Origin of the sequence: Leptotrichia sp. HSP-342, from assembly GCF_041199995.1 — a bacterium.
Lineage (GTDB): Bacteria > Fusobacteriota > Fusobacteriia > Fusobacteriales > Leptotrichiaceae > Leptotrichia > Leptotrichia mesophila.
The window spans coordinates 749,730-1,672,475 of record NZ_CP165646.1; the positions used below are offsets into that span (position 1 = coordinate 749,730).

At 29.5% G+C, this 922,746-nt stretch carries 936 protein-coding genes, 3 tRNA genes, 25 pseudogenes and 4 riboswitches (2 of these 968 running past the window's edge); of the genes and pseudogenes, 471 read left to right on the forward strand and 493 right to left on the reverse strand.

Annotated features, from left to right (window positions below):
- From AB8B23_RS03745 to AB8B23_RS03755, 3 genes are all read right to left on the reverse strand, one after another.
- Positions 1-914, reverse strand: partial view of an META domain-containing protein gene (locus tag AB8B23_RS03745; RefSeq protein ID WP_369713495.1) — the 5' portion only. 283 nt of this gene lie to the left of the window's left edge; the window shows 914 of its 1,197 coding nt (coding positions 1-914); the start codon lies at positions 912-914; its stop codon lies off the left edge, out of view.
- Between the two features lie 450 nt (positions 915-1,364).
- Entirely contained in the window at positions 1,365-2,546 is a 1,182-nt protein-coding gene (locus tag AB8B23_RS03750; RefSeq protein WP_369713496.1) for a dicarboxylate/amino acid:cation symporter, read from the reverse strand.
- Positions 2,547-2,797: 251 nt separating this feature from the next.
- Positions 2,798-3,256: a DIP1984 family protein gene (locus AB8B23_RS03755; protein ID WP_369713497.1), complete on the reverse strand. Its 459-nt coding sequence runs from the start codon at positions 3,254-3,256 to the stop codon at positions 2,798-2,800.
- A 253-nt stretch (positions 3,257-3,509) separates the two neighbouring features.
- Between AB8B23_RS03755 and AB8B23_RS03760 the strand changes: the two genes are divergently transcribed.
- The 5 genes from AB8B23_RS03760 (at position 3,510) to AB8B23_RS03780 (ending at position 9,410) form a co-directional block, all read left to right on the forward strand.
- Positions 3,510-4,475 carry a thiamine pyrophosphate-dependent dehydrogenase E1 component subunit alpha gene (locus AB8B23_RS03760; RefSeq protein WP_369713498.1) on the forward strand — a complete coding sequence of 322 codons (966 nt, stop codon included), beginning with the start codon at positions 3,510-3,512 and terminating at the stop codon, positions 4,473-4,475.
- A 15-nt stretch (positions 4,476-4,490) separates the two neighbouring features.
- Positions 4,491-5,483 (forward strand): alpha-ketoacid dehydrogenase subunit beta, encoded by a 993-nt coding sequence (locus tag AB8B23_RS03765; RefSeq protein WP_369713499.1) that lies wholly within the window; start codon positions 4,491-4,493, stop codon positions 5,481-5,483.
- Between the two features lie 39 nt (positions 5,484-5,522).
- The gene (locus tag AB8B23_RS03770) at positions 5,523-6,557 is read left to right on the forward strand and encodes a dihydrolipoamide acetyltransferase (RefSeq protein WP_026746698.1); all 1,035 of its coding nucleotides are present in this window, start codon (positions 5,523-5,525) and stop codon (positions 6,555-6,557) included.
- 81 nt (positions 6,558-6,638) lie between these two features.
- Complete coding sequence (gene lpdA / locus AB8B23_RS03775; RefSeq protein ID WP_369713500.1) at positions 6,639-8,372, forward strand: dihydrolipoyl dehydrogenase; 1,734 nt, start codon at positions 6,639-6,641, stop codon at positions 8,370-8,372.
- A 45-nt stretch (positions 8,373-8,417) separates the two neighbouring features.
- Positions 8,418-9,410, forward strand: a complete 993-nt coding sequence (locus tag AB8B23_RS03780; protein ID WP_021743112.1) for a lipoate--protein ligase — start codon at positions 8,418-8,420, stop codon at positions 9,408-9,410.
- A gap of 159 nt (positions 9,411-9,569) precedes the next feature.
- Here the strand turns inward: AB8B23_RS03780 and AB8B23_RS03785 are convergent, their stop codons facing one another.
- Together AB8B23_RS03785 and AB8B23_RS03790 are read right to left on the reverse strand one after the other, a co-directional pair.
- The gene (locus AB8B23_RS03785; RefSeq protein ID WP_369713501.1) at positions 9,570-10,547 is read right to left on the reverse strand and encodes an acyltransferase family protein; all 978 of its coding nucleotides are present in this window, start codon (positions 10,545-10,547) and stop codon (positions 9,570-9,572) included.
- A 223-nt stretch (positions 10,548-10,770) separates the two neighbouring features.
- A pseudogene (locus tag AB8B23_RS03790) lies at positions 10,771-11,788 on the reverse strand (UPF0236 family transposase-like protein); the annotation flags it as partial.
- Between AB8B23_RS03790 and AB8B23_RS03795 the strand changes: the two are divergent.
- Entirely contained in the window at positions 11,738-12,217 is a 480-nt protein-coding gene (locus AB8B23_RS03795; RefSeq protein WP_369713502.1) for a transposase, read from the forward strand. The pseudogene AB8B23_RS03790 and the gene AB8B23_RS03795 overlap by 51 nt on opposite strands.
- 24 nt (positions 12,218-12,241) lie before the next feature.
- Here AB8B23_RS03795 and AB8B23_RS11980 read toward each other — a convergent pair.
- A pseudogene (locus tag AB8B23_RS11980) lies at positions 12,242-12,399 on the reverse strand (ISLre2 family transposase); the annotation flags it as partial.
- 247 nt (positions 12,400-12,646) lie between these two features.
- On the opposite strand from AB8B23_RS11980, the pseudogene tnpA (AB8B23_RS03800) reads away from it, so the two are divergent.
- Positions 12,647-13,068 (forward strand): annotated as a pseudogene (gene tnpA / locus AB8B23_RS03800) (IS200/IS605 family transposase).
- A 174-nt stretch (positions 13,069-13,242) separates the two neighbouring features.
- Here the strand turns inward: tnpA (AB8B23_RS03800) and AB8B23_RS03805 are convergent.
- Positions 13,243-13,419: a hypothetical protein gene (locus AB8B23_RS03805; RefSeq protein ID WP_021743935.1), complete on the reverse strand. Its 177-nt coding sequence runs from the start codon at positions 13,417-13,419 to the stop codon at positions 13,243-13,245.
- Positions 13,420-13,541: 122 nt separating this feature from the next.
- Positions 13,542-13,717, forward strand: a riboswitch (Lysine riboswitch).
- A gap of 168 nt (positions 13,718-13,885) precedes the next feature.
- Here AB8B23_RS03805 and lysA point away from each other — a divergent pair.
- The 10 genes from lysA (at position 13,886) to AB8B23_RS03855 (ending at position 24,030) form a co-directional block, all read left to right on the forward strand.
- Positions 13,886-15,196, forward strand: coding sequence for a diaminopimelate decarboxylase (gene lysA / locus AB8B23_RS03810; protein ID WP_021743936.1), 1,311 nt, complete (start codon positions 13,886-13,888; stop codon positions 15,194-15,196).
- A 25-nt stretch (positions 15,197-15,221) separates the two neighbouring features.
- Complete coding sequence (locus AB8B23_RS03815; RefSeq protein WP_369713504.1) at positions 15,222-16,439, forward strand: aspartate kinase; 1,218 nt, start codon at positions 15,222-15,224, stop codon at positions 16,437-16,439.
- Between the two features lie 13 nt (positions 16,440-16,452).
- The gene (locus AB8B23_RS03820; RefSeq protein WP_369713505.1) at positions 16,453-17,085 is read left to right on the forward strand and encodes a hypothetical protein; all 633 of its coding nucleotides are present in this window, start codon (positions 16,453-16,455) and stop codon (positions 17,083-17,085) included.
- Between the two features lie 34 nt (positions 17,086-17,119).
- The gene (gene dapF / locus AB8B23_RS03825; protein ID WP_369713506.1) at positions 17,120-17,971 is read left to right on the forward strand and encodes a diaminopimelate epimerase; all 852 of its coding nucleotides are present in this window, start codon (positions 17,120-17,122) and stop codon (positions 17,969-17,971) included.
- A gap of 46 nt (positions 17,972-18,017) precedes the next feature.
- Positions 18,018-18,902, forward strand: a complete 885-nt coding sequence (gene dapA, locus AB8B23_RS03830) for a 4-hydroxy-tetrahydrodipicolinate synthase (protein ID WP_147005401.1) — start codon at positions 18,018-18,020, stop codon at positions 18,900-18,902.
- Between the two features lie 660 nt (positions 18,903-19,562).
- Positions 19,563-20,063, forward strand: coding sequence for an ISAs1 family transposase (locus tag AB8B23_RS03835; RefSeq protein WP_369713896.1), 501 nt, complete (start codon positions 19,563-19,565; stop codon positions 20,061-20,063).
- Positions 20,027-20,431, forward strand: coding sequence for an ISAs1 family transposase (locus tag AB8B23_RS03840; protein WP_369713507.1), 405 nt, complete (start codon positions 20,027-20,029; stop codon positions 20,429-20,431). The genes AB8B23_RS03835 and AB8B23_RS03840 overlap by 37 nt, the downstream gene beginning before the upstream one ends.
- 103 nt (positions 20,432-20,534) lie before the next feature.
- Positions 20,535-22,028: a threonine synthase gene (gene thrC, locus AB8B23_RS03845; RefSeq protein WP_369713508.1), complete on the forward strand. Its 1,494-nt coding sequence runs from the start codon at positions 20,535-20,537 to the stop codon at positions 22,026-22,028.
- Positions 22,029-22,646: 618 nt separating this feature from the next.
- A complete protein-coding gene (locus AB8B23_RS03850; protein WP_369713509.1) occupies positions 22,647-23,255 on the forward strand; it encodes a DUF2278 family protein in 609 nt (202 codons plus the stop codon).
- Positions 23,256-23,376: 121 nt separating this feature from the next.
- Complete coding sequence (locus AB8B23_RS03855) at positions 23,377-24,030, forward strand: DUF4240 domain-containing protein (protein ID WP_369713510.1); 654 nt, start codon at positions 23,377-23,379, stop codon at positions 24,028-24,030.
- A gap of 312 nt (positions 24,031-24,342) precedes the next feature.
- On the opposite strand, the gene AB8B23_RS03860 is transcribed toward AB8B23_RS03855, so the two are convergent.
- The 4 genes from AB8B23_RS03860 to AB8B23_RS03875 form a co-directional block, all read right to left on the reverse strand.
- Positions 24,343-25,419, reverse strand: coding sequence for a M24 family metallopeptidase (locus AB8B23_RS03860; protein ID WP_369713511.1), 1,077 nt, complete (start codon positions 25,417-25,419; stop codon positions 24,343-24,345).
- 88 nt (positions 25,420-25,507) lie between these two features.
- The gene (locus AB8B23_RS03865; protein ID WP_369713512.1) at positions 25,508-26,491 is read right to left on the reverse strand and encodes an energy transducer TonB; all 984 of its coding nucleotides are present in this window, start codon (positions 26,489-26,491) and stop codon (positions 25,508-25,510) included.
- Between the two features lie 46 nt (positions 26,492-26,537).
- Positions 26,538-26,954: an ExbD/TolR family protein gene (locus AB8B23_RS03870; protein WP_006804489.1), complete on the reverse strand. Its 417-nt coding sequence runs from the start codon at positions 26,952-26,954 to the stop codon at positions 26,538-26,540.
- Between the two features lie 123 nt (positions 26,955-27,077).
- On the reverse strand, positions 27,078-27,704 hold the full coding sequence (locus tag AB8B23_RS03875) for a MotA/TolQ/ExbB proton channel family protein (RefSeq protein ID WP_369713513.1): 627 nt from the start codon (positions 27,702-27,704) through the stop codon (positions 27,078-27,080).
- Positions 27,705-28,398: 694 nt separating this feature from the next.
- On the opposite strand from AB8B23_RS03875, the gene trhA reads away from it, so the two are divergent.
- Entirely contained in the window at positions 28,399-29,076 is a 678-nt protein-coding gene (gene trhA, locus AB8B23_RS03880; RefSeq protein ID WP_369713514.1) for a PAQR family membrane homeostasis protein TrhA, read from the forward strand.
- 85 nt (positions 29,077-29,161) lie between these two features.
- A complete protein-coding gene (locus AB8B23_RS03885; protein WP_021745168.1) occupies positions 29,162-29,737 on the forward strand; it encodes a helix-turn-helix domain-containing protein in 576 nt (191 codons plus the stop codon).
- A 51-nt stretch (positions 29,738-29,788) separates the two neighbouring features.
- Here AB8B23_RS03885 and lgt read toward each other — a convergent pair whose 3' ends face one another.
- The 3 genes from lgt to kdsA all read right to left on the reverse strand — a co-directional run bounded on the left by lgt (position 29,789) and on the right by kdsA (position 32,762).
- Positions 29,789-30,688: a prolipoprotein diacylglyceryl transferase gene (lgt, locus tag AB8B23_RS03890; RefSeq protein ID WP_369713515.1), complete on the reverse strand. Its 900-nt coding sequence runs from the start codon at positions 30,686-30,688 to the stop codon at positions 29,789-29,791.
- Positions 30,689-30,799: 111 nt separating this feature from the next.
- Positions 30,800-31,885: a pyridoxal-phosphate-dependent aminotransferase family protein gene (locus AB8B23_RS03895; RefSeq protein WP_369713516.1), complete on the reverse strand. Its 1,086-nt coding sequence runs from the start codon at positions 31,883-31,885 to the stop codon at positions 30,800-30,802.
- A gap of 37 nt (positions 31,886-31,922) precedes the next feature.
- Positions 31,923-32,762, reverse strand: a complete 840-nt coding sequence (kdsA, locus tag AB8B23_RS03900) for a 3-deoxy-8-phosphooctulonate synthase (protein WP_369713518.1) — start codon at positions 32,760-32,762, stop codon at positions 31,923-31,925.
- Between the two features lie 189 nt (positions 32,763-32,951).
- On the opposite strand from kdsA, the gene AB8B23_RS03905 reads away from it, so the two are divergent.
- From AB8B23_RS03905 to AB8B23_RS03930, 6 genes are all read left to right on the forward strand, one after another.
- Positions 32,952-34,073: a mannose-1-phosphate guanylyltransferase gene (locus tag AB8B23_RS03905; protein WP_369713519.1), complete on the forward strand. Its 1,122-nt coding sequence runs from the start codon at positions 32,952-32,954 to the stop codon at positions 34,071-34,073.
- 134 nt (positions 34,074-34,207) lie between these two features.
- Positions 34,208-35,188: a KpsF/GutQ family sugar-phosphate isomerase gene (locus AB8B23_RS03910; protein WP_369713520.1), complete on the forward strand. Its 981-nt coding sequence runs from the start codon at positions 34,208-34,210 to the stop codon at positions 35,186-35,188.
- Between the two features lie 492 nt (positions 35,189-35,680).
- Positions 35,681-37,141 (forward strand): lipopolysaccharide biosynthesis protein, encoded by a 1,461-nt coding sequence (locus tag AB8B23_RS03915; RefSeq protein WP_369713522.1) that lies wholly within the window; start codon positions 35,681-35,683, stop codon positions 37,139-37,141.
- Between the two features lie 35 nt (positions 37,142-37,176).
- Positions 37,177-38,055, forward strand: coding sequence for a glycosyltransferase family 2 protein (locus AB8B23_RS03920; protein ID WP_369713524.1), 879 nt, complete (start codon positions 37,177-37,179; stop codon positions 38,053-38,055).
- A gap of 57 nt (positions 38,056-38,112) precedes the next feature.
- Entirely contained in the window at positions 38,113-39,210 is a 1,098-nt protein-coding gene (gene mnmA, locus AB8B23_RS03925) for a tRNA 2-thiouridine(34) synthase MnmA (protein WP_369713525.1), read from the forward strand.
- Positions 39,211-39,239: 29 nt separating this feature from the next.
- Positions 39,240-39,314, forward strand: a tRNA-Cys gene (locus tag AB8B23_RS03930).
- A 339-nt stretch (positions 39,315-39,653) separates the two neighbouring features.
- Here the strand turns inward: AB8B23_RS03930 and AB8B23_RS03935 are convergent.
- The 3 genes from AB8B23_RS03935 to AB8B23_RS03945 form a co-directional block, all read right to left on the reverse strand.
- Positions 39,654-40,463 (reverse strand): hypothetical protein, encoded by an 810-nt coding sequence (locus tag AB8B23_RS03935; RefSeq protein WP_369713527.1) that lies wholly within the window; start codon positions 40,461-40,463, stop codon positions 39,654-39,656.
- 113 nt (positions 40,464-40,576) lie between these two features.
- The gene (locus AB8B23_RS03940; RefSeq protein ID WP_369713529.1) at positions 40,577-41,413 is read right to left on the reverse strand and encodes a hypothetical protein; all 837 of its coding nucleotides are present in this window, start codon (positions 41,411-41,413) and stop codon (positions 40,577-40,579) included.
- A gap of 25 nt (positions 41,414-41,438) precedes the next feature.
- Entirely contained in the window at positions 41,439-42,251 is an 813-nt protein-coding gene (locus AB8B23_RS03945; RefSeq protein WP_369713530.1) for a hypothetical protein, read from the reverse strand.
- Positions 42,252-42,576: 325 nt separating this feature from the next.
- On the opposite strand from AB8B23_RS03945, the gene AB8B23_RS03950 reads away from it, so the two are divergent.
- The 5 genes from AB8B23_RS03950 (at position 42,577) to AB8B23_RS03970 (ending at position 46,337) form a co-directional block, all read left to right on the forward strand.
- On the forward strand, positions 42,577-43,044 hold the full coding sequence (locus AB8B23_RS03950) for a hypothetical protein (protein WP_369713531.1): 468 nt from the start codon (positions 42,577-42,579) through the stop codon (positions 43,042-43,044).
- Between the two features lie 212 nt (positions 43,045-43,256).
- On the forward strand, positions 43,257-43,763 hold the full coding sequence (locus tag AB8B23_RS03955; RefSeq protein WP_369713533.1) for a hypothetical protein: 507 nt from the start codon (positions 43,257-43,259) through the stop codon (positions 43,761-43,763).
- Between the two features lie 348 nt (positions 43,764-44,111).
- Positions 44,112-44,333 carry a DUF896 domain-containing protein gene (locus AB8B23_RS03960; protein ID WP_015769634.1) on the forward strand — a complete coding sequence of 74 codons (222 nt, stop codon included), beginning with the start codon at positions 44,112-44,114 and terminating at the stop codon, positions 44,331-44,333.
- Positions 44,334-44,446: 113 nt separating this feature from the next.
- A complete protein-coding gene (locus AB8B23_RS03965) occupies positions 44,447-45,109 on the forward strand; it encodes an HAD family hydrolase (protein ID WP_369713534.1) in 663 nt (220 codons plus the stop codon).
- Positions 45,110-45,263: 154 nt separating this feature from the next.
- Positions 45,264-46,337 (forward strand): asparaginase, encoded by a 1,074-nt coding sequence (locus AB8B23_RS03970; RefSeq protein WP_369713897.1) that lies wholly within the window; start codon positions 45,264-45,266, stop codon positions 46,335-46,337.
- A gap of 40 nt (positions 46,338-46,377) precedes the next feature.
- Here AB8B23_RS03970 and AB8B23_RS03975 read toward each other — a convergent pair whose 3' ends face one another.
- Positions 46,378-46,569 (reverse strand): hypothetical protein, encoded by a 192-nt coding sequence (locus tag AB8B23_RS03975; RefSeq protein WP_369713949.1) that lies wholly within the window; start codon positions 46,567-46,569, stop codon positions 46,378-46,380.
- A gap of 223 nt (positions 46,570-46,792) precedes the next feature.
- On the opposite strand from AB8B23_RS03975, the gene AB8B23_RS03980 reads away from it, so the two are divergent.
- From AB8B23_RS03980 to AB8B23_RS04065, 18 genes are all read left to right on the forward strand, one after another.
- Positions 46,793-47,815 carry a pseudouridylate synthase gene (locus AB8B23_RS03980; protein ID WP_369713535.1) on the forward strand — a complete coding sequence of 341 codons (1,023 nt, stop codon included), beginning with the start codon at positions 46,793-46,795 and terminating at the stop codon, positions 47,813-47,815.
- 171 nt (positions 47,816-47,986) lie between these two features.
- Entirely contained in the window at positions 47,987-48,403 is a 417-nt protein-coding gene (locus AB8B23_RS03985) for an HD domain-containing protein (RefSeq protein ID WP_369713537.1), read from the forward strand.
- A 36-nt stretch (positions 48,404-48,439) separates the two neighbouring features.
- A complete protein-coding gene (locus AB8B23_RS03990) occupies positions 48,440-49,108 on the forward strand; it encodes a Fic family protein (protein ID WP_369713538.1) in 669 nt (222 codons plus the stop codon).
- A 46-nt stretch (positions 49,109-49,154) separates the two neighbouring features.
- Positions 49,155-50,135: an RluA family pseudouridine synthase gene (locus tag AB8B23_RS03995; RefSeq protein ID WP_369713539.1), complete on the forward strand. Its 981-nt coding sequence runs from the start codon at positions 49,155-49,157 to the stop codon at positions 50,133-50,135.
- A gap of 574 nt (positions 50,136-50,709) precedes the next feature.
- Entirely contained in the window at positions 50,710-51,336 is a 627-nt protein-coding gene (locus tag AB8B23_RS04000) for a ribonuclease HII (RefSeq protein WP_369713540.1), read from the forward strand.
- 35 nt (positions 51,337-51,371) lie between these two features.
- Positions 51,372-51,974 (forward strand): hypothetical protein, encoded by a 603-nt coding sequence (locus tag AB8B23_RS04005; protein WP_369713541.1) that lies wholly within the window; start codon positions 51,372-51,374, stop codon positions 51,972-51,974.
- Positions 51,975-52,046: 72 nt separating this feature from the next.
- Positions 52,047-52,433: a hypothetical protein gene (locus AB8B23_RS04010; RefSeq protein ID WP_369713542.1), complete on the forward strand. Its 387-nt coding sequence runs from the start codon at positions 52,047-52,049 to the stop codon at positions 52,431-52,433.
- 38 nt (positions 52,434-52,471) lie between these two features.
- Positions 52,472-53,029: a hypothetical protein gene (locus AB8B23_RS04015; protein WP_369713543.1), complete on the forward strand. Its 558-nt coding sequence runs from the start codon at positions 52,472-52,474 to the stop codon at positions 53,027-53,029.
- A 62-nt stretch (positions 53,030-53,091) separates the two neighbouring features.
- Positions 53,092-54,306, forward strand: a complete 1,215-nt coding sequence (locus tag AB8B23_RS04020; RefSeq protein ID WP_369713544.1) for a tetratricopeptide repeat protein — start codon at positions 53,092-53,094, stop codon at positions 54,304-54,306.
- Positions 54,307-54,448: 142 nt separating this feature from the next.
- Complete coding sequence (locus tag AB8B23_RS04025) at positions 54,449-54,796, forward strand: YraN family protein (RefSeq protein WP_369713545.1); 348 nt, start codon at positions 54,449-54,451, stop codon at positions 54,794-54,796.
- 9 nt (positions 54,797-54,805) lie between these two features.
- Positions 54,806-55,006 (forward strand): zinc ribbon domain-containing protein, encoded by a 201-nt coding sequence (locus AB8B23_RS04030; RefSeq protein WP_006804457.1) that lies wholly within the window; start codon positions 54,806-54,808, stop codon positions 55,004-55,006.
- Positions 55,007-55,073: 67 nt separating this feature from the next.
- Complete coding sequence (locus AB8B23_RS04035) at positions 55,074-55,688, forward strand: ComF family protein (protein ID WP_315288314.1); 615 nt, start codon at positions 55,074-55,076, stop codon at positions 55,686-55,688.
- Positions 55,685-58,264, forward strand: a complete 2,580-nt coding sequence (locus tag AB8B23_RS04040; RefSeq protein ID WP_369713546.1) for an alpha-amylase family glycosyl hydrolase — start codon at positions 55,685-55,687, stop codon at positions 58,262-58,264. The genes AB8B23_RS04035 and AB8B23_RS04040 overlap by 4 nt, the downstream gene beginning before the upstream one ends.
- Before the next feature lie 119 nt (positions 58,265-58,383).
- On the forward strand, positions 58,384-59,463 hold the full coding sequence (locus AB8B23_RS04045) for a thymidine kinase (protein WP_369713547.1): 1,080 nt from the start codon (positions 58,384-58,386) through the stop codon (positions 59,461-59,463).
- Positions 59,464-59,488: 25 nt separating this feature from the next.
- On the forward strand, positions 59,489-61,696 hold the full coding sequence (locus AB8B23_RS04050; protein ID WP_369713548.1) for an ATP-dependent helicase: 2,208 nt from the start codon (positions 59,489-59,491) through the stop codon (positions 61,694-61,696).
- Positions 61,697-61,864: 168 nt separating this feature from the next.
- Positions 61,865-63,295 (forward strand): nicotinate phosphoribosyltransferase, encoded by a 1,431-nt coding sequence (locus tag AB8B23_RS04055; protein ID WP_369713550.1) that lies wholly within the window; start codon positions 61,865-61,867, stop codon positions 63,293-63,295.
- Positions 63,296-63,395: 100 nt separating this feature from the next.
- Complete coding sequence (gene tpx / locus AB8B23_RS04060; RefSeq protein WP_369713551.1) at positions 63,396-64,046, forward strand: thiol peroxidase; 651 nt, start codon at positions 63,396-63,398, stop codon at positions 64,044-64,046.
- Between the two features lie 193 nt (positions 64,047-64,239).
- A riboswitch (glycine riboswitch) is annotated at positions 64,240-64,337 on the forward strand.
- A 184-nt stretch (positions 64,338-64,521) separates the two neighbouring features.
- Positions 64,522-65,865 (forward strand): alanine/glycine:cation symporter family protein, encoded by a 1,344-nt coding sequence (locus AB8B23_RS04065; RefSeq protein ID WP_369713552.1) that lies wholly within the window; start codon positions 64,522-64,524, stop codon positions 65,863-65,865.
- Positions 65,866-65,927: 62 nt separating this feature from the next.
- Here AB8B23_RS04065 and AB8B23_RS04070 read toward each other — a convergent pair whose 3' ends face one another.
- From AB8B23_RS04070 to AB8B23_RS04080, 3 genes are all read right to left on the reverse strand, one after another.
- Positions 65,928-67,667 carry an ABC transporter ATP-binding protein gene (locus AB8B23_RS04070; RefSeq protein ID WP_369713553.1) on the reverse strand — a complete coding sequence of 580 codons (1,740 nt, stop codon included), beginning with the start codon at positions 67,665-67,667 and terminating at the stop codon, positions 65,928-65,930.
- Positions 67,668-67,679: 12 nt separating this feature from the next.
- Positions 67,680-69,416, reverse strand: a complete 1,737-nt coding sequence (locus AB8B23_RS04075; RefSeq protein WP_369713554.1) for an ABC transporter ATP-binding protein — start codon at positions 69,414-69,416, stop codon at positions 67,680-67,682.
- A 233-nt stretch (positions 69,417-69,649) separates the two neighbouring features.
- On the reverse strand, positions 69,650-70,447 hold the full coding sequence (locus tag AB8B23_RS04080) for a class I SAM-dependent methyltransferase (protein ID WP_369713555.1): 798 nt from the start codon (positions 70,445-70,447) through the stop codon (positions 69,650-69,652).
- 263 nt (positions 70,448-70,710) lie between these two features.
- Between AB8B23_RS04080 and AB8B23_RS04085 the strand changes: the two genes are divergently transcribed.
- The 12 genes from AB8B23_RS04085 to AB8B23_RS04140 all read left to right on the forward strand — a co-directional run bounded on the left by AB8B23_RS04085 (position 70,711) and on the right by AB8B23_RS04140 (position 86,819).
- Positions 70,711-71,838 (forward strand): acyltransferase, encoded by a 1,128-nt coding sequence (locus AB8B23_RS04085; protein WP_369713557.1) that lies wholly within the window; start codon positions 70,711-70,713, stop codon positions 71,836-71,838.
- On the forward strand, positions 71,819-73,474 hold the full coding sequence (locus AB8B23_RS04090) for an AAA family ATPase (protein WP_369713558.1): 1,656 nt from the start codon (positions 71,819-71,821) through the stop codon (positions 73,472-73,474). Before AB8B23_RS04085 ends, AB8B23_RS04090 begins: the two co-directional genes overlap by 20 nt.
- A 136-nt stretch (positions 73,475-73,610) precedes the next feature.
- On the forward strand, positions 73,611-74,894 hold the full coding sequence (locus AB8B23_RS04095) for an exopolysaccharide biosynthesis polyprenyl glycosylphosphotransferase (protein ID WP_021743551.1): 1,284 nt from the start codon (positions 73,611-73,613) through the stop codon (positions 74,892-74,894).
- A gap of 22 nt (positions 74,895-74,916) precedes the next feature.
- Positions 74,917-76,560: an AAA family ATPase gene (locus AB8B23_RS04100; RefSeq protein ID WP_369713559.1), complete on the forward strand. Its 1,644-nt coding sequence runs from the start codon at positions 74,917-74,919 to the stop codon at positions 76,558-76,560.
- Between the two features lie 12 nt (positions 76,561-76,572).
- Positions 76,573-77,439 carry a DNA adenine methylase gene (locus tag AB8B23_RS04105; RefSeq protein ID WP_369713560.1) on the forward strand — a complete coding sequence of 289 codons (867 nt, stop codon included), beginning with the start codon at positions 76,573-76,575 and terminating at the stop codon, positions 77,437-77,439.
- A gap of 22 nt (positions 77,440-77,461) precedes the next feature.
- Positions 77,462-81,091, forward strand: coding sequence for an AAA family ATPase (locus AB8B23_RS04110; RefSeq protein WP_369713561.1), 3,630 nt, complete (start codon positions 77,462-77,464; stop codon positions 81,089-81,091).
- Positions 81,092-81,189: 98 nt separating this feature from the next.
- Positions 81,190-82,521, forward strand: coding sequence for an alpha/beta hydrolase (locus tag AB8B23_RS04115; protein WP_369713562.1), 1,332 nt, complete (start codon positions 81,190-81,192; stop codon positions 82,519-82,521).
- 3 nt (positions 82,522-82,524) lie between these two features.
- Complete coding sequence (locus tag AB8B23_RS04120; RefSeq protein ID WP_021743556.1) at positions 82,525-83,505, forward strand: VacJ family lipoprotein; 981 nt, start codon at positions 82,525-82,527, stop codon at positions 83,503-83,505.
- A gap of 76 nt (positions 83,506-83,581) precedes the next feature.
- A complete protein-coding gene (glyA, locus tag AB8B23_RS04125) occupies positions 83,582-84,826 on the forward strand; it encodes a serine hydroxymethyltransferase (protein WP_369713563.1) in 1,245 nt (414 codons plus the stop codon).
- Positions 84,827-84,853: 27 nt separating this feature from the next.
- The gene (gene rph / locus AB8B23_RS04130; RefSeq protein ID WP_369713564.1) at positions 84,854-85,549 is read left to right on the forward strand and encodes a ribonuclease PH; all 696 of its coding nucleotides are present in this window, start codon (positions 84,854-84,856) and stop codon (positions 85,547-85,549) included.
- A gap of 36 nt (positions 85,550-85,585) precedes the next feature.
- Positions 85,586-86,185 carry a tetratricopeptide repeat protein gene (locus tag AB8B23_RS04135; protein WP_369713566.1) on the forward strand — a complete coding sequence of 200 codons (600 nt, stop codon included), beginning with the start codon at positions 85,586-85,588 and terminating at the stop codon, positions 86,183-86,185.
- Positions 86,186-86,300: 115 nt separating this feature from the next.
- Complete coding sequence (locus AB8B23_RS04140) at positions 86,301-86,819, forward strand: PTS sugar transporter subunit IIA (protein WP_021743560.1); 519 nt, start codon at positions 86,301-86,303, stop codon at positions 86,817-86,819.
- A 908-nt stretch (positions 86,820-87,727) separates the two neighbouring features.
- Here AB8B23_RS04140 and AB8B23_RS04145 read toward each other — a convergent pair.
- On the reverse strand, positions 87,728-88,072 hold the full coding sequence (locus AB8B23_RS04145) for a hypothetical protein (RefSeq protein WP_021743562.1): 345 nt from the start codon (positions 88,070-88,072) through the stop codon (positions 87,728-87,730).
- Positions 88,073-88,455: 383 nt separating this feature from the next.
- Between AB8B23_RS04145 and AB8B23_RS04150 the strand changes: the two genes are divergently transcribed.
- The 24 genes and pseudogenes from AB8B23_RS04150 (at position 88,456) to frr (ending at position 107,549) form a co-directional block, all read left to right on the forward strand.
- Positions 88,456-88,827, forward strand: coding sequence for a helix-turn-helix domain-containing protein (locus AB8B23_RS04150; RefSeq protein WP_369713898.1), 372 nt, complete (start codon positions 88,456-88,458; stop codon positions 88,825-88,827).
- A 330-nt stretch (positions 88,828-89,157) separates the two neighbouring features.
- Positions 89,158-89,355, forward strand: a complete 198-nt coding sequence (locus tag AB8B23_RS04155) for a hypothetical protein (protein WP_369713568.1) — start codon at positions 89,158-89,160, stop codon at positions 89,353-89,355.
- A gap of 48 nt (positions 89,356-89,403) precedes the next feature.
- Positions 89,404-89,625, forward strand: a complete 222-nt coding sequence (locus tag AB8B23_RS04160) for a hypothetical protein (protein WP_196808115.1) — start codon at positions 89,404-89,406, stop codon at positions 89,623-89,625.
- Between the two features lie 268 nt (positions 89,626-89,893).
- Positions 89,894-90,238 (forward strand): transposase family protein, encoded by a 345-nt coding sequence (locus AB8B23_RS04165; RefSeq protein WP_369713570.1) that lies wholly within the window; start codon positions 89,894-89,896, stop codon positions 90,236-90,238.
- Positions 90,239-90,269: 31 nt separating this feature from the next.
- Entirely contained in the window at positions 90,270-90,590 is a 321-nt protein-coding gene (locus AB8B23_RS04170) for an ISAs1 family transposase (protein WP_369713899.1), read from the forward strand.
- A complete protein-coding gene (locus tag AB8B23_RS04175; RefSeq protein ID WP_369713572.1) occupies positions 90,577-90,906 on the forward strand; it encodes a hypothetical protein in 330 nt (109 codons plus the stop codon). Before AB8B23_RS04170 ends, AB8B23_RS04175 begins: the two co-directional genes overlap by 14 nt.
- A gap of 152 nt (positions 90,907-91,058) precedes the next feature.
- Positions 91,059-92,180 (forward strand): recombinase RecA, encoded by a 1,122-nt coding sequence (gene recA, locus AB8B23_RS04180; protein WP_369713573.1) that lies wholly within the window; start codon positions 91,059-91,061, stop codon positions 92,178-92,180.
- Positions 92,170-92,778, forward strand: a complete 609-nt coding sequence (locus tag AB8B23_RS04185; RefSeq protein ID WP_369713574.1) for a regulatory protein RecX — start codon at positions 92,170-92,172, stop codon at positions 92,776-92,778. Before recA ends, AB8B23_RS04185 begins: the two co-directional genes overlap by 11 nt.
- A 19-nt stretch (positions 92,779-92,797) precedes the next feature.
- Positions 92,798-93,544 (forward strand): lysophospholipid acyltransferase family protein, encoded by a 747-nt coding sequence (locus AB8B23_RS04190; protein ID WP_369713575.1) that lies wholly within the window; start codon positions 92,798-92,800, stop codon positions 93,542-93,544.
- 48 nt (positions 93,545-93,592) lie between these two features.
- The gene (locus AB8B23_RS04195; protein ID WP_036088005.1) at positions 93,593-94,186 is read left to right on the forward strand and encodes an XTP/dITP diphosphatase; all 594 of its coding nucleotides are present in this window, start codon (positions 93,593-93,595) and stop codon (positions 94,184-94,186) included.
- Between the two features lie 112 nt (positions 94,187-94,298).
- The gene (locus tag AB8B23_RS04200; protein ID WP_369713576.1) at positions 94,299-94,820 is read left to right on the forward strand and encodes a hypothetical protein; all 522 of its coding nucleotides are present in this window, start codon (positions 94,299-94,301) and stop codon (positions 94,818-94,820) included.
- Positions 94,821-94,849: 29 nt separating this feature from the next.
- Positions 94,850-96,016, forward strand: a complete 1,167-nt coding sequence (gene alr / locus AB8B23_RS04205; protein ID WP_369713578.1) for an alanine racemase — start codon at positions 94,850-94,852, stop codon at positions 96,014-96,016.
- A gap of 65 nt (positions 96,017-96,081) precedes the next feature.
- Positions 96,082-96,804 (forward strand): hypothetical protein, encoded by a 723-nt coding sequence (locus AB8B23_RS04210; protein WP_369713579.1) that lies wholly within the window; start codon positions 96,082-96,084, stop codon positions 96,802-96,804.
- A gap of 1,244 nt (positions 96,805-98,048) precedes the next feature.
- Complete coding sequence (pepT, locus tag AB8B23_RS04215; RefSeq protein WP_369713580.1) at positions 98,049-99,290, forward strand: peptidase T; 1,242 nt, start codon at positions 98,049-98,051, stop codon at positions 99,288-99,290.
- A 3-nt stretch (positions 99,291-99,293) separates the two neighbouring features.
- Entirely contained in the window at positions 99,294-100,016 is a 723-nt protein-coding gene (locus AB8B23_RS04220) for a tetratricopeptide repeat protein (protein WP_369713581.1), read from the forward strand.
- Between the two features lie 14 nt (positions 100,017-100,030).
- Positions 100,031-100,162 carry a hypothetical protein gene (locus AB8B23_RS04225; protein WP_369713583.1) on the forward strand — a complete coding sequence of 44 codons (132 nt, stop codon included), beginning with the start codon at positions 100,031-100,033 and terminating at the stop codon, positions 100,160-100,162.
- Positions 100,163-100,270: 108 nt separating this feature from the next.
- Positions 100,271-101,028 (forward strand): annotated as a pseudogene (locus AB8B23_RS04230) (SDR family NAD(P)-dependent oxidoreductase).
- Between the two features lie 178 nt (positions 101,029-101,206).
- Positions 101,207-102,682 (forward strand): IMP dehydrogenase, encoded by a 1,476-nt coding sequence (gene guaB / locus AB8B23_RS04235; protein WP_021744246.1) that lies wholly within the window; start codon positions 101,207-101,209, stop codon positions 102,680-102,682.
- Positions 102,683-102,735: 53 nt separating this feature from the next.
- On the forward strand, positions 102,736-103,323 hold the full coding sequence (locus AB8B23_RS04240) for a viral A-type inclusion protein (RefSeq protein ID WP_369713584.1): 588 nt from the start codon (positions 102,736-102,738) through the stop codon (positions 103,321-103,323).
- A 214-nt stretch (positions 103,324-103,537) separates the two neighbouring features.
- Entirely contained in the window at positions 103,538-104,323 is a 786-nt protein-coding gene (rpsB, locus tag AB8B23_RS04245) for a 30S ribosomal protein S2 (protein ID WP_021744243.1), read from the forward strand.
- 145 nt (positions 104,324-104,468) lie between these two features.
- Positions 104,469-105,164, forward strand: a complete 696-nt coding sequence (locus AB8B23_RS04250) for a tetratricopeptide repeat protein (protein WP_369713585.1) — start codon at positions 104,469-104,471, stop codon at positions 105,162-105,164.
- A gap of 69 nt (positions 105,165-105,233) precedes the next feature.
- Positions 105,234-106,118 (forward strand): translation elongation factor Ts, encoded by an 885-nt coding sequence (gene tsf, locus AB8B23_RS04255; RefSeq protein WP_369713587.1) that lies wholly within the window; start codon positions 105,234-105,236, stop codon positions 106,116-106,118.
- Between the two features lie 87 nt (positions 106,119-106,205).
- Positions 106,206-106,916, forward strand: coding sequence for a UMP kinase (pyrH, locus tag AB8B23_RS04260; RefSeq protein WP_369713588.1), 711 nt, complete (start codon positions 106,206-106,208; stop codon positions 106,914-106,916).
- A 75-nt stretch (positions 106,917-106,991) separates the two neighbouring features.
- Entirely contained in the window at positions 106,992-107,549 is a 558-nt protein-coding gene (gene frr / locus AB8B23_RS04265; protein WP_147005070.1) for a ribosome recycling factor, read from the forward strand.
- Between the two features lie 130 nt (positions 107,550-107,679).
- Here the strand turns inward: frr and AB8B23_RS04270 are convergent, their stop codons facing one another.
- The 3 genes from AB8B23_RS04270 to AB8B23_RS04280 form a co-directional block, all read right to left on the reverse strand.
- Entirely contained in the window at positions 107,680-108,342 is a 663-nt protein-coding gene (locus AB8B23_RS04270) for an HAD family hydrolase (protein ID WP_369713590.1), read from the reverse strand.
- Positions 108,343-108,417: 75 nt separating this feature from the next.
- A complete protein-coding gene (gene fni, locus AB8B23_RS04275; protein ID WP_369713591.1) occupies positions 108,418-109,425 on the reverse strand; it encodes a type 2 isopentenyl-diphosphate Delta-isomerase in 1,008 nt (335 codons plus the stop codon).
- Positions 109,426-109,439: 14 nt separating this feature from the next.
- The gene (locus AB8B23_RS04280; protein ID WP_369713593.1) at positions 109,440-110,486 is read right to left on the reverse strand and encodes a phosphomevalonate kinase; all 1,047 of its coding nucleotides are present in this window, start codon (positions 110,484-110,486) and stop codon (positions 109,440-109,442) included.
- A 388-nt stretch (positions 110,487-110,874) separates the two neighbouring features.
- On the opposite strand from AB8B23_RS04280, the gene AB8B23_RS04285 reads away from it, so the two are divergent.
- The 19 genes from AB8B23_RS04285 (at position 110,875) to AB8B23_RS04375 (ending at position 123,896) form a co-directional block, all read left to right on the forward strand.
- A complete protein-coding gene (locus tag AB8B23_RS04285) occupies positions 110,875-112,050 on the forward strand; it encodes a chorismate mutase (RefSeq protein ID WP_369713594.1) in 1,176 nt (391 codons plus the stop codon).
- A gap of 58 nt (positions 112,051-112,108) precedes the next feature.
- Positions 112,109-112,825, forward strand: coding sequence for a pseudouridine synthase (locus tag AB8B23_RS04290; protein ID WP_369713595.1), 717 nt, complete (start codon positions 112,109-112,111; stop codon positions 112,823-112,825).
- A 25-nt stretch (positions 112,826-112,850) separates the two neighbouring features.
- Positions 112,851-113,666, forward strand: coding sequence for a shikimate dehydrogenase family protein (locus tag AB8B23_RS04295; protein ID WP_369713597.1), 816 nt, complete (start codon positions 112,851-112,853; stop codon positions 113,664-113,666).
- A gap of 29 nt (positions 113,667-113,695) precedes the next feature.
- Positions 113,696-114,514 carry a hypothetical protein gene (locus AB8B23_RS04300; protein WP_369713599.1) on the forward strand — a complete coding sequence of 273 codons (819 nt, stop codon included), beginning with the start codon at positions 113,696-113,698 and terminating at the stop codon, positions 114,512-114,514.
- A 140-nt stretch (positions 114,515-114,654) separates the two neighbouring features.
- The gene (locus AB8B23_RS04305) at positions 114,655-115,452 is read left to right on the forward strand and encodes a hypothetical protein (protein ID WP_369713600.1); all 798 of its coding nucleotides are present in this window, start codon (positions 114,655-114,657) and stop codon (positions 115,450-115,452) included.
- Positions 115,453-115,467: 15 nt separating this feature from the next.
- A complete protein-coding gene (locus AB8B23_RS04310; protein ID WP_021744230.1) occupies positions 115,468-115,656 on the forward strand; it encodes a DUF4250 domain-containing protein in 189 nt (62 codons plus the stop codon).
- A gap of 48 nt (positions 115,657-115,704) precedes the next feature.
- Positions 115,705-116,202 carry a shikimate kinase gene (locus AB8B23_RS04315; protein ID WP_369713601.1) on the forward strand — a complete coding sequence of 166 codons (498 nt, stop codon included), beginning with the start codon at positions 115,705-115,707 and terminating at the stop codon, positions 116,200-116,202.
- A gap of 22 nt (positions 116,203-116,224) precedes the next feature.
- Complete coding sequence (gene aroQ, locus AB8B23_RS04320) at positions 116,225-116,656, forward strand: type II 3-dehydroquinate dehydratase (protein ID WP_369713602.1); 432 nt, start codon at positions 116,225-116,227, stop codon at positions 116,654-116,656.
- Between the two features lie 19 nt (positions 116,657-116,675).
- Positions 116,676-117,110, forward strand: a complete 435-nt coding sequence (locus tag AB8B23_RS04325) for a HutP family protein (RefSeq protein WP_006804726.1) — start codon at positions 116,676-116,678, stop codon at positions 117,108-117,110.
- A gap of 19 nt (positions 117,111-117,129) precedes the next feature.
- On the forward strand, positions 117,130-117,801 hold the full coding sequence (locus AB8B23_RS04330) for an HAD family hydrolase (protein ID WP_369713604.1): 672 nt from the start codon (positions 117,130-117,132) through the stop codon (positions 117,799-117,801).
- Positions 117,802-118,036: 235 nt separating this feature from the next.
- Positions 118,037-119,335, forward strand: coding sequence for an adenylosuccinate synthase (locus AB8B23_RS04335; protein ID WP_369713605.1), 1,299 nt, complete (start codon positions 118,037-118,039; stop codon positions 119,333-119,335).
- 3 nt (positions 119,336-119,338) lie between these two features.
- Positions 119,339-119,509: a hypothetical protein gene (locus AB8B23_RS04340; RefSeq protein WP_006804723.1), complete on the forward strand. Its 171-nt coding sequence runs from the start codon at positions 119,339-119,341 to the stop codon at positions 119,507-119,509.
- A gap of 1 nt (position 119,510) precedes the next feature.
- Complete coding sequence (locus AB8B23_RS04345; RefSeq protein WP_083378199.1) at positions 119,511-119,948, forward strand: rhodanese-like domain-containing protein; 438 nt, start codon at positions 119,511-119,513, stop codon at positions 119,946-119,948.
- A 76-nt stretch (positions 119,949-120,024) separates the two neighbouring features.
- The gene (locus AB8B23_RS04350; RefSeq protein WP_369713607.1) at positions 120,025-120,501 is read left to right on the forward strand and encodes a hypothetical protein; all 477 of its coding nucleotides are present in this window, start codon (positions 120,025-120,027) and stop codon (positions 120,499-120,501) included.
- Between the two features lie 49 nt (positions 120,502-120,550).
- Entirely contained in the window at positions 120,551-120,745 is a 195-nt protein-coding gene (locus AB8B23_RS04355; protein WP_369713608.1) for a hypothetical protein, read from the forward strand.
- 28 nt (positions 120,746-120,773) lie between these two features.
- Complete coding sequence (gene purB, locus AB8B23_RS04360) at positions 120,774-122,216, forward strand: adenylosuccinate lyase (RefSeq protein WP_369713609.1); 1,443 nt, start codon at positions 120,774-120,776, stop codon at positions 122,214-122,216.
- A complete protein-coding gene (locus AB8B23_RS04365) occupies positions 122,216-122,770 on the forward strand; it encodes a hypothetical protein (protein WP_369713610.1) in 555 nt (184 codons plus the stop codon). The genes purB and AB8B23_RS04365 overlap by 1 nt, the downstream gene beginning before the upstream one ends.
- 15 nt (positions 122,771-122,785) lie before the next feature.
- Positions 122,786-122,938: a hypothetical protein gene (locus AB8B23_RS04370; RefSeq protein ID WP_006804715.1), complete on the forward strand. Its 153-nt coding sequence runs from the start codon at positions 122,786-122,788 to the stop codon at positions 122,936-122,938.
- 151 nt (positions 122,939-123,089) lie between these two features.
- Positions 123,090-123,896 (forward strand): tetratricopeptide repeat protein, encoded by an 807-nt coding sequence (locus tag AB8B23_RS04375; protein ID WP_369713611.1) that lies wholly within the window; start codon positions 123,090-123,092, stop codon positions 123,894-123,896.
- Positions 123,897-123,915: 19 nt separating this feature from the next.
- Here the strand turns inward: AB8B23_RS04375 and AB8B23_RS04380 are convergent.
- Positions 123,916-124,083: pseudogene (locus AB8B23_RS04380) on the reverse strand (DNA cytosine methyltransferase); the annotation flags it as partial.
- 145 nt (positions 124,084-124,228) lie between these two features.
- On the opposite strand from AB8B23_RS04380, the gene AB8B23_RS04385 reads away from it, so the two are divergent.
- The 5 genes from AB8B23_RS04385 (at position 124,229) to AB8B23_RS04405 (ending at position 132,177) form a co-directional block, all read left to right on the forward strand.
- On the forward strand, positions 124,229-124,627 hold the full coding sequence (locus AB8B23_RS04385) for a very short patch repair endonuclease (protein WP_369713612.1): 399 nt from the start codon (positions 124,229-124,231) through the stop codon (positions 124,625-124,627).
- A 548-nt stretch (positions 124,628-125,175) separates the two neighbouring features.
- A complete protein-coding gene (locus AB8B23_RS04390; RefSeq protein WP_369713613.1) occupies positions 125,176-125,844 on the forward strand; it encodes a sakacin A production response regulator in 669 nt (222 codons plus the stop codon).
- 3 nt (positions 125,845-125,847) lie between these two features.
- A complete protein-coding gene (locus AB8B23_RS04395) occupies positions 125,848-126,930 on the forward strand; it encodes a DKNYY domain-containing protein (RefSeq protein WP_369713614.1) in 1,083 nt (360 codons plus the stop codon).
- A gap of 68 nt (positions 126,931-126,998) precedes the next feature.
- On the forward strand, positions 126,999-130,280 hold the full coding sequence (locus AB8B23_RS04400; RefSeq protein WP_369713616.1) for a DKNYY domain-containing protein: 3,282 nt from the start codon (positions 126,999-127,001) through the stop codon (positions 130,278-130,280).
- A 64-nt stretch (positions 130,281-130,344) separates the two neighbouring features.
- Positions 130,345-132,177 (forward strand): DKNYY domain-containing protein, encoded by a 1,833-nt coding sequence (locus AB8B23_RS04405; RefSeq protein WP_369713617.1) that lies wholly within the window; start codon positions 130,345-130,347, stop codon positions 132,175-132,177.
- Positions 132,178-132,546: 369 nt separating this feature from the next.
- Here AB8B23_RS04405 and AB8B23_RS04410 read toward each other — a convergent pair whose 3' ends face one another.
- The 10 genes from AB8B23_RS04410 to AB8B23_RS04455 all read right to left on the reverse strand — a co-directional run bounded on the left by AB8B23_RS04410 (position 132,547) and on the right by AB8B23_RS04455 (position 143,497).
- Positions 132,547-133,560 (reverse strand): LacI family DNA-binding transcriptional regulator, encoded by a 1,014-nt coding sequence (locus AB8B23_RS04410; RefSeq protein WP_369713618.1) that lies wholly within the window; start codon positions 133,558-133,560, stop codon positions 132,547-132,549.
- A 400-nt stretch (positions 133,561-133,960) separates the two neighbouring features.
- A complete protein-coding gene (locus AB8B23_RS04415) occupies positions 133,961-134,386 on the reverse strand; it encodes an RbsD/FucU family protein (protein WP_147005824.1) in 426 nt (141 codons plus the stop codon).
- A 26-nt stretch (positions 134,387-134,412) separates the two neighbouring features.
- On the reverse strand, positions 134,413-136,197 hold the full coding sequence (locus tag AB8B23_RS04420; protein ID WP_021744212.1) for an L-fucose isomerase: 1,785 nt from the start codon (positions 136,195-136,197) through the stop codon (positions 134,413-134,415).
- Positions 136,198-136,225: 28 nt separating this feature from the next.
- On the reverse strand, positions 136,226-137,212 hold the full coding sequence (locus tag AB8B23_RS04425; RefSeq protein ID WP_021744211.1) for an ABC transporter substrate-binding protein: 987 nt from the start codon (positions 137,210-137,212) through the stop codon (positions 136,226-136,228).
- 20 nt (positions 137,213-137,232) lie between these two features.
- Entirely contained in the window at positions 137,233-138,162 is a 930-nt protein-coding gene (locus AB8B23_RS04430; protein WP_021744210.1) for an ABC transporter permease, read from the reverse strand.
- Positions 138,149-139,657: a sugar ABC transporter ATP-binding protein gene (locus AB8B23_RS04435; protein WP_369713619.1), complete on the reverse strand. Its 1,509-nt coding sequence runs from the start codon at positions 139,655-139,657 to the stop codon at positions 138,149-138,151. The genes AB8B23_RS04430 and AB8B23_RS04435 overlap by 14 nt, the downstream gene beginning before the upstream one ends.
- A complete protein-coding gene (locus AB8B23_RS04440) occupies positions 139,658-141,115 on the reverse strand; it encodes a rhamnulokinase (protein WP_369713620.1) in 1,458 nt (485 codons plus the stop codon). It abuts the gene before it with no gap.
- Positions 141,116-141,124: 9 nt separating this feature from the next.
- Positions 141,125-141,778, reverse strand: a complete 654-nt coding sequence (locus tag AB8B23_RS04445; protein WP_369713621.1) for an L-fuculose-phosphate aldolase — start codon at positions 141,776-141,778, stop codon at positions 141,125-141,127.
- 434 nt (positions 141,779-142,212) lie between these two features.
- Positions 142,213-142,425 (reverse strand): tannase/feruloyl esterase family alpha/beta hydrolase, encoded by a 213-nt coding sequence (locus AB8B23_RS04450; protein ID WP_369713623.1) that lies wholly within the window; start codon positions 142,423-142,425, stop codon positions 142,213-142,215.
- 376 nt (positions 142,426-142,801) lie between these two features.
- Positions 142,802-143,497, reverse strand: coding sequence for an alpha/beta hydrolase-fold protein (locus tag AB8B23_RS04455; protein ID WP_369713625.1), 696 nt, complete (start codon positions 143,495-143,497; stop codon positions 142,802-142,804).
- A gap of 295 nt (positions 143,498-143,792) precedes the next feature.
- Here AB8B23_RS04455 and AB8B23_RS04460 point away from each other — a divergent pair, with 295 nt between their 5' ends.
- The 6 genes and pseudogenes from AB8B23_RS04460 (at position 143,793) to proC (ending at position 149,176) form a co-directional block, all read left to right on the forward strand.
- The gene (locus AB8B23_RS04460) at positions 143,793-145,007 is read left to right on the forward strand and encodes a M20 metallopeptidase family protein (RefSeq protein WP_369713626.1); all 1,215 of its coding nucleotides are present in this window, start codon (positions 143,793-143,795) and stop codon (positions 145,005-145,007) included.
- Positions 145,008-145,291: 284 nt separating this feature from the next.
- Positions 145,292-145,498: pseudogene (locus AB8B23_RS04465) on the forward strand (hypothetical protein).
- 100 nt (positions 145,499-145,598) lie between these two features.
- The gene (gene rlmD, locus AB8B23_RS04470; protein WP_369713627.1) at positions 145,599-147,008 is read left to right on the forward strand and encodes a 23S rRNA (uracil(1939)-C(5))-methyltransferase RlmD; all 1,410 of its coding nucleotides are present in this window, start codon (positions 145,599-145,601) and stop codon (positions 147,006-147,008) included.
- Between the two features lie 99 nt (positions 147,009-147,107).
- Complete coding sequence (locus AB8B23_RS04475) at positions 147,108-147,659, forward strand: CDP-glycerol--glycerophosphate glycerophosphotransferase (RefSeq protein WP_369713628.1); 552 nt, start codon at positions 147,108-147,110, stop codon at positions 147,657-147,659.
- Positions 147,660-147,713: 54 nt separating this feature from the next.
- Positions 147,714-148,301 (forward strand): cob(I)yrinic acid a,c-diamide adenosyltransferase, encoded by a 588-nt coding sequence (locus AB8B23_RS04480; protein WP_369713630.1) that lies wholly within the window; start codon positions 147,714-147,716, stop codon positions 148,299-148,301.
- A gap of 71 nt (positions 148,302-148,372) precedes the next feature.
- Positions 148,373-149,176, forward strand: coding sequence for a pyrroline-5-carboxylate reductase (proC, locus tag AB8B23_RS04485; RefSeq protein ID WP_369713632.1), 804 nt, complete (start codon positions 148,373-148,375; stop codon positions 149,174-149,176).
- A 350-nt stretch (positions 149,177-149,526) separates the two neighbouring features.
- Here the strand turns inward: proC and AB8B23_RS04490 are convergent, their stop codons facing one another.
- The 4 genes from AB8B23_RS04490 to AB8B23_RS04505 form a co-directional block, all read right to left on the reverse strand.
- On the reverse strand, positions 149,527-150,345 hold the full coding sequence (locus tag AB8B23_RS04490) for an oligoendopeptidase (protein ID WP_369713634.1): 819 nt from the start codon (positions 150,343-150,345) through the stop codon (positions 149,527-149,529).
- 189 nt (positions 150,346-150,534) lie between these two features.
- Complete coding sequence (locus AB8B23_RS04495) at positions 150,535-151,182, reverse strand: OmpA family protein (protein WP_369713636.1); 648 nt, start codon at positions 151,180-151,182, stop codon at positions 150,535-150,537.
- Positions 151,183-151,395: 213 nt separating this feature from the next.
- The gene (locus tag AB8B23_RS04500) at positions 151,396-151,686 is read right to left on the reverse strand and encodes a hypothetical protein (RefSeq protein ID WP_369713638.1); all 291 of its coding nucleotides are present in this window, start codon (positions 151,684-151,686) and stop codon (positions 151,396-151,398) included.
- Between the two features lie 32 nt (positions 151,687-151,718).
- Positions 151,719-152,309, reverse strand: coding sequence for a lysozyme inhibitor LprI family protein (locus AB8B23_RS04505; protein WP_369713639.1), 591 nt, complete (start codon positions 152,307-152,309; stop codon positions 151,719-151,721).
- A 171-nt stretch (positions 152,310-152,480) separates the two neighbouring features.
- Between AB8B23_RS04505 and AB8B23_RS04510 the strand changes: the two genes are divergently transcribed.
- The 5 genes from AB8B23_RS04510 (at position 152,481) to AB8B23_RS04530 (ending at position 156,974) form a co-directional block, all read left to right on the forward strand.
- The gene (locus AB8B23_RS04510; RefSeq protein WP_369713640.1) at positions 152,481-153,458 is read left to right on the forward strand and encodes a tRNA dihydrouridine synthase; all 978 of its coding nucleotides are present in this window, start codon (positions 152,481-152,483) and stop codon (positions 153,456-153,458) included.
- A gap of 102 nt (positions 153,459-153,560) precedes the next feature.
- Positions 153,561-154,052, forward strand: a complete 492-nt coding sequence (locus tag AB8B23_RS04515) for a YhcH/YjgK/YiaL family protein (RefSeq protein ID WP_369713642.1) — start codon at positions 153,561-153,563, stop codon at positions 154,050-154,052.
- Between the two features lie 47 nt (positions 154,053-154,099).
- Complete coding sequence (locus AB8B23_RS04520; protein WP_369713644.1) at positions 154,100-155,062, forward strand: S66 peptidase family protein; 963 nt, start codon at positions 154,100-154,102, stop codon at positions 155,060-155,062.
- A 51-nt stretch (positions 155,063-155,113) separates the two neighbouring features.
- A complete protein-coding gene (locus AB8B23_RS04525) occupies positions 155,114-156,097 on the forward strand; it encodes a dipeptidase (protein WP_369713646.1) in 984 nt (327 codons plus the stop codon).
- Complete coding sequence (locus tag AB8B23_RS04530; protein WP_369713648.1) at positions 156,090-156,974, forward strand: MurR/RpiR family transcriptional regulator; 885 nt, start codon at positions 156,090-156,092, stop codon at positions 156,972-156,974. The genes AB8B23_RS04525 and AB8B23_RS04530 overlap by 8 nt, the downstream gene beginning before the upstream one ends.
- 76 nt (positions 156,975-157,050) lie before the next feature.
- On the opposite strand, the gene AB8B23_RS04535 is transcribed toward AB8B23_RS04530, so the two are convergent.
- From AB8B23_RS04535 to AB8B23_RS04575, 9 genes are all read right to left on the reverse strand, one after another.
- On the reverse strand, positions 157,051-158,106 hold the full coding sequence (locus AB8B23_RS04535) for a hypothetical protein (RefSeq protein ID WP_369713649.1): 1,056 nt from the start codon (positions 158,104-158,106) through the stop codon (positions 157,051-157,053).
- Positions 158,107-158,108: 2 nt separating this feature from the next.
- Positions 158,109-158,573 (reverse strand): hypothetical protein, encoded by a 465-nt coding sequence (locus AB8B23_RS04540; RefSeq protein ID WP_369712759.1) that lies wholly within the window; start codon positions 158,571-158,573, stop codon positions 158,109-158,111.
- Between the two features lie 59 nt (positions 158,574-158,632).
- Positions 158,633-159,514, reverse strand: a complete 882-nt coding sequence (locus AB8B23_RS04545) for a transketolase family protein (protein ID WP_369712760.1) — start codon at positions 159,512-159,514, stop codon at positions 158,633-158,635.
- A gap of 225 nt (positions 159,515-159,739) precedes the next feature.
- On the reverse strand, positions 159,740-160,558 hold the full coding sequence (locus AB8B23_RS04550; RefSeq protein WP_369713650.1) for a transketolase: 819 nt from the start codon (positions 160,556-160,558) through the stop codon (positions 159,740-159,742).
- A gap of 83 nt (positions 160,559-160,641) precedes the next feature.
- Positions 160,642-161,691, reverse strand: coding sequence for a PTS fructose transporter subunit IIC (locus tag AB8B23_RS04555; RefSeq protein ID WP_369713651.1), 1,050 nt, complete (start codon positions 161,689-161,691; stop codon positions 160,642-160,644).
- Between the two features lie 18 nt (positions 161,692-161,709).
- Entirely contained in the window at positions 161,710-162,024 is a 315-nt protein-coding gene (locus AB8B23_RS04560; RefSeq protein WP_369713652.1) for a PTS fructose transporter subunit IIB, read from the reverse strand.
- 33 nt (positions 162,025-162,057) lie between these two features.
- On the reverse strand, positions 162,058-162,564 hold the full coding sequence (locus tag AB8B23_RS04565) for a PTS sugar transporter subunit IIA (protein WP_369713653.1): 507 nt from the start codon (positions 162,562-162,564) through the stop codon (positions 162,058-162,060).
- A 31-nt stretch (positions 162,565-162,595) separates the two neighbouring features.
- Positions 162,596-163,393 carry a histidinol-phosphatase HisJ family protein gene (locus AB8B23_RS04570; protein ID WP_369713654.1) on the reverse strand — a complete coding sequence of 266 codons (798 nt, stop codon included), beginning with the start codon at positions 163,391-163,393 and terminating at the stop codon, positions 162,596-162,598.
- 45 nt (positions 163,394-163,438) lie between these two features.
- Complete coding sequence (locus AB8B23_RS04575) at positions 163,439-164,698, reverse strand: class II D-tagatose-bisphosphate aldolase non-catalytic subunit (RefSeq protein WP_369713655.1); 1,260 nt, start codon at positions 164,696-164,698, stop codon at positions 163,439-163,441.
- 324 nt (positions 164,699-165,022) lie between these two features.
- Between AB8B23_RS04575 and AB8B23_RS04580 the strand changes: the two genes are divergently transcribed.
- Positions 165,023-165,751, forward strand: a complete 729-nt coding sequence (locus tag AB8B23_RS04580) for a gamma-glutamyl-gamma-aminobutyrate hydrolase family protein (protein WP_369713656.1) — start codon at positions 165,023-165,025, stop codon at positions 165,749-165,751.
- A 74-nt stretch (positions 165,752-165,825) separates the two neighbouring features.
- Here AB8B23_RS04580 and asnA read toward each other — a convergent pair whose 3' ends face one another.
- Positions 165,826-166,842, reverse strand: coding sequence for an aspartate--ammonia ligase (gene asnA, locus AB8B23_RS04585; protein ID WP_369713657.1), 1,017 nt, complete (start codon positions 166,840-166,842; stop codon positions 165,826-165,828).
- Positions 166,843-166,897: 55 nt separating this feature from the next.
- Positions 166,898-167,701: a DUF4037 domain-containing protein gene (locus tag AB8B23_RS04590; RefSeq protein WP_369713658.1), complete on the reverse strand. Its 804-nt coding sequence runs from the start codon at positions 167,699-167,701 to the stop codon at positions 166,898-166,900.
- 174 nt (positions 167,702-167,875) lie between these two features.
- Between AB8B23_RS04590 and nikA the strand changes: the two genes are divergently transcribed.
- The 62 genes from nikA (at position 167,876) to AB8B23_RS04900 (ending at position 195,105) form a co-directional block, all read left to right on the forward strand.
- Entirely contained in the window at positions 167,876-168,997 is a 1,122-nt protein-coding gene (gene nikA / locus AB8B23_RS04595) for a nickel ABC transporter substrate-binding protein (RefSeq protein WP_369713659.1), read from the forward strand.
- Complete coding sequence (locus AB8B23_RS04600; RefSeq protein ID WP_369713660.1) at positions 168,966-169,454, forward strand: ABC transporter substrate-binding protein; 489 nt, start codon at positions 168,966-168,968, stop codon at positions 169,452-169,454. The genes nikA and AB8B23_RS04600 overlap by 32 nt, the downstream gene beginning before the upstream one ends.
- Before the next feature lie 62 nt (positions 169,455-169,516).
- Positions 169,517-170,455, forward strand: a complete 939-nt coding sequence (gene opp1B / locus AB8B23_RS04605; protein WP_369713661.1) for a nickel/cobalt ABC transporter permease — start codon at positions 169,517-169,519, stop codon at positions 170,453-170,455.
- On the forward strand, positions 170,456-171,259 hold the full coding sequence (gene opp1C, locus AB8B23_RS04610) for a nickel/cobalt ABC transporter permease (protein ID WP_369713662.1): 804 nt from the start codon (positions 170,456-170,458) through the stop codon (positions 171,257-171,259). It abuts the gene before it with no gap.
- A gap of 18 nt (positions 171,260-171,277) precedes the next feature.
- The gene (locus tag AB8B23_RS04615) at positions 171,278-172,078 is read left to right on the forward strand and encodes an ABC transporter ATP-binding protein (RefSeq protein ID WP_369713663.1); all 801 of its coding nucleotides are present in this window, start codon (positions 171,278-171,280) and stop codon (positions 172,076-172,078) included.
- 27 nt (positions 172,079-172,105) lie between these two features.
- On the forward strand, positions 172,106-172,900 hold the full coding sequence (locus AB8B23_RS04620; protein ID WP_369713664.1) for an ABC transporter ATP-binding protein: 795 nt from the start codon (positions 172,106-172,108) through the stop codon (positions 172,898-172,900).
- A 70-nt stretch (positions 172,901-172,970) separates the two neighbouring features.
- On the forward strand, positions 172,971-173,864 hold the full coding sequence (locus AB8B23_RS04625; protein ID WP_021744099.1) for a LysR family transcriptional regulator: 894 nt from the start codon (positions 172,971-172,973) through the stop codon (positions 173,862-173,864).
- A 44-nt stretch (positions 173,865-173,908) separates the two neighbouring features.
- The gene (gene gmhA, locus AB8B23_RS04630; RefSeq protein WP_021744100.1) at positions 173,909-174,538 is read left to right on the forward strand and encodes a D-sedoheptulose 7-phosphate isomerase; all 630 of its coding nucleotides are present in this window, start codon (positions 173,909-173,911) and stop codon (positions 174,536-174,538) included.
- Between the two features lie 21 nt (positions 174,539-174,559).
- Entirely contained in the window at positions 174,560-175,930 is a 1,371-nt protein-coding gene (locus AB8B23_RS04635) for an MATE family efflux transporter (RefSeq protein ID WP_369713665.1), read from the forward strand.
- 150 nt (positions 175,931-176,080) lie between these two features.
- On the forward strand, positions 176,081-176,416 hold the full coding sequence (locus tag AB8B23_RS04640; protein ID WP_369713666.1) for an MliC family protein: 336 nt from the start codon (positions 176,081-176,083) through the stop codon (positions 176,414-176,416).
- Between the two features lie 1,003 nt (positions 176,417-177,419).
- Positions 177,420-178,772 (forward strand): M18 family aminopeptidase, encoded by a 1,353-nt coding sequence (locus AB8B23_RS04645; protein ID WP_369713667.1) that lies wholly within the window; start codon positions 177,420-177,422, stop codon positions 178,770-178,772.
- Positions 178,773-178,894: 122 nt separating this feature from the next.
- A complete protein-coding gene (locus AB8B23_RS04650; protein ID WP_369713668.1) occupies positions 178,895-179,434 on the forward strand; it encodes a chromate transporter in 540 nt (179 codons plus the stop codon).
- Entirely contained in the window at positions 179,431-179,982 is a 552-nt protein-coding gene (locus tag AB8B23_RS04655) for a chromate transporter (RefSeq protein ID WP_369713669.1), read from the forward strand. The genes AB8B23_RS04650 and AB8B23_RS04655 overlap by 4 nt, the downstream gene beginning before the upstream one ends.
- A 162-nt stretch (positions 179,983-180,144) precedes the next feature.
- A complete protein-coding gene (locus AB8B23_RS04660) occupies positions 180,145-180,876 on the forward strand; it encodes a tetratricopeptide repeat protein (RefSeq protein ID WP_369713670.1) in 732 nt (243 codons plus the stop codon).
- 418 nt (positions 180,877-181,294) lie between these two features.
- Positions 181,295-181,909: a tetratricopeptide repeat protein gene (locus AB8B23_RS04665; protein WP_369713671.1), complete on the forward strand. Its 615-nt coding sequence runs from the start codon at positions 181,295-181,297 to the stop codon at positions 181,907-181,909.
- A 96-nt stretch (positions 181,910-182,005) separates the two neighbouring features.
- Positions 182,006-182,833 carry a tRNA lysidine(34) synthetase gene (locus tag AB8B23_RS04670; protein ID WP_369713672.1) on the forward strand — a complete coding sequence of 276 codons (828 nt, stop codon included), beginning with the start codon at positions 182,006-182,008 and terminating at the stop codon, positions 182,831-182,833.
- Positions 182,834-183,023: 190 nt separating this feature from the next.
- Entirely contained in the window at positions 183,024-184,718 is a 1,695-nt protein-coding gene (gene treC, locus AB8B23_RS04675) for an alpha,alpha-phosphotrehalase (RefSeq protein ID WP_369713673.1), read from the forward strand.
- Between the two features lie 18 nt (positions 184,719-184,736).
- Positions 184,737-184,907, forward strand: a complete 171-nt coding sequence (locus AB8B23_RS04680; protein WP_369713674.1) for a hypothetical protein — start codon at positions 184,737-184,739, stop codon at positions 184,905-184,907.
- A gap of 32 nt (positions 184,908-184,939) precedes the next feature.
- Positions 184,940-185,092 (forward strand): hypothetical protein, encoded by a 153-nt coding sequence (locus tag AB8B23_RS04685; protein ID WP_369713675.1) that lies wholly within the window; start codon positions 184,940-184,942, stop codon positions 185,090-185,092.
- A 59-nt stretch (positions 185,093-185,151) separates the two neighbouring features.
- Positions 185,152-185,301, forward strand: coding sequence for a hypothetical protein (locus AB8B23_RS04690; RefSeq protein WP_155827496.1), 150 nt, complete (start codon positions 185,152-185,154; stop codon positions 185,299-185,301).
- A 41-nt stretch (positions 185,302-185,342) separates the two neighbouring features.
- Complete coding sequence (locus AB8B23_RS04695; RefSeq protein WP_369713676.1) at positions 185,343-185,492, forward strand: hypothetical protein; 150 nt, start codon at positions 185,343-185,345, stop codon at positions 185,490-185,492.
- A gap of 84 nt (positions 185,493-185,576) precedes the next feature.
- Positions 185,577-185,729, forward strand: coding sequence for a hypothetical protein (locus AB8B23_RS04700; RefSeq protein ID WP_369713677.1), 153 nt, complete (start codon positions 185,577-185,579; stop codon positions 185,727-185,729).
- A gap of 84 nt (positions 185,730-185,813) precedes the next feature.
- Complete coding sequence (locus tag AB8B23_RS04705) at positions 185,814-185,966, forward strand: hypothetical protein (RefSeq protein WP_369713677.1); 153 nt, start codon at positions 185,814-185,816, stop codon at positions 185,964-185,966.
- 83 nt (positions 185,967-186,049) lie between these two features.
- Positions 186,050-186,211, forward strand: a complete 162-nt coding sequence (locus AB8B23_RS04710) for a hypothetical protein (protein ID WP_021744116.1) — start codon at positions 186,050-186,052, stop codon at positions 186,209-186,211.
- A 91-nt stretch (positions 186,212-186,302) separates the two neighbouring features.
- Positions 186,303-186,464, forward strand: coding sequence for a hypothetical protein (locus AB8B23_RS04715; protein ID WP_369713678.1), 162 nt, complete (start codon positions 186,303-186,305; stop codon positions 186,462-186,464).
- A 37-nt stretch (positions 186,465-186,501) separates the two neighbouring features.
- Positions 186,502-186,663 carry a lipoprotein gene (locus tag AB8B23_RS04720; protein WP_369713679.1) on the forward strand — a complete coding sequence of 54 codons (162 nt, stop codon included), beginning with the start codon at positions 186,502-186,504 and terminating at the stop codon, positions 186,661-186,663.
- A 95-nt stretch (positions 186,664-186,758) separates the two neighbouring features.
- Complete coding sequence (locus AB8B23_RS04725) at positions 186,759-186,923, forward strand: hypothetical protein (RefSeq protein WP_369713680.1); 165 nt, start codon at positions 186,759-186,761, stop codon at positions 186,921-186,923.
- A 49-nt stretch (positions 186,924-186,972) separates the two neighbouring features.
- Positions 186,973-187,119 (forward strand): hypothetical protein, encoded by a 147-nt coding sequence (locus AB8B23_RS04730; RefSeq protein WP_021743522.1) that lies wholly within the window; start codon positions 186,973-186,975, stop codon positions 187,117-187,119.
- A 94-nt stretch (positions 187,120-187,213) separates the two neighbouring features.
- Positions 187,214-187,375, forward strand: a complete 162-nt coding sequence (locus AB8B23_RS04735; RefSeq protein ID WP_155827480.1) for a hypothetical protein — start codon at positions 187,214-187,216, stop codon at positions 187,373-187,375.
- 35 nt (positions 187,376-187,410) lie between these two features.
- Entirely contained in the window at positions 187,411-187,554 is a 144-nt protein-coding gene (locus AB8B23_RS04740) for a hypothetical protein (protein ID WP_369713681.1), read from the forward strand.
- Between the two features lie 32 nt (positions 187,555-187,586).
- Positions 187,587-187,748, forward strand: a complete 162-nt coding sequence (locus tag AB8B23_RS04745) for a hypothetical protein (RefSeq protein ID WP_369713682.1) — start codon at positions 187,587-187,589, stop codon at positions 187,746-187,748.
- A 36-nt stretch (positions 187,749-187,784) separates the two neighbouring features.
- Positions 187,785-187,937 carry a hypothetical protein gene (locus AB8B23_RS04750; RefSeq protein WP_369713683.1) on the forward strand — a complete coding sequence of 51 codons (153 nt, stop codon included), beginning with the start codon at positions 187,785-187,787 and terminating at the stop codon, positions 187,935-187,937.
- A gap of 36 nt (positions 187,938-187,973) precedes the next feature.
- Positions 187,974-188,135, forward strand: coding sequence for a hypothetical protein (locus AB8B23_RS04755; protein ID WP_369713684.1), 162 nt, complete (start codon positions 187,974-187,976; stop codon positions 188,133-188,135).
- 92 nt (positions 188,136-188,227) lie between these two features.
- Complete coding sequence (locus tag AB8B23_RS04760; protein WP_021743517.1) at positions 188,228-188,377, forward strand: hypothetical protein; 150 nt, start codon at positions 188,228-188,230, stop codon at positions 188,375-188,377.
- Positions 188,378-188,423: 46 nt separating this feature from the next.
- Positions 188,424-188,573 carry a hypothetical protein gene (locus AB8B23_RS04765; protein WP_369713685.1) on the forward strand — a complete coding sequence of 50 codons (150 nt, stop codon included), beginning with the start codon at positions 188,424-188,426 and terminating at the stop codon, positions 188,571-188,573.
- An 83-nt stretch (positions 188,574-188,656) separates the two neighbouring features.
- Complete coding sequence (locus AB8B23_RS04770) at positions 188,657-188,800, forward strand: hypothetical protein (protein ID WP_369713686.1); 144 nt, start codon at positions 188,657-188,659, stop codon at positions 188,798-188,800.
- A 51-nt stretch (positions 188,801-188,851) separates the two neighbouring features.
- Positions 188,852-189,013 carry a hypothetical protein gene (locus AB8B23_RS04775; RefSeq protein ID WP_369713687.1) on the forward strand — a complete coding sequence of 54 codons (162 nt, stop codon included), beginning with the start codon at positions 188,852-188,854 and terminating at the stop codon, positions 189,011-189,013.
- Positions 189,014-189,077: 64 nt separating this feature from the next.
- Positions 189,078-189,227 carry a hypothetical protein gene (locus tag AB8B23_RS04780; RefSeq protein ID WP_369713688.1) on the forward strand — a complete coding sequence of 50 codons (150 nt, stop codon included), beginning with the start codon at positions 189,078-189,080 and terminating at the stop codon, positions 189,225-189,227.
- A 49-nt stretch (positions 189,228-189,276) separates the two neighbouring features.
- Entirely contained in the window at positions 189,277-189,426 is a 150-nt protein-coding gene (locus AB8B23_RS04785) for a hypothetical protein (protein WP_155827475.1), read from the forward strand.
- Between the two features lie 50 nt (positions 189,427-189,476).
- Positions 189,477-189,629: a hypothetical protein gene (locus tag AB8B23_RS04790; protein ID WP_369713689.1), complete on the forward strand. Its 153-nt coding sequence runs from the start codon at positions 189,477-189,479 to the stop codon at positions 189,627-189,629.
- 36 nt (positions 189,630-189,665) lie between these two features.
- Positions 189,666-189,830: a hypothetical protein gene (locus AB8B23_RS04795; RefSeq protein WP_021743510.1), complete on the forward strand. Its 165-nt coding sequence runs from the start codon at positions 189,666-189,668 to the stop codon at positions 189,828-189,830.
- 30 nt (positions 189,831-189,860) lie between these two features.
- Complete coding sequence (locus AB8B23_RS04800) at positions 189,861-190,004, forward strand: hypothetical protein (protein WP_155827473.1); 144 nt, start codon at positions 189,861-189,863, stop codon at positions 190,002-190,004.
- A 78-nt stretch (positions 190,005-190,082) separates the two neighbouring features.
- Complete coding sequence (locus AB8B23_RS04805) at positions 190,083-190,238, forward strand: hypothetical protein (RefSeq protein WP_196808112.1); 156 nt, start codon at positions 190,083-190,085, stop codon at positions 190,236-190,238.
- A 30-nt stretch (positions 190,239-190,268) separates the two neighbouring features.
- The gene (locus AB8B23_RS04810) at positions 190,269-190,418 is read left to right on the forward strand and encodes a hypothetical protein (RefSeq protein ID WP_021743508.1); all 150 of its coding nucleotides are present in this window, start codon (positions 190,269-190,271) and stop codon (positions 190,416-190,418) included.
- A 53-nt stretch (positions 190,419-190,471) separates the two neighbouring features.
- On the forward strand, positions 190,472-190,639 hold the full coding sequence (locus AB8B23_RS04815) for a hypothetical protein (RefSeq protein WP_021743507.1): 168 nt from the start codon (positions 190,472-190,474) through the stop codon (positions 190,637-190,639).
- A 30-nt stretch (positions 190,640-190,669) separates the two neighbouring features.
- Positions 190,670-190,831: a lipoprotein gene (locus AB8B23_RS04820; RefSeq protein ID WP_314115172.1), complete on the forward strand. Its 162-nt coding sequence runs from the start codon at positions 190,670-190,672 to the stop codon at positions 190,829-190,831.
- A 70-nt stretch (positions 190,832-190,901) separates the two neighbouring features.
- Positions 190,902-191,054 (forward strand): hypothetical protein, encoded by a 153-nt coding sequence (locus AB8B23_RS04825; protein WP_155827472.1) that lies wholly within the window; start codon positions 190,902-190,904, stop codon positions 191,052-191,054.
- Between the two features lie 54 nt (positions 191,055-191,108).
- Positions 191,109-191,270 carry a hypothetical protein gene (locus tag AB8B23_RS04830; protein ID WP_314115175.1) on the forward strand — a complete coding sequence of 54 codons (162 nt, stop codon included), beginning with the start codon at positions 191,109-191,111 and terminating at the stop codon, positions 191,268-191,270.
- A 65-nt stretch (positions 191,271-191,335) separates the two neighbouring features.
- The gene (locus AB8B23_RS04835) at positions 191,336-191,485 is read left to right on the forward strand and encodes a hypothetical protein (RefSeq protein WP_369713690.1); all 150 of its coding nucleotides are present in this window, start codon (positions 191,336-191,338) and stop codon (positions 191,483-191,485) included.
- A gap of 90 nt (positions 191,486-191,575) precedes the next feature.
- Positions 191,576-191,725, forward strand: coding sequence for a hypothetical protein (locus tag AB8B23_RS04840; RefSeq protein ID WP_369713691.1), 150 nt, complete (start codon positions 191,576-191,578; stop codon positions 191,723-191,725).
- A 24-nt stretch (positions 191,726-191,749) separates the two neighbouring features.
- Positions 191,750-191,920 carry a hypothetical protein gene (locus AB8B23_RS04845; RefSeq protein ID WP_369713692.1) on the forward strand — a complete coding sequence of 57 codons (171 nt, stop codon included), beginning with the start codon at positions 191,750-191,752 and terminating at the stop codon, positions 191,918-191,920.
- Positions 191,921-191,992: 72 nt separating this feature from the next.
- On the forward strand, positions 191,993-192,145 hold the full coding sequence (locus tag AB8B23_RS04850) for a hypothetical protein (RefSeq protein ID WP_369713693.1): 153 nt from the start codon (positions 191,993-191,995) through the stop codon (positions 192,143-192,145).
- A 33-nt stretch (positions 192,146-192,178) separates the two neighbouring features.
- Positions 192,179-192,328: a hypothetical protein gene (locus tag AB8B23_RS04855; protein ID WP_369713694.1), complete on the forward strand. Its 150-nt coding sequence runs from the start codon at positions 192,179-192,181 to the stop codon at positions 192,326-192,328.
- A gap of 74 nt (positions 192,329-192,402) precedes the next feature.
- Positions 192,403-192,564 carry a hypothetical protein gene (locus AB8B23_RS04860; protein WP_369713695.1) on the forward strand — a complete coding sequence of 54 codons (162 nt, stop codon included), beginning with the start codon at positions 192,403-192,405 and terminating at the stop codon, positions 192,562-192,564.
- 108 nt (positions 192,565-192,672) lie between these two features.
- Positions 192,673-192,840, forward strand: a complete 168-nt coding sequence (locus tag AB8B23_RS04865; protein ID WP_369713696.1) for a hypothetical protein — start codon at positions 192,673-192,675, stop codon at positions 192,838-192,840.
- A gap of 32 nt (positions 192,841-192,872) precedes the next feature.
- Entirely contained in the window at positions 192,873-193,034 is a 162-nt protein-coding gene (locus AB8B23_RS04870) for a hypothetical protein (protein WP_369713697.1), read from the forward strand.
- A gap of 62 nt (positions 193,035-193,096) precedes the next feature.
- Positions 193,097-193,246 carry a hypothetical protein gene (locus AB8B23_RS04875; protein ID WP_369713698.1) on the forward strand — a complete coding sequence of 50 codons (150 nt, stop codon included), beginning with the start codon at positions 193,097-193,099 and terminating at the stop codon, positions 193,244-193,246.
- Positions 193,247-193,280: 34 nt separating this feature from the next.
- Positions 193,281-193,445: a hypothetical protein gene (locus AB8B23_RS04880; protein ID WP_314114953.1), complete on the forward strand. Its 165-nt coding sequence runs from the start codon at positions 193,281-193,283 to the stop codon at positions 193,443-193,445.
- Positions 193,446-193,478: 33 nt separating this feature from the next.
- The gene (locus AB8B23_RS04885) at positions 193,479-193,640 is read left to right on the forward strand and encodes a hypothetical protein (protein WP_369713699.1); all 162 of its coding nucleotides are present in this window, start codon (positions 193,479-193,481) and stop codon (positions 193,638-193,640) included.
- Positions 193,641-193,739: 99 nt separating this feature from the next.
- Positions 193,740-193,901: a hypothetical protein gene (locus tag AB8B23_RS04890; protein WP_369713700.1), complete on the forward strand. Its 162-nt coding sequence runs from the start codon at positions 193,740-193,742 to the stop codon at positions 193,899-193,901.
- Positions 193,902-194,180: 279 nt separating this feature from the next.
- Positions 194,181-194,333, forward strand: coding sequence for a hypothetical protein (locus AB8B23_RS04895; protein WP_155827471.1), 153 nt, complete (start codon positions 194,181-194,183; stop codon positions 194,331-194,333).
- 1 nt (position 194,334) lies between these two features.
- A complete protein-coding gene (locus AB8B23_RS04900; RefSeq protein ID WP_369713701.1) occupies positions 194,335-195,105 on the forward strand; it encodes a competence/damage-inducible protein A in 771 nt (256 codons plus the stop codon).
- Between the two features lie 312 nt (positions 195,106-195,417).
- Here the strand turns inward: AB8B23_RS04900 and AB8B23_RS04905 are convergent.
- Positions 195,418-196,192, reverse strand: a pseudogene (locus AB8B23_RS04905) (IS30 family transposase).
- A 351-nt stretch (positions 196,193-196,543) separates the two neighbouring features.
- Between AB8B23_RS04905 and rlmN the strand changes: the two are divergent.
- The 4 genes from rlmN to AB8B23_RS04925 all read left to right on the forward strand — a co-directional run bounded on the left by rlmN (position 196,544) and on the right by AB8B23_RS04925 (position 200,364).
- Positions 196,544-197,620: a 23S rRNA (adenine(2503)-C(2))-methyltransferase RlmN gene (gene rlmN / locus AB8B23_RS04910; RefSeq protein WP_369713702.1), complete on the forward strand. Its 1,077-nt coding sequence runs from the start codon at positions 196,544-196,546 to the stop codon at positions 197,618-197,620.
- A gap of 34 nt (positions 197,621-197,654) precedes the next feature.
- Positions 197,655-199,700 carry a transglycosylase domain-containing protein gene (locus tag AB8B23_RS04915; protein WP_369713703.1) on the forward strand — a complete coding sequence of 682 codons (2,046 nt, stop codon included), beginning with the start codon at positions 197,655-197,657 and terminating at the stop codon, positions 199,698-199,700.
- Between the two features lie 144 nt (positions 199,701-199,844).
- Positions 199,845-200,102 carry a type II toxin-antitoxin system Phd/YefM family antitoxin gene (locus AB8B23_RS04920; protein ID WP_147005665.1) on the forward strand — a complete coding sequence of 86 codons (258 nt, stop codon included), beginning with the start codon at positions 199,845-199,847 and terminating at the stop codon, positions 200,100-200,102.
- A 4-nt stretch (positions 200,103-200,106) separates the two neighbouring features.
- Positions 200,107-200,364, forward strand: coding sequence for a Txe/YoeB family addiction module toxin (locus AB8B23_RS04925; RefSeq protein ID WP_006804080.1), 258 nt, complete (start codon positions 200,107-200,109; stop codon positions 200,362-200,364).
- 106 nt (positions 200,365-200,470) lie between these two features.
- Here the strand turns inward: AB8B23_RS04925 and AB8B23_RS04930 are convergent, their stop codons facing one another.
- The 6 genes from AB8B23_RS04930 to argH all read right to left on the reverse strand — a co-directional run bounded on the left by AB8B23_RS04930 (position 200,471) and on the right by argH (position 206,491).
- Entirely contained in the window at positions 200,471-201,853 is a 1,383-nt protein-coding gene (locus tag AB8B23_RS04930; protein ID WP_369713704.1) for an NCS2 family permease, read from the reverse strand.
- A gap of 49 nt (positions 201,854-201,902) precedes the next feature.
- Positions 201,903-203,255: a hemolysin family protein gene (locus AB8B23_RS04935; RefSeq protein ID WP_369713705.1), complete on the reverse strand. Its 1,353-nt coding sequence runs from the start codon at positions 203,253-203,255 to the stop codon at positions 201,903-201,905.
- 386 nt (positions 203,256-203,641) lie between these two features.
- Positions 203,642-203,800 (reverse strand): hypothetical protein, encoded by a 159-nt coding sequence (locus tag AB8B23_RS04940; RefSeq protein ID WP_369713706.1) that lies wholly within the window; start codon positions 203,798-203,800, stop codon positions 203,642-203,644.
- Positions 203,801-203,968: 168 nt separating this feature from the next.
- The gene (locus tag AB8B23_RS04945; protein WP_369713707.1) at positions 203,969-204,442 is read right to left on the reverse strand and encodes a GNAT family N-acetyltransferase; all 474 of its coding nucleotides are present in this window, start codon (positions 204,440-204,442) and stop codon (positions 203,969-203,971) included.
- A gap of 322 nt (positions 204,443-204,764) precedes the next feature.
- Complete coding sequence (locus tag AB8B23_RS04950; RefSeq protein ID WP_369713708.1) at positions 204,765-204,944, reverse strand: hypothetical protein; 180 nt, start codon at positions 204,942-204,944, stop codon at positions 204,765-204,767.
- A 167-nt stretch (positions 204,945-205,111) separates the two neighbouring features.
- Positions 205,112-206,491 (reverse strand): argininosuccinate lyase, encoded by a 1,380-nt coding sequence (gene argH, locus AB8B23_RS04955; RefSeq protein ID WP_369713709.1) that lies wholly within the window; start codon positions 206,489-206,491, stop codon positions 205,112-205,114.
- 226 nt (positions 206,492-206,717) lie between these two features.
- On the opposite strand from argH, the gene AB8B23_RS04960 reads away from it, so the two are divergent.
- From AB8B23_RS04960 to AB8B23_RS05005, 10 genes are all read left to right on the forward strand, one after another.
- Entirely contained in the window at positions 206,718-207,512 is a 795-nt protein-coding gene (locus tag AB8B23_RS04960; protein ID WP_369713710.1) for a M48 family metallopeptidase, read from the forward strand.
- A 20-nt stretch (positions 207,513-207,532) separates the two neighbouring features.
- Complete coding sequence (gene dusA / locus AB8B23_RS04965; protein WP_369713900.1) at positions 207,533-208,531, forward strand: tRNA dihydrouridine(20/20a) synthase DusA; 999 nt, start codon at positions 207,533-207,535, stop codon at positions 208,529-208,531.
- Between the two features lie 248 nt (positions 208,532-208,779).
- Positions 208,780-209,544, forward strand: coding sequence for a formate/nitrite transporter family protein (locus tag AB8B23_RS04970; RefSeq protein WP_369713711.1), 765 nt, complete (start codon positions 208,780-208,782; stop codon positions 209,542-209,544).
- A gap of 60 nt (positions 209,545-209,604) precedes the next feature.
- The gene (locus AB8B23_RS04975; protein WP_369713712.1) at positions 209,605-210,765 is read left to right on the forward strand and encodes a 4Fe-4S dicluster domain-containing protein; all 1,161 of its coding nucleotides are present in this window, start codon (positions 209,605-209,607) and stop codon (positions 210,763-210,765) included.
- Positions 210,762-211,640: an anaerobic sulfite reductase subunit AsrB gene (asrB, locus tag AB8B23_RS04980; RefSeq protein ID WP_369713713.1), complete on the forward strand. Its 879-nt coding sequence runs from the start codon at positions 210,762-210,764 to the stop codon at positions 211,638-211,640. The genes AB8B23_RS04975 and asrB overlap by 4 nt, the downstream gene beginning before the upstream one ends.
- 19 nt (positions 211,641-211,659) lie before the next feature.
- Positions 211,660-212,634 carry a sulfite reductase subunit C gene (gene asrC, locus AB8B23_RS04985; protein ID WP_039901675.1) on the forward strand — a complete coding sequence of 325 codons (975 nt, stop codon included), beginning with the start codon at positions 211,660-211,662 and terminating at the stop codon, positions 212,632-212,634.
- A gap of 58 nt (positions 212,635-212,692) precedes the next feature.
- Positions 212,693-212,851: a hypothetical protein gene (locus AB8B23_RS04990; protein ID WP_015769377.1), complete on the forward strand. Its 159-nt coding sequence runs from the start codon at positions 212,693-212,695 to the stop codon at positions 212,849-212,851.
- Between the two features lie 259 nt (positions 212,852-213,110).
- Complete coding sequence (locus AB8B23_RS04995) at positions 213,111-214,442, forward strand: FAD-dependent oxidoreductase (protein ID WP_369713714.1); 1,332 nt, start codon at positions 213,111-213,113, stop codon at positions 214,440-214,442.
- A 25-nt stretch (positions 214,443-214,467) separates the two neighbouring features.
- Positions 214,468-214,863 (forward strand): OsmC family protein, encoded by a 396-nt coding sequence (locus AB8B23_RS05000; protein WP_369713715.1) that lies wholly within the window; start codon positions 214,468-214,470, stop codon positions 214,861-214,863.
- A gap of 26 nt (positions 214,864-214,889) precedes the next feature.
- Positions 214,890-215,435, forward strand: coding sequence for a hypothetical protein (locus tag AB8B23_RS05005; protein WP_369713716.1), 546 nt, complete (start codon positions 214,890-214,892; stop codon positions 215,433-215,435).
- A 101-nt stretch (positions 215,436-215,536) separates the two neighbouring features.
- Here the strand turns inward: AB8B23_RS05005 and AB8B23_RS05010 are convergent, their stop codons facing one another.
- Both AB8B23_RS05010 and AB8B23_RS05015 read right to left on the reverse strand, forming a co-directional pair.
- Positions 215,537-215,905: a hypothetical protein gene (locus AB8B23_RS05010; protein ID WP_021745361.1), complete on the reverse strand. Its 369-nt coding sequence runs from the start codon at positions 215,903-215,905 to the stop codon at positions 215,537-215,539.
- A gap of 102 nt (positions 215,906-216,007) precedes the next feature.
- The gene (locus AB8B23_RS05015) at positions 216,008-216,919 is read right to left on the reverse strand and encodes a toxin-antitoxin system YwqK family antitoxin (protein ID WP_021745362.1); all 912 of its coding nucleotides are present in this window, start codon (positions 216,917-216,919) and stop codon (positions 216,008-216,010) included.
- Positions 216,920-217,102: 183 nt separating this feature from the next.
- On the opposite strand from AB8B23_RS05015, the gene AB8B23_RS05020 reads away from it, so the two are divergent.
- The 6 genes from AB8B23_RS05020 (at position 217,103) to AB8B23_RS05045 (ending at position 222,462) form a co-directional block, all read left to right on the forward strand.
- Positions 217,103-217,954: a hypothetical protein gene (locus AB8B23_RS05020; RefSeq protein WP_369713717.1), complete on the forward strand. Its 852-nt coding sequence runs from the start codon at positions 217,103-217,105 to the stop codon at positions 217,952-217,954.
- A gap of 31 nt (positions 217,955-217,985) precedes the next feature.
- Positions 217,986-218,804: a hypothetical protein gene (locus tag AB8B23_RS05025; RefSeq protein WP_369713718.1), complete on the forward strand. Its 819-nt coding sequence runs from the start codon at positions 217,986-217,988 to the stop codon at positions 218,802-218,804.
- A gap of 33 nt (positions 218,805-218,837) precedes the next feature.
- Positions 218,838-219,740 (forward strand): hypothetical protein, encoded by a 903-nt coding sequence (locus AB8B23_RS05030; RefSeq protein ID WP_369713719.1) that lies wholly within the window; start codon positions 218,838-218,840, stop codon positions 219,738-219,740.
- 24 nt (positions 219,741-219,764) lie between these two features.
- Entirely contained in the window at positions 219,765-220,559 is a 795-nt protein-coding gene (locus AB8B23_RS05035) for a hypothetical protein (protein ID WP_369713720.1), read from the forward strand.
- A 27-nt stretch (positions 220,560-220,586) separates the two neighbouring features.
- Positions 220,587-221,498, forward strand: coding sequence for a hypothetical protein (locus AB8B23_RS05040; protein WP_369713721.1), 912 nt, complete (start codon positions 220,587-220,589; stop codon positions 221,496-221,498).
- Positions 221,499-221,559: 61 nt separating this feature from the next.
- Positions 221,560-222,462, forward strand: coding sequence for a hypothetical protein (locus AB8B23_RS05045; protein WP_369713722.1), 903 nt, complete (start codon positions 221,560-221,562; stop codon positions 222,460-222,462).
- 346 nt (positions 222,463-222,808) lie between these two features.
- Here the strand turns inward: AB8B23_RS05045 and AB8B23_RS05050 are convergent, their stop codons facing one another.
- The 3 genes from AB8B23_RS05050 to AB8B23_RS05060 are packed head-to-tail and all read right to left on the reverse strand — an operon-like array spanning position 222,809 to position 224,927.
- Positions 222,809-223,603, reverse strand: coding sequence for a MetQ/NlpA family ABC transporter substrate-binding protein (locus AB8B23_RS05050; RefSeq protein ID WP_369713723.1), 795 nt, complete (start codon positions 223,601-223,603; stop codon positions 222,809-222,811).
- Complete coding sequence (locus AB8B23_RS05055) at positions 223,603-224,259, reverse strand: methionine ABC transporter permease (protein ID WP_369713724.1); 657 nt, start codon at positions 224,257-224,259, stop codon at positions 223,603-223,605. The genes AB8B23_RS05050 and AB8B23_RS05055 overlap by 1 nt, the downstream gene beginning before the upstream one ends.
- Positions 224,256-224,927 carry an ATP-binding cassette domain-containing protein gene (locus AB8B23_RS05060; RefSeq protein ID WP_369713725.1) on the reverse strand — a complete coding sequence of 224 codons (672 nt, stop codon included), beginning with the start codon at positions 224,925-224,927 and terminating at the stop codon, positions 224,256-224,258. Before AB8B23_RS05060 ends, AB8B23_RS05055 begins: the two co-directional genes overlap by 4 nt.
- Before the next feature lie 329 nt (positions 224,928-225,256).
- On the opposite strand from AB8B23_RS05060, the gene AB8B23_RS05065 reads away from it, so the two are divergent.
- From AB8B23_RS05065 to AB8B23_RS05165, 21 genes and pseudogenes are all read left to right on the forward strand, one after another.
- On the forward strand, positions 225,257-226,105 hold the full coding sequence (locus tag AB8B23_RS05065) for a WYL domain-containing protein (protein ID WP_369713726.1): 849 nt from the start codon (positions 225,257-225,259) through the stop codon (positions 226,103-226,105).
- Positions 226,098-227,846, forward strand: coding sequence for a hypothetical protein (locus tag AB8B23_RS05070; protein ID WP_369713727.1), 1,749 nt, complete (start codon positions 226,098-226,100; stop codon positions 227,844-227,846). The genes AB8B23_RS05065 and AB8B23_RS05070 overlap by 8 nt, the downstream gene beginning before the upstream one ends.
- A gap of 148 nt (positions 227,847-227,994) precedes the next feature.
- A complete protein-coding gene (locus AB8B23_RS05075) occupies positions 227,995-230,283 on the forward strand; it encodes an SUMF1/EgtB/PvdO family nonheme iron enzyme (RefSeq protein ID WP_369713728.1) in 2,289 nt (762 codons plus the stop codon).
- A gap of 296 nt (positions 230,284-230,579) precedes the next feature.
- Positions 230,580-231,518: an Abi family protein gene (locus AB8B23_RS05080; RefSeq protein ID WP_369713729.1), complete on the forward strand. Its 939-nt coding sequence runs from the start codon at positions 230,580-230,582 to the stop codon at positions 231,516-231,518.
- Between the two features lie 497 nt (positions 231,519-232,015).
- Positions 232,016-232,255: a thioredoxin domain-containing protein gene (locus AB8B23_RS05085; protein WP_006804246.1), complete on the forward strand. Its 240-nt coding sequence runs from the start codon at positions 232,016-232,018 to the stop codon at positions 232,253-232,255.
- A 352-nt stretch (positions 232,256-232,607) separates the two neighbouring features.
- Positions 232,608-232,979, forward strand: coding sequence for a class Ib ribonucleoside-diphosphate reductase assembly flavoprotein NrdI (gene nrdI, locus AB8B23_RS05090; protein WP_369713730.1), 372 nt, complete (start codon positions 232,608-232,610; stop codon positions 232,977-232,979).
- Positions 232,980-233,499: 520 nt separating this feature from the next.
- Positions 233,500-235,599: a class 1b ribonucleoside-diphosphate reductase subunit alpha gene (gene nrdE, locus AB8B23_RS05095; protein WP_369713731.1), complete on the forward strand. Its 2,100-nt coding sequence runs from the start codon at positions 233,500-233,502 to the stop codon at positions 235,597-235,599.
- Between the two features lie 1,031 nt (positions 235,600-236,630).
- The gene (locus AB8B23_RS05100) at positions 236,631-238,646 is read left to right on the forward strand and encodes a P-loop NTPase fold protein (protein WP_369713732.1); all 2,016 of its coding nucleotides are present in this window, start codon (positions 236,631-236,633) and stop codon (positions 238,644-238,646) included.
- A gap of 64 nt (positions 238,647-238,710) precedes the next feature.
- Positions 238,711-239,223, forward strand: a complete 513-nt coding sequence (locus AB8B23_RS05105; protein ID WP_369713733.1) for a Fic family protein — start codon at positions 238,711-238,713, stop codon at positions 239,221-239,223.
- A gap of 503 nt (positions 239,224-239,726) precedes the next feature.
- Positions 239,727-240,520: pseudogene (locus AB8B23_RS05110) on the forward strand (Abi family protein).
- Between the two features lie 58 nt (positions 240,521-240,578).
- Positions 240,579-240,869: a type II toxin-antitoxin system RelB/DinJ family antitoxin gene (locus AB8B23_RS05115; protein ID WP_369713734.1), complete on the forward strand. Its 291-nt coding sequence runs from the start codon at positions 240,579-240,581 to the stop codon at positions 240,867-240,869.
- Complete coding sequence (locus AB8B23_RS05120; protein ID WP_369713735.1) at positions 240,859-241,155, forward strand: type II toxin-antitoxin system YafQ family toxin; 297 nt, start codon at positions 240,859-240,861, stop codon at positions 241,153-241,155. Before AB8B23_RS05115 ends, AB8B23_RS05120 begins: the two co-directional genes overlap by 11 nt.
- 78 nt (positions 241,156-241,233) lie before the next feature.
- Entirely contained in the window at positions 241,234-242,241 is a 1,008-nt protein-coding gene (gene nrdF, locus AB8B23_RS05125) for a class 1b ribonucleoside-diphosphate reductase subunit beta (RefSeq protein ID WP_369713736.1), read from the forward strand.
- A 620-nt stretch (positions 242,242-242,861) separates the two neighbouring features.
- Positions 242,862-243,115, forward strand: a pseudogene (locus tag AB8B23_RS05130) (ISLre2 family transposase); the annotation flags it as partial.
- A 99-nt stretch (positions 243,116-243,214) separates the two neighbouring features.
- Positions 243,215-243,457, forward strand: coding sequence for a hypothetical protein (locus AB8B23_RS05135; protein WP_419950747.1), 243 nt, complete (start codon positions 243,215-243,217; stop codon positions 243,455-243,457).
- A 127-nt stretch (positions 243,458-243,584) separates the two neighbouring features.
- Positions 243,585-243,827: pseudogene (locus AB8B23_RS05140) on the forward strand (DKNYY domain-containing protein); the annotation flags it as partial.
- A gap of 58 nt (positions 243,828-243,885) precedes the next feature.
- Entirely contained in the window at positions 243,886-244,086 is a 201-nt protein-coding gene (locus AB8B23_RS05145) for a hypothetical protein (RefSeq protein WP_021745384.1), read from the forward strand.
- Positions 244,087-244,096: 10 nt separating this feature from the next.
- Positions 244,097-244,291 carry a hypothetical protein gene (locus AB8B23_RS05150; RefSeq protein ID WP_369713737.1) on the forward strand — a complete coding sequence of 65 codons (195 nt, stop codon included), beginning with the start codon at positions 244,097-244,099 and terminating at the stop codon, positions 244,289-244,291.
- Between the two features lie 1,351 nt (positions 244,292-245,642).
- Complete coding sequence (locus tag AB8B23_RS05155; protein WP_369713738.1) at positions 245,643-246,569, forward strand: ISAs1 family transposase; 927 nt, start codon at positions 245,643-245,645, stop codon at positions 246,567-246,569.
- A gap of 23 nt (positions 246,570-246,592) precedes the next feature.
- Positions 246,593-246,730, forward strand: a complete 138-nt coding sequence (locus tag AB8B23_RS05160) for a hypothetical protein (protein ID WP_369713289.1) — start codon at positions 246,593-246,595, stop codon at positions 246,728-246,730.
- Positions 246,731-246,952: 222 nt separating this feature from the next.
- Positions 246,953-247,435, forward strand: coding sequence for an SH3 domain-containing protein (locus tag AB8B23_RS05165; RefSeq protein ID WP_369713739.1), 483 nt, complete (start codon positions 246,953-246,955; stop codon positions 247,433-247,435).
- Positions 247,436-248,403: 968 nt separating this feature from the next.
- On the opposite strand, the gene AB8B23_RS05170 is transcribed toward AB8B23_RS05165, so the two are convergent.
- On the reverse strand, positions 248,404-250,023 hold the full coding sequence (locus tag AB8B23_RS05170; protein WP_369713740.1) for an ABC-F family ATP-binding cassette domain-containing protein: 1,620 nt from the start codon (positions 250,021-250,023) through the stop codon (positions 248,404-248,406).
- A gap of 155 nt (positions 250,024-250,178) precedes the next feature.
- On the opposite strand from AB8B23_RS05170, the gene AB8B23_RS05175 reads away from it, so the two are divergent.
- The 14 genes from AB8B23_RS05175 (at position 250,179) to AB8B23_RS05240 (ending at position 260,968) form a co-directional block, all read left to right on the forward strand.
- Positions 250,179-250,955: a histidinol-phosphatase gene (locus AB8B23_RS05175; protein ID WP_369713741.1), complete on the forward strand. Its 777-nt coding sequence runs from the start codon at positions 250,179-250,181 to the stop codon at positions 250,953-250,955.
- Between the two features lie 29 nt (positions 250,956-250,984).
- A complete protein-coding gene (locus AB8B23_RS05180) occupies positions 250,985-251,422 on the forward strand; it encodes a membrane lipoprotein lipid attachment site-containing protein (RefSeq protein WP_369713742.1) in 438 nt (145 codons plus the stop codon).
- Positions 251,423-251,498: 76 nt separating this feature from the next.
- Complete coding sequence (locus AB8B23_RS05185; protein ID WP_314292428.1) at positions 251,499-251,960, forward strand: hypothetical protein; 462 nt, start codon at positions 251,499-251,501, stop codon at positions 251,958-251,960.
- A 47-nt stretch (positions 251,961-252,007) separates the two neighbouring features.
- Positions 252,008-252,511 (forward strand): NUDIX hydrolase, encoded by a 504-nt coding sequence (locus tag AB8B23_RS05190; RefSeq protein WP_369713743.1) that lies wholly within the window; start codon positions 252,008-252,010, stop codon positions 252,509-252,511.
- Positions 252,512-252,560: 49 nt separating this feature from the next.
- On the forward strand, positions 252,561-252,986 hold the full coding sequence (locus AB8B23_RS05195) for a hypothetical protein (RefSeq protein ID WP_039901442.1): 426 nt from the start codon (positions 252,561-252,563) through the stop codon (positions 252,984-252,986).
- Between the two features lie 28 nt (positions 252,987-253,014).
- Positions 253,015-254,244, forward strand: coding sequence for a DUF4272 domain-containing protein (locus AB8B23_RS05200; protein ID WP_369713744.1), 1,230 nt, complete (start codon positions 253,015-253,017; stop codon positions 254,242-254,244).
- Between the two features lie 252 nt (positions 254,245-254,496).
- On the forward strand, positions 254,497-255,459 hold the full coding sequence (gene pfkA / locus AB8B23_RS05205; protein WP_369713745.1) for a 6-phosphofructokinase: 963 nt from the start codon (positions 254,497-254,499) through the stop codon (positions 255,457-255,459).
- Positions 255,460-255,586: 127 nt separating this feature from the next.
- Complete coding sequence (gene pykF, locus AB8B23_RS05210) at positions 255,587-257,008, forward strand: pyruvate kinase PykF (protein ID WP_039901448.1); 1,422 nt, start codon at positions 255,587-255,589, stop codon at positions 257,006-257,008.
- A 212-nt stretch (positions 257,009-257,220) separates the two neighbouring features.
- Complete coding sequence (locus AB8B23_RS05215; protein ID WP_369713746.1) at positions 257,221-258,033, forward strand: hypothetical protein; 813 nt, start codon at positions 257,221-257,223, stop codon at positions 258,031-258,033.
- A gap of 140 nt (positions 258,034-258,173) precedes the next feature.
- Positions 258,174-258,689 carry a hypothetical protein gene (locus AB8B23_RS05220; protein ID WP_369713747.1) on the forward strand — a complete coding sequence of 172 codons (516 nt, stop codon included), beginning with the start codon at positions 258,174-258,176 and terminating at the stop codon, positions 258,687-258,689.
- Between the two features lie 32 nt (positions 258,690-258,721).
- The gene (locus AB8B23_RS05225; protein WP_369713748.1) at positions 258,722-258,946 is read left to right on the forward strand and encodes a hypothetical protein; all 225 of its coding nucleotides are present in this window, start codon (positions 258,722-258,724) and stop codon (positions 258,944-258,946) included.
- Positions 258,947-259,035: 89 nt separating this feature from the next.
- Positions 259,036-259,632, forward strand: a complete 597-nt coding sequence (gene recR / locus AB8B23_RS05230; protein WP_369713749.1) for a recombination mediator RecR — start codon at positions 259,036-259,038, stop codon at positions 259,630-259,632.
- 774 nt (positions 259,633-260,406) lie between these two features.
- Entirely contained in the window at positions 260,407-260,658 is a 252-nt protein-coding gene (locus AB8B23_RS05235; RefSeq protein WP_369713750.1) for a hypothetical protein, read from the forward strand.
- Positions 260,597-260,968 (forward strand): transposase family protein, encoded by a 372-nt coding sequence (locus AB8B23_RS05240; protein ID WP_369713751.1) that lies wholly within the window; start codon positions 260,597-260,599, stop codon positions 260,966-260,968. Before AB8B23_RS05235 ends, AB8B23_RS05240 begins: the two co-directional genes overlap by 62 nt.
- Before the next feature lie 96 nt (positions 260,969-261,064).
- On the opposite strand, the gene AB8B23_RS05245 is transcribed toward AB8B23_RS05240, so the two are convergent.
- On the reverse strand, positions 261,065-261,223 hold the full coding sequence (locus AB8B23_RS05245) for a transposase (protein ID WP_369713752.1): 159 nt from the start codon (positions 261,221-261,223) through the stop codon (positions 261,065-261,067).
- A 288-nt stretch (positions 261,224-261,511) separates the two neighbouring features.
- A complete protein-coding gene (locus AB8B23_RS05250; RefSeq protein ID WP_369713753.1) occupies positions 261,512-261,673 on the reverse strand; it encodes a hypothetical protein in 162 nt (53 codons plus the stop codon).
- Between the two features lie 170 nt (positions 261,674-261,843).
- Between AB8B23_RS05250 and AB8B23_RS05255 the strand changes: the two genes are divergently transcribed.
- From AB8B23_RS05255 to AB8B23_RS05280, 6 genes are all read left to right on the forward strand, one after another.
- Complete coding sequence (locus tag AB8B23_RS05255) at positions 261,844-261,993, forward strand: hypothetical protein (RefSeq protein WP_419950754.1); 150 nt, start codon at positions 261,844-261,846, stop codon at positions 261,991-261,993.
- Positions 261,974-262,315 carry a hypothetical protein gene (locus AB8B23_RS05260; RefSeq protein WP_369713754.1) on the forward strand — a complete coding sequence of 114 codons (342 nt, stop codon included), beginning with the start codon at positions 261,974-261,976 and terminating at the stop codon, positions 262,313-262,315. Before AB8B23_RS05255 ends, AB8B23_RS05260 begins: the two co-directional genes overlap by 20 nt.
- 392 nt (positions 262,316-262,707) lie before the next feature.
- Positions 262,708-264,813, forward strand: coding sequence for a polyribonucleotide nucleotidyltransferase (gene pnp / locus AB8B23_RS05265; protein WP_369713755.1), 2,106 nt, complete (start codon positions 262,708-262,710; stop codon positions 264,811-264,813).
- 34 nt (positions 264,814-264,847) lie between these two features.
- Positions 264,848-265,396, forward strand: coding sequence for a CDP-diacylglycerol--glycerol-3-phosphate 3-phosphatidyltransferase (pgsA, locus tag AB8B23_RS05270; RefSeq protein WP_369713903.1), 549 nt, complete (start codon positions 264,848-264,850; stop codon positions 265,394-265,396).
- A 30-nt stretch (positions 265,397-265,426) separates the two neighbouring features.
- Positions 265,427-265,702, forward strand: coding sequence for a YggT family protein (locus AB8B23_RS05275; protein WP_369713756.1), 276 nt, complete (start codon positions 265,427-265,429; stop codon positions 265,700-265,702).
- 171 nt (positions 265,703-265,873) lie between these two features.
- On the forward strand, positions 265,874-267,013 hold the full coding sequence (locus AB8B23_RS05280; RefSeq protein WP_021744033.1) for a S1C family serine protease: 1,140 nt from the start codon (positions 265,874-265,876) through the stop codon (positions 267,011-267,013).
- A 68-nt stretch (positions 267,014-267,081) separates the two neighbouring features.
- On the opposite strand, the gene AB8B23_RS05285 is transcribed toward AB8B23_RS05280, so the two are convergent.
- Complete coding sequence (locus AB8B23_RS05285) at positions 267,082-268,383, reverse strand: HAMP domain-containing sensor histidine kinase (RefSeq protein WP_369713757.1); 1,302 nt, start codon at positions 268,381-268,383, stop codon at positions 267,082-267,084.
- Entirely contained in the window at positions 268,380-269,027 is a 648-nt protein-coding gene (locus AB8B23_RS05290; protein WP_369713758.1) for a response regulator transcription factor, read from the reverse strand. Before AB8B23_RS05290 ends, AB8B23_RS05285 begins: the two co-directional genes overlap by 4 nt.
- 169 nt (positions 269,028-269,196) lie before the next feature.
- Between AB8B23_RS05290 and AB8B23_RS05295 the strand changes: the two genes are divergently transcribed.
- Positions 269,197-269,892, forward strand: a complete 696-nt coding sequence (locus AB8B23_RS05295) for a phosphatase PAP2 family protein (RefSeq protein WP_369713759.1) — start codon at positions 269,197-269,199, stop codon at positions 269,890-269,892.
- Between the two features lie 8 nt (positions 269,893-269,900).
- Here AB8B23_RS05295 and AB8B23_RS05300 read toward each other — a convergent pair whose 3' ends face one another.
- Positions 269,901-270,299 (reverse strand): transposase, encoded by a 399-nt coding sequence (locus AB8B23_RS05300; RefSeq protein ID WP_369713904.1) that lies wholly within the window; start codon positions 270,297-270,299, stop codon positions 269,901-269,903.
- Between the two features lie 215 nt (positions 270,300-270,514).
- Between AB8B23_RS05300 and AB8B23_RS05305 the strand changes: the two genes are divergently transcribed.
- The 8 genes from AB8B23_RS05305 to AB8B23_RS05340 all read left to right on the forward strand — a co-directional run bounded on the left by AB8B23_RS05305 (position 270,515) and on the right by AB8B23_RS05340 (position 278,894).
- On the forward strand, positions 270,515-272,494 hold the full coding sequence (locus AB8B23_RS05305) for an aconitate hydratase (RefSeq protein ID WP_369713760.1): 1,980 nt from the start codon (positions 270,515-270,517) through the stop codon (positions 272,492-272,494).
- Positions 272,495-272,617: 123 nt separating this feature from the next.
- On the forward strand, positions 272,618-273,619 hold the full coding sequence (locus tag AB8B23_RS05310; RefSeq protein ID WP_369713761.1) for an isocitrate/isopropylmalate dehydrogenase family protein: 1,002 nt from the start codon (positions 272,618-272,620) through the stop codon (positions 273,617-273,619).
- 9 nt (positions 273,620-273,628) lie between these two features.
- Positions 273,629-274,960, forward strand: a complete 1,332-nt coding sequence (locus AB8B23_RS05315; RefSeq protein ID WP_369713762.1) for a citrate/2-methylcitrate synthase — start codon at positions 273,629-273,631, stop codon at positions 274,958-274,960.
- A 118-nt stretch (positions 274,961-275,078) separates the two neighbouring features.
- Positions 275,079-275,783, forward strand: a complete 705-nt coding sequence (locus tag AB8B23_RS05320; protein ID WP_369713763.1) for a UTRA domain-containing protein — start codon at positions 275,079-275,081, stop codon at positions 275,781-275,783.
- A gap of 15 nt (positions 275,784-275,798) precedes the next feature.
- A complete protein-coding gene (locus tag AB8B23_RS05325) occupies positions 275,799-276,482 on the forward strand; it encodes a response regulator transcription factor (RefSeq protein WP_369713764.1) in 684 nt (227 codons plus the stop codon).
- 37 nt (positions 276,483-276,519) lie between these two features.
- A complete protein-coding gene (locus AB8B23_RS05330) occupies positions 276,520-277,875 on the forward strand; it encodes a sensor histidine kinase (protein ID WP_369713765.1) in 1,356 nt (451 codons plus the stop codon).
- A 346-nt stretch (positions 277,876-278,221) separates the two neighbouring features.
- Complete coding sequence (locus AB8B23_RS05335) at positions 278,222-278,509, forward strand: PepSY domain-containing protein (protein ID WP_081686585.1); 288 nt, start codon at positions 278,222-278,224, stop codon at positions 278,507-278,509.
- Between the two features lie 28 nt (positions 278,510-278,537).
- On the forward strand, positions 278,538-278,894 hold the full coding sequence (locus AB8B23_RS05340; protein ID WP_039901592.1) for a PepSY domain-containing protein: 357 nt from the start codon (positions 278,538-278,540) through the stop codon (positions 278,892-278,894).
- Positions 278,895-279,752: 858 nt separating this feature from the next.
- On the opposite strand, the gene AB8B23_RS05345 is transcribed toward AB8B23_RS05340, so the two are convergent.
- Positions 279,753-280,697 carry an ROK family protein gene (locus AB8B23_RS05345; protein WP_021744993.1) on the reverse strand — a complete coding sequence of 315 codons (945 nt, stop codon included), beginning with the start codon at positions 280,695-280,697 and terminating at the stop codon, positions 279,753-279,755.
- A gap of 268 nt (positions 280,698-280,965) precedes the next feature.
- Between AB8B23_RS05345 and AB8B23_RS05350 the strand changes: the two genes are divergently transcribed.
- The 25 genes from AB8B23_RS05350 to lon all read left to right on the forward strand — a co-directional run bounded on the left by AB8B23_RS05350 (position 280,966) and on the right by lon (position 314,991).
- The gene (locus tag AB8B23_RS05350; RefSeq protein WP_369713766.1) at positions 280,966-281,613 is read left to right on the forward strand and encodes a hypothetical protein; all 648 of its coding nucleotides are present in this window, start codon (positions 280,966-280,968) and stop codon (positions 281,611-281,613) included.
- 98 nt (positions 281,614-281,711) lie between these two features.
- Entirely contained in the window at positions 281,712-282,353 is a 642-nt protein-coding gene (locus tag AB8B23_RS05355) for a hypothetical protein (RefSeq protein WP_369713767.1), read from the forward strand.
- A 96-nt stretch (positions 282,354-282,449) separates the two neighbouring features.
- Positions 282,450-283,025: a hypothetical protein gene (locus AB8B23_RS05360; protein WP_369713768.1), complete on the forward strand. Its 576-nt coding sequence runs from the start codon at positions 282,450-282,452 to the stop codon at positions 283,023-283,025.
- Between the two features lie 627 nt (positions 283,026-283,652).
- On the forward strand, positions 283,653-283,982 hold the full coding sequence (locus AB8B23_RS05365; protein ID WP_021744998.1) for a hypothetical protein: 330 nt from the start codon (positions 283,653-283,655) through the stop codon (positions 283,980-283,982).
- A gap of 29 nt (positions 283,983-284,011) precedes the next feature.
- A complete protein-coding gene (locus tag AB8B23_RS05370) occupies positions 284,012-287,164 on the forward strand; it encodes an autotransporter outer membrane beta-barrel domain-containing protein (protein ID WP_369713769.1) in 3,153 nt (1,050 codons plus the stop codon).
- Positions 287,165-287,210: 46 nt separating this feature from the next.
- Positions 287,211-287,639 carry a hypothetical protein gene (locus AB8B23_RS05375; RefSeq protein WP_369713770.1) on the forward strand — a complete coding sequence of 143 codons (429 nt, stop codon included), beginning with the start codon at positions 287,211-287,213 and terminating at the stop codon, positions 287,637-287,639.
- Positions 287,640-288,009: 370 nt separating this feature from the next.
- Positions 288,010-290,277, forward strand: a complete 2,268-nt coding sequence (locus AB8B23_RS05380; RefSeq protein ID WP_369713771.1) for a S8 family serine peptidase — start codon at positions 288,010-288,012, stop codon at positions 290,275-290,277.
- A gap of 608 nt (positions 290,278-290,885) precedes the next feature.
- Positions 290,886-292,766, forward strand: coding sequence for a M48 family metalloprotease (locus AB8B23_RS05385; RefSeq protein WP_369713772.1), 1,881 nt, complete (start codon positions 290,886-290,888; stop codon positions 292,764-292,766).
- 32 nt (positions 292,767-292,798) lie between these two features.
- Positions 292,799-294,742 carry a DKNYY domain-containing protein gene (locus AB8B23_RS05390; RefSeq protein ID WP_369713773.1) on the forward strand — a complete coding sequence of 648 codons (1,944 nt, stop codon included), beginning with the start codon at positions 292,799-292,801 and terminating at the stop codon, positions 294,740-294,742.
- A gap of 135 nt (positions 294,743-294,877) precedes the next feature.
- A complete protein-coding gene (grpE, locus tag AB8B23_RS05395; protein ID WP_369713774.1) occupies positions 294,878-295,471 on the forward strand; it encodes a nucleotide exchange factor GrpE in 594 nt (197 codons plus the stop codon).
- Positions 295,472-295,489: 18 nt separating this feature from the next.
- A complete protein-coding gene (locus tag AB8B23_RS05400) occupies positions 295,490-297,136 on the forward strand; it encodes an Hsp70 family protein (protein ID WP_369713775.1) in 1,647 nt (548 codons plus the stop codon).
- A 200-nt stretch (positions 297,137-297,336) separates the two neighbouring features.
- Positions 297,337-298,341: a hypothetical protein gene (locus AB8B23_RS05405; RefSeq protein WP_369713776.1), complete on the forward strand. Its 1,005-nt coding sequence runs from the start codon at positions 297,337-297,339 to the stop codon at positions 298,339-298,341.
- Between the two features lie 76 nt (positions 298,342-298,417).
- Positions 298,418-299,005: a restriction endonuclease subunit S gene (locus tag AB8B23_RS05410; RefSeq protein WP_021745008.1), complete on the forward strand. Its 588-nt coding sequence runs from the start codon at positions 298,418-298,420 to the stop codon at positions 299,003-299,005.
- Positions 298,995-300,128 (forward strand): hypothetical protein, encoded by a 1,134-nt coding sequence (locus AB8B23_RS05415; protein WP_369713777.1) that lies wholly within the window; start codon positions 298,995-298,997, stop codon positions 300,126-300,128. The genes AB8B23_RS05410 and AB8B23_RS05415 overlap by 11 nt, the downstream gene beginning before the upstream one ends.
- A 125-nt stretch (positions 300,129-300,253) precedes the next feature.
- Complete coding sequence (trpS, locus tag AB8B23_RS05420) at positions 300,254-301,225, forward strand: tryptophan--tRNA ligase (RefSeq protein ID WP_039901582.1); 972 nt, start codon at positions 300,254-300,256, stop codon at positions 301,223-301,225.
- Positions 301,226-301,330: 105 nt separating this feature from the next.
- Positions 301,331-301,819: a ribosome maturation factor RimP gene (rimP, locus tag AB8B23_RS05425; RefSeq protein WP_021745011.1), complete on the forward strand. Its 489-nt coding sequence runs from the start codon at positions 301,331-301,333 to the stop codon at positions 301,817-301,819.
- Positions 301,819-302,976 carry a transcription termination factor NusA gene (nusA, locus tag AB8B23_RS05430; protein WP_369713905.1) on the forward strand — a complete coding sequence of 386 codons (1,158 nt, stop codon included), beginning with the start codon at positions 301,819-301,821 and terminating at the stop codon, positions 302,974-302,976. The genes rimP and nusA overlap by 1 nt, the downstream gene beginning before the upstream one ends.
- A 64-nt stretch (positions 302,977-303,040) precedes the next feature.
- Positions 303,041-303,610 (forward strand): DUF448 domain-containing protein, encoded by a 570-nt coding sequence (locus AB8B23_RS05435; RefSeq protein ID WP_369713778.1) that lies wholly within the window; start codon positions 303,041-303,043, stop codon positions 303,608-303,610.
- Positions 303,607-306,660: a translation initiation factor IF-2 gene (gene infB / locus AB8B23_RS05440; RefSeq protein ID WP_369713779.1), complete on the forward strand. Its 3,054-nt coding sequence runs from the start codon at positions 303,607-303,609 to the stop codon at positions 306,658-306,660. Before AB8B23_RS05435 ends, infB begins: the two co-directional genes overlap by 4 nt.
- Before the next feature lie 22 nt (positions 306,661-306,682).
- Entirely contained in the window at positions 306,683-307,051 is a 369-nt protein-coding gene (gene rbfA, locus AB8B23_RS05445) for a 30S ribosome-binding factor RbfA (protein ID WP_021745015.1), read from the forward strand.
- Between the two features lie 75 nt (positions 307,052-307,126).
- Positions 307,127-308,824: a single-stranded-DNA-specific exonuclease RecJ gene (gene recJ / locus AB8B23_RS05450; protein ID WP_369713780.1), complete on the forward strand. Its 1,698-nt coding sequence runs from the start codon at positions 307,127-307,129 to the stop codon at positions 308,822-308,824.
- 57 nt (positions 308,825-308,881) lie between these two features.
- Positions 308,882-310,168, forward strand: a complete 1,287-nt coding sequence (gene tig / locus AB8B23_RS05455; protein ID WP_369713781.1) for a trigger factor — start codon at positions 308,882-308,884, stop codon at positions 310,166-310,168.
- A gap of 181 nt (positions 310,169-310,349) precedes the next feature.
- Entirely contained in the window at positions 310,350-310,925 is a 576-nt protein-coding gene (gene clpP, locus AB8B23_RS05460; RefSeq protein ID WP_369713782.1) for an ATP-dependent Clp endopeptidase proteolytic subunit ClpP, read from the forward strand.
- Between the two features lie 336 nt (positions 310,926-311,261).
- Complete coding sequence (gene clpX, locus AB8B23_RS05465) at positions 311,262-312,491, forward strand: ATP-dependent Clp protease ATP-binding subunit ClpX (RefSeq protein WP_369713783.1); 1,230 nt, start codon at positions 311,262-311,264, stop codon at positions 312,489-312,491.
- A 130-nt stretch (positions 312,492-312,621) separates the two neighbouring features.
- Positions 312,622-314,991: an endopeptidase La gene (gene lon, locus AB8B23_RS05470; RefSeq protein ID WP_369713784.1), complete on the forward strand. Its 2,370-nt coding sequence runs from the start codon at positions 312,622-312,624 to the stop codon at positions 314,989-314,991.
- Between the two features lie 134 nt (positions 314,992-315,125).
- On the opposite strand, the gene AB8B23_RS05475 is transcribed toward lon, so the two are convergent.
- The 11 genes from AB8B23_RS05475 to AB8B23_RS05525 form a co-directional block, all read right to left on the reverse strand.
- Positions 315,126-316,538 (reverse strand): PTS transporter subunit EIIC, encoded by a 1,413-nt coding sequence (locus tag AB8B23_RS05475; RefSeq protein WP_369713785.1) that lies wholly within the window; start codon positions 316,536-316,538, stop codon positions 315,126-315,128.
- An 82-nt stretch (positions 316,539-316,620) separates the two neighbouring features.
- Positions 316,621-317,712, reverse strand: a complete 1,092-nt coding sequence (locus tag AB8B23_RS05480; RefSeq protein ID WP_369713786.1) for a DUF871 domain-containing protein — start codon at positions 317,710-317,712, stop codon at positions 316,621-316,623.
- A 30-nt stretch (positions 317,713-317,742) separates the two neighbouring features.
- Entirely contained in the window at positions 317,743-319,086 is a 1,344-nt protein-coding gene (locus tag AB8B23_RS05485) for a PTS sugar transporter subunit IIC (RefSeq protein ID WP_369713787.1), read from the reverse strand.
- A gap of 58 nt (positions 319,087-319,144) precedes the next feature.
- Positions 319,145-319,456, reverse strand: coding sequence for a PTS sugar transporter subunit IIB (locus AB8B23_RS05490; protein ID WP_369713788.1), 312 nt, complete (start codon positions 319,454-319,456; stop codon positions 319,145-319,147).
- Positions 319,457-319,550: 94 nt separating this feature from the next.
- Positions 319,551-319,880: a PTS lactose/cellobiose transporter subunit IIA gene (locus tag AB8B23_RS05495; RefSeq protein WP_369713789.1), complete on the reverse strand. Its 330-nt coding sequence runs from the start codon at positions 319,878-319,880 to the stop codon at positions 319,551-319,553.
- A 6-nt stretch (positions 319,881-319,886) separates the two neighbouring features.
- On the reverse strand, positions 319,887-321,248 hold the full coding sequence (locus AB8B23_RS05500) for a 6-phospho-beta-glucosidase (protein ID WP_369713790.1): 1,362 nt from the start codon (positions 321,246-321,248) through the stop codon (positions 319,887-319,889).
- A gap of 21 nt (positions 321,249-321,269) precedes the next feature.
- Positions 321,270-322,184, reverse strand: coding sequence for an N-acetylmuramic acid 6-phosphate etherase (gene murQ / locus AB8B23_RS05505; RefSeq protein WP_369713791.1), 915 nt, complete (start codon positions 322,182-322,184; stop codon positions 321,270-321,272).
- Between the two features lie 184 nt (positions 322,185-322,368).
- Positions 322,369-323,421, reverse strand: coding sequence for a UbiA family prenyltransferase (locus AB8B23_RS05510; RefSeq protein WP_369713792.1), 1,053 nt, complete (start codon positions 323,419-323,421; stop codon positions 322,369-322,371).
- 37 nt (positions 323,422-323,458) lie between these two features.
- The gene (locus tag AB8B23_RS05515) at positions 323,459-323,842 is read right to left on the reverse strand and encodes a hypothetical protein (RefSeq protein WP_369713793.1); all 384 of its coding nucleotides are present in this window, start codon (positions 323,840-323,842) and stop codon (positions 323,459-323,461) included.
- Between the two features lie 26 nt (positions 323,843-323,868).
- Positions 323,869-325,422, reverse strand: a complete 1,554-nt coding sequence (locus AB8B23_RS05520; RefSeq protein ID WP_369713794.1) for an AMP-binding protein — start codon at positions 325,420-325,422, stop codon at positions 323,869-323,871.
- A 17-nt stretch (positions 325,423-325,439) separates the two neighbouring features.
- The gene (locus tag AB8B23_RS05525) at positions 325,440-326,468 is read right to left on the reverse strand and encodes a GNAT family N-acetyltransferase (protein WP_369713795.1); all 1,029 of its coding nucleotides are present in this window, start codon (positions 326,466-326,468) and stop codon (positions 325,440-325,442) included.
- Positions 326,469-326,646: 178 nt separating this feature from the next.
- Here AB8B23_RS05525 and AB8B23_RS05530 point away from each other — a divergent pair, with 178 nt between their 5' ends.
- Positions 326,647-326,856, forward strand: a complete 210-nt coding sequence (locus AB8B23_RS05530) for a hypothetical protein (RefSeq protein WP_369713796.1) — start codon at positions 326,647-326,649, stop codon at positions 326,854-326,856.
- Between the two features lie 108 nt (positions 326,857-326,964).
- Here the strand turns inward: AB8B23_RS05530 and AB8B23_RS05535 are convergent, their stop codons facing one another.
- Genes AB8B23_RS05535 through AB8B23_RS05545 form a run of 3 tightly spaced genes read right to left on the reverse strand, consistent with a single transcriptional unit; the run spans position 326,965 to position 332,186 of the window.
- Positions 326,965-328,296 (reverse strand): diacylglycerol/polyprenol kinase family protein, encoded by a 1,332-nt coding sequence (locus AB8B23_RS05535; protein ID WP_369713797.1) that lies wholly within the window; start codon positions 328,294-328,296, stop codon positions 326,965-326,967.
- A complete protein-coding gene (locus tag AB8B23_RS05540) occupies positions 328,283-329,422 on the reverse strand; it encodes a DUF3419 family protein (RefSeq protein ID WP_369713798.1) in 1,140 nt (379 codons plus the stop codon). Before AB8B23_RS05540 ends, AB8B23_RS05535 begins: the two co-directional genes overlap by 14 nt.
- A 46-nt stretch (positions 329,423-329,468) precedes the next feature.
- On the reverse strand, positions 329,469-332,186 hold the full coding sequence (locus tag AB8B23_RS05545) for a PEP/pyruvate-binding domain-containing protein (RefSeq protein WP_369713799.1): 2,718 nt from the start codon (positions 332,184-332,186) through the stop codon (positions 329,469-329,471).
- Between the two features lie 386 nt (positions 332,187-332,572).
- Here AB8B23_RS05545 and AB8B23_RS05550 point away from each other — a divergent pair, with 386 nt between their 5' ends.
- A complete protein-coding gene (locus AB8B23_RS05550) occupies positions 332,573-335,554 on the forward strand; it encodes an autotransporter domain-containing protein (RefSeq protein WP_369713800.1) in 2,982 nt (993 codons plus the stop codon).
- A gap of 241 nt (positions 335,555-335,795) precedes the next feature.
- Here the strand turns inward: AB8B23_RS05550 and AB8B23_RS05555 are convergent, their stop codons facing one another.
- The 5 genes from AB8B23_RS05555 to AB8B23_RS05575 all read right to left on the reverse strand — a co-directional run bounded on the left by AB8B23_RS05555 (position 335,796) and on the right by AB8B23_RS05575 (position 340,115).
- Positions 335,796-336,605 carry a metal ABC transporter permease gene (locus AB8B23_RS05555; RefSeq protein WP_369713801.1) on the reverse strand — a complete coding sequence of 270 codons (810 nt, stop codon included), beginning with the start codon at positions 336,603-336,605 and terminating at the stop codon, positions 335,796-335,798.
- A gap of 76 nt (positions 336,606-336,681) precedes the next feature.
- Complete coding sequence (locus AB8B23_RS05560; protein WP_369713802.1) at positions 336,682-337,380, reverse strand: metal ABC transporter ATP-binding protein; 699 nt, start codon at positions 337,378-337,380, stop codon at positions 336,682-336,684.
- 51 nt (positions 337,381-337,431) lie between these two features.
- Positions 337,432-338,367: a metal ABC transporter substrate-binding protein gene (locus AB8B23_RS05565; RefSeq protein ID WP_369713803.1), complete on the reverse strand. Its 936-nt coding sequence runs from the start codon at positions 338,365-338,367 to the stop codon at positions 337,432-337,434.
- A 143-nt stretch (positions 338,368-338,510) separates the two neighbouring features.
- On the reverse strand, positions 338,511-338,867 hold the full coding sequence (locus tag AB8B23_RS05570) for a Fur family transcriptional regulator (protein ID WP_021744564.1): 357 nt from the start codon (positions 338,865-338,867) through the stop codon (positions 338,511-338,513).
- A 258-nt stretch (positions 338,868-339,125) separates the two neighbouring features.
- Entirely contained in the window at positions 339,126-340,115 is a 990-nt protein-coding gene (locus AB8B23_RS05575; RefSeq protein ID WP_369713804.1) for a zinc-binding alcohol dehydrogenase family protein, read from the reverse strand.
- A 110-nt stretch (positions 340,116-340,225) separates the two neighbouring features.
- Between AB8B23_RS05575 and AB8B23_RS05580 the strand changes: the two genes are divergently transcribed.
- The 4 genes from AB8B23_RS05580 to AB8B23_RS05595 all read left to right on the forward strand — a co-directional run bounded on the left by AB8B23_RS05580 (position 340,226) and on the right by AB8B23_RS05595 (position 349,590).
- The gene (locus AB8B23_RS05580; RefSeq protein ID WP_369713805.1) at positions 340,226-340,684 is read left to right on the forward strand and encodes a MarR family winged helix-turn-helix transcriptional regulator; all 459 of its coding nucleotides are present in this window, start codon (positions 340,226-340,228) and stop codon (positions 340,682-340,684) included.
- 15 nt (positions 340,685-340,699) lie between these two features.
- Positions 340,700-341,539, forward strand: a complete 840-nt coding sequence (locus AB8B23_RS05585; protein ID WP_369713806.1) for an ABC transporter ATP-binding protein — start codon at positions 340,700-340,702, stop codon at positions 341,537-341,539.
- A complete protein-coding gene (locus AB8B23_RS05590; RefSeq protein WP_369713807.1) occupies positions 341,532-343,052 on the forward strand; it encodes an ABC transporter permease/substrate-binding protein in 1,521 nt (506 codons plus the stop codon). The genes AB8B23_RS05585 and AB8B23_RS05590 overlap by 8 nt, the downstream gene beginning before the upstream one ends.
- A gap of 583 nt (positions 343,053-343,635) precedes the next feature.
- Entirely contained in the window at positions 343,636-349,590 is a 5,955-nt protein-coding gene (locus tag AB8B23_RS05595) for an autotransporter-associated N-terminal domain-containing protein (protein ID WP_369713808.1), read from the forward strand.
- Between the two features lie 257 nt (positions 349,591-349,847).
- On the opposite strand, the gene AB8B23_RS05600 is transcribed toward AB8B23_RS05595, so the two are convergent.
- Entirely contained in the window at positions 349,848-350,345 is a 498-nt protein-coding gene (locus AB8B23_RS05600; protein ID WP_369713809.1) for a hypothetical protein, read from the reverse strand.
- Positions 350,346-350,573: 228 nt separating this feature from the next.
- Here AB8B23_RS05600 and AB8B23_RS05605 point away from each other — a divergent pair, with 228 nt between their 5' ends.
- The 6 genes from AB8B23_RS05605 (at position 350,574) to AB8B23_RS05630 (ending at position 355,275) form a co-directional block, all read left to right on the forward strand.
- Positions 350,574-350,981, forward strand: coding sequence for a YkvA family protein (locus AB8B23_RS05605; protein WP_369713810.1), 408 nt, complete (start codon positions 350,574-350,576; stop codon positions 350,979-350,981).
- A 12-nt stretch (positions 350,982-350,993) separates the two neighbouring features.
- Positions 350,994-351,899, forward strand: coding sequence for an RNA-binding protein (locus AB8B23_RS05610; RefSeq protein WP_369713811.1), 906 nt, complete (start codon positions 350,994-350,996; stop codon positions 351,897-351,899).
- A gap of 67 nt (positions 351,900-351,966) precedes the next feature.
- Complete coding sequence (locus AB8B23_RS05615; protein ID WP_021744554.1) at positions 351,967-352,149, forward strand: hypothetical protein; 183 nt, start codon at positions 351,967-351,969, stop codon at positions 352,147-352,149.
- A 119-nt stretch (positions 352,150-352,268) separates the two neighbouring features.
- Complete coding sequence (pepF, locus tag AB8B23_RS05620) at positions 352,269-354,068, forward strand: oligoendopeptidase F (protein WP_369713812.1); 1,800 nt, start codon at positions 352,269-352,271, stop codon at positions 354,066-354,068.
- A gap of 159 nt (positions 354,069-354,227) precedes the next feature.
- The gene (locus AB8B23_RS05625) at positions 354,228-354,386 is read left to right on the forward strand and encodes a hypothetical protein (RefSeq protein WP_369713813.1); all 159 of its coding nucleotides are present in this window, start codon (positions 354,228-354,230) and stop codon (positions 354,384-354,386) included.
- 613 nt (positions 354,387-354,999) lie between these two features.
- Positions 355,000-355,275 (forward strand): type II toxin-antitoxin system RelB/DinJ family antitoxin, encoded by a 276-nt coding sequence (locus AB8B23_RS05630; RefSeq protein ID WP_018499574.1) that lies wholly within the window; start codon positions 355,000-355,002, stop codon positions 355,273-355,275.
- Positions 355,276-355,741: 466 nt separating this feature from the next.
- Here AB8B23_RS05630 and AB8B23_RS05635 read toward each other — a convergent pair whose 3' ends face one another.
- The 4 genes from AB8B23_RS05635 to AB8B23_RS05650 all read right to left on the reverse strand — a co-directional run bounded on the left by AB8B23_RS05635 (position 355,742) and on the right by AB8B23_RS05650 (position 360,353).
- On the reverse strand, positions 355,742-356,557 hold the full coding sequence (locus tag AB8B23_RS05635) for a phospholipase D-like domain-containing protein (RefSeq protein WP_369713814.1): 816 nt from the start codon (positions 356,555-356,557) through the stop codon (positions 355,742-355,744).
- Positions 356,526-357,437: an esterase/lipase family protein gene (locus tag AB8B23_RS05640; RefSeq protein WP_369713815.1), complete on the reverse strand. Its 912-nt coding sequence runs from the start codon at positions 357,435-357,437 to the stop codon at positions 356,526-356,528. Before AB8B23_RS05640 ends, AB8B23_RS05635 begins: the two co-directional genes overlap by 32 nt.
- A complete protein-coding gene (locus AB8B23_RS05645) occupies positions 357,434-358,222 on the reverse strand; it encodes a type III pantothenate kinase (RefSeq protein WP_369713816.1) in 789 nt (262 codons plus the stop codon). The genes AB8B23_RS05640 and AB8B23_RS05645 overlap by 4 nt, the downstream gene beginning before the upstream one ends.
- Positions 358,223-358,700: 478 nt before the next feature.
- Positions 358,701-360,353: an OPT/YSL family transporter gene (locus tag AB8B23_RS05650; RefSeq protein ID WP_369713817.1), complete on the reverse strand. Its 1,653-nt coding sequence runs from the start codon at positions 360,351-360,353 to the stop codon at positions 358,701-358,703.
- Between the two features lie 416 nt (positions 360,354-360,769).
- On the opposite strand from AB8B23_RS05650, the gene infC reads away from it, so the two are divergent.
- From infC to rsmA, 5 genes are all read left to right on the forward strand, one after another.
- Positions 360,770-361,303 carry a translation initiation factor IF-3 gene (infC, locus tag AB8B23_RS05655; RefSeq protein ID WP_021744546.1) on the forward strand — a complete coding sequence of 178 codons (534 nt, stop codon included), beginning with the start codon at positions 360,770-360,772 and terminating at the stop codon, positions 361,301-361,303.
- A gap of 44 nt (positions 361,304-361,347) precedes the next feature.
- On the forward strand, positions 361,348-361,554 hold the full coding sequence (rpmI, locus tag AB8B23_RS05660) for a 50S ribosomal protein L35 (protein ID WP_026746377.1): 207 nt from the start codon (positions 361,348-361,350) through the stop codon (positions 361,552-361,554).
- A 200-nt stretch (positions 361,555-361,754) separates the two neighbouring features.
- Complete coding sequence (rplT, locus tag AB8B23_RS05665; protein WP_015769536.1) at positions 361,755-362,099, forward strand: 50S ribosomal protein L20; 345 nt, start codon at positions 361,755-361,757, stop codon at positions 362,097-362,099.
- A 727-nt stretch (positions 362,100-362,826) separates the two neighbouring features.
- The gene (gene hpt / locus AB8B23_RS05670; protein WP_369713818.1) at positions 362,827-363,381 is read left to right on the forward strand and encodes a hypoxanthine phosphoribosyltransferase; all 555 of its coding nucleotides are present in this window, start codon (positions 362,827-362,829) and stop codon (positions 363,379-363,381) included.
- A 229-nt stretch (positions 363,382-363,610) separates the two neighbouring features.
- On the forward strand, positions 363,611-364,459 hold the full coding sequence (gene rsmA, locus AB8B23_RS05675) for a 16S rRNA (adenine(1518)-N(6)/adenine(1519)-N(6))-dimethyltransferase RsmA (protein WP_369713819.1): 849 nt from the start codon (positions 363,611-363,613) through the stop codon (positions 364,457-364,459).
- 121 nt (positions 364,460-364,580) lie between these two features.
- On the opposite strand, the gene AB8B23_RS05680 is transcribed toward rsmA, so the two are convergent.
- Together AB8B23_RS05680 and AB8B23_RS05685 are read right to left on the reverse strand one after the other, a co-directional pair.
- Positions 364,581-364,841 (reverse strand): DUF4911 domain-containing protein, encoded by a 261-nt coding sequence (locus AB8B23_RS05680; protein ID WP_021744542.1) that lies wholly within the window; start codon positions 364,839-364,841, stop codon positions 364,581-364,583.
- Between the two features lie 21 nt (positions 364,842-364,862).
- Positions 364,863-365,795: a tRNA 2-thiocytidine biosynthesis TtcA family protein gene (locus AB8B23_RS05685; RefSeq protein WP_369713820.1), complete on the reverse strand. Its 933-nt coding sequence runs from the start codon at positions 365,793-365,795 to the stop codon at positions 364,863-364,865.
- Between the two features lie 205 nt (positions 365,796-366,000).
- On the opposite strand from AB8B23_RS05685, the gene AB8B23_RS05690 reads away from it, so the two are divergent.
- The 16 genes from AB8B23_RS05690 (at position 366,001) to gltX (ending at position 380,031) form a co-directional block, all read left to right on the forward strand.
- Complete coding sequence (locus AB8B23_RS05690; protein ID WP_026749234.1) at positions 366,001-366,243, forward strand: KH domain-containing protein; 243 nt, start codon at positions 366,001-366,003, stop codon at positions 366,241-366,243.
- 149 nt (positions 366,244-366,392) lie between these two features.
- Positions 366,393-366,800: an acyl-CoA thioesterase gene (locus tag AB8B23_RS05695; RefSeq protein WP_369713821.1), complete on the forward strand. Its 408-nt coding sequence runs from the start codon at positions 366,393-366,395 to the stop codon at positions 366,798-366,800.
- A 51-nt stretch (positions 366,801-366,851) separates the two neighbouring features.
- Positions 366,852-367,280 (forward strand): ribose 5-phosphate isomerase B, encoded by a 429-nt coding sequence (gene rpiB / locus AB8B23_RS05700; RefSeq protein ID WP_299575395.1) that lies wholly within the window; start codon positions 366,852-366,854, stop codon positions 367,278-367,280.
- Positions 367,281-367,440: 160 nt separating this feature from the next.
- A complete protein-coding gene (locus AB8B23_RS05705; protein ID WP_021744537.1) occupies positions 367,441-367,782 on the forward strand; it encodes a histidine triad nucleotide-binding protein in 342 nt (113 codons plus the stop codon).
- 36 nt (positions 367,783-367,818) lie between these two features.
- Positions 367,819-370,002 (forward strand): DKNYY domain-containing protein, encoded by a 2,184-nt coding sequence (locus tag AB8B23_RS05710; protein WP_369713822.1) that lies wholly within the window; start codon positions 367,819-367,821, stop codon positions 370,000-370,002.
- Positions 370,003-370,165: 163 nt separating this feature from the next.
- Complete coding sequence (locus AB8B23_RS05715) at positions 370,166-372,373, forward strand: DKNYY domain-containing protein (protein WP_369713823.1); 2,208 nt, start codon at positions 370,166-370,168, stop codon at positions 372,371-372,373.
- Positions 372,374-372,409: 36 nt separating this feature from the next.
- Positions 372,410-373,180, forward strand: coding sequence for a TrmH family RNA methyltransferase (locus AB8B23_RS05720; protein WP_369713824.1), 771 nt, complete (start codon positions 372,410-372,412; stop codon positions 373,178-373,180).
- A 97-nt stretch (positions 373,181-373,277) separates the two neighbouring features.
- Positions 373,278-374,162 carry a BRO family protein gene (locus tag AB8B23_RS05725; RefSeq protein WP_369713825.1) on the forward strand — a complete coding sequence of 295 codons (885 nt, stop codon included), beginning with the start codon at positions 373,278-373,280 and terminating at the stop codon, positions 374,160-374,162.
- Between the two features lie 7 nt (positions 374,163-374,169).
- Complete coding sequence (locus tag AB8B23_RS05730; protein ID WP_036069739.1) at positions 374,170-374,487, forward strand: TfoX/Sxy family protein; 318 nt, start codon at positions 374,170-374,172, stop codon at positions 374,485-374,487.
- An 18-nt stretch (positions 374,488-374,505) separates the two neighbouring features.
- A complete protein-coding gene (locus tag AB8B23_RS05735; protein WP_369713826.1) occupies positions 374,506-375,429 on the forward strand; it encodes a deoxyribonuclease IV in 924 nt (307 codons plus the stop codon).
- Between the two features lie 23 nt (positions 375,430-375,452).
- The gene (locus AB8B23_RS05740; protein WP_369713827.1) at positions 375,453-376,127 is read left to right on the forward strand and encodes an NAD(P)H-dependent oxidoreductase; all 675 of its coding nucleotides are present in this window, start codon (positions 375,453-375,455) and stop codon (positions 376,125-376,127) included.
- A gap of 61 nt (positions 376,128-376,188) precedes the next feature.
- Positions 376,189-376,848 carry a hypothetical protein gene (locus tag AB8B23_RS05745; protein ID WP_369713828.1) on the forward strand — a complete coding sequence of 220 codons (660 nt, stop codon included), beginning with the start codon at positions 376,189-376,191 and terminating at the stop codon, positions 376,846-376,848.
- A 303-nt stretch (positions 376,849-377,151) separates the two neighbouring features.
- Positions 377,152-377,568 carry a YjdF family protein gene (locus AB8B23_RS05750; RefSeq protein WP_369713829.1) on the forward strand — a complete coding sequence of 139 codons (417 nt, stop codon included), beginning with the start codon at positions 377,152-377,154 and terminating at the stop codon, positions 377,566-377,568.
- Positions 377,569-377,627: 59 nt separating this feature from the next.
- Positions 377,628-377,801 carry a hypothetical protein gene (locus AB8B23_RS05755; protein WP_021744525.1) on the forward strand — a complete coding sequence of 58 codons (174 nt, stop codon included), beginning with the start codon at positions 377,628-377,630 and terminating at the stop codon, positions 377,799-377,801.
- The gene (locus AB8B23_RS05760; RefSeq protein ID WP_369713830.1) at positions 377,801-378,385 is read left to right on the forward strand and encodes a zeta toxin family protein; all 585 of its coding nucleotides are present in this window, start codon (positions 377,801-377,803) and stop codon (positions 378,383-378,385) included. Before AB8B23_RS05755 ends, AB8B23_RS05760 begins: the two co-directional genes overlap by 1 nt.
- A 131-nt stretch (positions 378,386-378,516) precedes the next feature.
- On the forward strand, positions 378,517-380,031 hold the full coding sequence (gene gltX, locus AB8B23_RS05765) for a glutamate--tRNA ligase (protein WP_369713831.1): 1,515 nt from the start codon (positions 378,517-378,519) through the stop codon (positions 380,029-380,031).
- 88 nt (positions 380,032-380,119) lie between these two features.
- On the opposite strand, the gene ligA is transcribed toward gltX, so the two are convergent.
- Entirely contained in the window at positions 380,120-382,228 is a 2,109-nt protein-coding gene (ligA, locus tag AB8B23_RS05770; RefSeq protein ID WP_369713832.1) for an NAD-dependent DNA ligase LigA, read from the reverse strand.
- 844 nt (positions 382,229-383,072) lie between these two features.
- Between ligA and AB8B23_RS05775 the strand changes: the two genes are divergently transcribed.
- The 19 genes from AB8B23_RS05775 to AB8B23_RS05865 all read left to right on the forward strand — a co-directional run bounded on the left by AB8B23_RS05775 (position 383,073) and on the right by AB8B23_RS05865 (position 400,144).
- Complete coding sequence (locus AB8B23_RS05775) at positions 383,073-383,330, forward strand: IS630 transposase-related protein (protein WP_369713833.1); 258 nt, start codon at positions 383,073-383,075, stop codon at positions 383,328-383,330.
- Positions 383,331-383,379: 49 nt separating this feature from the next.
- Positions 383,380-383,748 (forward strand): transposase, encoded by a 369-nt coding sequence (locus tag AB8B23_RS05780; RefSeq protein ID WP_369713906.1) that lies wholly within the window; start codon positions 383,380-383,382, stop codon positions 383,746-383,748.
- A 1,118-nt stretch (positions 383,749-384,866) separates the two neighbouring features.
- Positions 384,867-386,849 (forward strand): tetratricopeptide repeat protein, encoded by a 1,983-nt coding sequence (locus AB8B23_RS05785; protein WP_369713834.1) that lies wholly within the window; start codon positions 384,867-384,869, stop codon positions 386,847-386,849.
- 3 nt (positions 386,850-386,852) lie between these two features.
- Positions 386,853-387,542 carry a hypothetical protein gene (locus tag AB8B23_RS05790; protein WP_369713835.1) on the forward strand — a complete coding sequence of 230 codons (690 nt, stop codon included), beginning with the start codon at positions 386,853-386,855 and terminating at the stop codon, positions 387,540-387,542.
- 1 nt (position 387,543) lies between these two features.
- Positions 387,544-388,497 carry an N-acetylmuramoyl-L-alanine amidase gene (locus AB8B23_RS05795; RefSeq protein ID WP_369713836.1) on the forward strand — a complete coding sequence of 318 codons (954 nt, stop codon included), beginning with the start codon at positions 387,544-387,546 and terminating at the stop codon, positions 388,495-388,497.
- 49 nt (positions 388,498-388,546) lie between these two features.
- On the forward strand, positions 388,547-389,749 hold the full coding sequence (locus AB8B23_RS05800) for a pyridoxal phosphate-dependent aminotransferase (RefSeq protein WP_369713837.1): 1,203 nt from the start codon (positions 388,547-388,549) through the stop codon (positions 389,747-389,749).
- A 204-nt stretch (positions 389,750-389,953) separates the two neighbouring features.
- The gene (locus AB8B23_RS05805; protein WP_369713838.1) at positions 389,954-390,697 is read left to right on the forward strand and encodes an epoxyqueuosine reductase QueH; all 744 of its coding nucleotides are present in this window, start codon (positions 389,954-389,956) and stop codon (positions 390,695-390,697) included.
- Between the two features lie 276 nt (positions 390,698-390,973).
- A complete protein-coding gene (locus AB8B23_RS05810; RefSeq protein ID WP_369713907.1) occupies positions 390,974-391,492 on the forward strand; it encodes a type III toxin-antitoxin system ToxN/AbiQ family toxin in 519 nt (172 codons plus the stop codon).
- A gap of 105 nt (positions 391,493-391,597) precedes the next feature.
- Positions 391,598-392,284, forward strand: a complete 687-nt coding sequence (locus AB8B23_RS05815; protein WP_021744513.1) for a response regulator transcription factor — start codon at positions 391,598-391,600, stop codon at positions 392,282-392,284.
- Positions 392,277-393,716: an ATP-binding protein gene (locus AB8B23_RS05820; protein ID WP_369713839.1), complete on the forward strand. Its 1,440-nt coding sequence runs from the start codon at positions 392,277-392,279 to the stop codon at positions 393,714-393,716. Before AB8B23_RS05815 ends, AB8B23_RS05820 begins: the two co-directional genes overlap by 8 nt.
- 57 nt (positions 393,717-393,773) lie before the next feature.
- Entirely contained in the window at positions 393,774-394,505 is a 732-nt protein-coding gene (locus tag AB8B23_RS05825; RefSeq protein ID WP_369713840.1) for a PepSY domain-containing protein, read from the forward strand.
- Positions 394,506-394,645: 140 nt separating this feature from the next.
- Positions 394,646-395,836 carry a hypothetical protein gene (locus tag AB8B23_RS05830; RefSeq protein ID WP_369713841.1) on the forward strand — a complete coding sequence of 397 codons (1,191 nt, stop codon included), beginning with the start codon at positions 394,646-394,648 and terminating at the stop codon, positions 395,834-395,836.
- Between the two features lie 102 nt (positions 395,837-395,938).
- Positions 395,939-397,150 (forward strand): hypothetical protein, encoded by a 1,212-nt coding sequence (locus AB8B23_RS05835; protein WP_369713842.1) that lies wholly within the window; start codon positions 395,939-395,941, stop codon positions 397,148-397,150.
- A 49-nt stretch (positions 397,151-397,199) separates the two neighbouring features.
- Positions 397,200-397,568 (forward strand): hypothetical protein, encoded by a 369-nt coding sequence (locus AB8B23_RS05840; protein ID WP_369713843.1) that lies wholly within the window; start codon positions 397,200-397,202, stop codon positions 397,566-397,568.
- 49 nt (positions 397,569-397,617) lie between these two features.
- Entirely contained in the window at positions 397,618-397,989 is a 372-nt protein-coding gene (locus tag AB8B23_RS05845; RefSeq protein WP_369713844.1) for a hypothetical protein, read from the forward strand.
- 224 nt (positions 397,990-398,213) lie between these two features.
- A complete protein-coding gene (locus tag AB8B23_RS05850; RefSeq protein WP_369713845.1) occupies positions 398,214-398,831 on the forward strand; it encodes a hypothetical protein in 618 nt (205 codons plus the stop codon).
- A gap of 27 nt (positions 398,832-398,858) precedes the next feature.
- Positions 398,859-399,341, forward strand: a complete 483-nt coding sequence (locus AB8B23_RS05855; RefSeq protein WP_071124683.1) for a hypothetical protein — start codon at positions 398,859-398,861, stop codon at positions 399,339-399,341.
- Between the two features lie 28 nt (positions 399,342-399,369).
- Positions 399,370-399,951, forward strand: coding sequence for a hypothetical protein (locus AB8B23_RS05860; protein ID WP_369713846.1), 582 nt, complete (start codon positions 399,370-399,372; stop codon positions 399,949-399,951).
- Between the two features lie 52 nt (positions 399,952-400,003).
- The gene (locus AB8B23_RS05865; protein ID WP_369713847.1) at positions 400,004-400,144 is read left to right on the forward strand and encodes a hypothetical protein; all 141 of its coding nucleotides are present in this window, start codon (positions 400,004-400,006) and stop codon (positions 400,142-400,144) included.
- 195 nt (positions 400,145-400,339) lie between these two features.
- Here AB8B23_RS05865 and AB8B23_RS05870 read toward each other — a convergent pair.
- From AB8B23_RS05870 to AB8B23_RS05885, 4 genes and pseudogenes are all read right to left on the reverse strand, one after another.
- Positions 400,340-400,615: pseudogene (locus AB8B23_RS05870) on the reverse strand (transposase); the annotation flags it as partial.
- A 212-nt stretch (positions 400,616-400,827) separates the two neighbouring features.
- On the reverse strand, positions 400,828-400,998 hold the full coding sequence (locus AB8B23_RS05875; RefSeq protein WP_369713848.1) for a hypothetical protein: 171 nt from the start codon (positions 400,996-400,998) through the stop codon (positions 400,828-400,830).
- Positions 400,999-401,140: 142 nt separating this feature from the next.
- Positions 401,141-401,395 carry a hypothetical protein gene (locus AB8B23_RS05880; protein WP_369713849.1) on the reverse strand — a complete coding sequence of 85 codons (255 nt, stop codon included), beginning with the start codon at positions 401,393-401,395 and terminating at the stop codon, positions 401,141-401,143.
- Complete coding sequence (locus tag AB8B23_RS05885; RefSeq protein ID WP_369713908.1) at positions 401,380-402,225, reverse strand: ISAs1 family transposase; 846 nt, start codon at positions 402,223-402,225, stop codon at positions 401,380-401,382. Before AB8B23_RS05885 ends, AB8B23_RS05880 begins: the two co-directional genes overlap by 16 nt.
- A gap of 51 nt (positions 402,226-402,276) precedes the next feature.
- On the opposite strand from AB8B23_RS05885, the gene AB8B23_RS05890 reads away from it, so the two are divergent.
- The 3 genes from AB8B23_RS05890 (at position 402,277) to mscL (ending at position 404,001) form a co-directional block, all read left to right on the forward strand.
- Positions 402,277-402,630 carry an IS630 transposase-related protein gene (locus AB8B23_RS05890; RefSeq protein WP_369713850.1) on the forward strand — a complete coding sequence of 118 codons (354 nt, stop codon included), beginning with the start codon at positions 402,277-402,279 and terminating at the stop codon, positions 402,628-402,630.
- A gap of 54 nt (positions 402,631-402,684) precedes the next feature.
- On the forward strand, positions 402,685-403,152 hold the full coding sequence (locus AB8B23_RS05895; protein ID WP_369713909.1) for a transposase: 468 nt from the start codon (positions 402,685-402,687) through the stop codon (positions 403,150-403,152).
- Between the two features lie 447 nt (positions 403,153-403,599).
- Positions 403,600-404,001, forward strand: a complete 402-nt coding sequence (gene mscL / locus AB8B23_RS05900) for a large-conductance mechanosensitive channel protein MscL (protein WP_021743898.1) — start codon at positions 403,600-403,602, stop codon at positions 403,999-404,001.
- A gap of 498 nt (positions 404,002-404,499) precedes the next feature.
- Here the strand turns inward: mscL and AB8B23_RS05905 are convergent, their stop codons facing one another.
- Positions 404,500-404,817, reverse strand: a complete 318-nt coding sequence (locus tag AB8B23_RS05905) for a hypothetical protein (protein WP_369713910.1) — start codon at positions 404,815-404,817, stop codon at positions 404,500-404,502.
- 151 nt (positions 404,818-404,968) lie between these two features.
- On the opposite strand from AB8B23_RS05905, the pseudogene AB8B23_RS05910 reads away from it, so the two are divergent.
- From AB8B23_RS05910 to AB8B23_RS05945, 8 genes and pseudogenes are all read left to right on the forward strand, one after another.
- Positions 404,969-405,186: pseudogene (locus AB8B23_RS05910) on the forward strand (ISLre2 family transposase); the annotation flags it as partial.
- A 428-nt stretch (positions 405,187-405,614) separates the two neighbouring features.
- A complete protein-coding gene (locus AB8B23_RS05915) occupies positions 405,615-405,791 on the forward strand; it encodes a transposase family protein (protein WP_369713851.1) in 177 nt (58 codons plus the stop codon).
- Positions 405,788-406,324, forward strand: a complete 537-nt coding sequence (locus AB8B23_RS05920; RefSeq protein ID WP_369713852.1) for an ISAs1 family transposase — start codon at positions 405,788-405,790, stop codon at positions 406,322-406,324. The genes AB8B23_RS05915 and AB8B23_RS05920 overlap by 4 nt, the downstream gene beginning before the upstream one ends.
- A gap of 297 nt (positions 406,325-406,621) precedes the next feature.
- A complete protein-coding gene (locus tag AB8B23_RS05925; protein ID WP_369713853.1) occupies positions 406,622-407,161 on the forward strand; it encodes a DUF1003 domain-containing protein in 540 nt (179 codons plus the stop codon).
- A gap of 35 nt (positions 407,162-407,196) precedes the next feature.
- Positions 407,197-407,547: a hypothetical protein gene (locus tag AB8B23_RS05930; RefSeq protein ID WP_039901540.1), complete on the forward strand. Its 351-nt coding sequence runs from the start codon at positions 407,197-407,199 to the stop codon at positions 407,545-407,547.
- Between the two features lie 31 nt (positions 407,548-407,578).
- A complete protein-coding gene (locus AB8B23_RS05935) occupies positions 407,579-408,418 on the forward strand; it encodes a hypothetical protein (RefSeq protein ID WP_369713854.1) in 840 nt (279 codons plus the stop codon).
- 433 nt (positions 408,419-408,851) lie between these two features.
- Positions 408,852-409,394, forward strand: coding sequence for a hypothetical protein (locus tag AB8B23_RS05940; protein ID WP_369713855.1), 543 nt, complete (start codon positions 408,852-408,854; stop codon positions 409,392-409,394).
- A gap of 34 nt (positions 409,395-409,428) precedes the next feature.
- Positions 409,429-410,391, forward strand: a complete 963-nt coding sequence (locus tag AB8B23_RS05945; RefSeq protein WP_369713856.1) for a DUF4300 family protein — start codon at positions 409,429-409,431, stop codon at positions 410,389-410,391.
- A 56-nt stretch (positions 410,392-410,447) separates the two neighbouring features.
- Here AB8B23_RS05945 and AB8B23_RS05950 read toward each other — a convergent pair whose 3' ends face one another.
- Complete coding sequence (locus AB8B23_RS05950; RefSeq protein ID WP_369713857.1) at positions 410,448-412,157, reverse strand: DEAD/DEAH box helicase; 1,710 nt, start codon at positions 412,155-412,157, stop codon at positions 410,448-410,450.
- Positions 412,158-412,336: 179 nt separating this feature from the next.
- Positions 412,337-414,550, reverse strand: a complete 2,214-nt coding sequence (locus tag AB8B23_RS05955; protein WP_369713858.1) for a heavy metal translocating P-type ATPase — start codon at positions 414,548-414,550, stop codon at positions 412,337-412,339.
- A gap of 375 nt (positions 414,551-414,925) precedes the next feature.
- On the opposite strand from AB8B23_RS05955, the gene AB8B23_RS05960 reads away from it, so the two are divergent.
- The 3 genes from AB8B23_RS05960 (at position 414,926) to AB8B23_RS05970 (ending at position 418,367) form a co-directional block, all read left to right on the forward strand.
- Positions 414,926-415,417, forward strand: coding sequence for a hypothetical protein (locus tag AB8B23_RS05960; protein WP_369713859.1), 492 nt, complete (start codon positions 414,926-414,928; stop codon positions 415,415-415,417).
- Between the two features lie 222 nt (positions 415,418-415,639).
- Complete coding sequence (locus tag AB8B23_RS05965; RefSeq protein ID WP_369713860.1) at positions 415,640-417,388, forward strand: 1-deoxy-D-xylulose-5-phosphate synthase; 1,749 nt, start codon at positions 415,640-415,642, stop codon at positions 417,386-417,388.
- A 214-nt stretch (positions 417,389-417,602) separates the two neighbouring features.
- The gene (locus AB8B23_RS05970; RefSeq protein ID WP_369713861.1) at positions 417,603-418,367 is read left to right on the forward strand and encodes a Fic family protein; all 765 of its coding nucleotides are present in this window, start codon (positions 417,603-417,605) and stop codon (positions 418,365-418,367) included.
- A 61-nt stretch (positions 418,368-418,428) separates the two neighbouring features.
- On the opposite strand, the gene AB8B23_RS05975 is transcribed toward AB8B23_RS05970, so the two are convergent.
- The 4 genes and pseudogenes from AB8B23_RS05975 to rpsP form a co-directional block, all read right to left on the reverse strand.
- Positions 418,429-419,628 (reverse strand): homoserine dehydrogenase, encoded by a 1,200-nt coding sequence (locus tag AB8B23_RS05975; protein ID WP_369713862.1) that lies wholly within the window; start codon positions 419,626-419,628, stop codon positions 418,429-418,431.
- A 66-nt stretch (positions 419,629-419,694) separates the two neighbouring features.
- The gene (locus tag AB8B23_RS05980) at positions 419,695-420,957 is read right to left on the reverse strand and encodes an aspartate kinase (protein WP_369713863.1); all 1,263 of its coding nucleotides are present in this window, start codon (positions 420,955-420,957) and stop codon (positions 419,695-419,697) included.
- Positions 420,958-421,171: 214 nt separating this feature from the next.
- Positions 421,172-421,396: pseudogene (locus tag AB8B23_RS05985) on the reverse strand (transposase); the annotation flags it as partial.
- 704 nt (positions 421,397-422,100) lie between these two features.
- Positions 422,101-422,370 carry a 30S ribosomal protein S16 gene (rpsP, locus tag AB8B23_RS05990; RefSeq protein ID WP_021744905.1) on the reverse strand — a complete coding sequence of 90 codons (270 nt, stop codon included), beginning with the start codon at positions 422,368-422,370 and terminating at the stop codon, positions 422,101-422,103.
- Positions 422,371-423,522: 1,152 nt separating this feature from the next.
- Between rpsP and mnmA (AB8B23_RS05995) the strand changes: the two genes are divergently transcribed.
- From mnmA (AB8B23_RS05995) to hisF, 26 genes and pseudogenes are all read left to right on the forward strand, one after another.
- Entirely contained in the window at positions 423,523-424,617 is a 1,095-nt protein-coding gene (gene mnmA, locus AB8B23_RS05995; protein WP_369713864.1) for a tRNA 2-thiouridine(34) synthase MnmA, read from the forward strand.
- A 313-nt stretch (positions 424,618-424,930) separates the two neighbouring features.
- On the forward strand, positions 424,931-425,626 hold the full coding sequence (locus AB8B23_RS06000; protein ID WP_369713865.1) for a M15 family metallopeptidase: 696 nt from the start codon (positions 424,931-424,933) through the stop codon (positions 425,624-425,626).
- Between the two features lie 309 nt (positions 425,627-425,935).
- A complete protein-coding gene (locus AB8B23_RS06005; protein ID WP_369713866.1) occupies positions 425,936-426,880 on the forward strand; it encodes an AEC family transporter in 945 nt (314 codons plus the stop codon).
- An 89-nt stretch (positions 426,881-426,969) separates the two neighbouring features.
- Positions 426,970-427,959 (forward strand): DUF3829 domain-containing protein, encoded by a 990-nt coding sequence (locus AB8B23_RS06010; RefSeq protein WP_369713867.1) that lies wholly within the window; start codon positions 426,970-426,972, stop codon positions 427,957-427,959.
- Between the two features lie 286 nt (positions 427,960-428,245).
- A complete protein-coding gene (locus AB8B23_RS06015; protein WP_369713868.1) occupies positions 428,246-429,034 on the forward strand; it encodes an amino acid ABC transporter substrate-binding protein in 789 nt (262 codons plus the stop codon).
- Positions 429,035-429,036: 2 nt separating this feature from the next.
- Complete coding sequence (locus AB8B23_RS06020) at positions 429,037-429,693, forward strand: amino acid ABC transporter permease (protein WP_369713869.1); 657 nt, start codon at positions 429,037-429,039, stop codon at positions 429,691-429,693.
- Between the two features lie 51 nt (positions 429,694-429,744).
- Complete coding sequence (locus AB8B23_RS06025) at positions 429,745-430,476, forward strand: amino acid ABC transporter ATP-binding protein (RefSeq protein ID WP_196808137.1); 732 nt, start codon at positions 429,745-429,747, stop codon at positions 430,474-430,476.
- Positions 430,477-430,689: 213 nt separating this feature from the next.
- Complete coding sequence (locus tag AB8B23_RS06030; RefSeq protein ID WP_369713870.1) at positions 430,690-431,763, forward strand: methionine ABC transporter ATP-binding protein; 1,074 nt, start codon at positions 430,690-430,692, stop codon at positions 431,761-431,763.
- Between the two features lie 44 nt (positions 431,764-431,807).
- Positions 431,808-432,452: a methionine ABC transporter permease gene (locus AB8B23_RS06035; RefSeq protein ID WP_196808138.1), complete on the forward strand. Its 645-nt coding sequence runs from the start codon at positions 431,808-431,810 to the stop codon at positions 432,450-432,452.
- 54 nt (positions 432,453-432,506) lie between these two features.
- Entirely contained in the window at positions 432,507-433,313 is an 807-nt protein-coding gene (locus AB8B23_RS06040) for a MetQ/NlpA family ABC transporter substrate-binding protein (RefSeq protein WP_369713871.1), read from the forward strand.
- A gap of 48 nt (positions 433,314-433,361) precedes the next feature.
- Positions 433,362-434,177 (forward strand): MetQ/NlpA family ABC transporter substrate-binding protein, encoded by an 816-nt coding sequence (locus AB8B23_RS06045; protein ID WP_021744916.1) that lies wholly within the window; start codon positions 433,362-433,364, stop codon positions 434,175-434,177.
- A gap of 342 nt (positions 434,178-434,519) precedes the next feature.
- Positions 434,520-436,682: a M13 family metallopeptidase gene (locus tag AB8B23_RS06050; RefSeq protein ID WP_369713872.1), complete on the forward strand. Its 2,163-nt coding sequence runs from the start codon at positions 434,520-434,522 to the stop codon at positions 436,680-436,682.
- Between the two features lie 399 nt (positions 436,683-437,081).
- Positions 437,082-437,426 carry a type III-A CRISPR-associated protein Csm2 gene (gene csm2 / locus AB8B23_RS06055; RefSeq protein ID WP_039901562.1) on the forward strand — a complete coding sequence of 115 codons (345 nt, stop codon included), beginning with the start codon at positions 437,082-437,084 and terminating at the stop codon, positions 437,424-437,426.
- A 33-nt stretch (positions 437,427-437,459) separates the two neighbouring features.
- Positions 437,460-437,585 carry a hypothetical protein gene (locus tag AB8B23_RS06060; RefSeq protein ID WP_021744919.1) on the forward strand — a complete coding sequence of 42 codons (126 nt, stop codon included), beginning with the start codon at positions 437,460-437,462 and terminating at the stop codon, positions 437,583-437,585.
- Positions 437,586-437,711: 126 nt separating this feature from the next.
- Entirely contained in the window at positions 437,712-438,233 is a 522-nt protein-coding gene (gene csm4, locus AB8B23_RS06065) for a type III-A CRISPR-associated RAMP protein Csm4 (RefSeq protein ID WP_369713873.1), read from the forward strand.
- 58 nt (positions 438,234-438,291) lie between these two features.
- A complete protein-coding gene (gene csm4 / locus AB8B23_RS06070; RefSeq protein WP_369713874.1) occupies positions 438,292-439,497 on the forward strand; it encodes a type III-A CRISPR-associated RAMP protein Csm4 in 1,206 nt (401 codons plus the stop codon).
- A gap of 20 nt (positions 439,498-439,517) precedes the next feature.
- Positions 439,518-439,835, forward strand: coding sequence for a hypothetical protein (locus tag AB8B23_RS06075; protein WP_369713875.1), 318 nt, complete (start codon positions 439,518-439,520; stop codon positions 439,833-439,835).
- 1 nt (position 439,836) lies between these two features.
- Complete coding sequence (gene cas6 / locus AB8B23_RS06080; protein WP_369713876.1) at positions 439,837-440,559, forward strand: CRISPR system precrRNA processing endoribonuclease RAMP protein Cas6; 723 nt, start codon at positions 439,837-439,839, stop codon at positions 440,557-440,559.
- Positions 440,560-440,693: 134 nt separating this feature from the next.
- On the forward strand, positions 440,694-441,134 hold the full coding sequence (locus AB8B23_RS11985) for a CARF domain-containing protein (RefSeq protein WP_419950794.1): 441 nt from the start codon (positions 440,694-440,696) through the stop codon (positions 441,132-441,134).
- 156 nt (positions 441,135-441,290) lie between these two features.
- Complete coding sequence (locus AB8B23_RS11990; RefSeq protein WP_419950796.1) at positions 441,291-441,563, forward strand: hypothetical protein; 273 nt, start codon at positions 441,291-441,293, stop codon at positions 441,561-441,563.
- Between the two features lie 53 nt (positions 441,564-441,616).
- Positions 441,617-441,973, forward strand: coding sequence for a hypothetical protein (locus tag AB8B23_RS06090; protein ID WP_369713877.1), 357 nt, complete (start codon positions 441,617-441,619; stop codon positions 441,971-441,973).
- 113 nt (positions 441,974-442,086) lie between these two features.
- Positions 442,087-442,908: pseudogene (gene cas1, locus AB8B23_RS06095) on the forward strand (CRISPR-associated endonuclease Cas1); the annotation flags it as partial.
- Between the two features lie 218 nt (positions 442,909-443,126).
- A complete protein-coding gene (gene hisH, locus AB8B23_RS06100) occupies positions 443,127-443,762 on the forward strand; it encodes an imidazole glycerol phosphate synthase subunit HisH (RefSeq protein ID WP_369713878.1) in 636 nt (211 codons plus the stop codon).
- Positions 443,763-443,847: 85 nt separating this feature from the next.
- Entirely contained in the window at positions 443,848-444,702 is an 855-nt protein-coding gene (locus AB8B23_RS06105; protein WP_369713879.1) for a hypothetical protein, read from the forward strand.
- Positions 444,703-444,890: 188 nt separating this feature from the next.
- Positions 444,891-445,607 carry a 1-(5-phosphoribosyl)-5-[(5-phosphoribosylamino)methylideneamino]imidazole-4-carboxamide isomerase gene (gene hisA, locus AB8B23_RS06110; RefSeq protein WP_369713880.1) on the forward strand — a complete coding sequence of 239 codons (717 nt, stop codon included), beginning with the start codon at positions 444,891-444,893 and terminating at the stop codon, positions 445,605-445,607.
- A 69-nt stretch (positions 445,608-445,676) separates the two neighbouring features.
- Positions 445,677-446,432 carry an imidazole glycerol phosphate synthase subunit HisF gene (gene hisF / locus AB8B23_RS06115; RefSeq protein WP_369713881.1) on the forward strand — a complete coding sequence of 252 codons (756 nt, stop codon included), beginning with the start codon at positions 445,677-445,679 and terminating at the stop codon, positions 446,430-446,432.
- 45 nt (positions 446,433-446,477) lie between these two features.
- On the opposite strand, the gene AB8B23_RS06120 is transcribed toward hisF, so the two are convergent.
- Together AB8B23_RS06120 and AB8B23_RS06125 are read right to left on the reverse strand one after the other, a co-directional pair.
- Positions 446,478-446,810: a type II toxin-antitoxin system RelE/ParE family toxin gene (locus tag AB8B23_RS06120; RefSeq protein WP_021744931.1), complete on the reverse strand. Its 333-nt coding sequence runs from the start codon at positions 446,808-446,810 to the stop codon at positions 446,478-446,480.
- Entirely contained in the window at positions 446,800-447,057 is a 258-nt protein-coding gene (locus AB8B23_RS06125; protein WP_021744932.1) for a type II toxin-antitoxin system Phd/YefM family antitoxin, read from the reverse strand. Before AB8B23_RS06125 ends, AB8B23_RS06120 begins: the two co-directional genes overlap by 11 nt.
- Positions 447,058-447,161: 104 nt before the next feature.
- On the opposite strand from AB8B23_RS06125, the pseudogene AB8B23_RS06130 reads away from it, so the two are divergent.
- The 14 genes and pseudogenes from AB8B23_RS06130 to AB8B23_RS06195 all read left to right on the forward strand — a co-directional run.
- Positions 447,162-447,476, forward strand: a pseudogene (locus AB8B23_RS06130) (nucleotidyltransferase family protein); the annotation flags it as partial.
- On the forward strand, positions 447,469-447,612 hold the full coding sequence (locus tag AB8B23_RS06135) for a hypothetical protein (protein ID WP_369712011.1): 144 nt from the start codon (positions 447,469-447,471) through the stop codon (positions 447,610-447,612). The pseudogene AB8B23_RS06130 and the gene AB8B23_RS06135, both read left to right, overlap by 8 nt.
- Before the next feature lie 21 nt (positions 447,613-447,633).
- On the forward strand, positions 447,634-447,843 hold the full coding sequence (locus AB8B23_RS06140; RefSeq protein WP_369713912.1) for a HepT-like ribonuclease domain-containing protein: 210 nt from the start codon (positions 447,634-447,636) through the stop codon (positions 447,841-447,843).
- 3 nt (positions 447,844-447,846) lie between these two features.
- Entirely contained in the window at positions 447,847-448,500 is a 654-nt protein-coding gene (gene hisIE, locus AB8B23_RS06145; RefSeq protein ID WP_021744935.1) for a bifunctional phosphoribosyl-AMP cyclohydrolase/phosphoribosyl-ATP diphosphatase HisIE, read from the forward strand.
- A 30-nt stretch (positions 448,501-448,530) separates the two neighbouring features.
- Positions 448,531-448,953, forward strand: a complete 423-nt coding sequence (locus AB8B23_RS06150; protein ID WP_369712012.1) for a hypothetical protein — start codon at positions 448,531-448,533, stop codon at positions 448,951-448,953.
- 32 nt (positions 448,954-448,985) lie between these two features.
- Positions 448,986-449,837, forward strand: a complete 852-nt coding sequence (hisJ, locus tag AB8B23_RS06155) for a histidinol-phosphatase HisJ (protein WP_369712013.1) — start codon at positions 448,986-448,988, stop codon at positions 449,835-449,837.
- Between the two features lie 340 nt (positions 449,838-450,177).
- Positions 450,178-450,810: a M15 family metallopeptidase gene (locus AB8B23_RS06160; RefSeq protein ID WP_369712014.1), complete on the forward strand. Its 633-nt coding sequence runs from the start codon at positions 450,178-450,180 to the stop codon at positions 450,808-450,810.
- 35 nt (positions 450,811-450,845) lie between these two features.
- On the forward strand, positions 450,846-452,363 hold the full coding sequence (locus AB8B23_RS06165; RefSeq protein WP_369712015.1) for an NAD(P)H-hydrate dehydratase: 1,518 nt from the start codon (positions 450,846-450,848) through the stop codon (positions 452,361-452,363).
- A gap of 35 nt (positions 452,364-452,398) precedes the next feature.
- Positions 452,399-453,223, forward strand: a complete 825-nt coding sequence (locus AB8B23_RS06170; RefSeq protein WP_369712016.1) for a hypothetical protein — start codon at positions 452,399-452,401, stop codon at positions 453,221-453,223.
- Between the two features lie 110 nt (positions 453,224-453,333).
- Positions 453,334-453,837 (forward strand): bactofilin family protein, encoded by a 504-nt coding sequence (locus tag AB8B23_RS06175; RefSeq protein WP_021744942.1) that lies wholly within the window; start codon positions 453,334-453,336, stop codon positions 453,835-453,837.
- A 195-nt stretch (positions 453,838-454,032) separates the two neighbouring features.
- Positions 454,033-455,034 (forward strand): bifunctional riboflavin kinase/FAD synthetase, encoded by a 1,002-nt coding sequence (locus AB8B23_RS06180; protein ID WP_369712017.1) that lies wholly within the window; start codon positions 454,033-454,035, stop codon positions 455,032-455,034.
- Positions 455,035-455,041: 7 nt separating this feature from the next.
- Positions 455,042-455,776 carry a segregation and condensation protein A gene (locus AB8B23_RS06185; protein WP_369712018.1) on the forward strand — a complete coding sequence of 245 codons (735 nt, stop codon included), beginning with the start codon at positions 455,042-455,044 and terminating at the stop codon, positions 455,774-455,776.
- A complete protein-coding gene (murJ, locus tag AB8B23_RS06190) occupies positions 455,776-457,290 on the forward strand; it encodes a murein biosynthesis integral membrane protein MurJ (protein ID WP_369712019.1) in 1,515 nt (504 codons plus the stop codon). The genes AB8B23_RS06185 and murJ overlap by 1 nt, the downstream gene beginning before the upstream one ends.
- Before the next feature lie 2 nt (positions 457,291-457,292).
- Complete coding sequence (locus AB8B23_RS06195) at positions 457,293-457,658, forward strand: helicase (protein ID WP_369712020.1); 366 nt, start codon at positions 457,293-457,295, stop codon at positions 457,656-457,658.
- Positions 457,659-458,135: 477 nt separating this feature from the next.
- On the opposite strand, the gene AB8B23_RS06200 is transcribed toward AB8B23_RS06195, so the two are convergent.
- The 6 genes from AB8B23_RS06200 to AB8B23_RS06225 all read right to left on the reverse strand — a co-directional run bounded on the left by AB8B23_RS06200 (position 458,136) and on the right by AB8B23_RS06225 (position 466,693).
- Positions 458,136-458,324, reverse strand: coding sequence for a hypothetical protein (locus tag AB8B23_RS06200; RefSeq protein WP_369712021.1), 189 nt, complete (start codon positions 458,322-458,324; stop codon positions 458,136-458,138).
- A gap of 41 nt (positions 458,325-458,365) precedes the next feature.
- A complete protein-coding gene (locus AB8B23_RS06205) occupies positions 458,366-459,475 on the reverse strand; it encodes a tyrosine-type recombinase/integrase (protein WP_369712022.1) in 1,110 nt (369 codons plus the stop codon).
- 402 nt (positions 459,476-459,877) lie between these two features.
- The gene (locus AB8B23_RS06210) at positions 459,878-463,150 is read right to left on the reverse strand and encodes a DUF3427 domain-containing protein (protein WP_369712023.1); all 3,273 of its coding nucleotides are present in this window, start codon (positions 463,148-463,150) and stop codon (positions 459,878-459,880) included.
- 63 nt (positions 463,151-463,213) lie between these two features.
- Complete coding sequence (locus AB8B23_RS06215) at positions 463,214-463,852, reverse strand: exonuclease domain-containing protein (protein ID WP_369712024.1); 639 nt, start codon at positions 463,850-463,852, stop codon at positions 463,214-463,216.
- 42 nt (positions 463,853-463,894) lie between these two features.
- The gene (lepA, locus tag AB8B23_RS06220; RefSeq protein WP_021768582.1) at positions 463,895-465,691 is read right to left on the reverse strand and encodes a translation elongation factor 4; all 1,797 of its coding nucleotides are present in this window, start codon (positions 465,689-465,691) and stop codon (positions 463,895-463,897) included.
- Between the two features lie 336 nt (positions 465,692-466,027).
- Positions 466,028-466,693, reverse strand: a complete 666-nt coding sequence (locus AB8B23_RS06225; RefSeq protein ID WP_369712025.1) for a YdcF family protein — start codon at positions 466,691-466,693, stop codon at positions 466,028-466,030.
- A gap of 266 nt (positions 466,694-466,959) precedes the next feature.
- On the opposite strand from AB8B23_RS06225, the gene AB8B23_RS06230 reads away from it, so the two are divergent.
- The 4 genes from AB8B23_RS06230 to AB8B23_RS06245 all read left to right on the forward strand — a co-directional run bounded on the left by AB8B23_RS06230 (position 466,960) and on the right by AB8B23_RS06245 (position 468,264).
- The gene (locus tag AB8B23_RS06230; protein ID WP_369712026.1) at positions 466,960-467,238 is read left to right on the forward strand and encodes a hypothetical protein; all 279 of its coding nucleotides are present in this window, start codon (positions 466,960-466,962) and stop codon (positions 467,236-467,238) included.
- A gap of 80 nt (positions 467,239-467,318) precedes the next feature.
- On the forward strand, positions 467,319-467,768 hold the full coding sequence (locus AB8B23_RS06235) for a hypothetical protein (RefSeq protein WP_369712027.1): 450 nt from the start codon (positions 467,319-467,321) through the stop codon (positions 467,766-467,768).
- A 21-nt stretch (positions 467,769-467,789) separates the two neighbouring features.
- Positions 467,790-467,918, forward strand: coding sequence for a hypothetical protein (locus tag AB8B23_RS06240; protein ID WP_269473144.1), 129 nt, complete (start codon positions 467,790-467,792; stop codon positions 467,916-467,918).
- A gap of 91 nt (positions 467,919-468,009) precedes the next feature.
- Positions 468,010-468,264: a Txe/YoeB family addiction module toxin gene (locus tag AB8B23_RS06245; protein WP_369713913.1), complete on the forward strand. Its 255-nt coding sequence runs from the start codon at positions 468,010-468,012 to the stop codon at positions 468,262-468,264.
- Between the two features lie 121 nt (positions 468,265-468,385).
- On the opposite strand, the gene AB8B23_RS06250 is transcribed toward AB8B23_RS06245, so the two are convergent.
- The 4 genes from AB8B23_RS06250 to AB8B23_RS06265 form a co-directional block, all read right to left on the reverse strand.
- On the reverse strand, positions 468,386-470,281 hold the full coding sequence (locus tag AB8B23_RS06250; RefSeq protein WP_369712028.1) for an ABC transporter ATP-binding protein: 1,896 nt from the start codon (positions 470,279-470,281) through the stop codon (positions 468,386-468,388).
- On the reverse strand, positions 470,281-472,020 hold the full coding sequence (locus AB8B23_RS06255) for an ABC transporter ATP-binding protein (protein ID WP_369712029.1): 1,740 nt from the start codon (positions 472,018-472,020) through the stop codon (positions 470,281-470,283). The genes AB8B23_RS06250 and AB8B23_RS06255 overlap by 1 nt, the downstream gene beginning before the upstream one ends.
- A gap of 148 nt (positions 472,021-472,168) precedes the next feature.
- A complete protein-coding gene (locus AB8B23_RS06260; RefSeq protein WP_369712030.1) occupies positions 472,169-472,906 on the reverse strand; it encodes an esterase family protein in 738 nt (245 codons plus the stop codon).
- A gap of 27 nt (positions 472,907-472,933) precedes the next feature.
- Positions 472,934-474,139: an ATP-grasp domain-containing protein gene (locus AB8B23_RS06265; protein WP_369712031.1), complete on the reverse strand. Its 1,206-nt coding sequence runs from the start codon at positions 474,137-474,139 to the stop codon at positions 472,934-472,936.
- A gap of 250 nt (positions 474,140-474,389) precedes the next feature.
- Here AB8B23_RS06265 and AB8B23_RS06270 point away from each other — a divergent pair, with 250 nt between their 5' ends.
- On the forward strand, positions 474,390-474,914 hold the full coding sequence (locus AB8B23_RS06270; RefSeq protein ID WP_039901555.1) for a DUF5362 family protein: 525 nt from the start codon (positions 474,390-474,392) through the stop codon (positions 474,912-474,914).
- A gap of 57 nt (positions 474,915-474,971) precedes the next feature.
- Here the strand turns inward: AB8B23_RS06270 and AB8B23_RS06275 are convergent, their stop codons facing one another.
- From AB8B23_RS06275 to AB8B23_RS06285, 3 genes are all read right to left on the reverse strand, one after another.
- Positions 474,972-475,889 (reverse strand): cell division protein FtsZ, encoded by a 918-nt coding sequence (locus tag AB8B23_RS06275; protein WP_369712032.1) that lies wholly within the window; start codon positions 475,887-475,889, stop codon positions 474,972-474,974.
- Positions 475,890-476,364: 475 nt separating this feature from the next.
- Positions 476,365-477,213, reverse strand: a complete 849-nt coding sequence (locus AB8B23_RS06280; protein ID WP_369712033.1) for a hypothetical protein — start codon at positions 477,211-477,213, stop codon at positions 476,365-476,367.
- Between the two features lie 248 nt (positions 477,214-477,461).
- Positions 477,462-478,250: a tRNA threonylcarbamoyladenosine dehydratase gene (locus tag AB8B23_RS06285; protein ID WP_369712034.1), complete on the reverse strand. Its 789-nt coding sequence runs from the start codon at positions 478,248-478,250 to the stop codon at positions 477,462-477,464.
- 511 nt (positions 478,251-478,761) lie between these two features.
- Here AB8B23_RS06285 and htpX point away from each other — a divergent pair.
- Positions 478,762-479,628, forward strand: a complete 867-nt coding sequence (gene htpX, locus AB8B23_RS06290) for a zinc metalloprotease HtpX (protein WP_369712035.1) — start codon at positions 478,762-478,764, stop codon at positions 479,626-479,628.
- Between the two features lie 682 nt (positions 479,629-480,310).
- Here the strand turns inward: htpX and AB8B23_RS06295 are convergent.
- The 4 genes from AB8B23_RS06295 to AB8B23_RS06310 form a co-directional block, all read right to left on the reverse strand.
- Complete coding sequence (locus AB8B23_RS06295; protein WP_021744967.1) at positions 480,311-480,520, reverse strand: DUF1858 domain-containing protein; 210 nt, start codon at positions 480,518-480,520, stop codon at positions 480,311-480,313.
- Between the two features lie 304 nt (positions 480,521-480,824).
- Positions 480,825-481,460, reverse strand: a complete 636-nt coding sequence (locus AB8B23_RS06300) for a superoxide dismutase (RefSeq protein ID WP_369712036.1) — start codon at positions 481,458-481,460, stop codon at positions 480,825-480,827.
- 226 nt (positions 481,461-481,686) lie between these two features.
- Complete coding sequence (locus AB8B23_RS06305; protein WP_006804200.1) at positions 481,687-482,364, reverse strand: response regulator transcription factor; 678 nt, start codon at positions 482,362-482,364, stop codon at positions 481,687-481,689.
- A 68-nt stretch (positions 482,365-482,432) separates the two neighbouring features.
- Positions 482,433-483,233 (reverse strand): Mrp/NBP35 family ATP-binding protein, encoded by an 801-nt coding sequence (locus tag AB8B23_RS06310; RefSeq protein WP_369712037.1) that lies wholly within the window; start codon positions 483,231-483,233, stop codon positions 482,433-482,435.
- Positions 483,234-483,514: 281 nt separating this feature from the next.
- On the opposite strand from AB8B23_RS06310, the gene AB8B23_RS06315 reads away from it, so the two are divergent.
- Entirely contained in the window at positions 483,515-484,087 is a 573-nt protein-coding gene (locus tag AB8B23_RS06315) for a YiiX/YebB-like N1pC/P60 family cysteine hydrolase (RefSeq protein WP_021744970.1), read from the forward strand.
- A 183-nt stretch (positions 484,088-484,270) separates the two neighbouring features.
- On the opposite strand, the gene metA is transcribed toward AB8B23_RS06315, so the two are convergent.
- The 11 genes from metA to lpxC form a co-directional block, all read right to left on the reverse strand.
- A complete protein-coding gene (metA, locus tag AB8B23_RS06320) occupies positions 484,271-485,209 on the reverse strand; it encodes a homoserine O-acetyltransferase MetA (RefSeq protein WP_021744971.1) in 939 nt (312 codons plus the stop codon).
- A gap of 49 nt (positions 485,210-485,258) precedes the next feature.
- Positions 485,259-486,386 carry a DNA polymerase III subunit beta gene (dnaN, locus tag AB8B23_RS06325; protein ID WP_369712038.1) on the reverse strand — a complete coding sequence of 376 codons (1,128 nt, stop codon included), beginning with the start codon at positions 486,384-486,386 and terminating at the stop codon, positions 485,259-485,261.
- A 15-nt stretch (positions 486,387-486,401) separates the two neighbouring features.
- Entirely contained in the window at positions 486,402-487,223 is an 822-nt protein-coding gene (locus AB8B23_RS06330) for a sigma-70 family RNA polymerase sigma factor (protein ID WP_369712039.1), read from the reverse strand.
- Positions 487,224-487,257: 34 nt separating this feature from the next.
- A complete protein-coding gene (locus AB8B23_RS06335) occupies positions 487,258-488,280 on the reverse strand; it encodes an NAD(P)H-dependent glycerol-3-phosphate dehydrogenase (RefSeq protein ID WP_369712040.1) in 1,023 nt (340 codons plus the stop codon).
- Between the two features lie 17 nt (positions 488,281-488,297).
- Positions 488,298-488,921: a glycerol-3-phosphate 1-O-acyltransferase PlsY gene (plsY, locus tag AB8B23_RS06340; protein ID WP_369712041.1), complete on the reverse strand. Its 624-nt coding sequence runs from the start codon at positions 488,919-488,921 to the stop codon at positions 488,298-488,300.
- A 31-nt stretch (positions 488,922-488,952) separates the two neighbouring features.
- Positions 488,953-490,404 carry an MATE family efflux transporter gene (locus tag AB8B23_RS06345; RefSeq protein WP_369712042.1) on the reverse strand — a complete coding sequence of 484 codons (1,452 nt, stop codon included), beginning with the start codon at positions 490,402-490,404 and terminating at the stop codon, positions 488,953-488,955.
- A 20-nt stretch (positions 490,405-490,424) separates the two neighbouring features.
- Complete coding sequence (gene lpxB, locus AB8B23_RS06350; RefSeq protein ID WP_369712043.1) at positions 490,425-491,633, reverse strand: lipid-A-disaccharide synthase; 1,209 nt, start codon at positions 491,631-491,633, stop codon at positions 490,425-490,427.
- Positions 491,634-491,823: 190 nt separating this feature from the next.
- Positions 491,824-492,627, reverse strand: coding sequence for an LpxI family protein (locus AB8B23_RS06355; protein ID WP_369712044.1), 804 nt, complete (start codon positions 492,625-492,627; stop codon positions 491,824-491,826).
- Positions 492,628-492,723: 96 nt separating this feature from the next.
- Positions 492,724-493,500, reverse strand: coding sequence for an acyl-ACP--UDP-N-acetylglucosamine O-acyltransferase (gene lpxA / locus AB8B23_RS06360; protein WP_006804215.1), 777 nt, complete (start codon positions 493,498-493,500; stop codon positions 492,724-492,726).
- Positions 493,501-493,662: 162 nt separating this feature from the next.
- Entirely contained in the window at positions 493,663-494,097 is a 435-nt protein-coding gene (gene fabZ, locus AB8B23_RS06365; RefSeq protein WP_006804216.1) for a 3-hydroxyacyl-ACP dehydratase FabZ, read from the reverse strand.
- Between the two features lie 110 nt (positions 494,098-494,207).
- The gene (gene lpxC / locus AB8B23_RS06370) at positions 494,208-495,056 is read right to left on the reverse strand and encodes a UDP-3-O-acyl-N-acetylglucosamine deacetylase (RefSeq protein ID WP_369712045.1); all 849 of its coding nucleotides are present in this window, start codon (positions 495,054-495,056) and stop codon (positions 494,208-494,210) included.
- Between the two features lie 572 nt (positions 495,057-495,628).
- Between lpxC and AB8B23_RS06375 the strand changes: the two genes are divergently transcribed.
- The 3 genes and pseudogenes from AB8B23_RS06375 (at position 495,629) to AB8B23_RS06385 (ending at position 497,524) form a co-directional block, all read left to right on the forward strand.
- The gene (locus AB8B23_RS06375) at positions 495,629-495,811 is read left to right on the forward strand and encodes an IS630 transposase-related protein (protein WP_369712046.1); all 183 of its coding nucleotides are present in this window, start codon (positions 495,629-495,631) and stop codon (positions 495,809-495,811) included.
- A gap of 190 nt (positions 495,812-496,001) precedes the next feature.
- Positions 496,002-496,322, forward strand: coding sequence for a transposase (locus AB8B23_RS06380; RefSeq protein WP_369712047.1), 321 nt, complete (start codon positions 496,002-496,004; stop codon positions 496,320-496,322).
- 33 nt (positions 496,323-496,355) lie between these two features.
- Positions 496,356-497,524 (forward strand): annotated as a pseudogene (locus tag AB8B23_RS06385) (ATP-binding protein).
- A 62-nt stretch (positions 497,525-497,586) separates the two neighbouring features.
- Here AB8B23_RS06385 and AB8B23_RS06390 read toward each other — a convergent pair.
- From AB8B23_RS06390 to hisB, 3 genes are read right to left on the reverse strand one after another with little or no spacing between them, the layout of a single operon-like run.
- Complete coding sequence (locus tag AB8B23_RS06390; RefSeq protein WP_419950222.1) at positions 497,587-497,922, reverse strand: hypothetical protein; 336 nt, start codon at positions 497,920-497,922, stop codon at positions 497,587-497,589.
- Between the two features lie 53 nt (positions 497,923-497,975).
- The gene (locus AB8B23_RS06395; protein ID WP_369712048.1) at positions 497,976-498,491 is read right to left on the reverse strand and encodes a hypothetical protein; all 516 of its coding nucleotides are present in this window, start codon (positions 498,489-498,491) and stop codon (positions 497,976-497,978) included.
- Complete coding sequence (hisB, locus tag AB8B23_RS06400; protein ID WP_369712049.1) at positions 498,491-499,081, reverse strand: imidazoleglycerol-phosphate dehydratase HisB; 591 nt, start codon at positions 499,079-499,081, stop codon at positions 498,491-498,493. The genes AB8B23_RS06395 and hisB overlap by 1 nt, the downstream gene beginning before the upstream one ends.
- A gap of 162 nt (positions 499,082-499,243) precedes the next feature.
- Here hisB and AB8B23_RS06405 point away from each other — a divergent pair, with 162 nt between their 5' ends.
- On the forward strand, positions 499,244-499,621 hold the full coding sequence (locus tag AB8B23_RS06405; RefSeq protein ID WP_369712050.1) for a hypothetical protein: 378 nt from the start codon (positions 499,244-499,246) through the stop codon (positions 499,619-499,621).
- 93 nt (positions 499,622-499,714) lie between these two features.
- Here AB8B23_RS06405 and hisC read toward each other — a convergent pair whose 3' ends face one another.
- From hisC to AB8B23_RS06505, 20 genes are all read right to left on the reverse strand, one after another.
- A complete protein-coding gene (hisC, locus tag AB8B23_RS06410) occupies positions 499,715-500,794 on the reverse strand; it encodes a histidinol-phosphate transaminase (RefSeq protein WP_369712051.1) in 1,080 nt (359 codons plus the stop codon).
- A 28-nt stretch (positions 500,795-500,822) separates the two neighbouring features.
- Complete coding sequence (locus AB8B23_RS06415) at positions 500,823-501,488, reverse strand: hypothetical protein (protein ID WP_369712052.1); 666 nt, start codon at positions 501,486-501,488, stop codon at positions 500,823-500,825.
- 39 nt (positions 501,489-501,527) lie between these two features.
- A complete protein-coding gene (locus tag AB8B23_RS06420; protein ID WP_369712053.1) occupies positions 501,528-502,727 on the reverse strand; it encodes an ATP-binding protein in 1,200 nt (399 codons plus the stop codon).
- Positions 502,728-502,971: 244 nt separating this feature from the next.
- Complete coding sequence (gene hisD / locus AB8B23_RS06425; protein ID WP_369712054.1) at positions 502,972-504,252, reverse strand: histidinol dehydrogenase; 1,281 nt, start codon at positions 504,250-504,252, stop codon at positions 502,972-502,974.
- A gap of 29 nt (positions 504,253-504,281) precedes the next feature.
- On the reverse strand, positions 504,282-504,899 hold the full coding sequence (hisG, locus tag AB8B23_RS06430) for an ATP phosphoribosyltransferase (protein WP_021745239.1): 618 nt from the start codon (positions 504,897-504,899) through the stop codon (positions 504,282-504,284).
- A 1-nt stretch (position 504,900) separates the two neighbouring features.
- The gene (locus AB8B23_RS06435) at positions 504,901-506,034 is read right to left on the reverse strand and encodes an ATP phosphoribosyltransferase regulatory subunit (protein WP_369712055.1); all 1,134 of its coding nucleotides are present in this window, start codon (positions 506,032-506,034) and stop codon (positions 504,901-504,903) included.
- A gap of 215 nt (positions 506,035-506,249) precedes the next feature.
- A complete protein-coding gene (locus AB8B23_RS06440; RefSeq protein ID WP_369712056.1) occupies positions 506,250-506,951 on the reverse strand; it encodes a hypothetical protein in 702 nt (233 codons plus the stop codon).
- Between the two features lie 124 nt (positions 506,952-507,075).
- The gene (locus AB8B23_RS06445) at positions 507,076-507,609 is read right to left on the reverse strand and encodes an NUDIX domain-containing protein (RefSeq protein ID WP_369712057.1); all 534 of its coding nucleotides are present in this window, start codon (positions 507,607-507,609) and stop codon (positions 507,076-507,078) included.
- 140 nt (positions 507,610-507,749) lie between these two features.
- Positions 507,750-508,832, reverse strand: a complete 1,083-nt coding sequence (gene folP / locus AB8B23_RS06450) for a dihydropteroate synthase (protein WP_369712058.1) — start codon at positions 508,830-508,832, stop codon at positions 507,750-507,752.
- 67 nt (positions 508,833-508,899) lie between these two features.
- A complete protein-coding gene (locus tag AB8B23_RS06455) occupies positions 508,900-510,279 on the reverse strand; it encodes a bifunctional folylpolyglutamate synthase/dihydrofolate synthase (RefSeq protein ID WP_369712059.1) in 1,380 nt (459 codons plus the stop codon).
- Between the two features lie 67 nt (positions 510,280-510,346).
- Positions 510,347-510,895: a T6SS immunity protein Tdi1 domain-containing protein gene (locus AB8B23_RS06460; RefSeq protein WP_369712060.1), complete on the reverse strand. Its 549-nt coding sequence runs from the start codon at positions 510,893-510,895 to the stop codon at positions 510,347-510,349.
- A gap of 39 nt (positions 510,896-510,934) precedes the next feature.
- Positions 510,935-511,408, reverse strand: a complete 474-nt coding sequence (locus AB8B23_RS06465) for a hypothetical protein (RefSeq protein ID WP_021768646.1) — start codon at positions 511,406-511,408, stop codon at positions 510,935-510,937.
- Between the two features lie 10 nt (positions 511,409-511,418).
- Entirely contained in the window at positions 511,419-512,054 is a 636-nt protein-coding gene (locus AB8B23_RS06470) for a hypothetical protein (protein ID WP_369712061.1), read from the reverse strand.
- Positions 512,055-512,076: 22 nt separating this feature from the next.
- Positions 512,077-512,889: a hypothetical protein gene (locus AB8B23_RS06475; RefSeq protein ID WP_369712062.1), complete on the reverse strand. Its 813-nt coding sequence runs from the start codon at positions 512,887-512,889 to the stop codon at positions 512,077-512,079.
- 35 nt (positions 512,890-512,924) lie between these two features.
- Complete coding sequence (folE, locus tag AB8B23_RS06480; protein WP_369712063.1) at positions 512,925-513,515, reverse strand: GTP cyclohydrolase I FolE; 591 nt, start codon at positions 513,513-513,515, stop codon at positions 512,925-512,927.
- A gap of 365 nt (positions 513,516-513,880) precedes the next feature.
- Positions 513,881-514,369: a 2-amino-4-hydroxy-6-hydroxymethyldihydropteridine diphosphokinase gene (folK, locus tag AB8B23_RS06485; RefSeq protein WP_369712064.1), complete on the reverse strand. Its 489-nt coding sequence runs from the start codon at positions 514,367-514,369 to the stop codon at positions 513,881-513,883.
- Positions 514,370-514,398: 29 nt separating this feature from the next.
- Complete coding sequence (folB, locus tag AB8B23_RS06490; protein WP_369712065.1) at positions 514,399-514,749, reverse strand: dihydroneopterin aldolase; 351 nt, start codon at positions 514,747-514,749, stop codon at positions 514,399-514,401.
- 128 nt (positions 514,750-514,877) lie between these two features.
- Positions 514,878-515,780, reverse strand: a complete 903-nt coding sequence (gene galU, locus AB8B23_RS06495; protein ID WP_369712066.1) for a UTP--glucose-1-phosphate uridylyltransferase GalU — start codon at positions 515,778-515,780, stop codon at positions 514,878-514,880.
- Between the two features lie 47 nt (positions 515,781-515,827).
- Positions 515,828-516,370 (reverse strand): hypothetical protein, encoded by a 543-nt coding sequence (locus tag AB8B23_RS06500; protein ID WP_369712067.1) that lies wholly within the window; start codon positions 516,368-516,370, stop codon positions 515,828-515,830.
- Between the two features lie 115 nt (positions 516,371-516,485).
- Complete coding sequence (locus AB8B23_RS06505; protein ID WP_369712068.1) at positions 516,486-516,992, reverse strand: PH domain-containing protein; 507 nt, start codon at positions 516,990-516,992, stop codon at positions 516,486-516,488.
- 223 nt (positions 516,993-517,215) lie between these two features.
- On the opposite strand from AB8B23_RS06505, the gene AB8B23_RS06510 reads away from it, so the two are divergent.
- Together AB8B23_RS06510 and AB8B23_RS06515 are read left to right on the forward strand one after the other, a co-directional pair.
- Positions 517,216-517,875, forward strand: a complete 660-nt coding sequence (locus AB8B23_RS06510; RefSeq protein WP_369712069.1) for an XRE family transcriptional regulator — start codon at positions 517,216-517,218, stop codon at positions 517,873-517,875.
- Positions 517,876-517,896: 21 nt separating this feature from the next.
- Positions 517,897-518,073, forward strand: a complete 177-nt coding sequence (locus AB8B23_RS06515; RefSeq protein WP_369712070.1) for a hypothetical protein — start codon at positions 517,897-517,899, stop codon at positions 518,071-518,073.
- Between the two features lie 739 nt (positions 518,074-518,812).
- Here AB8B23_RS06515 and AB8B23_RS06520 read toward each other — a convergent pair.
- Positions 518,813-519,490: a dTMP kinase gene (locus tag AB8B23_RS06520; protein ID WP_369713915.1), complete on the reverse strand. Its 678-nt coding sequence runs from the start codon at positions 519,488-519,490 to the stop codon at positions 518,813-518,815.
- A gap of 374 nt (positions 519,491-519,864) precedes the next feature.
- On the opposite strand from AB8B23_RS06520, the gene AB8B23_RS06525 reads away from it, so the two are divergent.
- Positions 519,865-519,999 (forward strand): hypothetical protein, encoded by a 135-nt coding sequence (locus tag AB8B23_RS06525; protein WP_021745256.1) that lies wholly within the window; start codon positions 519,865-519,867, stop codon positions 519,997-519,999.
- Here the strand turns inward: AB8B23_RS06525 and tnpA (AB8B23_RS06530) are convergent.
- From tnpA (AB8B23_RS06530) to AB8B23_RS06595, 14 genes and pseudogenes are all read right to left on the reverse strand, one after another.
- A pseudogene (tnpA, locus tag AB8B23_RS06530) lies at positions 519,982-520,355 on the reverse strand (IS200/IS605 family transposase). The gene AB8B23_RS06525 and the pseudogene tnpA (AB8B23_RS06530) overlap by 18 nt on opposite strands.
- Positions 520,356-520,636: 281 nt before the next feature.
- Positions 520,637-521,044 carry a cytidine deaminase gene (cdd, locus tag AB8B23_RS06535; protein WP_369712071.1) on the reverse strand — a complete coding sequence of 136 codons (408 nt, stop codon included), beginning with the start codon at positions 521,042-521,044 and terminating at the stop codon, positions 520,637-520,639.
- 49 nt (positions 521,045-521,093) lie between these two features.
- A complete protein-coding gene (gene dinB / locus AB8B23_RS06540; RefSeq protein ID WP_369712072.1) occupies positions 521,094-522,185 on the reverse strand; it encodes a DNA polymerase IV in 1,092 nt (363 codons plus the stop codon).
- A 12-nt stretch (positions 522,186-522,197) separates the two neighbouring features.
- Positions 522,198-522,896, reverse strand: coding sequence for an ABC transporter ATP-binding protein (locus tag AB8B23_RS06545; protein WP_369712073.1), 699 nt, complete (start codon positions 522,894-522,896; stop codon positions 522,198-522,200).
- Positions 522,889-524,052 (reverse strand): ABC transporter permease, encoded by a 1,164-nt coding sequence (locus AB8B23_RS06550; protein ID WP_369712074.1) that lies wholly within the window; start codon positions 524,050-524,052, stop codon positions 522,889-522,891. Before AB8B23_RS06550 ends, AB8B23_RS06545 begins: the two co-directional genes overlap by 8 nt.
- Positions 524,053-524,085: 33 nt before the next feature.
- A complete protein-coding gene (locus AB8B23_RS06555) occupies positions 524,086-525,537 on the reverse strand; it encodes a S1C family serine protease (RefSeq protein ID WP_021745262.1) in 1,452 nt (483 codons plus the stop codon).
- Between the two features lie 31 nt (positions 525,538-525,568).
- Positions 525,569-526,063 (reverse strand): hypothetical protein, encoded by a 495-nt coding sequence (locus AB8B23_RS06560; RefSeq protein WP_021745263.1) that lies wholly within the window; start codon positions 526,061-526,063, stop codon positions 525,569-525,571.
- A 38-nt stretch (positions 526,064-526,101) separates the two neighbouring features.
- Positions 526,102-526,377: an FtsB family cell division protein gene (locus AB8B23_RS06565; RefSeq protein WP_021745264.1), complete on the reverse strand. Its 276-nt coding sequence runs from the start codon at positions 526,375-526,377 to the stop codon at positions 526,102-526,104.
- A 42-nt stretch (positions 526,378-526,419) separates the two neighbouring features.
- Complete coding sequence (gene nrdR / locus AB8B23_RS06570; protein ID WP_021745265.1) at positions 526,420-526,887, reverse strand: transcriptional regulator NrdR; 468 nt, start codon at positions 526,885-526,887, stop codon at positions 526,420-526,422.
- Between the two features lie 76 nt (positions 526,888-526,963).
- Complete coding sequence (locus AB8B23_RS06575) at positions 526,964-527,434, reverse strand: PTS sugar transporter subunit IIA (protein WP_021745266.1); 471 nt, start codon at positions 527,432-527,434, stop codon at positions 526,964-526,966.
- Positions 527,424-528,119 (reverse strand): DNA repair protein RecO, encoded by a 696-nt coding sequence (recO, locus tag AB8B23_RS06580; RefSeq protein WP_369712075.1) that lies wholly within the window; start codon positions 528,117-528,119, stop codon positions 527,424-527,426. Before recO ends, AB8B23_RS06575 begins: the two co-directional genes overlap by 11 nt.
- A 24-nt stretch (positions 528,120-528,143) precedes the next feature.
- Positions 528,144-528,683 carry a hypothetical protein gene (locus AB8B23_RS06585; protein WP_021745268.1) on the reverse strand — a complete coding sequence of 180 codons (540 nt, stop codon included), beginning with the start codon at positions 528,681-528,683 and terminating at the stop codon, positions 528,144-528,146.
- 85 nt (positions 528,684-528,768) lie between these two features.
- On the reverse strand, positions 528,769-529,683 hold the full coding sequence (mreC, locus tag AB8B23_RS06590) for a rod shape-determining protein MreC (RefSeq protein ID WP_369712076.1): 915 nt from the start codon (positions 529,681-529,683) through the stop codon (positions 528,769-528,771).
- A 291-nt stretch (positions 529,684-529,974) separates the two neighbouring features.
- Positions 529,975-530,451: a hypothetical protein gene (locus AB8B23_RS06595; protein ID WP_369712077.1), complete on the reverse strand. Its 477-nt coding sequence runs from the start codon at positions 530,449-530,451 to the stop codon at positions 529,975-529,977.
- A 256-nt stretch (positions 530,452-530,707) separates the two neighbouring features.
- Between AB8B23_RS06595 and AB8B23_RS06600 the strand changes: the two genes are divergently transcribed.
- From AB8B23_RS06600 to AB8B23_RS06610, 3 genes are all read left to right on the forward strand, one after another.
- The gene (locus tag AB8B23_RS06600; RefSeq protein WP_369712078.1) at positions 530,708-531,919 is read left to right on the forward strand and encodes a hydroxymethylglutaryl-CoA synthase; all 1,212 of its coding nucleotides are present in this window, start codon (positions 530,708-530,710) and stop codon (positions 531,917-531,919) included.
- 23 nt (positions 531,920-531,942) lie between these two features.
- Positions 531,943-532,533 (forward strand): sugar O-acetyltransferase, encoded by a 591-nt coding sequence (locus AB8B23_RS06605; RefSeq protein ID WP_369712079.1) that lies wholly within the window; start codon positions 531,943-531,945, stop codon positions 532,531-532,533.
- Between the two features lie 99 nt (positions 532,534-532,632).
- Positions 532,633-533,925 carry a hydroxymethylglutaryl-CoA reductase, degradative gene (locus AB8B23_RS06610; RefSeq protein WP_369712080.1) on the forward strand — a complete coding sequence of 431 codons (1,293 nt, stop codon included), beginning with the start codon at positions 532,633-532,635 and terminating at the stop codon, positions 533,923-533,925.
- Positions 533,926-533,987: 62 nt separating this feature from the next.
- Here AB8B23_RS06610 and groL read toward each other — a convergent pair whose 3' ends face one another.
- From groL to AB8B23_RS06920, 62 genes and pseudogenes are all read right to left on the reverse strand, one after another.
- Positions 533,988-535,610, reverse strand: a complete 1,623-nt coding sequence (gene groL, locus AB8B23_RS06615; protein ID WP_369712081.1) for a chaperonin GroEL — start codon at positions 535,608-535,610, stop codon at positions 533,988-533,990.
- A 170-nt stretch (positions 535,611-535,780) separates the two neighbouring features.
- A complete protein-coding gene (locus AB8B23_RS06620) occupies positions 535,781-536,044 on the reverse strand; it encodes a co-chaperone GroES (RefSeq protein WP_369712082.1) in 264 nt (87 codons plus the stop codon).
- 160 nt (positions 536,045-536,204) lie between these two features.
- Positions 536,205-537,143, reverse strand: a complete 939-nt coding sequence (locus AB8B23_RS06625) for an IS30 family transposase (RefSeq protein ID WP_369712083.1) — start codon at positions 537,141-537,143, stop codon at positions 536,205-536,207.
- Between the two features lie 150 nt (positions 537,144-537,293).
- Entirely contained in the window at positions 537,294-537,920 is a 627-nt protein-coding gene (locus AB8B23_RS06630) for a hypothetical protein (protein WP_369712084.1), read from the reverse strand.
- Positions 537,921-538,687: 767 nt separating this feature from the next.
- A complete protein-coding gene (ilvC, locus tag AB8B23_RS06635) occupies positions 538,688-539,698 on the reverse strand; it encodes a ketol-acid reductoisomerase (protein ID WP_021744313.1) in 1,011 nt (336 codons plus the stop codon).
- 465 nt (positions 539,699-540,163) lie between these two features.
- Positions 540,164-540,619: an FxLYD domain-containing protein gene (locus AB8B23_RS06640; protein WP_369712085.1), complete on the reverse strand. Its 456-nt coding sequence runs from the start codon at positions 540,617-540,619 to the stop codon at positions 540,164-540,166.
- Positions 540,620-541,102: 483 nt separating this feature from the next.
- A complete protein-coding gene (locus AB8B23_RS06645; RefSeq protein ID WP_369712086.1) occupies positions 541,103-541,759 on the reverse strand; it encodes a DNA alkylation repair protein in 657 nt (218 codons plus the stop codon).
- Between the two features lie 42 nt (positions 541,760-541,801).
- Complete coding sequence (locus AB8B23_RS06650) at positions 541,802-542,104, reverse strand: hypothetical protein (protein WP_369712087.1); 303 nt, start codon at positions 542,102-542,104, stop codon at positions 541,802-541,804.
- Entirely contained in the window at positions 542,104-542,346 is a 243-nt protein-coding gene (locus tag AB8B23_RS06655) for a hypothetical protein (protein WP_369712088.1), read from the reverse strand. The genes AB8B23_RS06650 and AB8B23_RS06655 overlap by 1 nt, the downstream gene beginning before the upstream one ends.
- Positions 542,347-542,423: 77 nt before the next feature.
- Complete coding sequence (locus tag AB8B23_RS06660) at positions 542,424-543,188, reverse strand: class I SAM-dependent methyltransferase (protein ID WP_369712089.1); 765 nt, start codon at positions 543,186-543,188, stop codon at positions 542,424-542,426.
- Between the two features lie 181 nt (positions 543,189-543,369).
- Positions 543,370-544,425 carry a DMT family transporter gene (locus tag AB8B23_RS06665; protein WP_369712090.1) on the reverse strand — a complete coding sequence of 352 codons (1,056 nt, stop codon included), beginning with the start codon at positions 544,423-544,425 and terminating at the stop codon, positions 543,370-543,372.
- Between the two features lie 37 nt (positions 544,426-544,462).
- A complete protein-coding gene (locus tag AB8B23_RS06670) occupies positions 544,463-545,248 on the reverse strand; it encodes an ABC transporter ATP-binding protein (RefSeq protein ID WP_369712091.1) in 786 nt (261 codons plus the stop codon).
- A 33-nt stretch (positions 545,249-545,281) separates the two neighbouring features.
- A complete protein-coding gene (gene leuB, locus AB8B23_RS06675; RefSeq protein ID WP_369712092.1) occupies positions 545,282-546,340 on the reverse strand; it encodes a 3-isopropylmalate dehydrogenase in 1,059 nt (352 codons plus the stop codon).
- A 47-nt stretch (positions 546,341-546,387) separates the two neighbouring features.
- A complete protein-coding gene (locus AB8B23_RS06680; protein WP_369712093.1) occupies positions 546,388-546,837 on the reverse strand; it encodes an OmpA family protein in 450 nt (149 codons plus the stop codon).
- Between the two features lie 14 nt (positions 546,838-546,851).
- Positions 546,852-546,938, reverse strand: a pseudogene (locus AB8B23_RS06685) (type II toxin-antitoxin system YafQ family toxin); the annotation flags it as partial.
- A 29-nt stretch (positions 546,939-546,967) separates the two neighbouring features.
- On the reverse strand, positions 546,968-547,753 hold the full coding sequence (locus tag AB8B23_RS06690) for an OmpA family protein (protein ID WP_369712094.1): 786 nt from the start codon (positions 547,751-547,753) through the stop codon (positions 546,968-546,970).
- Positions 547,754-547,767: 14 nt separating this feature from the next.
- Positions 547,768-548,043: a type II toxin-antitoxin system YafQ family toxin gene (locus tag AB8B23_RS06695; RefSeq protein WP_369712095.1), complete on the reverse strand. Its 276-nt coding sequence runs from the start codon at positions 548,041-548,043 to the stop codon at positions 547,768-547,770.
- Between the two features lie 3 nt (positions 548,044-548,046).
- A complete protein-coding gene (locus tag AB8B23_RS06700; protein WP_369712096.1) occupies positions 548,047-548,310 on the reverse strand; it encodes a type II toxin-antitoxin system RelB/DinJ family antitoxin in 264 nt (87 codons plus the stop codon).
- Positions 548,311-548,430: 120 nt separating this feature from the next.
- Positions 548,431-549,396, reverse strand: coding sequence for a DUF3829 domain-containing protein (locus AB8B23_RS06705; RefSeq protein WP_369712097.1), 966 nt, complete (start codon positions 549,394-549,396; stop codon positions 548,431-548,433).
- A 56-nt stretch (positions 549,397-549,452) separates the two neighbouring features.
- Positions 549,453-549,899, reverse strand: coding sequence for a hypothetical protein (locus AB8B23_RS06710; protein WP_369712098.1), 447 nt, complete (start codon positions 549,897-549,899; stop codon positions 549,453-549,455).
- Between the two features lie 13 nt (positions 549,900-549,912).
- The gene (locus AB8B23_RS06715; RefSeq protein WP_369712099.1) at positions 549,913-550,071 is read right to left on the reverse strand and encodes a hypothetical protein; all 159 of its coding nucleotides are present in this window, start codon (positions 550,069-550,071) and stop codon (positions 549,913-549,915) included.
- A 247-nt stretch (positions 550,072-550,318) separates the two neighbouring features.
- Entirely contained in the window at positions 550,319-551,356 is a 1,038-nt protein-coding gene (locus AB8B23_RS06720; protein ID WP_369712100.1) for an alpha/beta hydrolase family protein, read from the reverse strand.
- Between the two features lie 22 nt (positions 551,357-551,378).
- Positions 551,379-551,849: a hypothetical protein gene (locus tag AB8B23_RS06725; RefSeq protein ID WP_369712101.1), complete on the reverse strand. Its 471-nt coding sequence runs from the start codon at positions 551,847-551,849 to the stop codon at positions 551,379-551,381.
- Between the two features lie 37 nt (positions 551,850-551,886).
- Positions 551,887-552,693, reverse strand: coding sequence for a DUF2262 domain-containing protein (locus AB8B23_RS06730; protein WP_369712102.1), 807 nt, complete (start codon positions 552,691-552,693; stop codon positions 551,887-551,889).
- Between the two features lie 34 nt (positions 552,694-552,727).
- The gene (locus AB8B23_RS06735) at positions 552,728-553,267 is read right to left on the reverse strand and encodes a hypothetical protein (protein WP_369712103.1); all 540 of its coding nucleotides are present in this window, start codon (positions 553,265-553,267) and stop codon (positions 552,728-552,730) included.
- A gap of 17 nt (positions 553,268-553,284) precedes the next feature.
- Complete coding sequence (gene leuD / locus AB8B23_RS06740) at positions 553,285-553,860, reverse strand: 3-isopropylmalate dehydratase small subunit (RefSeq protein ID WP_039901318.1); 576 nt, start codon at positions 553,858-553,860, stop codon at positions 553,285-553,287.
- Between the two features lie 98 nt (positions 553,861-553,958).
- Positions 553,959-554,585 (reverse strand): glutathione S-transferase family protein, encoded by a 627-nt coding sequence (locus AB8B23_RS06745; RefSeq protein WP_369712104.1) that lies wholly within the window; start codon positions 554,583-554,585, stop codon positions 553,959-553,961.
- Positions 554,586-554,648: 63 nt separating this feature from the next.
- Positions 554,649-556,067: a 3-isopropylmalate dehydratase large subunit gene (gene leuC, locus AB8B23_RS06750; protein ID WP_369712105.1), complete on the reverse strand. Its 1,419-nt coding sequence runs from the start codon at positions 556,065-556,067 to the stop codon at positions 554,649-554,651.
- Positions 556,068-556,117: 50 nt separating this feature from the next.
- Positions 556,118-556,792 (reverse strand): Fic family protein, encoded by a 675-nt coding sequence (locus tag AB8B23_RS06755; RefSeq protein WP_369712106.1) that lies wholly within the window; start codon positions 556,790-556,792, stop codon positions 556,118-556,120.
- Positions 556,793-556,819: 27 nt separating this feature from the next.
- Positions 556,820-557,581, reverse strand: coding sequence for a YwqG family protein (locus tag AB8B23_RS06760; RefSeq protein ID WP_369712107.1), 762 nt, complete (start codon positions 557,579-557,581; stop codon positions 556,820-556,822).
- Between the two features lie 164 nt (positions 557,582-557,745).
- Positions 557,746-558,675 (reverse strand): 3-oxoacyl-[acyl-carrier-protein] synthase III C-terminal domain-containing protein, encoded by a 930-nt coding sequence (locus tag AB8B23_RS06765; RefSeq protein ID WP_369712108.1) that lies wholly within the window; start codon positions 558,673-558,675, stop codon positions 557,746-557,748.
- Positions 558,672-559,946 (reverse strand): F390 synthetase-related protein, encoded by a 1,275-nt coding sequence (locus AB8B23_RS06770; protein ID WP_369712109.1) that lies wholly within the window; start codon positions 559,944-559,946, stop codon positions 558,672-558,674. The genes AB8B23_RS06765 and AB8B23_RS06770 overlap by 4 nt, the downstream gene beginning before the upstream one ends.
- The gene (locus AB8B23_RS06775) at positions 559,930-560,760 is read right to left on the reverse strand and encodes an MBL fold metallo-hydrolase (protein ID WP_369712110.1); all 831 of its coding nucleotides are present in this window, start codon (positions 560,758-560,760) and stop codon (positions 559,930-559,932) included. Before AB8B23_RS06775 ends, AB8B23_RS06770 begins: the two co-directional genes overlap by 17 nt.
- On the reverse strand, positions 560,723-561,706 hold the full coding sequence (locus AB8B23_RS06780; protein ID WP_369712111.1) for an NAD-dependent epimerase/dehydratase family protein: 984 nt from the start codon (positions 561,704-561,706) through the stop codon (positions 560,723-560,725). Before AB8B23_RS06780 ends, AB8B23_RS06775 begins: the two co-directional genes overlap by 38 nt.
- A gap of 2 nt (positions 561,707-561,708) precedes the next feature.
- Entirely contained in the window at positions 561,709-562,980 is a 1,272-nt protein-coding gene (locus AB8B23_RS06785; RefSeq protein ID WP_369712112.1) for a glycosyltransferase, read from the reverse strand.
- Positions 562,955-563,581 (reverse strand): hypothetical protein, encoded by a 627-nt coding sequence (locus tag AB8B23_RS06790; RefSeq protein ID WP_369712113.1) that lies wholly within the window; start codon positions 563,579-563,581, stop codon positions 562,955-562,957. Before AB8B23_RS06790 ends, AB8B23_RS06785 begins: the two co-directional genes overlap by 26 nt.
- Positions 563,571-564,749, reverse strand: coding sequence for a glycosyltransferase family 21 protein (locus AB8B23_RS06795; protein WP_369712114.1), 1,179 nt, complete (start codon positions 564,747-564,749; stop codon positions 563,571-563,573). Before AB8B23_RS06795 ends, AB8B23_RS06790 begins: the two co-directional genes overlap by 11 nt.
- Positions 564,746-565,519, reverse strand: a complete 774-nt coding sequence (locus AB8B23_RS06800) for an SDR family NAD(P)-dependent oxidoreductase (protein ID WP_369712115.1) — start codon at positions 565,517-565,519, stop codon at positions 564,746-564,748. The genes AB8B23_RS06795 and AB8B23_RS06800 overlap by 4 nt, the downstream gene beginning before the upstream one ends.
- Before the next feature lie 85 nt (positions 565,520-565,604).
- Complete coding sequence (locus AB8B23_RS06805; RefSeq protein ID WP_369712116.1) at positions 565,605-566,447, reverse strand: metallophosphoesterase; 843 nt, start codon at positions 566,445-566,447, stop codon at positions 565,605-565,607.
- Between the two features lie 68 nt (positions 566,448-566,515).
- A complete protein-coding gene (locus AB8B23_RS06810; protein WP_369712117.1) occupies positions 566,516-566,896 on the reverse strand; it encodes a RidA family protein in 381 nt (126 codons plus the stop codon).
- Between the two features lie 72 nt (positions 566,897-566,968).
- Positions 566,969-568,723 (reverse strand): DUF4272 domain-containing protein, encoded by a 1,755-nt coding sequence (locus AB8B23_RS06815; protein ID WP_369712118.1) that lies wholly within the window; start codon positions 568,721-568,723, stop codon positions 566,969-566,971.
- A gap of 11 nt (positions 568,724-568,734) precedes the next feature.
- On the reverse strand, positions 568,735-569,577 hold the full coding sequence (locus tag AB8B23_RS06820) for a metallophosphoesterase (RefSeq protein ID WP_369712119.1): 843 nt from the start codon (positions 569,575-569,577) through the stop codon (positions 568,735-568,737).
- Positions 569,552-569,998 (reverse strand): flagellar biosynthesis protein FliQ, encoded by a 447-nt coding sequence (locus tag AB8B23_RS06825; protein WP_369712120.1) that lies wholly within the window; start codon positions 569,996-569,998, stop codon positions 569,552-569,554. The genes AB8B23_RS06820 and AB8B23_RS06825 overlap by 26 nt, the downstream gene beginning before the upstream one ends.
- A gap of 324 nt (positions 569,999-570,322) precedes the next feature.
- Positions 570,323-570,514: a PspC domain-containing protein gene (locus tag AB8B23_RS06830; protein ID WP_369712121.1), complete on the reverse strand. Its 192-nt coding sequence runs from the start codon at positions 570,512-570,514 to the stop codon at positions 570,323-570,325.
- Between the two features lie 26 nt (positions 570,515-570,540).
- Positions 570,541-570,903, reverse strand: a complete 363-nt coding sequence (locus AB8B23_RS06835) for a hypothetical protein (RefSeq protein ID WP_369712122.1) — start codon at positions 570,901-570,903, stop codon at positions 570,541-570,543.
- Between the two features lie 14 nt (positions 570,904-570,917).
- Positions 570,918-571,484: an NAD(P)H-dependent oxidoreductase gene (locus tag AB8B23_RS06840; RefSeq protein WP_369712123.1), complete on the reverse strand. Its 567-nt coding sequence runs from the start codon at positions 571,482-571,484 to the stop codon at positions 570,918-570,920.
- Positions 571,485-571,699: 215 nt separating this feature from the next.
- A complete protein-coding gene (locus tag AB8B23_RS06845; RefSeq protein WP_369712124.1) occupies positions 571,700-572,569 on the reverse strand; it encodes a metallophosphoesterase in 870 nt (289 codons plus the stop codon).
- Between the two features lie 27 nt (positions 572,570-572,596).
- Positions 572,597-572,839, reverse strand: a pseudogene (locus AB8B23_RS06850) (DUF1016 N-terminal domain-containing protein); the annotation flags it as partial.
- 161 nt (positions 572,840-573,000) lie between these two features.
- Positions 573,001-573,507 (reverse strand): DUF4865 family protein, encoded by a 507-nt coding sequence (locus tag AB8B23_RS06855; protein WP_369712125.1) that lies wholly within the window; start codon positions 573,505-573,507, stop codon positions 573,001-573,003.
- 26 nt (positions 573,508-573,533) lie between these two features.
- A complete protein-coding gene (locus tag AB8B23_RS06860; RefSeq protein ID WP_369712126.1) occupies positions 573,534-575,045 on the reverse strand; it encodes a 2-isopropylmalate synthase in 1,512 nt (503 codons plus the stop codon).
- A gap of 38 nt (positions 575,046-575,083) precedes the next feature.
- Complete coding sequence (locus tag AB8B23_RS06865) at positions 575,084-575,773, reverse strand: aspartate/glutamate racemase family protein (RefSeq protein ID WP_369712127.1); 690 nt, start codon at positions 575,771-575,773, stop codon at positions 575,084-575,086.
- A gap of 22 nt (positions 575,774-575,795) precedes the next feature.
- Positions 575,796-576,545, reverse strand: coding sequence for a class I SAM-dependent methyltransferase (locus AB8B23_RS06870; RefSeq protein ID WP_369712128.1), 750 nt, complete (start codon positions 576,543-576,545; stop codon positions 575,796-575,798).
- A gap of 256 nt (positions 576,546-576,801) precedes the next feature.
- On the reverse strand, positions 576,802-577,290 hold the full coding sequence (ilvN, locus tag AB8B23_RS06875; RefSeq protein WP_021743752.1) for an acetolactate synthase small subunit: 489 nt from the start codon (positions 577,288-577,290) through the stop codon (positions 576,802-576,804).
- Positions 577,283-579,001: a biosynthetic-type acetolactate synthase large subunit gene (gene ilvB / locus AB8B23_RS06880; RefSeq protein WP_369712129.1), complete on the reverse strand. Its 1,719-nt coding sequence runs from the start codon at positions 578,999-579,001 to the stop codon at positions 577,283-577,285. The genes ilvN and ilvB overlap by 8 nt, the downstream gene beginning before the upstream one ends.
- Positions 579,002-579,127: 126 nt before the next feature.
- Positions 579,128-579,327, reverse strand: a pseudogene (locus AB8B23_RS06885) (hypothetical protein).
- A gap of 189 nt (positions 579,328-579,516) precedes the next feature.
- Entirely contained in the window at positions 579,517-580,734 is a 1,218-nt protein-coding gene (gene ilvA / locus AB8B23_RS06890) for a threonine ammonia-lyase (protein WP_369712130.1), read from the reverse strand.
- Positions 580,735-581,341: 607 nt separating this feature from the next.
- A complete protein-coding gene (locus tag AB8B23_RS06895) occupies positions 581,342-582,211 on the reverse strand; it encodes an alpha/beta hydrolase fold domain-containing protein (RefSeq protein ID WP_369712131.1) in 870 nt (289 codons plus the stop codon).
- A 27-nt stretch (positions 582,212-582,238) separates the two neighbouring features.
- Positions 582,239-583,918 (reverse strand): dihydroxy-acid dehydratase, encoded by a 1,680-nt coding sequence (ilvD, locus tag AB8B23_RS06900; RefSeq protein WP_026746555.1) that lies wholly within the window; start codon positions 583,916-583,918, stop codon positions 582,239-582,241.
- A gap of 297 nt (positions 583,919-584,215) precedes the next feature.
- Entirely contained in the window at positions 584,216-584,377 is a 162-nt protein-coding gene (locus tag AB8B23_RS06905) for a hypothetical protein (RefSeq protein ID WP_039901132.1), read from the reverse strand.
- Between the two features lie 133 nt (positions 584,378-584,510).
- Positions 584,511-585,251 carry a tetratricopeptide repeat protein gene (locus AB8B23_RS06910; protein WP_369712132.1) on the reverse strand — a complete coding sequence of 247 codons (741 nt, stop codon included), beginning with the start codon at positions 585,249-585,251 and terminating at the stop codon, positions 584,511-584,513.
- Positions 585,252-585,388: 137 nt separating this feature from the next.
- Positions 585,389-586,168 (reverse strand): tetratricopeptide repeat protein, encoded by a 780-nt coding sequence (locus AB8B23_RS06915; RefSeq protein ID WP_369712133.1) that lies wholly within the window; start codon positions 586,166-586,168, stop codon positions 585,389-585,391.
- A 226-nt stretch (positions 586,169-586,394) separates the two neighbouring features.
- Positions 586,395-587,741, reverse strand: coding sequence for a bifunctional folylpolyglutamate synthase/dihydrofolate synthase (locus tag AB8B23_RS06920; RefSeq protein ID WP_369712134.1), 1,347 nt, complete (start codon positions 587,739-587,741; stop codon positions 586,395-586,397).
- Positions 587,742-587,891: 150 nt separating this feature from the next.
- Between AB8B23_RS06920 and AB8B23_RS06925 the strand changes: the two genes are divergently transcribed.
- A complete protein-coding gene (locus AB8B23_RS06925) occupies positions 587,892-588,083 on the forward strand; it encodes a helix-turn-helix domain-containing protein (RefSeq protein ID WP_369712135.1) in 192 nt (63 codons plus the stop codon).
- Positions 588,084-588,670: 587 nt separating this feature from the next.
- Here the strand turns inward: AB8B23_RS06925 and AB8B23_RS06930 are convergent.
- From AB8B23_RS06930 to AB8B23_RS06945, 4 genes are all read right to left on the reverse strand, one after another.
- Positions 588,671-589,291, reverse strand: a complete 621-nt coding sequence (locus AB8B23_RS06930; RefSeq protein WP_231370747.1) for an outer membrane beta-barrel protein — start codon at positions 589,289-589,291, stop codon at positions 588,671-588,673.
- Positions 589,292-589,619: 328 nt separating this feature from the next.
- Positions 589,620-590,747, reverse strand: a complete 1,128-nt coding sequence (gene cobT, locus AB8B23_RS06935; RefSeq protein WP_369712136.1) for a nicotinate-nucleotide--dimethylbenzimidazole phosphoribosyltransferase — start codon at positions 590,745-590,747, stop codon at positions 589,620-589,622.
- Positions 590,748-590,769: 22 nt separating this feature from the next.
- On the reverse strand, positions 590,770-592,071 hold the full coding sequence (gene hemL, locus AB8B23_RS06940) for a glutamate-1-semialdehyde 2,1-aminomutase (RefSeq protein ID WP_369713916.1): 1,302 nt from the start codon (positions 592,069-592,071) through the stop codon (positions 590,770-590,772).
- Between the two features lie 35 nt (positions 592,072-592,106).
- The gene (locus tag AB8B23_RS06945) at positions 592,107-593,480 is read right to left on the reverse strand and encodes an FAD-dependent oxidoreductase (protein ID WP_369712137.1); all 1,374 of its coding nucleotides are present in this window, start codon (positions 593,478-593,480) and stop codon (positions 592,107-592,109) included.
- A gap of 706 nt (positions 593,481-594,186) precedes the next feature.
- Between AB8B23_RS06945 and AB8B23_RS06950 the strand changes: the two genes are divergently transcribed.
- Together AB8B23_RS06950 and AB8B23_RS06955 are read left to right on the forward strand one after the other, a co-directional pair.
- Complete coding sequence (locus AB8B23_RS06950; protein ID WP_369712138.1) at positions 594,187-594,978, forward strand: P-loop NTPase fold protein; 792 nt, start codon at positions 594,187-594,189, stop codon at positions 594,976-594,978.
- Positions 594,875-596,218, forward strand: coding sequence for a hypothetical protein (locus AB8B23_RS06955; protein WP_369712139.1), 1,344 nt, complete (start codon positions 594,875-594,877; stop codon positions 596,216-596,218). Before AB8B23_RS06950 ends, AB8B23_RS06955 begins: the two co-directional genes overlap by 104 nt.
- A gap of 289 nt (positions 596,219-596,507) precedes the next feature.
- Here AB8B23_RS06955 and AB8B23_RS06960 read toward each other — a convergent pair whose 3' ends face one another.
- From AB8B23_RS06960 to AB8B23_RS06970, 3 genes are read right to left on the reverse strand one after another with little or no spacing between them, the layout of a single operon-like run.
- The gene (locus AB8B23_RS06960; protein ID WP_369712140.1) at positions 596,508-596,819 is read right to left on the reverse strand and encodes a hypothetical protein; all 312 of its coding nucleotides are present in this window, start codon (positions 596,817-596,819) and stop codon (positions 596,508-596,510) included.
- Positions 596,773-597,270 (reverse strand): hypothetical protein, encoded by a 498-nt coding sequence (locus AB8B23_RS06965; RefSeq protein WP_369712141.1) that lies wholly within the window; start codon positions 597,268-597,270, stop codon positions 596,773-596,775. Before AB8B23_RS06965 ends, AB8B23_RS06960 begins: the two co-directional genes overlap by 47 nt.
- Positions 597,267-598,280: a tetratricopeptide repeat protein gene (locus tag AB8B23_RS06970; RefSeq protein WP_369712142.1), complete on the reverse strand. Its 1,014-nt coding sequence runs from the start codon at positions 598,278-598,280 to the stop codon at positions 597,267-597,269. Before AB8B23_RS06970 ends, AB8B23_RS06965 begins: the two co-directional genes overlap by 4 nt.
- A gap of 378 nt (positions 598,281-598,658) precedes the next feature.
- Here AB8B23_RS06970 and AB8B23_RS06975 point away from each other — a divergent pair, with 378 nt between their 5' ends.
- Positions 598,659-600,020 carry an MATE family efflux transporter gene (locus AB8B23_RS06975; RefSeq protein WP_369712143.1) on the forward strand — a complete coding sequence of 454 codons (1,362 nt, stop codon included), beginning with the start codon at positions 598,659-598,661 and terminating at the stop codon, positions 600,018-600,020.
- Between the two features lie 306 nt (positions 600,021-600,326).
- On the opposite strand, the gene AB8B23_RS06980 is transcribed toward AB8B23_RS06975, so the two are convergent.
- The 6 genes from AB8B23_RS06980 to AB8B23_RS07005 all read right to left on the reverse strand — a co-directional run bounded on the left by AB8B23_RS06980 (position 600,327) and on the right by AB8B23_RS07005 (position 607,908).
- Complete coding sequence (locus AB8B23_RS06980; protein WP_369712144.1) at positions 600,327-603,353, reverse strand: type I restriction endonuclease subunit R; 3,027 nt, start codon at positions 603,351-603,353, stop codon at positions 600,327-600,329.
- A 42-nt stretch (positions 603,354-603,395) separates the two neighbouring features.
- Complete coding sequence (locus AB8B23_RS06985; RefSeq protein WP_369713917.1) at positions 603,396-604,037, reverse strand: restriction endonuclease subunit S; 642 nt, start codon at positions 604,035-604,037, stop codon at positions 603,396-603,398.
- The gene (locus tag AB8B23_RS06990) at positions 604,034-604,198 is read right to left on the reverse strand and encodes a hypothetical protein (RefSeq protein ID WP_369712145.1); all 165 of its coding nucleotides are present in this window, start codon (positions 604,196-604,198) and stop codon (positions 604,034-604,036) included. The genes AB8B23_RS06985 and AB8B23_RS06990 overlap by 4 nt, the downstream gene beginning before the upstream one ends.
- Positions 604,199-604,219: 21 nt before the next feature.
- A complete protein-coding gene (locus AB8B23_RS06995; RefSeq protein ID WP_369712146.1) occupies positions 604,220-605,236 on the reverse strand; it encodes a restriction endonuclease subunit S in 1,017 nt (338 codons plus the stop codon).
- 97 nt (positions 605,237-605,333) lie between these two features.
- On the reverse strand, positions 605,334-606,341 hold the full coding sequence (locus AB8B23_RS07000) for a virulence RhuM family protein (protein WP_369712147.1): 1,008 nt from the start codon (positions 606,339-606,341) through the stop codon (positions 605,334-605,336).
- A complete protein-coding gene (locus AB8B23_RS07005) occupies positions 606,334-607,908 on the reverse strand; it encodes a type I restriction-modification system subunit M (RefSeq protein ID WP_369712148.1) in 1,575 nt (524 codons plus the stop codon). The genes AB8B23_RS07000 and AB8B23_RS07005 overlap by 8 nt, the downstream gene beginning before the upstream one ends.
- 245 nt (positions 607,909-608,153) lie before the next feature.
- On the opposite strand from AB8B23_RS07005, the gene AB8B23_RS07010 reads away from it, so the two are divergent.
- The 3 genes from AB8B23_RS07010 (at position 608,154) to pcp (ending at position 610,486) form a co-directional block, all read left to right on the forward strand.
- Positions 608,154-608,834 (forward strand): 5-oxoproline transporter, DUF969 family subunit, encoded by a 681-nt coding sequence (locus AB8B23_RS07010; protein ID WP_369712149.1) that lies wholly within the window; start codon positions 608,154-608,156, stop codon positions 608,832-608,834.
- The gene (locus AB8B23_RS07015) at positions 608,834-609,775 is read left to right on the forward strand and encodes a DUF979 domain-containing protein (protein WP_369712150.1); all 942 of its coding nucleotides are present in this window, start codon (positions 608,834-608,836) and stop codon (positions 609,773-609,775) included. Before AB8B23_RS07010 ends, AB8B23_RS07015 begins: the two co-directional genes overlap by 1 nt.
- 69 nt (positions 609,776-609,844) lie before the next feature.
- Positions 609,845-610,486 (forward strand): pyroglutamyl-peptidase I, encoded by a 642-nt coding sequence (gene pcp / locus AB8B23_RS07020; protein WP_369712151.1) that lies wholly within the window; start codon positions 609,845-609,847, stop codon positions 610,484-610,486.
- Positions 610,487-610,624: 138 nt separating this feature from the next.
- Here pcp and AB8B23_RS07025 read toward each other — a convergent pair whose 3' ends face one another.
- The 4 genes from AB8B23_RS07025 to AB8B23_RS07040 form a co-directional block, all read right to left on the reverse strand.
- Entirely contained in the window at positions 610,625-613,324 is a 2,700-nt protein-coding gene (locus AB8B23_RS07025) for a cation-translocating P-type ATPase (protein WP_369712152.1), read from the reverse strand.
- 1,667 nt (positions 613,325-614,991) lie between these two features.
- On the reverse strand, positions 614,992-616,644 hold the full coding sequence (locus tag AB8B23_RS07030; RefSeq protein ID WP_369712153.1) for a Na/Pi cotransporter family protein: 1,653 nt from the start codon (positions 616,642-616,644) through the stop codon (positions 614,992-614,994).
- 387 nt (positions 616,645-617,031) lie between these two features.
- Positions 617,032-617,664 carry a DUF421 domain-containing protein gene (locus AB8B23_RS07035; RefSeq protein WP_369712154.1) on the reverse strand — a complete coding sequence of 211 codons (633 nt, stop codon included), beginning with the start codon at positions 617,662-617,664 and terminating at the stop codon, positions 617,032-617,034.
- Between the two features lie 57 nt (positions 617,665-617,721).
- A complete protein-coding gene (locus AB8B23_RS07040; protein ID WP_021743788.1) occupies positions 617,722-618,165 on the reverse strand; it encodes a DUF3290 family protein in 444 nt (147 codons plus the stop codon).
- A 380-nt stretch (positions 618,166-618,545) separates the two neighbouring features.
- Here AB8B23_RS07040 and AB8B23_RS07045 point away from each other — a divergent pair, with 380 nt between their 5' ends.
- The 7 genes from AB8B23_RS07045 to AB8B23_RS07075 are packed head-to-tail and all read left to right on the forward strand — an operon-like array spanning position 618,546 to position 624,915.
- Entirely contained in the window at positions 618,546-620,840 is a 2,295-nt protein-coding gene (locus tag AB8B23_RS07045) for a peptidase U32 family protein (protein ID WP_369712155.1), read from the forward strand.
- A 51-nt stretch (positions 620,841-620,891) separates the two neighbouring features.
- Positions 620,892-621,977 (forward strand): O-antigen ligase family protein, encoded by a 1,086-nt coding sequence (locus AB8B23_RS07050; protein ID WP_369712156.1) that lies wholly within the window; start codon positions 620,892-620,894, stop codon positions 621,975-621,977.
- A 21-nt stretch (positions 621,978-621,998) separates the two neighbouring features.
- A complete protein-coding gene (locus tag AB8B23_RS07055) occupies positions 621,999-622,562 on the forward strand; it encodes an RNA methyltransferase (RefSeq protein WP_369712157.1) in 564 nt (187 codons plus the stop codon).
- Between the two features lie 42 nt (positions 622,563-622,604).
- The gene (locus AB8B23_RS07060) at positions 622,605-623,024 is read left to right on the forward strand and encodes a PTS-dependent dihydroxyacetone kinase phosphotransferase subunit DhaM (protein ID WP_369712158.1); all 420 of its coding nucleotides are present in this window, start codon (positions 622,605-622,607) and stop codon (positions 623,022-623,024) included.
- Between the two features lie 34 nt (positions 623,025-623,058).
- Positions 623,059-623,568 carry a ribosome maturation factor RimM gene (gene rimM / locus AB8B23_RS07065; RefSeq protein ID WP_021743793.1) on the forward strand — a complete coding sequence of 170 codons (510 nt, stop codon included), beginning with the start codon at positions 623,059-623,061 and terminating at the stop codon, positions 623,566-623,568.
- A 33-nt stretch (positions 623,569-623,601) separates the two neighbouring features.
- Positions 623,602-624,372 (forward strand): tRNA (guanosine(37)-N1)-methyltransferase TrmD, encoded by a 771-nt coding sequence (gene trmD, locus AB8B23_RS07070; RefSeq protein WP_369712159.1) that lies wholly within the window; start codon positions 623,602-623,604, stop codon positions 624,370-624,372.
- 18 nt (positions 624,373-624,390) lie between these two features.
- The gene (locus tag AB8B23_RS07075) at positions 624,391-624,915 is read left to right on the forward strand and encodes a gamma carbonic anhydrase family protein (RefSeq protein ID WP_369712160.1); all 525 of its coding nucleotides are present in this window, start codon (positions 624,391-624,393) and stop codon (positions 624,913-624,915) included.
- 330 nt (positions 624,916-625,245) lie between these two features.
- Here the strand turns inward: AB8B23_RS07075 and AB8B23_RS07080 are convergent, their stop codons facing one another.
- Together AB8B23_RS07080 and AB8B23_RS07085 are read right to left on the reverse strand one after the other, a co-directional pair.
- Positions 625,246-625,428 carry a glycerol transporter gene (locus tag AB8B23_RS07080; RefSeq protein WP_369712161.1) on the reverse strand — a complete coding sequence of 61 codons (183 nt, stop codon included), beginning with the start codon at positions 625,426-625,428 and terminating at the stop codon, positions 625,246-625,248.
- Between the two features lie 157 nt (positions 625,429-625,585).
- Positions 625,586-626,080, reverse strand: a complete 495-nt coding sequence (locus AB8B23_RS07085; protein WP_369712162.1) for a hypothetical protein — start codon at positions 626,078-626,080, stop codon at positions 625,586-625,588.
- A 649-nt stretch (positions 626,081-626,729) separates the two neighbouring features.
- Between AB8B23_RS07085 and AB8B23_RS07090 the strand changes: the two genes are divergently transcribed.
- Entirely contained in the window at positions 626,730-628,364 is a 1,635-nt protein-coding gene (locus tag AB8B23_RS07090; protein WP_369712163.1) for a malolactic enzyme, read from the forward strand.
- Positions 628,365-628,943: 579 nt separating this feature from the next.
- On the opposite strand, the gene rpmA is transcribed toward AB8B23_RS07090, so the two are convergent.
- From rpmA to AB8B23_RS07140, 10 genes are all read right to left on the reverse strand, one after another.
- Complete coding sequence (rpmA, locus tag AB8B23_RS07095) at positions 628,944-629,237, reverse strand: 50S ribosomal protein L27 (protein ID WP_026746154.1); 294 nt, start codon at positions 629,235-629,237, stop codon at positions 628,944-628,946.
- Between the two features lie 76 nt (positions 629,238-629,313).
- Complete coding sequence (locus tag AB8B23_RS07100) at positions 629,314-629,652, reverse strand: ribosomal-processing cysteine protease Prp (RefSeq protein WP_369712164.1); 339 nt, start codon at positions 629,650-629,652, stop codon at positions 629,314-629,316.
- 47 nt (positions 629,653-629,699) lie between these two features.
- On the reverse strand, positions 629,700-630,008 hold the full coding sequence (gene rplU, locus AB8B23_RS07105; protein ID WP_021769501.1) for a 50S ribosomal protein L21: 309 nt from the start codon (positions 630,006-630,008) through the stop codon (positions 629,700-629,702).
- A gap of 114 nt (positions 630,009-630,122) precedes the next feature.
- A tRNA-Ser gene (locus AB8B23_RS07110) sits at positions 630,123-630,209 on the reverse strand.
- Between the two features lie 127 nt (positions 630,210-630,336).
- Positions 630,337-631,107, reverse strand: coding sequence for an SDR family NAD(P)-dependent oxidoreductase (locus AB8B23_RS07115; RefSeq protein ID WP_369712165.1), 771 nt, complete (start codon positions 631,105-631,107; stop codon positions 630,337-630,339).
- A 35-nt stretch (positions 631,108-631,142) separates the two neighbouring features.
- Positions 631,143-631,442 carry a type II toxin-antitoxin system RelE family toxin gene (locus tag AB8B23_RS07120; protein ID WP_369712166.1) on the reverse strand — a complete coding sequence of 100 codons (300 nt, stop codon included), beginning with the start codon at positions 631,440-631,442 and terminating at the stop codon, positions 631,143-631,145.
- The gene (locus AB8B23_RS07125) at positions 631,443-631,670 is read right to left on the reverse strand and encodes a hypothetical protein (protein ID WP_369712167.1); all 228 of its coding nucleotides are present in this window, start codon (positions 631,668-631,670) and stop codon (positions 631,443-631,445) included.
- Between the two features lie 111 nt (positions 631,671-631,781).
- Positions 631,782-632,246 carry a hypothetical protein gene (locus tag AB8B23_RS07130; protein WP_369712168.1) on the reverse strand — a complete coding sequence of 155 codons (465 nt, stop codon included), beginning with the start codon at positions 632,244-632,246 and terminating at the stop codon, positions 631,782-631,784.
- Between the two features lie 21 nt (positions 632,247-632,267).
- Complete coding sequence (locus tag AB8B23_RS07135) at positions 632,268-633,098, reverse strand: hypothetical protein (RefSeq protein WP_369712169.1); 831 nt, start codon at positions 633,096-633,098, stop codon at positions 632,268-632,270.
- On the reverse strand, positions 633,088-634,365 hold the full coding sequence (locus AB8B23_RS07140) for a hypothetical protein (RefSeq protein ID WP_369712170.1): 1,278 nt from the start codon (positions 634,363-634,365) through the stop codon (positions 633,088-633,090). Before AB8B23_RS07140 ends, AB8B23_RS07135 begins: the two co-directional genes overlap by 11 nt.
- A 221-nt stretch (positions 634,366-634,586) precedes the next feature.
- Here AB8B23_RS07140 and udk point away from each other — a divergent pair, with 221 nt between their 5' ends.
- Genes udk through AB8B23_RS07155 form a run of 3 tightly spaced genes read left to right on the forward strand, consistent with a single transcriptional unit; the run spans position 634,587 to position 637,416 of the window.
- Complete coding sequence (gene udk / locus AB8B23_RS07145) at positions 634,587-635,228, forward strand: uridine kinase (RefSeq protein ID WP_369712171.1); 642 nt, start codon at positions 634,587-634,589, stop codon at positions 635,226-635,228.
- Between the two features lie 54 nt (positions 635,229-635,282).
- The gene (locus AB8B23_RS07150) at positions 635,283-636,620 is read left to right on the forward strand and encodes an FAD-dependent oxidoreductase (RefSeq protein ID WP_369712172.1); all 1,338 of its coding nucleotides are present in this window, start codon (positions 635,283-635,285) and stop codon (positions 636,618-636,620) included.
- Positions 636,621-636,633: 13 nt separating this feature from the next.
- Complete coding sequence (locus tag AB8B23_RS07155; protein WP_314115419.1) at positions 636,634-637,416, forward strand: potassium channel family protein; 783 nt, start codon at positions 636,634-636,636, stop codon at positions 637,414-637,416.
- An 85-nt stretch (positions 637,417-637,501) separates the two neighbouring features.
- Here the strand turns inward: AB8B23_RS07155 and AB8B23_RS07160 are convergent, their stop codons facing one another.
- The 13 genes from AB8B23_RS07160 to asnS all read right to left on the reverse strand — a co-directional run bounded on the left by AB8B23_RS07160 (position 637,502) and on the right by asnS (position 651,725).
- Positions 637,502-637,900 (reverse strand): hypothetical protein, encoded by a 399-nt coding sequence (locus AB8B23_RS07160; RefSeq protein WP_369712173.1) that lies wholly within the window; start codon positions 637,898-637,900, stop codon positions 637,502-637,504.
- Positions 637,901-638,018: 118 nt separating this feature from the next.
- On the reverse strand, positions 638,019-639,035 hold the full coding sequence (locus tag AB8B23_RS07165) for a contractile injection system protein, VgrG/Pvc8 family (RefSeq protein WP_369712174.1): 1,017 nt from the start codon (positions 639,033-639,035) through the stop codon (positions 638,019-638,021).
- Between the two features lie 574 nt (positions 639,036-639,609).
- Positions 639,610-640,116 (reverse strand): hypothetical protein, encoded by a 507-nt coding sequence (locus AB8B23_RS07170; protein ID WP_369712175.1) that lies wholly within the window; start codon positions 640,114-640,116, stop codon positions 639,610-639,612.
- An 82-nt stretch (positions 640,117-640,198) separates the two neighbouring features.
- A complete protein-coding gene (gene ychF / locus AB8B23_RS07175) occupies positions 640,199-641,305 on the reverse strand; it encodes a redox-regulated ATPase YchF (RefSeq protein WP_369713918.1) in 1,107 nt (368 codons plus the stop codon).
- A 20-nt stretch (positions 641,306-641,325) separates the two neighbouring features.
- Entirely contained in the window at positions 641,326-641,859 is a 534-nt protein-coding gene (locus AB8B23_RS07180) for a uracil-DNA glycosylase (RefSeq protein WP_369712176.1), read from the reverse strand.
- 31 nt (positions 641,860-641,890) lie between these two features.
- Positions 641,891-642,664 carry an MBL fold metallo-hydrolase gene (locus tag AB8B23_RS07185; RefSeq protein ID WP_021743816.1) on the reverse strand — a complete coding sequence of 258 codons (774 nt, stop codon included), beginning with the start codon at positions 642,662-642,664 and terminating at the stop codon, positions 641,891-641,893.
- Positions 642,665-642,730: 66 nt separating this feature from the next.
- Positions 642,731-643,168 carry a hypothetical protein gene (locus tag AB8B23_RS07190; protein ID WP_021743817.1) on the reverse strand — a complete coding sequence of 146 codons (438 nt, stop codon included), beginning with the start codon at positions 643,166-643,168 and terminating at the stop codon, positions 642,731-642,733.
- 59 nt (positions 643,169-643,227) lie between these two features.
- Positions 643,228-644,349: a ribosome biogenesis GTPase YqeH gene (yqeH, locus tag AB8B23_RS07195; RefSeq protein ID WP_369712177.1), complete on the reverse strand. Its 1,122-nt coding sequence runs from the start codon at positions 644,347-644,349 to the stop codon at positions 643,228-643,230.
- 56 nt (positions 644,350-644,405) lie between these two features.
- Positions 644,406-645,518: a tyrosine-type recombinase/integrase gene (locus tag AB8B23_RS07200; RefSeq protein WP_369712178.1), complete on the reverse strand. Its 1,113-nt coding sequence runs from the start codon at positions 645,516-645,518 to the stop codon at positions 644,406-644,408.
- 186 nt (positions 645,519-645,704) lie between these two features.
- Complete coding sequence (gene topA / locus AB8B23_RS07205) at positions 645,705-648,089, reverse strand: type I DNA topoisomerase (RefSeq protein WP_369712179.1); 2,385 nt, start codon at positions 648,087-648,089, stop codon at positions 645,705-645,707.
- A gap of 245 nt (positions 648,090-648,334) precedes the next feature.
- Positions 648,335-649,426 (reverse strand): DNA-processing protein DprA, encoded by a 1,092-nt coding sequence (gene dprA, locus AB8B23_RS07210; RefSeq protein WP_369712180.1) that lies wholly within the window; start codon positions 649,424-649,426, stop codon positions 648,335-648,337.
- A gap of 18 nt (positions 649,427-649,444) precedes the next feature.
- Positions 649,445-650,137 (reverse strand): tetratricopeptide repeat protein, encoded by a 693-nt coding sequence (locus AB8B23_RS07215; RefSeq protein ID WP_369712181.1) that lies wholly within the window; start codon positions 650,135-650,137, stop codon positions 649,445-649,447.
- 199 nt (positions 650,138-650,336) lie between these two features.
- Complete coding sequence (gene asnS, locus AB8B23_RS07220; RefSeq protein ID WP_147005652.1) at positions 650,337-651,725, reverse strand: asparagine--tRNA ligase; 1,389 nt, start codon at positions 651,723-651,725, stop codon at positions 650,337-650,339.
- Positions 651,726-651,915: 190 nt separating this feature from the next.
- On the opposite strand from asnS, the gene metH reads away from it, so the two are divergent.
- Complete coding sequence (gene metH, locus AB8B23_RS07225; RefSeq protein ID WP_369712182.1) at positions 651,916-655,425, forward strand: methionine synthase; 3,510 nt, start codon at positions 651,916-651,918, stop codon at positions 655,423-655,425.
- Between the two features lie 76 nt (positions 655,426-655,501).
- Positions 655,502-656,041, forward strand: a complete 540-nt coding sequence (locus AB8B23_RS07230; RefSeq protein ID WP_369712183.1) for a hypothetical protein — start codon at positions 655,502-655,504, stop codon at positions 656,039-656,041.
- Positions 656,042-656,579: 538 nt separating this feature from the next.
- Here AB8B23_RS07230 and AB8B23_RS07235 read toward each other — a convergent pair.
- The 6 genes from AB8B23_RS07235 to serA all read right to left on the reverse strand — a co-directional run bounded on the left by AB8B23_RS07235 (position 656,580) and on the right by serA (position 660,569).
- A complete protein-coding gene (locus AB8B23_RS07235) occupies positions 656,580-656,744 on the reverse strand; it encodes a hypothetical protein (protein ID WP_369712184.1) in 165 nt (54 codons plus the stop codon).
- 19 nt (positions 656,745-656,763) lie between these two features.
- Positions 656,764-657,045 carry a type II toxin-antitoxin system HicB family antitoxin gene (locus AB8B23_RS07240; RefSeq protein WP_036087903.1) on the reverse strand — a complete coding sequence of 94 codons (282 nt, stop codon included), beginning with the start codon at positions 657,043-657,045 and terminating at the stop codon, positions 656,764-656,766.
- A 43-nt stretch (positions 657,046-657,088) separates the two neighbouring features.
- Entirely contained in the window at positions 657,089-657,271 is a 183-nt protein-coding gene (locus tag AB8B23_RS07245; RefSeq protein WP_369712185.1) for a type II toxin-antitoxin system HicA family toxin, read from the reverse strand.
- A gap of 78 nt (positions 657,272-657,349) precedes the next feature.
- Positions 657,350-658,243, reverse strand: a complete 894-nt coding sequence (thrB, locus tag AB8B23_RS07250; protein WP_369712186.1) for a homoserine kinase — start codon at positions 658,241-658,243, stop codon at positions 657,350-657,352.
- Positions 658,244-658,274: 31 nt separating this feature from the next.
- Positions 658,275-658,949, reverse strand: coding sequence for a hypothetical protein (locus AB8B23_RS07255; protein ID WP_369712187.1), 675 nt, complete (start codon positions 658,947-658,949; stop codon positions 658,275-658,277).
- 27 nt (positions 658,950-658,976) lie between these two features.
- Positions 658,977-660,569, reverse strand: coding sequence for a phosphoglycerate dehydrogenase (gene serA / locus AB8B23_RS07260; RefSeq protein WP_369712188.1), 1,593 nt, complete (start codon positions 660,567-660,569; stop codon positions 658,977-658,979).
- Positions 660,570-661,351: 782 nt separating this feature from the next.
- On the opposite strand from serA, the gene AB8B23_RS07265 reads away from it, so the two are divergent.
- From AB8B23_RS07265 to AB8B23_RS07300, 7 genes and pseudogenes are all read left to right on the forward strand, one after another.
- Entirely contained in the window at positions 661,352-661,894 is a 543-nt protein-coding gene (locus AB8B23_RS07265; RefSeq protein ID WP_021743834.1) for a C40 family peptidase, read from the forward strand.
- A 260-nt stretch (positions 661,895-662,154) separates the two neighbouring features.
- Positions 662,155-663,048 (forward strand): helix-turn-helix transcriptional regulator, encoded by an 894-nt coding sequence (locus AB8B23_RS07270; protein WP_369712189.1) that lies wholly within the window; start codon positions 662,155-662,157, stop codon positions 663,046-663,048.
- An 80-nt stretch (positions 663,049-663,128) separates the two neighbouring features.
- Positions 663,129-663,800 (forward strand): hypothetical protein, encoded by a 672-nt coding sequence (locus tag AB8B23_RS07275; protein WP_369712190.1) that lies wholly within the window; start codon positions 663,129-663,131, stop codon positions 663,798-663,800.
- A gap of 143 nt (positions 663,801-663,943) precedes the next feature.
- Complete coding sequence (locus tag AB8B23_RS07280) at positions 663,944-664,417, forward strand: GyrI-like domain-containing protein (protein ID WP_369712191.1); 474 nt, start codon at positions 663,944-663,946, stop codon at positions 664,415-664,417.
- A 19-nt stretch (positions 664,418-664,436) separates the two neighbouring features.
- Positions 664,437-665,069 (forward strand): annotated as a pseudogene (locus AB8B23_RS11995) (GyrI-like domain-containing protein).
- A gap of 10 nt (positions 665,070-665,079) precedes the next feature.
- Entirely contained in the window at positions 665,080-665,592 is a 513-nt protein-coding gene (locus tag AB8B23_RS07295) for a ClbS/DfsB family four-helix bundle protein (RefSeq protein ID WP_369712194.1), read from the forward strand.
- A gap of 133 nt (positions 665,593-665,725) precedes the next feature.
- The gene (locus AB8B23_RS07300; RefSeq protein ID WP_369712195.1) at positions 665,726-666,340 is read left to right on the forward strand and encodes a DJ-1/PfpI family protein; all 615 of its coding nucleotides are present in this window, start codon (positions 665,726-665,728) and stop codon (positions 666,338-666,340) included.
- Positions 666,341-666,380: 40 nt separating this feature from the next.
- Here the strand turns inward: AB8B23_RS07300 and metK are convergent, their stop codons facing one another.
- The 26 genes from metK to AB8B23_RS07430 form a co-directional block, all read right to left on the reverse strand.
- Complete coding sequence (gene metK, locus AB8B23_RS07305; protein ID WP_369712196.1) at positions 666,381-667,535, reverse strand: methionine adenosyltransferase; 1,155 nt, start codon at positions 667,533-667,535, stop codon at positions 666,381-666,383.
- A gap of 130 nt (positions 667,536-667,665) precedes the next feature.
- Positions 667,666-667,762: riboswitch (SAM riboswitch) on the reverse strand.
- 119 nt (positions 667,763-667,881) lie between these two features.
- Entirely contained in the window at positions 667,882-669,066 is a 1,185-nt protein-coding gene (locus AB8B23_RS07310) for a sel1 repeat family protein (RefSeq protein WP_369712197.1), read from the reverse strand.
- 73 nt (positions 669,067-669,139) lie between these two features.
- Entirely contained in the window at positions 669,140-670,783 is a 1,644-nt protein-coding gene (locus tag AB8B23_RS07315; protein WP_369712198.1) for a phospholipase D family protein, read from the reverse strand.
- Positions 670,784-670,864: 81 nt separating this feature from the next.
- The gene (locus tag AB8B23_RS07320) at positions 670,865-672,232 is read right to left on the reverse strand and encodes an MATE family efflux transporter (RefSeq protein ID WP_369712199.1); all 1,368 of its coding nucleotides are present in this window, start codon (positions 672,230-672,232) and stop codon (positions 670,865-670,867) included.
- Between the two features lie 110 nt (positions 672,233-672,342).
- Positions 672,343-673,224 carry an endonuclease/exonuclease/phosphatase family protein gene (locus AB8B23_RS07325; protein WP_369712200.1) on the reverse strand — a complete coding sequence of 294 codons (882 nt, stop codon included), beginning with the start codon at positions 673,222-673,224 and terminating at the stop codon, positions 672,343-672,345.
- 22 nt (positions 673,225-673,246) lie between these two features.
- Entirely contained in the window at positions 673,247-673,816 is a 570-nt protein-coding gene (locus tag AB8B23_RS07330; RefSeq protein WP_369712201.1) for a hypothetical protein, read from the reverse strand.
- 19 nt (positions 673,817-673,835) lie between these two features.
- A complete protein-coding gene (locus tag AB8B23_RS07335; protein ID WP_369712202.1) occupies positions 673,836-674,867 on the reverse strand; it encodes a hypothetical protein in 1,032 nt (343 codons plus the stop codon).
- Between the two features lie 45 nt (positions 674,868-674,912).
- Positions 674,913-675,911, reverse strand: a complete 999-nt coding sequence (locus AB8B23_RS07340; RefSeq protein WP_369712203.1) for a hypothetical protein — start codon at positions 675,909-675,911, stop codon at positions 674,913-674,915.
- A 78-nt stretch (positions 675,912-675,989) separates the two neighbouring features.
- A complete protein-coding gene (locus AB8B23_RS07345) occupies positions 675,990-676,298 on the reverse strand; it encodes a DUF4298 domain-containing protein (RefSeq protein ID WP_369712204.1) in 309 nt (102 codons plus the stop codon).
- Positions 676,299-676,413: 115 nt separating this feature from the next.
- Positions 676,414-676,986 carry an elongation factor P gene (efp, locus tag AB8B23_RS07350; protein WP_147005751.1) on the reverse strand — a complete coding sequence of 191 codons (573 nt, stop codon included), beginning with the start codon at positions 676,984-676,986 and terminating at the stop codon, positions 676,414-676,416.
- 92 nt (positions 676,987-677,078) lie between these two features.
- Entirely contained in the window at positions 677,079-677,843 is a 765-nt protein-coding gene (locus tag AB8B23_RS07355; RefSeq protein ID WP_369712205.1) for an SIMPL domain-containing protein, read from the reverse strand.
- A 266-nt stretch (positions 677,844-678,109) separates the two neighbouring features.
- Positions 678,110-678,964, reverse strand: a complete 855-nt coding sequence (locus tag AB8B23_RS07360) for a hypothetical protein (RefSeq protein WP_369712206.1) — start codon at positions 678,962-678,964, stop codon at positions 678,110-678,112.
- A gap of 68 nt (positions 678,965-679,032) precedes the next feature.
- Complete coding sequence (locus AB8B23_RS07365) at positions 679,033-679,905, reverse strand: hypothetical protein (RefSeq protein WP_369712207.1); 873 nt, start codon at positions 679,903-679,905, stop codon at positions 679,033-679,035.
- A 145-nt stretch (positions 679,906-680,050) separates the two neighbouring features.
- Complete coding sequence (locus AB8B23_RS07370) at positions 680,051-680,230, reverse strand: hypothetical protein (RefSeq protein ID WP_369712208.1); 180 nt, start codon at positions 680,228-680,230, stop codon at positions 680,051-680,053.
- A 93-nt stretch (positions 680,231-680,323) separates the two neighbouring features.
- Positions 680,324-680,953: an orotate phosphoribosyltransferase gene (gene pyrE, locus AB8B23_RS07375; RefSeq protein WP_369712209.1), complete on the reverse strand. Its 630-nt coding sequence runs from the start codon at positions 680,951-680,953 to the stop codon at positions 680,324-680,326.
- 80 nt (positions 680,954-681,033) lie between these two features.
- Positions 681,034-682,305, reverse strand: coding sequence for a dihydroorotase (locus AB8B23_RS07380; RefSeq protein ID WP_369712210.1), 1,272 nt, complete (start codon positions 682,303-682,305; stop codon positions 681,034-681,036).
- Between the two features lie 111 nt (positions 682,306-682,416).
- The gene (locus AB8B23_RS07385) at positions 682,417-682,842 is read right to left on the reverse strand and encodes a hypothetical protein (protein ID WP_021743858.1); all 426 of its coding nucleotides are present in this window, start codon (positions 682,840-682,842) and stop codon (positions 682,417-682,419) included.
- Between the two features lie 101 nt (positions 682,843-682,943).
- Complete coding sequence (pyrF, locus tag AB8B23_RS07390; protein ID WP_369712211.1) at positions 682,944-683,684, reverse strand: orotidine-5'-phosphate decarboxylase; 741 nt, start codon at positions 683,682-683,684, stop codon at positions 682,944-682,946.
- Between the two features lies 1 nt (position 683,685).
- Positions 683,686-684,087 carry a hypothetical protein gene (locus tag AB8B23_RS07395; protein WP_369712212.1) on the reverse strand — a complete coding sequence of 134 codons (402 nt, stop codon included), beginning with the start codon at positions 684,085-684,087 and terminating at the stop codon, positions 683,686-683,688.
- A 34-nt stretch (positions 684,088-684,121) separates the two neighbouring features.
- Positions 684,122-684,613, reverse strand: coding sequence for an aspartate carbamoyltransferase regulatory subunit (gene pyrI, locus AB8B23_RS07400; protein ID WP_369712213.1), 492 nt, complete (start codon positions 684,611-684,613; stop codon positions 684,122-684,124).
- Between the two features lie 49 nt (positions 684,614-684,662).
- Complete coding sequence (gene pyrB, locus AB8B23_RS07405) at positions 684,663-685,592, reverse strand: aspartate carbamoyltransferase (protein ID WP_369712214.1); 930 nt, start codon at positions 685,590-685,592, stop codon at positions 684,663-684,665.
- A 269-nt stretch (positions 685,593-685,861) separates the two neighbouring features.
- Positions 685,862-686,044, reverse strand: a complete 183-nt coding sequence (locus tag AB8B23_RS07410; RefSeq protein ID WP_369712215.1) for a hypothetical protein — start codon at positions 686,042-686,044, stop codon at positions 685,862-685,864.
- Between the two features lie 554 nt (positions 686,045-686,598).
- Entirely contained in the window at positions 686,599-687,162 is a 564-nt protein-coding gene (locus AB8B23_RS07415) for a sugar O-acetyltransferase (RefSeq protein WP_369712216.1), read from the reverse strand.
- Between the two features lie 24 nt (positions 687,163-687,186).
- Positions 687,187-688,227: a Gfo/Idh/MocA family oxidoreductase gene (locus tag AB8B23_RS07420; RefSeq protein ID WP_369712217.1), complete on the reverse strand. Its 1,041-nt coding sequence runs from the start codon at positions 688,225-688,227 to the stop codon at positions 687,187-687,189.
- A gap of 210 nt (positions 688,228-688,437) precedes the next feature.
- The gene (locus tag AB8B23_RS07425; protein WP_369712218.1) at positions 688,438-689,874 is read right to left on the reverse strand and encodes a 6-phospho-beta-glucosidase; all 1,437 of its coding nucleotides are present in this window, start codon (positions 689,872-689,874) and stop codon (positions 688,438-688,440) included.
- A gap of 314 nt (positions 689,875-690,188) precedes the next feature.
- Positions 690,189-690,515: a PTS lactose/cellobiose transporter subunit IIA gene (locus AB8B23_RS07430; protein WP_026746104.1), complete on the reverse strand. Its 327-nt coding sequence runs from the start codon at positions 690,513-690,515 to the stop codon at positions 690,189-690,191.
- A gap of 297 nt (positions 690,516-690,812) precedes the next feature.
- Between AB8B23_RS07430 and AB8B23_RS07435 the strand changes: the two genes are divergently transcribed.
- From AB8B23_RS07435 to trpA, 10 genes are all read left to right on the forward strand, one after another.
- Positions 690,813-692,012: a replication initiation protein gene (locus tag AB8B23_RS07435; RefSeq protein ID WP_369712219.1), complete on the forward strand. Its 1,200-nt coding sequence runs from the start codon at positions 690,813-690,815 to the stop codon at positions 692,010-692,012.
- Positions 692,013-692,260: 248 nt separating this feature from the next.
- Entirely contained in the window at positions 692,261-692,566 is a 306-nt protein-coding gene (locus tag AB8B23_RS07440; protein ID WP_021743867.1) for a PTS sugar transporter subunit IIB, read from the forward strand.
- A gap of 151 nt (positions 692,567-692,717) precedes the next feature.
- A complete protein-coding gene (gene celB, locus AB8B23_RS07445; protein WP_369712220.1) occupies positions 692,718-694,010 on the forward strand; it encodes a PTS cellobiose transporter subunit IIC in 1,293 nt (430 codons plus the stop codon).
- 841 nt (positions 694,011-694,851) lie between these two features.
- Entirely contained in the window at positions 694,852-696,186 is a 1,335-nt protein-coding gene (locus tag AB8B23_RS07450) for an anthranilate synthase component I family protein (protein WP_369712221.1), read from the forward strand.
- Positions 696,187-697,833 (forward strand): anthranilate phosphoribosyltransferase, encoded by a 1,647-nt coding sequence (gene trpD / locus AB8B23_RS07455; protein ID WP_369712222.1) that lies wholly within the window; start codon positions 696,187-696,189, stop codon positions 697,831-697,833. It begins immediately after the preceding gene.
- A 124-nt stretch (positions 697,834-697,957) separates the two neighbouring features.
- Positions 697,958-699,169 (forward strand): ATP-binding protein, encoded by a 1,212-nt coding sequence (locus tag AB8B23_RS07460; protein ID WP_369712223.1) that lies wholly within the window; start codon positions 697,958-697,960, stop codon positions 699,167-699,169.
- A gap of 401 nt (positions 699,170-699,570) precedes the next feature.
- Positions 699,571-700,296: an indole-3-glycerol phosphate synthase TrpC gene (gene trpC, locus AB8B23_RS07465; RefSeq protein WP_369712224.1), complete on the forward strand. Its 726-nt coding sequence runs from the start codon at positions 699,571-699,573 to the stop codon at positions 700,294-700,296.
- A 116-nt stretch (positions 700,297-700,412) separates the two neighbouring features.
- Positions 700,413-701,123 carry a phosphoribosylanthranilate isomerase gene (locus AB8B23_RS07470; protein ID WP_369712225.1) on the forward strand — a complete coding sequence of 237 codons (711 nt, stop codon included), beginning with the start codon at positions 700,413-700,415 and terminating at the stop codon, positions 701,121-701,123.
- 34 nt (positions 701,124-701,157) lie between these two features.
- Complete coding sequence (trpB, locus tag AB8B23_RS07475) at positions 701,158-702,405, forward strand: tryptophan synthase subunit beta (protein WP_369712226.1); 1,248 nt, start codon at positions 701,158-701,160, stop codon at positions 702,403-702,405.
- Complete coding sequence (gene trpA, locus AB8B23_RS07480) at positions 702,398-703,171, forward strand: tryptophan synthase subunit alpha (RefSeq protein ID WP_369712227.1); 774 nt, start codon at positions 702,398-702,400, stop codon at positions 703,169-703,171. Before trpB ends, trpA begins: the two co-directional genes overlap by 8 nt.
- A 223-nt stretch (positions 703,172-703,394) precedes the next feature.
- Here the strand turns inward: trpA and nspC are convergent, their stop codons facing one another.
- From nspC to AB8B23_RS07505, 5 genes are all read right to left on the reverse strand, one after another.
- A complete protein-coding gene (nspC, locus tag AB8B23_RS07485; protein WP_369712228.1) occupies positions 703,395-704,582 on the reverse strand; it encodes a carboxynorspermidine decarboxylase in 1,188 nt (395 codons plus the stop codon).
- Between the two features lie 166 nt (positions 704,583-704,748).
- Positions 704,749-705,960, reverse strand: coding sequence for an ABC transporter permease (locus AB8B23_RS07490; protein WP_369712229.1), 1,212 nt, complete (start codon positions 705,958-705,960; stop codon positions 704,749-704,751).
- Positions 705,961-705,965: 5 nt separating this feature from the next.
- Positions 705,966-706,658, reverse strand: coding sequence for an ABC transporter ATP-binding protein (locus AB8B23_RS07495; RefSeq protein WP_021743878.1), 693 nt, complete (start codon positions 706,656-706,658; stop codon positions 705,966-705,968).
- A 27-nt stretch (positions 706,659-706,685) separates the two neighbouring features.
- Entirely contained in the window at positions 706,686-708,041 is a 1,356-nt protein-coding gene (locus AB8B23_RS07500; protein WP_369712230.1) for an efflux RND transporter periplasmic adaptor subunit, read from the reverse strand.
- A gap of 50 nt (positions 708,042-708,091) precedes the next feature.
- Positions 708,092-709,369, reverse strand: a complete 1,278-nt coding sequence (locus AB8B23_RS07505; RefSeq protein ID WP_369712231.1) for a TolC family protein — start codon at positions 709,367-709,369, stop codon at positions 708,092-708,094.
- A gap of 345 nt (positions 709,370-709,714) precedes the next feature.
- Here AB8B23_RS07505 and ytvI point away from each other — a divergent pair, with 345 nt between their 5' ends.
- Entirely contained in the window at positions 709,715-710,875 is a 1,161-nt protein-coding gene (ytvI, locus tag AB8B23_RS07510) for a sporulation integral membrane protein YtvI (protein WP_369712232.1), read from the forward strand.
- Positions 710,876-710,878: 3 nt separating this feature from the next.
- Here the strand turns inward: ytvI and AB8B23_RS07515 are convergent, their stop codons facing one another.
- The 4 genes from AB8B23_RS07515 to AB8B23_RS07530 are packed head-to-tail and all read right to left on the reverse strand — an operon-like array spanning position 710,879 to position 713,991.
- On the reverse strand, positions 710,879-711,697 hold the full coding sequence (locus AB8B23_RS07515) for an OmpA family protein (RefSeq protein ID WP_369712233.1): 819 nt from the start codon (positions 711,695-711,697) through the stop codon (positions 710,879-710,881).
- A 33-nt stretch (positions 711,698-711,730) separates the two neighbouring features.
- Positions 711,731-712,474 carry a basic amino acid ABC transporter substrate-binding protein gene (locus tag AB8B23_RS07520; RefSeq protein WP_369712234.1) on the reverse strand — a complete coding sequence of 248 codons (744 nt, stop codon included), beginning with the start codon at positions 712,472-712,474 and terminating at the stop codon, positions 711,731-711,733.
- 58 nt (positions 712,475-712,532) lie between these two features.
- On the reverse strand, positions 712,533-713,261 hold the full coding sequence (locus tag AB8B23_RS07525) for an amino acid ABC transporter ATP-binding protein (protein ID WP_147006456.1): 729 nt from the start codon (positions 713,259-713,261) through the stop codon (positions 712,533-712,535).
- Positions 713,254-713,991 (reverse strand): amino acid ABC transporter permease, encoded by a 738-nt coding sequence (locus tag AB8B23_RS07530; RefSeq protein WP_369712235.1) that lies wholly within the window; start codon positions 713,989-713,991, stop codon positions 713,254-713,256. Before AB8B23_RS07530 ends, AB8B23_RS07525 begins: the two co-directional genes overlap by 8 nt.
- Positions 713,992-714,271: 280 nt before the next feature.
- On the opposite strand from AB8B23_RS07530, the gene AB8B23_RS07535 reads away from it, so the two are divergent.
- On the forward strand, positions 714,272-714,781 hold the full coding sequence (locus AB8B23_RS07535; RefSeq protein ID WP_369712236.1) for a hypothetical protein: 510 nt from the start codon (positions 714,272-714,274) through the stop codon (positions 714,779-714,781).
- 16 nt (positions 714,782-714,797) lie between these two features.
- On the opposite strand, the gene AB8B23_RS07540 is transcribed toward AB8B23_RS07535, so the two are convergent.
- The 8 genes from AB8B23_RS07540 to AB8B23_RS07575 form a co-directional block, all read right to left on the reverse strand.
- Positions 714,798-715,145: an inorganic diphosphatase gene (locus tag AB8B23_RS07540; protein ID WP_006803784.1), complete on the reverse strand. Its 348-nt coding sequence runs from the start codon at positions 715,143-715,145 to the stop codon at positions 714,798-714,800.
- A gap of 60 nt (positions 715,146-715,205) precedes the next feature.
- Positions 715,206-715,553, reverse strand: coding sequence for an AzlD domain-containing protein (locus tag AB8B23_RS07545; RefSeq protein ID WP_369712237.1), 348 nt, complete (start codon positions 715,551-715,553; stop codon positions 715,206-715,208).
- Between the two features lie 31 nt (positions 715,554-715,584).
- Entirely contained in the window at positions 715,585-716,304 is a 720-nt protein-coding gene (locus tag AB8B23_RS07550) for an AzlC family ABC transporter permease (protein WP_369712238.1), read from the reverse strand.
- A gap of 100 nt (positions 716,305-716,404) precedes the next feature.
- Entirely contained in the window at positions 716,405-719,545 is a 3,141-nt protein-coding gene (gene polA, locus AB8B23_RS07555) for a DNA polymerase I (RefSeq protein ID WP_369712239.1), read from the reverse strand.
- 209 nt (positions 719,546-719,754) lie between these two features.
- Entirely contained in the window at positions 719,755-721,059 is a 1,305-nt protein-coding gene (locus AB8B23_RS07560; RefSeq protein WP_369712240.1) for a thymidine phosphorylase, read from the reverse strand.
- Positions 721,060-721,257: 198 nt separating this feature from the next.
- Positions 721,258-722,298, reverse strand: a complete 1,041-nt coding sequence (locus AB8B23_RS07565; RefSeq protein WP_021743891.1) for a BMP family lipoprotein — start codon at positions 722,296-722,298, stop codon at positions 721,258-721,260.
- A 269-nt stretch (positions 722,299-722,567) separates the two neighbouring features.
- Positions 722,568-728,888 (reverse strand): autotransporter-associated N-terminal domain-containing protein, encoded by a 6,321-nt coding sequence (locus AB8B23_RS07570; RefSeq protein WP_369712241.1) that lies wholly within the window; start codon positions 728,886-728,888, stop codon positions 722,568-722,570.
- A 699-nt stretch (positions 728,889-729,587) separates the two neighbouring features.
- Positions 729,588-730,802 carry a saccharopine dehydrogenase family protein gene (locus tag AB8B23_RS07575; protein ID WP_369712242.1) on the reverse strand — a complete coding sequence of 405 codons (1,215 nt, stop codon included), beginning with the start codon at positions 730,800-730,802 and terminating at the stop codon, positions 729,588-729,590.
- Positions 730,803-730,993: 191 nt separating this feature from the next.
- Here AB8B23_RS07575 and AB8B23_RS07580 point away from each other — a divergent pair, with 191 nt between their 5' ends.
- The 3 genes from AB8B23_RS07580 (at position 730,994) to AB8B23_RS07590 (ending at position 734,080) form a co-directional block, all read left to right on the forward strand.
- Positions 730,994-732,034: a 2-hydroxyacid dehydrogenase gene (locus AB8B23_RS07580; RefSeq protein WP_021743894.1), complete on the forward strand. Its 1,041-nt coding sequence runs from the start codon at positions 730,994-730,996 to the stop codon at positions 732,032-732,034.
- Positions 732,035-732,363: 329 nt separating this feature from the next.
- Positions 732,364-733,471, forward strand: a protein-coding gene (prfB, locus tag AB8B23_RS07585; RefSeq protein ID WP_369712243.1) for a peptide chain release factor 2 whose coding sequence is annotated in 2 segments (ribosomal slippage) — positions 732,364-732,435 and positions 732,437-733,471 — 1,107 coding nt in all. Because the reading frame shifts where the segments join, the coding sequence is not laid out codon by codon here.
- 45 nt (positions 733,472-733,516) lie between these two features.
- Positions 733,517-734,080, forward strand: coding sequence for a DNA-3-methyladenine glycosylase I (locus AB8B23_RS07590; protein WP_021743896.1), 564 nt, complete (start codon positions 733,517-733,519; stop codon positions 734,078-734,080).
- 37 nt (positions 734,081-734,117) lie between these two features.
- Here the strand turns inward: AB8B23_RS07590 and AB8B23_RS07595 are convergent, their stop codons facing one another.
- From AB8B23_RS07595 to AB8B23_RS07620, 6 genes are all read right to left on the reverse strand, one after another.
- Positions 734,118-735,014 carry an HD domain-containing protein gene (locus tag AB8B23_RS07595; protein ID WP_369712244.1) on the reverse strand — a complete coding sequence of 299 codons (897 nt, stop codon included), beginning with the start codon at positions 735,012-735,014 and terminating at the stop codon, positions 734,118-734,120.
- An 88-nt stretch (positions 735,015-735,102) separates the two neighbouring features.
- The gene (gene rnmV, locus AB8B23_RS07600; protein WP_369712245.1) at positions 735,103-735,684 is read right to left on the reverse strand and encodes a ribonuclease M5; all 582 of its coding nucleotides are present in this window, start codon (positions 735,682-735,684) and stop codon (positions 735,103-735,105) included.
- A gap of 26 nt (positions 735,685-735,710) precedes the next feature.
- Entirely contained in the window at positions 735,711-737,195 is a 1,485-nt protein-coding gene (locus tag AB8B23_RS07605) for an aminoacyl-histidine dipeptidase (protein ID WP_369712246.1), read from the reverse strand.
- An 85-nt stretch (positions 737,196-737,280) separates the two neighbouring features.
- The gene (locus AB8B23_RS07610) at positions 737,281-737,430 is read right to left on the reverse strand and encodes a hypothetical protein (RefSeq protein ID WP_006803764.1); all 150 of its coding nucleotides are present in this window, start codon (positions 737,428-737,430) and stop codon (positions 737,281-737,283) included.
- Positions 737,431-737,467: 37 nt separating this feature from the next.
- Positions 737,468-738,178: a purine-nucleoside phosphorylase gene (gene deoD / locus AB8B23_RS07615; protein ID WP_369712247.1), complete on the reverse strand. Its 711-nt coding sequence runs from the start codon at positions 738,176-738,178 to the stop codon at positions 737,468-737,470.
- A gap of 143 nt (positions 738,179-738,321) precedes the next feature.
- On the reverse strand, positions 738,322-740,511 hold the full coding sequence (locus AB8B23_RS07620; RefSeq protein ID WP_369712248.1) for an RNA ligase: 2,190 nt from the start codon (positions 740,509-740,511) through the stop codon (positions 738,322-738,324).
- 197 nt (positions 740,512-740,708) lie between these two features.
- Here AB8B23_RS07620 and AB8B23_RS07625 point away from each other — a divergent pair, with 197 nt between their 5' ends.
- From AB8B23_RS07625 to AB8B23_RS07640, 4 genes are all read left to right on the forward strand, one after another.
- A complete protein-coding gene (locus AB8B23_RS07625; protein ID WP_369712249.1) occupies positions 740,709-741,437 on the forward strand; it encodes an HAD family hydrolase in 729 nt (242 codons plus the stop codon).
- Positions 741,438-741,540: 103 nt separating this feature from the next.
- Entirely contained in the window at positions 741,541-742,521 is a 981-nt protein-coding gene (locus AB8B23_RS07630; protein WP_369712250.1) for an NAD(P)-dependent oxidoreductase, read from the forward strand.
- A gap of 107 nt (positions 742,522-742,628) precedes the next feature.
- Entirely contained in the window at positions 742,629-743,273 is a 645-nt protein-coding gene (locus tag AB8B23_RS07635; protein WP_006803752.1) for an HIRAN domain-containing protein, read from the forward strand.
- Positions 743,274-743,407: 134 nt separating this feature from the next.
- Positions 743,408-743,845: a hypothetical protein gene (locus tag AB8B23_RS07640; RefSeq protein WP_021743260.1), complete on the forward strand. Its 438-nt coding sequence runs from the start codon at positions 743,408-743,410 to the stop codon at positions 743,843-743,845.
- Positions 743,846-743,993: 148 nt separating this feature from the next.
- On the opposite strand, the gene AB8B23_RS07645 is transcribed toward AB8B23_RS07640, so the two are convergent.
- Positions 743,994-744,818 carry a Cof-type HAD-IIB family hydrolase gene (locus AB8B23_RS07645; protein ID WP_369712251.1) on the reverse strand — a complete coding sequence of 275 codons (825 nt, stop codon included), beginning with the start codon at positions 744,816-744,818 and terminating at the stop codon, positions 743,994-743,996.
- Positions 744,819-745,094: 276 nt separating this feature from the next.
- Between AB8B23_RS07645 and AB8B23_RS07650 the strand changes: the two genes are divergently transcribed.
- Together AB8B23_RS07650 and secA are read left to right on the forward strand one after the other, a co-directional pair.
- Positions 745,095-745,457, forward strand: coding sequence for a hypothetical protein (locus AB8B23_RS07650; protein ID WP_369712252.1), 363 nt, complete (start codon positions 745,095-745,097; stop codon positions 745,455-745,457).
- A 59-nt stretch (positions 745,458-745,516) separates the two neighbouring features.
- Positions 745,517-748,180: a preprotein translocase subunit SecA gene (gene secA / locus AB8B23_RS07655; RefSeq protein ID WP_369712253.1), complete on the forward strand. Its 2,664-nt coding sequence runs from the start codon at positions 745,517-745,519 to the stop codon at positions 748,178-748,180.
- A 108-nt stretch (positions 748,181-748,288) separates the two neighbouring features.
- Here secA and AB8B23_RS07660 read toward each other — a convergent pair whose 3' ends face one another.
- From AB8B23_RS07660 to AB8B23_RS07795, 28 genes are all read right to left on the reverse strand, one after another.
- On the reverse strand, positions 748,289-748,927 hold the full coding sequence (locus tag AB8B23_RS07660; RefSeq protein WP_369712254.1) for a V-type ATP synthase subunit D: 639 nt from the start codon (positions 748,925-748,927) through the stop codon (positions 748,289-748,291).
- A 3-nt stretch (positions 748,928-748,930) separates the two neighbouring features.
- A complete protein-coding gene (locus AB8B23_RS07665; RefSeq protein ID WP_021769345.1) occupies positions 748,931-750,310 on the reverse strand; it encodes a V-type ATP synthase subunit B in 1,380 nt (459 codons plus the stop codon).
- Complete coding sequence (locus AB8B23_RS07670; RefSeq protein WP_369712255.1) at positions 750,303-752,075, reverse strand: V-type ATP synthase subunit A; 1,773 nt, start codon at positions 752,073-752,075, stop codon at positions 750,303-750,305. The genes AB8B23_RS07665 and AB8B23_RS07670 overlap by 8 nt, the downstream gene beginning before the upstream one ends.
- A 17-nt stretch (positions 752,076-752,092) precedes the next feature.
- The gene (locus AB8B23_RS07675) at positions 752,093-752,401 is read right to left on the reverse strand and encodes a V-type ATP synthase subunit F (protein WP_147005310.1); all 309 of its coding nucleotides are present in this window, start codon (positions 752,399-752,401) and stop codon (positions 752,093-752,095) included.
- On the reverse strand, positions 752,394-753,392 hold the full coding sequence (locus AB8B23_RS07680; protein WP_369712256.1) for a V-type ATP synthase subunit C: 999 nt from the start codon (positions 753,390-753,392) through the stop codon (positions 752,394-752,396). The genes AB8B23_RS07675 and AB8B23_RS07680 overlap by 8 nt, the downstream gene beginning before the upstream one ends.
- 94 nt (positions 753,393-753,486) lie before the next feature.
- A complete protein-coding gene (locus AB8B23_RS07685) occupies positions 753,487-754,038 on the reverse strand; it encodes a V-type ATP synthase subunit E (protein WP_369712257.1) in 552 nt (183 codons plus the stop codon).
- A gap of 64 nt (positions 754,039-754,102) precedes the next feature.
- Complete coding sequence (locus tag AB8B23_RS07690) at positions 754,103-754,576, reverse strand: V-type ATP synthase subunit K (RefSeq protein ID WP_021743251.1); 474 nt, start codon at positions 754,574-754,576, stop codon at positions 754,103-754,105.
- A gap of 103 nt (positions 754,577-754,679) precedes the next feature.
- Positions 754,680-756,653: a V-type ATP synthase subunit I gene (locus AB8B23_RS07695; RefSeq protein WP_369712258.1), complete on the reverse strand. Its 1,974-nt coding sequence runs from the start codon at positions 756,651-756,653 to the stop codon at positions 754,680-754,682.
- Complete coding sequence (locus tag AB8B23_RS07700; RefSeq protein WP_369712259.1) at positions 756,653-756,964, reverse strand: hypothetical protein; 312 nt, start codon at positions 756,962-756,964, stop codon at positions 756,653-756,655. The genes AB8B23_RS07695 and AB8B23_RS07700 overlap by 1 nt, the downstream gene beginning before the upstream one ends.
- A 237-nt stretch (positions 756,965-757,201) precedes the next feature.
- Positions 757,202-757,621 (reverse strand): cell division protein FtsL, encoded by a 420-nt coding sequence (locus AB8B23_RS07705; RefSeq protein WP_369712260.1) that lies wholly within the window; start codon positions 757,619-757,621, stop codon positions 757,202-757,204.
- A gap of 5 nt (positions 757,622-757,626) precedes the next feature.
- The gene (rsmH, locus tag AB8B23_RS07710; RefSeq protein ID WP_369712261.1) at positions 757,627-758,553 is read right to left on the reverse strand and encodes a 16S rRNA (cytosine(1402)-N(4))-methyltransferase RsmH; all 927 of its coding nucleotides are present in this window, start codon (positions 758,551-758,553) and stop codon (positions 757,627-757,629) included.
- 233 nt (positions 758,554-758,786) lie between these two features.
- Positions 758,787-759,347 carry a DJ-1 family glyoxalase III gene (locus AB8B23_RS07715; protein ID WP_369712262.1) on the reverse strand — a complete coding sequence of 187 codons (561 nt, stop codon included), beginning with the start codon at positions 759,345-759,347 and terminating at the stop codon, positions 758,787-758,789.
- A gap of 135 nt (positions 759,348-759,482) precedes the next feature.
- Positions 759,483-761,186 (reverse strand): phosphoenolpyruvate--protein phosphotransferase, encoded by a 1,704-nt coding sequence (gene ptsP / locus AB8B23_RS07720; protein ID WP_369712263.1) that lies wholly within the window; start codon positions 761,184-761,186, stop codon positions 759,483-759,485.
- 101 nt (positions 761,187-761,287) lie between these two features.
- The gene (locus AB8B23_RS07725) at positions 761,288-762,052 is read right to left on the reverse strand and encodes an ankyrin repeat domain-containing protein (RefSeq protein WP_369712264.1); all 765 of its coding nucleotides are present in this window, start codon (positions 762,050-762,052) and stop codon (positions 761,288-761,290) included.
- A 490-nt stretch (positions 762,053-762,542) separates the two neighbouring features.
- A complete protein-coding gene (locus AB8B23_RS07730) occupies positions 762,543-762,962 on the reverse strand; it encodes a lysozyme inhibitor LprI family protein (RefSeq protein ID WP_369712265.1) in 420 nt (139 codons plus the stop codon).
- A gap of 33 nt (positions 762,963-762,995) precedes the next feature.
- Positions 762,996-763,427: a lysozyme inhibitor LprI family protein gene (locus tag AB8B23_RS07735; protein ID WP_369712266.1), complete on the reverse strand. Its 432-nt coding sequence runs from the start codon at positions 763,425-763,427 to the stop codon at positions 762,996-762,998.
- Between the two features lie 90 nt (positions 763,428-763,517).
- The gene (locus AB8B23_RS07740; RefSeq protein WP_369712267.1) at positions 763,518-764,162 is read right to left on the reverse strand and encodes a hypothetical protein; all 645 of its coding nucleotides are present in this window, start codon (positions 764,160-764,162) and stop codon (positions 763,518-763,520) included.
- Positions 764,163-764,225: 63 nt separating this feature from the next.
- On the reverse strand, positions 764,226-764,702 hold the full coding sequence (locus tag AB8B23_RS07745; protein ID WP_369712268.1) for a hypothetical protein: 477 nt from the start codon (positions 764,700-764,702) through the stop codon (positions 764,226-764,228).
- A 98-nt stretch (positions 764,703-764,800) separates the two neighbouring features.
- Positions 764,801-766,015: a DKNYY domain-containing protein gene (locus AB8B23_RS07750; protein WP_369712269.1), complete on the reverse strand. Its 1,215-nt coding sequence runs from the start codon at positions 766,013-766,015 to the stop codon at positions 764,801-764,803.
- 44 nt (positions 766,016-766,059) lie between these two features.
- The gene (locus tag AB8B23_RS07755) at positions 766,060-766,575 is read right to left on the reverse strand and encodes a lysozyme inhibitor LprI family protein (RefSeq protein WP_369712270.1); all 516 of its coding nucleotides are present in this window, start codon (positions 766,573-766,575) and stop codon (positions 766,060-766,062) included.
- Positions 766,576-766,634: 59 nt separating this feature from the next.
- On the reverse strand, positions 766,635-767,585 hold the full coding sequence (locus AB8B23_RS07760) for a tetratricopeptide repeat protein (RefSeq protein ID WP_369712271.1): 951 nt from the start codon (positions 767,583-767,585) through the stop codon (positions 766,635-766,637).
- 95 nt (positions 767,586-767,680) lie between these two features.
- Positions 767,681-768,049, reverse strand: a complete 369-nt coding sequence (locus AB8B23_RS07765; RefSeq protein WP_369712272.1) for a hypothetical protein — start codon at positions 768,047-768,049, stop codon at positions 767,681-767,683.
- A gap of 102 nt (positions 768,050-768,151) precedes the next feature.
- Positions 768,152-768,397 carry a hypothetical protein gene (locus AB8B23_RS07770; protein ID WP_369712273.1) on the reverse strand — a complete coding sequence of 82 codons (246 nt, stop codon included), beginning with the start codon at positions 768,395-768,397 and terminating at the stop codon, positions 768,152-768,154.
- A 26-nt stretch (positions 768,398-768,423) separates the two neighbouring features.
- Positions 768,424-768,657: a hypothetical protein gene (locus AB8B23_RS07775; RefSeq protein WP_369712274.1), complete on the reverse strand. Its 234-nt coding sequence runs from the start codon at positions 768,655-768,657 to the stop codon at positions 768,424-768,426.
- A gap of 235 nt (positions 768,658-768,892) precedes the next feature.
- Positions 768,893-771,211: an ATP-dependent zinc metalloprotease FtsH gene (gene ftsH / locus AB8B23_RS07780; protein ID WP_369712275.1), complete on the reverse strand. Its 2,319-nt coding sequence runs from the start codon at positions 771,209-771,211 to the stop codon at positions 768,893-768,895.
- Complete coding sequence (gene tilS, locus AB8B23_RS07785) at positions 771,195-772,685, reverse strand: tRNA lysidine(34) synthetase TilS (RefSeq protein WP_369712276.1); 1,491 nt, start codon at positions 772,683-772,685, stop codon at positions 771,195-771,197. Before tilS ends, ftsH begins: the two co-directional genes overlap by 17 nt.
- 30 nt (positions 772,686-772,715) lie before the next feature.
- Entirely contained in the window at positions 772,716-773,666 is a 951-nt protein-coding gene (gene mltG / locus AB8B23_RS07790; RefSeq protein ID WP_369712277.1) for an endolytic transglycosylase MltG, read from the reverse strand.
- A gap of 138 nt (positions 773,667-773,804) precedes the next feature.
- Positions 773,805-774,881 (reverse strand): hypothetical protein, encoded by a 1,077-nt coding sequence (locus AB8B23_RS07795; RefSeq protein WP_369712278.1) that lies wholly within the window; start codon positions 774,879-774,881, stop codon positions 773,805-773,807.
- A gap of 307 nt (positions 774,882-775,188) precedes the next feature.
- Between AB8B23_RS07795 and AB8B23_RS07800 the strand changes: the two genes are divergently transcribed.
- Both AB8B23_RS07800 and AB8B23_RS07805 read left to right on the forward strand, forming a co-directional pair.
- On the forward strand, positions 775,189-775,386 hold the full coding sequence (locus tag AB8B23_RS07800; RefSeq protein ID WP_039900911.1) for a hypothetical protein: 198 nt from the start codon (positions 775,189-775,191) through the stop codon (positions 775,384-775,386).
- Between the two features lie 40 nt (positions 775,387-775,426).
- Positions 775,427-775,921 (forward strand): hypothetical protein, encoded by a 495-nt coding sequence (locus AB8B23_RS07805; protein WP_369712279.1) that lies wholly within the window; start codon positions 775,427-775,429, stop codon positions 775,919-775,921.
- Between the two features lie 60 nt (positions 775,922-775,981).
- Here AB8B23_RS07805 and purD read toward each other — a convergent pair whose 3' ends face one another.
- The 16 genes from purD to purH form a co-directional block, all read right to left on the reverse strand.
- A complete protein-coding gene (purD, locus tag AB8B23_RS07810) occupies positions 775,982-777,250 on the reverse strand; it encodes a phosphoribosylamine--glycine ligase (protein WP_369713919.1) in 1,269 nt (422 codons plus the stop codon).
- Positions 777,251-777,422: 172 nt separating this feature from the next.
- Positions 777,423-778,544 (reverse strand): tetratricopeptide repeat protein, encoded by a 1,122-nt coding sequence (locus tag AB8B23_RS07815; RefSeq protein ID WP_369712280.1) that lies wholly within the window; start codon positions 778,542-778,544, stop codon positions 777,423-777,425.
- Between the two features lie 8 nt (positions 778,545-778,552).
- A complete protein-coding gene (locus AB8B23_RS07820) occupies positions 778,553-779,689 on the reverse strand; it encodes a tetratricopeptide repeat protein (protein WP_369712281.1) in 1,137 nt (378 codons plus the stop codon).
- A gap of 22 nt (positions 779,690-779,711) precedes the next feature.
- A complete protein-coding gene (locus AB8B23_RS07825; RefSeq protein ID WP_369712282.1) occupies positions 779,712-780,836 on the reverse strand; it encodes a tetratricopeptide repeat protein in 1,125 nt (374 codons plus the stop codon).
- A 141-nt stretch (positions 780,837-780,977) separates the two neighbouring features.
- The gene (locus tag AB8B23_RS07830) at positions 780,978-781,253 is read right to left on the reverse strand and encodes a Txe/YoeB family addiction module toxin (RefSeq protein ID WP_369712283.1); all 276 of its coding nucleotides are present in this window, start codon (positions 781,251-781,253) and stop codon (positions 780,978-780,980) included.
- The gene (locus AB8B23_RS07835; protein WP_315288341.1) at positions 781,247-781,486 is read right to left on the reverse strand and encodes a type II toxin-antitoxin system Phd/YefM family antitoxin; all 240 of its coding nucleotides are present in this window, start codon (positions 781,484-781,486) and stop codon (positions 781,247-781,249) included. The genes AB8B23_RS07830 and AB8B23_RS07835 overlap by 7 nt, the downstream gene beginning before the upstream one ends.
- A 72-nt stretch (positions 781,487-781,558) precedes the next feature.
- Positions 781,559-782,734, reverse strand: a complete 1,176-nt coding sequence (locus AB8B23_RS07840) for a YARHG domain-containing protein (protein WP_369712284.1) — start codon at positions 782,732-782,734, stop codon at positions 781,559-781,561.
- 252 nt (positions 782,735-782,986) lie between these two features.
- Positions 782,987-784,360: a cation:dicarboxylate symporter family transporter gene (locus tag AB8B23_RS07845; protein WP_369712285.1), complete on the reverse strand. Its 1,374-nt coding sequence runs from the start codon at positions 784,358-784,360 to the stop codon at positions 782,987-782,989.
- A 165-nt stretch (positions 784,361-784,525) separates the two neighbouring features.
- The gene (locus tag AB8B23_RS07850) at positions 784,526-785,905 is read right to left on the reverse strand and encodes a DKNYY domain-containing protein (protein WP_369712286.1); all 1,380 of its coding nucleotides are present in this window, start codon (positions 785,903-785,905) and stop codon (positions 784,526-784,528) included.
- A gap of 37 nt (positions 785,906-785,942) precedes the next feature.
- Positions 785,943-786,950, reverse strand: coding sequence for a DKNYY domain-containing protein (locus tag AB8B23_RS07855; protein WP_369712287.1), 1,008 nt, complete (start codon positions 786,948-786,950; stop codon positions 785,943-785,945).
- A gap of 510 nt (positions 786,951-787,460) precedes the next feature.
- Positions 787,461-787,537 (reverse strand) — tRNA-Lys (locus AB8B23_RS07860).
- Between the two features lie 251 nt (positions 787,538-787,788).
- Positions 787,789-787,974, reverse strand: a complete 186-nt coding sequence (locus AB8B23_RS07865; RefSeq protein ID WP_369712288.1) for an excalibur calcium-binding domain-containing protein — start codon at positions 787,972-787,974, stop codon at positions 787,789-787,791.
- Between the two features lie 284 nt (positions 787,975-788,258).
- Positions 788,259-788,726: a protein-export chaperone SecB gene (locus AB8B23_RS07870; RefSeq protein ID WP_021743218.1), complete on the reverse strand. Its 468-nt coding sequence runs from the start codon at positions 788,724-788,726 to the stop codon at positions 788,259-788,261.
- A 13-nt stretch (positions 788,727-788,739) separates the two neighbouring features.
- Positions 788,740-789,273 carry a hypothetical protein gene (locus AB8B23_RS07875; protein WP_021743217.1) on the reverse strand — a complete coding sequence of 178 codons (534 nt, stop codon included), beginning with the start codon at positions 789,271-789,273 and terminating at the stop codon, positions 788,740-788,742.
- 24 nt (positions 789,274-789,297) lie between these two features.
- The gene (locus AB8B23_RS07880) at positions 789,298-789,708 is read right to left on the reverse strand and encodes a hypothetical protein (protein WP_021743216.1); all 411 of its coding nucleotides are present in this window, start codon (positions 789,706-789,708) and stop codon (positions 789,298-789,300) included.
- Positions 789,709-790,248: 540 nt separating this feature from the next.
- Complete coding sequence (gene purH, locus AB8B23_RS07885) at positions 790,249-791,769, reverse strand: bifunctional phosphoribosylaminoimidazolecarboxamide formyltransferase/IMP cyclohydrolase (RefSeq protein ID WP_369712289.1); 1,521 nt, start codon at positions 791,767-791,769, stop codon at positions 790,249-790,251.
- A 331-nt stretch (positions 791,770-792,100) separates the two neighbouring features.
- Here purH and AB8B23_RS07890 point away from each other — a divergent pair, with 331 nt between their 5' ends.
- The 3 genes from AB8B23_RS07890 to AB8B23_RS07900 are packed head-to-tail and all read left to right on the forward strand — an operon-like array spanning position 792,101 to position 794,662.
- Positions 792,101-793,117, forward strand: a complete 1,017-nt coding sequence (locus AB8B23_RS07890; RefSeq protein WP_369712290.1) for a hypothetical protein — start codon at positions 792,101-792,103, stop codon at positions 793,115-793,117.
- Positions 793,118-793,147: 30 nt separating this feature from the next.
- The gene (locus AB8B23_RS07895) at positions 793,148-793,939 is read left to right on the forward strand and encodes a hypothetical protein (RefSeq protein WP_369712291.1); all 792 of its coding nucleotides are present in this window, start codon (positions 793,148-793,150) and stop codon (positions 793,937-793,939) included.
- A gap of 39 nt (positions 793,940-793,978) precedes the next feature.
- The gene (locus tag AB8B23_RS07900; protein WP_369712292.1) at positions 793,979-794,662 is read left to right on the forward strand and encodes a hypothetical protein; all 684 of its coding nucleotides are present in this window, start codon (positions 793,979-793,981) and stop codon (positions 794,660-794,662) included.
- An 84-nt stretch (positions 794,663-794,746) separates the two neighbouring features.
- Here the strand turns inward: AB8B23_RS07900 and AB8B23_RS07905 are convergent, their stop codons facing one another.
- The 3 genes from AB8B23_RS07905 to AB8B23_RS07915 form a co-directional block, all read right to left on the reverse strand.
- Positions 794,747-795,976 (reverse strand): replication-associated recombination protein A, encoded by a 1,230-nt coding sequence (locus tag AB8B23_RS07905; protein WP_369712293.1) that lies wholly within the window; start codon positions 795,974-795,976, stop codon positions 794,747-794,749.
- A 364-nt stretch (positions 795,977-796,340) separates the two neighbouring features.
- Positions 796,341-797,144: a hypothetical protein gene (locus AB8B23_RS07910; protein ID WP_369712294.1), complete on the reverse strand. Its 804-nt coding sequence runs from the start codon at positions 797,142-797,144 to the stop codon at positions 796,341-796,343.
- A gap of 68 nt (positions 797,145-797,212) precedes the next feature.
- Positions 797,213-798,172, reverse strand: coding sequence for a hypothetical protein (locus tag AB8B23_RS07915; RefSeq protein WP_369712295.1), 960 nt, complete (start codon positions 798,170-798,172; stop codon positions 797,213-797,215).
- 196 nt (positions 798,173-798,368) lie between these two features.
- On the opposite strand from AB8B23_RS07915, the gene AB8B23_RS07920 reads away from it, so the two are divergent.
- The 5 genes from AB8B23_RS07920 to AB8B23_RS07940 all read left to right on the forward strand — a co-directional run bounded on the left by AB8B23_RS07920 (position 798,369) and on the right by AB8B23_RS07940 (position 801,733).
- On the forward strand, positions 798,369-798,866 hold the full coding sequence (locus AB8B23_RS07920; RefSeq protein ID WP_369712296.1) for a methylated-DNA--[protein]-cysteine S-methyltransferase: 498 nt from the start codon (positions 798,369-798,371) through the stop codon (positions 798,864-798,866).
- Between the two features lie 63 nt (positions 798,867-798,929).
- Complete coding sequence (locus tag AB8B23_RS07925; protein WP_369712297.1) at positions 798,930-799,223, forward strand: hypothetical protein; 294 nt, start codon at positions 798,930-798,932, stop codon at positions 799,221-799,223.
- A gap of 97 nt (positions 799,224-799,320) precedes the next feature.
- Positions 799,321-799,557: a DUF6290 family protein gene (locus AB8B23_RS07930; RefSeq protein WP_026746023.1), complete on the forward strand. Its 237-nt coding sequence runs from the start codon at positions 799,321-799,323 to the stop codon at positions 799,555-799,557.
- Complete coding sequence (locus AB8B23_RS07935; protein WP_021743204.1) at positions 799,547-799,813, forward strand: type II toxin-antitoxin system RelE family toxin; 267 nt, start codon at positions 799,547-799,549, stop codon at positions 799,811-799,813. Before AB8B23_RS07930 ends, AB8B23_RS07935 begins: the two co-directional genes overlap by 11 nt.
- A gap of 672 nt (positions 799,814-800,485) precedes the next feature.
- Positions 800,486-801,733, forward strand: coding sequence for a dicarboxylate/amino acid:cation symporter (locus tag AB8B23_RS07940; protein WP_369712298.1), 1,248 nt, complete (start codon positions 800,486-800,488; stop codon positions 801,731-801,733).
- Between the two features lie 132 nt (positions 801,734-801,865).
- On the opposite strand, the gene AB8B23_RS07945 is transcribed toward AB8B23_RS07940, so the two are convergent.
- The 8 genes from AB8B23_RS07945 to AB8B23_RS07980 all read right to left on the reverse strand — a co-directional run bounded on the left by AB8B23_RS07945 (position 801,866) and on the right by AB8B23_RS07980 (position 809,693).
- The gene (locus tag AB8B23_RS07945) at positions 801,866-803,068 is read right to left on the reverse strand and encodes a Sapep family Mn(2+)-dependent dipeptidase (protein WP_369712299.1); all 1,203 of its coding nucleotides are present in this window, start codon (positions 803,066-803,068) and stop codon (positions 801,866-801,868) included.
- Positions 803,069-803,080: 12 nt separating this feature from the next.
- Positions 803,081-804,046: a N(4)-(beta-N-acetylglucosaminyl)-L-asparaginase gene (locus tag AB8B23_RS07950; protein WP_369712300.1), complete on the reverse strand. Its 966-nt coding sequence runs from the start codon at positions 804,044-804,046 to the stop codon at positions 803,081-803,083.
- 27 nt (positions 804,047-804,073) lie between these two features.
- On the reverse strand, positions 804,074-805,153 hold the full coding sequence (locus AB8B23_RS07955; RefSeq protein WP_369712301.1) for a M42 family metallopeptidase: 1,080 nt from the start codon (positions 805,151-805,153) through the stop codon (positions 804,074-804,076).
- 5 nt (positions 805,154-805,158) lie between these two features.
- Complete coding sequence (locus AB8B23_RS07960; RefSeq protein WP_369712302.1) at positions 805,159-806,148, reverse strand: hypothetical protein; 990 nt, start codon at positions 806,146-806,148, stop codon at positions 805,159-805,161.
- A 134-nt stretch (positions 806,149-806,282) separates the two neighbouring features.
- Complete coding sequence (locus tag AB8B23_RS07965; RefSeq protein ID WP_369712303.1) at positions 806,283-806,804, reverse strand: GrdB-related putative oxidoreductase; 522 nt, start codon at positions 806,802-806,804, stop codon at positions 806,283-806,285.
- A 263-nt stretch (positions 806,805-807,067) separates the two neighbouring features.
- The gene (locus AB8B23_RS07970; protein ID WP_021743196.1) at positions 807,068-808,417 is read right to left on the reverse strand and encodes a PTS sugar transporter subunit IIC; all 1,350 of its coding nucleotides are present in this window, start codon (positions 808,415-808,417) and stop codon (positions 807,068-807,070) included.
- Complete coding sequence (locus AB8B23_RS07975; protein ID WP_021743195.1) at positions 808,410-808,745, reverse strand: PTS sugar transporter subunit IIB; 336 nt, start codon at positions 808,743-808,745, stop codon at positions 808,410-808,412. Before AB8B23_RS07975 ends, AB8B23_RS07970 begins: the two co-directional genes overlap by 8 nt.
- A 51-nt stretch (positions 808,746-808,796) precedes the next feature.
- A complete protein-coding gene (locus tag AB8B23_RS07980) occupies positions 808,797-809,693 on the reverse strand; it encodes a haloacid dehalogenase-like hydrolase (RefSeq protein WP_369712304.1) in 897 nt (298 codons plus the stop codon).
- Positions 809,694-809,972: 279 nt separating this feature from the next.
- On the opposite strand from AB8B23_RS07980, the gene AB8B23_RS07985 reads away from it, so the two are divergent.
- A complete protein-coding gene (locus tag AB8B23_RS07985) occupies positions 809,973-811,169 on the forward strand; it encodes a replication initiation protein (RefSeq protein WP_369712305.1) in 1,197 nt (398 codons plus the stop codon).
- 155 nt (positions 811,170-811,324) lie between these two features.
- Here AB8B23_RS07985 and AB8B23_RS07990 read toward each other — a convergent pair whose 3' ends face one another.
- The 3 genes from AB8B23_RS07990 to AB8B23_RS08000 all read right to left on the reverse strand — a co-directional run bounded on the left by AB8B23_RS07990 (position 811,325) and on the right by AB8B23_RS08000 (position 815,285).
- Positions 811,325-811,996, reverse strand: coding sequence for an HAD family hydrolase (locus AB8B23_RS07990; protein WP_026746021.1), 672 nt, complete (start codon positions 811,994-811,996; stop codon positions 811,325-811,327).
- 99 nt (positions 811,997-812,095) lie between these two features.
- Positions 812,096-813,838, reverse strand: a complete 1,743-nt coding sequence (locus AB8B23_RS07995; RefSeq protein ID WP_369712306.1) for a glycoside hydrolase family 13 protein — start codon at positions 813,836-813,838, stop codon at positions 812,096-812,098.
- A gap of 124 nt (positions 813,839-813,962) precedes the next feature.
- A complete protein-coding gene (locus AB8B23_RS08000) occupies positions 813,963-815,285 on the reverse strand; it encodes a 6-phospho-alpha-glucosidase (protein WP_006803672.1) in 1,323 nt (440 codons plus the stop codon).
- 404 nt (positions 815,286-815,689) lie between these two features.
- Here AB8B23_RS08000 and AB8B23_RS08005 point away from each other — a divergent pair, with 404 nt between their 5' ends.
- Positions 815,690-816,397, forward strand: coding sequence for a GntR family transcriptional regulator (locus AB8B23_RS08005; protein ID WP_369712307.1), 708 nt, complete (start codon positions 815,690-815,692; stop codon positions 816,395-816,397).
- 129 nt (positions 816,398-816,526) lie between these two features.
- On the opposite strand, the gene AB8B23_RS08010 is transcribed toward AB8B23_RS08005, so the two are convergent.
- From AB8B23_RS08010 to AB8B23_RS08035, 6 genes are all read right to left on the reverse strand, one after another.
- A complete protein-coding gene (locus AB8B23_RS08010) occupies positions 816,527-818,119 on the reverse strand; it encodes an alpha-glucoside-specific PTS transporter subunit IIBC (RefSeq protein WP_369712308.1) in 1,593 nt (530 codons plus the stop codon).
- A gap of 220 nt (positions 818,120-818,339) precedes the next feature.
- A complete protein-coding gene (locus AB8B23_RS08015) occupies positions 818,340-819,131 on the reverse strand; it encodes an endonuclease/exonuclease/phosphatase family protein (RefSeq protein ID WP_369712309.1) in 792 nt (263 codons plus the stop codon).
- A 37-nt stretch (positions 819,132-819,168) separates the two neighbouring features.
- A complete protein-coding gene (locus AB8B23_RS08020; RefSeq protein ID WP_369712310.1) occupies positions 819,169-820,299 on the reverse strand; it encodes an N-6 DNA methylase in 1,131 nt (376 codons plus the stop codon).
- Positions 820,289-820,876: a restriction endonuclease subunit S gene (locus AB8B23_RS08025; protein ID WP_369712311.1), complete on the reverse strand. Its 588-nt coding sequence runs from the start codon at positions 820,874-820,876 to the stop codon at positions 820,289-820,291. The genes AB8B23_RS08020 and AB8B23_RS08025 overlap by 11 nt, the downstream gene beginning before the upstream one ends.
- A gap of 109 nt (positions 820,877-820,985) precedes the next feature.
- A complete protein-coding gene (locus AB8B23_RS08030) occupies positions 820,986-822,710 on the reverse strand; it encodes a hypothetical protein (RefSeq protein ID WP_369712312.1) in 1,725 nt (574 codons plus the stop codon).
- 62 nt (positions 822,711-822,772) lie between these two features.
- Positions 822,773-824,425 (reverse strand): Hsp70 family protein, encoded by a 1,653-nt coding sequence (locus tag AB8B23_RS08035; protein ID WP_369712313.1) that lies wholly within the window; start codon positions 824,423-824,425, stop codon positions 822,773-822,775.
- A 324-nt stretch (positions 824,426-824,749) separates the two neighbouring features.
- Between AB8B23_RS08035 and AB8B23_RS08040 the strand changes: the two genes are divergently transcribed.
- Both AB8B23_RS08040 and malQ read left to right on the forward strand, forming a co-directional pair.
- Positions 824,750-825,235 (forward strand): DUF5105 domain-containing protein, encoded by a 486-nt coding sequence (locus tag AB8B23_RS08040; RefSeq protein ID WP_369712314.1) that lies wholly within the window; start codon positions 824,750-824,752, stop codon positions 825,233-825,235.
- Between the two features lie 244 nt (positions 825,236-825,479).
- Positions 825,480-826,976, forward strand: coding sequence for a 4-alpha-glucanotransferase (gene malQ, locus AB8B23_RS08045; protein ID WP_369713920.1), 1,497 nt, complete (start codon positions 825,480-825,482; stop codon positions 826,974-826,976).
- Positions 826,977-827,083: 107 nt separating this feature from the next.
- Here malQ and AB8B23_RS08050 read toward each other — a convergent pair whose 3' ends face one another.
- The 11 genes from AB8B23_RS08050 to AB8B23_RS08100 form a co-directional block, all read right to left on the reverse strand.
- Positions 827,084-827,632, reverse strand: coding sequence for a hypothetical protein (locus AB8B23_RS08050; RefSeq protein WP_369712315.1), 549 nt, complete (start codon positions 827,630-827,632; stop codon positions 827,084-827,086).
- A gap of 153 nt (positions 827,633-827,785) precedes the next feature.
- Complete coding sequence (locus tag AB8B23_RS08055; protein ID WP_369712316.1) at positions 827,786-827,935, reverse strand: hypothetical protein; 150 nt, start codon at positions 827,933-827,935, stop codon at positions 827,786-827,788.
- Positions 827,936-827,962: 27 nt separating this feature from the next.
- Positions 827,963-828,586, reverse strand: a complete 624-nt coding sequence (purN, locus tag AB8B23_RS08060; RefSeq protein WP_369712317.1) for a phosphoribosylglycinamide formyltransferase — start codon at positions 828,584-828,586, stop codon at positions 827,963-827,965.
- Positions 828,574-829,572, reverse strand: coding sequence for a phosphoribosylformylglycinamidine cyclo-ligase (gene purM, locus AB8B23_RS08065; protein WP_369712318.1), 999 nt, complete (start codon positions 829,570-829,572; stop codon positions 828,574-828,576). Before purM ends, purN begins: the two co-directional genes overlap by 13 nt.
- A 127-nt stretch (positions 829,573-829,699) precedes the next feature.
- Positions 829,700-829,984, reverse strand: coding sequence for a YciI family protein (locus AB8B23_RS08070; RefSeq protein ID WP_369712319.1), 285 nt, complete (start codon positions 829,982-829,984; stop codon positions 829,700-829,702).
- A 9-nt stretch (positions 829,985-829,993) separates the two neighbouring features.
- The gene (gene purF, locus AB8B23_RS08075) at positions 829,994-831,445 is read right to left on the reverse strand and encodes an amidophosphoribosyltransferase (RefSeq protein ID WP_369712320.1); all 1,452 of its coding nucleotides are present in this window, start codon (positions 831,443-831,445) and stop codon (positions 829,994-829,996) included.
- 243 nt (positions 831,446-831,688) lie between these two features.
- Positions 831,689-832,405: a phosphoribosylaminoimidazolesuccinocarboxamide synthase gene (gene purC / locus AB8B23_RS08080; protein WP_369712321.1), complete on the reverse strand. Its 717-nt coding sequence runs from the start codon at positions 832,403-832,405 to the stop codon at positions 831,689-831,691.
- Positions 832,406-832,526: 121 nt separating this feature from the next.
- A complete protein-coding gene (gene purE / locus AB8B23_RS08085) occupies positions 832,527-833,006 on the reverse strand; it encodes a 5-(carboxyamino)imidazole ribonucleotide mutase (RefSeq protein WP_369712322.1) in 480 nt (159 codons plus the stop codon).
- Between the two features lie 79 nt (positions 833,007-833,085).
- On the reverse strand, positions 833,086-834,201 hold the full coding sequence (locus AB8B23_RS08090; RefSeq protein ID WP_369712323.1) for a hypothetical protein: 1,116 nt from the start codon (positions 834,199-834,201) through the stop codon (positions 833,086-833,088).
- A 193-nt stretch (positions 834,202-834,394) separates the two neighbouring features.
- Positions 834,395-838,201 carry a phosphoribosylformylglycinamidine synthase gene (locus AB8B23_RS08095; RefSeq protein ID WP_369712324.1) on the reverse strand — a complete coding sequence of 1,269 codons (3,807 nt, stop codon included), beginning with the start codon at positions 838,199-838,201 and terminating at the stop codon, positions 834,395-834,397.
- Positions 838,202-839,213: 1,012 nt separating this feature from the next.
- Positions 839,214-839,909: a DNA-3-methyladenine glycosylase gene (locus AB8B23_RS08100; protein ID WP_369712325.1), complete on the reverse strand. Its 696-nt coding sequence runs from the start codon at positions 839,907-839,909 to the stop codon at positions 839,214-839,216.
- A gap of 158 nt (positions 839,910-840,067) precedes the next feature.
- Between AB8B23_RS08100 and hpf the strand changes: the two genes are divergently transcribed.
- Positions 840,068-840,388, forward strand: a complete 321-nt coding sequence (gene hpf / locus AB8B23_RS08105; RefSeq protein ID WP_021743168.1) for a ribosome hibernation-promoting factor, HPF/YfiA family — start codon at positions 840,068-840,070, stop codon at positions 840,386-840,388.
- A gap of 405 nt (positions 840,389-840,793) precedes the next feature.
- On the opposite strand, the gene AB8B23_RS08110 is transcribed toward hpf, so the two are convergent.
- The 15 genes and pseudogenes from AB8B23_RS08110 to AB8B23_RS08185 all read right to left on the reverse strand — a co-directional run bounded on the left by AB8B23_RS08110 (position 840,794) and on the right by AB8B23_RS08185 (position 852,227).
- Positions 840,794-841,279 carry a GNAT family N-acetyltransferase gene (locus tag AB8B23_RS08110; RefSeq protein ID WP_369712326.1) on the reverse strand — a complete coding sequence of 162 codons (486 nt, stop codon included), beginning with the start codon at positions 841,277-841,279 and terminating at the stop codon, positions 840,794-840,796.
- 193 nt (positions 841,280-841,472) lie between these two features.
- Complete coding sequence (locus tag AB8B23_RS08115) at positions 841,473-842,111, reverse strand: NUDIX hydrolase N-terminal domain-containing protein (protein WP_369712327.1); 639 nt, start codon at positions 842,109-842,111, stop codon at positions 841,473-841,475.
- A gap of 23 nt (positions 842,112-842,134) precedes the next feature.
- A complete protein-coding gene (locus AB8B23_RS08120; protein WP_369712328.1) occupies positions 842,135-842,536 on the reverse strand; it encodes a hypothetical protein in 402 nt (133 codons plus the stop codon).
- Positions 842,524-843,027, reverse strand: coding sequence for a hypothetical protein (locus AB8B23_RS08125; protein ID WP_369712329.1), 504 nt, complete (start codon positions 843,025-843,027; stop codon positions 842,524-842,526). Before AB8B23_RS08125 ends, AB8B23_RS08120 begins: the two co-directional genes overlap by 13 nt.
- Before the next feature lie 54 nt (positions 843,028-843,081).
- Positions 843,082-844,263 carry a phosphopentomutase gene (locus AB8B23_RS08130; RefSeq protein ID WP_369712330.1) on the reverse strand — a complete coding sequence of 394 codons (1,182 nt, stop codon included), beginning with the start codon at positions 844,261-844,263 and terminating at the stop codon, positions 843,082-843,084.
- Between the two features lie 85 nt (positions 844,264-844,348).
- Positions 844,349-844,927 (reverse strand): hypothetical protein, encoded by a 579-nt coding sequence (locus tag AB8B23_RS08135; RefSeq protein ID WP_369712331.1) that lies wholly within the window; start codon positions 844,925-844,927, stop codon positions 844,349-844,351.
- Between the two features lie 21 nt (positions 844,928-844,948).
- Positions 844,949-845,440 carry a hypothetical protein gene (locus AB8B23_RS08140; protein WP_369712332.1) on the reverse strand — a complete coding sequence of 164 codons (492 nt, stop codon included), beginning with the start codon at positions 845,438-845,440 and terminating at the stop codon, positions 844,949-844,951.
- Between the two features lie 22 nt (positions 845,441-845,462).
- A complete protein-coding gene (locus AB8B23_RS08145) occupies positions 845,463-845,921 on the reverse strand; it encodes an immunity 51 family protein (RefSeq protein WP_369712333.1) in 459 nt (152 codons plus the stop codon).
- A 111-nt stretch (positions 845,922-846,032) separates the two neighbouring features.
- A complete protein-coding gene (locus tag AB8B23_RS08150) occupies positions 846,033-846,920 on the reverse strand; it encodes a hypothetical protein (RefSeq protein WP_369712334.1) in 888 nt (295 codons plus the stop codon).
- Positions 846,921-846,941: 21 nt separating this feature from the next.
- On the reverse strand, positions 846,942-847,943 hold the full coding sequence (locus tag AB8B23_RS08155; protein WP_369712335.1) for a Fic family protein: 1,002 nt from the start codon (positions 847,941-847,943) through the stop codon (positions 846,942-846,944).
- A 34-nt stretch (positions 847,944-847,977) separates the two neighbouring features.
- Positions 847,978-848,703: an endonuclease/exonuclease/phosphatase family protein gene (locus AB8B23_RS08160; RefSeq protein ID WP_369712336.1), complete on the reverse strand. Its 726-nt coding sequence runs from the start codon at positions 848,701-848,703 to the stop codon at positions 847,978-847,980.
- A 55-nt stretch (positions 848,704-848,758) separates the two neighbouring features.
- Positions 848,759-849,229, reverse strand: a pseudogene (locus AB8B23_RS08165) (DKNYY domain-containing protein); the annotation flags it as partial.
- A 441-nt stretch (positions 849,230-849,670) separates the two neighbouring features.
- A complete protein-coding gene (locus AB8B23_RS08175; protein WP_369712338.1) occupies positions 849,671-850,510 on the reverse strand; it encodes an SH3 domain-containing protein in 840 nt (279 codons plus the stop codon).
- Positions 850,511-850,772: 262 nt separating this feature from the next.
- Positions 850,773-851,438, reverse strand: a complete 666-nt coding sequence (gene deoC, locus AB8B23_RS08180; protein ID WP_369712339.1) for a deoxyribose-phosphate aldolase — start codon at positions 851,436-851,438, stop codon at positions 850,773-850,775.
- Positions 851,439-851,519: 81 nt separating this feature from the next.
- On the reverse strand, positions 851,520-852,227 hold the full coding sequence (locus AB8B23_RS08185) for a GntR family transcriptional regulator (RefSeq protein WP_369712340.1): 708 nt from the start codon (positions 852,225-852,227) through the stop codon (positions 851,520-851,522).
- Between the two features lie 331 nt (positions 852,228-852,558).
- Here AB8B23_RS08185 and AB8B23_RS08190 point away from each other — a divergent pair, with 331 nt between their 5' ends.
- Together AB8B23_RS08190 and fabV are read left to right on the forward strand one after the other, a co-directional pair.
- Positions 852,559-853,302, forward strand: a complete 744-nt coding sequence (locus AB8B23_RS08190; protein ID WP_039900891.1) for an SDR family oxidoreductase — start codon at positions 852,559-852,561, stop codon at positions 853,300-853,302.
- Positions 853,303-853,477: 175 nt separating this feature from the next.
- Positions 853,478-854,671: an enoyl-ACP reductase FabV gene (gene fabV / locus AB8B23_RS08195; protein ID WP_006803623.1), complete on the forward strand. Its 1,194-nt coding sequence runs from the start codon at positions 853,478-853,480 to the stop codon at positions 854,669-854,671.
- A gap of 282 nt (positions 854,672-854,953) precedes the next feature.
- Here the strand turns inward: fabV and AB8B23_RS08200 are convergent, their stop codons facing one another.
- The 3 genes from AB8B23_RS08200 to AB8B23_RS08210 form a co-directional block, all read right to left on the reverse strand.
- Entirely contained in the window at positions 854,954-855,859 is a 906-nt protein-coding gene (locus AB8B23_RS08200) for a magnesium transporter CorA family protein (RefSeq protein WP_299572271.1), read from the reverse strand.
- 176 nt (positions 855,860-856,035) lie between these two features.
- Positions 856,036-856,485, reverse strand: coding sequence for a hypothetical protein (locus AB8B23_RS08205; RefSeq protein WP_369712341.1), 450 nt, complete (start codon positions 856,483-856,485; stop codon positions 856,036-856,038).
- A gap of 27 nt (positions 856,486-856,512) precedes the next feature.
- A complete protein-coding gene (locus AB8B23_RS08210; protein WP_369712342.1) occupies positions 856,513-857,133 on the reverse strand; it encodes an EndoU domain-containing protein in 621 nt (206 codons plus the stop codon).
- A gap of 286 nt (positions 857,134-857,419) precedes the next feature.
- On the opposite strand from AB8B23_RS08210, the gene AB8B23_RS08215 reads away from it, so the two are divergent.
- Positions 857,420-858,010, forward strand: a complete 591-nt coding sequence (locus AB8B23_RS08215; protein ID WP_369712343.1) for a histidine phosphatase family protein — start codon at positions 857,420-857,422, stop codon at positions 858,008-858,010.
- A 101-nt stretch (positions 858,011-858,111) separates the two neighbouring features.
- Here AB8B23_RS08215 and AB8B23_RS08220 read toward each other — a convergent pair whose 3' ends face one another.
- The 20 genes from AB8B23_RS08220 to AB8B23_RS08315 all read right to left on the reverse strand — a co-directional run bounded on the left by AB8B23_RS08220 (position 858,112) and on the right by AB8B23_RS08315 (position 876,600).
- Positions 858,112-858,381: a GNAT family N-acetyltransferase gene (locus tag AB8B23_RS08220; protein ID WP_369712344.1), complete on the reverse strand. Its 270-nt coding sequence runs from the start codon at positions 858,379-858,381 to the stop codon at positions 858,112-858,114.
- A gap of 71 nt (positions 858,382-858,452) precedes the next feature.
- Positions 858,453-859,211, reverse strand: a complete 759-nt coding sequence (locus AB8B23_RS08225; protein WP_369712345.1) for an ABC transporter ATP-binding protein — start codon at positions 859,209-859,211, stop codon at positions 858,453-858,455.
- 27 nt (positions 859,212-859,238) lie between these two features.
- On the reverse strand, positions 859,239-860,213 hold the full coding sequence (locus tag AB8B23_RS08230; protein ID WP_369712346.1) for an ABC transporter substrate-binding protein: 975 nt from the start codon (positions 860,211-860,213) through the stop codon (positions 859,239-859,241).
- A gap of 389 nt (positions 860,214-860,602) precedes the next feature.
- Positions 860,603-861,358 carry an ABC transporter permease gene (locus AB8B23_RS08235; protein WP_369713922.1) on the reverse strand — a complete coding sequence of 252 codons (756 nt, stop codon included), beginning with the start codon at positions 861,356-861,358 and terminating at the stop codon, positions 860,603-860,605.
- Positions 861,330-861,641: a thiamine-binding protein gene (locus tag AB8B23_RS08240; RefSeq protein ID WP_304176958.1), complete on the reverse strand. Its 312-nt coding sequence runs from the start codon at positions 861,639-861,641 to the stop codon at positions 861,330-861,332. Before AB8B23_RS08240 ends, AB8B23_RS08235 begins: the two co-directional genes overlap by 29 nt.
- A 141-nt stretch (positions 861,642-861,782) precedes the next feature.
- Positions 861,783-861,873: riboswitch (TPP riboswitch) on the reverse strand.
- Positions 861,874-861,902: 29 nt separating this feature from the next.
- Positions 861,903-862,538, reverse strand: coding sequence for an EexN family lipoprotein (locus AB8B23_RS08245; protein ID WP_369712347.1), 636 nt, complete (start codon positions 862,536-862,538; stop codon positions 861,903-861,905).
- A gap of 14 nt (positions 862,539-862,552) precedes the next feature.
- Positions 862,553-863,131 carry a hypothetical protein gene (locus tag AB8B23_RS08250; RefSeq protein WP_369712348.1) on the reverse strand — a complete coding sequence of 193 codons (579 nt, stop codon included), beginning with the start codon at positions 863,129-863,131 and terminating at the stop codon, positions 862,553-862,555.
- A gap of 44 nt (positions 863,132-863,175) precedes the next feature.
- Positions 863,176-863,811, reverse strand: a complete 636-nt coding sequence (locus AB8B23_RS08255; RefSeq protein WP_369712349.1) for an EexN family lipoprotein — start codon at positions 863,809-863,811, stop codon at positions 863,176-863,178.
- Positions 863,812-863,876: 65 nt separating this feature from the next.
- Positions 863,877-864,626: a glycosyltransferase family 2 protein gene (locus tag AB8B23_RS08260; protein ID WP_369712350.1), complete on the reverse strand. Its 750-nt coding sequence runs from the start codon at positions 864,624-864,626 to the stop codon at positions 863,877-863,879.
- 154 nt (positions 864,627-864,780) lie between these two features.
- Complete coding sequence (locus AB8B23_RS08265) at positions 864,781-865,305, reverse strand: hypothetical protein (RefSeq protein ID WP_369712351.1); 525 nt, start codon at positions 865,303-865,305, stop codon at positions 864,781-864,783.
- A gap of 12 nt (positions 865,306-865,317) precedes the next feature.
- Entirely contained in the window at positions 865,318-865,569 is a 252-nt protein-coding gene (locus AB8B23_RS08270; protein WP_369712352.1) for a hypothetical protein, read from the reverse strand.
- A 535-nt stretch (positions 865,570-866,104) separates the two neighbouring features.
- The gene (locus AB8B23_RS08275) at positions 866,105-867,085 is read right to left on the reverse strand and encodes a Gfo/Idh/MocA family protein (RefSeq protein WP_369712353.1); all 981 of its coding nucleotides are present in this window, start codon (positions 867,083-867,085) and stop codon (positions 866,105-866,107) included.
- Between the two features lie 61 nt (positions 867,086-867,146).
- Positions 867,147-867,707 carry an RNA 2'-phosphotransferase gene (locus AB8B23_RS08280; protein ID WP_021743133.1) on the reverse strand — a complete coding sequence of 187 codons (561 nt, stop codon included), beginning with the start codon at positions 867,705-867,707 and terminating at the stop codon, positions 867,147-867,149.
- Positions 867,708-867,804: 97 nt separating this feature from the next.
- Positions 867,805-868,794, reverse strand: coding sequence for a YiiG family protein (locus tag AB8B23_RS08285; protein ID WP_369712354.1), 990 nt, complete (start codon positions 868,792-868,794; stop codon positions 867,805-867,807).
- A gap of 140 nt (positions 868,795-868,934) precedes the next feature.
- Positions 868,935-872,120, reverse strand: a complete 3,186-nt coding sequence (carB, locus tag AB8B23_RS08290; RefSeq protein WP_369712355.1) for a carbamoyl-phosphate synthase large subunit — start codon at positions 872,118-872,120, stop codon at positions 868,935-868,937.
- A gap of 131 nt (positions 872,121-872,251) precedes the next feature.
- Positions 872,252-873,334 carry a glutamine-hydrolyzing carbamoyl-phosphate synthase small subunit gene (gene carA, locus AB8B23_RS08295; protein WP_369712356.1) on the reverse strand — a complete coding sequence of 361 codons (1,083 nt, stop codon included), beginning with the start codon at positions 873,332-873,334 and terminating at the stop codon, positions 872,252-872,254.
- Between the two features lie 372 nt (positions 873,335-873,706).
- The gene (locus tag AB8B23_RS08300) at positions 873,707-874,078 is read right to left on the reverse strand and encodes a hypothetical protein (protein ID WP_369712357.1); all 372 of its coding nucleotides are present in this window, start codon (positions 874,076-874,078) and stop codon (positions 873,707-873,709) included.
- 24 nt (positions 874,079-874,102) lie between these two features.
- A complete protein-coding gene (locus AB8B23_RS08305) occupies positions 874,103-874,726 on the reverse strand; it encodes a DUF4125 family protein (RefSeq protein WP_369712358.1) in 624 nt (207 codons plus the stop codon).
- A gap of 67 nt (positions 874,727-874,793) precedes the next feature.
- On the reverse strand, positions 874,794-875,747 hold the full coding sequence (locus AB8B23_RS08310) for a DUF4037 domain-containing protein (protein WP_369712359.1): 954 nt from the start codon (positions 875,745-875,747) through the stop codon (positions 874,794-874,796).
- Between the two features lie 22 nt (positions 875,748-875,769).
- Entirely contained in the window at positions 875,770-876,600 is an 831-nt protein-coding gene (locus AB8B23_RS08315; RefSeq protein ID WP_369712360.1) for a tetratricopeptide repeat protein, read from the reverse strand.
- A gap of 252 nt (positions 876,601-876,852) precedes the next feature.
- Here AB8B23_RS08315 and AB8B23_RS08320 point away from each other — a divergent pair, with 252 nt between their 5' ends.
- The 3 genes from AB8B23_RS08320 (at position 876,853) to AB8B23_RS08330 (ending at position 878,714) form a co-directional block, all read left to right on the forward strand.
- Positions 876,853-877,773 carry a cation diffusion facilitator family transporter gene (locus AB8B23_RS08320; RefSeq protein WP_369712361.1) on the forward strand — a complete coding sequence of 307 codons (921 nt, stop codon included), beginning with the start codon at positions 876,853-876,855 and terminating at the stop codon, positions 877,771-877,773.
- Between the two features lie 117 nt (positions 877,774-877,890).
- Positions 877,891-878,331: a transposase family protein gene (locus AB8B23_RS08325; RefSeq protein ID WP_369712362.1), complete on the forward strand. Its 441-nt coding sequence runs from the start codon at positions 877,891-877,893 to the stop codon at positions 878,329-878,331.
- Between the two features lie 8 nt (positions 878,332-878,339).
- On the forward strand, positions 878,340-878,714 hold the full coding sequence (locus AB8B23_RS08330; RefSeq protein ID WP_369713923.1) for a transposase family protein: 375 nt from the start codon (positions 878,340-878,342) through the stop codon (positions 878,712-878,714).
- A 105-nt stretch (positions 878,715-878,819) separates the two neighbouring features.
- Here AB8B23_RS08330 and AB8B23_RS08335 read toward each other — a convergent pair whose 3' ends face one another.
- The 7 genes from AB8B23_RS08335 to AB8B23_RS08365 all read right to left on the reverse strand — a co-directional run bounded on the left by AB8B23_RS08335 (position 878,820) and on the right by AB8B23_RS08365 (position 881,912).
- Positions 878,820-878,924: a hypothetical protein gene (locus AB8B23_RS08335; RefSeq protein ID WP_369713924.1), complete on the reverse strand. Its 105-nt coding sequence runs from the start codon at positions 878,922-878,924 to the stop codon at positions 878,820-878,822.
- 203 nt (positions 878,925-879,127) lie between these two features.
- Complete coding sequence (locus tag AB8B23_RS08340; protein WP_369712363.1) at positions 879,128-879,385, reverse strand: IS630 transposase-related protein; 258 nt, start codon at positions 879,383-879,385, stop codon at positions 879,128-879,130.
- A gap of 243 nt (positions 879,386-879,628) precedes the next feature.
- Positions 879,629-880,165, reverse strand: a complete 537-nt coding sequence (locus AB8B23_RS08345; protein ID WP_369712364.1) for an OmpA family protein — start codon at positions 880,163-880,165, stop codon at positions 879,629-879,631.
- Positions 880,129-880,335, reverse strand: coding sequence for a hypothetical protein (locus tag AB8B23_RS08350; protein WP_039901432.1), 207 nt, complete (start codon positions 880,333-880,335; stop codon positions 880,129-880,131). The genes AB8B23_RS08345 and AB8B23_RS08350 overlap by 37 nt, the downstream gene beginning before the upstream one ends.
- A gap of 53 nt (positions 880,336-880,388) precedes the next feature.
- Positions 880,389-881,060: an FAD-I family protein gene (locus tag AB8B23_RS08355; protein WP_369712365.1), complete on the reverse strand. Its 672-nt coding sequence runs from the start codon at positions 881,058-881,060 to the stop codon at positions 880,389-880,391.
- A gap of 57 nt (positions 881,061-881,117) precedes the next feature.
- On the reverse strand, positions 881,118-881,468 hold the full coding sequence (locus tag AB8B23_RS08360; protein WP_369712366.1) for a hypothetical protein: 351 nt from the start codon (positions 881,466-881,468) through the stop codon (positions 881,118-881,120).
- Between the two features lie 57 nt (positions 881,469-881,525).
- Positions 881,526-881,912, reverse strand: coding sequence for an adhesion protein FadA (locus tag AB8B23_RS08365; protein WP_021744632.1), 387 nt, complete (start codon positions 881,910-881,912; stop codon positions 881,526-881,528).
- Positions 881,913-882,327: 415 nt separating this feature from the next.
- Here AB8B23_RS08365 and AB8B23_RS08370 point away from each other — a divergent pair.
- A pseudogene (locus AB8B23_RS08370) lies at positions 882,328-882,903 on the forward strand (IS30 family transposase).
- 49 nt (positions 882,904-882,952) lie between these two features.
- On the opposite strand, the gene AB8B23_RS08375 reads toward AB8B23_RS08370, so the two are convergent.
- From AB8B23_RS08375 to AB8B23_RS08450, 16 genes and pseudogenes are all read right to left on the reverse strand, one after another.
- Positions 882,953-883,402 carry a PTS sugar transporter subunit IIA gene (locus AB8B23_RS08375; RefSeq protein ID WP_021743971.1) on the reverse strand — a complete coding sequence of 150 codons (450 nt, stop codon included), beginning with the start codon at positions 883,400-883,402 and terminating at the stop codon, positions 882,953-882,955.
- Positions 883,403-883,435: 33 nt separating this feature from the next.
- Positions 883,436-884,293, reverse strand: a complete 858-nt coding sequence (gene miaA / locus AB8B23_RS08380; protein WP_369712367.1) for a tRNA (adenosine(37)-N6)-dimethylallyltransferase MiaA — start codon at positions 884,291-884,293, stop codon at positions 883,436-883,438.
- A 125-nt stretch (positions 884,294-884,418) separates the two neighbouring features.
- Positions 884,419-885,702 carry a GTPase ObgE gene (gene obgE / locus AB8B23_RS08385; RefSeq protein WP_369712368.1) on the reverse strand — a complete coding sequence of 428 codons (1,284 nt, stop codon included), beginning with the start codon at positions 885,700-885,702 and terminating at the stop codon, positions 884,419-884,421.
- A gap of 61 nt (positions 885,703-885,763) precedes the next feature.
- Positions 885,764-886,450, reverse strand: coding sequence for a thermonuclease family protein (locus AB8B23_RS08390; RefSeq protein ID WP_369712369.1), 687 nt, complete (start codon positions 886,448-886,450; stop codon positions 885,764-885,766).
- A gap of 18 nt (positions 886,451-886,468) precedes the next feature.
- Positions 886,469-887,602 (reverse strand): trans-sulfuration enzyme family protein, encoded by a 1,134-nt coding sequence (locus tag AB8B23_RS08395; protein ID WP_369712370.1) that lies wholly within the window; start codon positions 887,600-887,602, stop codon positions 886,469-886,471.
- Positions 887,603-888,123: 521 nt separating this feature from the next.
- Positions 888,124-888,693, reverse strand: a complete 570-nt coding sequence (locus AB8B23_RS08400; RefSeq protein WP_369712371.1) for a GNAT family N-acetyltransferase — start codon at positions 888,691-888,693, stop codon at positions 888,124-888,126.
- Between the two features lie 142 nt (positions 888,694-888,835).
- Complete coding sequence (locus AB8B23_RS08405; protein ID WP_369712372.1) at positions 888,836-889,507, reverse strand: uracil-DNA glycosylase; 672 nt, start codon at positions 889,505-889,507, stop codon at positions 888,836-888,838.
- 55 nt (positions 889,508-889,562) lie between these two features.
- The gene (locus AB8B23_RS08410) at positions 889,563-890,399 is read right to left on the reverse strand and encodes an energy-coupling factor transporter transmembrane component T family protein (RefSeq protein ID WP_369712373.1); all 837 of its coding nucleotides are present in this window, start codon (positions 890,397-890,399) and stop codon (positions 889,563-889,565) included.
- On the reverse strand, positions 890,400-892,112 hold the full coding sequence (locus AB8B23_RS08415; protein WP_369712374.1) for an ABC transporter ATP-binding protein: 1,713 nt from the start codon (positions 892,110-892,112) through the stop codon (positions 890,400-890,402).
- 150 nt (positions 892,113-892,262) lie between these two features.
- A complete protein-coding gene (locus tag AB8B23_RS08420; RefSeq protein ID WP_369712375.1) occupies positions 892,263-892,805 on the reverse strand; it encodes an ECF-type riboflavin transporter substrate-binding protein in 543 nt (180 codons plus the stop codon).
- Between the two features lie 111 nt (positions 892,806-892,916).
- Positions 892,917-893,402: a deoxycytidylate deaminase gene (locus tag AB8B23_RS08425; protein ID WP_369712376.1), complete on the reverse strand. Its 486-nt coding sequence runs from the start codon at positions 893,400-893,402 to the stop codon at positions 892,917-892,919.
- Between the two features lie 40 nt (positions 893,403-893,442).
- Complete coding sequence (gene xseA, locus AB8B23_RS08430; RefSeq protein WP_369712377.1) at positions 893,443-894,783, reverse strand: exodeoxyribonuclease VII large subunit; 1,341 nt, start codon at positions 894,781-894,783, stop codon at positions 893,443-893,445.
- A gap of 256 nt (positions 894,784-895,039) precedes the next feature.
- Complete coding sequence (locus AB8B23_RS08435) at positions 895,040-895,294, reverse strand: hypothetical protein (RefSeq protein WP_369712378.1); 255 nt, start codon at positions 895,292-895,294, stop codon at positions 895,040-895,042.
- Positions 895,295-895,462: 168 nt separating this feature from the next.
- On the reverse strand, positions 895,463-896,212 hold the full coding sequence (locus AB8B23_RS08440; protein ID WP_369712379.1) for a class I SAM-dependent methyltransferase: 750 nt from the start codon (positions 896,210-896,212) through the stop codon (positions 895,463-895,465).
- Between the two features lie 242 nt (positions 896,213-896,454).
- Entirely contained in the window at positions 896,455-897,255 is an 801-nt protein-coding gene (locus tag AB8B23_RS08445) for a PD-(D/E)XK nuclease domain-containing protein (RefSeq protein WP_369713925.1), read from the reverse strand.
- 63 nt (positions 897,256-897,318) lie between these two features.
- Positions 897,319-898,224 (reverse strand): annotated as a pseudogene (locus AB8B23_RS08450) (AAA family ATPase); the annotation flags it as partial.
- A 258-nt stretch (positions 898,225-898,482) separates the two neighbouring features.
- On the opposite strand from AB8B23_RS08450, the gene AB8B23_RS08455 reads away from it, so the two are divergent.
- Entirely contained in the window at positions 898,483-899,214 is a 732-nt protein-coding gene (locus AB8B23_RS08455) for a hypothetical protein (protein WP_369712380.1), read from the forward strand.
- 87 nt (positions 899,215-899,301) lie between these two features.
- On the opposite strand, the gene AB8B23_RS08460 is transcribed toward AB8B23_RS08455, so the two are convergent.
- From AB8B23_RS08460 to era, 21 genes and pseudogenes are all read right to left on the reverse strand, one after another.
- Positions 899,302-899,700, reverse strand: a complete 399-nt coding sequence (locus AB8B23_RS08460; protein WP_369712381.1) for a hypothetical protein — start codon at positions 899,698-899,700, stop codon at positions 899,302-899,304.
- Between the two features lie 73 nt (positions 899,701-899,773).
- A pseudogene (locus AB8B23_RS08465) lies at positions 899,774-900,702 on the reverse strand (IS30 family transposase).
- A 66-nt stretch (positions 900,703-900,768) separates the two neighbouring features.
- Complete coding sequence (locus AB8B23_RS08470) at positions 900,769-902,673, reverse strand: S8 family serine peptidase (RefSeq protein ID WP_369712382.1); 1,905 nt, start codon at positions 902,671-902,673, stop codon at positions 900,769-900,771.
- Between the two features lie 224 nt (positions 902,674-902,897).
- Positions 902,898-903,806, reverse strand: coding sequence for a DUF1385 domain-containing protein (locus AB8B23_RS08475; RefSeq protein WP_021743985.1), 909 nt, complete (start codon positions 903,804-903,806; stop codon positions 902,898-902,900).
- A gap of 59 nt (positions 903,807-903,865) precedes the next feature.
- Positions 903,866-904,939, reverse strand: coding sequence for a DNA integrity scanning diadenylate cyclase DisA (disA, locus tag AB8B23_RS08480; protein WP_039901215.1), 1,074 nt, complete (start codon positions 904,937-904,939; stop codon positions 903,866-903,868).
- 34 nt (positions 904,940-904,973) lie between these two features.
- On the reverse strand, positions 904,974-906,332 hold the full coding sequence (gene radA / locus AB8B23_RS08485; RefSeq protein ID WP_369712383.1) for a DNA repair protein RadA: 1,359 nt from the start codon (positions 906,330-906,332) through the stop codon (positions 904,974-904,976).
- A 96-nt stretch (positions 906,333-906,428) separates the two neighbouring features.
- Positions 906,429-906,932 carry a pantetheine-phosphate adenylyltransferase gene (coaD, locus tag AB8B23_RS08490; protein WP_021743988.1) on the reverse strand — a complete coding sequence of 168 codons (504 nt, stop codon included), beginning with the start codon at positions 906,930-906,932 and terminating at the stop codon, positions 906,429-906,431.
- A 29-nt stretch (positions 906,933-906,961) separates the two neighbouring features.
- Positions 906,962-907,675 carry a ribonuclease III gene (gene rnc / locus AB8B23_RS08495; protein WP_369712384.1) on the reverse strand — a complete coding sequence of 238 codons (714 nt, stop codon included), beginning with the start codon at positions 907,673-907,675 and terminating at the stop codon, positions 906,962-906,964.
- Positions 907,676-907,782: 107 nt separating this feature from the next.
- Positions 907,783-909,015, reverse strand: a complete 1,233-nt coding sequence (gene fabF, locus AB8B23_RS08500) for a beta-ketoacyl-ACP synthase II (RefSeq protein ID WP_369712385.1) — start codon at positions 909,013-909,015, stop codon at positions 907,783-907,785.
- A gap of 587 nt (positions 909,016-909,602) precedes the next feature.
- A complete protein-coding gene (locus AB8B23_RS08505) occupies positions 909,603-909,824 on the reverse strand; it encodes an acyl carrier protein (protein ID WP_026748316.1) in 222 nt (73 codons plus the stop codon).
- A gap of 98 nt (positions 909,825-909,922) precedes the next feature.
- Positions 909,923-913,435, reverse strand: coding sequence for an SNF2-related protein (locus AB8B23_RS08510; protein ID WP_369712386.1), 3,513 nt, complete (start codon positions 913,433-913,435; stop codon positions 909,923-909,925).
- A gap of 139 nt (positions 913,436-913,574) precedes the next feature.
- Positions 913,575-914,129: a GNAT family N-acetyltransferase gene (locus AB8B23_RS08515; protein WP_369712387.1), complete on the reverse strand. Its 555-nt coding sequence runs from the start codon at positions 914,127-914,129 to the stop codon at positions 913,575-913,577.
- Between the two features lie 86 nt (positions 914,130-914,215).
- On the reverse strand, positions 914,216-915,880 hold the full coding sequence (gene lepB, locus AB8B23_RS08520) for a signal peptidase I (protein ID WP_369712388.1): 1,665 nt from the start codon (positions 915,878-915,880) through the stop codon (positions 914,216-914,218).
- Positions 915,881-915,964: 84 nt separating this feature from the next.
- Complete coding sequence (gene rplS, locus AB8B23_RS08525) at positions 915,965-916,315, reverse strand: 50S ribosomal protein L19 (protein WP_021768283.1); 351 nt, start codon at positions 916,313-916,315, stop codon at positions 915,965-915,967.
- 348 nt (positions 916,316-916,663) lie between these two features.
- On the reverse strand, positions 916,664-917,428 hold the full coding sequence (locus AB8B23_RS08530; RefSeq protein WP_369712389.1) for a hypothetical protein: 765 nt from the start codon (positions 917,426-917,428) through the stop codon (positions 916,664-916,666).
- Positions 917,418-917,735, reverse strand: a complete 318-nt coding sequence (locus AB8B23_RS08535; RefSeq protein ID WP_369712390.1) for a hypothetical protein — start codon at positions 917,733-917,735, stop codon at positions 917,418-917,420. Before AB8B23_RS08535 ends, AB8B23_RS08530 begins: the two co-directional genes overlap by 11 nt.
- Before the next feature lie 15 nt (positions 917,736-917,750).
- Positions 917,751-918,104, reverse strand: a complete 354-nt coding sequence (locus tag AB8B23_RS08540) for an arsenate reductase family protein (protein WP_369712391.1) — start codon at positions 918,102-918,104, stop codon at positions 917,751-917,753.
- 108 nt (positions 918,105-918,212) lie between these two features.
- Positions 918,213-919,859 carry a signal peptide peptidase SppA gene (sppA, locus tag AB8B23_RS08545; protein ID WP_369713926.1) on the reverse strand — a complete coding sequence of 549 codons (1,647 nt, stop codon included), beginning with the start codon at positions 919,857-919,859 and terminating at the stop codon, positions 918,213-918,215.
- Between the two features lie 28 nt (positions 919,860-919,887).
- A complete protein-coding gene (locus AB8B23_RS08550) occupies positions 919,888-920,268 on the reverse strand; it encodes a hypothetical protein (RefSeq protein WP_369712392.1) in 381 nt (126 codons plus the stop codon).
- A 292-nt stretch (positions 920,269-920,560) separates the two neighbouring features.
- Complete coding sequence (gene uvrB, locus AB8B23_RS08555) at positions 920,561-922,534, reverse strand: excinuclease ABC subunit UvrB (protein ID WP_369712393.1); 1,974 nt, start codon at positions 922,532-922,534, stop codon at positions 920,561-920,563.
- Positions 922,535-922,694: 160 nt separating this feature from the next.
- On the reverse strand, positions 922,695-922,746 hold the end of the coding sequence (gene era, locus AB8B23_RS08560; protein ID WP_369712394.1) for a GTPase Era. The gene runs 833 nt beyond the window's last position; 52 of the gene's 885 nt are visible here — the last part of the coding sequence; the start codon falls outside the window, past its right edge; the stop codon is at positions 922,695-922,697.

Consider the following 922,746-nt stretch of genomic DNA (forward strand, 5'->3'; position numbering starts at 1 on the left):
TTTCTCATTTTTGTGTCAGAAATATCAATAAGTTTCCAGCTAGTATTCAATAATTTTTTTTTCAAATTTAAAAGAGAAAGTGAATCCTTGTCATTCTGATTAACTGTATTTGACTTTTTAAAAGTCCAAATATCGCCAGCCTTGTTAGTTAAAGTTAAAGTATCCTTGTTGTATTTAATCACAGGGTTGGATTGCAGAATATCAAAGAAATCCTGTTCGAGATTCATTAAATCTAGAGAACCTCCAATCAGAGTTGAAGTTATTGTGGCAGAAAGAGTAGAATCTCTGTTAATTTTATAATTTCCTGAATATCCATTAATTCCACCAAATCCATTAATCTTATTTTTTGAAAAATTAATAGTAACATTTGTATTTTCTGAAATATAAGAATTCCATCTATTTTTCTTAATTTGAGTTAATTTCCATGAAGTTTCATTTAAATTTGAAAGAGGAAGTGAATCCTTGTCATTTTGATTAACCGTATCAGGATTTTTAAAAGTCCAAATCTCTCGCTTGTTAGTTAAAGTTAAAGTATCCTTGTTGTATTTAATCACAGGGTTGGATTGCAGAATATCAAAGAAATCTTGTTCAAGATTCATTAGATCTTGAGCACCTCCTGTTAAAGTTGAAGTTACTGTAGCAGAAAGAGTGGAATTCCTGTTTAATTTATAACTTCCTGAATATCCGTTAGTTCCTCCAAATCCGTTGATATTATATTTTAAGAAATTAATTGTAACATTTGCTTTTTCTGAAATACGGGAATTCCGTCCATTTTTCCTGATTTCTGTCAATTTCCATGAAGTTCCATTCAAATTAGTGCTAACAGCGTCTCTTTTTTTCACAGCCGCATTCAAAAAATCACAGCACAAAAGAAGCATTGTAAAAATTCCAACTAAAAAAAATCTTTTTTTCATTTTAAAAACCTCTTTTCATTATTTTTTCTCTTTTCCTTTGTTAATTTAATACTATCATATTATCATTAAAGAATTATGAGAATTTTTAAAATTATTTATTTTTTATTTTTATTAATTGTACAATTTAAAAAAAACCTGCAGGTTATAATTTCCTGCAGATTTTCGGAGGCATAAAATGGCAATTTGTCATCTATTTGCTAAAGATTAGGTATAAAATCACAACCATAATAACAAAAACGACAATATCACCATTTATCATTACAATTCACCTCCCTCCATTTCGAGGTTGGGGGTAGCGAACCCCAAAATATTATAACATAAAAAAATACCTCCTTCAACTAAGAAGAAGATACTTTTCCCGCTATTTTTTACCTCAAAATGGAATATATACCATTGCTTTTTATAGATTAATTATAACACAAATTTTTCATTTTTTCAATCATATAATTTTTATTTTTTTATAAATTTATGATAAATCCAGTCAACAATAATAGCTATTGCATTATCCCCAGATACATTTGCTGCTGTTCCAAAGCTGTCCTGCGTTATATAAAGTGCGATTAGCAGTGAAGCTAGTGGACTATTTGAAGCGATTCCAACCATTCCTAGAAATGGAAGTGCTGACATTATTGCTCCTCCAGGTGCTCCAGGTGCGGCTACCATTGCGACTCCTAGAACTAGGATAAATGGGAAAACTTTTGTTACATCGTAAGCCATATTGTTCATCATAAGAACTGTAACAACACAGCTTGTTATTGTAATGATACTTCCTGCTAAATGGATTGTGGCACATAATGGCACTACAAATTCACGTATTTCAGGCGATGTTCCGTTTCGTTTTGCACATTCCAAATTTATTGGGATTGTGGCTACTGAAGATTGTGTACCAAGTGCTGTAAAATAACCTGGAATTTGATTTTTCATACAGGTAAGCGGATTTTTTCCTGAAATTCCTCCAGCAAATACAAATAAAGCTGAAATATATAAAATGTGAAGAATTATCACACAGACAAATACTTTTAGGAAAATAGAAAGTGTCGTAAACATCTGTCCACTGTAAGTCATGTTCATAAATGTTCCAAAAATGTAGACTGGAAGTAGAGGAATAACCGATGTGCTCAGTAACTTTGTAATTATTTTTGAAAACTCACGAAAAAGGTTGTAGGTAGTTTGTCCTTCACCATTATTTCTAAGCCAGCTTATTGAAAGCCCCATTATAAAGGCAAAAATGATTGCTGAAGTTACATCAAACATTGGTGCAAGAGGAATCTCGAAATAAGCTGTTAAAAGATTTTTCTCAGGGTGTTCTATTGCTGCAAAAGAGGCAAAATGAAGAATTTTTGGAAAAATATTAGTTGCCATAAGATAAGATAAACTTCCTGCCACAATTGTGGAAACATAAGCTATCAATGTAGTAATTCCCAGCAATTTTCCTGCTCCTTGACGTAAATCTGAAATTCCTGTCACAACAAATCCGATTATCATAAACGGAATAACAAAAGATAAATACTTGCTAAATAGCGACGAAAAAGTCACAAAAATCCTAATAACAGGACTTGGTAAAACTAATCCCAGTACTATACCAAGCGTTATTGCGATAATTAAACGTGGCACAAGACCGATTTTTTTCATAAATTTTTCTCTCCTTATGTATTTTTTGTATAACTAAAATAAATCCCACAACCCAACCTCAATATTATCAATTAACATACGGTAGTAAAATTTACAGTAATTTGTACAAATGTAACAATATTGGGATTAATTATAATTCTTGTAATTTCCCCGCACTACTTCATCTTGTAAGATATTTTTTCCCTAATATCCAAAGGTTTATGTTCACCTTAATAATATCTACACCTAAAATTTGTTTAAATTATATTTTTTTATTCTTTAATCAAATCAATAGTCCAGTTTGCCTGCTGTAATTTTGTATCAGTTTCACGAATTTCCTTAGATAATTTATCTAGCTGTTTTTGCTGTTCTGGAATATTAATCGTACTAAAAACCTTTATTTCTGTTGAGGAATAAAGATTTATTTTTTGGCTTGCAATTTCTATAAATTCACGTAGGATTCCTGCTTTTTGTGAAAGTGTGTCCTTTTTTGCAATTAATTCGACTAATGAAATTCCATCAATTTTTGAAAGAGTATTTGTTTTGTTTATTTTTATTATTAAATCATTTAATTGGGAAATTAAGTCATCTAATTCAGTTAATAAAAATTCAGGATCTTCAGTAGGTTTTTCATTTTCCTGAACTTTAGCGTTATTATTAAGTCTTGTTTTTAATTGCGTAATTCTTTTTTGAATATCTGCACGTAAAATAAGAGCTTCAGCAATTTTCATTTTATTTATCCTCCAATTTTTATTTATTAGTACTTAAAGTATAATGTAAAAATTATAAAATGTAAAGGATATTTTTAATATTCTTTTTGTATATATAAAATAAAAAAAACTTTAAAAGATATTTTTTTAACTTGCAAATATCTATTGTAATGGTTACAAAATTATGATAAAATTAATCAGGAAATTTTGGAGAACAAAATATTAATTACTAAAAGTTTGGAAAAATATAAAAAAGATTTAAATGGAGGGAATTATGGAATTGTCGAAAGGTAAATTGCTAAATATTTATGAACGAATGCTTAGCATTAGAAATTTTGATTTAAAGGTAAATCAGCTTGTGAAAAGAGGAATGGTGCCTGGAATGACACATTTGTCAGTAGGAGAAGAAGCGGCGAATGTTGGTGCTATTGCGGCATTGAATGCTGATGATCTTATTACATCTAATCACAGAGGACATGGACAGGTTATTGCTAAAGGGATTGACTTGAATGGAATGATGGCTGAAATTATGGGAAAGGCTACTGGAACTTGTAAAGGTAAAGGTGGTTCGATGCACATTGCTGATTTAGAAAGTGGAAACTTGGGAGCAAATGGAATTGTCGGTGGTGGACACGGAATGGCAGTTGGTGCGGCTTATACTCAAAAAGTAAAAAATACTGGAAAAATTGTAGTTTGTTTCTTTGGAGATGGAGCCACAAATGAAGGAAGCTTTCACGAAGCGATGAACTTGGCGTCAGTATGGAATGTACCTGTGATTTTTTATGCAATTAATAATGGATATGGAATAAGTACTTCAATTAATAGTGTTGCAAAAGTGGAGCATCTTTATCAAAGGGCTGCAGCTTATGGAATGCCAGGATATTTTATTGAAGATGGGAATGATGTTCTTTCAGTTTATGAAACCTTTGAAAAGGCTGTAAAGCATGTGAGAGAAGGAAAAGGACCTGTATTTGTTGAAAGCGTAACTTACAGATGGTTCGGACATTCGAGTTCTGATCCTGGAAAATACAGAACAAAAGAAGAAGTTGATGGATGGAAGTTAAAAGATCCTAACTTAAAATTCAGAAATTACTTACTTGAAAATAATATTGCAACAGAGGAAGAATTAGTAGAACTTGAAGAAAAATCAAAAAAACAGATTGAAGATGCAGTGGAATTTGCAAAAAATAGTCCAGAACCTACGTTGGAATCTGCGTTTGAAGATATATTTGCGAATTAGAAAAGGAGATAGAAAATGGAAACAAAGTTGATGTCTGTAAAAGAGGCAATTATTACAGCAATGTCGGAAGAGATGAGAAAAGATGAAAATGTATTTTTAATGGGAGAAGATGTAGGAATTTTTGGAGGGGATTTTGGAACATCAGTTGGAATGCTCGATGAATTTGGGCCAGAAAGAATAAAAGATACTCCAATTTCAGAGTCAGCAATTTCTGGAGCTGCAGTTGGTGCTGCAATGACAGGGCTTCGTCCTATAGTTGATGTAACATTTATGGATTTTATCGTTTATATGATGGACAATATTGTAAATCAGGCGGCAAAAACTAGATATATGTTTGGTGGAAAAGGACAAGTGCCAGTAACATTCAGATGTGCGGCAGGTTCTGGAGTGGGTTCGGCAGCACAGCATTCACAGTCGCTTGAGTCTTGGTTTACTCATATTCCAGGAGTAAAGGTTGTTGCGCCAGGAACACCTGCTGATGTAAAAGGGCTTTTAAAATCAGCAATCCGTGATAATAACCCAGTAATTTTCCTTGAATATAAAGCACAATATAATATGAAAGGTGAAGTTCCTACAGATCCTGAATTTATTATTCCGCTAGGAAAAGGTGAAATAAAAAAAGAAGGAAAAGATATTACAATTGTAACTTATGGAAGAATGCTGGAAAGAGTAATGAAGGCAGCAGAAATTGCAGAAAGTGAAGGGATTAGCGTAGAAGTGGTGGATCCTAGAACATTGATTCCGCTAGACAAGGAAATTATTTTGAATTCTGTTAAAAAAACAGGAAGAGTAATTTTAGTAAATGACGCTCACAAAACAAGTGGGTTTATTGGGGAGATTTCTGCAATTATTTCAGAAAGTGACACATTTGACTATTTGGATCACCCAATTGTGAGGTTAGCTGGAGAAGATGTACCAATACCTTATAATCACGCTCTTGAAACAGCGATGGTTCCAAGTGTGGAAAAAATTGTAGAAGCAATTAGAAAAGTAAAAAATAAACAATAAAAAATATATAGGAAGAAATAAAATAGAAAGGAAGAAGCTATGGAAAATAATGAGTTAAGAGCTACTCCTGCAGCACGTAAATTAGCGCAGCAGATGGGACTTGATCTTTTTCTTGTGAAAGGCAGTGGAGCAAATGGACGTGTTCATAAGGAAGATGTAGAAACATTTAAATTTGAAAAGCAAGTAAGAATATCGCCACTTGCTAGAAAAATAGCATTAGACCATAATCTTGAATTGGAAAATGTCGTTGGGACAGGGCATAATGGGAAAATAATGCGGGATGATATTTTGAAATTGATTGCTAAACCGCAGGAAACAGAAGACTTGGCAAGACATGAAAAAGCTGTTGTTGCAGAAGAAAAAACGGTTGCACAGCAGGATATAGAAATTGTGCCAATGTCAGCAATGAGAAAAGTTATTTCAAAACGTATGACAGAAAGTTATCTAACAGCACCTACATTCGCACTTAATTACGAAATTGACATGACTGAAGCTATTGCACTAAGAAAGAAAATACTTGATACAATTTTAGAAAGTACAGGAAAGAAAATTACAATAACAGACATTATTTCATTTGCAGTTATAAAAACTTTGTTAAAGCACAAGTTTGTAAATTCAAGTTTGTCAGAAGACGGAACACAGATTATTCTGCATAATTATGTAAACTTGGCAATTGCAGTAGGATTTGACGGTGGACTTCTTGTGCCAGTTGTAAAAGGTGCAGATAAAATGACACTTAGCGAATTAGTTGTTGAATCTAAAAAGATAGTGAAAAAAGCATTAGATATGAAGTTGACGCCTGATGAACAAAGTGGAAGTACATTTACAATAAGTAATCTCGGAATGTTTGGAGTGCAAAGCTTTAACCCAATAATAAATCAGCCAAATTCAGCAATCTTGGGAGTTTCTTCTACAGTTGAAAAGCCAGTTGTTGTAAATGGTGAAATTACAGTTCGTCCAATGATGACTTTGACGCTTACAATTGATCACAGAGTGGTAGATGGACTTGCGGGAGCTAAATTTATGCAGGACTTGAAAAATGCTTTGGAAAATCCAATCGCTTTATTAATTTAGCTTAATAAAAAATTTAGAATAAAACTTATGGAATTAGAAAATAAAAAATGTAAAATTATTTAGTATAAGGAGTGAAATTAAATGGCTACTGAAGTGATAATGCCTAAAGCTGGAATAGATATGACGGAAGGGCAGATTATAAAATGGAATAAAAAAGAAGGGGAAAAGGTAGAAGAAGGGGAAATCTTACTTGAAATAATGACAGATAAGACAAGTATGGAACTGGAAGCTGAAGAATCAGGATATTTGATAAAAATAGTAAAAGGAGATGGAGAAACTGTACCTGTTACAGAAGTTATTGGATATATTGGTGCAGAAGGAGAAGCAGCTCCAGAAGCAGGTTCAGCAAATACAGCAAGTGCAGCTCCAGCACAAGATTCACAGCCGAAATCAGAAAATGTGGCTCAACCTGCCCCTAAAAAAGAAAAGGCAGAAGATGAATTTGATGTCGTTGTAATTGGTGGAGGACCTGCTGGATATGTAGCGGCAATTCGTGCAGCTCAACTTGGTGCAAAAGTGGCAGTTGTAGAAAAAAATGAATTTGGAGGAACTTGTCTGAACAGAGGATGTATTCCTACAAAAACATTCCTTAAAAATGCTGAAATTCTCGAAGGTATCGAAATGGCAAGCAAAAGAGGAATTATTTTGGAAAGTGAAAAATACACAATTGACATGCCAAAAGTTGTGCAGTTGAAAAATGAAATTGTTAAAACATTGACAAATGGTGTAAGAGGACTTCTAAAGAGCAATGAAATTAAAATGTTTAATGGAGTTGGAAAAATCAATAAGGATAAAGATGTTGTTGTAAACGGAGAAACTGTTTTAAGAGCTGATAAAATAATCTTAGCTGGTGGATCGAAAGTCGGAAAAATCAATATTCCTGGAATTGAAAGCAACAAAGTTCTTACAAGTGATGACATTTTAGACATACAGCAAATTCCAAAATCACTTACTGTAATTGGTGGAGGAGTTGTCGGAATTGAGCTTGGACAAGTGTTCTTATCATTTGGAAGTGAAGTTACAGTTGTGGAAATGATGGATAGAATCGTACCAGGAGTAGACAGGGAATCTTCAGCTGTACTTAGAAAAGAGCTTGAGAAAAAAGGAATAAAAATATTAACTTCTACACAAATTAAGGAAATAGTTGATGATGGACACAACTTAACAATCAAAGTTGACGGACATGATGACATTGTTTCTGAAAAAGCATTATTGTCAATCGGAAGAGTACCTGATCTGGAAGCTATTGGAGAAATTGAGCTAGAAATGGAAAAAGGTCGAATCAAAGTTGATAAATATATGGAAACAAGTGTACCTGGAATTTATGCACCAGGAGATATAAATGGAATTAAGATGCTTGCTCATGCGGCATTCAGAATGGGAGAAGTTGCTGCTGAAAATGCGGTTCAAGGAAACCATAGAGAAATCAGACTTGAAACAACTCCATCGGCAATCTACACAGTGCCAGAAGTGGCAATGGTTGGATTAACAGAAGATGAGGCAAGAGAAAAATATGATATTAAAGTTGGTAAATTCCAATTTGCGGCAAACGGAAGAGCGTTGGCTTCAGGAGAACCAGCAGGATTTGTAAAAGTTATAGTTGATAAAAAATATGACGAAATTCTTGGAGTGCACATTGTAGGACCATCAGCAGCAGAAATGATTAATGAAGCGTCAGGGCTTATGGCAATGGAAATTACAGTAGATGAAGTGATTAAGACAATCTATGCTCATCCAACTTACTCAGAAGCTCTGTTTGAAGCATGTGCAGATGCATTAGATGAAGCGATTCATTTACCTAGAAAAAGAAAATAATAAAAAAGTGAAATAAATTGAAATTTTGAAAGGAATTTTAAACATATGAAATATTATGTTAGTAAGTCAAATGATCCAGCATTTAATATTGCTTTAGAAGAATATTGTTTTAAGCAGCTGCGTGATATTGACGAAATATTTTTACTTTGGATAAATGAGCCAACAATTGTTGTAGGAAAATACCAAAATACAATTGAGGAAATTAACACAGAATATACTCGTGAAAAAGGAATCCATGTTGTTCGTAGAATTTCTGGCGGAGGTGCAGTTTACCACGATTTAAACAATTTAAATTATACAATAATCTCCAATAAGCAGGAAGATAAGGAAGGTTTTAACTTTAAGGAATTTTCAAAGCCAATTATAGAAACTCTGGCAGAATTGGGTGTAAAAGCTGAATTTACAGGTAGAAATGACTTGGAAATAGATGGACAGAAATTTTGTGGAAACGCTCAAGCATACATAAAAGGACGTGTAATGCACCATGGATGCCTATTGTTTGATGTGAATTTTGGAGAATTAGGAAATGCACTGAAAGTTTCAAAGGATAAAATTGAGTCAAAAGGCGTAAAATCAGTAAGAAGCCGTGTTACAAACATACTTCCTCATTTGAAAGAACCGATCACTGTAAATGAATTTGGTGAAAAAATAATGGAATATATGAAAAAACAGTATCCAGATATGAAAGAGTACGTTTTTAGCCAAGAGGAGCTGGATTACATTGCCAAGAGAGCTGAAATTAAGAGAAGTTGGGAATGGAATTATGGAGAGTCGCCAGAATTTAATATAACTAGAGGAAAAAGATTTGAAAATGGTAAAATCCAAATTTTTGCCACAGTAGAAAATTCCAGAATTAAAAATATCAAATTCTATGGAGATTTCTTTGGTAAAAATGAAGATTTAAGTGAAATTGAAAATCTTTTGAAAGATACGAAATATACAAGGGAAGCTGTAAAAGAAAAATTAGAAATAGTTGATATTGGTGAATATTTTTCTAGATTTACAACAGATGAAGTTGTGGAAGTTATTGTTGAGTAGCAATAATACGTTCAAATTTTTAAAAAATAAACTAATAAATCAAGTAATTTTTAAGCTTGATTTTAAAATATATCTTTAGTAAAAAAATAAGCACTTTGGAAACAGAGTGCTTTTTTCATAAAGAAGGTAAGATTGTATTTTTTACAGAAAAAAATAAGGCTAGATAGCCCTATTCAAATATTTTTTACATAGATATTTATAAAATTTATTCTCCACGAGGTATTTTGCCAAATTTGACATTAGAAATACCATTAGGAAGTAGATTAGAAAATCTACATGACTTGTCATTTCTCCCATAAATTTTTCAAATATTATGTACAGGGGTCTATGCAGTATGTATATTGAATAACTGATTCCTCCCAGGTAGATAAAAAATTTGTTTCCAAGAAATTTACTGAAAAATCCGTTATCTAAATACAGAAATACAATTAAAGGGATGAAAGATAACGAAATAGCAGTGGAATTATATGGGAAAAACTTGTTGTATGGAGCAAATAATAAGAAAATAATATAAATTATTGTAAGAAAAGAATATATATTTCTTTTTTTTATTTTATCATAAAGGAGCATTCCGAATGTAAAGGTGCTGATGTACATAAGAGGGTTATATTTTATAAATTCAAGAACTGTTCCACTGTTGGAGTTTAACTTAAAAAGATAATTGAAAAAATAATAGACGTAAAAATTGATAATTAATACAAAATATGTAAAATATTTATTTTTTCTAAATTGTAGCAGCGCTGGAAATAACAAAAGTAAAAAGGCCAGTACAGAAAGATACCATGCCGATGAATTGTAGCTTAGAGATCTGTTAAAAATCCATGACTGCACTAGAAGCATGTTATATATTATTGTACCTTTAAATTTTAATGTCAGTATGAGCGATAGGAAGTAGACAGGATAAAATTTAAAGAATCTTGTCTTATAAAAAATCTGAGTGTCAAGATTTTTGTTTGAATAAACATACGTTAAAAGAAATCCTGAAAGCAGAAAAAAGAAAAATACCCAGGCGATTCCATGTTCTAAAATGAAAGGAAGTTTTATAGGAGAAAACTGAGCATGTACTCTAGTATGGTAGTAAAATACTGACAATGCTCCAATAAATCTAAAAATTTCAAACTGATTATATTTTTTCATAATCACGCTCCTCGGAATATTTTGTATAGTGGATTATAATTTAAAGTGTAATTAATACATTGTATCATATTGCAGAAAAAAATTCAAAGACATGATAAAGCTTGACAGAGTAAAAAATATAGGAGTAGTCATAAAAGAATACAATAATCTTTTTTTAACTGCTTTTTTAAATTATTCTGCTTTGTGATATTTCCTTCAGAACTTCCCTCATTGGACATTCTTGTCATCTTAAATATGGAATGTTTGTGTTTCTTGCTTATTTCATTAACAATATCTAGTAAATATTCCATTCCTATTACCTTTTCCATTGAATCTATTCTTTTCCTGCTAAAGTACAGTTCGTACGCCTTTTCTCTGTTTTTCCGTAGTTTGTAAAGGAAATGTAGTATAACGCTTTTACCTTTATTTTGCTTCTTGAAAACGTTTTTGGTATGCTTGAGCATTCTTGGGATAGAAGAGATTCCATTCTTGAGTCTATGTAGTACTCTTTAGTATAGATTTTTTCTTATCTTCATCTCATCTTTTCCTCTCTAGATTATATTCTCCTTTTCCCTGAAATCTCATAAAAGTTTTCAAGCACTGCAAAATCATTTTTTTCAAGCTATTTGTAAAGATTTTTTGATATTTCCTTGTCTCTTTTAGAAATCACATCTATGGATTTTACCAGATGAAACTTGTCATAAATATATATCGTCTTGTAAATCCTAAGTTCCCAAATAAAGTTGTCTATCCGTATCTCCCGTCAGAGTTCACAATCAGTTTCTTCTTGTTCATATCGTATTTCTTCTCAAGATAGTCAAACACATACTCCGATACTTCTTCAAACGGAACAGAAAGTAGGAAACATTATTACATGCATGTCAGCAAGCTTGTTCCTGCCCCTGTAGACTTCCTTAATCCCACGATGTATTGCAATCATCCTCATATATGTGTTTTTACTTCCTCTGCACTTCATCTGATCTTCATCAATCTCCATATATATTGGTGAACTGTCATTCTTTTTAAACCTTTCGATATCAAACTTTGGCATTTCAAAAGAATTGACAAGGTTATACATGGTAGTCCTTGAAACACTGTAAGTTTTTGCAATAAATGAGGCTACAGTATGCTGGTATTCAAAAAGTATAGTAAAAATTAGCTCTTGGGAAAGCCGTCTGTACTGTTAAGCCCAATTTTTCATCAATATAGTAATGAATATCTATATTGATGAAACAGGCTTTAACGAATATTACTACCGTGAATACGGCTGGAGTAAAAGGGGAATATCTGTTGAAGGGAAGAAAAGAGGATTAAGATATTCAAGAATAAATCTGGTTGCTGGAAAAATAGGGAATGCACTGATAGGAAGTATGATATACAAGGAAACAATGGAAAGTGAATTTTTTGAAGAATGGTTCAGGGAAATACTTCTAAGAGATATTGAAAAATTAGGGAAGAAAGTTCTAATAGTGATGGATAATGCCAGATTTCATAGAAGGAATATATTAGAAAAGATAATAAAGGGGACGGGGCATTGTCTATTATTTCTTCCGCCATATTCGCCGGATTTAACTCCAATAGAAAAATTATGGGCTAATATGAAGAAAAAATTAAAAGGCATAGCCCATAATTTTAATACACTGGAAGAAGCAGTTACTTCTGTTTTATTTAATAAATTAGTTCAGTTTTAAATAGGTTTTACTATAAATTCATACTTTTCTTTTGTTGGAATGGAAAAAGCTAACATCAACTCTTTTGACATAAATTCTAAAGATTGTTTCAAAAGCCTTTGCGATAAACAGTTTGAACTGCTGTTCAAACGGAAGTAAAAAAAACTCTTTACAAGCGAGAAGGAATCTGATCCTCTAATTATTGAGGAAGCACTTTTCAATAGGATTTAGCGATTATTTATATTGTAGCTGGTTTCCTCTTTTTTGTTATTGACTTTAGTTAGTTGAGTACGCAAAGCGTGCGAAACATAAAAACATCCGCATAGCAGGTGCGAAAACATAAGTTTGCAATAAAATACATCTTTCATTATAATAGCGTTGTTCAAGTTACTATTAATGAAAGGAAGGTGTTTGGCTAATAAAACTAATAGCCTGTCTCATACTAAATAAATGTGTAAGTAACATATAGTATTTACACCTAAGTATAGACGAAAAATTATATATAGTCAATACAGAAAAAGTGTGGGAAAAATTTTAAGAAGATTATGTGAATATAAAGGAGTTGAAATAATAGAAGGACATTTGATGAAAGATCACCTGTATATGCTGATAAGCATACCACTGAAAATAGGTGTATTAAATTTTATGGGATATCTGAAGGGAAAAAGTATATTGATGATGTTTGACAAGCATGTAAACTTAAAATATAAATTTGGAAACAGACATTTCTGGTCATAAGGATATTATATAAGTACAGTAGGCTTAAATGAAGCAACAATAAAAAAATATATAGCCAAACAGGAGAAACATAATATAGCAATGGACAAATTAAATGTAAAAGAATTGAAGACCCTTTTAGGTGTAGCGAGTAGTACGGACACCTCTTTAAGAGTAGCAACGAATCGAATACAACATATCTTGAACGTAGGTTAAGTATTGTCTTTAGGTGAAGAGCCCCGTCGTCTTATAGCTGCAGAGCAAGTCACTCTTCAGAAGAGTAGTCTTGAATAATTAGAAATTTGATTGAATTTATTTTTTAATATATCTTAATAACCTCTTTTTCTATTTCTTTCAATTTTTTTATTTAAAGAAGTGCAAGGTGTATCATTTACTGAATTATAATACAGTCTGTCTCCTTCATAGTAAGAACAATTTCTTAAATACCACACCGTACAGCTTATTGTTAATGCTGACAAAAATAATAAAAGCATTAATGTTTTCATTTTTCTTCTACCTCCCGTCTGTAATAACAATACCTTATAAAATTTGAATTGTCAATATATTTATTTACAAAATTTTGAAAAAAACTTTACAAATGTGAAAAAATTAGTTATAATAATAAATATTATGTGATAGAGGTGCAATTATTAAAAGTAAATTTACGGAGAAAAGTCGATTCTGTGAAATAAGTTGAAAGGAATAATTGCCGAAGCGTAGGGATTGACTATCTTTATTGCTGGGGCTATGGAGAATATCCATAGGACTGTCATTATCAAAGGATAATGGGGAGCTGTCAGATATAATTCATATAAATTTTTTAAGTTTTTTAGTTTTAAATAAAAATAATAAAAATTTTTAGATATATGTTTTATATGCTGATGCTTGTTATCGGCATTTTTTATTATCCAAAAAACAAAAATATTGAAAGGAGAAGGAAATTTTTTATTTTTAAAAAGTTTCTGTGGAAATATGAAATTATTTGGAACGTCGAAAGTTAATGAAAATGGGAATTTATCAATAGGAGGAGTGGATACAGTTGAACTCGTAAAAGAATTTAAAACGCCACTTTATGTGATGGATCAGGAGCTTATTGAAACAACGATAGATAAAATGAAAGAGGCATTTAAGTCTACGAGATTTAATACAAGAATTGCTTATGCTGGAAAAGCGTTTTTATCAACAGGGATGATTAAACTGGTTGAATCAAAAGGGCTGGATTTGGATGTTGTTTCAGGCGGAGAACTTTATACTGCTCATAAAGCGGGATTTCCAATGAATAAAGTTCATTTACATGGAAATAATAAATTGGTAAATGAAATTGAAATGGCTGTCGAATTTGGGATTGATACGATTGTTGTTGATAATGAGGATGAAATTGATAAAATTGAGAGAATTTGCCGTGAAAAAGGGAAGAAACAGGCTGTGCTTGTGAGAATCGATCCAGGAATAGAGGCACATACGCATCATTATATAAAGACTTCTGGGCTTACTTCAAAATTTGGAATTTCATTGTTTCAGGATAATTTATTTGATATAATTAAAAGGCTGAATGATAGCGAATGGATAGAATTTAAAGGATTTCATACGCATATCGGTTCGCAAATTTTCCAATCGGCGTTCTTTATATTTGCTCTAGATGAGATTTTTAAATATTTGGATAAATTGAAAAAGGAATTGGGAATAGTAGTTCACACAGTAAATATGGGTGGAGGATTTGGAGTTTACTATAAGGAAGGAGATGATCCGAAACCGATAGAGGAAGTACTTAGTGAAATAATAACATACACGGAAGCAATGGAAATTAAATATCAGATTGGATTTAAGGAACTTTGCATTGAGCCAGGAAGAAGTATCGTTGGAAATGCGGGAACTACTTTGTACGAAGTTGGAGGAATTAAGGAAACAGTCGGTGGAAAAACGTATGTATTTATAGATGGAGGAATGTCGGACAATATAAGAACGGCATTATATCAGGCAGAATATGAAGCTGGAGTTGTAAACAAGCTAAATGACACAGATGTAAGAGAAATAACTTTGGCAGGAAAACTGTGTGAATCAGGGGATATTATCATTGAAAAAGGAAAATTGCCAAAAGCAACAGAAATTGGAGATATTGTCGCAGTAACGACAACAGGGGCATATTGTTACACAATGTCAAGTAACTATAACAGAATGATGCGACCAGCAGTTGTATTTGTAAAGGATGGAAAAGCTAAAGTTGCGGTAAAGAGAGAAACATTGGATGATTTAATTAGAAATGATGAAATTTTTGATTTATAAAAAATAAGAAAGAGGTGAATTTACTGTGATTATTGTGCATAAATATGGTGGAACTTCGGTTGCTACAACGGAGAAAGTAATGAATATCGCAAAATATTTGGGAAGTGTGAAGGATTCTGGAAACGATGTGGTTGTTGTGGTTTCAGCAATGGGAAAAACTACAGATGCCTTAATAAAATTGGCTCACGAAATTACTGATAAGCCTGACTTGAGGGAGATGGACAGGCTAATGTCAACTGGAGAACAGCAGACAATTGCATTGCTTAGCATTGCTTTACAGACGCTTGGATATGAGGCTATCTCGCTTACAGGGGCTCAGGCTGGAATAAAAACGAGCGGACATTATACAAAAAACAGAATTGAGGACATTAATGGAAAAGAGATAAAAGAACATCTATCAAAAGGGAAAATTGTAGTTGTAGCTGGATTTCAGGGAGTAAATGAAGCTGGAGATGTGACAACTTTGGGACGTGGAGGATCTGATACATCGGCTGTTGCTCTAGCAGCTGCACTTGGAGGTAAATGTGAAATTTACACAGATGTAGATGGAATTTACTCAATTGATCCAAGAGTTTATAAAGATGCCAAAAAATTGCCAGTTGTTTCTTATGATGAAATGATGGAGCTGGCTTTTTTAGGAGCTGGAGTAATGGAGCCAAGAGCAGTTGAGCTTGGAAGCAAATATGGTGTAGAAATTTACGTTGGAAAATCGCTTGGAGAAAAAAACGGAACGATTATAACGTCAGTAGAAAAAACAAAGGAGAATAAGGAAATGGAGCAAAAAGTAATAACTGGAGTATCAATCAATGAAAATATGGTAATGGTAAACGTAGAGGAAATCCCAACAAATGCACAAAATGTGTATGAAATTTTTGAAAAAGCCGAAGCAAATGGAATAAATATTGACATAATAAGTCAAAATGACGTAACAAGCCATCACGGAAGTTTTGCCTTTACTTGTCCAAAAACAGACATTGCCGCACTTGAAAAAATTGGTTCAGAAATAGAAGCGGAATTTCCAAGAACATCGTTCATAATAAATCCTTACATTACAAAAGTTTCTGTAGTAGGAATAGGACTGATAAGCAACATTGGAGTAGCTGCCAAAATGTTTAGAATTCTTTCAGAAAACGACATAAGTTTCCATCAGGTTTCTACTTCTGAAATCAGTATTTCATTAGTTGTAGACGAAGTTATGGGGAAAAAAGTGGCTGAGTTATTTGCGAAGGAATTTGATTTGTAGAAGGAAGGTTTGAATGAAAAAAATAGTAATTTTATTAATGTTGATTATTGGAATGGTTTCTTTTGGTAATAATTATCAAAATAATTCAGAACTTGAAAAAGAAGTCAAGCAAATGATTAATAATTTTAATCAGCTTGAAAAAGATAAGCTATTTTCTGAACTAATGAAAAAGAAAACAAAATTAACGCTTGAAACAATAAAGATTAATGGTGCAGAGCCAGAGAATAAAACTAAACAAAAATCATTTATGGCAGTAATGGAGATGGTAACAGAACAACATTTAAAAAATTTAATTTACAATTCAAAAATTGAACTGGAAGATATAGAATATATATCAAAAAATAAAGCTAATGTTTCAATAACTTTGAAAATGATAGATGGAATGGAACTTTTGAAAAGTTCAAAAAAATATCTTATGAGTAAATATGGAAAAGGTGGAAAATATTTAGATACAGATATATTTTTAGATGAAAAAGTCAAGAATGATGTAATGAAATATTTTGATGAACATACAAAAGAATTGATGAAAAATGATGATAATAATGAAATAGTTGATATCGAATTAGAATTCACTGTAAGAAATGGTAAATGGGTTAGTAATGAAACTATCTCAAGATATATTTTGAACCAATTTAAAGATTATTAAATATAAAATATAAAAAATAATGGAGGTTTTTGAGATGTTAAAATTTGAGAAGTATCAAGGTGCGGGGAATGATTTTATTATTGTTGCTGAGAAGGATCTTATTGAAAAAGGAATACCTGAATATGGGGAATTTGCGAGTCAGGTTTGTGACAGGCATTTTGGAGTGGGTGCAGATGGACTGATTATTTTGAAATATGTAGCAAGCATGCCATTTATGTTTTTCTTTAATGGAGATGGAAGTCAGGCACCAATGTGTGGAAATGGAATAAGATGTTTTTCACATTATCTTGTAAACAATCACCTAGTTGAAGGAAACGAATTTACTGTAAAAACAGTTCCTGGCGATTTGATAATACAAGTAAATTACGATGAGGAAAAAGACGATTTCACAGCAAGAGTAAATATGGGAAAACCTGTTTTTAATGTAAAAGAATTAATAAATATTGAAAAAGAGGAGTTTTTAAGAGAAAAAATCAATATCGACGGAACAGAAATTGAAATTTCGTATATTTTTATGGGAACTGACCATTCTGTAATATTTGTAAATGATTTTGCAGATTATAATATTGATGAGCTTGGTAAAAAAATTGAAAACTATACTGACTTATTTCCCAAAAAAGTCAATGTAAACTTTGTAAAGGTGTATGACAGGGAGCATATAGAAGTAATCACTTGGGAACGTGGAGCAGGAAGAACATTGGCTTGTGGAACTGGGGCTACAGCTTCAGCTGTACTTGCCAAAACTTTTGATTTTGTAGATGATAAGGTAAATGTGAAAGTTCCAGGAGGGCAGCTTGTTATTGAGTATGAAGGTGAAGAAAATGATGTATTTATGACAGGACCTAGTGAAAAAATAGCTGAAGGAATGTATAAATATCAAAGATAATTAAATTTTTAATTTAGGAAGTTAAATTAAGGAAAGAAGGAATAAAATGAAATTTGAAGGTTCGTATGTGGCGCTAATTACGCCATTTAAAAATAACGGAACGGAATTGGATGAGGATAAATTAAGAGAATTGGTAAATTATCACATTGAAAATGGTACATCTGGAATCGTACCTTGCGGAACAACTGGAGAAGCTCCAACTTTGACATTTGCAGAACATGAAAAAGTAATAAAAATAGTTGTGGAAGAAGTGAAAGGGAGAATACAGGTAATCGCAGGGGCAGGATCAAATAATACAACAAGAGCGATAGAACTTACAAAATACGCAAAGGAACTGGGAGCAGATGCAGCGTTAAGCACTTGCCCATACTACAATAAACCAAGTCAAAGAGGACTTTATGAGCACTACAAAACAATTGCACAAGAAGCAAAATTTCCTATAATGCTTTATAATGTGCCTGGAAGAACAGGAACAAATATTGAAGCGGAAACAATCGCAAAACTGGCTGAACTGCCTGAAATTGTAGCTGTAAAGGAAGCGACAGGAAGTCTTGAACAAATGATAAGAATTCAGGATTTATGCGGAGATAAAATTGAAATTCTTTCAGGAGAAGATCACCTAATCCTACCAATGCTGTCAATCGGTGCAAAAGGAGTTGTTTCTGTAGTTGCCAACATAATGCCCCAAGAAATGAGCGATTTAATCAGTTCATTCTTAAACAAGAACTTTGATAAGGCGTTTGAACTGCACACAAAATTATACGATGTAAGCAGAAACATGTTCGTGGAAGGAAATCCTGTAACTGTGAAAGCTGCTATGAAAATACTTGGAAAACTTGACAATGACATAGTAAGATTACCATTGGTAGAGGCTGAGGCGGATACTTATGGGAAATTGACAAAAGTGTTTAAAGAAAAAGGAATTTTTTAATTTTTTATTTGTTGGAAATTTTAGATTTACAAATTGCAATATTAATTACGGTATTTTCCTAAATTTTTTAAAAATAAATTTATTCTACAACCTTGGCTAAAGAATAATACTAGGGTATAATATACTGATGACGAAAATGATAAATAATGCTGAGAGAACAAAAAATTCTTAAAATGAATACAGAGTAGCAAAAGTAACAATTAGAAAATGGAAAAAAGAATCTAAAGGAATTATAGATAAAAAATTACAGAAATACCTGAATAAAAGGAACTGGAATTGATATATTAAAAAGATATCAGCCGTATTAATGAAAAAATAAGGACTGTTGACAAGTATGCATGAGTAAAAATTTATTCGATCAGTAATCTTTTCTTTCATGCCCTTCACATATACAAAACTTGGCGCTGAGAACGAGAATACTATTAATCTTAAAAATAATCCTGGTAACATCTTTTTCACATAAATTCCTCTTGAATTAATCTTTTTGTATTTTTATTATTTAATATATTTTACAGTAAATATTATATCATATTTATATAAAAAGTCAATACTATTAAGAAATAAAAGTGAAAAAATCCTACACGACAAACGCATGAAAAAAATCTAAAAGAATTGTTAATATATATTACTCAAATAGAGGACAAGTGACAGGCTTCAAAAATAAAACACAAATTAAGTCACATTGTTGTGATTACTCTTTTTGCTATGCTTGCGAATGTTGAATATTGGGAAGAGATTGAGGAATTTGGGAAACTGTATCTTAAAGCATTAAAAAGATACTTGGAGCTGCCAAAAGGAAAAGGGAATGAGATAGAAGTGATATTACGTCTGCTTGATAAAATCTTAGTAAAGGAATGTATAGTTATAATAGATGCGATAGGAACCCAGAAAGAAATCATAAAAAAGATAGGAAAGAAGAAGGGCTATTTCTGTCTCCAGGTAAAAGGGAACCAGAAGACTTTAAAAGAAGATATAGAAGATTACTTTGCTGACAAGGGATTCAGAAAAAAATTAAAGGAAGAAGGAATGTACAGCAGGAAAACAGAAAAGCAAAGGGGTCGACTGGAAACTAGGGAATATTACTATACTGAAGAAACAGAATGGCTTATTAAAAGAAATAAGGAATGGAAGGAAGTAAAAGGGATAGGTGCATCATTTTAACAACAGAAGAAAATGGAAAAAATCAGGAACAGAAAAGGTATTACATAACGAATACAGCAGGGGGAGTGGAAGAATTCGTAAGAGCGGTAAGAGGACATTGGGCAATAGAAAGTTATCATTGGATACTGGATGTGACATTCAGAGAAGATGCAAATAAGACATTAAACAAAAATGCGGCAAGAAACTTAAATATTCTAAGGAAATTAGCAATTTCAATACTGGAAGAACTGCCGTTCAGAAAGAAATTTAGCAGAAGGATAAAGAAGTACATTATATCATTAGATATAAGGAAATATTTAAAATTATTTTTTGATATTATAGAAAAGTTGTTGTTAAAAAAATGGATTAAATATAAAGAAATAGTTTAAAATATTCATGCGTTTGTCGTGAAAATCCTCTATTTTAATTGATTGGGGTATTTTTTTATGTTATAATACTTTATAAACAAAATAATTAAAAAGAGGTGTAATTATGAATTATAAAAGTACAAGAGGCGGTGAGTTACAAAACTCTACTTTTGCCACATTACATGGACTTGCAAATGGTGGTGGGCTTTATATTCCTGAAAAATTGCCAGAAGTGAAATTGACTTATGATGAACTGAAAAATTTATCTTATCAAGAACTTTCAGAAAAAATTATAAAACTATTTTTTACAGAATTTTCAGACGAAGAAATAAAAAATGCTGTGAATAATGCTTATAACAATACTACTTTTACTGATGAAAATATTGTTCCTGTACATAAATTAAACGAAAAAGTGAGTTTTGGAGAACTGTTTCATGGAAGAACATTGGCATTTAAAGATTTAGCTCTTTCATTATTCCCGTATTTACTGCTTTTAAGTAAAGAAAAACAAAAAGAAAATAAAAAAATATTGATTTTAGCTGCAACTTCTGGTGATACTGGAAAGGCTGCACTTGAAGGATTCAAAGATATTGATAGAATTAACATTGTCGTATTTTATCCTAAAAATGGAGTTAGTCCGATGCAGGAAGAACAAATGCGAAAACAGCTTGGAAACAACGTAGAAATAGTTGCGATAAACGGAAACTTTGATGATGCTCAAAGTGCCATAAAAGTCATTTTTTCAAGTGAAGAATTTAAAAAATATGCAAACGATCATAATGTAATGTTTTCCAGTGCAAACTCTATCAACATCGGAAGATTATTCCCACAAATCATATATTATGTATCAACTTACGTAAATTTGGTAAAGGCTGGAACAATTAAACCTAATGAGGAATTTAATGTTGTAGTTCCAACTGGTAACTTTGGAAATATTTTGGCTGGATTTATCGCCAAAAAGCTTGGGATACCAATCAAAAAATTTATTTCGGCTTCAAACAAAAATAAAGTTCTAGCTGATTTCTTCCAAACTGGAATATATAATAAAAATAGAGATTTTTATGCAACAAATTCTCCATCAATGGATATTCTTCTTTCATCAAACTTTGAGAGATATCTATATTATGCATTAAATGAAAACTCTGAAAGAGTAAATGAATTAATCACAAACTTGCTTTCAGGAGGAGAATTGTCTGTAAATGAAGAGGAATTGAAAAATATTCAAAATGAATTTTATGGAGAGTTTTCAAATGACGATGAAACTGTAAATGCAATTAAGAGTGTGTATGAAAATTATCATTATTTAATGGATCCTCATACAGCAGTTGCTTATTCTGTTTATGAAAAATTAGATAACAGTAATTTAGACAAAAATACTCATACTATAATAATGTCAACAGCACACCCTTTCAAATTCCCAACTCCAATTGCAAAAGCATTGGGAATTGATGAAACAAAAAATCCTTATACAATTTTAGATGAAATATCAGAAACTACTGGGGTAAAATTTCCAGAAAAATTAACAGAAGTCAGAAATTCAGAAATAAGATTTTCGAATGTAATTGATAAGGCTGATATTCAAGATTTTGTAAAAAAATATATAAAAGATTTGAAATAAAAATATACTCGATCGATTATTTTATGAAATTATTAAAATTTATCACTTGAGTATTTTATTTGAAATCTCTCCCGTTATTTCATATACTTTTATTACTTTCATCACTCCATAAGCATATTAAAATTATGGGCTATGTCTTCTAATTTTTACTTGGCTAGCCCATGTTTTTTTATTTGATTTAAATCCAGTAAATATCGTAGAAGGAATAATAGATAATGTCCCGTTTTCTTAATTCTCTTTTCTAATATTCTTTTTCCATAAAATCTGGTATTATCCATAACTATCAGGATACTCTTTCTTTAATTTTTCAATATACCTTAAAAATATTTCTCTGAGTCATTTATTAATTAGTGTATCCTCTACTTTTTCAGTAACCAGATTTATTTTTGAATATCTTAATCTACTTTTCTTTTTTTCAATAGATATTCTTCTTTTACTCCAGTCATATTCACGGTAGTAATATTCGTCAAAGTCTGTTACATCAATGTAGATTATTTCCCTACCTGAACTTGTTTCTAATAATTTTTTAAAAATTTTAAACCCTTTTCTTTCGTAAAAAATATGTTATACTTATAATGAGAAAAAGTAGAAATTCAGATATGCAGTAAAGAGGAAAATATGGAAAAATATGTGATGTTTAGAGGAAAAGTTATAGATAAATGGTACGACTTTGATAAAAGGGCACATTATCATATTGTAGCGATGGATGATGAGGGGAAAAGATTTGATTTGGCGGTTAATATTGGAAGTATTTATGAGAAGATGAATGAAATTGTTTCTTCCAATTTGAAGGTTTATTATGATGAGAATTATAATTGCCGAAAGAGGATTGTCCGTAAAATGCTGTCACAAAAAAATGGCATTACAGAATGTCACAAGGATTTATATCTGGATTATATTAGAATGAAACTTTTTCCACACGAAAAGATGATACAGATGAAGGGGTTTGATATAAAAAGCGTTTATTTGACCGGAATTATTGAAAAGAATGTTGTGCAGGCTATGAATAATGATGATTATGAAGTGATTGCGTTTGGAAGGCTTTATGCGAATGGGAAAGGGTTGCATGATATTCATATGAATCAAGGAAGTACAGATAAATTTAGGAAAAATGATGCTTCGTATTCTGATGGAGGGTTGTTTTTTAGAAATAGACGAGATGATAAGATTACAGCTGTATTTATTGCATTTATTACTCAAAGTTTAAATATGCCTGAAAGTGTTTAGAGTCAGATTAATAAGAATTAGACGTAATTTATGAGATGGATTTTAAAATAAATTTTTATAAAAATAATTAATAAAATATGGGGAAATATAAAAGTTAGAAAAGAAAAGAGGTGTGACAAAGATGTCTATAAGAAATTTTGCTACAAAACTTAAAATGAAACGTGAAGAGTTTTGGAAATACATTTCCATATCGCATAAAAAAGCCAAAAATAATAATGAGTTTGTAGACTATTTAATAGATATTCTATCAAAAAAAACAGATGAGGAAATTTTTGATTTTGAAATAATTACATTTGAATTAATGCGTGAAAGTTATAATGAAAAGTTGTGGTGTGCCTCGTATCTTGTGAACGGTGACACAGCGAGCTGGAGTTTTGATTTTTTTAGGCTATGGTTAATTTCGCAGGGAGAAAAAATATATCATTCGATTATAAAAAATCAGGATAATTTATCAAAATATATAAATATATCTTTTGAAGCAAAATTTATGACAAATTATTTTGAAAATGAAAACTTTGCTTTTATTCCAGCCTATGCTTTTTCAAGAAAAAACTGCTCACACAATATTTTAAATAAGGAAAGTTACAAAATTAACAGTAAAACTATTTTTCAAGATAATTTTATTGATAATTATAATAAAAAATTGAATAATTATAAAAGAAAAATAGGATACATCAACAAAAAATATCCAAAAATAATATTTCACTGGTGTGCACAATTTCCAAACAGTATGAAAGAAGTGTGTCCAACATTATTTAAAAAAATGTACTTTTAAAAAAAACAAAGGAGTGTCTCAATTTATGGGACATTCCTTATTTTTGTAATTAGTTTTAATTGATTTCTGCTACTTACACAAAACCCTATTTAAATAATAGATTTGTTACAAATTTTTTCAATGAAAGGTAAAAAAATTAGCATTTCTAAATAATTAAAATATAATTTTTTAGTTTTAATAAATCGACGGAGCTTTTATTTGTTCAACTGCGATTGTCTGACGACTGAAAGGAGGAGTTTCGTAGTTGGGCGAATAAAAGTCGTAGTCTAGCCATAGGTGCAGGATTTGCGGCAATGAGCAATCCTGCGAAAATTAATGTAAGATAATTAATTCTTTATTACTTTTATTTAATATTTCTCTACCATCTTTTTTAACTACAACATCATCTTCAATTCTAACTCCGCCCCATCCATCAAAATAAAGTCCTGGTTCAGAAGTTACAACCATATTTTCTTTTAGTTCAATATGTGAAGCGCTTGATAAGTAAGGTAATTCGTGAATTTCAGCACCGATTCCGTGTCCTAATCCGTGTCCAAAATACTCGCCATAGCCTTTTTCAGTTAAAAAGTTTCTAACAACTTTGTCAACATCATCTGACATTATTCCTTCTTTTATAGTATTTACACCCAATATTTGCGCTTCTAGAACAGTATTATAAATTTCTACATGTCTATCAGAAATATTGTCCCCATAGTAAACAGTTCTTGTCATATCTGACACATATCCTTCATAATATGCCCCAAAATCCATTGTAATAAATTCTTCCTTTTGAATCTTTTTGTCAGAAGCTACCCCGTGTGGCATAGCTGAACGGTATCCACTGGCAAAAATTGTAGTAAATGAACGGTCATCAGCACCTAGTTTTCTTTGAATGTATTCCATATATGAAGAAACTTCCTTTTCAGAAACGCCTTCCTTTATAATTTTTAAAGCCTCTGAAAATGCCACATCACTAATTTCTACAGCCTTTTTAATAAGTGCGATTTCTTCTTCTGATTTTACCATTCGTTCCATTACAAGTTTATTTCCAACTGGCACTAATTCTACTTTGAAAATGTCTTTTATCGTTTGATAAAGAGAAAATGCCACATTTACATCTTCAAATCCCACATTTTTTAGCCCAAATTTTTTTATATATTCTCCAACTGTCTGCAGTGAGCCACGTGAGACTTCCACAAATTCAAATCCCATTTCACTAACTTGTTTAGTCGCTTGCGTCTTGTATCTAAAATCCGAAAAGAAAAAATTCCCATTTTTTGTCGCAAGAGCAACTCCAGTTGTCCCAGTAAACCCAGTAAAATATCGAAGGTTATACAAGTCTGTAATAAACAATCCATCAATATTCAGTTCATTTAAAATTCTTGATAATTTTTCAGTTCTTTTTTCCATGTTTTTTCCTCTTTTTTATTAAAATTTTTTTACTTTTAAAGTGTAACACAAATTCAAAATTTTTTCTATTTATTTTTTGTAAGAAATTTTAATTAATATTAAATTGCAATGTAACTATTCCAGAAGAACAGTTATTTGTCAAAAAACTTACGTGTACATTACTAGCCGCTCTTCTTGCAGCAGCTTGAGACTGACTGTTTCCTCCTGCAACGGATTGGATAGAAACAGAGCCACCACGAGTAAATCTGATTGTAGCAATGATGGTTTCTTTTCGTTTTAACCGTTGGTTTGCAGTTGGTACTTCCAGATGGCTATTGTAAGAAACAGAAAAATCTACGCCACGTCGACATCCACCACCTCGTGTACTTCCAGACTTTTTATCATTTCCATTTCCAGAACTAGTTGAATTTCCGCTTGTTCCTGTTCCATTTCCGTTTTTGTTACTTGTAGAGTTTCCGTTAGCAGTATTTCCATTTTTGTTTCCATGTGAAATTCCTGAATTTGAGGGAGTGTTTTTATGTCCAGAATTATTGGAAATAGTGGAGTTTGAAGCAGTTATGGTGTTTTGTACTGGTTTTGTACTGGCAGAATTTCCTGTGGATTGTGAAATTACTGGTTGTGTAGCATTTTTAGGGGTGGAGGTAACTGGGGGGATAATTGGGTGTGATGTAGGTTTTGGTTGTTCTTTTGGTATGGTCTCTTGGGGTACTTTGGGAGGTTGTGGTAATGGTTGCTGTGGTTGTTTTGGCTGTATTGGTTGTGATGGTGAGAGTTCGGGCTGTTTTGGATTTTTAGGCTGTTTACTTGGTTCTATGTTTTGAGCTTCGGAAATTGCATTGTTTTTATTTGGTAGATTTCCCTTTTGTAACCCAGACGTTCCGTTACTTTCCTCATTGCTATCCGTATCAACTGTGCTTTTTGTCTTATTTTCTTCCAAAATACTATTTTTTAAGTCAACAACAATAGTCTGCTTTTCTTTTTTTTCTTCAAGTTTCTGTTTTAAAACTGGAGTTGCAATTGGAATAAGGAGTATTCCCAAGTTTATTGCAGCTGAAATTATATAATATTTCATTTTTCACCTCCATTCGTTTTCTTTAAATATCTAATTTTATATAGTTTTAATTTTTATTTTGAATATTTAAACTTATATTTTCTATGTTCATATTTTTTAAAATACTCATCGTATCCACAATGTCCTTATATTCCAAATGTTCGTCGGCAGTTAAAGTTATATTTTTTAATGCTTCCTTTGGTAATTTTGAAAATTCGGAAGCTATTTCATTTTGGGAAAGTTCCCTAGTTTTGTCGTCTATTTTTAAGAAGTATTTTTTGTCTTTATTTACGATTACTTCTATTTTTGTATCTTCCTTTTTTTCAAGCTGTGCTGATGTTTTTGGAACTGACAGCTGAAATTGTGAATAATTGTTAAATGTAGTTGCAAGCATAAAAAATATTAGCAGCATAAAAATTACATCAATTAAGTTTAACATTGATATATCAACGTTTTGACGTTTTCGTCTGTTAGAAAATTTCATATTTTTCTCCTAAGAAATTTGATTTGTAAATTTTACTTAAATTTGTTTGAAGTTAAACTAATCTAAATCGGATAAAATTAGTTTGAATTTTAAGTATAAGATTAGAATAAAAGGTTGTAAAAATCAATCTTTTACTCGGCTCAAAAACTGCAATGCCGCCCTTTCCATCTCGGCTACAATAACATCAATTCGTCTGTTAAAATAATTATAAAAGACTAATGCAGGTATTGCAACGATTAATCCAAATGCAGTTGTGTAAAGTGCTTCTGAAATTCCACCAGCCACTATTTTTGCTGTGCTTGTACCATTTCGGGTAAGAGCTGAAAAGGCTGTAATCATTCCTGTAACAGTTCCCAGAAGTCCTAGTTGAGGAGCTGCATTTACAACTGTTCCCAATAGACTCATACCTTTTTCAAGTTCAGTAGTCTGTTCCAGAATACTTTCACTAATAATTCCTTCTATAACTTGTCTATGTGAATTATCAAGTTTAGTGAAGTTAATATCCATATTGGAAACGATTTTTGTCACACTTTTTGAAACTGAATCAGTCTTATCTTTGCAAAGTTTTAAAATTTCTTCCTTCTTTCCAGTTCTAAGTGCTTTATAAAGCTGATTTTTCTCATTTTCTGACAATTTTTTTTCCTTTGATAAAAAAGTATACATTTTTTCAATAATAACGGAAAGTCCAGATATTGAGGCAAGTAAAATTACCCACATAAATATTCCGCCGTCAAAAAGGTATTTTAACATAATTCGTCCTTCTTTCTTTTTATATTTATTATTTCAACTGCTTAATTTATTTCCATATAAATTTAAGATTTTAAGTAAGATAATTATAACTTTTAAACATCGATTTTTTAAGTAATATTTCTACAAAATTAAAAATTCTATATTAAAAGTTTTTATATAAAATTATTTTACTATAAGAATAATTTTGTGTCAAATTTTATGTAATAATTCAAAATATTTTACTTAGATACACAAATAATTATTTTAAAGTAAGATTTGTAAAACAGATTATTCTATCAAAATTCTAAGTTTTTTTAAATTTTAATAATTTGATAAAAAGTAGTATTTATCGTATATAATACATATAAAATGATATAAAATTTGAAAAATTTAAAATATTTGGGTTGAATATAATTAAAATAACTGTTATAATAAATTAGAGTATTATAACAGGTGATATATTTTATAAAAGAGTTAAAATTATAATGATAACAAAATTAGATTATTTTAAATAGTTGTCAAAAAAATAAAACTAATTTATAAGGAAAAAAAAATAATTTATAAAAGTTTGCATGATATTATTATAACACAAGCTATTTATGAATTTGATTTTATGTTCAGATAACTTTAAAAATAGGATATTTCAAGCATTTGTCAACTATATAATATTACAGTTTTAAATATAAAAAATATCTTTGTATCTGAAAGGAAAAATATGAATAAAAAAACTAAGAATAATAACTCATTAAATGAAATACACAAAAAAGCTGAAAATTTCTCACGCGGAGAAGAAATTGCAAATTTTGTAAGTCATACTGTTGGTGCAGGATTAGCTGTTTTGGCATTTCTGATACTAACAATTCGGGCGAGCTGGACACGCGATGCTGGGATCGTTATTTCATTCATGGCATTTGGATTTGGACTTATTGTTCTTTATACAATGTCATCAATATATCATGGTTTAAAGCCTGGAACAGCTAAGATTGTTTTTGAAATTTTTGATCATTCAGCAATTTATATTCTTATAGCTGCCTCATATACACCTTTTCTTTATTTGGTCGTTAATTCGCCAATGAATAAGATAGTGTTGACTATCCAGTGGACAGTATGTGTGCTAGGAATTATATTCAAAGCTTTTTTTACAGGAAAATTCAAGATGTTGTCAACATTGTTGTATCTGATTATGGGATGGATGATTATATTTGCATGGAATGATCTTATAAATAATATAAATCTTACTTCATTGATTTATCTGATTGCAGGAGGTGTATTATATTCACTTGGTACAATATTTTATTCGTGGAAAATATGTAAATTTAATCATATGATATGGCATATTTTCGTAATTTTTGGAAGTGTGTCACATTTTTTGGCAGTATTTTATTTGGTATAACAGTTTATTTATTTTTAAGCAGTTTTATTATTATCATTAAGTAAATTAAAGAATATATATTTTATTTATAGAAAGGGAAATTTTAATGGGAAGAAAATCAAAAGTATCTAACGAACTAAAAATTGAACTCGTAAAAAAAGTATTAGATGGAAAAGCAACTATTCAGGGATTAGCCAAAGAATATGGAATCGCGAAATCTTCAATAATGACTTGGAAAAAGAAATACCTTGAATTAGGTGAAGAAAGCGTAGTTGTAGGAGATAAAAATAGACATTACACTCGTGAAACCAGAGAAAAAGCCATTAAAAGCTATCTCAATAATGAAGGTTCTTTATTTGATATTTGTAAAAAATATGATATTGCCTCTGTGAGCGTGCTAAATTATTGGATAAGAGACTATAGAAGAAGTATAGATATCAATGGAAACTACACTGTAGTAAAAAAACATGTAAGAAAAACAATAGAAGCAAAGGTAGAAGCAGTAATTTTCTGTCAAAACAATAATTATGACTACAATCAAACAATTAGAAAATTTGGAGTTTCATACCAACAAATTTATTCTTGGGTAAAAAAATATGAAAAAGGTGGAGTTGACGCATTAATAGATAATCGCGGAAAAAGAACTTCAAGCAATAAAACTATAATTACTGAAAGTAAGTAAGTAAATAAATAAACTGTCAGTCCAAAAATGGATATGACAGTTTTTAATTTCCTATTTATTATTTAGATTTTCGGTAGGTACAAACTTTCTTTCTGGATTTCCAAAGAATTTTATTCCAATAACTGCAATTATAATCATGACAATACTTATTAGGTATGGAAGACGTATTCCTAAAATTAGTAAATCTTCAGCTCTGAATGTGCTTACGAATATCCTTATAATTGCATACATTATTAGATAAATCATTGACAAAACTCCAGGATTGTATTCTTTTTTTCTGAAATAGAACCATAGTATTACAAAGCCAATAAGATTCAAAGCACCTTCATAAAGCATGGCAGGATGTAACGGCATATTTGGAAATTCCGATCCTGCAGGTGTATCTAACGGAAATATTAGTCCCCAAGGTACAAGCTGTTTGAACTGAGCTTTCGCAGAAAGACTCAAAGACTGGTATCCAGCCCACCATTTACTAAATGTCCCTGAAAAAATTACACTAAGTGGAGTAAATGTAGGTACTCCATGAACTTCTCCATTTGCCAAGTTCCCAAATCTTCCTAGGAACTGTCCAAACAATAAAGGGCCAACAGCCATATCTGTAAGAACCCATAAGTTCATTTTGTTTTTTTTGGCATAGTAACATGAGCCTATAAATGCTCCGATAATTCCACCGTGAATTGCAAGTCCGCCTTCCCAGATGTACAAGATAGATAAAGGATTTCCAATGTAATCTGAAAATTTAAAAATAACATAATATAATCTTGCTCCGATTAATCCTGCCACTATTGTAGTAAATGCAAAATCTTCAATAATTTTTCTATCATCGATGCCTCTTTTTTCAGCAACATCATCAGCAAGTGCGATAAACATTCCAAAAAGAAAGGCTAAAATATACATTAAACTATAAATTCTAAGTTCAAAACCTCCAATTTTAAATAGATATGGTTTCATTTATGCTCCTTTTCTATATTTTGCAACAGGAACTGCCAGAGCATTTTATTTCTTTATAAGAAATAAAACCTTTAAAACAGTTCCAGTACTTCATTCATTTTTTTGTAAATTTTATAATTGTTTTTTCAATTCTTTTTCAAAGATTACAAAGAAGTCATCAATCTGCTCTTTTGAAATTTGTCCTAAAATTCCAATTCTCATAAGACTTTCAGCATATTTTCCCTTTCCACCTGTAACAGTGTATCCTTGTTCTTCAAGGGCTGAAATTATTGATTTTATAATAATTCCTTCTCTATAAACTGAAATTAGTGTATTTGTTCTGTTTGCTTCATTTTTAACTAATAGTTCAAACCCAAGTTTCTGAGCTTTTTCTTCAACATATTTTCTCAAATCGTGTTTTTGCTTGATTGTGTTTTCAATTCCATTTTTTATCAAGTCTTTTAATGACTGATTCAATGCTAGAATTAAAGCAATTGCTGGAGTGTATGGCGTTTCTCCATTTTCTTCAAAATATTTTGCATATTGTTTCAAATCAAAATAATATTTAGGTAAATCAGAAACTTCCATAGCTTTTTTTGCTTTATCGCTTATTGCGACAAATGATAGTCCTGGAGGTATTAGAAATGCCTTTTGGCTTCCTGCAATCGCCACATCCACATGCCATCCATCAAAATCAAATTCATTTACAACAAGTCCACTGATTGTGTCAACAACTAGCAAAATATCAGTATTTTTTGTCAAATCTCCTAAAGATTTTATGTCATTCAGAATACCAACTGAAGTTTCGCTATGAGTGGCTAAAATTCCTTTTAAATCTGGATTTTCTGAAATAACTTTCTTTACATCCTCCAAATTGTAGCTTTCTCCAAATTCATATTGTAAATTAATTACATTTAATCCATAAATTTCAGCAATTTTTCTAAATCTATCCCCAAAATATCCAGTATTTATGGCAATAACCTTGTCACCTTTTGAAAAAAAGTTTACAATGGCAGTTTCCATTGAACCTGTACCAGATGAAGTTATAACGGCAACATCATTTTTAGTTTTGAATACTTTTTTCAAATTTTCGTTGTTTTCCTTCATAATTCTTCTAAATTCAGGTGTTCTGTGGTGGATAATATCCTTTCCAAAAATTTCCAGATATTCTTCTGGAATATTAGTTGGTCCTGGTGTCAATAATAATTTTGAACTCATAAATCTATTCCTCCTAAAATTTATATTTTAAAAATTTTTATATTAACTCCTTTGTCAATTTATCATATTGAAGCAATTTCGTTAAGATTTTTTCTACATCATCTAATTTTAGCATGTTTGGACCGTCAGACAATCCTTTATCAGGTTCGGGATGTACTTCTGCAAATATTCCATCAACTCCAACAGATACTGCCGCTCTTGCAAGTGGATACACATAAGCACGGTTACCTCCTGAAGTTTCTCCCTGTCCTCCAGGAATTTGTACTGAATGCGTAGCATCAAATACGACTGGATATCCAAATTTTCTCATTTCCAAAAGTCCACGCATATCTACAACAAGATTATTATATCCAAACGAAGCTCCACGTTCGCAAAGCATTATATTTTCATTTCCAACTTCCTGAAATTTCCTTACAACATTTTTCATATCCCAAGGCGCTAAAAATTGACCTTTTTTGATATTAACTGCTTTGCCAGTTTCTGCTGCGGCAATAAGTAAATCAGTCTGTCGTGATAAAAACGCAGGTATTTGAAGCAAGTCAATTACTTTGGCTGCTTCTTTGCATTGATAAGGCTCATGAATGTCTGTTGCAAGAGGCACACCATATTTTTCCTTAACTCGTGCCAAAATTTCAAGTCCCTTTTCAAGTCCTGGTCCTCTAAATGAAGAAATAGAAGAACGGTTAGCCTTGTCAAACGAAGCCTTAAATACATACTGAATTCCAAGTCTATCAGTAATTTCTTTCATTTTTGCAGCTACTTCCATAACTAAATCTTCTGATTCAATTACACAAGGTCCAGCTATCAAAAAAATCTTATCATTACCAATTATGATATTATCAGTAATTTTAACTTTTTTCACTTTATCTATTAACATATCCAATTCCTTTCTAAAAAATTTTCTTATATTTTCATTTTATCATAATATTTCTTTTTTTCCTAATATTTTTCTAAAATATTCTTTTTGATAAAATAAATAAATTATGTTATACTTTTAACTGAAAAAATAATTGAAAAACAAAAAGCAAGATAATAAATAAAAATTAATTGAAGAACAGGAGAAAATATGAATAAAGTAGCTTTAATTATGGCTGGAGGAAGTGGAACAAGATTTTGGCCGTTATCTACAAATGATAAGCCGAAGCAATTTTTGGATCTTGTGTCGAAAAAGACTATGATAAAGGAAACAATTGACAGGATAAAGAAACTTATTCCGATAGAGAGAATTTTTATTTCAACGAATATTAAGTATCTTTACATAATAAAAAAGGAATTACCTGAGATTGCTGACAGAAATATAATTTTTGAGCCAATGGCAAGAGACACGGCAGCCTGTATTGGATATGCGGCCTGTATTATCAGAAAACTTTACGAGAATAGCATTATGGCAGTTTTGCCGTCAGATCATTTGATTAAGAAGGAAAAGGAGTTTTTGGACAGTTTGGAGTTTGCGTTTAAAGAGGCTGAAAAAAATAAGATTGTTACTCTGGGAGTTAAGCCGACTTATGCTGAAACTGGGTATGGATATATTGAGTATGTAGATAGAAAAAAATCAAAAGATGACAAAAATAACTGTGAAAATAAAGAAAGATTTAAGTCATATAAAGTTAAGAAATTTAGGGAAAAGCCTAATAAGGAGCTGGCTGAAAAATATATTGAGCAGGGAAATTATCTTTGGAATAGTGGAATGTTCCTTTGGAAAACGGAATTTATCTTGCATGAAATAAAAAAACATATGGAAACTCATGGCATTATTTTGGAAAAAATTGAAGAAATGCTCGAAAATGTTGATTTAAATGAAGTTTATGGAGAAAGACTAAGTGATTTTGTGAAGGATGAATTTGAAAAATTTGAAAAAATTTCGATAGATTTTGGAGTGATGGAACATACAAAATCTGTTAGTGTCATACCTGTTGACATTGACTGGAACGATGTTGGAAACTTCAAGTCACTTGAGGATATTTTTCCAAAAGACAAGGATAGCAACGTTGTGCAGGCTGATAATTTTGAGCAGATTGAATCAGAAGGAAATATCGTAATTAATAAAGAAAATGACAAAATTATTGCTACAATCGGGCTAGAAAATATCGTCATTGTAAACACAAAAGATGTCTTGCTTGTCTGCCATAAGGATAAAAGTCAGGAAGTTAAGAAAATATTGAATAAGATTGAGACGAAAAATAAGTAGTCTAAAATAGCATTTGACTATTTTACTTGAATTTTATTGTTATTTGAAATTTAATAGTTTGATATAAAAAGCTTGGTGTAATAAAAAAACATCAATGTAAAAATATTTATTGAATAAAGGGAGCAAAACTAACAATGGAAATAGATATTATAAAAGAAGCCAAAAATGTATTTGATATTGAAATTGCAGAACTGGAAAAATTAAAAAGTAAACTAGGAGATGATTTTCAAAAATTAGTCCGAATGATTTTAGAATTGAAAAACAACAATAAAGTTGTTGTGACAGGGATTGGAAAGTCAGGAATAATTGGTAAAAAAATTACAGCGACACTTGCCTCAACTGGGACAACATCGGTATTTATAAATGCAGCAGAAGCACTTCATGGTGATTTGGGAATGATTAGCGATGGAGATGTGGTAATAGCCATTTCAAACAGCGGAAATTCTGACGAAGTATTAAGCATTTTAGCGCCAATAAAAAAAATTGGAGGAAAAATAGTTGCATTTACTGGAAATCCTGATTCTATGTTGGGAAGATATGCAGAACTTACAATAAATGTTGGAGTAGAAAAGGAAGCGTGTCCGCTGGGGCAAGCGCCAATGAGTTCGACTACAGCAACTCTAGTAACAGGAGATGCTCTGGCCGTATGCCTTATGAAATTAAAAGATTTTACAGAAAATGACTTTGCTAAATATCATCCAGGAGGAAGCCTTGGAAAACGGCTATTATTACATGTTTCGGATTTAATGCACATTGGAGATGAATTGCCAGTTGTAAAAGAAGACGAAAAAATTGAAAATATATTAATGGTTCTTACAAAGAAAAAATTAGGAGCTGTGTGTATTTCGGACACAGGACTTGAAAACGGCAAACTGCTTGGAATTATAACAGAAGGAGATATTCGGCGTGCATTGGAGCATAAGGAGAAATTTTTTGATTATGTGGCTTCTGATATTATGATTTCTACACCAGTAACGATTGAAAAGGATGCGATGGCTCTCGATGCACTTCATCTGATGGAAAACAGAAAAAGCCAGATTAATGTATTGCCTGTTGTGGAAAATGGAAATGTTGTAGGCTTGATACGGGTGCACGATTTAATAGGATTAAGATAGCAACATATTTAATTTTTTTATTAATAACAAAATTGTTTCTTAAATATACAGATAAATAATTTTTAAAAATTCTAAATTTTTTTGATTAATTGTTGTTTTTTCTATATTTTTATATTTTTTCTTTTTTAAATGTAAAGGGGATCAGTCGCTATCCCCTTTACAATCCCAGCTTGTCTAAGCATTTTTTGAAATAAAATTGAAACTCGCTTTTTAATAACAGTTATTATCAACTCTATAAATTGATTGTAACTTAAAAATTTCAAAAAAGCTCAAACAATCAATTTTATTCCAAAAAAATCACGACAATCTTTAGTTTAACTATAATAGTTAATTTTAACTAAAACAAAAAACAAGTGAAATTTCATTAAAGAAAAAATATTAACCCAAATTATCTAAAAATAACAACATAAGAAATCAACATAAAAAAACTATATGTTTTAAAATTAGTTTAAGATAAGTAAGGTTTATGAAAAGTTTTGGAAATGGAGAGAGATGGATAATAAAAATTTATTGAAGGGAACGATGGTTTATTCTCTTATGAATTTAGTTACAAAGATGGGGTCGTTTATATTTTTGCCAATAATAACGAGGTTATTGACACAGGAAGAATTTGGGATTGTGGGAACATTGGCTCCGATTACTTCATTATTTACTGTAATTCTGGGGCTGGGGCTTTATAATGCTCAGATGAAGAAATATGTAGATTTGAAGGAAAGTGAAGATGAATTTGGAAGTTATATGTTTTCTTCAACTTTGATTATAGTAGTTTTTAATATGCTTACTTATATTTTTTTATTTACACCTGTAGCCAAAAAACTGTTTTCATATATAGTTGATTTAAGCAAGGTAAGTTACTATCCTTTGATAATTGTCAGCGTCTTAATTGCCACAACGAACGCTTTTAACAATCTTTCGACAACTTTGTTCAGAATGAAGAGAATGTATATGAAGGTTGCGATAGGGAGTGTTGTAAGCCTTTTTACAACTTATATTCTGGCAATTTACTTTATAAAATACTTAAAATGGGGAGTTTTTGGAAACCAGTTTGCAAATTTAATTGCGTTGCTTATAGTATTTCTGTTCTATTTTAAGGATTATTTTGGAAAATTTAGATTTAAGTTGAACTTTAATTATGTGAAATATTCACTAAGAAATGGATTGCCACTAATCTTTATTGAACTTACGGATCAGGTTGTGAATTTGAGTGATAGGCTTGTTTTGGCAAAATTTGTTTCTCTTGCGGTAGTTGGCGGATATACGCTTGCATTTACTGGAGGAAGAGTTTTGTCGGTTGTTACAGGTTCTTTTGTAAACAGCTGGACGCCAGAGTTTTATGAGGCGATGAAGGAGGATAGGACAAATCCGAGAATAACACGAAGTGTGGAAAACTTTATTGCAATTATTTCCTTTGCCTGCGTAATTGCACAGTTGTTTGCTCCAGAAGGGATAAAATTGATATTTCCAAAAAGTTATTATCAGGCGATAAATTATATGCCTTTAATTCTAGCTGGAATTGTCGTTCAGGCACTATTTTGCCTTGATTATTTTTTTCATTTTCACGAAGATAGCATATACATTTTTTATTTTACAATGTTTGCAATGATATTTAATTTAGTTGGAAATATAATTTTTATACCGAAATTTCGAGAAATTGGGCCTATTATTGCGGCGTGGACTACGTTACTTGCCTTTTTATTTAGAGCAATAATGGAAATGATGATTATAAGAAAAAAATACAAGATTTCGTTTAATTATAAAAAATTATTTTTATATTTCATAATTATTGTAAATCCTATAATATTCTATTTGTCAAATGATCAGCTTTCGTGGATGAAATTTGGCTTGAAAATAGTTTATTTGGCGATAGTGACAAAATTGCTCGTAAATAGGGAAGTTTACGCTAAAATTGCAAATCTTATAAATGGAATAAAAAGAAAAATTATAAAACGTTAAATTTTAAAGCTTTGGAAAATAAGGGGAAATAAAAAATGAAATTTACGATTTTTACACCAACTTTTAATCGAAAGGAACTGCTTGAAAAATTGTATAAATCACTTCAAAAGCAAACCTACAAGGATTTTGAGTGGCTTATTGTCGATGATGGCTCTGCTGATGGAACTAAAGAGAAAGTAGAAGAATTTTTGAGTGAAAAAAAACTGGATATAAAGTATTATTTTAAGGAAAATGGAGGTAAACAGCGAGCGTATAATTTTGCAACTGATAAAGCAAATGGAGAGCTTTTTATCTGTCTTGATTCTGATGATGAATATGTTGAAAATGGTCTTGAAACTATTTTGAAATATTGGAAAAAATATGAAAAAAATAACAATATTGCGGGAATGGGGTATTTGTCAACTTATCCAAATCGAGAAGTTATAGGCTCTAGTTTTCCAGAAAAAGAGATGGTTTCAACACAGTTTGATATTTACAATAAATACGGAGTTAAGGGCGATAAAGGGCTTATGTTTCGGACTGAAATTATAAAAAAATATAAATTTCCAGTTTTTGATGATGAGAAATTTATTACAGAAGCTGTTGTCTATAACAGAATTTGTGAAAAATATAAAATGGTTTATGTAAATGAGAAAATCGAGATAAAGGAATATCAGGAAGATGGATTGACAGCCAAATATAACAATTTACTGCTGCGAAATCCGAAAGGACAGGCACTTTATCATAACGAAATCAATTTCCAAAATTTATCTTTTAAGCAGAAAGTTCTAAATAATGCTGTTTATTACAAATTTTGCAGGGCAGCAGGATATAAATTTGGAAAAATATTTAAAGAAAATAAAAATAAATTGTTTTTAATTTTTGCTTTAGGAATTGGGGAATATATGTGGCAAAAAGAGAAAAATAAAAAATAAGATTTTGAGTTTAGGAACATAGAAATTAAAAATTTAGAAAAGAGAAAGAAATACGAAATGAACAAAAAATTAGATGATAAAAAAGTAGTAGTTGGAATGAGTGGCGGCATAGACAGTTCTGTCGCTGCTCTTTTGTTGAAACAGCAAGGCTATAAAGTTATAGGGGTTACGTTAAAGCATTTGCCTGATGAGCTTTCAGAAAATCCTGGAAAAACGTGCTGTTCTCTTGATGATATAAATGATGCGAGATATACATGCTACACATTGGGAATCCCTCATTATGTACTAAATGTCGTGGAAGAATTTAAAAAGGATGTAATGGATTATTTTATAAAAATGTACAATGCTGGAAAGACACCTTCACCTTGTGTAATTTGCGATGAAAAGGTAAAAATAAAAAAACTCGTAGAATTTGCTGATAAAATGGGAATAAAATACATTTCGACAGGGCATTATTCAAAAGTTAGCGAGAATAATATGCTTTTATGGGACAAAAATAACAGAAAAGATCAGACTTATATGCTTTACCGGTTGGATAAGGATGTCGTGGAAAGATTTTTATTTCCACTTGCTGAATATGAGAAATCAGAAGTTCGTGAAATTGCAAGACAAAATGGTATTCATACTCATAATAAGCCCGACAGCCAAGGAATTTGCTTTGCTCCCAACGGATATATTCCATTTCTGAAAAAAGTGCTTGGAAATGATGTAAAAAAGGGAAATTTTGTAGATAAAAATGGTAAAATTATTGGAGAACATATAGGTTATCAGTTTTATACGGTTGGGCAGCGGCGTGGACTGGGTCTTAATTTAGGAAAGCCGTTTTTTGTACTGGAACTTCGATCTGAAACAAACGAAGTGATTGTGGGGGATTTTGAGGAATTGCTAATAAAGGAAATAGAAGTGATAAATTGTAAATTTCATTATGATTTAAAAGAAATAATTGGAAAAAAATTAACCGCACGTCCGAGATTTTCTTCAAAAGGACTGGCTGGGGAATTGAAACTTTTGAAAAGTGAAGAAAGCAATGAAAATAGGATAGTTTTTGAGTTTGATGAAAAAACTCACGAAAACTCAGAAGGACAGCACATTGTATTTTACTTAGATAATGAAATTGTTGGTGGCGGAGAAATAAAAATATTTGACAAAATTTAAAAAATATGATAAACTTATCAAAGTCAAGTGGCGACATGGTCGAGGGGCTTAGGCAGAGGTCTGCAAAACCTTGTACACCGGTTCGAATCCGGTTGTCGCCTCCATTAACTGATTACTGATAATAATTAATAGTTATAACTACTAAATCCTTAGTAGTTAATTTTTTATTGAGAAAAAGGTATGGCGCCTGATGTCCTTACACTAAAAAAATAGAAAAAACTATTATTAATCATAATACTTATAAATAAAATTATAAAAGTCTTTAAGATATATACTTAATGATTATTTAATTAAAGGATTTTTAATAGCTATAAAGGTTGGATAATAGCATAATCCTATAAAAAATAACTTTAAATTCATAAATTTTTTGATTTTTACTCTTTAAATAGAAAATAGTATTAGATGATTTTTAAGCAAATCAATATGATAAATTAATTAATTTATTAATTATAATGTAATTTTTCTCCTAAATCCTTTTTCAATTCAAAAATTTCTTTAGTCAATTTTGAATAAAAATTTGTTTCATAAATTTCTTTTTCCATAAATTCATTATACTTTTTTTGGGGAATTTTACCCTCTTTATCCTTATTTTTCGCTATAAACTGCTTTAAATACTTATTCAGTTCATCTAAACTTCTCCCTGTATATTCTTTCCACATAACTGCTGTATCAATATTTTCGTAATCTAAAACATAAAAATATGGATACGATAATTCAGGAATTTTTATTACAATGTACGTTGAAAAAATCTTTCTTCGATCTTCTATCCCAAATAAATAATCATCTTCACTAGATCTTATTATTTCATCAGCTTCATCAATACTTACGGCAATATTTTTAATTGTATTATGAATTATCAGCATCTTTTTAATTTTTTTTATTCTTTCTTTATCAGAATCTTTTAACATAACATCTGACTCTTTGTTAAAATACAGTTTATCATCTTTAAAACTAATATCCCAATATCTTTTTGCTTTAAAATTTGATAAATCAACATTAAGTTTAACTAAAACACCTATATTTCGTTCACCCCATTCTAAGGATTTGGGATCTGTGATAAACAATGAACCCAGACATTCTCCTGTGGTAAATTCACAATATCCTCTTACTCTTTGGATTTCAAATCCAGTTTCTAATTTTTGAACAAGATTTCGAGCATAGTGATAGTAAACTATTTTATCCATTTCTATCGACTTAGAAAATATTATTGTTTGTAATATTAAAAAACATAAAATAATTTTTACTGCTCTCATTTTGCCTCCTTTCTTTATTATATATCACAAATTTTTAGTTAATAACATTAATGTTTTTTATTATTTTAACATAATTTGTATCATAGATTGTATAATCATCCTTTTCAATGTTTTTAATTGAAATACCCCATAAAATCATTTTTTAATTCTAAAATTTTTTTAGTTAGTTCAGGATAGAAATTTGTTCCATAAATTTCATCTTCCATAAATTTATTATATTTTTCAATTGGAATTTTACCATTCTTATCCTTGTTTTCTGCTATAAACTGCTTTAAGTTTTGATATAATTCATCCAAACTTTTACCTGTATATTCCATACGCCAAACACTGTCATCAGCATTGTCATAATCTAATACATACATATGTGGAAAAGACAGTTCAGGAATTTTTATAATAATATATGTTGAAAAAATTTTTTTTGTACTTTTATCTTTTTTGAATGTTATATCTTCTTCCAAAAATTTATCATCCAGTTTCATTTTTTTTATTGCATCATAAATTAATAACATTTTTTTTATTTTTGTTACAAGTTCTTTTCTAGAATCATTCAACACAATGTTTTTTTTACTTTCAAAAATAGGAATATTATTTTTAAAAGCAATATCTCTATATTCTGTCATATTAAAATTTGAAGTATTAATTTCAAATTTAACTAAAGTTGTCATATTTCTTTCAGAATAATTAAGATATTTTGGATCTAGAATGTATAAGTTTCCATTACAACGTTCATTATAATCAAGTACACAGTATCCATGTCCATTATTTATTTTATAAATTTCCATTCCAGATTTTATTTTTTCACTAAGAAGGGGAAAATACTCATAATAAACTATCTTATCCGCTTCAAATGAATTAGTAAAACCTGAACTTTGAAATATTATCATAAGACTAAGAAATAAACACCAACTTGATATTTTAAATTTTTTTTCCAAAATAATTTGATAATTCATAACCAGTCTCCTTTATCGTTTTCTTTTATTCTAAAAAGAAATTATATCCCAATTCATTATTTAACTTTAAAATTTCCCTAGTTAGTTCTGGATAAAAATTTGTTTCATAAATTTCTTTTTTCATAAATTCATCATACTTTTTTTCTGAAATTTTACCATCTTTATTCTTATTTTTTGCTATAAACTGTTTTAAATATTGATATAATTCATCAAAATCTCTACCTTTATACTCTAAATTCCAAATTGATTTGTCGATATTTTCGTAGTCAATAACATACATAGGTGGAAAATACGACAATTCAGGAGTTTTTATAATAATATAAGTCGAAAAATCTTTTTTTATGTGTATTGTTCCTGTCATTGAACTGGGTCCGTCATCTACTTCGATTATGTCTTCATCCGTAGTTATATTTTTAACCAAATCATGTATCATCAGCATTTTTCTTATTTTTTTTATACTTTCTTTTTGAGAATTTCCTAAAACAATATCTGATTCACTGTTAAAATGCAAATAATCATTATCAAAAGTAATATTTCCATATTTTTTTGCCGTAAAATTTGATAAATCAATATCCAGTTTAATTACACTTTGCATATTTTTTTCTATACCATTAGCATATTTGGAATCTAAAATTTGTAGCAGACCATTGCATTCTTTCACAAAATCTGTAGTTCCACAGTATCCTTTCACTTTATGTATCTCCATTCCAGATTTCAGCTTGTCTGCAAAACCCTGATAGTTATAATTGTAGTATACTATTTTATTTAACTGCTTCGGTTTAGAAAATATCATTACTTGTAATATAAAAAAACATAAAATAATTTTTATTGCTCTCATTTTGCCTCTTTTCTTTATTATATATCACAAATTTTTAGTTAATAACATTAATGTTTTTTATTATTTTAACATAATTTATACATAAATGTAAATGTTAAAATTTTTATTAGAGAAATAAATTTTTGAAATGTAATTTTAGTAAACTGATAAGATTAAGTAATCTTGTTTTTTAGTAAAAAATATGAGATTCTTGTGTATACCAAGGGATTAAGGCTCTTTGTCAGCGAGTGGGGGGGGATAAAAAATTAAACATTAAAAAATATTGTTTTTATCGAAATTTTTAGATTTTTATGGATGATAAAAAATATGAAAATAGGGAGAGAAAATGAAAAATTTATTAATAATACCAATGTTAATTGTATTTTATGATTTGTTTAAATTGATATACAGTATATTTTTACAGAAAAAAGTAAAAAAAATTTTACTTGTTGACTTGATTATGATAATGATATTTTTTATGATGTTTACGATTTTTATATTGCCTAATTTGTTAGTTCATTTGGTACTTTGTTTTATAAGTAGTTTAGTATTTGTATTTATGAATGACATTAATAGAAGAATTTATAGTGTTTTTATAATTATAATGACAATAATTGATATGATGCTTGCTTGGGGCAGTTTGTATCTTTTGGGAATAGTATCGTTCATTATATTTATTTTATTTCACGTTGGAATTTATCTGAAAATAAAAGAACGTAATGAAGAATTAGATAACTATATGTATTTGGCATTATCTTTAAATGAGATTGCAATTATTTTAGGATCTATTGCAATGCTTAACTTAGCGTCTTAACTTTTAAAGAAATATTTTGTGAAAAGTTTTGATAAATTATAGACAATAAAGTATAATAATATTGTTATATATTTTTGGAATTATGAAATTTATGAATTGAAAAAAGATGAAAAAATAAGCTTAATACCAAAGACCTAAACACAATTGAATACCTGTTTTATATTTATTGATTTCGGAAAGTAGCTGAAAATATTATAAGGAATGGAGAATAAATGGACGAATTAATAATTATGGGATTAGTAGTATTTTATAATCTGTTTAAGATTATTTTTAATATTATAAGAATAATTTTTTTAAAGAAAAAAGTAAAAAGGTTTTTGAAAATTGATTTAATTTCTGAAATAATTTATTTTTTAGGATGGATAAATTTGATGAGAAATGCAATTATTTTAGTACCTAGTCAAATATTTCATTCAGTTTTTTACTATGTTGCTATTTTAATATTTTTGATAAATAAAAGAAACAAAAAAATTCATAATTATATTTTATTTTCGATAATAACGATTGATATAATAATTGTTTTATTTCTTCTAAATATGCTAAAATTATATCTTATTACGGTCATTACGATAATTGTGTATATTTTTATAATTGTAATTTTAAGAAAAGATAGAGATAAATTGCGAGATTGTGGATATTTAACACTATCTTTACTGGATATTGCAAATATTTTTATATCATATATTGCATTTATAGGATATGTTGCTTCGGCATTCTGAAAAATAATAGATAGAATAATAAATAAAAAATTTCTTCAAATTAAAATCACGGTTATTAAGATTAACTGTGATTTTTTGCTATATACATTTGTGAAAATGTATAAATTTTTTTAGAAAAATGCTTTAGGAAAAAGTATTGATAAATTCCAGGTAATACAGTATAATAATATTGTTATATGCTTTTTGGATTATGAAATTTCTACAATAGAAAAAAGATAAAAAAATAAGCTCAACACTAAGAGCTTAAACACAATCAAATTTTATTTTAATATGTATACCATATTTTAGATAAAATCAAAATGGAAATAAGAAATTAAAGTAATGTTTTTTAGAAAGGAAATTAGAAAAATGGAAGATATTATTAAAAAAGTAAATGAATTTTCAAAGTTGGCACGTGAGAGGGAATTGACGGAAGAAGAGAAGAAAGAGCGTGAAAAATATAGAAAAATGTATATTGAAAAATTTAAGGAAAGTGTGAGAGGGCATTTGGATAGCATTAAGGTTGTTAGAGTGGATGATGATGGGAATCCAATTGATGATGACGGAAATGTTATTGAGCCTGAAGCGTAAATAAAACAGTAATAATAGTATTTAGAGATTAATCTCTTAAAATCTTGAAAGTTGGATTGATAAGATTTTGGTAATTGTTTAAAGTGGATTAGGAAGGGAGTGAGTGGAAATTTATGAAATATGAGTTAGTTATATTTGATTTGGATGGAACGCTTATGGATACGTCAAAATCTATTACAAAGACTGTAAATTCAGCGATGGAAGAACTTGGGAAAAAGCAATATTCTGCTAATGAATGCGTAAAATTTGTTGGTGGTGGAGTTTCAGGGCTTGCACGGAATATTTTGGGAAAAGAGAAATATGAGGATGTAACGAATGAGGAAATGGAAAAAATTATAAGAAAATATTATGATATTTACTTTGACTATGGTGTTGAGCCTTATGAAGGAATACCTGAATTGCTTGATTTTTTGGAACAGAATGGTGTGAAAAAAGGTATTGTAACAAATAAGGATCACGAAACAGCCCTGTCTGCAGTTGAAAAAAAGTTATACAAATGGAAATTTGATGGAATATTCGGCTCAAATGAAAAGGAATATCCAAATAAGCCAAATCCGTATAATGTTGATAAAATGGCACAAAACTTAAATATTTCAAAAGAAAAAATATTATTTGCTGGAGATATGCTTGTGGATGTAAATACAGCTAAAAATGCTGGAATTGATATTGTTTACTGCAAATGGGGATTTGGCGAAGTAAAAGGCGAGGATGGAATTGACGAAGATGTAAAGGTATCTAGCGTTCAGGAAATTATTGAAAGAATAAAAGGTAAATAGAAAGTTTTAGGGAAATCGTTTTAGTATTTTATATTAAAGCGATTTTTTTTGATTTGTAAAGTGCTATACATTTACTAGAGAAAATGATAAAATAAAGTCAAGATAAAAAAGTTTGGATAACAAATGAAAAACAGAAGAAGGAACGGTGAGATATATGCAAGAGCAGAACAGTCAGAAGATTTTGGTAATAAATACAGGTGGGACAATCAGCATGGTTCATTCAGATAAAGATGACAATAAAAGTGCATTGAAACCCTCTTCATCTTGGGAGGAAGTTATATATAACTATCAATTTTTAAAGGATATGAAAGTTGATTATGTTCAGACAAGCAAAATCATTGATTCTTCTGATATGAATTATGAAATTTGGCTGGAAATTGGTAAAATAATTGAAGAAAATTACGATAAATACAAAGGTTTTGTAATACTGCATGGAACGGATACGATGTCCTATACTGCAAGTGTTCTTTCTTTTATGTTAAAAAATCTTGGGAAAACGGTTATTTTGACAGGAGCACAGCGTCCGATTCAGGAAATTAGAAGTGATGGACTGCAAAATTTGCTAACTTCTATTGAAATAATTGAAAAGCAGACACAGGTAAATAGTGAAATTTGTAATTCAGAAAATGAAATACTGCCTATTATTCCAGAAGTGTGCGTATTTTTCAGGGATCATCTTTTTAGGGGAAATCGTTCAAGAAAGCTGGATTCTACAAATTATTTTGGATTTTCTTCCCCAAATTATCTTCCGTTAGGGCAGGCAGGCTCAAAAATAAGAATATATGAAAACAGGCTATTATCAAAGCCAGAGGAAAAATTTTATGTAGATTACAAAATTAATCCAAATGTACTGATGATGGATGTATTCCCTGGATTTAATCCTAAAATTTTAAAACGGATATTCCAAGATGATGATAGTATAAAAGGACTTGTATTACGGACTTACGGAAGTGGCAATACTCCACAAAATAAAGAATTTTTAGAAACAATAAAATATATAATTGATATGGGAGTTATAATTCTGAATGTAACTCAATGCACAGTTGGAAGCGTGGAAATGGGACTTTATGAGTCAAATGCAATACTTACGGAACTAGGTGTTGTAAATGGATACGATATGACACCAGAAGCTGCAATTACAAAATTCATGTGCCTTTTAGGGAAATATGATGTGGAAAAAGTTAAGGAAAGATTGGTAATGAATATTGCGGGAGAGCTTACTAAATAGATTTGTTTTTTAATTATGCAGATTTAAATTTATGTTAATACTAAACCCTGTTTAAAAATGAGAATAAATTTTTATAATAGGGTTGTTCAATAGCTAATTTATAATCATTCAACTTTTTCATTTTTATTTCTGTAGGATTGCTCATTGCCGCAAATCCTACAACCATGGCTAGTCTACGACATTTTTCTGCACTGACAAAAAACTCGCTATGCTCAGACAGTTTTGCCAGCACAGAAAAATGCTCCGACGGATTAGTTCATGCCGGATTCTGTTTAAAAAACGAAAATTATATTTTAAATTATTTGAAAATATTAGATTTATATCCTTTATTAGAAAAATCTATAACAAATTCGTTATTTAAATGGTGTTTAGTATAAAATAAATTTAGCAAGAAATTAAGAATTATTGTAATAAATGAAGATCAGACAATTTAATAAATTGATAAAGGATATAAAATGGAAAATATTAATACAGAAAAAATAAAGCTAGATAAATTAATAAGAGATTTTGAGAATACAAAATATTTTGGATATATGTTTTTTGTGGAATATGATGGTCAAAAGTTTGAATCTTTTGATGAAAATCCTAATAAAAAGAGTGTTAAGTCAGAATTTAGGAAAATTTTGGAAAAGAATAAAATAAAGATTTTTAAAGGTATTCAGCAGGCTGGAAGAACTGATGCAAATGTGAGTGCAAAGGAAAATATTCTTTATATAAATTCCAAAGAGATAATTGACTTTTCAAAATTAAAATTTTTGAAAGCAGAAGGGCTGAAAATCAATAAAATAGTGAGAACATTGCCATTTCTTGAATTTCCACAAATGATTGAAAAAAGATATTATATTTATGAATATCCAAAAAAACTTAGGAAAAACGACGAAGAGAGAATAAATCAGATTTGTAATAAAGTATCTGGGAAAAAGAATTTTTACGAATTTACTTCGGAAAAGGGGAAAAAATTAAAAAATCATACAAGAGAAATTTTTGTGAAATATGAAAATGGTAAGCTGTATTTTGTGGGAGATGGATTTTTGCCACAGCAGGTGCGGATTATGAGCAATTTTATTTTAAATAATACAAAGTTTGATATTGAAAAGTTAAATGATGGAAATTTTGAAAATAGAAAATTAGGGATAAAAGATAAACCGCTTGATGGGAAATATTTGACACTTATGAAAGTTGATTTTTCAGAGAAATTGGGCAAAATCAGTTTTTTTGATGTGAAAAATATTGAAGAATTGATAAATTTGAAAAAAAATAATAATGAAATATTTGAAATAGAAAATTTTGAAATCAAAATAGATGATTTGAATGAACAATTAAAAAGTATTGGTAAAGTTAAAAAAATTGAGAGAAATAGTTATTTTACGGTATTTTTCGTTGAAAAGAAAGATAAAGGCGAATTTATTGGGAAAAGAGGGAAAAATATTAGGAAGTTAAAGAAGATTTTTGGAGATATAGTTGTAAAAGAGATTTGAAAAAATTGAAAATATTTTATAGATTATGTAAAAATTTATTGTTTTTAAAAGTTTTTAGATACTGTTTATAGAAAAATATTGAATGATGAAATTTGATAACAGGATATTAATATATTTTGTCAGAAAGTTTAGAAAAATAAGAAAAATCAAGATTAGGAAAAGAGTGGAAAAATGTATATAATTAGAAAAGCAATGGAATATTTTAAACCGAAAATTAACAGGGCTTATATGAATGAGGCTTTGAAAAAATTGACAGAAAAAGAAAAGAAAATATTTTTGGAAATGTCTGATTATGATAAGTTTCATTCGCTTAAAGTTTATAAAAAAATAAAAAAAACAGAACTAAAAAATAATGAAAAATATTTAAAATTAGCACTTCTACATGACTGTGGAAAAGAAAATGTGTCGATTATAACGAGAGTTTTGCATAAATTAGGATTTAAAACGCGGTTACGAAACCACGCCCAAAGAAGTTCTGAAAAGTTGGAAAAAGTCGATGAGGAAGTAGCGGTTTTGGCGAAAAATCATCATAATAGAGGTTATTCTCAGGAAATGGATATTTTTCAGAAATGTGATGATGAGAGTTAAGAAATTGATGAAAAATTTTTAGAAAAGAGTGATTTTATGGAAGATAAGTATAAAATGACATTGGAGGAGAATATTTTTGTCGCAAAAAGAAATATAGTGGATTCAATTTGGAAATCGGCAAATCTGGAAGGAATAGCTGTAACTTATCCTCAGACAGAAACGATTTTTCAGGGACTGGGAGTTCAGAATATGAAAGTTAAGGATATAAATGCCATTGTTAATTTAAAACATTCGTGGGAATTTATTTTGGAAAATATTGAATATCCTCTTGATTTAAACTATATTTGCAAAATTAATCAGCTTATTGGAGAGGCAAATGTAAATCCTTTTCCTGGACAATTGAGATTCTCGGATGTAAGTATGGGTGGAACAGATTGGAAGCCTGAAATTCCAGATAAGAAAAAAGTGAATGATAATTTGAATAAAATTTTGGAAAGTGAAAACTCTGCAACAGAAAAAGCAATAAATTTAATGTTGTATTTAATGAGAAGCCAACTTTTTTATGATGGAAATAAAAGAACAAGCATGATGACTGCAAATCACGTAATGATTCAAAATGGTGCTGGAATTATTTCTGTACCGATAAAACAGCAAGAGAAATTTTTGGAACTGCTTATCAAATTTTATGAAACTAATGATATGAATGAAATTAAGGAATTGATTTATAATCATTGTATTGACGGGATAAATTTTAAAAGAGAATAGAATTTTGGGAAATAAAAAATTATAAAAGAAAGAAAAATAGATAATTATGAATGAAAAATATGAAATCGAAAATGAATTTGAAGATGAAATAGATGTTGAAAATAGTGAAAATGAAGAAAATATTGTTGTTTTGAAGAAAGAGGCAGGGAGCAGGATTGATAAATTTTTGTCAGAAAGGCTTGAGTTTACACGGACACGTATTCAACAACTTATAAAAGATGAAAATATTTTGGTAAATGAAAAAAAGACAAAGCCTGCTTATAAGATTGAAGAAAATGATACAATAAAAGTTGTAATTCCAGAACTGGAAACAGTTGAAATTAAACCTGAAAACATTGATATTGAAATAATTTATGAAGATAATGATTTGGCAGTTATTAATAAAAAAGCTGGAATTGTTGTACATCCTGCAAATGGGCATTATTCGGGAACGCTTGTAAATGCAATTTTGTATCACATCAAAGATTTGTCAGGAATAAATGGAGAAATCCGTCCTGGCATTGTGCATAGGCTAGATAAGGACACAAGCGGACTTTTAATAATCGCCAAAAATGACAAGTCACATCTAAAATTGTCACAAATGTTTCACGATAAAACTGTAAAAAAAACTTATCTTGCAATTTTAAAAGGAAAACTAAACCAAAAAAGCGGAAGAATTGTAACACAAATCGGGCGTGATAAAAACGACAGGAAGAAAATGACCGTAATAAATGACTTAAATTCAGGAAAAACTGCAATTACGAATTACGAAGTAATTTCACAGACGGAAAAATTTACACTTGTTAAAGTTCATATTGAAACTGGAAGAACTCACCAAATCAGAGTTCACATGAAACATTTAGGATACCCAATTTTAGGTGACAGTGTCTACGGCAGAGCAGATACCGAAAAACGCCAAATGCTTCATGCCTATAAGCTTGAATTTCAACATCCGATTACAGAAGAAAATATAGAATTTATTGCAGAATTGCCTGAAGATTTTGAAAGGGCATTAAAAAAATGTGGGCTGGAATTTGAAATTTTTTGATTTTTTTAAATATTCATTCTAATTAAATGAATAATTATAGTTAAATTAAAAATGTTGAATTATAAGTTATTAGTATTAGATAAATTAATTAGAAATATTATTAAGCAAAATTTTGTTAAGAAAAAAAACTAATATAAAATTAATTATCATACTAAACCTCTTTTAGAAATAGGAATAAATTTTTATAATCATTCATCTAATTACTATGGTTTTTTCTTTTTTATTTTCGTAGGATTGCTCATTGCCGCAAATCCTTATCTTGCAGTAAAGGTTTATCCTGATAATTAAAATTGTGGCAAGATTGCTACGTAATAACTTATGGTTAGTCTACACATTTTTCTGCACTGCCAAAAAACTCGCTATGCTCAGACAGTTTTGCCAGCACAGAAAAATGTTCCGACGGATTAGGTTATGCTAGACTCTGTTTAAAAAATGAAAATTATATCTTAAATTTCTTGAAAATATTAGGTTTATATCTTTTATTGGAAAAGTTTATAATAAATTCATTATTTAAATTGGGAATGGTATCAAATTTTAAGTTTAGAAATATTATAGAAAGTAAAGGAATATGCTTATGGATAAAAAAAATGAATTAATGGAATTTGACGAAAAATACAATAAGATTGTTGTTGGGGTTGATGAGGCTGGAAGAGGGCCTTTGGCAGGGCCAGTTGTGGCTGGAGCTGTAATTGTAATTCAGGATTTTCCAGAATTGCAGGAGATTAACGATTCGAAGAAGTTGACTGAGAAAAAAAGAGAAAGATTGTTTGAAGCAATAGAAAAAAATTGCATCGTGGGAATTGGGATTGCGTTAGAAAAGGAAATTGATGAGATGAATATTTTGAATGCAACATTTCTAGCAATGCGTCGAGCGATTAATCAAGTGGCTGAAAAATCAGCATTTGATATAGTTTTAATTGATGGTAACCATTTGATTCGTGAGTATGAAGGAGAGCAGGAGTGCATTGTGAAAGGAGACAGCAAGTCGTTAGCCATTGCGACAGCTTCGATTGTGGCAAAGGTTACAAGGGATAGAATGCTTTGTGAGATTGCAAAGGAATTTCCTGAATATGAATTTGAGAAGCATAAAGGATACGGGACTAAGAAACATAGGGAGATTTTGCTTGAAAACGGGGCTTGTAAGTATCATAGGAAGACGTTTTTGAAGAAGATATTGGGTGGAAGTGGGAAGAAAAAATAGATTTTTATTTATTTAGTAGAATGAAGGGGATTAAAATGTTGGAAATTATGGAAGATGAAGAAGAAAGATGGATTGAGATAGTAGATGATAAATTATTAGGTTTTCTATATAATATTAGTGATGATGTTTTGAAATTTGTTTGGAAAGAAAAAGGTATTGAAATATTGGGGAAATACTTTGATGAAAATCAGTCAAATTATCTTGATGAATTTGCAGAAGGTTTTTTTGAAAATATAGAAGATGTTGGTTTTGATGAAATTATTTATGAAGTTATAGGTGAAACAAAAAAAGAATGGCTGACAGAAAAGTTTTTATCCCAAAATAAATATAGAAATTTTATACATATTTCATTATTTACTTGTCCTGATGAAATAAGAAATTTAGATGATGAAATTCTTTGGAAAAGTTCAGAGTTGGATTTAGAGGATAGGGAACTTGTGGAGAATATACGTAAAAAAATGGAAGAAAATTTTAAAATTGGAAAAAAATATGTAAGTTACAAAAATGAATTAGAAAAATTGGAAAAATCAGAAATTAATAATGAAATTATAGAAGCAAAAAAACAAAAAATTATTAAATTTTTAGAAAAAAATCGGAAAATCGGTATGGAATATTTGAGATATCTGAAATTTTCATAAATTTTTATGAGAGGTGGGAAATTTGAAGTGATTTAGAGATGTTTGATTAAATGAGAAGATGAAAAGTTTTATATGAAAAAATATTTAATGGAGAAGTTATGGACATTTGAATATGACTATGATACGGTAGTAATAAAAGAATTAAAAAATAATGACAAAAAATGGAATGTTTCATTTGTAGAATTTGATGTAAAAGATTTTATTAGAAAAAGGGATATTGTTAAAGGAAAATATGTATGTGAAAGTTTGAAGGTGGATAGTGAATTGATAGCTGTACAGCCTTTTCCAAATTCGCCACATATAGAAGCTATAGTGAAAAAACATATAAATTCATATTCTTTATTATTAGAATTAGCTATTTTAGATTCAGAAATTTTAGTTGAATTTGAAAATGATGTGACTTATGAAAAAGATGATGTTATTTTTTTTGAAGGTGAACTTTCGTTTGAATTTTTATAAGAAAATATTTTGAATGAGAATTAAAAAGGAATTTAGGTATGAAAAAATGGGAAGCGGTTGCATTACAAGAATTTTCACAATGGTTTATTATGGATGTAGACGATGATAGAGAATGGATATTTACCGATATGACATTAGGAACATTTATGCAACCATTAAAGGATACAAAAGAATATTGGATATTTTTTGTAGAAATGATTTACAAACTTTATAAGTGTGATTTGATAGAATTTCCAGATGGAGAATTTCCAATAAGAATGTTAGTGGGAACTAAAAATTTAGAAGAATTTTATTCTAATTCAATAGAAGAATTTTGTTATTTATTAGCAAATAGATTTGAATACAGAAAAAATGATTATGCTCATGAACCTTATATTTATCCAAAAGAAAGGTATAGAGAACTTATAACAAAATATGAGAATGATATGGACTATATTTCTGTCTGGTATATTAATCCAAATAAAATTGATGAGGAAATAGAAAATTTTAAAGTAAATGAAAATTTTGTAAATGAAATTGAGAAAATATTTGAAGAAAGTGGAGTAGAGTGGAAAGATAAGGAAAAATTTTTGGGAAAAGAGAAAATAATAAAATGAGAATACAAATCTTAAAAAATAGTATTTTTTAAAAAGAAAGTTTAGAAAATAGGAGAACTGTTATGATTTTGTGGAAATTAAAAAAATTTTATAGTAAATATTTACTAACTATTTTATTTTTATGGTTATTAAGTTTTACTATAATAAGTTGCTCTAAACCCACAAATAGAGTTAAAAATGAAGATAAAAAATATCTGGAATTAATATCTTTAGGAGATGTAGAAAGAGATGAAGGCAATTATAAAAATGCCGAAAAATATTATGAGGAAGCAAAAAAATACGATAATGGTGCATATTTAAGTATTGCTTATTTATACTACAATTTTATTGATAAGAATGAAGGTGAAAAGAAATACAAAATTGCATATGATAAAGGAAATTCTCAAGCAGCATATATATTGGGGAGTATTGCTTATAAAAAAGGAAATTTTAATTTAGCGAAAGAATGGTATTTAAAGGGTATTGAAAAAGGAGATAAATTTTCTAACATTGATTTGGGGAAATTATTAATAAGTGAAAATAAAATTGATGAGGCAAAAAAATATTTGTTAAAAGTGGAAGATGGAAATGATGCTGAAGGAATATATTATCTTATGACAATTTATTACAGAGAAAAAAATAAGAGTAAGATTCATAGCTTAAAGGAAAAAATGTTTGGAAAAAATAAAATGAATGGAATAGATGATGAAATAATGTTAAAAATAGACTTGATGTTAGGAGATGAGAATGAAAATAAAAAATTTGAATTAATTGATGAAGCAGATTCCTTGATGAGAATAAATAAATACGAAGAAGCAAAGAAAAAATATGAAAAATTATTAGAGTATGGATTTGAAGGATACTATTTTCTAGGAAATATGTATAAATTTTTAGATAATAATTCAGAAGCTATGAAGTATTACGAAATCGCTTATAAAAAAGGAAATATGGGAATGGCGGCATATAAGATTGGAAATATTTATGAAGAGGAAAATAATAAATTAGAAGCAAAAAAATGGTATCAAGCAGGAATAAATGCAGGAAATTTACAATCAGCAAGTACATTAGGAATGTTAGAAATATCCGAAGGTAATGAAGAAAAAGCTAAAGAACTATTTTTAAGAGGTATTGAACAGAAAAATGCGGAAGCAATATTAGGAATGATGGGTTATTATCAGAAAAAAGGGAATGATAAAAAAATAAAAGAGTTATCCAAAAAAATATTAGAGGAAAAAGGATTATTATATAATTCATTAAATTTGAATAATATAGCGACAAAAGTGTTTTTATATGATTAAATAAATTCAAATAAAAAAAGAAGAGAAGTTTTCCAGTCTTGAAAAATAAGTGAAAAATTGGTATCATATAATATAAAATTAAAAGAATAAATATGGATATTTATGATACAATGTAAAAAAGGAGATGGGACGAGAATATAGTATGAATAAAAGGGAAATTGGGTTTAAGTATGAGAATGTGGCGAAGGAATATTTGATTTTGCAAGGGCTTACGTTTGTTGAGAGTAATTTTTATACTAGGTTTGGGGAGATTGACTTGATTTTTTTTGAAAAGAAGAGTCAGACGCTGGTGTTTGTGGAGGTCAAATATCGGAAGAATGATTTTTTTGGATCGGCAATTGAGATGGTGACGGAGGATAAGCAGAATAAGATTCTTGCAAGTTCACAAATTTATCTTTTAAAAAAGGAATGGGATAAAAATGTAAGGTATGATATTGTTGGAGTAAGTCGTGGCTCTAACAGTATTGAGTGGTTAAAAAATGCGTTTTGAGGTGATTATATGAGAAATGATGAGAAATGTTGCAAATGTGGAGAAGAAATGTTTGAAATGAAAAAGGTGGCAATTCCTACAAAAAAAGTTGCTGGAACGCAGATTGCCATTGATACATTTTATTTGAAAATATGTAAAAATTGCGGATATACAGAGATGTACTCAACTAAAATAGTTCAAAAGGTTGAGGATCCAGTTGAGGGATATTAAATTTTTTAAGGAAATAATATTTAATTTTAAAGGAATTTTATTTAGAAACCAGGATATAATTTCAGGGGTGGAATTAGTTGAGTACGGTATTGTATCGAAAGATACGAAAAATATTCTGAAAAGTCTGAAAAAATTGCGGAAATTAAATAATATTTATTATGTGTGGGACTACAATAAGGAGTTTAAGAGGTTAATTTATTCTTATAAATATAATCATAGAAAAATCATGGCAAAATTGATTGCTGAATTGATAAAGGAAGAATTTTATTATGTTTTGAAACGTGAAAAGATAGATGTTGTCGTGAGTGTGCCTGTCAGCAGGAAAAGAAAGAATGAAAGAGGGTATAATCAGGTTGATGAGATTCTGAACTGTCTGAAAGTGAATTATGTTCGGATTGAGAGAATAAAAAATACAAAAAAGATGGCTGGAATTTTAGACGAAGAGGAAAGGAACAGGAATATTGAGGGAGCTTTCAGAGTTTCTAAGAATGTTGACTTGAGCAATAAAAAAATTTTGATACTTGATGATATTGTAACGACAGGAGCTACGCTTAGGGAAATAAAAAATAGCATTTTAAGGCAATTTGATAATAAAGATAAAAAAAATGGAAATAATATAAAAATTACCGTTTTTTGTCTGGCTGCGGCTAGGGAGATTAAGGTAAATAGAGGAGAAATATGAGTTTTAAATTAAAAATGAAATTTTTATTGTTTTTAGTAAGTTCAGTTGTTTCATTTTCTGCACAAAATGAAAATTTTCAAATGAATATTAAAAATAATGATATAAACAATCGTGAAGATTATTTGATTAATGCAGTAAAAAGAAAAAATAAGAATAAACAGGAAAATATTGAAAATTCAGAGAATAATGAAACAGGGCAAAGTGAGGAAAATTCAACAGAATCATTGAAATATAGCCAAAGAAATGATGGAGTTATTGACTTGAATTCGTTAGTTCATAAGGAAGATTCTGAATTCAGGGTACTTAATGGAAATAATGTAAAGATTATGTTAAGAACGAAAAATAACGATGTTTATTCTGCCGAAGTTGTCTACAGTGGCGGAAAAAAAATGATGCGTGGAATTGGAAATTATGGTGGTAACGAGATTTTTATGGCTGAAATTCCAAGCAATGTGTCAAGTTATTATTTTGTATTAACTGATGACAAGACAAAGTATTATATGGGAAGAAATATTACGAAAAATCCTGCAAATGTAGAGAAATTTGAATATTCACGTTCTACAAAGCTTACAACGATTCCAGAATGGGCTAGAGGCTCAGTTGGATATCAGATTTATATTGATTCGTTTAGAAATGGCGATGTGGATAATGATGCGATTTTTAATGAATTTGGGACAGATGACTTTTCAGAGCCTACTGGAGAAATTCGTTCAGGAACATCTAAGAAAGACTTAGTGCTGGCATATTGGGGTGGAAATGAAAAACCGCAGTTTTCTTTGAATGAATGGAACAGTAACTATGAGGAAAAAAATGAATGGGAAGAAAATACGCTAAATGACGTGCAGAACTACACACGTTACTATGGTGGGGATTTACAGGGAATAATTGACAAACTTGACTACATCAAAAATCTTGGTGTGGAATACATAATTCTATCATCGCCATTTTATTCGCTTTCAAACCATAAATATGATACGATTTATTTTAATCATGTGGATCCGTATTTTGGATACATTGAGCAGACTGGAACATCAAAAGGGCTTGATATAAAGGCAAAAGTTCATAATAACAATGGGGATAAGGAATTAAACTTGCTTATTTTCAATCCTGAAACGGATAAAAATTTACTTGACGAGGATTTACTTAATGTAAAAAGCTGGATTTGGACAGATTCTGATTTGCAGTTGGCAAGTCTTGTAAAACAGGCTCACCAGAAAGGGATGAAAGTAGTTCTGGAAGTGGCTCCTGATACAACGTCAAGCAGATTTTTTGCTAGAAATAATAAAGAATTTTCTAACTGGTATTTAAAGGATACTGTGCTTGACTTAAAAAATCCGCAAGTTAGAAATTATATTGAAAATGCGATGAAAAAATGGATTTTAGGACCTGATGAGACTTTTAAAAAAGATGTATATGATGACGGAATTGACGGAATAAGATATGTTTATTACGACAATGAGAATAAGGAATATCTTGCGCAAATTACAGAAAATTTGAAAAAATATAAACCTGACTTGCTAATTACAGGAGAGGTTTCAAACAGTATTACAAAAGATGTTGAAGATGGGATTTACGATAGCGGTGCAGATTACAATATAGTTAATAATATCATAAAATATACTGTAAATACTAATCCAAGCTACCGTATCGGCGGAGTAGAATTTGCTACAAAACTGAATGAAATTTACAACAGATATTCAAGTAACCGTTTTAATATGACACAAGTATTTATTGGTTCTCTTGATACAGATAGAATCTTTAGTGGAATGATAAATCCAAATAGAGTTTATGATAGAAATAATCAATCGGATCAAGGATACTTGAATATTCGTCCTGATTTGTATGACGGAACAGCTGTAAGTAAGCTGAAAAGAGTCGTTGCAATGCAAATGATGCTGCCTGCTACACCAGTTATCTATTACGGTGATGAAAAGGGAATGTGGGGAGCAGATTCGCCACGAAATAGAAAACCTATGTTGTGGGAAGATTACGCACCATACGATCCTGAGACAGATAGTATAAGTAAATATAAAGACAGACTTAGAAGTTTTCCTAGTGTTGTGGAAGTAAACGAAGTTCAAAAATGGATTTCGTATCCTGTAAATAGCAATGCAGATATAGAAAATCATTATAAAGCCTTACTAAAAGTCAGAAAAGAACATAAAAATCTGTTTAAAAATGGTAAATTAAGAATCCTTGAAGTTTACAGTGATCCCAAAACACGAGGTCGTATTGATTCAGAAATATCAGATTATTTAACTGATCAGAATAGACGGGCAAAATTGTACCAAGGGCGTGATTTTACACCAGCAAGACCAAATACAGACTTTATTTCCTACGAAATTTCAGCTGGAAATGAATCAATGATAATTGTAGTAAATAACGGAGCAGACGAATATCCATTATCATTGCAGGTACCAAAATTATTTGGATTTTATCGAAATCAGCTGAACTTAAAAGAAAATTACGCAATTTCTGATAAAAAAATTCAAATTAACGTAAAACCTTATGAAGTCAAAGTTTTATATAGTAATGCAAAAAATATGTTTGATTCATTTAGGCAAAATAAAAATTAAAAATATGGGGGCAAGTCCCCCTTTTTAAAACGTAAATATGCTAAGCAAAAGAGATATTTTTGTTCAAAAAATTGTGGCAATGAGAAATCTGTAAAAAATAAATAAAAAAGGAAGATAAAATGATACAAAATTCTAAAATAGGAACATTGGAAGTTGTTACTGGAAGCATGTTTTCAGGAAAAAGCGAGGAACTTATAAGAAGGCTTAGAAGAGCTGAGTATGCGAAGCAGAAAATTGTAGCATTTAAACATGCTATTGATAACAGATATGGAGAAGAGGGAGTATTTTCGCATGGGAATGACAGTTTTAGAGCATATCCCGTGAGTGATGTTTCTCAAATGGAAGAAATTATGGAAAAAAATGTTGATGCGGAAGTAATTGGAATTGATGAGGTTCAGTTTTTTGGGGAAAAAATAGTTGAGTTTTGTAAGAAGTATGTGGAATATGGGAAAAGAGTGATTGTCGCAGGGCTTGATATGAGCTTTAGGGCAGAGCCTTACGAGCCAGTGCCAGAACTTATGAGTATTGCCGATCAGGTGGATAAGCTTCACGCAATTTGCATGATTTGTGGAAAGCCTGCTTATGCGAGTCAGCGTCTTATAAATGGGGAGCCTGCTTATTATGATGATCCGCTGGTTATGGTTGGCGCAAATGAAAATTATGAGGCAAGATGCCGAAGGCATCATATTGTAAGGCACAGAACTGATAAAAAAGGAAAAATATATTTTATAGTCGGAACGGAAATTAACGTTGGAAAGAAATTTGTTGAAAAAATGTATGAAGAGCAGCTATTTGAAAATAAAAAAGTAACAACAATAGTTATAAAAGGGCAAATGGAGGAAAATGAAAAAAGTGATTTAATAAAATTGCGTGAAAAAATAAATTTAGCATTAGTTGAAAATGATTATATCTTTGTCAGAATTACTGGCGGGCTTTTGTTAAAGCTGGAAGGAAGCTACAGTATTCTAGACTTTATGTGTGAATTTAGAAAAAATTCAGAAGTTATCATTGTTTCAAAAAACAAAAAAGGTGTACTTAACCAGATTTTATTGACAGTTGACTTATTAAAAAAATCAGACTTGAACTTGAAGGAAATTGTTTATAAGAATGGGAATAGTCACGCTGGAGAAGAAAAGGAAGAAAATGGTGTTATTGAGAAAATATCGAAAATAACGGAAGTTAAATATAGAGAATTGTAAAAAATAATGAGAAAAAAGGAGAAATATGAGCAGTATTTTAGATGAATTAAATGAAGAGCAGAGAAAAGCTGCGGAAAAAATAGAAGGGCCTGTATTGATACTGGCTGGAGCGGGAAGCGGTAAAACACGGACAGTTACTTATAGAATTGCACACATGGTAAAAGAAATAGGGATTTCACCGCTTAATATTCTGGCACTTACTTTTACGAATAAAGCGGCAAGAGAGATGAAGGAAAGGGCTACGGCACTTATTGGACATGAGGCGAATAATCTTGTAGTTTCTACATTTCACTCGTTTTCGGTAAGATTGCTTAAAACTTATTCTGAAAGAATTGGATATGGGCGAAATTTTAATATTTATGATGTGGATGATCAGAAGTCGATTATTACAAAAATAAAAAAGGATATGGGAATTAAGGATAATGATGGTGTTCAGCCGGGAAAACTTGCAAATAGAATTAGTAAATTGAAGGAACAGGGGATAGGAATTAAGGAGCTTGAACGTGAAATTGATATGAGAATTCCTGCGAACAGGCTTTTTGCCGAGATTTATCAGAAGTATGATGAAGTTTTGAAGGCAAATAATGCGATGGATTTTTCGGATTTGCTTTTGAATGCGAGAAAATTGCTGGATGATGCTTTTGTTCTGGAAAGAATACAGGAAAGGTATCAGTATATTGTGGTGGATGAGTATCAGGATACCAATGATATTCAGTATGAAATGATTAATATGATTGCAGCAAAATATCGAAATATCTGTGTCGTAGGAGATGAGGATCAGAGTATTTATGCATTTCGTGGGGCAAATATTAATAACATTCTGAATTTTGAGAGAGATTACAAGGAAGCATTTACAGTAAAATTGGAAAGAAATTATCGTTCTACAAAGAAAATACTGGATACAGCCAATGAACTTATTAAAAATAATAAAAGTTCAAAAGGGAAAACACTTTGGACAGATGGCTCAGATGGAGAAAAAATCAAGATTTATAATGCAATGACTGTTTATGATGAAGCAGATTTCATTGTGACAGAGATGAAGAAAAAGAAAAGAGACGGTGCCGATTACAAGGATATGACGATTTTGTACAGGACAAATGCACAGTCAAGAGTTCTGGAGGAAAAACTGTTGTCTGCAAATATTCCATATAAAATTTATGGCGGAATGCAGTTCTTTCAACGTAAGGAAATAAAGGATATTTTGGCATATTTGAGTCTTTTAAATAATAAAAATGATAATCATAATTTTTATCGTATAATTAATGTTCCCAAACGTTCTGTTGGAGAAAAGACACTGGAAAAAATACAGGAAGTTGCAAATGAAAAAAATATTTCGATGCTTGAAGCGCTTCACTACATTGATGAAATTCCTGTAAGAGCATCTACAAAACTGGCATTAAAGGAATTTTACAATTTAATGCAAGGTATTTACTCAAGCCTTGAAGAAATGTCAATTAAGGAAATATTTGATGAAATTCTTATAAAAACACGTTATATTGACTCAATTGAAGATAATAAGGAAGACAGAGTTAGAAATATTGAGGAATTGTTAAACAGTATTACTGAAATTGAAAAGCAAAATCCAAGCATGACCTTGAATGAATATCTTGATATGATTTCGTTAAGTTCAGCAACTGATGAAATGGAAGATGATGAAAATTATGTAAAACTTATGACAATTCATAGTTCTAAAGGACTAGAATTTGATTATGTCTTTCTTGCGGGAATGGAAGACGGGCTGTTCCCATCAATTTCTTTTGACGCTCCTGAAGAAGAGCTGGAAGAAGAGCGTAGACTTTGCTATGTTGCGATAACTCGTGCTAAAAAAGAACTGTTTATTTCCTATTCTTCATCAAGAAAAATTTGGGGAAAAGATGACAATTTACGTCGTCCATCAAGATTTATCTACGAAATGAAGCAAGACAATCTGGAATATGTGGGCGGAAAATACGCAAGCCTAAAAGGGCAATCTTCATCTCCAAGAAGTTTTACACCGAAAATAGAAAATTTTAATCCATTTTCTAAAGATAAACTGGGAATATTTGGTAAAAAATCAGGCTCTCAAACAACTTCAAATGTAAATTCTAAATATAAAGTTGGAGATGTTGTTAATCACAAGAAATTTGGGCGTGGAAAAATAAAAAAAGTGGATGCAAAAAGCATGGTTGTCGAATTTATGGTTGGAGAAAAGAAGATAGCGTTGGTACTGGCAGATAAAATTTTAGAAAAATAAGAAATAATCAATTATAGTGAGATTTGTTTTGTTAAATTCAAAGAGGTTTTACTGTATTATTTGTATGTATTCAAAGGAAAAAAAGTTATAATTGAATATACAAATAAAAAAGTGTAGGGAAGGAGAGTATGATTTTTACGTAACTTGCAATTATCATACAAAATAAAAATGAAAAATTTAATACTATCGACAGATTCTTATAAAATTACTCATCCATTTCAATATCCAGCAAATATGACGTATATGCACGATTATATCGAAAGCCGTGGTGGCTTGTACGGATATGTAAAATTTTTTGGACTGCAATATTATTTAATGGAATATTTAACAAAAAAAATTACAAATGAAATGATAGATGAAGCTAAGGAAATTTGTGAACTGCATGGATTGCCATTTTTTGAAGAGGGATGGAGATATATTGTAGAAAAACTGGACGGGAAATTGCCACTTAGAATTAGAACCGTGCCAGAAGGCAGTGTTGTAAAAAATCATAATGTGCTGGTTACAGTTGAATCAACTGACAAAAATGTGCCTTGGATTGCGGGCTGGGTGGAAACATTGCTGTTAAAAGTATGGTATCCAATTACAGTTGCAACATTTTCATACAAGGCAAAACAGATTATAAAATACTTTTTAGAGGAAACAAGTGATAATGTGGAGTCAGAATTGAAGTTTAAATTGCATGATTTTGGTTATCGTGGTGTTTCCAGCGAGGAAAGTGCCGGAATTGGCGGAATGGCTCATCTTACAAATTTTTATGGAACAGATACCTTAAATGCACTTGTCTTTGCCCGTAAATATTATAATGAAAAAATAGCCGCTTACAGCGTGCCTGCTTCTGAACATAGCACAATGACTTCATGGACTCAGGAATATGAAAAAGAGGCATACGAAAACATGCTTGATAAATTTCCAAAAGGAATTGTTTCAATCGTTCTTGACAGCTATAATTTTTTTAATGCGGTAGAAAATATTATTGGAAAAGAGCTGCGTGAAAAAATATTGGCAAGAGATGGAATGGTTACAATACGTCCAGATAGCGGAGATGCAATTACAAATATTTTATTTGCACTCGAAAGTCTGGAGGAGAATTTTGGGTATACTGTAAACTCCAAAGGATATAAAGTGATTAACAAAGTCCGTATTTTACAAGGTGATGGAATTAATGAAGATACAATCTGGGATATTTATAAATCTTTAAAGGATAATAAGTATTCTGCTGAGAATGTTACTTTGGGCTGCGGAGGATCTCTTTTGCAAGGAAATGAAAAATCTGGCATTAACAGGGATACTCATAAATTTGCCATGAAATGCAGCTGTATAAAAATTGGAAATGAAGTTAGAGATGTTTACAAAAATCCTGTTACAGATAAAGGAAAAGTCAGTAAAAAAGGACGGCTTGACCTGATAAAAAATAAAAATGGAGAATTTGAAACAGTAAATATTTCAGATTTACCTGAAAATCAATATCATGAAGATTCCGTAATGGAATGTGTTTTTGAAAATGGAAAAATTTTAAAAACATATACTTTTGAAGAAGTAAGAAAAAATGAAAGTTTATTGTATAATCCGAGTTTAATTAGAGAAGTATCAGAATAGAAATGATAAAATTAGATAAAAATAGTTTAAATTAAAACTGTAAAAATCATACAATTTAAATTTTTACAAACGATGGATAAAATTACGAAAGAAGGAAAAAATGAAAAAAATATTATTATTAGGAGCAGCTGCAGTAGTTCTGGCTGCCTGCGGAAATAAACCAAAAATAGAAAATGAAACAGGAAAGGCAGGACAGAATACAGAATATACACAATATTTGGATACTTTAAAAGCTGATAATAATTTAAAAATCACAATGGGAAAAGTTCCTGTAACAATTGTTGGAAAAGAATTAAAAGTTGGAGATAAAATAAGGGAAGTACCTTTAGTTGTAAATACAAAATTAGAAGAAAAAAATATTTTTGAAGATAAAAATATAAAAGTAATTTATACGGCACCGTCACTTGATACAAAAGTTTGTTCACTGCAGACAAAACAGTTAAATGAAGCAGCAAAAACTCATACAAATGTGAAATTTTACTCGGTAACAGTTGACACTCCATTTGCTCAGGAAAGATTCTGTACTGCCAATGAAATTAATGGATTAAAAGCAGTTTCTGACTTTAAATATCATCAATTTGGTATTCAAAATGGATTTTTCATAAAGGAAAAAGGGCTTTTAACAAGAGCATTGATGATAGTGGATGAAAATAATAATGTGAAATATATTGAATACGTATCTGAGGAAGGAAAAGAGGCAGATGTCGATAAGGCATTGAAATTTTTGGAAAATAAGTTGCTAAAAAAATAATATAAAATTAAAAAAAGATTAACTTAGAATACAATGAGAAAAAAATTGACACACAGAAAAAAATATGCTAACATATAGAAAAGTGAATAATTTGGATGAAGGTATGAGGAGAGATTTTGTCTCATTTATAAATTTTGTAAATGTAGAATAAAACACCGAAGAAGTGACTCTTTCAGGTAAAAGGACTCATAGTGGACGAGCCTCTGGAGAGACTGTCTTAAATGATGGCACCGAAGGAGCAAAGGAATTTTTATTCCCTAAACTCTCAGGTAAAAGAACAGAGAATGATACATATAAAATTATGGATTTTATATTTCTTTTTTAATATAAAAGAAATTTAAAGAGGTTGTCTTGACTTTATTTAAGTAAAAGACAGCCTTTTTCTTTGATTTATAATAAAATTTGTATTAAAACGCTTTAAACTTTTCTATCCATTCTAAAATTCAGAAATAAAAAACGAAGGAGAAGGATTTAGATGTTAGAAATTATTAAAAATTTTAATGAATTTTTTTGGGGAGTTATTTTAATTGTTTTGTTAGTTGGAACGGGAGTATTTTATACATTTCGGCTAAAATTTATTCAAGTTAGGGAGTTTAAAAGCGGTTTGAAACACTTGACGAGCGGATTTGATTTAAGCGGAGAAAAGGCGGATAATAATGGAATGTCGTCGTTTCAGGCTTTAGCAACAGCTATTGCAGCGCAAGTTGGAACAGGAAATCTCGCAGGAGCGGCAACAGCGATTGTATCAGGAGGACCAGGGGCAATATTCTGGATGTGGGTAAGTGCATTTTTTGGAATGGCAACTATCTATTCAGAAGCAGTATTAAGTCAGATTTTTAAACAGAAAAAAGATGGAGAAATGACAGGAGGCCCAGCCTACTACATTGAAACATTATTTAAAGGAGGAAAAGCGGCCAAATTTCTGGCAGGATTCTTTGCGGTTTCATGTGTACTGTCTTTAGGATTCATGGGAAATGCGGTTCAGGCAAATTCAGTAGGAGATGCTTTTCATAACGCTTTTCATGTTCCGACTGTTATAACAGGTATATTTTTGGCAATTTTATCCGGATTTATATTTTTTGGAGGAGTGAAGAGGATTGCTTCGGTTACTGAGAAAATAGTACCTATTATGGCGGTTTTATACGTTGTTATATGTGTGCTTATTATTGGGCTAAATATTGGAAATGCAGGCTTGGCATTTAAGGCAATTTTTGTAAATGCTTTTTCTACAAAGGCTGTTTTAGGTGGATTTTTAGGAATGGGAATAAAAAAAGCAATAAGATTTGGGGTAGCAAGGGGGCTGTTTTCAAATGAGGCTGGAATGGGTTCAACTCCACATGCTCACGCAATTGCAAAGGTTAAAAATCCTGAAGATCAAGGGCACGTTGCAATTGTTACAGTTTTTATTGACACTTTTGTAATTTTGACATTGTCAGCATTAGTAATTTTGATTGCAGACGGAAAAGCAGATGGAACTGGGATTTCATTGACACAGCACGCATTTCACGCAGTATTGGGGCATTTTGGAGTAATATTTGTTGCTATTGCGTTATTCTTTTTTGCGTTTTCTACTATAATTGGATGGTATTTCTTTGGGGAAGCTAATGTGAAATATCTGTTTGGTAAAAAAGCGCTTAATATTTATAGAATTTTAGTAATGATTTGCATAATTGCCGGTTCACTTCAAAAAGTTGATTTAGTGTGGGAACTGGCTGATATGTTTAATGGACTTATGGTAATTCCGAATTTGATAGCATTGATTGGACTGCGTAATCTGGTAGTAGAAGTCACGAAGAAAGATCCGCTATTAATAGATTAGATAGTTAATAAAAATACTCAAACTGTAAAAATAAAATCTGTAGTCTGAGTATTTTTTATTGTTTAAATCAGTTCAAATTCTGACTGTGCCTTTTCCATTTCAATGTACATTTTGTAATACCGCCCTTTATTTTTCATAAGCTGCTCATGATTTCCGATTTCTTCGATTATTCCGTCGGACATAACGATAATTTTATCATAATCTTTTATTGTATTGAGTTTGTGGGCGATTGTAATTACAGTTTTATTTTTTGTAAGAATATTGAGAGATTTTCTTATTTCGTATTCATTATCAGCATCAAGTGAGGCTGTGGCTTCATCGACTAAAATAATTGGCGTATCCTTTAATAATGCTCTTGCAATTGAAATTCTCTGTTTTTCTCCACCAGACAAAGTAGAGCCGCCTTCTCCGATTATAGTGTCGTATCCATTTTCGCTTTCCATTATAAAATCATGACAATTGGCATTTTTAGCCGCATTTATCACTTCTTCCCTTGTAGCATTTGGTTTTCCTAGTCTTATGTTATTTTCAAAAGTGTCATTTACCAAGTAGACATCTTGAAAAATCATGCTTATATTCGTAAGCAGTTCTTCAGGATATATTTTTTGGATATTTATTCCACCAATGGTAATTTCACCGGACTGGCAGTCCCAGAATCTTGCAATAAGGCTGGTAACGGTTGTTTTTCCAGAGCCTGACGAGCCAACTAGGGCAGTTTTTGTCCTCTGTTTTGCTTCAAAAGTGATGTTTTTTAGGACAGGAGTATCTTTTTTATAAGAAAAACTTATATTCTGGAATTTTATATCGTAATTTGGCAAAGTAACTTTTTCAAGTTCATAGGAAATTTCCTTTTCATTATCCACATTTATCAGTTTATCTGTGGCAAGTTTCAAGTATTGGATAAAAGTATATTGTGTAGAAAAGGCTTTTAGCACGTTTGAAAGTGAAAGTCCAATAATTATGTATGAAAAAAATTCCACTTTATTAATGGAAGAAGCCATAAAAAGTTGTGTAGACACAAGCAGAAGCAAGGCAAAGGAAATATCCGTAATAAGCTGAAAAATCATAACATAAGGGGCAAGAGCAATTTCAGTATTTATACTTTCCCTTTTCAAATCATTAAAACTGTCTTTTAACCTCTTAAATCGTTCCCCAGTCAGATTATATGCTTTAAAAAGTTCCATTCCAGCGATATATTCCACCATCCGTGAAACAACATTATCCATAGTATGCTTCTTTTTCAAAGCTATTTTTGCACCTTTTTTCGTTCCCAGAATGACAAATACTAATCCAGCCAGCGAGATTATTAGTTGCAGTATGGCAAGCAGGGGAGAAATTGCAAATATAATTAACAGAAGATAAATTGTCAGTATAGATAACTTTATAATTTCTGATGTGCTGTGAGTTATAACCTGCTCAAAATCTTGTAAATCATTTGTCATAATATTAATAATATTCCCAATGTTGTGACTGTTAAAGTATCCTAGATTCAAATTTCTCAAATGATCACCCATCCTGATTCTCAAATCCTGAATAATTTTAGCCCCCTCACTTTGAATCCCGATATATCCGATACGATTTAATACAAATCTGCAAATAATTGCAAAAATCATAATAAAAGTATAGATTATCAATTTTTTCATCATAAAATTATTATTCATCAAATCAATAATTGTAAAATAAAACATTGCATAGTTCATCATATAAAATAAGGCATCTATTGTTAGAAAAAACATTGGCTTTTTAAGATTTTTATATTTATTTCCAGCAAGAGTTTTTATATTTCTAATATCGTTAATCATTGTCTGCACCCCCTAAATTTCCTTATTTTCCATTAAATCATTATCGGTATATAAATTCCACAAATGCCAGTATTCTGACTTGTTTTGCAGAAGCTCCTTGTGAGTACCTTGCTCGGTAATACGTCCTTTATTCATTACAACGATATTATCGGCATTTTTTATTGTGTAAAGCCTGTGAGCAATTATAATGGCAGTTTTCCCTTTTAGTAAAGTACGTAAAGCCTCCTGAATTTTGGCTTCGTTTTCAATGTCGGAGTAGGAAGTAACTTCGTCTAGCACAATAATTGGGGCATTTTTTAAAATGGCACGAGCTATTGAAATTCTCTGTTTTTCTCCACCACTTAATTTAATTCCGCCTTCACCAATCACAGTTTCATATTTTTGAGGCAAAGACATTATAAAATCGTGAATTTGTGCCTTTTTTGCAGCATTTTCCACTTCTTCCAGCGAATAGTCCTTTCCCATTCTTATATTCTCAAAAATAGTATCGTGAAGCATAAACGTATCCTGAAAAACAAACGAAACATTGTCAGCCAATCCTGTGTAAGTAAAATCCTTAATATCAGTTCCATCAATTGTTATTTTTCCGCTATTTATATCCCAGAATCTTCCAAGTAGAAGTCCTATCGTTGTTTTTCCTGAGCCAGAAGGCCCTACAAGTGCGGTTGAAGTTCCAGCCTTTATTTCCAAGGAAAAATCATTTATAACATTTTTATTTTTATATGCGAAATTTACATTTTTATATTTTATATAACCTGAAAAATTAGAAGGAAAATTTACACTTCCAGATTTTTGCTCCTGTTCCCCATTGATTTCCATAATTTTCCCTAATCCTTTAGTTAATGCGGAAAGATGGTGTGCCAAGTCAAATAATGACTTTAATGAGCTTAAAAAAATTGTACTCATTAAAATAAATAAAATGTACGCAGATACTGAAATTTGATTATAAAACAGCATAAGTCCGCCAACAGGAATAATGAAAAGCAACCCCGAATCAGTCAGACAGAGAAAAATCGAGTAAAACGGTACACTTAGTTCTGTAAGCTCAATCCAGTAATCCGCATATTCCTGAGTAATATCCCGATAATCCTTGAAGGATTTAGCAGTAAGATTAAACGCTTTCATAACATTCATTGCATTTATGTATTCCATAATAGTAGCGTTTAAGTTTGCAAGAAGAGTATAATAATGTTCTACACGACTTCCATAACTTTGAAACATTTTCCCTTGTGCCATTATGCTCAAAATAATTGGAATAAATAAAACAAGTGTCAATTTCCAGTTAAAGTAAATCATAATCCCCAAAAATATTATCGGAGTTACAAGTGCCGATGACAAATCTGGAATCTGATGTGCAATAAAAAGTTCCAATTTTTCTATATCCTCATTAATAATCTTTTTTAGTTTTCCAGACATATTTTTCTTAAAAAATCCCATATTCAGCTTTGACAAATGCTCAATCAAATCAATTCGAATTTCGTACAAAATCGAAAAAGCTGCAATATGTGAAAAAACACCTGATAAAATTTGCATAATTATTTTTACAATTATAAAAAATATCGCAATAAATACACAGAACTTTATTTTCAAATAATCAATATTTGTTTTAAAAAGTTCTAGAACAATCTGATACACAAGAAGATAAGGCACAGCAGACAATATTGTACCGATTATACTGAATATTGCTGAAAAAATCAGCTTTATCCTATGTTTACCAGATAGACTTAGCAAGTATTTCAATTCTTTCATAATAACTCCTCCATTCATTTGTTTATAAAGGACTTTCTTTTAACAGAATTTTACTTGAAAATCATTTTAGTTGAATTAATAAATTTAGAAATGTCGTGATTTTTGGAATAAAAACGATAGTTTCCTCTTTTTTTCTAATTAAGAGAAAAAACTAAAAAATATAATAAAAATTTTTATTAACAAAGAATTACTAAATTTAAATGAAAACCATAATCTAAAGACTGAAAAAAAAATTAAAATTTTTCAAAAGTATAGATTCCTAGTCTGTTATTAACAATATAGAAGAACGGAATAAATAATTTTTTCCATCCAGGAAGATGTAATTTCATTTCATCAGTAAAATTAATAAGTCCAGTTTGCTTTAATTTTGGATTTAATTTTACAACTTCACTTCCATCCTTTACTCCCCATTTAAAAGTTGCGTTCATATTTTTTAGTACATCGTGATGTTTTGTCGCTTTTACTGTTCCTTTGTAAAGCAAGTCAAACTGAGCTTCAAAAGAATCAAAACTGTCAGTCAGCATTTCCAAAAACTCTTTAATCTGTTTTTCCTCAAAATACATGAGAACACCTTCTGAAATAATAAGAAGATTTTTACCATTTAATTCAATTTCCTTAGTCCAACTAGAATCAAATGCCGATTTTGGAATGTCAGTAACCCTTTCGCTAGGCTCAAAGAATAATTTTCTTTCTTCAATAACTTCAGGCAAGTCAAGGTTATACCATCGTATTTTTCCGTTGTCAATTCTTAAAAATCGTGTATCAAGACCGCTTCCTATGGATACAATTACACAATCTGGATACTTTTCCATAAATTTTTTTACTTGATTGTCCATGACTTTTGCACGTGACAGAATTCCATAGTATGAAGCCCAGGCCTTTTCAAATTTTGAAAAATTATAATCCAGCTGCGAAAAAATCTCGAAAGATTTTTTGTCATTTAAAATTGGATTTTTGCTTTTAGCATCTTTTGCACGTGTATATAACGTAACAAGCATAGTTTCTGAAACATTGTCAAGTTTTATTCCCATAACATGTTCCTCCTTATCATAAAAATTTTGATTATCAAACTATCTAATAGAATTATACCCGCATTTATTCAAAATGCAAGTTTTATTTAAAAAATAAAAATAGCTATTAAACTGTTAAAATCATATAAATTTGGTATTTGAGACCAATAATTATAATCGTAAGCCTATTTATATAAAGGAAAATTGATTGAAAAATAGCCTGAATTATGTTAAAATTAGTTGTATTTTTATTGAGGGAAATTGATAAATTTGGAGATTTATAAATGGTTAAAAGTAAAGACAGATTCTTTAATTTTGATATTTTAAAATGCATTGCAATTAGTATGGTTTTATTTATTCATATCGTTGCAAGCGAGTTATATAATTATGGTAAAATATCTGGAAACAGATGGATGATGGCAAATATTGCAGATTCACTTAGCAGAATGTGCGTGCCGATATTTATTATGGTTAGTGGATTTTTTCTGTTGAGAAAAGATGAGGATGTGAAAATATTTTTTAAAAAAAGATTTGCAAAAATCCTGCCTAAGTTTTTTGTATATTCTGTTATTTTTTTTATATTTACAATAATTTTTAAAGATGTTAAAGATAATGAATTATTTTCAGTTTTTTTTAGAAAATCAACTTATAAGACTATAATTTCGATTTTTTTCCAGAAAGAAAGTTATAATAATTTTTTTTCAAACTTTTTTCAAGGGAAAATTTATTATCATTTGTGGTATATTTATATGATATTGTCGCTTTATTTGATAACTCCATTTTTACGAAAAGTTGTAGCAAAAGTTGATAAAAAAAATATTAATTATCTGGTTTTTGTGTGGATAATATTTATGATTTTAGTACCATTTCTAAATGTGATTTTTAAGAAAAATATAAAAGTATATTCTCCAGCTGGGCAATATGTCGGTTACTTCTTAATTGGCTATTTACTTGCAGAAAAGCCTTTGAATATGAAAAAATGGAAAAAATATACAGGTTTTTTAATAGCAGTGTCACTAACTGTCTTTTTAACATATATATTTACAAAATCAAGTGGAAAATTTTTTGACTATTTTTACGATTATCACTCAGTTAGTGTATTTGTAGCCACAGTTTTTCTTTATGATTATATTGTAAATATTTTTGATGGAGAAAAAGTTTTAGGCAAAGTAAAAGGAATTATAAAGCCTGTATCAGCAAAAACTTATGATATTTATTTAATTCATCCGATTTTTTTATTTTTTTGCGAAAGAATATTAAAGTCCAGAATGAATTATTTTTTATATATAATTATTACGTTTTTAATAGTATTTTTACTATCATTTTTTACAAGTGAAATATTAGATAGAATATATAATTTTTTAGCTGGAATGAATAAATGGAGGGAGAAATATGGCAGAAAAAAAGACTAGAAATAGAAAGCCTTTGCCAATAGGGGTGTCCGATTTTAAGGAAATTATAGAAAATAATTATTATTATATTGATAAAACAAAGCTAATTGAAGATATTTTACACTACAGAGCAAAAGTAAACTTATTCACACGTCCAAGAAGATTTGGAAAAACCCTTAATATGTCAATGATTAAATATTTTTTTGATATAGAAAATAAAGAAGAAAACCGAAAATTATTTGAAGGATTAAGTATTTCTGAAAGTGAACACATGCAGGAGCAGGGGCAATATCCTGTTATATATATAAGTTTTAGGAACATGGAAGAAGTTAGCTGGAAAAACTGTCTGAGTCAGATAAGAGATTTAATAAGAAATATTTATATAGAATTTAAGTATATAAGAAAAAAATTGGATGAATTTGATTTGATGGATTTTAACGATATTTGTTTTAATAATGAAAATTCAAATTGGAAAGGCTCATTGAAAGCGTTGACAAAATATTTGTATGAATATTATGGGAAAAAAGCTGTTGTGTTAATAGATGAATATGATACGCCGATAATTCAGGCTTATCAGGAGGGATATTATAAACAGGCAATTTCTTTTTTTAAGAAGTTTTATGGAGATGCAATGAAAGATAATGAATATTTACAGTTTGGAATTATGACTGGAATATTGAGAATTGCAAAAGAAGGAATTTTTTCAGGATTAAATAATTTGAAAGTAAATAATATCTTTAGTGAAAAATATTCAGAGTATTATGGACTTACTGAAAATGAAGTTGTTGAGGCTGTGAAATATTATGGGCTGGAATATGAGATGGAAGATGTAAGGGAGTGGTATGACGGTTATCAGTTTGGAGAAACTGAAATTTATAATCCTTGGTCGATTATTAACTTTTTGGATGAAAAAAAATTACATCCCTATTGGATAGGCGTTTCAGGAAACAAGACAATATATGATTTGTTAGGAAAAACAGATAAAAAAGTAATAGAAGACCTGGAAAAACTTTTTGTGGGAAAAACAGTTTATAAGGCAATAAATGAGTATATGGAATATGTATTTAATGCAAGTGATATATGGGAATTATTTTTGTACAGCGGATATTTGACAACCGATGGTGAGAAAAAGGGTGAACTCTATCCATTAAGGCTTCCAAATAAAGAAATACAGACTTTTTTTAGAAAAATTTTTATAGATAGATTTGTTGGAAATTATACACAGTTTTCAAATATTGTAGAGAATTTAAAAAATGGAAAAATAGAAGAGTTTGCAAAAGGGCTTCAAGACGAGATACTTTCCTCACTTAGTTATTTTGACATGGAAAAAGATGAAAAGTATTACAAAATATTTTTAATTGGAATATTTATAATACTTGCAAATGACTATATTAGACTATCAGAAAGAAAAAGTGGCTATGGAAGGGCAGATTTAGTTTTAGAACCTAAAAACAAAATAAATCCAGCGTATATATTTGAATTTAAAGCTGTAAATAATGAGAATGAGCTGGAAAATTATGCAAAAACTGGATTTGAGCAGATAAAAGAAAAAGAGTACGATGTGGAATTAAGAAATAGAGGAATAGACAAAATTGTCTGTGTCGGGCTTGCGTTTTATAGAAAAAAACTTAAAATGAAATATGAAATAATGAAGTAAAATTATAATTAACTATTATTCAGCAAGAATAAGGCAATAGGTGTTAGGTTGCTGAATGTATATTGTAAAAATGGAATTATAAGTTATGAACATTTAATTTTAAAGAAGAAAAATAAAAAAGGAAGTGTAATTTAGAATGGCAGTAAGTGGGATGAAAAAAAATTATTCCTATTTGTTTGGGATATTGACAATTGTGACGTATTTTATAGGATTATTACTTGTAAATCGTGGACTTGGATTTACAAATGTGGCTGTGATTGTTTGTTCAATGATAATATATTATGTGGCAAATGTATATAATATGACTGGAATTTACAGATTGAGGGATATTATAATTATTGTTGGAATAAATTTTATACTTGTTGTAATTACAGCGTTTTTACGGATTTTTATTGTAAATGAAGCAATAATTCTGTTTGGACTGATTACAATGTTTCAGATTATATATCGTTATATTATAATTGTAGGACTTTCAGAACGAAAAAGAGTTGTTTTTGTTGGAGAAAATGGATATACAAATGATTTGTTGGAGAGTATAAAGAAAGATCGTCAATATAAATTATCGGACTTTCTAAAAGAAGAAAAAAATTTGAGTTCTTTGACAGAAAAACTGTTAACTTTATGTGAAAATAAAAAAGTTGATATAATCGTTGATTTTACAAGCAATCTTTTATACGATACTAAACTTGTGGATAAGCTTTTACAGTACAAACTTGGTGGAATGCAATATTATAACTATTTAGAATTTTATGAAATGTATGAGAATAAATTGCCAGTTTCAAACTTGAGTCCAAAATGGTTTTTGGAAAATACAGGATTTGAAATTTACTACAACAGTTTTAACTTGAAAGCCAAACGTATTCTCGATATAATTTTTGCACTTTTAATCGGAGTTTGTGTAATTCCAATTATGATTGTTGCTGCAATAATAATAAAACTGGAGTCGAAAGGACCGATATTCTTTATACAGGAAAGAATTGGGGAAGGAAATAAGCCATTTAAAATAGTAAAATTTCGTTCAATGACAACTGATGCGGAAAAAGACGGACCAAAATGGGCTACAAAAAATGACAACCGTGTTACAAAATTTGGTAAATTTATGCGTCTTACAAGAATTGACGAATTGCCACAATTGTGGAATGTGCTACGTGGAGAAATGAGTTTCGTAGGACCACGTCCAGAAAGAGAATTTTTTATAAAGCAGCTGGAAAAGGAAATTATGTACTACAATTTAAGACACACTGTGAAACCGGGGCTTACTGGCTGGGCACAAGTTATGTATCCGTATGGAGCGAGCATTGAAGACGCTTACAGAAAATTGCAGTATGACTTGTATTATATAAAAAATCACGATATTTTATTTGATGTGAAGATATTGTTAAAGACAGTTACGATTGTGATTTTTGGAAAAGGGAGATAATGATTTTAAATTGGAGGAAATTATGATACTAAAGGTGGTAATTGATAAATTTAGATTGGCAGAAGATTTAGAAATTGAAATAGGTAAAAATTTAACTGCTATATGTGGGCAGAATGGGACAATGAAGAGTACGTTACTTGGATGTATAGCGCAGCCTTTTGGTGTTGGGAGAGGAAGAAAAAAAGATGATAAAAAAGAAAAGTACTCTGATTGTATGATAGTGAATCAAAAATTTTATACAGATATAAACGATATTTTTAAATTTAGTAAAGAATATGATTTACCAGGAAATCACGTTTATCACGTTTATTTCGATAAAGATAGTAATATTATGAAACAAGAAGAAAAAATTGTTTATGAGAATCCATTACAAGTCAAGTCAAGAAAAAGGCCTGTTGGTGAAAAAAAACATATAAGATTTGTTACTGGGAAAGAACGTTCAACTGGGAAAGGGAATATACCAATTCCTGTAGTTTATTTAGGGCTAAGCAGATTATATCCTATTGGAGAAGTTGATAATTTAAAAGAAAACAGTCTTGAATTATCTAATGAAGAAATAAAATTTTTAAAAGAAAATTATTCTGAAATATTATTGAGTTTTGACAGCGAAGAATATAAAGATGAAATAAAATTGATTGATAAAAATAAAATATCAACGGGAGGAATTTCTACCAATTCTTATGACTGGCAAACTATTTCTGCGGGACAGGATAACATTGGTAAAATTATATTAACTGTGTTAGAATTTAAAAGGTTAAAAGAAAAATTTAAAGAAAATTATTTTGGAGGAATTTTACTTATTGATGAATTAGAAGCTACATTATATCCTGGGGCTCAGAAAAAATTAATAGAGTTTTTGAATAGATATTCTGCAAGATACGATATAAAAGTTATTTTTACTACACATTCTTTAGAGATAATAGAAGAACTTTTAAATAGTAAAACTTACAATAATTCTAAAGTAAATTTTTTAGATAAAACAAGAGGAAGTTTAATAAATAAAACACGTATAGATTATAATGAAATAAGAAATAATATATTGGTTAAAATAAACGAAGAAAATAATAATCGAAAAGAAATAAAAATAGATGTATTTTTTGAAGATGAAGAAGGAGAGTATCTTTTTAAAAGAATTGTTTTAAGTAATATAAAAAAATATTGTACATTATATCCTTTAAAAATAGGAATAACAAATATAGCATCTATATCTAATAAAATATCTCAATTAGAAAATGGAATTATTATTTATGATGCAGATTATAATAAGAAAAGTGTAAATTATAAAAACAATTTTAAAAAAGATGTTGAAAATCATAAAAATTCTTTATTTTTTCCGGGAGCAAAATCGTTAGAAAAAGAATGTTTGGAAATTTTATTAAATATGAAAATGAATGATAAATTTTGGGATGAATGTAAGTGTAATAGTAAGCAAAAATTTCAAGCACAAAGGTTAAAATACACTAGTACAAGTAAACCTGAACGAGAACAAGATAAACAGTGGTTCTTGAAAGAACGAAAAAATTTTGGGACAAATGGAAAAAAATTGATGGAAAAATTTGAAGTGAAATATAGAAAAGAAATAGAAGAATTTAATAAAGAATTAGAAAAAAAATTGATAAATCAATTAAAGAAAAATTATGGAATAGTAAAAGAAAGACTAAAATAAGTAGGTGGTATTATGAGAAATTTATTTTCTCCACTACGTTATCCTGGCGGAAAATCAAAGGTTTTTAATATCATAGTTTCTCTTTTTGAAAAAAATGATATTAGAAATCCTGTATATATAGAGCCTTTTGCTGGAGGAGCAGGTTTAGCATTATTGTTGCTAAAAAAAGAAAAAGTAAAAAAACTGGTACTTAATGATATAGATAAAGGTATTTATTCTTTTTGGTATTGCGTTTTAAATCATACAGAAAAGTTTTGTAATATAATAGAAAATATTGAAATTTCTCTTCTTGAGCGAGAGAATCAAAAAAAAATATATATAAATAAAGAAAATTTGAATTTGTTGGTGGAAGAAAATATTTTAAAATTAGGTGTAGCTACTTTTTATTTAAATAGAGTGAATAGATCTGGGATTTTGAAAGCAGGTGTAATAGGTGGTAATTTGCAAAATGGAAATTATAAAATGGATTGTAGATTTAATAAAAATAAATTGATAAAGCAAATAAAAGAAATAGGTAGATTAAAAGATAAAATAGAGTTTTATAATTTGGATGTTTTAGAATTTCAGAAAAATATAATAAGCAAAATAAAAAGAGAAAAATTTATATTTTTTGATCCGCCATATTATAAAAAAGGCCCTGAATTATATACAAATTTTTATAATCATAAAAATCATTTGGAACTTTATGAAACTATAAGAAAAATAACTAAAAATTGGATTGTTACTTATGATAATTGTGAAGAAATAAAAAAAATTTATAAAAAATTTGATTTTGTAGAATTTGATATAAATTATTCTTTAGAAAATAAAATGAAAGCCAAAGAAATTATGATATTTAGCAAGAATATAAAAAATCATGATATTTTTATTATGAAATAAATCGGAAGAAAAGAGGAAACAAGTGTACTTAAAAGCATTGGAGCTGACAGGGTTTAAATCGTTTGCAAATAGGACTGTTGTGGAGTTTGATAATGGGATTACTTCCATTGTCGGGCCTAACGGGAGTGGAAAGAGTAATATTTTGGATGCAATTTTGTGGGTTTTGGGAGAACAGAGTTATAAAAATATACGGGCAAAAGAGAGTTCGGATATTATTTTTTCTGGCGGGAAGAATAAGAAGCCAAAGTCTATGGCAGAAGTTAGTCTTATTATTGATAACGGAGATAGATATCTGGATGTAGATTTTTCAGAGGTTAAGATTACTCGAAGAATTTTTAAGACTGGAGAAAATGAGTATCTAATAAATAACAAGAAATCCAGGCTTAAAGATATTCATAATCTTTTTATGGATACTGGGATTGGAAAGCAGGCTTACTCGATAATTGGGCAAGGGCGTGTAGAGAGAATTATTGGCTCTTCTCCAAAGGAGTTAAAGGAGATTATTGAAGAGGCGGCTGGAGTCAAAAGGGCTAAGATTGAGAAGGAAGAGTCTGAGAAAAAGCTGCAGGACTTGAAAAATGAAATTGAAAAAATTGAATATGTAGAAAAAGATTTAAAAAAACGTGTTGATTATTTAAAAAATGAGCAGGAAAAAGCTAAACTTTTTAAAGCGTACACAAAAAAAATTGATGTACAGCGGTTTATGATTCTTGAATACAATGTCAATGAAAAAACTTCATTAAAATATGAATATGAGGAAAAAAGTCAGGAAATAAAGGAAGAACTGGAAAAAAATGAAAATAATTTTTCAGAAAAGCAAGCTGAACTTGAAAAAACGAATGAAGTAAGAAAAGAATTGTATGAAAATCTGGAAAACCAGAAAAATGAAAACAGCGAAAACTTTAAGAATATGGAAATTCTAAAAGAAGAATATTCAAAACTTGTAAATCAGAATTCTAACTTAGAAACCGAGGCCAATGAAAAAAATAAAAGAAAAAGTATTTTGGAAAAAGATATTGCTGAAAAAGAAGAACTTTTGAATAATTCCAGAAATGAGCTTGATTTGATAACAAGGGAATTGGCTATAAAGGAAGAAGAAAAGGATAAATGGGAGGCTAAAGTTGGAGAACTCAAGCATAAATGTGATAAAATTACAATTGAATTAAAAGAACGAACGCAAAAGAATTCTAATTTTGAAGTGGATAAGATAAAAGTCGCCGGAGAAAATGAAGATCTTGAAAAAAGAGTTCAAGGGGCAAAAAATGAAAATAAAAGACAAATTGCCGAAAGAAATGATGTAGAAGCTGAGTTTAATAAAATAAATAAGGAAAAACAGACATTTGAAATTCAAAAGTCAGAAAAGGAAAAAGAAAAGCTTGAAAAAGAGCTGAAAATAAAAAAACTTAACGAAAAGATTGATGAACTTAGAAAAGAATATGCTGAAATAAATAAGCAAAAAAATGAAATTAGCTACAAACTTGAAAGTTTTGAAGTTAAACATAAGGCAATAGCTAGTGCGATTGAAAAAAATGAGACTTTTAACCGAAGTATAAAACATATTTTGAATGAAAAAATTGATAGTGTAATTGGAGCTTTTGTTAACTTGATTGATGTTCCAGCGGGATTTGAGGAAGCAATACAGACTTTGTCTGGTGGAATGTTTCAGGATATTGTAGTAAGAGATAGTGAAATTGGAAAAAAATGTATTGAAATTCTGAAAGACAGAAAACTTGGAAGAGCTTCGTTTTTACCAATTGAAAATATTCGAATTTCAAGAATGAACGAATTTTTGCCAAAAATTGAACAAGTTTCACAACAAAAAAGTTTTCAAAATAAAATGCCTCAAGATGAAGTTCAAAATATTATTTTAAATACAAAGGGGAAAAATGGAATTATTGACTTTGCAAGAAATATTGTAAAAGTTGATAAGAAATTTTTGAATGAAGATGTAGAAAAGGTTATTCAGTTTGTGTATGGAAATTCAGTTGTTGTGGAAAGTCTGGAAGTTGGAACAGAGCTTTTGAAAAAAGGATTTAACGACAGAATTGTTACACTTGAAGGGGATATTATCACTTCTCGTGGGAGAATGACTGGAGGGCATTCATTTAAGGGGAAAGATGAAATTCTTGAGCGAAAAAAGGAATTGAAATATCTGGAAAGTGAAATTGAGAAAAATAAAAAGAATTTTAAGGAATTTGAAAAAAAATTATCGGAAATAGTTTTGGAAGCTGAAAAAATTGAAGTAGAAAGAATAGAAGCAGAAAAATTATTTGAAAAATTTAAAAATGATTGTCAGGAATTTAATGAAAATTATGATGACTTTAGTATAAAATTTAATCGAAAACAGCGAGAAATCAATACTCTGAACTATGAAATTTCTGAAAATGAGAAATTTATTTTGGAAAAAGAAAACAAAATAAAAGAAAATAAAGAACTAATTCAGAATATTGAAAAATATATCGAAGAAAATAATCTGAAAATGCAAAATCTGAATGAAGAACTTAAAAAATTTGAAAATATTGATGAATTTATTCAGAAATTGAATGAGACGGATAGAGATTACGAAATTTTGAAGGTTCGAACTGATAACAATAAAAATCGTTTTTCAGAAATTGAGTCTGATTACAAGAAACTTTTAAGTGAAAAGGCAGAACTGGATGAATTTGAGAAGAAAAGAGAGAGGCTGGGGAATGAACTTTCTGAAAAACTTTCAGATAAAAAGACTGAAATTGAAAAAAATGAAAAAATTAATGAAAATATATTGAATGAAATCAAGGAATTTGAGAAAAAAATACAGGAAATTGAAGTAAAAGAAAGAAAGTTAATTAGTGAAATTAAGGATATCGAAGTAAAAATACTGGAAAATAAAAATAATTATGAAAAAATTGTTGAAAAAATTACACGTAATGAAAGTGAACTTGAATTTCAAATAGCGGAATTTAAGGAACTTGAAAGCGAAGAAATACTCGAAAATGAGGAATATTTTGAAATTGCTGATGAAGAGGAACTTACAGCAACAAGAAGAAAATTGTCATCAAATGAGAGAAGCCGTACAGATATTGGGGCAGTCAACCTTGCTTCAATAGATGAATTTGAATATGAAAATGGACGATATCAGGATATTGTGGCACAGAAGAAGGATTTGCTGGAAAGCCGTGAAACATTGTTTGGATTTATTCGAGAAATCGAAGAGGAAGTTACAAACAAATTTTTTATAGCTTATGAGCAGATAAACAAGAATTTTCAGTATATGTGTGAAACCATCTTAAATGGAGCAAAAGGAATAATCAAAATGACAGATCCTGAAAACTTGCTTACCACAGGACTGGAACTGAGTGTAAAATATAAAAACAAGCCAGAGCAAACTCTTCTTCTTCTTTCAGGAGGAGAAAAATCAATGCTTGCAGTATCATTTATAATGGCAATCTTTATGTTCAAGCCAAGTCCATTTACTTTCTTTGATGAAATCGAGGCAGCTCTTGATGAAAAAAATACAAAGAAAATTGTCGAATTATTACATCAGTTTATCAATAAGTCGCAATTTATATTAATTACTCATAATAAGGAAACAATGAAAGGATCTCATAGACTTTATGGAGTTACGATGAATAAAGAAATTGGAGAAACTAAGATTGTTTCAGTGGACATATAATTTGATAAACTTTTTTACTGGAAATTTTTTGATATTTTTGATAAAATATAGTTAAAATAAATAAAAAGTATAATTTTTGAAAATTAGAAAGGAGAAATGTGAAAAAGTTTTCACATAGATTGAAAATTATGTTAAAAAAAATATTGGGTTTAATGATGGTACTTGTGTTTTCAGTTATTGGACTTGCTGAGATAGATACATCACAGATTGCAAATGATTATCCATATAAGGAAAGTGCCATAATGGCGACTGTTCTTGGAACGCCTGCAGAGCAACACTATAAGTTTAAAAATCCAAAAGGTCCTAAAGTAAGAAAATTCAAAACAACAAAGACAATTCCTGAGATTCTTAGACAATGGAGTAACTATGAATATGGTGTTTGGACTCAAAAGAAAGAAGCACCACTAATGATTGTAATTTCAGGTACAGGTTCACTTTATAATAGTGGGATGTCACTTTATTTGGCAAATGTATTTTATGATAGAGGCTATAATGTAATCACATTCAGCTCGCCAACGACAATGCCGTATATTGTAAGTCAAAGCAAAAATGCATATGCAGGATATATAAAAGATGAAACTGTCCAAATATATGATTTAATAGAAAAAGCAATTTCAAGAGAGAAAGCTGATGGTATGAAATTAAACGGGAGAGTATATATTGGTGGTTACAGTTTGGGAGGATTTCAGTCTCTTCAAATTCATGAGCTGGATGCCAAAAAGAATAGAAGAATAGGAATAAATAAGTCGCTTATGTTAAATTCACCAGTCAGTATTCTAACTGCAACACAGAATTTAGACGGCTTTTTAGTAAAAAATGGAATTTATGATGCAAGAAGCTTGGAAAAATATTTAGATACAATATTTAGCAGACTTATGTATGATAAGTCAATTCAGATAAAGGACATTGAGTTCTCAAATCTAACAACTTCATTAGGAAAACTGGGACTTGAAGAAAAAGATTTTGAAGTTCTGACAGGACTTCTATTTAGATTCTATTCAGCAAATATGACTTTTGCAGGAGAAGTTTTTAGTGGAAATAACGCGATTGGAAGATTATCTAATAAAAAATCATATAAAAGATTTGATTCAGTTACTCAGGAATTTAGGGAAGGATTGTCTGTCTCATTTGATGAATATGCTAAGGAAATACTATATCCATACTTAAAAAAATATAAAAATCCTAGTCTTGATTTTAATGATTTCATAAATGAATTTGATTTAAGAAGTAGTCAGGATTTTATAAATAAAAATAATAAAAATATTATATTTATAACATCAACAAATGATGTTTTGTATTCAAATGATGATATAAATTATATAAACAATACGTTTTCAAACAAGGTATTAATACCGTTTGGAGGGCATACTGGAGTCTTATGGCATGCCGATGTGGCAAAATTAATGGTAGATAAATTGGAGGAAAAATAAAAAATGGCAGGAAAAAATAAATTTATATTACTAACAGCAATGCTTACTGTTGCAACAATTTCTCAGTCACGAGGTAACGAATTAAAAAATGAGGAAACAGTAATGTTCGCTGAAGAAATTGAAAAGGAAGCAAACGATGATATTTATATTGAATTTGTAGATGGAAAGGTTGCTGAAGCACCCGGAAAAAATATTGACAAAGTTTCACGCACAAATATAGCTATGAAGAAAAATAAGAAGGACACTAATGGATACATTGCCTTTGAACAAGATGGATACGGAGTTCTTGCAACAAATTTGGAAGAGCTGAATGAAGATTATATTGTTTCAAGTCAGGTGTTTCAGCTAACAGGAATAAATGATTCGCTAGAACCTTTAAATAGAAGAATGTACGCTTTTAATACACAGCTTGATAGAAAGGTTCTGTATCCAGCTTCACGTGTATATTCGGCAATAGTTCCAAAACCAATAAGAAAGGGAATCTCAAATTTCTATCAGAATTTCAGTGAGATACCTACATTCGTAAATTCACTGTTACAGTTAAAACCTGGAAAGGCTGCAAATGCGCTTGGAAGATTTGTGGTAAATTCGACAGTAGGAGTACTAGGAGTAGCTGATGTCGCTAAAAATATGGGAATGAAAAAAGATCCTGAAACTATGGGAGATACATTAGGACATTACGGAATGGGGACAGGACCATACTTAGTGTTGCCCATGTTTGGACCAAGCAACCTGAGAGATGCCTTTGGAACTGCCATAGATTCTGTTGGGGAAGGTGCAGTACGTGGTGTTGTTGATAAAAAACTATTTTTTGATACGGGAGTATTTGACAAGAATGTATATGGATTTACAAGACCTGTTGTAACAGGGTTGAATGCACGTTCTATGCTTAGCATGAAGTATGGAGATCTAAATTCGCCGTTTGAATACGACTTAATAAAAGCACTTTATTATAATTATAGAAAAATACAAGTTATAAAATAGACAATATTTAAAAATTAAAATTTGTGTTATTCGATAGGAATTATTTAATTTTAAATAAAATTAGGAGGAAATTAGAATGAGCTATATAAAAGATGCAGATTTAGAAGTTTATAATGCAATTATGGAAGAGGAAAAAAGGCAAGAGGAAGGAATTGAGTTGATTGCTTCAGAAAATTTTGTTTCAAAGGCAGTAATGGAAGCGGCTGGGTCTGTGTTTACAAATAAATATGCGGAAGGTTATCCTGGAAAGAGATATTACGGTGGATGTTCAAATGCTGATGTTGTAGAAAGTCTTGCTATTGAAAGATTGAAACAAATATTTGGGGCAAAATATGCAAATGTACAGCCACATTCGGGATCTCAGGCAAATATGGGAGTTTATGTTGGACTGCTTGAAGCTGGAGATAAAATTCTAGGAATGAGCCTTAGTGCTGGTGGACATTTGACACATGGTTATAAAATCAATTTTTCAGGAAAAAATTACATTGGATTGGAATATGGTCTAAATCCCGAAACAGAACTGATTGATCATGAAGCAGTCAGAGAAATTGCATTAAGAGAAAAGCCTAAAATGATAGTTGCAGGAGCAAGTGCTTATTCAAGAATAATTGATTTTAAGAAATTTAGAGAAATTGCTGATGAAATTGGTGCATATTTGATGGTAGATATGGCTCATATTGCTGGACTCGTAGCGGCTGGACTTCATCCAAATCCAATAGAATATGCAGATGTAGTAACTTCTACGACTCATAAGACTTTAAGAGGACCTCGTGGTGGAATAATTTTGACAAATAACGAAGAAATTGCAAAAAAAATTGATAAAACAATATTCCCTGGAATACAAGGAGGACCGCTAATTCATATAATTGCGGCAAAAGCTGTTGCATTTAAAGAGGCACTTAGCCCAGAATACAAAAAATATCAGGAGCAAGTGGCAAAAAATGCTAAAATTTTGTCAGAAGAATTGGTAAAAGGCGGGCTTAGAATTGTAAGTGGTGGTACTGACAACCATTTAATGCTGGTTGATTTACGTCCAATGGGAGTTACAGGAAAATTAGCCGAAGCAAAATTAGAAGAGGCTGGGATAACTTGTAATAAAAATGCTATTCCAAACGATCCTGAAAAGCCATTTGTTACAAGTGGAATAAGACTAGGAACACCCGCAATTACAGCTCGTGGATTTAAGGAAGAAGAAACAAGACAGGTGGCACAGTTTATATTAACAGTATTAGGAAATATAAATGACAATGAAAAAATTGCCCAAGTAAAAGAGCAAGTTTTAAAATTAACTGAAAAATTTCCACTTTATAAAGGTAAATAATTTAAAGATAAAAAATTAGGAGAAAATGTGAGAAATAATAATAGAAAAAACGATGAAATGCGTGAAGTAAAAGTAACTAAAAATTATATTGTCCATCCAGAAGGTTCTGTTTTAATCGAATTTGGAAATACAAAGGTTATTTGTAATGCAACAATTGAGGAAAAGATTCCAAGATGGCTAAAAGGGACAGGATCAGGATGGATAACTGCTGAATACAGCATGCTTCCAAGAGCAACACATACACGTATCCAAAGAGAATCAATAAAAGGAAAACTATCTGGAAGAACAATGGAAATCCAGCGGTTAATAGGAAGAGCCTTGAGAGCAGCGATAGATTTGGAAAAACTTGGTGAAAGAACTATAATGATAGACTGTGATGTAATTCAGGCAGATGGAGGAACAAGAACAGCTTCAATCACGGGAGCCTATCTTGCTCTAGAATTAGCAGTTGAAAGACTTATAGATGAAGGAAAATTAAAAGAAATTCCAATAAAATCAAAAGTCGCAGCAATAAGTGTTGGAAAAGTCCGAAATGAAATGCTTCTTGACTTAGAATATGAAGAAGACTCGAAAGCTGATGTGGATATGAATATTGTAATGAATGACAAAGGTGAGTTTATTGAATTGCAGGGTACAGGAGAAGAAGCAACTTTTACTCATTCAGAACTATTGAAGTTTATTGAATTGTCTAAAAATGCCTTTGATAAGTTATTTAGTTTATAAATCAAAAAAATTTAAGAAAGGATGGTGAAAGAATAGATGAAGAAAAATGGAATGGAAAAATTATTTGATGAATATATGAAAAGAATACAAGACGGTGATACAAAGGCTATGAATGAGATTGGTCTTATTTTTCAAAATAATTATGACAATGAAAATGCCAAAAAATGGTTTTTGAAGGCTATTGAGGCTGGAGATTATGAATGTGCAAATAATTTGGGATATCTTTATGCTAGCCAGCATGATTTTGAGAATGCTGAAAAATATTATTTAATTGCGATTAAAAATAAAGATTATGATGCCTTAAATAATTTAGCAATTTTGTATGAGCAGAATGGGAAAAATGAAGAAGCAGAAAAATATTATGTAAAGGCAATCGAAAAAAACTGTGAAGGTGCGCAGGAAAATCTTCTGACATTTTATAATTCGACTAAGCAGACGGAAAAAGAAAAGGATATATATTTACAGATGGCTTGGAAAGATGACATCAATGCGATGAATCATCTAGGAATGATTTTTGGAAATGAAGGAAATTTTAAGGAATCTGAGAAATGGTTTTTAAAAGCTGCGGCGCTTGGAGATAAGTATGCAAAAAATAATTTAGAAGTATTGAGAAATAACTTGAAAAAATCAAATTAATAAAAATAAAAAAGTCTTACTAAGTGAAAAAGAAAAATTTGACTAATTTGATTATATGTGGTAACATTAAAATAAGATAATTAAATATAAAATAAATAAATTGGAGGAATTTAGAATGGGATTATTTGATTTATTCAAAAAAGGTAATAAAGGTGAAGAAGTTAAACAGGAATTTGATGGGAAAGTAATAGCTCCTATTTCAGGAAACTTATTGCCTTTATCAGAAGTACCTGATGAGGTTTTTGCTAAGAAAATGGTGGGAGACGGAGTTGCCATAGAGCCAAATGCATCAGGCGTAATGTTGGCACCAGCTTCTGGAAGAATAGAAAAAATCTTCGATACTAACCATGCTTTCAGTATTGTAACACCTGCTGGAATTGAAATTTTTGTTCATTTTGGAATGGATACAGTTCAACTGGAAGGAAAAGGATTTGAAAGAATCGCTGAAGAGGGAGCAGTAGTAAAAGTAGGAGATCCGTTAATTAAATATGATTATGATTTCTTAAAAGCAAATGCAAAATCAATTATTACACCAGTAATTATTTCAAATTATGAAAGCTACAGTGCATTAAATCCAGTTGAATCAGGAGCAGCAGTAGCTGGAGAAACAACAGTTTTAAATGTTGAGAAATAGTTTAATTAAAAACAAGCTTTAATAAATAATCTCTATTTAAGTGAACTATATTTACTTTTTTAGAGATTTTTTTGTAATGTTATTTCCCTTTTTTCTAGTCGATACTTTTCACTAGAATAAAGAATATTAATCCTGTTAGTATATTTGAAAATAAATTTTCCTTAAGAATTGAGGAAAGAGCAAGATATTGTGAAATCATAAATAAACTAAATCCAATTATGGAATATATGAATTTGTAAAGCTTTATTAGAAATTTCAACAACTTTCGAGACGTTTGTAAAATGGCATGGAGATTGGAAGAATCAAAACAATTGTTAAAATAGAAATTAAAAAACAAATGATATTGATATTAGAAACAATTCCTTGTACGTTTAGAACAATTGCACCAAATTTTTTTATTTCTTTTTTATAAGAAGAATCTAAGATAAAAAGGCACAGTTTAAATATTTTCTTAGTCTTGAGTTTATAAGTATTAAGATCTTTATTAATTCTTCTGTTTCTATCTTTAATATACCGATCTTCTTTGGATAAAATTTTCTTAGAAGACGTTACTGTTTTTGTTGCATCCTTTCTGCCACGAGCAACAAGGAGCTGAAAAATAGAAATCTATTCCTATTTTCTCTAATTTTTTTAAGAAAATTTTAATGCTCTTTTTGGAATATTGACTGTCAGACGCTCTTTTGCTTCCAACTTTATTGCTACATAAAATCGTGTCTTTAATTCCAAAAATGTTGCAAAACAGGCTTTACTTTCCCCTTTCGATGAAACTACAGAATTCAGTTCCTAATGACTGGAAGTGCTTACTTTAGACGATCTTTCGTCAATTGATTTGCCAATATTAAATTTTCCTCTTGGTTTTTTAGTCTTTCCTTTTTTCCCTTTTTTTCTCAAAATATCTAAAGAAATATTCAAAAGATTCTTATGCAGCCAATCGTAGATATTTTAAAAGATAATTTTCTTTTCAATTCTCTTCTTGCAATTTGTTTTGGTGACCATGTTTTACAAAGTCTAGATTTTATTAAATTTTTTAATTCAGCAGTAATTTTATAGTTTCTGCCTTTTTTACAGACTTTGTTATCAGCATCTTTCTGAGCTTTCTCAGCAGAATATTCGTTTTTAACTCTCTTAATTTTCCAATAAATAGCAGCTTTATTTTTTTCAAGAATCTCAGCAATTCTCGTTATTTTGTAATTTTCTTTTAGCAAAATCTCTAGTTTATTTCTTTCAATTATGGTAAAATGCTTGTGACTCATGATATATTTCCTTTCATTAATGTTTTTGTAATTACTAACATTTTAACATAAAATTATCATGAGTTTTATTTTAAATTTGTTGCGTTTTATTATACAATCTATCATGAAAGGCAAGAGAGTGAGAAAAGTTAAAATTTTATTTTTGGTTGCTAGGAGTACTCGGGTTAAATTGTTGTTTTGCATTAGCAACTACGGGAGCGATAACTTATTTTGGAAGGACAATGTTGGCATATGGTTATGCTGAAAATCCAAATTTTTGTAATCCGTTTTTAGAAAAGTCTAAAACTCCAGAGCAGATAAAAAAAGGGGAAAATCTTTAGTAGACCTAATCGCCAACCTTGAATAAAAAATAATATTGGAGTATACTAATACTAGTGACGAAAATGATAAATAATATTAAAAGAATAAAAAAAATTAAAGAAGAAAACTATCAGAAAATTTTTGGCATTAAAAAAAATACTTTTGATAAAATATTGAAACTTTTGAACGAGGTATACAGAATTGAGCACTTAAGAGGCGGACATCCGCCAAAACTGTCTGTTTTTGACAGGATTGTAATTATGCTTTTGTATTATCATAACTATAGAACTATGGAAAACATTGCCTTTGAATACGGCGTTGCAAAAAGCACTATCTGTGAGTGTGTTAAATGGGCTGAGAACATACGGATAAAAAGCGAAGAATTTTCATTGCCTAAAAATAGGGAGCTTGTCAGAGACACTGAGATAGAAGTTGTACTGGTAATGCGAGATTGAGCGTCCTAAAAAAATAGTCGAAATATTATTCGGGAAAAAAGGCACACGATAAAGGTTCAGATAGTGGCAGACGAAAAAGATTTTTTGTGCAATTCATATCGAATAGGTTTAGTATAAGATATCACGTTAGCAGATAGAGACAGATACGATGGCAGAGTCCATTCTCTTTTGTCAAAAAGCAGAAGATTCAAAAACTTTCCAAACCAGCATACGCAGGAAGAAATAGAGCTAGTTATGAAAAAATAAAGAAAATTTGGTTACGAAGGACTGGTAGAAGTTTATGTCAAGACCAGAAATACATACGATTCAATGTGCAGGATAACAAGGAAAATGAAGGGCGATGTCAAGAAAAAATCTAAAAAGCCGCATAAAAGAAAAAAGAAGATTGAACAGGCAAAGTATCCAGGAGAAGGAGTACAGATAGACGTAAAGTATGTTCCAGAAGAATGCATACAGTTTGGCACACGTGACCAGAAGCACTATCAGATAAAATATATTAAGAAAAAGGGTGTTAAGGATAGCAGATGAGAAAACACCTATCAGATCTCAAAATTTCTTGAGAGCTTGGAAAAAGAGGTGGGATCTGATATAAAGAAACTTCAGACAGACAATGGAAAGGGATTTACAAACTCAGAAAGCGAGAAGAAAACGCTGTTTGAGCTGAAACTGGATGAAAAGGGGATAGAGTATGGGTTCGTCCATATTTACCATGGGAGAATGGGAAAGTGGAAAGAAGCCATAGGCTTGATAGCAAGTACTACGCAGGCAAGAAATTTAAAAGTAAAGAAGAACTGTTAAGGGCAGTAAGGAAATACAATAGTAGATACAACAACATATCAAGAAAAGTATTAGGCTTCAGGAGTTGAAATGAAGTGTTAAAAGAGTACAAGTAAAATCAGTAGGTGAAAAGCTACATTAAGAAAGAAACTTTTTTAATATATTTTTGTAATAAATGTTTGACATCTATACACATTTGTCATGTAGAACTATCACGACAAATGCATGAAAAAAATCTAAAAAAAAGGTATAATATTACTGAGATATTTTATGAAAGAAGCGGGTAAAAATGTCGGAAAATAACCAAAATTTAAAAGAATTGTTAATATATATTACTCAAATAGAGGACAAGCGACAGGCTTCAAAAATAAAACACAAGTTAAGTGACATTGTTGTGATTACTCTTTTTGGTATACTTGCGAATGTTGAATATCGGGAAGAAATTGAGGAATTTGGGAAACTGTATCTCAAAGCATTAAAAAGATACTTGGAGCTGTCAAACGGAGTTCCTTCACATGATACTATTCAAAGAGTCATGGCTATAATAGAGCCTGAAGTTACAGAAGTTCTTTTGACAAAATGGATGGAGTTAAAAATTTCCGGGGAAGATAAAAAAATAAGGAAAAGGGAATGAGATAGAAGCGATATTACGTCTGCTTGATAAAATCTCAGTAAAGGAATGTATAGTTACAATAGATGCGATAGGAACCCAGAAAGAAATCATAAAAAAGCTAGGAAAGAAGAAGGGCTATTTCTGTCTCCAGGTAAAAGGGAACCAGAAGACTTTAAAAGAAGATATAGAAGATTACTTTGCTGACAAGGAATTCAGAGAAAAATTAAAGGAGGAAGGAATGTACAGCAGGAAAACAGAAAAGCAAAGGGGTCTACTGGAAACTAGGGAATATTACTATACTGAAGAAACAGAATGGCTTATTAAAAGAAATAAGGAATGGAAGGAAGTAAAAGGGATAGGTGCATCATTTTAACAACAGAAGAAAATGGAAAAAAGCAGGAACAGAAAAGGTATTACATAACGAATACAGCAGGGGGAGTGGAAGAATTTGTAAGAGAAGAGGACATTGGGCAATAGAAAGTTATCATTGGATACTGGATATGACATTCAGAGAAGATGCAAATAAGACATTAAACAAAAATGCGGCAAGAAACTTAAATATTCTAAGGAAATTAGCAATCTCAATACTGGAAGAACTTCCGTTCAGAAAGAAATTTAGCAGAAGGATAAAGAGATATATCCTATCATTAGATATAAGAAGATATTTAAAATTATTTTTTGATATATAGAAATGCTGTTGTTAAAAAAATGAATAAATATAAAGAAATAGTCTAAAATATTCATGCGTTTGTCGTGTAGAAGGATAATTTACTATATAAAAAGAAATCAAATTGTGATATAATAATGTTTGGAATATAACAATAAATAAGGAGAGGGTATAATGGCTAGAAAAAAAGCTGAAGAAAAAGAAAAAGACGATAAAGGGTTAAGCGAAAAGGAGAAAATGCTTGACTTGGCACTAAAGCAGATTCAGAAGGATTATGGTGACGGTGCTGTAATGAAACTTGGTGAAAATCAGAAAATGAATATAAGGGCTATTTCTACAGGAAGTTTGAATTTGGATATAGCGCTTGGAATTGGTGGGGTGCCAAGAGGAAGAATTGTTGAGATTTATGGAGCGGAATCTTCAGGGAAAACAACGCTTGCACTTCATATTATTGCGGAAGCTCAGAAGGCTGGAGGAACTGTGGCATTTATTGATGCGGAACATGCTTTAGATCCAGTTTATGCAAAGGCTCTTGGAGTAAATATTGATGAACTTTTAATTTCGCAGCCTGATACAGGGGAGCAGGCACTTGAAATTTCAGATATGCTTGTAAGAAGTGGAGCAATGGATGTAATTGTTGTCGATTCAGTTGCGGCGCTTGTTCCAAAAGCTGAAATCGAAGGAGAAATGGGCGATCAGCAAATGGGACTTCAGGCAAGGCTTATGTCAAAAGCACTTAGAAAATTGACAGGAAGTATTTCAAAATCTGATACAGTTATGATTTTTATTAATCAAATAAGGGAAAAAATTGGTGGATTTTCATTTGTTCCGGGAGTGCAGACAACTACTTCAGGAGGACGTGCTTTAAAATTCTTTTCAACTGTGAGGCTGGAAGTAAAAAGAGTAGGTTCTGTTAAGCAGGGAGATGACGTTATTGGAAGTGAAGTTGTAGTAAAAGTTACGAAAAATAAAGTTGCACCGCCATTTAAAGAAGCTAAATTTAATGTTATGTATGGAACAGGAATTTCTAAAATTGGGGAAGTACTTGATGCAGCGATTAATCTTGGAATTGCTTCAAAAAGTGGAGCATGGTTCAGTTACGGCGATGAACGTCTAGGACAGGGACGTGTAAATGTTGAAAATATGCTAAAGGAAAACAAGGAAGTATATGGAAGACTTGAAAAGCAAGTGCTTGATGCTATTCGTCCAAAACAGGAAACAGAGCAGTTAAAAATAGTAGAAACTGTTGAATCTGAAAATACTGAAAATAAAGAAGCAGAAACAGATGAAAATTAATAAAATTTATCGTAATAAGATATATCTTGATACTGAGGAAATTATTGATATAAGCCCTCTTATCAGGCAGAAATATGATTTAAAGGTAAATGACAATATTGAGAGGTTTTATGATGAGATTTCGTATGAATCCTCTCTTGAAAAAGGTATTTTTCTAATTTCATTAAAAGACAGGACAAAAAAAGAAATACGTTTAAAGCTGGAAGAAAAATTTAGAAACAAGTCAGCTATTTTACAGGCAATAGAAAAATTGGAAGAACTAGGGTATCTAAATGACCTAAATTATGCTATTTCATATATTGAAGGCAGAACTTACGGGAAAAATCGTATTTCCTACAACCTTTTTCAAAAAGGAATTGATAAAGTCACAGTTGAAAAGGCTTATCTGATTTTAGATGAGGAAAAAGAAGACAATGTCGATGACACAAAGTTAGAAAAATTGATTGAAAAAAATAGTAAAAAGATTAATATAAATAATAAGAGGGAAGAAAAAAAAGTAAAGGAAGAACAGAAACTTATACAGTACTTAGCAAGACAAGGTTTTTCCCTTGACAAAATTTTTAAAAAGCTGAAAGAATATAAAGAAAATTATGAATAACGGTAAAGGAGGAAATCGTATGAGAACGATATTTTACCATCTTGTGTTAGTTGGAACTTTTATTTATGGAAGTTTTGTTCATATATGGTATCTAATATTCAATAAAGGCGAAAAAAGATATAGATATGTATGCCGAGTAGCCAAAAATTGGGGGAAAAATCTGATTTGGGGAGCTGGAAGCAAAGTAAAAGTTATTTACAAAAATGGTAGTGAAGAAGAAATAAAAAAAATAAAAGAAACAAAAGAAGCTGTTATATTAATCTCAAACCATCAGAGTAATGTAGATATTCCTGCATTATTAGGATATTTGCCACTTGATTTTTCTTTCATTGCAAAAAAGGAAATGAAAAGATGGCCTGCAATTGGACGTTGGATGCGTTCCTTTGACTGTATATTTTTAGATAGAAAAAATGCACGGCAAGGAATGAAGGATATGAAAGATGCGATAAGTAAAATAAAAAAAGGGCATTCTTATGTGATTTTCCCTGAAGGAAGCAGAAGTGAAGATGGTACAATTGGTGAATTTAAAAAAGGAAGTTTTAAACTTGCAACAGATACAGATGCAAGAATTTTACCAATCACAATTATTGGAACTTATGAAGTACAAAGCCGTAAAAGTTTAAAGGTAACACCAAATAAAAATATAAAAATTATTGTGGATAAACCAGTAGATTTAAAATCTATGTCAAGAGAAGAAAAAAAGGAAGTTCACAACATTGTAAATAAAATTATAAAAGATAATTATACAGAAGAAAAAAATCTTTAGGTGGGGGTAAGTATACCCCTATTTTGCGTAAGAAAGGAAAGTGATACAATGAAAGTATTTTTAGCGACGAAAAATAAGGGAAAAATAAAAGATTTTGAAAAACTGACAGAAGGGATGGATTTGGAAGTTGTAACAATTTTAGACGGGCTTGATATTCCTGATGTTGTGGAGGATGGAGAAACTTTTGAGGAAAATTCACGAAAAAAGGCAAAGGAAATTGCAGATTATACAAATATTGTGACAATTTCAGATGATTCAGGACTTTGCGTAGATGCTTTAGATGGAGGGCCTGGAGTTTATTCGGCAAGATTTGGAGGAGAAAATACGACTGACAGCGAAAAGAACCAAAAAATGCTGGAACTTCTGAAGGATGTGAAAAAAGAAAATAGAAAAGCACATTTTGTATCTGTTGTAAGTATTGCCTTTCCAAATGGGGAAATTCATTCATTTCGTGGAGAAATAGAAGGAGAGATTTTGTTTGAAGCAAGAGGTAACAATGGGTTTGGCTACAATCCAATTTTTTATTCGTATGAGCTAGGAAAATCATTTGGAGAAGCAGATGACGAAGAAAGAAAAAGTGTGAGCCATCGGGCAAGAGCGTTCAGAAAACTTATTGCATCAGGACTTTTGGAAGAAAAGTAAATATTAATTGTTTTTCAGACTAAAAAATAGATTTAGGTAAATTATAAATTTTGATTTCAGTTTTTAGTATTGTTTGTTAAATAAAAAAAAGGCTGGAAGGGAGCTGTTTATTATGGAAATTACTAATGAAAAAATTGAACTTAATGGATTAATTCACAAGGGAGTGGATAAAATTCTGATATTAATGGCGATATTGTCTATTGTTTATGGAATAGCATTTACTTTGCTGGAAAAAATTTCGGTTGTAAGGACAATTTCAGCTTTTTTGCCAGTTGCTGCCATTGTTGTCTGGATTTTGTTTATTTTTTTGAGAATTGACAAGTTAAAATTTGAAAATGGGGTGGTTTCATTAAATGGGAAAAATTTGGATAGTAAAAATACGACAGGATACATGGATAAATATGTAGGAACACCAAGAATACATTTAACAGTTAACGGAGAAAAAATATTATTCGAACCATACGTAAACCGTTACAGCAGAAGCGACACTTCTAATAAAATCACAGCAATCGGATTTTCCCTAAAAGAAAAAGGAATACCCGAAATACAGTATCAAAAAATTTATCGTAAAATCCTGCTTTTGAGATTAGTTATCCTTTTAGGAATAATGGCTCCATTAATAATAACAGTTTAGGAATTTGTTAAGGAGAGAAAAAATAAAAAATGTTAGTAAATTTGGAAATAAATAGGGAAAATCTAAAAAGGAACTTAGAAAAAATACGTTCTATAAATAAAAATATCGTTTGTGTAATTAAAGATAACGCTTATGGACTAGGAATTGAAAATATTTTTCCGATATTGTTAGAAAATAATTGTAATTACTTTGCGGTGGCATATATTCAGGAAGCGATAAAAATTGGTGAAATTCTAAAAAATTTTGAAAAAGAAAAAAAATTAAACTTTTTGGAAAATAGAAAAATAAAGATAATGGCACTTAATTATATTGAGCCTAAAAATTTAAAATATGTGATAGAAAATAATGTTGAACTTACAATTTTTAATTTTTCACAATTATCAGATTACTTAAAAATTTTGGATAAATCCTTTGAAAATACAGTTTTGAAAATTCATATAAAAGTAAACAGTGGAATGAACAGGCTTGGATTCAATGAAAGCGAAATTTTGGAATTAATTGAGACAATAAAAAAATATGAAATGAATTCTAAAAATAATAAATTGGAAATAATCTCTATTTTTTCTCATATTTCAGATGCGGAAAATCAAATTGAAACTGAAAAGCAAGTTGAAAAATATGAAAATATTTTAAAGATATTTGACAAAAATAATGTAAAATACCAGTACAAACATTTGCAGGCAAGTCCGTTACTTTTTAAATACGGAGAAAAATACAATTATGATTTCGCACGTGTGGGAATGGCACTTTATGGAATGGAGCCTTTATCTTATGATGTGGGATTATTAAACGTTATAACAGTAAAGTCGCAAATTATAAACACAAGAAATGTGAAAAAAAATGATAAAATTTCCTATGGAAGTAAAGGCATTGTAAACAGAGACTCTAAAATAGGCATTGTATCAATAGGCTATGCACACGGATTTCAAAAGCAAATTGAAAATTCAGAAGGAGCATATGTTTTAGTAAATGGTAAAAAGGCAAAAATCGTTGGAGAAATTTGTATGGATATGATTTTTATTGATTTAACGGACATAGAAAATGTGGAAGTAAATGATGAAGTTGTAATTATCGGAAGTCAGAGAAATATTGAAAATGGAATTACTGAAAAAATAACATTGAGGCAAGTGGCAAAGTGGACTGGGACGATACAGGACGATGTGCTGACTAAGTTTTCGGAAATAAAAAAACAGTAGATTGATTTGGATTTGAATTTTTTTATATTTATGTCACACGAATTACTAATGAAAAGAGGTGTTAGATGCTAAGTGAAAATGTGAAATGGGAACGGGAAAGTATTATAATGAAATGGACTGAAGTCGGATTTTTTCATGAAGATTTAGGTGATTGGATTTATGATGACAGGTATGAAAAAGAGATGATTAAAATTATGAAAAAAGATAAGGCTGTATTTTGGGGTGAAGAATATAATTTAAAGTGGAGAAATTATTATGGAGAAAACAAAAACGAGGAGAAATACAACTGGGAACTAAGTAATTGTGAGAATGTTTACTTACGTAGATTTGGAAATATGATTTATACTGTTCCAAATTATCTTGAGGCACATGAAAAACATTATTTTTTCACATCTATGGGATTTACTGTGGAAAATATGAAACTGATTTATTCTAATAAGGAAATATTGGAAATGGAAATTTTGACACTAAAGGATGTTATTTATCAATGGTTATTTACGAGTCATTACAGTGATGATTTTATAAATAACTTGAAAGAATATGCAAGTGCATTAATAAATCAGATTTATTTTGTTGACGATGAAAGAATAGATGAGAATATTGACAAAAATTTCAGGAAAATAGTTAATTTGAAAGAAAATGAAGTAAAACTTGAAAGAATAGATATTTCTAAATTTGAAACGGTTGATGTATATTTAGAAAATGGAACAGTTTGGCAGGCATTTTTACGAAAGAATGAAAAGTTATATTTAAATACAGATGTTGATGTCAGCATTCGGATATTGTAGAGAATTTTGAAACAAAATTTAAAGAGAAAACTTTATTAGAAAAAATATTAGAATCACGGTTTGAGTAACTGTGGTTTTTTTATAATTTGATAATTTTATTAAAAAAATTAAATTTAATTCTTAAGTATCTATCTTAAAGATTTTTGTAATTTTATTTATAAATATTATGATTAATAAATGTTTTTTCTTATTTCATTTATATGTTTTTTTAACGTAAGGGCATCAGACGCCATGCCCTTTTTCGCAATAACAGTTATTTTAACATATTTAACTGACTGCTACTTAAAGATAATGGCGAAACGTTCTACGAACTACCCCACTTTACGCAAAACTTTCTTATAAAGAAAAAATAAAACTCGCTTCGTAAAACTACGCTCACTTTCGCAAATAAGAGTTATTTTAACATAAATAAGTTCTATCATTATAAAAATTATGGCGAAAGAAATACATTCGTATTTAGTTATTTTTCCTTTAACGAAATTTTGCTTATTTAATATTTTCTAAATACAAAAGCCTAGAATTTAAATATAATAATCTATATAATTTAGTATAGAATGTCGTGATTTTTTTGGAACGAAAACGACTAAACACATTTATGTGTTTCGTTCGCCAGAACCTTCATAGTAAATATATTTTATAGAGCTGCTCTAATCTTTATTTGCGAAAATGAGTGTTAGCGAGTTTCGTTTTCGTAGTAATTTAGGTTTATCCAAATAATAAATGTTTAGACTATTTTCCCAAATAAAATTTGGGAATATTTCAAAAAAATGCTTAGACAAGCCAGGGTTAGTGTGTAGCACTTTCGCCATTCTCTTTAATATGCCATTATTTAAATATATTAAAATAACTTTTATTGCGAAATGAGGCGAAATGGCGATTGATTTCCCTTGCTTATATAAAAAGAAAAAACATGAAATTATGAAAAAATATTTATTAATAATAAGCAGTTTTTCAAAACTTAAACAAAAATCCCTTATATAGATACTTAATGACTAAATTTAACTAAAGGATATTTTATAGTTATATAGGTTGTATAATAGAAAAAATGACTTTGTTTTCATAACTTTTTTTGATTTTTAATCTTTAAATAGGAATATAGTATTAATAAAAATATTATTCTATACCGATATAGTTTATATTTTTTATAAAATTATTTATAAATTATTTGATTAGCATTGAAAAAAACTGTAAAAAATTGTAAAATAGGTTATAATTATAAAATATGGAGAAAGTAGGAAAAATAAATGGATTTGAACAAATATGAAACATTAAAGGATAGATTTTTGAAATATGTAAAGATTGAAACTAGATCGGATGAAAAAAGTGAGAGCATCCCATCCACACCAACACAGCTTGAATTTGCTAAAATGCTTGTAAAAGAGCTGGAAGAAATAGGGATGGAAGATGTTTATGTGAACGAAAATTGCTTTGTTAATGCAACTTTAAAAAGTAATGTTGATAGAGATGTGAAAACTGTTGGATTTATTGCACATATGGATACTGCTGATTTTAATGCAGTTAATGTAAATCCACAGATTGTCGAAAACTATGATGGGAAAGATATTATTTTGAATAAGGAACAAAATATTGTCCTATCTGCCGATGAATTTCCAAATTTGAAGGAATATGTTGGAAAAACTGTAATTACTACTGATGGAACAACTCTTTTAGGGGCTGACGACAAGGCTGGAGTTGTGGAAATTATAGAGGCTATGAAATATTTGATTAACCATCCAGAAATCAAGCACGGAACGGTAAAAGTAGCATTTGGGCCTGATGAGGAAATTGGGCGTGGAGCAGACAACTTTAATGTAGATGAATTTGGAGCGGATTTTGCCTATACAATGGATGGCGGACCAGTGGGAGAACTTGAATACGAAAGTTTTAATGCAGCTGGAGCTGTATTTAAAGTAAAAGGAAAAAGCGTTCATCCAGGAACAGCCAAAGGAAAAATGATAAATGCAAGTTTAATAGCTGCAAAAATTATAAATAGCTTTCCAGCAGATGAAGTACCTGAAAAGACAGAAGGATACGAAGGATTTTATTTTCTTGAAAAAATTCGTGCAAATTGTGAAGATGCTGAATTATCATACATTTTGAGAGACCACGACAGACAGAAGTTTGAAGAAAAAAAGAAATTTGCTGAAAATGTCGCAAAAAAAATTAATGAAAAATACAAAAAAGAATTAGTAACATTAGAAATAAAAGATCAATATTACAACATGGGAGAAATTATAAAAGATCACATGGAAATCGTAGAAATAGCTAAAAAAGCAATGGAAAACCTTGAAATAGAACCAATAATCAAGCCAATCCGTGGTGGAACAGACGGCTCAAAAATTTCATTCATGGGACTTCCAACACCAAATATTTTTGCAGGCGGAGAAAATTTCCATGGGAAATATGAATTTGTAGCACTTGAGAGTATGATTCTAGCAACTGATGTGATTGTGGAGATTGTAAGATTGAATGCTGAAAGGGAGTAAAAAATGCGTAAGGCGGCACTAAAAACTTATCTGTATGAAATAATTTTTATATTAATTTATAAATTAAGCATGGACATATTTTTGAGAGTGTCTTATTTTGTATATTTTTTATTATGGATATTGTCAGTAATAATAATGATATATTTATTTCCGTATTTAATAATATTTTTGATAGGAAATCATTATTTATTTGTTAAATTAGATCCTGAAAAATATATTTTAATAGTAGAAAAAATGTACAAAATTTTTAAAATTAATATTATGAAAGATTTTATCAAAATTAATTTATCAGTTTGTTATTGGTTGCTAAACGAGAAAGAAAAAGCGTTAAAGTATTTAAATGAAATAAAAATAACTAGATTAACGTTGCCAATAATAAAATATTGCTACTATAGAAATTTAATGGAATATAAATATTTTATGGGAGAAAAAGAGGAAGCAAGAAAAATATTTGACGAAAATTTTAGAAAAAGTGGAGAAAAACTTGAAATAGGGATTATGTTGGATTATGAAAATAATCCGCAACAGAAAATTATTGAATTGGAAAAGCTATTGAAAGGGAAAAGAAAATTGTACCAAATAGAGATAAAGTTCAATTTAGCTAAAACATATGAAGAAATTGGAAATTTTGAAAAAGCAAAAGAGTTATATAAAGAAGTGGCTGAAAAAGGTAATAAACTTTATATGGGGAAAATTGCACAGGAGAAAATTTTGGAACTGAGTTGAGAAGGAGTAAAAAAATGAAAAAGTTTTTATTGATTAGTTTTATTTTAAGCAGTATTTATGGATTTTCGACAAAGATAAATACATCGAAAAATAATACTTCGGTAACTAAAAATATTGGTAAAATAACTATATTAAAGATGCTGTAAGTGAAAATGATATAAAAAATTGAAGAGATAGCTAAAGAAAAAGGGACAATTTACAACTTGTAGAGCAACTAACGAGATTTAAAATATAAAATGAAAGGCGTGATTTAAATGTTTGATTTAGCTGGGGAAGTTGCTCTTGTTACAGGTGGAGCAAAAGGTATTGGAAAAGGAATTGCAAAGGCTTTGAAACAGGCAAGAGCAAAAGTGATTATAGGAGATATTGACAAAAAAAGAGGGAAAGAAGTTGCAAATGAGATAGGAGTTGAATTTCGTCATTTTGATGTTACAAATAAAGATTTGGTAGATTATACAATTCAAAGTATTTACGAAGAATATGGAAAACTTAGTATACTTTGTTCAAATGCAGGTATTTTTCCTAGAACAAATATTGAAAATATAACGGAAGAAGAATGGGATAAGGTACAGAATGTAAATATGAAAGGGAGTTTTTTTGTAACACAAGCAACATTAAAATATATGAAAAAACAAAGTTATGGACGAGTAATACTGACTTCTTCAATTACAGGACCTATTACAGGACTTTCAGGATGGGCACATTACGGAGCGAGCAAATCCGCTCAACTTGGATTTATGCGTAGTGCAGCATTAGAAATGCAAAATATGGAATTACAGTAAACGCAATTCAGCCAGGAAATATATTAAGTGATGGACTTTTAAACATGGAAAATTCTAAAAATTATACAAAATATATAAGAGAAATAATACCGTTGTATACTTTGGGAAAACCAGAAGATATAGGGTATACAGCGGTTTTCTTAGCAAGCCGTGAAGCTGGATTTATTACAGGACAGACAATAGTTGTGGATGGTGGACAAGTGCTTTTAGAAACTCCTATAAATGTTTAGAATTTAGTATGACATAAAAAAACTTTTGAAAAAAGTATTGAAATTACGGTTTATTTCGTGCTAAAATAATATAATTTAAAAAAGAAATATTATATAAAAAGAGTTTTTATAAAATTTCTCTTAATTTACTAAATTTGCAGGATAAAAATAAAAAAATAGAATAAGGAGGATATTTAAAATGAGTCAAAAAGACAAAATTGTAATTTCTGAAGGATTAACTTTTGATGATGTACTATTAATTCCACAAGCATCGGATGTGGTACCGCATGAAGTATCATTAAAAACGAATTTAACTAAAAAATTGGTACTAAATATACCAATACTAAGTGCCGCAATGGACACTGTTACAGAATCAAAACTTGCAATTGCACTTGCAAGAGAAGGTGGAATTGGATTTATTCATAAAAATATGACAATTGAAAGACAGGCTGAAGAGGTATCAAAAGTAAAAAGATACGAAAGCGGTATGATTACAAATCCGATTACATTAAAGGAAGACGCTATTTTAAAAGATGCAAATGACTTAATGAAAAATTATAAAGTTTCAGGACTTCCTGTAGTTGATAACGACGGTAATTTAAAGGGAATTATTACTAATCGTGACTTGAAATATAGAGAAGATTTATCATTAAAAGTTGTAGATATTATGACAAAAGATAACTTGGTAACTGCACCTGTTGGAACAACTCTTGAAGGTGCAAAATCTATTCTTCTGGAAAATAGAATAGAAAAATTACCAATAGTTGAAGGTACTAAATTAAAAGGTTTAATTACAATTAAAGATATTGACAATGTTATAAATTATCCTAATGCTGCAAAAGATGAACATGGTAGACTTAGAGTGGGAGCAGGAGTTGGAGTTGGAACTGATACAGTAAGAAGAGTTGCAGCTCTAGTAGAAGCTGGAGTTGATATTATTGCTGTTGATTCGGCACACGGACATTCAAAAGGAGTTATTAATAAAATAAAGGAAATTAGAGAGGCTTTCCCTGATTTAGACATAATCGGAGGAAATATCGTAACTCCAGAGGCAGCGCTTGACTTGATAGAAGCAGGAGTAAATGCAGTGAAAGTAGGAGTTGGACCAGGTTCAATCTGTACAACTAGAGTTGTTTCAGGAGTTGGAGTACCACAAATTTCGGCTGTAATGAATATTGCGGAAGTTTGTAAGGATAAAGGAATCGGACTTATTGCCGATGGTGGAATAAAATTATCTGGAGATGTTGTAAAAGCTATTGCGGCTGGAGCGGACTGTGTTATGCTAGGAGGAATGCTTGCAGGAACTGATGAAGCGCCAGGAGAAGAAATTTTGTATAATGGAAGAAAATTTAAGACTTATGCAGGGATGGGTTCACTTGCGGCTATGAAGAGAGGAAGCAGCGACAGATATTTTCAGCTTGAAGCAGCAACAGAGAAATTAGTTCCAGAAGGAATTGAATCAATGGTTCCATATAAAGGTGCGTTAAAGGATACAGTTTACCAAATTTGTGGTGGACTTCGTTCTGGAATGGGATATTGTGGAACTGGTACAATTAAGGAATTAAAAGAAAATGGAAAATTTGTAAAAATAACAGGAGCAGGACTGAAGGAAAGCCATCCACACGATGTTATTATTACAAAGGAAGCGCCAAACTACAATAATTCAAATAACTAGAAGATATCTAAAAAATTTAAAAATTGAATTATGAATTCAATGAAAGGATGAGAATGAATAAAGTAAAAAAAGTAGCACTTTTATTTACATTGGTAATGGGAATAAGCGTCTTTTCGTATTCCTATGAGGACTATTATCAAAAAGTTTATACTATAAAAATTTCTAAAGATGATATATTTAGGGTAACGAATGCAACAAATAGCCAGCAGAAAAAATTATCAAAAATATTTGATGAATATCAGAAAAAAGCTGAAAGTATAGAAAAAACTCTTGTACAATTTGATGGGAAAAAGGAAAAGCTTGGTAAAATCGAGCAGGAAAGATATAGAGCTATTGCAAAAGTTCTGACAAATGAACAGTTTGAAGCCTATAATTCTTATATAAATTCGCAAAAGTCATCATTTATCGAAAAAAATGATAAAGTTAAAAATTTTATTGACAGTATGAATTTATCAAATGAGCAGAAATCACGTATATTGAAATATGAAAGAGATTTTAAACGTGAAGTTGAAAAATTAAAAGAGCAAAGACTGGCAAAAGATACATTTATTTCAAAATATCGTGAATTAAAACAGGAAAGAAACGAAAAAATGAGAACAGTCTTGCTGGATGATCAAGTAAAAATGATAGAAAATTTTTAAAGTATTGACAAAAGTTATAAAAAAATGTTAAAATATAACGATTAATCACACTTTGTACTGTTTAGAGATAGGGTGTTGCAATTTTATAGTTTATTTTTTAAAAGTTTTTTATTTGCAAAAATTAAGAAATTGATTAAAATAAAAAATAGAAATTACAATCTGTCTTTTAAAGAAAAGTGGGAGAAAAACCAAAAAAATTAGGAGGAAAAACGTAATGGCAGTAATTACAATGAAACAATTATTAGAAGTAGGAGCACATTTTGGACATCAGGCAAAAAGATGGAACCCTAAAATGAAACCTTACATTTTTACAGAAAGAAACGGAATCCACATTTTGGATTTACACCAAACTTTAGGAGCAACTGAAGCAGCTTACGAATTTGTAAGACAAATCTCTGAAGAAGGTGGAAAAGTATTATTCGTAGGAACTAAAAAACAAGCTCAGGAAGCAGTTAAGGAAGAAGCTGAAAGAGCTGGAGGATTCTATGTAAACCATAGATGGCTAGGTGGACTTTTAACTAACTTGGAAACAATCAAAAAAAGAGTAAAAAGATTAAAAGAACTTGAAGAAATGGATGCAGACGGAACTTTAGACGAAGCATACACTAAAAAAGAAGCTGGATTACTAAGAAAAGAAATGGCAAAACTTTCTAAAAATATTGGTGGAATTAAAGATATGAACACTTTACCAGCAGCATTGTTCGTAGTTGATATCAAAAAAGAATTCTTGGCATTAGAAGAAGCTAAAAAATTAGGAATTCCTGTAATCGCATTAATCGATACAAATGTAGATCCTGATTTAGTAACTTACAAAATCCCAGCAAATGATGATGCTATAAGATCAGTAAAATTATTTGCACAAGTTATTGCAAATGCTGCAATTGAAGGAAATGGTGGAATTGAAAATGTTGTTGAAGGAGCAGAAGTAGAAGTTCCTACAAATGAGGAAATTATTGAAGAAGTGGTAGAAGAAGTTACCGAAGAAACTACAGAAGCATAATTTGAAATACAATCTAAAAAATCGAATAAAAAAATAGGGGAATAAAACCATTCCCCTGTTCTTGTAAAATAGCAATTAAAAAAATAAGAAAATAGACTCATACTTCTATTAGCTGAACTAAAATAAAAAGAAATGGTGAGAAATTATGAAAAAAATTTTAATCGGATTATTTTTGGTAGCAAGTTTAAGCGTTTTGGGTGCAAAGAGCCAGAAAAAAACTGCGAGCACTTCAAATTATAAGACAAATGTAAATAACCAATATTTTGCAGTAGATGGAAATCTTATGAATATGTATTCAAAAGAAAAAACTGAATTTAAAAATAAATATATTGCTTTGTCTGAAAAGAATGATAAGAAAAATCTAATTGCATTACTAAAAGAATATGTTAAAAAATATCCAAATGATGCTTACGCTTATGAGGAAATAGGAACTGATTATGATATATTAGGTAATCAAAAAGAGGCAGAGAAGTATTATTTAAAGGCAATTGAATTAGGAGATAACGACACAGGCGTGTACTCACTGTTTTTATTATACAGTGACGAAGATTCTTTAAAATCATTAAATTTGACCGCTAAAGAGAAAAATGAAAAAAAGAACATAGTAGACAAATATGAAAAGCAACTAACAGATGCTGGTTTTACGCACGAGAAACTTAAAGAACTTAGAGAGCACAAACAAATGGCATTAGTTGGTAATGCTTATTCAATATACCGATTAGCAATCCGTTATTATGGTACTAAAAATTATAAGATGGCAGAAAAATATGCGAAGGACTTTTTAGAATTTGATAACGAAAATCCAGAAATTTTAAATATGCTAAAAAATGTTTCAAAATAATTTTTTGAATGTTAAATTAATCATTAAGTAAAATAAATAAAAAAATTAAAAATATAGGAGGGAAATAAAGTGGCAATTACAACAGCACTTATTAAAGAATTAAGAGAAAGAACAGGAGCAGGAATGCTTGACTGTAAAAAAGCTTTACAAGAAAATGACGGGGATATTGAAAAAGCAATTGACTGGTTAAGAGAAAAAGGGATTGCTAAGGCAGCTAAAAAATCTGGAAGAGTTGCAGCAGAAGGATTGGTATTTGCAGCAATTTCTGAAGATAGAAAAAAAGGTGCTATCTTGGAATTCAACTCTGAAACTGACTTCGTTGCTAAAAATGACGAATTTAAATCTTTTGGAGAAAAATTGGTAGAATTGACTTTAAGCCATGACTTGACAAGCGAAGATGAATTAAAAGCATTTGAACTTGAAGGAAAAACTATTGAAACTCATTTGACAGAATTAATCGCTAAAATTGGTGAAAATATGAATATTAGAAGATTAAAAGTTGTTTCAACTGACGGATTTATCGAAACTTATATTCACTTAGGTGGAAAAATTGGTGTATTATTAAATGTTAATGGAGAAGCTACTTCTGAAAACATTGAAAAAGCAAAAGGTGTTGCAATGCATATCGCAGCAATGGATCCAAAATATTTGGATAAATCACAAGTTACAGCTGATGATTTGGAAAGAGAGAAAGAAATCGCAAGACATCAGTTAGAATCAGAAGGAAAACCAGCTAATATCATTGAAAAAATATTAGATGGAAAAATGAGAAAATTCTATGAAGAAAACTGTTTAGTGCAACAAAAATATGTTAGAGATGACAGCGTTACTATCGAACAATTTATTGCCCCAAGTACAATAAATTCATTTGACAGATTTAAAGTTGGAGAAGGAATCGAAAAAGAAGAAGTAGATTTCGCTGCTGAAGTAGCTGCACAAATTTCTGGAAATTAATTATAAGGGGAATTATCCCCTTATTTTTTCGTAAATTTTTAAACAGAGGTTATTATAACCTATATAAAATTCATGGAGGCTCCTATAATGCTTAAATATAAAAGAATATTATTAAAACTAAGTGGAGAAGCACTTGCAGGGAACAAAGAATTTGGTTTTTCAAATGAAGTGCTTGAAAGTTTTGCAAAACAGATAAAGGATGTGCATGAAAAAGGTGTGCAAATTGCTATCGTTATTGGTGGTGGAAATATTTTTCGTGGAATAAGCGGAATGGAAAAAGGCTTTGACAGAGTGACTGGAGATACAATGGGAATGCTTGCAACAATCATGAATGGACTTGCACTGCAAAATGCAATTGAAAGTATAGGAGTACCGACAAGAGTTATGACAGCGCTTCAAATGCCGCAAGTAGCCGAGCTTTATATCAGACGTAAAGCAATAAGACATCTGGAAAAAGGAAGAGTCGTTATTTTTGCAGGTGGAACAAGCAATCCTTATTTTACTACAGATTCTTCGGGAGCATTGAGAGCTGTGGAAATTCAGGCAGATGTACTTGCGAAAGGGACAAAAGTTGATGGAATTTATGATAAGGATCCTATGAAGTTTAATGATGCTGTAAGATATGATACAGTAACATTTGACGAGGCTATTTCAAAAAATTTAGGAGTAATGGATACGGCAGCACTTTCACTATGCAGGGAAAATCAAATGCCAATTGTAGTATTTAACGCCTTAGAAGAGGGGAATATCTTGAAAATGGCACAAGGCGATAATATAGGAACAACTGTAAAAAAATAATTGATATAAAACAAAATAAGAAAATAAGAAAATAAAAAACAAAATATTTTAATAAAAAATAAAAAGGTGGTAAGAATGTTAGATGCAATTTTAAAAGAAGCTGAAGAAAAAATGCAAAAATCTTTAGAAAACACAAAAGATAAATTTTCTCACGTAAGAGCAGGACGTGCGAGTGTTTCCATGCTTGATGGAGTCACAGTAGAAGCTTATGGTGCTCAAACTCCCCTTAATCAAGTTGGAACAGTTTCAGCTCCAGAAGCTAGATTATTAGTAATAGATCCTTGGGATAAAACATTAATCCCAGTAATTGAAAAAACTATTTTACAGGCAAATCTAGGATTTAATCCATCAAATGATGGTAAAGTTATTAGGCTTGTCGTGCCAGAACTTACAGAAGATCGTAGAAAAGAATATGTAAAAATGGTAAAAAAAGAAGCTGAAGAAGGAAAAGTTGCAATTAGAAACGTAAGAAAGGATGTAAATAATAAACTTAGAAAACTTGAAAAAGACAGTGAAATTACAGAAGATGAACTAAAATCAAGTGAAGAAAAAGTACAAAAATCAACTGATAAATTTATCGCACAAGTTGACGATGCTTTGAGCAAAAAAGAAAAAGAATTGTTAACAGTTTAATTTTTTGGATAAAATTTAGGAATGAAATAAAAATAGGGAATTATTCTAGTTTTGGTAGAATTAGAATAGTTCCCTTTTTACATTTTTTATGCTTTAATTAATACTTGAGTTTTATCTTTATTTAAAAATATTATTTCCAAAATAATTTATCAAATAATGTTTTTCGAGGTGGCATTCCACCAAGTTTAGCTCCATTCTTAATCCAGTATGTTTTTTTGGAAATATCATAAAGAGGCTTGTCTGCTAGACTGTCAGAGTAAAATTTTATGATTTCATACTCAAAATTGTTTTGTTTTGCCCATTTGTTCAATTTTTTTACTTTTTCATTGCCTTTATTATTTTCTCCATCAATTTTGGCAATGAAAGTTTCCTTGTTATCGTTTACAAAATTTGTACCAAAGACTTTGTCATAGCCAAGTGTTAATAAAAATTTTTCTATTAGGAATAATGGGCTTGCTGAAGACACGATAACCATTTCGCATTCTTTTTTGTTTTTTTCCAGCTCGTCCTTTATCCAAGGATAAATTTTATGTTTTTTAGTTTCCCAGAAATCTGCTACTAATTTTTCGATTTCTTCTGTTGAATGACTTTCTAAAAATTCAAAATATCTTTCTTTCAAAGTAGTTAGATTTATTATTTTTATTAGATAAAAAAGTAAATCCTTTGAATATTTTATCAAAAATAAAATAGATTTTAGTGGATATTTTTTTAAATAAAATGTGGAAAAATTAACACCAGTTTCTCCATCGTAGATTGTCTTGTCAAAATCATAGACTATAATTTTTTTTTTCATTAATTAACTCTCTTTCTTTAATTATATTCATTTAAAATCAATTTTTGATATACAGTTAAGTTATTAGCTGATTTATTAAAATTTTTGCATAGAAAATTCCAATGTTTTTCCGTACAAAACATATTTTGTATTTTGTAATTCTTTAATATTTTTTGCATTTAAAGCGCACATTATCATTTTGCATTCAGTTTTCCAGTTTTCCACAATTTTGATTATGTTTTCAACATCATATTTTACAGCTAACTCTAAAATCGTTCTGGAAAGACCAACAGCCTTTGCTCCCAAAACTAGGCATTTTATCATATCCAGGGGATTCCTTACACCGCCACTTGCGATAATTTCTACTTTGTCAGTATAATCTTTTAGATTTAAAAGGCAGGAAACAGTAGTTTGTCCCCAGTTATTTAGATAATCAAGGCTATTTTCACGTCGCATATTTTCAATAAAGGCAAAACTTGTGCCGCCACGCCCGCTTATGTCAAAAGTCTTTATTCCCAGCCCAATTCCTTGTTTTATAGTATCTTCAATCATTCCAAATCCAACTTCTTTTAAAATAATTGGAATTTCTATATTTTGTACAAATTCTCTTAAATTATTTTCCCATTCGTTAAAGTTTCGGCTGCCTTCTGGCATAATTAATTCCTGCATTAGATTTACGTGAACTTGCAAAAATAATGGGTTTAGAGCCTTTATAGCGGCAATTCCAGCTGTGTAATTTTTATCAATTCCAATATTTGTGGCAAGCTGTAAATCTGGATTTTCCTTTTTTACAATATTAAATGAATCATCATCAGAATTTTTTAGAGCGGCACTATACGAGCCTGTTACGAACAGCAAATTGCATTCATTTGCAACTTTTGCCAGTTTTTGATTAATCTTTTTCGCATTTTCGCTTCCGCCTGTAATTGCGTTAATAAAAAATGGAAATTCAAAATCATGGCTTGCAAAATGAGTTGATAAATCAATTTCATCCAGATTATATTTTGGAATGGAACTATGAATAAGTTCAACATCGTCAAAGCTGTTATATTCACTTTCATGTTCCAATGCATACTTGATATGATCATCTTTTCTATTTTTCATATTTCTCCTATTTTTTATAATTTTTCAACATACAGCAATTCAATCCCAAATTTTTCCCATCTATCAATAATAGTTTTTGTATCATTTTTATTAAAGGAAAAGGCAATTCCGCAATCTCCACCGCCAGCACCGCTGCTTTTGGCACAAATATCCAGTTTTTGAGCAGAATTTACTAATTTTAATAATTTTTGGCTATAAATATTTTCATTTAAGTTTTGAAGTAATTTCCCATTTTTATTAATGCATTTTTTTATCATTGGCTTATCTCCATTTTTCATGGCAGTTCTCAAATCTTGTACGATATTTTCTACATTTTTTAAAAAGTTTTCATCAATGGAACTTTTTACAATATTTATTAAATTGCTAGAAATAGCAGGTTCTTTTGTCCAGCCGACTAAAAAATTACAATTTAAATTGTTTTTGTTAAACTGAAGTTCGGAGATTTCGTAATTCCAGTTAGTTTTTAGAATATTTTCCAGAGTTTCGTTTTTGATTAATTCACTAATTTTTTTTCTATCAAAGGATTTATAAAAAATTAAGCTTTCGTAGGAAATACAGGCTATATCGCCCATAGATCCGTTATCTCCACGTTTTAGCAGCACATAGGAAGACAGCTTGAAAAGTATTTCCTTTGAAACTTTTAGATTGTATAGGCTTAAAATGGATTTTATTGTTAAAACAACAACACTGCCACTTGAGCCGATTCCTAGTTTTTTGTTATCTATTTCCATTTTTCCATTAATTTCCAGATTAAAAGGCTCGATTTCCAAATTTTGAAATTTTAAATATTCAGTCATAACGGATATTGTTTCACAGATGAGTGAATAATTTTTGTCAAAATTTTGTGAAGTTTTTTTATCGAAAGCCGTTTTTTCAAGAGTTATAGGATAATCAAACATATCTGAAAAAATTGTATATTTATCAGCAAAATTTATTTTTGAAGTCATAAAAAGGTTTATGTTTTTTATGATTGCACTTTGCCCAGCTGTTAGAATGGAATATTCTCCAGCAATATAGAGTTTTCCGCAGGTTTGGTTAGTTATTATTTTATTTTTTGACATTTTTTTCTCTTTCATATTTTTACAGGTTTAAGTAATTGAGTTTATTTTCTAGCTTTTATAAAGAGATTATATCATAAAAAATCAGTATAGTAAAACCATTTAACACACAGTAAATTTTAAATTATATTTATAAATTTTTCACGGAAGATTTCTTGCTTTTTTTTTCTGATTTTAGTATAATTTTAAGGAGTTAAATATATGACTTTGAAATTTTGTTAAATGGGAAATCCTAAGAAATAGATTACATTTTGGGAATAAAGTTGGAAGTTAGATTTGAAAGATCAGAAATATAAAATAATCTAATTTCTAATATACTCTAAAGAAAAATTAAAAAAGTTATGTTATAATAAAAACAAATTATTTCTTGTAGAAGAAAAAGGGAAGATGAATGGATATAAATAAAAATTTGGATTTGGAAGAAATTCGGGAAAAAATTGATAGATTGGATAGCCATCTGGTGAAACTACTGGAAGAAAGGCTACATATTGTGCAGGAAGTGGCACAGTTTAAAAAATTAACTGGAAAGAAGATTTTCGATGAAAAACGAGAAAAGGAAGTTATTCAGAAAAACTTAGAAAGAGTTAAAAATAAGGAACTGAATCACTATATTGAGTTGATTTTAAAGGACATTATGGATTCTAGTAAAGAATATCAGAAGTTTAAAATTGGTATTTCAACTAGATATGTGAATGATTTGGAATTGGAAAATAAAAAGCTGGGATATACTGGTGTGCCTGGTTCCTATGCGTATGAAGTGCTAATGAACTTGCTTAAGAATAATAAAAATTCAAATATTTATAATATTGAAGAAAATAAAAATATTTTTCATTTTAATTCACATAAAGATTTGGTAGAGGCTGTACATACTAATCAAATCGATATTGCAATATTGCCGATAGAAAATTCCATCGTTGGAGAAGTGCGGGATAGCATTGACTTGATAAATACAAAAAATATCCACATAATTGGAGAAGTCAGACATAAGATTTCACACAACTTGCTTGGTGTAAAAGGAAGTAAAATGGAAGATATAAAAAATATTTATTCTCATGAACAGGCTTTTATGCAATGTTCAGAATTTCTATCAAAGCATGAGTGGCATCTTAATCGAATGACAAATACTGCAATTAGCGGAAAATACATCGCATCAAAAGATAAAAAAGAAAATGCCTGTATTGCAAATATGAAAACAAAAGAAGTATACAACTTGGAATTGCTGAAGGAAAATATTAATAATGAAGAAGAAAACTATACAAGATTTTTTATCATTTCAAATGAGGATATTGTAATTGATGGAAGCGATAAAATAAGTATAGTAACGAGTGCAAATAATGAATCAGGAGCATTAATTGGATTATTGCAGATTTTTTATAAATATGGTCTAAATATGGTGAATCTGAAGTCACGGCCAAGAGTAAGTAAACCTTGGGAATATTATTTTTACATTGATTTTGAAGGAAATATGTCTAGTGAGAAAGTAAAAATGGCACTTGAGGAAATGAGAGAAAAATCTAATTATTTACAAATTCTTGGAAATTATAAGCTGTATAATTTAGAAATATAAAAAATTTTACATTTTAATATTTTTTATTTTAGCTTAGTTTTAAAGGAGTTCGAGAATAATGAGACTGGATAAATTTTTGGCAAATTCGGGAATTGGAACACGAAAAGAAGTCAAGGATATTTTAAAAAATAAGAAAATTAGTGTTAATGATATTTTTGTAAAAGATGGAAAAATTCAGATTGATGAAGAAAAAGATATTGTAAAATATGAAGATAAAATTATTTATTATAAGCCATTTGTCTATATTATGATGAATAAGCCCGCTGGAGTAATTTCAGCAACGGAAGATAATCATCATAAAACAGTTATTGATTTACTAAACAATGAATACAGAACTTATGACATTTTTCCAGTCGGACGGCTGGATATTGATACGGAAGGCTTGCTATTGCTTACAAATGATGGAGTTTTGTCACATAATTTACTTTCTCCTAAAAAACATGTAGATAAGAAATATTATGTAAAAATAGCAAATTCTCTTAGCGATGATGATATAAAAATGTTGGAAAATGGAATAAAATTGGAAGAAAATTTTGTAACAAAAAAGGCAAAAGTTGAAATAATTTGTAATAATTCTGAAAAAAATGAAAATTTGGCATATATAACAATTTCTGAAGGAAAGTTTCATCAAGTCAAGAGAATGTTTAAAGCTGTCAATAATGAAGTTCTTTATTTGAAGCGAGTAAAAATGGGAAATCTTTCGCTGGATGAAAAATTGAAGCTTGGAGAATATCGGGAATTGACAGAGGAAGAATTGAATAATTTGAAAGTTTAATTTGCAGAAAGAAGGAAACAATAAAATGGAAAAATTTGGATTATTAGGAGAAAAATTGGGACATAGCTATTCAAAGGAAATTCATGAAATTTTTTTTGAGCTGACTGGGAAAAAAGCAAGCTATAAGATGATTGAAAAGGAGATTGGTGAAATTTGGGAATTGATGGAAAGCATAAGAAATGGAGAATTTAATGGTATTAATGTTACAATTCCTTACAAGTTGGAAGTTATTAAATATTTGGATGAAGTATCAGAAACTGCTAAGAAGATTGGGGCAGTGAATACGATAACATGTCGAGATGGCAAACTGATTGGAGACAACTCTGATTATTTTGGATTTTTGAAAACTTTGGAGTTAAATGATATTGACGTAAATGGTAAAAAAGTGCTTGTGCTTGGAACTGGAGGAGCTTCAAAGGCTATTTACAATGGGCTGATTGACAGTGGTGCTGAAAATATTTTTCTTGCTACAATTATTGAAAATGATCCCTTTAATGTGAGAACGCAAGACAGGCTAATTCATTATTCAGCGATTGCAGGGCTTAGGGATATTGAGCTTATTGTAAACTGTACTCCAGTTGGAATGTATCCTGCGGTTGATAACTGCCCGCTTGAAGAAAAAAACTTGATTAATGCAAACGCAGTAGTGGATATTGTTTACAACCCGAAAGAAACAGTTCTTATGATAAAATATAAGTTAAAGGGAGTAAAAGTGGCAAATGGACTAGTAATGCTTATTTCACAGGCAATAAAATCTGAAGAAATTTGGCATAATGAAGAATATAGCAAAGAAATTATAAAAGAGATTCATAAAAGATTAGAAAAAAAATTATACAAATAAAAACAAAGTTGAGAAGAAAGGAAAATTTAATGTTAAAAAAAATAATAATAGGAATACTCATTTTTTCAAGTATTGGTTTTGCACGAACAAATAAGGAGATTATTGATGCAGGTAATGAAAAACAGAAAACAATCTTTGACAAACACTTTAATTCATCAGCAGGATCTGGAACTATTGCCAATGCCGCCTATTCAGAAACAATGTCAAGCTTGTATAGTGAAAATCGTTCATATTTTGATAGGGAATTTGCAAGGCTTTCTGGAAATAGAAAATCTAATTTTAGAACAATGTATGCATATTATAGTGATTATGTAGTGGAATATCCAAAATTTCTAAAAAATGCATTTGGGAGTTTTCTTGCAGAAGCAGGAGAGTTCCAATCATATTCTTATACTAATACTTACCTTGTGTTGGAAACATTTAACTTAAATATGAATACTTATCTTGAAGCTGAAAAAGATGCTAAAACTGTAGATGCAAATATTAATGCCATCTATGACTATTTATATAGTGTAGGCGATAAAATTTCAAAAGAGGATTACAAGAAAATGTCGTCGGCTCAAATGAAAACGCTTGTAAATGAGGAGTATGACAAGCTGGAAAGATTGCTGGACGTAAGAGGGAATGAAGGAAAGGAAAAGAAAAAAGCTGCAGCAGCAGCAAAGTCGAGTTTGAAAAAGCTTAGAAAATCTTATGGAAACTACGACAAATGGTTTGATGATTATATAGATACGTCTGCATTATCTTATGAGAATAAAGAAAAATTAAAAAAATTAGCAAAATTTGAAAATATTTCAAATATTAAATTTATAATTCAATCGATTAGTAAAAAATCTGAAAATAAATAGTAAAACAGATTTCAAAAAATAACTTAAAAATTACAAATATTTTATTTAAAATCTAAATATGTTTAGTTGTATTATATTAATAAGACATTTAAGTTATTATAAAGCTAAAAATTAAAATTTAAAAGATGAGAGGAGTCAAAATGAGTGAAAAAAATATAAAAAGTAATGAAGAACTAGAAAATAAAAAAGAAGAAAAAAATACTATCAACAGTATAAAACATCTTGATCTTACAATTTATAATGAACTTGATGATTTTGCTTCGGAAGTAATGGATGGAGATAAATTTATAAAATATATAGGAGCAAGAAGAGAATATTTATTTAAAGCTGAAGAGACTATAAAAAAATATTTGGGTGAAGAGTTTTTGAATGAGAAAGAAGGACACGAAAGAATAGAAACTTTTTCAGATTTTTATTATCAATATATGATAAAATATTCAGATTGCTATCTTTACGAATTTATGGCAAAAGGTTACACTGACGGATTTAGGGAATTGCTTCAAAAAAAAGGTATAGATCCTGACAGTCTTAATGTAAATTGGGAAAATATCCGTTCTAAAGAGCTTGAGTATGATGAATCGCTTGTGGATATTTTATATTCAATTATAAATTATGATCTTGAACACCGTGGATACTCTATTTTTGGAATAAATATGGGATATGAATCAACATTGTATTTCATTGTTCCGCAAAAGACATTTTCAAGAATTGACAACGAGCCTGAATTATTTACTATTTTTGATATTGGATTTTTAGAAACAATCTATAACGAAATTTATGAAGTGGCAGGAAATCTTGGAGCTGAAAATGTTAGAATTGGAGATTTTCTAGAAAAACGAGGAAATGAGTATTATACTTTATTTGCTGACGCAAGTAAAAATGTCATAATTGAAAATATTGATGAAAATGATGAGTCAAAAGTGAAAATAATTTTGTAAAAAAGGGAGCGAAGAATGATAAATTTTGAAACTAAAGATACAATGCTGCTTTATAGTCTTGTAAATATGAAGTTGCGTGATGAATTTTTAGATTTAGATGATCTTGTAAATTATTATGGTGTTGATAAAAAGGAACTTTTAGATAGATTTTCAGATGCTGGATATGAATATGTGGAAGGGGAAAATCAATTTAAAAAAATATAATTTTAGAAAGTAAAAATTAAAAATTCTATGAAAAAAGGTAGATAATATATGAAAAATATAGTATTGATTGGAATGCCTGCCTGTGGAAAAAGTACAATTGGGTACTGGCTGTCAAAAAAAATTAATTTCCCTGTTCTAGATGCAGATAAATATTTGGAAGAAAAGGAAAATAGAGTTATTTCAGATATTTTCTCAAATGAAGGGGAAGAGCATTTTAGAGAACTTGAAACTAAATATTTGAAGGAATTATCGGAAAAAGAAGGAACTATCATTTCAACAGGCGGTGGAGCTGTTAAAAAGAAAGAAAATATTGATATTCTAAAAAAAACTGGGATTGTCGTATTTCTTGATAGAACAATAGATGCCATTTCAAAAGAAAATCATAAAAACAGACCTCTTTTGCAAAATCCTGATAATCTTCAGAAACTGTATGATGAAAGAATAAAGCTGTATAGACGATATGCTGATATTATTATAAAAAACGACGATAGTATAGATGTAATTGTCGAAAGGATAATTACTTCATTGAAGGGTAAAATTTTATAAAAAGATGGACGGGAAAATAATAATGAAAAAAATATTAATTATAAATGGGCCTAATTTAAATTTTCTAGGAATTAGAGAAAAGGGAATTTATGGAAATGATGATTATAACAGCGTTTGTAAATACATAAAAGAAAAATATGAAAATGAAGATGTAAAAATTGATATATTACAGTCAAATTCTGAAGGAAAAATTATAGATTTTTTGCAGTCAGCATATTTTAATGAAGTTGATGGGATTGTAATAAATCCCGGAGCTTATACTCATTACAGCTATGCAATTTTTGATGCAATAAAATCAGTGTCTATTCCGACTGTGGAGGTGCATTTGAGCAATATTGACGAAAGAGAGGAATTTAGAAAAATTTCGGTTACAGCTCCTGCCTGCATTGCACAGATTTATGGAAAAGGTAAGGATGGGTATGTAGAGGCTGTAGAGCTTCTTTTAGAAAGATAAAAATATAGAGGATAGAAAAATGGAAGAAAATAATAAAAGTGTTGAAATATGCAGAATAGCATTGAAAATGTCAATTTCTTCACGTGATGAGGAAAAAAAATTGATGCAGGATTACAAAAAAGTTGGTATAAAGACAGCCGCAGTAAATGTTGGTGGTGCAATGCCGCAATCACGTTTTAAATTTATAGAAAGTGCCTTAATGGCAGCCAAAAGAAATAATTTAATTCAAGACGTGCATGCTCACGATGGTGCGGTAATAGGTGCAATGCGGGAAGCAATGAGCCAAATTGAAGCAATTATAAACGGTCTTAGTGTCGGTGGGAAAATTGGGCTGGCAAGAGAAGGGGAACATCTGGCTGTAGCAATATTTTTAAGTGTTGGAATATTACAATTTAATGAAGTGATAACTTCTGTTGCACATCGTTCAGTTTCAATACTTGAAAATGAAAAATAAAATTAAGGAAAGGCTTATTATGGGAAAGAAATTTTTTGATGAAATAGAACTATTTTTGTTTGATATGGATGGGTTATTGTTTGATACAGAAACTATTTATGTGGAATATGGACGTGAAGTTGCTAAAGAAAAGGGATATACAATAACAAATGACATTGTGGAAAAAACGACGGGCGTTACAAATGATAAGGCAAGAATATTGTTTAAGGAAGCCTTGGGACAAGATTTCCCGTATGACGAAATGATGGGAACAGTTAAGGATCATATAATGGAAAAAGCTGAAAAAGGCGAAGTTCCATTAAAACTTGGTGCATTGGAATTGCTTGAATTTTTGAAAAAAAATAATAAGCAGATGATTTTGGCAACTTCATCAGATTTACATCTAGCAGAGGCATTAACAGAGGGAAAAGACATAAAAAAATATTTTTCCCATTTAGTAACAGCAGAAGATGTTATTCACGGGAAACCTGATCCGGAAGTATTTCTAATAAGTGCAAAAAAAGCTGGGGCATCTCCTGAAAAAACGGTAGTATTTGAAGATTCGTTCAATGGAATAAGAGCAGCTCACGCAGCTGGGACATTTCCAATTATGGTGCCAGATAAGTTGAAACCAACAGAGGAAATTGAAAAATTGGTTTATAAAAAGTTTGATAACTTAATGGAAGTGCTTGATTACTTTGAGGGAAAGTAAATTACTAAAAATAAAATAGAAATTAATTAATAGGAGTTATTTGTGGCAAATAAGATAACTCCTATTTTTTTGTGAAAATTATTTTATTAAAAGATTTAAATCAATTGAAAAAAAATAGTAAATATAGTAAAATGAATAGTAAAAAGATAAAATTTTAGTAAGGTAAATTTTTTAGTTTTTATGGTTCAGTTTCAAAAAAAGTAAGAAAATTCTAAAAATTTAGGAGGAATGGAATATGGAAAATAATACTTTTGTAATTGTGGGAACGCAGTGGGGAGATGAAGGAAAAGGTAAAATTATTGACGTACTCTCTCCAAAAGCGGATTATGTAGTTAGATTTCAAGGTGGTAACAATGCTGGACATACAGTTGTTGTAAACGATGAGAAGTTTATTTTGCATTTGCTGCCGTCTGGAATTATTAACTCGGCTGGAAAATGTATAATTGGAGCTGGAGTTGTTGTTGATATTGAAGTATTATTGACAGAAATTGATGAACTCGAAAAAAGAGGGAAAAATCTGGATAATTTATTTATCGATGAAAGAGCACACATAATAATGCCTTATCATATCGAGATTGACAAGGCTAAGGAAGAAGCTATGGGTGAAAACAAAATTGGTACGACTCAAAGAGGAATTGGACCTTGCTATATTGATAAAATTGCAAGAAATGGAATTAGAATTGGTGATTTACTGGATCCTGAAAGATTTAGGGATAAACTTACTTGGAACGTAAAAGAAAAAAACGATATGCTGACTAGATACGGTAAAGGAACTTTCGATTTGGAAGAACTTTACGAAAAATTTATGAAACTTGCTGAAAAAATAAAATTTAGAATAATTGATGCGGTTGTAGAAATCAATGAAGGAATTGAAGATAGAAAAGTAGTGCTTTTTGAAGGGGCTCAAGCATTAATGCTTGACATTGACTACGGAACTTATCCTTATGTAACTTCATCATCGCCAACATCTGGTGGAGTAACAGTCGGAACAGGAGTAGCTCCAACAAAGATCTCAAGAGTGCTGGGAGTTATGAAAGCCTATACAACAAGAGTGGGAGAAGGGCCTTTCCCAACAGAGTTAGAAAACGAAGACGGAGAAACTTTGAGAAAAGTGGGACACGAATTTGGTGCGACAACTGGGCGTCCAAGAAGATGTGGATGGCTTGACTTGGTAATTGGGAAATATGCGGTGTTAATCGACGGATTGACAGACATTGTATTGACAAAACTGGATGTATTGACAGGATTTGAAAAAATAAAAGTGGCAGTAGGTTATGAAATTGACGGAAAAGTGTATCATTCTTATCCTGGAAACTTGAGAAAATCTAAAGACTTGAAAATAATTTACGATGAATTAGATGGCTGGAAAGAAGATATTACGCAAATAAAAAATTATGAAGACTTGCCAGAAAATTGTAAAAAATATATTGAATACATTGAGAAAAAATTGAAATGTAAAATCTCCATGATTTCAGTAGGGCCTGAAAGAAGTCAGAATATTTATAGATATGATTTGGGAGAGTTTGTGAAGTAATTTTTGAAAGTTGGAGGAAATTATTTAAGAAATGAAGTAAATTCAAAAGATAAGATTTTAGAATTTAGAAAAAGACTTTTGGATAGAAATAAGAATTTTATAAAAGAAAAGCAAGATATTGAATTTGAGAAAAATTACAAAATAAAAAATTTGAATAATGAAATGGAGAGATAAAATGAAAATAAGAAAAATAGCGTTATTAACAATGGTTGGAGTAATTTCTGTGTTGGGATTTTCGTGTAGTAAATCAGGAAATGAAAAAGAAACTTTAGCGATGTCAAAAGAAGCAAAAGCTGGGAAAAAAGCAGAATATAAAAAGATAACTTCAGATGAAGCTAAAAAGATGATGGAAACTCAAAAAGTTATAGTTGTAGATGTTAGAACTTTGGAAGAATATAACGAAGGGCATATTCCAAATGCGATTTCTGTTCCATTGGAAACTATTGAAAATGAAGCAGAAGCAAAATTGAAAAATAAAGATGCTTTAATTTTAGTTTATTGCAGAAGTGGAAGACGAAGTAGGGAAGCAGCATTAAAATTGATTGAAAAAGGTTATACAAACGTGATTGATTTTGGTGGAATAAAAGATTGGAATGGAGAAGTTGTGAAATAATGCAAGCAGGAAAGAGAGCGTTATTGATGAATGATAAAATATAAAAAGATTATTTGAAAAAAGAAAGGAATGAGTAATGAAAAAAATATTAGTAGTGTTGATGTTGGCTGTAGGAGCAATTTCATTTTCAGCTCCAGCACAAAATGGTAAAAAGTCTAAAATTGATAAAACTGTGAATGAAAGTACTGCTCAAAATTTATCTTTTAATACGATTACATTGAAATTAGTTGGAACTAGAGTTTCAAAAACTGATAAAAATAAAATAGAATTAGAATATGAAAATTTTAAGGCAACTGGAAAGAATAAAAAAGTTTATACAGAAAAAGACTTTCAAGTAAATGGAAAAAATCCAAAAATTATTATAAATAAAACAATTTCAACTGCAATGATGGAAAATTTTGTTAATAGTGATGAAGAAATAGTTGTAACAGAGTTTTATGAAAATAATGAAGGAATTAAGTATAAACCATTTAATTTTAGTTTTAGTGTAAATAAAGATGAAGTGAAAAAGATGTACTTTAAGGATGGGGCAATTTACATTTGGGATAATTAGTTACTAGAAAGTTTTGTAAATTAAGATTTTGTGTATATGAAGGAGAATTATGAATAAAATAGTAATCATATTATTTGGGATTTTGAGTATTTTATCATATTTTTCCGAAGCTCAAATAATAACATGTTGTGAAAATTGTTATCATAAAAACTCAAAAATAAAAAATGAAAATTATGATTGGGATAAATTAGGTACTGGATTTAACTGGAATTTAGATTCAGAGTATAAATTACAGGAAAAATAAATCAAATCAAGTAGGAGGAAATGGGAAAATGGAAAATATGAGTATATATTCAAATCCGTTGGCGGAAAGATATTCTAGTAAGGAAATGTTGCATATTTTTTCACCTGAATTTAAATTTAGAACTTGGAGAAAGTTGTGGATAAATTTGGCGGAGGCTGAGAAGGAAATTGGGCTTGATTTTATTACGGATGAGCAGATTGAGGAACTTAAAAAATTTAAAGATGATGTGAATTTTGAAGTTGCGGCCGAATTTGAGAAAAAATTGAGACACGATGTGATGGCTCACGTTCATACTTATGGAGAACAGGCGAAAAATGCAAGAAAAATCATTCACTTGGGAGCGACAAGTGCGTATGTTGGGGATAATACTGATTTGATTCAAATTAAGGAAGGACTTTTAGTTATTAAAAGAAGAATGCTTGCTTTGATTGAAAAAATGAGAGATTTTGCATTGCAGTACAAAGATTTGCCTACTTTAGGATTTACGCATTTTCAGGCAGCACAGCTTACAACTGTTGGAAAAAGGGCGACATTGTGGCTTCATTCGTTACTTCTTGATTTTGAAGAATTGGAATTTAGATTAGAAAACTTGAGATTTAGAGGAGTTAAAGGGACTACTGGGACTCAGGCTAGTTTTAAAGAATTGTTTGAAGGAGATTTTGAAAAAGTAAAGCAGTTGGATGAACTGGTTACAAAAAAAGCTGGATTTAGTAAGAAACAAGGTGTTTCTGGGCAAACTTACGATAGAAAAGTAGATGCACAAATTTTGAATTTATTGTCGAATATTGCTCAATCTTCTCATAAATTTACGAATGATTTTAGACTACTGCAGCATTTGAAGGAACTAGAAGAGCCATTTGAAAAAAATCAGATTGGTTCAAGTGCGATGGCTTACAAGAGAAATCCGATGAGAAGTGAAAGAATTTCATCACTTGCAAAATATGTAATTTCAAGCTCACAAACAGGTGCATTGGTATTTGCAACACAATGGTTTGAAAGAACATTGGATGATTCGGCAAGTAAAAGACTTTCGATTCCACAAGCATTTTTAGCAGTGGACGCAATTTTGATTATTTGGCTTAACATTATGGACGGAGTTGTCGTTTATCCGAAAGTAATTGAGGCAAATATTCAAAAGGAATTACCATTTATGGCAACCGAAAACATCATTATGGAATCAGTAAAAAAAGGAATGGATAGACAAGAAGTTCACGAAATTATTAGAGAACTTTCGATGGAAGAAACAAAGGAAATTAAATTGAACGGAAATCCTAACAGATTAATTGACAGAATTATAAAAGACGGCAGATTAGGGTTGAAAGCCGAAGATATGGAAGGAATCTTGGTTTCAGCTAATTATACTGGATTTGCTGGACAGCAGACTGAGGATTTTGTGAAGAATGAGATTAATCCGATTTTGGATAAGTATAAGGATGAGATTGTGGAAGATAGGGAGGAATTGAGGGTTTAATGAAAAATAATATAGTTGATTATGAAAATTCTTGGAAAAGGAAAAATGAAGAAAGAGAATATTTTAATTCAGAATTTTTGAATAAAATAAATATTAAAAAATATAAAGATGAAATTGAAAAATTTGATGCTTTAGCTATAAAAAATCGTGCAAAATATAAAATTTCTAAAAAAACAATTGACGAAATAAAGGATTACTGTTTTTCATATTTGCCAATGCTTATAGGAATGGAAAAGGAAGCAGTTGGTGAACTGTTAAATGAAAAATACAATATTGATGAAATGGAAATAGACATTCCAAATAAATTGTTTTTTGAAGATGAAGAAGTAAAAAATGAGCAGAAACATTGGTTTCAAATGTATAAAATGTTATTTGGAGAAACAGAAATTGAAGAGTTTAAAAAAGAAGATTTGATTCCAATTGCGGAAGACGATGAATATATGTTATTCATTGAAAGAAGAACTGGAGAAGTGTATATTAATATTTATGAATTATTCTTTTTTTGTGCAATTTCTGATAGTTTTGATGAGTTTTTAGATGCAATTAAAAAATAAGCAAAAGGTGATTTTATGAAATTTATAAAAAAATGGAAATTACTATTTTTATTGGTGTTTTGCATTACAATGTTAAATTCCTGTGCAGTGGTACTGGGAACAGCAATATTGGCACCGACAGCACTAATAGGAGGAGCATGTATAGCTGATCCGGGAAAATGTCCGTAAGGATGTGGAAAAATGAAGAATACAAAAAAAAAATCTGAAAATTTTGAAAGATAGGATTGAGAGGGTTTTTAATTATGAAGAAGAGAATATTTCAGTGCAGATGGAAGTTGCAGAGAAAAATAAAAAATATATGAAATAAGGAGATGATGCAGTGAAAAGCAAGTTATTATTAATTTTTTTAGTCTTGATATTGTCTTTTAACATTTTTTCAAATACAAATTCTAAAGAAAAGTTTAAATTGGCAAAAACATATTTAGATCAGAAAAATTATAGGGAAGCTGAAAAAATATACTTGGAATTGGCTAAGGAAAAAGATATTCATGCGATGTATAATTTAGGTTATCTTTATATGGAGCAAGGAAAAATAGTGGAAGGTGAAAAATATTATAAAATGGCTGCTGATATGGGGTATGATGATGCGATGTATAATCTAGCGATGTTTTACGATAGACAAAAAGATTTTGTTAAAGAAAAATTATATCTAGAAAAATTGGCTGTGAAAAATCAAAATGATGCAATATTCCAATTGGCTATAATTTACAGGCAGGAAGGAAACTATCAGAAGGCAGATGAACTTTATAAAAAATTATTAAAAGCAAAATATCAAGAAAGTGAAGTTTTTTATAATTTAGGGGTTTCTTGTTATTATCAAAAAAAATACGATGAAGCAGAAAAATATTTTTTAAAAGCAATAGAATTAGGTAATAATGATGATCCAAAATATAATTTAGGTATCTTATATAAAGTTCAAGGAAAATTTACACAAGCTAAAAAATATTTAATACCGCTTGCTCAAAAAGGAAAAATAGATGTAATGATAAATACAGGAGCAATTTATCGAGATGAAAAAGATTATAAGAATGCTAAAAAATATTATAAAATGGCGATGGATAAAGGTTCACGAGAAGCAGAGGCGGAATACAACACTATATTGATAATGGAAGAACACGGATTATAATATTTTATAAATTGCAATATTAATTGCGACATTTTGCCAATTTTTTATATTCTTTAACAAGGGGGAATCCCCTTGTCTTTTGTGTTAAACCAAAATTTTGAGCATCTAAAATTTTATAAAAGACAGTATATTCTAATTTTTGTAGACTTTCAATAATAGTTTTAAAAGTTTTTTCATCATCAATGGTTACTAATCCCTTTAAAAATGCTCTAGGTAGTTTTTTTCATAAAATTAACCGATAAATGATTGTTCTTTACAGAAAAATAGTTTCATGTTATTAGTTATTACATAATCTATTATTTAAAATATCTAAGAAAGTACTTATAGTAAAAATGAAAAAGAAAAAACCTCTCACAAGAAGCCAGAACATGGCAAGAATAAAATCTAAAAACACGAAACCTGAGATTTATATTCGGAAATTGCTTTATAAAATGGGATATAGATACAGGGTTAATTATTCGCAGCTTCCAGGAACATCTGATATTTTTATTTTGAAATATAATACTGCAATATTTGTAAATGGATGTTTTTGGCATAGGCATGAAAATTGTAAAATTGCAACTTTTCCTAAGAAATATGCTGAATATTGGGAAAAGAAGTTTAGGAGAAATGTAGAGAGCGATATTGAGGTTCGTGAGAATCTTTTTGAGATGGATATTAGCGTTATTACGATTTGGGAATGTGAAGTTAACAGGATGAGAAAAAATGAGGATTGCAGAAGTATTTTCTGAATTTTTGACAGAAAAAGGAATAAAAATGGTATTGAAGGAAATAGGAGAATATTAGTATATTTATGAGATTGAAACTGGATATTACTTATTACCTTTATTTGTTGGAGGTGAAACTACTGATAAAAAAATGTCAGTGAGCCTTAATATTCATCTTTTTACGAAAAATTATTTTCCAGAAGGAAAATTATATATTCAAAAATTGACAGGAGAACCGCTTTATAATGCAATTTGGATAAATTATAGAAACTGGATAAATAATGACTATAAAAAGTTGTGTGAAAATATTTGAATAAAAAATAAATTTTAAAGTATTAGAAACATGAAAAGATCATTGGGAAAGATAAGTATTCAGAATTAGAAAGGAAGAAGGTTTAATGGGAATTAAAGAGAAAAAGGAATTAAAAAATTGAATACTTTACAAGTAAAATTACAAAGTGAAATTGAAGCTATATATTTTTTCTATTTATAATGGAGAAAGTGTATAGTTTTTTATTTTAATAAAATATGCTATAATTTTATAAAAATTAAATGAAAAGAGATGATAAATTATGACTAAAAAATTTAATTACAAGGCATTAATTGAATATACAGATTATGCTGGGAGAAAATATATTAAACCTGAAAAAGCAGGGGATTTAAAGGAAGATATGGAGCTTTTTAGAAAAAATGGACAGGCTGCACGAAAGATTTTTACTGAAATTGCCAAGTCTGTGGAGGAAAGTGCGGAAGGATTTCATTTACAGAAAGTTAGCAGCTGGATGAATCAAGGACAGGTTGCAAGACCTTATCTTTGGGTGTTTTTGAAGCAGGATGGAGATACTGAAAATGAATCTGGAATTGCACTTAGAGTCTTTAAAAATGAGAAAACTAAAAAAGTGGGAATTTCGATGGAAGTGAGTTTTGTTGAACGTAAAATTGGAGAAAATACCCTTGAAAGACAGAATAAGGTTTTAAACTTGCCAATTAAGAAGCCACTTTATTATTTTGTGCAGTTTTCAAAAAGTAAGGAAAACTGTATGCTGGATAGAATTGAAGGAAGTGAAAAAAATAGGGAAAAATTACTTGAAGATATTAAAGAAGGAAATATCAGAAAAGTGCTTGTTAAATTTGATGTGGAAGAAATTGAAAAATTTGAAAATCTTGAAGATTTGACAAAAGAATTTTTAAAAGGCTTTAAATTACTGATGCCATTTTATTTAAAAACGAAAGAAATTTAGGGAGTGATAATTTTGAATTTAAAAAAATTGTTAAAAATATTTGGGTTGTTAATTTTGGCAGGAAATATTGTGAATGCAGAATACATAAAAAGAAATGGAGAAATTTATTATCGGAACTGGAGTGAAGAAAAGACAAGAATATTAAAAAATATAGATAAAAAATCATTTGAAATATTGGAAAATGATTTTGCAAAAGATAAGAATAATATTTATTATCAAGGAGAAAAGATTGAAAAAATAGATCCTAAAAGTGCTAAAATATTTGGAAGTCATTTTGTGAAGGATGAGAAAATGGTTTTTGATGCTGATGAAAAAAAGGAATTGAAAGATGTAGATACAAAAACGCTTAAATCGGTTGGAGATTATTATTTTAAAGATAAGAACAATGCTTATTTTGATATGAAAAAAATTGATGAAAAAGTTGATTTGGAGACGTTTGTTTATTTGGACTATTTTTATGCGAAAGATAAGAATAATTTGTATTTTTATGGACAAAAAGTGAAAGGTGTAAATCCGAATAATTTTAATTTTTTGACTTTGTTAAGCAGTGTTCCTGATAACATAATTAAAAGCGGGAATGATTTTTATCTTGTTTATGAAAATGATTTGAATAATAAAATATATGCGAAAAAAATGGATTTTCCAATTGACAGGGATACTTTTGAAAGTTTTTCCATGAGAGTTTATAAAGATAAAAATAATTTTTATTATTATGACGATACTGATGATATAAAAAAGGGAAAAACGCTTATTAAATTTAAAAATGAAGCTGATATAAAAACACTTAAATTTTTGAAGGAAAAAAATGGCGAAAAAAGTAATGAATATATAAAAGATGAAAAGAATGTCTATTATGTGGATGAAGAAAATGTAGAAATAAAAAAGATAGAAAATGCTGATTACAAAACCTTTCAAGTTATTGAATACTTATATGCAAAGGATAAAAACAATGTTTATTATCAAGGGAAAAAGTTAGATAATGTTAATCCAAACCATTTTAAAATTGTAGACAATGAGATAAAATATAATAATGAATTTTATAAAATTGATGACAATATGAATCTTATAAAAATAGAAAGAGAATAAAAAGTTGAAAAGTTAAAAAGGTATTTTATTTACTAAAAATTAAAGATTATAAAAAAAGGAGTAAGTGCATGAAAAGAAAAAATTTATTAAAAATATTAATTTTATTTATCCTAGCAGGAAGCATTGCAAATGCGGAATATTTAAAGGAAAATGGTGAAATTTATTATAAAGTGCCATATTATGAGATTAAGTCGAAAGTAAAAGATGTAGATATTGAAAGTTTTAAACCTTTAAAGGAAGATAGAGAGCTTATTGGCGATTATTATGCAAAAGATAATAAATATGTTTATTTTTATGGTAAGAAACTTAAAGATGTTTTGCCTGAAGGATTTGAAACAGTAAAAGAAAATTATGTAAAAGATAGTAAAAATGTATATAAAATTGAAGCTGAGATTACAGATAGTATACCAATATCTTCGGATAATAAAATAAATACAAAAAAAATATCTTTAGATGGAGTTGATGTTAGAACTTTTAGAGCTTTAGAAAATAGCAAAGATGTTACTAGCATAGATTATTTTGTTGATAAAAATAATATTTACTATGCCTATGAGAATTTGGAAAAAATACAAGGAGCAGATAAAAATTCTTTTGAGGTTTTGGGTTATTATATCGCAAAAGATAAAAATAATGTTTATTATAACGGTAAAAAGATGGAAAATGTGGATTCTAAGAGTTTTAAAAATTTTGGTAATTTTATAGGAAAAGATAAAAATAGAGTTTTTTACATTACAGGAAATGAGGATATTAAAGATGCTGATGCGGAAAGTTTTGAGATAATGGGAGATACTCGTTATTTTAGAGATAAAAATAATATTTTTGTTATTAAATACAGTAATGATTTTCCTGATGGAGAAGGTTTTATAAAATTACCAAATATTGATAGGAACAGCTTTATTACTTTGAGCGAGGAATTTGGAAAAGATAAAAATGGAATTTATTATATTGGTGAAGAAATAAACGGAATTAATCCCAATAATGTTAGAGTTATTGAAGAAATGGGACAGGATAATTATATTCTTCAAAGCGGAAATAATTACTATTTGACATTTAATAGCAATGAAGGGATGTATGACAGTAAAAATGATAAAATTGAAGCGAAAAAAATAAATAATTTGAACATTGATTTCAGTACATTTAAGTATTTTGGAATTTTTAACTACTATAAAGATAAAAATAGTTTTTACTATCATTCAGATAATGATTTTAAAAAAATCAAAAGTGAAATTGATGTTAAAAGTGCTGAGAAAATACTTGAATTAAATGATTTTGTAAAAGATAAAAATAATCTTTATTATTTTTCTAATGGAAAGATTGAAAAAATAAATTTGAATATTGATGTAAACAGTTTAGTATTTTTGAACAATAACAATTCTTCTTACAGCAGTTATATAAAAGACAGAAATAACATATATTTTGTGGATAATGAAAACAGGAAAGTAAAAATAGTAAAAAATGCTGATAAAAATACATTTCAAATTGTAAACGGAAATTACGGGGTAGATAGGAAAAATGTTTATTATAATGGAGAAAAGCTAGATTTTGTTGGAGTTGAAGGGCTTAAAATTTTTGATGATTATTACTTGAAGGATAATAAAAATGTCTATGAGATTTATACGACAGATGATGAAAAGATAAAAATAAGAGCAATAAAAAATTTGAACATTGATGTGGCAAGTTTTGAGAATATTTTAAAAGGAACATTTTATAAAGATAAAAATTCGGTTTATTATGTCGATATGACTGGAGATAAACAGGAATTAAAAAAACTGGAAGGAGCAGATGCTGATACATTTGAGCCAGGAATTTTTTCAAAAGATAAAAATAGTGTATTTATTGATAAACAGAAGTTAAAAGGGGTTAGTCCGAAAGGATTTGAAATTTTGGATAAAAATAGGTTTCAATTTATAAAAGATTACAAGAATGTTTACTATTTGAGTGAAAATGAGAATGGTACGACTTACACACCAGTAGTACTGAATATAAATGGAGTAGATATTTCAACATTTGAACTTGTTGAAAATTCTTCTATGGGAATTCATGCATATTTTAAAGATAGCAGAAATGTTTATTTTTTTACGACATCCAATGCTAGTAATATAATAGAAATTAGAAAAGTAAATGGAGCAGATCCAAAAACATTTAAATATTCAGGTTACTATTACTATGGAAAAGATGATAAAAATGTCTATTTGTTTAATAAAAGAGCAAACGGAATAGATGCAAGAACTTTTGAAAAAGTAAGTTATAATATCGCAAAAGACAAAAATGGATTATATATTTTGGAAAATATTAATGAATGTGAAATGAGAACTAAAAAATTGAAGATAGATGGATTGGACTGGAAAAGTTTTGTGAACATTGATGATGATTATTATAAAGATAAAAATAATGTTTATTATGAATCATACAATAATCTTTATAAAATAGAAAATGCTGATTTAAAAACTTTTGAAATTTTAGATTCAAGTTATACTGGTTATGGTAATTTTTCAAAAGATAAAGATTATATTTATCTAAATAATAAGAAATTAGAAGAAATAGATGCAAAAACTTTTGAAAAAATGCGGGCTAATCTTATAAGGGATAAAAATGGTATTTATAAAATTGAAGAAGACGAGGGAAAATACAAATTTAAAATAGTTCCAATCAATATAAAAATTGATTTCAAAAATCTAAAAAACTTAGATTTGGGATATTTTAAAGATAGCAAAAATGTTTATTATTTTGACGTGGATAAATTTGAAAAAATAGAAGGGGCAGAGGCTAGTTCATTTGAAAAAGTAGAATATGCTGGTTTTTACAAAGATAAAAATTATGTCTATTTTAACGGTAAAAAGATAGTTGGAATGGATTTTAAAGATATTGAAAATAGAGATGAGGAATGGTCAATTATAGAACTGGAGGGAACGTGGATAAAATACAAAGATAACGTTTACTATAAAGGAAAAAAATTAAAAGGAATCAGCTCTGATAATTTTAGTTATTTTGATGGCGGATTATGGTATGAAATAATACTATCTGATAAAAATGGTGTTTATAAATTTACTGAAACTGAAGATAACAAAAAAATAATAGAAGTAACTCGATTGGATAGTAAAGGCATTGATTTAGAAACTCTTGAAAGAATTTATTCGCCAATGGACAGTTCCTATTATTTCAAAGATAAGAATGGCGTTTATTTTATGGATGGAAATAAATTTGTAAAAATAAATGGAGCAGATAAAGACAGTTTTAGGGTAACAATGACTGGAAAATATGGAAAAGATAAAAATTATGTTTATTTCGAAGGGAAGAAAATGGAAGGGAAAAATCCAGTTGACTTTGAGGAGGAAATGGAGATTAAGTAATAAAAATTATTTTATTTGAATTGTTAATAAATCAAAAACTTGAGAATAAAAAAGGAGAGTTGTTGTGAACATTAAAGGACATTTGTTAAAAATTCTACTTTTGTTTGTTTTGGTGGGGAGTATTGTGAATGCAAGGTATTTAAAAGATAAAAATAAAATTTATTTTATTGACACAATGGAGGATTCTGAGAAAAAAGAAGTTGTGAAAAATATTGATTTTAGGACTTTTAAAGTTTTTGAAGAGAATGATAATTTTGCGAAAGACAAGGATAATGTTTACTATAAGAATAAAAAGCTGGAAAATGTAGATGCGGATTCTTTTCAGATAGAAAATTCTTTTATTGCAAAAGATAAAGATAATGTTTTTTATATTACAAATAATGAAATTATAAAAATTAAAGGATTTAATCCAGCAAAAAGTAAAGTTATTGTTCAGTTTTACGTACCAACTATACTAATTAATAAAAATGGTATTTATACTTTTGATAAATATGAAAATGGAGAAATTACGATAAAATCAATAAAACCTGCAGGAATAGATATGAATACTCTAGAAGTCGTGGACGGAGAAAACATGACGATGCTTTTGTACTTAAAAGATAAAAATAACGTTTATTTTATTAATTATAAAGAAAGTGAACAGAAAATTTCAGATATTGATGTCGAAAATGCAGAGGATGCGGGAAATGATAACTATAATATCGATATTGAAATAAAAAAATTAGAGAGTACAGATAGCGACAGTTTTAAAATAGATTCTATATACGGGAAAGATAAAAATAACTTATACTTTTTAAATAAAAAAATAAAAGGTGTAAATTCTAAAACTTTTGAAATTGTTGGCTCAAATAAATTTATTATCAAAGATGATAAAGGGGTTTATTATCTTGGAAGAGAAGAAGTAAAGAAAATTCAAAATGCTGATATAAATAGCTTTGAAGAAGTATCGAAAGAATATTATCGAGATAAAAATAATGTTTATTATTATGATAATTATGATGGCGATGTAAAAAAAGTTAAAGGGGCAGATGCAAAAACTTTTGAAGCGATAGAAGGCTATGCGTTAGGAAGAGATAAAAACGCTGTTTATGACAGAGGGAAGCTGATAAAGGGCTTAAACCCTGTGACATTTGAAGATTTGAACGGAGATTTTTACAAAGATAAAAATGGAGTTTACTACGAAGGAATGCTAATGAAAGGGATTGATTCAAAATCTTTTGAGCCATTTGTAAATTATACACATGTAAAAGATAAAAATGGAATATATTCTTTTTATCCAAAAGAAAATGAGATAGTTATTGAAAAAGTTGAGATTTCTCCAGAAATTGATTTAAAAACTTTACAGCCTATTGAAAATTATTCTCAATATTCAAAAGATAAAAATAACGTTTACTATCATTTCCAAAAAATAGAAGATGCAGATACAGGAACTTTTGAACCTGAAGGATATTCTATAGGAAAAGATAAAATGGGAGTATATTATGAAACTCGTAAAGTAAATGGAGTGGATGTAAATAGCTTTGAATATTTAAAAAATGATTTCTTTAAGGATAAAAATAATATTTATTATAAAAATAAAAAGGTAGAAATATTCAAACCTAAAAACTTTGAAGTAATAGACTATTCTTTAGTAAAGCAAAATGAAGATTTGTACTATTTTACTGAAGATGAAAATAATAATACAAAATTTGTTCCATTAGAAAGTAAAAATGTTGATATTGATACTTTTCAAATTCTTGATGATGATTATGCAAAAGATAAGAATAATGCCTATTACAAAGGTAAAATTTTTAAGGAAGCAGATGTAAAAACTCTTGATAAACATTATAATAAAAATGATAACGGATATAAAATAAAGGATAAGAAGAAAGTGTATAAAATAAAAGAATTAGACTAAATAAAATAGCTATGTTTATAAAAATGTAATAATTCAAATATAAAATATAAAAAAAATTTGCTAAAAAAGTTCTGGATGTATTTACAGTTTATATGTTGTGTTATTTATGCATCCAGTCCTTAATTTTCCTGAATTTCTGTTTTTCATTGTAGTTGACAGTTTTGTTACTAATATTCCGATAAATGATAATATTGCGAAGTAAATTTTAACCTTTTCTTATTCTCATTATGTTTTTTATATTTATTGTTATTTTTATTGAAAATAATTTTCTCTTAACTTCTCCTATTTTTATTCTGAAATATAGTACAGCCATTATATTAGTTTTATTTTAATTTTGTAGTAAGAATATTCATATTATCGCTATTATTCTTAATCTTTAATTTTTACTAATTTTTCCGAATTTCTGAGAATTAAGGTAGGAGATACAATAACTATTTTCTTACTTCTGTTATTATTTTTCATTTCTTCAAGTAAAAGTTTTGCTATTTCCACTCCTGTTTCCTCTATATCTCTATTTATTGCACTTATATTTATTCCTAATATTTCAAAATATTTATGATTGTCATAGGATACTATTGCTATGTCATCCGGTATTTTTAGATTTTTTTCTCTTATTGCTTGTAATGCTCCTAAAGTCATTTCATTATTACATATAAAGATTGCAGTTATTTTCTTATTTTTTTCAAGAATTTTTTTTGTGTTTTCATATCCGCTATCAAAGTGAAAATTCCCTTCATATATATTTTCTTCAGATATTTTTTGGTTTTTTTCCAACATTGCTTTTTTGTATCCTTCCAATCTGTTTAATCCATTTGTTGTAGAAAAAGGACCTGTAATTATCGCAATATTTTCATGTCCTGAATTAATTAGTGCTTCTGTTGCTAAATAACCACCTTTTATATCATCAAAAAATACTCCTGTAAATGTTTCATCAAAAATTTGTCTGTCAAATAAAACAAAAGGAATACCAGAATCAAGTAATACTTTTATATCCTTTTTTTTATGATGCTGAAGAGATACCGAAAGGATAATACCACTTGGTCTTTGCTCAATTACATTTTGAAATACTTTTTTTTCTTTTTTAATATTCTCATCAGTACTGTAAACAAGCATATGTAAATTATTTTTATCCATTATGTTAGAAATTCCTTTTATTATATCTCCAAAATATGAATTTTGAATATCTGGTATAATTACAGCTACTGTATTTGACTTATTGCTAGACAAGGAACGAGCGATTCCATTTGGTATATAATTTACCTCTTCAATAATTTTCAATATTTTTTCTTTTGTTTCTTTACTAACATAACCATTATTTGAAATTACACGAGATACTGTTGATTTTGAAAATCCTGATAATTTAGCTATTTCTTCTATTTTCATTATATTACTTCCTTAAATCATAAATATTATTTTTTTATATCAATTCATTAGCAAATATTACATTATATTTAACCATAGTAAATATTCAATATTAGTTTAGAACTTTCTATTTTTATATCTTTTATTTTTTGAAAATGATAAAATTATTTTCTAAATTTGATGCAATAGATTAATTTATGATATGTAGATCCTTTCTTAGTGTTCCTGTTCAAAAATATAATACCATGAATTTATTATTTATGCTATCTTTTTCTTTATTTATATAACTATACAGTTTTTTTATCAAATAATATTTTAATATTTTTAATTGATAAAAAGAACACAATTTAAAGATTAAAATTTAAAGCTTAAAAAATCTATAAAATCGTGTTCCCTTATTTTGATATTTGTTATTTATACGTTATTTTATAATTCCTTTCTTTAAAATAACATTTGCATAAATAGCTTCTTCAGATGTGGCAATTATAGCATACGCTTTTTTTGCCCTTTCATAAAATTCAAATCTTTCTACAAATTCAAAGTCTTTAAATTCTTCATGTTTTTCTAAAGTTTTTCTATAAACACTCCATACTTCAGGTTCTCCTACATACTCACTTCCTGTTTTCATTAATGAAACTGCACTTTCTACATACGTATCAAGGGGGAATATTTCTAGTATTGATTCTAGAAGTTCAGCTACACCGCTTGCATCTGATCTGATAAGTCTTTGTGCATGACTTGCAGCAGGAAAGTTTCCATCTCCTATCACTATTTCATCTCCATGTCCCATTTCACATAATATTTTCAGTAATTCTGGACTTAAATTCTTAGGTATATTTTTAAGCATTTTTTACTCCTTCATTTAGATATTTTCTATTTACCTATTTTTTTATAAATTGGCCCAAAATTTTCACATGCTCTGTAATCAGCACCTTCTTCATTCATATCTCCAAAACTTGCCCAAACTTTAGGACGGAATATTCTGTCAGGATTTACATTATGCATGCATACTGGGATTCTAAGCATAGATGCTAGTGTTATCAGTTCATCACCTATATGTCCATAAGATATTGCTCCATGATTTGCTCCCCAGTTATTCATTACAGAATAAACATCTTTAAATGCTCCTTTACCAGTAAGTATAGGTGCAAACCAAGTTGTTGGCCAAGTTGGATTTGTTCTGCTATCAAGTGATTCATGAATATCTTTGTCTATGTCAATTGCATATCCTTCAGCAATTTGAAGTACAGGCCCTTGCCCTTTAACAAGATTTATTCTGCACATTGTAACAGGCATTTCACCTTTTGTAAGGAAGCAAGAAGAGAATCCTCCACCTCTGAAATAATCATAATCTGCTGCAGGCCAGCTTGTAGATTTTAAGGCATTGTTAACTTCTTCTTCTGTAACTTCCCAGTATGGTTTCATAACTCGTTTACCATCTCTTATTTGATCTCCAGTTGCATCTAACGTAGCTGATCCTGAGTTAATTAAGTGAATTATTCCATTTTCAGCTTTTCCTGTCAATTTTTTACCTGTAACTCTTTCTACAGCTTCTGGACTCCAATAAGTTCTAACATCTGCAAATATTTGCGCAGTTCCAGTTAAAAGGTGTCCAAACAGCATAGATATTCCATTTAAAGCATCATTTTCAGTTGCAACTGTAAAAGCTTGTCTTATTCCATTCCAGTCAAAAGATGAATTTAATATAGCTTCAGAAAAATCACCATTAGGCATAAAATCTGTCCATTGTCTTTGTCCTTGGAAACCTGATACTATTGCATTATTTCCTTCAGATTCTTCAACAAATCCCATTTCAGCCAATTTAGGATTTCCAATCATCATGTCTCTTATTATAAGAGTCATTTTCACAACTGTCTCCCATTCTTTATTTTTAACTTCCTCTGTTCTAGAAACTTTGTTTATATCTAGTCCTTCTTTACAATGTTCTTTGACCCATTTCAAAGCTTTTTCATATTCTTCCTTATCGTAAATCTCATTTTGTATTCTTCTAGTAATTTCACTCATATCTTTGAATTCAGGACGAATTCCCAAATAATCTAGAAGGAATTCGCTATTCACCATAGATCCTGCTATACCCATGGAAACTCCACCTACAGATAAGTAAGATTTGTCCTTCATTGTTGCAACAGCCAATCCAGCTTTTGTGAATTTCAGCAATTTTTCTTTTACATCGTCAGGAATGGAATCATCAGATAAATCCTGTACATCGTGTCCATAAATTCCGAATGCAGGAAATCCTAGTTGTGCATGTCCTGCCAATGCTGCTGCAAGATAAACTGCTCCTGGTCTTTCTGTTCCATTAAATCCCCAAATTGCTTTTGGAATATCAGGTGTCATATCAATTGTTTCACTTCCATAGCACCAACAAGGTGTCACAGTTATTGATAATCCGACATTCTGATCTTTAAATTTCTGATTACATTTTGCTGCTTCAGAAAATCCTCCAATTGTTGTATCAGAAATTACGCATTCTACAGGTTCTCCACTAGGATGTCTTAATGTGGAAGAAATTAGCTCTGCAAGTTTTTTTGCCATCCCCATTGTTTTTTCTTCTAAAGATTCTCTAACCCCATTTCTTCTTCCATCAATAACAGGTCGAATTCCTACTTTAGGAAGTTCTCCTCTTAATCTGTTCATTAGTCTCACTCCTTAAATTTTTGTTTATTTATTTTCTTCCAAAAGGAAACATCTTTTTAGTAATATCTGGATTGTTTATGTTTTCTTTAGTTACAAGAATTGCTCCTGTGTCTATTCTTTTTTCAACTTTTTCACCTTTTGAAAGTTTATACAATTGTTGTACTGTTTGATATCCCATATTGTAAGGATCTTGTATAACTAGTCCTGAGATAACTCCTTTTTCAAGGAATTTAGCTAAATCTTCAGATGAGTCTATTCCTACTAGAGCTACTTTACCAGTTAACCCTTTTTCTTCTACTCCTTTAGCAACACCAAAAATAGAAGGTTCGTTTGTTCCATAAATTCCTGCAATATCTGGATTTGCATTGATAATATCAAGAGTTATTGCCAATGCTTTTGATTTATCTCCATCACTAAATTGTGTATTTAATATTTTAATATCTGGATATTTTGCCAATGCTTCCCTAAATCCAGCTTCTCTTTCTATAGCTGTTGTTGTTCCAGGATTATGAGATACTACTGCTACTTTACCTTTTCCATTTATAAGTTTTGCTAGTTGTTCTCCAGCCATTGCTCCTGCAACTTTATTATCTGTCGCAATAAAACTTGATGTAATATCACCTTTTACATTTGAATCAAATGTTACAACTGGTATTTTTGCATCCATAGCTTTTTTTGCTACTACTGCCAATGCATCTGGGTCAAGAGCTGCGATTCCTAACGCAGATACTTTTTTGTTAATTGCGTTTTCAACCATACCTACTTGTTTACCAATTTCAGTTTCTTTTTCAGGTCCAATAAAGTTTACTTCTACTCCTAATTCTTCTCCAGCTTTTTTAGCTCCTGCTTCTACTGATCTCCAAAACTCATGCTGATAACCTTTACTTACCAATTCAATTTTAATTTTGCCTCCAGAATTTGCTGCTTGTCCTGCTCCAGCATCTTTTTTGTCTTCACTTTTTCCACAGCTAAGAATCGCTGCAAATACTACTAAAAATAATAATAACCTTTTCATAAGAAATCTCTCCTTTAAATTTATTTTTTATTTTTTAAACTATCTATATATACTGCCACAAGTACTACTACTCCTATGGCAAATTGTTGCCAGAATCCTGATACATTAAGCATATTAAGCCCATTTTTCAATGTACTCATTATAAAGGCTCCTAGTATTGTTCCTAAAATTGATCCTGAACCTCCCATAAGACTCGCACCACCGATTACTACTGCGGCAACGGCATCCATTTCGTATCCTGTTCCTTCAGTAGGTTGTGCTGAAATCAATCTTGATGCAAGAAGAATTCCTGAAATAGCACATAGAAAACCACTTAATCCATATACAAATAATTTTATTTTATCTACATTTACTCCTGAAAGTTTTGAAGCAGCTTCGTTACTTCCAACTGCATAAGTATATTTTCCAATGACTGTTTTTTTCAGTACAAATGAGAATACTGCTGTTATTATAATTAGATAAATTACTGGATTTGGAATACCTAATACTGTTCCACCTGATAATTTATCAAAACCATCGTTTAATCCTGAAACTGGGATTCCGTTTGTTATTGCTAAGACAAGTCCTCTAGTAATCATCATTAAACCTAAAGTAGTTATAAATGGAGGCAGATTAGCTTTAGATACTAATAGTCCATTTATTATTCCACATGCTATACCACTTACTAGTCCTAAAATTATTGCTAGAATTGTAGGAATTCCAGCTTTCATTGCCATTCCCATTATAACTCCTGAAAAAGCTACAATGGAACCTACTGATAAATCAATACCTCCTGTTATTATTACAAATGTCATTCCTATAGCTATAATTCCAATGATAGCAGTCTGTAAAGCGATTGTCATGAAATTTGTTATTGAAAAAAACTGACTGGATGTTATTGAGAAAAATATTATCATTATTATTAAACTGGCAAATGTAACCAATTGTTGCATTATTTTATTCTTTTTCATATTTATTTATTCCTCCTGTCGCAAAATATAGTATTCTTTCTTCTGTTGCATCTTTTATATCTATTATATTACCTATTTTCCCTTCATGCATAATCATTACTCTATCACTCATTCCAAGTATTTCAGGTAATTCAGATGAAATCATTATAATCCCTGCTCCTGTTTCGACCAGTTCATTCATAAGATTGTAAACTTCTCTTTTTGCTCCTACATCTATTCCTCTAGTAGGCTCATCAAATATTACTATTTTCTTATTTTGACAAAGCCATCTTGCCAATATAACCTTTTGCTGATTTCCTCCACTCAGATTTTTTGTGAATTGTTCTTTTGATGGAGTTTTTATTTTCATTTTTTCTATGTATTTCTTTGTTATATTTTCAGATTTAACTTTGTTTAAGACTGATTTATCTGATACTAAATTTAAATTTGCAATCATAATATTGTCTTCTATTGATAAATTAAGAAAAAGTCCATCTTTTTTTCTATCCTCTGTCAGATATGCGATACCTAACTTTATTGCTTCCTTAGGATTTTTTATATGAACCTCTTTCCCCTCCATGAAGACTTTTCCACCTGATTTTTCATAGGCTCCAAAAATAACTTTTGCCATTTCTGTTCTTCCAGATCCCATTAATCCTGCAACACCTAAAATTTCTCCTTTTTTAACTGAGAAATTTATTGCCTTTACATGTTTTTTATATGACAAATTTTCAACTTCTAGCAAAGCTTCACCAATTTTAACATTTCTTGCGGGATATTGTTCAGTTATATCTCTACCTACCATCAGTTTTATTAAATCATCATTCGTTGTATCTTTATAATTTACAGTGTCTATATATTTACCATCTCTCATTACTGTTGCTCTATCTGCAATTATTTTAAGTTCTTCCATCCTATGTGAAATATAAATTATACCTACACCATCCTTTTTAAGATTTTCAATGACTTCAAAAAGCTTTTCAATTTCCCTGTCTGTAAGAGCTGCAGTTGGTTCATCCATAATCAATATTTTTGCATGTGTTGAAAGTGCTTTTGCTATTTCCACCATTTGCTGTTCTGCTACACTTAAATTCATTACCTTTTCCTCAGGTGATATTTTTAATCCTAGCTGATTCAGAATTTTTTGAGCTTCTTCGTTTTGTTTAGTCTCATTTACAATCCCTTTCATTCCTTGGAATTCTCTTGTAATAAATATATTGTCTGCAACTGAAAGATGAGGAAGCAGGTTAAATTCCTGATAAATTATACTTATTCCATTTTCCTGTGCTTCCTTAGGATTTTTAAAATTTACACTTTTTCCATTGTAAATTATCTCACCTTCATCCTTTTGATATACTCCAGTAAGAACCTTCATTAATGTTGACTTCCCAGCACCGTTTTCTCCTAGAAAAGCATTTACTTCTCCAGCGTACAAATCAATGTAAGCATGATCCAGAGCTTTTACTCCTGGAAAAGTTTTTACTATATTTTTCATTTCCAGTATTTTTTCAGCCATTTATTTTTCCTCCTTTCTTTTAGATTTATATTCTATTATTTCTACAGAATTTTTTACAATTTCTCTTCCTTCTTCTAAATTTTTAACAAGTCCAAGAGCGATAAACTGTGTTATTATATTTCCAAATGCTGATGCTTCTATCGGTCCTGCCTTAATTACTCTATCTGTTTCATCTGAAATTTCCTGACATAGGAATTTATCCTGTATTCCTCCTCCAATTGCTATAATTGAAGTAAATTCATTTCCAACCAGTTTTTCTAGTTCCTTTATACTCTTATTGTACTGTTTCTTTAAGCTGTTATATGCTACTCTTAGTAAATCTTCATCTGTCTCTGGAACTTCTTGCCCAGTTTCCCTGCAATATTCTTTTATTTCAATGTCCATCTTTTCAGCGTGTAAAAATCTTTCATTTTCTAAATCAACAAATGAAATCAAGTTTGATTTCTTAGCCATATTTCCAAAATCTGAATAATCTATATCAAGATTTTTTTCATTAAATATTTTTTTCAGCTGCTGCAGTATCCACAAACCTGGTATCATTTTGAGCACTCTTGCTTTTTTTTCTATTCCGCCTTCATTTACAATATTATTTTTAAAAGCTTTTTCATTTACAACGGGAACATCTGATTCAAAGCCAATTATTGACCATGTTCCGTTTATTACATATAAAGAATTTTCTACTAACGGTGCTCCTGCTATTGCTGCTGCTGAATCATGAGATGCAGTCAAGATTACATTCAAAGGTTTTATTCCTAGTTCCTTCTGAATAGTTTCCTTCAATGGTGCAAGAACTTGACCTCCATGTTCTATATCTCCAACAATGCTTTCAGGAATATCCAACTTTTCAAATATTTTTTTGCTCCATTTCTTATTATCAATATTTATCATTCCGCTAGTGGAACTGATTGTATATTCCCACGATTTTTTTCCTGTAAGAAAATATGCAAATAAATTTGGCATAAATTGAAGCTGTTTTGCTCCTTTTTCAAGAACTTTTCTTTTATGTATATCATAAAATATTTGATAAATTGAATTAAAAGAATAAAACTGCACTCCTGTTTCATTAAATATTTCTTCAAGAGAAACTTTACTGTGAACTTCTTCAAAAACTTCTTCCGTTCTTGTGTCTCTATAGCATATAGGAAGTGATAGTAGTTCTCCTTTTTCATCAATCCATCCGTAATCTACTCCCCAAGTATCTACACCTAATCCTAGAACCTCTATATTTTCGTTATTAACAATACTTTCTTTTGCAAATACTTTTTTTAAACCTTCTTTTAATTCATTATACAAATAAGGAAAATCCCAATATTCATATTGATTTAGTTTAACAGAGCAATTTTTAAATCTGTGCATTTCCTTCAATTCTATTTTCTTAGTATCCTCATTTAAGATACCCAAAACTAATCTACCTGACGAAGCTCCGTAATCAAATGCCAGAACTGCTTTTTTTCCCAATGCAATCACCTACTTTATAGATTTTATTTGTCCGTATGTTTTAAATCTCTCAAGCATGCTGTTCATTTCATTGTCAGGTAATATAATAGGTTCTCCTATATTTCTCGCCTTTATATACAAATTAGAGATATACTCTACCTGAACTGTTATATTGAAAGCATTTGCTATATCCTTTCCAGCTGTTGTCAATCCATGGTTTGCAAGTATTACTGCAAGACTACTTCCCATTGCCTTATATGCATTTTCAGCAAGTTCCTTTGTACCATATGAAGCATATTCAGCACATCTTACTTTCGTTGCTCCTGTAACAGCAATCATATAATCAATTGCCGGCAAATCTTGTCTCAAGCATGCTAATACTGTAGTGTACACTGGGTGGGTATGTATAACAGCATTTACATCTTCACGATTTCTGTATAAAATCATGTGCATTTCTAATTCACTTGAGGGTTTTAATCCTTCAATAAGTTTTTTGTCCAAATCAACTATTGAAATCATTTCTGGAGTTAATTCTGAGTAGTTTACTCCAGTTGGGCTTATTGCAACCAACCCTTTCTCTCTGTTAAAAATACTTACATTACCAGCTGTCCCGTTTGTAAGTCCTTCTGACAATAATTTAAGAGAATATTCAATTACTTGTTTTCTTTCTTTTTCAAGAATCATAATTTCCTCCTTTTATTTGTGGAATCGCTCCCAGTTTAATTTTTTGATTTTTTCCACAAATTACAATTTCTCCTTTTATTCATAGGAGCGTTCTTAGTTACCTATTTTACTTCTTTTTCAAGAATCAAAATTTTGTCATCTATTTATAGAAGCGCTCCTGATTAGCTGTTATCTTTCTTTTTTAAAATCATAATTTCCTCCTTCTGTTTATGAGAGCGTTCTCATTAAATAGTGTCCTTCGCAGCTTATTATCAATATAATCTAATTAATTTAATTATATGAGAACGTTCCTATATATATCTTACTACTAATATAACCTATTTTTTAAAAAAGTCAATACCCTTTCTTAATTTTTTTTAATAAAAAATGATGTTTTGATTTAATTTTTTCAACATCATTTTTATATCTATTATTTATACTTGAAATTTTCTGCTTTATTCTTGTTCTCCACCAATATAAGTTGCTACCTTCAGATATGGACAAAATGGCTGTTCCTTATTTTGATCTAGATATTTTTTTCCAGCTTTTTCAACTAGGCAATCTGGCGCCATATTTTCTTCAGTCCATTTTTCAAGAGCTGTTAAAGCATCAAAATTTTTCATTGCAGGAACTATGAATAAATGTGTTAAACTATCTACATTTAACATATTTTTGATGAATTTACTATTACTAATACAACAAAAAATATATATTTTGAAGTTTTAAATTTTTTAAGAAAATATTTTTTTGACTAATTGACTTTTTTTTAAAATATGATATAATTAAATTGTTAAAAACCCTAAGGGGAACTTATAATAGAATAAAATTACTGACAAATTAAGCTAGAATTTTCTAGCTTTTTTTGTTATAATAACAAAGAGTTCAGTAAACTCATATTCTATTATAAGGAGGTTTAGAGCAGTGAATAGCGATGAACTTATTAGACTTCTAGTTATTATGTATATTGTTTACAGATTAACTAGATATTCGAAAAATCTCGAATTTCACCTCTATCTCTACCCTTAGGGATTTCGATTAATAAATTTAACAATTTTCTAAAATCCAAACAAATCCTTTTCCAGTTCGTATATCTGAATTGTTAAAATGATTTCCCTCATTCCATTCCAAAATACTTTTTTCAATTCCAGAATTTTTTAATATTTCAGAATATTCCCTTATATTATCACCAATTTTAGCTAATATTTTATGTTTAGAAGTTTCTTCCAGTTTTCCAAGGCTTAGATATACATTATTTGCCTTTAGTTCAGCATTTCTTACAAAATCTATCCAGCCCTCATACCATACAGAAGGAGAAACGCCTGCTACTCCATAAAAAGTATTAGTTTTATAACCAGACCACAGCGAAAATAACCCAGCAAGAGAATATCCACCTAAAATATATTTCACATTCTTATCTTGAATATTCATAAATTCTTCCAAATTTGGAATCAATTTTTCCTTTATAAAATTCAACGTTTTATCAGCTCTATTTCCAAAGTTACCTTTCCCACGAAGAAGTGGCATTTCCCACGGAGTCAGTTCGCTGTTCCAGTCGTTTATTTTAAATGCAATAAGACTAAAATTTTTATTTGTATTTTCAGAAATATATTTCACTTCATTATCTAGAACTTTGATATCATTTTCGTCTACAGGCTGTATCAAAACGTAGTCTGGATTTTTATTTTTTTTTATATACAAAATGCACTCTTTTTCTTTAATTATTGTTTCTATTTTTTTCATATTTTTATTCCTTTCACAAATATAATTAATCTCTTCAAATTCATGCTAATAAACTACTAACATAATAGAATGATTAAAATTTTTGATTTTAATTTTATTATATAATTATTGTATCATAAAAATTTTATTGCTCCAAATAAAAAAAGATAATAATGTTTTTGGCATTACTTTTCAAAATTATTGATTCTTCTATTTTTATAGTAAATCTAAAATTTTTTAGAAATTTACAAAGGCAATATTTTTTGATATAATAAAATCATAAAAAAACAGAGATTTAGAAAGGGATGAGGGAAAAATGGAATTGCTTAAAATTAACGAGTTTATAAAAGAAAATGTGGATAAAATTTATGACGAAATGGTAAAGATTAGACGAACTATTCACGAAAATCCTGAACTTGGGGATGAAGAAATTGAAACGAGTAAATTAATAAAGAAATTTTTAGCAGAAAATGGAATTGAATTTTCTGAGATTATAAATACAGGAGTTGTTGCGACAATTTATAATGATAAGGAAAATATGAAAAATAAGACAGTTGCGACTCGTGCAGATATTGATGCATTGCCAATTTTCGAAGAAAATGAAGTTGAATACAAGTCAAAAAATATTGGGAAAATGCATGCTTGCGGACATGATGCACATACAACTATTCAACTTGGAGTAGCAAAAATTTTGGCAGATAACAAGGATAAATGGCACGGAACTGTGAGATTTTTCTTTCAGCCTGCGGAAGAAACAACTGGCGGTGCTGACAGAATGATAAAAAATGGAGGATTAAAATTTGAAAATGATGAAAATCGAAAAATAGATGCCTTTTTTGCATTACACATGGCTCCAGAAATAAAACTTGGGAAAATTGGGATAAAATATGGAAAAGCACATGCTTCATCAGCAAGAATACACCTTACGATAAATGGTACTTCTGCCCACGCCGCATTGCCTCACAAAGGAGTTGATGCAATCTTAATCGGAGCAAAAGTTATGGAATACTTACAATCAATAGTGAGCAGAAGAATTGATCCAAGAGAAGAAGCCGTAATTACAATAGGAACATTTAACGGAGGCTTTGCTGATAATGTAGTGTGTGATAAAGTGGAAATGAGAGGAACTGCAAGAACAATGTCCGAAGAAACAAGAACATTTATAATTGAAACAATTGAAAAAGACCTGCCTAAATTTGTAGAATCACTAGGCGGAACAGTAAACGTGGATATTAAGCGTGGCTATGCTCCTGTAATTAACAACGAAGAAATAACAAAAAAAGTAGAAAATAATATTATTGACTTATACGGTAAAAATGCTCTGGAATTAATAAAGCAGCCTAGAATGGATGTTGAAGATGTTAGTTATTTCCTAAATGAAATACCTGGGTGTTTTTTCAGACTGGGAACAAGAGTCGAAGAAAAAGGCTTAATCTATGATTTGCACCATCCAAAATTTAATATTGATGAGGAAAGCTTGAAAATCGGAATGGGATTACAATTGAAAAATATTTTAGAATATTTGAAATAAAAAGTTTTTATTAAAGATTTACTTATTAATGTTTATTTTCCCTATTTATATTTTATATTTTTAAACTTTTTAACGTAAGGGTATCAAACGTCATGCTCTTTTTCGCAATAATAGTTATTTTAATTTCTTCAAATTATAATTTTAGATATTGGCGAAAGTGCTATGCACTAATCCCCATTTAAATAACGAATTTATTACAAACTTTTCTAATAAATTATATAAACCTGATGTTTTCAAGTAATTTAAAATATAATTCTTATTTTTTTAAATAGCGTTTATTATAAATTAATCCGTCGGAGCATTTTTCTGTACTGGCAAAACTGTTTGAGCATAGCGAGTTTTTTGTCAGTGCAGAAAAATGTCGTAGACTAGCCATAGGTTATTGCGTAGCAATCTTGCCACAATTTTAATTATTAGGACAAACCTTTACTGCAAGATAAGGATTTGCGGCAATGAGCAATCCTACGAAAATAAATAAAGAAAAAACATAGTAATATGAAAAAATATTTATTAATCAAAATATATAAAAATTAATAAAAAATAATTTATTTGGATATTTGAAAAGAATATTTGAAATAAAAAAGGAATGAGATGGATAAAATAAAAAATAATTATGAAATTGGGCAAAAACTGGAAATTCAAATAGAAAAAATAGTATTTGGTGGGGAAGGACTCGGAAGAGTTGATGGATTTACAGTATTTGTACCGATGAGTGTGCCAGGAGATAAATTGGAAGTGGAGATTATCTCGGTAAAAAAGTCGTATGCAAGAGGGCTTATAACTAGGATAATTGAACCATCAAAGGACAGGATTGAGGATTTGTCCAAAATTAGTTTTGAGGATTTTGATGGCTGTGATTTTGGAATGCTTAAATATGAGAAACAGCTTGAATATAAGGATAAAATGCTTGAAGAAGTGTTGACAAAGATTGCTGAAATTGATTTGAAAAAGGTAAAAATTAGCAAAATTATTGGAAGTGATAAAAAAATTAATTATAGAAACAAGACGGCTGAGCCATTTTTCAAAAAGAATGGAATTATTCAGACAGGATTTTATTCAAGAAAGTCCCACAATGTATTTTCAGCTAAAGAAAGTCTTCTGAAGTCAGAAATTGCTAAAATAATTATTGATAAATTTTTGCAGAAAGTAAATAGTTTTGCAGGCACAAAAAAGGAATTTAAAGTTTTTAATGAAGTAAATAATACTGGATTTTTGAAGCAGATAATGGTTAGAAATAATGAAAAAGATGAAGTTATGATAGTTGTTGTCGTGAATAAAAATTCGCAGTATAATCAACTTTCAAAAGTTCTGGAAGAAATGTATGATGAAAATGACTGCATAAAATCAATCTATATTTCTGTAAAAACTGAGCAGAATAATGTAATTTTAGGTAAAAATGTTCATTTATTTGGAAGTCAGTATTTGGAAGAGGAAATGGAAGGATTAAAATTCAAGATTTATCCAAATTCATTTTTCCAAATTAATAAAAAACAGGCACTAAAACTTTACGATGTTGCAATAAAATTTTTGAATGAAGAAAATAAAAATATTGATAAAATCTACGAAAAAACAGTAATTGACGCATTTTCAGGGACTGGAACAATTGCGATGATGCTTTCAAAAAATATAAAGAAGGTTATTGGAATTGAAAGTGTAGAAAGTTCAACACTTGCCGCAAAACTGACTTCTTATGAAAACTCCATTCAAAATGTAGAATTTGTAAATGGAAAAGTTGAGAAAGAACTCCCAAAAATTTTGAAGAGAGAAGATGTCGGAGCAATAGTTTTTGACCCGCCAAGACGAGGAATCGAAGAGTCAGCATTAAAGAGTGTTGTAAAGAACAAAATTGAAAAAATTGTCTATATTTCCTGCAATCCTGCCACTTTTGCACGAGATGTGAAGATTTTAGCTGAAAATGGGTATGTATTAACGAAAGTTACTCCTGTGGATATGTTCCCGCAAACTGGGCATATTGAGGTAGTGGGATTATTGGAGAAATAAGGAAAAGTAAATATTGGTCTAATATTTTATAGAAAAAGCGTGGAAATTGTTAGCAAATAAAATAAAAAAAATAATAATAAATAGGAGAAAATATAAGAAATGATGAAGTATTTTGAACTGGATAAAAGAAAAAATTTTGATGAAAGAAAATATTTATCAACAGAATTACTTGATAAATTAGGGTTAAATAAATACAGAAAATTGATAGAAGAAAATGATGCTATTTATTGTTCTGGAAAATATGGTTATAAATTAAAAAATGAAACTTATGAAAAAATTAAAGAAATTTTATGTGAAATGTATAAAGATGCTTACGATTTGGAAGATGAAGAAGAAAAAGAAATGTTTAATGAACAAATAGAATCCTTTTTTTGTGATAAAAAATTATTAAGTGTATGGCAATTATTCTTTGAAGATAGAGTTTTAGAGGCATGTGTGAAAAATTGGAAACACTCTCCTCATATTGGATTAGATAACGAGGAAAAATTAAGAGATGATTTGATTCCGCTTGATTTAATTGAAAATAAAGAAGATGAAATTTTTCTTTTACACAAAGTGAATGGAGGAATTTATTTTTATTACGCATTTACATTCGTTATAAAAATAGCGGATAATTTTGATGAATTTATAGATAATTTATATGAAATTTAAAAATTAAAAGATTATTGGAAAATAATAAAAATATATTAAAGGAAGTTGATATTTATGAAAATATACACAAAATATGGTGATGAAGGTTTTACAAGACTTTATGGTGGACAAAGAGTCAGCAAGACTCATGTTAGAGTAGAAGCATATGGAACAATGGATGAAGTTTGTTCATTACTTGGAGTAATTATTGCTGAAATTCGTGAAGATGAAAAGCTGAATGATATACTTGGAAAGATACGTGAAGAATGTGAAAATATACAGCAGCAGCTTTTTGACTGTGGAAGTGACCTTGCGACTCCTGATGGATTGCGAGAGTACAAGCAAACAATTGATGATGTGAAATGGCTTGAGGAAAGAATGGATGAATATATTCCACAATTGCCTAAATTAGAATGTTTTGTAATTCCTGGAGGAAGCAGAATGTCAAGCATGTTTCATCTTATGAGGACAAGCACTCGTAGCTTGGAACGAAAAATGATTGCTGTAATTGAAGCAAATGAAGGAATAAATAAAGTTGGACTTCAATATATCAATAGACTTTCTGACTATTTCTTTGTAGCAGCATGCCTTACAAATCTAAAATTAGGAAATAACGAAACTATCTATAAAAGAAGTGCAAAAATTTTTAGAAATAACAAATAGTGTGTATTTAAATTAAAATTTTAAAATTTCTAGAATAATTTTTTTAATATCAGAATAAGGAGCAAAATCAAATGAAATTAGGAATTATTGGAGCAGGAAATATGGGAAGCTCTATATTGAAAGGCGTTACATCTTCAAACTTTCTTGAAAATAAAAATATAACTATTTTTGATTTAAACAAGGAAAAAATTCAAGAATTATCAAAAGAGTACGGTGTAAAAAAAGCAGAAAATGAAAACGAACTTGCAAAAGAAAGCGATATTCTCATCCTTTCTGTAAAACCAAATATTATTCCAAAAGTACTGGATAAAATAAAAGATGACTTGTCAGAAAAAACTATTGTTTTATCAATTGCTGCTGGAATTAGCATTGGTTTTATTGAAAATATTATTGGAACTGACAAAAAAGTTATTAGAACTATGCCAAACACACCTGCTCAAGTGATGGAAGGAATGACGGCAGTTTCTTTTAATCATAACATTCAGGAAAATGAAAAAAGTATGATTTTTAAATTGTTGAATAGTTTTGGAAAAAGTATTGAAATTGAGGAAAAACTTATGCATGTATATACAGGAATTAGTGGCTCTTTACCAGCGTATGTTTACGTATTTATGGAGGCTCTTGCGGATGGCGGGGTACTGGAAGGAATGCCAAGGGACAAAGCTTATGAAATTATTGCCCAAACGGTGTTAGGTTCAGCCAAAATGATGCTTGAAACAAAAAAACATCCAGGAATTTTGAAAGATGAGGTAACTTCTCCAGGAGGAACTACAATTGCCGCCTTGAAAGTACTGGAAGATGGTAAATTTAGAGGAACTGTAATGGAAGCCGTTAAGTCTTGTACGGAAAAGTCTAAAGAAATGGCAGGGGAGTAAAATCCCCTTTTTTATTATATTTATAAATATTTTAACACTAAACCCTATTTAAATAATGAATTTATTACAAACTTTTCCAATAAAAGATAAAAACCTAATATTTAAAAATAAGTAAAATATAATTTTTTTCTGTTAATAAACCGACAGAGATTCTCAGTATAAACCTTTACTGCAAGATAAGGATTTACGGCAATGATCAATCCTGCGAAAATAAAGAAAAAACATAATAAAAATAGTAAAAACTTATATTAAACAGAATAATCCAATGCTAAATCACATTAGAAAATAGTATACAATTCAAAATTTATTAAACATTTGCTATTTAGATGAAAAATAGTATAAATTTTCTTTTATATAATCTGATATTTTTCCACATATTTTAATTTATGATTTATCCAATATTCCAACTGATTTTCAGACTGATTTACACGAAATTCAAGATTATATTTCGCCATATCCACAAATAGAGAGTTATCCTTTTGATAAATAGTTAAATAATGTTTTCCTTTTTTATCCACAGCCATTACTTTTCCATTCTCAACTGAAAATGTATATTGAATACTGTTATAATCACGATTTGGACTCCACACCAAATTTTTATCGCCTGTCATTTTTATATAAAATGCTGAATTTGTAGGAATAAATGCCAAGTTTAACCAATTTAGCCCTTTACTGTCAATTCCTCCAGAAATTCCCTTGTTCCCATAAGCAGTTATTTTATATTCTCCTATTCCTACATTTTTTACTCCTGCAAATACCATTCCTAGCGACTTTAGTTCAGCTTTCTCAAAATCTACATTGTCTTTGTAGTTTAGAAAAAAATCATTTGACGAATATTTTATAATTTTAGATTGATCCGTTATTTTTCCTTTTTTATTTACCTTTATAATTTTAAAATCTTTTTTCAACGTATCAGATAAAAATTCATAAACATTAACTGCAGCATATCGTGAAGGCATAAAAGCCAGATAATTTCCCACATTTAGCTGAACAGGATATTTATCCCCATTTCCTGATATTATTCTGTAGCTTATGTAATCGGGATTATTTGACATTCTAAATGAAAATTTTTCAAAATTGTTAAAATTTTCTTTATTTCCCGCATTTAATGTGAAACTTAGTAAAATACCGATTAACAGCATAAATTTTAATAATATATTTTTTTTCATAAAAATCTCCTAAATTTATAGTAATTTTAGTTTAAAACGAGAGTAAAAAGTTAGGTTCATCTATAGCCGGTTATTTCTTTTTATATATTTTTTTCAATCTCAAAAAGATTACCTATCATTTTAAAACTTCGTAAAAAAAGGAGTTAATTCAAAATTTAATTTGAAAAAACCCCTAAAAATTTTTAAAGATTATTGTTGATTCGCGATTATAGTAATTTCTACTCTTCTATTTTGAGCTCTTCCAGCTTCTGTTGAATTACTTGCAATTGGCTGTTTGCTTCCATAACCACGTGAAGTTATTCTTGAGCTTGAAATACCTTGTGACTCAAGGTAAGATTCTACTGAATTTGCACGATTTACAGAAAGCGGATTGTTAATTGCATCATTTCCTGTTGTGTCTGTATGTCCTGAAACTACAATTGTTGAGTCAGGGTAAGTTTTTAATACAGTTGCTACTGAATCTAGTGTATTTCTAAATTGTGGCTTAATTACGTAGCTATTTAAATCAAAAGTAATATTTTCAGGTGCTGTCAATTTGATTTCACCTTCTCCAGTTCTTTTTACATCCACTCCTGTTCCTTTTAATTTATTTCTTAATTCTTTTTCCTGTCTGTCAAATATATTTCCAATAGCTGCTCCAACTGCAGCTCCTCCAGCTGTACCAATTAATGTACCTTTTGTATCTTTTCCAATAACTTGTCCGATTACAGCTCCAGCAGCCGCTCCAATTCCTGCACCGATTCCAGTTTTACTAACTTTTCTCGTTCCATCAGTAGCAGTTGTACAAGAAACTACTGTTAATAATGATAACAGAATAATTGCTAATACTTTTTTCATATTGACTCCTCCTTAATAAGAAAATATTTATTTTCAATGATATTGTACTCTATTATTCTATTATTTAAGTTTATTTTCACTTTGAAAATATTTTATCTTGAGGAATTAAATGCTTTCGTGAAAAAATCGATAAATTTAAAAATAAAAAAATCTATAAAATGAAGTTCAATAAACCTCTATTTAAATAAAACTAACAAAATTATCGAAATAAAACTAATCATAATAGTAGCCATCATCATATTCATCACTATTATCATCATAATTGTTTTCATAGTCATCATTGTCGTAATAATCTTCATCAGAACCATCATATTCGTCATCATCTTCATAATAATCATTATAAGAATCATCAATATAATTTTGTGTGTAGTCTTCGTTTTCAGAATAACTTTGAAAAGAATCTTTTACTCCATTTATGATTTTATCTCTATATTTTGTCCAACCAGCAATTGAGTTTGTCGAAATTAAAGTTAATATTCCTAATATTAAAATTTTGTTTTTCATTATTCATTATTTTTCCTTTCTGTAAAAAATCATTACTCCATATTATCGTATATTCTAGCAAATTTAATTAATCTGTCTTTTGTAAGCTCTTGATAAGTCAATATTTCAACATTTGCACCAGCTCGTCCACCCATTCCAGGATTTCCATCCTCACCATTATTCGAATTTTCTACTTTCTTTTTTCTATTTTTTATCCATTGTCTCTGTTCATTTCTAAATTCAATTTTTCTACTTTCAGACATTCTTTCTCTTATCAAATTATAAACTTTTGTAAGTTCATCATCCAGCTTTTCATTAAGCTTTTCATTTGCTTGTGTTTCTTCTACGCTCCAACCATATTCTTCACTTACTTTGTCTCTTGCAGCTTCATAATCTGCAATTCTATCTTTTACTTTATATTCATAATTTTTTATTTTTGGTTGTAAAGTTTTTTCTTCTTTTTTTATATTTGCAGTATTTTCTTGAGCATTTTGTTGCTCTTTCTGTTTTTTTAATATTTCTGCATTCTCTTTTTCTAATTTTTCTACTTTTTTCTCCAATTCAGAGTTTTTATTTTGACAAGATAAAATCAAAAATAATGGCAAAATAATAGTTAATTTAACAATTATATTTTTTACTTTCACAAATTTCCTCCGATTTATAAAATTATTAACAAAACATTATTTTTTTCTTCGATATTTATTATACTATAATTTTAAAAAATGTCAAATTCTAATTTTATTCGAATAATCTTTCTAAATTTGATTTTTTTTCATTTTAAGTATATAATGTAAAATAAAAAAATAGGAGAAAAAATGAAAATATATACTGCCCCAATGGCTGGTACTACAGATTATTCCTTTAGAAAGATACTTGAAAAATTTGAGCCAGATTTTTTATTTACAGAAATGGTAAATGCTAATTTACTAAATCGTGAGGATGATACTACAATAAATGAACTTTTAAAGTGTGATGATAAACAGCGAACTGGAACACAAATTTTTGGCGGAGATAAGGAAGAATTGATTTCAGGAATTTTAAAACTGAAAAATTTGGGATTCAGAAAAATTAATATAAATATGGGATGTCCACAGCCTAAGATTATAAAAAATGGGGCAGGCTCAGCACTTCTTAAAAACTCTAACTTAGTTGATCAGGTTCTTTTGGAAACGCAAAATATTGGTGATGAAATTTCGATAAAAATACGTGTTGGCTATAAAGATTTTGACAATCCTGAAATTTTTTTGAATTTAGCAAATAAGCATAACCTTGATTTTATCTGTGTGCATGGACGAACTCAAAAACAAATGTATTCTGGAACTGCCAACTGGGAAATTGTTGAAAAACTAAGCAAAATGCCAAGAAATATAAATTTTTTTGGAAATGGCGATTTATTTGAGCCTACCGAGATAAAACGAAAAACATCCTCCTGCAATCTTGACGGTATAATACTTTCACGTGGAATAATCGGTAATCCTTGGCTAATTCCACAAACAAGGGAATTTCTGAACATTGGCAAAATAAACACAATTCAAACTTTTGATGAAACAAAATCGATTGTGTTGGAACATTTGCAAAATATTATGAAACATAAAGGCGAAATGAAGGCTGTGCTTGAAATAAACAAATTTTTACGTCCATATTTTCAAAAATTTTGGGATAAAAATCTAGACAGAAACAGTGAATTTGCAGTGATTGAGAACTTTTATGATGAAAATCTAAAAACAAAGATTGATAAAATTATTTTGGAAAAAGAAATTTTGAAAAAAATAAATATGATTAAAATGTTATAAATAAAGTTTTAAATAAGTTTTTTTATTGAAATTTTTAATAAAAAAGGGTATAATCACAGTTGAGAAGTAGCTGTGATTTTATTTTGAAGGAGAGTGCAAGAAATGATTTTTACAAATGTGAATGATGAAATTCAAAACAAAAGTTTAGCAAAGGATATTCAATTTTGTATTGAATTTGCGAAAAAAAATGAGAATAAAATTTTATCGCTTGTAAATGGAAGTTATGATATTGAGTATAATGATATCAAAATGAATGTCGGAAAATATTTTACAAAAAGTGAAAATGAGAAATTTTGGGAAAGCCATAAAAAATATCTTGATGTTCAGATTATGATTAATGGAACTGAAAAAGTTTCAGTCGGAGATATGAGAAATATGGATATTAAAAGTTTTGATGCTGAAAAAGATCTAGTAATTCTGGAAGGTGAAAAAGCATTTGATATAATTATAACAACTGGAGATGTTCTTGTATTTTTCCCAAATGACGTTCATAAGCCAGAACTTAATGTTTCTGAAAATGATAATTCTGGGAATATAAGAAAAATTGTTACAAAAGTTGTTTTTAAAATTGAAATTAATGAAATGAATATTTAGAAAAAAACTTTATAACTAAAGAAAATAATAAAAAAGGAGTTTTAAAGATGTATTTTCCAGAGCCATTGAAACAAGGAGATAAAGTGTTTTTAGTTTGCACTTCTTCACCTATTTTTGCAGGAGATATTGAAAAATGTAAGAAAACTGTGAAAAACTTAGGTTTTGAGCCAATCTTAGGAGAAAGCCTTTTTGAGAATATTGGAGGATATATGGCGGGAACGCCTGAAATTAGAATAAAAGATTTGCACAGAGCTTTTTCTGATGATGAAATTAAAGGAATTTTTTGCGTGAAGGGCGGATTTAGCGCTTCGCAACTTTTGGATAAGCTGGACTACCAATTGATAAAGAAAAATCCTAAAGTTTTTGTGGGTTATAGCGATGTTACAAATTTGAGCATTGCTTTCAATCAGAAGTGTAATTTGGGAGTTTTTCATGGGCCTATGGTAAAATCAAATATGTTTAATGATTTTAATGAGTTTACAAAAAAATCTTTTTTTAATGCCTTGAATAAGAAAAAAGGAGAAAAGTGGAAATTTGAAAATCCAACAGATGAAAAAACTGGAGCAGAAAAAGAAACTTTACTTTTGTATAAAAAAGATTTTGAAAATAAAAAAATAAATGGTGAATTAACTGGTGGAAATCTTTCAATAATTGTTACAACTTTGGGGACTGATTATGAAATTGATACGAAAGGGAAAATATTTTTTATTGAAGAAATTGAAGAGGAAATCAGCAGAATTGACAGAATGATGACACATTTGAAATATGCTGGAAAATTTGAAGACTGTAATGCGGTTTTGTTAGGTAATTTTGCGGGCTGTGAAAATACTTATGGAGAAAATTATGAGTTAATCGATTTTTTAAAAGATTTTTTCAAGGATTATGAAAAACCTGTAATTTATGGACTTGAAAGTGGACATGAAAAGCCTGACTTGATAACAATGCCGATGGGAGCAAAATGTACTTTGAAGATTAATGAAAATATAAATGAAATTTATTTTGAAAAATAGAAGTACAGAAAATAGTATAAATAAATTTACATAGAAAGAAGGAAAAAATCAATGTTTTTTGATATGCATGCAGATGTGTGGACAGATAATTTTTGGGAATATCAGAAGGGAAATAAAGATGTTATTAGAAATAAATATAAAGAAAAATTCTTAAAAGGAGGTCTTTCTGGAGGAATTTTTGTTATTTATTTGAATGTAAATGAAGTGGAGAATGCTGAAGAATATTTTTTTGCAGATTTGCGAGCAATGACTGAGGAATTGTATCATGCAAGAGATTTGATAAAGGTTATAAAAGAGCCATCTGATTTTAAAATTTTTGAAAATTGGAAAACTACTAAGGAAGAAGATAAAAAGTTTGGAGTTATGCTTGGGATAGAAGGGCTTCCAGGGATTGGAGATAAACTTGACTATATTTATTTATTAAATCAGCTTGGTGTGCGACATATTGGAATGACTTGGAATGAAACAAACGCTTTTGCAACAGGGCAGAGCGGAGATAAAAACAGGGGATTGACTTCACTTGGAATTGATGCTGTGAGAATAATCAATGAATTGAGAATCCTGCTTGATGTTTCACATGCCAATGATAAAACATTCTGGGATATTGCCAAATATTCTAAAAAGCCTTTTTTTGCTTCACATTCTAATGCCAGAAGCCTTTGTCCGTCAATGAGAAATTTGACTGATGATCAAATTTTATGTATTGGTGAGCGTGGGGGAATGGTCGGAATGAACAGTTACCATAATTTTGTCAGTCAAAATGAAAATGAGAAAAATCTAGAAATGCTTTTAAATCATTTAGAGTATGTAGCTGAAAAAATTGGACTGGATAAAGTTGGATTTGGACTTGACTTTGCGGAATATTATACTCCAGAAGGAGTAGAAGCTGACGGACTTCTTGGTCTTCACGATGTTACAGAGTTAGGAAATGTGAAAAAAGCCTTGAAAAAAAGAGGATATTCCGAAAATGATATTGAGATGGTAACTTATAAAAATTTTATTGACTTTTTTGGAAGAGTGAGAGATTATGAATAATAAACGACTAGAATTAAATAAAAATTATGAAAGTAAAATCAGGGAAGTGTATGGAGAGTTAAGAAAATCTGAACAAAAGGTTGCAGATTATGTATTGCAAAATAAGGAGAAAATTTCAATAATGGGACTTGAAGAGGTCGCTAAACAATCTGATGTCAGTACACCAACAGTCATCAGATTTACAAAGGCATTGGGATATGATGGCTTTAAGGAATTTAAAATAGAACTGTTGAAATCATTGCCTCAAAATGATGAAATTAAGAATGATAAAATACTTTTAGATTTGCATGTCAACAAAAATGATAAATTGGAAGATTTACCAATAAAAATAATTGGTTTATCAATCAAGGCACTAGAAGATACATTGAAGTTTTTAAACTATAAAGACTATAGAAAAGCTATTGAATTAATAACAAATTCTAATATAATTGATATATATGGTGTAGGAAATTCTGGAAGTATTGGAAATGACTTTATGAATAAGCTTACACGTGTTGGTATAAATTGTCGTACTTATTCGGATAACCATCTTCAGCAACTTTGTGCCTGTCATTTAACTGAAAATGATTTGGCAATAGCAATATCTCATTCTGGCGGAACAAAAGATACTATTGATGCTTTACATATTGCCAAGGAATCTGGAGCAAAAACTCTTGTACTAACAAATTTTAAGGCTTCCAAAATAACAAAATATGCAGATATTACTTTATTTACAGGAGATACGGAAAAGACATTTTACAGTGAAACAATGTCATCTAGAATATCACAATTAGCATTAGTAGACATGCTTTATATGGGAATACTACTAAGTGATTATGACAAATATACAAAACGTCTGAATAAAGTTAATAATTTATCAAAGTTTAGAACTTATTAAAAAATGCAGGGAGCATTATCAATCTTCTCCCTGCTAAATTTTATAGAATAGATTAATTTTTATTTTTTATTTTTTCTTAAATTTCCATTTTTTCGTATTTTTTTAAATAATCTTTCAATTCTTCTAAAATATCATTCCCCATTCCTTCTTTTTCTGCTTCTATATTAACGCACAAAAGTGGTTCGTGCAGTGATAATCTGATTAAAAACCAGCTTTTTTGACCTACATTTACTCTTACACCTTCATAGTTAGGACTTTCTAGGCTCCAATCTTCTTTTTTTTCAGCATATTCTCTAAAGTTTTCCACAATTTTTTCTCCACAAGCCCGAAAATCTTTATCTTTTATAGGAATTCTTATTTCTATTTCCTCAACAGGCTCAGGCAGCTCATTCAAAACATCTGTAAATTCAACTCCTTTTTCCCTGCTCTCCACAAGCTGAATCAAAAGCCTTGCAGCCATGTATGCTCCATCATCAAGAAAATAATTTTCTTTAAATGCGGCATGTCCTGACGTTTCTATAGCAAGAGGAGAATACTTTCCTTCATTATTCAGTCTTATAGATTCGTTTATTACGTTCTTGTATCCTCGCTGGAATCTGTGGTGAATCCCGCCACGGTTTTCTATAAACTTTTTTAGCCCTGCCGATGTAATCGAATCTGTTACAATTATCCCACCAGAATGTTCTTTTAACAATATTTCACTAAGCAATGCGATAAGGTTATTTCTGTTAATTTCACGTCCATTCTTATCTATAAAGGCACTTCTATCTCCATCTGCATCAAATATTATTCCAAAATCTGCATTATTATCAAGAACTGCTTTTTTTATTGATTCTATCGCTTCTTTTTCTTCAGGATTCGGAATATGATTTGGAAAGTTACCATCAGGATTTAAAAATTGGCTTCCAGCAGTATCTCCACCTAGAACTTCTATTACCTTTTCAGCAAAAAATCCCGCAGCTCCATTTCCTGCATCTATCACTATCCGTAGGTTTTTTAGAGGCTTGTCCCCTTTCCCAATTTTATTTTTTATTAGTTCGCATATATATGAAGCATAGTCATCTGCTAGATTTTTTACAATTTCTAAACCTTTTTCTTCTTTAATCAAATTTTCTTCTTGTTTTTCAGCCATTTCTAGAAATTCATTGACATCACTTTTTTGAAGCCCCCATTTTTCGTAAAAAATTTAATTCCGTTGTAGCAGCTCGGTAAATGGCTGGCAGTTATCATCATTGCGCCATCAGCTTTATAATCCTCAAATATTGTAGTCATAAATAGTGATGGTGTTATTGACATTCCGCAATCATATACATCAATTCCCATTTCCATCAAAGTTTTTCTTATAATTTCTGAAAATTTAGGTCCTGTATGCCTTGCATCGTGCCCAACTGCCACTTTAATCTTCCTGTTTTCACTCTTTGCTATTTCATCACATTTTTCAGTTATCCAAAGCCCAAATCCTTTTGCTATGAACTCAACTTTCTTTTCAGATAAATTAATGTCCTTATCCTCGTATTTTGAAACTATTCCCCGAATATCAGTCCCGCTTACCATATTTTTTAAATCCATAAAAATACCTCTCTTTTTAAGTAAAGCCATACCTATTCTCCTCATTTTGAAAATTGGTATGGCTTTTCTATTATTGTTCACTTAATTTACTATTTTAAATTATTCAGCACTGTTTGTGCAATATCCTTCGCTCTAAGCCCATAATTCGTAAGCATAGTCTCCCCATCTGCACTTTGTCCAAAAACATCCTGTATTCCATGTTTTACAACTTTTGTCGGATGAACTTCTGATAAATATTCTGAAACTGCACTTCCAAGTCCCCCAATTACAGAATGTTCTTCACTTGTTACAATAAATTTACATTCTTTTGCCGCTTTTAGAACTGTTTCTGTGTCTAACGGCTTTATCGTAGAAACATTTACCACTCTTGCTTTTACTCCTTTTTCTTCTAGTAATTTTGCTGCTTCAAGAGCTTCTGATACCATAAGACCAGTTGCTAATATTGCTACATCATTTCCTTCTCTCAAAGTTGCAGCTTTCCCTATTTCAAATTTATAGTTTTCATCAAATAATACTGGTATATTCAGTCTTCCAAGTCTTACATATACAGGCCCTTCATATTCAGCCACTGCAAAGACCATTTTTTCTGTTTCTACTGCATCTGCTGGCGATAGCACTACCATTCCTGGAATTGCACGCATTAATGCCACATCCTCAACTGACTGGTGCGAACCTCCATCTTCTCCTAACGAAACTCCTGCGTGAGTTGGACAAATTTTAACATTCAATTGTGGATATGCCACCGAGTTTCTAATCTGATCAAAAGCACGTCCCGCCGCAAAATGTGCAAAAGTTGAGGCAAACGGTATTTTCCCAGTCGTTGCAATACCTGCAGCTGTTCCAATCATATCAGCTTCTGCAATCCCAACATTTATATGTCTTTCTGGAAACTCTTTTTTAAAATATGCGGTCATTGTTGATTTTGACAAGTCTGCTTCCAGTACCACCACATCTTTATTTACTTTTCCCAATTTAACTAACGCTTCTCCATAAGCTACTCTAGTTGATTTTTTTCCATTCTCATATTCTCCTATTTTTTATTTCATTATTTTTAAAAACTTTCTCATACTATTCCACAAGCCAGGGTTAGTGCATAGCACTTTCGCCATTCTCTTTAATACACCATTATTTAAATATGTTAAAATAACTATTATTGCGAAATGAAGGGAAATGGCGTTTGATTTCCCTTGCTATTATTAACTCAATTCTTCCATTGCCTTCTTATATTCTTCATCATTTGGAGCAGCTCCGTGGAATCCAGCGTTATTTTCCATAAATGAAACACCTTTTCCTTTTACAGTGTTTGCAACTATTACTGTCGGCTGTCCTTTAACTGTTCTTGCTGTGTCAAAAGCATTTATGATTTCTTCATAATTGTGTCCGTCAATCTCGATTACATTCCATTTGAATGCCTTGAATTTTTCCCCAATCGGAGCGACATCCATTACATTCGAAACTTTTCCATCAATCTGTAAATTATTATAGTCAACTATCGCAACTAAATTGTCAAGCTTGTAATGTGCAGCTGTCATAGCCGCTTCCCAAACTTGCCCTTCCTGTAATTCTCCATCTCCTAAGATTGTATAAACTCTGTAGTCATTATTGTAAATTTTTGCACTCAAAGCCATTCCATTTGCTGTAGACAGTCCTTGCCCAAGTGAACCTGTTGACATTTCAACTCCAGCCAGTTTTTTCATGTCAGGATGCCCTTGAAGCGGAGAGTGCCATTTTCTAAGTGTTGGAATAAGATTTTTCCCTTCATATCCTAAAAATCCTTTTTCTATCAAAGCCGCATACAGTGCAGGAGCAGCATGACCTTTACTAAGAACTAATCTGTCTCTGTTTTCCATTTTTGGATTTTCTGGGTCGATGTTCATTTCCTTCCAGTAAAGCACAGCCAGAATATCAGCAATTGAAAGTGAACCTCCCGGATGCCCTGATTTTGCCCTATAAATCATTTCAATAATATCTTTTTTCAATATTTTTGCTTTTTTTTGCAAATCTTCGATTTTCATAAAAACCTCCTAAAATTAATTATTAGAAAAAGTGCTATCATCTCATATAAAGTGACGAGTAATCAAGCACTAATTCTATTTATTTAATTTGTTTCTTCATCTAAATCAGACTTCATAAAATGAAGTATCGCAACAGATACCAATGTACCAATAATTATGGCGAGCATAAACCATAATTTTCCTCTTACAACTGGTAGAATTACGGGTCCTCCGTGCGGAACAAGCGCTTCAACATTGTTAATCATACCAATGGCTCCACCTACAGCACTACCAATTATTATTGCGGGTAATACTTTTTTCATGTCTTTTACAGCAAATGGAATAGCTCCCTCCGTTATTCCGATAAGTCCCATAAATATAGCTGATATTCCAAGATCTTTATCTTCCTTTGTATATTTTTTACGATCTATCAGTGTTGAGATCCCCATTGCTAAGGGTGGAATAGCTACTGCAATTCTATGAGCTCCATTAGGTGTATAGATATTTTCTGCCATAAGTGCTAATGTAAATGCTGTTGCAGTCTTATTAATAGGTCCTCCCATATCTACAGCAGTCATTGCACCGATAATAAGCCCTAATATTATTGCACTTCCACCTTGCATAGTTTTAAGTGAGGCAATCAGCCAATTCATAAATAATCCTATTGGTACAGCAATAATGTAAATATATGTCATTCCTAAAATAAACGTAGTAACAATAGGAATTATTAAAATTGGCATAAGTGTACGTATAGTTGCTGGAACTTTCCATTTTTTACACCAGTTTACAAAATATCCTGTTGCAATTCCTAATATCATTGCACCTAAAAAACCTGTTTTAACTTGTCCAGCTCCTATTGGATTATTTGCTATATAACCCAGTATCATTGCTGGTGCAAGTGCTGGTTTACCTGCAATTGAATTTGCGATAAATCCTGATAGTAGTGGTATCATTATAGCAAATCCTGCTACTCCCAAATCATTTAAATTTTTCATAAACTGATTCGTTATTTCCATTCCTGTGTCTGTTGGCTTTCCCGTTGACAGCGCAATTGCTAAAAATACTCCTCCAACTACCACCGAAGGTAACATATAGGAGACTCCCGTATTGAATGCCTTTTGTAAATCTTTTAATAATCTATTATCCTTTGACATTGTAATCAAACTCCTTTATTATAATTTTTCAGCTTTATCAATTATATTGCTTGTGTTTTTTATTGCTTCCCCTGGATCAACTCGGATAACTTTTCCTTCCGCTTCCTTTTGCTCAAATCTGTCTTCTCTATCTATTCCGATAGCAATAGCCAATATTACAGCATCTGCATTATCAATAGTTTCTTGTTCCAGTTCATTTTCTATTCCCATTCCACCTTGTGTTTCAACTTGTACATCATAACCACGTTTTTTACATTCCTTTTCAATCGCCGCCTGTGCCATATATGTATGTGCTATTCCCGTTGGACATGCTGTTACTCCTACTATTTTCATAATTTTCACTCCTTGTATAATTTAATTTTTTTATTATCTGTTTTTTGATGAATATTTTTTTATTGTTTCCAGTGCTTCTTTTGCAGTCTGCACTTTTTCAAGTTTTTCCCTAAAATCATCTTCCAGAATGGAAGTTGATAATTTTATAAGTATTTCCAAATGTTCGTTCCCTGCCTTTTGATCAGGAACTGCAATCATAAATACATATTTTACATTTTCATCGTCAGCCCATTTTATTTCGTCTTTCAATCTTGCATAAGCTACACTTGCCTCTTTTACATACTTGCATTTTCCGTGTGGTATTCCATATGAAAAGCCTACTGCGGTAGAAAAGGAGTTTTCTCTTTCCCATAAAGCGTTCAAAAATCCTATTTTTGGTTCATTTTCTGCCTTATTTAGCCTTCCTTCACGATGTATCATATCCGCAAGTTTTTCAAGGACTTCCGTTTTATCCTTTGCATCTAAATCTAAAGCAATAAGGTTTTCATTTATTAAATCATTAATATTAATCATAATAGTTTTCCTTTCTATCTTTTCCATATTAATAAACCTCATCACTGTAAACAGGATTCTAAATTTTTATTTCAATTTTTTTTCTTTTATCAAAGGTGTAGACTTTTTTAAATCCTATTTCTTTTAAAAGGTTTGACATTTTTTTATTATTTTTGGATAAAGTTTCACAAGCGTGAGAATCTGAGCCTATTGTAATAATTTCTCCACCCAGTTCTCTGTATAGCTGTAGTACTTCTGGCTTGGGAAAAGGCTCGCTAACGCTGTTTAAATATCCTGAACCATTTATTTCCAGTCCTATACCCCGTAATATTGCTGTTTTTAAAATTTTTTCAATAATTTCTCTATAATCTTCAAATTCATAATTTCCAAAACTTTCATATGCGTACCGTTTCATCAAGTCCAAATGTCCGATTACATCAATGTCGGAAACTGATACCATTTTATAAATTTCTTGAAAATATTCATAATAAAGTTCATATTTATTTTTTCCCTGCATATAAAGCCGCAGTTTTACCCCATCTATATTGTGTACAGATCCTATTATAAAGTCGAGCTGCATTTTAGAAGTCTGGAGTATTAAATCTGAAACATATTCCTTTAGGTGAGGTTCTCCAATTTCAAGTCCCATTTTTATATCCAGCTGTTTTCCAAATTTTTCCTGAGCCTTTCTTACCTCATTTTCATATTTTTCATAATCCAATACTCCATAACTTACATCTCTGGGATCCACACTAAAGTGTTCTGTAAAGCAGATGGCATAATCTCCAATTTCTATCGCCCTTTTACACATATCTTCTACAGAACTCTTTCCATCAAATGAGTTGGTAGAATGAACATGATAATCAATCACTTTCATTTTATTTTTCTCCCATTATTTTTTGTTATTTCTTTTCTTCAATTGTTATTTTTTCAGTCTGCTTGTGTATCCTGTCAAATTAAATGTTTCAACATATCTGTCAAGTGATTCCTGCAATTTGTAAATTACATATTTTTCTGCATCTACACCAGCTTCAGACAGATTTGCAAACAAGTCTTCAATTTCCTTTTTAACGTTGTCATTGTTAAATGTATAGTGTCCGCTAATGTCTGTTATTACAGTTATTATTTCTTCATCCTTTAAAAGATCTTCAGTTGATTTTGAAACAGTGTCGTCTGTCATCCATTTCTCCCATCTTCTGCTTGCCACTGATTCTCTTCTTATGCAATCCTTCAAGTTAGATTTTTTAGAAATAAGCCTTTCATTAAACAGCATTTCTTCAAGTTCAACCAATTTCAGATATGCTCTAGTTTCAACTGTACCGTATTCTGGAGCCACGTTCATTGCAGTAATTCCCAATGCAGGATGTGCCAAAAGAATTCCTTCATCCTGATAATCTCCATTGTGTTCCTTTAACCCAACTTCATATTTTTCAGCAACTGACGACAAATCTATAGAGGCTTTTGCATTAAAATGTCCCACATTTTCGGTAAGTCTTGTCAATGTTCCAGTTTGTCCTACAATGAAACATGGATGTGGAAGTCCGTTATCATCCAATTCTTTCATAAGTTTTTGGATAAAGAATTCATAAGATTCTACTGATGTAAGCCCACCGTTTGTTTCTTCTGTTCCCACCTCATAACTTATTTCAGGTAATCCTCGAGCAATTCTTTCCTGTTCAACAAATTTGATTAATTCAACAGTTCTTCTAAGTACAACATTCATATCAATTACTTTACCAACAACATATGGATCTTTTGTCGGATCAATATGTAATAAGTCAAATCCATTGATCAAATCTTCAATATATGATTTTTTTCCAAGTTTCATAGCTTCATCTTCAGGTAAATGTTCCTTTCTTTCCTTATCTCTTTGCCAAGGTCCGCCATGATCTCTACACAAATAGTAAAGTCCATCGAATCCAATTTCTTTTGAAACTTCTTTTATTGCATCTGAAAATCCTTTTTGATCCCAGTTACAAACATATCCTCCACCAAGTTCTTTAGCATCAACCTGATTTCTGCTTGCAATAAACATTAATGGAAAATCTTTTTCTTTAGCCAACAAAATACTAGCTTTTATTAGCATTTTAGACATAGGTCCAATTCCTAGCATTGTAGCTCTTTCAGATTTTTTCAATTTTAACCCTTTTTTTACCACTTCTGATAAAGTCATTTTACTCATAATATATTCCTCCCAAAAAATTATTTATCAATATTTTAATTTTCTATCTCATCTTGATATTATTATAACGCATTTTTATACAAAGTCAATATATTTTTGTAAAAAAAGTACAAAAATTTGAAAAAACAAATTAGGAAGTCTATAAAATCTAACTTTTTCTTGACAATAAAAATTTTTATCAGTATAATTTGTTTGTTAATAAAAAATTACTATTTTAGTGAGATTTTGGTAAATTCTTTACAATCAAAAATAATAAAATAGATCTTTAAAAATCTAATTTCAATTAAATTTAAATATATAAAATTAAAGAAAGGAACTTAATAAATGAACAATAAAAGAAAACCAATTATAGGAATTACTACTTCGCTGGAATTAAATCCAAAAAGATTGAATGATCACAAGACAATAGTTTCTGTGGATTACAGTAAAGCAGTTATAGATGCTGGAGGAATACCGTCTATTTTGCCAATAACAGAAAATATGGAAGTTATAAGGGAACAAATTCAGCATTTGGATGGTCTTTTACTTTCTGGGGGAGGGGATCCTGATCCAATTTTATATGGAGAGGACTGTCTGCAGGAAGTCGGGAGCATTACGCCAGAGCGTGATAAATTTGAACTTACAATTTTGGATGAGTTTATGAAAACTGGAAAGCCTATTTTTGGGATTTGCCGAGGATTACAAATTGCAAATATCTATTTTGGCGGAAGTTTGTATCAAGATGTAAAATATATAGACACAACTGTCAATCATATGCAAAAGTGGCTTCCTGACTTGCCTACACACGATATAAATATTGAAAAAGACAATATTTTATTCGAAATTTTTGGTGAAAAAACAAGAATTAATTCTTATCATCATCAAATGATAAAAGATTTGGGAAATAATTTGACTTCTATTGCAAAAGCGAATGATGGTATAATAGAAGCTTTTCAAAACAAAAATCATAAATTCTTTTACGCAGTACAATGGCATCCTGAAATGATGGCAGTTCGTGGAAATGAGAAAATGCAGAAGATTTTTGATAAATTTATTGAAAGTTGTGGAAAATAATTTAAATTTTAAATAAAAAAGTGAAAAACTAAAATTAATTAGTAATTCACTTTTTTTATTTCGGATTTTTTATTTTAGTACCATAAAAGATTAATTCCATTTTCTTTACATTCTTTTACGATTTCAGGAGTCCAAACTGAAGCCTGAACTTCCCCAATGTGAGCTTTTTGTAACAAGAACATACAAATTCTCGACTGTCCGATTCCTCCACCGATTGTTAACGGTAATTCATTATTTAAAAGCATTTTATGAAAATCAAGATTTTTTCGTTCCTCTAAGTTCAATTCTTTCAATTGACGTTCTAACGCCTCTTTATCTACACGGATTCCCATTGATGATAATTCTAACGAACTATCAAGAACTGGATTCCACATAATCAAATCTCCATTTAGTTCCCAATCATCATAATCTGGAGCACGTCCATCGTGTTTTTCTCCTGATTCTAACACTTTTCCAATTTGCATAATGAAAATTGCACCATTTTCTTTTGCAAACTTATCTTCTCGTTCGTTCGGAGTCAATTCAGGATATAGATTTTCCAGCTCTTGAGAAGTAATAAATGTTACTTCCTTTGGCAAAAATTTTTCAAATTTACTAAATTTATCTGTCAATTCTTTTTCTGTATTTAAAAAGACTTGATATATTTTTTTTACTGTTTCTTTTAAAAAATCTAAATTTCTATCCTCTTTTGAGATAACTTTTTCCCAGTCCCATTGATCCACGTAAATTGAATGAGTGTTATCTAGATCTTCATCTCTTCTAATGGCATTCATATCTGTGTAAATACCTTTTCCAGCCTCTACACCATACTGCTTTAATGCAATTCTTTTCCATTTTGCAAGCGAATGCACAATTTCCAATGTAGCATCTGGCATTTCTTTCATTTCAAAAGCCACAGGACGTTCAACTCCATTTAGATTATCATTAATCCCAGCAGACTTTCTAACAAACATAGGTGCTGAAATTCTTGTTAAATCCAATGATTTTGCAAGTTCTCTCTCAAAACAGTCTTTCGCCACTTTTATGGCAATTTCTGTTTCCATAATTCCGTATTTGGAATCATAATTTTTTGGAATTATAATACTTGACATATACTCTCCTTCTTTCTCAGTTTTTTTATTCTACTTTTAAATGGTATCAAAATTATTATTTATTGTCAAATTTTTCTATATTAAGTAATTTTTTTACATTATTTACAATATTTTGTATAACTTCCATTAATAAAGATTGATTTTCTTCTGAATACATATGTGAAAAAAGAGAATTTAGATTTTCTTCAAAGTTTTCAGGCAAGATTTTGCATTGTTTTTTGCAAAGTTGAATTAAACGTTTTTCGCCAGGGTGTGTTATCTCGTTTATTGCGAATAATAAGTCAAAATATGAAGCTAGAAATTCTGTTATTCTGTGATTTATACTGACAAAATCTTTTCTTGAAATTGCTTTTTTTATTTGATTTGGGTATGCTGGCATTGAAGAGTCTATTAATTCCAGCTGTCTTTTTATGATGTTTTCTTTTAGCTGTTTTGGATAGTTTATGGTATATTTGTTTTTGTATTTTTCAAGAGTTCCGTTTTTGTCATATAAAATTTTGCAGGTAATTAGATTGTGCCACATGCAGGTTGTGTAAGAATTGCTTGGCTGATATTCAGCAATGACTCTTTCGATACCTTTCATAAAGTCTTTCATATCTCGGTAAAGAATATCAATTTCGATTCCGTTATTTAGGACACAATTATCTTCGTATTCCCAAAAGCTGTTTCCAATTTCCATATAACTGCAGAATTTTTTTAGAATATTTTTTCTTTTTTCTTCACTAACTGGGGAATTTACGTAAAGATACACATCATAGTCTGACTTTTCATCATAATTTACTCCCGCTCGTGAACCTCCCAATGCAATTGCCTCAACTTCTTCTAATAAAGATAATTCCTTAAATAATTGTTCTACCATTTTTTTCCTCCTAAAATTATACTAATAGATATATTTTATCACTAAATATTTGATTTTTCTATAATTTTTTATTTGATTTAAAAATTTTTATAAAAATAATCTGATTATCAAAATAAATGATAATATAATATTTTTGATATAAAAATATTTGATTATAGGAGGATATATTCTAAAATGAAAAAAAAGAAAAATTTTAAATTTTTATTATTGTTGACAGGAATTTTATTGTTTGTGCTGTCTTGTGGAGGAAATGTCAGAAAAAATGCCAGCAAGGACGAGATTGTTGCAGCTAATTTCAGGGATATTCGTGACTTGAATCCGGATAATTATGCTGGAGAACTGTATGCACAGAATATTTTATATGAAGGGCTTGTAACAATTAATAAGGATGGAAGCATTGCACCTCAGCTTGCTGAAAAATGGGAAATTTCAAAGGATGGACGTGAATATACATTTCATCTGAGAAAAAATGTAGTATTCTCTGATGGAGAAAAATTTGATGCAAAGGCTGTAAAAGCTAACTTTGATGCAATTATGGAAAATAAGGATAGACATGGATGGCTTGAAAGTGTACGACTTTTTGATGGATTTGAAACGCCTGATGACTATACATTTAAAATAAAATTGAAGGAACCATATTATCCAATGCTAATTGAACTTGGGTCAATACGTCCATTCAGATTTATTTCACCTAAAGCTATGAAAAATGGGAAAAGTATAAAAAATGGAGTAGATAAATATGTTGGAACAGGACCTTATGTGCTAAAATCAAATAAAACTGACGAGGAAGCTGTTTTTGAAGTGAATGATAAGTATTGGGGAGAAAAACCAAAAATTAAAACAATTCGTGTAAAGGTTATTCCTGAAGAGCAAACTAGATCGCTTGCACTTGAAAAAGGAGATATTGACATCGTGTTTGGGCGTGATATGATCGATAGCGAATCATTTAAGAAATTTAAAGATAAAAAAGGATTTACCGCTATGATGTCTGAACCTGTAGCAACAAGAATGATGCTTGTAAATACAACAAAGGGAGCATTAACTGACAAGAATATACGTAAGGCATTGCAACATGTACTTGATAAAAAAGAAATTTCTCAAGGGATTTTTGAAGGAACAGAAACCCCAGCTGATACAATCCTTGCAAAAACAGTCCCTTATGCAAATATTGATGTGCCAGTTTACAATTATTCTTTAGATGAAGCAAAAAAATTATTAGATGCGGCAGGATGGACAGCTGGAGCTGACGGAAAAAGACAAAAGGATGGAAATAATTACATTGAATTACAATGCTGACAGCGTGAGCGAAAAATCAATTTCAGAATACTTTGCTCAACAGCTAGCTAAGATTGGTGTTGAATTGAAGACAGTTGGGGAAGAGGAGCAGTCTTACAGAGATAGAATGAAAAAAGGAGATTTTGATATTGTATTCAATATTTCATGGGGAGTACCTTATGATCCGCAATCATTCTTAGGTGGTATGAGAAAACCAGTTTATGGAGATTATGCAGCACAGCAAGGATTATCTCAAAAATCACAAATTGATGATTCTATTCTAAAAGGCTTGAAAACTACAAGTGAAACTGAAAGAGCTGAATTATTTAAATATGTTCTGACAACTTTACAAGATGAGGCTGTTTATATTCCAATAACTTATGAAACAAATAGAGCAATCTTTAATGATAGAGTTCAAGACGTTAAATTTGGTACATCGCTATATGAAGTTCCATATTATTCAATGAGTTTAAAATAAGGTAAGTGAAGAATATTTTTAATATAAGTATTTGTTTTATATTAGAAAGGAAATCTAATTAAGTGAAAAAATATATAATAAAAAGAATTTTAATATCAATTCCGTTAATTATTGGGATTACTTTTATTGCGTTTTGTCTTATAAATCTGATTCCGTCAGATCCGGCAGAAGTGGCTTTACGTGTAAATGATATTACTCCGACAGAAGCTGATATTCATAGAATGCGTGAGTTGCTGAGATTAAATAGACCATTTTTACTCAGATATTTTGACTGGTTGTGGAAAAGTCTGCATTTTGACTTTGGAATTTCTTATGTAAATACGAATAGGAAAGTTGCAGATGAAATTGCAAGAACATTACCAGTTACGTTAAAATTAGCCGGAATTTCACTTGTTATGATACTTGGCATAAGCATTCCAATTGGAGTGCTTTGTGCTGTTAAGAAAAATAGTTTTTTTGATAAAATTATAAGAATAATCGTATTTTTCGGAACTGCAATTCCAGACTACTGGCTATCACTAATTTTATTGTCAATTTTTGCATTAAAACTAAATATGTTTCCAATAAGTGAGGCAAGTTCGATTTCAGGCTATATTTTGCCTGCCTTTGCACTCAGTATGAGCTATATTTCCACATATATTCGATTAATTCGGACAAATATGATAGAAACGCTAGAAGAAGACCATATTTACTATGCAAAAGTGAGAGGACTTTCAAAAAAATCAATAATTTTTAAACATGCACTAAAAAATTCAATTCATTCTTCGTTAAATGTGCTTGGAATGAGTATTGTAAAATTAGTTGCAGGAACGTTTATAATTGAAAATATATTTGTGTTGCCTGGAATTGGAAGACTTTGTGTTCAGGCGATATTTGGACGTGATTATCCAGTAATTCAAGCATATATATTACTTATGGGAATTTTATTTGTTGGATGCAATTTGCTGGTGGATATTGTGAGCTGCTGTATTGATCCAAGACTTGCGGAAACGGAGGCGTAAATGTTGAAAAAGATATTAAAAGACAAAGTGGCATTGGTATGTCTAATTATCCTCGTATTAATCATTTTAATGGGAATTTTTGCACCGATTATTTCTACATACAATCCACTTGAAGGAAGCATTACTCAAAAATTTAAAAATCCATCATTTAAGCATTTGCTAGGAACTGATTATTTGGGACGTGATACATTTACAAGGCTTATTTATGGAGTTAGAACGACTTTACTGCTTTCTATTGTTACAATGATTCCAACTATTTTGATAGGATTATTTGTGGGACTAATTTCTGGATATTTTAGGGGAATTGTGGATGAAATTCTTATGAGATTTTGTGATGTGATGATGTCGTTTCCGAGTCAAATTATGATTCTAGCTATAGTTGGTGCTTTGGGAATAGGGATTAAAAATGTTATCATTGCAAATATCGCTGTAAAATGGATGTGGTATGCCAGAATGATACGTGGAAATGTAATTCGTCAAAATGATAAAAACTATATTCTTTTTTCAAAGACAATTGGAGCAAAAACTTCTTACATTTTCAGAAAGCACATTATTCCAATGATAATGCCTGAATTAATTGTATTAATAACGCTGGATATGGGATGGCTAATTTTAAGCATTTCAACATTATCTTTCTTAGGACTGGGAGTGCAGGCTCCGACACCTGAATGGGGTGCAATGCTAAGTGAAGCCAAAAATGTAATTGCAACAAAACCAGAACAGATGCTAGCTCCTGGACTTGCCATTGTAATTACAGTTACAGTCTTTAATTTGCTAGGAGACAGTTTTAAGGATAATAAATAAAAGGAGTTCAAGCATAAGATGAAAATATTGGAAGTAAAAAATTTGGTAATAAAACTGAAAAAAGATAATAGGGAAATAATAAAAAATATTAACTTTTCAATGGAAAAGAACACTTGCCTTGGTATTCTGGGAGAAAGCGGGAGCGGGAAAAGTGTTACGTGCAAGTCAATTTTAAATATTTTGAATAAAAATTTTGATGTAAAAGGGAAAATTATTTTTGATGGAAAAAATCTGCTTGAGTGTAAGGAAGAGGAAATGAGGGAAATTCGTGGGAAAGAAATTTGCATGATTTTGCAAAATCCGATGACTTCATTTGATCCTTTGTACACAATTGAAAATCAGATGGTGGAAACTTTTTTGGAACATATTAAAATTTCAAGGCAAGATGCTGTGAATTTGGCGAAAGAGTCGCTTGAAAAAATGCGGCTAAAGGATATTGATAATGTTTTAAAAAAATATCCGCACGAACTAAGTGGCGGAATGCTGCAAAGAATAATGATTGCAATAGCCATCGCATTAAAACCAAAATTAATCATAGCCGACGAGCCAACAACTGCTATTGATTCCCTCAATCAAAAGGATATTATTGAAGAATTTAAAATATTAAAAAATGAGATAAACGTATCAATATTATTTGTAACCCATGATTTAGGAATTTTATCCTATTTGGCAGATAATCTGATTGTAATGCAAAATGGGAAAATTGTGGAAAGTGGTACAACTTCTGAAATTATAAATAATTATAAGCACGAGCATACAAATTTTTTGATTGAAACACGGCGAGCCTTGATGAAAAAATTTAAGGAAGTAGCTGATTAAGCCATTTGATGAAAGTGAGAATAAAAAATGGAAGAAAATAAAATAAACAAAAAAAATAATATTTTACTAAAAGTTTCAAATATTACTAAGAGTTATACTGAAAAGAAGTTTTTGAAAAAAACTGTAAAAAATGTGTTAAAAGATGTATCATTTTCATTGGAAAAAGGAAAATGTCTTGGAATTATCGGGGAAAGCGGAAGCGGGAAAAGTACGCTTGGGAGAATTTTGACTGGAATTGAAAATTCCGATAGTGGATTTGTAGAATTTGAAGGGAAAAATATTCATAAAAAGGAAAATAAAGAAATAAAAAATGATATAAGTATTGTTTTTCAAAATTATGTTTCTTCTGTAAATCCTAAATTTTCTATTGCCGAGATTATTTCTGAACCTTTGATAATTGAAACAACAATGAAAAAAAATGAAATTAATGAAGAATTAAAAAATTTGATAAAAGATGTGGGACTTTCTGAAGAATTTTTAGAGAGATTTCCAAATGAACTAAGCGGAGGACAGCTTCAAAGAGTGTGCATAGCAAGGGCAATCGCAACAAAGCCTAAGTTTATTATGTTAGATGAGGCTGTAAGTTCACTTGATGTGTCTACACAGGTGGAAATTTTGGATTTATTGCAGAAATTGAAGAAAGAGTATAATTTGTCGTATATTTTTGTAACGCACGATTTGCTTACGATAACTTATATTTGCGACAGCGTAATATTTTTTCGCAATGGAAAGATTGAAGAGGAAATATCTGATATAAAAAATTTAAAAAATATAAAAAAAGATTACTCAAGAAAATTGATTGATGCAGTAATAGAATTTTAATGTTTACATTCACAAGATAAAAATGTTATAATTAACAATATAAAAAATATATGATTGGAGAGAAACAAGTGTGGATGTACATCATTTAAAAATTTTCTTTGAGGCGTGCAAGGAAAAAAGTTTTACAAAAGCTGCAAAAAATTTATTTATAAGTCAATCTGCGGTATCAATACAAATAAAAAAACTGGAAACAAAACTTGGAATCCAGCTTATTGAAAGAAATTCTAAAAATTTTAGGTTGACTTTTGCGGGAAAAGAGCTTTATCGAATGTCAAAGGATGTTTTTGACAAGATTTTGCGAGTGGAAAAGGAAATGGAAAAAATTTCACATTATGGCAAAGGAAAAATTTGCATAGGGGCGACTCATAATATTGGAGAGCCTGTACTGCCAAGAATTATGGTGGAATTTAAGAAGCATAATCCTGAAATTGAATTTGATTTGTATATCAAAAATCGTGAATCCCTTGTAAAACATCTGAAAGAAGGAACAGTTGACGTTGCTTTAATGGAGGAATATTTCATTGAAGATAAGGAAATAAAAGTTATTGAAACTGAGGAATATCCTTTTGTCGTTGTGGCAGGGGAAAAAATATCAGATTATAATGAATTAAAGGAAATGCAGCTGTTAAAGCGGGATACTGTATTGACAAGCAAATACTTGGATTTATTTGAAAAAATAATAGGATTTAATTTTGAAAACAGAATTGTCATAAATGGAAGTATCGAAACGATGAAAAACCTTATAAAAAGTGGGCTTGGTTTTGCCGTTCTGCCGTATTACAGCGTTTATGAGGAAATCGAAAAAGGCACATTAAAAGTAATTCATAACTTTGAAAAATCTGAAGATAAGTTTCAAATTGCCTATATCCGTGAAAATGGAGAAAAACCTGGAATTTCCAAATTTGTGAAATTTGTGAAGGATTACAAAATTACACCAGCATTATTTTCAGTAAAAAATAAATAGTAATTTAAACAGATAATTTATAAATAAATTTTAGGAGGAAAATTATGTTAAAAGAGAATATCAGAAATTCGTATTTAACAGCTTTTGAAACTGTGAAGGCATTTGTGGAAAATGAGGAAAATATTGAAAAAACAGAAAAAATTGCACAGGAATTAGCATTAGCCTATAAAAATGGGAAAAAATCGTTAATTGCAGGAAATGGTGGAAGTAACTGTGATGCGATGCACTTTGCAGAAGAATTTACAGGAAGATTTAGAAAAGACAGAAGAGCGCTTCCGTCTATAAGTATCAGCGATTCTTCCCATATCACATGTGTTGGAAATGATTACGGATTTGATTTTGTATTTGCAAAAGGTGTGGAAGCATTTGGGCAGGAAGGTGACTTTTTCTTTGGAATTTCAACTTCGGGAAATTCTAAAAATATAATTGAGGCTGTAAAATCGGCAAAAGAGCGAAATTTAAAAACTGTAGCACTGCTTGGAAAAGATGGCGGGAAATTAAAAGGAGTATGTGACTATGAATTCATAATTCCTGGAGAAACATCAGACAGGATTCAGGAAGTTCATATGATGATTCTGCATATTATAATTGAAGGTGTGGAAAGAATTTTATTTCCTGAAAACTATAGTTTCCTGAAAACTGTTAAAAATAAGTTGATTTCATTTTTTGAGTAATTCGGTTAATGTAGGAGGAAAATGAAAAAAAGTGTAAATATAGAAAAAATTAGAAATACAGAATATTTGAAATTAGCACTTGGGTTTACTTTGTCAACGCTGACAACGCCCTTGTTAAATTCTGTTGACACAGCAGTTGTAGGAAATCTTTCAAATCCAGTCTTTATAGGTGGAGTAACACTTGGAGGAACGATTTTTAATACAATTTATTGGCTATTTGGCTTTTTACGTGTTAGCACATCTGGATATTCTGCAAAGGCTTTTGGAGAAAATAATGAAAAGGAAGAAATTACAGTATTAATCCGTCCCATATTAATTTCACTTATTTTAGGATTTCTGTTTGTTATTTTTCAGAAAGCTATTTTATGGGGATTTATTCATTTTTTTGATGCTGGAAAGGAGATTACGAAATATATAGAAATTTATTTTAATATTCTAATATGGGGAGCCCCTTTCGTATTTCTGAACTATACATTTTTGGGATGGATAATGGGACGAAAAGAAATAAAAAAATGTCTAATTTTGCAACTTATGACAAATATTGTGAATATTTTTCTTGATTTATATTTTGTAGAAGTTTTAAGAATGGATGTTGCTGGAGTAGCAGCTGCTACACTAATTTCCCAAATTATGACAACTCTTTTATCAATTTTTATTATTTTAAGAACTTTTTCACTAAAAAAAATCTTATACAATATAAATTTGAAAGAAATATTTGATAGAAGCGAAATAAAAAAAGTTGGAGCAGTGAATTCAGATTTAGTGATTCGTACAGTCTGTTTACTGATAGCAACAAATTTATTCTTGGAAAAAGCTGCACATAACGGTAAAATAATATTAGCTGCAAATTCTATATTATTTCAAGTTCAATATCTGATGTCGTATATTTTTGATGGCTTTGCTAATGCATCAAGTGTGTTTTCAGGTATAGCGGCAGGAGAGAAAAATTTTAGAAAACTAAAATGGGTAATGAGAAAATCAATACAGTTTTGTATTATAATTTCAATATTTTTGAGTACAGCATTTGTTTTTGGAGGTAAAAAGCTGTTGTTGTTTTATACAAAAAATGCAGAAGTTATAAATATTGCAAATCAGTATAAAATTTGGATAATCATATTTCCATTAGTTGTAAGTTTTGGGCTAGTAATTTACGGAAATTTTACAGGCACAACAGAAACAGCATATATAAGAAATTCAATGTTACAATCGTTAGTATTTTTTCTAATAGTGTATTTTACAGTGATGCCAGTATATCAAAATCACGGATTATGGTTATCTTTCATAGTTTTTTCATTAGCAAGGTCGTTATTTTTAATGAGATATGTTAAAAAATTTTTGGAAAAATATAAATTGGAATTGAATGTAAAAACATCAATAAATAGTGGTATTTAGCTAGTTTTTACAATTATATGCTAAAAAAATTTTCATATAAGGAATTTTATTATGATTTCATTTTGAATAAATAGCTTTTTATAAGAAGTTTAACAGTTTTATGTGGTATATTACTGTTGAAACAAAATTTAAAGAAAAGGAATGATGAAGATGAAATTATTGAAAAAATCAATGCTAGTATTGTCTGTAATGACATTAATTGGAGGAATGAGTTTTGCCGCAACAGCTAAGAAAAGACCTGCTGCAAGAAAGGTAGCTTCAGAATCATATACTTGCGGTTCTGAAAGAATAACAGTTTCTTATCCAGCAACAAATACTGCTAGAGTAGTGACTAAAGCAGGGAATGTTTATAACCTTAAAGTAGCAGTATCAGGTAGTGGATCAAGATACGTTTCTAAAAATGGAAATGTAGAATTCTTCAAAGGTGGAAAAGATGCTATTTATAGAGGACCTAATGGTATTGAAAAATCTTGCACAAGAAGATAACAAAATTTATTCTTAATTAATTGAAAAACATAGCTGACAGATTAAAAAAGTCTGAAAGCTATGTTTTTTATTTAGTTTGATTTTAGGTAATATTATACTATTCACCGTTTAAATAGCGAATGTTTAATAAATTTTGAACTATAGGTTGTCAAACAGGTCTATTATATAAGCAAGTAAAATCAGTCGCCATTTCCCTTGCAACCCTGGCTCGTCTAAACATTTTTTTGAAATGTTTCTAAATTTTATTTTGGAAACTAGTCTAAACATTTATTATTTGAATAAACCTTGATTACTACGAAAACGAAACTCGCTAACACCCACTTTCGCAAATAAAGATTAGAACTACTCTATAAAATACATTTGTTATAAAGCTTCTGGCGAAAGAAATACATAAATGTGTTTAGTCGTTTTCATTCCAAAAAAATCACGACATTCTGTATTAAATTATAAAGATTATTATATTTAAATTCTTAAATTTAGAAAATATTAAATAAGCAAAATTTCGTTAAGAGAAAAAGAACTAAACACGAATGTGTTTCTTTCACTATAATTTTTATATCAAATATTAATTATTTGAATTATTCTAACTTTTTATTGTGAAAGTGAGCTTTTGGAAACCTTTCAAATTACATTACTTATTAAAAATAAATAAATCTTTGTTCAAAAGCGAGTTTTCTTTTTTTCTTATAAGAAAAAAGTGTGGGTGCTGGGAGATGGCGTTTGATCTCCCTGCTTAGAGTAACTTATATAAATAAAATAAGAAAAAACAATTATTAATTAGAATACCTTAGAATAAAAAATTAATAAATGGAAATGCAGGATCATAAAAAGAATCTTTAATTTGAATACCTGAAGATAGATTTGAAATAGTTTGAATATTTTTTACAATTTTACAAAAAAATATAAAAATTTTTTTGATTATCTAAAATTATGGGGTACAATATTGTTAATAGGGAAATGATTTTTAATAATGGAAATTAGAAATTGAGAGGAATGAATAAAGATGATACACACAACAAAAGAGTTAGAAGAGATACAGAAAAATTTTATTGAAATGGAAGTAAAAAGTTTTGCAAGGGAAGTTGTTGAATTTATTGATGAAAGTCCGAGCAGTTATCATGTTGTAAAGAATTGTTCAGATATTTTGGATGAAAATGGATTTGAGAGAATTATGCCTCGTGAAAAATGGGAGTTAAAAAAAGGAGGAAAATATTTTTTGAAAAAATCCAGCTCTACTATAATTGCAATTACAATTGGTGAAAATTTTGATGTGAGAAAAGGGTTTAAGATTTTTGGAGCACATACCGATTCTCCTTGTTTTAGGATAAAACCTAATCCTGAAATGGTGACAGAAAATATGGTGAGATTAAATACAGAAGTTTATGGAGGGCCTATTTTGAGTACATGGTTCGATAGACCGCTCTCTATTGCCGGACGTGTTATTGTGAAAGGCGAAAATCCATTTTTTCCAAAAACTGTAAAAATTAAGATAGATGAACCGCTTTTGACAATACCAAATCTTGCGATTCATCAGAATAGAGAAGTAAATAATGGAGTAAAAATTGATAAACAGAATGATGTCTTGCCTTTAATTTCACTTATTAATCATAATTTTGAGAAGGAAGGCTATCTTGAAAGAATTATTTTAGAAAAGACAGGAATAAAAAAAGAAGATATAATTGATTTTGACTTGTATTTATATGCAACAGAAAAAGGTTGTCTTTTAGGTGCAAATGAGGAATTTATATCTTCATCAAAAATTGACAATCTTGCTTCTGTCTATACAGGGTTGATTGGACTTGTGGAAGCTAAAGAAAATAAGGACAGGATTAATATTTTTGTAGCTTTTGACAATGAAGAGATAGGAAGTGCCACAAAACAGGGAGCTGATTCCAATTATCTTTTGAATACGCTGGAAAGAATTGCTTTGTCGTTAGGACTTGATAGAAGCGAGTTTTTACAGATGCTGGAAAGTTCATATATTTTATCAGCTGATGCGGCACATGCCGCACATCCTGCACATTTAGGCAAAACAGACCCTACAAACCGTGGAAGAATAAATGAGGGTGTTTCAATAAAAATTAGTGCAAAACAAAAATATACATCCGATGGATATTCAATTGCTGTAATCAGACAGCTTATTGAAGGAACGGATATACGGATTCAGCCTTTTGTAAATGAATCAAATGAACTTGGAGGAAGTACAATTGGACCTCTTTCTTCAACACATCTGGATATAGACGGAGTAGATTTGGGAGTTCCAATGTTTGCGATGCATTCGGTACGTGAATTATGTGGAATTTTTGACGTGTTTTATTTGAAGGAATTAGCAAAGGAATTTTTTTCAAAAGGATAAAAAATATTATTTTTAAAGAGATAGCAGTACATCGGCTATCTTTTTTTAATGGCAAGTTTGTTGTTTTTTTAGAGTATCTATGATAAAATGAAAATAATACGAAATAGTAGAAAGGTAGTAAAATGAAAGTGTATTTAGAATTATTCTGGATTTTTTTTAAGATAGGTACATTTACTCTCGGTGGTGGATATGCCATGGTTCCGCTCATACAGAATGAAATTGTGAATAAGAAAAAATGGATTGAGGAAGAGGAGTTTGTAAAGCTTTTGGCACTTGCCCAGTCTTCACCAGGTGCATTGGCTGTGAATGTTTCAGTTTTTGTGGGGTATAAGATGAAAAGATTGCTGGGGCTCATAACTACAGTTCTGGGAGCAACATTGCCGTCGTTCATAATTATTCTTGTAATAGCTTCATTATTTAGCAATATACAAGATAACATATATGTTATAAAGGCTTTTAAGGCTATAAGACCGATGGTGGTTGCATTAATTGCGGCGAGTGTCTATACAATTGGAAAATCGGCTAAAATTAATAAAAAAACGTTATGGATTGTGATTTTGGTTGCAGTAATGGTTGCCTTTCTTAGATTTCCGCCTATTGTTATGATTATTTTAGGTGCTTTTTTAGGAAATGTCTGGATGAATTGGAGGGGAAAAAGATGAGTTTGGTAATACTATTAGTGTTATTTTTTGTGTTTTTTAAAATAGGGCTGTTCAGTTTTGGTGGCGGATATGCAATCTTACCGCTTATTCAGGCAGATGTTGTAGATTTACATAAATGGGTAAATGTACAGCAGTTTACGGACATTGTGGCAATTTCACAGGTAACGCCGGGACCAATTTCATTAAATGCCGCAACTTATGTCGGTTATCTGATTGGAAACAAGACTGGATTTTGGGATGCATTTATAATGGGGACAGTCGCAACATTGGGATTAATTCTTCCGTCAGTTATTATAATGACAATTTTTAGTAAATTTTATTTAAAATTTCAAGATAATAAATATATGGACAATGCATTTGCAGGATTAAAAATTGTTGTTGTTGGATTAATTCTGGCAGCTGCAATAATGCTGGTTGATAAAAAGAATTTTATAGACTGGAAAAGTGCAGTAATATTTATTATTTCTGTGATACTTGTGCTAAAATGGAAAGTAAATCCAATATTGCTTACAGTAATCGCAGGAATTGCGGGAATAATAATTTACTAAATATAACTGTTTTCTTAAAAGTAAAAATTAATAAGCTGAGAAATTTTAAAAATAAATTTTGTAATGAAAATACATGGGAATATTTTATAATTATTAAAATATAAAATGAATAAATATCGATTTTTAATAAAAGAAAAGGATACGAAAGAAAAGAGGGAAATTATGAAAAAAAAATACACTATTGCATTATTAATATTAATTTTGGTATTTAGCTGTGGTAAAAAAGATAAAAAGACGCAAAATTCTCAAAGTAAGCCGAAGATTGAAAATATACAGGATGGTAAACTTAAGGAATTAACGAAAAAAGCTGAAAAAGGAGATGTGTTGGCACAGACTGAACTTGGAGATATGTATCTTCACGGAAATGGAGTAAAAGTAGATTACAAAAAATCTATGGAGTGGAGTAAAAAAGCTGCTGAAAAAGGAAGCTACCGTGCAATGACTAACATTGGAATTCTTTATCTTGATGGACTTGGTGTAGAAAAAGACTATAAAAAGGCTTTTGATTCATTTTCAAAGGCGACAGATGGCGGAGATACAAAAGGACCAAGATATTTAGGGATAATGTCTGAAAAAGGACTTGGTGTAAAAAAAAGCCTTGATGATGCCGCATTTTACTATGAAATTGGAGATAGCAGCGGAGACTTGACGTCACGATACAATCTCGGTAAAATTCATGAAAAAGTAGGAGATTATGCAAGATCAATAGAACTTTACAAAAAAACAGATGGAAGAATGGATAAAATTACAGCTCCAATGTACGAAGCACTTGGAGATTTATATGCGGCTGGAAAAGGTGTAGAAAAAAATACAAAGGAAGCTAAAGAATGGTATGAAAAAGCTGTAAAGTCTGGAAGTCAGGAAGCTCAAGATAAAATAGCAAAATTAAAATAGTCTTTAGAATTTTCATTTAATTTTTTATTTTAACAAGTTATAAAAAATTTGTAAATAATGTTATTTACTAAAATTGTTATTTATGATAAAATAAGTTAAGAAATTTAAATATATTCATATAACTATATAATTTTTATTTTAATTAAATATAAATTCTATAATTTCAGAAATTTAATTCTTAATTTTATAAATTTAAATTTTATGTGAACTATAAATATAATATTTAGATTGAATGTAAAATTAAGAGAACTTTATTTCAGACTATACTTTTTTACCTAAACTTTATAAGTTTTTGGAATTTTATAAAAATAAAAATTAATGAAAATAGAAAGGAGACGCTACGCTAATTATATGTAGTCTTTTTTATTAAAAGGTAGAAAATATTTTAATAAAAAAAGAAACGTAGCAGTAGGAAATAATGTTAGAAACATTGATTTTTAGAGAAATAAGATATAATGAAAATAATGAGCAGCTTCTCAAGGAAAATTTGGAAAAAATAAAAGAAAATCCTAATGATGTGGAAGTATTAAAAACATTAGCTTCCATCTATCACGCACTAAAAGAAAATGATAAAGCAATTGATATTTATGAAAAATTGGTAAAATTAAAACCTGAAGAAATAGAAACAAGAGCATTTCTAGGTTATTTGTACTATGAAAATGAAGAACTTGACAAAGCGGAAGAAAACTTTAATAAGGCACTTGATGTAAGCACAGAGGATGAACCGTTTATATTGTTCCTTTTGGGAAATATTTATTCAAGAAAAGGTAAAATCTCAGAAGCAGTTGACTGTTATGAGCTTGCTATATTCCTTGATTTTGATATGTATATTGCACATATTGATTTTGCTAGAAAATATGAACATATGGGACGACACCAAAAGGCGCTTGAAGAATACAGGGCAGCATTTAGAATTGATTCAAGGGATGAAGGACTTGTTGAAAAAATAAACTACATCGAAAATAAATGTAAAAATTCAGAAGATGAAGATAAAAAAGTAAATTTTTCAGGAGTAAATTTAGGAATTGTTTAAAATTAAACTGAATATTTTTAAATAAAATATAGTTTTAGAAAGTTGTCGTATGATAACTTTCTATTATTTTTTAAATGATGTTAAAGGAGAGAAAAAGTGGTAAATTTAGTATGTGAGGCTATTCTTCCAGATTGTCCGATGAAGGATGTGGAAGAAATTGAAAAAAGTATAATGACAACCTATAAAAAGAGCATATGGGCAAAATTTTTGAAGGCAATTAGTGATTTTGATATGATACAGGATGGGGACAAGATTGCGATTGGTGTATCTGGTGGAAAGGATAGCCTGCTTTTGGTAAAACTGTTTCAGGAATTGAAGAAAGACAAACGGAAGAATTTTGAATTTAAGGCAGTTAGTTTAAATCCTGGTTTTAGGAATTCTGATTTGGATAATTTTAAAAATAATTTGGACAAGTTAAATATTGACTGTGATATTATTAATACGAATATTTGGGAAATTGCAAATGAAAAGGCAAAAGACTATCCGTGTTTTTTATGTGCTAAAATGAGGCGTGGAATTTTGTATACGCAAGTAGAGGAACTTGGATTTAATAAATTGACGCTTGGGCATCATTTTGATGATGTAATTGAAACAACTCTTATAAACATGCTTTATGCAGGAACAATGAAGACAATGACTCCAAAAGTTCCATCAACTTCTGGAAAATTGGAACTAATTCGTCCATTAATCTATGTAAAGGAAGCTGATATAATTGATTACACAAAAACAAATGGAATCCGTGCGATGAACTGTGGATGTACAATCGAAGCTGGAAAAACTTCGAGCAAACGTAGGGAAGTAAAAAATTTATTAGCCGAACTTGAAGAAAAAAATCCGGGAGTAAAGCAAAGTGTGTTTAATTCAATGAAAAATATAAATCTGGATTATGTTTTTGGATATACAGGTGGAAAGGAAGCAGAATAAATAAAGATAATTAATAGCTTTATATAGTAGTGAAATAAAATTTTATACCATTGTGGTAGTAAATGTTTGAGTAGTCATAGACTGCTCTTTTTTTTTAGGGAGAAGTAGAGAATCTGGTTGTACATACGAGTATAATAAGGTATAATTAAAAAGAAATAATGAAATAAATAAAAAGTTAGGAGCTGATTTTATGGAAAAAAATTTTAATCAAAAATGGTGGCACAAATCTGTAGTTTACCAAATTTATCCAAAGAGTTTCAATGATACGACTGGAAGTGGAGAAGGAGATATAAGAGGAATTATTGAGAAACTTGATTATCTGAAGGAACTTGGAGTGGAAGTAATCTGGATTACTCCAATGTATAAATCTCCACAGAATGACAATGGATACGATATAAGTGACTACTACAATATTGATCCTAATTACGGAACAATGGCAGATTTTGAGGAAATGCTTACAGAAGCACATAAAAGAAATTTAAAAATAGTGATGGATATTGTTGTAAATCACTCTTCTACTGAAAATGAATGGTTTAAAAAGTCTGAAGCTGGAGATCCTGAATATAAAGATTTCTATATATGGAAAGATGCAGTTGATGGAAAAGAGCCTACAAACTGGCAATCTAAATTTGGAGGAAATGCCTGGCAATATTCAGAAAAGAGAAGACAGTATTATCTTCACTTGTTTGATGTTACGCAAGCTGATTTAAACTGGGAAAATGAAAATGTAAGAAAAAAGGTATATGAAATGATAAAATTTTGGCTAAATAAAGGTGTGGATGGATTTAGACTGGATGTTATAAATCTTATATCAAAGGATCAGAGATTTTTAAATGATGACGGAAGTGATACAAGATTTGTTCCTGACGGAAGAAGATTTTATACAGATGGGCCTAGAATCCATGAATTTTTGAAGGAAATGAATAAAGAAGCCTTTGGAGGAGGAGAGCTTATCACAGTGGGAGAAATGTCTTCCACAAGCCTTGATAACTGTATCAGATATTCAAATCCTGATGAAAAGGAATTATCAATGGCATTTTCATTTCATCATCTGAAGGTGGATTATCCAAATGGGGAGAAATGGGCGAAAGCACCATTTGATTTTGTGGAATTGAAAAAAATATTCTCTAAATGGCAAATTGGAATGTATGAAGGAAATGGATGGAATGCAACTTTTTGGAATAACCATGATCAGCCAAGAGCATTATCAAGATTTGGAAATGATAAGGAATATCATAGTGAATCGGCTAAAATGCTTGCCACAGTTCTTCACGGATTACAGGGAACGCCTTACATTTATCAAGGGGAAGAATTTGGAATGACAAATCCATATTTTGATGAGATTAGTAAATATCGTGATGTAGAATCAACTAATAATTACAAAATTTTACTTAATAAAGGATGTTCAGAAGAAGAAGCCATCGAAATCTTAATGCAAAAATCAAGAGATAATTCAAGAACGCCTGTCCAATGGAATGATTCTGAAAATGCAGGATTTACAACTGGAACTCCATGGATTGGAATACCTAAAAATTATAAGACAATTAATGCTGAAGCGGCTTTAAAAGATAAAAATTCAGTATTCTATCATTATAAAAAATTAATCGATTTAAGAAGAAATGAAGAATTGATGGTAACAGGAAAATATGAAGACATTGATTTGGAAAACAAAAGTGTTTATGCCTATAAACGTGTTGGAGAAAAAGGAGAACTAATTGTAATTAGCAATTTCTATGGAACAGAAGCAGAATTCGAGATGGAAGGAAATGGAATTAAAAGCTTGGAAAATGCTCAAATTTTATTATCAAATTATGAAACTAATCCTGAAATTAAAGGTGAAAAAATTATTTTGAAGCCTTATGAGTCGATTATTTTCAAAAGGTAGCTGAATTTTTTAAGGAAAATGAAAAAGGAATTGATGATATATGAAAAGAATAATAATATTAATTATATCGGTAATGACGTTGCAAGCTGTTCCTATCTTGATGCATCAAGGGAAGAAATGAACAAAAGAGGAGTTGAGTGCAGATATAATAAAAGAGGCGGAGTTGAAAATTGTCGATATATGGATTGATAATTTTAGTCATATAGAAGGAGATGATTTGTATGAAAAAGTTAATAGTGCTGATATTACTGGTATCAGTACTGGTTGTAAATTGTTCATATTTTGAAGGAGCGGAAAAAGAGCGAAGAGAGCGAGGCTGGGAATGCCGGTACAACTATAAAGGAGAAATGCAGCATTGTGGTTATATAAATTAAAAAAATTAATATATGAAAGATTAATTGGGTTAAAAAACATAATAAAGGAGATGGTAAGAATGAAAAACTTAGTAATTTTAGTTATTTTGATATTAACTGCTATAAGTTGTTCTTATGTGGAAAGTGGAGAAAGACAATTAAGAGAAAGAGGTTGGGAATGCCTATACAATGGTAAGGGAGAAGTTCAAGTCTGTGGATTTATAAACTAATAGTCTTAAATTATGTAGTATAATAAAAAGGAGATAATGAAATGAAAAACTTAGCGATTTTAATTATATTAATGTTAACTGTTATAAGTTGCTCATATTTTGAAGGAGCAGAAAGAACGATGAAAGAAAGAGGATATGAGTGTATGTATACTTATAAAGGAGAACTACAGGGTTGCAATTATATAAAATAGATATAATTTAGAATTTTATAAAATGCAGATTTTTTAGATAGAAGATTAATTGGGTTTGAGATAATAAAAAAGGAGATGATATATATGAAAAGAATAATGATATTGATTGTACTAGTGTCAGTATTAGTTGTAAATTGTTCATATTTTGAGGGTGCTGAAAGGACTGAAAGAGAAAGAGGATATGAGTGTATGTATACTTATAAAGGAGAACTACAGGGTTGCAATTATATAAAATAGATATAATTTAGCATTTTATAAAATGCAGATTTTTTAGATAGAAGATTAATTGGGTTTGAGATAATAAAAAAGGAGATGATATATATGAAAAGAATAATGATATTGATTGTACTAGTGTCAGTATTAGTTGTAAATTGTTCATATTTTGAGGGTGCTGAAAGGACTGAAAGAGAAAGAGGATATGAGTGTATGTATACTTATAAAGGAGAACTACAGGGTTGCAATTATATAAAATAGAAATAATTTAGTATTTTAAAAACAGAGATTTTTTAAATAATAAAATTAATTGAGTTTAAAATATAAAAAGGGAGATGATTTGTATGAAAAAAATAATAATATTAGTTACATTAACTGCAATGATAATGAGCTGTTCCGAGCTTGCTAGAATGGAGGAGGAATATCAGCAGGATCTTAGAGAGAGGGGACGAGAATGCATGTATAATTATAAGGGAGAATTACAGGGGTGTAATTATATAAAATAGAGATAGTTTAGTATTTTATAAAACATAGGAAATACAGATTTTTTAGAAAGAATTAATTGATTTCAAAATGATGATAAAGGAGATGAATTATATGAAAAAAATAATAATATTAGTTATATTAACTGCAATGATAATGAGCTGTTCTGAGCTTGCTAGAATGGAGGAGGAATATCAGCAGGATCTTAGAGAGAGGGGGATAAGATGCCGATATAACTACAAAGGAGAATTACAACATTGTGGTTATATAAATTAATAATTATAGCAATTATAGCATAAGGAGATAATTAATTATGAAAAAAATAATAGTATTAATTGTATTACTGTTAATAGTAACTAGTTGTTCTGAACTTTCCGAATTAGAATCTGGAAGACAACAAAGAATAAAAGAAAGGGGACGGGAATGCATGTATAATTATAAGGGAGAATTACAAGGTTGTAATTATATGAAATAGAAATGATTTAGTATTTTATAAAATACAAAAAATGCAGATTTTTTTAGATAAAAAATTAATCGAGTTTAAAATAATGAAAAAGGAGCTGAGCAAGTATGAAAAAATTAATGGTGTTGATAGTATTAACATCCGCATTAGTTGTAAGCTGTTCTTATTTTTCTGAACTTAATGAAATAGCTGAAAATGAAAAAAGAGAAAGAGGTTGGAGATGCCGATACAACTATAGAGGTGAGATACAACATTGTGGTTATATAAATTAAAGAAGAAAAGATTAATTGAGTTAAAAACATAATAAAGAAGGTGATAAGTATGAAAAAAGTAGTAATTTCAGTTATTTTGATGTTAACTGCCATAAGCTGTTCATATGTAGAGGGAGGAGAAAGATTAATAAGAGAAAGGGGAGTTGAATGTCTATATAATTATAAAGGGGAATTACAGATTTGTAATCTAAAATAAAGATAAATTTAGTATTTTGAAAAATACAGGAAATACTGATTCTTTAGATAAAAGGTTAATTGGGTTTAAAATACTGAAAAAGGAGTCGAATTACATGAAAAAAGTAATAATTTTGATTGTGTTAGCAATGGCTACAATAAGATGTACTGAACTTGCAGAACTTAATGACGAAGAAGAAAGAATAAGAAATGAGAGAGGAGCTGAATGCAGATATAATAAAAGAGGCGGAGTTGAGAATTGCCGATATATGGATTAATAATTATAAGTTATACAAGAAAAGGAGATTATAATATGAAGAAATTAGAGATTTTATTTATATTAATGATGACAGTTGCAAGTTGTTCATATCTTGATGGAAGTGAAGCTCGAAGAAGAGGGCGGGAATGCAGATATAATAAAAGGGGTGGACTTGAAAGTTGCCGTTTTATAAATTAGTAATTGAAAAAAATAATAAAGGGATGGTGTATATGAAAAAAGTAATAGCGCTGATTATATTGTCATTAACAATGGTAAGTTGTTCTGAACTTGCTGAAATGGAAGCAAGAAGTCAACAAAGAAGGATGGAAAGAGGACGGCAATGCAGATATAACTATAAAGGGGAAGTACAGCATTGTGGCTATATAAATTAATAATTAAAATAATCGTAGTATAGGGAGATGGTTTATATGAAGAAAATAATGATACTGACAGTACTAATATTATTACTAATTGTAAATTGTTCATATTTTGAAGGTGCTGAAAGGGCTGAAAGAGAAAGAGGCTGGGAATGCCGATACAACTATAAAGGAGAAGTTCAAGTCTGTGGTTATATAAATTAATAATTAAAACAACCGTAGCATAGGGAGATGATTAGTATGAAAAAAATAATAGCATTGATTATATTGCTAGCAAGTGTAATGAGCTGCTCTGAACTTGCCGAAATGGAAGCGAAAAGTCAACAGATAAAAAGGGAAAGAGGTTGGGAATGTATGTATAACTATAAGGGAGAGATACAGGGTTGCAACTATATAAAATAGACATAGTTTAGCCTTTTATGAAATACGGGAAATACAGATTTTTAGATAAAAAGTTAATTGAGTTTAAAAGAACGATAAAGGAGATGGTAAGCATGAAAAAATTGGTGATTTTAATTATATTAATCTTAACTGCTATAAGTTGCTCATATATGGAAGGAGGAGAAAGATTAATAAGAGAAAGAGGACGACGATGCAGATATAACTACAAAGGAGAGGTACAACATTGTGAGTTTATAAACTAATATATATCTAATATTAGAGGAAAATATAATGAGGGAGATAGATTGCATGAAAAAAATAATAATTTTGATTATATTAGTAATATCTACTGTAAGCTGTTCATATTTTGAAGGAGCTGAAAGAGCAGAAAAAGAAAGGGGTCGGGAATGTAGGTATAACTATAAAGGAGAATTACAGGGTTGTTATTATACAAGATAGAAATTATTTAATGTTTTAAAATATGTAGAGAGTATAAATTTTTTATTTGATGGAACTTAAAATATGATAAAGGAGTTAATAATATGAAAAAATTAGCAATTTTAGTTGTATTAATGATGATAGTTGCGAGTTGTTCGTATCTTGATGGAAGTGAAGCTAGAAGAAGAGGTTGGGAATGCCTGTATAATGGCAAGGGAGAAATTCAAGTTTGTGGTTATGTAAACTAATAATTGTAATTTAGTAAATCATATAGAAAAGTGATAAAGGAGATAGGTTGTATGAAAAAAATAATAATTTTGATTATATTGCTAGCAAATGTAATGAGCTGTTCTGAGCTTGCCGAGTTGGAAGCAGGACATCAGCAAAGGATGAGGGAAAGAGGGATGGAATGTATGTACAATTATAAGGGAGAAGTGCAAGGTTGTAATTATATAAGATAGAAATTATTTATTTAATAAAACTTGATAATTAAACAAAGAAAATGTGCTAAAGAAGGTGATATGTGTGAAAAAAATAATGATTTTAGTTGTTTTAATGATGTCAGTATCAAATTGTACTGCTTTTAAAATATCGGAACAAATGGAAAGGGAACGTGGGAAAGCATGTACTTATGATTATAAAGGTAATTATAAATATTGTGAATACGAAAGGTAATGAAACAATCAAAAAATTTATAAAAATGACGATAAAGGAGATAGCAAAAATGAAAAAATTGGCGATTTTAATTATATTAATGTTAACAGTTATGAGTTGTTCATATATGGAAGGTGGAGAAAGATTAATAAGAGAAAGAGGCATGAGATGCAGATACAATTATAAAGGAGAATTACAGCACTGTGGCTTTATAAACTAATCATGATTTGTGTAATATTATCAAGAAATGTAATAAGGGAGATGGTATGTGTGAAAAAAATAATGGTGTTAGCGGTATTAATAATGACATTGGTTGTAAGCTGTTCTTATCTTGAAGAAGCAGAAAAAGAGCAGAGAGAAAGAGGGGTTGAATGTAGATATGGTAAAAGAGGCGGTCTTGAAAACTGCCGTTATATAAATTAATAGTTTAGAAAATTATATTAAAGGAGTTGATATTATATGAAAAAATTAATAATTTTAGTCATACCAGTATCGTTACTAATTATGAGCTGTACCGAACTTGCAGATATGGAAGCAAGGAGACAACAGAGAATAGAAGAAAGAGGAGTTGAATGCAGATATAATAAAAGAGGAGGAGTTGAAAATTGCCGTTATGCAAATTAACAGCTAGAAAAAATAAAGGAGAAAATAAAGATGAAGAAATTGATAATTTTAGCTATATTAATAATGACTGTTATAAGCTGTTCATATCTTGATGGAAGTGAAGCCCAAAGAAGAGGGCGACGATGTAGATACAATTATAAAGGAGAGGTACAGCATTGCGGATATATAAACTAAAAAAATATATAGAAAACATATTTCGTTCATTAAGGGGGTTAGTTGAATTTAAAAAAGATGTTGATGGAGCTGATATGTATGAAAAAAATATTGATGTTGATGATACTGGTATTAGCATTAGTTACAAGCTGTTCGTATTTTGAAAGTGCTGAAAGGATTGAAAGGGAACGGGGAGGAGTTGAATGCAGATATAATAAAAGGGGTGGGGTTGAGGATTGCCGTTATGCAAATTAGTGGCTAGAAAAAATAAGGGAGCTGATATATATGAAAAAATTATTAATTTTAGTTATCTTAATGATGACCACAATAAGCTGTTCTTATATGGAAGGTGGAGAAAGACAAATGAGAGAGCGAGGCTGGGAATGCAGATATAATGGTAAAGGAGAAGTACAACATTGTGGTTTTATAAACTAAATAGCTATAATTGTATGTAATATCATAGAAAAATATAAAAAGGAGATGACAATATGAAAAAGATACTGATATTAATTATATTAGTAACGATAACTATTTTTAATTGTACAGAAAGAGATTTGATGATAATGAGAGATGCGGACAGAGAAATGAATGAAAGAGGGCTTGAATGCAGATACAATAAAAGGGGCGGGGTTGAAAATTGCCGTTATGCAAATTAACAGCTAGAAAAAATAAAGGAGATGGTAAAGATGAAAAAAATGATAGCATTAATTGTATTATTATTAACAGTGGCAAGCTGTTCTGAACTTGCTGAGCTGGAAGCGGGGCATCAGCAAAGAATGAGAGAAAGAGGTATGAGATGCAGATATAATTATAAAGGAGAATTACAGCATTGTGGCTATATAAATTAATAAAAAAGCTGAATCTAAAAATTATAAATTAATAATTATAGCAATCATAATGCAAGGAGATGATTTTTATATGAAAAAAATATTGATGTTGATAATATTAGTATTGGTATTGGTTGTAAATTGTTCGTATTTCGAAGGTGCTGAAAGAGCCAGAAGAGAACGTGGAAGAGAGTGTACATACAATAGTAGAGGAGAAGCACAAGTTTGTGGTTATATAAAATAAGATTTTCCATTTGTAAAGGAGAAACAAGAAATTATATGGAAGGAGATGAAGAAAATGAAAAAAATGATAGCATTAATTATATTACTGGTAACTGTAATGAGCTGTACTGAACTTACAGAAATGGAAGCAAGAAGACAACAGAGAATAAGAGAAAAAGGGCAGGTATGCACTTATGATTATAAAGGTAATTATAAATATTGTGAATATGAAAGATAATAAAATTAGAAATTTTTATAAAAAAATTGAATAAATAAAAAATAAGAAGAATGGAGTTGATAAGTGTGAAGAAAATAATATTATTACTAACATTATTAATATTGATATCAAGCTGTACTGCATTTGAAATAGCAAATCAAATGGAAAAGGAGAGAGGTCGAGAATGTAGATATAATTATAAAGGAGAAGTGCAAAATTGTGGCTATATAAATTAAAAAATTAACGAACAAAAGACGCAGAAAATGTAATTTTTATGACTAAAGAGATTAATTGAATTCAAAATAATAGAAAAGGAGCTGATATATATGAGGAAATTAATGTTACTATTAATGTTGTTGACATTGATATCAGGCTGTACTGCATTTGAAATAGCAAATCAAATGGAAAAGGAGAGAGGAGTTGAATGTAGGTATAATAAACGGGGAGGGGTTGAGAATTGTCGATATATGGAATAAAATTTATTAAAGGAGATGACTTGAATGAAAAGGTGGTTAGTATTGATTGTATTGTTATCATTAGCAGTAATAAGCTGTACCGAAGCAGACAGAGAATTGTGGAGAGAAGTTGATAGAGAATATAAGGAAAGAGGCAGGGAGTGTACATACAATCATAAGGGAGAGTTAATAGGAAGTTGTGATTATATAAACTAAAAAAGTCATAAATATTAGTAATTTTTATTTATAAGGTAGCTATAAGAAATTATACTGAGTGGAGATGGTAGTATGAAAAAATTAATGGTGTTGATAGTATTAATATCAGTATTAGTTGTAAGTTGTTCTTATTTTGAGGAAGCAGAAAAAGAGCGAAGAGATAGAGGCAGAGAATGCAGATACAATAAAAGGGGTGGACTTGAAAGTTGCCGTTATATAAATTAGCAGTAAAAAAATATGTTGGAGGAGAGGATAAATATGAAAAAATTAGCAATTTTACTTATATTAATAATAACAATTGCAAGCTGTGCTGATATTATGGCTTCAAGAGAACATATGGAGCAAAGAGGCAGAGAATGTAGATACAATTATAAAGGAGAAGTGCAGAGTTGTGATTATATAAACTAAAAAAGTCATAAATATTAGTAATTTTTATTTATAAGATAGTTATAGGAAATTATACTGAAATGGAGATGGTAAATATGAAAAAAATAATAATTCTGTTTATACTAGGATTAATTGTTAGTTGTACAGCAGAAGACATGAATTTAATAAGAGAGGCAAGAAGAGAAAGAGAGGAAAGAGGATACCAATGCAGATATAATGGTAAAGGAGAAGTACAGCATTGCGGATATATAAATTAAAAAATATTATAAAAACTTTAACATTACAAAATGAATAAAAAATATAATTTTTTGATTAAAGGAATTAATTAAATTCAAAGAATAATAATGAAAAAAGGAGATGGTAATATGAAAAAGATAATAATATTAGCTATATTAGTAATGACAACTATTTTTAACTGTACAGAAAGAGATTTGATGATAATGAGAGAAGCAGATAGAGAAATGAATGAAAGAGGACGGGAATGCAGACATAATAAAAGGGGTGGACTTGAAAGTTGCCGTTTTATAAATTAGTAATTGAAAAAAATAATAAAGGGATGATGTATATGAAAAAAGTAATAGCGCTGATTATATTGTCATTAACAATGGTGAGTTGTTCTGAACTTGCTGAGTTAGAAGCAGGAAGACAGCAAAGATTAAGGGAAAGAGGCTGGGAATGTAGATACAATGGCAGAGGAGAAGTACAGCATTGTGGTTATATAAATTAATAAAAAAATGTATGAAACTGTAAATTAATAATATACTGTTATAGTGCAAGGAGAGAGTAAATATGAAAAAGACATTGATTTTAGCAATATTGATGATGACGGTTGTAAGTTGCTCATATTTTGAGGGTGCTGAAAGAGCTGAAAAGGAAAGAGGTAGAATATGCACATATAATAATAAAGGGGATTTCCAAGGGTGCCGTTATGCAAATTAATAATTAGAAATTTATAATAAAGGAGATAGTTTATATGAAAAAAGTATTGGTGTTAGCAGTATTAATGACGATAATTGCAAGTTGTACGGCTGAAGATAGAATGTTATGGAATGAAGTTCAAAGAGAACGGGGGGAAAGAGGAGTTGAATGCAGATATAATAAAAGAGGTGGAGTTGAGAATTGTCGATATATGGATTGATAATTATAAAGTTATAGCAAAGGAGTGATTATTATGAAAAAAATAATAGTATTGATTATATTGTTATTAACAGTAATGAGCTGTTCTGAACTTACTGAGTTGGAAGCTGGAAGACAGCAGAGATTAAGAGAAAGAGGTCGAGAATGCAGGTACAATTATAAGGGAGAGTTACAGCATTGTGGATATATAAATTAAGAAATATTGTGGAAAGTTTAGCATTATAAAGAAAATATAATTTTTTTGATTAAAGGAATTAATTTGTTTTAAAAAATAAATAAAAAGGAGAGATTCTATATGAAAAAAATAATAGCACTGATTATATTGTTATTAACAGTAATGAGTTGTTCTGAACTTTCTGAAATGGAAGCAAAAAGTCAACAAATAAAAAGGGAAAGAGGATATGAATGTACATATAACAGTAGAGGAGAAGCACAAGTTTGTGGTTATATAAAATAAAAAACTGTAATATAAATAATTATTTATTTAAAAACAAAAACAAAAAATTATACTAAAGGAGATAATATTTATGAAGAAGATAGTAATATTAGTTATATCATACTGTTAATTATGAATTATGCTGATATTGAGGCTTCAAGAAAACGTATAAGGAGTGTGCACTTTTAATTCTAGAAAAAGACTGCAATAGAAAGATAACAAAATAATTAGAAATTAAAAAATGTTATATTGGTATTATAATTTGTGAAGTAAAGAATTGTGATAATGGAGGAAGCAATTATGAAAAAGATCATAGTTTTGATTGTATCGGCAGTACTAATTGTGAGTTGTTCATATTTTGAAGGTGCGGATAGGCAAATAAGAGAACGAGGAATTGAATGCAGATATAATAAAAGAGGTGGAGTTGAAAACTGCCGGTTAGGAGAAAATTAAAATGAAAACAGAAATTATATGTGTTGGAACAGAATTATTAGTCGGAGATATTGTAAATACAAATGCACAGTATATTTCAGCAAAACTTACAAATATTGGTATTGATTTGTATTATCAAACTACGGTTGGGGATAATTATGGAAGACTTATGGAGTGTCTTGAAAATGCTTTTAAAAGGGTTGATTTAGTAATCACTACTGGAGGGCTTGGGCCTACAATTGATGATATTACAAAGGAAGTTGTAGCTAATTATTTTGGAGAAGAGCTAGAAGTAATTGAGCGGTACTATGACTTAATTGTAAAAAAATACAATGAAAGAGGTTTTGGAGAAGTAGCTTCTGGCGGGAGAAAAGAAGCTTCAATTTTAAAAAATTCAAAATTGCTAGAAAATGAAGTTGGTCTTGCACCAGGATTTTTTTATGAAAAGGATAATAAAAAAATAATAGTATTGCCAGGACCTCCTAGAGAAATGGCTTGGATGGTAGATAATCAAGTTTTACCACTTTTAAAGCAGTATTCAAATGATATTTTACTAATGAAAACTCTTGAAATAAGGGGAGTTCCAGAAGGAAAAATTGACGACAGGCTAAAAGATTATTTTGAAATGTCAAATCCAACTGTTGCTCCGTATGCGAAAGAAGGTTGTGTTCACGTAAGAATTGCCATGAAAGGTGATAGAGGGAGTACAGATTATCTGACTGCGGAAATTGATAAAATTTTGAATGAAATTATGGAAATCTATCCTCAAGCGTCAGAAATTAAAGAAAATTGATAAATTTGTAAAATATTATTGATTTTATTAAAAAAAGTCTATAGACAATTTAATTAATGGAGTAAAGAATTAATAAAATCAAGTTAACTATATTTAAATAAGGTAAATCTATTTTATTTTAGGTCTTTGTCAAGAGTGGGGGTAAAAATTTAAAGTAAAGAAACAAGAATATAAGTTTTAAGATAACTGATGAAGAAAAAGAAAAGATATACGTTGCTTTAGATGAAATAGGTGGAACTAGAACGGATGCCTTACTAAAATTATTAGGATCATAAATTGTAATATTAATTGCGACATTTTACCAAATTTTTTTTAAAAACTAATTTCGTGTAAAAATTTTTCAAATGGCGTTGTATAGTTTAAACATTTTCTTGGTCTTGAGTTTATCAGCATTAAGGTTCTTATCAAGTCTTCTGCCTCTATTTTTAATATGTCGGTCTTCTTTGTGTAAAATTCTCTTAGAAGACCGTTGCTGTTTTCATTGCAGCCTCCCTGTCATGAGCAGTAAGGATCTGCAAAATAGAATTCTATTCCCAGCTTCTCCACTTCTTCCCAGCATGAAAATTCCTTCCCCCTGTCTGATGTGAAAGTCTTAAATGCTTCTTTAGGAATACTGGCTATCAACCGTTTTATTGCTTCCAACATTGAATTTTTACTTCTATCTTTCATCTTTATTGCCACATATCGTCTCTTTAGTTTTCGCTTTCTTTCCCTTTCTTCTCAAGACATTCAGAGAAACGTCTAGAAAATTAATGTACAACCAGTTATAGATAGTTTTAAATGACAGCCTCCCCTTTAATTCCCTGCCAACAATTTGTTCAGGTGACCAAGTTTTGTAGAGCCTGTCCTCTATCAGATTTTTCAATTCAGCAGTAATTTTTAAATTTCTTCCTTTATTAGCAACTTTTGCATTGGCATCCGCCTGAGCATTCTCAGAAGAGTATTCTCCATTAATTCTTTTAATTTCACGGTAAATAGTGGACCTGCGCCTGTTAAGGATTTGAGCAATTTTAGAAATTTTGTAATTTTCTTTTAGCAGGACCTCTAGTTTATTTCTTTCATTTATGGTAAAATATTTATGGCTCATGATATATTTCCTTTCGTTAATGTTTTTGTAGTTACTAACATTTTAACACGAAATTATCATGAGTTTTTATATTTTTCAGTTTGTTGCAATATATTATATAATCTATAGGATACAAAAAATAAGAGTTACACAAGGCTCTTATTATTTTTCTATTACCTGGTCTTAGTAAAAATAACATTATTTTTTTCAGTAAAATTAATGATTACACATAATTTTTAAATAAGTTTAAATATAATGCAAAATAATGATATAATATTTTCGTAAAATATGGTATGATATAAGCAATGAAAATTGTAAAAATAAAAGGAGGAAATTGAAAAAAATAAAATAATGGAGCTAAATAATAATGAAATGACAAATATAAATATAGTTGAGAAAATTGATATTTTGGGGATGGATTTAGAGAGTTTGCAGGAGAAATTTGTTGAAATTGGTCTTAAAAAGTTTAATGCGAGTCAAGTTTTTGACTGGCTGCATAATAAACTGGTATTTGATTTTGATGAGTTTTCTAATATTTCCAAAAAAGACAGAGAGATTTTGAAAGAGAAATTTTATGTGGCAAAACTAGAGTTTAAGACACATCAAGTTTCGGAAGATGGGGATACTGAGAAATTTTTGTTTGAATTGAAGGACAGAAGATTGATTGAAAGTGTGCTTATTTCTCATAAAAATCGGCATACACTTTGCGTTTCTTCACAAATTGGATGTCTTATCGGATGTGATTTCTGTGCCACAGCTACAATGACTTATGAAAGAAATTTATCAATTTCTGAGATTTTACTACAATATTACTATGTTCAGAAATATTTACTTAAACGTGGAGAAAAATTAGGAAATGTAGTTTATATGGGGATGGGGGAACCGTTTTTAAATTATGATGCAGTTCTTGGTTCAATTAATATGTTAAATTCTCCTAAGGGGCAAAATTTTTCAAAAAGGAATTTTACAATTTCTACAAGCGGAATTGTAAATGGGATAAAAAGATTTACAGAAAATGAAAATCAAGTGAACTTAGCAATCTCATTACATTCAGTTAGAGATGATGTGAGAAGTGAAATTATGCCGATAAATAAAACATGGGGAGTAAAACAGTTAAAAGAATCACTTTTGGAATATCAGAAACAAACTAAAAATCGTATTACATTTGAATATATCTTGATTGATGATTTGAACTGCGAGCCTGAAGATGCAAGGGAACTGGCTGGATTCTTAAATTCATTTTCGTGTCTAGTAAACTTGATTCCTTATAATCCTGTCGGTGGAAAGCCTTATAAAACACCATCAAAACAAAAACAAAGAGAATTTTATAAATTATTAAAAGACAAAAATGTTAATGTAACGTTGCGAGAGACTAAAGGGCAGGACATTGCAGCGGCTTGTGGACAGTTGAAGGCAAAAAAACAGATGGATTTTACTAAAAATATTTAAATAGATATTGAAATAGTTACGAAAAGAGGTAGTAATGAAAAAGAATAATAAAGAAGAAAAAATTGTAAAACCTAGAAAAAAATTTAGTTTATTTTCATTTTTTTTCAAAGTTTTTGTGTTTTTGTTTATAATCGGAGCTGGAGCGGGAGCTTATCTTGTTTATACGGTAAGCAAGGAAACGCCAGTTGATTTGATTGATGGATATGCACCTGTATCACCATCGGTAATTTATGACATTAATGGAAATCAAATAGATACGATAATGGTTCAAAATAGGGCGCCAATTGGAATTGGAGAAATTCCTTTACATGTGCAGAATGCGTTTTTGGCAATTGAGGATAGAAAATTTAGGACTCATCACGGATTTGACTTTGTGAGAACGGCAAGAGCGGCTTTTTTGACAATTACAGGAAGACGGCGTGAAGGAGGAAGTACACTTACTCAGCAGCTTGCAAAAAATGCGTTTTTATCACCAGAACAAACAATGACAAGAAAGATTAAAGAAGCGATTTTAGCAATAGAAATTGAAAGAAAGTATACAAAAGATGAAATTCTGGAAAATTACTTGAATACAATCTATTTTGGACAAGGAGCTTACGGAATAAAAAATGCGGCTATAAAATATTTTAATAAACAGCCAAAACAGCTTTCTATTGCACAAGCGGCAATTTTAGCGAGCCTTCCAAAATCTCCAACAAAATATTCAAAAATAGAACATGCGTTGGAAAGACAAAAGATTGTACTTCATCAAATGAGAAATTTTGGATTTATAACAGAGGAAGAATATGAGAAAGCTGTTAAAGAAAAAATTACGTTTGTAAATGGAAATATTAAAAGCCGTAATGAAGAGGAACAGATTTCGACTTCAAATGTGGCACCTGAATTTACAACAGTTGTATTAAGTGAAGTAAGAAAAATATTGAAAATACCTGAAGAAGACCAAAAATTCTTATTTGACGGTTATAAAATTTATGCAACAGTTGATTTAGATTTACAAAGAGCAGCTTATTCGGCATTTAACAACAATTATAACTTGAAGAGCCGAGCAAGCTTAAATGGTGCATTGCTTTCTATTGACCCAAGTAACGGGTTTGTAAAAGCAATGGTTGGAGGAAAAAATTATAAAAAAGGTAATTTTAATCGTGCGTTAAGTTCATTAAGACAGCCAGGTTCATCTTACAAGCCAGTAGTTTACCTTGCGGCACTGCAAAAAAACATGGCAATGAATACCGTTATGGAAGATTCACCAGTAAAAATTGGAAACTGGAGTCCAAAGAACTATGACGGAGTATTCAGAGACAGCATGACACTTGCTAAAGCATTGGAAATTTCCAACAATATAATACCAGTAAAACTATTGCAACGTGTTGGAATTAATTCGGCTGAAAAAGTATGGCGTGATGCAGGAGTTGTAGGAGGAGATTTTCCTAAGAACTATACGTTGGCACTTGGTTCAATTTCCACAAGACCAATAGATATGGCAATGTTTTATGCGGCACTTGCAAACGGAGGTTATCAAGTTCAGCCTCAATATATCTACAAAATCGAAAATAAATATGGTGAAGTTGTTTATGAAGCAAAACCAAAAATGAAAAAAGTTTACGATTCAAAAGATGTTGCAATATTAACTTATATGCTTGAAAATGCTGTAAATTATGGAACTGGACAATCTGCAAAAGTCTTAAAAAATGGACAGCTTATTCCAATGGCTGGAAAAACGGGAACAACTTCTGATTACGTTTCAGCGTGGTTTACAGGTTACACACCTACTCTTGCGACAGTAGTTTATGTCGGAAATGATGACAACAAGTCAATGGGGCCTGGAATGACTGGGGGAGCTGCAGCTGCACCAATTTGGAAAACTTACATGCAGACAGTAGTTGACTTGCCAAATTACAACGTTGGAGTCTTTGAATTTATAGACGATTATATTACAAGAAAAGATTTAACAACAAGAGATATTGACTTGCAAATCGGACTTCTTGACAGAGATGGAGTAAATAAACGAACAGCACTGTTTAAGACAGGGACAGAGCCAGTTGAGTCGGAAGGTAAGTTTAGGAATGGGATTACTTTCTAAAATTTTGTTATAAAAATTTAATATTTGAAACTACAAAAGATAGAGAATTAAAAATTAGTTCTCTATTTTTTTGTAAATATAATTGACAATTTTCATTATATATTGTACAATAAATTGAACAAAATTTTAAAAGGAGTGAGAAATATGATAGCTACAAATTATTCTAATATTAGAAATAATTTTAAAAAGTATTGTGATAAGGCAACAAGAGATTATGAAACAATAATTGTAACTAGAAAAAATGATGAAAATGTGGTATTAATGAGTGAAGAAGAATACAATAATCTTATAGAAAATTTGTATATTATGTCTAATAAAGATTATTATAATGAATTGTTGAAAAGAAAAGATGAGGTTGAAAAAGGGAAAGTTGAGAAACATGATTTAATTGAGGTGGAATAATAACATGAACATAAATTGGAATAGTGAAGCATGGAAGGAATATGTAGACTGGCAATCAAAAGATAAAAAAGTTATAAAAAAGATAAATGAAATTATAAAGGATATTCAGAGAAATGGAAATGAAGGAATAGGTAAAGCAGAGGCTTTAAAGCATGAATTAAGTGGGTATTGGAGCAGAAGAATAACTGATAAACACAGATTTATTTATAAATTGACTGAAAATGAAGTTATAATAATAGCTTGTGCTAATCATTACAAATAACTTTTTAAATTATTTTATGTAAAAGTAATAAAAAATATGATTTCAAATACAGATTAATGTATAAGAAATCATATTTTTTGTTTATAAGAAGAATTTATAAATTTGATTATGACATAAATAATAATTTAACTATAAATAATGCCCCTAAAATAACCATTACCCATGAAACGTGTCTTCTGTCTTCTTTTTTCGAGAATAAATTGTAAAATAGATTTATTAATACGTAAGATAATATTCCTAATGTCAAACCATCTCCGATACTGTAAGTTAGGGCCATTGTTGTAATTGTTATGAAAGACGGGACTCCTTCCAGAATATCGTGCAAGTCTATATTTTTAACTGAACTTAACATTAGGTAACCAACGTAAATTAGAGCTGGAGCTGTGGCACATCCTGGTATTGAAATAAATATTGGTGAGAAAAACATTGATATTAGGAATAGGAATCCTGTTGTGATAGCAGTCCATCCTGTTCTTCCTCCTGCGATAACTCCTGTTGAGCTTTCTACATACGTTGTAACTGTTGAAACTCCAAGTGCGGCACCAGCTGTAGTTGCAATTGCGTCAGCCATTAAAGCTCGTCCTACATTCGGTACATTTCCGTTTTCATCTAGCATATCAGCTTTTGAACATACTCCTACTAATGTTCCGACAGTATCAAAAAAGTCCACAAACAGGAATGTACAAACTATAACAAATAAATTTCCAAACATTTTAAAATCAGTAAATAGCTTAAAGTCTAATTTCCCCATAACAGGCATCATTGACTCGTATTTAAAGATACCAGATGGTAAATAAATTCCTAATTCTTTTGCATGTGCAGGATTTATAAGTGCATATCCCCAGGCTAGAAGAGAACTCAATACTATTCCATAAAGAATTGATCCACGTACATTCTTTTTATCTAAAATAGCTATTAAGAATAATCCGATAAATGAAATAATAACTGCTGGAGAAAAATGTCCCATACTAACTTTGGTAGATTCATTTAAAACAACCAGCCCACTCCCTGAAAAGCCGACAAATGCGATAAATACTCCAATTCCACCAGTAACAGCGTGTTTCATATTTTCTGGAATAGAATTTACTACAGCTTCACGTACTTTAAAAAGTGTTAAAAAGATAAATATAATTCCTTCACAGAAGACAGCAGTCAAAGCAGTTTGCCAGCTGATACCGCCTTTTAATACAACTGTAAATGCAAAAAAAGCATTTAATCCCATACCTGAGGCAAGAGCGAAAGGCAGATTTGCAATAAGGCCCATAAGAAAACATCCAATTGCGGCTGAAAAACAAGTTGCTGTAACTAATGCCCCTGCATCCATACCTGTTTTTGACAAAATATTTGGATTTACAGCAATTATGTACGCCATTGTAAGAAATGTTGTAATCCCTGCCATAATTTCCTTTTTCATATTGACATTTTCATTTGCTAAAAGCGGGAAAAGCCGTTTAAGTCCGCTTGTCTGTTGAATATTAGTAATACTCATTTTGATTGATCAACTCCATTTCTATGTATTGTTTATTTATTGTAAAATATTAATCATCCTCATTTGATTTATTTTTAGTTTTTTCATTATTTTCTTTATCTTTGTCAAAAGTCATAACAACTTTTTCAATTTTTTTATTTCTAACTCGCTGTGGCTTGAATACAACACCATTAATAGTAATTGGCTCAATATTTTCATTGTCTTCAGGAATATATCCTAAATTTTCAATTAAAATTCCGCTTAAAGTATCATAATATTTAGATTCAAGTTCAAAGTGAAAGCTATCATTCAGGTCATTTAAGGAAACATCTCCATTAATTAAGTATTTATTTCGTGACAATTGACGGATTGACAAGTCTTCATCATCAAATTCGTCAGCAATATTCCCCATAACTTCCTCAATCAAGTCTTCAAGTGTAACAATTCCCGAAAAACCTCCGTATTCATCAATTAGAATAGTAATATGCTTTTTCTCAAGCTGCATTTCATTAAAAAGTTCATTTACATTTTTTGTTTCAGGCACAAAATACGCTTCTTGCAGCAAATCAGCCACTTTTATGTTGTCAAATCCCTTTTTGTAGGCTTCCATCATCAAATCTTTAGTTAACAATACTCCAACAATATTGTCAGCTTCATTTTCATAAACAGGAATACGTGAATATTTTCCAATTTCCTTATTTTCAAAAAGTTCATGAATTGAGATATTTTTATCAATCAAAAAAACTTTTGTTCTTGGAATCATTATTTCACGTGCAATTTTTTCATCAAATTCAATAATATTCTCAATCATTTCCTGTTCAGCTTCATTAATAACACCGTGTTCCTTACCGACTTCTACCAGCGAACGCAGTTCCTCTTTAGAAACTTTTTCTTCAATATTGTCTTCTTTCATTTTCAAAATTGTAAGTACCAAATTTGTAGAAAATGTCAAAAACTTTACAAATGGAGAAAATAACCTTGAAATAAATACAATAACTCCAACTGATGATAAAGCAATCTTTTCTGAATTTCTAAGTGCAATTCTCTTTGGAATCAGTTCCCCAAAGACAAGTGTAACATATGATAGCAGAAAAGTTATTAAAATCATTGAAATCTGATTACTATATGGGATATTCAAAGGTTGCAATGCATTCGACAAATATTGCGATAAACCAGTCGCTGCCGATGCTGATGCAAAAAAACCTGCCAAAGTAATTCCAACTTGAATAGTAGACAGGAATTTACTAGGTTCCTGCAGCAAATTATCAAGTAAAATTGCTTTTTTATTTTCATCTTCAATTAATATTTTTAATTTATTTTTGTTTAACGAAACAATCGCCATTTCCGCACTGGAAAAGAAAGCGTTAATTCCCGTTAAAATTATTATTATTACAATCTGTAATAATAAACTGCCCTCAGACATTTTATTTTTCCTCCTAAATTTTTTAAATTTACCAACTTTTATAGTAACAAATTTTAAAACTAAACTTAAAAATGTAACTATTTATTTAAACTCTAACTTTTTATTTTGTATTAATTTAAAGAGTTTAAGCATATTATAGCATATTTTTAAAAAATTTAAAAATTGATTTTAAAATTATCTGCCAATCGTTAAACAGCCGTAGCTAAACAAATGAAAACTCCATCAGTTTATTAAAATTTAAAAATTAGATATAATTTTATAATTATTTAAGCAAAAGAAAAAAGACAGGAGTACATTCCCCAGTATGGGAAGCCCCTGTCCTCTGTATATATTTCATAGCTTTTAAACCTTTGTCATCCATCTTATCTTTTCCATGTCACATATATCTAGTAGACAATATTTCCGTATCTATCCTTGCAGTAATAATCACCATTAGCCCTCTTAAAACATCTTACACCTCTTTCCGCAGCTCTCCGATCTGATTCTTTCCATAGGGCAATATCACGTGCACTGCAGCCTATAATTGCCACAGTAAGTATAATCATGAGTAAAATTTTCTTAAACATTGCATATCATCTCCTTTTTAAATATCTATGTCAAATATTTATCCTGTTTTATGTATTTACTGTTTGTGTTCTTTTTATATTTTCATTATACAACATTTTAAGCTGGAACACAATCTATCTGATAGTTTTATTATAAATAATAGAAAATTACAAAATCTCTTCAAAAACATACTTCTGAACTTTCATTCCTAATTTTTCATAAAATCTAACAGCTCCAGTATTCTTAGCCCAAGCATCCAATGTTAAATTATAACACCCTTCTTTTTTTGCAAAATCTAAGGCAAAATCATACAATTTCTTTCCGGTATTCTGCCCACGAGTACTTTCATCAACACAAAGGTCATCAATAAATAACGTTTTTATATCAGTTAGTACGTTGTGATTTGTTTGTTGCTTGAAAATACAGAAAATATAGCCAATTACGTTATCATTTTCATCAGTTGCTACGAATATTGGCTTGTTTGAGTCGTTTAACATTTCTGTTAATTCTTTTGCTGTGTATTTTTTCCCAGTTGCCTTGAAAATATCTGGACGTCCTTCGTGATGAACTAATAAAATTTGTTCCAGTAAATTTTCTATTTTTGGAATATCTTTTTCTTGTGCTAGTCTAATCTCTTTCATTGTAGTAATTTTTCCTTTCATTTGCATTTTTTTTTAATATTATTTCCTATTTAAATAGTGAATGTTTAATAAATTTTGAATTATATATCTTATCAAAGAATTAAAACTTCTTGTTCTTAAAATATTTTCTATTTTCTGAATAGGGTTTAATAATGAAAGCTCCATCAGTTTATTAAAATTTAAAAATTAGATTTAATTTTTATAATTATTTAACCAAAAGAAAAAAGACAGGAGTACATTCCCTTGTATGGGAAGCCCCTGCCCTCTGCATATATTTCATAGCTTCTTTAACCGTCATTATCTGTTTTGTATCACATATAATCTAGTAGACAATATTTCCGTATCTATCCTTGCAATAATACTCACCATTAGCCCTCTTAAAACATCTTCTACCTTCTTCTCTATCTCTTTGATTCACCCTATCCCAGTAACTTGGACTTAGCAGTTCACATCCCACGACAGACATGGCAAGTATGATTGTGAGTAAAATTTTCTTAAACATTGCATATCATCTCCTTCTGCTTTAAATATCTATGTCAAATATTTATTCCATTTTATATATTAATTATTTGTGTTCTTTTTATATTATAATTATATAATATTTTAAGCTGTAATACAAATTGTTTTTTATGTTTATTCAGAAAATTTAATAAAAAAGAAAAAACTCTGTTATAAAGTTTCTAAAAATTTCCTTCCATTTTCAATTTGCATTTCGACATTTTTTATGGAAGTTCCACCATACGAATTTCGTTTGTTTACACAGTTTTCAATTGTGATTTCTGAAAGAATATCGTCTTTGAAAATATCAGAAAATTTATGAAATTCTTCGAGTTTCATGTCATCAATTGCGATTTTCTTATCTTCGCAGTAGGATACGATTTCTCCAACGATTTTATGTGCCTGTCTGAACGGAACATTGTGTTTTGCAAGGTAATCGGCTACATCTGTTGCGTTTAGGAATCCTGCTTGCATTGAAGTGTAGATTTTTTCGTTGTTTACTGTTATTGTGTCAAGCATTAGGTAGAAAATTTCGATGGATAATTTGATATTGTCAATAGAGTCAAAAATTCCTTCCTTGTCTTCCTGCATATCCTTGTTATAAGCTAGCGGAAGTGCCTTCATTGTTGTCAAAATTCCCATAAGATTTCCGTAGATTCTGCCAGTTTTTCCTCTTACAAGTTCGGCAATGTCGGGATTTTTTTTCTGTGGCATAATTGAAGAGCCAGTTGCAAAGGCATCATCTAGATTTATAAATGAAAATTCGGATGTGCACCAGATAATAATTTCTTCTGAAAATCTTGACAAGTGCATTGAAATTACTGAAATAATCATTGCAAGCTCAATTATAAAATCTCTGTCGCTTACAGAATCAAGACTATTTTCCGTAGGCTTTGAAAATCCAAGTTCTTCTGCCACAAAATGTCTATCAAGATTAAATGTAGTTCCAGCCAATGCCCCTGCTCCAAGTGGCATTTCATCACTTCTTTTGAGAAAGTCCTCAATTCTCGAAATATCCCTTTTAAACATTTGAAAATAAGCCATCAAATGATGAGAGAATAAAATCGGCTGAGCCCTTTGTAAATGAGTATATCCAGGAATAATAACATTTTTATATTTTTCAGCAAGCCCTAGCAGTACATTTTCCATTTTTACAAGTAAATTTGAGATTTCACGAGCTTCTTTTCGTACATACATTCGCACGTCAAGAGCCACCTGATCGTTTCGGCTTCTGGCAGTATGCAGTTTTCCAGCCAATGCCCCAATAATCTGTGTCAGCCTTTTCTCAATCGACATATGAATATCCTCATCTTCAATTCTAAACTCAAATTCTCCCTTTTCAATTTCATCCTTTATTTGAAGCAACCTATTTTCAATATCTTTTTGCTCGTTCTCTGCAATAATCCCTTGCTTAGCAAGCATTCTGCTGTGTGCAATGCTTCCAGCAATATCCTCTTCATACATTCTTTTATCAAATGTAATTGAGGCATTAAATTTTTCTAACAATTTATTAGTTTCCTTATGGAATCGACCTTCCCACATTTTTTTCATATTTCTCAGCCCTTTCTAGTTAAATGTAATTTTTTGTATATTATACCAAATAAAACCGTATTTTTAAAGTATAGACGAATATAAATTGAAATAAATATAAAAAATATAACTAGAATTTTTTTTAAATAAAATTTTATTCAATTTATAAGAAAATCATATTGAAAATTACAAGAAAAAATTGTACAATTAATAGATATTATATTTCAAAAAAGAGAGGAGTTTTAAAATGAAAAAATATTCAAAAATATTATTTTTAGTAACAGTAACAACGATGCTTTCAAGCTGTGCAGTTGCTCCGCTTACTGGGAGAAGACAGTTAAAGCTGGTAAGTGATGAGAGTGTAGCAGAAAGCTCAGTTTCTACATATAGACAGCTTATTCAGCAGGCAGGAGCTAAGGGACTTTTGGCGAATAATACAGCTGAGGGACAACGGTTGAGAAGAATTGGAGGTAAAATTTCTACAGCAGTTGAGAAGTATTTGAATGAAAATGGAATGTCAAATAAGGTATCCAGCTTACAGTGGGAATTTAATCTAATAAAAACTAATGAAATAAATGCATTTGCAATGCCAGGTGGTAAGATTGCCTTTTATACTGGAATATTACCAGTTCTGAATACTGATGGAGGAATTGCGTTTGTAATGGGACACGAAATTGGCCATGTTATTGGAGGTCATCATGCCGAAGCTTCAAGTAACAAGGCTCTTGCAGGAATTGCCGCAACTGTAACAGATGCTGTAACAGGTGGAAATGCTGTATCTTCAATTGTTTCTGGCGGACTTTCAATTACTCTTCTGAAATTTAACAGAACTCAGGAATACGAGGCGGATAAATATGGAATGATATTTATGGCAATGGCTGGATATAATCCAAATGAAGCCATTACAGCTCTTGAAAGAATGGATTCGATGGCTGGAAGCAGTAGGTCAGATATTTTATCAACTCATCCATCTGGAAAAAATAGAATTGAAGCGGCAAGAAAATTCTTGCCTGAAGCAATGAAATATTATAATGCAAGATAAACTGATAATTTTTGAAATTAATGAAAGGAAATGCTGTGAAAAATAAGATAAGTATCGCTCCAATGGTAGACAGAACGGATAGAAATTTTAGAAATTTTGTAAGAATGATAAATAAAGACGTTTTATTGTATACAGAGATGATAACGGCACAGGCTATTCTTAATGGAGATTTAGACTATATTTTGGGATTTAATGAAGTGGAGCATCCAATTGTTCTGCAAATTGCGGCAACAAATCCAGAAGAAGCATATAAAGCTGTAAAAATCGCTGAGAAGTACAATTATGATGAAATTAATCTAAATGTCGGATGTCCATCAGACAGAGTATCTGGAAATATGATGGGCGCTTATCTTATGGCATTTCCAAAAGAAGTAGCAAATATAGTGAAAGCAATGAAGGAAGCAACAGATAAGCAGATTTCAATAAAGCATAGAATAGGGATTGATGGAAAAAATATATTGCCAGAATCTTTTGAGCGAACTCTATTAGATAAATATGATGATATGGTAAATTTTATTAATATTACTAAAGAAACTGGGATAAATAAATATATTATCCATGCACGGATAGCAATACTTGCAGGACTTGATCCAAAGCAGAATAGAAGTATTCCGCCTCTTAGATATGATGAAGTTTACCGTGTAAAAAAAGAATATCCTGATTTACATATAGAAATTAATGGTGGAATTAAAAGTGTCAAGGAAATTGATGAACATTTAAAATATGTTGATTCTGTAATGCTAGGACGTGAAATTTATGATAATCCTATGATTTTGACTGAATTTGGAAAATATTACGGGAAAAACATAAATATTACTCGTAAAGAAATCATAGAAAAAATGATTTATTATGTTGAAAATATGGAAAAACAGAAGATTCGTCCGCATCTATTCTTAATGCATGCTCACGGTCTATTTCATAATATACGCGGAAGCAAAGCCTGGAAAAGGGCAATTAACGAACCAAAGGCAGATTCTGAAACATTAAGGGAGTTACTCGAAAAAATTGAAAATTTTTAAATAAACGGAAATTTAGTATTAATAAAAAAATTGTTGTTTTAAATACAGCAATTTTTTTTTACAAATTATTTTTGATTAGTCAATCAAAATATTATATTTACGAATATAAAAAAAATATTTTTTATAGTGGACTTTTTCACTTTTTTATGTGATAATTTAGTACACAAACAAGAAATTTTTCACAAGATAAAAATAGAAAATTGTTAGGAAGGAGAATGTAATAAAATTAATTTTGTTGCTATAGGAAAATGAGAAATAATGAAACTTTGGAAAAAGTCTCAAATGCTGCAAAGGATAAGGTTAGATTTTTAAAAGAGCATAGCGGGAAATATTTTTTATCTGCATTTTTGGCTGGAATGTTTATTGGAATTGGAATTTTATTGACATTTACGGTTGGTGGAGTTAGTAGCGGCTTACCAACTAACAAAATTCTTATGGGAATTAGTTTCGGAATAGCGCTTAGCCTTGTAGTTGTGTTTGGAACAGAACTTTTTACAGGGAATAATATGATAGGGGTAGCAGGGCTTTTAAACAAGGGTATAAGCTTTAAGGATATGATTTTTATGTGGATAGCATCTTATCTTGGAAATATTTTAGGATCAATTCTGCTTGCAATAGTATACGTATTTTCAAATTCTGCTTCAAAACCTGTTGTAGAATTTATTGTGAAAGTTTCAAAGGCAAAGATTACTGCATTGCCTCACGAACTGTTTTTTAAAGGAATTTTATGTAATATTCTTGTGTGTCTTGCGGTTCTGGCTGGAATAAAATTAAAAGAGGAAACTGCTAAGCTAATAATGGTATTCTGGTGTTTATTTGCATTTATAACTGCTGGATTTGAGCACAGTGTTGCTAATATGACTCTTTTAATGATGGGGATAATATACAATGGAGCAAAAGAAATAACATTAAATGGTTATTTTTATAATTTATTATTTGTAACATTGGGGAATATTGTTGGTGGAGCATTTGTTGGTTTTGCTTGCTATTATTTAGCAAAAAAGGATAAATAATAATTTAAATAAAAAAAATAATTTTTAAATGGAGAGATAAAGTAAAATTTAGGAGGGAAAATGAAAATCAGTTTAAATCGTGAAAATTTTAATCTGGCACTTAAAAAGCTGAAAAAAGAATATAAAATATATGCACCAATTGAGATACCATTTCGAGGTACATTTTCAGATACTTCTGTAATCAGATATTCTGAAATTGAAACAATTGATGAAATATGTTTTGACAAAAAATCTCATTTTTCAGCAAAGGAAATAATGTTGCCAATAACGCAAACAATGTTCTATTTTACAGAAGAAGGTTGCAAGATGCCCAAAGAACAGGAGCAGAAATATCTTATATTTCTTAGAAGCTGTGATTTACATGGTGTCAAAAGAGTTGATGATATTTACTTGAATAATAAATTTTTGGATATTTACTACAAGAGGGTTAGAGATAAAGTTAAATTTGTAGTGTTTGGATGTCCAAATTCATTTGAGAACTGTTTTTGTGTAGATATGGGCACTAACAAGACTGATGAGTATAATATTGGAATAAAAGTTACAGAAAAGGAAATATTTGCTGATATAAAAGATGACGAGCTGAAGGTTTATTTTAAAGAACTTATCGCTGAGAAAAACAATGGAAGCAATGATGAACATAAAATAAATGAAATGTATCTGGATGTAAAAGATGAAAAAATGAAAAAATATCTTGAAGAAATAATTGCTGAAAATAATAGTAATAAGATAAAAGAAAATGTTGAATTTGAAATGGAATTCGTAGAAGATAATGAAATCCATGTGGATATTCCTGACAATATTGAGCTTGAAGATATAATAAATTTGGATTTATGGCGTGAATACGACAGTCGTTGCATAGCCTGCGGAAAATGTAACTTTGTTTGTCCAACTTGTACCTGCACGACTACACAAGATGTTTTTTACAGCGAAAATGAAAACAATGGAGAAAGAAGGCGTGTATGGGCTTCATGTCATGTGAACGGCTTTACGGATATGGCTGGAGGTCATTCATTCAGGCAAAGGCACGGAGATAGAATGAGATTTAAGGTAATGCATAAAATATCTGATTTTAAAAAGAGATTTGGATATCAGATGTGTACAGGGTGTGGAAGATGTGATGATGCATGTCCTGAATACATTTCATTCTCAAATTGCATAAACAAGTTAAGTGCTGAACTAAAAAGAATTTCGGCTGAAAAAAGAGGTGAAGAATCAGAATGAGTACAATTAACACATTAAATACAATAAATATGGATGAACAAGCTATAATGGATATGAATGTATATTTACCGACTGTTCACAAACTTTTGTTTATTGAAAAAGTTACTGAGCTAGAATGGCTATTTCGTGTAGAATATAAAAAGGGAAGTGTAGAAGCTGGACAGTTTATGCAGGTTTCATTACCAGGAGTTGGAGAAGCCCCTATTTCCATTGCGAATTTTGACTTGGAGGAAGGTTATCTTGATTTCCTTATTAGAAAAGTTGGAAAAGTTACAGACAAGATTTTCGAACTGAAAGCAGGAGATAGAATTTTTTTAAGAGGACCTTATGGACACGGTTTTCCAATTGAACAATACAAAAATAAGCATATTGTAATGGTTGTTGGAGGAAGTGGAATTGCTCCAGTTCGACCAATTATAGAATATTTTACGAAACATCCTAATGAAATGAAATCTTTTAAAATTATTGTTGGATATAAAAATTATGAAAGTGTTATTTTCGAAGAGGAATTTTCACGTTGGAGAGAAAATATTGAAATACTTGTAACATTGGATAATGTAGAAACAGCAAGAAATATTGGAAAGACAGAAGACGAAATTCATGAAGGAATGGTTACCAAATATATTCCCGATTTAAAAATTCCTGAAAATATGGATGAAGTTGAATACATTGTTGTAGGCCCTCCAGTAATGATGTATTTCTCTTGTCTTGAAATCCTAAAAACAGGTATTCCAACTGAAAAAATATGGGTTTCATTTGAAAGAAAGATGTCCTGTGCCGTTGGGAAATGTGGACATTGTAAAATCGATGAAACGTATATTTGCCTTGAAGGTCCAGTATTTAGATATGATTTTGCAAAAAAATTACTTGATTAAGAAAGAAGAGGTAAAAACAATGAGCATGGATATAAATAGAAAAATTGTTACCAAAAATGCATTCAGGGTAACAAAGGACAGATCTAAAACCGCATTGCGTGTGAGAGTGCCAGGAGGAGCAATTACTGGGGAAATAATGGAAATGGTTGCAAAAATAGCTAATACTTATGGAGATGGAAATGTTCATATTACAACTCGTCAAGGTTTTGAAGTGTTGGGAATTTCTTGGAATGATATTGAAAAAGTAAATAAGATGGTGCAGCCAATTATGGAAAAACTGGAAATTAATTATAAGGATAAAGATAAAGGATATGCTGCGGCTGGTACGAGAAATATTGCAGCTTGTATTGGAAACAAGGTATGTCCAAAAGCTGCCTATAATACGACAGAATTTGCAAAAAAAATCGAAAAAGCAATATTTCCACATGATTTTCACTTCAAAGTAGCATTAACAGGCTGTCCAAATGATTGTCAAAAAGTTAGAATGCATGATTTTGGAATAATTGGAATGGCAAAACCTGAACTTGATGAATCTAAATGTGTTTCTTGCGGAATGTGTGAAAGAAAATGTAAAAAGCTTTCAACAGGAGCAATTTCATATAAAAACTATAAACCTGTAAGAGATCACCAAAGATGTATAGGTTGTGGAGAATGTGTATTGAACTGTCCAACAGGAGCATGGACAAGATCTCCTAAAAAATATTACAAACTTGCAATAATGGGAAGAAGTGGAAAACAAAATCCAAGATTGGCAGAAGACTGGTTATTCTGGGCAGATGAGGAATCAATAATAAAAATAATAAAAAATACTTACGAATATGTTGATAAATACATCGATAGAAGTCTTCCAAAAGAACATATTGGTTACATTGTTGACAGAACAGGTTTTGAAGAATTTAAAAAATGGGCATTAAAAGATGTTAATCTTCCAGAAGAAGCTGTAATTGTAAATAATGTGTACTGGAAAGGTATAAAATATCAAGGAATATTATAAATATTAAGATTAACTTTTAGTGTAAGGTATAAATTAAAGATAAGGAAGTGTGATTTGTATGTCTTCATCTTGGATGGATAAATACAAAAAATATAAAAAAGATTTTAACAAAAAAGATTATCATGGTGAAGATCCTAGTGAAGTCAATGAGTATGATGAGTATGACGAATACGAAGAACATCAGGATAAAGATAATGATGATGAAACTAAAGAATAAAATTTATAAAATATTGTAATTTATGATATTAAAAATTAAATTTAGAAAGAGGCTATTTTAGAAAATGAATCTGAAGTAGTCTTTTTATTTTAAAAATAATTTTATTTAAATATAAATTTGTAAAAATTTCAAAATACTATTGATTTTTTTTTAAAATGTAGTATAATTAAATAGATTGAGAAAAAAATAATTTGATTTAACAATTATTATAAATTTATTTAAAAATTGAAATATGAATATTATGAAGGAGAGGAAATAGATGAAAGTAGTTGTAATTGGATGTACACACGCTGGTACAGCGGCAATCTTAAATTTGAGAAAGACAAATCCTGATGCGGAGATAACAGTATTTGAAAGAAATGACAATATTTCATTCTTGTCTTGTGGGATTGCCTTGTATGTAGGAGGAGTTGTAAAAGATCCTCAAGGGCTGTTTTACTGTTCACCTGAAAAATTAAGAGAATTAAATGTTGACACTAGAATGAGACATGAAGTAAAGAATGTTGATATTGAAGGTAAAAAAGTAAGAGTTGTGAATTTGGAAACTGGAATTGAATTTAATGAAACTTTTGACAAATTAATCATTACATCTGGTTCTTGGCCTATTATTCCACCAATCGAAGGAATTGATTTAAATAATATCTTGCTTTGTAAAAATTACAATCATTCAAATGAAATTATTGAAAGAGCAAAACATTCACAAAAAGTTGTTGTTGTTGGAGCAGGATACATTGGAGTGGAACTTGTTGAAGCATTTAGAGATAATGGAAAAGAAGTTGTGCTAGTAGATGCAGAAGAAAGAGTTTTAAGCAAATATTTTGACAAGGAATTTACAGATGTTGCTGAAGAATCGTTTAAACATAGAGGAATTGTAATTGCAACTGGAGAAAAAGTTGTTAAATTTGAAGGAAGCAATGGAAATGTAACAAAAGTAGTTACTGACAAAAATGAATATGAAGCTGATATGGTAATTATGTGTGTTGGATTCCTGCCAAGCACTTCATTGTTTAAAGGACAGCTTGAAATGCTTCCAAATGGAGCGATTAAAGTTGACGAATATATGAGAACAAGCAATAAAGACGTTATGGCTGCAGGAGACTGCTGTTCAGTATTCTATAATCCGCTACAAAAAGAAAGATATATTCCACTTGCAACAAACGCTGTAAGAATGGGAACATTAGCAGGTATAAACTTGCTTGAAAATAAAGTTAGACATCTTGGAACACAAGGTACTTCAGGAATTAAAATTTACGAAAACAATATGGCTGCAACTGGATTAACAGAGGAAATTGCAAAACAAGAAGGAGTAGAAGTTGAAAGCGTAATTGCAGTTGATAACTATCGTCCTGAATTTATGCCAACTTATGAAAAAGTAACATTAAAAGTGGTATTTGAAAAAAATAGCAGAAGAATTTTAGGAGCACAGTTAACTTCTAAAATTGATTTAACACAATCAATTAATACATTGTCAGTATGCATTCAAAATAAAATGACTGTAGAAGAATTGGCATTTGTAGACTTCTTCTTCCAGCCTCATTATAACAAGCCTTGGAATTTCTTGAATTTAGCAGGATTAAATGCTTTAAAATAGAATTTAAGACAATTAAGGAATAAAAATGAATAAAATGATAGTAAAATATGACAAAAATTTCAGAATGAAAATAGAAAATAACAGAAATAGCGAGATTATTTTGACAGACCGTAATGGCGAAATGCTTTCTCCGTCAGAACTTCTCGCTGCGTCTGTAGCTTCATGTGCAATGACAGTTTTATCAATAAAATTAGAATCTAATAACCAGAATTTTCAAAATTGCTATGCAGAAGTTGGAAAAAAAGTCGATTTAACAACTTTTAAAATTACAGAAATCAATATTGCATTTCATCTAAAAAAGGAATATAGTCAGGAAGTAAGAGAAAAAGCTGAAAAATCAGTAGAAGAAATGTGTGTAGTTGGCAGAAGTTTAAGTAAAGATGTGAAACAAAATTATTCATTTATTTATGATGTGGAATAGTTAAAACTGCATTTAGGTGAGAAAAAATGATATACGATATATTAGATTTTTTAGAAGAGTTATTTTGGAAAGTAAGAGCTTACTATAGGAAAAGAAAAAGTATAATTATAAGTATTTTTATTTTTTTAACTTCAATTTATGTAGGAAGTTTGATTTTCTTTCTGAAAGATGAGAGAATTAGACTTGTAAAAGAGAATCGGAAATATGATTTTTGGTATATTCAGAAATTTGATTTCAAAATGAAACTTTATGTAATGAATTATGGATTCTCACTTAATGATACAGTTAGATCGTATCATTTTAACTTTAAAAGACATTTAATTGGGTGGAAATGGAAGATAGGCAGTAAAGATGTGTTTTATGTTTTTATATTGCCATATAATAGAAAACAGATTTATTTTCCAGAAAGGCAGATACTGTATTTGAAAAAAGCTGATTATTCAAAAGAATTTGAAAAAGAGGCTATAAATTATAAAAATATAGGAAAGTATTTTTTCGAAATAAAATTAGTAGAAGATGAAAAGGATAGAAAAATACAGAAATTCTTAAAATTCTTGGAAGAAAATAATTAATAAAAAAGGAGCAATCTCACAGATTAATGAAGAGAACTCCTTTTTTTGTTATATTGACTTTTTAATTTTGAAAAAATTAAGATTTTAATTGTAATAATTTATTACATTTTGAAATCTCCAGTTTCACCATTATTGGCTTTATTGATTAAAAAGTTTGACATTTCTTTAAATTCTGATACCGCTGCTGCGTCTTTTCCTGTTACAGAATTTACATTTTGGGAACTTATAAGATTTCTTGAAATTTCAAGAGCTATATCTCTAAATGAGTTTTGGCTCATTGAGAATAATTCACCCTTCTGATTTTTTCTGTCATATTGAGCACCAATTATTCTTCCATCCTTAACTGTTAATTTTACAAATGAAGTCCAATTGCCATCATGTCTTTTTTCAACAGAGTAAATACCATTTTGCAATGCTGAAAATCCCAAAATGTTTATTAAAAACATTAAAGTAAATAATAGTTTTTTCATAATTAACACCACTTTTCTAAGTAAATTTTTTTCTTTTATTCTCCTTTAAAACACCTGTTACATAAATATTATACCTTTAAAATCAAAATAAATCAAGTCTTTTTAATAAAATCCTTGTGTATCAGTTAAATATCCATCTTTATTATAGAAATTCCAGTTTCCATAAGCCTTGTAATTTCTTAAAGCACCTTGAACCTTGATTTTTCCGTTGTCGTAATACTGCGTGAAATTTCCATTTCCATTTACAAGTTTCATTTCACGTTCTTTTACTCCGTTTCTTGAATAGCCAAGAATATCAGTAATTATACCATTCTGATAAGTCTCTATCAACTTTTTTGTACCATTTTCGTAATTCCATGTCCATTGTCCATGTCTTAAATTACGTGAATAATTCCCATTAGAACGAATAGTTCCATTAGAATAGTAGGATTTTGTTGCACCGTTTAGCTGTCCGTTGGCGTAAGTATTCTCGTTTGTAACAATACCGTTTGAATATTTTGTTTCTTTTCCATTTCTGAGGTTGTTTGAATACTGCATTGTGGAGCTAAGTCTTCCAAATTCATCAAAATCATAGCTATCTCCGTTTAGAACACCGTTTTTATAATATCTTAGTGTTTTTGAATTTCCATTTCCATAAAAATCCACATCTTCACCGTCTCTTACTCCATTTACATAATTTGTGGCTTTTAGAATGTTTCCGTTTTCAAAGTATAGAAACATAGGTCCATGCAGTTTTCCGTTTTGATAATTTCTCAAAGCCTGTACTCTTCCAACTTCATTAAACTCAGCATAAGTTCCTGTAAAAGGTTGTCCGCTTTCCTTCAGAGTAGCGAAGTTTCCTGAAACAATTACATCTGTAACTGTACTATAGGGAGAGCTTAATGCACGTGCTGATTGTGCTGAATACTCGCTAGCTCTTTTGGGAGCAATTTTTGGAGCAGCTGCAGAAGATAAAATACTTATAGATAAACATGAAATTAATATTATCATTGATTTTTTGAATGTTTTTAACATAATAAATTCTCCTTCTTTTTTAGATATCGTTTCTATTATATCAATAATAAATTATATTTATCTTAGAATAATAAATTATATTTATCTTCATAATTTTAGTTCTATTTTTTTATAAAAAAGTTTTTAAAAATAAATAAAGTATGCTATAATTTTTGATATAAAATAGAAAAGAGAGGAGTCTTGATGGATTTTAATAAATTAAGAAATAATTTACAAAATAGATATTTTTCTACATGGGAATATTTTAGCAATGGTTTTAATGCTTTGAAAGTGTTTTCAAAAAAGCATCCAATACTACTATTTTTTCATTTCCTGTTTTCATTTTTTCTTGGAGTTGTTGTAATGTTTCAAGGGGCAGAAATAATAGCGGTAATGGATAAAATTGTAAAAAAATATGGGAGCACAAAAATTAATTCTAATGAATTTGTAAAAAGTAAAGAATTTAATGAACTAACGTCTGAAGTAATGCTGTTTATATTATGTTTTATTATAGTCTATTTAATTATTCGATTTATTTCGGCTGTTATAAGAAAAAAAATGGGCTTGGAAGTTGAAGAACGGGAAAATGAGTTTGGTCTAGTTGAAATTATTGTAAAATTTTTAACTATAACATTTGTAAACATAGTATTACAAGTATTTTTGATAATATTGGGAATTGTGATTACAGTATTTACAAGATCGACACTTTCATTTTTAATCTTATGGATTATTTTACAGCTAAATCTTTTATATTTCGAGCAGGCGTACTATCTAAGAAAAATAAATATAATCGAAGCATTCAAATATAACTTTTATATAAGCAAAGGGAACAGAATACGGATGTTGACTGTATTATTAACAATTTTTACTGTATTTGTAGGGATTAATTATTTTTTAGGCTGGTTATTTGAAGCTACAATAAAAAATCAGGTTACGCTAATGACTGTTAATGCCGTTTTTGGAGGAATAGCAGGACTTCTTTATACAGTTTTGGGAACAATGGTGAGCAACCTTGTTTATTTGAACTTAGAATATATAGACTTTAACAACAGTTAATATTATTTTTGATTGATTATGGAGGGGAAATATGGATTTTCAAAATTTGCAAGATGAATTGATAGAGAAAAAGTTAAATCTAACAGAATATTTAAAAAAATCAAAAGATGTCGTAAAAGTATTTTTAAAAGAAAATAAGCTATGGACAATATTTTTTATAATTGCAAACATTTGGATGCTGTTTTGCGCAGCATTTGAGAAAAAATTAACTTCAGAAAGTTATGTGAGACTGTATAATTCTTTTAGATATTTAATTTCAATGTTAAATACAGTCGCACCAGTTTACAGCAATTTATTTTATACGGCAGTGATTATGAAGATGGGATTTAAAATTGAGAATAGAGAAGATGAATTTACATTTAAGAAACTATTTCTCAAATTTTTGATGCTTACTTTAGTGTATTTTATAGTTAGTATGTTAGGTGGCTTTTTAATTCTTCCAGCCGCAATTATATTGCTGTATTCTAAAGCCAGTCTTGTAGGAATGATAATAGCTGGAATCATAATAATCGCCATAATTGTCTTTGTGCTAATAATGTTTCTTTATTTTATACAAATTTACTGTATTCGAAAAATGATGATATTTGATGTGTTCCAGTATAATTTAGAAATATCTAAGGGAAATAGAATGAGAGCAATTATTCCGATTATTGTTTTTGTATTGTTAAATGCTGTCCTTAGAGTGCCATTTTCTTTACGTCTTTTTGACAAGATACCATTAATTATAATTTTTCCGATATCTGCAATAGCTGGAATTATTTCAAGCTTTTTAGGAATATTTATAGCAATAATGGGAGTTATAATTTTTTTGAATGTAGAATACGATTACTTGGAAAAGCAGGGATTGTAATAAATCTAAAAAATAATAAAGGAGTAATTAAAAATGAAGATACAGAATTTACAAAATGAATTATCCAAAAGAAAATTGCAAATGGGAGAATATTTTAGAATAGCATTTGATGTTTTGAAAGTATTTGTGAAGGAAAATAAATTATGGACAATATTCTTTTTAGTTGCGAATATTTTTCTGTTGTTTTTTAATAGTATTGTTATAAGAGCAATTTCAAATGACAATTTTTTGGTACTAATAATGATGTTTTTGATTGTAGTTTATATTGGATTATTTTATGCAGTTTTGATTACAAAAGTTGCACAAAGAATTGAAAACACTAAAGAATATGATTTGAAAAATATAGTTATTAAATATTTAATTATATTTGGAATATGTACTGCAATTTTAGCTATTTTCTTTAGAATATTAATTGTTTTAGGCTGGGCTAATTTTATTCTTATGTGGATGATTGGTTCGGGAGGGGGTATTAACGATACAGTGGCAATAACAATACTGCTTGTAATAAAGGGAATTTTGATAATACCATTAACATTATTAATATTATTTCTTTTATCGAAAGTGGCGTATTTTATTCAAGCATACTACATAAGAAATATGTCATTTTCTAAAGCATTTCAGTATAATTTAAAAATATCTAAAAATAATAAGTTAAGAATTTTAATCCCTGTTATTATTCTTGCAATTTTAGATTTTATTGTAAAAATTCCATTTTTATCAGATTTATTTGGAATTTTAAATTATTTTTTGCTAATGCCTTTTACAATATTTTCGCTAGAAATTTTTGAACTGCCATTATTTGTAGCATTTCCGCTATCAGTAATCTTTGGGATTATTTCAAGCTTTTTACTTATCTTTATGATAACAATAGCAGTTATAGTATTTTTGAATGTGGAATATAATTATTTGAAAAAACAGGATAAAAATTTACAATAAATTTTGAAAGGAAATAAAATAAATATGGATTTTAAGGATTTACAAATGGATTTATATGAGAGAAAATTTAATATAACTGAATATTTTATGTGGATGTTTCAAGTTCTAAGAGTATTTATTTTAGAAAATAAATTATGGGTTATGTTTTTGGTTCTTGCAAATATTTTAACTGGAATAATGCCATTAAATTTTGTAAAAAAATATATATTTATAAGTGTAGCATTAGTATTTTATGGAAGAATTTTTATGTTTATCTCATATGCGAAAGTGCTACATCGGATAGAAAGCACAGAAAGTAAATATAAATTTAAAAGTTTAATTCTAAAATATTTAAAACTTTTGTTGGTAATGATATTTATTGTTCCTTTTGTAGTTATTTTGAGGGAACAGTTAAAATTTGCTATAAAAATATTGATAAAGAATCAGATTTCAAATACACAAATAATTGGACTGATATTTTTAATTCTTACATTAGTATTTATTCCATACTTTACTCAGATATATGCAGGAAGAGATATGAACATTTGGGAGTCTTTCAAGTATAATCTAATATTAGCAAGAAAAACTAGATTAAGAATTGGAATTCCTATTATTATTCTAACTTTACTAAGCGGTTCATTGTCAATGTTGACTTACTATTATAATAATTTTGAACAGCTTTATATAAGAAATATCGTTATAATTTTTTCAGAAAGTATTTCAAGTATTTTTGAAATTATTTTTGTAATAATGTATGTAATTGTATTTCTGAATGTAGAGTACGATTATCTCAAATTACATGGAAAAAATGCAGAAAAAATGATAGAAAACGAAATATAATTTTAGATTTAGGGAGGAGAAAAAATTATGGATTTTAAGAGTTTACAGAAAGAGCTGTTCGAGAGAAAATTCAAGCTGGATGAGTACATGGGAAATACTTTTGATATATTTGGAAGTATTGTAAAGGAAAATAAGCTATGGGTTGTGATTTTAGTAATATTGAATATATGGACGCTATATTCGACCACATTGCAGAATACAATAAATACAAGCATTAGAACAGCAGCAAGTTATGGTGATGTTAGCAATATGGCTAAATATTCAGGAACACAGCTTGGTATTAGTTTTCTTAATACTGTCGTATCAGTTTATTCAACATTATTTTCAATAATGATGTATTCAAAGGTTGTGATGAAAATAGAAGGTAGGGAAAATGAATATAGTTTTAAGAAGATATTCTTTAAGTTCTTGAAGATTTTTGGACTTACTATTATGTTTTTTGCTATATTTTTTATTGTGATGCTTATTCCTGTTTTAATAGGTATTATTATAGGAACAATAGCTGAATATAATTATTCAACAGTTCTTATAGTTGTTGCAATTTCAATTCCAGTTGTAACTTGGATAGCTGTTGTAGTTATAGCATGGATAAAACTTCTGTATTTTAGAGAAACGTTTTATATAAGAGACATGAAGATAATAGAAACATATAAGTATAATCTTGTTATATCAAAAGGAAACAAGTTAAGAAAAATTTTACCAAATATTGTGCTTTCTCTTATAGTTTTAGTTTTTGCATTACCATTTTTATTGAATATGTTTTTGTTTACCTTTCTGTTTACATCGTTTTATGTTGTAATATTGATAGCTGCGGTTTCTTCAATCGCAACATCTGCAATCGGAATTGTTTCAATAATATTAAATTCGCTTATATTTTTAAATGTGGAATACAATTATCTAAAAAGTATGGATGAGAAAAAAGAAGAAACACAAATTTAAAATTTGAAATATCATATAACTTAGTGTATAATTATAAAAAACTAGAAAGGAAAAATAAATTATGTATTTAGAAAATTTAAGAGAAAAAATCTTTAAAAAAGATCTTGGAATTGGAGAGACTTTTAGTGCAGCATTTGATTTATTTAAGATAATTCTTAAAGAGAATAAGCTGCTTGCATTTTTACAGTATATTTTAATACTTGCTCCAATTACAAGTATTTTTTTAGGATACTTTTGGATGGCTATGCTGGCTCTTTCAGGTTATACACAGCTAATTCCTATGTTTTTTTTATTAGGTTTCATTTTAGTCATTGCGTTTGTAATAGCAAATAATTACTTTATAGCATATTTTTCAAGAAAAATTGCATTAAAAGTGGAAGGAAGAGCAGATAAGTTTTCAACAGAAGGAATTCTTATAAAGTCTCTCGCAATGTTTGGAATAAGCGCAGGTTTAAGGATAATTTTATCTGTGTTAGAAATATTCCCTTTCATAGGTACCTTTTTAGCTTTTTTAGCAAATATAGCTATGATAGTTATCTTTATATGGGCTTTGCTTTATTTTTATGACATATATTATATTCGTAATTTCACTCTTTCAGAATCTTTAGATTATAGTTTAAAACTGTCTGAAGGAAATAGGCTAAAGAAAATAATTCCTGGAATAATATTTGTAGTAATAGCTGTTATAGGAAGTATGATAATTATCTTGCCATTTTCTAGTATTGTTAGAGGATTTTCTAATGGAATAGGTATAATCTTGGTAGTTATTGTTATTTCAGTAGTTATTTGTTTGTTCTTTTTATATTCTCAAGCTTTGCAAATTGTGATTTATCTAAACGTTGAAAATAATTATTTAGAAAATGAAGGAAAAGATAGCAAATATAATTTTAAAGATAAAGAAGAAATTAGTTTTGAAAACAACCAAAGCCTTAATAATTTTTTAGGCGAAAATAATGAAAAATAAAAAACTCTTTATATCGGGGTTGTCTTAAAATGTTTAAAATTTTGAGACAGCCCCACTTTTTTATTTTTATGACAAAACTAAATCTGAAGGATATGATCATTCTAATAGAATTTGAGTTTGTATAGTTATATCTTATATTGTATTCTTTACTGTCCTTAACAGTTTTTCCTTGCTTTCCACTTTTCCATTTTCTCATAGTGAGTACTCTATCATCTTCTTCTACAGTTTCAGCTCAAATAGCGTTTTCTTCTCTTGTTTGTGTAACGTGTGCAATTTATAATTTTGAACTATAGGTTGTCGAACAGTTCTATTATACAACTTATGTTCTTTTTGATTTTGAGTTTTATTAAAATACAGGGAATCCTTGCCCAGCATATTTTTCTTCAATGAACTTCTTAACTTTTTCAGAAGTCATAGCTTTTGTTAAATCTTGTATTTTTTTACTGTTTTTGTTATCTTCTCTTGCCACAAGGCTTACAGCGTATTTACCATTTGTATTTTTTTCGATGAATAAAGCATCTTTTACATGAACTCCAATTTTTAGCATATGTGATGGCCAGTTAAATGCCAAGTCAGCTTCTTGGTATGCCTGCACTAGTGATGGAATAGGAACTGCCATAAATTTGAAATTTTTCTTTGTGTTAATGACATCATTCAAATTGTAAAGTCCATCTTTTGGCTTCAATTCAATTAAACCTTCATTTGCAAGTATTCTCAAGGCTCTATCCTGATTTGTTACATCGTTTGGAATGGCAACTTTTGCCCCATTTGGAATTTCTGCCTTATTTTTATATTTTTTTGAGTAAAAACCTACATAAACATCATAAATCCCTTTAACTTTTAAAAGTTTTCCGTTATTTTTCTTATTAAAAACTTGCATAAACGGCTCGTGCTGATGAAAGTTTGCATCAAAGTCTTTAGCATTTAAACCAACATTTGCAGTAACATAATCTGTTAATACAGTAATTTTTACATCATAACCTTCCTTTTTTAAGTCTTCAGCCGCTATTTTCACAATTTCATCCATCGGATATCCAGCCGCAGCAATTCTGATTACATTATCCTTTTTTAAATTTATTCCAACAAATGCTAAAACTAGCACACATATTACAGCTAATGAAATTAATAATTTTTTTGACATTAGTAAATTCTCCTTTTTTTATCTAATTTTTTTGATATTCTGTTTCCAATAATCTGTATTGAAAATACAATGACTATCATTATTGTTACAACCCTATATACAAGGGCATAGTTGTATTCATTATATCCATATCGCATTGCATAGTCGCCAATTCCACCTCCACCGACAACTCCCATTACAGTAGAGTATGAGATAAAGCTGATAATTGCGGAAGTTAAACCAAGTACAAGGCTGCTTCTCGCTTCAACAAGCAAAAAATGCCACACAATCTGAAATATACTTGCCTTCATAGACAAAGCCGCATCAATTATTCCGCTATTCACATCATAAAAGGACTGTTCTGTAAATCTCGCATACAGAGCTACAGCTACAAAGCAAATTGGAAAACTTGCAGGAAACAGTCCAAAAGCAGTACCAAAAATTAATCGTGTGAGAGGTATTAATATGACTACAAATATTAAAAATGGGAAGCTTCTGACTACATTTATATAAATGTTGCATGGAATATTTATAAACTTATTTTCTCTAATGCCGCCTTTATCAGTCAAAAATACAACCGCTCCTAAAGGAATTCCCAAAAATACTGCACATATCGTAGGAATAAGAACCATTATAAAAGTATCCTTTATTGCAATTAATAATTCAGCATCCATCATTTCAGAACCTCCCTCACATAATCGGCATAACTTTTGTTTGATTTTTCATAATCCTTCTGATTAACATTGAAAATATCTGTAATTTTACCTTTTTCAATAACCGCCACCCTGCTACATAGCCTTTTAACGACTTCGAGTTCGTGAGTAACCACTAGAATAGTTGTTCCATATTTTTTATTTATTTCCTCAAATAAATCAAGAATTTCATCTTTTACAGATTTATCCAAAGAAGCTGTAACTTCATCGCAAAGCAGTAATTGCGGATTTGTCACTAACGCGCGAGCAATCGCTACTCTCTGCCTTTCACCGCCGCTAAGGGAAGCAATAAACGAGTCTTTCCTCTCAGACAGCCCGACAAATTTTAAAACTTCTTCAACTTTTTCAGCTGAAAACTTTTTCTTTAAAATTAACGGAAGAGCAACATTATCAAAGACATTTTTGTTATACAAAAGATTAAATTCCTGAAAAATATAAGCAGTTTCAGTATTCTTTGCAATATTAATTTCTCCTTTATCAGCCTTCAAAAGCCCTTGAACAATCCTCAAAATCGTTGATTTTCCACTTCCTGACTGCCCGATTAATCCAAAGATTTCCCCATTGTTAATCTTCAAATTTATTTTCAAATCAAAATTAGTATAATTTTTTTCAATATCTCTAAGTTCTACCATCTCACCTCCAATTATTTTTGTATTTAATTTTAAAATGTAATAACTTCAAAATTATATCATACTTTTTAAAATTAGGGAATATTGTTTGGAAAAAAAGTGAATTCTATTTTGGGGAACAGAAATAATTAAAATTAATTGATTTTTTTTTGATATTTTCAGCGTTTTCTATTTTTTAGGGGAACAAAAATTAAAAACAAATATTTCCTTGAATTTATATTTGAGATTAGATATAATTTGTATAGAAATAAAAAATTAAAATTAAATCTTTGGAAAATAACTTAAAATTAGGTTTGGGAGTTTAAAAAAAGTATTGTTTTAGGAGATTGGCTATGAAGAAGGTTAGAGTTACAATTTCGGATTTTATGAATGAAATTATAAAAAGTGATTCGGAGTATTTTAAAATACCCGTGGGAAGAATAGGGAACATAATTTTTAAATATTATATGGACAAAAATTTGAATAAAGTGGAATTGGGAAACTTTTCAGGGGAAGTGCTTCAGTTTAACTTGAATAAAAATAATGATGAAATTTTTATGGATACTTTTGTTAGAAGCAGAGTTGAAACTGAGGCTGAATATTGGCGAAATATAATTTTTACGTATATTAATAATTTACGATATAGACGTGAAGAAATATTATTTGAAAAGATTTTTAGGAAAATTAAGGAAGGAATACAGGGTAAGAGAAAGATAAAAATAAAATATCACAAATATATAAGGTTACTAAATCCGTATTTTGTAAAAGTGGCAGATGATGAAAACAGATCTTACCTGTTCTGCTACTGTGAAAAAAATAATGACTATAGGAATTACAGAATTTCAGAAATAGAAGAAGTATGGTTTACAAATGAAAATATTGAAATAAAAGATAAAAAATATATTGATGATGTGTATAAAAATTTTGATCCGTTTCTATCGTATAAGAACACAGTTAAAGTTGAATTTACAGAAAAAGGAGTGGAATTATATGAAAAAGTTTTGACAAACAGACCTAGACTTTTAAATAAGAAGGATGGAATTTATACCTTTGAATGTGATAACAAACTTGCATTGGTATATTTTGCACAATTTTTTTCAAATGTAAAAATCTTGGAACCAATTGAATTACAGAAAAAATTAAAAAATGAACTTAAAAGGACAATAGCAATATATGAAAATAAGGAGGAAGAAAATGTTTAGATTAAGAGGGAGCAGAAGAAGAAAAACGGAGGAAATTATCAAAAAATTTTTAAAAAGTTATGCTCAAAATGAGAAAAGTGAAAATAAAAAGGATTTGAGAAGCTGGTTAATTTTTGAACTGCAAAATGAACTAGTGGTAAAGAAGCCAGAGGAAATAGAAAAAATGGCTGATGAACTTATGGCAGGAGTTGAAATTTATTTTGACAAGAAAAAGGAAGTGGAAAAATATCAAAAAGTTGGGATAAATAGCAGTGATTATGTGGGAGATGTGATACTGGATAAAATTTCGGAAGATGTAATAAATGCGGAAATTGTGGATAGAAAACAAATTATTAGAGATATGAAGGAAAGCAGTGAAATTTTAGCAAATTACAATGAGGCTATGATATATGAAGCGGCTGCAATAAATGATCCACAAGTAGTGGCAAACACATTAAGTGCAGCTAAAGCAAATGTTTATGTTGACAATGTAAATTTAACTATAGGCAAGTCAAATGAGGAAATTTTGTCAGCACTTACAACTAAAACTGGAGAAATAAGCCAAAATCCTAATTTAGATGGATTTATATTTGAAGAACGTCACGCTGGAACGTTCAATATAGATGCGGCAGTTAAAGAAAAAAACTACTATGCAAAGGCACTAAAACCAGAAATAGGCGAAATTTATGGAAAAAATTCGATTGATATGACAATAGAAGATTCTGGCAAGATTGTAAGAAAATATCAGGCAAAAGCCTATAAAAATGCCAATGAAACTGCAAAATCATTTTATGACAGACAACAAGGCTACAAATATAAATTTCAGTCAAAATTAGTTCCATCAGATCAGACTGGAGATATTCCAAATTCAGTAGATAAGATGAAATTTGGAGAAGTGGAAAGTAAAAATATAAGCAAGGAAGAAATAAAAAATATTCAGCAAAAATACCAGTCTGGCGACAAAGAAGCAGTGAAATTCAGTTTTGAAAAAGACGTAGACGCTCTTGCAATAAGCAAACAACTAGGAAAACAGGCTGTAATCAATGGAACTATGGGAGTTGGTATTGGAATGGCTTTAGATGTTGGAACAAAACTTGTTTCTGGAGAAGAAGTGGAAGTTGCTGAAGTAATTGAGGCTGGAGTGAAGACTGGAACTTCAATGGGACTTTCAACAGCAGTTGCAGGTGGAATAAGAGTTGCAGTTCAAAAAAATGTTCTACCAAAAGTTCTTACAGGAGTCTTAGCAAATAATAATATTGTCGGAGCAATTGCGGCATCTTCAATGGATATTATAGGAACAGCGTTTAAATTAGGTTCGGGTGAAATAAGTTTAGGAGAAGCTACAAAAAGAGTAGGAACATCAGTGGGCTCTGATTACGGAGCAATAGTTGCTTCAAATGCTGGTTTTATAGGTGGAATGGCAGTGGCTGGAGCAATTGGGCTGGGAACATTGGGAGTTGCTGGAGCAGTTGTTGGTGGAACAGTAGCACTTGTGGCAGGAGCAGTATGTGGAGTAGTGGGAAGTAAAGTTGGCGGAGCGGTAGCCAAAGGAGTAGGAACTATTGCAAAACCTGTAATTGATGGTTCAACTGAAATAGTAAAAAAAGGGATAGAGGCAGTAAAAAGAGTTGCAAAAGGAGCATGGGAAGGATTGAAAGCAGTTAGAACAGGAGTAGTTTCAGGTGTAAAAGCGGTAAAAAGTACTATAAGTTCAGCATTTGATGCAGTTGGGAGTTTTTTGGGAGGATTATTTGGTTGGTAAAAATAATAATATCATTTTAAAATTGAAGTTAAAAAATTCTAATTACACTTTGTAATGTTAGGTTTATTTAATTTTTATCAGTTTAATTTTAGATGAGTTCGAGCATATTTATAAAAAAACTGAAATAAGTAAAAAATCAGGAGGAAAAATGGAAACAAATTTATCAAAGTATTTAAGGGCAAGAAGACCTATAATTTGGGTACACAGTGGAGATTACAAGGAAGTTGACACAATTGTAACAGAAGCGACTAAAGAATATAAAAATAAGGCGATTTTTGAATATAGGGCCTTTGGAGCTGTGAATTTTGAAACGAAGGTTAAAAGTGATGAAATTGTGGATTTGTACAGTTTTTTTAATATTCTGTTTTCGGAAGGTGTGAAAACTAATGTGTTTTTGATAATTAAGAATGCAGAAGAAGAAATGAAAGATGCTAGAAATATTGCACTTATAAAGAAAATAGCAGAAACTAGATATTCAAATTCAGATTATAATTTTACGGTGATTGTTGTAACAGAAATAGAAACAGTGCCGAAGGATTTGGAAAAATTTACTTCAATACTCGATATTCCAAACATGACAAAAGAAGAGATTGAAAAATATATTTGGAACTTTGCTAAGGAAAATAAAGTGAATGTGGATAAAAAAGATGTTGGAGAAGTGGCGATTTCGTTAAAAGGGTTGACAAAACTGGAAATAGATCACGTTCTGAATATGATAATTGAATCTAAAAATAATATTTCAATTTCGGGAAGAGATATAATAATTCGTGAAAAAGGACAAATAATTAAAAAATCTTCAATTTTGGAAATTATTGATTTTAAGGAAAAAATAGAAGAAATTGGTGGGCTTGAAGGGTTGAAAGAATGGTTAAGTTCTAAGGCACAAGTATTTAGAAGGCTAGATGAAGCCAAGAAATTTGGAGTGGATACGCCAAAAGGAGTATTGCTTGTAGGAATGCCAGGCTGTGGTAAAAGTTTGGCGGCAAAAGCAAGTGCAAGATTGTTTAATGTTCCATTATTAAGGCTGGATATAGGAAGACTTTTGGGAAAATACGTTGGAGAATCCGAACACAATATGAGAGTGGCACTAAAAACAGCCGAATCAATAAGTCCGTGTATTTTATGGATAGATGAAATAGAAAAAGCGTTTGCAGGAATAGATCAAAACGGTGGAGCAAGCGACATAACAAAACGTCTATTTGGACAATTTTTGACTTGGTTACAGGAAAAAGAAAACACAGTATTCGTAGTAGCAACAGCCAACGATATAACAGCATTCCCGCCAGAATTTCTAAGAAAAGGTCGATTTGATGAAGTATTTTTCATAGACTTCCCGAATGAGGAAGAAAGAGAAAGAATATTTGAAATTCACCTTGAAAAAAGAGGAAAAATGTCAGATGATATAAATTTAAAGGAATTGGCAGAAGAAACAGAAGGCTATTGCGGTGCCGACATAGAAGAAATCGTTAAAAATGCAGTTGAAAATAAATTTATACTAGAAACTGAAAATGAAGAAGAAAAGAAAATTACAACAAATAATTTATTAGAAGCAACTAAAAGTATAGATTCTTTATCGAATATTTTATCAGATAAAATAGATATTTTGAAAAAAAGCTATAAAAAATTCAAAATAAAATCAGCATCTCAAAAAATAAAAAATGGTAAAAGAATAGCTGGAAAACCAACATTTAAAGATATGGTTATAGTAAATGGAGGAAAATACACACCATCATTCTTTAATGAAGAAAGAGAAGTTTATGATTTAGAAGTTTGTAAATATCAAACAACACAAGATATGTGGATGGAAGTAATGAAAAATAATCCATCAGGATTTAAAGGTGGAAGACGTCCAGTTGAAAATGTATCTTGGTGGGATACTTTGGAGTTTTGTAATAAATTAAGTGAAAAATATGGTTTAAAACCTGTTTATGATTTGAGTCAGAAAAATAAAGGGATGCTAAAAATAAATCAATTAAATGGTAAAACAGAATATCCCGGTATTGCAGATTTCAAAAAAACGGAAGGATTTAGATTGCCAACAGAAGTTGAATGGGAATGGTTTGCGAGAGGAGGAGAAGTTGCGATGCAAGATGGAACATTTAATTATACCCATTCAGGCAGTAATAATATAACTGAAGTAGCTTGGTATAGCGGTACTTCAAATAAATGCACTCATGATGTTGGAACAAAAAAACAAAATCAATTAGGACTTTATGATTGTTGTGGAAATGTATGGGAATGGTGTTATGACACAACTAATAGTGATTACATATCAAATAAAATGCCTTATATATACGATGAAACCGATAATACTAGAAGAGTAAGAGGAGGATCTTGGATTACTTCACAAAGAAATTATAGCATTTTTAAACAAAGTAGAGCAGATGCTTTAAAAAATTATAATTTTTATGGTTTCCGTATTGTTAGAACAATTTAGTTTTTATAATTTTTACTTTCTTAGGTTTAGGTTTTGAAATAGGGGGTTGGTTTCTTTTAATTGGAAGAGAAAGAAAATAAAGGAAGTGGGGGATTGAGGAGGTTTTGGGATTTATTAAAAAAAGTTTAAAAATGTGGTTGACAAAAAGTAACAAAAGTGTTATAAATAATATGTGGATCGTACTATATCAATGATTTCTTAAATAGAAGTCGATATAGGCTGAAATTATAATTTAAATTAATATAAAGGCTCTCTGTTTGGAGGGCTTTTCTGATATTTTGGAAAGGAGATTTTTTGTGGATCAGCCATTTAAAAAGTTCAAAGAACAAGAAATGATTATATCAAGTAGGATGAGTATTGATGAAGATACACTTTCTGTTTTAAAGAGATTTAACTATTATTCTATTATAAATTTTTATAAAGCTCCTTTTTTAGAAAAAAATAAAAATTTGAGGGGAAAAGATAAATATATTGAAAATTTTAAATTTAAGTATTTAAAAAGTCTTCATGATTTTGATAGGGAATTGAGAATTTTATTTTTTGATAATTTGACATTGCTTGAAAGTTTTTTCAAAACAGCTATTTCTTATTATTTTTCTGAAACAAACGGAATTTTGAAAAAAAATTCGTATCTTCTTTTAGAGAATTACAATACTGGAAAGAAAAATTCAAATATTCTTAAAATTTCAATGGTGGTGAATACGTTGAAAAAGATAAAAAAAGATAATGAAAAAATGATAATAAGACATTATAACATTACAAAAGATAATATTCCTTTTTGGATTATAATTCACTATTTAACTTTTGGAGATATTAGCAAACTATATTCTTGTTTACATAAAAATGTATATGATAAAATTTGCGATCATTTTAAAAATTTGTATAAAGAAGAATATGGCAATCTTCCAAATATAACTCATTCATTTGTAAGAACTTATTTAGTTGCTAGCTCTCATTTTAGAAATGTTGCTGCCCATAACGAAAGGTTATACGAATTTTCTTCGAGAGAAACTGTTAATATAAAAAGAGTTAGTGATATGACATCAAACAGAAATCAAAAGCTCTTTACGATTTATGAAGGATTAAAATTATTCCTTTCTAAAGAAGAATTTGATGCACTAACAGAAAAATTAAAATTAATTATCAAAACTTTGGAAGATAAATTAGAAAATATTGTAAATATAAATGATATTTTATTGAGAATGGATTTTCCAAATGATTGGCATAAAAATTAACTTTTGTCAAAAAATAAAGAATATAGTTGACAAAATATTTAACGTATATTATAATTTATTTACATTAAAGCCTTATTTATTTAAGGAAAGAATGGTAATAAAAGATTAAGAACCTTATTCGTTAAGGACTACTGAAGGTATATTCAAAAAATATGCCTGTTTTTTTTATTTTATAGAGAGAATATTAATACATTAAAAGGGACTTTTCATAAACTTTTAAAAATTTTGTATCATCGTAAAACAAAAAATAAAGTTGTTATACAAACTATCATTTTTTCGGAATCCTTTTAAAATATAATAAATGACTGGATTTTAATATATAAAATATATAATTAATAAATCCCTTTATCTAGCAACTTAGAAACTCTTTAATCAAAAATTAAATATAATCTTATTGAAAAAAATTTAAAAATAAGATACACTACATATATGTAAAAAAAATCAAGCAAAACACAATATATTGTGTTTTTTATATAATATAGAAGGAGATAGAAAAAATGAAAAAAATAGTGAAATTTGAGAAAAATGATTGCAATCCGTGTGCAATGGTGTCGGATTTGTTAGATAAAAAAGGTATAGAATATGAAAGAATAAATCCATTTGATAATCCAGAAATTGCTGTAAAATATAGAGTAAGAAGCGTCCCAACAGTAATTTTGTTTGAAGAAAACGAAGAAATAAAAAGAACAATTGGATTTAAGCCAGAAGAAATCAATGAAATTATCTCAATGATGTAATGAACAATTTAAAATATAATTTAAAATAATAAATTAATACTACTCAAAACGATTTTTATTAAAATATCTAGTTTTGAGTATATTTTATGCCTAAAATTTGGAAATATACTTGAACCCATTTAAAATTAAACTACTAAAAATTATACAAATTTAGGTTTGAGTAAAATAGCTATAGCTTTTGAGTTAGGTTTTAAAGAAGTTTTACTACATATTTAAATTTACTTGAAAGTTATAAAAATTGAATAAATTAGGATAATTAAGGATTTTTGATTTAAAAAAATATTTGTGAAATAAAAATTAGCAGATTTTTCACGAAAAAGTGAAACAAATATTAAAAAGCAAGGTGAAATCGATGTATATATATTACGATTCAAAAACAGGAAATGTCGAACGATTCATAAAAAAAATGCAAGCACAGCGTCCAGAATGGCATTTTATAAAGATAACTCCAACTATGGTAATCGAAAATGAAGGACATTTTCTAACATTCACAACAAAAATTGGAGAAATTCCAGCAACAACAGACGAATTTCTACAAAACGAAAACAACAGCAAATTATTAAAATCAGTAAGTTCCAGCGGAAACAGAAACTGGGGACAATTTTTCGCACTAGCAGCTGATAAAATTCATCAAAAATACGGAATTCCAGTATTAATGAAATTTGAGTTATCGGGAACAAGTACGGAAGTGGAAAATTATATTGAGTATTTGGAAAATAACTAACTTTTAATTTTATTATGATATTTAGAATTAAAAGATGTTTTTGTTACAAATTATTTTAATTAATAGTTATTTTTTAATAAAATTTTGATTAGTATTTTCTTTAGTGATAGTAAATTAATCGCTCTATTTAAACTAAAGTTGTTGTGATTTTATTAAAAAAACGCTTATACTAAATTCTGTTTAAATAAGGGATTTATTATAAACTCTTTTAACAAAGTATAATTTAAAATAATTAAAATATAATTTTTTAAGAAACTGACGGAGCTTTTATTTGTTCAGCTACGACTGTTTGACGACTGAAAGGAGGAGTTTCGGAGTTGAATAAATAAAAGTCGTAGTCTAGCCATAGGTGCAGGATTTGCGGCAATGAGCAATCCTGCTAAAATAAAAGAAAAACAATAAAAATTATAGAAAAAATATTTATTAACAATAATTTGTTTTAAAATTGAAAGAAAAATTATTAATTTTATGTAAGCATTGAGTTTAGTTAAATTATAAAATAAAAAAATAGGAGAAGATTATGGTAGATAAAAGAGCAAAAAAATGGATATACCTAAATAACGAAATAATGGTAAAACAAGGGGAGGATTTTCAGCTTGAGAAAGATAAGGAGGCTGTTTATTCGTATTTTGTAGATTATGTGAACAAAAATACGGTGTTTTTTCACAATCTTGAGGAAAAAATGGGATATTTGATAAAAAATGATTATTATATTGATTTTTATGAGATGTATAGCCATGATGAGATAAAGGAAGTGTTTAAGCTGGTTTATGATAAGAAGTTTAGATTTGCTTCGTTTATGAGTGCATCTAAGTTTTATCAAAGTTATGCTTTGATGGATGATACTGGAGAGAAATTTTTGGAAAGATATGAAGATAGGATTGCGACAGTTTCGCTTTATTTGGCACAGGGAAATGTTGAAAAGGCAAAAGAGTATGCCTTGATGTTGATAAATCAAGAATATCAGCCTGCTACACCAACTTTTTTAAATTCTGGAAAAAAACGTTCTGGAGAGCTTGTTTCTTGTTTTCTTGATGAAATGGGAGATAATTTAAGTGGGATTGGATATGTTTTTGATTCTTCAATGAAACTTTCTTCAATTGGTGGAGGAGTTTCAATTAACCTTTCTAAAGTAAGAGCAAGAGGAGAGTCAATAAAAGGAGTTGAAGGAAGAGCTTCTGGAGTTTTGCCGATTATGAAGATTTTGGAGGATATTTTTTCGTATGCAAATCAGCTGGGGCAAAGAGCTGGGGCTGGAGCAGTTTATTTGAATGTTTTTCATTCTGACATTAATGAATTTTTGGATAGTAAAAAGATAAATGTAGATGAAAAAATCAGGATAAAATCATTGTCAATCGGAGTTATTGTTCCAGATAAATTTATGCAGCTGGCAATGGAAGATGAAGTTTGCTACACGTTTAATCCACACACAGTATTTCTGGAATATGGACAATATCTGGATGAGATGGATATGAACGAAATGTATGAAAAACTGGTTGATAATCCAAATGTTAAAAAGAAAAAAATAAACGCAAGGGAACTTCTTGTAAAAATTTCTCAAACGCAAAAGGAAAGCGGGTACCCTTATTTATTCTTTAAAGATAATGCAAATAAAGAACACGCATTAAAAGAAATCGGAACAGTTAAGTTCTCAAATCTATGTACTGAAATTATGCAATTATCAGAAGTTTCAGATATTAATGCGTATTATGAAGAAGACACTATAAGACGTGGAATTTCATGTAATTTAGGTTCATTAAATATTGCAACTGTAATGGAAAACAAGAGAATAAAAGAAGCTACAAAAGCAGCAATTGACTCGCTTACAATGGTATCAGACTTGACAAACATTGATATTGTTCCATCAATAAAAAAAGCAAACGATGAGCTGCACTCAGTAGGGCTGGGAGCAATGAACCTGCACGGATACTTGGCTAAAAACTTTATTATGTATGAAAGCAAGGAAGCGCTTGACTTCTGTAACGTATTCTTCATGATGGTAAACTTCTATTCATTGGAACGTTCAATGGAAACTGCAAAAGAAAAAGGCGAAACTTTCAAGGATTTTGAAAAATCTGAATACGCCAACGGAAACTATTTTGACAAATACATCACAAAAGAATACATGCCACAAACAGAAAAAATAAAACAGCTATTTGAAGGAATCTACATCCCAACAAAAGAAGACTGGGCAAACCTAAAAGAGCAAGTAATGAAACACGGAGTCTACAACGCTTACAGAATGGCAATCGCCCCAAACCAGTCAACATCCTACATAATGAATTCTACTGCTTCAGTAATGCCAGTAGTTGACACAATTGAAGTAAGAGAATACGGAGACAGTACGACATTTTATCCTATGCCTTACCTAACAAACGACAACTACTTCTTCTATAAGTCCGCTTACGATATGGATCAAAAAAATATCTTGAAACTAATTTCTGTAATTCAAAGACACGTAGATCAAGGAATCTCAACTATCTTGTATACAAAGAGTACAGACAGCACTAGGGATTTGGCTAGACTTTATATTTATGCACATAGGCTGGGGTTGAAGTCGCTTTATTATACTCGGACTCGGAAGGCTACGATTGAGGAGTGTATAAGTTGTTCGGTGTAAGGTAAAAAAAATTTGGTGAAATATCGCAATTTATGTAAAAAAGCTTGATAACATAAATCAAGGAGATTAAAATGAAAGATTTTATTGATAAGTTATGTGAAAAAATATTTAAATATTTAAAAAAAAATGAATTTAGTATATTATTATACTTTACAATTAACTTTATATTATTATTTGTATTAAAATATAATTTTGCAATAATAAAAATGTTTTTTTATTATACAAATAAAGTTTATAATATTCTTGACAAAGTACTTTTAACAGGTATGGTTATAATGTCATTTTCGTTTAGCTCTTATTTGCATTCCTTTAAATTAACTAATAAAAATATTAAAAAAATTTTGTTTTTTTTTCATTATACTTTTTTATTTCAAATTTTATCAATAAGTAAAGAAAATAATAACTATACTATAAGTAATACTATTATATATTTAACATTTATTTTGTTATTTTATTTAGCTGGTATTGACCGAAGAAGTTATAAAGGTTATTTATTTGCACCACTATTTGTTATAATAATAATTTTATTTATTATAATAAAAAATCAATCAGATTTTTTGTCTTTTAAAGAAGCTGGTGGTTTACGTAAAAATTTTTATTATTTTAGATTTTCAGTTGTCTGGATACTAATACCTTTTCATTTCCTTTTTGAATTTTTTTGTTTTATAAAAGGTTATAGTTTTAGAGATAGAGAAAAAATAAAAAATGGAAATGCAATATTTAATGATGATAAAGCTAATTTTTTAAAAGAAAGAATAGAAAAGAGCAAAGGAATTTTAAGTTTTAGTTTTAAAAATGAAAATATAAAAAATAATTTTATTTATAATATAAAGAGGATACACAATCAAAAGTATGATATAGTATATAGAGATAAATCATATTATTTAAATAATTGGCATTTTGAAAAAAGTCTACCTAAAATTAAGAAAAAAAATAAAAAAAAGAGAAAAAGTAAACTATATAAATTTTTGTATAATTTTTTTTGTGATGAAGGAAAAGTTTATTATGAAAGTGAAAAAATAAAAAAGAGAATGTTAATAATTGATATTGATAATATTGAAGAAAGTATAAATAATGAATTTGAAAACATAAAAAATAAATTCAAATTTGATGTATTAATTACATTATCTATGAAAGATGATTTATTTTCATCAAGAAGAGAAGATATAAAAAAATTAAAGGAAAATATAGATTCTGAAAAAAATTCGATATTAATAGATAATATTTGGGGAAATGGAAAAACTTTTTTTATAAAAAAATTTATGGATAAGTATAATGATAATTTTGAGTTTATTTATATAAAAGTTCCTTATTTTGATACTAAAATGGAGTTCAGAAAAAAAATATTAGTAGAAATAAATAGGATTTTTAAGAAAAATAATATTATTACAAGTTCTTTAAAAGATTTAATGTCTTATTTTAATATTAATAATGAAAATATTAAGTTAGGATTTGTGAGTTTCGATTTTAATAAATTTATAAATAGCAATATGTATGATGATTATAGAGAAGTTTTGATTAATCTAAAAGAGAATTTAAAGCATCTAAAAAAGAAAATTATTATTATTTTAGATGACTTTGACAGAATAGAAAGTAAACAACAAATACTGGAAGTGTTAAATTTTATTGGAGAATTAAATATCGAATTAAATGAAAGTTTGACATTAATTACTTTATCTTCTTATGAAAAATTAATTAACATTATGGAAAAAGATGAAAATGTAAAAGAAGGAAAGAAATTTCTAGAAAAGTATTTTGATAAAATTTTTTATTTATCTAATACTAATTTTGTTGAATTAATAGAGTTTTTTTTAGATGTATACGACATTAATTTGGAAAAAAGAAATATTTTAAAGGAAATTATAAATTTAATAAATAAACATAATGAAAAGTTATTAACAAATGAAAAAATAAATTTTAGAAATGTAGAAAGATTTATTAAACGAATAAAAGAAATGAATATAAAACTGGATATAGGAATAAAAGAATATAACATTATTTATGAAAAAATTTTTATACTTTGGGAAATCATAGAATACCTAATTCCTAATTATTGGAATGAGTTAAAAAAAATTAATACAAATATAAAAAATCGGAAAACAAATGAAAATTATCAAAAAATAAGTTCTTTTTATAAATATATTTCACAAGAATTAAGATTACAAAATAAACTTGAAAATATAAGATCAGAAAAAGAAGAAGAGTTTGTATCTTCTATTTTAGAATCAGTACGGAAATATAAGTTAGGAGAATACAGTAATCCAATATTTTATTATTTAGATATAAAAGAAAAAATGTTAAAAATTCAAGAAGGGAATAAAATTAATCGATTATGGAAATATGAAGATTATCAAAAAGTAAATGAAATATTTGACTTTCAAAGTGAGGAAAGAAAAAAAATATTTAACTTTTTTATGCTTAATAAAGATATTAATAAATATGAAACTTTAGAATTAATGATACAATATAAATTAAATTATAATTGGAAATATAAAAATTCTATGGAATTCTTTAAAAATTTAGAAAATAAAGAAGAGGGAGAATTATTGTCTGGTAAAAGAACGAATGGAAAATTTTACATATTTCTAAAAAACCTATTGTTAGTAAATTTATTTATTGATATAAATAAAATGGAAAAATTAGAAGAACAGGAAAAATGGTTGCACAGTAAAAATACAGCAACGGGTTATTTTCTTAAATCTAATGACGAGTTTTTAAATTTTTTTAGTCCTTTTTTAAGAAAAAGAATAGAAAAAGAAGAATATAATAATTTTGTACAAGAAATTTGTAAAATGCGAAAAAATACAGAACAAAATATTATTAATCATGATATAAAAACAAATATTGAATTACTGAAATCGGAATTAGTTAATGTCAATTACTTGAAAAAAGATTTAACTAAAAACTTAGAAGAAATAAAAACTATTAAAGAAGAATTGGAAAAGTTAGGAAAAAAGGAACAAGATGAAATATTAAATTTTTTAAAAGGGAAGAATAATATATTATATGAAATGTGGATAGATTATCTAATTCCAAAACAAGAATAGATTTTATTTAAAAAATTACATTAATCATCATAGACATCTAATCTTTCAGGAAGGAGGAGTGATTATGATTGAAATTTTTAAAAATTTTTTAGAAAAAGAAAGACCTTTAAATAAAGGAATTTTGACAAAGTTGGAAAATAATCTTAAAACAAATTTTATTTATAATTCAAATGCGATTGAAGGTAGCACTCTTACTTTGAAAGAAACGGATATTATTCTTCAATATGGGGTTACTGTGAAAGGGAAAAGTTTGAAAGAGCATGAGGAAGTGAAGGGGCAGGAATATGCTCTTAATTTTCTGAAGGAAGTTATAAAAACAAATGAATCTTTATCGCTGAGGTTGATAAGAGAGTTTCATGCTCTTGTGTTGAATGATGATATTGAGAATAGAGGGAAGTTTAAGAAAAGTAATAATGAAATTTTGGGTGCTGGATTTGAAACGACGCCTTACTATCTTGTTGAAGAAAAGCTGACGGAGTTGATTGAAAAATTTAATAGTAGTGAAAATAATGATTTGATAATGAAAGTTGATTGTTTTCATGCTGATTTTGAAAAGATTCATCTATCTGCTTGCTGATTTTATAGAAAAGAGTGTTGAAAATACTTTTTGGATGTATTAAAAATATTTTGATGAAGATACAAAAAAAATGAAGTTTGAAGAATATTTAAAAAAGAATGGAATTAATCCGAAAGAAGTTTATCAAAAGAGATTTGAGGATTATCTAGAAACAGAAAGGGATTTTCGAAAAGATTGGGATAAATAGTTAAATAAAGGCAGATGTTATTTTATAGAAAAAGCGAAGCAAAATGAAAGTTTTTTACATTTGACAAATATCAAAATATAGAGTATAATAATTTTAGTGATCGTACTACAAGAATAACCCACTTAACTGTGCGTTGTTGTAGACTGTAGAAAAAGCTCTTTCAATTTTGATAGGGCTTTTTTGCATTTTTGAGATAAAAGGGGGAAAGGGAATGGATAAGCCATTTAAAACTTTTAAGGAACAAGTTGAGATTTTAAATGGAGAAAACGGAGGTAAATTACGGGTAAAAACTGATGATGAAACAATTTATTATTTAATGAGGTATAATTATTATTCTATTATAAATTTTTATAAAGAACCTTTTTTAAAAGGGAAAGATTTAAATGGAAATGATATTTATAAATCGGGAGTTCATTTTAATCATTTGAAAGCGTTGTATGATTTTGATAAAAGTTTGCGAATGTTGTTTTTTGATGTTTTGACACAATTGGAAAGAGCTTTTAAAACAGCAATTGCATATTATTATTCAGAATGTTATACAAATAAAGAAAGTTATTTGGAACTTAATAATTATTATGTTGGAATTAGAAATGAAAATATACATCGTATTTCACATTTAGTAAAAAAACTAAATTTTTTAAGAAATAACAAAAGAAATAGTATAATAAAGCATTATAGTACAACAAAAGATAATATACCATTTTGGATAGTAATTAATTTTTTACATTTGGAGAAATGAGCAGATTTTATTTGATTTTGGAAAATAGAGTACAAAATAAAATAATAAGCCATTTTAGAAATTTGTATAAAAATGAGTACACACGTTTACCTAAATTAAATAATAATTTTATAAAAACTTTTTTACGTGCAAGTTCATTATTTAGAAACATAGCAGCACATAATGAAAGAATGTACTATTTTTCATCAAAAAAAATTGTAAATATAAATAATATTATAGGTATAACAAATAATAAGAAACAAAAATTATTTACGATATACGAGGGACTTAAATTATTTTTATCAAAAGAAGAATATGAAAGTCTAACAAAAAAGTTACGAGAATTATTAAGTTTACTTGAATTTAAACTAAAAGATATTATGATAAACTAATTGATTGACAAAAGATATACTTTGTATGTATAATAAATATAAAAGGAAGTGATATTTTATGGCAACAGTTAATACAAGTATAAAGATAGATGAGAAAACTAAAAAAGAAGCACAGGAATTATTTAAAGATTTAGGATTAAGTCTTAGTACAGCAATTAATATATTTTTGAAACAAGCTATAAGAGAAAAAGGCATACCATTTTATATAAATTCTTTACCTGAAAATTCAGAATTGGCTCAAGCATTTGAAGAAACTAAACAAATTAAGAAAAATCCTTCAAATTATAAATCGTATAGTAGTCCAGAAGATATGTTTAAAGATGTCTTGGGAGAAGATTATGAGGGATAAAAAAGAAGAGTATAAATATTCTATTATTCTTACTAGGAAATTTAAAAAACATTTAAAAAATCTAAAAAAACAGGAAAAAGATTTAAAATTATTGGAAAGTATAATCTCAATATTAGCAAAAGGAGAAAAACTTCCTCCTAAAAACAAGGATCATAAATTAGTCAATAATTATGACGGGGCAAGAGAATGTCATATAACTCCAGATTGTTTATTAATCTACGACATAGTTGAAGATAAATTAATATTGATTTTATTAGCATCAGGTAGTCATAGTGAACTATTCTAAATTTTATATAAAATATGGGAGTTAATTGAGATAATATAAATTGATAAAACAATTTTATCAAGAAAGGAAAATAAAAAAATGGAGAAAAAAATATACGAAGCAGTGAACTGGAACACACCGGAAAATGATTATGTGGAGATGTTTTGGGAGCAGAATTTGAAGCAGTTTTGGATTGATACGGAGTATATTCCGTCGAAGGATATTGATAGCTGGAATTCGCTTGAGCCTGCGATGAAATTGGCGTATTTGCATGTACTGGGAGGATTGACGCTTTTGGATACATTGCAGAGCCATACGGGGATGCCGAAGATTATTGATCATATTGAGTCGTTGCAAAATCGTTCGGTTCTTTCATATATGTGTATGATGGAAACGATTCATGCGAAGTCTTATTCGACAATATTTACAACGGTTGCGTCTACAAGAGAGATTAATGAAACATTCAGATGGGTTCAGGAAAATCCGCATTTACAGTATAAAGCCAATAAAATTGACACATATTATCAGAAAATGAATAATCCTGAGGCTTCAAAAAGAGATATTGCGATGGCTCTGGCAGCTTCGGTTTATTTGGAAACATATTTGTTTTACAGTGGATTCTTTTTACCGCTTTGGCTTGCAGGACAGGGAGAAATGGTTGCAAGTTGCGATATAATCAAGAAAATCATAGCTGATGAATCAATTCACGGAGTTTTTGTCGGACTATTGTTCCAGGAATTATACAATTCTTTCAGCGAAGAGGAAAAAGCTGATATGAGAGCTGAACTGAAAAAATTGATGTACGATTTATATGAAAATGAAACAAGATATACTGATGAAATTTACGGTGATTTGGGGCTTACAGGCGATGTGAAGGAATACATCCGTTATAATGCGAACAAAGCCTTGATGAATCTAGGATTTGAAGAAGAATTTGAAGTGAAGAATGTAAATCCAATTGTGTTAAATGGGTTGAATGTGGAAACAACACAGCACGATTTCTTCTCGAAAAAATCTACGAATTATGAAAAAGCACTGGAAGTAGTGCATTTGCATGATGAAGATTTTAAGTTTGATGAGGAAGTGAATGCGGATGAATTGATATAGGTTTGGAAAATATAGAGAAATGGAATTTGGGTGAACTTTTATTTTTTTGAAAAAGACGGGTATTAAAAGAACCTAAATAAATCAGAAAAATAAGTATCCCCAAAATTTCAGATAAATAATTTATACAATCTATAATTTGGAACTATGAATTGTCGAACCAAATAATCTTTATATTATCAACTCTTTTAACACAGAGAATTACGTTTTTCCTATAATTTCTTTACTATTTCATGGATATTTTTATTTTTTTCGTTTTCTTGATGAAAAATCCCCTGTCTCCTTCTTAAACTTTATCCATCTGTATAATGTGATAGAACTTATGTTGAATTGAAATAACGTTTTTGTTTTTTTGATTTCATAATAAAATTTAAAATTCTTTTTCTATAATTTTTTCAGGCTCTTTGTTAAGTGTGGGGGATGTAAAAAGTTTGATAACCTTAAGAAATCCTAAGTATAATGAGGTTTTTAAGATTGTCGAATTTTTTTATCCCATAAGATTTTATCTTGTTATTTTCTTCTTCTACAAATTCATTATTTATGAAGTGCAGAAGAAGTAAAAATACATATATAAGGATGATTGCAATACATTAAGGGATTGAGGCTTGCTGATAATAATATTTCCTGAAGTGTTTCCAAGAAGGGAGATAAGGGCAAGAGCGTTATACTACACTTTCTTTGCAAACTATAGGAAAAACAGGGAAAAGGCCTACAAACTGTACTTTAGTAGTGAAAAATATGGCTTCAATGGAAAAGGTAATAGGGATGCAATATTTATCGGATATTGTTAATGGAGCAGGAAAAAACACAAATATTCCATATTTAAGAGGAGGATAATGATATTCTGAAGGAAATATCACAAAGCAGAATGATTTAAAAAAGCAGTCCAAAAAAGATTATTGCATTTTTTTATGATAGTTCTCTATTTTACTCTGTTATTTGAGAAAGAAATGATTATATAAAAAATGATAAAGATGTGTATTTTATAGATACTTATAACTTATCTCAACCAATTGTAGTGGAAAAATTACCAGTAAATCCAGATAAATTTAGAGTTATAAAGAAAAATTATTTAAAAGATGATAAAATTTTTTACTATAATAGTACTTATGGTAATATGAAAGTCGAAAGAGCAGGTGCGTCAAGTTTTCAAGAATTGACAGAAAATTATGGAAAAAATAAAAATTATATTTATTTTGTCGAAATTGAAAAAGTGTAAAAGCGATAACTGATATTATTTTAAAAAATAAGAATAATATTTATTACATTGGGCAAAGATTAGAAGAAATTGCTGATGCAATGACTTTTGAAGTGATTAGTAATGTGAAGGATTTTATACAAAAGACAAGTATAACATTTATTTTATTTCGACTTTTGATTTTTATGAAAAAATGATAAAATTGGAAGGATTGGATATTAATAAAATAAAAGTTTTGAATGAGTATTATGTAAAAAATAACAAAGAAGTTTATTATCTTGGAGAAAGAATTAATAGTGCAGATGCTGAAAGTTTTAAAGTGAAAAATGGGTACAGTTCGCAAAGGAAAGATAAAAATAGAAAGTATGAGTATTGCAAGATTGCAAAATAATACTAAATCCCATTAAAGTAACAGAATATAATGTGTATAATACAATAGAGTAATAAAAATGGCAAAAGCGTATGAGATAATAGAAGAAATTTCAAATGAGATAAGAATGATTAGAAAATTAATAAAAAACAAAAGTGAAGATATAAGACTACATGTGGTAGAAATAAGAGGCGTAAGCAAAAGGAATAATGAAATAGCTGAAATTTTAGATGTGTATGAAAAAGTTGTGAGTAAATGGATAAGCATATTTTCAAATTAGAGAATAGAGATTGATAAATAAGCCAAAAGGTGGAAATCATAAAAATATGATATTTGAAGAAGAAAGGGAGTTCTTGAAGCAATTTGACGAACGGGCAAAAAAAGGTGAACTGTTAAGAACAAATGAAATAAGACAGGAATATGCCAAATTAATTGGATATGAACAGATATATAGAGTTCTAAAATGGCATGACTATTCAAAATAATGTCTAGAAGTAAACATCCAAAACGAGATTTAGTAGTTATAAAAAATTGCCAATCTGGGGCAGAAAACAAAAAGCTTACTTTTGAATTAATTTTAAAATTAAAATAAGATTAAATTAAAATTGTTATTAAATAATTCCTCTGATTTTGAAACCTTGTTTAGTTATAATATTAATAACTTCGTCTAAAAAAATTTCTTTGTTGTTACTAAAATATTATATTTATGATAAAGTTCAGCATTGTATGGTTCAGTTTTTTATTGTATGATAAATAACGATTAAAAGTATTCTATTAATAGTGATAATTAACTATAACGTTAAAAATTTCAGGATTACTTTAATACTAGCATTGGTTTGCTAAACAAGCAAGGGTTTGATGTAATCTTCAGTTTTAATAATTCCAACCGACTTTTTTTTTCAGCACTTTCATTACTGGTAGAGTAAGCCGAGATGTGTTTAGAAGTTGGAAAAACTTGATTTCAGAAATGATAGAAATGGTACTAAGCGGATTTTTAAAGCCAGGTACAGTAAGAATATGATTAATTTCATTACTGAGATTAGAAGCAAGATTAAAAATAATCTTTTGTAGTTCGTGTTTAAGAGAATTGACAAAATGAAAATGTTTTTAAGTTTTTCAAAATGTATTGGAAGCGACATTAACTAATTGAATATTACAAACAATGAGACAATTTTGAAATCTATTCTTTTCACAGGGACTAATGTTAATAGCTTAGAATGGTAACGGATAAAATCATGTAACTGACAATAGTAGCAGATGGGAGAATAATTTAAAGAGATCAGTAATCCACTTAGTATTTTTTTATCAGTTTTTTAATCCTGATAGCTTTAATATATTTAGGGTAAATAAGGATGGCATGGCAATGATTTTCAAGAAGCTGGTACAGGAATACAAGTCACAACAAATGTTTTGTAAATATCGATACCGCAGAAAATCTCATAAATAATTTTAAGAGACTTAAAACAGCTCCGATCTAAACCATTAGATTTGAATATATAGTAGATAGAAAATATCGATTATTCGCTGAGTTATAAACTAGTATTGTTTGTTAAAGATATTAAAATCACAGTTATCTGTGCTTGATAAGGTAAACTACATAAATATAGGTTTTTATAAAAAAAAGCCGAATAGAAATTCGGCTGATTTTTTTGTATAATATATTTATGACAAACATTACACAAAATAAACTGAAATATATTTTCAGTAACAACAATATTTTACTGGATTCCTTAAAATTTTGCAAGAAAAATAATATTGGCGCATGACAAACGCATGAAAAAAATCTAAAAAAAGGTATAATATTACTGAGATATTTTATGAAAGAAGCTGGTAAAAATGTCGGAAAATAACCAAAATCTAAAAGAATTGTTAATATATATTACTCAAATAGAGGACAAGCGACAGGCTTCAAAAATAAAACACAAGTTAAGTGACATTGTTATGATTACTCTTTTTGCTATGCTTGCGAATGTTGAATATTGGGAAGAGATTGAGAAATTTGAGAAACTATATCTTAAAGCATTAAAAAGATACTTGGAGCTGCCAAACGGAGTTCCTTCGCATGATACTATTCAAAGAGTCATGGCTACAATAGAGCCTGAAGTTACAGAAGTTCTTTTGACAAAATGGATGGAGTTAAAAATTTCCGGGGAATATAAAAAAATAAGAAAAATATTGAATATTGATGGGAAATTTTTAAACGGAATGAAGAATAAAAACAACAGCCCGTTAGACATAGTATCTGCGTATTCCAAAGAAGATGGAATCTGCTATTCACAAGTGGCGGTTGAAGGAAAAGGGAATGAAATAGAAGCGATATTACGTCTGCTTGATAAAATCTCAGTAAAGGAATGTATAGTTACAATAGATGCGATAGGAACCCAGAAAGAAATCATAAAAAAGCTAGGAAAGAAGAAGGGCTATTTCTGTCTCCAGGTAAAAGGGAACCAGAAGACTTTAAAAGAAGATATAGAAGATTACTTTGCTGACAAGGGATTCAGAAAAAAATTAAAGGAGGAAGGAATGTACAGCAGGAAAACAGAAAAGCAAAGGCGTCGACTGGAAACTAGGGAATATTACTATACTGAAGAAACAGAATGGCTTATTAAAAGAAATAAGGAATGGAAGGAAGTAAAAGGGATAGGTGCATCAATTTTAACAACAGAAGAAAATGGAAAAAAGCAGGAACAGAAAAGGTATTACATAACGAATATAGCAGGGGGAGTGGAAGAATTTGTAAGAGAAGAGGACATTGGGCAATAGAAAGTTATCATTGGATACTGGATGTGACATTCAGAGAAGATGCAAATAAGACATTAAACAAAAATGCGGCAAGAAACTTAAATATTCTAAGGAAATTAGCAATCTCAATACTGGAAGAACTGCCGTTCAGAAAGAAATTTAGCAGAAGGATAAAGAGATAATATAAGAAGATATTTAAAATTATTTTTTGATATATAGAAATGCTGTTGTTAAAAAAATGAATAAATATAAAGAAATAGTTTAAAATATTCATGCGTTTGTCGTGATCCTGCAAAGTTTTCACTTGGCAAAATCAAAAAAATAGGTTATAATACAATTGAAGAAAACATATGTTACATAAAATTGATAAATATAAATTTATATTATTTAAGGAGTGATTTTTTATGAAAAAGTTTGTACTAAAGAAAATGTTTCTATTTTCAATTCTATCTATGGGTCTTAGTGCCATTTCAATGGGAGCGGCATTTATAACATCGTCAAAAGACAATGCGATTAATATAAGACAGTCTGCCAATACAGATTCTAAAGTTGTTGAAACCATTACAAATGGTCATATACTTGAAAGTAATGAAAAATCTGGTGAATGGCATAAAGTAACGTATTATAACAATGATATTAAAAAATCGTTTACTGGTTACGTGCATAACAGTCAATTAAAAGAAATTGTAGGAAAACTTACTATAACTTCGAGCGAAGGATACAGTAATATAAGAGAAAAACCAACAACAAAATCTACTATAAAAACAAGATTAAAAACAGGACAAACTGTTTACGCAATAAGCAAAACAGACGATGATTGGTACTATATTAGATATAACGGAAATCAATATGGATATATTTATGGCAATCAAGTAAGTAAAAAATAAATTTAAAATAGTTTAGAAATGATTAATTATAAAATAAAAAATAGCAGGGAGTATTATATACAATCCTGCTATTTTTTTGTAATGTAAGGGCATCAGACACCATGCCCTTTTTCGCAATAATAATTATTTTGACATGTATAACTGGCTACTACTTAGAGATAATGGCGAAACGTTCTACGAACTACCCCGCTTAACGCAAAACTTTCTTATAAAGAAAAAATAAAACTCGCTTCGTAAAACTATACTCACTTTCGCAAACAAGAGTTATTTTAACATAAATAAGTTTTATCATTATAAAAATTATGGCGAAAGAAATATATATTTGTATTTAGTTATTTTTTCTTTAACAAAATTTTGCTTATTTAATATTTTCCAAATGTAAAAGCCTAAAATTTAAAGATAATAATTTTTATAATTTAATATAGAATGTCGTGATTTTTTTGGAATAATAACGACTAAACACATTTATGTGTTTCTTTCGCCAGAACCTTTATAGCAAATATATTTTATAGAGTTTTTCTAATATTTATTTGCGAAAGTGAGTGTTAGCGAGTTTCGTTTTCGTAGTAATCAAGATTTATCCCAATAATAAATCTTAGACTACTTTCCCAAATAAAATTTTGGAAGATTTCAAAAAAATGCTTAGACGAGCCAGGGTTAGTGCGTAGCACTTTCGCCATTCTCTTTAATATGCCATTATTTAAATATATTAAAATAACTATTATTGTGAAATAAAGGGAAATGGCGATTGATTTCCCTTGCTTTATAAAAAGAAAAAACATAAAAACTATAGGAAAAATATTTATTATAAGCAGTTTTTTTAATGAAAGTCCTTATATGGATACTTAATGATAAATTTAATTAAAGGGTATTTTAATAGTTATATAGGTTGTATGATAGATAATCCTTTAAAAAAATAACTTTAATTTTATAATTTTTTATTTCTGCTCTTTAAACGGGAAATAGTACTAACTGTACATTTCATTCAGCCTTGCTTCAACAGTTTCATCATTTAAATAATCATCGTATTCCATTTCTTTTTCTAAAATACCTTTTGGTGTAATTTCAATTATTTTGTTTGCAATTGTTTGAATAAATTCGTGGTCATGTGTTGTGAATAAAATTGTTCCGTTAAATCTTTCCAGCGATTTATTTAACGATGTAATTGATTCAAGATCTAAGTGATCTGTTGGGTTATCTAATAGTAGTACATTTGCATTGGATAGCATCATTTTTGAAAGCATGCAACGAACTTTTTCCCCTCCAGAAAGTACTTTGGCCTTTTTTTTCGCCTCTTCTCCTGAGAATAGCATTCTTCCTAAGAATCCACGTACATATTCTTCGTGCTGGTCAGGTGAAAATTGTCTTAGCCAGTCAATCAATGACAAATCTACCCCTTCAAAAAATTCAGAGTTGTCTTTTGGGAAATAACTTTGAGAAGTTGTAACTCCCCATTCAACAGTTCCTGAATCTGGTTCTAATTCTCCAGCTAGAATTTGGAAAAGAGTAGTCTTTGCAATGTCATTTTTTGATAAAATAACAACTTTGTCCCCAGTATTTATGGTAAAGGAAATATTGTTAAGAACTTTTTCGCCATCAATAGTTTTGGTTAAGTTCTCAACTTTTAACATATTATTTCCAGCTTCTCTTTCAGGCTTGAACTCGATGTATGGATATTTTCTGTTAGAAACTTGCATATCTTCAAATTGTAATTTTTCCAGCTGTTTCTTACGGCTTGTAGCCTGTTTTGATTTTGAGGCATTGGCAGAGAAACGTGCAATAAAGTCTTGCAATTCCTTTTTCTTTTGCTCCATCTTTTTATTTTGGTTTCTGATTAATTCTTGCATTAATTGATTTGATTCGTACCAGAAATCATAGTTTCCAACAAACATTTTAATTTTTCCGTAATCAATATCAGCAATATGAGTACAAACCTTGTTTAAAAAGTGTCTATCATGCGAAACTACAAGTACAGTTGTGTTTTCCAAGTCCATCAGAAAATCTTCTAGCCATTTTACTGCGTGCAAGTCAAGTCCATTTGTAGGCTCATCTAATAATAATATGTCAGGATTTCCAAAAATAGCCTGTGCAAGTAGAACCTTTACTTTTTCAGGCTCTGTTAACTCTTTCATCAGTTTATGATGAAGTTCAGCGGGAATTCCTAAACCAATAAGAAATTTTTCAGCATTTGTTTCGGCTTCCCAGCCATCTAGCTCTGCAAATTCTCCTTCAAGTTCAGCCGCTAAGTTTCCATCTTCTTCTGTAAATTCAGTTTTTGCGTATAGGGCATTTTTTTGCATCATAATATCGTATAATTTTGCGTGTCCCATCATTACCACATTTAATACTTCTTCGTCTTCATAAGCAAAGTGATCCTGTTTTAGAAATGATAATCTTTTATTTTTTTCTACAATAACTTCTCCAGAAGTAGAATCAAGCTCCCCGCTTAATATTTTTAAAAACGTCGATTTTCCAGCTCCATTCGGTCCAATAATACCGTAACAGTTTCCTTCTGTAAATTTAATATTTACTTCATCAAAAAGTTTTCGTCCACCAAACTGGACAGATAAATTACTTGTTGAAATCAAAAAAATTTCCTCCTTAAATATTTATATTTTTCTTACATTATATCAAAAATTTTCACTAAAAACAAAATAAATTTATTTAAAACCTTTATTTTTTTCAAAATAATTGGTAAAATATACGAAAGAAAAAAATTGAAAAGGATAGAATGGGGAAAAGTATGAATAAGACAAATTTTCACACTCACAATTACCGATGTGAACATGCCGTTGGAAATGTGGAAGATTATGTAAAAGTAGCGATTAGAGAAGGTTATACTGAACTTGGAATTTCAGATCACGCTCCAATGCCTGAATATTATGAAAATAACAGAATGAAAGAAGAAGATTTTGACGGATATTTGAAGGAAATAGAAGAAGCACAGAGAAAATATGGAGATAAAATCAAGATTTATAAATCACTAGAGATTGAATATTTTCCAGAATTTATTGAAAAATACGATAGATATAGAGAAAAATTAGATTATCTTGTTTTAGGACTGCATGCCTTTAGAAAAAACGGAGATAGCACAAATTATAATGCTTGGAAGATACAGACAGGGGAAGATGTACTAGCTTATGCGAAATATATGGTTGAGGCTATAGAAAGTGGTAAATTTGACTACATTGCACATCCAGATTTGTATGTAATAAATTATCGGACTTGGGATGAAAGCTGTAAAAAAGCTGCACATATGATTGCAAAAGCAGCAGAAAAAATGGATGTACCACTTGAAGTAAATGCAAACGGAATAAGAAAAACATTTGAAAGACATCCAGACTGGGACAGATATATGTATCCATACAAGGAATTTTGGGAAATTGTGAAGCAGTATAATGTTAGAACGATAATTGGTTCGGATGCACACGATTTTAACAGAATGGAAGATAAAGAGATGGAAATTGCAAGGGAGTTTGCAAAGGAAATTGGTCTGAATGTAATTGAGAGTATTTTTTAGAATTGTAAAATTTAACAGGAGGAATTAAATTGAAGAAAATAATTTTATTTATTTGTATTTTAATAGGAGTGAGTTCGTGTTCTTATATTAATTATGTAAAACAATATACTGCAAAAACTAAAAATGAGGGAAGGCAAGATAAAATAGGGAGAGAACTTTTAGAAAAAAATACACAAAAAATAGTATGGAATGAAATGGAATTAATAGTTCCAGAAAATACAACAATAGATACAAATGGAAGATTAAATTATAATAACCAAGAATTAGAAATAGAATTTAAAAAAACTAATAATAGAGAAGAACTTTGTAGAAATAAATCTTATAAAATACAATGGTTTAAAAAATATAATGAAGATTATGTTACTTTGGGAGGTTATAGATACGATAATTTAAAATATCACTCAGATAGTAATTTAAAATTGGCTGAAAGAATAGCTATAAAAAATAAGTTCAGTGAGTGTCGATAAGTAATTAAATTTAAAAGAAAGGAAGTATGGTAAATATGACACAATTGATAGTATATTTATCATATAAAGAATTAAGATGAAAAAAATAATTTTGTTTATTTGTATTTTATTAGGATTAAACTCTTGTGATATAATTGCCGAATCAATTCGTGAGGCACATCGTGATGCTAAAGGGTATGGAGAAGTAACTAAATCGGAAAGGAAACAAGATAAAATAGGGAGAGAACTTATAAAAAAAAATACACAAAAAATAGTATGGAATGAAATAGAATTGATAATTCCAGAAAATACAGCAATAGATGATAAAGGGAGGTTAGTTTATGATAATCAAGAATTAGAAATAAAATTTCATACTGTCACTAGAAAAGAAAATATTTGTGGTGCCGAAGTGTCTTATAAAAAAGAATGGTATAAGAAATATAATGATAGTTACTATATTTTAGAATTTCATACATATCAAAATTTAATTTTTCATACAAATAGTAATTTAAAATTGGCTAAAAAAATAGCTAAAGAAAATAATTTTACTAAATGTTAAAGAAAGGAGTGTATGGTAAGTATTTTTTATTATCATACAAAAAATAAATGGATAATAGTTTTAGATTTTTAAAAGGTTCAAAAATGACACATCCTACGACAGGGATAACTTTGGAGTATTTGGATAAATCTGATGCTGTTTGTTTTGTCCTGTTTAATGAGAGTAAGGAAAAAGCAATATTAGTAAAGCAATTTCGTCCGGGGTCTAAGGATTATGAAATTGAAGTTTGTGCTGGATTAATTGATGGTAATGAGAAGCCTAGAGTTGCTGCATTTAGAGAGCTGAAAGAGGAAACTGGGTATTTGGAAAAAGATGTGACAGATATTGAAGAATTGCCACAAGGGCTATATGTATCGCCAGGATACACAACTGAAAGATTATATTTTTTCAGTGCAAAACTAAAATCTGATGATGTTAAGCCTATAGAGCAGTCACTCGACCATGGGGAAGAAGTGGAAGTAGTATGGGTCGATGTGAAGGATATTACAAAGGTGTCAAGAGATATGAAAACAATACTTGCAGTAACTTATTTTTCAAAAGAAGCTAAATAATTTTAATCTATAAATTGACTTTTATACTAAAAAAGGAAGGGAGGAGATTATGAAGATTTATTTGCCGTTGCCTGTAATAATACTAATTTTTTATCTAATTTATATAACTTTTTTGATAATTATGAAAAAGATTAGATTTAATGCAGAAAATTTAGAAGAATTGGGTGGAGAATTTATATTCACTTTTATAAAAAAAATAAAAAAAGAACAGATATATTTTAATATTGATGAAGTTAAGATGTGTGTTTTAACAAGGATTTTTATTCGTCAGGGAACTTTTAGAACGATAAATTTTAATATCTTTTTGAATGATGGATATAGCTTAAAATTAAGGAAAAAGAATGAATGCTTATTATTTTTGCAAGTATGCCGTGAGAAGAGGGAGGAGCTGTATCAGAAAATTTTAAGTATGATACCTGCAGATATGACAGTTATTTCAATTATTGAAAAAGAGCTTGATAATTTTAAACGTTAAAAATAATACTATGAAAGGGGAAATAAGAATGGGTTTATGGAATCTTTTTAAGAAAAAGAAAAAAGTGCAGTCAGGTGTCTGTTTTTCAAATGAAAAATCCTCTATAGAGCTTGTAAAAAGTTTTTTAGAAACTTATGCAGATGAAATTAGCAGAGTTTCAACAGAAGATGGGAATAAATTGACTGAAAAAACGAGGAAATTTTATTTTGAGCTAAATGATGGAAGAAAAATAACGGTAGTCGTAAATCCAGATAGAAATTTTCTCTTAAAAGAAAAAATAGGAATAGAAATCTTTTTAGAAAAACTGAATTTAGAAAGTTTTAGAAATCTAAGTGAAGAAGAGCTTACTAAATATAACAAACTATTTGTAACTGTAGAGGCTGTTGATAAGGAAGAAATGAAAGATGAAGAAAAATTATTGGCTAAAACCGTAAATTTTCTAGGAAAATTTCATAAATTTATTATACAAAAGAGATTGAATCATTATCACTTTGGCAATAGAAAGATGGTTCAAAATCCTGAAAAATGGGAAGTTTCAGATTTTATTCCGCCACTTTCAGAAAAAATGTTCACTGAATATAATTTAGAAATAACAAACAATGATATTGAAAGAAAGAATAAAAATATAGACAGAATAAAACAGAACAGTTTTCCGTATAATGAAAATATGGAAGTAAACATATCAGAAACAAATGTGCAGATATGTAAAAAGTGGGATATCATAAGAAGAATAGTGGCAATAGTGATGATACGTCTTGCCGCTGAAACTTATCTTGAAAAAAAAGAAAATGGACAAAAAGAATTAAAAGCAATTATTGATATTTTTGAAAAAAAATACGAGTTTAAGCAAATTTTATCAGAGCGTGAAAAAAATTATCTGGAAAATCCATCAGATGACAAGGAATTAAACTTGGAATTTTATTTTATGTTAGAAACTGCAAAAATGCTGTTATGGGTATTATCGCTTATTGATATTGAATTTGAAGATTTTAATACATTTTGTGATGTTTCTATGTTTATAGATGGATTAAAATACGAAAAACTAAAATCTTTTGCAAGAAAGTGTGAGATACGCTCAAAAAATAAGATTTTAGATATGCTAGACTATACATATAGGTTAAACTGGGCAAATGTTGAGATAAAACTAGAAGGGTATGATAGAATTGTAAATGAGAGTATTGTGTATTTTAGCAGGCTTGCTTTGGAATGGGTAGTTCAAGATGGAAAAAATATGGAAGAAATTATAATCCACACATAAATTTATAATGTTGGTTAAAAATTTTTATTTATAATTTTTTTATTTTTATAAAAACCTAAAAATAGTTAATAATCAAACTAATTAATTTTAAATAAAAATTTAGACTATTAAACAGATTTAATTAAAAAAAGGGGCGTATAATAAAATAATTTGAAAAATTAATTGACAATAGATTTCAAAAATGATAATATTAAAACATAGAATTTAAAAGAAATTTTTGTAATTATAATGTGTAGAAGGAGAAAATTTAAGATGAAGAAAATCGCAATCTTAACAAGTGGAGGAGATTCACAGGGGATGAATACAGCGATAAGAGCTGTCACTAAAGCTGCTATAAACAAAGGAATGGAAGTTTATGGTATAAGAAGAGGATACAAAGGAATGCTTGAAGATCAGATTTTTCCATTGACATTGTTAGATGTAAGCGGAATTGCTGATAAAGGAGGAACAATTTTATTATCAGCAAGATTGCCAGAATTTAAGGATCCTGAAGTTAGAGCAAAAGCGGCGGCTAATTTAAAAAAATATGGAATTGACGGATTAGTTGTAATCGGTGGAGATGGATCATTTCATGGAGCACACTATTTGTATGAGGAACATGGTATTAAAACAATTGGAATACCTGGAACAATTGATAATGACGTAGCGGGAACTGACTATACAGTTGGTTATGATACAGCATTAAATATAATTTTAGATGCTATTTCTAAATTAAAAGATACAGCAACTTCACACGAAAGAACATACTTAGTTGAAGTAATGGGAAGAAACTGTGGAGATTTAGCTCTTTATTCTGCAATAGCAGGAGGAGCAAGTGGAGTAATGATCCCAGAAGCTCAAAGTTCTATCGATAAAATAGCCGAAGTAATCAAAAAAAGACGTGCAGAAGGTAAATTGTACGATATAATCGTAGTTGCAGAAGGTGTTGGAAATATTATGGATATTAAGAATGAATTAGCTAAAAAAGTTGATACAAATATAAGAGTTACAATCTTAGGACATATTCAAAGAGGTGGAGCACCAACAGCATTTGACAGAATATTAGCAACAAGATTAGGAGTAAGAGCGGTTGAGCTTATCGAAGAAGGAAAAGGTGGATTAATGGTTGGAATTCAAAGTGAAGAGGTAACAACTCATAAATTATCTTACGCTTGGGAAAACTATTCTAAAGCATCTGCTTCTGATTATGCAATAGCAAATATGTTATCATTATAATTGTTAAAATCTTTTTTAGGTTTAACAGTTTAAAAAAATAAATGAATATTTCTTACGGAAGTAAGAGTTCATTGATAAAATAATACAATGAAATTTTAAATATCAAATTTTAGGAGGAAAAATGAAAATTAAAATGACTAAAGTTGTTTGTACCATTGGTCCAAAAACTGAAAGTGTTGAAATGTTGACAAAATTAGTAGAAAGCGGAATGAACGTAATGAGATTAAACTTTTCTCATGGTGATTTTGAAGAACATGGAGCAAGAATTAAAAATATTAGAGAAGTAATGAAAAAAACAGGTAAGGAAATAGGAATTTTATTAGATACTAAAGGGCCTGAAATCAGAACTGGAAAATTAGAAGGTGGAAAAGACGTATTATTAGAAACTGGTAAAAAAGTAACTATTACTACTGACTACTCTTTCGTTGGAAATGCTGAAAAATTTGCAGTTTCTTATCCTGGAATTGTTGATGACTTGTATGAAGGAACAACAGTATTATTAGATGACGGTTTAGTTGGATTAAAAGTTGAAAGTGTTGATAAAGCAGCTGGAGAAGTTCATTGTGTTATTACAAATACTGGAGAATTAGGAGAAACTAAAGGTGTAAACTTGCCGGATGTTTCAGTTGGATTGCCAGCATTAGCTGAAAAAGATATTGCTGACTTGAAATTTGGTTGTGAACAAGGTGTTGACTTTGTAGCAGCTTCATTCATAAGAAAAGCATCTGACGTTGCTGAAGTAAGAAAAGTCTTAGATGACAATGGTGGAAAAAATATTCAAATTATTTCAAAAATTGAAAGCCAAGAAGGTGTTGATAACTTTGATGAAATCTTGGAATTAAGTGATGCAATCATGGTTGCCAGAGGAGATTTAGGAGTAGAAGTACCTGCTGAAGAAGTTCCATTTATGCAAAAAATGATGATTAGAAAATGTAACAAAGTTGGAAAACCAGTTATTACAGCAACACAAATGTTAGATTCAATGATCAGAAACCCACGTCCTACAAGAGCGGAAGCAGGAGATGTTGCTAACGCTATTTTGGATGGTACAGATGCAGTTATGCTATCAGGAGAATCTGCAAAAGGTAAATATCCGGTAGAAGCTGTTAAAATGATGGCTACTATTTCAAAAAGAACAGATGAATTCAAGAAATTTAAAACAGTTGAAACTCCAGATGGATCAGAAATTTCTGTTACAGAAGCAATTTCAAGTGGTGCAGTAAGTACTTCTCATGCATTAGATGCTAAATTAATTGTATGTTGGACAAAAACTGGTAGAGCGCCAAGAATGATTAGAAAATATGGACCAACTGTACCAATTATCGCTTTAACTGACAACGAACAAACTGCAAGACAGTTGGCATTAGTGAGAGGAGTTAGAGCTTACGTAGCAAAAGGATTAGATAAAACAGATGATTTCTTCACAAAAGCAAGAGAAATTGCAGCTAACCATGAAGAAGCTAACAAAGGTGATTTAGTAGTAATGGTAACTGGAATTTCTAAAGAAGGAACAACTAATACATTCAGAGTAGAAAGAGTTGGAGAATAATTAAAAATCTGATTATTTAACCGCATCACACACAACAAGTAATTATAAATATTTTATGAGGGAAACGGTCTTATGCCTTTTCCCTTTATTTGTATACGATAAAATAATGTTGTTAAAAAGTTTGATATGGCAGGGAAATTAACTTGAACGTGGGCTGGAAGAGGAAAATGATTTTCCAAAACGTGCAATATATAATGAGAAGGTGAGATAAGATGAGAATTATAAAAACTATACTATATTTGATAATATTTCAAATATTAACTTTTTCTAAAACTAGAGAGACATTACGCACTACAGTGTTTTATAATTACTATCCAGTTATTAATCAAGAAATAAAATCGGGACTTGAAATTCAAAGACTGAAAGGCTATTGTTTAACACATAAAAATACTGATCATATATGTAAAGGATTTATATTTATACCTAAATATTATGAATTTGAATCAGAAGATGAATACGAACCTGAAAGATTAAAAGTGGATGCTATAAAAAAAATAAATATTAATCTGTCAACTTTTAAAGCAATGTCATATGGCGATGTTGATTTTAAAGAAAATTATCCCAAATTCAATAAGATAGATTCGATAACATTAAAAGATTACAGGATACAAGAAAGTATAAATAAGATAAAAAAAATGTTAGTGGTTTATGATGCGATTGATGACACAAGACAATTTAGAAATATGATAGTAGATTGTTGTTATACCATTCCAGTTATCGAAAAAAATTATGACGATTTTGGAAGAAATTTTTCACATTATATTGTCATAAAAGGTGCTGATATTATACATCCATATATAATGGATATAAAAAATTATAAACCTGATGAAGTAAAAACTGAAGTAAAAAATTTAAATCAGATTTATCAATACTTCAAAAATAATTCATATAGAAATATTGATTATGCAAGTGAAAAATTTGATGAATATGAAAATTTTATAGAGGAAAATATAGATAAAAATGAATTAGAAGTTGCATTACAAAGAGAGATTTATGAACTGACTAAAGAGTTGGATTTGCAATAAAAGAAATAGAGGATTTTAATAATAAATTTTTGGAAAAAGAAATTTATGAAACAAATTTTTATTTTGAATTAAACAGAGAAATTGTAGAATTATTTGAAAAATTGGGGTTAAACTAAAAAATGTGGAGGAGTGAAATTAAAATGAGAATTAAAAAAATTATTCTGTATTTTTTCGCATTGCAGATAATGATGTTTTCTGAACCAACAAAACTGGATAAAATAATATATTATCGATATTTTCCTCTTATTGAAGATAAATTGAAATCTGGAATGGAAATTCAAAAAATAAGAGGTTATTGCATTCCCGTAGATATGAAATGTACTACTAGAGGAGTGTTTGTGGCAGAAGAAATGGATAGCTGGAAACAAGGGCTAGGAGAAAGCACCCTAAAAAAAATAGATATTGATTTATCAAATTTTAAAAAAACTTTTTTCATAGGCGAATTTAGAAATGATTATCCGTATTTTGAAAATTTGAGGCAAGAGATTTTAAAAGAGAATAAACTAAGAAAAAAAATAGAGAAAATAAAAAAAATGTTATTTATAAATGACATCATGCTCGAAACGGAAATGGGAAGAAGTTCTTATAGCGATTATTATACATTGGGAATTGATTATGAGACACAAACAAAAAAATCTTTTTCGATTATATCATAATAAGAACAGATGAAATTTCACGTCCATTTATAATGGATATAAAAAATTATAAACCTGACGAAGAAAAAATTGAGTTAAAAAATTTGAATCAAATTTATCAATACTTCAAAAATAATCCATATAGAAATCTCGAATACACATTTGAAAAAGTTGGTGAATATGAAAAATTTATAGAAAAAAATATAAATATAAATGAATTTGAAAACATTTTGCAAAGAGAAATTTTTGAACTTACTAAAGAGTTGAATTTAGAATAAAAGAAATAGAAGATTTTAATATTATAAAATAAAAAGATTTAAAACTATTCCTATTTAAGTAAGGTTTAGTACAAGAAAGGAATAAAGAAGTGAAAAAACTTGATGATTTGATAGATGTTTTTGCAAAATTGCCAGGAATTGGTAGAAAAAGTGCAGCTAGAATTGCATTTGATGTACTTGATAGAAGTAAAGCTGATATTGATAGAATGCTTGAAATAATAAAAGATTCACATGCTAATATTAAACATTGTGAAATTTGCGGAAACTTATCTGAAAACGATATTTGTGAAATTTGTGCCAATGAGAAAAGGGACAAGGAAGTGATATGCGTTGTTGAAGGAGTGCGAGATGTAATTGCATTTGAAAAGTCTGAAACTTATAATGGACTTTATCACGTGCTTGGTGGAAAAATTGATCCACTAAATGGAGTTACAATTGAAGATTTGAATTTAAGAAAGCTAATAAATAGGATAAATGGAGATGTAAAGGAAGTTATACTGGCTTTAAATCCTGACTTGGAAGGTGAAACTACAAGCCTATATTTGACAAAATTCCTGAAAGAAAAAAATGTCAAGATTTCTAAAATCGCCAGTGGAATTCCAATGGGTGGAAATATTGAATACACGGATATGGCGACGCTGGGGAGATCGCTTGAGGGTAGAGTTAATGTAGATGATTTAGATTAAGTTGTGTTTAAATATATATGGTTTGAAAATTTGAGAAACAAGTAGACATTTAAAATGTTTAGTGTTATACCAAAACCTATTTAAAATCAAATTATCTTATTTCTTCTTTTTCTATTGAGTTTAAATCCGATGAATACAGTGGATGAAATGATAGATAATGTCCCGTTTTTTTAATTATTTTTCTAATATTCTTGTCATTATTCAAAAAATTCACTTTCCATTGTCTCTCTGTATTTTGTCTGAATTTTTGGGATTTTCATATATTGATTAAGTTTTTCAGGATTAGGCATCTTAAATTTTCTTTTGCACTTTCTTGATAAAAGCCCTCCCTATTTCCTTGTTAAGCTTTATCCATCCGTACAATATGTTGGGATTCATGTTGAATTGAAATAACGTTTTTGTTTTTTCGATTTCATAATAAAATTTAAAATTCTTTTTCTATAATTTTTTTCAGGCTCTTTTTTAAGTGTGGGAGATGTAAAAAGTTTGATAACCTTAAGAAATTCTAAGTATAATAAAGTTTTTAAGATTGTCGAATTTTTTTATCCCATAAGATTTTATCTTGTTATTTTCTCCTTCTACAAATTCATTATTTATATTATATTTTCGTATATTAGACCTGTTTGACAACCTTGCGTAAAGAACAATATCAAGGTATAATAATACTGGTAATAAAATGATAAATAATGTTGAAAGAATAAAGAAACTTAAAGAAGAAAACTATCAGAAAATTTTTGGCATTGAAAAGAACACTTTTGATAAAATGCTGAAATTTTGAACGAGGCATACAGAATTGAACATTTAAGAGGCGGACATCCATCAAAACTGTCTGTTCTTGACAGACTTGTAATCATGCTTTCATGCTATCGTGACTATAGAACTATGGAAAATATTGCCTTTGAATATGGTGTTGCAAAAAGTACTATCTGTGAGAAGGAAAAAACATACGATAAAGGCTCAGATAGTGGCAGACGAAAAGGATTTAAGGATACTCAACGCCTCGTTTTCACACGGGAGCGTTCATGACTTCAGGCTGTTCTGTAGAGGTCGTGTGTATTTTTCAAAAGATGTCCTTTTAATTGCCGACAAGGGATACATAGGCATAGATAAGATACACGTCAACAGCTTGGTGCCTAAAAAATCGACAAAAAAGCATAAATTAACTAAAAAGGATAGAAAATACAATTCAATTATTTCAAGACGTAGAATTTACATAGAACATGTGAACAGGCATATCACGAAATTTAGGATAGTGTCTACACGATATAGAAACAAGAGAAGAAAATTTGCCCTGAGATTTTCGTTAATTTGTGCAATTTATAATTTTCAACTATAGGTTATCGAACAGGTCTATTACTTAATTTCTTTTTTCCTGTTTGATAATGTTTCTATTAACTTAATGTATTCCTTTATCCCTTATCATCCAGTTCGCCTACCTTATGACATGATACTTGTCTGCTATAATATCAGTATGTGGAAGATAGGAGTATACTGTATTTCTAAACTGTATGAACATTTTCATTCCAACTTTCTTTATTCTGTTTGAATGACAGAGCAGTAATTTTCTTATAGTTGATGATTTCTGGTTCAATCAGGACATGGTTTGTATCATATATTACCAATTAATACTTTTATTAGCTTTAAATTCATCAAGATAGACGTTCTCATAGTCCAGTTTCCTTTTTTGAACTTCAATGTCATGAAATATCCTCATGACAGTTGATATGCTTATATTTTCTTCTCTTCTTATCTGAGTGAATGACTTTATCTCTGAAAGCTTCCTTCTTATGCCATCCTTCACTTCATTTGAGATTATACAGTTCCTGTTTCTGCTTTTCTATATGAAGTATAACTCTCCTATTTCTGTAACATAGGCTGCTTACATTAACAGTCCTGTAGTCAGATTCATTCTTCTGTTACAGTGGTTCAGTCTTATATCATATCTTGTTCCGTATACATGATAGATATTACAGACAAGTACAACTTTTTCTATTTTTACTCCTTTTATTTCTGGTCTAAATGTGGTAAAATTATTTTGCATAAATACAAATTTCTTTCTTATGTTCTTTTGGCAAAAACATAATACTATAAAAGAGGCATAATATCATTAAAGCTGCTAAAAATGTCAGAAGATAACCAAAATCTAAAAGAATTGTTAGTATATACAAACGACAGACTTTAAAAATAAAACACAAATTATGTAACATTATTGTGATTACTCTTTTTGTTATGCTTACAAATGTTGAATATTGGGAAGAAATTGAAGAATTTGAAAAACTGTATCTTAAAGCATTAAAAAGATACTTGGAGATTTCTTTCACACGATACTATTCAAAGGATCATGACTACAATAGAGTCTGAAGTTACAGAAGTTCTTTTGACAAAAAGGATGGAACTAAAAATTTTAGGAGAAGATAAAAAAATAAGAAGGATATTGAACATTGACGAAAAATCTTTGAACAGGATGAGAAATAAAAACAATAGCCCATTAGATATAGTATCTTCATATTCAAAAGAAGATGAGATATACTATTCACAAGTAGCAACTGAAGGAAAAGAGAATAAGATAAAAGCGATATTACGTCTGCTTGATAAAATCTCAATAAAAGGATATATAGTCACAATAGACGCAATAGAAACTCAAAAAGAAATCATAAGGAAGATAGGGAAGAAACGGGGATAGGTGCATCAATTTTAGCCACGGAAGCAGACGGGAAAAAACAGAAACATAGAAGATACTACATAATCAATATAGCAGGAGGAGTAGAGGAATTTATAAAAGCAGTAAGGAGATATATCATTAAATGTAAGAAGATATTTAAAATTATTTTTTGATATTATAGAAAAGTTGTTGTTAAAAAATAGATAAATATAAAGAAATAGTTTAAAATATTCATGCGTTTGTCGTGCCTGATTTTTAAAAGATTTGTAAAAATTTATAAAAAATGGTATAATTAAAAAAATTTTAAGAAGGTATTTTGAGTAAGTAATTGTAAAGTTTTTTATTGGGAAAATGATAAAAGATTTTACTATTATTTGCTCCCTTCTTAAAAAAAAGAAATTTTAGGAGGAAAAATGTTTGAAGAGAAAATTTATGGTTTTAATTTAGGAAACCAGAAAATTAAAATAAGTACAGGGAAAATTGCACGTCAAGCTGGGGGATCTGTTGTTGTTCAATGTGGAGGAACAGTACTTTTGGTTACAGCGACTAGAAGTAAGGATGTTAGGGAAGGACAAGATTTTTTCCCTTTAACAGTTGATTATATCGAAAAATTTTATGCATCTGGAAAATTTCCAGGCGGATTTATAAAAAGGGAAACTAAGCCAGGAACTGATGAAATTTTGATTTCAAGATTGATTGACAGACCAATTAGACCTTTATTTCCAGAAGGATTTTTGAATGCAGTACACATTGTAGTTACGGTGCTTTCATATGATGAAGTGAATTATCCTGAAAATCTTGCTACAATTGGAGTTTCTACTGCTTTAGGATTATCAGATATTCCATTTGCAGGAACTGTGGCTGGAGTTACAGTTGGATACATTAATGGAGAATACATCTTAAATCCAACAGGAGAACAATTATTAGAAAGTAAAATTCAATTGTCAGTCGCAGGGACAAAAGACGCTGTAACAATGGTAGAGGCTGGAGCTAAGGAAGTTTCTGAGGAAGTTATGCTGGAAGCGATTATGTTTGGGCATGAAAGAATTAAGGAAATTTGTGTTGAACAGGATAAATTCCTTGCACAATTTGAAATTCAGAAATATGAATTTGAGAAAAAGGAAGTAGATTTTGAAATCAAGGAATTTATTGACAGTTTTGAAAATGAAGTTGAAAAGGCTATAATGACACCAGGTAAACTCGAAAAATATGAAGCGATTGATAACTTAGAAATAGAACTTTTTGAAAAATATGTTCAAAAACTTGAAAATGAAGATAAAGAAATTGATGAAAATCTTGAAAAAGAATTTAAGAAATATTATAGAGATGTGGAAAAAAGACTTGTCAGAGATGCTATTTTATACAAGCAATACCGTGCTGACGGGCGTCAAACTACTGAAATCCGTCCAATTGATGTGGAAATAGATACACTTCCAGTGCCGCATGGTTCTGCATTGTTCACACGTGGAGAAACTCAGGCATTAGTTGTTGCAACACTTGGAAGTAAGGAAGATGAGCAAATTATCGACGGAATGGAAGATGAAACACGTAAAAAATTCTTCCTGCACTATAATTTCCCGCCATATTCAGTTGGAGAAGCAGGATTTATGAGAGCACCAGGAAGACGTGAGCTAGGACACGGAAATTTGGCTGAAAGAGCATTAAAATATGTTATGCCAGATACAGAAAAATTCCCATATACAGTAAGACTTATTTCTGAAATTACAGAATCAAATGGTTCATCATCACAGGCTTCAATTTGTGGAGGGTCTCTTGCATTAATGGCAGCTGGAGTACCAATAAAATCTACAGTTGCAGGAATTGCAATGGGTCTTATAAAAGAAGGAGATACATTTACTGTACTTACTGATATTCAAGGGCTTGAAGATCATCTTGGAGATATGGACTTTAAAGTTGCAGGTACGAAAAATGGAATTACTGCAATTCAAATGGATATAAAAATTGAAGGAATTACAAGAGAAATAATGGAAATCGCTTTAAGACAGGCATTAGAAGGAAGATTGTTCATCATTGATAAGATGGAGGCAGTAATTAGTGAGCCAAGAGCACAAGTTGCTGAAAATGCACCAAAAATTGAGATTATTAAAATTAATCCTGATAAAATTGCTGGGCTTATTGGTCCAGGAGGAAAAGTTATTAGAGCAATTATTGATGAAACTGGAGTTTCGATAGACATTGAAGACGACGGAACTGTTTCGATTTTCGGAAAAGAATCTGAAAATATGAAAAAAGCTTTAGAACTTGTTAAAAGACAAACTCAGTCAGTTGAGTTAAATGAAATTTATGAAGGAAAAGTTACAAAACTGATGAAATTTGGTGCATTTGTGGAAGTGTTGCCAGGAAAAGAAGGACTTTTACATATTTCTGAAATTAGCAATAAGAGAGTGGAAAAAACTGAAGATGCTTTAAAAGAAGGGCAAAATGTCAGAGTCAAGGTAATTTCAATGGAAAGTGAAGATAAATTTAACTTAAGCATGAAGGCATTGCAGCAGCAATAACATTATATTATAAAGGAGCGTGAAAGGTATGAAAATGAATTTACCTAATAAATTAGCCATATTAAGAATAATTCTAGTTATACCATTTGTCATTTTTTTAAGTTTAGCTTTGGAAGTTTCAGATAATACAGCAGTTTCTGTGACGATGAGAGTATTTGCAACGATTATCTTTGTAGGAGCGTCTATAACAGATTATTATGATGGGAAAATTGCAAGAAAATATAACTTGATTACAAATTTAGGAAAACTGCTAGATCCTTTAGCAGATAAAATTCTTGTTATTTCGGCTTTAGTGACACTTGCAAAATTTAGTCAGATTAGCCTATGGTTTGTGATAGTTATAATATTTAGAGAATTAATGATAACAGGGCTTCGTTCAATTGTAGCAGCTGAAGGGGTTGTTATTGCAGCAGAAAGTCTTGGAAAGTGGAAGACTGCGACTCAGATGGTAGCACTTACATTAATAATTTTAATACCTTTCAGTTTTACAATAAATAATATTTTATTACTTATTCCACTTATATTAACAATAGTCTCAGGAGTTGAATATGTTGTAAAATGTAAAAATGTTCTAAATAAATAAAATAATAACCTTTTTAAATTTTTTGGAGGTGTGATTTTGGATATTGTTATAGCAGTGATATTAAAACTGTTTGATTTATATGCTCTTCTTATTTTAGTAAATATTTTGGGAACTTGGATTGATCCATATAATCAAATAGGACTTTTTCAATGGGTAAGAAAAGTTACAGAGCCATATTTACGGATGTTTAAAATAATAATTCCGATTGGAAGTATGAATCTTGATATTTCGGCAATGCTAGGATTAATGATTTTGGAATTGATAAAAGAAATTTTTGTAAGAACCGTTTTGTTAGGCTCATTTTAAATATAAAAATATTAAAATTTTGCTCATTTACTAAATAAAATTTAGAAAAACTAAGATAAAAAAAAATGAGAATATTATTTTTTCTAAGAAAAGAGGAGTAAAATAACTAGCATTATAAAGGTTTTAAAATCTAAAAAATATAAATTTTATGAAAGAGGAGACTTTAAAAGTATGAAATTAAAAAGACTTTTGACCACATCTTTTATGGCGGCAGCACTTACAGCAACAGCTGCAGTTTCAAAAGATACAGATATTTTGCATAATAAGCAAATTGTTCAAAATACAAATATTACAGGAGATATGTACAGTGCGCAAAATGCGTTTTCAGCAGTCTATGAAAAGGCGAAAGATTCAGTTGTAAATATTAGAACTAAGAAAACAATTGTTGTGGAAACTTATAACCCGCTTGAAGCATTTTTATTCGGAACATCTGGGAGAAGACAGCAAAGACGTGAATCAGGAAGTTTAGGTTCAGGATTTATAATTTCAAGTGATGGATATATGATGACAAACAATCACGTTATTGACGGAGCAGATGAAATTTATGTAAAATTATCTGATGGGCATGAATATTTAGCAAAATTAGTTGGAACATCGCCAGAAGTGGATATTGCAATTTTAAAAGTAAATGCAAACAGAACATTTAAACCATTAAAATTTGCCGACTCAGATAATATAAAAATTGGACACTGGGCAATTGCATTTGGTAATCCGTTAGGACTGAACAGTTCGATGACTGTTGGAGTAGTTGGAGCTTCTGGAAGAAGTTCACTTGGAATTGAACAAGTTGAAAATTTTATTCAGACAGATGCTTCTATTAATCAGGGAAATAGTGGTGGACCGCTTCTTAACATTAATGGGGATGTTATTGGTGTAAACACTGCCATTTATTCTCCAAATGGTGGAAGTGTTGGATTAAGTTTTGCAATTCCATCAAACTTGGCTGAAAATGTAAAAGACTCTATAATAAAAAATGGTAAATATGAACGTCCATATATTGGGATTTCAGTGCTTGATTTAACTCCTGAATTGAAAAAAGAAAGAAGAATTTCATATTCAACAGGTATTTTGATTCAACAAATTTATCCAAATTCGCCAGCAGCAAAATATGGATTAAAAGTTAATGATTTAATTCTTGAAATCAATGGAAAACGTGTAACGTCAGCAGGATCATTTATTGGAGAAATTGCGGCTAAAAAAATTGGTGAAACAGTTAACTTAAAAGTAGTATCAAATGGAACTGAAAAAAATATTTCTATGAAATTGGAAGCGTTTAACTATCAGCAACAAAGAACTCAGCAAAGAAGATAAAAAATTATCAATTATAAAAATAGGCTTTCCCAAAATATTGTGAGATAGCCTGTTTTTTATTTTATTATTTATTTATTTTCGTAATTAATTTTTGCAAATTGAATTTTTACATCAATTCCATCCTTTCTATTTTCTATATAAATTTCTCCATCATTTAGTAATATTATATCTTTCATAATTGGAAGTCCAAGTCCTGCTCCTTTTTTAGCATTTTTACCTTGAAAATTTCGATTAAATAAATTTTTCTTTTCTTCGTCAGGAATCCTGTCTCCATAATTTCTTACAATAATTTCAACTGTTTCATCTTCTTTTACAAGTAATTCGATATTACCGATAGAGTATTTTATACTATTATCAATTAATCCACGTAAAACTTCTGAAATTAAATTTTTATCAACAAAAATGTTTATCTCATTATCTACTTTTATTATAATTTTATTTTTTATATTTAAAAGTTCGTAATCTTTTTTTATTTTTTCGAAAAGTTGTTTTACATTTGTAATCTCTTTTTTTATAGTTATTTTTTCAAGATTTGAATTTAGAAACAAAGTATTTATTATTCTTTCAATATTTTTTACTTCAAGATTTAAATTTTCGATGGCTTCATTTAATAAATCTTTATCGTCTCTTGCCCATTGCAGTATATCAAGATAGCCTTTCATTATGGCAAGTGGTGTTTTTAATTCATGTGATACGTTTGAAGTAAAATTTTTTTGGCTTTTTATAATTTCCTTTTTTTTATTAAAAGTTTCATTTAAAACATCAATCAGTTCACCAATTTCGTCATCTCGCTTTTTTGTTAACTGTATGTTAATGTTGTGTTTACTCATTTCATTACTTTGAGAAATTATATTTGAAAGCGGATTTAGTACATGTTCTGCTACAATTTTGGAAATTATGACAATTGAAATTGTTATTAGAACAAACATTGCAATCATAACATACAAAAGTTCATGTGCTTCCATAAATTCAAAATTTCTTATGGCATAGTATTTTGCATTGTGTCCAGTATAGATTTTTTTGTAGATAAATCTATCCCATTTTGTTTTAAGTTTGTTTGACTCAAATTTTTTTAACTTAAAACTATCTTTATCATCTGATAAATAACTAAATTTTCCATTTTTCTCGACTGCAAGGGAAATGTATTCTTTATCAGCATAATCATAATTTCTATAAGTTTCTTTTAATTTATTGTCAGGAACTTCATCCAATTTTTTTATAACAGTTGGAAGTAATTTATCCATTTCTTTAGTTTCAGCTTCAACAGCTGTGTGAATTAAAAAAATTGTCATTGCCAAAATGATGACAAATGAAATAAAAACAAGGCTTACTGTATTTGCAATAATTATTTTATCTTTTATTTTTTTCATATTTTTAAAATATAACCAATTCCTCTCACAGTTTTTATTTTTTCTTTTCCAATTTTTTGCCTAATTTTTTTTATTGTTGTATCAAGAAGATTGTCGCTTGCTTCCCATCCCCATATTTTTTCTACGATTTTATCACGCAAAACTATTTCTTCTTTATTTTCAATTAACAATTTCACTAGCTCAAATTCTGTTTTTGTAAGCAAAATAGGAGTATTTTCCAAAGATGCGGAATAATTTTCCATATTTAATTTTAAAGTTTTGTAGATAATTTGTGAAATTTTTTCTTTTCTAATATTTATATTAATCCTTGCTTCAAGTTCTAAAAAATCAAAGGGTTTGGTAACATAGTCGCTTGCTCCAGATTTTAACAATTCAACTTTCTCTTCTACGTTATTTTTAGCAGATACGACAATTATGGGGACTTTTGATATTTTTCTAACATTTTTACAGACTTCATTTCCCTCCATAGAAGGAAGCCCTAAATCTAAAAGAATTAAGTCATAAAACTCTCTTTTTCCATTAATTTCGTTTAATGCGTCAATTCCATTTTCAAGTATTGTTATTTCATGATTTTTTCGTTCTAGCTGTAATTTCAAAATTCGTGATATTTTTTTATCATCTTCAACAATCAGTATTTTTCCCATCTTTCCTCTTTCTAAAATTTATTCAGGTTAAATTCATTTTTTAATTTGCTTTTTATGGTATTATTACATCATCAAATATATTATATCTTAAATTAAGTGAAATAAAAAGATATAATTCAAATTTATTTTTTTATAATTTATTTAAACTAAAACAAAATAGGAGAAGGTGATGCCGTTGCAACTAACTAATAATATTTTTTTTATTGACAGATTCTTTTTTAAACATTTATCTTTTTTTTCAAAGTCTAGTATTTTTTATAATTCTAAAAATATTGAAAAATTTTTTCGTATAATTACTAAATTTGGGGAAGGGTATTTCGAATTATCATTAATTCTTATATTATTTTTGTTTATTTTTTTAAACAAAAAGAAATCCCACATTTTTAAAAAATATATTACAGGTATCTTTTTTACTTTATTTTTTACTCAAATAACTGTAAATTTATTTAAACTTTTGTTTGGAAGAGCGAGACCTTCAGTAACGGCAAATCCAGAGAAATTTTATGGAGTTTTAAGTTTAATAAAAAATAACTTTCTTTTTGAAGGTGACTACGCCTCTTTTCCTTCGGGGCATACAATTACTATTTGGGGAACAATTTGGATTTTAAGTTTTTTTATAAAAAGTAGATATATCAAAACGTTATTATTTCTTTTAGGATTTTTAGTAGGAATTAGCCGTATTTATCTGGTGTATCATTGGACTACTGATGTTATTGCCAGCATTATTATTTCATATTTTATTGCAAAATTTGTGTACAATAGAATGCATGGAATCAGTTTCGTAAAAGACTCTGTTTATGGTAAAAAAGTTAAAAAGATAGGCAGAATTAAACGAAAGAGAGAAAAACTAGGAGTAGTCAATTAATCAAAAATTTAACAAGGAAGAATAATTACTTGAAATTTATACAAAAGGGGCTGTCTCAAAATGATTAAAATTTTGAGTTCAGCTTTTATTTTTTTATGAACATATTTTCTTAAATTATAGCCAATAGCAAACAGTATGACTTCAACTTTAGTTTTAGATTTTTCACGGTATTTAAAGCGTTTGAATTTCATGTTCTGTTTTAACACTCCAAATGCCCCTTCAACCTGAATGCTTCTATTCATTCTAAGTATTATCCCTTTTTCTGTTGTTATATTTTCCTGTGACTGTTTTCTATATCTTAAAAAATTATCAGCTACATAAAGTTTTTTGTTATGAGATATCTTTTTACATTTTTCTGCAAAGGGACATCTCCTTTTTTTATATAAATTAATTTTTTTTGATAATATTTTTCAAAACAATTTATTTGATATTCAAATAATAAAAAGTTTGATTAAGAAACAAGATTTGAATATACAAAAAGGCTGTATTTATTAGCTTAAAATAAAAGATTTATAATATATATGCAATTATATAAAAAATATATAATATATATTGTTGACACCATTAATGATTAGTAATATAATGGAAGTATAATTGAAAGTTATGTAAGGAGGGCAATATTATGTCTATAAGTAAAAATTTGAACTCTAATAATATGAGTTTAACGTATAAGATTTTAGCTAAAAATCTTTTAAAGGGTGAATTGAAAGCCGGAAATGAAATTGCTGTCAGAGTTCATCAGACACTTACACAAGATTCCACGGGAACGATGGCTTATCTGCAGTTAAATGCTATGGATGTCGATAAAGTTGCAACTGAAATTTCTGTGGCTTATGTTGATCATAATATGCTGCAGTCTAGTTTTGAGAATGCAGATGATCATGAGTTTATTAAAACATCAGCTGAAAAGCACAACATAGTTTTTTCAAAACCGGGAAATGGAATTTGTCACAGATTACATTTGGAAAGATTTGGAAAACCTGGGAAAATACTGATTGGATCAGATAGCCACACTCCAACTGGAGGAGGACTTGGAATGCTTGCAATTGGAGCTGGGGGACTTGATGTTGCGATTGGAATGGCGCGAGGACTATATTATTTAAAAGTTCCGAAAGTTTACAATATTGAGCTAAGAGGGAAATTACAGCCTTGGGTGTCAGCTAAAGATGTTATTTTGTATGTCTTGAAACAGCTTACAGTAAAAGGTGGAGTTGGATACGTGATGGAATATACTGGAGATGGGATTAAATCACTATCAGTTGAGGACAGAGCAACAATTACAAATATGGGAGCTGAGTTAGGGGCAACAACATCAATTTTTCCAAGCGATGAGTATACAAAAATTTTTTTGGAAAAACAGTCACGGGGAGATGATTTTATAGAATTATTGCCTGATGAAAATGCGTTTTATGATGATAAGTTAGTTGTAAATTTGGATGAGCTGGTACCACTTGCAGCTTTTCCTCATAGTCCTGACAATGTACATAAAATTCCAAAGGACAAAAAATTAAAAGTCGATCAGATTGCGATTGGTTCATGTACAAATTCATCGTATTCAGATTTTATGAAGCTTGCAGCAATTTTAGATGGGAAAAAAGTTCATCCAGATGTGAGTCTTGTATTATCGCCAGGTTCAAGCAATATTATGAAAATGATTTCAGAAAACGGTGCATTGGCAAAGTTTATAGCAGCTGGAGCAAGATTATTAGAAGCTGCGTGCGGACCTTGTATTGGAATGGGGCAAGCGCCAAAAACGGATGGAATTTCACTTAGAACATTTAACAGAAATTTTAAGGGAAGATGTGGAACAATGAGTGCTGGAGTATATCTAGTAAGTACAGAAACGGCAGCTGCGTCAGCAATTACGGGATATTTGACTGATCCTAGAGAATTGGGAGCAGAAATTATTGTAGAAGAGCCTGAAAAATTCGAAATATCAGATAACTATTTTATTTTCCCAAATCCAAATGAAGAAGAAGCAAAAAGGGAAAGAGAAGCAGTAAAAATCGTAATGGGACCTAACATTAAGCCATTTCCGATTGGAGAAGAGTTAAAAGACAGTATTACACGGAAAGTTATCTTAAAGACGGGAGATAATATTACAACAGACGATATTTGTCCATCAAATGCCGCATTACTACCATTCCGTTCAAATATTCCAAAATTATCCGAACATTGCTTTGAAACAATTATTCCAGATTTTAAGGAAAGAGCTGAAAAAAATAATGGCGGAATAGTTGTTGGAGGAGAAAATTATGGGCAAGGTTCAAGCCGTGAACATGCTGCATTATTGCCGCTTTATCTTGGTATAAAAGCAGTTATTGCAAAATCCTTTGCAAGAATACATAAGGCAAACTTGATAAACAGCGGAATTATACCATTAGAATTTGAGAATGTGGAAGATTACGATAAAATTGACGAATACGATGAATTACAGCTGTCGGACATTCTAAATTCATTGGTAAATGGAAGATTTATAATAAAAAATATTACTAAAAATACTGAATTTCCTGCAAAATTCAATGGTTCAGAGAGAGAACTTAAAATCTTAAAATTTGGAGGATACTTGAAATTTGCAACAAGTGATGAGTTTTTAAGTTAAGATTTTGGCTTTATTGTTCAAAATTAAGTTGGTAAAAACATAGAAATTGAGAAAATTACTTTCAATTTTTGAATTTTAAAGTTTTAATCGTATAGAAAAATAGAATAGGAAGAGTGATTTTTTATGAAGAAAGTAACATTAATACCTGGAGATGGGATTGGATATGAAATATCTGAAAGTTTAGTGGAAATTTTTAAGGCTGCTAAAGTTCCAATTGAATTTGAAACTGAAAATGCAGGAGCAGATGTTTATGAGAAAACAGGAGAATTAATACCAAACAGCCTTTATAAAAGCGTTGAAAAAAATAAAATTGCTATAAAAGGGCCGATTACTACACCGATTGGGAAAGGGTTTAGAAGTATAAATGTGTATCTTAGAAAAAAATATGATTTATATACAAATTTTAGACCCTCAAGAAATTTACCGGGAATTAAGACTCGGTATGAAAATATTAATTTAGCAATTTTTAGAGAAAATACTGAAGGAATTTATATTGGTGAGGAAAAGTATGAAAATGATGAAAAGACAAGTGCAATTGCTATAAAACGAATTACAAGGAAAGGAAGCGAACGAATTATAAGAAGTGCATTTGAATATGCAAAAAATAACGGACTTTCTAAAGTTACAGTTGTACATAAGGCAAATATACTGAAATTTACAGATGGAATGTTTCTGGAAATTGCAAGAGAAGTTTCAAAAAGTTATGAAGGAATTGAACTGGAAGAGCTTATTGTTGATAATATGTGTATGCAGCTTGTTACAAATCCAGAAAGATTTAGAGTAATTGTTACGATGAATTTATATGGAGATATTTTATCGGACTTAGTGGCTGGACTTGTAGGGGGACTGGGAGTTGCCCCGGGAGCAAATATTGGAGATGATATAGCTATTTTTGAAGCTGTGCATGGCTCTGCACCGGATATTGCGGGGGAAAATAAGGCAAATCCTTTGGCATTGCTGCTATCTTCATTAGAAATGCTAAAATATTTAAAGCTGAATGATTTTGCAGAAAATATAGAAAATGCTATTTTAAAGACATTGGAAGAAGGGTGTAAAACGAAAGATTTGGGTGGAAATGCTACAACGACTGAATTTACAAAAAAAATTATTGAAAATTTAGGATAGGAGGGCATTATGAAAAGTGATTTTATAAATGAGCTCGGCACGTTATTTAATCTGAATAATTCGATTTCAGACGATATTTATAATAAGCTTGATGTGAAAAGAGGGCTTAGGAATAAAAATGGTACAGGGGTTCTGGTTGGATTAACTAAAATTGGTTCAGTTTTAGGGTATTCGGTAAACAAAAAAGGGAAAAAGATTCCAGAAAAAGGGAAGCTTTATTATAGAGGAATTTCGATTGACAAGCTTGTTGAGCAGTTTGAGGAGGAGAAGACATTTTGCTTTGAAAAAACGATGTTTTTGCTACTTTTTGGAAAAGTTCCTTCTAATTTCGAATTAAAAATGTTTGTAAGCACGTTGAAAGAGTATAGGCACTTGCCGGATGAATTTATAGAGGATTTTATCTTGCGAAAACCTAGCACAGATATAATGAATCATCTTCAAAGAGCTGTTTTATGCCTGTACACGTTGGATGAAAATCCGGATGACGTGAGTTTATCAAATTTAATAGATCAGTCTTTAAATTTAATTGCAAAATTTCCAAGTTTATTAGTATACTGTTATCAGGCATGCAATTATAAGCATTTTAAAAAGAGTTTGATAATTCATAATCCAATGGAGGAATACAGCATTGCTGAAAATATTCTTCATATGCTTAGAAACGACAGCAAATTTACAAAACTGGAATCTGAAATACTGGACTTAATTTTAGTTATACATGCAGAACACGGTGGTGGAAACAATTCAACATTCACTTCGCACGTAATTTCTTCCACAAGGACAGATACCTATTCTTCAATTTCTGCTTCAATTGGTTCGTTAAAAGGGCCTATGCATGGTGGAGCAAATTCGATGGTTACAAAAATGATAAAGGATATGAAAAAAAATTCCAATCCTTATGATGAAATAAAATTGAAAGAATATTTAAAAAAAATATTTGAAAAAAAAGTATTTGATAAGACAGGACGAATTTATGGAATGGGACATGCAGTTTATACAGTTTCAGATCCACGTGCTGAAATTTTGAAAAAAAAGGCTTACGAACTGGCAAAGGAAAAAGATGCGCTTGAAGAATTTCAACTTTTTTCAAATGTTGAAAAATTTACGAAAGAAATAGGAAAAGAATTAAAAGGCAAAGATTTTGAAATTTGTGCAAATGTTGATTTGTATTCAGGATTTGTGTACAAACTTCTGAATATTCCACAGAATATATTTACACCATTATTTGCGTTGTCGAGAATAGCGAGCTGGAATGCACACAGGATGGAGCAGATTCTTGTTGATAAAAAATTAATTCGTCCAGCATATAAAGCAATTGATGAAGATGGAAATATATTTTTATAATTTTTTTGGAACAGGGAGAAAATTTTATTCTCCTTGTTTTTTTTATCTATTTTTTCATTGTCATTTTGCAATTTATGAGATATAATAAAATTGATGTTTCTTGAAAGGAGTTACACCAGTGAGTAAATATAAGGAAGTTTACAATGATATAAAGGAAAAGATTACAAATGGGACATTTAAGGCAAGAGAATTTTTAAAAAGCGAATCTGAACTTGCACGAAAATATTCATATTCAAAAGATACGATAAGAAAAGCCTTGTCAATGCTTGAACTGGATGGATATATTCAGAAAATCAAAGGAAAAAATTCGATGGTTCTTGAGAATGGAAGATTTAAAAATAGCCTGTCAAATTTACGTACTTCAAAGGAACTAAATCAAATTGAAAATATTAATATAAAAACCAATCTCATTGATTTGAGACTTATTCAGGGAGACTCTGAACTTATGAGAATTTTTGAAGTATCTGAAGAAGCTTTGTTTTATAGGGTTTTACGTACAAGAGTTTTGGATGGGGAAGCACTCGAATATGAAAAGACTTATTTTGATAAGCGAATCGTACCATTTTTAGATAAAAAAATTGTAGAAAGTTCAATTTACGATTATCTTGAAAAAAAATTACATCTAAAAATATCCCATTCACGACGAGATATAAAATTTAGATATGCTACTGAAGATGAAAAAAAATATATGGATTTAAAAGACTTTAATCTAGTTGTTGTGATTGAAAGCCATACTTATCTGTCTAATGGAACATTGTTTCAGTATGGCGTAAATTTATATAGGCCAGATAAATTCGTTTTTTCAACAGTGGCAAAAAGATAGGCAAGGTGAAAATTTGTGAGAATTTTAGTAATTGAAGATGAAAAGAATCTGAATGATATAATTGTAAAAAAGCTAGTATTGGAAAAATATTGTGTGGATAGCTGTTTTAATGGAAATGATGCGCTGGACTATATTTTTTCTGTTGAATATGATGTTATTGTTTCTGATATTATGCTTCCTGGGATAGATGGATTTGAAATTTTAAGAAGAATAAGGGAGAAAGAAATAAAAACACCTGTTTTATTATTGACTGCAAGAGATGGAATAGAGGACAGGGTAAAGGGGCTTGACTATGGAGCTGACGATTATTTAGTAAAACCATTTGCTTTTGATGAACTGATGGCAAGAATAAGAGTGCTTTTAAGAAGAAATCCGTTAAGCAGTAATTCAAATGCAAGTAATATATTCTCAATTGCAAATTTAACAGTTAATTGCAACTCTCACGATGTTTTTCGAGATAAAACGCCGATAAAGCTGTCAACTAGGGAATTTACAATTTTGGAATATATGATTAGAAATAAAGAGCGTGTGCTTTCAAGAGAACAAATTGAGCAGCATATATGGAATTATGACTATGAAGGCGGTACAAACGTGATAGATGTCTATATCAGATATTTAAGAAGAAAAATTGACAAGGATTTTGAACCTAAATTAATTCATACAATTCGTGGAGTCGGCTATGTGTTAAAGGCTGAATAGGTTTTAAATCTTAAATAAAAAGGAATAAAAATAAACAATGAAAAGATTTTTTAATAACAGTTCAATAAAGTTAAAAATTGGTTTATGGTACATGGGAATTATGATTTTGCTTGTCTTTTCATCACTGGCTATAGTTTTTTATATCAGTGAAAATATTATCCATTCAAGTGTACGAACTTATCTAAAAGATGTAGTAATTCATAGGCTTGACTATTTGACTATAAAAAATGGAGAAATTATAATTGACAGCAACTTTGATACAATGATTCAGAATGTGGAAATTGCCATTTATGACAAGGATTTTAAATTCCTTTATGGAAATTCACCAAATGGATTTGAGATGGATAATAGAAAGTCAAAGGATGATAAAATTATGATTATTAGAAGCAATAATCAGAAATGGTATGTCTATAACAAGACAATTGAACTTGGAAATTATGGAAAAGTATGGATTCGAGGAGTAATGCCTAATATTGGACAATCAAGTGCCATTGAAACAGTTATTCAGATTTCCTTTGTAATTTTGCCATTTTTCCTTATACTTTCAGCAATTGGAGGCTACATTATTACAAAAAATGCCTTTACGCCAATTGAAAAGATTAGAAGAATTGCAGAAAAAATCAACGAAGGAAATGACTTGTCACAGCGAATAAATCTTGGAAAAGGCGATGATGAGCTTCACACACTTGCAAATACTTTTGATGTAATGTTCGATAGGCTTCAGACATCTTTTGAAAATGAAATTCAGTTTACTTCGGATGTTTCGCATGAATTAAGAACACCGATTACAGTAATTTTGACACAGGCGGAGTACGGGAAAGACTCGATAAGTTCAGTCGAAGATGCACAAAAATCCTTTGGAATTATTGAAAAAGAAGGGCAAAAAATGTCAAAACTAGTCTCGCAATTACTAACTTTAGCTAGAATGGAACGAGGAAGACAAAAACTGAATATCGAAAACATCAATTTAAGTGAATTGCTAGAAATGATTATTGAAACTCAGACTTTAAGTGCAAATACTAAAAATATAAAATTTGTTACAAATATAATGCCTGAAATTTATGCAAGTATTGATGAAATGATGATTATGCGAGTTTTTACAAATCTAATTTCAAATGCAATTTCGTATGGAAAACAGAATGGAACAGTTACAGTTGAATTATTTCTTCAAGAAAATAGGATTGTCAGTAAAATTTCAGATGATGGAATAGGCATTTCGGAAGACAAGCTGGATAAGATATGGCTAAGATTTTATCAAGTAGATCCGTCTAAAAATGGTGATAATTCAGGACTCGGGCTTTCAATGGTAAAAAAAATTATAGAACTACATAAAGGAGAGATTTTTGTGGAAAGCGAACTTGGGAAAGGGACAACTTTTACAATAATTTTATAAAATCTGAAAAAATCAAAAAATTTTTTACACTCTAAAATAGTGATAAATAGCGGATAATATACAAAATTGAAAAAAATTTTTTAAAAAATGTAAAAAAATTAAAAGTTCTCATTTTTCTTTAATGTTTATATGGTACTATTATCTTGTCAGGAGGAGATGATATAATAGTTCAATTTTAGAACAAATTACTCGAGTAAAAAATAATCAGTAAATTGCTGTGAAAAAATGAAGAAATTAGTTAGTTATCAATTCAGAAAGGGAAGGAGGGAATTTATCAGGTAATTGTATATTGAAGAAAAAAGAGAAATAAATATTAGACAGAATTAGAAAGAAGGGGATGAAAGCGATGATGAAAAACAAATTACTAATATCAATGTTATCTGGAGTTTTAATTATCAATATAATGAGTTTTTCAGCTATGAAGGATCGTAAAAAAGTACCAGCGGTAAAAGCGAAACAAATAGCTCTAGCTAGAATCCCCGGAGCAACATTTGCAAACGTTCTTGAATTTGATTCAAAAGGCAGTAAATCTTATAAAGGACAAATTAATTACAGAAATACTGTCTACAATTTTGAAATAGACGTCTATACTGGAAAGATTATTAATTGGAGTGAAGAAAAAAGTAATAGATAAAAATAAAAAAGAGTTTATGGAGAAAAATATGATAAATAAAAAAATAATAAAAAAAGGGAATTTAAATTATACAATTACACTGATGGTTTTCCTGCTTTCTGTCAATCTTTTGGCAAAAGGAAGCACTGATTATGTTAAAAAGGAGAAATTAGTTCCGATGGTAAACATAAAAACATCCAATGGACAGATAACGCCAAGCAGGGCAAAGGAAATCGCATTGGGACACGTTGGAGTCTCAGAAGGTTCAGCTAATTTTAAAAAAATAAAATTAGATAATAAAAATGGAAGACCTGCCTATGAAATAGAGTTTATTGCAAACAGTTCCAGATATGAATTTACTATTGACGCTGTAAATGGCTCAATTATAAAATTTGAAAAGAGATAAAATAAAAATAAAGACTATATGGAAAATGAATAATATCTATATAGTCTTTTTATAATATTTAAATTTTATGGTGTTTTATACTATTTCCCATTTAAATAGCAAAAATCAGGGAATTCATGAAATTAAATTTTTACAAGATTATATTATTATATAATCTATGGAGCTATTAAAATATCTTTTAATTAAATTCAATCATTAAGTATCCATCTTAAGAACTTTTATAATTTAATTTATAAGTATTATGATTAATAATAGTTTTTCTATTTTTTTATTCAATTTTTTTGTAACGTAAGGGCATCAAACGCCATGCCCTTACAACCCCGCTTACGCAAAACTTTCTTATAAAGAAAAAATAAAACTCGCTTCGTAAAACTACGCTCAAACAGTTATTTTTCCTTTAACGAAATTTTGCTTATTTAATATTTTCTAAATACAAAAGCCTAGAATTTAAATATAATAATCTCTATAATTTAGTATAGAATGTCGTGATTTTTTTGGAATGAAAACGGTTGTCTGAGCGTTAGCGAGTTTCTTTTTATTTCAAAAAAATGCTTAGACGAGCCAGGGTTGCAAGGGAAATGGCGACTGATTTCCCTTGCCTTATAAAAAGAAAAAACATAAGATTATGAAAAAATATTTATTAATAATAAGCAGTTTTTTAAAATCTAAATAAAATCCTTTATATGGATACTTAAAAATTAATTATATGATTTAATTACTACTTTTTAATGGTATTTAGTATTAAACAATAAAGCAGAGTTATTATAAGTTTTTTTTTCAAGGTTAAATAGTTTATCAGTTAAATAAAAGATAATTTTTTTGAAAAGAGCTTCATATTAATCTTATTCTAGCTGTAAATTACATCATTCCAAGATAGGCAGCACCTAAAATTCCTGCATCATTTCCAAGAGTTGCTGTAACAATTTTTAGATTTTCCAAAATCGATGGGAATGCTACATCTTTTAATTTTTCTTTCACACGGTCAAACAGGAAATCTCCAGCAAGAGCAACTCCTCCACCTACTACAACGATTTCAGGATCTAGTATGCTAAGCAGATTTCCAATTCCTAATGCTAATTTTTCCGCTTCATAATCAACAATGTCAATTGAAAATTCATCACCTTTTCTAGCAGCGTCAAATACATCTTTTGCTTCTAAATCTCTACCTTTTGTCATTTCATAAAGAAGGTTTTGTTTATTTATTGCAAGACGGCTATTTGCTTCACGGATTATCCCTGTAGCAGAAGCGTAGGCTTCCCAGCATCCTTTTTGTCCACATCCGCATAGTTTTCCATTTGGTTCAATTTTAATGTGTCCAACTTCTCCGCCAGCTCCGTGTTCTCCGCTTACAAGTTTTCCATCAACAATAATTCCACCACCAATTCCAGTTCCGACAGCAAGACCTAGTACATTTTTATATCCTTGCGCAGCACCCTTCCACATTTCTCCAAGTGTAATAACATTAACATCATTATCAACTTTTACTGGTTTACCAAGATTTTTTTCGAATTCCAATGCTAAATCCATTCCATGTTTCCAAGGGAAATTTGCCCAAAACTTAACAACTCTGGAATTTAACACAGGTCCTGGTACTCCAACACCAACTGAGACAACATTATCAAAATTAACATTAGTTCCTTCAATTTGAGTAATTAGAATTTTTGACAATCTTTGAATTGTCTCAGAAAATCCTTCCATTGAATCAGTTTTTACAATAGTCGTAAAAATGATATTCCCTTTTTCATCAACAAGTCCAATCTTTGTATTAGTTCCTCCTAAGTCAATTCCTACATAATATTTCATATTTCCTCCTAAGTACAGTTTTATTTATATAACACATAGCAAAACATCTTTAAAATTAATTGTTATATCAATATAAGTTTACCTTATTTCTTCTACTTTTTCAATATTTTACAAAATTTTTTTTTAATGATATAATGAAAATATATTTTTTAAATACAGATATTTATTTTAAAGAAGCAATAATAAATGAGAAGGAAATAATTATAAATACAAAATTATTTATATAGCTGGTAAAAATAAATTTTTTTGAAAGGAATGATATAATAAATTGAACGAAATAAAAAAAGGAATAATAATAGGTTTGTTATTAACTTGTGTCTACAGTATAGGAGCATATATTTATAAATATCAAGTTAAAAAGAAAACGGAAATTCAAATAAAAAACAGAAAAAATAATGAAACAAGTAAAGAAAATGCAGAAAAAGACATTGATACAAAAAACTTACAAAATGAAAATGATAAGATAATCAATGGCTATAGACATAAAAATGGCTATGTATATAAATGGTCAGATAATGAAAAATCTTCATTTGTAAAAAGAAGCCTTGGATATGAAAAAAGATTTTCCAAAACAGCAAGTCAAGAAGAGCTGGACAATGGATTAAAATCAGAATATTGTGATGCAATAAAGGAAATTGAGAAAGTTGACCAGAAAATAGTTCCTGGAACTGATATTCCTTTTAGAAAGGCAACATATACACAAGTGGATGATGCATATAAGGAATACTTGCAAAAAATAGCTCAAATAAGACAGGTGGTTTCTATTATAAAACCAGATAATCTAGATAACGAGATATACTTTGAAACTCGTATAAAGTGTTGGTATAAAGGAACTAACTGGAATAATGCCAATTCAAAATTCAAGCATTTGGCAAGAGATTTTTATAGTGCGGAAGTTAATGACTATTATAAATAATCCATTGATATTAAAGTATGAAAATTTATAAGGAGATAAAAATATATTTACAGAAAGGAAGATATGATATTTAGTTTGTTATCATCGCTAAGTAAAAAATGGAAATAGGGAAAATACTGGGTGAAATAAAAAAAGGTATAATAATAGGATTGCTATTGATAAGTTTTTATGGCATAGGAGTGTATGTTTATAAGAATAAAAATAAAGTAGAAACTAAAATTGAAATAAAAGACAGAGAAAATAATGAAATAAACAAAGAAAATACATTAAAAGACATTGACGCACAAAATAAAAATGATAAGATAATCAATGGTTATAGACATAAAAACGGCTATGTATATAGATGGTCAAAAAATGAAAAATCTTCATTTACAAAAAGAAGCCTTGGGTATGAAAAAAGGTTTTCAAAAACAGCAAGTCAAGAAGAGTTAGAAAATAATTTGAAAAAGGAATATTGTGATGCAATAAAGGAAATTGAAAAAGTTGATCAGAAAATAGTTCCTGGAACTAATATTCCTTTTAGAAAGGCAACTTATACACAAGCAAATGACGCCTATAGGGAATATTTACAAAAAATAGCTCAAATAAGACAGGTAGTTCGTGCTATATTACCAGATAACAAGGAAGCTTTTGAATATCATATAAAGTGTAGATATAAAGGAACTAACTGGAATAATAAAAATTCGGAATATTCAGTAGCTAGTTTTTATAGTGAAGAAGTTAATGATTATTACAAATAATTCATTAATTCTAAGTTTTAAAAATTTTTGGAATACCATGTATATTTACGGAAAGGAAAATATGATATTTAATACATTATCATAAACAAATATAGAATGAGAAGTGGAAATATTGGAAAAATACTAACAGAAGTAAAAAAAGGGATTGTAATAGGTTTATTATTAATAGGTTTTTATGGTGTGGGAGCATATATTTATAAAAGTCAGACTAGAAATGAAGCAGAATCTGAAATTAAAATAAAAGATGATGACAAAAATAAAGGAAACATTGAAGCTAATTATGAAATTTATGGATATAGGTATAAAAATGAAGGTGATAAAGAATCTAAAGTTTTAAAAAGAAACTTAGGTTATGAAAAAAGGATTGCAGAAGCAGTAAATAAAGAAGAAGTACATAATAAGCTAAAATTAGAATATTGCGCTTCAATAGCCGAAATAAAAAAAGTTGATAAAAAAATAATGCCAGGTACAAATATTTCTTTTACGCAAGCTGCCTATACTCAAGTAAAGAATGCTTATGAAGGATATTTGCAAAAGATAGCTCAAATAAAACAAGCAATATTAACAATCGAAAATAAAGATATAGAAAGAGAGACAGGGTGTTATTATGAACCAACTAGATGGGACAAAGTAAATAATTTAAACTATAGATTGAAGGATTTTCTTCAGTAGATATGTATTAGCTATAAAAGTTGAAATAATTATAGCTTTTGGATTTTCAGAAAATTTAAATACACTTAAACATAGAAAAGCTATTTTGGGATAATATTTTCCTAAGATAGCTTTTTTAGTTTGTTAAATATCAGATTAATTTCTACATATTTTAAAATATGTTATAAAACTTTTTAATACGAAAATAGAATAATTTATATAACTTATTTCAAAATACTATAAAACACTATATTTATTATATCTTTATCTATAACATAATTATATTTATGCAAAAAAATAAATATTTATAAAAAAATATATTGACATATTATATAAAATACGGTATAATATTTCTGTAATAAAAAATAAGAATAATTTTTATAAGATTAATTCGTACAAATAAATATTTATTTTTATAAACTTTAACTCGATATAAAAAGAAAGAGAGGGCATTTTTTGAAGAAGATAAAAAATTTATAAATACACTAATAAAAATTTTTACATAATTAGTACGCAAAAAGCAATTTTATAAAAAAATTTAGTTTTTATTTTTCAAACACAAAGAATGTATACCCTATTTTTTACTTTAAAAAAAAGTTAGAAGGGTATGATATAAGGGAAATTAATTAAATAAATTTGGAGGTATTTATGAAAAGTAAACTAAAACTAATATTATTAGTAACTATGATTAATTTAAACTGTGTGAGCTATTTTTCTAATTTTTGTAAAGTGGCTGGAGAAAAGAATACAAGTAAAAAAAGAATTTGTACTTTTTATAAAGCAGGTAAAAAATTATTTGGTGAATCTAGTAAGGTACTTGGAATTGCACTTGATATGGGTATTAATGGAAATAGAGTTGTTAGTAAAAAGACAAAAGCAAAGACAAAGAAAGGTAAAAATTTAAAAACAGATGTTGAAAAGATAAGTAGTACAGAAACTGCAAAAGAACCAAAGAGAAAAAATAAAAAACAAATATAAGATAAAGAATGAGTAAGGAGAGATCGAATATGAATAAAACAAAAAAATTAATGTTAGCGATATTTTCGTTAATTGCTATTGTAAGTTGTGGAGAAGCAGGTAAAAGTGGTGATTCAGGAAGTGGTACATCAGCAACAACTCCTACTGCTCCTGTGACATCAGGACCCTCAACAAGTCCAGCGACGACAATAAGTAATATGCCAAGATTCACAAAAACAGACTTAAGTAAACTTGCTAATAATGTAGATATTTTTAAATATGCTGTTGTTGGAGAAAAATGGATCCCAAGTGCTCGAAATACAACTAGAACTCGTTATGAAGTTGGAAATCATCAAATCGGGCTTGAATTAAGCGGAAGTTCTTCATCTCCACTTACTGTAACTAGGTCAACAACGATTAATGTAAAAGCTGGTGGAGCAGCATTGAGTTTTGATTATTACAGAACTGCTGAATCAAATTCAGATTTTGCTAATGCTCCTCAACTAGCTATGAGAAAATATTTAACTGAATATTTAAAGAATGCTAATAAGTTGACAATTAATATGGAACCAGGCTCATATTTATTTGTATTTAAAGGTATGGACGTAGAACTATCTAAAAATAATATTGCAAACCCTTTGTCCGCAGTTCCGGTAAGTTCAAGACCTACAATTAATGGAACAGGATATAAAATATTTAAATTCGATAATTCTACACTTTCTATTGATCAAAATGTAAATTTAGATGATCCTAATGATTTGTATAATCAAGTAGAATTTACAAATACAAATACTCATGTTTTGAAAGATTTTAAAATTGTTGGAACTAAGGATAATCAAATCGGTATTAAAAGTACAGAGTCATTCGATAGAGGTGGATGGAATATTTCTAACTCAAATCAGGGTACAATTGACTTAAAGGGAAATAATACTGTTGGAGTTTACAATACACGTGCAAGTTTTACTAATCACTCTAACGGGAAGATTTCTGTAAATACAAATTCTATCGGTATTTATTCAATAGATAACAATATTTTAGGAAATTCAGCAGGTGAAATAGAAAATAATGGTCTTATCAAACTGGGAGAAAGTTCTACAGGTATTTATTATGAAAAACGTTGGATTGATTATAATGGCAGTGTTCTTAATGATTATCTTGGAAAGATTGAAAGTAATTCTAATAATGTTATTGGAATAAGTGCAAATGTTCGTAATCAAAAAAAAGATCCTTCATCTCCTATTTGGGTCGTTGATATAATTAGAAATTATGGAAATATAAATTTAAATGGAGATAAATCAATTGGAATATATGCTGGTGGAGATGCTAATTATAATGCAATTAATGATGAACGGTATGGTAACGTAGGCGTAATTAAAATAGGCGATTCATTTGAAAAGAAGAATCCAAGCATAGGAATGTACAGCGATAATAAAAATGCAGTTTTAATAAATAAAGGAATTATTGAAATTGGGAAAAACTCTGTTGGTATGGCTGGATCCAAGAGCACTGTGCTAAATGATGCTGGAGGAATTATCAAAATTACTAAAGATGGTGGAGTTGGAATGTATTTAGGAGATGGTGCAGCAGGAACTAACAACGGAACTATAACTACTGTTGGCTCTCCAAAAAATGCAATTGGTGTAGTTGTTGGAAAAAATTCAGAATTTACAAATAATGGAACGATTCATATTGATTCTGCTGGTGGTGCTGGAATTGTTATCGCTGGTGGTGTAGTTAAAAATTATGGAAATATTGAAGTTAGTGGCGGAGCTGTGAGAAGCCGTACTGACAATACATATACTGTAAAAGTTTTATCAAATAGAGTAAAGCCAGTAGATAGTGACTTAGGAGTTTATGTAGATACTCTAGGAAGAACAAAACCAATTGAAGGACTTTCTAACTTAGGATTAAAAAATGCTGATTTACTAATTGGTGCTGAAGCAACTGAAAAAACTAATGCAACAGAAGTAACAGTTGGAAATGATGTGCTTGATCCATTTAATAAATCTATTGAGGCAAGTAATATTGCGAACTGGAATGTAAAAACAGGTTCTTTAGTTTGGGAAGCTGATTCTGAAATCAAAAATAACAAAGTAGAAAAAGTTACTTTGAAAAAACAATCTTATGCCAAGTTTGCTGATAGTGAAACAACTGAGGAAGTAGCAAAAGGATTGGATGAAAAATATACTGAAACTACTGTGGACTCAAAAGATAAAGAAGTATTCAATTATTTGAATACATTAAATAATAGAAAATTATTAGCAAAAACTTATAAAGAAATTGATGGAAATCAATATATCAATGTTCAACAAAGAATAGCACAAACTGATAATATTTTAGACAGCAAACTTTCTGATTTGCAAAAAGAAAATGTAGATAAATCTGGACATCATGTGTCTACTTTCTTTAATAAAGATAAACATGAAGCAAGAACTCCAGAAATAGCGAATACAAACAGCTCAGCTTACGGAATTTCATATTTATTCAATAATGCTGATGCAAAACAGGGAATTTATGCTGGAACAGTTATTAACAACTTCAAATTTAAAGACAATGGAAAATCAAAAGAAAATGTAACAATGTTTAAATTAGGTGCTTACAAGACATTTGACTTGAATAATCTTGAGTGGACTTTAAGCGGAGATGGATTTGTTTCTAAAAACGATATGAAGAGAAGATTTGTGATTGGAAATAATGTTTATGAAAATAAAGCTGGTTATAATGCTTATGGATTTGTATTGAAAAACGAATTTGGTAAAACTTTCAGCATTGGAGAAAATATTACGGTTAAACCTTATGCAGCTTTAAAACTTGGTTATGGAAGATTCTCGAAAATTAAGGAAAAAGATGGAACTTTGAATATGGAAGTTAAAGGAAATGACTTCTATTCTGTAAAACCATCTGCAGGAGTTGAATTTGGTTATTCTAATTCAATTACAGCAAATACTAAATTTAAGGCATCTTTAGGACTTGGCTATGAACATGAACTAGGAAAAGTTGAAAGCAAGGTAAATGAAGCTAAATTTGCGAACACAAGCACTAAAATCAACTTAAAAGGTGCAAAAGATGAAAGACGTGGAAATTTCAAAAGCAATGTAAAAGTTGGATTTGAAGCAGGAAACTTTGACCTTACAGTAAATGGTGGATATGATACGAAAGATAAAAATGCTCACGTTGGTGTGGGACTTGGTGTTTCGTTTTAAAAGAAGTGAAAAATTATAAATAAAATATAGAAAGGAAGATTAATTTATGAAAAAATTGATTTTATTAGGGAGTTTGATTATCTCAAGTTTTGTTTTTGGAAGACAGTATACTTTTATAGCAAAGAATGCTTATTGTACACAACCCGTATCGGAATATAATACTTTTACATCTGTTGGTGAACTTGGATCTGGAACAGTATTTCCTTTTAGAAATTGTTATAATAATGGAAAAAAATTTAATTATCAAGGTACGTTTATTGTATCACCTATGGATAAAAGTACTTATGATAAAATTATTAAACAAAATTATCCATATCTTTTTTTCAAAGATGGTTCAGAAATCCATGTAATAGAAGCTACAGTAAAATCTACAAATGATGCAGGTTATTTTTTAATCGATATTAATGACGGCAAGAGCAATTTTTTGTTCTCACATAAATATGCGTATCCTAGCAGAAGTGATTGGGAAGACTAGTTAATCTATAAAAATTTAGTCAATAAATTACTAAAATTTATACTATTTCTCATTAAACATAATTAGATTTATCGTAAAATATAATTTCTATTTTTTTAATGGGATTTAGTATTATGAAAACTTATTTTTTAAAAAAGAAACTAGCACTAAGTAGATAATTGTAATTTTAGAAGGAATTAATAATTATGTTTGGCAGCTTATAGTTTAAAATTATAAATTGCAAAATTTAACAGAAACAGCATATTTAATGTCTTTTAGAAAATATCTAGGGATATAAAAGAACTTAGGGATTTATTTATCAATATTTAATAAATTTTCAAATAGGATAAATCAAAAAAACAGGAATAAAGGACATGAAAGGAGAAAAAACATGAAAAAACTGATAATAACGTTAAATTTAATTTCAGTTATTATCTATGGAGCAAGTGAGTTAAGATATGTTAACAGTCAAACATATACTCGGAATAAAGATGATTATATAGTATATAAAAAGAATGAGGCAAGAAAGTCTGGAATAAATGACTATATTGGACTTTTTGATGGAACAATAGACTTGGATGATGTGAGCAAACTAGCAGGAATTCCTTTTCCAAAAGTATGGTATTTTCCAGGGGCAGAAAACGAGGAGTTTCAAAAGGTAAAAAAGGATAAAAGCAGTGATAATCATCTTTCATCAATGTTCCGTGCATTCATAATGATGGTAGGAAATGATTGGGGGTCACAAAATTACGGAAGACTTTATACAAGTTCATTGCAGGGGGAAAATCAGGCTGTGATGCCTTATGGGATTGCACAAAGCTCATTGACGATTACTAACAACTATAGCGGGCATTTGACCTCGCAAGCTCCGTATTACGGAAATGTGATAAACGAGATGTCTGCATTGCCAATGACAGGCAGAAGAATGCTTGATGCAGATTATACTGAAAACGGAAACCTGTTCATACAAGCCATGGAGAATGAAACTCCAATAAATACTGTGAAACTACAGAAAAATACATCAGGAACGAAATCAGGTCTTGTGAATATTGATAATTACACGGCAGTATCAAGCGGATATGGAATAGAAGCTCAGAAACTCATGAGAGCTGAAAGCATACATGTTATTCAGGAGATTTGCGGAGGATGGAGTAGAGGATGGGAACAGGGGGGAGACTACAAGAACAGCTGGAAAGATGTTACGACTCAAAGCTCAGGAGAAACTACCTTGGATTTTTTGGACAAAGAAAAAAAATTGAGAAATGGAAAGCTTGCCAAAATGGTGGAACATGGATACGCAAAGAATGAATGTGTGCTTTCATCCGAAAAGACGGATATTGCTTCACTACCCCTGTTGTCAAGAGCGCATACTGTGGTTGCCAATGGACAGGTATGGAATGGAAATAGGGTAACAAATGGAACTTCCTTTGCAGCTCCAAAGATTGCAGGACTTGCAGCTAAGATACAGGAGAAGTTTCCAGGGATGAGCTATCATCAAATCAAACAGCTGATACTTACGACAGCAAACAGAACAGAAGACAGATTATCGAGTTTCATAGGGTGGGGTACGCTTAACGAAACTAAGGCATTGAATGGTCCTTCTATGCTTAATGCAGGACTTATTGAGGAAGAAAAATTTTTTACAGGGATGTACGATAAAGTAATGGCAAAAGATGGAACTAAATTTTTTTGGGCTGAAGTTCCGCAAGGAATAAAGTGGAAATGGATCAACGACATATTTCCGGGATTTGAGGATAAACCTAGTGGATATGATACATTTGACACGGCTCTTACAGGGGAGCGTCCTGATGGAAGAATGGCAAGTGCACTGAGTTATGCTTCTGTTGTTGAAGGAATAAATATTGCAAGATATGTACCTAATGAAAAGAACTTCTACTATGACGAAGATGACATGGAAACAAGAGCAGGATTAAGAAAGGCTGGAAATGGAATATTGGAGCTTAATGCAAATTTGAGATACAGGGAAGTAACTCAAATTCTTCAAGGGAAATTTATCCTTAATGGAAACTCTGATAGTGAACTAAGAGTATTCAAAAACGCAACACTGGAAATCAATGGAAATAGGAATATCCAAAGTTTAATTGCTGATGGAGGAAAAGTGAGCCTTAATGGAAACATGACAATAAATCATTTTGGAATTGATTCAGGGGATATAAGTTTTTCTGGAAATATCACAATAAATAACCTTTATGTAAAAAATGAGGCAGAAAAACAGAAGTACATGTCAATGAAAAATCTTAAAATAGGTAAAGTGTTTTTTAGAGATTTTGAGCCTGTAAATGCGATAATTAATAATAAGAAGGTCGCAAATATTAAGCATGAATACTTTATGAATAATTTTTCTTCTTCCCCTAAGACTTTAGGGATATATGATATAGACAAGAAAGAAATTTTTGCGAAGATTAGGGAAAGATACAAAACAAATGCAGATTCTCCAAACAGGGAATATATTCCAGGATACAAAGATGGAGGATTTACAGCTGACAGAGATCCCGACGCTGAAAGATTTAATTATAGATACTACCTAGGTGGTACAATGTGGTTCATGGGATTTAGTCCAAACCTTAAAACAACAGGTAAGGACTGGAAAATGTATGACTATCAGGCAGTACAAGGAAAATTTAAAAAGATAGAATAATGAATCTTTTTAATTTATAGAATGATAGGAAATATTACTGAAAATACAGAATATCATAGTTTTTTAAAAAAGGACTTAGTTGATATTTTGAAAATTATTCTGATAAATCAAAAGATAATCAACATATGATTATAACTGATGTAAGGTTTGAATAAAAAAAATTGTATATTTAATTTTTAAGATATTTTTGTTATTAGAGTTACTATTGCAATTTTTAACTAAGATATCTTTTTTTTATTCAAAATTATTTAGAATCAGATTTTATATAGTTTTGTTTTCTTCTTTAAATATTTAAATAATTATAATTATGTTTTATAAAAAAGAAATAAAAGTATAAAAATTACAAAATAATTTATTATTTTAAATAAAAGTGTTGACAAAAAACAAAATATATATTATAATTACTTTATAAAAATACAGAAATAAAATTATGTTATAACGAATAGAAATTTCTATAAAAAAATTAATTAAGAAAGGAGCTTAGATTTATAAAATTTAATTTTACCAATGAATTTAATTTATTGTGTTGATAATGAAAAATATTAAAATTATTAATTTTTGATTGTAACTGAATAATAAAACAAATAACTAAGTTAGGAGAGATTAGAATGTATTTTATTGATTTTTTTAAAAAAGTATTTAATTTAAAAAATATTGGGATAATTGTATGGATGGTAATAAACTTATATATAATAATTAGTTTTTTTCCAACAACTAAAGGAGTCACAAATGGTTCTGAGGCATTAGTAGCTATAATTCGGGGAGTTATTGTATATGCGATTTCTGTAGCATTGGCATTATCTCCAATAGGTGAGGCGATTTTTAGGTCAATGAATGGATGTAGAGAAATTGTTGATTCATCCATTCTTAACCGATTGACACCATTATTTAATGAAATTTATGAAAAAGCTAAGTTAAAAGATCCGAATTTGTCACAGAACATTAAACTGTACATGGTAGACCAGCCCTATCCAAATGCCTTTGCACTTGGAAGAAATACAGTTTGTGTAACAAACGGACTGCTGCACCTGGATGATGATGAAATAAAAGGTATTTTTGCTCATGAGTTTGCACACCTATCAAATAAAGATACAGATATTTCGTTGTTTATATATGTAGGAAATTTACTTGCTTCATTAATGTTCCTTATTCTTAGAGTCATACTTTTTATAATAAGTTTTCTTATGATAAGTTTTTCTGAATCAAACAGCACATATGAAACGTATGATGCTTATGGAAGACGACAAAGAAAAAAAGACGGAGCTTTAAAAGGATTTGCCTTAGCAACAGGTCTTGATATGATTTATGTGGCGATAATTGGACTATATACAAAATTAGGAATAATTTTAGTAAGTCATTCAAGCAGAAGTCATGAATTTGCAGCAGATAAATTTGCATATAATTTGGGGTATGGAAGGGAGTTAAGAGACGCTTTGGTAGAATTGCAGGGAGAAACTGAGAAGCCAACAGGCTTTGTAGCAAACCTTATGGCAACTCATCCTAAAACAGCATTAAGAATTGAAAAATTAAATATGTATTTATCAGGAAATTTTGACGATGATTTGAATAAATCTATAGATGAAGAGCCACAAACATCAAATGACAAAACTGACACAGCTGACTATAATACAGGTAAAACAGATTATTCGTCAGCTAGTTCAAACGATACGGCTTCCTTTAACAAAGAAGAAACAAAATATTCAGTTGATTCCAATGATACAATGAGACAGCCAACAATTAACGGTGTAATTTTTATTGATGATGATATAAATTCTGATAAAAACATCAATAATGTTAAGAATCAGGAAATTATAAACGAAAGAACAACAGCTTCAAATACAGCAACTTTTAATAAAAATGAAGAAAAAATTAGTTCAACTGATGTATCAAAACAGCATAATGATACAACTTTCAGGGAAGATAATAGCAAAAAGGGTAGTTATGAAAAAATAGAGGATACAAAAGCAAAAACGAAAGTGGAAGTGACTAGCTCAAGTCAAAAAAATAATGATAGAATATTTTATATAGGATTATTTGCTTCAAGTTTTATTCAAATTATTCCAGCGATTTTTACAAAGACTGCTTTTTTGTTACTTAATATTGGAGTTATATTTGGTGATAAATTCCAGCTATATGACTTAGCTATAAGCATTACTTATTTTGCCGATGCACTTGGTGAAGTATTTGATAAGATAATATATTTATTTACACGAGAATTATATTTAGCATGTGATATAATTTTAATATTATTATCAATACTAATAATTATAAAATTAAATAAAGAAAACAGGGGAAATGAATTAAAACGAATAAATTATTTATCAGCAATAGTTGGGAGCTGTATGCGTATTTTTATTCGAATAGCAAGTTATTATTATATAATGGATTTAAAGAATTTAGATAATTTGTGTGATGTTATTTTATTAATATCAGCTATCGCAAATGGAATTCTTATCTTCAAAAGAAAAAAGAACAATAAAAAATATTAAATTATTTAAAAAATGTGGTTGGAGGGATTTTTATGAAAAGTAAATTTTTTAAAGTTATATTAGGGGTATTTGTTTTAGCGAATCTGGGAATGGCGGAATATGTGAAAAGGAATAATGAAATTTATTATAAGTATTCTAAAGAAGACGATATAGGGATTAAGGTAAAAAATGTTAATTTAAATACATTTAAAATATTGAATGATAGATATGCAAAAGATGATAAAAGTGTTTATTTTTCAGGAAATAAATCATTTGAAGATGTGGACAGTAAAACTTTTGAAGTGTTGCCAAACTATTATTCAAAAGATAAAAATAATGTTTATAGGCCAATTAATGAATGGATTCACAAAATAAATGGAGCAAATCCAAAAACAATAAAAGCTTTGGGTTATTTTTATTCAAAAGATGATAAAAATGTGTTCTATGGCTCAGATAAAATTTTAAATGTAGATGTAAATTCGTTTGTGGTTCTAGAAGGAGACCATAGTTATGCAAAAGACAAAAATTCAGTCTATTATTCAGGAGAAAAAATTGAAGGTGCGAATCCAAAAACATTTAAAATAATTTCGGATGGAATGTATTCAAAGGATGATAAAAATGTATATGCGACAGTAGACATTATAAAAGGTGCAGATCCTCAAACTTTTAGAAGAATTTCTGAAACAAATTATGCCAAAGATAAGAATAACCTGTATTATTACTTTGGAGATGTTAAAAATCTTGGGAAAATAAATGAAAAAGATTTTAAAGTTTTGGATAGTGATTTGATTAAAAATGGAAATGAAATCTACTATTTGGGAGAAAAAGCGAATATAAAAAATCCTGAAAAATTTGAACCAATAAAAGCTTCAGATGATAAACGTATTCTTTATGGAAAGGATGATGAAAATGTATATGCAGTAACGTCAGATGAAAAGCATGGATATTTCAAGGTTATAAAAAATGCTGATAAAGATACTTTTGAAGTAATGGAGAAAGATACCAGATATTCAAAAGATAAAAATAATGTTTATTATGCAGGGTATAATGTTGTGCAGTTACAGGATGCAGATAAAAATAGTTTTACTATTGTAGAAGATGAAGATTTTTCATACGATAAAAAAAATGTTTATTATGCAGGAAGAAAACTAAATGATATAAGTCCAAATGGCTTTAAAGTTACAAGACTGGTTAATAGGCGAAATATACCACTTAATTTTTTAAATGACAATAAGAATATATACAAACTTATTGACATATTTGATGAAGAAACTGGCGAGCTGAAAAGTGTAAAAACAGCCCTTGTAAAAAGGCCTAAAGTAGATTCTAAAACTTTTGAAATATTTAGTTATTCGGAAAATTATTTCCGTGATAAAAATAACGTGTATTATGAAAATGAATTGTATAAAATGGGCTTGAAAAAAATAGAAGGTGCAGATAGAAACAGTTTTGAAGTTTTGAATGATGAATTTTCAAAAGACAAAAACAATGTTTATTATTATGGAAATAAAATGAAAGGTATAAGTCCAGTTGGATTGGAGTTTGTGGATAGTAACTTTAAAAATGGTGAAGATATTATTTCTTTTTTTAAAACTAAAGATAAAGTTTATGCCTTGAAAACTAGAATTGGTAAAGAAGCATACGAAATAGTCCCTTTAAATTTTGACGTAATTTCTTTTAAAGATTCCAATGCTGATTATCCGTATGGATCTAAATTTGAGGGTTATTTTCAGGACAAAAACGGAGTTTATTATTTTGACATGTCTAAATTGGATAAATTAACTCCAAATAATATTTTTTCAAAAGTAGAAGGTGCTGATACTTCGTCATTTGTACAGTTAATGTTTGGTTATGCAAAGGATAAGAACAAGGTATATCGTGGGAATCAGGAAATTAAAGGTGCAGATCCAGAAAGTTTTAAAATAATTGAGACAAGCGGGAAAGTTATAGTAAAGGATAAAAATAGGGCTTATAGGGAAATAAAAGAAGAATTTTAAATTGCACAGAAAAAGTTAGTGAAATTTAGTGATAAATATGCTATAATACAATAAATTGTCTAAATGTATTAAAAACATATTTAATATTAAATATAATTTGGTAAGAAATTAAGGATACATGAAAGGACAATGATTATGGAAGCGGAAAAAATTGAGAAAAGGGGCGTATCAAAAATATTTCATCCAGCTTTAAAAAATGAAGCAGTAAAATTGGATGCTGAAGAAAAAAGTGTATTTGAAGAGATTCAGGAACTTAATGAAAAAATGGATGTTATGAATGATATGGTTTCTCAAAAAATCTTAAATATAGATTTTGAAAAAAATATAGTCGACAAATTGCACAAGGAACTTCAAGACTATAAAGATGATCTTTATTTTCAGCTTATAAAACCTCTTATAATGGATTTGATAAATATGAGGGAAAGGATGAGAAGAGCTGTAAAACATTCTTCCAAAGAAACTGATGAAAAAAAAGTTGAAATGCTTGAAAGTTATGTGGAAGAAATTGAAACTATTTTAGAAAATAATAATATAGAAATTTACGAAACTAAAAAAGAAAAAGATGATTACAAGGTAAAGAAACAGCGTATAGTAAAACAAATAAAAACATCAGATGAAAAATTACATGGAAAAATTTGTAATATTTTAACGAATGGATATATTTATACAGAAAAAAATAAAATTATCTTTCCAGAAAAAGTAGAAGTATATGTTTATAAAAACAATTAAATGAAAGGAAGAATAAAAATGTCAAAATATGTATTTGGAATTGATTTAGGAACAACATATTCTTGTATAGCTCGTGTAGATGAAACAGGAAGAGCAGAAGTGATTAAAAACTTAGAAGGCGAAAACATAACACCTTCTGTAGTAGCTTTTGAAGATAATAGTGTAATCGTGGGAAGCGATGCAAAAGAAGAATCAAGCATAAAGCCAGAAACAACAGTGTTATTAGTAAAATCTTACATGGGGAAAAAAACTAGCATGCTTGATTATAATGGCGAGCCTAAAATGCCGGAAGAAATTTCATCATATATTTTAAAAAAACTTGCAAGAGATGCTTCGGAACGGCTTGGAGTCGAAGTGAGAGATGTTGTGATAACTTGTCCTGCATATTTTGGAACAGCAGAACGTACAGCTACTAAAAATGCTGGTAAAATTGCTGGATTGAATGTTTTAGAAATTATAAGCGAACCGACAGCTGCAGCAATATATTATGGCTGCACAAGAAAACATGATGAAAAGACAGTTCTAGTGTATGATCTTGGTGGAGGAACGTTTGATGTTACAGTTATGAGAATAAGTGCTGATAAGATAGAAGTTATATGTTCTGACGGAGATCATGATTTAGGCGGTAAAAATTGGGATGAAACATTAATGTCTTATTTAATTAATCAGTTTAGTGAAAAAGTTGGATATGAAGTGGAACCAGATGAATACTTGGATCAGAGATTAAGGGAACTGGCTGAAAAACTAAAAAAGAGATTAACTTCAAGCACTAAAGCAAGCGGAATACTGGAAGGTGATGGAAGGCAGGAAAAATTAACAATAACTAGAGAAGAATTTGAAAGAATGACATCGGTATATCTTAGAGAAACAATGAATAAAGTGGACTCTGTACTTGAAATAGCGCAAAGTAAAGGATATCAAGTTGATGAAGTTCTTTTGGTTGGGGGATCAACAAGAATGCCTCAAATAAAGGAAACGCTGGAGAAAAAATTTGAAAAAGAAAAAGTTCAGTTTCTTGAACCTGACGAAGCTGTAGCTAAAGGAGCCGCAATTCATGCTGTGAATGTTTATGTAAATAATCAGAAAAATCTTACCGAAAAAGATTTTGAATCTGATGAAGACGTGCAAGTAAATATTGATGGAGATATAAAAGAGTTAAACGCAAAAGACTATAAGGAAAAATTAAGTTTTTCTCCAGAAATAATGAGTCTAGGGGGTAAGGCAAGAGAAGTTGTTATGGCAACAACAAAAAGCTTTGCATTAAACCCTATTGTGAACGGTAAACAAATTGGTTATAACATGATTATAAAGAATCAGCCTTTAAATAACGGTTTTTTAGAAGTTTCAAAAGTTTTTGGAACTTATCTTGAAAATCAGGAAAGTGTAAATATAGCAATATATGAAAATGACAGTATGGAAGAGTATTTTGAATTGGAGGAAAATTTGAAACTAGGAGATATAAATTTGGAATTGCCTAAAATTCTTCCAAAACAATCTCCAATAGAAATAACTTTAAAATTAACTAAAGAGGGAATCCTTGAAGTAAAGGGACTTGACAAAACTAGTAATAAGGAAGTAAAGGTTGAGATGAATACAAAAGGGATTATGTCGAAAGATGAACTGGAGAAAATAAAACTTAAGGTTCAAGGTATAACATTAATATAAAAATTATTTTTATAAAATGCTCAAGTTTTTTAATATCTAAATTGATATTATGGAATTTGAGTAAATTTTTATTTGTTAATCATAGATTGTATAATAATTGCGAGAAATTTAAAATTACTATTTGAATTGTAATATGGCAGTTTAATTTTAATGTAGTTTTGCTGAATTTGAATAAATAAGAATGCAAAGGAGAATATACAGTGTCAAAAGAAATAAAAGATAATTGGTATGTAGTATTGGGATTGGATTTTTATCCTATTGCTGAGGAAAATGAAGAAATTATAAAGAATAGGATAGAAGAAAAGAAATCTGAGTGGGAAAGAAGGAAAGTTCGTGCTTATAATAAAGAAAATTTTATAAGATACATTAATTCATACGACACTATAAAAGAGGAAATGTTGGGGAGTAATAATATAAGAAAAGAATTAATAGAAGATGCCATCGCTCCTGTAGACAATGCTTTAAAAATGGGAGAAGGAAGCATTAAAGTCTTTACAGATGATATTATAAAAAAAATTTCAAGGGAAACAAAGAGAAGTGAGAAAGTCGTAAGACAAAGAATTATGGAAAATCCTAATTTTGAATTGTATGATGAAACAATTTACAATGATTATCTTAACATTATTAAAAATAAGACTGATTTTGAAATAATAGAAAAATCATTAAAAATATTGAATAGCAAAGATATTTATAGCTTTTTGAGTTCTCAAAATTTAAAATTTGAAACTTTAGATAACAGTATTATAAATAAAGAAAGGAAAAAACTGACAAATCTTCATAATAATATTTCTTCTGCTAAAAACAAATTATATAGTCAAATTGAAAATATGGTTAACAATAATGAAGAAAAACAAAAATATGATAAATATTTAAAGTATAGTAAAGTAATAAAAGAGCTAAATTATGTAAAAATATACAAAAACGGAACTGTAGGAATTAAACCTGTTCAAAACATCAAAAAAATATTAGGCAATGAAAAAGAAGCAACTAATATTTTTATAGGCTTTTGTGAAGAAAATAATATTGCATACAATCTTTCGGATAACTCGGATACAGTAATTTCAGATACTTTAAATGATGAAAATGAAAATTTTAAAATTACATCTGATAATAAACAGACTAACCATATGATCAGATATGTTGTGGCTTTAGCAGTATTCGCTTTAGGAGTTTTTGTAATAAATACATATTTTATAGGAATATAAAAGAATAATTACATAGTATTCTGTGTTTTTTTGTGTTATAATAAATATGGAAAAAATAAAATAAGAAGAGGTAGAAATGAAATTAGGAGATAATGTAGATATAATAGCGCCATTAAACGTAAAAACGGCTGATTCTGAAACAGGATATTTTTTACTAAATCCAACAATGATAAGCAACGGAAAAATAGAAACTTTTGACTATGCAGAAGTTCCAGACAGATATAAAAATGGAAAAAATAAAATAGCCGATAAGTATTTTATAAAAAAGGATGATGTGCTATTTCAAGCTAAAGGAAGTAAAATAGATGTAGTGTATGTAGATAAGGATTATGAAAAAGTTCTTCCATCAACACTTTATTTTATTTTAAGACCAAATGAAAAAATAAATCCCAAATATCTTCAATGGCTTTTAAAAACAGAACTGGTATTATTGTATTTTGAAAAGAAATATAAAACAATGGGGACTGTTAGGGCTGTGAACAAGGGAGACATAGTGGACCTGAATGTGAAGATACCCGAAAGAAAAATTCAGGACGAAATGGCTAAAATAATAACAAGTTTTGAAGAGGAAGAATACAGTACAATGAAATATTTAAACATAAAAAGAAAGTACATTGAAGAAAGAGTTATTGAAAACAATCAGGTGATAATAGATGAAGAATAAATTTTTTAAAGTTATGAGCGAAGAACTTGAAAATGAAAAAAAATCAAAAAAAATAGATATACTTAAAACATCATTATTTTTATATATGACTGTAATAAGTAAAGTTCTTTATGAAGAACTGGAAGTTTTGAAAAATAGTAATTATTTATTTTTAGAATATTTAAATAATATAGGTTTTACGTACAATTTAAAAGAAAATTATTTGAAAAATATGAAGAATCTATCAAGTAAAATAAAGATATTTGAAGATACCTATAAAGCTATAGAAAGTCGTTTGAACAGGGAAGAGCTGATTGAAGATGCAGGAGCTATGGAAATAGATCTTAAACTAGATATTTTCAGAGGACAATGTGTAAAAATAGTTAAGAATTATATTGATAAAATAATAAACAGCGCAGTAATACCTAATGACAACACAGTTCAGCTGTTATCAGAAATTCTTGGAATAAAAAATAACGAAATTTTATATGCTATAAATTTTTTTGAAGAAAACATATTTTATGATTACGAAATACCAAAAAATGAAATAGATACTATTACTGATATTTTATTTTCCATAGCTAATTTAGAAAAGAAAGAAAAAATATCAATAATTTTAACAAAAGAAATAACATCAAAAGAATTAATATATGAATCAATAAAAAATAATAAAAAAGGCATAGTGGAGAAAAGCGTTATTGATTCGTTAACTTTAGAAGAAAAAGAGGAATTAGTAAAGTCAGATAAAATTCAATGCGTAATATCTGTACCGTTTAATAATGTATTAAAGAATCAAGTAATAATATTTAACGAAGAAAAAGAAGAAAAAGAACATATATTATTTGTTCAAACACAAGATTTTTTTGAAAAAGGGAATGAAAAAATTAAAGTTGAGAACTTTAAGGAATTGTTAAAAATTCTTGATGAAAAAGAGGAAGTTAATGGAGTCTTAAAATCAGTTTCCAATGATGCAGTATTAGAGAAAGAATGTAATTTTGATATTTTAAATTATGTCTTTAAAATAAAGGAAAAAATTAATTTGGAAGAATTAATGGCAGAAAAGGATGAAAGTTATAAAATAATGACAGAAAAAAGAGAAAAATGTGATAAGTTATTAAGAGAATCTTTAGAGGTAAAAAAATAGACATTATTTTATTCCGCTTTTTAGGCTTTTTCAATATTTTACAAATCTTTTTTTTAGTGATATAATACAGGTATGTTTTTAAAAATATAAGTATCTGTTTAATAATATAAATTATGGAGGTTTTTATGAGAAGCTTATCGGGAATACAGCCCAGCGGAATTTTACATATTGGAAATTATTTTGGTGCCATTAAGCAGTTTGTAGAGCTGCAGGATGAATATGAAGGTTTTTATTTTTTGGCAAATTATCACGCTTTGACGTCTTCACCAAAAGGAGAGGATTTGAAGGCTAATACGATTGGTGTAATTTTGGACTATTTGGCTTTGGGACTGAATCCTGAAAAATCAACACTGTTTTTGCAGTCGGATGTACCTGAACATGCCGAATTATCTTGGATTTTGTCAAATATTGCTCCAATGGGGCTACTAGAAAGAGCTCATTCATATAAGGACAAAGTTGCGAAGGGAATCAAACCAAATGTGGGGCTTTTTACTTATCCAATACTTATGGCTGCTGACATTTTAATGTATTCGCCAGATATTGTGCCTGTTGGAAAGGATCAAAAACAGCATTTGGAAATGACTCGTGATATTGCAACTAAATTTAATGAAACTTACGGCAAGGAAGTATTTAAATTGCCAAAAGAAAAAATTGTTGAAAATGTAGCAACTGTGCCAGGAACAGATGGCGATAAAATGAGTAAGTCCTATGGAAATGTAATAAATATGTTTGGCTCAAAGAAAGCATTGAAAAAACAGATAATGAGCATTGTAACAGATTCAACACCTTTAGAAGAACCAAAAGATCCTGATAACAACATCACAAAATTATATGCTCTTTTTGCAACAGAAATGGAAGTAGAAGCACTAAAGGAAAAATTCAGAGCAGGAAACTTTGGATATGGACACGCTAAAAATGAATTGTTTGATAAATTTATGGATTATTTTTCTCCATTCCAGAAAAAAAGAGAAGAACTGGAAAATAATATGGACTATGTGTACGGAATTTTGCGAGAAGGTGCAAATAAGGCTAGAAATATTGCAACTGAGAAGATGGATGAAGTTAGAGATGTAGTGGGGCTTTTGAAAAAAAATTAGGGGCTTGAAAAAAAAGCGAAAATGTGTTATTATAGTTACAGAAAATAATTTTAGGTAGAGAGTGGGTTAGCCCACTCTTTAGTTTTAGATATGAGGTGTAATTTTATGGAACAAATTTTAAATGAGTTTGAGAAGAAAATCGAATTACATTTAAAAGAAATGAATCTGGAATTGGCAGATTTAGAATATGTAAGAGATGGCGGGTATAATTATTTGAGGGTATATGTGGAGAAACTGGATGGAACTACTACGCTTGATGATTGTATTGATTTTAGTCGTGAGATTGATGGAATTGCGGATGACTTGATTGAGGAGAAGTTTTTTCTGGAGGTTTCGACACCTGGGGTTGAGCGTAGATTGAGAAAGCCTAAAGATTTTGTGAGATTTTCGGGAGAGAGAATTAATGTTCAGGCTAAGAGCAATATTGAAGGAGCGAAGAGGTTTTTAGGAAAATTGGAAAAATTTGAGAATGATACGGTTTTTCTTTTAGATGATAAATTGGAAAAAATAGTGGAAATACCACTTTCTAAATTAAAGAAAGCAAATTTAATATATGAATTACCAAATGGCATATTAAATAGTGAGGAGGAATGATGAAAGGGCGAGATCAAAAAATATTTTTGGAAGCACTTGATGAACTTGAAAAGGAAAAGGGAATTTTAAAGGAAGAATTGCTGGAAACAATAGAAACTGCATTGCTTGCGGCATATAAAAAAAATTATGGTGAAAAGGACAATGTAAAGGTAACAATTAATAGAAATAGTGGAGATGTAAAGGTTTATTCACAAAGGCTGATTGTAGAAAACGTAGAAAATCCTGAAGAGGAAATTAGTCTGCAAGATGCAATTTCTGTTAAAAAGCGTGCTAAGCTGGGAGATGTTCTGGATTTGGAAATTAATGCGGAAAGTTTTAAGAGAAATGCTATTCAGAATGCAAAACAGATTGTTGTACAAAAAGTTAGAGAATGTGAAAAAAGAAATATCTTTAATAAATTTAAAGAAATTGAAAATTCAATTGTTTCTGCAAATGTTAGAAAGACTGATGAAAAAGGGAATCTGTATGTGGATATAAATGGACTTGAAGCAATTGTACCAGCAAAAGAATTGTCGCCAGTAGATATATTCAGACAAGGAGATAGAATTAAAATTTATATCGGTGCTGTGGAAGAGTCTACGAAATTTACAAAAACTTTTGTTTCAAGAAAATCTGAGGAATTACTTCGAGGACTGCTTGAATTAGAAGTTCCTGAAATATATGAAGAAATTATTGAAATCAGAAACATTGCAAGGGAAGCGGGAAGCCGTTCTAAAGTGGCTGTTTACTCAAATGATGAGAATTTGGACGTTAAAGGTGCATGTATTGGGCGTAATGGAATGAGAATCCAAAATATTATCGATGAACTTTGTGGAGAAAAAATCGACATTGTTCTTTGGAATGAGGATATAACGGAATTTGTAAAAAATGCCTTGAATCCTGCAGAAGTTCTGTCAGTGGAAATCATTGAGGAAGGCGAAGAAAATATGAAAGTTGCAAGAGTACTTGTAGCAGAAAACCAGTTATCGCTTGCAATTGGTAAGAAGGGTCAAAATTCAAGGCTTGCAGCAAGACTGTGCGGCGTGAAAATAGATATTCATACAGAACCTGCTGAAATTGATGGATTTGAAGAGTACGAAGAAGATACGGCTTTTAATGATTCATTTGAAGATGAAGCTGAGGAAAGTGCATTTGCTGGACTTCATGAGGAAGACTAAAATTTGTAAAAATTATAAAAGATAAGTATTGAAAAAGTATCAAACAAGGAGATGATTAGAGAGTTTGGATACATTAATAAAAGAAAAAAAAGAAAGTAACAAACCTGAAAGAATGTGTATTTGCTGCAGGAAAAAAGGTAAAAAGATGGATTTTTTCAGGATAACTGAGCAAGACGGAAAATATGTTTACGATAAGGAAATGAAGGTGCAGGCAAGAGGATTTTATGTCTGTAAAACGAATGAATGTATTGAAAGACTGTCAAAACACAAGAAATATAATGTTGAAATAGAACAGCTTGTACGAATGCTTGAGGAAGTAAAAAAACAAAAGAAAAATATAATTGATATTTTAAAGCCGATGAAAAATTCTGAATATTTTGTCTTTGGAGTGGAGGAAACAATTAACGGAATAAAGCGTGAAAAAGTAAAGCTTGTTATTATTCCAAAAGATATAAGGGCAAAATATATTGAGGAGTTTAAAAAATTAACTGAAAAATTTAATTTTAAAATTGTATTTGTTGAAAAGAAAATTGAATTAATAGAGCTTTTTTCAAGAGATGTGAATGTTATCGGTATTTTTGACAAAAAAGTAATCAAAGGAATATTAAGCAAAGTGGAGGTGATGAATGGATGAAAGTGCATGAATTAGCAAAGGAAAATGGTTTTACGGCAACAAAATTTATGGAGGAAATCAGAAAAATTGGGGTAGATAAAAAACACCACATGAATGTACTGAGTGATGAAGAAGTAAGCCTTATAAGGAAAAAACTTCAAAAAGGTGTCCAAAATAATCAAAATAACGGTAAAACGGAGAATCTGAATAAAAAAGAAATTAAATCAAATGAAAATATTGCAAAAATAGTAAATAGCCATTCAGACAATCAAAAAAACAATAGTATTGAACATAATAAAATTAATGAACAAGAAAACATTAATAAAAATTATGACAAATCAAAACAGCCATTGGAAAAAGATATTAAACTAAATGCAGAAAATAAATCAGATAATAGTAATAAAAATAATCTGAATAACATAAAAGATTTAGATAATAATAAAAATCATAAATTTGAGCAGTCAAATAAATTTGATAAAAAAGAAAATAAAAAGAAAATGGAGATGAAAGTTAATTTGAGTAGTCAGAGTAATAAAATGAATGAAGTAAATAAAGATAAGCAGAATTTTCAAAATAGAGAGAACAGAGAAAATGGAGGAAGAAACTTCCAAAATAGGGACAATCGAAATAGAGAAGACAGAAACAAAGACGGATTTAGAAGAGAAGGAAGAGATAATTTCAGAAAAGATAATAGAAACTTTAACAGAGATGGAAATTTTCAATCAAGAGATGGCCGTGATAACCGAAGCTTCCAAAATAAAGACAATCAAGACAATAGGGAAAATGGGGGGAAAAACTTCCAAAATAGGGACAATCGAAATAGAGAAGATAGAAACAAAGACGGATTTAGAAGAGAAGGAAGAGAAAACTTCAAAAGAGAAAATCGAAGCTTTAATAAAGACGGAAATAGCCAAGCAAGAGACAGTCGTGACAACAGGGGCTTCCAAAATAGAGATAGAGATAATCAAAGCGGTACAAGAAACTTTAGAGATAGACAGGAAAATAGAGGATTTTCTGATAAAGGCGGATTTAATAAGGACAGAGATGACTTTAGAAGAGAAAGCCGAAGTTTTTCTAATACTAAAAAGGAGCCAGCATCTGAAATTCCTTCAGCAACAGTAGCTGAAAAAGGGAAAGCTGGTGGAAAAGGAAAAGGAAAATTTGAGAAGAAAAAATACGAAAAAAATAGAAGAGACAGAGAACATCAAGAAAAAGAACTTCGTTCAGACTTTAGAAAAGATGACAAAAAGAAAAAGAAAAACAAGAAACAAGAAAAAGTTGTTAAGGATGAAATTGTTAGAATTGAAGGAGAGAGCATAGGAATGATAACAATTGGAGAAGAGATTGTTATTAAAGATTTAGCTGAAAAATTAGGAATTAATGTTTCTGATATAATTAAAAAATTCTTTATGGAAGGAAAACTTCTTACTGCAAATGCAATTTTATCATTTGAAGAAGCCGAAGAAGTGGCTCTTGAATATGAAGTAATTGTAGAAAAAGAAGTAGTTGAAGAAGTGAGTTATGGTGAAAAATACCAGCTTGAGCAGGAAGATACAGATGAAGAACTTGTAACAAGAGCACCTGTTATTACAATAATGGGACACGTTGACCACGGTAAGACATCATTATTAGATGCACTTAGACACACAAATGTAATGGGTGATGAAGCTGGAGGAATCACACAAAAAATAGGAGCTTATCAAGTAAACTGGAAAGGTCAAAGAATTACATTTATTGATACTCCAGGACATGAGGCGTTTACTGAAATGAGGGCAAGAGGAGCGAATATTACAGATATTTCGATTCTAATTGTAGCAGCTGATGATGGAGTAAAACCTCAAACTGTAGAGGCAATTTCTCATGCTAAGGAAGCAGGAGTTCCAATAATCGTTGCAATTAATAAAATTGATAAACCAGGTGCAGATCCTATGAAAGTCAGAACTGAATTGACTGAATATGGACTGATGTCACCTGAATGGGGAGGAACTACTGAATTTGTTGAAATTTCTGCAAAACAGAAAATTAATTTGGAAGAACTTCTTGAAACAATACTAATTACAGCGGAACTTGAAGAATTGAAGGCCAATCCAAATAAACGTCCTAAAGCGGTTGTAGTAGAGTCAAGACTGGATCCAAAAATGGGAGCAGTTGCCGATGTACTTGTGCAGGAAGGGACACTTAAAATTGGAGATGTGTTCGTAGCAGGGGAAGCTCATGGTAGAGTCCGTTCAATGCTTGATGACAGAGGTAAAAAAATAAGCAAATCTATTGTCTCACAGCCAGTTGAAATTACAGGATTTAACGTTGTGCCAAATGCAGGAGATATTTTGTATGGTGTAGAAAGTGATAAACAGGCTAAAAAAATTGTAGAAGACTTTATCAGAGAGAAAAAAGTAAATGAACAGAACAAGAAAAAACATATTTCACTAGAAAGTTTGTCTCAAGAATTAGAAGAACAAGAATTAAAAGAATTAAAATGTATCATAAGAGCAGATTCAAAAGGATCTGTTGAAGCATTAAGGGAATCACTTGAAAAACTTAATACTGAAAAAGTTGTAATTAATATAATTCAAGGAAGTGCAGGAGCAGTAAGTGAGGGAGATGTAAAACTTGCAGAAGTATCAAATGCAATTATAATCGCATTTAATGTGCGTCCAACTACACCAGCCAGAATCATTGCTGAAAAAACTGGAGTAGAAATCAGAAATTACAACGTAATCTACCATGCAACTGAAGAAATTGAGAAAGCAATGAAAGGAATGCTTGATCCTGAATTCAAAGAAGTTTACTATGGAAGAATTGAAGTTAAACAAGTGTTTAAAGTATCAAATGTTGGAAATATCGCTGGAGCAATCGTTGTTGATGGAAAAGTTACAAAAGACTCTAAAATTCGTGTAATTCGTGATGGAATTATTATTTTTAACGGTGAATTAGGTTCATTGAAGCGATTTAAAGATGATGTTAAGGAAGTTGTAATGGGACAAGAATGTGGAATTGGTATCCAAGATTTTAATGATATTAAAGCTGGAGATATTATTGAATCGTACATTATGGAAGAAATCCCAAGATAACGAATAGATAGGTGATAATTGTATGAATGATAGAAGAAAAAGAGGACTGGAAAAGGAAATATCAAGAATTATCGGAATGACACTTTTAACAGAAATAAAAAATGACAAAATAAAAAACCTTGTATCAATTCACAAGGTTGAGCTGACAAAAGATGGAAGATACCTTGATTTAACATTTTCGGTACTAGATTTGAAAGATAGGGTAAATAAAGAAAAAATCGCCGAAGATTTGAATAAGTTAAAAGGTTTTTTTAGAAAGAAAATAGGTTCACAGCTGTCGATAAGATTTGTTCCAGAAGTGAGAATTCATTTGGATGACAGCGTTGAATATGGAGTAAAAATTGCTTCGATATTGAACGAAATAAAAAAGGATGATCACAATATCGAGTAACAGAAATACCGGGCTACTTTGAAAATCATGAGGCAGTCCTGCAACTATACAAAAAAGGAAGCGATTAATCTTGTAATGAAATGGGAATTAAAAAGCTATAATGAAGATTATTTGACATCAAAAAGTTCTGAATTTGGTGAAAGCAGATTAATTTCAAGACTGCTTTTGAATCGAGGAATTGACACAAAGGAAAAAGTTTCTAAATTTTTAAATTCAGATAAAAAAGATATTCATAATCCATTTTTATTTGAAAATATGGAAAAAGTTGTAGAAAGAATAAAAAAAGCTGGGAAAAATAAAGAAAAAATTGTAATTTATGGAGATTATGACGTTGATGGTATATCTGGAGTAGCATATCTAGTAATAATGCTACGAAAGTTGGGACTTAATGTCGATTACTATATTCCAAATCGTGTTCACGAAGGAATAGGTATAAATAAAAACCTTTTGAATTTTTTGAAAAAACGAGATGCAAAATTGTTTATAACAGTTGATATTTCAATAAATAACCATGAAGAGATATTAATGTTAAAAAATAGTGGTATCGATATAATTATAACAGATCATCATAGGCAGATTGGAGTTCTGGAAGATAAGAATCAGGAAAAAGAAATGGGTATTCTTACAATAAATCCAAAGACTAGTAAAACTTATCCAAATAAATCTCTGTCAGGTTCAGGAGTTGCCTTTAAACTTGCTGACGCTATTTATGAAAGATATGGTGCAAATAAAAAAATACTGTATGACTATATGGATATTATAATGATTGGAACAGTTGCAGATGTAGTACCAATGACTGATGAAAACAGATTTATCATAAAAAAAGGACTAAATAATTTAAAAAAAACCAAAATAAAAGGTTTAAAGTATATTATTAACTATTTGAAGATAAATCCTAGAAATATAACAACCAGCGATATTGGATTTTTCATTGCACCGATTTTCAATGCACTTGGAAGAATTGATAATTCAAAAAGTGTTGTAAACTTCTTTATTCAGGAAGATGACTTTAAACTTTTCTCGATTATTGAGGAAATGAAGCGTGCTAATAAAATCAGACGTTATTTGGAAAATGAGATTTATAATGAACTGGAAGAAAAAATACAGCGCCTAGAACGTCCAAAATATATTTTTATGAAAAGCAGAAAATGGCATTCTGGCGTAATTGGGGTAGTTTGCTCAAGAATCTCAATAAAATACAATATTCCAGTAATTCTTATTTCAATAAAAAATGGATATGGAAAAGCATCATGCAGAAGTATCGAAGGAATTAACATTTTTGATATTTTAAAAAGTGTGTCAGATAAATTGGAGCGATTTGGAGGACATGACTTGGCGGCAGGATTTCTTGTTTCAGAAAAGTATTTAGGTGAAATCGAAAAACATCTGCGGCAAAGACTTGCAAGAAAAAATAGGGAAAATGTTCAGAAAACTTTGTATGTTGACGCATGGTTGAACATTGAGTATTTAAACAAAAGAAAATTACATGAAATAAATAGGCTATCGCCTTTTGGGCTAGATAATCAGGAACCGAACTTTATGGATTCAGATGTTAATTTTCTAAATTTAACGAGATTTGGGATAAATAATCGACATTTTAAAGGATTTGTCAGAAAAAATAACCGTATTATTTCAGTAATTGGATATAATTTAGGACATAAATTGAAGGCAAATAATTTTTATAAGAAAAAATTTAAAATAGTTTATACTCCGATATTTAAGTCTGGACATTCAGATTTATTTATCGAATTGAAAATAAAGGATTTTAAATAAAAATAAATTAATTAAAAAAATTATATATAATAAAAAAAATTAGGAGGAATTAAAAAGATGGCAGTAAAAAAATTAAATGAATCAACTTACGAAGTATCAGCAGTTAGAGAAGGAGAAGAGTTAAAACACTTAAAAGAGCATGTTTTAGTACATTTTAAAGATGCAAAAGTTGATGGATTCCGTCCAGGACATGTACCTGCAAAAGTGATTGAAGAAAAATTCAAGAAAGAAATTGAAGGAGAAATATTAAACCACATTATTTCTGATGAATACAGAAAAGCAGTTGCAGAAAATGAATTAAAACCAATTGCTGATATTAAACTTGAAAAATATGAGCTTAATGATGACAAAGTTGAAGTAGTATTTACAATACCTGTATTGCCTGCATTCGAATTGGGACAATATAAAGGTGTGGAAGTAGAAAAGGAAAAAGTAGAAATTACTGATGAAAAAGTAAACGAAGAAATCGAAAGATTAAGAGAAAATGCTGCAAAATTAAAAGAAGTTGCAGAAAATGAAGAAGCTAAAAATGATGACGTTGTAAATATCAACTTTGAAGGATTTATAGATGGTAAAGCATTTGATGGAGGAAAAGCTGAAGGATATGACTTGACATTAGGTTCTCACAGCTTTATTGACACTTTCGAAAATCAAATCGTAGGACATAAAAAAGGTGATGAATTTGACGTAAATGTTACATTCCCTGAAGAATATCACGCTGAAAGCCTAAAAGGAAAACCAGCTTTATTCAAAGTAAAAGTAAACTCAATCAAGAGAAAAGAAGAAGCTGAATTAAATGATGATTTAGCAAAAGAATTAGGATTTGATTCTGTTGAAGATATGACAGCTAAAACTAGAGAAAATATTACAAAAAGAGAAGAAGCAAAAGCTGAAAATGAATTTAAGAACAAAGTTATAGATGCTGTAGTAAGTGGAACAGAAGTTGAAGTTCCAGAAGCATTAGTTCAAAGAGAAATTGAATATCAAATCAACAGATTTGCACAACAATTGCAAATGCAAGGAATTAATCTTAACCAATACTTCCAAATGACTGGACAAACAATGGAAGCAATGAGAGAAAGCTCAAAAGAAAATGCTGAAAAAGCAGTAAAAACAGAATTAGTACTAGCTGAAATCGCAAAAGCTGAAGGAATTAAAGCAACTGATGAAGAAGTATCAAAAGAAATCGAAACATTGGCTGGAATGTATGGACTTGAAAAAGATGCATTAATTGCTGATGTAAGAAAAAATGGAAATTATGAAAGATTCATTGATGAAACAAACTATAGATTAGTAAATCAAAAAACAATTGATTTATTAGTAAAAGAAGCAAAAGTTAAATAGTAATTTTGAGAAAATTGTTAAATAAAAAGAATATTTTGATTTTAGAAGAATTTTGTGATAAAATAGTTTATTGCGAAATTCTTTTTTCTCTATATTTAAATTGTAAAATGTTAAAACAATTTTGTAATAATGAGAGAAAATAAAAAATGAAAGAAAATTGACAGAAATAGGAGGAAATAATATGTCAGCATATAGTCCAGTAGTTATTGAAAATGATGGGCGTGGGGAAAGAAGCTACGATATTTATTCAAGACTTTTAAAGGATAGAATAATTTTTGTAAGTGGAGAAGTTGAAGATGGAATGGCAAATGCGATTGTCGCTCAATTATTATTTTTAGATGCACAGGATAATGAAAAAGATATAGTTATGTATATAAACAGTCCAGGAGGAGTAATTACCGCCGGGCTTGCGATTTACGACACAATGCGGCACATAAAAAGCGATGTTTCTACAGTATGTGTAGGACAGGCAGCAAGTATGGGAGCATTATTATTGGCGGCTGGAGCAAAAGGTAAAAGATACTCGTTGCCAAACTCAAGAATCATGATTCATCAGCCACTGGGCGGAGCAAGAGGTCAAGCAACAGACATTCAGATTCAGGCAAAAGAAATTGAAAGAATGAAGGAAATTACAAGCAAAATTTTATCAGAAGCAACTGGAAAATCAGTAGAAGAAATCTATGCAGATACTGAAAGAGACAACTTTATGTCACCAGAAGAAGCTGTAAATTACGGATTAATTGATAAAATTTTATAAAAACTTTATTTAAAATATATTTTTAAAATTATAGAAAATTTTATTTATGATAGTTTCATTTTTAATTATCTAAACCTTTATTTAATTAAAATAAGTATTAAGCAAAATTTCGTTAAAAGAAAAATAGCTGTCTGAGCTTTTAAAATAAATTTTAAATTGATATAAAATTATTTGTGTTGAAATAATTTATATTTAAAAGTGAGTTAAGCGGGAGTACAGAGGTATGGCGTTTGATACCTCTGCGTTAAAAAAATAATAAGTAAAATAATAAAATAGAAATTAATAATAAAAATATATAAATAAGAATTATATAAAGAAAAAACGAGGTGAAAAATATTGGCAAATAAGAAAAAAAATTACTGTTCATTCTGTGGCAGGGAAGAGCATGAAGTGGAACGGTTAATACAGAGTCCTGAAGAGGATGATGTGTTTATTTGTAATGAATGTATAGAAGACAGTGCTGAATTACTGGACAGTTTTAGGGAATATGACGAAAATGAACATAACAGGGAAATTACACTGTTAAAGCCTAAAGAAATAAAGGCAAAACTTGACGAATATATTATCGGACAGGAACAACCTAAAAAGGTATTATCTGTGGCGGTTTATAATCATTTTAAGAGAATAATGCACAAACAGAAAAATGTAGATAATGATGTGGAGCTTCAAAAATCAAATGTACTGCTAGTAGGACCTACTGGAAGCGGAAAAACCTTGCTTGCACAGACACTAGCGAAAACATTGAATGTGCCTTTGGCGATTGCAGATGCAACGACATTGACAGAAGCTGGATATGTCGGGGATGATGTCGAGAATGTACTTTTAAAACTGATAAAAGCGGCTGATTATGATATTGAAGCAGCAGAGCATGGAATAATTTATATTGATGAAATTGATAAAATCGCTAGAAAATCGGAAAATATGTCAATTACAAGGGATGTTTCTGGAGAAGGAGTACAGCAGGCGTTACTTAAGATTATTGAAGGGACTGTTGCGAGTGTGCCTCCACAAGGTGGAAGAAAGCATCCAAATCAGGAAATGATTGAAATTAATACAAAGGATATTTTATTTATCGTTGGCGGAGCATTTGAAGGACTGGAAGCGAAAGTTAAGGATAGAGTTAATGAAAAAAGAGTTGGATTTGGGCTTGAAACAAAAAATACAAAACTTGATGACTTGACTTTATTTGAAAATGTATTGCCTGAAGATTTAATAAAATTTGGACTGATTCCTGAATTAATTGGGCGGTTACCAGTAATCACAGCACTTCATGGACTTGATGAAGAGGCTATGATTAAGATACTAACAGAGCCTAAAAATTCGCTTGTTAAGCAATATAAAAAATATTTTGAGATGGAAAATGTTGATTTGGAATTTGATAAGGATGCGATTATTGAAATTGCACAGTTGGCACTTAAAAGAAAAATTGGGGCGAGGGGGCTTCGTTCAATTATTGAAAGTGTTATGACAGATTTAATGTATGAAATTCCATCGAAGGAAAATGTTAAGAAAGTGATAATTACAAAAGAAGCGGTTACAGATAAAGAAAAAGTGATTATAGAGTAATCGAGATTTAAAATTATTTATAATAAACTTGAAAATTATTAAATAATAATAGAATTTTATTTCTTAAATCTGATTTTAAAGTAGTTTTATTGTATTAAAGAGCAGATTTTAAAGTATGAAAGGAGAAATTATGCAAAATAAACCATTTATAGCAACAAGAGAATTAGTTGTATTTCCAGGTGTTGTAACTCCGATTTTTATTGGTAGGCAGTCAAGCCTGAAAAGCCTTGAAGAAGCAATAGCAAGATTTGACAGCAAACTAATTCTTTCGGCACAAAAAGATGCAAATGTAGAAGAGCCCAAATTTCCAGAAGATATTTATGAAACGGGAGTTTTAGTTCATGTTATACAGACGGTAAAAATGCCAAATGGAAATGTAAAGGTATTAGTTGAAGCTAAGCATAGAGTTTTAATTAACCAATTTCCAAAAGATGATAATGGTGTTGTTTATGCTGAATATGAAGAAATTTTTTCAAAGCCTATCGACGAAAGTAAAGCTGAAGCCTTGAAACGTAGAGTAATTGATGAATTTTCAAATTATGCACAAAAAACCAATAAAGTGTTGCCTGACATTATTTATAATATAAAAGAGATTAGCAATATTGACAAGGTTTTCGATTTGATTTGTACAAATCTGATGGTAGCAGTTGAAACAAAACAAGAATTATTGGAAATATTGGATGTGGAGGCAAGAGCATATAAAATTTTGAGTATTCTTGAAAGAGAAATTGAGATTTTTATGCTTGAACGTGAGATTGAAAATCGTGTAAAAGAACAAATGGCAGAAGTTCAGAAAAACTATTATTTACGTGAAAAAATTAAGGTGATGCGTGAAGAAATGGGAGAAGGAACTGATTCTGACGAGGAACTGGAGGAACTTGACCAAAGAGTTAGAGATGCAAAAATTCCTCAGGAGCTAAAAGATAAACTGGCAAAAGAGCTTTCAAGAATGAAGAAAATGCCAGATTTTTCTGCTGAATCTTCGGTAATCAGAACGTATCTTGAAACTGTACTTGAATTACCGTGGGAAGTTTCAACTAATGATGAAATTGATATTGAAAAAGCTGAAAAAATTCTGAATGAAGATCATTATGGATTGGAAGAAGTTAAGGAAAGAATATTAGAATTCTTGGCAATTAAAAAATTAAATAACACATTAAAAGGTTCGATTATCTGTCTTGTAGGACCTCCAGGTGTAGGGAAAACATCGCTTGCACATTCGGTAGCACGTTCGATGAACAGAAAATTCACAAGAATATCACTTGGTGGAGTAAGAGATGAAGCTGAAATTCGTGGACACAGAAGAACTTATGTAGGAGCAATGCCAGGAAGAATTATAAACTCATTGAAACAAGTTGGGGTAAATAATCCGGTAATGCTGTTTGATGAAATTGATAAAATGGCTTCTGACTTTAGAGGAGATCCTGCTTCAGCAATGCTGGAAGTTTTAGATCCTGCACAAAACAACTCATTTGAAGATCATTATATTGATCATACTTTTGACTTGTCAAACGTATTCTTCATTTGTACTGCAAATGATTTGGGAGGAATTCCAGGACCGCTTCGTGACAGAATGGAGATTATCTCAATCGAATCATACACAGAATTTGAAAAATTAAATATTGCAAAAAAATATTTAATACCCCAAACGCAAGAAGAAAACGGATTAAAGGAATTCAAAATTTCATTTTCTGATAAAGCAGTTATGAAAATTATAAATGAATACACAAGAGAAGCTGGAGTAAGAAATTTACGAAGAGAAATTGGTAAATTATTCAGAAAAATAGCAAAAGAAATACTTGTATCAAAATCTAAGAGCAAAAAAATCTCTGTTTCTGAAACAAAAATCAAGAAATATTTAGGAAATGCAAAATTCAGAGCAGATAAAGTCAAGGAAAAAGAAGGTAAAATTGGTGTTGTCAATGGACTTGCATGGACAGCAGTCGGAGGTACAACTCTAGAAGTGCAGGCAGTAAAAATGGAAGGAAAAGGTGTATTGCAGCTTACAGGAAAACTAGGAGATGTAATGCAGGAATCAGCTAGAGTGGCTTATTCTTACGTACGGCATATAAAAAATGAACTTGGAATCAAGGAAAAATTTAACGAGACAACAGATGTTCATTTACATTTTCCAGAAGGAGCAGTGCCGAAAGACGGACCATCAGCAGGAATTACAATTACAACAGCAATTATTTCAGTATTGACGGATAAGGAAGTTAGACAGGATGTTGCAATGACAGGAGAGATTACAATTACTGGAGAGGTTCTGGCAGTTGGCGGAATCAAGGAAAAGGTAATTGGGGCTCACAGAGTTGGTATAAGAGATGTAGTGCTTCCTTATGACAATAAAGTTGATACGGAGGAATTGCCAAAGGAAATTGCAGACCAGATGAAATTCTACTTTGCGAAAACTTATGATGATGTGAAAAAGATTGTTTTTGTAGAGAAGAAAGAAGTAAAGAAAAGTAAAGGTGTGAAAAAAACATTTGAGAAAAAATAATAAATTTCAAATTTAAATAATTATGTAATAAAACTATTTATTGAAGAAATTTGGAAATATAAAAAATAAATTGTGTAAATTCAAATATTTAATATGAGTTTACACAATTTTTTATTCATAAATTCTTTTTAATTTTATCCATACATTTCTTCAATCTTTTCATCATCAATTCCGAATAGATAAGTCAGTATAAATCCTCCTACATATGCTCCAAGCATTGCGATTATAAAGTAAATCCAAGATCCAGGAACAACAATAAGTAGTCCAAATAAACCTGAAACACCTTGAGAAATTGTTCCTAAATGAAATAGAACAGCAAGAACTCCGCCAATTCCAGACCCTAAGCAAGCTGTAATAAAAGGTTTTCCTAATGGTAAAGTTACAGCATACATTAATGGTTCGCCAATTCCAAGAATTCCAACAGGAATAGAATCTCTTACCATATTTTTAAGCCGTTGATTCTTAGTTTTTATATAAATTGCAATTCCTGCGCCAACTTGTCCTCCTCCTGCCATCATAAGTATAGGAAGCAGATAGTTAATTCCTTTTGTAGGGCCTGTCGGATCATTAAGTAAGGTGTGTATAGGAGTTAAAGCTTGATGTAGTCCAACTGAAACTAAAGGAAGGAATCCAGCTGCCAATATATATCCTCCCAATATTCCTAACTTCTTATATGAGAAATCAAGAATAGTGAATATGAAGCCCGTTACAACAGTTCCTAAAGGCTGAATTATTATTAGGGCTATAAATACACCTATTATTAAAGTTAAAAGAGGAGTAAAAAATGTATCAAGCATTACAGGAACTATCTTTCTTATATTTTTTTCCAAATATGCGACTATTATACCCATAAATAACGATGCAAGCAGTCCTCCCATTCCAGGTGCAAAAGGCTTACCTGTAAAAGGAAGTATAACTGCACTCTTGTCTTCTACTTTAAGAAGTAAAGGCAAGGCTGGATTTGTGATAAATATTGATCCCATAATTCCACCAAGCACTGCAGTTCCCCCAAATTCTTTTGCTGCGTTCATTCCTACATAAATTGCAAGATATCCAAACATAACAAATCCGATACTTCTTATCGCAGCAAACCACCATACTGTATTATAACCATTTTTTGTTGCAACATTTATAACATTTGTAAGTCCCATTATTAATCCTGATGCGATTATTCCAGGTAATAGAGGTACAAATATATTTGCAATTTTTTGAAGAAATCGTTGGACAGGACCATTATATTTTTGTTTATTTGCTTTCTTATTTTCACTTGCTATATCCTTTACGTTACTATCTGAAAATCCTAGAGCAATACCACTAAGTTTTGAAAATTCATCTCCTACTGCATTTACTTTTCCAGGCCCTAGTATTATCTGTAAAGTTTCAGCATTTACTACGTTCAGTACGCCATCAACTTTTTTTAACTTTTCTAAATCTACTTCATTTTTAACTTTAACTCTAAGTCTTGTCATGCAGACTGCGTTTGAAGTAATGTTTTCCTTGCCTCCTAAAATTTCATAAATTTCCTTTGCTGTTTTTTTTGCATCCATAATGCTCATCTCCTTTGTAAGTTGAAGTTTCAAAATCTTTTAATTAAATAGTGAAAGATAAATCTATTAGATAGAGAAATTTTTATTTTTTTACAAAAGAAAATTTTTGCCAAGGTTTGATGTAGTCAATTAAAAATATTTCTTCATCTGCTATTTTTCCAACAACATTTGATTTTCCAGTATTTTTCATTTCTGTTTTTGCAATCAAAAGTTCCCCTGCGTAATGTCCAAATTTGCTACTTTCAATAATTATATCTCCCTTTTTTATTATTTCAGGGGCATTAAAAATTTTAAAATTATGTTCTTTATATTTTACACGGCTATTTGTAGAACGGATTAGATTTTCAGAAATATCACCTCTATTAAAGTGAAATTCATCAAAAATTATTTTTTGTTCTATCTCAGGAACATCTTTTTCCAGCTCGATTGAGAAACTTACCATATCTTTACGCACTTTTTTAAATTCTTTTAATTCTTCATCAGTTGGATAGCAGTTTGAAATAATTATATCGTCAATTGTTTCTAATGCGATAAAATGTTTGAACTGAACTATCAATGGTAAATTACGATGCATTTCCAAGGTTGGTAATCCTTGTGTTACTGGCTTAGGGCCAAAACTGTTTTTAGCTTGTGAAGTTATAAATGCGGCTGTTCGTAATCCATATTTTGTAAAATTTTCTGTACATTTTTTGAAAAATTTCAAGCCTAATCCTGTGTGGATGTGAGGATAAAAGTTATGGCATCCTATCAGATTATTTTTATTTGGGCGGTAATCCATAATTGTATCGATATAATGAGTATCGTTGCTCATATTTATTTCAATTTTTAAATTTTCTTTATTAAATGTCATAATGCTTTCCTGCAATCCAGTAAATCCAATATCCAGCCTAATCCCGTCAGCTCCCATTTCCTTAAAAAATGCTAAATTATCATAACTTATTCCTAAGTCATCAAAAACTTTTGGATTAACATCCAGAATAATTTCAAATCCTTTTTCTTTAGCATAATAATTTATTTTTTTAAATTTTTTTAAAATTATTTCTTTATCTTCTGTAGAAGAGAGCAGACAACTGAATATTCGGCTAAAGCCAGCATCAAAAGATTTATCAATATAACTTATCAATTCTTCTTCAGTTGTCTTTCCAGGATAAATAGAAATTCCTAATTTTCTCATTTTGTGTTATTTCCCTTCTTCTATCAATTTTTATTCTTGTGCTTCAGCATGTTCTTCTGCCAATAATTTTTTCTCATAGGCATTAAAGAAAGGATAGTAAATTACAACAGAAATTAAAATAAGAAGTATATTTAAAATAACAGCTCTAAAATCTCCATTTGTTGCTAAAAATGCTCCTATTGGTCCAGGTAGAGTCCAAGGTGGTGTTGAAGTTACACGGTTTACCAGTCCTGCTACCATTGCGAAATAAGTGATAGAGGCATTAACTATTGGAACAATTATAAAAGGCGGTAATAATGTAGGATTCAATACGATTGGAGCTCCAAAAATAATTGGCTCGTTTATGTTGAATATTGAAGGAAGGATTGCTGCTTTTCCTAGTGTCTTACCGTAAGTTGATTTTGATTTAAGTAGCAGTAATAATGCAAATCCTATTGTCGTTCCTGAACCGCCAATCCAGATAAACCATTGATATAAGGGTTCTGCCGCAATATGAGGAATATTTTGTCCATTTGCCAAAGCTGTGGCATTTTGTTCAAGAAGCATAAGCCACAACGGACGTACAACAGATCCGACAATTGAATCACCATGAATTCCAAAGCTCCAGAAGAACGTAATCATAAATACAATAAGGATTACAGAAAACCAAGAGTCACTAAATTTCAGAACAGGTTTTATAATTGAGCCTATTATATCGTGCAAATCTATATTTAGCCAGTAAGTCAAAATTGTCAATGTAAAAATAATTATTGCCGCTGGAGTTAAGGCTTCAAATGAGCGTGCAACTGATTCTGGAACAGCTTCAGGCATTTTTATTCTAAATCCAGTTGTTGTAGTCATTCTATATACTTCAACTGCGAATATTGCCGCTATTATTCCTACAAATAAGCCTGCGGAGCCTAATCTTGACATTTGCAGGGCATACCCAATATCTTCCTGAATAAACTGAGAGCCTTTTGTTCCTTCCTCAACAATAACCTGCACCGCTTTTCCACCGATAGTTTGATTTATCACTTCAATCGGATTAATCATTTTTGGCATAATTGTAAGCAAAAATGCACATACTGACAGGATTGACCCTGTGATTCCGTCTAATTTATACGATTTTGAAAGGCTGTAACCGATTCCCATAACTGCATAAAGACCCATTATGAACATTGTCATACGGTAGGGCAGTAGCATTTGTACTGCATGTTTTTTTGCTAAAACTGAGATTGCCCATTCTTTTGGAAAAGGTGGGAACGCTAAAATTAAAAATATTGATCCGACAATGATTAGTGGCAATGTGGAAACTATACCGTCCCGTATTGCCCTTAAATGTCTTTGTTCTGATATTTTTGCCATTTTTATTGAAAGTTGTTCTAAAACTGCCATAATTCTACTTCCTTTCCTATTGCGATATTATTTTTGTGAATTGTTAAGATATTAAAATTTATTTATTTTGTGTTAATTCCTGAATCTGTTTTAATAGTTTTGGGCCTCCAAGCGGGCTGTACCCTTGTGGAGTAATCATTGCACACGGTACACCTGCTTCGCTTGCTTGGGCATTTAGTGTATCAAATCTGTGTCTTATTTGAGGGGCAACCATTGCCACGTCATATCCATTTTTTACTTCTTCTTCAAACTGCTGTGTACTCACAGCCTTCACTTCAATTTCTACGCCTTTTGCATTTGCTTCTTTTTCAAGAGCCTTTACTGCTACCGCACTAGACATTCCTAATGAACATACAAATAATACTTTCATAAAATCCTCCTAATTTTTATTTTTCAATTTTTATAGTTTTTGTATCAACTCTATTCAAAATAGTGTTAGTTTTCCAACTATCTGTTTTATAAACCTATTGCTTTTCAAGTTTATCGATTCTTCTATACATTTTTATCATACCCTCAATTAACGTTTTCGCCTCAATTGCTGTCATCAAATGATCCTGTGAGTGAACGAATAGGACTGAAGGTGTAATACCTTTGCCATTTACTTCTGCCTGAATTATTTCCGTCTGAACATTGTGAGCCGATAGCAGAGCTTCATCAGCTTCTTTCAATAAATTTTCAGCTTTTTCAAAATCCCCTTTTTCTGCCTCGCTTAATGCTTCATAAGCCATTCCTTTTGCCATTCCGGCACTATTTACAATTTCAAAGACGACTAATTCCATTTGTTCCTTGTCCATAATTTCTTATTTTCCTCCTTTTTGATATTTTTCTCTATTTTCATAATAATCCTTAAACTGTGGCAAATATTTTTCGTGTGCATCCAGCAGTTCATTCAAAACTTTTCTTCCAATTGTAGTTCCAGGAACTAATGGATTTGTAGTGAAAGCCTGCAATGCGGTGTAATAATTTCCTGTAACAGCCGCTTCCACAGTAAGTTCTTCCATTGCCTTCATTAGCTGAATATATCCTCTCTGCCCAGCATTTGGAAATTTACCAAATGTTATTGGTTTAGGCCCGTTTGCTGTAATGTATGAGGAAATTTCAACAGCTGAATTATACGGTAAGTCTACGATAGCGCCTTTATTTCTAGTATTTACCGCCATTATTATGCCTTTGTCATTGTAGATAGCGCTAATTAATTCACAGGCTGCATCAGAGTAATAAGCGCCACCTCTTTGTTCAAGCTGTTTAGGTTTTTCCTTCAAATTTACATCCTTATAAAGTTCAAAAAGTTCTGCTTCAACTCTTTTAACAATTTCTCCTCTTGTTCCATTCTCTTCATAGGATTTTAGCCCCTCAGCCAGCATTTCATCCTGTAAGTAATAATATCTATGATAGTCACAAGGCAGCATTCCTAAATTTTTTATCTGATCATAATCGTAATTTATGCTTACAATATTTTTTACGCCAAGATTTTCCTTATCCTGTCTCTTGTCCCATAAATCTGATGTAAGCTCATTTCCTTTCTTGTCCCATACCTTGTACCAGACAAAGTGATTCAGCCCTGCAAATTGGAATTTAAACTCGCTAATATCTTTTTCATAAAGGCTTGCACAATCCATCTGAGTATGTACAGGAATATTGCAAAGTCCGACAACTTTGTCAAAATTTCCATAATTTAGTACAGCTTCTGTCACAATTCCCGCAGGATTTGTAAAATTAATAAGCCAGGCATCTGGAGCAAGTTCCTTTATATCCTTTACAATATCAAGTATTACAGGAATTGTACGAAATGCCTTGAACATCCCCCCAGCCCCATTTGTTTCCTGTCCTAGAAGTCCATTTTCAAATGGTATTCTTTCATCTTTTATTCTCGCATCAAGCAGTCCCACACGAAACTGAGTAGTCACAAAATCCGCATCTTTTATAGCTTCCCTTCTATCCAGCGTCAAATAAACCTTGCAGTCAATACCAGCCTTTTCCACCATTCTTTTAGCCAAATTTCCAACAATTTCTAATTTTTCTTTCCCTTCCTCAATATCAACCAGCCATATTTCCCTTACTGGCAATTCCTTTATCCTTTTAATGAATCCTTCTATCAGTTCAGGAGTATAGCTAGAGCCTCCACCAATCGTTACAATTTTAATTCCATCCCTTTTTTCCATTTTACTATCCTTTCTAAATTGCTAAATATTTTTTTCAGAATATTCATGTATCAATTTTGCTACATTATTATCGTATTGTTTTAATTTTTCTGTTGCCATATCTCTATCAATATCCAAAAGTATCATAGCAATAGCTGTTTTTACATCATTTCCAGCTTTTTCCAAAACAGAACTTGCAATTTCATAATCAGTCCCAGTAGTTTTCATTATTATTCTTTTCGCCCGCTCAACCAGTTTCTGATTGGAAGTTTTTACATCCACCATGTAGCCTGAAAATACTTTTCCAAGTTTTATCATAAGTGCAGTAGAAATCATATTAAGTATCATCTTCTGGGCTGTTCCTGCTTTCATTCTGGTAGAGCCTGTCACAATTTCAGCACCAACAGGGACTTCTATCGGATATTGGCTGACTTTGGATAAATCAGAATTTTTTGAGCAAGTTATACTTCCAGTAACTGCACCAATGCTGTTTGCATATTCTATTGCCCCTAAGACATAGGGAGTTCTGCCAGAAGCAGCAAGCCCAATAACTACATCATTTTCTGTAAGATTAATGTTTATCAAATCCTGTTTTCCTAGTTCTGGGCTATCTTCAGCATTTTCCTTAGCTTTGAATATCGCTTCATTTCCACCGGCAATTATTCCTTGAACTTTTTCAAAGGAAACTCCGTAAGTAGGAGGACATTCTGACGCATCAAGAATTCCAAGCCTTCCCGATGTTCCTGCTCCAACATATATTATCCTTGTTTCTTTTTTATATCTTGACAAAATAGCATCTATCAGCCGTGAAATGCTCTCTAATTCTTTTTCTACGCAAAACGCCACTTTCTTGTCTTCCTCATTTATCCTTCTCACAACTTCAAGGCTATCCTGTAATTCAATATCCTTGCTATTAGGATTATTTTCTTCAGTAGACAATTTTTCAAGTTCAATCATTATTTATCACACCCTTTTAAGTTAAGTCTAAAGCTATTTCTGTATACCATAATTATATCTCGATTTTTCTTAAATGGAAGTCTATTTTTAAATTTATCTGAAAAATTTGTTTAAAAGAGAAGAAAAATGCTGATAAACTTAAATTATATTAAAAAAAAACAAGAGCATAAACACTCTTGTTTATTTATAGATGGTTAAAGTTACTGTTTATTAAACTAAATACAAAATACGGAAGAAGCCCCATGCACATACTTGAAAAAATAATCCAAAGTCCCGACACAGTTTCTACAATCTTTCCTGATAAATCCTTTTTCAAAAATTTTACCATAAAATATATTGAAACTACTAATATTACAAGCAATGTCAATCCACCAAAGAAAAAATATTCTTTATAGGTATGGGCAAGCCCAAGAATAACAAAAAAATATTCAATAATAAAAAGTAGGCTTAAAATAATCACAGCCTTTTTTCTTCCCCAAAGTTTGCTATATGTTTGCACTCCATGTTCCTCTTCATCAGCTCTTCTCGTTTTTCTTCCAATTTCTAGAACAATTCCGTTTAGATAATTTAATGCAAAAAGAGGAATTAGGGCAATATCGATATTATGTCTATACCATTGCAACGCTCCAAATTTAAAAATATTTTCTGCTTCGCCTAATATGATATATTGTGTAGCATTTACAATAACAAGAGTAATAAAAATCATTATTACAACGTGAGATAGAGCATAAATTAAAATTCTTTTTGTAAGCCACTCTTTTATAAAAAATTCCTTTGCCATTAAAAACATATAAAACCATACTATTATCATAAAATATATAATTTTAAAATCTATAACATACGCAAGCATTATTTGTATTATAACAGTTACAATTCCTGTTTTTCCTAATGTTTTTAAGGAAATTATACCTCTTTGAACAGGACGGTAAGCCCTGTATTTTAAGTCTTCCTCATAATCCTTAAATTCATCTGTAATTCTTAATTGAAAGAAAAACATAAAAATTATGATAAATAGAGCGATTATTTTATATTGAAATATCCCTATTTTAACTCCGTTTGTAAAAAGATACATAATTTTTGAATTGTATAACAAACTTGTATAAATGTATCCTGACAGAGTAAAAATCAATACGAAAAAAGAGTTTTTTCCTAATGGAAACCGTTCATTCAGATATATTTTGAAGTTTTTAATATTCTGGGTTATTGATTTTTTTGAATTTATATTACTTTGACTCATTTATTTCTCCTCTTACAATATTATATATAAATAGATTTTACTGACAATAGAAATCAATCATGGAAAGTAAATATCCTGTATTGCTGTCTACTGGTGTACTTTCAATAAAATCTTTAATTTTGTATCTTAATATTAATTTTTTTTCATTATACTGTTCTCGCTTTTCAATAGCCATCGCTCTATCCAGAGAATGACTAAACGGACTTCCTGAGCTTGCAATGCCTTCTATAATTCCTCCTAAAAAATCAAAAAACAGTCCTCTTGCTTTAGAACGCATATGAGTCTGATACTTTTCATCGAGATATGATAAATCTGCCTCGCTTTTTTCTGCTGAAAGGTAGAATCTTTTCAAAGCTCTCCTGTCATATAATGAAAATAATTTTAATCCTTCCTGAATTAATTCTTTTGCTTCTGTTTTCATAAAATTTCCTTTCTGAATTTAAATTTTTAAATTTTTTCAACTATTTCTTCCAGCCTTTTATAATCCGTCTTGCTGTTATGCCTTTTATCCATTGGAATTTCAATTTCGATTATTTTAAATATTCCAAATTTTTCTTTTAGTTCTTTAATTTCACTATCCTCAGATAAATTTCCTTTAAATCCAGGGTTTCTTTCGGCAAAGAGATATAATTTATTATTCTTGGAAGTAAGGACTGATTTTTTTAAGTTTTTACAAAATGAAAAGGCAGTTTCTACAGTAAAAGGATAATAAATTTTTTCCCCAAGCTGTATTCGTCCTTTAACCCTTCCAAGCAGTATAAGTTCGCCTTTTTTGTTAATATATCCCATGTCTCCTGTTCTATGCCATTTTTCATTTGGTTTTTTCTCAACATTTAAATATCCGTTTACTACATTTTCTCCTTTTACAAGTATTTCACCTTTTAATGCTGAAAAATCTTCAACATTGTTATCTTTTAAAATTTTATTTTTTTCAGACGTTTTTTCTAATTCTTCTATTTTAAGTTCTATTTCATTAACAATTTTTCCAGCGAGAAGTCCATCACCATTTTTCATATTTTCAATATCTTCTTCTGTTATGTTTTCAAAATTTAATACTGATATGGGTTCAGCCTCTGACGCTCCATACAAGGCTATAATTTTAGCATTTGTAAAAACATCTTTAATCTTTTTCATAAGGCTGTAAAAGACAGGAGCTCCACCTGTGTATACCTTTTGAACATTTTCGAGCATTATTTTTTCATCTTTGCAAAATTTCACGATGTTTTCAAATATTGCAGGAGGCAAGATGATGTTTTGTATATTATTTTCTGTTATTTGCTTAACAATATTTCCAAAATCTGACTCGACAGGTTTTCGCCAGTTCAAGTCAGGAATAAAGGTAGTTGTTCCTGTTGCCATATGTGAAAGAAGAAATATCGGGAATGAAGAATAAACAGCTGTTTCTTTTTCAAATTTTAGATTTTTTTCAAGTACATTGTGCTGTCCAAGTAAAAATTCATGAGTTCTCATAATAATTTTTGGAAAGCCTGTACTCCCACTTGTAAAACTGATAAGAGCAGGTGTGCTTCCGTCAATTTTTTCATTTTGTATTATTTTCTGATTTTTATTTTTTTCATATATCGAAAGTTTTTCAGAATGTTCCATCATTTTAATATAATTAATTTTTTTGCCAATTTTTCTGATTCCTTTCAAAAAGAATCCCTTTAAAAGTGTTTTTCCGCTTCCAATTATTCCATCAGGAGAAATCATTTCACAGCATTTATTTATATGCTCAATACCAGCATACGGATCAATAAACACAGCTTGCAGTCCCATTTTAAATATTGCAGTCAGAATAAGATAAAATTCTATGCCAATGGGAACAAAAACAACGATTTTATTTCCTTTTTCAAATCCTTTTTGTATCAAATATCTACAAATTTCATCTGATTTTGTATCAATTTGAGTAAAAGTAATCTTATTTCCTGTCTTTAAATCAAATAATGCTGTATGGTCTGGATATTGTTTTCTCAAATCTTTAATTTTGTCAATTATTGTCATTCTACACCGCCTTTTATTTAAAGTTCCTTTATAAACAGGGCATATCTTCTTAGCTCATCTCCTAAAAGTGAGCCGATATTTTTTGATATATTTTTTTCGTGCATCAAGGCATAAATCACATTTTTATAGCCTGAACGTTCCGCTTCCTTCACAAGTTCATCTATCAGAATATACCCCATGCCTTTTCCATTGTATCTAGGAGAAATTGCAATCGTTTTAAGAATCATAGTTTCTATTTTCTCCTTGTATTGAAGTTCGGCATAATCAGGTATTCCAAATACGTAGCCAATTAATTCGTCTTTTAAATAAAGCATTTTAAAAAACTTTTTTACAATTTTATCTTCATAGCTCATATACATTTTCAAAAATATTTCTCTATCCAATTCAGAATAAAGAAAATTATTTTTAAATGCTTCAATTGTCAAGTCGTAAACTTTATTCAGCACAGCGATTAAATCTTCATTTTCCGCAGATTTTACTGTAGTATCCCTATAATATTCAAATTTTTTCAACTTTTCAATTTTTTTAGATAAATGACCCCTTTGAACAGGATTCATATTTTCCATTATTGTTGAAATATAGTAAGTAAGTGGTTTAAAACCAATTTTTTCAAAGAGCTCCACATAATAGTCTTCATTAAAAGGCTCCATCAGAAATGGAGGATGATTTCCTTTGTCAGCAACATATCGATATGTATTCCAAGTAGTCCCATTTAAAGGGCCTATTATTGTTTCTATACAATCTTTTTTAAGATTTTCAAAAATTTCATTAAATATTTCTGTTTCGTTTTTTCGATATTTTTCCAAAATATTTACATTGCCAATATATGATGTTACCTTTTCATTGTAATTAGGACGATTGTGCCATAAATTAAGACTTCCAGCTGTTTCTTCATTCTCATTATAAAAAACAATAATTTCAGATGGACGTTCTATTTCTATTTTTGGAATTTCATTTTGTGAAATGTTATTTTCCATAATATATTTTTCTAAACAGTTTTTATTTATTTGATTGTTTTCTGTTATTGTGTATCGCTTGATTTTCATTTGTAAATTTTCTCCTTTTTGATAATTTATCTTATTTATATTATACTAAATCCCGTTTAAACAATAAATTTATTACAAACTTTTTTAATTAAGGGATATAAATCTAGTATTTTCAAATAATTCAAGATGTATTTTTTTACAGAGTATGGTATAAATTAATCTGTCGGAGCATTTTTTTGTGATGACAAAACTGTTTGAGCATAGCGAGTTTTTTGTCAGTGCAGAAAAATGTCGTAGACTAGCCATAGGTTATTGCGTAGCAATCTTGCCATACATTTTGATTCTCAGGATAAACCTTTATTGCAAGATAAGGATTTGCGGCAATGAGCAATCCTACGGAAATAAAAAAGAAAAAAAGTTGAATGAATATGAATTATTTATCAAATAACCCTGATATAAAAATTTATTCTTGCTTTTAAACGAAGTTTAATATTAAACTCTAATATGTCTAAAAATAAATTGATTTATTAAATATTCGATTTAAAATAGTAAGTTTTTATAACATTCCTAATCCTAGTAATAATATAGAACAGGCAAAAACTATTCCAGAAGCTATAAATACCTTTGTTTCTCCACTAAGTTCCTTTTCCTTTTCAATAATATAAAAAATCTTCATACTTGTTTCGTAAATAAATATTCCGCCAAATATAAAAATTACTATTCCAATTAGCATTTTAAAATCCAAAATTCTTGACAAGGCAAGATAATTTATTATAAAGAAAGCAAATGCCTTTCCAATGCTTCCCATTAGAAAATTCATTCTAAATGTTTCCCGTTTTATATTTCCAGCGTTATCTCTTATTAAATTTATAATTCCAAAATGCAGTGAAAAGGTGAATATATAAATAAGATACATTTTATTTTTATCAAGTATGATGCTCATAGCAAGCCAGATTGCTGTTGTAAATGCTATTGTCAAAAGTCCTCTGAGAGAATCTTTTACTTGCCCTCTTACCTTTGGCGTGAAATGATAATAGCCAAGATACATTATTAGTGGTGGAATAAGCCATTTTATGCCACCGATAATCATAACGATATAAAGAAAAAACAAGCTTGCGGTTTGTGCGACTCTTGTAAGCGTAGTCTTTTTTCTATTCAATATTATAATTATAAAAAGTATCATTATTACCCAAAATTTATACATCAGCTCCTGTGCTGTCAAATATAAATTTAATCTTAGAAATAGATACACAAAAAGCGGCACAAAAAGATTATCCAGTCCGTTCCATGAAATGACTTCAAGAATCATTGTAAGGATACTTAATAGAAGAGAAACAAGCACAATGTTTATACTCCTGATATCACTGAAAAACAGAAAGAAGTTTATACATATGAAGTATGTTGTCAGAAAGAATGTTACCGAGCCTTCTATCGATTTTGTTCCAAATCCTGTATTAAATTTATACTTGCTGTAAAATTCCCCTATGAGAGCCGCAAAGGCATCGGAAAACATAAGAATTATAAGCGGAAGAGCGTACATTACCTTATCTTCACTTGATACAATCCATAATCCAAGAATACTTATAATAAAGTATATATCTCCGAAAGTTTTCCTGTTTTTTGTTTCCAGCACTTTTTTAAATCCTGTTATTTTGTGTTTTACTATCCTAATGGAAATAAGTAACATAAGAAAAACTGCTCCAAGCATTATAACTGAACTTTTTTTCTCAAATATAAAAGGAAGTGCCAGTCCTCCGATTCCTGAACCTATATGTAGAATTTTCCGTATAAATTCTGAATTTAACTTTTCACTTTTCTCAAGTTGATTCAATAAAAGGAAAAACAGGATAAAAGCTGCTAGAACAACTATCATTTTAACTATTTCCATATTTTATCACCTTTTCAACTACAAAATCAGTATAAAAAAATGTCTTGTCCTTTTCATGAAGGCTTTTATCAAGCTCTTTCAACCTATGAAAGTTGTTTTTTATATTTTCTTCTCCTTCTATAGATTCTAATTTTGATGAATTTCTTTCCACAATTAAGTTCCAGTATGCCAAGATTGCATTATTATCAGCATTATCATAAATTTTTTTCATTAATTTTCTATAATTCTCCAAAGACATATATTCAAAAATATCACTTAAATTAAATTTATTTATTTTAAAATCTATCCCATCAAGATATTCTTCAACAGAATTCTGAACAATTTCCAATTTATCAAGATTTTTCTTAATATTTTCAAAATTTTCTTCTCGCAAAAAGTAAGGCAGGCAGTCCAAACGGTAATTTCCTGTCATAATGTAGTAAATATAAGGATTTTCATAACTATCCAATTCACAAAGGGCGTATCTGCTTCTTTCCTTCATTTCCTCGGAGATATTTTTTTCTGCATATCTAAAAAATTCCTTGTCTCTTCCCAGCTTTCCGACCACATATCTAGAAAAAAACAGTTTAAACATCAGTTTCCATCTAAAATTATTCCAATGTCTGTCATAATAGTCAATTCTTTCCTGCTTTGATTTTTTTTCAAGAAGTTTTCCAATTCTTTTTTTATTATGCACGAAAGGAAGAATCTTTTCCCTAAAAATCTTGAAAAATTTTTCAAATTTTCCTATATGGATTATTCCATTTTCAATCGCTTCCTTATTAAAATCCCAGTAATTTTTCACATCTTCTTCAAGATTTGACCTTATCTTTTCATACATTCCAATTCTTTCAGATGAATTTTTTATCCCCATAAACTTTAACATTTCCTCATACGAAAAACTTTTAAATACTTCTCTTTTAAGTTTAGCAAGAGCTATCTGTGGAAAACTTATATCAAGAGCCACCACTTTCTTTGGATTTTCTGCAAGCATGGAAAACACATTATCTCCCGCAGACAGTATTCCAAAGCATATATCATTTTCCTGTATATTAAGACTTTCGAGCAAAACCTCTGTATCTTCCCAGCATTGGGAATACCTTATCAAAGAAAAATCAATTTTATTTTCCTTTACTTCACTTTTCAATTATGTTCCTCCTAATTTGTTTGTAATTTTAAATTTTTAATAAAAATCAGTCGTCTAATTTTTTTATAATTCCCGTACTTCCGTCAAATTGAACCATATCTCCTGTTTTTAAAGCTGTTGTCGCTCCCTGCACTCCAACTATGGCAGGTATATTCATTTCACGTGAAATAATTGCGCTGTGGGATAAAAGGCTTCCCTTTTCTACTATAAGTCCTTTTAATAAAGGAAAAACCATGACCCAGCTTGGATCTGTGGATTTTGTTACAACTATATCTCCATCTTCAACTTCAGTATTCATCGGATTTAATACAACTTTTACCTTTCCTTTGACAATTCCTTTGCTACATCCTGTTCCCTTTAAAGTATTTTCATCCAGTTGTGAATTTTCTGTCAAATCTTCATAATAAAAATTTTCTCCGAGGAATCCTCTTGTTAAAAATCTGTCAGGGAGAATTGCCTCTGCTTCGTATTTTTTATATTCCTTTTTTCGTAGTTCTATAAGTTTTTTTAAATCAACATCAATTATTGAGCCGTCAACAAGTCCAAAAATTTCATCAACAGTAAGGTAGAATACATCTTTTTCGTTATTTATAAGGTTATCGTTTTTCAGATGAGTTCCTATTTTTTTCATAATTTTTCTTACTGTTCCAAAAACTTTTGTCCGTTCATATCTTAGATTTTCTCTCAATTTTATAAATTTTTTTGCATAAAATACAGTTTTTTTCAATAAATATTTCTTTACAGAACTTATTTTCAGATTATCATATATTTTTTTTTGTTCTTCCGATATATTTCTTTTAGAATGTTCCTGAATATTTTCTGTCATTGAAAGAGAATGTATCATTTTTATCAGAAATATTGGTTCTTCCTTTAATGTAGGTGCTTCCAGTTTCAGTTCGTGGACTGTCCTGTCGCCAAATTTTTCCATGTATTCGTTCATAAGAGAATTAAATTTTGTATTTTTAGTTAATTTTAGCACATTAATCCTTAATTCGTCATTATTTTTTATTATAGTTTTTATTTCATTCTGTAAAGAGTTATCCTGCCTTAGCATATTGCTCATTTTTTTTATATATCTTGAAGGTTCAACGCTTATCATATCATTTCCTTCCTGAGCGATAAGAATATTATGTTTTTCTTCAAAATTTTCTTTTATATATTTTTCTGCCATCTTTTTTGAAAGTCCAAACCATACCATCACAAGAAAGTCATTTATAATAGGGATTTCCCAATTTTTTAGAAATTTATTCTCAAGAAACTTGTAGTATTTTTTCAGTTCTTTTATATTTTTGTTGTCAAGGTTACTATTTTTTCCATTGAGATTTTCATCTATAATCTTATAAAATTTGTCTGCTTTTTTTTCTATGAGAAACATATTCATAAATAGTGTAAATCCTGCCTTATATTTTTCCAGCCTATTCCTAAATTTTTCCCAGCCTGTCATTTTCTCTTCTGCTTCCAGAAGGTTTTCGTTAAGATTTTCCTCTGACAGCTCCTTTTTTACTCCCATCATTTGTTCCATAAACTTGCTGTTGCCTTTGGAATTTGGAAACAGCATTAGAAGTTTGTACCAGTTTATGAGGTTATAGTAAACTCTTCCCTTTAGAAGCCCCAGCATATTGTCATACACAACTTGATAGCTTTCAACAACCTTCGGAGGCACTCCTGTAATTTCTGAGAATCTTTTATATACATCAGAATATGCCTTTCTTATAAAGCTGAATGTGAGTGGCAATGTAATTTCAGGATAACTTTCTACGATGTTGCTGTTATCCCATATTATTGTGTTTATTGTTTTTTCGTTTGTCTTTTCCAATGTAGTTATGGGTCTTGCCTGCAGTATATACAGTTTTCCTTTTTCAAATGCCCATTCCATATCCTGAGGCTTTCCATAATATTTTTCAATATTTATGATGTTTTCACCAAGTTCATGTATTTCATCGTTAGTCAAAACTTCCTCTTCAATATTTATTTCTTCTGTTTTTATTTTCTGATTTTCAAAATCTAAAACTTGTCTTACTTTCTTTGTTCTTATTTCCTTTTTAATTTTTTTCGTTTTTTTGTCATAAATAAACAAGTCCCCATTTTCGTCTCCGTCAACAATGCTTGTTCCTAGTCCATAAGTTCCAGAAATAACAGCTTCATCATAATTTCCATTTACGGGATTTACGCTGAATCCAACTCCAGCCTTGTCAGAATTTATCATTTCCTGAATTATTACAGCAGGAACATTTATTTCATTATTTATTTTTCCTTCTTTTCTATATTTCATGACATGTGAGGAAAAGGAAGAAATCCATACTTCCTTCACTTTTTCTATTATATTTTTCTTTTTTATATATAGATATGTTTCAAACTGACCTGCAAATGAAAAATTGCTACTGTCTTCCTCTACTGAAGATGATCTCACCGCATAATAGCTTTTTTCATTTAGTGAATTTTCTATTTCCTCTGTAAATTCTTTTCTAATTTTATGCTCTTTTATAATTTTAATTATATTTCCAATTTTTCTTTCCGTATTTATGCTAAATATAGCATTCCAATCCTTAATTTCATCATTATTTCCTGCTTCCTGATTATACATTTCAATTTCTTTTAGTATAACTTCCTTAAAATATCTATTAGTAATAACTGAAAAATGTGGGATATTAAATCCATTGGCAGCAAGTTCAAGCAAATTTTGAGCTTTTTTACCAATTTTTTCCTCAAATACGGTATTTTCATTATGATTTTTTAGGTTATCAATATTATAAATATATTTCATAGTTTATTTTCCTTTTCTAAAAAATTCTATTTTTCATTATATTATACCTCATTAAATTTATTTTTTAAAATTTTGTGTTATAAATTATTAATAAATATTTTTTATAGTAGTTTTTATAGTTAGTAATATTTTTGAAAAAAAAGTAGAAAAAAGAGAAATAATGTGATGTTTGCTCTTGGAATATTTTTTTTGTGATAGTTTCAGGAATACTAGTTATTTTGATTTTGAAGTATTTTTATTATGAAATTATTTTGAGAATCTTTACTGATATGAAAAAATTGATATAAAAAAGACTTATATTAAAAATTTTTTTATCATTTTATATGGTATAATTATAATGAATTAAAAATTAATTTTAAACAAATGAAATACAAAGGAGAAAGAACATGAAAAAGGTTTTATTATTAATTAGTCTTATTACGGTTGTATCAAGCTGTGGCGGAGGTGGAGGTGGTGGAAGTAGTTCTACCTCACAAACAGATTCAGTTACCCCTATTCCAACTCCAAATCATACTAGCGGTAACAATCAGACACAAGATAATCCCTCACAATCAGGAACTAACAATAATAATTTTTCTCCAAGTCAAGTTCCTGAAAATAAAACTTTTACAGGAAGAGGAGTTGGTGTTGCTGTATTAGATAGTGATTTTTTATCATCTGATTTGACAACTAATCAGCTATATCATAAAACAAGCGGACTTAATGAAGTTATCAGCAAAGAATTTGGAGACAGGTTTGTTCAGGAATCAAGAGCTGACAGAACATATTTATCAAAGGATGAACATGGTATTCTCGTTGCTTCCATCTTAGGAGGAAAGAGTGGAAAAGGAGCAACAGGAGCAAAAATTCATGGAGTGACTATTGGAGAAGGAAGTGGATTTTATATTGATGTTGAGAAATATAAAGAATTACAACGAAATGGTATTAGAATATATAGCCATTCTTTTGGAACAAAAAAAGGATTTAAGGAAAACAGTAATTATATACAAGAAATGCGTATATATTTGAGAAAACTTAGCGAAGGATATATTCTTGAAACTGAAAACGACAGAAGAGTTAACGAGTTGATAAATTTTTATAAAAATGCTGTAAATGAAGGCTCTTTATTTATCTGGGCTGCAGGTAATAGAGGAGCTGGAGGACAAACTATGAACGAAGTTAGTGTTCAAGCTGGATTGCCTTTCTATGTAAATGACTTATACAAAGGCTGGATTGCTGTAATGGGAGTTCAACCTGATGGTAGTGAGTATAGTCCTCACTTAGCAAGAGCAGGTTCAGGAAGCGGACAAAAACCTGGAGGAGCCAAATGGTGGACTGTTGCAGCGAACGGAAATTGTGAACTTGTAGGTTGTACACAATTTGGATCATCCTTTGCTACTCCAAAAGTATCTGCCGTTGCTGCTAAATTAAAAGAAAAATTTCCATGGATGACAGGACATGAAATACAGCAGACAATACTAACAACTGCAACAGATTTAGGAGATCCAGGAGTAGACAGTACTTTTGGATGGGGATTTTTAAATGAAGAAAAAGCATTAAAAGGTCCTTCTCAATTCAGTAATGAACTACTTGTTGGGGAACATGCTTCTAATGCAGGAGCAAAAGGTCAATTTAATGCAAATATTGGAGATAATATAACTTCAAAATTTGAAAATGACATTACAGGTTTAGGCGGTTTAAAAAAATCTGGTAATGGGACATTAATATTATCTGGAAATAACGACTATCAAGGAGCTACTACCATAGAAGGCGGAATTTTAGAAATACAGAAAGAAAATGGATCGCCAATAACTATAAAATCAGGTGGAACTTTAGTAACTACTCCTACAACTGTTATTGGATTGAGAAATTACAGCGGAAACCTATCGCCAGTAAATGTTAAAAATGAAGGTGGAACTTTGGAAAATAGAGGCTCTGGAGCAGTTATAACTGGAAACTATGATGCAACCGCAGGTTCTGTAACAAAAGCTCAAATAGGAACAAAACTCACAGTAAGAGGAACAGTAAACTTAAATGGAGGAAATACAACTTTGCAAACATTAAGCAATGGAAGATATATTACTGCAAAACCTCTTTCTTCAACTGTGATTGAAGCTGAAAAGGGGATTAATGGAAACTTTGACAAAGTAGAAACAGCTGAATTGATAAATGGAAGTGTAGAAACAACTGATAACAAGATAAATATAAAATTAAGCAGAAAAAATGTACTAGACTATGTAGAAAAAATAGCAGAATCTGATGAAATGCAAAAAAATACTGCCAAGAACTTAGAAACTGCTTTCCAAGAATTAGATCAGAATATTGAAAATGGTACTGCTGAAAATATTGCTCAATTTGAAAAAAAAGCTGCAAAACTTCAATCTCTAAATCGTTCTAATAGAGCTGCTGTACTTGATAGTCTGTCTGGACAAATCTATGCTTCTGCACAGGTTCTTACGTTCCAGCATTCACAAACTGTAAATAAGGATTTATCAAACAGACTTGTCATGTTAGGAACTTTGGATAATGTTGGAGACAACTTTGGATTATGGGTTTCTGGATTTGGTGCTAATGGTACATTAAAACAGGATGGATATGGTAAAGGAAATAGTAAAGTTACTGGTGGACAAGTCGGAGTTGACAAGCAGTTTGGCGAAAACTTAATATTAGGTACTGCATTATCTTATTCAAAGGCTAATGTTAAATTCAATAGATATGGTGGAAAATCTGATGCTAATAACTTTGGAGTTTCATTATATGGAAGATTAGGAAACAAGGATGTTCCGTTCTACCTTCAAGGTCGTCTTGGTATCGGATTTGTTGACAGTGATGTTGAAAGAGATATTATTTTAAGCAATAATGACTTTACTAGAGCAAAAATTAATCATAATGATAAAGTTTATTCTGGATATCTAGAAACAGGATATGACATTAAAAATGATAATGGTGACTTTGTTGTAACACCGTTTGCGGGATTGACTCACGATACAGTTGTAAGAGGTTCATTCTCTGAAGAGAAGAGCCAGTTTGGACTGACTGCTGATAAAAAGAACTACAATCAGACAGCAGCACTAGTTGGTCTTAGAGTTGGAAAGGCTGTAAGCTGGAACGGTGGAAGCAAGACTACATTCCAGGGATACATAACACATCAGAGATCTTTCAATGAGCAGGACTTGAGCTTTGATGCAAGATATACTGGACTGCCTGGAGCAACGTTTAAGGTAAAAGGTATCGGACTTTCTAAGAACAAGACATGGACTGGAGTTGGAGCATTGACAGAAGTAAATTCTAGATTTGGATGGTATGTAAACTATGATAGTTCTGTTGACAGTGGAAAAGGTAAAGGGAATAATAATGTTTTTACCACAGGACTTAGATTTAATTTTTAATTGGAATTGAAGAAAAGTCAATTTCTAATAGGTTGGAATCAATAATTGAATTAAAGTTTGCAAATAAAAAAGATGTAGAATATTATAGAAAAAATAGAAGAATATAGATCAAAATTATATAAATTAAAAAAATTAAGAACTCCAAAAATAAGAATCGAATTTACAATAAAATTACACCTTCCATTGTAATAGCAACTTTAAAAATTACTCTAAAAGGAAGGTGTTTTATAATTAAAATTTATTAATTCAAAAATTTCCCTTTCACAAATCCCCCAACCTTAACTAACGCCAATAAAATCGTAAGCAATACAATAATCGAAGGGCCTGACGGAATATTTAGCGTGTAGGAAAAATATAGTCCTGATAGTATTCCAATGAATGAGAAAATTATAGATAGAATAATGATAGTTGAGTATTTTTTCGCAAGTGAGGCCGCGATTGCTTGTGGAATTGTCAGGATTGAGATTATTAGGATGATTCCTATTGTTTTTATGTTTATTATTATGACGGAGGATATTAGGATTATCATAAAGTAGTTTATGAAGGTTACTGGGACACTGTGGATTTTGTAGAAATTTTCATCAAAGCTCGTGTAGACGATGCTTTTGTAGAAGATGATGAAAAATGTGATTGTGATTATGTCCAGTATTAACAGTAAAATTATGTTTAGGGTGTTGGATAAAAGGATATTTCCGAATAAATAAGTTGACATATCGGACTGATAGCCTGGTGTCAAGAAGGCAAAAATAATTCCGATAGCCATTCCCATTGACATAACGATACCTATTCCCAAATCACCGTCAACGTGCAGAGTGTCTTTTAGAACCAAAATCAACACACCTGACAGTATTGAGAAAATCAGTCCAAAAAATAATGGATCTTTTATTGGCAAGTTAAAGAAATAAATTAGGTAGATTCCTATTCCGATACCACCGTAAGAGGCATGGCTAATACTTGATGAAATAAAGACCATTTTTTTATTTACAATATAAGTTCCTATTATTCCACAGCATATACTAGAAAGAAGCCCTACAATAAGGGCGTTTCTCATAAAGGCATATTCAAAAATTTTTATAAATTCCATAATTCCCCAATCTTTAATAATTTATCTTTTAATTTTGTAAATTTTATTTGTGTGAATGTAAGTAAGGATTGCTGCACACATAATCTTCCTTTTTCTCATAAACTTGAATATTTCCTTCCACGACAAAAATTGAATCAATGTAATCGTAGATTTTTTCAAGTTCGTGAGAAATTACAACTATTGTTGAATCTGACAATTCCTTTATTTTTTCAAAAAGTTTAAATTCAAATTCCTTATCCAGAAATGATTCCGGCTCATCAAGAAAAATAAGTTCTGGCGAAGAAATTAAGGCACGTGCAATTAATGCCCTTTGAAGCTGTCCTCCAGATACTTCGTTTATTAATTTATTTTTTAAATGAAAAATATCAAATTCCTCCAAGAGTATTTCAGCACGTTTTTTTTCTTCATTGTTAAATCTTCTGAAAAGGTTATTTTTATTAGTCAATCCCGATATTACCAAGTCAAAAATGTTAATGGGAAAGGAAGTGTCAAACTCCCTTATTTGTGGCAAATATCCAATTTTGTTTTCACTTGTAAAAAATTCAATACTGCCAGAATTTTTTCTCAAAAATCCAAGCATAACTTTTACCAAAGTCGATTTTCCGCCACCATTTCTTCCCAGAATTGCAACATTTTTTCCTTTAAAAATATCTAAGTTTATATCGTTCAAAATATAATCATTGTTGTATTTAAAATTAAGATTTTGCACGCTCACAAGTTTTTTATTCTGTCCGTTAGCCATCAAATTTTTATCCTTTCGTTTTCTTCTCATTCTTTTTTTGAATAAAAATTTTTAATTTAAATAATCTACAAACTGTTTTAGATTTTCAAAGACATTTTCCTTGTCAACATTAAATTCAGCGACTTTTGAGTTAGGAATTTCTTTTGAAATAGCTTCGGCACTTTGTTTTGGAAATTGAGGCTGAACTAAGATTGTAGTTACATTGTGTTCTTTTGCTTCATCGATAATTTCTTTTATTTGCTGTGCTGATGGCTCTTTTCCTTCCTGTTCGATTGAAATTTCTTCAATGGCATAATTTTTTAGGAAATAGTTTAATGCAGGGTGATAAATCATAAATGATTTTTTAGTTTTTGAAGCCATTTTTTGTGAAAGTTCTGCTTTTACCTGATTAAGTTCTGTAATGAAAGCATTGTAATTTTTTTCAAAAGTTTCTTTTTTGTCTGGGTAAAGTTTTGACAATTCATTTTTTATATTTTCAGCAACTTTAGGCATCATATCAAGCGAGAACCATACATGCGGATCAATCCCACCGTGTCCTTCATGCTCGTGATGATGTTCGTGTTCTTCTTCCTTTTTATCTGCATGTTCATGCTCATGTTCGTGATCATGATCTCCTTTGATAAATAAATTTTTATCAACACCATCCAAAACATTAACAATTTTATTTTTATCGCTTAGGCTGTTAGAAATAGTTTCTTCAAATCCCAACATATTATAAGTGAAAAATACTTTTGAATTTTCCAGAATTTTCAAATCTGAAGGTTTTGGCTCAAATAGTTCATGATTCATATTTGGCTGCACAATTGAAATAACTTCAAAATCATCTCCTGCAATTTTTTGAGTAAGCCATCTTAAAGGCGGTACGCTTGTTACAATTTTTTCCTTTGCTCCTGCAGTAATTCCTTGCTCTTTTTTAGTTTCTGATTTATTTCCGCAAGAAAAAATAAACAGAGCTGATAATAAAAGTAACGATAATAATTTTTTCATTTTAATTCCTCCTATATGTATTTTTTTGTAATAAAATAATGAATTTATTAAAAACTTTTCTAGAAAAAGATAAAAACTTAATATTTTCAAATAATTAAAATATAATTTCATTTCTCAAACAGAGTCTAGTATAAATCATAGATTTAATCACAATCGTTGCATTTTCCTTTAAAAATCGAAAGATGTGACAATAGTGAAAAGCCTCGTTTTTTTAATTCGCTTTTTTCTTTTTCTGTTTCTTCATTTGAAAATTCAGGCACGGTTTCAATATGCTTGCAAGAATCACAAATAAAAAAATTGGCATTTTCTTCCTTAAAGTAATATTTTTCATTTTCAAAGTCGAATGAAAAAATATAATTATTTTTCTCTAAAAATTCCAAAGCCCGATAAACTGTCGATAAGTCAAAATCCACTTTTGATTTTAAAAATTTGGCATTTATTGGAGTGTCTGAAGACTGTATAAGATTAAGTATTTGCTGCCTTTTCTTAGTTAATTTCATAATAACATCTCCTAATAATAAAAAACGTTTTTTATTTTGTAAATTTGCAAATCATTCGCAAATATTTTTTATTATATATTAAAAAAACCTATTTGTCAAATGAATAGGTTTTCATATATTTATAGTAAAACTGCTTTAAAACTAAACTTAAAAGGCTATGACTATTTTACTCAAATCCTAAATCTATATAATTTTTAGTAGTTTAATTTTAAATAGGTTTGAGTATATAATAAACTTGAGGTTATACCAACTGAAAAATTATTGTCCTGTGGTTATAATAACTTTTCCATTAGCACTATTTGATTCTAAAAATTTATGTGCCAAAGAAATTTCATCTAATATAAAAATTTTTGCAATTCTTGGCTTTATGCCATGTTTTTCAATAAAATCAAACATTTCTTTTATTGTATCTTTTTTGACAATTGTGCTGTTAAATGAAGTTAGGTAGGATTCTGAAGGGATTTCGTCAAGCGGCTCAAAATTTTTAATTACCCATCCTCCAAGACAGCCTGTCATGCAGACTATTCCACCTTGCTTCACAGATTTTAAAGAATTTTTCAAAGTAGGAGTGCCGATTAAATCAAGAACTTTGTCAACTCCGTCTGGAAAATATTCTTGTAACTGAGTGTCAAAAGTTTCATCTTGAATTAGGACAAAATCTGCTCCTATTTCTTTTAAAAATTCAACTTTAGCCTTACTTCTTGATGTTGCAATCACGGTATTTCCAAAACTTTTGGCAAGCTGAATTGAAGCAAGGGCAACTGAACTTGTTCCGCCACGAATTAACAGAGTGTCAGTGTTTTTTAACTGCAGGCTTTTAAATAAAGAGCCGTAAGCTGTGTAGTATAATTCAGGATATGCTGCAATTTTTATCCAGTCTGTTTCTGAAAGAGTTATCGGATGTACTTGAGAAGATGGTACAAGTGTGTATTCGGCGTAACTTCCGTTAAATTCACGCCCCAAGCCATTCATCATTGTGAAAACTCTATCTCCTTTCTGAAAATGGCTATCAGAAGCATCTTCAATAACGCCAGCACATTCAATTCCAATCACGCGTGGCAATTTCACAGAAGGAGAAAATCCATCTCTAGTAAATATTTCAGCCCGATTTATTCCAAAAGCCTTAATTTTTATAAGAACCCAGCCATTTTTTACTTTTGGAATTTCAATATTTTGAATTTTTAATTCATCAGCAGTACAAGGTTTTTCAAGAACAACAGCTTTCATAGTATTTTTTTTATTTAACATAGTAAAATTCCTTTCTTACTTTTAAATTTTAATTGACAAAAATAATTCTTTATAGTATTATACTATATAGAAATAAAAAGTCAAAAAAATTTTGTTTAGGTTAGGAGGCTATGATGAATAAAAAAGTAAATTTGGGAATATATATAAGCAAAATTAAGCAGACGCACGATAGAATCTTAAATTATATTCTTTCAAAAAGAGAAATTACCGTTTTTAATGGTGAACGTGGGAAAATCTTGCATATACTCTGGGAGAAGGATAATGTAACGTGTAAGGAATTGTCCGAAAAAACGGGGCTTGCGATAAATACGCTTACGCCAATGCTGGATAGGATTGAAAAGGCTGGACTGATAGAAAGAGCACCACATCCTGATGATAGACGGAAAGTGCTGATAAAACTTACAGAATACGCACAAGGCTTTAAAAAAGAATATGAGGAAATTTCTGAAACTATGACAAATTATGTTTATGAGGGATTTTCTCAAGAGGAAATTGAGATGTGTGAAAGATTTTTAGAAAGGATTTCGCAAAATTTAGAGAAAGTTGAAAAGGAAAGAAGCAAGAAATAACGGGAAGGAGAGAATATGAATAAAATTATAGAATTTCAGAATGTAAATAAAGTGTATCCAAATGGAAATGAAGCTGTAAAGGATATGAATTTTTCGATAAATGAAGGAGAATTTATTGTGTTTATCGGAACTTCGGGAAGCGGAAAAACTACAGCTTTGAAAATGATAAATAGGCTGGAGGATGCGACTTCTGGAAAAATAGAAATAAAAGGGAAAAATATTTTTGAATATAATATTCATAAAATGCGTTGGAATATGGGTTATGTCTTACAGCAAGTTGCTTTGTTTCCGCATCTGACAGTAGAAGAAAATATAAGTATAGTGCCTGAACTGAAAGGATGGAAGAAAGAGGAAATAAAGGCAAGGACAGAAGAACTTCTGGAAATGATTGGACTGGAAAGTGAGAAATATTTGAAAAGAATACCGTCTGAACTGTCTGGCGGGGAAGCACAGAGAATCGGAATTGCAAGGGCATTAGCAGGGAATCCTGAAATTATACTTATGGATGAGCCTTTTAGCGCGTTAGATCCAATTACAAGGAAAAGTTTACAGAAAGACATAAAAGAATTGCAGCAGAAAATTAATAAAACAATTGTTTTTGTAACACATGATATTGAAGAAGCCTTTTATCTGGGAGACAGGATTTTTATAATTAAGGATGGGGAAATTCTTCAATCTGGGACGAAATCCGAATTAATTAATAATCCGAAAGATGAATTTGTAAGGGAATTTATCAGTTTGGAGCAAAATAAGAATATTGAAAATGAAATTGATAAAAAAATTATTGAGAAATTAAAGGAAAATGGAGAATATGAGAAACTAATTTTAGAAATAAAAGGAGAAAATAATGAATAATAACTTTTTTCAAGTATTTTATGAGCGTAAAGAGGAGTTTTTCAAGGCTATTATTGAGCATATGCAGATTTCATTTTATGCACTTGTAATTGCTTTAATTATTGCAGTTCCGCTTGGAATTTATTTGACATATAAAAAGAAAATAGCAGAAATAATTATCGGACTTACAGCAGTAATGCAAACAGTTCCATCACTTGCTTTACTTGGACTTCTTATTCCGATAATGGGAATTGGTAGAAAACCAGCAATTACAGCACTTGTAATTTATGCCTTGCTTCCAATTTTACGAAACACATATACAGGAATAAATGGGGTAGATCCAGTATATATGGTAGCTTCAAGGGCTATGGGAATGAATAAGGCACAGCAGCTTTTTAAAATTCAACTGCCACTTGCAATGCCTGTAATTATGGCAGGAATCCGTACAGCAACAGTGCTTATCATTGGAACAGCAACACTTGCTTCGTTGATTGGTGCAGGAGGGCTTGGAAAACTAATTTTGCTTGGACTTGATAGAAACAATATGAACTTAATTTTGCTTGGAGCAATTCCGTCTGCATTGTTAGCGGTTTTATTTGATTTTGTGCTTAAAAAACTGGAAAATAAAAACTGGAAAGTAATTGTAATTTCATTTATAAGTCTATTTATAATATTTTTGGCTGGAAATTTAGTTATGAATAAGCAAAGCAAAAAAGATAAAATTGTAATTTCAGGGAAATTGGGAACAGAGCCGGAAATATTGATAAATATGTATAAATTTCTGATTGAAGCGGAAATGAACGTGGATGTAGAACTAAAATCAGGATTTGGAAATACATCATTTAACTTTAATGCCTTAAAATCAGGAGATGTCGATATTTATCCTGAATTTACAGGAACTGTAGTATTTACATTCCTTAACGAAACGCCAGTAAGCAATATAAAAGACCAAGTTTATGAGCAGGCTAGAAATGGAATCTTGAAAAAATATGATATGGTACTGTTAAAGCCGATGGCATACAATAACACTTATGCAGTTGGGGTTACACAAAAATTTGCAAGTGAAAATAATCTTACAAAAATATCGGATTTGGCACGAGTGAAGGATAAGGCAAAAGTTGGATTTACACGAGAATTTGTTGAAAGGGAAGACGGATACAAAGGAATGAAGAAATTATATAACTTTGAATTTTCAAGTGTGAAGGAATTTGAGCCAAAACTACGTTATGTGGCGGTGCAAAGTGGAGATATAAATGTGATTGACGCTTATTCTACGGATAGTGAGCTGGAGCAGTATAAAATTACAGTTCTGGAAGACGATAAGAATTTATTCCCTCCATATCAGGGAGCTCCTTTAATGAAAAGAGAAACTCTGAAAAAATATCCAAAATTAGAGCAAATCTTAAATAAATTACATAATAAAGTCACAGATGATGAAATGCGTAAAATGAACTTTGAAGTAGGAGTCAATGGAAAAAAAGCTTATGATGTGGCAAAGGAATATTTGATAAAAAATGGAATGATAAAAAAATAGAGAAAAACATATATAAATAAACATAAAAATTATCAAAAAACTCTGTGATAAGTATTTAGAAATATTTATTTTTCTGTCTTTATATATTAAAATAAAATTAATTACACATTATTTTCTAAAAAAATATTGACCATTCTTTTTTGATATTCTATAATGTAATAGAACAAATTTTGAAAAGATTACAATAGTGTGAATATAATAAAACTATTTTAATTAAATATAAGAATTAAGATAATTTTTGAAATTATAGATAGTTTTATATTTAGGAGTTTAGATGTATATTAAAGTAGATTACTGTATTTTATACAATCTATCTGTAAAATAAAAAAGTTTGGACTAAATGATGTACAATAGCCAAACTTTCAATGTGAAATAATTTTTTACTAAAATAATGATCATCACTTAATCTTATAAATAAAAAAATATCACTATAAAATCATGTTTTAGTAAAATTTTATGATTAAAAACAAGAAATTTAAATAATACATTATTATTCTTTGAAAAAATATTGTTTTTACTGATAATATCTTGTAGTTTTTAGATTTTAACTACAAAAAATAAAATAGAAAGGATGATAAAAAGAATGGCAAATGATTTACAGAGTTTACGGAAAGGATTAAAAAGCTTTGCGAAAAGGTGTAAGGATTTTAAGTATACAGAATCTGCATTACTTACGTTTTTATTATGTGGGACAATAGTGTCAAATAATTTATTTTCGGCTGAAGTTAAGAAACAGACAAGTGTTGGAAGTAATACACAAGCATTGAATAATTTTGTTAAAAATGAAAAATTGAAAATAAAAACATCGAGGTCAAGACATAAAAAACTATTAAATGGATTGAATTCAGAATTAATTGAGCTTATGGAACAAGGGGAACATGTAACAAAAAGTCCATGGAGCAGCTGGCAATTTGCAATAAATGAATTTTCTAATGATTGGAATGGAACTTATAAAGGTCGTGGAGATAAAACAGGAGGATTTATTTATGCTAGAGAAGTAGGAAAAGCAAAATATACTCAAAAAACGAATAACAATCGTTATGGAACAACAAGATTAAATTTAATAGATACGGCTGAACCAAAAGTACCAATACATATGAATGCTTCGATAAATCCAAGAGTTCTAACAAAAGGACGGATAACACCACCTGATAAAACAGTGAATGTTCCGACTTTACCAGAAACTGTTGAATTTACACCAGTTAGTCCAAGTATTCCGACAATAACTCCGTCAACAATTACAATCACACCGATTACATTATCAGCAATTTGGAATAGTAGTGGATTGGATACTGTAGGATTGAATAGAGATGTAACAATTCCTGGTAGTTATGATTTACTTCCGACTACAAAAGCAAGAAATCAGACGGATCCTGGTGGGAAGAATTGGAATGGAGCAAGAATAGCAGAAACAATTATGGATATAGGAGGTACTCCAGGAAAAGGCTTTACTATTGCTGCAGGAGTAACTATAAATATACAAAGAGATGGAACAAGAGCTGCAGTTATTGATGCAGGAAATTGGGGACTAAGTACACCACAAACAACATCAGTAACTAATAATGGAAAAATTAATCTTTATAACCAAACTACTGCAGGTCTAGAGGTACAAGGTAATCCACTAGTTGGTGATTTTTCATTGATAAATAATGGAGAAATAATCGGACATGGGAGTAAGCAAGTCGCTTTAACATTGACACCAGAGCAACCAAATGCACACGGAAGTATTCAAACTTTGAAAAATAATACTAAAATTGATATGGCTGGAAGTCAGTCGGTAGGATTAAATATTGTTAATCGAAAACTTTATCAAAGTACAGAGAATGCGGCATTAAATAAAATTTATCCGGGTGGTTTTTATAATGATTTAAAAACAGTAGCAATAAATAGCAGTGGTGCTAAAATAACACTTGGTGGAACAAATAGTTATGGTATTGCTTTTGGAGCATTGGGTCATGATAGTCAATTAACTGAAGGCTCAGTATTTCAAAATTCAGGAGATATAAATGTTAATAATGATAGTTCAGGTGGAATTGCTGTAAAAGCTGCTAAATATTGGGTTGATGTTTCAGGAAAAGATAAAACATTTACGGCGACAGATACTATTTCTGCAACGCTTGAAAATACTTCTACTGGAAAAATTACTGTAAAAGGAACAAATTCATTTGGAATTTATTCTGAAGAGATAAATGGAACAAATCATGGAGCTATAAATATAGAAGGCAGTAAAGATTACTCAATAGCTCTTCGTGCGAATAAAACTGGAACTGTGATACCAACATTAACTAACAATGGTACAGTTTCTATTTCAAGTACTGGAAAGGAAAATATTGGTTTTTATACGAAGAATGCGAAAGTTGTTAATAACGCTGGAAAAACAGTCAGTATAACTGCTGGTCAAAATATTGGAATGGCGGTTTATGGGACTAGTAAGACTGATTATGGAGAAGGAACTAATGCTGGAACGATTACAGCTAATTCGGCTGGATCTATTGGAGTTATAACTTCTAATTATGGGAAAGTAACAAATACAGGAACTATAGGTGTTACTGGTGGAAATACGTCAGATAATAACAAAGGTACTGTTGCGGTAATTGTTGGGAAAAATTCAACGATTGATAGTAGTAATGGAACGATTAATGCAACTGTAACTGATAACAAATCTATTGGGGTTTATTCTGATGGAACATTAAAATTAGGTACTGGAACGATTTCGGCTGATGCAGGAGCGATTAACTATTTTGCTGATAATAATGGAGAAATTGAAGTTGTAAGTGGAAAAACATCTACAGCTACGACTGGTCAAAAATCATTGTTATTTTACAATGGTACAAATGGAACTGGGAAAGTTAAAATAAGTGGGACTTTGAATGCAACAGTTGCTGGTGGGACAGATGCAACTAATAGAGGGACTGCATTTTACTATGTACCAAGTACGACTTCAGCTACTGGAAGTGCGGTTGGATATAATAATACTGTAAATTACGGTGCTTTTGGAGCTTCTGATATTAGTGGTTATTTTGCTACTACTTTTAGTGGAACAATTGCAAATCTTAATTTAACAATGCAAAATGATTCAAGATTGTTTTTAGCTTCAAAAGTTAAGATGAATTTAAGTGATACGAATATTTCATCTGTGCCTGGTGGTCCAACTATAACAGGAAGTAACTATAAAAATTTCATGCTTTATTTAAGTGAAGTTAAAGTAGACAATGCAGTTGATCTTGATAATGCTACAGATCTGTATAATACTTTGGAAATTTCTAATTCATCAATAATTAACCAAAACAAGATAAGCGGAAATGATGACGGTCGTGTTGCAATGGCTCAAGAAAATAAAACAGTATCAAAACCAGCAGTAACTCTAATGAATGACACAGCAGGAACGATTGAACTAAATGGGAAAAATGCGCTTGCAATTTATGCGAAATACGGAAATGTAGTTAATAGAGGGCAAATTACGCTAAATGGAAAGGATTCGACAGGACTTTACGGTGTTGAAAACTCAAAAGTAATTAATGAATCAACTGGAAAAATTACATTAGACGGTGAATCTGGAGCTGCAATGTACTATACAAATACATCTGCAACTAAATTAACTTCTGAAATAATGCAAAATGATGGAACAATTGATGGAGAAAGTGATTCTTCAATCGGAATGATTTACGATGCAGGAAAATTAGATGCGTCAGTTTCAAGTGGAACAGCAACATTAGTAAAAAATACAGGAACAATCTCACTAACAGGAGATAAAAATGTAGGAATCTTTACAAAACCAGATACATTAAACAAAGGGTATGTAACTGAAAATAGTGGAAATATTATATTAACAGGAGATTCTGCAACATTAAGTAATCCAAATGTTGGAATTTATACAACTGGAAAAAACAATACAATTAAAACGAATGCAGGCTCTAAAATTGAGACAGGAGCGAAAACAGTTGGAATATTTGGATATGCAGTGGAAAACTCTGGAGATATAACAGTTGGAAGTGGTGGAGTTGCAATTTATTCACAAAATGGTGATATTGCATTAAGTGATGGAACGATAAAAACTGGAAATGATGAGGCTGTAGGACTTTATTTGGTGGGAGAAAATCAAAATGCTCATGTCAATGTCAATGCAAAATTTGATCTTGGAGATAATTCATTTGGAATTGTAAATGCCAACGCAACTGGAAATAACTATATTACGAGTAGTGCGACAAGTGTTGAATTAGGAAGTAGAGCTGTTTACGCATATTCAGCTGATAAACTTGGAGTAATTGCCAATTACACAGATATTAGTACAAAAAATGCAACAAGTAGAGAAAACTTTGGTATTTATTCATCAGGAAGAGTTGATAATCATGGAAATATTAACTTTGAGAACGGTATTGGAAATGTCGGAATTTATGTAACTGGAACAGATGGGAAAGCCTTTAACTTAAATGGTGGAACAATAACAATAAGTAAATCTGATGTTGTTGGAAACAATTATTCAATAGGAATGGCAGCTAAAAATGGTGCAGTTGCTGAAAATGAAGGAATAATCAATGTTACAGGTGACAATGGAATTGGAATGTATGCAAGTGGGCCTGGTTCTAAAGTTATAAATAAGGCAACTGGAGTAATAAACTTATCTGGAGATAGCACAATCGGAATGTATCTTGATGATTATGCAGTTGGAGAAAATTATGGAACGATCCAAACTACACCAAATTCTACTGGTGAAGGAATTATGGGAGTTTACGCGCTTAATAATGCAGTTATTAAAAACTATGGTACAATTAGAATTAATGCAGTTGATGGAGTAGGAGTTTATGTAGGAAGAAATGCAGAATTAGAAGGAAATACGTCAACAAATGATATTAGTGCTACAGGAACTGATTCAGAACATATTTATAGAACAAGCAGAACTGATACTTCAAAAGGTGTTAAAGGAATAAGATTTAGTTTGCCTCATTTAGGCTCATTAACAGCCGATGTAATTAGAAATGATGTAAATGTAACTCCAACATTAGTCGACACAGATATAGCGACACCTTCTCCAAATTATGTTCATTTAGCAGCAGGAGATATTAATTTGAATACTTTTGATCCATTGTTTACTCAAAATAACGGTGGAGGTTCAAGTATTGGAATGTATGTAGATACTTCTGGTGTAAGATACACTAATCCAATTCAAGGGTTAGAAAATCTAACAAGATTGAGAAAAATAAACTTAATTTTTGGAATAGAAGCAACGCAGTATACTGACTCTAAAGATATACAAATTGGAAATAACATTATAGCACCTTATAATGCAGCAATAATGAGTGTCAGCCATGTAAATCCAGCTGCAAAATGGGAAATTTTTTCAAGTAGTTTATTATGGATAGCAACTGCAACACAAAATCCAGATCAAACAATTGCAAATGTATATCTATCAAAAATACCATTTAATTCATTTGCAGAAGATGGAGATATAGATAACTATAATTTCCTAACAGGTTTAGAAGAAAAAGAAGCTTTAAAAGATGTTACAGAAAGAAAGATATTCAATAAATTAAATGGATTAGGAAAAGGAGAGGCCCACATCTTAGCACAAGCAGTTGACGAAATGAAAGGGCACCAATATTCAAATATTCAACAAAGAATATACGAAACTGGAAATACTTTAAGTAAAGAGTTTAAGTATTTACAAGAAGAATGGAGAAATCCTTCAAAACAAAGTAATAAAATAAAAGCCTTTGGAAATAAAGGAGAATTAAAAACTAATACAGCAGGAGTAATTGACTATACAAATAATGCTTATGGTGTAGCGTATGTTCACGAAGATGAAGCAATTAAACTTGGAAATTCAAGTGGATGGTATGCAGGAGTGGCAAACAACCAATTCAAGTTAAAAGACATAGGACATTCACGTGAAAATCAAACAATGATAAAAGCAGGAATATTTAAAACAATGGCACCAAAACAAGATCACAACGGTTCATTAACTTGGAGAATTTCCGCAGAAACATTTGCAGGACGTGGAAATATGAAGCGTAAGTACTGGGTTGTAGACGATACTTATGAAGCTAAAGGTGATTACAACATTTACGGAGTCGCATTAAAAAATGAAATTGGAAAAACGATCAGAACAACTGAAAAAACAAGTATAAGACCATATGGATTATTAAATATGGAATACGGAAAATACTCAAACATTAAAGAATCTGGTCCAATGGCACTTGAAATAAAAGGAAACGATTATTTTTCAGTAAAACCAGAAGCAGGACTTGCATTTAACTTCAAACAAACACTAGGAGCAAGAAGTAATCTAAAAATAAACGTAACAGCAGCCTATGAAAATGAATTAGGAAAATTAAACAATGTTCAAAACAAAGCTAGATTTAGAGGGACACAATCAGAATACTACAATCTTCACGGAGATAAAGAAAATCGAAAAGGAAATGGTAAATTTGATTTAAATTTAGGATGGGATAACACATTGTTTGGAATTACAGTTAATGCTGGATATGATACGACTGGGAAGAATTTTAGAAGTGGAATAGGATTTAGAGCAATTTATTAATCTAAGTAATTTAAGTAGTTTAGTTGATTTTAAAATAATTTAATTGATAATGAAAAAACAGTGGAATTTTTAGGTTTCACTGTTTTTTTAGAGTTTTAGAGTTTTAAGGATGGCTCTATTATTATTTTTTATTATAATTTTAATTAATATTTTAAAAATTGAAAAATACTCAATCTTACTAGTTTAGTAATGTATAATAATAAGATATAAAGTTTATTCAGTTAGTATTATTATTAATATGATTTTTATTAACCAAATTAATTTGAAGGAATATCGTTAGGTTTAGGTCCTTTAGGTTTGTGATTTAACATTTCTATTAGTTTGTTTGCCTCGTCTTTTGAGACTTTTCCGCTATTTAAAGATTTTGTAAGAGACTGAATTTCTGTGTCAGTTAATCTTTTTGGTGCGTCTTTTGGCTTGCATTTATCATTTGGTTTAGCGTGCGGACCTTTTTTTTCCAGCATTTTTGCAATTTCTTCCCCTTCATCTTTTGTAATTTTCCCATTATTTAATTTGGTTCTCAATTCTTCGATTCTAGCTGGATCAGGTTTTTTTATAGTATTTCCATTTTCATCCACAAGATTTCCATTACTGTCTTTTTGCAGTCTGTGTGGTGGTTTGCATTCATCATTGGCCATGTTATTGGCAGTAGTAGTTCTGCTAGAATTATTTGTCGCAACAGTTGTTCCTGCGAATACTGATAATGAAGTTAATAAAGCGATTCCTAAAATTTTTTTCTTACCTATTTTTTTCATAGTAGTTCCTCCGTTTATTTATTTTATATTTTTTGCATCGTTCCTTATCGACAAGGATATAATATCAATAAATTTTGACAAAATTATGTAAAATTTGTGTCTTTTTTGTGAAGTTTTAAAATTTTTTTGAAAAAATATTCTACTTTGGTAATTTTAAGTTAATATAATTGAATTAAAAAGATTTTTTTAGTATAATTAAGAAGATTAAGTTTATGAAAGAGGAAAATTATGTTAAAAAGAGCAAAAAAATTGTATGAAAAATATAAAAAGACAAAAGTTACAGTGGAAGATTTGAAAAAGGCTGGAAAATTGAAAAATCATCTAGGGGCAGTTGCTACAAAATTTGGACTTCTTGTTAGAATACTGCAGGCGGATAGAAGAGAGGAATTTAAGATTCCAGCAATGGATAAGGTAAAAATCATTGGAGCGATTGTTTATGTGATTTCAACAATTGATGCAGTACCTGATATTTTACCTATTATTGGATTTGGCGATGATATTGGGATTGTAGCTTATGTTATTTCAAAATTAGGGAATCTAATTTCTGAATATGAAAAATTTGAGATTCAGAAGAAAAGAGAAGACAAAGATAGGAATGTAGATTGGGATAATCTAAGAGTTGTAAATGAAGATTAGAAATGGAGAAATATGAAAAAAGAAAATTTTTTGAGGCAGTTTCCGAAAGAAATGGAATATTTGGCGAGTAAATTATATAATTCATATGAAATTGCACGAAACTATGAAATTATAAGTTTTACAGAAGAATTTTATACACCAAATTTTTGGAAGAAGCTTGGAAAAAAGATGGGCGGAGTGAATATTGCCTGTGATGGTGTTTTTACTGATAGTGATAGACGGCAAATTGCATTTGTACCTGATATTTTTATAAATGGAAATGATAATTTTGAAAATTTTTATAATGATTCTGATAAAAATAGTAAAAATTTCGATATTGATGATGAAAAAATAAAAAGTTATGAAGAACTTGAAGAAAATTTTAACAAAAATAGTTTTGAATTTCCGAATAAATTGTTAAAAATATCGATAGATTCAAGATTTCGTGAATATCTTCATAAGGATTTTTTAGGAAGTCTTATGGGACTTAATATAAAAAGAGAACTTATGGGGGATTTAATTATTGAAAATGAAAATAGACAGGTTTTGGGATACATTCCAGTTTCTGAAAAGATTGCAGATTATATTATTTCAGAATTAAAACAAATTGGAAAAGCGCCTTGTGAAATTGAAATTATTGAAACCAAAAATAAAAACAGCCTTCCAAAATACAAGTATGATGATAAGTTAGTAACTGTTCCGTCAAAACGTCTAGACAGTATAGTTTCAACAATTACCAATTTATCCCGTACAAAAGTAATTGATCCAATTGAAAAAGGAAAAGTGCTGGTAGATTATGTGGAAGAAAAGGACAAGTCAAAAATGCTTGAGATTGGTAGTTTAATTACAGTAAGAGGATTTGGAAAGTATAAGTTGTTTTTGGATAAAGGAGAAACAAAAAAGGGAAAAGAGAGAATTCTTGTGAAAAAATATATTTAGAATTAAAAAAATATATATTTATCGATTTTAATTTAAATATTTTAAATTAAAGAAAGAAGGTAGAAAAATGAAAGATGTTACACCAAAAAGTAATTTTGAAATACTTATAAGATGTCTAGTAATAGCGGTTGGAATAGTGGCAGTAATTGCTTTTCTGAAATTGGCATTTTCGGTATTTTTATCAGTTGCAGGTTGGATAATTCCGATTGCATTAATATTATTTTTATATGAAAAATTTAAGGGAAAATAGTTTTTTTAAAATTTTGATTAAATAGATAATTAAATAATTTTAGGGATTGAGAAAATATGTAATTTTTGAATTTAGATTTGAAAAAGTATTATTATAAAAAATAGAAAAGGAATGAAAAGATGGAAAGAAGTGAAATAAAACAGGAATATAAATGGAATTTATCAGATATTTATGAAAATTATTCGGCTTGGGAAAAGGATTTTGAGAAAGTTAGTGAGCTGAAAAAAGAATTGGCTGGATTTAAAGGGCAATTTGGGAATGAAGGGAAGTTATTGGAGTTTTTTCAGAAGCAGGAGGAAATGGATAAGATTTCTTATAAATTGTATCGGTATCCTCAGCTTGCGAGGGATTTGAACTCATCGGATAAGGAGGCTGTGGAGCATTTGCAGAAGGTGCAGTTTTTGTTTGCAGAGATTTCTACTGAATTGTCCTGGGTAAATTCGGAACTGGTTGATAATCGTGAGAATATTGAAAAATGGATTGAAAAAAAAGAATTTGATGATTATAGATTTGGACTGAAAAATTTATTTAGACTGCAAAAGCATATTCTGGAAGAAAAGGAAAGCAAACTGCTGTCGTATTACAGCTCATTCTTTTCAGCGCCGAGAAGTATTTATTCGGAAGTTACGGTTACGGATGTGGAGTGGCCTCAAGTTACGCTTAGTTCTGGAGAAAAAGTGGATGTAACGCCTGCCAATTATTCTAAAATTTTGTCTACAAATAGAAATCAGGAAGACAGAAAACTGATGTTTCAGACGTTTTATACAATTTATGAAAAGAAAAAAAATACGATTGCAGCGATTTATAACTCAATTTTACAAAAAGGAATTGCTTCAAAGAAAGCCTACAATTACGATTCATTTTTGTTGAGCCATCTGGAAAGTGACAATATTCCAGAAGAAATTTACTTAAATCTTGTCAATACAGCGAAAAATAATACAAAACCATTGCAAAGATATTTAAAATTGAGAAAGAAAATTTTAGGACTTGAAAAATACTATAATTTTGACGGCTCAATTAACCTAATAGAATTTAACAAAGAATATGAGTATGATGAAGCGAAGGAAATAGTGTTAAATTCAGTTGCTCCACTTGGGAAAGATTATGTAGAAAAAATGAAAAAAGCGATTTCAGAAGGCTGGCTGGATGTATTTGAGGCAAAAGGTAAAAGAACGGGAGCGTATTCTGCTGGGGTTTACGGAGTTCATCCATATATGCTTCTAAATTACAACAAGACTTTAGACAGTGTATTCACATTGGCACACGAACTGGGACATACTTTGCACACTCTTTATTCAGACGAAAATCAGCCTTTCTCAATGGCAGACTACACGATTTTCGTAGCAGAAGTGGCTTCCACATTTAATGAAAGATTACTGCTTGACTATATGCTAGAAAATACCAATGATCCAAAAGAAAGAATCGCACTATTGGAGCAGGAAATTGGAAATATTGTTGGAACATTCTATTTTCAGGCATTGCTAGCAGATTATGAATATCAGGCACACAAGCTGGCAGAAGCTGGAGAGCCAATCACAGCGGAAGTTTTGAGCAAAATTATGGAAGACTTGTTTGACAAATATTACGGCGATATAATCGAAAAAGATGATTTAATCTATATTTTCTGGGCAAGAGTTCCACACTTTTTCAACTCACCATTTTACGTGTATCAATACGCCACTTGCTTTGCCTCATCAGCGATTTTATATGAAAAAATGATAAATTCAAGTGATGAAAACGAGAAAAAACAAACACTAGACAAATACATTCAATTATTAAGCTCAGGAGGAAATGACTTCCCAATGGAACAATTGAAAAAAGCAGGAGTTGATTTATCGAAAATTGAAACAATTGAGGCTGTAGCAAAACAGTTTGACTTGCTGTTAGATAAATTGGAAGTGGAAATTGGGAAGTTGTAGAAAAATATTAAAATATAAAATAACTTGCACCCAATCTCAAAATATTGTATAATAAAAATATAAAAAACACATAAATAGTTAATACATGAAATGGAATGATAATTTGATATAGAAAAGAACAATATAAAAGGAGATGGTGTATCTATGAAAAAAATTATTATGTTGGTTATACTTGCTATGACTACGTTCAGTTGTAGTTTATTTGACGTAGATGAATGGAATGAAGCACGTGAAAGAAGAGCTGAAAGAGGAGTGAAATGTTATGAGCAGTATGGAAATGTATACTGTAGGGATAGAGAGGGAAATAGGACATATTAATAAATGATAAACTTATATAGGAAGGGCAGAGGATTCTCGTTTGGGGAGGATGTATCTTGCTCTTTTTCTTTTAGTTAAATAATTAATGTTTTAAAGCAAGGGAAATCATTCGCCATTTCCCTTCATTTCGCAATAATAGTTATTCTAACATATTTAAATAATAGCACATTAAAGAGAATGGCGAAAGTGCTACGCACTAACCCTAGCTCGTCTAAGCATTTTTTTGAAATATTCCCAAATTTTATTTGGGAAAGTAGTCAAAACATTTATTATTTGGATAAACCTGAATTACTACGAAAACGAAACTCGCTGACGCTCAGACAGTCGTTTTTATTCCAAAAAAATCACTACATTTTACATTAAATTATAAAGATTATATATTTAAGTTCTTAAATTTGAAAAACCTCAAATAAGAAAGTTTTGCGTAAAGTGGGGTAGTTCGTAGAACGTTTTGCCAGTATCTCTAAGTAGCAGTCAGTTAAAGATGTTAAAATAACTGTTATTGCAAAAGAGGGCATGGCGTTTGATGCCCTTACGTTAAAAAACATTGGTTTATCGTATTGACAATGTAATTAAAAATTGATACAATGAAGAAAAAAAGGAGGTATTTGTTATGGCAAATGCAAATTTAAGTATTAGAGTTGATAAAGAAACAAAAGAAAAAGCGAATGAATTATTTAACAAATTTGGCTTGACAATGACAACAGCAGTAAATATGTTCTTAAAAACTGCAATTAGGGAAAATAGAATCCCTTTTGAATTAAAATTGGAAGAAGAGCCAAATGAAGTGACTTTAGAAGCAATGAGAGAAGCTGATAGAATTGCAAGAGATGATAATGTAAAGGGATATGACAGCATAGAGGAGTTGAGAGAGGCACTTGGTGTATAAAAAATTAGGTTTATACTCAGAACTGTTTTAGTATGGTTCTGAGTTTTTGATATTATGAAGGAGTGGATTTTTTTTGAAAAAAATAATTTTACTTTTCACAATAATTTTAGAATTTAATTTATTTTCAAATACACAGTATGACGAGTTTTTTCAAAAAGTAGAGAAATTAAGAAAATATATGTTAATGAATTGTTTAATCAGTTAAAAGAAGAGTAATGTTAAACTTCATTTAAATAATAAATTTAAATTTCTGTTTTTATACAGAGTCTAGTATAAATAATCCGTCGGAGCATTTTTCTGAACTGGCAAAACTGTTCGAGTGTAGCGAGTTTTTTGTCAGTTCAGAAAAATGTCGTAGACTAGCCATAGGTTGTAGGATTTGCGGCAATGAGCAATCCTACGAAAATAAAAATGAAAAAATATTTATTAATCAAAATATCTAAAAAATAGTAAAAACTAGGCTACTCTAATTTTTTTTGTTAATTTTATATTTTAATTCTTTAAGTGATATTGGGTTTACTTTCAGTAAATCTTTATAAACATTATTTAGGTGCTTAATTGCAGTTTTGTCGGTTGTTTTTATGCAAGTTTCGTGATTTAGCATAAATCCTGTGTCGGTAAAGTTTAAGGAACCTAAAAATGCAATTTTATTATCAATTATGTAGATTTTGCTGTGAAGATTGTAGTTCTTGCTTAAAATATGAATATTAAAATTATCACGCAACGAATAGTAAAATTCGTTGTTTTTTATTGCTGTTCTTAGAAAAAATGTAAAAATTCCTAGAAAAATTGTTAAAACTAAAAGATTGTTTTTTGTAATTGGAAATACAGACTTTGTAAAGGAAATATCAAAGAGAAATAGTGTAAAAATTTCTAGTGCTGCAATTGACAAAATTAAATAGAGTATTGTTAGTATAATTTTTCCCAAGAGAAGAATAAACTTTCCAAAACCTAGTATTGAATGATATTTAAATAAGTTTTTTCGTAAAAAAGGATAAATTTTTTCATTATCTTTTGAAACAATATTTACCTGCACGTCTTTATTTAATGAACTAAAAATATCTTCAGTTATCATATCCCCACTTAAAAAGGGAGAGATTACTGTGATTGATTTCTTGGCTTTTTGGATTGCATTTCGTACACTAATTCCAGCCTTTTTTCCAACATAGATATCACAGGAAATCCCTTCTAGGAAAGGTTGCTCAGCTTTTGGAATATTTCTTGTTCTTGTAGTTTTTTTCGTTGTGTAGTTAGTTCGTTTTGTTGTCTTTTTTTTTATCATTTTCTTTTATATCAGGACTTTTTAAAAAGTCAGAAATCTCCTTCATTGTTCGGTTATCTTTCAAAATACTCGTGTGAGTAGTATTATTAATAATTTTAAAATTATCAGATTCCATTTTTGCAGTTTCCAAAGGTACCATTCCATCGTCCTTGCCACGAATTATCATTGAATACAGCGGATTATTTGTCTTGTTTCCAATCAGAATCATATAATCGTAATTAGGCTCGCCAAGCTGATTTACAAAACTATCCTTTTTTGTGCTAAATTGTGGAACGACTTTTCCAAGCATAACTGGGAGTTTGTCTACAAATGGAACATCTGCTAGATGGCTTCCGTGGGATGGTGGTGAAATAAATACAACTTTTCCTAAATTTTCAAGAGGATTTTCCTTTAAATAATATCGCAAAATCCCAGTTCCCATCGAGTGTGCTACAAAATTAATCTTTATATTTTTTTGTGTATTTTCATCATTTTTTTTATCTTTTCGTTTACCATTTTCATCAATTTCATAATACTGATTTTCTATTTTTCTATGCAGATTGTCTGCATAAATCTGCCCGTTAATATCTTCAATATTTGGCTTTATATAACGTTCAACAATCTCTTCAGCAGTGTCCTTGGTAGTAGGATACTGAATATTGATAATTCTGTAATCATTCTTAAATTTTTGTGCGATACTTTCCATATCCGAACTTTTCCCGTAAATACCGTGAAGAAGTACCGTAAAATCCTGATTTTTTCGAGATTTATCATCTTTTTCATAATACGTCTTGATTTTATACTTATGGTAAAGAAGTCCAGCGACAATATTCTGAGTTGCAACTGCTCCACCTATTGTAATTATTGATCCAATTAATATATTGTTTGCTATTTTATTCATATTATTTCCTTATATTTATTTTTATTGAAGTTGTAAAATTCAAAAATTCCCATTTCTCCAAGTTTTGCTACATATTCATCAATTTCTTCGATATATTCTGAAATTTTTTGTCCCTGTCCTCCAGTTGCGATAACGTAAGCGTTTGGAAAGGAATTTTTGTATTGTAAAATCAATTCTTTTATTGCACCAACATTTCCGTAAAAGATACCGGCATTTATTTGTGAAATTGTATTTATTCCCAAAACTGTTTCAGGCTCGGTAAATTCGATTTTTGGCAAGGCAGCGGTATTGCTAAACAAGGCATTTATTGAAAGTGTGATTCCAGGAAGAATGCAGCCACCCATATAAGTGGAATCTTTTATCATGTCAAAAGTTGTGGCTGTACCAAAATCAATTATTAAAAGTTCCTTTTCTGGATACAGTTTTTTTGCGGCCAAAATGTCTACAATCCTGTCTGCACCAAGACCACGTTCCATATTTGGCAAAATTTTTATTTCATTTTCTACCTTGTCAAGTGTTACAAACATTGGATTGATGTTAAAATATTTTTTTCCAAGTCTTGTAAAATTTTCGTTAATATTTGGAACAACTGATGAAATAACAATATTTTTAATATCTGAGATTTCTAAATTGCTGTTTTTTGCAAATTCCTTTAACATTACAAAAAGAGTATCTTCGGTAAATTCCAGATGTGTCGGTATTCTGAAAGTTGCTAGAATATCGCCATTTTCATTATAAAAAATTGGTATAATATGTGTATTTCCAATATCAAATCCTAAAATCATTATTTTTCCTTTCTGTTAGTGATACTAATCCCCTTTTAAATAGCGGATTTATTATAAACTTATCTAATAAATGATATAAACCCAATATTTTCAAATAATTTAAGATGTAATTTTTATTTTTTAAACAGGATTTAGTATAAATTAATCCGTCGGAGCATTTTTCTGTGCTGACAAAACTGTTTGAGCATAGCGAGTTTTTTGTCAGTGCAGGAAAATGTCGTAGACTAGCCATAGGTTATTGCGTAGCAATCTTGCCATAATTTTAATTATTAGGATAAACCTTTATTGCAAGGTAAGGTTTTGCGGCAATGAGCAATCCTACGAAAATAAAATAGAAAAAAATTGAATGATTATGAATGAACTATTAAAAAATCCTATTATAAAAATTTATTCTCATTTTTAAACGGAGTTTAGTATGAGTTTATTAAAAGATTAAACTCAAAATCTTGTCTAACTTTAAATATATAAAGATATTTTTTTATTTTACAAACAGCTTAATATAAGCAACAATTGATAAAATAACGCCTATAATCGCTTCTCCGCTCATTAATCCATTAGAAATTAAAAGCAGGTTTGAGTGAGATTTTTGTGAAATTCTGTTTCCAAAAAAACTTGCAAGTCCGCCTAAAAATACAGTTGAAGTTAAATAAAACGGTACATAGATTCCAATTCCAAAAGTTAAAACTGGTAAATTTAACAGGCTTAAAAGCAGTCCCGCTATAAGTCCAATAAAGAAAATATTCAAAAACGGAATTCCGTTTATTACTGTTGCAACAATGGAGGCTTGTAATGCTATCAAATCGGTATTTTCTACTGGACCGATAGTTTTATAGACTCTGAAAAATACAAAAAATAAGAATGTTATTACAAAAGAACTTGCAATTGAGCCGATTAATTCACCAAAAAGCTGTTCTGATGGATTTACTTTCGTTTTGTAGCCTGATTTAAAGTCATTTAGAATATCGCCAGAAAGTCCACATGCGACGGCTATAATGCAAGCCAGTAAAAATAGTGTCAGAGTGTTTAAGTTTGTAGAAAATTTTATTCCGCCAATGTTTAATCCGTTTAACATTTTATTTAAAAATGAAATTACCAGAATTGTGATTATAGCGTAAATTTCCATTGGATTAACTCCAGTCTTTCCAGTCGAATAACCTGCGATTATCGTGCATAAAATCGAGATTAGTACTAAAACTAATGCAAGAAATATAGGAAGTTTATAAATAAAAATTATTATAGTTATTGAAACGGCTGATAAAATAAATAATTTTGTAACAATACTTCTATTTTCTGAATTATTCTTTGATTTATTTGAAAAAATAATTTTTAAAATTACAGCAATTCCAATTCCAATCATAAATCCCATTCCAAAACTATTTTTCATAATAGGAAAATCAGCAATTTTAAACATTTTTGCAAGCGGTTCCCCAACAAAAATTACAGCAGCGCCACCTAAAAACCAGACAAATGTATTTAAAAATCCAAGCACATACCCGATTCCGACTAAAAGAGGCGACACATAAAAGCTGAAAGGCAGATTTTTTAGTGAGACTAATGCTGGAATAATAGGAGCTTTTCCTTTTGAAAAATTAAAATCACGCAAGAGAGCGACAATGGAGCTAAATAATGTTCCAAAACCGACATAACGAATATTTCCCGTATTTTTTCCAGAATTTACAAGGTTATATGCTGCTTCTCCAATCGGAAATTCTAATTTTTCCTCTTCAATCAGCTTTGTACGAAAAATATATGATAAAAATGCTCCAGCAATACTTCCAATCAAAATAGTCAAAAATAACAGCTGCTGATTAATATCCGTAAGCTTTCCGCCTAAAATAAGATAGGCAGGCATTGTGAAAGCAACTCCGCCAGCCACCATTGATCCAGCGCTCATAATTGTATGCGTAATTGTAATCTCTTTATTATTAGCCTTTTTAAAGAAGTTTAGAGTCATCATAGATAAAAGTGTGACCATTATCGTAGGCCATGGTAATGCTCCAAATTTCAGGACGATGTAAAAGGAACTGGCGGATACTAGGATTGCTCCGATAATTCCTGTAAAAATTGCTGAAAATGTTATATTTATTTCATTATTTTTAGTTCTAGTTCTTGTTTTCTTTGTTTTTGTCATTAAGTTTCCTCCTTTAGTATTTGTTAAAATTTTACTTCATTTTTAGGTTGTTTGTCAATTAAATTTTATAAAGTTAGAGCAGTGATATTTTAGTGGTGTACTTCCGTATCAAAAAATTCTTATAAATTTTTCTTGCAAAATAAAATAAAATATGATAAACTGTTTTAGTAATTAAATTAGAAGTAGAAACATTGTTTCTCACCTTTCCATCAATATATTTAGATTTTGGATTGATTTTTTAAATAGAAATAGAATAATGAGTTCTATTTTCAGGATGAGTTGGGTATTAGTTATTTGATATTTTATAATAAAACAAGTATTTTTATTATACTAATTTTGTTGTAGAATTTGTTTATATGATAACTATTGAGCAAGGTTTCTTATATCTTGTTTTTTTATTGTAAAAAAACTAGGAGGTGTTTTTTATAAGAGGAAATAACCGATCTGATGAGCCAAGAATGAATGAGCGAATTAGGGCAAGAGAAATTAGAGTTGTTGGTGATGATGGAGAACAGTTTGGAGTAATGTCGGCTAGAGATGCGTTGGCGCTTGCAGCAGAAAAGGAATTGGACTTAGTTGAAATTTCACCAAATGCAACACCGCCTGTATGCAAAATTATGGACTATGGAAAATTCAAGTATGAGAAAACGAAGAAAGACAAGGAAAATAAGAAAAAACAAAAAAATGTCGTTATTAAAGAGATTAGAATTAAACCTCATATTGACGAGCATGATAAAGAAACAAAAATTTCTCAAATTGAAAAATTTATAGCTAAGGAGCATAAGGTAAAAGTCAGCCTAAGACTTACAGGTAGAGAAAGATTACATGCAGAATCTGCTATTAAAGTATTAGACGAGTTTGCAAGCCATTTTGAAGAAACTGCAACAGTTGAGAAAAAATACGGAAAAGAACAGGTTCAAAAATTTATTTTATTATCGCCTAAAAAATAAAGGCAAAATTTAAAAAAGTGAAAAGTGATTTAGGAGGAAAGAAAATGCCAAAAATGAAAACACATAAAGGAACAAAAAAGAGAGTTAAAGTTACAGGAAGTGGAAAAATTTCTATAAGACACTCAGGAAAGAGCCATATCTTGACTAAAAAGACTCATAAAAGAAAAAAACGTCTAGGACAAGACGCAATCGCTCCAAAAGGTGCTGAAAGAAAAATCAAAAAAGCATTGGCTGGACAAGAAGGAAGATAGTTTAAGTAATTACCTTAAAATTATTTTTAAAAAAGCAATTTAACAAATTTATTACTTTTATTTAAAAGTGAAGTTAAAAAAAGCAGTTTAAAACAAAAGTTAACAGCTTTTTATTAAAAAATTAAAATTAAAAATTAACAAAAGTTAGTTCTGAAAATATAAAGAACAAAAAACGGCTAAAATATCAAGGAGGAAAGAAGATGCCAAGAGTAAAAACAGGAATAGTTAGAAGAAAAAGACATAAAAAAGTTTTAAAAGAAGCAAAAGGTTATAGAGGAGCCATAAAAACAAATTATAAAAAGGCTAATGAAGCAGTTAAAAAAGCTATGGCTTACGCAACTGAACATAGAAAATTGAAAAAAAGAAAAATGCGTGAATTATGGATTATCAGAATTAACGCTGCTGCAAGATTAAATGGAATTTCTTATTCAAGATTAATGAACGGACTTAAAAAAGCTGGAATTGAGCTTGACAGAAAAGTTTTAGCAGACTTAGCATTAAATAACCCTGCTGAATTTGCAAAATTAGTAGAAAAAGTTAAATAGAAATAAATAACAAATCAATACTCAAATGGTAATTTTTAATAAAATAAGCTATTTGAGTATTTTTAAAATTAGAAGATTATATATCGTATTTTTTACAATAAAAGTTAAAATAATTCAAATAATTGATATTTATGATACAAAGAAACACAGTTTCTTTTATTTTAATGAAATTTTTCTTGAAAAATATTTCAAAGAATAATTATATAAAAAATCTTTTAATTATAAATGTTTTAATAAAAATTATAATATTAAAATTTAAGATATCTAATAATTGTAATTAAAAATTAATTAGATTTGATTAGAAAAGGCTATACTTATAAACCTTGTAAAATAGATAAATTGTGGATTATGAGATAGCCCTTTTTATATAGGGAAATTAAATAAATAATGTTTTTTTGGGCTATCTCATAAAATGGTCTTTTATTCAAAAAAACAAATTTCCCTATATAGCCAAATGATTGTTAATTATTAATTAACTTTCCTTTGACATTATTATTATAGCATGAAAGTTAAAAAAGTCAATATCATAAATTAAATATTTTTAAAAAAATTTTGAATTTTTTGGAAAATATATATTTTTAATTCTTGAGATAGTATTTAAATAAATTTAAATTATGCTTGAAAATATTGAAAATTGGGGTAAAATAGAGTTTAAGGAAAGTTATTTAACATTTGTGTATTTTTTTAGACAAATACGTGGTAGAAAAATTAATGATGGAGGATAATTATGACAAAAGATGTTGAATTTGGAATAAAAGAGCAGCTTATTACTAAAGAAGAAATTCAGAAAAGATTAAAAGAATTAGGAGAACAAATTACAGAAGATTTTAAAAACGAAAATGAACCGCTTATAGTTGTTGGGCTTTTAAAAGGATCGATTGTGTTTATGGCTGATTTGATTAGAGAAATAAGATTGCCACTTGAAATTGATTTTATTGAGGCTTCTAGTTATGGAGAAGGAATTCAAAGTTCTAGGGAAGTTAAGATTTTGAAGGATTTGAGAAGTACAATTAGCGGAAAAAATGTGTTAGTTGTGGAAGATATTATTGATTCAGGATTTACGTTAAAAAAAGTATTACAGCTTTTAGGAAGTAGAAACCCTAAGAAAGTCTCACTATGTACGCTTTTGGACAAGCCTGAAAGAAGAGAAGTGGAAGTTGATGTGCAATATGTTGGTTTTGAAATTCCAAATGAATTTGTTGTAGGATATGGACTTGACTTTAATGAAAATTATAGAAATCTTGAATATGTAGGGATTGCTGAACCATCGGTATTTGAATAGATTTAAAATTAATTTTTTTATTAGGATTTAATTTTGAAATTTATGATAAACAATTATAAAAGTAATAGTATAAAAAATCCAATAAATATAATATTTTTATCTAAAATATTAAAATTTTATTTTAAAAATGCTTAAGAAAAATAGTAAAAATTAGAATTGTAAGACCATTTTAACTATTAGAGAATTTAGACTTTTACGAATAAGTATATTTATTAAATGAGGAGAAATATTGAAAAGAAATAAAGAAAAACATCATAAAAAGAACAAAAACTTTGAGAATGAAAATCATAAAGCTAAAAAGAAATATGGACAGAATTTTTTAAATGACAGCAATTTATCAGATGAAATTTTAGACATAGCAAATATAAATGAGGAAACAGAAGTTCTGGAAATAGGGCCAGGGTTGGGATTTTTGACAGAAAAATTGATTGAAAATTCTAAATTTTTGACTGCTTTTGAGATAGATAATGACTTGATACCGTTTTTGAATAAAAAATTTGAAAATAAGCAAAATTTTAAATTAATCCATCAGGATTTTATGGAAGCAGATTTGAAAAAATTTTTTGAAGATAAGAAAAATGTTAAAGTTGTGGCAAATATTCCGTATTATATAACTTCGCCGATTATTAACAAACTTTTGGAATACCGTGAGAATATTGATGAAATTTATTTGATGGTGCAAAAGGAAGTGGCAGAGCGGATTGCTTCCCAGCCTCATAGTAAAAATATGAGTCTGCTTACACATGCAGTTCAATTTTATGCTGAAGCAGAATATCTGTTTACTGTGTCTAAAGAAAAATTTGATCCTATTCCAAAAGTTGATTCAGCATTTTTAGGAATAAAAATTTTGAAAGATAAAAGATATGAAAGCCAGATTTCAGAAGAAAAATATTTTAAATATTTAAAAGAAGCATTTTCCAATAAACGAAAGAGTATTGCTAACAATTTAACGAAATTAGGATTTTCAAAGGATGTAGTTGGATCAGCACTAGAGAAAGTTGGAAAGACAAGGCTTGCACGGACTGAAGAGTTTTCTGTTCAGGAGTTTATTGATTTTATTGAGATTTTAGAAAAATAAATTATACTCAAACCTATTTAAAATTAAACTACTAAAAATTATATAGATTTAAGGTTTTAGTAAAATAGTCATAATTTTTGAGTTCTGTTTTGAACTAGTTTTACTATAAATAGGCTTGGAATTATAGTACTCCAAGCCATTCTCTTTTTTCTAGAATTTCTATTTCGATATTTTTTTGCTTTAATGTTTCGATTGCGTTATCCATATCATCTAAAAGATAAGAATTTGTAAGAATTTTTATTAAACCATTCTGATTGTCAAGAGTTCTTACATTTCCTAATCCATCGTATGCTTCTATGATTTTGTTGATAAAATCAATATGTTCTTTTTTCGTTTGAATAATGTATTCCCAGCTTTTTATTTGCATTTCTGTATTTTCCATTTCTTGCTTTTACCTTTCTTTTTAGAATTTATCTAAATATGAGTATTTTCCATCAGAATCTTTCCAGCCTAATATTTTTTCCAAATTTACATTTTGTGTTGATTGAATTATACGTTTTTTAATGTCTGGATTAGTTTTTACAAGCTGTGCAATTAAATCTTTTGTTTCACGGCGTTTACTGGAAGTCTTTTCGGCAGCTACGGTACAGCCGCAGTTCATTGGCAAGATACCGTTATTTCGTACCCATTTTATAATTGCTTTTTCTTCAACATAGAATAATGGACGGATTAATTCTATCTCAAAATTATCGGACTTTAGTTTTGGTAGCATTGTTTCAAATTTTCCCATATAAAACATACTCATCAGAGTAGTTTCGATAACATCGTCAAAATGATGTCCAAGTGCTAGTTTATTACATCCAAGTGAAGTTGCTTTTGTGTAAAGACTTCCACGACGCATTTTGGCACACATATAGCAAGGATAGTCTTTTGCAATTTTTTCTGCGACCTCAAAAATATTATCATTATAAATTTCACACGGAATATTTAAATGTTCTAGATTTTTTTTTAAATTATTCAGGTTGGCAGGATTAAATCCAGGATTCATTGAAATAAATATCAGCTCAAAGTTAGTTCTACTGGCTCTTTTCAGTTCCTGAAACAGTTTTGAAAGCAAAAGGCTGTCTTTACCTCCAGAAATAGCAACTGCAATCCTGTCGCCATCTTTTACCATTTCAAATTCCTTTAAAGCCCTGACAAAAGGGGTCCAAAGTGCTGAACGGTATTTCTTCTGAATACTTTTTTCAATAGTTTCCAGAGGCTGAAGTGGAACAGAGGGTAAAATTGTTTCACAGACTGCACTTCCAAGAGAAGTAGAGGCAATTTTGTCAGCGTCTATTTCATTATTTATTGTATTTTTATTATCGAAACTGCTTTCGACATTTTCTAAATTCATTATTTACAACTCCTTTTAAAATTTGTGTCTTTATAGACTGTATCAAGTTTTTAGAAGATTGTCAAGTAGTTTAATTTTAAACTAGGATTGCTATATTTTTTGATAAAAAATTTGAAAACAAAATTTGATAAGAATATTGAAATTATGATATAATAACTTTAAGAAAATAAAATTTTAAATAAAAAAAGTGGAGGAAAGAAATAAAATGAGCAAATATTTTGAAACTGTGGATTTTTGGGTTGAAAATTTATTGGATTCGACTGAAAGCTATACTATTGAAAGTAACGAAAAAGGTAAGTTTGTAGATATTACGATTAACGTTACAAAAGATGACATGGGAAAAGTTATTGGAAAAAATGGAAGAATTATCACAGCACTTAGAGTTCTAATGTCTTCAGTTGCAAAAAAAGATAGAAAAAGTGTAAAAATCGAAGTTAAGGAAATGTAAGTTTAAAAATTTGTTAAAATGATGTCAGTATTTATATGGTAGCAAATAGTTAGAAATAATTATATAAAATATAAAAAAAGTCAAAAAATACTGTATTAACAGAACTTTATAAATAACTAAAATTTTTATATTAATCAAGGAGCGGATTTATGAAAACTTCTGATTTGAAAAAGAAGAGCTTTAAACTTCGAGTTTATTATTACGATACTGATAAAATGGGAGTTGTATACCATTCAAATTATCTGAAATGGATGGAAATGGCACGAACTGAGTATTTTAGGGATGTTTTTCCATATAAGAATATGGAAGATATGGGATTTATTTTACCAGTAAAGACCCTAAATATTGAATATATTAATTCTGCAAAATACGATGAAGAAATTGAAGTTTCTGTGAAAATTGAAGAAATAAACAATATTAAAATCAGATTTTCTTATGAAATGTACAATTCAGACGGAGTTTTAAAGGCAAAGGCTGAAACAGTAAATGTTTTTGTGGATGAAAATGGGAAATTGAAAAGAATTTCAAATGAGTTACTGGAAGAACTTATTAAATAAAATTTAAGATTATTAAATAACTTATTATTAAGAAGAAAAGAGGCTTTACAAATGAAAATAGCGATTGGAAATGATCATGCAGGAGTAGAATTTAAGAATAAAATTATGAAAGAACTTAGAAGCAAGGGGTATGAAGTTGTGAATGTGGGAACTGATACGTTGGATTCAGTTGATTATCCTGATATTGCTAAGGAAGTTAGTAAAAAAGTTTTGGATGAGGAAGTTAACTTTGGAATTTTGATTTGTGGGACTGGAATTGGAATTTCTATTGCTGCAAATAAAATAAAAGGAATTCGTGCGGCTCTTTGTCACAATGAATATACAGCAAAACTTTCAAGGCTTCATAATAATGCAAATATAATAGCGTTAGGAGCTAGAGTTTTAGGAGAAGATTTAGGACTGGCATGTGTTGAAGCGTTTGTAAATACAGAGTTTGAAGGTGGCAGACATGCTAAAAGAGTTGGGAAAATAGAATTATAATTTAGAAAATATATTAAAAGATTCTAATTAAATTTTATCGTTAAATATTTGTTAGACTTTTTCGGAAATTACTAAGGTTTAACAAAAAAATATTATTATAAAATAAGGGGTCTTGACCCCTTTTCAAAATTTAAAAAAATAAAATAAGGAAGTGATTTTTATGTCAACAATTTTTAAAAAGATAATAGATAAGGAAATACCAGCAAATATTGTATATGAAGATGAAGAGTTCTTGGCTTTTCATGATATAAATCCAGCGGCAAAAGTTCATGTGCTTGTAATTCCAAAAAAGGAAATTAAAAATTTGGATGCAGCGACTGAGGAAGATGCTTTGCTGCTTGGTAAATTGCAGTTGACTGTGGCAAAAGTGGCTAGAATTCTGGAATTGGATAAAGATGGGTATAGAGTTATAACTAACATTGGGGATAATGGTGGACAGGAAGTTTATCATATTCATTACCATATTTTAGGTGGAGAAAAATTACCAGTTACATTGAAATAGAAACAGTAAAATTTTCTAAAATTATGGAGGAAGTGAATGAAAAGCAGACTTTCTAAAATTGTAATTTTTGTCTTTCTTGTGGCAAATCTGGGAATGGCTGAATATATAAAAAAAGATAATGCTGTTTACTATAAGGATGAAATATGGCAGGCAGATGAGAAAAAGGTAAATGATGCGGATTTTAAAACATTTCTAGAATTGAATAAGATTTATGGGAAAGATAATAAAAATGTTTTTTATGGAGACGAAAAACTAGAAAATGCAGATTTTAAAACATTTCAGGCAGTTGGAGAAAATATTGGAAGAGATAAAGATAACTTTTATTGGTATAATCAGAAAGTAAAAATAAATCCAAAAGATTTTAAACTTTATGAAAATAAGGATAAAATAGTATATTTTAGAAATAATGGGAAAATATATGATTTAAAAGGATTAGATGAACTTAATGGAATTGAAGATGTAGATACTTTTGAAGTATTGGATGATGAATATTCAAGAGATAAATATAATATTTATTATGGTGGAGTAACTTTGTCTGATGTGGATATGGATACTTTTCAGATAATAATGCAAGATACTTATGCGAAAGATAAAAACAAGGTGTATTATGGTTCAAGACCAATAAGGGAAGTGAATCCAAAAACAGTAAAAATTTTAAGTGAAATTTACTTGAAAGATGATAAAAGTGTATTTACAAAATATGGGAAAATTAAAAATGCTGATTTGAACAGTTTTGAAGTTTTAGGAGAAATGCATATTTACGCAAAAGATAATAAAAATGTTTATTTATTTGGTGAAATAATTAAAAAAGCAGATCCTAGAACTTTTGAAATAATTTCAGAAAAAGATTTTGCAACGTATTCAAAAGATAAAGATAAAGTTTATATTTCTGGAATGGAAATAAAAGGAGCAGATTCAAAAACATTTGAAAAATTAGAAAAATCAACTTTTTATTCAAAAGATAAAAATAACTTGTACTATCAAGAAGTAAAAATTGATGAAATTAGAGATAATTTAGAAAATATGAGTGCTGGAGTGCTTGATATTATAAAAAATGGAAATAGAATTTATGCTAATGGAAATAGTCTTGATATAGAAAATCCAGAAAATTTTAAAATAATAAAAAATGATTATTACAGTGATCCAAATATAATTTATGGAAAAAACAACAAAAATATATACGTAATTATAGGAAATGGACAAAAAATTCGTAGTAAAGTAATAAAAGATGCGGACATAGACTCTTTTGAAATAATGGAAATTGGTGCATATTCACGAGATAAAAATAATATTTATTTTACGTATTCTGATGTTGTGAAAATGAAAGATGTAGACAAAGGCAGTTTTACTATTGGAGAACATGGCTTTTCGTATGATAAGAACAGTGTTTATTTTTATGGAAAAAAGATAGATGGGATAAGTCCAAAAGGATTTAAAATTGTTGATTTAGCTGTTAATTCTGGGGAGCCTGTAACATTTGCACTATTGACAGACAGTAAAAATTTATATAAATTTATTTATGAATTTGATCCTGAAACGTATAAATTGAAAAATACAAAATTGGTTACTGTAACGAATGTAAAAGTAGATGCTCCGAGTTTTGAGATTGTTAAAGAAGACACGGGAAGTTATTATAGGGATAATGACAGCGTTTTTTATTATGATATGAATAAAAATGAACTAAGAAAAGTCGAAGGTAGTAGTAGCAAAAGCTTTATTGAAATGGATAATTTTTTTGCAAAGGATAATAAAAATGTCTATTATCTTGGGAAACAAATTAGAAATATCAGTTCAGAAGGATTAAAATTTGTTGGTCCAGATATTTTTAAAAATAAAAATAGTGTATATTTTTGGAAAGATGAAACTGGGACAGGAGATTATGAAATAATACCTTTAAATTTTGACAGTGCTTCATTTGATATAGCGAATAAGGATACGAGTAATTATTTTAAAGATAAAAATGGAATTTATTATCTTGATTACGGTAAATTGTTAAATTCGGAATCGAAGGACATTCAAAATGCCTTTATTAAACTTGAAGGAGTTGATATGCCAACATTTAAAGCGTTTGGATATGGGTATTCCAAAGATAAGAATAGAGTTTATTGTGGATATAAGGAATTTAAAGGGGTGGATGTGCCAAGTTTTACTGTCATGCGGGAAGATGAGGGAGTTGTAGTTAAGGATAAAAATAGGACTTATGAAAATGAATGTGAGTGACAAGTAAAAATTATTTTGAGTTATATTTTGGTAAGATTGCTTTAAAATAGAATTTAGAAATCATAATTGTCCTGCTAAAATTCTTTTTAATTATCTGATTTAATTTTGAAAGGTTTTAAATGTTTTTTGATAAATTGTTTAAAAAAGGAGTTGGAGAATTTTTATGAAAAGCAAACTTTCTAAAATTGTAATTCTTGTCTTTCTTGTGGCAAATCTAGGAATGGCTGAATATATAAAAAAAGATAATGCTGTTTATTATAAGGATGAAATATGGCAGGCTGATGAAAAAAAGGTAAATGATGCGGATTTTAAAACATTTGTGAAATTAAATGATATTTATGGAAAAGATGGGAAAAGAGTTTTTTATCTTGATGAGAAGTTAGATGGTGCTGATGTTCGGTCTTTTCAGGTAATTGGAGAAGTCAGTGGAAAAGATAAAAAATATATTTATAATTATGATGAAAAAATGGAGATAAATCCGAAAGATTTCAAACTTTATAGAAATAAAGACAAACTTCTGTATTTTAGAAATAATGGTAAACTGTATATTGGAGGAAGTTTTCTTGAAGTTGAATATATTCAGGATTTGGACAGTTTTGAGGCAATTGATCAAGGTTATTCAAAGGACAAGTATAATATTTATTATGCTGGAACGCCAATATATGATGTTGATAAAAGTACATTTCAGATAATAATGCCTGATTATTACGCAAAAGACAAGAATAATGTGTACAGTGGCTATGATAAAATAAAAGATGCGAATCCTGATACGATAAAAATATTAAATGAGGTTTACTTGAAGGATGATAAAAATGTATTTCTGAATTTTGGTCAAAAAATAGAAAATGTCGATGTGGCTGCTTTTCAAGCGATAGAAGGAAATGTAGCTTATGGAAAAGATAAAAATAATGTCTACTATCTTGGTGAAAAAATAAAAGGAGCTGATGCAAAATCTTTTGAAGTTATTTTAGAGCCTAGCGATCTTATTCAGATGTATTCAAAAGATAAAAATAGTATCTTTATAGGAGGACTAAAAATAAAAGAGGCTGATTTGAAAACTTTTGAAAGACTTTCTGGAACAACTTATTATTCAAAGGATAAAAATAACTTGTACTATCAAGAAGTGAAAATTGATAAAATTGACAATAAAAATCTTAAAATTTTGTATTCTGATGGAATTGACTTGGTAAAAAATGGAAATAAAATTTTTTCAGAAGGGAAAAAATTGAATATAAAAAATCCAAAAACTTTTGAAATAATTTCGAATGAATATAATAGTGTTCCAAGTTTGATTTATGGAAAAGATGATAAAAATGTATATGCAATTACAAGATTTGATGAAGTTTATTCAAGTAAAATAATAAAAAATGCAGATGTAAATTCTTTTGAAATAATGAAAAATAATATGTATACAAAAGATAAAAATAATATTTATTTTACACGAAATGATGTTGTAAAGTTAGAAGGTGCTGATAAAGATAGTTTCGTTATTCAAGAAAATGATAATGACTTTTCTTATGATAAAAATAATGTATATTTTATGGGAAAAAAGATAAACGGAATAAATTCTAATGAATTTAGAATTATAGATTTGAATAACAAAAATGAATCTTTCTATTTCCTGACTGACAATAAAAATTTATATAAATTGATTACTATTTTTGATGAAGATAGTGGTAAAATTGTAAAAACTAAGTTAGTTACCATAGAAAATCCAAAAGTGGATACTAAAAGTTTTGAGGTGATAAATAAAAACTTTGATACTTATTATAGAGATAAAAATTCTGTTTATTATTATGATGCGGATTTTGGCAAAGAATTGAAAAAAATGGAAGCAGCTGATAGTAACAGTTTTATAAGTTTGGAAGCAGACTTTGGAAAAGATGACAGGAATGTTTATTATAACGGAAATAAATTGGAAGGCGTAAATTCTGATGGACTTGAAATTTTAGATGAAAATGCTATAATTTTTAAAAATAAGGATGGAGTTTATCTTTTAAAAAATGACGAAAAAGTAAAGTATGAGCTTGTATCTTTAAATTTCGATAGTAATTCTTTTAAACCTGTCCATAGACGAAGTAATTATTTCAAAGATAAGAACGGAATTTATTATCTTGATTTTTTTGATTTGGAATATTTAGATGTAAAGAAAGAAAAAGATATTCAAAGCAAATTTTTCTTTAAGATAGAAGATGCTGATGTTCCAACATTTAGAGAACTGCTATTTGATTTTGCAAAAGATAAGAACAAGATTTACTGTAAATATAAAGAAATTAAAGGTGCTGATGTTCAAAGTTTTTCTGTTGTGTCAGGAGACGAGGGAATTGTAATTAAAGATAAGAATAGAACTTATGAAAATGATTGTGAATAATTAAAGAAGTAAATTTAGAAAGTGAAAAAATAAAAAATGAGAGATGTAATAGCAAGTCCAGATAACAAATTTTATAAATTGTTAAAAAAACTGGATAAAAAGAAGTATCGTGATGAAAACAGTATTTTTAAGGCTGAAGGTGAAAAATTTCTGAGCGAGAATATCAATTTTAATAAAATTATTGTGAAGGAATCGAAATTTGAATATTTTGATGAAAGATATGAGATTTCTAAGCATGATAATTTGACGATTTTGAAAGATAATCTGTTTGATGAGGTTTCAACGCAGGAAAATAGTCAAGGAATAATTTTTTTATATTCTAAAAATTTGAATACAATTGAGGATATAAAGGGAGATGTGGTAATTCTGGATGATATCCAGGATCCGGGAAATGCTGGAACTATCATTAGAACAATGATTGCCGCAAACTTTCAGAATTTAATTCTGACAAAGGGTTCAGTAGATGTTTATAATCCAAAGACAGTACGTGCCACAATGAGTGGAATTTTCAAGTTGAATATAATTTATGAAACACCTGAAAAAATTGTGGAATTTTTGAATAATAAAAATTATTTGAAAATAGCGACGGCTTTACACGAAGATTCCATTTCTTATGAAAAAATCGAATTGTGGGAAAATAATGCGTTTATTTTTGGACACGAAGGTGGCGGAGTATCTGATTATCTAATAGAAAATTCTGATATAAAGGCAATTATTCCGATTTATGGGAATATAGAATCATTGAATGTGAGTGTGGCGACAGGGATTTTTCTTTATAAGATGAGGGAGAAATTACAAGGATTATAAAAATTGTGGAGATAATAATACGAGTGAAATTTTGTGATTATGCAAAATAATATAAATATTAATAAAGTTCGAAAAACTACATAAGGGGTGGGAAATAATGGAGAATAATATACAAATATTTGAAGGTAAAAAAATTAGGTCTGTTTGGGATAATGAAAAGGAAGAGTGGTATTTTTCTGTTGTAGATGTTGTAGGAGCATTAACGGATAGTGTAAATGCTAGAGATTATTGGTATAAAATGAAAAAAAGAATGACAGATGAGGAAAAAAGTGAATTGTCGACAATTTGTCGACAGTTGAAGTTAAAAGCACCTGATGGAAAAATGAGATTAACAGATGTTGCTGATATACAAGGAATTTTCCGAATTATTCAGTCAATTCCGTCTCCTAAGGCAGAGCCATTTAAAATGTGGCTGGCACAAGTGGGAAAAGACAGAATAGATGAAATTACAGATCCAGAACTAACTATTGACAGGGCATTGGAAACATATTTGAAAAAAGGATATTCAAAAGAATGGATAAATCAGAGATTACAGGCGATTCAAGTTAGAAAGGAATTGACAGATGCTTGGCAAGAGCATGGAGTAAAAAAGGGAATAGAATATGCAATTCTTACAGATGAAATTTCAAAGGCATGGTCTGGGATGGCAACTAGAGAATATAAAGATTTAAAAGGATTAAAAAAAGAGAATTTAAGGGATAATATGTCAACTTTAGAACTTGTACTTAATATGCTTGCAGAAGCTACAACAACAGAATTAACTAATATTCATAATCCAAATGGCTTGGAAGAAAATAAAAAAGTTGCAAAACGAGGTGGAACAATAGCAGGAAATACTAGAAAAGAGATTGAAGCAGATACTGGAAAATCGGTTATTACAGCTAAAAATGCAGTAGATTTTTCTAAATTGATTGAGGATGTGGTAAAAGATATTCCTAATATAGTTAAAAATTGTAAAGATGAAGAAAAAAGCAAGGAGTGAATTAAATATGGCTTCAAGTAAAGAATATTTAAATTTTGTATTGGAACAGTTGTCGGAAGTGGAAAATATTAGATATAGAGCAATGATGGGAGAATATATTCTTTATTATAGGGAAAAAGTTATTGGTGGGATTTATGATGACAGGTTTCTTGTAAAGGCTGTAAAATTGGCAAAAGAGCTTATGCCGAATGCTTTGCATGAAATTCCTTATGAGGGGGCAAAGGAAATGTTGCTTGTTGATGATGTTGAAAATAAAGAGTTTTTGAAGAATTTATTTGAAGCAATGTATGATGAACTTCCTGTTTTTAAGAAAAAAAAGAAATAATAGAAAGGTAAAATAGAAATGTCGAAAAAAGAAATGTTTAAAATTGGATCACATGTGGGAATGAGTGGGAAAGATATGCTTTTGGGGTCGGTTAAGGAAGCGGTTTCTTATGGATCGAATACTTTTATGATTTATACTGGAGCACCACAGAATACACGGAGAAAGCCAATTGATGAGCTGAATATTGAGGCTGGGCTTAAACTTATGAAGGAGAATAATATTGATATTGATGATATTGTTGTGCATGCTCCTTATATAATTAATCTTGGGAATGCTGTAAAGCCTGAAACTTTTGAGATTGCAGTGCAGTTTTTGAGAACGGAGATTGAAAGGACAGATGCTATTGGAGCGAAGAGAATTGTTCTTCATCCAGGTGCTCACGTTGGGGAAGGTGAAGAAGTTGGGATTAATAAGATTATTGAAGGACTGAATGAAGTTTTGACGAAAGATCAGAAAACGACTGTGGCACTTGAAACGATGGCTGGAAAAGGTACAGAATGCGGGAGAAGTTTTGAAGAAATTGCAAAAATTATTGATGGTGTGAAATTGAAGGATAAACTGACAGTATGTTTTGATACTTGCCACGTTCACGACGCTGGATATGATATTGTAAATGATTTTGAAGGAGTTATCGAACAGTTTGATAAAATTGTTGGAATTGACAGAATTTCAGTAATTCACTTGAATGATAGTAAGAATGTGTGTGGTGCACATAAAGATAGGCATGAAAATATAGGATTTGGAAAAATTGGATTTGAAGTGTTAAATAAAATAGCACATTTTGAAAAATTTTCTCATTTGCCAAAAATTCTAGAAACGCCTTATGTGGCTTTGAGCGATGATAAAAAGGCTAAGAAAGTTCCGCCGTATAAATTTGAAATTGAGATGCTTAGAGCTGGGAAGTTTGATGAAAATGTGTTAGAAAAGATAAAAAATCAATAAGTTTTTGGAAAGAAGTGATAAAAATGCTAAAAGATAAAGAATTAACAAAAAAAGAAATGTTTGAAATATTTAACAGAAGATATGCGTGCAAAAAATATGATAAGACAAAAGTTGTTTCAGACGAAGATTTTATGACAATTATTGAGGCAGGTAGAATTTCTCCTAGTTCATTTGGACTTGAGCCTTGGAAATTTATTCTTGTGAAGAATGAGGAAATGCTAAATGATATGAGAGAGTTTGCTTGGGGGGCAATTAACAGCTTGAATGGAGCGAGCCATATTGTTATGGTGCTGGCTAGAAAAGGTGTTACTGGTGATAGCGAGCATTTTGATAGAATTGGGAAGGAAATAAAAAATATTTCTGATGAAAATTTGAAGATTAGAAAAGAATTCTTTACAAAATTTCAAAAAGAGCATTTTAAGTTACTGGAAAGTGAAAGAGCATTATTTGACTGGGCTTCAAAACAGACTTACATTGCAATGGTAAATATGATGAATATGGCTGCGGCTCTTGGGATTGACAGCTGTGCAATTGAAGGGTTTAATAAAGAAATGGCTGAAAAATACTTTTCTGAAAAAGGTGTCTTTGATTTGAAGGAATATGGAATTTCATATTTTGTAAGTTTTGGGTATAGAGATGAAGATATTACCCCAAAAACTAGAAGAGAACTGTCGGAAGTTTATAAGGTTGTTGAGTAGTTTTCGAATACTTGAATTTTGAATATACTCAAATTAATTTATTGGCAGAAAGAGGATTTTTATGAAAAAAATTTTTGTAATGATGTTGCTGGCAACGGCATTTTCGTGTGGTAATAAAAATAAAAATAACATAGACAAGAATAAAAAAATTGAAAAAAATACAACTACTACTGAGCAAGTGAAACAAAATCAACAAGAGGAGAAAACTGATTTTGATAAACTTAGTAAGAAAGAACAGGAAGAATATTTAAAAAAACTGGAAAAGATAGAAGCAAAATATGAAAAGGAATTAATGGAATTAAAAATACCAGAATTCAATAAGTCCCAAACTAATGATTCTAAGCAACTGAATGAAGAAGAGGTAAAGGAAATAAAGGATGTATTACGTAAAAAATTTAAGAGAATAGGGTTGACAGCGGCAACAAAAGATGGCAGATTTTACATAATAGAAGTTATCAAAGATGGAAAAAACAAAGAAGAGACTGCAAAGGAAGTTGCTCTTGAGAGACCTGATATTATTGACACTATTGGTGAATGGTGTAAAAATAAAGGAATGGAATTTAAAGTTGTTTTTGTTGAATTCTATGACAAAGTTCAAAATAAAAAGATTAGTCAGTCTGCATACCATTCTCACCTTTTGGAAATTCAGTATGAAGATAAAGAATATAAAGATGCACTGAGAGAAGGCTTTTCTAAATATAAGAGGGCTACAAAATTTTAAAATAGAAAATATTTTTATAAAAAAGGTGTATATTTAAAGAAATATGGAGTTTCTGTAGTAGTAAGTTTTGGGTATAGGAATGAAGAGTGCCAAAAAAATTAAGAAAATCACTTTAAGAACTTTTGGAAATAATTGAGTAAAGGGTTTTTACTTCTTATTGCAAGATAAAAAAGTAAAAAGTCGATAAATAAAATAAAGATAAAAACACAGTTCTGGTTGGTAGTCCAGACGCAGTAATGTAAGTAACCTGCCTCCTTAGGTTGTCCATTCTTTATTATAAATTTTTTTAAGGAGGCTGAAATTATGAGAAAGATTTCAGGAAAATTGACAGTTTTTTTTGAAAATCCTTTTTGGGTAGGAATTTTTGAAAATTTTGAAAATGGTAATTTATCAGTTTGTAAAGTAACTTTTGGTTCAGAACCTAAAGAATATGAGATTTATGATTTTATATTAAAAAAGTTTTATAATCTTCGATTTAGTAATGAAATGAAGTCAAATTTTAATGAGAAAGCCCAAAATCCAAAACGTAGACAAAGAGAAATAAAAAAAGAACTTCAAAGTAAAAAATTTTTGAAAAAATCGGAAAAAATTTTAAAATTACAATATGAAGTGAATAAAAAGGAACGGAAAGTTAAAACAAAGCAAGAAAAAGAACTTGAAAAACAGAAAAAATTTTTATTGAAACAGGAGAAAAAGAAAAAGAAACATAGAGGGAAATAAAAGGTTCTTATTTGTCATTTAAAAAATATTTAGAATAATGAAAAATATTAGGAGAAAAAATGGATTTAAAAAGAGAAAATTTAAAAGATTTCATATTGACATTAAATCAAAAAGATATTAATGAATTAATGGAAAAATCTGAAAAAGAAGAAGATAAAATATTTTATAATAAGCTATTTAATTTAATTTTGGAAACAAAACAAGATGAATTAATAAAAAAAGGTGTATTTTAATGAAAAAAGTTTTATATATTTTCGCAGGAGTAAATGGAGCAGGAAAATCAACTCTATACAATTCTGGAAATTTAGATGATAACATAAAATACAGTACAAGAATTAATACAGATGAAATTGTTAGAAAAATCGGAGATTGGAAGAATAATTCTGATCAAATAAAAGCAGCGAAAATAGCAATAAATTTAAGAAATGACTGCATGCAGCATGGAAAATCGTTTAATGAAGAAACAACTCTAACTGGAAAAACGATTTTAAAAACTATCGATAAAGCAAAAGAATTAGGTTACGAATTACAATTATTCTATGTTGGTGTAAATAATCCTGAAATAGCAAAGGAAAGAATAAAAAATAGAGTAGAAAAAGGCGGCCATAATATAGCTGATGAAATAGTCGAAAAAAGATATTATGAATCTTTAAAAAATTTAAAACAGGTAATTACAAAATTTGATGAAGTTTACCTATATGATAATTCTATAAAATATAAACATATTTTTTCATTTATAAATAATAAAATTTTATATAAAGAAAAAAATGTAAATTGGTCTAAAAACTCTATAGAAGTAATTGAAAATAAAAAATAAAAAAATTGAAGTAAAAAAGATAAATAAATTAAATTTATTACTATATCATAAAATCAAATTGTTGCACAATACTTTATTTTATTATATAATATACAAAGAATAATAAAATAGATAGGAGAAAAGAGAAAAAAATGTCAAACAGTGATAATAAAAAAGTAAGAGTTAGAATAGCACCGTCTCCAACTGGAGATCCACACGTAGGAACTGCCTACATTGGACTATTTAATTATGCGTTTGCAAAACATAATGGTGGAGATTTTATTTTAAGAATAGAAGATACAGATAGAACAAGATTCTCGGGAGATTCAGAACAGCAAATTTTTGATGCGATGAAATGGCTTGGGTTAAATTATGATGAGGGTCCAGACGTTGGGGGAGAAGCAGGGCCTTATAGACAATCGGAAAGATTTTCGATTTATAAGGATTATGCTGAACAACTGTTGGAAAAAGGGGAAGCGTATTATTGTTTTTGTACTGCTGAAAGATTGCAGAAATTAAGAGAAAGACAGGCGGCTATGAAACAAGCACCAGGATATGACGGGCATTGCAGAAACTTGTCAAAAGAAGAAGTGGAAGCAAAATTAGCGGCTGGAGAGCCTTATGTTATTAGATTGAAAATGCCTTACGAAGGTGAAACTGTTGTAAATGATGGATTAAGAGGAGAAATTAGATTTGAAAACAGTAAAATTGACGATCAAGTTTTACTAAAATCTGACGGATTCCCAACTTATCATTTGGCAAATATTGTTGATGATCATTTGATGGGGATAACTCACGTTATAAGAGCGGAAGAGTGGATTTCTTCTACGCCTAAACATATTCAATTATACAAAGCATTTGGATGGGATGAGCCGAAATGGTATCACATGCCACTTTTAAGAAATGCTGACAAAACTAAAATTTCAAAAAGAAAAAATCCAGTTTCATTGAACTATTACAAAGAAGAAGGTTACTTAAAAGAAGGATTACTAAATTTCCTTGCACTTATGGGATGGAGCTTTGGAGAAAATAAGGAAATTTTTACTATTGATGAAATGATACAAAATTTCTCATTTGATAAAATTTCTCTTGGAGGGCCTGTATTTGACCTAGTTAAATTAGGATGGGTAAACAATCATCATATGAGATTAAAGGATTTGGATGAATTGACAAAATTGGCTATTCCGTATTTTGTGCAAGCTGGTTATTATGAAAATGAAAACTTGTCAGATGAAGAATTTTCAAAATTAAAAAGAATTGTGGAAATTACAAGGGAAGGTTCACAAACATTAAAGGAATTGCCAGTAAATGCTTCAATTTACTTTGAAGATAAATTTGAATTGCCAGTAATTGAAGAAGGAATGAATAAAAAGGAAAGAAAATCAATCGAAAAACTGACTTCTTCACTTGAAACAGAAACAGGTAAAAAATCTATCCAAATATTTATTGAAAAAATCAATAAATTAAATGAAGAAATTTCAGAAGACGAAGCAAAGCAAATCCTGCACGAACTGCAAGACGAAATTGGAGAAGGTCCAGCAGCAGTATTAATGCCACTTAGGGCAGTTATTACAGGAAAAGCTAGAGGAGCGGATTTATACACAGTAATTGCAGTTATTGGAAAAGAAAGAACATTGGCTAGGATAAATAATATTTTAAATAAATAAAATAATAAAAAAGTGATACTTTAGAGAACAATGCTTCTAAATATCACTTTTTATTTTAGAAAAATTCAAGTATGCTTATTAAGAAAGATTAAATTTCCAAAAATTCCTTTTCAAATTCATCTTCTGTAAGTACCCGAACGCCTAATTTTTCAGCTTTTTCCAGTTTACTTCCAGCCTTTTCTCCAGCGATTAGAAAATCCAGATTTTTTGAGACTGCTGACAGATAGTTTCCACCTTTGGACAGGATAATATCTTTTATGTCGTTTCGGTTGTACTTTTGCAGTTTTCCAGTTGCAAGGAAGTTTTTGTCTTTTATTGGATTATCAGGTATTTCTTCTGAATTAGTTTCATCAATGGCAAATTGTAATCCGATATTTTGTAGATCCGTGATAATTTTCCAATTATTTTCATCATTTAAAAAAGTATTTACAGCAACTGCCACTTTATCGCCAATACCTTTTACAGCCAGTAAATTTTCGATTGACTGATTTTTCAGATTTTCAATATTTTTAAAAGTTTTTGTTAAAAGGTTCGCATTGAATTTTCCAACAAAAGGAATTCCAAGTGCGTAGAGAACTTTTGAAAAATCACGATTTTTACTGGACTCAATGCTATTTATTAAGTTATCTACACTTTTTTGTCCCATTTTTTCCAGATTTTCCAATTCTTTACGGTATTTTTCCAACGAATAAATATCGACTATTGTTTTTATTTTTCCTAATTCAATAAATTTTTCGACAATTTTGTCACCAAGTCCAGAAATATTCATTGCATCACGAGAAACGAAATAGGCAATTTGGCGTTTAACTTTTTCGGGGCAAAGTGGATTGTGGCATTTTAAGGCGACAAGTCCTTCTTCGTGTGCAAGCTCGCTATTGCAGACGGGACAATTTGTTGGCTCCTGAATTTCAATTTCTTGTCCAGTCCTATCGTCAAACACAACATTTACAACTTGCGGAATAATTTCGGCCGCCTTTTCTACAATGACATTATCGCCAATTTTTATATCTTTTCTGCGAATTTCATCAAAGTTATGTAAACTTGCTCTTTTCACAACAGAACCCGATAAATTTACAGCTTCAAGTTCAGCAACAGGAGTGATTACACCAGTTCTTCCAACTTGAAAAGTTACGTCCATTAATTTAGTTTTTACTTGTTCAGCAGGAAACTTGTAGGCAATTGCCCATCGTGGGCTTTTAGTTGTGTAGCCAAGCGTTTCGTAAAGTGCAAAATTATTTACCTTTATAACAAGCCCATCTGTTTCATAATCAAGTTTTTTCCTGTCGTTATGCCATTTTTCGATAGATTTTTCCAATTCTTTAAAATCAGTATATTTCTCAAATATTTTTGTTGTTTTAAACCCAAGTTTTTCAATATATTCAATACTTTCTAAATGAGTATTTATCCCGTAATTTTCAGCATTTACAAGATAATAGAGATAACAGTCAAGCCCACGTTCTGCAACAATTGTCTTATCAAGCTGTCTTATTGTCCCTGAAGCTGCATTTCTAGGATTTGCGAAAACATCTTCTCCATCATCTTCCCGTTCTTGATTTATTCGGTTAAAGCTCGAAATTGGCAAAATAATTTCTCCACGAACTTCCAGTGAAACATTTTTTTTCAATTTTTTAGGAATAGTTTTAATTTCCATAATATTTTCAGTCACATCTTCCCCAACTTGCCCATCTCCCCGTGTTACAGCCTGAACAAGCACTCCATTTTCATAAATCAAGCTTATACTAAGCCCATCCAGTTTCAGTTCCAGAATATACTCTAGTTCCTGTGAATGATTCTTAACATTTTCAGATAAAATAATTTTTTTGATTCTTTTGTCAAAATCCTCAATTTCAGAAATATTATAAGTATTCGACAGACTAAGCATAGGCACCCGATGTCGTACCTTTGAAAATTTTTCGCTTGCAGTACCCCCAATCTTTTCAGTAGGGGAACTTTCTCCATTTTCCTCATTTTTCAGCAATTCTGGATATTCCTGCTCAAGCTGTTGTAATTTACGCATTAAAGCGTCGTATTCCATATCCGAAATAAGAGGCTTATCCTCGTTATAATAAAGATTGTTATGATATTCGATTTCATTTCTCAATTTTGTATATTTTTCCTGAACATCAGAAAAACTCATATTTTTTTCATTATCTATATTTTCATTTTCGTTATTTTTTTCTTGATTAAATAAATTCACGGTTGCTCCTTTTATAAAATTTGTTTTGTAAATTATATCATTTTTTTTATGATATGAAAAGTTTTTGGAGCAATTAAATCAGAGCTTGAATCCCAAATATTGACAAATTGTGAATGGTACAATATAATAGTTTTATTAAGAATAATATAGAATTTTTTTAATTTTTTCAGAAGGAGTGAAAAAAATAATAATTTTAATTTGTATTTTGGGATTATAAATTTATAAATTGAAAAAATATAAAAATATTGAAAAAAGATTGTAAAACTTTATTAAAGTGAACTGGAGAAAAAGAATATATTTTGGTATTGAAAAATTTGGAGTTGTGTTTTTTGAGAAAGATGCGGAAAATAATAAATATGAAAGATAAAAATAATAGATTTGTTTGACACCTATAATTCAAAATTATAAATTGTACAAATTAACGAAAATCTCTTACAAAATTCTCTTCTCTTGTTCTTGTAACGTGTGATATCCTGAATTTATTGATATACCTGTTCACATTTTTTGTCCTCTTTAGTTAACTTGTACTTTTTTATCGATTTTTAGGGATCGAGCTATTACTGTGTATCTTATCCATGCCTACGTTATCCCTTAAATCCTCTCATATTTCCATACCTGAACCTTTATCGTGTGCTTTTTCTTTTTTCGTGATTTTATGATAGTTGTTTTCTTTTTTATTTTTTTAATATTATTTATGATTTTTACCACCAGTATTATTGTATTCCAATCTTATTTTTTAGACAAGGTTGTCGAACAGATCTATTCATAGAAAAAAATTTTAAATTTTTATTATGAAACTGGAAAAACGAAAACATTATTTCATTTCAACATAAGTTCCAGCACATTGTACGGATGGATAAAACTTAAGAAGGAAACAGGAGATCTTTCATCAAGAACACGGAAAAGAAAATTTAAGGTGCTTGATCCTGAAAAACTTGATGAATATATGAAAAATCCAGAGAATGCAGATAAATACATCCGTGAAATAGCAAAAGATTTTGGCTGTGGAAAGGAGACAGTGAGAGTAGCACTAAAAAAATCAGGATACACAAGAAAAAAAACAGACAAAATACAGGGAGCAGGACGAGAAAAAAGTAAATAGATATTTAAAAAAATTATCAGAAGCAGGTTCAGGCAGAAAAATAATCTATATTGATGAAACAGGTTTTAACGAATATTACTACCGTGAATACGGCTGGAGTAAAAGGGGAATATCTATTGAAGGGAAGAAAAGAGGATTAAGATATTCAAGAATAAACCTGGTTGCCGGAAAAATAGGGAATGCACTGATAGGAAGTATGATATACAGGGAAACAATGGAAAGTGAATTTTTTGAAGAATGGTTCAGGGAAATACTTCTAAGAGATATTGAAAAATTAGGGAAGAGAGTTCTAATAGTGATGGATAATGCCAGATTTCATAGAAAGAATATATTAGAAAAGATAATAAAGGGGACGGGACATTGTCTATTATTTCTTCCGCCGTATTCTCTGGATTTAAATCCAATAGAAAAAGTATGAGCCAGCATCAATAAGAAAATTAGAAGACACAGCCCAAATTTTAATATACTTAAGGAATCAGTTACTTCTATTTTATTTGATAAGATAGTCTGATTTTAAATAGGTTTTGCCATAAAATAACTTGAAACCTTTACAAAATTGATATTTTTGATATTAGAATAAATTAAAATTTTTCTCCTATAAATTTCTTATTTTCATAAACAAAGATAGCCATTGCTGAACCTGTCATACTAAGATTCGTTTAATCAGTAGAAGAAATCCATTGATAAAGAGTTATACTTTTTACCAGCTGATCTGTAAACAAAATTATAGTATTACATAGCCTGTTAACTACAGCATTTAATGTATTGAATATCTGTTATCAAATTCCTTCTGTCTTATTTGTTTCCAGATTTGTTCAATGGAGTGGCGTAGATGTGCTATTATAATGTTTCTGGGCGTTTTTAAATCTTTTGATTTATACCATGCCGCTGTATCACAGATTATTTTCACTGTAGCTTTCAGATAATTAATTCAGAAAAACGCTAATGTTACCTATATTGCAGTTAGGTATAACTAAAGCATATCTGTCCTCATATAATGGCAGGAAACTCTGGATCTGAACTTGTTACTGCATCAAAAGCACCTAGATTTTTCCAAAATTCGCTTCATTTTCAAATATTATTCTAAATTTCGTATACTTTTTCTATTTTCATCATCTTATTTATTATATTATACCTGATGATTATTTTTAGTTAGCTTAATAGGTTCATTATTAGATTTTTAATCTATTTTTCAGAAAGATTTGTTATTTTTAAATTTTTCATTTATTGCTCCATTGTCTTTTCAAGTTATCTATGATAAAATAAAAGAATAGGTAATTTTAATACTAGCCCTTAAGTAGCCCTTATTTTTGTAAAAAGATTAGATAAATTTATGATTTCACAAGAATTTTTTTCTCAAAAAAATAATATTAATTTTTTTAGAAAAATCAAAGGTTGCAAACGATTTTTAAACGAGTTAAAAAAATATAAAATAATGATGTATTATTTAAATAAATTGTGTTATACTATATATTATGTAGATTTTGTAGCTGTAATAGAAAAGCTATAGAGATTACTTTTTAGATAGGAGGATATATGGGGATTTTTGATTTTTTTAAATCTTCTGAGAAAAAAGAAAAGAAATACAAAGAAAACTATATGGGCGGTAATAATAATCAGCAGCAAATTAGAAGACAAATTTATGATATTGTAAACAATGAATCAGAAATCATGGAAAATGGCAACTATGACAGCTATTCTGATGATTTTAAAGAAATTTCCTACTATGATGAATTTGGAAAAGAATTTAAAATGCCTAAGAAAGATTGGATTGATAAAAAATTATATCCATCCATAAGAAAAAACTGGAGTAATATGGAAGGGCTTTATCCAATAATTCAAGATGCTTTTTCAAAGGAACTGTACCCGGAAATAAAGGAAGCTGTGCTTAGATTTTACGCAGCAGATGAAAACTTTGAGAGAAAACTGATTATGCTTGGAACTTATCATATAAAGACAGGTTCGTGCGAAAGTGCAGTTGAGCTGTATGAAAAAAATTTGAACATAAATAACGTAACTGAAGGACTTTGTATAGCCTATGCTGAGGCATTGGAGGTTTGTGAACGTTTAGAGGAGTCTGAAAAAAAATATTATGAAGCGCTTGAAATCAATCCAAATTCTGCAACAGCATTTAAAAAATATTTTGATATTGTAAAGAAAAGAAGTAGCAAGGAATATGAAAACAAGCTGGAAAAACTTTCAGAAATAAAGGGAAACTGGCGAGCTAAGATGATGCAGGCAATAGTTTATTTCAAAAAAGGAGATAAGGAATCTGGAAATTTCTTTCTAATAACTGCATTAAAAGAGTCTGGGTACAATTCAGAAGTAATGTACATTACCTCAAGTATTTACATACTAAATGAATTATACGATGAATTTAAGCAATATGTACTGGCATATTACAATCCTGAAAAACATAATGTTTATACGGCACTGAATGTATTGAAGTATTACAAGGTAAAGGGAATGTACAAGGAGGGGTTGGAACTTTGTAAATTTACTTCAAAATTTCCATGGATAGAGCATTATAAGAAATTTATGCATTATGAGGATTATTTTTGGAAACTGAAAGTAAAAAAGGAAACTGGTGATGTGAAAGAGAATATGGCAAATCATTTCTTTTCTACAAACAAGCCTATATGGTATTACGAATTTAACCATCCAGAATTTATGCTAAATCAAAGTAGACGTGTAAAGCCTAATATTCTCATTCTTACGTTGACATCAATTGGGGAAAAGTCGGAGCTGGCTGAAAATCTGGCGGTTTCATTACCATTGTATCTAAATGAGAATCTTCATTATAAGACAAATCTAAATTATCAGCTTGCAATAGCCTATAACAATGAAAGTCTATTCGTTTCGAAAAAGCGTTATAGCACTGATTATATGAAGTTGATAAGACAGCAGAACAATAACTTGAATTTCGTTTTGGCAGGAAATATCCTGAAAATGCCAAATGTTGAAAAATATGAAATTGAAATATATCTATATGATACGTTTAATGAGCAGAAATCAAGCTTAATTAACAAGATTTATGATGAAAATACGATTTATAATGTTCAGAATGATCTGCTTAAAGCAGTAAGCGGATTCTTTGGAAGAGATTTTTCAATAAAGTACGAAAAAAATATGGATAATCTTATACTGTTCTCTCCAAAAATGAAATTCCTCATACAGAGCAAGATTCACAGGGAACACCAATCATGGCGATATAAGAAGCTTCTTTCAGATCAGATTGACGTAGTTCTTGAGGACAGAAATAATGACTTAAAAAAAATAAACCTTCTTGCGTTGTTGTGTGAGATAAAACAGACAAATAGTCAGCTTTTGAAATTCCAGAAACCGCTCATTTACAACATGAACATTCATGGGATTTTTGAAACTCAGACTTTAAAGATATTGGCACCTATTATATTCAGAATATATGATGACGATGTAAACTTTCAGGCAAATATTGAAGCTTTGAATATAACAGATTCAAATTATCTTAATTGGATAAATAAATTTATGGAGGAATAAAATATGCTGTTTTATTTTAAAAAAATATTTGGGACAGTAATATCCTTTTTTTACATTTTTGTGAATCTCAATTTTTATAATTCGATTTTTCATGAATATGTGAATGACAAGATTTTTCATATAACTCTTTGGCTTGGAATAGTTGAGATATTTTTTTGGATTATGCTGTTTTATTCAGTTTTCTACCTTAAGGATAAGAGTAGTAATACAAATTCCAAAAGTCAGGAAGAAGCTGAAAAGAAGGTAATAAAGGATATAAGAGATCTTTTAATATGTTTTGCTATATTTCTTGTAAGTTTAATATGTATAAACATTTCACGTGTAATCTTACAAAGCTCGCCGTATATGAATGATGTTGTTTCAAGTGTAAGTACGTATGTGCTGTTTGTAGGTGGAACTAGAGTACTTTTCATATTTTCCTCAATAGTATTTATTTTTATTGCAGTAAGCCGAAAAAGTGTTCTACTGATTATTATATCAGTATTGAATCTGGGAATTTCAGTAATGATATGGTTGGACTTTGATGCTAATATTACTGCAGTTATGCGAATTATTATAGCTATATTGGCAATTATTCATTATATATTCTTGAAAAATACTGTTAGATATACTTTTAAAGAAAACGATAATGGGAAAATTGAGATGGAATCTAATCAAAAATTAAAATTAAATAAACAGGAGGATAAGAAATAAAATGAAAAAAAATAGAACAAAGTTGCTATTTCTAGCACTGGCACTATCAGTTGGGAATGTATTAAATGCAAACAATCAGGATGTTTCAAATGAAGTAAAGCAGCCGCCGATAGAAATACGAATTGAAAAGGGAAGAGGGGAAATTATAGAAAGACCTGTAAACAACAATAGAAATAATTCTGTTTCAGGCAGAGGAGGAACACAAACAATAAGAAGTTCCGCTGGATCAATAACGGTAGATTCATCATATTCTTCGAAAGGACAGAATTATAGACAAAGATTTATAATTCTTCACTATACAGCAATGGATAGAGACGGCTCTTTAAGAGCATTGACAAATAATGAAGTAAGTTCACATTATTTAATATCAAATCAGGAAAATGATCCAGTATTTTATCTAGTAGATGAAAACAAAAGAGCGTGGCATGCAGGTGCAAGTGAATGGAAAACAAGTAAGAACCTGAATGATAGCTCAATTGGAATTGAAATTGTTAATGATGGTGATTCAAGAGGATATTTTGAGCCATTTAAAGACTTCCAAATTAAAGATGTAGCTGTACTTGTAAGATATTTAGCAGATAAGTATGAAATCCCTGCGACAAATATTTTAGGACATTCAGACATCGCCCCTCAAAGAAAGCCTGATCCAGGTCCATTATTCCCTTGGGAAGAGCTTTATAGAAAGTACAATATAGGAATGTGGTATGACAATGCAAGAAAATCTGAATTTGAAAATGAATATTCATCTTCATGGGCATCATTACCAGCTGCAACTGTACAAGCTGAATTAAATAAATTTGGATATACTATAAGTACAACTGGAAGATGGGATGAACAAACAAAGAACGTAATAAAAGCATTCCAGTATCATTTTAGACCATCAAAATACGATGGAAAGCTTGATTTAGAAACATATGCTATATTGAAGGCATTGAATGAAAAATATAATAAGTAGAATCTTAGTTACAAAATAGATATGATAAATAAGAAAGGAATGTTACAGAATGAAAAAATTTTCAGACAGAGTTTTAAATATGCATTATTCGCCAATTAGAAAATTAGTTCCATATATCGATGAAGCTAATGGATCTGGCGTGAAAGTGTATCAGCTTCATATTGGACAGCCTGATGTGGAAACACCAGATACTTTTTTTGAAGGACTTAATAATTATAAGGAAAAGATTGTTAAATATACAAATTCAGCGGGGATAATGGAATTGAGAGAATCATTTTCAAAATCTTATGCAAAAGTAGGAATTGACATTTTGCCTGAGGATATACTGATTACTCAAGGTGGAAGTGAGGCTATTCAAATTACGCTTCAGACAATTTGTAATCCGGGAGATGAAGTCTTAGTTCCTGAGCCATATTATACAAATTATGACAGTTTCTTGAGAATTGCTGATGCAAAATTAGTTCCAATTGAAACTTCCATTGAAAATCATTACCATTTGCCTGAAAAGGAAGAAATTGAAAAATTGATTACTCCAAGAACAAAAGCGATAATGTTTTCAAATCCAAGTAATCCAACTGGAATTGTTTTCAAGAAAGAAGAAATGGAGTTAATAAAGGAAATTGCAATAAAACATGATTTATATATTATTACAGATGAAGTTTACAGACAATTTATTTATGATGAAGAAATTGAAAAAAGCTATCAGTCATTTATGTCGATTCCTGAAATTGAAGACAGAGTAGTTTTAGTTGATAGTATTTCAAAGCACTACAGTGCATGTGGAGCAAGAATTGGAGTTATTGCCTCAAAAAACAGAGACTTTTTATCACAAGCCCTTAAGTTTTGTCAGGCAAGATTGTCAGTTTCAACAATCGAGCAATATGCAAGTACAAACCTCATAAATACTTTAGATACATATATTGACAATACAAAACTGGAATATAAAGTAAGACGGGATATGATTTATAACAATATTATAAAAATACCTGGAGTCATAACTTACAAGCCAAGTAGTGCATTATACTTGATTGCTGAATTACCAGTGGATGATATTGAAAAATTTGCAATCTGGCTGTTAACAGAATTTAGATATGAAAATCAGACGTTATCATTTGCACCAGGTCCTGGATTTTATACAACGCCAGGAAAAGGTACGAAGGAAGCAAGATTTTCTTTCTGTACACATAACTTGATTGAAATTGAAAATGGAATGAAAGTACTAAAAAAAGCATTGGAAGAGTATAATAAATAAAAATAGTTAAAAAAATTTTATAGACTTGTTTAATAATTCAAAATTATAGGTTTTTTGTGATTATAAAAGCAAGTCTAATTTTATAATAATTTTAAAAAAATTTACAACTAAAAATTCATTTAAAAAATAACTTTAACTATTTTTAGCTATTTAAACAGAATATAATTTGAATATAACTTATAAAGTAGGAGAGAAATTAATTTGATGAAAAATAATGAAAATATCGAACAGATAGAAAATGGAGAAAGTCATATTGAAAGAGATATAAAAAATGCAAAAGAAATTCTGGAGAGAATGAATCCTAATCAGAAAATTAATTATCATACAATTTTAACAAAACTTATTTCAGATTGGGAAAACAAGGATATTCGTCCCAAAATATTAATTCACAGCTGCTGTGCTCCATGTAGTACATATACCTTGGAATTTTTAACACAGTATGCAGATGTTACAGTTCTTTTTGCAAATAATAATATTCATCCAAAAGCAGAATATGTAAAAAGAGCCTTAGCACAGGAAGAATTTATTAAGAGGTTCAATGAACGCACTGGAAATAACGTTGGATTTATTGAGGACGAGTATAAGCCGATGGATTTTTATAAGGCTGTGAAAGGACTGGAAAAGGAAAAAGAAGGTGGAGCAAGATGTACAGTCTGTTTTCAGATGAGGCTTGATATTGTGGCGAAAAAAGCTCAGGAATTAGGATTTGACTATTTTGGAAGTGCCTTGACATTGAGTCCCCATAAGAATAGTCAATTAATAAATACATTAGGGCTGGAAATTCAGGAAATTTTTGATGTAAAATATCTTCCATCCGATTTCAAGAAAAATAATGGATATAAACGCTCTGTCGATATGTGTGCAGAATATGACGTGTATAGGCAATGTTATTGTGGATGTATATTTGCAGCTATGGATCAAGGAATTGATTTAAACCAGTATAAATAGAAGTTAGAAGATATTAAAAAACTGATTTGTTAGAAAATTATAAAAAAATTAAAAATTTGCCTTGAAAAATAAATAAGAATAAGATATAATGTACTTGAAAAGGATTAATAAAAGTTAGGTATTAAAAAGTTAGGTTATAATAGAAGCGAGCAAGTCTAAGTCTTCCTAATTTATTAATCATTATATTTAAGGTATTTTTAGGCGATATTATTATGTATCGCCTTTTTAAATAAAAAGGGGATTAAATGAACGAAAGGAAAAGTAAATTATAATTTTATAACATTAACATCAAGTTATTTAAAGTATTTAGGAATATATGAAAATAAAGTTTCGCTAAAAGTAAACAGGCCATTTATAGGAATAGTTTTTAAGATAAATAATAAGGAGTATTTTGCACCATTATCTTCTCCAAAAGAAAAACATAAAAAAATGAAAACTAATATAGATTTTTTCAAAATAGATAAAGATAACTTAGGAATTATTAATTTTAACAATATGATTCCAGTTATTAATAATGATTTATGTAGGAAAAAATTGGATTTAAAAATGTTAAGTAAAAGTTTAAATACAGAGGATATAAAATATTTTAGATTATTAAAAAATCAATTGAAATATTGTGAAAAGAATAAAAATATTATATTTGCAAAAGCTGAAAAAATATATAATATTTTTACAAAAAATTTCGAAGAATTGAGTGAATCACAGAAAAAAATGTATAGAAGAGTAAATAACTTTAAGGTGTTGGAGTCTGCTTCAAAAGAATTTAAAAAGGAATACATAACAAAATTACTTTAAAATTAAAATTAGAAGAGATTTAATTTAATAGAATGATATTAAACTGATTTGAGTATATATAAGAAATTAAATAGAAATAAAATAACAAGAATGAGGATTTAGAAGATGAGAATTTTGATTGTAGAAGATGAGAGAATGATAAACGATATTATAGCTAGAACGTTAAAAAAGGAAAATTACAGTGTTGATAGCTGTTTTGATGGAGAAGAAGCGTTAGATTATATTTTTTCTACGGAGTATGATGTTCTGATATTAGATATAATGCTGCCTAAACTTGATGGGTTTGAAGTATTGAAGAGAATACGGAATAAAGGGATACAGACACCAGTTTTATTTTTGACTGCGAGAGAAAGTGTTCAGGATAGAGTAAAAGGGCTGGATTATGGAGCTGATGATTATTTGATAAAGCCGTTTGATTTTGAGGAATTGCTTGCACGTATTCGTGTAATTCTTAGAAAAAATAGTATAAAATCTGATTCAGTAGGAAATGTTTTTAAATTAGCAAATCTTACAGTTGACTGTAATACACACACTGTATATAGAGATGAAAAGAAGATAAAATTATCTCCAAAAGAATTTTCAGTACTGGAATATATGATAAGAAACAAAAAAAGAGTTATTTCCAAAGAAAAAATTGAGCAGCATATTTATGATTTTGACTCTGAAAGAAATAGTAATGTGATTGAAGTACATATAAGGCTATTGAGAAAAAAAATTGATACAGATTTTACGCCTAAATTGATTCATACAATAAGAGGTGTAGGATACGTCTTAAAGGAAGAAAATGAATAAGAATACTAGTAATAATTTTGTTAATAAAATAAATAATAAAAAAAGAATTTCAATAAAAACAAAAATTGCATTATGGTATACGAGTATGATAATTATAATTGTACTGTGTTTTTTAGGAGCAATGTTTTATATAAGTTCTATTGCAGTAAAAAATTCTGTTTATAAAAGGCTTAAAACAACAGTAGAAAAAATTAATAAGAGCATTGAACTTGAAAATGGGGAGTTAATAATTGACAATAATCTTAGCGTAATAACCGACGATATTTTTATTTCAATTTATGATAAAAATCTTAACTTTATATACGGAAATACAGATATTGATTTAGAAGTTTCTCAAAATTCTGATGAAAGCAATAAAGTAAAAATAGTAAAACAAAAAAATTCAAATTCAAAATGGTATGTTTATGATATAAGGAAAAATTTTATCGGACATGGAGAAATATTAATTAGAGGGATTACACCTTTTTCCAGCCTTGAAAAAAATATAGAACTAATTATTTTAATATTTATTATTATATTTCCATTCTTAATAATTGTTTCTATTTTAAGCGGAAAATTTATAACAAAAAAATCTTTTAGCCCAATTGAGCAAATAGTTAAAACGGTTAACAAAATTTCGAGAGGGGATGACCTTTCTCAAAGAATTAATTTACAAAGTGGAGAGAGGGAAATCTATGATTTGGCTGAAACTTTTGATCAGATGTTTAACCGTCTTCAAGAAGCGTTTGACAGGGAAGCTCAGTTTACATCGGATGTGGCTCACGAATTAAGGACTCCACTTTCAGCAATTCGTATGCAAAGTGAGTACAGCTTGAAATATTTGAATTTAAATGAAGAATCAGAAGATATATTAAAAAATATTTTGGAAAAATCTAAAAAAATGTCAACGTTGATTTCTCAACTGCTTATGCTTGCAAGAATGGATAAAAAAAATCAAAAACTTAATATTAAGAATGAGAATTTGAATGAAATTATTCAGTTAGTTATTGAAGTTGAAAGCAATTATGCTAAAGAAAAAAATATTAAAATTATTTACGATGAAAAAAATGATATTTTTGCAGATGTTGATAAAGATATGCTTACACGGGTTTTTATAAATCTTATTTCAAATGCGATTACTTATGGAAATGAAAATGGAACAATAAAAATAATTTTAAATAAAATAGAAAATGAATCTGAAAACACTGATGTACAAAAATCAAAAATAAAATGTCAAATTATTGATGATGGAATAGGAATTTCAAGTGAACATATTAATAAAATCTGGAATCGTTTTTATCAGGTTGAATCTTCCCGTTCCACTGATAATTCAGGACTTGGGCTTTCTATTGTAAAATGGATAATTGAAGAGCATAAAGGGACGATTATGGTAGAAAGTGAGTTAGGGAAAGGAACTGTTTTTACTTTTTACTTACCTGAAAAAATTTTGTAATCTAACTAAATAGGTTATTTTGATTAATATATTTTTATTTATAGAAAGGGAAAAAAAATGAAAATACTAGAAAAAAGAATGACACCATTTTTAATTTTAGCAATGTTGTCTGTTTCAGCTGACATAAATTTGTATTCTGCAGAAATAACAACTGTAACAATAAGAAACAATAGAGTGAAAATAAATTTGGAAAGAGCCAAAAAAATTGTTTTTGAACATTCTAAAATACATTCAAATAATGCAAAATTGACAAAACTTATTTTAGAAAAAGAAAATAAAAAATATGTTTATGCAATTGAATTTTATTATAAAAATAAAAGATATAGATATAATGTTGATGCAAATACAGGAAAAGTAATCACATATAGTTCTACTGAAAGACTTATATCTGATTCTCGTTGGGGCGTTGGAAAAGATATAACATTCCAAGCGAAAAATGCACCAGCAGTAGCACCGTCACCAGCACCAATAGAACAAAAGACTGAACCTGATGCATATGCTGATATGCAGAGTAAATTAGAATTTAGCAAAAGAATAACTGAGGAAGAAAGTTATTACAGAGCTAAATACAACTTCAGTAGGAAAGAAAAAAATGTAGAAAATATCATTTTAGAGCAATTGAAGAAAAATGTTTATGATGATCTGAATTATGCTTCATTTGAAGAAATTATTCTTATAGATGCTGAAAAATCAATTTATAAGGGTACAATAAAAGCCAATTATATAGAGTATAATTTTAAAATTAATTTGTCAACAGGCAAAATTTTAAAATGGAAATTAAAAAAATAGAATCTAAAAAAGTAAAAATTTTCAGTTAAATTTAAGGTTAATTTGCTAAAATACACTTGAATCTTTTTAAACTTAAATATATCATAACTTTTGATACAAATTTTAAAACAGTATTGTTATGATAAGAAAGTAGGAGAACTATGAAAAAGAAATCAAGAAAATTATCTGTATTAGTTATGACAGGATTAACACTTTATGCTGCAAATGGATTTTCTATACCAGCAATAAAAAAAGATTATACTTGTCCGATAGGAAAAGAAAAGTTTAGCAGCATTGATTATTCGCCACAATGTCCGACTAACAAATTTGTAATGTTCAAGAATGGATTTACAAAAGAAGAATTGAAAAAATATGAAAAAATAATAAATTCAAAAGAATACAAGGCTATTCCCCAAAATTTGCCTAAAGAATATTATTTAGGGAGATTTTATGAAATGGCAGGCGGATTTTCAGATAAGGAAATAGGCGAAACGTATTACAAAGCATATACAGCACAAATTAATGAGAATTTTGAAAATGCTAATACTTTAAAGGAAAGTTTGGCAAAAGGGATAAGTTATCTTGAAAAATCTTTGCCTATGGAAAATAAAAGCGAATTTCCTTGGAAGCTAGCTTATTTATATATTAGTAACAAAGAATTTGATAAAGCAAATGCCTTAGTGGAAAAACAGGATAAGAACGTTCATTTGGAAAGAATAGCAAATTTTTACTACACTCTCTCTGATATAGAAAAATCTCAAATAAACTATTATGGTTATGACTATATGGATTTTAATAAGGAAAGTATTGATAAAAAAACAGAAAAAGAATTTAGAGAAAAAGCATTGTATTACTTACAGGATGTAATTAAGAAAAATAAAGGACGTTATTCAGAGAAAGAACTTTTCAGACTGGTAGATTTATACAAATCTTTGGGAAATGAAAAGGCAATTGACGAAATATTTTCTAAAGCACCATCAGAATACTGGAGTTTGATTGTGTCATACTATTTAGACGAGCCTGTAATAAGTATTGGTGATGTCTATGATGAAAAAAAATTAGCAACAGAAGATAATTTAAAAAAAGCACTAAACTATGCTGACAAATTAGTAAAAATGATTTCTAAAAATAATAATGCTGATAAAATTCAATATAATCTATCTATAATTTTAAAAGCTGAAGCTGAGCGTCGTTTAGGAAAATTTGAAGAAGCATCAAAAACTTTAAGTAAAATAAATTTAACAGATGTTAAAGATACGCTTTATGATTATGATTTTAAAATTCTTAAAGAAAGAATAAATAAGAAAGATATTAGTGTAAGGCAATATATTCCAGAACCAATTAGGTATTAATATTAGAAATTTTTTCAATATATTGTAAATTTCTTAAAAATTTTCAGTTAATTTTAAGGTTCATTTGATAAAATACATTTATTAAAGGGAAAGGAGTTGAGTATGAAAAGGAAAAAAAGAAATTTATCTGCACTAATTACAGCAGGACTGATAATGTGTGCTTCAAATTCTTTTTCCATAACAATAGCAACTAAAGAATATATTTGCCCAGTAGGGAATGAAAAGTTTACAGCTGGTATAAGTTTGCCACAGCAATGTCCAGAAAATAAATTTATAATGTTTAAGGAAAATTTTACAAAAGATGAATTGAAGAAATATGAAAAGATAATAAACTCAAAAGAATATAAAGCTATTCCTCAAAATTCTCCTAAAGAGTATTATTTAGGGAGATTTTATGAAATGGCAGGAGGATTTTCAGATAAAGAAATAGGGGAAACATATTATAAATCATATATTGAACACATTAATAGAAATGTTCAGAATAATGATACTTTAAAGGAGAGTTTGATAAAAGGGATAGATTATCTTGAAAAATCTTTATCTTCAGGAAAAAAAGATGGTTTTCCATCGAGTTTAGCTTACTTGTATATCAGTAACAGGGAATACGATAAAGCAAATGCTCTGATAGAAAAACAGGATAAAAATATTTATTTAGAAAAGATAACTGATTTTTATTATAGCGTTTCCAGTTTGCAGAAGACTGAAAGTGGTTATCGTTATAAATATTATAATGAAATCGGTATTGATGAGAAAGCAAAGAAAATTTTTAGGGAAAAGGCATTGAATTATTTACAGGCAGTAATTAGAAAAAATAATGGACATTATTCGGGACAGGAGCTTTTAAGGCAAGCAGAATTGTATAGTTCTTTAGGTAATAAAGAAGCTATAGATGAAGTATTTCTTAAAGCACAGCCAAAACATTGGAAGTTGATTATTTTACATTATCTGGATGAACATGGAGGAATTATTGGCGAAGTTTATGATAAAAATAATTTAGCAACAGAAGCTGATTTGAAAAAAGCTCTAAGTTATGCTGACAAATTAGAAAAAATGACCGATAAATCATTTAAAGAGAATATTAACATGGAAATGAAAAATATTAAAAGAAATGATTATCTTGAAGCTGCATTTTTGAAAGCTGAAGCTGAACGTCGTTTAGGAAAATTTGGAGAAGCATTAAAAACTTTGAGTAAAATAGATGTAGCAGATATAAAAAATACTGCTTTTAATAGTGATTTGGAAAAACTTAAAGAATTAATTGAAAAAAAGGATAACAGCGTAAGCCAATATATTCAAGGCCGAATTATGTATTAGTTTAAATAAAAAAGTTATAAAATTAAAACTTGAAGGAGAGATGATTTTTATGAAAAAGTTTTTTAATAGAAAGATTGAAATTTTTACTCTTTTGCTATTATGTGCTAGTTTTTTAAGTGCCGCACCTGTAAAAAGTGAGGAAGAAGCAGTAAAAACTGTGAAAAAATCTATAATTAAGCATAACCTTGGTGGTAAATTAGGAACAAAGTGTATGAAATTTTACATTGATGAAACTGCGGAAGATTTTCAGGTTGATGTACGTAGTGATAATGAAAAATGTGGAGGAGATCCTAGAGTTGAACCTCGTATGTTCAGTTATACTGTAAATAAAAAAACTGGTAAACTTAAAACAGACAGTTTTGAATATGCAAAGGAAAAAGGAATTGACTGGGAAGGCGATTATCTGTCTATAGATTAGCGATGCAGGAAAATATAGTTAATTAAAACTTAAAGGAGAGATGATTTTTATGAAAAAATTAGTTTTAACAGGATTGCTTGTATTAAGTGCAATGGCATTTGCAGCAAAAATTACTACAACAGGAAAAAGTTGGGAGAAAATTGAAAAAGAAAATAAAGTTCCCGAACAGGAAATCAGCATAATGAATTTTAGCTGGTTGGATAAAAAAGATGGTGTAGAGGGTGTATATAACACATATAGCTTTAAAATAGGGAAATTAGAATCTGCTAAAAACAATGACTTTTATCTATCATCATATTATGATGAAAAACCTGAAAATGGTTTACCATTAGTATCAGATTTTAATAATATCAAAAATTTAAATGCTTTTACCATTAAAGAAAGTCTTGATGAAAATTCTGAAGCTTATGTTTCATATTAAAAAATAAGAAAGACAGCTGTAAAAGGAATATATTATATAGACAACTATATTGGTCAAAATGGGAAAAAACATCCTAAATTATACTTTGGATTTGATGAAAAATCTAAAAAGGTTGTAATTACTGATAAAAATGGTAATATAAAGAATGTATTGGAATATTATCCAGCAGGTTAATTATAAAATTAATATTTAAAAACAATATAAATGAAAGCAAGGGATAAAAAATGCTAAAAAAAATAGGAATAGCAATGTTAATTATAGCAAGTTTAGGAATTGCAGCTACAACAAATGAATTAAAACCAATTAAATTCCATAAAACATTTAAAGAAAGTAATCAGGTAAATAAAAACTTAAGCAATGAAGATAAAGAAATAATAAATATAGCAATAAACTTTGCAAATGAATATATACAATTAAAAAACCCTGATGAGTTCGATAAATGGTTTGCAAAAGCTCCAATTACAGAAAAATTTAGAAAGGAATATTTTAGAAAAGAAAAATATATAGATTTAAAGGAAAAAGAATTGTATGCAGTAACAAGTGAATCATCTAAAGAAAAATTAACTCCTGCTGAAAAGAAATTTTTAAAAGAAAATAACGATATATATTCCTATTATCAATACGATCCTTTATTGGGATTAGGAATAGAAGATTTAGCACAGGAAAGTGAATTTTTATTGAAAGAATATGATCCCAAATCTAAAACAGTATATTTAAAAGATAAGTATGAGGAAGAATTTGTTATTGATGGTAGAAAAAATTATCAAGGTGGAACAGAAATAATATTAAAACTTGTAAAACAAAATGGAAAATGGTTAATTGATGAATCAAAAATAAAATAATTTTAAAAAAATAAAGGAGAATTAATTATGAAAAAAATGTTATTATTTATGATGTTATTATTATCAGCAATAGTATTTGGAGAAAAAGTTACAAATAAAATTAATTTTGAAATTTCTCCAAAAGAATTGAGAAATATTGTGAAAAGTGAACCGTTGTCAAATTCACACGATAATGGTAGTTATGCTGTTTATTATTATGCAAATGTAGAGGATCCGTTAGGTGTAAAAAGACAATTTAACAGCTTTGCTTTTTCTGAAAATAAGTTGTATTCAACAATCTTTGATTCAGTAACAACAGATGAGGAACATGCAAAAATAATTGAAGCTTATAAAAAAAATATAAATAAGATTTCTAAAGAAAAAATGAATATAAAAGAGCGTAAAGGAGCATTATTATTATATAATTCAAAAAAAATAATCGAAATATATAGAGTAGTAGACCATACATTTATAAATGTTGCTCTTTATAGTGCTGGAAAATTAAACAATAGTTTGAAAAATTATGAATAAATATAAAAAATGAAAGCGAGTGATAAAAATGTTAAAAAAAGTAGGAATAGCTATGTTAATCGTAGCAAGTTTAGGAATGGCGGTTACAAGAAATAAATCAAAAGTAGGTAAAGTTCAAAAAACAGTTAAAGAAAGTAATCAGGCAAATACAAAATTAAGTAGTGAGGATAAAGAAGCGATAAATACAGCAATAAACTTTATGAATGAATATATAGAAATTAGAGATCCTGATGAGCTTGATAAATGGCTTGCAAAAGCTCCAATTACAGAAAAATTCAGAAAAGAATACCGAAGAAGAGAAAAATATATAGAATTAAGTCAAAAATCACTTGAAGGAAAATTATCTCCTGCTGATGAGAAATTTTTAAAAGAAAATGACGATATTGATTATGACTATGATGCCTTATTAGGATCAGGAATAATAGATATAAGAGAAGAAAGTGGATTTCAATTGAAAAAATATGATTCTAAGTCTAAAACAGTTTATTTAAAAGATAAATACGAAGAAGATTTTGTTGTTGATGGTAGAAAAGGTCATCAAGGTGGAACAGAGATAACATTAAAACTTGTAAAACAAAATGGAAAATGGTTAATTGATGAATCAAAATAGAAATAAAAAATAAAATTTCTATGCTGTCTATTATTATGCAGATGTGGAAGATTTGTTAGACGTGAAAAGGCAGTTTAATAGTTTTGCTTTTTCTGAAAATAAATTGTATTCATCAATCTTTTATTCAGCAACATTAGATGAAGAATATGTAAAAATAATTGAAGCTTACAAAAATAATATAGGTAAGATTTAAAAAAAATGAATATAAAAAGTGTAAAGAATCTTTATTGTTGTATAATTCAAAAAAATAATTAGACTTATTCGACAACCTATAGTTCAAAATTATAAATTGTACAAATCAACGAGAATCTCATGGAAAATTTTCTTCTCTTGTTTCTGTAACGTTTAGACACTATCCTGAATTTCTTGATATGCCTATTCACATGCCCTATGTAGACTCTCCGCTTTGAAATTTTCTATTCTCTTTAGTTAATTTGTTCCTTTTTGTCAATTTTTTAGGTATCAAGCTGTTACTGTGTATCTTATTCATGCCTATGTATTCTTTGTCAGCAATTAAAAGTATATTTTTAAAAAAATGCATGCAGCTTTTACAGAATAGCTTAAAGTCATGAACGCTTCCATGTGAAAATGAGACGTTAAGTATCCTCAGATATTTTTCATCTGCCACTATCTGAGCCTTTATCATGTACTTTTTCTTTTTTCTTGAGTAATATTTCCGCTATTTTTTTAGGGTGCTCAATCTCGCATTCTGTAGCGTCAACCAGTACAACCTCTATCTCAGTGTCCCTGACAAGCTCCTCTTTTTAGACAAAGAAAACTCCCCGCTTTTTATCAGTATGTTCTCAGTTTATTTAACACACTTACAGATGGTACTTTTTATAACGCCATATTCAAAGGCAATATTTTCCATAGTTCTTAATACGAAATCATAATTATAAACCCGTCAAGAACAGACAGTTTTGACGGATGTCCGCCTCTTAAGTGGATACCTCGTTCAAAAGTGTTATTTTTAATACCAAAAATTTTCTGATAGTTTTCTTTCTTAAGTTTTTTTATTCTTTCAACATCATTTATCATTTTCATCACTAGTATTGTTCTTTATACAAGGTTATCGAGTAGGTCTATTCAAAGGCATGACTACAATAGATCCTGAAGTTACAGCACGACAAATGCATGAATATTTTAAACTATTTCTTTATATTTATCCATTTTTTTAACAACAGCATTTCTATATATCAAAAAATAATTTTAAATATCTTCTTATATCTAATGATATGATATATCTCTTTATCCTTCTGCTAAATTTCTTTCTGAACGGCAGTTCTTCCAGTATCGAGATTGCTAATTTCCTTAGAATATTTAAGTTTCTTGCCGCATTTTTGTTTAATGTCTTATTTGCATCTTCTCTGAATGTCACATCCAGTATCCAATGATAACTTTCTATTGCCCAATGTCCTCTTACCGCTCTTACAAATTCTTCCACTCCCCTTCTATATTCGTTATGTAATACCTTTTCTGTTCCTGCTTTTTTCCATTTTCTTCTGTTGTTAAAATTGATGCGCCTATCCCTTTTACTTCTTTCCATTCCTTATTTCTTTTAATAAGCCATTCTGTTTCTTCAGTATAGTAATATTCCCTAGTTTCCAGTCGACCCCTTTGCTTTTCTGTTTTCCTGCTGTACATTCCTTCTTCCTTTAATTTTTTTCTGAATCCCTTGTCAGCAAAGTAATCTTCTATATCTTCTTTTAAAGTCTTCTGGTTCCCTTTTACCTGGAGACAGAAATAGCCCTTCTTCTTTCCTATCTTTTTTATGATTTCTTTCTGGGTTCCTATCGCATCTATTGTAACTATACATTCCTTTACTGAGATTTTATCAAGCAGACGTAATATCACTTCTATCTCATTCCCTTTTCCTTCAACCGCCACTTGTGAATAACAGATTCCATCTTCTTTAGAATACGCAGATACTATGTCTAATGGGCTGTTGTTTTTATTCTTCATTCCGTTTAAAAATTTCCCATCAATATTCAATATTTTTCTTATTTTTTTATATTCCCCGGAAATTTTTAGCTCCATCCATTTTGTCAAAAGAACTTCTGTAACTTCAGGCTCTATTGTAGCCATGACTCTTTGAATAGTATCATGCGGCAGCTCCAAGTATCTTTTTAATGTTTTAAGATACAGTTTCCCAAATTCCTCAATCTCTTCCCAATATTCAACATTCGCAAGCATAGCAAAAAGAGTAATCACAACAATGTCACTTAACTTGTGTTTTATTTTTGAAGCCTGTTGCTTGTCCTCTATTTGAGTAATATATAGTGAAACTTATACAAAACCGACCTAAAAATATGGTATAATAACTTTATGGCATATGAAAAAGATTATAGAAAAAGAATTTTAAATTTTTATTACGAAAATGGAAAAACAAAAACATTATTTCAGTTCAACATAAGTTCCAGCACATTGTACAGATGGATAAAACTTAAGAAGGAAACAGGAGATCTTTCATCAAGAATACGGAAAAGAAAATTTAAGGTGCTTGATCCTGAAAAACTTGATGAATATATGAAAAATCCAGAGAATGTAGATAAATACATCCGTGAAATAGCAAAAGATTTTGGCTGTGGAAAGGAGACAGTGAGAGTGGCACTGAAAAAATTAGGATACACAAGAAAAAAAAACAGACAAAATACAGGGAGCAGGACGAGAAAAAAGTAAATAGATATTTAAAAAAAATTATCAGAAGCAGGTTCAGGCAGAGAAATAATCTATATTGATGAAACAGACTTTGACGAATATTACTACCGTGAATACGGCTGGAGTAAAAGGGGAATATATGTTGAAGGGAAGAAAAGAGGATTAAGATATTCAAGAATAAATCTGGTTACCGGAAAAATAGGGAATGCACTGATAGGAAGTATGATATACAGGGAAACAATGGAAAGTGAATTTTTTGAAGAATGGTTCAGGGAAATACTTTTAAGAGATATTGAAAAATTAGGGAAGAGAGTTCTAATAGTGATGGATAATGCGAGATTTCATAGAAAGAATATATTAGAAAAGATAATAAAGGGGACGGGACATTGTCTATTATTTCTTCCGCCGTATTCTCTGGATTTAAATCCAATAGAAAAATTATGGGCTAATATGAAGAAAAAATTAAAAGACATAGCTCATAATTTTAATACACTAGAAGAAGCAGTTACTTCTGTTTTATTTAATAAATTAGTTCAGTTTTAAATAGGTTTTACTATATATTAACAATTCTTTTAGATTTTGGTTATTTTCCGACATGTTTAACAGCTTCTTTAGTAATATTATACCTTTTTTTTAGATTTTTTTCATGCGTTTGTCGTGAAGTTACAGAAGTTCTCTTGACAAAATGGATGGAATTAAAAATTTTAAGGGAAGATAAAAAATAAAAAGGATATTGAATATTTTAAGAAAATTAGCAAAACAACTGCCGTTCAGAAAGAAATTTAGCAGAAGGATAAAGAGATAATATAAGAAGATATTTAAAATTATTTTTTGATATATAGAAATGCTGTTGTTAAAAAAATGGATAAATATAAAGAAATAGTTTAAAATATTCGTGCATTTGCTATGCTCTCTAAATAAAAAAGTTGCAATTTTAAAAAAAATATATTATAATAAACGGTATAAAATTTTGAAAGGAGAATTACTTTAATGTTTAAAGAATTCAAAGAATTTATCTCAAAAGGGAATGTAATGGATTTAGCAGTTGGAGTTATTATTGGTGCCGCTTTTGGAAAAATAGTAACTTCATTAGTTGATGATATAATTATGCCTATTATTGGAATTATTTTAGGGAAAATTGATTTCTCAAATTTAAAAATAGTTATTACTCCTGCTACTGAAACAACTCCAGAAGCTGCGGTAAAATATGGATTATTTATTCAAAATGTAGTCAATTTTCTAATTATGGCATTTGTTATTTTCTTAATGGTAAAATTTGTAAATAAATTAAGAAAACCTGTTGCCAAAACTGCAGAAGAAGTTATTGAAGCTGTTCCAACAAAAGAAGAAACATTATTGGCTGAAATTAGAGATATTTTGAAAAATAAATAATAAAATAATAATCGGAAGTTATTTATATTAGATTTGCTTCCGTTTTTCTATTTGTAAGTTTTGCTGTATATTCCGCATTTTCCAGCTCCTCCAATCAATATCTTCTAAAATTTCTTTTTTCCAAAATTTTCAAACTATGAGATTTAAGCAGTTCGACTAAATATTCGATATAGCATTGTTTAACCTGATAATATTTAGATAGCTTTCCATATGAGTCATCTTTTTTCTCTCTTTCATAAGTTTCAATCTTCTATTCTTTTGTTAACTTACCCATAAAATTATATTTCCTTTCATTGTATAGAAGTCAAACATTTGTTACATAAATATATTAAAAAAATGCTTTTTTCTTAATGTAGTTTTTTTACCTACTGATTTTCATTGTACTCTTTTAACACTTCATTTGGACTCCTGAAGCCTAATACTTTTCTTGATATGTTATTGTATCTAGTATTGTATTTCCTTACTGCTGTTAACAGCTCTTCCTTGCTTTTGAATTTTTTATCTGCGTAGTATTGCTGTCAAGTCTATGGCTTTTTTCACTTTCCCTTCCTCCTCCAGTTTCAGTTCAAACAGTGTTTTCTTCTCGCTTTCTAAATTTGTGAATTTCTTTCCATTGTCTGTCTGAACATTCTTTATGTCAAACCCCAGATCTTTTTCCAGATTCTCAAGAAATTTTGAGGTCTGATAGGTGTTTTTCTCATCTGCTATCCTTAGCACTCTTTTTCTTGTATATTCATCCAGTGCCGTTATCTGATAGTACTTCTGGTCATGTATGTCAAACTGTATACATTCTTCTGGAACATATTTTATGTCTATCTGTACTCTTTCTCCTGAGTACTTTGCCTATTTAATATTCTTTTTTCTTTTATGCGTCTTTTTAGGCTTTTCTTTTACATTATTCTTCATTCTCCTTATTCTCCTGCACATTGAATCGTATGTGCGGTTGTAACCCTCCTTTCGGGCCTTGAAAATTGGGCTTAAACGGTGCATACAGCTTTTCGAGGAGCTGATTTTTTTGAATATCATTATACTGTAGCCTCATTTATTGCAAAAACTTACGATGTCTCAAGAGCTACCGTGTATAACCTTGTCAATTCCTTTGAAATGCTAAAGCTTGATATTGGAAGGTTTGAAAAGGATGACAGTTTGCCAGTATATATGGAGATTGATGAGGGCCATATAGAAAATACATCGTGGGATTGAAGAAGTATCAGAGTATCTTGAGAAAATAAGAAAAATCTATACTGAAGAGAATTACATAGTCTCAAGAACGGAAGTCCTTGTTCAAGGTTCCTAGCGAGTAGATCAAAAGGGTAAGATAAGAATAAGAGTGTTATACCACTTTTGCAAACTGTAGGAAAAACAGAAAAAAATACAAACATTCCATATTTAAGGAAACAATAATGTTGAATGAGGGAAGTTCTAAAAGAAATATCACAAAGCAGAAGGATTAAAAAAAGCAGTCAAAAAAGGATTATTGTATTTTTTATGATTGTCGCAATATATTTTACAATCTATGTTTATCAAAAATATTTATCACGACAAACGCATGAAAAAAATCTAAAAAAAAGGTATAATATTACTGAGATATTTTATGAAAGAAGCTGGTAAACATGTCGGAAAATAACCAAAATCTAAAAGAATTGTTAATACATATTACTCAAATAGAGGACAAAAGACAGACTTTAAAAATAAAACACAAGTTAAGTGACATTGTTGTGATTACTCTTTTTGCTATGCTTGCGAATGTTGAATATTGGGAAGAGATTGAGGAACCCAGAAAGAAATGATAAAAATAGATAGGAAAAAGAAGGGCTATTTCTGTCTCCAGGTAAAAGGGAACCAGAAGACTTTAAAAGAAGATATAGAAGATTACTTTGCTGACAAGGAATTCAGAAAAAAATTAAAGGAAGAAGGAATGTACAGCAGGAAAACAGAAAAGCAAAGGGGGCGGCTGAAAACTAGGGAATATTACTATACTGAAGAAACAGAATGGCTTATTAAAAGAAATAAGGAATGGAAGGAAGTAAAAGGGATAGGTGCATCAATTTTAACAACAGAAGAAAATGGAAAAAATCAGGAACAGAAAAGATATTACATAACGAATACAGCAGGGGGAGTGGAAGAATTTGTAAGAGCGGTAAGAGGACATTGGGCAATAGAAAGTTATCATTGGATACTGGATGTGACATTCAGAGAAGATGCAAATAAGACATTAAACAAAAATGCGGCAAGAAACTTAAATATTCTAAGGAAATTAGCAATCTCAATACTGGAAGAACTGCCGTTCAGAAAGAAATTTAGCAGAAGGATAAAGAGATAATATAAGAAGATACTTAAAATTATTTTTTGATATATAGAAATGCTGTTGTAAAAAAAATGGATAAATATAAAGAAATAGTTTAAAATATTCATGCGTTTGTCGTGTCGTGAATATTTATATACTTGTATTTTTTTCTGAAAATGGTATCATACAGATGGAGAGTGTAGAAGGAGGGAAGTAAAAAATTGAAAAGTGATATTGAAGAACAAAAGAGTAAGACAAGAAGTGAAAATATAGCATCAAATATAGAAACAAACCAAAAAAATAAAAAATGAAAAAGAAGAAACACTAAAAGATATGTTAAAGGAAGTGGATGATGAAGTAAAAAGAGAAGAGATTATCCACATGCTGCTAGAACAGAAGGTTTCTAAAGTTATAAAAGAAGAAGAAGAGGAAAAAAGAAAATTTTCATATAAAGTTTCAAATTTTGCAGGAAGCACTAGATTTATTCTTTTTGTGATAATATTTGTTTTAGTGTGGATTGTAGTAGATATATTCTTTTTTTTAAAAGGTCAATTTAACCCATATTCATTTGTAATAATGAATGCTATTTTATCTTTTATTATGTTAATTTTTTGTTCAATTATAATTTTTAATCAGAACAAAAAAAAGAAAATCGATGAGAAAAAATCTGAAAATGATTATAAAGTTAATTTAAAAAATGAAATTATAATAGAAGATATGCATTATAAACTAGATGATTTAATTGAAAAGCAGGATGAGATTGTAAAACGTGTTCAAGAACTTGAAAAAAGACGAAAAGTTCCACCAATAAAAGAAAAAAAAGAATATAAATTTATTGATATTTCTGAAAAGGGTAGAAATAAGCATTACTAACTTTATTTGCTGTTTTTTAGAAAGAAATGAGGAAAATGAATATTTTTGATTTAAAAGATTTGTCTGAAAAAGAGGAAGTTGTAAGGATTTTGACTGAGAATGAAAATGTTAAAATTGAAAAAATTATTTCAACTGGACAGACAACGGATTGGCAGGAATCAGATAAAAATGAATTTGTAATTTTAATTCAGGGTAAAGCTGAAATTGAATATTTTGAAAGCAATGATTATAAAGAAAATATAATGAAAAATCAAAGAAATACTAATAATAAAAAACTACAATTAGTAAGAGGAGATACTGTATTAATCAATAAGGGAGAACGGCACAGGGTAAGTTACACAAGTAAAGAACCTTGTTGTGTGTGGATTTGTATCTTTTTTGATTAAAAATTGAAATTAAAAGAAAAGAGGAATGGATATGATGTTATTCGTAATATTTGCATTGGTTATTGTTGTTGCAACAGGAATACCAGTTGTAAAAAAAATGATTGAAAATAAAAAATTAATGAAAGAATATATGGATGAGCAAGGACTTGGAAAACATGAAGCAATTGGGAAAATAAAGGATACAAAGACAATGAATGATAAAGTTATTGAAGGATTATTCTATTTGTCGCTTATAGCTTTGCTTGGAGGAGGATTTTATAGCTTTTATTTATATGAAAATGAAAATTCTGACAATATGCGAGTTCAACAGCAATCTGAAAGAACAATGGCTCAAATTACAACAGATCAGAATCAGAATCAGCAAGACCAAAATCAGCAGAATCAAGGAACGCCAGTTATTCAGAATAATATAATCTCAAATCCAAATGATGCACAAGTTCAGGAAAATGTAAAAAGAGAACAAGCTAGAATTGATAAGATGTTTTCAGATAGCCAAAAAGATACAGAAGGCTTATTAGAAATGTTAAAAAAAAGTTTGGAAAAACAAGATACAAATTCTGGAATTAAAAATGGAGAAAAAGCTTTAGAAAATGTTAAAAAGTCTAATAATTTATTTAAAAAAGCAAAATGTAATCCAACTGGGGATGCCGCTTTTGATAAAGAATGTCCGAAGCTACTTGAAAAAGGAAAGGAATTGTATTCTTCAAAACAAATTGATGTTGAGAAAATGCTGGATGTATTAAAAAATATTGAAAAAGGTATAAATGACGTAAAAAATAGTGAAATTGGACAACAGGCTATACAAGAAGGGAATAAACTGTGGGATAGCCTTATGAAGAAAGTTGATGATTTTCAAAAGAAATCAAAATAAATTATAGATTTTTACTCTAATTCAAGCGGATTGACTATAAATACAAAATAAAAAACAATACTGATTAAAGGAGTTATTTCTACTTTATGGATATAGTTCCTTTTGCTTTTTATTATAAGTCAGTTGACAATTTAATATTAGATTATTTTGCTTGATAACAGCATTTATTATTTTGGATTATTTAAACTAATTTTAGTAATAAGAAAGTTTGTAATAAATTTATTATTTAAATAAAATTTGGTATCAGATAGAATATTCATAATTTTCATTCTAATTTTTAAGAAGTTTTACTATAAAAATTTTCCTTAGAAAAACAATAGCAAGTTACAAGAATTTTTAAGGAAAAAAACAAAAAATTAATAAAAATATAGTGTATAATATTAAAGAGTAAGGTATACAATTAGAGAAATTTGAATTAAAAGGAGGACTCACTATGAAAAATATAGGAAATATAGTGCTTGGAGCTTTGATTAGCTTAGTTGGACTTGTGATTTTGACTGAAAGTAACGATAATCATATTGATATAAAAATTGCAGATAAGGAAAATTTGAGTTTAGATAATATAAAAAATGTAACAGCAGTAACAGAGAAAAAAGGTTCTGGAAAAAAGGTGAAGGCTGTAATTATTGAATTTGATAAAACAATAAAAAGTGAAAAATTATCAAAAAATGCAGTTACTATTACTCAAAAGAGCATTTCCAAAAATAATATTGGAGATGAAGAAGATGAACCAATAGTTAATACAACTGAAACTAAGATAAATAGAGAAGTTTCAAAAATATACACAAGTGACAAGATAGATGACAATGTAGAAGCAAAAAATGGGAAATATCTTTATTTAGAACTTGCTGAAGATAAAAATTCTAATAAGGAATCTGCACAGGAAAACCTTGAAAGTCTAAAAATATCAATTTCACAAGATAAAGCAAATTATTTTACAAATAGTAAAAGTTTTAATGTAAACAGTAAATCATAGAATAATATAAAAAAACTAATAGAATGGTGATAAAATGAAAAATAAAAGATTGGTATTAATCTTAACATTAATGGCTGTACTCACTGTAGGATGTTCTAAAAAAAATGATAGTAAGATTAATAATTTGAAAAGTCAGAATATATCTAAAAACGAAAAAGTTACAGAAAATTTGACAAAAGAGTATTTAAAAAGTATAAATTATTCAAATTTAGCAGATAAAGATACCCAGCAAAAAGTTAAGGAAAGTTTAGAAAATGCTGGAATTGATTCAAATAGTATAAATCTCTTTTTCAAAAGTGTGAATTATTATAATGAGGCAACGCAAAATGAAGGGCTTATAAAATCAGGATTTATTAATTCTAACAATATAAATCCGACCTATGATGAAGTTGCTATACAAAAAATTTGGGATAAAAAAAATAAAAACTTTCCAGGATTTAATTGTCGAATAACTGCATTTACTTTTATGAAAGATTATGTAAAAGTAGAAAAACCTGTTGTAAAAACTGGAGAAATGCTTTTTATGGATGTAGAATCGCTAAAAAATATGCCATTTGAGTTATTTTCTAAAAATGAAAAAGACAAATTTGTTAATTTATTTTCAGAAATTCCTACGAAAGCTACTAAAGATGTGAAAGTTCACGTTGAAAATGTAAAAAATGTTTGGAAAGAGCGAGGAGTTACATTTAATAAAAATAGTAAAATATCAATGATTTCTGTGTTTTTCCATTTTAATGATGAGCCACAAGAAAATATTTTATTTATTGGGCATGTTGGAATTTTGATTCCTGAAAAGGATGGAAAATTAATGTTTATTGAAAAATTGGCATTTCAGCAACCTTACCAAGTATTGAAATTTAATAATAGGACAGAATTGAATGATTATCTTATGAATAAATACGATACTGCTTGGGGACAGCCAGTTGCTAGACCATTTATTATGGAAAATGATGAATTGTTAAAGGAATATAGAAATAATCCAAATAATAAAAGTTAGAAATAATAAAAAATAAAAACTCAGAAAACAAATTTATCTTCTGAGTTTTTTTGATACTATTTTTTTGCTTTTTTAGTTTTTTTATCTTTTTTATCTTTTTTGCTATCTTTCTTTCCTTTTGATGACTTTTTATTGGAAGATTTTTTTCTTCCTTTTCTATTTCTTCTTTTATCTGATTTTTTGCTAGACTTTTCTCCACCGTTTCTTCCTCCTGTAGCTTCTTCAACAAGTGGTTTGGCATCTTTTTTGGAATTTAAAGCACGCATTATGTATTCTGCTTCTTGTAATGGAACTGTAATAAAAGAATATTTATCCATAATTTTTACATCTTTTACTTTTCTTCCTGGTGTTTTTGCTTTTTTATTTAATAAGTCAAGCAATCTTCCTACATTGTAGCCATCTTTGCTTCCAAGTGCAATAAATAGTCTTGTCTTATCATTAATTTTGACTTTTACATCTTCGATTTCATTATAATTATCAGGCAAGAATTCGTCTTCATAAACATGTCTTAATACAGAAGCAAGAACTTGTTTTGGATCTCTTCCATCTATTAATTTTTCAGCTAGTTCTGAGTATGCATCAAAATCGTTTTCTTTAATGATTTCATCTACATAAGCAATTAATGCTTCTTTTTTTGCTTCTAAAATTTCTTCTACGTTTGGAATATTTTCTCTCTTAATGTCTGTTTTTGTGATACGTTTAATTTGAGCAAGCTTGCTAGCTTCTCTTGGAGTTACAAATGTTATTGCGATACCTTTTTGACCGGCACGACCTGTTCTACCTATTCTATGAACATAAGACTCGGCTTCTTGCGGAATAGAGTAGTTAATAACGTGTGTCAGATTACTTACGTCAATTCCACGTGCAGCAACATCTGTTGCAACTAATATTGTCAATATTTTTTTCTTGAATAAATCAAGTGCTTTTTGTCTAAGTGCTTGGGTAATATCTCCATGAATACACTCTGCATCGTAGTTTCGAGCTTTTAATTTATTTGTAACATCATCTACTTCAGATTTTGTACGGCAAAATACAATTCCATAAAAATCTTGTTCATAATCAAGAACTCTGCATAAAGCTTCAAATTTATCTTCCTGTTTTACCTCATAGTAAATTTGTTCAGTCAAATTAGTAGTAAGTTCTTTTTTCTCAACTTTTAATAATTTGTGTTCTGGCATAAATCTTTTGGCAATCGCCATAATTGCTTTAGGGATTGTTGCTGAGAAGAATAACATTTTTTTCTCATCGTTAGTTTTTTCTAAAATTGCTTCGATGTCTTCCAAAAATCCCATATTTAGCATTTCATCGGCTTCATCCAATACAAAATAATCTAAATTGTCAACTTTTAGTACTTTTTTTCTCATTAAGTCCATTATACGTCCAGGTGTTCCAACAACAATATCTATTCCAGATTTTAATTTTTTTATCTGGTTTTCTATTGAAGCCCCACCATAAACAGCAAGCACTTTTAAATCCTTTGTTCCTTTTAATGAATAAATTTCATCGGCAACTTGATTGGCAAGTTCTCTTGTTGGAGCTAAAATTAAAGCTCTAACTGTTTTATCAGCTTCAATTGTTTCTAAAATTGGAATACCAAATGCGGCTGTTTTTCCTGTTCCTGTCTGAGCTTGTCCTATTAAGTGCGTTCTTTCCTTTAATAATTCAGGGACTACCAATTTTTGTATTTCACTTGGCTCCTCAAATCCTTTTTTACTTAAAGCATTAAGCATCTCTGTACTTAATCCAAAATCTTCAAATCTTTGCATTACTTTTTTATTTACCTTCTTTCATTTTATATTTATACTTATTAATTTTAAAAAATTTTTTGTACATATCATTATACCACACTTTTTACCTTTTTGTACTTATTTTTGAAATTTATTTTTATAAAGTATAATAAATGGATTTTAAAGATAGGAAAAAAATTATTTGAATGCTGATTTATCTAGTTTTCATCAACTTTATATTTCAAGACTCTAGTTGCATTCAATACAGCAAGCAAAGCAACACCAACGTCTGCAAATACAGCTTCCCACATTGTTGCATCCCCAAAAAGCCCTAGAATTAGAATTATTAATTTTACAGCAAATGCTAAAGTGATATTTTGCCATACAATTGTTTTAGTTTTTTTAGCTATTTTCATAGCAGTTACAATTTTTGAAGGTTCATCGTTCATTATTACAACATCGGCAGCTTCGATGGCGGCATCACTTCCGACACCTCCCATTGCGATTCCGATATCAGCTCTGGCAAGCACAGGAGCATCATTTATTCCATCTCCTACGAATACAACTTTCCCTTTTTCACTTTTAGTCTTGTAAATTTCTTCCAGCTTTTCAACTTTCTCATTTGGAAGCAGCTCAGCAAAAACTTTGTCAATTCCAAGTTTTTGAGCAATATTTTTACCAATTGCATTGTTATCGCCAGTAAGCATTACAATTTCCTTGATTCCGTTTGCTTTCATTCCCTTGATTGCTTTTGGAGAATCTACTTTTATTTCATCAGAAATCAGGATATTTCCGATATATTGTCCATCAAACGCAATGTAAATTACAGTTCCTAGATTTTCTTTTTCAGTAAATTTAATATTTTCCAAGTTCATCAATTTAGAATTTCCAGCCAAAATCTGATGGTTATTTATGTTAGCTTTTATTCCAAATCCTGAAATTTCTTCAAAATCTTTTATAATACTTTCATCAATTTTTGTAGCAGAATTTTCATATTCAGAAACTATTGACTGTGCAATAGGATGATTCGAAAATTTTTCAATATGTGCAGCATATTTTAATAATAAAGATTGTGTCAAATCAGTTTTATTATTTTCAAAATCATTTATTTTTACATTATTTTCAACGTTTATTTCAGTAACTTTGAAGACACCTTTTGTCAAAGTTCCAGTCTTGTCCATAACGACACTTTCCACATCATTCAGTGCTTCTAGATAATTTGCACCTTTTACCAGAATCCCATGTTTTGAAGCACCACCAATTCCGCCAAAAAATCCTAATGGAATAGAGATAATCAAAGCACATGGACAAGATACAACAAGGAAAATTAAAGCACGATAAATCCAGTCTGTAAATGTTGCACCTGAAATTAATAATGGAGGGAAAATTGCCATAATTAAAGCTGTTATTACAACTGCTGGAGTATAATATTTTGCAAATTTTGTAATAAAGTTTTCTGTTTTTGATTTTTTACTGCTTGCATTTTCCACCAAGTTAAGTATTTTGGAAACAGTTGATTCTGAAAACACTTTTACAACTTCAATTTCCACAAGACCTGTTTTATTTATAAATCCACTTAGGACATTATCCCCTGTTTTTGCTTCACGAGGAAGTGATTCTCCTGTTAGTGCAGAAGTGTCAAAAGTTGAATTTCCATTTATAATTTTTCCATCTAAAGGTACTTTTTCTCCTGGTTTTACTACAATAATGTCAGCAACTTTTATTTCTTCAGGATTTACTTTTTTTATTCCATTATCAGTTTTAAGATTTGCATAATCAGGACGAATGTCCATTAACGCTATAATAGATTTTCTTGAATTATTAACTGCAATGCCTTGAAACAGTTCTCCAAGCTGATAGAATAACATAACAGCCACACCTTCAGGGTATTCTCCAATAGCAAATGCCCCAACTGTAGCAATCGCCATCAAAAAGTTTTCATCAAAAACTTGCCCCTTCAAAATATTTTTTACAGCAGACAGCAGTACATCACCACCGATTATGAAATAACTTATTAGAAATACAGCTAATTTAGGAATAAATAAAGTTTTTGGAATAAAAATTCCTAAAACAAATAAAATTCCACCAATTAATAATTTTTTCTTTATTTTATCAGTATCCTCTTCTCCATGAGTGTGAGAGTGGCTGTGATCATGAGAGTGTGCATGAGAATGCGAATGATCATGGCTATGGGCATGAAGTTTTTTGGTAGAAATCTTTACTCCGTCCTTAATTTTACTTACCTCATCTTGAATAAATTTCACCAGTTCATCTTGTGAAAAATTCTCAGATTCTATAATAACTCGTTTTCCAAGGAAATCAACAGTAGCTGCCTTAATCCTTTGCAATGTATTTAATTTACGTTCAATCTTAGCAGCACAATTTGGGCAGTCTACCCCTTCAATAAACAATGTGCATTCATTAGTTTTCATGAACTTAACCTCCATTTTTTATTTATCAAATTTATTTTATTTAAACGTATGAACATTTATTCATATATTTATTTTACTATATTTAATATTTATTGTCAACATATTTTTTTGATTAATCTCAAAGTTAATTTATTATAATTTAAACCATTAAAAAAATTTTTTAATTTTCTATTTAAGAAAAAGAATATTCTCAGATTTTTATGATATAATTTATTAGATTATATTTATACATTTATTTTTTCAATAATAAGAAATGTTTTTTTAGTGTAATATATTTTGAATTTGAAAAAACAACAATTATTAAAAATTTAATGTAATACTTAGAAATTTTATAAAAAATATTCTATAAAATAAATATTTAGAAAGGAATGACTTATGATGAAAAAATTAGTTTTAGGAGCATTATTATCATTTGGGATGTTAAGTTTTTCGCAAAACATAAAAGTACAGAAGGGAAGTTACTGTAAAGGAATTTCAGGAAAATCTGCAGATAGCGGAAGCGGTTCAGGAACTTTTACCAGATTTTACGACACTTGTGTTATTAATGGAATAACTTATAAAAATGTAGCTTTAGAATACGGAGCTAATATGGCAATTTATAGAGAAGCTAAAATTGAGCAAAAGAATATAGTTTCAAATGTAAAAAAATTTTTAAATACAAAATTAGAAAAGAGCGATGTCTCTGTTTTAAAACCAGGAATCACTTTAGAATACGAAAAAAATGCAGAAATTATAAATGTTCCATTTACTGGTAATAAGTGGCCAGACGAGGGAGCCTCACGAAGCGATACAGAAGAAGTAACCAAAGATAGATTTTATATTGAAGACATATATCCAATAGAAGCAGATAAGGTAAATAAAAAATAAATACAAGCACAGGCTTTTTAATATTAACTCATTATTAGTTAATCTATTATTAAAAAGTACTGTCTTTTTAATTTTCAAAAAAATATCAAAATTTAAAAATTTAGATTTAACTATCACTAAAAGACATAGTGATTATAAGAAAAAATCATTTGAGATTTTAAATAATATTTGTTACAATTGGGTATAGGTTTAATGAAAAATAATAACTTTAGGAGGGAAAAAATGGCATTAGAAAAGGTAAATTCGCCAGAAGACTTGAAAAAATTAAGTAGAGAAGAATTAATAGTATTGGCACAGGATATTAGGGATGCAATGCTTCACAGAGTTAGTAATAAAGGGGGACATGTGGGACCTGACTTTGGGGCAGTTGAACTAATAATTGCATTACACAAAGTGTTTAATTCACCTGTTGATAAATTTGTATTTGACGTTTCACACCAATGTTATCCGCATAAAATTATTACTGGGAGAAAATTTGGATTTTTAGATTTGGATAGGTATTCGGAAGTTTCGGGGTATACCAATCAAGATGAAAGTGAACATGATTTCTTTAAAATCGGGCATACTTCGACATCTGTGAGTTTAGCGACTGGACTTGCTAAAGCGAGAGATTTACGTGGTGTAAAAGAAAATATAATTGCAATTATTGGGGATGGTTCTCTTAGTGGCGGAGAAGCATTTGAAGGGCTTAATGTAGCCTCTGAACTTAATACAAATATGATTATTATTGCAAATGACAATGATATGTCGATTGCTGAAAATCACGGAGGGCTTTACAAAAATTTAAGAGAATTAAGAGAAAGTAATGGACAGGCTCAAAATAATTATTTTAAATCATTAGGACTTGACTATATTTATGTGGATAAAGGAAATGATTTGGAAGCTTTGATAGAAGTTTTTGAGAAAGTAAAAGATATTGATCATCCAATAGTTGTTCACGTGCATACTCAAAAAGGAAAAGGTCTGTCTTACGCTGAAAAGGATAAGGAAACTTGGCACTATGGAATGCCTTTTGATCCAAAAACGGGAGAAAGCAAAGTAAATTATTCTGGCGGGCTAAGTAACGATACTGCTGAATTTTTGATGGATAAAATGAAAAAAGATCCGGCAGTAGCTGTTGTAACTTCTGGAACACCAACTGTTTTAGGATTTACAAAGGATAGAAGAGAAAAATTTGAAAAACAGTTTAGTGATGTTGGAATTGCAGAGGAACAGGCTGTAGCAATGATTTCTGGAATGGCTAAAAATGGCGGAAAACCAATATACGGAGTTTTCAGTACATTTATTCAAAGAACTTATGATCAGCTTTCACAAGATTTGGCAATAAATAATAATCCATCTACCATTCTTATTTTCGGTGGAGGACTAGGCGGAATGAGCGATGTAACTCATTTATGCTGGTTTGACATCTCATTAGTGTCAAATATTCCAAACATCGTATTTTTAGCTCCAACAAGCAAAGAAGAATATTTCGCAATGCTAGACTGGTCAATCGAATACAAAGGACACCCAGTTGCAATAAGAGTGCCGTCTCAATTGTCAGAAGATACAGGGAACGTACAAAAAGACTTTAGCGACCTAAATAAATATCTTGTTACTGAAAAAGGAAAAGACGTGGCAATTTTAGGGTTAGGTAACTTTTACAAATTAGGAAAAGAAGTAAAAGAGCTTTTAAAAAAAAATGGAATCAATGCAACATTAATTAACCCAAGATATGCCTCAGGGCTTGATGAAACATTGTTAAACGAATTAAAAGCAGAACACAAATTAGTTGTTACACTAGAAGATGGTGTAATTGACGGTGGATTTGGAGAAAAAATTGCGAGATTCTACGGGGCTTCTGATATGAAAGTCTTAAATTATGGTATTAAGAAAGAATTTACCGATAGAGTGACTCCAGATGTGGCGTTTAAGAGTAATAGATTAACGAAAGAGCAGATTACACAGGATATTTTAGACATTGTGAAATAATTTATATTAAATGAAATCAGAAATGACTTTTTGAAGGATTTTCTGATTTTTTTATATTCTTTCTTTTTCTTAAAAATCAAAATTGTATTTCAAAAAAAAATTTGATATACTTGTTTTATAAAATTAAGTTTATAAAAGTTAAATAAAACAAAAGTTTCGAGAAAATAGTTATAATTTTCAAGTTTATTTTTAAAATAATAAAGCGAGGAATAATATGAAAATAAAAAAATATGAAATAAATTTTGAAGAAATAGATAAAAAATTAAATAAATACAAAAAAATAAAACTTAATGAACATTTATTAAAACAATTAAGAAAGGATCTGATAATAAAATGGACATACAACAGCAATGCAATTGAAGGAAGCACTTTTACATTGATGGAAACAAAAGTTCTGCTGGAAGAAGGGATAACTGTTGGTGGGAAAACTATGAGAGAACATCTTGAAATAATAGGGCATGCTGAAGCCATTTATTATTTGGAAGAAATTATAAAAGATGATACGGAACTATCAGAAAAAGAGATAAGAAATATTCATAGTTTAGTAACAAAAGGCATTGAAAATATAAATCCGGGACAGTATCGAACAGTCCCAGTCTATATAAGCGGTGCAGAGCATATTCCACCACAGCCTTACATGATATTCCCTGAAATGGAAAAATTAATGTTATGGTATAGAAATGAGGCAAATGAGTTGCATCCGATAGAAAGAGCAACTATTTTACATGGTGAATTTGTCAAAATACATCCATTTTTAGATGGAAATGGAAGAACTTCCAGACTGCTTTTAAATTTTGAACTTATGAAAAATGGCTATCCTCCGATAATTATTGAAAAGTCGGAAAGAGCAATTTATTTTGAAAGTCTGGAAAAAGGTTCACTAACAGGTGACTGGACTGATTTTATACAGTTTGTTGCTAAAAAATGTGAAGAAAGAATTGATTTTATAAATTCATTTAAAGAAAAAGAAACAAAATAATAAAAATACAAAAAATGGGGCATAAAAATACCCCTTTAATTATGTAAATTATAAAAATATATTATTTCATAACTCTCAATATTAGCCTCTCTTTTGCATCCTTCAAAATCTCATTAATTTCATTTTTTGAAATATTATTTGCTAAGATGATATAGTAATTTTCAATTTGATTTATTAGTTCAAATGGCGAATTTTCTATATCAAAATCATCTGAAACTCTTATATAGTAAGAATCTTTTACTGTATTTGAATCCACAATTTCAAATACTTTTGTAGAATTAAAGAAATAATCTGATTCAATATGGTTTCTTGTTACAATTTTTACGATGTCTGCAACTACAGCTGATGCAGTTGGATCCATTCCTGCACCTTTTCCATAAAATAAAGTTTTGTCTGTATAAGAACCTGTTGTTTCAATCGCATTGTAAACATCATCAACTTTTGCTAAAATTTCACTGTTTGGAATTAATGTTGGCTCTACTGAAATTTGTACTGATTTATCAGATAAAAGTTTTGAGCTTGCAATTAATTTTATAGTTGAGTTTAGTTGGTTTGCTGAAAAGATATCAACTGTGCTGATTTCTCTTATTCCTGATAATTGCATATCTTTGAACTTGATTGAACCTCCATAGGCTAGTGAGGCAAGAATATTTATTTTATGTCCTGCATCAATTCCATCTACATCATAAGTAGGATCAGCTTCCGCATACCCTTTTTCAGAAGCAATTTTTAGTGCTTCATCAAATGATAAATTATCTTCTTTCATTTTTGTCAAAATATAATTTGAAGTTCCGTTCATAATTCCACGAATTTCAGTAACTGTATTTGCAACTAGACTTTCCATCAAAGGTGTTACAATAGGAATCCCTCCACCAACAGCAGCTTCAAACAGGAATGACACGCCATTTTGTTTTGCACGTTGGAATAATTCCACTCCGTATTTTGCGATTAAAGCCTTGTTTGCTGTAACAACGCTTTTTTTAGCTTCAAAGGCCTCGATAATTATTTGTTTTGCGATAGTTTCTCCACCGATTAGCTCCACAACAATCTTGATTTCAGGATCGTTTAAGATTTTCTTATAGTCGTTTATAAGGATTGATTTGTCAAAATCAAAAGAAAAATCACGGTTAATGTTTAAATCACAGGCATATTTTACTTTAATATCGGCTCTTGATTTTTCAAAAATGCTTTCCTTTTCGTTTGTTAATACTTTAAGAACTCCCTCTCCGACAGTTCCCAATCCAATAATTCCTATTTTCATACTTTTTAAAGTCCTCCCTTTCGGTTATCTGTTTTTTGTTTTATTTTTTGTCCTTTTCATTCTTCATTAATCATCAATTTCGATAAATCTTTTGTGAAGTGCAGTTACAGCCTTATCTATATATTTTTCATGAATAATGCACGAAACATTAATTTCAGAGCAAGAAATCATATCAATGTTTATGTTATTTTCAGCAAGGATGTCAAAAATTTCAGATGTAGTTTCATAATGGCTTTTTAATCCGATTCCAACGACAGAAACCTTTGCGATTTTTTCTTCAAAAGAAACACCTTCCGCTCCAATTTTTTCCTTTATTTGCTCTGAAATGGCAACAGCTTCCTTCAAGTCGTCGCTTTTTACAGTAAATGAAATGTTATTTAATTCTTTATTTCTGCTTGAACTTTGTAAAATTATGTCAGTATTGATTTTTTCCTTTGCCAGTCTGGAAAATACTTTTGCAGCGATTCCTGGTTTGTCAGGCACTCCAAAAAGTGTGATTTTTCCTTCGTTTTTAGAAGATGTGATACCTGCGATTTTTACTTTTTCCATAGCTTCTCCTTTTGTGTCAATGTTTTGATTTCCTATTTCATCAAATCCCTCTTCCCTTTGGACAATCGTTCCTGTAGAATCATCAAATGATGAACGTAAATGTATCTTTATACCGTATTTGGCAGCAATTTCGACTGATCTTGGATGGAGCACTTTTGCCCCTGAGGCAGCCAGTTCCAACATTTCCTGATATGAAATTGTTTTTAGCTTTCTTGCATTTTTTACAATTCTCGGATCAGCCGTGTAAACTCCGTCAACATCGGTGTAAATTTCCACTTCATCAGCATTAAGAGCCGCTCCCAATGCAACAGCGGTTGTATCAGAACCACCACGTCCAAGCGTAGTAATCTCATTATTTTCTGTAATTCCCTGAAATCCAGCAAACACAACTACATTTCCCTCGTCTAGTTTTTCCTGTATAATTTGGGTATCAATGTCAATGATTTTAGCTTTTGTATGCACAGATGTCGTTTTAAAATTAACTTGAAAAGCATTTAGTGAAACAGCCTTTTCTCCAATATCAGCTACAGCAATTGCAAGTGATGCAATCGAAATCTGCTCCCCTGAAGTCAAAAGCATATCAAATTCACGTTTATTTGGCGAATCTGACAACTCATAAGCTCTTTTTATCAGTTCGTCAGTCCTCCCAGCCGGTGCAGAAACAACAACGATTACATCGTGTCCAGCCTTTTTATACTTTACAACTCTTTTAGCCACTTCCTTTACCCTCTCGGCATTTGCAACGGAAGTTCCGCCATATTTCTGTATAATTAAAGCCATATTACCTCCTATTTTTTCATAAAATTTAACTACTCTATAATATACTATTTTTTTTCATAAATTTCAATATTTTCATAAGCAAAGAATAACATATTCTAAGTCAATATTACTCTTCAAAAGAGTAGTTTGCTCTACGGCTGTCGTTGGATTTTCTACTTCGATTAAAGAGAATGTTTGTAACCACATTCAAACTACTGTTATATTTGATTCGTTACTATCTTTTAAAAGAGTCTTCATATTCCTGTATACTTAACTTGTCTATCGCTATATCATATTGTTCTTGTTCAGCTATATATTTTTTTTTGTTACTTTATTTAAGTCTACTATACTCACATGACTCACATGATATCCTTTTGACCAGAAATGTTTGTTTCCAAATTTATATTCTAAGTTTGCATATTCCTTTTAAATATTCCATAAAACTTGATACACTTATTTTGGTAGTATAGTAAAACCCATTCAAAACAGAACTATCTTATCAAATAAAACAGAAGTAACTGCTTCCTCAAGCATATTGAAATTATGAGCTATGTCTTTTTAAGCTTTGTCTATCCATACAATGTGCTGGAACTTATGTTGAATTGAAATAACACTTTTATTTTTCGATTTTCATAATAAAAATTTAAAATTTTTTTTCTATAAATCTTTTTCATATGCTGTAATATTATTATACCGTATTTTTAGGTCGTTTTTGTATAAGTTTTACTATATATTTACCAGTGTATGTACTTGATCTTTCTTCAGATGGTATTCTATTATTTCGACTTCTTTATACTCATTATGATTTTCTTAAAATTTTTCCCATGCTTTTTCTGTATTGACTGTATACAATTTTTGTCTGTACTTAGGTGTAAATATATACGATATTTACACATACATTTTAGTATGAGATAGGATAGGTTAGTCTTATTAACTATATAAACGCCTTTCCTTTATTAAATGGCTTAAACAACTCCATTATAAAGGAAGCTGTTTTTTTTGTAAACTTACATTTCTACACTTGCATAGTGGGGAGATATATTTTATACGCTTTGAGTACTCAATTGACTATGACTAAATTCAATAATAAAAAATTTACCCTAAGGACTAGGGTAAATACTATGAGAAATATGAAAATTTCACATTTAAGATACTAATTTATAGTCATTTTTTCTTAGCTTCTTGGAATTTTGCCCATACTCCTGCTTTTGTTAAAATACTTTTAACAGTTTCAGTTGGTTGAGCCCCGTGTAATAAGTATTTTAAAACTTCTTCTTCTTTTAATACTACTTGTTTTTCTTCTTCGGAAAGTGGGTTGAATGTTCCTAAGTAAGCAACTGCTTTTCCATCTCTTTTTGATAAAGCCTCCATAGCAACTATTCTATAGAAAGGAACTTTTTTTCTTCCTAATCTAGTTAATCTTAATTTTAACATTGTATTTTACCTCCATTTATTTAATAACTTGAAAATTTATTATTTTTAAGTATAATATGATTATACTCAATTTTTTGAAAGTTGTCAAGTTTTTTTTCTTTACAGTATGATAAACGCAAAAAAAAAATATAGAATAACATAGTATATATAATATTATTGATATATCTTAGGGAAGAAGCTGATAAAGAAGAATTGACAAGATTATACAAACATCATAAATCTTTGCAAAAAATGAGGTTATAGTATGATGATATTTGAAAGAATAGTAAAAATTAGATTTTTAGAAATCCATCTACAGCATTTATTAATACAGTAATGTGAACTTGTTTTTTTATCTGCATATTTATGACATTCAAAAGTAACATTTCCAAAGATAGTAATAACTGTTCTTTTAAAATTTTTTACTTTTTTTCATCTGAATCCAAAAAGCTGTTATCTGCTCTTTAGATATAAACTTTAAAGAGTGTTTCAAAAACCTTTACGATAAATAGTTTGAACTGCTGTTCAAACGGAAGCTTGGAAGAAAATTAAAAAAAGTCTTTACAGGTGAGAAAAAATCTGATAATTTTGAACTATAAGTTATCGAACAGGTCTATTGTATTTTTTTTAAGATAGTTGAGTATATGTTCTGATAGTTTCATTATAAAGTAGGAAATATTATTTTTGTCACTAAGTCTATTTCTATTCCTGCATATTTTCTCAATTCCATGATATATCACAATCATCTTCATATATGTATTTTTACTTCAAATTAAACTATCTTTTTTAAAGGTTAACATTTTGGAACATTGTGTATCAATTAAGACAAAGGAGAGAAAATTGAAAAATAAAAAAAGGATGAAACAAAAAGAACACTTTTTAATTGATTTCAAAATGAGAATCTGATTAAATTGAGGTTGTTATTAAATAATTGTTGTGAGACAATACATATGTGACGAAAGTATATAAAAAAAAGAAAGGTTTCTGATATAATGTAAGTCTACCAAAACCATATTAAGAAAGAAACATTTTTAATTATTTTTTAATTATGAAGTTGATTTTATGACGAATATAGAGTATAATAGATTTGGATTTAAGTATGAAATGATATTGTGATATAGGATATTGTTGAAAAGAAGTTTAAACTTTGGATGTATGAGGAAAGGAAATAATATGAAAAAAAGAAAAAAAGTAGTACTAGGAATGTCTGGCGGAGTTGATTCTTCCGTTGCGGCAATTTTGCTTAAAGAACAGGGTTACGATGTAATTGGAGTTTTTATGAAAAATTGGGAAGAGAAGAATGAAAATGGGGTTTGCATGGCGGAAGAGGATTATAAGGATGTGATTGCTGTGGCAGAGCAGTTGGAGATACCTTATTATTCGGTGAATTTTGTGAAAGAATATTGGGACAAAGTGTTTACATATTTTCTAGATGAGTATAAAAAAGGAAGAACACCCAATCCTGATGTGATGTGTAATAAGGAAATCAAATTCCGTGCATTTTTAGACTATGCGATGAAACTTGGGGCTGATTATGTGGCAACAGGGCATTATGCGAGAATTGCTCACGAAGAAAAAGATGGGAAAATCAAATCGACTATGTTAAGAGGAATTGATGATAATAAAGATCAGACATATTTTCTTTGTCAGTTAAGTCAGGAGCAACTGGAAAAAGTTTTATTTCCATTAGGAGAATACACAAAGCCACAGATTCGTGAAATTGCTGAAAAATATAATTTGGCAACGGCAAAGAAAAAAGACAGCACAGGAATCTGCTTTATTGGAGAACGTGATTTTAATAAATTTTTATCCCAATACTTGCCAGCAAAGGGTGGAAATATTGTAAATACGCAAGGAAAGGTATTAGGGCATCATAATGGACTTATGTATTACACAATCGGACAGAGAAAAGGAATTGGGATTGGAAATACAAAGGAGGGAACTGGAGAACCTTGGTTTGTTGTGGATAAGGATTTGGAAAAAAATGAATTGATTGTAACGCAAGGTGATAACTCAGTACTTTATTCAAAGGGATTAATTGCAACAGATTTTAATTTTATAAATGAGGCACAGTTTCCAATAGAATGTACTGTAAAATTTAGATACAGACAAAAAGACACAAAAGCTGTGATTAATAAACTTAACGAAAATGAATATGAAGTGATTTTTGATGAACCGCAAAAGGCTGTAACGCTGGGACAGATTGTGGTTGCTTATGATGGTGAAGTTTGTCTTGGTGGAGGAATTATTGACAAAATTATAAAATGATTTAGATTTTATAAAGGTATTAAATATAATATTAGTTATATGGGAAATAAATTAAAAATTAAGATTAGATAACTATTTAAGATAACGCAAAAACATTTTTTTATTTTTCTTAATTACTTGACAATTAATAGTTCTGATAGTATAATAACATAAAGATTGTTCTAATAATAAGAAAAGTTTATACCTAATTAAAATACTAACATCTCTAAAATTGTATTATACAAATTATAATTTTACAAATCTGAATAATCTTGTTTTATAAATAATATTTTATTAATATATTAATTTTATATAATAAAGGAGATGAACAAATTTGAAAAAATCAAAGCTTTTAATAGGAATATTCACTATTTTTAGTATAATGTCAATAGAGAATAAACTTTATGCTTATAATGAAATACAAGGTATATTTAAATCAGGAAATAGAGAAAATAAAAATACATCGGATAGTAAACAAACAAAAAGCGAAAATATTCAGATACCACCACAAGTAGAAATTGTTAATGATCCTATGTGGGAATATTATATTGAATATCATGAAAGAATTGATGCAGAATTGCAAGATGTTTATTATAATCCTTCTCATGAAACCGCAATAAGACATATGGTTTGGGTTGAAGTTCCTATATGGAAATTAAAAAATGGACAAAAAGTTTCAAGTAAGGCAAAAGTACAAGTATTAAATTTATTAGCAGAAGATGTAAAAAGTATATTTACTGAAATATACAATGGGCCAGAAAAATTTCCTATTAAATCGTTAGGAGGATATAATTGGCGTCCTAATGGATTAAAAAGCCTTCATAGTACTGGCCGTGCAATAGATATAAATCCTGATGAAAATCCTCAGCTGGATGTTGAAGGAAAAGTATTGGTAGGTAAAAAATGGGAACCAGGAATAAATCCTTATTCTATTATTCCAGATGGTGATGTTGTAAAAGCATTTTCTAAGAGGGGATGGACCTGGGGAGCTGCATTTTCAAGAGCTGATTATATGCATTTTGACTTTTAATTATAAAAATTTATATATAAAGATAAAAAAGTACCAAAAAACTATATAATAAAAACGTTTAGAGGTACTTTTTTTATTTCTAAATTTATTTTCCTTGTTTGTTTATCGATATTGTGTTATACTTTTACTATAATATAGTGTTATTTAGAAATTAGACCTAAAAATTATAATTATTGATTTAAAATTTTAGAATAGTTTAATTTTTATTAGTCGTGTATTTACTTTTATTTGACAATAAAATTACATAAATATAAAAATATGAGTATAAAATTGAATTTATGACCTTTTTTATATAGATGAAGGAGGAAAATGAAAGAATTAATATTTTGCTTGAATGCAACAATGCCTGTATTTCTGATTATGATACTTGGGTATATCTTTAGGAAAATAGGAATTATAGATTTAGAATTTGCGGATAAGATGAATAGATTTGTATTTTTGGCACTTTTGCCTGTACTTTTGTTTAAAGAATTGTCGCTATCTGATTTTTCGGCAATCTGGGATTTGAAATATTTGATGTTCTGTTTTTTTGCAACATTTTTTTCAATAATGATAATGTGTATTATTTCAGTTTTTTTGAAGGATAAGTCAATTCGTGGGGAATTTATTCAAGCTGGATTCAGAAGCAGTGCTGCTTTGCTTGCTTATGCTTTTGTGCAGAATGTGTATGGAGAGGCTAAAATTGTGGCTCTTATGGTAATTGGAGCTGTCCCTTTGTACAATGTTGCTTCAGTTGTGATTTTGATGTTACTTAGTCCAGAACAGGGGAAATTGAATAGAGTAGTTTTAAAAAATACGTTAAAGGGAGTTATGAAGAATCCTTTAATACTTGGAATTTTGGCTGGAATGATTTGGGCATTGTTAAAAATTCCGCAGCCAGTAATTATGAAAAAATCAATTTCGACATTTTCTGCAGCGGCAACTCCTCTTGGATTACTTGCACTTGGAGCAAGTTTTGATGTAAGAGAAGTTTTTTCAAAAATAAAAATTGTATTAGTTTCGTCTTCATTCAAGCTGCTAATTCTTACAGCAATATTTTTACCAATAGCAATAAAATTTGGATTTGAGGATGAAAAGCTGGTTGCTGTGCTTGGAATGCTGGGAAGTCCAACTACTCCAACTTCATTTACTATGGCAAGAGGAATGGGACATAATGGAGCTGTAACTTCGGGAACTGTTATGATTACTACGATTATGAGTATTTTTACATTAACAGGATGGCTTTATATTTTGAAAATTGCAGGATTAGTATAAATTTGTTAAATAAATAAAAATTTGGTATAATAACAGAGTATTGCGAAAATCATAAATTTTTAAAAATAAAACATTCTGGAGGAAAAATAATGAAATTGAAAAAATATGCAGTGATTGGAATAATGGCATTGCTAGTTATTGTAGGATGTGATAACAAGGGTAATGACAAAAATGATAAGGATAAAGTAAAAGTAACGAGTGTAAAAAGGGATATTTCAACAGAGGAAATTGCAAAATATAATGAATATTCAAAATTAAGCGATGTACCAAATTCTGAAGAATGGAATACATTTTTTATGGAGATAAAAAAAGAGGAATTTCTTAATGAAACTGGAAATATAAAAAATATTTCGGAAGTGCCGACATTTACTGAAAATTTGGATAGTTCAATTAACCTGATTGGTGAATATATAAAAGAAATTACTGATATAATGCAAAAAAGCCCAAAAATGGAAGCTATTGATAAAAATGCTGAAAATCTGATAAATTCATTGGTAGAGGAACAAAAGGTACTGACAGAAATTAACGATTATTTTGAAAAAGGTGATTATAAAGCTGATAAGCTGGCAAAAGTCGGAGAATTGAATGACAAGTATAAAGTTGTATTGCAAAATAGACAGGAAAATCACAAAATTTTTGCTAATTCATTACATGAAATTGCTCAAATAATCAATCAAAAAATAGAGAATCAATTACAAAAAGATGGTAAAACAGCAAAATTGAATATTTTAAAATTTGTAAATTCCGTAAATGAATTTGGAAAAACAGCATTTGGAAAAAATAATCTAAACTTTGATGAAAATGAAGTAAAAACATTAGAAGAAGCTAATAATAACGTTCAAAATGCATATAAAGCAGTATCTGAAATAACACTAGAAAATGCTAAAAAAGAAAATATAAGTGAGTCAGATTTCAAAAAAATAAAGGAAAGTTCAAAAACGCTATCAGAAAATATGCAAAAAATGGTAGCAGGCGTAAAAAATCAAAATATTCAGGATGTAGTAATGAGTGCAAGTAATATTTTGAGTTCAAAGACAGATTTAGAAAATGTGTTTAATGTTTTAATGGTACAAAGATAGAATTTGTACTAAACTCTATTTATAATAAAACTGTTATTAAATAAAATAAGCTAATATTTAAATGAAAAAAATTTGAATAACTATAAAAGAGGTGGGTAATAATCGCTCACCTTGTATTTTTTATTCTAATTTTTTAGTATTTAACCATAAATAAAATATATTGAAATATATAAAAGTTATATATTATAATTATTGACAAAATATCGAAAAAAATGTTATTATTATAATATATTTAGAAATTAATTTGTAAATTTTAGTATATAAATGAAAGCAGGAGGCGGTAGAAATGAAAAAAATAATGTTGCTTATGATTTTTGCATTAAGTGTATTAATGTGCAGTGTCCAGAAGGATGAAAAAGAAGAAAAAGCCAATGCTAACGGTATTCCTAAGAAAATAGTGATTGGGCTTGATGATTCATTTGTTCCGATGGGATTTAAAAATGAAAAAGGAGAGATTGTGGGGTTTGATATTGATTTGGCGAGAGCGGTTGCTCAAAAGTTGGGTGCTGAAGTTGAATTTAAGCCAATAAACTGGGATTCAAAGATACTAGATTTGAATGGTGGAAATATTGATTTAATTTGGAATGGACTTACTATAACAGAGGAAAGAAAAAAAGAAACTGAAATGTCAAAACCTTATTTTACAAGTCATCAGCTTATAGTGGTTAAGAAGGATTCAAGCATTAATGAAAAAGCTGATTTAACAGGAAAAAATGTTGGAAGCCAAACTGAAAGCAGTGGAGAAGAAGCTGTGAAAAAATCAGGTGAGGATAAAAAATTTAAAGAATTTAAAACTTATGCTCAATATGACCAGGCATTTATGGATCTTGATGCAGGGAGAGTTGATGCAATTGTAGCAGATGAAGTGTTGGCAAAATATACTAAAAAGACAAAAGAAACTCAGGCTAAGAAAGATCTTTATAAAATTTTAAGTGAGAACTATGGAGAAGAAGAATATGGAATTGCTGCTAAAAAAGGAAACACAAAATTAATTGAGGCTATAAATAAAGCTATCGAAGAATTGAAAACAGACGGGACTTATCAAAAAATTTATTCAAAGTGGTTTAAAGATTAATAATGAATCAATCATTATCAATATTTGTAGAATTGTTAAAAACATTACCTAATGTTGCAATATTGTATGTGTTTACAATCCTATTTTCCGTCCCGTTAGGAATTTTAGGAGCATTAGCATATACAGGGAAAAATAAGACAGTAAAATTTTTTATTTCAGTTTACACTTGGATATTTAGAGGAACTCCTTTAATGCTTCAGTTAATGGTGGTTTATTATGGAATACCGCTTATGAAAATTGGTAGATATAAAGTTGTGTTAGAGCCATATACGGCGGCAACTATTACTTTTATTATAAATTATGCAGCATATCTTGTGGAAATTATGAGAAGTGGAATAGAAAGTATTGATAAAGGACAGCATGAAGCTGCAAAAGTTCTTGGTTATAGTTACTGGCAAAAAATAATATATATTATTTTGCCACAGGCAATAAGAAGAGTACTGCCAACATTGGGAAATGAAGCAATTACACTTATAAAGGATACTTCATTAATCTATGTTCTCGCTGTAACCGAAGTTATGAAGCGTACAAAGGAATTAGCAAACATTTACTATAATATTACGCCATATATTTGTGCAATTATCATTTATCTTGTATTAAGTTTTGCAGTTGATAGATTGTTTAAAAATATTGAGAAAAGAAATAAAGTCAGAATTTAAGAAATTTTAAAATTAAAGTGGACTAGGAGATAAAGAGTGAAAAATGAAAAAATAGTAGAAGTAAAAAATTTGAAAAAACAATATGGCGATAATATAATTTTAAAAGATATTAATTTACATATTAATAGAGGAGAAGTTGTCTCATTAATAGGGCCTTCTGGAAGTGGAAAATCGACAATTTTACGTTGTATTGTAGATTTAGAGTCGATAACGTCAGGAGAGATTTTGATTGAGGGGAATAATCTGACAGATAAAAATGTAGATAAAAAAATTAAAAAGGAAATCCTGCTAAAAACAGGAATGGTTTTTCAAACTTTTAATTTATTTCCTCATCTATCAGTTAGAAATAATATAGTAAAGACTTTAAAACTAGTAAAAAAAATTGATACATCAGAAGCAGAAACTATTGCAAAAAAAATGCTAGATTTAGTGGGATTATCAGATAAGATGAACAGTTTTCCAAATGAACTTTCAGGAGGTCAGAAACAACGTGTAGCAATAGCAAGAGCATTAGCATTACAGCCAGACATATTACTTTTTGATGAGCCAACTTCAGCACTTGATCCAGAACTTGTAAAAGAGGTACTGGATATAATTAGAAAATTGAAAGAGCAAAAGATAACGATGCTAATTGTAAGTCATGAAATGAACTTTGTTCGTGAAATTTCAGATAGGGTAGTGGTTATGGAAAAAGGTAAAATACTGGAAACAGGGACTTCGCAACAAATTTTTGAAAATCCATCTTCTCAAAGAGTAAAGGAATTTTTAAATACAAATAGTTAATCTAGGTTAATTTAAGGGTATCATAAGCATACCCTTTTATAATCTTAATAAATTTTTTTTAAAAATTCTACTTTTTTACTTGTATATACAACATAAAAATGATATAATATAAAAAAGTATTTAAAACAGTTGACTTTTAAAGTAATAAATAATATAATCTTTTTAACTACGAAAAGTAAAAATAAGGCAAAATAAATTAAAAAGAGGTGAAATATGGACGGTTTTATTAAGATAAGGAATTTGGTAAAAGAATATAAACTTAATAATGGGCAAGAATTACTAGCTGTAAATGATGTAAGTCTTGACATTGAACAAGGGGATATATATGGAATTATGGGGCTTAGTGGAGCTGGTAAATCTACACTTATAAGACTTCTTAACAGGTTAGAAGAACCTACTTCTGGAGAAATTCTTGTAAGGCATGAAGTTATTGATAAAAAAAAGAAAAAAAGTCTTGGATATGAAAATAAGAATATTCTAAAATTTAATACAAGACTTTTGAGAGAATATAGAAAAAAAACTGGTATGATTTTTCAGCATTTCAATTTGCTAAATTCAAAAAATGTTGCTGATAACATAGCTTTTCCGTTGCAAATTTCAGGATGGAAAAAAAGAGATATTAAAAAAAGAGTGGATGAACTACTTGAAATTGTAGGACTTTCAGATAAAAAACTAAATTATCCCGAACAACTTTCAGGAGGACAGAAGCAACGTGTGGCGATAGCTAGGGCATTAGCAAACAATCCGCAATTACTGCTTTCAGATGAAGCAACATCAGCACTTGATCCAAGAACGACTAATTCTATTTTGGAACTGTTAAAGGATATAAATAAAAAATTTGGAATAACTATAATTTTGATTACTCATCAAATGGAAGTTATAAAGAAGATCTGTAATAAAGCTGCAATTATGTCAGATGGACAAATTATTGAAAAAGGTGAAACAAAAGAGATTTTCCTAAATCCAAAAACAGAACTTGCAAAAGAATTTGTACAAAATATTTCACACGAAGAATTTAGAACAGAAGAAGAGATAAAGAGCCGTGAAGAAAATAATGGAAAATTACGTCTAAGCCTTAAATATAACGAAGAACAGGTAAACGAGTCATATATTACAAAAATTATTCGTAAATATGATGTTGAAGTAAATATTCTAGGTGGATTTGTTGATAAAGTAGGCGATATTATCGTTGGAAATTTATTAATAGAAATTTCGGCAAATGAAGAGAAAGCAAAAGATATTATTGAATGGCTGAAAGAAAATAAAATAGATTCGGAGGTGGTATAATGAGAGTAAGATTTGACTGGGTTAAATTTTTACAATTTCAAAATATGGCTGAACCCCTTTGGGAAACAATTTATATGGTATTTATTTCGACAATTATAGCATTAATTATCGGACTGCCAATTGGAATTTTGCTTGTTACATCTGATGAAAAGGGTGTAAAGCCAAATAAAACAATTCATAAAATATTAGATATGATTATTGTAAATATTACAAGGTCAATACCATTTATAATTCTGATGGTTTTATTAATACCGCTTTCAAGAATACTTGTAAATAAATCTTATGGAAGTGTCGCATTTATTGTTCCTCTTTCGTTAGGATCTGCACCATTTGTAGCAAGGATTATAGAAGGAGCGTTAAAGGAAGTAGATGATGGGCTTATTGAAGCTTCAAAATCTATGGGAGCAACAGTTTCTGAAATTATTTTTAAAGTGATGATACCAGAAGCACTGCCTGCACTTGTTCATGGTTTGACGTTAACATTAATCAGCCTGATTGGGTATTCTGCGATGGCTGGGACAATCGGTGGTGGTGGACTTGGAAATGCTGCTGTAATTGACGGTTATCAAAGATCTAAGCCAGAAGTAATGTGGCAGGCTACAATTGTTATAATCGTACTTGTACAAATTATACAGTTTGTCGGTAACAGTATTGTAAAAGCTCTTATGAATAAGAGAAAAAGAACATAACATAATAAATTAAAATAATAATTTTGTAGATTATACAAAAAGGGAGATGATTATATGAAAAAAATTTTGTTAGTTTTAGTAACAGCATTATTTTTAATAGCCTGTGGAAATTCAGAAAAATCTTCAAAAGATTCTGGAAAAATTGAAAAATTAAAAGTTGCTGCCACACCAATTCCTGCTGGAGAAATCTTGAAATTTGTAAAGGATGACTTAAAAAAGGAAGGAATAGAACTTGAAATAGTAGAGTTTAATGACTATGTTCAACCAAATAAAGTGCTACAGTCAAAAGAAGTAGATGCTAATTTATTCCAGCATACTCCATATATGGAAAATTTTGGAAAGAAAAATGGATTTGAGATGACAGCAGTTGGGAAAATATATTTACCTACACTTGCACTTTATTCAAAAAAAATAAAAAATATTAACGAATTAAAAAATGGCGATACAATATTGTTGCCAAATGATCCGACAAATTTGGCTCGTTCATTAATTCTGCTGGATAAAGCTGGAATTATAAAATTAAATAATAACAAGAATGTGGATGCAACATTAAAAGATATTGTAAGCAATCCAAAAAATATAAAATTTGAAGAGCTTTCAGCAGAACAGCTTCCGCCAAGATTACCTGAAGTTGCTGCTTCAATTGTAAATAGCAGTTTTGCATTAAATGCAGGATTGTCATATAAAGAAGACGGACTTGTAAAAGAAGATAAAGATTCACCTTATGCAAATGTCCTTGCAACATTGAAAGGGAACGAAAACGATCCTAGAATTCAGAAATTGTTAAAGGCACTACAAAGTGAAAAAGTAAAAAAATATATGGAAGAAAAATATAAAGATGTAATTGTTCCAGTATTTTAGTAAAAGTTTGTAAAATAAATTATAAATAAAAAATTTTTGGAGGTATTTATGAAAAAAATATTATCACTATTATTAGCAACAGCACTATTTTTAGTAGCTTGTGGAAGTAAAGGAACAGAATCAAAAGGAGGAGCTGCATCAGGAAAAACTGAAAAGTTAGTTGTAGGTGCGACACCAGTTCCTCATGCAGAATTATTAAATTTGGTAAAGGATGACTTGAAAAAAGAAGGGATTGAACTTGAAATAGTTGAATTTAATGACTATGTTCAGCCAAATAAGGCACTTGCAGATAAAAGTATAGATGCAAACTTCTTCCAACATGTTCCATATATGGATGATTTTGGAAAGAAAAATAACATTGGATTGTCAGCAGTTGGAAATATTCATTTGGAGCCAATGGCATTATATTCTAAAAAAATAAAAAATATTAACGACTTAAAAAATGGAGATACCTTAATTATTCCTAACGATCCAACAAATGGAGGACGTTCATTAATTCTGCTTGATAAAGCTGGAGTTATAAAATTAAAAGATAATACAAAATTAGATGCTACACCAGCTGATATTGTTCAAAATCCAAAAAATATTAAAATTGAAACATTATCAAACGAACAAATTGCACCAAGATTATCTGAAGTTGCAGGAGCAATCATAAATTCAAACTTTGCAATTGATGCTGGAGTTACAAAAAATGAAATTATCTTGATTGAAGGTAAAGACTCGCCTTATGTAAACATTGTTACAGTATTAAAAGGAAATGAAAATGACGAAAGAGTTAAAAAATTAGTAAAAGCACTGCAAAGTGAAAAAGTTAAGAAATTTATTGAAGAAAAATATGAAGGTAGAGTAATTCCTGCTTTCTAATAAATATTTTTAGCTAAAGGTAGCCTTAAATTAAGTTTTAGGGCTGTTTTTTTATTATGTTTATAAATCTATCAAAAAAATTATGTTTTTTTTGTTTAAATCCTTGAAATATATTTGAGAAAAATGTATAATATGGTATTGTTATAAGATATGACATCTTTTAGCTGGATAGTTTTAGTTATCTAAATATCAATATATAAAAAATAAGGAGAGGAGAAATTTTCCTTAATCTATTAGAATTATTTAGAATGAGTTGATGTAACATCTTTACCGTATACTGTAGTCGTGGATTAATAGCTAATTCTAATATATTCTGAATATTTTAATGGAAATGAAGAAAGAATGAAAAAATTACTTGTAATTTCGCTATTTTTAGCCAGCGTTAATTTAATTTATGCAGAAAATGAAGCTAATGAAGGCAAGGTTGCACCTGCATCAAAGACGACTGTGCAGAAAGCAACGGAGAATAAGGAGGAAACGCCTGCACCTGTTCCACAGAAAAGACCTGAAGGATTTTGGAATTTTTATGCCAAACAGCAGGCAAAGCTTGTAAAGGATAATGACAGGGCAATGTTTGAAGATGTCAGCACGAATGTCAAGGCACAGGAGGATTTTTATAACTATGTAAACGAAAACTGGGATAAAAAGACTCAAATTCCAAGCACAAAGCCTGCCTGGGGAGCGTTTTACGAACTGAATGAAAAAAATCAGGATTTTCTTCGAAACCTTATAAGGGAGCTAAAAGGAAAATCTTCATTGACTGCCGATGAACAAAAAGTAATAACGATTTATGACAGTTATTCAAATATGGAGAGAAGAAACAAGGAGGGGCTTACACCCATAAAGAATGATCTTGAAAAAATTGATGCCATAAAGAATATTGACGATCTTAAAAAATACAATGTTGAAGTTACAAAGACTGGTAGTTCTGAATTTTATGGATGGGGAGTAGGAACAGATTTGAATAACTCGAAAAATAATGCTATATATCTAGGAAGCGCAGGAATTGGGCTTTCAAGAGAATATTTTCAGAAAGATACAAGGGAAAATAGGGCAATACTTGAAGAGTATACAAGATATGTAAGTGATATGCTGAAATATCTGGGAGAATCGGATACTCTTGAAAGAGCTAAAAAAATAGTTGCATTCGAAAAACAGATTGCAAATACGTTGCTTACAAATGAAGAGCGTCATGATGTAAAAAAATATAATAATCCTGTAAAAGTAACCGATTTAGGAACATTGTCTAAAAATGTAGATTTAGCAGAATATTTGAAGCAACTGAATGTAAATACAGACAAGGTAATAATAACTGAGCTAAATTATTATAAAAATCTTGATAGATTTGTAAATGATGCAAATATTGGTGTAATCAAGGATTATATGAAATATAACTTAATAAGTTCTGCAACTGGAGTGCTAAACGATGAACTTGGAAAAAGAAGCTTTGAATTTTTTGGAAGACATCTGAATGGTCAGAAAGAAAGGGAAATACTTGAAAAAAGAGCATTAAACTTTACAAATGGAAGTCTTGGAGAAATTATCGGAAAAATCTATGTTCAACGTAATTTTTCATCTGAAGCTAAGAAAAATACGTTGCAAATGGTTGATTACATTAAGAAAGCAATGAAGAACAGAATTGAGAAACTGGACTGGATGAGCGCTGCTACTAAGAAAAAAGCGTTAGAAAAATTATCAAAAATTACTGTAAAAATCGGATATCCTGATAAATGGAGAGATTTTAGTAAAATGACAATTTCAAGCAATGATTCACTTTATGACCAGATGAAAAAAATAAGTGAATGGGAATATAATGAAGATATGAAAAAAGTTGGAAAACCAGTAGATAAAACAGAATGGCACATGTCTCCCCATACAATAAATGCCTACTATTCACCAACGAGCAACGAAATAGTATTTCCAGCAGGAATCTTGCAATTTCCATTCTACGATTATGGAAAATCAGAAATGGCAAGTAACTTTGGAGGTATTGGAACAGTTATAGGACACGAGCTTACTCATGCGTTTGATGTATCAGGAGCTTCATATGATGGTGATGGAAATGTGAGAAACTGGTGGACAGAAGAAGATAAAATGAAATTTGACGCAGCAACAAAAAAATTGGAAGATCAGTTTTCAAGATATTCAGTTGGAGGCGGTGTATATGTTAACGGAAAATATACATTGACTGAAAATATTGCTGATCTTGGAGGACTAAACATTGCCTATGATGCATTACAAATGTACATGAAAGATCATCCAAATTCTACAAAAGCATATTCGGACACAATAAACAAACTATTCTTTTTAAGCTTTGCAAGAATGTGGCGACAAAAATCAACACCAGAATACTTGAGAAATCTAGCAAAAACAGATTCTCATTCACCAAACATCTTCCGCGTAAATGGAACATTGATAAATATTGATGCTTTCCATAAGGTATTTGAAACAAAACCAGGAGATAAAATGTATAAAGCCCCAGAAGATAGAATAAAAATCTGGTAAAATAATTAAATAATAAAACAAAAACTATCTTGACTATATTGAGATAGTTTTTTTATATTCTATTTTTTCTCATATTTTCCTCAATGAAAAAGCTACCATTTTGTTTTGGTGGCTTTTTTCTTTTTATAGAAAGTAAGGGGAACTATCGCAATCTTTCTTTATTTTACAATAATAGTTATTTTAATATATCATAGATTGTAAAATATATTGCGACAAACTAAAAAAATGTAAAAACTCATGATAATTTCGTGTTAAAATGTTAGTAACAACAAAGCAACGCCATTTGAGAAATTTTTACACGAAATTAGTTTTTAAAAAAATTTGGTAAAATGTCGCAATTAATATTGCAATTTATGTTATAAAATGGAAATTTATTACAAATTTAGAAAGGAATTTGTTATGGAAAATAAAACAGTGGAAGAATTAGTAAAAGAAAATAAAAATAATATGGTTACAACAACACAGTTAAGACAACTTTTGTCAAATTCAGTAATAGTAAAAAATAAAATATCTTCAAAGATATTAAAGAAAAAAGATAAATTATCAGATGATTTATTAAACGATGTAAAATATCTTTTAATAAAGCATACATATCAATGTGGTAGAGAATCTAAAGTAAAGGAATTTGATAAAAAATTTGAAATTTCAGAAAGATTGAAAAAAATAAAAACCAAAGAAGATTTTGATATATTTTATCGTTATTTAGAAGAAATAGTAGCATATGTGAAATATTATATTGGATAAACTAAAAATAAAAAATAGGAGTGAAAAATAGTTATGAATACATTAAAAGGAAAATTTATTATAACAGGGAAAATAAAAGTTTTAACAGGACTTCATAGAGGAACATCTGGAGATTTTTCGGCGATAGGAGCGGTAGATAACATTGTAATTAACGAATAAACCAATAATACCAGGATCTTCATTAAAAGGGAAAATGAGATACTTAAAAGAAAATGAAGATGATATAGAATATTTGAAATCAGAAATTGAAAATATAGTGAAATATTTGGAAAGTAGGAGAGAATAATGACTTATTTAATATATAAATTAAAATTTCCAAACGGAATTCATGTTGGTGCGAACAATTCTTTAGAATTGACAGACACAACTGTAAGTTCAGATGTTTTTTATTCTGCTTTTTATGCTGAATATATTAGAATATTTGGCGAACATGATAGAGAATTATTTCAATTAACAGAAAATGATGAATTTAAAGTATCAGATTTGTTGCCTTTTAAAGAAATGAAGACGGAAACGGTTTTTTATGTTCCAAAGCCATTTGTGAATGATATTGAAAGAAAACAAAGTAATGATGAAAATGAGCAAGTTGTAGATAGAAAAAAGGTGAAAAAGTTAAGTTATATTCCTGCAAATAGATTAAATGAATATTTTGAGTTTCTGGAAACAAGAAAAAATTTTCCTGAAATAGATAACGATATAATGTTGAAGTTTTTAGATTTAATAAAGATTCAGGACTTTATTTTATTGTGTAATTACCAGAGAAATGGCAAGAAAAATTTGAAAATGTATTGGAAAGTTTGTCGTTGACAGGAATAGGTGGGAAAAAAGTGCTGGATATGGACAATTTAGTATCACAGATGATGCTATGATATTTGATGGAGAATATTTTGATATAATTGAGTCAGAGGATGATAGATTTATAAATGAATCTTTATATAAGGAAAGTGATAAATATTTACTGTTGTCGTCATATTTGCCACAAAAAGATGAAATTAAAAAAATAAAAAATAAAGAAAATGGCTATCAATTGATAAAAAGAAGTGGATTTGTAAATAGTCCTAAATATAGTGAAAATCCACAAAAAAGAAAACAACTTTACATGATTTCTTCAGGAGCAGTATTGAATTTTAAACCAACAGGAAGATTGGCAGATTTGAAATTGCATGGAAATCATAGTATTTATAGAATGGGAAAGATAGTTAGATATAAAATGGAGATGGAAGTTTTGACGCCTGTGTATATTGCAGGGACTGATTATAAGTCGAAATTGAATAAGAAAGAATATATTTATGCTAAAGATAGAAAAATATTAATACTGATAGATAGTAATAAATTTATTAAATTTTTAACTGAAAAAGGCTATTTTGAAAAATATTTGTCTTATATTGAAACTCAAGCCAATGTAAAAGAAAACAAACAATATGATTTGAGTAAATTTTTAAAGGAAAATGGAATATATAGAAATATAAATGAATTTAAGAAAAAAGAATATAAGCAAAGTTTAAATACAAAAAATGGGATTACTTTGGTAAATAGAAATGTAAATGGAACTTCATATATTAAAGGAAGCTCGATAAAAGGGGCTTTGGTAAATCTTTTATTGGTTAGTTATATTATAAGAAATAGAAATGAATTTAAGGATGAGATAAGTTACATATATAGCATAATAAAAAAAATAAATAATGAAACTAAAAAAAAGGATATGGATGAGATAAAAAGTAAAATTAGTAATGTGGTTAAGAATATAGAGGATAAAATATTCCATAAAAAAGAAAAAATAATTATTAGAAATGAAAAAAATGTTCTAACAAAACGTATATTAAAGGAAAATGATGAGAAAACTAAGAAGTTTGAAATATCTATATCAGATACCTATAATACAAAAAATGAAAATTTTTGTTTTTTTAAAGATTATGATGAAAAGTTAGAAGAAAATAATCAAGTAAAACCAATGCCTGTAATTAGAGAATATATTAATCCAAAAACTAGATTTATATTTGACATTACTTTAGATTTTGAATTGCTTTCAGAAACCAGATTAAAAATAAATTATTTTAATGAAATGATTTGATAAATTTTCTAAAAAAAGCTATGAATTATTTAATAAAGAATACTTTGGAAACACCTAATGATTTGGGTAGTCAAAATTTAATATTAGGAGCAAATATAGGTTTTCATCAGAAAACAATTATTCATGCATTATTTGGAAATGAGAAAAATAGATTGGATGTTGTAAAAAGACTTTTATATCAGAGTAATAGTGATAAAAAATTAAATCATTTAATAGATGATGAATTTTCTCCAAGAGTGTTAAATAGAATAAAGATTAAAGAAAATGGAGAACTAAAATCGAAGTTAGCAGGATTAGTTGAAATTAGGAAAATATCTCAAAAGGAAGTGGGGAAATAAGATGCTTGCAAAAATAGAAATGGAAATTGAAGGGAATGGGTTAGATGTGAATATGAGTTCGCTTTTTCATGGATATTTGATGAGCAGTATCGATTCTGCTTATGCGGATTATTTACATTATAATGAAACACATCCTTATACTTCATGTATTTATAAAGATATGGAAAGTGGAAAAATATTTTGGAGGATAACGACCTTTAATAAAAATGCTTACGAAATGTTAATAGAATACTTTTTAGAGAATGATGTAAAAAATATTTATTTGGAAAAAAAGGAAATTGAAGTATTTATAAAATCAGTTTCTATGAAAAAGACATCTTTTGATGAACTGTTTTTTAATGATGAGAAGAAAAATAAAATATATTTTTTAACTCCGACAACTCATAAATCAAATGGAGTATTACAAATATTTCCGAATATTTCAACATTACTTCTAGGAGTAATAAATAAAATAAATCAACATTCGGATACAATTAAGTTGGAAGATGAAAATGTGATAAATGAACTTTTGAAAAAAGTGTATATTGACGAATATAATTTTCGAACTAGATATTTCTTTTTGGAAAATGTAAGGATTAAAGGGTTTATTGGAAATATAAAAATTAGAATAAAAAGTAAAGATGCAATTCTTTGGCAACTTCTGAATTTTTTATTGCAAGTGTCTGAATATACAGGACTTGGAGTAAAAACAGCATTGGGAATGGGAGGAATAAAAAATGGATAATAAGAATATTGATGAAAATAAAGAAAGAGTACTTTTAACATTTGCAGGAAATTAGAGGTAATTATGATGGGCCTATACTTCATATTTGACATTATTATAGGCCTGAAAAAATATATTTAGTTTTAACTTCTAAAATGCAAAAAAGAAATGAGAATAAAATTTATGAAAAAGCGATAAAGGAAAGTTTGAAAGATTATAACCCAATATTTGAATATATTAAGACTGATATTGGTAATGCACATTTGTTTGATATATATTTTAATAAAATAAATGAAACATTTAATAGAATAAAATTAGAACATCCAAATGCGGAAGTTTTGGTAAATGTAACATCGGGAACTGCCCAAATGATTAGCAATTTAGTGATGTACACAGTTGATGCTATAAATATAAATATTATTCCGATACAAGTGGCTACTCCTGAAGGAAAAGGAAATACATCAAAAGTCGTAAATGATAGTTATAAAGTGAACAATGAGAAAGAAAATAATTTTGATAATATAGAGGAATTTAGAACAAATAGAATATTATTTCCTGATTTAAGACAATATTCAAGACTTTTAGCAAAAAATTAGATAAAATAATTATTAAAAAAATATGAATATCCGACATGTCTAGAGTTATTAAAAAGGGATATTTTTCAAGAAAATAGTAAATTAAACGGACTTCTTAATTTTGCAAATGATAGACGACACTTAAAAGGTTTGAAATCAAATGGGAAATTAAAAAGTTTGAATGATAAAAAATTTGATAAATTCTATTATTACAGTAGAAATGAAACAAATGAAAATAAAGTAAAAGAATGGTACAAAATTGTAGATTATTTTGCACTTGGTAATATTAAGCAAAAATCTGGTGATATAGCAGGGTATACGATAATGTTAGAACCTTTGATTGTAAATATTTATTTGTCAATTTTAAGAGATGTTTTTGGGAAAAATTATCGGATTTATTTTCAGAAAAAAGAAAATAGGAAGAATTCAGTTATAAAACAGACATTTTAAAAATAAAAAAATACGATGGATTAAAAGAAAAAATTGAATATGAATTAGGAATTGTGGACTTGAAAAATTCAACGTTTGTATCAGATAATGTGTTAATTGCTACAATTAAATATTTTATTGAAAAAAATGAGTTTGGAATACTGGAAAAAATGGACTTAGCGTATTTTTCTGATTTCAGTAAAACTTTGCATAAAATAAAAGAAGTCAGAAATATGATTGCTCATTCATTAAAAACTATTAATAGAGATGATTTTAACAGTGAAGCAAAAGTTGGGATAGATACTGTGAATAGAAAAATAACTGATTTTTTCAAAAAATATTACACAGGTTTTGGATATAAAGAGAATATAATATGTGTTTATGATGAAATAAATAAAATAGCAAATGAAATTTTGGAAACAGAAAAATAAATTATATTAAAAAAAAGTAGAATATTTATAAAAATTTAAATTACAAATTTTCTATTTGGCTAAAGTATTTTTCAAAGAACATGAGATAGGTTAAAGTAAGTAATGTATATGTTTATGAACAAGGAGTAATGTTAAAATATAAAGAAAACAGATTAATTATTAATTATTCAGAAAATAATTTTAAGTCGATACCAATTGAAAATATAGATAATATTGTGATTTTTGGTACGATTCAAGTTAGTACAAAATGTGTTCAACAAATGCTGACGAGGGGAGTGAATCTAACTTTTTTGTCTAAAAATGGTTCTTATTTTGGAAGATTGGAATCAACGGGACATGTAAATATAGAAAGGCAGAGATTGCAATTTAGAAAAAATGATGATAAAATTTTTTCTTTAGAAATAAGTAAACAATTTATTAAAGGAAAGGCAGCAAACCAAAGAACTATACTTATGAGAGCAAATAAATTACTAAAAAGTCCAGAAATTACAGATATTATACTAAAAATGTCAGTTTATTCAAAGAATATAGAAAAATCTAAATCTATTGAAGAACTAATGGGAATGGAAGGATATTTAGCAAAATTGTACTATCAAGGAATTAGTAACATAATTGATAAAGAATATTCATTTTCTAAAAGAACTAGAAGACCGCCAAAAGATCCATTCAATTCTGTTTTTAGTTTTGGATACACACTGCTCCATTATGAAATATTTACAATTGTTGAATCCAAAGGATTACACCCTTATACCGCATTTCTTCATTCTGATAAATCTAAGCATCCTGCATTATGCTCAGACTTAATGGAAGAATGGAGACCGATGTTGATTGACTCTTTGGCAATTGCTCTTTTAAACAATAACAAAATAAAAAAAGGAAATTTTGAGTATAATCAAGAAAATAGCCAAATAACATATCATAAAATAAGGGTTTAATTGAGAGAAGATAAAAAAGGATAAAACTCCGAAAGGAGAAACAAATAAAATTTTAAAATATAAAATGTCTTTTATAGACATTTTTTTGTTTATATTTATTCCTTATTGCAAAACGAAAATTTATTGTCTTTTCTGAAATAACATTGTATAATGTATTTAAATAAATTATTAAAAATAACAAATGAACAAACAATAAAATAGAAAGGATTCTTTTACTTATGATAGCAGTGATTGATTATGGAGTAGGAAATCTTTTTTCCTTACTTTCTTCTTTAAACTATGTCGGACTAGATACGAAGCTGACTAATAATATTGAAGAGATAAAAAATGCTAAGGGGATAATATTGCCAGGAGTCGGGGCTTTTAGAGATGCTATTGGAAATTTGGAAAAATATGGGTTAAAAGAGACTTTGATAAGTGAAGCGAAAAAAGGAAAGCCGTTTTTAGGAATTTGTCTTGGTATGCAGATGCTTTTTGAAAAAAGTTATGAATATGGTGAATATGAAGGACTTGGTCTTATAAATGGAACTGTTGAGGAAATAAAAAAATATATTCCAGAAAACTCTGATTTGAAAATACCTAATATGGGATGGAATAACTTAAAAATAAATGATGAATTTAGAAATGATAAAATTTTGAAAAATGTGAATGTTGAAAGTGAAGAATATGTGTATTATGTACATTCATATTTTTCAAAGACTGATATGAAAAATATTGTTGCATATTCAGAATACGGAACAAAAATTCCTGGAATTGTAAAAAATAAAAATGTATATGGAATGCAATTTCATCCTGAAAAATCTGGAGATACTGGATTGAAGTTATTGAAAAACTGGGGTGAATTAGTAAAATAAAAGTAAAATTGTAATTATTTTACTTAATTTATTCATTTTTAGGTTGGTTTTGATAATTTATTTTTTAATTGAGAAAGAGGTATTTATGAAGAAGATAATATTATTGATGAGTATTTTTGCAGCAGTTAATATGAATGCTAAAAGTCGAAGCGAAATGATAAGGCAGGATTTGTCAAAATTAGGAGTTTCTCAGGAAATAATATTAAAAACAATAGAACTGGATAAAGAAATACCTAATGTGGTGAGTGAACCTGATAGGGAAAAAGTAAAAAAATTGGCATTAAAAATTGAAGAATTGCTGAAAAAGAATGAGAAGAATTTTGTATTATCAGAAAATTTGATAAATATTTATAATGCACTTGGAAAAAGTGAGGCTGAAAAATTAAATAATTTTAAGCGGTATGAAAAATATAATCCTTATGAAGTGTCAAAATTATTTTTTTCAAATATGTATTATTCTAACAAAGGAGATACAGTAGCGTTTGATAAAAATTATGAAAAACTTAAAAGGGAATACCCTGATTATCTAATCACTAGAATTGCTGTAACATATACGATAGGAAGAGATGCAATCTGGAATGTTATGAAAAACGATGAAAAAGCGGCACTTGCAAGTTTAAATTCCATTATGAAGATGTGCGATGATAAAACAAAAACGGAAGAATCACGTATTTCTGATGAGCAGGCGTGGGCATACAAATTGACGATGGGATGGTTTGCGATAAGTTTTTATTTAAATGAGAATCGTACGCAGGATGCAATTGATTTTTATTATGAAAATTTTGAAGGGAAAAATAAGCCAAGTGAAGAAATATTGTATTACAACAGGTATCAAAACTGGTATATAAAATCAGAGCTGGCAAAGGCGAATAAAACTGATTTTTACAATAATAAGAAAATATTTCAAAAAAATTTGGATAAAATAAGAATGTTTGATTAATATTTTGAGATTTTTTATCAAAGTTAGATTTTGAGTATGGTTGTTGGAGCAGATATTCCAAATATTAGGATTTTTATATTAAGATTTTTCCTTTGTGTTTTGGAATGACCTAACTTTTTTGAAAAATTTTGCAGTACATAAAATAGAGTTATAAAATAAAGTATATAATATTTGAAGGAGATTAAATTATGATAGAGATTTTTCCAGCGATAGACTTACATAATGGTCAGGCAGTGCGACTAAAACAGGGAGATTATAATCAAGTGGAAGTGTTTTTTAAAAATCCTGTTGAAGTTTTGGATTTTTTTAATAAAAATAATTCAAAAAATCTTCATATTGTAGATTTGGACGGAGCAAAAGATGGAAATACTAAAAATTATGAAGTTATAAAGGAACTGGTTGAAAAAAGTGATTTTTTTGTTCAAGTTGGCGGTGGAATCCGTGATGAAGAGAGAATAAAAAAATATATTGAAATTGGTGTAAATAGGGTTATTTTGGGAACAATTGCTGTTGAAAATGAAGGATTTTTAAGAGAAATGGTAAAAAAATATGGAGATAAAATTGCAGTTTCTGTGGATGCGAAAAATGAAAAAGTCGCTGTAAAGGGATGGACAGAAACAGTTGAATTAAATTCAGTTGATTTTTGCAAAAAGTTATCGGACATTGGATTAAAAACAATAATTTATACCGACATTTCAAAAGATGGAATGTTAAATGGTACAAATCTTGAAATTTATAAAAAATTGTCCAAAATAGTAAAATCAGATATTATAGCTTCTGGTGGAATTACATTTTTAGATGAAATAAAGGAACTTAATGAAAATGGAGTTTATGGAGCTATTGTTGGAAAGGCAATTTATTCTGGAAATCTTGACTTAAAAGAAGTATTGGAAGTTAGCAAATAATATTTTAAAAATTGTTTAAATGAAATTGAAAATGTAAATATTGCATATTAAAAGAAAGTGGGTGTAAAAATGCTTGCAAAGAGAATTGTTCCCTGTTTGGACGTGAGAAATGGGAAAGTAGTAAAAGGCGTTAATTTTACTGGGATAAAAGAAGTTGACAATCCCGTTGAGTTAGCAAAGTTTTATAATAAATCTGGTGCTGATGAACTTGTTTTTTATGATATTACAGCAACTGTTGAGGAAAGAGGGCTTTTTACTGATATTTTGAAGGAAGTGGCAAGTCAAATATTTATTCCGCTTACTGTTGGCGGTGGGATAAATACACTAGATGATTTTGACAGAGTGTTAAAAGCGGGAGCAGATAAAGTAAGTGTCAATTCAGGTGCGATAAAAAATCCAAAATTAATTGAAGAAGCTGCAAAAAAATATGGAGATCAGTGTGTAGTTTTGTCTGTCGATGTAAAAAGAGTAGACGGCAAATTTAAAGTTTTTGCAAAAGGCGGCAGAGAAAATACTGGAATTGATGCGATTAAATGGTTTGTGCAGGGACAGGAAAATGGAGCTGGAGAAGTTGTTGTGAACAGTATCGATACGGATGGCGTTAAAACTGGCTTTGATTTGGAATTATTATCAATTTTGGCTGAAAAATTGTCAATTCCAATAATTGCGTCAGGTGGAGCTGGAAATATGGAACATTTTAAGGAATTATTTAAAATACCAGGAATTGATGCAGGGCTGGCAGCTTCGATTTTTCATTTTAAAGAAGTGGAAATTATGGAGCTGAAAAGGTATCTGAGGGATAATGGATTGGAAATGAGAATTTGATAATTGTAGTTAAAATAATAAAAAGAGAGACTAAAAAATCTCTCGTTAGTTTTCATTTTTTAAAATATTGTCAGTATCTCTGTGGCTAAAAATAATACGTAAAATAATTATACTTTTTAAATTATCATTTACAGAATAATATAAAATATAGTTGTTAATCAGCTTTTTTCTAATAATAATGTACTCTGGTAAAAATTTATTCATAACTTTTGGACAACTCTTTGGAAATAACTGAATGTTAGTAACGGATTCTTGAAATTTATTTATAAAAGAGGTTGCAGCTGTTAGATTATTTAATTCTACTTTGATATAATGAAGAATCTGCTCTAAATCATTTTTAGCACTTTTAGTAAATTGATAAGAATATTTAGATTCCATATTTACCTCTTAATTCATTAATAGTATTTTCACCATCTGAAATATCATTGTTTTGAATATCTTTTATTCCATCAAGCAGAAGTTTTGCTTCTTCAATTTCACGCATAGTTCGTTCATAATATTCAATATCCATTACAACTAGGCGTCCATAACCATTTTTAGTTATAAATACAGGTCCTTGTTCTTCGGAACAATATTTTTCAATTTCAACAGTATTTTTTAAATCACGAATAGGGATAATTTTCATAGCACACTCCTTTGTAAATTATTTGTGTCTATATTATATCATAAATTATGTTACAATAAAACTAAATCTTAAATTTTTAGAAAGGACAAAAAGATGAATATAAAAAAGAAGAGATTTTAAAAAAACTAAAAGAGATTAATAAAGAGAAATATTCGATTTTAAAATTAGGTCTTTTTGGAAGTTTTTCAAAAAATATTAATACAAATGATAGTGATATTGATATTCTTGTAAAAATGGAATTTAAGAAAGGGATGTATCAGAATTTTTGTAGTTTACATAAAAAACTAGAAGAAATTTTTCAAAAAAAAGTAGATTTAGTTGATGAAAGTATGTTTGAATGTAAATTTAAAAATCCGAAAGTTCAGAAATACAAAGATGAGATAAAGGAAGAAATTTTGCGGAGTGTAATTTATGTGTAAAAAAGGAAGAAGAAATATATTACAATTTACTTATGATATTGAAGAATGTATTGATATAATACAAGAAGAAACTTCGGAAATTTCATTTGAAGAGTTTATTAATGATAGGAAGACAATTGGTTATATAGAAAGATAGTTAGAAAAAATAGGTGAAGCTATTTCACAGATTCAAAAATTAGATAAAAATATTTTAATAGAGACTTTTTCAAATTATTCTTATTGGGAAAATATAAAAGGAATGAGAAACAGACTTATTCATGAATATTGGGGAACAAGTTTAGAAATGCTTTATGAAGTTTCTGTTTTTGAAATGGAAGATTTGTTAAAGTATATTTACATATTAAGAGAAAAATTAGAAAAGAGGTAAAAAATGAATATAGAACAAATAAAATTTGACGAAAAAGGGCTTGTTCCTGCAATAATACAAGATTATTATACAAAAGAAGTGCTAACTCTTGCGTATATGAATAAAGAAAGTCTAGAAATAACTTTAAGAGATAAAAAAACTTGTTTTTATAGCAGAAGTAGACAGGAATTATGGTTAAAAGGAGAAACTTCGGGAAATTATCAGAATGTTGTTTCGGTAAAATATGATTGTGATTCCGATTCTTTGCTTGTGGAAGTAAAAAAGGAAGGCCCTGCTTGCCATACCGGCTCTGAAAGCTGTTTTTTCAATTCTTTATTTGAAGCAGAAAATTACAGTAATTTTAGTCCTGAGAAACTTTATAATTTAATAAAAGATAGAAAGGTCAATCCTGAAGAAAAATCATATACAAGTTATCTCTTTGAAAAAGGACTTGATAAAATTTTAAAAAAAGTAGGAGAAGAATGTACAGAAGTTATTATTGGCGCTAAAAATAATGATAATGATGAGTTAAAATATGAAATTGCAGATTTATATTACCATACTTTAGTATTAATGATTGAACAGGGACTTACAATACAGGATATAAAAGAAGAATTAGCTAAAAGACATATTATTGACCATAAAGTTAAGCAGGAAAAAATGGGTGGTGAAAAGTAAAAAAATACCTTTTTAAAAAGAATATTTAATATGAAGAATAAAAATCATTTAAAAGAAATCATAGATTTTGACAAAAGTGTAAAAAAAACTGAAAAAAGTTTAATTTTTAATGATGAATTTTTTAAAGAATGTCAAATAGTGAAATATCGTTTTCTTTTTGAAGAATATGATATTTTATATTTTAAATTTGGAACATGTTGTAAAAATTGGAGAGGTGATATTTTCTTTATTGAAAAATTAAATTTTTCCGATAAATATCAGTATCAGTGGCATTCAGCTTTCAAATTTGTATTAAATGATATAGATGGATATGAAAATATGCTAACACTTTCAAAATACGACAAAAAAATTCGTTTAGTATTTGATACTCATACGAGAGCAGAGTTTCAAGATATTACAATTGCGTATAGTTTTGATGAATTAATAGGTGGACTTTATTTAAGTGATAATTAAGTCACTTAATACAGAATAAGGAGCTGATAAAAATGCAAACTAAAAAAACAATTTTCCCATCAAATCTTCACGCCCACACATTTTACTGCGATGGTAAAAACAATGCTGAAGATTATATTTTAACTGCAATAGAGAAAGGATTTACAAGTGTTGGGCTTTCAGGGCATTCTTTTACAGCATTTGATACAGAACCGTGTATGACGGAACAAGGGACACAGGAATATTTGAAGGAATTAAAAGAACTAAAAGAAAAATATAAAAATAAAATGCAGGTTTATATTGGAATCGAAGCTGATTTTTATACTGGGTATAACAAGGAAACTGATAAGGAAATGGGACTTGATTTTAGGATTGGATCTGTTCATTATGTGAAAGATAGAGAAAAAGAAGAGTATTACTGTGTTGATAACACGCCTGAAATTTTGAAATACGGAATAAAAAATTATGCAAATGAAGACGAAAGAGTATTCATTGAAGCATATTTTGATAATATTGTGGAAATGGTACATACTCAAAAGCCTGATATTATTGGACATTTAGATTTAGTTAGAAAATTTAACAAAGATTTGAAATATTTTGATGAAAATGCTGACTGGTACAAAAAGAAAGTAGAATATGTACTGGATGAAATAGCAAAAACTGATGCGATTATTGAAATTAATACTGGCGGGATGTCAAGAGGATGGACACAAACTCCTTATCCAAGCATTTCAATACTGGAAAGAATATTAGCCAAAAATATTCCAATTACAATTTCTTCCGATGCACACGAAACTAAGAATATTGATTTTTATTTTGAAGAAAGTTTGGAAATCGCTAGAAGAATTGGCTTTAAAAGTGTGAAGATTTTGGATGGTGGAGAGTTTAAAGATTTCAAGATTTAATGAAAAGAATAATATTAAATATAACTGCTATTAAACAGAAAATTTATGTACACTTTTGATAAGTTATAAATCTTCATTTAGTAAATATAAAACTTAATTTAGTTAGATTTCTTTAAAAAAAAAAGACTTTAAGTGCCTTTCAGAAGGGAAATAACAACTTTTTAAATAACTATACTATTATATTTTCTAAGGTTGAAGATTCTCCAAAATATTGAAACAGCATCAGGAAAATTAAAAAAAACTTTTGCTTTGGAATACTGCTATTATTTAACAAAAAATTTATGATTAAAAAAGTTTATAAGTTTATTATCAAATTAAAAATAAAGGAATGGTATATTATATGGATAAGATAAATTTTAAAAACGGAATAAGGCGATTTGCATTACTGACTGCATTAATACTTTCTGCAACAGCAATAAGTACAGCAAATAATATTTATGAAAATCTATATTCTTTTAGATCTAAACGAAAGGTTGAGAATCCTGATCCAGATTTCGAATTAAAGCAAAAAGTCAAGGATAGAATAAAAGAGGTTTCTACAAGAGCAGAAGCTGAATCAAGACTAGTTTGGGTGGAAGTTCCTGTCTGGAGATTAAAAGACGGAAAAAAGGTATCTGATACAGAAAGATTTCAGATTTTGGACGTACTTGCTAATGATGTAAAGGAAATTTTTCATGAAATACATAAAGGAAAAGAGAAATTTCCAATAAAAAACTTAATTGGCTATTCGTGGAGAGGAAGTTTTAAAAGTTTGCACAGCACAGGGCGGGCGATAGACTTAAATCCTGAAGAAAATCCACAGGTAAACAGCAACGGAAAGGCTATTGTCGGAAAAAGCTGGCAGCCAGGAAGTAACCCATATTCTATAAAACCTGATGGCGATGTAGTGAGAGCATTTACAAAAAGAGGCTGGATATGGGGAGCGAACTTTAGAACGCGAGATTATATGCATTTTGGCTTTGCAGAAATGTAGTTTAAATAAATACAGAATAAAAAGAGGCGAGAAAAATGTTGCTTGGTGGAAATGGAACTACGAGAAAGATTGATAATTTTGCTATAAATAATTTGAAAATTCCAAGTATCGTGCTTATGGAAAATGCTGCAATTTCATTTGTAAAACATATTGATGAAAATGAAGATAGTTTTCTTATTATTTGTGGTAAAGGCAATAATGGCGGAGATGGTTATGCAATTGCACGTCAGTTATTTTCAAAGGGAAAAAATGTTAAAATTTTTTGTATTAGCAATGAAAATATGAGTAATGATTGTATGATAAATTATGAAATTTGTAAGTATATGGGAATTGAGATATTTTATAAAATAGAAGAATTGGATAAATTGTTTTTTGAATGTAATGTTGTTATTGAAGGAATTTTTGGAACAGGGTTAAATTCTGAAATAAAAGGAATTTATCAAGAAATTATCGAAAAAATCAATACAGCAAGCAATAATAAAAAAGTTTATTCAATTGATATTCCCTCTGGAATTAATGGTGACACTGGTGAAATTATGGGAATTTCAGTCAAAGCAGATATTACAATTTCATTTGTCACTTACAAAAAAGGATTTTTAAATCCAAAAATAAAAGATTTTTTAGGAAAAATCATTACTGAAAATATTGGATTGAACGAAACTAGTATCAATCATTTAGTCAAAGAGTATTATTTAACACCTGACATGGTAAAAAGTTTTCATATAAAAAGAGATGAAGATTCCCATAAGGGAGATTTTGGCAAAGTTTTGATTTTTGCTGGGAGCAGTGGATTTTATGGTGCAGGAAATATAGTTGCAAAATCGTGTGTGAGAACAGGAGCAGGACTTACTACTGTAATTACTGATAAAAATAACTTTTCATTAAATATATTTGTGCCAGAAGCTATGAGTTTCCCAATTAATTTTGATAATATAAATGAAAATCTCGAAAAATTAGAAAACGAAATCTTAAATAGCGATATAATTGCAATTGGGCCAGGAATTGGAAAAAGTCACCAAGCATTTTCAATTTTTCAAAAATTAATCAACTTTGAGAAAAACAATAAAGGGAATACAATAAAACTGGTATTAGATGCAGATGCTTTAAATTTGCTGGCAGAAAACAGGGAACTTTTTGAAAAAATAAGAAATAGAAGCGTTTTGACACCACATTTAGTTGAATTTTCACGACTGACAGGATTTTCGCCAGAAGTAATTAATAAAAATAAATTTGAAATAACAAAGAACTTTGCAAAAAAATATGAAGCAACTCTTTTGTTAAAAGGTAAAAATACAATTATTACGGATGGAGAAAGAATTTTTGTAAACAGCACAGGAAATTCTCATATGGCAAATGGTGGAATGGGGGATTGCCTAACAGGAATAATATGTTCACTTGCTGGACAAAAATACGATTTAATGAAATCTGCTAGTATTGGAGCGTATTTGCATGGTAAAATTGCAGATGAATTGGTAAGAAGGCAGTATGCTGTGAATGCAACAGATGTGATTGATAATATTTCTGAGTATATGAATAAGATTTTTAGAATTTAAGCTAGAGGATATTTGAATTTTTTAGGGAGTTAGCTATGATTAAAAATGATATTATTGATTATGATGAAAGTATAAAACGAGAATATGAAAGCAATTGCTTTAATGATAAATTTTTTGAAATTTTTCCGACTAAATATGAAAAGATGTTGAGAGAATACGAAGTTATTTATTTTAAGGATGAAGTTAGAATTTCATTTTTTAATTTGGATTTTTCTAATGATCTGATTTGCTATGAAGAATGTGATTTTATTGATCGAGTAAGACATAGTTTATATAGCATCGCCGAACTAATTAATTCCCAAAAAACTGAAAAATTAAAAAAATTTTGGAATATATTTGAAGAAATTTATTGGGAAATAGTTCAAGAAAAAATTCCCAAAGATAATAAAAAAGTTTTAAATTTTATGAATGAATTAAAAATGGAAATTAATGAAATTTTAAAAACATTCCCTTTAGAAAAAGTTGAAGAATATCGTGAAATTATAAAAGAATATGCTGGAAAATTTTGGAATAGAATAGAAAAATCAAAAACTAAATCCAAAAGATTATATTATGAAAAAGCATTGCTGTTTATTCTCGTTAAACTAGAAAATTTATTGAACATTCAGCACGAAGAACAATTTTTACAAAATTATGTTTGTATTTTAAACGACTTATATTCGGATGATTTTAACGATAACGGATCGTTTTCAAATTTATTTTTTCTTAATAAAGTTGATAAAGGAGTCTATTTTTCAGATGATACAAAACTTTTTTCATTTGAATTGGTAAAAATTGCAAATAGTTTTGATGAATTTATGGATAATATTGAAAATTTTGATTTAAGCAATTATAGTCGATATTTCGTTAGTATAAAATAATTAAAAAAATATTTGAAAAAACAAAGAAAATGTAGTACAATAACAATATAAGTAATTTATTTATAATTTTATAATAAAAAAATTAATATTTTTTAAGAAAGGAATGAAGGATGGCATTATTTTCTAGTAACGATAAAAAATCAAGAGACAAAAGAGAAAACACAGATAGATTAAACAGTCAATTTTCTGCAAATAATGAGGAAAATGTTAACGGTGTCAGTACAATTTCGATGGAAACAACAATAACAGGAACTATTGAATCAAATTCTGTTTTTAAAATGGATGGTGTCCTAAATGGAGATATTAAAGGAAATAAACTTGTTCACATTGGAAAAACAGGACAAGTAAAAGGAAATGTTACAGCCGAAACTGTAGTAGTTGACGGTGAAGTTTCTGGAGAAATACTGGCAGATAAAGTGGAAATAGGAAGCACAGGTAAAGCTTACGCTACAATAACTTCAGCTGTATTTGTAATTCAAGAAGGTGGTGTATTTGAAGGAAGAAAGAAAATGAAAATTGCTCTTATAAAAGAAGAACAACCTAAAAAATCAGAAAATAAAATTGATTTAAAACCAAATGAAAATTCGATAAATGAGAACAAAAAAGAATCATAATCTAAAATTTGGAAAATAAATTAACATAGTCATGAGCTCTAAGCTAATATACGAGTTTATGACTATTTTTATACATTTTTTTATTATCTAACTTTCGATTTGAACAATTTTTCTATTTATACTATACATTAAAATAAAATTGTGATAAAATCTAATAAGCAGAGATAAATTAAATAAAAAAGGGAATGAACTTTAATGAAATTCATTGTAGAAAATTTAGCAGAAATAAAGGATATTATCGAATATCATAATGATATAGAACTTCCTGATTATAATAAAAATCTTAAAGAAATAAAACAAAATAAAAATATTGTGATTTTAGGAAATTTTGATGGTGTCCACAAGGGACATCAGATAATTTTAAAAAAATCTGTAAGTAAAGCTAAAGAAGAAAATTTAAAAACAATTGTTTATACATTTAATGAATATCCCAAAAATCAGCAAACTAAAATAACAACTTGTTCTGAAAAAGCATATTTATTGAATGAAAATGGAATTGACTATCTTTATCTGGAGCAATTTGAAAAAGTTAGGAATTATACGCCTAAAGAGTTTGTAGAAAAAGTACTTGTGGATACTTTAAATGCTAAAGAAGTTTATTGTGGGTTTAACTTTACTTTCGGAAAAGCAAAATCTGGAGATGTTAGTACACTTGAAAAACTTTTAAAAGATAAAAATATAAAGCTTAATGTTCAAGAACCTGTACGAGATAAGAATAAAGAAATAATAAGCAGTACAAGGGTTAGGAATTATATTAAAGAAGGAAATTTTGAAAAAGTTAGAGAACTTCTTGGGCATAATTTTATTATTCTTGGAGAAGTTGTTTATGGTAAACAGTTAGGACGTGTACTAGGCTTTCCTACAGCAAATTTACGATTTGAGAACAAAATTTATCCAGAATTTGGAGTCTATGGAGTAAAAGTTCATATTGAAGATGATGAAAAAATTTATAATGGAGTAATGAATATTGGTAAGAATCCGACAGTAGATATTGGTGTATTAAGTGTAGAAGCAAATATTTTTGATTTTTCAGAAGATATTTATGGAAAAATAATTTTGATTGAAGTTTTAGAAAATATTAGAAGTGAGAAAAAATTTGATTCTGTAGATGAATTAAAAAAACAGATTGGAAATGATGTAGATTACTGGAAAAATAAAATTTCATATTGGCGTAAGAAATACCCAAAAGAAAAATAGGTAAAATATGGAAAATGTAATACAAATTAAAATCGACAATTTTGAAGGTCCTCTAGACTTGCTTATTCATCTGATTGAAAAAAAGAAAATGAACATTAATGAAATAAATATTTCACAAATAATAGATGATTATCTAGGTTATATTCACGCACAAAAGGAATTAAATTTAAAAATAAAAGTCGAATTCCTAATAATGGCAACTGATCTAATTGAAATCAAAGCTTATTCAGTATTAAATAAAAATGAAAAGCTTGAAAGAATTGAAAATCTTGAGAAAAAAATAATAGAATATCAGTTATTTAAGGAGATTTCAGAATTATTTTCAAAACATGAAAATGAATATAATATTCCATATACAAGAACAGGTACTGAAAGTATGGGAGATGAAATAATAGAATATGATATTTCAAGCCTAAATTTAGATAATTTATTTAAAAGTTTAAAAAACTTGGTCAATGCAAGGCTAAGAGGAAAAAATAATTCCCAAGATAGAATGATTTTGAACTTGGAAGGAGATAGTTATTCAACAGAGGAGGCTTATAATGAGGTTTCCAATATTATAAAAAATGATAAAAAAGTAGAGTTTAATCAATTATTACAAAATAAATTTTCAAAATCCAGAATAGTAACTTTGTTTCTTTGTATTCTAGATATGTTTAAAAATGGAGAAATTGACATAATTGTCGAAGAAAAAAACTTTTTTATTAAGTCAATGCAAAATTCAAGAAAGGAAATTAATTAATGTTTAAATCTAGTTTTATAGTAATGATTATAAATATGCTAAGCCGCATTTTAGGACTTGTTCGTGAAATGATTATCGGAAGTGTATTTGGTGCAACAGGAATGACAGATGCATATTTTAGTGCCACAAAAATCCCAAACTTCTTTACAACATTATTTGGAGAAGGCTCTCTCGGTACAGTTTTTATCCCAATTTATAATCGTGGAATTGAAGAACAGGGAAAAGAGAGGACAGATGAATTTGTCTTTTCAGTATTAAATTTAATAGTTGCATTTACATCAACAATGTCAATATTAATGATTTTGTTTTCAAGACAAATTTTAAAAATAACAACAGGTTTTGCAGACCCTGAACGTTTTGAAACAGCTAATATGCTTTTAAAAATAGTTGCTTTTTATTTTTTGTTTATTGCACTTTCTGGAGTAGTATCATCGTTATTAAATAATTATAAAAAGTTTGCAGTGGCTGCATCAATGGGAATTGTTTTTAACTTAACAATTATAATCGGAACACTTCTTTTAAAAAATAAAATGGGAATTTATGGATTAGGAATAGCTTATTTGCTGTCAGGAGTTTTCCAGCTTGCTATGATGCTTCCACAGTTTTTTCAAATAATGAAAACATATAAATTTACATTTAACTTAAAAGATGAATATGTTATAGAAATGTTTAAATTAATGATTCCAACATTAATCGGAATTTTTGGCTATCAAATAAACGAAATTATAGACAACCGTTTTGCCACAATGTTGCCTGCAGGAACAGCCAGTGCCTTAAATTATGCAAGCCGGCTATATTTATTGCCAATTGGAGTTTTTGCAATTTCATTGGCAGTAGTGATATTTCCTACATTATCAAAGGCTGTAGTAAAAAATAATATGAAGACAGTAAGAAGAGTAGTTCATCAAGGATTATATATGTTAGCATTTTTAATCGTTCCTTCTTCAGTTGTATTATTTGGTTATGCACAGGAAATTGTGACATTAATTTACAAAAGAGGGCATTTTAGTGAAAAAAGTGTAGTAATAACTTCTGAAACATTGCAATTTTATGCAATCGGACTATTATTTTTCTCAACAATACACCTTCTTACAAGAAGCCATTATGTATTCAAGGATAGAACTTTGCCAGTAATTTCTTCGTTTACAGGAATTGGAATTAATATTCTTTTGGACTGGCTGCTATACAAACAATATCGACATGTTGGACTTACATTTGCAACATCATTTGCCGCAATGGTAAATTTCCTAATTTTATATACTTCACTTGCAAAACGATATGTAAAATTAAGGACTTTCAAATATTTTGTAATACTTATAATCACGTTTGCTACCTCAGTAATTTCATTTTATATTTCAAAAATGATAAAATTGAATATATTGGGGAGATTCAGCATTGCTATTAATTTAACGGTATTTACCACAATTTATCTGTTAATCTGGTTTATTTTAATTTCAATTTTTAGAAAAGATTTAATTGAAAAAATGCTAAAAAGAGTTTTGAATAGAGGATAAGTATGATACAGGAAAAAATTAGGTATACAAAGACAGGTAAACGAATAGAAGTTTACGAATTTAAAGCTAAACTGCATCAAAAAGTAGTAATGAGTAAAAATCAGTTTGAAGAACATATTTTTCCAAAACATCCTGAAATCTCATTGAAAATAATAAAAGAAGTATTAGAAAATCCAGATTTTGTAACAAAACAGTCAAAATCCCGAAAAGAACATTTTTATCAAAAAAAAATTGGAAAATTGAATTATTTTGTAGTAATTTCCCAACATAAAAATGTAAAAAAATTAAGATTTGTATTAACAGCTTTTATGGCAAAAGATATAAACTTTTTGAAAGAAAAAAATATACATTACAGATATAAAAAATAAAAATATAAATTCAAAACTGTTATTTAAATAAATTTTTGATAAATACTGAAAATAGTGATTTATAATTTTATAATAAAATCGAATACAATATAAGAAAAAAATTATCGTAATAGAAAGCGTATAAGCGCCTAAAATTAAGTTAGCCATACTTTTTTATTGTCGATGATTTTTTATTGCTTAAAATCGCTTATTTAGCTTTTTCAGATTTTCTATTTATGTAAAACATAAATCAATTTTTTGATATAATATCTTATAAAATCTATAATACATAATATTTTATAATTTCATAAAGTTCTATAAAAGTTCTATTTTTATAACACTAAAATCCTATTTAAATAATAGACCTGTTCGATAACTGTATTAAATTTGAAAATGCAATAAGATAAATATTACTCTGAAGTGAGCAAAACTTCTTATTAGAGATAAAAAATATAAAGTTTCCGAACAAGTCTAATAAATTTTTTCTATTTTTTTAATTTAGTAATCAAAAACAGTTTGAACACTTGCATCTCTACAATATTTGTATCCACGTTTTGCTTTACATCTTTCCAAAGCTTCTCGATAAGCTTTGTCTGCTTCTTTATATGATTTTGGATCAAAAAGTTCACATCCAAAAACACTCATTCCTAACAAAACTAAAAGTAGCAACTTGATTATTCTTTTCATAATAATCCCTCCTGGTTTTTATTTTTTATAATTAAAAAAAATTATTTATTTAATTTTTCCATTAATTGAGTATTTGCATCCTTATACATATGAGAATATGTATTTATCGTAGTTTGTAAATTATCATGTCCCAGTCGTTTGCTGATAGCAGTAATGTCGGCTTGGATAAATAATAAATACGAAGCGTGAGAATGCCTAAAGTCGTGAAGGCGTATTTTTGGCAAATTTGCTTGTAAACTGTATTTCTCTAGAATGTATCTAAGTTGTGAACTTTTTAAATTAAAAATTCTAGCACTATTTATATTTTTTTTATTTTGATTTATTTTTAAAGTTTCAGAAAAATATAATTGTAAATCTGAAATAAGAGTTTCTGGCAACAAAACTTTTCTTATAGAGCCTAGAGTTTTTGGAGTAGTGATATAATCCTTTTTATTTATACGTGAAAAAGTTTTATTCACGTCAATAAATTTTTCTTCCAAATTAACATCATTTTTAGAAAGAGCCAAAAGTTCACCAATTCTAAGTCCGGTCCAAAACAAAATTTTAAATACAATAATAGAATCAGAATATTTTCCATTTTTCTCTTTATTTTTTAACTTTAAAATTTCAATAAACTTTTCAAAATCGTTCAAAGACCAAATTTTCATTTCTGAACGATTTTTCTTACTTCCAAAAGATCCCATATTTTTACAAGGATTTTCATTTAGTCCTTGATATTTCGTAGCCCAGTTAAACATGCTTTTCAATGCTGCATAAATATTAGATTTAGAATTTTCGCTAAACAGTTGTCCGTTTTTGTGTTCTTTTTCTAACATCTGGTTCTGCCATTCTCTAATCATAAAAGGAGTAATCTTATTTATTTCAATTTTATCAAAAAATGGTAAAATATGCAAACGGAAATATGTTTCTACAGTATTGACCGCAGTAGACTTGTGTCTCTTGCTATAATCTTCAAAATAAAGTTCATATAATGATTGAAATGACATATTCATAGACTTAGCAATCTTTTTTTTAAATTCGTATTCGTAATCCTGAGCCTCCTTTTTCTTTTTAAACCCAGTCTTTTTATACTTCTTATTCAAACCCTTATAATCCTTAGCGTAAAACATAGCATACCAAGTCTTTTTATCCGCATTGTAATAAACCGGCACTTTAAAGTTCTCCTTACTTTTATGATTTTCAATATAATTATATCACATTTTTATAATAAATAAAGTTTTTTTATTAGTATTTTTAGACATTAGGATATAGTAATGTGTATAACTATAAAACAAGAAGATTTTATATAGCAAGAAGAGTAATAGCATAAAAGACTAGAAGAAGCAAAAAATACAATCTAATGAATATAATAAGAGTTTATAATTTATCATCAAAAATCACATAACATACATTATCGGACTAGAATAATTATTTCAAAATATAATATAATTTCTTAATAATTAAATTAATTAATACGTCCGATAAAATACTTTATATTAATTATTGTATTAATATTAATATTATTTTCCAAGTATTATCATTTCATTATAATATATATCATACGTATCTTCTTTTTAACTTAAATTATACAATTCATAAATTAACTCTTGTGGTATTTTCTCATCTAACTTCCATAAAATTCTCATTGGTTTATCTCCATAGCTTTTATAATAATTGGCTTTTCCTAGATAAATAAATGGGTTTGTTTTATTATTATTCATGAATGCATATTTCCTTATAAATATGTGGACATTATACCCTAATTCACTATGATTAGTAAACATTTTACCGACACTTGAGTTATGGGCTGTTTTAGGTTGGCTTATCCATTGAATTAGATTGTCAGCAAATAAAGAATTATCGTATTTTAAGTTTTCTTGTAAAATATGGGTCTTGTCAATTGTTGCAAAAAGGCAAATATCCTTGTCTGTATTTGCATAACCTGCTCTCCAGCTGCCTTTTGGCACTTTGGAATCCAGCAAAATTTGGAGTTCTATTCTTTTATATTTTTTGTATGGAATCAGAATATTCTCATTAAATATCGATAAATTATTACTTTTCTTAAATTCTGACAATCCTAAATATAGTAATTCTTTTAGACGAATCTTGAAATTATAATTTGAATTTTGAGAATTATCTAAATTTATAAGTTTTAGGTTTATTTCATTTTTATCATCAACTTTATCTATATTCTGAAATATTTTTCTGTAATTTTCAGAGATTTTAAATAAATTATTATTTTTAGAATTTTGTTCTAAAATTTTATCTTCAATTAATTCTCTAAAAATACGGTTTACAACGTATTCTTTTTCAAAATTATTTTTTATATTAAAATAATTTTTATACTCATTAATAATGATTTCTGACGTTATAAACTCATTATTTATCAAATAATTTATAATTAAATACGTAAATGGCTCTACAAGTGTCAATTTTTTTTCTAAATATTCCAAAAATTCAATTTCTTCTGAATTTAAAGATATTTTATTCATTTTTAGAATTTCAGGATTTTCGAATTGTAACTGTGCATTATAAAATGAGCCTAATTTTAGGGATAATTCTTGAAATAATTCGATATTTGTATCAAAATCACTTACTTTTAAAATTTCATTTTCAGATTTGCCAATTTCTTCTTTATAGTTTAAATACAAGTCTTTTAAAATATTTTTAGAACTGAAGTTAATTTTTTCAATTTTTTCAATAATACGGTTTTGACAAACTCTATCCAATTCTACATAGCATGATTTTGGAATATTTGAAAATTGATTTTTTATTTCGTTTATAATTTTTTCTTTTTTAGTAAATAAAGTATCCTTATTATCAACTTCATTTGAAAAATAATTTATTAGCAAATAATCTTTTTTATGATTTCCAATAAAATCAATAATTGTAACAAAATCTTTATTTTCAGCCTTTCTTAATCCTCTTCCAATTTGCTGTATAAAAATCGTTGAGGACATTGTAGGACGTAAAAATAGCAGTAAATTAATTGTTGGAATGTCAATTCCTTCATTTAAAATATCTACTACACATAAAATTTCAATTTTTTTATTTTTAAATTTGTCTAAAATTTCTGATCTTTCGTTTGAACTTGTATTTGCTGTGATTACAGCGGATTTATAGCTTTTGTTTGTAAATTCTTCTTTCATGAAAAAAGCATGCTCTATATTTTGGCAAAATGCGATAGCACTTAATTTATCACCATCAAAACCAAACTTATTTATTTTTTCAACAATATAATCGGTACGTGTGTTCAGTAATAAATTTTCTAATAATACTTTTTCATTATATTTCCCATTTTTGTAAGGAATGTTATCATAATTAATCATGTAATCATTTACACCAAAATAATGAAAAGGCACAATCAAATCCTCTTCCAAAGCCTCTTTTATTCCAATTTCATCAACAACATTATAGTCACAAAGTGAGAGAATATCTTTGCCATCCATACGTTTCGGAGTTGCTGTCAAACCTAGCAAAAATTTACTCTGAAAATATGATAGCGTCTTTAAATAACTGTCTGACATTGAATGATGAAATTCGTCAACTATGGTATAATCAAAGAAATTATGTTTAAATTCATTGTAACAATTTCTTAATGATTGAATAGAAGCAAAAATCATGCTTTTATTAATTTCTTTTAAGCCACCGTAAATTCTTCCAAATTCATTTTTATCAATTTTGAGAATTCTCGAAAAGACATTTATTGCATTTTCCAGCAATTCTTCACGATGGGCGATAAATAAAAATTTTATATTTGAATTTTTGGAGTTTCCATCATTTATTTCAAATAGTTTATTTTCATTATTAGAATCAATTTCAAAAAATTGTTTTATATCCATTGCAGCAAGGTAAGTTTTCCCTGTACCAGTTGCAGAAATCACGAGTCCTTTTTTATTGCCATTTTCTCTTGTTTCCTCCAACTTTTCCAAAACTCTTTTTTGCATGCTATTTGGAACAAATTCATCTTTTTGTGTTATTTTTGTTTTTCTATAATCAAATGTATTTTGTGTATTTATAGATTTTTTATATTTTTCATATTCATCAATAAAATCTTCTGTCAATTCTATTGCTTCATTACTGTGCCACAATTTCTCAAATTGGTTTAATGATTTTTCATAAATATTAAAAAAACTGCTGTCTGTCAGTTTCACATTCCATTCTTCTGCTGAATATAAAGCGCTTTGGCTAATATTAGACGAGCCAATTATAACACTATGATATTTTTCCTTTTCAAATAAATATGCTTTTGTGTGAAAACTCTCGCTTGAATTATTGTAAATTTTTACTTTTATATTTTTATACGACAAAAGTTTTCGCAACGCCTTTGAGTCAGTAATATTTAGATAAACAGATGTTATAATTTCCCCTTGAATGCCTTGTTTTTCAAGTTCATCTAAAGTACTTATTAAAAGCTGTATACCTGAGTATTTTATAAAACTTACTATAAAATAGAATTTTTTACAGTTTAATAATTCCTGTTTTAAATAAATAAAAAAATTACGAAACTTTACTTTTTCGTTTATAATTAGTTCATTTATATTTCCGATTATATCGCTATTTTTTCGTTTTAATGGTAACTCAAAGTGAAAATCAGTATTTTGAGTTTTTATTTTTTCTGATTTATCTGTAAATGCCTGATTTAATAAATACAACTGTTTTTCAGTAAATTCAATAACTTTTTGATAATCATTTTTCCCAATAAAATCAGAAATTTTTTCTGAAAAAGTTTCCAGAACTTCAAATTCTAAATTTTCCTTGTATTCAGTTATTTCTAAAAAATTATCATTTTTTTCTTCTGTATTTATTAAATTATTTGGCTCAGATTTTTTTGCTAAAATACTCATTTTCACTCCATTTATTTTACTTTAATTATATTTTTTGACTTTACATAAATATTTTTTCAAAAATTATTCTTTTTCTAAAAATTCTAAAATTCGTTTATTTCCGGTCTTATGCTTCATCATCTTGAAGAAAATTCTAAACATTATAAGAACATCGTAATAACTGCCGTGCAGCTGGCTTTCTTCAAATGGGATATTATAATAATTGGCACATTCCATAAGTTTTGGCCATTTGTAATTTCCGTAGGAAGAACCATTTACTTTGACGATGTCTATATTTGTTAGCATTGTATCAAATTGATTTTGCAAAGGAAAATCTACGAAGCTTCTGTCAAATTTTATGTTATGGGCGACAAAATGGCTTGTGTCCTGACAGAATAAAAAGAAATTATCCATATCTTCCTTAAAAGTCAAAGGATATTCAATTCCTGTATTTTGAATGATGCTCTTTCTTTCGCTTAAAATTACATCGTCTGTCAAGCCATTTACGCTTACTGCACCTTCGTTTAACTCTTCACCTTCATTTCTGAAATAAAATCTGTTAAATTCAGACACTTTTTTCCATTTATTTCTCTCTTCTCCAGAGTTTTCAGAATTATAATTCACTTTTATTGCAGACATTGACAAAACTGAACTTCCCTGAAATCCATTTGTTTCAACATCAAAAAATATTATATTCTTATTTAGTTTTTTTTCTTTGTTCACTTTTTTCTCTTTTCCTTATATTTTTACACAAGATATAAAAAATTAATCATTTAGTTTTAATACTGATAAAAACGCTTCTTGCGGTATTTCTACATTTCCGATTGCCTTCATACGTTTTTTACCTTCTTTTTGTTTTTCTAATAATTTTTTCTTACGTGTAATATCTCCACCATAACATTTTGCAAGTACGTTCTTTCTAAGTGCCTTAATTGTTTCCCTTGCAATTATTTTTGTACCTAATGCAGCCTGCAATGGTATTTCAAACTGCTGTCTTGGAATTACATCTTTTAATTTTTCAACGATTGCACGCCCTCTGTAATAGGCATTATCTTTATGAGCAATGAACGAAAAAGCATCTACTGGATTTCCGCTTACCAAAATATCCACTTTTACCAAGTCTGATTCCTTGTATCCAATCATTTCATATTCAAATGAAGCATACCCTTTTGTACGTGATTTTAATTTATCATAAAAATCAATTACTATTTCTGCAAGTGGCAAGTCATAACTTATCATTGTACGAGTTTCATCAAGGTAATTCATGTTAAGGAAAGTTCCCCTTTTTTCCTGACAAAGCTCCATTACGTTTCCAACATAATCCTTTGGAACAATAATTGTCCCTTTTACATAAGGTTCTTCAATATACTTTTTCCCTTCTGGAAATTCCGCAGGGTTGTCAATTACAATCATTTCCCCTTGTTCAGGTGTTACGTTATATTTAACCGATGGTGCTGTTGAAATCAAATCAATGTTAAATTCACGACGCAATCTTTCTACAACTATTTCCATGTGCAAAAGTCCTAAAAATCCACATCTGAATCCAAATCCCAATGCAAGTGAAGTCTCTGGAGCATAAGATAACGAAGCATCATTCAACTGTAATTTTTCCAATGCTTCCCTTAAATCTTCATAATCATCTGTTGAAACTGGATAAATTCCCGCAAAAACCATACTTAATGCAGGACGATAACCTTCAAGAGCTGTATCTGTCGGATTTTTCACATGCGTAATAGTATCTCCAACTTGTGTATCCTTGATAGATTTGATTCCCGTAATAATATATCCAACTGAGCCAACTGTTAATTCATCAACTTCTTTCATTTTAGGTGAGAAAATTCCAACTTCTAATACGTCAAATTCTTTTTCGGTAGACATAATCTTAATTCTGTCCCCTTTTGCAATTTTCCCTTCAATTATTCTAATATACGTTATAACTCCTCTAAAATCATCATAATGTGAGTCAAAAATTAACGCTTTCAAAGGATTGTTAATTTCTCCTTTAGGTGCGGGAATATGTTCAATAATTGATTCCAGCAAATCTTCAATTCCAAATCCAGTTTTTCCAGAAACAAGAACAGCATCGTCTGCTGGAAGCCCAATAACTTCCTCTATTTCTAGCTTAACCTTGTCAGGATCAGCTGAAGGCAAGTCAATCTTGTTTATTACAGGCAATATTTCCAAATCGTTTTCCAAAGCCAAATACACATTTGCCAATGTCTGTGCTTCAATTCCCTGTGCGGCGTCAACTACAAGCAAGGCCCCGTCACAAGCTGCAAGCGATCTTGACACTTCGTAAATAAAATCAACGTGTCCTGGCGTATCAATTAAATTTAACTCATAAGTCTCCCCGTTTCGAGCCTTATACTTCAATGTAACTGCTTGTGCCTTAATCGTTATCCCTTTTTCTCTTTCTAAATCCATGCTATCCAGCAGCTGATCCACCATTTCCCTTTGCGTTACAGTTCCTGTCTGCTCCAAAAGCCTGTCCGCAATAGTGGATTTTCCATGATCAATATGTGCTATTATCGAAAAATTTCTTTTATTTTTTTGATCCAACATTTATATTGTTTCCTCCGTTTACTCGTTTATTATCTTCTTTGTTATATTTTTAAAATGAGTAACTATTCTATCCGAACCTAGTTACTCAGCAATATGTATATTATATAATAATTTTGCATTTTTTCATAGTCTTTGTGAAAAATATTTTATCAAAATTCAGTTATTTTTTACATTATATTCCAATTTCTCGCAAAATTATAGTAAAACTACTTTTAAACTAACCTTGAGGACTATAACTATTTTATTCAAACCCAGAGTTTATATAATTTTTAACAGATTCTAGTACACTTTAAAATTGAAAATAAAAATTATATTGGTATCACTTAAATTATAAATTTATTTAACTTTTAACTGATTCCCAGATTGAAAAATAAAATAATTTACATTTGACAAAAATTCTCTAAAATATGATTTTGGTATGGAAATAAGTGGTGTTTTCGCTGGAAGTCCGTAAATTTCATATTTTTCATTGTCAAATCCAACTTTTCTAGCAATATTTTTAGAACGGAAAATATGATAATCATTCGTTACAATCAATACTTTTATTTTTCGATTTTTTTCATTATTGTTTAAAATATTTTTACTATTTTCAATATTTTTTATCTTCTCAAGACTAAACCTAAAATTTTCAACAGTATTCTTAGATTTGTCTTCCAAAACAATTCTATCCTCACTAATTCCATTTTTCAAAAGTTCCCTTTTTATCGCCACTCCTTCTGCCACATTTTCATTTTTCCCTTGTCCTCCAGTTGCAATAACCTTAACTTCTGGATTTTTCTTTAAATACTCCGTTGCAGCCTTTATCCTTTCCATAAGTGATTTAGTCGGCTTTTCTCCTTTTACTCTTGCTCCCAGTATTATTACATAATCTACTTTTTTATTCTCATTTACGGCTTTTCTATCAGTTGTATATTCTTTTATTATAAAATAATGCACAAAGCAAAATAAAAAAACAAATAAGATAATAGAAATTTTTATTGATATTATAATTGTATTCTTCATAAGTTTTCGATTTTAAAAATATCCTTTCTTAAAATAAAGGCTGTTCCATTTCTGAAACAACCACTATAAAATAATTATTCTTTCACGATAGTTGTAAAATCACTATAGTCCTGAATTTTAAAAACTCTTTTAAATATTTTATTATATTTTACCATAATTGTCAATTTTTTGTTTTTATTTTTTTATTGATGTTTTATATAAAAAATACTATAATAAATTATATAAAAACTATTTAAATATTTAAGAAAGTAGAAAAGAGGGAAAAGATGAAAATGAGAATCAAAAAAATAAAAGATAATTTTTACGAAGAGTTAGGGATGAGTAAATATGATTTTTTTAATAATTTAGTAAATGAAATAGGAAATTTTCCATATGTAGTTTCAAATATATACGAAGATAATTCAACAAAAACTACAATAGTTGAAGATCAGGGTATGTATATTAATAATGGCTGGAATGAAACCGATGAAACAGCATTATATATTTCTGAGTGTAATTCTGATAGTGAAATTAGAGTTTATTATGGTTATGAAGAACTTTTTTAATTTACTATTTTGAAAATATCGTTGATTATGCTAACTTAATAAGTTTTGTTGAACAAGAATTGCATAATTATATAGAATATATGGAAAAATTTAAAAATTTTAGAATAAATGTTGATTTAGAGAATTTATTTAAAAGAGATAAATTAAGAAATTTCTTGTTAAAATATAACGAGAAAGCAAATAAATATAATTTGGAGTTTATTAATTATTATACGAAATATATAAATTATTGGGATATTAATATAAAAAAGAAATTTTTTTCTTATCTTCTTGGAAAAGATAGATTAAAAGAATTTATGCTTAACAAAAAGAGAGTTTTTAGAATAAATGGAGTTGATTATTTTCAAATTGAAGAAAAAGAAAAATATTCTGAAATATATAGAATAGAAATAGAAAATGATATTAAAATAGAATATTATTCAAAAGATTTAGAATATGAAAGTTTTGGAAATGTTGGCTTTTTATACAAAGAAAAAAATTTTGATATTAAAAATAAAAGCTTAAAAGGTAAGGAATTAAATTTTGAATGATACAGAGATAATAGGGATGAAATGAATGTAGAAAGAATTTCAAAAGAAGATTTTTTAAAAGAACTTGAAATTATTATTGTTGCCTATAAAGATATTTATAATGATATTGAAATAGAAGAAATATTTGGAAGGTTTAAAGAAAATTTTTAAATAAAAATACATTATCTTACAAAAAAGGATAGATGACATTCTCAGATGAAAAGTGGGAAAGGGCAAGTTCATGATTTAATCGAGGTCGATGATGAATAAATTATGGACTGATGATGGCTGGGCAGATTATTTATATTGGCAATCTCAAGATAAAAAAACTTTAAAAAGGATTAACGAACTCATAAAAGATATTGAAAGAAATGGAGTATTGAATGGAATAGACAAACCTGAAGCTTTGAAATATAGAAAAGGATTTAGTCGAAGAATTGACGAAACTAACAGGCTTGTCTATACCATTGATGAAAATGGAGTTTTATGGATAATTTCCTGTAGAGGCCATTATTAAAGTTGTTTTTTGTTGATTAAAAAGAGTGGATAATACCACTCTTTTATTTTAAATATTTTAATAAATACTCTAGTTTTATGAATATTACTCTGCTAACGCAATTAAAATTAAATCATTTAATTTACTGATTTTCAAATCCCCCTGTATAAAGCTGATAATAAGTCCCTTTTTGTGCAATCAGTTCATCGTGATTTCCACGTTCGATAATTTTTCCTTGATCAAGTACCATTATCACATCGGAATTTTTGATAGTTGAAAGCCTGTGGGCAATTACAAATACCGTTCTTCCCATCATCAACTTATCCATTCCTTCTTGCACGATTTTTTCTGTTCTTGTATCAATGCTTGAAGTTGCTTCATCCAGAATTAAGACTGGTGGGTCAGCGATTGCTGCTCTTGCTATTGACAATAATTGCCGCTGTCCTTGTGAAAGGCTCGAACCATCACCACTTAAATAAGTGTTGTAGCCTTGTGGCAAGTGTTTTATAAAATGATCGGCATTGGCAAGTTTTGCAGCTGCATACACTTCTTCATCTGTTGCATCAAGTTTTCCATATCTGATGTTATCGGCAACTGTTCCAGAAAATAAGTGTGTGTCCTGTAGTACAATTCCAAGAGATTCTCTTAAATCCTGTTTTTTTATTTTTTCAATGTTAATTCCATCATATCGAATTTTTCCAGAGTTAATATCGTAAAATCTGTTAATTAAGTTTGTAATTGTAGTTTTTCCAGCTCCTGTTGCACCAACGAAGGCAATTTTTTCTCCCGGCTTTGCATAAAGATTGATATTATGAAGTATTGTCTTTTCTTCATTGTATCCAAATGTTACATCTTCAAAAACAACATCTCCCATTAGTCTTTCATAAGAAATTGTTCCGTCAGAATGTGGATATTTCCAAGCCCATGCACCTGTGTGCTTCTCAGTTTCTGTAATGTTTCCATTTTCATCAATATTTGCGTTTACAAGAGTTACATAGCCGTTATCTTGTTCAGGTATCTGATCTAGCAGGTTAAATACTCTTTGGGCTCCAGCCGATGCCAATATTACTGATGTTAATTGCTGTGCAATTTGTGAAACAGGCTGGTTTATTACTTTTATAAACTGCAAGAACGATACAAGTCCTCCAATTGTAAAGCCTGCAATATTATTAAACACAATTATTGAACCAAGAACTGCTGTAAGTACAAAGTTTATATTTCCAAGATTTCCGACAGCAGGTCCTAGAATATTTGCAAATTTCATTGCATTGTTCGCCCTGTTAAATAATGCCGTATTCAGTCTGTTAAAACGTTCATCAGCTTTTTTCTCGTATGAAAACACTTTTACAACTTTCAGTCCTTCTATCATTTCTTCAACATATCCATTTACAATACCAATATTTTTTTGCTGTGCAGTATAGTTTTTCGAACTTTTTGAAGAAATAGTTTTTGTTGTAACAATCATAATAATAATCATTATTACTACGAAAAGTGCTAGTGGAATATTTAATATAAACATTGAAATAAGGACACTTATAATTGTAATAATTGAAGATATTACCTGTGACAAGCTTTCAACCATCATATTTCGTAAAGCGTCAATATCGCTTGAATAAACACTCATTATATCTCCATGTGCATTTGTATCAAAATATTTTATAGGAAGCGATTCCATATGTATAAATACATCATCTCTTAATCTTTTCAATGTTCCCTGTGCAACGTAAATCATAAATATTTCATAAATATATGTACAAATTACAGCTCCGCCATATATGACTGCCATTTTTAAAATTAGGCTCACAAGCTCTTTGATAAAGTTAGGATTATTTTTACCAATGTTAGGAATAATGATTCCATCTATCAATTCTTTTGAATACATTGTCCCAATAACCATTCCAAATGAACTCAAACAAATAAATACAATAACAAATAACGTCTGTATTTTATAATGCTTAAACATATATCCAAGTAATCGAATTAATCCTTTTAGCTGATTTCGTGATTGCGAATTTTCAGTTTTTTTATTTTTACTCATTACTTATCACTCCCTTCTGTCTGGGATTCATAAACTTCACGATATACCTTGCTTGTTTTAAGTAGTTCATCGTGTGTCCCTGCTGCTGTTATAATTCCGTCTTCCAAAACTAATATTTTATCAGAATCTTTTATTGATGATACTCTTTGTCCGATAATAATTTTTGTAATGTGTGGCAATTCATTTTTGAAGGCTTCTCTTATTAGTTTGTCCGTCTTTGTATCAACTGCGCTTGTAGAATCGTCTAAAATTAATATTTTGGGAGATTTTAGCAAGGCTCTGGCAATACACAGCCTTTGTCTTTGACCTCCAGATACATTTGCTCCGCCACGTTCAATACGAGTATCATATTTTTTAGGAAATTTCTGAATGAATTCATCAGCTTGTGCCAATTTGCAAGCATGTTCCATTTCCTCATCGGTTGCATTTTCATTCCCCCAACGTAAATTATCCTTTATAGTTCCTGAAAACAGCACATTTTTTTGAAGAACCATCGCCACATTATCCCTAAGCGTCTTTATATCATAATCCTTTACATTAACTCCGCCAACCAAAAGTTCACCATCCAGAACATCATACAATCTTGGAATTAACTGAACAAGAGCTGATTTTGCACTTCCAGTTCCCCCAATAATTCCAATAGTTTCTCCAGACTTTATTTCTAGATTTATTTTTGTCAAATTCAGAACATCAGGATTATTACTGTAACTGAAATCTACATTTTTAAACACTATTGAACCATCTTTTACCTCTGTTATACCATTTTCAGGATTTTTAATATTTGGCTCTTCATCTAGAACCATCACAATTCTATCTCCAGATGCTCTTGAAAACACAATATTTACAAGCATCATTGCAAGCATAAGAAGGCTCATAAGAATATTGGTTGTATAAGCAAAAAGGCTTGTAAGCTGCCCAGTCGTCAGCTCATTTACAACAATCATTTTTGCTCCAAACCATGAAAGCAGTAAAATACACCCAAATACTGTTATTTGCATTACAGGAGATACAAATATTATAATTCTTTCCCCTTTTAATAACATATTTCTCAAATTTTCAGTAGCCTTCTTAAATTTATTAGTTTCATATTTTTCACGAATATATGCTTTTACAACACGAATACCATTAATGTTTTCCTGAAGGCTAGAATTTATGTCATCATACTTTTTAATTGCAGCTGTAAAAATTGGATGTACCTTAAAAATAACAAAGACTAAAAAACTTCCTAAAAACAAAACTGCAACAATAAATATCATTGACAACTTTGGACTTATCATAAACGACATAAATATTGCTACGCACATCATAAGTGGAGCCCTTACAAATCCTCTGATTAACAACTGAAATGAATTCTGAATGTTATTAACATCTGTTGTAAATCTTGTAATCAGTCCAGCTGTAGAAAATTTATCAATATTAGTGAATGAAAAGGACTGTATTTTAGAAAATAAATCTTTTCTCAAGTTTTTAGCAAATCCAGCCGAAGCATAAGAAGCATATTTACTAGCTTGTATTCCACATAACAACGACAACATAGCCACTCCAAACGTTGCGAGTCCCATTATAACAATAAACTTCATATCTCCCTTACCATCATTTCCATTCAGTCCGCTGTCAATAATTACAGCCATAAGTGTTGGAATAAGCATCTCAAAAACAACTTCTATTCCAATAAATATTGGCGAAATTAACGCGCTTTTTTTATACTCCCCAAGATGGGAAAATAGTTTTTTTAACATTTAAACACCTTTCCTCTCTTTTTTGTTATGATTTTTTTAAGTAATCAATATAAATTTAAAAGCACGAAACTTATTGAAAAAATAAAAACTCATTTTCATTAATAAATTTCAGTGCTTTTTATTTGTTATTAAAATTAATTAGCTTTACTTAAATATCCAAATGCTCCATAAAATATCTTATTTGCAATCTCCACCAATCCCAGTCGTGGGCAACATCATAACCCCAGAAATCTGTCCATGCTGGAACTTGCTTTTCATAAAGAATATGAGCCAGTTCTCTATTACTTGGCAATAGCTCTTCTTCCCATGCTCCTTGTCCAATACATACAATAATGTTTTTTTGTCTATATATATCTAAATAATGGTGATTCCAAGGCATATTTCTTAAAAAATCAACCACTGAATTGTTGTAAACCAAATCATCTTTGTAATCTCCAAAAAACATTGATGCATCAAACATTCCACTTAGTGAGATTAACGTGTCAAACAAGTCAGGTCTACGGAAAAATAAAATTCCCGCATGAGCTCCTCCCATACTACATCCTGTAACAATAATATCACTTCTCCAAGAAATATCCTGTATTCTTGGCACAAATTCATTTGCGATAAAGTTAAACCATTTTTCCTGCATTTCTATTCTATATCTTTGATTTCCGTTAAGATCTGACCAGCTCTCTCTATCAACGCTTCCTACACAGAATAATTGCAGTCTTCCTTGCTCAATGTAGTCAGAAAGTACGTCTATCATTCCAAATTCTTCATACTGGTTACAATCCCCATCTTGTGAAGGAAATACCAACACTGGCTTCCCAGCATGTCCATACCTCTTATATTCTACTTCTCGCCCAAGATGATAGCTGTATTCTTTTTTATATTCTATTTGCATTCTTTCTCCCTGTGATTTTATTTATTTTTATTCTTCTATTTTTTTATGTACGAAATCTATAAATTCTTCCATTTCCTCTTTTGTTTTAAATTTTGCTGTGTACATATAGTTTCCCATTGCACCTGAAAAAATATCTGGCATTCTTTCATCCATCACAATTGCGTTTCCATATTTCTGCTTAATTTCATCGTGAGAATGAATATAATTTCTATTATCACGACGACTTGCATAAACACAGTAGTTTTTTTCTATATCTTTATTTAATTTAGCCTTTTCGATTTTATCAAATGCAATCATATCAGCCCAGATTTGATAAACATCAGTATTGTTGGCGTAATTGTACATATCAGGTGTATATCCGCCTGCAGGACGCATATTTGCTTCTAGTCCTACATAATCCCCTTTTTTACCGAGTCCTTTTTTGTTTTTATTTAATTTAAAAAATTCAAGATGCACAAATCTGCTTTTTACTCCAAATCCTTTCACAGCTCGTCTTCCTGCATCCAGTAATTTTTCAGGCATTTCCTTTTCTACATAATAAAATACATCCAGTCCTTCATTTACAATATCCATAACAGCAGGCTCAACAATTCCTGTTTCAAAAATAGGATTTCCGTTGGAATCAATAACTGCGTCATAAGACACTAAATCTCCATCAACATACTCTTCCATAATATATTTTACATTTTCATTACGAGTTTCAAAAAATTCTTTCAGTTCTTTTTCATTCTTGATTTTACGGGTATCACTAGCTCCAACTCCATTATCAGGCTTAACAACTACTGGATATCCTACTTTATCAATAAATTTTTTTGCTTTTACAAGTGTTGTAACTAATGAAAAGTCCGCAGCTGGTATTTCTCCTTTTTTATATGCTTTTTTCATTTTAGACTTTTCTTTTATATTTGCAATTTTGTCAGACTTTATTCCAGTTGTAATATTAAAATCTGAACGAAGTCTTGAATCCTGTACAAGCCAGTATTCATTATTCGACTCAAGCCAGTTGATTTTTCCATATTTATGTGTAAAAAAAGCCACTGCCTTTAAAACCTCATCATAATTTTCAAGGCTAGAAACTTTATAGTATTCTGTTAAACAATCCTTTAATTTTTGAGCCAATTGATCATACTCTATATCTGCAATTCCTAATACATTTACCCCATTTTGTTTTAATCTATTGCAAAATTCACAGTTAGTTTTTGGAAATTGTGGTGAAATGTAAACAAAATTCATAATATCTCATCTCCTTCTACTGTTAAATTAGTTTGATTTCATAAACTTCTGTAATCTACTTTTTTAGTAATTTGTATTATTATAACATAATTTTTGAAAAAATGAAAATAACTATTATTTTCTTAATTATTTTAAACAAACTTATACAATATGCCAAAAATAGAATCACATAGGATTTCTGTAAATTTAATTTAAAAAACTAAAAATCTATGATATAATTATTTTAAAATTAATAAAAATGGAGGTTATCATGGATTTTGAAAATAATTTTTTAGATAAAGAAAAAAAGAATGAGAATATAGAAAATAGTCATTACTTTAATAATACAGCAGAATTAGACAAAATTAGGAAAGAAGTAACTGGAAATTTTAAAGAAAATCAGAATTTTAAAAATTCCGAAAATAGTCAGAATAGTAAAAAAAATGGTTCGATTAGGCTAACTTTAGATGAATTCACTATTAAAAATATAAAAACAATTGTTTCTATCACAAAATTTCTTTCCGTTATAGGAATTTTTATAGGAATATTGCAATTATTTACATTTCTTATTGGGATTTTTACTATTTTTATTTCATTAAAATTCCTTAATTTTTCTTCGGCTTTAGACGATGCCATTAAAATGGAAGATGAAAATAAATTAAAAATTTCTTTTAAAGAGCTTGCGAAAGGATTGAAGTTTTATATAATCTCATTAATTGTTATATTTATTTTCATATTCTTACTTGTTGCTATATCTGCAAGTCTATATCACACTTCAGGATATTACTACAATTAGTATTAAAATTAAAAATAGGGAGAGCTTTCTCTCCCTCATTTTCCGATTATCATAATATTAAACGCTTGATATCACTACTGTCTTAATTTTCTGGGTCTTATCATAATCTTGATTCATTATTACTCCCCAGATTAGATTTACATTCTTATCTTTAACAATGTCCGAAATTTTTTCTGTTATCTGTCCAATATTCGCTAAAGAAACATCATGCCCTGCAGTAAAATTTATAAGAACTTTCTTCGCATTTTCCAATTTTCCTTCAAATAAATTATTTTCCTTCAGCTGTTCAATTATCTCATCAACAGCATTATCTCCCTTACCTTCTCCAACACGAATAATTGTATCCTTTGAATTGTAAAGAACTACCTTTATATCTAGTAAATCAATATTCATAAACCCAACTTCCGTCAGAATATTTACAATACTTTCAATACCTTCTTTTATAATCTCGTTTACTTTATTGTAAGCCATCTCAAGAGGCTCTTTCTTATCTATATGATTATATAATTTTTCATTCGGAATTACAATCAGACTATCCGTAATCTTCTCAATCTTCTTAATACCTGTATTTGCAATCTTTAAATTCTCAAATCCTTCAAGATAAAATGGACGTGCAACAATACTGATCGTAAAAATTTTTAATCTTTTGGAAACATCGAGAATAACAGGCATTATACCACTCCCAGTTGCTCCACCAATTCCTGCAACCAAAAACAAAATATCTGTCCCTTTAAATAATTCTCGAAATTGACTCTCACATTGAAGTGCCACTCTCTCAGCCTGTTCCCTACTGCATTTCTTAACCCCAGTATCTAAAAAAATCTTTTTTTCAGCTTGACTTCGCTCAGAATTCTTACTATCTGTATCAATCGTTATATATTCAACCTTCCTCACTCCTGAAGCTATCATAAAATTAACAAAATTTATCCCCATTCCACCAATTCCAATAACTTTTACACTCATTTTATCCTTCATACTAATCCCGCTATTGCAAATTATAAATTTTGCAAATCTCCCTTCTATAAATATGTCTAAATATTATAGTCGATTCTCTTTAAATATATAAAAAGAAATAAATTGGCTATAATCTTTACACTCATTTTAATCTATGATTTCTATAAACTTAATTTTATATTTGTATATATTTTACCAAATTAAACCAGGTATTTCAAGGGAAAGAATATGAAAGTTTAAATTTATTGTGTAATTAGGTACGACTCCTAAAATATATTAAAAAATCACAGCTAATTTAATAACTGTGATTCTAATTTATATTTTTTACTTTTGGCTTATTTTTATCGTAAACTCGATTTTAAGATAAATATTCGTAAGAATAATTTGAATATTTGGATTTTTGTTTTTTCAATAAAAATATTAACCTAAATATTCTTTTGTCAAAGCTATTTTGTCCAAAAAATAATCATCATTATTTATATATTTTTAAAATATTCTATTTTCTACCTCCAGCAATCTTCTCAAAAACAATCGACTTTGTCACTACATAAAGCAAAATCGCTATTAATAATGGCAATACTATTGATGTCAATAAAATTATTCCAATAATAACTGGCGTATTTTCAACCAAGTCTTTTGAGATAACATTTATTTCTTTTGTGAAATTATCAATCTTGACTTTTGCACTGTCAATTTGTCCTGGAATATTAAAAATACTTTTGGATTGATCCAATGAAAGCATTTCGTCTTTTATTTTATTCAGTTTTCCTAGATCCTGATTTAGCTCAACAATTGCAGGTTCTTTATATTCTTTTTCAAAATAGCTCGAAATTGTCGAGTTTACAAATATCGCACTTGGTAAAACTATATAAATATAAAGTAATATGAAAAACGAATATTTAGAAATCTTTCTAAATATTTTTGTAACTTTGTTCTTATAAATAGTATACGGAAAAATTGTAATTAATGAAATAAACGTCAAGATTGTAGCCAATTTTACCTTAAAAATTTCATAATAAATCGTTTCCAGCTTCAGTATAACAACGCTCGCAAGCGACACCTTCCATAAAATATTTATCATATCATAAATAGGTTGAATAATATCTCCAATCTCAATTTCCATTCCGACAATCATACTGACATTAACCGTACTACCTTCAATAATATCCGTAGTTCCTTTCAAAAGCGACAATGTTAAAAACATCTTTTTAGATTCTTCATAAGTTTTTTCCAAATATGGCATTGTCAAATTTTTAAAAAAGTTAAAAATCGTATGTTCAAAGATTTTATCCATTATTCCAAAAATACATAAAATCAGTCCAATTACAATTAATATTTTAATCAATAGGTTCTTGCTATCTGATTCCCATTTAGGAGAATCATTTTTCTTATTTTTTTCTTTTTTTCTTCATTTACTGTTAATATAGCTTCTTTTCTTTCTTCCAATCAATTTCACTCCTTTTTCTATTTCAATTGTTTTTAAACATTTATTAGTGGATACAAACTTGCTTAATAATTTATTTTAAAAGTTATAATATTAAAATTAAGTTGTTAAATAATTTAAATAATCAAGATATTTAACATTACCTATATTTAATCCCACTCCAATAACTTTCTCACTACATAAGAAGCTAGTACAAGACCAGCTGCTCCTGGGACAAACGAATTGCTTCCAGGCGTAGTCTTTCTCGGAATTTTATTATTTTCCCTAAATTCAGTTGGCAATTCTTCCTTAAATAGTTCTGACTTATTTGGCTGAACAGGTATTTCTTTTGAAAATGCAACTGGAACATTTGTAATCCCTTTCTTTTTCAAAATACTTCTGATTGTTCTTGCCATTGGACAAACAGAGGTATTTTTTATTTTTGCAATTTCTATCTTTTCAGGGTGCATCTTGTTTCCAAATCCCATTGAAGAAATAATATTTATGTTATTTTTCGCACAATATTCAATCAGATTAATCTTGCTTCCAATGACATCAATAGCATCCACGACAAAATCATATTTATTATTTCCCAAAACTTCATCCACATCATCATAAACTAATCTTTTTACAAGTTCAACCTTACAATCTGGATTAATGTCCAAAATTCTGTCTTTCATAACATCAATCTTAGACTTACCGATTGTGCTTCTAAGCGAATGCAGCTGTCTATTAATATTTGACTCCGAAATCTCATCAAAATCAACCATAGTAATTTGCCCAATTCCTGCACGTACCAAAGCCTCCACAGTATAAGAGCCAACCCCGCCAACTCCAAAAATTATAACTCTAGATTTTCCCAATTTCTCAATCCCTTCTTCTCCAATCATCATAGAAAACCTAGCAAATGTCTGATTTTTATCACTCATTTTTAAATTATTTCCCCTTTCAATATCCATTTTTCTTTTCTCTATCTAAAATTTTCTCATATTATATCATAAATCTAGAAAATGTAAATAGTGAGAGTATAAATTTTTTTATTATAAAGTTTTTATTTGACTCCTTTAATTTACTCTATTCTTATACTATAAATCCGCAATTAAGTAATAAATGTTTAATAAATTTTTGAATTGTATACTATTTTAGCAATGAATTAAAGTTTCTTATCCTTAGTACAGTTTCTATTTTACTATTTTTTCACATAATTCTCATTGTTGTAAATTCTTATTTTGCCTGAAAGATTTATCCTGACAAATAAAAACTCCGCCAGTTTATTAAAGCAAAAAAATTATATTTCAATTATTTGGAAATACTAATTTTTAATTCTTTGTTGAAAAAATTTTGATAAATTTGTTGTTTAAATATATCGTTTGTATTAAATATCTATAAAATAAATATAATTATTGAAAAAAATACTAATTTATAATATAATATTTTTGCATAAATTAAAAGAAAGGAAAAAAGACACTTATGTTTATAAATACTATGAAAACAGGTTTTTTAATGTTTGGATTAGTTTTTCTCTTTGTAGCAATTGGTGGTATATTGGGAAATCAGCAAGGGGCATTGATTGGGCTTCTGATTGCTGGGGGAATGAGTTTTTATAGCTACTGGTTTAGTGATAAAATGGTTATAAGAGCTTATAATGGACAGGAAGTTACTCCTGAAAATAATCCAAGATTGTATCAATTGATACAAAGATTAGCCAAAAATGCTAATTTACCAATGCCAAAAATTTATATAATTCCAGAACGTCAGCCAAACGCCTTTGCAACTGGAAGAAATCCTCAAAATGCCGCAGTTGCCTGTACTGCTGGATTACTAGAAATGATGGATGACAACGAACTGGCTGGAGTTATGGCTCACGAATTAGGGCATATAAAGCATCGTGATATTTTGGTTAGTACAATTGCTGCCACTTTTGCTGGAGCTATTGCCAATATCGCAAGATTTTTACCTTATGTTTCAAGTGGAAATAATAGAGATGGAAACAGAAGAAGAAATAACGTCGGAACTGCAATGCTGCTTTCATTTTTAGCCCCAATAGCAGCTTCTATAATTCAAATGTCTATTTCAAGAAAAAGAGAATACATGGCAGATAGAGCTGGAGCTGAATATTCAGGAAATCCATTATATTTACGTAATGCACTGCAAAAATTAGAGAGTTACAGCCACAGTATCGCCATGAATAGACAAGATCCTACAACAGCCCATATGTTCATAATAAATCCATTTTCAAGCCTTGGAAATCTTAAAAATTTATTCAGCACACACCCTTCTACTGATGACAGAATAAGAGAACTTGAAAAAATGGCAAGAGAGCAACATTTATTATAGTTTTTTAGTTTAATTTTAATGACATTTATAATACATTATAAAATAACTAAAGTTAACTCTTTCATTTTATCTTGAGAATTTATCTTAAATATGATAAAATGTATAAAAACTATGAAATATGGAGAATTAGATATGATAAATGCTTTTACATTTTTAACATTACTATTACTTTTTGTACGAATTTATTCACTTGTATCTCTGTTATTCCTAAGCAGGAAACAAGTAAAATCTGCAGAAAGAATTACTATACTTATACTGCTGCTTGAAGTTCTGACTATATTTTTATACAGTTTTTTTACTTCATTCCGTTACTTATTACCGCCGGCTTTAATGCTGTTAAAAACTCCCAAATTTTTAATTTTTAAAAATTTTTCAGTAGTATTATTATCTTATTCACTCTTAAATCTGGCATTAAGTTTTACATTTAACAGTCAAAGCATTTTTAAATTTATAAATAGATTTCTGGTAGGTATAGTATTATTAACAAATATTATTTATGGATTTTTATTAATAATATAGTCTTTATAATAGAATTCCTTTAAATAAAGCTAAGACAAAAGATTTATGAAAATTCTTTTAAATTTAGTTAATTAGACTAGCTCAATGTAAAAAATTCAAGTATAAAAAAATAGGTAATTTATAGCAATTTTACTAATAGATTACCTATTTTTATTTACTTTCATTATCCTTCTTGTTTTTCAAGAACCATATTTACTTCTTCAATAATCATATCTGGATTTAATCCATGAACAGCGATTCCTTCTCCCAAAGTTTCTGCACTCGAAATAATACATCCAACACATCCAAGTCCATATCTCATAAGTACTTGTGCAATAATTGGATATTTTTCAACTGCTTCCATTATATTCATATCTTTTGTTACTCTTTCCATAATTATCTCCTCCTATTTAAAATTTTATTTTAATATTTATCTATCCTAGTTAAGTATAGCAGATTAAATAATTTCAGTCAACTTTTATAAACAAATATTTCTTGTTCAAATTATAGTCAAGATATTTAAAAGTTGAAGTAAAAATACATAAAAATTAATAAATTGGTTAATCTATAACTTAATCTTACTTTCTTTTTTAATTTAAATTATTGTTATTTAAGATTTTTAGATAAGAAAAAGATTGAACTAGAATTATTATGACCAACATTTCCAATTCAATCTATACTTTATTTTTTACTTTAGCCTATTTTAAAGCTTCGTATTTTTTAGATACTTCATTCCAGTTTATAATGTTGAAAAATGCTGAAATATAATCTGGACGTCTATTTTGATAATTTAAATAATATGCATGTTCCCATACATCTATTCCTAAGATTGGAGTTCCTTGTGAACATCCGCAAGAAGTTGCTCCTGGCATTAATGGATTGTCTTGATTTGCAGTTGAAGTTACTTTTAACTTTCCATCTTTATTTACAACAAGCCAAGCCCATCCTGATCCAAATCTAGTTGCTGCAGCCTGTGCAAATTTTTCTTTAAACGCTTCAAAACTTCCAAATGCTTCGTTAATTTTTTCTGCTAATTCTCCAGTAGGTACTCCACCTGCATTAGGTGCCATTATTTCAAAATAAAGATTGTGGTTGTAAAATCCCCCTCCATTATTTCTAACAGCTCCTCTTATTTCTTCTGGTAATACATCTAAATTTGCTAAGATTTCCTCAATTGGTTTTTCCAAAAATTGTGGTGCATTATTTTTTAATGTATCATTTAAATTATTAGTATACGCTGCATGGTGCTTTCCATAATGTATTTCCATAGTTTTTGCATCAATATTTGGTTCTAATGCATCAAAACTGTAAGTTAATTCTATTTGTTTAAACATTTTTATCACTCCTAATCTATTTTTATGATACATTTTAGCACATTATTTTTATAAAATCAATAAAAATTTATATTTTTTATGGATTTGTTATTATTACAATTATGAATTGGTTAATTAATTTTTTCACTATTTTGTATAAATTGAAAATTATATAAAAATTATTTAATTAGCTTAGCAATTTAACAATTAAAACAAAATAATTTAAAAATTCTTCAATTAAAAATACTTATTCTTTTATAATGTATCCTACACTTCTTACAGTCTTAATAATTTTTTGTTCATGTCCTTTATCTATTTTTGATCTTAAAAAATTGACATACACATCTACAATATTACTTTCTGAAACAAAGTCTATATCCCATATTTTTTCAGAAATCATTGTTCTTGTAAGCACTCTATTTTTGTTTCTTAGGAAATATTCTAGTAATAGAAACTCTTTATTTGTTAATTCTATTTCCTTGCCATCACGCTTAACTTCTCTATTTGCAGGATTTAATGTCAAGTCGTAAGCTGTCAGAATACCCATTTCATCTTCAGTCAAACGTTTGTTTAAAATTCTTACGATTGCTCTAAATTTAGCAGAAAGTTCTTCTAGTCTAAAGTCATTATATATATAGTCATCTATTCCTTTTAATAGAGCCTCTGTTTTTGCGTATCTATCATCTTGCTCGATTGCCATCAAAATATAGCTTTGTTTTTTATATCTCAATACCCTTTCAATTGCCAATGGAAAATCTTCTATTGAACTTATATCTAAAAAAGCAATGTCAAGAGATTCTGTCTTTAAGGCATCTAACATTTGTTCTTCATTTTCTGCTAATATAACATTAAAACTTAATTCTTTTAATAACTGTCCCACTACCATTCTAGTTTTTTCATTTTTATTAAATACTAACACTTTCATTTTTTTAATTGTATAATAAATATACTAAAATTACAATATATTTAAAATACTTCTCCTTTCGCTCTTGTTTACTTTTCTAATTTTTCAATTATTTTAGTAATTATATCATTCATTTTTCTTGATGCTACAGAATCATTTGAAATAAATGGTAATCCATTATCACTAGATTCCACGATATTTCCATCCAATGGTATTGAGCCTAAAAAGTCAGTTTTTTTCTCTTGCGCCATAGTTTCGGCACCGCCTTTTTTAAATATATTCACTTCCTTTTGACAGTCAGGACAAATAAAACCACTCATATTTTCGATTATTCCAAGCACATTTAAATTAATTAATTTAGCAAAGTTTAATGCTCTTGTAGAATCTAGAATAGAAACTTTTTGTGGTGTTGTAACTACTATTGCCTTAGAATCTGTTCCTATATTCTGTGCAATACCTAGTGTCTCATCACCTGTTCCAGGCGGCAAATCGACTATTAGAAAATCGATTTCTCCCCATCTAATTCCTTCCAGCATTTCCATTATCGCCGTAATCTTTTGCGGTCCTTTCCATACAACTGGAGAGTTGTCAGGTACAAAAAAACTTAATGATGATATATGCAAATTTTCTGATATTTCCAACGGTTCAGAAATTTTTGAAAGCTTTACGCCTTCTTTCCCAAACATGATTGGAATATTTGGGCCATGTAAATCAGCATCAAGAATACCAACTTTGTATCCTCTTAATGAAAGTCCATAAGCTAAATTAACAGATGTAGTTGATTTACCAACGCCACCTTTACCGCTCATTACTACTATTTTATGCTTAATCTTGGACATATTGGAATCAATTCTTTGTTTTCTTTCGGCTAAAGCTGGATTAGTTTGCATTCATTCCTCCTTACTCTAAAAATATTATAATTTTATTTAACTTCCCTACTTTAATTAAATCATAAACTCAGAAAAAATACAAGTAATTTTTTACATTTTTTTCAAAAAAAATTAATTTTTCTGTTATTATAAATAAATTATAACTAAAAATTTTTTTTATTAAAAAATAAGCTGGACTAATCTCCTTCTTTTTTATATAATATATTTGAACCTTTTTTCAAAAAAAAATTAATTTTAAAGGTTTATACTATAAATATAATTAATAGAAAGGAATATAAACTATGAATATATGCATAAAATCAAATATCCGAAGAATACTAATATTTTTTATAATAACTTTGGCACTTTTATGTAAATCCAAATCAGAAAAATATGTATGGTATACTCCGAGAGAAGTGATTGCCAATGTAGATATGCTAGAACCGGGCGATATTCTTATTCTCTCTAAAAGACCGACATTACGTTCGATGTGGGGACATGCAGCAGTATTAAATGAACACAAAAAAATTGTTGAATTCCCGTCTTACTCTGCTGGATATAGTGAAAGTCCATTATATGCTTGGCAGAATATTAACAGAAAAATTGCTATTTTTAGGCTAAAAGGGATAAACGATAAGTTTAAATCCGAACTATTTAAAGAAATTAATGATACAGTAACAAAACCTTATGGTCTCACTTTCCATAAGAACTTTGATAAAAGACTTTATTGCTCACAATTTATATATCTTGTATTTAAGAAAGCTGGAGAAAGAGTGGGTCGTGACATAGATCTCGATTCCAATGGTGGAGGTTGGGTTATGCCTTTTGACATAATGGATTCTCCTCTCTTAGAAAATATTAAGCTATATTCATAAATCTAAAAAAAAGAAGCTGTCTTAAAATTTTAATCATTTTGAGACAGTCCTTTTTGTTACATAGAATCCTAATTTAGCAAGAACAGAAGGTTAGTTAGATTATATAGATATTTTTCATTTCAGTTTTAAGCAATTGATATGATATTTAATTTGTTGTAAAGAAAATTTATAAATTCGATTTTATTAAATCTGAAAATTCGGAGCATCTCCCAATGTTGTAAGATCATAAGGTGTTCCTTGATAAACATGATGATTCACCCAATTAGAAAATAATAAATTTGCATGAGCTCGCCATACAAAAAGTGGTTTCTTATTTATATCATTATCTGGATAATAATTAAATGGAATTTTTATATCTTTTCCTAATTTTATATCTCTTTCATATTCTTTTGCAAGTGTCATCCTGTCATATTCCAAATGCCCCATAATAAAAATATTTCGTTTATCTCGGCTACGAACAATGCTGACTCCTGCATCTTCAGAACATGCAATAATCTCCAGTTCAGAAACTTTTTTAATATCTCTTGCACGAACTTCAGTATGTCTTGACTGTGGCATATTAAACACTTCATCAAATCCCCGAAGTAGCATCGTATGATAAATGTTAATATTTAAAGGATAAATTCCAAAAAGTTTTTCTTTCAAAGGATACTTCTGTATTCCATAATGATAATACAATGCAGCTTGTGCCCCCCAGCAAATGCACATTGTTGAATAAACATGTGTTTTACTCCATTCCATAATCTCAGAAAGTTCTTTCCAGTAAATTACTTCTTCAAAAGGAATATTTTCAACTGGAGCTCCTGTTATAATAAGTCCATCAAAATAGTCATTCTTTATATCCTTAAATGTTTTATAAAAATTTGACATGTGTTCCTTTGAGATATTCTTTGAAACATAAGAAGCCATTTTTAAGAATGTAACTTCCATTTGTAAAGGGGTATTACTAAGTAATCTTAGTAATTGAGTCTCTGTTTCTATTTTTGTAGGCATTAAATTTATTATTATAAATTTTAAAGGACGAATATCTTGCGACAATGCTCTATTTTCATCCATTACAAAGATGTTCTCCTTTGCTAAAATATCTACAGCCGGCAAGTTATTTGGTATTTTTATAGGCATTGCATATTCTCCTTTCGTAAAAATTTATTTTGCTTGTCTCAATTGTTTTTTAACTTTCTCTAAGTGCTAGTGGCATTGTGAAGTACAGCGACTTATCATTATCTTCATCTTTTACAATTACTGAACTTTTATTATTTAACAGTTCCAGCACAGTTACTTTCCCTTCAATTGTGGAAATATAGTCAAGTAAAAATCTTACGTTTAATGAAATCTTTAAATCTCCACCTTCCTGAATTGTTACAATTTCTTCTTTTATCTGTGCATTTTCACTTGTTCCAGTAAGCAATAGCTTGTTATTTGCAAAATTAAATATTCCGCCATTTTTAGCTTCTTTGTTATCCCTAACAAATATAGCTGTTCTTCTTAGCACCGATAAAAAATCCTTTGTATTTAGCAATATTTTTTTATTATGTTGTGAGTTATTTAAAATTGATTTGTAATCTGGAAATTGTAAATCAATTGTACGAGTTAATATTTCTACATTTGAAAATTGGAAAAATACTTTTGATCCATCTGATTTCACTGTAATATTTTCCTCATCAATAAGTTTCATAATTTTTATTAGTCCATCTATTGTCTTTAATGGGATACTTAAACTAAGGTTTTCCTTCCCTTTCTGAGCATCATCCAAATTTTGCTCAATATATGTCAATCTGTATGTATCAGATGAGATGAGTTTTAACTTGTCTTCCTCTATTTCCATTCTAATACAGTTTACGGCAAGATTTTCTGGGTTTGGAGAAGCCGAAATTTTTACATTTTCAATATCATTTAATAACTTTTCTTTTTCAAAGACATATTCAACTCCATTTTCCAGTTTTGACTGAACTGGGAAATTTTCTGAGTCATATAAAGAAAATTCAGTGTTTGTTGAACTTGCTTTAATTACTAATTTTCCGTTTTCTTCAATCAATGTAATTTTTTCATCAGAAATTTGTTTCAAAAATTCTTCGATTAATTTGTGTTTTATAACAATTTTTCCTTCTTCTTCAATTTGAGCTTCTATTTCAGTATTTATAGATAACTCTAAATCTGTTCCACGTAAAATTGCCTTTCCTTCGTGTGTTTCAATATAAATTCCAGAAAGGACTTCTCTTATTTTATTTTCAGTTACTGCATTTTCAACTATAGTTATAGCTTTTAATAATGATTTTCTATCTACAATTATATGTAACATACTCTTAACTCTCCTTTACAGTATATCCTTATATTCTTCCAAATGTTCTTTTAATTTTGTTATAGCCTTTTTTTCTATTTGTCTAACTCTTTCACGAGTAATTCCCATTTGTTCTCCAATTTCCTTTAATGTATGAATCTTGTTGTCATACAGTCCATAACGATATTCAAGAATCATTCTTTCACGCTTATTCAAAACTTTTTCAAGTAAATCTTTCATTTCGATAAGCTGATCTTCTTTTATTATTTTATCCTCAACATCATCATTTTTCCCAATGATATCTTCCAAATAAATGTTATCTCCTATTGTTTCATTTAATGACATTATATCCTGAAATTCACCTAAAAGCAAGATAACCTTACTTTCCTTCAAATCAACTTCCTTCGCAATATATTCTGTCGATGGAGCTTCACCATGAATGGCAGTATAATCTTTTATGACTCTATTTACTTTTGACAATTGCTCGTACTTATAAGATGGTATTCTTATATCACGTCCTATATTAATGATAGCCTTTTTTATCGACTGTTTTATCCACCATACTGCATATGTGCTGAACCTATGACCTTTTTCATAATCAAACTTATTTATAGCCTTTATTAGTCCAATATTACCTTCACTAATTAAATCAATCAGAGGAAGCCCATTTCCAAGAGATTTTTTAGCTGTACTTATTACCAGTCTTAAATTTGATAAAATTAACAATTGCCTTGCCTGTTCGTCATTATTTTCCCTAATTCGTTTTAATAGTTCATATTCCTCCTCCTTTGAGAGTAAATCAAATTTTTGAATATCACTTAAATATAACGACATCAAGTTTAAGTTGTTATCTTCCATTACCTCACTCCAATTTTATTTTTTATATAATTTCTTAACTTAAAAATTCTGACTTTAAATCTCTGCTCATAAATGTAGATTCCAGTTCTGAAACTGGCTTCCCATCGTATATTACTTCGTAAAGTGCTGTAAAAATTGGTGCTTTCAGGTTATTTTCCTTTATAATTTTATAAAGAGCCTTTATTGTTTCTGCACCTTCTGACACCATATTCATGTGAGAAACTATATCTTCAATTTTTTCACCTTGTCCTAGTTTCTCTCCCACAAATCTATTTCTACTGTGTTTACTTGTACAAGTTACAATAATATCTCCAAGCCCTGATAATCCCATAAATGTTTTAGGATTGGCTTTGTAATATTTTGCAATTTCAAACATTTCATTAATTCCACGAGTTATTAGAGCTGCCTTTGTATTATCTCCATAACCCATTCCATCAGCAATTCCCGCTGCGATTGCAAGGCAGTTCTTTAATGCTCCGGCAAGTTCAGCACCCATAAGGTCTGTTCCTGTATAGACTCTGAAATAAAGATTACTAAATGTAGTTTGTACCGTTTTGGCTGCTTCTTCATTTTCAGATACAGAAAGTATGGCAGATGGCAATTTTTGAGCCACTTCTTCAGCGTGTGTCGGTCCTGCCAGCAGAACATAATTATACGGCTTGTTTCCAAGCTCCTCAGCTATTATTTCAGAAATTCTCTTTTTAGTAGCAATTTCTAGCCCTTTTGCAACATTTACCAATATTATATTATAATTTAAGAAATTTTTCAATCTTTTTAAAATGTTTCTTAAAAATTGCGTAGGAGTTGCTAATAAAAGAATGTCAATTTTTCCATATTTTTCAGAATTTTCAAGAACATCTGCATAATCATCCACAACATTAAGACTGTCTGGTAATTTTATATTGGGTAAAAATTTTGGATTTTCCTTTGTATCACGAATTACTTTTCTTACTTCTTCATTATGCTCCCATAAATAGACTTTATGTCCATTTTCTACTAATAATTTTGAAAGACATGTCCCCCAGCTTCCACCACCAATGACTAATATGTTTTTCATTATTATCCCTTCCTTTCCTACTTCTTATTTTTTAGGCTAAATTTAGATTCTGTACCATTTTTTAATCTTTCGATATTACTTCTATGTTTCACTACAATTAAGATTGCTATCAAAATTCCTAAAATAATATATATTATTTCCTGATACAAAAAATATATAAAAATTGGAAGTGATATAGCCGCTAAAATAGAAGATAATGAAACGTATTTTGAAATTGCAAAAACCACAAAAAATACAATTGCAGCAAACAATATCGCTTTTGGCACTAAAATCAGAAATACTCCAAGTGTCGTTGCAACAGCCTTCCCACCTTTAAAATTCATAAAAATAGAAAAAACATGACCTAAAATTGCACAGATTCCAACTAGTACATAATCAAAATTTGAAATTTTTGTCAAATTTTCAAAAAAATCAACTTTTAATAAGATTGCTGTCAATGTTGGAACTAATCCTTTAGAAACATCTAAAATTAATGTCAAAATACCTAATTTCGCTCCCAAAACACGTGCAGCATTTGTTGAGCCGGTATTCCTGCTCCCATGCTCACGAATATCTATCCCTTTAAAAACTTTTCCTATCCAAAGTGCATTTGGCACACTTCCTAAAATATATGCCAGTGCCATTAATAAAATCATAATCATTTTTAATCCCTCTTTATTTCAATAAATTTTATTATTTATCGCTATTTCCATCTTCATCTGTTTCCTTATATTCCAGTAGATGATTTTGATTTTCTATCATTTTGTCAAAAAATTTTTTCTCCTTATACAAGAAAATTAACAATATCAAGAAAAACAGCAAATCAGTAAATGGCTGTGCAAGCCATACACCGTCTAACTTCCAAATATTTGAAAAAATTATGACAACTAACAGAAATATAACAACTTGTCTTAATAAATTCAATATAACTGAATATTTTGAACGTCCCGTTGCCTGAAAATAGTTTGGTACAGTTATTCCAAAAGATGAAATTACTACAAGTGAAAAATATATTCTAATGGCTTTTACTCCCTCTCTCAAAGCTTCAGGCGTACTTTTTTCATTAAAGAACAAAATTAGCTCTTTAGGTAAAAGCATTACAATTACCCAAAATATAAAAGATAATATAACTCCTGCATTTATAGCTGTCATTAATGATTTTTTCACTCTTGTAAAATTTTGGGCACCATAATTAAATCCAATTATTGGCTGAACAGCCTGCGAAACTGAATAAACACTCATCGTCATAATTGGTAAATATGAATTTATAATTGTCATAACTGCTACACCGTAAGTCCCGCCATAAGTGTCTACAATTTTATTTGTTACAAGTCCTACTCCTGAACTTGCAGCTTGTAACAAAAATGGTGACATTCCTATTGAAAAAATATCCTTTACTATTTTTGAATCTAATTTCATTTTTGAAAATTTTATTGTAATAATACTTTCTTCTTCCAGCTTAAATCCAAACATATCAATTTTAAATGGTAATTTCCCGGCAATCAGAAACCAAAGTACAAATATCGCAGATAGTACATTTCCAATCAATGTTGCATAAGCAGTTCCTTCGATTCCAGTATGCATAATCATTACAGCCACATAATCCAGAGCAATATTTACAACTGCACCAATCAGCATTGAAAACATCGCAACTCTCGGTGCTCCAGCCGCATTTAAAACATTTGTCAGTCCAAATGAATAAAACAAAGGCAAGATTGCTAGTAATATTATTTCCAGATAAGCCCTTGCATATGGCAATGTCTCATTGTTAGCACCGGAATATCGTAAAACTGTGTTAATATTCAATATTAAAAGTACATACAGCGAAAGTCCTAAAATAGTAAATAAGGTTACTGCATTTCCCAATATTTTCTTAGCTTCTCCCTTTTTCCCCTGTCCAAGCCGAATTGAAATGATAGTTCCAGCTCCAACTCCAATAAACATTGAAAAGGCGATAATCAGCATAACAATATAAAAAGCAATTCCCGCACCAGCAAGTGCCTTTTCGCTAATTTTTCCAACAAAGAACCTGTCAACAATATTGTATAAAACAACTGCCGCAGATCCAATAAGCGTTGGTATGAAATATTTTACAAATAATTTCAAAATAGAACCTTTTAACAGCTCTTCACGTTTTTTTTCCATATTTTTTCCTTTTTTTAAAGTTAATCTTTATTTTCTAACAAATAATCAGCAATTTTTTCCAAAACTCCAAAATTACCTAGTTTTTTTCTTTCTTTTTTTAATTCCAAAACAACATTTTCTTTATTTTTTTCCATAATTTCCATTTCTTCAAGCAGTTTTTCTACCGAAAAATCTTCCTGCAGCAGTTCTTTAAAAATTTCTTTATTTGCATTTAGATTAGTAAGCGTTATATATTTTATTTTGACTATCTTTCTTGCAATAAAAGCATTAATTTTAGATGTTTTGTAAACTACTATCACAGGCAGTCCCATAAGCGATATTTCAAAAGTTACTGTTCCCGAAGTCGCTATTGCGTATTTACAATCTTTACGAATGTTTTTTATTTCATCAAAAGTTATTTCCAAATTTGGAATTTTATGAACATTAATTTTGTATTTTTTCTCAAAATTATGTATATATTTTATATGATCCTTGCTTGCCAGCTTCATTAAAAATTTCTCATTTTTAACTTTTTCATTTCTAACCAGTTCCATAATTACTGGCAAAAATTTTTCAATTTCCTGTCGTCTGCTTCCTGGAAGAAGCAATATTTTTTCTCCCAGCTTATCAGAAAATTCATATTTGTCAACAAATGGGTTTCCAAAATACTCTACTTTAAGTCCTTTTGATTCATTATTTTTCAAAGTATTGTCATAATATGCCTTTTCAAAAGGAAAAATTACAATAACATCATCAAATTTCTTTAATTTCTCAATTCTTTTTTTTCCCCAAGCCCATACTTTAGGCGGAATATAATAAACCATTCTCAGATTCTGCAGTTTTTTTTCCAAAATTTTCTTTTTCAATAACTCAAAAAATTTCAGGTTAAATCCTCCAAAATCAACAAAAATAACAGTTTCTATTTCATTTTCCTTGATAAATTCTAAATATTCATGGGCTTTTTCCATAAAATAACTGTACTTTTTCAAAGCCTCTACAAATCCCATAACATCATTATTCTTAATATGGTTTACTGTCTTAACTCCAGCCTCTATCGATTTATCTCCAACCACACCAAAAAACTCAACATTTTTATCTTTTTTTCTCATTTCCTCCACAATGTATGAAGCGTGTAAATCTCCAGACATTTCACCGCAGGAAATAAAGATTTTTTTCTTTTTTTGAGATTTTACTATTGATAAATCATTGTTTTTTTCTTTTATTATTTCATTTTTATTATTATTTATCATTTTTTAGCCTTTTTTATATTCTTTAATTTACTTATTTAAAACTGCTTTACAAATTATTCAAACATTTATTTATTTTGCAGACAAAAATATAGATATTTGAATAGATTTTAACAATAAAAACTAAATAAAATACCAGTATTTATAATTTTTTTTGAGTTTAATTTAAAAAAATAGTTTTACTAAAAAACTTTTAAATCTCAATTCCTTTTATAAAAATTTTATTTTTATTTGCAAATTTTATAACTTCCTCTTTATCAATAAACAGCATTTTATCAGCTTCGATTATAATTCCACGTCCATTAATTTCTACAACTTTTTTTATCGTTTCCAAACCAATTGTTGGAATGTCTATACGATAATCCTGATGACGCCTTGCCATTTTTATCACAATGCAGTTTTTCCCAGCTAATTCTCCACCACGTAAAATTGCCTTATCAGTACCTTCCACTCCTTCAAGAGCGATGACTGACTCATCTTTTACAACAACTGTTTGCCCTGCATCAATATCTGTAAGCATTCTTGCTGCCTCAATTCCAATTTCTATTGTTTTTTCCTCATTTTTACTTGGTAAAACTTTTGTATATGTTTCATTTCCTGCAATATACTCGTCCATTAGATAATTTTGAGGCAGAACTTCGATATTTTCTGATTCAATGTAATCAATTATTGCCTTTAAAATATTTTTATCTTTTTTATTTTTTGTAGATAATAATATCTTAGTTGCTGTCAAATCAAACTTTAAATTTGAAAATATCAAATTTTTTTCAACTTTTCCTAGCATTATTAAGTGCTTTATGCCATTTTTCTTAAAATATGAAATTATTTTCCCAACTTGAGCAACACTGTATTTCACAGAATTTTTATGCTTTTTTACACTTTCTTCCACACTTTCAAATAGATAAACCGAAAATGGCTCAATCCCTTTCAAAATACATTGATTCAAAAATAATTCAGGCAATTTCCCATTTCCAGCAATCAAACCTACTTTTTCCATTATCACTTTTTCCTCTTAAAAATATCTATATTAAAAAATTAACTCAAAATAAAATATAGATTATTTTGAGAAATTTTACATTTTAAGTTTTGATTTTTATCTTGTTATACCTCTTTTACTTTTTCGTATGAAATTAACAAGATTTTGTGCTTCTTCGTATTGTCCGTAATCACGTTCAACAATTTGAAGGGCTTCTTCCAGTTTCAGTTTTTTCTTAAATATAATTTTATACAACTCTCTTAGCCTTTTTATCTGCTCTTCCGAAAAACCTCTACGTTGAAGTCCTACAATATTGATATATACAGCTCTTGCCTTATTCCCTTCAGATAGCATATATGGAACAACATCCTGATTTACAGCCGAACATCCACCTATCATTGCGTGTCGCCCAACTCTTGTAAACTGATGCACAGCAGTAAGTCCACCTACCACCGCATAATCTTCCACTTCAACATGTCCAGCAAAAGTCGCAGCATTTGCCAGTACACAATTATCTCCAATTATACAATCGTGAGCAATATGAACATAGGCCATTACAAGTGTATTATTTCCAATTCTTGTTTCATATTTATCAGTAGTTCCACGATGAATTGTAACGAATTCACGAATTTTATTGTTATTTCCAATAACAACTCTTGTTTTTTCTCCAGCGAACTTTAAATCTTGCGGATCTTTACCTATTGAAGCAAAAGAAAAAATATAATTATTTTCACCAATTATCGTTTCTCCTTCAATTACAACATGCGATTCTACAATAGTTCCATTTCCGATTATTACTTCTGGCCCTATAATCGAATAAGGACCTATCTTTACATTTTCTCCAAGTTTAGCATTTGGATCAACAATTGCCGTTGGATGTATATTTAAACTCATAATTATTATACCTCATTCTTTTATTTTGAATTACTTAAAATCCGAATTTTAAAATTAAACAGAACTTCTAAAAAATCGAACTAAATAACTTTCATGCTACCCAAACAACAGTTTTGTTTTATTTAAAAAATCTAATTTTAAAGTAGTTTGAGTATTATCTAATTATAAATCCTGTACTGAAAATTTCAAGTCAGCTTCACTTACAACTGTACCGTCAACAACACATCTTCCACGTGCAACTATTACGTTACTTTTAACTTTTATTTTTTCTACTTCCAATCTTAACTGATCTCCTGGAACAACAGCTCTTCTAAATTTACATTTATCAATTGACATAAATAAAGGTATTTTCCCTGGTTCCAACATTAGCAATCCTACAGCCTGTGCCAATGCTTCTATTTGTAAAACTCCTGGCATTACAGGTTTTCCTGGAAAGTGTCCTTGGAAAAACTCCTCATTCATTGTAACATTCTTTATTGCTACCAAAGAATCTGTTCCATTTTTTTCAATAACTCTGTCTACTAGTAAAAATGGATATCTATGTGGTAATATTTTCATAATATCCTCTATATTCATAATTGTTTCATTTGATGCCATATTTTCTATTCCTCCTGAATTTGTATTTTTATTTATTTCAACTATTCTAAAAATTTTATACCTACATTATATTTGATTTTTATCCAAATTACAAGCAATTTTTATATTTTTTATAAATATTTTTTTGCAATCATCTCAGTTAATCTCGAATTTATATAGTGTCCAGCTTTTATTGCAATAATGTGAGCCTTTATAGGCGTTCCCAAAACATATAAATCTCCAATTATATCAAGAATTTTATGTCTTACAAACTCATCAGGATATCTCAATCCTTCTGGATTTAATGGACCGTCTGCCCCTACTACCACAGCATTTTCCAAACTTCCTCCTAGTGCCAAATTATTCTTTTTAAGAAAATCTATTTCATAATCAAATGCAAAAGTTCTACATTTTGCAATATTTTCTATATAATTTTCTAAATTTACTTCAAGCTCATAATACTGTGATTTCAAAAAACTATGATTGAAATCAATCGTATAAGATATTTTAAATCCATCATAAGGCAATGCCATCACATATTTCCCGGCCTTTTCATCTGAAAATATAACAGGCTCCGTAATCACAACAGGCTCTATTTCCTCATTCAGCTCTACAATTCCAGCTTCTAACAATTTTTCAACAAATCCAATTGAACTTCCATCCAAAATAGGTAATTCGTTCCCTGATATTTCAACTAAAATATCCGTCACTCCTGTGATTGAAAGTGATGATAAAAAATGCTCAATCGTATGAACTTTAACATCATCTTCATTCCTAATGTTTGTTCCTCTTTCCAAATCAAATAAATTTCTATAATCAACCTTTATAACATTATTTTTCCCAATCACATCTATTCTTTTAAAAATAATTCCTCTTTCATCATTATTTTCGCTAGGTTTCAAAGTTAATTTTATTTCTTCTCCTTTATGAAGTCCAATTCCTGACATTTCAATAGTATTTTTTATAGTTCTTCTTTTCATTTCCTAATTTCCTCCATTTTCTAAGATTTTAGTTCATATTTAATTTTTAAAAAATTATTTTTATTCTTTCTGTAAACATTATATCATAAATTTAAATATTTTTCCTTTTGTTATTTATGAATTAAGTAATATTTTGTTGTTTCATATTAATTTCAATAACTAATTGTCTGATTTTATGATATTTTAAATTTATAAAATATAATGAAACATAAATTATTACGTCCGATAATATTTGTTTTTTACATATTAATACTTTTATACCAGTATTGTAATCTAAATTTAAAAATTTGAATATAATAATTTTATTTATGATTTAATGATTTTTTAAGTATGAAAACGATTGTTTGAATTTATAGTGAAACTTATACAAAACCAACCTAAAAATATGGTATAATAACTTTATGGCATATGAAAAAGATTATAGAAAAAGAATTTTCAATTTTTATTACGAAAATGGAAAAACAAAAACATTATTTCATTTCAACATAAGTTCCAGCACATTGTACGGATGAATAAAACTTAAGAATGAAACAGGAGATCTTTCATCAAGAACACGGAAAAGAAAATTTAAGGTGCTTGATTCCGAAAAACTTGATGAATATATGAAAAATCCAGAGAATGCAGATAAATACATCCGTGAAATAGCAAAAGATTTTGGCTGTGGGAAGGAGACAGTGAGAGTAGCACTAAAAAAATCAGGATACACAAGAAAAAAAGACAGACAGAATACAGGGAGCAGGACGAGAAAAAAGTAAATAGATATTTAAAAAAATTATCAGAAGCAGGTTCAGGCAGAGAAATAATCTATATTGATGAAACAGGCTTTAACGAATATTACTACCGTGAATACGGCTGGAGTAAAAGGGGAATATCTATTGAAGGGAAGAAAAGAGGATTAAGATATTCAAGAATAAACCTGGTTGCTGGAAAGCACTGATAGGAAGTATGATATACAGGGAAACAATGGAAAGTGAATTTTTTGAAGAATGGTTCAGGGAAATACTTCTAAGAGATATTGAAAAATTAGGGAAGAAAGTTCTAATAGTGATGGATAATGCCAGATTTCATAGAAAGAATATATTAGAAAATATAATAAAGGGAACGGGGCATTGTCTATTATTTCTTCCGCCGTATTCTCTGGATTTAAATCCAATAGAAAAATTATGGGCTAATATGAAGAAAAAATTAAAAGGCATAGCTCATAATTTTAATACACTAGAAGAAGCAGTTACTTCTGTTTTATTTAATAAATTAGTTCAGTTTTAAATAAGTTTTACTATAAAAGAAATTAGAAAATTTATGAATAAACCTGTAATAAAAGTTATTACTGGTATGCGTAGAAGTGGTAAATCTATGATATTAAAATTAATATCTAAAGAACTTGAAGAAAACGGGATAAACAAGGAAAATATTATTTTTATTAATTTTGAGTCTTTAATGTTTGCCGAATTAACAAATTTTAAAAATTTATACAGTTATATTATTGATAAATCCCAAAATATAATTGGAAAAATTTATATATTGCTTGACGAGATTCAGGAAGTTGATTCTTGGGAAAAAGCAATAAATTCATTATTGGTAGACTTGAACTGTGATATTTATATTACAGGCTCTAATGCTAATTTGTTATCTTCTGAACTTGCCACTTATATCGCTGGAAGATATGTTGAAATAAAAGTTTTCCCTTTATCCTTTAAAGAATTTATAAAATTTTCTAAAATTCAAAATCCACAGAAAATTTACACTACAGAGGAGTATTTTGAACAATATCTGAAGTTTGGAGGACTTCCTGCCATTCATAATTTTAATCAAGATAAAACTTCGATTTATCAATATTTGACTGATATTTATAATTCTGTTTTATTAAAAGATGTTATTTCAAGAAATAATATAAGAGATATTGAATTACTGGAAAGAGTTATTTTATTTATTTTTGATAATATCGGAAATACTTTTTCTGCAAAAAAATTTCAGATTTTTTAAAAAATCAAGGCAGAAAGTTAAGCACTGAAACCGTCTACAGTTATCTAAAAGCACTTGAAAATGCCTATATTATTTCAAAAGTTCGAAGATACGACATAAAAGGAAAATCCATTTTAGAAACGCAAGAAAAATTTTATCTTCTTGATTTAGGATTAAAACATTCTCAATTAGGATATAGAGCAAATGATATTGCTGGACATCTTGAAAACATTATTTATTTAGAATTATTAAGAAGAAAATACAATATAAATATCGGGAAGCTAAAGACAAAAGAAATTGATTTTATAGGACAAAGAGAAAATGAAGAATTATACATTCAAGTTACTTATCTTTTAGCTTCTGACGACACTATTGAAAGAGAATTTGCACCGTTAAAAGACATTAAAGATAATTATCCCAAATATGTTCTTTCTACGGACAATTTGACTAAATTCAATATAGATGGTATCGAACGAAAAAAAATTATAGACTTTCTATTGGAATAATAATTTTAAAAAATTAGATAATTTATTGGGGGAAATAAATTAATATTATCCCCCTTAAATTTTTATTTCTGATTTTCTAATTTTTTCTGTTCTTCCTTATGTTTTTCGCTTTTCTTTATATTCTCAATAACATTTTCTAAATAATTCGTTCTCTGTTTCGTTATTTCAAAAAGTTTTCCATAATACACACCTTTATCTTTATTTGCTAGAATAAAATACATTTGTGCTTCGTTTTCTCTAAATTCTAGCCACTCCCTTTGTGAACTCAACAATCCATTTGATTGTTCTGATAATGCTGGAAGTTCACATCCGAGAGGAGAGTCAAATCCATACGATGAGTCATCAGTAAAAATATCATCTTTAACGAGATAATATAATTCGTCGTATTTTTTATTCATCCTATTGTTTTCTTTTACATACTCTTCTTTTGTTTTTCTAATTACATTTAGATTTAAAGTTTTTTTTTATCAGAATTTAATTCGTCAATTATTTTTGCTATCTCTAAAATTCTTTTATAATCCTCTTTTCTAAAAAAAGCAGATTCAACAAAATGCCCATCTACCATAGTTATATCAGAATGTAAACCAATTTCATATTTTTCACTTAAATATAATGCAAAGTGGGCTTCTTCACTTACAAAATTGTACCAATTTTTAGTACTTTCACTAAATAGTTTATATATTCCTTCATTGTAACGATAAAATATATTTTTTTCATCATCAACTATCCTTTGCTTATCATGTATTAATTTCTTTTTTTCATGATTATAATGACTTTCCAGATATTTTTTTTCTATATCTTCTAATTTTTTTTTGATATTTTTTTCAAAAGAAGTTCCAATAAATAAACTTATAGTGGTTTCTTTTAATTCTTTTGTTACATTTTCATTAAACAATGGTTTGGTAAACGAATTTACTGAACACATCAAAGAAAACATACTTATAAACAGTATCTTCTTAATTTCCATTAAACCAAAACCCCTTTAGTCGAAGGAATCTCATCCTTATATTTTTCATCAATACTCACAGCCTCTGCCAAAGCTCTAGCGACACCCTTAAAAATCGACTCAATTATATGATGCGAATTTGTTCCAGCCATATTCTTTATATGCAACGTAGTATTCAAGTGTCGTGTAAAACCAATGAAAAATTCCTCCACTAATTCTGTATCAAAAGTCCCAACTTTCTCAGTCGGAATATTCACATCAAAATTCAAAAAATATCTCCCGCTTAAATCAACAGCAACTAACGTTAGGGCCTCATCCATCGGCAAAAGAAAGTTCCCATACCTTCTCACACCCTTCAAGTCCCCTAACGCCTCATAAAAACATTTTCCCAATGCAATTCCAATATCCTCCGTACTATGATGATCATCTACCTGCGTATCCCCATCACAATAAACCTTTAAATCAAATCTCCCATGTTTTGCAAACAAGTCAAGCATATGGTCCAAAAATCCAACCCCTGTATTATTTTCATATTTCCCAGTTCCATCAATATTTAATTCGACTTTTATTTTTGTTTCAAATGTATTTCTTTCAATTTTAGATTTTCTCATAACTTTATCCTTTCGTTATACCTTTAATTATAAATAGTATAATCTATTTTTTTCTCTTTTTCAAGATTGACTAAAAAACAAGAAATTTGTTTTGAAATATTAAAAATCGTGTTATAATTTAGTAGGTAATTTAACATATTCTAAAATATAGGAGGTGAAAATATGCTTACTTCTGATGAGAGAGCTGAAAATTTTATAAAAAGATTTGGTTTTGACTTTGATAAAATTGATAAAAATCAAATAATTTCTTTAATAAATGAAGAATTTGAAAGAGCAGTTGAAGAAAGAAAAAGATGTTTTTATGATAGTTCTGAATGTCTACGTGTATTGTGCGGATATTTGTTTTGTTTAGGCGATATTTCTGATATTCCGTTATTAGAAAAAGTAAAATATAAAATTGATATGGATATGGGAGTTGCAATTGACGGCATATGGATTATTAGTTTAGAAAATAATGGTATAGAGATGAAAGAATACGATATTCCATCAAAAAAAGAAATTATAAAATATTTTGTAGATGAATATAAAGTTTGGTTATAACATTCAGTATTAAATATGTTTAGAAATTTAACAATTTTTATTTCTAACAATGGGAATTACCCCCTTGCATATTCAGTTTATTTTTAATTTATGTTATTTTTCCAACAAATTTTCCAATTTCTCAATAAAAATCCCCATTTCCTCATCCGTCCCAATCGTAACCCTCAAATAATTATCAATTCTATCTTTTGCAAAATATCTTACTAAAACTCCATTTTCTTTTAACTGTTTATACAAATCGCTTGCGAAAACTTTGTTATGAGAAATAAAAATAAAATTAGCACTTGAATTTAATACTTTAAATCCTAATTTTTTCAATTTTTCAACCGTTTTTTCTCTAGTCTGAATAATTTTAACATTAGTTTTTTCAAAATATTCATTATCCTTAAACGACTCGATTCCAGCTTCAATTGAAATTCTGTCGATTGTGTATGAGTTAAATGAAAATTTTAGTCTATTTAACCCTTCAATTATATTTTCAGATCCAAGTGCATATCCAAGCCGTATTCCCGCCATAGAACGTGACTTTGAAAACGTCTGAACTACAAGAACATTATCGTATTTATTTATTAATTTTACAGCACTTTCTGCCCCAAAGTCAACATACGCCTCATCAACGATAACTAGCTGATTTGGATTATTTTTTATTATTTCTTCAATTTCATCCAATTTTAAAGCAATCGAAGTTGGTGCATTCGGATTTGCAATAATTATATGCCCATCCAAGCCAAAATATTTTTGAATTTCAATTTCAAAACTGTTATTTAACGGAATTTTGACTTCCTTCACATTAAATAAATCGGCATAAACTGGATAAAAACTGTATGTAATATCTGGATAATACACTTTATCTCCCGCATTAAAAAATGTCATAAAAATAAATGCCAGAACTTCATCCGATCCATTTCCAATAAACACCTGTTTATGTGTAACTTTATCGTTTATTTTATTAGAAAAATATTCAGCAATAACTTTTGCAAGCTCCATTACATCTGGATCTGGATACAATTTCAAATCTTCCAAATTCATAGATTTTATTTTTTCTATAACTTTTGATGATGGCGGATAAGGATTTTCGTTTGTATTAAGTTTAATATATTTTTTGTCTTTAGGCTGTTCTCCCGGTGTATAAGGCTCTATTTCCTTTATTTTATCATTCCAAAATTTACTCATTTTATAACTTCCTCCTTAAGTACAATTTTTACTTGAATTTTGACAAATCATATAATTTATCCTTTGTCTCCCATTTTCCATTTACTTTTTTGAACTCAAGAATATTACTTTCTTCAGTAGTTTCACTCAATTCTTTTCTTATTTCTTCGCCCAAATATTTTAAGATTTTTTCTCTTTTTTGATTACTTAAATCGCTAATGTGTTCCAAATTATTTGTTTCTTCATCTGTTACTCCTGCTTTTTTTGTTGCTTTTTCCAGTTCTTCATCGCCACCAGAAAGATTATTAAAATCAGGTAATATTTCAATTATTTCCACTTTAGCACTATTTTTACCTGTAAAAGAAATAGATTTTGGAACATATTTACTTTTAGATAAGCCAGTTATCATTTCATTTGCCATAACTTCAGACATTTTATCAAAAAATTCTATATCTTTAATATAGTAATTATTGTTATTATGATATTGATTTTTCATATTTCTTAAAAACATAATTCTTGATTTTTCCAACATAATTTTTTTATCACGAGTTTCATAATCATTAATCATTTTATTAACAATATTTTCAATTTCTTTACTATCCCTATCAACTTCACTTTGCGAAATCTTAACTCCATTTTTCACATAAACCTCATAATTACTTTCTGCCATTCCTAGTGTTCCCAAAATAAATAATCCTAGTAGTATTTTTTTCATTTATCCTCCAATATTCTGTTATTAATTTTTTATTTTAATTTAGTAGTTTTGTTCTGTATTTTGCAAAAAATCTAAAATATTTATATGCCTAATTCCATCTTCACTCAAATCTATTTCATCCATCGAAATTATAAACTTATGAAAATTATCCTTGACTTTCTTTAATGGTGTTATCTCTCTCTTGAATGTATTTTCATCAAGTATCGTTGCTGATACTTGATAGTATTTTCTTTCATTATTTCGTTCTGCTATAAAATCTATTTCCAAATCTCCAATTTTACCTATATGCACAGTATAACCACGCCTAATCAATTCCAAATAAACTATATTTTCCAAAATATGCCCAATATCACTATGTTTTTTATTTATAAGCAATTTTCTTAGCCCTATGTCAACTATGTAATATTTCTCCAACGACTTTAAATGCTGCTTTCCTTTTATGTCATAACGTCCAGCTTTGTACAATATAAATGACGATTTCAAGGCTTCTATATAATTTTCAACGGTAGAAGATGTTGTTTTTCTGCCATAAGAAACAAGTGTATCTGCTATTTTTTTAGGCGAAACAATATTTCCAATGTTTTCAAATAGAAATTTTACTACAGATTCAAGCAAAGTAATGTCCTGTACTTTATTTCTTGCAACTATATCTTTTAGCAAAACTGTGTTGTATATTCCCATTAAATAGTCTTTTTTTATATCATCATCATTTATTTGTGTCGCATAAGGAAATCCGCCATTTTCAAAATATTTATTCCAAGCTTGTTTCACATCCTGTATTTCATCCAATTTAAGATATTCAGAAAAAGATAAAGGCAATATAGATATTTCAATATATCTGCCTGAAAGCAGTGTTGCCAATTCGCCAGATAACATCATCGCATTGGAGCCTGTTATATAAATATCTGTGTTATCCTTTATAAATAAAGAATCCACTGCCCTTTGAAAATTCTCAACTTCTTGAATTTCATCAATAAATATATAATTTTTTTTATTAGGCACAAGTCTTTCGTTTATATATTGATACAGTAATTTATAATCTTTTAAATCTTCAAACTTCAAATCCTCAAAATTTATGGAAATTATCTGTTCTTCCAATACACCAGATTCTATTAAAAAATTTCTAAATTGAGATAGCAATGTAGATTTTCCGCACCGTCTAACGCCTGTGATAACCTTTATTATCTGCATATCTTTTATTTTTTTCAATTTTTCCAAGTATTCAGTTCTTTTAACCATAAAATCACCTCATACAAAGTATATCAAAAAAAAGAAATATAATCAATTTTTTATTTTCAAATCAAAAAACTTCATGATTTTAATTTTTTTTCTTCTCTATAATAAAAACTTTAAAAATTAGATACTTTTTATTTTAAAAATGAAAAATTTTAATATTTTTAAAAAGCCTGAAAACTAGAAATTTATAATTCTCAATCTTATCAAAAAATTATTAAAAATCTGTTTTCAGACAAATTCTATTTTTTTATTTCTCAAATCTTTTAGAAACTGAACGAGCATGTGCTGTAAGCCCTTCATTTTCAGCAAATTTAATTACTTTATCCTTAACTTCTTCAAGTACTTGTTTTGAATAGTAAATAAACGAAGATTTTTTAACGAAGTCGTCTACTGAAAGTGGGGAAGAGAATTTGGCAGTACCGCTTGTCGGCAATGTGTGATTTGGGCCTGCTAGATAATCTCCAATTGGTTCAGGCGTGTTGTGTCCCATAAATATTGATCCTGCGTTTTTTATTCTTGGCAATAATTCAAATGGATTATCTACTGCCAGTTCCAAATGTTCTGGTGCAACATAATTACTTACAAAGACAGCATCATCCATATTGTCTACAATAACTATTCTTCCTTGAGTTTCAATCGATACCTTTGCAATTTCCTCTCTTGGCAATTCCTTTAACTGCTTTTCCAATTCCTTAGTAACTTCTTTTGCCAACTTTTCAGAAGTCGTAACTAATATGCAGGCTGCCAGTTTGTCGTGTTCCGCCTGTGACAATAAATCTGCCGCTGTATGAACTGGGTCTGCACTTTCATCAGCAATTATAAGTACTTCACTCGGTCCTGCTATCATGTCAATCGAAACTTCCCCATAAACCATTTTTTTAGCCATTGCAACGTAAATATTTCCTGGCCCGCCAATTTTATATACTTTTGGAATAGTTTCTGTACCATAACTAAGAGCAGCTATTGACTGAGCTCCACCCACTTTAAAGATTCTGTTAACCCCAGAAATTTTTGCAGCAACAAGAATAGAGGATAAAATTGTTCCATCTGCAGTTGGAGGCGTTACCATTATAATTTCATTACATCCTGCAATTTTAGCTGGAACTGCATTCATAAGCACAGTCGAAGGATAAGCCGCTGTTCCTCCTGGCACATAAAGTCCAACTTTTTCAATCGGATTAACTACTTGTCCCAAAATTACGCCATTTTCCTGTCTTATTAAAAAATCATTCCTAACTTGCTTTTCGTGAAATTTCTTGATGTTGTCGTGCGAATACTGAATAACTTCCATTAATTCCTTGTCAATTGTGTCAAAGGCTTTTTGAATTTCCTCCTGTGTAACTTCTAGATTTTCTAGTTTTACACCATCAAATTTTTCAGTATATTCTATCAAAGCCTTATCTCCTCTAGCTTTAACATCTTTCAAAATGCTTTCCACAGTTTCATTTACATCATCGTACGAAAACTGGCTTCTAGCAAGCTCCTTTTCCAAATCAACATTTTTTGAATACTTTATTGTCTTAATCATAACGCATCACTCCATTTCACTTTTTTATTTTACAAAATTTCTTTTATCTTATTAACAATTTCCTCGATTTTTTTATTTTTAAATCTGTAACTTGATTTATTGGCAACAAATCTGGCAGTTATATCTTCGATGTTTGTAAGAATCTTCAAATTATTTTCCTTCAAAGTTGTCCCAGTTTCAACTATATCCATTATTACATCCGAAAGTCCCAAAATCGGTGCTATTTCAATAGAACCATTTAATTTTATAAGCTCTACATCCCTATTAATTGAGTCAAAGTATTTTTTCGCCACATTAAGATACTTCGTTGCAACCACAAGAGGTCTATCGAAATTTTCCTTAAAATCCATCGGTCCTGCAATCGAAAACCTGCATTTCCCAAATCCCAAGTCCATTAATTCATATACATCAGGATTTTCTTCAAGCAGTATATCCCTTCCTACAACTCCAATATCCGCACTTCCCTTTTCGACATAAACCCCTACATCCGACGGCTTCACCAAAAGAAATCTAATATTTTTTTCCTCATTCTCAAAAATCAATTTCCTGTTATCTTCCTTCATTTCCGAACTTTCATAACCTATTTTCTCAAATAAATTATACACTTTATTTCCTAATCTCCCTTTAGGAAGAGCTATATTTATCATACTATTCCTCCTTTTTTAATTCCCCGTTTTGAAAAATATATTTCTCATCAAAATTAAAAATTTCAAAATCACTTTCACCTAAATTCTCAATATTTTCCGTCCTTATTCTAAGCCCCTTTTTCTGAAAATCATTCACAATTTCCACCAATTTTTCAAAATCGCTGTTATCATAAGCAATCAAAACCTCAAAATCCTTTTTATCAGTATCCTTATAATACCCCTTCAATCCATCAGTCAAAATAGCAAATCCAACAGCTCCAGTATCAACCCCAAATTTTTCAAACAATTTGTCGTATCTGCCACCAGTTAAAATTACGTTTGGAAAGTCTTCGATATACCCTTGCAAAATAATTCCGTTGTAATAATTTAGATTTTTTACAACAGAAAAGTCAAATACAATTTTTGATTTCTTGTAAAATTTCATCAATAAACTGTTTAGCTGTTTAAGTTCAGATAATATTTTTTTCGTATTGTCATTTATTTCATATTTTAAAAGTTCCTTTTCAATATTTCCCAAATTCCCCGATAATTCAGGAATTTTATAAATTAATTTTTTCACATTTTCTGAAATATGTTCATTTCTTTTTAGTATTTTTTGTATATCGTGGCTACTTTTTCTATTAATGCAATCCAATATTTGCTCTTTTATTTCATACTCCAAATCGAAATTTTGAAAAATTGAAGAAATAAATCCCGCATGCGACAAAACAATCATACTTTTTTTATTTATAATATCCAGACTTTTTACTGCAAGATTAATAATCTCAAAATCCAAAAACGTCGATTCTTTCCCAATTAATTCAATCCCCAGCTGTTCATCCTCTTCGTAACCAACATATTTTGTCAAATTGTAAGTATTTTCCTGATAATAAATTTTACTGTATTTCAAAGACTGATCTTTAGACACCTTTTTAGCAACCGACAACGTAATATCAGGTCTCAACGCTAACAATTTCCCATTCGGACTCATAACAGTCAATACATTCCTGTCAATAAAATCCTTATTTTCATTGTATAAATCATATTCCTCAAAACTCGGAAGAGAAATCTTTTTATATCCATAAGAATCATACATTTTCCGTATATTTAGTAACACTAAATCTTTTTTACTCATATTTTTTATATAATTTTTCATAATTTACTTCACTTTCCACACCTGTTTTACTTTTATCTTATCATATAATCAAAATAATTGCAAAAAAAGGAAGTTTTCACACTCCCCTACTTTTTTTACAATAGATTCCCTCCTTTATTTGATACCATCTTTTTGAACTATGTGTATTATTTTTATTATATTTTCTCTGCTTTAATCTTACTATTCAAATTTGTTTTTCCTGTCTTAATATTATTTTAATACCCAAAATTAGGATTTTCAATTACCCATTTTTCATTCTTCTTGTTAGCCTCTAAAATTTCTTTTCTTCCGACATATTTTCCATTTTTCGTTATTTTAGCAAACTCTTCATCCATGATTTCCATTTGAATTTCACCCATTATTTTAAAATATTTTTTCATTGCTTTTTCATCTTTTTCTGAAATTGACTTTGTATATTCTTCCATTGTTTTTCCTGTTCTTTTCTTAAAGGCCACTTCAAGTTTTTTAGAGCTCTCCTCGGCTTTTTCTAGCATTTTATCAATACTGCCCATGCTTTTTATTTCATCCATATTAATAGGAAATCCCAATTTAACTTTTACATACGCTTTATTTTCAGAAATATAATTTATCTTTTCTATTTCAATTTTATAATATTTAAACATCATATCCATCATTTTAGAAATATACTCTTCTCCAAAAAAAACATTCATTAATTCTTTTAAGTCATTTCCCTCGTTTTTCCCTTGAACAGAAGCTCCATTCATCATTTTATTCATAATTCCAAACATTTCTTCTTTTGAATATATTTTATTAACTTCCTTTTCAATTTGAGAATTATAGCTCTGAACAACATTTTGAGATATTTTTGCAGATGGTTCTATTTCCACTTGATATTTTTCCTGTGTAAAAGTCGATAAACTTAGCAATACAAATAAACTTAAAATTATTTTTTTCATATTATTCACGTCTCCTTTTTTTATAAATTACCTTTATTATAAAAAACTCTATTTTTTACTTCCTTATGATTATAAACAAATCATCTGAAGCTTTATATATTTATATTGTACCTCATTATTCCTATTATTCCAAATATTTATAATATTTATTAAATTCACTATCAACTTCACTTTTTTCCAACAAAAACCACTCCAACTCAGCCTTTTGCCCTTTTCTATCTTCATCCAAAACAAGTTTATACCGAAAATCAATATGAACGTGTTCCTCTTCACTTTTCACAAGACTTTCAGGAATTCCAATTACATTCACATCAATCAATCCAAAATTTCGCATATTTTCATCAATTTTTGCAAAAAAACCAGTTTCTTCTACAAATTCACGGATAGCAGTGTCTAAAGGTATTTCACCACTTTCTACATGTCCTGCTGGCAGTAAAATAGTTTTTAGATATGGATGTTTTATAAAATAACATTTATCATTCTTAAAAACTATAGCACTCGCTGATAAATGAACTTTGGACTTTCTGTTCGTTAAATCCTCTATTTTTGTTTGTGATAATATTTCCGAAATTTTTCCTATTTTTGTTTTCAATTCAGGCTCGTATTCTGCTAAATTTTGTAAATGTTTTTTCAAAAAATTTATATTTTCTATTTTCAAAATAATCTCCTTTTGAATATTTTCTTTAATTTTATAGTAAAACCACTTTAAAACAGAACTCAAAGGCTATGACTATTTACTCAAACCCTAAGTTTGTATAATTTTTAATAGTTTAATTTTAAACAGGTTAGAGTATAAAATTAAATTTTATTATAAATTTCCAGCATATTCAAAATATCCCTAGTTTCCTTTACATCATGAACCCTCAAAATCCTTCCTCCATCTTGTACCATTAGACTCTCAAACATCAATGTTCCCATAAGTCTTTCTTCTAGCGACAGCCCAAATATTTTTTCATTAAAACTTTTTCTTGAAATTGCAATCATAATTGGTAATTTCATATCTCGCAAATATTTTACCGATTTAATTCTTTCCATATCTTCAGGCGTATTCATACTGTTATTTGAGGAATATCCAACTCCTGGATCTATCGAAATTTTTTCTTTCTCAATTCCAGTTTCTAAAATTGCTTTTACTCGCTCATCAAAATAATTTTCTAAATAATTTTTCAAGTTTGGAATTTTATCAAACCGTCCATTATTCATAACAACCAATGCAGGCTTGTATTTTTCAACTAATTTCAATTTCTTTTCCGAAGTAAATCCATTAAAATCATTAATAATGTCAATCCCAGCTTCCAGCCCTTTTTCAATAACTTCCTCAGTATCACTATCCAAAGCCAGCACAATATCTGGAAACTCCTTTTTCACAGCCTTAATATATTTTTCAATCCGATTCCATTCTTCTTCTGCCGAAATATCATCAAAATTAGGCTTCGATGATTTTCCCCCAAATTCAAATATTTTAGCCCCATTTCTAATATCATTCTCAACCCTTTTTAAAACCTTATCAATACTCGAATTTCTCCCACCATCATAAAACGAATCTGGCGTAATATTCAAAATCGAATAAATAACCGACTCAGTCGTCAAATCAAACTCGAAATTATTTCCTTTCCAAATCAGTCTATTTTCTTGTAAAATCTCTTCCAATTTTTCAATTCCATTTTCAAATTCAAAACTATTTTCCATTTTCAAAATCTCAACTAATTGTTTTAATTCTGAATATTTAAAAATAGCTGTAATCCCTTCATTTTTATTAAATGAAAAAATATTCTTTTCTTCCAAAAAATTCTCAAATTTACGTAATTCTTCTTTATTTCCATTAAATTCAATAACAATATTTTTTGAATCCTTATTCTTAATTTCATTAATTTTAATCATTTTTTTATTTCTTTCCCTTCTTAAATGGTATGCCTGTTTTTTTGTTTTAATATTTATTCTGATTAAATTAAAAACATTTTTCAATAACTTTTTTTACTTCTCCTAACAAGTAAAATGATCCCACTACAAAAATACACTCATCTTCATTCTCCCTCAATTCTAATGCTTTCAAAAAAGCCTTCTCAATATTCTTTTCAGAAATTATAATATTTTTAGAGTTTTCAATTTTTTTATCTTCAAAATATTTTTTTAAAATCTCTGAATCCAATTTTCTTTCTTCGTTATTCGGCTCTGTCAATATAAAATTATCCCCAACTATTTTTAAAAGATTCACACATTTCTCAACTTCCTTATCCTTCAAAAATCCAACTACAAAAATCTTTTTCTTATTATCAAAATTCTTTTTAATATAATCTACAAATGCCTCGACACTATCCTCATTATGTGCCACATCCAAATACACATTTTTAATTTTCTCAACTTTTTCCATTCGTCCTTCAATTTGTAATGTTCCCAAAGCTCTATCCAATATTCTTTCTGTATTTTGTAGAATATTTTCATCACAAAATCTAAAATACCACATTAAAACTGTTGCTAGATTCTCCAGCTGTTGTTCACCTTTTAGCCCAAATCTAAAAAAATATTCATTATTTTTAAAATTTTTCCCAAAATCATAATTTCCAGTTATTTCAGCTCTAACTTTATTTTGAAATTCTAAACTGTTTTTAGATTTTAAATCTTCTTTTTCATAAATATTTTGCCTATTCTCTTCTATATTTTTCACTTTTTCGATTTTTATATTTTTTTCAGCTAAAAAAATATCACAATTTTTATATTTTGCTTCTTTTTCCAAAATTTCATAAACTACATCTCTTTGATTTGGAGCAATTATAACATTGCTCTGTTTTCTTATAATTTTTGATTTTGTTTGACAAATTTCCTCAATCGTATTCCCCAAAATATTTTTATGATCAATCCCAATCTTTGTAAAAATAGTATAATCAATTTTTGAAACTGCATTCGTTACATCCAGCTCCCCTCCAAGCCCACATTCCAAAATCAGAACATTCACTGCCTTATTTTTAAAATGTATCATCGCAATCAAAAACACCATCTCAAAATACGACAAATCATTCTCCAAGTTCAAATTCAATTCATTCAAAACCTGTCTTAACTTATTTTTGCAATCTTCAAATTCCAGTTCTGTAATTTCAACCCCATTAACCTTAATCAATTCATAAATTGTCGTTATTTGAGGACTCGTAAATAATCCAACTTTATATCCCATTTCACACAAAATGCTATTAATCATATAACAAGTCGAACCTTTCCCATTCGTCCCACTAACATGAATAACCTGAACATCACTCGCTGGATTATCCATTTTGTCTAAAATTTCCGCAAGTAATTTTACTCTTTTCTTTTCCCCATATAATGATTCTTTCATAACTTTTTTCTCCTATTTTTGTAAAAATTATCATTTGTTAAGTTTATTTTGATATTCTAACTTAATTCTAATCATCTATTCCTACTTTCCCCACAAGCTCCGTAATCAAGTAAATATGTGTCAAAGTATCTCCTTTATCTAAATTATCAACACTTTTCTTCCCACCTAACCCTAACAATGGAACAAAACAAAAACTTTGATTATATTCTAATTCTCCATATCTTTTTACAGCCTTTTCATATAATTTTAAATCAAAATAATCATCAGTAAATGTTTTTTCAGTATATATAAATTTTAAAAAATATCCCATATTTTTTAACATTATCTCAAAATCCTCATATCTATACTGAACTATGTCTATAAATCCATTTTCTTGCCATGTTATTACATCTGCAAAAGCTGTTGTAAACAAAGGTATTGACTCTTTTCCTCTAAAGTAAGTTTCTTCTACTAATTCTTTATAATCATCTGGATTTATTACTCTTAGATACCCATTCAAAAAATTTCCCAATCCATAATTTTTCCAGATTTCTATAATCTCATTTGGTACTTGCCCTTTATATTTTTCAATAATTTCTTTTGGCATTTCTTTTTCTTTTTTAAAATCTCTTAACATTTTACTTCCTCTCATAAATACTCTAAAAAATTAATTTTATTATTTGTATTTATCCATTATCCACTTATTCTTAATATAATTTTCTTTTATTTTTTCAGTATTTCCTTTATCAAAAAAATCTTTTATAACTTCACAAACAAATTCTTTATCTTCTACGAACATATTTAAAGGAACTTTATGCAGATTATTGTCTATTAAATCTGGATAATTTGGATAATATGTCAATGCTATCGGTGCATTTGGATTTATATAATAATAATATTCATAATCTTCTTCCTCATCTTCATCAAATACTTCCAAAAAAATTTTTCCATTTAGTATTTTTATGCTTAAACTTTTAGATATATAATGATTATTTTCTACTACATCAATCAAATCTAACCCTGCTCCTTGTGAAACATATTTAAATTTTAGTAACTTTTTATATTTTATTTCAAACATTTCTAATGCTTCTTCTAAATCTACTTTATTGCCATTTATTTGTCTTATATAATAATTAGTTCTTTTACACATTTTTTATTGCTCACTTCGTTGTTTTCTTATAAATTCTATCTATTTTCGCTTCAGAGATTAATTCTTTTTTTCCAAATTTTACATAATCATAAGGAAATTTATTTTTGCATTTCCAGTCGAATATTTCTTCTATTTCTGGTTCTATTAACAATTTCATTTCATTTATTTTTTCATTCATATCCGTTTCTTCGGTATAATAATCCCATATGTGAAAAGTAGTTAATCCTTCTTTTTTATTAAATGTTATAAAAACAACAGCATCACTTTCACCAGTTGGTTTTCCTCTATCTAAAATAGAAAATATTTTAATTTCCTCAACTTTTCCAGTTTTTATTTCTTCTTTTACTCTTTTATCCATTATTACATCCAAAAATTTTATCTCAGTCTTTTCTTCCCTCCAGCCTTTATCTGTTTTTAGTTGTATATAATTATTTTTAAAAGAATGAAAATCTAAATACCATTTCATCTGTTCATACCATTTTAACTCCTTTTCTCTGTTACCTATATGTTTACCTTTTATATATGCCACCCTTATTTCTACCATATATAAATCTTCCTCTTCCATAGAAATATTAGTTGCTCCTTTTCCATCCAGTTTTTTTAGTGTTTCAAAATATGGAGTAAAATCAAAATCCGTCTTATGCATTGTCAAAATATATTCACAATATCTATCTATCTATCGCTTCAGCCGGGTTGCTAAGTATCTTCATATTTTCTATATCGCCATTTTGTATTGCATATACAATCCCATCTTTTAAATGTGTTTTCACAAATAGCGTTATTTCAATTTCATTTTCATTTCCTTCATATCTTGTATCCAAAAAACTCATAAAATCCGTACATGTTCCACCCAATGATTTTAAATCAAATTTCGGCATAAATTGTTCTATCCATTTATACCATTTCTTTTGTTTTCCTTTAGGAATTTTGTACGAGTCCATATATCCATCAAAACTATCCCAGCTGTTACAAGGTAATACAGATCCGATTCCACTAGTTCCAAATCCACTAAACTTATAAAAATAAGCCATCTTTATTTTTTCTGGAAGAGAATGATACCTATTTATTTCTTTAGATATAGTTTTATTTTCCTCTTTATCACATAAGTTATTTCCATAAAAATCTCTTTCAATTTCAATTATTGTATTACTACATTCTAATCCTAAAAACGTATTACCAAGTTCTCCTTCTTTTGTATATTCTAATTTTGTATCTAAATCTACTCCACCAAAAAGTTTAGAATTTTCCTTTAAAATTTTTCCAGTTCTAGGCTGATATTTGTATACATATTTCAATAACCAATCTTTTCCCTCTTCTTTAAAAGGTGTCAGTATGTCGTATGAATTTTCATTCTTATAAATATCTTCTTTTAATATTTGTAATAAATTTTCAGATATATCCTCGTATTTTTGCCAAAAAACATATTCAGAATATTCTTCCATTAGTTCATAAAATTTTTCCTTAGTTATTAACTCCATCATATTTTTCTCCAAACTAAAAAAATATCCTTAAAATTTTATTTTATCCCATCCAAAAACTCCTTCTTCCTACCCACATTCTCTTTAAATTCCCCACTATAAAACGAAGTTCTAGTCACAGAACCAATTTTATTAATTCCTCTCATTTCAATGCACATATGCCTTGCTTCAACTACAACAGCTACTCCTAATGGATTCAATATCTCTATTAATTTCTTTGCAATATTTACAGTGATTTCCTCCTGAACACTTAATTTTTTTGAAATAAATTCCACAAGTCTTGGTATCTTGCTAAGTCCAATAACTTTATTATCTCTCGGAATATAAGCAACATGCACCTTTCCAAAAAATGGCAACATATGATGTTCACACATTGAAAAAAATGGTATCTCCTTTACAAGCACCATTTCTTGCGACTCACCCAGATTCACATCAAATAATTTATAATTCTCAAAATCATTCACATTTTTTGTACTCAAAATCTCCTCATACATTTTTGCAACCCTTTTAGGAGTTTCAATAAGTCCTTCTCTATACACATCTTCACCAATATTTATCAATATTTCACGTACTGCATTTTCAATATTTTTTAATCTTGTTTCTTTATCTATACTTTTGTTTTTTTTCATTTTTTTAACCTTTCTTTTTATTTCAACAACAAATGGTATTCTTCAATTCTATTTTGACAAACTTTATTCTTATATATATCATTAAATGAGTCTAGTCCATATTTATTACATGATTTTATCTTTGTAAATTATTATTTACAATAAATGATATTTAGACTTGTCCATAACTTAACATTATTCATTCAAGTAATTGTAAAATGAGTTGTTGTAATGATTTAATAGTTGTAAATAAAATAATAAATATAATATAATAAAATAAACAACGTCCGATAATTTAATTTTAAAATTCAAAAAAATATAAGAATTATTACAATTCTTTTTATATTATTTCCTAATTCGGGTTACCATAAGTTAAATTAGTTTTTTCAAATTTTTTCGATTTTTTGATCTCCTGCCTCAACTAATTCATCTATTTTTTGTAAAATTTCTTCTTTGCCAAAATACTCTCCATCGTAAATTTCAATCAATGGAACTAGTACAAATAATCTATTCATCATTTCCTTATGTGGAACTATCAAATCAGGTTCGTTAATTTTTTTATCTGAAAAAATCAAAATATCAATATCAATCGTTCTTGGTCCCCATCTAATTTCCCTTTTTCTATCCAGTTCAGCTTCAATTTTATTTATGATTTTTAAGATTTCTCTTGCTGAAAAATCAGTTTCAATCTTAATTACTGCATTTAAAAATAAATCTTGCTCTAAATATCCAACAGGAGTTGTTTCATATAATCCTGATTTTTTCAATACTTCAATTCCTTCAGTTTTTTCAATTGCTTCAATAGCTTTTTGAATATATTCTTCTCTTTTTCCAATATTACTGCCCAAACTTAAATAAACTTTGTTTTTAGCCATTTTTTATTTTATCCCTTTCCTTGCTCCGCCTAATCTTTTATCTGAATTTCAACACTGTCAAAAATTCCATTAATCGGAACTGCTAATTTTCGTATATTTACTTGCACATATTCAATTTTTTCATTCATTTCTTTTATCTCTTTTATAATATCCAAAGCCAATGTTTCCAGCAAATCTACTCTGCTTGCTTTAACAATTTCTTCTATTTTTCTATAACAATCTCCATAACTCAATGTACTATTTATGTCATCATTCTTAATAATTTCCTTTGAAAGTGAAATGATTAAATCAATTTCAATGTTTTGTCCAATTTTTTTTTCTTCTTCATAAACACCTATATATGAATGAAATTTCATGTTATTAATTTTTATTTTATACAATTGAATCTCCCTCATTTTCGATTTAAAATTTGTGTATATTTTAACATATAAAATCTTAAAAATAAATAGCATTCATTCAAAAATAAAAGAGCATAACGCTATTAAACTTATGCTCTTAATATAAAAAATTATAGTTTTTCCACTAAATCTTTCAAGTAATCTTTTACTTTATCCTTTAATTCCTCGTGTCTTAATCCAAATTCAACGTTTGCAACAAACATTCCAAATTTATCTCCAGTATCATATCTTAATCCATCAAAATTATACGCATACAATTTTTCACCATCGTTCTTCATTGCCAAAATTGCATCTGTCAACTGAATTTCTCCACCTTTTCCAGGTTTTGTCCTTTTTAAATATGAAAAGATTTCAGGCTCCAACACATATCGCCCTAATGCAGCAAGATTACTCGGAGCTTCAGCAATTGATGGTTTTTCAATGAAATCTTCTACTGCCACTGTTTTTTCGTCAATTTGCTTTAATGGCTTTATTATCCCATATTTTGAGACATTTTCGTGAGGAACTTCCTGTACTCCTAAAATTGTACCGCCTTGTAGTTCATTATATTTTTCTACAAGCTGTTTTGTAACAGGACTTTGCCCTTTATCTTTATCAGTATAGATAATATCGTCTCCTAAAAGCACAACAAATGGCTCATCTCCTACAAATGCTTCTGCACAGCTTATTGCATGCCCTAAACCTAATGGTCTTTTTTGACGAACATAATAAATATTTGACATTTCAGAAATATTGTTTACTATTTTCAATAAATCTTTTTTCCCTTTTTCTTCTAATGTTTTTTCCAGTTCATAAGAATAATCAAAATGATTTTCTATTGATCCCTTATTTCTTCCAGTAATAATAAGAATTTCTTCAATTCCCGCAGATACAAGTTCTTCTACAAGATACTGTAGTGCAGGTTTGTCAACTATTACAAGCATTTCTTTAGGCTGTGCTTTGGTTGCTGGTAAAACTCTCGTTCCAAGTCCTGCTGCAGGTATAACAGCTTTTCTTATCCTTTTGATGCTCATAATTTCCCTCCTAAATATTTTTCAACATTACTTTTATTATTTTTTTATTAAAATATATGACCATCATCAGAATATGTAACTTTTACTGCCAATGGCTGGAATAAATTTAATTTTTCAAAATAATCCTTTGCTTTTAAATTAGCTACTAATTGATGTTCTTTCGTCTTTAAATTATATTCATATTTTCCAATTATAATGATGCTTTTTTCATCTGGAAATTGTACGTAGAAACGCACTATTTCTTTATCTGGCAATGGAGTTTTTCCAAGATTTTTGGTATCAATTTTTGCAAAAAAATCTTTATAATCATTAAATTTTTTATAAAACTCTTTTTTAAAATCATCGTTAGTAGTTGTTGGAGCCACTTTTATGGCAACTCCTACATTTGCATTATAATCCTCATCTTCAATTGTGTAATATGCCATTTTTACTTTATCTCTATCGCAAAAAATATCATTTGTTCTTTTTTCAGATTGTATTTTTTTTATAACTCTTTCTAAAAAAGTATCAGGATTAGGAGCAAAACTGCACGTATCACTAAATCCTTGCGCCCCAATCAAAAATATAAGTGAAAATATTAGTTTTTTCATTTTATCTACGTCCTTCCACATCTCTAATTTATCAATATGTCTAATTATATCATAATTTAGTGAATAATTGTAATAAATTTTTTGAAAAAATTATTAAAATTCTCAATACTCACTATTACAAGAGCTCTTTCTTTTTCTTATCAAATTCTTCTTGTGTTATTGCCCCCTCATCAAGTAATCTTTTAAATTTTATAATTTCATCAGCTACAGATAATTTTGGAGAATTTTGTGTTTTCTTCATTTCTTCTATCGAATTATTTACAGCGTTTATAAATGGAATAAGTGTTTTTTTCAATACACTTTTTACTCTAAACATAGAAGCTCCATCCCATATTTCTATCTCGCCTACAAATAAACCTTTTTTGTATTTCACAGCATTTACTTTGCTAAGAGGAATCTCAATTTGATTAACACCAAAAAGCATTCCTTTATCCAAAAAAATAATTCTCTTATTAGTTGAAACGACAAGCCACGTATGCCCATCATACACTCCTGAAGTCGCATAAGTAATAATCTCATCATCATTAATAATATTTGTCAGCTCTTTAACTTCTTTTTTTGTTCCTAAAATTAATGACCCTGATTTTGAAAGCATTTCCTTTATATCCTTCAAGCTTTTCATATCTATGTTTCCTTTCTTGAATCAATATTTTATACAATTAATTGTACTATGTTTTTAGAAATTAAGCAAAGAAAATTTAAATTTTTATAAAAAATTTTACTATTATAATTCCTATTAAGCAACTAATTTTATAAAAATAATGATTCCAAATATAATTTTTATATTTTGTTGCATTTTAGGAACAAATATGTTATAATAAAAATATAGATGTGGAGGAATTAATATGAATATTGGTAAACGGTTAAAGGATTTACGAAAAGAAAATTCTTTATCAATGGATTCCCTTGTTGAAAAATTAAATAGGGAATATAATCTTAACATAACTAAAAGTATGATTTCACGTTGGGAAAATAATTTATCTGAGCCAAGCAGCAAGTTTATTACAGCTTATGCAAAATTTTTTAATATTGACTTAAATTATTTAGCTGGAATTACAGATATAAAAAATCCAGCTCCAGAGCCTTTAACTTCTATCGAAATATTGGAGATCCCGATGTATGGAAAGGCAAGTGCTGGTACAGGCTATATAAACCTTTCAGAAGAGATAGGCAGTTATCCGGTACCACAAAACATTTATAGAAAAGGAATTTTTGCAATTAAAGTTTCTGGTGAAAGTATGACTGGTCTTGATAAAAGTATTCCTGATGGTGCTATTGCCATTGTTGATCCCGAACTTTGCAGTAATCCAATAAGTTTAAACGGTAAAGTTTGCGTTTTTGAATATAATGATGAGACATATATAAAACAATTAATAATAGATAAACAGGGAATTATCAGATTACGTTCATTTAATCCTGGTTATGATGATATTATTGTTTTGAATACAGAATTATTATATTGTAAAGGAAGAGTAATCAGAACTTTTGTAGAAAATCAATGGTAAAAATAAAATGGAGGTATAAAGATGTCTAATAAAAATCAAGAGGAAAAATTTGAATATATAGAGATAAATGGAATTAAAATACCTATTTTATCCACTTTAGATTCTGAAACTGATACAGTCTCATTTGTTGACGGAGCAAAAGAATATCTTGAAAATTTAAACAAAGAAATGACATTAAACCTATTTGACAACCTATAGTTCAAAATTATAAATTGTACAAATCAACGAGAATCTCATAGAAAATTTTCTTCTCTTGTTTCCATAACGTGTAGACACTATCCTGAATTTCTTGATATGCCTATTCACATGCTCCATCTAGATTCTCCGCTTTGAAATAGTCGAATTGTATTTTCTATCTTCTTTAGTTAATTTGTTCCTTTTTGTCGATTTTGTAAGTATTAAGCTGTTACTGTGTATCTTATTTATGCCTATGTATCCTTAGATCTTTTTCGTCTGCCACTATCTGAGTCTTTAGCGTGTGCTTTTTCTTTTTTCCCGAGTAATATTTCCGCTGTTTTTTTAGGATGCTCAATTTCGCATTCCGTAGTGTCAACCAGTACAACCTCTATCTCAGTGTCTCTGAAAAGCTCCCTCTTTTAGACAAGGAAAACTCCCTGCTTTTTATCAGTATGTTCTCAGTTCATTTAACACACTCACAGATGGTACTTTTTGCAACGCCGTATTCAAAGGCAATGTTCGCCATAGTTCTTAATACGGAAGCATAGTTACAAGCCTGTCAAGGGCAGACAGTTTTGATGGATGTCCAACTGCCTCTTAAATGTTCAATTTTATAGCCTCATTCAATAGTTTCCTTTCTTAATTTTTTTATTCTTTCAATATTCATTGCCAGTATCTTTGTTACCATTTATTATATCAAGATTATTAAATAAGTCTATAGTGATACTAGTGATACTTTATTTTGCAATTTTTCCTTACATTATATTTTTTTAAAAATAATTTTCGCTATTTCATCATTTATATCTTCTATCGTTCTTAATTTGTCATCTTTAACGCAAGAAATTACATCCCACTTATATTTTACTGACAATTCTTTTGCTACTTCATAGGAATTTTTCAGGTAATTTTTATCTTTTTCGTGAATATCCTTCTCTTTTTCTCCAGTTATTTTATTTTCTCTATTTTTCATAAGTTTTTGACTAAACTCAAATGGAATATCTAAGAAAAATACAATATCTGGCTCTGGTATTGCTATTTTTCTCCATTCCAAGTCTATTAACCAGTTCAAATATATTTCACGTTCAGATTTATCAGATATTTTCGGCACTTGATGAATCATATTTGAAATTGTGTACCTATCACTAATCACGATTCCCCCATTTTTGTAAAACTCTTCCCATTCAGTCTTAAACGAAGCAAACCTGTCAACTGAATAAAGTACAGAAGTCGCATAAGCATTAACACTTTCCGCTGTTTTTCCAAATTCACCTGCAAGATACATTTTTACAGGCTCGGAAGCTCTGCTTTCATAATTTGGAAAAGATATTTTCTTTACTTTTCCTTCCCCTTCTATTTCTTTTAATTTCTTGTATAGCAATTCCGCCTGTGTCTGTTTCCCACTTCCATCTGTACCTTCTATAATTATTAATTTTCCCATTTTTATTTCCTTCATTTTTAAAAAATATTTATAATCAAAAATATAGTAGTCTTTAAAAAAGACTACTAAAATTCTAAATTGTACTTTTATTTTCTGATATTTTACTGATTTTGCCATTTTATAAATCACTTTAAATAGTTATTTTTAGAGATTTTGAAATAATTTTACTTTTTAATTCAAGTCATAATTATTATTTTTACTTATTTTAAAAGGATCTCTTTTTATAAACTCTTAGTCTATAAGAAATTTTTTCAACGTTTTATAAAAATTTGCCTCATTTTTGCTTCCTAGTTTTTATAGTAAAAATGAAATACAAACTTTTGTAATCTATATTTATTTTATCAAATTCTTATTAAAAAATCAAGGAGTGATAGATGAAAAATTCAGATACAACAAACCTTTCTGAAAAAGATATTGAGAATCTAATACAAATAAAAATTATAGAACTGGAAGAAATGAAACTCCAAGATTTGAAAATTTTAAAAAGGGCTTCATATTACTACACTTAATTTGTCCATCGCTATATCATGTTTCTCCTGTTTGACTATATATTTTTTTATGGTTGCTTTCATTTAAGCCTACTTACATAATATCCTTATGACCAGAAATGTCTGTTTCCAAATTTATATCTTAAGTTTGCATGCTTGTCAAACATCATCAATATACTTCTCCCTTCAGATATCCCATAAAATTTAATACACCTATAGCATATGCAGGTGATCTTTCATCAAATGTCCTTCTATTATTTCAACTCCTTTATATTCATATAATCTTATTAAAATTTTTCCCACACTTTTTCTGTATTGACTACATATAATTTTTCGTCTATACTTAGGTGTAAATACTATATGACACACTTGTACATCCATTTAATATGAGACAGTCTATTTAGTTCTATTAGCCATTAAATACTTTCCTTTCATTAATAGTAGCTTTGAACAACGCTATTATAACGAAAGGTGTATTTTGTTGCAAACTTACGTTTTCGCACCCGCTATGCGGACGGTTTTATATTTCACACGCTTTGCGTACTCAACTGACTAAAGTCAATAAATAAAATAAGTTTAAGTAATTATTAAAAATATTATTGATTAAGAGTTTTCAGACACGCCTGTATTAAACTTTTTAAAAGATATTATAAATTTTTTACAAATCTTCTGCTCCAAATGAATATGGTAAAAGCTCTTCTAATGAAGTGATTTTATATTTTTTATCCTTATTTGTTAAAATTATTACTGTATCCTTGTCAGAAAATTCTCTTATTACCTGTCTACACGCTCCACAAGGGCTAATTGGCTCAGGTGTTTTTCCTGTTACAATAAGTACTTTTATTTTCTTCATATTTTCAGTAACCGCTGTTGTAATCGCATTACGTTCAGCACAAAGTGTAAGTCCAAAAGATGCATTTTCAACATTTACTCCTTTATGCTTTTTTCCATTATTATCGATTAACAATGCTGCTACAGGAAATTTTGAGTAAGGTACATAGGCTTTCTCTAACAAGAGATTTATTTCATCAATGTAATCTAATATTTCTTTTTCATTTAAAGTCATTTACTTTCACTTCCCAACTTAAATAATTTTTCTCAAATTTTTTAATAATCTATTTTAAATCATCAAATGACAACTGAACTACATTACTTTTCAAAATTGAACTAAGCTGTACTCCAATAAGTCGTACTTCATCTTTTTTTTCAAAGAATTCCAGATTTTCGATTGCTGCTTCGTATATTTCGTTTATATCATTAGTTGCACTTTTCAAAGTCTTTGAGCGGGTATGTGTTACAAAATTGGAATACCTGATTTTTATTGTAACAGTTTTAGCAAATTCATTTTTCTCAATAAGTTTGCTGCTCAATCTTTCTGATTGCTTTTTTAATTCAGCATGTAATATAAAAATATCATTTTCCTCCTGATTAAAAGTAACTTCGTGTCCATAAGACTGTCTTTTTCTATCTGTATTTATTTCAGAAGAATGCAAGCCACGAATAGCATTATACAGATACTCTCCTTTACTTTCCCCAAATCTTCTGATTAACTCATTTTTTTCAATTTCATAGAGTTGAAAGACATTCGTTATATTAAATAATTTCAATACTTCCCTTGTTTTTTTTCCGATTCCTGGAATTATCCCAAGTTCCTTATTATAAATATAATCTAAAAAATGTTCACGGTTTCTAAATATAAAATAGCCATTTGGCTTATCAATATCACTTGCAATTTTAGCGCTTATCTTGCTAAAACCTATACCAACTGAGCAAGTAAGCTTAGAATTATCATAAATAAATTTTTTAAATTTTTTTATAAATCTCTTTATCTTTAAAATTTCATCTCTTTTATCAAGTTTCATATTTTTATTCCGAATAAATTCTGTAATATCAATATAACCTTCATCAACAGATGTAAATTCAGATTTTTTCAACACATTTTTTATTAATCCCTGTATTCTCCTGCCCTCTTCAAAATAAATACCTTTTCTAAGACTTACGACAATAAGATTTGGGCATAGCCGTTTAGCCTGAACTGTTGGCATTGCAGATTTTACTCCATATTTTCTAGCTTCGTAACTTGCCGTTGTAACAACTCCATGTCCTACTGCAATAGGCTTTCCTCTAAGTTCCCTGTTATCCCTTTGCTCAATTGCCGCAAAAAAAGCATCCATATCATAATGCAAATAAATTTTTTCTTTTTCCATTATCAAAATTTCCTAAAATTGTATTGTTGGTAAAATCATATTAAATTCGCCATTTTCAATTTTATACTTATAATTAGCCAGATTTGCTAATTCCAGACTATGAGTAACTATTATTATTGACTGATTTCTTTCCTGATTTATTTTCATAAATAGTTCATTTATCATATTACTTGTTTCTGTGTCAAGATTTCCTGTAGGTTCATCAGCTAGTATTATATCAGGATCGTTAATCATCGCCCTTGCTATTGCCACACGCTGCTTTTCCCCTCCTGAAAGCTCCATTGGTTTATGTTTTATACGTTTTGCAAGTCCCACTAGTGCAAGCAGTTCTTTTGCTTTTTTCTTAATTTCATTCTTATTCATATTTTTATTTACAAGTGCAGGCATCATAACATTTTCAAGTGCTGTAAATTCATTTAACAAATAGTGAAATTGAAAAACAAATCCTATTTTTTTATTTCTTATTGCTGTTTTTGCTTTTTCATTTTTATAGTGTATCTTTTCTCCGCCTATATAAATTTCTCCATCAGTCGGCTCATCTAAAAGACCAAGTATATTTAAAAGCGATGTTTTACCACTTCCTGACTTACCTTGTATTGAAATAAAATCTCCTTTGTTAAACGCCAAGTTTATATTTTTTAGAATATGAATATTTTCAACTTTTGTCTTATAAATTTTATTAACATTTTTCAATTCTATTATTTTATTCATATTTTAACGCCTCCACAGGTTTTAATCTGGCTGCTCTAGCTGCTGGGAAGATTGTTGACAAAAATACAACTACAAATGTTACTCCATAAATAATAAGAAGTTCCTTTTGTGAAATATACAAAGGCAACTCTTCCAGATAATAAGTTCCACCTTTCATATATTCCTTAAATAAAATTTTTAACCCTATAAGTACAAGTGGCGACAATCCACTTGCCAGAACCATCCCAAATACGCCAATTATCAATCCTTCTATAGTAAAAATTCTTCGAACATTTTTATTTGTATATCCAATTGATTTCAAAATTCCAATATCCTTAATTTTCTCACGTACAATCATATTTAAAATTACCGATACAGCAAAACTTGCAATAACGAGAAGCAAACTTAAAATCGCAATTAACACAAATTTTTCAAACTGTACTGCTTTTAAAAGATTCTGATTTATCGTTTTCCAGCTTACTATAGCATATTCTTCTTGATTTATTACAATTCTTATCTGATTTAATACTTCTTCAACTTTTTGAGGACTTTCAACTTTAATGCCTATTTCAGTAGTAGCTTCACCTTGTTCGGATAATATCTGCATTGTTCGTAATGGAACGATTGCAAGGTTTGAATCATATTCTAAAAATCCTGTCTTGAAAATTCCTCTCACAATAAGTTTTATCTCCTTATTTTCAGCTGAGACTAAACTTACTTCCTGCCCAACTTTCAACTTCATCTCACTTGCTAAGGCTTCTCCAATCAGAACAGAATTTAACTCTGAAATATTATCATTTCCATGAACCATTTTAAGTTTTAGTCCATTTTTGACATTTTCTACACTAATCCCATCTGCTAGCACTCCTTTTGCATAGCCTTCAAATTTCATTATTGACTGACTATTAATTTGTGGAATTACAGCCTTGACACCTTTTATTTTTTTTATATTCTCTACAGTTTCATTATATCCTTCAAAAAAAGGCTTCTTCTTATTTTTTATTAAAATATGTGGACTCATAGTGAGCAGCGAATTTATCATATTTTTTTCCAATCCATTGGAAACTGTTAGCGAAACAATAAATACTGTTACTGCAATTGCAACTCCAAGCACTGAAAATATACTTTGAAACTTTCTCTCAATAACATGTCGAAATGCAATAAAAAATTCTACCATATTTTCTTTCCTCTTCCTTTCTATTTAATATCACTATCTTATATCACTCGACATTTCATGTGAAATATTATAATTTTCCATCAATGCTGATTTTTGTGCATTAACCTTGGCAACATCTAATACAATTTCATTGCCGTCTTCATCTTCAAAAACAATAAATTCTTTGTTTGTATTTTTCACTTTTTTTACAAAATCATTAAAATCCTTATATTTCTCTCCATTAACTTTAGTAATGATTCTGTTCTCAAGTTCAGAATACCCAAGATTTACATCAAATGGAAGAACCCTTACAAGAATTACCAATCCATTGTAATCTTTAAACAAATCCTCTCTATCATATACTGCTGAAAGTGTATTTGCTGGATGTTCTTCAGTAAACGATGTAATGTAATTTGTTGTAAGAGGCTCAAAAATTAATCCACCATAAACATAGTAAGAAGGAGCTTCCTGAAGTTTCGTACTTTTTACCACACTAAATTTTATATCAGCCTTTTTCAATGTAACTTGTCCTTTATATACCTTTTTATCTCTAATAATTTCATAACTTAATGTCTGTCCATATTTTTTTTCTTGATTTATAAAATTAAAGTCTGTTTTCTCATTTTTTCGAAATTCTACAGTTCCATCTGACTCAATATCATGCCCATCCAATTTCAATAACACATCATTTCTTTGGAGTACACCGTTAAATGGAGAATTTGGAAGAATTTTTTTTATAAAAACACCTTTTGAATCATTTTTTAATCCCAGCATTTGCCGCTGAGATGTACTTTCAAGCTTTGCCCATTGTAATCCTAATTTTGGAGGTCCATCATAAGTTCCATCTTTTATGTCATCCAAAAAATTTTCAAGTATGTTTACAGGAATAAAATACCCTATATTATCTGCCTGAGTAAGTCCTGCAAATGCTACACCCACGACCTTACCTCCACTCAGTACAGGTCCACCACTATTCCCACTGTTAATTGCCGCATCAGTTTGTCCAATAAGGAATTTTTCATTTGTCAAAGTGTAGCTGTTATGCTCCATTCTTGATACAATTCCTCTCGTAGTACTAAGCTTGTCTCCACCCAAAGGGTACCCGTAAACTGTAAGGCTATCTTGTATATTTGGAAGTTTTCCCAATTTCAAGGTTGTTGTTCCGCTAAAGAATGATTTATCCTCAACATCAACTAATGCTAAATCATATTCTTCCGAGATAAATTTTACATTCGCCTTATATTTTTTTGAATCGCCTTCTTTTCTTACCTGAAGGAATTTTTCATTTAGTACTGCATGAGCATTTGTAATAATTCTATTACCATCTATGATAAACCCTGTTGCAGTCGAGCTGAAATCCTGTCCGTTTTGCCAAGGGGACATGTAATTATGCATCTGGTGTGCAGTATAAACCTTTACAAGAGCTTTCTTTACCAAACTGTCGTTGGCAAAAACAGTATTACATAAAAATACACTTATCATTAAAATTAAATTTCTTATTTTCATTTTTTTACCTTTCTTGGATACTTAATTTAGATTAAATATCCAGTTTCTCTCCAATCTGATTTTGTATTAACTTCAAAAATAGCAATTCATCACTTATATTCATTCTCATCTGTATTCTTTTTTTGTCTGTTGTTATTATTTCCAGAAACTTGTCAGCTTTCCCCATGCCCACTCTAATTATTCTGAGCGATGCACTTTCAATATTTTTCATTTTAATACGAACTTTCTTCATAACTATCTCATCATTTTCAATCACAATTTTAAATTCAAAAAGAAGTATTGACGCTATTATGACATAAACAAAAATAATCACAATAAATGCTATTCTTATTATAGTCAGTTTCTCAGCTCCTATAATTCCTTTATATAACGAATATGCAGCTATAAATGCTATTACCATAAAAAAAATAGATGATGAAATCATATATCTTAAATTTGCCCTGAAAATATATTTATTTTTCTCATCTTCTATTTTTAAGTTTTCAAGTTTATTTTTTAAATTTTCTGTATTATTTAATTTGTTCATAATATAACCTACCTATAAAAATATTTATGAAATTTATGTTAGTCAACTATTTTATAAATAACTTCTCCTTTTCTTTTTAGATTCAAGTTATTTCTTGCAAATTTCTCATTTTTATCCTTATTATTAACTCCTGCATTCTCTTTTTCCTGCTCTAATTTACTTTTTCTTTCTTTCAATTCCTTTATCTGTTGATTAGTCTGTGATAAACTTAACTGCATATCCTTTTTTCCCATGAACACATTAACACTTTGAAGTACAAAATGTACTACTAAACTAAAAAATATTATGTTTCCAATTAAACGGAGTTTTTTCATTTTCTATTATTTTCCTTTCTTGATTATCAAAATATTTTATTATTATTTTTCTCTATTCTTATCATTGCGTATTTTTTCTATCTCTTTTACAAAACTGTCTAGACTGTCAAATTTTTTGTAAACTGATGCAAATCTAACATAAGCAATTTCGTCTAAATCTATTAAGTATGAAAGTATTTTATCTCCCAGCTCACTGGACTTTATTTCACCAGAATAGTTTGTAAGTATTTCACGCTCAATTTTATCCAAGGTTTCTTCTATTTTCTCATTGTCAATTTTACGATTTTCGAATGCCCTGACAATTCCATTATAAACTTTTTCACGTGAATACTGCTGTTTTTCTCCATTTTTTTTTATTACTGTTAGCGACAGTTCTGCAACTTTTTCATGCGTTGTAAATCTTTTTCCACATTTTTCACATTCACGTCTTCTTTTTATTGAATTTCCCTCAAAATATGCACGGCTATCAACAACCTTTGTATTTTCATAGCCACAAAACGGACATCTCATAAAATTTCCCCCTCTCGATTTATTTAAATTGTTTCAGGGTTTGTTAATTATGTAATCCAAGCTAGACAACAGATATCTATTCATTCATTTCTTCTGCTCTTATAATTTCAATAATTTCCTTATTTGAATTAGCTTTCAGCAAACTGTCAATAAATTTTTCATCCCTGATTAATCTTGAAATTCTTGCTAGAACTTTAAGATATTCCTGAGTTTTGTTTTCAGGACACAGAAACATAAAAAATATATTTACATCTTCATCATCCATTGAATTATATGATACACCATTTTTAGAAATTCCAAAGGTTACTATGAGCTCGTCTACTGCATTAGTTTTTGCATGTGGTAAGGCAATTTTTTTACCAATTCCCGTAGACCCCATTTCTTCCCTTGCAAAAATATCACTCAGTCCCTGCTCTTCATTCTTTATTAAGCCTGTATCTTTTAAATTATTATACAACTCTTTAATTACTGCATTTTTATTTTTTGATTCTAAATTTAAATTTATTGTGTCAATTTTGATATAGTCAGCGACATTTTTAGTTTCCATAAAATTCCTCCATAATAAATTTCTTTATTTTTATCTCAACCTGTAAATTTCTGTTTATAAAATTTTCAAAAATTATAACCATTTTTCTTAAGAAATCAATATATTTTTCAAATTTTTTCTGAATTTCAAGTATATTTGAAGTATTTTTTGAAATTTGCAAAATTTCTTTATATTTTTTTATATTTTCGCTTTTTTCTTTTCTCAATATTAAACTTATTTCCTCAATATCATAAATACCCTGTTCTATCATTATCCTTCGCAAGAATGATAATACAACATAATATTTATAGCCTTTCTTCAAACAAGGAAGGATATCAATGAAACTCAATATTTCCACCAGCTTATCAAAAAAATTTCCATTTTCATTTATCATATAATAAATTTTATCTATACTATCCAATATATATAATGAAATTTCCAGTTTGTCAATATTTTTTATAATGTTATTAAAATTTTTTATAATTTCCACTTCTTTTATAATGTAATAATTGTTTCTTTGTGAAAGTGTTACTTCAACTTCATTCAGCGGATTTAAGGAAACAACATTTCTTTTATTGGATTTTCGAATTCCATAGGCAGTTGCTATGATTTTACCATAATCCTTACTGAAAAGTGTAACCTGTAAATCCGCTTCCTTCATTTCTTTTTTCTTTAAAACAATACAATTTGTCTTTATTATTTTCATAAATTTATAACTTATCCAAATGAATTATCTAAAATTTGACAATCTATAAATTATCTGAGAACTTCCATCCTTCACAGAAATTTTTGTTGGATAACTATATCCGTTAGAAGTCTTGTAATCACTAAAATTCACGATGTTACCGCTGCTCTTTATAGATGTCAGCCAGTTATTTGAGAATGTAAATGTATCTCCATTTTTAGTCTGTGTCTTTTTAGATTTTATACTTCTTAGCTTATTGAATACCGCTAAAATATTTGCTTCACTTTTTTCAACTTTTTGTGTTACAGTCTGTTTTAAGCTTGGATAATAAATAGTTTTTTTGCTTCCACTGAAAGTATAAACTTCACCCTTATTTACACTTGGTGCCGTAATTTGAAGCTTCATCGTACCTGAGTTGTATGTCATAACATAACTTTTGCTTCTTCTTTTACCATTAAATGTGGCATCTTCCGTCACATTTACCGTAAAATTACTTTTTTCCCAAAAATCCTTTGAGAAAGAAAAAACTGATACCAATAAAAATAATAAAATAACTTTTTTTGTTAATGTTAATTGTTTTAACATAATTAAACTCACCTCTTTTTTAATTTATTAAATAGCATTACTTATATGATAAATGCTATTCTGTTATATATTAATACACATTTCTTTAATTTGTTTGTGAATTCTCTTTATTTTGCTGTTCTTCCTGAGCTTTTAACTCTTTTTGTATCTGTGTATTTATTGAATCATTAATACTCCATTTATAGACTAGGACACTTTGAATATCAAATATGTTCACATTAGGCTTAAACCTTACTTCCTTCATTTTATTGAATGCGTTCAGTTCTGTCACTTTAAAAGTTCCTACTCTAAGTCCTCTTGGTAATATATCACTTACTCCTGAAGTTTCTATATTAAATATTGTATCCTTATTAACACTAGTTTCATTATAATTCTGAATTGAGTATGTCCCATTTCCGTTTCCACGTAGAATTTGAAGACTTCCATTATTTACAACTACGCTCAGTTTAGAAGTTTTGCTTGTAAGCAAGGTAACTTCAGAATATTCCTCACTGACTTTAGAAATCTTTCCTATAAGATAGCCATCATACATTACAGGCAGATTTATTTTTATTCCCTGTGCAGATCCTTTATTTATATACATTTTTTCTGACGAATTACCATTTTCCACGAGTGCTACGTCTGCAGCTATAAATTCAGCTTGTGTTTTTTGACGCATTTCAAGCATTTTACGTAAATTTTCATTTTCTTGCTTCACATAAGCAAGTTCCATATTCTGAACTTTATTTTTTTGCAGCTCAAAATCTCTTGTCTTATTATTTTCGATGTAATCATCAATATAGCTAATATCATTAACTCTGGATTTTAACTTTAATATCTGTGTGTAAAGCATGCTCTTCACTTTTACCAGCCTGAAATTTACTGACTGTGTTATTCCGTCCATAAAAGTAAATGAACTTGTAATCCTATTTTTAAATGCAAATAAAACTATTATTATAATTATTATTATTAAGATTGTCCTACCTGTACTTTTTTTCTCATAAAAATTATCCAAACTCATTATTACATAATCCTCTCGATTTTATTTATAGTAAATCTTTTAAAACTGGATCTATCCATTCCAAATTTTGAAAAGATAATTATTTTCAAAAGTTATCAGATATAAAAATCAGTATTAAAACTTTTTAACATTGATATAATAACATATAACATACATTATATCAAGTTTTTTATAATTAATTTTTTTATGGCGTTAACATTTTTTGTTTACTGAGCATGATAAAAAATTTTTTTTAAAAAAAAGAGATATCCTATATATATTTGCGAAATATCTCTTTAACAAAATATAATATTATTCCTGACCTACTATTTTTATATAACGTTCAGTTAGCTGTGCCTTTCTATGCGGATTATAATGTAAATACAGCTTTACACTTTCAACTGATCCTAAATCTGTTTTAATGAATTTCTCAGGATTTTCATTTCCCCAGTATATAAACTCTGGTTTTTTAGCAGCTTTTCTTGCTTGTTCCTCTTTTTCCCTGTCCTCCTGCAGACGAGCCTCTCTTCTGTATTTTTCAACGATTTGCTGTCTAGTCAAAGGATTTGCTGTGGCGCTTGTCGTAACCCTTCCAGTTTGAACATCTGGAAGAATTTGAAATTTATTAGACAAGATATCTTCAAGTTTTACTCTTACTTCTTTGGGATTAAATCTCTCTAATTCTGCTTGTTTTCTATATTTATCAAGAACTTTCTGTTTTTCTTCTGAAAGCTCAGCAAAAGATACTGCGGAGATAATTATTACTGTAATTAAGATAAATTTTTTCATTTTCTGATTTCCTTTCTATAATTATAATTTTTTTAATTTCGTATTAGTTTAAAATTTTAATTGTATTATATCAATATTTATCAAAAAATTCAAGGAAAAAATAAACATTTTATAATTATTGATATTTCATTTTTTTTATAGTACAATATGTGTAGTTATACTTAAAACTTTTATATTTATTAATTTTCACATCATATTTTTAAATATAATTTGTGATTCCTTCAAAAAAATATTTATATAGAAAGGCCCGAATTTTATGAAAATAAAAGAAATAGGAAAAAAAATCAAAATTGGAATAGATAAAATTGGTTTTGCAATGCCAAAATACTTTTTAGATATACGAGATTTAGCACTTGGAAGAAATGAAAATGAAAATAAGTTTGTAAAAGGTCTTATGCAAAGCGAGATGAGCATTGCACCTGTAACGGAGGATATTGTGTCGCTTGGGGCAAGTGCGGCTGAACAAATTTTAGACGAAGAAGATAAAAAAAATATTGAAATGGTTATTGTTGGAACAGAATCTGGAATTGATCAAAGTAAGGCTTCTGCTGTTTTTATTCATCATCTGCTGGGTATTCAGCCATTTGCAAGATGTATCGAAATTAAGGAAGCCTGCTACGGGGCAACTGCTGCTTTAAGTTTTGCCAAAAACTATATTGAAAAAAACGAAAATGCCTCAGTTCTAGTAATTGCTTCAGACATTGCAAAATACGGAATTGACACTCCTGGAGAATCTACACAAGGGGCAGGAAGTATCGCAATGCTAATAAAAAAAGACCCAAAAATTGCCGTAATAAATGATGAAAATGTATGCCAAACACGTGATATTATGGACTTCTGGCGTCCTAACTACTCAAATTTTCCAATAGTAGACGGACATTTTTCAACAAAGCAGTATCTTGACTGCCTTGTAACAACATTTGATGAATACAAAAAAAGATATAATCAAGATTTATGTGATTTTGATGGTTTCTGTTTTCATTTACCATTTCCAAAACTAGGATTGAAAGCGATTAATTCACTTTTAGAAAAAAATGTGGAAAAAGAAACAAAAAATAAATTTTTGGAAAAATTTCATACTTCAATAATTTATGGAAAACGAGTCGGAAATATCTATACAGGCTCTCTTTATCTAAGTTTGCTTTCATTACTTGAAAACTGTGATAGCTTAAAGGCTGGTGACAATATTGGAATGTATAGTTATGGAAGCGGCGCTGTTTGTGAATTTTTTAATCTAACCCTTGCAGAAGACTTTAAAAATCATCTAAGGCACGATAGATTAAACGATTTTGACAATAGAAAGCAATTATCAATAAATGAATATGAAAATTTATTTTTTGAAAAAATAATTTTAGATAATGAAGGAAATTGTGATTTTTCAAATAGAAAACTTATTCAGGAAAGTGATAATGCGTTTGTATTGGAAAAAGTGGAAAATCATAAAAGGATTTACAAAAAAATAAAATAAATTTCTGAAAGGAGCTAATTAATATGAATTTAGAAGAACAGCGGCAGTTTATTTTATCAGGAAAAGTTTACAATGATTTAACTCCAGAGCTTATAAAAGCTAGAGAAAATACTGTTTTTTTAACAAATAAATATAACGAAAGTTTTGGAAAACCAACATCAGAAAGAGAAGCAATCCTAAAAAATCTTTTAAAATCAATTGGTAAAAACGTACACTTTGAGCCGACATTCCGATGTGAATTTGGATTTAATATTTCAATAGGAAATAACTTTTATGCAAATTTTGACTGTGTAATGCTTGATGGTGGCGGAATTGAAATTGGAAATAATGTTCTTTTTGGACCAAGAGTAGGAATTTATACTTCTAATCACAGTATTGATGCAGAAGAAAGAATTAATGGGGGATGTTATGCCAAGCCTGTGAAAATAGGTAACAATGTATGGATTGGTGCAGGAGTCCACATTAATCAAGGAGTTACAATTGGAAACAACACTATTATCGGCTCTGGAAGTATTGTTACAAAAGATATTCCAGATAATGTAATTGCCGCAGGAGTACCGTGCAAAGTTATCAGAAAAATAACAGAAAAAGATAAAACTGGCTATAAACCTTAAAATTTAAACTATATTTTCACTCAAGCATTAGAATTTGACAATTTTTTAAGTGCTTGAGTTTTATTATAACCCCTCAAACGAAAGGAACTGATTTCAAATATGAAAAAGGAAAATCAAAAAAAATTAAATTGGCTTGGCTTTCAAAAAAAAGAACGAACTGAGCGAATACAGATGTTAAAAGATAATGGATTTTTAACTGAAGAATTTGAACAACTTCTGAAAAAAAATGAGAACTTGCCACTAGAAACTGCAAATCAAATGACTGAAAATGGAATTGGAACATTTGCCTTGCCATTCAGCATTGCTCCAAACTTTATTATTGATGAAAAAGATTATGCTGTGCCAATGGTTACAGAAGAACCATCTGTTGTGGCAGGGTGCAGTTACGCAGCTAAAATTATTGGAAAATCTGGCGGTTTCACAACAAAAATTTTGGACAGGAAAATGATTGGGCAAGTTGCATTGTATGATATTTTAGACTTTGAAAATGCTATTTCGATGATTTTGGAAAATAAAAATGAAATTTTAAAAATTGCAAATGATGCCCATCCTTCGATTGTAGCACGTGGCGGCGGTGCGATTAATATTGAAGCAAAGAATATTGATGAATTTCTGATTGTTTATCTGATTGCCGATGTGAAGGAGGCTATGGGAGCAAATATTTTGAATACAATGCTTGAGACAATAAAAATGCCGCTTGAAAATATTACAAACGGAAAAAGCCTAATGGCAATTTTATCAAATTATGCAACCGAATCTCTTGTAAAAGCCGAATGTGAAGTAAATGTAAAACTTCTTAGCAGCTCAATGGAAACATCTATTGAAACTGCAAAAAAAATAGAACTTGCAAGCAAATTTGCAAAACTTGATATTTATCGTGCCACAACTCATAATAAAGGGATTTTCAACGGAATTGACGCTGTAGTAATCGCTACTGGGAACGACTGGCGTGCAATTGAAGCTGGAGGAAATGCTTTTGCTGTGAAAAATGGCAAATACGAAGGTCTTACAACTTGGACTTTTGATGAAAGCACAAATAAATTAAAAGGCGAACTTACCCTCCCAATGCCAATCGCAAGTGTAGGTGGCTCAATAGGACTAAATCCAAGCGTAAAAGCTGCATTTAATATTTTAGGAAATCCTGACGCAAGGACACTGGCAAGCATTATTACATCAGTAGGGCTTGCTCAAAACTTTGCCGCAGTAAAAGCACTTGTTACAACTGGAATACAGCACGGACACATGAAGCTGCAGGCTCGTTCATTAGCACTTTTTGCTGGTGCAAAAGGTAAAGAAATTGATATTGTTGTAGAAAAACTTTTGGAAAGTGGAAAAAGTATTAATTTGGAAAATGTGAAGGTAATTTTAGAAGAAATAAAAATCAAAAAATAATATAGCAGAAAAAAAGAGGTAGTTTATAATGACTACCCCTTATTTTATTACATTTTATTAGATTACATCATTCCTGGCATTCCCATTCCACCTGGCATTCCACCAGCTGGCGATTCTTCTTTTTCATTACCAACTGCAACTTCAGTTGTTAATAATACTGATGATACTGATACTGCATTTTGAATTGCAGAACGTGTTACTTTGGCAGGATCAATGATTCCAGCTTTTACCATATCTACATATTCTTCTTTTGCAGCGTCAAATCCTATTCCATTTTCAGAATTTTTTACTTTTTCAATTACGACACCTGCATCAATTCCAGCATTGATAACAATTTGTCTAAGTGGTGCAGATAATGCTCTTTTCACAATTTCCACTCCAAGCCCTTCTTCACCTTCTAATTTAAAGTCTTCAATTGCTTTTGCGATTTGAATCAAGATTGTTCCTCCTCCAGGCACAATTCCTTCTTCCACAGCTGCTTTTGTTGCATTTAAAGCATCTTCAATTCTCAATTTTCTTTCTTTCATTTCAGTTTCAGTTGCAGCTCCAACTTTTATTACAGCCACTCCACCAGATAATTTAGCAAGTCTTTCCTGCAATTTTTCTCTGTCATAATCAGAAGTTGTTTCAGCAATTGAATTTTTAATTTGTCCAATTCTTGCTTGTATTGCATCTTTTTCTCCAAGACCGTCTACGATAACGGTATTATCTTTAGTAATTCTAACTTTTTTAGCTTGTCCCAAGAAATTAATATCAGCAGTTTCAAGTTTAATTCCTTTTTCTTCAGAAATAACTTCTCCACCTGTTAAAATTGCAATATCCTGTAACATAGCCTTTCTTCTGTCTCCAAACGCTGGAGCTTTTACAGCGGCAATATTTAATGTTCCACGAAGTTTATTTACAACAAGAGTTGCAAGTGCTTCTCCTTCCACATCTTCAGCGATTATAAGCATTGGTCGTCCTAATTCCACTGTTTTTTCCAAGATTGGCAATAATTCTTTCATGTTTGCAATTTTTTTATCTGTGATCAAGACAAATGGATTGTCCATTTCCACAACCATTCTTTCAGAATCTGAAACCATGTAAGGTGACAAGTATCCGTTGTCAAACTGCATTCCTTCCACAACTTCCAGAGTTGTATCCAAAGAACGCGCTTCCTCAACTGTAATAACTCCAGATTCTCCAACTTTTTCCATAGCTTGAGCAATTAATTGTCCTATTTCTACATCTCCTGCTGAAATTGCCCCAACTTGTGCTATTTCTTCATTTGATTCCACTTTTTTAGCTCTTTTTGTAAGTTCTTCAATAACTTTTTTAGAAGCAAGTTCCATTCCACGTCTTATAAATACAGGATTTGCTCCAGAAGCTACCATTTTCAGTCCTTCTTTGATTAAAGCCTGTGCCAGTACAGTTGCAGTAGTTGTACCGTCTCCTGCCACATCATTTGACTTTGTAGCCACTTCTTTTACAATTTGTGCTCCAAGATTTTCGATTGGATCTTTAAGTTCGATTTCTTTTGCTATTGTAACACCATCATTTGTAATCATTGGTGCTCCAAATCCTCTATCTAATACTACATTTCTTCCTTTCGGTCCAAGTGTAATTTTTACAGCGTCAGCTAGTGTATCTACTCCCACTTCAAGCGCTTTTCTCGCATCTTCATTAAATTTTATTATTTTTCCCATTTTTTATCATCTCCTTCTAAAATTTGTAAATTTTTTATTGTGAAATTCTTTCGTAATTTAATAATATAATTTTTTATTTTAACAAGAAATAAAAATTACTTGTTTCACAATGTCTGTATCATTTTTTTATACATTTAATTTCCATACAAATTTATTTTTTTAAATTTTTATTATTCAACAATTGCCAAAACATTGTCTTTTTCTAAAATTAAGTAGTTTTCTTCCCCATCCTTAACTTCTGTTCCAGAATATTTTTCAAAAATTACTTTATCTCCAACTTTGACTTCCTCAATCTTTGAACCAACTGCTAAAACTTCTCCAATTATCGGTTTTTCCTTTGAAGCTGTCCCTGGCAATACAATCCCGCTTTTTGTAACTTCTTCCTGCTCTGTCTGTTTTATTAAAACTCTTTCTCCCAATGGTTTAATTATCATTTTTCCCTCCTAAAATATTTTAATCTTTAATTCAATTTTATTGTTAGCACTCTTTAAATTTAAGTGCTAACAATATAATAATACATTTTTAAAAATTTTGCAAGCATTTTTTTAAATTTTTTTGATCTCATAAATTGCAATATTAATTGCGACATTTTACCTAACTTTTTTTAAAACTAATTTCGTGTAAAAATTTTTCAAATGGCGTTGCATAGTTTAAACATTTTCTTGGTCTCGAATTTATCAGCATTAAAGTTCTTATCAAGTCTTCTGTATCTATTTTTGATATGTCGGTCTTCTTTGGATAAAATTCTCTTAGAAGACCGTTGCTGTTTTCATTGCAGCCTCTCTGCCATGAGCAGTAAGAATCTGCAAAATAGAATTCTATTCCCATCTTCTCCACCTCTTCCCAGCACGAAAATTCCTTGCCCCTGTCTGATGTGAAAGTCTTGAATGCTCCTTTTGGAATACCGGCTGTCAGCCGTTTTATTGCTTCCAGCATTGAACTTTTACTTCTATTTTTCATCTTTATTGCCACATAAAATCTTGTCTTCAATTCTACAAATGTCGCAAAGCAGGCTTTGTTTTCTCCTCTTGCTGAAACTACCGAGTCCAGCTCCCAATGCCCAAAAACTTCTTTTTTCCTGACTTCTTGCGGTCTGTCGCCAATTGACTTCCCAATATTGAATTTTCCTCTTGTCTCCTTAGTTTTCGCTCTCCTCCCCTTTCTTCTCAAGACATTCAGCGAAACATCTAAAAAATTACTGTACAGCCAGTTATAGATAGTTTTAAATGACAGTCTCCCCTTTAGTTCCCTGCCAGCAATTTGTTCAGGGGACCAGGTTTTGTAGAGCCTGTCCTCTATCAGGTTTTTCAATTCAGCAGTAATTTTTGAGCTTCTTCCTTTATTAGCAGCTTTTGTACTGGCATCTGCCTGAGCATTTTCAGAAGAGTATTCGCCATTAATTCTTTTTATTTCACGATAAATGGTAGTCCTGTGCCTGTTAAGGATTTTAGCAATTTTAGCAATTTTGTAATTTTCTTTTAGCAGAACCTCTAGTTTATTTCTTTCATTTATGGTAAAATATTTATGGCTCATGATATATTTCCTTTCGTTAATGTTTTTGTCGTTACTAACATTTTAACACGAAATTATCATGAGTTTTTATATTTTTTTAGTTTGTCGCAATATATTTTACAATCTATGATCTCTAAAAAAATGACTCATTTCTGAGTCATTTAAATATTCCTATTTTTTACCTCTATCTTTATAGTAGCTATCTCTTATTTCTTTTAGAACTCTATCTGCCTTATCATTTTTTTCTTTCGGAGTATGTTTTGCTACTTCAATATTTCCTCTACCGTTATTTATAATTATAATTTTATCTGGAGTTTTTGGAGCTTTTGCAAAAGTTGCACCTTTACTTCCACTAAAATAGCTTGCTCTTGCTTCTTTCAGGGCTTTCTTAGCTCTTTTTATCTCTTCTTTTGTTAATTCACGCCGTACAATTGGAGCTTGTACAGGCTCATAAACAGGGGCTGAATTTGCTATACTTACTCTTTCTCTTTTTTCTTTAACTACATTTGGTTTAGTTTCTGTAATTTGTGGTTTTTTTTCTGGTTTTTTCTCAATTACGTATTTTTCTATTTCAGATTTATTTTGTACAATCTTTTTTTCGGTTAAAGCTTTTTCTTCGGCTAATTTACGTTGTCTTTCAGCCTCTTCTCTTGCTTTTTCAACTTCAATCTGATCTTTTTGGTTTTTGTAATAATCATCTCTCACTTTTTTTATTATCGTTCCTGTCCCAATAGCAAGGAGTGGAATTCCTACCGCAAGAATTGAGCTTACAGCTATTAATTTTTTCCTTTTTTTCATAAATTTTCCTCCCAATTAACTTTTGAGCAAAGTAAATCAAATGTTTTTCAGATTTACTTTAAGAATTTATTTATTTTGTATTCTGTTATTAAATTTCATTTAATTACTTTTGTTACAATTCTACCATAATTTTTTAAATTTTTCAATTTGTTTTTGCTTATATCACGACAAACGCATGAAAAAAATCTAAAAAAAGGTATAATATTACTGAGATATTTTATGAAAGAAGCTGATAAAAATGTCGGAAAATAACCAAAATCTAAAAGAATTGTTAATATCTAATTCCTGTCGCTCCAACTCTTTTTCTAATTTTTTATTTTTATCCATTTCTTGTTGCAGTGCCTTTTTAAAGCTATGATTTCATTTAAAGCTTCATTAGTATTGTATTTTTTATTTATGATTCCTTTAAATTTTTTTCCTATTTTCTGATTGTTACTTTTACTAACCCATATTCATTTTCTAATAGACCTGTCCTTCCTTCTTCCAGCAATTCTGAAATTGACATTTTAAATTCATCTGTGTACCTCTTACTTTTCTTGCCATAATCAAGTTTCCCTCTTCAACTATATTTTAACAAATAGAAAACTAGTTTTCAAATTATTTGTCCAAAATTTTGGGTACACTCCAAAGATGTTGGACACGCTGAATAAATTAGAAAAAAATAAAACACCCTAATTTAGAGTGTTTTATGATTTACTGATATTTTACTGATTTTGCCATTTTATAAATCGCTTTAAACAATTATTTTTAAAGGTTTTGAGATAATTTTACTTTTTAATCCAAGGCATAAGTTTTCTTAATTCAGCTCCAACTTTTTCTACACCGTGATTTGCAAATTCTGCTCTTTTTTCTTTTAAGAATGGTTGTCCTGCTTTTGAGTCTGCTAAGAAGTCATTTGCAAATTTACCTGATTGGATATCTGCTAATACTTGTTTCATAGCTTCTTTTGTTTCAGCAGTTATGATTTTTGGTCCTGTGATGTAATCTCCATATTCAGCAGTATTTGAAATTGAGCTTCTCATTGTTGCCAATCCACCTTCATAAATCAAGTCTACGATAAGTTTCATTTCGTGTAAGCATTCAAAGTAAGCATTTACAGGATCATATCCAGCTTCTGTCAATACTTCAAATCCTACTTTCATAAGTTCTACTACTCCACCACACAATACAGCCTGTTCACCGAATAAATCTGTTTCTGTTTCTTGCTTGAATGTAGTTTCAAGGATTCCTGATCTTCCTCCACCAATAGCTGATGCCCATGCTTTGGCAACTTCCATTGCATCTCCTGCTGGATCTTTATACACTGCTACTAAACAAGGTACTCCACTTCCTTCTTGGAATGTTCTTCTTACTAAGTGTCCAGGTCCTTTTGGTGCAACCATGAATACGCTTATATCTTCTCTTGGAACAATTTTTTCAAAGTGAATGTTAAATCCATGTCCAAATGCAATGTATGCTCCTTCTTTCAAGTTTGGTGCAATATCAGACGCATATACATCAGCCTGAATTTCATCTGGAATCAAAATCATAACTATATCTGCATCTTTTACGGCATCTGCAGTTTCTTTTACTGTAAATCCTGCTTCAGTAGCCTCATCCCAAGATTTTGAACCTTTTCTAAGTCCAACAGTTACATCAAATCCACCTTCTCTCAAATTTAAAGAATGTGCATGCCCTTGCGAACCATACCCTAATACAGTAATTTTTTTACCTTCCAATTTACTCAAATCACAGTCAGCATCATAATAAACTGTTGTTCCTAAAATATTTCCTGCCATTTTTTATCCTCCTAAATTTTATATGTATATATTATACACTTTTTAAAAATATTTGCAAATATTTCTTTTTAATGTAACTATATATTTTATATATTTTTGAATTTTATTTTTTAGATATTTTGATTAATAAATATTTTTTTACATTACTATATTTTTCCTTTTTTATTTTCGTAGGATTGATCATTGCCGCAAATCCCTATCTTAACAGTAAAGGTTTATCCTAATAATTAAAATTGTCGCAAGAATTGCTAGCCTACTACGACATTTTTCTACACTAACAAAAAATTCACTATGTTCAAACAGTTTTTCCAGCACAGAAAAATACTCTGACGTATTAGTTTATACTAGACTTTGTTTAAAAAATAAAAATTATATCTTAAAATATTAGATCTTATCTTTTATTAGAAGAGATTGTAATAAATTCATTATTTAAACAGGGTTTAGTATAGGATGTTATTATCAAATTTATTGTGCATTTACATAAGCATCCTTCACTTTACACGCTTTTACATCTCCCGAATTTAGAACAGCTCTAAACTCCCATTTTTTATTTTTATCAATGGAGTCCGTGCTGTCTACAACATCTCCAACTTTTGTTCCTTTTTTATCAAAGCAAGGGATTTCAATAGTAACATTTTCCTTTCTGCTCCCACTATTTGTTAAAACTCCTGTTACAATTGTTGTATTCCCATCATTTTCAACTTTTGCCTTAGAAAATTTATACTTAACACCTTTCGCATTAATTTCTCCATCATTTCCGCCGATTATTCCACCAATAATATTCCCAGTTGTCTTAATTACTGCTCCTGTAACAGTTCCCGCTGCCTTAATTGTCCCTCCAGCAATACTTCCTGCCACTCCAACAACTCCACAAGATGAAAGAACTAAAGCCATTCCCATTATCATTATTATTTTTTTCATAATTCACTAAATCCTTTCAATATTTTTTATGCCTATAATACAGTAAAATCACTTTAAAACTGAATTTAAAAATATTTTATTGCAATACCAGTATATTTCAAATATTCTAACATTAAAATTATATATTTCTATTTTTTATAAATATTTTTTACTTTAAAACTTATACTATTCCACATTTAAAATTAAACCTTCCTATCTTTAACATAGTTTTTATTTTCTAATAAAATTTAGTATTAAATTATTTTGTTTAATGACAATTTTACTATTTTTATTACACTTTTTTTTCAGGATTGCTCATTGCCGCAAATCCTTATCTTGCAATAAAGATTTATCCTGAGAATCAAAATGTATGGCAAGATTGCTACGCAATACCTATGGCTAGTACGACTTTTATTATAACTAAAAAACTATATTTTAATTATTTGGAAATATACTTTGTTAAAAAAGTCTATAATAACTTTGTTACTTAAACAGAGTTTAATATTAGAAATATTTACTAGCTTCTTTAATGCTTAATTTTGCCATTTTTTCTTTATTTTTCTCAATAAAATTTTTTACCCACTTAGGATTAGTCTTGCTATAATCTCTCAATGCCCAGCCTATCGCCTTATTGATAAAAAATTTCGTCTGTCCCAGATTATTCTTTAAAATCTTTTCCAGTAATTCAGTATTTGTTTTTTCTTTTCTCAAAAGCTGATGATCAATGGCAATTCTTCTAAGCCAAGTATTTTCATCAAGACTCCATTCTATCAATATTTTATTCACATTTGAATCTTTTAATGCCAAAGCTCCTATTGTCATATCTAAATTGTCTATCGTATCCCACCACGATTTTTTCAAGATTAACTGTTTAAGCTTTGGAATATCGTCTATTGTCAACTTATCTTTCATATTCTTTAGGTAATCTGCTCCAACATACTGAAATTCCCTGTACTTATTTTCCCAGCATTTATTTACAAATTCCCAGTCGATTTTTTCTTCATTCTTGTATTCCTTGAAAAAATTTTTAAATATTTTGCGTCTTTCAGGCGTCTTGATTCCAATATATTCAAATTTATTAAGCATATATTTTGACATTTTTTGAGCCTGTTCTTTATTTTTATGCTGAATCATTTCTTTATAAAGTTTATTAAAATCCATAAGTTTCCTCTTTTTTCATTTTATTAAAAACATTAATTTCTATTAATTACAAAATTCTAATTTATCCGTTTTCTCTACAAATTGTGAAAATTCATTTTGGAGCGAAAGCGGAGGAACTATAAAATCTTTTTTCCCTAACTCTTTTGCTGTGATTGCCATTTTTATTCCGCTACCTTGAGACATATACAATATTTTTTTCATATGTTTCTCTAACATTTTTTCAAAGAATATAACATTATAAACTTCATTATTTAACCTAATTTTCATTATAGAAGGATGCATTATTCCAAATTTAGCATTGTGTGGAATTCTATAAATTTCTCCAACTGTTCCCCTACAACTCACTATTGTATCTCCTGGATATACGTAAATCTTTTTAATTCTTCATATTTTTTCTTATCTACATACCGATTTAATGTATCTATTGTTTTTCTTATTGCATGCTTCTGTTCACATACAATACAAAATCCTTCTTCCTTAGAAACAAAACATTCATTTTTTAAGCTACTTCCAAATGGACCAATAAACATTTCTTTAACATTTTTATTTAATTTTTTCTTCTTAAATTTACTTTCATCTCCAAACATCTCTATAAATCGGGATTTAAATTTTAACCCTTACGGAAAATAAAACAGGCTATTCTCCTAAAGTATGTTCTATAATATTATAGTTTAATGCAAAGTGTAGCTATATAGTCATTTCCATAACGTGATAATCTATGTCTCTTGTCACACGATTCATAAAAATCTATCATAGCGAGACCATTTTTGAGTTGCCCTCTAATCTGAGTTTCTAAGGTATGGCTAAATTCATATCCATATTCTGGATTTATGGTTATCTTGCCTTCCTCTTCAAGCTCTTTTGAATTAAAAGGTATTGAAAACTTTAAAAGTAATTCCTCATTGGGTTTGTCCCATACAATGTCAGCATCATACATGTATATCCAAGGATTCATAAATCCGACCATTAACAATCCACCCTTTTTCAATACTCGAGAGGCTTCTTTATATATGTTTTCTAAATCTTCTACATATACATTTGAAACTGGATTGAAAATAATATCAAAAGTTTCATTTTCAAATGGAAATGGCTTTGTCATATCGCCTTGAACTATGTTGATTTTTAAGCCTTCCCTTTTAGCAACCATATCATCTCTTTGTAATTGTGATTTAGAAAAATCCATTATGGTTACATCATAACCTTTTATAGCAAAAACTGGTCCCTGCTGTCCACCACCACAAGCTAAACCTAATATCTTTTTTCCGTTTGCTTTTTCAAACCATTCTTTTGGAACTTTTTTCCCAACAGTTAATGCAACAGAAATTGAATTATTTCTAACTTCTTCTAATTCTTCATGTGTCAATGGCTCAGTATAGTCATTTTTTACATTATTCCATCTATCTTCATTTAATTTTATATAATTATTCATCTTATAATCTCCTCGTAATTTTATACTATTTCGATTTAAGTTGAATGTGTTGCCATTACACTTTTCTCACCTCTACAAATTTCTAATTTCTTGAACAATTTTAATCTTGCTTAATTTTTTTAATTTTTATTTTATTTGAAACTTTAATTTGTTATGTTTCAAATACAGCACTTTTATAAATTTACAATCCCTTTTCATGTATCAATTTATGTTCTTTGCTATTTATATAATCTTTATGTTTATGATTATGCTTTTTCTCTGATATAAAATGACTATGCTCATGTTTATGCGTGATAATATGAGTATGTGTTTTTCCATCATGCTTATGAACAATTATGTGAGAATGACTATGACTGTGACGTTTAACCATTGTATCATATACAACAATTACGCTGCCGATTATCATAAAAACAAGACCAATGAAATATACCAAAGTAAGTTTTTCTCCATTTACTATAAATGCTAAAAAAGTTCCTACAAATGGAGCTACAGCATAATATGCACTAGTTTTTGCAGCACCTAAATCTCTTTGTGCTCTGATATACATAAAAATACTGAGTCCATATGCCACAAATCCAAGTAGCAAAGCAGCTATTATATATTTCATTTCAGGAATTCTTTCTCCCAAAATAAGGGCGACTGTAAATGAGCCGCTGCCAGAGAAAAAGCCTTTTAGCAAAACAATCTCATAAGTGCTTTTATCCGAGATTTTTCTAGTGCAGTTATTTTCAAGTCCCCAACAGCAAGTTGCCAGTATAACAAACAATGAGCCTAATGAAAACCGGAAACTTTCAGCCCCTTCAACTGAAAGAACTATGCTTGATACTGTAATAAAACCGATAGCAATCCATAACTTTGGTGTTACCTTCTCCTTAAATATCAAAAGAGCAATAATTGTTGTTGCTACAATTTCAAAGTTGCCAAGCAGTGAAGCATTTGAAGCTGAACCAATATTTATACCAATCATCAGAAATATAGGTGCCGCAATATCAAGGACAATCATTCCAATAGTATAAGGAAGATCTTCCTTATTCAACTTTTTATACTTTTCTTCGGCTTTTCTACGAAACAAGTACATAATACCTACGCCCGTTCCAGCTCCCAAATATAAAAAAGATGCCATCAATGTGGGAGGAACTTTATTTAAAAGCACTTTAGAAAACGGTGTATTTATTGCATAAAAAATAGCTGCAAATAATGCTAAAATTACCGCCATAAATTTTCTGCTTTTATCCATGTTTAATAAATCATCTCCTTTTAGATAAATCCTAAATTCATCTCACAATCAGCCAAGGTCTTTCATTTTCCCATACAATCTTTACATCCAAACCAAACATCTGAGAAAGCAATTTATCAGTCAAAATATCCTTTTTAAGCCCTTTTGCCAAAATCTTTCCATCGTGAAGAAGTGCTACATGAGTTACTGACGGCATAATTTCTTCAATCTGATGAGTTACGTAAATAAACGGTATTGCATTATCATTTTTGGAATTTTCCTCAAGCACTTTCAAAAAATACTCTCTCGAAGTTACATCAAGCCCTGAACAAGGCTCATCCAGTATAAGCAAATCAGGCTCATTCATAAACGCTCTTGCAAGCAATGTCCGTCGTTGCTCTCCTTGTGACAAAGTTCCAAAACGATTATTTTTTATATACGAAATCCTAAAATCCTCAATAATCTTATCCGCCTTTTCCCTGTCCTCATCTGTAACTTCATCATAAATCCCAATAGAACTAAACTTTCCAGAAATTACAATATCTTCCAGTTTTTCGCCATTTAATGTGCTTGAAAAATTATTTAATGTAGAACTTACAAATCCAACTCGATTCTTTATTTTTTTCCAAGAATAATTACCGAATTTATGCCTAAAAACTCTCACTTCTCCAGAAGTTGGAAAAATATAGGCTGGTATCATTCCAAGAAGAGTTGACTTTCCAGAACCATTAAGCCCCAAAAGTACCCAATTCTCACCTTTATTTATACGCCAGTCAATTCCTTTCAATATTTCTCTGCCATTACGTTTAAAAGTTACATTTTCATAGTGTAATATTTCTTCCATAAAAATATCCTTCTTTTCCAAAATTTTTAGATCCTAAATTCTATTAGCAATCTCAGTTCCCATTTCATCAGTTCCAACTTTCTGCATACCATCTGTATAAATATCAGCCGTTCTAAATCCTGCTTCTAGCACTTTTTCTACAGCTTTTTCTATTGCATCAGCCTCTTTTTGAAGATTAAATGAATATCTTAACATCATTACTGCCGAAAGTATTGTTGCTATCGGGTTTGCAATATTTTTTCCAGCTATATCAGGTGCTGAACCATGACTTGGCTCATAAAGTCCAACTTTTCCATCTCCAAGACTCGCTGATGGCAGCATTCCAAGTGATCCTGTAAGCATTGAAGCCTCATCTGACAAAATATCTCCAAACATATTTTCAGTCAAAATTACGTCAAATTGTCTAGGATTGGCAATCAGCTGCATTGCGGCATTATCCACATACATGTGCGAAACTTCTACTTCTGGATAATCTTTTGAAATTTCCTCCACTACTTTTCTCCACAATTTTGAAGTATCCAAAACATTGTGTTTATCTACACTCGTAAGTTTTTTATTTCTAAGTTTTGCAATTTCAAATGCTTTTTTCGCAATTCTTTCAATTTCAAATCTTGTGTAAGGAAGTGTATCAAACGCCTTTTCATCAGAATATTCCCTATGCCCAAAATAAAGCCCTCCAGTAAGTTCCCTTACTATCATCACATCAAGTCCATCTCCAATTATTTCTTCCTTCAAAGGACTCGCACTTTTTAACGATTTAAACAAAATAGCAGGACGTAAATTCGTATAAACTCCAAGTTCCTTCCTAATTGCAAGAAGCCCTCTCTCAGGACGTTTCTCAGGCTCAATATTATCCCATTTAGGCCCACCAATAGCCCCAAGCAAAATAGCATCACTATTTTTACAAACTTCCACAGTTTCACTTGACAAAGGAACTCCATACTTATCCACAGACTCCCCTCCAAGATACCCCCGAACATACTCAAATTGATGTCCAAACTTCTCTCCAACCTTGTCCAAAACCTTTATCGCCTCAGCCACTATTTCCGGCCCAATTCCATCTCCATTTAATACTGCAATTTTATAGTTCATTTTCGCACTTCCTTTCTAAATTCTTTATATCATCTTTTTTAACTTTTTTATTCAAAATTTTTCCATTTTAAATTATTAAATAAAATCTCCACTCTTCTATTATGATATTTTCCTATATCTGTTTCATTTTTATCAACTGGATCATCTTCTCCTTTACCACTTATTTCTCCAATTGAAATAGTATCTTTTAAACCAAGCTCTCTAAGTATTCTAGCAACATTTCTAGCTCTTATAAACGATAATTTTTGATTATATTTCTTTGTCCCAGTTGAATCAGTATGTCCTACGAAATCTACAGTTCCACTTTTTCCAAATTTATTTAAAATATTTACAATTTCTTTAAGATCAAATATCTGATACTCAGTTATTATTCTCCCATCAACTTTAAAACCTCTTATAACACACTTTTTCTCCTCTCTATTGCAAGGTACTACTAATGTTGTTGAAAAAGAGATATTCACAATTGTAAATATACAAAATAAAATAAACTTTTTCATAAAATTCCTCCAATTTAAAGCAAATCCGAATGTGTCCTAGTTCTCAACAATGTCAAAACCAAAATATTTTTTTCAATTTTATAAATTAAGAGCCAATCAGGCTAAAAAAATTTTTTAAAATATAAGAAAATTATTCATCTTCCAATTGATTTTTTAGTTCCTTAAGTAAACTTAAATTAAAATTTTTTTCAACTACATTTTTTACAATAATTTCAACTCTTCTATTATTATATCTTTCTACTATTGTATCGTTACTATCCATCGCATTTTCAGAGCCTTTTCCCAAAACTTTTACAATTCGCATTTCATCTTTTAAACCATTTTCACGAAATAATTGTGCAAGTCTTTTAGCTCTTTCCAATGATAATTTTTTATTTTCTGTATTATCATTATATCCGATAAATTCCAAATCTGCACTTTCATAAAGTTTATTCCAAATTTTTCTAACAATGCCTTTCATTCTATTTCGTTCAAACTCATTTAAATCTTTACCATTTTCTTTAAATCCTCTAATTGAAATTTTCAGCTCACCTTTGGTATCTTCCATTGGAATATCCCAAGCCAAATCGTCCATAACCATCGGATCACTCATAAATGGAAATTTTTCCAAAATCTTCAAATTTTTTTCAGCTTTTTTAGAACCATTTTGGATTGCCATTTTATAATACTTTTCAGCTTGTTCAGTTTGATCATTTTTAGCATAAAAATTTGCTAAATTATTCATTGCTTTTACATCACCATTTTCAATTTTTTCTTCAAATTCTTTGATTTTTTTATAATACCCTTTAAAATCAAAATCTGTCATTGAATATCCAGAGATGTTTCCTTTTGAATCATTAAATTCTTTGATATTTCCATCTTGAGAAAATAAATTTATCAAAAGTAATAACTGATAAAATAAAATAATTTTTTTCATAAAATTTCTCCAACTTAAAACAAATCCGAATGTGTCCCTGTTCTTGACAACGTTAAAACCAAAATATTTTTTTCAATTTTATAAATCAAAAGCCAGTCAGGCTGAATATGACATTCTCTAAATCCTTTATAAACGCCAGTAAGATAATGATCTCTATATTTTTCAGGCAAAATTTCACTGTCAGATAATTTATTAATAATCTGTGCCAGTAATGTTAAATCATATTTTCTTTTCTTCAATTTTTTTAAGTCCTTATCAAACCTTTTGGTTGTCTTTATTATCAATTTCATCAACTAAACCCCTAAATCCTCAAATAATTCTTCGGCACTTTTATACCCTTTTCTCTCAATTTTACCACTTAAAATATCTTCAGTTTCCTGCATTGCCTTTAAAGTTTCTCCATTTGGAACTTTCAACTCAAACGGAATCCCCTGCTCCAAAATACATTTCTTCAAAAATAAATTCATAGCAGTACTCATATTAAGCCCCATTTTTTTAAATAATGTTTCCGCTTCTTTTTTCACATTTTCATCAACTCTAGCTGTTACTGTAGCCATTTTTACCACTCCTTTGTAATACTTTTGTTATACAACGTAATTATATTATTAAATAGTGTAAAAATCAACCTCATATATTAAATTATTTATATTTTCATAAAAAAACTCTAACTCAGTAAATTAATTTGATTTTCCCATAATGCTATTATAATCATCAACTAGATTCCCATATTCTCTCAAAACGTTGTTAGGCATACCTTCTGTACTTTCTGTCATCCAAGGCTGTTTAATTTCTCCAGGATTGGCTGGGTGCTTTCTTTCTATTCTTGAAATAAATGAAGCTATAGAAGCCCTGTAACTCGCAAGACTACGTTGGAACGTTGTAAACTCTTCAGCTCTAAATTTCTCTTTTTTTAACTGTTTTTCATCCTTTATCAGCTTCTGAAGATTATTTGAAGTTTCTACTATTTTTTGCTGTATTGGCTTTAACTTTGTTAAGTCGCCTTGAGTATAGTTTGCTGTATTCAAATTTTGATTTTTCATTTCTCCAATAAAATTTTTAGACTCATTTATTAGTACAAGCATATTATACTTTATCAAACTATTGTCTTTCTTATATTTGTTCAAGCTGCTTTCAAAATTTTCCTTTTCCCGTACCACAAGCGCAGCTCCAAATTCATTATCAAGTTTTTCATATTTTTTTATAATCGCAAGAAATTTGGTATGTAACTCCTGTGCCTTTGCAAAATTATCACTTGTATAATCTTTTCCAGAATAATAATTATTCATATCATCTGTAACAATTTTTAATTCTTTCAATACTGGCAGCAATTCCTTCGCCACCTTATCCAGATTTTCCATTTTATAATTTATAGAAATCCCTTTTTGAAGTTTCTCAATCGTACCTTCATTGACAGTTATATTTTTCACAGTTTCAGACTTTTTAATCTTCTCCGCTTCTCCTGCTTCCCTAAAATATTCAGAAATTCCTGCATTAATCTCTGACATATCATTATAGACACTCGCATAATAATTAAACTTTCCAACATCTTTTAAGTCATTACCATTACTATCGCTATTTTTTTTACTCCCACAAGACATTACAAATGTTAATAACATAATTAAAAACAGTATTTTTCTTTTCATTAATTTTTCTCCATATCATAAATTTTATTTTTTCAGTCGTTTTCTTCATTATGAAGTTATATCAGTTTATTTTCTATCAAATAATTTATATTTTCAGATATCCAACTTTTATTAAATCTAAAAAATTTCTCAATTCTAAAAACTTTACCTTCATTATCTAATTTAAAATATAATTTATATCTCATTATTTTTTTTACTAATTTTAAAACCTTCACTTTTTCCCGTGGGATTATTTTCCTCATTTTACCTATATTTGAAAGCTCCATTCCAGAAGATATTTTAAATGTTACATCACACGAAAATATTTCTATATTATCTTTCTTAAACAAAACTATGATACTTCCTTTCAAATCCTTGTTAAAATCATAAAAAAGATTTTTATCAAAAAATACTTTTACAAAATTGATTTCAGGAAAAAAACACAAATAATTCCTGTCATACTCAATATTATTTTCATTAAAATAATTTTCTATTATTTTATTCCATTCTTTGATAGTTCGCATAATTTTTTATCTCCTAGTCATCTGAAAATTTTTTGTTAAATCCAAGCATACTGCAACTCATAGCACTTTCTATAATAATTCCCTTTAACTGAAGTTTCAATATTTTTATTTCTTCTAAAATTCCGATTACAGCTTTTTTTGTAAAACTGATAAGATCTCTTACACCAGCCACTTCTTCTCCAGCTGACTAATTCTCCATTTTTTACAAACACATCAAACGGTAAATCTTTTGAACTTATTTTAGAGAATTTTTCTTTTTCTCTCTTTCTATACTCAATTCCTTTTGACCACATAAACATCTCCTTTTTTAGATTATTCTCAAAACTTAAAATTTATTTTATAACTCACATCCTCTGCTTTTACATCCACAATTTCTCAATTTTTCATTTTCAATCAAATTTCTGAAATCAAATTATCTGCTATTTAACAATCCCTTTTGAAATCACATCCAAATCCCCATTGCTAAACTGAATATTCGTTTTTGCTCCTGTATCAGCCAAGATTTTCTGTGCAATCATTGTTGTCAACGGATAAATAATGTTAAAATGGTTTCCACCAATTATTTCATATGATTTAAATGGAATCTGATATTTATCTGCAACTTTTTGCATAACTCTGTAAACTGGCTGACTGTCATCTTTTCCCTCAAAATGAAATGTTGGAGCTGTGATTGAACGCATATATCTTAATGATGAACGAACCGCTATTTCTCTAGGGTTTGTTCTATCAAATGGAGGATTCATTCCAGCGTAGTCATATTTTTCTAATGACATAAGTTCTGTTGCCGCTCCCATTGCAAAAACTGCTCTAAATCCTTTCGAATATTCACTTAATAATACTGCTTTTGTCCCACCTGTACTATGCCCAACAAGATAAATTCTATTTGGATCAACATAAGGCAGTGAAGCGACATACTTTCTAGCTTCTTCTAAATCTTCAATTTCTCCATAAAACATCTCAAATTTACCAGGATTGTTATTTTCAGCACGTGCACTTGGGACAAATAGAACAAATTCATCTCTTTTAAATGCATCTGCTCTTTGATAATTATCTTTTGGAGCCTCTTTTCCCCAGATTTCCATTGTTCCACCAAATCCACCATTTAAATACATTATTACCGGATACTTTTTACCATCATTTTTTGGGGTGATATATCCTTCCATTTCTCCAATTTTAGTTGGATATTTTACTAATTCCACTCCACTATCTTTAGGCGGTACAGCCAATTTTCCGTCTGGTACAAATTCCGACTGGCCTTCAATCAAAGTTGTCTTAAAATTTTTATGTGCTTCTTCCAAAGTTTCACCATATATTTCAACTCCAAAACTGTCATCAATTTGTTTACTATTTTTCTCACTCTTTTGAACTTCTGTATTTGCATTTGAATTTTTGCCTCCGTTCCCGCAAGATACTACAAAAGTTGCTAAAATTAACAATAAAAGTAATATTTTTTTCATAAATCCACCTTTCTTTTTTTATTTATTGTTCCAACATTCTTCTTTTGCCCACTCTTTCAGCCAATTTTTCAAAGTATCCACTTTCAATCAAGTTATTTCTATTCTGCATCCACCATGTCTTTCCATTAATTTGGGCAAAATTTATTATTTCTTTTTTTATTTTATCCCCAACTCTTACTGATATTGTCAATTTATAGTTTAAGATTCCTTTTTTTAAATCAATTTTTTCTATATCATCAACATCTATTCTTGTTAAAAGTCCTTTAATTCCACCAAGCATTCCAATTTCGAAAAACAATATTTCATTCTCCTTAAAAAGTATATAACACGGCTTCATTCCTGCTTTCATAATCAATCCAATAAGTCCCATCATCAAAAATGAATTCAAATTTCTTTCTCTTTTAATACCATAAATACAATTTTTATGATATTCTATCCCATTTTGCTTGAAATATTCTTCTACTTTCAACTGTTCTTTTGATTTTTCTGCCATCTTTTAAATTTTCCTTTCTAATTTTTATTCTATTATTTCAATAAACAACTTCTTCCTCAGCAATATCATTAACATAATTAACCTTTTTAGTCAATTTCCCATCCTCATCATAGAATTCCCAAATTCCCTCTTTTTTCCCAGCTTTATAATTTCCAATTGCCGCTAATTTGTGATTCTTCTTATAATAAAGTTTTGTCAAGCCTTCTCTTCTTGATACAAAAAAACTACTAGCATCTGCATAACCTATTTTAAATTTTTCCCGAAGAATTGAAGAAAACTCGTCATTTAATTCTAAGTCAGTGACAAATTCAAAAAGATCATCAAAACTTGCAGCAAAAAATCCCTTATCAATATTCCCTTTTAACCAAATCCAGTTATCCCCCACAACTGTATAATCATCAGCTACTTCAAAATAAAAATTTCCTTCACTTGTTATCTGAATATTATCAACAAAAATATAATTTCTATACTTATCCAATGGAAATACTTTTGTTTTCCATATTCTTTCTGCTTCTTCTTTTGTAAAATCGTCTTTTAAAATTTCAAATAACATATCATAGCAAGTTGGATACTCTGGAAATACTCCATCATCAAAAAAATCATCATTCAGCACATCATAAAAATACTTAACCATCGTATCTTTCACTTTTTTATTCCATTCATCCTGATTAAAATACAATTCTTCCAAAATTTTAAACATTTTTTCTTTTTCAAGTTCAACATTATCATATTTTTTGGAAATTGTTAGACTTACTCGTATTTCTTCACCTTTCCAAATAACTTTCCCATACCATTCTTTAAAATAACTGCTATGTGAACTTTCTCGAAAATCCTGAATTTCCATATCTGATTTTCCTTTCTAAAAAAATTTAAGAAAGTTAGCCCATATAATACTCGTCTATTTCACCATTAAAATTACAACAAGCATAAAACATTTTATCAACAAAAAATAATTTTTCATGCATAGCTATTGTAAAATTAGAATTTTCTTCTACCTCACTATAATCAATTATTATTTCCATGTCTTCATTATCAAGCAACTTTTTAAATGCTTCTTTTGTTAAAAAATTATTCTTCATAATTTCTTCTGTATCTTCTTTTCCAATAATTTTAAGCAATTTTTTCTCCACTTCATCAATACTCTTTGTTTCATAATAAATTTCAGCATATTCTGGCTTTACCCATTCTTCTTCGTTAAACCAGTCAACAAATTCATCAGCAAATATATTCTTACACTTTTTATCCCAATATTCTTTATTTTCTAAAATTTTTTCAACCATTTCTTCGACTTCTACTTCATCAAGTTCATCTTCGTCAATATCATCTTCACCATTACAGTATAATTTCATCTCTATTTCGTGATTTATCCACATCACTTTACGAGTATACTCTCCATCTATGATTTCCCAATTTTTCATTTTTACTCCTTTTTTGACTACTTATGATTCTCCTCATACTTCCTAATCTCATCTTCATGTTCCAATGTCAATCCAATCGAATCAAGCCCTTTCAGTAATCTCTGTTTCCAGCTTTCCTCCAGCTCAAAGAAATAATCTTTCCCATTTGCTGTCAGCTTGTTATTTTCCAAATCAACTACCACTTTAGCATCCCCAGGAAGTTTAGCCAGTTCCAGTCTATCAGCTTCTGGCAAAGTTATTGGCAAATGTCCGTTATTTAGCCAGTTCATGTAGAATATTCCTGAATACCCTCCTGCAACAATTACATGAAATCCATAATCCTGCAATGCCCAAGCCGCATGTTCCCTGCTCGAACCGCACCCAAAATTATCTCCTGTAATCAAAATTGTTCCTGTCTTATATTCAGGCTTGTTTAAATTAAAATCCATATTATCTGTTCTGTCCTCATTGTATCTCCACTCATCAAACACATATTGCCCAAATCCTGTTTTTTCGATACTTTTTAAATATTGTTTTGGAATTAATTGATCCGTGTCAATATTGTCATTCATTATTGGAACGATTGTTCCTTCATATTTTGTAAATGGTTTCATTTTTTTCTCCTTCATTTTTTATATATAAAAATTCTATTTTTAACTAATTTTTAAAAGAGTTTTTCAATTTATCTTTTATCCCTTTTTTGATTAAATTTCTACACTATCCCCATTGATTCGGCTAATTTTTGATCTAGTTCCTTTCCTTTTACATTTGCTTCTCTTGTTAAATGTTGATTCATATAATCCACAAGTATACCTTCGTTTGGAAGCATTCCCCCTACAAATATTGCCCATCTTAATGTTGCTGTAAAATACAAATCTAACACGGTAAAATTATTTCCTATTACATATTTTTTGCCTTTTAAAAATTCAGTTAAGGTATTTAATGCTGTATCGTAATCTCCATAGCCTACACTTCTTCTCTCTTCACTTGATGGAACATCAAAAAACTTGTCAATAAAAGCATATTCTAATTGAACTAGAAAAAACATCCAACGATAAAATTCTCCTCTTTCCAAAGAATTAACTGGTGGTATCAAGTTTTTTTCAGGATACATGTCTGCTAAAAATATTAATATTGCTGCTGTTTCTGTAATTACTTTTCCATCTACCTCCAGTGCTGGAGATTTCCCCATTGGATTTACTGAAAGATATTTTTCTGATTTCATTTCTTTACCAAAATGAACAGGCACTACATCATACTCTGCTCCGCATTCTTCTAGCATCCATCTTACAATCGCCCCTCTCGAACGTGGATTTGTATAAAAAGTTATCTTTTTCATAGTATTTTTCTCTCTTTCAATTTTTTTATTCTTATTAATTATCATTAACCAGTATCAATTCTCTTATTTTACTTCATCCAATTCCCTTACATCCACAAATTTCCCATAAATTGCAGCCGCAGCAGCCATTGCAGGACTTACTAGATGTGTTCTTGCACCTTTTCCTTGCCGTCCTTCAAAATTTCTGTTAGAAGTTGAGGCACAATGCTCTCCAGCTGTTATCAAGTCAGGGTTCATACCAAGACAAGTGGAGCATCCAGCTTCTCTCCATTCAAATCCTGCATCTTTTAATATTTGTGCAATTCCATTTTCTTCAGCCGCTTTTTTAACAACTTGTGAACCAGGAACTACAACTGCCGTAATATTTGGCGCAACTTTCTTTCCTTTTACAATTTTTGCGACAATTTCCAGGTCGCTCAATCTTCCATTTGTACAAGATCCGATAAATACGTGCTTTAAAGGTATGTCAAATGGAGTTTGTCCTGGTTTTAAGCCCATGTATTCGTATGCTTTTTCATCATTATGATCTCTGATTTCTGGAAATTTTTCTGTAACATTGATTCCCATTTCAGGATTTGTTCCCCAGGTAACTTGTGGCTCAAGATTTGTAACATCAATTTTTATATGTTTGTCAAAGGCTTCTACAGAATCTGTATATAATTCCTTCCATTCAGCCACTTTTTTCTCAAATTCCTCACCTTTTGGTGCAAACCTTCTTCCTTTCACATAATTAAATGTAGTTTCATCAGGTGCGATAATTCCTGATTTTCCTCCACCTTCAATCGCCATATTACATATTGTCATTCTTTCTTCCATCGAAAGCCCTCTTATTGTATCTCCAAAAAATTCAAAGGCATATCCATTTCCAAGTCCAATTCCATAAGTCTTTATTATATGTAAAATAATATCTTTTGCATATACACCTTTTTGCAGTTTTCCAGTAATTTCAATTCCCATTGTCTTAGGTTTCTTTTGCCAAATTGTCTGTGTTGCCAGAACGTGCTCAACCTCACTTGTCCCAATTCCAAATGCAATTGCTCCAAATGCCCCATGGGTCGCAGTATGGCTATCTCCACAAACTACAGTTTTTCCAGGTTGCGTAAGTCCTTGCTCAGGCCCCACCATATGCACAATTCCATTATTTTCATTAAACATATCAACAAGTTCAATCCCAAATTCCTTACAGTTCGCAGCAAGTGCATCAAGCTGTGCCTTAGAAACCTTATCTCTAATATTCATTCTTTGCGACATTATCGTAGGCGTGTTATGATCCATCGTTCCAAAAGTCAAATCAGGTCGTCTAACCTTTCTTCCAGCAAGTCTCAATCCCGAAAACGCCTGTGGCGAAGTAACTTCGTGAATTAAGTGTAAATCTATATAAAGCAATTGTGCTTCTCCAGGCTCTCCTGTAATTACATGTTTCTCCCAAACTTTATCAAACAAAGTTTTTGGTTTTTTCATTTCATTTTTCATTTCTGACATTTTTTTATCCTCCAATTTTTCTCTCCAATTTTTTTTATTTATAAATTTTTTTAAAATTTATCTATTCTTTTTTGTTCAAATTTCTGTAATTCCTTTACTTTTTCAAAAATAATATCTACATTTTGTTCCCTTAAATAACTCATATACAAGGCTCTATCTTCCTTTTCGATTACAAATGGAGCTATTTTTTCCTGAAAACACAGATACATCATAATCAGTCTTCCCGTTCGTCCATTTCCATCACTAAAAGGATGAATTCGTTCGAATTCTATATGAGAGTTTAATATCTCCAATAATTTTTCATCATCATTTTTACATAATTCAAGCCTATAATTAAGATTTTCAATCCAATTTTTTGTAAGGATTGGTACTTGACTTGGTGTAGAAGTTTCAAAATTTGCACCGATTATGGCATTACTATTTCTTTTAAAATTTCCTGCATTATCATTTAACCTATCCAAAATTTCCTTATTTATACTCTTTATCACGTAAATATCAAGTTTTTTATCATTTTCAAGTTCACTTATCATATAGTCAATCGCCCTTTTATGATTCAAAACTTCAAAAACTTCACGAACACTCTTGCTACCTGGTATTATGCTATCCAAAATAATTGTAGCCGTCTCATTCAATGTCAATGTATTTCCTTCAATGGCATTTGAATGATATGTCATTCTTACTGATAAATCTAAAAAATATTCATAATTTATATCTTTTATATCCATTTTCTCCAACTTTCTATTCTTATAAAATTAATAGCAGTCCCAATGATAAAAAACATCTGAAAAATCTTTATTTTTCAATTTTTCACGATTAATAAAAAAGTGCATTACCCCACTATCTCCAATCATAACTTCTTTTCCACTATCAATTTGAAACAATGATGTATCGTACTCTTTCATCTGCTCATCATCTCTTGGTTCCCATTGAGTAAAATATGGAAATCCATTGCATTTTGTCCCAACAATTTCTTCATAGAATTCGTCATCGTATAATTTTTCTACTTCTTCGTATAATTTATCTTTTTCATTAAATCCTAAACTTTCTTCTTCTAGCACTTCTTTAAACAAGTTATCTAAAAGTTCATAATTAAAACTTTCTTTCTGTTTTTCCAAAAAAAATTTCATTTTACAAGGTTCACTTGCTATTAAAGTTTCCATATACTTTAAATCAAATTTATAAGGATTGTACATTTCCTTAAACTCATCTTCCGAATAGTAATCTTCAATTTTTTCATAATAAATTACATCAAATCCATCTCGATTCGTATAATCATCAAAATCCAATCCCAGCAAATCTTCTCCCAAAACCCAAAACTGCAAAATTCCTTCCTGCGGGAAATCTTCAAGCCCCTTCAAATCTTCACAATTTATCTGTGCAAGAAACATAAATTGTTGTTCTTTTGAATTTGTTGGAATTTTTTTCCCTTTTGGAATGTATGGAATCCCTTCAATTTTGCTATCCGTTATTTTTATTTCTTTTGAAGCATTGACCGAAGCATCTGCAACAATCATTTCTTTTGCCGTTTCTTGATACTTTTTTCTATTTTATTAAAAATATCTTTTGCTAAAATCTTTATTTCTTTCTCTTCCATTTCATACCTCTTCCAAGTTTTAAATTTACTTTCTTTATTTTAACATAAAAATCCCAAACTTAAAAAAATTATTATTAATTATAACTATAATTTAATTATCATCATGTTTGTAGTAAGTCCAGCCGCTGTTCCAATAAGCAAGATTGTATTGCCGCTTTTAATTCTTCCATTTTCCAGTCCATGAACTAGTGTTATAGGAACAGATGCTGATACCATATTTCCAAATTCCTTGACTTCATCTAAAAATTTATCTTTTTCTATTCCTAACTTTTGCATTATAAGAGGCATTGCAACGCTAGCCTGATGGGGAACTGTCATATCTATATCTGAGACTTTCATTCCATTATTTTTTAGAAAATTTTTCATTAATTCAGGAATTTTACTTATTGAAAGTGACAATACTGTTTTTCCGTTCATATCGAACATATATTCCTCTTTTGTCATTTCAGAATAATTTTTGGGATGAAAATTGCTTAAACCTCCTCGAATTTCAGTCGAATGTGCTCCTTCTGACCATGTTTTCTGTATTGCATCAATAACTCCTATTTCCTTTTCAGTCTTTTCAATTACAAATGCTGCTGCACCATCACTAAAAAGCTGGAAACTTTCCTTTTGTTTTGGATTTAAGGCTTTTGAAGCTACATCGCAGGAAACTATCAGTACTCTTTCATATCTTCCTGCTTCTACAAGGTATGACATGGTATCCAGAGCAGTTATAAAACTTGTACAGGTAGTATTTATATCAAAAGCTGGAATTGAAGTCCCTTTTGCTATTTTTTCGTGAATTAGGGCTGCTGTGCATGGTATAGGCTGTATTCCAACAGCACTGGCTGAAACTATGCAATCAATATCATTAATTGTTATATTTGCATTTTTTAACGCTTTTTCACAGGCGGAAACAGCAAGGGAAATTTGGCTTTCACCTTCACTTATTCTATAACGAACTTGTCCTTTAAGTTCAACTGTATTTTTTGGTAATTCTATTCCATATCCTTTAAATTGAATTCTTCTCATTCTATAACCTTTCTTATTATCCTTTTTAATTTTTTTGTGCTGTCTGTTTTATAATCTATGAATCTGATTTCTACATTTTCTATATTCAAAGAATCGAACAATTTATCAAATTCTTTTCTTACTAGTTTTTCTTGTTCATTATTTACATTCAAAATTGCAATCTCCAGTAAATTGCTATTTATTTGAAAAACCTGATATTCTCTTATATTTTCAGCAAAAAGTATTGTTCTTCTAATAAAATCTGGAAATACAGTAATTTCTTTATCAAATTTATTTATAAACCTGAAAATATCATCTGAACGCCCTTCAATCTTTTCAATTCTCTGTAAAACAGAACCACACTCACATGGTTCTTCTGATTCAACTAGAATATCATTCAAATAGTAATTTACAAAAGGCTGGCTTGTCCTCCTGAAATCTGTAATTATCGGATAAAATCTTTTTGCATCTATATATTTCCTGTCAAATTTTATTAAATCTTCATTCAAATGAAGATGTCCATATTCACAAGTACAGGCTAAAAAACCTTCTGTCGCCTGGTAAATCTGATGAATTACTTTTAAATTAAACTGCTTTTTTATATATTCCTCATCAGGTTTTTCCAAAATTTCTGCAACTGAAACAACCTTTTTCACAAAAGTTTTCAACTTGCCTTCCTCTATCTTTTTAGCCAGCATTAGTAGTAAGGAGGGGGGAGCAACAACAATAGTTGGATTGTATTCATTCAACCTCTCAATATGTCCATCAATATCTTTAAAAGTATCAAAATATTCCAAACTTATTAAAAAAGAATTTATAGATTTATACAAATCATTGTCCGCTCTTAGGAAAAATGCTATTCTATGTCCAAGAATGCTATTTTTAGGCAGCATTTTAGCCAAAATCGTCCCTGCCCATATACCTTGCTCTTCAGGAGTAGTAATAAACATTCCTCTATGTCCAGAAGTTCCAGAAGACAGTCCTACTGAAATATCTTTGTATTTCTGATCAAAATTTCTTGTTTTTTCACTATTTAAGGCGATTTCCATGGCTTCATCCCTTTTTACTCCTAAAGTATTAAGTTCATCAAAATTTTCCATCATAAATGCTTTATTCATAACAAAATTTTCAGAAATTTCATGAGTTTTAAAATATGGAGATTTTTCTTTTAGAAATTTTAAGTGTTTATTTACCTGCTTTTTCTGATATTCCAAAAGTTTATCTCGTGAATCCCATTTATTAAAATATCTTATTTTTATAAAACTTGATATAATCTTAAATATTTTTTTCATTCAATATCCTCTTTACCTTTTCTTTATTATCATGACTGACTACAACAGAAATATCATCTTTTAACAATTTTTTTAAAAAATCACTTCCCTGCTGATAATCCTCAAAGTTATTCTGTATTTTTCTAGCAAGCCATTTCATTTTATCTGTAAATGGAAGATATTCAGTCCCCCAGCATACATCAGCACCAATAAACAGTTTTAATTCTGGCATATATACGCATGCCTGACCTTTTGCATGTCCGTCTATCTCGACCATAAACATAGATGAATCAGAAAATAAATCAAAACTATTTTTATACAAGAACAACTTGTTTTCCTCATAATTTCCCTTTCTTATCAATGTCAATCTATTTTCAAAATCATCTGGCAGAAGTTCATTAAAAATCAGAAAATTATCTTTTTTTGACTTAAAACTATTATAGCAAGTCTCAGTTAATATTAAATTAGAGTTTGGAAAAAATTTCAATCCCCCAATATGATCAGGATGTAAATGTGAAACAATTATATATTTTATTTCTTCTATGCTTATACCTTTTTTTCTAAGCTGGTAATCAATTGTATCTTCTTTTTTTAAGGTTATCGGATTGGGAAATCTATACAAAAAATATTTAAATTTATTTTTTAAAATATTCATAGAATAACCAGTATCATAGAGAATATAGCCCATCCTTTTATGCTTTATCAAAAACACTCCCGCATAAAAATCAACTACTGTCTTACCAAAACCTTTAAAAACCTTCTTTAAATCATTTGTACAATAGCCGCAGGCAAAATATTCAACTTTTTCTATCATTTTCTCTGATGTGCTTAACATATTTTTTTACTCCTTCAAGGACAGATATTTGCGGATAGTATCCTAATTCTTTTTTTGCCTTGTCAATATTCAAAGTTTGGCTGTATCTCATTAAATATAGCGTATATTTGGTAAGAGGAGGCTCTTTTTCAATTCCGAAAAGTTTATAAATTTTTTCTAAAATTGAAACCAAAGTTAAAATTGGTCTGTAGTTCCATTTTAAATATTTGCCTTCTGTTCCCATCTCGTTAAAGAACAATGTCAAAATTTCCTTAAATTCTATCGGCTCATCATTTGTTATATTATAAGTTTGCCTTGAATACTTTTCGTTTTCTAGTGCCAGCCTTAAAGCATAGGCAACATTTTCAACACAAGTTACATCGACTTTTTGTTTCCCGTCAGCAAAAAGAGGTATTCCCATCTTTTTATTTAAATCTAGAAGTCTTGGAATTATGCTTGTATCTCCTATTCCAAATAATCCACGTGGACGAATTATCATATAATTTAACTTGGAATTCTTAATTATATTTTCTGCCATAATTTTACTTTTTATATAAAAATTAAGGTTATTATCCTTTGGAGCCTCATTTTCCTTAACATCTAGCTGATCCTTTGCCCCAGCATATATGCTTGGAGATGAAACAAAAACTAATTTTAATCCCTGCTTCTCACAAATTTCAACAATATTTCGAGTTCCTAGCACATTTACCTTATAAAAATTGTTCCATTTACCCCAAACTGTAGATAATGCCGCAGCATGGATTACTGCACTGCATCCTTGAAAAGCCCTTAGCAAATCTTCCTTATTTTCTATATCTCCCTTAAAAAACTCAACATTACTGTCAATCAAAGTCTTTCCAATTTTCTCATTTCTTCCAAATGCAATAACCTGATAACCATTATTTTTTAATTCTTCAACTACATATTTTCCTAGAAAACCAGTTGCCCCTGTGATTAAAACCTTCATCGCTATCCTCCTTTTAACAGCCTGTCAATTTCTTTTTTCAACATTTCACTTGGTAAATAATTATTAAATTCTTTTGATAATTTTTCCAAATTGTTCCATTCTTCTCTTTTTAGCATTTTCTTAAAAGCCTTTAAAATGGACTTTCTTGATTTTAATTTAGCTGGTATTCCAATTTTAGCTAAATCAGCCCTTACTGCATAATCAAACTGGTCATAATCATGAGGAACAATAACAGCAGGCTTGTTATATTTTATACAGGAATAAAGTATTCCTGCTCCGCCATGATGAATAACATAATCTATCTTGGGCAAAATTTCATCATAATCTAAATAATGGTAAATATGTAAATTATTTTCCTTTACAATACCCTTATCTTTTTCTAAATAACTTCCCAACGAGACTACGAACAGAAATTCAGGATAGATTTTTGAAAGTTCTTTTGCCAGCTCAATTATTGACTTTTTAGCCCATTTTAGATGCGTTCCGTTAGTTAAAAATACAGTTTTTTCAAATTTTTTATTATTTTCAAATTGCACACTATTTTTAAAAAGGGACGAACAGCAAGGCCCAACCCAAGAAAATTGACTTGGAAAATCATCTCTAAATTCAATTTCTTTCATGCCTAAACCTAATATAGAATATGGAGAATAAATATTTTCTTCACCTTTTTCGTTGTACAAAGTGAAATTAAATTGTCTTAATTGATTTTTTAAAATAAAACAAACCATTCTTTTAAAATTTCTGACAATGTTTTTTGCTATACTATCTCTTAGTTTGAATAAAAAATTATCTCTTGGATATAGTCCTCCCATATAAGAAGGAGTTGTTGTTCTGCTTTCTATTGCAAATGGTGTTGGAATGCTTGTAATCCAAGGAATATTATTTTTTTTGCACACAAATCCTGCTGGAACGGCTGTAAAATCTGCTATAACTATGTCAGGCTTTCTTTCAGAAAAAAAATCTTCCATTTCTCTTATTATTTCTGGCATAAGTCCCATATTTTCTTTAAATTGCTTATACATAATCCAAAGATTAGTCCGTTTATCTGTATCAGATATTTTTTCAAAGATAGCAGGCTTATCTCTAAGGAAAACTTTTACAGGAAATCCAAGTTTCTTTACAACTTCCTCTTTTTGACAACCTGTATAAATACAGATATTATATTTGTCCTTTTCCTTCAATAGAGGGAGAGCTAACTCTAAAGCTGGATAGAGATGTCCGCTAAAAGGCGGGGTAACAACTGCAATTTCAATTTTTTCCTTGTAAGTATTCATAAATTATTTTTTTTACCTTTCTATCCTTAAAATATTCCAAATGTCCACAATTTAAAATTCTATCAGTCTTGTGAAAATCTAGAAGCCAGCTGTAAATATCTAACCTTCCCTTAATAACTACTGTATTTTTCAAGTTTCCATAACCTTTCGCTACAGGTCCTAAAGCAAACATCGTAATATTCCCATTATCATAATTTGCTAAATCCATAAATTTATTCCAAACATTTAAGCCTGAGCTTAAAGAAATAACTATCACATCTTTTAAATGCTTAACAGGCTCTAAATGTCTCAAAATCTCCTGTTTAAATTTTTTATTAAAAAGAGTGCCAGAATAATAAACAATATTTGATAAACTTGCTTTAAAAATACTGATATCTTCATATTTATCATGTTCAAAGTCTTCATTATATGGAAAATTTGAATTTATAATTTTATATCCAAATTGCTGAAAAATATTTAAAATCTCAAATCTTTCTTGTCCTAAGGCAGCTGTTTTAAGATTACTGCTTCCACTTATAAAAAAGACAATTTTATCTTCTTTTAAAAAAGTTTTTGAAACATCAAGACTTTCCAGCTTTTCTAAATAGTCGTTAAACTTCATAATGTATTTTCCCATCTTTAACTCTAATTTTTTTATTTCTCCATATAATCACAGGCGGTGTTAAAAGAGTATAGACAAGTATAAAAGGCAATAAAAATTCACTTGCTAACTCATACGGCAATTCATCAGCCTTATGAAAAAAATTACCTTTCTTTTGTATTTCTGACTGATAAATAAATAATCTCACTATATGGAACAATCCAACCTTTCCTACAAATAGCACTATTATCATGATAAAATGATTTATTCCAAAATAAAAACTTAAAAATAATAGAATAGCTGGTAAGAATACAGGCAATAATATTATAAATAAAAATTTAATGGAAAATGCATTTTTCATATAAACATTGCTAAATAAAAGCCATCTTTTCATAAGAAGAATATATTTTCTAAAACTTGGAACAGTATTTCTCACATTGCAAAAAATAGTACTTTGTATAATTTTTACATTTTTAGAAAGTAAATAAGTTGCAAGTGCCAAATCATCACATAGCCAATATTTTATCTCTTCAAAAGCAGAATATTTTTTTAAAATATCAGTCCTTAAAATATAAAACATTCCATTTATAGTCTTATTTTCCTTTAAAAAAGACATAGAAAAGTATGAAAAAATAGAATTAGAATTTATAAAAGCCGAGATTAATTTTGAATAGAAGCCTTTAATATTATAATTATAAGGAATCCCAGTTACTATCCATTCAGCCTTATCTTTTTCATAAATACTTAATTCATCCATTTTTTTTCTGTCAATAACTGCATCATCATCTAAAATTACCGTATATTCCGTTTTTATTTTCTTTACAGCTTGCGATAATTTAAATACTTTTGGATTTACTTCTTGCGGAACATCATCTAAGTAATACACTTCTACTCTGCTAGAATAATTTTTATTTTTTAAAATATTTTCAACTGTCTGTCTTGCTAAACAGTCACTTTTATCAACAAGCCAAATAAATTTCATGTCATCAGTATTTTTTAAATTGGCAGACAAATCATCTTCCAATCTTGTATCTCCAGACAAAATAGGTTGAACTACTGTGTATTTGCTCTCATCTATCTTATTTTTTTCTAGACTATTTATTCTTTTAAAGTAAACAAAAGAAAATATTAATTTTAAAATAAACAAGATTACTGCCAATATCAATAAAAAATTAAACAATACTATCATTTAATCACCTTTTTCAAGACTAATCCTGCTAACCTTAGCTGTAACGAAATTGGCAATAAATTTATTAAAAACATGGACACTCTATTCCTAAAGCCAATAATGGAAAGTTTTCTTCCTTTTTCCATCGCTTTTATAATTTTTTTCGCTGTCTCTTCCGAACTCATCATAAATTTTTGAGAACTTCCAAATTTTTCCTGTGTATTCTTATCAAAAAAATTACTTTCCGTTGGGCCGGGGCAAACTGATAAAACTCTCACATCTTTATTTTTAGGTGCCAATTCTTCATCTAACGCCAAAGAATAATGTAATAATGCAGATTTTGCCGAACTATAAACTGCCATATACGGATGCTGATATAAAGCACCTGTTGAACATACGTTTAAAATTATTCCTTTCCCTTTTTGCAAAAATTTTTCTGAAAATTTTTTAGTTAAAATTAACGGAGAAACAAAATTCACATTCACAGTATCCAAATCTTCTTTATCACTCAATTTCAAAAAATCTGTAATTTTTCCAAAACCAGCACAATTAATAACCAAATCAACATCACAATTTTCAACAATATTTCTTAAATTATCTATATCTGTTAAATCATATTCTATACAAATACATTCAATTAAGGGATTTTTTTCTTCCAGTTCTTTTTTCAATAAATTCAGTTTATCAGAAGATCTTGCCAGCAAATACATTTTTTTACTTTTAATTGCTAATTTTTTTGCCAATTCTTTACCAATTCCTGAACTTGCTCCTGTTATTAAAATTTTTTCCATTATTTATTCATCCTATTCATAATCAAATAATCTGGCCGCCAACAAACTATTATAGTACTTTATTTATTTGATTTTTCGTATATATTTAAATTTTTTTCAATTTTAGCACCACAATTTCAGGCTGTGCAAAAAATCTTATGAACATTTCAAATGCTCCACCACCAACACCTGAAGTAGTATAAATTTTATGTCCATCATATTCCTTTAATCCATATCCGTATTTCCAAGGATGCTTAATTTCCGCCCATAATATCAATCCGAACAATGTTATCTGTCCACCGTGAGTATGTCCTGCCAAAGTCATATCTGATCTTTCCTTCTGTTCATTTGTCATTTCTTCAAAATAATCAGGATTATGTGTGACGAAGATATTAAAATCATCTTTTTTTATGCCATTAAGCGCCTTCTGTGCATCAGGTTTCCCTTTTAGTAAATCGTCAACTGCTGAAATAAAAATACTCTGTTTATTTACTGTTATTTTGTCATTTTCATTTACCAACACTTTGTACCCAAGGCTTTTCAGTCCAGCCATATTTTTTTCCACAGAATTATAATCATGATTTCCCAAAACTGCATAAATTCCATATTTAGGCTTTTCCAACTTTTCCATTCCTTTGTAAAATCGTGGAATTTTACCAGTCCAGTTAGTATAGTCCCCACCCAGAATTATAATATCCTTTTCCTGCTTGTTTATCAAATCAATAATCCTGTCAAGCTGCTTCTGATTAAATCTCGCATAAGTATCCAGCTGAAAATCCGCCGCAAAGACAATCTTCTTTCCATCAAATTCTTGCGGAATATCCTTTGAAGCAATTTCTATTGTTCTCACCTTGAGCTGTGTATATTCATAATGTGCATAAATTAGGCAGATTATAAAAAATATTGCTAAAATTCCTAAAACTGAAAATACTGTTTTTTTAGTTATCATAAATTTTTCCTTTTCAATTGTTTTATTTTCTTTCTAATTTTGATATTTATAACTTTTCTATTTATTTCTTAATCAACAACTGCACTTACTTCTATTTCTATCATCAATTCCTTATCAATTAATGAAGACACCTCTACCATTGTTGCAACCGGTTTAATTTCCCTAAAAAATTCTCCATGTGCTTTTCCATATTCTTCCCATTTTGAAATATCTGTAACAAACATTCTTGTTCTAATAACATTTTTTAATCCCAATCCTTCCTTTTCAAGAACCTTTTTTATATTTTCAAGAATATATTTTGTCTGTTCATAGGCATTTCCTACCGCATAAGGCTTTCCATCCTTGACAGCTGTTGTTCCTGCTATTTCAAAAATATTTCCTATCCTTACTGCTCTCGAATATCCTACAATTTCCTCCCATGGAGAATTTCCACTTATATTTTTTCTCATCAATTTAACTCCTTTCAAATTCTCATACTTACCAATAATATTCTGTGTTTCAAAAAGTTTATAATAAATTTTCTAAGTGTGTATTTCCGCTTCAACATCCTCAATACTTTTTTCAGGCTGTACAAGCCATTCTAGTGCCAATCTTCTAAAATGAATAATACTTTCATCATAAGGGAATTTCTTGTTATTATGATTTTCAGGACGTATTCTCAGTTCCACTGCACTCCAGTTAAGTCTGTACAAATAATCAAGCATATCCATTATTTCATCTTTTGAACGTAATTTTGCTTTATTCATCAATGTTTCTAAATCATTTTCCATAAAATATTCTATTGTTTTTCTGAAATCACAAATTGTATTCAAATCTGTCAATTCTTTCAAAGATAATGACCATAATAATACCGGTGGACATTCATAACGCCAGTTAAAGTTTGTCTGCACTATTTCATCATCTGTATATTTTTCTAAATATTTTTTTTCTTCATCTGTTAAAATTTCTTTAATTCCATATTTTTGATTAAACATTTCTAAGACTTGATTTATATTTTCTTGTGCATTTTCTCCAAATTCATTATACAATTCTGAAACAACACCTGTCATTTGCATTGCAGCCGCCCTTTTTATAATTGCTTCCTTATTTGGAATAACAGCTTTGCTCTCAGAAATACTTACAGGCATAGCCAGATGAAACGGCAACCCTTCCAATTTAATTTTTTCAATATTTCTAATCATTCTTTCCTTATCTTTTTCAGTCATTTCAAAATTATCAATTAAACTTGCTGGTATTTTTATATCTAAAATCTCTTTACTATTTTCCGCTTCTTTAGAGTTTGAAGATACAAATAAAGTGTTGTTATCTCTTCCGAATCTTTTAATTATATAATCTGTTGAAGATTCTACTGCTGCTAAATATCCTCCAATTATTGATAGTATAAAACATATAACAGAAATTATTATCATATTATTATCTAAAATTATATATCCAGCTTTGGTAAAGTTTAATTTTCCTGCTATTAATATAAATAATAAACGATAAAACCAAACGCTCATTATACTCGAAATACAAATTAGAGTTATTCCACTTTTATTAACCATTTTTCCTAATTTTAAAAATCCATATATTACTCCAAGTGGTATTAGAATTAACGTAAAAGCTTTTAATAACAAATTTAAGTTAAATATCAATGTCAGCAGCCAGAATATACCTCCAACTAAGCCACCTAATAAAGAACCTAAAAATCCTAATAGTTTCTTCTCTTTTACTGTTTCTTTTTTTCTTCTTAATTCAATTTCTTTTCTTTTAGTACAACTATCACATAAATGATAGCCATCTTTACCAATCGCTTTTATTATTATTGTATATTCTATCGGACTATCATCTTTCCCACATAAAGCACACTTACTTTTTATTCCTTCTTTTTTTAAAAATTTTAATGATATGTCTATTGCTTGTTGTATATCTTTTGCACTTTCACCAATTTCTAGTTCTATATAATTTTCTGTAAAATTTGCTGATTTAAATTTTTCAACATATTTTTTTAATCTTTTAAACAATTTTTCTATTTTCTCTTGTTTAAGAGCCATGTCTATTTTTTCGCTATTAAGAAACATCATATCTTTATCTTTCATTTTACGTATATCTACATTTAATATTATCACATAATCTCTACCATCTTTTTTTATACTTATATAAAATTCATCTACAATTCCTTCTATTGATTCTATACTACCTATAGCAGGTTCAGAGAAATTTTCATTTATATATTTTAAATTATATTTTTTATTCACTTCTTTTAATATTTCGTCCATTTCATCCTTTTTGCTCATTATTCCTCCATTTAAATTTTCTTAAGCTCAAAAATCACAATCTCAGGCTGTGCAAAAAACCTAATAAACATCTCAAGAAAAGCTCCTCCTAATCCTGAAGTAATGTATATTTTATGGCCGTTATATTCCTTCATTCCATATCCATATTTCTTCTTATCCTTTATTGCCGACATAATAATTTTTCCAAAAAATGTTACCTGTCCGCCGTGAGTATGTCCAGCAAGTGTCATATCCGCTTTTTCCTTCTCATCTTCTGTCATTTCCTCAAAATATTCAGGATTATGAGTCAAAAATAATACAAAGTCCTCTTTTTTTAGTCTTTCAAGAGCCTTTTTCGCATCAGGCTTTCCGTGCCATAAGTCTGTTACTCCTGCGATATATATATTTTCATTATTTATTGTTATTTTCCTATTTTCATTTACGAGCAGATTAAATCCAAGTTTTTTCATATTTTCAGCCGTTTCTTCTGCTCCTGGATACTCATGATTCCCATAAATTGCATACACTCCAAGTTCTGGAATCTTTATATCCTTCGCATCCTCATAAAACTTAGGAATATTTTTCTCCCAAGTCGCATAATCTCCCCCCAGCAGTATCATATCCTTTTTCTGTGCATTAATCAGCTCAATCGCCTTTTTCTGCTGTTTTTTATTATACCGTGCCATAGTATCATACTGAAAATCCGCTACAAACAGCACTCTCTTTCCATCAAATTCTTTTGGTAAATCCTTAGACTTTATCTCAATTGTTTTAATCTTTATATTCCGATATTCATAATGCGAATACACTAAAAACACTATAATTAATCCTAAAAAAACATATAAAATTTTAAGAATCCAACTTTTTCCTTCCATTTTTTCTCCTTATTAGTAAATTTACCCCTAACCCTATAAGAAATATTACATCCAATGAACCTACATATGCAAAATAGTCATAAACAATAAATATGATGAATATTCCTGCCTTATCATCTCCAAGCGATGAGTCTGAAAATATGCTCTGTACCCATACTAAAAATATCAATATTTTTATTACTATTCCAACTATTGTCAAAATTATCAAGGAATTTTTCCCTATTCTCGCTTTTGCATAAAAATATGATAAAAATATATTAAGCAAAGCCAATACAAGATAACCTATTCCAAAATACGCATCTCCACCAATTTTTAAATTTCCTAAAACCGATTCTCCTAACCAAAACAATAAACTTGATACAAGAATATTGAAACAAAGCAAATAAAGAAAATATGAACTTCTAAGAATTATTTTTTTCATTCTTTCTCCTTCTAAATAAGTTGAACAATAATCCTAAATAAAAGTATAAAAATATACTTTATTTTTATATACTGATAAAAAACTCGCACTAATTTGCTCAGACAGTTTTGTCAGCACATAAAAACGTTCCGACGGTTTAAATTTTATTGCCATATAAAAATGTCGTGATTTTTTTGGAGTAAAGACGACTGTCTGAACGAAGTGAGTTTCGGCTTTACTTCAAAAAAATGCTTAGACGAGCGTAGGGATTATAAGGGGAAATGGCGGTCCTTTCCCCTTATGTAATTCATTTTTATTTAACTATTTAAAAATTTCAAAAATATTTTACTTATTAGGGTTATCATCAAGAACTATTGCACAAATAATATAAGCCAGCAGACCTGTTCCTGCGAAAAGAACCAAAACAAGCCACACTATCCTCACAATACTTGAATCAATGTCAAAATATTCTGCAATTCCTCCACATACACCTGTAAGTTTTCTATCTTTTACTGATTTGTACAATTTATTTTTCATAATATAAAACTCCTTATTTTATGTAATTATGACCTTAAAAAAATATAAATCAATGTCATAAAAATTGAAACTATAAAAAATCCAAATATTTTCCAATATCTATAATATAAAGCTTCACACAAAGCATAGAAATTAAAGAAAATTAATGATAAAAATAACAAATATTCTTTTTCTTCAAAGAAAGATGCTATTCCTGTTATAAGAAACAGACATCCACTTAAAAACATCAACATTACTTTTACTTTAAGTTGCAAAATTGTGATTTCTTCAGGTAATTCTCTATGCTGTAATTTAGCCTTCATTATTTTATCTTTCCCAAAAAGGTAATAACCATTTGTCATAATTTCTATTAAGCCGAAAACTACAATTATAATTTTAAATATAAACATTTCTTCTCCTTTTCTCATTCACCCACAAATTTCCCAACCTTCTCAAGAAATTTCTTCCTATCCTCATCTTTACCTTTTGCCTTAAAACTATAATGAATCCATTTCGTTTTCTTTATTCCAACACCACCAAGATTGGCTTTCTTCATAGTAATTCCAAATCCTGTTATACTTAGTAGAATTTTAGGAACTTCAGCTGTCGTAATCATTTTTGCTGTTTTTATATTAGTCAAAAGCCCCTTTATTCCATTTTTTGCGTTTTCATATGCAAAGCCTTTAACCATAACTTTATCAAAAAATCCTTTCAGTATTGCAGGCATTGACATCCACCAGATCGGAAATATCAGTATCAGCTCATCTGTATTTTTCAAAATTTCCTGATATTTTTTCACCAAAGGATCAATACTTTTCCCTTGTGAATACAAAGACAATTCTTCTTCTGTCATTACAGGATTAAATCTATCCTTATTCAAATCTATAATTGTATATTTTTCTTTTGTTTCATCAAGTTTTTCCACTACTTTATCTAAAATTGCCTTGTTAAAACTTCCATTCCATGGGTGTGCAAAAATTATTGTTTTCATTTTAAAATTCCTTCTTTCTGTAAATAAATTTTTATATAAAAATACTACTCACTTTATTTTAAAATTATCATTTTACAAAACTATTAAAAATTCAATGCCCTGTTTCTATCATTTTCTCTCCATTTCTTCTCCTCCTAAAATATCGTTATTCTTTGGATTATTATAAAGACTATTACACAAATTTTCTAATCTTTTCTATTAAAATCCTCTAGTTATTACTTTATTAGAAAATTATTACTTCTTCTTAAAGTAAACACCACAATTTCAGGCTTTGCAAAAAATCTAATAAACATTCCTTTAACAGGCCCTCCCACTCCAGAAGTTATGTAAAATTTATGTCCATCATAATTTTTCATTCCATATCCGTATTTATCCTTATATTTCAATGGAGCAATTAAAATTTGTCCAAAAAATGTTATCTGTCCCGCATGTGTGTGTCCTGCAAGTCCAATATCCATAAGATTTTTCTGTTCCTGTGTCATATCTTCGAAATAATCAGGATTGTGTGATACAAATATATTAAAATCTTCTTTTTTTATTCCATTTAAGGCTTTTTCTGCATCAGAACCTATTTTTTCATTCCAATAATCATCTACTCCTGAAATAAAAATTTTCTCATTTCCAATTTTTACTCCTATATTTTCATTTATCAAAACATTGTAACCTAATTTCTTCAGATTTTCCACATGCTCATCAGCAGAACTCCAATAGTCATGATTCCCAAGTACACTATAAACACCGTATTTAGGAATCTCCATTTTCTTTATTTCCTCATAAAATCTAGGAATAAATTTAACAGTATTCGTATAATCTCCACCCAAAACAATAATATCTTTTTTCTCTGAATTTATCCTATTTACAACCTTTTTCATCATCTTTTCATTGAATTTCTTATCCGTATCAAATTGAAAATCAGATACAAAAAGCACCCTTTTCCCATCAAAATCCTTTGGAATATCAGCCGATACAATCTCATACCTTTTTATCTGCAAATCATAAAACTCATAATGTGCATAAATTAACGCTAAAATAGGAATTAACAAAAAAATTCCTATCATTAAAATCAATATTTTTATCTTCTTCATTTCTACATATCCACTTCATTATTTATTTCAAACAATATCTTCTGCTGCTTCCGTCAAATAAAATATTCTATCTTTCTCATCAGAAACTCTTAAAACTTTCTGAAAATGAGACCATGTCAATTTGGCAGACACTGTTCGCCATTTTTCAAAATTTGAAAACATAAGATAGAATTGCCTTATTTCTCTTAATGTTCTATAGCTATATCCTTTTCCAAATTCTTCTGTAAGTTCCTTAGATAAATTTTGTAATATTTCTTTACCGTATTCAGCTCTTTCTTTTCTTCGCTATTCTTCTTCTACAATCCTTCTGCCAATTTTCCAATATGCTTTCACCATTGCCGAATTTACATCCGTACTTTGTCCTCTACCAATAAATCTATTTCCATTTTTATCTTTCTAAAATCAATTTTAAGTATTGTAATCATCTTAATTTATTGAGAAATATGCAAAACTTCATACACTTTTGAATTTTCTGCTTCTTTAGGGACATCTTCAAAAAAATAATACTCCGTGTGTTTCCAATTTTCAGGGTTATATACTAATGCTCTTCCGACAATTTTATCATCTGATATAGAAAATTCCATTCTTTTCATTTTTTCCATCGGTTTTGTTTCATTTTCTATTTCCAATAAATATTTTGCTTTAGAAAAGTTTTCATTAAACTCTTGCAACAATGGTATCCCAATATTTATAGTCTGCCATCCAAAAGAATTTAAAATATTATCATAGAAACCATCAAATATGAATTTATTCATTCCTTTGTTATCTTTCCAAAAATATAATGGCGAATATTCTTTATTTTTCTCAGAGATTAGATAGGCTTTAAAAAATAAATCCTCAAATCCATCTGTTTTAAATCCTTTTTCTTGCACTCTTTTTCTAATATTATTCATATCAAAATCATTTGGAAGTTTTACTTTATACTGCATCATTATCATGTTTTTTATTCTCCTATATTTTCTATTTAATTACTATATAATCTATTTATTCCATTAATATAAGCCTTTATGCTTGCTTCAACTACATCCGTACTTTGTCCTCTACCGATAAATCTGTTTCCATTTTTCTCGATAATCACAACTACTTGTGCCTGTGCATCAGTATCTCCTGTAATTGCTTCCAATTTATATTCTTCCAAGACAAAAGTGTCGCTCACTGCTAAGTTTACTGCGTTGTAAGCTGCATCAACAGGCCCATCTCCAAGAGCTTCTTTAACCAGTTTTTCTCCATCCAGTTCAATGGTAACTGTTGCTTTTGGCTTTTTCCCTTCCTGTCTTGAAATTTCAAAGTGAACCAGTTTTATTCTTCCCTCTATTTTTGCTGCTTCTCCGGCAACTAATGCGATAATGTCTTCATCTAAAACATATTTTTTCTTGTCTGCCAATTTTTTAAACTGTGCAAATAATTCTTCTACTCTGTCACTTCCGACATGATTAAATCCTAGCGATTCTAATTTTTGTACAAAAGCGTGTTTTCCTGAATGTTTTCCAAGTACTAAGCTGTCTGGATTTCTTCCAACTGATTCTGGACTCATAATTTCGTAAGTTTCAGGATTTGCTAATACTCCATGTTGATGAATTCCTGATTCATGTGCAAAGGCATTCGCTCCGACAATTGCTTTATTTGGCTGTGTTGAAACTCCTGTCAAAAGGCTTACTAATTTACTTGTTGGATAAATTTGCTTTGAATCAATGTTTGTGTAATATTCTTCAAACAAGTCTTTTCTAGTTTTTAAAATCATTGCAATCTCTTCAAGCGAAGTATTCCCTGCTCTTTCACCAAGTCCATTTATCGTACACTCAATCTGAGTTGCTCCAGCTTGAATCGCCGCAACCGAATTTGCCACCGAAAGTCCCAAATCATCATGGCAATGTACCGAAATATCCACATTTTCAATCCCTTTAACATTTTTTTTCAAATAAGTTATAAGTTCAAACATTTCATTTGGAGTTCTATAACCTACTGTATCAGGTACATTAAGTGTAGTTGCCCCAGCTTTTATAGCTGTTTCATATACTTCCACCAAAAATTCCTTCTCAGTTCTAGTCGCATCTTCCGAAGAAAATTCAATATCGTCAATAAACGATTTTGCATAAGACACCATTTCCTTTACTCTGTCTAAAATCTGCTCTTTTGTCATTTTTAGCTTGTATTCCCTATGAATCGGAGAAGTTGCAATAAATGTATGTATTCTTGGTTTTTTCGCATTTTTCACTGCCTCTGCCGCTACTTCAATATCTTTTTTCACAGCTCTCGCCAAACTTGTAACTGTAGATTTCTCAATATTTTCAGCAATTAATTTAACTGATTCAAAATCTCCTGGTGATGCCACCGCAAATCCAGCTTCTATCACATCCACCCCAAGACTTTCAAGCTGTTTTGCAATTCTCAATTTTTCCTGTGTATTAAGATTGACACGTGGTGTCTGCTCCCCATCTCTTAGCGTTGTATCAAATATTTTAATATGTTTTTTCATTGTCTCCTCCTTATTAGGTAATACTTTTCATTTTATTTTTATTTTATGGAATAAATTGCTGCCCGCTCCGCATGAATAATCGCTGTATCAAATAACGGGACATCAGTATCTTCATTTTTTATAAGAAGCCCTATTTCAGTACAGCCTAATATTATTCCTTCTGCCCCTTTGTTTCTAAGTTTATCAACAATTTCTAAAAATTTCTTTTTTGAATTAGAATTTATAGTCCCAAGACAAAGTTCATCATATATTACTTTATTTATAATTTCTACATCATTTTTATCAGGAACTATGACATTTATACCTTTTTCAATAAGTTTTGATTTGTAAAAATCCTGTTCCATTGTATATTTGGTTCCTAGCAATGCTATATTTTTTAATCCTTTTTCTAATATTTTCTCTGCTGTCATTTCAGCAATATGCAATATTGGAATTGAGATTTTTTCTTTAATCTGGTTAACAACCTTATGCATTGTATTAGTGCAGATAACTATGAAATCTGCTCCCGCTTTTTCCAAATTATATGCAGCCTCTCCTAAGATTTCTCCACTTTTTCCCCAATTGCCGTTTGCCTGACATTCTTCTATTTCCTGGAAATCCACACTGTATAATATGCATTTAGCCGAATGAAGTCCACCAAGCCTTTCTTTCACAGTTTCATTTATTATTTTATAATAAGTTATCGTGCTTTCCCAGCTCATTCCTCCTATTAATCCTATAGTTTTCAAATTCATCTTCCTTTCAAATTATCTATTCTTTTACAGCCTCAAATCTTAATCTGACATAATCAGCCAAAATTTGTCCATTTTCATTTCTTTCCAGTTCTTTTTCAACTTTTTCTGTTATTTCATCAATCAGTTTTTCATGCATTTCTGCTGGAACATTTGCAAGAGCAGGTGCAGAAAAAGTTTGAAGCCATCCCTTTATTCCAGTTGGAAGCAAAGTAGGACGGGGAAAAGTTATCATTCTTTTGACTTTTAATCCATATTTTTCAAGTAATTTCGTTTTTTCTTCTGGAGTTGGAAAAAACCAGCATTTTTTAGCTTTCAGGTTATGTTTTTCTACAGTTTCAAAAATAGCATTTTCTATTTTTTCCACATTTCCTTTACAACCCGTCTCGACTACAAAACGTCCACCTTTTTTCAAGGCTCGAGATACTCCTTCCATCACTTTCTCCGGATTAGTCATCCAATGTAGTGCCGCATTGGAAAAAATCGCATCAAACTCATTTTCAAATTTCATATTCTGTGCATCCCCCTGTACTGCTTCAACCCCAATTTTTCTTGCTGCCTCAACAAATTTCTGACTTCCATCAAGTCCTAAAACTTTGCACCCATATTCAGTAATTTTCTTAGTCAATACTCCATCTCCACAGCCTAAATCCAAAATATACTCATCTTTTTGAGGATTTAACCATTCAATCAAATCTTCTCCATAAACTGATACAAAACGTGCATTTTTCTCATATTTTTCCTTTTCCCAATGCTGACTTACTTTCATTTTAATATTTCCTTTCTGTTTTTTAAGATTACACTTTAATACTATTCCGCATTTAAATAGTGAATATTTAATAAATTTTAAAATACATATTATTTAGCAAGGTTCTCATTATTACTATAGTTTTTGTTTTCTAATGAGATTTAATACCGAATTATTTTGTTTAATAATAGTTTTTCTATTTTTATTATGTTTTCTTGTTTGAAAGGTTTGTAATAATTTCGTTATTTAAAAAGATTTTGTATAAATTCTGAAAATATTACATTTTTTCGCCTCTACTCATTGCTACAACCCCTGTTTTGGCGATTTCAAGTATTCCATAACTTTTCATCATTTCCACAAATCCACGCAATTTTTTCACATTTCCTGTAAGTTCTATTACAAGCGAGTTTGGTGCCACATCTAGGACTTTTCCACGATAAATGTCTGCAATTTGAACGATTTGAGCTCTTGTCTGAGCATCAGATTTTACTTTTATAAGCATAAGTTCACGCCTTATAACTCCTTCTGATGGAAAAATCTTTACTTTCACAACATCAACGATTTTATAAACTTGTTTTTGAATCTGATTTAATGCCTTGTCGTCACCATCAACTGTAAGTGTCAATCTCGCATAACCTGGCTTGTTTGTAACTCCAGCAGTCATCTTGTTTACCGAATATCCTCTTCTATTAAACATAGACATTATTCTTGATACAATTCCACTTGTATTTTTTGTAATTATTAATATTTCATGCTCCTTAATCATTTTCCAGTACCCCTTTCTTACCTATCATTTGACTTACAGTTTTTCCTGCTGGTATCATTGGAAACACATTTTCTTCCTTTTCAACGATACAATCCAGTATCACACCTTCATCTGATAAAATCAGATCTTTTAATTTATTCTCCAAATCTGCCTTTGTCTTCAGTCTTTCCGATTTTATACCATAAGCATCAGCAATTTTCACAAAATCAGGATTACATTCCAAATCAACAAAAGAATATCTTCTATCTTTAAATAACTCCTGCCATTGTCTAACCATTCCCAAGAATGAATTATTTATAATTACTATTTTTACTGGCAAGTTATACTGTCTAATCATCATAATTTCTTCAAGCGTCATTTGAAAACCGCCATCTCCAACAATTAACACAACTTTCTTATCTCTCGCCCCAACTTGAGCTCCAATTGCTGCTGGCACTCCAAATCCCATTGTTCCAGCTCCACCTGAAGTTACAATGCTATTTGCATTTTTATAAGTCATATATTGTGCAGCCCACATTTGATGCTGTCCAACATCTGTTACAACAATTGTATCCCCATCCAGAATATCGTTAATTGCCTTTAACACTTCCTGTGGAAGCAATTTATCCTTACCAACATCTCTATGTGCCAATGGATATTCTTTTTTCCATTCTTTTACTTTATCTGTCCATTCTTTGTGATCCTGTGGCTCCAATTCCTTATTGATTTCAGAAAGCACATTTTTCAAATCTCCAACTATCGGCACATCAGCCTTTTTATTTTTATCAATTTCAGCAGGATCAATATCTATATGTATTATTTTTGCACGTTCACAAAATTTGCTTGGATTTCCTGCGATTCTATCATCAAATCTTATCCCAGCCGCAATTACCAAATCTGCCTCGTCTGTGGCATAATTTGCTGGAACAGTACCATGCATTCCAAGCATTCCAAGTGATAATTCATGATTTTCAGGGAACGCTCCAAGTCCTAAAAGAGTTGTAGTTACTGGAATATCCATTTTATTTGCCAGCTCTAAAAGTTCCTTTGAAGCTCCAGATTTCATGACACCTGCTCCCGCTATAATTAATGGTTTTTTAGCTTTTTTTATCAATGATAAAGCTCTTTTTATCTGTACAGGATGCCCAACATAAGTCGGCTCGTATCCTTCCAGCTGTACTTCTTTGTCAAACAGCTTATTAAATTCATCATAAGATATTTCCTGCTGTTGAATGTCGTTTGGAATATCTACCAGTACAGGTCCTGGTCTTCCTGTTGAAGCTATAAAATAAGCCTCTTTTATAATTCTTGGAATATCTTTAATATTTTGCACCAAATAATTTCCTTTTGTTATTGGAACAGTAATTCCTACAATATCAGTTTCCTGAAAAGCATCTCTACCAAGCAAGTTGCTTCTTACCTGTCCTGTTATCGCTAGTAATGGTACAGAATCCATATGTGCAGTCATAATCCCTGTAACTAAATTTGTTGCTCCAGGTCCCGAAGTAGCAAGACAAACTCCCACTTTTCCAGAAACTCTCGCATATCCATCTGCTGCATGCACTGAACCTTGCTCATGTCTTGCAAAATAATGTTTAATTTTACTAAAGCTGTAAATTTCATCATAAATTGGTATTACTGCTCCACCAGGATACCCAAACATATCAGTTACGCCCACTCTATGAAGGCATTCCAATAACATTCTTGCACCATTTATCATTTCGTTACTCATTTTTCAACCACCTTTTCTTTTTGATTTTTTTATTAATTTTTCGATAATTTAATTTCTTGATTTATAATATTTCTAATAGTATTTCCCATTTAATACTAAATCCCATTTAAAAATAGGAATGATTTTTTAGATATCTTGATTAATAAATATTTTTTCATTTTTATTTTCGTAGGATTGCTCATTGCCACAAAACCTTATCTTGCAGTAAAGGTTTATCCTAATAATCAAAATTGTGGCAAGATTGCTACGCAATAACCTATGGCTAGTCTACGACATTTCTCTGCACTGACAAAAAACTCGCTACACTCAAACAGTTTTGCCAGCACAGAAAAATGCTCCGACAGATTATTTATACTAGACTTTATTTAAAAAATGAAAATTATATTTTAATTATTTGAAAATATTAGGCTTATATCCTTTATTAAAAAAGTTTGTAATAATTTCGTTATTTAAATGGGATTTAGTATAAACAGTAAATGTTTAATAAATTTTTAATTGCATACTATTTAACTTTTCTATTCTATCTCCTGAGAATTCAATCTTTTAACTACATATCCTTTTTTGTTAAATTCTTCTATTATTTTTTGAATATGCTCCTCACCATTTGTTTCCACCGTTACCTGAAGTTCCACATCGTGAAATCTATTAAGATTTTTAAACTGATTATGATCAAGCCTTATAACATTTGCATTTTGTTCAGATAAGATTTGCGATACAGTAACCAGCTGTCCCGGTTTATCAGGCAAGTCAACCGAAAATCTAAATATTCTACCTCTTACAATAAGCCCTTTATTTATCATAGAGGAAATAGTCAGCACATCAATATTTCCTCCACTTAAAATTGATACAATCTTTTTCCCTTTTTCATTAATTTTTCTAAGTGCCGCAACCGAAAGAACTCCTGCATTTTCTGCAACAATTTTATGTTTTTCAACTAACAGAAGAAACGATTCCATGAGTTCATAATCTGAAATTGTAATTATATCATCCACATAATTTTTTATATAATCAAAGTTCAATTCCCCAATTTTTCTAACTGCCGTTCCATCCGCAATCGTATTTGTTTCAGGCAGTTCTACAATATCTCCATTTTTTAGAGCTGCAATTGCCGAAGCTGCTCCTTCTGGCTCCACACCGATTATTTTTATCATAGGATTTTTCAGTTTTGCCGCAAGTGCAATTCCTGAAATTAGTCCTCCACCTCCAAGTGGCACAAGAATTATATCAGCATCAGGTAATTCTTCTAACACTTCAAGTGCAATTGTTCCCTGTCCTTCCACAACATCATCATCATTAAACGGATGAATAAACACATATCCTTCTTTCTGCTGCAATTCTCTCGCATAATTATAGGCATCATCATATTCTTCCCCTGCCAAAATAACTTCAGCACCATATTGACGAGTTGCTTCCACCTTTATAAGCGGTGTGTATTTAGGCATTACAATAACTGCCTTAATTCCTAGTTTTTGAGCTGCAAGAGCCACACCCTGAGCATGATTCCCTGCTGATGAAGCAATAACTCCCTTTCTCTTTTCCTCTTCCGTCAATTTTGCAATCTTGTTATACGCTCCCCTAAGTTTAAACGAACCTGTTCTTTGTAAATTTTCAGGTTTAATATAGACATCATTTCCAGTTTCATTGGAAAATACCGAACTGTGAATCAATTTAGTTTTAGTAATCACAGTACTTAATCTCTCTCTTGCTTCTATAAAATCATAAAGTTTATGCAATCTCTTCACCTTCTTCAAAAATTTTTTATTTATTTTAAATATCTATTTTTATATAATATTTCTTATTTACATTTTTAATTTTTTTAACGTAAGGGCATCAATCGCCATGCCCTTACATCCCCGCTTTACGCAAAACTTTCTTATAAAGAAAAAAGAAAACTCGCTTTTGAATTTCAATTGTTTTAATAAAAGCAACTGCATTTCATTCAAAATATATTCCAAAAGCTCAAACACTTCTTTTTCCTTTAACGAAATTTTGCTTATTATTTTTACTATTACAATTAGTATAATTAAGTTAAAAATTTCGTGATTTTTTGGAAATAAAAATTACTAAACACATTTATGTGTTTCTTTCGCCATAATCTTCATAATAAATTTATTTTGTAAAGTTTTATCAATTTTTATTCGCGAAAGTGAGCGAAGCGAGTTTAATTTTTGTTTTCAAAAAATGCTTAGACAAGCCGGGTTTGCAAAGGGGATGGCGACTGTTCCCCTTTGCTTTATAAAAAAGAAAAAACATAAAAATTACAAAAAAAATACCCATTAACTATAATTCTTTTTACAAAATTTAAAATTGCGACTACGTTATCTATTTTTTATTTAAATATTAGACATTTTTTATTTTTTCATTTAAAAACTCTATTATTATATTTACAATTTCTGGCTGAAACCAATATTCATCAGAATGTCCTGCCCCAGTTACTACATATCTTGTTGATTCTATCCCTTTTTCAATTAATGCTTTATGAAGTTTTTCTGTATGGATTGGAGGGACTAAAGTGTCTGCATCTCCGTGCATCAATAGAAATGGTGGTGTTTTGTCGGAAATATATGATATTGGGTTTGTTATTTTTATATCATTTCTTACATCATTTAGCCAAAATTTCACTGATAATAATATTGCCCTGTAACCTTCATCAATATCATCTGGAATTTCAAAATCCACTTCTCCAAAGTCTGTTACTCCATAAATATCAATAACTGCCTTTATATCGCTATTTTCAGATAAATTTTCACCTTTGTCAAAATCTCTTGTCCCATTTGTCGCTCCAGCCATTGCCACTAGATAACCTCCCGCAGAATCACCCATTATAGCTATTCTTTCCTTATCTATTCCATATTCATCAGCATTAGCCTTCAAAAATCTGATTGCTGATTTTACATCTTCCACACTTTGCGGAAATACTCCATCAGGAATAGTTCTATATTCCATGCTTGCAACCACATAACCAGCCTTTGCGATTTCAATTCTTTGCTGTAAATAATTTTCCTTGTAGCTATGTGCAAATGAGCCACCTGTTACAAACAGCACTGTTGGAAACTTTCCTTCTCTATTTGGTTTCAAAATATCCATTTCCAATTTTATATTTTTTCTAAAATAGCTGACTGGCTGTGAATAAGTAACATTCACTATTGATTTTATCTTCTCTTGTGTCAGCTCAATATTTAAAACTTTACTTTCTCCACCATTTCCCATTTCAATCTTCTCCTTTGTTAAAACACATTAATCCAATATTTCAATAGCCCCTCTATCTGCAGAAGACACGTGCATTGCATATTTTTTCAAATACCCTTTTACTTCAATTTTGAATGGCTCCAATTTAGCTTTTCTTGCTTCAATTTCTTCATCCGAAATTTTTATATTTATTGTTCTGCTTGGAATATCAATTTCAATAATATCTCCATCTTGAACTATAGCAATATTTCCACCCGAAGCGGCCTCTGGCGAAACATGTCCAATTGAAGCTCCTCTTGTCGCTCCTGAAAATCTTCCATCTGTAATCAATGCAACATCTTTATCAAGTCCCATTCCAGCAATCATCGCAGTTGGTGATAACATTTCTCTCATTCCAGGTCCACCTTTTGGTCCTTCATATCTAATAATTACAACATCTCCTGCTACGATTTTTCCACCAACAATTGCTTCTACAGCTTCTTCCTCACTATTAAATACTTTTGCTGGCCCTGTATGCTGTAACATTTCTGGATCTACTGCTCCTTCTTTAACAACACAGCCGTCTGGTGCCAAATTTCCTTTTAATACTGCAATTCCACCAGTTTTGTAGGCTGGCTTATCCCAAGGCTTGATTACATCATCATCATTTATAAATGCTTCTTTTGCAAGTTCTCCTTGAGTACGCAATGCTACAGTTTTTGTATTTTCATGCAATCTTCCATTTTCAAGCAGTCTTTTCATGACTCCTGTTACTCCACCTGCTCTATACAAGTCTTCTATAAAATGTTCACCAGATGGCGATAATTTACACAATTGCGGAGTTATTTTTGCAATTTCATTAAAATCCTCCAATGTCAATTTTATTCCTGCTTCATGTGCTATCGCTGGCAAGTGTAGAGCTGTATTTGATGATCCACCAAGAGCCATATCCATTGCAACCGCATTTTCAAATGCTTCTCTTGTCAAAATATCTTTTGGACGAACATCTGCTTTCAATACTTCCATAATTTGCATCCCAGCTTTTTTAGCAAGCCGTATCCTTTCTGAAAATACCGCTGGTACAGTTCCATTTCCTGGAAGCCCTAGTCCAAGTGCTTCTGTTAGGCAGTTCATTGTATTTGCCGTATACATTCCTGCACAAGATCCGCAAGTCGGACATGCCATTTCTTCAACAGAATTAAGTTCTCTTTTAGTTATTAATCCAGCTTCATATTCTCCAACTGCTTCAAACACATTACTAAGACCTATCTTCTTACCTTTATACACTCCCGCAAGCATCGCTCCTCCACTTACAAATATTGAAGGTATATTTAGTCTTGCAGCCGCAATTAACATTCCAGGCACTACCTTATCACAGTTTGGCATAAATACAATCGCATCAAACGGAGTAGCCATTGCAACTGCTTCAATCGAATCTGCGATTATGTTTCTTGTTACCAGTGAAAATTTCATCCCAATATGATTCATTGCAAGTCCATCACAAATTCCAATTGTATTAAATTCCATTGGAACTCCTCCAGCCATTCTTATACCATCCTTCACAGCCTGAACCAAATTTTTCAAATGAACATGCCCCGGTATAATTTCATTAAATGAATTAGCAATCCCAATAATTGGACGATCCATTTCCTCACTTGTAAATCCTAACCCTTTCAAAAGCGATCTGTGTGGAGCTCTAGCCTCTCCTCTTGTCAAGTTGTTACTTCTTCCTTTTCCTTTCATTGTCATTGATTTCACTCTCCTAAAATTTGTTTTTTCATATATAGTTAATCTCAATTTTTAAGATTTTCCTATATATTTTTATCTATAAAATATCAGCAAACTTTAAAAATAATCATTCTAAAGTTATTTGATTATATTTTATCACATATTTTATAAAATTTTTACTTATTTTTCTTTATAAATTGCATTGAATACTTTATTTTTACTAGTTTTTTAAAAAAATAAAAGACGATTTGTATATAAATCGCCTCAAAGTTACAAAAACAATAACAGTTTTTTTATTATTCCATATAATTCTATCAATTATTTCCCAGTAAAATTAGCCATTACTTCTCTATCATTTACCGATACAACAAAATCATTGTTAGAAACTTTTAAGGCAACGTATTTTCTATTTTGTACAACTTTAATTCCTAAAATTTCAATAATCAGTAATAATGATAAGACTAAAATTAATAATGACATAATTTCCTCCAGTTTTTCAATTTTTTGATTCATTTATCTGTATGAAATTATTATATCAAAAATCAATCATTTTGTAAAATATATATTATATATATGGCTTATATATTCTGTTAATGTTAAATGAATTTAAAATTTATCTTGCTTTCTTAATCATTTCAAGTGTTTCCTCAAATTCTTTTTTTATATCCTTATCATCTGGACTTTTAACCAGTCCTAATCCTTTTCGTACTAATTTTTCAGCAGCGTCATAATCTCCTAAGTTTAAATACAAGACTGCTAAATTATCATATGCCCATAAATTACCCTTTTGAATAGATGCATTATACCATTTTATTGCCTCTTTTTGATTTCCTTCATTATCAAAAATTAGTCCTAGCCTATTTTCTGGCGATCCATCTTTTTCAAATTTTACCGATTTTAAATACCATTCTTTTGCATTCTTATAATCCTCTAACTCAGCATATGCCGCCGCAATCCAAAAATAATTTTCTGTATTATCTGCTACTTTCTGATATTCTTTGTAATATTTTATTGATTTTTCATATTCTTTTTTTTCAATATACAAATTTGCTAAGTTTGAAATCGCAATAAAACTTCCATTATCTATAGCCTTTAAATACCATTTCTCAGCTTCTATATGATCATCTTTATTATCATATAAAACTCCTAGTTTATTTAAATAATCAGCATTATTTGGAAATTCCTTCACATATTTTGCAACCAATAGTAATGCCTTCTTTTCATCATTTTTATCATATGCCTCCTGTATTTGTTTTTCCAGCTTTATTTTCTCCTCCTTTGTCATTGCTGAAAAACTCTGAACCCCTAAACCTAAGTTTATAATCACTAATAATAAAATTAAATATTTCTTCATAATATTTCTTCCTCTCTACTTCTTGTTTAAATTTTTTTAAATCTTATTTAAGAATTCTAGTTATTCTGTTCTTATCTATTCATACTTTTTATAATTTTTTATTTGGTTTTAAATATAACGTAAAAATAATAATAAATTTAATTATTGCTTTCAATTTCTCTAATAGATTCCTGTATAACTTTTATCTTTTCTGTATCTTTTATTTTTCTAGCCTCACTCAACGCCTTTCTAAGCAATTGTAATGATTTTGTATTATCTCCCAATTCAGCATAAAGTACTCCTAAATTTATTTTTGCATCTAAATTATTTTTCTCAATTGCCTTCAGATACCATTTCATTGCTTCTTTCTGATTTCCTTCGTCATGGTAAATCATTCCCAAAATATTTTCTGAATCTCCTTCTGCATCTTTATTATAATATTTCAAAAAATATTTCTTTGCTTCTTCCGGATTTTTCAATTTATAATTTAAAGAGCCCATTATAAAATTTATCTCATCCCCGCTTTCAAGATTTTTATTATCGATTTTGCTAAGCCACTTTAATGCTTTTTCATATTCTTCCATTCCCATATAAACTATCCCTGTTAATAGCCTTATATCATATTTCTTCCCATCATCTGCTATAAAAGGATATTTTTTCTGCATCTCTATCGCTTCATTTAATTCTTTTTCACTTTCATTCTTTTTGCCCATGTCATCATACAACATTCCCAATACAGCTTTTAATACAACATTAGTTGGATTTTTTTGTATATCTTCTTTTAACATTGATATTGCCTTCAGTCTATTTCCTTTATCATATTCTTCCGACACTTTCTCCATCACTTTTTCAAATTCCTTAGAATTCATTTGTGAAAATCCCTGCACTCCAAAAATTAAACTAGTTAGAATTACCACAAAAACTAATAATTTCTTCATTTCTATACCTACCTTTTTTCATTATTTCTTTGTTTTTGTTTAATTAAAAATTTCTCCATTTATTGTATCACAATTATTAAAAAAATCAAAATTTTACATAGACTTAGACAAAGTAAAAGAATAGAAGTCGTTATTATAGTAAAAATTACACAAAAAAGCAACCTTACTTTCCTTATAAATAAGAAAAAACATTAATTCCATTTTTCCTTACATTCCTTGACTTTATCTATTTCAAAAATAACTTCTTAAATTTCGCAATTTCATAAAAAGAGCCACAAACCACTATCGCCTTATACCGACTATTCTTTTCCAAAACCATTTCTTTTACCTGATTATAGGCATCTAAAATATTGTCTTCAAAAATAATATTATTTGTCAAAATATTTGCATTTTCCAGATTTTTCTTTATTTCATTGGCAGAAAGTCCGTAAGTAACGTCTTTTAGAGAAGTTATAAAAATTTTGTAATTTTTTTCCAAAATTTTCTCAAAAATATTTGCAATATCCTTTGTTCCAAGTATCGAAAGAATAAAAATCACTTCATCGTTTTTAAAAAGTTCATTCAAATTTTCTACAAGAACTCGTACAGAATCATCATTATGAGCCACATCCAGAATTGTAGCTGGATTTTTTGAAAAAATCTCAAACCGCCCAGCCAGGGAAATTTCATCAAGTCCTTTCTGAATAACTTCATCGCTGATACTATAAATTTTAGCAATTTCGTAAGCAATCAAAAAATTATTTGCCTGAAATTTTCCAAAAAGTGGCAATTTAAATATTTTTTCCAAATTATGTTTATTTTTTTTATCTTCAATATTTTCAGATTCATCTAAATTTTCACTTTTCAAAATCTTTATAATTGTCTTATAATTTTGTGTATCCAGCTCGACTTGCAAATTTTCATACTTTTTCAAGACATTTACCGAATTATCAGTTTTCTTTTTTACCGCATTCTCCAATTCAGCCAAATTCTGAGCATAAATGCACAGCTGTCCATCTTTTATAATCCCAGCTTTTCTGTCTGCAATTTTCTCAAGCGAATTTCCCAAAAGACTGATGTGATCAAAACTCACATTTGTTATAGCCGCAATTGCCGAATTTACAACATTTGTAGCGTCATATCTTCCGCCAAGACCAGTTTCCAGAAATATAAAGTCAGGATTTTTTGCCTTAAAATAAAGCAAAGCCATAAAAGTTGTTATCTCAAAAAAATTTATCTGCAACGAATTTTTTTCCAAAATATCCATAACAACTTCATAATACTTCACAACATCCTCATCAAAAATCATCTCTTTATCCACCAAAATTCTCTCATTAAACTGTAAAATATGTGGCGAAGTAAACTTTGCAACAGAATATCCCGCTGCAAAAAAAATACCCTCTAAAAATGTAGCTGTCGAACCTTTCCCATTCGTTCCTGCAATATGAATAATCTTCTTATTTTTACACGGCTCTCCCAGCAACTCATAAATTTTTTTCAGTTTTTCATTATTTTGATTTAAAGATTCATTAGTTATCCTCTTATTAATCGTTCTCGTATTAAAAATTTTTTCTAAAATCTCATCTATTTTCATTATCTAATTTTCTCAATATCTCCTTTATTTTTATTTAGTATCATAGATTGTATAATAATATTGCAACAAACTAAAAAAATATAGAAACTCATGATAATTTCGCGTTAAAATATTAGTAACTACAAAAACATTGACAAAAGGAAATATATCATGAGCCATAAATATTTTACCATAAACGAAAGAAATAAACTAGAGGTTCTGTTAAAAGAATATTACAGGATTTCTAAAATTACTCAAATTCTTAATAGGAACGGAGCTACCATTTATCATGAGATTAAAAAAAATCTAAAAATTACTCCTGAATTGAAATTCCTAATAGAAGACAAATTCTGTAAAACATGATCGTCTTAATAGATTGCTGGGAGGGAATTAAAAGAAAGATTGTCCTTCAAGATTATCTATATCTAACTATGCAGCAATTTTCTGATTATCTACCTTAATAATTGGGGGAAGAAAGTAAAAACTAAAGAGACAAAACGAAAATTTAATATCAGAAAGTCAATTAGCGAGAGACCAGAAGAAGCCAAGAAAACAGATTAGAAATTAGACTTGATAGTTGACCAGAGCCTGTTTTGCAATATTTGTGGAGTTAAAGACGAGATTCATTTTATGTAGCAATAAAAATAGCAGATAAAAACAAAAATTCAATGCTAGATATAATAAAGCAACTGACACCAAATATTCCAAGAGAAGTTTTTAAAACTTTTACATCAGACAGAGAGAAAGAATTTCAATGCCTATAAACTCAAGACCAAGAAAATGTTTAAACTATGCAACACCATTTGAAAAATTTTTGCGTGAAATTAAATTTGAGGGAATCTAAAAAATGTTGCATTTAATACTATGATTTATGATACCAAAAAAACTGCCCTTCAATTTTGAAAGACAGTTAAAATATTTAAACTCTATTATATTTGTACTTAATTTAATTATAATCCAAATGAATAACCTACTCCTAAAGTAAGTGCTCCGTGATTAGTATTAAATTTATTATTTGCTTTATATCCAGGAAGATCGACATCTAATTTTGTTTTCAAACTATTTATATTATATGATAAATCAGTTACAAAATTTTTATATTGAATTCCAGCTCCAATTCCATAATAAATTCCTGAATTATATTTGAATTTAACACTAGAAGGTCCTTCTTTAATTTCTATTTTTCCAGAATTAAATGCAACTCCTAAATTACCTTTTACATAAGGAGTAACTTCAGAATCATTTTTAAAGTTATATCTTGTTGTAAAATACACAGGTACTGAACTAAGTCCTTTTACACTAACTCCTGGTAAGTTTTTACTGCTTAATTTATTATATTTATAAGCAATTCCACCACCCATTTCAAGATTTTCATTAAATACTGGTGTTCTATATTCACCTGTAATTTCAAATCCTCTCTTTAATGCATCTTTGTTGATTCTCCATGTTGAATTATCAGTATCTTTAAATGTTGCACGGTTTGTCAAGTCTCCACCTATTCTAACTTCAGCAACACCAGCCATAGCGGTTGCACTTACAACTAGTCCCAATAATAACACTAATTTTTTCACAAAAATTACCTCCATTTCTTATTTTTTAATAATTATTTTATTACCAATTACAGTTTACCAAATTTTTATTACTTTGTCAACAAATTATCTTAAAAAATTCTTTATGAAATTAATTTTTTAAATTTAAAAAACATGTAAATATCACAACTAAAAAATCTTTAAAATCCCATATTTAATTAGCAATAAACATAATTTATAAATTATAAATTATAATCTTTCTTAAGCAATTTTATTATTTTTATATTTGTTTTTATTGAGTATCGTCATAGAAAAAACTATCTTGTAAATTGAGAAATAAAAATTGTTAAAACTTTACAGATTTCTTAAATTATACATCAGGATATTTTCTTACAACTTCAGTAATATTACAAGCTCCCTCAATCACAGGGAACATCATAACAGCCCCAGTACCTTCCCCCAATTTCATATTCATAAAGAGCATTGGCTCTAAATCCAGTTCTTTCATAATATACTTCATTCCAGGCTCTTCGCTCAAGTGGGAAGCAATCATAAAATCCCTGCAGTTTGGACAAATTTTATAAGCAACAAGAGCAGAAATTGCTGAAATAAAACCATCTATCACAACAGGTACACGTTTTTTTGCACATCCTAGATAAGTTCCCACCATTCCAGCAATATCAAGTCCCCCAACTTTTGCCAGTACATCTATTATTTTATTTTTTTCAAATTTTTCTTTTTTTCCTGTTCCATTTATATTTTCTTCAAAAAATTTTGATAATCCATTCACTTCAACTCCTTTTTTAACGACATTCTTCTTATGCTCCAAAGTTTTATCATCTATTCCGCTTCCATAGCCAACAATCTCATCTAGCGACAAATCTGTCAGAACCTTTAAAATAGCACTACTAGTCGTAGTATTTCCAATCCCCATTTCTCCAGTTGCAAATAAATTGTATCCGTCTCTTACAAACTCGTCAATCATTTCAATCCCAGTTTCTATAGCCTTCACAGCATCTTCATACTCCATTGCGGCTTGTTTAGCAATATTATTAGTACCTGATTCCATAATTTTTCTGTTAATAATTCCCGATAAATCTATTTCTTTTTTTATGTCCGAACTCTCATCAATTCCTAGATCTACCACTTTCACATCAGCATTATATGCCATTGAGAGAGCATTAATTGATGATTTGCCATTTAACATTGCTTCTACTACATACTGTGTTATTACTCTTTTAGATTTGCTGACTTTTTCTCTTTCCACACCGTTATCAGCTGCTATTACAAGTACCATTTTTTTGTGAGGTTTATAATTTTCACTCATTCCCTCAAGCCTAATTGCCAGTTCTTCCAGTTTTCCGAGTCCTTTTGGAGTTTTTAATAATGAATTCAGTTCATTTTCCTTTTTTTTCATTCTATTTTTGTCTAAATCTGTTATTTTTTTTATTGTATCAAATAAAATTTCTCCTGTAATTTTACTCTTTATGCTTTCCATATATATTCCTCTATTTACAAATTTATTTTAATTTTTCAGCAATTTTTTGAAAAGTTTTTTCCGCACTCTTCAACAATTTTTCCACATCCTCATCATTGTGAATATATGAAACAAAATGTGCCTCATATTTTGAAGGTGGCACAATTACTCCATTTTCAAGCATTGTATCAAAATATATGCTGTAAAATTTATCATTTGTATTCATTGCATCTTCCAAAGTTTTCACTTTTTCCTTTGAGAAAAATATTGTAAATAAGCTTCCGAAGTAGTTCACACTTGCTGGAATATCATATTTTTTTATTAATTCATTAATTTTATTTACCAAATTCTCCGTTTTTTTATTTACATTTTCATAAATTTCAGGGTTTTCCTTCAAAATCGAAATTGTTTCTATCCCTGCAGCAACTGAAATTGGATTTCCGGAAAGCGTTCCAGCGTGATAAACATTACCAACTGGCGAAATTAAGTTCATAATTTCCTTTTTTCCACCAAATCCACCAACTGGATAACCACCACCTATAATTTTTCCAAGAACAGTTAAATCAGGTGTAATTCCAAATACTTTTTGAGCACCACCTAATGAAACCCTAAATCCAGAAATTACCTCGTCAAAAATTAACACTACATTTTTTTCTTTCGTGATTTTACGTACTTTTTCCAAATATTCCTTCTCTGTTTCAATAAGCCCCATATTTGCTGGAATTGGTTCAATAATCACACATGCAATATCATTATCATTTTCCAAAGTTTTCTTTAATTTATCAAAATCTCCAAAAGGCAATGTTATCGTATCTTTCACAACTCCCTCAGTAATCCCGTTACTATCCTGATGCTCAAATGTTAAAAGCCCTGATCCCGCCTTAACCAGTAATGAATCTGAATGTCCGTGATAACATCCTTCAAATTTTATAATCTTATTTTTTCCAGTAAATGCACGAGCAACTCTCACACTTGCCATAGCCGCTTCTGTCCCTGAAGTAGTCAATCTTAATTTTTCAATTGATGGAAAACAGCTCTTTACAAGTTCTGCCAGTTCTACTTCCTTTTTCGTAGGAAGTCCAAAAGAAGTCCCCTTTTCAAGCTCTTTCTTTACAACTTCGAAAACTTTTGGATAATTATGTCCCAAAATCATCGGTCCCCAGGAACCTATCATATCTACATACTCATTTCCGTCTTCATCATAAAGTTTACTTCCATTTCCACTTTTAATAAAAATTGGATATTCTTTATCCACCGACTGAAACGCTCTAACTGGACTGTTCACTCCACCTGGTATTGACTCTTTAGCTTTTTCATAAATTTTTCTTGAATTTTCCGTACACAGTTCCTTATCTTTTTTAGAAAATGAATTATCCATTTTTATTTCACGCTCCCAAACAAATCATTCAAAGCCTCGCTCATTGTTGGGTGAGTAAATATCATATCTTTTAGGAATGTATATTTTTGTTCAGCTTTAATAGCCGCTGCAACAATGTTTATCATTTCGTGGGAAGTGTTGCATAATAAAGTACATCCCAGTATTTTATCTGTTTTTGCATCTATAACTGCTTTAAGCAGACCATCTGTTACACCTTCTATTTTTGCTTTTGGAATTGCCATTGCTTCAAGTCTTCCTGTTTTTACTTCATATCCTTTGGCAATTGCTTCGCTTTCAGTCATTCCAACTCTTGATAATGGCGGATTTATGAATACGCTATATGGAATTACATTTCTGTCATTTACCGTTCTATTTCCTCCATTGTAAAGATTATCTCTTATTATTCTAAAGTCATCAAGAGAAATATATGTAAATTGAAGTCCGCCTTTCACATCTCCCATTGCCCAAATGTTGTCAGCTGCTGTTTTCAATGTTTCATCAACTACAACCGCACCTTTTTCGTCAGTTTTTACTCCTGCCGCTTCTAAATTAAGCCCTTCTGTATTAGGTTTTCTTCCAATTGCCACAAGAATTGCGTCTGATTCAATTTCGCTATTGTTTGCCCCTTGTGAAATTTGCACATATCCTTTTCCATTTTTATCAATAATTTCCTCAATTTTTGATTCCAGTAAAAATTTGATTCCTTTTGCCTCAAATATAGCCTTTGCCCTATCAGCAATTTCTTCATCTTCTCTAGGCATAAGTCTTTGTGCCAAATCAATAACCGTAACTTCTGACCCAAAATCAGCATACATCGAAGCAAATTCCAGCCCAATGTACCCTGCTCCCAGAATAGTCAATTTTTTAGGAAGTTCCTTAAGTTCCATAATTGAAGTGCTTGTATAAACATGATTACTTTCTTTAATCCCTTTTATACCAGGAATTATTGCAGTCGAACCTGTATTTATAAATATTTTTTCTCCTTCAATCTGAACATTTTCTCCATTACTTTCAATATTAACTATATTTTTTGAAGCAAAACTTCCAAATCCATCGTAAATATCAATATTTTCCTTTGTAGCCAGCATTTCATAATTTTTTCCACGTAATGCACCAATCAGTGTATTTTTATTATTTATGCTTTCCTCATAAAATCTTTCCTTTTCCTCAATACCACTTAATCCTTTATTTTTAAGAACTTTTGTACTGTCAACAAGTTTTTTCGTAGGAATACACCCAATATTTATACAAGTCCCCCCATACATCTTGTCCGATTTCTCAATCAAAGCTACATTCTGACCTTTCCCAGCCAAAAATCCCGCCAAAGTTTTTCCACCTTTTCCAAATCCAATTATTATTGCATCGTATTTTTTCATTTTCTTCGTCCTTTCCATTTTATACAATTATAGTTACATAATTGTATTCATTATAAAATTAGATTTCCTTGTCTTAAGAATACCACATTTTTTATAAAAAAACAAGAGTATTTGTGTTTACAAATTTTATTATTTTTTTTTAACTTTTTATTTTGTTTTCTTTTTTCCATTATTATATGCTATAATAAAATATATATTGAAAAATAAAGAAATTAAATATTACAAAATATAAATAAAGGAGTGTGAACAAACAACTATGCATATGCAGAAGAAAACAAAAATTACATTAAAAAAACTATTTGAATGGATTTTAATAAATATTCCAATAGCTTTTTTTATAAATGAAATTTTAAAAGATGAAAAAAAAGTTATAGTTTTCAGTAACTGGATAATTTTATTTTTATTAATTCTTCCTTTTACTATTATAATATTGAAAAAGAAACTTAAAATAGAAAAATATTTTTTTGATTATTTAAAATATATATTTTCTATAATATGTGTTCAAATAGTTGTATATAAATTAAGAAAATATAATAGTATAAAAAATTTTCAAATAATTTTTAGTTGTTGTATTCTATTTATAATTCTACTTTATGATTTCATAGTAAATTATATAAAGAAATATAAAAAAATCGATATTAATAATTAAAATAAATCAAAATTAATAACCAGCAGAAATCAAGATTTAGAAAAATTAAAGAATATTTTGGATAATACATTAGATTCCATTATTATAGATGATGAATGGGGAAATGGAAAAACATTTTTTATAAAAGAATTTATGAAAGTATATGAAAGAAATTATGAATTTATTTATATAAAAGCCCCATATTTTCAAACTAGAGAAGAATTTAGGAAAGTTTTTTTGACTGAATTAAACAAAGTATTTACTAAAAATGGAATATTTAATACATCTATTTCAAATTTAACAAAATATTTTGGTATCGAAATTCAGGGAATAACACTAAATCAAATAGAAAAAAATTATAATGAAACTATAGAAGAAATCGTAAAGAAAATGTGTAAATTAAATAAAAGAATTGTTATAGTTTTAGATGATTTAGATAGAATAGAAAAAGGAGAAGATATACAAGAAATTCTTAGTTTCATTGGAGAAATAAATACTGAATTAAGAGAAAAAATAGGACTTATTACCTTGTCGTCTTATAATAAACTAAATGAAAAGGTACAAAGCCATACAGAAGACAAAGAAGGAGAAAATTATTTAGACAAATATTTTGATAAAAAATTTTATTTACAAAAAGTAAATATCGAAGAATTAATTGAATATTTTTGTGAAGATGAAAACTTATCAAAAATTATAAAACAATGCAAAAAAGCTATTGAAGAACATTATTTACTCTTTTTCAATTCAGAAATTGAAGATGGAAAATTTGAAAAAGAGAAAAAACAAAATAAAATTTACCTTTCAAGACAAACATTCCGTAATATTGAAAGACTTTATAAAGAATATAAATATAAATATAAGTGTAAATGAAATAATTGAAAATAAAGAAATTTACGAAAAGATATTTATATTATTTGAAATATTTGAATTATTATTACCGGAATCTTTGGAAAATTTAACGATAAATGGTAGAATGGAAGCACTTTTAAATAGTATGTTTGACAAAGAATATAATTCAAAAATTAATTTTAACACAAAAAAGAATTATAATCAGTTTATCTATTCATCTGCTAATGAAGTTTTAAATTATAAAAAATCTAAAACGCAAAATTATTTTTCAAAATATCAAAATATTAAAAATTTTATTACTGGAAAAATAAATAATGATGAAAATATATTAATTGAAGAGTATTTAGAAACTGCTAAAATTTTTAAATTTTCAGAAGATGAAAAAAAACAAATTTTAGATTTTTTTATAGCAAATAATAAAATAACTAAATATGATTTTATTCAATTATATTATCAATTTGAATTAGATTATAAATTGTGTTTATATGATGTAGAAATTTTTATTGAAAAAATTAATAATAAATCAAATAATTGTGGTAGCACCTTTATTAATAAATATTTATTAATAAGCGAATTTTGTAAATTTTTATATAGCTTATCTTTAATTTCTTTAAAAGAACTTAGTGATATTATCAAATTAATTCAAACGAATAATATTAATCTGTCAGAAGAAAAAATATTTGAAAAATCTAACCAACATAAAAATAAACAAGAAATCTATAAAATTTTAAACTTTATTTCTGAAATTTATAATGAAACTTCTCAAACTTCGGAATACAATACCTTAAATTCCAATATAGAGATTGGAATTAAAAATTTTAAATTTAATGATGATGTAAATTCCTTACTTAAGGCATTTAAAGAAGCAGAAAATGAATATAAAGAAGACGCATGGTTTACTATTTTGGGAATGCATTTTGATTTCATCGTTGATGTAGAAAATAGTTTTAATCAAAATAATTTGGATTTAGATATTAAATCAAAAAAATACCTAGATAAATTTTATAAAAATGAAAAATTAGTTAATTATGTAAAGATCTTAAGAGAAAATAGTATCATAAAAGTAAATGTTCATCATATTATTAATTTAAATATATTGAAATTAGATTTGAAAGAAATAAATCCTACAATTAAAGAGATAACTGATAGGTTAAAAAATGATAAGATTGACATAGAAAAATTCAAGAGAAAACTGAAAAAAGAAAATAAAGATAAATATGAAGAATGGAAAGATATTTTAAATGAATTAAAAACTAAATAGTACTAGGATAAAAAATCATCTCTAAAGTTAGGCAACTATAAAAATTCATTTTTTAAATCTACTAAACACTTAAAAATAGAAGTAAAAATTGTAAAATTATTTTAGATTTCACAAAAATGTTTTATAAAAAGGGAATGTATCTTCTTAAAAAAAATTTTACATTTTTATTCTAACATTCCCCCCTGTTTTAAATAATAGTTTTATTGTAACCCAAGTTCTAAATAATTTATAGACTTGGGCTATTTTATTAATGTACATTTTTTTAAATCTCTATTCCTTTATTAATTCTCTATACTATTTTACTATCAGCCCAATATCTTTTCATCTTATCCTCAATTTCTATTTCCACATACTCGTACAATCCATATTCATAATCCAAAATAACCGAATTCCCCTTAAATTTTAATACTGCTTCCATTCCAATTTCTTTTTCAATTTTTTCATTTTCACTAACTGTTTCTATTTTTTTCAGTTCTCCTGTTTCATAAGACAAATATATTTTTATCTCTCCGTTATTAAAAGAAAAAATCATATCTCGCTCGCTTACCACATTCTCACTTTTTCCAGTAAAATCTATCATTTTCAATTTCAAATTTTCCATAAATCAAAATTCCTTCTGCATAATTATTCCTATTTATTAAGATTACTATATTTTCACAAATTTTTACTCCAAAATAAATATTAAGCCTGTTATCAGTAAAATAACATCCGATAATATTTTTGGAAATATCAATCTCCAAAAAATCTAATTCTTTAACTTTTATACCAGCTTCATTGTATTCTTCCCTCTTAAAATAAATATCGCCTTCTATTATATTTTCAGGAATTTCTATTTTATGTGTAAATTTAGCCATTTTCAATATATTGAGAATTTCCAGCGAATTTATTCTCCCATCTTCTCCTATTAATAAATAAAAACTGTATAATTTTTTTTCATACGAAACGCTTGAAAGTTCCGTTACCTTCCTATTTAAATTAATCTCCACATATTCATCAGAATTATTTTCAAATTTATCAATATTTTTTACAAATTCCAGTTTCTCTATTCTCATAAAACTCTCCATTTTTTATTTCTTTTATGATTTAATTTTTTCTGTTTTTCTATTTTTTCCAATTCTTCTAATTCTTTATTTATTTTCAAAGCTTGATTATATTTCCCTTGCTTTTCATATAATTTGGCTAAACTCGTTAATGCAAGTTCCTTATGTGCAAGTTCTTTTGCTTTTAAAAGACTATTTTCAGCCTTGCCGTAATCTCCTTTCATTTCATAAACTTCTGCTAACAAACGCAATAATCTTGCTCTTTTTTCTTCAATCCGTTTCACATTATCTTCTGAATGTGAAAATAATTTTTCCGATTCTTTTAATAACCATTCTTCAGCTTTGTCATAATCTTTTTTCCACATATAAAGTTCCCCTAAAAGTCTTTCTGCATTCGGATATTTTTCATTAACAAGCTCCTTGTAGAGTTTTTCAGCTTCATCAAAGTAATCGTGCCTCTGATAATAAAAAGCCAAAGCATTTTTTACCTCAATATTTTTATTTAAATTTCTTTTAAATGCTTCCACCACTTCGCTATTAATTTCTTTCCTTTCTCCATACACCCACACTCTAAACAATGTATCTTCACTATAATCTCCCTGATCCATTGCCTTTATATAATATTTTCTTGCATTCATTTCATCTCTCTGATTAGCATAAATCTGTCCTGCAAATGCACTTGCTTCCTTCACTCCTCTGTCCGAGCCTTTTCTTGCCCATTTGAGTGCCTTTTCTTTTCCCCCTCTCGCACTATAGTTTCTTGCTAGATAATAATCTGCTATTGGAATATCCTTTTCCACACTTTTAAAATACACTACCCCAATTCGTAAATATTTTTCCTGAACTTCTAGCCCCTTTTGCAAAATTTTTTCTTTTTCTGCCATTGTCGGATTCTTCTTCATTTCAGCAATTTCCGTTTTTGCCTTTTTTAAAGCTCCTTTTTCCTCCTCCGAGAAAGGAATACCCCCACTACAGCTCACTAAAAATAATACACTTACCAAAATTAAAATTATCTTTTTCATAACTTGCCCTTTCTATATTTTTTCAATATTAACAAAATTTATATTTTAAATTTTATACAGTAATATTATACCCTATTTTTTATCTAATATTTCCTTTTTAATACTAGACCTCATTTAAATAGTGAATTTATCATAAATTGCAATATTAATTGCGACATTTTACCAATTTTTTTAAATAGCCTACGTTTTTATTATTTACTTCAGTCATCTAAATTTAATATCCCAATTTTCTTAACCATTTTTCTACTTTTTTTATTTTATCAAATCTATATACTTTTACTGCATATCAAAAAATAAAGGTTATAAAATTGTTTTAAATTTCACAAAAAAGTGCTATAATGAAAAAATGCAATAAATTTTGAAGGGAGGAAAATTAAAATGTTATTTGAAGCTCAATCGAATGAAGAACGCCGTCAGATGATTTTAAATGGGAAAGTTATTAATACTTTACTTTTTTTATCTATTCCAACATTGCTTGTCGGAATTATTCAAGCACTTATCCCACTCTCAGACAGTCTATTTTTAAATAGGCTCACAAGTGTGGAAGTTGCCAGCTCCGTCACGTTTAGCCAGCCTGTACTGAATATTATGATTGCATTTTCACAGGGGCTTGGCGTGGCCACACTGGTTATGCTTGGACGGCTGTATGGAAAAGGGCGTATGTTGGCTGTTAAGGAGACGATGTTGCAAATTTTTGTATTCAGTTTTTTTATTGGGCTTTTGTTAATTCCTGTATGTATGTTTACAGCTCTTTTAATTTCAAATAACACAACCTCTGAAATTCGTAACAATGTTTATACATATATTTCGCTTTATTCACTCATAATGCCCTTTGTATTTTTGGCTGCCATTTACAATTCTTCAAAAAATGCAATTGGACGTCCTGAGGTTACATTTGTTAGAATTTTTCTTTTGTTAATTTTAAAAATTATTTTTAATTCAATTTTTTTATATGTTTTAAAAATGGGAATTGTGGGTGCAGTAATGGCATCACTCTTTTCTTACATAGTTGTTACGATCTGGATGTTTTACGATTTATTTTTAAAAAGTGGAGATATAAAACTTAATTTACGAAGTTACACAATAAAATTGCCAATTATAAAACGATTATTAAAAATCGGTTTTCCTTCAATGTTAAATTACGCCTTCTTGTATCTTGGATTTTTTCTTATAAACAAGGAAATGGAAAAATTTGGAGCTGTTGCCTTAAATGCTCAGGGAATTGCTTCCAATATCAATGCAATCTGCTTTATTTTACCATCCTCAATAGGAACCACCGTTTCCTCAATGATTAGTATAAATATGGGAATTGGAAATGTAAAAAAATCTAAGGATGTGTTTAAGGTGGGCTGGATAACTGGCGTTACTATTTCAATTTTGACTATTGCCTTAATCCTGCCTATTTCATTACCACTCGTATTAACTTTTACAAAGGTTCAAAAAGTAATAGAAATTGCTGACAAGGCTCTCCATATTTACACATACTCAGTAATCGGATTCAGTATCTTTATGATAGCACAAGGAGTTTTTATAGCACTTGGAAGAACAAAAGTTCCGTTAGTTATGTCAATTTTAAGAATCTGGCTATTAAGATACATCTTTATTTTACTGACACAAAAATATCTTGGACTTTATTCAATATTCTGGGGAAATTTATTTTCAAATACACTGGCTGGAATAATATTCTTTATTTTAGTAAAAGTTATTGACTGGAAGAAAGGAATAAAAGCTGGAAAATAATAAAAAATAATTTAGTTGAATAAATTATAAATTAGTTATCAAACAGCCTTATTATAGAAAATTATTCCTATTTTTAAACAGAGTTTAGTATAAATATAATTTTAACAACACAATTAACAAAAGATGTAATGGATAAAAACTGTAAAACATATATTTTTTTGATTCATTTTATCTCCTAATTTCTTTGTCTAGATGAAATATTTTCGATGTATCTCATTAATTTCTTTTACTTTTAGCCTTTAATATCAAATCACAAAAATAACTATTATACTTTTCAATAGTTATTATTCAAAAAAAAACAGAAATCTAAATCCCAATAAAAATTTCCACTATATTTCTTATTTTCTGTAATACAGTCTGTTTTTTCGCCTCTCTTGCTCCCTTTCTACGTGAAGTTGGTGGTAGGATGCTGTCTAATTCTGCACCAGCATAATCAACAAATCCTTTATTTATAGATTTTTCTATAAAACGTTTTGAATCTTTCTTTAAACTCTCATTTTTTATTAATTCATTAATTTTTATTTCTTTTTCTTTATTTGCGTATTTATAAAATGATTCAAGAATATCACTGCTATTTTTCAGTTCAGATAAATCAGTTTTATTAATAAAATTCATGACTAAATCTTCTTTAGCTCTTGTTCCTAAACTCGTTCTAATAATTCTACGTATTTCAGACTTTAAACTTTCAATATCGTCGTGTTCTTCTGATTTCTTCAAAATCAAGGATAAAATATAATCAAGATTTATTTCATCTGTTTTAAGCAAATCAATTTGAAATTCAATGTCAGAAAAATCAATTTCCTCTTCTCCATTTCTATTTTCATCATTTTTTCTAGCATTTCTTATATCTTCACAAATATCCACATAAACACTCTTCATGTCCTGCATTTGTCTATCTGATATTATTTTTTCAAAATTTTCAAATTCATCAAAATTTCTAAGTATATTTTCTGATTTAAGCAGTTCTCCAAATAATTCTGCAAATTCTTTTTTCTCTGAATCAAGTTCTATTTCTACTGGATTTGGAAACTTATCAACTATTTCATTACATAAATCAACATATCCTTTCATTGATTTTCCTGTTTCTTCGTCTGTAAATCCGTTAATATATTCATCGTAACTTTTTTCCAGAATTACATTAACACTGTTTTCATCTCCAAAAGTCTTTATTGCATCCTCAGTAGCTTTTTCAAGATTTCTAAAACATACAATGTTACCAAATGTCTTAACTTTATTTAAAATACGGTTTGTTCGGGAAAATGCCTGAATTAAACCATGGTATCTCAAATTTTTGTCAACAAAAAGCGTATTTAAAGTTGGAGCATCAAATCCAGTAAGGAACATTCCTACAACAATTAAAAGATCTATTTCCTTATCCTTAACCTTTTGGGATAAGTCCTTATAATAGTTCTGAAATTCCTTTCCATTTGTAGAATAATTAGTTTTAAAATATCCATTGTAATCTGATATTACTTTATCTAAAAATTCTTTAGAACTTGAGTCCATCGCACCTGGTTCAAAATTTTCATCCGGAATATCTCCTATTGCATTCTGTTCTTCATTAGCAGTAAAACTATATATTGTCGCTATTTTTAGTCTCTTTTCTTCAGAAATATCCCTCTGCTGTTTTTTAAACTCTTCATAATAAAGTTTTGCCGCTTCTACGCTTTGCACTGCAAACATTGCATTAAACCCAATTAATCGTCTATGTTTCAAATCATACTGTTCATTTCTATGAGTTTTTGTATTATACACTTTTAAGATATATTCTGTTATCTCAGAAATACGTTCAGGATGCAAAAGCATTTTCTTTTCAATTGCCTTAATCTTTTTTTCGTCAGTTTCACTTTCAGCAGATTTGAATTTTGGTCTGATATCGTTGTAATCAACTTTAAATTTTAGAACTTTTTCATCCCGAATGGCATCCGTTATAACATAACTATGAAGCTGTGCTCCAAAAATTCCTGCTGTTGTTTCAACTCCAAGAGCATTTTCAGGAAAAATAGGAGTTCCTGTAAATCCAAACTGATAATAATGTTTGAAAGATTTTCTTATGTTCTTTTGTGCATCTCCAAACTGTGAACGATGACACTCATCATATATTATTACACAATGTTTATCATAAATTTCGTGATTTGAATTTTTCTTAACAAATTCATTCAATTTCTGAATAGTTGTAACAACTATTTTATTATCCTGTTTTTCTATACTTCGTTTAAGTTCTTTTGTATCCCTACTTCCATTTACGCTATCAGGCTGAAATTTCTGATATTCCTTCATTGTCTGATAATCCAAATCTTTTCTGTCGACTACAAAAAACACTTTGTCTATATAATCAAGCTCTGTAGCAAGTTTTGCAGTCTTAAAGGAAGTCAAAGTCTTACCTGAACCTGTTGTATGCCAGATAAATCCTCCTGCTTCTATTTTTCCTGCTTTTCTACTTTGAAAGCTAGATTCTATTTTCCATAAAATACGCTCCGTTGCTGCAATCTGATAAGGTCTCATTATAAGGAGTGTATTATTTGAGTCAAAAACACAATATTTTGTCAGCACTTCGAGCATTGTACGTTTTTCAAAAAATGTTGCTGTAAAATCTTCCAAATCCCTGATAACTCTATTTTTTGCATCTGCCCATTCACATGTAAACTCATAATGATTTTTATTTTGTGCAGTAGTATTTGCAAAATAACGTGTATAAGTTCCATTTGAAATTACAAATATCTGCACATATTTATAAAGTGAATTTTCAGCATTGAAGCTTTCCTTACTATATCTATGAATCTGGTTAAATGCCTCATGAAGATTTACACCACGTTTTTTCAATTCTATATGAACAAGCGGCAGTCCATTAACCAGTATAGTTACATCATAACGGTTATTATGAGTTCCTTCCTGTCTAACCTGATTTGTTACTTGCAAAAAGTTATTGTGGATATTCTTTTTATCAATAATTTTTATATTTTTCAGATGTCCGTCATCAAAAGTAAAGTCATGAATATGATTTTCCTGAATTTTTCTAGTTTTTTCTATCATACCGTCATTTGGTGAATCAAGAAATTCAACTAAAAAACGTTTCCATTCTTCATCCGTAAAAGTTACTTTATTTAGCTTTTCAATCTGTATTTTTAAATTTTTATACAAATCATCTGATGTTTTTCCATTAAACTTCTCATAACCCTGCTGTACAAGATTTTTTATCATACTTTCTTCAAGTTCTGCTTCACTCTGATAAGATTCCTGCACCTGCAATATTTTTTCATAATTAGCTAAAATAATCCCATTTGTCATTTCAGCAATAGTTGATGTTTCATAAACTGCACTTTTTTCTGACATTTAAAAATTCACTCCTTTTATATTTCTCCCCCTTTTAAATGTCTATTTTTCAAAATTCAATAATTTTTCCCTGTAATATTCATACTGTTTCTGTCTTAATTCTATTTCTTTTGGTAATCCCTGTGATAAATCACTGACTAAAGCATCAAATTTATCCAGAATTGATACAATATATTCTTGTACTGGCAGTGGAGGTAGTGGGATTTTATATTCCATTATTTTTTCTTTATCCCCACGTGGCATTTTAGCCCCTTTTGAATATTTAATGTTATAGTCAAAAAACTTTTCATCCGATAAAATTTGATAAAGATATCTAGATAATATTTTATTTTTATGTTTCTTATCTATGTTAATTACTAAAACATCTCCATTCGTTCCTCCCTCAATATCAGCAAGCCATATTTTACGCAAATATGGTCTTATATTTCCAATTAAAACATCTCCCATATTAAATTTTACTGAATTTCCTTCTGTTGGAACATTATTTGAATCTATTTTACCTAATCTATTTTTTAATAAATTTTCTACTCCAACGTAGTTTTTTTCATTTAAATTTTCAAACGATATTCTATCTTTTGAATATTTTGCTACTTCACTTAATTTTTTCCACTCAACTTTATCACTTACATCTATTCCAACAATTTTTGCTGCTTCTTTAAGTAATTCAAAAAATTCACTCGTTATTTGTCGCTGTGCTGTGCTGTGCTGTGCTGTGCTGTGCTGTGCTGTGCTGTGCTGTGCTGTGCTGTGCTGTGCTGTGCTGTGCTGTGCTGTGCTGTGCTGTGCTGTGCTGTGCTGTGCTGTGCTGTGCTTAGAGCATATCCTTCTTCTTTATCAAATGTCAAGAGTTTTTCTCGATAATATTCCTATTGTTTTCTTCTTTGTTCTATTTCCAAAGGAAGTAGTCCTTTTGTATCAGAAAGAAGTTCCTGAAACCTATCTAAAATTTTTACAATTTTATTTTGGATTTCTATTGGAGGAACAAAAATTTTGATTTTTTCTATATCTTTATTATATATTCTTGATATTGTACCACCATTTGAAATTTTCCAAGGATTTGTACTATAGAAATAATATAAATATTTATTTTTTACTACTGTTTCATCATTATCAATCCAAACTATATTTGAATCTTGAAAATATGCATCTTCACCGTTGTAAATAACTGTTCTTCCAATAGTTCCAGAGGCTGAGATAAGAATATCTCCTTTTTTAGGAAAAGAATATCTTGATTTATATTCCTCAAAAAGACTTTTAGATATAAATGAATCTGCTTTTTTCCCAAAAGTTCCAATCTTATAAAAAGGCACTTCCCTATTACTGGTTGTTTGATTTTTTAATATTCGTCTACACATCGATACTTTTCCAACTTCACCGAGAGTTGTTAAACGTAATTCTTGATTTTCAACACTCAAACTATCCAATTTTTTAGAAATTTTATTTAAATAATCTTCACTTAACAACATATCTCTATAATAGTTATACTGCTTATTTCTTGCCTGTAATTCTGTAACATATTTTGTGAAATTGTCAAGTATTTTTACAATTTTTTCTTGTGTTTCTAATGAAGGAATCGAAATTTTTATTTTTAATATATTCTCTTTTGAAATACTGTAAGGTATTGCACTTTTATTTGAGACTTTATATAAATAATTCTGTTTACTTGATAAAAAATAATAAAGATATTTATTAAGAATTATATTCTTAGGGTATACACAGAAACAAACATCATTTGCCCAAAACTTTCTTTTTTGCCAATTAACATAACCAGCTGTTCCATATTGAGCTATGGTAATTGTTTCTTCGTTTCTATTATATTCATTCAAATATCCCATATATCCTGTTCCACCAGATACTACTGGATATTTCCCTCCAGAAATCAACTCATTTTTTTTACTCTAATTCCTCTTACAATCTCACAAACTTCCCCCAACTTCTTCCACTCCACTTTTTCATCCTTCAAAAGTTCATCTATAAATTTCATTCTTTACCTCCCTTCCTGCTGCTTTTAACCTTTGCTTCAATATTCTTAATTCCCTCAAGATAATCTCTTTCAACCTTACTCAATGTATTTGCCTGATATTTTTTATATTCTTTTTCAACTTTATTTGTCATTTGTTTATGTGATATTTCCCCATTTCCGTCAAGCAAATTTTCTCCAGTAGCTGTCAGAATTCTATCTACATACTCTATCCAATCTTTCATTGTCATTGTAACTTCTTTTTCTGCCTGTCTTTCTGCAAAGTCTAAATATCCTGAAACTAATTGATTTAAACCTTTAAGTTCCTTTTCTGTCAAATAATTCTTAGCAATTTTTGCTTCACTAAGAGTAGGTAGTTCACCTTTAAATGTTGAAAGTCCCATAAATTCCTTATCACTATCAACACGATTATAAAACAGTTCACTTGCTGTATGATTATGTATTGCAAAATGCATCTTATTCTGAACTGTAGCAAAAAAAGATTTTGCTTCGTTGCTTTTTGAGTTATAGTCAACACTTGTCGCAAACAAGTCTAAAACCTGTCGATAAAAAACCTTTTCACTTGAACGGATATCCCTAATCCTATCCAAAAGTTCTTTAAAGTAGCTTCCTCCACCTAGATTTTTAAGCCTTTCATCATCCATAACAAAGCCTTTAATTAAATATTCTTTCAAAATAGTTGTAGCATAATTTCTAAACTGAATTCCTCTTGGCGAACGTACACGATATCCGATAGCCAATATCATATCAAGATTATAGTAGGCAACTTTACGTCTAACCTCTCTTATTCCTTCATTTTGAACTGTCAACTGATAGTTGACAGTTGCTTTTTCCAATAATTCTCCATCTTCAAATATAGCTTTTATATGTTTGCTCACATTCTGTTTCGTTGTTTCAAAAAGCTCTGCAATTTCCAGCTGGCTTAGCCATACTGTTCCTTTTTCCAGCTTTAGGCTTATCTTTGACTTTCCATCTTCTGTATTATAAATAATCATATCATTACTCATTTTCAAGCTCCTTCACTATCTCATTTATGGAGGCTCTGAGTACATCTATTCTTTTTACTGTTTCCTCAATTTCTTTATTTAATATTTTAATATCAATTATCTCACGTGTATCTTCCTTTTCAACATATGTAGAAACTGACAGATTATAGTCATTTTCCATAATTTCACTATTATCTACCAATCTTGCAAAATATTCTACATCTGCTCTTTCCTTAAATTCCTTAACTATCGTTTCAATATTTTCAGGATTTAAAACATTATTATTTGTCTCTCTTTTAAATTCCTTGCTTGCATCTATAAAGAGTGTCTTATTTTCTGTCTTATTTTTTGCCATTACTAAAATACAAGTTGCAATAGATGTTCCAAAAAATAGATTTTCTGGTAACTGTATCACACAGTCTACAAAGTTATTATCCACTAAATATTTACGAATAGTTCTTTCTGCTCCTTTACGATAAAAAATACCGGGAAAACATACTATTGCTGCCCGTCCTTTACTTGACAGGTAACTCAGAGAGTGCATTATAAATGCATAATCTGCATAAGATTTTGGTGCGAGCTTTCCAGCAGGTGCAAAACGTACATCATTGATAAGTGTTGGATCTCCATCTCCTATCCATTTAATCGAATATGGAGGGTTAGAAACAATTGCATCAAACGGCTTTTCATCATTATGTAATGGATTAAGTAAGGTGTCTCCGCGTTTTATTGAAAAATTATTATAGTTTACATTATGTAAAAACATATTCATACGAGCCAGGTTAAAGTTAGTCATATTTATTTCCTGCCCAAAAAATCCCTCATCAATAATATGTTCCTCAAACTGCTTTTTCATTTGAAGTAACAACGAACCACTTCCACATGTCGGGTCATATACTTTATTAATATTTTCTTTTCCTTCCATTACAAGTCTTGCTAGAAGTTTAGAAACTGTCTGTGGTGTAAAAAATTCTCCTCCAGATTTTCCAGCATTACTGGCATAATTTGAAATCAGGTATTCATATGCATCTCCAAAAGCATCTATATCATTATGCTGAAAACTCCCAAAATTAATTTCAGAAATTCCTATTAAAATATCTGCTAATCTTATATTCTTTTCTGCTACCGTTCCACCTAGACGGTTACTGGTTGTATCGACATCTTCAAACAATCCTTTAATATCATTTTCCGATTCAAAACCAATAGCACTTGCCTCAATGGATTTAAAAATATTAGCCAAATCAGTATTTAAATTTTCATTATTTCTCGCTGTTTTTACTACATTTTCAAAAAGTTGACTTGGTAAAATAAAAAAACCTTTATCTTCTACTGTATTAGGTCTAAAATCTTCTTCTGCCTCTTCATCAGAAATATCTGCATAGTTAAATTCTAAATCCCCAGCTTCATGTTCTGCCTTATTAAAAAATTCCACCATGTTCTCAGAAATAAATCTGTAGAATAAAATTCCTAAAATATACTGTTTGAAGTCCCATCCATCTACTGCTCCACGTACATTATCAGCAATAGACCATATTTTTCTATGCAGTTCTGCTCTTTGCATCATCTCATTTGACCCTTTATTATCCATTTTTTATTTCTCTCCTAATTTTAAAATTTCTGTATTTACAATATATTTTATTATAAAATTTTTTAAAACACAAGTTTTAATAAATAAAAATTTGTCTTCTTCCAATATATCTTAAATTCTTTTATTTTATTCCTGATTATTTAAAAATTGACTAAAAATATACAATTTTTTTGCCTATACTATTGCATTTCTATGATTTTAAAGGTAAAATTATATTATGAAAACTTTATTAGGGAGGAATACTTATGAATTTATGGATACTTATTGGTATTGTTATTATTGTAGTAGGATTCACATTAAAGCTTGATGTGCTGGCTGTAGTACTTACTGCTGGTATTGCTACAGGAATCGCTGCAAAAATAGATTTTTTAGAAATACTTGGAATTATTGGAAAGGCTTTTGTGGATAATAGGCTTATGTCTATTTTTCTAATTAGCTTGCCAGTTATTGCTGTTCTAGAAAGATATGGACTAAGAGAGAGAAGTGCAACTTTAATTGAAAAATTGAAAAATGCAACTGCTGGTAGGATTTTAGGACTATATATGATTATCCGTTCTATCGCAAGTGCATTGTCAATCAGAATTGGAGGACATGTGCAGTTCATACGTCCACTTATTTATCCAATGGCTGAAGCTGCTGCAAAATCTCATAAAGAACAGGAACTTACAGAAAAAGAAACTGAAGAACTGAAAAGTTTGAGTGCTGCAATCGAAAACTACGGAAACTTCTTTGCTCAGAACATATTTATCGGTGCATCAGGACTTCTTCTAATTCAGACTACATTACAAGAAAATGGATACAGTGTGTCATTAAAACAATTAGCATTATTCTCAATACCAATGGGAATTATCACAATAATCTTGACCCTTATTCAAGTTTATATTTATGATAAAAAAATAACAGCAAACAAAGGAGGTAATAAATAATGGATGTAAAAGCCCTTTTAAAAATTTTAACAGAAATTGTTTATATTCTTTGTGGATTTGTCAGTATCGCTACTGCAATCAGAGGTCTGAGGAATGAAAAATCAAGAATAGGAACATTTTTATTCTGGTTTATTCTTGGAATAATATTTATTTTTGGGCCTGTTATTCCATACAAAGTTACTGGTGGACTACTTGTAGTTCTTGCTATAATTACTGTAACAAAACAGCTACATATAGGAAAATTTGAAAATATTTCATCTCAATTCAAAATTGCACAAAGTGAAAGACTAAAAAACAAAATTTTCATTCCTGCTGCATTAATTGGAATTGCGGCTTTTCTAATACTTCAGTTTAAAATTGGAAAAACTGCAATACCGCCTGCATTAGGTATCGGTGGAGGCTCACTTGTTGCACTGTTAGCAGCTGCCATTATTATAAAACCAAAATTTAAAGAAACAAATGAAGATACTTCAAGGCTTCTTATGCAAATTGGTGCTACTGCCATTCTTCCACAGCTTCTTGCAGCATTAGGTGCCGTGTTTACAAAAGCTGGTGTTGGAAAGGTCATAGCCGGAAGTATTTCTTCAGTTGTACCAACAGGAAATATTTTTATAGGAATTATTATTTATGCCGTTGGAATGGCTATATTTACTATGATTATGGGAAATGCCTTTGCTGCATTTTCAGTAATAACTGCTGGTATTGGTATACCTTTTATTATAAAGCACGGTGGAAATCCAGCTGTTATAGGTGCTTTGGGAATGACTGCAGGTTATTGTGGTACCCTTATGACTCCAATGGCTGCAAACTTTAATATCGTTCCTGCTTCAATCCTTGAAATAAAGGACAAGTATGGAATTATTAAAATTCAAGCTCCAATGGCTTTATTACTGCTTTTATCACACATTGTACTTATGCTGTTTCTTTTTGGAGTAAAATAAATATCAAAATAAACTAATAGAAAGGAGTGCATGAAATTATAAACCGTTATGGTATCATGCAAAAAATATATGAAAATACTTGTTACAGGCTTTGACCCCTTTGGAGGAGAGCCTATAAATCCTGCTATCGAATCAGTAAAAAAATTACCTGACAATATTGCGGGAGCCGAAATTATCAAACTGGAAATTCCGACAGTGAAAAAAAAATCTATTGAAAAAATTGAAAAGGCTATTGAAGAATATAATCCAGATGTTATCCTGTCAATTGGTCAGGCAGGCGGAAGATTTGACATTTCCATCGAACGTGTTGGAATAAATCTTGATGACTTCCGAATCCCAGATAACGAAGGAAATCAAACTATTGATGAACCAATTTTTCCAGATGGAGAAAATGCCTATTTCGTAAATCTGCCTGTAAAAGCCATGGTAAAAAATATACAAAAAAATGAAATTCCAGCTTCAGTGTCATATACCGCAGGAACTTTTGTATGTAACCACATTCTTTATGGTACTCTTTATCTCGTAAACAAAAAGTATAAAGGTAAAAAAGCTGGATTCATCCACATTCCATTTTTACCACAGCAAGTTATCGACAAAAAAAATACACCTTCAATGGAACTAAATGCCATTGTAAAAGGATTGACTGCAGCAATTGAAGCTATTGTAAAAAACGATGAAGACATCAAAGAAACTGGCGGAACTGTATGTTAAAGCAAGCTGCATATTAAATACAAATAAAAAATATCGATTTATTAAATTGAAATTTCTTAATAAGTCGATATTTTATTTTTTATATTTGTGAAAAAATCAGACAAGACTATTTATCCCTGCCTGATTTCCATTAAATAGCTAACTACTGCTTCTCTTTCTTGAAATTAGCTTTATTACTTCATTAACTGCGAATGGTATTAGTGCAAATATTAGTACTACATCCCAATTTCCAAATGAAATGTTTGTCACTTTAAATATTTTTGCAATTGGTGCAAATGAAGTCAATCCTATTTGTAACGCAATTCCGATTATAATTGAATAAATTAAATATTTATTCTTGAAAATTCCAATTTCAAATATTGTTTTTTGGCTATTTCTCATTGTTAATGAATAGAATAACTGCGATACCGTAAGTACGATAAATGCCATTGTTCTACCTTGTGTCAAGGCATGTTTCGCAGCTTCATTTCCATTTTTTGCCATTGCTTCCAACTGTCCTAAGTTCCCAATCATTCCAGTTTCGTTAATTCCAATATAAAATGCTGCCAATGTTAAAAATCCGATTAATGTCCCACCAATTACTGCTCTCATTCCTGCACCTTCTGAAAAGAAACTTTCCTTAGGATTTCTTGGAGAACGTTTCATTACATCTTTATCCCCTGGATCAATTCCAAGTGCTAATGCAGGTAATGTATCAGTAACTAGATTTACCCATAATAACTGTGTTGCAACTAATGGCAAGTCCCAATTTAATAATGTTGATAAGAAAATACAAATTATTTCTCCCAAATTACATGAAAGCAAGAATATAATAGTTTTTTTGATATTATTATAAATGTTTCTTCCTTCTTCAATCGCATGAACAATCGTAGTAAAGTTGTCATCAGTCAAAATCATATCACTTGCACCTTTGGAAACATCAGTTCCTGTAATTCCCATAGCGACACCAATATCAGCAAATTTAAGCGACGGAGCATCATTTACTCCATCTCCTGTCATTGAAACAATATTACCTTTTTCCTTAAATGCTCTTACAATTTTTACCTTATGTTCAGGCGATACTCTTGCAAAAACTCTATATTTGCTAATGTTTTCAGAAAATTCCTTATCTGAAAGCTCATCAATTTCAGCACCAGTCAAACTTTGACTTATGTCTGTAGCAATTCCTAATTCTTTCGCAATAGCAACTGCCGTATTCTTGTGATCTCCTGTAATCATAATCGGAGTAATTCCGGCATTTTTCGCTTCTATTATCGAATCTTTTACTTCCGTTCTTGGAGGGTCAATCATTCCAACAATTCCAACTACAACCAGTTCTTTTTCCATTTCCTCTGGAGAAATTACAGTATCCACATCTTTAAAAGCTACTCCTAGCACACGAAGTGCATCATCAGACATTTCTGTTGCAACTTTTAATATTTTTTCTTTCATTTCCTCAGTCAATGCAACAATTTTTCCATCCACTAAAATTTTATCTGCTCTTACTAGAATATTGTCAATAGCACCTTTTGTATGGACTCTATACTTGCCATCTCCTTCTTCATTTAATGTTGACATCAATTTTCTATCTGAATCAAATGGATTTTCGCTTACTCTTTTATGCTCTGCATTCAAAGTATTTTTCTCAAGATTAAATCTATCTCCCAGTACAACCAGCGCTACTTCTGTAGGATCTCCAATATCCTGTCCACTGTCAATAGAAGCATCTGAACAAAGGACAAACGAACGAATTAACTCAGTTTCATCCTTATTTGCCACAAAATCTCTACCTTCTGAAGGTATATCCCTTAAATTATCAAATGTATAAGTTTTTACAACTGTCATTTTATTTTGAGTCAATGTTCCTGTTTTATCTGAACAAATTATATTTACTGCTCCCAATGTTTCCACTGCAGGCAATTTTCTTACAATCGCATTTTTCTTTGACATTTTATTTACACCCATCGCAAGCACAATTGCAACAATTGCAACAAGTCCTTCAGGGATTGCGGCAACTGCCAGACTTATTGACGTCATAAACATTTCTAAGATAGGACGTTTTTGAATAATTCCAACAATAAATATTACAGCACAAATTCCCATTGCAATATAACCAAGAGTTTTACCAAGTTCATCCAGCTTTATTTGAAGCGGAGTCAATGTATTTTCATCTTCATCTAGTATTTTTGCAATTTTACCAATTTCAGTTTCCATTCCTGTTGCAACTACGACACCTTCTCCACGTCCATAAGTAGCCATTGTTGACATAAATGCCATATTTTCCTTATCTCCAACAGGAATTTTTTCATCTTTTGTAATAAAATCAGCATTTTTTTCACTTGGTACAGATTCTCCTGTAAGTGCCGACTCTTCAATTTGTAAATTGGCACTTTCTATAAGTCTTACATCAGCTGGAATAAATCTCCCAGCATCAATTACCAAAATATCTCCTGGAACCAAATCTTCTGAGTTAACCTCTATAACTTCTCCATTTCTTCGAACCAAGCTCTTAGGAGTTGTCATTTGCTGCAGTGCCTCAAGTGCCTTTTCAGCCTTAGACTCCTGTACCACCCCGACTATCGCATTTATAAGCACTACCGCCATTATAATCAAAGCATCCGTCCAGCCGTGTTTAATATCCACTATCAAATTTATCACAGCCGCCGCAATTAACACATAAATTAGCATATCTTGAAGTTGTGCAATAAATAATTGCAACAATGTCTTTTTAGCCTTCCCTTTTAATTTATTCTGCCCGTATTTTTCGAGCCTTGTATTTACCTCATCTGTTGTCAATCCAACCTTATGATTTACATTTAATTCCTTTAAAACTTCATTTTGTGATTTTGTAAACCACATAATTTTTACACCTCTTTCTATAATTATATTTACTTTTTTATTTAAATTTCAAAAAAAATGAATATATTTTAAAATTATACTAAAATCAATTATATAAATCTGTATATTTTTTATTCTATTCAGAACAGTATTTTATATGAATTTAGCTACATCTAATATCAAACTCCTTTATTTTCAAAAAAATATTTCCTATATTATACACTAAAATCAATTTTATTTCACTATAATTCTAAAATTTTTTTTAAAAAGCTGTATAGATGTCAAACATTTGTTACAAAAAAATATTATGATAAAACCTATACGAAAACGATCTAAAAATATAAAAATATAATAGTATTATATATATGAAAAAGATTATAGAAAAACAATTTTAAATTTTTATTACAAAAATGGAAAAACAAAAACATTATTTCAATTCAATATAAGTTCTAGCACACTGTATGAATAGATAAAGCTTAAGAAGGAGACAGTGAGGGCATCACTGAAAAAATTAAGATACACAATAAAAAAAACAGATAAAACACAGAAATAATGGAAAGTAAATTTTTTGAAGAATGGTTCAGAAAAATATTTTTAAGAAATATTGAAAAATTAAAGAAGTGTGTACTAATATTTATGGATAATATCAGATTTCATAGAAAAAGGATATAAAAAAGGTAATTAAGGAAATGGAGCATTGTCGATTATTCCTTCCACCATATTCACTAGATCTAAATAAAGTATGGGTCAACCTTAAAAAGAAATTAGAAGACATAGCTCATAATTTTAATACACTGGAAGAAGCAGTTACTTCTGTTTTATTTAATAAATTAGTTCAGTTTTAAATAGGTTTTACTATAATATGCTTGAGGAAGCCCTTACTTCTGTATTTTGTTTGATAAGATAGTACAATTTTAAATAATTTTTAATATAATAATACAAAATACACAGTAAAATAGTATTTACAAGTTTAAATGAATATGAAGAAATCTTAAAAAAAATAGAGAAAGTAAAAACCATCTAAACTTTAGGGTACACTTTATGAACATATATACAGAGTTCTTGGCTACAGAAAAAATAATCCTAGAAGCAGACATTCAAAGAAAGCGAATGATAAAGTAATCGAGCAGTCTAAAAAAGTTGCAAGTCTTGTGCAGGAAACCAAAACAAAAAACCCAGATAGGACCATTAAGAATAATATTTGAAGATGAAGCGAGTTTTGGAAAAATCTAGGTACTTCTGATGCAGCAACAAGTTCAGATCCAGCATTTCCTGTCATTGTATAAGGACAGATATGCTTTAGTTATACCCAACTGCAATACAAATAACATTAGCGTTTTTCTGAATTAACTATCTAAATGCTCTAGTAAAAATAGTCTGTAATGGAGATGGTGTAAATCAAAAGATTTAAAGACGCCCAGAAACATTATTAGCACATCTACCGCCACGCCCATTAAACAAATCTGAAAACAAATAATACACAACAGGATATTCAAAATATTAAATATTGTAGTTGATAGACTATGTGACACTATAAATTCACTTACAGATAAACTGGTAAAAAGTATAACTCTTCGTCAATAGATTTATTCTGTTAGTTAAATGAAATTTCGTATGAAAAAAATTTTTATTCTTAAATTATCTACAAAATATAAAAATAAGCTATCACTAGCCTATTTTTATATCCTCTAATTTGCTTTGTTTTCAATCATTTTCTCAACTAAGTTTCTCGCATGGTCTCCAATTCTTGTGAAATGTGATATGACATCGATGTAATAAAGTCCTGCTTTTATATCACATTCATGTTTGCTTACACGTTTTATATGTGCTTTTCTTACTTCCTTTTCTTTAGCATAAAGTTTATTATGTAAATCAACTACTGCAAAAGCTTTTTCTGTATCATCATTTTTCAAGGCTTCTGCAGCTGTTTCTATAATTTCTTTTGATATAAAGAATAATTTTTGAACTTCTTCATGAGCCGTTTTAGTAAATACCAATTTTTTCTTAATTTCATATTGTACATCTCGTACAATTCCAATCGCATGATCTCCTATACGCTCTACATCACGGCACATATCAAGATACATGCTGATTTCTTCTCCATCTTTTTCAGTTATATGTTCTTGGGATAATGAAGTTAGATATTTTGTAATTTCCTGATCAATATTATTTATTGCCTCTTCTCTTTTCTCAACTTTTTCTGCTAATTTTTCATTTCGTTCATGAAAAAATTCAACTGCTCTTCCTAAACTTTTTAATGCTATCGAAATCATTGAAAGCATTTCCTGCTTTACTTGCCCTAATGCAATCGAAGGTGTATAAATCAATGCTGAATCTAAATATTTTGGCTTATGTTCAACTTGATCTTCATCTTTTTCCCTAATCAACTTTACAACGATGTATTCCAAAACTCCAATGAATGGAAATAATAAAATTGTTGTCATAATATTAAATGATCCATGTGCAAACGCTATTGTTACTTTTGGATTCAAATGAAAAAACTGAGCCATTTTTTCCACAAACATTGAAAATGGCGATAAGAAAATCATAAAAATAACTGTTCCTATAACATTGAACATTGTGTGAGACAAAGCAAGTCTTTTTGCCGAAGTATTTGCTCCAATTACTGCAATTATCGCTGTTATAGTTGTTCCGATGTTATCTCCAAAAAGCACAGGCAATGCAGCTTTTAACGTTATAAGATTTTCCTGATACACATTTTGTAAAATACTGATTGTAGCACTTGAAGCCTGAACCAGCATTGTAATCATTGTACCGATAAATACTCCTAAAACTGGACTATTGCTTAATTTTATTGTTAATTCTGTAAATGCTGGTAAATGTTTAAGCGGTTCCATTGCACTTGACATTAATGTCAATGCAAAAAATATTCCTCCAAAACCAAATAAAATTCTACCCAAATTATTTATGAAATTATGTTTTACAAAAAATAGACATGCTGCTCCTAAAAACAGTATTGGCAATGCATAATGCGTAATGTTAAATCCAATTATGAAAGTTGTAATTGTTGTACCGATATTTGCTCCCATAATGATTCCTATTGCCTGTCTTAAAGTTAAAAGTCCTGCTCCAACTAAACCTATAGTAATAACTGATGTTCCTGAACTCGACTGTATCAAAGCCGTTACAAAAATTCCAACTAGAACTCCCAAAAATGGTGAAGTTGTATATTTATCCAAGATATATCGAAGCCTATCTCCAGCTGCCATTTGCAGCCCGTCCCCCATATACTTTATACAAAATAGGAATAACCCCAGTCCTCCCAGGAATCCAAATGCCATCTGCTGATAGTTAATTGCACTAACTGCTGCTCCGTTCATCAAACCAATCCTCTCTTATTTTTTATTTTTTGATTGTGAATTCTTATTAAAGTTCAAATTTTAGATAAATTCTCCCTTCGCTATATTTATATCATATTTTCTTTAATTTTTCTATTATTTTTCCACAAAAAATTGTAATTTTTTTTATAAGAATGCTAATTATTTTTCAAGTTTTTTAAATTATTATCCGTCTATATATAAAATAATACAATATTATTAAAGCAGTAATTATTTTCTCAATGGAATTTTGTATTCTTGAAAACAATAACTTAAAAAATATAATATTCAATTTGCTGAAAAATAATTTTTTCAAAGAAATAGTACAAATAAAAAAAATACCCAAAATAATAATTCACGCTATTAAATCCGAGTATTTTATATTTTATATTATTTTTTCACAATAAAAAGCTTATCGTCATTACTGTATTCCACCAGGAAAATATCATTGATATCTAAAACATTGTATTTTGCTAGTTCTTCCTTGAGCCATTCATCATTTTTTCCAATATGCTCTAGATTATCTTCCATTATTTTACCTTCGGAAACTAATAAATTTGAATAATTTTCATCATTTTTTTGTATAACAATTAGCTGTCCGTTTGATTCCATGAAAGCATCTTCAATATCAGATATTTTAAAAATTCCTTTTGTTCTTAACTTTGTATAAAAATCAGGAATAGAAAGAGTTGCCTGAGCAAAATTTTCTGTTATCATTTTTCCACCTTTTATTAAGTATACAATTTGTCCATCTATCATTTTTTTTACATTTTTGTTTGAATTTTTTAGAAAATCTATCGTTGTCATTAACAGTCCCCATATTAACAATACTATTAAAAATTGAACTATTGTTATGCTAGGATTATAAATTACACCACCAATAATTCCCCCAAGAACATAGTTACCTATCTGATCTTCTGTTGAAGTTGGTGCTAGCTGGCTTCGTCCGTTTAAATTCATAAATACTACTAAAGCAATAAATCCGATTGTAAGTTTTATCGCCACAGGAATTATAAAATCCAAATTACATCATCTCACTTTCTTTACTATTTTTTGCTTTTTTAGAAATAAAAAATATCACTATTTTTTAAATGTCTTAATCTCATCCACATAAGGTACTGTCATTTGTTCAACTAGAATATTGTTATCCACCCAATGAATCTGATAAAATTTATCTCTTATTTTATAAACCGTATGCTCTGTTATTTCAGGAGTATTTATAAAAATCTCATCTTCTCTTACTTTAAATTTTTCAGCTAATTTTTTAATAACACTTGCCGAATTTTTATAAACTTTTTCCTGATTATTTCTAGCCCTATAATTTTCAAAATGATATAAGCCAAACAGAAAAATAAACATTAATCCAAGCATGCTAAGCTGCTTATCTCTTAAAGAAATGCTTCCCTTAAACCATTTCCAAAATGCAAATAATACAAATGCAATTACTAAAACAATCATAATAAGAAAAAATTTATCAGTTATAATTTTTTTGTTCTCTAAATAAATAAAATTGTAAAATTCCATATTTTGGTATTTTCTCCTTCCTTTTTATAGTTTAATTGCTTTAATAATATCATTTTTTTATCAATAAATAAAGAGTTTTATAAAAAAAATAATTTGAATTTCTAAATATGTTTCTAAATTTTATTCTTAAAATTTTCAAATTAGTGATTTTTATTTAAAGTTTATCAAGAGGTAAATTTTAATAAATATCTTTTATAATTTATTTACTTAAAATTACTCATTTCCGTAAATTCTGAACCTATAATCAAAATATAAAAAATTATTAATTTTGTACACTTTAGAATTTGGTTTTTATTTTAAAAAATAAATTGGAAAAAAATAGCAAATTTGCTATAATATTAAGAGATAAAATTTTTAGAAAAAATGGAGAGAAAATTAAATTGGAAGAAGTAATAGATTTTGATAAAAAAAGAAAAATGAATATTTTAGCACCAGCTGGAAATTATGAAAAACTGGTTGCTGCTGTAAAAGCTGGAGCTAATGAAGTATTTTTTGGTCTAAAAGGATTTGGAGCAAGAAGAAATAACGAAAATCTAGCTATACAAGAAGTGCTTAACGGAATTGACTATGCTCATTCACGTGGAGTAAAGACCCTTATGACTTTGAATACAATTTTAAAGGATAGCGAAATTAACAGCATGTATAACAATATTAAAAGAGTCTATGAACACGGAATTGATGGGTTCATTGTACAAGATTTGGGATTTGTTAAGTTTTTGAAGGAAAATTTTCCAAATTTAAAAATTCATGGAAGTACGCAGATGACTGTGGCAAATCATGTAGAAGCCAATAAATTAAAAGAGCTAGGACTTACTCGTGTCTGTCTTGCAAGAGAACTTTCATTCGAAGAAATAAAAAGTATCCGTGAAAAGACTGATATTGAGCTGGAAATCTTTGTTTCAGGTTCACTTTGTATTTCTTATTCTGGAAATTGCTACATAAGCAGCTTTATTGGAGGAAGAAGTGGAAACCGTGGACTTTGTGCCTATTCCTGCCGTAAAAAGTTTACAGATGAAAATGGAGAAAGTGCTTATTTTTTAAGCCCAAATGATCAGTTATTGCAAGAAAAAGAAATCAATATGTTAAAAAATATTGGAATTGATGCGATAAAAGTTGAAGGGCGAAAAAAATCGAGTGAGTATGTTTTCGAGACTGTCAGCTACTATGACAATATTTTAAAAGGCACTCCACGTCCGACGGAAAGTTATAAATTGTTTAACCGTGGATATTCAAAAGGATATTTTTATTTGGATAACAAACTTATGAACTTTAAATATTCTTCAAATTTTGGATATTTTCTTGGAGCAAGAATTGGTGAATCAAATAACTTTAAAATCGATGATGAATTAATTTTAGGAGATGGTATTCAATTTGTAGATGAGACTTTTGAGCAGATTGGCGGAGAATATGTAAATAAAATTCGGATTATTGAAGCTGGAAAAAGTGAAAATTCTGAACAGAAAAATAAAAAGCAAAATAGCCACAATGAGAAAGAAAAAGTCCAAAAAGCCAATAGATTTGATATTGTTTCAATCGGAAAATTACCAAAAGGAACAAAATATATTTACAAAAATTATTCTAAAGAAATTAACGACAGAATTATCCATAATATAAAAGTTTCCAAAAGATATGCCGCTATTAATGCGACATTACTTGCAAAAAAAGGTCAAGAAATTGAACTTACGCTGGAAATTGAAAATTTGAAAAACGAGATAATTTCTGTAACAAAGAAAGGAAATCTTATTGAACAAGATGCCAAAAAATTGATTACGAAAGAACAAATCGCAGAGAAAATTGGCGAACTTGGAGATACGACTTTTGAACTTGGTAAAATTCAGATTGATTATGATGGAACTTCGTTCATTCCTTTTAGTGAACTAAAAAACCTCAAAAGAGAATGTGTTTCAGAACTTTTGGAAAAATTGCTTGACTCTTACAAAAGAACTGCTATTGAGCGAAAAAAATATAATTTTGAACCGATTAATCTGGAAAATGAAAAATCTAAAGATAATAAAAAACCTGTTATTTCAGCACTTGTTACAAATGATAAGCAGGAAAACGCCTGCCGTGAAATGGGAATAACAAAAATTTACCGAAAACAGTTTGATGTTGCAAAGGAAAAGAATTTGTCAAAAACAGATAAGATAAAAACAGGTACAAACCTAGTTTCCAATCTTTATCAGGCAATTATGGGAGAAAAAACTGGAATAAAAGGACAAACGCTGGACTGGAACTTAAATGTTTTCAATAATCATACAATCGAGATGTTTTCTACTTTCAATAATCTTGAAACAGTATTTTTATCGCCAGAATTAAGTTATCGACAATTAAAAAACATAAAATCTGACAAACTGAAAAAAGGGCTTGTGATTTACGGTTACCTAAAAGGAATGTATATCGAACATAAAATTTTTGATAAGGAATACAAGGAGCTGGAAGGCGAATTTTATGACAAGTACAAAATTGTAAAAAATGAACTTGATAATATTGAACTCTATCTAGACAAGCCAATGAATCTGATACCAAGGCTGGATGATATTTATGAACTGAATTTAGATGAATTGAGACTAGATTTCACATTTGAAACAGCAACGGAAGTGAAAAAAATTATTAAAAGCATTGATACAAAAAGTGGCAAATATACTCCTTATGCCTTTGAGCAGGGAGTCTTATAAAAAAATTTAAAATTTAGTTTTACTATGTTATTATAACTATAAGGAGGAAACTTGGATACAAAAAATCAGAAGTATCTGGAAAAATTGTATTTACTTTTAGGTGCTTCAATTTTTATACATTATGCTTTAGTTATCTTATTTAGCATTCTAATATTAATAAATATATTTATAACTGGAGAATATAAAAAAATATTTAAGGACAAGTCACTCATTACCGTGGGAATTGTTTTGGGATTTTCACTTATAACTTCCGCCTTTTATAAAAATATTTTAGGTCTAATGGCAATTCCCATATTTTTATGTATTGTAGTTGGGCGTTATTATACATTAATTGTTGATGTGGAATTCAAAAAAAATAATTTGGAATGGATGGCAAAATTTTCGGGAATTTCACTTTTAGTGGGAATGGGAGAATTTTTATTCACACATAACAGAATCGGATATTTTGCATACTTTAATCCAAATTATTTAGGAAGTATTATGATGATGTCGGCAATCATAAATTTATATTTTACTTTTGAAAAAAAATCAAAAATTAATTTTGCTGTATTTTTAATGAATATTCTGACAATACTGCTTACTGGTTCAAGATCTTCGTTAATTGCAGTCGTTTTAGGAATATTTACATTATTTTTCTACTTTTTACGAAGAAGATATTTTGCTGGATGTATTTTAATTCTTTTATCGTATATTTTGGGAGTAGTTTCAGGCGTTTTCCCATTCTTGCGTGAAAGTACATTAATAGAATATTTCTGGCTAAGAGTCGAAATTATTGATATGGCATTTAGAATTTTTAAAAAAACCAATATCCTATATGGACACGGAAACTTTTTTTACTACAAATTTACCAATTATGTGTATCCACATTCACATAATGCACTTGTAGAACTGCTTTTAAGTTACGGACTAATTGGAACAATAGCATTATTTGCTGTATTTTTACGCTACTTATATGATATTTTGAGAAATGACAGAAATAATGTGTTAAAAATTGCTCTGATTGCTGGAATTGTAGTACATAATTTTACCGATTTTGCAATTTTTTGGGTACAAACTGTACTGCTATTTATTATGGCTTTAGCTTATAAGGAGCAAAATGAACAGATACGTGGCTACAGGCAGAAACGAAACAAATAAAAAACTGAAAGGAATATCAAAATGAGAGATAACATATATGTGGGGCTTGTCCACTACCCTGTTTACAACAGAAATAACGATGTTGTGGCAACTTCTGTCACAAACTTTGATATACACGATATTTCTAGAACTTGCAGAACTTACGATATAAAAAAATATTTCATTATAACTCCAGTTGATGCCCAGAAAGAACTGACTGGCAGAATTATCGGATACTGGACTGAAGGAAATGGGATAGAATTTAACAAAAATAGAAACGAAGCCTTTGAAAATACAGAACTTGAAGATTCTGTCCAAAGTGCTATAGAAACAATTGAAAAAATTGAAAGAAAAAAACCAAAAATTATTACAACTTCAGCAAAAATTTTCCCAAATACTGTTGGATATGCTGATTTAGGCAAAGAAATCATCGAAGACGATACTCCGTATTTAATTTTATTTGGAACAGGATGGGGCCTTACAAATGAAATTATGGATTTATCCTATAAAATTCTAGAGCCAATCCGTGGGAATACCAGATATAATCATTTGTGTGTCAGAAGTGCTGTTTCAATAATTTTAGACAGATTACTGGGAGAAAACTAAAAATAAAAATACAACCATAATATGAAAGGACATAAATAAAAAATGAAAGAAAATAATCATAACTTAGTAGGAATCGTGGTAGTTAGCCACAGTAACACGCTTGCACAGGAAATTATTAATTTTGTAAAAGTATTTAAGCAGGAAGACTTTGCATTAGAAAATGGTGGAAATGCAAGCAGAGAAGTTTACGGAACAAATGTCGAAAATGTTAAGGAAGCAATAATCCGTGCTGATAGCGGTGCTGGAGTGCTTGTTTTCGTAGATATGGGAAGTTCTGTATTTAATGCAGCTAAGGCAATAAAAGAGCTGGAAGGGCAAGTTGAAGCAAAAATTGCAGATGCCCCATTAGTTGAAGGAATAATTTCAGCAGTTGCAGCTAACTTTGATGGAATTAGCTTAGCTGACTTAAAAACAATTGCTGAGGATAGCAGAAAATTCACAAAATTAAAAAAAGAAATTTAAAAAAATTCAAGAAAGAGAGAAGCAATAACAAATAATGGAAAACTTAGTAAATATAGGAACAATTGTCGGAACACATCATTTGCGTGGCAGCGTTAAAATTACCTCAATTTTTGAAAATATTGAACTTATCGAAAATGAGCGTGTTCTTCTTGAAAAAAACGACAAAAAGAAATTACTTGTCGTAAAAAACGTAAAAAGGCTAAATGACAAAAAAGCAATTTTAGACTTTGAAGGAATTGAAAACATTGATGCCGCAAAAGAGCTGAATGGCTATAAGGTCAAAATACGCCGTGATTTGCTCCCTGAAAGAAATGAAGATGATTTTTATGTAAAAGATTTATTTGGAATAGAAGTATTTTCTGAAAATGAAAAAATTGGAGAAATTATTGATGTAATGGAAACTGCAGCACACAACATCTTAATTATAGAAGATATTAATACAAAAAAAGAAATTATGGTTCCATTAATTGATGAATTTGTAACAAAAATAGACTTTCCAAATAACAGAATCGAAGTAAGCCTGATTGACGGAATGAGAGAATAGATATAATTTGAAAATAAACAAGAGGTAAAATTAATGAAATTTAACGTACTCACACTATTTCCTGAATTATTTGAACAATATTTATCCCAAACGATACTAAAAAGAGCAACAGAAAAAGATATCATCGATTTTAATATTGTCAACATAAGGGATTATGCTAGAAATAAACACAGCCAGATGGACGACATCCCTTTTGGCGGCGGTGCTGGAATGGTTTTAAAGCCAGAAGCCTACTGGAACTTCTTTTACGAAAACTACGAGTTTTACAACAACGAAAATAATGAAAATTCAAAAAAACCTTATGTAATCTTTTTATCTCCACAAGGAAAACAGCTGACTCATAAAAAAGTTACTGAACTTTCAGAAAAAGATGCAATTGTACTTATTTCAGGACGTTATGAAGGTCTTGACCAAAGAGTAATTGATAAATTTGTGGATGAAGAAATTTCCATTGGAGATTATGTCCTAAGCAGCGGTGACTTGCCTTCCCTTGTAATCATGGACTCTGTTATTCGTATAAAGGAAGGTGTAATAAAAAAAGAATCTTTTGAAACGGACTCATTTTACAACGGACTGCTTGGATTTCCCCAATACACAAGACCTGTAGAAATTGATGGCTATACTGTTCCAGAAGTATTGCGAAGCGGCAATCACGCTAAAATTGATGAATATAGGCAGTTTCACTCAATTGAGAAAACTATGAAGAATAGAATGGATTTGTTTGAAAAAAAGTTAGAAAATATTGATGAAGATTTGGAATTTAAGAAGGTTTATAAGAAATACTTAAAAAAGAAAGACATGTAGTTAGGAGAGTGTATCGGGATGATTTATGAATTGAACGGGATAAAACCTAAAATATTGGGAGAAGTGTTTATTGCTGAAAGTGCTGAGGTTATGGGAAATGTAGAACTAAATGACGGGGCAAATATATGGTTCGGTGCGGTACTAAGAGGAGATGTGGAGAAAATAATTATAGGGAAAAATAGCAATGTTCAGGATAATTCGACATTACATACTGATTTTAGACTTCCTTGTATCGTGGGAGAAAATGTTACTGTAGGTCATAATGTGATACTTCATAGCTGTGAAATAGGAGATAATGTGATAGTAGGAATGGGCAGCACAGTTCTAAATGGGACAAAAATCGCTCCTAACTGTCTTATAGGTGCAGGTTCTTTAGTTACTCATAAAATTCCTTATGAGAAAGGCGTTCTCATTTTAGGAAGTCCTGCTAAAATAGTGAGAAAATTGACTGATGAAGAAATGGAGCATATTCAAAAAAATGCTGACCATTATGTAAAAAATGGAAAATTGTTTACTAAAACTTTGAAAAAGGAGAATGTTTAAAAAATCGTAAAGTATTATTATTTAAAGACAGCCTAAAGGTTGTCTTTTTTTTATTTTACTATTAATATTCTTATATTTCCTTAGAAATAAAAAATTTGAAAAATTACTTTATTCATAACAACGAAGTTGGGAGTATAAAATGAAAAATAAAATAAAATACTAATAATTTAAAAATAAACTATTTACTACTATTTCTATTTAATTAGTAAATGTTAATAAATTTCGAATTACATACTATGTTATATAACTTAAAATATAGTGAAATAGGAGCTTCTGCATATACAGAAACTCTCTTTCTCATACAATATTAAATTTAAATCTATAAATTACCTATTCAGTTTTATTAAAAAACTTAAACAAATACTTTCCACCTAACCCAATAACAGCACCTATTACTGCAGTTGTCAATAATCCTGGAATCCATCCGTACATATCAATAACTTTGCTTCCAAGTATGGAAGAAATTACAGAGGTTACTATAATTAATAAATTTTGATATTTTTTACTGCTCACAATTTTTACCTCCACCAACGATATTTTAATTTATTTTATCCTTCTGCATGTATATTACTCTAATTTAAATATTTTGTCAAATTACTTATTAATTAAAATAAAAAAGAGCAATCTCATATTGAACTGCTCTCTAATTTTTACTTTATATTTTAAGATTTTAATTTACGGCTACTCTTTGTAGAACTTCGATTACATTTAAGTTTTTATCAAGTATAACTACTGTATTGTGTTTTTTATCAAATCCGAAATACAATCTTGCGTGTTTTTTCCCATCCAAGGCTACATAATTATTTACATAATATACACCTTTTTTCCCTGCTGAATAAATTTTATATGATCCGTATACTGTACTGTCATCATCAATATCGTCATAGATTTTTTCTTGTATTTCTCCACCTGTTTTTTTACCAATTTCATAGCCTTGGACTAATTCATCTATTTTCCCTTTATTATCCTCCGTTATAAAAAATGAATATCTTTCAGGATATTTATTGTTATCAAAACTTCCATCCATCCAGTAATAACCGTTAGGAGTTGCTCCTTCCAACACCTCCTTCAATGAAATTTCCAATGTTTTATTTGAAGGTGTAAATTTTTCTGCAAATACAGACATTCCTATTGCCAACATTGATACTAGAATTAATTTTTTCATAACTTTCCACTCTCCTGCTCTAATTTTGATTTACAAATTGATTCTATCATACGAACCTTAAAATAAAATGAAAAAAATACTTTAAAAAATAAAATTTAAGATACACCCAAACCTATTTAAAATGAAACTGCTAAAATTATATAAATTGAGAAGTTGAGTTAAGTAGTCATAGCTTTTGAATTCGCTTTTAAAGAAGTTTTACTATAATATAATTCAGAATATATTAATAGCGGAATATGTTTATAAACAGAATTTTGTTCTAGTATTTATTTAACAAATATACTGTTAAGTTTATACTAAACTAAAAAACATACTAGATTTAAATAAAAAAGAAATTAAAGGGTGAATGTAATCTCAAAGACACAAAATTATAGATTTCGGGCATTTAACAAAAATTCTTAAGACATATTCAATGCAATTTTTATAATATTTTTTCATTAATATCCTATCCTTACTAATATTTTAATACATAATTGTCATGATTTTTTAAATTTGTTACAATATATTATTACATTATTTTACAACAGACAAAAAAAATAATTTAAATAACAGGATAAACAAATTGATTTCAGAATATTTCAGTGTTATACTTGAATTATCTGATTATTGCAAAAAATAAATTTGAAATACTATTTAGAGGTGATTATTTATGAAATTAGGTTATGAAATTTTAAACAATCCATTCCTTAACAAAGGTACAGCTTTTACAAAAAAAGAAAGAGAAGAATATGGATTATTAGGACTTTTACCACCGTATATTCAAACTATAGATGAACAGGCAAAACAGGCTTATGGACAATTTCTGAAAAAAGACAAGTTAATTGAAAAAAGACATTTCTTAATGGAAATTTTTAATACAAACAGAACATTATTTTATTATTTATTTAGCAAACACGTAGTTGAATTTATGCCAATTGTTTATGATCCTGTAATTGCAGAAAGTATAGAAAATTATAGTGAATTATTTGTAAATCCTCAGAATGCGGCTTATTTGTCAGTAAAAGAGCCCGAAAACATAGAAACTATTTTAAGAAATGCTGCTGACAACAGAAAAATCCGTTTAATTGTCGTTACTGATGCAGAAGGAATCCTTGGAATTGGTGACTGGGGAACTAACGGAGTTGACATTTCAGTTGGAAAACTGATGGTTTACACTGCCGCCGCTGGAATTGATCCCGCTACTGTCCTGCCAGTTGTAATTGATGCTGGAACAAATAGAAAAGAACTGCTGGAAAACGACTTGTATCTAGGAAATAGATTTGAGAGAGTTCGAGGAGATGAATATTATAACTTTATAGACAAATTTGTAAAAACAGCTGAAAAACTTTTCCCAAATTTATATCTTCATTGGGAAGACTTTGGAAGATTAAATGCGGCAAATATTTTAAATAAATATGAAAATGAAATCACAACTTTTAACGACGATATACAGGGAACTGGAATTATCACTTTAGCTGGAATCTTAGGCGCATTAAAAATTTCAGGCGAAAAGCTTACTGAGCAAGTTTATATGTGTTTTGGTGCAGGAACTGCTGGAGCTGGAATTGCTAGACGTATTTTTAATGAAATGGTTGCACAGGGTCTTTCTGAAGAAGAAGCAAAAAAGCGGTTTTATCTAGTTGACAAACAAGGCTTATTATTTGAAGACACAGAAGGACTAACTCCAGAACAAACTCCTTTTGCAAGAAAACGAAGTGAATTTACAAATGCAAATGAATTAACTACTTTGGAAGCCGCTGTAAAAGCTGTAAAACCAACTATACTTGTCGGAACTTCCACAGTGCCAAAGACTTTCACAAAGGAAATCGTTCAGGAAATGGCAAAACACACTGCAAGACCAATAATTTTTCCACTTAGCAACCCAACAAGGCTAGCAGAAGCCAGTGCAAAAGATCTTATCGAATGGACAGACGGAAAAGCTCTCGTTGCAACAGGAATACCATCAGACCCAATAGAGCTTAACGGAATCACCTATGAAATTGGACAAGCAAACAATGCTCTAATCTATCCTGGGTTAGGACTTGGAATTATCGCAACAAAATCAAAGATTGTAAACGACAAAATAATCTCAGCAGCCGCACATTCACTAGGCGGAATCATCGACACAACAAAACCTGGAGCTGCTGTACTTCCTCCAGTATCAAAACTGACAGAATTTTCTGAAACTGTGGCACTGTCAGTTGGACAAAGCGTACTAGATCAAAAATTAAATACAGAACCCATAAGCGATTTAAAAGAAGCAATAAAAAATGCAAAATGGATTCCTGAATACAAGGATTTTTAATTAATTTTTCCAATTTTTAAGAGTAAAATAAATTCTAAAAACTTAGATACTTACTGCTTATTTGATAAATGAAAAATACATGGATAGAGTAGATAGGGTTGTAACGAGTTAAAAAATACAGTAAAAGATATTTATTGTTATTAACTACTAAAACAGTAGATTTAAACTTATTATAAACTTTTTTTGCAAAGGCTTACTCCCCTTTCTACTAAATAAAGAAATAATATATTTTTATTTTTTTAATAAGTTTAATTTAATTTTTTTCAAAAAAATACTGTATAGTCCTTTAGGTATTATTCATTAAGTTATAGATAACAAAAGATATAAACTAAATTTCAATTGACTTCTTTTACTAAAAAATATGTGTACTTGAACTCATTCAAAATTGAAATACTAAAAATCATATAAATATAAGGGTTGAGTTAGTAGTCATTGCTTTTGAGTTCGCTTTTAAAGAAGTTTTCTTATAAATTATTAGAAAAATATTCATTAATAAGTATTTATTTTATAAAATTCAAATAAAAAATACTATCCTATTTCTAAGACAGTATTTTAAAAATATATTATACAATTTTATTACTATGCTTCTGCTCTTTCAGGATAAATACTTACTCTTTTTTTACCATTTCCAAATTTTTCAAATTTTACATATCCATCAGTTAATGCGAATAAAGTGTAATCTTTTCCTAATTTAGCGTTAGTTCCTGCGTGAAATTTACTTCCTCTTTGTCTTACAATAATATTTCCAGCTTTTACAGCTTCTCCATCATATTTTTTTACTCCTAAATATTTAGGGTTAGAATCTCTACCATTTCTAGTTGATCCTTGCCCTTTTTTTGAGGCAAATAACTGTAAGTTTAATTTTAATAACATTTTCCAACCTCCTTGATTTCTTTTTCATATTTTATTTCTTGGATTCTTTTCAAATCTTAACTTCTGAACTTAAAATTTATATTTTTATTTCTTTAAGTTTCACAAAATTACTATAACTTTTTGCAACTTCCTTCAAATACAAATACATTGATTCAACCAAAATATCTGCATTTTTTAGTTCATCATCAGTCAATCCAGAATTTTTTAAATCACAGGAAATATACCCATCTTTTTCTGTAAACTTCAATTTTTTCTTAAGTTTCAAAGTTTCAATAAGTCCATTTACTGTCATTTGTCCTACTGATGAAACAGCTGCACAAATTACATCTTCTCCATATTCTGAAAAATTTGCATGTCCTTTTATTTCAAAATATGTTATTTTATTTTTTTGTCTTTGAATTTCTATTCTTATCATTCAAACCACAACAACTTTCACAATCTAAATTATATTAAAAAATACAATTAAGCATTGATTGATTTAATTTCAATTGCTGTAAAAGATTGTCTATGCCCTTTTTTTCTGTAGTAAGTTTTTTTGTTATATTTAAAGTTAATTTTTTTATCAGCTTTTCCATGAGATTTAACTGTAGCTACAACTTTAGCTCCTTCTACAACTGGAGTTCCAACTGTTACGTTATCTCCTTCTCCAACTAATAGAACTTCATTAATTTCGATGTCTGAATCAACATCAGCTGCTAATTTTTCAACTTTTAATACAGTTCCAACTTCTACTTTGTACTGTTTTCCACCTGTTTTAATTACTGCAAACATTTATGTTCACCTCCAAATAATTTATCGCTATCATTGGTATTAGCCACCAATTTTATGCGTATATCTTAATTAGTTTACTATATTTTCACTAATTTGTCAAATTATTTTTATAAATGGCGGAAGTAGAGGGACTCGAACCCACAAGACGTTTAACCGCCCACAGCTTTCCAAGCTGCTGCCATACCATTAGGCGATACTTCCACTTTTACAAAATAACTACGAATATTATACTAAACTTTCCTATAAAAGTCAACGAATTTATTGTATCTCGTATATCTCTTTGTGTGTAGATACTACTATTTTCTTGTAGATTCATTATTACCCAGTATTATTTATTTTGATTTTTTCTGTAAATATTAAATCCAGTTGCCTGATTTGTTGCCATTATTGTAATATCTGAAATTTGTACGTGTTTTGGCTGGTTTGCAATATAAACTATTATATTTGCAATATCTTCTGGCTTCAATGCCTCAATTCCTTCATAAACCTTTTTAGCCTGCTCTGTATTCCCATGGAATCTTACATTACTAAAATTAGTTTCCACAATTCCAGGCTGAACAGTAGTTACTTTAATATTTTTATCAATGGTATCAATTCTAATTCCATCACTTAAAACCTTTACAGCCGATTTAGTCGCACAATAGACGGCAGCTCCTGCATAAGCATAAATTCCAGCAGTTGAGCCAATGTTTATAATATGCCCCTCATTATTTGCAACCATGCTTGGTAAAATTTGTCTTGTAACATACAATAATCCTTTTATATTAGTGTCTATCATTCGTTCAATATCCACAATATCATATTCCTGAAATTTATCAAGTCCCAAGGCAAGTCCTGCATTATTTATAAGGATATCCACCTTTTTCACATCATCTAGTATTTTTTTGGTAAATTTAACAACATCATTATATTTCGTAACATCAAGAACAAAAATATACGCATTAGTACCATATTTTCTATCAATATCAGCCTTTATTTCTTTTAATTTTTCTATATTTCTAGCACACAAAATCACATTATCCCCATTTTTCGCAAAGGCATAAGCTGTTTCCTTCCCAATTCCACTTGTAGCTCCAGTAATAAAAATATTTCTATTCATAAAAACTCACTCCCTATATTTGAATTTATCATTATTTATTTTAAAAATGATTTTTTTAATTTATTTAAAATCAAATATACTTTACTCCTATGTTCTATTTCAACAGCTAAAACTATTAATTTATCATCTTGTATTTCAACTATTATCCTGTAATTTTTTAATGGTTTGTACTTCCAATATCCTTTTAAATTATGGCTCAAAGCCTCCCCTTTGATTCTTGGATTTTCAGAATTGTCTATTTTTTTCAGAAAATCATAAATTTTTTTACTTGTATTTTTATCCATTTTTTGTAATTTTTTTGCTGCATATTTAGATAACAATACTCTATATTTCACTTAAAATCCCATTTTCTTTCCAAAATCTTCAAGAGGTATCATTGGCGATTTTTTAGCTTTTTCAGATAACTTCACTATTCTTTTTATTTCTGATTTGGAAATTTGTTCATTTTCTTCTATTTTATCTAATTCTTTTGATATTAAGTCATTGATAAAGTTGTTATCATATTCTAAAACTTCCTTTAACTGTTTTTGTTTTCTTTCATTTAATTCAACATCTATAATCATCGTACTTTCCTCCTAAAATAGATTTTGTAATTTTTTTAGAATTCAAATAATTTTTAAATTTATTTAAAAATATCCACATTTTTATTATACCACAAAATTTTAATTTAAGTGTTATTTTATGTCCAATTTATTTTTCTGATGAAATTTTTGTCTCAACTTCAGTTTAAAAATCCCTATCCCTTTTTCAATGCTCATTTCCTGTGAAAAATTATACACAAACATATTCGTAAATTTCAAATCCATTTTTTTATTTGAACCTAAATCAACAAACATTTCCAAATTTCTGTAATCACTTTTTTCGAGATAGGACTCAGCCCATTCCACTAAATCTATTATATTCTTTTTATTTCTTTCATACAAATCATCATTCATACTCTCATTTTCTAAATTATTTCCTGTATTTTCCAAGTTTGAAATAATTTTCCCAATTATTTCCATTTCTACTGTGCTTCTGCTGTTTGCAAGATTTGTATCTTCTGCAAGTCCAATTTTATATTTCACTTCCATAATCTCGTCTTCACTTACATTTATTTCCTTTTTATTTTCCTCATCTGTAATTTTCAATCTATATTTCATTTTTTCTCCCCCTTTATTTTGTTAAAAAACCGCTATTTCATCAATTTTTACTGTTTCATCAACATTTACTACTCCAAAATGATTTTTCCAAAATACTTTTAATTCCATTCCAAACTCTAGAAACAGTAATTCCAAAGTTTTTATCTTTGCAACATTTTCTTTATTTTTTGGTTTATTTATATAAACTATTATTTTATTTTTTTCTGATTTTTGTCTATAAATAAGTGAATCCAGAAAAAAATACTTAATTCCCAATTTAAAGTTTTTCATACAGTTGACACCATTAATTTTTTCGTTATAAATCAAAAGTACTACATATCCCTGTTCTTCCCTATTCAAAATCGAAAAATACCGTTTTAAGTTTATTCCTAAAGTTCCCTTTTTTATATCCTCCGAAATTTTTTCACAAATAACATCAATCACTGTCGTTCCACTTGTAAAATCAAGTTCCTGTAAATAATTTATCGCATTATTTTCAATATTTTTCTTAAATTTTTTTAAAACAGATATATTTCCCTTTTTTTCTTCAACTATGCTGTCTCTACCTCTAAAACTGTTTATTTTAGACTCTTTTTTAGGTGTATTTTCCATTGTCAGATTTTTAATTTTAGTATCTTTTTCCAGCTTATTTTCAAACTCAAAAAAATTATCATAATAATTTACAAAACTGGTAAAAATTTTATTAAACCTCACATACGGATTTACTTTTACAACCTTCTTTTTCACAATTTCATTATTCAAAAAATGTGCATTTACCTCAATATATGCTGAAACACTATTTTCCAACTCAAATTGCATATTCAGAGGAACTGCCCATATATATTTATAGCCTTTTTTATTTTTATTCGCCATACAAGTACCCCCTGCATTCAAATTCGTTATAATTATTCTGAATTTCTGAGATTAAAAAGCTAACCTTGTCTTCTGAATATTCATCAAAATCCTTTATTTCTACAAATAGATTCAATTTCGGCTTTTTATCAGAATATCCCTTTTGAAAATCATTTTTCAAACTTTCATTACAGTCATAAGTATCTATATTTTTTTCAATGTTTTCTTTAAAATTAATATCTTTTAACAAAATTTTATCTTTTGTAAATTCATATTCCAAAAAATATTTTTCTAAAAATGCGCGGCTTCTAGTATTTCTATTTTTTGTTTGAATTTTATCGATAAAGCTCTTATTTCTAAAATTTGTAAAATGAAAATAGTCTTCTTGATTCTCGCTACTTTTTCCATAAAGTTCAAGAATTTTTCTACATTTTTCGATTGGCTTTACTGAAAATACATCCCAAATATCGCCTGTATTTTTCTTTGAAAGAATATTTAATTTGTTTTTTCCGCTGTAATAGCAACACAAAATATCTTCATTTTCATTATTTGATACCAAAATCTGTTCATCGCTTTCAAAATTTATTGTATATTCAAAAGATATGTCAATTTTTGTCGGACGTACAAAAATGGTGCTTATTATATTTTTCTTTTCAATATTCCAAAGCAATTCCCTATCTCTTAGAACTTTATCCTGAATTTCTTCAAAATCATAAGTAATCTCATATTTTCCATTTTGAATTTTCTCCAAAATATCCTGCGACATATCAAAACCATACTCAGCCAGTTTAATCTTATAACACCTCATAAAATGCGCCATATTAATAGTTTTCCATTTTTTTCCATTAAGTTCAAAAGAATTATACAATTTTTTTATTTCGTCAAAATATCTCTCATCTTTTACAAGCCTGACTTTAACCTCGTAATTATCTCCGTCAATGTCTATCCATCCAAAAAATTCTCTTTCCAAAACCTCATTAATCTTACGTAAATCCAAATTCAAATATACATTTTCCAAATAAATATCCTTATAATTCTCATCAATAATATCTATTTTATCAACCACAGGAAAAAACACTCCATCCATTTTAAATACATCTTCTTTTTCCACTAATACTGTTTCAACAAAAATATCTTCATATTCGGAACTCTCATTAATTTTTGCTTCTAAAAACTTATCTTTAATTTCCCGAAATCTCTCCTGCATCTCCACATTCATCTCAAAAAACATCTCTCTCAGACTTTTTCCAAGCATTTCCTTTTCAAAAATTTCATTCTCTCTATTCATAACCCCTCCAATATTTAATTATATTTTAATTTTATCATATAATTAAATTTTTTTCAAATATTTTTATTGATTTTTTAATTTTAAAAAAATATAAAATTTTAAACCTTTACATCATTGTAAAACTGCAAAAAAAATGATAAAATTATTAGAAAATACAATAAGATACAATTCTTCTAAAAAATTCAAAAATTACAAAAATCTATTCAGGAGGAAATATTTTTATGAGCTATCAAACTATAATTGTTGGAATTGCTGGAGGTACTGGTTCTGGTAAGACTAGTGTAACTCAAGCTATTATCAAAAATTTAGAAAGAACGGGAATTCATTCGATTTTGCTGGAACAGGATTCTTATTATAAGAGAAATGATCATCTAACTTATGAAGAGAGGGCTAAGTTAAATTATGATCATCCAGATGCGATTGACTTTGACTTGCTTGAAAAGCATATACTGGCATTAAAAGATGGAAAATCTATCGAAAAGCCTATTTATGATTTCCAGGTTCACAACAGGGTTAATGAAACTCAGCATATTGAACCTGCAAATATAATCATTGTTGAAGGTATTTTAGTACTTGCAATGGAAAAAATCAGAAGTCTTTTTGATACAAAAATTTTTGTTGACACTGATGATGATGAAAGGCTGCTTAGAAGAATTGAGAGGGATTTAAACGAGCGGGCAAGAAGTTTTGAAAGTATAAAAAATCAATATATTAATACTGTAAAGCCTATGCACTTGGAGTTTGTTGAACCTTCCAAAAGATATGCTGATGTTATAATTCCACGTGGAAAAGACAACAAAGTCGGTATAAACATGGTAGCAAGCAGACTTAGATATTTGTTTAACAAAATGAATCAAAAATAAAAATAATAAAATGAAAGGAGTGTATGATTCTTAAATTATCATACAAAAAATATTATGAAAATAGTTGTAATCGGAGGCGGAGCAGCTGGAATGATGTTTTCGACTCAATATAAAAAAGCAAATCCTGAAGATGAGGTTATTTTATTTGAAAAATCCTCTTATGTGGCTTGGGCTGGATGTCCAACACCTTATTTCATTGCTGATGAATTGAAGAAAAGTGATGTTCTGCACGGAACACCTGAAAATTTTATAAATCGTGGAATTGAAGTAAAAATTCATCACGAAGTTACAGAAATAAATTTTCAGAATAAGACTGTAACAGTAAAAGGAAATGAAATTAACGGAATAATCTTTTACGACAAACTGGTAATTGCTGTTGGGGCAAAATCATTTGTGCCAAATATTGCTGGATACTCGAAGGATTTGGAAAATGTGTTTACTTTATCTCACGCAGAACATGCCTTTAAAATAAAAGATTATCTTAACGAAAATAAATCAAAATTAAAAAATGCAGTTGTTGTAGGAGCTGGATTTATTGGACTGGAAATGGCTGAATCATTCAGAAAAAATGGATTAAACGTTACACTTATTGAAAAGGCTGATCAAATTTTTCCAAATGTTTCTGAAAACTTGAAAAAAAGAATTTATAAAGAAATAGAAAATAATAATGTTGAATTAAAATTAAACTCTGGCGTTTCAGAAATAATTTCTGAAAATAATATAGCAAAATCAGTAAAATTGGATAATGGGGAAACTGTAGACTTTGATATTGCACTATTTAGTATCGGAATTACTCCAAACATTGATTTCTTGCCGAAAGAATTAAAAACTGATTCTGGGAAAATTGTTGTAAATGATAAATTTGAGACAAATATTAAAGATGTATATGCCATTGGAGATTGCGTTTTTAACAAATATTACAAAACTGATAGAAATTTATATGCTCCATTTGGAGATGTAGCAAACAAGCATGGAATGTTCCTTGCAAAACACTTATCTGGAAAAGATGTGAGCTGGAAAGGGCTAATCCGTTCTTTTGCAACTTCATTTTATGATGTAAAACTAGCACAAACTGGACTTTCTCTAAAAGAAGCTCTGCAATTAGGATACAATGCCGATGTAGTTTCAATGAAAGCAATGTATAAAAATTCTGGCTTTGAAGACTCTGTTCCTGCAAGTGCCGAAATTATTTACGATAAAGACAGAAAAATTGTTCTTGGTGGAGCAATGGTAGGAAAAGAAGCAGTAGCACAATTTGTAGATCAAATGGCTATTGTTATTGCTCTTGAAACACCTATTGAAAAATTCATAGAAATTGACTTTGCATATTCCCCAACAAATGCAAGTGTTTGGAATCCGTTATTAGTAACATATAGAAAAGTTATTAAATAAAACAGGAGTTTTTATGAAAAAGAAAATTGAAAAATTACATAAAAACAAAAGATTTCGTATAAGTTATCAGGTTATTTTTATTTTCTTGGCATTATACAGCTTTGTCACTACACTTTTAGATTTACATGGCGATATTAGCATTTTTAATAATCCAATCCTGGAATTTATTGATGTATCAATTTATTTAATTTTTGCAGTGGATTATTTTATACGTTTTACAAATTCAGACAATAAATTAGATTTTATTGAAAGCAATATTCCTGATTTAATCTCAATTATTCCGTATTATTCTATTTTTAGACTATTCAGAATTTTTAAGATTAGACGTTTAGCAAGAGTTTTTAAGCATTTAAAGCTGACAAAAGCTTATTTGTCTGTAAAAAAATTCTACAAAAAAATAAAAAAAATCTTGAGAGCAAATGGACTTATTTATTTGTTAATATTTGCTGTACTTGGAATCATAGTATCTGCCCTAATAGTTTCCTATGTCGAAAAACTCTCTTATTTTAATAGCCTATGGTGGGCTTTTGTAACTGCAACTACTGTTGGTTATGGAGATGTCTATCCGCATACATTTATTGGAAGAATAATTGCTATTTTTCTGATACTGATTGGAATGGGAACTTTTGGAATGATTACGGGAGCAATCACAAGTTATTTCTTAAATCGGCAAACTGATTTAATTCCAGATGATGATTTAGATGAATATGTTTTAAACTCCCAAAATTACACAGATACAGAAAAACAGGAAATTATAACTTTTATACAATTTATAAGAAACAAAAGAAAAAAATAAATTATACTAAAATCTTTTCAATACAGGAAGAACAGTAAGCTTTAACTAATCTTATTATTCTCCTGTATTTTTTTATTAACTGCTATTAATTACTGTGAACTTTTTTCCCTTTAATTCTAACATCTGAACTTAATGATTCCATCGTTATTTCCTTCTCTTTCCCAATAATATTTATCTTAGAGCCATAAAAATCAGCATCCCCAATCGACTCTATCCCCAAATAATTATTAGAAGCCACTATCATATTTTGATTAGCCTTATTTACAAAATTATCTGCATTTTCAACTATATTTGGTGATTCTACGCTATATTTCTCAGCCGTTTTCACTTCAAAACTGTTCAAATTCAAGCTAAAATTAAAATCACTCTGATTAACCTGAAAATTTCTTTTGGTATAATCACTAAACCTTCCATTTCCTTTATTGTTTATTGCCCACGACACTTTTGCAAATCGCTCGTCTTCATTTGGAAAATAAACTTCCACAGTATCATTTTCTTCAGGAGTGCAGAAAAATCCAGTATTTGTTTGCGAATAAAAAGTCTGATAACTTAATGGAAATCTTTTTATCCCATAATCATCGTACGCTTTGTCATTACTTTCATCATTGCTTCTTTCCTGAACAATTTTTTTTCAGCCCTTCTGCAAATCTGACTTCCATTTTCGCAATTCCGCTATCTTCAAACACCCGTTCAACATTTGCTTCAATTCTGCACCCTTTTATTTTTTCATTATATTTCTTGAATATGTGATAACTCTTCATATCCGTTGCTAAAAATTCACTTTTTAAAATAAAATCCTTCAAAAATATTCTAGTTTGCAATACAGAAAAACTGCCTTTATTCCCACTAGAATCTTTATCATTTCCTTCATTTTCTACAGCGTTTTCAGAAATAGAAACAGTATCTCCCAAATTTATTACTTTATTTGACTGCACTTTATAATATAGATTTTTATAATCTCTTACCAGCGAATAATCTGAAAAATATTTATTTTCCTTCTTAATTTCTCCCATTTCTACGATTCCAAACAATATTATTCCCTGTTCTATTACAAACATCCCCGTTTTTAATTGACTTGCAAGTCTTACCAAAAATTCCCAGTCTGTTTCATCAAACTGAACAATCAAACTGCCTATCTGCTTTTTCGCAATATCAGAATATTTTATTTCCAACTTTTTATCAGCATAATCCTTATTAATCTCATCAATTATATCTGAAAACATTAAATTCCTATCCTGAAAAACCCGATACTTCTTCTCATTTTTCCTGTCAAAAAGCACACTCTTAGAAAACGCCCTCATCAAAATCCTGCACCCATAACTCCCATAATCCAAAATCTCAAAATAATCAACAATCCCACTAAAAACTTTTCTTTTTACATCCTTATCTGCATTAGCAAGCTCAATTTCAATCCCAACATCTTCCTTTTCAATAATTCTTTCCAAATTTTTTCTCTGCTCATCATCCATTTCCAATTGAATTTCCAGCTTCTGATGTTCATTAATATTTTCATCTAATACAAATTCCTGAATCACAAAATTCTCTAACTTTGTTTTATTCAGTATGATTCCAATATTTTTCCCTTCATACATATTTTCAACATTTACATCTTTACTCATTTTTACCACCTCAATTATTTCCTTTTATTAATTTTATTTAATAATCATTTTACAGTTTTAATCCTTAAGTACTAAAATAACAATTATTTCTAATTTTTATAAACAGAATTGTTGTTAATAAATATTTTTTCAATGATTTATATATTTTTTCTTTTTTATAACGTAAAGGGGATCAATCGCCATCCCCTTTACAATCCCCGCTAGTCTAAGCATTTTTTTGAAACAAAAACGAAACTCGCTACGTAAAACTTCGCTCAAACAGTCGTTTTTATTCCAAAAAAATCACGACACTTTAAATTTAATTATAACAATTATAATAAAAAAAATTTTCAAAAATATAAATAAAAAGTAATTATTAGTCAAAATAATCTGAAATTTAAAAATCTTCTATTTTAGTACTTAATTGATATTTTTAAAATAAATTATTAATTAAATATTAATATATATTTTATTATACTATATTTTTAATTAAATTTCAATTATAATTTTAAAAATAGCTATTGCTTAAAAGCAGAATATATAAATTATAATATTCTAGATAATAAATTTCTCAAACTCTTAAAAATCAGTACATTTAATCTTTATCCCAAGATTTTGGATATATTTTAAATTTAATTAATATTAAAATAACAGGGCTAAAAAATAAAGCTATTATAAATTTAGCAACTAACATTTCGTAAAATAGATTAAATTCATCTTTACCATATTTATTTATATATTTTTTAGCTTTTTCCAATTTAATTTTTTGAGAAAAAATTTTTTCTATCTCTTCTTTTGTTAAATTAAATTTCTTTTTATTATTATCTGAATAATTAATATAAAAATATTGGTTATTTTCCATTTTCCCTATTAAATAATTTTTATCCTGATTTGAAATTTCTTCTACAACAAAACAATCTAAATTACCTTTTGACTCACATATGTTTACTGAATAAGAAGAACTGGGTCCACTTTCAAGATAATAGTATTCATTTATATCCATAAAAGTTTTCTGTATAATTTCTCCTTTAAAATAACTTTCAAAACAAAAAATAACTAGCAGTATTGTAAATAATTTAACAAAAATCTCAAATTTTTTCATTTTAATCTCCTAAATAATTTAAAAAAGCCCTTTAAAAAGCAACAAACTTAAAAAAGAGCTTCTAAAATTAATAAATATTTTCTTAAACATTAAATCTGAAGAACATTACATCCCCATCTTGCACAATGTACTCTTTTCCTTCCAGTCTCATTGCACCTTTTTCTTTTGCACCGTTCCATCCGTTTAGTTCGATGAATTTGTCGAAAGACACTACTTCTGCTCTGATAAATCCTTTTTCAATGTCTGTATGAATTTCACTGGCAGATTTTTGAGCGTTTGTTCCTTGTTTTATTGTCCATGCTCTTACTTCTTTTACTCCAGCTGTAAAATATGTGATTAGTCCTAACAATTTGAATCCTGCTCTAATTAGTCTATTTAGACTTGGTTCTTTTATTCCTAATTCGTCAATGAACATTTGTCTTTCTTCTTCGTCTTCGATTTCGATTAGTTCTGCTTCCACTTTTGCTGAAAAGGTTACTACTTCGCTATCGTACTGTTTTGCAAATTCACGCACTTTTTTTACGTAATCATTTTCAATTCCAGCCGTCAAATCTTCTTCCGAAATATTTGCGGCAAACATCATTGGTTTTACTGTTAAAAATTGATAAACTTTTATTAATTCCTCTTCTCTTTGAGTAAATTCCAATGTTTTTAATAATTTAAATTCTTCCAGATGAACTTTACATCTTTCAAGAACTGCGACTAATTCTTTTCCTTCTGCGTTTCCTCCACGAGCCAGCTTCTGATTTTTCTGAATTGCCCTTTCAACTGTGTCTAAATCAGCAAAAATCAATTCTGCATTAATCGTTTCAATATCTCTTATAGGATCAACGCTTCCTTCCACGTGAATAATATTGTCATCATCAAAACATCTTACAACCTGACAAATTGCAGCTGTATTTCTAATGTTTGATAAAAACTGGTTTCCTAGTCCTTCCCCTTTTGATGCACCTTTTACAAGTCCTGCAATATCTACAAATTCAACTGTCGCTCCAACCGTTCTTTCTGGATTAACTACTTTCTCCAGATCTTTTAAACGTGGATCTGGCACGCTTACAAGCCCTACATTTGGCTCAATTGTTGCAAATGGATAGTTTGCCGCCTCTGCATTCTGTGTTTTTGTTATTGCGTTAAATAATGTTGATTTTCCTACGTTTGGTAATCCTACAATTCCTATTCCTATCATTATTTTTTATTTCCTTTCTTCTTTTATAATTTTTCCAAAATTTTTATTAATTTCCATTTTTCCTTATCTGTCGCTTTAAACAAATAAGAAATATCGTAAATCGGTACAACCTTAATTTCTCCATAAAAATCAAACACTTTACCCACCAAATCTTTTATATCCTCTTTTTCTACATTTTCTAAAAGTGATTTAGTTGCCCTTTCTCCAACTGTTACAATGTACTTTGGATTAATCAAGGCAATTTGTGCTACAAGAAACTCATTACACTTTGTAATACTGTCTTTCTCGATTAAATTACCATGTGAACTACATTTTGTAAGAGTTGTAAAATAACATTTCTTCAAATCAAGCTTTGAATACTCCAAAAATTTTTTAAAATATTTTCCATTTCTGTCAATCAAAAGTTTATGTTTTACATCCTCTTCCTCACTTATGCTATCCAGCACAAATAAAATTTCTGCCTTTTTATTCCCTTCGCCAACAATTGGATTAATTCTAGTTTTTTCTAATATACATTTAGTACAAATGTCGATTTCCAGCTTTAAGTCATTCCACATAACTTTTTTCCTTATTCTTTATTCTAATATTCTATATTTTATAAATTTCTGTTCCTTCTTCGTTAATAATTTCAATTTCCAAATGGCTTTTATTTTCTCGCTCCAAAATTTGGTACAGCGAATTATAAGCCAGCTCTGGCGTGTTATTGTCCTTGCTTATATGCATTAAATAAACCTTTTTCAGTTTCTCGCTAAGCACCTGCCCAATCAGCTTTGATGCTTCTGCATTTGACAAATGTCCATTTCTTCCCTTTACACGATTTTTCAGTTCCCAATGATAAGGCCCTGTCATTAGCATATTATAGTCATAATTACTTTCCAGCACAATTACATCGCTATTTTTCAAATTTTCCTTAATAATATTGTTTACACAGCCAACATCACTTGCATAGGACAATTTTTTTCCTTCATATTCAAATGTATATCCCAAGCACTTTTCAGCATCGTGCATTACTTCAAAATTATTTATCACACAATTATCAATAACAATTTTTTCATCTCTTATAAAATTTAAATTTTTTTTCTCAATTTTTCCAATTCTGTCCTTAATTACATTATAAGTTACTTCGTGAAGATAAATTGGAATATCGTATTTTCTTGAAACAACACCCAGTCCTTGAATATGGTCAGAATGCTCATGTGTCACAAATATCCCCATTACATCCTCAATCCTTTTTTCAATATTATTCAATTTTTCTACAATTTTTTTTCCACTAAATCCTGCATCTATAAGAAATTTCTTATTGCCCATCTCAATATAGCTTGAATTTCCGCTACTTCCACTTCCCAAACTTGAAAATTTCATTTTTTTACTAATCTTCTTTCTAATTGAGTTTCTTTATTTAACTCCCCCATTTTTCACTTTATAATTTTAAATATTTGGCGAAATAGTCCCTTTTGCCTCATCATAAACCCATCCACCTTTTTTATCCTTTTTCGTTACAATTCTATTGCTTCTTTCTCTTGAATCCTTTATGCTTTCAGGAATTTCATAAATTTTATCCCTTCCATAAAAAGCTTCAAAATTATATTTACCATCTGAGCTTCTCACATCCCTAAGGTTATTTTCAAGCCCGATTAATTTGGGATTTGAGCCAGTTTTTTTGTTAAATTCCTTTACCGCATTCTGCAATTTTACAGTTTCAACCTGAATATCAGCCATTATAAGCTTATCGATCTTTCTTGAAAATAGAATAACAACATTAAATATTGCGATAAACACTACCACAAGAAAAGTTATACCACGAAGGGTAATATTTTTAGTCACTCTATTTTTGTTCTTTCCATAATAACTATTACCAAAAGCCATTTTCTTACATGAAATTTTTAAAAATCATGTTCTCCTTTCTTAATTTCTCTTTACTTAATTTATTTCCTGTTTTTAAAAATTGATGGTCTAACAATTACCTTCACATTTTTGGGAACTTCAAGCTGTACCTTTAGCGGACCTCTTTTAACATTTATCCAGCCTAGTCCTGCTATTACCAGTTCCTCATTTTCCTCGATTTCCACTTCATGAGTCACAAATTTATTTTGAAAATACTTTTCTTTTTCATTTCCTTGTAAAATCTCAAAGTAATTTCCATTTAACAAGGCTTCCACTCTTTCCTCACGAGCCACGTGAAACTTCACGCTTTTTGAAGCATAAGCAGAAAATATAGGCTTGCTTCCACTTTCTAAAAGTTTATTTCCAAGTATTTTAAATCTGCAGAAAACATCAAACATAAATACCTGATTTTCTTCAAGTTTAAAAGTTTTTCGGGAAATTTCTCCAGCTGGCACTAGCTTTAATCCATTTTCTACACTAATCAAATCAGAAATTCTCCCATCTGGAATAAGTCCAGGTGTGTCAATTATCGTAATTTCACTATTTGGAATTTTATTGTTAATTGATTTTAAAGTAGTTCCAGAATATTTAGAAGTTGTTATTTTGTTGTTTCCAAGAAGTAAATTTATAACTGATGATTTGCCAACATTTGAAACTCCAAGTACAGTTGCCTTTACTTTTTTGTTATGAAAAATATTTTTAATTTTTCTGATTATTCCATTTACTCCGTATTTATTTTTTGCACTGATAAAAGCAATGTCATCGGGTACAATATCCTCTTCAGCAAGTCTGTCCTTTACCCAGTTGGAAATTTCAGTTGGATGTATAAAGTCAGGCAGCAAATCTATTTTGTTAATTAAAATTATAGATCTGTAATCTCTTAGATAATCCAAGATTTCCTCAGTAAATGAACCTTCAAAGTCAATAATATCAAAAATTGGAAGTATTATATCAGATTTTTTTACACATTCATTTACTTCCTTCAAATAATCTTCCCTGCTAAAATTATTTACAAGATTTTCCCCATAATTTTTAATTTTAAAACATCTCTGACAAAGCAAATTATCCTCTGTTATAAACTTCTCTTCAGGAACATATCCTTCCTTATTTTTATCTTCAAACTGCAGTTCAATTCCACAACCGCTACATTTTTTTATAATCAAAATTTCCTCCTATTTTCTCATTCCTTTTGCATTAAAATTCAATCCAATCAAATCCATTATTCCTTAGCCAATGGATGAGTACTCATATAAATATCTCTCAAGAAAGCCTTGCTCACATGTGTATAAACTTGCGTTGTAGCAATACTGCTATGCCCAAGCAATTCCTGTAAATATCGGATATCCACTCCGTTATTTAAAAGTTCTGTTGCAAATGAATGCCTAAACACATGTGGTGTTATTTCCTTTTGTATCCCAGCTTCATGTGCGTGTGCCGAAATAAGCCTTCTTAGCGAACGTGTTGTCAATTTTTTTCCTTTACTGTTTACAATCAATACTTCCCTAGTGTAATTTTCATATTGCTTTTTCTTTTCCTCAATATACTTTATCAGCCATTTCTTAGCATTTTCACTAAAAAAAGTTATCCGTTCCTTATCACCTTTTCCAATAACCCTAATTTCCCGCTCTTCAATATCAATCATAAATTCACTCAAATTAATAAGTTCCATCGAACGAAGGCCGCTAGAATAAAGAAGTTCAATAATTAATCTATCCCGAATTCCAGTAATCTTTTCGGTATTTATAACGTTTCTCAATCTGTTCAAGTCATCTCTATTCAATACATTGGGCAATTCCTTCTCGAATTTTGGAACATTAATATAAGCCGCCTTATTCGTTTCAATCACTTTTATTTCCTGAAGATATTTAAAAAATGTCCTAAGTGCTGAAATCTTTCTATTTATAGTTCTTTTAGACACTGGCTTGACACTAATTTTTGTATTTAATTCTTCCATATCTTCAATATTTTTTATCCTATCAATCTCTAATTCTGTATTATCAATTTCTGTATTTGCAGTATTTTTCTGAGAATTCTTTTTTTTATTATCTTCCTCTTTAGCCAGCTTCTGAGGAGAATTTAAATACGCAATAAAGGATCTGAATGTCATCATTTCAATTTCTTCAAAATTATGAATTTCCTCATATTCATTTAGATACTCCATAAATTGCAGTAAATCTCGACGATAACTTCTAATCGTATTAAAACTCTTTCCAAGAATAACCTCTTCATAATACAAAAATTTGTCCACATACATCACAAGATTTTCATTTCTTATATTGTCCTTGTTTTCAGTTACCTTTTCTTTCTCAACGTCTTTGTCTCTATTACTCATTAAAACTTCTCCATTTATTATAACACAATCATTCACAGCAATACAGATTAATTCTATTTTTTATTTAAAAACTATCTAAAATCGTATTTAAAATCTATAACACTCTATATTATTCAATTATTAGTCCGATAACAAATAACAAAATAATTTTAAACTTATATTTTAATAAATTAATTATTTTTTTAGCTATTTAGACTTTTTTGCTGTAGATTTTCTAGTTGCTACTGCCTTTTTAGCCTTTATAGATGTAGATTTTGCTTTAGCTGTTGTTTTTTTAGTTGCCTTTTTTGTAGTTTTCTTGGCTTTTTCTGCTTTTTCAGTCACTCTTGTGACTTTCCCAGTTTTTATATTTTTTATAGTCTTACATTCTGGGTAGCCTGTACAAGCCAAAAATTTTCCAAATCTTCCAGTTTTTATTTCATACGGTTTTCCGCAAAATTCACAGACTCCTGCTTCTTCTATTATTTTTCTGTCAATTTCCTGCAACCGTTTCATTTCATCGTTTATTTGCAATACTCCATCCAGCTCTATTACAGCGCCTTTTTTATATTTTTGCTTTAATTCAGCTGGCAACGACATTCTCTTTTCATCTTTTTCATAATTTTCACTTTCAAGATATTCTCCAAAACGTCCAACTTTAAGCACATATCTGTTTCCTTCTTCATCAAAATAATCAGTCAAAATTCCCTTTTTATTGTTTTGAAGTTTCTCTACTTCCTCTTTTACAAAAACTTCTCCTTTTTTAAGAGCTTCTGGCGATATTGCAATTCCTTTTAACGAAATTTTTTCATTCTCATTTGTTTCACTAATCAAATATTTTCCATAAAGCCCTGTTTTTAAAATCATTGGATTTCCCTCTGAATCCAGCACATCCGATACAATTCTACGATTTTTTATTTCATCAATTTCCTTCTCAAACTTATCAATATCCTTTTCAAGCGAACCATAAAAAGTTCTCAAAAGCTGTATCCATTCAACTGTCCCTTCTTCAACCTTATCCAGTTCCTTTTCCATATTCGCCGTAAATTTCACATTCATAATGTCCTTAAAGTTCTTGACAAGTTCATCTTTTACTTCGTATCCCAAATATGTTGGATGAAAACGCTTTTCAATAAGTTCAACATATTCCCTTGATTTAAGTGTTTCAACAATTGAAGCATAAGTCGATGGACGTCCAATTCCCTCTGATTCCAGTTTTTTTACAAGCGTTGCTTCTGAAAATCTTGTTGGAGGCTTTGTTATTCCTTCTTCCACATTTAATTTGTCTATTGGATGAACATTGCCTTCCTTTAATTCTGGAAAATCTCCAGTCTTAATTTCATCCTCGTCTTTAAAAATCTTGTAATATCCATCAAAAATTACTTTGTTAATAGTCCCTCGAAAATTGTAATCCCCATTCACAGCGTTAATTTGCATCTGCTCGTACTGCATAGCTGCAAACTGTGAAACTAGAAATCTGTCCCAAATCAATTTATACAATCTGTACTGATCATTAGTCAAATAAGCTTTTATATTGTCTGGAACTAAGTTGATATCAGATGGACGGATTCCTTCGTGGGCATCCTGAACATTTGATTTTGAATTTTTTACAATATATTTTCCAACGTATTTTTCGCCATAATTTTTTGTAATGTAATCTTTTGCCATATTTAGGGCATCAACAGAAATTCTTGTGGAATCTGTTCTCATATATGTTATTAGCCCTTTATTTTCGCCATTAATCGCAAGTCCTTCATAAAGCTGCTGTGCAATTCTCATTGTTTTGCTTGCACCATAGCCAAGATAGGATGAAGCAAGCTGCTGCAGTGTACTTGTCTTAAATACAAGTGGCGGTCTTTGCGATTTTTTCTTAACTTCTATTTTTTCAAGCGTCAATGATTCATTTTTCAAATCTTTTTTCAGTTTTTTTACAACTTTTTCATCAAAGATTTTATCCACTTTTTCATCTGCAATTTTTACTAAATTAAGATTAATATCTTTTTCAATTAATGCACTTACTTCCCAATATTTTTGGGGTACAAACGCATTTATCTCGTCTTCCAAGTCACAAATCAGTTTTAATGCAACCGACTGTACACGTCCAGCACTGGCGTTACGATTAATTATTTTCCATAAAAGCGGACTTATCTTATATCCTACAATTCTATCCAATAGTCTTCTTGCCTGCTGTGCATTTACAAGGTTATCGTTAATATCTCTTGGATTTTTAATCGCATTATTTACAGCCGTCTTCGTTATCTCGTTAAATTCTATCCTTTTTACCTTGTCAGGCTGCTTAATATAATTAGAAATGTGCCAAGCAATCGCTTCCCCTTCCCTATCCTGATCTGATGCCAGGTAAACAGCGTTTGCACTTTTCGCTTTTTCCTTTAATTTTTTTAAAACCTCACCTTTTCCTTTTATAACCTTATATTGAGGTTCAAAATTATTTTCTACATCTATTCCAATTTTCGTTTTTGGTAAATCGATCACGTGTCCGTAAGATGCAACAACTTCATAATTTCTACCAAGTATCTTTTCGATAGTTTTTGCCTTCGACGGTGACTCAACAATAACTAACTTTCTAGCCAACTTTATTTTCTCCTTATTTCTTTATCTATTTATATATTGTATTTATTTATTTTTGAATTATTTTGATTAATGATTATTATTTCTATTTTTCTTCTTTTTACAAAGCAAGGGAAATCAATCGCCATTTCCCTTGCATCCCTGGCTCGTCTAAGCATTTTTTGAAAATAAAATCGAAACTCGCTACGTTAAACTACGCTCAAACAATCGATTTCATTTCCAAAAAATCACGACATTTTCAACTTAAATTATATTATCCTTATGTACTTTGCCCCGTTTGTTTCTGTAATTAATCCTCTAATTTTTAGGCTCATAATTATTGAAAACAATTTATTTTTTTCGATTTTTTCTTTTACGTTTTGTAGTATTTGCTCAAAACTTACTTCTTCCATTATTGTTTCAAATACAATTTGCTCTTCTTCTGTTAATTTTTGTAATTTGCTTTTTTCTTTACGAATATCCCATAGGAATTCTTCAGCAATGTCATCTGCACTTGTTACTAATTTTGCCTTGTTGCTTTTTATTAGATTATTACAACCTTCAAATGAAGGATAGTTAATGAATCCTGGTACAGCAAAAATTTCACGATTCATACTAAATCCTAATTCTGCTGTAATTAATGCACCACCTTTTTTAAAACTTTCGGCTACTAGGACTCCGTCTGACATTCCTGCTATAATTCGGTTTCTTCTAGGAAAAGTCCACCTTGTAGGCTGTGTTCCTAGCGGATATTCGCTTATGATTGTGCCTGTTCCCGATATTCTTTCCCATAGATTACGATTTTCATAGGGATAGACAACATCCAGTCCTGTTCCTACTACTGCGACAACTTCAATTTCCTTATCAAGTGCAGTTTTTAAGGCGATTGTGTCAATTCCGTCTGCCAGTCCGCTAATTAGAGTTACATCATAGTTTACTAGCTCATTTACTATTTTCTCACAGGCAGTTTTTCCAAATTTTGTTGCTCTTCTCGTGCCTACAACTGCAATATTTCGTCTATTGTCCACTGAAATTTTATCTTTATCCATTTTTATTTTGTCGTAATCTTTTAATTTTTTTCCTTTCAAATATAAAAAAACTGGAAAATCTTTTATTTCCTTTAGTTTTTTCGGATATTCCTTATCATTTGCACTTATTATTCTTACTCTGTTTCGTTCGTAAAGTTCCAGTCTTGCCTTCAAATCAATTTTCATTGCTTCTTCCAATTGATTTTTCAGTTCATCATTAAACAATTTAAAATTTTCTTCATAAAATAACTCTTCAAAATCTTGAAAAATTAACATAAGTTTTTTTATATGGGCGTTTTTCATCCCATATTCCTTTAATCTAAGCCATTCCACAATAATCCCCCCTAATTTTTATCTTGAACCGGCTAATATTTCATTTAATACTGCGATTTCTTTTTTTACTTCATCATCAAAATGTTTTGAATTATAGTCCTTCAAATATCCTAACGCTTTTGAAAAATCCCCTTTTGATTTATAGGCAATGCCTATTCCTAATTTTGCTTCCGCCTGATTTTCATCCTGCGATAATATTCTAGTATAGTAATCAATTGACTTGTCATTATCCCCCATTAGTCGTGAACCAATCGCAATTACATACATTACAGGAATATCAGGTGCTTCATCCTTTAATGCCAAATTTACTGCTTTTTCGTAAAGTCCGTCACGAAAGTAAAGCTGTGCCATTCTGAATGTAGCTGATGAACTTTTTTTTGCAAGTGTAGCATTTTCATAATTTGCATAAGAATTGTATTTTGCCTCAGTTGATATGTCTTCGGTCTGTGTTGCGGGCATAGTTCCTGTGTCAACTGTCTTTTTTTCCTCTTTAGGCTTGTCTCTTTCAGTTCCTGGCTCAAGCGCTTTTTTTGTATTGTCATCAGCTTCGGTTGTCGGTGGAACTACTGGCGGCGTTCTTTCTTCTTCAACAGTTGTCGCATCGCCCCCACTATTAGTGACTGTGTTTTCTGCAATATAATAGTTTGCTTTTACTACAGTTGTAAAGAAAAGCAACAGCATTCCCATTGTTATTCGTCTTAATTTCTCCATTTTTCCCTCCTGACTATATAATTTTAATATTATATAATACTAAAATCAAATAAATTTATTTATTCAAAAATTTTAATTTCAGAATTTCAAAGTATTTTTACTTAAATTATACACAAAAGACATACCTCTTATATTGGGCTTTTCTTTGAATATAATTTTAATATTTTGTCAAGCTGAATTTGAGGAATCGAAGATTAAATTAGAATTCCAAATTTTTAGTTGTTCTTGGAAATGGAATTACATCTCTTATATTAGTCATTCCAGTAATGTACATAAGCATTCTGTCAAACCCAAGTCCAAATCCTGAATGTGGCACACTTCCATATTTTCTAAGGTCTAAGTACCACCAGTAATCTTCTTCTTTTAATCCCATTTCATGAATTTTTCCTAAAAGAACGTCATAATCATCTTCTCTTTGGCTTCCACCTACAATTTCTCCAATTCCTGGTGCCAATAAATCAACTGCTCTTACAGTTTTCCCATCTTCATTTAACTTCATATAAAATGCTTTTATATCTTTTGGATAATCAGTTACAAATACAGGTTTTTTAAAGTGTTTCTCTGCCAAGTATCTTTCATGCTCAGTCTGCAGATCAATTCCCCATTCCACTTCATACTCAAATTTCTGTTTTGAATTTTTCAAAATTTCAATCGCTTCTGTATAAGTAATTCTCCCAAATTCATTGTTTACTAAAGTATCAAGCCTGTTAAACAAGTCCTTGTCTACAAATTGGTTGAAGAATTCCATTTCTTCCTTAGCGTTTTCCCTTACATAATTTACAATATATTTTATCATTTCCTCAATAACATCCATATTTACATCCAAATCTGCAAATGCAATTTCAGGCTCCATCATCCAAAATTCTGCAGCATGTTTTGGAGTATTAGATTTCTCAGCTCTAAATGTAGGTCCGAAAGTATATGTATTTTTAAACGCTGTTGCAAATGTTTCAACATTTAACTGTCCACTTACTGTAAGATTTGCTTCTTTTCCAAAGAAATCCTGCTTAAAGTCAATACTTCCATTTTCAGTTTTTGGAACATTGTTTATATCAAGTGTCGTAAGTCTAAACATTTCTCCAGCACCTTCAGCATCACTTCCAGTAATTATAGGCGTTTGAACGTAAACGAAGTTTTTTTCCTGAAAAAATTTATGAATTGCATAAGATAAAATTGAACGCACTCTGAATGTTGCAAAAAAAGCATTAGTTCTAGGACGCAAATGTGCAATTGTTCTCAAAAATTCAAAACTATGTCTTTTGTTTTGCAACGGATAATTTGAATCAGCCTTTTGGTAAACAGAAATTTTTGTTGCTTTGATTTCGTAAGCTTGTCCCTTTCCTAATGATTCAACTACAATTCCTGTAACTTTAACAGAAGTAGAAATTGTAAGTTTAGAAATTTCCTCAAAATTTTCCAATTCTTCATCAAATACAACTTGTATTCCAGTAAAGAAAGTTCCGTCATTCAGTTCGATAAATCCAAAGTTCTTTTGGCTTCTAATTTTTTTTACCCATCCATTAATTTCAATTTCTTTACCTAGATACTCCTTCGTATTTTTTTGAAGTTCTCTTAATTCTAATAACATATGTTGTTGTTCTCCTTTTCCTAAAAATTATTTTTATTCTATTTTTTATTTATATCCATATTTTCACATTATAGCACAATTTCTTATATATTTTAATAACAAATTTGAAATATCTTTCTATTTTTTATATACACATACATTTTTTTATGATAAAATAATAAAATGTAATTTTAAAATAGGAGATGAGAAAATGACAAAAAATAAATACAAAAATTCTTACAATTTATTGCAAAATGATTTGAAAAATAAAATATTATTGCTGGATGGAGCAATGGGAACGATGATTCAGCAGGAAAATCTAACTGCTGATGATTTTGGTGGAGAAAAATATGAAGGGTGTAACGATTATCTTGTATTACAAAAACCTGATGTTATTAAAAATATTCATAAAAAATATTTGGAAGCTGGAAGTGATATTATTGAAACAAACAGTTTTGGGGCTTTGGATATTGTCTTGAAGGATTATGACTTGGAAGATAAAGCTTTTGAGATGAATAAAGCTGCAGCGGAACTTGTAAATGAAGCTATTGCTGAATATAGAAGCGAGCATCCTGAAGTTACGAGAAATCTTTATGTTGCAGGGGCATTAGGGCCTTCTAACAAATCTATCAGCGTTACTGGAGGTGTTACTTTCGAGGAACTTATCCATAGTTATTATACAGCTGTCTCAGGGCTTCTTGCTGGTGGTGTGGATTTGATTCTATTTGAAACAATTCAGGATACAAGAAACTTGAAGGCAGCTTATTTAGGGCTTAAAAAGGCAATGGAAGAAAATTATACTGTACCATTGATGCTATCGTTTACAATCGAAAGTACAGGGACTACACTTGCTGGACAGTCAGCAGACGCTTTTTATTACGCTGTAAATCATATGAATCCATTTTCTGTGGGACTGAACTGTGCAACAGGGCCTGAATTTATGACACAATTTTTAAAGACATTAAATAATATTTCAAATACATATATTTCAGTTTACCCAAATGCCGGACTGCCTAACGAAGATGGAGAATACGAGGAAACTCCAGACACATTGTCGGCAAAAATTGAGCCGTTCTTCCAAAATAATTATTTAAATATTGTTGGAGGGTGCTGTGGAACTACGCCTGAACATATCCAGAAAATTAAGGAAAAAAGTGTAAACTATTCTCCAAGAGTTATTGACGAAAACAAAGATTTTAATGATGTATCAGGGCTAATTACTTTAGAAACTCCAAAAAATCGTCCAATTTACGTGGGGGAACGTACAAATGTAATTGGTTCACGTATCTTTAAAAACTTAATTGCCAGCGAGAAATTTGACGAGGCGACAGAAGTTGCCAGACTTCAGATTAAGGGGCGTGCAGATGTAATTGATATTTGTCTTGCAAATCCAGACAGGGATGAAGTGGCAGACATGAAAGCTTTCTTAGATAAAGTGGCAAAATTTGCAAAAGTTCCGCTTATGATTGACTCAACTGATATAAATGTTATTAAGGAAGGTCTTACTTACTTGCAAGGGAAGGGAATTATAAATTCAATTAACCTTGAAGATGGGGAAAAGAAATTTGCTGATATGGCAAAAGTTATTAAGGATTTTGGGGCTTCTGTCGTTGTAGGCCTGATTGATGAGGAAGGAATGGCTGTTTCAGTTGAGAAAAAATTGAAAGTTGCTAGAAGAAGTTACGAACTTCTTACGAAAAAATATGGAATTGATGAAAGAGATATAATCTTTGACACATTAGTTTTCCCAGTTGCTACAGGAGATCAGAAGTATATTGGCTCTGCCACAGCAACAATTGAGGCAATTAGACAAATTAAAGCTGAAATGCCGAATGTAAAGACGATTTTAGGAGTAAGTAATGTTTCATTTGGACTGCCTGTCGCAGGAAGAGAAGTTTTGAATACTTATTATATGCAAAAAGCCTACGAAGCTGGACTTGACTATGCGATTGTAAATACTGAAAAAGTTATGCCAATGGACGAAATTTCAGATGAAGAAAAGGAATTGGCAGAAAATCTATTATTCCATACAAATGATGAAAATGTATCAAAATTTGCAAACTTCTACCGTGAGAAAAAAGCCATCCAAAAAGTGGTCGATACAAGCAACTTAACTACCGAAGAAAAAGTCTCAAATTTAGTTGTTGAAGGAAGTAAGAAAGATCTAATTGTCTATCTTGATGAATTACTTCAGAAATATTCTCCAATTGACATAATAAACGGTCCTCTTATGACTGGAATGGATGAAGTTGGAAGACTATTTAACAACAATGACTTAATTGTTGCCGAAGTGTTGCAAAGTGCAGAAGTTATGAAAGCCTCAGTTTCCCATCTGGAACAGTTTATGGAAAAAGATGAATCGTCTGTAAAAGGGAAAGTAATTATGGCAACAGTAAAAGGGGATGTTCACGACATTGGAAAAAATTTGGTCGGAATAATCATTGGAAATAATGGTTACGAAGTAATTGACTTAGGAATAAATACTCCTGCTGAAAAAATCCGTGAAGCAATTATTGAACATAAAGCAGACTTCTTGGGCCTTTCTGGACTTCTTGTAAAATCTGCCACAGAAATGGTAAATACTATGGGCGTTCTGCATGAAGCTGGTATTGATATTCCAATATTTGTAGGAGGTGCTGCACTTACGGAAAAATTTACTGTAAATAAAATTGAGCCTGCCTACAAAAATAATATTGTAATTTACTCAAGAGATGCAATGACTGCCCTTGCTGACTTGAATAAGATGATTGATGAGAAAAAATTTGAAGAATTTAAGGAATATTTACAAAAGCGTAGAGAACTTGTAACAATTAAAGATGCAAAAAAACTTGAACAGCTGAAAGTTAAACCAACGGTAAGTGATATTAAGGATGCTGACGGAACATTTGATTTTTCAAAAGTTGAACTTCCAAAATATGACTTTGAAAAAATTTATAAGCCACAAACATTAAATAAACAAATTATAACAAACATAAAAGCAAAAGATGTATTCCCATTCATAAATTTACAAATGCTAATTGGAAAACATCTTGGAATGAAATGGATTGTAAATAATCTAATTGAAAAGCAAGACCCTAGAACAATAAAATTATACAATGAAATTTTGGATATTATCGAAAATGGAGATGAATACTTTGATATAAAAGCTATCTACAAGTTTTTCCCTGTACGCCGAAAAGCTGGAGAAAGAAAGGAAGATTTCAAAATCGAAGTTTTATCAGATGACTTATCAACTGTTTTAGAAACTTTTGATTTCCCAAGACAAAAATACGGACAGTATTTATCATTAAATGATTATGTAAGCCCAGATGGAATTGACTACATCGGATTCTTCGTTGCAACTGCAGGAGAAAAATCAAGACTTGTTTCAAATGAACTTAAAGAAAAAGGTGAATTTTACAGAGGGCATATTGTAAACTCTGTAGGACTTGAACTGGCTGAAGCAACATCAGAATACATTCACAAAATGATGCGTCAGGATGTAGGAATTATCGATAAGGACATTACTTTAAACGAAATTCTAAGTGCCCAGTATCAAGGAAACCGTTACTCTTTCGGATACCCTGCCTGCCCAGATTTAAGTGACCAAAGAAAATTATTTAATCTTTTAAAACCAGAAAGATACGGAATCTCTCTAACAGAGGAGTTTATGATGTACCCAGAAGCTACAGTAAGTGCGATTGTATTCTCACAGCCATTCTGTAAATATTTTAATATGTAATTTTTTGAATTTTTTATAAGTGAAGTGTGTTATTTTAACTTATATAATGCACTTTGCTTATGGAAGGAGAAACAAAATGTATCAAATAATAAAAATGATTTTATTAAGTTCAATTTTTATGGATTATATTGATATCCAAAAGTTGGATAAAAACGGATTTACAATACATATTATTGAAATAATGCTTGTTTTGTCACTAATTAATGGAATTATAAATTTATATGATGAGAAAAAATTTTTTATAATTGAATTTCTTATGATTATTTTATTTCATCTAGCTGGAAACAAGATTATTCTAGAGAATTTTTCATTTTTTTGGCAATCAATAAAATTAATCGGCGTTTATATCCTTCATCTTCTCATTACAACCGATGTTGGAATGGATGACAATAATATCAATCCTTTTTCTAAAATTGAATGGACAATAGTTTCAATTACTGTTTTAATATTTTTACTGCTAATGTTAATTTTTAATATTGAAATTAACAGTTTAAACATTTTATCACTTTATTGCATTACATTATTTGAATTAAAAGGAATTTTTATAAACATTACAGAATATATAGAAAATCAAAAGAAAATCGAAAAGGAAAATAGAGATAAATGGCAAAAATAATAATTCGTGATAAATTAAAATTTAGGATATTTCCAAAAATAATATGGATTGATAATGAAAAGATAAATTAAAAGCAAATTCTGAAACTATTTTTGAAACTGATGAAAAGTATGTAATTCTTTCAGATAGCAGAGCTAAAAATAGAAGATTAGGAATAAACTTTGAAGATAAAAAAGAAATTTTAATAGAAATAAAATACGATTTTTTTAGGTTAATAACTATATTTTATAATAATTCCAATATTTGCAGGTATTGTAAAATTATTTTTACTTTCAGATATCGAAGTCAGTCACTTAGGTACTTTTGTTGGATTTCTTATTATTATTCTGTGGAAAAGAAAAAAATTCGAAGTGGTTGATATTTAAAAGAAAATTGAGAGTAAAATATCATATTAAATTTTACAGAAATAAATTTCATTTCATTAAATCAGCTATTTTATGAGGGTGTATCTGAAAATTGTCAAAATAATAAATTTATATAAGTCTTCCAAGTATCAAAAATAATATAAATTCTGAGTTTTCAGACACCCCTAATAACTTTATTTTATAGATGAAAATATTTTATTCAAGGCTTCTTCAGCTTTTTTTGAAAGATTACTTTTTGGAAATTCTTTTACTGTATAAGTACGTCTTTCAGCCAAATTTCTTTTTGCAATCTCTTTATTTATTTTTTCTAACTGTCCTTTTTTTACAATTATAGCCATAATGATTTCTCCATTTTCACTAAATATTTAACTTTTTTATAAAATCTGTATCTGCTGTTATTAATTGTAATATTTCATTTTCTTTTAAATTTTTATCAAGTTCGTAATATGTGCTTGGCTCTCTTATAAATTCGTTATCTTCTTCAGAAATTAATAAATACCCTTCCAAAGCATCTTTTGCCATATATAATGCTTCTTCCATATTATCTCCACATGAAAAACAACCTGGTAAATCAGGATAATAAATGCTGTATTTCCCATCTTTTTCTTTTTCAAAGACTGCATAATAATTATATTTCATAGATTTATCACTCCTTTTAAGCTATTTTAGTGGAACAAACTGGCTATTTCAAGCCAACCTGTTTCAAGATACTGTTTACTATTCCTGCCGTTAAATCCTTTTTAGGATGAGGAACAGTAACTTTTCCAATTTTGTTAGGATGTTTGAAATGATGATGGCTACCAACTATTTTTCTTAATATCCAGCCATCTTTTTCCAACATTTTAATAATTTCCTTTGAAGACATTTATCCTCCTAACAAAACTATTTTAGCACACATCTTTAAATATGTAAATAAGCTTTGAAAAATTAATTTTTTATAAAATTAATAAACCTCCGCACCTTTCAAATTGATTTTCTTCTTTTCGATAGTCCAATTATCTGATAATTCTGCAAGTTCTTTTTTCATATTTTTCAAAAATTCATCATTGTCGTAATTCAAGGAAATCAATGTAGGCCCTGCACCGCTTATATATTCTCCTAATGCACCGTGTTTTTTAGAGGCTTCAAAGATTTTTTCTGAATCATTTATTAATGCAAATCTATAAGGCTGGTGGATTTTATCGCCTAAAAGAAAACGTAAATTGTCATATTCTCCTTTGTTAAAGGCGTTTACAAGTAAACCTAGTTTTGAGATGTTGTTTATTGCATCAGAAACTAGATACGTTTTTGGTAGGACACTTCTTGCTTTTTCTGTCGATAATTTAAAATCTGGAATCATTACGTAGAAACATAAGTCATCAGAATTTATTAATGAACTGTATACAAGGTTTTCCTTATCATGTGCAGTAAGTACCATTCCACCAAAGATTGCGGGTACCACATTATCAGGATGCCCTTCCATTTCTACAGCCAATCTTGCCACCTCATTAATATCCAGCACATCACCAGCAAATTTATTTGCAATCATAATCCCGGCAACAATAGCCGATGAACTGCTTCCTAGCCCACGTGAAATCGGAATATCATTTTTCATAATATTTACCTTATAGCTTGGAATATTTTTTACCAAATGCTTTTCCGTATATTTTATCGCTTCAAAAATCAAATTTTCCTCAATTGGAATCGAAAACGGCTCTCCATTTTCCAAAAATTCAATTTTATCGCTTTCCTCCACTTCCAGTTCCAGAAAGTAATCCAGCGCAACTCCCAGACAATCATAACCTACACCAATATTAGCCGATGTTCCCGGCACTTTTACTCTAAATTTTAAACCCATATCTATTCCTTTCATTTTATCATAATAATTTCTACAAGAAGAACCATGTTGCAAGACTTAATCTAAAAATACAGCAAAATACCAACAAAAAATATACCAATTTATAATTTTTATTTTCTTTCACAAAATACAGTACAGCTAATAAAATAATTACAAAATCAATAAATGTCGGTAAAAATATTGTATTTACAAAAATAAATAATAAACCTATAAAATAATCTATTCCTATTAATGAAAATCCTGTATAAAATACGTCTTCAAATAAACAGAAATATAAGACTATTATGCAAACATAAGATTTATATGCCCTGCTCTTCTTTCTTATAAATATATATAGCAAGCCAAATAGTATCAAAAACAGAAGTTCGCCGTTTAAATACCTTGCATTTAATATAATTTTTGAAAAATATTCAATGTCAAACAACTTTATTCCCATTAATAATGTCTGTCTATTCAAATAAAATAAAGTAAAACATTGAAAAATGAAAATTTCAAAATCAAAACTAAACTTATTTTCAGAGTTACTATCTTCTTTTCTTACAAAAGAATTTAAAACAGAAAATATCAAAGCTGCATTTGTTATAAAAAATAAATTATTTTTAGATAATACAATTGATACTGCTACAAAAATTATTTTTAAATAACCTAAAAAATCTATTTTCTTTATTAAATTTTTCAATTTCTTAAAATATTCATTTACACTCATCTACAATTTATCAACTTTCACAAAACACTATATTGTCAAATCCAAGTAATGAGCCCATTTTATCTGACTCAATCCTCTAAGTTCCTTCAATGATTTTCTTCCAACTTCACTGTCAACTGTAAGCAGCATAATTGCACTATTTTCACGTCTACCTACGTTCATTGTAGCAATATTTATTTTTTCTTTTCCAAGTGTTGCCCCCACAGCTCCGATAACTCCTGGCACATCTTCATTTCCTAAGTAAATCATATTGTCAGAAATTGCCATATCCACATCGTGATTCTTTATGCTGATAATTCTTTCCTCGTTGTTCATTCCAATTGTTCCGACAACATATATTTTCTTGCCTTCTTCATTTGTTATTACAAATTCTATTGCTGATGAATAATTTTTATATTTATGTTCCTTTTTATTTATTGAAATATTAATCCCTCTTTTTTCAGCAAGCGGCTTTGAATTAATATAATTAACTTCCTCTTTTAAAACTGGCTCTAGAATCCCTTTTATTGCTGTCGAATCCACAAGTGCAGTTTCCTGCTCGGCAATTTCTCCGTAATAATTAAGTACGACATTTGTAATTGGAGTTTTTTCAATTTGGAAATAAATTTTTCCTAATTTTTCAGCTAGATTTATAAATGGTTTTACAATTAAAAATTCCTCTCTTCCAATTGCAGGCAGATTCACAGCAGTTTCAACTATTTCTCCACGAAGTCCATTTAATACCTGTTTTACAACCTGAGTTCCTACATTTCGCTGTGCTTCATAAGTAGTCGCCCCAATATGTGGGGTTGTAATTGCATTTTCAAATTCATAAAGAATACATTCAGAACGTGGCTCGACCGTGTGAACATCGTATCCAAAACTCGCAATTTTTCCACTTCTTAATCCTTCAGCCACAGCCTCCTCGTTAAACAATCCTCCACGTGCCGCATTTACAAGCCTTACACCATCTTTTAACTTGTGAATATTTTCAGCGTTTATCATATCCACAGTTTCTTTAGTCTTAGGCGTATGAATGGTTATCACATCTGCTTTTTCCAACAGCTCATCCAATGTTTTAGCCTTTTCACAGCCATATCTCTTAAAACGTTCATCTGAAATATACGGATCATAAGCAACAAGTTTCATTCCAAACGCTTTCATTCTCGTAGCAACCAGACCACCAATTCTTCCAAGTCCGATAATCCCTAATGTTTTTTCAAACATCTCACTTCCTACAAATATTTCTCTTTCCCATTTTCCACTTTTTATAAAATTATTTGCCGCAACAATATTTCTCGCAGAGGCAAGCATTAGCCCAATCGCAATTTCACAAGCCGAAACCGTATTGCTATCAGGAGTATTCGCTACAATTACCCCATGTGCAGTCGCTTCAGGAATATTGATATTATCTGTACCATTTCCAGCACGTCCAACTATTTTCAGATTTTTTGCCTTATCCAGCAGTTCCTTATCTACTTTTATAACACTTCTCACAATAAGAGCGTCATATTCACCAATTATATCCAAAATTTCTTCACGTGAAATCCCAACTTTCACATCAACTTTCACATCTCTAGCTTCCTGCAGTCCTGCAATCGCCTCATCATCAATATATTCTCCAACTAATACTTTATACATTTATTTCTCCTCCTCAACTCTAATCAACACATTTATTTAATTAATATATTACCATAATTTCCAGTACAATTCAATAACATCACTTTTTTGCATCAAAATAAATTAATTTTAAAAAATTTTTACACAAATAAAAATAACCGCTGTTTTTCACAACGATTATCTAATACTATTTCCATTTAAACAGAAAGAATCAAAAAATTCATATAATTAAAGAATTTTTTTTACAAAATTACGCTATCATGCAACTTGTCTAACTATTATTCCTAATAATTTTTCAAATCATTGTCTAAAATTTTGGATACAATCTTGTATTTTTCAATTCTTCTTTTAGGATATTGATTTTATAAATTTTCAATAAGAAATGACCATGATTAGTCTCTCAATATTTCTAGTATACTAGTATATCTGTAAAATAATATTTTTTATTTATTTTCCTATCATCTATATAAAAATATCCCCTTTTCAATATTTCTCTCAGACTTCTTTATTATTAAGCCTAAAAAAATTTATTCTTTGCGTTTTGAACGTTCTTCTCTCAAATTATTTAATAAAGCCTGGCAATAAGTATTCCTCTCTTGCAAATAATATTAATTTCATTAATATATTCAAATTTACACATCTATATGAACTGATTTTATGTCATGTATTTTGTCAGTATTTAATTATTTCAGCTCTAAATCCATTTAATAAATTAATTATATTTTAATATTATTAAAATTGAAATTAAAGTTATTGCTGGTATAATAATAATACCAAAGTTCAAAGGTAGATTGGAGGTTATAATGAAGAAAATATTGATGCTAGCCGGAGCTTTAATTATTTCTGCTGTATCTTTTGCAGATTTACAAAGTACAATCAAAAATCATTATAGCAATAAGACTATAGATTTATCAGTTGTATCAAAACCTAAACCAAAAGAGGTGAGTAGTAGTGGAACTTCTTCCACAGCAGTAAGAGATCAAATTATCTCTTTTGCACAAACAAAATTAGGTTCACCATATGTTTGGGGAGCAACTGGTCCTAACAGTTTTGATTGTTCAGGCTTCGTTGGTTACGTATTCAAAAAAGCTGCTAATGTAAGCTTGCCTAGAGTTTCAAGCTCACAAGCAACATTTAAACCAAGAATTTCATCAATGAATATGACGAAAGGTGATTTGGTATTTTTTGAAACAACTGGAAAAGGTCGTATTTCTCACGTAGGAATTTACATGGGTAATAGACAGTTCATTCACGCTTCTTCTGGAAGTAGAAGAGTAACAGTTTCTAGTTTAGACAGTAATTTTTACAACAAGACATTTAGATGGGCAATTAATCCATTTAGTTAATTTATGAATTAATTTCTTATAAATAAATATATTCTTTACATATAATTCTTGTATAAACAGGAAATAATAAAATCATATAAATGATTAAAAAAATTATAAAAAACTTTGGAATAAGGAGTTTTGTCTGTTAATAGGCATTTCTCCTTTTTTTTTCTATTTATTTGTCAACTATAATTTTTTTTCAAAAGAATTAAAATCAAGCTCCAAAGAATAAAATACCTTTGTTATATACAAATTATGCTATTAAGGAGTTCCTCATTATGAAAATCAATAGATTATTTGAAATTGTTTATTTATTACTTGAAAAAAATAGTATTACTTCAAAAGAACTTGCTGAATATTTTGAAGTATCAGTTAGAACAATCTATAGAGACATTGATGTTCTCTCTTCTGCTGGTATTCCAGTATATTTTCAAAGAGGAAAATCTGGTGGAATAAAACTAATGGATAACTATGTCATAAATAAATCGCTACTTTCACAAAACGAGCAAAATGAAATACTTTATGCACTTCAAAGTTTAAACGCCACTAATTATCCTAATAACAATAAAACTCTTTCAAAATTAAGCACTATTTTTAACAAAAAGTCAGACAACTGGATAAAAATAGACTTTTCAAGATATAATTGCGATGATAGTACTTTATTTGAAAAAATTAAAGAGGCAATATTAACTAAACAAACCGTAAAATTTAACTATTTTAACACAAAAGGCGAACATTATGAAAGAACAGCAGACCCTTTAAATTTATGGTTTAAAGAAAAAGCATGGTACTTATTTGCCTATTGCCACAAAAAAAATGATATTCGTCAATTTAAAATAACAAGAATTAAAAATCTGACTTTAACAAACGAATATTTTGAAAAAACAATCAAAGACTTTGAAATAAATAACAAGAAAAATACGGTAGAAAATGTAAAAATCATAGTCGAAATAGATAAATCACAAGCATACCGTGTCTATGATGAATTTTCTGAAGAGAGTATAAACAAAATGGAAAATGGCGATTTTGAAATTATAATGGAATATCCTGAAAATGAATGGATTTACGGCTATCTTCTATCTTTTGGAGAACATTTGAAGGTAAGGAAGCCAGAGAGAATAAAGAAAATTTTGTTTAAAAAAATTGCAAAAATGAAGGAAAATTATAAATAGGAAAATATTTTTCAAAGTTTTTTTCAAGAATAAAATGTTATAATTTTCTAAAATATTAAAAACGAGAGGAAGTGTTGCAAATGAAAAAATTTTTAATAGTAACATTTTTATTTTTTAGCATCTTTGGATTTTCTAATGCTAAAAATAATACTTCAAATGATGAAAAACAAGCCGTAATTAACAGCTTTTATGATTTTATGAAATTTCACACAAATCCTGAAAATGTCAAGAAAAATGTTTTTACAAACTCTGTGGAAGGTACAAATGAAATTTTGGGAAAAAATGTAAGCAATCAACGTAAAAAAAATTTAGAAGATATTGCGGCAAGTCAGACAAATAAATCATTAAAAAATTCTGCAGATTACTTAATAATCGCAAACTCAAAAATTTCATACAAAGTATTGAATGCCGAAATTAAAAATGGTACAGCTGTCCTAACTGTGCATATCAAAGGTCCTAATTTTACAGCTCATGCCTCTGAATTAGAAAATTACATAAAAAAAATTAGCAACGAAGAAAAGAAAAAAATTTCAAAAATGAACAATAAACAGTACCAAAGCTTTCTGATAGAAAAAAGTTCTGAATTTTATTTGCAATTAGTTAAAAGAAATGATTTACAATATATGGAAAACGATATTAGAGTATATGTAAAAAAATACCCTAATACATGGGGCGTAATTCAAGATTACACCATAAATAATGCCATTTACAAATATCTTGGTTTTGGTTACGGTCCAGAATTGATGAGATAAATTATAAAAATTAATAAATATGACAATATTTTATTGTCGTATTTTTTATTTTCAAAATTTTATTTTTTAATATGACATACTCTTGTCATATTATGATTGCTATAATTGATTTAATAAAAATTGATAAAAAAGGTGGTATAATTATGAAATATGAAATAGTAGAAATTAAAGAAAAAACTCTTGTTGGATTTAAAACACGAGTGAAAGATGATGAAACAATGTCTGAAAAAATTTCAAATTTATGGGAAAAACTGTATTCTGAAAAAGGTTCCAAAAATATAAAGGACAGAATTAACAATAATGCTATTGGAGTCTATTATAACTACAGTAATGAAAATGGCTTTGAGTACGACTGTCTTACAGGCTGTGAAGTGAAAAATAAAATTGATGAAATTCCTGAAGATATGACAAGGCTAGAAATTCCTAAAGGAAAATATGCAAAATTTGTGATTTTTGGTGATCCTGTAAAAGCTGTTGGAGAATTTTGGTATAAATTTTGGGAAGAATTTGGAAAAGAAAAATCTGATATAAGAAATTATACCTATGATTTTGAAGAATATATAGCAGGTAATGATTATGAAAATACAGAAATTCACATTTATATCAGCATAAAATAATAACTAGGAGATGATAATTATGGCATTTGATTTTAAAAAGGAATTTAAAAAATTTTATCGACCGTCAGAAAAACCTGAAATTATAGAAATTCCTAAAATGAATTTTATAGCAGTGCGTGGAAAAGGAAATCCCAATGAGAAAGAAGGGGAATATCAAAAAGCTGTTGAAATGTTATACGGAGTTGCCTATACCCTTAAAATGAGTTACAAGACGCAATATAAAATTGAAGGATTTTTTGAATATGTTGTTCCGCCGCTAGAAGGGCTTTGATGGCAGGAAAATGTAAAAAATGAGAATTACCTATTAAACAAAGAATTATTTAATTGGATTTCTTTAATTAGAGTGCCTGATTTTATTAAAAAGGAAGATGTGAAATGGGCTATAAAGTGTGCTACTGAAAAAAAGAAAAAGGATTTTTCAAAAGTTGAATTTTTCAACTATAATGAAGGGCTTTGCGTACAATGCATGCATATAGGAAGTTACAATGATGAGCCTGAAACCATTCAAAGAATGAATGAATTTGCACAAAATAATGGATATAATATAGAAATAACAGAAAAAAGATATCATCATGAAATTTATTTAAGCGACCCAAGAAAGGCAGATATAAATAAACTGAAGACAGTGATAAGACAGCCTGTTAAAAAATAGGGAGAAAATTATGCAAGGATATTCAAGTAAAAAAGAATTGATAGATGAAATAAATAAACGAGCTATATTATTTATTAATGAATTTTCAGAAATTACTGATGAAAATAAAGATACTTTTATAGATGAAGTTGACAAAAGTCCTGCTCAGATGATTGCTTACCAGCTGGGATGGATAAATTTAATACTTTTATGGGAAGAAAAAAATAAAAATGATGAAACAGTTATTACTCCTTCAGAAAATTACAAATGGAATAATTTAGGTAAGCTTTATCAATCATTTTATAAAAAGTATGAAAATTATTCAATAAAAAAATTAATTGCGGAATTTAATATAACCGTAAAAAAAATAACTGATTTAATTGAAATTTACACAGAAAAGGAGTTATTTGAGCAAAATCAACGACAATGGGCTTCTTCCACACCAAGCAACTGGCCAATCTGGAAATGGATTCATATAAATACAGTCGCTCCTTTTAAAACTTTCAGGACAAAAATAAGAAAATGGAAAAAATTAAAAATTTGACTTTTTTTATATTATAATTTATAATATTTTCAATTCTTTTAAAACTTTTTAAAATTAAACTATTAAAAATGAAATAATTTTATTTGGTTTTAAAATAGAAAATTGATTACAACTAAGAAAGGACAAAATGATAATGAAAAAAATAGTTTTTTTAATTTTAGATGAATTTGCAGACTGGGAAACTGCATTTCTAGCTTCGGCATTAAATGAAAAAAATATAACTCAAAATTATTCAGTCAGTTATGCTTCAACCGATAAGGATATTAAAATATCAATGGGTAATTTAAAAATGATACCTGATATGACATTAGAAGAAATCACAGAAGACAATACTGATGGATTGATTTTAATTGGAGGAAAAACTTGGAGAAATCAGAGTTTTGAAACAAACTACACAATTATTGAACTTGTTAAAAAATTTAAGAATAATCCAAATAAAGTTGTGGGAGCAATTTGTGATGCCGCTTATTTCCTTGCAACTAATGGTCTTCTAAATGATTGCAAACATACTGTAAACAATCTTGCAGAAATAAAGGATAATGAAAATTATACAAATTCTGAAAATTTTGTGAAAGCAGAATCAGTAATCGATGGAAAGACGGTAACTGCAAGAGGTGACAGTCCTGTTCATTTTGCAAAAAATGTGATGAAAGCGTTAGGCGATATTCATGAAAAAAATATAAATTTCTTTTTTGATATGTATACAATTGGATTTGAAAAGGCTTTTGAAAAATATTCCGATGAATAAAAAGTTAAAGGGAGTGACTTATTCACTCCCTATTTTTGAATTATTTTCCCAATTCTTGTTTCAATCCTTCAACTTTATCCAGCTTTTCCCAAGGTAAATCAATATCAGTTCTTCCAATATGTCCAAATGCTGCTAAATCTTGGTATCTAAATGATGGTTTTCTTAAATTTAATGATTTTTGGATTCCATTTGGTGTTAAGTCAAATAATTTTGCAACAGCCTCTTCGATTCTTGTTTCTTCAACTGTTCCAGTTCCAAATGTTTCTACACGAATTGATACAGGTTCAACAACACCTATCGCATAAGATAGCTGAACTTCACATTTTGTAGCAAAACCTGCTGCAACAATATTTTTGGCAATCCATCTTGCCGCATAGGCTGCCGATCTGTCAACTTTCGATGGATCTTTTCCAGAAAATGCTCCTCCACCATGTCTAAAGTATCCACCATAAGTATCAATTATAATTTTTCTTCCAGTAAGTCCAGAATCTCCGTGAGGCCCTCCAATTACAAATCTTCCAGTTGGATTAATATGGAATTTTCTTACATTTTCAATATTCAAATTATATTTTTCTAACACAGGTTTTATAACAAGTTCTTTCAAATCCTTTTCAATTTGTGCATTTGTAACATCTTCGTTATGCTGTACTGATAATACAACTGTATCAACATTTAACAATTTTCCATTTTCATCATAAGCTAACGTAACTTGTGCCTTTGCATCTGGTCTTGCCCAGGCAAGTGTACCATTTCTAGTAATCTCAGTTAATCTTTGAATAATTCCACGTGATAATACAAGTGCCAAAGGCATTAATTCTTCAGTTTCATTAACCGCTCCTCCAAACATAATCCCCTGATCTCCAGCTCCACCTGTATCTACTCCCATCGAAATGTCAGGCGACTGTGAATGAATAGTATTTAACACACCACAGTCAGAGTCAAATCCCATTCCTGGACGATATCCGATTTCATAAATTTTATCTCTAACAATCTTCTGCACATCCACATAAGTCTTAGTCGTAATTTCCCCCCCAACTACTACAAGCCCAGTAGTTGCAAATGTCTCACAAGCCACTCTTGAATTTTCATCATCTGTTAAGCAAGCATCTAATATTGAATCTGAAATCTGATCACAGATTTTATCTGGATGTCCCGGTGATACGAATTCCGATGTAAAGTAAATTTTTTTAGCCATTTTATTTCCTCCTAATTTTTTTTAGTTTTATTTAAGAATATTATTTTAAAAATATATTCGCTCTAAAAAATTTGAATTCAAACTTTATTTTAAAATAAAAAAACTCTTCCTGCAAGGAAGAGAATTAAAATTCTTATCTTTGCATTCAATGCCGGATTTAGCACCTTGTTTTTACAGGTTGCTGGATACTCAAACGGGCCGGTCCCTAGTATCTCTCTTGATAAGTTTTATTAAATTATTTTTATTATTAAACATATTTATAAATAACATAAATTTAATTTTGAATTTCAAATATTTTTATTGTAAAATAAGTATATAATATTTTTCTCAAAATGTCAATATAAATTTATTTGTACTCCATCGCTTTTTTCTTCATAATATCATCTATACTTGAATTTGAAGATTTATTATTAGGTTTTGGAGTTTGTGTCTGTTGTTTTTCCGATTTAGTCTCATTTTTCGTAGCCTCTTCAGCTTTACTCTTACTCTTTACATTGCTAAGAGTACTTTCTGTAAGGCTTTGAGAAGAATTTCCATTTCCAAGGAAAGCCTTTGCTTGTTTTTCGTTTGATTTTTTTTCATTAATTACTCCGCCTTTCTCAATTCTTTCAACTGTAGCAGCGGCATTTTTATCTCCATTCTTAGCAGCTATTTTATACCATTTAAGAGCTTCTGCCATATTGTTTTGCTTATGGTATGACAATGCGATTGGCATAGCCATTGCTTTATTTCCTGCATTATAGGCTTTCAATAGATATGGCCGTGATTCAGACTGTTTTCCTCCATCATACAGTATTGCTCCTATTTCAATATTTGCTTCCTTCACACCACGATTTGCAGCTTTTTGAAACCATCTTACAGCCTCAGAATTATTTTTTAACTGCTTATTCAAAAGTGCAACCCTTATATCAGCTTCCTTAATTCCAGCATTATATGCCTTTTCGAACTCGGCTTTGGCTTCACTATATCTTTTCGCTTTTATTAAATCAACTCCTCTATTATATGCTTCTGCTCCTGGACGCATTTTTATTTGTCTCATCTGCATCTGTTGTCTTCCTTCATGTGTAGCTGCTGTTTTTGGAAGTTTTGCGATTAATTTATTAGCCTCTTCATTATTTCCTTCCTGCTTTAATATCACTGCAAGGTTATAAATTGCTTCAGGATAATTTCTGTTTACCCCATACTGAAGAATTTGTTTTACTTTCTCATTATTTTTCAAGTTGTAGTAAAGTTGAGCAAGGGACATTATTGCTTCTTTATCCCCATTTTCAGCTTTTATTAACGCTTCTGAAACTTTTAAAGGGTCAATCTGATTATCAATCAAGTTCTGCTGCTCTTCAGGAGTCAAGTTTCTTATCTCAGGATTCCCCTGCGCCTGTCCTCCAAGATTAAAAATATCTGTATTAATATCCTTTGTTTGCTGTTGCACCTGTTGATTATCCTTCTTTTCATCCTTTTTCTTTTTAAAGCAAGAAACTGACATCATTCCAATAGCTAAAATTACTATTACAAACATTATTTTTCTTTTCATTCGTTTCTCATTCCTCTCTTTCAAATTCTTTTTATTTTATTTATAATTTTTAATTTAATATATTTTTTTGCATCTAAAACGATCCTAATTGTGTTGCATCCAATATTTTATACATAAAATCTGTACTCGCCTTCGTGGTTGGCTCATCATCGAAATTTACTGTAAACAAACCATCCTTATTTTCCCATAATCTATCAAAATATGTATAGATATCTTTTGTCAGCTTAGAATTATTATTTGTCAAAATCCTAAAATTAGCATCCATTATGTAACCACGTATATTTTTTTTGATTAAATTAGCCGAACCTGTGTGTATTATAACATTGCCATCTGTTTTTTTGATTAGTGTTATCTTTGTGTGATATTGCTCATTATTCGTAAAATACCATTTCACTTCTATTTTATTTTTAGTTTTTCTCTTCAATTTCTTAGAAACAGGTTTGTTAGGTAATCCATTCGTACTCATTCCAAAAGCATCTCTACTTCTATCAAAAATAATCCGAACTTTTACACCACGATTTGCAGCTTTTATCAATCTGTCAACAACGCCTTTATCAGCTAGGAAATACATACCCATAAGTATTTCATCCCCAGCTCTGGCACTATCAATGTCTTTATCCAGATGTTCCCCAATTTTTGCCTCTGTCACAAATTGTAGCTTATATTTATTATTTTCATCATCAAATCTTGTAATCGTATCCTCATTTTTATGATTTTCATTTTCAGAATTTTGACTTTTTTCAGGAAGTTCTCCAATCTGTGCAAACCTTTTGGTTTCCTCTTCCACAAACTCTTCCTTTTTTTTCTCAATTTCCTTAATTTGCTTTTCAGTTTCAGAAAAACTGTCTACCTCAATTTTTTCATTCTCAGTTGAATATCCAATTTGGTTATTATCTATTTTATTTTTCTGCTTTTGAATAACATCAATTTTTCCATTTGAAAATCCAGCCACAAGCTGTAATCCATGTAAAACATCTTTTGTAATTTCTCCATTAGCTGATATTGCTACATTTTCATGAAAATAGCTCGGATCGTGAATATTAGCACTTGAAACTACAACATTTTCCTCATTCAAAAATATTTTTCTGTGATCCGCCTTTACATTCAATGCCCTCAATAAATTTCTCAAAGTCAATTTAGGCCACATAGGCCCGTAAAAGTTTCCAATCCATCCTTTCCCCTGCGGATTTCCGTGAGGCTCTATCAAAGTTCTCCAAATTGGCGAATACCAAGGAAAAGTATCTTTCAGTTTAAAAATATCCACCATTATAACATCAATCCCAGCATTTTTCATATCTGTAATAAATGGATGCTCAAAAGCCCCATACAAATTATTATTCTCATCTGAAAGCACATATACCTTCAAATCAGGATTTTCCATTTTCTTTTTAATAAGCCTTCTCGTATACTCCTTAGCAAACTCTGGAAAATGCTCCTTATCCTTATTATAAATGTCATTAAACAAAAACATCTCCACAATCAGATAATCTTTCGCCTCATCCACAATCTTATAGGTTGCCTCCCAAATCTTTCTGTCATATCGAATATTCCCATCCTTATCTAGATAAGTCAAATCATAATGAAACTCAACGTTATCGCTATCTCTCAATGGACCTTCATAATTTACTCCAAGTGGAGGAGTTTTTATTGTGGAACATGAAATTGTAAAGGCTGTTAAAATACCAATTAATAAATACTTTTTTCTTCTTAAATTCATTAATTTATTCTCTCCTTCACTATTTTAAATTTATTTTTTTATTCTCAATTTAATTATCTTTTTTTATTTTTACCCAAATTTCTAACTAACTAGGTTATTTATCCACTTCTTGCTCTTTAATCTCCATACACACGGAAATATTTTTATAACTTCATCACTGCACGAAAGTAAATACACAATTACAACTGGAAATCCTAAATGTAATCCAGAAAAATATGTTATCGGTATAGCAACAAACCAAAGCGGAATCAAGTCCACAAACATTGTCCAGAGCGTATCCCCTCCCGAACGTAAAATTCCAACTAACAGCTGTAAACTTATTGCTTTTACAAAAATTACAAATACTTCCGCCTTCACAACTTCTCTTGCTAACGGATAACTTTTTTCATTTACATGTTGTAGAATAAATGGACTGAAAATAAATACAATTGCTCCAATAATAATCCCTGAAATAACAGCCACCTTTAATAAAATTATCGAATAGTCATAAGCATTTTCTTCTCTTCCAGCACCAATCTCATTACCAATTATAGCCGAAGTTGCACTCGAAAGTCCAAATAACAATGTCAATACAAGACTGCTAATTGATTTTACAACCTGAACTGCAGCCGCAAAATTTGTTCCCATTCTTCCAAAGATCATTACATACATACTTGCACCAAGTACCCACAATATTTCATGAATAAAAACAGGAAGCGATATTTTCATAACTTTTACAAAAAATTCCATTGATAAATCAAATAATTCATTTATTTTTCCTGCAATTGGCAATTTTAACTTGTAAATCACATAAATTATATAAAAAGTGCTTATAATTCTCGCAATAACTGTTGCAACTGCAGCACCACGTACTCCCATTGCTGGAAATCCGAAATGTCCAAAAATTAACATATAGTTTATGGCTACATTTATCAAAAGCCCTATTACACTTGAGTAAAATGAATATTTGGTTTTCCCTATTGCACGAAGCTGCATATTAAAGGCAAAACCAACTCCCACAAGCGGATAAGTCCACGCTACTATACGTAAATATGAAGCCCCTATTTCTATAACTTTTTTATCATTTGTAAATACTGAAATTACAAGTTTCGGGGTAAACAATCCTGCGAAAAGAAATAGCAACGAAAATAAAAATCCAACAATTATTGTTATCCCAAGACATTTCTTCAGATTTTTGTAATCCTTGTTCCCAAAATACTGAGCCGCCAAAATTCCACCGCCACTATTCATCCCAAAAAGTGAAGTCATAAAAATCATAAACATCTGATTTGCAAACCCCAATCCTGCAACAGCAACTGTCCCCAGTCCAAGCGCCACAATCTCTTTCCCCACCATAAACATATCAACAAAGTTCATAAGTGCGTAAATCATATTTTCAATTGCCACAGGTAATCCAATATTAATAACCTTTTTATAAACCAATTTTCTATTTAATACTTTTTCTTTCATTTATTTCCTTTCTTTTTCATTGATATTTTTTTAGATTTTCTCAACAATTTCAGTTTACTTAATAATATTTTTTCCTTAACAAAATAAATTTTTAACTTTAATAAATCTATTTAATCTAAATCCTCCAATGTCGAATATTCTGAGAATATCAATAAATGATCTGACACATATTTTTTTATTATAGCATAATTATTATTTTTTATAAAGTTATAAACTCCAAAATTTCCAGTAAATTCTTTTGTTTTTTCAAAATTTATGAAAAAATTATCATAAGAACTTACAAGTTTACTATCCGAAAGTGTGGTCAAATTTTCTTCAGGATTTAAAATATACTTGACGTTATATTTATCAGCTATGTTTTTAAAAGCCATATTATCAGCAGGTGTATTAAAATCTCCAGCGATAATTATATCATCCTCATCTGTCAATTTAGAAAAATATTCATAAACATTGACATAATTTGCTGCCTCAAGTAGTCTCTGTTTTTCTTTATCACCAAAAACCGAATGTGCAATAACATAAACAAAATCAAAGTTTCCTGCTTTAAAATATGCACCATACGGCTCTCTCATAAACTCATTCTCATCCTTTTCCTTATAAAATCCAAGCTCTCTTACCTCAGAAAATCTGCTTTTCCTATAAATAAATGCAAAATATTCACGATAATTTTCACTTCCTACAGAATTTTCTGAAATAATATAATCCCATTTCTCTTTAGTCAACTTTTCTAAATACGCCTGGACTTTCTTAACTCCTTTCTCATTCATGACCTCTTCTAGTCCAATTAAATCAAACTTTGCTAAAATTTTTGAAAGTGTCCGATAATCTTTTTGTTTCTCACCAAGACGCATAGCATTAAATGATGCAACTAAAATTTTATTCTTATCTCTATTTACATCAATTGTCTCATTTATCTTTTCTTTTCTAAAACAAGAATATATTCCAAAAACTAAAAGAACAAAAACTAACCCTCTAATTAGTTTATTCTTCATCTCAATCAACCCCTTGATTTTTTTATTTATTTTCTAAAATATTATTATACTCTTTCTCTTCTACAACAAATTCTATTTTCTTTTCCTGACATATTTTTCGTATTTGTAAAAAAATTGCTAAATAATTTTGAGAATAATCTCTTTTTATAAAAAAATACAAAAAATTTTTATATTTACTGCCATTTTTTTGAATTATTATTATTCTTTTATCATTTAAAGATTTTGGATGTGTCATCTCTATTATCTTTATATCTTCATAAGAAAATTTCTTTTTATCAATCGCAATTTCAAAGTCATTTAAAATTAATCTGCTCGGAGAATTTATTATCTGAAAATACGTTTTCCAATGTTTAAAACCTTGATATGCAAAAAATAAAAATGTTGAAACCGGAACACTGTAGAATAAAAATTCTGCAACAGAAATTGGTATCGTTACTTTAAAAGCTAAGGCAATTACTCCAAAAAATGTAATAAAAGCCATTATGATTCCTGATGTTATATAAAAAATTGTAACCTTTATTAAATTAGACCTTTGTATTTTACTCTTTTTTAAAAATGAATAATCTCCTAATTCAAAAATTTTATCTTCCATAAATTTCACCTTTCTTTTCTTATTTTTCTATCTTAAATTCAATATTATTCATAACACACCATTTTGGTATTTCTTCCAAAATTTCCAAAAATTTCTTTCGCTCCCTCTTAACCAATTCGTAATCTAGCATCTTTGTAAAAGTTACACCGAAATTACAACGTATTTCCTCTCTTCTCTTAGATATTCTAAACTCCAGATTATATTTGCTCGCTTTATCCACAGTCATACTCATAATTTCCTCAGCTTTTATTCTGTTAATATTATATCCAAAGTTTATAACTATTCTATCTTGATAAAAAGCTATACTGTAAATCATTACTTCCAGCTTTTTTCTTAAATTATTTTTTTTAATAAAAAATTTTACAATTATTATAAAAAAAATTATTGTTACTATAGCTGGATTTAAAAATTTTATATATGCAAGAATTAGCAATGTTAAAACATAATAAAATACTTCTGTAAACGATAATTTTAGAAAATTTACAAATCCTGAATTCTTCTTAAAATCACTCAAAAGTTCATCCTTTCTGATTTTAAAAACTTTTTTCTCATAATTTGATAAAAATTTTTCTCGTGCCTCATTGTCTTCTATCTGCTCATTATATTTCTCTTGAAGTTTTTCCCTGCTCATTTTTCTTGACTTATGATTCCAAATCCACTCATTTATCAATTTATCCTTCATATGAAATTTTTGTTCATCCAAAATCAGCCTTTTCGTTTTCAAACTTTCGATATAATCCCCCAATTTTTTGAACTCGTAATCATCCAATTCACTTACATCAAATTTATTGCCATTTAAAAATTTTAGTTTCCTATACTTCACTAATTTTTTGTACCTATTTCTATCTACATTTCTAGAATGAGGTTTTATAATTTCCCAAAACAGACTAATTCCTGTTTTATACACGTATTCTGTTTCGATAGTTCTTTCATCAAATTCCTCAATCGAAACAGTTTCTTTTAGTTTATCATACTCAAAATAATAAATTATTTCATTTTTTATTATAATTTTCTTTTCAGAAAATGATATTTCATAAATTTTTTTATCCATTTGTCTCAACTTTCATAATTTCAAAATTTATATTTTAGAAAAATTTTAATATCCATTTATTATAAATTCAACCCCATTTTCAAAGCACCAATTTCTAACACTCTTAAACAGCAATACATATTCAGGATATTTCCATTTCGCATTTACTCCACTTGGCACAATAAGAAATTTCTGTTTCCTGATACTACTTTCTATTATCAATACTTTTGGAACATCTAAAATTTTAAAATATGATTTTTCCATAATTTTTAACCCTGTCATAGTTATTTTTTTTACATCAGATTTATAAAATTCTTTTTTATCTATTATTATTTTTAAATTATCTATCGTTATATTTTGAGGAAGTTTTTTCTGAATTTTTTCCTTCATGTTCGAATAATACTCAATATAAAAAATTATTAAAATAGTTTCTACAATAATAGCATAAATCAAATGAATTATAAATTTTTCAGTTCCTTTTTCTGAAAAAGATATAAAAATTACAAAATTAATGATTGATATTACAAAAAATTTTATTTTTATATCCATTTCCTTTAAAATTGCAAGTTTTTCTATCGGAATATTAAAATTTTTCTCTTCCAAAATATCATTTTCATATTTTCCAACTTTTCTTTTAAATAAATGCTTATATTTCCAAATATATATCTTTAATTCATTTCCTTCTTTTGAAGTTATCCACGAAATATTTTTCAAATATCTTTTTCCATTTTCTGTAAATTTCAAATATCTCTTTACTTTTATTCTTAAACTTTTTATATGACTTTCTACACTTTCCACTATCCGTACATCATTTTTTATAATATCTAAAACCTTTTCTTCTCCGGCAAAATTAAAATAACTAATTTTATTACGCTTTATGATAATTTCTTTTCTAAAACAACTTATCGAAGTATAAAAAATTATAGCTAAAAATGTAACAGGAAAAATTTGAGGGATCTGCAATAAAAACTCTCCAATAATTACAAACGGTATAAAAGATACCAAAAGATTATAAAATATTATTTGAATAATTTTCCATATTTTTATTTGATATGTTTTTTCCATATTTTTTTTAAAACTCCTATTTAAATTTAAAAATATTCTAAATTATATTCACTCAAATCTTCATAAATTCAGAGTTTGTTATCTTCTCAACATCCTAGCTGCAATCTCTACCATCCTAATTGCCAGTTCATGGTTTTCCCCAAACAAATTATAAGCTCCGTCTTCGCTCAAAACTCCACATTTCAAGTCTTGTGGCAAAACACCGTTATTAAAGTCTTCTACATCTAAAAACCAGTTTTCGCTGCTGTAATATTCATCCAGTTTTTTATAATCTGTTAAATTTTCTTCCAGTTTGTCTAATGCTTCATTCAACTCTCTAAAAATATCCGCTGATTTATCCATAATTTTTTCCATTTTTTCAACTCTTTTTATTTTATCATTTTTCATAAAGTTTACCTCTTTTTTGAATTTTAATTTTTTGTTAATTTTTTCTTGTCTTTTCAAAAAAAGCTACCGTTTTTTCGATAGCTGCATTTTTTATTATTATAATTCTGAATTGTTATTAATTTGCTCTTTCAATATATTCACCAGTTCTCGTGTCAATTTTGATTTTATCTCCAATTGCTACGAATAAAGGCACTTGCAATTCATACCCTGTAGATACAGTTGCTGGTTTTGTCGCACGTCCAATTGTATCACCCTTTAATCCTGGTTCTGTATAAGTTACTTCTCTAATTACCGTATTTGGTAATTCTACACCAACTGGAGTTCCTTCGTACATCAATACTTGGATAATCATTTCTTCTTCCAAGAAATTTACTGCATCTCCTAAATCTTCAGCTGATAAAGTAATTTGCTCAAAAGATTCCTGATCCATGAAATTATATTCTCCATCAGTTTCATATAAAAATTGCATTTGATTTCTATCAAGAATAATATCGTCCATAAGTTCAGTTGCTAAAACTGTGATTTCTTGTATTTTTCCTGAGATTAACTCTTTTGTTTTAAATTTTACTTCTGCTGCTCTTTGTCTTTTTCCTGATGTTGACTGATGTCTTTCAGCTTTTAGTATTAAATATGGAATATTATCCTTTCTATATGTACTTCCTTGTCTTAATTCTGCTGCTGGTTTCATTAATTTTTTCCTCCTAAATTTTTACTTTATTTTATGATTTATTTTTTAACTTAATTTACTATTTATTCTAAAAATAAACTTGATTTCCCTAACTAATATTTTATCAAATAAGTTGCAGTTACTACTACTCTCATTTTTTTATAAATTTGATTAGCCTCATTTTCATTAATTTTTCTCACATCTTCTGTATCTTCTAGTATCTCAAATTGTCCTTGACTAATATTTTTTAGTCCACCAATTTCATTGTTGTTTACTTTTAACATCTCAATTGCTCTTATTTCAGCATTTCGAGAAGCATCTACTACCATATCTTTTTTATATCTTTCGATATTCGTTATAAAAAATTCTGGCTCGTTTATTTGAATATTGTTACTTTGTAGCTTTAGTTCTAATAATTTTTGAAAAAATTCTTCAACTTTATCAATATTCTTTGTTACAATAGAAATTGTTTCAACTCCCTCATAATCAGAAATTTTAACACTCTGTGGAACTGTTCCTGAATTTATTGTTCCCTGCTGTTTTACATTTGATGAACTTTCAATATAATTTGGCTGAATTCTTAGATTTCCAATACTATAATCATTTCCATCAATTTTTAGATTTTTAATTAAATCAGTTGCCAATTTTTCTTTTTCTGATATTATTTTTTTTAATTCATCAATATTTTCGCTTTTTTCAGAGATTACAATGTTTATAAGCGCCTTATCAGCTTTTATTCTACGTTCTGCAACTCCTTTTACTGTAATTCTGTTTTCATCTTTATTTGCTTTGTTCATGGCATTTGAAATTAATGCCGCAGATATTATTAATCCAAAGGATAATATCGTAGGAATTATTATAAATTGTATTTTTTTCAATTTTTACTCCTTTTCTGAACTTTAAAACCTGCTACATAATTTAAATTACTTAAAACTAAGATAATTTTATTTTTAAAATTTTTACCAAAATTATTTTATTTCAGTAATCCAATACTAAATTATATATGCAAGAGTTCTATCAAATTATAGATTATTTTCCAAAAAAAGTCAATTATATATCGAAATTTTTTATTAAAAATTCTAAAATCTATATAACAAAACAAGGGCAATAACTTCTACCCTTGATTTATAATTATATTTTTTGATTAATTACTTTGTTTATACATTAGCCATCCATTAAAATATAAAGATGTACTGTCACTTCCACTTACTCTTCTAATTTGGCCGTTTTCCAAATACCATTTGCTTCTATTCATAACAGCATTATAATTTTTTTCTTCAGCAAGATTTACAGTTACTGTTACAGGCCCTGTATGTCTTAAAGAACTTCCATTGTTAATTACACAGTCCTGAAACGAGATATCAGCCATGTATCCATGCTCTGCATATGAATCTTCTACAGTATCAGTATCAAATGCTGATTCACTAGCACTTGGGTTTATACAATAACTTCCTTTTTTTACACCTACTGGACTTTTTACAACTAATTTTTCGTTACTTTCCTTAGGTGTCTCTTTTTTTTCTTCAACTTTTGGCTGTTCTACTTTTTTTGGTTCTTGCTGTTGCACAGTTTCAGGAGTTTGTATATTTGTTACAGCTGGTATATTTTGATTTTGTGATATTGCTGCCATTTCTTTTTTCAGATTTTCTTTTTTCTTCTTATTCTGGCTTCTTAGATAAAAAATTCCAGATCCAACTAAAACAATAAATATTGCAACTGCAGCTGCTAAAATTGTTGTCATTCTATTTGAAATATATTTTTCTTCAACATACTCTTCTTCATCTTCCTGCTCATTTCCTTTTGGGTCACTTGTATTTCTAATAGGTTTTTCCGCTTTACTTGTATTTGTAGCACTACTTCCTGCACCACCACCATAAACTGTTTTTTCCAGCTCTTCCTTCTGTTTTTGTAAATCCTGGATTTCCTTCTGACGTTTCAATTCTTCTATTTCTTTTTCCAACTGCTCTTTTACATTTTCACCAAATTGGTTGTCATCCATAATATCCTCCCATAAAGATTAACAATATTTAATAACAGTAATTTTTATACTGTAATCATTAGATTCTTCTACATATCCAGGTTAAATGTCATCACTTTATTAAAATCTGAATTTGCTTCATCAGATTGAGTCCATTCACCATTTACATTTGTATATGTCAAATCAAACGTTTTCTCAGAATATTTTAAATTGGAATCATTTAATTTTTGGTCAATTAATTCCTTCATCCATTTCATCGTTTGCTGTTCTATTGCCTCTTCCGATTTCCCTTTCAACTGTTGTGCATTATCAGCCGCTTTTTTATTAACGAGTGTCTTTATTTCTGATAAATCAGGATACTTCATTGTTACATTTAAAACAACTTTTCCTTGAGTTTCAGTTGCATTATTTATTTTGTAGTTAATTTTTTTGTATGCTTCCTTAAATAAATTCATTGAATCAAGTTCATTTTTATCTGTTGTTATCGATGAATAATCACCCTTCTGTAAAATATCAATCACTTCTTTTAATGTGTTTTCTGCCGCTTCTTTTCCACTTCCTCCGGCTGTATTTGTTTGCGATGTTGTTATACTTGCCATATTCTGACTTTGTAAGATTGTCGAAACTGCTGATTTTTTTGCACTTTCCTTTTTTTTCTTGTTTTGTGCATTAATATAAAAAATTCCTGAACCTATAATAACGATAAATAATGCTGCTATACCTGATAAAATCATAATTTTCTTATTCGAGAATGATTTTATTTCTTCTTTTTCATTCACTTCATTTTTTTCCTTGACTTCTTCATGCTTTTCGTCTGTACTTCCTCCTATACTTCCAAACATTGTCTTTTCAAGTTCTTCTTTTTGTTTTTGAAGTTCCCGTATTTCTTTCTGACGTTTTAATTCTTGAATTTCTTTTTCTAATTCCTCTTTTGATTGTTCATTAAATTTTTTATTATCCATAATATATTCCTCCTAAAAATCATATCCATCTTTTACAGTAATTATTATACCATGATATCTTAAAATTTTCAAGTTATTTTAGCAGAATATTTTTTACTGTAATAATTATAATTGATTTAATTAGAAAAAATTAGATAATTGTATTCTACATTTGATAATTGAATAACATCACTCTATTAAATTGTGGATTGTCGCTTTCTAATTCCCAATTTCTATTTTGCTTTACATATACCATATCAAATGTTTCTTCTAAATACTTTAAATTGTTGTCATTTAATTTCTCATTTATTGCTTCTTTTAAAAATTTAATACTTTGTTTATCCACTTTATCATTTGATTTTCCAGCTAGCTATTGTGCTTCTTTTAATACTTTATTTTGGATTTTCAAAATTTTTTAAATAATTTATTTTAGAAAATATTATCTTCCCCATTTTTCAGGATTTTTACTCCATTCCAAAGCAATTTTTGCTTCTTCCTGTGTCAAATAATCCGTTTGAGCCAATAATTTTATTAAAACATCAAAATTTGAAAGTGAACTGAATTTACAATTGTATTTCGCATAATTTGCTTTTGCACTGTCAAATCCATAAGAAAAAATTGATTTTACTTCTAGTTCCTTCACTTCTTCCTTTTGAAGCACATCAACTGCAATAAGGCTGCTTTTACCTGTTGTAATCAAATCTTCAATTACAACGACTTTTTTCCCTTTAACCTCTGAACCTTCAATCTGTTTTCCTGCGCCATGATCTTTTGGTTTATTTCTCACATATGCAAGAGGTTTTTTCATTCTATCAGCAATAAATGCAGCCCAAGGTATTCCAGCAGTTGCAACTCCTACAATCACATCCACATTTTTGTCAATTCTTTCAACAAATGCTTCTACAATTATATCTCTCTCGTCTGAAAATCCTAATACATAACGATTATCGCAATAAATTGGACTCTTTATTCCAGATGCAAATGTAAAAGGCTCTCCTACATTGATTTTTACTGCCTTCACATCAAATAATGCCTTTGCCACTTTTTCTTCCAATGTTAAATTAGCCATTTTATCATTTCCTTTCAAATTTTGATTTTTTGTTTTATTTCTAAGACTATTTATCAGTTATTAATATATAGGTAAACTATTTACTCTGAAAATTTAATTTCTTTTCCTTTATGAATATCATTAATTTTCCCATTTTCATAAATAATTTTTCCATTTACAATTGTCATTGTGTTTTTTCCTTTTAATTTCCAGTTTTTATAAGGAGTCCAGCCACATTTTGACTCAATTGTGTCATCTACACCTACAATCCACTCTTTTTGTGTATCAACTACAATTATATCGGCAAAAAAACCTTCCTGTAGCTTTCCTCTTTTTTCAATTTTCATTATTTTTGCAGGATTTTCACACATTAACTTTTGTATTGTTTCAAGTGATATTTTCCCTTCGTTAGAGGCATTTATCATAAGTGCAAGTGAAGTTTCGACTCCTGGCATTCCAAATGTAATTTTTTCCAATTTTTCACTTATTAGATGTGGTGCGTGATCTGTTCCAATTGTATCAACTTCTCCTTGATTTATTGCCTCCCACAAAAATTCATTATCAGATTTTTCTCTTAATTCAGGTTTCATTCTTAGAAGCATTTTATTCCGCTCTGTACTTTCACGAATCTCAGTATTTAAAAATAAATGATGAGGGGTAACTTCAGCATAAATTGGATGTTCTTTTGTATTCAAATCATCATTTTTTTTGGCATTTATAACTTTTTTCAATTCATTTTCTGATGGGATATGACAGACATAAAGCCCTTTTCCACAATTTTTATTTAATTCTATTGCCTTGTCAATCATTTCATTCTCAGTGTGAACCAGTACCAATTCAGAATTTTCAAATACCTTTTTCAAGATTTTATCATCTTTGATAAGCATCTCTCCAGTCGTTACATTCATAAAAATTTTTACTGTATTAGCTTCGCCATTTCTCAAAACCTTTTTTATTTCCTCAATATTATCATTTTTACTTCCACCGAAATGGAATCCAAAATTTACAATTGACTTTTTACTCGCTAATTTTTTCTTTTCCAGCAAATTTTCCAACGTTGTGGTCGTAGGAATCGTGTTTGGCATATCATAAAAAGTCGTAATACCAGCTTTGGCACACGCACGTGAACCTGTTGTAAAATCCTCTTTGTACGTAATTCCCGGCTCTCTCATGTGTGTATGCACATCTATAACTCCTGGCATTACTAACTTTCCTTCAATATCAATAATTCGTGCATTTTCATTATTTTTAAATCTACTTTCATCAATATTTTCAGAAATTTTTTCAATAATTTCTCCATTTATCAAAATTTCAATTTTTTTTCCAAAAATATCTATTCCATTTTTTAGAATGATAATTTTATCATCTTCCATTTTTGCTCCTAAATTTTATAAAATAGACTCAAACTCCTTTAATTATACAATAAAATTAAACAAATTTATTTTTGAATATACTGAAGGAGCTTTACTAGAGTATCGAGTTTTTTATTTTCCTTCTAAACTTTTTAACATTCTTTCCATTCTTATAAGTTGAAGTCTCATTTTTTCATCTGCAGAAAGATCTTTTTCTGTATTTTTTCTACTTTTTTCTTCTGCTTTTTGTCGTTTTGTCTTAACAGGTTTTTTCTTTTTTTCTGTTCTTGCAGGTGCAGCTGATCTTATATCTTCTGCCTTTATTTCATTATTTTCTGGTGATGAAGTCAATGTTTCTGGAGTTGCACTTTCTACTTCCTCATAATTTTTTTGTACTTTAGAGACTTCTTCTACAGTAGATTTTTCAGTTTCTTCATTTTGAACTTGTTTTACTTCTATTTTCTTTGGTGTTTGAGCTTTTGTATTCTTAATTTCACTATATGCTGCCTGACTTGTTAAAAATACTCCTAATAATAGTAATAATGCTTTGTTTTTCATAATTTTTCTCCTTCTATATCATTTTATTTTTATAAGTTTACTTAATTATTTTACCATATCTTTACAATATTTGTAATTATTTTTGTAAAAATTTATAAAATTTATAATGCTTCTGAAATTTCCTCCAAAATTAATTTTGCACTTTCTGCTGGATTTACAGCCCTAGTTATTGGACGCCCGACTACAAGAAAATCTACCCCCTGTTTTATCGCATCTGCTGGCGTCATAATTCGTGTCTGGTCATCATTACTTTTCCCATCAGCATTTAATGTAAATTTAGGACGTACCCCAGGACAGACTGTTACGAATTTCTCTCCTAATTTTTCCTTTACACCCTTTGCCTCCTGTGGTGAACACACAATTCCATGCATTCCATTGTTTCTAGCAAGTGTTGCAAGATTCAAAACAATTTCCTCTAATTTCAAGTCATTTTTAAACATTTCAAAAATGTCATTTTCTCCCAAGTTTGTCAAAATTGTCACTCCAATTAAAAGGCTTTCTGATTTACTTTCCTTTACCAATTCAGCAACTTCCTTCATAGTTTTGCTTCCATTTGAACAATGAATATTAAACATAAATACATTTTTTTTAATAGCATTCGCACAAGCCATTTTTACAGTGTTTGTAATATCGTGAAATTTTAAATCCAAAAATACCTTTTTCCCCTTTTCGTGCAAATAATCTATTAATTTTCCATCTGTATTAAGATAACTCTCAAGTCCAACTTTATACATTGAAATATTATCTCCAAGCTTCTCTACAAGTCTTTTCGCATCTTCCATGTTATCATAATCTAGTGCAACAAATATTCTATCTTTTGCTCTCTCATCAATTCTAGCCATTCTAATCTTCCTTCCTTTTAACTTCCTTTATTTCAAACATTCCCATAAAAATTAGAATCAAAATTTCTAAAATAAATATTGAAATTGCAATAAAAACAGCTGTTTGATGTATATTCATAATTAATGCTGCCATTAAAATCTGAAAGACAAAAATAATTCCCCATGCTTTAAAATGAAGTGTTATTCTGTAGTTTTGATTATCTGATTCCACATTTATAACTTTTTTAGGAGTTTTTATTAAAAAATTATTGCATACTTGAAGTGTCTGTTCTCCATAGTCTACATCAATTTCTGTTTTTTCATTAAATTTTACTTCTACAATTTTTTCATCATTTATTTTTAATTTAAACCTATCTCCTGCACCATTAGAAGATATTTTTGATTCTATAATTATTTTAGGCATTGACCTTTCCTTTCTTTAATAAACTATTCTTAAATTATTGAATTTGTATTTCATCTTCCAAAATTACTTTTTCACAATAAAAACATTTATATTTCGATTTTTCTTCCAAATTATTTTTATCCAAATTTTCAGAATCTTCTTTTATACGAATAAATTTTGTTTCAATATTTTCGTGATTTGAAATACATTTTGGATTATCACATTTCATAAGTCCGATAACTTTATCCAATTTTTCTAATTTCGACTTTTCTACAACTTCATAATTGTCAATTATGTTTATTGTAACATTTGGAGCTAGCAGTGAAATATTGTTTAATTCCTTTTCTTCTAATATTTTTTCCTCAATCTTTATAATCCCTTTTCTCCCAAGTGAACTGCTTGGCATATTTGTTGCGACTGTGATTCTTTCGCTATATTCCTTTAATTTTAAAATTTCTACAATTGCAAAAACTTTTTCTGACGGGATGTGATCTATTACAATTCCATGTTTTATTGCTCGTATCAGTAATTCTCTTCTTTCAGACATAACCTTTTCCTTTCTTAGAATATAAATTTTCTATTTTAAAATAATAAATTTACAGAAAAAACTCCTTGTCTTTTTTTAAAACAGTCATCATCATTGCCTGCCTTACAGGAATCCCATTTTTAGCCTGTTTAAAATATAAAGCATATTTTGTGTTGTCTAAATTTGTATCAATTTCGTCTACTCTTGGCAAAGGATGCAAAATTATCATATCATCTTTACATTTTCCTTCGATATTTTCACGGTTTATAACATAAATACCCCTTACTTTCTCATAATCTTCAATATCTGGAAATCTTTCCTTCTGAATCCGAGTCATGTAAAAAACATCAATTTTATCAAGACAATCTCTAAAATCCTCTAAAATTTCATATTTTATCCCATTTTTTTTCAGATCTTCCAATAAATAATCAGGCATTTGCAAAATTTGTGGTGCTACAAAATAAATTATCGGTTTAAAATGCGTAAGTGCCTTTACTAATGAATGAACTGTCCTTCCATACTTCAAGTCTCCAACAAATGCAATTTGTAAATTTTCAAGTGTGCCTTTTTCCTCCAGAATTGTGTACAAATCAAGTAAAGTTTGACTAGGGTGCTGATTAGAGCCATCTCCTGCATTAATTACAGGTTTTCGTGATGTTTCTGAGGCAAGCCGAGCTGCTCCGTCAAACGGGTGTCTTACAACTATTACGTCTGAATACGCTTCCACCATTTTTATTGTATCTCTAAAGGATTCCCCTTTTTTTACAGACGACTGCTCCACAGGCGGTAATGATAAAACATTTGCTCCAAGCCCTATTGCAGCAGATTCAAACGACATTTTAGTACGTGTACTTGGCTCAAAAAACAAAGTAGAAATTATTTTCCCACGCAAAAACTTAAATTTTTCCTCTTCCGAACAGTCTTCAATCTTCCTTGCCAGCTCTAAAATATCAAGAATTTCCTTTTTCCCCATATCATTCATAGAAATAATATTTTTCACCACTATCTCTCCCTTGAATTCTTATTTTTTCCTAAATTTATGATAACAAATTTTAATACCATTTGCAAACTTTTCTTTGAATAATAATTTTTTTATATGCTTGGATAAAATTAAATAATCATAATTACTATATTTAATACTAAGCCCCCTTTTGAAAATAGGAATAAATTTTTATAATAGAGTTGTTTGATAATTAATTCATAATCATTCAACTAAATTGTTTTTTATTATTTTTTGGACATTTTATTAATAAATATTTTTTCATATTACTATGTTTTTTCTTTTTTATTTTCGTAGGATTGCTCATTGCCGCAAATCCTTATCTTGCAGTAAAGGTTTATCCTGATAATCAAAATATTTGGCAAGATTGCTACGCAATAACCTATGGCTAGTCTACAACATTTTTCTACACTGACAAAAAACTCGCTATGCTCAGACAGTTTTGCCAGCACAGAAAAATGCTCCGACGGATTAATTTATACTAGAATCTGTTTAAAAAGTGAAAATTATGTTTTAATCATTTGAAAATATTAAGTTTATATCCTTTAATTAGAAAAATTTGTAATAAATTCCTTATTTAAATGAGGTTTAGTATAACTTTAAAAACTTTGATACAAATAAAAATAGAGGGAAAAATTAAAACTCCCTCTTTATTTTCTATAAAAAAACTATTTTAATAACATCATCATTAATGGCAAAAAAGCTACTACTATTACTAATATTAACTCTTTATTTGTAAGTTTGAATTTTTTTAACAAAATATGCTTTAATACTAAAATTAAATAAAATATACTTATATATAAAAAAATGCCCATTTTTTTTAAAACAAAATATTTACTATATTCTTGTATGACACTATCTAAAGTTTTAAAAATAATAGTTATGAAATTTCTTTTTATATTATTTCTTTTTAATAGAAAAGAGTATAGCTTTTCTAAAATTTCACTTATTTTTTTATTATCATTATAATTTTATTCTCCTATTCAATAGTCGTATTTTTTCCATTTTACAAATCATTTTCAATTTGTTTTATAACTTTCGCAGGAACTCCACCCACAACACTATTATCAGGTACATCTTTTGTAACAACTGCCCCAGCCGCAATAACAACATTATTTCCTATCGTAACACCAGGCAAAATTGTGCAGTTGCCACCAATCCAAACATCATTTCCTATATTTACTGGCATTCCCTGTGCTTTTCTTTCCCGTCGTCCTTTTGGAGAAATCGGATGTCCCACTGTTGTTATTAATGTATTAGGCCCAATCATACAGTAATCTCCAATTCTAACTTCTGCAATATCCAGAATTGTAACATTGTAATTTGCTAAAAAATCTTCTCCCACATGAATATTTTTCCCATTATCACAGTTGAAAAATGGCTGCACAGAAGCATTATTTTTTACTGTTCCAAAAAGATCCTTTATAGCGGCAAGCTGTTTTTCATTATCCATCGGATCAATCGAATTGAGTATTTGACATTTTTTCAATGCATTTCCTTTTATACCTGCCACTTCTTTATCATAAAAATTATATTCTAGTCCCGCTTTTAATTTTTCCAGTTCTGTCATTTTCCCTCCTTTACTTTTTAAAAACTATTTTAAGTCCTTACTTCCCTCTTCCAGAATTTTTATCTGACAAAGTATTTCCTCATCCTTAACAGTTTTTTCTTTCCCATTTTTTATTGCCTCATACAAGTCATCATAAACTCTACCATAATCACCTTTTTCAGAAATTACTTTTTCCTCATGATAATTTCCTTTTTCATCATAATAAATTAGCGTTCCATAATGTTTTGGCAAATCTATTCCAAAATCTACATTGTCTGGCATATAAAATAACTTCAAATGTTCTTCTTGTCTATCCTCCGTTTCTTTTATAAAGCACCCTTTAGTTCCATATACGATAAATGAGGCTCTAGGTTTTATCCTAAAGTAGCTTCCTTTTACACTGACTTTTAAACTTTTTCCATTTTCCCTTTCGTAAAATAAGTCCATATCATAATAGTCATTCATCCGATTTGTCCCAAGAAGCTGCCTTACATCATAATGTACTTTATCAGGGTTACCGTATCGTGAAATTATCTGATCCAAGACATGCGTCCCATGCCCATATAAAAATGTATTTGCCAGTTTTCCATCATATTCCTTCACATTTTCAGGCACTTCTGCCCTGTAATAATCATAATTAGACTCAATTTCCAAAATCTCTCCTAATTTCCCGCTTTCAATCACTTTCATTGTAGTCAAGAAATCGCTGTCAAATCTTCTATTGTGATAAGGCTGCACAATTAGACCTTTTTCCTTAGCTAACCTAAATAACTCCTGTGCTTCTTCCAATGTTTCAACAAAAGGTTTTTCCACAAGACAGTTCTTACCATATTCCAGCACTTCTTTAGCGTATTTATAATGTAAGTCGGATCTTAGGCAGATAACAACCAAATCAATTTCAGAATCATTATACAGTTCTTCAATTTTATCAGTATAATGAATCCCGTCTATTCTCTTCCAAGTCTTATTTTCCAAATTATTTGTAACAATGGTCTTCACTTTTATTTTATCTTTTCTTTGCAGTAAAAATGGCAGATGGTATCTGTTTGCACTTTTTCCATTTCCAATAATTCCTATCGTCATCATAAAAATCACCCTTTCTAATCAGTATTATAAAAAACTAGAGTAAAAAATACGTAAAAAAGTGAATTAGCTGTATATAGCCTAATTCTCTACTCTCACTTCAAACCAAGATTTATTTTAAAGTACTATATAATATAGTCAAATAAAATATCACAAAATGATTTTTATTCTAAAAATTTCCCTTTTAAACAATTTATAATTCTTTAGTATCTTTTACAATTCCTTTCCATTACTTTCAATTACTTTTTTATACCAGTAAAATGAATCTTTTTTACTTCTTTCCAGCGTTCCGCTTCCATCGTTATTTTTATCCACATAAATAAATCCGTATCGTTTTTTCATTTCTCCAGTTGTAAAAGAAACCAAGTCAATACATCCCCAAGGAGTATATCCCAAAAGTTCCACACCATCAATTTCAATCGCTTTCTGCATTTCTTCAATGTGTCTTCTTAAATAATCAATTCTATAATCATCATGAACTTCGCCTTTTTCATCCTTCACATCAATTGCTCCAAAACCATTTTCTACAATAAATAAAGGTTTGTTGTATCTTTCGTACATTACGTTAAGAGCGTATCGAAGTCCAACAGGATCAATTGGCCAGCCCCAGTCAGATTCTTTTATGTATGGGTTTTTAACACTTCCAACTAATTTGTCCCCACTTTCCACATCTGATTTATCTGCCTTGTCAACTGACGACATATAATAGCTAAATCCAATATAATCAACTGTTCCTTCCTTCAGTTCAATCAGATCCTGCGGCTCAATATGAATATTAAATCCTTTTCTTTCCCACATTTTCTTAGTGTAGGCAGGATACTCCCCTCTTACATGAACATCAAGAAAATGCCATCTCTTATGCATTTCTTCTACAGATTTCATCATATCGTCAGGATTGCATGAATATGGATAGATTGGTACAAATGCAACCATACATCCAATTTCAAAATTAGGATTTATTTTCTTACCAGCTCTGACGGCTCTCGCACTTGCAACAAGCTCATTATGAACGACTTGATACATTGTTTCCTCACGGTTTTCGCCATCTTTGTAAGTAACTCCAGAACAAGTAAATGCAAATATATCAACATCAAGATTTGAAGCCTGATTATTAATTTCATTAAATGTCATCCAGTATTTTACTTTATTTTTATATCTTTCAAAAACGGTAATTGCAAACTTTTCAAAAAAATCAATTACTTTTCTGCTTCTAAATCCACCATAATTTTTTACAAGATTATACGGAATCTCAAAGTGTGACAATGTAATTACAGGCTCAATTCCATATTTTAATAATTCATCAAACAAATCATCATAAAATTGCAGTCCTGCCTCATTTGGCTGTTCATCATCTCCATTAGGAAAAATTCTGCTCCATCCGATAGAAGTTCTAAAACATTTAAATCCCATTTCTGCAAACAATGCCACATCTTCCTTATATCTATGATAAAAGTCTATTGCTTCATGATTTGGATAATTTTTTCCTTCTATTATTCCATCAGTAATTTCTCTAGGAACTCCGTGTGCTCCAGCAGTCATTACATCCGCTGTGCTTGGTCCTTTTCCACCTTGATTCCATCCACCTTCAAGCTGATGAGCAGCAACCGCTCCTCCCCACAGAAATCCTTCTGGAAATCCTTTATTTATCATTTTCACCCTCCTAAATTGTATTTGTAAGATAGCATTTTGTAAAAATTCATCAACTTTCATTAGTACATCATTTTTCAATTTTTACTGCTTTATCATTGCCTTCTAATTAATACTTTCCTATAAAAAAGCAAAAGTTATATTTAATTATTTTGGAATATTGGTTTTTATCCCTTGTAAAAAAAGTCTTTAATAACTTTCTTATTCAACGAAGTTTAATCTAAATCCCTTTATTATGAATACAGGACATTCACACATAAAATAATATTTTTATACGCAATTGTCCTGTTTAATATATTTCAAAATTCAGTTCAAAACTATTTTTGTTCCAATCTCTTGTACACTTCAATAAATTCCTTTGCCAGTTCCTTAAACAAAATTGCCGTCATCAAGTGATCCTGTGAATGTACCATAATTAATCCAACATCAATTTTTTCTCCTCCAGCTTCCCTTACAATCAAATCTGTCTGTAATTCATGTGCCTTCAGCATTTCCTCAGTAGATTGCTTCATAAATTCTTCCGCTTCATCAAACTTCCCTGCCTTCGCCGCATTCATAGCCTGATAAGCCAAACTTTTAGTTTCTCCTGCCTGTCCAATCAATGTCATTGCAATCATTTCAATATCCAATATTTCTTCAGCCATAGTAAATCCTCCTAAATAATTATTTTTTAGTTTTATCAAATTTTATATTAAAATTTCTTCTTAATTTTGTTATAACACACGTTTCCCTGTATGTCAATTTTTCATACTTTTAATTCATTTTTCGTCTATTTTTATTAATTTTATTATTAATTAAAGCATAAATCCGATATTCTATGAAAATAAACGATTTACAATTACATCTTTTTTCGTGTATAATATATATTGAAAATTTTAAAAAAATATAAATTTATAATAAAATATTTCACAAAATCTTTATTAAAGGAGAAAAATCATATTATGGATATTTATGCACCAATTAACAAACATTTTTTAGAAAATAAAAAAATAAAAATTTCATTTTCAAAAGTATTGAATAAAAAAGAAAAATATTTTTTAAAGTTTCTTTTTATGGAATATAAGTTGCTGGAAAAATTTGAGAAAGCGACTATTTTACAAGATGTTGATTTAAATGAAATATTAGATGTGCTTAAATTTTCTACATTTGAGCAATTGAAAAAATTTTTGGATAATTTACAAGTGAAAAAGCTGGAGTTCTCAATTTTTAGTAATGATAAAATTGTACTTTACGGACGATTTCCAATTTTGGTGTCTTACAATATTGTTTATTCCAAAATTGAATTTCAATTTGCAAGAGAAATTCAAAATGCTAGGAAAAATAATACTTTATTCTCACTTCTTAGATTTGATTTTCTGGTTTTTATGGGAGATGAGGCTACTTATAATTTTTATGCTTATTTAATTTCTGATAAAAATTATAATAATGATACTGTAATTACATTAGAAAGACTAAAAGAAATGTTTGATACTGGGGATAAATATGAGCGTTTTTTTGACTTTGAGAAACAGATCTTAAAAAAAGCAATTGAAACTATAAATCTTTTTTCTGACATTAAGGTTGTCTATGAAAAAATTAAGGTTGGAGAACATGTAAATAATAAAGTGGAAAAAATTCGTTTTAAGATAATTGATAACAGTAAATCTTCCGAAGAGAAAAACAGGGAACTTGTTCAGCATATAAACAGCATTATGGACTTGATAAAAAATGATATAAAAGATTTTCATGCCACTTATGAATTGATAAAAAAGTATATTTTGAAGAAAAATTACGATTACGTTTATACAAATGTTATTTTTACAAAAAAGCAATTTAAAAACAATATAGAAAAGCAGTTAAAAAAAGTTTTGCTGCTTGATTTGGGACAATCCTTAAAAAATAACTTAAAACATGAATCAGAGGTTTTGAACATAAAAAGAAAATACCGTACTCCTTTTTTCCTTCAGCTTGATATATCCAATCTCATGCGTCAGAATCATTTGGAAAATGAGCTTAGAATTCTAGTTGACGATGGATATTTTAACGAAATTCTTACTTTAAAAAATGAACAGATAATGGAACAGAGCTTTACTGACTTCAAAATCTATATAAAGTACTTCCAAAATTCTAAAAGCCAAATAAAAATCATAAAATTCCTATAAAAATTTTATTTTTTTTTGGAATAATCATTTAAAATAATAAACGAAAAAATATATATTTTTTTATCGTTTATTCTAGTTTTTATTTTATAAAAACTTATTTTTCCAATATTTAAAACAGATTATAGACGAAAAAATATTATTTTTTCATAAAATTTGACTTCTAAAAAATTGGTGGTATACTATGAATGTGAAAGAAAATAAAACAATAAAAATAAATTTAGAGAAGAAAGAAGAAAGGATGATTAAAAATGAAAAAAATTTTATTATGCTGTGCAGCAGGAATGTCTACTAGTCTATTAGTAAACAAAATGAAAGCTGAGGCTGAAAAAAGAGGAATTGAAGCTGAAATTTGGGCAGAACCTCTTGATAAGGCAAAAGAAGAATTTCCAAAAGCTGATGTTATTCTATTAGGACCACAAGTTAAATATGCTTTACCTGAAGCAAAAAAAATCGCTGAAGAAAACAACATTAATATAGATGTAATTAACATGGTTGACTATGGAATGATGAATGGGGCAAAAGTTCTGGATCAAGCGTTAAATTTAATTAAATAGCTCAATTTATACTATACTTTTGTTAGAGTTCAAATATCGGTAAAAATGATTTTAAACCATGGATACCGGTGTTTGTTTTTATAAAAGAAAATTTATTTTTCATATTGAAGATATTAAATTTTAGAATAATCATTTTTTAGGAGGAATTAATATGGCAAACATTATGGACAAATTTACACAATTTTTAGAAGAAAAATTAATGCCTGTAGCTGTAAAAGTGGCTAATCAGAGACATTTAGCGGCAATCAAAGATGGAATGGTTATTACATTGCCATTTATTATAGCAGGATCTGTATTTTTGATTTTAGGAAACTTGCCGATACCAGCATTAGCTAATTTTTATAAATATAATGCAGTTGGAGAAATTATCGCAAAATGGTTATCCTATCCTGTTGATGTAACATTTAATTTATTAGGCTTTATTGCGTGTATCGGTATCTCATATAAATTGGCTCAACATTATAAATTAGATGAAATTTCTAGTACAATCTTAGGAGTTTTAGCATTTTTACTGGTAACTCCTTTTCATAATGGTATCCCACTGCCTAGTATGGGAAGCGGAGGATTATTTGTAGCTATAATAATGTCACTTTTGGCAATAGAAATTGTAAACTTTATCGTGAAAAAGAACATTATTATTGAAATGCCTGATTCTGTGCCACCTGCAGTATCAAAATCATTTGCTGCATTAATTCCAGGATTTTTTGTTATTCTAATTTCATTAATAATAAGAATTTTATTTGAAGTTTCTCCATTTGGAAATATCCATAAGGTTGTTGAAATGGTATTAACTAAACCGCTTACAGCATTAGGAGGATCTTTCTTTGGAATGATGGGACTTTCTTTCATAACTAATTTACTATGGACTGCTGGAATACATGGTTCAAACCTAGTAACAGGAGGTATAGCAAGACCTGTACTGGATACATTAATGGATCAGAATAGAATTGCACTTAGTGCTGGAAAACCTCTTCCAAATATAGTTACAACTCAGTTCTTTGATATTTTTCATAATATGGGAGGTTCTGGAACAACTTTCTCTCTTGCTATTATGCTTCTTTTCCTTTCTAAGAGTAAACAGCTTAAAGAAATTGGTAAATTAGCAATTGGTCCTGCTTTTTTCAATATTAACGAACCCATTTTATTTGGACTTCCAATAGTTATGAACCCTATTTTAATCATTCCATTTATACTGGCTCCGTTAGTTACAGTAATGGTTACTTACCTAGCGATGTATTCAGGGTTAGTTGCAAAAGTAACTGGAGTTGCCTTGCCTTGGACAACGCCGCCTTTCATATCTGGTTTTCTCGCAACGAGCCATTGGACAGGAGCAGCCATACAAGTAGTAAACTTCTTCATAACAGCGGCTATTTACTATCCATTCTTTAAAATATGGGATGATAAAAAATTGCAGGAAGAAAACGGTACAGCAAGTACAAATTAATCATTAACAAAAGTTATGGTTAAATTAATAAAATATATTTTACAAAATACATTTTTTGTGGTATATTATTTGTAGATTAAAATAATAAATAAAAATTTTAAGGAGTGATTACAATGATTAAACAAACTTGGATTTGGTGGAAAAAATTAAATACAATTTAATATTTTTTTGCCAGCTATGTTGAAATTTATTGTAATTACTATTATTAAATATTGTGAAAAAAGCATTGGTGAAACAAAATCAATGCTTTTATTTTATACAATTCTCTTAGTCGGTAAAACGATTTAAGAGAATTTTTTTATAAATTTCAACTAACACTAAACCTCATTTAGAAAATAGAAATAAAATTCTATAACAATTAATTTTATAATCTTAATTAAAAAAAATTAAATCTTATTTTTAAGTATCCATATAAGGAATTTTTATTCAAATTATGAAAAACTGCTTATTATTAATAAATGTTTTTCATAATTCTATGTTTTTTCTTTTTATATAAGCAAGGGAAATCAATCACCATTTCCCTTGCATCCCTGGCTCGTCTAAGCATTTTTTTGAAATATTCCCAAATTTTATTTGGGAAAGTAGTCAAAACATTTATTATTTGGATAAATCTGGATTACTACGAAAACGAAACTCACTAACGCTCAAACAATCGTTTTCATTCCAAAAAAATCACGACATCTACATTAAGTTATAAAGATTATCATATTTAAGTTGTAGTTTTTACATTTTAAAAATACTAAATAAGCAAAATTTAATTAAAGAATATTTTAATAGTTGGATAGATTGTAAAATAGTATAAATAAAGAAAAATACAATAATATAGAAAGTGAGATATTTTATGTTAACAAACAAACCTACTTATTACTACTCTATTATAAGAAAAAAATTTAGCAATTCCTATTTTGCTGAAGATGAAAGGCAAGTTATTATTGGGATTGACTGTGAATATTTTGATTCTAATGAATACAGTTATGACTCGTTAAAAAAAATATACAATTCTTTTGTAAAACAGAAAAGACTTTCCCCTTTTGCAGGGCTTTTTGGGACATTTGCTTATGAGTCGATACATTTTTTTGAAAAAATTGGAAAAATTGAAAAAGAGCAGTTTAAATTTCCACAATTTATTTTTGCCAATGCAAAGGCATATTTACATTATTCAAAGACTAGTAAAGAATTTTCCTTTTATGGAGATAAAGAAAAATATTTTAATTTTTTAAATGATAAAATTTCTGAAAAATTTAATGATTCTGATTTATTTTATGATATAAAAACAGATTTTGAAGAGGAAAAATTACATTATTATGAAATTATTGAAGAAGCGAAGGAATATATTAAGTCTGGAGATATTTTTCAAGTTGTTCTAAGCGAGCAGTTAAAACTTACATCAAATATGGATTCTCTTGATTTTTATGAAAAATTGTCAAAGGCAAATCCAAGTCCGTATATGTACCATTTTCCTACGAAATATGGAGATATAGTTGGTTCTAGCCCTGAAATACTGGTTGATATTTCATCGGATAATATTTATATTGCTCCTATCGCTGGAACTCGCCCCAGAGGAAAAGATGCTAACGAAGACGCATTTTTAGCAAACGACTTATTAAATGATGAAAAAGAATGTGCTGAACATAGAATGCTTGTTGACTTGGCTAGAAATGATATTGGGAAATTTGCAGAAAGTGGCTCAGTTGTTGTAAAAAATCTTATGCATATTAAGAATTATGAACATGTAATGCACATTGTAACTGATGTTTACGGGAAAAAGCGAAAAGATGTGTCGATATTTGAAGTTATCGCTCAGGCTCTTCCAGCGGGAACGCTTTCTGGATCGCCAAAAATTCGTGCTATGCAAATTATTTCAGAACTCGAGACATTTAAAAGAAATGTTTATGCTGGCGGAATTGGATTCTTAAGATTTAATGGAGATGTTCAGCTTGCGATTATTATTCGTACTGCATTTTTTGAAAATAAAAATTACGACTTGAATAAAGTTGATGAGGTTCGGAATGTATTTATTCAGGCTGGAGCAGGAATTGTGTTTGATTCTGTAAAAGAAAAAGAATATGATGAAATTTGCCATAAAAGAGCTTCTGTGCTAAACATTTTTAAAAAATTCTGTAATGAAGAAAAAAATAAAAACAATGAAAATAAAAGTGGAAAGGATGTGAAATAAATGATTTTAACGATTGACAATTATGATTCGTTTGTATTTAATGTTGAGCAATATTTGAAGGAAATGACTGATGATGAAGTTATTACTGTTAGAAATGACGCAATTACAATTGATGATATAAAAAAAATGAATCCTAGCAAAATAATTTTTTCTCCAGGTCCAAAACATCCAAAGGACAGCGGAATTTGCCTAGAAATTTTAAATAATACTGATGAACTGGGGAATATTCCAATTTTAGGAATTTGTCTTGGACATCAGGCAATTGGAATGAATTTTGGTGGAGAAATAAAAAGGCTTGAAAATCCGTTGCATGGTAAAACTTCAGAAATTACAGTTTTATCCGAGAATTCTGTATTATTTAAAAACTTGCCAAAAAAATTTAAAGTTATGAGATATCATTCACTTTATGTTAACGATATTCCAGAAGATCTTGAAGTTACGGCAAAGTCTGAGGATGGGGTTGCGATGGCTGTGGAACATAAAAGTAAAAATATTTTTGGAATTCAGTTTCATCCAGAATCAATTTTTACTGAATATGGAAAAAATATGATACGAAACTTCTTGAATATTGAAGTTTCAAAAACTTTGCAAAATAATGAAAATTCTAAAAATACTAACGAGAAAGGAAACTTTATAGATATGAATAAATATTTAAAAAAATTACAGGAAAATATTGCATTGACAGATACTGATTTTCGTGAAATCTGTAAAATTATTGACAGTAAAAATTATGACATTGTACAGCTTGGAGCTTTGCTTGTACTAATTTCAGAAAAAAGCCTTTATCCTGAATCGCTTACAGCATTTGTAAAAAATATTCTGGAATACAGCACAACTTTTGAAGATGATTCTGATATGATTGATGTTTGCGGAACTGGCGGCGATGGATTCAAGACAATAAATATTTCAACAGCAGTTGCATTTATTCTGGGAGCAATGGGAGTAAATGTTGCAAAACATGGAAACCGTGCAATCTCAAGTAAAAGTGGAAGCAGTGATGTGCTTGACAAACTAGGAGTACCACTTGAAAACTCTCTTGCAAATCAAATTGAAAAACTGCACGTAAAAAATCTTGCTTTCTTTCATGCCCCGTTTTTCCACAAATTAGTTGGAGAAGTACGAGAAGTTAGAGGCCGTCTTGGAATCAGAACTGTCTTTAACATTTTAGGTCCACTGCTTCATCCAAACACAAAATTAAAATACCAATTGGTTGGACTTTACCACGAGCCTGTACACAGATTATACGCTGAAACATTACAATTACTCGGAAGAAAACATGCATTAGCTGTTCGTGGAAATGATGGGCTTGATGAAATAACAATTTGTGATGACACTAAAATTATTGAAGCAAAAGATGAACAAATTCTCGAATATACAATCTCTCCTGAAAGTTTTGGCTTTAAGCGGGCTTTCCATTCTGAAATTGAAGGCGGAACTCCAGAGGAAAATGCTGAAATTTTGATAAAAATCTTAAAAGGCGAAGAAAAATCAGCAAAATTTGATATTGTTGTATTAAATGTAATGTTCGCACTTTATACTGCGGATGTGGTGGATCACCCTGCAAAAGCAAAGGATATGGTTTTAGAAGCGATTGAGAGTGGGAAGGTTTATGAGTTTTATAAAGATTATGTGAAAATCACAAAATAATTTTTTGGATATAATTGATAAAATTACTAATTTGTATTTTTTTATAGATTATAACTGATAAAAATTTAAAAAATATCTTTTTTATTAGTTGTAAGTATGATAAAATATTTATAGAGGTGATTTTATGATAGAAAGAAAAATTTATTTTGAAAAAATTAAGCCCTTTATAGATAAAGATATTATTAAAGTTTTGACAGGAATAAGGAGAAGTGGTAAATCTGTAATGTTAAAATTGATTATGAAAGAATTGAAAAAAAACGGTGTTAACGAAAATCAATTTATTTATATCAATTTTGAAAATTTAAGAAATAGACATCTTTGTTATGCTGATACATTGAATGAATATATATTGGAAAAAGCAGAAAATATTCAAGAAAAATGCTATTTATTTTTGGATGAAATTCAGGAAGTAAAAGAGTGGGAAAAGTGTATAAATTCATTAAGAACAGAAGATAAGCAATTTGATATTTATATAACAGGTTCCAACGCTAAACTATTATCGGGAGAACTTGCAACTTACCTTGCAGGAAGATACGTTGAAGTTGAAATTTACCCTTTTTCTTTCAAAGAGTTTTGTTCAATATACCAAAATATAAATCAAAATATTTCAAAAGAAGAAATGTTTGAAAAGTATGTCAAACTAGGTGGAATGCCATTTTTACATAACTTGAATTATGATGCGGAATCAAGCATGCAATATTTAAAAGATATATATTCATCAATAATATTAAAAGATATTACTCAAAGAAATAATATAAGAAATACTGAATTATTAGAGCGAATCATCAATTACATCGTAATGAACATTGGGAATACATTTTCTGCAAATTCAATTTCAAAATATTTTAAAAGCGAAAATAGAAAAGTTGCAGTAGATACTGTGCTAAATTACATAAAAGCCTGTGAAAACGCATTTTTGATTCACAAAGTCCCTCGTTACGAAATACAAGGTAAAGAAGTTCTAAATGTGAGTGAAAAATATTATATTGCAGACCATGGAATAAGGGAAGCAATTTTAGAAACAAACGAAAGAGATATAAATCAAATTTTTGAAAATATTGTATACATGGAATTATTGCGAAAAGGCTATAACATAAAAATCGGAAAATTGAATAATTTAGAAATAGATTTTGCCTGTACAAAAACAAATAATGAGAAAATTTATATTCAGGTAGCATATTTACTTGCATCTGAAGACATTATAAAAAGAGAATTTTTACCATTTGAAAAAATTAATGATAATTATCCAAAATATGTAATTTCTATGGATAGATTTGATATGTCAAGAAATGGGATAAAACATTTGAATATTATTGATTTTTTATTGAAAGACTAAAAAAGTTAAAAATATTTATAAATTAAAATTTTTGGAAAGAATGGTGCGAATATGATAAAAACTTTATATAGGGAACATTGTTTAAGATATTTTGTAGTACCTGACATACTATTGCTTTTATTAGTTACAATTTTTTTCTACCCTATGTTAGAATTTTTATATTTTTTTGTTATTGGAAATATTCCTTTAATTTATATTTTGTTTAAAATAATAGTAATGTATTTAAGTTCAAAAAAATTAAAAGAAATAAACAAAGTTGAAGATGAAGAAAAAAGAAAAAAATCTAAAAATAAATTAAAATTAGTAATTTTTTTAGTAAATTTAATAATGTTTAGTATCTATGTCAGTTTAGTAAAAAATGAAATTTTCATACCAAATATTTAAAAAACAAAAGGAGAAATATGGATATTTTAGAAAAAATAAAAATAAAAAGAAATACACAGCTTGAAGAAGAATTAAAATCTTTTAAACAGCCGTCTTTAAAAAAGGCACTTAATCAAAAGGGAATTCAGATTATTGGGGAAATTAAAAGGGCTTCTCCATCAAAGGGAAAAATTGCAAAAGATGATTTTGATTTATTAAAACAGGCACAAAGTTATGTAGATAAAGGAGTTTCAGCTTTTTCGATATTGACAGAAAAGGAATATTTTAAAGGGGAGAATGATTTTATAAAAATTGTAAGAGAAAAATTTCCAGAAATGCCAATTTTGAGAAAAGATTTTATTTATACTCCGTTTCAAGTGGCTCATGCTAAATTTTTAGGAGCTTCAGCAATTTTACTGATTGTGAGAATGCTGGATGATAAGACGCTTTTGGAACTTCATAAGCTGGCACAGAATTTGGAAATGGATGTTCTGGTGGAAACTCATGATGAAGAGGAAATAAGAAGGGCTTTGAAAATTCCGAACTTGGAAATTTTGGGAATTAATAACCGAAATTTAAATACTTTTGAAGTTGATATTAAAACTACGGAAAAATTGATAAATGAAATTCCAAGCGATGTTTTTAACAATTTGACTATCGTAAGTGAAAGTGGATTTTTGTCAAAAGAAGATGTGAAGTATGCAGAAAAATTGAACGTGGATGGACTGCTAATTGGGGAGGCACTTATGAAAGGGCTTCTTTAGAATTTCATAAAATAAATATTCTGAAACAAGGAGCCAAAAATACTTGGGGAAATAAAAAACTTAGGTTGTTAAACTGGTCTTAGAAAAATAACTTTAAATTTATGGAAGGAAAAAAATTGGAGAAAAAAGAAAATAATGTGGCAACTGATAATTTCACAGAAAATACTGCTAAATTAAAGGTTTGTGGAATTAGGAGCATTACTGAAATTAATGAATTGAAAACTTTGGATATTGACTATTTCGGATGTATTTTTGCAGAAAGTCAAAGGCAAGTGGATAGCGAACTTGCGGCTAAAATTACACGGATTGCACACAGGCATGGGAAAAGAACTGTAGGTGTGTTTGTAAATGCGATGATTGAGAATGTTGTAAAAATTGTAGAAGAAACAGATGTTGATATTGTGCAGCTGCATGGAGATGAGTCAGTGGAATATTGCATGGAACTTACTCAAAAATTAGAAAAATTGTACGAAAAAAATTGTTTTGGAAAACGTAAAAATTTCCCTGCTAAAACAAAACTTTGGAAAGTTTTTGGCGTAACCGATGAACTTCCGAATATTACTGACTACAAGCCGTATATTGAATATCCCCTATTTGATGCAAAAGGAGTAAATCGTGGGGGAAATGGAATTGTCTTTGATTGGGATATTTTGAAAAAATTGGAGAAATATTCGTTTGTACTGGCTGGAGGGCTGTCGATTGAGAATATTCAAAAAGCGCTTGAGTACAAGCCTGCCATTTTGGATATAAACAGCAAAGTTGAAGTTAATAATAGAAAAAGTAAGGAATTAGTTGAAAATGTTGTAAATTTGGTAAAAAAGAAATAATAATTTTAAAAGATTGATATGAAAGGAAAAAAATATGGAAAATAAACATTTTAATGAAAAGGCATATTTTGGGCAATTTGGTGGACAATTTGTACCTGAAACTGCGATGTTTGCTCTATCGGAACTAGAATCCGAATATGAAAAGCTAAAAAATGACAAGGAATTTTTTGAAGAATTTGATAATTTGCTAAAAAATTATGTTGGACGTGAAACTCCGCTCTATTATGCCAAAAATTTGAGTGAATATTATAACCATGATATTTACCTGAAAAGAGAAGACTTGAACCATACTGGTGCTCATAAAATTAATAATGCGCTTGGGCAGGTTTTACTTGCTAAAAAAATGGGGAAGAAGAAAGTTATTGCTGAAACTGGGGCTGGACAGCATGGAGTTGCTACTGCTACTGCAGCCGCTCTATTAGGTTTGGAGTGTGACGTTTACATGGGGGCTGTTGACATTGAACGGCAAAAATTAAATGTTTTTAGAATGGAGCTTTTGGGTGCGAGAGTTATTTCTATTGAAGATGGGCTTAAAACCTTGAAGGAAGCGACAACTGCAGCTATTCAATCTTGGGTTGCAGAAATAGAAACTGTGTTTTATGTAATCGGATCTGTTGTAGGGCCTCATCCGTATCCAACTATCGTGCGTGATTTTCAGTCAATCATCGGTTACGAAGCAAAAGCACAGCTGGAGGAACTTGGAAAACATGCTGATCACGTGATTGCCTGTGTTGGTGGCGGAAGTAATGCTATTGGTATTTTTAGTGCATTTTTGGAAGACAGCTCAACAAAACTTTATGGAGTCGAAGCTGGAGGATACGGAATTGATACAGATATGCACGCTGCCACATTGACACTTGGAAAACCTGGAATTATTCATGGAATGAAAACTTATGTTCTTCAAAACAAATATGGACAAATAAGTCCAGTTCACTCAATTTCCGCTGGACTTGACTATCCAGGAGTAGGTCCCGAACATTCACATTTATTTGATACAAAAAGGGCAACTTACGCACCAATTACTGATGATGAGGCAATAAAGGCATTAATGCTTGTTACAAGAAAAGAAGGTATTATTCCAGCAATTGAGAGTTCCCATGCGTTAGCCTATCTTGAAAAATTATGTCCTGTACTTTCTAAAGACAAGAGAGAAACTATCATTGTAAATGTGTCTGGACGTGGAGATAAAGATATGCATACTGTTTTTTCCGTATTAAAAGACAAGGAAACTGATGGAAAAAACGGAATTTATGAGTTAAATGGAGGTTTAGAAAATGAGTGAAAAAAATTTAGATAAAAAAATTATTGATATTTTTAGGGAAAAAGAAAAAGTAAACATTGGTTATATTGTCGCAGGCTATCCAAGTGTTGATTTTACAAAACAATTTTTACAAAATTTGGATAATACAGCTCTTGATATGCTTGAAATCGGAATTCCCTACTCCGACCCTCTAGCCGATGGAAAATTAATTTCACACGCTTCATTTCTTGCTTCTGAAGCTGGAGTTACTACCGATACAGTCTTTGACTTATTAACAGAAGTAAAAAATGATATTTCAAAACCTTTAATTTTTTTAATTTACTACAACTTAATATTTGCTTATGGAATTGATGAATTTATCAAAAAATGCTGCGAAGCTAACATTAAAGGTATAATCATTCCAGACTTGCCTTATGAGGAAGCCTTTGAAATGTCGGAAAAACTAAGAGAAAACAATATCGCTCTTATCCCTCTTGTAAGCGTTACTTCTGGAAATAGAATGAGAAAAATCATCTCTCAAGGTGACGGCTTCATTTATGCAATCGGTTCTCTTGGAGTTACAGGTTCAAAACAAGTTGATTTACCACGCTTAGAATCTTTTATTAATGAAATTAGAGAAGTTTCAGACTTGCCAGTTTCATTAGGTTTTGGGATAAAAACTAATGACAATGTGAATACCATGAGAAAATATGCGGATGGGGTGATTGTGGGAACGAGTATTGTTGAGTTTACCCAGAAAAATGATGTGGATTATGTGATTCAGAAAATTAATGAACTGTTTAAATAGATATTTATACTAGACTTTATTCAAAAAATGAAAATTATATTTTAATTATTTGAAAATATTAGGTTTATATCCTTTATTAAAAAAGTTTGTAATAATTTCATTATTTAAATGGGGTTTAGTATTAGTAAAGATTGTTAAAAATGACTATCTTTTTTGTAATATTGACTAAATTAAAAAAATACCCCTAAATAATATCAAATATCTAGGGGTAATTTTTTTTTAATTATGACAATCTATTCCTAAAGTCCTCATATCCGAACTTTCTAATAACCTCAACTCCACCTTTTTCTGTATAAACTGCAATCACAGGTAAATTTATCCCGTTGAAAGTATTCGTCTTTACCATGCTGTAATGTGCCATATCAGTAAAAATAAGTTTATCTCCTACTTTTACAGGTTCATCAAAGGAATAATCTCCAATTACATCTCCAGCAAGGCAAGTAGGCCCTCCCAATCTATAAGTGTATTTCTTATCATTTGGCATTCCTGAACCGAAAATAAATGGACGGTATGGCATTTCGATTACATCGGGCATATGACATGAAGCTGAAGTATCCATTAATAAAATATCCATCTCATTTTTTGTAATATCTAAAACTTCTGAAACTAAAAAGCCTGTATTCAAAGCAACAGCTTCTCCTGGCTCCAGATACACTTCTACATCATATTTTTCTTTTATGTAATTTATACATTTTACAAGTTTTTCAATATCATAATCTTCTCTTGTAATATGATGTCCCCCACCAAAATTAAGCCATTTCATATTATACAAATATTTTCCAAATTTCTCTTCAAAAATTCTTAATACATTTTCAAGGGCATCAGAATTTTGTTCACAAAGTGCGTGAAAATGAAATCCATCCAAACCTTCAAGCTCATTTTCCTTAAAATTTTCAAGTGTTACTCCAAATCTTGAAAATCTTCCTGCTGGATTATAAATCTCAGTTTCAACTTCTGAAAATTCTGGATTTAATCGAAGTCCACAGCTAATTTTTTTACCATTTTTTTCTTCAAATTCCTTTACTCTACTTTTAAATTTTTTCCATTGATTGAAAGAATTAAAAACAATATGATTTGTTATTTCCATTATTTCATCAAACTCATCTTCCCTGTAAGACGGATTAAAAATATGAGTTTCCAATTTTTTGTTGGGATTTTTCAGTTCCATTTCCTCATACCCAAGTCTTGCTTCAAATAGTGAGCTTGCAGTAGTTCCATTTAAGTATTCGCTAATTAACGGATAAAAATAAAACATTGAAAATCCCTTTTGTGCAAGCAATATTTTACATCCTGTTCTATCAATTACACTTTTTAATGTTTCAAGATTTCTTTTTAGCAGCCTTTCATCAACTATAAAGGCTGGTGTTGGCAAATTTGTTATATCCATATCAAGATACTTATTTTTTGACATTTTTTATCATCTCCTTTTATACTCTACACTTTTTATTAATATGTAATTCAAATATATCTAAAATTTATTCCTTATTATATCACACTTTTCTTAAAATCTAAAAAAAAGATTATCCTAAATTTAATTTTTTAAGATAATCAATTTTTATTTTATCAAATTGTTAATTCTAATCTGTTCGCAGTGCTTCCATTGGCTCCAATGCGGCAGCTTTTTTCGCTGGATAAACACCAAAAACTAATCCTATCATTGTCGAAACAAATATACACACAAACACTATAACTGGACTTAATATTGGTGATGTCTGTATAAACATGCCAACTAAAAGTGCTAATGAATATCCAATTACAACTCCAATTATACCACCAAAGAATGTCAAAATGACAGCTTCTATCAAAAATTGTATAAGAATGTGTATTGTTTTTGCTCCAATAGCCTTTCTTAATCCAACTTCCCTTATTCTCTCAGTAACACTTACAAGCATTATATTCATAACTCCGATTCCACCAACAAATAACGAAATTGCAGCAACTCCACTTATGAAAAGTGAAAGCATGTTAAGAATGTTATTAAATTCATCTAAACCTTGACTTGTTGAATTTACATTGTAAATATTAGACTCACTTCCTCTTGTTTTTAATAAATCTTTTACCACTTCCATTAATCTGTTCATTTCATTGGCATCTCTTGCTTTTGCCTGTAATGCAGTAAACTTGTCTTGCTCGTTCCCTTCCAAATAATTTAGGTAATTATTAGGTAAAAGTCCTGTAGCAGGCATTCCATCACCACCGCCTAAGCTGGCATACGGATTTTTAAATACTCCGACAATCGTTACAATTTGGCTGTTTTTTCTAAAGTTTAAGACTATTTTCTTTCCTATCGGATTTTCCCCTGGATACATCTGATCTGCCGTTGTGTTGTCAATCATTATATATTTCCCATCTTTTCTATATTCACTTGGCAAAAATTTTCTTCCCTTTATTACCGTATAATTTGACATTTTAAAATAATCTTCTGTCACTCCCGTTCCCGAAAACATTTTATCTGAACCATCGCTCATTGATATTCTGGCAAATGTGTTCGAAGTTGGAGTAACTGCTTCAATACCGTCTATACTCTTTATTTTTTCAATATCTTTTTTTGTAAGTAAATCATGCGATTTATAAGTCTGTCCTGGAGAAGTGTCAATTGATATTTGAAAATTTGATACTCCTAGCTTATTCAAATCTCCAGTAATATTTTCCTTGACTCCTGCTCCTAATGAAGACATCATTATAACTGAAGATATCCCTATTATTATTCCAAGCATTGTCAAGAAGGAACGTACCTTATAGCTAAATAAATTTGATACTGACAATTTTAGCAATTCCATAAAATCCATTTACACTACACTCCTCTCCGATGCTGAACAATTTCATCCTTTTCTATTACACCGTCTTTTAATCTGATAATTCTTTTACAATGCTCTGCCACATCTTCCTCATGCGTAACCATTACTATCGTTGTTCCGTTATCGTTCAATTTTTTAAAAATTTCCAAAACCTCTTCTCCAGATTTTGAATCTAAATTTCCTGTTGGCTCATCTGCAAGAAGGATTTTAGGATTATTTATTATCGCCCTTGCTATTGCCACTCTTTGTCTTTGTCCCCCTGACATCTCATTTGGCTTATGATGAATTCTTTCACCAAGCCCCACACTTTCCAATGCTTCAGTTGCCCTCTTTAGCCTCTCGGCTTTCTTTACTCCTGCATACAAAGCTGGAAGAGCCACATTTTCAACTGCTGTCATTTTTGGAAGTAAGTTAAAAGTTTGAAATACAAACCCTATTTTTTTGTTTCTCACTTCAGCAAGTGCATCTCCTTTTATAGTTGAAACATCTTGATTATCCAATATATAAGTTCCAGAGGTAAGGCTATCAAGGCAGCCTAAAATATTCATAAGAGTAGACTTTCCGCTTCCAGAAGGCCCCATAAAAGCCACATATTCTCCTTCACTTACAGAAAGATTAAGTCCTTTCAAAACCTTTAATTCCATACTTCCATTTTTATATATTTTTACTATATCGCTCACTTTTATCATAAAAATTTACCTCTAAAGTTTATTTTTCTATCTTGGTGGTGGTCCACCAGGTCCTCCGCCTTTTCTTGATTGCTTTTCTTCCTTAAACATTACACCATTAGGAGCTACTTTCTGTTTTGACGGATCGGCAATTTTTATTTTTTGTCCATCTTTCAATCTCTCATCCGCAACAGTGATTACTCTTTCTCCCACTGATATACCAGATTCCACAGCATAAAATGTATCATCATTCATTCCAACTTTAATTTCTCTTTTTGAAACTTTATTACCTTTTCCTACAACAAAAGCATAATATTTACCATTTTCATTTATAACTGAACTATATGGAAGTCTTGGTACATTTTTACTTTCTTTGTAAAAAATAGTCGCTGTTATTGTTGCTCCCGGCTTTAATCCTTTAGTTTCATTTATTTGGATTTTTACAGTAGTATTACTTTCATCAAGTGTTGAGCTTTTTTCAGCTACTCCAGAAATTTGCAAAACAGAGCCTTCTATTTTTTCTCCATCTGGCAATGAGTCCGAAGTAATTTCAACTCTTTGCCCAACTTGAATATTTTTTACCTCATTATCTGAAAGATTTACCTCTACCCTCATGTTTGTTGAATCCGATACTTTAAATAAAGTCGTTTCAGTATTTACACGGTAATTTTCATCTGCAGTCATTTCTGTAATAACACCATCAACTGGACTTGTTATTTCATCTTTTATAAGTGCCAGATCTTCTTGTAATGTTGCCAATTCTAATTTTGCTGTCTTTAATGATGTTCTTGCATCTTCAATGCTCGCCTTCTGCTCACTGTCAACTGTATCCAAATCTAGTCTTGAATTTCTTAGAGCCTTCCTTGCATCATCTACATTAACTCTTGTTTCCCCACCAACTTTATATAACTCTTCTGCGTTATGCAAATCTCTTGATTTTTGTTGAATTTCTAAACTTTTCGACTCTTTTTTTCTTCTAAGTGAACCTTGAGCATCAGTTATATTTCTTTCATATTTTTGAATTTCCAAAGTTTTCATTTGTATTTTTCTCAAAGTTTCATTTTTATCAACTGGGTAAAATGTCAGCACTACATCACCTTTTTTGACATTATCTCCTTTTTTAAAGAATACTTTGTTTACTCTTTGACTTGAAGTTGTAAATACTGAAACCGCGTTATCTGACACAACTTGTCCATTCTTTGAAACTGATAGCGAAATATCTCCCCTATCAACAGTTGTCACTTCATATTCAGGCTCAGCTTCTTTTTTTCCACATGAAACTGTAGCAAATAATATTACAGCAAATATTGTCATAAATTTATAAAAATAATTTTTATTTTTTGACTCTTTCCTCTTTGATTCAATAGTTTTAGCCATTTCAGAAAATTCTGTATTTATTTCCACAAAATCACCTCTTTCCTAATTTTCATTTTTATTTTTTACATTAATAATCTCTATTTATAATATTTTATTTTTTTAGTAAATGCTGCAAGTTCATTTTTGGCTGTTTCGTAATCTATTACAGCTTTCTTGTAGTTGTTACGTTTTTCTACATAGTTGGAATACGTGTCAACTCCCAGCTCATACTTCTTAGCATAAATTTCATATTCTTTTTTCTTAATATTCATTGTATTTTGTGCTGTTAACTCATTTGTCTGGTAAGTTGTGTAAGTTATCATCTGCTGTCCAGCATTTGACACTAGCTCATTTTTTTTCTGTTCATACTGCAGTCTTAATTTATCTGCTTCATTTTTCAAATCTTCAATAGTATCATTATATCTTTTGAAAGTTTTTGACACAGATAACCCAACAACAACAGAACGATCCTTTAAAGAATATCCAATATCTCCTGATAATTTAGGATACTTGTAGTCAATATTTTCCTTTCTTAACTGTTCACTGTTAAGCTGCGAATTCAATTCTATTGTTTCAGCTTCTGAGAGTCTAAGAGCATAAAAATCATCCTTTTTCAGTTCAATTTTTTTCAGGTCATCAAGCTTCTCTTTTTCAGGTAAAGTTACATTGTAAACTGTAAATCGTTCTCCTAAAATTTGGAGTTCCCGCCCAAGATTTTCATATTTAAGCTGAGAATTTTCATATTCTGTTTTTGCTAATTCATAATCATACTGTGATGCTGTCCCCAGCTCATATTTTTTAGCCTGAATAGCATAATCTTTTTTAGTATCTTCTAACGCAAGCGCTTCCTGTTCCATTTCCTTCTGTTTATTCTTATAATTTTTATATAAATCAATCAAATCACGTATTTCAGAATTTTTAGTAGTTTCATTGCTAATTTTCTGTATATTTCGTGAAATTTGATTAGTTTTTTTATTATAATTTACATCACTATATCCAAAATAATCGTTTAAAGTTTTAGAAATACCAATTTTATTTTCTGTAAGCTCACTACTTCTAAAATTATATTCATTTCTGTAATAAAGCATTCCATACTTTACATTATTTTGCATAGTTAGTCCATTTGCTGCTCCGTGTAATGTATAATTATTATCTGAAGTTACACTGACTTCATTCCATTCCCCATTTTTCAAAGATTTCTCTTTTATATCAAACTTTCTCATATTTTTTTCATTAATTTTTGTCGTATAAGAATTTTTTTCATACTGAGAGATCAAATCATCCACATTAACTGCAAAACTCATCGCACTAAATGTAAATAATGCTGATAAAATCTGTATCTTACTATTTTTAAAATTCAAAAATATCCCAACCATGTAATCTCCTTTCTTCTAGAATAAACAGCTTATTTCTTATCAAAATTTATTATAACACTTATTTCATAGAATATCATTTTTTTTTGACAAAATTATGACTTTATTTAATTTTAATTTCTTTTTTAAATTTAATAAATATTATGGTTATCTACACTATAATAATTATATAATAAAATCAATAATAAATAAACCATTTTTTAAATTATTTTTATTTCTATAGTATTTAATTTCTTATCTTAAAATTTAAGAATCTCCATTATAGAATAACTCTATTTACAATTCGATATATTTATTATATAATAATCTATAAATAATAAATTTGAAAAATAAAAAAGGAGTATTTATATGGCAAGTTACAAAAATTTTGACTTTAAAAAATTATATTTTCTCGTTTATATTGCTTTAATTCTGCTAGTTGTATTTTTAGCATTTAAACTTGGGATATTTTTGTTTCCATTTACGATAGCATTGTTTTTTTCAATATTGACACGACCGTTTACACGATTTTTACAAAAAAGGTTAAAGCTTTCAAAAAAGCTGTCTACGATAATTTCTATTGTAACATTTTTATTAATATTTTTTGGAATTATTGGCTGGGGATCATTAAAATTGATAAGTGAAATTTATAAATTATCGCAAAATCTTAATAGTTATAGCGAGATTACACAAAAATTATGGACTGACAGCATGGCAAAAGTTTATACTTATCTTGGAAATTTCCCGTCAGGATTCACAAAGCAGGTAAATGATACAATAAACAGTTTTATTTCCTCAGGCTCTTCAAAACTTGGAGGATTTATAAAAGGGCTGATAAGTTTTATTACATCCATTCCGACTGTAATTCTATATATCTGTATAACGATTCTTGCAACTTTCTTTATAAGTCTTGACAGAGATGAAATTGTATCTTTCCTAGAGCAGCAGCTTCCAAAGTCTTGGTTAGATAAGGTTTTCAATATAAAAACTGATATGTTTACAGTTCTTGGCTCTTATATTAAGGCACAGATTATTTTAATGACAATATGTTTTTTTGAACTTCTAGTCTGTTTAAATTTACTATCATTTTTAGGGCTAAATGTACCATATCCCCTATTAATGTCAATCATAATCTGTATAATCGATGCACTCCCAATATTAGGAGCAGGAACAGTCTTAATTCCATGGGCGGTAATTTCTTTTGCACTATCTGACATAACATTAGGTATTGCCCTAATAATAATTTACCTATTTGTCCTTTCTGTAAGACAAATGCTAGAACCAAAGCTGGTAAGCCAAAATTTAGGAGTCCATCCATTAATTACACTAATCTCAATGTACTCAGGATTCAAAATTTTTGGTGTAATGGGATTCCTGATTGGGCCTGTTGTAATGATTATTTTGAAAAATGTATTTTCAAGAGAACTGGAAGTCGGATTTTTCAGAGATATTTTTGGTGATCCCTCTGACAATAGTAAACTTAATTTAGAAAAAAAGAATAAAGAAAATATTAAAAAAAGAAGGACATAGTTTTTACACTTGTCCTTTTTTTACAAATCTAAATTCTACTCTTCGATTTCTTTCTCTTCCCTCTTCCGTATCATTTGTCTTGATTGGATTGTTTTCACCGCGTCCTATTAAATCCACAACTCTATCTTTCGAAAGCCCGATCTCTATCAATTTTGAACTAACCTTTTCTGCTCTTCTTAATGATAATCTTTTATTATACGAAGACGAACCGCTTTTATCAGTATATCCAATAATTGACACAAGAAAATCATTTTTCTCGATATAATCCTTTATGTCTCTCAGTACAGGATAGGCTTCTTTCTTTAAATCTGTACTATTTTTATGAAAGTTCAAATCGTTTGATCTGAGAGTTATAATCTCTGATTTTGATATTTGTACTTTTTCTGGATTATTTATTGGGCTTTCTTGAATTTCAGAAATAGTTGCTGTTGTCTCTTCTGTTGTTTCAGTTTGTGTTGAAACTGCTTCTACAGGTTTAACATTTTGAACAGATTGTGCCTGTGTTTTTTGTTGCGATTGGCTAACATGATTTTTTTCAGTATTATAATATGTTGCTTGAATTCTGTTATTAACTATCTTTGTTCCTGTTCCGTCCTGTGTCAAAGCAACCGTAATTAAATCAGGATTATCTGTTGTTACAGCCGTTTTTTGTGGATTTGGTGTATCAAGTGTAGGAACCTCATTTACCGTTTCCTGCTGTATATCTGCCACATTCGCACGAATTATATCCTTTCTCATATCGGAAGTTGTCATTTTTTCAGATACCGTAGGTACCGCCATTGCAACCAATGAAGAAACTGCAACTAATGTAGGCCTTTTCATGATTTGCTCTTCCTCCTATTTTAATAAAGTATTTTATTTTTGATTGTTTTCAAGACCATATTTTTTAATTAATTCATTATATTTCCCATTTTCTTTCATTTTTTTCAATTCATCATTTATTTGTTTTATCAACTCTTGGTTTTTTCCTTTGTCAAGAGCCATTGCCGTTCCAATTTTAGCTGGTTTTTCATCAAAAATTTCCATTTCAGGATTTTTCTTCATGTATTCTTGAGCTACTGCTTTTTCAAGAATAATTACGTCAATTTTTCCTGCTTTTAAATCTAAAATAGTATTTACTGTACTTTCATTTGGTACAACAGTTGCTCCTTTAATCTCTTTTGCTTCTATTTCTTGAATTGTTCCAAGCTGAACCCCAATCTTCTTACCACTTAATGTAGTTGGTGTAACTGCAGTGTTACCTTTTTTTCTTATGTAAGTTTCTTTTGAAACAAAGTAATCATCTGTAAAATCTACTGATTTTTTTCTTTCTTCAGTTGAACTCATACCAGATACAATAATATCAATTTTTCCTGCTTTTAATGCTGGAATCAATCCATCAAATGACTGGTCAATAATTTCAATTTTATATCCAAGATTTTTTCCAATTTCATTTATAAGATCAACATCAAATCCAGTAACTTGTCCATTTTCAACATATTCGAACGGAGCAAAAACTGCATTCAGTCCTACTCTTAATTTTTTCTCCCCATTATCTTTTTTTCCACACGATATAATTCCAAAAATTACTAATGTTATCATCAAAAATATTTTTTTCATATTTTTTCCTCTCTTTCTCTGTTTAATTTTATTTAAAACTGTTTTAACTAATAATCTTTTAGTGATTTAACACTTTTTCTAAAAACTCTCTTGCTCTTTCTGTTTTTGGATTGTCAAATAAATCCTGCGGTTTTGCATCTTCCAGAATATATCCTCCATCCATAAAAAATACTCTATTAGCTACATTTCTTGCAAATCCCATTTCGTGTGTTACCACAATCATTGTCATTCCCGCATTTGCAAGCTCCTTCATAACTTCCAGAACTTCCCCTATCATTTCAGGATCAAGTGCGGATGTTGGCTCATCAAACAGAATTACTTTAGGATTCATTGCTAATGCCCTTGCAATTGCAACCCTTTGTTTCTGCCCACCAGACAGCTTGTTTGGATAAACATCCTTCTTATCAGCAAGTCCCACTTTTTCCAGTAATTCTATTGCCAGTTTTTCTGCCTCAGCTTTTGGCATTTTTTTTAATCTAATTGGTCCCAAAGTAATGTTTTCCAGTACAGTTTTATGTGGATACAAATTAAAGTGCTGGAACACCATTCCGACTTCCTCACGAATTTTATTTATATCCGCCTTACGTTCCAAAATATTTTTATTATTTATTTTAATCTCTCCTGATGTAGGTTCTTCAAGCCTATTTATACAACGTAAGAATGTTGATTTTCCACTTCCAGAAGGTCCTATAATCGAAATTACTTCTCCTTCTTTTATTTCTGTACTAATTCCTTTTAAAACTTCCAATTCGCCATATTTTTTCTTCAAATCTTTTATCTTAATCATTTTCCTTTAATCTCATCTCCAATCGTTTCCCAATAAATGAGAATAATTTTACGCTGATATAATAAACCAAACCAGTAAACAATATTGGTTTTACACTATAATATACAGCTTGTAAGCTTTTACTGTTCATTGTAATGTCTACGACACTAATATATCCCACAACGGCTGTTTCCTTAAATAAATTTATAAATTCGTTCAAAAGTGCTGGCAAAATATTTTTTATTGCCTGTGGCATTACAATTTCATTCATTGCCATTCTATAAGGCATACCAGTCGCTCTTGCAGCTTCCATTTGCCCCTTGTCTATACTTTCAATTCCAGAACGGATTGTTTCTTCTACATAAGCTGCACTATTAAGTCCTAAAGCAATTAATGCAATCCAGTAATTGTTAAGTATTACAACTACAAAAGATAATGTCAAAAGCTGTAAAACCATAGGAGTTCCTCGCATTATGTCAACATATTCATCGATAATAACATCTTTTATCATATCTAAAATTTCTATATTGGTTTTCTGAAATTTTAAGAATGCTAAAAGCATTCCCAAAAGAATACCGATAGCAGCTCCACCAGCTGTAAGCCCCAATGTAGTTATAAAGTAACTGTTTGCATAAATTCCCCATTCTTCCGGCTTCATGTCATACGGAAATACAAAAAGCACAGCAACAGTTACAACTGCTATAAAAAATGATGTTTTTACTATTTTTCGTGTTTTTTCCAATTCTTCCATTATATTTAATGAACTTTAATTTTTGTTCATATCCTCCTTACCATTAAAAATTATTATAATATTATTATACCTAATATTTATAGGTTTTTCAATAAAAAGTTTTTATTTTATTATTTAATTTAGTACTTTTCTTATACTTATTCCTTTTCAAAGAAGATTAAATATTTTTTCAAAATATTTTTAAATAATTAAGTGATATAGTTACTTGATTTTGGAAATGAAGTTTATAAATTCAGTAAAATTTCCAAAACGGAACTTAATTTGAAAAGGAGTTATAACTATGAAATTATTTAAATTTTTATTTTTTTCAGTTATTGTATTAGTTGCGGGCTTAGGTTATTATATTTACACTCAAAATCAGTTAAAAATTCCAGATTCTATGGTAAAAAGCGCTGTTGCTTCTAAGTTTCCAATAGAAAAATCCTACCCTCTTGGAAAAATAAAGCTATTTAATCCAAAAGTACATTTTGAAAATGATAAGCTAATTATTGAAGCAGAATACCTAAATGACGCACTAAATGATCAGATTAACGGAACGATGACCTTTGCAACTGATATTCATTATGATCCAATGAAATCAAACCTTTATCTTGATGATTTTCAAATTGTAAGACTGACAAAAGAAAACAAAGAAATTGATCTTGATAAAAAACCCATCATCAGAACAGGGTTAAATTATGCTTTTAGTCAGCTTGAAAAAAAAGAAATTTTGAATTTATCAGGAGTTGAAAAATTTCAAATGATAAAGGATATAAAAATTGAAAATAATAAATTGACTGTTGTTAAATAAAAAATAATTTTAATTATTATTCAGTTAAAATTTTATGTTTGAAAAAACGTTCTTGAAATTCAACCAGTACTTCCATTTGGGAAACTGTATAATTTTTCCCATCTGGAATTACTATAAGTTTATTTTCTTCATCATCATACCTATAAACAATAGCTCTACATATTCCACAAAATTCATCAACAGGTTCAAAAACTCCCAAAATATACACATCTATTTCTTCTCCATCTTCACTAATAGTATTTGGAATATATCCATAATTTACTGGATATATAAAATTATATTTAGGATGTCTTTCTCCCATTTTTCTATCCATCTTTACATGTATTTTTTGTCCTAAAAATTTTTTATAATTATCTAAACTCATAAAAATCCTTTTTAAATATCAATTTTAATTTATATTTCTTTAAAATTTTTCTGTTTTTATTTAAAAACTTCCTTTTAACATTCCTAAAAAATATATCACTGCAATAGAAACAATTATTATTATTCCCAGATTTGTCTTCCTAAAAGTTAAATATGCCACGATTGCTATTCCAATCAGAACTCTTATTATGTCAAAATTTGTACTTCCAGTAGAAGTAAAAATATCTGGAAATACTAATACTGTCAGTACTGTATAAGGAAGTGCTTCAAAGAACTTATTAACTTTTAGGTTGTTTTCTGGAATTTTTACAAATATTGGCAATGTCCTCAGTATTACCGTCATGATTATGAGTGTCATCAAAATCATTGTTAAAATCCCTAAATTTTCGTTATAATTCAATCTTATCACTTCCTTTCCCTTTATTAATTTAATCGTTTTCCTACTTTTCAGGATTTTCATTATAATAAAGCTGCGCATATATAAAACTTGCCAAAGACATCGTTAAAATCATAACCCATCCTGAACTTACCTTATTTAAAATAGGCAAAAATGAAAATGCCATTTTTATAACAAGTGCCAGCAAAACAATTCTTATATATTTAAAATTTTGGCTTAAAGCCATTATTAACATACTGAAAAATATTGAATAAAGCACAAAATTCATACTATTCATAAGTGATTCTGGCAATTTTTCACCAAATATTGCTCCAAAAATTGTACCAAAACAGTAACAAAAATATGGAATTGTATTTACTCCCATCATATACCACGCATTTTTGGCATTTTTTAATGTCAGATATGTTACAGTTTCATCAGTAAGCCCCACGCCTACCAGAAACTTCTGAAAAATAGGAGTTTTTTCACCAAGCTGTCTAAAAATAACAATATTTAACAATAAATATCTTAAATTGATAAGAACAATAGATAAAATCACTTCAACTGGAGGCGACTTCATCACATAAAGTACCTTTAACAGTAATGAATGAGCCCCTCCTGCATACATTCCAAACGATGTAAGCCCAATCATTGGCAAAATTTGGGAAAAACTTTTGGCTGAAATCAGTCCGATTGCAACTCCAAAGGGAATGTAGGCAATTCCGATTCCAGTACCGTCTTTTAATCCCTTTAAATAGTTTTCCAGTTTTCTTATTTGTGCCATTTTTTGTTCTGATTCCTTCCTTATATAGTATTATTCTAACAATTTCAAAACAATTAGTCAAATATATAATATATATTTCTATCATATATAAAATATATTATTACTTTAATAATCCCCAATTTTTAGCCACACTTCCATTCGCTTTTAATGGAACTTTCTTAAATTTAACAGTATTTTCCATAATTTTTTCAATTTTTTCCATGTATTCCTTAGTAAATTCATCACGAACTTCAAAAATCAGTTCATCATGAACTTGAAGAAGCATTTTTATATTTTCATCATTTTTAAACTCCTCATGAAGTTCAATCATAACTTTTTTTATAATATTTGCCGCTGTTCCTTGAACGACAGTATTTACCGCCATTCTTACAGCCTGTGCCTGTACATTTTTATTTGTCGCATTAATTCCGCTAATGTATCTTCTCGTACCGTAAAAAGTTTCTACAAAACCGTGAAGCTTAGCTGTCTCTGTCACAATATCCAAAAATTTTCTGACTCTAGGATATTCCTCAAAATATGTCGTTATATATTGAGAAGCCTCTTGAACTGTAATCCCTAGTTCCTTCGACAGTCCAAACGGTGTTTTTCCATACAGGATACTAAAATTAATTACTTTTGCAATACTTCTCTCATGCCGTGAAATCTCATCTTCTTGGGTTTTGAAAAATATCTTTCTTGCTGTCAAGTTATGCAAATCCTGATTATCCTGATATGCCTGCACTAAATGCCTATCTTTTGACAATTCAGCCAGAACTCTCAATTCAATTTGTGAATAATCAAATGAAATCAAGCTATGCCCTCCCTTTGCGACAAAACCAGTACGAATCCTTATTCCATCATCTGTTCTCACAGGAATATTTTGTAAATTTGGATTTGCTGACGAAAGCCGTCCAGTAGAGGTACCATTTTGGTTAAAAGTAGTATGAATCCTTTCATCTTTATCCGCCAGTTTTGGAATTGGCTCAATGTATGTTGATAATAATTTCTTATAAGCCCTGTATTCCAGAAGCTTTTTCCCAATCATACGTTTGTCTTCTGTCAATTCTCCATTGTTTGCAATCATTTCCAGAACTTCCACATTTGTTGAATATCCAGTTTTTGTCTTTTTACCTGATGGAATCTGTAATTTTTCAAACAAAACTTCTCCTAATTGTTGTGGTGAATCAATATTAAATTCTCCATCAGCAAGTTTATAAATATCACTTTGAAGCATATTTATCTTTTCTTCCAGCTCATTCTGAAATTCACTGAAATATTTTTTATCAATTTTTATTCCAGTTTCTTCCATTTGTGCCAATACTGGTATTAATCGACTTTCCAGCTTGTCAAATATATTTAAGAACTGCTCATTTTGTAATCTATTTCTAAAAATTATTTCCAATTTATAAATAAAAAACGTTCTCTTTGATAAAAACTCACAAACCACATCATCAGAAACATCACTAAAATCCTTCTTTCTTCGCTCCTTCTTAAATTTTTCCTCAAAAGTTGCAATCTCAACATCAAACTCATCTAAAATTATTTCCTCGATTTCCTGCAAACTTTCTGTCCCAAGTACATATCTTGCAAGCAAAATATCAAAATATTCCGTACATTTTATCCCGAATCTCTCTTCATTTATCCCATAAGTTTTTCCACCAACAGAGTATCCAAAATACTCACTTTCCCCATTTTTCATATACTCTTTAACATTATAGGCAATAATTTCTTTCTCACTCAATAATTTATAAATATCCTCAATATTTTTTTTATTATCTTCCTTTTCATCAGTATTCTCACCTAAACTGAACAAGTTAATTTGAACTCCAGCTCCTGATTTTTCGTGATTTTCATTTTGTAAAATATTTTTCAATTCACTATCCAAAAGCACAATATTCGTTTTTTCATCACAAATAGAAAGTCCAAGCATATTCTCAAAAATTGCCACTTTTTTATCCATTTTCTCAATCACAGAATAAGCATCATTCCAGCTCACAACTTTTCCATAATTTTTCTCAAAATACACTTTTTCATCTTTAATTTTTTTAGTTTTTTCAGTTTTCTGATTTTCTAACGCAATCTCTTCTGCCTTTTTCTTCTGAGCTTCATATTCCATTGCCAATTTTTCCTTTAAAACTTGAATTTCATCAATTTTTTTATCTATTTCTGAATTATGTTCGTACTCCACATGCTCATAAAAATGTGAAATTCCATCAAAAATCGGATTTTCCTTATCATACTCCAATTCCTGCTTTTCAACTTTTTCTCTTTCAAGTCTCTCTTTTTCCAATTTTTCTTCAACAATTTTTTTATTTTTTTCTAAAATTTGCTTCTCTTCTTCTGTAAGTTCCTTCTGATTTCCACTTTGCAAGAATCTTTCCTTTTCTTCTTCAACAGCTTTAGAAAATCTTTTAAAATCAAGCTCCTCATAAAGTTTTAAAAGACTGTCAAAATCCTTTTCCTCAAATTTCAATTTATTTTTATCATATTCAACATCAAGCTCCCTTTTGACAGTTGCAAGTTCCCGACTTATAAAGGCATTTTCCTTATCAGTCAGTAATTTTTCCTTCTGTTTCCCTTTTATTTCATCAATATTTTCGTAAATTCCTTCCAAATTTCCATAAGTCGTAATAAGTTTCACTCCATTTTTAGGACCAATCCCCGTAACTCCTGGAATTCCGTCCGACTTATCTCCCATAAGACCAAACAAATCAGGAATCTTATCAGGCGTAACTCCCAAATATTCAACTACATCTTCGTCAGTCTTTATATGTTTAAATGCAGAATTTTTATCCCCTTTTCCAAGCAAGGCAATGTTAATTTTTCCATCTACAAGCTGTGCCAAATCCTTATCCCCAGTTATTACAAAGACCTCAATCTGCTCATCTTCATCATTAGAAAATTTAGTGGCAAAAGTGGCAATAACATCATCCGCTTCCTGCCCAGCCTTCTTATATTTCGGAATTCTATACCCATCCAACACCTTCATAATAGCATCAATCTGCATAACCAGTTCTTCAGGCATACTTTCCCTATGTGCCTTATACGTTTCCAGCTCCCCAGTTCTATCTAGTTCACTCCTTTTAACATCTAGACAAGCCACTAAATAATCAGGTCTAAATTCCCTAATCACACTTTCCAGCGTATTAATAAACCCAAATGTCGCTCCAGTAGACATTCCGTTACTATTTCTCATTCCCATTAGTGCAAAATGACTTCTATACATAATCGCACTCGTATCCAATATAACCGCTCTTTTCAACTTAATTATTCCTCATTTCTTTTTTTTAATTTAACAATTTTTATATTTGTATATTTTACCATTTTTTACATTTTTTCTCAAAGCATTTTTTCTTAATTTAATAGAACAGCCTAAATCTTAATAATTTTATGTATTCAAATTAGTAATTTTTAATCTATAAAAAGGCTGTACTTAGATTTTATCCTAAGCCAGCCCTTCTTATAAGCAAATTATTCTATTATTTCAAAAATTGCCTTTGGCTCTTCAACTTTTTCTGATGTTATTACAAATGCATCTATAACCATATTTTTAGATTCATTCACATTTTTATCATCATTATAGTAAATTTCAGCAATTTTTTCATTTTTTCCTATTTTTTCCCCAACTTTTCTAAAGATATTTATTCCAACTGCATGGTCAACTTCATCTTCTTTTTTAGCACGGCCTGCACCAATAATCATTGCTGCTTTTCCAATTTCTTCTGTTTTTATTTTTTTTATATATCCTTCATTTTCAGAAAAAATTTCCATTACATATCTAGCTTTTGGAAGTAATCCATAGTCATTTATAAGGTCTTTGTTTCCACCACTTTCCCCAATAAATTCTGCCAATATCTTTAATGCTGTTCCGTTTTTTATTACTTCATCAATTTTTTCTTTTGCCTCACTCAATTCTGATATTTCACCTTTTTCTTTCAAGGCAAGTCCTGTAATCGTATAAACAACTTCTTTTACGTCAGAAGCACCATTTCCCTTTAAAAATTCAATTGCTTCTATAATTTCGTTTGCATTTCCAATTGCATGCCCAAGCGGTTCATCCATATTGCTAAGTACAACCTTGACTTTTCTTCCAGCACCTTTTCCAATTTCAATCATTCTTTCTGCCAATTTTTTAGCTTGCTCCAAATCTTTCATAAAGGCTCCATCCCCAACTTTTACATCAAGAATTATAACATCTGAATAAATTGCTAATTTCTTACTCATAATACTGCTGGCAATTAACGGAATACTTGGAACAGTTGCAGTCACATCACGTAAAGAATATAGTTTCTTATCAAGCGGAACTATCTTGTCGCTGTATCCCATCAGCCCAACTCCAGTTTTATTAGCAATTTTTACAAGTTCCTCTTTTGTCGTTGAAAACTTGAATCCTTTAATTGACTCAAACTTGTCAATTGTCCCTCCAGTATGCCCAAGTCCTTTTCCAGATAACTTCACATTTCCCATCCCAAGTGCTGATAAAATAGGGGAAAGTATTACTGTAACCTTATCTCCAACACCTCCTGTACTATGCTTATCCACAAGAAATCTATCTATCTCATCAAATTTTATCACATCTCCAGAGTCTCTCATTACCATTGTAAATTTCAACAGTTCTTCCTTTGTCATATCATTAAAGTAAACTCCCATAAGAAATGCTGACATCTGATAATCAGGAATATTTCCAGTCAAATATTCATTTAATAAAAACTCTATCTCTGTATCAGATAGTTTAAGGTTGTCACGTTTTTTCTCAATTATATCAACTGCTCTCATAAAATCATCTCCTAAATATTTCTTAAACTATGGCTTGGAAATCAAAATATTCCAAATCATAAATTACTAGTCCAATAAAAAATTGTAAATATAAAAAATTAAAGAAAAGATAAAAAGGTTGTAAAAGAATGATATTTAATTTATCAATTCTCAAACAACCATTTTTATAAATTTTTGCACTTTGAAAAATATTTATAATTACAATGTAGGTTTCACTTGAATTTTACCATCTTTAATATCTTGTTTAATTTGTTCAAGACGTTTGATGTTTTCTTCTCCAATTTTATCTTTTGTAAATTCAAAGTTAGTTGTTCCTACTCCATTTTCCTTGATTCCAAAAACTTGTAATTTTGCTTCAAATTTTCCATCTATTGAAGATTTTACAACATCGAATACTGCATTATCAACATATTTCATCATAGACGTCAAAATTATTCCTGGATACAAATTATCTTGGTTAGAATCCACACCAATTCCATAAACATTTTTTTCCTTAACTGCTTGGAATACTCCTAGTCCACTTGCTCCAGCAGCATGATAAATAACATCCGCACCTTGTTGGATTAGTGTTTCAGTTTTAGCTTTTGCTGATGCCTGGTCGTTAAATGAGTTGTTTCCTCCAATGTATACAGGTAAAACTTTAATATCTGGTTTTACGTATCTTGCACCTTGTGTATATCCCGCATAGAATCTTTTAATTAATTCAGATTCGTTTGCACCCACAAATCCAATACTTCCTGTTTTATCCATCATTCCAGCCAACGCTCCTACTAAGAATGAACCTTCTTGTTCTTTAAACAAAATAGAAGCAACATTTGGCAATCCATTTACAGTTTCATCAATTATTGCAAATTTTTGATCAGGGAAAGCTTGAGCTACAGCAACTAATGAATCTTTCATGCTGTATCCAACCGCAATAATCAACTCAAATTCTCCAGATTCTGCAAATTGTGTTAAAGCATTCTTTGCTTCTGTTGATGGGTCTTTTGGCTCATATTCTTTAAAAGAAATTCCTAATTCTTTCTGAGCCTTTTCTAAACCTCTAAAAGTCGCATCATTAAATGATTTGTCACCTTTCCCACCAGTAGAATAAACTACTGCAACAGCCTTTTTAGAATTTGTTGCATCTGCAGATGTTTTACCATCTTTTACCTGCTCTCCTGTAGCTGGTTTATTTCCACAAGCTACAACTAACATTAATGCAAAAATTACACTAAAAATTGTTATAATTTTTTTCATTTTCTCCTCCTAAAAATTTTTATTTTCTTATGTTTTATTATACCCTATTTTTTTAAATTTTAAAATAGTGTCTCATTAATTTTTCAAAAATTTTTTAAGTATACTAAAATTTCTTTAAAATTATAAAGACTTTTTTTATATTAAGTTGATAAAATCAGATAACTCTAAAATTTTATAATATTTTTATCATAAAAAATCGGAAGACAATCTATACTTTTTAAACAATTCTTCCGATCTTTTATGTTTATCATTCTAAAATAATCAAACTATTAGTAAATAGCTCTAAATCCAATTCCACCTTTAGTATTTTTTCCTTTTATATCGTATCCAGCATTTAGCGTTATTCCAAATTTTGTATTATCTATCCCTACTTTTAAATCGAATTTTCCATTTCCATCTCTATCTTCTTTTTCCCCTCTTATTCCAAACCAGTCTGCTTGTGTACCTCTTACTCTTCCTTTATTGTTTTTTGTTTTTCCTAATTCGTTTTCATAAGACGCTGTTAATCCTATTGATAAATTAGTTCTTACTGCCAATGGCTGAATATATTTAAATTCTGCTCCAATTTCTGGTTTTACTGAAATATAATCATTTCCTTTTACTTCCAGCTTCATTTGTCCACTTCTTTCTTTTATGCTATTAAATCTTCCATATTCCATTTTTATTGAGCCATATGGACGTAAGTGTATTTTCTCGCTCATTCTTATGTCATATTCCAGTTCATTTTTAATTGCCATACCATAAGAATTATAATTTGAACTTGCTTCAAACACATCATCTACAACTAAATATTTCCGATTCATTTCATTAATTCCAGTAAATATATCTCCTGATATTCTCCATTTTAATACTCCGTTATAATCAGAACTTGGTGATATTGTCTTGAAAATCCCTGCTTTAACCATTGTTTGCTTCTCTTTTGAATGTCCAATATCTTTAAATTTAAATTTATTTGTTACAGCTCCAGCATACCAGCCAACTGAATTTCCAAGTTTTAGCGTTTCATTTTCATGAACATAGGCTACACCATAGGCATTACTTGTATAATTAATTATTCCAGCTGTATCTGAATTATACTCATTCCTCATTCCAAATATCTTAATTTTGCTATTTTGTTTTGATGGATTTCTCCAATCTTTTTGTAAATGTTCAAATTCTTTATTTAAAGTATTTCCCGTCGAATTAATTCTTTGCTGAAGATTTCCATATTGATGTCCCATCATTTCATCAAATGCTTGATACAATAGAATTTCTTCGTTGTTCCCAATTGAATTTAGCTTTGTAAATATTTCTCTTTCTCTACTTCCTAAAGCATTTACACCGTATCTTTGTTCCAATCCATCTGCAAAATTGTATGTATCTGTACTTTTTACAGGCGTTGATTCTCTACCAGCCCATGCTGTATAAGGCACTTTTGCCAAGTATAGGCTTGTTATTCTGTTTGTTCCTAATTCTAGTGTCGGGGTAGCCATCCATGTCAATGAAGATGAATAAACAGTCCATTTTATATTTGGGTTATTTTCCATTGCATTTCTATAGGTATCCAATATTCTTGGATCATTTATCAGGATATATTTACTATTTGTAATTTCTGCTGCTTCGGTACCAATTATTAAATCCGCCTCACTTGTTAGATTTTCCAAACCATTTATTACATTTGTAAAGCTTATTCCAGAAGTGTTTACATACATTCCGATACTTGAAGCTGATACTGATATTGGATTTCTAGCTTCCGTATTTATGACTACTGGTATTTGAGGAACTCCATTTACGGTAATTGTAGCAGATAAAGCTCCAGATGGTGCTGTAACTATAAGCCCCCCTAGTTCTTTTCCTGTATCTGGTGTTGTAAATGGGACTACAGTCCTGTTTATATCTGTTTCACCATTTACCGTTATATTTCCGTAATTAATTACCGTTCCACCTTTTAAATAAACTCCTTTACCATTTCTAGCATTTATATTTATTGTACCAGTATTATTAAGTGTAGAACCTTCTCCCAGATAAACTCCAACAACATTACGATAAGTTCCAGGTCCAGTAGTTATTGTACCACTATTCACAGCTGCCGCCCCATCTGTAACATAAATTCCTGTTGTATTGTTTTCGTTTAGATTGATTATTGCTGTATTTGTTGCTGTACTTCCAGAACCACTTGCATACAATCCAATTCCACTTTTACCATTTACATTAATCGTTCCTCTATTTACAACATTTCCAGTATCTGTTGTCCCATATCCTGCACCCATTCCTACTGAATAAAGCTTATTCACTACATCAGAAGCACCTACATTGATTATACCTGTATTTGTCGCAGTTCCTCCTCTAATACTGTAAATTGCAACACTTCCTTTACCACTTGATAGATTTATATTTCCATTATTTATTACTGTTCCTGCTGAATAAATCCCGTAATTCTCTTCTCCTGTTGATGTAATATTTGTATTATTCAAAATTAATCCAGCTGTATCATTTGAATAAACATACACATTTTTATTTCCAAGTCCTACATTTGCTATATTTGAAGTTATTTTATTTCCTGTTCCAACATTTACAAATCCGAATGAATTATCTCCAATTTCAAAAGAAGTTGCCATATTTGTTATATTTTGACTAGTTCCTACTGTGTAAACTCCTACTGCTTCATCTGTTCCAGTTGTGATTTTTCCATTAGTTAAACTTATATCACCATTTTGAGAATAGATTCCAATTCCAGCATTTCCAACATTTAGTTTTCCACTGTTTTTAGCTTCGTATCCATAAATTCCAATTGAATTTTTTCCAATATTTAATACCCCTGTATTCTCAAGAGTTGCAGCTTTATTATTAGTGTATAATCCTACATTGGGATTATTGATTACAGCTGAATCCGATAACGTTATAATTCCACTATTTCTAGCTTTGTATGCTGATGTTCCTGAAGCATAGATTCCAGTATTTCTATCACCTGTTAGTTCTATTTTTCCCACATTTTCAACTATTGTCCCAGCGGCAAGTGATGAATCAGGCTTGTATGACATTGCAACTGAGTCAGTCTGAGAAAGCTGAATAATTCCACTATTTTTCATAGCCTGTGTCGTAGAGCCTTCCGAATACATTCCTATTGAATTAGTTCCTATTGATATTTTACCAATATTTTCAAGCAAAGAATCACCTACTCCGTACATTGCAGTTGATTTATTAGCTACTGTAATAACACCTGATGCCTTATTATAAAGTTCTCCAAATTTCGCATAAATTCCTGTAGACCTCGTACCACTTAAGTTAATTTCGCCTTCATTTTCCAATGTAACTTTATTTCGTAAGTATAGATCTTTATTATTTTCCTGAGCCATTGCAACCTGATTATCATTTGTTCCTGCCATAACTTTAGCAGTTTTATTTTTTATTGATGAATTTGAAATTTCCAAATGATTATATGCATCAGAAGTATCGTCCAAATCTACATTCTGATTAATTGTTAATTTGCTTAAATAAAGCATAAACGTTTTATAATCAGTCCCAGTTATGTTAGCTCCAGTAGCACTTGAAATTGTGTCTCCTGTTGTATCAGACAAGTTCATCCCAACATTTTGTGCTATAAACAGCCTTGAACCTGTATTCATTGTCAAATTTAAATTCCCTAAAGTTGAAGTATTACCATCTCCAAAATTATTTTTTGCCCAGTTTTCAATTTCTGAGGTACCAAATGTAGTTCCATTTCCTACGTAATAAAATGCGTTACCTCTTTCCACAGGAGTCGTTCCTCCTTCAATAGTTGCGTTCATAGTTCCACCCAATGAAATTTTACCGGTTCCATTTTCTCCAAGATAAAATAATAATGATTTTTTCCCTGTACGCGCTGTTCCTGTTCCTTTTAATGTCAAAGTTGAATTTTTATCAGCATCATAATTTACCGCTCCATCATCTGCATTTACAGTATGATCCTTGACTTCCAGCTTAGCATTCTCTCCAGCATACAGCCCTATTGATTCTGTCCCTTTAACACTTACATTCACATCAACATTATTTTTTCCATCACTTACAAGTTTTGAATTTTTACCAACAACAATTCCATAAGATCCTTTTTTTACAGTTACAGATTTTCCTGATGAACTGTCAGTATAAGTATAAATTCCAGCAGATTGCAATCCGTTATTTACGGTTATTGTTCCATTAGCTTTTACTGTCGCATCAGCAGTATTTGATTTGTTATCTCCTATTATTAATCCAGAAACTCCATCTCCTACAGCTGTAATATTTCCACCATAATTTAATGTACCATTCGATATTAACGCTCCTGTCGAATCATCTCCCTTTACTTTGATAACACTTGTTTTAGAAAATGTTCCAGTTGGATTATTAGTACCTTTTGTCATATAAACACCAATATTAGTCGAAACTCCTGTTCCTTCTAAATCAATTTCACCTTCATTTTCAAGGTTTCCACCACGAGTTGCCATTCCAACTCCATTAATAATTGTCAGATTTGTCTTTGTTGCAATCTTTTTACCATTATTATTCTTAACATCAGCATTTGTTCCAACAATTCCCATCGAAGAATCTCCATCTAAATAAATATTACCGTCATTTATTGCTTTAGGTGTTCCAGGAGCATCTGTCGTGACTGTTCCTTTATCCACTCTCATAGCAATATTTTGTCTTCCTGCTACACTACTAACATTAATTGTCCCCTTTGATGCATTTGTTATGTCGTCTGCTGCATTTACAATTAGAACCATTCCAGTATTTCCTTTACCACCAGAAACATTAATTGTTCCGCTATTTGTAACTTTTCCATTATATCCTCTTATAGAAAATGCTGCTTTTCCTTCAGTGATTCCATTTTCTATAACTGCCATTCCTGATGACAATGAATTTAAAACTGTTGTAACTCCAGCTGAAGTGTGTGTGCCTGCATCTCCTGATATTTCAATAGTACCACTATTGTTCATTGTACTATTATTTGCAACTCGTGATGACCATTTCATGGCATAACTTTCAATACCACCCATAAACATTCCTTTTGTTCCTGAGCCAGTATTTGACATTGTGACTCTGCTTGGAGAAGAGAGTGCAAATACTTGCATTCCAATTGATTTTTCACCAAAAAATCTTATTATTCCATTATTTGTCAAAAAATAATTCGAATTAGGATATTCGTCTCTATTTTCATAAGTCAGTATTAATCCTACTTTATGTCCCACATATCCGTTTTTATTTTTTATCTCAATCGACGCAGGACGGTTTGCAAACATTCCAGGAATTAATGATCTTTCTGTATTTAATGGAATCAAAGATTGCAATTCGCTATCGCTTGGTTCCAAAGCATCTGTTATTACTCCACCGTTACCATTCGTTATCTTACGTTCCTTTTGATCAAAATTTCGAGTTTGTTTCAAATAAGTATCCGTCTGAGCTTCAAATCCCACAACTAAGGGTCCTATTAAATTTATAGTACTATTATTCTCCAAATCAACATCAATAACATTATCTACTGTAGCAGCTCTTGAACCACCAACCAAGAAGTCTTGACCATTATAATTTCTTCCCGCATTGATCTCGTCCTGTCTTTGACTGGTATTAAGTGGGTTTTTAGAAGTTACAGTTAAATTATTATTTAATTGAACAGTAGAACCATTAGTATCATTTGATATAACATCAAAATGAATGAAAAAAAGCGCACTTTTTCCACCAGCTTGAGAAGCCCATCCATACCTTAAAGAGGGATTATTTGTTGTAATATCATTTATACTGGTATTTGCTTGAGTATATGTTCTAGGTGTTCCAATTGCAGGATTATTATAAAATGAACCGTTTATTCCGGGCAGTGTAATGTATCCCATAGGATTTTGATAAGAACCTAATTGTATGTTAAAAGTTGGAGGTGCTGGTAGATCTGGTAGTACTGGTAACTTTATTACTGGTTTTGGTGGCGTAAATCTGATAGGTTCTGGTAATATAGGTATGATTGCTGTTTTATCAGCTATTGAAAGTGGAGATTTATTAACTCTTCTAGGCCTGATTCCGGCACTTATTTCAAAACTTACTAATGGTTCGGTAGCTGAATATACACTTATAAGTCCGTAACCATTTGCTAATCCTGTAGCAGAAGCTAATCTTCTTGTCCTTTCAAGCAGCTCATAATTATCACTATTTGGCGATATTGTTCTTTCATAAAGATTCAGACTTCTTTCAAATATTCCTTCGTACGGATATTTTTCATTCTTGTCTCCAATCCCTTTATAAGCTTCGTGCCAATCGTTATAATATCCACCATTAGCAAATTGCCAATTAATCCAAGGCGATTTTACAACATGGTCTCCCTGCTCCATTAATTGAATTAATTCTAAATTTGAGCTATTTAACAATCGCTTGTTTTCTTTTTTTGATTTTTTCACATTTTCCTGCATTTTATTTATAGATTTTAAAAATTCATATCTATAATTTTCAACAGAAGGTTCCTTTGTTTCTGCTGTTAAAAAATTATTTGACATTACTGTTCCACACAATAAAAATGTGAGTAATGCGGAATCTGTATACTTAAAGTTCTTACATTTCTTTGCAAAACTTTTTAAGTTTTTTCTCAATTGCTTTAATTCATTTGACATTTGTTTCAAACCTTTCTTGATATATTATAAATTATTCAAACATAGTAAGAATTTACTATGAACTATAATATTTAATTTCCCTTTAAAATAACTGTTAAATAATGATTTCCATTAATGTTATCATAATCAAATTCATAATAACATCATATCTTAAAAAAATCAAGTATTTTTAAGAAAAAACATCAATTTATTAATCTATTATTAATAATAAACGCCATTTTTTTATTATTTACCAAAAACTTTATCTTTTCACTTAATATTTCCTAATAATTTTTCTATGTTATTAATTAAAAAATTAATTTTTATTAATAATTTATATTTGTTTATTTTTATATTTTATACTAATCCCTATTAAAATAACGAATTTATTACAAACTTTTCTAAATTAAAGAAAATGTTTTGAAATAAAACAAATAAAAAATAATCTATCTATAGTTGTAAAATTTACAGAAATGAGCAATTCTGCGAGAAAAATATAATAAAAATAGTAAAAGCTGTTATTAAATAAAATATCTGATACTAAATCCCATTAGAAAAAATAAAAACTATATTTCAAAATTTATTAATTTAAATGGAGATATAGTATTATTAAAAAGAATTCTTACATTAAAAAGTCAAAAAAAAATCAAACTACAAAAGAATTTTAAATTAGTAGTTTGATTTTCAAAAAATTATTTTACTGTAAATATATTTTCTTTATTAGTCAACTAACGTTGGATTAAAGTCTTCAACCCAAGGTAGTCCAAATTTATTTAATGCTTCCATAAATGGATCTGGATCCATTTCTTCTACGTTAAATACTCCTGGCTTTTTCCATTCACCAGTAAGTACCATTGCAGCTCCTATCATTGCAGGTACTCCTGTTGTGTAAGAAATAGCTTGTGAACTAACTTCTTTGTAACATTCCTCATGATCGCAAACATTGTATACGTAATAAGTTTTTTCTACACCATCTTTTTTACCTCTAAAAATATTTCCGATGTTTGTCTTACCTTTTGTTCTAGGCCCAAGCGAAGCCGGATCAGGCAACACAGCTGTCAAAAATTGTAACGGAACAATTTTCTTTCCTTCAAATTCTATTGGCTCAATTGAAGTCATCCCAACATTTTCAAGTACTTTTAAATGAGTCAGGTAACTTTGTCCAAAAGTCATAAAGAATCTAATTCTTTTAATACCTTTAATATTAACTGCAAGCGATTCTAATTCTTCGTGGTGCAATAAGTACATATCCTTTTCGCCAATTTGAGGGAAATTGTAAACTCTTTTAATTTCCATTGGCTCTGTTTCCACCCATTTTCCATCTTCCCAGTAACTTCCATTAGCTGTAACTTCCCTAATATTAATTTCTGGATTAAAGTTTGTTGCAAAAGGGTAACCGTGATCTCCTGCATTTGCATCAAGAATGTCAATGTAATTTATTTCATCAAAATAATGCTTTTGTGCATATGCCGAAAATACTCCAGTAACACCTGGATCAAATCCACTTCCTAAAATAGCAGTAATCCCAGCCTTTTCAAATTTTTCCTTATACGCCCATTGCCATTTATACTCAAATTTAGCTGTGTCCAAAGGCTCATAATTTGCTGTATCCAAATAATCAGTCTTAGTTTCAAGACAAGCATCCATAATTGTCAAATCTTGATATGGTAAAGCCACATTTATCACAATATCAGGCTTATATTCATTAATCAATGCCACTAACTCAGACACATTATTTGCATCCACCTTTGCAGTCTGAATCTCAATTCTTCCAGCATATTTACTTTTTTCAATTCTTTCCTTGATTTCATCGCATTTTGCCTTTGTACGGCTAGCTATCATAATTGAACTAAATACTTCTGAATTTTGTGCACATTTGTGACACACTACATTTGACACTCCTCCAGCTCCGATTACTAATGCTTTTTTTCCCATTAATTTTCGCCTCCTCAAATTTATTTTATTTTTTTATTTATTAATTCTGAATTTTTTCTCAACATTATTATACTGTAAAATTTTTATTCTGTAAATTACTTTTTTAAAAATCTTGTAAAATCATTTGACTTAGGCTATTTTTATTTGCTATAATAAATTAAAAGATAATAAATTTTAGGAGGAATGTAAAAATGAAAATTGTAGTCTTCGATGCAAAACCTTATGATATTGAATTTTTCGACAAATGGAACGAAAAATTTGGAGCAGATATTACATATTTTGAAGAAAAATTAAGCTTAAAAAATGTGATGCTTACGAAATACCAAGATGTTGTCTGTACTTTCGTAAATGATGACTTAAATGCAAAAGTATTAAATATACTTGCAAAAAACGGTGTAAGAGTTATTGCCGCAAGATGTGCTGGTTATAACAATATCGATTTAAAGGCTGCCCGTGAAAACAGAATTACTGTTTTAAGAGTACCTGCTTACTCACCATTTGCTGTGGCTGAACATGCTTTAGCATTACTTATGACTGTAAATAGAAAAACACATAAAGCATATAATAGAACTCGTGAAGGAAACTTCAGTCTTGCTGGATTAACTGGTATTGACTTGCATGGTAAAACTGCTGGAATTATCGGTACTGGAAAAATCGCAAGAATTTTTATAAAAATCTTAAATGGACTTGGAATGAATGTAATTGCATACGATTTATATCCAAATGAACAAGCTGCAAAAGAAGAAAACTTTACTTACGCAACTTTGGATGAGGTGCTTGAAAAAGCTGATGTTCTTTCACTTCATTGCCCATTAACACCGCAAACTAGACATATTATCAATGCCGAAAGCCTTGCAAAAGTTAAAAAAGGAGTTATTATTATAAACTCTGCACGTGGTGGATTAATTGAGACAGAAGCCTTGCTTGACGCTGTAAAATCTAAACAAGTTGGTGGAGTTGGACTTGACGTTTATGAAAATGAATCAAGCTACTTCTTTGACGACAAATCTAGCCAAGTATTAGAAGACGATGTTTTAGCAAGATTATTATCATTCAACAATGTAGTATTGACATCTCACCAAGCATTCTTAACAAATGAAGCATTAGATAACATTGCCGAAGCTACATTTAACAACATTTTATCTTATGTAAAAGAAGAAACTTTACAAAATGAAGTTTGGTACGATGAAGAAAATGATAAAATCGTTGAAGGTGTCAGAGTTCAAAAATAATTATTATTTAAAATTTTGATATAAAGTTTTACTATCAGAAAACTTTACGAGAGGCTGTTTTAAAAAGCAGCTTCTTTTAATATTTTCCTAAAAATACTTAAAGTCTCAATTCAAAAGATTTTTTGTATTATATACTCAAACCTATTTTAAATTAAACTGCTAAAATTATATAAATTTATGGTTTGAGTAAAATAGTCATCGCTTTTGAGTTTAGTTTTAAATAAGTTTTACTATAAATTTATTTAATTAACAATTATTTTTTTTCTTGAAAAAAATTTTACTTGTAGTTAAAGATAAAAATTTGAATGTATAAAGAAAGGTTTAAAAATATGGATTTATTTGAAATAAAAAAACAAAATGAAATAAATGAAATTAACATTGAAGAAATTAGGAGGCATCTTTGACATTGAAAATTTAAAAAATGAAATTGATGACTTGGAAAAAAAGACATTTGAAGCAGATTTCTGGAACAGTGAGAACAGTCAGGAAATATTAAAGACTATTAGTGCAAAGAAAAAGTTGCTTGAAGAATACGAGAAATTAAATGGGATTTTTGAAGATGTTTCCACTATTATTGAGTTTATTGAGATGGGGGACAATTCGTTTGAAAATGAACTTGAACAGAAGGCACAAGATTTGACAAATGAAATTGATAATTTTAAGACAAAATTACTTCTAGATGAGGAATACGACATGAATAATGCGATTCTTACAATAAATTCAGGGGCTGGTGGAACTGAAGCTTGTGACTGGGCTGAAATGCTTTACAGAATGTATGACAGATGGGCAAATCGGCATGATTTCAAAGTTGAAATCCTTGACAGCCTTGCTGGAGAAGAAGCTGGGATAAAGAGTGTAACATTAAATATAAAAGGGAATTATGCTTATGGATATTTAAAAGGGGAAAAAGGCGTTCACAGGCTTGTCAGAATTTCTCCATTTGACTCTAATGCCAGGCGGCATACTTCATTTGCCGCAGTAAATGTTACGCCAGAAATAGAAGATGATGTTGAAATTGATATTCGTACAGAGGACTTGAAAATTGATACTTACAGGGCAAGTGGCGCAGGCGGACAGCACGTAAACACAACAGACTCAGCCGTTAGAATCACTCATATTCCTACAAACACAGTAATTACATGCCAAAATGAACGTTCACAGCTAAAAAACCGTGAAACTGCAATGAAAATATTAAAATCAAAATTATTCGAGCTGGAACTAGAAAAGCGTGAGAAGGAAATGGCAGAATTAAAGGGAACAGAATCAAAAATCGAATGGGGAAGTCAAATCCGTTCGTATGTCTTCCAGCCTTATAAAATGGTAAAAGATCACAGAACAAAGGCAGAAGAAGGAAATGTGGAAAAAGTTATGGATGGAGACATTGACTTATTTATAAACGAATATTTAAAATATGCTAAATCCATGTTTAAAATTTAAAATAATTTTACTTATACTAACTAAAAAAATTGAAAGGATTAGATTATGAAAAAAACTAGATGTCCATGGGCAAAATCTGAAAATGACATTGTCTATCATGATACTGAATGGGGAGTGCCTTCCCACGATGATAATTATCTTTTTGAAATGCTAATATTGGAAGGCTTTCAGGCAGGACTTAGCTGGAATCTTATTTTGAATAAAAGAGAAAATTTTAGAAAGGCTTTTGATAATTTTGATTATAAAAAAATTGCAAAATATGATGAAACTAAGTTGGCTGAACTGGCTCAAAATGATGGAATTGTGAGAAATAAATTAAAAATAGCCGCTTCTGTTAAAAACGCCCTTGCATTTATGGAAGTACAAAAGGAATTTGGCTCATTTGACAAGTACATTTGGAATTTTACAGATAACAAGCAAATTATTAATAACTGGAAAGAGATATCAGAAGCACCTGCTACTACAGAATTATCTGATAAAATCAGCAAAGATTTGAAAAAACGTGGCTTTAAATTTGTTGGCTCTACAATCGTTTATTCTTTCTTACAGGCAATCGGAATAGTTGATGACCACTTAATCAGTTGTCCTTATAAAAAGTCAGCTAAATAATTATTTATAAAATGTTTATAAGATAAATTTTTATATTTTATTTAATTTCAGAGATCCTTTTTATTTCGTTATTTACGAATATATAAGGATCTATATATCTTTTTTTTACTTTTATTTTTTCTTTCAATAATAAAAATTCATCAAATTTTTTCTTATTTATTATATCTTCCAATTCTTTCTTTTTGGACGAAGAATTTATTTTTTTTATTATATATTCATCTGTAAAATTAAAATCCTGAAGCTGAATAATTTCTTCATTCAAAGCTGAAGTCAGTAAATTGCATAACATCGTGTTTATATACATATTTAACAGATCTTGAAAATACTCTACCACTTCCTGAAAATATAATTTCTGAAACCATTTTCCAATTTCTAAAGAATTAAAGCATAATTTATTTTGATATACCGCTAGATTATTAACTATTTCCCTTACGTCTTTATGTGAAATTCTTTTCTGCCTAAACAAATCCCTTAAAGTATAGTCTATTCTGTCAAATGACAATTTAGGCAATTCATTATCTAAAAAACTATAATTTTTTGACATTATTCTTTTTATATTCAAATTATATTTTCGTAAAATACTTAACAACTCTTCGTCATTTAAAAAATCTTCTTGAATTTTTTCGTGATAATCTTCATTTTCGTTTTTTAAAATATAATCAATTACATGGGAAAAAGCTGTATGTGAAATATCATGTAAAAGTGCTTTTATTTGTTCTTCAATATTTCCATTAAATTTTAAAGATAATATCATTGTTCCTATTGAATGTTCGTGTCTATTTACATTCCATAATTCATTAACCAAATATCCACCACCAGATTGATAGATATTTTTTAATCTTTTAAAAATTTTTGTATTTATTATTTCATAAATAACATCATCTACATAGTATTCTCCATATAGTTCATCATTAACCTTATTAACCTTAAACATTTTTTATATCCTTTTTTTATTATTTAAACTTGTATTTTTTCAATTAACAAATTACAACCTCAAACACAGCTTTTTTTAATTTTTTATTCTACACAGTCTTATTTATCTCTTCAACAGCTTCCTCAAACTGTTCTTTTGAAATATTAAACGAATTAAGAGCCTTTAAAAGCTGTTTTGCATTGTAATATCCAATTTTTAAAATATCTCCGAGCATTATCCTGCGTTCCTTTGCATTGCTTCCAGAAACAAATCCATTATCAATCAAGTCACTAATATTAAATCTATCTTCAATATTTTGACTAGATGTAATAACATTTTTCAAAGCCTCTAAAATTACTTTGTCATTGGCATTTTCAACTCCTATATTATCATTTTTAGTTGCATCTTTCTGACTTACAAAAGCATGTTTTATGTTTGGAATATATCTTTTTAATGTATCACGAATTTTTTTTCCTGCAAAATCAGGATCTGTAAATAAAATTAAATCATTAGTTTTTGACAATTCAATCATTTTATTTATCGTTTTTTTAGATAATGCGGAGAAGCCGTTTAAGGCGATAATATGGGCATCTACAACTCGTTTTATGGCTGTTATGTCATCTCGCCCTTCAACCACTATAATTTCATTTATTTTTAGTTTTTCTTTTTGTTTATTTGGCTCTTTTTTCATTTAATATTCCCTTTTGTTTTTAGTTTTTATTTAATGTTATAATCTTCCATAACTTTTAGTAACAATTCCCAAGTTTTTCCAACTGAATCTATTTCCATTCTTTCTTCAGGAGTGTGAGCACCGTAAATATTAGGCCCAATTGAAACAATATCAACGTTTTCCATATTGTTATCAAAAATTCCACATTCAAGTCCAGCGTGAATTGCCTTAATTTCAGGATCTTTTCCTGTTATTTTTTTAAATGAGTTTACAACTATTTCACGAATCTTTGAATCTTTTCGATATTCCCAAGATGGATATGGAGAATTTACTTTTATTGCTACTTCATATTTTTCAGAAAGTTCCTTTACATCATTTAGTAACTTTTCAAGAGATTTGTTCACCGAACTTCTTGGCAATGCCTGAATTTTTATTGTAATTTTTCCATCTTTATTTTCAGTTTTTATAACTCCCAGATTTATTGAAGTTTCTACAAGCCCCTCGATATTTTTGCTCATTGAGATAACTCCATTTGGAAATTCGTGGAAAAACGAAATAACGGCATTTGTATTGGAAATTGATAATTTCCCTTGATTTTTTAGTTCCTCTTTCTTAACTTCCTTCACTTCAATAACTGGATTTTTATCAATAATTTTAAAATCCTTTATTATATTTTCAAAAGCAAGGTTTGCTAATTTTTCAAAATCACTGACTTTTTCATCCTCAAGTTTTACAGCTAGCAACGCCACAGCCTCTCTCGGTATTGCATTAGTTTTTTCCCCACCGTCAATGTCCATTATTGCAAGAGTGTATTTTTTATTTAAGTGATTCAGAACTTCTGCCAAAATTTTATTTGAATTTCCTAATCCTAAATGAATTTCAGCACCTGAATGCCCACCTAGAAGACCTTTCACATCAATACTTATAACAGTATCATCTTCTTCTAGTTTTTCAGTATCAAAGTTAAACTCATTAAGAATTCTCGCCCCACCTGCACTGCTCACATAAACTTGTCCGTATTCTTCAGTATCCAAATTTATAAGTGTCTTTCCAGAAAAAATTCCAAAGTCAAGGTTATTAACTCCGCTCATTCCGTCTTCTTCGTCAGTTGTGATGATAATTTCAAGTGCCGGATGTTTCAAGTCATTGCTATCAAGTATCGCAAGTGCATAAGCCACAGCAATTCCATTATCTGCCCCAAGTGTTGTTCCATTTGCCTTTAGGTATCCATCTTCCACAACAAGTTCAATTCCTTGTGTTTCAAAATCAAATTGTGTATTTTTATTTTTTTCCCAAACCATATCCATATGTCCTTGCAGGATAAGTGGTGAGTATTCCTCGTATCCAGCTGTTGCAGGCTTTCTTATTAATACATTTAATGCCTTGTCCTGAATAACTTCCAGATTTCTTTCCTTCGCAAATTCTACAATCCAGTCACTAATCTTTTTTTCTTTTCTTGAACCTCTTGGTATTTTTGAAATTTCACTAAAATAGTGAAAAACTTTTTCAGGATATAAATTTTCTATTTTCATTTTATTTTCCTTTCTTTTAGTTTAAATTAACAACAAGGGGATAATCCCCTTGCCTCAAAGATAAAGATTTCTTAAATATCTTTATTTATAAAATATTTTCCAGTAATTCTTCAAGCTCTGACATTTCTCTCTGTGTCAAGTCATACCCGCTTTTTAACTTTTTCAAAATTCTATTTTCAGAACCAACTGAACTACGTTCTAAAATTTTTATAACTAATCTTTTATAAAATTCCACTAATTTTTTCTCCCTTTAGTTATTTTCTTTAATTATTTTAAAGCTGTAATGCTGTTTCTAAGGCCACTTCTATCATTTCATTAAAAGTTGTCTGTCTTTCTTCAGCACTTGTAACTTCGTGAGTAATGAATGAATCACTTATTGTAAGTAAAGTTAATGCATTTACTCCTAATTTTGCCGCTGTTGTATAAAGTTGTGCTGTTTCCATTTCCACACATAATACTCCAAATTCAGCCCATTTTTTCCAAGCATTAGGGTCATCTCCATAGAAAGTGTCACTTGTAAATACATTTCCAGCCTTTACATTCAATCCTTTTGCCTTAGCAATTTCATAAGCCTTGAAAACTAAATCTGAACTTGCTGTAGGTGCATAATCTGCTCCATTAAATCTCAATTTGTTAATAGCAGAATCAGTTGAAGCTGACATTGCGATAACAACATCTCTAACTTTCACATCTTCTTGATAAGAACCAGCTGTACCGATTCTAATCAAGTTCTTTACTCCAAATTCAGTTATCAGTTCATGTGAATAAATCCCAATTGAAGGCACTCCCATTCCAGTTCCTTGAACAGATATTTTTTTCCCTTTATAAGTCCCAGTAAATCCTAGCATTCCTCTAACATTATTATACTGAACAACATCTTCCCAAAATGTTTCTGCGATATATTTTGCTCTAAGCGGATCTCCTGGCAATAGTATAGTTTCTGCAATATCTCCTTTATTTGCTCCAATATGCGGCGTTCCCATTTTTATTACCTCCTAAATTTTTTATAATTATTTTTATTTCTTCTAAAAAGTTTTTACTTACTATATTTTACTTCAATTTGTTAAATTGTTCAAGGAGTTTATTTTCTTTTTTTGATATTTTTATTCTTTATTTATGTTTTATTCTATAAATTGTTTTTCTTAATCTCATATTCATTCATCAAATCAATAATATGAGCATTTTCAGCTTTATCATTATCAAGTTCAGTAAGCCATTCAATAAACTCCTGCTCGTCCTTATATCTTCCAGCAAGTTTTGCTCTATTGAAATCTTTTCTATAAAATTCCAGAATTCCACGCCGTTTTTTCCAAAGACTATAGTGCTTTGCCTTGTATTTAAACATAAGTCCATTTTCAGCACAAAATACAATACCTTCAGCATTTTCAAAATTATCATAATTTTCCATCAAGTCAATTATTTCGTCAAAGTTATTGCATTTTTTGATTTCCTTTTTCATTTTAATAACATCATCATCAAAATTTATCTCTTTTAAAAATCTTTTACTAAAATTGTTATCCACATGTACACCATTTATAAACAAGCTATTATCAATAACATCTAAGATAAAAAGATGTTCCTTTCCAAAATAATCAACTATATGTCTGTCTTCATTTGAAACCACTTCAAACACTATAGAAACATCATTTTCACTGCAAATTCTAAAAATTTCATCTTTCATCTTTTCACTTGCTTTTTCAAAAAGAGTTTCAAAATATTTGACGTGTGTTCCATTTGTTACACTTTTTGTTGCAAATACAAATTTTTCATCAATAACTGAAAGTATTCCTAAAAATCCGTTGTATTTTTCGTAGGCTGTAACTGGGTAAACTATGTTGTTTTCAAGATATTCTCTCGTAGAATATTTATTTTCGCCGTAATTAAAAAATTTGTTATAGCTTCTTATTTTCACTTTTCCAGTTTCTGCATCTACAAAAAGTCCACGTGCCTTAATTGTCGAGTCATTCCACAATTTTTTCCGAAACACGTTTCTTCCAAAATTTAATGAATACAAGTTAGGTTTTGTCTTTTTAACGCTAATCAGTTTACTTACAATCAATTTATTCACATCTTCGTCTGCTGTCAAATTTATCTGCTTGTTTTCTTTTGCCTTTTCCAGTTCGTGTTGCAAATAATCTCTATCGTAAACTGTATTTATAATAGATTTTTGCAAAATTTCATCAGGCATTACATCCAAATATTTCAGCTCTCCACCATACTCAACTTCTCCTTCCAGACAAATTGAATGTTCAGTCGAATTTACACCTCTATGCCCATGAACCTGCACAAAATCCTGACATTTTCCCTTCAAATAATTTTCCTCATAAAGTTCTCCAATTTCGGTTTCAAAGCTTCCAACACCGTTTATCATTTCGTTAGTCGACACAAGTGCCAAATTCGGCACAAAAGACAGGCCTGCATGTGTACAAAGAATTTTATGATTGTAAAATTTAAAAGCATAACATTGTCTTAACTTTTTATAAAATTTTCTAATTTCTCTTTTAAAATTGTCAATATTTTCTTCATCTTCTAAAATCGCTGGCAAAGTTTCATTTAGGAATTGTTTTGAATTAATTTTAAAGTCATTGGCAAAATTTTCGAGATGAATTTCGTGATTTCCTTCAATCATTATAACATTTTCCTTTTTATATAAATCCAGCATTAACAAAAGTGTCTGTTTATGCTCAATTCCCCTGTCCAAAAAATCTCCTAAAAATACATACAAGGTATTTTTGTCAAAATCCTTCACAATTTCAGAAATCGCTGTAAAACAAGAATGAATATCCCCAATTATTCGGACTTTATCATATTTTCCTGTCACATCGGCAATACAAAAATTTATAATTTCATTTATATCAAATATTCTCTTAAAACTTCCCGAAATCTTTTCATTCTGAATATTTCTAAACATTCTGCTTATAACATTTTCGTCAACCTGCTTATAGCTTTCTCTCTTTTTATTATTTTCAATACACTCTTCAAGTGGCGTATCCAACTGATAATAATAAATTGTATATTTATACTTATCCGCAAGATTCTTATAAGAATTCATCGCTCTTTTTGTAGTATGTGTCGCATCAACAACGGTAAATTCCCCACTTTTCATTCTTTCTTCCAGACAGTTAAAAAGCATTTCCCAAGCCAACCTGTCATTTTTCTGCGAAATCTCAAAATCTCCAAATTTTGTTAATTTCGGATTAGAAAGTAGAAGCCTGAATTTATCTGCTTCTAGAGTATATGGCTCCAAATTATTTTCTTTAACAAAAGTGCTTTTCCCACTTCCAACTGTTCCCCGTAACAATAATAACGTTCTCATTCTTCTTCACTCCCTTCAAAATTCTATTTAAATAAATATACTATAATTTTACTATATTTTAATTATAAGTCAAATAAAAATTAGACTAATATTTCAAAACACGAATTTATTTCCTCTATTTATTTGAAATTCTAAGAAAAATAGGTTAAAATATAACAATAATAAAAAATATTGAAACTAAATAAGGGGGAATGCGGATGAATAAAAATGTAGCGGCATTTTTTGACATAGATGGAACAATTTATAGAGATTCTTTACTAATTGAGCATTTTAAGATGCTTGTGCAGTATGAATATATTGATATGATGACTTGGGAAGGGAAAGTTAAAGAAAAATTTTCCAAATGGGAAAATAGAACTGGAGATTATGACGATTATCTAGATGAACTTGTGCAGACTTATATGGAAGCTCTAAAGAATTTTAGCAAGGAGGATATGGATTTTATTGCTAAAAGGGTAATGGAGCTGAAAGGCGACAAGGTTTATCGTTACACACGTGAAAGATTAAAGTACCACAAAGAAAGAAATCATAAAGTTATAATTATTTCTGGGAGCCCAGACTTTCTTGTAAGCAAGATGGCTGAAAGATACGGAGTTAAAGATTATAAGGCTTCTATTTATGAAGTTAATGAAAATGGTATTTTTACAGGAAAAGTAACTCCAATGTGGGATGCCAGAAGTAAACAAAAAGCAATAGCAGATTTTTGTAAAATGTACGAAATAGATTTGACAAAATCATATGCTTACGGAGATACAACAGGTGATCTGACAATGTTTAAAAAGGTAGGAAACGCCATTGCTATAAATCCTGCTAAAAAATTACTTCAAAAAATAAAAAGAGATAAAGAATTGAAGGAAAAAGTAATGATAGTTGTAGAAAGAAAAGATGTTATTTATAAATTAAAAGCAGATGTGGATATTATATAAATTGACATTAAACGAATATATTTTTCAAACCAAAAATATAATTTGATAAAATAACTTTTTATAAATATGCAAAAATTAAATTAACTAAAGAGAGATGATAATTATGGATAAAAATTTAAAGATAGTTTATTTAGACAGAATTACGGCAGGCCCTATTGATTTGAAAGAAAAATTTTCTAAATACGGCAAATACATTGAGTATGAGGATACTAATTCTAGCGAAATTGACGAAAGAATAAAGGATGTGGATGTTGTAATAACGACCCGGATAAAATTGGGGAAAAAGCAATTTGAGAAGGCTGAAAAACTTAAATTGATACTTATTACAGCGACAGGATTTAACCATATTGATGTGAAAAGTGCAAATGAGTTTGGGATAAAAGTAGCGAATGTTTCGGGGTATTCGACTAATTCTGTGGCACAGCTTGCAATTACTTTTTTATTGAATGAATTGACACCTGTTAATAGATATTTTGAGGAAGTTAAAGAAGGAAAATGGATGAATATTGTTGTTCCTGAATATCAGAAATATCCGATAGATGATGCGACTGGGAAGATTTTGGGAATTGTGGGATTTGGAAATATTGGTAAAAGAGTTGGAAAGATTGCTGAAATGCTTGGAATGAAAGTTATAGTTGCTAAAAATACTGGAAAAGAATATGGCAAAAGTGAAACTGCAATTGGAGAAGATGGAATTTTACGGTATGAATTGGACGAAGTGCTGGAAAAATGTGATATTTTAACGCTTCATGTCCCGCTGACTGATTCAACACGAAATCTTATAAATCTTGAAAAAATGAAAAAAATGAAGAAAAGTGCGGTAATTTTGAATCTTGCAAGAGGACCCATAATAAATCAGGAAGATTTGTATTTTGCACTAAAAAATAAAATAATAAAATCAGCAGCTGTTGATGTTACAAGTGTTGAGCCAATTGAAAAAAATTCTAAATTATTTGAGCTAGATAATATTTTAATTACACCGCATATTGCTTGGAAATCTGAAAAAAGCATGATAAAGCTGATGGACGATGTTGAGAAAAATTTAAAACTGTTTCTTGAAGGAAAGCTGGAAGGCTTAAAATAGGGAAATTTTTCAAAAATATTACAAAAAATTCTGTACTAAACTAATACTTTTCAGAAATGTTTTTTACAGAAAAATTTTACTAGAAATATGAAAGAGGTGAAAGATAAATGTTAATAAATAATTTTAGCGGGATAAAACTTGAGTTTGATGGACTTTATTATGGAGGAAATTATGAAATTGAAATTTTTCCTGATGGAAGATTTTATTATTCATATATTGAAAATACTTCAGTTGAGCTAAAAAAAGGTTCTTTCCAGATCAATCAGAAGGAAATTATGATTTTTGAAGAAATGATGGATTATTTTGAACTTTTGAAAAATCAAAGTAATTATATGATAAATGAGTTTAATTTCGGGAATGGAGTGCTTGTTATTCAGAAAAATAATGGACGTGAGGAAAAAATTAGGCTTGGCAAGGAAATGATGTTTGAATATGCCAAAACATTAATTGATAAATATACAAAAAAATCAAAAAGGCTCTTTTTACTGGATACTTATTTGGAAGGAGCTAAATATATCAGAAATTTTGCAATTAAAATTAAAGATGAAGTTCAATTGGATTTATTTCGTGAATTTAACGGCATTTCGTTAAATGCAGTCGCCATGTATAATTCCAAAAAGGAAAAAGTTGGATATTTGCCGAAAAACCAAAGTGAAATTATTGCAAGAATGATTGATGCTGGGAAAAAGTTTATTGCAGTACCGATTCCTTATGATGAGGAGATAGCTCTTAAAATTTATCTTGTAGATTAATTAATAAAAAATTAAAAAATAATATTGACAAATGAATGTTTTTGATGTAAAATAATAGTAGATAATTAAAATTAAATTAATTTAAAAAATAGTACTATTATTTAATTGTCAAAAATAAAACAGGGGGAATAATTATGGGATTCAGATTGAGTGTAAAAGGTCAGGAAAACGAAATTTTACTTGATAAGGAAAGTATACTGGATGTAAAATACATTTCTGAAACGCCCGATGACTCTAATGCAAGAGCAACGGACTTGGGAGTAATCTTGGAAATTCGTGGAAAAATACTGGCAGCGGCAAATGGCGATACAGAAGACGACACAAGAAAAGTAGCACAATGGTCATTAGTACCATCAGAAGCAAGCGATGCCTACAGACAAGCCAGTCTTGAAATAATTTCAGCAGGACAGATGGTAAGAAAAATCGACATGACAAACGTATTTGTAGTTGATTATATTGAAGAATATGGAAATCAGGCTGGAACTGGAACTTTTTCACTAAAAATAAAACAGAAGAAGGAAAAAGTGAAAGAAGTGGCAATTGAAGGTGGATATGCAACACAGGAAGCCTAATTTTATAGATTAGAATTTTAGAAATTTTAAAACATAACAGAAATATAAAAACATTTTTGAACTTTGGAAAATTTTTGTAAGTAAATTATATTAAAAATAATCTCTTTTCCTAGAAAATACTAAGATAGAGATTATTTTTTATTTATATTCAAATTTTATTAAGAGCATACTTTCTAATTGCTTTTGCCACTCCATCGTTCATATTGCTGTCAGTCCTGTATTTGGCTGCTTTTGCTGCAAGTTCTGTTGCATTTTCCATTGCAACACTATAATTGGCATATTCAAACATTTCAATGTCATTATTTCCATCACCAATTGCCATTACTTCTTCCTGCTTTATTCCTAACTTATCTGCAAGTTTTTTTAACCCTGTTCCTTTATTGTTCCCTTTTGGCAGTATTTCATACACATATGGCTGGCTTAGTACCTCGCTATATTTATCTTTTAGTATATTTTCATATTTTTTATGGAAACTTTCCATTTCTTCAGGATTTCCGATATACATTGCCTTAATTATCTTGTATTTTCCACTTTTCGCCTCTTCAAGACTTATTTCTGTAATGTCTGAAAAAACAAATTTTGCATCTATAACAAGTTCATCTGTAGGTTTTCTACCTATGTTGAAATAATGTGTATCATCAACCAAAGTAAAGTTTATATCATGTTCTTCAGAAAATTTATACAAGTAATCAATATCATCAGATGTAATCTCTACCCAATCAATCAACTCCCAGTTTTTCGTCTTGTGAATCGAACATCCATTATTTAAAATTACATATCCTTCCATATCAAGTTCATGAAGTCCAAGTTCCTTATAAAATGGCAAAATACCATACAAAGGCCTTCCTGTACAGAGCACAATTTTTATTCCAGCTTCTATTGCATCGTGAATCGCCTCCTTCTGTGCCTTGTCAATATGTTTATTCTCATTCAATAAAGTTCCATCCATATCAATTGCAATTAGTTTTACCATGTTTCCATCCTTTCTTTCATATATCTTATATTTTTTTAGAATCAGACAAAATAATGTAGCTTTTTAGCCCTTTTTCAGTGCAATTTTATTATACTAGTATACATTAATTTAAATAAATATTCAACAATTATATAAAAAAATACTATTTGAAAATACAAGTACAGTTTTTTAATAGACAAAAATCGTAATAAATGGTATAATAAACGGAGTTTTAACAACTTTAAATAATAAATTTTAGGAGTGAGAAAAATAATTATAAATAAAAGAAAAAGTATTATGCTTGTCATGACTTGTATTATTTTTATGATGACTTATTCAAGTCTGCTTGGAACACCTAGTTTTAGTCATAAATTAAGTGTCTTTGTGGATGAAAATAATCTAAGCCATGAAGATATAAGAGATTTGATTGTTAAGATTAATCAAATCGAAAGTGCAAGCAACAGACGATTAACACAAGAATTGAAAAAAATTGGAAAACGTAAAGAAAAAGAAAATCGTAAGAATAGTACATTTTTTGTTTTTGTAGAAAAACAAAATAATTATTTTTATGATAATTTTATTGAAATTTCTAAAAATATTGGAAACAACAGTATATTTCTAATGAAAAAAGATGAAAATAATCTTAGAACAAGAGAATAGAAACCAAATGTTTCAAATCTAAATTTTTAATAAAAAATATAAGAAAGGAAAAATAAAAAATGTTAAAAAAAATAGGAGAAAAAATATTTGGTACTTCAGACGAGAGAGAAATAAAAAAAATGCAAAAGCTAGTTAACAAAATTAATGAAGTGGAACCTCTTTTTCAAAAATTAACAGATGAACAATTACAAAATAAAACTGCTGAATTTAAAAAAAGGCTTGAAAAAGAAACACTTGACGATATACTCGTAGAAGCATTTGCAACTGTGAGAGAAGCGGCAAACAGGCTAATGGGAATGCGGCACTATGATGTTCAACTTATCGGTGGAATGATTCTTCACAAAGGAAGCATTGCAGAAATGAAGACAGGAGAAGGAAAAACCCTGATGGCGACACTTCCAATTTATTTAAATGCGTTAACTGGAAAAGGTGTACATGTTGTAACAGTTAATGACTATCTTGCAAAAAGAGATAGGGATATAATGGCAGGACTTTTTGAGTTTCTAGGGCTTACTTCAGGAGTAATTGTAGGAAATATTACACCTGAACAAAGAAAAGATGCTTACAACTGTGATATTACTTACGGAACAAATAATGAATTTGGATTTGACTATTTGAGAGACAACATGGTTGGGGAACTGGATGAAAAAGTTCAACGTGGACATAACTATGTAATTGTCGATGAGATTGACTCAATTCTGATTGATGAAGCAAGAACACCACTTATTATTTCAGGAGCAGCAGAAGAAACAACAGAATGGTACAACACTTTTGCAGAAGTTGCAAAAAAACTTAAAAGAAGTTATAAAACTGAAGAAATTAAAGACAAGAAAAATACTGTAATTCCAGATGAAGACTGGGAAGATTATGAAGTCGATGAAAAATCCCATACTGTTACAATTACTGATAAGGGAATTAAAAATGTTGAAAGAATATTAAAAATTGATAATCTATATTCACCTGAGTATGTAGAACTTACACATTTCCTGACGCAAGCATTGAAAGCAAAGGAACTTTTCAAGCTAGATAGAGACTATATAATAAATGATGATAATGAAGTTATCATAGTAGATGAATTTACTGGACGTCTTATGGAAGGAAGACGTTATTCAGATGGACTCCATCAAGCCATTGAGGCAAAAGAAAAACTAGAAGTTGCCGGAGAAAATCAGACTCTTGCTACAATTACGTTACAAAATTATTTCAGAATGTATGAAAAACTTTCAGGAATGACAGGTACGGCAAAAACTGAAGAAGATGAATTTAAACAAATTTACAACTTAAAAGTTATTGTTGTTCCTACAAACAGACCAGTTGCTAGAGTTGATCTCGCAGATGTAATTTATATGAACAAGAAGGCCAAATATAAAGCAATCGCAAAAAAAATAGAAGAACTTTATGAAAAAGGTCAGCCAGTTCTTGTCGGTACAGCTTCAATCCAGCATTCAGAAGAAGTTTCAGCATTACTAAAAAAGGCAAAAATACCGCATGAAATATTAAATGCTAAACATCATGAACGTGAAGCTGAAATAATTGCTCAGGCTGGACGTTTCAAAACAGTTACAATTGCAACAAATATGGCTGGACGTGGAACAGATATTAAATTGGGAGGAGATGCAGAATCCTTTGCAACAAAAGTAGCTGTAAAAGGAACTCCTGAATATGAAGATGTTTATAAAACATACGTGAGGGAATGTGAAGAGGATAAGAAAAAAGTTCTTGCTGCTGGAGGATTATTCATTCTTGGAACAGAAAGACACGAAAGTAGACGTATTGACAATCAGTTAAGAGGACGTGCGGGACGTCAAGGAGATCCAGGAACATCAGAATTCTACTTATCATTGGATGACGATCTCATGAGATTGTTTGGTGGAGACAGGCTTAAAACAATGATGAAAATGCTAAAAATTGATGAAGATGAAGAAATTAGACATAAACAAATTAGTAAATCAGTAGAAAATGCTCAAAAACGTATTGAAAGCAGAAACTTTTCATCAAGAAAAAGTCTTATCGAATATGATGATGTAAATAATACTCAAAGAGAAGTTGTCTATGAGCAACGTGATGCTATCCTGAAAAATGAGAACCTAAAAGAACTGATAACAAATATGATTTCAGATACTGTAGATGATATCGTAAATTCTGCCTATGTAGGTGAAGGAAATGGTGAAAAAGACTTTAACCTTCTGTCAGATAAACTTATGGAAACTTTTGAATATGAAATTTCAGAAGACTTAAAAAACTCAAGTGCAGAAGAAATTTCAAATAAAGTTTATGAAGATTTAGTAAGAATTTATGATGAAAAAGAAGAGGCAATTGGAGAAGAAGTATTCAGAAGAATTGAAAGATATATCATGCTGGAAGTACTAGACTCCAAGTGGAGACAGCATCTAAAAGATTTAACAGAACTACGTGAAGGAATACGTCTTCGTTCATACGGTCAAAGAAATCCTATTCACGATTATAAAATTGTAGCTTATGACATTTATAACGAAATGATCGATGCAATAAAGCGTGAAACGAGTTCGTTCATATTAAAATTAAGAGTGCGAGGCGAAGAAGATACAAGCAACCTTACACATGAAGAAGTTTCAAATGTAAGATATGAACATGATGAAAATGATATGATTGGTGATAATATCTCAAACAATCCATCAAACAATAACAGATCTCGTCCACTTTCAAGAAGAGAGAGAAGAGAACTTGAAAGAAGAAATGTTTAATTTTAAAAAATCAAAAACTTTACCGATTTATATTTTACAATAATAAATAAACATATAAAAAGAGTCGCTTAATTGCGACTCAATTTTTTAAACAAAATTCTTATAAATTTATGCTTTTTCAGCCATCATATCCTTAACTTTCATAAGCCTTGTGATACTTGATCTTTCATTTTCATCAAGTTTCATCTGAATATAACGGATTGTTTCTTCAAGCTGAGGAATTGTCATGTATTCCAATGCGTTTACACGCCGTCTTGTTTTTTCCACTTCATCTGCCATAAGCTGACATGACTTTTCGGTTTCTGCTAGTTCCAGCAAATCTTTCATTACTCGATTCAAGCCATCAACAGCATCATCTAAATCAGCAGATGTTTGAGCATATCCGTAAGGATAAGATACTTCTGCATTTTCCATATCTCTATTAAAAGTCATTGTTGGCACAATTACACTCATTACATTTTTAGTTTTTATATTTGCTAAAAGTTTATCTTCTGAATATGCAATAGCATTTTCAAGCATTTCATCAGACATTACCCCTCTTGCAAGTAAAAAATCCTTAAATGAATTTTGTAATTTTCCTTCCACTTCTTCACGCAATTTTCTATTCTGTTTTATTAAAATAATAAATTGACGCATAAGCTCATCTTGCTTGTCCTTTAACAGTTTATGTCCACTTTTAGCAGTTTTTAGACGTATCTTTAAACGGCTCAGTTCCATTCTTGTAGGATTTACATTTAATCTTGCCATAGTCTATTCATCTCCTGCAGGCAAATATTTTTCCAAATATTCGTCTCTAATTCTTTTCAACTCTGTTCTTGGTAATATTTTTAGTAAATCCCATCCTAAATTTAAAGTGTCTTCAATAGTTCTGTTATTGTCAAACCCTTGAGCAACATATTGTTCCTCAAATGCAGTTGTAAATTTAACAAATGCCTTATCAGTTTCAGACAATGCTGATTCCCCTAGGATTACAGCCAGCTCCTTCGCTTCCTTACCAGTTGCATAAGCTGCAAATAATTGGTTCATTGTATCTGCATGATCTTCTCTAGTTTTTCCTTTTCCAATTCCTTTATCCTTCAATCTTGAAAGTGATGGTAAAACATTTATTGGAGGCATTAAGTTCTGTTTGTATAAATCTCTTGACAAGATTATTTGCCCCTCTGTAATATATCCAGTCAAATCTGGAATCGGATGTGTCTTATCATCTTCTGGCATTGTCAAAATTGGTATTTGAGTAATTGAACCTTCACGCCCTTTAATTCTTCCTGCTCTTTCATAAATTGTGGATAAGTCAGTATACAAGTATCCAGGATATCCTCTTCTTCCAGGAACTTCTTTTCTTGCCGCCGAAACTTCCCTTAATGCTTCACAATAGTTAGTCAAGTCAGTCAAAATTACAAGTACGTGCATTCCTTTTTCAAATGCCAAGTATTCTGCACAAGTAAGTGCCATTTTTGGTGTAGACAAACGTTCAATTGCAGGATCATTAGCCAAGTTCATAAACAATACTGCCCTGTCAATTGCTCCTGTTTTTACAAAATCTTCCGTAAATGTCTGAGCTTCTTCAAACGTGATTCCAATCGCTCCAAACACCACGGCAAATTTTGAATCTGTTCCCAAAACTTTTGCCTGTCTTGCAATTTGAAGTGCTAATTCTGCATGTGGAAGCCCTGAACCAGAGAAAATTGGTAATTTTTGTCCTCTAACAAGGGTATTTAAGCCGTCAATCGCAGAAACTCCTGTTTGAATAAATTCTGACGGATAATCACGTGCAACTGGATTTATAGCCGTTCCATTTATATCCAATGTTTTTTCAGGAATTATTTTTGGTCCATTATCTTTTGGTCGTCCCAATCCATCAAATACACGCCCTATCATATCTTCTGATACTCCAAGCGACAAAGGTCTACCCAAAAATCTTACTTTTGAATCCTTTAAATTAATTCCAGCTGAATTTTCAAATAGCTGTACTACTGCCTTATCGCCATTTACTTCAAGTACACGCCCACGACGAAGTTCTCCATTTTGTGTTTCAATTTCAACAAGTTCCTCATACTTTATTCCTTCAACACCTTCAACAACCATAAGTGGCCCTACTATTTCCTTAATAGTTTTGTATTCCTTAAGCATTTGCTACACCTCCTTTATTTACAAGTTCGTCAATTTCTTCTTCCAATTCTTTTGCTATTTCTTCAATTTTGCCTAACTCTGCCTCAGGTAAATATTTTGCTCTTGCAATTCTTTCTCTTACAGGCATTGCAACGATTTCATTTAAATAAGCTCCATTTTCAAGCCCTCTTAATCCCTCATCATAGAATTTCAATACTATATCAAGCATTTTATCCTGTTTTTCAAGCGAAGTATAAGTATCTGACTCCATAAACGCATTTTGCTGCAAGTAATCTTCCCTTATAGATTTTGCAATTTCCAGTTTAAGCTGATCTTTTTCTGACAAAGTATCCTTACCAACCAGCCTAACAATTTCCTGTAGGCTATTTTCTTCTTGTAGTAATGAAATTGCACGTGCTCTATTTTTAGAAAATTTAGGCCCTACATTCTGATCCATCCAGTTATCAACTTTTCCTTGATACAATGAATATGAATTTAACCAGTTAATTGCTGGGAAATGACGTCTATATGCCAAATTGGCATCTAATCCCCAGAATACTTTAACAATACGAAGTGTAGCCTGAGATACTGGCTCTGAAATATCTCCACCTGGAGGAGAAACTGCTCCGATAACTGTCAATGCCCCTTCTCTTCCATCTTGTCCAAGACAAATTACTTTTCCTGCTCTTTCATAAAACTCTGCAGCTCTTGAACCTAGATAAGCAGGGTATCCTTCATCTCCTGGCATCTCTTCAAGCCGTCCAGACATTTCCCTAAGAGCTTCTGCCCATCTCGAAGTAGAATCCGCCATTATTGCCACTGAATATCCCATATCCCTAAAATATTCTGCAATTGTAATTCCAGTATAAATACTAGCTTCTCTGGCTGCAACTGGCATATTTGAAGTATTTGCTATAAGTACAGTTCTTTTCATTAGTGACTGTCCTGTTTTTGGATCTATAATTTCTGGAAATTCCATAAGAACGTCCGTCATCTCATTTCCACGTTCTCCACATCCTACATAAACTATAATTTCAGCATCTGCCCATTTAGCCATTTGGTGCTGTACAACTGTTTTTCCAGATCCAAAAGGTCCTGGTACACATGCAGTCCCACCTTTAGTTACAGGGAAGAATGTGTCAATTACTCTTTGTCCTGTAATTAACGGAGCTTCTGGGTTTAATTTTTGTTTATATTTTCTTCCACGTCTTACTGGCCATTTTTGCATCATTTGAACTTCTACTTCACCTTTTTCAGTTTCAATAACTGCGATTGTATCAACTACTGTGTAGCTTCCACTTTTAATAGTTTTCAAAATTCCTTTAATTCCTGCTGGAACCATAATTTTATGATTTACAACAGAAGTTTCCTGAACAGTTCCTAAAACATCTCCAGTTTCAACTGTTGCTCCAACAGATAACACAGGCTCAAATTCCCATTTTTTCTCTCTATTTAAAGGTTTTACTTCTATCCCTTTTTCCAAAAAGTCTCCTGCTATTTCCTGATATTCCTTTAGTGGACGTTGAATTCCATCAAACATCGCTTCAATAAGTCCAGGCCCCAATTCAACACTCAAAGGCTCTCCAGTTGTGAAAACCTCTTCTCCTGGCCCAATTCCTGATGTTTCTTCATATACTTGAATAGAAGCCTGATCGCCTCTCATTTCAATAATTTCACCTATCAATTTTTTCTCCGAAACTCTTACCACATCATATACATTGGCATTTTCCATACCTTCCGCAACAACAAGAGGTCCAGAAACTTTTATTATTCTTCCTGTTTTCAATGAATTTCTCCTTTCGTCTAAAATATATTAGATCCTATCGCTTTTTCAACATACTCATCTATCTTTTTAAGCCCAATTCCCAAACTTCCCTGATTATTAGGAATCAAAATAACAGCTGGAAGCACTTCACGGTTGTATCTTTCAATGGTATTTTCAATTAATGCGGCAATTTGTTCAGTCACAAAGATAATACCATAGTCATTACTTGCCATCTCATCAATCGTGCTTCTTGCCTCTTCCTTTGTAACAACAGGATACACATCAATTCCTAGTGCCTTAAACGATAAAATAGAATCCTTATCTCCAACTACGCCTATTTTATGCATAAGTTTCACGCAACCTTTCCCTTATTTTATCTGAACTTATGTTGTTTATTTTGCTTACCATTATCATTCTAACTGCATTGATTTCACGCTCTTTTGCAACTAGATATGTGAATAATGGCTCTGGTCCAAATACAACATATTTTGATTCTTTATTTAATTCCATCAGGTAATTATCTGAAATTTTTTCAAGTTCTGACAATCTTTTGGTTTCACTAAATGCTTCTAATCCTTTTACTAGATATGTCCCCAGTTTTTCTTTCTTAAATTTATTCAAGATAGTGTCTGTATTGTCATTTATTGATGCAACAATTTTATTTTTTGAAATTGTCCCGCCTTCAAAAATAACAGTTTCGAGAAATCTTGCATCACGCTTTTGCTTCTGAACTCTAAATAGAGTTATCATATTTTGAAAATCTATTAATCCTTCTACATAATCAGTAATCACTTTTACGTCGATTTCCTTTGCAAGCCTTGATAGATTTCTAAAATAATGTTTATCTACAATTATATCGATTCTCTGAGGATTATGATTTTCTTCAAAATCCTTCTGAACTTCATCAATTGCCTCCATTATTTCCTGTGGCAAGTCGTTGCTTTGTGATTCAAATTTTACCTTAAATTTACTGGCATCAATCGTTCCAGCCTGCATAAGCAAACTTGAAAAATCTTTTCCTGTTATTTTGCTTTTTAACAACACTTTTAAATTATGATAATCATATTTAAGAGATAAAACATCAACAATTCCAGTATTTTTTATCATATTTCTTACAATTGAAAACACACGTTCTGTTTCTCTTTTTAAGATTATTTCATAATCCTGGCTTCCATGAATATCAGCCATATCTTGAGAATATTCTGTTTCTCCCAGTAATTTTAGCACTTCTTCGGGAGTCTGGGCTTCTATCATTCGTTCCAGCCTATTTCTAGTCAAAAGCCTTTTTTCCAGTATTCTAATAGTTACGACACTTTGTCCGTAATCCATTCTATCCATTTTTTTCTCCCTTTAATTACAAATTCCAGTTAATTATAAAATTTATTTTATAAAAACAATCATAAAACTTAAATTTTTATAAATTTTATTTAAATTATGAAAAAAGAAGTCTGGAAATTTCGACTTCCAGTTCATCTCTCATAAAATCCAATTTTACTTCAAAAGTATAGTTTTCCTGAATTCCATTTTCTTCAATGATAAATCCTGAACTTACAAACTCATTTTCCTTAACTTTTGCAGTTGAAAACTCTTGTTTCACTTTATCTACAAATTCTTTTTTTACAATTAACTCTTTTCCAGCTATAGAATTTTTATCAATATTCTGATTCAAATAATTGATGTAGTCATTCTCATTCATATTAACAAGTTTTGATTTTAGTTTATCTATAACTTTGTTAATTACTGTCTGTTTTGCCTTCAATTTTTCATTTCTAGACTTTAAATTTGCACTTGACTTAATTCTATCTGAAAGCAGTTCACGCTCTCTTCTTGCACTTTCAAGTAATGTTTGTTTTTTCGTATCAACTTTTTTTATTTCCAAATCATATTTTTGCTTTGCTTTTTCTTCAGCATCTTTTATGATTCCATCTGCTTTCGATTTAGCATCAGTTATTATTTTTGATGTTAAATTATCTAAATTAGACATATTTACTCCTTTTCCGTTTTTTATGTCACATTTACACTCTATCTGTTTATTTTATAAAATAAAATTAGAATTTCGCTAATAACATAATTGATACAACGAATGCCAATAATGCATAAGTCTCAACCATTACCGCATAAATAATCCCTTTTGTATTTTGTTCCTCATTTTTAGCTAGCAAGCTAATTCCAGATGCTGCAACTCTTCCTTGTGCAATCGCTGAACCATATCCTGCAAGAGCAACTGGAAGACATGCCATTAAGATTCCAAGTCCATTTTGGAAAGTCATACTTGCATTTAATTTTCCTAATACCATAAGTCCAATAACGAATCCATATAATCCTTGTGTTCCTGGAAGCAATTGTAATACTAACGATTTACCAAATTTTTCAGGCTCTTCACTCATAAGCCCTGTCGCCACTTCTCCAACTATTCCTACACCTTTTGCTGATCCAATTCCTGATAATAATGTCGCTAACGCCGCACCTAATGTCGCCATTACGATTCCTCCATTTTGTACTAAAAACTGTGAAACATTCATTTTATTTCCTCCTAATTTTTTATATTTTTATTTTAACAATTTAACTTAATTTTTTATTTTTCACAAACAAAATTTATTCAATTGAAATAAATTCATTATTAAATTAATCATCCATGTTTATATATTTACTTTCTGTCCTAAAGTCCTTAAATGATTTTCCTCCACCTTCATAGAACTTACCAAAATATTCAACATACATAAGTCTTGAAGTATGGACATAAGCTCCTAAGAAAGATAAGAACATATTAAATAGATGCCCGCCTATTAATATTACTGGCACAAATATCATTCCAAACCAATTTCCGCTAATCATTCCAGCAATCATATTTATGGCCGATGCAATAAATCCACCAGAAAGACCTAAAGCCATAAGTCTTGAATATGATACAAAATCACCTACATAACTTGAAATTCCGTAAAGGCTGTAAAGTCCTCCGCCTAATTTTGCACCAACTCCTTTAGCCTCACGTCCACCAGTAAGTACTATTCCGACCATTCCAGCAATCATAATCCACATCGAAATACTTGTTACAATAGATGATAAATTCATCAATTTGAATATTAGATATACCATTCCGCCCATAAGTGCCATATACCAGAATAGAACATCATAAACTGCATCCAACGATTTTCCATCTCTAATCAATAAATACGCCTTTATTCCAAGCCCAATAAATATATGAACTACACCAAATATAATTGAGCCAATTAATAAGCTATTATATTGTTTTGCAGGATTTACAAGTCGCCATACTCCATTTATTTCTGCACCAAAATACGAACCATACAAAATTCCCCAGAAAATAACAGAAAAACTTAAATAAAAGAAAAATTTAACAGATTTTCTCATTTGAGAACTTAAATTCACTACTTTCAGAACAAATATTGTTGCAAGTAGTAATACAAGTCCATAACCTACATCTGCTCCCATCATCCCAAAGAATAAAATATAAAATGGTGTAAATAAAGGCGTCGGATCGATTTCATTATATCTTGGATAAGCATACATCCCTGTCAAATTTTCAAATACAGTTGCAACCTTTCCATTTTTTAACTTAATCGGCACTGTCTCGTCATTTTTATCTGCTTCTGTAACTTTTAGATAATAATTGTTATCCGCTTCACTTTTTACAATTTTTTCAAATTCCTCTATTTTTTCTTCTGGAATCCATCCCTTTATTAAAACAGTATTTTCAGTTTGTGCTAATTTTTCTGATTCCACAATACGCAGTTTTTTATTTTGTAAATATTCATAAACTGCTTGTAAATCGTTCAAATCTTCACTATAAGTTTTAATTTGAGATTTTAATTTACGTTTTTGTTTTTTCAGCTCTTCTATTTCTTTTTGCAACTTAACTTTATATTCACGTGGAACTTCATCAATATCAAGGTTTTCCACACTAAAACTATTATTTCTAAAAATTTCAGATAATTTTTCCTTTTCATTTTCGTCATTACTTGAAATTACAAGATAATAGACTTCATCTTTAGAAATTCTTAGTTCCTCATAATAAGTCTTATCAAGTTCAGAAATTCCTTCAATAAAATTACCTTTGAGCTTTAGTGGTATTGTTCCTAAAAATGTATTTACCTTTTTCAGACTTTTTAACTCTTTAGGATTTACATCTAGCCGTTCCCACAACTCTATTTCATCATAGTGTGCATATTTTTTTGAAATTTCTGATTTTATCTGTGAATACTGCACTCCAATCGAATTCAATTCTGAAGAAACTTTTTTCCAGTCATAATCCAATGCCTTTTTAGACAACGTATCAAAAGTATAATTTTCATTTCCGTGAATAATATCTCTTAAACGTGTTTTTCTCTCGTCATACTTTTTAATAAGAGAAATTGCATTATTCAACTGATAAAGTCTTTCGTCAATATGTGTTAATTCTTCGTTGTTCACATATTTTGTAACACCTTCAACTGCATCCTTGTCTATTTCTCCATTTTCATCATGTAGTTTAATATCGACAAAATTTACTTCCTTGAATTTTTGAAGTGCCTTCAATATTTTAGCTCTTTGTTCTGCGAAAACAACTAATTCAAATTTACTCATTTTAACTATTGCCATTATTTCACAATCCTCTCCGCTAATAAATTAACAACTTCATCTATTCTCTTTTCATCAATATTAAGAATCCTGTTTACATCCTCCTCTTCGCTATTCAAGAGGAAGTTTACTTTTTTTTCAGCATTCTCTATTGACTGGTTTTTTAGATTTTCAGCTTCAATAGTGGCTTCAGAAATTATTTTATCGTTGTCATCTTTTATCTTTTGCTCAATATTTTTCAAAATATCTTTTGCTTTTTCATTTGCTTCAGCAATAATTCTATCTGATTCACTTTCAGCCTTTTTTATTTTTTCTAAAACTTCTTTTGCCAAGATATAACCTCCTTCGTAAATTATTTTTACTATTACCAAATGCTTTATTTTTTTATAAATAAAAACACAAAAAACAAATTGACTTATTAGTCATTATATATATTATGTTATCAGTTTTTTTAGCTATTGTCAAGAATTTTTCCATTCTGTTTTATGAAGTTTTTTATGTTAAAATCTGAATAAAACTCTAAATACAAAAAAAATATAACACTTATTTTTATGTTATATTTCTTGTTTTTATTTATTCAAATCTATATATTCAGGTGAATTTGGAACATTAATCCCATCTTCCCTTGCTAACTCTTCCATACGTTTCGAGTCATTATTGCCGATAAATTCATCATCAAGCCTTGCAACCTCTTTTTTTAATTCTAGAAGTTCTCTTTCCTTTTTAACCTTTTCCTTACCTAAATCAGCAATATTATATGCAACAAAAGATCGTAGAAGTGCTACCATCGTTACAATTATAACGTATATCATAACTGTCTTTATAGCCTTCTTATCTAATCCTGCAGTTCTGGAAAGCTGTTTTTTCACTTCCTTAGGAGCTACTATTCTTTCTCTTCTTGCATCTTCATGTGATCTTGCTGTATTTGTAATTTTTGGAACATCAAGTATTTCCATTTGCATTTTTTTGTTTTTTGAAACACCATTCATAATTTTTATTCACTCCTTTCAAAAATTCTTAATTTTGCTGAATGTGCTCTGTTATTTTCTTCTAACTCTGATTCTTTAGCAACAATTGGCTTTCTTGTAATTATCTTTCCTAGACTTTTTTTGTTGCATACACATATTGGTATGTCTTTTGGACAAGTACATGGATTTTCATATTCACGAAATTTTTCCTTCACAATTCTATCTTCCAGCGAGTGAAAAGTAATTACTAAAAGTCTGCCATTTTTATTAAGCAGTTTTACTGCTTTATCCAATGTTTCATTTAAAACTTCAAGTTCTTTATTTACAAAAATCCTGATAGCCTGAAATGTTCTTTTGGCAGGATGTCGCTTCATGCTTTTTCCTATTGATTTTATAACAATATCTGCAAGCTCTGTTGTAGTTTCAATCGGCTTCTTTTTTCTATATTCTACAATTTTTTTAGCAATCTTTCGTGATTTTGGCTCTTCACCATATTTATAAATAATATCAGCTATTTCCTTTTCAGAAAAGTTGTTAACAACTTCATAAGCACTTATTTCCAAGTTACCATCCATCCGCATATCCAACTTTGCTTCAAACCTATATGAAAACCCTCTTTTAGCATTATCCAATTGATTTGAGGAAACTCCTATATCCATCAATATCCTATCTACTTTTTCAAAACCTCCTAGGTAAACAGCCGTGTCGATATTTCTAAAATTATCTTGAAATATCTGGAGTTTGTTTCCATATTGTTCAAGTCTTTTTTTAGCAAATTCAATTGCCTGTCTATCCTGATCAATTGCAATAACTTTTGAATTTTTAGAAGATTTTTTTAGGATACCTTCTGTATGCCCACCACCACCAAGTGTACAGTCAACATAAACTGCATCATTATCTGTTATTATATTGTCTATCACTTCATCAAACAACACAGGTTTATGGTATTCCATAAAATTCTCCTTTAAACATTTTTAATTATGAAGTTTAATTTTGTACAAAACTTCTTAAAATTGATTCTAAAATTTTGACTTTATTATTAATATAATTCGACTAAATCAATAGTTTAATTTTGTTAATTATCAAATCATTTTATTTATTTCATAATTACTGAAACATTTTACCACACTTTTCTTATTTTTTCCATATAACTTTTTAAATTTTACATTTTTATTTACAAATTTTTTTAAAGTACTATTTCCTTTGCAATTTTTTCTGCTATTTCTCTCCCTAAAAATTCACTAATAATCATAAGTGAAAAGTCCATTGCTGTTCCAGCACTTCTACCTGTTATAATATTTCCATCTGTAACTGCTCTTTCTTTTACCAAGATAGCCTTACCCTTTAGCAAATCCTCTTCACAAGCTGGAAAACATACTGCTTTTTTTCCCTCTAATATTTTAAGACTTGCTAATACAGTTGGAGCTGCACATATAGCTGCAATTTTTTTGTTTTCATCATCTTTTGAAAATTTTAGTATATTATCTAAAAGTATCTGAGAATTAAAATAATTTTTAACTCCAGGCCCGCCAGGTAATATCAACATATCATATTCAGAAAAATTAATTTCATCAATTATCTTATCTGTCAATATTTTCATTTTTCTTGCACTTTCTACAAGATTATCTTTTGTAATTGAAATTGTATCTACAGTAATTCCTGCTCTTTGAAGCAAGTCAATTGGTGTAACCGCCTCAATCTCTTCAAATCCATCTACTAGAAATACTGCCACTTTTTTATTTTCCATATTTATTCACTCCTTAACTATAGTAAAATCATTATTAATTTTAAAAAAAACTGAACATTAATATTAATTCAAAAATCAACTTATTTTTAGAGCAAAAAAGGCTAATAAAACTAACTAGCCTTTTTTCATAATTTATTATAATTTTTCTACAACATCTTCAGGTGTATCTTGTTGTAAAATTAAATCTCTGAATTTTTTTGCATCTGCATAATTACTATTTCTAATTATCTTTTTGATAGTCAATCCTGATGATGCACTCATACTGAATGAATCAAGTCCCATTCCTAGTAATAATTTAGTTGCTCTTTTATCTCCAGCAAACTCTCCACACATACTAACATTTATATTAGCTCCATGTGCTGCATCAATTACTTTTTGGATAGCTTCTAATACTGCAGGATTGAATGAATTATATAAGTTTGCAACCATTTCATTTCCTCTATCTACAGCTAGGAAATATTGTGTCAAATCATTAGTTCCTATTGAGAAGAAGTCAACTTCTTTTGCAAATTTATAGGCAATAATTGCTGTTGAAGGAGTTTCAATCATTATTCCCACTTTTATATTTCTATCATAAATTTTTCCAATTTCATCAAGTTCTCTCTTACATTCTTCCAAAATAGCATTTGCTTTTCTGATTTCATTAACTGAACTTATCATTGGATACATAATTTTAATTTGTCCATATTGAGAAGCTCTCAAAATAGCTCTTAATTGAGTTTTGAACATATCTTTATTTTCTAACGAAATTCTAATTGCCCTATATCCTAAGAATGGATTCAATTCTTTTGGCAAGTCTAAATAAGGTAATTCTTTATCTCCACCAATATCCATTGTTCTTATCGTTACAGGTTTTCCTTGCATTTTTTCAGCAACTACTCTGTATGCTTGATATTGTTCTTCTTCTGTTGGGAAGTGATCAGAGTTCATAAATAGGAATTCTGTTCTATATAATCCAATTCCTGTTGCTCCAGATTCAATTACAGCGTCAACATCATTAGGACTACCGATATTCCCCCAAATATCAACTTTTCTACCATCAAGAGTAATTGCATCTTCATGAATTAATTTTTTCAATTCCTCTTTTTCTTTTTTCAATTCTTCTTGTTTTTTGATATAGTTGTTTACTAAATCTTCTGATGGATTCAAGTATAATTCACCTGTTTCTCCATCCATAACAACAACCTCTCCATCCTTAACTTCGCTAAGAATCCCTTTTACTCCAACTACTGCTGGTAATTCAAGTGATCTTGCCATAATTGCAGAATGAGCTGTTTTCCCTCCAATTTCTGTAATAAATCCTATACAATTTTGCAAATCTAATTGTGCTGTATCAGATGGCGTCAAGTCCTCAGTTACAACGATTGTTCCTGGCTCCAAGTTACTCAAGTCGTGAATTTTCATACCTAACAAGTTTTTAAGCCATCTTTTACCAATATCTTGTAAATCAGCGGCTCTTTCTCTTAAATATGGATCATCCAATTGTGAAATCATATCACAATATTCATTAATTCCATCGTGCAGTGCTTTTGCAGCAGGAAGCCCTTCCCCTTTAATCTTATCCTCAACTTCCATAATTAAATCTTCATCTTCAAGAAGCATAATATGACCATCGAAAATTGCTGCTTTATCTTCTCCCATTTTTTCCTTTACTTTTTCTCTAATCGCGATTAATTGTATTTTAGATTGTTTCAATCCATCTCGCAATTTCGCTAATTCAGCCTCAATTGTTGAATTCTCAGCTTTAGTTTCTGGGATAACAATTTCCTCAGCGATAAAAAGTAATACTTTACCTATAGATACTCCTTCTGAAGCACCAATTCCTGTCATTCGTTTCATTTTTTTCTCCTCTATATATAATTTTTTTTATTACAAACAAACTTAAAGTAGTTTCTCATATATCTTTTAATATTTGAAATATTATCCAATTTACTTGATAACTAATAATATTTACTTCGATTAGCCTTTATATGATCCCTCAATATCTTAACAATTTCACCTTTTCCAAATTTTGTTGCCATATCCATCGGAGTTCCTCCATGTTTATCAGTAATTGTAGGATTTGCACCGTATTGCAACAACATTTTTACAATTTTTACATTTGCTTTCAACGTTGCATCCTCAAGCGGAGTCCATCCATCAACAGTACTTCCAATATTTACAAGTCTTGAATCTTTTTTTAACAAAGTTTCTACGGCTTCTTCATTTTCATAGTATGCAGCTGTTCCAAGAGTCGTTCTGTTAAAAATTGGATGTGTTTCATAAAGATTTGCACCATTTTCTATTAGAAGTTTTAAAATTTCCTGATTTTTTGCTTCAATAGCAACAATAATTGGAGTATATCCATCCTGACTCTTTGCATTGACATCAATCAGTTTTCCTCCGCCTTCAAATAATGATGATTCATCTATATTAACTCCATATACTCCCACAGGCCTATTTACAATCTCCTCTGCCACTCGTTTACGATTTGCAATATTTCTTTCTGTTGCAAGATAAAACTGTACATATTTATTATTATAACGACGTATAGCATCAAATAATGATTTCAGGTCTTTTTCCTTCTCATCTGCCTCTCTTTTTTTTGTTACAAGATTTTCTCCTGTATTATATTTAAAAGTTACAGGAAATACTATATGATTAAAAATCACCAAAATCATCATAAAAATCATTTTATTTTCTTTAAATAAAAAAAACTTTTTCACTTTTATACCTCACCATTAATATTATACCATATCATTTAAAAAGTGCAAATACTTTTTCCTATTTTACATATTTTTTTTAGTATTTTGTATTTTTTGATAAATTTATAGTTTCGTAAATTTACTTTTTATACTATCTTCCATTTGAATAACAAATGTTTAATAAATTTTAAATTGTATTTATTTTCTAATGGAATTTAATATTAGTATAAATATTTAAATTATACTCAAATCCATTTTAAGATTTGACCGATAAAAATTATATAGATCTAGAGTTTAAGTAAAATAGTCATAGTTTTTAAGTTTGGTTCTAAATAAGTTTTACTATAATAAATAAAAATAGTTATGAAATATACCTAACTCTCTTTAACAATGAACTACTCAAAGTTATTTTGTTGTGTATTTATTCCATAACTATTAATTTATTTCATTTTAATCAACTTTTTTACAATAAATCAAAATCCTTTTTTAATTTAACCTAATATTCTAAATACTATTTAGAAAGACTGTCGTATCTTTTTGCAAGCTTCAAAGCTCTTTCTTCTGTCATAGAAAGTCCAGTTCCAGCTGCTCCAAACACAGCCATTTTAGGTCCATCCTCTTCATCAGCTAATGCCTTTTTTATAGCTGCTTTTCTATCATTTATCCATTTTGTCTGTTCAGCCTTAAATTTCGACTGTTCTTTCGCTGGTAATTTTTTCAAAATTAAATCATACACTTTGTTCATTTCTTTTTCCCATTCATCTGTTAATTCAGAACTGGCATTCAACATATCTGCTGTCGTTCCTTCAAACTTTGATTCAAGTCTTTCTTCCGCAACTTTCATACGTTCCTTTAATCCATCTTCATATTTTCCCGCAAATGCAACTGCTCCTACAAGCAACATTCCTATTATTAATAATATTTTTTTCATAAATTTCTCCTCCTAAAGTACAAATGTTATATTTTATTTACTTTTATTTAATCCATCGTATTTTTTAGCCAGTTCCAAAACTCTATTCTTTGTTATATCTAATCTCTCGTTAGCAGCTAATTCTCCAGCCATTCTTGGCCCTTCTTCTTCTGTATATTTATCGTATGCTTTCTGAACTTTAATTTCTCTGTCTTTTAGCCATTTCGATTGTTCAGCCTTAAATTTCGACTGCTCTTTTGCTGGTAATTTTTTCAAAATTAAATCATACACTTTATTCATTTCTTTTTCCCATTCTTTATCCAAATCCAGTGAAGCATTAACCATATTGGCTCTTACTCCGCTATCCCATTCAGCCTGTGCTTTTTCTTCCGCAGCTTTCATTCTTTCTGTCAATTCATTTTCATAATTTCCTGCAAATACAGTTGCTCCTAAAAGTAATAATCCCGCTATTAGTAATTTTCTCATTTTTTATCAACTCCTATTTTATTTTTTATATTTTGTATTAAATCATAAACTCTTTTTTTAGTCAACTTAATTTTAAATAAAATTCAGATATTAATTATATCCTGTTGGACAATAATCCTTTAATATAAATGGAAGAATTATATTTCCATCCTTGTCAATTTCAACCATTGTTTGAAGTTTTGTATCAAAAGTAAATCTTCTGTCATCTCCAGTATCTTTAGTTCCATATTCAACGGTAAATCCATTTTTTGCTACAGTTATAAGTTCGTCCCATCCGCCATCATCTTCACCATGTAAATACCATTTTCCATTTTTCTGAACAATTTCAAACAGTTGATCACACCAATAACCCTTCACTTTATTCATATTAAAGTTTGTATCCACTGTTGCTTTTGTTTTTTCAGGCAGTTCAATAAAAAGTATCTGATCTATATCATTTTTAGCAAGCGTTACTAAAGTTTTCATTTTCGTATCATAAGCATAAGTTTCTTTTTCATGTTTTTTATAATTTGCTGAAAATTTTCCATTTTTTTCCATTACTATAGGAACTGTTTCGGTTTCATCGAATCCGTCATGTATTTTTGTTATGTACCATTTTTCATTTTTTTTAAATATTTCAATACCTTGATATTTTCCTGCTGCCTTCTCCAAATTATGTTTTCCATCTGTCGTAACCTTTACTGCAAATGCTGGTATTGCAGCCAATGCCATAATTAAAAATAATATTTTTTTCATAATTTTTACCTGCTCTTTCTATTTAAATTTAATATTTATATTTTTTCATTTTTTAATCACAATTTATTTGTACAATTTATAATAATCACGGTATAATTTATACATTTCAGGATTATCCTCAGGAAATCTTCTCAAAGTTTCAGGATCATCCATTTGATTATCACCTTCTTTACGTACGATACTAATTATTCTTTTTGTTTTTCTGTTTAAAATTACTGGATCTTTTAATTTTGTATCATATCCCACACAGATATATTCATCACAAAGTACGTTTTTTTCTACAACAGCATCACTTATTCTTGGAGCTTCAGTATCGTCTGCATCATACATAGCATAATCCCAGAACTGGTATTTTCCATTCTTCAATTTTTTTATTTCTATTGAAGTATCATCTGCTGTTATTGTTCTTTTTAGCAATATTTCCTCATGCAGTTTTCCATCACTTGTAAAAGGCAAATTATAACCTTTATAACCAGCTTCTTCATCTGAAAATCCAATAATTCCAATTAACAGCAATAATGCCATAATAATTTTTTTCATTTTCATTTCCTCCGCTTTCTATTTTTCTTCTTTGTCTATTTTTACACTAATAATATATCATAATTTTATTAAAGAAAAATGAGAGTTTTTCTGTTTTTCTAGTCTATTTTTACTGTTTCATAAATTTTATTTTTATCTCTTATTTCATACACATCTTTTTCATGATTATATTTCATATCAAAACTTGCATAATCAGCACCCGCTAAAACCTTACCTTTAAAATAAACATTTCTTCTTCCTTTTGCATATTCAGTATCGCCATACGCACGAAACTCATGGCTTTCTGCTTTTTCAAGTTTTTTAAATGCACCTTCATCTGTGTCTAAGTAATAAACTACATCATATTTATTTATATATTTTTCATTGTATGTTGATAAATTATATGGATCAACCTTAGGAGCGTCTTTTATTTTTACAAGTTTATGATTTTTTACAAAATACATGCTGTCCCTATCGTGATACAAGTTAGTTTTGATAGCTAACTGTGAGAGATTTTCAATATCTACTTCCTTACTGTCTATCGGAGCTACACTTCCATCTTCCTCAACAATGTAAAATCCATTTTTATCTTCTATAAGAAAATTGTCAACTAATCTGCTTATTTTCTTAAATGTCTTTACATCTATACCTTTCAATTTCTTGTTTTCATAATAAACATTGTTTTTATCTTTTGAAAAATACCCATTTACTACAGAGCCAAAATCATACGTTAATTCAAATGTATTTTTATCCACTCCCTCTATTTTTTTATCATTATAATAAATATTATTTTTATCCTTTGAGTAGTTATATTTATCTATTTTTTCAAAAGTGTCTTTATCAGCACCTGATATTTTCTTTCCTCTAAAATAAATATTATTCTTGTCTTTTGAATATATGTACTCATCTATTCTTTGAAATGTAGGTAAATCTACTCCGATTATTTTTCTATCTGAATAATAAATATTATTTTTATCTTTTGAATATAACTGATTTATCACTTCATATGTCTGTGGATCATATGGCAAATTTTCCAGTACCAACTTATCACTATCTCCATCCATACTGTAAATGATACTGTAAATTCCATTTTTATCTTTTAGATATCGACGTGCACTCCCACTAATATTTATAATTTCAAAAGTAACTGGATCCAGCCCTTCTAATTTTTTCCACCCTCTATTTTCCCAAACATAAACTCCATTTTTATCTTTTGAATATGTAGCATCTATTTCCTGAAATGTTGCTTTATCTATTTTTGTATTACTTCCTGCATAACTTACATTTACCGCTAAAATCATAATTACAAATATTTTAAAAATTTTGTTTTTCATATCAAATACCAATCCTTTGTTAATTTTTAATCAAATTAAAAATATTATTTATTATTTAACTGATCATATCTTTTTGCAAGTTCCAAAGCTCTTTCCTCCATTTTGCTTACCCAAGTGTTTCCTCCCATAACTCCTGATATTGTTCCACCTTCTGCTTCTTTGGTAGCTTCTTCAGCATTCTTTTCTACTTCTTTCTTCCAATCTTCCTGCTCCTTTTTCAATCTTGCCTTTTCACTATCAGATAATTTTGCTTCAAGCAATCCATAAACTTTTTTCATTTCTGCTTCCAAAAGTTCTTCCTGTTTTGAAACCGCATTATTCATTTCTGCTGTTACACCGCTATCCAGTCCTGGCTGAACCTCTTTTTGGATATCCTCTATTCTTTTTTTTAGGCTTGTTTCATAGTTCTTATTGCTATTCTGATTTTGTACATTATTTTCAGAAATATTGTAAACTGTCTGTTTATCATCAATTTTTTTCTCAAATGATTTATTTTCTGAAGATTTTGAACATCCAATAATTCCAACTAACAGTGTTAATATTATTATTAATTTTTTCATTTTAATCCACCTTCTTATTTATCTTACTTGTATTTTTTATTTTGCAATATTTTACAGTATTACTTCAATGCTTTAAATTTTTTCAAATTTTCTTCATAAAACCTTTTATCTTTATTTTTATACTTATCATTTATTTTCTTTAGTGAATCAATATATTCATCTATCCATTCTTTGTACTCGTAATCCATATCTCCCATATATTTAATATTATCCTTAAGTTTTTGATAATTATTGAAAAAGTAATCAAAAGTTTCTTTGTCATTACCTTGTTCAATATAAGCATCAAGAATATATAATTGAAAATTTCGCCCTTCATAGTCATTTGTCAGTTCAGTTTCTTCAGGCTTTTGTCCCAAATCTTTTGCTATCCTATGAATCAAATCTGTTGTTGCAAACTCATAATTATAGTATTTCGGCTCTCCTTTTAAATATAGTTCTATTGCCTTTTTCCCAGCTTCGATTGCTTTTTTATAATTTTTTTTGTATTTGAAGTAATGATACAGTCCATCATAGCTTACAGGATTTTCAGGATAAAGTTTTATCAACTGCTCTGCTGTTATTTTCAAATTTTCATAATCTTCATAATCTCTGTATCTTCTTATGAGATTTTCATATCCTTTTTGGAATTTTGGATTTATTTCTATTGATTTTTTATAATAACTTATCGCTGTAGAACGGTCATCCTGTGCAAATGCAATTTTTCCCAAAGCCGCTACTGCCAAATAATTTTTTTTATCCTCTTCTACAGCCTTTATAAATTCATCTTTTTTCTGTTTCAAAGGTATATCTCCGCTTAAGGCTGTTTTATTGGCTAATATAAACGTCTCTATTGATTTTTTACTTACTCCTGCCTTTTGCAGTTCATTTCTTATTTCATTTTCAGAATAGTACTCAAATTTCTCATCGCTTTTAGCAGATGATGTCATATTCACTTCAACAGCTCTTTCATTTTTTGAATTAATCTTACTTTTTCCGCTCTGATAAGTCGCATACGACATCACACCAACCATTATTGTTAATACAGCTATTTTTTCTTATTCATGCCATACTCCTTTTGACCATTTCAAACTTTTATTTCTTCTTACTCTTTTTTAAATACACTTTTTTACCATTCAGGGTAAATTATTCTCATATCATCCTTATCTAAAAATACAGCTTTCTTTAATTTTGTATCGTATCCAATACAAACATTCTCATCGCAAATTACATTTTTTTTCAAAGTTGCTTCTGTTACTATTACTGAAGTTTCCACTTTACCAAAGTCTTCATCTTGAGATTCGTAATAACCTGTAATTTCATATTTTCCTTTACCTATCTTTTTTATTCTGATATCCGTATCTTCCGAATGAATATTTCTATTTATCAATTTTTCTTCATGCAGCTTTCCATCAGTTGTAAAAGGTAAATTCATTCCTTCTGCAGCATAATTTATTGCTCCTATCAACAATGTTGCCATTAATAATATCTTTTTCATATAAATCTCCTCCATTTTTAATTTTTATCTTACAATTTCTATTCTCTACATTAATATTATACCACACAATTTATCAAAAGAAATGTAACACATCATTTTCATTTATTCATAAACCGGTTCATTTGACCAATTAAGACATTGTCTAACTCCACCATAGCTGTCAGAATACGCAGTACATACTCTTTTTGTTCCTTTATATGTTTTGGTTTTTCCACTTTTTTTATCTGCCCACGCAGCTGCTCCAGCGACTCCAACTAATCCAACTGTCATTGCATTGTAAAACAATGTACAGCTTTGAAGTGATAGAAATGTTGCTATTATTACTAAAGTTTTTGTTTTTTTATTCATAATTATTTCCTCCATTATTATTTTTATTATTCAATTGGTACATCTTTCCAATCAAGGCATTGTCTTACTCCACCGTTACTAGGAGAATAAGCTGTACACACTCTTTTCGTTCCTTTATAGTTAGATGACCCTTTTGAGTTCATCGCTGTTATAACTGCCAATCCACCAAGTACGCCAAGAGCCACATTGCTAGTACTACAACTATTTACTCCAAATATCATTGCCAAGATTATAATTCCTACTTTCATTTTACGTTTCATAAGAATCATTCCTTTCTAACTCTTAAATTTTTACGGTAATTAATTTTCTCTTTTATTTTGCAATAAAATTATACAACATCTTTTTAAAAAAGTCAACACATTTTTTAAAATAATATTTATATTTATTTTTATAGTAATTCGTTAACTGTGTTTTTAGATAAAAAAATAGAAAGATAACAAAAATTTAAAATTAATGTCAACTTTCTATTTAAATATATAAATTAATTTTTATATTTTATTCCATAAAACTTGGTAATTTAAAATTACTTTTTTTCTTTTCATTATTTTCAGATTTTTCATTTATATCTTCATTTCCTGAATCAGAATCATTATCGTTGTTTTCTGAAGAATCATTTGAATTATCATCATTATCTTTTTTATCTTTAGTTTCTGTAACTTTTTCCAGTTCACTTTCAGAAGTATTTTGATTTTCATTAACTAGTACTTCATCGGTTTTTCCAACAATCTTACTTGCAGCTTCCGCTAATTTTTCGGTTTTAATTTTTTCTTCTAGCTCTTCAACTTTTTCTATCAACTTTTCTTCTGATACCTTTTCTGTATCTTCTTCTTCAGCTTTTTTTTCTTCTTCAATATTCGAATTATTATTATCTTCTTCAATATTTTCAGAAGCTTTCAAAACTTGCTCTGAAGTCTCTCCTTTAATAATTCTTCTAACTTCATCTCCAGTAATTGTTTCTTTTTTCAGTAATAATTTTACTACTTCTTCTAGTTTACTCCAGTTATCTTGTAAAGTGTTTAAAGTATTTAAATACTCTTCTGTTAAAATTTTTCTTATTTCAAGATCAATTTCTCTAACTGTTTCATCACTTTTATTTGGAGCAAATGAATATTCATCATCTGAGTTTTCAAAGTTAATTGGTCCTAATTTCTTACTCATCCCCACACTTTCAACATAAGCTCTTGCTACTTTTGTAGCACGTTTTATATCAGAATAAGCTCCTGTGCTTATGTCATCAAGTCCAATTTCCTCAGCTGCACGTCCACCAAACAATACCTTTATCTCAGCTAGCATTTGTCTACTTGTAGTTACTAACTTTTCTTCAGGAAGTGGCATCATAAATCCACCAGCATCTCCCCTAGGAATTATTGTTACTTTATGAACAGGGTCAGCTCCTGGTGTCAATTCCGTCATAATAGCGTGACCAGCTTCATGGTAAGCTAATAGTTTTTTCTCTTCTGGTTTAATAATTTTACCTTTTTGACCAAGTCCCATTCCAATTTTATCCACAGCTTCATCTAAATCAACCATTTTTATTGTATCACTTGCTCTTCTTGCTGCTAAGATTGCCGCTTCATTTAATAAGTTTGCTAAATCAGCTCCAACAAATCCTGGTGTAATTTTAGCAATATCTTCAAGTCTTACATCGCTATCAAGTTTTTTATTTCTTGAATGAACTTTCAATATTGCAACACGTCCTTGCAAATCAGGAGCATCAACAGTAACACGTCTGTCAAAACGTCCAGCACGCAATAATGCAGGATCTAATACATCTTCTCTATTTGTTGCTGCAAGCACGATAACTTTTGTATCTGTTTCAAATCCATCCATTTCAACTAACAATTGATTTAGCGTTTGCTCACGTTCATCATTACTTCCGCTATTTTTTCCAACGCTTCTTCTTCTACCAATGGCATCAATTTCATCTATAAATATGATTGAAGGACTTGATTCCTTTGCTTTTTCAAACAAATCCCTTACACGTGATGCTCCAACACCAACAAACATTTCTACAAATTCTGAACCCGAAATACTAAAGAATGATGCTCCAGATTCTCCTGCTACTGCTTTTGCAAGTAATGTTTTACCTGTTCCCGGTCTACCTAGCAAAAGTACTCCTTTTGGAACTCTTGCCCCAGCCTTTGTATATTTCTCAGGATTTTTAAGAAAGTCAACAACTTCTTTCAGCTCTTCTTTTGCTCCATCAACTCCTGCAACATCATCAAATTTTACATCTGGTTTTTTATCAATCTTATTCACTCTTGATTTTCCAAACCCAAAGATATTTCCAGGTCCTCCACCTTGAGATCCGCCAACCATCTTTCTAGCAAGATACACCATAAGCCCAATCATTATAATCATTGGTAAAAATTGACCTAATAACAGCAAGAAAAAGTTTCCACCAGAAGGTTGCAATGAATTTAACTTAACACGTTTCTGTGCAATTGCATTAATAATTATTGGCTCATTTCCAACTCTATCTGTTATTTTTTTTGTAAAATAAAGTACTTCCTTGCCGTCTTCCTTTACTTGTGCAATTAACTTATCATCTTTTTCGTTGATTTCAGTAAAATCACCTTTTTGTGTCTTACCTACAAATTCTGTATAAGAAATTTCCTTTTTATTTTGAAAAGCAGTTTGTATATCACGATGGAATATCGCTGTAAAAACTACCAGCAGTACTACAAAAACAAAAAAAAGAAATCCTGAAAATGGTGGTTTATCTCCATTATCCTGTCTATTATTTTTTCTATTATTATCTTTTCGTAATTCTTCCAGTCGTTTTCTAATATCGTTTTTATCTCTTTCTGCCATTTTTCCTCCCTATTATTAATAGTTTACTTTTAGTGCTATTTTCTAAATTTTCAATATCTTTATTTGAGATTTTTTCCAAAAATTTTGAAAACTTTATATCTGAAATTGCTAATATTTCTTTTATTTTTTTATTCTTATCAATTTCTATTTCACTAATTTCAGTTTCTAAATTTTCCAAAACTTGAACATCTTCAATCTCTACAATGGGAATAAAATCCCTCTCCCATTTCATAATCTTTTCATCAATAAGAATTTTTTTAACTTTTTTATGTCCCAAATTTTTTAGAAAAATTCTATCCCCATCTTTTCGACTTCTGACAATAATTTTTCTATCTTTTATTTTTTCATCATCAAATTTATAAAAAGTATAGTTTACATTTTTTTTGTTTATAAAATAAGTTTTAAAATCCTGAATATTTTCATATAAGATTATCTCGTAATTATACCATTCAATACTTTGATTTCCCTTTAAAATTTTGATTTTATCAAAGATTTTACTATTTTTATCGCTTTTTTCTACTTTATTATCTAAAGTATTAATAATTTTTAATTCCCCATATATATTTTGCAAAACTTTATTTTTACCTAAATAAAATTCTTTTGAACCTTCATTTTGTAATTTCCCATTTTCCGAAAAAAGACTTTTATAAATCTGATTAATTTTTTCTCTTGAAATTTCTACATTATTTCGTTTCAGAAGTTGAATTAATTCATCTTTATGATTTATAGTCCCCTCATAAATATTAGAAAATGTCAATTTACAATTTTCTTTTTCATTAATTTCTTTTATCAGAGAATCTATTTTTTGTCTAAAAGTAGGGTTAATATTTTCGAAATCAGGAAAAATTTTATTTCGGATAAAGTTTCTTGTATAATCATTTTTATTATTGGTATAATCAATTATGTATTTGTAATTTTTATTTTTTAAAAAAGATAAAATTTCACTTTTTTCAAAATCTAAAATTGGTCTTACTATATTTTCTCTTGTCTTCGGAATACTTTTTAACCCTATTACTGATGTACCCCTTAAAAGACGGAAAATAAAGGTTTCTACATTATCATCTAAATTATGGCCTGTAGCAATCTTGTTATATCCTATCTTTTTTCTAATATTCTCAATAGCCTCATATCTCAATTCCCTTGCTGCCAATTCTATTGACTTTTTATTTTTTGTCGCATACTTTTTTACATCAACACTTTCGATATAATAATTAACATTATTGGAATTTGAAAATTCATTTATAAATTTCAAGTCGTTTTCAACATCATGACGTAAGTTATGATTAATATAAACTATTGAAATCTCTATTGAAATTATATTTTTTAGTGAATTAAGAAAATGATAAAGAAAAACTGAATCAGGCCCTCCAGAAAAGGCAATAAGAATCTTGTCTTTTTCAGATATCAGCTCTTCCTTTATAATTTCCTCTAATTTTTTAAATATTTTTTTTTTAATTTTTTTTACTTTTTCCATCAATTTTATTCCTAATCTTGATTTTCAGGTTTATTTTAACTGTCCGCTTTCACGACGTTTTTTTAAATGTTCCTCATGTGTTTTTGAATAATATGTTTTTCCTTTATATGTAAAGAAAAATAGATTATCTGTCTTTTCTGCATTTAAAACTGCCTTAAAAGTTTCTATTGGTGGATTTCCAATCGGTGTTGGTGGCAATCCTTTCACTTTATATGAATTATATGGTGTATTTTGAGATTTTAACTCATTTCTTGATGCTTGTCTTCCCAGTTCATATTTCAAAGTTGCATCTGATTCCAATTTCATTCCAATTTCCAATCTTTTCAAAAATATTCCCGCAACTTTTGGCTTATCTACAGCATCAGACACTTCCGCTTCCACTATTGAAGCCATTTTTAAATTATTATAAAACTTTTGTTTATCAGGATATTTTTCAGGTGGAAATTTTTTCAAAAATTCACCTAAAATAGTTTGAATAACCTGTTTCGTTGTAACATTTTCAGAAAAAATATAAGTTTCAGGATAAAAATATCCTTCGAAATTATTATTTTCATGTGGATATGGAAAATCCATTTCACTAAGGACTTTGTTTATTTCTTCTCTGTTCCCCAGTTCTAATGCTTCCATTCTTGCAAATACTTGCTTTGAAGTAAATCCTTCAGGTATTGTCAATCTAACTCCATTAGTTTCACTGCTCTTAATTTTTTTTATAATTTCATATTTTGAAAATTTTCCATTAAATTTATAAGTTCCTACTTTTAATTTTATATTTCCGCCATTTAGTTTTAAATAAGCTCTGTCGGTAATTCCGTAATGTAATTTTAGTTCCTTATAAATTTGTGAAAATGTTGTTCCTTTTTTTATATTTATGTTAACATTTCTATATTCTTTTTTTGCAACAAAAAAATTATAAAAAAATATCAGACACATAAATAATACAAAAAAAATTACAACATAAATAACTTTTAGTGTATTTTTCATTTTTGATCTCCTAAATATTCAATATTTATAGTATTAATATAATTTCAAAATCTAATAAATCTGTATTCTCTTACTTCATTATTTCTTAATTTTAGATTAAGTTTAGTAATTTTAATTAAATTAATAGAATTATTTTAATTAATATTCCTTATTTATTTCTATATTATTACTGTTACTTTTTATTTCAGTTTCATTTTTTAAATCTTTATTGTTAAGTTCAATTACTTCCACGCTTTTAGTACTATTATTTTTTTCTAGAGTTGGTACTTTTTGTTTTCTTAATTGTCTTTCATGATATCTTTTAGCACCAATTGTATCAATTTGAAATACAGAAGTAGGATCTTCACTTAGTTTTCTTTCCAGATATTCTGTTTTTTTACGAAGTTTATCCTTCTTTCTGTCACTCTCCATTTCTCTAATACTTTTTATATTTGTATTGTAGTGAATATCTCTCATATTGTTTATATTTGAGACAAAATTAATAAATTCAGCCAACTCTTCATTTTCCAGTGAAATTTCTTCGTTATTAGGATAACGTGAAAGCACTCTTATAAATCCATCACTAAATCTTATTATCATATAATGGTAATTTTTATCAAAAAATAGTATCTCACTTCTATTATTTTTAAAATATTTTTTTTCAATATCTAAATAAACATGCCCTTTTTTCTCTTCAATCCATCCTCTCCGTTTATCTTCCTGCCACGTATCTGTCTTTGGATCGAAATAACTTTTTACAATTTGATATCCGTTTTCTTCTTGTATAAAATCATATCGAATATTTTCAAGCATAGTTTCTGAAATATCGTTACTTTTTATCAAATACCATCTTCCATAACTTTTTGAAATTTGAAATCTTATTATCGGATTTACCTTCTCATCAATTTTTCTTATAAATCTCTCAAGCTTATTGATTTTCTCTTGCTTTTTCTTCTTTTCCTCCTCTTCCTCATCTCGAATCTGATCCAGGAAAATCAAATCTCCTTCTTCACTATTTTCATCTTGCATACTATCGTTTTCATTCTCAAAATCATTCATATTATTTTTATTAATAATAATATCAATTTTAACAGCATCATCTTCAACCTTATTCTCATTACTAGAAGTTTTGCTACCATTAGCTAGGACTGATAATGAAAATATCCAGAAGCATGCCGCAATATACATTTTTATATTTCTGTATTGATTAATTCTCTGTCTATTCAAAGCATTCACCTTTTATTTTCAGTTTTTATATCTGTAAAATTTTTTCAACTCTAAAATTAAAATAATCACATCTGAATTTTAAAGTTCATTCAAGCATATATAGCTTTTACTAATTATATCATACATTTTTTAAATTGCAAATTAAATATTTATCTACTAATCTAATTTTCGCTAAACAAAATACGGTTTATTAGTTACTATAAAAAATTATATAATTTTTTAGAAACAAAATGTTGACTTTTTTAAAAAGTTGTTGTATAATTTTATTGCAGAAAAATAATTACCGTTGATAGAAGATAGAAAGGAAATGATTATTATGAAAAAAAAATTTAAACTTTTAACAATTATTCTGGCAATGTCATCATTTAGCAGCTGTACAAGCTTAATGGCACTTGCAGGAAGTGAAAAGGCCGATCGAGAGCTACGTGGTCATACTATTGAAGAATCAAAACGTTATTGTGCTGTCTCAAAAGTTTCTACTGGAGAATGCTTAGAATGGAGAAAACGTAACTAATATTTATTTTAATTAAGAATGAAAGAAAGAAGGTTTTAAAATGAAAAGTTTAAGAAAAATTATACTGTCACTATTTGTTGTGATGTCAGTATTTACGTTTGCAAAAGGAAATTCAGGTTCAAGCATAAGATTTGGAAGTCCTACAGTTGGATATATAACTGTTCCTACAAACTGGTATGAATTTGGAGATCCCGATGCTTCGCCTACAGCCAAACAAGTATCAATAGATAACACAAATATTATAACTTTAGATATTGTTGCAACTAACGGAAGAGGTACTGCAAAAAGAGCAGCTGAAGTAATCATTCAAAAATATATTAATCTAGGAACTCCTGAAGATAACATTTTTGAAGGCAGTGTTAACATAAATGGTTACGAGGGGGAACAAGTGGCAATAGAATATGATGATGGAAGTGTATTAATAATGTACTACATTGAAGCTAACGGAAATATCTATTACATTGCTCAGGAAGGAGAACGTGAATATCAGAAACAATTAGCAAAAGCTATCAAAACTTGGAGTCCAAGAAGATAAATAAAAATTAAAAAAGGCTGTTTAAAATTCAAAACAGTCTTTTTTATTACTATTTATTTTTTAATAAAACCTTCCGCCAATATCTTTTCTAAAATACATTCCTTCAAAATTTATAGTTTTCAAAAGTTCATATGCCTTTTTTTGTGCTTCTTCCAGTGTATTTCCAAGAGCTACAGCATTTAATACTCTTCCGCCATTAGTCAACAATTTTCCATTTTCAACTTTTGCTCCACAGATAAATACTTTGTTATCGTGAGTTTCTTTAAAGTCAAGAACTCCTGTAATTTCATCGCCTTTTTTATAGCTTTCTGGGTAACCTCCCGCAGCAGCTACTACGCAGCATGAATGTAATGGTTTCCAATTAACTTTAACTTCCGATAATTTTTTTTCAAAAGATTTTTCTATTAACTCAAGCAAGTCATTTTCCAGAAGCGGTAATACCGCCTGAGTTTCTGGATCTCCCATTCTCATATTGTATTCAAGCAAATAAACACCTTTTTTAGTAATCATAAGTCCAAAGAAAATTACTCCTGCAAAATCCATTCCTTCAGCCTGCATTCCTTTCAAAGTTGGCTCCATTATATCTGACTTAAATTTTCCAAAAATTTCATCCGTAACAAAAGGATTTGGACTGATAACTCCCATTCCTCCTGTATTTAATCCAGTTTCATCTTCTCCAATCTTTTTATGATCCTTTGCTGACAATAGCGGTACAATTACTTTACTGTCTGTAAAGGATAAAATTGAAGCTTCTACTCCGTCGAGAAATTCTTCAATTACAACCTGATTTCCAGCATTTCCAAATTTCTCATCAACCATTATATCTTCCACAGCCTTAATAGCTTCATTTAGATTTTGAGCAATAATAACACCTTTTCCAGCTGCAAGTCCGCTAGCCTTTATAACCACAGGAAAATCTTTCCAGTTATTCAAAAATTCCTTAGCTTTTTCAGAATTATCAAAAATTTCATAAACTGCTGTCTTTATTCCATATTTTTTCATAAAATCCTTAGAATAAGCCTTACTTCCCTCAAGAATCGCAGCCTTTTTATCAGGCCCAAATATTTTCAGTCCATTTTTATGAAATTCATCCACAATCCCCTGAACAAGCAATTCTTCACTTCCCACAACTGTTAATTCGACATTATTGTTTTTTGCAAACGAAATATACTCATCTATTGAGCCTAAATTCACACTTTCAGCATTTGGTAGCATTTTTACACAGGCATTTCCTGGAGCTATAAATATTTTTTCCACTTTTTCATTTTGAGAAAGTTTCCAAGCAATCGCATGCTCTCTTCCACCAGCACCCACAATTAATATTTTCATCATTCCTCCTTCAGCATTTTTAGATTTTTGACTAACCTTTATTTTTTATATCTTTTGAATATATTTTAGCACATTTTTTGGTAATATTAAATGCAAAAAATTGAAAATTATTTATTTCTATCAATCATATATCTTTATTTTCAAATAAATTTTATTTTCTTTCATAACTTTTTTAATCTAATTTCTGATGTCGTGGACAATCTATCAAAAAACAGTCATATAAAAATTTAGGGTAAATTTTCACTTCTGGTTTATAATCTGTTTTCAAAATTTTCTCATATTCCGCCTTTAAGTTCTTTATTTGCCTTTTTATCTCCCTAATTTCTTCTTTTTTCTCAGATTTTGTCCACTCTCTTTTAAATTCTCCATTTTTAACATCTTCTATTTCTTCATTTTTAAATTTCAATGCTTTCTTAAAAGATTTTTCTAATTTATCAAATTTATTTAATCGCTTTAATGAATAAAAATAAATTGGTAGTTCTTCATATGGTACTTGGCAATCCTCTTGAGCATCTATTTTTAAATAAATTTCTACCAGTTTTTTATAATTCTCAGATAAATAATACAGACTTTCTAAATCACTACCAAAAAAATAATCATTATCAATATTTTCTAACATTAATTTATCAATTTGAGCCTCAATATTTATAAATTCCTTCAACTGAAGTTTATTTGCAATGTAAATATATTTTACCTTAATAAAATCCTCTTTTCCAAACTCAAAATCTTTTTTTATTAATTCTTCCAAAATTATTTTTGCCTCTTCGTTTTTTCCATTAACCATCAGCAAATTTGCATACTCAAACTTATAAATTGGATTATTTTCTAATTCACAAGCTCTTTTATACATTTCTTCTGACTTCTCGTATTTCCCAGCACCATAATAATCCGCCCCAAGTCCATAATAAGTCTTTGAATTATTTGGATTAAACGTCACAGCCTTTCTCAAAGTTCTAATTGCTCTTTTACTTCCAACTCTCTGATCATCATAATAATACCCTAAATTGGTATAAATACGTGATTTTTCCTCATCAGTTAATTCATTTTCATATTTTTTAATAAATTCATTCAATAATTTATAAATATCCTCCCATTGATAGGTTAATTCATTATAAACTGCCGCTAATTGACAAACAACTTCCACATTTTTGGGATTTTCTTTCAATTCATTTTCCAAAAATGTTTTATACTCTTCATAAACAGAATCGTAATCACTATTATTTCTAATTTTTTCTTGAATATATTTTATCCATTCTTTTACCGTTTTTCTTTCTAAATTTTTTTGTTTTTCCAATTTTCCTCCTAATCTAATTTCTGATGCATTGGACAATCAACTAAATAGCAAGTTTTATACATTTTTTCTAAATTTATTCTTGTATTTTCAGGCTTATAATTACTATTCATTATCTTTTTATATATCTCCAAAACCTTTTTTATTTCATTCTTTTCTTCTTCAATAAATTCATCAATCTCTTCTTCATTCCAGTATTTTTTGTCATAAATTTCTCCAACTTCAATTTTTTCAATATACTTATTATGTTTTTGAATCAATTCTGACAATTTGTTTTCTGCTTTCTTAAAATTTCCTAATTTTTTTAAACTGTAAAAATAAAATGAAAAACCCATATTATAATAAAAACGTTCTTCCCAGTCAAGTTCATCTATCTCTTTTTCAAAAACCAAGACACACCTATCGTATTCTTCAAATAAATAATATAAGTCTATAAGTTCTTCAAATAAAATTTGCTCATCATAATAATATTTCTCTAACGACACTTTCTCTAACAATTTATCCAGAATTGGCTCAGCCAATTTTTTATCATTGGTATAATGTAAGCACAGTGCCAATGCATATAAAATTCCTGCACTTTTAGGTTCCTTTTCATAACATCTCAATAGCATTTCTTTCGCTTTTTCAAAATAACCACAATAAAACAACGTTATCCCATAATTATAATCATCTTCTATTTCCTTCTCATCTGAAAATTTTTCCATTTCCTGAAAACATTCAAGTGCCTTTTTGTATTTTTTTCTTTTTAAATAATATTCTCCCAATACTTCCCATACAACCACTGATTGTTTCCCCATTTTAATTAATTTTGTCAAATAATACTTACACATTTTATCATCATAAGCATCTTTTTCATATAAATCAGCCAAATCCTGATAAATAATAGCCTTCTCATCATCATTTAAATCTTTTGAATATTTTTTCAAAAACTCCTCTAATACATTCACACTCTTTTTTCCATCTTGATATACCGTAAAATAGGCTATCGCTAATTGACAAACCTTTTCCACATCTCGTGGGTTTTCCAAAAGACATTTCTCTAAATAATCCATATATTCAATAAATGCATGCTTATAATTATCGTAACTATCATTTTTTTTGATTTCATCCTGAATATATCTTGCCCATTCTTTTTGTGTTTGTTTCATAATTTTATTCCTTTCATATTTTTCAATTCTCATCAATTATCAGATGCTGTGGACAATCCAGTAACCAACATTCATATTTCAAGTACATAAATATTTCCATCTTAGGCTTAAAATCTGTATTCAATATTTTTTCCAGCACTAAATTAATGTTTTTCAATTTCTGCTTTTCATCTTCTATCATTTCCAAAAGTTCTTCTTCTGTTGTATCTTTCTGATATTCTTCGTCAGTCTTTATTTCTTCAATGTTTTGAAAAATCTCTTTTTCAGCTTCTTTCAATATTTTATCTATTTTCTCAAATTTATCCAATTGTTTTAACGAATAAAGATACGGTGCCATATAATTTGCTTCTAAATTAAAATTAACATTCTCTGCATATTTGCAATATTTTTCATAATTACCACATAAATAATATAAATCTTTTATTACATCTTCGTCAAACGTGTTAAAACCTTCATACGTCAACCAATTCAAATATCTTTCATAATCTGTTTTCTCCAGCATTTCAAACTTTTTTATTTTTTCCAAAAGTTTTTCTATATTTCCAGTATCTTTATTTCCTAAATAAATTCCACAAAGAACTCTGTAAAAATGATATTTAATGTTGTTTGAGTCTTCCATTAACAAATTATCTAAAATTTTTTCAGCTTTTTTATATTCTTTATTTTGAATTAAAATCAGTGCATATCCATAACTATATTTCGCTTCATCACTCATTTTGCAGGCAATTTCTATATTTTCAAGAGATTTTTGATACATTTTAGCATGAAAACAAATAGCTGCAAGTCTGTAATAAATGTCTGCATTATTTGAATTAATTTTTATTGCTTTTTCAAGATAATCAATAGCCTTTTCTTCCATACATCCCATATCTTCAGACAAATAAGCCAAATCAGCATATATTCTAAACTTTTTATCTTCTGTTAAAATATCAAAATTCCTTTTCAAAAATGTTTCTAAAATTGCTATACCGTCGCATTTCCTGCTCAAATAGCAAACTCCCGCCAACTGACAAACGACCAAAACATCTTCAGGATTTTTTACAGTTTCCTTCAACAAGTATTTCCTATAATTTTCAAGTGCAACATCATATTCTGTTCTATCTTCATTTCCCATTTTTTCCCATATTTTATAAATATATTTTTTCATACCTTCATTCTATTTAACTTCAATTTCCAATTTCATCTCCCAATTTTTATTTTAAACTTATTATAACACTTTTTTAAAAAACAAAAAAGGCTACAATTTTACTTGTAACCTGTCTTCTTTCACAATTTATTTATTCTATTTTTAAATTTCATAATGTGTCCACATGCTAATGATATTTATTCTTTTCTCTTCTTCTATAACTTCATACACTAGCCTGTGCTGTTTATTAATTCTTCTTGAATAATAACCTTTCAAATCTTTAGTTAAAACCTCATAGGATGGTGGCGTTTGAAAAGGATTTTTCTTTATAAGACTTATTAATTTTTCCACATTATTTTTTAATGCTGGAAATTGCTTTATTTTCTCTTTATCCTTATTAGCTTTTTTCAAAATATAAATTTTGTATTCTTCTACCATTCAAAAGCCTCGTAATCTTCATCACCAGCATTTTTTGCAGCTTCAATTTTTTCTTTCATTGTTGGATCTGATAACAAGTATAGAGTTTCTAATAAACCGTTGTATTCAGCTTCGCTAATGATAATAGCATTTCCTTTTTTAGTGTTCACATTGATAACATCATTATAGTCAATTGCCGATTCTAAATAAGAAAATAAATTTTTCCTCAAATTAGTTGCATTTGTATTTGTCATAAAAATCACTCCTTTTATTTATGTACATAATACAGTACATAGTTATAAAAGTCAAGCAATTTTTTATAATTTCTATTTTTTCCTGCTATTTATAATCTTATCCACATTATTAATAACTTCATAGTCATCTTCTCCCAATTCCACATTTTTTCCAATTGGAATATACCACAGGAATTTTGAGAAATAATCTTTTAATTTTTTATCAGAAAAATCATATCCTGCTACTGCATAAGGATAATTTCTCATTATTTTCAAATCTTCATTGGTAAGTTCTTTTAATTCATCTGCTGTTAAATATTCCGCACTGTAAGCGGCTTTTGTTAAATCATCTCTGTATTTATAGCCTTTTTCCGTTTTTTCAGGAAAATAGTAATTACCGTTTAGATATACTATTTCTGATAGATTAAATTCATCTTCAGGACTAAAATTCTTTGTTTTAAAATGTAAATATCCTTTTTTTAGTTTTGCATAAAGAACTTTATATTGCCCATCTCTATCGTAATAATTTCTATATCCGTAATCAATATTCCCTTCTCCAACTAATTTCCAGTCTATATATTTTCCATTTTTCATCTTTATTTCAGGGATTGCAATCAAAGCACTTCCAGGCTCAACAATTACTTCAAAGTCATCCACTTTTTGATTTTTCCATTTTGAAATAGTAGACCAGACATAATTAAAGTCATTGTATCCGACACCGCCACTTCCATCGTAACGATAGCTATGCTCAATTACATTTTCTCCCTTTTTAAAGTTTGCTTTAAAATAATAAACATAGCTTCTTTTATAATAGTCGGCTTCCTCTTTTGCCTTTTCTTCGTCATATTCCTTAAAATATTTTTTCACTTCTTCAAGTTTCTTTACATCCTTTGGAACAAAATCGGTTAATCTGTAAGAAACTGTATTTACACTTTTCCCATTTACAATAGTTCTAAAATTTTTAAAATGATTAACTTCATCCCATTCCTCATTTCCACCTTCAGGCGTAATAAACCCAATGTATTTCTCGCCAGCCTCAGGACTGTCAAACACAAATCTTACAGTTACCGCCATTTCATTTACTGGTCCATACTCCCCCTTGACTTTTTCCAGCTTAAAATGAAGTTTCTCACTCTTTATAGCAATATTAGACACATTCATTGGAACAATATGTCCACCTTCTGAACCAAATTCCCAATCATTTGCCAGTAAATTTGTACAAAAAATAAACATTAAGCAAAATAATAAAAATATTCTGATTTTTCTCATAGCAACCACTCCTATTTTTTATTAATTTTTTGTTTTTCATTATAAATTATACCTTGTATTAAATTTTAGTCAATATCTTTAATTTTTATTTTTAGAAAAATTAAAAGGATTAACTCCTGTTTTACACAGAAATCAATCCTTGTTAACCCATTAAATTACTTATCTAATTACAGATTTATTAATAACATAGACAAAGCAAAAATTTTAGGAGCAACTATAAATTTACTGCTTTAAAAATTTTTAAAAAATTTATTATGCTTCACTTATTCTTTCCCCTTTAAAAACTTCTTCATTAAAAGTTCCCATTTCTTTGTCTACAACAGTCGAAACTACCATTGCACCGTTTACATTTATTGCTGTACGTCCCATATCTATTATTGAGTCAATTGGCAGTACTAAAGCTACTGGAGCAAAAGGCAATCCCATTCCACCTAGTACGACTGTTGCTGCAATGTAGGCTGTTCCCGGTACTCCTGCCATACCGAACGACCCTAATGCGATTACTGTTATAAGGCTTATTAAAAATACTGGAGTAATTGCAATGCCGTTCATATTGGCAATCATTATTGCTATTACTGCTGGAAATACTCCTGCACAACCATTCATTCCTATTGTTGTCCCTAGTGTCGCTGTAAAGTTAGCAGTTGGTGAACTTACTCCTACTTCTTTTTCCAATGTTTCAATTGTTACAGGTAAAGTTCCCATGCTTGAAGTTGTTGTAAATGATAGAACTAACGGTGCTGTTACTTTCTTGTAATATCTTAGTGGATTTATACCGTGTATTGTAAGATTTAAAGATTGCATTATTACAACCAACCCTAATGAAATAAACATTACAATCAGATATGTAACAAGATTTTTAAATACTTCAAGCCCATAAGAAGCCGTCAAATCAAACATCAATGCCGCAACTCCATACGGAATTATTTTTATTATTGTAATTGTAACGCTTGTCATTACTGAAAACAATGCTTCTGTTACGTCCTTCAAAGGTTTTATTTTCTCAGGATTTTTTAATCCAACTCGGTTTGTTGCAAATCCTAGAAACGCTGTAAATATTACTACTCCAATAACACTTGTTTCTGTCATAGCCTTAAAAATATTTGACGGTATAAACGAGACTACAACATCAACAAGGCCTTTATATTCCCCTTTTCCAGCCCATGCTTCCATTCCTTCAGGTAATTTCATTCCAACTCCCAGCTTAAATGTCATTGCAATTACAATTCCAATAATCGCCGAAATAGCCACAGTCGCTGTATAATAAACTACTGATTTTATGGTCAGTTTTCTCAAATTCTCATTATTTTTAGAATTAATTATTGAATTGTAAACAGATAGCCCAACTAACGGAATAACTATCATTTTTAAAAGGCTCGTAAATCCTCTCCCTACTAACGAAGCTGCATTTGTCACATTCTTTATAACAACCTCATGCTCAGCCGCTCCCACTAATCCTAACGTTGATTGAAATACAATTCCCGCAACAAATCCTAATACTGTAGAAATTATTATCCTTGTAGAAAACTTAAATTTTTTCTTTAAATTCACATTTATATGAATCAATAAAAAGAACAGTAAAATCAAAATTACTATCCATATACTTGAAAACACTATCGCTGTCATTTTCCCTCCTAATTTTATTTAAAATTTATTCTTAAAATTTTTATATACAAATATTATCATTAATTTATTTTTATGTCAAGATATTTTTGTAATTAAATCATTTTTATAACAAATTTTATAAAATAGATTGTAAAATATATTGCGACAAACTAAAAAAATTGAAGTTTATTTCACAATTCTACAATATTCATATTTATAATTTTTATCTTGTGCTGTAATTGTACTCTTGTTAGTTTCATTGCTTTTTTCTAGTGAACTAGAATCATCAAAAATATTTTCCAAAGCATCTATAAATTCATCAAATTCATCCATTGCTTCATCCTTATCATTTCCTATCATTTCAAAAGTTTTTACATCAGCACCTTTTAGCACTTTGTCATTACAATAAACATTATTTCTATCTTTATAATAATTTTTACTAAGTATTTTTACACTATCCTTATCTACATTTAATTTTACAACCTTATTTTTCGTCAAATCAAAAGGATCTTCAATTAACAGCTTAAATACTCCATCCTTATTTTTAAAAAATATTGCATATGCAACATTAGCATTTTTACTCATATATAGTGTCTGAAATTCAATTGGGCTTATGTTTTTTAATTTATATTCTTTGTAAAAAACATTACTTTTATCTTTTTCAAAGAAATTATCCACTATTTGAAAAGTTTTTGCTTCTGCTCCTTCAATTTTATTTTTTTCAAAATAAACATTATTTTTATCCTTTGAAAAACCATTACCCATTAATTGAAAAGTTTTTACATCTATATTCTTAAATTTTTCATTATTGTAGTAAATATTATTTTTATCTTTTGAATATCCCTCTCCGATATTCTCAAAGCTCCCTTTATCAACATTTTCCAACCTTGAGATATTATAGGAATCCTCACTATTATAAAAAATTACTTCTGTATTTCTATAAATACCATTCTTATCTTTTATATATCCATCACCAATATTTTCAAAACTTTCCCTATCTATATTTCTTAATTTCATTTTTCCAGAATAAATCCAGTTTTTATCTCTTCCAAAGCCTCCACCTAAATCTTCAAAAGTTCTTTTATCCACATTATCAACTTTTTCTGCATACATTCCTTGCAAAACATAGATGCCATTTTTATTTCTAAAATAATCCATTTTACCCTTAGAATTCTCATAAAAAGTAACTTTTTTCATATCTACCGGCTCGCCACTATTTTCATACCGTATAGTCTGCCCATATAAATAAATATAATTTTTGTCTTTTCCAGTATCTTCATCCAATATTTCAAAACTATTTATATCTGCCTCCAAAATATCATATTCCTTATAGTAAATAGTATCCTTATCTTTCGCAAAATTCTCATTCAGAATTTTAAAACTCTTTAAATCGGGACTTTTTATTAAATATTTTTCACTTTTTTCATCATCTATCCGCTTTACAACCAAAGTTTTATGATAATCCTCATTATAATAAATTTTACCATTTTCAATAATGTATTCAGAAAATCCCGCATTTCCTATTAAAATTAACAAACCTAATATTCTTAAAACAGTGCTTCTCATAAAAATCCTCCTTTTTTCAAATCCATCATTCCTTTAATTATCTCACAGAATAACAATCATAATACCCGTGCTTGCTATCTTTCGCTGTTTCTACATCTGAATCATAAAATACTTTAAAACTCTTGACATCAGCTCCTTCCAAAATCTTTCCATCGCAAAAAATATTATTTTTATCCTTTGAATACAAATCGTTTATCAACGAAAAAGTCTTTGAATCCGCCTTTTCTACAACACTTAATTCGGATATTTCATTCAAAAAATACACCTTTTCCCTATCTTTCAGATAATAACTCACATCATAAACATTTCCCACAACTTCAAATCCATTAGATAAAATCTTTTCCAGCTTAATTCCCCTATAGTACACCCTATTCTTATCCGCAGAAAAGACAAAATCAATGATTTTAAAACTATTTTTATCCAGTCCTTTCAATTCATCCGCCTTCCCATTTGCAACATAATAAATTCCTGTTTTGTCTTTTACATATCTAAAATATTTTTTATTAACCACTTCAAATGTATTATAGTCAATATTCCTTAGTAAAATTAATTTCCCGTCAAATTCAAGAAAATTAATATTTCTTTCTAAAAAGTAAACATTTTTCCCATCTTTAATATAATATTCAGCTCCATCTTCCTTATTCGCAATTATTTCCATCTTACTGTTTTTCAAATTATCAATTTTCCAATAAAAATAATAAAGGGCATTCCCCGACTTTACCAAATAATTATTTACTCTCTCAATCGGCTTGCCTTCTAATTTTCCAATTTTCTTCCCTTCAAAATAGACATTATTCTCATCTTTTCCATACCAAGTCCCTTCAATCCATTCAAACGTACCAGCCTTAGCCCCTTTTACAACTTTTCCATCATAATACACTTTCCCTTTATCTGTCACATATTGATTTTTAGGCTTTTCAGCAATACTTTCACTTTCATTTTGCTTTTTATTTTCCATTTTTGCATCTTTATCTTCTCTCTTCCCACAAGCTAGAATAATTACTATCATTAATAATATTGTCATTTTTAAAATAATTTTTTTCATAAATGAAGCTCCTTTTAAAAATTTTTCTCTCAAATTGAATACCTGATACTATTTCCCATTTAAACAGCAGAAATCAAAAAAATTCATGAAATTAAAGTTATTTTTTACGAGATTATGCTATTAACTATTAAAATATCTTTTAATTAAATTTTATCATTAAGTACCTACCTTAAAGACTTTTATAGCTTTGTTTACAAATATTATGTTTAATAATACTTTTTTATTTCTTAAATGATATCTAATATAAACATACTTTAATTTAATAAATTATATCACACTTTTCATTTAAAAAACAAAAATCACAGCTAAATTAATAGCCGTGATTCCAATAAATTTTATTCTATATTCAATCCTTATCTTAAAGTATTTTGCAATAACTGAGAAAGATTTAATTTTTTTATTTAAATTTATAATCAATACTACTGTATCGGTTGTTAAGCAAAATTTTAAAAAAAAATAAGAGTCTAAAAACTCTTATTATACATTAATATTTTGTTTTATAGAAGATGATGGTGGGACTGGTGGGGATCGAACCCACAACCTACCGATTAAGAGTCGGTTGCTCTGACCAGTTGAGCTACAGTCCCATAAAAATCAAATTATAAAAATAACTCTATTCAACAATTCTTAATTATAATATCACATTTTTTTCAATTTGTCAATTTAATAATTTCTTTTTTATACATTTTTTGTATAGATGTCAAATATTTATTACAAAAATATATAAAAAAATATGTCTTTCACCTTTTTTATATTTAGTAGGCTATCTGTTTCATTCCTACCATCTGCTAATTTCAAAAAAGAGTTATCCCAATCAAGAAACAACTCTACATTTAATTTATTTACTTTCACAAGCTATACCATCTTTATCCCTGTCTAAATGTTTTGCATATCCTGGCTCGCCTTTTTTTATGTTTTTGTAACCTTTTGCACGTGCTTCCTTACAATTCTTGAAATGCAACGTTTCTGAAAATGTATTTGCACTAACAAATACCAATGTCAAAATCAAAAAAATTTTTTTCATTTTGGTTTCCTCCATTTTTTTATATTTGTAAACCAAAATTAACCCTATAAATAAAATCTATTTTTTTCAGTTTTTGATATTGGGGTGGTCTGTATCAACCTTTAAAAGGCATAGGACAAACTATATGTTTTAGTCCCCTTCGATATTGGGGTGGTCTATATCATATTATCCCAAAAAAGATACTTAATATAACAATAAATGCTGCCATTTTTCAACTCCTTTAAATTTTTAATATATTATACCTCATTTGAAAGAAATTTCAAAGAAAAAAGAATCATTAGGCTCTATTTTGCTTTAGTATTTGTCTTTTTTGTATTTGTTTTAGATTTTTCTTTTTGCTTTTTTACTCGTTCTTCATACAAACTTTGGAAATTTATAGTTGGTATTATTAAAGCGTTTCCCTCTTTATTAAACGAGGTTATAGTCGAAATATATGCTCTAATATAAGGGTAAAGTATTGCTGCTCCGTTTATTTCTAAAAATTTTTCTTTTTCATCTTCTGGTGTTTTTTCATCAAATTCAAATACCCCTAGCATTTCTATTTCTACAAATCTAGTTTTTGTCGTTATGTCTATGCCAAGCTTTACTTGATTTTTTTTATCATTCAAACCAATAGATATTCCAATTTGCCCTTCTTTTTCCCCCTCTTCTAAATCTCTTAATAGCAATTTATTTATTCTATAATTTTCAAAAGAAATTTTAGGATTATTTTTTTGTTCCATTATATTTCTCTCGCCTCTATTTTTATCCATTTTCTTGTCCTTTCTAAGCTGCCGAAGATAATCCAGAAACTTTTTTATTGTCCCAACTTAAGCTTTCTAGATATTTTTCTGCATTTGTAATATTCAATTTATTTATAAATTTTTTGATTTCATTATTAAATTCATTTGTATTTTTTTCAATTTCAAATTCTTTTATAATTCTTTCTTTATCCCTTATTTTTTCAAGTTCTATTTTCATCTTTTCTTCAATTGCAACCATCATTTTTAATTCTCTTCTATATTCTTTAGTTAAATCCATTCGCGAAATTATTATTTCTTTATTTAACTCTGGAAAAACTTTTTTGGCTTCTTCCAAGCTGATAAAAGTCTGACCTAAATTAAAAATCCCGTTTTCATAAAAAGTTTCTAATATAGCAGTACCCATTATTTTATGAAAATTCATATCTTTAATATTAAAGCCTTTTAAATAATAATAAACCCTGTAATATTCCTCTATTTCTTCGAAACCTACCAAAATATCTGGATAAGATATTTTTATTTGCTTTTTAAACTTCTCAAACACTCCTTTTACATCCATTTCAAACTCCTCCTAAATTTTATATTATAAATTATTATCTATATAATTATTGATAAACTCTGCTTGTATTTTTATATTTTGATATTCTTGTTCTATAATATGTTGCTCTTTGTAATCTGCTATTTTTCTCTGTATTTTCATATTAATGATATAACTCATTATACTTATCATACTATTATCATATTGACACAATTCTAAAAACTTTTTTTCGTGACTTCCGAGCTGATTTATATTCCCTTTTCCCAATATCCCTAATATTTGATTATCTGATGTTGTTATTTTTTGTACATTATTGCTTTTTCTTTGATCTATAAAATTGTTCATTCTTTGAAAACTGCTGTAATATAATCTGCTAACCGCTGTATCAAAATAGCCTTTTTTAGCCGCATCCTCTGCTATCTCGAAATTTTGATTTGATTTATCTAACAAACTCATTTCTAAACTCCTTTTTTAGTATTTATGAGTTATTTTTTATACATTAAATTTAATTATTCTAATTAAAGTATAAAAAACGATGTACTTTATTATATCATACCTTATGTTTTAGTCCCCTTCGATATCGGGGTGGTCTATATCCTTATGTAAATGTAAGCAAGGAGTATCTTAAGTTTTAGTCCCCTTCGATATTGGGGTGGTCTATATCCTTATGTAAATGTAAGCAAGGAGTATCTTAAGTTTTAGTCCCCTTCGATATTGGGGTGGTCTATATCATAAATGAAATTTATATAGATACAGATATTATGTTTTAGTCCCCTTCGATATCGGGGTGGTCTATATCTGTTAATGTTGTCCTTTGCGTTTTTGATAAGGTTTTAGTCCCCTTCGATATCGGGGTGGTCTATATCCCATCATATAATTGGGATTATATAGTTTTTTGAATTTTAATTGTCCCTCTATTCTTAAATTTTGATATAGATTACCCTTTTTTATATATTTTAGCACAGTTTATCTATAAAAACAAATATTTTTTTAATTTTAATGTTTGAAATGTCTGATTCCAGTAAATACCATTGTCATTCCGTGTTCATCAGCAGCTTCGATTGACTCTTTGTCTCTAATTGAGCCGCCTGGCTGTACTAATGCTTTGATACCGTATTTTGCAGCTTCGTCTACACAGTCTCTAAATGGGAAAAATGCGTCTGATGCCAGAATTGCTCCTTCCAGTGATTCTAAGTCTCCTTTGGCGTGTTCAAGTGCGTGCTGAGTTGCCCAGATTCTGTTTGTCTGTCCTGTTCCAACTCCTGTTGCCGCTCCATCTTTTACGACCACAATTGCATTTGATTTTACGTGTTTCACGACTTTCATTCCAAGTTCCATATCTTTTAATTCTTGCTCTGTTGGCTGTTTTTTCGTTACAACTTCCATATTGTCAATCATCTTCTGATTTGTCTGCTGAACTAATATTCCGCCATCAACTTTTACATATTCCACTTTATCCTGCGGTTTTGCAACTTCGCATTTTATTACTCTCAAATTTTTCTTGGATTTTAATATTTCCAGAGCTTCATCAGTAAATGCTGGAGCAATTACGATTTCTAGGAAAATTTTATTCAGTTCCTGTGCAGTTTTTGCATCAATTTCTCTATTAATTGCAACAATTCCACCAAAAATTGATACTGGATCACAATCATGAGCTTTTTTGTAAGCCATGAAAACATCATCTGCAACTGCCACACCGCAAGGAGTAGAATGTTTTACAGCACAGCAGGCAATTTCATCAAATTCATTTGCCACTTTCCAAGCAATATCCATATCCCTGATATTATTAAACGACAATTCTTTTCCATTTAACTGGACAAAATCCTTCATACTTCCATTTTCAGTAGTTGAAACGTAGTATGCAGATGATTGGTGAGGATTTTCGCCATATCTCAAGTCAAATTTCTTTTCATACGAAACATTCAAATATTTTGGATATTCCTCTTCCAGCAAGAAATTAGAGATAGCCGCATCATAAGCTGATGTCAAATTAAACACCTTCCCAGCCAGTCTTTTTTTTGTTTCAAATGAAACTTCCCCATTATTTTCAATTTCTTTCATAACTTTCTCATAGTCTTCTGTTTCGCAGATAACTATAACGTCCTTGAATGATTTTGCAGCCGAACGAAGCATTGTAGGCCCGCCTATATCAATAAATTCGATTTTTTCATCAAAAGTCTTATCTGTCTGAACTTCCCTGAAAAACGGATAAAGATTAACAACAACATAATCAATTGTCTCTATTCCTTCTTTTGCAATCGTATCCATATGTTCCTTATTGTCCCTAATTGCCAAAATTCCACCATGAATATTCGGATGCAATGTTTTCACTCTTCCATCTAGCATTTCCTTAAAATTAGTAACTTCCGAAACATCTATTACGGAAAGCCCGTTTTCCTTCAAAAACTTATAAGTCCCTCCAGTCGAAATAATTTCCACACCTTTTTGATTTAAAAACTGTGCAAATTCCAATATCCCAGTCTTATCAAAAACACTAATCAAAGCTCTTTTTTTCATTCGGCATCATTCCTCCAATATATTTTTGTTAATTTATTTTACCATAAACCCTTGTATTTATCAAGGTTGTGTAATTATTAACTTTCAAATAAAAAGCTGCCTTAAATACAAGACAGTCTTTTATCGCTTTTTTTGTTTTAATATATGTTTTAATCTTTTGCTTATAAAGCATAACATAAAATTATTTATTATTCAACTGTAAAATTGTAAATTTAAAATTATTATACAATAATCTATAAAATTAACTACAATTTAATTCCCTTATAAGCAAAAAAAAAAATAGTATAATTAAAAGGAAAATATAACTTTAAAACAAAAAGGAGGTTTTTTTATGGGATTTATTAATCCATTTCAAATTTACTCTAAAGGAGAGAATACTATTACAAATAATATTCTATTACTTCTATCAAATTTATATAGAATAAATCCAAAAATTTATGAATTATTTATAAACAGTGTTCTTCCAGAAAATATCAATTATGAGGTTATCCCTGTTTTTACACAACAAAAATCACAAAAGGAAGGAGGAATTATTGATGGGTATATTCAGACAAAAGCAACAAAAATCATTATTGAAACTAAAATTGCAGGATTAGATAATACAAAAAAACTTATTAATTACTGCAAAAACGAAAATTTATCTGAAACAAATATATTAATTCACATAAGCGATTCTACCTTTGATGAAACTACCATAAAATCTATAAATCAAAGAATAGGAATTTATAATTTTAATTTTGTTTCAATAACTTTTTCCGAATTAATTTCTTCCCTTCAGGAAATTGCGGACGAATATCCTTTTAATGAAGAACTATACCGTTTATCCAAAGATTTTTATTATTATTGCAGTTCAATGGGTCTAATAAAAAATGTATTCAGAATCGTTCCATGCAATAAAAGTTTTGAATTAAATGAAAAATATCATTTATACTTCCAACCTGAATCCAGAGGATATTCAAACCATCAATTTACTGGAATATATACTGCAAAAGAAGTGAAATATATTGGAAAAATAAACAAAGTTTTTTTGGCTGAACTTACAAAAGAAGGAAAATTAATTACTGAAAAAATTTCAGGCAATGTAGAAATTACTAGCGAGGAAGAAAACAGAATAATAAGCACAATAAAAGAATTTCCAGAAATTTATGGCTATGGAGATATTTCAAAAGGACATATTTTCTTTTTATTTGATGATAATGATTTTTGCCCAACAGAATTTAAAAAAACTTCAAAATATGGTTTGCTAGGCTCTAGATTTTTTGACTTAAAATTAGATTTAGAAATTGAAAATGTAGAAAGATTATCAACTTTAGAAATTGCAGAAAAATTAAATGACATTACTTGGTAAAAATAAATTTTAAAAGATTGGAGAAAAATTATGAAAAAATTGTTGTTAATTTTAAGTTTGTTTGTTGTAAACATTGTTGGGATGGCTTATGAGAAATGTAATCCTAAAACAATCTATGAAATTAGTGTAAATGATTTAAATGGAAGTTATTTTGGACAAAACAAAAAAGATGGAACAATTATGATAAAACTTGGTAAAAATGCTAACAAAGTACAGGCAATTCACTTTGATGAAAATAGGATTTTAAATAATTGTATTCTTGATCCCAAAATAACAGAATTTCATATTGAACATGGTTTATTTATCAATGCGATGTATGCTGAAATGATGGATGGTGTATATAATAATAATCAAGACATAAAAATAGATTATGATTCGTGTCTTGAGAAAAATCATCAATTTTGTAAAATTTCTAAAGATGCTGACATTAACGGAAATCCTGTGGGAATTTCATTTAATCAAGAAGTTCAGGATATTGAGATTCATGGAAATATAGTTGACGTTGAAAAAAGAAATGATTATAAAAAAGTAATAATAGGCGAAGATTATGAAGAAGATGATATTCCTGTATGTGCAAGTAAAAGTATTAGTGAAGAAAATTGTAAAAAAGAAAAATTTATAGTAAAATCTCCAAATGGTTATGCCAATCTTACTAGAAAAGCGTATGATAATTCGACTATTCGTGATAAAATAAAAAATGGAACAATTGTAGTCATAGATCCAATTGATATAAGTCCTTTTGATGTTGAAGGAGTATATGTTGAAGTTTTAGGACAACATAAATTTGGATACATTAATTGGAAATATTTGAAAAAGAAATAGTATTAAACATTTTAAATTTAAAATTTAGGAGAAATATAAATGGAAAATAATAATGTTGAAAACAAAAATTTAGTAAAAATTCTAATTGGAATAATAATTGCACTTGTTCTGGTTATAGGATTTATCATCATAGGTGGTGGTATTTACCAATTTGTAAGTATGAAAAATAAAATAAGCGAGATGGAAAAAGTTCAAAAGGAACAGGAAAAACGACAGTTGGAAAATCAAATGATGGCTTCAGTACAAACTCAGGCTAAAGAGGACAACAAAAAAAGTGAAACCAAAACCAACGAAACTAAGACTGAAACAAAAGAAGTTGATCCATATGAAAGAAGATTTACAGCTTCTGATATGGATTATACACTTGTTGAAATAAAAGGAATAAGAAGTAATAACAAAATATTAGTTCAAGTTTTGGATGGAAAAGATAAAGGAAAAAAGGGATATATAAATTTAAAAGGCTTTAAAAACATAAGCACTTCTTCTCTAAAAAAATATATCGGTACAGTTTGGGCTGCAACAGGTATCAGTAATGGAGTAGAAATAGAATACGGTTTAATACTTCATTTACCAAATGCCAGCAGTAATCAGTTAGCTGAATATAATTTAAATAAATTGCTCATAGAAAGCAAAATGTCTGGAGATTCAGTCATTAAATACGACTGTGAACGTGACACAGCAAGAAATTTTGTACAAAATTATGATCCTTCAGCTTGTTATTAAATATTCAAAAAAATACTCAGACAACTAACCACACTATTGTTTGAGTATTTTTATACTAACTATTTTCAAAATTTAATAGACAATTTATTTTTGATTCTTTTTAATCTTCTTCAACCACTCATCTGCCGCCTTTTCAAATTTATTTTCCCCATGTTCATAAAATTTGATTTTTTCATTCATATAAATTTGGTCTACATAATGATTTTCATAATTGTGTGGGTATTTGTAGTCTTTTGCTCCAACTTTTGTGAGATGAACTGGCACTTCCTGAATTTTTTCATTTTCAATGTGGCTTAGTGCTGAATTTATGGCATTATAGGCTGAATTGCTCTTGGGAGAAATTGCGAGATAGATTGCCACTTCAGATAAGATAATTCTGGCTTCGGGCATTCCAATTTCCTTTATTGCATTAAGCCCTGCCACAGCAACTGGTAAAGCCTGCGGATTTGCAAGCCCAATGTCTTCAGAAGCTAAAATCACAAGCCTTCTTGCAATATACAAAATATCTTCGCCACCAGACAGCATTTTCGCCATCCAGTAGACAGCCGCATCAGGATCACTTCCACGAATGCTTTTTATCATCGCTGAAATTGTATTGTACTTGTCTGCTGTCCTGTGATATGATTTTTTTGTATTCAAAATTTCCTTTACTTCTTCCAGCTTAAACTCCACTCCAACATTTGTTATCAGTTCCAAAATATTTATAGCCTGCCTTGCATCCCCTTCGATTATTTCCGAAATATATCCTAAAATATCATCTAAAATTCCAAAATTCTCCTTTTCATTAATATTTTTCAATATTTTAAGCAAATCATCCTCACTCAGCTTCTTAAATTCAAACGCCATACATCTTGATAATAATGCGTTATTCAAGTTATAATAAGGATTTTCAGTAGTCGCTCCAATTAAAATAATATTTCCATTTTCCAAATCTTCCAAAAGTGAATCCTGCTGCAACTTGTTAAATCTATGAATTTCATCTAAAAATAGTAATGTCTGCTGTCCATTTGTGTGAAAACTGCTGTGTGCCTTATCAGAAATATTCTTTATATCTATTACAGAGGCTTTTATAGCATTCAAATATTCGTAATGGTAATTCATTTTATCAGCGATTATCTCTGCAAGCGTAGTTTTTCCTGTTCCCGGTGCTCCCCAGAAAATCGCATTCATAAAGTTTCCACGTTCAATAATCTTCCTCAAAATCCCATTTTCCCCAACCAATCTCTTCTGACCATAAAAATCATCAAGACTTTTTGGACGGTATCTAAATGCTAGCGGCTTCTTATCTTCATATACTTCATCAAATAAATTCATTTTTTATATTTCCTTTTTTATAATTTTATTTAATTTTCTAAATATTAAAAATACAAATAAAAATTAACTTCTAAATAAGTAATTATTCTTTTTTTCTTTTAAAATTTCTATTTGTTGTTCTAATAAATAATTTTCCTCTTTCATTCCCCTTCTCCTTAAAACAAAAAAGTCTTGTCATAACTTATTTAAATACGACAAGACCGATGATCAAAACGATCAATTTATCTTGAATTAAGTATATCACTAAAACATTAATTCGTCAACAAATATTTTAATTTTTTTTAAATAAAGTAAATTACAAACACAAATATCATTTTTCAAAACTTTAATCATTAAACATCAATATTTTCAACAGTTTTAAAAACTATTCTTCTCCATAAAGTTTCTTTTTATTATCTGAAAAAACGTTTAAAATTAATATTATTATAACTATTACAACAACAGATGATGTTAAATAAAAATAATAATTAAACACTACTTCCTGCATATTTGCATTTTGCATTATTTCTCTTATAAATCCAGAGAGTGTTTCCATTTTCCAGCCTTGACTTGTTTGAAGCAGATATAAATCTAAAAATAGCCCAACAAAATAAAAAATTATCATTAGAATTATTGAACTTACGCCAGCAAAGATTATTGCAAATAGACTCTTTTTCTTATTATTCTCATAAACTTTAATTGAAAATAAACACATTGTCAATAAAAATCCAATTAACTGCATCCCTTTTATTCCTTCTAAAACTCCCGTTTTAAAAAATATAGTAATTTTATCACTCAAAGAAATACTTCCAATATTTTTAACTATCGAATTTATCATCGAAAAAGTCACTCCAAGTGCAAATAAAACAAAAGTTATCACGATTATAACAAAAGTCCAGAATTTTATTTTATTCAAATTCTCCTTACCAAATCTAGCCTTCATCATTTTTATAAAAATAACACTTAATATAATCAGTACAACAAGGCTAAATAACGTCTGAACAAGCGTTACCATTTCTCCAGCTTTCAAATCTCCTGTTTTTGCCACACTATTGAAATAATAACTGCCAAAAATACCTCTTTGAAAAATTAGAACACCCCACGTAAAAATCATTATTCCAACTATTTTAACAGCTCCCAATAAAATATCAATAAAATTCCTATTTTCTATTTTTTCAAAATTTCTCATAAAAGCCTCCATTATATTTTAAATTTTTGTAAATCAACATTTACAATTTTAAGTATGATTTATTTCTCTTAAAAACTGTACTCTTTATAATCAAACCAGACATACCACAGTATTTTTTCTTTCTGATTAGGATACTCCCCAACAAGTTCTGTTACTATTGCTAATTCTTTTATTACTTCACTAAGCCACACATCTTCATCAGCTTCATCGTAATAAATTTCATATTTCACCATTTTCTCTTCGGTTAAGTAATCACCAATTTTCAAATCTTCTGCTGGAAAATACTTCTCATCTTTTATATCAATCTTTACAATTTTTCCAGTTTTTGGATTTGCAAATAATGAATATTTCTGTCCCTTGTCTTCATAGAACAAATACTGACAATATTTTTTTAGATTTCTTTTCTCTGATTCAGGAATTACTTTTTCAATGTGATTTCCTAATTTTATTCCGCTATATTTACGGTTAATTTTAATATTTTCATCTAGTTTGACTTCTATTTTCCCTGTATCAAAATATCTCTTTAAGATTTTTTCAATTAACCTCAATTCATCCCAATAATATTTTTTTAAATTTACAAATTCAGGAACATCAAGATTTACGTTGTATTCCTGCAAATTATTTAAAAACTCCTGAGTATTCCCTATTTCAATTTCATCAAACCATTTATTATTAACAATATACTTTCCTTCTTTTTTACTTATATAAAAAAAAACGCAAAAAGCATAAATATCTCTAAATACTGCAATAATAAATGGCTCTCCATCCTTTACTTCTTCGTTATAAATCAAAAATTTATTTTCAAAATTTCCATTTTTGACTTTTACATATTTTTCTGTATTGTTTAAAATGTCACAAAGTAATTCATAACTTAAATTTTCCTTAATTATTATCTCTTCTTCTCCACTATCTGTTTCTTCTTTTTTATACTGATTATACAGCCACAATTTTAATTTTTTACTCATAAATTTTTTTAAAAGAAAGCTATCCCTAAATATTTTCTTTTCCCATAATGACTTATTCAACATAACTGAAAAACCTCATCTAATTTATTTCCCATTATATCATAAAAAGAGAACTCTGAAAATGTTAAAGTTTTCATTTCAAATTTTTACTTTTTTACTCCCTATTTACTTTTTTACCCAACCATATTATAATACATTTACCACAAAATGAATTAAAAAATTCAAATTTTAAATATAAAAAATTGAAAGGCTAATAACAATGAAAAAAAATATCTATTTTTATGAAACCAATACTCCAATTGGAAAAATTGGACTTGCCACAACAGAAAATGATTCTCATATTACTGATGTAATCTGGAATTATGAAATTGAAAAATTGAAAAATGATGATAACTTTCAAATTAAAGAAACCGAGTTAATAAAAAAGGCAAAAAATCAGTTATTTGAGTATTTTTCCAAAAAACGAAAAAATTTTGACTTGCCACTTTTAAAAGAAGGAACTCCTTTTCAAAATTCCGTCTGGAACGCTCTTGAAACAATTCCTTACGGCGAAACCCGTTCCTACAAGGATATAGCAGTTGCAATTAATAACGAAAAAGCAGTCCGTGCAGTCGGAATGGCAAACAATCGAAATAAAATCTCAATTTTTATTCCCTGCCATCGTGTAATTGGTATGAATGGAAAGTTAGTCGGATATGGTGGAGGACTCCATATAAAAGAGTTTTTATTGGAACTGGAAGGCATTGAAATAAAATAGCAGATTCTCAATAAATTGATTATAATATGTTTGAATTTTGAAATTTTGAAAGAAGGAATATTAATGAATAATAAAAATTATGGATTAAATTTTAATTTTATAACTTTAAGAGTAAAAAATATCGAAAAAATGAGAGATTATTATTTAAAATTACTAAAAATGAAAGTTTTAAAAGATAAAAAAGAAAACGGAAAAAGAAAGATTCCTAAAAATGATAACTCTACAGGTGTTGAAGAAATACATCTATCATTAGTTAAAGAAAAATTTGAAAAAAATTTCCCAAATACAAAAGAAAATACAGTAACTATTGACACTCCAAATAGAATAAAATTATTTGTATCCAAAGAAACCAAATAAATAGAGTAAAATAGAAGAAATAATATTTTCGTTGATTTTTATTATTTTTTATGTTAAAATTTTATTAACAAAAATAACAAGAAAGGGTGTGAATTTTATGATAACCGTTTCTATAAACGCTCATCCTGACATAGAAGATAAAATAAACAACTATGTTAAGGAAAATAATATCAATTTAAACCAAGTAATGTTAGATTTAATTCTTGAAAAAATCGAAGATGAAGAGGACTACAAATTGGCTGTTGAGGCTTATGAAGAGTATAAGTTAAACAAGGAAAAAGCAATTTCATTTGAAGATTTAGTAAAAAAAATGGGATTGGAAAATGAAATATAAAGTTATCATCAGACAAAAAGCTGAAAAACAATTAAATAAACTAGATGATTCTATGAAACTAAAAATTATGAGATACATTAAACAAAATCTTAATAATACAGATAATCCAAAAAAATTTGGTAAAGCATTAAGATACAATCTGAAAGGATTTTGGAGATATAGAGTTGAAAACTATAGAATTATTGCAAAAATTGAAAAGGATAAATTAGTCATTTTAATTGTTCAAATAGATAAAAGGGATAAAATTTATATTTAGAATTATTTCTAAATTTATTGGGTTAATTGAGAATTGAAAATATACTCGAACCCATTTAAAATTAAACTGATAGAAATTATATAATTTAGGGTTTGAGTAAAATAGTCATAATTTTTGAGTTCTGTTTTAAACTAGTTTTACTATAATAAAAACTGTCTGATATTCTTATTTTTAGGGATAAAGGGCAGTTTTATTTTATTATTATTTTATTTAATTTTATACTAAACTCTGTTTAAAAATGAGAATAAATTTTTATAATAGGTTTTTTCAATAGTTAACTCATAATCATTCAATTTTTTTCTATTTTATTTTCGTAGGATTGCTCATTGCCGAAAATCCTTATCTTGCAGTAAAGATTTATCCTAATAATTAAAATTGTGGAAAGATTGCTACGCAACCTATGGCTAGTCTACAACATTTTCCTGCACTGACAAAAAACTCGCTATGCTCAAACAGTTTTGCCAGCATAGAAAAATGCTCCGACGGATTAATGGTTTAGTATTATTTAATTGTACTGTCAGATAAACAAAAAATTCTTTTAAAATCTTTCATTTATTTGTCAGGATAAAAAAAATTTTTTTATGGGTTGTAAATTTTTTGATAAAAAGTTAAAATATAGTATATTTTATAAATTTGAGAAAGGAGGCAGTATTTTATACTGTAAAAAAATCTATGAAAAAAATGGGATTAACAACCAGAATAATGATTGGACTAATACTTGGGATTGTATTTGGGCTAATATTAAGTCCTTTTGCAAAAAATCCCTTCGTAAAAGATGTCGTTATTGATTCATTCCTTACTTTTTTTGGAGGAATGTTTATCAATCTTATGAAAGTTATGATTGTACCGTTAGTTTCTATTTCTCTTGCAATGGGAGCAGCTTCTATTGGAGATATAAAAAAACTTAAAAGAATTGGTACAAAGGTTTTGGGTTTCTATTTTGCAACTACTGCTATTGCTGTAGCAATTGGATTATTTGTAGCAAAAGTTTCTGGAATCGGAATGGGAATGGTTCATGGAGAACTTCCTAAAGGCGAATTTAAAATTGCAGAGCAAGGTAAACTTATTGATATTCTTCTTGATATGATTCCAAAAAACATTATTAATGCAATGTCAGAGGAAAAAATGCTTGCAATTATAGTATTTTTTCTGCTATTAGGAGTTGCAATTTCAGCTTTAGGAGATAAGGTAAAAAATGTAAAAGCCTTACTTGAAGAAGCAAATGAACTTGTGTTAAAAATGGTGGAACTTATAATGGAAGTCGCTCCAATAGGAGTATTCGCACTAATTTCAAAAGTTGTTGCTTCAACAGGTGTGGATGTGCTTGTAAAATTGCTTGGATTTGTGGCTGCAACATTATTTGCATTTGTTATTCATACAGGTGTTTATCAAATAATGTTAGCAACTATGGCAAAAGTAAGTCCATTAAGATTCTTCAAAAAATTCTTTAATGTAATATCAGTTGCATTTTCTACATCCAGCAGCAATGCAACAATCCCAGTAAATATTGAAACTTTAACAGAAAAATTTGGTATATCTGAGGAAATAAGTTCATTCACAATTCCTTTAGGAGCAACTGTAAATATGGACGGTACGGCAATTATGCAAGGTGTTGCTGCAGTATTTATTGCAAATCTTTATAATATTCATTTAGGTCCAACACAATATTTGGGAATTATTTTAACAGCGGTACTGGCTTCTGTTGGGACAGCAGGGGTTCCAGGTGCAGGTATGCTAATGCTTTCGCTTGTATTAAAACAAGCAGGATTACCGCTTGAAGGAATTGGTGTTGTAATAGGTGTTGACAGAATAATAGATATGTTCAGAACAGCAGTAAATATAACAGGAGATGCTGTCTGCACAATGGTTGTAGCTAGAAGTGAAAATGAAATTACAGATCCCCAAAAATTCTATAACTAATTTTAGTAAAATTTCGCTAAAATTAGACTGAAAAATTATATTATTTATATAAAATTATTATTTTTAAACAAATTATTCAAAAACTGTCTTTTAATCTTAGAATAGGACTATTAGACAGTTTTTTATTTCAAGTTATTCTTTTCTATTTTTCAACTTACTTATTTCATATAATGAAAATGCATAAATCTCTGTTATTTTCTCTAAATCTGATAAATCAAGCCACTCATCAGGTAAATGTGCTATATCCTTCTGACCTGGAAAACTTGGACCATATGCAATAATATTAGGAATTATTTTTGCATAAGTTCCTCCTGTTGTTGTGACAGGTTCTGCATTAAACTCTGTAACATAATTATATACTTTCTGTAAAGTCTGCACATATTCAGAATTTTTATCATATAGAACTGGATTCCAGTTGGAAATTTCCTCCAGCTCCGTTCCTTCCGTCAAATTACTCCTGATTAGATCCATAAGCTGTTCTTTTTTACATATTGCAGGATAGCTCATTACAAATTCAAAAAAATGTCTGTTTTCAAAAATTCCAAATCTGTACCCTCTTAATATCATTTCTCCGAAATCATCATCCTTAAAGTTTATTTTTAATTTCACACCGTTATTAGGTACTGATAAAATATATTCGTTTACAAATTCATATAATTTCTCTAAATCTTTCATTTCAGAATATATTCTTACCTTAAGCCTTCCCCTTTCTCCGTACACAACTGGCCATTTACAGTCAGGAGTCCAGCCAAAAATAGGGACTTTTTCCTTTGTCAGATAATGTTTTACACATGCAAATCCTGTTTCTTCATTTGTTCCGAAAACTATTCTTACAGGAATATCAAATTTTATTCCTAATTTTTTCAGAATATGGAGTGCAAAAAGATTTGATAGAATTGGACCCTTATTATCCAGAACACCTCTTCCGTATATGCGATTATTTTCTATTTTTCCACCTAATGGAGGATACTTCCACCCTTCACCAAGAGGAACAACATCTACATGTCCAAAAATCCCTATATATTCCTCATAATCCCTTATTTCTTCTGGTACATATTCTGCATAACCTATTTTATTATCTATATTCGCTGTATTAAATCCCAGTTTTTCTGATATTTCCAGAGCTTTATCCAGTGCCTCAGCAGGCCCTTTTCCAAATGGAGCATTTTCTTCAGGTTCCGTCTGAATACTGTAAATTGAAACTAATTCACGTATTTTCTCTATTAATTCAGGCTGTATTTTTTTTACTTCTTCTTTTATTTTCAATATTATTTCCTCATCGGAAATATTCCTGTTTTTATCATATTTTTTATTATCATTCGTATTTTTATCCATTTTCTACCTGCCTTACTTTTCTATAAGAGGTTTAGTTCTTTCATTGATATACTCCTGCAGCCACTCTTCAGTCGCTTCTTCGTGTATCATTTTATTGCCTTTTCTTTTTGTCCTGTATACTTTTACAGGAGTCTTTTCATTTCCTGCAACAAAGGAAAAATTTTCAATATTTGTAGCCACTCCCCATTCCCCTTTGTTATTCATGGCAATTACAGAAATATCTCCGGCTTTCCCTCTTTTTCTTATCAATTTCTTCTCAAAAGTGAATACAGCCTTTTCGCATGCTTTCTGAGGAGAAAGACCACTTTCCATAAGTTTTACTATCTCATATGAAATTATCCCCTTCATTATATCTTCTCCAAGTCCTGTTGCACTTGCTCCTCCAATCTCACTGTCAGCATAGAGTCCTGAACCGATTACAGGCGAATCTCCCACTCTTCCTTTCTTTTTCATGAAAAGTCCGCTTGTAGAAGTTCCTGCAACTATATTTTCTTCTTTATCAAGGCACACCATACCAACCGTATCATGTCCTGAATAGGGCTTTATTTCTATTTCTTTTATATGTGCCATATCCTTCAATCTGTTTCTGTAATGTATTTTTGCCCTTTCTGTAAGCATATTTTTTCTTTCAAAACCTCTTTTATGCGCATATTTTTCTGCGCCTTCACTTACTAACATGCTGTTTTCATTTAAATGACTCAAATCTCTGGCAACAGATATAGGATTGGCAAAATCCTTAATGGCACATACTGCACCAAAATCAAAGCTGCTTCCATCCATGTATGCCGCATCCAGTTCCACTTCCATTTCTTCATTTGGAAGTCCACCGTAACCTACAGATTTATAAAAAGGAAAATCTTCAACATTTTTTATTGCTGTTTCTATCGCTTCTCCCGCTTTTCCATCATTTTTCAGTATTTTTACAGCTTCTTTAACACCATTATGTGCCATGCACCATGTTGCAATTATTCCCCACATCTTCTTACCTCCTCAAGTTTTTTCATCTTATTCACTGTAATTATAGTTTTCCTTCAGTATTCTGCCATACTTTTCAGGAGTCAAATCTTCTACTATCAGTTTTAGCAGTTTCAATGTTGCAATTATATCGTCCTTATGTACGACTCCAAGATGAGTATGCATATATCTCATAGGTATAGATAAAGTTGTTGCAGGTATTCCAGTTCCTGACTTATGAATATTTCCTGCATCAGTCCCCCCATCTGTAAAACAGCTCAGCTGATAAGGAATGTCATTCTTTCTGCATAAATTTTCAATATAAATAAGCAGTCCCCTGTTCATTATGGTCATTGAATCAATAACATTAATAGCTACTCCTTTTCCAAGCTTTATATTGTTTTTATTCAAGGGAGTATCCCCTGCCAAAGTAGTATCCACAGCTATTGCCAGGTCAGGAAATACTTTATGTGCTGTTGTTCTTGCACCCCTAAGTCCCACTTCCTCCTGTACCGTTGCCGCGAGAGTAATCTTATTACCTATATTTTCCTTTTTCAGCATATTCATAAGCCATATTCCTGTCGCTACACTCACACGATTGTCAAAGGCTTTTCCTGCAAGGTATCCTTCTTCATTCAGCTCTATCATTTCTCCATACGGACATATCATATCTCCTACTTTTATTCCCAGTTTTTCAATCCGTTTTTTACTGCTAACTCCCATATCAATATATAGTTTATCAATTGGCAATACCTTTTCTCTTTCCTTTTCCTTTATTGAATGGACTGCAGGTCCACCAATAACACCATAATATATATTCTTTTTTTCATTTATAACTGCCACCTTCTGGTTAAGCAGAACATGCGACCACATGTTTCCTACATTCTGAAAATACAGGTACCCCTGCTCATCTATTTCCTTTACGACAAATCCTACTTCATCCATATGAGTGGCTATCATTATGGAAATTCTATCTCCTTCCTTTGTAAAAAGGCAGGATCCAAGACCATCCTGAGAAAATGGAAGATTGATATGCTTTTTCAATATATTGACAATATCTTCTTCAAATCCTGAAATTGCATAAGTTTCTGTCAGCTCCTTCAAAACTTCCCATCTTATATCAAAATTCATTTTTCTCACCCTTTAAATCCGAATTTTTCTATTTTTTCAGCAGTCAGTCCCTTAATAAACTCTATGATTACATCACTAAGATTATTTATGTGCTTTATTTTTAACGAATTTAAAAGAGCCTGTTTATGTTTCAAAGGTAGTACAAGCACAACTGTCGGAGTTCCCTCCAATGACTTATGGATAAAAGAACCGTCTGTTGCTTCCAGCTGAACATGCCCTTCAGGAATATATCCTTTTTTCTGTGCAGCTTCATAAAATTCCTGTTTTAACATTTGATTTGGAAGCATTGACTTATCAAAACTGCGAATATATATGGCATTTTCTTTAGGTTCTTTTACATATGCTGCATCAATGACAATAGCTATATCAGGTTTTACAGCAGTCGTTGCCGTTATTGCACCACGCTGACCTGTTACTGAATGGGATATTCCGCCTACTGCCACATCAAATGGAAGATTTTCGCTACCTTCTTCCAGTTTATCCAGAACTGTAAGACCAACTTCAAGTCCTGCCCTGTTAGAAAGATTTTTAGAAAATATCTCTCCTTCCGGAAGGCATAAAGTTGGGACATCAAGTAAAAAAATATCTCCAATCTGAATTCCTGCCTTTAAAACTTCTTCTTTACTTCCATATCCTGTATCAAGTAAAAGTTCATTTTCATTTTTTACTATAAATCCTGTATATTCTTCATGTCTTCTGTTAAGTATTTTTACTGTTCTCTGCTCAAACAGACTTTTTTCATAAAGCCCTATTGTTAAAAATTCCATCAGTCCGTCTTTCCTGATGTCTGAAATCATTCCTCCACTTTCATCCATGTTGGAACTTATCATTATTTTATATGACGAGTTGTTTCCTTTTTTAAGACCAAAAACAGAGCCAAGTCTGTCCTTTATTATTGAAAGGTTTCTTTTTTTATATTCATTATACAAAAAATCATGCACTTCTTTCTCATCCCCTGAAACTCCATTTAACTGACATAATTCTTTTAGTCTCATATTTACTCCATTTCTTTTATTTGACAATACAGATAAATTAATAGATAAAACTATCCCAAAGATATCCAAAAATAATGTAAAAATTTCTGCTTTTTATATATTTTATTTAAATTTTTGCGATAATTTTTTCCTAACTATTTATATATATAATCGTTTACTTCGGATAAATTATCCTCATCATAAACCTTCTTAATTACTTTTGCCATATTCTGAAGTGATTCCCGTAATCCTACTCCACCTTTTTTTGGCATTTTTATCATTACCAGATCATTTTTATATTTATCTATTATTTCTTTATTTTCTTCTGAACATACAACTACAGGTTTGCAATTTGTTTCCTTTTTTACGTGTTCTGCTAAAATGGAGGACATTTCTGCATAGTTGTAATAGTTAAAACATGGCCCACACAAAAGAATATCAGCTTTTACCTTATTCAGAAGACCTGTCATCTTTTCAAGGACAAGCTCCTGATTTTCCTTAAAATAGCTGTCGCTACAGTATGTTGTTGCAAGTACTGTTCCACCTATATTTTTTATATATTCTGAAAACATCATGTATGAACCTATTCCACCCTTTTCCAGTGCAAGTTCCACATTAGCTCCTTCTTTCCCGCCTGTTCCAGATTGAATCTGATCAAAAAATAAAACTATTTTCATTATCTTTCCTCTTTTCTGTCAAAATTCTGCTTTCATTTTTTATATTCATTAACAATAATACTTTTTTATAGTAAAACTTGTTTAAAACAAAACTCAAAAGCTATGACCATTTTACTCAAACCATAAATTTATATAATTTTAGCAGTTTAAATTAAAATAGGTTTGAGTATATCTTGAATAATCTTTAATAACAAATAAAACTGCCCCAAAATCAAATTTTATAATTAATTTTGAAACAGCCTTATTCAATATAAATTTATACATTAGAAAGAGATATCATCAAGAGAAATGTCTTCTAAATCATCTTTCTCATTTTGTTCTACTGGTTGAGTTTCTTCTTTCAAGTACTGTGTATCAAGCACTTTAAAGAATGGATAGTAAATAAGGCATCCAATTATAACCAGTATTATTTGGAAAAGTCCCGCAATTATACTTCCTGTAGCCAGCCATCCTGAAAAGAACATTGGTGTTGTCCAAGGCAATAAAACTCCTGTTGTACGAGGTATAATATTTAACAAAGTGGCAGCTGTGGACAAAATCGTATTAACAAGTGGAACCAATAAAAATGGCACTGCTATAATTGGATTTAATACAACTGGAAGTCCAAATATAACCATTTCATTTATACCAAAGATTCCTGGAACTATAGACAATTTACCTAATTTTTTCATACGTTCTGATTTACCTTTAAATATCATAAGCAATACAAGAGATAGTGTACTTCCTCCACCACCAAAGTTACAGAAGAAGTCTCCAAATGGTCCTGCGAATATATTAGGCAAAGGTTGATGTGCATTATATGCAGCTAGGTTTTCAGCAGTCAATGCTAAATGTATGGGATTGAAAATAGTATTTGTAACTGCTGGACCGTTTATACCAAAGAACCAGAATAATGTTGACAAAAATTGATAAATAGGCTCAAATATAAGGCTTTGACCAAATCCCATCAAAGGTGCCTGTAATACTTTATAAATAAAATCATGTGCATATCCTTCTTTTGTCAAGAATAAGAACCCAAGTCTTATTATAAAGAATGTAAACATAACAAACATACTTGGAATCAATGCTGCAAATGAATTCATTACCGCAGGTGGCACACCATCCGGCAATTTTATTGTCCATCCTTTATTTTTAATTGCCGTAAATATTGTTACAGAAACCAATGCTGTAATCATTGCTAAAAATAATCCTTTTGTTCCTAAATTCCCTGATGCAAATCCGCTAAAAGCTTTACCTTCCTTATCTACAAAAAGTGGATGTGTCTGAGGACTTATAATCAGAAATGCAACTAATGAAACTGCAGCTCCTGCAATACCTTCTATTCCTTTTTCTTTACCATAATAATAACCAATACCAATAACCCCAAGAAGAGCTATTATACCAAATGTAGAATTGATAACTGCATCAAGGTGTCCATCCCACCCTTTTCCCAAAAATTTTGCAATAAATTCTGTATATCCAGGAATTGGAAAATTCCCAATAACTAAAAATATTGAAGCTACTATAATTAACGGTGTACCTACTAAAAATCCATCACGGATTGCTGTTAAAACTTTATTACTGCTTAATTTAGTAGCCAAAGGTCCTAAAATTTTCTCTAATTTATCAAACATCTTCCTTTACCGCCTTTTCTTTTAGTATTTTTATTGCTCTTTTTAAAATACGTTCTCCATCGACTTTTCCATAATCTTCCAAGTCAATTACTGCCACAGGAATTCCCTTTGGCTCATATTTTGAAGCTGTTTCTTCAAATTTAAATTTTACTTGAGGCCCAAGCAATATTATATCTGGATGAAATTCTTCAACAATAACATCTATCTTATTGTCAGGAAAAGCCTTTACTTCAACAGGAAGACTATGCTTATCTGCCACATCCTGCATTTTTTTGGCAACTAAGCTTGTAGACATTCCCAAAGCACAAAACAAATATATTCTTTTCATAAAATCCTCCTCCAATTATGTATAATTTATAATTTATTATATTTTTTATTTTTATCTATCATTTGAAGCAGCAATCATTCTAATTGTATGTCTTACACCTCTTATGGCGATTGACAGTTCCATTATATTTTCATAATTTGCAACTCCTGAATATCCAGCATCTCCAATATGCTGAATATCCACTCCCGCAATTTTATTCATTATTGCTATTTGTCTTATTGTTTCTCTTGTGGAGCTTTCTTGACTTGTTCCTATCGCAGACATTGATAATGCTCCATTTTCCTTAATAAATCTTACAGCCTTTATCATTTCATCTTGAGTAAAGCCAGGTACTGTTCCCACAGCTGGAAGCATAATAACATCTGCACCGCTTTCAATAAATTCTTTTACAACATCTAAATTTGCGACAGGTTCATCAACTCCTGCTGAATGCATTTTCCCTGCGATTACCATTCCACTAAAATATTTTTTAGCCTGTTTTATTCCTTCTGAAATTCGATTGTTTGTAACTCCCGTACCAGGATTTCCTGTAAGACATACAAAGTCAAATCCCATTTCCTCTATTTTTTTTAATGTTGCTTCAGAACACATTCTTCCTTCAGGAATAATCTCTATTTCCTCCATCATATCCGCATTCAAGTCTACAGGCTCAAGATTCAGACCTACTGGTCTACCTGTAAGCTTTTTTAAAAGCTTTATTGGTTCATCACTTTCAGGCAAAGCTGCTATAACAGGATTATACACATCTAATCCATTCAATAATATAAGATCTGCTCCAAATGCTCTTGCTAATTCGCTATTTGTAACATCTCCTGTAACGCTTCTTCTTCCTGTAACATTTTCTGAAAGCACTGTTCTTCCTTCACTTGCTTTAATTGCATTTTTTAAATCTTGTCCTGACATTTTACTAAAATCACTAGTAAAACAACTTAATAATCTTTTTCCCATCTTTTTTCCTCCAATTTTAACTCTATCTTTAAATTCTTCTGCTTTTCACTATCGTTATACCCCACATTTTTCATTTTGTCAAAAAAAATTTTAATTATTAATTTAATATTTTTTATATTATTTATTAGTTGATTTTTTCTTTAATTTAAGATATAATTAAAGAAAGACGAATAGTTATTTAGCTTTTTCGTCTAATTATAAATACTTTATAATAAAAAAATTTTAATATAAAAATTAAACGAAACTTATAAATTTTCTTTCGTCAGTTAGGAGAATAGAATGGATATTTATTTTTCAGAAAAATTTACAAATTTAAAAAATACTATTAATCTTAAATTTTCAAAAAAAATAACAAAAAATGAAAAAAACTTTTTTAAATTATTATTCTTTAGAATTGCATCAGATTATTCATTTTTAGAAAAAGCTGAAATTAGATTTGAAGAACTGCTTCCCATACTTGAATTTCCTTCAATTCATGATTTTACAACATTTTTTAATGCTTTAATGGAAAAACATATATTTTTTTCTACAGATATGCAATTTTCAGGTTCTTTTGGAATTATTTCATCCTTTATTTTGCATTCTGACTATTGCCAGATATTTTTTACTGAAGAATTTAAAAACTGTTTTTCTCTCAAAAAAAATTTTTTCTCTCTTCTTGATATTGAAAAATTTATTTTTATGAATGATTTCTTCTCATTCAGTTTTTATAACAGTATTATTAAAAATTTTAAAGATAAGAACGAAGTTACTCTACCAGTTTCATTAGTAAAAACTTACCTAAACGCAAATGATAAATATGAAAGATTTTTTGATTTTGAAAAGTATATTTTAAAAAAAGCTATACTTGATATAAACACTTTTACAGATTTTTCAATTGAATATGAAAAAATAAAAGAACACAAAAAAGCAACGAATAAAATTACTTCAATAAGTTTTTATATAAATAAATCAAAACAATCCTACAAGCCTTTTGATAATAAAATTTATAAAATGTTGGAACCTATTAAAGAAAAAATTTCCAATCCTGAGGAAATTTACCATCTATTTGTACTTTATGTGTCAAAAAGAGGATATAAATATGTCTATGATAATATAGATTATGTCAAAAATTCTTTTTCTGAAGATTTTGAAAAGAATTTAAAAAAGGCTCTTATGCTTAATTTAGCTTCAAACAATCTAAAACTTTTTGTAAATGTATCAAAAACTGTTAAATCACCAATAGTCCTATTTTACACTCTTACAAGAAAACTTAACAAAATTAAAAGACATTATCCAAAAATTGAAGAACTTATGTATAACTTTAAATTAAAAAATATTGATTCTATCAGCTATTTTAACGATAATGACTCTTTTGAATTTTCAAATAAATATATTAGAATTTTTGTAAAATATTATTCTAGCAAAAAGTCCATTATTGAAATATATCTTCCAAGCAATATTATCGAAAAAATTAAACTAGAAAAGGAAATTTAATATTATACTCAATCCATTTAAAATGGAATTACTAAAAATTATACATTAAACAAAACTTTAATTGATTAAATTAATTAAGAATAAAAATAATAAAAACTGTCCAATATTCCTTTTTTAAGAATAAAAAGACAGTTTTTTCTTTTTTTATTTTTAAATTACAGATTATCTATTGATATTTCCGTAAAATCTTTTATAACATACGAAACTCCATCAATTGATGATAATTTATTGGTATCGAGTGTTGAAGAAACAGCTATAATTTTTGAAGCATTTGCTCTCTTTGCCGCCTCTATTCCAAGTATTGCATCTTCAAATACTGCACAGTTCTCAATATCTACATTTATATTTTTTGCAGCTTTCAAAAAAATATCTGGTTCTGGCTTTCCTTTAAAACTTCCGTCAGTATAAACAACTTTATTTATATCAAACCATTTTCCCAAATTTAGATGTTCAAAATAAAATTTTACATTGCTTATCGGAGCACCTGTTGCTATAGTAATTGGAATACCAGCCTCTTTTAACTTATTAAGAAATTCTGGCAATCCTTTTACTAATTTGAACATTTTCTCATCTTTTAGGCACATATCCCGATACATGCTTTCCTTTTCTTCTCCTAGTTTTTGAACTTCTTCATTTGAAAAATCTTTGTTAAAAAAGTATGAAAGTACAGTTTTATTATTTCCACCATGAATATACTTATGAATTTCTTCATTTGTTATTTCCCTACCAATTTTGCTTCTTAAAAATTTTTTCCATACATCTTCCTGTAAAGCACTATCAAAAAGCATTGTTCCATTAAAATCAAATAATATCCCTTTTATTTTCATTTTTCCTCCAAGTAAGCAAAAAATATTGATTATTTTAAAATATTACTTTCAATTTTATTTTTTTCCAATTTATATCAGAAAGTTTTACCTTAAATTTTATTATAAAATTTGGACTAATAAACTTTGATATCCTTCAAGAACTAACACTTTTCCGTCATTTTCAATATTCCCATAATTATTAATCAAAATATCTCCTAATTTGATTTCTTTTTTACCAATATTTTTGGCAATTTTACTTAATTCCACTTCCTGTTTTTTATCAGAAAAATTATTAATACAAAGAACTTTCTGATTTTCATATTTTCTTATATACGCGATTATTTTATCATTTCCTAATTCTACTGGAATAAATTCCCCAAAAATCAAACAATCTGAATATTTTCCATTTTGCCGTAAATCAATCATTTTTTTATAATGGGCAAAAATTGAATCTTCATTATTTATTTGAGATTCTGCATTCACTTTTTTATGACTTCCAGTCAATTCTATCCATGCTTTTACATTCTCATCTTTTGAAAATCCTGCATTTTTACTGCTATTCCATTGGAAAGGTGTTCTTGAATTGTCACGGCTTCTTTTGTTTACAAAATATAGTGCTTCTTCAGGCGAAAATCCTTCTCCCAATGCTCGTTGATACTGATCTTTACTGGCAATATCATCAAACTGTTCTATATCAGTTCTCTCAAAATTGTCCATTCCTATTTCCTGTCCCTGATAAATAAACGGTGTCCCGCGTAAAAAGAAAAATAATGTTGCAAGTAATTTTGCATTTATTTCATTTGCTTTTTTCCCTAAAAATTTATTCAAACTTCTTGGTAGGTCATGATTTTCCAAAAATGGTGCTCCCCATCCATATTTCTGCTGTGTCAACTGACTCTCAAAAATTTTGTCTCTTAATTCTTTCACTTTCACATCCTGCACTGAATAATAAAATCCTTCCTTTGCCATATCCAAATCAGAATAACTAAAATCAAAAATCATTGAAAAAAATCCATCTGCACCAATAAAATCATTGTATCTTTCGTATTCCAGCAAAGGTGTTTCAGCTACAGTCATGCAGTTATATTTTTTAAAAGTTTCTTGTGCCAATTCTCCCAAAAATTCCTCAATTCCCGGCTGATTTAAAGTATACTTTATATTATGTGCAAATCCATCTGCTCCATCAACAGGCAAATCTAAGTAATCCTTATCTTTTTTTATTGAATTTATGGCATCTACTCTGAATCCAGCTATTCCCTTTTCTAGCCAGTAATTTACCATTTTATAAAGTTCTTCTCTTACTTCAGCATTTTCCCAATTTAAATCAGGCTGTTTCTTTGAAAATAAATGTAAATAATACATTTCATTCCCATTTTCATCAGTTTCTCCTTCAACCTTTTCCCAAGCAGAACCTCCAAAATGGCTTCTCCAGTTTGTTGGTGGCAGTCCATTTTTTCCTCTTTTAAAAATATAATAATTTCTATACTTGCTTTCAGGATTTCTTAATGCTTCCAAAAACCACTCATGCTCATCAGAAGTATGATTAATTACTAAATCTAAAATTATCTTTATTCCTCTTTTTTCCGCCTCTACAATTAATCTTTCTAAATCTTCCTTTGTTCCAAATTCAGGATTTATATCATAATAATCAGAAATATCGTATCCATTGTCATCCATTGGCGACTTATACACAGGACAAATCCAGATAAGAGTTATCCCCAGTTCTTTTAGATAGTCCAATTTTTCAGTAATTCCGTTCAAATCTCCAATTCCATCATTGTTGCTATCATAAAAACTTCTTGGATATATTTGATATCCAACTTCTTTTTTCCACCATTTTTTATCTAGTTTTTTTGTATCCATATTTTCTCCTTTTTCAGAATTATTTTATATTATCAATAAAAAGATTATCTCACAAGTTAAGAATAATTCGTAAATAAATTTTTAAACTTTTGAGATAATCCTATAAATTAAGTATATTTGTTAATTATTTCAACACTGGCCAGAAATCTTTATTTGCTTCAATTAAGTCATCCAATATTGCTTTTGCAACAGATGCACTTGGTACAGTTCTTGATAATGTAATTGCTTGCCATAATTTTTGGTATGAACCTTCAATCCATGCTTCTACTACCAATTTTTCAACTGATACTTGTTGTTCCATTAATCCTTTTTGGAATTGAGGGATTTTACCTTGGACAATTTTTTCTGGTCCATTTGAACCTACTATACAAGGCACTTCAACCATTGCAGTTGGATCAAAGTTTGAGATTGCACCATCATTTTCTACTATTAATAACATTCTTTCTTTTGTATCATAAGCGATTGCTCTTGCCAAGTCAACTATATATGAAGCGTGATCGTCAACGTGTAGTTTGCTATCTTTTGCTGTTCCTTTTTCAGCGATTGCTCTACATTCTCCAAATACAAATTTTTCTCTTCCTTCCATTACTTCATTTGCTCTTGTGTGATTAGGGTCTGAGTGTTCTACTACGTAATCAGGGAAGAAGTAGTATTTTAAGTATGTGTTTGGCATTGTTGTAGGATCAATTGCAAATACATCTCTTGCTTTTGTGAATGTGTCATTCCAGCTTGCTTCTGTATTTTCTCCTTCAATTTCTACATTATATCCAATTTTTGCCACTTTTTCTCTTAATGCAGGCATTAAATCGTTTCCTTCTTTATCTCTAATGTCTGTCCACCATCCAAAGTGATTTAATCCAAAGTATCTAATTACCATATCTTTTCTTGATTTAAGCCCAAGCATTTCAGCCATTCTTATTTCAATTCCGATTGGCATATCACAAATATTTAATATTTTAGAGTTTGGACGTAATCTTCTAGTTGCTTCTGCTACGATTGCTGCAGGGTTTGAATAGTTCAACATCCATGCATTTGGTGAATATTTTTCCATATAATCAACTAGCTCGATAACTCCACCAATTGAACGCATTCCGTAAGAAATTCCTCCAGGTCCGCAAGTTTCTTGTCCTAATACTCCATGTCTTAAAGGTATTTTTTCATCTTTTTCACGCATTGCATATTTTCCAACTCTTATATGTGCCATAACAAAGTCTACATCAGTAAATGCTGTTTCAGGGTCTGTTGTATAAACAAAGTTAATATCAGGCGCTTTTTCCTTTATAATAATGTCACAAGCTTTTGCTATAACTTCTTGTCTTTCTGCATCGTTATCATAAAATTTTATTTGTCTAATAGGAAATTTATCTAAATTTTCAAGTAACATCAACACAATTCCTGGAGTAAATGTACTCCCTCCACCAGCTACTGCAATTGAAAATTTCTTCATAAATAATCATCTCCATTTCTATTTTTATTTTTATTAATTTTTATTTCTTATTTACGTCATTATATTAACATACTTTTTTTAAAAAGTCAACACTTTTATATAAATCTTTTTGAATATTTTTAAAGAATTATATAAATCTTTTTTATTTTTGTTGATATTTACTCTTATTTAGTGTATAATTACAATAGTAGTATTGATATTTATAGTAAGTATAATTTAAATGTGACCAAAAACTTAAGTTATATCTGTATCTAATTTACATATTTTCTCCAAATTGGGTTAACTATGATTTCAAAAATTACAATTATTCTACTTAAATCTTAACTTTATTCAATTTTTCTCAATTTAGCTTTCAAAAGATTTAAGTATATACAAAATATTTTATGAAAGGTTTATATAAATGAATGAAAAAATATGAAAAAGTATATCACGATATTAAAGAACAAATTAAAAATGGAACTCTGAAATCAGGAGATTTTTTAAAAAAAGAAGATGACTTAGCAATAGACTATAATTTTTCCAAACTTACTGTAAGAAAAGCACTTTCTATGTTAGAAAGAGAAGGTCTTATACAAAAAGTAAAAGGGAAAAAATCAATTGTGCTAGAGAAAAAAAATCTAGAAAACATCTCTCTAACTTCCATTCAGACTGTACAAGAAATTAGCAAACTTCAAAATATCAATCTTGAAACTAACTTAATTAGTTTATATATTGTTCAAGGAGTAGAAAAGTTGATGGAGGAATTTCAAGTATCTGAAAGCGCTGATTTTTACAAAGTTGTACGTACTAATTCGTTAGATGGCGAAATTTTAAATTATTCTACCAGTTTTTTTGACAGAAGAATCGTACCTTTTCTAAACGAAGAAATAGCAAAAAGATCAATATATGAGTATCTAGAAAACGAACTTAAGTTAAAAATAGCTTATTCACGTAGAGATATTAGTTTTAGAAAAATTACTCCTGAGGAGCAAAAATATCTTAAACTAAAGGATATAAATATGGTTGTAGTTATTGAAACTCATGCATATCTCTCAAATGGGACACTGTTTCAATATGAAACAATAATTCATCATCCTGAAAAATTTACTTTTAGTGCCATTGCAAAAAGATAAGTATTTTAAAAATAAAAGAAAGAACTTTCTTAAGTCTTATATTTTAAAACTTTAAAATTTTTGACTTTTGAAAATTCTTTCTTAATTTTTTTATAAGATTTAAATTTAATTATTTATCAAATTTTATTTTTATCCTTTTTTCATCATTTCTTCAATTCTTTCTCTTACTTGAGGTACTGACAATCCGATGATTACTTGAATAGCTGATCCTTTTCTAACTACACCATGAGCTCCTGCTGCTTTAAATGCTGCATCTGGCGATAATTTACTTGGATCTTTTACACTTACTCTAAGTCTAGTTGCACAGTTATTAAGTTCTTCGATATTTTCTCTTCCACCTAATGCTTCAAGAATGATTGCACCTTTTTGAGCATATTCATCTCCACCAGCTATGGCTGCTGCACCTTGTGCTCCACCTTCACCGTGTTTAGCTTTATAATCAGCTTTAGTATAAAGTTTCATTTCTTCATCTTCATCTTCTCTACCTGGAGTTTTCAAATCCATTTTTTGAATTAAGAACTTAAATACAAAGAAATATATTACTGTAAATATTAATCCTATTATTATTTGAGTAAATACTGTTCCCGAGTGATTTTTAAACATTGGAACCCAGTTTAGGAATAAGAAGTCAAGTAATCCTCCACCCATATTTCCAACTACTCCAAAAGCATACATTGTTGCTGCCATTGTTGCCGCTAAAAATGCGTGAACTGCAAACAATACTGGAGCTATAAACAAAAACGTAAATTCTAATGGTTCAGTTATACCTGAGATTACTGCTGTAAATACTATAGGTATTAATAATGCCGCTACAACTTTTTTCTTATTAGGTTTTGCTGTAGCATACATAGCAAGAGCTATCCCTGTTGCACCAAATATTTTTGAGTTTCCATGTAACGCAAATCCACCTTGTGGAAATAAAGATTTCAATGATTGTGTGCTTTGAGCAAATTCTTTTATATGTTCAACCCAGTAAACTTGGATTCCGTTAGGAACAGCTGCCGGTCCGAATATGAATGGCGTGTAAACAAAGTGATGCAGTCCTGTTGGAATCAATATTCTTTCTAAGAATGTATAAATCCATACTCCAAATACTCCTGAAACTTTCATAAATCCTTGCATTGCACCAATTCCCAATTGAACTTTAGGCCAAATTAATACTGTTAAGAATGCACAAGGAATCATAACTACAAATCCTACCATGTATACAAATACTGAACCTTGGAATACTCCTAAGAAATCAGGTAATTTTTGATCAAAATATTTATTATGCAGATATACTACTAATGCTGCTATCAAGATACCACCAAATAAGTTTGTGTCTAATGTTGGAACTCCACCTATTGCAGCATATCCTGTTACTTTATCTGCTACCATTTTAGCTGTATCTACTCCAGAAAACACTTTTAATATTGCAGCTACAAAATAGTTAAATGTCATGTATAATGCAAATGTTTCCATACATGCTCTGGCATTTGTTTTTGTTGCTAAACTTATTGGTAACCCTATCGCGAATAATAACGGCATTTGTCTAAATACAGTCCAAGCACCTTCTTGAACTACATACCAAAAACTGTGCCATATTGTCCCTTCGTTAGCAATATTTCCCATAACTTGTGTATTAGTAAATACAGAAGACAATCCTACGACTATCCCAGTGAATGCAAACAATAGAACTGGTGCCATCATCGCTCCACCGAATCGTTGAATTTTTTTCATCATAGTTGAATACCTCCTAAAAATTTTTATATATTTGATTTATTTTTTCCTTATTTTAAATATACCACACTTTTTTAAATTGTCAATACATTTACGTATATCTTTTTTCAAATTTTTTTGCAAAAAAATAATCGCTGTATAAAAAAACAACGATTATTACTGAAATTATACCTGTATTTAGAATTATACTTTCATTTTAAAATTATTATTTCTTCATTTAAATTTAAATTTCTATTTCCACTTCTATACCAAAATGATCCGACACTACACCTTTATTTTTTCCATTAAAGATAACTTTGCTTTCTTTTACTTTGATTTCCTTAGTACAAAATATGTAGTCTATTCTCTTTTTCGATTTATCTTGAGCCCATCCATGTATTCCTTTATCTACTGTCACACCGCTGTCTTTTTTTTCAGCAAGTGTATATGTATCAAATAAGCCTTGATTTAAAATATTTTGATAATCTTCAGGATTCCCATTGGCATCTGTATTAAAATCACCCATTAATATTTTTAAATTATCAGTTTTAGTTCTATTCAAAATATTTCTTAAATTTTCTCCCATATCTTCAGTTTCACAATTTGGTAAATTCATGTGACAGCTGTAAAATTCAACATCCTGTCCATTATAATTAATTGTGATACTAACTATTCTTCTTGCCGATATTGTTCTTACTGACTGTGCAAAAGTACAGTAAAACTCATCTTCATCTTTGATTTTATGCCTTGTTATTATTGCCACGCCTTCATTATATTTACTAAATCCAATATGTGAGTTACTCCAGTGATAATAATAGTCAGTGTCTGTGTATTCCTGTAATTTTTCCAGAAGGACCCATCCATAGTTTTCCTGTCTTATATCGTCAAAAATTACAGGATTATTCATAAGCTGATTTACTTCCTGCATTGCTATTACATCATATTGCTTTTCAGCTATATCTTTTGCTAAGATATCAATTTTCTCCATTTGATTTTCTTCTAACCATGCATGTACATTTATTGTTAATAATTTCATAAAATTACAACCTTTCTATCTATTTTTATTATTAAATTTATTCCTCTTCCAGATAACTATTTACTAAGTCATCACATTTTTTTCTGTTTATTGTCATTAATTCAAAAATTTTGTCCCTATTTTGCTTTAATTCTTCTAAATTGACTTTTTCCTTAGTTTTAAAAACATATCCCAAAATATCCAGGTTACATTTTCTTCTTAATATTGTTTCATTGGAAACTAACTTTGAAATACCGTTTATTTCCTGTTTTTTCTTAATTATTTCAACTAATTCCTTATAATTTTCAGGCTTTATTTTTTCGCTTCCTTTTTCAAAAAAGTGCTGTGATTGAACAAATAATATATTATTTTTGTTTTCTTTTTCTTCATTGAATATTATCACTTGATTTTTTAACGTATTGTTAAAAGGAATTGCGACTACATATTCTATTTTATCAGATTTTACAAAATCTTCCATTTCTTCATTTTTTAATAAGTAAAAAGCATCTTTTTCTATCATTCCCTTTTTACTTTCCTTTAAAAAACTGTATAAGAATTTACTAGTATCTAAATTTTTTGTCAAAATTACTGCTGAATCCTTATTAGAAGACGAATTTTTTAATGAATATAAAATTTCAGTAATTGTATTTTTTTCAATATCTTTCATTTTTTCACGATAAAAATTATTTTCTTCAAAAAAATCAACACTGTATAATATTTCATTATTATTTATTTCTAAAATATCCAGCGATAATTGATTAACGCTTTCATCACGTGTAATTGGCAAATTAATTACGTTATCGATATAGTTTTGTGTAATTTTTGCATATTTTCCTCTTAAAATATTCAATTTTAATTCCATTTCCATTTCTGACAAGCTTTCAATAAATACCTGTTTATCTGGATGTTCTTCTATAAAGTCATATATCTCATTAAATATAGTTATTCTACTCGATAAGTTTTTCATATTTTCCAAATACGTGCCATTCAAGTCATATTCAAATCCCAAATTATTTAAGTATTCCAGAAATAAATAATTATCGTCTCTTAAATCTTCCAACTCTTCGTAAACAACCTTGCTTACACAAATAATATATAAAAGCAGAGACATTTTTAAAATCTGTAATTTTTTCTGATTTTTATTGTTTTCCAACTCATCTGTTACAAGTTCAAAGAATTTATTCTTCATTTATTATCACCTTATTTTTCGTTAGAATTTTTTCTTCGATATATTTTTTCTTTATTTTCAGATATTCTCTTGTATTTTCTTCCTCTTTTTCAAAACTTGTTATTATTTCAACCATTCTGTCCTGTTCTTCTCTATCCGGCAAGTCTATATCAAGCTCAACAATATCAGTTTTATTTACAGCTCTGACAGCACTCATAGTTTTATATTTCTTTTCAAAATAAAGTAGCAGCAGTTCTGTCTTTAAAAGCCATTGCAAATATTTAGGATTTATTTTGTCATTTGCCCGCAAGATAAAGTAAAGTGTTGCAGGAAGTACATTTTCATATTCCTTATCAACATATACAACTTCTATTTTACTCCCTTTTGCCTGAAACAGCACATCGTTCTTTTTTACAAAGTATTTTTCATTTATTTTATTTTTTCCATTTTTATATCTTTCAGGAACTTCCGCATTTTCGAAGCTTTCTATCTTACCATTATTTACAAGCGTCGGATTTAACAAAAGATAACCTGTTTCCGAATCAGCTGTTTTTACATTTAATGGTGCTATTATATCTACATTATCTCCTAATTTCATATTTTCACTTCCCTTTCCTTGTAAATATTATACCATAAAAAAATGTGGAATACCATATAATAACCTTTTATATATATAAAACATTTTAATTTAAATCTTATTTTATTTACTAATTTTTACTTTCAATATCACTTCTAAATTTTGTAAAGCATCCTCCATTACTTTTAAGCTGCTTATCTTCTTCCATCTGTTTTTTATCCCTGTAAATCATTATATCTTCAGGATTCTCAACAAATAAAGTCGTTCCTGCAACTTTTATTTTAGCATCGCATCTAAATTTAAATATCCTGTCCTTAACTCCTTTTTTCAAGAGAATGTCATACCTTTTTTTAGGAAATTTTTCGATAACTAAAAAGTCATAATCTCCTGAACTACTGCTTCCCTTTATCCCTGCCTTTTCCAAGTATTCATCTTTTTTAGTGTTGTAGTATAAATTATTATCAGTAACATAAAAACTCGTATTTTTGTCAAGCGAGATTGTTTTCTCCGCTTTTCCGTCCAGAACTATATTTCCATCATCTACTGCCGTACTTTGCGATGTTTCCGTATTTAACATAATCAAATAAATTATTACACAAAACATTATTGCAATAATTATAAAAATAATTATATTCTGACTTTGTCCATTTGATTTTTTTTTCTTAATTGGATGCACTACTTTTCGCTTTTTCAATGATTCTTTTTCTGTTTTTTTGTTTTCAATCCATACCTGCCTTGTTTCCTGCAACTTTTCCTCAAGAACTTCAATCGAATCGTTTTCAGGCCAGTATAACTTTGCATCATTTAAGTATTTTTGAGCTTCTTCAAATCTAGATGCCTTTATCGCTCTTAATGCTTCTATACACAGATTTTCTGATTTTTCAGCATACCTATCTTCTTTTTCTGTTTTCTGTCCTGAATTATTATTTTGCTTATATTCTTTCATTCCACTTGATTTTTTATAGACAGTATATGGTATCTTTTTCTCCTTGCAAAATCCTATAAAAATACTTTTTGCTTCTTCCTTGTCTTTAACAATTTTCTGTATTTCGTTAATAAATTCTTCAGATGGAATTTTATCATCTGTCAAATTGTAAATTTGTTCCGCTCTATCAAGTATTTTTAATACTTTTAAGTACTGGAGATATTTTAAATACTCATCATATTTATTTAATTTGTCTTCACTTTTTAATATTATTTCACATGCACTGTATAATTTTTTCTTGGCAGAAGTTTCGTTATCAAACTTTATCAGATTTTTTCTTTTTTCATCAATTTGTTTTTGAGTCAATGTATTTATATCCAGCCCTTCAGAAGCTAAAAATTCGTACAAATTCGTTTTACTTAAAATTTCGAGATATTTTTCAAATACCAAAAATTCAAAAAATTCATCTTGATTTTTATTAATATTTTCATAAAAATTTTTGTACAATTTTTGGTTATATTCACTAGGTAAAATTTTTCTTCCACTGATTTTTATTCTCTCTATTACTAGACTTTCCTGTCGTTGTGTTCTTTTGGCAATTTCTTTTACAATTTCTTCTTTAATCTCTGTATTTTTTATATATTTCAGAAAATTATCTATCGGATCGAATAGCTTTTTCTGGGCATCTTTTATCAGTTCTTCTCTTCTAACTTCATTCAGCATTTCTTTCCTTATAATCCCAGTTTTTTCGAGATTACTGTATTTTTTGTATTTTTTCCCATCAAAAGGGTCACTTTCCTTTGACAGCCAGTATCTCTTTTTTTCTTCTATTCTTGCTTCTATTTTCTTTTCGTCTTTTTCAGGAACTGGATAATATTCAAGCCCAAGTATTATGTACCAATTGTTTATTATTCGACTATCTTCTGCCATTTTTTACTACTTTTCCTCCTTTACATCAAATTTTTTTCTCAACTAAAATTATTCTTATATTTTTAAAGTACTGCAATTCCTCGTGATTTATTTGTCAATTTTTCTAATTTTTCTTTAGATATTACACTTTTTGTTTCTAATTTTACATTTACTTCCTTGTTTCCAGCCTTATCTCTTCCTCTTATTTCCAAAATTCCTTCTTTATTAAGTTTAAGAGTTATTTCTACTAAAGAGCCTGCTGGAAGGTTTTCAGGCAGTTCCAATATCGCATTACCTATTTTTAAGTCCTCATCTACATCAAAATACTTATCCATATAGTCATTTTCATAAATTTCTATATCTACTGTCTCTTGATTATCATTAAGCGTTGTAAAATTACCCGAAACTTCTAAAATTCCGCTTGGCATAGGCTCATTTTTTACAATCATATTAAAGCAGCTCTTAACCCCATCTTTATTTTCAACTTTTACTGCAAAGCTCTTTGTTGTCGCAATAACAATTTCTCTTGTATTTCCACCTATTCCCATCATTTCAGGAGAAAATGTCAAATCTTCCTTATAGTCCTTTGCTTTTAATTCCTTTTCATCTCCATTAACCATTACCTTTACTTCCGTATCAGATTCAAAATCCTGTCCTGCAAGGCTCTTCTGATTATTCACATAAACATTTACAGCATGAATTGCCGCTCCTTTTGCAACAGCTTCATCTGGTTCAAGGATTTTTATTTCTATTCCTCCAAAGTTTTCTGTCAATGCCCTTTTTATCTGTGGCATTCTTGTAGAGCCACCTACAAGAAGTATTTCATCTATTTTTTCATATCCTTTTCTTTTGGCTACATCAATTACTTCTTTCGTTTTTTTCAAAGTTTCATTTAGCAATGTAGAAGTTATTTCTTCAAATTCATCTCTAGTTATAGAGACTTTTTCCCTGTTTCCCATAACTTCCAGCAAATCTCCAGCCTGACTTCGTGAAGTTAGCTGTTTTTTTATCTTTTCTGCCTTCAATCGCAAATCCTGTTTTGCATATTCATCAAACTCAATATCATAGCCTATTTTCTTGACAAATTGGTCAGCAAGGTATTCTATCAATACTTCATCCCAGTTTTTTCCACCTAAATCGTGATCTCCGTCTGAACAGATAACCTGAATCTTATCAGAACTAATACGCATAATCGTAACGTCAAAAGTCCCGCCTCCTAAATCATAAACCAGAATTGTCTTTTCATTCTGTTCCTTTGCACATCCATAGTATAGTGCCGCCGCTGTTGGCTCACTTATGATTTCTAGTACATTAAGTCCTGCGATTTTACCTGCATTTTTAGTTGCTGTACGTTCTGCTGTTCCAAAATAAGCTGGACAAGTTATCACAACATCCTTAACTTCCACACCAAGCTGTTCTGAAGCATCTTGTGTCAATTTTCTTAAAATAAAAGCCGATATTTCTTCAGGAGTCTTGTCTTCTCCATTATAATTAATTGCAAAATCTGTCTTTCCCATAAGCGTTTTTACAAGCATTACTGTATTTTCGGGATTTAAAACTGCCTCAGATTTTGCATCTGCCCCAACAATCACGTTATCTCCGTCAAATTCAACTACAGACGGTGTTATATTATCTCCATCATTATTTTTAATTACTTCAGCCCTTGCTGTATCATCTACACGGGCTATACAGGAATAAGTCGTTCCCAAATCAATTCCAAAAACGTATTTTGACATTTTCAATTCTCCCTTCATTTCATCCTTTTTTACTATTTTTTCTATAAATATAAAAATTACAGCAATTTAATTTAAATGTCAATATTTTTCATAGCCTAAAACTAAGAATACTTTAAATAATCGCCTTAATTATAACATATTCACTATTAAATTTCATTAATTTTTTTCTCAAACGTCAAAAATTCGTACTCCATTTGCCTTTTTTATTTCAAATTTTTATCGACAAAGTTTAAAAAAATGTTATTATGATTTAAGGTATGCCCATTTTTCCTTATTGAAAAATTGATGATGACTACCGTAAAATCTTTAACATGGAGGAAATTAATGAAAAAATTATTACTCATTTTAACAATGTTACTATTTATATTCAGCTGCGGAACTCCACAACCACAAAAAGACCTTGAAAGTGCATTAAAAGCTCTTCAAAGTGGAGATGAAAAGAAAATACAGGAATTATATTCCAGTTCCGAGACACTAGATAATGATGATTCTGCAAAAATTATGAGGGAAGGTTACAAAAAATTAAGCTATAAAGTAAAAAGCACAAAAGTAGAAGGCGATAAAGCAACTATAAACCTTGACATAAAATCTCCTGATTTAAGTTCTTATTTCCCTGAATTTTTACAAAAAGGAATATTAATACAAGCTGCAAATCCAGGAAAAAGCGATGAAGAAATAACAAAAATGGGCGAAGAATTTACAGTAAAATTCTTTTTAGAAAAAATAAATTCAAAAGACTTAAAATTTAGTGAAAAAAATATAGATGTCGTTCTAAAAAAAGTGAATGGAAAATGGAAAATTGACGGATAGGATGAAAAAAACAAAGGAATTCTTGAAGCTCTTACGCTAGGTTTCAACAAACTTATAGAAAGCCTAAGTAATCTTAAAAACTAAAAATTATTAAATCTTCAAAAATACTTTATTTTCAATACTTACAATACTTTTCCAAATTTTAACAATTTTACATTTACGTATATGTTGACTTTTGGCATAAAATATAGTATATTTAGTATGAGAAGAGAAAAATTTGATTATTAATAATTTTAAGGAGGATATAGAAATGTTTGAGAGAAGTTCTGGTATTTTGTTACATCCTACTTCACTTCCTGGAAAATATGGAATTGGAAGTTTAGGAAAGGAAGCATATAAATTTGTGGATTTCTTAAAAAAAGCAAATCAAAAATTATGGCAAATTTTCCCATTAGGTCCAACTGGATACGGTGATTCGCCTTATCAATGTTTTTCAACATTCGCTGGAAATCCATATCTGATTGATTTTGACTTATTAATTGAGCAAAATTTATTATCAGAGGAAGATTTGAAAGATATTAATTTTGGTGACAATAAGGAATATGTTGATTATGGTGCTATTTATAATCAAAAATATCCTTTACTAAGAAAAGCATTTGAAAATTTTAAAGCTAATGGAAACGATGATTTAAAAAGAAAATTAGAGACTTTTAAAGCTGAAAATAGCGATTGGTTAAATGATTACAGCTTGTTTATATCTTTAAAAAACCACTTTAATGGACTTCCTTGGACTGAATGGCCGCACGATATTAAAGTTAGAGAAGAAGCCGCTATTAATAAATACAGAGAGGAATTAGCTGATGAAGTTGAATACAATAACTTTATTCAATGCCTGTTTTTCGATCAATGGAATAATGTAAAAAAATATGCTAATGATAATGGAATTAAAATAATTGGAGATATACCAATCTTCGTTGCAGTAGACAGTTCTGACGCATGGGCAAATCCAGAAATTTTCCTTTTCGATCCTGAACTAAAACCCGTTAAAGTAGCTGGTGTTCCGCCTGATTATTTTAGTGCCACAGGACAGCTTTGGGGAAATCCTCTATACGACTGGGATAAATTAAAAGAGTTAAACTACAAATGGTGGGTAGACAGAGTTAGAGCTAACCTTTCTACTTGCGACATCATAAGAATTGACCATTTCAGAGGATTTGAAGCATACTGGGCAGTTCCTTATGGAGATGATACTGCAATAAATGGTCAATGGGTAAAAGGACCTGGAATTGACTTATTTAATAAAATAAAGGAAGAATTGGGAGAATTACCAATTATTGCCGAAGACTTGGGATTAATGACACAAGGTGTTATTGATTTGAGAGAAGCAACTGGATTTCCTGGAATGAAAATCTTAGGTTTTGCATTTGATTCAGAAGAAGAAAATGACTACTTGCCTCATACTTATACAAAAAACTGTGTAGTTTATACTGGAACTCACGATAATGACACATTAATCGGATGGTTTACAAAAGCAAAAGAAAAAGATAAACAATTTGCAAGAGATTATTTAAACTCACAAACTGACGATAACATCCATTGGGATGCAATAAGAGGTGCATGGAGTTCTGTTGCAAACATGGCAATCGCTCCAATTCAAGATTTCTTAGGATTAGGAAGCGAAGCTAGAATCAATACTCCTGGAGTTGCTAGCGGAAACTGGCAATGGAGATTAAAAGATGGTGTATTAACTGATGAATTAGCTGAAAAAATTGCTAAATTAACAAAAGTTTATTCAAGATAATTTGAAAACTTTTTTGAAATTATACAATTTATGATAAATAAAATAGAGAGAAATTTGAAAATATTATTCAAAAAACTCTCTATTTTTTATTACACTTATTAAAAAATTTACCTTTTTACATTATCATATTTTTGCATAAAAAGTGTTGCGACATATTCATTTTTATTGTATTTTACGCCTCCAATTTCCACTTCTCCTGCCACATCTTTTAAATCAGAATATTGATTATATTCCCAGCCATTTTTACTTGTCTGTTCCAAAATTTTAGCATTCTTTTGATATGACAGTTCGATTACTTCAGCATTACCTCTATATCTATATTTTTTTAACAGTTGTAAAATCTGAACCATAGTATTTTCTTCGTTTTGTTCTATCAAAAAAGTTAATTTATTTGGAAGAGATTTGTTCATTCTCCAAATTTCTTCTATCAACTTTTCTGCAAATTTCTTCTCATCACTTTTATATCTAAAAGTAACCATGTCTCCTAATGATAGAGCTTTTGTTAACACTCCGCTTTGCTCTACAGTTCTTGCAATAGGATTTTTGAAATTATCATCCATTACAGTTATAACCACTTTTGGCATATAAACTTTTTTCTCTTTTGAAAAAGATAAAATTCCTAGTATTAAGAATAACAATAATATTATTTTTTTCATTTCTCCTCCTTTAATTAATTATTTTTCTTTTTTATCTTTCAATTTTTTCTGAATAAATTTCACCATTAAAAATCCAGTTAATCCTCCTGCAATCATAGCAACAATTACTAATATTTCTTCCATATTATAGTTTACCTCCAAATCTTTCTAAAATCAACCATCTAATTTTTCTTCTTCTAATTTATCTTTGCTTTCAATTTTTCCTAATTTTCTAAGAAAAGCAACTATTAATCCTATTCCAGCTGCCCCTCCAATAATCGTTAAAAAATACGTTAATATAACTAAAATATCCTCTTTATTCATATTTTAGTCATTCCTTTGCTTTTAAAATTATTGTTCCAATAACTTTTTAATCCCTTCAATCAGCAAAATATGCTCCTTTTCCAGCACCCTCTTTTGCAAAATTTCAGGCGTATCATTCTCATAAACAGGCACTTTCACATTTGTTATAATTTCTCCTGTGTCTATTCCATTGTCTACAAAATGGATTGTACAGCCGCTTTCTTTTTCCTTGTTTGCGATTACAGCTTCGTGGACTTTTATTCCGTACATTCCTTTTCCACCGTATTTTGGGAGAAGTGACGGATGAATATTTATAATTTTACGATTCCATTTGTTTATGAAATTTTCTGATAAAATTGACAGATAACCTGCAAGTACGATGTAATCTGTTCTTTCTGTATCATTTTCCAAAATAGCGTTTATTTCATCTGATAAATTTTTTCCAAATAACTTTTTATCGAGCATTATACTTTTTATCCCATGTTTTTCAGCTCTTTCCAGTCCAAAGCATTCCCTATCAGCAATAACGTAGGAAATTTCACAGTTTAAGTTGTCGTTTTCAATATTGTCGATTATTGACTGTAAATTGGAGCCTGAACCTGATATAAATACTGCTATCCTCGTTTTTTTATTTCCTGTATCATTTTTTGAATTTTCAATTATTTTAGACATATTTTTTCATCACCTTTTCCAATATGTCCAATTTCATAAGCATTTTCACCATTTTGTCCTAAAATTTCAATCACTTTTTCCTTATCTTTTGCATCCACAATCAATACAAATCCTATACCCATATTAAATGTTCCCCACATTTCCTCTTCATTTACTCTTGAAAATGCATCGTGTTTAAATAATTCGTGAATTTGAATTTTTGATTTTTGTATATTTGCACAAAGTCCATCAGGTATTGTTCTTGGAACATTTTCGATTAGTCCTCCACCAGTAATGTGAGCCATTCCGTTGATTTTTACTTCCTTCATTACAGCCTGAACTGGTTTTACATAAATCTTTGTAGGAGTCAATAAATGTTCCCCAATTGTTTTTCCACTGTAAACTTCAGTAAAGTCAGTAAATAATTTTCTGATTAATGAAAAACCGTTACTGTGTGCTCCACTTGATGGAATTGCAATTAAAACATCGTTTTCCTTAACATCTGAACCATTCACAATTTGGTCCTCTTCTACCGCCCCTACTGCAAATCCTGCAATATCGTATTCTCCTAGAGTATAAAATCCTGGCATTTCAGCCGTTTCTCCACCAATTAAGGCAGCTTCTGACTGCAAACATCCTTCCACAACTCCGCTTACAATTTCAGCCGACACATTTGAATCTAATTTCCCGCAAGCTAAGTAATCTAGGAAAAATAACGGTTTCGCTCCGTGACATAAAATATCATTTATACACATTGCTACGCAGTCTATTCCTACTGTGTTGTAAATCCCTGTTTCAAATGCAACTTTTAATTTTGTCCCAACTCCATCAGTTCCAGAAACCAGCACAGGCTTTTTATAATCTCCAAGTTTGTATAAAGCTCCGAAACTTCCCAAATCATTCATAACATTGGCATTATATGTGCTTTTGGCACCATTTTTTATTTTTTCTACACTTTTATACCCTTCTTCTTTATCTACTCCCGAATCTTTATAAGAAATTGACATTTTTTCCTCCTATTATATCTTTTATTCTACAAATGTTTTAAAATTTTTGTTATATAGTAAAATTAGTTTAAAACAAAACTCAAAAATTATGACTATTTTACTCAAACCCTAAATTATATAATTTCTATCAGTTCAATTTTAAATGGGTTCGAGTATATTTTGTAGGAAAAAATTCCGTAATTTTATATTCTGCAATTTCATTTGCATTAAATGGATCTTCCAAAATTATACTTTCTACTTCTGATAAACTTTCTACATTTAACAAAATTACACCGCCCGTTCTAGGATTTTTTCTTCCTGAACAAATGAATTTTCCCATTTCATAATATTTTTCCAAAAATTTTATGTGTTCTTCTAAATGTTTTTCAACTTCACTTACTTCCTTTATATAATTCAAATTTACAATATACATTTTTTCACCTTATTTCTTTAATTCCTCTAAAGCCTCTTTTTGAATTGGTGTCAACGAATCATAAAACTCTTCTTCATAATCACCCAAGCCAGCTGGATAATCTCCATTAAAACATTCCATGCAAAGCCCTGTATACGGTGCGTCAAAATCAAGCCCTATTGACTCAATCAGCCCATCTATGCTAAGAAATGCAAGCGAATCTGCTCCTATATATTCTCTTACTTCCTCAACAGTTTTATTTGCCGAAATTAATTCAGATGATTTTGAAACATCTATTCCATAAAAAATAGGAAATTTAAATTCTGGAGATGCAATACGGACATGCACTTCCTTTGCTCCCGCTTCTTTTAACAGCTGAACTATACGGCTTGAAGTTGTCCCACGGACTATTGAGTCATCTATCATAACTACAACTTTATCTTTTACAACACTTTTTACAGCGGACAATTTCATTCTGACACCTTGTTCACGTAATTCCTGTGTTGGCTGAATAAAAGTACGCGCTACATATTGATTTTTGATTAATCCCATTTCATAAGGCTTTCCAATTTCTTCTGCATATCCACTTGCCGCTGATAATGATGAGTTAGGAACTCCAATTATAATATCTGCATGTTCAACTGGAGCTTCCTGCGCCAATCTTCTTCCACATCTTTTACGTGACTTATGAACATTTACTCCAGAAATATCTGAATCAGGACGTGCAAAATACACATATTCCATTGCCGCAATGGCAGTTGAAGTATTTTCAGTGTATTTTTCTATTCTATATCCACTTTCATCAATAATAACCACTTCTCCAGATCTTATATTTCTAATAAACTCCGCTCCAACAATTTCCAATGCACACGTTTCGCTTGCCAAAATATAAGCTCCATTTTTTGTTCTTCCTAAAATTAAAGGACGAAATTCAAATGGATCTACTGCCCCATACAATTCTGTCTGAGTTTGAATTACGAAAGAAAATCCACCTTTTACTTGACACAATGCATCTTTTAACTGGCTCAGAAAATCTTTTTCCTTGCTTCTTCTTATCAAGTGAACCAATACTTCAGTATCAGACGAAGAATGAAAAATTGCACCGTGTTCTTCTAGCTCTCTTTTTAACGTCCTTGCATTAATCAAGTTTCCATTGTGTGCCAAAGCAATGCTTCCATCAAAAAATTGAAATAAAAATGGCTGAATATTACGTCCACTGCTACTTCCAGAAGTTGCATACCGCACATGCCCTATGGCACTATTCCCTTCCAGACGGTTAAATATCCTGTCATCATTAAATACTTCTGACACTAATCCAGGACCACGATGTCCGTTTACACGTTTTCCATCACTTACCACAATTCCTGCCGCTTCCTGCCCTCTATGCTGAAGACTATGAAGCCCATAATAAGTAAGCTTTGCCGCATTAGGATGTCCATAAACTCCAAATACTCCGCATTCCTCATTCAAACTCTTAATCATTTGTAATTTTCCTCCATTTTTATTATAAACTATTCTAAATTTATAATTCTATTGATATTTTTACTATATCTCCCATTTATCTGACAACAAGTATTCGAGACTCTCTTGCTAATATATATAGTAAAACTGCTTTAAAACTAAACTCAAAAGGCTATGACTATTTTACTCAAACCCTAAATCTATATAATTTTTAGTAGTTTAATTTTAAATAGGTTTGAGTATACTTTAAAATTCCTAAAAAATTTATTTCAGCACTTCTTCCAAACGACGTAAAACTTCACGATATGCTCCCATTACATCTCCTAAATCCTGTCTAAATCTATCCTTATCCAATTTTTTAAGTGTATCCTTATCCCATAATCTCATTGAATCTGGACTTATTTCATCAGCCAGCAAAATATTCCCATCCTTATCTCTTCCAAACTCAATTTTATAATCTACCAAAATCAAGTTCATTTTATCAAATAATTTTGAAAGCAAGTCATTTATCAAAAAAGTTTGCTCCTTAATCTCAGCCAATTCTTCTTCGGTTACCAATTCCAAAGCCAAAGCATGATCATCATTCAATAGCGGATCACCTAAATCATCATTTTTATACGACAGTTCAAATGTGGGTCTTTTAAAAATTTTTCCTTCTTCCGCTCCATATCTTTTCACAAAACTTCCAGTCGCCCTATTTCTAATAATCACTTCCAAAGGCACAATTTCCACCTTTTTACAAAGTTGTTCTCTTTCATTCAAAGTTTCAATCCAGTGAGTTTTCACACCATTTTTTATCAAATATTCATAAATCAATGTAGAAATTTTATTATTCAAAATCCCTTTATCTTCCAACTGATCCTTTTTAACCCCATTAAAAGCTGTCGCATCATCTTTAAAATACATAATTATTTCATCTGCTTTATCTGTTGAAAAAATTGATTTTGCTTTTCCTTCATAAATTTGTTCTCTTTTTTCCATTTTTTATTTCCTCCTAATTTCTAATTTTTAATATATTTTCTATTTTTTCTCTAATCTTTATAAATTTTTCAAATACTAATTTTTATTCTACTAACTTAACATTTTCTTATTTTAACCAAATTTATAATTCTATTTTTTTCTCATTATCTGCAATAAACTTAGCTTTCATTTCTTTTCTGAAATTAATCAGTTTTTCCTTAATTTCAGGATATTTCACTGCTAAAATCTGTACAGCCAGCATCCCCGCATTATACGAATTATCAATTCCAACTGTTGCCACAGGAATAGATTTTGGCATCTGTACAATTGAATAAAGTGCATCAAGCCCTCCAATCGCTCCATTTAAAGGTACGCCTACAACAGGAAGAATTGTCTTTGAAGCAATAACTCCAGGTAAATGTGCCGCAAGCCCAGCTCCAGCGATAATCACTTCTGCACCTCTTTTTTCAACATCAGCCAAAACTTCTTCCAATTTTTCAGGAACTCTGTGAGCAGACAACACATAAGCCTCAAACTCAATCCCAAATTCTCTCAAACAATTTGCTGCACCTCTCATTTTGTCAGTATCTGACTGACTTCCAAAAAATATTGCTACTTTCATTTTATAAATCTCCCTTCATTTCTTCTTTACTTATTTTTACTTATCTATATAAAAATCAGCTTTCTTTTTATTTGAATCACTATCTGCTTCTTGCAAGTTGTTTTCTTATAACTTGTTCTATTTCGTTATTTCTTTTCATAAGAAGTATTCCAATTGCATTTATATCTGTATATTTCTTATTTTCCATATCAGACATTATTTGATTAATTAATTCTAAATTTGATTTATTTTCTTTTTTAGCCAAAAGATATATTTCTTTGTTTATTATTGTTTTGGAGTTTATAAATTCATACTCCTTATTTTCCATCGTATCTGATAATTTTTTTATTTCTGATTGAATTTTTTTCAAATCTTGTAAATATTTTTCGCTGTCTTTTTCTTCAACTGGAACTTCAAATGTCTCTTCTGCATTATAAATTTCATTCCAATCGTACAATTTATAACAAAATATATCAATCAATAAACTTTCTTTAAACAAATCGCCTATTGGTGTATTATTTCCATATTGCTGATCTGCATAAAAAACAGCCGTTTTTTTTAGTAAATATTTTAATTTAAAAATAAATATTTTGTTTAATTCCCTATATTTTTCCTTACGTTGTTTAATACTTTCTAAATATTCAGAATTTAAAGTTTTTCCCTTTGCAAAATTGTCCTTTTTATAATCTCCTGATTGATAATAATTTTTCAAGTTATCTGCTTTTAACTTCCAAATTTTTAATGATTCAATCCAATTTCCTGTTAATTTACTAAACAATTTATCTTTTTTATTTTCTTTTTCCATTGCCTGAATTATACTGTCAAAATCTGAAAAATTTTTTTCTGATGCCATTTTCAAAAAGTCATTTATTTGCTTTTCATCAGGTTTTAGAAAATTATTATTATCATCTAAAAATATCTTTTTATAATCATAAAAAAAATCTTTTTCATAAAAATACATGCTTATTTTAACAACATTGTTATCATAACGAGGCATATTTTCAGCAATTTCTCTTAATTCTTCTTTCCAATTCTTAGGTATATGTTCAAAATCCAGCATTTCATCAAGTGAGATTTCACGTAGAACATCCTGATTATTCACATTTTCAACCTTTTTATTTTGAGTATTTGTCGACTTTTCTTCTTTCTTTTGGCAATTTAACAAAACTAACGACAGCAAAATGGCTAAAAACAGAAATTTATTTATTTTTTTCACACCAAACTCCCTTTACAAAAAACTAAAATTATTTAAGTTATACTCGAACCCATTTAAAATTAAGCTATTAAAAATTAGACATTAAGGTTTGAGTAAATAGTCATAGCCTTTGAGTTCTGTTTTAAAACAGTTTTACTATGCAAAGATAGAATCAATATTAATTCAAGATTCTATCTCCGTAACATAATTTTTTCTATTTAAAAAATTTTATTCCATTTCTAAAAATATTCTGCTCCTTATTCCCATAAATATTTTTATAAACATTCTTTCCTTTTCTTTCAGAATGTCCCATTTTCCCAAAAATTCTACCATTATGAGCAAGCATTCCTTCAATTGCATAATATGAACCGTTTGGATTAAATTGAGAATCCATAGTTGAGTTTCCATCTAAACCTACATATTTTGTTGCAATTTGATTATTTTTGAATAATTTTTTGTATTCTTCCTCTGTAATAATTATTCTTCCTTCACCGTGAGAAATTGCGACAGAGTGAATATCTCCCTCTTCCATATCAGAAAGCCATGGAGAGTTATTTGTAATAATTTTTGTCTGCACAATTTTTGACATATGTTTATCAATTGCGTTAAAGGTCAAAGTTGGTGAAGTTTCGTTCAATTCACGAATTTCCCCGTAAGGAAGTAATCCTGATTTTATAAGTGCCTGAAAACCATTACAAATTCCTAAGATTAATCCATCTCTTTTTAGTAAATTTTCCACAGCTTCTTTAACTTTTTTATTTTTTAGGACAGCAACCATGAATTTAGCAGAGCCATCTGGCTCATCTCCTGCACTAAATCCTCCAGGAAGCATTAAAATCTGAGAATTATTAATTTCCTTAACAAAATTGTCTATTGAATCTAAAATATTTCTATGAGACAAGTTGTTAAACACTCCTATTTTAGAAATTCCTCCTTCACGGTTAAATGCTCTTTCCAAATCATATTCTGAATTTGTTCCTGGAAATACTGGTATAAACACTCTAGGTTTTGCATAAGTGTTTGAGATATTACTAATTATATTTTCATGCTCAATCTTAGCAAGTTTTTCATATTTTAAGCCTTCACAATGTGCAATTTCATGCTCTTTTGACACTTCTTTTTTTGTTGGGAAGATTTTTTCAAGTTTGCTTTCCCAATTTCCGATTAACTCATCTAATTCAAAAGTTATTCCATTTATACTAATTTTGGCTTCATCAGTCACTTTTCCGAGCAACATCGCATTTTTATGCTCAATATTTTCAGCAGTTTCCACAATAAATGCTCCGTAATTTACTTTAAACCAGTCATTTTCATCAATTTGTACCGAAACATCCACACCCAGTTTATTTCCAAATGCCATTTTTGCAATACTTTCTGCAATTCCACCATTTTTCACAGCCATAGCAGATACAATTTTTTTATTTCTTATATTTTCAGTTATAAAATCAAAGTTTGCCTTTAATTCATCAAGTTTTGGCAAGTCATTTTCATCATTTGGCGTTGTAATTAAGTACACATTATTTCCAGCCTTTTTAAATTCGCTAGAAATTACATTTTCGGCATCTGTAACGCTTACTGCAAATGATACCAATGTTGGCGGTACAGAAATTTCATTAAATGTTCCGCTCATTGAGTCTTTTCCACCAATTGACGGCAATCCAAAGGCTTTTTGAATGTGCAATGCTCCTAATAATGCTGATAATGGTTTACCCCATTTTTTAGAATCCTGCCCCAGTCTTTCAAAATATTCCTGGAATGTAAATCTAATGTTTTTGTAGTTTCCTCCACCAGTGACAACTTTTGCCATTGACTCAATTACAGCGTAAGCACCGCCGTGGAATGTACTTTGTTTTGCAACATAAGGATTATATCCATACCCAACCATTGAAGCAACGTCTGTTTCTGCATTAATTACCGACACTTTCTGTACCGAAACTTCCGCAGGTGTCAACTGATATTTCCCACCAAACGACATTAATACAGTAGTTGCTCCAATCGTTGCGTCAAAAGTTTCAACTAACCCTCTTTGTGAAGCGACATTCAAGTCTTTCAGGTTATTTATAAATTTGCTTCTAAAGTCATTTCCTTCAATTTCTCTGTTTAAATTCAATTTTGGCGTATTTTCAATTGTAATATTGATATTTGAAGCAGCTCCGTTTGTATTTAGGAAATCTCTTGAAATATCAACAATTGCTTTTCCGTTGTATTTCATAACAAGCCTGTTAGAATCATTAATTTCGGCTACTTGATACGCTTCCAGATTTTCTTCGTTTGCAAATTCTATAAATTTATCCAAGTTTTGTTTTTCAATAACAACAGCCATTCTCTCCTGCGACTCTGAAATAGCAAGTTCCGTACCATTTAGCCCGATATATTTCACTCTTACTTTATTCAAGTCAATTTCAAGCCCGTCAGCAAGCTCTCCGATTGCGACTGAAACTCCTCCAGCTCCAAAGTCATTACATTTCTTAATTAATTTTGTAACATTTCTGTTTCTGAAAAGTCTTTGAATTTTTCTTTCAACAATCGCATTTCCTTTTTGTACTTCAGCACTTGATTTTTCTGAAGATTCTGTTGTATGCTCCTTAGACGATCCAGTCGCTCCTCCAATTCCGTCTCTTCCAGTTCTTCCACCAAGTAAAATTACAATATCCCCATTTTCAGGCTTTTCACGAATAATATTTTCAGCAGGTGCCGCTCCCACGACAAGTCCTAGTTCCATTCTTTTAGCCTTATATCCTTCATCGTAAATTTCATTCACATGAGTTGTCGCAAGTCCGATTTGATTTCCATAAGAAGAGAATCCATGTGCAGCTACTTGTGTAATAACCTTTTGCGGCAATTTTCCAGCCATTGTATCCTCAATTTTTTCAGTCGGATCAGCAGAACCACTAATTCTCACAGCCTGATAAACATAAGTTCTTCCAGATAACGGATCACGGATTGCTCCACCAATACAAGTAGAAGCTCCTCCAAACGGCTCAATTTCTGTCGGATGATTATGAGTTTCATTCTTAAACTGCAAAATCCATTTTTCAGTAACTGTATTCTTTTTCCCATTTTCATCAATTCTTTCAATTGGCACATCAATATAGATCGAACACGCATTTATCTCATCCGAAACTTCCAAATCTGGCAAATTCCCATTTTTTCTCTGCTCTTTTCCAAAAATTGTAGCAAGATCCATAAGAGTCATAGGCTTTTTAGAAATTCTGTCAGCATGAACGTACTCCCTGCTTTCCAAATATTCATTAATAGCCTTTTCAATAATATTCTTATAAGTCTCATTTTCAATTTTTATATCGTCAATAATTGTTTCAAAAGTTGTGTGTCGGCAGTGATCGCTCCAGTAAGTATCAAGAACACGAATCTCAGTTTCCGTAGGATTTCTTTTTTCTTCATTTTTAAAATATTCCTGAATAAACAGTAAGTCATTCACAGTCATTGCTAATTCCAATTCATTTTTAAGACTCTCGATTTCCTCTTTTGTTTTTTCAGTAAATCCTTCATAAACAATAACATCATCCGTATTTTCAGTTTCAACATTTTCACTTAAAACATTTAAATCTTTTTCCCTCGCCTCAACCTCATTTATATAATATTTTTTTATTCTTGCAAGTTCATCAGGAGAAATTTTTCCGTATAAAATTATCAATTTCCCGCTTTTTACGTTAATATTATTGTCTTCATCAATCAATAAATTTATACATTGAATTGCAGAATCCGCTCTCTGATCATATTGCCCCGGTAAAAACTCTACTGAAAAATATACATTTTCCGAATCTTTTTCCTTAAATACTTCATCAAATGATCTAAAAACATTGTCAACATTTATTTCCGAAAACACCGTTTTTTCCAATTTTTCCAAATCATTTTCACCCAAGTTAAACACATCATAAATATTTAAAACTCTTACATCAACAAGCCCATCTATCCCGATATTCTCCTTCAAGTCACTAAACAAATTCTGTGCTTCCACTCTAAAATCTTCTTTTTTTTCCACAAAGATTCTATAATTCATTTTTTTCTCTCCTTCTTTCTGCTATATTTTTTTATTTATATTAACTAATTTAATACTATTTCCCATTTAAATAGCAAATATTTAATAAATTTTAAATTAAATATGTTTAGCAAGAGATTTAAACTTCTTGTCCTTAACATAGTTTTTATTTTCTAACAGGATTTAGTATTAGATTATTTTGTTTAATAACAGTCTTTTCTATTTTTATTATGTTTTTTCTTTATTTTTCGCAAGATTGCTCATTGCCGCAAATCCTTATCTTGCAGTAAAGGTTTATCCTGATAATTAAAATTATGGCAAGATTGCTACGCAATACCTATGGCTAGACTACGACTTTTATTTGCCCAACTTCGAAACTCCTCCTTATCAGTCGTCAAACAGTCGTAGTTGAACAAATAAAATCTCCGTTAGTTTATCAATTCTTTAAAAATACTAGGTTTTTATCCTTTACGAAAAAATTTTTAATATTTAAACGAGATTTAGTTTTAATCATCACAGTTATTATAATAAATCAAAATATCGTAATTTTTTGGAAATAAAAATTATTATCTAAGCGAAGCGAATTTCAATTTTGTTTTCAAAAAATACTTAGACAAGCTGGGATTAGTGCGTAGCACTTTCGTCTATATCTAAAAATATTATAATTTGAAGAAATTAAAATAACTAGTATTGTGAAATAAAAGGAGATGATGACTGTTCCCTTTTACACTAAAAAAGAAAAAAACAAAAAAAATCTAAGTAAACAAAATTCACCTAGATTTATGATATAAATTTATATATTTATTTTTTTTGCATTTTATACATAACAAAGCAGACAATTTTACAATTTGTCTTGTGAAAAATATCCTCATTGCTCTCGTGACAAAAAAAATCTTTTTCATCTTTCCTCCACAAAAAATTTAACTTTACATCCTAATAATAAAAATAATCTACTAAAAAATTTCATATTTGTAAAATTTCCCACCTAATAAAAGTATAACAAAATTTTACTATTTTTTCAATACCTAAAAAATTATTTCCAGCACTCATCTTTAAACTCAGACTTTTTCATTCCTGAAACATATTTATTCCCTGCCACAAAATATCGTAATTCCTTTTCTGTCCAGATTCCTTTATTTGGAATACCAATTCTTGCTGAACTCTCAATATTTTTAGGTATTTTACTATTCTCAAAATCAATATAAAGTATATTTTCTTGCATATTTTCAATATCATAAATTGATTTTTTTGATACTTTATGAAATTTTTTTGTAATTTCACAAATCTTACTTTTGTTGAACATATCTCCGATTCCCATCGCCTTTGTCAATTTTCCAGGCCCATTGCTAATTAAAATCCCCTCTTTTCCTCTATTTTCAATCATTCTTTCAATATTTATCACAGGCTCAATTCCCCTAATTAATACTGCCTGCGGATTTCCTTCTTCACAGCTGACAATATTAAGCATTTTATGTGTGTGCATAGTATAAATATAAACTGTTCCCGCTTTCCCAAACAAGGCCTCAACCTTTGGAGTCAATTTTCCCTCAAATCCGTGACAAGCCCTATCCACTACTCCCAAATAAGCTTCCGTTTCTACAATGTATCCCCCCAGTAATTCATTATTCTTTTTTACGAGTATTAATTTTCCAAGTAAATTTTTTGCAAGCGAAACTGTATCCTGTTCAAAAAATTGTTTCATATTGTGTACACTATTAATTTTTTTCATTTTTTCACCTTATGTTTTTTAACTTTTAGATTAATAAAATTTTATAACATTCTTTTTAAGATTTCAACAAATAATTTTAATTATTTTATTTTATCTATTGACATTTAGTTTTTTCAAGGTACAATATTATTGACATAGATGAAAGGATGTGATGATTTATGAAAATCATTATTAGCGGAAAACAACTTAAAATTACAGATGCAATTAAAACTTATACTGAAGAAAAAATAAGCAGAATTTCTAAGTATTCGGATGCTATCACAGAAGTCGATGTTGTTCTGACAGTCGAAGACACAAAATCTGAAGGGCCAATTCACAAAGCTGACGGATTAGTTTATGCAAGCGGTACAAAAATAAAAATAGAAGCTGAAAACAAAGATTTGTATGCAGCAATTGATGACTTAGCTGACAGACTAGAAAGACAAGTCAGAAAATATAAAGAAAAACAAAAAGATTATAATAAAAAAGGTTCTCATTAATTATAATTTAAAAAAAATATTTTAAAAGTAAAAAAGTGTGATATATAAAAAAAGACTATTTTAGAACTTCCGAAGTTTTAGATTAGTCTTTTTTATATATTTTTGAATTTATCATAATACATTATATACTCAAATCTATTTTAAATTAAACTGCTAAAATTATATAAATTTATGGTTTGAGTAAAATAGTCATAGCTTTTGAGTTTAGTTTTAAATAAGTTTTACTATATAATCTATGTTATAAAAAAGAATTTATTTTCTACTTGTGGAAAACCTGTAACTTTTTGATAATATTTATAAAAAATAATGAATGTGTCCAATATATTAGAAGTATACTTTCATTCTTCTGTGTTTCAATTTTGGTAACCCATTCTCATATTAACCATTTTTAGCGATATTAATTTTTTAAAAAATCATTCTCATATTATACCAAATCGCATTTCCATGCGTTGACTCCGACAATCCTTCATTCACAAAACCAATTTTTTCATAAAATGAAACAAGTTTATCTTTACAAGTCAAAACAATGCCTTTCCTACCATCTTTTTTCGTATCTTCTACAACTCTTCTCAAAACTTTTTCAGCGTAATCTTTCCTTCTAAATTTTGGAAGCGTATTCACTCCAAAAATCATTTGCCAATCGCCATTTTTATTATGTAAATCAGGATTTTCAAACATCTCATCTGTAAGAATCTCATTGTCTGTAGCCATCCCGTTTACAAATGAAACAATTTCCCCAGCCTCATTTTCCAAAATCCAAAAAAAATCTGGATAAACTTCCAATCTCCTACAAAAAATTTCTTCAGTTGCCGCTTCTGCTACAGGAAAACATTCCCGCTCAATTCTCGACAATTCTTTCAAATCATTAATTGTAGCTTTTCTAATTTTCATCTTTTGTATTTAATCCTTCCTTTTTTGTTTAAATATGAATTTTGTATATATTTATTATTTTTAAAAAGTTTACAAAAATAGTTTTTTCTACTTTCATAGATTATATAATATTTATGTTTACAAAATTTTTTTCAATTCACAAAATAATTTTTTATATAATTTCTCTTTTAATTTTTAACATCTACAATTATCTCTAATCAAAAATCACTTTCCAATTATCTTTATCTTTATTAGCCTCAAAACACATTCGTATCTGCTCAGCAGTAGTTTTATTAGTTGCAAGCTCTGGCAATTCATCAATTCCAAAATATTGGCTGTCAATCGTTTCTATATTTTTCTCAAATTTTCCGCTAACATATTTACATAACACAAAAATTTTTGTTATGCCATAAGGCATTGCTTTTCCTTGATTTTTTGTTACATCCAGTAAAGCTACAATCATTTCTGCACTTGCTTCAATTCCAGCTTCCTCCTTAACTTCCTTTAATACATTTTCCTTAACTGAAAGATATACATCTGCCCATCCGCCTGGCAATGCCCATTTTCCATTGCTCTCCTGAATTAATAAAATCTTATTATTTTCAAAAATTGCAGCTCTAGTATCAATTTTAGGTGTCTGATATCCAACTTCATTACAAAACAGACTTTTTACTTTTTCTACTGAAATATCAGTCTTATGAGCTACCATCTCTGCTGAAATCTCTCTAATTCTCTCAAATCGCTCAATATCAAACTTATCCTTTCCATACGCAAGTCCCGCCTGAGCCAGACTTTGTAATTCAATTGCCCAATTTAGCCATTTTTCTTCTTCCGATTTTTTTCCATCTTTCATCAATCATCACCTCCACAAAAACTCTACTCCTCAACATCGACTTTTATTACTTCTCTCATAAACATCAAATATACAAACAAAACTAAAAAAACAACACTAAAAATTGTTCTCAAAAGTGAAAGTTTTGGAAAAACAAAATTATTTATTATTAATTGAAGTATTACCATCATTATCGGTAAACTAACATCTATCCTTACAGAAACCTTCGCATCTTTCCCCGCTACCTTAATTTTCTTCACAACCTTTTTAAGTCCAGTCCTAAATATTGTAACTTCATGCTCTCCTTTTGGAACCTGAACTTCCAAATATTTTTTTCTAAATTCTATCGGATTTCCACCATCTATTTTTACTCTGTAACCAGTTGTTCCGTTTTTATCAGCATTTTTTTCTTTTATATTTAGGTTGTTTATTATTAATTTTGGCATTTATTTACCCTTTCTTTTAAATTTATCGCATAATCAACTGCAAGCCATGTTTGAACTTCATTTTCTAAATTTACATTTTCTAGAAAAGAAACTCCAAAACTAAAAATTTGATTCCTTGTTTTTTCAAAAATTACAATTTCAATTCCATTTTCCAAATACTCAATATCAAAATCATTATTATTCCCATCAGATTCTGCCATAGACAATCCAGAAGTTGTCCCTATCGTCAATTTCTCATTATTAATTTCAAAAGAAATTGCTTCCAGTCTCTCTCCACTTTCAACGTAACTTTTACATTCAAAATCTGTTTCTAAAATACATTTTAAAAAATGTTTGTTTATTTTATCTACTTTTTCCTTTTTAAATTCATACTTCAATGAATATGTTTCAGTTTTCAAAAAAGATTTAGAATTTTGAATTTTAGAAAAATTAAACTCAACTTCTTTTTTATCCAAAAACATTCGTATATTTCCAAAAGGTGTTTTTAACATTATTTTCTCATTTCATCTAATTTTTAACCTCAATTAACCCATATTTATCTATTTTTAGTCTTCCAAAATTTCTTTTGCAAAACTTCCTTCTTTTTCAGTTCCCAATAAAATTTCCTCAACAGTTGCCGCAATATCAGCAAAAGTTTTTCTTGTTCCAATATTTACATTCTTTTTAACATTTTTACCACAAATCATTATAGGTATATATTCTCTCGTATGATCTGTTCCTTTGAATGTAGGGTCATTTCCATGATCAGCTGTGATAATCAGAATTTCATCATCTTTCAAATTTTTTTGGATTTCAGGAAGCCAGTTATCAAATTCGATTAGAGCCTTTACATACCCTTCAACATTTCTTCTATGTCCGTAAACAGCATCAAAATCAACTAAATTAGTGAAAATCAATCCTTTTGTATCTTCCTTCAATGCAGCTATTGTTTTTTTTATTCCATCCAGATTGTCCTGATTAGCTTTTCTGTTATCTGTAATTCCTTTTCCATTGAACAAATCGCTCGTTTTTCCAATCCCAACTACATCAAGTCCAGCTTTTTCCAATCTTTCAAGCATGCTTTCTTTTGGAGGATCAATAGAGAAGTCGTGTCTGTTTGCAGTTCTTTTAAATTCTCCTACTTTTTTACCAACATAAGGTCTTGCAATTACCCTTGCCACAGGTGATTTCTCATTACAAATTTCAAGTGCAATTTCACACGCTTTGTAAAGCTCTTCCAATGGTATAATTTCTTCATTTGCAGCAATCTGGAATACAGGATCTGCTGAACCGTAAACTATCCAGTTACCTGTTTTTATCTGCTCCTCTCCATATTGATCAATTGCGACAGTTCCTGAAAGTGGTCTGTTTAACATAACTTTTCTTCCTGTTTTTTCTTCAAATTCCTTTATAACTTCATCTGAAAATCCATTTTGGTAGTTTGGAAATGGACGTTCTAGCGGTACACCAGCAATTTCCCAGTGTCCAGTTGTAGAATCTTTTCCATGTGATACTTCAATCGCTCTTCCATAAGCCCCTTCAGCTTTCTCCACAGCTGGAGTCCCTTCAATCTCAGTAATATTTCCAAGCCCCAATTTCCCCATATTAGGCAAACTCATTCCTCCATAAGCTTTCGCCATATTTCTTAAAGTATTTGACCCGCAGTCGTCGAATAAATTTGCATCAGGCAATTCTCCTGCTCCGACACTGTCTAGTACAATTAATGTAATTCTTTCTATTTTTTTCATTTTTTATCTTCCTTTCTTTTTTATTTACTAATTATTATACCTTTTATGTTTTTTAAAGGCAAATAAGTTGCCTGTTTTTTGTCTTTCATTCATCAGAGCCGTAAACAATCATTAATAAATATTCTTTGTACCGTATTATTCCTGCTGAAAAAACATTGTATGCATAAAATTCACTTAAAATAGCTTCATATTTCTTTATCGCTACATAAAAATTTACAGGCTCACCAAACCAATGTGTTATTTGATTGAAAAAACATCTTACATTCCAGTATTGTTCCTTTTTATCTGCTTTATTTTCTAAGTTTTCAATTATTTCCTCAACAGTAAATTCTGTTTGCAATTTAATAAATTTAGAAATTCTATCATAACCAGCTTTTGTTTCATTTTGTTTTATCAATTTTTCATATTTTCTATTTTTTTTGAAAACAATATTCAATTTTTCCAATTTTTTTCTAATATTATCATCTTTTTTCTCAGATGAACTACTTTCATAATATTGCAATAATTTTTTCTTTATTATTTCATTCAAATCATTATTTTTATCATTATCAATAAAAAATGTATCAATATATATTGCCGTATATTCAGGACAAACCTTCATTCCATTATTCCAACATATTGAAACACCTTCAATAAACCCTTCAATGTAATCCCTATTCTTCATTGTGATAATTCCTTTTCAAAATTATGATTTTTTATAAACATTTGTCAAATCATCAAAAACAACTTTCTCATAAATCTCAGCGTCAGTTATAAACATATATCCATCAAAAAGTACTTCATCGTAAGCCCTCACACTAAATTGACTAATAGAATATGGCATTATTTCATCAATTGTTAAATTTTGGAAGAAAAAGTTTTCTGTAATAATTCCATTTCTAGCATTATCGTATTTAGTTAAGCTATTTCCCAATTTTTGAATAACCTTCTCCAATGGAACAGACAATTTATTCTCTTTTAAACGGCTGTTTGCCATACCTAAATATTTTTTTACAATGCTATTCTTTATTTTGACATCCCGTTCTTCTACATTATCAAGAATAAGAGACATCTGTTTTTCCAGTTCCTTGTTATAAATTTCAGCTTCTTCCATTGATACGTACACTTTTTTCCCAAGCCAGTCAACTTCAAAATCCTCAATATCGCCATTATCATTTATATTAAACGCTATCTTCATTTTCCCTCATTTCTATTTTTACCTAAAATGAATCCCAGAAAATATCATCTCCATTTTCCTCAATATATTTATAAATTTTATCTTCATTTTCAATCAAATCCTCAACTATTTCAGCCACTTTCCGAATTTTTTCCCAGTTTTCCTTAGTATTTCCAAAGTAGCGTCCGACATATCCCCCAGCTTCAGGATCAGAATCATAATCTTCATAAAGTTCTGGATAATTATTCTCCAAATAACTTTCAATTAAAGCCGCCCATCCATGGCCATTTAAATAGGCTTCTTCATTAATTTCAGATACTTTTTCAAAAATTTCATCAAATTTTTTATCATTATTCATTAGGCAAAAGGCTACTTGATCGTTAATATCATTCTTTATTTCCTGTATTTCTTCTTCTGAAAGTTCCATTCCACTTTTTTTCAAACTTTCAATATATTCCTCAAACCCTTTTTCATCTTGCTCATCAATTGCTACATATTTCATAAATTTCTCCTTCTTTTCTTCATTTTATTTTTAACCAATCTCCAACACCTCTATGTATGATAAATAATCAGATAACTTTATTCATTCCTGTAAATCATTATTTTTATAATTTTAATTATCATATTTTTTATAATTTTTAGGCATAACATTATTTTGAAAATAATAAAAATTAAATTTTACACTATTAAAATTTGTATTTTCATAATTAATTATTACTTTTTTATCTGTTTCAAAAAAATGACCCATAACGTAAATTTCTTTTTTCCTTTCAGAGATTGATATACTGTAATTATTGTATCTTTTCATAATATAATCTTTTCTAAAAAATTTTATCATAGTCATCACTAGTAATAATATTATTATTACAAATAATTCAATCATTAATTCTAAATCCCCCCAAGCAATTCCAACCGAAAAAATTGATACTATGCTAAATATTGAACAACACAACATATGAAATCTTTCAAAAATTGAATATTTCACATATAATTTTTCTCCATTCACTTTTTCACGAATTTCTTTTTTTGGATAACCTATTTTCTCCAACAAATATTCCAAAATCTCATCTTTATTTTTTATGTCACAAAAAATATAACTTTTTTTATGATTACTTTCTATTGAAACATCAATTATTAAATCACAGAAATACTTATAAATATTTATTGAGCTGTCAAAGTTTAAAAGAATATCATACGAACCTAATATATTTTTTCTCACTGTCAAAGTTTTTATATCATTATATGCAATAGTTTTCTCAAAAAATAGACCTTTTATTTTCACTTCATAATCAGAAAAATCAAATTTCATCTTGCTTTTAATAATCATCACCAAAAGAAATTTGTATACAAAATAACTTATTCCAATAGCCAAAAAAATTATTCCAACCTTTTCTTTTTTATTAAATAAAATATCAATTCCTCCTAATAAATGACTTAAATATATTACTAGAAAAAATATATCCCACATATTAATTTCAAATTTTGAATATTTTATTTTCATCCAATTTATCTCCATATTTTATTATTTCTTCCGATACTTTCTCCCTTTTTTCTCTCCAATCGCCTCCAAAATTCTACCTTTCACAAGCTTATTTAAAAATCTTCTAGCCGTAGAATCTGAGATGTTTAAAATTTTTTGAGCCTCATTATTCTCAATATAATTATTTTTCTCAAAATATTCTTCCAATATTTTCAGCCTTTGTAACTCTTTATCAGTCATTTTATCAGTCAAAATATCAGTCATTTTTGAGTCATTTTTTTGCAATTCTTCTAGAGTTTCTTTTATGATTTCAAGAATAAATGTAATAAATGGCGTAGATTCTCCAATATTATTCGATAAATTTATAGCTTCATAATACTTCTGCTGTTTTTTCTGAATCAAAGTTTCAATTGGAAGCCAAGCAAAAAACTCTTTCCATTTTGATAGGATTAATGTATGCCAAAGTCGTCCTAACCTTCCATTTCCATCTTGAAAAGGATGTATAAATTCAAATTCATAATGAAATACACATGCCTTTATTAGTGGATGAACTTTACTTTTTTTCAACCACGAAAAAAGCTGGTCGATTAATTCAGGAATATATTGAGGTGGTGTCCCTGCATGAATCAGCTGACTTCCCTGATAAACTCCTGCTCCTTTTGTACGAAATCTGCCATTTTCATTTATTAAATCAGCAGTCAAGATTTTATGTGCCTTGAGTAAATCTTTAATCGAATATGGATTTAATAAAGTTAATTTTTCATAGATTTCATAAGCATTTTTAACTTCTTTTATATCCTTTGGCGGAGCTAAAATTCTTTTCCCATTAATCACATCTGTCACTTGCTCAAATGTTAGTGTATTTTGCTCTATCGCAAGTGATGAATAAATTGTTTTTATTCTATTTTCTCTTCTTAAAACTGGATTTGACGATAGTTTTTCTGAAACTATAATCATTCCTGTTAATTCGTTAATTTGAGCAACAAGTTCGATTATCTCATTTGTAATTTCAAATGGTGGATTATAATCACATTCTTTTCCCATATTTTAAATTATCCTTTATTTTTTATATTTTTTCTCACTCTATCTCCAACACCGTCATATACGGCAAATGATCCGACAGCTTTGTCCATTCCTGTGAATCATCATTTATAAAAAAACTTTGCTTAGTTCTATAATTTTCACCTTTTTTGGCCATTATATAATCAATTCTCTGTGTTTCAAGATTTCTGTTTTCAAGATTTGATTTATTTTCCAAGTCCTTGCCTTCAAAATAAGTGTCATTCCAGTTTTTACAAATTTCCCAATAATGCTCTGTTGTTGGCAAAAGGTTAAAATCACCGCATAAAAATTTTATATCTCCCTTAAAATAATCTATAACTGTCATCAAATCATCAATTTGGGTACTTTTTACTGCAGGCTCATAATCTAGATGAGTATTTATAACCAAAATATGTTTTTTATATTTTGAACTGTTAATTTGTGCTGCCAAAACCTGTCTTTTTTCATTTCCAGCAGATGGCAGCTCGTGAACATATATATTTTTCACATCATATTTTGAAACAAACGCAATTCCAAACTCCCCTTTGTCAAAATCCATTGCCTTTTGAAAATAATAATAATTATACCCAAGTTCAAGTGCAAAATCCTGCGTTACGTCACGAAAATTACTTCTTTTAGTATTTTTATCAACTTCCTGCAATGCAACAAAATCAGGCTTGTATTTTTTTATGCTTTTTGCCAATTTCTTCCCATCCGCAAGCCTTGCTCCGTAAATATTGTAAGTCATTATTCTAAATTCCATTTTTTATTTCCTATCCTTTTTATTTTATCTGTATAAGCAATTAGTTTCCAGTTGATTAAAACCATTTCAACTCGTCTTTAGTCAAATATTCATAACTTCTATTTTTATCTTTTCCATCTCCATTTGGAAGCACTTCAAATGTATTATAATCTACACCTTCTAAAATTTTTCCCTCAAAATAAATATTTTTATCATCTTTTATAAACCATTTATTCAGAACTTCTACTTTATCTCTATTAATTCCTTTTACTTCATAAATAAAATAGTATGAATCAAAACAGTTTGACATTGTATTGTTTATATAATATACATTATATTTATCTTTTCCATATAATGCATCGTATCTTATTCCATATGGCAAAAATTCAAATGTTTCAGGATTTTTAATTTTTCCCAATAATGGAGAAGGATCTATTACTTTATTTCCGCTATAAACATGATTTTTATCCTTTGCATAATCTTCATTTAAAACTTTAAAACTCATAATATCAGCATTTTCTATTTTTTTATCCCGATAATAAATTTTATTCTCATTTTTCTAATAATTTTGACCTAATTTCTCAAAATTTTTAATTTTTATATCTTTTATTTTTTCACCCATGTAATAAACATTCTTATCATCTTTTAAAAGAGAAAATCCTATCAACTCAGCAGTTTTCGGATTTACTCCTTCCAAAATTTTATTTTTGTAATAAACCTTTCCTTTATCTATCGAATAATAATCTCCTAAATTTTGAGCAATATCTCCAAATCCGACATTTGAGAAAATTAATACTAATACTATAGTAAAACTAGTTTAAAACAGAACTCAAAAATTATGACTATTTTACTCAAACCCTAAATTATATAATTTCTATCAGTTCAATTTTAAATGGGTTTGAGTATATTTTCAAAAAAATTTTTTTCACAAGTTATCCTCTCTTTGTAATCAAAAGTATAAATTTTTTCAATTTTATTACATAAATCTCTAATCAACATGTTTTTTCAACTGGCTCTTATGAATAAATCCCCTATATTCTTTGACTGTTAGGTCATTCTTATAGTCAGAAGGATAGTCAACATAATAAACATAATACCAGTCACCATATTTTGTAATATATCTTACAATTGTTTCACTATCTAATTTTGAAATAACTTTTGAATCTTTAGTCGGCTTTTCACGTATATTCGCATATCCGTCCTTTGAACTTATTTCATATTTTTTCAAGTCACTCACTTCATCTAAATGCGGTTCATCAAAATCATCTGATTCATACGATTTTTTCATTTCAAGTTTTGTAATTTTTGATTTTGTACCATCAATTTTCTTTAATTCAATAACTTGTGCATAAACTGTTGTAAAATCGCATTCTGTGTATGGAGTTACTTTTTTTATTTTAACCTTTGCTGAATACTGTAATTCTCCTTTTTGAATTTTTTCCATTTTTTTAACTTCTTCTGGAAAAGTTTTTTTTAATATTTCAACTTTAGTCTTTTCCATATCAGCAAATTCCTTTTCGGCATTTCTGCTTTCATCCCAATTATGATAATCAAAATCCTTAGGCTTCAAAACTATCGCTTTCCCATTCACAATATCCTTATTATCAGGATAAAACAGCATTTCCCCATATTCTATTGCAGAACATGGTACATCTGGATCACTTTTATCCCAATTAATTTTAAATGTTCCCTTCAAATCCAAGATTATTCCATCATCAGTCAAAACGATCTCATCAGATTTCTTATTTTGCCCAAAAGAAAGCATAGAAACTAGCAGAAGAAAGCAACAAAAGAAAACATTTCTAAATTTAAAATTTTTAAGTTTCATAAATACTCACTTCTCCTTTACATTTTACTGACAGCTATTTGCAAAAGTTTATATACCTAATTAATATACTATTTTCAATTTTAAACTTCTTCTCTTTGTGATAAAAGTTCTTAATTTCTTGCTGCATAAACATCTGTTATCCAATTTTTTACTTTAACAAGGGGTACTAACCCCTTGCTTTATAATCCTTCTTTTATTAAATTCTAAAAATATATTGTTTCTGAAGAAGTCTATTATTATGTTCCTCTTTATTGACTAAAATTTAATAGCCAGCCTTTTCACTTTCAAGTCCTGTTACAATAGCGATTCCTGAACTTGTTCCCAGTCTTGTTGCTCCTAATTCAACATATTTTTTTGCAGTTTCAAGGTCTTTCACTCCACCACTTGCCTTTACTTCTGCTTTATCTCCAACTGTTTTTTTCATAAGCTCTACATCTTCAAATGTTGCCCCTCCTGTTCCAAATCCTGTTGAAGTTTTTACAAAATCTGCCTTTGCATTAACTGATAATTCACATGCTTTCACTTTTTCGTCGTCAGTCAAATAGCAAGTTTCGATTATAACTTTCAGAACATTGCTTCCAATTGCCTTTTTTATTTTTCTAATTTCGTTTTCCACTAAATCATAGTCCTTGTCCTTCAATGCTCCAATATTAATAACCATGTCAATTTCCGAAGCTCCATCTTCAATAGCCTTTTTCGCCTCAAACACCTTCACATCTGTCGCCATCGCTCCCAAAGGAAACCCAACTACCGCCGCAACTTTCACATCGCTGTCCTTAACTTGACTAAAAGCATATTCAACATTTGCCCCATTTACACAAACTGAATAAAATCCATATTCTTTCGCTTCATCGCATAATTTTTTTACATCTTCCTCTGTAGCTGTTGCTTTCAAAATTGTATGATCAATAAATTTGTTTATTTCCATTATTATCATTTCCCTTCTTATTATTTATTTAATTAATATTTTATCTATTCTTATTATATCCACTTTTTATATTTTTAGCAACTATCTTTTAGCAATTGCAGTAAAAGTAAATTTATCAGGATGATAAGTTATTGTTTCGTATTGGAAAAGATTTCCATTGGATAAATAAGCGTAAGTTTCAATAACTACAACTCTGTCAATATTTTCAAGATTTATATGCCGTCTTTCCTCATCTGTTGCACTTCTGAACTTTATTTCCCGTCTTGAATACGATATTTTTAAATTTAGTTCATTTTCCAGATATTCATAAATAGACTTGCTGGCTATTTCATCATTCAGATAAGTGACTATTTTTCTATCAAAATAAGAAGTGGCATACTGAACAGTTTCGCCATCCAAGGAATAAGTACGGACAACCTTGTAAAAATCAGCAGTTTTAGAAACATTAAATTTTTCCATCAGTTCCTCGACACCTTGTACTATATATAGACTAACTAAATTTGCCTTGACATCTATATTTTTTATCTTATTTAGTTCCTGAAATGTCTGTATTGAAGTAAGCGAAATATTTTTTAAATCCCCTTTTTCAAGCACAACTGACCTTTTACCTTTTATTTTTTGAATATATCCTTCCGATTCCAGTAAAGCAAGCGCTTTTCTCACAGTAAGCACTGAACAGGAATAGTCTTTGGCGAAATCTGCTTCCTTTTTTAAATAATCTTTTGGCTTTAATTTTCTATCTTTAATTTGTTTTTTTATATTGTTATATACTTCTTTATATTTACTCATTTTTTACCTTTCCAAAATTATAGTCAATTCTTTTAAAATTTGAAGCAAAAATCTGTAAAACCAAGAAATTGTCTATATCTAACCTTCTACTCTCGTTCTAAACTGAAATGCTATAATCCCTTTAACATCGTATTTCTTTTTTATAATTTGAATGAAATAACTGCAACTTTTAAAGTTAATTTATTATAATTATACTTTAAAATATTAAAAATAACAACTATAATATATCATTTATTTTTTTCAATAGATATATATAGACCTATTGACTTTTTAAAAAGATATGATATAATTTGATTGTATAAAAATTAATTATTTAAAGGAGATGATTAAAATGGCTGTTAAAAACAAAGTCGTTATTGTTACAGGAGCTTCTTCAGGAATTGGAAGAGCTACTGCGAAATTATTAGGAGAAAGCGGAGCAAAAGTTGTACTTGCTGCAAGAAATGAAGACAAATTACAGGAAGCTGTTGCTGAAATAAAGGAAAAAGGAGGAGAAGCCGCTTACAAAGTGACAGATGTATCAAAAAGAGAGGAAGTAAAAGCATTGGTTGATTTTGCAATTTCTGAATATGGAAAAATAGACGTTATTTTCAATAATGCGGGATTAATGCCAAATGCACCATTGTCAGAACTAAAAAATAGCGAATGGGACGAAATGATTGATGTGAACTTAAAAGGTGTCTTAAATGGCATAGAAGCTGTACTTCCACATTTTATCAAGCAAAAATCTGGACACGTTATCAGCACATCTTCTGTTGCCGGACTGAACACATATCTTGGAGCAGGAGTTTACTGTGCTACAAAACACGGTGTAAAAGCACTAATGGAAGTACTGAGAAAAGAAAGCGCCAACGAAAAAATGAATGTCCGTACAACAACTCTATATCTAGGAGCATTCCGAACTGAACTTGCAACACGTATCACAAATAAAGCAATTAAGGAAAGAATTGAATTTCTTTACGACACAATTGGAGCAGATCCAATGATAGTTGCCGAAGCTGTGAAATTTGCTATTGATTTACCAGAAGAAGTTAGCATGAACGAAATCACGCTTTATCCTACTGCACAGTTATAATATTACAAAAACTTTTCTCCAAAGAATTATTTTGATTATCAAAATTATTTATTTCTATTTAAATTAAAATATTTCTTGAAAATACATCATAAAATATGTTATCATTTTAAATGTATGATTTTTTTAAAATTGAAAAATAATTATAATAAATAATTTTTTAGGAGGAAAAGAAAAAATGGTTATAAAACCTAGATTAAAAGGTGGTTTAGCACTTACAAACCATCCCATTGGAGCAAAAGAATTTGTAAAAAGGCAAATTGACTATGTAAAATCACAAGATAAATATGAAGGTCCAAAAAAAGTTCTAATTATCGGTTCTTCATCTGGATACGGACTTGCCACAAGAATCTCCCTTGCCTTCGGTGCCGGAGCTGAAACTATTGGAGTAGCATTTGAAAAAGGGGTAGAAGGGAAAAGAGTAGGTTCTGCTGGTTGGTGGAATACAATTGCCTTTAACGAAGCTGCTGAAAAAGAAGGTTTAGTTTCTAAAAACTTTATTGGTGATGCTTTCTCAATGGAAATGAAAGATGATGTAATAAAGTTCATTAAAGAAGAATTTGGTGGAAAAATCGACTTGTTAATTTATAGCTTAGCAAGTGCAGTTAGAACTGATCCAATTGACGGCGTAACTTACCGTTCAGCATTAAAATCTACAACAAAGGACATTACAGGTCCGACTATCAACTTTGAAAAAGAAGTTATGGAAGAAACAACAATGGGTGTCGCAACTCCAGATGAAATCAAAAGCACTGTAAAAGTTATGGGTGGAGAAGACTGGAAATTATGGATTGAAGCGCTTGATAAAGGTGGCGTTCTTTCTGAAGGCTTTAAAACAGTAGCTTACTCATATTTAGGCCCAAAAGTAACTTATGGAATCTATAAAGAAGGTACAATTGGAGCTGCAAAAAGAGATTTGGAACATACTTCTGATGTTTTAAATGACTTTTTAAAAGAAAAATACAATGGAGAAGCATACGTTTCATTAAGTAAAGCGTTAATGACAAAAGCAAGTGCGGTTATCCCTATTTTCCCATTATATGCAGCATTACTTTACAAAGTAATGAAGGAAAAAGGTATCCACGAAGGAACAATCGAACAAAAACACAGACTTTTGACTCAAATGGTTTATGGAAACAATCCTGTTATTGACGAAGAAAGAAGATTACGTCCAGATAACTGGGAAATGCGTGAAGATGTTCAAGCTGAAGTAGAAGCTCTTTGGGACAAAGTTACTCCAGATAACTTTAAGGAAATAAGCGATTATGCTGGAGCAAGAGAGGAATTCATGCAATTAAATGGATTTGACTTTGATAATGTGGATTATGACGCTGATGTTGATTTAGATGAATTAGCTAAATTAAAACCTTAATTTTAAAAATTTACAAGATAAATAACAAAAAAATTAGACTATCTTTTAGAAAAAATATTCTTTTAGATAGTCTTTTATTATACATCATAAATTTACTTTAAAAGTATGTTGTATTTATACATATTTATTTTGATTTTTTTATTTTAACAAAAATAAACTACTATAATTTCTATTTTTACATTATATACTCAAACCTACTTAAAATTAAACTACTAAATTATATAAATTTAGGGTTTGAGTAAAATAGTCATAACTTTTGAGTTTAGTTTTAAAGCAGTTTTACTATAAAACTTTCTTTTTCATATATCTCCACAAAACTAGCATTAACAACATCATTATTATAAAAATTATTACTAATGCCCAAAATCCCATATCTTGAAGCGGTAACTTCACATTCATTCCATAAAATCCAAAAATCATATTTGGAACTGTAACCAATATTGTTACTGCAGCTAAAAACTTCATTGTTATATTCATATTATTTCCAATATATGATGAATATGTTTCTCTTGTAGTTTTACAGATTTCACAGTATGAAGATGATAAGTCTAGCGTAAAATTTATCTCCTGTAAAATTCTTGTCATATATTCTTCATATTGTTCAAACTGCTCATCTTCTTTCAAATTCTCAACAACATAGTCCAAATTTCTCAATGCAATATTATAAACATAAAATCCTTGTTCTACTTCCGCAAGAGAAATTAACTTTTCATTACTTTGCTGCTCCCTCAAAACAGTTTCTATCTTATCATGCTCTCCAATCAAAATTCTCACATATTTATAAAGACTTTGAGAAATTTTATGAAGCATATTTAGAAAAAAACGATTTTCTTCAAGAACTTCATCTCTTAATTTTGCATACTCTTCAACAAATTGATAAAAATCGTTGTAATAATCGTCATCTAAAATAACAATTTTATCTTCTTTAAAAAAAATTACAATTGGATTAATCTCATATGATGTAAATTCTTTATCTTTTGTAGATTTTTTTACAGCTGGGTAATACAGTTTATAAATTTCCCAGTCTGATTTTGAAATTCTTGGAGTAAAAATTTCCTCGTCAATAACATTCTTTATCTTCTCTTCATCAATTTCCAATCTTTCTGATAAAATTTTATAATCTTCATCTTTCAAATTATACACATAAGAAATTATTTTACCACTTTTCGTATCTATTCTTTTTATCATAATTGCCTTTCTAAGCTTCTATTTCTCTCTATTTATATTATATTTTAATATAAATAAATTTTTATAATAGAGCTATTTGATAGCTAATTCATAATCATTCAACTAAATTATTTTTTATTATTTTTCACATATTTTGTTTAATAAATATTTTTTTATATTACTATATTTTTTATTTCTTAAATCTCCACTACAACTTCACTTTTTAAATCAACTTCCATTTCTGAAAACTTTTTCCAGCCTTCAAAAACCTTTCTATAGTCTTCAAACTTACATTCCCACAGCGGATATTCCTCACAAATTCCAAAAATTGTATGCTGAAATTCAACTTTTTCCTTACTAATTTTATGCTGAAAAGCCTGTCCATCCCAAAGAGTTTCCTGCACTTTTCCAGTTTCAACTTTTTCTAGCTGTGGCAAAAAAATATCAATTATTTCCATATCTGGAAAATCTTCCATTATTCCAGTTATTAAATATTTCGTATATTCTCTTTTCTTTTTTTTTAGACCTTTGTTTTTTATTTTATTTATTTTTTTATTTTCAGATATTTCATTTTCGTTAGACTCTATTTCTGGAAATGCAGTCAATCCAAAATCTTCGTCATCGTAGTAACCAAATTTTATAATCAATGCTCTACTCCTTTCCTAAAATTATTTTTAACGATTTTCATAAACTGGATAAGCCGTTATTCTAGGGCTTTTGTAGCCACGGATTACAACTCCACTTTTGCTGATTCCTTGCCACATGTTATTATCTCTGCCTTTGACATCTTTTCTATTTTCCCATGCTGAGTTTATTTCGTCAATAATTCTCGCTTCATCCCAGTTTTCTGGAAACATTGTATTTACTCCACCATTAGAAGTTTTTGCCTGCCAAGTTCCGTCTTTTTTCTTCACTTCAATACTTGCTCGATATACTCCATTTTTAGCTGGATTTCCAATTTTTTTTACAATCCTCACATCTCCATGCAAAAGTGAATGTCCGCCAGTAACTTTACCTTGCGAATTTTCATCTCCGCCAATCACATGGTCATAATCAATTTGATATTTTCTATCTCCTTGGTTTGAAGTATTTTGAGTTAGTTTTTCATTTTTATTTTCTATATTTTTCTGTTTAATAATATTCTTTTTGCCATTTCTCTTATTTTGTGCAACAAATTCCTTTGAAGAATTTTCCTTTGCATTTATACTGTTATTTCTGCTTAAATACAGTTTTCCTAATCCAAACAACACAATAACAAATAATAGTAGTATTTTTGTAATTTTATTTTTATTCATTTTCTAAATTTTCTCCTTTTTATATATTTTTTAGTATATCTATAATAATCTTTCTTTAAAATTAGACTCAAAGGTTATGATTATTTTACTTAAACTTAAAGTTATCTAACTTTTATTATCTTAATTTTAAATGGATTTAAGCATATTATACCAAACTTATACCTTAAAATCAATATTGTTAAGTTCTTTCAAATTCCAACAGTTTTGAAAAAATATGGTATAATTAAAAATAAACAGTAACTAGAATAGTAAAATATATATAAGAATCGAAAGGACTGATATAATTATGAAAAAGACTTTATATTTAATGCGGCATGGACAGACTTTATTCAATTTACGGAAAAAAATTCAAGGGAGCTGTGATTCTCCGCTGACTGATGAGGGAATTAGACAGGCTAAAATAGCTGGAAAATATTTTACGGATAATGGGATTACTTTTGATGCGGCTTATTCTTCTACTCAGGAAAGAGCTTGCGATACACTTGAAATTGTGACTGACAATAAAATGAAATATGAAAGATTGAAAGGATTAAAGGAATGGAATTTTGGATTATTCGAGGGGGAAAGTGAAGATTTGAATCCAAAACATCCGAATGAGAGAACTTATGGTAATTTTTTTGTGAATTTTGGCGGAGAAAGTAATAAGGAAGTTGAAAAAAGAATGCAGGAAACTTTGACTGAAATTATGGAAAAGGATGGAAATAATACCGTTCTTGCTGTGAGCCATGGTGGTGCATGCTATAATTTCTTTTTGAAAAATGCTCCAGATATTCCATTTACAGGACTTCCAAACTGTGCCATTTTCAAATATGAGTATGAAGATGGTAAATTTACATTCATCGAACTTATTAAGCACGATTTCACAAAAGAAATATAACTAAAAAATGCCTTAAATAAACTTTTACTATACATAATTTTGTAAAAATTTTATTTTAAGGCTTTTTATTTTTAGCGTTTTTCAATGAACTAATAGTCCTTTTATGCTTTTAAATCATCATATTCTTCACTTTCAAACTTTTTCACAATATAACTGCAAATCGGCACAATTTTATAACCATTTTCTCTTGCGTATTTTACACCAGCATCAAACAATTTTCCTGCAATCCCTTGCCCTCTTAACTCAGACGAAACTACAGTCGATTCAAAATACAATTTTTCACCTTCTTTTCTATAAGTCAATTTTGCAAGTTCATCTCCATTTTCTCCAAATATAAAAAATCCTTCATTTACTACATGTCTTATTTCCATTTTTTCAAACTTCCTTTCAATATTTTATTTTATTATATAGTAAAATCATTTCAAAATCAAATTTAAAAAGTTTACAAATATTTCAATATTTCACGTTTATATTGAATAAATTTTTCAGACATTATAACTTCTTCATTATTATAACTCTTGTCCTGACTATTTTTCAAGTCAATATTTATTTGTGCAGCAATTTTACCTGGACTTCCTGCCAAAATATAAATTCTGTCGGAAAGCAGTATCGCCTCATCAATATCATGAGTGATAAACAAAGTTGACATCTTAATTTTGTTCATTATGTTTAAATACCAGCTATGAATTTTATGCTTTGTAATGGCGTCCAATGCACTAAAAGGCTCATCAAGGAGAGCGACTTCGCTGGAAAACAAATATGTTCTAAGCAATGCCGCCCTTTGTTTCATCCCGCCTGACAGTTTACTCGGATATAAATTTTCTGTACCTTCCAATCCAAAATCTTTAAAATACGGCTTTGCAATTTCTCGTGCCTTATTTTTATTTTCACCCCTTATCACAAGTGGAAGTGCCACATTGTCAATAATTTTTTTATGAGGCAAAAGCAAGTCTTTTTGCAGCATGTAACTTATTTTTCCAGATTTTCCAGTTATATCTTCTCCATTCATTTTCACATTTCCGCAATCAGGCTTTAAAAGTCCTGCAATAATGTTAAATAACGTTGTTTTCCCAGCACCGCTCATTCCTAAAATACAGACCAGCTCATTTTCATACAAATCAATTGAAATATTTTCCAAAACTTTTTTATTTTCAAAAGAAATGGAAATATCTTTTATTTCAAGCTTTTTGTCTTTCTTCACTTAGTATTTCTCCTTTTGATAAATTTTTTATTTCAGATACTCGTTACTATATCCAAAATTCTTTGGTATTTCACGTTCTACAGCCTTATTTTTGTAAAGCCATTCATAAAATCTGTTCCAACGGCTTGCATCAATTATTCCCCATTCCTTTGCATCAGACTGGTATTCTTTAGAAATCCACTTTTGGCTGGCTGTTACCAAGTTTATGTCAAGCTCTGGAGAATTTTTTACCAAAATCTTTGCTGATTCCTCTGGATTTTTCATTGCGTATTTATACCCTTTTTTTATTGTCTTCAAAACTTTTTTTGCAATTTCAGGATTTTTTTTCAGAAAGTCATTATTTGCGATAATTACAGGGCTGTAATAGTCAAGTTCCTCTCCATAGTCACGAATTTTTAGAAAATTTGTCTGAAGTCCTGCCCTTTCTGTAGCAATCCCATCCCACGCATAATAAACCCAGACAGCATCAACATCAGTCTTTAAGCCAGTCACAACATCTGTTATAGTATAAGGAATCAATTTTACTTTAAAAAAATCGCCTTTATCATCTGTTACTAATTTTTTCAAGATAGCCTGCTCAATATTATCTTCCCAAGTAGCATATTTTTTACCTTCCAGTTTTTTTGGCGAATCAATGCCTTTTTCCTTTAATGAAATAATTCCAGATGTATTATGCTGCAGAATCGCAGCAACAGCTGTTACTGGTACAGGACTCTCCTTTGCAAATGATTTTGCCAATGTATCCTGAAAACTTATTCCAAATTCTGCTCCTCCGGCTCCAATAAGTGCCGTTGTGCTCCCTTCAGGCGGCTGCACAATTTCCACATCCAATCCTTCCTCCTTGAAATACCCTAGGTCTTTTGCCACATAAAGTCCTGTATGATTAGTGTTTGGCACCCAGTCCAGTACAATTTTTATTTTCTGATTACTTTTAGATTTTCCACATGAAACAGCCAAAACCAAGATTAAACATAAAATTAAAATTTTTGAAATTTTTTTCATTTTTTATACCTCTCTTTACTTTTTTTGAATTTTTTTTAATAATAAATTTATTATAAACTTTTTTAGCAAAAGATAAAAACTTAGCGCTTTCTAATAATTAAAATAGATTTTTTAGTTTAATAAATCGACGGAGCTTTTATTTGTTCAACTACGACTGTTTGACGACTGAAAGGAGGAGTTTCGGAGTTGGGCAAATGAAAGTCGGAGTCTAGCCATAGGTTGTAGGATTTGCGGCAATGAGCAATCCTACGGAAATAAAAAATATTTAATATTAAATCCCGTTAAAAATAAAAACTATGTTAGAGATAAAAAAATAATTCTTTTTTTAATAATATTTAATCCAAAAATTATTAAATATTTGTTTTTTAAACGAGAAATAATATAAGAATTTATTTTTCCCAAACCATACACCATTTCTGTATTTTTTTTACAAGATACATAAGTAGCAGGCTTATTGCAGAAATAAGAAAAATTACCGCAAACATCTTATCAAATGAATACGATTTTCTGACTCTTGTCATATAAACTCCAAGTCCGCTAAATCCACCAAGCCATTCAGCCACAACCGCTCCAATTATAGAATATGAAACCGAAATTCTAAGCCCTGCGAAAAAATATCCTAATGAGCCTGGCAATTTTACATGAACAAAGTTCTGAAATGGCGTTGCTCCCATTGTTTTTAATAAATTCAGCATATCCTTGTCAGCCGAACGAAATCCATCCAGAAGCCCAATAGTTATAGGAAAAAACGAAGTCATCACAATAAGCGTAATCTTTGGCAATATTCCATATCCCATCCAAAGTACCAAAAGCGGTGCAATCGCAACTGTAGGTATTGTTTGACTAATTATCAAAACAGGATAAATCATTTTGTACGCATATTCAAACCTGTCCATAATAACTGCCACGGCAAATCCAAGAATTATTCCCAGACCAAGCCCCAAAAATGCTTCAAGCAAAGTAATTTTTGTATGCTCCATAAGCAGTGGAAAATCCAAAACAAATGCTTTTACAACTTCAAATGGCGATGGCAACATAAATTTTGGTATAATGTTCACCATTGAAAAAATTTGCCAAATCATCAATAATACAGCAATAATAATACCTGGTGCAATTTTATCTGTTATATTTTGAAATTTTTTCATCAATCTTTAAAATATCTCCTTTCGGTTTATAATTTATTTTTACATACGACATTACGCCCTCAGCCCCCGCCTTCACAGCCACAACTTGACATTCCTTAACAATTTCCATAAGTTCGTCAAAATCTCCTTCTACCGTTGTTTCAAATGGAGCAACATTCATTTTTAACCCTTTGCTTTTAATAAATTCAATAACTTCATCAACAACTCTTACAATTTCCTCATTTCCCACAACATTTGGCAATACCTGAATTGCAATGCTTGCATTAATTTCTTTTCTTTCCATAATCTATCACTCCTCTTTTTATATTTTTATTTAAAATTTCTTCATGCAAAAAAATCTCCTTATCACAAGGAGATTCTATATTTCTATAAATTTTTTAAAATAATTTGAAAAGGTATGCAAAATAACTTTAAAATTATTTCTTATTTTATATAAAATACTCCCTCCGACAGTATTACCTGTATCAGGTTATATGGGTTTAATTCTCAGCAAAATTGCTCCCCAGTATTTTTATTAAATTGTTAAATTTTTTATAAATTTTATTTATCTTACTTTAATTTCTTCAAAATCAGGATATACTTTTTTGGCATATTTTAAAGTTTTTTCATCTAAATTCATAATATACCACTTGTTTTCATCTTCAAATACCAATGAATCTTGCTTTCTATCCACTTTTTGATTATCAACTGCCACTGTGGTTACTGAGGAAATAATTGCATAATTCCTTCCTGCTGATGTTCTTCCAATTTTAGCAGCATCTACATCATAAACAACGTTTTCAATTTTAAGTTCAGTTTGAACAACTTTCAATATTTCTGTCATCATTTTTTTTAGTTCTTCTACTGATGTCGAATTTTTTTCTGCAACGTATTTTAAATACCTTTCAGGAATTTCGTTTATAACTGTCGCATAATTCCCTGCCATCAGATCCTTTACGATTCTGTCAACTTTTTTAGTAATTTCAGGTTTTGTTTTGTTCCACCATTCCTGTGCCTTTTCAGCTTGCACCTTGTCAACATTTATACAAATTTTTTCATTTCTTTTTATTTTACATTTTTGGACTGTTTCTTTTAAAAGATTATTGTTTTTTTTCAAATTTTCAACACTATATTTATTTCCGCAAGCTGTAAAAAATAATGCCGCAAACATTGTCACCAATAAAAATTTTATCTTTCTCATTTTTTCTCCGTTTCTTATTTTATTTCCATCAAGTCCGGATACAGCTCTTTCATAGAAGTTATATAATTTTTATCAAAATTAACAAGATACCATCTGTTCTCATCTTCAAATGCCAGTATTTTACCTTTGGACTCTATACTTTTCCCTTTTACTGACATTGTTACAGTCGTTGGAATAAGTGCGTAATTTCTTCCTCTGCTTGTTTTCCCAATCTTGGCATTTTCTAAATCATATGTGCTTTTAGTAAATTTTACATCTTTTGTTATTCCACTCAACAGCTTAATTGCTGAACTTTTAAATTCCGGTACTGTCATTGACGCTTTTTTTGCCATATAGCTTAAATATTTTTCAGGCAATTCATTAATATTTGCCATGTAATCGCCGTTTATTGTAGCTTTTGAAAGTTTATCCATTCTTGTCTTTATTTCAGACTTTATTCTATTCCATGCTTGCTGTGCTGTTTCAGTATTTTTACCTGATTTTTCAGAAATTTTTATATTTTTATTTAAATTTTCCTTACCACTTTTATTCCCAGCAGCTGAAAAAGCCGTTGCTGAAATAATAATCATTAATCCTACTATTATTTTTTTCATTTATCCTCCAAATAATATTTATTTTTTATTACCTATCTTTACTGTTACTCTACTTTTATATCTGCAAGATCAGAATACATTTCAGTTAAGATAGTTTTATTCTTTTCATCAATATTTACCATATATAATTTATCTCCATCTTCAAATACCAAATTTTTCTGACTTATTTCTCCTTGATTTCCTTGAGCTGAAATTACATTTTTTGTAGGTATAATTGCATAATTTCTTCCAGCACTTGTCTGTCCTATTTTTGCATTTTCTACATTATATTCGACTTTTTCAAATTTTATCTTCTTTATAGTTACTTTTAAAATCTGTAACGCCATTTCTTTAGCCTTCTGAGGTGTTGTAGAACCATGTTTTGCTTCCCATTCCCAAAGCTTTTCAGGTACAAATTCCATACTTGACATAGGATTTCCAGCCATCAGATCCTTTGCGATTCTGTCAACTTTTTTAGTGATTTCAGGTTTTGTTTTGTTCCACCATTCCTGCGCCTTTTCAGCTTGTACCTTGTCAACATTTATACAAATTTTTTCATTCCTTTTTATTTTACATTTTTGAGCCGTTTCTTTTAGCAGCTTGTCATTTTTTTTAAGATTATCAACACTGTATTTATTTCCGCATGCCGTAAAAATTACTGCCGAAATCATTGCAGCCATCAAAAATTTCATCTTTTTCATTATTTCCTCCGAATCTACTTATTTAATAATTATACCTTATTTTTCAAAATTTTCAAAATTTTATTTTATTTACTTTTTAGCACAGCCCTAACTGCATAATGTAAAAAATAATAAACTGACTTCAAAAACGGTAATTTCTCAACTTTTCGATAAATTTCCCAACGAACTTTTGCCGTTTTAGCCTTATTGCTCGAACGCGAATTATCCAGCACTCGATAATAAGCCAAATTCTCCTTGAGTCCAAAAATTGTTTTCACATCTTTCACAATTTCCAGCCAAAGTACATAATCCTCATTTTTCGCCAGTTCCTTAAAATATCGCTTCCCAACTTTTTCCACATCATACATAACTGTAAGACAGCCTAGATAGTTATTTTTCAGCATATCAGTATAGGAAATTTCTGATTTAATTACAACTTCATTGATTTTTTCGCCATTTTCCTTAACTCTCGTGTACTCTGTACAGCTTATACCTGCATTTTTTTCTTTCATAAATTGTATCTGCTTTTCCAATTTTTGGCTATGCCAGTAGTCATCAGCATCTAAAAATGCAATATATTTTCCATTTGCCAAATCAATCAAATGATTTCTCCCTTTTACAACCCCCATATTTTTTTCAGTATTCACAACCTTTATTCTATCATCCTTTTTTACATATTCATTTACAACTGCAAGACTGTTATCCGTTGAAACATCATTCATAATAAGCATTTCCCAATTTTCATAAGTCTGTGAAAGCACTGATTCTATTGTTTTTCCAATAAACTTTTCTGCATTATACATTGGCACAATTATTGAAACTTTTTCTTTATCCATTTTCTCTCCTTATTTCATTTTTAAAATTTTAAGAAATTTTATCCTCAAACCGCTTTAATAACAAATTAAAAGGCAACTATTTTATTAAAATAAAAAATTTATTCCGATTAATTAGGTATTAGAGACGTTCGAGCATACTTTTAAAGTATATACATTATTTTTTTAAATACAATTTATCAAAAAATTCATCAAAGTTATCTCCTAATTTTATCCATTTCCATTTTTCCCTATTTCCTCCTTCAGTAAAAATTTTATGTATATCCTCAGCAAAATAATACATAAAAATCTCCTTTGTTTCTTTAGAAATAAATATGTACTCATTTTCATCCGCATCTATTGCCACATAGTTATTTCTCCAAAAATATGTTCTTTTTAAATCAGGATTTTTTTCATATTCCCTCTCATCAAATTCTGTAAGCATATTTTTTCCTCTTTCAACTGTTTCATCATCAAAATATAAATACGAAATAAATTTATCATTTATATTCTCATCATCAATGGGTATATATACAGTTTCCTTAAAATAAATTTCAGAATATTTTTTAACCATATCTCTGTATTCTTCTTTTTCAATTCCCAAACTTTCTATAAATTCATCGTCATAATAGTAGCTTTCCTCTTCCCTCACTTCACAATCTTCTATCTCAAGTATTTCTTCCAAATGCTTTTGTCTATCCATTTCTATCATCTCCTATCTTTCTTCATCCAATTGTTCCAGCAATCTATCAACAAATTTTGTCAGTTGCTCTTTTTCTTCCTTAGACATTTCTTTATTGTCTTTTGGATCTACATACAGTTTTTCAATAAATTCATCAAAATTTTCTGATAATTTTGTCCACTTCCAATAAACTCCTTTACTTTCATCCTCTAAATCTGAATATGAAGAATACTGTACTATTTTATTTGTTTCTTTTGATATATATATATGAATAATATCTTCCACTTATTATTGGTATGTAATTATCTAACTCTTCATAGTTTACTTCAATTTTTTTAGCATTTTTTCCATATTTCTTCTTATGAATTTTTTCAGAGTACCATCTTAATTTTTTTCTTCCATTTTCATACACTTCATCACTAAAATCTAAGTCAAAAAATAAAGCCTCCCCTTCTTCATTCGTTTCTGGATCAAAATCTTTGCAATGGAGCAGTGGTTTAAATGCTATAAACTCATAATCTAATACTAAATTAACATATTTTTTTACTCCGTATTTCTCTAGTAACTCTTTTGTATAATATTTGCTTTTCTCTTTCCTTCTTTTTCAGTATATTCTATATCCACAGCTTCCCAAAATTTTTTATATTTTTCCATTCTTTTCACCATTATAATTGATTTTTACTAATTATTGCCTTTCTTTTTCTATCAATTCGTATTCTATTATTTCTTCTAAATGTTTTTTTCTAGCCATGTTTAATTTTTTTAGATTTGAAGCAGTAATTTTTTGAATTTCTTGATTAAAAAGCTCCCCCCCTTTTTATTAATCCTGCGGAAACTTAATACCCGCCTCAAGTCTAGCTTTTGTCTGCACTTCGCTTACCAACAGGCTTTTTTTCAGCTGTTTATAGCAAAATTCCAAGTCATTTTCATTTACTGCACTAATGAATGTTTTAAATTCAGGCACAACTCTATCTTTTGAAAATCCATCATCAAAACTTTCTGTTGTTCCATCATACATTTTCAATGTGACTTTTCCGACAAGTGACGGTGCTTCTTCACTTATGATTTTTCCTTCACTTCCTTGAATCATGCCTATTCTTTTCCCTTCACTATCTTTTGCACATACACACATTGCATTGAAATTTTTGTATTCTATCATAAGAACTCCGCTAGTATCAATATTTCTTTCAATATTTGCATAGTATTTTACATTTTCAGGCTTTCCAAAAAGTCCTAAAACATAATGTAAGTTATATAGCCCCAAGTCCATCAATGCTCCTCCAGCTTTTTCAGAATCAAATACAGGCAGAATTTCCCCTCTCTTAAAAGCGTCATATCTGCTGGAATACTGACTATACTGGCTCTGAACAAGTTTCACATCTCCAATTTTTTCAATCCAGTCTTTTATTTTTTTATAATTTTCAAAATAAAGTGTCGTTATTGCTTCAAATAAAAACAGTTTTTTTTCTTTTGCCAAATCCGACAATTCTTTAGCTTGTCTATAATTAGTTGTCATCGGCTTTTCAACAATAACATTCAGACCTTTTTCCAATGCTTTTTTACAATATTCAAAATGTAAAAAATTCGGAACAGCAATATAGACAGCATCAATTCCAAATTCACAAAGTTTGTTAAAATCATCAGTAAATTTCGGAATACTATATTTTTTACAAATTTCCTCAATTTTACCAATACTATTTTTTGTCCCTTGTATCCCCACGATTTCCAGTCCTTTCAACTGAACAAGACTAGGCAAAAATTCCTGAACAATCATCCCTGAACCAACAATTCCCAATTTCATAAAAAATTCCTTCTTTAATCTTTCTATTTTTTATATTAATAAAATGGTTTGATAATTTATTTTAAAATTCCAAATATTTCACTTCAATATCATTAGTCAGCCAAACGCCATTTTTTGAAATAAAAAATTCTTTTCCATCTTCGTACATCCTTTCAGCCAAAACCTTTATTACAAATGGTTTTCCGTGTCTTTGACCAACAGAATATGCCGTTTCTTCCGTCTCTGACAAATGTACAAATTGCCTGCTTTTCTTTTTTAACCCCTCTTTTTTTATCTGCTCCAAAAATCTATCCGCTGTTCCATGATACAAAATTTTAGGAGGCTTAACAGCTTTCAATTCTAAGTCAACATCTATGCTATGTCCTTGACAAGCCCTAATTTTCGTCAAATTTTTATTAAATTCATATCTCTTTTTACTGTTATTCCTTACAATCTCCTCCAAAATTTCAAAATTTATCCGTTCCTCTTTTCCGTCTTCAACATCTCCAGAGCGATTTATTCCATTAATAAGCTCATTTACATCAGCCCATCCATTCCTATCCAGTTCAATTCCAATCATCTCAGGCTTATGCCTTAAAATCAAGCTTATAAATTTTCCTAATCTTGTTAATTTCTTTTTCACGGTTCTCCTTTTTTCTATATAATTTATTAAGTAAATTAAATCTTTATTTATTTAATTTTTTTGAAAATAAAATCGGCTATATTAAAACAATAAATAGTTAATTCATCAAATTATTATAATCATTTACCAACTTATTATACTTTTTAATCACATCGTTCGGAGTCCCAACCATATCCTCCGTATAAACCTTCTTCTCAATTTCACTCTTGCTCATCGACTTGCTTTTTTCAATTTCCCTAATAAATATTGTAACCGATTTTTCAAATTCTGCAAGCTGTTTGTTAAATATTTCCAATTTTTCTTTTGTATAATTTTCTTTTTTTATCTGTTTTTCGTTTGTAATTACTTTTTGAAAGCTAGTTGAAGCTGTTAAAATATTTTGTTGTGCTTTTTTTAATTTTCCCAAATCACCTTTTATAAAGGTTGTCATACTAATTTTCTGATTATCCACTTTATCCACAAAATCTTCACAATTATTTATAAGAACCGCCAAATTGTATTTTATCAGACTTCCTTCATTTTTATATGTTTCCAATATCTTCTGTATTCTTTCTTTCGATTTGTTTTCCACTTCCGTTTTAAAAATATTTGAACTTTCTTTATATCTTTTATAAACTTTCAAAAAATCTGTATGTAATTGCTGCCCTTTTGCAAAGCCATCTGCCAAATGTTCTTTTTTTCCATAGTAATTTGTCATGAAATCCGTTACTGTTTTTAATTCTTTTAAAATCGGCAATAATTTTTTGGAAGAATTATCCAGCTTTTCCATCTTAAATTTAGAATTTATATTTTTTTCAAGTTTTTGGATAACAGTATTATCAATTTTAATAACAGGAATGTTTTCCAGAGTCCCCATTTCCTGTGCATTTATTTCCTTGCCTTCTCCAGCCACATCAATATATTTTGAAATTTCATTCTCAATATTTGTTAAATTATTATGGATTTCAATATAACCGTTGTACTTCTCCATCTCTTCATTTTTTACTTTTTTTATACTCAATTTTCTTCCAATTTCCTTAAATGTATCATCACAGGAAAATAAAAAAATCGAAAGAAATCCTATTAATATTATTTTTTTATAGTTCATTTTTACTCCATTACCTTTTATTTCTTTATTTTACTTAAAAATTTTACCAATTTCCCTAATCCTATTATTCAAAATAAAACTAACGAAATTGGTAATTTTTAAAATTTATTTCTATTTTATTTGATAAAATCAATAATTAATCATATCGAACTTACATTAAATGAAATGGATTCAAGAACTTTCAGTAAAGCGTCCGTTGTATCAAGTGAAGTAAGACATGCTATTTCCTGCTCGCTTGCAGCACGTCTGATTTTAAATCCATCGTTTCTTGCAGTCTTTTTCTTACCAGCTGTATTTATTACCATATCAACAAGTCCTTTATAAATCAGCCCTAGCACATCGTGTTCATATTTTCCTTCTTCTTCAATTTTTCCAACTGTTTCAACACGAAGCCCTTTTTCCTCAAAATATCTGGCTGTACCTTTCGTAGCCATTATATGATAACCTAACCGGGAAAATCTCTTAGCTAGTCCATAAGCTTCCTCTTTTGCCGTTCCACTAATTGTAAACAATACGCTTCCTTGATCCTTGACTTTAATTCCAGATGAAATTAGCCCTTTGTAAAGTGATTTTTCAAGGTTTTCATCACTTCCCATAACTTCTCCTGTAGACTTCATTTCAGGCCCTAGCGTTGTGTCCACATCTTTCAGTTTTTGGAAACTGAACACAGGAACTTTTGTATACACATGTTTGCTTTCTTCAATTAATCCAGTTTGGTATCCTTTACTTTTCAATGTTTCTCCAAGAATTCCCTTCATAGCAAGATTTGCCATAGGAACACCTGTAATCTTGCTTAAAAATGGAACTGTCCTTGAACTTCTAGGATTTACTTCCAATACATAAACTTCTCCATCACTAATTACATACTGAATATTCAAAAGCCCTATAATATTTAATCCCTTTGCAAGCCTTGTTGTATAGTCAATTAATGTACGTTTTTGTGAATCTGTAATGCTTTGTGGAGGGTAAACCGCAATAGAATCTCCAGAATGGACTCCCGCTCTTTCGATATGCTCCATAATTCCAGGAATCACAACCGTTTCCCCATCGCAAATTGCATCCACTTCGATTTCCTTTCCAACTAAATATCTGTCAGTAAGCACAGGATGATCAGGAGACACCTTTACAGCATTTTCCATATATTGACGCAATTCCTCTTCACGATATACGATTTCCATTGCTCTTCCACCTAATACGTAAGATGGACGTACTAAAACAGGGTATCCAATTTCAGCCGCATTTTTTACAGCAGTTTCCGTATCAAACGCAGTTTTTCCAAGAGGCTGAGGAATATTCAATTTATGCAGCAATGCCTCGAATTTATCACGATTTTCCGCATTATCAATTTCTTCAAGTGCTGTTCCCAATATTTTAACACCATGTCTTGCCAATTTTTCAGCCAAGTTAATTGCCGTCTGTCCACCAAACTGAACAACAACGCCTTCTGGCTGTTCAAGTTCAATTATTGCCATAACATCCTCTTCTGTAAGTGGCTCAAAATAAAGCTTATCCGAAATTGAAAAGTCCGTTGAAACAGTTTCTGGGTTGTTATTTACAATAATTGCCTCATAGCCAGACTCTTTTATCGCCTTCACAGCGTGAACTGTAGCATAGTCAAATTCAACACCTTGCCCAATTCTAATAGGTCCTGAGCCAAGTACAATAATTTTTTTCTTATTTCCTACAACACTTTCATTTTCCTGCTCATAAGTCGAGTAAAAATAAGGTGTTTCTGACTTAAATTCAGCCGCACAGGTATCAACCATCTTAAACACAGGCTTAATATTGCATTTTTCACGAAGTTTGTAAACTTCATCTTCTGTCGTATTCCAACGGTGTGCAATAACTTTATCTGAAAATCCATATCTTTTGGCAAACAGCAGTGCATCTGGATTATTTACATTTGCCTTCAATTCCACTTCAATATCAATAATATTTTTCATTTTATCAAGGAAAAACATGTCAATTTTTGTCATATCATGTATTTCCTGCGGAGTAACTCCTCGTCTTAATGCTTCCCCAATGAAAAACAATCTTTCATCTCCAGCTTTCTGGATTCTTCTCAAAATGTATTCCAAGCTGAATTCATCTCCATTTGGAAGCCCCAAGTGATGTACTCCGTACTCAAGTGAACGAATAGCTTTTAACAAACTTTCCTCATAAGTTCTACCAATAGCCATTACTTCTCCAGTTGCCTTCATTTGAGTTCCTAGATGTCTATCTGCCTTTTCAAATTTGTCAAATGGAAATCTCGGTATTTTACTTACAACATAGTCAAGTGACGGCTCAAAGCACGCATACGAATTTTTGGTAACAGGATTTATAATTTCATCAAGTGTCAATCCAACTGCAATTTTTGCGGCAATTTTTGCAATTGGATAACCTGTCGCCTTTGAAGCAAGTGCCGATGAACGTGATACTCTCGGATTTACCTCGATGATATAATAATTGAATGAATATGGATCTAGTGCCAGCTGAACATTACATCCACCTTCTATTTTCAACGCTCTTATTATTTTCAACGAAACATCCCTTAACATGTGATATTCCCTGTCTGTCAACGTTTGCGAAGGTGCTACTACAATCGAATCTCCCGTGTGAATACCAACTGGATCAATATTTTCCATATTACATACAACAATCGCTGTATCATTACTGTCACGCATTACTTCATACTCAATTTCCTTATATCCTGAAATTGATTTTTCCAATAAACATTGTGTTACTGGCGAATATCTAAGTCCATTTGTAACAATGTCTTCCAGTTCTTCATCATTATGGCAGATTCCTCCACCAGTTCCTCCCATTGTAAAGGCAGGACGCACAATCACAGGGTATCCAATTTTTTCCACAAATCTACGTGCCTCTTCCAAATTATGAATAATATCCGATTCAGGCACAGGCTCTCCCAGTTCATTCATCAAATCTCTGAACAGTTCCCTGTCTTCCGCCTGCTTAATAGAGTCAAGCTTAGTTCCTAGCAGCTCTACTCCACATTCTTCCAGTACTCCTGCTTCATGCAGTTCCACAGCCAGATTTAGCCCAACCTGTCCTCCAAGAGTAGGAAGCAAGGCATCTGGACGTTCTTTTCTTATAATTTTTGACACAAATTCAACAGTTAATGGCTCAATATATACTTTATCTGCAATTTCCTTATCTGTCATAATAGTTGCAGGATTGGAATTTACAAGGATAACCTTGTACCCTTCTTCACGCAATGATAGACACGCCTGTGTCCCCGCATAATCAAATTCAGCAGCCTGTCCAATAATAATCGGCCCAGATCCAATCACTAAAATTGTTTCTATATCTTTTCGTTTAGGCATTTCCCTACATCTCCTTGCTATTAATTTTTATCAACGCTTTTATTTCAATATTTTATAATTTTTAATTTTATGTAACAAATTTACCTAAAATAAACTAAAAAATTTGTTTTCAATCAATAGTTCTAAAATTATTATTTCCGATTCTTTTTCATATTTTCAATAAACATATCAAATAAATAATTTGGGTCATGTGGTCCTGGAGAAGCCTCTGGATGATACTGTACCGAAAATACTGGATATTTTTTATGTCTTACACCTTCGCAGGTTCTGTCATTTACTGCAATATGTGTTAATTCCAGCTCTGTATCCTTCAAAGAATCAATATCTACAGCATATCCATGATTTTGTGCTGTAATATCAACTTTTCCAGTTTGTAGGTTTAATACTGGCTGATTTGCTCCACGATGTCCGAATAGCAATTTATATGTCTTTGCTCCACAGGCAAGTGAAATCAGCTGATGTCCCATGCAAATTCCAAAAATTGGCACTTTATCTATTAATTTCCTAATTGTAGCAATTGTTTCTGGAACATCTATAGGATCTCCTGGTCCATTGCTTAACATTATTCCGTCTGGTTTTTGTCTTAAAATTTCTTTAGAAGTTGCATTATGTGGCATTACGACAATATCACAGTCCCTTGAGTTAAGTTCCCTCATAATTCCTGATTTCATTCCTAAGTCAAGAAGAACAACTCTCATCCCTCTTCCAGATGAAAGAAATGCTTTTTTTGTCGATACCTGTTCGATTTGATTGGTTGGTAACGAATTGATTTTTAAATTTTTTGCAATTTCTTGCGAATCTTTGTCTGCACTAACGATAATTCCTTTAATCGTTCCATGCTCTCTTATTTTCTTTGTCAGACTACGTGTATCAATTCCAGAAATTCCTGGAATATTTAAGTCTTTCAAAACTTCATCCAATGTAAATTCATTTCTAAAATTAGAAGGTTTTCTACATATTTCACGAGTTATAATTCCCTTAATACTTGGATTAATAGTTTCATAATCATCCCTATTTATCCCATAATTTCCAATTAATGGATAAGTAAATGTAATAATCTGCCCATTATACGATGGATCTGAAATAGTTTCCTGGTACCCAGTCATCGCAGTATTAAAAACAACTTCCCCAGCCATTTCCACATCTGCTCCAAATCCATACCCTTTATACACACTACCATCTTCTAAAACAAGCTGTTTATCCAATGCGTACATAAATACTACCTCCCTAAATTTTAAATGATACTATTTGTTTTAAAATTTGTTCAATTGTCATTAACGTGTCTGATTTGCGATATAGTAAACTATTTTAATTCAAATTCTAGATATGTATTTAACAAAAGTCTGAATGTATTTACTAACATCTCTAATCTCATAATTATACTATATTTTTTTAGTTTTATCAATAATGGTAAATAATTATTTTTGTAACAAATGTTTGGGTGTATTGTATAATCAAATGCAACAAATTTAAGTAATTATTAAAAATATCTCTGATTCAGAATTTTCAGAAATATCCTAATAACTTCAAAAATTAATTTTTACTTTTTGTTTCACTTGATTTGACAATAAACCTAATTCGTAATTTTAATCATATAAATAGAAATCCATTATTTGTAATAGCTCCCTAGAATTATCATCCATATTTTCATTCGCTAATACATCCTTTATTTCCTCTTGCAATTTCATTCTTTCATTTTTAAATTCTTCCTTTCTTTCAGCATCATAAGCCATATTTGCCATTCTTCCTATTGCTGAAAATCCGAAAGTAAAATAATTAAAAATTGTTGTAAATCGTTTTTTCTTTTTAGTTCTTTTAAATTTCATATATTTTTTATCAATTGAACTTATGTCTAGATTTTCTTGTTTTGCTGATTCAAAAAACTTTTCTAGCCTGCCTACACTATTTCTTGAAAATAATTCTAATCCACGTTCTATTAATTCCTTCACTTTTGCCATTTATCTTCCCTCCAACTTATAAATTTACAAACTTTCTTCTGCTTCCTCAATAGAACTGTATCCCTTTTCCAGTACAATATTTTCCAAATTATTTTCTGCTAAGTTTATGTTATTTGTAACACAGCTCTGAATATACTCATAATATAATTTCAATGTTTTTACTGAATATGATGATAATTCTCCCTTCAAGTAAGTTTCAATTGAAGTATAGTTTGGTGTGTCGTATTTTGAGTATAAAGGACGCCCTTTTGAAGTAACTTTTGGATATTTTTTTATTATTTCTTCTTCCCAATGCAAATAAATTTCTACTATTTTTTGTACCAATTCTTCCTTTTCTTGTGAAATTTTAGGCAAATACTCCTTAATAATTTCGTATTCTTTTGGAGAACTGTATTTCATCATTCTGGCATATTTATCTTGAACAATGTTTTCTCCATGATGTTTTGCCAAAATCAAGTCTTCCAAATAACTTTCCAGAATTTCATCAGGCAATGTTTCCCATTGGCTTCTTCTCATAATCTCAAATTCCTGAGGATTATCCTGACATTCTGCTCTTCCTTCTGTATGATGTACATTTTGAAAAAATTCCCATTCCCTTTTTAAAATTTGTCTAATAAAGCTTTCTTTTTTGCTAATTTCTATTTCCATTTTCAATTCTCCTATTTTAAGATCCAATATTCTCTAATTTTGTTGATTGTTCTTTAAATTTTCTATTTTAATCCATCGCAGGATTCCAGTTTCTTAATTTCTCATCTTCAATTTTATTTTGCACAAAAGGCCCATAATCCTGTAAAAAGTCACTTGTTAATTGTCTTGGGACAATATCTTGATTTTTCATTTCCGTAATTACATCAGCACTTATTTCTTCAATAATTTGAAATTTTCGATTAACCGCACCAGTTGGCAATTTTACCAGTTCTTCAATTAGAAAATAAGTTTTTTCTCCCAAGATTTTCAAGTTTTTTAAGGCTCTTGGCATCCATTTGTAAAAAAGTTTATATTTTTTATTTAATAGAAAAATCATATGTATTGCCTCATTTATAAACTCAGTTTCCGCCAGCCTTGCTGCCACAATTTCATTTCTTTTCATACATCGTAAATAGTTATACTGCCCAGATTGTGCCATTTTCATACATCTTGTGGCAATTTTATTAAGTCGTATATCTTCTGGAAAATATTTTTTCAAATCATTTCTAATTTTTGTAAATTGTCCTGAATTATCCATAAAAATTTCTCCATTAACCGCTGTTGCTAGCAATTCTTCTGGGATTAATCGCCAATCATACAAATTATCAGGTGCCTTTACATCTCCCAAAAACTTGAAAAACCAGTCATCCATATTAAGGACACCACGCCGTCCATCTCCAAACTCGCTCATATTCAATGCTCTAAAGCCCAAAAACTCCTTTGGCAATTCATTAAGCCTTTTCTGCAAATTTAGTCCATATTTTTCATAATCTTCTGAACTCAGCCAAATACAGCAGGACGGCCCAAAATCGTGATCCTGCGAAATTTCATCATCGAACCCAAAACACTCGGAACCTTCTCCCGCAAGCCCAGCCGCCATTTTTTCAAAAACTTCTGGAAATTCACTCTTTATAACTGGCAGATAAATTTCTTCGAAATATCTTTTTGAAAGTTCCAGTCCTTTTATTTTATTTGAATCCATTTTTTCTCCTTATTCTAAAAATCTAAACCATTTTTTCCTTCACAACTTCAATATTTTCCAAAATATTTTTGTAATTATTGCTTTCTTTTCCAAATGTCTTTTCACAAATTTCAGCACTTTCCTCAAATAATTCCAATGCTTTTTCATATTCATTTTCTGCAAAATAAAAAGTTGCCATATTGTTAAGGACTGCTGCATACAAGTTATGAGTTTTTCCAACTTCCTTTTCGATTAGTTTCAGTGATTTTTGCAAGTATTCTTCAGCTTTTTCCTTGTTTTTCACTTTCAAATAAGGCTGTACAAGATTACTTAGTGTAATTGCATACTGAATAGGATTTTCTCCAACTTTTTCCAATACTTCCAGACTTTTTTCTTGCAACTCAATCGCTTCCTCATATCTTTCAAGCTCCTGATAAAATAAAGCCAAATTATTGCATACGCTCGCATAAACATAGTCATTCTGTAAATTGTTATTTTCGTAAATTTTCATGGTATTAAGATAAATATTCTCTATGTCATCATACTTTTTCATAAATCTGTAAACTTCAGCTAGGTTAAGACTGCAAGTCGCATAAGGAATACTGTCTTTGCCATACTTTTTCTCAATAAAGCCTTGTGCCTTCAGCAAAGCATCTTTTGCCGTGTCAAACTCTCCAACATATTTAAGAGTTCCCCCAACTTCATTCAAAATTTTAATATTTTCATCACTTTCCTCACCAAAAACATCTTCTGTAAGTTCTGCCAATTCCTTTAATACTTTAACCTCTTCCACAACATTTCCCTGTTGCATAAGTTCTTTTCTTAAGTTTGTCAATTCATTTATTCTAATTTTTTTTTCAAATATATTTGACATTTTATATTTCTCCTTTATATTAATTTTATTACTTAACTTTTATGTTCTAAAAGTATGATTTGAATCCATTTTAATTATTATTTCTAACAAAAGTTTACCATACAAAATTGCAATCTGCAACAATATTAAAAATAATTTTAAGATTTCAAAATAGTTTTGCTATAAAATAAAATTATGTTGTTGAAATAAAAAAACTCCCATTATATAATTAAAATAGATTAAATATTTTTAGAGGAAAGAAGGAAAGATAAGATGAATAAAAAAAAAATTGATTTTAAGTACCATCATATAAAGCATTATAAATATCAGGCACAATCAAAGAAAACTTTGACAACTTCAATTTTGCTGACACTGTTTTTTGCTTTGGTTGAATTATTTGGTGGAATATTTAGTGGTTCACTTGCACTTATTTCAGATTCATTTCATATGTTTTCGGATGTTGTTGCGCTTTTATTCAGCATTATAGCGGTATTTTATTCAGCCAAAAAGCCAAACAAGAATTTTACTTACGGATTTTTGAGAATTGAGATAATTTCTGCATTCATAAATGGACTGGCTCTTATGATAATTTCAGTCGGAATAGTTATTGAAGCTGTAAAACGGCTTTTCAATCCAGAGCATGTTGATTTTTTTACGATGTTTACAATTGCAGTAATCGGACTTTTGGTTAATATAATACTTATGTTTGTACTTATGAGAAGTTTGAAAAAAGAAAATAATCTTAATGTAAAAAGTGCATTATGGCATTTTTTAGGTGACACACTAAATTCGGTTGGAGTTATAATTGCTGCGATTATTTTGAAATTAACTAATCTTGTTATTTTTGACATAATAATAAGTGTGATTATAAGCGTTGTTATTTTTACTGGTGGATTAAAAATTGCAAAAGAGGCGTTTTTTATTTTAATGGAAGCTGTTCCCAGCGATTTAGATATCGACGAAATTTATGCTAAAATTTTAACAATTGATAAAATAAAGGATATTCATGAATTCCATTTATGGAATATTTCTGAAGAAAATATAAGTATTTCATTTCATATTTTACTTGATGAGTATGATGGTGTAAATGATTACGAGATTGTAAATGATGTAGTAAAACTTTTAAAAAATGAATACGGAATAGAGCATGTGACAGTTCAAATTGAAAATCCTGAAATAAATCCACATCTTTAGTTATTTTTCTTTTAATCATAAAATCCCATTAAACTAACTGAAAAATAAGATATAATAGACCTGTTCGACAACTTGTATAAAGACCAATATCAGGGTATAATAATACTGGTGATGAAAATGATAAATAATGTTGGAAAAATAAAAAAACTTAAAGAAGAAAACTATCAGAAAATTTTTGGCATTAAAAAAAATACCTTTGACAAAATGCTGAAACTTTTGAATGAATCATACAGAATTGAACATTTAAGAGGCGGACATCCGCCAAAACTATCTGTTCTTGACAGACTTGTAATTATGCTTTCATACTATCATGACTATAAAACTATGGAAAATATTGCCCTTGAATATGGTGTTGCAAAAAGTACCATCTGTGAGTGCGTTAAATGGGTTGAAAACATCTTGATAAAAAGCGAGGAATTTTCTTTGCCCAAAAAAAGGGAACTTGTCAGGGACACTGAGATAGAAGCCGTAATGGTTGATGCTACGGAATGTGAAATTGAGCGTCCTAAAAAAAACAGCGAAAATATTACTCGGGAAAAAAGAAAAAGCACACGATAAAGGCTCAGATAGTCGCAGACGAAAAGGATTTAAGTATACTCAACGTCTCGTTTTCGCACGGGAGCGTTCATGACTTCAGGCTGTTCTGTAGAAGCCGTGTGTATTTTTCAAAAGATGTCCTTTTAATTGCCGACAAGGGATACATAGGCATAGATAAGATACACGGCAACAGCTTGGTGCCTAAAAAATCGATAAAAAAGCACAAATTAACTAAGGAGGACAAGAAATACAATTCAATTATTTCAAGACGTAGAATTTACATAGAGCATGTGAACAGACATATCAAGAGATTTAGGATAGTGTCTACACGTTATAGAAACAAGAGAAGAAAATTTGTCCTGAGATTTTCGTTAATTTGTGCAATTTATAATTTTGAACTATAGGTTGTCGAACAGGTCTAATATATAGTAAAATCTATTTAAAGCTGGGCCATCTTATCAAATAAAACACAGAAGTAACTGCTTCCTCAAGTGTATTATCATTATGGGCTATGTCTTACTGGCCCATACTTTTTCTATTGGATTTAAATCTGGTGAATACAGTGGAAAAAATGATAGACAATACTCTGTTTCCTTAATTATCTTTTCTAATATCCTTTTTCTATGAAATCAGTGCATTCCCTATTTTTCCAGCAACCAGATTTATTCTTGAATATCTTAATCCTCTTTTCTTCCCTTCAACAGATATTCCCCTTTTACTCCAGCCGTATTCACGGTAGTAATATTCGTTAAAGCCTGTTTCATCAATATAGATTATTTCTCTGCCTGAACCTGCTTCTGATAATTTTTTTAAATATCTATTTATTTTTTTCTCGTCCTGCTCCCTGTATTTTGTCTGTTTTTTTTCTTGTGTATCCTAATTTTTTCAGCACTACTCTCACTGTCTCCTTTCCACAGCCAAAATCTTTTGCTATTTCACGGATGTATTTATCTGCATTCTCTGGATTTTTAATATATTCATCAAGTTTTTCAGGATCAAGCACCTTAAATTTTCTTTTCCGTGTTCTTGATGAAAGATCTCCTGCTTCCTTCTTAAGTTTTATCCATCCGTACAATGTGCTGGAACTTATGTTGAACTGAAATAATATTTTGTTTTTGCATTTTCGTAATAAAAATTTAAAATTCTTTTTCTATAATTTTTTTCATATGCCATAAAGTTATTATACCATATTTTTAGGTCGGTTTTGTATAAATTTCACTATAATTTCCTTATAAATAAAAAATTGTCTAATCGTTTCAATAAAGAAACAACTAGACAATTTATAAAAATATTTTTATCAATCTTAATATAATTAAAATTAATCTCTTGTAGCTTTGAACTGGATTCTTCTGTTTTCAAATCTTCCTTGTTCAGTATCATTAGGAGCGATTGGATCAGATTCTCCCATTGATTCTACACCTATGATTCTTGCAGGATCTAATCCAAATTCTAACAATTTAGCTTTAACTGCATTTGCCCTTCTCATTCCTAAAGCCATATTATAAGCGTCTGTACCTTTAGAATCTGTATGTCCAATAATTGTTAAACTCAAGTTGTTTTGTTCGACGTAATCTTTTACATTTCTTAATAATTCAAAGTATTGAGGTTTAACTACTGACTTATCAAAGTCGAAGTTCAATCTTCCAGAATCAAGTACGAATTCTTCGTTTACTGGTGGTTCTGGTTGTGGCTCTGGAACAGGTTGTGGTACTGGTTCTTCAAGTTCAAGAGCATTAATTCTGATTGTATTTTCTCTCATTTGAGTTGTTGTCAGCTTTCTTGCCATTAATGGTGAAGCAACTAACAACCCTAATGCAATTATTGTTGCTGTTCTTGTTGTTGTTCTTCTACCCATTTTTCAGCCTCTCTTTCTAAAGATCTGTATCTTTGGCTACCAGGATTTGGTTTATTTTCATTCAAATAATCTTCAATATGATTTAATCTAGTTGTATTGTAATCTACTAATTTTGCATTTGTACAAGATAATGCTCCTAATCCTACTAATAATAATGCTAACTTTTTCATATTTTTCATTTCCTTTCTAATATATCTGAATTTATTTTTTACAAAACTCTAAATTAATAGTTCATTTTGTTTTGAATATTGTCTAATCTTTGTTCCATTTGATCTAACATTTCGTTAGTTTTATGATATTTTTCAATATTATCGTTGATTTTTTCAACTCTACTCTTAATTCTTTGAATTTCTACGTCCATCATTTTACTTTCAGACATATTTTTTCTTTGTGCTCTTAATTTTTTAGCCTCTGCTTTTTTCTGAGCAGCTTCTCTTGCTTTTGCAGCCTTTGCTTCTGCTTGAATTTTTGCTTCTTCCGCTTTTTGACGTGCAGCTTCTTTTTCTTCAGCAGCCTTTATAGCTGCTTGAATTTTTGCTTCTTCTGCTTTTTGACGTGCAGCTTCTCTTGCTTCTTCTGCTTTTTGACGTGCAGCTTCTCTTGCTTCTTCTGCTTTTTGACGTGCAGCTTCTCTTGCTTCTTCTGCTTTTTGACGTGCAGCTTCATTTAAATCTGGAGAAAATGTTGTGGTTGTAACTTCTTCTATTTCTTCAACTGGAACCACAGTAACATCTTCTGAAACACCCCTTGCTGCGTTTCTAGCTTTTTGTGCTTGTCTTTGTTTAGCCACTTTAACTAATCTTTGAACTGCAGCATCAGTATCCGATTTAGCAGAAAATGATATTTGACTTGACGCTAACGTCATTATAGCTATTAATCCTAATATTTTTTTCATTGATTTTCCTTTCTGATAATATTTATGAAATATTGTCTTTTCTTACTTTGAATATACTTATTTAGCTATTTTTCTAGTTCTTTTAGCCTTTTTAACTCCATCTCTTGCTAAAACACTATCAAATACGCCTAATTCTTTTTCTTCTCTTTGTACACTTCTTACTACTCTTTCATAGAAATCAATTCTATCTATGGCTTTTGCCACATTGTATTCTAATTTCTCAATTGATGATTTTGGTTTAACTCTTTCAGATGATTCATCTACCACACCCTCTTCATCAATTGTTACTATTTTTTCTCTAGTTACTTCTGGTTGTATGTCGTCAGATATATCTAGATTTTTATAGTATTCATTTCTAGCTTGCTTCAATATTTCTTGTGAAGATTCTGCCATCATAGGTATACTCAATACTGCTATTATTCCACATAATAAAATTTTTTTCATCTTCATATTACCATTCCTTTCTTAATTCATTACCGATAATAATGTATCCAATTCTGCTATCTTTTGTTCTTTTTCTGCTATATTCTTGTTTAAATTTTTAAGAATAGGTTCATTATATTTAAGAATTTTTTTATATTTTTCTCTATGCCATCTTACTTCAGAATCTACTCTTAATTTCTCAACTACTTTTTCTTTATCAGACTGTTGAACTTTCAATTTTTCCAATTCAGCTTCTAATTGTGCTTTTTGGCTTCTATAACTTTCTTTTTGCGCTTCTTCTTTTTTTAGCAATTCTTCATATTGGTTATCAATTGAATCTATACTACTTTCGATGCTTTGTTTTTTAGCAGAGAAACCTATTGATGAAACCATCATTATTCCAACTAAAAAGAATATTGTCTTTTTCATTCGTTTTTCCTCCTAATTATTTAATTTCATAACAATAAATGAATGTGAAACCACTAAATATATCACTTACTCATCATCACTTGCTCTTATTATATCAAATTATATAAAAAAATACAATTAATTTTTCAAAATAAGACATAAAATTATTTTTTTATCATAGATTGTATAATAATTGCGACAAACTAAAAAAAATTAAAAAATCATGATAATTTTGTGTTAAAATCTTAGTAATGACAAAAATAACGAAAAGAAATATATCATGAGCCATAAATGTTTTACCACGAATGAAAGAAATAAACTCGAGGTTCTGCAGGTTCTGCTAAAAAAATTACAAAATTTCTAAAATTGCTTAAATCCTTAATAGGCACAAGGCAATCATTTATTGTAAGATAAAATGAACTAATGATGAATACTCTTGGTAGATGCCAATACAAAGACTTCTAATAAAGAAACAAGAGGAAAATTCAATATTGGGAAGTCAATTGGCGATAGACCTGAAGAAGTCAAGAAAAAAGAAGTTTTTGGGCATTGGGAGCTAGAATCGGTAGTTTCAGCAAGAGGAGAGAGCAAAGCCTGCTTTGCAACATTTGTGGAGCTGAAGACACGGTTTTATGTAGCAATAAAGATGAAAGATAGAAGCAAAAATTCAATGCTGGAAGCAATAAAACGGCTGACAGCCAATATTTCAAAAGGAGCATTCAAGACTTTCACATCAGACAGGGGGAAGGAATTTTCGTGCTGAGAAGAAGTGGAAAAGTTGGGAATAGATTTCTATTTTGCAAATCCTTACTGCTCATGGCAGAGAGGCTGCAATGAAAACAGCAACGGTCTTCTAAGAGAATTTTATCCAAAGAAGACCGACATATCAAAAATAGATACAGAAGACTTGATAAGAACTTTAATGCTGATAAATTCGAGACCAAGAAAATGTTTAAACTATGCAACGACATTTGAAAAATTTTTACACGAAATTAGTTCTAAAAAAAATTAGGTAAAATGTCGCAATTAATATTGCAATTTATGAAACAAAATAATAGAGGTTATTTTAATGTTTCAAAAATTTCTTCCACGTTGGTAAGTTTTTCGATTTTTTCAACTAATTCTTCTTCGTAAGATAATTTTGAAATTTCAGCCAATAAATCTAAATGTTCTTTTTTTGTTTCTTCTGGAGCAGCAATCATAAAAATTAATTTTGAAGGTTCCCCATCCATACTTTCAAAATCTACTCCTTCATGAGAAATTCCTAAAGCAAGTGAAAGTTTTTTTACAAGCGGTGTTCTTGCGTGTGGAATAGCTATTCCATCTTGCATTCCAGTTGGTGTTAATTTTTCTCTTTCATTTATTTCCTTTACGAATTCTTCCAAGTCTTCTGAATCAAGAACTTCACTTTTCACAAATAATTGTGCCATTTCCTTAATAATTTCTTCCTTTGTTTTACCTTCTAAATTTACTTTTATTCTTTCTGGTACCAAATATTCTAATATTTTCATGTTTTTTTACAGGATTTTCCTGTAATCTCCTTTCTAAAATTTTTCCCATTTTTTCAGAATATCATCTAGCACTTGCTTTTCAGACATTTCTGATAAATTATAAGTAATATAGTTTTTTTCTTTTTTGAACCAAGTCATCTGTCTTTTTGCATATCTTCTACTCTCCATTTTTATTTCATCAATCGCTTCATCCAGCGTGATTTTTCCTTCAAAATATTTAAATAGTTCCTTGTATCCGATTGAAGATATTTTATAAAGACTTTCTGTATACTTATTATATACTTTTTTTGCTTCTTCTACAAGTCCTTTTGCAATCATAATTTCAACTCTTTTATTAATCCGTTCATAAAGCTCTTCTCTATTTCTAGTAAGAAATATCTTTAAGAACTCATAATTATTATTTCTTATATTTTGTATACGTAGCTCACTAAATTTTCCGCCGGTCAAAATACAAACTTCAATTGCTCTAACCAATCTCAATTTATTAGACAAATCAATTTCAGTATACGACTTTTCGTCCATTTCTTTAAGAATTTTCTGTAACTCCTCAATACTTTTGCTTTCTAAATCAGCTCTGATTTTCGCATTTTTTGATGGCAGTTTTGCAAATCCATCTGTAATTGATTTTATATAAAGTCCTGTTCCGCCTGTAATAATAATATTTTTCTCATTTTTTTCACCATTTTCATTCAAAATATTATTTACAGTTTTTTCAAAATCTCCCACAGAATAGTCTTCATCAGGGTTTATAACATCAATCATATAATGCTGTATTCCCTGCATTTCATCACTTGTTATCTTAGCTGTTCCTATATCCAGCTCCTTATAAATCTGAGAAGCATCTGCTGATATAATTGCTGAATCTATCTTTTTAGCAAGCTTTATCGACAAGTCTGTTTTTCCTACTCCAGTTGCACCTGCGATTACAATTCCTTTTTTCCTTACTACTATCTTCTTTACCTCCCATTATAAGTAAACCACATCTTTACTGAAAATCTTTTAAAAAAAATTTATTACTAAACTATATATTCAAATTCATACCCAGCAATAATTATAATATCTCCTTCTTCAACCCCAGCTTTTTCAAGCTCTGTTTCCATTCCAAGACTTCTCATCTTCTGAAGGAAATTTATTATTCCTTCTTCTCCAATAAACACATACTTTTTAAGTACATCATCCACAATACGTCCATCCACTTCAAATACATTGTCAGCTGTTTTCTTAACAATCCAGTCATCTTTTTTATTATTTTCCTGAATCAGCTCTTCAACAGAATGAACTTCTTCTAGTTCTTCCCTAGGTATTTCCTGAATTAATTCCCATGCCTTTGATAAAACCGGCTTTAGTCCCTCATTTGCAATTACAGATACTGGGTAAACGTATTTTATACCTTTTTCTTTAACAAATTTTTCAAATTCATCATATTTTTCATCTTCATAAAGCATATCAATCTTATTAGCCACAACAATTTGAGGTTTATTTGCCAATTTTTCACTGTAATTTTTTAATTCGTGATTTATTTTCACAAAATCTTCCTTAGGATCACGTCCATCCAATCCTGAAATATCCACAATGTGAATAATCAATTTACATCTTTCAATATGCTTTAGGAATCTATCCCCAAGCCCTACTCCTTCATGAGCTCCTTCAATAAGACCTGGCACATCCGCCACAACAAAACTTTCCTCATCTCCCATTCTTACAACTCCCAATTTAGGCTTTAATGTAGTAAAATGGTAACTTGCAACTTTTGATTTGGCAGCTGATACTTTATTAATAAAACTTGATTTTCCTACGCTTGGATAACCCACAAGAGCCACATCAGCCAGCAATTTTAATTCCAGCTTTATTTTTAATTCTACACCTTCACGACCACTTTCTGCTATTCTTGGAGCTTTTTTTACTGATGACTTGAAATGGATATTTCCACGTCCGCCATCTCCACCTTTTAGAAATATTACTTTTTCATTTGGATTGTCCAAGTCAAGCAGCAGTTTATTTGTTTCAAAATCTCTAATCATTGTTCCAACTGGAACTTTTATAATCAAGTCTTCACCTGATTTTCCAGTAGAACGTGCAGCAGCCCCTTTTGTTCCGTCTTGTGCCTTAAATTTTTTACTGCTCTTAAAATCTACAAGCGTGTTAATATTTGGATCAGCGATAAAGACGATATCTCCGCCTTTTCCGCCATCTCCACCGTCAGGCCCTCCAAACTGAACAAATTTTTCACGTCTGAATGTAGCCGCTCCATCTCCTCCATTTCCAGAAATTACCGTAATTACACTTTCATCTATAAACATTTTATCATCCTTTTCTTTATTTCACTTCTTTTTATTCATTTAACAAAATTACTTCAACTCATTATTTGCTTTTAGTTCTACCTGTTGCTGCCGCCTTTTTCTCTCTTCTGTAATTCCATGGCTCTACATATCCTCTTTTTCCAAACAGGCCAAGTTTATTCTTTTTGGCATTTTCCTGGTAAGCCTGCATTCTAGCATCATTTTTGTCGTATTCCTGATACCACCACGCATTTCCATTTTTTACCATTTCCTCATTTACATTTTTCCCGTCAGCATAGACTACAGCCACCGTTCTGCCATATCTATCCCTATTTTTCTCCTCAATTTCAAGTGTCTTTCCATTTACCATCTTTTCCAACGCCTGCTTACTCTCGCTCCCATAATCCTGCGACTTTTCAGGAGCATCAATTCCAAACATCCTGATTTTTATAATTTCTCCAGTAAATTTCCCATTTTCCACTTTCTGAACGTTTATGGTATCCCCATCACTTACTTTTATGGCTTGATAGCCTTTCAGAATAGTTGGATTCTGAATAGGTGTACTATTTGAATAATTAGTATTTGTGCTTCTTGAAGCTGTATTTTTTTTTGAATTACTTGTTTTTGCTCTTTTTTTACCAAACCCTGAATTCACTCCATTGTATGCAAATCCAAATATTGCTAATAACACAGTAATTATTGCAGCAATCAATTTTTCATTTCCAGCTTTTGAACTTCTTCCAGTTCTTTTTCTTCTTTTTGTTGCCATCTGTTATTCCTTTATTCTTTATTTTTCCAACGCCTGTTTAAAATCTTCAATCAAGTCATCAATATTCTCAAATCCAACAGCTATTCTTATCAATGAATTTGTAAATCCTCTAGCCTCTTTTTCTTCATCAGGCATTTCGGCATGCGTAATTGTACTTGGATGAGTTACTAATGTTTCTGCTCCACCAAGACTCGCTGCAAATAGTGCCACATTCAAACTTTCAAAAAATGTTTTTACCTTTGAATCGTCCTTTAAAGTAAATGAGAATACTGAACCTCCGCCTGTTGCCTGACTTTCATGAATTTTTTTGCCTTTATTTGTATCCAAAGTCGGATAGTAAATTTTATCAACTGCATCATGGCTTTGAAAAAATTCTATCAGTTTTTCTGCATTCCTTTGTGCCGCTTCCACTCTAAGTTTCAATGTTTTAAGACTTCTCATCAAAAGCCAGCTGTCAAATGGAGAAATTAAAGCTCCAGCCGCAACTTGTGAAAATTTAATTTTTTCCGCAAGTCCCTCATCATTTGTAATCGCAACTCCAGCCAGCAAATCATGATGCCCAGATAAAAATTTAGTCGCACTATGAATTACAATATCAATCCCAAAATCAAGCGGTTTTTGCAAATACGGCGTCATAAAAGTATTATCTGCAATTGTTATCAAATTATGCTCTTTTGCAAGTTCTACAACTCCTCTCATATCTGTAACATCAAGCAATGGATTTGACGGAGTTTCAATAAAAATAGCCTTTGTATTTTCTTTAATAGCATTTCGGATATTATCCAGGTCAGTTGTATCGACAAAAGTGTATTCCAATCCAAATTTTGAATAAATATCATGAACAATCCTATAAGTCCCACCATAAATATCCTGACCTAAAATAATATGATCTCCAGCTTTAAACATTGTAAATACAGACGTTGTAGTCGCCATTCCCGATGAAAAGGCATATCCATATTTACCATTTTCCAATGCGGCAAGTATTTCTTCAAGCTCATTTCTCGTAGGAGCCGAAACTCTTGAATATTCAAATTCCTGCGTCACTCCGAATTCCGCAACAGGAAAAGTTGAAGCAAAATTAACATTTGTTCCCCAAAGTTCTCTCTTTTTTCCTTTTCTTATTCCATGTATTGTTTTTGTTTCAAATCTCATAACAATCTCACACTCCATTTCTTTTTCTTAATTTTAGCAATTTATCTTTGTAATATTCTAATTCTAAACATTTATTTTTTATTTTATATATACAAATCTTTTTTAACGCAGAGGTATCAGACGCCATACCTCTGCACTCTCGCTTTACGCAAAACTTTCTTATAAAAGAAAAATAGAACTCGCTTTTGAATATAAATTTTTTTAATACGAATAAATGTATTCAACTTTAAATAAATTGCAAAAGCTCAAACAGCTATTTTCCCTTTAACGAAATTTTGCTTAATTTTTATTTCAATTAAACTAAAAATTGTCGTGATTTTTTGGAAATAAAAATTACTGTCTGAGTGAAGCGAGTTTAATTTTTGTTTCCAAAAAATACTTAGACAAGCGGGGATTGTAAAGGGGATGGCGATTGATCCCCTTTACGTTTAAAAAATGAAAAAATATTATAAAGAAACAAATAATAAATATTTATAAAAATAGCTTATAACATAAACATTAGAAAAATCTTAATTGAATAATTAAAATAATTTATGTGGTATTTTTATTATTTTCTCATAAGCAATTCTCTTTTCCCCAACATCAGGCTCTCTATCTAAATAAATCACACCGCAATAGCTGAATCCATTTTTTTCAAGAAATTTCTTCATTGGCTCATTGTTTTCATGTGTATCCGCTTTTATACTGAGTATTTTGTTTTTTATGCATTCTTTTTCCGAAAATTCTAATATCTTTGTTGCGATTCCTTTATTCTTTATTTCAGAATCAACTGCCAGCCTGTGAATTACGATATAATCATCGTTTGTTATCCATTTTCCTTCAATTTTAGAATATGGTATTTCTTTTTTAGGCGACAATACAATAGTTCCGACAATTTTTTTAGAAATCTGATTTTCGGATTTATCATTTTTTTCGGAAATTTCTTCTAAAACATAACTAATCCCATTTTTCACATCATTTTCAATAACTTCTCTATTTGGATATCCATTCTGCCATTGATCTAAACCAAGTTGCCTTAGTTCAATTTTTGCTTTTTCGATGATTTCTAAAATTCCGTCTACATCATTAAAAGTTGATTTTCTAAAATTCACAAAAACTCCTCCCTTTCATAAAATTTAAATAATAATTTTAAAAAATTCTGTAGAATCTTGTTGATACAGTAACTTTCTATTTTTAATATAAGAAAACTTAACTCATATAGCAATGTTACTCAAATTTTATAGTTTTTATTTTTTATATTTGCCAGTCAATTTCTTTTTTTCCCAGCTCTTTCAAAATATCATTAGCTTTCTTAAAGTGTCCACAGCCAAAAAATCCACGGCTTGCAGATAATGGGCTTGGATGAACACTTTCCAGAATATAGTGTCTATTTGTGTCAATAAAGGCTTTCTTACTTTTGGCATTATTTCCCCAAAGTATGAAAATTATTGGCTCTTCACGTTCATTCAAATATTTTATTACATTATCTGTAAAAATTTCCCAGCCTATTTTTGAATGTGAGTTGGCATTTCCAGCAACTACAGTAAGTGCTGTATTTAAAAGTAATACTCCCTGTTTTGCCCATTTTTCAAGAAATCCATTTTTACTCATTTTATAGCCAAATTCATTTTCAATTTCTTTATAAATATTTTTTAGGGAAGGTGGCAAGGCAACTCCCTGCTTTACAGAAAATGCCAGTCCATGTGCCTGATTTTCGCCATGATACGGATCCTGTCCTAGAATTACAACTTTGCAGTCCTTATAACTAGTTAGCTTAAATGCAGAAAAAATCTCATTTTTATCAGGATAAATTGTTTTTGTCTTATATTCTTTCACTAAAAATTTTCTCAAATCCAAATAGTAATCTTTTTCAAATTCTTTCTCTTTTTTAAAAATTTCATCCCAGTCATTTCCGATATTAACCATTTTCCCATCATTCCTCTCATTAAAAATTCAAATCTTATTTCACAGTCAAATTTTTCTAATTCACAAAAGGATTATAGAATCTTCCACCATTTATTTTTATAAGTACAATTGAAATAATTACGAATATTGCTGTTACAAAGATTGCTATAACATCTGGCATTTTCATTTTTCTTGCCTGATACCACGTTCGCTTTTTTCTTTTTCCAAATCCTCTTAAAATCATTGCATTGCTTATAATATCTATTTTTTCAATGCTTGAAAATATTAACGGCATTAATGTATAGGATATATTTTTTATTCTTGTTATTAATTTTACATTTTTGGAAATATCTATTCCTTTTGCCTGCTGTGCTTTACTAATGGTTATAAAATCTTCCTGCACCGTTGGAATATATCTAAGTGCGATCGAAACTGCATAAGAAAATTTGTACGGCACACCTATCCTATTTAATGAAGACGCAAACTCGCTTGGATTTGTTGTAATTATAAACAGCAAAGCGACAGGAATAACCGAAAAATACTTTATAAATATATTAAACTCATAAAACAGCTGTTCCTTTGTTACTACATAATTTCCAAAAATTTTGAAAATATCATGCCTTGTTCCATAAATTTTTGTTCCTTCAATCGGAGAAAATAAAAAAATCATAATTAAATTTAACACAAGAAAAATAGTAATTAGATAAAATACAATTTTTATTTCATTAAACTTTATTTTAGAAATTCTGAAAAGTACAAATCCTAAAAATGTCAAAGCTAAAAGAAGTCTCGTATCATAAGTAAACATAATTGCAACAGTCCATAATATGAAACAAATCAGTTTTGTCGCTCCATTTAGTCTATGAATCACAGAATCTTTTTCGATATATTCCAGTAAAAATGTACCTGCCATCTAATCACCCGCCTTTTTCTGCTCTTTTTCATAATGCACAAACGTTTTTATAAGTTCTTCCGAATTTATCCCTGTCTTTTCTGCCACATAATGAAGTGAAGTTTCCTTCAAATTTGCCTGTTCCAACACATTCCTATCTACCAAAATTTGTGCTGGATTTCCTGATTTTATAATTTTTCCTTCATTAAAAACGTATGCCTTGTCAGTATACTCTAGCATCAAATGCATATCATGCGTTATAAATAAAATTGTAATCCCAAATTCATTCAGCTGTTTCAAAAATTCCATTATTTCCTTGTAATGAAATAAATCCTGCCCTGCTGTCGGCTCATCTACTATTATCATCTCAGGCTGTAATACAAGGACAGACGCTATTGTAACCCTTTTTTTCTGTCCATAGCTAAGTGCTTTTATAGGCCATTTCCTAAACGGCTTTAATTTACATATTTCTAAAATTTCAATAACTTTTTTTTCTATTTCATCTTCTGAAACTCCTCTAGTTTTCAGTCCTAATGCAACTTCATCAAAAACTGTAACTTTTGAAATCATTGCATTTGGATTTTGCAGCACAAAACCTATTTTTTCAGCTCTTTTTGTTATATTTTCATCACTTATATCCAAATTTTTATAATAAATCTTTCCTTCGTCCTGCTTTTCAAATCCTGCAATAACCTTTGACAGCGTAGATTTTCCCGCTCCATTTGAACCAACTATGCTTATCATTTCACCTTTTTTTACATCTATATCTATGTTTTTTAATATTTTTCTTTTCTCATTGTATGAAAATGAGATATTTTCCAGTTTTAATAATGTTTCTACAGATTTTTCCCTTACTTTTGGAGAATTATATTTTATCCAGTTTAAAATACCGTCTTTTGCTTCGGAAAAATCAATCTTTTCAATATTAAAAATACTGCTATATTTTTCAAGGTTGACATTACTGTATTTTAGCAAGGAAATATACAAAGGCTCTCTTATGTTCATACTGCTTAGCAAATTTCCAGTTAAAATATTGTCTGGCGTATCATCAGCAACAATTCTGCCTTCATTCACAACAATAATCCTGTCAATTCCCCTATGTAATACATCTTCAAGCCTATGCTCTATAATTATTGTAGTTAGTTTTTTATTATTATGAAGTTCATCTATCAGTTCGATAGCATATTTTCCGCTCAAAGGGTCAAGATTTGCAAGTGGTTCATCGTAAAGAACAATATTGGTATCGTCCACCATTATTCCAGCAAGTGATACTTTCTGCTTCTGTCCTCCTGACAAATCATGCGGCTTCAAGTCAAGCAATGTTTCAATTTTTACAAATTTTGCAATTTCTTTTACCTTCTCTTTCATAATCTGTGTCTCTATTTCATCATTTTCCAGAGCAAACGCTACATCTTCTGCAACAGTAAACCCCACAAACTGTGCATCCGAATCCTGAAGAACAGTTCCCACATATTTAGAATATTCAAATATTTCCTTATACTTTTTTCCATAAATCTCAAACTTTCCTGTTATTTCTCCCTTGTAAAAATAAGGCACAAGTCCATTTATACAATGTCCCAAAGTACTTTTGCCGGAACCTGACGACCCTATTATAACGACTTTTTCCCCTTCGTAAATTTTCAAATTTATATTATGTAATGTAGGTTCCGACTGACTTTCATACTTAAATGTAAAATTTTCAAAATTTATAGCAACTTTTTTATTTTCGTCCAAACTCTCCTCCTTTCGAGTTAAGAATATATTTTTATTTAAATTTCAGTAATCTAAATTGTAAATTTTTTATTTTATAAAGATTAAACAAAATACCCGCCTAATCTTCTCACAGCTACCTTAAGCTACTTTGAAAAATGCGGGTTATTTGTATTATTCCTGTTTTAAGCTTCCTTTGCTTACTATTGTTTTTGAAAATGCGAATATTAAAATTGTACCTAAAATCGCTACAACTATCATATTTCCAAGTGCCGCTGTAACTCCTTGTGCAAATGCTTTTGTTTGCGGTTCTTTATATATTGCAATATCAATAATTGGAGCTAGAACTACCCAGCTTATTAAACTTATAATTACTTCTCCCACTATAAATTTTACAATTTTTGCTCCATTAAAATTCTCAATTTTAACAATTTTTCCTAAAAATCCAGTTGCCAGTCCAAAAAATGCCGCCGCTGCAACCCAGCTGAACCACACATTTCCAGATCCCGAAATATCATTAAGCGTATGCCCAATAAATCCAATCCCCAGACCAACTGCAGGCCCATATATAAATGCCATCAACGCCACAAAAGCAAAAGTCACTTGCAATGTCGTATTCGGAATTGGTGTCGGAATTGCTACAAATCTTGATAATACAATATAAATCGCTGCACCGATTCCCATTGCTACCACTTTTTTAATCGCTGTTGCTTCCATTAGTCTCACCTCTTTTAAAATTTTCAAAAGTTTAAATACATTATATACTAATATTACTTTTTTCTCAACTAAAAATAACAATACTTTTTCATAAATTTTATTAAATTATATTTAATCTTTAAACTGGATATTTATCACTTCTTTCTCAATTTCAAGATGTTTCGTTTCTACCCGTGCATTTTCAAAAATCCTTTTTGAAGCCTTTGTCGAATCAAGCGACTTGTGTTTATCGGAAAAATATATTACCTTTCTTATTCCTGACTGCACGATTGCTTTTGCACATTCATTACATGGAAAATGCGTCACATAAATAGTACAGTTCTTCAATGATTTTATACTATTAAGAATAGCGTTCAGTTCAGCATGCACAACATAAGGATATTTCGTATCCAAAAATTCTCCTTCTTTATCCCAAGGCATACTGTCATCAGAACTTCCCATTGGAAACCCGTTATATCCAATTCCTATTATTTTCTTATCTTCATCAATAATACATGCTCCCACCTGTGTAGACGGATCTTTACTTCTCATTCCAGACAAAAACGCAATTCCCATAAAATATTCATCCCATGATAAATAATTATCTCTTTTAGACATTCTTCATACCCCACTTTCTAAAATATCCAATGTTTCTCAATTACTTAACAACCACTTTCTTCTTAACATCTGAAAACTCTATCTCCAGCTTATCTTCCTTGCTAAGCTCAATCCCTCTCTTAACAATCTTCCCATTTTTTCGAGTTATTGTATAACCTTGTTTCAAAATATCACTTACTGAATATTTCGAAAGCTGTGCCTTTTTATATTTGAGTTCCTTTTTTCGATTTTCAAAAAATTCCAGTATTATTTGGTTAAGTTCGACTGATTTTTTCCTTAAATTTTCTTTTTCACTTAAAATTATTTTTTGTAAATTAATTCTATCAAATCTCTGTTTTCGGTAATCCAGCTGTTCTCTTGATTTTTGTACAATTCTTCTAAGTTCCCTTGATAATTTCTGTTCTTTTTCCATTAATTCAAATTTCTTGTTATCCAGAATATTTGCAAAATTCTTTATGTAATAGTTATTTTTTCTGTATTCCAGCTCTTTTTTCATCATTGTAACTTTATTTAAAAGTAATTTACTCAAAAGATTCTTTTTACTTTCCAGTTCATCTGTTAATTTATCTTTTTCAGGAATCAAGATTTCTGCTGCCTGAGTTGGTGTAGCCGCTCGTCTATCAGCGACTAAATCTGAAAGAAGATTATCAATTTCGTGCCCTACCGCTGAAATTACAGGAATCTCAGACTTATAAATGGCTTCTATCACAGCTTCCTCATTAAATGCCCACAAATCCTCAATGCTTCCTCCACCACGTCCAACAATAAGCGTATCTATTTCAAGGTACTTTTCTTCGTTCATTCTATTAAAAAACTCAATTCCTGCCGAAACTTCTCGTGCTGCACCTTCTCCTTGAACTTTTGCAGGATAAAGGTAAATATTGATATTTGGAAACCTTTTGTGTGTCGTGTTTATAATATCTCTGATTGCTGCTCCTGTATCAGCTGTTACAACACCAATATTTATAGGTAACTTGGGTAATCGTTTTTTTATTTCATCAGAAAAATATCCTTTTTCAAAGTACAACTTTTTAAGCATTTCCATTTTCTCATAAAGTAGCCCTAGAGAATTACTTTTTTCAAGAAAATCCGCTACAATCTGATAACTTCCATTTGCTTCATAAAGCGTAACGCTACCTCGAATTTTTACTAAATCCCCTTCCTTTAAGTCTTCAGGCACTCCTCTATATTTATAACGAAAAATAGCACATTTCACACTTGCACTTGCATCTTTTAACGTAAAATACAAATGTCCCGAACGATAATATGTAATATTAGAAAGTTCCCCTTCAATAAAAATGTTCTTAAAAGTACTTGTCCCCTCCAAAAACATTTTAACTTCCCTATTTATATCACTTACGGAAAATACTGTCTGTTCCATAATTTCCCTCATTTCTTACATTTTTTGTTCTTTAATAATAACATATTTCATCTCTTTTCTCAACTAATGAAATTTTTTTACACAATTAATTTAAATATTTTCTAAAATTTTTATAAATATGTACTAAAATCTATTTTAAATTAAACTACTAAAATTATATAAATTTAAAGTTTAAGTAAAATAGTCATAACTTTTGAGCTCAATTTTAAAACTACCTTACCATATATAACTACAAAACTATAATTCTTTACTTAAACTATATTTCAAGCTCAAAATTTATCATATTACAATCATGAATTTTATACATATCTGAATTTAAATTAACAAACTTTTCAAAAGAAATTGATTCAAATTTATCATCTTCCGTTAAATAAATAATTTTATCACATTGAAAATTTTTAATTTCCCTATCCTCAAAATCATATCCCGAAGCGAGCCACTGTCCATAAGCAGATGATATTTTGAAAAACTGAACAAAATAATATTTCTCTTTCTTTTCTTCTTTATACAAAATTTTACAAACTTTTTCTTCTATTGAATTTTCAAGAATTTTCTTTAAAAATGGATTTTCCTTTTGATATTAAAGGAGGGGTTACCTTCTATATATGAAAAGAATATAAAAAAACAGGTCTTCTTATCTTAAATTTGATATTGAATATGCTGTTTTTCTATTTTGACTCTACTTTCTGAATGTAATGCAATAAAATCTGTTGTTCCATAAAAAATCTGTCTTCTTTTCTTTTACACTTTCAGGTATACATTTTTGAATTTCACTTAAATCAAAATCTGTATTTTTATAATAATTTTTTGTAAAAATACTTTTTTTATATTGAGACCCAATAAAATCTTCGGTTTCATCCGCAATCATTATCTTTGAACCAGGTTTTGATACACGAATCATTTCTTTTATAGCTAGAGCCTTATCAGTAAAAAAATTAATTCCTCCCACATGAAAAACAATATCAAAAACATTATCTTTAAAAGGTAAATCCTCAGCACAGCAATTTACTAATGTAAGATTTGTTCTTTTTTTCCAGATAGAATGACATTTTTTTAACATTCCATAGGAAATGTCTATACCTGTAAAGTCTAAAGATTTTAAATCAACATTTTGAGGAATGAAATTTAAATCCTTTCCCGTACCGATAGAAACATATAAGACAAAAATGCCATTTCTCCATTCCAGATGTTTCATAAGATTTTTTCTCATTTCTGAAACTGTATTTCCATATCTGAACAATCCTATCCATTTTTCACCAAAATCATACCAGAATGATAATTTATCATACATATTCATATATTTTTTATTATCTCCTGCGAGATAGTCTCTGTTTACATATGAAAATATTTTTTCATCTCCTTTTAAGTTTTCAATATCAATATTTTCTTTAATTTTTTCTAGAAATTTTTCCTTATCACTTCTCATCATAGCACTCTCTTTCAATTTTTTATTATACAAACTAAATTTATTTATAATGAATTTTCTGATTAAACAGATAACACTATATATAGTTCAATTTCTTTAATATCGAATTGATGATTCCATACAAAAATTAATTAAATGAAAATTCTCAGTTTTACTTTAAAGTAGTTTCATTATATCTAGTTTTAGACAAAAAAGCTGAACTCAAAATTTTAAGCATTTTGAGACAACCTCTTTTTTATAATAAATCATTCTTCCTCTACTACAACCTCCACATCCTTTTTCCTAAATCCCATCCCAATTTTCACAATTTCTTTATAACCTTCATATTTTAACCCTTCAGAATAATTCCTGTCATTTATTTGCTTCAAGGCGCTTCTTGCAGTTCTTTTCAAATTTTTGCTATCTTTTGCTCTTGAATACTTAAATTCAAATATAAATACTTTTTTAGTTTTATTTTTTGGCTTCAATACCAAATCAGGAATTCCATCTCCACTTTCTACATTTGATTTTACAAAATAATTTTCTGACATTATTGAGACTAGCCCAATTACAAACAGATGATAAGAATTTTCCTCCTTCAAGTCTCTAAAACTTATCGCATTTTTTAAAAGTTCCCTTATTTCCAATCTGAATTTTTCATAATTTCCATTAATCAAATGCTCTCCAAGTCCATAAAATCTGTAATGTCCCCGATAAGTCCTATACAAAAATCTGATTCTGAAAAAATCAAACAGTTCCTCATTTGGAATTTCCAAGTCGTAAACGTTTCTTTCAAGCTTCTTTTCGATGGTTAAATATCCACTGTGAAGGAAAAACTGCCAAATATTCGCATACCCAAAATCATTCACAAAATAATCCCGTTCAATTTCATAATTTTTCCCATTTTCCCTAACTTCAAATCCGTAATTATTTTTATTCAAGTTCAAGGCATAATCTATATCCTGAAACGTCACAAAATCGTAAATTTCCTTTCTTATGCTCTTATGGCTAAGCAATTCCTCCAGTTCAAAAATAATTTTCTCGTCTGAATTTTCCAAATAGTTCATAATTTCATCATTACTTGAAGTATTTACCCAATGGGCTTTTAAATCCCTGTATTTCAAAAAATTAATAATTGACCACGGATTGTATACCTTTATATCTCCAAATAAATAACCATTATACCATTTTTTTACTTCATCCAGTTCAATGTCTAAATTATAATATTTCAGAGCTTTTTCAACATCATTTTCCAAGATTCCAAAATATTCATTATATTTTTTTTCTAATATGGTATGAACTTCCAAATTATTAAGTCCAGAAAAAATTCCTTCCTTAGCAATCCTTAAAATTCCTGTTATTACTGTGATTTCTGCATAATCATTTCCTTTTACTGCCTTTTCAAAGAAAGTCTTGAAAAAATTTATCACATCATTATAATACCCATTAGCATGTGCTTTTATTATTGGTTTATCGTATTCATCAATTAATAAAATAACTTTCTTGCCATAGTATTCAAATAAATATCTTGATAAGTTTGACAAAGCACGGCTGTAATTGCCTTCCTTTTTTTTTAGCCATATATTATCAAAATCCATTAAATCGCTTTTTTCTAGTTTTTCCCGCAAAAATCTGAATTCATTGTACAAGGATTTTATTTCCTCTTTTATACTGTTAAAACCATTTTTCCAGTTTGTTTCCTCAAAATCCTTAAAACTGATAAAAATAACTGGATTCTGCCCTTGTCTATCAAAATATTCACTTTTAGAAATTTCTAGATTTTCGAAAAGTTTTTTATTTTCATCTTTATTCTTCACATCAAAAAAATATTTTAACATCGACATATTTAGCGATTTTCCAAATCAACGTGGTCTTGTAAACAGAATTCTTGTCGTTCCACTTTCCAGAATTTCTTTAATCAGCCCAGTTTTATCAAAATAATAGTAATTATTTTGTATCATCACTTCAAAATTATCAATTCCAACTGGCAAATTTTTCTTTTTTTCCACTTTCTCATTTTTTCCCTTTTTAATCATATTCCCTCAATTCCTCTCTTTTTATTTATTATTACTCACATTATATTTATATTTTTGCTAAAAGTCAAATACATTTATTTAATTTTTTTATTCTAATTTTTGAAAAATTTTCATATAATTAGGGCAAATTTGATTTTAAAATGATTTTACGATAAAATAATTATAATTTGAACTCTTTTAAAAGGTATCAAATCCAAAATTTAGAATATATAATCATAAATTTTAAATTAATCTTACTATAAAAAAAGGAGAATTTTTATGAAAAAAAATATTTTATTTTTACTGGCTTTAGCAATACTAAGCTGTCAAAAAGATAAAAACAATAAAGAAAAAATTGAACAAAAAAATGTTACTGAAAATCAGCAGGAAATAACTAAAAATGAAGATGTAAAAATAGAAGCCTTTGAAAGCAAGAGTAAATTCTTTTGGGATTATTTCAAGGAAAATGAAGAGAAAATTTATAATTTCGATAAACTCTCAAAGGATGAGCAACAGAAAATCTGGCGACAGATTCATATAAGATTAAGTGTTATAAATGAAGCTTTGGGAGTTGAAATATCAGCTGTTCCAAAAAATGGAAAACGAGAATTAATAATAACAGCAAATGGTCTTGTTGACTTATTTCCCGCTGTAAGAAAATTAGCCGCAAATGCACCAAAAATGGAAAAATGGATTGTAAAACCTTTTAAACAGCGAATGAAGAAAGTTAGAATAAAAATGTCAAGTGGAATAGATATGTCTTCTGACGACCTTTATTTTAAAATAGACAGTAAAAAAGAGAAAAGATTAAACATTTCAGTTTATATGAAAGGATATGAAAAAATACCTGCAAACAGAAAAAGAGAAATCTTGTATCAACTGCTTGATGGCATTCTAGGAGAAGAATACGTGGAAACATATCTTGGGGCTATTAAAGACAGTGATAAAAAAGATGATTCCTATATAAATTCAGATAGGCTGATTGAAGAAGTTGATAAATTAAAAAAATAATATTACTTACTTAATATAATATTTATAAAGGGCATTCTTTTGAATGCCCTTGCTTAAACACATTAATAAATATAAAAAAATTGTAAACTAGTCCTGCCTTATAAAATAATACTTCTCATTCAAAGTTTTTACCATTTCCTGTGCATTTTTGATATAATTTCCAGTTCCATTAACAAAATCTTCTTTACTGAAAGAATCCGTATCAGAATCCACATCCAGCCTAAAAATCCCCTTGGAATATCCTGGTACAATTTCCTTAATATTCTCAGGCATTCCGTCTATTCTCTCATATTTTTTAACTAGCTTGTCATAAATTTCAGAATTAGCCGTATATCCTGTTATTTCATTTCCAAAATTTGACATAAAGTATTCTCTTGGAATATCCATTGTTTTATCAGGATTTATAACAACATTTTCATAATTTTTGCTATCCACTCCAAATTCTCTAACAGTAAACAATTTGTTACTATCCAAGTATTTTTTCAATTTTTCTATTTGCTTACGATTTTTTACATATCATAAATTGCAATATTAATTGCGACATTTTACCAAATTTTTTTTAAAAACTAATTTCGTGTAAAAATTTTTCAAATGGCGTTGCATAGTTTAAACATTTTCTTGGTCTCGAATTTATCAGCATTAAGGTTCTTATCAAGTCTTCTGTGTCTATTTTTGATATGTCGGTCTTCTTTGGGTAAAATTCTCTTAGAAGACCGTTGCTGTTTTCATTGCAGCCTCTCTGCCATGAGCAGTAAGGGTCTGCAAAATAGAAATCTATTCCCATCTTCTCCACCTCTTCCCAGCACGAAAATTCCTTGCCCCTGTCTGATGTGAAAGTCTTGAATGCTCCTTTTGGAATACCGGCTGTCAGCCGTTTTATTGCTTCCAGCATTGAACTTTTACCTCTATCTTTCATCTTTATTGCCACATAAAATCTTGTCTTCAATTCCACAAATGTCGCAAAGCAGGCTTTGCTTTCTCCTCTTGCTGAAACTACCGAGTCCAGCTCCCAATGCCCAAAAACTTCTTTTTCCTGACTTCTTCCGGTCTGTCGCCAATTGACTTCCCAATATTGAATTTTCCTCTTGTCTCCTTAGTTTTCGCTCTCCTCCCCTTTCTTCTCAAGACATTCAGGGAAACATCCAGAAAATTACTGTACAGCCAGTTATAGATAGTTTTAAATGACAGTCTCCCCTTTAGTTCCCTGCCAGCAATTTGTTCAGGGGACCAGGTTTTGTAGAGCCTGTCCTCTATCAGGTTTTTCAATTCAGGAGTAATTTTTGAGCTTCTTCCTTTATTAGCAGCTTTTGTACTGGCATCTGCCTGAGCATTCTCAGAAGAGTATTCGCCATTAATTCTTTTGATTTCACGGTAAATGGTAGCCCTGTGCCTGTTAAGAATTTCAGCAATTTTAGAAATTCTGTAATTTTCTTTTAGCAGGACCTCTAGTTTATTTCTTTCATTTATGGTAAAATATTTATGGCTCATGATATATTTCCTTTCGTTAATGTTTTTGTCGTTACTAACATTTTAACACGAAATTATCATGAGTTTTTATATTTTTTTAGTTTGTCGCAATATATTATACAATCTATGATATAATTTCCTCACTATAACATTATCCTCAGCACTAATATTTTTTAATTCTCCATTTTCCAAATACATTTCTCCAATATTCACATTTCCTTTTAAATCAATATTTCCTCCTAAAACTGCTATTTTTTTGATATTAATTTTTCTATTTTTATCAGAATTTACAAGGATTTTAGAGTTTTCATAAACTTCAATTTCTGTATTCACATCGCTGTATATACTCATTTCTCCCTCCAACACCTGTATAACTCCATCAATCTCAACCTTTCCAAATATATTAAGTCTCCCTTTTCCTGCTTTCCTAAGTCCTGTCAATGTTTCAATGTCATTAATATCTTTATAAAAATTCTTTTCACTTGGGATAAAATTCTGAATGCACATATTTTCAATTATAGCATTTTTTTCACCAGTAGCATTTGTATATCCAGTATTTTTATCCACAGTATCAACAAGCATATTATAACAGGTTTTCCCTTGAGGCTTTTTAGTCATTGAGCCTTGAATATCATTATCCCAGTTCCATTCCTTGCCCTCCTGAATTTCTGCCCAGAAGAATGGCATCCCATCCTTGCCTTTCACTCTGTCGTACATCCCCGTAAAAAATTTCTGTTCCTCCACAAGTCCTGCATTAAGTGAACCAATCCCTCTTTTAGCCTTTCCAATGTCAGCAATCCCCCATCCAAGAATATTGTCAAGGTTATCATTTTCCCTCGAAGCTGTGGTAAATATAAACTGTTTTACCTCATGATAAGTAATCCCTGGGAAAAGTTCCGCTACTTGTCTAGCTCCCCCAGTAATTCTTGGCGATGAATAGGAAGTTCCACTCACTATTGTCCAGTCAGGAATTATACTTCCGTCATCCATTTTAAGTTTATTTCCCTTTTGAAACCTCATAACCTGCCCATTTTCATACACAGAATTTGCCCTTGAATAAAGCGGGTATACAATACTGTCTTCTTTTGCTGCAGGAAATACACAGCGCAATTCTTCTTTTTTACCATTATCCATTACTCCTCCAAGCCCTGCTGCTGTATCAGTTCTTACGTTTTTTCTTATTAACTCTGTAATTAAGGAAGTTACATCTTTCAAACTATTCTGATATTCATCTCTACTGCAGGCATACTGACCAACCCTGACTTTCTCTGAACGCATTAGTTTCTGAATCTCTTCCCCAAACATTCCAAAATGAATTGTTTCAAATGTTGGAATAACTGTGTTTATCAAACTTCCATCTGTATTTTTTACAATCCAGTCTTTACTGTTTGCTCGAACTGGATTTCCCATAGACTGAAAAATTAACCAAATATTATCAGTTGTCTTGCCTGAATAAAATCTAGGGGAAGCCACATCTCCTACAGCGATTTCATTTATCACATTCCCAAAATAAATCGAATTTTTCCCAAGATAATGCTTATAATCATCCTGTATCGTATAAGAAGAAGAAAAAAGACCCTTAGGCAGCAAAGGAGATTCGGCAATAAGCACAGTAGAATAAACATTGTCTTTGTATTTCCCCATCCCTCCAGCTCCAAGTGAAAATGCCCTGTAAACTTCCACAAGATGCCCACCGCTATACTCCGAACTTTTTACATAACTATTAGTTTTCCATCCGTCATATACCCATAATTTAGGCTTTTCTTTATATCCTGCATACATTTCAAGATTTTCAAAATCCAATGTTCCATCTGTTATTCCAATCCCATCGCTATATTCCACAGCCTGATTTTTGTATTTTACATATTTTATAAATTTTTTATCTGTTTTATTATATGTTGGTGTTTTCTCTAAAGTAAACACAAGTTTAGCAGCTTTAACATTTAATGAAGCAATCAAGATAGTTAAACTTGCGATTGTTTTCCTGTTCAATGTTATCTCCTTAAAATTTATTTTTACAGAATTTATAAAGTTTATAAACTCTCATTAATATAGTATTCTTTAACTTCAATCTTTCTCAATTTCTGATTCCTTCTATACGAATACTGTTGTTATTAACTTCTTGCAACCTTTTCTTTCTAATTTTATGTTTATAAAATTAACAAGTAAATTTAATGTATACAAAAAGACTGGAAAATCCAGCCTTATCCAAATTTCTATTCAAAAACTTCTGTAGCATTCGTTACTTCATTCCCCAATGCCACATTTAGTGCCACAATAGCCACTTCCAGCTGACTTTCATCAGGTTCGCTTGTAGTAATTTTTTGTAGCCACATTCCTGGAACAGCTATTATTTTTGCAAAAACATTATCCAAATGATAACTTGTCCAACGCTGTATTTCGTAAGAAAGTCCAGCAACAAATGGTACAAACAGTATTCTTGTTACTAATTTATAAAGAAGCATCGTAAAATGTCCAGTTGGAACTTTAAAAAATAAATCAACTGTCGAAAATACTAAAATACTTATAAACATTACAAGTAAAAGAAAGCTTGTACCACATCTTGGATGAAATCTTGTACATTCTTTTGCATTTTTTGGTGTTAATTCCTTTTCCATTTCATAATTCATAATACTTTTATGTTCTGCTCCATGATATTCAAAAACTCGCTGTATATCCTTCAAAAATGAAATTCCGTAAATATATCCCAAGAAAAGTATCAATTTTATAACAGCCTCAACAATATTGGCTTTTAAAACATTGTCTTTAAAGAAAAAGCCTCCAACAGCAGATGGCAACCACATAAACACGGCGATTCCTAATAAAACCGATGTCATAACAGTAAAACCAACCTGTTTATCCGTCAATTTCTCCTCTTCCAGTCCAGCTTGATTTGATGCAAAAATAAGCTCTTTCGTCCCAACTACCATTGCATCATAAAGTGCTATAACTCCCCTAACGAAAGGCACTTTTAACCATTTATTATTTTTCTCGGTAAGTGTTATTTTTTTATAAACAATACTTCCATCCTGCTTACGAACAGCTGTTGCAATTGCTTTAGGTCCTCTCATCATAACCCCTTCCACAACAGCCTGTCCTCCAACAGTTACTCTTTTATCTTTCATTTTTACCTACTTTCTTAATTTTTATGTTTTTATAATTTTTCTTAGTTTCGATTAATATTTTATTCCCTGTCAATTACAGTTCTATTTTTTATACGTTTTAGTGATTTATTAATGTGTTCAGCCTTGTATTTACTAACTCCTTTTATTTTAGCAATATCTGAAGCTGTTGACATCAAGATTGAATGAACATTTGAAAATTCCTTTACAAGAATTTCTCTATCCTTTTTACTTATTTTTGTTATATTGCTCAAAAGTCCATAACCACGTGGCTCTATCTTTTCATCAAAATTTATAATATTTGTATCAAATCCAAGTAAACACACGATTTTTTCATCATCCAGCAATTCCTCTTTTGTTAAGGATTTCACTCTTAAACCAATTTTTTCTGCTGTTTCCTCACTTATTTTATAGTCCTTTATAAGAGCATCAAAACTTTCGTTTTTATTTAACATTATTTCTTCATACTGAATTTTTATAAGCCGCCCTTCGCTTCCAAGCTCTGCCATGTATTCAATCAATTCTTCCGACATTCTGAAAAGCAGCCCATACATTCTCACACATTCTACAATATCATAAAGTGTTACCATGTTGTCAAACTCAAGAATTGACAAATTCACATGATTTTTTTCAATCGCAAGAGAATATTTTTCAAGGGCTGTTATCGCCTGTGAAGATTTTGTCAGTAAATCTCCAATTTCATTTAGTAAATATCTAAATTTACCATAATACACTGTTATTTTATTTCTTCTCTCGGAAACTGCAACAACTAAATTTCCTTTTTGTTGAGCAATTCTGTGTGCTGCCTGATGTCTTGTTCCACTTTCATCTGTTTCTATGGAATAATTTGGTTGTAATTGGATATTTGCTCCATAAATTGTTTTTATATCCTCTGACAAAATAATTCCACCATCCATTTTGGACAGTTCATAAACTTTTTGTGGCGAATATACAGTATTAAGCTCAAATCCACCTCCCATTACATCTTTCAAATCACCAGGATTTCCTAGTACAATCAGTGCTCCTAACTTTGCTTCCTGAATCTTGTCTATCGCTTCTCTTAAAGCTGTTCCTGGTGCTACCCTATCAAATATATGCTCCAATATTTTCTTCTTATTAACTACCTTTTTTACCATTTTCATATCCTTTCGCCTTTTTACTCTTTTCGGCTTATCTTATCCTCTCAACAAGTTCACTTATATTACTTATATAATTAAGTTTTATTTTGGTTTTTTCCTTCTCAAAGTCTGCCTTATGGCTTTTTGGAAGATACACTCCTGAAAATCCCATTTTTTCTAGTTCATTCACTCTATTTTTAATAAATGAAACCTTTCTTACCTCTCCCCGTAATCCTAATTCACCAATAGCCGCTATTTTCTGGCTTATCGGCACGCCCTTTACTGAGGATAAAAGCGAAAAAACCACTGCCAAATCAGAACTTCTATCATTCAAATCAATTCCGCCTGGAATATTTATATAAATATCTTTTGAATTTACATCCACCTTTAAGGAACGTGATAACACTGCACTCAATATCTCTACACGAGTTTTGTCATATCCCTCAACTGTTCTTCTTGGCATTCCAAAATTCGGAGTTCCTAGCAACGACTGCACTTCAAATAAGAACACACGGCTTCCTTCAAAAATTGGTACAATAATACTTCCAATATTTTTTTCATCTCTATCACTTATAAAAAATTCAGACGGATTTTTTACTTCACTAATTCCATTTTCTTTCATATCAAAAATTGAAATTTCATTTGTAGATCCATAACGATTCTTTATTGAACGGATAATTCTGTAGTAATTATTTTCTTCCCCTTCAATCTGCAATACTGCATCTACCATATGTTCCAATAGTTTTGGTCCCGCTAGTTTCCCATCCTTTGTAACATGTCCCACAATATAAAATGCAATTTCGTTTTTTTTAGCAATTTCAATGATTTTTAAAGTTGTTTCACGAATTTGAGTTACACTTCCAGGAATGGAATTAACATTTTCTGAATAAAGTGTCTGAATCGAATCAATTACAACAACTTTTGGCTTATCCTTCAAAATTACACTTTCAATTTTTTCAATATTTGTGTCATTCAAAATATACAAATTTTCACTTTTTACATTGACACGTTCTGCACGCTGCTTTATTTGTCGTGGCGATTCTTCCCCAGAAACATAGAATACATTTCCAATTTTTGCATATTCCTGTGATAATTGAAGCAAAAAAGTTGATTTTCCGATTCCAGGACTTCCTGTAATCAGCACAACTTCTCCCTTTATTAGCCCGCCTCCCAGTACTCTATCAAATTCCTCAAAAGGCGTTACCATCCGAAATTCTTTCTCTATTTCAATTTCTGTTATCTTGCTTATCGAAACTTCCTTTGATTCCACATTCCGAAACGTACTTTTTATATCAATTTCCTCTTCGAATGTTCCCCATGAATCACAGTTAGGACATTTTCCAAGCCATTTTAATGAATTATAGCCACACTCTGAACATATATATTTTGTTTTCTCCTTTTTTACAGCCATTTTAAGTTCCCCTTTTATTTTTTACGTTTTTATCTTATCAAATTTTTTTAACAAAATTATGTTTTTTCTCTTTTTATTAACTTTGAAATAATGATTTTAATGCTGTTCCAGTTCCTTAACCTTCTTATCCAAATGTTTTTCTACATTTTCTGTCACAAAAAAGCTCAAATTCCCCTTGTTTAATGCTACTTCTTTTACAAGGCTCGAACTCAAATATAAATATTCTCTTGAAGCTGTCAAAAATATTGTTTCAAATTCGCTTTTTGCAAGTGTTTTATTTGTCAAAGTAAACTGTAGCTCGTACTCATAGTCTGACAATGCTCGTAGTCCTCTTATCAGAATATTTACATTTTCTTTGTACATAAAATCGACTAATAATCCCTTAAAAATTTTTATTTCAGCATTAATATTCTCTTTTTTCAAGATTTCCTGTATCATTTCAACTTTTTCTTCATCAGAAAACCAAGCCTTTGATTTTGTAGAATTTTTAAAAATTCCTATTATTAACTTGTCAAATAAATTTGAAGAACGCTTTATAATATCAATGTGCCCCTTCGTTATTGGATCAAAACTTCCTGGATATAACGCTACTTTTCCCATCCTGTTCTCCTATTTTTGATTGCATTTTTTTACTTTTCTGATTTTTTTAATCTTTCGAGAGCTTCTCTTGCAGCATGTTTTTCTGCCTCTTTTTTACTTTTTCCTATTCCTATACCATGAATTTTATCATTCCAGCTTACAGACATTTCAAAAACTTTGTCATGGTCAGGTCCACTAGTTTTAATCAAATTATATTCAGGCATTTTTCTGTACTTTCCTTGTACAAATTCCTGCAAAACTGTTTTATAGTCTCCGGTTCCTTCTATTTCTTCAAGTTTGTTTATTTTCCCAAGTAAAAATCTTAATGCAATATTTTTCGCAGTATAATAATCGGAATCCTTAAAAATCGCACCAATCAAAGCTTCAAAAGCATCCCCTAGAATAGATCTTCTGTGTCTTCCGCCAGACATAATTTCACCATTACTCAAGTATAAATACTCTCCTAGCTCAAGCTCACTCGCAATAGTTGAAAACACAGGTTCACTTATAATCTGACTTTTAAGCTTTGCAAGCTCTCCTTCTGTCTTTTTTTCATAAAGTTCATAAATATACTCTGTTGTTATAAGATTTAAAATCGCATCTCCTAAAAATTCGAGCTTTTCATTATTAAATCTTCTATCCTTCTCAGTTTCATTGGAATACGATCTATGTGTTAACGCTTCTTCCAAATACTCCTTATTTTTAAATTCGTATCCTATTTTTTTCATTAATTCATCAGCGTTTCTATTCCTATTTATTTCCATCCGTCTCCCCTCCTTTTATTTTCTATAATTCTGTCTTATTTTTTTATTGTTTAATCAAGGGGAAAATTAATATTTATTCTCCCCTTAGTTATTTCAAAATATTTTTATTATTTATATTTTCTAAATGCTAAAACTGCATTGTGTCCGCCAAATCCTAGTGAACTTGACATTCCTACTTCAATATCTCTTTTAACTGGTTTGTTTGGTACATAATCTAAGTCACATAATGGATCTGGATTTTCATAATTTATTGTTGGAGGCATTATTCCTTCTGAAATCGCAAGTGCCAAGAATGCCGCCTCAATTCCACCTGCTCCACCTAATAAATGTCCTGTCGCACCTTTTGTAGAACTTACAGCAAGTTTGTACGCATGTTCTCCAAATGCTGTTTTTATTGCTTGTGTTTCATTTTTATCGTTTGCAGGTGTTGATGTTCCATGTGCATTAATGTATCCAACTTCCTCTGGTTTAATATTTCCTTGCTCCAAAGCCATTTTAAACGCTCTTGCCGCTCCTTCTCCACCATCAGATGGAGCTGTCATATGAAAAGCATCTCCTGTTTCTCCATATCCAACAACTTCTGCATAAATTTTTGCTCCACGTTTTTTAGCGTGTTCCAATTCTTCCAGCACTAGCACTCCAGCACCTTCCCCAAGTACAAATCCATCTCTATCCGCTGTAAATGGACGTGATGCAGTTTTAGGATCTGGATTAGTTGACAATGCTTTCAAGTTTGCAAATCCTGCTATTCCTGACGGAGTTACTGTTGCTTCTGTTCCTCCAGCTACCATTGCATCAGCTTTTCCTAATAAAATTGCTTGAAAAGCATCTCCAATTGAGTTTGTTCCTGAAGCACAAGCTGTAACAACAGTCTTATTAGGCCCTTTTGCTCCAATATAGATTGAAGTATTTCCAGAAGCCATATTCAAGATTGCCGCTGGAATATAAAATGGCGATACTCTTTTAGGCCCTTTAGTAACAAGCTTTTCCACTTCCTGCTCAATTACATCCAGTCCTCCTATCCCTGAGCCAATAATCACTCCAATTCTATCAGCATTTTCTTCTGTAATTTCAAGTTTAGCATCTTCCAATGCTTCTTTAGAAGCCGCAATCGCAAATTGCGAAAATCTAGCTATTTTTTTCAATTCTTTTTTCTCAATATAATTTTCAGGCACAAAGTCTTTCACTTCTGCTGCAATGTGCACTGAATGCTCTGAAGTATCAAACTGTGTAATCTTATCAATTCCACATTCTCCAGCCAACAAATTTTTCCAAGCCTTATCTTTCCCAGTTCCCAACGGAGTTACCAGTCCTATTCCTGTAATCACTACTCTTCTCATTAATACACCTCTCATTTTTTATTTTTTTATAATTCTAAATACAAATTTTAAGTTTTATAAAATAAATTGTTATTAATAAAAGATTTTTTCTTTAATTTTTGTATATTTTTCTTTTTTTAAACGTAAAGGGGAGCAGTCGTCATCCCCTTTACAATCACGACGTTTTTAAATTAATTACAATAATTATGATACTGAAAATAATGAGCAAAATTTCGTTAGAAGGAAAAATAACTGTTTGAGATTTTGGAGTATATTTTAAATCATATACATTTTATTGATATTAAAATAACTTTGATTCAAAATCGAGTTTTATTTTTTCTTTATAAGAAAGTTTTGCGTAAAGCGGGGATGTAAGGGCATGGCGTCTGATGCCCTTACGTTAAAAAATATAAAAGAAAAAACAATTATTAACTAAAATAATCCATAATATAAAAAAACTTTTTACTAAATATGTTAAAAATAGATTACGTTAATTAATTTATTTTATTATTTTAAAATAATAACTTTTTTACAATAAGATTATTTTAACATTTTTTCATTTTTTTTTCAATAAAAAAGGGGGGAAAGTCCCCCAAAAGTTTTATCTATTATTTAGATTCGATGTATTCAATTACATCTTTAACTGTTTTAATTTTTTGTGCATCTTCATCAGGAATTTCAATGTCAAATTCTTCTTCAAAAGCCATGATTAATTCAACTGTATCTAACGAATCTGCTCCTAAATCATCAACAAAAGATGCATCTTCAGTTACTTGATCTTCGTCTACTCCTAATTGATCTACTACTATTGATTTAATTTTATCTAGCATTATAATGCCACCTCCATATTAATTTTCTAGAATTATTATACCAAATGAATGTAAAAAATGCAACTAAAATTTATTAATAATAATGCAATTTTTTTAGTTTAGCTTAATAATTCCATTAATTCCTTATCACTCATTTCAAAAAGGACTTTCTCTCCATCTTTACTTTCTAGCAAATTCTCGCTTAATTGACGTTTATTTTCCTGAATTTTTATGATTTTTTCTTCAATCGTCCCTTCTGTCACAAGTTTTATAACTTGCACACTTTTTTTCTGTCCAATTCTATATGCCCTGTCACTTGCTTGATTTTCCACAGCAATATTCCACCATGGATCATAATGAATTACGACATCTGCTCCAACAAGATTTAATCCAGTCCCACCTGCTTTCAATGAAATTAATACAGCCTGTCTTTCTCCAGCATTAAATCTGTTACAAATCTCAACTCTTTCCTTTGACTTCACATTTCCGTCAATATAAAAGTATTCAATTCCCATATTTACAAGCTCTTTTTCAATTTCCTTCAAAGTTCCTACAAATTGTGAAAAAATTAATAATCTATGCCCATTTTCTGTGATATCTGGAAGTAAATCCCGAAGCACTTCTATCTTTGCCACTTCACCTTTATAGTCTTCCTTGAACAAAGTTGGTGAATTGCAAATTTGCCTAAGCTTTGTTAAAATTGCAAGTATTTTCATTCTATTATTATCATTTTCATTAAATTTCTTCATTTCACTCTTAGCTTTTTTTATATACGACATGTATAACTGTTTTTGTTCATTGCTCAATGTTACAACCATATTTGATTCGATTTTATCTGGCAATTCTGTGAGCACTTCTTTTTTTGTTCTTCTTAGTAAAAATGGAGCAATAATTTCACGTAAGTTGTGTATTTTCGAGGAATTTGGATTTACAATCGCTTCCTTATAAGTTTTTTTAAATTTTGTCAAATTATCTAAATATCCTGGTATTACAAAATCAAAAATTGACCATAGTTCTAAAATATTATTTTCTACTGGCGTTCCTGTCAATGCAAAATTTACTTTGCTGTTGATTTTCATAACTGCCTTCTTTATCTGTGAAGTTGTAGTTTTTATATTTTGAGCCTCATCTAACACCACTACATCAAATTCTCTGCTCTTATATTCTTCAATATCATTTCTCAAAGCCTGATAAGTTGTTATTAAAAATCCCCTTGTTCTTCTTGAAATAATTTCCTTTCTTTGACCTGCTGTTCCTTCAATCAAGGTCGGTCTTATTCCTGTAAATTTAATAATTTCTTCCTTCCAGTTATACAATAATGAACTTGGTACAATGATTAAGGCTGAAAAACTTCTATTTTCTTGATAAATCTCATTTAATAAAGAAATTGTCTGCAAAGTCTTACCAAGCCCCATATCATCTGCTAGAACTCCTCCAAATCCAATATCATACATATTTTTTAGCCAGTTAAATCCTAATTTTTGATACGGAAATAATTTTACATTTATATTATGTGGCTCAATTTCTTGCCGGTTTTTTATTTTATGGAACAAATCCTTAAATTCATCCATTTTTACAAGTTCTTCCTGAATATTTTTTGAAATTTGAGCAAGCTGTAGAGCTTTTATTTTAGAAATTTTATTTTCTCCAACTTTCAGATTAGAAATAGAATCTGTAATTCCAACCAGTTCTTCAATGCTTTTATTGGCAATTTTTACAAGTTCACCACTTGAAAGCGTTATATATTTCTGCTCATTTTTAATTGCTTCCATCACAATTTCAACATCATCAGCCTTTATTCCCTCAATATCAAAGCTGACATTCAAAAAGTTATTTTCGACTCTTTTTATTCCAATATGGACATCTATATTTCTTGCGCTTTTTATTTTATTGTCTAAATGAATTTTTACCTTGTCTGAATATTTTTTATCAATGTATTCTGAAATTTTCCCTAGTCCTTCATAGTTAACATTATAAGTCCCTTCGGTTAATTCCATATTTGTAGCCGAATAACTTTCTACAAGTTTTCTTAATTCCTTAAATAAGTCTATATTTTTTCTTGGAATAAAATATTTTCCATTTTTATTTATTGCACAAATAGTATTTGACAGATTAATCTTCACTACTTCCTTTTCATCAGTTTCTGAAACAAAAATATGAATATTTCCATCTTCTTCAATATATTCAGCAACATTTACATTCTCATATCTCAAAACTGCTCCCAGCTTCTGATTATCCTCAAACGAAATCTGATTAAATAAATCTGTATCCAGAAAATCAAATTTCCCAAAAAATCTTTCCTCATTCGCATCCATCTTAAAGACTTTCGTTGTATCATTTGAAAAAGAATAAAATGGGCTATTTTCCGAGATTTTTTCTATATTTCTCATCATAATTCTGCCATTTTCGACTACAAATAAAGGTTCATAACTGCTCATTATCTGTTTTTGCTCCCCTAACAAAATAAGATTTTTTCCTTTTTCCATAGCTACAAGCAGTTTGTTTAAAAGCATTTCATATACTTTCAAACCTTTTTTATCTTTAATTCCGCTATCTATAACACTTTGAATCTCTTTGCTGTATTCGTAAATTGCATTGATTATTTTTTTATTTGTTTCATTGAAAAAACAGTTCTTAGGGCTGTAAGTAATTTTAGATGTAACTTCATATTCCCTTTCTTTCACAATAGCCTCAATAAACTTCAAAATATCTTTTACATAATATATTTTCTTAAATCCTGTCTTTATTCGCAAAATATAGTCTGGCACATTATTTTCCTGATTATAGTCATACCCATATTTATAGTCGCTATAACTTCCTTCATCAATTTCTATTTCCAGTCTCATTTCCTGTTTTTCATCAGCTTGAATATTTTCGATTTCTAGATGAAGATTATAAATTTCATTAATTTTTTTAGAAATACTTTCAACATTTTCCAATATTTCCTCATTTATTTTCTTTTTTTGAAAATCTATATTCTCTTTTTCAATTTCATCTTTTACAGCTTTTTCAGTATTTGTTTCAATTGTTTCAAATTTAATTTCCAAATTTTTATTTTTTTTATCAAAATTTGTAAATGCACCATTTTGAATATTTTCCTCTTTTTCAAAAGTTTCAGCTGTTTTATCTAATTTTTTTGTATTTTCACTTTTTAGTTTTAATCTCTGTCTTGATTTATTTTTATTATCATTTTCTGAATTTTTCACAGTAGCTTTTTCAGTTCTAATATTTTGCTCTTTTTCCTTAATTTTAGCTATTTTTTTATTGTCTTCCTCAAAATCATCTTCAAACATCATTTCAATTTCATCTGTCCCAATAACTTTTGAAATTTTTTCTGAATGATCTGCCATCATCCCCAAAGTTACAACGTGTTTACAACAATTTTTCTTATTATTCTTAAAAAACATGCAATCACAGTTTGCTTCGATAAATTCCCCTTTTTTCTGTTCTACCGTAATTGATGTCTTACAAAGGCTGTTTTCCTTGTACTCACCTTCCACCGTTATAAAATTTCCGTCAGCGAAAAGTGCAGTTATATTCCCCAAACTTTTATTATAATATTCCTGTCCAATTACAAAAATGCTTGGTGTTATCTGTTTTTTCAATTCTAACGAAATACTATTCTCTCTCATATCTCTCCCTACTTTTATTTTTAAAAAAAATCTTTTAATTCTCAACTTTCCTCTTTTACAATTCCCCCAATAGATTCCGTTATTCTATCAAAAAATTAATGACATAATAAAAAACTATTCAGAATTTTAAAATCTAAATTTAAATAGATTTCATCATTATTATTGCATTTTCATTATTCCCATAATAATTTTTTCTTATAGAAATTTCTTCAAATCCAATTTTTTTATAAAGTTTTAGTGCTTTTTCATTATTTTCATTAACTTCCAGCAAAAATTTATCTCCTGAAAAATGTATATTTTTAATTCTTTTATTTTCATTATCCTTAATCAAATTTTTCATACTTTCAATTAACAATTTTTCACCAAAACCTTGTCCTTGATATTCTTTTTTTATTGCTATCTCAAAAATATCTATGCTCTCTATTGTACCATAAAATGCGACATATCCCAACATATTTTTTTCAAATTTTTCATTTTTACCAAAATCTGTTTTTTCTTTTTGACTTTTTTCAAAAATTTTATTTTTATCTTCTTTTTTTAATTTTTCTATAAAAATATTTTCTCTCATAAAATTAAATAAGCAGTATATCTCATACTGCTCACTTAACATCATTTCAGAAAAATATTTATCTTCAACTTTATTTTTAAAGTTCTCATTATGAATTTTAACCAATTCATCGACAATATTTTTCATTTTATTCTCCATCTTTTCTTTAACTTTATCAAACTCTTCTTTAATTATTAAAAACAAATACACTTATAAATGTAAATGCTCTTAAATTATAATAGCCCAATTCTAGTCAACGGCCACCATCTTACAAGCAACTCACCCTTAATTCTTGGCTCTGCTACAAGTCCAAAGTATCTTGTGTCGTGACTATTTGCAGTGTTATCTCCCATAGCCATGTAATAATTAGTATCAAGTGTTATGGTTTCTCCATTTAACAACTTCTTAAACAATTCATCATTATACTTAAAGTCCATAATTGGCATAACCATTTCATCTCTACCTTCAACTTTTAAAGTAAACGTATAGTATTTATTAGTTAGTACATCATCAGGACTAGCTTTATACACATCATTGCTTCCTATTATATCTTTGAAATTCTTATCTGTCTTTACTAAATCCAAAAACTCTTTTCCACTTAATTTTTTGTAACCTTTTCCATCATAGTAACTCTTCCAGTCGATTTCTCCAACAAGGCCACCTTTTTCTACTTCAAAAAATTTCTTATCAATTGCAATAATTTTATCTAATTTTACTTTATCACCTTTTTTAGGAATATAAATTTTATTATTCATAAGAATTCCTTCTGGCAAATATAATTTTTGAGGTGTTATTCTTTTTAAAATTTCTGATTCCTGTCCATTTATTATCATTGCTCCACCAACTTCTTGAACTTGATGATCCTGTAACTCTTTTTCATATCTTGCTTCTTCAAGTTTGTCATGTTTTTCATCGCCAGTATATTCAATTTTTGGTTCGTTATCAAGATTTGCAATTTTAAACTCTGTTATCGTCATTTTCCCTTTTGCAATTTGTAAAGTATCCCCAGCTGCTCCAACTATTCTTTTTGTAAACATCAATTTATTTTCCATCGGCTCTTTAAAGGCAATTATCTGTCCAACTTTAGGGCGTGAAAAATGATATTTAACCATATTTGTAAAAACTCTATCTTGAATCCTAATTGTAGGTTCCATTGAACCTGTAGGAATTACATAATTTCCTATATAAAACATTTGTATCAGTCCCACTAAAATAATCGCAACTAGAGCATTATCAATTCTTGAAAGTGCTTTCCCAAATGTACTTCTTTTTCTTTTTTCTCTTTTAATTCTCTCTTCTACTGTAATATTTTCCTTTGGAAACATTTTTTTAAAAATTTCTTCTGTGCTCTCATTCTTTACTTTTGCTTCAGTCAATATCTTTTCCATTTTTTTATTTCCATACACAGCTTCCTTTAAAATCATTTGTTCATCAATTTTTTCTTTTGGTAAATCTTTAAACAAATAAATAAGAATCAATGAAATTACAACATTTATTCCCAAATAAATATGAAAATTTATATCCATAATATTAAACATCAATCTGCTCAAAAACAACATTATAAGATTAAGCAAAAAAATCCATTCATGCTCTCTTCTTAGAACATAAACTATTAAATTTATGATAAACACTCCATAAATTCCCCAAACTTTTATAAAAATATCAGAATCTGGTGTTTTATCAACAATCACAAAAAATACTGATGTAATAATTAATGCAACTATTGTCAATATATTCCCTGCAACAAAACTTCCATTGCTTCTCTCAAGTGAAATTTTCTGCAATATTTCATCTTCTTTAGTTCTTATCCAATGTATAACCTGTTTTTCCTTAAAAAAGAAAAATAACAGAAATAACGTTGCAATAAGATAAAATACTCCCCACAATAACATATTCATAATTTTTCCTCTCCTAAATTTATAATTTTTAAATTTTTTAGTTTTTATAAAAAATAAAAAGCTAGCATTTTGCTAGCCTTGAAGCTACTTTCTAATTTCTTTAATTCTAGCAGCTTTTCCTGATAAGTTTCTCAAGTAGTATAATTTAGATCTTCTTACTTTACCAATTCTCTTAACTTCGATTTTTTCTACTAATGGAGAATTTAAAGGAATGATTCTTTCTACACCGATTCCTGAAGATACTTTTCTAACTGTGAAGTTTTTAGCAACACTTCCACCAGAAACTCTAATAACTACACCTTCAAAAACCTGTATTCTTTCTTTGTTTCCCTCTTTTACTTTGTAGTGAACTGCAACTGTATCCCCTGCTTTAAATTGAGGTACATCAGCCTTTAAGTAATTTTTTTCTACTAATTCGATTAATTTCTCTTTCAAGAAATTCACTCCCTTCTTTCTAAGACATTCTTTCTATCTATACCAATCTCACCGATTCAAAAACTTTTCTTGCTTATAAATCCTTTACAAAACTGGTAGCAACAATAAAAGCGGAATATCCTTTTATTCAATAACTTATTAAGTTTATCACATTTTCCATTAATTTTCAATACAATTACAAAAAATTTTTCAACTTTTTTAAAATTTTTAAAATCATATTCTTTTTTCCTATAAATACTTTTTTTAATCTAAATATTTCAAACTCAAAAATTATAACTCTCAAATTACTACATTTATTCAATATTTAATTATAAATTTCAAGCTATAGGTTATCGGATTGATTTAGTGTTATTTAATATAACCTTTATCCCTGTATTCAAAATATTCTTTTGGTATTTCATCCTTAAAAAGATTCATAACAAAATCATATAATTCTTTTTCTGTTCCTTCTAAATCTTCGCTGACTTTATGCACTACTCCATTTCCAGTTATTATCGTCACCATATCTTTTGGACTATTTATAGAATAATCAAAACCATCTTTCAATTTTTCATGTTCATGGTAATGTTTGTATAATAAATCTGTTAAGTTTTTCGTTTTAAAAAATACTTTGGTCTCCAACGTGTTATCAGGATTTATAAAATACAGTTCAAGTTTCACCACTTCCATTATACTTTCTTTAACATATCCTACTGATGATACTTTCCCAAAAAGGAATCTTTTTTTATTTTTTAGCTTTAGTGGTATATTAGAATAAAGAGTATCCAAAAAATTTGCATCTGTCAAACTATCGAAGGTTATATCTTTTAAAATAGAAAAATTTTGTCCACGATTGTCTATTATTCGATAATCAACTTTTTCTAAAGTCTTAAAATACATCAAAAATAAATATTTCGTTTGTTTAGCAGAACGTAATGAATATTCTAATAGTCCAGTATTATACCAGAGTTCATCATATGGGGGCTTTTTAAAATCTATATTTCTTTTATTTAAAAACTTTAATACATTTGGATCATTTTCATCTATGTCCTTTATTTCTTCTGTAGAAGAATAGCCTATATTTACAGAAAAGAATATTAATAATATTACTAATTTAATTAATTTAAAATTCATTTTGATATGCACCTCTCAATCTTAATTTATACTCTATTCTCAGCATATTTTCTGTGATATCGCCATCCAAATTATACTTTCCTTTACCATCTAAACTTGGTCCTGTGCTTTTTTTAGCCTCATCTTCAGTTTTTCCACCTATACCAACTGTCCTGTACTCTTCTACCCAGCCTAACTTTCCTAAGCCTTCAAAAGGAGCCTCTTTTAAATTACCTTCTTTAGTTTTCATTAACCATGTATCCTTTTTAATAATATTTCCATATCCTAATTCATAATGCTTTCCTGTTAGCGGAAGTTTTTTTATCATTTCTAATTTTTTAAATTATTTCAATTTTTCAACCCACTCAGCTTCCTTAAATCCAACCAGCACAAAATTCTTCCCTACCAAAAGTGGTCTTTTTAATACCATTCCATTGCTTGCAAGTAATTCAAACTGTTCATCTTCTGACATATCTGCCAATTTTTCCTTTAAGTTTAGCTCTTTGTAAACATTCCCGCTTGTATTAAAGAATCTTTTTAACGGCAATCCACTTTCTTTATAATATTTCTTAATGTCTTCCTTCGACGGTGTTTCTTCCACAATGTGCTTATATTCGTAATCAATCCCATTTTCCTCCAGCCATTTCACAGCCTTTTTACAAGTTGTGCATCTTGGGTAGCAATATACTTTGTTCATTTTTTTACTTCCTTTCGTAATTTATTAAAATTTAAATTAATTAACAGATTAATATTTTTTTCCAATATTTCCTTTATACTTTTTTTACTTTTTATAAATTAAAAATTCTCACAATTCAATATCACTCTCATAATACAAAACTTGATTCATATTTCCTTGAAAAAATTCAATCTTTTCCCTAATTTCCTCAGATACAAACGGCATTTTTATATCTGACAGAGTTTCTTTTAAAGTTTGTGTTAACTCCACTATCTGCACTTTATATTTATCCAGTTTCAAATCATTTGCCATTGATTTTATACAATCTTCAAGAGTTCCAATTTCATCAACTAAATTGATATTTTTGGCCTCACTTCCAATCCACACTCTCCCCTGTGCAATTTTTTCAAGTTCCTCATCATTCATTCCTCTGGCTACCATTACATGTTCCTTAAACTCGCCATAAACTTCATTCATATTATGGATTAATTTCTCTTTTGAATCTTCTCCTAGTTTTTCAAACGGATTCAGCATATCAAAGCCAGCACCTTTTCCAAATCCTTCCAAATTAACGTCTAACTTTTTCATTGTTCCTGCAACTTCAGGATACATCATAACAACACCGATTGAGCCTGTCAAAGTAAAGTTATTCGCAAATAATTTTTTTCCAGTTGTAGCAATGTAATAACCACCGCTTGCACAGACATCTCCCATTGAAACATATATTGGCACAGTCAATTTTTTTAATTTCTTATATATTTTTTCAGAAACTAAAGCACTCCCGCCAGGCGAATTTATTCTTAACACCAACCCTTTCAAATTCTTTATTTCTTTTAATTCCTCAAGTTTTTCACAAACATTATCATAGGTAATATTTTTGTTAGGATTTTTCACATCAATAATACCCTCAAGATTTATAACAGCAATCGTATCTTTTGATTTTTCTTTTTTTTCTTTCAACATTCCTATGTAATCTTCAATCGAAACAGTATCTTCCTTGTAATTTATCCCAATTTCATCATAATCAGCAACACCGTCAATCAATTTATATTCCAAAGCCTTTTTCGACCCAGTAAATATAAGATTCCCACTCAATATATCATTTTCAATATCTGTTCCTCTTTTACTTTTTACCAGTTCCACAAAATCTTTAAAAACTTTATCTTTTATATTTTTAATTGATTCTTTTTTTTCTTCTGACATTTGGTTATGGCTATATTTTTCTCCAGCCACCTTATAATCACCAATATGAAGCACATTCATCTTTATCCCAAACTTTTCCAGAAACGACTTCAAATAAAATTCCTTATGAAAATATCCTCTAAAAATAAGAGTTGACTGCCTTGTGTCAAACATATAAATCTTATCCGCAAGTAAAGCCTGTCTATATCGACCTTCCTCAAAAAGCGTTCCTATTGCCACTACTTCCTTATTTTTCCTAATCTTGTCAAAAATTTTAGAAATCTCTTCCAGCTGTGAAAGTGTCAAATTTAACTTATCTACATCAACAATCACTTTTTTTATATTCTTATCTTCCGCAAGATTATTTAACCCTTGCAATATTTGATAATACGATAATTTCTCTTTCCCCTTTAATGCTGGCATAGCCACATCTTCCTTCAATTTTTTAACATCAAATACAACAGTTTTTATCTTTTTTAAAGACAATTTCTTCTTATTTTTTACTCTAAGAATCTTCTTCACAAGAATTAAATTTAAAATTACACACAAAATAAGCATTATTACTATTTCTAACAACATTTTCAAAATAAACATCATCTCAACTCCCTTTTTTACTTTTAAACTATTTCACTAATAATCCCAATCCAAATACAATACAACATCCTATTAACAATAACAATTCTTTCATATTGAAAATTAATGTCAAAAAAATATACATCAATATTAAACTCCCCAAAATATAAAATACATTTTTCATCCTAATTTCAAAATCATACATTACTCCAAGTACGAAAAACACTATTAATGGCAAAATTAAAGTTATTGAAAAAAATATTACCAATTCAAAAAAATGAAGCAAAAATACTAATATCGGACTAGCACTATTAATTTCTATTATTACTTTTCTTGTATATAAAGCTATCGGATACAATATTAATTGTGAAATAAAAAACGGAAACAACGACATCCAATCTGGAAATTTTATTTTTTTGTTTTTATTCAATTTATTACTCCTATCAAAAATTTTATCTCATGACACTATATTCAGATTAATAATTTTTTATTTATACTAATTCTAATTTAAATAATGAATCTAATATAAATTTTTCATTAAGGTATTCATTCCCATATAATTAAAATCTAAATTTAAAAAGTTGACGGAGCTTTTATTTGTTCAACTACGACTGTCTGACGACTGAAAGGAGGAGTTTCGTAGTTGGGCGAATAAAAGTCGTAGTCTAGCCATAGGTGCAGGATTTGCGGCAATGAGCAATCCTGCAAAAATAAAGAAAAAATTACAGTTCAATTAACAACTTCTTCAATTCATTCATTTTATCCCTCAACTTAATAGCTTCTTCAAAATTAAGCTCCTCAGCCAGTTTTTTAATCTGCTTATCAAGTTTCTTGATTTCCTTTTCAACATCTTTTTCGCTCTTATACTGTTTAATTGCTTTGTTTGCTTCATTTTCTTTTTCAATTTCATAGTCTACGATTGACTCTGCAATTTCTCTTACGATTGATTTTGGATTAATGTTGTTTTCCAAATTGTATTTTTCCTGAACTTCACGCCGTCTGTTCACTTCGTCAATGGCTTCCTGCATAGAGCCTGTTATTCTGTCGGCATATAGGATAACATGTCCTTCCACATTTCTTGCGGCACGTCCCATTGTCTGAATTAAAGATCTTCTGGAACGCAAATATCCTTCCTTGTCTGCTTCCAAAATTGCCACTAATGAAACTTCTGGAATATCCAGCCCTTCCCGCAGCAAGTTTATTCCAACTAGAACATCAAATTCACCTTTTCTCAAGCCTCTTATTATCTCTGTTCTTTCTAGCGTGTCAATGTCAGAGTGCATATATTTTACTTTTATTCCGTATTCCAAATAGTAATCTGTCAGTTCTTCTGCCATTTTTTTTGTCAAGGTTGTAACTAAAATTCGTTCTTTTCTTGCTGTTCTTGTTTTTATTTCATCCATCAAGTCGTCAATTTGATTTTTTGTTTCACGAATGTCGATACTTGGCTCTACAATTCCTGTTGGACGGACAAGCTGCTCTACAACTTCACCATTTGAATGTTCCAGCTCGTAATCGCTTGGAGTGGCTGAAATATATACAACTTGCGGAATTTTTCCAAAGAATTCCTCAAATTTTAACGGACGGTTGTCGTAAGCACTTGGAAGCCTAAATCCATTGTCAATTAAAGCCTTCTTTCTTGCTCTATCTCCCTTATACATTCCATTTATCTGCGGAACTGAAATGTGCGACTCATCCAAAAATACGACCAAATCCTCAGGAAAATAGTCAATCAACGTATCAGGCGCTTCTCCTTCACTCTTTCCTGTCAAATATCTAGAATAGTTTTCCACACCTTTACAATAACCAATTTCCTCAATCATTTCCAAATCATACTTTGTTCTTTGCTCAATTCTCTGTGCTTCCAGCAGTTTTCCTTCTTTTTGGAAAAAATGCACTCTTTCTTCCATTTCCTTTTTTATTGACTCAAACATCACTTTTGTATCTTCATTTGTCAAATAGTGAGTCGCAGGCATTATTGTGATTCTTTTTATATTTCTAATCTTCTGTCCAGTAAGCGTATTAATTTCTGAAATGCTTTCCAAATCATCTCCAAAAAATTCAAAACGGTATCCTGTATCTTGATAAGATGGATGTAAATCAAGAATATCACCTTTCACACGGAATTTTCCACGCTCAAAGGCAATGTCATTTCTCTCATATCTAAGTGAAATCAGCCTTTTTATAAGCTCATTTCTTTCAAATCCTGTTTCCACATCAATCGGAATCGATCTCTTTTTATATGCCTCTGGCGACCCCAATCCATAAATTGCCGAAACCGAAGCCACAATAATGACATCTCTTCTGTTCAAAAGTGCCGCTGTCGCCGCATGCCGCAATTTATCAATCTCATCATTAATTGAAGAGTCCTTTTCAATATACGTATCAGTTTGCATAATATACGCTTCAGGCTGGTAATAATCATAATAAGACACAAAATACTCAACAGCATTTTCAGGAAAAAACTGTTTGTATTCATTATAAAGCTGTGCTGCAAGCGTCTTATTCGGTGCCATTATCAAAGCTGGACGATTTATTTTTTCAATGACATTCGCAACTGTAAATGTCTTTCCCGACCCCGTAACCCCAAGCAAAATCTGATCTGTAATCCCATCTTCCAAGTTTTCCACAATTTTTTGAATAGCCTGCGGCTGATCCCCAGTAGGCTTAAATTTTGAATGTATCTTAAAATCCATCTCTATTTTCCTCTTTCTTTTTTTCAAAATTCTCTTTTATTAATTGTTTCCAAAATTTAAACTCATATTTCTACTTTCTCTATAGATATGTATTTTCAAGCAAATTTTTTATAAAAATTAAAAGAAATTATTATTAACCAAATAGAATCTAAAATAACTGTTATTTTATTTTATATCCCATTTCATCAAGAAATTTCTTATTCTTTCTCCAT

What these genes read in the sequence shown, in the direction of transcription:
- AB8B23_RS04030 (WP_006804457.1), top strand. Translation starts at nt 54,806, where the DNA reads ATGAGAAATGATGAGAAATGTTGCAAATGTGGAGAAGAAATGTTTGAA.
- AB8B23_RS07665 (WP_021769345.1), bottom strand. Translation starts at nt 750,310, where the DNA reads ATGCTTAAGGAATACAAAACTATTAAGGAAATAGTAGGGCCACTTATG.
- AB8B23_RS06075 (WP_369713875.1), top strand. Translation starts at nt 439,518, where the DNA reads ATGAATTATTTAATAAAGAATACTTTGGAAACACCTAATGATTTGGGT.
- AB8B23_RS07270 (WP_369712189.1), top strand. Translation starts at nt 662,155, where the DNA reads ATGAAAATCAATAGATTATTTGAAATTGTTTATTTATTACTTGAAAAA.
- AB8B23_RS03990 (WP_369713538.1), top strand. Translation starts at nt 48,440, where the DNA reads ATGGAAGATAAGTATAAAATGACATTGGAGGAGAATATTTTTGTCGCA.
- AB8B23_RS04685 (WP_369713675.1), top strand. Translation starts at nt 184,940, where the DNA reads ATGAAAAAGTTAATAGTGCTGATATTACTGGTATCAGTACTGGTTGTA.
- AB8B23_RS05925 (WP_369713853.1), top strand. Translation starts at nt 406,622, where the DNA reads ATGTTAAAGGAAGTGGATGATGAAGTAAAAAGAGAAGAGATTATCCAC.
- pyrI (WP_369712213.1), bottom strand. Translation starts at nt 684,613, where the DNA reads ATGTCTGAAAGAAGAGAATTACTGATACGAGCAATAAAACATGGAATT.
- AB8B23_RS07935 (WP_021743204.1), top strand. Translation starts at nt 799,547, where the DNA reads ATGAAATATAAAGTTATCATCAGACAAAAAGCTGAAAAACAATTAAAT.
- AB8B23_RS06045 (WP_021744916.1), top strand. Translation starts at nt 433,362, where the DNA reads ATGAAAAAAATATTATCACTATTATTAGCAACAGCACTATTTTTAGTA.
- AB8B23_RS03760 (WP_369713498.1), top strand. Translation starts at nt 3,510, where the DNA reads ATGGAATTGTCGAAAGGTAAATTGCTAAATATTTATGAACGAATGCTT.
- AB8B23_RS05385 (WP_369713772.1), top strand. Translation starts at nt 290,886, where the DNA reads ATGTATTTTATTGATTTTTTTAAAAAAGTATTTAATTTAAAAAATATT.
- pyrE (WP_369712209.1), bottom strand. Translation starts at nt 680,953, where the DNA reads ATGGCTAATTTAACATTGGAAGAAAAAGTGGCAAAGGCATTATTTGAT.
- rplU (WP_021769501.1), bottom strand. Translation starts at nt 630,008, where the DNA reads ATGTTTGCAGTAATTAAAACAGGTGGAAAACAGTACAAAGTAGAAGTT.
- AB8B23_RS05820 (WP_369713839.1), top strand. Translation starts at nt 392,277, where the DNA reads ATGAATAAGAATACTAGTAATAATTTTGTTAATAAAATAAATAATAAA.
- AB8B23_RS03955 (WP_369713533.1), top strand. Translation starts at nt 43,257, where the DNA reads ATGGACGAATTAATAATTATGGGATTAGTAGTATTTTATAATCTGTTT.
- AB8B23_RS04495 (WP_369713636.1), bottom strand. Translation starts at nt 151,182, where the DNA reads ATGAAAAAAGTATTAGCAATTATTCTGTTATCATTATTAACAGTAGTT.
- mscL (WP_021743898.1), top strand. Translation starts at nt 403,600, where the DNA reads ATGTTTAAAGAATTCAAAGAATTTATCTCAAAAGGGAATGTAATGGAT.
- AB8B23_RS07140 (WP_369712170.1), bottom strand. Translation starts at nt 634,365, where the DNA reads ATGAATAGAGAGAATGAAATTTTTGAAAAGGAAATGCTTGGAAAAAGT.
- efp (WP_147005751.1), bottom strand. Translation starts at nt 676,986, where the DNA reads ATGAAACCAGCAGCAGAATTAAGACAAGGAAGTACATATAGAAAGGAT.
- AB8B23_RS04540 (WP_369712759.1), bottom strand. Translation starts at nt 158,573, where the DNA reads ATGGCTTTACTTAAAAAGAGAGGTATTTTTATGGATTTAAAAAATATG.
- AB8B23_RS04355 (WP_369713608.1), top strand. Translation starts at nt 120,551, where the DNA reads ATGAATAAAATAGTAATCATATTATTTGGGATTTTGAGTATTTTATCA.
- AB8B23_RS05630 (WP_018499574.1), top strand. Translation starts at nt 355,000, where the DNA reads ATGGCAAATGCAAATTTAAGTATTAGAGTTGATAAAGAAACAAAAGAA.
- AB8B23_RS08445 (WP_369713925.1), bottom strand. Translation starts at nt 897,255, where the DNA reads ATGAACTATTTGGAAAATTCAGACGAGAAAATTATTTTTGAACTGGAG.
- AB8B23_RS04800 (WP_155827473.1), top strand. Translation starts at nt 189,861, where the DNA reads ATGAAGAAATTGATAATTTTAGCTATATTAATAATGACTGTTATAAGC.
- AB8B23_RS05600 (WP_369713809.1), bottom strand. Translation starts at nt 350,345, where the DNA reads ATGAAAAAAATAGGTAAGAAAAAAATTTTAGGAATCGCTTTATTAACT.
- AB8B23_RS04760 (WP_021743517.1), top strand. Translation starts at nt 188,228, where the DNA reads ATGAAAAAATTGGTGATTTTAATTATATTAATCTTAACTGCTATAAGT.
- gmhA (WP_021744100.1), top strand. Translation starts at nt 173,909, where the DNA reads ATGTTAAAAGAGAATATCAGAAATTCGTATTTAACAGCTTTTGAAACT.
- AB8B23_RS08155 (WP_369712335.1), bottom strand. Translation starts at nt 847,943, where the DNA reads ATGGGAAAAGAATGTGATTATAATCCACCATTTGAAATTACAAATGAG.
- AB8B23_RS06040 (WP_369713871.1), top strand. Translation starts at nt 432,507, where the DNA reads ATGAAAAAAATTTTGTTAGTTTTAGTAACAGCATTATTTTTAATAGCC.
- AB8B23_RS05175 (WP_369713741.1), top strand. Translation starts at nt 250,179, where the DNA reads ATGAATAAGACAAATTTTCACACTCACAATTACCGATGTGAACATGCC.
- AB8B23_RS05935 (WP_369713854.1), top strand. Translation starts at nt 407,579, where the DNA reads ATGATGTTATTCGTAATATTTGCATTGGTTATTGTTGTTGCAACAGGA.
- AB8B23_RS05705 (WP_021744537.1), top strand. Translation starts at nt 367,441, where the DNA reads ATGTCAACAATTTTTAAAAAGATAATAGATAAGGAAATACCAGCAAAT.
- AB8B23_RS07540 (WP_006803784.1), bottom strand. Translation starts at nt 715,145, where the DNA reads ATGAGTTTAGATAATTATAAAAAATTTTTAGGACAAAAAATACATGTA.
- AB8B23_RS07625 (WP_369712249.1), top strand. Translation starts at nt 740,709, where the DNA reads ATGAATAAAAATGTAGCGGCATTTTTTGACATAGATGGAACAATTTAT.
- AB8B23_RS06435 (WP_369712055.1), bottom strand. Translation starts at nt 506,034, where the DNA reads ATGAAAAATTATATAAAAAATATGAGTAAAAAAGATTTAGTGTTACTA.
- fabF (WP_369712385.1), bottom strand. Translation starts at nt 909,015, where the DNA reads ATGAGAAGAGTAGTGATTACAGGAATAGGACTGGTAACTCCGTTGGGA.
- AB8B23_RS04880 (WP_314114953.1), top strand. Translation starts at nt 193,281, where the DNA reads ATGAAAAAAGTATTGGTGTTAGCAGTATTAATGACGATAATTGCAAGT.
- AB8B23_RS06550 (WP_369712074.1), bottom strand. Translation starts at nt 524,052, where the DNA reads ATGGTAGAATTTTTTATTGCATTTCGACATGTTATTGAGAGAAAGTTT.
- AB8B23_RS06200 (WP_369712021.1), bottom strand. Translation starts at nt 458,324, where the DNA reads ATGAAAAGAATAATCAAGTTGCTACTTTTAGTTTTGTTAGGAATGAGT.
- AB8B23_RS07915 (WP_369712295.1), bottom strand. Translation starts at nt 798,172, where the DNA reads ATGTTGAATAAGTCATTATGGGAAAAGAAAATATTTAGGGATAGCTTT.
- AB8B23_RS07235 (WP_369712184.1), bottom strand. Translation starts at nt 656,744, where the DNA reads ATGGCTATAATTGTAAAAAAAGGACAGTTAGAAAAAATAAATAAAGAG.
- mltG (WP_369712277.1), bottom strand. Translation starts at nt 773,666, where the DNA reads ATGAAAAATACACTAAAAGTTATTTATGTTGTAATTTTTTTTGTATTA.
- AB8B23_RS08245 (WP_369712347.1), bottom strand. Translation starts at nt 862,538, where the DNA reads ATGAGAAAGATAAAATTTTTATTGGTGACAATGTTTGCGGCATTATTT.
- AB8B23_RS04960 (WP_369713710.1), top strand. Translation starts at nt 206,718, where the DNA reads ATGAAAAAATATTCAAAAATATTATTTTTAGTAACAGTAACAACGATG.
- AB8B23_RS07940 (WP_369712298.1), top strand. Translation starts at nt 800,486, where the DNA reads ATGAAAAAAATGGGATTAACAACCAGAATAATGATTGGACTAATACTT.
- AB8B23_RS03875 (WP_369713513.1), bottom strand. Translation starts at nt 27,704, where the DNA reads ATGTTAAAATACCTTTTTGACGGCGGAATATTTATGTGGGTAATTTTA.
- AB8B23_RS06305 (WP_006804200.1), bottom strand. Translation starts at nt 482,364, where the DNA reads ATGAAAGTGTTAGTATTTAATAAAAATGAAAAAACTAGAATGGTAGTG.
- AB8B23_RS04305 (WP_369713600.1), top strand. Translation starts at nt 114,655, where the DNA reads ATGAGTGAAAAAAATATAAAAAGTAATGAAGAACTAGAAAATAAAAAA.
- AB8B23_RS04400 (WP_369713616.1), top strand. Translation starts at nt 126,999, where the DNA reads ATGAAAAGAAAAAATTTATTAAAAATATTAATTTTATTTATCCTAGCA.
- AB8B23_RS06455 (WP_369712059.1), bottom strand. Translation starts at nt 510,279, where the DNA reads ATGAAAGAATCATTATATGGGGAAAAGAAAAGAGTAAAATTACTTGCG.
- AB8B23_RS08025 (WP_369712311.1), bottom strand. Translation starts at nt 820,876, where the DNA reads ATGAAATTAGGAGATAATGTAGATATAATAGCACCATTAAATGTAAAA.
- AB8B23_RS05065 (WP_369713726.1), top strand. Translation starts at nt 225,257, where the DNA reads ATGAAGAAGGTTAGAGTTACAATTTCGGATTTTATGAATGAAATTATA.
- AB8B23_RS04640 (WP_369713666.1), top strand. Translation starts at nt 176,081, where the DNA reads ATGAAATTATTGAAAAAATCAATGCTAGTATTGTCTGTAATGACATTA.
- AB8B23_RS07825 (WP_369712282.1), bottom strand. Translation starts at nt 780,836, where the DNA reads ATGAAAAAATATATTTATAAAATATGGGAAAAAATGGGAAATGAAGAT.
- AB8B23_RS03855 (WP_369713510.1), top strand. Translation starts at nt 23,377, where the DNA reads ATGTCTATAAGAAATTTTGCTACAAAACTTAAAATGAAACGTGAAGAG.
- AB8B23_RS06815 (WP_369712118.1), bottom strand. Translation starts at nt 568,723, where the DNA reads ATGAGCAAAAAGGATGAAATGGACGAAATATTAAAAGAAGTGAATAAA.
- AB8B23_RS03945 (WP_369713530.1), bottom strand. Translation starts at nt 42,251, where the DNA reads ATGAGAGCAATAAAAATTATTTTATGTTTTTTTATATTACAAGTAATG.
- AB8B23_RS08015 (WP_369712309.1), bottom strand. Translation starts at nt 819,131, where the DNA reads ATGAAATTATTAACAATAAATGTACATGCATGGTTAGAAGAAAATCAA.
- rlmD (WP_369713627.1), top strand. Translation starts at nt 145,599, where the DNA reads ATGGATAAAATAAAAAATAATTATGAAATTGGGCAAAAACTGGAAATT.
- AB8B23_RS08375 (WP_021743971.1), bottom strand. Translation starts at nt 883,402, where the DNA reads ATGAAAATATTAGAATATTTGGTACCAGAAAGAATAAAAGTAAATTTA.
- AB8B23_RS06735 (WP_369712103.1), bottom strand. Translation starts at nt 553,267, where the DNA reads ATGAAAAATTGGGAAATCATAGATGGAGAGTATACTCGTAAAGTGATG.
- AB8B23_RS07740 (WP_369712267.1), bottom strand. Translation starts at nt 764,162, where the DNA reads ATGAAAAAAATATTATTTTTAATTATGGCATTGGCTGCAATACCAGCA.
- AB8B23_RS07005 (WP_369712148.1), bottom strand. Translation starts at nt 607,908, where the DNA reads ATGGATAATAAAGGGTCAAATGAGATGATGCAAAGAGCAGAACTGCAT.
- AB8B23_RS08260 (WP_369712350.1), bottom strand. Translation starts at nt 864,626, where the DNA reads ATGGATAAAGAAAAAGTTTCAATAATTGTGCCAATGTATAATGCAGAA.
- AB8B23_RS05785 (WP_369713834.1), top strand. Translation starts at nt 384,867, where the DNA reads ATGGGGATTTTTGATTTTTTTAAATCTTCTGAGAAAAAAGAAAAGAAA.
- AB8B23_RS05500 (WP_369713790.1), bottom strand. Translation starts at nt 321,248, where the DNA reads ATGGAAAAAAGGGATGGAATTAAAATTGTAACGATTGGTGGAGGCTCT.
- AB8B23_RS07495 (WP_021743878.1), bottom strand. Translation starts at nt 706,658, where the DNA reads ATGATAAAAGTGAGCGATATAGTAAAAATATATAAAAATGGAAGTATG.
- leuD (WP_039901318.1), bottom strand. Translation starts at nt 553,860, where the DNA reads ATGAAACCATTTACAAAATATGAAGGAACAATCGTTCCAATAATGAAT.
- AB8B23_RS04635 (WP_369713665.1), top strand. Translation starts at nt 174,560, where the DNA reads ATGAAAAAAAGTGTAAATATAGAAAAAATTAGAAATACAGAATATTTG.
- AB8B23_RS07430 (WP_026746104.1), bottom strand. Translation starts at nt 690,515, where the DNA reads ATGGCTGAAGAAATATTGGATATTGAAATGATTGCAATGACATTGATT.
- asnA (WP_369713657.1), bottom strand. Translation starts at nt 166,842, where the DNA reads ATGTCAAGTATTATAATTCCAAAAAATTATGATTCCAAATACGGAATT.
- AB8B23_RS07675 (WP_147005310.1), bottom strand. Translation starts at nt 752,401, where the DNA reads ATGCATAAAATAGGCGTAGTTGGAGATAAGGATTCTATTTTATCGTTT.
- AB8B23_RS06680 (WP_369712093.1), bottom strand. Translation starts at nt 546,837, where the DNA reads ATGAAAAAGTTTATTTTATTTTGTATATTTACAATTGTGAATATCTCT.
- AB8B23_RS06755 (WP_369712106.1), bottom strand. Translation starts at nt 556,792, where the DNA reads ATGGATATAAAAGATATAAATTATGAATATTTTTTAGATTTATCAGTA.
- AB8B23_RS04480 (WP_369713630.1), top strand. Translation starts at nt 147,714, where the DNA reads ATGAAAATATACACAAAATATGGTGATGAAGGTTTTACAAGACTTTAT.
- AB8B23_RS06390 (WP_419950222.1), bottom strand. Translation starts at nt 497,922, where the DNA reads ATGAATAAAAAATACGACGAATTATATTATCTCGTTAAAGATGATATT.
- AB8B23_RS04815 (WP_021743507.1), top strand. Translation starts at nt 190,472, where the DNA reads ATGAAAAAGATACTGATATTAATTATATTAGTAACGATAACTATTTTT.
- AB8B23_RS04240 (WP_369713584.1), top strand. Translation starts at nt 102,736, where the DNA reads ATGAATAAAGTAAAAAAAGTAGCACTTTTATTTACATTGGTAATGGGA.
- AB8B23_RS06770 (WP_369712109.1), bottom strand. Translation starts at nt 559,946, where the DNA reads ATGAAAAAAATATTTAAGATTATATCAAGTTTTATAAAAATAAGATAT.
- AB8B23_RS06725 (WP_369712101.1), bottom strand. Translation starts at nt 551,849, where the DNA reads ATGGCAGAAAAATCAAAAGAACAGTTGAAAGTAGAAGAATATTTCAAG.
- AB8B23_RS08110 (WP_369712326.1), bottom strand. Translation starts at nt 841,279, where the DNA reads ATGAAAATTAGAAAAGCTACAATTAATGATTTGAAAGAATTGTCGAGA.
- AB8B23_RS04490 (WP_369713634.1), bottom strand. Translation starts at nt 150,345, where the DNA reads ATGAAAAAAAATATATTATTAAAATTTATGCTGTTAATCGGTATTTTA.
- AB8B23_RS05555 (WP_369713801.1), bottom strand. Translation starts at nt 336,605, where the DNA reads ATGAGAAACGCCCTTATTGTAGGGCTTCTTTCTAGTATATGCTGTGGA.
- AB8B23_RS03870 (WP_006804489.1), bottom strand. Translation starts at nt 26,954, where the DNA reads ATGAAATTTTCTAACAGACGAAAACGTCAAAACGTTGATATATCAATG.
- AB8B23_RS03750 (WP_369713496.1), bottom strand. Translation starts at nt 2,546, where the DNA reads ATGAAAAAAATCGGTCTTGTGCCACGTTTAATTATCGCAATAACGCTT.
- AB8B23_RS07100 (WP_369712164.1), bottom strand. Translation starts at nt 629,652, where the DNA reads ATGATAAGAATAGAAATTCAAAGACAAAAAAATAAAATAACATATTTT.
- AB8B23_RS05965 (WP_369713860.1), top strand. Translation starts at nt 415,640, where the DNA reads ATGGCATTAGAAAAGGTAAATTCGCCAGAAGACTTGAAAAAATTAAGT.
- AB8B23_RS07910 (WP_369712294.1), bottom strand. Translation starts at nt 797,144, where the DNA reads ATGAGAAATTTTGAAAAAATAGAAAATAGGAATTTTATTGATATTTTA.
- AB8B23_RS06575 (WP_021745266.1), bottom strand. Translation starts at nt 527,434, where the DNA reads ATGGAAACTAAAAATGTCGCTGACTATATCAAAATTGACACAATAAAT.
- AB8B23_RS08130 (WP_369712330.1), bottom strand. Translation starts at nt 844,263, where the DNA reads ATGAAAAAAATAGAAAGAATTACATTAATTGTACTAGACAGTGTCGGA.
- AB8B23_RS04940 (WP_369713706.1), bottom strand. Translation starts at nt 203,800, where the DNA reads ATGATTATACTTACTGTGGCAATTATAGGCTGCAGTGCACGTGATATT.
- hisH (WP_369713878.1), top strand. Translation starts at nt 443,127, where the DNA reads ATGATAGCAGTGATTGATTATGGAGTAGGAAATCTTTTTTCCTTACTT.
- hisD (WP_369712054.1), bottom strand. Translation starts at nt 504,252, where the DNA reads ATGATTAAGACAATAAAGTATTCAAAAAATGTTGATTTGGAAAAGGAG.
- AB8B23_RS04150 (WP_369713898.1), top strand. Translation starts at nt 88,456, where the DNA reads ATGATAAATAATATTAAAAGAATAAAAAAAATTAAAGAAGAAAACTAT.
- AB8B23_RS07330 (WP_369712201.1), bottom strand. Translation starts at nt 673,816, where the DNA reads ATGGAAGATAAAATTTTTGAATTAGGAGATTATTCATTTTTAAAAAAG.
- ftsH (WP_369712275.1), bottom strand. Translation starts at nt 771,211, where the DNA reads ATGGCAGAAAGAGATAAAAACGATATTAGAAAACGACTGGAAGAATTA.
- AB8B23_RS04525 (WP_369713646.1), top strand. Translation starts at nt 155,114, where the DNA reads ATGTTTTTTGATATGCATGCAGATGTGTGGACAGATAATTTTTGGGAA.
- AB8B23_RS08160 (WP_369712336.1), bottom strand. Translation starts at nt 848,703, where the DNA reads ATGGAATTTAGAATAATGACTTACAATATTTACGGAGCAAGGCTTGCG.
- AB8B23_RS04080 (WP_369713555.1), bottom strand. Translation starts at nt 70,447, where the DNA reads ATGGGAATAAAACTTGACAATGTTTCAGAAACTATGCTTGTTACGTTA.
- AB8B23_RS06300 (WP_369712036.1), bottom strand. Translation starts at nt 481,460, where the DNA reads ATGTTTAAACAAATAGAATTAACTTACAGTTTTGATGCATTAGAACCA.
- kdsA (WP_369713518.1), bottom strand. Translation starts at nt 32,762, where the DNA reads ATGTTAATAGATAAAGTGAAAAAAGTTAAAATTACTGATAATATCATA.
- AB8B23_RS08190 (WP_039900891.1), top strand. Translation starts at nt 852,559, where the DNA reads ATGGCTGTTAAAAACAAAGTCGTTATTGTTACAGGAGCTTCTTCAGGA.
- purE (WP_369712322.1), bottom strand. Translation starts at nt 833,006, where the DNA reads ATGAAAGTAGCAATATTTTTTGGAAGTCAGTCAGATACTGACAAAATG.
- dnaN (WP_369712038.1), bottom strand. Translation starts at nt 486,386, where the DNA reads ATGTTACATATAATTGTAGATAGAAAATCATTATTAAAAGCTATAACT.
- AB8B23_RS06420 (WP_369712053.1), bottom strand. Translation starts at nt 502,727, where the DNA reads ATGGTTAAAAGAACTGAATACTTGGAAAAATTGAAAAAAATAAAAGAT.
- AB8B23_RS06605 (WP_369712079.1), top strand. Translation starts at nt 531,943, where the DNA reads ATGAATTTAGAAGAACAGCGGCAGTTTATTTTATCAGGAAAAGTTTAC.
- AB8B23_RS03910 (WP_369713520.1), top strand. Translation starts at nt 34,208, where the DNA reads ATGGAAATAGATATTATAAAAGAAGCCAAAAATGTATTTGATATTGAA.
- AB8B23_RS06780 (WP_369712111.1), bottom strand. Translation starts at nt 561,706, where the DNA reads ATGAAGGTTTTAATCACAGGGGCAACTGGTTTTCTAGGAAAATATGTA.
- plsY (WP_369712041.1), bottom strand. Translation starts at nt 488,921, where the DNA reads ATGATTATGATTTTATTAATGGCACTGGCATATATTTTAGGAAGTGTG.
- AB8B23_RS04135 (WP_369713566.1), top strand. Translation starts at nt 85,586, where the DNA reads ATGAAGAAAAATGGAATGGAAAAATTATTTGATGAATATATGAAAAGA.
- AB8B23_RS06355 (WP_369712044.1), bottom strand. Translation starts at nt 492,627, where the DNA reads ATGGAAAAAGTAGGTTTGATTGCTGGAAATGGGAAATTGCCTGAATTA.
- AB8B23_RS07765 (WP_369712272.1), bottom strand. Translation starts at nt 768,049, where the DNA reads ATGAAAAAGATATTATTAATGGCAACATTGTTGATAGGAGCAATAAAT.
- AB8B23_RS06645 (WP_369712086.1), bottom strand. Translation starts at nt 541,759, where the DNA reads ATGGATTTTAATAAACTTTATAAAGAAATGATTCAGCATAAAAATAAA.
- AB8B23_RS07755 (WP_369712270.1), bottom strand. Translation starts at nt 766,575, where the DNA reads ATGAAAAAATTAATAATAATATTAACACTGTTAGTTGGAATTATTGGA.
- mreC (WP_369712076.1), bottom strand. Translation starts at nt 529,683, where the DNA reads ATGAGTTTGGATAATTTTTATGAGAAAAAAAGTACAGGTAGGACAATC.
- argH (WP_369713709.1), bottom strand. Translation starts at nt 206,491, where the DNA reads ATGAAAAAAATGTGGGAAGGTCGATTCCATAAGGAAACTAATAAATTG.
- AB8B23_RS06670 (WP_369712091.1), bottom strand. Translation starts at nt 545,248, where the DNA reads ATGGAAGAAATATTACACTATGAAAATGTAACTTTTAAACGTAATGGC.
- AB8B23_RS04700 (WP_369713677.1), top strand. Translation starts at nt 185,577, where the DNA reads ATGAAAAGAATAATGATATTGATTGTACTAGTGTCAGTATTAGTTGTA.
- AB8B23_RS05010 (WP_021745361.1), bottom strand. Translation starts at nt 215,905, where the DNA reads ATGAAAAAACTATTATTTACTTTAATGTTTTTAATAAACATTTTGGGA.
- AB8B23_RS07985 (WP_369712305.1), top strand. Translation starts at nt 809,973, where the DNA reads ATGGATATTTATTTTTCAGAAAAATTTACAAATTTAAAAAATACTATT.
- AB8B23_RS05355 (WP_369713767.1), top strand. Translation starts at nt 281,712, where the DNA reads ATGGAAATAGGGAAAATACTGGGTGAAATAAAAAAAGGTATAATAATA.
- AB8B23_RS07580 (WP_021743894.1), top strand. Translation starts at nt 730,994, where the DNA reads ATGAAAATTGTAGTCTTCGATGCAAAACCTTATGATATTGAATTTTTC.
- AB8B23_RS05155 (WP_369713738.1), top strand. Translation starts at nt 245,643, where the DNA reads ATGTCGGAAAATAACCAAAATCTAAAAGAATTGTTAATATATATTACT.
- AB8B23_RS04890 (WP_369713700.1), top strand. Translation starts at nt 193,740, where the DNA reads ATGAAAAAAATAATAGCACTGATTATATTGTTATTAACAGTAATGAGT.
- AB8B23_RS04345 (WP_083378199.1), top strand. Translation starts at nt 119,511, where the DNA reads ATGAAAATAAGAAAAATAGCGTTATTAACAATGGTTGGAGTAATTTCT.
- rplT (WP_015769536.1), top strand. Translation starts at nt 361,755, where the DNA reads ATGCCAAGAGTAAAAACAGGAATAGTTAGAAGAAAAAGACATAAAAAA.
- AB8B23_RS07320 (WP_369712199.1), bottom strand. Translation starts at nt 672,232, where the DNA reads ATGAAAGAAAAAGTATTAAATAGAAAATTGGTTTATAAAAAGGTTATT.
- hisJ (WP_369712013.1), top strand. Translation starts at nt 448,986, where the DNA reads ATGCAAACTAAAAAAACAATTTTCCCATCAAATCTTCACGCCCACACA.
- AB8B23_RS07620 (WP_369712248.1), bottom strand. Translation starts at nt 740,511, where the DNA reads ATGAGAACGTTATTATTGTTACGGGGAACAGTTGGAAGTGGGAAAAGC.
- AB8B23_RS05760 (WP_369713830.1), top strand. Translation starts at nt 377,801, where the DNA reads ATGAAAAAAGTTTTATATATTTTCGCAGGAGTAAATGGAGCAGGAAAA.
- AB8B23_RS08420 (WP_369712375.1), bottom strand. Translation starts at nt 892,805, where the DNA reads ATGGAAGCAACAGCGATTAAAAAAGTGGTAGCAATGGGAATCGGTGCA.
- AB8B23_RS04920 (WP_147005665.1), top strand. Translation starts at nt 199,845, where the DNA reads ATGATAGCTACAAATTATTCTAATATTAGAAATAATTTTAAAAAGTAT.
- AB8B23_RS05285 (WP_369713757.1), bottom strand. Translation starts at nt 268,383, where the DNA reads ATGAAAAAAATAAAAGATAAAATAATTATTGCAAATACAGTAAGCCTT.
- AB8B23_RS07660 (WP_369712254.1), bottom strand. Translation starts at nt 748,927, where the DNA reads ATGGCAAGATTAAATGTAAATCCTACAAGAATGGAACTGAGCCGTTTA.
- AB8B23_RS08005 (WP_369712307.1), top strand. Translation starts at nt 815,690, where the DNA reads ATGAAAAAATATGAAAAAGTATATCACGATATTAAAGAACAAATTAAA.
- AB8B23_RS04970 (WP_369713711.1), top strand. Translation starts at nt 208,780, where the DNA reads ATGAGAAATAATGAAACTTTGGAAAAAGTCTCAAATGCTGCAAAGGAT.
- mnmA (WP_369713864.1), top strand. Translation starts at nt 423,523, where the DNA reads ATGAAAAAAAGAAAAAAAGTAGTACTAGGAATGTCTGGCGGAGTTGAT.
- AB8B23_RS03770 (WP_026746698.1), top strand. Translation starts at nt 5,523, where the DNA reads ATGGAAAATAATGAGTTAAGAGCTACTCCTGCAGCACGTAAATTAGCG.
- AB8B23_RS05645 (WP_369713816.1), bottom strand. Translation starts at nt 358,222, where the DNA reads ATGATTTTAGGATTTGATATTGGAAATACACATATTATACCAATTTTT.
- AB8B23_RS06870 (WP_369712128.1), bottom strand. Translation starts at nt 576,545, where the DNA reads ATGAAAGTAAGTCAGCATTGGGAAAAGGAAAAATATGAGAAAAATGCA.
- AB8B23_RS07365 (WP_369712207.1), bottom strand. Translation starts at nt 679,905, where the DNA reads ATGGATAATAAAAAATTTAATGAACAATCAAAAGAGGAATTAGAAAAA.
- AB8B23_RS07335 (WP_369712202.1), bottom strand. Translation starts at nt 674,867, where the DNA reads ATGGATAAAAAAATTTATGAAATATCATTTTCTGAAAAGAAAATTATA.
- AB8B23_RS05830 (WP_369713841.1), top strand. Translation starts at nt 394,646, where the DNA reads ATGAAAAAGAAATCAAGAAAATTATCTGTATTAGTTATGACAGGATTA.
- metA (WP_021744971.1), bottom strand. Translation starts at nt 485,209, where the DNA reads ATGCCTATAAAAATACCAAATAACTTGCCGGCTGTAGATATTTTAGCA.
- AB8B23_RS07905 (WP_369712293.1), bottom strand. Translation starts at nt 795,976, where the DNA reads ATGAATTTATTTGATGAAGTATATGAAGATAAGAAGCCGCTAGCATTT.
- AB8B23_RS07945 (WP_369712299.1), bottom strand. Translation starts at nt 803,068, where the DNA reads ATGGATAAAAATACGAATGATAATAAAAAATATGATAAAAACAGGAAT.
- AB8B23_RS04550 (WP_369713650.1), bottom strand. Translation starts at nt 160,558, where the DNA reads ATGAAAATCGAAGATTTGCAAAAAAAAGCAAAAATATTGAAAAAAGAT.
- AB8B23_RS03935 (WP_369713527.1), bottom strand. Translation starts at nt 40,463, where the DNA reads ATGAGAGCAGTAAAAATTATTTTATGTTTTTTAATATTACAAACAATA.
- hisIE (WP_021744935.1), top strand. Translation starts at nt 447,847, where the DNA reads ATGAATATAGAACAAATAAAATTTGACGAAAAAGGGCTTGTTCCTGCA.
- rpsB (WP_021744243.1), top strand. Translation starts at nt 103,538, where the DNA reads ATGGCAGTAATTACAATGAAACAATTATTAGAAGTAGGAGCACATTTT.
- AB8B23_RS06135 (WP_369712011.1), top strand. Translation starts at nt 447,469, where the DNA reads ATGTGTAAAAAAGGAAGAAGAAATATATTACAATTTACTTATGATATT.
- fabZ (WP_006804216.1), bottom strand. Translation starts at nt 494,097, where the DNA reads ATGGCATCAAATGAAACAATTATGAATATAGAGGATATTATGAAAATA.
- AB8B23_RS05980 (WP_369713863.1), bottom strand. Translation starts at nt 420,957, where the DNA reads ATGGCTTTAATTATACAGAAATATGGCGGAACTTCCGTTGCAAATGCC.
- purC (WP_369712321.1), bottom strand. Translation starts at nt 832,405, where the DNA reads ATGGAAAAAAGAGAACAAATTTATGAAGGAAAAGCAAAATCAATTTTT.
- udk (WP_369712171.1), top strand. Translation starts at nt 634,587, where the DNA reads ATGAGCTATCAAACTATAATTGTTGGAATTGCTGGAGGTACTGGTTCT.
- AB8B23_RS05345 (WP_021744993.1), bottom strand. Translation starts at nt 280,697, where the DNA reads ATGAAATATTATGTAGGAATTGACTTAGGAGGAACTAATACAAAGATT.
- AB8B23_RS05580 (WP_369713805.1), top strand. Translation starts at nt 340,226, where the DNA reads ATGATGAATAAAAAAGTAAATTTGGGAATATATATAAGCAAAATTAAG.
- AB8B23_RS07875 (WP_021743217.1), bottom strand. Translation starts at nt 789,273, where the DNA reads ATGGATGTAAAAGGAGTGTTTGAGAAGTTTAAAAAGCAAATAAAAATA.
- AB8B23_RS05805 (WP_369713838.1), top strand. Translation starts at nt 389,954, where the DNA reads ATGAAAAATAATGAAAATATCGAACAGATAGAAAATGGAGAAAGTCAT.
- AB8B23_RS03805 (WP_021743935.1), bottom strand. Translation starts at nt 13,419, where the DNA reads ATGAAAACATTAATGCTTTTATTATTTTTGTCAGCATTAACAATAAGC.
- AB8B23_RS06345 (WP_369712042.1), bottom strand. Translation starts at nt 490,404, where the DNA reads ATGGAAAAAAAACGTGAAGAGCTGTTAAAAGGTTCTATTTTGAAATTA.
- AB8B23_RS05845 (WP_369713844.1), top strand. Translation starts at nt 397,618, where the DNA reads ATGAAAAAATTAGTTTTAACAGGATTGCTTGTATTAAGTGCAATGGCA.
- AB8B23_RS08505 (WP_026748316.1), bottom strand. Translation starts at nt 909,824, where the DNA reads ATGCTAGATAAAATTAAATCAATAGTAGTAGATCAATTAGGAGTAGAC.
- AB8B23_RS07000 (WP_369712147.1), bottom strand. Translation starts at nt 606,341, where the DNA reads ATGAGTAATGATATGATTATTTATAATACAGAAGATGGAAAGTCAAAG.
- clpP (WP_369713782.1), top strand. Translation starts at nt 310,350, where the DNA reads ATGTCAGCATATAGTCCAGTAGTTATTGAAAATGATGGGCGTGGGGAA.
- AB8B23_RS04785 (WP_155827475.1), top strand. Translation starts at nt 189,277, where the DNA reads ATGAAAAAATTGGCGATTTTAATTATATTAATGTTAACAGTTATGAGT.
- AB8B23_RS07180 (WP_369712176.1), bottom strand. Translation starts at nt 641,859, where the DNA reads ATGTGGAATGACTTAAAGCTGGAAATCGACATTTGTACTAAATGTATA.
- AB8B23_RS06585 (WP_021745268.1), bottom strand. Translation starts at nt 528,683, where the DNA reads ATGTTAAAACAATTAACATTAACAAAAAAAGTTATTTTATTATTTTTA.
- AB8B23_RS04385 (WP_369713612.1), top strand. Translation starts at nt 124,229, where the DNA reads ATGAAAAAGAAAAAACCTCTCACAAGAAGCCAGAACATGGCAAGAATA.
- rsmH (WP_369712261.1), bottom strand. Translation starts at nt 758,553, where the DNA reads ATGGAATACCATAAACCTGTGTTGTTTGATGAAGTGATAGACAATATA.
- AB8B23_RS07590 (WP_021743896.1), top strand. Translation starts at nt 733,517, where the DNA reads ATGAAAAAAACTAGATGTCCATGGGCAAAATCTGAAAATGACATTGTC.
- thrC (WP_369713508.1), top strand. Translation starts at nt 20,535, where the DNA reads ATGAATTATAAAAGTACAAGAGGCGGTGAGTTACAAAACTCTACTTTT.
- AB8B23_RS04690 (WP_155827496.1), top strand. Translation starts at nt 185,152, where the DNA reads ATGAAAAACTTAGTAATTTTAGTTATTTTGATATTAACTGCTATAAGT.
- trpA (WP_369712227.1), top strand. Translation starts at nt 702,398, where the DNA reads ATGAGTGAAAAAAATTTAGATAAAAAAATTATTGATATTTTTAGGGAA.
- AB8B23_RS08035 (WP_369712313.1), bottom strand. Translation starts at nt 824,425, where the DNA reads ATGTCAAAATACGTTTTTGGAATTGATTTGGGAACGACTTATTCCTGT.
- folK (WP_369712064.1), bottom strand. Translation starts at nt 514,369, where the DNA reads ATGGCTAAAAACAAAGTTTATTTAAGTTTGGGCAGTAATATTGGAAAA.
- AB8B23_RS07890 (WP_369712290.1), top strand. Translation starts at nt 792,101, where the DNA reads ATGGGATTTATTAATCCATTTCAAATTTACTCTAAAGGAGAGAATACT.
- AB8B23_RS06005 (WP_369713866.1), top strand. Translation starts at nt 425,936, where the DNA reads ATGAAAGAATTAATATTTTGCTTGAATGCAACAATGCCTGTATTTCTG.
- AB8B23_RS04990 (WP_015769377.1), top strand. Translation starts at nt 212,693, where the DNA reads ATGTCTTCATCTTGGATGGATAAATACAAAAAATATAAAAAAGATTTT.
- AB8B23_RS05955 (WP_369713858.1), bottom strand. Translation starts at nt 414,550, where the DNA reads ATGAAAACTAATGAATGCACATTGTTTATTGAAGGGGTAGACTGCCCA.
- guaB (WP_021744246.1), top strand. Translation starts at nt 101,207, where the DNA reads ATGAGTCAAAAAGACAAAATTGTAATTTCTGAAGGATTAACTTTTGAT.
- AB8B23_RS04945 (WP_369713707.1), bottom strand. Translation starts at nt 204,442, where the DNA reads ATGAAAGAGATTAGACTAGCACAAGAAAAAGATATTCCAAAAATAGAA.
- AB8B23_RS06620 (WP_369712082.1), bottom strand. Translation starts at nt 536,044, where the DNA reads ATGATAATTAAACCATTGGGAGAAAGAGTTTTAATAAAACAGACAGAG.
- purD (WP_369713919.1), bottom strand. Translation starts at nt 777,250, where the DNA reads ATGAAAATATTAATTGTGGGTGCTGGTGGAAGAGAGCATGCGATTGCT.
- AB8B23_RS08395 (WP_369712370.1), bottom strand. Translation starts at nt 887,602, where the DNA reads ATGAGATTTGAAACAAAAACAATACATGGAATAAGAAAAGGAAAAAAG.
- AB8B23_RS04565 (WP_369713653.1), bottom strand. Translation starts at nt 162,564, where the DNA reads ATGGAAAAGATAGAAAGGAAAACTATTATGATTAATATTAATGATTTA.
- AB8B23_RS04830 (WP_314115175.1), top strand. Translation starts at nt 191,109, where the DNA reads ATGAAAAAAATGATAGCATTAATTATATTACTGGTAACTGTAATGAGC.
- AB8B23_RS03915 (WP_369713522.1), top strand. Translation starts at nt 35,681, where the DNA reads ATGGATAATAAAAATTTATTGAAGGGAACGATGGTTTATTCTCTTATG.
- AB8B23_RS07340 (WP_369712203.1), bottom strand. Translation starts at nt 675,911, where the DNA reads ATGGAAAAAACATATCAAATAAAAATATGGAAAATTATTCAAATAATA.
- proC (WP_369713632.1), top strand. Translation starts at nt 148,373, where the DNA reads ATGAAATTAGGAATTATTGGAGCAGGAAATATGGGAAGCTCTATATTG.
- AB8B23_RS03985 (WP_369713537.1), top strand. Translation starts at nt 47,987, where the DNA reads ATGTATATAATTAGAAAAGCAATGGAATATTTTAAACCGAAAATTAAC.
- AB8B23_RS06945 (WP_369712137.1), bottom strand. Translation starts at nt 593,480, where the DNA reads ATGAAAAAATACGATGCAATAATAATTGGATTTGGAAAAGGTGGAAAA.
- hisC (WP_369712051.1), bottom strand. Translation starts at nt 500,794, where the DNA reads ATGAGTAAATTTTGGAATGATAAAATAAAGGAAATAGAGCCTTATACA.
- AB8B23_RS08010 (WP_369712308.1), bottom strand. Translation starts at nt 818,119, where the DNA reads ATGATGAAAAAAATTCAACGATTCGGTGGAGCGATGATGGCACCAGTT.
- AB8B23_RS04065 (WP_369713552.1), top strand. Translation starts at nt 64,522, where the DNA reads ATGTTAGAAATTATTAAAAATTTTAATGAATTTTTTTGGGGAGTTATT.
- AB8B23_RS06160 (WP_369712014.1), top strand. Translation starts at nt 450,178, where the DNA reads ATGGATAAGATAAATTTTAAAAACGGAATAAGGCGATTTGCATTACTG.
- AB8B23_RS05715 (WP_369713823.1), top strand. Translation starts at nt 370,166, where the DNA reads ATGAAAAGCAAACTTTCTAAAATTGTAATTCTTGTCTTTCTTGTGGCA.
- AB8B23_RS05025 (WP_369713718.1), top strand. Translation starts at nt 217,986, where the DNA reads ATGGATTTTCAAAATTTGCAAGATGAATTGATAGAGAAAAAGTTAAAT.
- AB8B23_RS04730 (WP_021743522.1), top strand. Translation starts at nt 186,973, where the DNA reads ATGAAAAAAGTAGTAATTTCAGTTATTTTGATGTTAACTGCCATAAGC.
- AB8B23_RS03860 (WP_369713511.1), bottom strand. Translation starts at nt 25,419, where the DNA reads ATGGAAAAAAGAACTGAAAAATTATCAAGAATTTTAAATGAACTGAAT.
- AB8B23_RS06625 (WP_369712083.1), bottom strand. Translation starts at nt 537,143, where the DNA reads ATGAGCCATAAATATTTTACCATAAATGAAAGAAATAAACTAGAGGTT.
- AB8B23_RS05570 (WP_021744564.1), bottom strand. Translation starts at nt 338,867, where the DNA reads ATGAAATTAACTAAGAAAAGGCAGCAAATACTTAATCTTATACAGTCT.
- AB8B23_RS06330 (WP_369712039.1), bottom strand. Translation starts at nt 487,223, where the DNA reads ATGGAAGATAACAACTTAAACTTGATGTCGTTATATTTAAGTGATATT.
- AB8B23_RS06730 (WP_369712102.1), bottom strand. Translation starts at nt 552,693, where the DNA reads ATGGAAATTCAGGATTTTCGAGAAAGTTCACATAGCAGTTATTTTAAA.
- pcp (WP_369712151.1), top strand. Translation starts at nt 609,845, where the DNA reads ATGAAAATACTTGTTACAGGCTTTGACCCCTTTGGAGGAGAGCCTATA.
- AB8B23_RS04695 (WP_369713676.1), top strand. Translation starts at nt 185,343, where the DNA reads ATGAAAAACTTAGCGATTTTAATTATATTAATGTTAACTGTTATAAGT.
- AB8B23_RS04770 (WP_369713686.1), top strand. Translation starts at nt 188,657, where the DNA reads ATGAAAAAATTAGCAATTTTAGTTGTATTAATGATGATAGTTGCGAGT.
- AB8B23_RS07560 (WP_369712240.1), bottom strand. Translation starts at nt 721,059, where the DNA reads ATGAGAGCAGTTGATATAATTGAGAAAAAACGTGACAACCTTAAACTA.
- AB8B23_RS05495 (WP_369713789.1), bottom strand. Translation starts at nt 319,880, where the DNA reads ATGGACAAGGAACAAATGGAATTAGTCGTCTTTGAAATTGTAAATAGT.
- purH (WP_369712289.1), bottom strand. Translation starts at nt 791,769, where the DNA reads ATGAAAAAAAGAGCTTTGATTAGTGTTTTTGATAAGACTGGGATATTG.
- AB8B23_RS05215 (WP_369713746.1), top strand. Translation starts at nt 257,221, where the DNA reads ATGAGAATTATAAAAACTATACTATATTTGATAATATTTCAAATATTA.
- AB8B23_RS05750 (WP_369713829.1), top strand. Translation starts at nt 377,152, where the DNA reads ATGAGAAAGATTTCAGGAAAATTGACAGTTTTTTTTGAAAATCCTTTT.
- AB8B23_RS11985 (WP_419950794.1), top strand. Translation starts at nt 440,694, where the DNA reads ATGCAAAAAAGAAATGAGAATAAAATTTATGAAAAAGCGATAAAGGAA.
- AB8B23_RS07595 (WP_369712244.1), bottom strand. Translation starts at nt 735,014, where the DNA reads ATGTTTAAGGTTAATAAGGTTAATGATGAACTATATGGAGAATACTAT.
- rbfA (WP_021745015.1), top strand. Translation starts at nt 306,683, where the DNA reads ATGAATGATAGAAGAAAAAGAGGACTGGAAAAGGAAATATCAAGAATT.
- AB8B23_RS04315 (WP_369713601.1), top strand. Translation starts at nt 115,705, where the DNA reads ATGAAAAATATAGTATTGATTGGAATGCCTGCCTGTGGAAAAAGTACA.
- AB8B23_RS04575 (WP_369713655.1), bottom strand. Translation starts at nt 164,698, where the DNA reads ATGAGTAAAATGACTTTATCAGAAGTGGTAAAAAAAGGGTTAAAATTG.
- pyrH (WP_369713588.1), top strand. Translation starts at nt 106,206, where the DNA reads ATGCTTAAATATAAAAGAATATTATTAAAACTAAGTGGAGAAGCACTT.
- AB8B23_RS05840 (WP_369713843.1), top strand. Translation starts at nt 397,200, where the DNA reads ATGAAAAAGTTTTTTAATAGAAAGATTGAAATTTTTACTCTTTTGCTA.
- AB8B23_RS07150 (WP_369712172.1), top strand. Translation starts at nt 635,283, where the DNA reads ATGAAAATAGTTGTAATCGGAGGCGGAGCAGCTGGAATGATGTTTTCG.
- AB8B23_RS04445 (WP_369713621.1), bottom strand. Translation starts at nt 141,778, where the DNA reads ATGATTCTTGAAAAAGAAAGAAAACAAGTAATTGAATATTCTCTTAAA.
- AB8B23_RS05480 (WP_369713786.1), bottom strand. Translation starts at nt 317,712, where the DNA reads ATGAGAAAATTAGGAATTTCTATTTATCCTGGAAAGACAACTGAAGAA.
- AB8B23_RS06745 (WP_369712104.1), bottom strand. Translation starts at nt 554,585, where the DNA reads ATGAAAAAGATAACTTTTTATACAAATCCACGTTCGAGAGGGGCGATT.
- AB8B23_RS07055 (WP_369712157.1), top strand. Translation starts at nt 621,999, where the DNA reads ATGAGAGATAACATATATGTGGGGCTTGTCCACTACCCTGTTTACAAC.
- AB8B23_RS04765 (WP_369713685.1), top strand. Translation starts at nt 188,424, where the DNA reads ATGAAAAAAATAATAATTTTGATTATATTAGTAATATCTACTGTAAGC.
- gltX (WP_369713831.1), top strand. Translation starts at nt 378,517, where the DNA reads ATGTCAAACAGTGATAATAAAAAAGTAAGAGTTAGAATAGCACCGTCT.
- AB8B23_RS07920 (WP_369712296.1), top strand. Translation starts at nt 798,369, where the DNA reads ATGAAAAAAAATATCTATTTTTATGAAACCAATACTCCAATTGGAAAA.
- leuC (WP_369712105.1), bottom strand. Translation starts at nt 556,067, where the DNA reads ATGTCAGAAATGAAAAATGAAATGAAAAAACCAAAAACTTTGTTTGAT.
- AB8B23_RS06825 (WP_369712120.1), bottom strand. Translation starts at nt 569,998, where the DNA reads ATGAAAAAAATAATTCTTAGAAGTTCATATTTTCTTTATTTGCTTTGT.
- purF (WP_369712320.1), bottom strand. Translation starts at nt 831,445, where the DNA reads ATGATTAAGAGTTTGAATGAGGAATGCGGAGTATTTGGAGTTTATGGA.
- rpmA (WP_026746154.1), bottom strand. Translation starts at nt 629,237, where the DNA reads ATGTTATTAAAATTAAACTTACAGTTATTTGCCTCAAAAAAAGGGCAA.
- AB8B23_RS04590 (WP_369713658.1), bottom strand. Translation starts at nt 167,701, where the DNA reads ATGGTAGAACAATTATTTAAGGAATTATCTTTATTAGAAGAAGTTGAG.
- AB8B23_RS04515 (WP_369713642.1), top strand. Translation starts at nt 153,561, where the DNA reads ATGATTTTTACAAATGTGAATGATGAAATTCAAAACAAAAGTTTAGCA.
- AB8B23_RS05725 (WP_369713825.1), top strand. Translation starts at nt 373,278, where the DNA reads ATGGAGAATAATATACAAATATTTGAAGGTAAAAAAATTAGGTCTGTT.
- AB8B23_RS07645 (WP_369712251.1), bottom strand. Translation starts at nt 744,818, where the DNA reads ATGGTAAAACTAATTGCAATTGATATGGATGGAACTTTATTGAATGAG.
- AB8B23_RS05030 (WP_369713719.1), top strand. Translation starts at nt 218,838, where the DNA reads ATGAAGATACAGAATTTACAAAATGAATTATCCAAAAGAAAATTGCAA.
- AB8B23_RS07960 (WP_369712302.1), bottom strand. Translation starts at nt 806,148, where the DNA reads ATGAGACTAAAAGAATTATGTCAGTTAAATGGAGTTTCAGGGGATGAG.
- AB8B23_RS04020 (WP_369713544.1), top strand. Translation starts at nt 53,092, where the DNA reads ATGATTTTGTGGAAATTAAAAAAATTTTATAGTAAATATTTACTAACT.
- AB8B23_RS07690 (WP_021743251.1), bottom strand. Translation starts at nt 754,576, where the DNA reads ATGAATGTTTCACAGTTTTTAGTACAAAATGGAGGAATCGTAATGGCG.
- lpdA (WP_369713500.1), top strand. Translation starts at nt 6,639, where the DNA reads ATGGCTACTGAAGTGATAATGCCTAAAGCTGGAATAGATATGACGGAA.
- AB8B23_RS07680 (WP_369712256.1), bottom strand. Translation starts at nt 753,392, where the DNA reads ATGGATAGAATGGATTACGGACAAAGTGTCGTAACTATTAGAATACTG.
- AB8B23_RS08140 (WP_369712332.1), bottom strand. Translation starts at nt 845,440, where the DNA reads ATGAAGATAGCGTTTAATATAAATGATAATGGCGATATTGAGGATTTT.
- AB8B23_RS07635 (WP_006803752.1), top strand. Translation starts at nt 742,629, where the DNA reads ATGTTAATAAATAATTTTAGCGGGATAAAACTTGAGTTTGATGGACTT.
- metK (WP_369712196.1), bottom strand. Translation starts at nt 667,535, where the DNA reads ATGGCTAAAAAAATTTACTTTACATCGGAATTCGTATCACCGGGACAT.
- AB8B23_RS04995 (WP_369713714.1), top strand. Translation starts at nt 213,111, where the DNA reads ATGAAAGTAGTTGTAATTGGATGTACACACGCTGGTACAGCGGCAATC.
- AB8B23_RS06030 (WP_369713870.1), top strand. Translation starts at nt 430,690, where the DNA reads ATGGACGGTTTTATTAAGATAAGGAATTTGGTAAAAGAATATAAACTT.
- AB8B23_RS07845 (WP_369712285.1), bottom strand. Translation starts at nt 784,360, where the DNA reads ATGACAGCGATAGTGTTTTCAAGTATATGGATAGTAATTTTGATTTTA.
- AB8B23_RS06925 (WP_369712135.1), top strand. Translation starts at nt 587,892, where the DNA reads ATGAGCCATAAATATTTTACCATAAACGAAAGAAATAAACTAGAGGTT.
- AB8B23_RS04885 (WP_369713699.1), top strand. Translation starts at nt 193,479, where the DNA reads ATGAAAAAAATAATAGTATTGATTATATTGTTATTAACAGTAATGAGC.
- AB8B23_RS08530 (WP_369712389.1), bottom strand. Translation starts at nt 917,428, where the DNA reads ATGAATTTTAAATTAATTAAATTAGTAATATTATTAATATTCTTTTCT.
- AB8B23_RS04415 (WP_147005824.1), bottom strand. Translation starts at nt 134,386, where the DNA reads ATGCTTAAAAATATACCTAAGAATTTAAGTCCAGAATTACTGAAAATA.
- AB8B23_RS07865 (WP_369712288.1), bottom strand. Translation starts at nt 787,974, where the DNA reads ATGAAAAAAATTTTTTTGATTTTGACATTGGTATTTGTTAGTGCAAAT.
- AB8B23_RS04750 (WP_369713683.1), top strand. Translation starts at nt 187,785, where the DNA reads ATGAAGAAAATAATGATACTGACAGTACTAATATTATTACTAATTGTA.
- AB8B23_RS08510 (WP_369712386.1), bottom strand. Translation starts at nt 913,435, where the DNA reads ATGAGAGAGAATAGTATTTCGTTAGAATTGAAAAAACAGATAACACCA.
- AB8B23_RS05145 (WP_021745384.1), top strand. Translation starts at nt 243,886, where the DNA reads ATGGCAAAAGCGTATGAGATAATAGAAGAAATTTCAAATGAGATAAGA.
- asrC (WP_039901675.1), top strand. Translation starts at nt 211,660, where the DNA reads ATGAGCATGGATATAAATAGAAAAATTGTTACCAAAAATGCATTCAGG.
- cas6 (WP_369713876.1), top strand. Translation starts at nt 439,837, where the DNA reads ATGCTTGCAAAAATAGAAATGGAAATTGAAGGGAATGGGTTAGATGTG.
- AB8B23_RS07245 (WP_369712185.1), bottom strand. Translation starts at nt 657,271, where the DNA reads ATGTCTTCAAAGGAAATTATTAAAATGTTGGAAAAAGATGGCTGGATA.
- AB8B23_RS08175 (WP_369712338.1), bottom strand. Translation starts at nt 850,510, where the DNA reads ATGAAACTTAAAAATTTTAAATTTAGAAATGTTTTCTTTTGTTGCTTT.
- AB8B23_RS04660 (WP_369713670.1), top strand. Translation starts at nt 180,145, where the DNA reads ATGAAAAAAAAATACACTATTGCATTATTAATATTAATTTTGGTATTT.
- AB8B23_RS08350 (WP_039901432.1), bottom strand. Translation starts at nt 880,335, where the DNA reads ATGAAAAAGTTAGCATTATTATTAGTAGGATTAGGAGCATTATCTTGT.
- AB8B23_RS06860 (WP_369712126.1), bottom strand. Translation starts at nt 575,045, where the DNA reads ATGAAAAAACATATTAAAATATTTGATACAACGCTAAGAGATGGGGAG.
- AB8B23_RS08265 (WP_369712351.1), bottom strand. Translation starts at nt 865,305, where the DNA reads ATGGATAGACAAAAGCATTTGGAAGAAATACTTGAGATAGAAGATTGT.
- AB8B23_RS06505 (WP_369712068.1), bottom strand. Translation starts at nt 516,992, where the DNA reads ATGAAAAGCTTGAAGGATATAAAGGAAATGCTTTCAAAATCAGGGTCA.
- AB8B23_RS04710 (WP_021744116.1), top strand. Translation starts at nt 186,050, where the DNA reads ATGAAAAAAATAATAATATTAGTTACATTAACTGCAATGATAATGAGC.
- AB8B23_RS04555 (WP_369713651.1), bottom strand. Translation starts at nt 161,691, where the DNA reads ATGTCAAAGGATAATAGATTATTAAAAGATTTACAAAAGGCATTCAAT.
- AB8B23_RS05590 (WP_369713807.1), top strand. Translation starts at nt 341,532, where the DNA reads ATGAATAATAACTTTTTTCAAGTATTTTATGAGCGTAAAGAGGAGTTT.
- AB8B23_RS04820 (WP_314115172.1), top strand. Translation starts at nt 190,670, where the DNA reads ATGAAAAAAATGATAGCATTAATTGTATTATTATTAACAGTGGCAAGC.
- AB8B23_RS06630 (WP_369712084.1), bottom strand. Translation starts at nt 537,920, where the DNA reads ATGAAAAAAAGGAAAAAATTAATAGCTGTAAGCTCAATTCTTGCGGTA.
- AB8B23_RS07115 (WP_369712165.1), bottom strand. Translation starts at nt 631,107, where the DNA reads ATGAATAGAAATATTTTTATTACTGGAGCTACAAGTGGAATTGGGAAG.
- csm4 (WP_369713873.1), top strand. Translation starts at nt 437,712, where the DNA reads ATGACTTATTTAATATATAAATTAAAATTTCCAAACGGAATTCATGTT.
- AB8B23_RS07255 (WP_369712187.1), bottom strand. Translation starts at nt 658,949, where the DNA reads ATGAGTGTAAATGAATATTTTAAGAAATTGAAAAATTTAATAAAGAAA.
- AB8B23_RS07930 (WP_026746023.1), top strand. Translation starts at nt 799,321, where the DNA reads ATGATAACCGTTTCTATAAACGCTCATCCTGACATAGAAGATAAAATA.
- AB8B23_RS08315 (WP_369712360.1), bottom strand. Translation starts at nt 876,600, where the DNA reads ATGTCAAATATATTTGAAAAAAAAATTAGAATAAATGAATTGACAAAC.
- AB8B23_RS04840 (WP_369713691.1), top strand. Translation starts at nt 191,576, where the DNA reads ATGAGGAAATTAATGTTACTATTAATGTTGTTGACATTGATATCAGGC.
- AB8B23_RS08070 (WP_369712319.1), bottom strand. Translation starts at nt 829,984, where the DNA reads ATGTATATTGTAAATTTGAATTATATAAAGGAAGTAAGTGAAGTTGAA.
- leuB (WP_369712092.1), bottom strand. Translation starts at nt 546,340, where the DNA reads ATGAACTATAAAATTGCAGTATTAAATGGAGATGGAATTGGGCCGGAA.
- AB8B23_RS08135 (WP_369712331.1), bottom strand. Translation starts at nt 844,927, where the DNA reads ATGAAGAATAGGGATTACATTGAAGGGTTTATTGAAGGTGTTTCAATA.
- AB8B23_RS06775 (WP_369712110.1), bottom strand. Translation starts at nt 560,760, where the DNA reads ATGTTAAGCACATCAGAGAAAATGATAGAAAAAGTTGAATATTTTGCC.
- AB8B23_RS04295 (WP_369713597.1), top strand. Translation starts at nt 112,851, where the DNA reads ATGGAAAAATTTGGATTATTAGGAGAAAAATTGGGACATAGCTATTCA.
- AB8B23_RS06695 (WP_369712095.1), bottom strand. Translation starts at nt 548,043, where the DNA reads ATGAAATTGATAATAAAGACAACCAAAAGGTTTGATAAGGACTTAAAA.
- AB8B23_RS05100 (WP_369713732.1), top strand. Translation starts at nt 236,631, where the DNA reads ATGTTAATAATTGATATTGATAATATTGAAGAAAGTATAAATAATGAA.
- AB8B23_RS04430 (WP_021744210.1), bottom strand. Translation starts at nt 138,162, where the DNA reads ATGAAAAAGAATAAAATAATGCAACAATTGGTTACATTTGCCAGTTTA.
- dusA (WP_369713900.1), top strand. Translation starts at nt 207,533, where the DNA reads ATGAAAGGAAATGCTGTGAAAAATAAGATAAGTATCGCTCCAATGGTA.
- AB8B23_RS07970 (WP_021743196.1), bottom strand. Translation starts at nt 808,417, where the DNA reads ATGTTTGATAAATTAGAGAAAATTTTAGGACCTTTGGCTACTAAATTA.
- carA (WP_369712356.1), bottom strand. Translation starts at nt 873,334, where the DNA reads ATGTACGCATTGGATAAACAGCTTGTTTTAGAAGATGGTAGTGTGTAT.
- AB8B23_RS06250 (WP_369712028.1), bottom strand. Translation starts at nt 470,281, where the DNA reads ATGAGTAAAAATAAAAAAACTGAAAATTCGCAATCACGAAATCAGCTA.
- AB8B23_RS04915 (WP_369713703.1), top strand. Translation starts at nt 197,655, where the DNA reads ATGAAAAAGAATAATAAAGAAGAAAAAATTGTAAAACCTAGAAAAAAA.
- trhA (WP_369713514.1), top strand. Translation starts at nt 28,399, where the DNA reads ATGAATAAAAAAACTAAGAATAATAACTCATTAAATGAAATACACAAA.
- AB8B23_RS06560 (WP_021745263.1), bottom strand. Translation starts at nt 526,063, where the DNA reads ATGAACAAATTAAATAATACAGAAAATTTAAAAAATAAACTTGAAAAC.
- AB8B23_RS04195 (WP_036088005.1), top strand. Translation starts at nt 93,593, where the DNA reads ATGAAAGTATTTTTAGCGACGAAAAATAAGGGAAAAATAAAAGATTTT.
- AB8B23_RS05690 (WP_026749234.1), top strand. Translation starts at nt 366,001, where the DNA reads ATGAGCAAATATTTTGAAACTGTGGATTTTTGGGTTGAAAATTTATTG.
- AB8B23_RS03755 (WP_369713497.1), bottom strand. Translation starts at nt 3,256, where the DNA reads ATGAAAATTGCTGAAGCTCTTATTTTACGTGCAGATATTCAAAAAAGA.
- AB8B23_RS08210 (WP_369712342.1), bottom strand. Translation starts at nt 857,133, where the DNA reads ATGAATAAAAATAAAATTACAAAAATACTACTATTATTTGTTATTGTG.
- AB8B23_RS06395 (WP_369712048.1), bottom strand. Translation starts at nt 498,491, where the DNA reads ATGGAAATTAAGAAGATACTGTTTATAAGTATGTTTTCTTTGATGTGT.
- AB8B23_RS07870 (WP_021743218.1), bottom strand. Translation starts at nt 788,726, where the DNA reads ATGGATAAAAATAGAGGCGAGAGAAATATAATGGAACAAAAAAATAAT.
- hisB (WP_369712049.1), bottom strand. Translation starts at nt 499,081, where the DNA reads ATGAGAAAATCTAAAATTGAAAGAAATACATTTGAAACAAAAATAAAA.
- AB8B23_RS08215 (WP_369712343.1), top strand. Translation starts at nt 857,420, where the DNA reads ATGAAAAAGACTTTATATTTAATGCGGCATGGACAGACTTTATTCAAT.
- AB8B23_RS05615 (WP_021744554.1), top strand. Translation starts at nt 351,967, where the DNA reads ATGAAAGATGTTACACCAAAAAGTAATTTTGAAATACTTATAAGATGT.
- AB8B23_RS07460 (WP_369712223.1), top strand. Translation starts at nt 697,958, where the DNA reads ATGATAGAAAGAAAAATTTATTTTGAAAAAATTAAGCCCTTTATAGAT.
- AB8B23_RS07695 (WP_369712258.1), bottom strand. Translation starts at nt 756,653, where the DNA reads ATGGCAATAGTTAAAATGAGTAAATTTGAATTAGTTGTTTTCGCAGAA.
- lpxC (WP_369712045.1), bottom strand. Translation starts at nt 495,056, where the DNA reads ATGAAAAGAAGAACTATAAAAAATACTATTGAAATGTCAGGAATTGGA.
- AB8B23_RS06035 (WP_196808138.1), top strand. Translation starts at nt 431,808, where the DNA reads ATGGCTGAACCCCTTTGGGAAACAATTTATATGGTATTTATTTCGACA.
- ytvI (WP_369712232.1), top strand. Translation starts at nt 709,715, where the DNA reads ATGGCAAGTTACAAAAATTTTGACTTTAAAAAATTATATTTTCTCGTT.
- AB8B23_RS04055 (WP_369713550.1), top strand. Translation starts at nt 61,865, where the DNA reads ATGAAAAATTTAATACTATCGACAGATTCTTATAAAATTACTCATCCA.
- AB8B23_RS06210 (WP_369712023.1), bottom strand. Translation starts at nt 463,150, where the DNA reads ATGAGTATTTTAGCAAAAAAATCTGAGCCAAATAATTTAATAAATACA.
- AB8B23_RS05335 (WP_081686585.1), top strand. Translation starts at nt 278,222, where the DNA reads ATGATGAAAAACAAATTACTAATATCAATGTTATCTGGAGTTTTAATT.
- AB8B23_RS04650 (WP_369713668.1), top strand. Translation starts at nt 178,895, where the DNA reads ATGAAAGTGTATTTAGAATTATTCTGGATTTTTTTTAAGATAGGTACA.
- AB8B23_RS07265 (WP_021743834.1), top strand. Translation starts at nt 661,352, where the DNA reads ATGAAGAAAATATTGATGCTAGCCGGAGCTTTAATTATTTCTGCTGTA.
- AB8B23_RS07030 (WP_369712153.1), bottom strand. Translation starts at nt 616,644, where the DNA reads ATGAACGGAGCAGCAGTTAGTGCAATTAACTATCAGCAGATGGCATTT.
- hisA (WP_369713880.1), top strand. Translation starts at nt 444,891, where the DNA reads ATGATAGAGATTTTTCCAGCGATAGACTTACATAATGGTCAGGCAGTG.
- AB8B23_RS05015 (WP_021745362.1), bottom strand. Translation starts at nt 216,919, where the DNA reads ATGTTAAAAACATTCAAAAAATCAATGATAATATTAATTTCATGTTTA.
- AB8B23_RS08410 (WP_369712373.1), bottom strand. Translation starts at nt 890,399, where the DNA reads ATGGCAGGTACATTTTTACTGGAATATATCGAAAAAGATTCTGTGATT.
- AB8B23_RS05020 (WP_369713717.1), top strand. Translation starts at nt 217,103, where the DNA reads ATGGATTTTAATAAATTAAGAAATAATTTACAAAATAGATATTTTTCT.
- AB8B23_RS04095 (WP_021743551.1), top strand. Translation starts at nt 73,611, where the DNA reads ATGGCAGTAAGTGGGATGAAAAAAAATTATTCCTATTTGTTTGGGATA.
- deoC (WP_369712339.1), bottom strand. Translation starts at nt 851,438, where the DNA reads ATGGAAATAAACAAATTTATTGATCATACAATTTTGAAAGCAACAGCT.
- AB8B23_RS05535 (WP_369713797.1), bottom strand. Translation starts at nt 328,296, where the DNA reads ATGGAAATAGTTAAAATGATAGTTGTTCTAGCAGCTTTTATCCTGTTT.
- AB8B23_RS04155 (WP_369713568.1), top strand. Translation starts at nt 89,158, where the DNA reads ATGAAGGGCGATGTCAAGAAAAAATCTAAAAAGCCGCATAAAAGAAAA.
- AB8B23_RS07820 (WP_369712281.1), bottom strand. Translation starts at nt 779,689, where the DNA reads ATGAAACAAACACAAAAAGAATGGGCAAGATATATTCAGGATGAAATC.
- AB8B23_RS05745 (WP_369713828.1), top strand. Translation starts at nt 376,189, where the DNA reads ATGAAAAAAATTTTTGTAATGATGTTGCTGGCAACGGCATTTTCGTGT.
- AB8B23_RS07345 (WP_369712204.1), bottom strand. Translation starts at nt 676,298, where the DNA reads ATGAAAAATGATAAAATAAAAAGAGTTGAAAAAATGGAAAAAATTATG.
- AB8B23_RS04370 (WP_006804715.1), top strand. Translation starts at nt 122,786, where the DNA reads ATGAAATTTATAAAAAAATGGAAATTACTATTTTTATTGGTGTTTTGC.
- AB8B23_RS05510 (WP_369713792.1), bottom strand. Translation starts at nt 323,421, where the DNA reads ATGAGTCAAAGTAATATAAATTCAAAAAAATCAATAACCCAGAATATT.
- AB8B23_RS03940 (WP_369713529.1), bottom strand. Translation starts at nt 41,413, where the DNA reads ATGAATTATCAAATTATTTTGGAAAAAAAATTTAAAATATCAAGTTGG.
- AB8B23_RS06610 (WP_369712080.1), top strand. Translation starts at nt 532,633, where the DNA reads ATGAAAAAGGAAAATCAAAAAAAATTAAATTGGCTTGGCTTTCAAAAA.
- AB8B23_RS04680 (WP_369713674.1), top strand. Translation starts at nt 184,737, where the DNA reads ATGAAAAAGGAATTGATGATATATGAAAAGAATAATAATATTAATTAT.
- AB8B23_RS06895 (WP_369712131.1), bottom strand. Translation starts at nt 582,211, where the DNA reads ATGGGAAATGGTGGAGAAAGTAAAGTTTTAAATATTGAGCTGACACAA.
- AB8B23_RS04875 (WP_369713698.1), top strand. Translation starts at nt 193,097, where the DNA reads ATGAAAAAGACATTGATTTTAGCAATATTGATGATGACGGTTGTAAGT.
- AB8B23_RS06700 (WP_369712096.1), bottom strand. Translation starts at nt 548,310, where the DNA reads ATGGCTACAGTAACAGCTAGAGTTGATGAAAATGTGAAAAAAGAAGCG.
- htpX (WP_369712035.1), top strand. Translation starts at nt 478,762, where the DNA reads ATGTTTATAAATACTATGAAAACAGGTTTTTTAATGTTTGGATTAGTT.
- AB8B23_RS06810 (WP_369712117.1), bottom strand. Translation starts at nt 566,896, where the DNA reads ATGAGAAAAAATATAAGTGGAAATTCTCCATGGGAGGAAATTGTAGGA.
- AB8B23_RS07650 (WP_369712252.1), top strand. Translation starts at nt 745,095, where the DNA reads ATGCTTGTCATGACTTGTATTATTTTTATGATGACTTATTCAAGTCTG.
- rpsP (WP_021744905.1), bottom strand. Translation starts at nt 422,370, where the DNA reads ATGTTAAAATTAAGATTAACTAGATTAGGAAGAAAAAAAGTTCCTTTC.
- AB8B23_RS04220 (WP_369713581.1), top strand. Translation starts at nt 99,294, where the DNA reads ATGCGTAAGGCGGCACTAAAAACTTATCTGTATGAAATAATTTTTATA.
- AB8B23_RS04845 (WP_369713692.1), top strand. Translation starts at nt 191,750, where the DNA reads ATGAAAAGGTGGTTAGTATTGATTGTATTGTTATCATTAGCAGTAATA.
- AB8B23_RS03865 (WP_369713512.1), bottom strand. Translation starts at nt 26,491, where the DNA reads ATGAAATATTATATAATTTCAGCTGCAATAAACTTGGGAATACTCCTT.
- AB8B23_RS07040 (WP_021743788.1), bottom strand. Translation starts at nt 618,165, where the DNA reads ATGGAATTTTACAATTTTATTTATTTAGAGAACAAAAAAATTATAACT.
- AB8B23_RS05940 (WP_369713855.1), top strand. Translation starts at nt 408,852, where the DNA reads ATGAAAAATATAGGAAATATAGTGCTTGGAGCTTTGATTAGCTTAGTT.
- AB8B23_RS08305 (WP_369712358.1), bottom strand. Translation starts at nt 874,726, where the DNA reads ATGGAAATAGAAATTAGCAAAAAAGAAAGCTTTATTAGACAAATTTTA.
- AB8B23_RS04330 (WP_369713604.1), top strand. Translation starts at nt 117,130, where the DNA reads ATGGGAAAGAAATTTTTTGATGAAATAGAACTATTTTTGTTTGATATG.
- AB8B23_RS07880 (WP_021743216.1), bottom strand. Translation starts at nt 789,708, where the DNA reads ATGAGTTTGTTAGATAAATCAAATCAAAATTTCGAGATAGCAGAGGAT.
- AB8B23_RS07925 (WP_369712297.1), top strand. Translation starts at nt 798,930, where the DNA reads ATGAATAATAAAAATTATGGATTAAATTTTAATTTTATAACTTTAAGA.
- AB8B23_RS06010 (WP_369713867.1), top strand. Translation starts at nt 426,970, where the DNA reads ATGAAATTGAAAAAATATGCAGTGATTGGAATAATGGCATTGCTAGTT.
- lepB (WP_369712388.1), bottom strand. Translation starts at nt 915,880, where the DNA reads ATGAATATGTTATTGTGGGGAGTATTTTATCTTATTGCAACGTTATTT.
- AB8B23_RS07975 (WP_021743195.1), bottom strand. Translation starts at nt 808,745, where the DNA reads ATGAAAAGAATATATTTGTTTTGTGCTTTGGGAATGTCTACAAGCTTA.
- AB8B23_RS07840 (WP_369712284.1), bottom strand. Translation starts at nt 782,734, where the DNA reads ATGAGAAAAATCAGAATATTTTTATTATTTTGCTTAATGTTTATTTTT.
- AB8B23_RS08230 (WP_369712346.1), bottom strand. Translation starts at nt 860,213, where the DNA reads ATGAAAAAAATTTCAAAAATTTTAATTTTATGTTTAATCTTGGTTTTG.
- AB8B23_RS06270 (WP_039901555.1), top strand. Translation starts at nt 474,390, where the DNA reads ATGGATTTTGAAAATAATTTTTTAGATAAAGAAAAAAAGAATGAGAAT.
- AB8B23_RS07435 (WP_369712219.1), top strand. Translation starts at nt 690,813, where the DNA reads ATGGATATTTATGCACCAATTAACAAACATTTTTTAGAAAATAAAAAA.
- AB8B23_RS07310 (WP_369712197.1), bottom strand. Translation starts at nt 669,066, where the DNA reads ATGAAAAGAAAAATAATGTTTGTAATAGTAATTTTAGCTATTGGAATG.
- AB8B23_RS06275 (WP_369712032.1), bottom strand. Translation starts at nt 475,889, where the DNA reads ATGAAGGATAAAATGAGTGTAAAAGTTATTGGAATTGGTGGAATGGGG.
- pepF (WP_369713812.1), top strand. Translation starts at nt 352,269, where the DNA reads ATGGAAAGAAGTGAAATAAAACAGGAATATAAATGGAATTTATCAGAT.
- AB8B23_RS05800 (WP_369713837.1), top strand. Translation starts at nt 388,547, where the DNA reads ATGAAAAAATTTTCAGACAGAGTTTTAAATATGCATTATTCGCCAATT.
- AB8B23_RS04005 (WP_369713541.1), top strand. Translation starts at nt 51,372, where the DNA reads ATGTTGGAAATTATGGAAGATGAAGAAGAAAGATGGATTGAGATAGTA.
- pyrF (WP_369712211.1), bottom strand. Translation starts at nt 683,684, where the DNA reads ATGGCTAGAATTGATGAGAGAGCAAAAGATAGAATATTTGTTGCACTA.
- asnS (WP_147005652.1), bottom strand. Translation starts at nt 651,725, where the DNA reads ATGTTATTAGAATTAAGAGAACTTCAAAAAAATACGAAGGAGTATCTA.
- lysA (WP_021743936.1), top strand. Translation starts at nt 13,886, where the DNA reads ATGAAATTATTTGGAACGTCGAAAGTTAATGAAAATGGGAATTTATCA.
- AB8B23_RS05680 (WP_021744542.1), bottom strand. Translation starts at nt 364,841, where the DNA reads ATGGAAAATACAGAAATGCAAATAAAAAGCTGGGAATACATTATTCAA.
- AB8B23_RS08475 (WP_021743985.1), bottom strand. Translation starts at nt 903,806, where the DNA reads ATGAAAGATAAAAGAGTAACTGTTGGAGGACAGGCTGTTGTGGAAGGG.
- AB8B23_RS05055 (WP_369713724.1), bottom strand. Translation starts at nt 224,259, where the DNA reads ATGATGGATGCTGAATTATTAATTGCAATAAAGGATACTTTTATAATG.
- AB8B23_RS06245 (WP_369713913.1), top strand. Translation starts at nt 468,010, where the DNA reads ATGAATAAATTATGGACTGATGATGGCTGGGCAGATTATTTATATTGG.
- AB8B23_RS03885 (WP_021745168.1), top strand. Translation starts at nt 29,162, where the DNA reads ATGGGAAGAAAATCAAAAGTATCTAACGAACTAAAAATTGAACTCGTA.
- AB8B23_RS06600 (WP_369712078.1), top strand. Translation starts at nt 530,708, where the DNA reads ATGAAAATAAAAGAAATAGGAAAAAAAATCAAAATTGGAATAGATAAA.
- AB8B23_RS05525 (WP_369713795.1), bottom strand. Translation starts at nt 326,468, where the DNA reads ATGAAAATCAAGCGATACACAATAACAGAAAACAATCAAATAAATAAA.
- AB8B23_RS06665 (WP_369712090.1), bottom strand. Translation starts at nt 544,425, where the DNA reads ATGGATAAAAGCAGAAAATTTATGGCGGTAATTTTAGCATTATTTGCA.
- AB8B23_RS07900 (WP_369712292.1), top strand. Translation starts at nt 793,979, where the DNA reads ATGGAAAATAATAATGTTGAAAACAAAAATTTAGTAAAAATTCTAATT.
- AB8B23_RS08200 (WP_299572271.1), bottom strand. Translation starts at nt 855,859, where the DNA reads ATGATAAAAAGAATAGATACGAAAAGTGGTAAAATAATTTCTTATGTG.
- AB8B23_RS04145 (WP_021743562.1), bottom strand. Translation starts at nt 88,072, where the DNA reads ATGAGTCACAAGCATTTTACCATAATTGAAAGAAATAAACTAGAGATT.
- AB8B23_RS05520 (WP_369713794.1), bottom strand. Translation starts at nt 325,422, where the DNA reads ATGACAATAATTGACAAAATTAAAGATTTGAGAAAACAATATCCAGAC.
- AB8B23_RS04705 (WP_369713677.1), top strand. Translation starts at nt 185,814, where the DNA reads ATGAAAAGAATAATGATATTGATTGTACTAGTGTCAGTATTAGTTGTA.
- AB8B23_RS07630 (WP_369712250.1), top strand. Translation starts at nt 741,541, where the DNA reads ATGGATAAAAATTTAAAGATAGTTTATTTAGACAGAATTACGGCAGGC.
- AB8B23_RS07190 (WP_021743817.1), bottom strand. Translation starts at nt 643,168, where the DNA reads ATGGCTTTTGGTAATAGTTATTATGGAAAGAACAAAAATAGAGTGACT.
- AB8B23_RS05575 (WP_369713804.1), bottom strand. Translation starts at nt 340,115, where the DNA reads ATGTTAAATAAAAAAAATACTATGAAAGCTGTTGTTCTTGAAAAACCT.
- tilS (WP_369712276.1), bottom strand. Translation starts at nt 772,685, where the DNA reads ATGGAAAAAGTAAAAAAAATTAAAAAAAAAATATTTAAAAAATTAGAG.
- AB8B23_RS04090 (WP_369713558.1), top strand. Translation starts at nt 71,819, where the DNA reads ATGGCAGAAAAAAAGACTAGAAATAGAAAGCCTTTGCCAATAGGGGTG.
- AB8B23_RS05005 (WP_369713716.1), top strand. Translation starts at nt 214,890, where the DNA reads ATGATATACGATATATTAGATTTTTTAGAAGAGTTATTTTGGAAAGTA.
- AB8B23_RS08535 (WP_369712390.1), bottom strand. Translation starts at nt 917,735, where the DNA reads ATGATAAAAAAACTTCCGCTAACAGGAAAGCATTATGAATTAGGATAT.
- hisF (WP_369713881.1), top strand. Translation starts at nt 445,677, where the DNA reads ATGCTTGCAAAGAGAATTGTTCCCTGTTTGGACGTGAGAAATGGGAAA.
- pfkA (WP_369713745.1), top strand. Translation starts at nt 254,497, where the DNA reads ATGAAGAAAATCGCAATCTTAACAAGTGGAGGAGATTCACAGGGGATG.
- nikA (WP_369713659.1), top strand. Translation starts at nt 167,876, where the DNA reads ATGAAAAAAAAGAAAAATTTTAAATTTTTATTATTGTTGACAGGAATT.
- uvrB (WP_369712393.1), bottom strand. Translation starts at nt 922,534, where the DNA reads ATGGATTTTAAGATACATTCAAAATTTAAGCCTACTGGGGATCAGCCG.
- AB8B23_RS08310 (WP_369712359.1), bottom strand. Translation starts at nt 875,747, where the DNA reads ATGGATTCAAATAAAATAAAAGGACTGGAACTTTCAAAAAGATATTTC.
- AB8B23_RS07240 (WP_036087903.1), bottom strand. Translation starts at nt 657,045, where the DNA reads ATGAAATATAATTATTATGCAGTCTTTGAAAAAGAAAAAGATGGGAAA.
- AB8B23_RS04725 (WP_369713680.1), top strand. Translation starts at nt 186,759, where the DNA reads ATGAAAAAATTAATGGTGTTGATAGTATTAACATCCGCATTAGTTGTA.
- murQ (WP_369713791.1), bottom strand. Translation starts at nt 322,184, where the DNA reads ATGATTGAACTTGAAAAATTGTCTACTGAAGAAAATAATCCTAATAGC.
- AB8B23_RS06720 (WP_369712100.1), bottom strand. Translation starts at nt 551,356, where the DNA reads ATGAAAAAAATATTACTTTTATTGTTAATTTTAGCAACTTTTGTAGTA.
- AB8B23_RS05825 (WP_369713840.1), top strand. Translation starts at nt 393,774, where the DNA reads ATGAAAATACTAGAAAAAAGAATGACACCATTTTTAATTTTAGCAATG.
- AB8B23_RS05165 (WP_369713739.1), top strand. Translation starts at nt 246,953, where the DNA reads ATGAAAAAGTTTGTACTAAAGAAAATGTTTCTATTTTCAATTCTATCT.
- AB8B23_RS07550 (WP_369712238.1), bottom strand. Translation starts at nt 716,304, where the DNA reads ATGGCACAAATAAGAAAACTGGAAAACTATTTAAAGGGATTAAAAGAC.
- AB8B23_RS06060 (WP_021744919.1), top strand. Translation starts at nt 437,460, where the DNA reads ATGAATACATTAAAAGGAAAATTTATTATAACAGGGAAAATAAAAGTT.
- nrdE (WP_369713731.1), top strand. Translation starts at nt 233,500, where the DNA reads ATGGTAGATAAAAGAGCAAAAAAATGGATATACCTAAATAACGAAATA.
- AB8B23_RS05400 (WP_369713775.1), top strand. Translation starts at nt 295,490, where the DNA reads ATGTCAAAATATGTATTTGGAATTGATTTAGGAACAACATATTCTTGT.
- aroQ (WP_369713602.1), top strand. Translation starts at nt 116,225, where the DNA reads ATGAAAAAAATATTAATTATAAATGGGCCTAATTTAAATTTTCTAGGA.
- AB8B23_RS04500 (WP_369713638.1), bottom strand. Translation starts at nt 151,686, where the DNA reads ATGAAAAACAAAATTTTAATATTAGGAATATTAACTTTAATTTCGACA.
- AB8B23_RS08120 (WP_369712328.1), bottom strand. Translation starts at nt 842,536, where the DNA reads ATGCCAAAATTAATAATAAACAACCTAAATATAAAAGAAAAAAATGCT.
- lpxA (WP_006804215.1), bottom strand. Translation starts at nt 493,500, where the DNA reads ATGAGTTTAAATATACATCCAACGGCAATTGTTGATCCAAATGCTAAA.
- AB8B23_RS07570 (WP_369712241.1), bottom strand. Translation starts at nt 728,888, where the DNA reads ATGTCAAATGAATTAAAGCAATTGAGAAAAAACTTAAAAAGTTTTGCA.
- AB8B23_RS03980 (WP_369713535.1), top strand. Translation starts at nt 46,793, where the DNA reads ATGGAAAATATTAATACAGAAAAAATAAAGCTAGATAAATTAATAAGA.
- AB8B23_RS08390 (WP_369712369.1), bottom strand. Translation starts at nt 886,450, where the DNA reads ATGGCAACAAAAAGAAGAAAAAGAACTGGAAGAAGTTCAAAAGCTGGA.
- AB8B23_RS04855 (WP_369713694.1), top strand. Translation starts at nt 192,179, where the DNA reads ATGAAAAAATTAGCAATTTTACTTATATTAATAATAACAATTGCAAGC.
- AB8B23_RS06520 (WP_369713915.1), bottom strand. Translation starts at nt 519,490, where the DNA reads ATGGGAAAATTAATAATTATAGAAGGTACAGATGGAAGTGGGAAACAG.
- AB8B23_RS06315 (WP_021744970.1), top strand. Translation starts at nt 483,515, where the DNA reads ATGAATATATGCATAAAATCAAATATCCGAAGAATACTAATATTTTTT.
- AB8B23_RS07535 (WP_369712236.1), top strand. Translation starts at nt 714,272, where the DNA reads ATGAAATTATTTAAATTTTTATTTTTTTCAGTTATTGTATTAGTTGCG.
- AB8B23_RS08150 (WP_369712334.1), bottom strand. Translation starts at nt 846,920, where the DNA reads ATGAAAATAAAATATTCAAAATTTGAAATTAATATGTGGGATATATTT.
- AB8B23_RS06845 (WP_369712124.1), bottom strand. Translation starts at nt 572,569, where the DNA reads ATGAAGAAGATAAAAATATTGATTTTAATGATAGGAATTTTTTTGTTA.
- AB8B23_RS03840 (WP_369713507.1), top strand. Translation starts at nt 20,027, where the DNA reads ATGGAAGGAAGTAAAAGGGATAGGTGCATCATTTTAACAACAGAAGAA.
- pepT (WP_369713580.1), top strand. Translation starts at nt 98,049, where the DNA reads ATGGATTTGAACAAATATGAAACATTAAAGGATAGATTTTTGAAATAT.
- AB8B23_RS04560 (WP_369713652.1), bottom strand. Translation starts at nt 162,024, where the DNA reads ATGAAAATAGTAGGAGTAACAGCATGTCCAACGGGAATAGCACATACA.
- AB8B23_RS06230 (WP_369712026.1), top strand. Translation starts at nt 466,960, where the DNA reads ATGAAAATGAGAATCAAAAAAATAAAAGATAATTTTTACGAAGAGTTA.
- AB8B23_RS08425 (WP_369712376.1), bottom strand. Translation starts at nt 893,402, where the DNA reads ATGTCTAAAAGAGATAATTATTTATCATGGGATGAATATTTTATGGGA.
- AB8B23_RS05685 (WP_369713820.1), bottom strand. Translation starts at nt 365,795, where the DNA reads ATGAATTTAGAAAATGTCGAAAGCAGTTTCGATAATAAAAATACAATA.
- AB8B23_RS08440 (WP_369712379.1), bottom strand. Translation starts at nt 896,212, where the DNA reads ATGATGAGAAGTGATAAGGAAAAATTTCTAGAAAAAATTAAAGAAAAT.
- AB8B23_RS04100 (WP_369713559.1), top strand. Translation starts at nt 74,917, where the DNA reads ATGATACTAAAGGTGGTAATTGATAAATTTAGATTGGCAGAAGATTTA.
- AB8B23_RS07440 (WP_021743867.1), top strand. Translation starts at nt 692,261, where the DNA reads ATGAAAAAAATTTTATTATGCTGTGCAGCAGGAATGTCTACTAGTCTA.
- AB8B23_RS07170 (WP_369712175.1), bottom strand. Translation starts at nt 640,116, where the DNA reads ATGAAAAAATTTGAGATTTTTGTTAAATTATTTACAATACTGCTAGTT.
- AB8B23_RS08050 (WP_369712315.1), bottom strand. Translation starts at nt 827,632, where the DNA reads ATGAAAAAAATAATATTATTGTTATTCTTAATACTAGGAATTTTATCT.
- AB8B23_RS07085 (WP_369712162.1), bottom strand. Translation starts at nt 626,080, where the DNA reads ATGAAAAAATTAATTCTAGTATCAATGTTGGCAATAGGAATGTCTGTA.
- AB8B23_RS06640 (WP_369712085.1), bottom strand. Translation starts at nt 540,619, where the DNA reads ATGAAAAAAATAATAATGATAATGGGAATGGCTTTAGTTCTTTCATCT.
- AB8B23_RS07425 (WP_369712218.1), bottom strand. Translation starts at nt 689,874, where the DNA reads ATGATAAATAAAGGATTTCCAGAAGGATTTCTGTGGGGAGGAGCGGTT.
- fni (WP_369713591.1), bottom strand. Translation starts at nt 109,425, where the DNA reads ATGAAAAATAGAAAAGATGATCATATCAAGTATGCATTGGAACATGAA.
- AB8B23_RS03785 (WP_369713501.1), bottom strand. Translation starts at nt 10,547, where the DNA reads ATGAAAAAATATAATCAGTTTGAAATTTTTAGATTTATTGGAGCATTG.
- AB8B23_RS08185 (WP_369712340.1), bottom strand. Translation starts at nt 852,227, where the DNA reads ATGAGTAAATATAAAGAAGTATATAACAATATAAAAAAACAAATTAAA.
- nrdF (WP_369713736.1), top strand. Translation starts at nt 241,234, where the DNA reads ATGGAGAAAAAAATATACGAAGCAGTGAACTGGAACACACCGGAAAAT.
- AB8B23_RS05735 (WP_369713826.1), top strand. Translation starts at nt 374,506, where the DNA reads ATGTCGAAAAAAGAAATGTTTAAAATTGGATCACATGTGGGAATGAGT.
- AB8B23_RS06380 (WP_369712047.1), top strand. Translation starts at nt 496,002, where the DNA reads ATGATATACAGGGAAACAATGGAAAGTGAATTTTTTGAAGAATGGTTC.
- AB8B23_RS04570 (WP_369713654.1), bottom strand. Translation starts at nt 163,393, where the DNA reads ATGAAAGTGATTGATTATCATGTTCATTCTACCAACTCATTTGATGGA.
- AB8B23_RS08220 (WP_369712344.1), bottom strand. Translation starts at nt 858,381, where the DNA reads ATGGAAATAAGACATGTAGTAAATGAAGGATTTTTTATATTTGGAGAA.
- AB8B23_RS06235 (WP_369712027.1), top strand. Translation starts at nt 467,319, where the DNA reads ATGGAAAAATTTAAAAATTTTAGAATAAATGTTGATTTAGAGAATTTA.
- AB8B23_RS07730 (WP_369712265.1), bottom strand. Translation starts at nt 762,962, where the DNA reads ATGAAAAAAATATTATTAATAATAGGAATGTTGCTTGTAGGAGCAGTT.
- hpt (WP_369713818.1), top strand. Translation starts at nt 362,827, where the DNA reads ATGACAAAAGATGTTGAATTTGGAATAAAAGAGCAGCTTATTACTAAA.
- AB8B23_RS07520 (WP_369712234.1), bottom strand. Translation starts at nt 712,474, where the DNA reads ATGAAAAAAATATTTTTGATGATAACATTAGTAATTTTTGGAATTATA.
- AB8B23_RS04290 (WP_369713595.1), top strand. Translation starts at nt 112,109, where the DNA reads ATGAGACTGGATAAATTTTTGGCAAATTCGGGAATTGGAACACGAAAA.
- AB8B23_RS04280 (WP_369713593.1), bottom strand. Translation starts at nt 110,486, where the DNA reads ATGTCAAAAAATAAAATAATAACTAACCAAACCTGCGGAAAACTCTAT.
- folE (WP_369712063.1), bottom strand. Translation starts at nt 513,515, where the DNA reads ATGAAAAAAAACAAAAGTATAGATAAAGAAACAAGATTAAAAAATATT.
- AB8B23_RS04810 (WP_021743508.1), top strand. Translation starts at nt 190,269, where the DNA reads ATGAAAAAATTATTAATTTTAGTTATCTTAATGATGACCACAATAAGC.
- AB8B23_RS07575 (WP_369712242.1), bottom strand. Translation starts at nt 730,802, where the DNA reads ATGGGAAAAAAAGCATTAGTAATCGGAGCTGGAGGAGTGTCAAATGTA.
- AB8B23_RS05340 (WP_039901592.1), top strand. Translation starts at nt 278,538, where the DNA reads ATGATAAATAAAAAAATAATAAAAAAAGGGAATTTAAATTATACAATT.
- AB8B23_RS05195 (WP_039901442.1), top strand. Translation starts at nt 252,561, where the DNA reads ATGAAGATTTATTTGCCGTTGCCTGTAATAATACTAATTTTTTATCTA.
- metH (WP_369712182.1), top strand. Translation starts at nt 651,916, where the DNA reads ATGACAAAAAATAAATACAAAAATTCTTACAATTTATTGCAAAATGAT.
- AB8B23_RS07990 (WP_026746021.1), bottom strand. Translation starts at nt 811,996, where the DNA reads ATGAAAATAAAAGGGATATTATTTGATTTTAATGGAACAATGCTTTTT.
- AB8B23_RS06710 (WP_369712098.1), bottom strand. Translation starts at nt 549,899, where the DNA reads ATGCGAACTATCAAAGAATGGAATAAAATAATAGAAAATTATTTTAAT.
- AB8B23_RS07775 (WP_369712274.1), bottom strand. Translation starts at nt 768,657, where the DNA reads ATGAAACGTAAAATGAAAGTAGGAATTATAATCTTGGCAATGATATTT.
- AB8B23_RS06785 (WP_369712112.1), bottom strand. Translation starts at nt 562,980, where the DNA reads ATGAATACTTACAAGGAAAAAATTGAAATTGCAGTTGTTACCCCGCCT.
- AB8B23_RS07280 (WP_369712191.1), top strand. Translation starts at nt 663,944, where the DNA reads ATGAAATATGAAATAGTAGAAATTAAAGAAAAAACTCTTGTTGGATTT.
- AB8B23_RS07995 (WP_369712306.1), bottom strand. Translation starts at nt 813,838, where the DNA reads ATGGATACAAAAAAACTAGATAAAAAATGGTGGAAAAAAGAAGTTGGA.
- AB8B23_RS05560 (WP_369713802.1), bottom strand. Translation starts at nt 337,380, where the DNA reads ATGGCTAACGGACAGAATAAAAAACTTGTGAGCGTGCAAAATCTTAAT.
- AB8B23_RS05330 (WP_369713765.1), top strand. Translation starts at nt 276,520, where the DNA reads ATGAAAAGATTTTTTAATAACAGTTCAATAAAGTTAAAAATTGGTTTA.
- AB8B23_RS07735 (WP_369712266.1), bottom strand. Translation starts at nt 763,427, where the DNA reads ATGAGAAAATTACTAATAGCGGGATTATTACTTTTAGGAGCAACTGTA.
- AB8B23_RS04455 (WP_369713625.1), bottom strand. Translation starts at nt 143,497, where the DNA reads ATGAAAAAAATAGAAACAATAATTAAAGAAAAAGAGTGCATTTTGTAT.
- AB8B23_RS07605 (WP_369712246.1), bottom strand. Translation starts at nt 737,195, where the DNA reads ATGAAAATAGAAAATTTATATCCTGAAAAAGTTTTTCACTATTTTAGT.
- AB8B23_RS07965 (WP_369712303.1), bottom strand. Translation starts at nt 806,804, where the DNA reads ATGAAAATAGTTTTATTTTTTGATCAGATTCAATCTGGAACAGGCGGG.
- AB8B23_RS05960 (WP_369713859.1), top strand. Translation starts at nt 414,926, where the DNA reads ATGATGAAAAAATTAGTTTTAGGAGCATTATTATCATTTGGGATGTTA.
- AB8B23_RS04085 (WP_369713557.1), top strand. Translation starts at nt 70,711, where the DNA reads ATGGTTAAAAGTAAAGACAGATTCTTTAATTTTGATATTTTAAAATGC.
- opp1C (WP_369713662.1), top strand. Translation starts at nt 170,456, where the DNA reads ATGTTGAAAAAGATATTAAAAGACAAAGTGGCATTGGTATGTCTAATT.
- AB8B23_RS03965 (WP_369713534.1), top strand. Translation starts at nt 44,447, where the DNA reads ATGAAATATGAGTTAGTTATATTTGATTTGGATGGAACGCTTATGGAT.
- AB8B23_RS04300 (WP_369713599.1), top strand. Translation starts at nt 113,696, where the DNA reads ATGTTAAAAAAAATAATAATAGGAATACTCATTTTTTCAAGTATTGGT.
- dapF (WP_369713506.1), top strand. Translation starts at nt 17,120, where the DNA reads ATGTTAAAATTTGAGAAGTATCAAGGTGCGGGGAATGATTTTATTATT.
- AB8B23_RS06660 (WP_369712089.1), bottom strand. Translation starts at nt 543,188, where the DNA reads ATGAATAATTATATAAAATTAAATGAAGATAGATGGAATAATGTAAAA.
- AB8B23_RS04665 (WP_369713671.1), top strand. Translation starts at nt 181,295, where the DNA reads ATGTTAGAAACATTGATTTTTAGAGAAATAAGATATAATGAAAATAAT.
- AB8B23_RS07950 (WP_369712300.1), bottom strand. Translation starts at nt 804,046, where the DNA reads ATGTGGGGAATAATTGCAACATGGTGCATGGCACATAATGGTGTTAAA.
- AB8B23_RS07565 (WP_021743891.1), bottom strand. Translation starts at nt 722,298, where the DNA reads ATGAAAAAAATTATAACAATTTTTAGTGTAATTTTTGCATTAATGTTA.
- AB8B23_RS03795 (WP_369713502.1), top strand. Translation starts at nt 11,738, where the DNA reads ATGAATATCTATATTGATGAAACAGGCTTTAACGAATATTACTACCGT.
- AB8B23_RS07705 (WP_369712260.1), bottom strand. Translation starts at nt 757,621, where the DNA reads ATGAATGGTGTTTCAAAAAACAAAAAAATGCAAATGGAAATACTTGAT.
- AB8B23_RS04735 (WP_155827480.1), top strand. Translation starts at nt 187,214, where the DNA reads ATGAAAAAAGTAATAATTTTGATTGTGTTAGCAATGGCTACAATAAGA.
- AB8B23_RS08020 (WP_369712310.1), bottom strand. Translation starts at nt 820,299, where the DNA reads ATGAAGAATAAATTCTTTGAACTTGTAACAGATGAGTTGGAAAACAAT.
- AB8B23_RS05490 (WP_369713788.1), bottom strand. Translation starts at nt 319,456, where the DNA reads ATGAAAGTATTATTTGTATGTTCATTAGGAATGTCTAGTGCGGTAGCA.
- AB8B23_RS04025 (WP_369713545.1), top strand. Translation starts at nt 54,449, where the DNA reads ATGAATAAAAGGGAAATTGGGTTTAAGTATGAGAATGTGGCGAAGGAA.
- AB8B23_RS07090 (WP_369712163.1), top strand. Translation starts at nt 626,730, where the DNA reads ATGAAATTAGGTTATGAAATTTTAAACAATCCATTCCTTAACAAAGGT.
- AB8B23_RS06510 (WP_369712069.1), top strand. Translation starts at nt 517,216, where the DNA reads ATGAATATTGGTAAACGGTTAAAGGATTTACGAAAAGAAAATTCTTTA.
- AB8B23_RS04615 (WP_369713663.1), top strand. Translation starts at nt 171,278, where the DNA reads ATGAAAATATTGGAAGTAAAAAATTTGGTAATAAAACTGAAAAAAGAT.
- AB8B23_RS06970 (WP_369712142.1), bottom strand. Translation starts at nt 598,280, where the DNA reads ATGAAAAAGATAATTTTAATTTTGGTAAGTGTATTATTTTTAGTGAGC.
- AB8B23_RS06175 (WP_021744942.1), top strand. Translation starts at nt 453,334, where the DNA reads ATGGCATTATTTTCTAGTAACGATAAAAAATCAAGAGACAAAAGAGAA.
- AB8B23_RS08455 (WP_369712380.1), top strand. Translation starts at nt 898,483, where the DNA reads ATGAAAAAAAATATTTTATTTTTACTGGCTTTAGCAATACTAAGCTGT.
- hpf (WP_021743168.1), top strand. Translation starts at nt 840,068, where the DNA reads ATGAAAATCATTATTAGCGGAAAACAACTTAAAATTACAGATGCAATT.
- AB8B23_RS04075 (WP_369713554.1), bottom strand. Translation starts at nt 69,416, where the DNA reads ATGAAAGAATTGAAATACTTGCTAAGTCTATCTGGTAAACATAGGATA.
- AB8B23_RS07850 (WP_369712286.1), bottom strand. Translation starts at nt 785,905, where the DNA reads ATGAGAAGCACTGTTTTAAGAATATTAGGTTTGTTAATTTTAATAGGA.
- AB8B23_RS07185 (WP_021743816.1), bottom strand. Translation starts at nt 642,664, where the DNA reads ATGAAATTTTCAAGTTTGGGAAGTGGAAGTAGCGGAAATTCAAGCTAT.
- AB8B23_RS07200 (WP_369712178.1), bottom strand. Translation starts at nt 645,518, where the DNA reads ATGAGTAATAGAGACAAAGACGTTGAGAAAGAAAAGGTAACTGAAAAC.
- AB8B23_RS06960 (WP_369712140.1), bottom strand. Translation starts at nt 596,819, where the DNA reads ATGGAAAATTTGAAATTGAAAATGATAGATTTTACTGGAAAAAGTGAG.
- AB8B23_RS07125 (WP_369712167.1), bottom strand. Translation starts at nt 631,670, where the DNA reads ATGATTATAGATGTTGAATTAAATGAAAGAAAACAAAAACAGTTAAAG.
- AB8B23_RS06515 (WP_369712070.1), top strand. Translation starts at nt 517,897, where the DNA reads ATGTCTAATAAAAATCAAGAGGAAAAATTTGAATATATAGAGATAAAT.
- AB8B23_RS06415 (WP_369712052.1), bottom strand. Translation starts at nt 501,488, where the DNA reads ATGAAAAAAATACTACTAGGATTATTTATTTTGGGAACACTAGGAATG.
- AB8B23_RS07805 (WP_369712279.1), top strand. Translation starts at nt 775,427, where the DNA reads ATGAAAAGTTTAAGAAAAATTATACTGTCACTATTTGTTGTGATGTCA.
- AB8B23_RS08325 (WP_369712362.1), top strand. Translation starts at nt 877,891, where the DNA reads ATGATAAATAATGTTGGAAAAATAAAAAAACTTAAAGAAGAAAACTAT.
- AB8B23_RS05225 (WP_369713748.1), top strand. Translation starts at nt 258,722, where the DNA reads ATGGATATAAAAAATTATAAACCTGACGAAGAAAAAATTGAGTTAAAA.
- alr (WP_369713578.1), top strand. Translation starts at nt 94,850, where the DNA reads ATGTTAGTAAATTTGGAAATAAATAGGGAAAATCTAAAAAGGAACTTA.
- AB8B23_RS06460 (WP_369712060.1), bottom strand. Translation starts at nt 510,895, where the DNA reads ATGTTAAGAGATTTTAAAAAAGAAAAAGAAATGCCAAAAGAAATTATT.
- AB8B23_RS04045 (WP_369713547.1), top strand. Translation starts at nt 58,384, where the DNA reads ATGATACAAAATTCTAAAATAGGAACATTGGAAGTTGTTACTGGAAGC.
- AB8B23_RS04390 (WP_369713613.1), top strand. Translation starts at nt 125,176, where the DNA reads ATGACTAAAAAATTTAATTACAAGGCATTAATTGAATATACAGATTAT.
- AB8B23_RS06975 (WP_369712143.1), top strand. Translation starts at nt 598,659, where the DNA reads ATGTTATTTGAAGCTCAATCGAATGAAGAACGCCGTCAGATGATTTTA.
- AB8B23_RS06565 (WP_021745264.1), bottom strand. Translation starts at nt 526,377, where the DNA reads ATGAAAAAACTCCGTTTAATTGGAAACATAATATTTTTTAGTTTAGTA.
- AB8B23_RS04325 (WP_006804726.1), top strand. Translation starts at nt 116,676, where the DNA reads ATGGAAGAAAATAATAAAAGTGTTGAAATATGCAGAATAGCATTGAAA.
- AB8B23_RS04210 (WP_369713579.1), top strand. Translation starts at nt 96,082, where the DNA reads ATGCTAAGTGAAAATGTGAAATGGGAACGGGAAAGTATTATAATGAAA.
- rpiB (WP_299575395.1), top strand. Translation starts at nt 366,852, where the DNA reads ATGAAAATAGCGATTGGAAATGATCATGCAGGAGTAGAATTTAAGAAT.
- ilvD (WP_026746555.1), bottom strand. Translation starts at nt 583,918, where the DNA reads ATGACAATGAAAGGAAAAGGAAGAAGTAACAACTTGACAAGAGGAGAG.
- trpD (WP_369712222.1), top strand. Translation starts at nt 696,187, where the DNA reads ATGATTTTAACGATTGACAATTATGATTCGTTTGTATTTAATGTTGAG.
- nspC (WP_369712228.1), bottom strand. Translation starts at nt 704,582, where the DNA reads ATGTCAAAAAATAAGTATCTTGATATGGATATAACAAATTTGCCAACA.
- infB (WP_369713779.1), top strand. Translation starts at nt 303,607, where the DNA reads ATGAAAGTGCATGAATTAGCAAAGGAAAATGGTTTTACGGCAACAAAA.
- AB8B23_RS05740 (WP_369713827.1), top strand. Translation starts at nt 375,453, where the DNA reads ATGCTAAAAGATAAAGAATTAACAAAAAAAGAAATGTTTGAAATATTT.
- AB8B23_RS04850 (WP_369713693.1), top strand. Translation starts at nt 191,993, where the DNA reads ATGAAAAAATTAATGGTGTTGATAGTATTAATATCAGTATTAGTTGTA.
- celB (WP_369712220.1), top strand. Translation starts at nt 692,718, where the DNA reads ATGGCAAACATTATGGACAAATTTACACAATTTTTAGAAGAAAAATTA.
- AB8B23_RS04895 (WP_155827471.1), top strand. Translation starts at nt 194,181, where the DNA reads ATGAAAAAGATCATAGTTTTGATTGTATCGGCAGTACTAATTGTGAGT.
- AB8B23_RS07490 (WP_369712229.1), bottom strand. Translation starts at nt 705,960, where the DNA reads ATGGATTTTATGGAATTGCTAAAATTGTCAGTATCAAATTTATTTAGC.
- AB8B23_RS07980 (WP_369712304.1), bottom strand. Translation starts at nt 809,693, where the DNA reads ATGGGAAAAAGATTATTAAGTTGTTTTACTAGTGATTTTAGTAAAATG.
- murJ (WP_369712019.1), top strand. Translation starts at nt 455,776, where the DNA reads ATGTTTAAATCTAGTTTTATAGTAATGATTATAAATATGCTAAGCCGC.
- AB8B23_RS06655 (WP_369712088.1), bottom strand. Translation starts at nt 542,346, where the DNA reads ATGTTTGGAGATGAAAGTAAATTTAAGAAGAAAAAATTAAATAAAAAT.
- galU (WP_369712066.1), bottom strand. Translation starts at nt 515,780, where the DNA reads ATGAGCATCAAAAGGATAAGAAAAGCTGTTATACCTGCAGCAGGACTT.
- AB8B23_RS06475 (WP_369712062.1), bottom strand. Translation starts at nt 512,889, where the DNA reads ATGATGGAGTTAATAACTAAGGAAAAATTTTATGAACTAATGGAAGAA.
- AB8B23_RS08320 (WP_369712361.1), top strand. Translation starts at nt 876,853, where the DNA reads ATGAATAAAAAAAAAATTGATTTTAAGTACCATCATATAAAGCATTAT.
- AB8B23_RS04270 (WP_369713590.1), bottom strand. Translation starts at nt 108,342, where the DNA reads ATGAAAAAAAAAATTATAGTCTATGATTTTGACAAGACAATCTACGAT.
- obgE (WP_369712368.1), bottom strand. Translation starts at nt 885,702, where the DNA reads ATGTTTATAGATGAAAGTGTAATTACGGTAATTTCTGGAAATGGAGGA.
- AB8B23_RS08055 (WP_369712316.1), bottom strand. Translation starts at nt 827,935, where the DNA reads ATGAATAAAGAGGATATTTTAGTTATATTAACGTATTTTTTAACGATT.
- AB8B23_RS07155 (WP_314115419.1), top strand. Translation starts at nt 636,634, where the DNA reads ATGAAAAAGAAAATTGAAAAATTACATAAAAACAAAAGATTTCGTATA.
- AB8B23_RS07275 (WP_369712190.1), top strand. Translation starts at nt 663,129, where the DNA reads ATGAAAAAATTTTTAATAGTAACATTTTTATTTTTTAGCATCTTTGGA.
- AB8B23_RS04950 (WP_369713708.1), bottom strand. Translation starts at nt 204,944, where the DNA reads ATGTTTAAGAAAATTTTACTCACAATCATACTTGCCATGTCTGTCGTG.
- AB8B23_RS07640 (WP_021743260.1), top strand. Translation starts at nt 743,408, where the DNA reads ATGGGATTCAGATTGAGTGTAAAAGGTCAGGAAAACGAAATTTTACTT.
- AB8B23_RS05035 (WP_369713720.1), top strand. Translation starts at nt 219,765, where the DNA reads ATGGATTTTAAGGATTTACAAATGGATTTATATGAGAGAAAATTTAAT.
- AB8B23_RS05970 (WP_369713861.1), top strand. Translation starts at nt 417,603, where the DNA reads ATGAAAATAAAAAAATATGAAATAAATTTTGAAGAAATAGATAAAAAA.
- AB8B23_RS05220 (WP_369713747.1), top strand. Translation starts at nt 258,174, where the DNA reads ATGAGAATTAAAAAAATTATTCTGTATTTTTTCGCATTGCAGATAATG.
- AB8B23_RS08405 (WP_369712372.1), bottom strand. Translation starts at nt 889,507, where the DNA reads ATGGTTAATATCGGAAATGACTGGGATGAAATTTTTAAAAAAGAGAAA.
- deoD (WP_369712247.1), bottom strand. Translation starts at nt 738,178, where the DNA reads ATGGGAACGCCGCATATTGGAGCAAATAAAGGAGATATTGCAGAAACT.
- radA (WP_369712383.1), bottom strand. Translation starts at nt 906,332, where the DNA reads ATGGCTGTAAAAAAGGAGAAAACAAAATATATATGTTCAGAGTGTGGC.
- AB8B23_RS04165 (WP_369713570.1), top strand. Translation starts at nt 89,894, where the DNA reads ATGTCGGAAAATAACCAAAATTTAAAAGAATTGTTAATATATATTACT.
- AB8B23_RS08540 (WP_369712391.1), bottom strand. Translation starts at nt 918,104, where the DNA reads ATGAACAAAGTATATTGCTACCCAAGATGCACAACTTGTAAAAAGGCT.
- AB8B23_RS06020 (WP_369713869.1), top strand. Translation starts at nt 429,037, where the DNA reads ATGAATCAATCATTATCAATATTTGTAGAATTGTTAAAAACATTACCT.
- AB8B23_RS04655 (WP_369713669.1), top strand. Translation starts at nt 179,431, where the DNA reads ATGAGTTTGGTAATACTATTAGTGTTATTTTTTGTGTTTTTTAAAATA.
- AB8B23_RS05060 (WP_369713725.1), bottom strand. Translation starts at nt 224,927, where the DNA reads ATGGTAGAACTTAGAGATATTGAAAAAAATTATACTAATTTTGATTTG.
- AB8B23_RS07325 (WP_369712200.1), bottom strand. Translation starts at nt 673,224, where the DNA reads ATGAAGAATAAACTAATTAGAGGGTTAGTTTTTGTTCTTTTAGTTTTT.
- AB8B23_RS07750 (WP_369712269.1), bottom strand. Translation starts at nt 766,015, where the DNA reads ATGAAAAACAAAATTTTTAAAATATTTGTAATTATGATTTTAGCGGTA.
- AB8B23_RS05120 (WP_369713735.1), top strand. Translation starts at nt 240,859, where the DNA reads ATGAGGGATAAAAAAGAAGAGTATAAATATTCTATTATTCTTACTAGG.
- AB8B23_RS08095 (WP_369712324.1), bottom strand. Translation starts at nt 838,201, where the DNA reads ATGAATTATAGAATCTTTGTGGAAAAAAAAGAAGATTTTAGAGTGGAA.
- rlmN (WP_369713702.1), top strand. Translation starts at nt 196,544, where the DNA reads ATGACAAATATAAATATAGTTGAGAAAATTGATATTTTGGGGATGGAT.
- AB8B23_RS05075 (WP_369713728.1), top strand. Translation starts at nt 227,995, where the DNA reads ATGGAAACAAATTTATCAAAGTATTTAAGGGCAAGAAGACCTATAATT.
- AB8B23_RS05730 (WP_036069739.1), top strand. Translation starts at nt 374,170, where the DNA reads ATGGCTTCAAGTAAAGAATATTTAAATTTTGTATTGGAACAGTTGTCG.
- AB8B23_RS05250 (WP_369713753.1), bottom strand. Translation starts at nt 261,673, where the DNA reads ATGCAAAATAATTTTACCACATTTAGACCAGAAATAAAAGGAGTAAAA.
- AB8B23_RS05185 (WP_314292428.1), top strand. Translation starts at nt 251,499, where the DNA reads ATGAAAAAAATAATTTTGTTTATTTGTATTTTATTAGGATTAAACTCT.
- AB8B23_RS08000 (WP_006803672.1), bottom strand. Translation starts at nt 815,285, where the DNA reads ATGAAGAAATTTTCAATTGCAGTAGCTGGTGGAGGGAGTACATTTACT.
- sppA (WP_369713926.1), bottom strand. Translation starts at nt 919,859, where the DNA reads ATGTTTATTTTGAAAATGTTGTTAGAAATAGTAATAATGCTTATTTTG.
- dinB (WP_369712072.1), bottom strand. Translation starts at nt 522,185, where the DNA reads ATGGAAAAAGAAAAAATTTATTTGCATTATGATATGGATGCTTTTTTT.
- AB8B23_RS07685 (WP_369712257.1), bottom strand. Translation starts at nt 754,038, where the DNA reads ATGTCTAATTTAGATAATTTAACATCAAAAATAATAACTGATGCTAAA.
- carB (WP_369712355.1), bottom strand. Translation starts at nt 872,120, where the DNA reads ATGCCTAAACGAAAAGATATAGAAACAATTTTAGTGATTGGATCTGGG.
- AB8B23_RS06285 (WP_369712034.1), bottom strand. Translation starts at nt 478,250, where the DNA reads ATGGATATTGAAAGGGGAAATAATTTAAAAATGAGTGATAAAAATCAG.
- AB8B23_RS04050 (WP_369713548.1), top strand. Translation starts at nt 59,489, where the DNA reads ATGAGCAGTATTTTAGATGAATTAAATGAAGAGCAGAGAAAAGCTGCG.
- AB8B23_RS05795 (WP_369713836.1), top strand. Translation starts at nt 387,544, where the DNA reads ATGAAAAAAAATAGAACAAAGTTGCTATTTCTAGCACTGGCACTATCA.
- groL (WP_369712081.1), bottom strand. Translation starts at nt 535,610, where the DNA reads ATGGGAAAAATAATAAAATTTAATGAAGATGCGAGAAAAGCGCTTGAA.
- rimM (WP_021743793.1), top strand. Translation starts at nt 623,059, where the DNA reads ATGGAAAACTTAGTAAATATAGGAACAATTGTCGGAACACATCATTTG.
- AB8B23_RS04645 (WP_369713667.1), top strand. Translation starts at nt 177,420, where the DNA reads ATGATACACACAACAAAAGAGTTAGAAGAGATACAGAAAAATTTTATT.
- AB8B23_RS06800 (WP_369712115.1), bottom strand. Translation starts at nt 565,519, where the DNA reads ATGGAAAAAATTTTAATAACAGGAGCAAGTTCAGGAATTGGTAAAGAA.
- AB8B23_RS04200 (WP_369713576.1), top strand. Translation starts at nt 94,299, where the DNA reads ATGGAAATTACTAATGAAAAAATTGAACTTAATGGATTAATTCACAAG.
- AB8B23_RS03765 (WP_369713499.1), top strand. Translation starts at nt 4,491, where the DNA reads ATGGAAACAAAGTTGATGTCTGTAAAAGAGGCAATTATTACAGCAATG.
- AB8B23_RS06240 (WP_269473144.1), top strand. Translation starts at nt 467,790, where the DNA reads ATGAATGTAGAAAGAATTTCAAAAGAAGATTTTTTAAAAGAACTTGAA.
- AB8B23_RS07715 (WP_369712262.1), bottom strand. Translation starts at nt 759,347, where the DNA reads ATGGAAAATAAAAAAGTGGCAGTATTTCTAGTAGATGGATTTGAAGAG.
- AB8B23_RS05720 (WP_369713824.1), top strand. Translation starts at nt 372,410, where the DNA reads ATGAGAGATGTAATAGCAAGTCCAGATAACAAATTTTATAAATTGTTA.
- AB8B23_RS06440 (WP_369712056.1), bottom strand. Translation starts at nt 506,951, where the DNA reads ATGAAAAAAATAATTTTAAGTTTATTTGTATTGCTAAGTTTATCGACT.
- AB8B23_RS05890 (WP_369713850.1), top strand. Translation starts at nt 402,277, where the DNA reads ATGGCATATGAAAAAGATTATAGAAAAAGAATTTTAAATTTTTATTAC.
- AB8B23_RS05290 (WP_369713758.1), bottom strand. Translation starts at nt 269,027, where the DNA reads ATGGGAAAAATACTGATTGTTGAAGATGATAAAAAAATATCACGAATT.
- trpC (WP_369712224.1), top strand. Translation starts at nt 699,571, where the DNA reads ATGGATATTTTAGAAAAAATAAAAATAAAAAGAAATACACAGCTTGAA.
- AB8B23_RS07830 (WP_369712283.1), bottom strand. Translation starts at nt 781,253, where the DNA reads ATGGTAGAAGAATACAAAATTTATATTTTGAAAAAAGCTAATAAGGAT.
- AB8B23_RS04000 (WP_369713540.1), top strand. Translation starts at nt 50,710, where the DNA reads ATGGATAAAAAAAATGAATTAATGGAATTTGACGAAAAATACAATAAG.
- AB8B23_RS06805 (WP_369712116.1), bottom strand. Translation starts at nt 566,447, where the DNA reads ATGATAACTAAAAAAACAGTATTTTCAGTTTTAGGAATTTTAGCAATA.
- lon (WP_369713784.1), top strand. Translation starts at nt 312,622, where the DNA reads ATGCAAAATAAACCATTTATAGCAACAAGAGAATTAGTTGTATTTCCA.
- AB8B23_RS05695 (WP_369713821.1), top strand. Translation starts at nt 366,393, where the DNA reads ATGAAAACTTCTGATTTGAAAAAGAAGAGCTTTAAACTTCGAGTTTAT.
- AB8B23_RS05295 (WP_369713759.1), top strand. Translation starts at nt 269,197, where the DNA reads ATGCCGTTGCAACTAACTAATAATATTTTTTTTATTGACAGATTCTTT.
- AB8B23_RS04535 (WP_369713649.1), bottom strand. Translation starts at nt 158,106, where the DNA reads ATGGCTGAAAAACAAGAAGAAAATTTGATTAAAGAAGAAAAAGGTTTA.
- hisG (WP_021745239.1), bottom strand. Translation starts at nt 504,899, where the DNA reads ATGATAAATATAGCTCTTCCTAAAGGGAGATTAGGAAATAAAGTGTAT.
- AB8B23_RS06015 (WP_369713868.1), top strand. Translation starts at nt 428,246, where the DNA reads ATGAAAAAAATAATGTTGCTTATGATTTTTGCATTAAGTGTATTAATG.
- lepA (WP_021768582.1), bottom strand. Translation starts at nt 465,691, where the DNA reads ATGTTGGATCAAAAAAATAAAAGAAATTTTTCGATAATAGCACATATT.
- AB8B23_RS08365 (WP_021744632.1), bottom strand. Translation starts at nt 881,912, where the DNA reads ATGAAAAAGACAATATTCTTTTTAGTTGGAATAATGATGGTTTCATCA.
- AB8B23_RS06525 (WP_021745256.1), top strand. Translation starts at nt 519,865, where the DNA reads ATGAAAAATTCAGATACAACAAACCTTTCTGAAAAAGATATTGAGAAT.
- AB8B23_RS05310 (WP_369713761.1), top strand. Translation starts at nt 272,618, where the DNA reads ATGAAGAAAGTAACATTAATACCTGGAGATGGGATTGGATATGAAATA.
- AB8B23_RS03920 (WP_369713524.1), top strand. Translation starts at nt 37,177, where the DNA reads ATGAAATTTACGATTTTTACACCAACTTTTAATCGAAAGGAACTGCTT.
- AB8B23_RS06980 (WP_369712144.1), bottom strand. Translation starts at nt 603,353, where the DNA reads ATGTCAGAAAAAAGTGCAGTTTATGAAACATCAACTATTGCTGAAATG.
- coaD (WP_021743988.1), bottom strand. Translation starts at nt 906,932, where the DNA reads ATGGGAAAAGTAGCGTTATATCCAGGAAGTTTTGATCCAATAACGAAG.
- AB8B23_RS06150 (WP_369712012.1), top strand. Translation starts at nt 448,531, where the DNA reads ATGAAGAATAAAAATCATTTAAAAGAAATCATAGATTTTGACAAAAGT.
- treC (WP_369713673.1), top strand. Translation starts at nt 183,024, where the DNA reads ATGGAAAAAAATTTTAATCAAAAATGGTGGCACAAATCTGTAGTTTAC.
- AB8B23_RS04715 (WP_369713678.1), top strand. Translation starts at nt 186,303, where the DNA reads ATGAAAAAAATAATAATATTAGTTATATTAACTGCAATGATAATGAGC.
- AB8B23_RS06905 (WP_039901132.1), bottom strand. Translation starts at nt 584,377, where the DNA reads ATGTCATTATTAATTTTAGTCTTATCATTATTACTGATTATTGAAATT.
- AB8B23_RS05565 (WP_369713803.1), bottom strand. Translation starts at nt 338,367, where the DNA reads ATGAAAAAATTATTATCGTTACTTTTATTATCAGCTCTGTTTATTTTT.
- AB8B23_RS06260 (WP_369712030.1), bottom strand. Translation starts at nt 472,906, where the DNA reads ATGCAAATAGAATATAAAAAAGAATACAGCTATCATCTTGGGCGAGAA.
- AB8B23_RS05365 (WP_021744998.1), top strand. Translation starts at nt 283,653, where the DNA reads ATGAAAAGTAAACTAAAACTAATATTATTAGTAACTATGATTAATTTA.
- AB8B23_RS03960 (WP_015769634.1), top strand. Translation starts at nt 44,112, where the DNA reads ATGGAAGATATTATTAAAAAAGTAAATGAATTTTCAAAGTTGGCACGT.
- disA (WP_039901215.1), bottom strand. Translation starts at nt 904,939, where the DNA reads ATGGTAAAAAAGGTAGTTAATAAGAAGAAAATATTGGAGCATATATTT.
- AB8B23_RS05040 (WP_369713721.1), top strand. Translation starts at nt 220,587, where the DNA reads ATGGATTTTAAGAGTTTACAGAAAGAGCTGTTCGAGAGAAAATTCAAG.
- AB8B23_RS06310 (WP_369712037.1), bottom strand. Translation starts at nt 483,233, where the DNA reads ATGCAAACTAATCCAGCTTTAGCCGAAAGAAAACAAAGAATTGATTCC.
- AB8B23_RS08355 (WP_369712365.1), bottom strand. Translation starts at nt 881,060, where the DNA reads ATGAAAAAAATATTAGGATTAATAGCTATAATGACGTTAGCGTCAAGT.
- AB8B23_RS04740 (WP_369713681.1), top strand. Translation starts at nt 187,411, where the DNA reads ATGAAGAAATTAGAGATTTTATTTATATTAATGATGACAGTTGCAAGT.
- AB8B23_RS07015 (WP_369712150.1), top strand. Translation starts at nt 608,834, where the DNA reads ATGGATGTAAAAGCCCTTTTAAAAATTTTAACAGAAATTGTTTATATT.
- AB8B23_RS07745 (WP_369712268.1), bottom strand. Translation starts at nt 764,702, where the DNA reads ATGAAAAAAATTATTATGGCATTATTGCTGTTAATTGGAATTATTGGA.
- AB8B23_RS05000 (WP_369713715.1), top strand. Translation starts at nt 214,468, where the DNA reads ATGAATAAAATGATAGTAAAATATGACAAAAATTTCAGAATGAAAATA.
- AB8B23_RS07315 (WP_369712198.1), bottom strand. Translation starts at nt 670,783, where the DNA reads ATGAATTTAAGAAGAAAAAAGTATTTATTAATTGGTATTTTAACAGCC.
- AB8B23_RS05115 (WP_369713734.1), top strand. Translation starts at nt 240,579, where the DNA reads ATGGCAACAGTTAATACAAGTATAAAGATAGATGAGAAAACTAAAAAA.
- AB8B23_RS04450 (WP_369713623.1), bottom strand. Translation starts at nt 142,425, where the DNA reads ATGTTAAATGTAGATAGTTTAACACATTTATTCATAGTTCCTGCAATG.
- nrdI (WP_369713730.1), top strand. Translation starts at nt 232,608, where the DNA reads ATGTATATATATTACGATTCAAAAACAGGAAATGTCGAACGATTCATA.
- AB8B23_RS05380 (WP_369713771.1), top strand. Translation starts at nt 288,010, where the DNA reads ATGAAAAAACTGATAATAACGTTAAATTTAATTTCAGTTATTATCTAT.
- AB8B23_RS05595 (WP_369713808.1), top strand. Translation starts at nt 343,636, where the DNA reads ATGGCAAATGATTTACAGAGTTTACGGAAAGGATTAAAAAGCTTTGCG.
- AB8B23_RS05945 (WP_369713856.1), top strand. Translation starts at nt 409,429, where the DNA reads ATGAAAAATAAAAGATTGGTATTAATCTTAACATTAATGGCTGTACTC.
- AB8B23_RS07385 (WP_021743858.1), bottom strand. Translation starts at nt 682,842, where the DNA reads ATGAAAAACAAAGCATTATTACTATTATTAGGAGTATTTTTAACAAGT.
- AB8B23_RS05790 (WP_369713835.1), top strand. Translation starts at nt 386,853, where the DNA reads ATGCTGTTTTATTTTAAAAAAATATTTGGGACAGTAATATCCTTTTTT.
- csm4 (WP_369713874.1), top strand. Translation starts at nt 438,292, where the DNA reads ATGATATTTGATGGAGAATATTTTGATATAATTGAGTCAGAGGATGAT.
- cdd (WP_369712071.1), bottom strand. Translation starts at nt 521,044, where the DNA reads ATGACTTTAAATGAAAAAGAAATATTAGATTACATTGATGAAATAAAT.
- AB8B23_RS06120 (WP_021744931.1), bottom strand. Translation starts at nt 446,810, where the DNA reads ATGGAATCTAAATATTCTTATCAATTTACTAAAAGTGCTAAAAATGAT.
- AB8B23_RS07760 (WP_369712271.1), bottom strand. Translation starts at nt 767,585, where the DNA reads ATGGTTGGTGTGATGTCGTATGCGACTTATCAGAGCGGAAAAAGTAAG.
- nusA (WP_369713905.1), top strand. Translation starts at nt 301,819, where the DNA reads ATGAAAGGGCGAGATCAAAAAATATTTTTGGAAGCACTTGATGAACTT.
- AB8B23_RS04925 (WP_006804080.1), top strand. Translation starts at nt 200,107, where the DNA reads ATGAACATAAATTGGAATAGTGAAGCATGGAAGGAATATGTAGACTGG.
- csm2 (WP_039901562.1), top strand. Translation starts at nt 437,082, where the DNA reads ATGGAAAATAAAACAGTGGAAGAATTAGTAAAAGAAAATAAAAATAAT.
- AB8B23_RS04860 (WP_369713695.1), top strand. Translation starts at nt 192,403, where the DNA reads ATGAAAAAAATAATAATTCTGTTTATACTAGGATTAATTGTTAGTTGT.
- AB8B23_RS06500 (WP_369712067.1), bottom strand. Translation starts at nt 516,370, where the DNA reads ATGAAAAAACTAATATTTTCACTTATATTTTTGATTGGGGCGCAAGGA.
- AB8B23_RS06105 (WP_369713879.1), top strand. Translation starts at nt 443,848, where the DNA reads ATGAAGAAGATAATATTATTGATGAGTATTTTTGCAGCAGTTAATATG.
- AB8B23_RS07800 (WP_039900911.1), top strand. Translation starts at nt 775,189, where the DNA reads ATGAAAAAAAAATTTAAACTTTTAACAATTATTCTGGCAATGTCATCA.
- AB8B23_RS06180 (WP_369712017.1), top strand. Translation starts at nt 454,033, where the DNA reads ATGAAATTCATTGTAGAAAATTTAGCAGAAATAAAGGATATTATCGAA.
- AB8B23_RS05475 (WP_369713785.1), bottom strand. Translation starts at nt 316,538, where the DNA reads ATGGATGCAAAAAAAACAGCAAAGGAAATTTATGAAATTTTAGGAGGC.
- AB8B23_RS05390 (WP_369713773.1), top strand. Translation starts at nt 292,799, where the DNA reads ATGAAAAGTAAATTTTTTAAAGTTATATTAGGGGTATTTGTTTTAGCG.
- AB8B23_RS06790 (WP_369712113.1), bottom strand. Translation starts at nt 563,581, where the DNA reads ATGAAGTTTAACGACTATTTAGAAAAGCTGGAAAGTCTTGATGTTTCA.
- AB8B23_RS05190 (WP_369713743.1), top strand. Translation starts at nt 252,008, where the DNA reads ATGGATAATAGTTTTAGATTTTTAAAAGGTTCAAAAATGACACATCCT.
- AB8B23_RS05260 (WP_369713754.1), top strand. Translation starts at nt 261,974, where the DNA reads ATGACTACAATAGAGTCTGAAGTTACAGAAGTTCTTTTGACAAAAAGG.
- AB8B23_RS05360 (WP_369713768.1), top strand. Translation starts at nt 282,450, where the DNA reads ATGAGAAGTGGAAATATTGGAAAAATACTAACAGAAGTAAAAAAAGGG.
- AB8B23_RS05860 (WP_369713846.1), top strand. Translation starts at nt 399,370, where the DNA reads ATGTTAAAAAAAGTAGGAATAGCTATGTTAATCGTAGCAAGTTTAGGA.
- recA (WP_369713573.1), top strand. Translation starts at nt 91,059, where the DNA reads ATGGCTAGAAAAAAAGCTGAAGAAAAAGAAAAAGACGATAAAGGGTTA.
- pgsA (WP_369713903.1), top strand. Translation starts at nt 264,848, where the DNA reads ATGAATTTACCTAATAAATTAGCCATATTAAGAATAATTCTAGTTATA.
- AB8B23_RS06835 (WP_369712122.1), bottom strand. Translation starts at nt 570,903, where the DNA reads ATGTTTATATTTAAAATTATAATTGTAGTTTTCGGCTTAATAGAAATT.
- AB8B23_RS06255 (WP_369712029.1), bottom strand. Translation starts at nt 472,020, where the DNA reads ATGTTAAAAAAACTATTTTCCCATCTTGGGGAGTATAAAAAAAGCGCG.
- AB8B23_RS08030 (WP_369712312.1), bottom strand. Translation starts at nt 822,710, where the DNA reads ATGGCAGAAGATAGTCGAATAATAAACAATTGGTACATAATACTTGGG.
- AB8B23_RS03895 (WP_369713516.1), bottom strand. Translation starts at nt 31,885, where the DNA reads ATGAGTTCAAAATTATTATTGACACCAGGACCAACTAATATTCCAGAA.
- AB8B23_RS04250 (WP_369713585.1), top strand. Translation starts at nt 104,469, where the DNA reads ATGAAAAAAATTTTAATCGGATTATTTTTGGTAGCAAGTTTAAGCGTT.
- AB8B23_RS05280 (WP_021744033.1), top strand. Translation starts at nt 265,874, where the DNA reads ATGAAATTAAAAAGACTTTTGACCACATCTTTTATGGCGGCAGCACTT.
- AB8B23_RS05920 (WP_369713852.1), top strand. Translation starts at nt 405,788, where the DNA reads ATGATAAAAATAGATAGGAAAAAGAAGGGCTATTTCTGTCTCCAGGTA.
- rimP (WP_021745011.1), top strand. Translation starts at nt 301,331, where the DNA reads ATGGAACAAATTTTAAATGAGTTTGAGAAGAAAATCGAATTACATTTA.
- AB8B23_RS07130 (WP_369712168.1), bottom strand. Translation starts at nt 632,246, where the DNA reads ATGAAATATAGATTGAAAATTACAGATGAGGAAAATAAAAAGGAAATA.
- AB8B23_RS06855 (WP_369712125.1), bottom strand. Translation starts at nt 573,507, where the DNA reads ATGATAATGATGCAGTATAAAGTAAAACTTCCAAATGATTTTGATATG.
- AB8B23_RS06465 (WP_021768646.1), bottom strand. Translation starts at nt 511,408, where the DNA reads ATGTGTAAAAGAACTAATTATTATATAAGACAAATAAATGGCAATAAA.
- AB8B23_RS03820 (WP_369713505.1), top strand. Translation starts at nt 16,453, where the DNA reads ATGAAAAAAATAGTAATTTTATTAATGTTGATTATTGGAATGGTTTCT.
- AB8B23_RS04225 (WP_369713583.1), top strand. Translation starts at nt 100,031, where the DNA reads ATGAAAAAGTTTTTATTGATTAGTTTTATTTTAAGCAGTATTTATGGA.
- AB8B23_RS03780 (WP_021743112.1), top strand. Translation starts at nt 8,418, where the DNA reads ATGAAATATTATGTTAGTAAGTCAAATGATCCAGCATTTAATATTGCT.
- AB8B23_RS04015 (WP_369713543.1), top strand. Translation starts at nt 52,472, where the DNA reads ATGAAAAAATGGGAAGCGGTTGCATTACAAGAATTTTCACAATGGTTT.
- AB8B23_RS03950 (WP_369713531.1), top strand. Translation starts at nt 42,577, where the DNA reads ATGAAAAATTTATTAATAATACCAATGTTAATTGTATTTTATGATTTG.
- AB8B23_RS07530 (WP_369712235.1), bottom strand. Translation starts at nt 713,991, where the DNA reads ATGGAAGAATTGGAAAAAACACGAAAAATAGTAAAAACATCATTTTTT.
- AB8B23_RS05625 (WP_369713813.1), top strand. Translation starts at nt 354,228, where the DNA reads ATGTTGGTTATACTTGCTATGACTACGTTCAGTTGTAGTTTATTTGAC.
- AB8B23_RS04755 (WP_369713684.1), top strand. Translation starts at nt 187,974, where the DNA reads ATGAAAAAAATAATAGCATTGATTATATTGCTAGCAAGTGTAATGAGC.
- AB8B23_RS05370 (WP_369713769.1), top strand. Translation starts at nt 284,012, where the DNA reads ATGAATAAAACAAAAAAATTAATGTTAGCGATATTTTCGTTAATTGCT.
- AB8B23_RS07895 (WP_369712291.1), top strand. Translation starts at nt 793,148, where the DNA reads ATGAAAAAATTGTTGTTAATTTTAAGTTTGTTTGTTGTAAACATTGTT.
- recO (WP_369712075.1), bottom strand. Translation starts at nt 528,119, where the DNA reads ATGAAAATAATAAAGACAAATTGTATTGTTTTAAAGAAAAAAGAAATG.
- AB8B23_RS06405 (WP_369712050.1), top strand. Translation starts at nt 499,244, where the DNA reads ATGCTTACTTCTGATGAGAGAGCTGAAAATTTTATAAAAAGATTTGGT.
- AB8B23_RS07855 (WP_369712287.1), bottom strand. Translation starts at nt 786,950, where the DNA reads ATGAAAAAAATTATTTTAAAAATGACAATATTATTAATGATAGTAATT.
- tpx (WP_369713551.1), top strand. Translation starts at nt 63,396, where the DNA reads ATGAAAAAAATATTATTATTAGGAGCAGCTGCAGTAGTTCTGGCTGCC.
- AB8B23_RS06920 (WP_369712134.1), bottom strand. Translation starts at nt 587,741, where the DNA reads ATGAAAATAGATGAGATTTTAGAAAAAATTTTTAATACGAGAACGATT.
- AB8B23_RS07525 (WP_147006456.1), bottom strand. Translation starts at nt 713,261, where the DNA reads ATGATTAAGATAAAAGATTTGAAGAAAAAATATGGCGAATTGGAAGTT.
- cobT (WP_369712136.1), bottom strand. Translation starts at nt 590,747, where the DNA reads ATGGAAAGCATAAAGAGTAAAATTACAGGAGAAATTTTATTTGATACA.
- fabV (WP_006803623.1), top strand. Translation starts at nt 853,478, where the DNA reads ATGGTTATAAAACCTAGATTAAAAGGTGGTTTAGCACTTACAAACCAT.
- AB8B23_RS05585 (WP_369713806.1), top strand. Translation starts at nt 340,700, where the DNA reads ATGAATAAAATTATAGAATTTCAGAATGTAAATAAAGTGTATCCAAAT.
- AB8B23_RS05950 (WP_369713857.1), bottom strand. Translation starts at nt 412,157, where the DNA reads ATGCAAAGATTTGAAGATTTTGGATTAAGTACAGAGATGCTTAATGCT.
- AB8B23_RS06820 (WP_369712119.1), bottom strand. Translation starts at nt 569,577, where the DNA reads ATGGAAGGAAAAAGTTGGATTCTTAAAATTTTATATGTTTTTTTAGGA.
- lgt (WP_369713515.1), bottom strand. Translation starts at nt 30,688, where the DNA reads ATGAAACCATATCTATTTAAAATTGGAGGTTTTGAACTTAGAATTTAT.
- AB8B23_RS07230 (WP_369712183.1), top strand. Translation starts at nt 655,502, where the DNA reads ATGTATCAAATAATAAAAATGATTTTATTAAGTTCAATTTTTATGGAT.
- AB8B23_RS07075 (WP_369712160.1), top strand. Translation starts at nt 624,391, where the DNA reads ATGATTTATGAATTGAACGGGATAAAACCTAAAATATTGGGAGAAGTG.
- AB8B23_RS04310 (WP_021744230.1), top strand. Translation starts at nt 115,468, where the DNA reads ATGATAAATTTTGAAACTAAAGATACAATGCTGCTTTATAGTCTTGTA.
- rnmV (WP_369712245.1), bottom strand. Translation starts at nt 735,684, where the DNA reads ATGAAAAAAGAGCCAAATAAACAAAAAGAAAAACTAAAAATAAATGAA.
- AB8B23_RS06170 (WP_369712016.1), top strand. Translation starts at nt 452,399, where the DNA reads ATGATTAAAAATGATATTATTGATTATGATGAAAGTATAAAACGAGAA.
- AB8B23_RS04435 (WP_369713619.1), bottom strand. Translation starts at nt 139,657, where the DNA reads ATGGCTGAAAAAATACTGGAAATGAAAAATATAGTAAAAACTTTTCCA.
- AB8B23_RS07420 (WP_369712217.1), bottom strand. Translation starts at nt 688,227, where the DNA reads ATGATGACGATAGGAATTATTGGAAATGGAAAAAGTGCAAACAGATAC.
- ilvN (WP_021743752.1), bottom strand. Translation starts at nt 577,290, where the DNA reads ATGATTAAGGAGCATGAAATATTAATAATTACAAAAAATACAAGTGGA.
- AB8B23_RS06690 (WP_369712094.1), bottom strand. Translation starts at nt 547,753, where the DNA reads ATGAAAAAAATTATTTTATTTTATCAGTTATTACTTTTGATAAATTTA.
- AB8B23_RS06910 (WP_369712132.1), bottom strand. Translation starts at nt 585,251, where the DNA reads ATGAAGAAATATTTAATTTTATTATTAGTGATTATAAACTTAGGTTTA.
- serA (WP_369712188.1), bottom strand. Translation starts at nt 660,569, where the DNA reads ATGTATAAAGTATTAGTTGGAGAATATATTGATGATGAGGCGATTGCA.
- AB8B23_RS07380 (WP_369712210.1), bottom strand. Translation starts at nt 682,305, where the DNA reads ATGGAAGATGATAAAATTATCATTCTAAAAAATGGAATAGATATTTTT.
- AB8B23_RS08100 (WP_369712325.1), bottom strand. Translation starts at nt 839,909, where the DNA reads ATGAAAAAAATTAATAGTGTACACAATATGAAACAATTTTTTGAACAG.
- AB8B23_RS04120 (WP_021743556.1), top strand. Translation starts at nt 82,525, where the DNA reads ATGGCAGGAAAAAATAAATTTATATTACTAACAGCAATGCTTACTGTT.
- frr (WP_147005070.1), top strand. Translation starts at nt 106,992, where the DNA reads ATGTTAGATGCAATTTTAAAAGAAGCTGAAGAAAAAATGCAAAAATCT.
- AB8B23_RS06195 (WP_369712020.1), top strand. Translation starts at nt 457,293, where the DNA reads ATGATACAGGAAAAAATTAGGTATACAAAGACAGGTAAACGAATAGAA.
- AB8B23_RS04285 (WP_369713594.1), top strand. Translation starts at nt 110,875, where the DNA reads ATGGATATAAATAAAAATTTGGATTTGGAAGAAATTCGGGAAAAAATT.
- AB8B23_RS04510 (WP_369713640.1), top strand. Translation starts at nt 152,481, where the DNA reads ATGAAAATATATACTGCCCCAATGGCTGGTACTACAGATTATTCCTTT.
- xseA (WP_369712377.1), bottom strand. Translation starts at nt 894,783, where the DNA reads ATGGAACAGACAGTATTTTCCGTAAGTGATATAAATAGGGAAGTTAAA.
- AB8B23_RS05915 (WP_369713851.1), top strand. Translation starts at nt 405,615, where the DNA reads ATGTCGGAAAATAACCAAAATCTAAAAGAATTGTTAATACATATTACT.
- AB8B23_RS04475 (WP_369713628.1), top strand. Translation starts at nt 147,108, where the DNA reads ATGATGAAGTATTTTGAACTGGATAAAAGAAAAAATTTTGATGAAAGA.
- AB8B23_RS05050 (WP_369713723.1), bottom strand. Translation starts at nt 223,603, where the DNA reads ATGTCAAAAAAATTATTAATTTCATTAGCTGTAATATGTGTGCTAGTT.
- AB8B23_RS05200 (WP_369713744.1), top strand. Translation starts at nt 253,015, where the DNA reads ATGGGTTTATGGAATCTTTTTAAGAAAAAGAAAAAAGTGCAGTCAGGT.
- AB8B23_RS05415 (WP_369713777.1), top strand. Translation starts at nt 298,995, where the DNA reads ATGAAGAATAAATTTTTTAAAGTTATGAGCGAAGAACTTGAAAATGAA.
- AB8B23_RS08040 (WP_369712314.1), top strand. Translation starts at nt 824,750, where the DNA reads ATGAAAAAATTATTACTCATTTTAACAATGTTACTATTTATATTCAGC.
- AB8B23_RS05070 (WP_369713727.1), top strand. Translation starts at nt 226,098, where the DNA reads ATGTTTAGATTAAGAGGGAGCAGAAGAAGAAAAACGGAGGAAATTATC.
- AB8B23_RS06125 (WP_021744932.1), bottom strand. Translation starts at nt 447,057, where the DNA reads ATGAAAATTATCCCTATTCGTGATTTAAAAAATACTGTTGAAATTGAA.
- AB8B23_RS05710 (WP_369713822.1), top strand. Translation starts at nt 367,819, where the DNA reads ATGAAAAGCAGACTTTCTAAAATTGTAATTTTTGTCTTTCTTGTGGCA.
- AB8B23_RS05650 (WP_369713817.1), bottom strand. Translation starts at nt 360,353, where the DNA reads ATGACAAAAACAAAGAAAACAAGAACTAGAACTAAAAATAATGAAATA.
- AB8B23_RS04420 (WP_021744212.1), bottom strand. Translation starts at nt 136,197, where the DNA reads ATGAACAGATTAAGAGGAGAACTTCCTAAAGTAGGAATTCGACCTGTT.
- purN (WP_369712317.1), bottom strand. Translation starts at nt 828,586, where the DNA reads ATGTCTAAAATAATTGAAAATTCAAAAAATGATACAGGAAATAAAAAA.
- ilvB (WP_369712129.1), bottom strand. Translation starts at nt 579,001, where the DNA reads ATGAGTAACGAAATGATAAATGGTGCAAGAATGTTATTGGAATGCCTT.
- AB8B23_RS07135 (WP_369712169.1), bottom strand. Translation starts at nt 633,098, where the DNA reads ATGGCGAATAAAAATAAAAAAGGCTATAAATATATATGGGCAGTTCCT.
- AB8B23_RS08345 (WP_369712364.1), bottom strand. Translation starts at nt 880,165, where the DNA reads ATGGGTAGAAGAACAACAACAAGAACAGCAACAATAATTGCATTAGGG.
- rnc (WP_369712384.1), bottom strand. Translation starts at nt 907,675, where the DNA reads ATGGAAATAAATAGGAATAGAAACGCTGATGAATTAATGAAAAAAATA.
- AB8B23_RS03995 (WP_369713539.1), top strand. Translation starts at nt 49,155, where the DNA reads ATGAATGAAAAATATGAAATCGAAAATGAATTTGAAGATGAAATAGAT.
- AB8B23_RS05550 (WP_369713800.1), top strand. Translation starts at nt 332,573, where the DNA reads ATGAAAAAGGTTTTATTATTAATTAGTCTTATTACGGTTGTATCAAGC.
- AB8B23_RS05855 (WP_071124683.1), top strand. Translation starts at nt 398,859, where the DNA reads ATGAAAAAAATGTTATTATTTATGATGTTATTATTATCAGCAATAGTA.
- AB8B23_RS06595 (WP_369712077.1), bottom strand. Translation starts at nt 530,451, where the DNA reads ATGAAAAAATTTATCTTAATTACAGTAATAATTATCTCCGCAGTATCT.
- AB8B23_RS08235 (WP_369713922.1), bottom strand. Translation starts at nt 861,358, where the DNA reads ATGAAAAAATTTCAAAATATAACAGATAAAATTGCACCAGGTATTATT.
- AB8B23_RS08300 (WP_369712357.1), bottom strand. Translation starts at nt 874,078, where the DNA reads ATGGCAAAAGTGAAGGAATTAATAGAACGTGGATTAGAATTATTTTCA.
- AB8B23_RS06840 (WP_369712123.1), bottom strand. Translation starts at nt 571,484, where the DNA reads ATGAAAACAATAATTTTTGCACACCCATGGAATGGAAGTTTTAACAAG.
- AB8B23_RS07415 (WP_369712216.1), bottom strand. Translation starts at nt 687,162, where the DNA reads ATGACAGAACTGGAAAAATTAAAAGCGGGACTAGAATATAATTTTTAT.
- AB8B23_RS05930 (WP_039901540.1), top strand. Translation starts at nt 407,197, where the DNA reads ATGAATATTTTTGATTTAAAAGATTTGTCTGAAAAAGAGGAAGTTGTA.
- AB8B23_RS05410 (WP_021745008.1), top strand. Translation starts at nt 298,418, where the DNA reads ATGAAATTAGGAGATAATGTAGATATAATAGCGCCATTAAACGTAAAA.
- AB8B23_RS04105 (WP_369713560.1), top strand. Translation starts at nt 76,573, where the DNA reads ATGAGAAATTTATTTTCTCCACTACGTTATCCTGGCGGAAAATCAAAG.
- AB8B23_RS05485 (WP_369713787.1), bottom strand. Translation starts at nt 319,086, where the DNA reads ATGGCAGTTTTAGAACAACTTTCAATAAAAATGGCAAAAATATCAGAA.
- AB8B23_RS04745 (WP_369713682.1), top strand. Translation starts at nt 187,587, where the DNA reads ATGAAAAAAGTAATAGCGCTGATTATATTGTCATTAACAATGGTAAGT.
- AB8B23_RS04520 (WP_369713644.1), top strand. Translation starts at nt 154,100, where the DNA reads ATGTATTTTCCAGAGCCATTGAAACAAGGAGATAAAGTGTTTTTAGTT.
- AB8B23_RS04365 (WP_369713610.1), top strand. Translation starts at nt 122,216, where the DNA reads ATGAAAAATAATATAGTTGATTATGAAAATTCTTGGAAAAGGAAAAAT.
- AB8B23_RS04140 (WP_021743560.1), top strand. Translation starts at nt 86,301, where the DNA reads ATGGGATTATTTGATTTATTCAAAAAAGGTAATAAAGGTGAAGAAGTT.
- AB8B23_RS04010 (WP_369713542.1), top strand. Translation starts at nt 52,047, where the DNA reads ATGAAAAAATATTTAATGGAGAAGTTATGGACATTTGAATATGACTAT.
- thrB (WP_369712186.1), bottom strand. Translation starts at nt 658,243, where the DNA reads ATGGGTTTAAAATTTAGAGTAAAAGTGCCGGGAACATCGGCTAATATT.
- AB8B23_RS04040 (WP_369713546.1), top strand. Translation starts at nt 55,685, where the DNA reads ATGAGTTTTAAATTAAAAATGAAATTTTTATTGTTTTTAGTAAGTTCA.
- AB8B23_RS04580 (WP_369713656.1), top strand. Translation starts at nt 165,023, where the DNA reads ATGAACAATAAAAGAAAACCAATTATAGGAATTACTACTTCGCTGGAA.
- rpmI (WP_026746377.1), top strand. Translation starts at nt 361,348, where the DNA reads ATGCCAAAAATGAAAACACATAAAGGAACAAAAAAGAGAGTTAAAGTT.
- AB8B23_RS06795 (WP_369712114.1), bottom strand. Translation starts at nt 564,749, where the DNA reads ATGATAGTATTGTTTAATTTTTTATTGATATTGGCAGTAATCTTGTTT.
- AB8B23_RS05755 (WP_021744525.1), top strand. Translation starts at nt 377,628, where the DNA reads ATGGATTTAAAAAGAGAAAATTTAAAAGATTTCATATTGACATTAAAT.
- AB8B23_RS04825 (WP_155827472.1), top strand. Translation starts at nt 190,902, where the DNA reads ATGAAAAAAATATTGATGTTGATAATATTAGTATTGGTATTGGTTGTA.
- AB8B23_RS07450 (WP_369712221.1), top strand. Translation starts at nt 694,852, where the DNA reads ATGTTAACAAACAAACCTACTTATTACTACTCTATTATAAGAAAAAAA.
- AB8B23_RS06555 (WP_021745262.1), bottom strand. Translation starts at nt 525,537, where the DNA reads ATGAAAATAAGAAATTTAATTTTAATGATAAGTGTATTTTTATGTAAT.
- AB8B23_RS04620 (WP_369713664.1), top strand. Translation starts at nt 172,106, where the DNA reads ATGGAAGAAAATAAAATAAACAAAAAAAATAATATTTTACTAAAAGTT.
- AB8B23_RS04185 (WP_369713574.1), top strand. Translation starts at nt 92,170, where the DNA reads ATGAAAATTAATAAAATTTATCGTAATAAGATATATCTTGATACTGAG.
- AB8B23_RS07165 (WP_369712174.1), bottom strand. Translation starts at nt 639,035, where the DNA reads ATGAGTAAAGATGTAAATGTTGAAAATATGTATGAAGGGAAAAATATT.
- tig (WP_369713781.1), top strand. Translation starts at nt 308,882, where the DNA reads ATGGCAGTAAAAAAATTAAATGAATCAACTTACGAAGTATCAGCAGTT.
- AB8B23_RS04975 (WP_369713712.1), top strand. Translation starts at nt 209,605, where the DNA reads ATGAAAATCAGTTTAAATCGTGAAAATTTTAATCTGGCACTTAAAAAG.
- AB8B23_RS04425 (WP_021744211.1), bottom strand. Translation starts at nt 137,212, where the DNA reads ATGAAAAGGTTATTATTATTTTTAGTAGTATTTGCAGCGATTCTTAGC.
- AB8B23_RS07215 (WP_369712181.1), bottom strand. Translation starts at nt 650,137, where the DNA reads ATGGAGAAATTAAGACGAATAACAATGGGAATGCTGTTGCTTTTCTTT.
- trpB (WP_369712226.1), top strand. Translation starts at nt 701,158, where the DNA reads ATGGAAAATAAACATTTTAATGAAAAGGCATATTTTGGGCAATTTGGT.
- AB8B23_RS04190 (WP_369713575.1), top strand. Translation starts at nt 92,798, where the DNA reads ATGAGAACGATATTTTACCATCTTGTGTTAGTTGGAACTTTTATTTAT.
- purB (WP_369713609.1), top strand. Translation starts at nt 120,774, where the DNA reads ATGGAAAATATGAGTATATATTCAAATCCGTTGGCGGAAAGATATTCT.
- AB8B23_RS05835 (WP_369713842.1), top strand. Translation starts at nt 395,939, where the DNA reads ATGAAAAGGAAAAAAAGAAATTTATCTGCACTAATTACAGCAGGACTG.
- AB8B23_RS03970 (WP_369713897.1), top strand. Translation starts at nt 45,264, where the DNA reads ATGCAAGAGCAGAACAGTCAGAAGATTTTGGTAATAAATACAGGTGGG.
- glyA (WP_369713563.1), top strand. Translation starts at nt 83,582, where the DNA reads ATGAGCTATATAAAAGATGCAGATTTAGAAGTTTATAATGCAATTATG.
- AB8B23_RS04460 (WP_369713626.1), top strand. Translation starts at nt 143,793, where the DNA reads ATGGAATTGCTTAAAATTAACGAGTTTATAAAAGAAAATGTGGATAAA.
- AB8B23_RS05635 (WP_369713814.1), bottom strand. Translation starts at nt 356,557, where the DNA reads ATGATAAAAAAAAAGACAACAAAACGAACTAACTACACAACGAAAAAA.
- AB8B23_RS06165 (WP_369712015.1), top strand. Translation starts at nt 450,846, where the DNA reads ATGTTGCTTGGTGGAAATGGAACTACGAGAAAGATTGATAATTTTGCT.
- AB8B23_RS08115 (WP_369712327.1), bottom strand. Translation starts at nt 842,111, where the DNA reads ATGAAAGATGGAAAAAAATCGGAAGAAGAAAAATGGCTAAATTGGGCA.
- AB8B23_RS08255 (WP_369712349.1), bottom strand. Translation starts at nt 863,811, where the DNA reads ATGAAAAAGATGAAATTTTTGATGGCTGCAATGATTTCGGCAGTAATT.
- AB8B23_RS06915 (WP_369712133.1), bottom strand. Translation starts at nt 586,168, where the DNA reads ATGAAGAAATTATTAGTTTTTGTGGTAATTCTAACTAGTTTAATTTTT.
- AB8B23_RS04410 (WP_369713618.1), bottom strand. Translation starts at nt 133,560, where the DNA reads ATGAAAATAGAAGAAATAGCTAAATTATCAGGATTTTCAAAATCAACA.
- secA (WP_369712253.1), top strand. Translation starts at nt 745,517, where the DNA reads ATGTTAAAAAAAATAGGAGAAAAAATATTTGGTACTTCAGACGAGAGA.
- AB8B23_RS04775 (WP_369713687.1), top strand. Translation starts at nt 188,852, where the DNA reads ATGAAAAAAATAATAATTTTGATTATATTGCTAGCAAATGTAATGAGC.
- AB8B23_RS06765 (WP_369712108.1), bottom strand. Translation starts at nt 558,675, where the DNA reads ATGAGAAGAATTCAATTTAAAGGATATGGAATAGAATTACCAAAAAAT.
- AB8B23_RS05815 (WP_021744513.1), top strand. Translation starts at nt 391,598, where the DNA reads ATGAGAATTTTGATTGTAGAAGATGAGAGAATGATAAACGATATTATA.
- AB8B23_RS06705 (WP_369712097.1), bottom strand. Translation starts at nt 549,396, where the DNA reads ATGAAAAGAAAAATACTGTTTTTAATTATGTTATTAACATTTGTAATG.
- AB8B23_RS04350 (WP_369713607.1), top strand. Translation starts at nt 120,025, where the DNA reads ATGAAAAAAATATTAGTAGTGTTGATGTTGGCTGTAGGAGCAATTTCA.
- AB8B23_RS07770 (WP_369712273.1), bottom strand. Translation starts at nt 768,397, where the DNA reads ATGAATAAAAAAACAAAAACTTTAGTAATAATAGCAACATTTCTATCA.
- AB8B23_RS04900 (WP_369713701.1), top strand. Translation starts at nt 194,335, where the DNA reads ATGAAAACAGAAATTATATGTGTTGGAACAGAATTATTAGTCGGAGAT.
- pnp (WP_369713755.1), top strand. Translation starts at nt 262,708, where the DNA reads ATGTTTGAAGAGAAAATTTATGGTTTTAATTTAGGAAACCAGAAAATT.
- AB8B23_RS06545 (WP_369712073.1), bottom strand. Translation starts at nt 522,896, where the DNA reads ATGAATAAAATAATAGAATTGAAAAATGTTAATAAAATTTATAAGACA.
- AB8B23_RS05975 (WP_369713862.1), bottom strand. Translation starts at nt 419,628, where the DNA reads ATGAAAATAGGAATTATTGGATTGGGAACTGTCGGAGAGGGAGTTCTT.
- AB8B23_RS07300 (WP_369712195.1), top strand. Translation starts at nt 665,726, where the DNA reads ATGAAAAAAATAGTTTTTTTAATTTTAGATGAATTTGCAGACTGGGAA.
- AB8B23_RS06760 (WP_369712107.1), bottom strand. Translation starts at nt 557,581, where the DNA reads ATGATTGTTGCAGATGCTTCGGTCAATGCTTCAAAAGAAATAAAAATA.
- AB8B23_RS05105 (WP_369713733.1), top strand. Translation starts at nt 238,711, where the DNA reads ATGATTGAAATTTTTAAAAATTTTTTAGAAAAAGAAAGACCTTTAAAT.
- AB8B23_RS05610 (WP_369713811.1), top strand. Translation starts at nt 350,994, where the DNA reads ATGAAAAAAGAAAATTTTTTGAGGCAGTTTCCGAAAGAAATGGAATAT.
- AB8B23_RS04865 (WP_369713696.1), top strand. Translation starts at nt 192,673, where the DNA reads ATGAAAAAGATAATAATATTAGCTATATTAGTAATGACAACTATTTTT.
- AB8B23_RS07835 (WP_315288341.1), bottom strand. Translation starts at nt 781,486, where the DNA reads ATGACAAATACAAATGCAACTAATTTGAGGAAAAATTTATTTTCTTAT.
- ilvC (WP_021744313.1), bottom strand. Translation starts at nt 539,698, where the DNA reads ATGGCAGGAAATATTTTAGGAACAACAGTTTATTATGATGCTGACTGT.
- dapA (WP_147005401.1), top strand. Translation starts at nt 18,018, where the DNA reads ATGAAATTTGAAGGTTCGTATGTGGCGCTAATTACGCCATTTAAAAAT.
- AB8B23_RS04795 (WP_021743510.1), top strand. Translation starts at nt 189,666, where the DNA reads ATGAAAAAATTAATAATTTTAGTCATACCAGTATCGTTACTAATTATG.
- AB8B23_RS08125 (WP_369712329.1), bottom strand. Translation starts at nt 843,027, where the DNA reads ATGTTAAAAACACCTTTTGGAAATATACGAATGTTTTTGGATAAAAAA.
- AB8B23_RS07010 (WP_369712149.1), top strand. Translation starts at nt 608,154, where the DNA reads ATGAATTTATGGATACTTATTGGTATTGTTATTATTGTAGTAGGATTC.
- AB8B23_RS05045 (WP_369713722.1), top strand. Translation starts at nt 221,560, where the DNA reads ATGTATTTAGAAAATTTAAGAGAAAAAATCTTTAAAAAAGATCTTGGA.
- AB8B23_RS06965 (WP_369712141.1), bottom strand. Translation starts at nt 597,270, where the DNA reads ATGAGAATAGAGAAACTGGAATTTGTAAAAAATATTGATAAATTTGAA.
- AB8B23_RS06050 (WP_369713872.1), top strand. Translation starts at nt 434,520, where the DNA reads ATGAAAAAATTACTTGTAATTTCGCTATTTTTAGCCAGCGTTAATTTA.
- AB8B23_RS06185 (WP_369712018.1), top strand. Translation starts at nt 455,042, where the DNA reads ATGGAAAATGTAATACAAATTAAAATCGACAATTTTGAAGGTCCTCTA.
- AB8B23_RS04600 (WP_369713660.1), top strand. Translation starts at nt 168,966, where the DNA reads ATGGAAATAATTACATTGAATTACAATGCTGACAGCGTGAGCGAAAAA.
- AB8B23_RS08250 (WP_369712348.1), bottom strand. Translation starts at nt 863,131, where the DNA reads ATGAAAAAAATAATAGTAGGATTAATGATTATTATTTCAGCAACGGCT.
- AB8B23_RS05315 (WP_369713762.1), top strand. Translation starts at nt 273,629, where the DNA reads ATGAAAAGTGATTTTATAAATGAGCTCGGCACGTTATTTAATCTGAAT.
- folP (WP_369712058.1), bottom strand. Translation starts at nt 508,832, where the DNA reads ATGATTAAAATTAATGAAATTAAGAATAAGGATTCAAAAAATATTGTT.
- AB8B23_RS07060 (WP_369712158.1), top strand. Translation starts at nt 622,605, where the DNA reads ATGAAAGAAAATAATCATAACTTAGTAGGAATCGTGGTAGTTAGCCAC.
- AB8B23_RS08145 (WP_369712333.1), bottom strand. Translation starts at nt 845,921, where the DNA reads ATGAAATATGTAGCAATTGATGAGCAAGATGAAAAAGGGTTTGAGGAA.
- AB8B23_RS08240 (WP_304176958.1), bottom strand. Translation starts at nt 861,641, where the DNA reads ATGGAAAGAAAAGAAATTAATGCAAGCATTGCAATTCAGGTATTGCCA.
- AB8B23_RS06470 (WP_369712061.1), bottom strand. Translation starts at nt 512,054, where the DNA reads ATGCATAAGACGGATTTTGATTTTACTCCATATTTTGAAACACTAAAA.
- AB8B23_RS07295 (WP_369712194.1), top strand. Translation starts at nt 665,080, where the DNA reads ATGCAAGGATATTCAAGTAAAAAAGAATTGATAGATGAAATAAATAAA.
- AB8B23_RS06225 (WP_369712025.1), bottom strand. Translation starts at nt 466,693, where the DNA reads ATGAAGAATACAATTATAATATCAATAAAAATTTCTATTATCTTATTT.
- AB8B23_RS07955 (WP_369712301.1), bottom strand. Translation starts at nt 805,153, where the DNA reads ATGAATTTTGATATAAGATGGGAAGTTTTGAAGGAGCTGACAGAAACT.
- AB8B23_RS06295 (WP_021744967.1), bottom strand. Translation starts at nt 480,520, where the DNA reads ATGGAAAGAGTAACAAAAGATATGAATATAATGGAAGCAGTTGAAAAA.
- trpS (WP_039901582.1), top strand. Translation starts at nt 300,254, where the DNA reads ATGAGAAGCTTATCGGGAATACAGCCCAGCGGAATTTTACATATTGGA.
- AB8B23_RS07505 (WP_369712231.1), bottom strand. Translation starts at nt 709,369, where the DNA reads ATGGTTGGGATATTTTTGAATTTTAAAAATAGTAAGATACAGATTTTA.
- AB8B23_RS05850 (WP_369713845.1), top strand. Translation starts at nt 398,214, where the DNA reads ATGCTAAAAAAAATAGGAATAGCAATGTTAATTATAGCAAGTTTAGGA.
- AB8B23_RS04070 (WP_369713553.1), bottom strand. Translation starts at nt 67,667, where the DNA reads ATGATTAACGATATTAGAAATATAAAAACTCTTGCTGGAAATAAATAT.
- AB8B23_RS04930 (WP_369713704.1), bottom strand. Translation starts at nt 201,853, where the DNA reads ATGAGTATTACTAATATTCAACAGACAAGCGGACTTAAACGGCTTTTC.
- ptsP (WP_369712263.1), bottom strand. Translation starts at nt 761,186, where the DNA reads ATGAAACGAATGACAGGAATTGGTGCTTCAGAAGGAGTATCTATAGGT.
- AB8B23_RS05515 (WP_369713793.1), bottom strand. Translation starts at nt 323,842, where the DNA reads ATGAAAACAGAAGCAAAAGAATTAATTCAGGAAGGATTAAAATTATTT.
- AB8B23_RS03850 (WP_369713509.1), top strand. Translation starts at nt 22,647, where the DNA reads ATGGAAAAATATGTGATGTTTAGAGGAAAAGTTATAGATAAATGGTAC.
- AB8B23_RS06265 (WP_369712031.1), bottom strand. Translation starts at nt 474,139, where the DNA reads ATGAATTTTGTTTACATTTCACCACAATTTCCAAAAACTAACTGTGAA.
- AB8B23_RS05305 (WP_369713760.1), top strand. Translation starts at nt 270,515, where the DNA reads ATGTCTATAAGTAAAAATTTGAACTCTAATAATATGAGTTTAACGTAT.
- AB8B23_RS08275 (WP_369712353.1), bottom strand. Translation starts at nt 867,085, where the DNA reads ATGAAATTGGGAATTGTTGGTTCAGGGATGATTGTTCAGGAATTTTTG.
- AB8B23_RS04720 (WP_369713679.1), top strand. Translation starts at nt 186,502, where the DNA reads ATGAAAAAAATAATAGTATTAATTGTATTACTGTTAATAGTAACTAGT.
- AB8B23_RS07025 (WP_369712152.1), bottom strand. Translation starts at nt 613,324, where the DNA reads ATGTGGTTTACAAAATCACAAAATGAAGTTTTAAAGGAATTAAATGTA.
- AB8B23_RS04935 (WP_369713705.1), bottom strand. Translation starts at nt 203,255, where the DNA reads ATGTCTGAGGGCAGTTTATTATTACAGATTGTAATAATAATAATTTTA.
- AB8B23_RS05545 (WP_369713799.1), bottom strand. Translation starts at nt 332,186, where the DNA reads ATGAAATATATTTATAATATTGATAACCTAAAAAATCATAATGAAAAT.
- mnmA (WP_369713525.1), top strand. Translation starts at nt 38,113, where the DNA reads ATGAACAAAAAATTAGATGATAAAAAAGTAGTAGTTGGAATGAGTGGC.
- AB8B23_RS07360 (WP_369712206.1), bottom strand. Translation starts at nt 678,964, where the DNA reads ATGGATGACAACCAATTTGGTGAAAATGTAAAAGAGCAGTTGGAAAAA.
- AB8B23_RS04335 (WP_369713605.1), top strand. Translation starts at nt 118,037, where the DNA reads ATGGAAAATAATACTTTTGTAATTGTGGGAACGCAGTGGGGAGATGAA.
- nrdR (WP_021745265.1), bottom strand. Translation starts at nt 526,887, where the DNA reads ATGAGATGTCCGTTTTGTGGCTATGAAAATACAAAGGTTGTTGATAGC.
- asrB (WP_369713713.1), top strand. Translation starts at nt 210,762, where the DNA reads ATGAGTACAATTAACACATTAAATACAATAAATATGGATGAACAAGCT.
- AB8B23_RS04805 (WP_196808112.1), top strand. Translation starts at nt 190,083, where the DNA reads ATGAAAAAAATATTGATGTTGATGATACTGGTATTAGCATTAGTTACA.
- AB8B23_RS08515 (WP_369712387.1), bottom strand. Translation starts at nt 914,129, where the DNA reads ATGAAAAATATTGTCGATGAATTGGTTAAAATTCATAATGAGAACTTT.
- AB8B23_RS05605 (WP_369713810.1), top strand. Translation starts at nt 350,574, where the DNA reads ATGTTAAAAAGAGCAAAAAAATTGTATGAAAAATATAAAAAGACAAAA.
- trmD (WP_369712159.1), top strand. Translation starts at nt 623,602, where the DNA reads ATGAAATTTAACGTACTCACACTATTTCCTGAATTATTTGAACAATAT.
- AB8B23_RS05085 (WP_006804246.1), top strand. Translation starts at nt 232,016, where the DNA reads ATGAAAAAAATAGTGAAATTTGAGAAAAATGATTGCAATCCGTGTGCA.
- AB8B23_RS06830 (WP_369712121.1), bottom strand. Translation starts at nt 570,514, where the DNA reads ATGAAAAATAAATTGTACAAATCAGTAAAAGATAGAAAACTTACAGGT.
- AB8B23_RS04530 (WP_369713648.1), top strand. Translation starts at nt 156,090, where the DNA reads ATGAATAATAAACGACTAGAATTAAATAAAAATTATGAAAGTAAAATC.
- AB8B23_RS06335 (WP_369712040.1), bottom strand. Translation starts at nt 488,280, where the DNA reads ATGAAAAACATATTAGTCATTGGTGGTGGAAGCTGGGGGACATGTCTT.
- AB8B23_RS08285 (WP_369712354.1), bottom strand. Translation starts at nt 868,794, where the DNA reads ATGAACTATAAAAAAATAATATTAATAGGATTTCTTTCGATTTTTTTA.
- recJ (WP_369713780.1), top strand. Translation starts at nt 307,127, where the DNA reads ATGAAATGGGAATTAAAAAGCTATAATGAAGATTATTTGACATCAAAA.
- AB8B23_RS04870 (WP_369713697.1), top strand. Translation starts at nt 192,873, where the DNA reads ATGAAAAAAGTAATAGCGCTGATTATATTGTCATTAACAATGGTGAGT.
- AB8B23_RS05375 (WP_369713770.1), top strand. Translation starts at nt 287,211, where the DNA reads ATGAAAAAATTGATTTTATTAGGGAGTTTGATTATCTCAAGTTTTGTT.
- AB8B23_RS05640 (WP_369713815.1), bottom strand. Translation starts at nt 357,437, where the DNA reads ATGAATAAAATAGCAAACAATATATTAATTGGATCAATAATTACAATA.
- AB8B23_RS03905 (WP_369713519.1), top strand. Translation starts at nt 32,952, where the DNA reads ATGAATAAAGTAGCTTTAATTATGGCTGGAGGAAGTGGAACAAGATTT.
- lpxB (WP_369712043.1), bottom strand. Translation starts at nt 491,633, where the DNA reads ATGATAAATAATAATAAAAATGAAATAATAAAAGAAAAAAACAATGAT.
- grpE (WP_369713774.1), top strand. Translation starts at nt 294,878, where the DNA reads ATGGAAGCGGAAAAAATTGAGAAAAGGGGCGTATCAAAAATATTTCAT.
- AB8B23_RS07395 (WP_369712212.1), bottom strand. Translation starts at nt 684,087, where the DNA reads ATGCCTAAAATAATTATAGAATCAAAAATATCTTCTAATGGTGCAGGA.
- purM (WP_369712318.1), bottom strand. Translation starts at nt 829,572, where the DNA reads ATGTCAATTTCTTATAAAGATTCGGGAGTAGATAAAGAAGAAGGGTAT.
- AB8B23_RS07515 (WP_369712233.1), bottom strand. Translation starts at nt 711,697, where the DNA reads ATGAAAAGGCCTACATTAGTTGCAGTTTCTTCATTGGTTGCAATGGCG.